The sequence below is a fragment of the Lentzea sp. HUAS TT2 genome (genome assembly GCF_051853195.1).
Taxonomy (GTDB): Bacteria; Actinomycetota; Actinomycetes; order Mycobacteriales; family Pseudonocardiaceae; genus Lentzea.
This window is the reverse complement of record NZ_CP196667.1, coordinates 3,261,033-4,161,069: the sequence shown is the minus strand read 5'-3', so window position 1 is coordinate 4,161,069 and position 900,037 is coordinate 3,261,033. Positions and strand designations below refer to the sequence as shown.

Genomic DNA, 900,037 nt, shown 5'->3' with positions numbered 1-900,037 from the left:
TCTGTTGCGCTCGATGTCGGACAAGGGTGTGGTGGCGGTCCTCGACCCGCGCATCGCCACCGCCCGCTACGGCGGCTTCATCAGGGCCTCACTGCCGCCGTTCTGGACGACCTACGACCCCGAGGTGGTCCGCGGCGCGCTCAAGCGCCTGGACCAGGCTCAGACCCCTTGATCCGCTCCACGAGCTCGTCGCGGTAGGCCTGCGCGTCCGCCAGTTCCGGTTCGGAGCCGTCGGTCCGCTTGAGCGCGCCTTCGAGGATCTTCAACGCCTGCCGCTCGTCCCCCTTCGCGTCGCCCAGCCGGGCCGCGTCCTCCATGGCTTTCGCGAGCTTGGTGCGCGGCGCGGGTTCGGTGGTGGACTTGTTGACCCGGATCCAGTTGCCGGCCGGGTCAACGACGGCGAACCCGGTGTACCGGTCGTTGCGCAGCCGCGGCCGGGTCATCCGCGGAATGCCGGAGATGAGCATCTTCCCGTGCACAGCGCGCATTCGAGCCGCGAAGTCCTCGAACAGCGGACCGGTGTCCTCCACGATGACCACGCACGTGCTGTGCGACTGCTCCGGAACGTGCCCTTCCAGGCCGTAGAAGTGCAGGTTGATGTCTTCACGCCGCACGCAGACGTACGGGTTCGGCCGCGTCTGCCGGTACGTGACGGAGAAGCCGAGCATCTCGTAGAAGGCCGCCATCTCGTCGATGTCGACACAGGGCAGGAGCGGGATTGTCAGTTCGTTTGCCACCGCCCGAAGCTAAGCCCGGATCAGCCGAAACGACACGGAGCTATTTGCTCATGCGAACAGCATGACGACTCCACCCAGCACCAGCAGCGCCGACACCACGGCGATGACGAGCACCCGCCCACGCGATGTGCCGACATGTTTCAAGGCAATGCCCAACGGACCGATCCCAGCCACGACAGCCCCTTTCGAAGGCATAGCAACGGAAGCACGCACAGCCCCGAACGCCACCCACAACGGCGACATGCCGAGTTCGTGCGCGCCAACAACATCCGCTTCCCACTGCTCGCGATAGCGCTCATCGCGCACAACGGCCGCCGCGAACCGCACCAACAACAACGCGACTCTCATTGCGCTGTCCGAGGTACGAACCGAGGCGCCGGAGCCGCCCGAGCGACGACCCGACGGGCTTCCGCGGCGCCCTCGGCGGTCAGCCGGTACATCCGCCGCCGCGGCCCACGCCGTTCGGCGTCGTCGTCCCACACGGACGTGACCCACCCGGCGCGCTCCAGCCGGTCCAGCAACGGGTAGACGCTGCCGGACGGCCTGCCGGTGAGCTTGATGATCTCCAGGCCCCAGCGCGGCTCGTCCGCGCCGAGCAGCGCGTCGAGCACGTCGACGGTGGCCTTGCCGATGCGTTGCAGTGGCTCCACGCCACCAATACTACCTATGTAGATTAAGCCGTTCAAGCAGCTCTTCGCGGAACTCCAGCGCCGACGCCCGCTCCTCCTCCGAAGCGTGCACCTCCCGCGCCAGGGCCCCTTCGAGGATCCGCAACGCCTGCCGCTCGGCCCCGTGCGACCCGGCCAGCGTCACCGCGTTGGTCAACGCCCTGGTCAGCCCGTTGCGCGTGGCCTCGCGCTCCCGCACGGCCGGCACCACCCGGATCCAGTTGCCACCGGGGTCGACCATCAGGAACCCGTCGCGCCGAGGACGCGTCATCCGCGGGATCCCCGTGAGCAGCACCTGCCCGTAGACCGCGCGCATGCCGTGGGCGAACGCCTCGTACAGCTCCCGCGGGTCCTCGACCTGGATCAGGCACGAGCTGTACGACGCGGCGGGTTCGTAGCCGGGGATGCCGAAGAAGTGCAGGTTGATCTCGTCGCGCCGCACCGACAGGTACGCGTTCGGCCGATACTGCCGATACGTGACCGTGAAGCCGAGCATCACGTAGAACTCGGCCACCTCGTCGATGGAGGCGCACGGCAGCAGCGGGATCGTCACCTCGTTGGCCACGCCGCCACGCTAGCGGCGCAGGTCAGCCGTCGACCAGCAATCCACGTAACGGTCCTTGCAATCTTCCGGCACGGCGGGACACACCGGGCAGCGGCATGACCCGCGCCGGACGTTCCAGCGCCGGCCGCCACACCTCGTCGACCACGAGATGCGCGGGGCCGGAGACGTCCGCGTCCAGGTGCTCGGCCCACAACCGCAGGCGGGTCGAGCGGGCCACCTCCGCGTCGTCGGTCACCAGGTTGACCTCGGTGTCGTTGAACAGCGAGTGCTCGTTCAGGTTCGCCGAGCCGACGGAGAGCCATTTGTCGTCCACAATGGCCAGTTTGGCGTGCACGTAGACGGGCGCGTCACCGTGTGCGACAAGGGTTGCGGCGACGAGCCGATTGTCGGTGTCCGCGTCGAGCAACCTGCCGAGCTGGCCGCGGGTGGTGTCGGCGCCGTTGCTGGGCTTCTGCGGCAGCAGCAACACCATCCGGAACTCCGGCGTCGGTGGGTTGCTCAGCTTCTCCAGCAGCACCTCGGTGATCTCCGGCGACCAGAGGAACTGGTTCTCGATGTACACGAGGGACTCGGCCGAACGCAGCGCCCGCAGGTATGAGTCGAGCAGGCTGAAGTCGCCGTGCGGTGAGAACGAGTAGGTCTTCTCCGGGATCGTGCGCACCATCTGCACCGACGACGACCCGGCCTCGGGCGGCACGACGGGTGAGGGCAGGGTCTCCCCCGCGATCTCCAGCCAGCGCGCGGCGAAGTGCGAGGCCACCTCCGCGACGACGGGGCCCTCCACGCGGGCGATGTGGTCGTGCCAGCCGAGGTCACGCGGCGGATGCTCCGGTGAGTCGTGCCGGTCGCCCTCCACCGCGGTCATGTCGAGGCCTCCGACGAACGCCACGTCGTCGACGATCACGATCTTCTCGTGATGGCAGTGCATGGTCCGCTCGCGCGCGTCCAGCTCGCACCGGACCGCGCCGCACTCCAGGAAAGCCTTCTGTGCGGCCAAAGCACGCTTGCGCGTCGGCTCGAACATCGGGAAGGGCGGACCGGCCCACAGCAGCACGCGCACCGGAACCCGTTCCGCGGCAGCCGAAAGCAGCTCACGCAGCTGCGGCGCACCCGGCTCACGGGTCAGCTTGAAGTCCGGCGACGCGTGCCAGTTCGCGATGTGCACGTACTTCTGCGCGTTCTCGATCGCCTTCGCCACAGCGGGGAACGCGGTGGCGCCGTCGATCAGGATCTCGATCTTGTTGCCGCGCTGCACCGGGCGGCGCGGGGTGAACGACCCCGTGCCGTCACCGGCCAGCACCTCGCCCCACCCCAGTCGCCGCAACCGGCGAGTGTGGTGCGAGCACAGCATGTTCTCCAGCCCGTCGCCGAGCCGGGCGTCAAGAACGTCGAGTAAGCCCACAAGACGCGGATTTACCCGATTCGGGCACTTCTAAACAGCGATCACCGTCGTCGTACCCGGCTCGACCTCCGTGAAACCCGCGTCCCGCACCGCCACGACGTCGCCGCGGTGGATCAGCGAGTCCCACTCCGCCACGGACGGCGTCCGCACGGCACACCGGTAGTCGAGCGCCGTCCACGCCTTCAGCTCGGTCTCCGACAGCGTCGGCGCCAGCAGCATCGACGCGTGCCCGACCTGCGCCGCGAGCTTCCCCGCGGACATCTCGACGCGCGGGTTCACGTACAGCAGCCGCGCGCCCTCTGGAACGGCGCCGGGCTCGTCCACCGGCAGGTCGGAGCCGGAGATCTGCAGCTTGGCGACCTCCCGCGGCGTCTCGGACACCAGCACGGGCAGCAGCGAACGCACCGAGGCGCCGTCCACGGTGATCGTCACCCCTGGCAGCTCCTGCACGGCCTCCCACTGCACGCCACGGGCCCGCCGGGACACCTTGCGGATCCGTCCGGCGACCCAGGCACGCACGGCCTCGTGCCACTCGCCGTCGACGTCTGCGCGCGGGTCGAGACACACCGCGACCGCCGAAGCGGCCGCGGCCTCCAGCAACGCCGTGCGGGACGGCGGGTCGACACGTTCGATGCGCAACACCATCGGCATCGCGCGGACTTCGGACTCCTCCGCGTAGTTCCGCGAGGCGATCAGGTCGAGAATCATCACAGCCGGGTCAGCTCCATGCCATCGGCGGCGTCCGCGGCTTCCACCTCGGCCCGCGTCACGCCGAGGATGAACAGCACCGCGTCCAGGAACGGGTGCGAGAGCGCCGTGTCGGCCACCTCGCGCAGAGCGGGCTTGGCGTTGAACGCGATGCCCAGCCCGGCCGCGCCCAGCATGTCGATGTCGTTCGCGCCGTCACCGACCGCCACGCACTGCGCCAGCGACACACCGACCTCCTCGGCGAACCGGCGCAGCGCCACGGCCTTGCCCGGCCGGTCCACGATGTCGCCGACGACCTGGCCGGTCAGCTTGCCGTCCACGACCTCCAGCGTGTTCGCCGCGCAGAAGTCCAGCTGCAGCTCGTCCGCGAGGCCCGTGATCACCGACGTGAACCCGCCGGACACCACACCGCAGTAGAAGCCGAGGCGCTTCAACGTCCTGATCGTCGTGCGGGCGCCGGCCGTGAGCTCCAGGTTGGACCCGACCTCCTCCAGCACCTTCTCGTCGAGGCCCTCCAGCAGCGCGACCCTGCGCCGCAGCGACTCGGCGAAGTCGAGCTCGCCGCGCATCGCGGCCTCGGTGATCTCGCGCACCTGCTCCTCGCACCCGACGTGCGCGGCCAGCATCTCGATCACCTCGCCCTGGATCAGCGTGGAGTCGACGTCGAACACCACCAGGCGCTTCGCCCGGCGCGTCAGGCCGGCCCGCTCGACCGCGATGTCGAGACCCACCCGCACCGACACCTCGGCGAGCGCGGACCGCAGCTGCGTGTCGTTCTCCATCGTGTCGTCCGCGACGGAAACGCGCAGCTCAAGACCCGTGACGGGGTAGTCGGCGACACCGCGGATGGCGTCGATGTTCACGCCCAGCGACGCGAGCCGGCGCGCGACCTCGGTGAACGCCTTCGCCGTGACCGGGCGGCCGAGCACGATCAGCACGTGCGACGACTCCAGGCGTGCCGTGCGCTTCGAGTCCGCCCCGATCTCGATCTCCACGTGCATCGAGACGGTGGCCATGGCCTGCTCGACCGACTCCTGCAGCCCCTCGGGGTCGTGCTCGGTCGAGACCAGTGCGCCGAGCACCAGCCGCCCCCGGATCACGACCTGCTCCACGTCCAGCACCTCGACGCCGTGCCTTGTCAGCACGGCGAAGAGCACGGAGGAGACACCAGGCTTGTCGGGGCCGGTCACGGTGATGAGCACGGGCGTTTTCACGTCGTCGTCTCCTCGTAAGACGCGAAGAGCCCCGACCGCGACAGCGACCGGGGCTCAGCGTTGAACCTGTTAATGGCAGGTTACTTGTCGTGGTCCGGATCTTCCTTCTCGGAGGCCGTACCAGACTTGATGGCCGCTGCAGCCAGCTCGGACGGAGCCTGCTTGGCGTCCTTGTGCGCGATCGTCTTGCCGGTGAAGGTCACGTGGCCCTCGTTCCGGATCCGCTCGATCATGTGCGGGTAGTGCAGCTCGAACGCCGGGCGCTCCGAACGGATCCGGGGCAGCTCGGTGAAGTTGTGGCGCGGCGGCGGGGACGACGTCGCCCACTCGAGCGAGTTGCCGTAGCCCCACGGGTCGTCCACCTTCACGACCTCACCGAAGCGGTAGCTCCGGAAGACGTTCCAGATGAACGGCAGCGTCGACGCGCCCAGGATGTAGGCGCCGATCGTCGAGATCATGTTCAGCGTCGTGAAGCCGTCGGACGCGAGGTAGTCGGCGTACCGGCGCGGCATGCCCTCGTTGCCCAGCCAGTGCTGGACGAGGAACGTCGCGTGGAAGCCGAGGAACGTCGTCCAGAAGTGCAGCTTGCCGAGCGGCTCGTCCATGAAGCGGCCGGTGATCTTCGGGAACCAGAAGTAGATACCCGCGAAGGTCGCGAACACGATCGTGCCGTAGAGCACGTAGTGGAAGTGCGCGACGACGAAGTACGTGTCCGACACGTGGAAGTCGATCGCGGGGGCGGCCAGCAGGATGCCCGACAGACCACCGAAGAGGAACGTGACGATGAAGCCGATGCTGAACAGCATGGGCGTCTCGAACGTCAGCTGCCCCTTCCACATCGTGCCGATCCAGTTGAAGAACTTCACACCGGTCGGGACCGCGATGAGGAACGTCATGAAGGCGAAGAACGGCAGCAGCACGGCGCCGGTCGCGTACATGTGGTGCGCCCACACGGCGACGGACAGGGCCGCGATGCCGAGCGTCGCGTAGACCAGGCCGTTGTAACCGAAGATCGGCTTGCGGCTGAACACCGGGAAGATCTCCGACACGATGCCGAAGAACGGCAAGGCGACGATGTAGACCTCCGGATGCCCGAAGAACCAGAAGAGGTGCTGCCACAGGATCACGCCGCCGTTGGCGGGGTCGAACACGTGGGCGCCGAGATGCCGGTCAGCCAGCAGGCCCAGCAGGGCCGCGGTCAGGATCGGGAACGCGAGCAGCACCAGCACCGACGTCACCAGGATGTTCCAGGTGAAGATCGGCATCCGGAACATCGTCATGCCGGGCGCGCGCAGGCAGACCACGGTGGTGATCATGTTCACCGCGCCGAGGATGGTGCCGAGACCACCGACCACCAGGCCGGAGATCCACAGGTCGGCGCCGACGCCGGGCGAGTGGATGGCGTTGCTCAGCGGCGTGTACGCGAACCAGCCGAAGTCAGCCGCACCACCGGGGGTGATGAAGCCCGCCATCACGATCAGGCCACCGAAGAGGTAGAGCCAGTACGAGAAGGCGTTGAGCCGCGGGAACGCCACGTCGGGCGACCCGATCTGCAGCGGCAGCACGAAGTTGGCGAAGCCGAACACGATCGGCGTCGCGTACAGCAGCAGCATCACGGTGCCGTGCATCGTGAAGAGCTGGTTGAACTGTTCCTGCGAGAGGAACTGCATGCCGGGCCGGGCCAGCTCGGTCCGCATCAGCATGGCCATCGCGCCGCCGACCATGAAGAAGGCGAACGAGGTGACCAGGTACATGATGCCGATTTGCTTGTGGTCCGTGGTGCGGAACATCCGCAGCAGGAAGGACCCCTTGACCGCAGTGCGCGTCGGATAAGGACGCGTTGCGATCGGCTGCGGGGCTACGGCCGTCACGGTGCCTCCAGGCCTTGGTGGGACCAGTTCGTTCGGGAAACTCCTGGGGATATTAGACGGAGCCGATCAGCTCCGTTCGGGTGGCCCAGGGCCGGTGGCCAGCGGCGTAGCGCACGTCACACGTATCCTGCCGCCGTGCTCCGATTGCTCGCTGTCGCTTCTGTCCTGTTGCTGGCCGCCTGCGGCTCTCCCGCCACGCACAACTCGGCGGACGTCGAGTTCGCGCGGGGAATGGTCCCGCACCACGAACAGGCGCTCGAGATGTCAGGGCTCGTCGCGTCCCGCACGGAGAACCCGCACGTGATCGATCTGGCCAAGCGCATCGAGGGTGCGCAGAAGCCCGAGATCGACCGCATGAACGGCTGGCTGCAGTCGTGGAACGCGCCGGTGCAGGCGTCAGCGCACAGCACGCACGGTCACACCGAGTCGCACGGCATGGTCGAGCTGGGCAACCTCGCCGACCTGGACGGCACCGAGTTCGACCGCCAGTGGCTGTCGCTGATGATCCAGCACCACCGCGGCGCCGTCGAGATGGCGCAGAAGCACCTCTCGGCCGGCACCGACCCGGAGACCCGCAAGCTCGCCCAGGACGTCGTCAGCCACCAGGAGAAGGAGATCGCGGAAATGGAGTCGCTCCTCCCCCAGGGCTGATGCCAGCCTTCTTGCCGTGAACGCTCTCGCAGCCGCAGTGTCGTTGGCGGCCTCGCACGGCGTGGTCTCCACCGACCCCGTCGTGCTGAAGACCGGCAGCAACGTCCTGGTGTACCTGCGCCCGGCCCCGGTCGTGGCCCGCATAGCCGCCCGCACGGCCCTGGTCCGGCCCTCGGTCGCCTCACACTTCGCCCGGGACCTGTCGGTGTCGGCGTTCCTGGACTCCCGCGGCGTCCCGGTCGTGACACCTTCCGCCGAGCTACCGGCGGGACCTCATGTCGTCGACGGCTTCGTGATCTCGTTCAGCACGTACGTCCCCCACGAGCACGGCCTGCGGCTACCGCACGACGACGTGCTCAAGCTCCTGCCGGACCTGCACGCCGAACTGAGACACTACGAGGGCCCATTGCCCGCACGCGGCCCTCTGGACGACGTCGACAACGTCCTGACCTACCTGGACCACCGGGGCGCCCCGAACCTGGACAGGTTCCGCACCTGGCGCGACTCGCTGCTTCAGGAGTGGACCGAGCACTACAACGACGTCCAGCCCCTGCACGGCGACGCACACCCCGGCAACCTGCTGATCACCGAGTCCGGCCCGGTCTGGAACGACTTCGAGGACACCTGGCGCGGCCCCGTCGCCTGGGACGTGGCGTGCCTGATGAGCAAAGGAGCCGCCCAGCGCGCCGTAGAGATCTACGGCGGCGGAGCGGCTCCTTCAGACGTGGAGTTCCACGTGCAGACACGAACCATGTTCGGCACGCTCTGGGGCGTGCTCATGGAGTGGTCTTAGACGCGACGCCTGCGCATCACGAGCACCAGGGCAGCACCGGCCGCCACCAGCGCGGCACCGAGCCCGAGCATCCACGCGGACCCGAACCCAGTCGCGGCCAGCTCGTCCTCGTTGGCGACGGGAACGATCGCGGGCGTGGTCGTGGTGGTCGGCGCGACCTCGGAGGACGACGCCCCGGTGGTCGTCGTGGTGGTGCTGGAGGTCGAGCTCGGGGTCGACGACTGGGTCACCGTCGAAGTCGTCGTCGTGGTGGTGGTCGTCGTGGTCGTGGTGGTGGTCGTCGTGTCCTTGACCCCACAGCCGTACCAGTGGCTGATCTGCGGGAGCTGCCCGCCGTTGTTGAACGGCGCCCGCAGCTTCTCCCACGGCAGCGCCGCACCGAGCTTGTCGGCGAGGTAGACGTTGAACTTGTCCCCGCCCTTCACCACCATGCCCGTCACCTTGATGCCCTCGGGCAGCCCGGTGATCTTGAGGTACAGCTCGTTGTCGCCACCCTCGTACTCGAAGAGGTTGGGGTGGACCGTGAAGCCGGTGAGCCCGCCGACAGTGCAGGCCTCCGGGTGGTTGATGTCGACGTTCTTGAGGAACGGCGTGGCACGCGGGTCGTCCGTCGTAGGCACCTCGGGCTGAGCGAGGGCGGTCGTCGCCAGCACCAGCGAGGCCAGGGCGGCCATGGCGGCCGAGGCGAGCAGGCCGGATCGTCTCAGGGGCGTCAAACGCATCGGTCACTCCGTGGGTGTCGGCGGATGCGGCGATCTAAGACGATCGACGTCCCCCGAACGGGCTAGATGACGATCAACTTCGCCCTTGTGGCCGATTCGTTATTGCTCTGTGAAGTGGCATCCCCAAACGACCGAACGCCGAACGGGCCGAGCACCGGCCCGTTCGGCGTCCAGATGAGACTCAGAGGTCTTCCTCGACCTCGGCTGGCCGCAGGAACACCGTGCCTCCGCCATTCGGTCCACTCCGGAACCGATCGACCGGAACGACCTGCCGTCGGCTTCGACGACGCGGGCCTCCTACCTCGCCGAAGTGACGCGGCTTGGACACGAGGCGCTCCGGAATCAGCGGGGGCTGCATAAAATACTCATCGAGAGCCATCGGATTTTCTCCAGCTTGGATTGAACCAACTGAAAATTAGCCCGACTATCGCGCTCCAAGGCAGCAAAAACCTGGCACGCGTCTGCTTCTCAGCCGACCTGGGACGCAGCCCTTTAGGTCGGAGCCGAGCCATAAGTCCAGGTCACAGACTCAGCAAGCAGCCTTGACCTATATGTGAGCGACTGTCGGCCGCTTCAGCAAATAAGGAACATTGCCGAAGTAGCCGACCACCGAGACAAAAGGGCCGGCAAAACAACCCTCGTCTCGCGAATCAGCTCTGCTGGCCCTCGACGGGCTTCGCGTAGACCGTTCCCCCGGTAGGCATGCGCCTGAACCACTGAACGGGGGTGACCGGCTGGCCGATCACCGGGCCCACCCCTGGCGCGGGGTGAGCGACAGGCATGCCGGCGTTCTGCGGGAACTGCGGCAGGCGTGAAGGCTGCTTCGGGGAGGTCATGGTTCCTTCTCGGGAGGCGACTAATGTGCTTTGTCGGGCATCCCGACGAGGGACGAAGCAAGAAGCGAACCGAGTGCCTCTTCCAGCCGGACTGCCGTCTCAGCGGTGTCGGCCTGCCATTCCTCGGTCGCCCGGGCGAGCATCCACCCGAACGTTTTCGCCACCCTATCGTTACGCCACTGGCTCAGAGTCCAGCTCGCGTCCTCGTCGAGCCAGAAGACCTCAGGTGGCGTTGCCACCCTGCCCGCCACCACTCGCCCCGTGACTGCGCGCTTGTAACGCACGTCCGGTAGCGGGTGAAAATGGCAGTCCTCTGAAATCTCTGGGGGTAGTGTGACACCGTCCACTTGAGACGGCGCAACAGCCTCACCGCTGGGTTCGACCGCGCCACCTGCCAGGGCTCGCAGAAGCCAGCGCGCGTCTACACGCAGGTCCTCTTCATGCACGAGCAGCCACTCACCGATCTCGTCGGCACGTTCCCTTGCTTTCAAGAGCAATGAATCCGAGCCGAGTTGTTCGGTGCCAACTGAAGCGTTGAACTGCGCGAGGCAGCTGTAGGCATGCCATGCCGCGAAGGTCTGTTCCAGTGGCCACTGTACGTGCGACCACGAAGTCTCGAAATAATCAGCGTCCTCGGCGCTCACGTCAAGAAATTCTCTCGCAATGGCGAGATCGAAGAACTTTTCGTGCGCACCTTCGTGCACCAGCGCCTCGGCCACCTCCATCGGCAGCGTCGGCTCGTCGATCAGCACGATGCCCGGGACGTACCTCGACGACGCGGAGACAAGTCCGCCCGAGGTCTCCCGCTTGAGCACGGCGAGCATCGACACGTGCGCGAGAAGGTCCTCGGCCATGTCGGGCGCGAGCTCACGCAACAACCGGACGCCCTCGGCCACGACCGCGAGAACGTTCTCGAACCGCTCTCCGTCAGCCTCGGTCAACGGCTCCGGACGCGCACCAGAGGGAGCGGTGATGCGCAGCGGGGCTTCGAGCACCTCGGCCGACGCCGGGTCCGAGGCCACGAGCACACCGGCGTCGCGGACTCCCATCGACGCGACCTGAGCCAGTTGAGCGGGATCCACACCACCGTGGCCGGCGAGCGCCCTGCCGAGCTCATATCGGACGATCGGGTGATCCGCGAGGTTGTCCGACAACTCGGTTCCGGGGGCGAACATCTCGGCCGCGAGGCGGTACAGCGTGCGTCTCTCGTCCACGAGAGCAGGCGCAGGAACCAGCGCCGCATGCAGCGCATGCGCACTCACAGCGGGCGAACCCGTCACCGAAGACCCCGTACTCACGTCCCCCGACGCCATGGAGTCATGGGCGCCTCCACGTCGGCGGCACCCGGAATCCGCGCCACTCTAGGGCACACGGTGATCTGAACAACACATTGGATACCCCTACAAAACACCGGTGCCCCGGTCACGTCTGGCGAGGACGCGGCCGGGGCACGATTTTCAGGTTGATCTGCTCATCAGCTGAACAAGATGCTGGTGACGTTCACGAAGCCGACGACCGCCAGCGCGACGATCGAGACGGCGACCATCGTGAGCACGGTGCGCCATCCGATCGCGGTGACGGCGACTGCGACGGCGGCGGCGATTCCGAGTGCACTCCCTGCGGACATCTCGTTTCCCTCCCGACTAGGCGAGTGCTGGTCCCAGGTGTGGGCGGTCCTGGGGGCCTCGCCTGTCCCAATCGTCCCGCCCTGTAGGTTGTCTGTCAACGGTCGACAGGTTGCCAGACAAGTTGCAACAGACAGGCAACAGGCCTACCCTGGACCAATGTCCGCCGATGACGTCCCTTTCGGCGAGAGCTGGTCGCTCTCGCCTGATTCGCGACGGCCACTTCCGGAGCTGATCGAGCAGAAGCTCCGGGAGCAGATCATCGGCGGCACGCTCAAAGCCGGTGACCGTCTCCCCACCGAGCCCGTGCTGGCCGACAAGATGGACGTCGCCCGTTCGTCACTGCGCACGGCACTGCAGAGGCTGCAGCTCCAGGGCATCGTCGAGGTCCGCCGCGGCCTGGGCTGGTACGTCCGCCGCACCGACCTCGCCGCCGTCGAGGAGCACCTCGAAGGCAGGCTCGCCGCGCGGCAGTTCTCCCACACCGACCTGCTCGAAGTGCGGATCGCGCTGGAGACCACCGCCGCGTCGCTGGCCGCCGTGCGCGCAGGCGACGGTGAGCTGGACGAGCTCGCGAAGCTGAACCGCCGCTACCAGCGCGCGCCTGTCGACGACACGCAGGAGGTGATCGAGTCGGACGAGGAGTTCCACTCGGCGCTGATCCGCGCGTCGCACAACGAACTGCTGGAGCAGATGTACCAGGCGCTCGTGCCCGGCCTGCAGGACTGCAAGCGGCACGCACACCCGTCGCGCGAAGTGCACAACCGCTCCGCGAACGAGCACGAGCAGGTCATCTGGTTCCTCCGCCGGCACGACGAGGTGGGTGCCAAGAGCGCGATGACGACCCATCTGCTCGGGCTGTACAACGACGTGGCTGTGGACGACACCCAGCCGAGGGCGACCCTGAGCACCTATGTCGGGGTGTCGGACAACCCGATCTGGGGCAAGTCGCGCTGAGGCGTTGCTGATACGACAAGGACCGAAAGGGTCTGGCGCTGATCGGCCATCACTCCCACCATGTATGGACGACCGGGTGGAGTGAGGGGGCGGCGACCACGTGGCGGCTGCGCGCAAGCAGAGACAAGCGCTGGCCGTCGCGTTCCTGCTCCTGCTCGTGGCGGCCGTCGACCTGACCGCGGTGCTGCTCTGGCAACCCACGTCGCGAAGCCTGCTGCACGACGTGCTGGTGGTGCTGTGGCCGTTGCCGGCGCTGGCGGGTTTCCTGCTCGGCTCGTACGAACTGTTCCTGCACCAGCGGCTCGTGAGCGAGATGGGCCGCATCTCCGGCCCCGGCATCGTCGAGCACCTCCTGCCCAGTGAGGTGCTCAGGACATTCCTGTCGAGGATCTACGGCACCGGCCAGCGCAACGACGACGTGGTGTCCGGTGTGCTCGGCGGCAGCGGCATGCGCCCCAAGGGCGACGACCTGACGATCAGCACCCACACCACGGTCCGCCTGGCGCTGCAGGGCGTCGACACCCTGACCTACCACCTGACCACGACGCAGACGCACCAGTTCCGGCACAGCGTCCCCGTCGACAGGTTCGTCATCTTCGCCACCAGCAACGCCACCCTGCGAGACACGATCAGCGCCGCCTGCCGCTTCCCGCTGTTCGAGCTCTACTTCATGCCGGACGCCTCGCTCTTCCTCGACTCGGTGGACGACATCCGCGACTCCACCAAGATCACCATCGACTACCTGGACCACGACGGCCAGAGCCGTTCCGCCGAACCGAGCCAGATCCCGCCGATCGAGGTCAGGTTCGACCAGTGGGCGAACTATCTGACGTTCTTCCGCGAGGCCATGGCCCCACTGCCGAAGCTCAGCCCGCTGGACCACATGAGCGACCTGCGCATCCTGGAGTGCGACCTCAGCGGCATAGCCGACGACCACGTGGTCCGCGCGATCCTGGGCCTGACCGTGTCGTCCCGTTCCCTGCAGCGCACCAACGACGGCTTCGCGTACTGGCAGTCGCCGTACCCGTCCTATGTGGACAAGATCAGCTTCGACGCCACCGAGCTCGCGGTCGACCACTCCCCCGGCCACGAGTTCCGCATCATGCCGTTCACGTTCCGGTCCGGCACGGAGGCGGCGCAGTGGCTGCGCGCCGACCAGCTCGGGGACCTGGACGTGCGGTCGTGGATGCTGCCGGGGCACGGGGTGGCGCTGCTGTGGCGGGAGGCGCGCCGCTGACTCACCACACCGCCATGACGCCCTGCCCCTGCACCACCCATCGATCGAGCCTCGTCGACAGATGTCCCTCGTCGGTGTCGAGCATGAGCGAGTCGAGGCCGCCGAGAAAGGCGTGCACGACCACCTCCCGCGTGCCGATCCTCAGCAGCTCACGCACGTCCACGGTGATGCTCCTGATGAACATCGGCCGGTCCGCCGACCAGTAGATGAAGTGCTCGTTGAGGTCCTGCGACCAGTGGAAGTACTGGCGCACGCGGATGAGCTCGGTGCTCTCACCGCTGAGGTCCGCGACGAAGAGCGCGAGCTCCGAGCTCGCCATGCCCACCGGCAGTGAGATGTACCTGCGCATCGCGTTCGCCGGCACCCTGCGGAACTCCACCCGCCTGGTTCCGCCGAGAGGTGGCTCCACATAGCACTCGAGCTGCTCTCCGTACGTCTTCACGGCTTCGTGGAAGGGAACCAGCCGCGGCAGCGCGGTGACCTCGAACAGCTGCGGGCACGCCGCGGACAAGGCAGCCGAGTGCGTCGGCGACGTCGTGGCAGCAATCAGGACCAGGCCTCGCGGCATGGTCATCTCGACGAGGTTGCCGACGTGCACCACGTCTCCGTCGACCCGTTCGACCCGCAACACCATCGACACGTCGTTGTAGGCAGGGCGCGGCGAGAGCACCAGCGACACGAGCGAGGACTTGTCCCCCACGTGCGGCATGTGCCGGTCCAGGGCGGTCGTGGCGAGCTTCTCGGGCGAGGTCGAGTCCAGCACCAGTTGCCGGACCGCCGGTGCGGTCGCGGCGCGCAGGTCGTCGACCTTGTGGTCGATGCCGTGCAGGAGCTCGGTCTGCGCTCTGGTGCGGATCCACTCGAAGTAGATCGAGATGAGCAGCACCAGCACGAGGTCCTTGGTGACCGAGCCGAGGCTGCGCGCGACGGCGTCGCCGGCTTCGGGGTTGAGCACCGCGGACACGACGATCCTGGGAACGGGCGTGTTGATCAGTGCGATTGTTGCGAGCAGGCTGCCGAAGTAGACGAGCACGCGTGATCGCATGGCACCCGGTCAGTCGACCGACCGCACGTAGACGGTGCCACCTCCCGTGGGCATGCGGCGGAACCAGTCGACGCTCTTCACCGGCTGCGGCAGGCCCGGTCGTTCGGGAAGTTGGGGAGCGGGAACGGGCTGGACTGGGTCGGTGGCCATCACGGTCTCCCTCACCTGTGGGTGACGTTCAAGGCTATCGACGAGGTGAAGCGGGGGGCGCCTGCCGAGCGGGTGAGCATGGTGCTGCAAGCGAACGCAAGAAATTGCGTACACTTGCGCCATGACGCAACGGAGGCTGGCCGAGGTCGCGGCCAAGGTCGGGGTCAGCGAGGCCACCGTCAGCCGGGTGCTGAACGGCAAACCAGGGGTCTCGGACGCCACGCGCAGTGCCGTGCTCACGGCACTTGACGTGCTGGGTTACGAGCGGCCGACGCAGCTGCGGGGTGAGCGGGCGCGGTTGGTCGGGCTGGTTCTGCCCGAGCTGCAGAACCCGATCTTCCCCGCGTTCGCGGACGTGGTGGGCAACGCGCTGGCGCAAAGGGGTTTCACGCCTGTGTTGTGCACGCGGACGGCCGGCGGGGTGACGGAGGCGGAGTACCTGGAGCTGCTGCTGGAGCAGCATGTGAGCGGGATTGTCTTTGCCGGCGGGCTGTACGCGCAGAAGGACGCGAGCCACGGGCACTACCAGCAGATGATGAGCAGGAAGTTGCCTGCGGTGCTGGTCAATGCGGCTATAGACGATCTGGCGTTCCCCAGGGTGTCGTGTGATGACGCGGTGGCGGTGGAGCAGGCGTACGGGCACCTGACGTCGCTGGGGCATCGGCGGATCGGGGCTGTGCTCGGGCCGCCGGACCACGTGCCGAGCATCCGGAAGCAGCAGGCGATCGACAAGTGTGGTGGCGCGGATGTCGAGCACGCGATGTTCAGTCTTGAGGGTGGGCAGGCCGCTGCCACGAAGCTCGTGCAGCGCGGGGTCACGGCGATCATCTGCGCTAGCGACCCGCTGGCGTTGGGTGCGATACGGGCCGTCAGGCGGGCTGGGCTGGACGTGCCCAAGGACGTGTCGATCATCGGGTACGACGATTCCGCCTTCATGACCTGCACTGATCCGCCGCTCACGACGGTGCGGCAGCCCATCGAGGCGATGGGGCGGGCGGCGGTGGAGCTGCTGGCCAACCAGATCTCCGGCAACGCGGTGGCGCCGGACGAGTTGCTGTTCGAGCCGGAGTTGGTGGTGCGGGCGTCCAGTGCGCCGGTGAGGTAACGAGCGAAGTCGTCTTCTTGCGAGTTTTCGTCTGGATATTGCGTTCAGATGTAACAGCGCCTTATGGTCGCCGTCACATCGACGCGCTCGCGAGAAGGGCGGCTCCACCATGAAGAAGTCCGCTGCCGTGCTGATTGGCGGTGTCCTGGCCCTCAGCACAGTCGGCTGTGGGAGCGGTTCCACGACGGAGCCGGGTGGCAAGGTCACGATCAACATCAACGGCCAGCCGCCCCAGACCCAGGCGTTCGACCGCAAGGTCTTCGACGAGGACGTCGCGGAGTTCGAGAGCAAGAACCCGGACATCGACCTCGTGCCGCACGAGGGGTTCATGGACCCGAAGACGTTCAGCGCCAAGCTCGCCGGCGGGCAGCTGGAGGACGTCTTCTACGTCTACTTCACCGATCCCGGTGGCCTCATCGCCCGCAAGCAGGCCGCCGACCTGACCGACTACGTCAAGGACGTCCCGCACTACGGCGACATCAAGCAGGAGCTCAAGGACGTCTTCACGGCCGACGGCAAGGTCTACGGCCTGCCGACGGCCAACTACACGATGGGCCTGCTCTACAGCCGCCCCAACTTCACCAAGGCCGGGCTGAACCCGGACTCGCCGCCGAAGACGTGGGACGAGGTCCGCGCGGCCGCGAAGAAGCTCAAGGACGCCGGTGTCACCGGGTTCGCCGAGTACAGCAAGAGCAACCAGGGTGGCTGGCACTTCACGACGTGGATGAAGTCCGTCGGCGGTGACGTCGCGCGCAAGGACGGCGACACCTACAAGGCCGACTTCAACAACGACAAGGGCAAGGAAGTCCTGCGCAGGCTCAAGGAGATGCGCTGGGACGACAACACCATGGGCGACAAGCAGCTCCTGGAGATCGGCGACGTCCAGAACATGATGGGCGCGGGTCAGCTCGGCATGTACCTGGCCGGGCCGGACAACGTCGCCGCGATCGTCAACCAGTTCAAGGGCAAGTACGACGACTACGGCCTGGCCGCGATCCCGGAGCAGAAGGGCACCCTGCTCGGCGGCGAGGGCTACATGATCAACCCGAAGGCGACGCCGGAGAAGATCAAGGCGGGCCTGAAGTGGATCCAGTGGAAGTACCTGAACCCGGACCGCCTCGAGGGCAACCTGCAGAAGTACAAGGACCGCGGCCAGCCCGTCGGCCTGCCGATCCCGCCGATCGCCGACATCTGGACCGGTGAGCCGCGCAAGCAGCAGGAAGACCTGAAGTCCAAGTACGCCACCATGCCGGTGCAGAACTTCCAGGCCTATGTGGACGGTTCGGAGCAGACCAAGGGCACGCTGGAGCCGCCGCAGGCCCAGCAGGTCTACGCGATCCTCGACACCGTCGTGCAGGGTGTGCTCACGAACAAGGACGCTGACCACTCGGCGTTGCTGAAGGACGCCGAGACCAAGGTCAACGCCGTTCTGGCCCAGGTGAAGTGAGTGCGGCGCCACGTCACCGCGTACGGCTTCCTCAGTGCCGCACTGGTCGTCTTCGCGGTGTTCTCCTGGTACCCCATCGTGCGCGGGGTGGTCCTGAGCTTCCAGCAGGTCAACTTCGTCACGAGTCCCGACTGGGTGGGCTGGGCGAACTTCGAGCGGCTCTTCGCGGACCCGCTGTTCGGGGTGGCGTGGCGCAACACGTTGTACTTCACGCTCCTGGCTCTGCTGCTCGGTTTCGGCGTCCCTTTCCTGACGGCCGTGGTGCTCAACGAGCTGCGGCACGCCAAGGGCTACTTCCGCCTCTTGGTCTACCTGCCGGTGATGTTGCCGCCAGTGGTCACGGCCTTGCTGTGGAAGTGGTTCTACGACCCAGGACCCGGACTGTTCAACTCCGTCCTCAGAGGACTCGGGCTGCCGACGAGCCAATGGCTGGACTCCAGCAGCACCAGCATGATCAGCCTCGTCCTGGTGATCACCTGGGCGAACATGGGCTCGGCCACGCTGATCTACCTGGCCGCGCTGCAGACCATCCCCGGCGACCTGTACGAGGCCGCGGACCTGGACGGCGCGGGGATCGTCAAGAAGGTCTGGCACATCACGATCCCGCAGACCAAGTTCGTGATCCTGATGCTGTTGCTGCTGCAGGTCGTCGCGACCATGCAGATCTTCACCGAGCCGTTCATCATGACCGGCGGCGGCCCGGAGGAGTCCACGGTCACCGTGCTGCTCCTGCTGTACCGCTACGCCTTCTACTACAACGACTTCGGCACCGCGAGCGCGCTGAGCCTGATCCTCTTCGCGGTGCTGGGCGTCTTCTCCTTCCTCTACTTCAAGATCACCAGGAAGTCCGACGCATGAGGACTCTCACCAGAGGAACCGGCCCCGCCTACTGGATCGTCCTCACGGCCACGCTGGTCCTGTTCACCGCGGCGTTCCTGCTCCCGCTGGTCTGGGTGCTGCTCGGCGCGTTCAAGCCACCGGCGGAACTGGCGCAGCAACCACCGACGATCCTGCCGGAGACGTGGGAGCCGGGCGCGTACGTCGACGCCTGGAACTACATGGACCTCGGCACGTTCTTCCTCAACACGCTCGTCGTCGCGCTCGGCGCGTGGGCCGTGCAGATGGCCGTGATCGTGCCCGCGGCCTACGCGCTCAGCAAGCTCCGCCCGATCTTCGGCAACGTGATCATGGGCCTGATGCTGGCGACGCTGATGTTGCCGTCGACGGCCGTGCTGGTGCCCGTCTACCTCACGCTCACCGATCTCGACCTGCTGAACAACCCGGCGGGCATCTGGTTGCCGGCCGCGGCGAACGCGCTGAACGTGTACCTGCTCAAGCGCTTCTTCGACCAGATCCCGGAAGAGCTCCTCGAAGCGGCCAGGATCGACGGCGCGGGCACGTGGACGACCCTCGTCCGCATCGTGCTGCCGATCTCCCGCCCCATCCTCGCCGTCGTCTCGATCTTCGCGGTCGTGGCGGCCTGGAAGGACTTCATCTGGCCGCTGCTCGTGTTCCCCGATCCGGCGAAGCAGACGCTCAGTGTCGCGCTGCAACGCTTCGCTCCGGACACCCCGATCAACCTCCTGCTCGCGGGCCTCGTGCTGGCGAGCCTGCCGATGGTGGCGCTGTTCCTGGCGTTCCAGCGGCACATCCTCGCGGGGCTCACCGCGGGCGGCGTAAAAGGCTGAAAGGACACCAGATGAGTTGGTGGCGCAACGCATCCATCTACCAGGTCTACCTGCGCAGCTTCGCGGACGGCAACGGGGACGGCATCGGCGACCTGGCCGGCCTCCGCGCCAAGCTCCAGCACATCGCGAGCCTCGGCTTCGACGCGATCTGGCTGAACCCGTGGTATCCGAGCCCGCTGGCCGACGGTGGCTACGACGTGGCGGACTACCGCGACATCGAGCCGGTGTTCGGGTCGCTCGCCGACGCGGAGAAGCTCATCGCGGACGCGCACGGACTCGGCATCCGGATCATCATCGACCTCGTCCCGAACCACAGCAGCGACCAGCACCCGTGGTTCAAGGACGGCCTGTGGGACCGCTTCCACGTCCGTGACACCGAGGAGATCCCGAACGACTGGCAGTCGCGCTTCGGCGGTCCTGCGTGGAGCAAGCTGGAGGACGGCCGCTGGTACCTGCACCTCTACGCGGCCGAGCAACCGGATTTCAACTGGGAGAACCCGGTCGTCCACGACGAGTTCGAGGACATCCTGCGGTTCTGGCTCGACCGCGGCGTCGACGGCTTCCGCATCGACGTGGCCGACGGTCTGGTGAAGGACTTCTCCAAGCCCGACGTGGACCTCCCCTACTCCGACCAGGACGGTGTGCACGAGATCTACCGCAGGTGGCGGCAGATCGTGGACGAGTACGACGGCGACCGCATCCTCGTCGGCGAGATGTGGCTGCCCGACCCGGTCAGGTTCGCGCGGTATCTCCGGCAGGACGAGATGCACAGCGCGTTCAACTTCGACTTCCTGTGCTGCCCGTGGAACGCGGACGAGCTGCGCACGGTCGTCGACAGCACGCTGGCCGCGCACGAACCCGTTGGCGCACCACCGACCTGGGTGCTGTCCAACCACGACGTCACCAGGCACGTGACGCGCTACGGCCGCGAGAAGACGGGATTCTCCTTCGCGGACAGGCAGCACGGCGCCCCGACCGACTTCGAGCTCGGCACGCGCCGCGCCCGTGCGGCGATCATGCTCACGGCCGCGCTGCCCGGCGGCGTCTACGTCTACCAGGGCGAGGAGCTGGGCCTCTGGGAGGTCGAGGACCTGCCGGACGAGCTGCGCGAGGACCCGGTGTGGCACCGCTCCGGCTTCACCGACCGGGGTCGCGACGGCTGTCGCGTGCCACTGCCCTGGTCCGCGGAGGACGGTCCGAGCTGGTTGCCGCAGCCGGGGAACTGGCAGGACTTCTCGGTCGCGGTCCAGACGGACGACCCCGACTCGATGCTCGCCCTGTACCGCCGGGTGTTCGCGCTGCGCCGCGCGATCGACGGCGACCTGGAGTGGCTCGACCTCGGTGAGAACGTGCTGGCGTTCAAGCGCGGTGACCACACCTGCGTCGTCAACCTGTCGGACGACGCGATCGATCTGCCGGGCGTGCCAACGTTGTCAAGCGTCCCGCTGGAGGACGGCAAGCTCCCGAAGGACGCTGCTGCCTGGCTGAACTGAGTACGAACTGAGAACCGTTGAGCGGTTGTGGTCGAACTGTGACCACAGCCGCTCACTCATTTTGCCCACATGGGGGCAATGCGGGCAGAGCGGCGCCGGGACTCGGGCATGCCCGCTCTGGTCGACCTGCGTGAACAGGCCGTCACACACTGCGAGCCGGGCATAAATCGGGCAGGATTCCATCCTGTTGTGGCACCCACCACAATGTTTCGAGGGTGTTTCATCTATGCACGGCCCGAACGGGCAACCAGAGAGCCGAATGGGCAGGTGACATGCGAGCCGAGGAACGCAAGCGGCGCATCCTGGCCAGGGCCCGCGCCGACGGCCGCGTCGACGTGGTGGAGATGGCGCAGGAACTGCGTGTCGCACCCGAGACGGTACGGCGTGACCTGCGCGTACTCGACGAACACGGCCTCGTGCGCCGCACGCACGGTGGCGGTGTCCCCGTCGAGAGCGCGGGCTTCGAGACAGGGCTCCGGTTCCGCGCCGGGTCCCACGTCCCGGAGAAGCGGCGCATCGCGAAGGCCGCAGCCGAACGGCTCGACGACGCCGAGACCGTCTTCATCGACGAGGGCTACACGCCGCAGCTCGTCGCGGAGGCGCTGCCCACGACCAACCCGCTCACGATCATCACTGCGTCGCTGCCGACCGCGGCGGCGATGTCCGAGCACCCGTCGTGCACCGTCCTGCTGCTGGGCGGTCGCGTCAGGGGCCACACACTGGCCACTGTGGACCACTGGACCACCAGGATGCTCGGTGAGATGGTCATCGACCTCGCGTACATCGGCGCGAACGGCATCTCCCGCGAGCACGGCCTGACCACCCCGGACCCGGCGGTCGGAGCGGTGAAGGCCAAGGCGCTCAACGCATCCCGGCGCAAGATCTTCGTCGGGACGCACACGAAGTTCGGCGTGTCCAGCTTCCACCGGTTCGCCGAGGTCTCCGATCTGGAGGCGGTCGTCACCGACAGCGGCCTGTCCGCCCACGAGGCCCACCGCTACACGTTGCTAGGCCCCAAGGTCATCCGCGCCTGATCATTTCGGGCACTGAACGCCCTCCCTCCTTCGGGTGCATCCCCCCTCTTTGACGCGCCCGAAAACCCTTGAAAGGAACCGACGATGCCGTCGATTCGCACACCTCTTCGCACATTCGGGGCCGCCACCGCCGTGTTGCTGCTCGCGTCCGCCTGTTCGGGCGCCGGCGGCGGGGGTGGAGGTGAGAACTCGGTGAACGTGCTGATGGTGAACAACCCGCAGATGCAGGACCTGCAGAAGCTCACCGCGGACAACTTCACCAAGGACACGGGCATCAAGGTGAACTTCACCGTGCTGCCGGAGAACGACGTCCGCGACAAGATCAGCCAGGACTTCTCCAGCCAGGCCGGGCAGTACGACGTCGCGACGATCTCCAACTACGAGACGCCGATGTACGCGAAGAACGGCTGGCTCGCGCCGATGGACGACTTCGTGTCCAAGGACAGCGGGTTCGACCAGGCCGACATCCTCGAGCCGATCAGGCAGTCGCTGACCGCGGCGGACGGCAAGGTGTACGCGCAGCCGTTCTACGGCGAGTCGTCGTTCCTCATGTACCGCAAGGACATCTTCGAGGCCAAGGGCGTCACGCTGCCCGAGAAGCCGACCTGGCAGCAGGTCGCGGAGGCGGCGCAGAAGGTCGCCACGCCCGAGGTGCGCGGCATCTGCCTGCGCGGCCAGCCGGGCTGGGGCCAGGTCATGGCGCCGCTCACGACGGTCGTGAACACCTTCGGCGGCACGTGGTTCACCAAGGACTGGCAGGCGCAGGTCAACGCGCCGGAGTTCAAGGAGGCCACCAAGTTCTACGTGGACCTCGTCCGCAACTACGGTGAGGCCGGCGCCCCGCAGGCCGGGTTCGCCGAGTGCCTCAACAACATGACGCAGGGCAAGGTCGCGATGTGGTACGACGCCACGGTCGCCGCCGGCCTGCTCGAGGCCGCCGACTCCCCCATCAAGGGCAAGCTCGGCTTCACCCAGGCGCCGGTCGTGAAGACCGACAGCTCCGGCTGGCTCTACACCTGGGCGTTCGGCATCCAGAAGGCGTCGAAGAAGCAGGACAACGCCTGGAAGTTCATCTCGTGGGCGTCCGGCAAGGGCTACGAGGAGCTCGTCGGCAAGAACCTCGGCTGGTCGAAGCTCCCCGACGGCAAGCGCTCGTCGACCTACCAGCGCGCCGAGTACAAGCAGTCCTCCGGCAGCTTCTCCGCGATGGCCGAGGCCGCGATCAAGGGCGCGAAGCCGCTCAACCCCGGTGTGCAGGAACGTCCGGCGCCCGGCATCCAGTTCGTCGGCATCCCCGAGTTCACCGACCTGGGAACCCAGGTGTCGCAGCAGATCAGCTCGGCGATCGCCGGCGCGGTGACGGTGGACGACGCGCTGAACAACGGCCAGGGGCTCGCCGAGAAGGTCGCGGCGAAGTACAAGGGACAGTGACATGGCGGTCATAGAGCGGGAGCGGTCGGTCGTGGACCGGCCGCCCCCCGTCCCCCGCAGGAGCTACCCGAAGTGGGCGCGGCGGGCGCCCTTGCTGCCCGCGCTCATCTTCCTGATCATCGTGACGCAGCTGCCGTTCGTGGCGACGCTGGTCATCTCCTTCATGAAGTGGAACTCGCTCGACCCCACCAACCGCGGGTTCGCCGGGTTCGACAACTACGTCAACGTCTTCACCGACCCCGATCTGCGGTCCTCGGTCGTCAACACGATCGTGCTGACCGCGTCGGTGGTGCTGATCAGCCTGGTCCTCGGGCTGGGCCTCGCGTTGCTGCTGGACAAGAAGTTCCGGGGCCGCGGGTTCGTGCGCACGATGCTCATCGCGCCGTTCCTCGTGGTCCCGGTGGCGGCGGCGCTGATCTGGAAGCACGTGCTCTACAACCCGGAGTACGGCCTGTTCAACGGCATCCTGAACTGGCTGGGCTTCGACGCCCAGCCGGACTGGATCTCCACCATGCCGATGAGCGCCGTCGTGCTGTCGCTGGTGTGGCAGTGGACGCCGTTCATGATGCTGATCCTGCTGGCGGGCCTGCAGTCCAAGCCGATCGAACCGGTCGAGGCGGCCACGATCGACGGCGCGTCGCCGTTCCAGATCTTCCGCTACCTGACGTTCCCGCACCTGCGTCAGTACCTGGAGCTCGGCGGGCTGCTCGGGTCGATCTACATCGTGCAGAACTTCGACGCGGTCTTCACGATCACGTCCGGTGGTCTGGGCACGGCGAACCTGCCGTACATGATCTACCAGACCTTCTACCAGGCCCACGAGTACGGCGAGGCCTCCGCGGCCGGCGTGATCGTGGTGGCGGGGTCGATCATCATCGCGACGTTCGCGCTGCGCACGGTGTCCTCGCTGTTCAAGGAGGAGAAGCGATGAGCACCCAATGGGTCAAGCACGGCTGGGGTGTTCTCGCCTGGCTCTCCGGCCTCGTGTTCTTCGCGCCGGTGGCCTGGATGTTCCTGACCTCGCTGCACAGCGAGTCGGACGCGGCGACGAACCCGCCGTCGCTCACGGCACCGCTGACGCTGGACGGCTACGCGGAGTTCTTCGACGCGGGCGCGTGGCCGCCGCTGATCAACTCGTTCAGCGCCTCGATCGGGTCGACGATCATCGTGCTGCTGCTGGCGATCCCGGCCGCGTACGCGTTGTCGATCAAGCCGGTGGAGAAGTGGACGGACGTCCTGTTCTTCTTCCTTTCCACCAAGATGATGCCGGTCGTCGCGGCGCTGCTGCCGATCTACCTGATCGCGCAGTTCTCCGGGATGCTCGACAACATCTCGTTCCTCACGCTGCTGTACTGCTCGATGAACCTGCCGATCGCGGTGTGGCTCATGCGCTCGTTCCTCGCCGAGGTCCCCAAGGAGATCCTCGAGGCGGCCTCGATCGACGGCGCCGGGCTGATCACGACCCTGCGCAGGGTCGTGGCACCGATCGCGATGCCCGGCATCGCGGCGACGGCGTTGATCTGCTTCATCTTCAGCTGGAACGAGCTGCTCTTCGCACGGGTGCTCACCGGTGTCGTCGCCGGCACCGCGCCCGTGTACCTGACCGGGTTCGTCACGTCGCAGGGCCTGTTCCTGGCCAAGGTCTGCGCCGCGGCGGTCGTGGTCTCTCTGCCGGTGCTCATCGCCGGGTTCGCCGCCCAGGACAAGCTCGTCCAGGGCCTCTCGTTGGGAGCAGTCAAGTGAAAGCAGCAGTGATCACCGGCGTCGGGTCCGTCGAAGTGACCACTGTGGACGATCCCAGGTGCGGTCCCCGCGAAGTGGTCGTCGACGTGGCGGCCTGCGGGCTCTGCGGCACGGATCTGCACATCCTGCAGGGCGAGTTCGCTCCCACCCTGCCGGTCGTGCCGGGCCACGAGTTCGCCGGCACGATCGTGGAGATCGGTTCGCAGGTGAACGAGCTGAAGGTCGGCGACCGCGTGGCCGTCGACCCGTCGCTCTACTGCCACGAGTGCCGGATGTGCCGCAACGGCAAGAACAACCTCTGCGAGCGCTGGGCCGCCATCGGCGTCACCACGGCCGGTGGCGCGGCGGAGTTCGCGGTGGCGCCCGTCGCGAACTGCGTGAAGCTGCCCGACCACGTGCGGCTCGAGGACGCCGCGCTGATCGAGCCGCTGTCGTGCGCCGTGCGCGGCTACGACGTGCTGCGGTCGCAGATGGCGTCCCGGGTGCTGATCTACGGCTCGGGCACGATGGGCCTGATGATGCTGCAGCTCGGCAAGCTGACCGGCGCGTCGTCGATCGACGTGGTCGACCTGAACGAGGAGCGCCTCAAGACCGCCGTGCAGCTCGGCGTCACGAACGTCGCGACGTCGGCGGACGAACTGGACCGTCCACAGGGCTGGGACGTCGTCATCGACGCCACCGGCAACGAGAAGGCCATCCAGGACGGTCTGAACCGGGTCGCGAAGGGAGGCACGTTCCTCCAGTTCGGAGTCTCGGACTACTCGGCCCGCGTGACCATCGAGCCGTACAAGATCTACAACCAGGAGATCACCATCACCGGCTCGATGGCGGTGCTGCACTCGTTCGAACGGGCGGCGGACCTGTTCGCGACCGGAGTACTGGACCCCGAGATCTTCATCAGTGACAGGGTGCCGCTGGACGGTTACGCGGGGGCGTTGGACCAGTTCAAGGCAGGTGTCGGCCGCAAGATCCAGGTCCTCCCGTGAGCTAGCCGGAAAAAGTTCGAGAAGTTCGTGGGCACTCGTGTATCCAGACGAGTGCCCACGACTCCTTCCAGGCATGTCGAAGTCCGGGCAGAAAGTAACGCCGCCGTACTTTTCGCACATGTCCGACGAAGAGCTCCTCGCCTGGTACGCGGAGCTTCAGGTGCGCGCGATGAACGCGCCTCCTGGGGACGTCGATTTCGATCACTCGCACAAGCCGGCCGAACCGAGAACCGTGGAAGAGCTGCGTCACCGGATCATGACCTTCCAGGGCTGGCCGGGAGGCCTTTCCACCCTCGACGACGGTTCTCCGTTCCACAACCTGTGGCACTGGCTCAGCGACTGACCCGCCGCGAGGTCACCCTCGCGCGGGTCATCAGCGCGTTGGTGGCCGCCTGTGTGCTCTACGCCGTCGTGCACACAGCGGTCACCGGCGCGGTCTCGCATCCGCGGAACTGGCTGGTCGCGTTCGCCTGCACCCTGCTCGGGGTGCGCGTGATCGGCCACGTCCGCAGGTCGTCCGTCGGGTGGTTGCTGCTGGTGATGGGCCTGTTCGGCGCCGTCGCCGTCGCGGTCGCGGGTCAGCCCGCCGACCACCCCGCCCGATGGGTCGAGGCGTGGGTCTGGTGGCCCACGTACGCGCTGTTGCCTGCCGTGGCACTGGTCTTCCCGAACGGCAAGCCGTTGAGCAACCGCTGGTGGATCGCCATCGGCGCGTCGCTGTTCAGCGCTCTCGTCGGCACCATCGGGATCGCCTGGGCGTCGTGGGGCGATCCCGCCTCGTTCTGGCAGAACAGCGGCGGTGGACTCGCGAAGACGATCACCCTGATCGCCGTGCTGGCCGCCGGGGTGTCCGTCCTCGCGGCCGTGGTGAACCTGGCTCTGCGGTGGCGGAGGGCCGAGGGGGACGAACGCCGGCTGCTCGTGTGGGCCTTCGCGTTGCTGACGCTCGCGGGTGTGGCGACCGTCGTGGAGACGACGGACGGGCACATCGCGTGGATCGTCGGCGTGCTCGCGTTCCCGGCCGCCGCTGTCATCGCGATCGTGCGGTACGGGTTGTACGACATCAGCCTGCTGATCCACCGCTCGTTGCTCTACGGCTCGCTGACCGTGGTGCTGTTGCTGGTCTACCTCGGCGTGATGGTCGGGGCCGGCGAGCTGCTCACGAACGACACCGAGGTGATCGGGGTCGTGGCCGCGGGACTGGTGTTCGCGCCGATCCGCAGCTGGTTGCAGCGCAGGCTCGACCGGTGGCTGTTCGGGCAGCGTTCCGATCCGCACGCGGCGCTGTCCACGTTGAGCGAGAAGCTCGAACGCTCGCAGGACGTGCTGCCGACCGTGGCGCAGACCGTGGCCGAGTCGCTGAAGCTGCCGTACGTGGCGATCCGCGGCGGGTCGGTGCTGGCAGAGCACGGACGCAGCCGCGGCTGGCCCCAGCTGCGCTTCCCCATGACGTACCGGGGTTCCTCCGTCGGAGATCTCGTGGTCGAGCCGCGTGCCCCCGACGAACGGCTGAGCGACCGCGAGCTGAGCCTGCTCGTCGACCTCGCCCGCTCCACCGCCCCCGCCGCCCAGTCGATCAAGCTGACCGCCGATCTGCAGCTCGCCCGCGAACGGCTGGTGCGCGCCCGTGAAGAAGAGCGGCTGCGGCTGCGGCGCGACCTGCACGACGGCGTCGGACCGGCGCTGGTCGGGATCCGGTTGCAGCTCAAGGCGTTGCGCCGCTCGCTGGGCGACGTGCTGGACCCGGTGCTGGCCGACGTCGACACGACCGCCGTCGAGGTGCGCAGTCTCGTGGACGGGCTGCGGCCGCCGATCCTCGACCAGGGACTGGCGCTGGCCGTGCGCGACGAGGCCGCGCGGTTCAGCGGCGGGTTGACCGTGCAGGTCGAGGCCGAGCCGATCGAAGGGCTGTCCGCCGCCGTCGAGGTCGCCGCCTACCGGATCGTCGCGGAGGCGCTGACCAACACCGCACGCCACTCCGGGGCGTCGAAGTGCGTGATCACCGTGCGGGCCGACGGTGATCTGGTCGTGGAGATCGTCGACGACGGATGCGGCGTCGCGGCCGGGTCCAAACCGGGTGTCGGGCTCGACTCGATGCGAGAACGCTGCGCGGAGCTGGGTGGATCGTGCACAGTGGGACCGGCGGAACCACACGGCACTCGGGTGGTGGCGCGGATCCCGTTGGAGGCCCAGTGACGCGGGTTGTGATCGCAGACGACCACCCGGTGTTCCGGCGCGGCCTGAAGGCGTTGCTGGACGGCGAGGACGGCCTCGAGGTCGTCGGTGACGCGGCGGACGGCCAGGAGGCCGTGCGGGTCGTCCTCGACCTCGCACCGGACGTCGTCGTGATGGACCTGCACATGCCCGTGCTGGGCGGTGTCGAGGCCGCGAAGCAGATCCAGGAGGCCCTGCCGCACGTCGGTGTCCTCGTGCTGACGATGCACGAGGACGACGAGCTCGTGTTCGCGGCGATGAAGGCCGGCGCGCGCGGTTATCTGGTCAAGACGACGGACGACGACGAGATCGTGCGCGCGGTGCAGGCCATAGGAGCGGGAGAGGCGATCTTCAGCGCCACCATCGCCCAGCGGATGATGGGCTACTTCACCGCCATCTCGTCGTCCCGCGCGGTGCTGTTCCCGCAGCTCACCGACCGTGAACGGGACGTGCTGGAGCTGATGGCGTCCGGGATGGACAACCCGTCGATCGCCCACCGGCTCAGCCTGTCGGGCAAGACCGTCCGCAACCGGGTGTCCGCGATCTTCACCAAGCTCCAGGTGGCCGACCGCGCGCAGGCCATCGTGCGCGCCCGTGAGGCGGGGCTCGGAAGTCCCTCCCAAGACGGGACACCGGTCACCTGACGGCGGGACCGGTCCCTCGTTTGGATCGGCGTATCCGCCGAAGGGGGCCCGATTCGCATGGACATCACCTGGGACGTCGCACACGCGCGGCTCAGCCACGACCGAATGCTGCACATCGCACAGGCGCTCATCTCGATGCGCCCCGAGACCGTCACGCTGGGAGGCGGCGAGCCGCTGGGAGTGCCCGGCCTGTTCGAGATCGTCGAACTGTTCCGCGCCGCCGGCATCGACGTCGTCCTGCGCACGTCCGGAAAGTCACTGCACCCGTCGATGGTGCGCACGCTGCTGCTGTCGTGCTCGCGCATCGAGGTGTGCGCGATGGCGTTCACGCACGCCATGCACGCGTTGCACCTGCTCGACATCGGTGCCGCGAAGCTCGACCAGCACGCCGCGTTCGGCCTCGACGCCACCGGCATCCGGCGCGGATTCGACCGCCTGGAGGAGTTCTGCGCCACCACGGCGTTCGAGCTGCCGCACCTGGCGTTCATCGCGTTCAGCGACACGATCGGCTCGGACCACGCGCAGTACCTGCAGTCGCTCGCTCCTCAGACCGTCCGGGTGACGGTCGAGACCGCCAACACGTCGGTGGTCAGAGCGAGTTGATCAGAGCGCGCCAGGCAGGGGTGGAGAACGCGAGTACCGCACCGCTCGCGTTCTTCGTGTCCCGCACCAACGTGTCCTGGGCGAGAGAGACCTCCACGCAGTTGCCCGAGCCGCTGCCACCGCTGTAGCTGCTCTTACGCCAAGTCCGTTCCTGGAACATCCGAGTCCTCTCGCAGGCCGCTGACGTACTCCATCAGCTTGCTCCGCGATTGTTCCTCATCCAGTGCAACGGCATCCAGTCGCTGAAAGAGCCTCTTCGCCCGTGCCACAGCGGTCTTGTCCTGCGCGAACACCTTGGCCATGTCGGTTTCGCAGTACACGACCGGCGATGCCTTCTCGAACTCGTACAGCACACACGGGGAGCGGAAAGCGGTGATGTGCGCCGGCACGACCCTGAGGATGTGGGTGTTGAAGAGGAGACGCAGGTACTGATCCTCCCGGACCGCGACACTGCCCAACTGCATCCGCAGCGCCAGTTCGTGCACGTAGAACAAGCACTCCGGACGGCTCGGCCGCCTCATGATCGCCTGTCGCTCCATTCGCGCACGGACGAACTTCTCGATGTCCTCCGGCGCCTCGATGTGGGAGTCGACGAACAGCTCCCGCGTGTAGTCCTCGACCTGCACGAGACCAGGCACGGTCATGATGTCGAGGCTGATGATCTTGGAGGCCATCGCCTCGGCCATGGCGAGTGTCCGCAGGTCGTCTGGCAGCTGCGCGAAGAACAGGTCGAACGCGTTGTAGTAGCGACCGCGGAACGCGTCGATGAAGACGATGTCCTTGCCGCACGCCGTCAGGTACTGGACGAGGTCGATCTCACTCGCCCGCACCTTGCCGAGTTCGATGTCGGACACCTTGCTCGGGTCCCAGCCCAGCTGGACGGCCATCGCACGGCCGTGGAACCGGGTGTGCGTCTCCCTCAGGCGGCGCAGCTCGTCGCCGAGATCCCGGCTGTACGGGGTGGAAATGATCGCGGTCATAACTTGCGACGGTAGGGATTGGGTTCAATCCATGCCACGGGCTCGTTCGGGTGAAAACGGCAGGCCCTATGACATCGTGCGTCGCACACGGCGCCATAGGGTCTGACCTGCACGTTCATCCGATCGTGGAATGGAATTCGAACACGTGTTCATGCCACGATGAAGACATGACCGCCCTCGCGCTCGCCTCCCCGCTTGAGCTCCTCGACGAGCTCAAGCGGAAGGTCCGCGCGCTGCAACAGCTTCACTTCCAGGTGCTGGAGGTCATCGGCGCGCTCGATCAGCAGGGCGCGGCGGAGTCGCTGGGGTACAAGGATCTCGTCGAGGTCTTCAAGCACATGCTGCGCTGGGATCCCAGGGTGTCGCGCCGCAGGATCAAGCAGGCGCAGGCGTTGTGCCCCACGGTGACGCCGACGGGCTCTCGGATCGATCCGGCGCTCCCCGGTGTCGCGGCCGCGATGGCCGAGGGAGAGCTGTCGGAGGACCACGTGGAGGTGCTGGCCGAGGCGATGGCCGCGCTGCCCTCCGTGGCGGAGGAGCACGTGGTCGAGTACGCACGGCAGCACGAACCGCGCTCTGCCAAGGCGTTCTGCAAGGAGCTGGCCTACCGCCTGGACCAGGACGGCCCCGAGCCCAAGGAGCCGGAGCCCACGCGGCAGAAGAACGTGCTGCGGCGCCAGTGGAGGGGCGGCCGGTACCTGCTGTCCGCCGACCTCGACGCCGAGACGGGCGCGAAGCTGGACGCGCTGATCGACCCGCTGGCCAAGCCGGAGCCCAACGACGTGCGGTTCGCGCCGGAACGCGAGGGCGACGCGCTGTGCGAGATCGTCGACCTGGCCCTGCGCTCCAGCAGCCACCGGATCCACGGCGGTGAGCGCGTCCAGCTGACGGTCACGGTCGACTACGACAAGCTCCGCGAGGGCATCGGCACCGCATTGCTGGACAACGGCGAGCACCTCCCGATGAACAAGGTCCGCAAGCTCGCCTGCGATGCCGGCATCATCCCCACGCTGCTGGGCAGCCACTCCCAGATCTACGACGTGGGCCGCAGGACCAGAGGGATCAACACCGGCCTGCGCCGCGTGCTGGTGGCTCGCGACAAGGGCTGCGCCTTCCCCGGCTGCACCCGCCCGCCGAAACACTGCGAAGCGCACCACATCACGCTCTGGTCCGAGGGCGGCGAGACCAACGCCGACAACCTGGTCCTGCTCTGCCGCCGCCACCACGACCTGGTCCACCACTCGGAGTGGGAGATCCAGATGGCCGGCGGCCTCCCCACCTTCTGCCCGCCGGCGTTCATAGATCCGCACCGAAGACCGAGAACCAACCCGCTCCACGCCGCCTAGCGTGCCGCGCCCGCCAGCCGCCTTCCCGAGGTGGCCGGCAGGGCGCGGCGCAACACCCGCAGCAGCGCTCAGAAGACTTCGCCGCGGACCGCGAACACGTCCTCGGCCGCGGTCTGCGAACCGAGTGCGAGTCGCAGCAACACCCGTGCCTTGCGCGGGCACAACCATCCCGCCATGACCGCGCCGCGCCGGATCAGGTCCGACTCGGACCCGGTGAAGCCGTAGGTGTCGCGGAACGTCGTGCCCGCACCGGTTCGCGACGCCACCACCACCGGGAACCGGGCGCGGGAGATCGCCTCGGCCATCCCCTGCGAGACGTGCCCGGCGCCGGTGGCCGCGACCACGACGCCCTGGACGTTGAGCCAGTCGAGGATCGAGCCGTCATCGTCCACAGTGGCCTCGACGAGCGGAACCGCTGGTGCGTCGAGAGGTCGTGGCAGCGCCGGCAGTCGGTGCGCGGGGTGGAAGTACCGCGGTGCGCCCTCGACCTGGAGTCCGAGCGGGCCGGGGAACGACGCGAAGGCGTTCATCAGGCTGCTGTGGGCTTTCCGCACCCAGCGTGCGGCGTGGATCTCGTCGTTGAGGACCAGCAACGCGCCGCGCCCACGTGAGTTCGCTGCCGCCGCCACCGCGACCGCCGCGGCGAGGTTGGCCGGGCCGTCCGCGCCGGGCAGGCCGGGGTGGCGCATCGCGCCGGTGACGACGACCGGTTCCTCGTGCGGCCACAGGCAGTCGAAGAAGTACGCGGTCTCCTCCAGCGTGTCGGTGCCCTGGATGATCACCACACCGGTGGCGCCGTGCGAGACCTGGTCGCTGGCCCAGTCAAAGGTCTCCAGCAGTGTCGTGAAGGTGAGCGAGGCGCCGGGGATCGTCGCCAGGGTGGCGATCTCGCCGACTTCCAGGCCTGCCACCAGGTCTTGCGCACCGAGGGTCGGGGACACCGCGCCGGAGCCCGTCATCGTGATCGTGCCGCCGAGCGAGGCCACCGCCACCCGTGAGTCCATGGCGCCACTCTAGGGTCGATCGCATGACCGGATCAGTTGACTGGCCTCCCGCCCCGATCAGGACCGAACGGCTCGTGCTGCGCGAGTCCGCGACAAGCGACCGCGAGGCGTTCGCCGACCTGTTCTCGTCGCCGGAGGTCGGCACCTACATCGGTGGCTCCAAGCCCCGGGACGAAGTCGTGCGCACGATGCCCGCGTTGCCGGGCCGGCGCACGGGTTTCTTCGTCGTCGCGCTCGACGACGCGCTGATCGGCATGATCACGTTCGACCCGCACCACGAATCCGGAGAGCCCCAGCTGGGATATCTGTTCCTGCCGGAGTTCTGGGGGCAGGGCTACGCCTCCGAGGCATGTGCGGCGGCGCTGCGCTGGTTCGCCGCCGCACGTCCCGGTGAGCAGGTGGTGATCACCACGCAGACGGCCAACCTGGCGTCGATGCGGCTCGCGGCGAAGCTGGGCTTCACCGAGGTGAGGCGCTTCGAGGAATGGGGTGCCGAGCAGTGGTTCGGCGTGTGGAGGCCTCAGCGCTGACAGACGTCCCGCTTCCGCGCGTCCCGCCGTGGCACGCGGAAGCGGGACCGGTTCAGGGAATCACTGACGCCAGTAGGTGATGTTGCGGAAACGGGCCTCCGCGCGGCCGCTGCCGTGGTGGTAGACGCCGTTCTTGAAGTACCGCGTCGCCGGGCCCTCGTCCTGGTGGGTCAGTTTGAGGGTGCCGTTGTAATAGGTCTTCACGGTGCCCCGGCCGCCCGCCACCGCGGTGTGCTCGACGCGGATCTTGAACCATTTGTTGTAAATGCCGGTGGCGATGACCTGGTTGCTGTCCTTGCGCAGGGTGCCGCCGTTGATGTTCGCGACGTTGAGCATCACGTCGGTGGCGCGCGTGCCGTCCGGGCGGCTGCCGCGCAGGATCTGCACGACGGTCGGGCCGCTGACGCCGGCCGGGATGTAGATCTCGCCCTCCCAGGCCCGCGAACCGCTGGAGTACTCCTGGTTGAACCGCAGCTCGGTGCGCGGATCCGTCGGGCTGCCCTGGGTGTGCGGCTGGTCGTAGTCGTACACCCACATCGTGTGGACGCCGCCCTCGAACTTGTACCGCGCGCTGGTCGCGAGGTTGTAGGGCTTCTGGACCGTGTACGTGTACGGCGCCGAGACCCACTGCGCGGACGGCGGCTGAGCGAGGGCCTGAGCCGCCGGGGCCACGAGCAGGGGTGCCGTCAGCGCGAGGGCGAGCACGGATCGTCGTGTGTGGAGTGCAGGGGTTTCCACGTTGAATCCCTCCGACCTTCGATAAGTGGTCTGTACCACTGTGAGGTCAGAGGACGGAGGGAATCAATAGTTCGTTCAAATTCCGGAACAATGTTCAGGTAGGCGAACTTTTCACATTCCTGAACGGATCTCGTCGAACGTCGGGAACCTCGTCGCGATGTCGCTTCCGGTGAAGTTCCCGATCCAGCCGTCGTCGTCGTGGAAGAACCGGACCGACACGTAATCCGGCGTCGTGCCCATGTCGAACCAGTGCGTCGTGTTCGCCGGAACGCTCAGCAGGTCGCCCGCCTCGCAGAACACCGCGTACACCTTGTCGCCGATGTGCAGGTAGAAAACGCCTGCGCCACGGGCGAAGTAGCGGTCCTCGTCGTCGTCGTGGGTGTGCTCGGCGAGGAACTTGTTGCGGAACTCGACGGCCTTCGCGCGGTACTCGTCGGTGTCGGCCGGCGTCATCTCCATCGCGTCCACGTAGCCGTAGCCCTCCGTCTCGCTGACGCGGGCGATGTCCTTCTCGAAGATCTCCAGGGCGTTCTCGGCGGTCACACCGTCCACAACGGACCAGCGGCTGAAGCGCACGCCGTGCTCCTTGAGCGCGGTGGTGATCTCCTCGGCGTCGGTGGTGCGCAGGACGGTCTCCTCGGGGCCGGATTCCGGCCACACGGTCAACAGCGTCATGAGTTCCTCCCCGTAAAGATGTCTCGCGTCTCCACCTTGAAGCGCAGCAACCACTCCAGGCATTCCAGGCGGTGCCGTGCCTGCGTCAGGTCGTCGCCCCACACGTACACGCCGTGCCGCGCGACGAGCAGTGCCGGGACTTTCGGGTCGAAGCCCTTCTCGAAGGCGTCGCCCAGTTCGATCATGTCCTGGGAGTTCCGCACGACCGGGATCACGACCTCTTCGTGGTCGTACCGGCCGAATCCCTTGAGCATCTCCAGGTCCTTGAGGACCACGCCGCCTGGCCAGTGTTCCGCCGCGACGACGGGTGCGAGCGCGTGGACGTGCACGACGGCGCCCGCTCCGGCGACGCGGGCGATCCTGGCGTGCAGACCCGCTTCGGCGCTCGGGACCTTCGGCGAGTCGACCGCGTTGCCGTCGGCGTCGATGACCACGCTGTCGTCCGCGGTGATCTCGCCCTTGTCGACGCCGCTGACCGTCACCGCGAGGCGGAGCGGATCACGTTGCAGGACAACGGAAAGATTCCCCGAGGTGCCGCGCATCCAGCCCATCTGCGCGTAGCGGACGCACTCGCGGGCGAGCTCCGCCGTCACGAGAGCTCCCAGACCGTCGGGTGGGGCGTGAAGTCGGCGTTGCCGTACGGCTCACCGGCGCGCGCGACGCCGACCGTCTTCCAGCCCGCCTCCTGCGCGGCGTGCAGCTCGGCCGGGACGTCGCTGTAGAAGGTGATGTCGTCGGACCGCAACGTCTCCGCGATCTTGTGGTATGACGCGGCTTCGCGCTTCGGCCCGGCGTTGACCGTGTCGAAGTGGTGCTCCAGCAACGGGGTCAGGTCGCCGTCGGTGGTGTGCTGGAAGAACGCGACCTGGCCCGCGACCGAGCCGGAGCTGAAGATCGCGAGCTTCACGCCGTCGCCGTGCCACTTGCGGATCGCGGGGACGACGTCCGGGAAGAACTCCGCCACGAGGTCGCCCTGCGCGTAGCCCTGCTGCCAGATGAGGCCCTGCAACGTCTTGAGCGGCGTGACCTTCTGGTCGGCGTCCATCCAGTCGTGCAGCGCTTTGACAACGTCGTCGTGGCCCGCGAGCTCCTTGATCTGCCGCACGGCCTCGGCGACCACAGGGTCGTCACCGTGCTGCTCGATCCACGGACCGAGCCTCGGGCGGGCGTAGTCGTAGAGGACGACCAGCACCTGGTCCGTCGCGCTCAGCGTGCCCTCGATGTCGAGCACGACCCACTTGCTCACCGCTGTTCTCCCTCGTAGTACTTGTCGAGCTCACCGGCGTTGTAGACGCCCCGGTCCGTCACCACGGTCGTGACGAAGCGCGGCGGCGTCACGTCGAACGCCGGATAGTGCCCTTTCACCCTCGGCGTGGCACTCGGTCTGCCGAGCACCTGCAACACTTCCGAGCCGTCGCGGTACTCGATCTCCACGTGGTGCGTCGTGGGCGCCAGCAGATCGGGTGCCTGCACTTGGGCGTGGAACGGTACTCCGAACGCGTGCGCGGCCACGGCCAGACCCAGTGTCCCGACCTTGTTGACGACGTGCCCGTCCATGGTGACCCGGTCGGCCGCCGTGACCAACGCGTCGACCACACCGCTTTGCAGCACGGCGGCGCCCATGCCGTCCGTGATGAGCGTGGTGTCGACGCCCATCTCGATCAGCGTCTCCGCAGTGAGCCTGGCGCCCTGCAGGTACGGCCTGGTCTCCGTGCAGAAGAACTTCAGCCGCTTGCCCTGCGCCTGTGCCGCCCTGACCGTCTCCGTCAGGTACAGGTCGGCCCAGCAGTGGGTCATGACCGTGGCTTCGTCGGGCAGCAGGTTCGCCGTGTGCTCGCCCAGCGCCTGGCTCTTGGCCCGGTACCTGCGGTCGCCTTCCTCGGCGCCCTGGAGCGCGTGCGTGACGTCCTGGGCCGCGTCCACGTGTTCGAGGACGACCTTGGTGGCCTTGCGCAGGGCGTTGTTGGTGCGCCTGGTGTTCTCCAGCAGGTGCGCGGTTCTCGCCAGCTGCTCGCGAGCCTCGTCGAACGGCAGGTGTTCGAGGGTGCGCGCCCTGAGCACCATGGCGAAGAGGACTGCGAAGTACGGGCCGGAGGACTGGGTGACCATGTCCTCGACGGCCCGCGCGACCTCTTCGGCCGTGCGGCACAGCACCCAGTTCCGTTCGAACGGGAACTGGCGGCGGTCGAGGATCAGCACGCCGTCGTCGGTGAGCTTCACCGAGTCGGCGAGGACCGGCTGCATCAGCTGTACCCGGTGAAGGCGGGGCGCGCGCCGGTCAGGAAGTGCTCGCCGACCTCGCGGGCCTTGTAGACGACCGGGTCGTGCAGCGTGAGCGTGCGGGCGTTGCGCCAGAAGCGGTCCACGCCGTACTTGGCCGCGGTGCCGCGCGCGCCGACCTGCTCGAAGATGCGACTGGTGACCTCGTTGACGAGCTTGGTGCTGACGACCTTCGCCTCGGAGATGACCACGGCGACCTCGCCGCGCTTGGCCGCCGTGAGGTGGCGGCCCAGTTCGGTGGCCTCGTGCAGCTGACGGGCGGCCTCGTCCGCGAGCAGCCCGGCGGCCCTGGTCTGCGACACCATCTCGCCGTAGGCCGCGACGATGTACGGATCCTCCGTGGCCGACTCGACGCCGCTGACGAACCACGGGCGGGTCTTCGTGCGGGTGTAGTCGGCGGCCTCGTGCAGCGCGCCTTCCGCGATGGCGACGTAGAGCTGGGCGAGCACGAGCTGGAAGCCGATCGCGGCGAGGCTGATGCGCGGGTCCTCGTTCGCCGGCTGCACGCCGAGGATCTCCGTCACCTGAACGTTCTCGAAGTTCACGCCACCGGACGCCGTGAGACGTTGCCCGATGTTGTCCCAATCGTCCAAGTAGGTGATTCCTGCTGCTTTCCCGTCGAGCAGGAAGGTCAACTTCTCGCCGTTGTCGGTGCGCGTCGCGCTCACCACGAGGCGGTCCGCGACGGCCGCTCCGGTGGCGAAGGTCTTGCGACCGTTCAGGACGAAACCATTTTCGGCGGGGCTCAGTTCGAGCGCCGCGTCGAGCGGGTTGCTGACACCGGCCCAGAACTGGTCCGGCTGCACGCTGAACTGCGCGTCGAACAGGCCGCTGCGCCAAATCTGCAGGTAGTGGTACCCGAGGAGGTGCCCGACGTTGGCATCGGCGGCACCCACGATCCGCCCGATCCGCTGCTGCTGCGTCCAGTCCTCGACGTTGAGCAAGCCGCTCTGCCGGAGCAGTTCCACCTCTTTGATGGGTGGCTGGTTGGCCCGGTCCCTGTCCGCCGCATCGGACCTGAGCGTCGCCGCGACCTCGTGCGCGACGTCCAGCCAGTTCGTCATCCCTGCTCCTCCCGGTGGTATCCACTTCAACTTACTTCGTCACACCACCGGGCTAACCACGATGTGAGAGAGACCTTCGACTGGCAGACTGCGCGCGAACCCGCTCTGGCGGGGGCCAACATCTAGGGAGCAATCGGTATGGCGCAGGGCACCGTGAAGTGGTTCAACGGCGAGAAGGGCTTCGGATTCATCGCGCAGGACGGCGGCGGTCCGGACGTGTTCGTGCACTACTCGCAGATCTCCGGCTCCGGCTTCAAGTCGCTCGAGGAGCAGCAGCGCGTGGAGTTCGAGATCGGGCAGGGCCAGAAGGGCCCGCAGGCGCAAGACGTCCGCGCCATCTGATTCAGCTCTTGGAGGCCCGTCCGGTGTTCTGCCGGGCGGGCTTCTCTGCGTCCAGACGGATTTCGAGCAGGCCCCGTCCCACCAGGGACCGCGATCCCGGAGTGACCTTCAGCGGCGAGCCGCCGTTCTGAACGACGGCGTGAAACGAGAGAGGCGCCGCGGCCCGTCGGCCGCGACGCCTGTACATCCCGCCGCGGGAATTCGGCGTGGAGCGCTCGCGGGCAGTGCCCGGAGCAAGTGGCAACCGAGGGAGTCGAACCCTGCGCGGCTTGTGAAGGCGGCGCCCGAGTACCGGCCCTAACCCTTCGGTCGGGCGACGGCTGCCTTGGAGTTGTTCTGCTCTACAAGAGGCCTCGACGACACTGGGGATACCCACAGTGTTAAACGTCCACACTACTGAGGGTGTTTCATGTTTCACTCAGGTGGGTGACTCTGGTCACCGTGCGATACCTCCCTGCCATCGCGGCCCTGCTCCTGCTTCCCCTGGTACCCGCCACCGCCGACGCGGCGCCCGCGGGCACGTTCTACGTCACCAGTGTCCGGACCGGCCTCAACGTCGCCCAGAGCGGCAGTGGACTGGCACTGCACCGCCCGAAGGGCAACGAGGACCGCCAGCAGTGGCGGCTGAGCGACGGGAGGTTCGAGAACACCGACTCGCCGGGTCAGTGCATCACCCGTCAGCTCACCATGGGTTCGTGCTCACTCGGGGATACGGTTCACGAGCCCCGTCAGTTCGGTGATCAATGGAAATTCTTCGCACTGGACGGCGAGACGCGCTGGTACCTGACGCCGGTGGCCAATCAGACCGAGCCGATGCCGCAGGATCCGCGGCTCGACCAGATGACGTTCCTGACCGCCCACAACGCCTATGCGAACGGGGTGGACGGCGGGTTCGCGCCGCCGTTCATCAACCTCGCGAAGAACCAGACGCGCGGCATCGTGCAGCAGCTCAGTGATGGCGTGCGCGGTTTCATGCTGGACATCCACCAGACGCCCGACGGCGCGATCCTGTGCCACAACAGCTGCACGCTCGTCAGCAAGCCGGTGGCGCTCAACGTCGACATCCAGCGGATCGTGGACTTCCTCAAGAACAACCGCAGCGAGATCATCACGGTCTTCCTGGAGGACTACGTCGACGCGAACACCCTGCGCGCCGAGCTTCGCAAGGTGCAGGGGCTGAACGACGTCCTGTACCGGGCCGAGGGCGTGCAGCAGAACGGGTGGCCCACCCGCAGCCAGCTGCAGGGCAGCAACAAGCGGCTGATCATCTTCACCGACCACGGCAAGGACGGGCGCGAGGACTCCGGCGTGCTCTACCAGAAGGACTGGACGGTCGAGAACTACTGGTCGATGGGTTCGGGACTCGGCAGTTCCGACTGGTCCTGCTACAGCCGATGGGATGAAAAACCGCTCACCGCGACGGGCGGCTTCCAGCCTTTGTTCGTCATGAACCACTTCCGCGACGTTCCGTTCACGAGCACGGCGACGACGGACAACGGCAAGCTCGCGAACCGTGCGCAGCAGTTCTGCCAGCCCGCGGCGCGCAAGAAGCCGAACTTCCTCGCGGTCGATCTCTATCACCTGGGCAACGCGGCCCAGGCGGTGCAACAGCTCAACGCATACGTATATAGGCCGTAGCCCAGATTGTGAGAGTTGTACGCTCCGCGCATGGCCTCGATCCTGTTCACGCGCGGAGCGCCCTCTCTCGACATCATCGACCAGGAAGGCCTGCGCGAAGCGGCGCAGAAAGCCTTCACGGACGACCCCGGCGGCACCTTCGCGTACGGCACGAGCGTCGGCTACGTGCCTTTGCGCACCTGGCTCGCGGAGCAGCACGGCGTCGCGCCGGAGCAGGTGCTCGTCACCAACGGCTCGATGCAGGCCGACGCGTTCCTGTTCGAACTGCTCGTCCAGCAGGGCGACGACGTCGTGGTCGAGGCTCCGACCTACGACCGCACGCTGCTGAACCTGCGCCAGCGCGGCGCCAAGATCCACGCGATCGAGCTGGAGACCGACGGCATCAACGTCGACGCGCTCGAGAAGCTGCTGGAGAGCGGTGTGCGCCCGAAGCTCGCGCACATCATCCCGAACTTCCACAACCCGGCCGGCTACACGCTGTCCGAGGCGAAGCGCGCACGTCTGCTCGACCTCGCGGCGAAGTACGACTTCGTGCTGTTCGAGGACGACCCGTACGTCAAGGTGCGGTTCGAGGGCGAGCCGCTGCCGACGATGCTGTCGCAGGACAAGAACGACAAGGTCGTCTACGCGTCGTCGTTCTCGAAGACCATGGCGCCCGGCATCCGCTGCGGTTACCTGGTGGGCCCGAAGGCCGTCATCAAGGCCGTCCAGGACATCGCGACCACCACGTACATCTCGCCGAACATGGTGGCGCAGTCGATCGTGAACTCGTACTGCCGCTCCGGCCGTCTCGAGGAGTCGGTCGCGAACGTCCGCACCGCGCTGCGCGCCCGCAAGGACGCCCTCGTCGCCGCGCTCCAGCGCGAGCTGCCGGAGGCCGTCTTCACCGCGCCGCAGGGCGGCTACTTCATGTGGGTCGAGCTGCCCGGCGTGTCCATCGACAAGCTGGTGCCGGTCGCCAAGGAGCACGGCGTCGAGTTCGTGAAGGGCGCCGACTTCCTGCTGGAGGGCGGCGACAACGCCATCCGCCTCGCGTTCTCGGGCGTCACGCCGGAGCAGATCGACGAGGGCATCACCCGCCTCGGCGCGGCTGTCCGCGCGCTCTGAACCACCCAAAAGGTGTCAGTTACTGCCAGGAGTTCTGGCAGTAACTGACACTTCGCGCTACCGTGGCGACGTGGACACCTTGACCACGCGCGCCGCGAAGGACCTGCGCACCCGCCTCGCGATCCAGGAGGCGGCCATCGCCCTGTGCCTCGACCAGGGCTTCGCCGCCACGTCGACCAGGGCGATCGCCGACCGCGCGGGCGTCTCCGAACGCACGCTCTTCCGCACGTTCGGCACCAAGGCCGCGATCTTCTGGTACGACGCGTTCCTCAGCCGCGTCGTCCGCGTGCTCGCTCCGGACCCCGATCCCGTCGCGGCGCTGACCACAGCGGTGCGCACGGCGATCGACACGATCACCCCCGAGCAGTGGGCGCTGGAGCTCGGCCGCCGCGCGGTGATCGTCGCGGAGCCCGACCTGATCGCGACCGGCACGCAGGAGCTCAACAGCGGCGCCGCGCAGATCGCCGCGATCCTCACCCCGCCACTCGCCTCCCCCGCGCAGGCCTTCGACCTGGTGCTCTTCGCCCGGTTCGCGGTGGCGGGCATGGGCGTGGTCCCGATCCACGCGGACACCACGCCCGGCGAATGGGGCGCGGAACTCGAACGTGTCGTGCACAAGGCCGCGTACGGCGCACTGGAGCGGCCATGAAGCTCATCACCGACCCGAACACGCTGGCAGGCCTCAGCCACGACGAGGCCGAGTGGGCACCGGCGGGCACGCCGTACGCCGCGTTCCGCCCGGAGTCCACTGAGGACGTTCAGGAGGCCGTGCGGCACTGCGCCGAGCACAACATCCCGATCGTGCCGAGAGGTGCGGGCACGGGGTTGTCCGGCGGGGCGAACGCGACGGACGGCTGCCTCGTCCTCGACCTGAGCCGGATGAACCGGGTCGTCGAGATCGACCGCGACAACCTGCTCGCCGTCGTGCAACCGGGCGTGGTCAACGACGACCTCAAGAAAGCCGTTGCCGCGCAAGGACTCTGGTACCCACCGGACCCGGCCAGCTCACCGTGGTCGACGATCGGCGGCAACGTCGCCACGAACGCGGGCGGCCTGTGCTGCCTCAAGTACGGCGTGACGCGCGACTACGTGCTGGGCCTGGAGGCCGTGCTGGGCGGTCCCGTCGCGTACGGCACCGCGGTCCGGCTCGGCAGGCGCACCACCAAGGGCGTCGCCGGCTACGACCTCACCGGCCTGCTCGTCGGCTCGGAGGGCACGCTCGGCGTCATCACCGAGGTCACCCTCCGCCTCCGCCCGGCGCCGCGCCCGGCTGCCACCGTCGTCGGCGCGTTCGACAGCCTCGTCGCCGCAGGTCAGGCCGTCGCGCTGAGCACCAGCCGAGGCCTGCAGCCCGCCGCGCTGGAACTGATCGACCGCGCCTGCCTGCAGGCCGTCGAGGACTGGAAGCACCTCGGCATCGAGCCGGACACCGCGGCCATGCTGCTGGCCAGCGCCGAGACGCCGGACGACGCCGACGGCCTGGTCGCGGCCTTCACCGACGCGGGCGCCGCCTGGACGGAACGCTCCACCGACTCGACCGAGGCCGAGGCGCTCTTCGCCGCCCGCCGCCTCACCTACCCGGCGCTGGAACGCCTGGGCCCGCTGCTCACCGAGGACGTGTGCGTGCCGCGGTCTGCGGTCCCCGCGATGCTCGCGCACATCGAGGAGATCGGTGCGCGCCACGGGGTCCGGATCGCCACCATCGCCCACGCCGGCGACGGCAACCTGCACCCGTTGCTGATCACCCCGCCCGGCGACGACAACGCCAGGATCGCCGCGCAGGCGGCGTTCGAGGACATCATCGACCAGGCGCTCGCCCTCGGCGGCACCGTCACCGGTGAGCACGGCGTCGGCCTGCTCAAGCGCGACGGCATGGTCCGCGAGCTCGGCCAGGACGCCCACGCCGTCCACCGGGCCGTCAAGCACACGTTCGACCCGCTGAACATCTTCAACCCCGGCAAAGCCTGAGGAGTCCGCATGCTGGTTCCCGCAGACGGCGGCGACCTCGCCGTCGAGATCCACGACGGCGACACCCCGCCCGTGCTGGCGATCCACGGCGTCAGCGGCAGCCGCAAGCTGTGGAACTGGGTCGCCGCCCACCACTTCTCCCTCGTCGCGCCCGACCTGCGCGGCCGCGGCGACAGCTTCGAGGTTCCCGGGGCGTCCATCCGGCAGCACGCCGACGACATGGTCCGCGTGCTCGACGCCCTGGACCTTCAGACCGTGACGGTGTGCGGCATGTCCATGGGCGCGTACGTGGCCGTCGACCTCGCCGTGCGTCATCCGGACCGGGTGCGCGCGCTCGTGCTCGTGGACGGCGGCTTCCCGATGCCCGCGCACGCCCAGATGACCGAGGAGATGCTCTCGGCGGCGTTCGCCCCACAGGTGGCCGCCCGCGAACGCACTTGGACCGTCGACGAGTACCTGGCCGTGCAGGCCATGGCGAACCCGCTGATCGACGCCACCGACCCGTTGATCCGCGACTACTTCGCCCACGACCTCACCCCGGACGGCCACCTCAGGCTCCCGGCGGACACCCTGATCGCCGACGCCACCGACGTCATCTTCGGCACCTCGCGCTGGCAGGAGCTGACCGTGCCGACGTGGTTCCTGCACGCCGAGTGGAGCACCGGCCCCGGCAGCCCGCCCGCCTACACCGTCGACCAGGCCGAGGCGTTCCGCACCGCGCTGCCCGTGCTGCACGAACCGGTGCTGATCAACGAGGTCGACCACGGCGGCACCGTGATGACCAGGGCGGGCGCCGCCGTCACCGCCGAGGTCCTCGCGGAAGCCCTGAAGTGACCCGCTGAGCCCTGCACCACACCTCTTGGATCAGAGCACGCCTCCGAGTTAGTGTGTACACCAATGATTAGTACACCAAGCATCCCGGAGAACCCGCTCGAACTGGAGCGGCAGGTCTGCTTCGCGCTGGCCGTGGCCAGCCGGACGGTGATCGCGGTCTACCGCCCGATCCTGGAGCCGCTGAACCTCACGCATCCCCAGTACCTGGTGATGCTGGCGCTCTGGGAACGGTCGCCGCGCACGGTCAAGGACCTGAGCAACGTCCTGCAGCTCGACCCCGGCACGCTCAGCCCGCTGCTCAAGCGGCTGGAGGCGATCGGGTACGTCGAGCGCCAGCGGGACAAGGCCGACGAGCGCGCGCTCGCGCTCACGCTGACCGAGGCCGGGGTGGAACTGAGAAAAGAAGCTCTCAAGATTCCCTTCAAGGTCGTGGAGCAGCTCGACATGACGTTCGAAGAGCTCGCGCAGCTGAACCAGGTGCTGCACAAGGTGATCGCCAAGGCGACACGGTGAACCCCGCGCTGAAGGCCTGGTATTACGCGGGCGGCCGGCTTCCTCAGAAGTACAGGGAGTTCGTGTACGAGGACGTGACCGGTCCGAAGTGGCTGTTGCGCTTCACCGTGCGCAGTCTCGTGCAGGTCACGCCGCTCACCGTCGCCATCGCGCTGGCGCTGGTCTTCGGACTCGGCTCGGCGTGGCCACTGGCAATCGCGTGCGGAGCGCTCGGTTTCGTTGTAGGACTGTACTTCGCGTTGTCCTACGCACCCGAAAGCGTGGATTACCGGCTCACGAAGTACGGGTACCCACGAGGGTCGGCGACTCAGGGTCGCCGGGAACGAAACGCCGTGAGGGACCGCGCGCGACAAGCGAAGTACGACGCGGTCTGGCGGCGATCCGAAGGGTAGAGACCTATGGCCTTGTTGAGCGATCAGTTCGAGTTCACGAGGCCACAGGCACTCACCCTCACCGCCGGCGTCTTACAGCTCGCGTTCGGATGGTTCGACGTGTTCGGATTGGACCCGAACTATCACGTGATCCAGGTCGGAGTCGGGGTGCTGGGTGTCGCGATGGCGTGGCGGCACGACCTCGCGCGCATGTACGGGCTGTTGTTGCTGCTGGCGTTCGGGATGCTGGCGTTCTCGCTCGACGACGTGACGACGGAGGGCTTCCTCGAGGTCCGCACGGCGTTGATCGGGCTCATCATCACGCTGGCCAGGCCGGCAAAGCACGCTCAGGAGTGACGTCGCGCTCCACCGAGCGCAGCGCCGTCACCGTCGCGAACCCCTCTGCCAGCAACGCCGTGTCCGTACCCGGCACCAGCGACTCCTCCGCGTAGACGTGCACGAGCTCGACCTCGTTGTCGCCCACGTCGTCCACCCGGCTCTGCACCGCGCCGAAGCGCGCCAGCTCCGCCCAGCGAAGTCCTTGCACGTCAACGACGTTCGGCACGTTCAGCGACAGCACCGTGGCCGCGGGCATCTCCAGCAGCACGGGCAGCACGACGCGCACCACCTCGCCTGCCTTGTCCCACAACGGTTCGGGCCCGTCCAATCCCACGTCGAGCGACACCGCCATCGCCGTGACGTCGTTGAGGTGCGCGGTCAGCGCCGCGCCGACGGTGCCGGAGTGCAGGATCGCGCGGCCCACGTTCGCGCCGAGGTTCACGCCGGACAGCACCACGTCGGGCTTGCCGCCGAACCCGCCGCGGCACGCGATGAGCGAGATCAGCCCCGGATGCGCCGCGACCGCGTAGGCCTCGACGTCCAGTCCCGGCAGCGAACGGCGTTCGCTCGCCACCCGTCCCATCTCCCCCGAGGCCGCGACGGACGCGCTCGTGCCGCTGGCCTGGGTGACCGGCGCCGCCACCACCACGTCGAGGCCGCAGTCGGCGGCGGCCGCCGCCAGGGTCCACAGGCCGGGTGAGTCGATCCCGTCGTCGTTCGTGATCAGCGCGCGCATCGGCTCATTCCTCGATCGGCTCCAGTTCCACGCGGTTGCTCAGTTCGCGCACGGCCTCTCCCCCGCCGCTGCCGAGGCCGTGCCGCGTCACGTTCACCGCGCCGGCGGCCGCACCGAGCTTCACCGCGTCCGTCAACGACATACCCAGCGCGAGGCCCGCTGAAATCCCCGCGGTCATGGAGTCACCCGCACCCCGCGTGTCGACGGGTTCGAGCCGTGGCATGCGCACGAGGTAAAGCTGATCTTCCAGCAGTGCCAACGCCGGTTCGTCAGCGCGGGACACCACCACGCCGTGCACGCACGAGGACGCGATCTCCCTGGCCTTCTGCACGAGCTTGGGCAGGTCCTCCTCGCCCAGTTCCTCGTGCGACACCTTGACCACGTGCGGGCCGCCGCGCACGGCCTCGGCGAGCCGGTCGCCCGCCAGGTCGACGATCACGCGGCAGCCGTTGCCGGTCAGGTCGGAGACGAGGCGGAAGTACGTGTCGTGGGGCAGCACGCGGTCGTCGGACGGTCCGCTGAGCACGGCCGTGCCCGCGCGGATGCCCTCCACCAGTGCCGACTCGTACACGTCGTCGAGCTCGTGCCGGGACAACGCGTCCGGGAGCATCTCGACCATCTCGTCACGGCTTCCGTCGCGGCGATCGTGCACGTAGGCGCCGTTGCGCGCGGCGACCTCCTGCGCGCGCACCTCGACGTGCTCGCCCTCCAACAAGGTGCGCAACACGCGGCCTGTCTCACCGCCGAACGTCGCGCACACCACGGCTTCGACACCTAACGCGGCGATCATTCTGGACTGCCAGAAACCCTGGCCGCCGGCGTGCAGGTGCACGTCCGGCTCGCCGTCGAGGTCCTCGACGGTGACGGTCAACTGAGGGGACGGGGCAAATACGGCAACTCGGGCATTCACGACACCCTGGTACCCGGTGCGGGCGAGTACTACGCGCCCGCACCGGATGAATCAGGGATCAGCAGGCGCCGCCGTCGCGCCAGACGCCCCACTGGCCGGTCGTGCCCGGCTCCTCACCGCGCGTCCACCACTGCGCGGTCCACTTCTTGCCGTTGTGCGAGACCACGTTGCCGCCGGTGTAGACCTTGTCGCGCTCCCACGCCGGCTGCGTGCAGGGGCCGGGGCCAGGGCCGCCGGTGTCCCACGGGACCTGGGTCGACTTGTAGAAGTCGATGCCCATGGTCGTCCAGCGCGGGCCCTGGTTGCCCAGGCGCACCTTGAACTGGTCCCAGTTGTGCGTCGACCACGGCGACCACGCCAGTTCGGCGATCGCGCCGAGCCGCGGGAACGCCATGAACTCGATGTCCTCGGCCGTCACCAGCGTCTCGCTCCACAGTGGAGCCTCGACGCCGCGGATCGCGGACTCCGGCACGCCGCTCAGGTGCGTCCCGGGGTTCCAGTCGTAGGCGGTCTGGACCTCGATCAGGCCCGCCCACGACAGACCCAAAGGCGTGCTGGCGTTGTACTTCATGTCCAGGTACGCCTTGTTCGCGGGCGACATGATGACCTTGTTGCCGCGCGCCGCCGCTGCCTGCACCACGGCGTTGGACGTCGAGGTGCCCCAGTACTGCGGGATCGTGGCGGTGTCGGTCGTGGTCTTCACGAACTCGTGCCAGCCGAGCGCGGTCTTGCCGTACTTCTTCACGATCGGCAGGGTGCGGTCCATGAACGTCTGGTAGTCGGCGTCGGGCGTGGAGTGCGCCTCGTCGCCGCCGATGTGGAAGTACGGGCCGGGGGTGAGCGCCGCGATCTCCCGGATCACGTCGTCCACGAACTGGTAGGTGATCTCCTTGTTGACGCACAGGGAGGAGTAGCCGACCTCGATGTCCGTGCGCAGCGGCGGAGCCTGGTTGTTGCAGTTGAGCTCCGCGTAGGACGCCAGTGCCGCGTTGGTGTGACCGGGCAGGTCGATCTCGGGGATCACGGTGATCTTGCGCGAGGCCGCGTACTGCACGATCTCGCTGTACTGCGCCTTGGTGTAGTAACCGCCGGGTCCGCCGCCGACCTGCGTGCTGCCGCCGTACGTGGCGAGGCGCGGCCAGCTGTCGATCACGATCCGCCAGCCCTGGTCGTCGCTCAGGTGCAGGTGGAAGTAGTTGATCTTGTAGAGCGCCAGCTGGTCGATGTAGCGCTTGACCGTCGAGACCGGGTGGAAGTGACGGGCCACGTCGAGCATCGCGCCGCGGTAGGAGAACCGCGGGTAGTCGACGATCAACACACCCGGCACGGTCCACGGACCTGCCTGCGCGGTCGTGCTCTCCACCTTGGCGGGCAACAGCTGCCGCAACGTCTGCACACCCGCGAACAGGCCCTCAGAGGTATTGGCGCGCAGGACGATGCTGTTCGCGGCGACGTCGAGCTGGTAGCCCTGCTCGCCCACCGTCCCCGGTGCGCCCGAGAGCAGCAGGGAGATGCCGTCGGACGGAGTCCCCGTCGTGTCGGACACCGGCAGGACGTAGCCGGTCGAGGGCCGCAGGAGTCCGGCCAGGAAGGTGCCGGCGTCCCGCGCGGCAGGGGCTGTGTAGATCTTCGTGGCGGCCGTCAGCGTGTGCGTGACACCACTGCGGGCCTGCACCGACACCGGTACGGGCACCAGGCTCTGCAGCGGTTCCGCGGCTTGCGACTGCGCGCTCACGGACAGCGCTGCGGTGACAGCGATGACCGCGGCGAGAACGCGAGTTCTCACGACTCCTCCTCACGAGTCGGGGGCGGCGACCCTGCACCCAGCCTGGTCAGACATCCCTTTTGTCGTCAATGGTCTGAGCCAATTTCCTCTGCGACAATCGGGGGATGGGGGATTTCCGAAGGATGATCGACGATGTCGTGCCGACGATCGAGGCGCTGATTCCAGCCGAACCGGCCGCGGTGCTCGGCACGTACGTCCGGCACCGCCGGCAGGACCACGCGAGCGTTTCCGTAGTGCGGCAGTCGTTGCACGACTTCCCCGGTCTGCCGGCGGAACGACTGCTCGGCGCGCTGGAACTGGCCGTCGCCCGGCTGGACCTGACCGCACCCGCCGAGCTGATCGCCGGTCTGGTGCCGATGCCGGACGGCAGCACGTTCTCGTACCTGTCGATGAGCGGGCAGAGCGCGATGACGACACCGGTGCAGATGGCCGACATCGTGCACAGAGGCGCCAGCGACCTGATCCTCCGGCACGTGCGCGCGATGCTCCCGGACCTCAGCGAGGTCACGGGTGACGAGGCCGCCATCGCCGCCCAACGCGGAGCCGCGCACCTGGCCGTCGCCGTGGTGGTGGCCAGGGCGGTCCTGAACGCGATCGGCACGCCCGCGGCGACCGAACCAGCTGCGGCCATCGGGATCGCGATCGGGGTGACCGCCGAGATCCTCCCGGACCTGCCGATGCCTCCCGCCTACGAACGGGCGTTGCTGGAGAAACGGCGCCGGGAGTTCATGGGCAGCTCGTGGTCCACTCAGGCGATGGTGTTCGGCCACGAGTTCGTGCTGGTCGAGGAACTGAGCGCGGCCCAGGCGGACTTCACGGCGACCGGTCTCGCAGGTGCGGTCGACACCGGGTTCGCCGTCCGCACCGGCATCGCGGAGGGCCAGGTCCCCGTGTCGGTGAACGTCCGGTTGGACGCGCCGGGTGCGCCGGAACCGGAGCAGTGGGACGAGATCGCGGAGATCAGCTACACCGCGGCGAAGGGTGCCGCGAAGTTCGGCCACGGCTCCACCGCGCCGTGGCCGGGAGAGTTCCGGGTCCGCGTCTGCGCGACCGGCCGGGACGAGGACGACGAGCGCTACGAGCTGACGATCTGGCCCGAGCCCGCGTCGGATCCGGTGCTGCACAAGAAGACCGACCGCGTCGGGCACCTGCTGCGCGGCGAACCGGCACCGCCGCCGATCTCCCGTCCCGAGCGGCCCTACCGGTGGCTCGTCGAGGTGCTCGGGGTGGCGGCGACGGTCACGATCATCGCGAACGCCGACGTGGACGACGTGGTGGACGAGTTCGAGGAGGACTCGATCGCCGTGGAGATCGACGGCGGCGTTCTCGTCGTGGAGCTGAACAACTGGCAGGGCTCTCGCGGTGAGGTGCTGGAACGCCTGTCGCGCAACGGGAAGGCCGCGAGCCACTACTGGAACGTCAACCGGCTCACGCGGTTGTCGTTCGCCCGCGATGGCCAGGTCCTCGACGCCCGCGAGCTGCTGAACCAGGCGCCGTTCGGTGACGACCCCGAGGTGCGGAAGGCGTTGGAGGGACTCAGCTTCACGGACTGGCGCCACCTCGACGCCAAGGGGATCACGGCGGTGACGAGGTTCACCGGTGCCGTGATCCCCGAGGACGACGTCCGCGCGGCGATCGACGAGCTGTTCAGTAGCTGGGAAGCGTGAGGCTGTTGACGACCGCGGCGAACTCCTCGGTGGGCGCGCCGCCGTTCGCCTGGTTCTTCAGCGCCATGTCCTGGTTCGCGACCACGTACGGCCGCAGGATCTCCTCGTAGCGCTGGAAAGCGGCCGACGGGTCCTTGGCCAGCTCACCGGCGAGCACGTACGCGCCGACGAGGGCCATGCTGGTGCCCTGCCCGGACAACGGCGAACCGCAGTAGCCGGCGTCACCGAGCAGCACGACGTTGCCGCGCGACCAGGAGTCCATCCGGATCTGGCTCATCGAGTCGAAGTGGAAGTCCGGCGCCTCCCACATGTGCTTGAGCGCGGTCGGCCACGCCCAGCCCGCGTCGGCGAACTTCTCGGCGATCAGGGCGCGCTGGGCGTCGATGTCGCGGTAGTCGAAGTCGGTCACGCCGTTGAATCCCATGTAGACACGGCATTCCGCGTTCGCGCGGGCGCTCATGATGCCGCCGCCGACGACCTCGCCCTGCTGGAACGTCTGCCAGTGGTCGAGGCCGAGGAAGTTCGGCGCGGTGAAGACGGCGAGGTTCATGCCGAGGTGGGAGATGAACTCCGACTCCGGCCCGAAGACGAGCTTGCGGACGTTGGAGTGCAGGCCGTCCGCGCCGACGACGACGTCGAAGTCGCGCGGCGCCGCCTTCTCGAACGTGACGCGGGTGCCGTCGATCGAGGTGATCGTGTCGTCGAACAGGTACTCGACGCCTTCCGCCGCGTCGAAGAGCATCCCGGCGAGGTCGTCGCGCAGCAGCTCGACGTCGGGGCTCGACAGGTCGCCGCCGCTGAAAGTGTGCGTGGTGGAGCGGAACAGCTCGTTGCCGTCGGCGTCGACCACGTTCATGCCGCGCATGTTGGTGCTGAACGACCGCAGCTGGTCGCCGAGGCCCATGCGCTCGATGACCTCGAGCGCCGGGCCGCGCACGTCGATGGCCTGGCCGCCGGGCCGCATGCCGCGCGCCCGCTCCACCACGGTGACGCTGAAGCCGTGGTGGCGCAGCCAGTGGGCGAGCGCGGGTCCGCCGATGCTGGCGCCGGAGATCAGGACGTTCTTCATGGTGTCGCCCCCTGTGAGTCGGTGTTGCCCACAAGGTGCCGGGAGGCGCTGACCGTCTGCTGACCATCGGCGGTCAGCGCCTGACAGCGGCTAGCGGGAGACGAGCCGGGCGGCCGACGTGCCGATGCCGGACGGTCCCTGGTGGAACACCACCGGGATCTCCCCCGCCTCGTCGTAGCGGCTGGTCTCCTCGTGCCAGTGGATGATCCCGACGATCCAGTCCTTCAGCTCGTCGGCGTACCGGGTCAGCCCGTCCCGCGCGCCGGCGTCCAGCGAGAGGTCGTCGAACATCTTCGGCATGTCGGTCTCGACGGACTTCACGAACTGGCCGAGGCGCGCGTCCATCAACGCGTAGGTGATCTCGAAAGCACGTTCCTGGGAGACCCCGAGGAAGTTCTCGACCACGCGGACCATGTTGTGCACTTCGCCCTCGTGCTGAATCTCCTTGAGGTACGAGAAGACGTCGTTCAGCATCGTGCAGTAATCCATGGCAGACCGTTCCATGGTCTGCACGACCCGCGTTCCCCACAGCTCCGCGGGAACGGTCGCGGAATGCGAGAAACGCGACAGCGACGTCGTCAGCTCGGAACCGAACGTGCTGCGCCGCATCTCCACGTAGTCGACGGGGTCGGGAATGCGGTTGAAGTGCATGTTGATCACTTCCCACACCCACGCGTCGAGCATCGCGTCGATGGTCTCCCGGAACGTGGCGCGGAAAGCCGGGTTCATCGGTCCCGCGGTCCGCTGCCAGAGGTCGGCCAGCGAGACCTCCATGGCGTTGGCCGGCACGACGGTCCGCACCAGGTCCAGCGGCATGCTGGCCTTGAGGCGGGCGGTCTGCGTCTTGAGCCCGAGGAGGTTGCGGGTCTGGCCGAACCAGAGCGGGTAGGCGTCGTCGGCGTAGGTGCCCCAGGTGAGCCAGCAGCCGGACAGGAACAGCTCCTGCGGCGTCGCGTCCGGGTCGATGCCCGCCGAGCACAGCGGGAAGTCGAAACCGCGGATCTTCCGCTCGTCCCAGATGCCCTCGCCGGTCATGCCGTTCTCGACGGCCCACGCGACGACCTGGTCCCTGGCCTGGTCCAGGTGCGGCGACAGGGTCAGCGTGAACGGCGTGGTGAACGCCGGCAGCGTGTACGGCTCGACGACCTTCGGCGTGCTGGAGAACTGCTTGATCCGCTGCGGCATCGTCCTGGCGTACGAGCCGAGGACGTTCGTGCCGGACTTGGCGCCCTTGTTCATGTACCGCGACGACCGCAGGTGCCACTCGTGGCCGCCCGCCTGCCAGTCCTGCAGGCCCTTCACGTAGCCCAGGACGGCCGCGCGCCCGATGGGGTCGATGGCGTGCTCGTCGAGCAGGATCGGCACCTCGGTGAGCGCTGTGTGCTCGAACTGGTGCAGCCGTGAGGTCAGCAGGTCGTTGACGGCCTCGGCGGCGTCCTGCGTCGGGAGGCCGAGGAACTTCTCGAACACCAGCACGCCGTTGGAGAGCTCGCCCTCGTCCAGCACCTCGCGTTCGTAGGAGAACAGGTCGTTGCGCAGGTGCACGGCGTCGCTGAACGTGTCGCGCAGGACCCCGATCGGCCTGGACAGGGCGATGGACGCCGGCACCTCGAGGCCGACGGCGTGCTCGACCAGGTTCGCGCTCCACGGCGCGCCACCGACCTTGCGGCGCATCTCGATGTACTCGATGGGGTTGCTCAGCCGGTTGGAGCTGATGTTGTGCAGCTCCCACATCGACTCGTCCAGCAGGTGCTCGGTGTTGGCGGCGAACCGTTCGCGCCAGTCGAGCGAGTGCGTGCCGACCGTGCGGCGCCAGAGGTCGGCGAGACCCTTCTCCACCGGGTTCGCCGGTTCCTCGGTGATCACGCCGTTGACCGGCATGAACAACGGCAGCCGGTCGAGGTACGCCTGCGCGCCCTTGATGTCCGGGTTGCGCTTGTAGAGCTCGACGAAGTGGTCGTCGAAGTAGAAGACCCAGACGTACCAGTCGGTGACGAGGTCGAGCGCGTCACCGTCGCAGTCGGGGTGGGTGTAGGCGCAGAGCAACGCGTAGTCGTGCGACTCGAGATCCTCGTCGGTCCAGATCACGGTGCCGTGCTGCGGCACGTCGATCATGTCCATCTCGTGCGCCCAGGCACGCGTGTGGACGCGGGCGCGTTCGAGGTTCGGGTTCAGCCTGGCCGGATGGGGCGTGTAGAACTCCGGCAGCTGGAACGGCTGCATGTGCGTTGGACCTCCGCGCGTTGGACCTTGTCGCGATGCACGCAACCAGCCCAGCGCGCGGGGACGCCAGATGGTGAAACGTTGATCTACACGTTCGTAGAACGGTGTCGCCCGTTCAGCCCAGCGGGTGTGAAGCGACGAGCACTCAGCGCACCAGTGACTGGGCGCTGAGCTTCACCGCGAACGGGAACTGCAGCTCGATGATCTCTTCGCCGTCGGACCACGCCTGTTCGACGTAGACGCCGTTCTCCAGGTGCAGGCACCGCAGCCACGGACTGTCGTAGTCGATCATCCAGTAGTTCTCGCAGCCGACTTCCTGGAACTTCGCCCGCTTCAGTTCGAGGTCCACGTGTCGCGTGCGCGGCGACAGGACCTCGACCGCCAGCACGGGCGGTCCGATGAGCGCCTGCTTCGAGAACTGCTCGCGGCGGCCCACCACCAGGTCGGGGATGAAGACCGTGTCGTCGGCGAGCACGACGTCGACCGGAGCGGGAAGGACCTCCAGCTCCGGTGGGCAGACAGCGGTCAGCGCCACCAGCAGTCGGGCGACCACCCGCTGGTGCACGGGGCGGGGTGAGGGGCTCATGACGAGCACCCCGTCGACGAGTTCGAAACGGTGCCCGTCATCAGGCATCGCCTCCAGGTCCGCCCACGTCAGCGGTCTGCCGTGGGGAAACGTAGGGACACCACCCATGGTGCGTTCCACCCCCGTGTCGAGGCCACTGTCCGCCGGACGGATCCCGGCGATGCCATTAGACAAGACTGGTCCGATTCTCACGACTCGCAAGCCCCTTTTGGCCGACCCCGCACCACTGCACGCACACACCTGCGTCAACACCGTCCCGCAGGGTGAGCAGCGACTGGTCCTGCCGTGGAAGGCACCACCCGGACGGAGCAGCATCATGGTTGCAAACGAACAAGTGACTAAATTTTGATCAATTTTCGGGCGATTTTTGATAACGCCCGCCGCCTCGCCAATTACTCGCGAATGCGACCCTAACGGAATCTTACGGGCGAGCCAAGCACTCGGTTGGAGCAATACCTCACACCAACCTCATGGCTGAAAGATCATATCGCCCTGCACTGGTTTCAGGCCGAATTCCGAGTAAACCGCACGGGCCGCCGCCTCCAGCTCGGAAGCGAGTCGAACGTCGCCGCACGCGTGATGCACGCGGGACAGTTCGAGCCGGGCCCTGGCCGCGCCCACGACGTCGAACGTCTCCTCGCAGATCGCCACCGCCTGGCCCAGCAACGTGCGCGCCCTCTCGTGCTCACCGCGTTCGAACTCGTTGTGCCCCAACGCGTACAGCACGAAGCTCTCCCCGCGACGGTCTCGTGCGGTGCGCGCCAGGTCCAGCGCCGCGGTCAGCGTGTCCACCGCCTCGTCGTGCCGTCCCTGCGCGGCCAGCAGCTTGCCCAGGCGGTAGTTGATCTGCGCCAGGACCCGTGCGGGGCCGTCGCACGCGGCCGCGGCGTTGAGGTGCCGCAGCGCACCGGAGGGGTCGCCGTCGTACAGGTCGATCTGGGCCAGGTTCTGCAGAACGGACGCCCTGCCGACCGGATCGGCGAACTGCTCGTACACGGCGAGCGCGCGCTGGTACCACTGGCGGGCGGCGACGAGGTCGCCGGACGAGCGGGCGACGATGCCGAGGTTGCGGTAGACGAGGCCGAGGCCGGCGAGGTCGCCGAGGTCCTCGAAGATCTCCAAGGCGTGCAACGTCATCTCGTGCGCGAGGTCGTAGCGGCACTGGCTGATGTGCAACGACGCGAGCGAGCAGTGCAGCGCGGCCGCACCGCGCCGGTTGCCCGCCTGCTCGCACGCCGCCAGCGCCACGTCGTGCGTGCGCTGCCAGCCCTCGTAGTCCGCGCGCGACTCGAACAGCGTCACCAGCCGGTGCGCCAGTTCCCAGGCCTGTTCGTCCGAACCGGCCTCCGCGGCCAGGCCGACGGCGTCACACAGGCTCTGGCGCTCGGAGTCGAGCCACGCCAGCGGATCCGTGCGGAGCAGGCGAGCGGGCCGCACGACCTCGCGGGCGGAACGGCCGCGCACGACAGCGAAATCCCCGCCGTACAACGCGGTGCGCGCCTGGTCCAGCAGATAGAGCCAGCCGCCGAGCACGCGCCGCAGCGCCTCGCCGGCACCGGACCTGCCCGCGAACTCCCGCACCAGACCGGGCACCGCGTACCCGGCCTCGCTGACCGAGACGAGGTGCGCCGACACCAGTTCGTCCACAGCGGACTGTCCGCGCACGTCACCGAAAGCCGCCACCGGGGCCCAGGGCGGCAACCGGTGCGCACCCGCGTCCGCGAGCATCCCCAGCAGCCGGCGGGCGTGCGGGCTCAGGTCTCCCGCGGTCTCCTCCAGCCTCGTCCGGACGGACAAACCGCCGTGCGCCAACACGTCCAGCCGCCCGCCCGGGTCGCGCAGGCGTTCGGCCAGCAGCGCGACCGGCCAGTGCGGACGGGCCGCGAGCGTGGCACCGGCGATCCGCACCGCGAGCGGCAGGCAGTCCGAGGCGGCCACCACCGCCTCCGCCTGCGCGCTCTCGGCGGCGAGCCGGGCACGGCCGATCTGGTTGCCCAGCAACGTCATCGCCTGCGCGGGCTCCAGCGGACCGACCTCGACGACGTGCGGCAGCTTCAATGTGTGCCGGGAGGTCACCAGCACCGCACAGCCAGGTGCGTGCGGCAGCAACGGCTTCACCTGCTCGGCGCACGTCGCGTCGTCGAGCACCAGCAGCAGCGACTGGCGCACCACAGCGTCTCGATAGGCGCTCAACCTGGCCGCGAAATCGCCTGGGGCGGGCAGGCCGAACGCGCCGAGGAACCGGCCGAGCACCTCGTACGGGGTGGTGCCGCGCAGCCGCACGAACAGCTGCCCGTCGGGGAAGTGGCCGTTCGCGACCCGGTGTGCGGTGTGCACGGCGAGCGTCGTCTTGCCGGTGCCGACCGGTCCGGTCAGCAGGACCACCTGCGGAAACGGGATGATCCGGTCCACCACGGACTGGACGAGCTCTTCCCGTCCCACGAAGTCGGAGACCGCGGCCGGCAGCTGGTGCGGGCGCGGGAACCGCGCGATCTGCACACTGCTCCCTCCGCCGGAGACCGTCAGGAGATTTCAGTCTCACACAGAATTCCCGCAGGTTCACGGGCCGTGTGACCGCGGTGGGGACGACGTGGGGACGGCCCTGTCCATCCTCGGTGGCACCACCACCGAGGGGAGCCGGGGATGCGCAGGACCAGGGACAGGATGCAGCAGTGGGTGGCGTTCGCCGTGCTGGCGGCGGCCGTCGTCACGCTGGTGGTGCTGGGGCTGACGCTCTAGCGAGGATCCGCTGCGCGACCGCGACGGCCCTGGGCTGGCGCAGGCGCTCGGCGGCCTGGACGGCCCGCTCTCCGTACCGGACGGCGGTCTCGCGGTCGCCGAGCGCCAGGTGCAGCCGGCACAGCTGGCCGAGCACGCGGTCTCCCGCCCACCTCCGCTGGGATCGCGCGACCGCCTCCAGGCACCACTCGCCGTACCGCACGGCGTCGGTCAGCCGTCCTTCGATCTCGGCGCGGATCGCCAGCACGAAGGAGTGGCCCAGTTCCGCGTAGTGGTCGCCCATCTCGGTCATGATCCGCAGGACCTCGTCGTCGTCGGTCACCCCCATGCCGGTCCGGTACAGCTCCGTCGCCGCCGTCGCCATCTCGAGGGCCTTGCCCGGCATGCCGAACTCGAGCGCGGTGTGCGCGAAGTCGGTCCGCAGGGTCGCCTCACCCCGCCAGTCCCCCACCTCCTGGTAGGCGACCAGGGAACGTTCCAGGTACGCGAGGCAGTCGTCGTCGTTGGCCAGGTGGTAGTGCACGAAGCTGATGTCCTGCAACGCCATCGCGGCGCGGTTCACGTCACCGTGGGCCTCCATCAACGACAGCGCCGCCTCGACGTGGGCCAGCGCCTGCTCGTTGTCGCCGCGCAGCGCGTACATGACGCCGACGTTGTGCAGCGCTCTCGCTTCACCGGTCGGAGCGCCGGCCTTCCGCATGAGCGCCAGGCCCTCGTTGAAGTACTGCTCCGCCTTGTCGAGGTCGTTGCGCTCGCGCGCGATGATCCCCAGCATGCCGAGGACCGACGCCTGCCCGCGCACGTCACCGATCTGGCGCATCAGGTCGAGCGCCTCGTACAGGTGCTTGAACGGCGTCTCGTCGTTGCGGCTCATGTACGCCGATCCGAGCCCCTTCAACGCTTCCGCGCGGGCCTTCAGATCACCGAGCTGGTGCGTCGCGGCCAGTGCGACGCTCTGCAGCTCGATCCGTTCACGTCCGTAACCGCGCAACAGGTAGTGCGCCAGGTGGTGCGGTAGCTGCCAGGCGTGCGCGTAGTGGCCGCGATAGGCCGCCAGGTACACGGCGGCCCTGAGGTTGCGGCGTTCGGTGTCGAGCCAGGCGACGGCCTGCCGAGGTGTCCCGAGCTGCGGCGGGTCGAACGGCAGGTACCGCACCGCGGTGGTGATCTGCGGGCTCCCCGGAGCCATCGTGATCTCCGCGGTGGAGGCGACGTTCAGGTAGTAGTCGAGGATGCGCAGCACCGCCTCCTCTGCCTCCTCTGGCTCGACGCAGGCCTTCGCGTGTTCTGCCAGCAGGTCGTGGAACCGGTAGCGGCCGTCTTCCCGCTGCTGCACCAGATGCACGTCGAGCAGCTCGTCGAGCAGCCGTTCGGCCTCCGCACGCGTCGAGCCGATCACCGCCGCGGCCAGGTAGGCGTCCCAGTCCTCGCCCGTGTGCAGGCCCAGGCGGCGGAACAGGCGTTGCTGATCGGGCGTGAGTTGCTGGTAGGACAACGAGAACGCGTCCGCGACGCTGCGTTCGCCCGCGGTCAGCTCGCTCAGTCTCTGCTCGGTGAGGCGGCGCGTCAGGTCGCGGGCGGACCACGCCGGTCTGGTGCGCCAGCGGGCGCCGACGACGCGCACGGCCAGTGGCAGGTAGCCGCAGAGCCGGACGATCTCGCGGGCGGAGTCCGGGTCCTGGTCCAGTCTCCGTTGTCCCGCGATGCTCGCGAGCAGGTTCAGCGAGTCCTGCTCGGACAGCACGTCCAGCGAGATCGTGTGGGCCGCGTCCAGGTCGACCAGCCGGCGCCTGCTGGTGACCAGCACCAGGCCGGTGCCGGGCAACAACGGCCGGACCTGGGCGGCGCTGCCCGCGTTGTCGAGCACCACGAGTGCCTTGCGGTGCGCCATTTCCGCCCGCCACCGGGCCGCGCGGGCGTCCAGGCCGTCCGGGACGTCCTGTGCGGGCACGCCGAGTGCGGTCAGCAACGCCAGCAGCGCGTCGGACGGGGTGCGCGGTTCGACGCCCGCGGTGTAGGAGTGCAGGTCGACGAAGAGCTGCGCGTCCGGGAAGCGGGCGGCCAGCCGGTGTGCGGCGCGGACCGCGATCGTGGTCTTGCCGATGCCCGCCATGCCGTCGATCGCGGTGATCGCGACGCAGCCGGACGGCACGGCGGCCAGGATCTCGTCCAGGTCGGAGGCGCGGCCCGCGAAGTCGGCGATGTCGCCGGGCAGGTCGTTGCGGGCGCGCGGCCGGTTGTCGGCCGTGAGCACCTGCTGGTGGGCCTTCTGCAGGTCCCTGCCGGGATCGAGGCCCAGCTCCTCGGCGAGTCTGCCGCGGACCTCGTCGTAGGCCTGCAACGCCTCGGTCTGCCGGTCGCAGCGGTGCAGCGCCACGACCAGCTGCGCCCACATCCGTTCCCTGGTCGGGTGCTGCCGGGTGAGCGAACGCAGCTCGGGCACCAGCCGTTCGTGCTCGCCGGCACGCAGATCCTCCTCGATCCGCGCCTCCAGCGTCGCGAGGTACTTCTCGGTCAGCGCGGGCACGTGGTCGCGCTCGAGAGCGTCGCTGCCGATGTCCGCGAACGGGCGGCCGCGCCAGAGCGCCAGCGCCTCCCGCGGCTCCAGCCGGTCGAACCGGTGGACGTCGACCTCGTCGGGCCGCACGTCCAGCAGGTAGCCGCCCGGTTTGGTCTCCACCAGCGACGGGAGCACCTCGCGCAGGCGCCCGACCGTGGTCTGCAGCGCGTTGCGCGAGCCGCCGACCAGCTCGACCAGCTCGTCGACACCGACCACCTGGCCAGGACGCAGCAACAGGGCGGCGAGCACCACGCGCCGCTTGCCGGGCGGGATGTGGACGCGGCGCCCGTCGAGCACCACGTCCAGCGGCCCGAGCAGGCCGAACGACCTCACTTCCACTGACCCCAGTGCACGACCTCGTCGAACGCCTTGCGCTTGCGCCTGAGAGGCGAGGCGCCCTCGGAGATGCCCTCCTCCGCCGAGTGCCCGATCGCGATGATGCCGATCGGCACGTACGTGTCCGGCACGCCGAACGCCGCACGCAGCTCCGGCCACGTCTCCTTGTCCGTGCCGAAGAACACCGCGCCCAGGCCCTCGTCCACAGCGGTCTGCAGGATCAGCAGCGCGGCCATGCCGGTGTCGATGTCCCAGTAGGGCACGGGCCAGCGTTCCTCGGTGAGGCCGATCTCGATCTTGTCGGGCTGCGCGTACCGGTCGAGGTAGACCTGCTTGGACGCGAACGGGATGACGACGACCGGCGCCGTCTTAGTCTCTTCCCCGCTCCACCACTCGAACATCTCGCTGAGCCGCTTCAGCTGCTCGCCCTGCAGCACGAGGAAGCCCTGACCCTGCGAGAACCCGGCGGACGGGCCGCGCACGGCGTTGCGCATGATCCGCTGCAGGCTCTCGTCGCTGACCGGTTCCCCGGTGAACTTGCGCACCATCCGCCTGCGCCGGACGACGTCCTGGAACTCCACCCCGTACCTCCCCAGATAGGTCTCCCGACCGTATCAGCGTCGGGGAGGACCCACTCAGAGGCGGCGCAGCCCCGCCAGCACGCGCTCCAGCAGCATCCCGTCCGGCCGGTCGCCGCCGTACGACGACGCCGTGCGGTGCACGTCGATCAGCCCGTGCCCTGCCATGTCGCCGAGCAGGACCTTCGTGACGCCCAGCGGCAACCCGCGCAGGGCGGCGATCTCCGCCACCGAGCGGGGCTGCGCGCACAGGGCCAGCACGTCCTGGTGCTCCGGGCGCACCGCGGTGGCCGAGAACTCGTTGACCGACACCAGGGTCTCGATCTCCAGGTGCACGTCGGACGTCGTGCGCCCACCGGTCCACGCGTAGGCGCGCACGATCGACGACGACGCGTCGATGCCCGACTCGACCGACGGCAGCGGCGGGACCGGTTCGAACGGCAGCGTGGCGTACGGGTCCGGCTCCCGGATGGGTTCGGGGGAACGCTCGGGCTTCTTCTTCCCCCGCTTGCGGATCCGTTCGCTGTCGAAGCTGAAACCGCTGATCAGGTCACCGAAGTTGACCTGATCGTCAGGCTCTCTGCTCATGCCAGCTCTGCCCGCAGCTCCGGCGTGAGCAGCTGGCCCACCTGCCGCACGACCACGGTCATCTCGTACGCGATCTGGGCGACGTCCGCGGCGGACGACGCCAGCACGGCGAGGACGGAGCCGTCGCTGATCGAGGACAGCAGCATCACGCCCCTGTCCATCTGCACGACCGTGCGGACCACGGACTCGCCCGCGAAGTACTTCGACACCGAGTCCGCGAGAGAGACCACACCGGCCACGATCGCCGCGAACTGCGGCGCGACGTGCGCCGGCAGCTTCGACGACGAGATCAACACCAGCCCGTCCGCGGAGATCACCACGGCGTGCTCGATGCCGGGCGTGCGTTCGGCGAAGTTGGTGACCAGCCAGCCGAACTGGTCCACCTGCGTGCTCATCGACTCTCCTGGTGGTCGGGAAGGCCGCGCTGCACACCACGCTGGAAGGCGTCGAGGAAGCCCCGGGCCGATTCCGGCGTCTGACGTGCGGTTGCGGGGGGAGGCGGCGGTGCGGCGGCCGGCTTCGTCTGCTGGAACCACGATGCCTGCTGTCGTTCGATCGTCTCCCCTCGGAAAGACTCCCAGGACTCTTCGCGTCGTGGTGCCAGTTCTGCCGGAACCAACACGATCGCGCGAGTCCCCGTGCCTTGTTTGGCGTCCAGACGTACCACGATCTGGTGGCGTGCGGCGAGCCTGCCCACGACGAAGAGTCCCATTTCGCGGAAGACCTGCACCTCCACGCCCTCCCCCGCGACCTCGAGGCGGTGGTTCGCGGCCGCGAGCGCCTCGGGGTCGATGCCGATGCCGTGGTCGACCACGTCGATCTGCACGATGTCGCCGGCCTCGATCGACGCGCTGATCGACACCTGGGTGTGCGGCGGGGAGAACGCCGTCGCGTTGTCCAGGAGCTCGGCGAGCAGGCGGACCAGGTCGCTGGCCACGTAGCCGACGACCTCGGCGTTCGGCGCGGTGTGCACCATGACCCGCTGGTACTGCTCGATCTCCGCGGCCGCCGCGCGCAGCACGTCGGTGAGCGGGATCGGCTTGTGGAACCGCCGTGCCACGTCGCCGCCGGAGAGCACCATCAGGTTCTCGTTGTTGCGGCGCATCCGGGTGGCGAGGTGGTCGAGCTTGAAGAGGTTCGCGAGCTGGTCCGGGTCCTCCTCGTACTTCTCCAGCTCCTCCATCAGCTTGAGCTGGCGTTCGACGAGGCTCTGGCTGCGGCGCGAGAGGTTGACGAAGATGTTGCGCATGTTCGCGCGCATGCCGGCCTGTTCGATGACCGACTTCACGGCCTGCTGGTGCACCTCGTCGAAGGCGCGCGCCACCTGGCCGAACTCCTCGGTCGTGCTCACCGGCACGCGTTCGATCTCGGTGCTGCCGCGGCCGGTCGCGACCATCTCGGGCAGCTTCTCCCAGGCCACGTCGAGCGCGGAGCGGCGCAGCGCGTTCAGCGAACGCAGCAGGTAGCGGCCGACGACGAACCCGACGGTGGCGGCCAGGATCAGGCTGGCGAACAGGATCGCGGACGCCGTTCCGGCAGCGTCGCTGGACTCGTCGCGCAGGCGGTTCGCGGTGTTCCGCAGGTCGTCCTGCAGACCCGTGACCACGCTGTCCATCGCCGAGACGACGGCACCGGTGGCGTTGGTCCAGTCCTGCTTCGCGATCGGCAACGGCTTGGGCCGGTTGGGCCCGGCGGGAGGCACGTCCGAGGTCGGGTGCAGCACGGCGGCGGCCAGCATCGTGCGCTGGGCCTCGGTGTCCGGGCCGCTGAAGTTCTTGCCGTAGACCTTCATCTGGTCGGGCGTCGCGAGGGCCGCGAACTCGTCCGCGATGTAGCCGAGCTTGACGTTCGACTCGACCAGCGCGCGGACCTCGGCGTTGGTGAGCTGGCCGCGGGTGAGCCCGGACAGCACGACGGCCTGCTGGAAGAGCACCTGGTCGCGGACGTGCACCACGTGGTGCAGGCCCATCGCGGTGCGCAGCAGGGCGGCGTCGCCGAACTCGCTGGCCATCACCTCGTCGACGTCGAGCAGCGCGTCGGTGAGCTCGGTGTAGATCTTGATCACCGCGGGGATGTCGTTGCTGCTGCGGTCGCGCAACACCGTCAGGTCGCCGATGCGGTTCTGGACGTCGCTGAGTCGGGCGGTCACGACCTCGCTGACAGAGGTCCTGCCGATCTGGTCGCGCAGCACCGCGCGGGCGTCGTCGGTGCGCTTGCTCTGCTCGGAGAGGAGCTCCGGGCCGACGCCCTCGGCGACGATCCGCCGCTCCGCCTGCACCCCCTCGATCACGGGGATCAGGGCGGCACGGACCTTCACCAGTCGCTGGAGCGCCGCGTAGGACTCGGCGCGGTCGATCTGGGAGTTGATCTGCAACAGGCCGGAGCCCACCGCGATGGTGACCGGAACGATCAACACCGCGGCGAGCTTCACCGGCAGGCGCCAGTTGCGCCAGTTGACGAGCGCGTTGAACATCAGACGAAGAGCTTGGCCGCGTTCAGGAAGAGCCGGTACAGGCCGTACGCGAGCGGCAAGCCCACCCACAGCCACGCACCGACGAGCAGCAGTGTGCTCGAACGGTTCTCCAGGGGTGAGCTCACTTCTTCACCACACCTTCCGCGTCTTCCTTGTCAGCAGCCGTCTCTGCGACGTCCGCGGCCTCGGCCTCGTTCCACTTGGCGACCGTGGCCTCGTCATCGCCCTGGGGCGAGGGCTTCTCGATCTCGCCGGCGGCCTTGGGCTCGTGGAACTTCGGGTTGACCGGGCGGATCAACTCGTTCGCGACGAAACCGACGACCAGCAGCGAGATCATGATGTAGAACGACGTCGCGTACAAGTCAGGACCGACGTGGCCCGCCTTCTTGCCCGCGTCCGCGATGGCGTTGACGATCAGCGGCCCGAGCACGCCGGCGACCGACCACGCGGTCAGCAGGCGACCGTGGATCGCGCCGACCTGGTAGGTGCCGAACAGGTCGCGCAGGTACGCCGGGACGGTCGCGAAGCCCGCGCCGTAGAACGACAGGATCACCATCGCCGCGACCACGAACAGCGGCACGCTGGACGAGCCCATGGTCAGCAGCAGCAGGTACAGCAGTGCGCCCGCGCCCAGGTAGAGGCGGTAGATGTTCTTGCGCCCCACCAGGTCCGAGGTGGACGACCAGACGATGCGGCCCGCCATGTTCGCGGCCGACAGCAACGCCACGAAACCGGTGGCCGCCGCCGTCGCGACCGGCGTCGACGACTCCTTGAAGAAGTCGACCAGCATGGGCGCGGCCTTCTCCAGGATGCCGATGCCCGCGGTGACGTTGAAGCACAGCACGACCCAGAGCAGCCAGAACTGCGGCGTCTTGATCGCGTTGTTCGCGGAGACGTTGTGCGCGACCGTGGCCTTCGGCTTGTCCTTGAGCAGCGCCTCCTTCTCCGCCGTGAACTCCTTGGAGGGCAGGCGGATCAGCAGCACGCCGAGGCTCATGAAGACCGCGTAGGCGATGCCGTGCACGAGGAAGGCCTTGCCGATGCCCGACGTCGAGGTGGCACCGAACGCGGTCAGCATGGAGGTCGACCACGGTGACGCGATCAACGCTCCGCCGCCGAAGCCCATGATCGCGATGCCGGTCGCCATGCCGGGACGGTCGGGGAACCACTTGATCAGCGTGGAGACCGGCGAGATGTAGCCGATGCCGAGACCGATGCCGCCGATGAGGCCGTAGCCCACGACGACGACCCAGTACTGACCCGCCCACACGCCGACCGCCGAGATCAGCAGACCGGAGCAGAAGGCGATCAGCGACATCAGCATGGCCCAGCGCGGGCCCCTGCGCTCGACCGTCGTGCCGAGCACGGCCGCGGAGAGCCCGAGCATCACGATGCCGAGCTGGAACGGCAGTGCGGACTGCGTTCCGGTGATGCCGAGAGATTTCTCCAGCGGCGTCTTGAAGACGCTCCAGGCGTAGGCCTGACCAATGGAGAGATGAATCGCCAGTGCTGCGGGCGGAACGAGCCAGCGGTTCCATCCGGGAGGCGCGACTTGGCGTTCGCGCGCTAAGAACCCCACTTTATCCCCAACCGTCACCAATAACGCGGACCGATCGATCCTAGGCCAGGTACACACGTGCGACAACGGGCTTGACCAAGGCTTCAGGTGTTGCACACGACGCAACCCCGGACACTCCACTTGAGACAAACCACGGGACGTACCATTTGAGACGAATGCGTACCTGAGTTTTCAGTCCGGTTACAGTCCGATCCGCGCCCGGCATTGGTCCGGTTTCGTCCGTTTCCGCGCGATCCGCGACGTTGACTGCACACGTGAGAGCGCTACAGTGGGCGCCGCACACGAGGGGCAGGGGTACATGACCAAGGCGATGAGGTCGCCTGGCGAAGCGCAGCACGAGTACCGGGAAATTCGGGGTTTCGCGTCGTTCGACGACCCCGAGACTTTGTCGTACGTCGATTCCGACGGCAACCCGAAGTTCGAGCTGATTCGGCAGACCGACGAATTCCGCGTCCTGCGCCGGCGTCTCACGACGTTCATCTTCCCGATGACCGCGCTTTTCCTCGCGTCCTACCTCACCTTCGTACTGCTGTCCGCGTATGCGAAAGACTTCGTCAGCACCAAGGTGATCGGGGTGATCAACCTCGGGATCCTGCTGGGTCTTGGACAGTTTGTGACTTCGATCATCATCACGCTCGGTTATGCCCGTTACGCAAAGCGACGGCTGGACCCGCAGCGCAAATTGCTCGCAGAGATGACAGGCGTCGAGGAGTAAGGCATGCCCACCACCGGCAACCCGGTGCTGAACCTCAGCGTCTTCGCGGTGTTCGTCCTGATCACCCTCTACATCGTCTACCGCTTCAGCAGCCGGAACGTGACGGCGTCGGACTACTACGCCGCCGGCAGCTCGTTCACCGGCGCCCAGAACGGTGTGGCGCTCTCCGGTGACTTCCTGTCCGCCGCGTCGTTCCTCGGCATCTCCGGCGGCATCGCGGCGCACGGCTACGACGGGTTCCTCTACTCCGTCGGCTGGGTCGTCGCGTGGCTCGTCGGCCTGCTGCTGATCGCGGAGGGCCTGCGCAACACCGGCCGCTTCACCGTCGGCGACGTGCTGGCGTTCCGGATGAGGCAGCGCCCGGTCCGCGCGGCCGCGGCGAACGCGACGCTGGTGATCTCGTTCTTCTACATGATCGCGCAGATGGCGGGCGCAGGCGGCCTGATCGCGTTGCTGCTCAACGTGACCTCGAAGTGGGGCCAGGCGATCCTGATCGCGCTGGTCGGCATGGTCATGGTGCTCTACGTGCTGCTCGGCGGCATGAAGGGCACGACCTGGGTGCAGATCATCAAGGCCGTCCTGCTGCTGCTCTGCGTGACGCTGATGAGCGTGTTCCTGCTGGGCAAGTTCGGTTTCAGCCTGTCGGCGATCATGCAGCAGGCCACCGAGAACAACAAGCTCGGCGAGGCCGTGCTGGACCCCGGCGCGAAGTACGGCTTCAGCGCGATGTCCAAACTGGACTTCGTCTCGCTGGCCCTGTCGCTGGTGCTGGGCATCGCCTCCCTGCCGCACGTGCTGATGCGCTTCTACACCGTGCCGAACGCCTCGGAGGCCCGTCGTTCGGTCGTCTGGGCGACCTGGACGATGGTCATCTTCTACCTGTGCACGCTGGTGATCGGCTTCGGCGCGATGGCACTGGTCGGCACGGACACGATCGCCGCGGCACCGGGTGGCGAGAACTCCGCCGCGCCACTGCTCGCGTTCGAGATCGGGGGCGCGGTGCTGCTCGGCATCGTGTCGGCCGTCGCGTTCGCCACGATCCTCGCGGTCGTCGCGGGCCTGACCCTGGCCGCCTCCGCCTCGTTCGCCCACGACGTCTACGCGAACGTGATCAAGCGCGGCAACGCGGAGCCGCGCAGGGAGATCCGGGTCGCGCGGCTGACGGCCGTCGTCGTCGGCATCCTGTCGATCATCGGTGGCATCGCGGCGAACGGGCAGAACGTCGCGTTCCTCGTGTCGCTCGCCCTGGCGCTGGCCGCGTCGGCGAACCTGTCGACGATCCTCTACACGATCTTCTGGCGGCGCTTCAACACCACCGGCACGCTGTGGAGCATCTACGGCGGCCTGGGCTCGTGCCTGATCCTGATCATCTTCTCGCCGGTGATGTCCGGCGCGAGGACCTCGATCTTCCCGGACGTCGACTTCGCGTGGTTCCCGCTGGGCAACCCCGGTCTGGTGTCGATCCCGTTCTCGTTCCTGTGCGGCTTCCTCGCCACGATCTTCTCGAAGCGCGAGCCGGAGATGGCGGACAGGGCGGCCGAGATGGAGGTGCGGGCGATCTCGGGCATCGGCGCCCGCACCTGATCCTCGCTACCTGGAGTCCGGCAGGCCCGCGTAGTCGGGCAGGTCGACGCCGTTGATCGCGCGGTCGACCACGGCCATGAGCGCCTCCATCTCGGACTCCTGGGGCGGCTGGGCGCCGGGCCGGCGGCTCTCCACGTGCAGCCGGCCGATCTCCTGGTTGGCCTCGACGAACGGCCGCATCCGCTGCTCGTGGGCGGCGAACCCGGCCACGGGGTCCCAGTCGGCGGCGGCGAGCTCCCCCGCCAGCAGGTAGGCGCCGACCAGGGCCAGCCCGGTGCCGCCACCGGACATCGGCGACGAGCTGAACGCGGCGTCGCCGATCAGCCCGACCCGTCCGTCCGACCAGCGGTCCATCACGACCTGGGCGACCTGGTCGAGGTAGAAGTCGGGGCTGTCGTCGACGTGGGCGAGGATGCGCGGGGTGAGCCAGCCCAGATCGGCCACCTGCTCGCGGAGCAGGCGCTTCTGCGCTTCGACGTCGCGGTGGTCCACGTCGAAGTCCGCCGCGGGGAACGAGAAGAAGGCCATCGCCTGCTTCGCGTCCTTGAGCGGCCGCAGAACGGCGGAACGCCCGGACGACTGCTCCTGGTAGTCGACCATCCAGCCGTCGACGCCGAACTCGTTGGGCACGCTGAAGAACGCCAGCACGAGCCCGAGGTGGCGCAGGTAGCGCTCGCGCGGCCCGAAGACCATCCCGCGCAACGACGAGTGCAGCCCGTCGGCCCCGACCACCAGGTCGAAGCGCCGCCGCTCGCCGCTCGCGAACGTCACGTCGACCCCGTCGGCGTCCTGGGTGAGCTCGGCGATCCGGTCGCCGAAGACGTACTCGACGCCGTCGCGGGTGTCGTCGTAGAGCACCTGGGACAGGTCTCCGCGCAGGATCTCGATGTCCGCGATGTACCCGTCACCGCCGTCGTCCTCGGCGCGGTAGGTCTCCAGCACGGTCCCGTCGGCGTCCACGGTGTGTGCGCCGGCGGTGTCGGTGCAGGCCGCGCGCACCTCCGCGTCCAGTCCCATCCGCGTGATGACCTCCTTGGCCACCCCGCGCGCGTCCACCGCCTGACCTCCGGGGCGCAACCCGGGAGCCCGTTCCACAACGGTCACCTCGGCTCCCCTGCGCCGCAACCAGTGGGCCAGCGCGGGCCCCGCGATGCTCGCCCCTGCCACCAAGACCTTCGTCCCGCTCACCACGGCCCCTCTTCGCCTGTCCGACCGAAGGTCCGAAGTGTACGGTGACCTGCGCCACTCGGGGCCGGTTTCGCTGTGCCGCAAGACATTCACCGCACATCGGACTTATCCGGCGGGGATGATCCCCGACTCGTGGGCGATGATGGCCGCCTGCACGCGGTTGCGGACACCGAGCTGCCGGAAGATCGTGCTGACGTAGACCTTCACGGTGCCCTCGACGACGTGGATGCGTGCCGCGATCTCCGCGTTGGACAGACCCGCACCGACCAGGCCGAGCACCTCGCGTTCGCGTGCCGTGAGCACCTCGATCCGTTGCGTCGCAAACGGTCTCGGGTGCGCGCGGGAGAGCTGGTCCACGACTCGCTTGGCCACCAGCGGGGAGAGGAACGCGCCGCCGCCCGCCACCGCTCGGACACCGGAGATGATCTCCTGCGGGTCCCCGGTCTTCAGCACGAACCCGGCCGCACCCTCCCCCAGCGCCCTGCTGATGTAGGCGTCGTCGGCGAACGTCGTCAGCACCAGCGTCTTCGTGCCCGGATGGCACTCCCGGATCACCTTGGCCGCGTCGAGGCCGTCGAACACGGGCATGCGGATGTCGAGCACGGCGACGTCGGGCCGGTGCCGGGCGACGAGGTCGATCGCCACGCTCCCGTTCTCCGCCTCCGCGACCACCTCGATGTCCCCCGCGGTCGCGAGCACGGCCTTCACGCCGAACCTGACCACCGGTTCGTCGTCGGCGAGCACGACCCTGATCAACCGCTCCTCCTGGCGAGCCACTGCTTGGACACGAGCCGATCATCCCGGAAGCACAGCTGGTGCAGGTCGTGGCGGTCGCCGTCGAACGGGTTGGCGTGCGTGCTGTAGTAGCGGCACTCGGTGCCGGGCGGCGCGGTGACGCCGAGCGGGTTGTCGACGCGGGTGCGCAACGGAAGGTCCATGGTGTCCTCGTCCTGCCCGAGTTGTGCCCGTTCGAACTGCTGCGGTGTGAGAACGGACGTCACCGCGTCGAACACCATGTAGCCCGGCACGCCGATCGCGATTCCCGCGCACACGACCGACGTGATCAGCACGGTCCGGCGGGCGCTCTTGCGCAGCTCCTCCTCCGTGCGTTCGCGGCGCACGTGCGTGGGCGTCGTCCTGGCGCGCGGGCGTTCCGGGAGCTTCGCCCTGACCTCGAACCCGCCGTCGTCGGAGGGCGCGGCCTCGAACCAGCCGCCGACGAGCGCGACCCGTTCGGCGAGGCCCACCAGCCCCTTGCCGCTGCCGACCGCCTGCGTCCCCGGCGCAGGGCCGTTCGTGATCCGCAGTTCGAGGTTCGCCGACAGGCTCACGGTGACCTTCGCGCCGGGCGCGTGCTTGATCACGTTCGTCAGCGCCTCGGCGGTCACCCGGTGCACGGTCCGCGCGATGATCCCGTCGATCGGCGCGGTGCGGCCGTTGGTCAGCTCGACGTCGATCCCGCTCCTGGTCACGACCTCCTCGATCGTCGCGACGGGTTCGTCCTCGTCGGCCCGCAGCACCTGCATGACGTCGGCCAGCCGTTCCGCCGCGGCCGTGACGCTGGCCCGCGCGGTCTTGGCGGCCTCGCGTTGTTGTGCGGTGAGAGTCGGTTCCAGCTCCAGCGCCCCGGTCAGCAACGCGGCCCTGGCGAGCTCGTGGCCGACGAGGTCGTGCATCTCGCCCGCGAGCCGGGCCCGTTCGGCGTCGCGCGCGTTGTCGGCGGCCCGCTCCAGCAACGAGGCGTGCTCCCAGCCGACCTCGCGCAGCTCCGCGTACCGCCGCCGGAACCGCCCGAACGCCCAGGGGATCACGCCGAGCACACCGACGCCGGACGTGACGGCGAGCGCGGTGTCCGAACCGCCGCGCTCGGTCAGCGCGACGACGACGCCGGCGATCTCGGCGACGGTGAGGGCGATCGCGGTCGGCCGCGGGTCCGGCGAGACCCGTCCGGCGAGAAAGCTGACCAGCGCCAGTGCGGGGGCGAGCGCGATCACCCTGACGTCGAACTCGACGCTGACGAGGTAGCAGACGAGCCAGGCCCCCAGTGCGATCCCGAGAGCCACCGCAGGCCGGTTGCGCACCAAGGAGAAAGCCGCGCCGAACAGGACCAGGTAGAGCAGAACCTCCCACACGACGGCCATCATCGCAGTCGCTGCATCACCACGGTCGGCGCGTCGGCGTTGGTCACCGCCCTGGGCAGCCGCTTCTCCAGCAACACCGCGATCCCCCACGACACCAACGCTCCGAGCGCCAGTCCGGCCATGACGTCGTGTACATAGTGGACACCCACGATGACCCGCGACGACGCCGCCGCGATCGCACAGACCGCCGCGATCCAGCCGTAGGTCCGGTGCAGCGCCCAGATCGCCATCGCGGACGCACCGGCGATCACCGAGTGGTTGCTGGGGAAGGACCAGTCACCCGGCTCCGGGCACTCCGCCATCGACGGCCGCGTGCGGCACGGCCGTTCCTCCTGCACGACGAGCTTGACGACCTCGCTGATCGCGTAGGCCACCACCACACCTGCCCCGGCGAGGAACGCCCGCAGCCTGTGCTGGAACCACAACAGCAAGAACATCAACGCGAACACGCCGAGCACCGCGTCGGTGCCCACAGTCAGCCAAGTCACCCAGCCGAACCTACGAAGGCCGCGGCGTGGGCGCCCCTGCCGTTCGGAACCGGTCAGACCTTACTTTCGACAAGGTTCCGGCACCGAGCATTCCTCCTGGACGAACATCGGATCATGATCGGCGCCGCTGTCGCTGCGGCGGCGGCCGGGGCGTGGAAGATTCACCGCAGCATCCCCGTGGCGAACCGCGCTCGCGGCCGTGCTGGGAGGTCTGCTGATGCAGCGGGCGGCCATCGCACTCGTCCAGGTCCTCGGCCTGGCCGTGTGGTTCTCGATGTCCGCTGTTGTTCCCTCCCTGCGGGTCGAGTGGGGCATCAGCGCGGGCGCGGCGGTGTGGCTGACCGCGTCCGTGCAGCTCGGGTTCGTCGTGGGCGCGGTCGGGGCCACGGTGCTCAACCTGGCCGACCGCGTCCGCCCGCACCTGCTGCTCGCGTGGTCCGCGGCTTTCGGGGCGGTCTTCACGCTGCTGCTCGGGCTGTTCGTGGACGGGCTGGGCGCCGCGATCCCGTTGCGGTTCCTGACCGGGGTGGCGCTCGCGGGCGTCTACCCGGTGGGCATGAAGCTGATGGCGTCCTGGTCGGAGACGCGCACCCGTGGCCGTGCGTTGGGAGTGCTGATCGGGGCGCTGACGCTGGGGTCGGCGCTTCCCCACGTGTTCGGGCGGCTGCCGTGGCGCGAGGTGCTCGTCGCGGCGGCTCTGATCGCGTTCCTCGGCGCGGTGGTGGCGCTTCTGTTCGTGCGGCCGGGGCCGTTCGTGAGCGGGACGACCGCGCAGCTCAACCCTCGCTATGCCGTGCAGATGTTCCGCGAACGCAAGCCGCGGCTCGTGAACCTCGGCTACTTCGGGCACATGTGGGAGCTGTACGCGCTGTGGACGTGGCTGCCGACGTTCCTGCTGAGCTCGGGCGAACCCGTTGGCCTCACGGTGTTCCTGACGATGGGCGTGGCGGGGTTCGCCGGCTGTCTGATCGGCGGCTGGGCGGCGGACCGGTTCGGTCGCGCGCCCGCCGCCGTCGGCGCTCTCACGGTGAGCGGGCTCTGCTGCCTGCTCTCGCCGCTGGCGTGGGGAACGCCGCTGTTGATCGCGTTCTGCGCGGTGTGGGGAGCCTCGGTGATCGCGGACTCCGGGGTGTTCTCGGCGTCGCTGAGCGAGGTCGCCGACCCGCGCTACGTCGGGACGGCCCTCACCGCGCTGACCGCCGCCGGCTTCGGCCTGACCGTGGTCAGCATCCAGCTCGTTCCGCTGCTCGCCGACGCCGTGACCTGGCGTTACGCGTTCCTGCTGCTCGTGCCGGGCCCGGTGATCGGCGCGCTCGCCATGCTCAGGACCAGGTCGTAGTAGCCGTCGGGGTTGTCCGCGCCGGACCGCCCGTCGATGAGCTCACGCACGATGTCGCAGTGCCCGGCGTGCTGCGCGGTCTCCGCCGTGACGCGGACGAGCAGGTGCCCGAACGTCGTCCGCCGCTTGTGCTCGGCCCACCACTCCACCTCCGCGGGCGCGTCCAGCGGCAGTTGCGCGATCGACTCGTCGGAGTGCTTCCAGGCCGCGCGGTAGAGATCGACGAGGTACTCGCGGGACTCGGTGGGCTTGGCCCACAGGTCGCCGTTCTCCCAGATCGACTTGTCCTCGACCCACGGCAACGTGATCGGCGACGGACGGCCCGAACTCGCTCCGAGGTAGCCGAACTCGATGCCGATCAGGTGCTTCACCAGGCCGAGCAGGTTGGTGCCGCTGGGCACGAGCGGCCGCCGGACGTCGTACTCGCTCAGTCCGTCCAAAGAGGACAGGATCGAGTCGCGCGAGTCCTGCAGATAGCGCTGGAGGTCCTCAGCAATCATGCCGCCGACCCTAACGCCGTTGTGCGACGACTTCCTTCGGTTTCGCCACGGTCTCCTGCGGCGGGCGCAGCACGTCCGGCGCGGTGCCCCACTGGCTGTACACGGCGGTGAAGTTCTCCTTCTGACCGTCGACGGTCGGCGTGCTCCGTTCGGCGCGGACCACCCGGTCCTGGTCGTCCACCTCGACCACGAGCCGCACGTCGCCGTTCGTGTAGCCGCCGGAGTGCGGCACCCCGCCCGCCGCGAACACGTACCGGTCGCCGTCGTGCTCGGTGAGCCGGACCGTGCCGCGGTCGATCCCGGTGAACACGCCGCTGGGCCGGTACCGCTGCTCCGCCAGCGACAGTTCCACCGACAGCGTGCCCACCCACAGCGCGTCGTTGAGCCCCATGCTGGAGAACTCCTTGCCGGGCGGCAGGGTGAGGTCGCTGTGCTGGAGGAAGCCGTCCTCCTTCACGCTCACCCACCGGTAGTCGGTCGTGCCGTACCGGCTCTCGGCGTGCGCCGTCACGTCCTGCTGCGTCGTGCCACCCATCCAGCTGGAGTGCAGCACCCCGGCGTAGGCCTCCTTGCGCGGAAACCTGCCCTCCACGTCCATCTTCACGTCGAACCGCACCGACGCCTGCCGCTGCATCGCCTGCTTCCAGGTGTCGAACAGCGCCGCCGGGTCCGCGGGCTCCGCCGAGCACGCGGTCAGGACGAGCAACAGGGCCAGAGCCAGACGCATGCCGCAAGTGTTACGGACGGTGACTCCTGGTCAGGCCCGGATCGCTCGAATGTCGCTCGAGTTTCGCTAGAGCGGCCGCTCGTCTAGGACACAAGCTGACCTCAAGTGGTCCTACAGTCCTTCATGTCGGGACAAACGAGCGAAGGACAGAAGCGATGACCACCACCGAGATCCTCACCGGCGAGCGCGCGGACCTCCTCGAGACCCTCAAGCAGCACCGCTGGTTCCTGACGTTCACGGCGCAGGGTCTGAGCGACGAGCAGGCGGCGTCGAGCCCGACGGCGAGCGTGCTGAGCATCGGCGGCCTGATCAAGCACGTCGCGTCGGTCGAGGAGAGCTGGGTCAAGTTCATCGAGCAGGGCACCTCCGCGATGGAGGTCGACCCCGAGTCGACGGACTACGAGAACCACGAGGCGAACTTCAAGATGGCGCCCGGCGAGACGCTGGAGAGCATCATCGCCCGCTACAACGAGGTCGCGGCCTACACCGACAAGCTGGTCGAGACGGTCGACATGGACCTCTCGCACCCGCTGCCATCCGCGCCGTGGTTCCCCGAGGGCAAGACGTGGTCGGCGCGGCGCGTGTTCGTGCACATCGTCGCCGAGACCTCGCAGCACGCGGGCCATGCGGACATCATCCGCGAGACGATCGACGGTCAGAAGACCATGGGCTGAGCGCTAGGCCTTCGGCGGCGAGAAGGTCGAGAGGAACTGGTCCCGGAAGTCGCTCATCCGCGACACCGGGGCCGACCCTCCCGGCTTGATCCCGTCGTCCCACTTCCAGTCCGAGACCCGCTCCATCACGGCCGGGTCCTTGGCGACGATGGTGATCGGCACGTCCCGCGACGCTCCCTCGCCGGTCACCATCTGCGCCGGCTGGTGGTCGCCGAGGAACACCATCACCAGGTTCTCGTCGCCGTACTTCTCCAGGTACGAGAGCACGGACTCCAGCGAGTACGAGATGGAGTGCGCGTAGTCGGCGCGCACGGCTCCTGGGTCGCGGCCGAAGATCGACTCCGGCGGGTCGTTCGAGGCGGGCATGGTCGAGTAGATCGAGCCGTCGCCGAGCTTGTCCCACTCCACCGAGTCGGGCGTCGGTGACCACGGCGCGTGCGAGGACACCATCGGGATCGCCGCCATCACCGGGCCGTGGGCCTTCGCACGTTCGTTGCGCTGGAACGACTCCAGGGTGAACTGGTCGGGCGTCGTGGCGTAGCCGAAGCGCGGGCCCTGGTAGCCGAGGTCCTGGGCGGCGTAGATCTTGTCGTAGTGGAAGAAGTCGCCTTCCGGCCACGCCTGCGTGATGCCGGGGACGACCCCGACCGAACGCCACGACGACTCGCGGAACGCCCGCGGCAGCGTCAGCCGGTCGGAGGCCACGAGGTTGCGGTAGCGCTGCTGGTTGTCGATCCACAGCCCGGACAGCAGCGTCGCCTGCGCCATCCAGCTGCCACCACCGGCGGTCGGCGAGGTCAGGTACGCGGAACGGGCCGAGTAGCCGGCCGCCTTCAGGCGATCGTTGCCCTGCGCCAGCTTCGCCGCCACGTCCGGCATGTCCAGCGCCGACTTGCCGTAGCTCTCCACGAACGTGAAGACGACGTCCTTGCCCTGCAACGAGGACAGCAGCCCAGGGTGTCCGCGGAACGCGTCGACCGAGGCCTCCGCCGCGAACACCTCCTTGTCGTTCAGACCGGCCTGCACGCGCCGTGCGTGATCCACCAGCGAGGTGGCGGCGGCGTCGGAGTAGACCGGAACCCCGGGCACGGCAAGGGAAACACAGGCGACGGCGAGCAGCGCGACCGCGCGGATCGCGATCGGGCGCCGTCCGGCGGCGACAGAACTGAGGCGCTGCACCGATGCCGCCGCGACGAACACGATCCCGGCGACCAGCGCGACCGCGAGGCCGACGGCCAGCACCGAGGCGAAGCGGCCGAACGTCACGTCCACGAAGTCGATGGCGGGCACCAGCAGCGGCCAGTCCAGCACGAGGTCGAACGGCCGGTACAGCACCATGTCGAAGCCGATGTCCATGATCTTCACGACCGTGAACAGGCCCAGCGCGACACCACCGGCGATGGCGGCGGGCTTGCGGAACCGGTCCGGCAGCAGCACCAGCACCATCACGCCGATGAGGCCTTCGAGTGGCACCCGCAGGAACGCCTCGAAGGAGAACTTCTCGAGGTCGCTCGGCGCGATGAGCACGAACAACACGAACAGCCCCGCCAGGACCGTGACCGTCCGCCGCAGCAACATCCTCACCGAGATTCCCCTTTCCGGACCCCATGAGGTAAACGCGGCGCGGCCCGCGAACGGTTCACCTGCTCTACCATCGGTTCCCGTGACCCGCCCGCACGTTCTGCTGAGCGTCGCCGTCAGCCTCGACGGCCACATCGACGATCGCGGCACCGAGAGGTTCCCGCTTTCCAACGCCGAGGACTTCGACCACGTCGACCGGATGCGCGCGGAGTCGGACGCGATTCTGGCCGGGGCCGAGACGTTGCGCCGTGACAACGCGCGACTGCTCGTCTACAGCGACGAACGACGCGCGCAGAGAATAGCCGACGGCAAACCGGAGTTTCCGCTGCGAGTCACGGTCACCAGGAGTGGCCTTCTGGACCCTGACCTGCGGTTCTGGCACTGCGGCGGCGACCGGGTCGTCTACTCGAAGACCGCGCAGACCACGGTCGGGCATCTCGCCGAAACGAAGACCTTCAGCGAATTCTCAGAGATTCTGGACGATCTCGGTGCACGCGGAGTGAGAAAGCTCATGGTCGAGGGCGGGACGAGCATTCACACGGCGTTCCTGCAAGCCGGACTGGCCGACGAGATCCGGGTGGCGGTGGCGCCGATGCTGATCGGACAGGCGACGGCCCCTCGTTTCGTGAATCCCGCCGAATTCCCCGGTGGACCGGCTCGCCGATTCCACCTGGAGGACGTCACGAAAGTCGGGGACGTCGCGGTGCTCCGCTACTTCCCGAAAGTCACTTCCTGACGAGCTTGAACACGCCGAAGATCTGCTCGCGGCGGTAGACCGCGATCACCAGCGCCCACACCATGAAGATCAGCGGCATCATCGCGTCGTCGAAGCCGCCGTTGGTGACCAGCGTGAGCTCGGTCAGCGCCGCGCCGGCCATGATGCCCGCGAGACCCAGCGCCGCGAGGCCGCAGATGCGCGGGATGAGCAGGCCGATCGCCGTGCCGATCTCCAGCACGCCGGTGAAGTAGCGGAACCACTGACCGAAGCCGATGTCGTCGAACTTGGCGACGAACGCGTCGGTGAACAGCGCGTAGCCGTTCATCACGAACTGCACGGCGAGCACGATCTGCAGGATCCAGACGACGATGTTGCCGATCTTCGTCGCGGTTGAGGTCTGCTCAGACATGGCGGGATTGTCCCACCGAGACAGCGGCGTTGTTCCACAGCCAGAGCACATCGCGACCGAACGACCACACCAGCGATGCCAGCGCGAGACCGACGAGCACGCCCGCGAACGGCAGCAGGCCGGAAGCCGCCACGACGAGGAAGATCCCCTGGACCGCGGCCACGACCTTGCGGGCGTAGCTGCCGGGCAGCGGCGCGGTCATCCAGCGCAGACGCCAGGACGCGGCGACGAACACGTACCGCATGAGTCCGATCGCGAGCACCCACGGACCCAGGTGCACGGCGACGTACGCGCTGAGCACCAGGATCAGGAACGCGTCGACCTCCATGTCGAACCGGGCGCCCAGAGCGGTCGAGGTGCCCGTGCGGCGAGCGACCTGGCCGTCCACCCAGTCGAGCGACAACGCGACGGCCGCCAGCGTCACGACCAGCGCGACCGGCACGTCCTGCCCTGCGCGGTCCGCGACCAGGGCGGTCACCGCGCCGACCATCAGGCCACGCGCCAGCGTGACGCGGTCGGCGGGACCTAAGGCCGAGGTGCGGTGCCGTTGCATGCCGTAGCCGAGGAACGCCCACGTGGCGAACCCGTAGGCGAGACCGGCGGCCCAGCCGAGCGGCCCGAGGCCGGCTGTGGCACCGACCACGCCCAGCGCGAGGACCTGGAGGCCCGCCCAGATGGCAGGCTCCCGCAGGACGGGTGCCTGCCTGGTGTGCTGAAGTGTGATCATCAGGTGCCCCTAACGAACTTCGTGCGGCGGAGGTGTTGTGAGTGACACGTACGGCGAGTGCCTTTTGGCTCAATGAATCGGGAAAAGGGGAGGTTCGGCAGGTCACACTGGCCGAGCCCGGTCCCGGTGAGGTCGAGGTGCGCACGCTGTTCTCCGGCGTCAGCCGCGGCACGGAGACCCTCGTGTTCCGCGGTGGCGTGCCGGAGAACCAGTACGCGGTGATGCGGGCGCCGTTCCAGGAGGGCGACTTCCCGTGGCCGGTGAAGTACGGGTACCTCAACGTGGGTGTGGTGGAGACCGGGAACCTGCGCGGACGCACGGTGTTCTGCCTCTATCCACATCAGACTCGTTACGTGGTCCCGGAAACCTCGGTCACGCTCGTGCCCGACGGGGTTCCGGCTGAACGAGCCGTGCTGGCGGGCACCGTCGAGACCGCGGTCAACGCCGTGTGGGACGCGCGGCCGCTGGTCGGCGATCGGATCGCGGTGGTCGGTGGTGGCATGGTCGGGTCGAGCATCGCGGCGGTGCTGGCGACGTTCCCCGGCGCGCGCGTCGAGCTCGTGGACGCCGATCCGGCTCGCGAGGAGATCGCCCGCAAGCTCGGTGTCGGCTTCGCCCTGCCGGGCGACGCTCTCGACCGCTGCGACCTGGTCTTCCACGCCAGTGCGACCGAGCCCGGCCTCACCACGGCGCTCAACCTGCTCGCGCCGGAAGGCCGCGTGATCGAGCTCAGCTGGTACGGCGACAAGAAAATCTCGGTTCCGCTCGGCGAGTTCTTCCACTCGCGGCGGCTCACGATCCGCAGCAGCCAGGTCGGCACGGTCGGCCGCCCGGACCGCACCTACGCCGAACGCATGGCGGTCGCGCTGGACCTGCTGGCCGACGACAGGTTCGACGCGCTGGTCACCGGCCACAGCACGTTCGAGGAGCTCCCCGACGTCATGCCGAGGCTCGCGGACGGCGAGATTCCGGCGCTGTGCCATCGGATTGACTACGGTCAGGCCCATGTTCCCGAGTGACACCACGGTCGACGTCCGAAACCAGACCGTCGCGGTGCTCCCGGTCGGCAGCACCGAACAGCACGGCCCGCACCTGCCGCTGGCCACGGACTCGGTGATCGCCTGGACCATCGCGTCGGAGATCGCCGCGCGGTACCCGGTCCGGCTGCTGCCGCCGATCCAGTTCTCGTGCTCGCAGGAGCACGCCGACTGGCCGGGGACCGTCAGCATCTCCGCGAGCACGTTGATCTCAGTGGTCAAGGACATCGCGGAGTCCTTGCGGCGCAACGGTGTCACGAACGTCGTGCTGGTCAACGGCCACGGCGGCAACTACGTGCTGTCGAACATCGTGCAGGAGGGCGAAGGCCTGGCGTTGTTCCCCGGACGGGACGACTGGGCGTTCGCGCGGGAGAAGGCCGGCATCGAGACCTCGGCGTACAGCGACATGCACGCCGGCGAGCTGGAGACCTCGATCCTGCTGCACGCGCACCCCGATCTGATCCGTCCCGGCTACGTTGACTCTGACCACCTGGCGGAGGACCGGCGGCACATGCTGACCCTGGGTCTGGCGCCGTACACGTCCTCCGGCGTCATCGGGCGGCCCTCGCTCGCGTCAGCGAGCAAGGGCGAGCTCCTGCTCGCGGGGCTGACCGAGTCGTTCCGTCACTACCTGGACCTCTTCGGTCTTCCGGCGTGAGAGGAACAGCACGACCGCGCCGGGCAGAGCGGCGATGAGCGCCAGCACGCCGTAGACGATGCCGGTGGTGAAGCCCTGCGCGGCGCCCAGACCGGCGGCACCGAACGCCACCGCGAGGAACGCCTCGCGCGGGCCGAACCCGCCGATGTTCACCGGGATCGCCATGATCAGCAGCGCCAGCACGACGACCGGCGCGAGCTGGGTGATGGTGGCGTCCGACCCGGCGGCGCGGGCGGCCACCAGGAACATCGCGACGTACCCCGCGACGGTGGCTGCCGACAGGCCGATGACGGCGGGCCAGGTCCTGAACGACAGCAGTCTGATGCCGTCGGCGAGCGTGTTGACCAGCACCCGGCGCACCGGCCTGATCTGCCAGCCGGCGGCCGCGGCCACGGCCAGACCGGCGACGACGAGCCCGGCGGTGGTGCCGTCCGGGGCGAGGTCGAGGCCGGGCGCGGGGTGCGTGAGCAGCACCGCGAGCCCGATCCCGATGAGCACGATCTGACCGGCGAAGCGCTCGAAGAACACGGCGCGCACGCCCCGTCCGACATCGCCAGACTCACGGCCGTGGTTGACCGCGCGGTGCACGTCACCGAGCACACCCGCGGGCAGCACGGCGTTGACGAGCTGGGCGCGGTAGTAGTCGCTGACCGCAGTGCGCAGGGTCAGCGGCAGGCCGAGGCGGCGCGCGACGAGCACCCAGCGACCCGCGCTGAGCACCGTCGTCACGAGCCCGATCGCCAGTGCGGCGGCGACGGAGAACGCGTCGATCGCGCGCAGTCCGTCGAGGAACGCCTCCGTGCCCAGGCGCAGGCCCAGAGCCACGAGGATGCCCAACGCCAGCACCAGGCGAAGCCACGGCCAGAACTTCTTCATCACACAGCTCCCGGTAGTGCCAGCAAGTCGACGTGGTGGACCACCACGGAGGCCGTTGACCTGCGGCGCAGGTACTCGGAGGCCTCCGAGGCGAGTGAGGGTTCCTGCTCCACCGCGGCGTCGACCCAGCCCTTCAGCCACTCGGACTGCAGGGCGTCGCCGTGCATCCGCCAGGGGCTTTGAGCCGTTCGAACCGAAGCGCCTGCCGCCACGAATGCCTCTTCAGCGGCGGCCGGAGCGTCCGGTCCGAGCAGACGGCGCCCGTCCACGACGCGGCGCTGGTGAGCGTTGAACGCGTCCTGGAATGCGGCGTCGAGCGGCTCGGCCGGATCGATGTCGATCCGGCCTGCCACCGAGAGCGTGAACAGAGCGGGCACATGTGCTTCTACGCATGCAACCGCCAGAGCGTTCATCTCGTCAGTAGTGAGCAAGTCGAGCAACGCGGAGCAAGTGACCAGGTCAGCACCCGCGATGTCGGCGGATTTCAGGGCCGTCAGGTCGCCCTCCCGCGTCTCGGCGGTGACGTTCTCGAGGGCGTTCATGCCGGCCTCTGCCAGCCCGAGCAGCCGGGGGTCGCGGTCGTGCAGCACCCAGTGCTGCACGCCGCCGAGCCTGCCGGCGAGCCAACGTCCCATCGATCCCGTTCCACAACCGAGGTCACGGATCGTCAGGGGGTTTCGGTTCACCAGAGTTTCGCGGACCACGTCGGCGAGCTCGGTCGAGCGTGCCTGAGCGTCGGCGTTTTCCCGCAGTGCCAGCCATTCCGGGGCGAAGGTCATGGCCGGAGCGTAGCCAGCACCCTCCGCAGGTCCTCTGTGGATTCGTCCCAAGTGGACAGAACAGCCCGCCGGGCGAGCGCCTTCGAGCGCAGTTCCGCCCGGAAATCTTGATCTTGAAACCAGCGTGTTAGTGCAGCTTCCAATGCATTTTCGTCCCCGGCGGGAACGAGCAGGCCGCCGTCGCCGAGCGCGTCGGGAACCGAGCTCGCGATGACCGGCAGACCGTGTGCGAGCGCCTCGGTGACGACCATGCCGTAGGTCTCGGCGCGGGAGGCCAGCACGAAGAGGTCCGCGCGGTCATATGCGCTGGTCAGAGCCTCGCCGGCGAGCGGTCCCGGGAAGCTGACGCGCTCGTCTCGCGGGAGTTCGCGCAGGAACGGCCGGTGCGGGCCCACGCACGTCAGCCGCCAGTCGCGTTCGATCCGCCGCAACGCCCTGACCAGCAGGTCGTGGCCTTTGCGGGGTGTGATGGACGCGACGCAGAGCAGGTGGTGGACGCCGTCGGTACCCCGCGCTTCCGGTGCCGGATCGGTGCCGGGGACGACGACGTGGACGTGGTCCAGGCCGTGCCTGGCCCTGATGTCACGGGCGGCCGTGGGACTGGTCGCGATGACCGCACTCGCCGCCCGGAGGACCTGGCCCTCTTTCTCGTTCAGCAACGCGGCCGTGGCGGGGTCGAGGCCCGTCTCGTCGGCCAGCGGCAGGTGCACGAGCACGGCGAGCCGCAGCCGTGGGGAGTGAGGGACGACGACTTCGGGTACACCGCAACTGACCAGGCCGTCGAGGAGCACGACAGCACCGTCGGGAATCGCCGCAAGCGTTTGCGACAACGCGGTGGTGTCACTCGGGCGCGGCCAGTCCCCAGCGACGAGCAGACGGTCCATGCCCGCGCTCACGCGCAGGTCGTAGACGTTGCCGCCGCTGGGACTGCCCGGATCCCCGACGTCAGCCGGAAGGACGAAGTGCACGTTCGTAGCCGGCCCACGCCACATGCGACTCGTGAAGTGTGACGGCGATCGCATCGATCCCGTGAGCGCTCTCACCCAGAGCGCCCTCGGAGATCTTGTCCGCGAGCTGGTCCGCGATGTGCTTCGCGAGCCATTCCGTGGACGTGTTGATGCCCGCGAACTGCGGTTCTTCGTCCAGGTTGCGGTAGTTGAAGGCGGCCAGGACCTTGTTCAGCTCCTGGGTCGCGAGTCCGATGTCGACGACGATGTTGTCCGAATCGAGCTCAGCACGTTTGAACGTTGCGTCCACCAGGAACGTTGCTCCATGCAGACGTTGTGCCGGACCGAAGACTTCGCCGCGGAAACTGTGCGCGATCATCACGTGATCGCGGACGGTGATGCTGAACAGGATGACCTCCGCTGTGCGGTCGGGTTACGGTGCGACCTCCATCCGAGCGTAGCTGCACGCCCGGAAGGCGCCTGGTGACAAGGGGACCGGAGATGTTCGAAGAGGCCTTCAACGAGGAAGACGTTGCGGAGTCCGACCTGGTGACCCGCCGTGGCACCTTCCGCGCAGTCGCGTTCCGCGCGGACGGTCACGAGCACATGGCCCTCGTCTACGGCAAGACGAAGCTGCGCGAGAACGTGCTGGTGCGCATCCACTCCGAGTGCATGACCGGCGACATCTTCGCCGCCATGCGCTGCGAGTGCGGTGAGCAGCTCGACGCCGCGCTGAACACCATCGTGCGTGAAGGCAGCGGCATCCTCGTGTACCTGCGTGGACACGAGGGACGCGGAATCGGTTTGGTGGCGAAGATTCGCACGCACGTGCTGCAGGACGCCGGACTGGACACGTTGGACTCGGCCACGTCGCTCGGGCTGCCCGTGGACGTGCGCGACTACACCCCCGCGGCCCGCGTGCTCAAGCATCTGCGCGTGCAGTCCGTGCGGCTGATGTCCAACAACCCGGACAAGATCGCCGCGCTGGAGTCCAACGGAATTTCGGTGACGGCACGCGTGCCGTCGTTGATGACCCCGAACGCGCACAACATCGCCTACCTGACGGCGAAGCGCGACCGGCTCGGGCACGACCTGCCGCAGGTCGAGGAGTTCACCACCCTTCCGCACGCCCGCTGACCATTGCTTTCCCAGCATGTGGCGCTCAGAATGTCCGGATGCTGGCGCTGCGGGCAGGGCGTGCGTTCGACGGTGAACGGTCGATCGCGGGGCCCGTCACGGTCATCACCGAGAACGGCACCATCAAGGCCGTCGAGCAGGGGCATCCGGACGTAGCCGGTGCCGAGATCGTCGATCTCGGCACCGCCACCGTCCTGCCAGGACTGATCGACACCCATGTCCACCTCGGCGCGGACAGCGAGAACGGCGCGCTGGACCGGCTGCCCGAGTTCACCACCGAACACCTGGACGCGGTGATCAAGGACAGCCTGGACCGCCACCTGCGGGCCGGGGTGACCACCGTCCGCGACCTGGGCGACCGGCAGTGGTCGGTGCTCGAACAGCGCTCCAAGCACCGGCAGCGGATTCTCGCGTCCGGCCCTCCTCTCACCTCTCCCCGTGGCCACTGCTGGTCGATGGGCGGCGAGACCAGCGGTGACGACGCGCTGCGCCGGGCGGTGCGCGAACGGGCCGAACGCCAGGCCGACGTCGTCAAGATCATGGCCAGCGGCGGGTTCGCGACCCCCGGCACCGCCGTCGACGACTGCCAGTTCACCGAGCAGGAACTCCGCGTGGTCGTGGAGGAAGCCCACTCCCACGGCCTGCCGGTGACCGCCCACGCGCACAGCCTGTCCGCGATCCAACGGGCCGTGGCCGCGGGCGTGGACGGCATCGAGCACTGCTCGTGCCTCACCGATCGAGGCATGCGGATGCCGGTGGAGCTGATGGACGCGATGGCCGAGGCGGACATCGCCGTCTGCCACACCCTCGGCAACACGCAGGACCCGCCGCCGCACATCGTGGAGGCGTTCGACCGTGCCGGCATGAGCATCCCGGCGAAGCTGGACATCGTGGGTCGCATGCACGACCACGGGGTCCGGGCGGTGTCCGGCACCGATGGCGGGATCGGGGCGGGCAAGCCGCACGGGATCACCGCCCACGCCCTCGGTCACATGATCGAGGCGGGCATCCCGAACGCGGTCGTGCTCGCCGGCGCCACCAGCCTGGCGGCCAGGACGCTGAACGTCAGCAAGGGCGCGCTGAAGCCCGGCTGGGACGCTGACATCATTGCCGTGCAAGGAGATCCCATGCGGGACATCACGGCGTTGCACCACGTGACGACCGTGGTGCTAGGTGGTCAGATCGCGACGACCGTCTTGCCGACCGACCGTCGCGAGTAGACGTGGTCCACCGCGTCCAGCGCCTCGGACAGCGGGAAGACCTTGCCCACCGGGGCTTTGAGCGTGCCTGACTCGACCATGACGCGCAGCTCGTCGAAGACGACCCCGAGCTCCTTCGCCATCAGCGGGACGAACTTCCTGGAGGAGAACGGGTTCAGGAACAGAGCGCCGATCGACTTGTGGAATCCGCCCGTGATCGATCCGCCGGTCTCCGCGCCGACGAGCACGATCCTGCCGTGGTCGTTGGTCGCCCCGCGCAGCCTCGACAACGGCCTGGCGCCACCGCAGTCCAGGATCAGGTCGTACGTGCCGGTGAAGTCCGCGACCGTGTAGTCGAATACCTCGTCGGCACCCAGCGACCTGGCCAGCTCGACCTTGCGCGTGCTGCACACCGCAGTCACATGTGCGCCAAGGGCTTTCGCGATCTGGACCCCGTACGAGCCGACGCCACCGCCGGCGCCGAGCACCAGGACCCGTTGCCCCGGCTGGACTCCGCGCAGTCCCTCCAGCGCGGTCCCGCCCGAGATCGGCAGCGCCGCGGCCTCCGTGAAGGAGATGCCCTCCGGTTTGCGCGCCAGCCGTGCGACCGGCGCGACGGCGTATTCGGCGAACGACCCCTCGCACGTGCCGAACACCTCGTCGCCGACCGCGAACTCGCTGACGCCGGGCCCGATCTCCTTCACCACACCGGCGACGTCCCTGCCCGGTACCGGCGACTTCGGTCCGCGGAACCCGAACCCGAGGAACCGCACCAGGTACGGCTTCCCGGTGAGCAGGTGCCAGACGCCCATGTCGACGCCCGCCGCCCGCACCTCCAGCAGAACCTCACCGTTCCCAGGCACAGGCACATCGAGGTCACCTGACACCGCCGATCCGTATCTTCGTTGCACGACAGCCTTCACAGCTCTTCCTCCTCCGGGTACTGGAACACGTCGTCGAGCGACACCTTGAACACGCGCGCGATCTTGAAGGCCACCTCCAGCGAGGGCGAGTACTTGCCCTGCTCGATGGCGATCAGCGTCTGCCGCGTCACGCCGATGGCCGTGGCGAGATCGGCCTGCTTCATCTCGCCGTGCGCGAACCGCAGTGCGCGGATGGAGTTCGTGACCTTGGTCGGCTTCACGCCATCCCCCGCCGGTAGAACATGATCTTCGCCAGCGAACCCAGCACCGCGGACAGCACGAAGCACAGGTAGAGCACGTTGGCGATCCAGAAGTACGGCGCCTCGAGCATCGCGAGCGCCATGGCGGACACGCCGCCGATGACGACGAACGACTGACCGATGCCGTCAGCGATCCGGCCGATCTCGCGATCCCGCTCGTCGGCTTGAAGGCCGTCGTTGCGCGAGGCGATGCCGAACCAGATGCCCGACACGATGCCGGCGACGATCCCGAGTGAGATGGTCCACAACATCGGGCCGATGTAGGGCGCCTCGACCAGCGAACGCCCTGCCGCTCCAGTCATGACAAGTGCGACGTACACGGCATAACCGGCCACGGCGATGACCGCCAAGGCCCACGCCCGCTTCTCCTCGAACGCCATGGTCCCGCTCCTGATGTCAAAGAAACCTGACATCACCAAGGTAAAGCGAAACAGACACCGTGTCAAACATCTTTGACTTAACCTTTTCGTGATCAACGCGTCCGTATGGCGGTCGACTACCTCCGATCGGACCCATTAGCGTGCGGCGCATGCTCCGTCCGATCCTTGTTGCGTGCGCGCTTGCCCTCACGGCGTGCGGCCACGCAGTGACGGCGGAACCTCCCGCCGCCGCACGCACGCAACCGCCGTCCCACACCCTCGCGGCCGCACCCCTGGTCGCGACGCCCGAGGTCTGCCCGCTGCCCGACAGCGGGTTCGAGTGCGACTTCCAGAAGCGTCTGAAGGCCGCCCAGGACTACGCCGAGACCAGGCCGGGAACCGTGGGTTTCGTGCTGCGCGACCGCAAGAACGGGGCGACCTGGCGCAACGACCACGCGGGCGACATGACGTGGACCGCGTCGACGATCAAGCTCGCGATGGTCGTGAACCTGCTGGAACGGCACCGCACAGGCAAGATCAAGCTGACCACCGGCGACCGCAGCCTCATGAACGCGATGCTGCACACGTCCGACGACGACGCGGCGGACTCGCTGTGGAAGAAGTTCGGCGGCACCACGTTCAACGCGGCGTTCGGCAAGTACGGGATGACCGACCTGGTGCCACAAAAGGGATACTCGGCCACGTTCCCCTACTGGGGCTTCCAGAAGTGCACCGCGAACGACCTCGACCGGCTGATGAACTACATCCTCGACTCCGTGCCGGCCGACGACCGCGCGTACATCGTCGGGCAGATGCGCCAGGTCGGCGCCGTGCAGCAGTGGGGCGTCTGGGGTCCCGACTCCGGCGCGAAGAACGGCTGGTCGGAGGAGGAAGGCGGCTGGGTGATGAACTCGGTCGGGTTCGTCGGGCAGGACGAGCGGTACACGCTCGCGATCATGAACAACCTCAAGGGCGAGGGCGCCTACGACGAGGGCCGTGCCACGGACACGGAGATCACCCGCCTGCTCTTCCGCTGAGCACCGTCAGTCCTTCATGGACTCCCACAACGCTCGGCACGTCGATGGTCAGCACGGGCCCCTGCACGAACTCGGTTCGCGGTGAGATCCGCCGTCCGCGGGCAGCTCGAACTCGACCCTGGTCATCGCGCGAGATCCGGCACCTGGGCGACGAGGTCCTCCGGCGCCGACAACCGCCAGGCCTCGAACACCAGCTCCTTCATCTCGTCGGCGTCGACGCCTTCGAGGTACACCACGACCCAGCCGAAACCACCGGCCGTGAACTGCACCTCGAACACCTCAGGCCGTTCCGCCACCAGCGCCAGCTGTTCGGACAGCGTCTGCTTCAGCCCGACTGTCTGCGTGCGCGGCCAGTAGTAGCCGAACACCTTGCCGCGCACGCGGAACGTGTCGTACTGCTGACCGGAGGAGCGCTGCGCCTCGGCGAGCGCGTCCACGATCTTGAAGAGCTGCTTGTTCGTCGTCGCCACTGCCGACCCCCAAAGCCGAAGAGCGGAAAGTATAAATCCGGCTTTCAGGACGCGGGTGCGGCGAGCCTCCTCAGATGATCGACGACGAGTGCGGCGTGGGACAGCGGCGTGCTGAGGTCGTCCACGTCGCCGTTCGTCGTGTAGTCGAGCAGCACCACGTCGGCGGACTCGGCCAGCTCGTGCAGCCGCGCGACCTCCGCCCGCAGCCGGTGCTCCAGAACCCAGCGGTAGGCCGGTAAGTAGATCTCCTGCCGGGCCGTCCGGTAGTCGAGCAGGCGCTCACCGGCCAGCCCCGCGCGGTGCCCCCGCACCTGGCCGAAGCGGCGGACCGTGCGCTTCAGGCCCTTCATCGACGTCACCGCGAGCTTCGACGGGTCCACGTCGGAGCCCTCGAAGACCTTCAGCGCCTGCCAAAGCCCTTCGACCGACTCGCTCGTCACGCCCGGCGACAACGGCACCGGGATCTGGCCGTGCGGGAAGAACGGGCTGAAGCGCACCCACGGCTCGGGGCCGCGCGAGGTCACGTCGACGACCACCGCGTCCGGGCGCTTCAGCTTGCGTCGCTTGCTCGCGACTTCGATGGGCATGGTTCGAGGATGGCAGGAGGGTCTGACAATTTCGGGCCGCTGGGCACGCGGCTGCGCTGGGTCAGCACCACGCAGACGAGCACGACGGCCGCGGTGGTGAGGGCGGGCCAGCCGACCGGTTCGTTCAGCACGAGCGCCGACCACATCAGCGTCAGAACCGGCTGGGCCAGCTGGATCTGGCCGATCTTCGCCACACCGCCCGCGGCCAGGCCCGCGTACCAGGCGAAGAAGCCCAGGAACATCGAGATCAGCGCCACGTAGGCGAAGCTGGACCACACGACGCCGTTCGCGCGCGAGAAGTCCGCTGTGTACAAGGAAACCGGGATGGTCACCGGCAGCGAGACGACCAGCGCCCAGCAGACGGTCCTGGCGCCGCCCAGTTCGCGGGAGAGCGCGCCTCCCTCGGCGTATCCGAGGCCGCACAGCACCACGGCGGCCAGCAGGTAGACGTCGGCCAGGCTCAGCGAGCCGGAGAAGCCGCCGCCGGTGGCCACGAACGCCAGCACCGCGAGCAGGCCCGCGCCGCTGGAGAGCCAGAACGCGACGGGCGGGCGTTCGGAGGCGCGCACGACCGCCCAGATCGCCGTGGACATCGGCAGCACGGCGATCACCACGGCGCCGTGGGCCGAGGTCTGGGTGGTGAGGGCCAGGGACGTGAGCAACGGGAAGCCGATCACGATGCCGACCGCGACGATCACCAGGCGGCGGAACTGCGCCGCCGACGGGATCGGTGCCCGCGAGAACGCCAGGTAGGCGATCGCCAGCACACCCGCGACGAGTGCGCGGCCGAACGCGACGAACCACGGGTCCAGACCTGCGACTGCCAAGCGGGTCGCGGGCAGGGAGTAGCTGAAACCCAGCACGCCGAGCGCGCCCAGTGTTACCCCCGCCGGCACGATAACGTTACTCTTGGCTCTCATGAATGAGGATAACGCAGCCCTCCGCGTTATCGAGGACCTGAGAGCGGCGGCACGTGCCGGGCGTACCGGCGACCGCATGCCCTCGGTGCGCGACCTGATGGCGCGCCACCGGGCCTCGCCCGCGACCGTCCAGCAGGCCATCCAGCGCGTGGCCGCCGAAGGGCTGGTCGAGGTGCGCCCCGGCCGGGGCAGCTACGTCGCCGCGCGGACGAACGCGGTCGCCGGCCACGACCTGTCCTGGCAGGCCGTGGCACTCGGCGAGGGCAGGCCGGGCGAGGACCTGGTGGCGAACCTCGTCGCGGTGCCGAAACCCGAGGCCATCCCGCTGACCAGCGGCTACCTCGACCCCGCGCTGCAGCCCACCGACGCGCTCGGTGCCGCGCTCAGCCGTGCGGCGCGCCGGCCCGCCTCGTGGGGACGCGTTCCCGTGGAGGGCAAGGAAGAGCTCCGCGCGTGGTTCGCGAAGGAGGCCGGCGGTGAGCTGAGGGCCGGCGACATCACGGTGTGCGCGGGCGCCCAGGAAGCGCTCGCGACGGTGTTCCGCGGGCTCGGTGACCGCGGTGACGCCGTGCTGGTCGAGTCACCCACCTATCTCGGCGCGATCGCGGCGGCGCGCGACGCCGGGCTCAAGGTCGTGCCGGTGCCGGCTGACCAGGACGGCGTGCGGCCGGACCTGCTCCAGGCCGCGTTCGAACGCACCGGCGCGAAGGTCTTCTACTGCCAGCCGCTGCACGCGAACCCGCACGGCGCCGTGCTGTCCGGCGAGCGCCGCACCGAGGTCATGCGGATCGTCCGCCGCGTGGGCGCGTTCCTGGTCGAGGACGACTGGGCGCGCGGCTTCACCATCGACGGCACCGCGCCGCCGACGCTGGTCTCGCAGGACACCGACGGCCACGTCGTCTACGTCCGCTCGCTCACCAAAGTCGCCGCGCCCGGATTGCGCGTCGCCGCGATCGGAGCCCGCGGACCGGCCGGCACCCGGCTGAAGAACACCCGCTCCCGGCAGGACCTCTACGTCGCGGGGCCGTTGCAGGAGGCGGCGATCGACTTCGTGACGTCCCCGGTCTGGCGGCGGCACCTGCGCACGCTCCAGCAGTCCTTGAGGTCCAGGCGTGACGCTCTGGCGGGCGCGCTCGCCGAACACCTGCCGGAGTTCGAGATCGCGAGGTCGTCCGGCGGCCTGCACCTGTGGGCGACGCTCCCGGACGGCGTGGACGACCTGGAGCTGACGACGGCCGCCGCGGCGCGCGACGTCGTGGTGTTCCCGGGACGGCCGTGGTTCGCGGCTGAACCGCCGGGCAGTTTTCTTCGTTTGACCTACGGCGGCGCACCTGAGCACGTGCTCGCCGAAGGGGTGCGCCGGCTGGCCGACGCCGTGTCCACCCTGCGGCGATGACCGCTTCGAGTGAACTGCACCGTTCATTAACTTGACTCATTCCAGAAAAGACGGCAGGGTGGCTCCCGTGCCCACGGCTTCCGACTTCGAGCGCCTGTTGCGGGGAGCGTCGCTTCGGGTGACCGCTCCGCGGATAGCTGTGCTGTCCGCGGTGCACTCCCACCCCCACGCCGACACGGACTCGATCATCGGCGTCGTGCGTCAGAACCTCGGCGCGGTCTCCCACCAGGCCGTGTACGACGTGCTCCGTGCACTGACCGGAGCCGGCCTGCTGCGGCGCATCGAGCCCCAGGGTTCGGTCGCCCGCTACGAGGCGCGCGTCGGGGACAACCACCACCACGTCGTGTGCAGATCCTGCGGTGCCATCGCCGACGTCGACTGCGCAGTCGGCCACGCACCGTGCCTGGACGCATCCGACGACCACGGGTTCGTCATCGACGAGGCCGAGGTCATCTACTGGGGCAGCTGCCCCGAGTGCACGACCGCCGCGAAACGTTCCTGAACACCCGGAAGGATTCCCGTGTCCGACAGCACTGACGCCAAGCTGGCCGACCTGAACGAGGAGGAGGCCGGCGGTTGCCCGGTCGCGCACGGTCGCATCAGCCACCCCAGCGAGGGCGGCAGCAACCGTGACTGGTGGCCCAACCAGCTCAACCTCCGGATCCTGCGCAAGCATCCCGTCCAGGCGGACCCGTTCGGCGGCGAACTCGACTACGGCCAGGAGTTCCTGACCGTCGACCTCGACGAGCTGGCGCGCGACGTCGACGCCGTGCTGACCGAGTCGAAGGACTGGTGGCCGGCGGACTTCGGTCACTACGGCCCGTTCATGATCCGCATGGCGTGGCACAGCGCGGGCACCTACCGCACCCACGACGGCCGCGGTGGCGCCGGCGCGGGCATGCAGCGCTTCGCCCCCCTCAACAGCTGGCCGGACAACGGCAACCTGGACAAGGCCCGCCGCCTGCTGTGGCCGGTGAAGAAGAAGTGGGGCAAGAAGGTCTCCTGGGCCGACCTCATGATCTTCACGGGCAACCGCGCGCTGGAGACCATGGGCTTCGAGACCTTCGGCTTCGCCGGTGGCCGCGCGGACGTGTGGGAGCCGGACGAGGACGTCTACTGGGGCCCGGAGACCACGTGGCTCGGCGGCGACGCCCGCTACAGCGGTGACCGCGACCTCGAGTCCCCGCTCGCGGCCGTCCAGATGGGTCTGATCTACGTCAACCCCGAGGGCCCCAACGGCAACCCGGACCCGCTGGCCTCCGCCCGCGACATCCGCGAGACGTTCGGCCGCATGGGCATGAACGACGAGGAGACCGTCGCGCTCATCGCCGGCGGCCACACCTTCGGCAAGGCGCACGGCGCGGGTGACCCCGAGCTGGTCGGCGCGGAGCCCGAGGGCGCCTCGATCGACGCGCAGGGCTTCGGCTGGATCAGCACGCACGGTTCCGGCAAGGGCCGCGACGCCATCACCTCCGGCCTCGAGGTGACCTGGACGCAGCAGCCCACCAAGTGGACGAACCTGTTCTTCAAGAACCTCTTCGCGTTCGAGTGGGAGCTCACCAAGTCCCCCGCCGGCGCGCACCAGTGGAAGCCGAAGGACGGCGCCGGCGCCAACACCGTGCCGGACCCCGAGGACGGCACGCTCAACCGCACGCCGCAGATGCTGACCACGGACCTCGCGCTGCGCTTCGACCCGATCTACGAGCCGATCTCGCGCAAGTTCGCGGAGAGCCACGAGGCGTTCGCCGACGCGTTCTCCCGCGCGTGGTTCAAGCTGACGCACCGCGACATGGGCCCGATCCAGCGCTACCTCGGTGCCCAGGTGCCGCAGGAGGAGCTGATCTGGCAGGACCGCCTGCCGGCCCTCGACCACGAGCTCGTCTCCGCCGACGACGTGGCGTCGCTGAAGGCGAAGATCCTCGAGTCCGGCCTCTCGATCTCGCAGCTGGTCAAGACCGCGTGGGCCTCGGCCTCCTCGTTCCGCCAGAGCGACAAGCGCGGCGGCGCCAACGGTGCCCGCATCCGCCTCGAGCCGCAGCGCGGCTGGGAGGTCAACGAGCCCGACCAGCTCGCGCAGGTGCTGCGCACGCTGGAAGGCGTGCAGGAGGCGTTCAACTCGGCGCAGACCGGCGGCAGGAAGGTCTCGCTGGCCGACCTGATCGTCCTCGGCGGCGCCGCGGCGATCGAGCAGGCCGCCAAGGCCGCGGGCCACGACGTCGAGGTGCCGTTCCTCGCGGGCCGCACCGACGCCACCCAGGAGCAGACGGACGTCGAGTCGTTCGCCGTCCTGGAGCCCACGATCGACGGCTTCCGCAACTACCGCGGCAAGGGCCACCCGCTGCCGTCGGAGTACCTCCTCGTCGACAAGGCGAACCTCCTCGGCGTCTCGGCGCCGGAGCTGACCGTGCTGATCGGCGGCCTGCGTGTGCTGGGCGCCAACCACGGCGGTTCGGCCGCGGGCGTGCTCACGGCCAAGCCGGAGACGCTGACCAACGACTTCTTCGTCAACCTCCTCGACATGGAGACGGAGTGGAAGTCGGTCACCGAGGACCAGGAGAACTTCGAGGGCCGCGACCGCACCACCGGTGCCGTCCGCTGGACCGCCACCCGCAACGACCTGGTGTTCGGCTCGAACTCCGAACTCCGCGCCGTCGCCGAGGTCTACGCGAGTGACGACGCCTCCGCGAAGTTCGTCCAGGACTTCGTCGCCGCGTGGAACAAGGTCATGAACGCGGACCGCTACGACGTCTGATCCCTCCCCTCCCAGGTGCCCCAGGCCAACTCCCCCGGCCTGGGGCACCTTCGTCTTGACCGGGTACGGGCCGAAGCCCAGGCCGCGGGTCCGGCAGTGTTGAGCGGCCTCGCCGGAATGTGTTGCACAGCAACACCATCGCGTACGGGGGCGCGCACCCCACGAAACCCGGCAGCGACCGCCGTCCAGCCCTGGACCCGACTGAGCCACGCACCCAGCCGAAGCCAGCGAGCCAGGATCCGCCGATGTCCTAGCATCCGCATGTGGACCCAGCCGACCAGTCACCAATGCCGGCGCGACCCCGTCGGAACGCGGTGCACGAGATTCGGCGCAGTGCCCTCATCAACTACTTCGCAGCGGTCGTGTTGACCGCGGGCGCGGCCGTCGTCCCCGCGGCGGAGCTGGTGCGGGTGCCCGGCTGGGTTCCGCCGTGGACGTTGATCCTCGTGACAGCCCTGCCGCTGCTCGAGATGATCTGGCGGTCCGGACTCCGGCCGCGGCTGATGTGGAACGACGGCGGGCTCGCCGTGGTGCGGTCGTTCACGATGTCGGTCCACCGCTGGGATTCCATCGCCAGGTTCGACGAGGAGTTCAACCGCGTCCGCGTCGTCTTCGCCGACGGCAGCGAGGAAGAGTGGGAGTTCGACCACGCGTGGCTGTGGTCGAAGATCTCCAAGAGCTACGCGGCGCGCGAGGGGCGCAACCGTGACGCGTTGACGGAAGCGCTGCGAACCGGGCGGGAGCGTGGCGAACTGGTCCGGCCTCCTTCCCGGCTACCGCGACGACCAGCCGCGCTGTACCTGCTGGCGGTGCCGGCGGCGGTGCTCGGCCAGGTGCTCGTCGTGTGACGGGCGAGCCTGGGCGGTCATCGCTTGACGCGCGGTAAGACCGCCGTCGCCTCCGGGTCACCCTGCGAGCGCTGGCGCAGGCGGGTCACCACGAAGAGCGTGATTGCGACGGCCACCGCCGCGATCACCAACTTCTGGAAGATGCCCGCATAGGCCTCTACCCGGTGCCAGTTCTCGCCCAGCAGATAGCCGGCGCCCACGAAGAAGGTGTTCCAGATCAGGCTGCCCAAAGTGGTGAGCACCAGGAATTTCGGTAAGTTCATGCGTTCCACACCTGCGGGCAGCGAGATGAAACTGCGGAACAGCGGCACCATTCTCCCGAAGAAGACGGCTTTGGTGCCGTGTCGGGTGAACCAGGCTTCCGTCCTGTCGAAGTCCGTGACGCGGACCAGCGGGATCCGGGCCACCAGTGCGCGGGTCCTGGCGCGGCCCAGCAGCATGCCCGCCAGGTAGACGACGACGGCCCCCGCCACCGAGCCCAGGGTGGTCCAGAACAGGGCCGCGGGCAGGCTGAACACGCCTTTGCTCGCGGAGAAGCCGGCCAGCGGCAGCACCAGTTCGCTCGGGATGGGCGGGAACAGGTTGTCGAGACCCACGACCACGGCCGCGCCCACTCCTCCCAGCGACTCCATCAGCGAGACGGCCCATTCAGCCAGCATTGGTTTTCCCCTCAGGTGTGCGGAATGTGTCGGGGGCAACGCTAGGAATGGGGAGGAGGCGGGACCATGAGGTTGTCCGTCGAGAATCGTGTGGGAAGCCGCAGGACGATACTGCGGTAAACCACAATGCCTGGTGCCGGGCAGGCCAGTACGGTGACGAATGTGCATCAGGAAGGGCAGCTCAGCGCGGGTTCGCTGGTGCGCGGCTGGTTCCGGATGCTCGCCGGGCTCACGATCGGTTCGGTGACGGGGCTGTTCGGTCTCGCCGCCGCGGCCGTCGACGTGGGTGTGGTCGGGCAGACCGGGTACGAGTTGCGGCGGATCGCGCGGTTCGACAAGGCCGTGCACACGAACCCGCTGACGCGGAAGGGATGCCGTCGTTACCTCGCGGTGAGGTGGCTGGTCGGCGCGCTCGGCGCGGGCGTGATCTGGATGCTGGCGTTCTGGTACGTCGTCGCGATCTCGGTCGTGACGGCGTGGCTCTTCGACGGCGACTGGGGGTTCATCGAGGACGGCAACCGCGTCACCCTGCAACTGATCGCCGTGGTGGCGATTCCGGGTGCGCTGGTCATCTTCGTGACCACGGCCGGCGTGGTCGGGGTGGCGGTGCTGGACCGCTGGCTCGCCACCGCGATGCTCGGGACGAGCCAGCAGACGCTGCTGCGGCAACGGGTCGCGGAGCTGACGAGCACGCGGGCGGAGGTGATCGAGGCGATCGACGGCGAACGGCGGCGCATCGAGCGCGACCTGCACGACGGCGTCCAGCAACGGCTCGTCGCGCTCGGCATGCTGATCGGCAGGGCGAGGCGGGCCAAGGGTGAGGACCAGTTGCAGGAGTTGTTGCAGCAGGCGCACTTCACGGCGGGTGAGGCCATCGACGAACTGCGCGAGGTCGCGACCCGTGTCTACCCCGCCGTGCTCGACGACTCGGGCCTCGACGCGGCGCTCGAGGTGCTGGCGGAGCGGTCGAGCGTGCGCGTCGCGATCAGCAACGAGCTCAAGGCGTCGCCGGGTCCCGCGCTGGAGACGGTGATCTACTTCGTCGCGTCCGAAGGCGTGAACAACGCGACCAAGCACGCCGATCCGACGGTCGTGGAGATCTCCGTGTGGCCGGCGCAGGGTGACATCACGGTGATGGTGTGGGACGACGGCTTCGGCGGCGCGGATCCCACCGGCACCGGGCTGTCCGGGCTGGCCAGGAGGGTCAAGGCGGTGGACGGGACGTTCGAGGTGACCAGTCCCGAAGGCGGTCCCACCACGATCTACGCGAGGTTGCCGTGCGAGTGATCCTGGCCGAGGACTCGACGCTGCTGCGCGAGGGCCTGATCCGGTTGCTCGCCGAGGAGGGCCACGACGTCGTGGCCGCCGTCGGCACCGCGCCGGAGCTGCTCAAGGCCACCGAGGAACACCGGCCGGACATCGTGGTCACCGACGTCAGGATGCCGCCGGACCACAAGGACGACGGCATGCGCGCCGCCCTGGAGATCCGCGAGCGCTGGCCGGAGGTCAGCGTTCTCGTGCTCTCGCAGTACATCGAGAACCGCTACGCCACCGAGCTGATCACCAGCACCGGCGGCAAGGTCGGCTACCTGCTCAAGGACCGTGTCGCGCAGGTGGACGAGTTCCTGGAAGCACTGGACAGGGTCGCGGCGGGCGGCGCGGCCTTCGACCCGGAGGTGGTGCGCAGGCTGCTGACCAGAACCACCCACGTCGACCCGTTGGACACATTGACGGCAAGGGAGAAGGAGGTCCTCGAACTGATGGCCCAAGGCCTCACCAACGCCCGCATCTCCGCACAGCTGCACATCTCGCAGAGCGCCGCGGAGAAGCACATCAACGCGATCTTCGACAAGCTCGGCCTCTCCGGCTCGTCCGGCCTGAGCCGCCGGGTGATGGCCGTGGTCCGCTACCTGGGCAGCTGAGGACGATCGAGGAATTGCCCAAAGCTCCTTATGTAATGCGATGAAAGCGGTGGCCCGCTTCCTCTCACACCGAACCCGTTGCGCACCGACCAGCAGAGAACCCAGCTGCAGGACGCCGGAATGAGTCGAGGCTGCCCCGCAGTCGAACTGGCCGACTTGGACCTCGGCAAAGCGAAGACGACCGACGACGCAGGTGTGCTCACCATCACAGGAGTGAAAGCACGCTCACCAACTCGGAGGCGATCGCCGGGTTCTACCGGGGTCGGCGACAAGCCCGACGACCTCACGCCGACCCTCGGTTCGTCCTGCGCCTCGCTGCCCGAACAGCCCGGTCCGGCCGGTCCGCCGCCGGTCGTGCAGGCCCCGCAGGACCTGGTGCCGCCGCGCGCGTTCAGGCCACAGCGACTGGCGAACACGGGTGCGTCTCCACTGGTGCCTTTGATCGCGGGAATCGTGCTCCTGGGCAGCGGAATCGGGCTGCGAGCCACGACTTCACCCGGACGGAGGACTTGATCACTATGATGGGTGAGTGCCCCTGAGTAGTCGACCAACCGCGTTACTCGCTGCGCTCGCACTGGTCAGTGCGGTCACGGCGTGCACCAACGCAGCGGTCGGCGACCCGGTCGGAGCACCCGCCGAGCAGCAGAAGCCCACGTCAACGAAGAAGGCACCGCCGGCGGCACCCCCCAGGGACAAGATCAAGCTCACCGTCGAGAACGGCCGTCAGAGCGCCGGGACCGTGATCGCGGGGGCCGGGGACGCGCCCTACAACTACGCGCCCGCCGTGATGGTCGACGGTGGCAAGGTGCGCGCCTGGTGGTGCAGTCAGCTGAGCGCGGCACCGCCCGGCGGCGACGACATCCTCTACAGCGAGGGTCCTGCCGTCGGCGGGCCGTTCTCGACGGCCGTGCCGGTGTTCTCCGGCAGCGGAGGCAGCTTCGACGCGATGCACACGTGCGACCCGTCGCTGATCAAGATCGGCGGCACCTACTACCTGTACTACACGGGCGCTGCCAGGGACAACCACGCGAACGGCAGCTCGGTCGGAGTGGCGTCGAGCAAGGACGGCATCACCTGGACGCGGGAGGCGGGCGGCGGGTCGATCGTCGCCCCCGCCGGGGACAACGTCCGCGAGAACACCTACGGCGCTGGTCAGCAGTCGGCGATCTACCTCGACGGCTGGGTGTACCTGATGTTCACGGACACCACGGGCCTCGCCTCGCACCAGAACGGCGCCGGCCAGTACGTGCTGCGGTCGAAGGACCCGACGTTCGCCAAGGGCGTCGAGGCGCTCGGCAAGCAGGGCTTCAAGCCCGTGACGTCGAACAACGGCCCGCGCACGCGGTCGGTGGTCGAGGCGTTCAGCGCGGACTGGATGTGGATCGAGGCGGTGTCGTCGTTCGCCATCGCCCACGAGACCGACACCGGCACCACCATCACGTTCTGGAACAGGGACTTCACCCGCCACCCGTTCGAACCCGTGGTGATCCCCGGCCCGTGGAAGGAAGGCCCAGGCCTCCTGCGCACGCCGGAGGGCCACGCGCCGACCGACACCAGGGACCCGTGCGGCCGCGTCGCGATCGACGTGCTGCGCGGCACCATCGAGGGCCCGGCGGGTCCGACGAACATCTCCCACTTCGGCATCGACGCGGTCGGCGTCCGCGGCTGTGCCACCGCGACCGAGGCGAAAGCGCTCAACGGCTTCGCGGTGCCGTCCCCGGAACGCACGCTCGACGTCGTCGTGGGTGGCAGCCTGATGCGGTTCGAGCGCCGTTCGGTGGCCGAGAAGTTCGCGCGCGGCGTGCTCGGCACCCGTCCGCAGGGCGTCGAGGCGTTCAAGCTCGCGGTCAACGTCCCCGCTGGCGCTCCCGCTGTGACCGACCCGTCCGGCCAGGTCGGGCTGCTGCTCGACGGCAAGCTGTGGATCATCGAGTCCACCGACATCGCGAAGCTGAACTCCTCCACGGTCACCTCGGTGTCCGCGGAGCAGTGGGCCAAGTACGAGCGCCTGCCGGACCTCGTCCGGCGCTGACCGGCTACGTTCTCCGGAGACCGAAATCGGACACGGGGGACCGACTGGTGGTATTCACGGCACAACGGCCCAGGGAGCTCGCGGACAGCGTGGTGCCGCTGCCGGACGAACCGCGGCACGAACTCGCGTGGCTCGGCCTCTCCGCCGCGTTCCTGGCCTCGCTGGCGTACCTGCTGCTCATCCCCGCCGGCTGGTCGCGGCTCGACCACCTGTGGGCCGAGGACGGCGCGCGGTTCCTGGTCGACGCCGTGCGCTCGCCCGTGCTGTCGAACCTGACCGAACCGTACGGCGGCTACCTGCACATGCTGCCGCGGCTGGTCGCCCAGCTGGTCGCGGTGCTGCCGATCGAGTGGGCTGCCGCGGGGTTCGCGCTCTGCGCCGCGGTGCTGCGGGCGCTCATCGCGTTGATCACGTTCGCGGCCTCGAAGGCGTATCTCGAGTCGGCGCCGATGCGGTTCGCGCTGGCGTCGCTCGTCATCGTGTTGCCGGCGGGCAACTCCGAGACGTTGAACAACATGTCGAACCTGCACTGGTTCCTGCTCTACGGCGCGTTCTGGGCGTTGTTGTGGCGCAACGCCCCGCGCGTGCCGGTCGCGGTGTTCGTGGTCCTCGCCGCCCTGTCCAGCCCCCTGATGTTCGTCCTGGCTCCGATCGCGCTCGTGCGGCTCTTCCAGCCGCGCAGGGAGGTGCCGATCGCGTTCCTCGCCGGGCTGCTCGTGCAGGGCCTGACGATGCTGTTCACATCGCGCACGCCGTACTCGCACGACGAGATCGACCCGGTGCAGGTGCTGCTGGCGAGCTTGCTGCGGGTGCCTGTGGTGGCGTTCACGGGCTCGGAGCGGGTCGCCGACTTCTACCCGGCGCAGGGCAACCTGCTGATCCTCGGCGCGCTGCTGGTGGCCGCCGTGCCGATCGTGGCAGGACTGCGGTTCGGTGACCGGGCCGCGCGGACGCTCCTGCTCGTCGCCGGTGCGTACAGCGTGATCGTCATCGTGGCGTGCCTGGTGCTGAACTGGACGCAGGTCCTGCAGGTGCAGGCGGAGGACGCCGTGATGAACGCGCAGCGCTACAGCATCGCGCCGTGCCTGTTCCTGTTCACCGCGATCTTCGTCGGCCTCGACGCGACTCCCCCGAAGACCTGGGAACGCCTGGTGGTGGGCGGAAGCCGCTGGCTGATCGGGTTCCTCGTGGTGGTCAGCATCATCGGCCACTTCCAGGAGCCGAAGCCCGTGCTGAAGGGCGTTCCGTGGGACGAGAGCCTGGCCAGGGCGCGCGCGGAGTGCACGGCCGGAACGCGGGAAGCGCGGCTGGAGCACGAGCCGGAGGACTGGTTCTTCATCGTTCCGTGCGAGTCGGTGCGCTGACCCCGTCGAAATCGCGGACTCCCGTTCGACGTACTTGCATGACGACGATTGAGACCCGCAACCTCGACCAGTACGGCAACCCCGCTCTGCCGTGGAGCCAGGCACAGGACCTGCTCGCCACCGAGTCCGCGGCGAAGGACGTGCCGTTCTTCCTGAACACCGTGCGCCAGGACGGAAGACCGCACTCGGTCGGCATAGGCGCGGTCTGGTTCGAGGACGCGCTGTACTTCGTGAGCGGCCTCGACACCCGCAAGTCGCGCAACCTCGCGGAGAACCCGGCCTGCACGATCTCGGTGCGGCTGACCGGGATGGACCTCGTGCTGGAGGGCGACGCGCACCTGGTCGGCGACGAGTCCACTTTGGACAGGGTCGCCGCGAGGTACCGCGAGTCCGGCTGGCCCGCGCAGCGCGAGGGCGCGGCGTTCACCGCGCCCTTCATGGCGCCTAGCGGGGGCGCGGGTCCCTGGTACGTCTACCGGATCACGTTGCGCGGCGCGCACGCCGTGGCCACCGCGGGTCCCGGTGGCGCTACTCGCTGGACGTTCGCTTGACGAAGTCGCGGAACGACCGGGCGGGCCTGCCCGTCACGTCCTCGACGGTCGTGGTGACCCGGTCCTCCGCTCCCCCGCGGATGTCCTCGTCGAGCGCGGCGAGGACGGCGGCGAACTCCGCCGGCAGCACGGACGCCATGCGTTCGGCCATCTCCGCGGTGCTCACCGAACGGTGCCGCACGGGCCTGCCGGTGACCTCGGTGATGATCGCGGCGGCATCGGCGTAGCTGAGCGCCTCCGGACCGGTGATGAGGTGATCCGCGTTGTGCGGCACCGGATCCGTCAACGCACGCGCGGCCACGGCGGCGATGTCGGCGGCGTCGATGAACCCGACCCTGCCGTCCCCGGTCGCGGTGACGATCTCGCCGGAACGGACGCCCTGGGCGACGAGGTGGTCGCCGGTGAAGTTCTGCATGAACCACGACGGCCGCAGCACCGCCCACTCCGGCAGGGCGCGCACGAGCGCCGGGAGAGCGCCCATCCCCGTGGCGCTCTCCGGCACCGCGGACGAGCTCAGCAGTACCACCCGCCGCACGAGCCGCGCTCGAGCGAGCAGCGACTCGACCACCGGCGCGGGGTCTACGACGCCGACCGGGTGGATCAGGTAAAGACGATCTATCCCCTCCAGGGCTCCTTCAAACGTCGCGGGCACGTCCCAGTCGAAGCGGACGTGGCCGGGGAGCACCGGTTTCCTGGTGCCGACACGGGCTTGCGGCAGCAACGAGGCGAGGCGGCTGCCGGTCGTGCCGGTGCCGCCGATGATCAACGTGGTCACGCGATCTCCTGCGCGAGCAGCGGGTTCCAGTAGTCGCGGTAGTGCACGATCTCGCCGTCGCGGGTCGTGATGACCGCGATGTAGGAAGCTCGGTACGGCTTGCCCGTCGCGACCACGACACCCTCGGCGTCGAACTCGGCGATGAGCACGTCCGGGTCGGTGCTCTGGTGCACGACCTGCTTCGGGAAGCCCTGGATGTCGAGCATCTTCGGGTAGTCGCGCAGGTAGTCCTCGATCGCGGCGCGCCCCTCGACCCTGGCGGGCCAGCCGGGCGGGGCGAACGGGAACTCCATCACGCCGTCCTCTGCCCACAGACCGGCGAACCCGATCATGTCCTTGTCGAGCAGCAGCCGCAGCGCCCTCGGGATGAGGTCCATGGATCTTCCTCCGAACGAATTGGACGAGACGGTCCCGTCCCGTCCACAACGTTAGGCGGGACGGGACCGTATCGTCCAGTCCTATGATGTGCGGCATGACCAAGCGCACCCCCACCGGCGCCGCCGTCCTGCAGCCCCAGGTGACGCAGGCGATCACCGACGCCGTGTTCGACGAGCTCGCCCTGCACGGCTACGGCCGGCTGTCGATGGAGGCCGTGGCCAAGCGCGCGGAGGTCGGCAAGAGCGCGCTGTACCGGCGGTGGCCGTCCAAACAGGACATGGTGGTCGCGGCGCTGTCGGAGTTCTCCGTGCCACTGGCGGAGGTTCCGGACACCGGGTCGTTGCGCGGTGACCTGCTGGCCACGGTCACGGCGGTGCACGACTGGCTGACGCACCCGAGGTTCGCCACGATCCTGCCCGACCTCACCGCCGAGGCCGTCCGCACCCCGGCGCTGTCCGAGGCGATCGCGGCGACGATCGGCGAACCCCGGCGCGCGCTCGGCGCCGTGACGTTGCGGCGGGCGATAGACCGGGGCGAACTACCGGCGGACCTGGACTTCGAGATCGCGCTGGACCTCGTCGCGGCCCCGGTCTACTGGCGGCTGTCGGTCCGGCGGGCGGAGGTCGAGCCCGACTACCTCGAACGGCTCGTGGACCACCTGCTGCGCGCGCTTCAGTGCTGATGGGCGGGGTAGTCGACGTAGCCGGTGGGCGCCTGGAACCAGGTCTCCTGGTTGGAACTGGCGAGCGGCAGGCCCTGGCGGAACCGCTCCACAAGGTCGGGGTTGCCGATGTAGGCGCGGCCGTAGCTGATCAGGTCGGCACCGTTGGCGAGCCAGCGCTCCCCCTGCTCCTGCGTGCTCTCGTTCGGGCCGATCTGGCCGCCGGGGTTGAGGATGAACGCGCTCGGCCACGCCTTGCGCAGCTCCATCAGCCGCTCGTCGTCCACAGTGGCCAGCACGTGGATGTAGGCCATGTCCGGCAACGCTTTCAGCAGCTCGCCGTAGAGCACCGGGACGTTCTCCTCGACGATGCCCTGGATCTCGCCGCCAGGTGAGAGCCGGATGCCGACGCGGTCGGCGCCGATGGCGTCCACGGCCGCCTCGACGGCCTCCACGGCGAACCGGATGCGGCCGCTGACCGAGCCGCCGTAGCCGTCGCTGCGCTCGTTCGCGCTGGAGGACAGGAACTGCTGGATCAGGTAGCCGTTCGCGCCGTGCAGCTCGACCCCGTCGAACCCGGCGTCGACGGCCAGGCGGGCCGCGTCGCCGAACGCCTGGACCTGGTCGGCGATCTCGGCGGCGGTCAGCTCGCGCGGCACCGGTGCCGGCTTCATGCCGGTCGGGGTGAACACGTCGGTGCCGGCCGCGATCGCCGACGGGCCGACGGGGTGGTGCCCGGCGACCTCGGAGTGCCCGATGCGGCCGCCGTGCATGAGCTGGGCGAAGATGCGGCCGCCGTTCGCGTGCACGGCGTCGGTGACCACGCGCCAGGCCTCTACCTGCTCGCCGGTGTGGACGCCGGGCATGAACGGACCGGCCTGGCCAACGGCGTTCGGGTGCACACCTTCGGTGACGATGAGCCCGGCGGTGGCGCGCTGGGCGTAGTAGGTGGCCGTGGCCTCGGTCGGTTTGCCGTCAACGGCCCGTGCGCGGGTCATCGGCGCCATGACGAGGCGGTTCGGCAGGGTCAGGTTTCCGAGTCGGTAGCTCGTGAGCAGCATGAGAGCTAGGCTAGAAACCTGACGTTGACGTCAGAGGTAGCTTTTGTGGTGGAGGTCTCAATGCGCATCGGTGAGCTGGCGGAACGCACGGGCGTGAGCGTGCGCGCGTTGCGCTACTACGAGGAGCAGGGCCTTCTCGCGTCCGAACGCAGCGTGAGCGGGCAGCGCCGGTACACCGAGAACGCCGTCGGCCGGGTCAAGCTGATCCAGCAGCTCTACGCCGCGGGGATCTCCAGCACGTCGATCCTGGAGATGCTGCCGTGCGTGGTGACGGGGGTGGCGGCGCCGGAGGTCCTGGCCAAGCTGCGCGGGCACCGTTCGTCGGTGGTGAGGCAGATAGAGGAGCTGCAGGAGACCCTCCTGCAGCTCGACACGGTGATCGCGGGCGCCACGAAGGCCTACGCGACCGGGGTGCCGTGCCCGCCCAGCTGAGCGGGCACGGCACAGCCCTCAGATCGTGGCGGTGTCGATGACGAACCGGTACCGCACGTCGCTCGCCTGCACCCGCTCGTAGGCGGTGTTGATCTCTTCTGCGCCGATCAGCTCGATCTCCGAGCCCAGGCCGTGCTCGGCGCAGAAGTCCAGCATCTCCTGGGTCTCCGCGATGCCGCCGATCATCGAGCCTGCGAGCGTCTTGCGGCCGCCGAGCAGGCTGAACAGGTTCAGCGAGACCGGCTCCTCCGGCGCGCCGACGTTCACGATCGCGCCGTCGGTCTTGAGCAGACCGAGATAGGCACCGAAGTCGAGCGGCGCCGACACCGTGGACAGGATCACGTCGAACGTGCCCGCGAGCTCGGTGAACGTCGCCGGGTCGCTGGTGGCGCGGTAGTCCTGGGCGCCGAGCTTGAGCCCGTCGTCCTTCTTGCGCAGCGACTGCGACAGCACGGTGACCTCGGCGCCGAGCGCGGCGGCGATCTTGACGCCCATGTGGCCGAGCCCGCCCAGGCCGACGACGGCGACCTTCTTGCCCGGCGCGACACCCCAGTGCTTGAGCGGCGAGTAGACGGTGATGCCCGCGCACAGCAGCGGCGCGGCCACGTCCAGCGGGAGGCCTTCGGGGATCCGCACGACGAAGTTCTCGTCGACCACGATCTGCTTCGAGTAGCCGCCGTAGGTGACGTCGCCGCGGCGGTCGACACCGTTGTAGGTCATGGTGTTGCCGCCCGTGCAGTACTGCTCGAAGCCGCGCAGGCAGTTGTCGCACTCGCGGCACGAGTCGACCATGCAGCCGACGCCGACCCTGTCGCCGACGGCGTGGCGGGTGACCTCGGAGCCGACCTCGACGACCACACCGGCGATCTCGTGACCGGGGACCATCGGGAAGATGGCCTGGCCCCAGCCTTCGTTGACCTGGTGGATGTCGGAGTGGCAGATGCCGGCGAACTTGATGTCGATCAGGACGTCGTGCGCGCCGACCGCACGACGCTCGATGGTGGTGCGCTCCAGCGGTGCCTTGGGTGCTGGGGCGGCGTAGGCAGCGACGGTGCTCATCAGGGTCTCTCCTCGTTGTCGTGTCGAAGACGACACTGCTCTGCTTCGGGAGGGCTACCCAGACACCTGTTCTTCGTACGTCTGCCGTGCCTACTACCAGCAGTAGCAGGCACGGTTTGCCCAGGCCGGGAATACTCGGACCCATGGACGTGGACCCGCGCACCGAGCTGAGCGAGTTCCTGCGCAGCCGCCGGGCGCGGCTGTCGCCTGACGACGTCGGGCTGCCGCGCTACGGCCGCACGCGCCGTGTGCCAGGCCTGCGTCGCGAGGAACTGGCACAGCTCGCGGGCGTCTCGGTGGCGTACTACACACGCCTCGAGCAGGGCAACGGCCGCAACGTCTCGGACGAGGTGCTCGACTCGGTCGCACGCGCGTTGCAGCTCAACGAGGCCGAGCGCACACACCTGCGCAACCTCGCGGCCTGCCCGTACGACAACAACAAGCAGAAGAAGGTGGGGCGCAGCAACATCCGCCCGGCGCTGAAGCACCTGCTCGACAACATCAACGTGCCCGCGTACATCGGCGGGCGGCGCTGCGACGTGCTCGCCTGGAACCCGATGGCGGCGGCGTTGTTCGGCGACTGGGGAGAGCTGGAGCCACGCGACCGGAACTGGGCGCGGTTCATCTTCCTCCGGCCCTCCTACCAGGAGCTCTTCGTCAACTGGGAGAGCAAGGCCTCCGACGTCGTGGCCTTCCTGCGGATGGACGCTGGCTGCTTCCCGAACGACCCCGGGCTGACCGCCCTGATCGGCGAGCTGTCGGTGAAGAGCGAGCTGTTCCGGCAGCTCTGGGCGAGGCACGACGTCAAGGAGAAGTCCTTCGGCACCAAGGCGATCCGCCACCCGCTCGTCGGCGAGATGACGCTGTCGTACGAGACGCTCCGGATGCCCAGCGAGCCCGACCTCTTCCTGACCACCTACAACGCGGAGCCGAACACTCAGTCCGCCGAGGCACTGCAGCTGCTGGCCAGCTGGGGCAAGGACGCGACCCGCACCGGGGCGTCTGTTAATACTCAGGCATGAGAACACCGCGTCTGGAGATCGAGTACTGCACCCAGTGCCGCTGGCTGCTGCGTGCGGGCTGGACCGCGCAGGAGCTGCTGACGACGTTCACCGCGGAACTGGGCGAGGTCGCGCTGATCCCCGGCACCGGTGGCGTGTTCGACGTGCGGCTCGACGGCGAGACCCTGTGGTCGCGCAAGGTTCAGGAGGGCTTCCCGGACCTCGCCGTGCTCAAGCAGCTCGTGCGCGACCGGGTGGCGCCGGAACGTTCCCTGGGCCACACCGATCGCAAGGGCTCAGCCGACGCCTGAGGACAGTCGCGCGTTCTCCGCGGCCTGCGTCACGGTGGCGCCGACACCGCTGAACCAGATGGTCGGCTTCGTGCAGCCACCCGAGACCTCGTACCCGCCGGAGATGGCGCGCACGCGGTCGTGCATGCAGAACCGGCCGGGCGCGATCTCCTTGAGCAGCCGGGCTTCCCGTGCCGCGTCCGTCAGCGTGGTGCCGTACGCGTCGACGAACGAGGTCGGCTTGGCGCACGACATGCTGATCCGGAAACCGCCGACGTCCGCACGGCTGCTGTCGCCGCTGCACAACGGTCCACCGTTGCTCTGGAACTGCCGCAGCAGCAATCCTTCCCGGTTCGCGTCACCGGTCGTGCTGCCGTACCCGTCGATGAACGCGTCCGGGCTGGAACAGGTCATCTTGGCGACGTGGCCACCCGGAGTCGTCCGCGTCGAACTGACCGAGCACGGTCCCGCCGCGCTCGCCGGTCCTACCGCGACCACCATGCCGCTCAAGGCCAGCACGACACCCAACAGGGTTGCTCGCATTCGGTTCTCCCCCTTCGGTTTCCCCCACAACCTCCCGTGGCGCACCGGCAACGTCAATCGGGCAGAACGCCTGCCGCACTGGGCCTTCTGCGAATTCCCTGCGGCGTGGCCGCACGGCTCGTATCGTGGCGGCCGTGCATCCGAACCAGGGTTGGCAGGCGCAACAGCCGCAGGGACACGGTCCGGGTTACGGCCCGGCGCCCGGCTGGGGGCAGCCGCTGCGGCCGAGCGTCACGCCCGCGTTCCTCGCGGGTGGATTGTGGGTCGCGGTCTCGGTGCTGTGCTTCGTGCTGGCGGGGCTGAACTCCGCCGACGGCAAAGGCGTCCGGCAGACCCCGGAGGCCGCCGTCGCGTTGCTGGGACTGGCGTTCGGGCGCGGGGTCATCGCCAACGGTGACCCGGCGATCGTCGCCACCTACGTGGCCGGTGGTGTGGTGCTGTTGCTCGCCGCGCTGGTGATCGCCCGGCTCGGGTTCGCACGCTGGGTCCTCGCCGGGCTCGGGTTCCTCGTCGTCGCCTACTACGTGTTCGCCGTCGTCCGGCTGACGATCGACCACGGCGGCACGCTGATCATCGTTCCGGGCATCGCGCTGGTGCTGTGGCTGGCCGCGTCGATGGTGTCGGTGCTGCCGCCGGTCGGACGGGCGATGCGGTGAGCGAGACCTGGGCCGGCTACACGTTCACGCCCCGGTTCTACGAGATCGACGGCCAAGGCGTCATGTTCAACATGTGGTATCTCGGGCACGTCGACGAGGCGATGGCCGCGTTCTTCATCGACCGCGGCCTGCCCTACGACGGCTGGCGCGACCTGGGGTTCGACGCGCACGTCGTGCACGTGGACCTCGACTTCGCCGCGGGCGTGAGGCTGCGGGACGTCGCCGAGATCCTGGTCAGCCCGTCCCGGATCGGCCGGAAGAGCTTCACGCTCGACTTCGCGTTCCGGCGGGACGGCGAGATCGTCTGCAGCGGGGGTCTCGTCTACGCGACCGTGTCCGCGGACGGGCACGGCACGATCGTGCTGCCGGACCTCCTGGTCGAGGCCCTGGGCGAGGTCCGGCCACTGCGAGGCTGATCAGTCCGTGCGGATGAACCCCTTCGACACCATCCAGTCGCGTGCGACCACGCCTGCGTCCTTGCCGTCCACGTCGACCTGACGGCACAGCTCGATCATCTGGTCGTTGGTCAGCGCGGCGCTGATCTTCTCCAACGGGCCGCGGATCTGCGGGTAGCGGGCGAGGAACTCGGCGCGCACGGTCGGTGCGACGTTGTACTGCGGGAATGCCTTCTTGTCGTCCTCCAGCACTCGGAGCTTCTGCGCGGCGATGCGGCCGTCGGTCGTGAACACCTCGCCGACCGGGCAGGTGCCGCCCGCGACGGCCGAGTAGATCGTGCCGATGCCGAAGTTCTTCACCTCGGTGGTCGGGAAGCCGTAGGTCCGTTGCGCCGCGGGGAAACCGTCCTGGCGGCTGGTGAACTCGGTCTCCAGGCAGAACACCGCCTGGTCCGGGTTCTGGGTCAGGAACGCCGCCAGGTCGGACGTGGTCTTCAGGCCGTGCTGCTCGCCGTAGGCCTCGGTGACGGCGAACGCGTACTGGTCGTTGAGCGGGGAGTAGGCGAGCCACTCGACGCCGTACTTCTCCAGGTCGGCCTTCTTCGTGGCGTCGTACTGCGCCTGTTCGCCGCCGGGCACCGGGAGCTCGTTGCCCTGGTAGTTGATCCAGCCGGTGCCGGTGTACTCCCAGGTGACGTCGACCTCGCCGTTGAGCAGGGCCTGCCGCGCGGTCTGCGAGCCCTTGAGGTCGGTCAGGTCGATGACGTCGGCACCGGCCGCCGACAACGCCATCTCGGCCAGGTAGCCGAGAAGGATGTTCTCGGTGAAGTCCTTGGACCCCACGGTGATCTCGACGCCCTGCAACGACTGCTCCGGCTGGATCGAGCCCGGCAACACCTTGTAGGGCAGCGCACTGTTGACGTCCAGACCGCAGCTGGACAAGCACAGCACGAGAACGAGCAACGCCTTCCTCATCGGACCCCCTTGGGGCCGAACCACTGCTCGATCACCGCGCCGGCCCAGTCGACCAGCAGCGCGAGACCCGCCGCCAGCACCGAGCCGGTCACCAGGACCTTCATCAGGTTCAGCTTGTAGCCGGTGTCGATCAGCAACCCGAACCCGCCCGCGTTGACGAACAGCCCGAACGTCGCGGTGCCGACCGCGAGCACCAGCGCGGTGCGCAGCCCGGCCAGGATCAGCGGGACGGCCAGCGGCAGCTCGACGCGCCACAGCACGGCGGACGCCGACATGCCGATGCCCCTCCCGGCGTCCACAAGGGACGGATCGACCTGCTGGATGCCGACGATCGTGTTGCGCAGCACGGGAAGCAGCGAGTAGAACGCGAGCGGCAGTGCGGCCACCCACAGTCCGCCGGAGGCACCGGTGACCAGGAACCACAGCACCAGCACACCCAGCGCGGGCGCGGCCTGACCGACGTTCGCGACCGCCAGGAACACCGGGGCGAGCCAGCGCGCCCACGACCTGGTCGCGACGACCCCGGCGGGCACGGCGACCACCACCACGATCGCGGTCACCACGACCGTCATCGTCAGGTGGTCGCGCAGCGCCGTCAGCAACGACGACGCGTTCAGCGTGCCCTTCTCGGTCGCCGTCAGCTCTCCGGAGAACACCCACGCGAGCACGCCGCCGACGATCAGCAGCACCGCGAGGGGCTGTGCCCAGAACCGGATCCGCCCGGCCGTCATGCGCTCGCCCGCAGCTGTTGCACGACCTCGGTGACGGTCGCGAGGTCGATCGTGCCCACGTACTCGCCGCGGCCACCGGTGACGACGGCGCGGCCGCCCTCGGTGAGCATCGCCTCCAGCGCGTCCCGCAACGTCGACTGCAGCGACACCGAGTCCTGCACCGGCTGACCGGCCCTCGCGAGCGACGTGGTGCGCTTCAACTCGCTCGCGCGCACCCACCGCACCGGCCGGTCGCGCCTGTCGAGCACCAGCACGAACTTCGCGTCACCGACCTCCACAGTGGACGGATCGGCGTCCGCCCGCACCGTCACCGTCTGACCCAGCTCGACGTCTCGAACCCTCATGAGCGTCAACGCCTTGAGCGACGCGCCGGCGCCGACGAACCCGGCCACCGTGTCGTCCGCCGGGTTGGCCAGGATCGCGTCCGGGGTGTCGTACTGCAGGATCGTGGACCGGTCGCCCAGCACCGCGATCTTGTCGCCCAGCTTCACGGCCTCGTCGAAGTCGTGGGTGACGAACACGATCGTCTTGCGCAGCTCGCTCTGCAGCCGCAGCAGTTCGTCCTGCAGGTGCCCGCGCGTGATCGGGTCGACCGCGCCGAACGGTTCGTCCATCAGCAGCACCGGCGGATCGGCGGCCAGCGCGCGTGCGACGCCGACCCGTTGCTGCTGGCCGCCCGAGAGCTGCCGCGGGAACCGGTCGGCGAACTCGCCGGGGTCGAGCCCGACGAGGTCCATCATCTCCTCGACGCGGTCCGCGATCTTCTTCTTGTCCCAGCCAAGCAGCCCCGGCACGATGCCGATGCTCTGCGCCACCGTGAAATGGGGGAACAGCCCTGCCTGCTGGATCGCGTAACCGACGCGCCGCCGCAGGTCGTCCGGGTCGATCCTCAGTGCGTCCTCGCCGCCGATGGTGATCGTGCCGGACGTCGGCTCGATCAACCGGTTGATCATCCGCATGGTCGTGGTCTTGCCGCAGCCGGACGGGCCGACGAACACCACGATCTGCCCGGCGGGCACGACCATCGAGAAGTCGTCGACCGCCGCCGCCTTCTGCCCCGCGTACCGCTTGGTCACGTGGTCGAGCCGGATCTCGATACCTTCAGCCACGGACGCCCCTCGACACGGTGAAACGGTTGACCAGCACGTAGACGCCGTCGAGCAGCAGGGCCAGGATCACCACGCCGATCGTTCCGGTGAGGGCCTGGTTCATCGAGTTCGCGCTGCCCGCGTTCGCGAGCCCCGAGAACACCTCCGACCCCAGCCCCGGTCCTTTCGCATAGGCCGCGATCACCGCGATGCCCATCAGCATCTGCGTCGCGACGCGCATTCCGGCCAGAATCGCGGGCCACGCAAGGCGCAACTCGACGCGAGTCAGCACCCCGATTCTGCTCATCCCAATCCCTCTTGCGGCATCACTCACAGCCGGGTCCACTCCGGCGAGTCCCACCACCGTGTTGCGAACTATTGGCAACAAGGCGTAAAGCACCAATGCGACCACCGTCGTGTTCGCGCCCAGGCCGAACACCGGAATCAGCAACGCCAGCAGAGCAAACGACGGAATGGTGAGAATCGTGCTCGCCAACGCCGTGGCCAGCGCGGATCCGGCCGGACTGCGGTAGACCGCGACCCCGATCGCCACGCCGAGCACGGCCGCCAGAACCGTGCACTGCACCACGGCACTGACGTGCAGAAACGCTTGCAAAGACAGCCGATCCCAGCGATCGGCTACGTACTCGAGCACATTCATCCTCGTGGCCCCGCCCTCGAAGTTGGCGTCTACCCAACACCACTGTGGACGGTCGGGCAACCATTCGCCACCGAACTACCCGTCTCAGCACGCGAGAATCCATTGCCTTTCAAGGCGGTTCTGGTAGACCTCTGCGGCTGTCCACCAGGCACCTCACTCCAGTGGGTTTCGAGCCAAATCTCATACGTTCTTCAACCAAGTAAGAACGCGCTCGCACCCACTCATGCCCGCTGACCGCTTGGGGGATTTCTGAGATGGCGCACGAAGCTGAAGTGGACGGCGGCTGCCTCCCCGACCTGCTGCGCAAGCAGGTGGAGGAACACCCGGATCGCACGGCCGTCGTCTTCGGTGAAGAGAGCATCACCTACGGCGAACTCTTCGAACAGAGTTCCGCTCTGGCCACACATCTGCGCAGACTCGGCATCAGCGAGGACGGCTGCGTCGGCATGTTCGTCGAACCCTCGCTCGACCTCGTGATCGGGGCCTGGGGAATCCTGTGCGCCGGCGGCGCCTACCTGCCGCTGAGCCCGGAGTACCCCGAGGAGCGGCTCCGGTACATGATCGAGGACTCGCGCACCAAGGTCGTCGTGACGCAGCGAGCGCTCAAGCAGCGCCTGGCCGAACTGGCGCCCGCCACCACGAGGATCGTCACGCTCGACGACTGTGACGAGGCGTTCGACGACGGCTTCTCCCCCGCGCACACCAGCCTCGCCTACATCATCTACACCTCGGGCAGCACCGGCAGGCCCAAGGGCGTGATGATCGAGCACCGCAGCATCGTCAACCAAATGCAGTGGCTGCACGACGTCCACTCCATCGACGGCACGAAGCGCGTGGTGCAGAAGACGCCGATGAGCTTCGACGCGGCGCAGTGGGAGATTCTGGCCCCCGCGATCGGCAGCACCGTGGTGATGGGGCGCCCCGGCATCTACCGCGACCCCGAGATGCTGATCGAGACCATGCGCGAGCACGGGGTGACCACGCTGCAGTGCGTGCCGACGCTGCTGCAGGCGTTGATCGACACCGAGGAGTTCCACACCGTCACGTCGCTGAAGCAGGTCTTCAGCGGTGGCGAGGCGTTGTCCCGCACGCTGGCCCAGGCGTTCGTCGCGGACATGCCGGACGTCGGCCTCATCAACCTCTACGGCCCCACGGAGACGACGATCAACTCGTCGTCGCACGTGGTCGATCCCGCCGAGCTCGCCGAGGCCCCGAAGTCCATCTCGATCGGACTGCCCGTCGCGAACACCACGTACCTGGTGCTCGACGCGAACCGCGACATGGTCACGCCGGGCGAGATCGGTGAGCTCTACATCGGTGGCGTGCAGGTCGCCCGCGGCTACCTGCACCAGCCGGAGCTGACCGCGGAACGGTTCGTGGACGGCATGTTCCGCACCGGCGACCTCGTGACGCAGAACCTCGACGGCACGGTGCAGTTCGCCGGGCGCGCGGACAGCCAGGTCAAGCTGCGCGGGTATCGCGTGGAGCTGGACGAGATCCGGCTCGCGATCGAGACCCACGACTGGGTCCGCAACGCCGCGGTGATCGTGAAGGAGGACGAGCGCACCGGGTTCCAGAACCTGATCGCGTGCGTCGAGCTGAACCCCAAGGAAGCCGCCCTGATGGACCAGGGCAACGCGGGCTCGCACCACCAGTCGAAGTCCAGCCGCCTGCAGGTGCGGGCACAGCTGTCGAACCCCGGCGTACGCGACGACCTCAGCGGCAGGCAGAGCTTCGAGCTGCCCGGCGAGGAAGCCTCGTGCCTGCAACGGAAAGTCGTGTTCTCCCGCAAGTCCTACCGCTTCTACGAGGGCGGTCAGGTCACCGACGCCGACCTGGCGCGGCTGCTGGAGCGCAAGCCGGCCGGCGCCGGTTCCAAGGACCCGAAGACCGTGCACTTCGCCGAGCTGGGCGAGATCCTGCGCTACTTCGGCGCGCACTTCAGCGACCAGCGGCTGCTGCCGAAGTACGGCTACGCCTCCCCCGGTTCGCTCTACGCGACCCAGCTCTACCTGGAACTGCACCACATCGCGGGCGTGCCGAGCGGGTTGTACTACTACCACCCGCTGCGCCACCAGCTCGTGCTGATCTCGTCGGTGCCGGAAAGCGTTGAGGCGCAGGCGAAGCTGCACTTCATCGGGCACAAGGCAGCGATCGAGGCGGTGTACCTCAACAACATCCAGGAGGTCCTGGAGATCGAGACCGGCCACATGCTCGGGCTCTTCGAGGAGATCCTGCCCGGCTACGGTCTCGACGTCACCGCCTCCGCGTACACGCCGGAGACCAAGGACCTGCTCGACGTTCCCGAGGAGGACTACTACCTCGGCACGTACGAGCTGTGCGCCTACACCGGTCCCCGCGAGGACGACGTCACCATCTACCTGCAGACGCACCCCGGCCGGGTGGCGAACCTGCCCGGTGGCATGTACCGGTACGCGGACGGCGAGTTCGAGCGGCTGTCGGACGAACTGGTGCTGCGCAAGCACGTCATCGCGATCAACCAGGCGGTGTACGAGCGGGCGAGCTTCGGCGTCAGCGCCGTGGCGAGGTCGGAAGAGCGCTGGCGGCGTTACATCGACCTCGGCCGGACGATGCACCGGTTGTCCGCCAACGACGTCGACCTCGGCTTCATGTCGTCGGGCTACAGCTCCAAGACGAACAACGACCTCCCGTCCGCCAAGCGCATCTGCGACATCCTGAAGGCGATCGGCGAGGACGACGGCCCGTCGTACTTCTTCCTGGGCGGCAAGGTCTCCTACGAGCAGCGGCGCAGCCCCGGCATGAAGGAAGACGTCGTCCACATGAAGGGCCCTGCCGAGCTGATCCGCGACGACCTGGTCAACTTCCTGCCGGACTACATGATCCCGAACAAGGTCGTGGTTCTGGACGCGCTGCCGGTCACCGCGAACGGCAAGATCGACGTCAAGGCGCTGGAGAAGTCGGACAAGACCAACGTCGACGACCAGGACCGGCCGTTCGTCGCGCCGCGCACCATCACCGAGCGCCGCATCAGCGAGATGTGGAAGAAGCTGATGAAGCGCGAGACCGTCTCGACGCACGACGACTTCTTCGAGACGGGCGGCAACTCGCTGATCGCGGTCGGCCTGGTCAACCGCATCAACAAGGACTTCGGCACCAGCCTGCCGTTGCAGGTGCTCTTCGAGTCGCCGACGATCGAGCAGCTCTCCCGGCGGGTCGACGGCCTGCACGACGGGCCGATCTCGCGGCTGGTCCCCCTGCAGCCCAACGGGGACGCGGTGCCGGTGTTCTGCTGGCCGGGCCTGGGCGGCTACCCGATGAACCTGCGCACGCTCGCAAGTCGTTCGGAGCGCCCGTTCTACGGCGTGCAGGCGCACGGCATCAACGAGGGCGAGACCCCGTACGGCACGATCCGCGAGATGGCCGCGGCCGACATCGCGGCGCTCAAGGAGGTCCAGCCGGAGGGCCCGTACACGTTGTGGGGCTACTCCTTCGGCGCGCGGGTCGCGTTCGAGGCCGCCTACCAGCTGGAGCAGGCGGGCGAGGAGGTCTCGAACCTGTACCTGATCGCGCCGGGGTCACCGAAGGTGCGGTCGGAGCGGGACAGCGACGAGGCCTCCTACGACAACAGCGCGTTCGTCACGATCCTGTTCTCGGTGTTCGCGGGCAGCATCACCGACGCCAGGCTGGCCCGGTGCCTGGAGGTCGCGCGGGACGAGGACAGCTTCGCGGCGTTCATCAGCGGCGAGTTCCGCGACCTCGACAGCGAGCTCGTGCGGCGGATCATCAAGATCGTCACCGAGACGTTCTCCTTCAAGTACACCTTCAGCGAGCTGGCCGAGCGCACGATCACCGCGCCGCTCACCATCTTCAAGGCCCAAGGCGACGACTACTCGTTCATCGAGGGCAGCGAGGGCTTCTCGGTCACCGACCCGGTGGTCGTCGAGCTGGCGGCCGACCACTACAGCCTGCTGCGCGAGCCCGACATCGACGAGCTGCTGGCGTCGATGGAGCGCAACGCCACCGTGCGCGAGGAGGTCTCGGCGGTGCCGGTGCTGCTGTCCGACGAGCAGATGTCCGAGCTGATCGCCGCCGTCACCAAGGCCGTCACGCTCGCCATCGCGGGAGGCCGGCCGTGACGAGGTTCCCGGTGAGGAGGACACCGTGCCGCACGTGAACATCAAGCACTTCCCTGCCCCGCTCAACGAGGAGCAGACGTCCGAGCTGGTCGCGGCCATCACCGAGGCGGTGACACGGGCGTTCGGCTGCGACGAGGGCGTCGTGTCGATCGCCGTGGAACCGGTCGACCCGCAGGCGTGGCAGGACCAGGTCTACGCGCCGGAGATCTTGGAACGCAAGGAGTTCCTGCGCAAGACCCCGAGCTACTGAGGTGCCGATGAACATTCCCCTGGTGTACGGCGAGGAAGTGGCGGAGGCGATCACGGCGGGGCAGCCCGTCGTGGCGCTCCCGTCGGAGGTGCTCAGGTCCGGCTCGGACAACGCCGAGACCGCGCGCCTGGTCGAGGACGCGGTGCGGGCGAGCGGGTCGGTGCCCGCCACGATCGGCGTCGACAAGGGCAGGATCCTCGTCGGCCTCTCGGAGACCGACGTCGAGCGGTTCGCTTCCACACCAGGTGTTCCGCGGGTCGGCAACCGGGACCTCCCGGTCGTGCTGGCCCGCGGGACGATCGGCGCGACGACCGTCGCGTCCTCGTTGATCGCGGCCGAGCTGGCGGGGCTGAAGTTCCTGTCCACAGCGGCGATCGGCGGCGTGCACCGCGACGCACGCCGCCGATCGCCGGACCTCGTCCAGTTCACCCGCTCGAAGGTCGCGGTGGTCTGCGCGGGCGCCAGGAACACCCTCGACCTCGGCCTCACCCTGGAGTTCCTGGAGACGCACGGCGTTCCGGTCGTCACCTACCGCTCGGACGACTTCCCCGCGTTCTACTGCGTGTCCAGCGGGCTGCGCGGCCCGCACCGGATCGACGACCCTGCCGTGCTCGCCCGTGCGATCGAGAGCCACTGGGCGCTCGGCGTCCCCGGCTCGTTCCTCGTCACCACCCCCACGAAACCCGCGGACGCGATCGACAGCGCCGAGATCGAGTCCGTGATCACAGCCGCGCTCGCCAGGGGAACGAAGTACCTCGAGCGAGCGGTGGCCCGCGCGACGGAGGGGCGTTCCGCGAAGGCCGAGCTGGCGGTGCTGGTCAACACCGCGGAGGCCGCAGGAGAGCTCGCCGCCGCCCACGCGAAGGAGTTCTCCCCGTGAACCGTTGCGTGATCTTCGACCTGGACGGCACGCTGGTCGACTCCCCGCGCGGGATCGTCACGACGTTCGCCGCGGTGTTCGCCCAGCTCGATCTGCCCACAGTGGACTCACCGACCATCCGCGGCACGATCGGCCTGCCGCTGCCGTCCGCGTTCGCGAAGGTGCTCGGGGTCTCCGAGGACGACCCCTTGGTCGCGCGCTGCGTCGAGCTCTACCAGCCGACGTTCCGCAAGATCGTGCTGCCGGCGGCGACGCAGCTGGTGTTCCGCGGCGTGTTCGACGGACTGCAGTCGTTGCGGGACGAGGGTTTCCTGCTCGCCGTCGCGACGAGCAAGTTCATCGCGAACGCCGAGGCGCTGCTCACCGCCGCCGGGCTGCGCGAGGAGTTCGCCTTCGTCGTGGGCGCGGACCAGGTCTCGAAACCCAAGCCCGACCCCGAGTCCGGCCTGCTCGTGCTGCGCAGACTAGGGGTGGCACCGCAGAACGCGGTCATGGTCGGGGACACCACGCACGACATCCACATGGCGCACGGGGCCGGGATGGCGTCCATCGGCGTGACCTACGGCGTGCACAACGTCGACCAGCTGCTCAGCGCGAACCCGACCTGGCTGGTCGACTCGTTCGCCGCGGTCGTGGCCGCGGCGCACGAGTGCACTTGATCAACGCACCACGTCGTAGACCAGCTTCTGGATGCCGTTCGAGTAGGTCTCGCTCTCCACGACCTTCAGCAGCTGCTTGTCCTTGTCCGACTCGCTGAACAGCCGCTTGCCCGCGCCGAGCAGCACCGGGAACACCAGCAGGTGGTAGCGGTCGATCAGGCCCGCGTCGGAGAGGGTGCGGTTGAGCGTCGCGCTGCCGTGCAGGGAGATCGGCCCGCCCTCGGTCTCCTTGAGAGCGGCCACGTCGTCCAGCGAGCGCAGGATCGTGATGTCGCCCCAGTTGTCGACCAGCTGGTCTTCCTTGAGCGTGCTGGACACGACGTACTTCGGCATCGCGTTGTACTGCGGGAAGTAGTCGAGCGTCGGCCACACCGGCGCGAACGCCTCGTAGCTGACCCTGCCCATCATCATCGCCGCGGCTTCTTCCTGCTCACGGCCCTTGATCTCGTAGGCGGCCTCGTCGAACTCGATGTCCTTGAAGGTCCAGCCCGAGCTGCGGTGACCGGGTTCGCCACCGGGCGACTCGACGACGCCGTCGAGGGAGACGAAGGCGGTGGCGATCAGGGTGCGCATCTGGTTCTCCTCGGTGTTCGCGCTTGCTGTCATCAGTGCGTCGAACGGGAGATGCCCGGAATCGACATCTCGCGCCAAGGAAGTTTCCGGCATGAGTGTCGGCGGCGCTGAACACCCCTCCGAGTCCAGCGCCGCCGGCCTGCGGACGAGTCTTCCCGCACGCGGGCCGGCTCACATGGGGGTGGAGCCCCCAATTAGCGGGCGGGCGTGCGCGATCAGGTCGGCGCGGCTCTGGCGGCCGGTGCGGGCCTTGAGGCTCGCGACGTGGCGTTCGACCGTCCGCGGGGACAGGAACAGCCGCTCGGCGATCTCCGCGTTGCCGAACCGTTCGACGACCAGGCGCAACACCTCGTACTCGCGGACCGTCACGCCGGCCTTGCGCAGCTCGGCGGGCACGGTGTCGTGGTCGCGGCGGCGGCGTTGCTGCGGTGCGCCTGCCTCGCGCAGCACGGCCCGGCAGGCGGCGGCGACGGCGGGCACGCCGAGCTGGTGGAAGTACTCCTCCGCCTCGCGCAGCCACTCGAGCGGTTCGCCCCAGCCGTCCGCCAATGCTCGCGGACCGGCGAGCCGCAGGCCCAGGTAGCGGGGCAGACCGAGGCCGGCACTCAGGTCCAGGGCCTCGCGCGCGGCGGCGTTCGCTTCGGGGACGCGGCCCTCGCGGCCCAGCAGGATCGCGTGGCTCCACGCGAAGTACGTGCGGTGCAGCTGGACCTGGGAGAGGTGCGACTCGGCCAGCCGTTCGTACTCCGGGCGGCCCGCCAGGCCGTGCGCGACCCGCACCAGCAGCCGCGGGCCCTGGTAGAAGGTGCCGCGGATGATGCGCGGTTCCGTGACGGCCTTCTCGATCTCGTCGAACTCGGCCAGCGCGCGCTCGTACTGCTCCTCCATCAACGCGCAGACCGCCGAGCTGTACGACCAGATCTCCTCGGAACCGCCGTGGTCACGCAGCCGCGCCAGCGCCCTGTCGGTCGCCTTGCGGTTGCCGTGCATGGCCGCGATACCGGCCTCGATCGCGACGGCGAGGGCCTGAAGCGCGTGCAGGCCCAGCTTCTCCGCGGCCTCCCCAGCGCTCGCGCCGTACTTCGCGGCCTCCTCGTACTCACCACGCACGAGGTAGGTGGCGCCCAGATGCAGGTCGGCGGCTATCAGGATCACGATCGCGCCGGTGTCCACCGCGGCCTGGCGGGCGGCCAGCAGGGTGTCGACGCCGATCGTCAGGTACTTGTCGGTGATCCCCAGCTCCAGCAGCGCCCGCAGCCGCCACGCCGCGAGCCCGTGCTGCTCGGCGACCTGCAGCCAGCGCTGGAGGTGCTGCCGCGCCTCGGCGAGGTCCTGCCCCCTCGTGCAGCGGGTGAGCACCTCGAGGGCCTCGCAGACGACCTCCGGGGTGCCCGTGGCGGCGGCGCGTTCGGCCAGCGCGCGGGCCTTGGACAGGAGGTCGAGCTGGTTGAGCCCGAGCAGCAGCGACGCCTTGACCACGTCGACGGACGGACTGGTCTCCTTGGCCGTCGCGAGCAGGTCGAGGCCGCGCTCCCACCGTCCGGCGACGGCGGCGACCCTGGCCTGCGCGAGCCGGACGGCCGCCCGTCGCCCGGGCTGGGCGTGCGCCGCGGTGAGGGTCTGCTGCAGCCGTTCCCCCAGCGCGAACGCCCTGGCGCCGTTGTCGGCGGGGACGACGACCGCGGCCAGCGGCAGGACGGCGGCGAGACCGTCGAGCAGGTCGGCGGTGAGGTCGGGATCGCTGGTCAGCGCCTGGCCGCGTTCGAGCAGCTCCACGGCCGTGCCGAACCGGCCGAGCGCGGCGGCGTGCCGGCCCGCGCGCACCAGGCAGCCCACGGCCTTCGCGGTCTCGCCACCCGCCTCCCACAGCTCCGCGATGAGTTCGAGCTCGGTGGGCCGCAACGCCTCCGTGGCCCGCGCGGCTCGTCTGGCGAGCGTCGCGCGTGCCGCCGGTGGCATCCGGCCCGTGATCGCGTCGGCGGTCAGCGCGTGCCGGAACTGGTGGCCCTCGACGAGCTGCGCGCGTTCGGCGTCTGCCCACAGCTTCGGCGTGTCCGTGCTGGTCACGACGGCCGTGACGACGTCGAGCGGGAACGTCCGCCCGAAGATCGCGGCCGCTTCGAGCAACGCGATGCACTCGGGGCCGAGCGCGTCGACCCGGTGCAGCGTGGCCGCCGCGACCGTGGGCGGCACGGCCCGCAGGTCACCGCTGATCAGCAGCTCTTCCACGACGAACGGCACACCGCCGGACACCTCGACCAGCCGCGCCAGCACGTCGTCCGGCACGGGTTCGCCCAGGCAGTGCCGGGCGAGCTCGGCGACCTCACCGGCGTTCAGCCCGGCCAGCCGCACCGTCGCGGCCACCCTGCGCGCGGTGGCCTCGTTCGCGAGCCGCTGCGCCCCCTCCGGATGCGGTCGCAGCGTCGCCACCAGCAGGACCGGCGAGTCCGCGAGGTTGTCGAGCAGGTAGTCCACAACGGCCAGCGTCTCGCCGTCCGCCTCGTGCAGATCTTCCAGCAGCAGAACGGTTTTCCCGGCCGTGACCAGGCGCAGCACCGCCTCGGCCCTGACCACGGCGGGATCGGGAACGCCGGCGGGCGCGTCCGGGGCCATCCTCAGCAGCACGGGCAGGTAGGCGCCGAGCTGCTTCTCGTCCGGCGCGTCGGCCTTGCGAAAGGCCGACAGCACGGCCTCGACCAGCGCCCGCAACGGCACCGCGCGGCTCGCCCGTCCCCTGAGCACGCGAAACCCGCGCGACGAGGCATGTCCGGCGATCTCGGTCGCGAGCCGCGACTTGCCGATGCCCGGCTCTCCCACCAGGAACACCGCGCCACCGCGGTGCTGCTCGGCACGGGTGAGCGCGGCCCGCAGTGCCAAGGTCTCCTCGCCACGCCCCACCAGCACCGGGGACTGGAACTGCATGGCGCACGACAGTACTAGTACTCCAGCCGGTCAGGAATCGAGAAGCGCGACCGGGCCGGCGCTCTTACCGTTGTCCTCAACAACGACCGGGAGGACACGAAAATGGCCAGCAGCAAGGGAATCCGCCAGTTCCACCGCGTGGTGAGCATGGTCTTCATGGCCACCGTCGTGTTCACGGCGGTCGCGCTGACCGTCGACAGCTCGGTGGTGTGGGTGTCGTACGTGCCGCTGCTGCCGTTGTTCGTCCTGATGGGAACGGGCGTCTACATGTGGTTCCTGCCGCAGATCGCCCGCCGCAGGGCCGCTCGCCGGACCGCCTAGCCGTTGAGGCGGTCCTCCAGGTGCGTGAGGGTGACGTTGAGCGCCACCCCGTACACCGCGATCCGGCACGCCAGCCGCCACAGCGTCGCGTCCGTCGGCGCCACGGCGAGGCTGATCACCAGCTCCCGCACGAGCCGCCGGGTCTGCGCGACCAGCACCCCGGCGCTCTCGGTGATCTCCCCGAACGCCGCGGACACCGAGCTGAGCCCGCGGATCGCCTCGATGTTGTGGCCCATCAGCCGCAGGTGCTCCCCCGCGCCGCTCCACTCGGGGGCGTCGTACTCCAGCAGGTCTTCCAGCTCGTCGGCCATGTCCTGCTGCTCGCCCGCGATGTTGTACCAGGTCATCGCGTGTGCGGCGATGACGTCCGGCAGCCCGGTGAGGTCGTCCAGCACGGCCCGCAGCGGCGCGATCTGCTCCATCGCCGCCCTCGCCGAGCTCTCGACCGGCGCGACCAGCGAGGGCACGGCGGCCTCGCGCACGGGGTCGGGTTGCGGCGGACGGACGCCGTAGAGGTCGTACAGCCCGGCCACGATGAGCCGCAGGTTCTCCTCGATGTACGCGACCAGCTCGTCCTGGCGGGCGTGCTTCTCCAGCACGGTGTGGATGGTCCACCGGCAGAGCCGCCCGTACACGGTCTCGTCGCCGACGACGACCGCGCTGGCCCGGTGCACCGCCGCGAACCGCACGCGGACGGCCTCGATCCGGCCGGCATGGCGGACGATCTGGCCGGTCACGCGTCTCCCTCGGATCGGCAACCCCTCGCGGGGCCAACGGTAGTGGTGGTGCGCGGCGGGAGGGGAACGATTCACCCCGCTGCGCCGCAAGTGGTTCCCGGACTTGACCTTGCACCACGGTGCAGGGTCCATCGTGACCGGCATGACCCGAGATCACGTGGCCCGCTGGGGCAGAGCAGGTGCGCTGTACGACCTCGTGGCGAGCATCGCGTTCGTCACGCCCTGGACCGCCGCACTGGTGCTGGACCTGCTCGGCACGCCCCACAGCAAGGAAACGCTCCTGTTCGCCACGCTCTTCGGCACGGTCGTGGTGATGTGGTCGATCGTCCGCTGGCTGCGCCCCGAACGACTGCTGATCGCCGCCGACACCGCAGGCCGCGCCCTGTTCAGCCTCTGGTTCGCCTGGGCGTTGTGGCACGGGCACACGCCCGCGCTGGCCGGGTTCCTGGTGCTGGAGCTGTTCTGGGGCGCGGCGCAGCTGCGCGCGCTGCTGCGGAGGTAGTTTCCGGTGGTGCGCATATCCGAACTGGCCCGCGCCGCCGGGGTGGGCATCAGCACCGTGCGGTTCTACGAGCGCCGCGGCCTCGTCGTCCCCACCGCCCGCACCCACGGCGGCTACCGCAGCTACGACCCGGAAGCGTTGAAGCGGTTGAAGTTCATCCGCCGCGCCGCCCGGCTCGGCTTCACGCTCACCGAGGTCGAGCAGCTCCTGTCCGCCTCCACCACGCCCGACGTGGGTGACGTGGTCACCGGCAAGGTCGCGGAGATCGAGCAGCGGATGCGGGACCTCGACCGGGTGCGGACAGCGCTGCTGGACGTCGCCGAGAACGGCGTGCGGGATCAGTGCCCTGTGGTCGCGGCGCTGAGCGACTGAGCTCGGCGGCGTAAGCCCGCAGGAGACCGTGCAGGAAGTACCGGCCGGGACGGTGCTCGACGAGCAGGTTCGCGCGGGTCAGCTCCGCCAGCAACGGCCTGACCCGCGGCGTCCCGGACAGCGCCGCGGCGTTCTCCAGGGAGATGTCGCCGCCGCCGTGCTGACCCAGCAGGCGGAACAACCGCGCCGCGTCCGGCCCCAGCGCGTCGTAGGACCAGGAGAACACCTGGCGCAGGTCCGTCGCCGAGTCACCGCCGTCGAACGGGTCGAGCCCGCCGCGCAGCTCGTCGGCGATCTCCGCGAGCCCGAACCCGGTGCAGGCGATGCGGGCGGCCACGACGGTCAGCGCGAGCGGCAGCCCCGCGCACCGCGCGATGATCTCGGTCGTGGCCGCGGTGTCGGGCACCGCACCGAGACGTCCGGCGAGCAACGCGCGTGAGTCCTCTGTGGACAACAAGCCCACCGCGACGGGGCGCGCACCGTCCACGGCGACCAGTCCGGTCAGCCGATCGCGGCTCGTGACCACCACCAGGCAGCCGGGGAAGCGCGACAGCAGCGGCCGCACCTGGTCCGCGTCCCGGGCGTTGTCCAGCAGCACCAGCATGCGCCTGCCCGACACCGTTTCAGGCAGCGTCACCGCCCCACCAGGACCGAACCCGCGCAGGTTGACGTACAGCTGCCCGTCCGGGAACCGGTCCGCGACCCGGTGCGCCCAGTGCAGCGCCAGCGCGGTCTTGCCCACCCCGGCCGTACCGGTCACCGCCACCAGCTCCCGGCCCGGCAGAGCGGCGTCGAGTGCGGCCAGCTCACGTTCCCGGCTGACGAACGACCGCGGCGGCGCCGGCAGCTGGCGGGGCACACCTGGCAACGCCAGGTCCGCTGCCAGGATCCTCCCGTGCAACGACCGCAGGTCGGGCCCGGGATCGGCACCCAGCTCGTCGGCCAGCAGCAGCCTGATCCGCTCGTAGCGCAGCAGAGCGTCGGCCTGCCGCCCGCACCGGTACAGCGCCAGCATCACCTGGCCCGCCAGCCGTTCGTCCAGCGGGAACGCCGCCGCCGTCGCCTCCAGCTCCGCCAGCAGCTCGGTGTGCCGTCCCTGCTTCAGCACGAGGTCGTTGCGGTCGAGCACGGCCGCGAACCGGTGAGCCCCCAACGCCGTCCGCACCCCGGCGAACCACGGTGTGTCCACAGTGGAGAAAGGCTCGCCCCGCCACAGCCCGAGCGCCTCGTCCAGCAGCGCGACGGCCTTGCCCGGCTCGGCGCGCGCCCGTTCCACGAGAGCGTGGAACCGGTGCAGGTCAACGGACATCGGGTCGGCGGTCAGCACGTACCCGCCCTGCCGCCCGGCGATCCGCACCTCGTCCGGCAGCACCTGGCGCAGCCGCGACACGTACCCGGCCACGGCGTTGCGCGCCCGGTGCGGCACCTGCTCACCCCACACGCGGTCCACCAGCACGTCGACGGGCACCAGCCGGTTCGCCTCCACCAGCAACGCCGCCAGCACACATCGCTGCCGCGAGTGGCCGATGTCCACGACCCGGCCGCCGACACGGACCTCGACGTCGCCGAGCAGTCCGAACTCCACGAGCCACTCCCCTTCAGGAGCAAGAAATCGGCCGCTGAGCAGCCGATCACATGATTGCCGAATCCCCGCCGAACACCGGACGAGCACTGTCATCCACGACAGATCGGTCGCAGGGATCCGATCGTCAGCAGACCTTCGGAGGACACATGTCCAGGACGCTTCTTCGCCGCGTGAGCGCCGCGATCGCACTGACGGCCGCCGCGGTGGCGTTCGCCGGCGCGAGCACCTCGTCCGCGGCCGTCACCTACGACCTGATCCGCAACTCCAACTCCGCCAAGTGCCTCGACGTCGCCGACGGCAGCCGTTCCAACAAGGCCGCGATCGCCCAGTACGTCTGCGACGCGTCGAAGTCCCACCAGCAGTGGACGCTGGAGGAGGTCGGCGACGGCAGCGGCGCGGTGCGGATCAAGGCCGCGCACAGCGGCAAGTGCATCGACATCTGGGACTCGAGCCAGGACCCGACCGCCGACGCCATCCAGTACACCTGCAGCGCCACCAAGTGGAACCAGCAGTTCCTGGTCGAGACCACCGACTCCGGCGCGAAGAAGTTCCGGGCGCGTCACAGCGGCCTGTGCCTGGACATCTCGGGCCACGACTTCGAGAACAAGTCGATCCTGCACCAGGACACCTGCGTCACCCACCGCGCGCAGCTCTTCACCATCGGCTGATCGCCCCCTCACGTGGGTTGTGCCTCTTGCCGGAGGCACAACCCGCCTTCCGGCGTTCCGGCTCGTAGGCTGTCGGGCGTCGGTGGCGAGCGGGAGGTCAATCGGTGGCAAACGACACGGTGGCGGAGCTGCTGGCCGAACTGGCCGCGCTCGACGACCCGAAAGCCCGTGCGGTGAACGAGAAGCACGGCGACGACCACGGCGTGAACCTCGGCAAGCTCCGCGCGATCGCGAAGCGCCTCAAGACCCAGCAGGACCTCGCGGTGCAGCTGTGGGCGACGGGCGACACCGCGGCCAGGTTGCTGGCGCTGCTGATCTGCCGCCCCAAGGCGTTCGGACGCGACGAGCTCGACGTCATGCTGCGCGAGGCCGAACGCCCCAAGGTGCACGACTGGCTCGTGAACTACGTCGTGAAGAAGAACCCGCACGCCGAGGAGCTGCGGGTGCTGTGGTTCGCCGACCCGGACCCGGTGGTCGCGAGCGCGGGCTGGGCGCTCACGATCGACCGCGTCGCGAAACAGCCGGAGGGCCTGGACCTCGACGGTCTGCTCGACATCGTCGAGAAGGACATGAAGGACGCGCCGCAACGCCTGCAGTGGGCGCAGAACCACTGCCTGGCGCAGATCGGGATCGAGCACCCCGCGTTGCGCGCCCGTGCGATCGAGATCGGCGAACGCCTGGAGGTCCTCAAGGACTACCCGACGCCGCCGAACTGCACGTCACCGTTCGCCCCGATCTGGATCAACGAGATGGTGAAGCGCAAGAACTAGAGCCAGCCCCGTTCGCGCGCGGTGTTCGCCGCCTCCGAACGGTTGCGCGCGCCCAGCTTCGCCATCGCGGTCGACAGGTAGTTGCGCACGGTCCCCTCGGCGAGGTTGAGCCGGGCCGCGATGTCGGCGTTGCTCGCGCCCGTCGTGACCTCCTGCAACAGCTCGCGTTCGCGCGGTGTCAGCGGATCCGCGCTGTCCCACGCGGCCATCGCCAGCTCGGGCGCCACGACGCGTTCGCCGGCGTGGACGCGACGCAACGCCGAGACCAGGTCCGCGATCGGCGCGTCCTTGAGCACGTACCCCGCCACCCCGGCGTCCATCGCGCGCCTCAGGTACCCGCTGCGGGCGAACGTCGTGATGATCAGGACTCGGGTCGGATCGCCGCGCTCGTTCAGTTCCCGCGCGACGTCGAGCCCCGTGCGGCCCGGCATCTCGATGTCGGTCAGCAGCACGTCGGGCCGGTGCTCCGCCACGGCCGCAAGGGCTTCGTCGCCGTCCCCCGCAGTCGCGACGACCGTGACGTCCGGCTGCAGGTCGAGCAGCTGGGCGAACGCGCCGCGCACCATCGCCTGGTCCTCCGCCAGCACGACCCTGATCACGTGGCCACCTTCAGCGGAACGGCGATCGTGACGGTCGTGCCCGCCGAGGCAGTGCGCGCGACCAGGCCGCCCAGCGCGGCGATCCGTTCCCTCATGCCCGTCAACCCGTTGCCCTCCGGCGCGTGCCCGCCGATGCCGTCGTCCGCGACCACCAGCCGCAGCTCGCCGTCGCGGGCCTCCACGCCGATGTGGCACGTCCTGGCGCGGGCGTGCCGGGCCACGTTCGTCACGGCCTCCCGCAACGCGAGCGCCAGCTCGTGCTCGGTCGAGCCGACGATCACCAGCTCCGGGTCCCTGCGCACGACCACCTCGACGCCGAGGCTCGACAACGCGGCCCGCGCCGCCTCCAGCTCGGTGTCGAGCGACGCGCTGCGCCACCCCGTCACGGCGTCGCGGATCTCGCCCAGCGCCGCACGGGCGGTGCGTTCGATCTCCGCGGCCTCCTCCGTGGCGCGCTGGGGATCCGCGGCGACCAGCTGGGCGCGCACGATGATCGCGGTCAGCGTGTGGCCGAGCAGGTCGTGCAGGTCGCGGGCGATGCGCTCGCGCTCGGCCAGCGTCGCGAGGTGCTCGATCCGCGCGGTGCGGATGCGCAGCTCGGCGCCCTCGCGGTCCCGTTCGGACCATTCGACCTGGAGGATGCCGATCAGCCACAGGAAGATCAGCGACGGCAGCAGCCCCCACAGCCGGTACGGCATCTCGACCACCGACACCACGCCGAACAGGCAGATCAACGCCGTCAGCCCGACGAACCACCGCATCGCCACCCGCCGCGACTCCGCGAGGCCCGCGAACGCCGCCGCGTAGACGAAGAGCACGGCGGCGCCGGTGTTGAACGGCGTGGTCAGGGCCCCGAGCACCACCGTCGGCACCAGGCACCACCAGCGCACGCGGTCCGGCCGCAACCACGCCAGCACGTACATCGGGACGAAGGCCACGACGACGACGGCGACGAGCGCCCAGTCCACCCAGTCCGCAGCCGGGTCGAAGATCGGTGCCCAGAGCAGGTTCCCCAGGTAGATCAGGTGCAACCAGCGGGAGATCCCAGCGACTTTTTTCATGACCGCGCATGACGATACGACACGGCCGCGAGCGCCGCAGCCACGATCGCCGTGCCGAGCAGCACGAGCACGTGCGTGAGCACCGGCCCGCCGGTCAGCTGTGCGCGGGCGAGCTCCGACAGGTGGTAGGTCGGCAGGAACGGCGCCACGTCGCGGAAGAAGGCGGGCATCATGTCGAGCGGCATCCACAGTCCGGAAAGGACGGACGACGGGATGAGGATCGCGTTGAGCACGGCGGCCGCGGCACCCGCGCCGACCTGGAACCCGATCGCGAGGCTCAGCAACGCGAACGGCAGCGCGCCCACCAGCAGCACCGCCAGCACCCGCAGCAGCGCGGGCAACGGCGCGTTCAACGCACCGGTCACCGCCGCCGTCGCCGTCATCGCGACCAGCACCCCGGCCGCGTAAGGCAGTGCTGCCACCACTTTCGCCGCCAGCGTCACGCTGATCGGCACCGCGGACACCTGCTTCGCCCGCAGCCAGCCGCGTTCCCGATCGGAGGCGACGCCGATGCCGGGGTTCATCAGCACGACCGAGATCACGCCGAACGCGCCGAACGTGGCGATCATCGTCGTCCCCGCGGACAGCCCGCCTGAGCTGAACTTCCCGAACAGCGACACGAAGAGCGCGAAGAACCCCACCGGCATGATGATCGAGAAGAACAGGGCGGCGGGTTCGCGGACGATACCCCTCAGCTCGTCCGCGAGCTCGACACCGAAGACCTTGCCGGACACCTGCGCTGTCATGCCGCACCCCTCTCGATCAGACCCGCCACCGCCTCTTCCAGCCCGGCACCCTCGACCCGCAGGTCGGTGAGGCCGGGGTCCTGCGCGAGCAACACCCGCAGCAACGCCTCCGGTGAACGCGTGCCGAGCCGGACGTGCTCACCGTCGTTGCGCAGCGACACGACACCCGGCAGCGCTTGGAGGCGCTCCAAGCCCAGGTCCGTTCGAGCGATCACCGTGCGGTCGGGCAGCCTGGCGACCAGTTCGTCCGGTGTGCCCTCGGCGAGCACGCGGCCCCGGTCGAGCACGACCACGCGGTCGGCGACGGCCGAGGACTCCTCGATGAGGTGCGTGGTCAGCAGCACGCCGGTGCCGCGCTCGCGCCGTTCGGCGAGGATCTGCCAGAACCGCTTGCGGGCGGGCACGTCCAGGCCCGCGGTCGGTTCGTCCAGCACCAGCAGCGCCGGATCGCCGACCAGCGCCATGGCGAGCTGCAGTCGTTGCTTCTGACCGCCGGAGAGCTTCGCCGCCCGCCGCCCGGCCAGCTCGGTCAGGTCGAGCTCCGCCATCACCGGCCCGGCCGCCGCACGGGGCTTGCCCGCACGCACCGCGGCCCCGATGACCAGCTCGGACACCTTCAGCGTGTTCGGGAACCCGAGCGACTGCTGCACCACCCCGAGCTGCCGCCTGGTCGACGCGACGCGCGGGTCACCACCGCGGACGCGCACCGAGCCCGTCCCGGCGGGCAGCAGCCCGATCACCTGGTTGACCAGCGTCGTCTTGCCCGCGCCGTTCGGCCCGAGCAGCGCCACGCACTCCCCCACACCGACGTCCAGATCAACGCCGTCCAACGCTCGCGTGGCACCGTAGTCGTGCCGCGCTCCCCGTACCTCGAGCACCGTCTCCATGGCATCAAGCCTGGTCGGAGCGGGCTTTCAGCAGTAGTGAGGCAGCGTCACCACGTCGGGATGACAAAAGTCATTCGGGCCGGACGGCCTGCGCCCTCGGGTACTTGCGGCCGGGGATCGGCGCGGGCGACCCGGTGAACGACACCGGCGTGCCCGCGAGCAGCAGGGTCAGCCCGTCCGGCAGCTCGTCGCGCGAGACGAACCACGACCCGCCGCGCGTGTCCGTGATGAACCCGTGCGCCTGACCGGTCTTCCAGGTCGCCACCGTGCCCTTGCGCCGCCCGCGCGGCGCCCCGACCGGCGACGCCACCGCCTGCGACGACCGCACGAAGGCACGCCGCAACGGGTAGTCGGCCTGGTCACCGGGCGCGAACAGCTCGTCGAAACCGGGCGTGAACGGCGTCGCGGCCCGCAACGGGGCGGCGGTGCGCGGCGTCCAGGCAGGCGGCGCCTGGACCGTCTTGATGTCCACCACGGGCACGATCACGTGCACGCCCCGCGCCGTCAGCCGCTGGGCGAGCGGGGCGAAGTCCGAGTCACCCGTCAGCAGCACGACCCACTGCAACGGCGACGTCATCGCCCGGTCCCACGCCTCCAGCGCGAGCAGGACGTCGACGCCCTTCTCCTTGCCGTTGTGCAGCGGCAGGTCGTGCCGCGTGATGCCGGCGGCGGCCAGCGCCCTGTCGAAGGACTCCGCGGGAGTGTCGATGCGACCGCGAACGTAGTGCGCCTCCGCGACCACGCACTCGTCCAGCGGACGACCCGTCTCGTTGTGGACGTACCAACGCAACGCGTCGTGCAGACCATCGAGAGAGACACGCGCGCCCCTGGGGTGCGCGGTGGCGTAGAAATCGCTCAGGTAGGCGAACCACGTGCCGTCGTAGAACACTCCGATCCGGTCGGTCTCACCCACCGGACGAGATTACTACTTCCGGTGAAAGTGGACGTTGCGCCACTGGTGCCCGGCCCCCGCGGTCTTCACCGTGCCGCACACGCCGTACTTCACCAGGTCACCCTCCGGAACTCCGATCGAACGCGGAGTGTCCGGGCGCCTCGGGTAACTGCAGCAACTGGCCCGCGACGTCCAGGAACTCACCGCCGCACTGCCACATCGTCAGGTCGGGATCGACGACGAACGGGTCAGCGGGGTCCGCGTCGTCCTCGGCCACGCGATAGGCCAGTGCCTCCGACTCCGAGTACGCGAGCACCGTCTCGTTGGTGCCACGCCACACCCGTCTGAACATCACAGCGTTGACGCACGTGAAGTGATCATGCACGACGGTCCGCTGAAACCCGCGACGCAGCAACAACTTCATGCATTCCTCGACGCTGCTCACAACACCCGATTGTGGCTGTGCGCACGTATCACCCCCACCGTGCGTCACTCGATAGGGTCAAACGTTTGAGGCACGTGCACAACCTGGCCCTCCCTCTTTCGTGCACGGAACCAGACCGGAACGGGCTATCGCCTGCTGCTCCGGGATGCGCAAGCCTCTGGCGGTGGTCGACATCCCCGCACCAGACCCCGCCTCGCCGCTCTACGACCGTGCCGCGACGCAGATCCCGCGCATCGCCGAGAAGGTCCTGGAGGCGTTCTTCGCCAGATCGGCGACATACCGGCAGCTGCCGCACCAGCTGGTCGACCGCGAGATCACCGAGGCGGTGACCCGTCACCTGCAGGTCTTCCTGCGTGCGCTGCGGGAACAGCGACCGCCCGCGCCCGAGGAGCTGGACATGCAGATCGCCACCGCGGTGCGCCGCGCCCAGCAGGGCGTTCCGCTCGACATCGTGCTCAGCACCTATCACGTCGCCGCGACCGTGGGCTGGGAGGCGATGGCCGCGGTCGCCGAGCCGGACGAGATCCCCGACCTGCTGGCGACGGTGCCGGCGCTGCTGCGGTACCTGAGCGTCGCCGTGCCCGCGGTGGCCGGGTCGTACCTCGCCGAGCAGCAGGCCCTGCACGCCGAACGCCGCGAGGCCGGTCGCGCGCTGGTCGCCGCCCTGCTCACGGGCAGGGAGGCCGAGCCACTCGCCGAACGGATCGGGCTGGAGCTGTCCGCTCATCACGTCGTCGTGGCCGTACGGGTCGAGGCACCGCCAGTTCCCGAGGGTGGCGACGCGCGACTCGCCGTTCATGGGCTCGTGCGGCGGCTACGAGCCGAACTGCCGAAGCACGCTCTGTCCGCGTTGGACCACGACGGCGGAACGGTGCTGCTGCCGACCACCGAGGAGACCGCGGAGTCGGACCTGGAGGAGGCCGCCGAGCTGGTCCGCCGGCTGCTCACCGCCTCGGGCACCGGGCTGACCGGCGGCATCGCCGCGGCGGAGAGCCGAGAGGACATCCCCGCCGCCGCCCGTCAGGCCGCCGACATCGCCGAGCTCGCCCAGCGCCTCGGCCGTCCGCCCGGCGCGTACGTCCTCGACGACGTGCTGCTGGAGTACCAGCTCTGCCGCCCCGGCCCCGGCCGCAAGCGCTTGGCCCGCGTGATGGACCGGCTGTCCGAGCACCCCGACCTGCTGCACACGCTGCGGACGTTCATCAACAGCGACCACAACCGCCACCGCACGGCCGACGAGCTGCACCTGCACCGCAACACGCTGAACTACCGCCTGCGCCGCGTCGCCGAGCTCACCGGCTACAACCCCGCCGACCCGACGGACATCCGGCTGCTCTCGGCGTCGCTGATCGTGCACGACCTGAGGTCCTGAACGCCGAAGAGGCGAGCGCAAGGGATGCGCTCGCCTCTTTCAGACGTTCAGATCAGTCGCCGTGGGGGTTCTGGACCGAGACGTGGACGTGGTCGTAGTGACCACCGGTGACACCGCTACCGGCGGTGTAGGTGCGCCAGCCCTCGGACGCACGGGCCACGCTCCAGATCTTGCCCTGCCAGATCACGTAGCGGACGTCCAGCTTGGACGCGTGCTTCTGCAGCCAGTAGGCCAGCTTCCAGCCCTGGGCCTTCTGCGACTCGGTCGGGTAGGTGCCGATCGCGTTCGAGATGGTGCAGTCGAGCGCGTTGCCCGTGTTGTGGTTGCTCGTCGACGACTCGTAGCTGCGGTAGTCGCCCACCCAGCACTGCTTCTCGCCGGTCTTCGAGGCGATCTGGTCGTCGATGAACTGCGTGCGCTTGGTGGCCTGCGGCGCCCGCGCGGTGGCCGACGGGTGCGGGTTGGTCTCCGGCGCGGGGTAGGTGCCCGGCGACGGGTCCGGGTCGCCACCGGCGTCACCGAAGCGGTGCGAGGCGTTCTCGTTCTTCAGCTCGGCCTTGAGGTTGCCCTTGGCGCCGGCCGCGAACGTCTGCTTCGCGCCACCGTAGTTGCTGTTGTAGAACACGGTGACGGCCTTGGTGGACCGGTTCCAGACCGACGCGGCGTTGTTCTTGACGCACACGCCCTGGCCGTTGCCCGCGCTCTTGAACTCGTAGCAGCTCGGCTGCGAGTCGCCGTAGTCGGCGATCGAGCCCGCGAAGTCCGACACCGAACCCGCGTTGTCGCTGTTGTAGTAGAGGCAGAACTCGCCAGACTCGCAGGAGCCGTTGCGGTCCGTCGCCGCGTTCGCGACACCGGCGCCTGCCCCGAAGGACGCGCTGAGCAGCGCGCCCATCAATGCCACAAAAGTGAATTTCTTCAGCACGTTTGACCCTTTTCGCTCCACAGGCTCCCCGGCCTGTGCAGGGGAAGCTTCGTTTCGCCAGAAGGATTGCGAGACGCGCTGACATTCCACTGACACCGGCGGCCACCGAAGTGTCAGCGGGGCCGTTCGGGGCTACTTCTCACAGGCCACGCCGTCACCGTCGCGGTCGAGTCCCGAGCGGTAGCCGGCCTGTCCCCGGTAGAGCGGTGCCGCGCCGGCTGCCTTCGCCTCGGCGCAGCTCCCGTAGTACGCGGGTGCCGGTGCGGGAGGCGCGGGCTGCGGCTGGGGCTGGGGCTGGGGTGCGACGGGTTGCGGTGCGGGCTTCGGCGCCACGGGCGGCGGTGCCACGACGGGCGCGGGCTTCACGTCGAGCCCGCCGCACGAGGGACCCCAGAACCCCAGCGTCGCCTGCTTGGCGGCCGTCTCCGCGGCCTGGATCGCCGTGTCCGCGCCGGAGATCGCCCGCGCGACACCCTGACCGGCCGCGAGAACCGCGTAGTCCATGCCGTCGGCCAGCAGCAGTTGCGACGCCACGATCCGGACGGGCTTGCCCACCAACGTCTTCGTCGCGAACTCGACCGACGACGCGGCCCAGCACTCACCGGGCTGGGCGAGTCCGGAGAGCAGAACCTTGGCGCCGTTGGAGAGCACCACCGTGCGACCGTCCACGATGGACTCGACGGTGACCGGCGGAGGCGTGGTCGTCGTCGGGGCGGAGGTGGTGGTCGTGGTCGTCGTCGTGGAGACGCCGGACGCGAGCTCGGCGGGTGACTCCGTGCCGCACGCGGACACCACGAGCAGGAAGCCGGCGACGATCGCGGCTTCCTTCGCCAGCTTCTGGGAAACGGTCATGGCCGCCACATCGCGACATTTGCCGGGCGGCGTTACACAAGTCCATTCGACTGCGCATAAAGCGCGGCCTGGGTGCGGTCGCGCAGTCCGAGCCTGCCGAGAATGCGCGAGATGTGATTCTTCACCGTGCCCTCGGAAAGGTGCAGGCGCTCGGCGATCTCCTTGTTCGTGGCGCCACCGGCGACCAGCCGCAGCACCTCGACCTCGCGCACGGTGAGCGGTTCGCGATGGCTGTCCGACCGGTCCAGCACCGCCGCCAGCCGGGCCGCCGCGGCAGGGTCGAACTGTGCCACGCCCGCCGCCGCGAGCTTGACCGCCGCAGCGAGTTCCCGCGACGGCAGGTCCTTGAGCAGGTAACCGGTGGCGCCCGCACGCAGCGAACGCACCACGTAGTCCTCGTCGTCGAACGTGGTCAGCATGACGACCTTGCACGAGGGCGCGCGCTTGCGCAGCAACGCCACCGCCTCCACGCCGTCGAGCCCCGGCATCCGCACGTCCATCAACACCACGTCCGGAGCCAGCGTCACCGCCAGTTCCACGGCCTCGTGCCCGTCAGCGGCCGCGCCGACGACCTCGATGCCGGGCTGCAACCCCAGCAGCGAAGCGATCCCTTCCCGGATCAGCCGCTGGTCGTCGACGACCAGCACGCGCGTCATGCGTTCCCCGCCACGGGAATCGTGACTGTCAGCCTCGTGCCCGCCGGCGAACTGACGAGGTCGACCCGCCCACCGGCCAGCGCGACCCGTTCCCGCATCCCGAGCAACCCGAACCCCTCCGCCGCCGCACCCATGCCACGCCCATCATCGGCCACGGTCAGCCGCGCCCGCTCGGCATCGAGCTCAACCTCAACCTCGATGTGCGTGGCAGCAGCGTGCCGGCGCGAGTTCGTGATGCCCTCCTGCGCCGCGCGATACAACGCATGCAACGCCCCCGTCGCATGACCTTCCGGCGAACCGCTGACCGTCAGCGTCACATCCCCTTGCCCCGCAACCAGTTCGTCCAGTGCGGCCGGCAGCTGGAACGACCGCAGCGACCGAACAGACTCCCGCACCTCGCCCAACGCCCGCCGCGCGGACCGTTCGGCATCCAGCACCGCGGTCTTCGCCGTGCCGGGCTCGCGGTCGTGGAACGCGGAAGCCTTCTCCAGCAACACCACGATCGCCGTCAGGTGGTGGCCAAGGTCGTCGTGCAGATCCCTGGCGACCCGAGCCCGTTCCGCCGCCGCAGACAACTCGGCGACCGTCCGATGCGACTCCTGCAACCGAATCCGCCCGTCACGCTCACGCACCGCCACCGCGGCCATCGTGATCGTGAGCACCAGCCCCACGGCGAACATCACCAGGTCCGACACCTGCTCGACGTCGGCGTACCACTCCGGCGTGCTCACAACGGCCACCGCCAGGCACGCCACCGCCAGCACGACCGCAACGCCGCGCCCGAACGCGAAGAAAGCCGTGAACGGCACGAGCAACAACATCACCCGAGCCAGCCCAGAACCGTCCACATAGGCCAGTCCGACGTACAGCGCGGCCCGCAAGACCAACAACCCCGAAGCCACCGGCTTGGGCGTGCGCACCGGATAGGCCCGGAACTCCACCAGGTCCACAACCACCAGCACCGCAAGCCCACCGACCAGCAACGGCACCCGAGTGTCACCAAGCCCGGAAACCGCGGCGTACACCCCCGCGACCAGCACGGCGACACACATCACCGGCGAGACCCAGAACGCCGGCCGCGAGGTGTACATGCCGCTCAGGCTAGTGCCGGACGAGCCGACCACACCGCCGCGGACAACCACACCAGCACCACGGCACACGCAACGTGCACCAGCGCGGCCAACGGCGTGTCCGGCAAAGCCGCGAACACCGCCAACAACACGAACGAGACCCCATACCCCCAAGCAGGCACCGCGGGAAACACCTTCGCCCGCACCATCGACACCCCGAACAACACACTGCCGAGCACGAACACCAACGACCCGGCCCTCAACACCACCTGGGTCAAGGGCGCCACCTGCCCGGGTTCCAGAAAGAAGATCACCAGGTTCAACGAGAACGCCACCCCGGTGAACACCCCGAGCCCGAGCATGTTCGCGGCGAATGCAACCGCCCCGAACCGCCCCGACGCGTGCGCCTGATGCCCGTGCAACGCCAGCACCGCAGGCACCCCGAACGCCGTCCCCAACCCGATCACCGCACTGGTGAACGCCGTCTCGCCGGTGAAGGCCTCGACCGCCCCCGGCACCCCGATCGACAGGGCGAGCACAACCCCGCACACCGCACCGAACCTCGGCAAGAAGATCCTGTTGTCCGTCACACCGCCGACGCTAGGGACGCCACCACCGTGCCCCGAAGTACCGACCGGCCACTTCGGACGCCAGAGGTCACGCCCCCAGGGGTGCCGATCGGCACGTGCCTCTCACCGCCCGTGGCTCCCGTTCACCGGCGGGATGCATCGTCGCCCGGCCGGGTCGACACGACGGTGATCCACGTCTCGATGCAGCACTAGAGCCCCGACCCGTGTAGCGTGACGTCATCTGTCATGGCTACGAAGTACCGTTCGCCCGTGATCGCAGGTCACGGGCGTTTTGCTGTTCAGCGTCTTTGCCATGGCGGACACCCCGGCCCCCGCACAGTGCGGGTGCCACATCATGCTTGGAGTGCACCATGGCCACCGGAACCGTCAAGTGGTTCAACGCTGAAAAGGGCTTCGGCTTCATCGAGCAGGACGGTGGCGGCGCTGACGTCTTCGCCCACTACTCGAACATCGCCGCGCAGGGCTTCCGTGAGCTCCAGGAAGGCCAGAAGGTCTCCTTCGACATCACGCAGGGCCAGAAGGGCCCGCAGGCGGAGAACATCGTCCCCGCGTAGTCGGGACACCGCTGCTGATCCGTCAGCGGCACGCACGACCTTGAACCAGAGCCCGGCCGGGTGATCCATCCGGCCGGGCTCTGTTATGCGGGTAGGCGACCACGCCATCAGGACGACGGGTCGGTGCAGACCAGCCGTCCGTGCCGGTGTTCACCCGTTTGCCGGTCAACACCACCACCGCCCGACGGCGTTGGCTCACAGTGCGCTGCATCACGGTCACCGACAGTTCTCGTCGTAAGAGCTCCGAGATCGGTGACCAGGATGCGGCGCCCGTGCGCGGACACGATCTAGCCGAGGGCGGACCTGATGGAGTTCAGAACCATTAACGGCCGGCGCGTCCCGATCAAGGGCGGGGGCAAGAGCGGGGCGGTGGTGGCGGCCGGGGTGCTCGCGCTCGGCTTGGCAGGCGGCACCGGCGGCCTGACCCTCGGAGGCGGATCCAGCCTGGTCTCCGAAGTCGGCGCAGGCGCGCAGAACGCCGCGCAGGGTGCCAGCTCTGGCTCGAGTGGCTCCGCGCAGCTCAGAGCCCGCAAGTCCGAGGGACAGAAGTCCGCGCGCAAAGGCGACAGCGAGGCTGCCTGGCAGCGGCTGGGCGTCAAGCAACTCAAGCGCACCGCGCGTCAGCAGGCCGAGTGCGTGGCGGTCTCGTTCGGGCAGATCCGCGACTTCTTCACCCGCACCCGCTGCACCTCCCTGGACCGCGCCCTGTTCCTGGTCGGCGACGGCGCGGGCAACACCGCGGTGCTGTCGGTGGTCTGGGTCGGTCTGGCCTCCACCCGCGACGCCGACAAGTTCGAGTCGGTGATGAAGATCCACGGCAGCGGCGACATCCAGCCCCTCGGCTCAGCGATGCTGGGTCTCGCGGACATCCGCTTCACCGGCGAGAACTACGGCAGCGACCGCAACGGCAAGAACGTCACCATCGCCGAAACCGAACTCGCCTCCGGCCACCTCGACCGTGACACCCTCGACGCCATCGCCGAAGTCTCCGCCTACCTGCCTCGCATCTGAGCGTCGTGGCCCTGGTCGTGCTCCCATGTCGTGCCCCGAGCACGAAGCAGACCTGAATGCCGAGCACACCCGTCCGCTCGGAACTCCACGTCTCCGAACCACTTGCGGCGCAACCAATCCCGCATACGAGCAAGCTGGAGAGTTCTGTTCCAGAACAGCAAGAAACCCGCCTGATCCGCGATGTTCGCCAGATCAGACGGGTTTCTACCTACAAGTGGAGCCGAGGGGACTCGAACCCCTGACCCTCACACTGCCAGCTTGGTCCACAAAGGACCCTTACCTGCGGAAACCCGAACACCCCAGGAAATGCAGGACAGTGCCGATCACTGACCTACAAGCCGACGCGCCACAACAGAGCCCACGGCAACGCTCGGGCTCCGGGGCGATGCGAGTGCGCTCTTCTGCCACTGAGCGGGCTGCGGCCGTTGGCGCCGACGGCGGTGCCGGGCTACCCGTTTCCCGGCACCTCGGTTCGCCAGCCGAGAAGGATCGCGCGGAGCGCCTGCTCGGCGAGTCGCCGGGCACGCTCGTTGTCGACGGTGCCGAGATGGCCGAGCGAGGCTATGCCGTAGAGCGTTCCCCAGATGATCTCGCAGGCCTCATCGGAGTCGGCCAGGACCACGTCGTGCGCGTCTGACCAGGCGGCGAGCAGTTCCTTCAGGACGGCGACGGCCGGTTCGACGGCGTGCCTGCGCTCGTCCGCGTCGACTGCGGCGCCGTTCATGACCGCGTAGAGGTGTGGGTGCTCGCCGGCGAACCGGACGTACTCGGACGCGATGCGCAGCATGCGCCGGTCGATGCAGGGCTCCTCGGCGGCCTGCCGGAAGTCGGCCAGCATCAGGCGGTGGCCACGCGCGACCAACTCCAGCACGAGCGCGTCCTTGTTGGCGAAGTGCTGGTAGACGACGGGGGCGGAGTATTCGACGTCGGTCGCGATGCGCCGGATCGTCAGCGCCGCGGTGCCCTCTGTCTCGAGGACGTGCAGCGCGGCCTCGATGATCCGTTCGCGGGTGCTCGCCCGTTCCCGGTCCCGTCTTGTACTGGTCGGCATGTTCCGTCACTTCACTTCGGTGGTGTCCGCGGACATTAGCCGCCGCCCTTGACGACGACGTCTCCGCCTAGCTAACTTAACGACGTTAGAAAATCTAACGTCGTTAGAAACCGAGGAGCAAGGCGTGATCCACCACATCAACCGGGCCACGTTGAAGGCCACCGCGACGCCCGAGCAGATCGAGGCGGCGTTGGAGAGCTGGCGCACCCAGGGCCGGTCGAACCCCGTGATCAAGTCCTTCATCGTCGGCCGCGACCACGGCGGCGACTACGCCTACAGCTCGGTGTTCGTCCTCGAGGACCTCGACGGGCTCTTCGAATACCTGACGCACCCGACCACCTACCAGACCGACCACCTCGGGCTGAACCTGGTCGAACGGCTCGAGACCTTCGACATCAGCGACGACAACGATCCCGACCTGAACGCGAAGATCCAGGAACTGCACCGGCGCCGCAACGAACTCAACCCCGAGGTCGCCGGAATGCTGGCCGACGTGCCTGCCTACACCGGTTCCGGCGTGGACGACTGACCGGTCTCAGACCCGTCCTGGGCGCGGCGACGCACCCAGGACTCCCCCCATCAAGGAGAAACCTGACATGGCCGAACACGTCATCATCGGCGCCGGTTCCATCGGCGCGAATGTCGCACGCCTGCACGCCGAGAACGGCGAAAGCGTCCGGATCATCACGCGCAGCGGCTCTGGCCCCACGCACCCGCTCATCGAGCGGGTCGCCGCGGACGCCTCCGACCCCTCACGCATGACCGAACTGTCCCGCGGCGCGAAAGCGATCTACCACTGCGCGAACCCGCCCTCCTACACCAGCTGGGAACGCTTGCTGCCGCCCCTGCAGACAGCGATGATCACCGCCGCGAAGACCAACGACGCGGTCCTGGCACTCACCGGCAGCCTCTACGCCTACGGCCCGCAACCCGACGGCCGGATGAACGAGCACACCCCCATGGCCGCCACCGGGCGCAAGGGCCGCCTGCGCAGAAGGCTGTGGGAACAAGCCCTCGCCGCCGGCATCCGCACCGTCGAAGTCCGCGGCTCCGACTACATCGGCAAGGACGCGAACGGCCTCTACTCCATGCTCATCGAGCCTGCCTCGGAGAAGGACAGCGCCGCTTGGATCCCGGGCCACCTGGACATGCCGCACACCTTCACCGTCAACGGCGACATGGCCAAAACCCTGGTCACACTCGCCCAGGACGAACGCGCGTGGGGTCGAGCCTGGCACGTGCCATCCCCACCGGCCGTCACCATCCGCGAGCTCGCACGACGCTACGCCGTCGCCGCGGGCCGGCCGCCGACCACACTGATCCAGATGCCGCGCTTCGCGATGCGCACGGCCGGGCTGGTCGTGCCCATCGCCCGCGAGATGGCCGAGATGGACTACCAGTGGTACGCGCCATTCCACATGGACGCGACGGAGACGGCAGACACCTTCGGCCTGACCGCCACCGATCTCGACACCGCCATCCGCGACCAGGTCGGCGCGATCAGGGAGGAGCACGCCGACCGAGGACCGCGGTCGAACATGTAACCACCAACGCGCGCTCATGGCGCAAGTCGCGCGTTGCGAAGCCCGGCAGCCAAGATCGCCTTTAGGGCGACTTGCGTTCAAGGAACTGGAGGCGCACAACTGAGGCACACCCGCGCGCCCCAGAGGTCGTCATGGCTTGGGCAGAACAGATCGGCACGCAGTCCTGGCGAGTCCGCTACGGCACTGGTGACGGCCACACCGTCTCGATCTCCGGCTTCACCACGCAGCGCTCAGCCGACAACTACGCCGCCGACATCCACCCGAGATCGCCCAGGCACGGAGACTCGGGCACCACCTGCCCAACCGTGTCACCGAGGTCTACTCCTATGTCGCACCCGAAGTCGAACTCCGACTCCTCAACGACTTACAGCGCCGCTGGCACGAAGCAGACCTCAACGTCAAAGCACACCCAACGGCACCACGGCCAATCGAACGCCACGTCCGGACCGCTTGCCGCGTAACAAAGCTATGCCCCTCACACCGTTAGTGAGAGGGGCACGACGACCACCCAGTCCAGCGACCAGCACGACGATCAAGCCGGAGAATCCTGCTCCAGAAGTGCTCCATAGGGTCACCGCAACACGATCAACAGACGATCACCCAAGATCCACCCAGAACAGCAAGAAACCCGCCTGACAAGCGGAAACCGCTCGATCAGACGGGCTCTCAATTCAAGTGGAGCTGAGGGGACTCGAACCCCTGACCCTCACACTGCCAGTTTGGTCCACAAAGGACCTCTACCAGCACGAACGCTAGAACACCAAGACCTCCAACGCAATCAACCGCAGTTCAATGCAGTTGCAGGCAGTTCCGCTACGTTCAACTCCTGACGCCGCTCCAGTTTCGCTCCACGACGTTCAGTGTGAGACTCGCCGTCGGCATCACAACGATCCAACGGCAGGTTGAGCGGTCACGATGGCACGATGAGCCGAAAACGGTCTCCGCACGGGTGAATCAGTTCAAGGCGAGGCGGCGCGCTCTTGGAACATGGCGCGAGCCCAGGAGTCATCAGCCACCGCCCAACCGCGGCACTGCCCAACTCGGTGAAGGTCCGGGCGCGCTACGCGGCCGCGCGTACGGATCCGAGATCGCGGCCGAACCAGCGTGTGGTGAGGTCGATGGTCTCCTGCAGGTGGTCTGTGAAGAGTTCGAAATGCGTCTGAGGGATCTCAACCACGTCAAGCTGCTCGACCGCGCTGAGTACGCGGCGAGCGGCCGGCGCGGGGGTGATGGTGTCGTCCGCGGCGAGGATCGCGTGGACAGGGGTGGTGATGGCTTTCAGGTTTTCGGTCGGACCGGCGCGGGGTAGGGAGGCTCCTTGTCACCGTCCTGGTCCTGGTTCCAGGTGGCGATCATCCCGTTGGAGTACGTCTGCTCGGTGTCGAAGCTGACAGACCGCTGGTCGGGCAGGGGTCCGACACCCACGGTGAAGCTCACGTGATCGTCCGGCTTGATTCCCCGCCCGGGCTGCGCCGTCCAGACCAGCGTGGTGACCTGGCCGGGAGCTCCGGAGACGGTCTTCTCGGTCCATCCGTCGACCGGCGGAACGCTGACGACGGACAGCGCGGGCGGGATGGCGACGGCGACCCGCACCGTGGTGGCGTCGGCGAGTTCGCTGGGAACCCGGAACTGCAGGGTGGCGGGTTGTCCGGGAGTGGCCTCGGCGATGACCCGCACGTGCGCCATGGCGGGTTGGGCCATCGCGAAGACTGCTCCCGCCACGACGGCCGTGGCGGTGAGGACACGGGCAAGGCATGCGCGAGTGCTGTGGGACATGAGGCGGTCCTCTCTGCTCTGCCCGGGAATCAGCAGCAGTCGCAGTAAACGAGGTCTGCGGTGGTCACCGCGTGGCCGTGCATGCTGCCCTGGTTGGTCAGCGCCGCCTGCTGCACGGGGGTCGCGGCGCCCTTGGCCGCGATGGCGATGCTCTTGCCCCCGAATGCACCGAACCCGAGCACCATGGGAGCGCCGCCGTTCGCGTCCGTGGTGAACGAGAGGACGGGGGACTTGCTGCCGTCCTCTGCGACGGAGTAGGCCTGATAGACGGTGTTCGCGCTGAGGCGACGTGCTTGGAGTTGGATCATGTCCAGCCCGCCCACAGGCCGGATGGTGGCCTCCAGGACGCGCCCCTTGGCGGGATCCAGGGTGTCGCCGGAGGTGCCGTCGGGCAGGGTGGTGGGAACGTTGCGGGCTTGCTGGTCGAGTCCTTGGCGGCCGAGGTTCGCGGCGTTGCCCGCGGCGGCTGCCCGCGGCGCGTAGACGACGGCCTGTGGCTCCTGCCCCGACTTGATGGTGTCGATCACCTTGTTGGTGGCGGTGTCGATGACGTCCACCGCGTCGGACTTCTCCAGGCCGACGTACATCCGGGAACCGTCACCGCTGGCCCAGGCTCCGTGGGGAGCATGCCCGCTGTTCTTGATCTTGGCGATCAGTACCGGGGTGCCGCCGGTGAGGCGGTATGCCCAGGTCTCGTCCAGCCCTCCCATGGTCAGGTAGGCGAACTTCCCGCCGCGGGTGTCGGCGAACTGCGGGTGGTTGGTGTCGGGCCCGGTGGTGAGGACGGTGACGACCTTGTGGTGGACGAGGTCGACCACAGAGACCTTGCCTGCTCGCTTGTGCGCCGCCCACAGTTGCTTGCCGTCGGGCGAGATCGCCTGATCGGAGGAGAAGACGTCACCGAGGCCGGAGATGTGATCCTCGACCTCGCGGGATTCGACGTCGATCACGGTGATCTCGGGCAGGCTGATGTGGTTGACGTAGGCGTGCTTGCCGTCCGGGCTCATCACGACCTTGGAGGGGCCCTGGCCGACGGGCAGGTTGGCGATGACCCCGCCGTGTACGGCGTCGACCACGGTGACGGTGTCCCTCCCCCGGTTCGCGACCCAGAACTGCTTGCCGTCGCGGGTGAAACTGCCCTCGTGGGAGGCCCGCCCCACGTCGGTGGTCGTGAGGACCTTGTTGGTGGTCGTGTCGACGATGTCGACCGTGTTGCTGGTGACACTCACCACCGCGAGACGTTGCTGGTCCGGCGAGTACGCCAGGCCGTGGACGCCGACATCGCCGAGGTACTGCGGGCTCAGGGTGCCGCCCACCCGCTGGTCGCCCAGCTTGATCGTGCCCAGCGTCCTGCTGGACGAGGGATCGATCACCGAGACGGTGTTGGACGTCTGGTCAGCCGTGTACACACGGTCGAGGCCGGAGATGGGGATCGGCTCATGCCTGGCCGCCGCGGGCTGTGCCAGGGCACTGGCGGTCAGGGTTCCGCCTCCGCCGGCCAGCGTTGCGATCAGAACCCAGGTAGCACGACGTGCAGAAGGCATTTCGTTTCTCCATGAGGATGTTTGTTCGAGGGCATGGCGAATCACCTGATCGCCCAAGGAATTCGGGCGTCAGGAGGTGTGGGACGGCCGTCAGGCCGTTGGGGGCGGTGTCACGGGGAGGCGGGCCACGACCCGGCCCTCCTCGTCTTCCAGGATCAGATCTGTGATCGTGTCGCGGTGCATCGCGGTCACCATGCGGGTGGCTATCGGTTCGTCACCGGTGGCCCGAACGCTTCCGCCGGGACTACGTGCGCCAGCGGCGTTGACGGTCATCATTCGGTAGACCGCGCCTGGCTGGAGTCCGGAAAGGACGATCGGTACCTCAGTGCCGCCAGGGCTGATGACCATCGGGCCCTCGCGGACCAGCGCCACAGCCGTTGCGGGCGCAGGATCCTGCCGTGTGGCAAGCGGTACGGCCACCGCGGCTGCCGCGACAAGAGCAGCCGCAGCAACACCGACGGCGACCCGGTGCCGGATTCTGTGCCGCACAGTCGCCGCTCCAGGACGGCCTCTGGCGACGTCTCGGCGAATCCGATCGCCCAACTCCAGCGAGGGCCTCTCGTCGGTGACCACGCCGACTGCGGTCTCACGGCTGAACTGCGGATCTGTCAGACGCAATGTCCGCACCACATCACCGATCTCGGACACCTCACGGGTGCACTCCGGACACCGGTCGAGATGCCGGGAGAGTTCCTTGGTGAGGGCCTTGCCGAGGAGCAGGCGTTCGGTCAGCAGAGAGCGGACGGAAAGGCATTCCTGATTCATGAGGCCAGCCACCCGTTCTCCTCCAGGATGAGTCTCAGGGCGCGCACGGCGTAGTACAGCCGGCTGCGCATCGTGGAGGCCGAGATACCCATCTCCTCGCCCAGTTCGGCGCAGGTACGCCCGCCGAAGTACACCTCGACCACCGCCTGCCGGTGCTGTGGGCTCAGCCGTTCCAGAGCCTCGCTCAGCTGAATCCGCTCCAGAAGCCCATCGACCGGATCGAACCCCGACGATGACTCGGTCACGGCTTCCCACGAGGTTTGGCCAGCACCCTCACGGACTCTGCGCCGCCGAATCGCGTCCACGACTCCGTTGCGCGCGATTGCGAACAGCCACGTTCGCATGGTGCCCTGTTCCGGATCGAAGCCTTGCCCCGACCGCCAGGCACGGACGAACGTCTCCTGCACCACTTCCTCGGCCAGCTGCCGGTCCTCCAGTGCCTTGTAGGCGAATCCGAACAGCTCCCCTCCGTAGCGTTCGTAGGCGACCTGAACCTCGCGTTCGGTCCTCAGGCCGGACTCCTCCGCGTCCGTCGGACCTGAGCGTCGGCGCAACCAGCGCAGTGGGCTACCGCTCACAGTCACCTGTATCCGCTCCGCGCTGCACCGCCATGGCGCTTCCTCATTCTCCGGAAAGTGTGTTCATCAGGGGGATACGCACGACCTCGAGCAGGTGTTGAACGGCGCCGAAGAAAAACCCGCAAGAACCAGACCGCCGCACACGAAACGCGTATTGCCCGCCTCGTCAGGTGGTATCTGCCTCAGCCGGACGTGCCGGGCGGCGGGAGCGGTCCCCATGCTTTGGGGGAAGAGAGGATGAAGGACGTCGCGGGCTTGCCGAGTTCGTTGAGCTCGTCGATGAGCGGCTCGAGCGCGGTGATGTCGTGCGCGACCACGCGCAGGATGTGGTCGTCGGTGCCGGTGACGCGGTGATCTTCAAGAATGTGTGGCGTGGCACGGGCGGTATGAGCCATCTGGTGCGACTGGCGGACACCCGTGGTGGACAACACAACGAAGGCCTGGACGGGCCACCCTGCCTTGGCCGGGTCGATGCGCGCACTGTAACCGGTGATCACTTGAAGGCTTTCCAGGCGCCGCACCCTGGCGGCCACGGCCGGTGGGCTCAGCCCCACCCGGCGTGCGAGCTCGCGGTAGCCGAAGCGAGCGTCCTCCTGCAGCAGTCCGAGCAGTTGCCAGTCGGTGGCGTCGAGGGATGTCATGGCTCACATCGCACTTGATGACTTAACAAACGGCAAGTCCTACCCCGATTCGACAGCACAACATGCATTCCGTGCCGGTGATGTGCGTGCGTACGGTCGGCGGTGCCCGCTCGGGCCCTGACGTCAATCCTGTGGAGCCTGCCGATGAGCCGCCGTGGCCTGTTGTTGTTCCTGACCGTGGCCTTCCTGTGGGGAATCCCCTACCTCCTGATCAGTGTCGCGCTGGAGGGTCTGGGGCCGGTGGGTGTGGTGGCCGGACGGGTCGCCCTGGGAGCTGTGGCCCTGTTGCCGCTGGCGTGGCGCCGCGGTCTTCCGCGACTGCTGCGCGAGCGCTGGCGTTCGGTGCTGCTGCTCGCCGGAGTGGAAGTCATAGCGCCCTTCACGCTCATCGCGGTGGGAGAGCGCACCGTTCCCTCCGGGCTCACCGGGGTTCTCATCGCCACGGAACCTCTGTTCATCCTGGCGCTGAGCCTGTTCTGGGGCCGGCGTGAGCGTCTGGCCCGCGGGGCATGGGCAGGAGTGGTCCTGGGGTTCCTCGGAGTGATCGTGCTACTCGGGGTCAAGGGCGTGGGCGTGGACGCCGTGCTCGTGCTGTCAGCCGCCGCCTGCTACGCGGTGGGTGCACTGCTGATGCACCGCCTCTTCCCCGGCGTACCACCGTTGACCATCACCGCGGGCATGCTGACGCTGGCGGCCGGCCCTCTGCTGGTTGCTGCCGCAACCCTCGAACCGGCTCCGCAGATCACCACCGGGGTCGTGCTCTCCGTCGCCGCTCTCGGATTGGCCTGCACCGCGGGTGGCTTCACCGGCTTCTTCGCCCTGATCAACACCGAAGGGCCCGCACGCGCCGCCTTCATCACCTACCTCGCCCCCGTCGTTGCCGTCGCGGCCGGCGTCGCCGTGCTCGCCGAACCGATCACCTCGCACACGATCGCCGGAACCCTGCTGATCCTCACCGGTGCGGCCGTAGCCGCCCGGCGGCCAGGCAAGACGCACGGAGGATCCTCTTCAGCGCCGCGACGCAGTCGTCTCGACTCACGCGGCATCCCGGCTGCCGGCAACGAGCGGACCGGCGTGCGGATGGACGCAGAACGAAGCTGAAGGACGCGGTTTCCTTCTGTCAGCGGCGGCGCAGGCGCTTGTCCGCGATGGCCGGAATGACGGCGTCGAAGTTGTCGGCGGGGTTGATGTCGTTGCCTGGCTCCACGATCTCGTCGATGCGGTCCAGGACTGCGTCGTCGAGGACTACGTCGGCACTGAGGAGCAGGTCGTCGAGCTGTTCAGGTGTACGTGGTCCGATCAGTACCGCGCTGACCGCTGGGTGCGATCGAACGAAGCCCAGCGCCAGGTGGGTCATCGGTACGCCCATTTCGTCGGCGAGTTCGCGCAACCGACGTGCTGCGAGCACCTTGGCCTGGTTGGCGGGGCTGGCGAGGTCGAAGACGTGCTTCTCCATCTCCGCTCGCTGACCGCCGGTCGGATCGGCGCGGCCGGCCAGCCAGCCGCTGGCCAGTGGCGCGTAGGTGAGCGCGCCCATGCCGAACTCCTGCAGGGTCGGGAAGACATGGGTCTCCGGCCGGCGGTTGAAGATCGAGTAGCGGGGCTGCTCGCTGACGAAGCGTCGACTGCCACTCCGTTCGGCGGCCCACTGAGCCGAGACGATGAGCTCCGCGGGGAAGGTGGACGAGCCGATGGCACGGACCTTTCCCTCACGCACCAGATCAGTCAGGGCACCGAGGGTCTCCTCCAGATCGGTCCGGTAGTCCGGTCGGTGCATCTGATACAGGTCGATGTAGTCGGTACCCAGCCGCCGCAGGCTGTCCTCGACGGCGCGCCTGATCCAGCGAGCGGACCCGCCGCGCTCGTTCGGATGCTCTCCCATGGGCAGACCGAACTTGGTGGCCAGGACGACCTCGTCGCGCCGTCCTGCGATGGCCAGACCCACGACCCGCTCCGACTCGCCTTTGCTGTAGACGTCCGCAGTGTCGATCAGGTTGATCCCAGCGTCCAGCGCCCGGTTGACCATCGCCACTGCCTGCTGGTCGCTCGGGCCACCGGGAAAGCCGAAGTTCATCGCACCGAACGCGATGTCGCTCACCACGATGCCCGATCCACCCAACGTGCGCTGTTCCACGGTCACTCCCGTTGTTCCGGCCGATTTCGCACGTTCAACAGAACGCTGCGATTTCATCTGGCGGCACACACAGCTGTGACCGGGTATTGCCAGAGGGGGGTCGAATGGACCCCCTCGCCCACTGGTCGCACAAGCCGACTGAATGCGACCGTGACTGCGGCGGACGTGCGTTTCGGTAGCGCTACAGGCGCGATCATTTCCCCACGGCTGTCGGCGCCTCAGCTGAAGTCGCTGGCGCCCGCGATGTGGCGCCAAGCGTCCATTTCCTTGCGGACACCGTCCAACTTGGCCTCCACCGCTTGGAGCGTGTCGGAGCCCAGCTGAAGGCGCAGCGGCGGCTCCGCACCGGAAGCCATCTCGACGATCAGCCGTGCACCCTTGACCGGGTCGCCCTGCTGAGTCTTGTTGATGCTGGGGACCGCCTGGCGCATCGCCCCGGAGGTGGCCGCGTAGTCACCGATCGGCTCCTGGACAGTGTGCAGGCTGCTCGGCTCGAGGAAGTCGGTGCGGAAGTATCCGGGTTCGACGAGGGTCACGTGTATGCCGAGCGGAGCGAGCTCGGCGTGCAGTGCCTCGCTGAAACCTTCGACGGCGTACTTGGTCGATGCGTAGACGCCCCAACCGGCCAATCCGCCGAACGCGGCGATCGAGCTCATGTTGATGACGTGTCCGGAGCGCTGTTTGCGCAAGATGGGCAGGACGGCACGCTGGACAGCCAGCAGCCCGAAGACGTTGGTCTCGTACACCGCCCGGACTGCGGCGTCGTCGGCCTCTTCCACCGCGCACAGCAACCCTCGGCCCGCGTTGTTCACCACCACGTCGATGCCGCCGAAGCGCGCCACGGCTGCTGCTACCGCCGTCTCGATCCCGGCGGCGTCCGTCACGTCGAGCGGCAAGGCCAGCAACTGGTCACCGGCGTCCGGGAACTGGCTGAGCACCGCGTCCGTGCTGCGGGCAGTGGCGACGACCTCGTGCCCCTCGTCCAGAGCGGCACGGACGATCTCCGCGCCCAAGCCGCGGGACGAACCCGTCACAAACCACACGCTCATTGCCCGACTCCTTGAACGTAAGCCCCCGGCCGCGCGGCCGGTACTTGTTGCGAGATGTGCGTTGGTGTCTCAGCTGTTCGCGTGTCTCCGGCTGAGCTCACTGCGGGACGACGTACGGGAACTGGTCGTTCTGCTGAGCTTTGGTGGTGGCCGGGGAAAGGCCGCTGGGCACCGGCATGTTGGTCACCAGCGACATCATCACCTCGGGTGCGTTGTCCGCGCGGGTACGGCCGTTGCGGGCGGCGAAGCCGAAGCAGGCAGGAGTGCCGATCACATACGGGAGGATGTCCGGCAGGAGCTGTGCGGCTACGGTCTGCCCGTAGCCCGAGGGGTCGGCTGACGTTCCAGTGGCCGAGACCACGGTGGCGATCTGGTCGGCGATCGCCCGGCTGTCGGCGGCGACGTCCTCGGAGGGGTGGCGGGTGTTGGCGGGGTTGGAGAAGTCGGTGTCGTCGGGCCAGAAGATCGGCCACATCATCGGGTAGCCGCCCCGGTTGATCTGCCGCCAGCCACCCGCGTCGGTGGCCAACTTGGTGGCGCACCACACTGCGATGCTGGTTCCGGGCCGCAGCCGGTCGTGGGTGTGGGGGACTTCGAGGACGATTGCTTCCACCGTGGTGCCGGCGAAGGTGTTCTGGGCTTTCTGCGGGTCCCAGGACGACAGGTCCACCGCGGTTCCCTTTCCTACCGCGCCGTTGACGGCAGCAAGCAGGGAAAGGTCGATGTAGAAGGCTTCCTGGACACGTCCGGCCCAGGCACGGATACCGGCCGCTCCGGCGGCCTCGCCAGTGCGGCCTTCCAGCAGCAACTCGCCTTCGGCGTCATCGCCCAGGGCGTCCGCTTCGGTCAGGCAGTGCAGGCTCAACCCCTGCTGGCCACTCGGATCAGGCTCGCCGAAGGAGAACCGGAAGGTCAGGGCCTCCTGGTCGGCGCCGTCGAAGTGCACCTTGATCTCGTAGCGCGCTTCGTGGTGGAAGCCCGGCTCGGCGTAAACCCCGGTGATGTTGGAGTTCACGTCCATGACGAACACCGTGCTGTCCTCGCCGGGGAAGACGTAGAGGTCGTCGATGAACAGCTGGCCGTTCTGCGCTGCCAGCGGTGTGTCGAGATGGTGAGACATGAATAGTCCGTTCTCGTCGCTTTCGTACTGTTAGCGATTCGGATACGCCGGTTAATGCGGGGCCGCAATGTGCGTGCTGGTCCGAAGAAGTGCGTCAATGAAAGCTGGCGGCACTGGGCCCGCACACCACTCTTGCCGGTACCACGCTCCGGCCGACTTTTCATGCCGGGTGTGCACGCGATGGCTGGGCAGCCGGCCTGCGGGCCGGCCGGCTAAGCGCTCGTGCCCCGGTCGCTGATGCCGGTCTCGGTATCGGCGGCGGCCGGCTTCACGATGTCATCGGCACTGGAGGGCCTCGACGGGACACACCAGCTCGAGAGCAGCGCCAGAGCCTGCTCGGAAGGCGAATGTGGTTCGACGGTGTGCGTCCCGAAGATGAGATCAGGATCGCCCACCGGCGTCATGGCCTCGTATCCGAGTTCCAGCTCACCGACGAGGGGGTGGTGGTAGCGCTTGCTTCCGTAGTCGCGCCGATACACGTCGTGCTCGGCCCACCAGCGGCGGAAGTCGTGATCACGCACGGCCATGTCGCCGATGAGGTCGGCGAGTTTTGGATCGTGCGGGTGGGTGCCGGCGTACCGTCGCAGTTCGGCGACCACCGTGCGCGCGGTCGCCGCCCAGTCGTCGTACAGTTCGCGGGCTGCATCGACGGTGAACAGGTAGCGGACGATGTTCCGTCGCCCCGCGGGCATGAGATCGAGTCCGACGTAGAACGCTGCCCCGAGGTCGTTGATGGCGATGAGGTCGTAGCGTGGTCCTAGGACCAGCGCCGGGACGTCGGTGACCGTGTCCAGAGCACGGCGCAGCCCAGGGCGCAGGCGCACCGGAACCGCGTGCGCCCGCGGGGAGCTGTGAGAGCCGGCGAGGACGTGGAGGTGTTCCCGTTCAGCAGCGTTGAGCTGCAGTACCCGGGCGATGGCGTCGAGCACCGACGCTGACGCGGTCTTCCTACGGCCCCGTTCCAGCCGCTCGTAGTACTCGGCACTGACACCGGCGAGCAGGGCTACTTCTTCGCGTCGCAGTCCTGGTACTCGACGGATACCCACCGACGGTGGCAGCCCTGCATCCTGCGGCGTGATGCGCGCGCGGCGGCTGCACAGGAATGCCCCCAAGCCGTCAGCAGGACGTTCGTTCATGTATTCCAGGCTAACGATCCTGGCGGATATCCGAGGGGGGTCTGTTTGTCCCCCCTCAGGCCGTGGCCGGTCACAGCGGCGTCAACCTGATCGACACCGCAGACGTCTACCGCAAAGACGACTCGGAGCGGGTCATAGGCCTGGCCATCGCAGGGCGGCGCGACGAGGTCGTCCTGGCTTCCTCGCAGCGGAGGTCACGGGTCCTGCCCGACTGATGATCTACCAACAGGAGCTGTTCGCCCTGCTTCAGCCGCAGGCGGGAGCGACCGCACGCACCGTCGATCCTCCGCTCACCATCGGCACGGTGATCGACGATGCTGATGCTGGTGGCCCCAGCGTCCCGCAGGCAATGACGTGGTGAGGTTTCGCGACGAGGAGCATCTCGTCGCACAGATCATCGACACCGTGCTGCAGACGCGGGCCTGGCGGAGTTCAACGCCATCAAGCGGCAAATGAACCAGGATGCTGCACAGGTACAGATCAAGTTGCGTCTCAACTCACCAAAGCGCACACCAGACATGTCAACCACCCGATCCACAGTGGAGACCGACATGGCCTGGACAGAACAAACCGGCAAGCATGCCTGGCGGGTCCGCTACCCCACCAGTGACGGACACATCGCATCCATCTCCGGCTTCACCACTCAGAAGGCGGCCGACGACTACGCCACCGACATCGAAACCGACCAGCGACGCCAAGTCTGGATCGACCCAACACTCGGCCGAGTCAGCGTCGAAGACTGGGCAACACGCTGGCTCCCCACACTCGACATAGACCTACGGACGTTCGGAAACTACGACGGCAATCTGCGCAACCACATCGTGCCTCGCTGGGGCAGCACCTCACTGACTGAACTGTCCACTCTCGACATCACGGGGTGGATCAAGGATCTCGGCACCGAGTACGCACCCACCACTGTCTCCACGATCGTGAAGCTCATGTCGATGATGCTCGAAGATGCCGTCGACGAACGCATCATCCCCGCCAACCCCGTCCGCCGCCGACGGCGACTGGGACGCCGCGCAGCCAAGCGACAGCCCGAGAAGATCTGGGCAACACCGGAGGAAGTCGTACGTATCGCTGCCCAAGCTTCATCGCTTGCCGGCGACACCATCAGCACTCTCATCATCACCGCGGCCTGGACTGGTTGCCGTTGGGGCGAACTAGCCGGCCTGCACCGCACCAACCTGCGCCTCGACACCAGGCGCCTGGTCGTCGACCCGGACGTCGGGGCGCTTCACGAGTACAGCCGCATGCGGTGGATCGGGCCACCCAAGACCACCGCATCGGCCAGAAGCATCTCGCTCCCACCGTTCCTGATCACCCTGCTCCGCCAGCACCTCGAACGGCACGACAACGAATTCGTCTTCACCAACAGCCGCGGCAACTGGCTCTGGCACAGCGATGTCATGCGCCGCGGTCTACGCCCTGCCGCCGACGGCAACTTCGATCTCGCGAGCCCGCGTATCCGGACCTACCCGATTCGGCCGGGCTTGACCTTCCACGGCCTCAGGCATAGCCACAAGACCTGGCTCATCGCGAGCGCCGTACCCGAAATCGCCCAATGCCGCCGACTCGGCCACCACCTCCACGACCGAGTCACCGAGGTCTACTCGCACGTCGCGCCCGAAGTCGAACAACGACTCCTCAACGCGCTACAACAGCGCTGGCAGACCGCGACCAAGAAATGCCGCACTCACCCGATGCCACCCACCCCTGCACGTCACGGAAACGAAGCCGCATAACGAACCTAGATGCCATTCACACCGCTGGCGGGATGGTCACACCGCAGTACCGAACGCCTACACCGGAAACGTCCTGGTCATCGAGTGGCAGGGACAGCGTCCGGAATGATCTTCCTGGAGGACCGTCCTCCCGATCCCCTCCATGTCAAGCCAATCTGGAGCACCCTCGACGATCACAGCTGATCGGCCAGCAAACACAAAGAACCCCTCCGACCTGCGCAAACCGCAAGATCAGAGGGGTTCTACCTACAAGTGGAGCTGAGGGGACTCGAACCCCTGACCCTCACACTGCCAGTGTGATGCGCTACCAGCTGCGCCACAGCCCCTTGAAGGTCCACGCTCCCGGCGGGTTTCCCTGTCGTTCTCGTGTGGCAATACCGTACAACACCCATGCCACAAGATAAAAATCGGGGGTATCCCAACCCCATTCGGCCTGGTAGAACCCCATCCCGGCCGCCAAGAACCAGGCCCGCAACGCCTGCCGGAGAACCAACAGTGACACGCAACACAAAAGCGCCTGGCCCCGGGAGATCCCAGGGCCAGGCGCTGAACCGAGCGGCTTACTTCGCCAGGTCGGAAAGCCAGTTCTTGTTGTCCAGGTCAACGAGCTTCCCACCGGACGCGACGCTGGGCGTGCCGCGGAACCGCCCCGACTCGCTGTCGCGCAGCACAGGATCGTTGCTGGTCTTGGACATCAGCTCGTCCAGCTGCGCCTTGTAGGTCTGGTTCTGCACGCACGACTCGAACCCGGCCGCGGTCACGCCGACGTCCTTGCCCAGCCTGATCAGCTGGTCCTTGGTGTAGCCGGCCTCGCCTTCCTCCGGCTGCTTGCTGAACAGCGCCGCGTGGAACGCGTTGAACTTGCCGTCGTCGGCCACGCACAGGGCGGCGTTGGCCGAGTCGGTCGAGTAGCCCTCCGGTGACGACAGGCGGTTGAGCATCGGCAGGATGTTGTAGCGGATCTTGACCTTGCCGTCCTCGACCGCCTTCTTGATGTCGGTGCCGTAGGTCTTCTCGAACGTGCCGCAGATCGGGCACAGGAAGTCCTCGTACACGTCGATCGTCACGGTGGCCGTGTCCTTGCCGACGAGCACCGTGTTGCCGTCGCGGACGGCGGGTGCCGAGATCGTGTGGTCGGCCGGGGCCAGCGGGATGACGTCCGTGGCCGACGTCGACGGCTTCATCTGCTGGAAGATCACGTAGCCGATGACGGCGACGGCCAGCACCGCCACGATGGCGATGCCGGCGATGACCTTCGTGCGGTCGGAGCCCGACGAACGGGCCTGGACCACCGAACGCGCGGCCTGCTTCTTCTTCCGCGCACTGCGCTCTGCTCCACCCACGGCGACGAGGGTAGCGACACAAACTAAAAGAAAGCTGAGCGCGCAATCATGCTTCCGGGTGACGTGGCTTGCCGCCCACGCGTTCGCCGGTCGGAATCTCCGCGCTCTCGTCGAGGCAGCCGCACTCCGGCGCGACCGCGGCGGCCGTGTGCTCCTCCTCATGTGTGGGCAGCGTCTCGGGCGAGACGAACCAGAAGCCCACGGCCAGCAGCAGCGAGGCACCGGTGATGGCGAACGACGCTCCGAAGCCGAACGAGTCGGCCAGCAGGCCCGCGCACATCGGGCCGATGATCGCGCCCAGGTCCGTCACCATCTGGAAGCCCGCGAGGACGGGGCCGCCCTTGCCCCGAGCACCGATGACGTCGGCCACCACGGCGTTCTGTGGCGGGTTCAGCAGGCCCGCGCCCGCGCCCGCGATCAGCGACGCCGCCATGAACGTCCACAGGTCGCCGGTGAAGCCCATGCCGACCGTCGCGAGACCGCTCACCAGGAGACCGGCGATGGCGACCGGCTTGCGGCCGCGGGTATCGGCGATCCGGCCGGACAGGAACAGCATCGCGGCGTTGCCGGCCGCGAACACCGACATCGAGATGCCCGCCACGGCCGCGCTGTGTTCCAGGGCTTCGATGACGAACACCGGCACCAGCGAGATCCGCACGCCGAAGACGGCCCAGCCGTTCGCGAACCCGGACGCCAGCGCCGCGCGGTACGCGGGGTGCCGTGCCGCCTCGCGCACCGTCATGGGCACGTCGGTGTTGGTCTTGTCGATCGCCACCAGGGTCGAGCGCCGCAGGAAGATCCAGACCACGAACGCAGCGATGCACAGCAGCACGCCGTACGACACGAACGGCACCCACAGGCCGAACGGCACCAGCCCGGCACCGACGATCGGTCCGGCGATGTTGCCGACCAGGAAACCCGCGGCCCACATTCCGGACGCCCGCCCGCGCATCGGCGCCGGCGTGATCCGGATCAGCAGCCCGAGAGCGGCGACCGTGAACATCGTCGACCCGACACCCGCGAGCGCGCGCCACGACAGCATCTCGGCGTAGCTGGTCGAGAACCCGCACATCGCGGTGCCGACCGCCACGATCAGGATCCCGACGATGTACACCCGAGGCTCGCCGAAGCGGTTGACGAGTTTGCCGCTCATCGGGGCGAACGCCAGCCGGACGAACGCGAAAGCGCTGATCAGAGCCGCGACAGCGGTGTGACCGACGCCGAACGAGGACGCGTACACAGGCAGAACGGGTGCCACGATCCCGAAACCCACGGCGATGATGAAGCTCGCCGCGACCAGGACCCACACCTCGACCGGTAACCGATCGCGCACAAAGCCTCCCTTAGCCCTGCTAAGGATATGTCACGCGGCAACTAAGTAACTCAGTCGAGCAGCTCATCCACTCTGCGTACATATGCGGTCACGGGATACGCCGCGACGAAGCCGCAGGCCTCCGCGAACCGCTCCCCCGGACCTTCGTCCACCTGCGACGCGACCAGCATCGCGCCCGACGAACGCAACGCGGAGGCAGCGGACACCACCAGCGAACGGCCCACACCGCGGCGCCGTCGCGCCGGACGCACCACGCACTGCTCGACCAGCCCCACACCACGTTCGGCGAACCCCGACACGAACCCGCCGATCCGGTCGCCGTCGTCCATCACCAGCACCAGGCACCGCGGGTCGTCCAGCCGATGCCCGAGCCACCGCGACAGCCGCTCGCGGTTCCCGACCAGCTCGTCGGACAGCAGCTCGACGATCCCCGCAACGTCCGCGTCGACCGCCGGCCGCACACCCTCGGCGACCGAGGCGGGCCCGCGATGGACCACGGTCAGCAGCTCCTCGACCGCGTACCAGCCGGAGTCGTCGGCGATGCCCTCGATCTCGTCCACGGTGGTCGGCGACGCGTACACGACGGCCTCCGCGCGCCCCACGTCGGCGAACGTGTGTTCCAGCTGCAGCAACGTCGAGGCGACCTCGACCGACGTCCCGTCCAGCGCGCAGCCGAAGTTGCCGGACGGCAGCGGGTTCTCCCGGTTGATCACCACGGCAGCGCTGCCGACCTTGCCCACCTTGCCGTACCGGACGGCACCGGACGCGAGCCGCGCTCCCTCCACCAGGATCGCGAGCGACCTCGACTGGTAGGGGTCGAGCAGCTCCGGGTCGTCCGGGTCGCGCAACGGGTCAACCAACGCGGCGGTCCTTCCACTGGGCACCTGGACGCAACGCGCAGTCCAACAGGAACACCCCAATCGTCGCCCACGCCAGCGGAGCCAGCACGGCCGCGGTCCCCGGCTGCCCGGTCCGCAGCAGGAACTCGCGGTGCGGCACGGCCTGTGCGAACCACGCCAGCCACGACCACGGCGACCGCCACCGCAGCACCGGGACCAGCCCGTACGCGAGGTGCAACAGCCCAGCGACCACCAGCAACGGGCGTCCCCACGGCCCGAACATCTCCCGGAACCCCGGCTGGATGCTCTTGCGCAACGACCGCCAGCAGTCGCCGAACGTGTCGATCCCCGAGGTCGTCAGCAACGCCGAGGCGTCGACGAACTTCACGAACCCGCCGTTGTCCCTGATCAACGTCGCCAGGCCGACGTCGTCCGCGTGGGTGCCCGCGATCGCCTCCCAGCCACCGGCGGCGTCGAACGCGGTCCGCCGCACCAGGACGCAGTGCCCGACGGCGAGCGCCGTGGCCCCGCGTCCGTCCGGCGGCGACCCCTCGAACACCAGCGTGTTGAACGCGGGCAGCAGGAACCACCAGGCAGGCCCGGTTCCGCGTCCCGACGACGACACGAGGTCCGCACCGAGCGCCGTCGCCGACGCCACCAGCCGTCCCACCAGATCAGGCGTGCACGTCACGTCGGCGTCCATGAACAACAACCACTCTTCGTCCTGAACGGACCCGACGCCGAGATGCATCGCGTGCGTCTTCCCCGCCCAGCCGGGCGGCGGACCGGACGACTCGACCACCTCCGCGCCAAGAGACCGCGCGACAGCTGCCGTCGCGTCCTCGGAAGCGTCGTCCACCACGACAACGCGCACGCCCGGCTGGCCGACCAGACCGGGCAACAACCGCGGCAACGTGGCTTCCTCGTTGCGCGCCGGCACGACGGCCAGCACCGACGCGTCCACAGACGACGCCGACACCTCCGGCACGTGCCTCCACTGCCGCACGGTCCTCGTGGACCGCACCACAGACAGGACCCCGGTAGCCACGCCGATCATGCCCATACGACCACCCTGACACACTCAACGGTGTGGACCTGCCCGATCTCCCGGTGAAATCCGTTCTCCCCCAACTCCTGGAGCAACTCCAGGAGCACGGGGCCGCCGTGCTGGTCGCGCCTCCGGGAACCGGCAAGACGACGCTGGTCCCGCTGGCTCTCGACGGCAGGGTCATCGTCGCCGAACCGCGCAGGATCGCTGCGAGGGCCGCCGCCGCACGGATGGCGAGCCTGCTGGGCGAACCGGTCGGGCACACCGTGGGCTACTCGGTCAGGGGCGACCGCAAGACCAGCAGGCACACCCGCATCGAGGTCGTGACGAGCGGCCTCCTGGTCCGCAGGCTGCAACACGACCAGGAGCTGAAGGGCATCGGCACGGTCCTGCTGGACGAGGTCCACGAACGCCACCTCGACGCCGACCTCCTGCTCGCGCTCCTGCTGGACGCCAAGGCGGGCCTGCGCCCGGACCTCAAACTCCTGGCAACGTCAGCGACCGTTGCCGCGCAACGACTCTCGGACCTCCTCAACGCGCCGGTCCTGCACACCGAGTCGCGCATGTTCCCGACGGAGCTCACCTACGTCCCGCCCGCGCGCAACGAGCACATCGAGACCACCGTCGCCAGGGCCATCAGAAAGGCTCTGTCCGAAGTGGACGGCGACGTGCTCGCGTTCCTGCCCGGTGTCAGGGAGATCAACCGCACGGCGAGCCTGCTGAACGTGGAGACCGTGATCCTGCACGGCCAGCTCAACGCCCAGACGCAGGATGCGGCCCTCAAACGCGGCAACAACCAGCGAGTGGTGCTCGCCACGAGCATCGCCGAGTCCAGCCTCACCGTCCCCGGCGTCCGCGCGGTCGTCGACGCCGGCCTGGCCAGGGTTCCGCGGGTCGACCACCGCCGAGGTCTCGCCGGCCTCGCCACGATCCGCGTCTCCCAGGCGGTCGCGGAACAACGCGCCGGCCGTGCCGGACGTGAGGCCCCTGGCCGCGTCTACCGCTGCTGGCCGGAGCACGAGCACTCGACGCTGCCCCGCTACCCGGAGCCGGAGATCAAGACCGCGGACCTGACCAGGCTCGCCCTGGAGCTCGCGGTGTGGGGCACCCCGGACGGCAGCGGCCTGAACTGGTGGGACGCCCCGCCGGAGGGTGCGCTCAAGGCCGCGCAGGAGACCCTCACCGCGATCGGCGCGCTCGAACCCGGCCGCCGCGACCGCATCGCGAGCGTCGGCCTGCACCCCCGGCTCGGCCGCGCCCTCATCGACGGCAGCGCGCTCGCGGGCAACCGGACCGCCGCCGAGGTCGTGGCGCTGCTCGACGACAGCACCCACACCTCCACGACCGACCTGGCGACCGCGCTGAAGGCCCCGGGGAAGTGGCGCCAGGAAGCCAAGAAACTCGAAAAGCTCGGCACGAACCCGGCGGGCAACGGCGATCCGGCGCTCGTCGTCGCACTCGCCTACCCGGAACGGCTGGCCAAGCGCCGCTCCAAGAACAGCAACGTCTACCTGATGGCCAACGGCACCGCCGTCGAGCACACCGACTCGCAGTTCCAGTGGCTGGCGGTCGCGATCGCCGACCGCGAACCGGGCAGCAAGCACGGCCGCGTCCGCCTCGCCGCCCCTGCCGACGAGGAGCTCGCCGTCACCGCCGCGGCGGCCCTCGTGCACACGGTCGACGACATCCGCTGGAACGGCGACGTCATCGCGAACGAGGTCCGCAAGCTCGGCGCCATCAGCCTCGGCGAACGCAAGCTCAACGACCTCGCCAAGTCGCAGCAGGCACTCCGCCTCGGTCTCGAGGCCGAAGGCCTGGGTCTGCTCAAGTGGACCGACGCCGCCGAACGCCTGCGCGAGCGGATGGCGTTCCTGCACCGGACGCGCGACTGGCCGAGCGTCGACGACGAGCACGTGATCCGCGCGATCGACCTCGGCAAGGCGAAGAAGCGCTCCGACCTGGCCAAGATCGACACGGTGGCGCTGCTGCGGAGTCTGCTGCCGTGGCCGGAGGCGGCCGAGTTCGACAAGCTCGCCCCGGAACGCATCGGCCAGGGCAAAGTCGACTACACGCAGGACCAGCCCGCCCTGCACGTCCGGCTCCAGGACGCGATGAAGTGGGCCGACACACCGCTCATCGCGGGCGTCCCTGTGGTCGTGCACCTGCTCTCCCCCGCAGGCCGCCCCACCGCCGTGACCAGCGATCTCAGGTCGTTCTGGCGCAACGGCTACCTGCGCGTGCGCAGCGAGCTGAAGGGCCGCTATCCCAAGCACCACTGGCCGGAACGTCCCTACGACAAAGGTAATAACAACAAGACCTGAACAGAATCACGACCACGGCGTTGAACCTTCAGGAATCGAACAACGTTGTTCTGGTCTATGGCGCACATCGCGGTCTTCCTCATTCCCGAACGCGGACACGTCCTGCCCGCGCTGGGGATGATCGCCGAGCTGGTGCGCCGCGGTCATCGGGTGAGCTGCCCGACGAGCACGCGGTTCGCCGCCGCCATCGCGGAGTGCGGCGCGACCCCGGTCCTCTACGGGTCGACGCTGCCCGGTGCACTGCCGGAGTCGCTCTACGAGGCCGCTCAGCTCGCGCTCACCGAGGCCGAGGCGGCGTTGCCCCAGCTGGAGAACATCTTCCGCGACGACCGGCCGGACATCGTCGCGTGGGACATCGCAGCCTGGGCGGGCGGTGTCGTCGCACATCGGCTGGACGTGCCGAACGTGCTGCTGGATGTCTTCCTGACCAGCAACCAGCACTGGTCGCTCGGCACCGCGGTGTTGCCGCCGCGCCGGTTCGACCGGGTCGCGATCGGGTTCTTCACGAGGGTGCACGGCTTCATCGGCAGCTCGCTGCCCGAGTTCGTGGCCGGCGCGCGCCGGCGGATCGCCCTGTTCCCCAGGGAGTTCCAGCCGGAGGGCCACACGTTCGACGAACGGGTCGTCTTCGCCGGCCCGTGCCTGACCGGGCGCGCGTTCCAGGGCGGCTGGGCACCGCCTGCCGACAGGCCGGTCGTGCTCGCGACGACCGGCACGCAGATCTGCGCGGACGCGGCACGGGGAATGCCGTGGCACCTCGTCACGAAGGGCAAGGTGCTGAGCCCCGCGCTGAACGTCGAAACGCACGACGAGGTGCCGCAGCTGGCCGTGCTGAAGCACGCCGACGTGTTCGTCACGCGCGGTGGAATGGGTGGCGTGATGGAGGCGCTGCACCACGGCGTCCCGATGATCGTCGTGCCGCACATGACCGACCAGCGGCTGCACGGCCAGCGCGTCGAGGAGCTCGGGCTCGGTGTGCTGCTCGACACGGTGACCGTGGAGGGCGTGCGCTCGTTGGTGGGTCAGCTGACGTCGGATTCCGCGATTTCCGCGCGGGTGAAGGACATGCGGCGCATGATTGCGCAGGCGGGCGGCAGCGCGGTCGCCGCTGACGTCGTCGAGGAGGAACTGGCGCGGTGAGACGGATCTGGGACGACGCGGTCCGCACGCTCGGTGGTGCACCGGACGCGGGCGATCTGATGGAGCGCTACGCCGAACCGCATCGGACCTACCACAACACCTTCCACGTGGTGTGCGTCGTCCGCGACTCGTCGGCGCTGGCCGACGCGTTCGCGTTCACCGTGGAGGAGCGCTCGATCCTCGCGCTGGCGGCCTGCGCGCACGACGTGATCTACGAGGGCAAGCCCGGTGAGGACGAACGCGCGTCGGCCGCGTGGGCCCGCGAACGCCTGGCCGGCGTGGAGGAAGGGCACATCGCCCGCGTGGAGTCGCTGGTGCTGGCCACGATCACGCACGCGTCGGACGACCCGCTGGCGCACGTGCTGCTCGACGCCGACCTGGCCATCCTCGGCTCGGAGCCGGAGCACTACGAGCGCTACAGCCAGGCCGTGCGCCAGGAGTACTCGCAGTACGACGACCCGACGTGGCGCGCGGGACGGTCGAAGGTGCTCAAGACCCTGCTCGACCGCGAGGTGCTGTTCGTGACCGAACCCGCGCGGCAGCTGTGGGACGCCGCCGCGCGGCTCAACCTGGCCCGCGAGCTTCAGTCGCTGGCGTAGAGCACCTTCGTCGAGGTCGTGAAGCGCTTCACCGTCTCCGGGATCGGCTCGACACCGATGCCGGGACCGGCCGGCACGTGCATGAACCCGTCCCGCAGCTCGAACGGCTCGGTCAGGTCCTCGGCGAAGTACCGGCGCGACGCCGACACGTCGCCGGGCAGCACGAAGCCGGGCAAGGCAGCCAGCGCGAGGTTCGGCCCGCGACCGATGCCGGTCTCCAGCATTCCGCCGCACCACACCGGGATCCCGTGCGCGACCGCAACGTCGTGGATCCGGCGCGCCTCCAGGTAACCGCCGACCCGCGCGGGTTTGACGTTGATGATCCGGCACGCGTCGAGAGCGATGGCCGTCGCCGCGTCCTTGGCCGAGGTGATCGACTCGTCGAGGCAGATCGGCGTGCGGATCCGGTGCGCGAGCAGCGAATGCCCGCGGACGTCGTCCTCCTCGAGCGGCTGTTCGATCAGCAGCAGGCCGAACTCGTCCAGCCGGCGCAGGTGGTCGGCGTCGGCCAGCGTGTACGCGGTGTTGGCGTCGACCTGCAGCAGGATGTCGCCGAACCGTTCGCGCACGGCCCGCACCGGTTCGACGTCCCAGCCCGGCTCGATCTTGAGCTTGATCCGCGCGTAGCCCTCGGCCAGGTAGCCCTCGACGTCGCCGATCAGCTCGGGGATCGAGTTCTTGATCCCGACCGAGACGCCCGCGGGCACCTTCGTGGCCGTGGCGCCGAGGAACGTGCCGAGCGGCATGCCGAACGACCGGAGCTCGGCGTCCAGGACCGCCGTCTCCAGCACGGCCTTGGCGAGCTTGTGGCCCTTGATCGCGTGAGTCCTCGCCTGCACCTCCGCTGCCGTGATCTCAGGCGTCACCCGCGGCACGAGGTGGTGCTCCAGCACCAGTTCCGCGGCGGCGACGAACTCCGAGCAGTACAGCGGTTCCGGGTCGGCCGCGAACTCCGACCAGCCCTCCGCCGCGTCCGTGACGACCCGCAGCAGGAACGTGTCCTTGGTCGTCATCGTCCCGAACGACGTGCGGAACGGCGACACCAGCGGGATCGCGACGTGCAGCAGCTCGATCCGTTCGATCCTCACCGGTGCTCCAGCCCGTACCAGCCCTCGCGGGACATCGACGTGGCGACGTAGCCCTGGTCGAAGGCGTCGACGAACACCCCGCGCACCGCCTCCCGCCACTGCTTCGCGAGTCCGGCGGACTCCTTGCGCACCTGCACGATGTCCCGCGGCACGCGGCACCAGATCCGTTCGCCATCGGTGCGCGCCAACGGTTCCCCGTCCGGCGCGGTGTGCGTGACCTCCCCGGCTGGCACCGACTCGTGCGGCTCGCGGGCCCCGGTGAGATCCCATCGCACGGTGAGCCGGTCGCTCTCGTCGCCGTCGTTCACGCCGTCGCGCATCGGCCCGTAGAAGTCCACTGTGTACTCGGTGACGACCGCGCCGAGCTTGACCAGGTTGAACCGGGCGTTGCGCGACACCAGCGGGTCGTAGGTCCACCGCATCGACTTCGCGCCGAGTCCCACGGCCCAGTCCCTCTGCGCGAGCTTCAGCGGATGCCCGACGCCGGTCCGCGCGGCCGCGATCATCGAGTACACCGAGCCGTCCGGGCAGAAGAGCCCGGTCGTGGCGCCGATCAGCTCGTCGCCGTCGAACGCCCCGATCGTCGCGCCACCCGCGTGCCGGACGCAGTGCAGGGTCTCCGACGACAGCACGTCCTCGGTGGTGTCCCAGACCTCGGCGTAGTACCTGGCGGCGCGGGCGATGCCGGCGACGTCACTGATCACCTGGAACCGCAAGGCGTGCCTTCCTGACGCTGTACCCGAAGTAGATGACGAACCCGAGGACCATCCAGGCGAGGAACGCGATCCAGGTGTCCAGCCCGAGGCTGAACATCATGTAGACGCAGAAGGCCAGGCCCAGCAACGGCGTCACGGGCGAGAACGGCACCCGGAACGTGCGCTTGCGGTCCGGTTCGGTGCGCCGCAGGATGATCACCGCGATGTTGACCAGCCCGAACGCGAACAGCGTGCCGATGCTCGTCGCGTCGGCCAGCGACCCCAGCGGCACCAAAGCGGCCAGCACGGCGATGAACAGGCCGACCACGACCGTGTTCACGAACGGCACCCCGGTCTTCGGGCTCAGCCTCGCGAAGATCGACGGCACCAGCCCGTCCCGCGACATCGCGTACAGGATGCGCGTCTGTCCGTAGAGGACCGTCAGCACCACCGAGGTCGTCGCCACCACGGCACCGATCGACAGCAGGATCGGCCAGATCGCACCGTTGACGTTGTCCGTCAGCACCCGGCTCAGCGCCGCCTCCGTGCCCTCGAACGTCTGCCACGGCATCGCACCCACGGCGGCGAGCGCGACGGCGCAGTACAGCGCCGTGATCACGACCAGCGAGATGATGATCGCGCGCGGCAGGTCGCGCTGCGGGTTCTTGGCCTCCTCACCGGCGGTCGACGCGGCGTCGAACCCGATGTAGGAGAAGAACAACGTGGCCGCGCCGGCGCTCATCCCGGCCAGCCCCAACGGGAACAGCGGCTGCAGGTTGCCGGCCTTGAGCGCGGTGAACGCGACCGCGCAGAACATCAGCAGCGCGCCGACCTTGATCCACACCAGGATCGTGTTCGTGCGCGCACTGCCCTTCGCGCCGCCCAGCAGCACCAGCATCGAGATCACCACGACCAGCACGGCGGGAACGTTGACGATCCCTCCCGCACCCGGCGGCTGGCTCAGCACGTCCGGGATCCGCAGCCCCGTCACCAGGTGCAGCAGCTCGTTGACGTACTGCCCCCACCCGACCGCGACCGCCGCGACCGAGACCCCGTACTCGAGCACCAGGCACCAGCCGCAGACCCACGCGACGATCTCGCCGAGGGTGGCGTAGGTGTAGGAGTACGAGGAGCCGGACGCGGGGATCAGGCCCGCGAGCTCGGCGTAGGACAGCGCGGAGAACAACGCCGTGATGCCCGCCAGCACGAACGACAGCACGATGGCAGGCCCAGCGAGCGGTACTGCCTCCCCCAGCACGACGAAGATGCCGGTGCCGAGCGTGGCCCCGATGCTGATCATCGTGAGGTGGCCGACACCCATGGTCCGCTTGAGCTCGCTGCCAGGGTGGGCCAGCTGGTCGATCGGCTTGCGCCGCAACACCCGCGCCCCGATGCGCTGTTCGTTGCTCATCAGGACAACTTAACTGGTCCCGGCAGAACCTATTTGCCACCAACCGGGCGGAACGTGCGGCGATATGTGTCCGGCGGCACACCGACCGTCCTGTGGAAGTGCCGCCGCAACGTCGTGGCCGTGCCCATCCCGGACGCCTCCGCGATCTGGTCCACGCTGTCGTCCGTCATCTCCAGCAGCTCCTGCGCGCGCCGGATCCGCTGGGTGTGCAGCCACTGCAACGGCGTGGTGCCCGTCACGGCCTTGAAGAGCCGCGCGAGGTGCCGCGAGCTCATGTTGGCCTGCCGCGCCATGGCCTCCACGGTGATCATCTGGTCGAACCGCGCCGACACCCAGTCGAACAGCTCGGTGAGCGGATGACCCTCCCCCGACGGCACCGGCGCCAGCACGAACTGCGCCTGCCCACCGTCCCGATGCGGAGGCACGACGAGCCGGCGAGCCGCCGTGTTGGCCGTGGCGGTGCCGTAGTCGCTGCGGATGACGTGCAGGCTCAGGTCGATCGCCGCCGCCTTGCCCGCACTGGTCATCACCTGCCCGTTGTCGACGTAGAGCACGTCAGGGTCGACCTCGACGCGCGGATAACGCCTGGCCAGCTCGTCGGTGTGCCCCCAGTGCGTCGTCGCCCGCAGCCCGTCGAGCAGCCCGGCCTCCGCCAGCACGAACGCCCCGGTGCACAACGACACGATCCGCGCCCCGTTGTCGTGCGCGGCTTTGACGGCTTGGACCAGCTCCAGGTCGAACGGTTCGTCCACGTCCTCGACTGCGGGCACGATCACCGTGTCCGCACTCCGCAGCCGGTCGAGCGGCAGATCCGGCTCCAGCGTGAACTTGCCGAGCCGCACCGGCCCGTTCGCGCAGATCCGGACCTCGTAGCCGAGCTGCGGGGCGGTGAAGATCTCGTACGTGGCGGTCAGCTCGAAGTGCAGCATCCCGTCCGTCACAGCAAACGCCAGCATGTCCGAAACTGTACGCATCACGTCGTTCCAGACACTAGCCCCATCTCGCCCCCGCGACTTGAATGGTCCACATGGGACACAAGATCGCGGTGTACGGCGCGTCCGGCGTCACGGGACGCTTTGTCGTGGCAGAACTGGAAAAGCGCGGCCACACCCCGCTGCCGTTCGGCCGCGCCCAAGCCACCGCCGACAACCCCGAAGCACTCGACAACGCGCTGACGGACGCCGACGCGCTGATCAACACGGCCGGCCCGTTCGCCATCACCGCCCTCCCGCTGCTCGCCGCGGCGGAACGCGCCGGCATCCCGTACGTCGACGTGGCGGCCGAGATCGAGGCGAACGCCGACACGTTCGCCCGCGGCGCCTCCGTCCCGGCCGTACCCGCGATGGCGTTCTTCGGCGGCCTCGCAGATCTCCTGGTCACCGCCGCGATGGCCGAGTGGGGCGCCGCCGACGAGGCGCACATCGCCTACGGCCTCAGCGGCTGGCAGCCCACCGCCGGCACCCTCACCGCAGGTCAGGTCTCCCGAGACCGGCGAGAAGGCCAACGCGTCCGCTTCCGCGACGGCGAACTCCAGTACCACGGCGACACCCCACCGACCCTCGACTGGGACTTCCCCGGCGGCACAAGCCAGGTGATCGGCGAGTTCTCGATGGCCGACGTGGTCACGGTGCCGAGCCACCTCCAGATCGCCTCGGTGACCGACTACATGTCCACCACCGCGGCACAGGGCCTGCACACCGCAGCCGAACGCCAGGAGCCCGAAACGTTCGAGGTGGACGTCCGAGTCCGCAGGGTCAGCGAGGAACGACGCCTGGTCGCGACCGGCAAGGACATCTACGCCGTGAGCGCCCCTCTGGCCGTAGAGGCAGTCGAACGCCTGCTGACCGGCCGCTTCAACGTCACCGGCGTCGCCTCAGCGGGCGCGATGTTCGACGCCCCGGACTTCCTGCGCTCCCTGACAAACGTCATTCAGACCGCCCACGCCCTCTGACCTGCGGATTGCAGAAACCCTGCAAGCCTTCCGCAACTCCCGCCCCGCACCCTCCCTCCGAACACCGAATCTCGGAGGGAACTGCACATGCGGATCTTCACCAGGCTGGGCGTAGCCCTACTGGCCATGGCGGCACTAGTGACGACCACGGCGGGCACGGCCTCAGCAGCAACCGGCTACGCGGTGAACGTGAACCACAGCTCGGGCACTCTGGCCACGAGCGGCAACGGCAACCTGACCTGGTCGACGTCACGCCGCACGGTGTCCGTCACCACCCCGTCCATCTACGTGCGCGCCGGCGAGTGGGCGGACATGACCTGGACGGGCCGCCAGGGCAACAAGGCGGTCACCGGCATGGCCTGGATCCCGGCGGTGGACCAGCGAGGCAAGGGTGCGGCAACCGTGCAGATCGACCCGTTCTCACTCACGACGACCACGCCAGGCGGAATCGAGTTCGTCCGCATCACCGTGCGCGACATCGACCACCAGATCGTCCGCACCGTGGACTGCTACTACAACGACACCAGCTGCCCATAACCAACCACGCCAGCTCCGCCGGTTACGCCGGCTCCGCTAGCTACACCGGCTACACCGGCTACACCGGCTACCGCCAAGGTCGCGAAGCGACGAGGCGGCGGGGGTCCGGGGGCTTGCCCCCGGCGTGGGGTCTGGGGGCTCGGCCCCCAGAAAACACCCGAAACGAGGAACGGCGAGCGCCCGCAGGGTGCGAGCACTCGCCGCCCACCGAAGTGGAGGTGCCGGGAATCGAACCCGGGTCCTGTGCCGGTTCATCAGGGCTTCTCCGTGCGCAGTCCGCTGTGTCTCTGCTTGACCCCACCTGTCACGCGAACGAGCAGGTGTGACGGGCCCAGTCGCTGTGAGTTTCCCGAACAGTCTCCGCGACCGAGACTGCAGGTAAGCCCTCTAGCTGATGCCGGGAACTAGGCCGAAGGCACTCCTAGGCCGACAACCGCTAGCTCCGCTGTCAGGCAGCGAGAGCGTACGCGGTGCGCTTGTCGTTAGACGTGGCGCTTATTGGTTTGCGATGACGCTTAACGGTGGTCTCTCGCCTGCACCGGCACGCTTCCCCTGAATCAACGTCCACAGTCGAAACCGTTCACCCCCTGGTAGTGGTTGCACCTAGCATAACGACTGGGGCCAACGAGTTCTTCCCGAGGCAGGTAGGGCTGTCCCCACCCCCGACCGGATAGCTAGCCAGATGGTCTCTGACCAGCGGGAACGACAGCATGGACGTCATGAGGAAACCGAACGCGCTCGCAGCCGGGTTCTACCTGCTGACCAACCTGGTGACCGGCATCTTCTGGTTCACCCTCGCCGTCGTGCTGACCGTCGTGGGGTTCGCGACCTCGGTCCTCTGGGTGGGCATCCCGCTGCTGTGGCTCGCCATGAACGTCGTGCGGGGTGGCGCGACGATGGAGCGGTCGTGGGTCAGGGCGGCGCTGCGCACGGACATCCCCAGCCCGTACCGGGCGACGCCGGCGGGCACGACGCTGTGGCAGCGCTGGAAGGCCCAGTTCACCGATCCGGCCACCTGGCGTGACTACGGGTACCTGTTGTTGCTGCTGCCGATCGGCGTTCTGGAGTTCGGTGCCGTCCTCGCGATGTGGGTGGCGGTGGCCGCGTTCATGGCGGTGCCGTTCTGGATCGGCGAGGCACCGTTCGCGGTGATCGTGGGCGAGTTCTGGACGATCGACTCCTTCGTGTCGGCGTTGCCGGTCTCGCTGATCGGGCTGGCGCTGATCCCGTTCGCGGTCCTCGGTACCAGGGCGCTCGGCACGGTGCACGGCAGGTTCGCGCGGGCCATGCTCGGGCCGACGCGGGCAGACGCGCTGATGATCGAGGCTGAGCGGCTGTCGTCGAGCAGGGCCCGCGGGGTCGAGGCCGCCGAGGCGGAGCGCCGGCGCATCGAACGCGACCTGCACGACGGCGCGCAGCAGCGGCTCGTGGCCGTGGCGATGGGGCTGGGTCGCGCGAAGTCCAAGATGGACACCGATCCGGAGGGTGCCGCCGAGCTCATCGCCGAGGCCCACGCGGACGCGAAGCTCGCCATCAAGGAACTGCGGGACCTGGCGCGGGGCATCTACCCGTCCGTCCTGGGCGACCGGGGGCTCGACGCCGCGTTGTCCGCGCTCGCCGCCCGTGTGCCGATCGAGGTCGAGCTGCAGGTCGACGTGGAACCGCGGCCGCCGACATCGGTGGAGAGCGCCGCGTACTTCACCGTCGGCGAGGCGCTCACGAACATCACCAAGCACTCCAACGGCACCAAGGCGACCGTGCGGGTCAACAGGGTGGACACCGGGGTGCTGGTCGAGGTCACCGACAACGGTCAGGGTGGCGCGGAACTGCGGCCGGGCGGCGGACTCGCCGGGCTCGCGGACCGTGCTGCGACCATCGACGGTGTGGTTGTCGTCGTCAGCCCCGCTGGTGGGCCGACCGTTATTCGAGCGGAGTTGCCGTGCGCGTGGTGATCGCCGAGGACTCGGTGCTGCTGAGGGAGGGCGTGCAGAGGCTGCTCGCCGACGAGGGCATCGAGACCGTCGCGGCGGTGGAGAACGGTGACGCGCTGCTCGACGCCGTGACGGAGCACAAGCCGGACCTGTGCGTGGTGGACGTGCGGATGCCGCCGACGTTCACCGACGAGGGCCTGCGGGCCGCCATCGAGTGCCGCCGCCGCTATCCGGGGCTGCCGGTGCTGGTGCTGTCGCAGTACGTCGAGGAGCGCTACGCCGTGGAGCTCCTCGCGGGCGGTGCCAGCGGGGTCGGGTACCTGCTCAAGGAACGGGTGGCGGACGTGAAGGAGTTCGTCGACGCGGTGCGCAGGGTCGCCGACGGCGGCACGAGCATCGACCACGAGGTGATCACGCAGCTCATGGTGCGCAGCAAGAAGAGCCCCGTCGACTCGTTGACGCCCCGCGAACGCGAGGTGCTCGGGCTGATGGCACAGGGACTGTCCAACACGGCCATCGCCAACTCGCTCGTGGTGTCCGACGGCGCCGTCGAGAAGCACGTCGGCAACATCTTCGCCAAGCTCGGCCTGGAGCCGTCGAACTCCGAGCACCGCCGCGTGCGCGCCGTGCTGGCCTATCTCGACAGCTGAAGCAGACGGGCGCCGTTGTCGTGCAGCACCGCCTGTTCGGCCGCGGCGTCCAGGCCCCACGACCTGATGGCGTCGAGCTGCACCTCGTAGGGGTACGGGATGTTCGGGAAGTCGGTGCCCAGCACCACCCGGTCCGCCAGCCCCGCGATCCGCGAACGCCAGTCGGCCGGCAGCGGCGCCATCTGCTCCACGAACGGAACGCCGACCATCGTCGTGTCGACGTGCACGTTCGGATAGCGCTCCACGAGGTCCAACGCGCCTGAGTAGTCAGGCATCCCGGCGTGTGCGAGAACGGCCGTCAGCCGCGGATTGCGCCGAAGCACCTCTTCGAACACGCCCAGCCCGGTGTGCTCACCGGGAGACGGCCCGTCGCCGCAATGCACCACGACCGGCACACCGGCCTCCGCGAGCTGCCCCCAGACGCCGTCCAGCAGCGCGTCACGCGGGTCGTAGCCGCCGACCTGCACGTGGGACTTGAAGCACCGTGCGGCGCTCTCGAGGGCCTTGCGCACGTACGCCTCGGCGCCGGGCTCCGCGTAGAACGTGCCCGTCGGCACCGCCTCGGGCACCCGCGCGGCGAAGTCGGCCACCCACTCGTTCAGCCATTGCGCCATGCCCGGCTTGTGCGGGTAGAGCAGAGGTGCGAACGCGACGACGCCCAGCTCCCGCAGTGCGGTGAGCCGGGCGTTCTCGTCCGTGCGGTACCAGATGAACCAGTCGACCCCGGACTCGCGCACGCGGTCGAAGTACGCCCAGACCTTGTCCAGGACGTTCTGCGGCATGAAGTGGACGTGGACGTCCACCAGTGCCATCAGTAGCGACCCTTCAGGGCGCGGCCGTGCGCCCTGGCGATCTCGCGGTTCGCGTCGCGCTTCGCCAGGTCCTGGCGCTTGTCGTAGGACTTCTTGCCCTTCGCCAGCGCGATCTCGACCTTGACGTAGCCGTCCTTGAAGTACATCTGCAGCGGCACGAGCGACAGACCGGACTCCTTGGTCTTGCCGATCAGCCGCTCGATCTCGCTCTTGTGCAGCAGCAGCTTGCGCTTGCGCCGGACCTCGTGGTTCGTCCAGGTGCCCGCGACGTACTCCGGGATGTGCAGCGCGTGCAGCCAGATCTCGCCGTCGTCGACCTGGGCGAAGGCGTCCACCAGGGACGCCCGTCCCATGCGCAGGCTCTTCACCTCGGTGCCGACGAGCTGAATGCCCGCCTCGTAGGTGTCCAGAATGGACCAGTCGTGCCGAGCCTTGCGGTTCGACGCGATGACCTTCTGCCCGCGTTCCTTGACCATGACGACCAGTCTAAATGCTCGGCAAAACTCTTAAAGGCGCACGTAGAGGCGGAGTGTCACGTAGCCGGTCGTCGCCGAGATGACTATCGCGACGAGGAACAGCCATGGCGACACGATCAGGATGTCCAGATACCCGATCGGCGGGATGATGCCCGACTCGGTGAGGTTCCTGGTGATCCGGTCGAGGAAGAACGCCTTGAACAGCACCAGGCCGCCGACCGCGGTGACCGAGCCGATGATGCCCGCGACGACCGCCTCGATGAGGAACGGCAGCTGCGTGTACCACCGGGTCGCGCCCACCAGTCGCATGATGCCGACCTCGACGCGGCGGGTGAACGCCGACACCTGGATGGTGTTCGAGATCAGCAGCAGCGCGGCGAACGCCTGGATGAGCGCGAGGATCAGGGCGACGTCGCGCATGCCGTTGAGGCCCTCGAAGAACCTCTCCAGGAACTTGCCCTGGTCGTCGACGCCCTTCACACCGGGCTTGCCCTCGAAGGCCTGCTTGATGACGTCGGTGCGCTCCGGGTCCTCGAGCTTCACGCGGAACGTCGCCGGGATGGCTTCGGGACGCGCGAGCTTGAGCAGTTCCGGCTGGGCCTCGAAGATGCGCTTGAAGCGCTCGAAGCCCTCGTCGCGGTTCTGGAACACCACTGTCTCGACGCCGGACGTCTGCTCCAGGGCGGAGCGCAGGCCCGCGCACGGCTGCTGTGTGCAGTCCTTGTCGTTGGCGCTGACGTCGTTCGTCAGCAACACGGAGACCTCGAGCTTGCCCGCGTAGTTGGCCTGCATCTTGTCGACCATGCGGACGACGAGCAGGCCACCGCCGAGCAGCCCGAGCGAGATGGCGGTCGTGAGGATCATCGCGATCGTCATCGTGACGTTCCGGCGAAGTCCGGTGATGACCTCGCTGAACACGAAGCTGGTACGCATCGGGGGCGGGGTTCCTTGGGGTTCGGGGGCTTAGGGACGCTTAACGGCCAACGCCGTAAACGCCGCGCGCGTCATCACGGACGACCTTGCCGTACGACAGCTCCACCACTCGGCGGCGCATCGAGTCGACGATGCCGTGGTCGTGCGTGGCCATGATGACGGTCGTGCCGGTGCGGTTGATCCGCTCCAGCAGCAACATGATGTCCTGGCTCGTGTCGGGGTCCAGGTTTCCGGTCGGCTCGTCGGCGATCAGCACCAGCGGGCGGTTCACGAACGCACGGGCGATCGCGACGCGCTGCTGCTCACCACCGGACAGCTCGGTCGGGAACCTGTCCTCCTTGCCGTCGAGGCCCACCAGCTGCAGCACCTCCGGCACCACCTTGACGATGGTGTTGCGGGGCTTGCCGATGACCTCGAGCGCGAAGGCGACGTTCTCGGCGACCGTCTTCGTGGGCAGAAGACGGAAGTCCTGGAACACGCAGCCGATCGACTGACGCAGACGGGGGACCCTGCGCCGCGACATCTTGGCGACGTCGAAGTTGGAGACGTAGACGCGTCCCCTGGTCGGCACCTCTTCGCGCAGCAGCAGGCGCAGGAACGTCGACTTGCCGGACCCCGAAGGCCCGATCAGGAAGACGAACTCGCCCTTCTCCATCTCGACGGACACGTCGTCGAGCGCAGGACGCGTGGAGGTCTTGTAGACCTTGGAAACGTGTTCGAGACGAATCACGAGGCGCGAGTCTACTCATGGCCGGGGTAAAGCCCCCGTTCCGGTTAACTTCCAGCCCCGGAAGGGCGGCCGAGACGTCGACGCCCCGTGTCCGACCAGGCACTACCCGTCCACGAAAAGAGCACGTCCTGCCCTCGTTCGGGGCTGAACGTGCTCTTCGACCCAGCTCAGCTGACTACACCTGCTGGGACTGCTTGCGCCACCGGATGCCGGCCTCGAGGAAGTCGTCGATCTCGCCGTCGAGCACGGCGGACGGGTTGCCGACCTCGTGGTTGTTCCGCAGGTCCTTGACCATCTGGTACGGGTGCAGCACGTAGGAGCGCATCTGGTTGCCCCAGCTGGAGCCGGAGTCCTTCAGCGCGTCCATCTTGGCCTGCTCCTCCTGCCGGCGGCGCTCGAGGAGCTTCGCCTGCAGGACGTTCATGGCCGTGGCCTTGTTCTGCAGCTGCGAGCGCTCGTTCTGGCAGGACACCACGATGCCGGTCGGGATGTGCGTGAGGCGCACCGCCGAGTCCGTCGTGTTGACGCCCTGGCCGCCGGGGCCGGACGAGCGGTAGACGTCGACGCGCAGGTCCTTCTCGTCGATCTCGACGTGGTCGGTCTGCTCGACGACGGGCACGACCTCGACGCCGGCGAACGACGTCTGGCGGCGGCCCTGGTTGTCGAACGGCGAGATGCGCACGAGGCGGTGCGTGCCCTGCTCGACGCTCAGCGTGCCGTAGGCGTAGGGCGCGGTGACGCGGAACGTCGCGGACTTGATGCCCGCCTCTTCCGCGTAGGAGGTGTCGAAGACGTCGACGGGGTAGTTGTGGCGCTCGGCCCAGCGCGAGTACATGCGCAGCAGCATCTCGGCGAAGTCCGCGGCGTCGACGCCACCGGCCTCGGCGCGGATGGTGATCAGGGCGTTGCGCTCGTCGTACTCGCCCGACAGCAGCGTGCGGACCTCGAGGCTCGCGATCTCCTCACGCAGCTTGGCGCGGTCGTTGTCCGCGTCGGCCGCCGCCTCGGCGTCCTCGGCCTCTTCCGCGAGCTCGTAGAGCAGGGGGAGGTCGTCGAGGCGCTCACGCAGGTTGGTGACGCGACGCAGCTCACCCTGCTTGTGGGAGAGCGCGCTGGTGACCTTCTGCGCCTTCTCCTGGTCGTCCCAGAGGTCAGGGCGGGCAGCCTGGTCCTCCAGGTCCGCGACAGCGGCGCGCAGCGCAGCGAGGTCCAGCACCGCCTCGATGCTCGAAAGAGTGGCGGAGAGGTCCTTGATGTCTGCTTCGACGTCCGGGTTCACGCAAAAAGATTACGCCAGCACCGGTCGCCGTACGCGACCGGTGCTTCGCTGGCGTCCCCTTTAAGCCGTGGGGATGGCGTCGAGCAGCTTGAGAACGGCCTTCGCGTGGGCGAGACCGAACTCGGCCACCGCCTTGGCGTAGGGGTCCTCGGCCGTCTTGGCCGCGCTCTTCGCGCTCTCCTGTTCCTGACCGTACGTCGAACGCGCGGTCGTGATCAGGGACTCGCGCTGCTTCGCGGTCAGCGAACCCGCGTGCACGAGACGAAGGATGAGCGGGCTGCGCAGGTGGTCCGGGCCGGGTTCGGACAGCAGCCAGTTCTTGAAGGCCTTCTTGCCCGCGGCCGTCAGCACGTACTGCTGGCTGGACCGCGGTCCCTGCTTGCCGAGGCGCAGCAGGCCTTGGTCAGCCAGCGCGGGCAGCTCGCGGTACACCTGGGAGCGGGTCACGCTGAAGAACGCGCCGAAGCGGTCTCCGGCTTCCGCCACCAACTGGCCACCGGTCTTGGGTCCGTCGTGCAGCAGCCCGAGCAGGGCGGCTGCGGTCGCATTCAGGTCTGACACAACGACAACGTTCCCACGTCTGGGGGAAGCTGTCCACAATGGTCAGCCGTTCTGTCCACAGTGGCTGATCACCGGGCTAGTCTGATGGGCCATGCGGAGCAACGAAAAGTCTCGCTGAGTAAGCGGCAGTTTCGAAGCCTCACGCGTTTGGCCGCTTGACCGTCCGTGTCCATCCCGGATGGAAAAGTCCTTTCGCAGAAACGAAAGTCCCCCGTTCTCACTCGATCGGCGGTACGACCTCACCGGGCGAAGCCACCCGAATGGACGGTCGAGGGCCTTCGTCGCACGACCCGGTGATGTCCGCTCCGACCCCTTTCCTACGCCTGCCGTTCCGGGAAAATGATCATTGCCAGCAGCGGCGCACGACAACGGAGGTCGGGGACCCCATGAAGAACCTGAACATGAAGTGGCTGGACCACAAGAAGGTGGCCGCCCACACGCGGGCCTGGGTCACGGGCGGCATCCCGGAGCAGGCCGGCAAGGACGAGTGCATGGTGTGCGGCAAGCAGATCCGCAAGCACCGCACCGTCAACGGCGAGGGCCGCATCTGCTCCAGCATGCTGTGCGCCCAGTACTGGGCGGAGAACATGACCTGAACGACCTCGCCTGACCCACCCAGGGGACCGGGCCCGCCCCCGGGACCTGGGGCCATACCCATCTGGCCTGCCTACGGGACCGGGAGCCTGGCCCAACTGGCCACCTACGGGAGTCCGAGGCCTTCCCACCCACGAGACCGGGGGGCCTCGCCCGACTGGTCATCCACGGGGATCCGGGAGCCTCGCCCGACTGGCCACCTACGGGGGTCCGGGGGCTTGCCCCCAGGGTGGGGTTTGGGGGCTCCGCCCCCAATGCAATGCGAAAAAGGCCCTGTTCGCGATCTCCGCGAACAGGGCCTTCCTACCTTTGTAGCGGGGACAGGATTTGAACCTGCGACCTCTGGGTTATGAGCCCAGCGAGCTACCGAGCTGCTCCACCCCGCGCCGCTTCTTGCTTGTCTTGCTGTTGTAAGTAGAACTATACACCCTCTGGAAACCCGTTTTTACCACCCCCCTCTTAACGAGGTCTTCGCAGTTCAAGGGTGGTGCGGGCGCCGTACGCGGCAGATGCGGCGAGAAAACCGCGACTGACGCGGGTCGTGGATGTAGTTGTCGACGAGCAGTTCTGGAAACTACTTGCGTTAAAGCAAGAAGCCCGGAACCTGATGGCTCCGGGCTTCGAACTGTGTAGCGGGGACAGGATTTGAACCTGCGACCTCTGGGTTATGAGCCCAGCGAGCTACCGAGCTGCTCCACCCCGCGTCGGTATGAATAGAACCTTACGCGGGGTGGAGCAGGAAAAGCAAATCGGTAGGTCAGCCGGACGGTGTGGGGCTCGGCACAACCGACGACTGGCCCGTCGCCGGCGGTGTCGTGGCACCGACGTTGTACTGCTTGAACCTCTTCCGGGCGTCGTCCAGGCGTCCGTAGGCCTGGCCGAGCTCGGTGAAGTTGCCGCTCTGCTGCGCCTTGGTGATGTCGTCCAGCGCAGTGCCGATGTCGTTGATCGCCTTCTGCAGCTCGGGGCTCAGCGCGCTGTTGGTCGGCGGTGTCGTCGACGGCGGCGTGGAGGTCTGGCCGTTGCCGTTGTTGTTGTCGCTGGCCGGCGGCACGACCGAGCCCGCACCGCTGAGCACCTGCTCCAGCGCCTCGTTCAGCGTGGACGCGTAGCCGACCCGGTCGCCGTACCAGACCAGCACCTTGGACAGCTGCGGGTACGACGTGTTGTTCGACGCGCGTTCGATGTAGACGGGTTCGACGTAGAGCAGCGCTCCGCCCACGGGAAGTGTGAGCAGGTTGCCGTAGACGACCGTCGTCTTCTGCTGGGTCAGCAGGTTGAGCTCGCGGCTGACGTTGTCCGAGGTGAGGAACTGCGTCTGGATCTGCTGCGGGCCCTTGGCGTCCTGGCTGAGCTGCAGCACGCTGATCTTGCCGTAGTTGTCGGGATCGGACCCGACCGAGACGTGGGCCGCCATGAACTCGCGGTTCTCACGCACGAGCGGGCTGGTCAGCTGGAAGCGGACCTTGCTCGCGTCGCTCGGGTCACCGGCGAGGACGTAGAACGGAGGCTGGGCGTCCCTGCGCTTGCTCGCCGCGTCGCGCTGGGCGTCGGCCGTCGTCACGTTGTCGATCGTCGGGTCCTGCGGCGGTGCCCAGTAGGCGACACCGGAGTAGAAGTCCGACGGCGACGAGACGTGGTACTTCGACAGGATCTGCCGCTGCACCTTGAACAGGTCCTCGGGGTAGCGGAAGTGCTGGCGCAGCTCAGGGGAGATCTCGCTGCCCGCCTTCACCGTGTTCGGGAAGACGCCCATCCACGCCTTGAGGACCGGGTCCTTGTCGTCGATCTGGTACAGGTTCACCGAGCCGTCGTAAGCGTCCACAGTGGCCTTGACCGAGTTGCGGATGTAGTTGACGGGCTTGTTGACCTGCGAGATGACGACGCCGTCCGCGGTGAGCGAGTCGTTCGTCGCGTCACCGAGCTGGGTGCGCTGCGCGTACGGGTAGTTCTCCAGCGTGGTGTATCCGTCGACGATCCACGTGATGCGGCCGTTGACGACGGCCGGGTACGGGTCGCTGTCCACCGTGAGCCACGGGGCGACGGCCTGCACGCGGTCGCGCGGCGTGCGCTTGAACAGGATCTTCGAGTCGTCGGCGATCGACTGGTTGAAGAGGATGTTGCGCTCGCCGTAGTAGGCCGCGAAGGCGAGCTTGTCGAACAGGCCGCCGATCGGGACGCCACCGGTGCCGGTGTAGGTGTAGGACTTGGCGTCCGTGTCGTACTCCGCCGCCGAGCCGGCCGGGCGGCCGCCGACGATCGAGTAGTCGTTCTGGCCGAACAGCTCGCCGTAGTAGGTGCGCGGCTGGTCGACCTTGATGCCCTTGGGGTCGTTGCCGACCTCGCCGTTGGACTTGACCTCACCGGTCTTGAAGTCCGGGTAGCCGCCGTTGGACTCGTCGGCGACCGCGTTGACCTTGTTCGCCTCGGCGTAGACGAAGCCGTTGCCGTGCGTGTAGATGAGGTGCTGGTTGATCCAGTCGCGCTGACCCTGCGGCAGGCTGTCGAGCTTGAGCTCGCGCACGCCGACGATGTAGTCGCGCAGCTTGCCGTCCACTGTGTACCGGTCGACGTCGAGCTTGTTCGGGAAGCCGTAGAACGGCCGCAGCTGCTGGAACTGCGTGAAGGTGCGCGAGAGCACCGCCGGGTCGAGCAGGCGGATGTTGCCGAGCGTCGCCGCGTCGTTGGTCTTGACCTGGTCGTTGCTGACGTTCTGCTTGCCCTCGTAGGGCTTCGTCTCGACCTTGTCTTCTGTCAGCCCGAACGACTGCCGTGTCGCCGCGATGTTGCGGGTGATCGACTCGGCCTCCTTCTGGATGGCGTTCGGCTTGACCGAGAACTGCTCCAGCACCGCGGGCCACGCCGCGCCGACGAGCACGCTCGACAGCACCAGCAGGACGGTCGCGATGGCGGGCAGCTGCACGTTGCGCATGAACGCGCCCGCGAAGAACGCGACGGCGCAGAACACCGCGATGCACAGCAGGATCAGCTTGGCCGGCAGCACCGCGTTGAGGTCGGTGTAGCTGGCGCCGACGAACTTCTCGTTCTCGTGCAGCAGCAGCGTGTACCGGTCGAAGAAGTACGCGACGGCCTTCAGCAGCACGAACGTGCCGGCGACGAGCGCCAGGTGCAGCCGCGCGGGACCCGAGAGCTGGCCGCCGCGACCGGCCAGCCGGATGCCGCCGAACAGGTAGTGCGCGATCACCGCGCCGATGAACGACACCGCGACCGTGATGAACAGCCACGACAGCAGCCACTCGTAGAACGGCAGCTGGAACGCGTAGAAGCCGATGTCGTGCCCGAACTGGGGGTCGGTCACGCCGAACGGCTGGGAGTTCAGGAACAGCTGGATCTGCTGCCAGTTGTCCTGCGCCGACGCGCCCGCGATCAACCCGATGAAGACCGGGATGCCGATCGAGAACAGGCGCATCCGCCGCATCACGACCGTGCGGTAGCGCGCCACCGGGTCGTCCGGCCCGGACACCGGCACGAACACCGGCCGCGCCCGGTAGGCGAGGTAGAGGTTGAGTCCGACGATGCCGCCGACCACGGCCCCGACGGCCACGAAGAGCGCCAGCCGGGTGAGCAGCACGGTGCTGTAGACGTCGCGGAATTTCACCTCGCCGAACCACAGCCAGTTCACGTAGGTGTCGAGCAGCCGCGATCCCGTGATGAGACCGAACAGGAGCACTACACCCACGATGAGCAGTATTCGGCTGCGCCGGGACAGTTTCGGCAGTCCGACCGGAGGCCGTGTGGCCACGAGGCACGCTCCTGGATCGCGGTAAATCGATACGTACGTTTAGTCCAACTCTACGGACGACGCCCTGGGTTCCCGTGAAGTCCGCAGTCTTACGATGACACGCGTGTCAGCGAGTGAAACGCCAGCGGTCATCCTCCCGACGGTCGCCCGCGAGGTTGAGGAGTTCGTAGCGGCAGGCGGCTGGGAGCAGCCACCGCAACTCTTCGCCCTCGTGGCCACCTCAGACCTGATCGACCAGCAGCCGGAGCTGCGCAGCCAGCTCGACCCAGAGTCGAGCCCGCTGACCCCGATCGCCCAGGACGCCCTGGAAGGCGATCTGGCCGACGCGCTCGCGGGCATCGAATGGCCGCCGGCGGTCACCGGCTGCGCCCTGGCGCAGGAGATCGTCGTCCTGCCCCCGGAGGCGGAGACGGAGCTGAGCCACGGCGACCTCGACGACGAGGCGGCCCGCCAGTTCGCTGCCGCCCACCCTGCGCGGCGCGAGGCCCGCCTGGTGGCCGTGGTGCTGCGCGACGGCTCGGTCTCCTGCCTGCTGCGCCTGCGCGGCACGGTCGAGGTGCCGGAGGAGGTCGTCGAGCACCCCGAGCTGGCGCCCAACCTCACCGACGCGCTGCTCGCCACGCTGCGGCCCTAGTCGTCACGTCCCCAGGCTGGCACAACCCCGGCACTCGAACGCGCCGGGGTTGTGATCTCGTTGCCCGATGTTCGCGACGAGCGGACACGTCGCCTTGCTCAGCAGCCCGGCGTGTCCTTGCCGGAGTTGAGCGCGTCCAGTGACGACACGGCGTCCGTCAGGTTCTCGACCTTGATCAGCCGGAGGCCCTCCGGCGCCTGCTGCTTCGCGTCCGTGCAGTTGTCGGCGGGCACGAGGAACGCCGTCGCGCCCGCTTCCTTCGCGGCGACCATCTTGAACGCGATGCCGCCGATGGGCTTCACCGTGCCGTCGCCGGTGATCTCGCCGGTGCCCGCGATGACCTTGCCGCCGTTGAGCTCGCCCGGCGTCAGCTTGTCGACGATCGCGAGCGCGAAGATCAGGCCGGCCGACGGGCCGCCGACGTCGGACAGGCTGATCTTGATCTTGAACGGCACGTCGGCGCGGTCCACCGGGGAGATGCCGATGAAGCCCGCCGGTCGGCCGTCGTCGCGGGTGCCCAGGGTGAGCTGGGTCGACTGCGAGGTGCCGTCCTTCTCGAACGCCACCTCGATGCGGTCACCCGGCTTGGTGTTCTCGAGCGCGCCGCTCACGTCGGCTGCGCTCTGCACCTGCTTGCCGTTCACCGAGATGATGCGGGCGCCGAGCGGGATGACGTTGTCCGCGGGGCTGCCCTTGGTGACCTGGTTCGCGATCACCATGCCCGGATACTTGAGGTAGTGCAGCGCGGCGACCTCCGCGGCGGTCTGCGACTCGCTGAACGCGCGCTCGTTGTTCTCCTGGACCTGCTGCTCGGACTCGCCGGGCTTGAAGAACTCCTCGCGCGGCGCCAGCGCGTAGCGGCCGGACAGCCACAGGCCGAGCGCGCCGAACAGCGACACGTCGTCGGTGAGCGAGACCGTCGTCATGCGCAGGCTTCCCTTGGTGGGGAACGTGTCCTGCCCGTCCACCGAGACCACGTCGGTGTCCTTGACCTTGCCGAGCACGTCGTAGGTCGGGCCGGGGCCCAGCGCGACGTACGGGACCTGGACGAAACCGCCCGTTGTCCCGAGTATCGCCACCACCAGGAAGCTGACGATCAGCGTCCACGTCCTGCGGGTCAGTCCGCGCTCCCTCGGCGGGGGCGCGGGTGCGGGTGCGGTCGCGACGGTTTCACTCACGGCTGAACAGCGTACGACCATGTCTATCCGCGTACGGTAGAGGCATGAGTGACGTGCCGTTCGGGTTCAGCCCGCACGACCCCGAGGACAAGAGCGGGAAGCCGGGAGACAACCCGTTCGACTTCAGCCAACTGGGCAACATGCTGAGCCAGCTCGGCTCCATGTTGAGCAACGCGGGGTCGTCGAGCGGGCCGGTGAACTACGACCTCGCGAAGCAGATCGCGTTCCAGCAGCTGTCCTCGACGACGACCACGATCGGGTTCGCGTCCGACCAGTCCAGCGCGGTGACCGACGCCGTGCACCTGGCCGAGATGTGGCTCGACCCCGTCACGTCGCTGCCCGCCGGCACCCGCACGACGCAGGCGTGGACCGCGCGCGACTGGATCGAGCGCACCATCCCGACCTGGCAGCGCCTGTGCGACCCGGTCGCGCAGCGGATGTCCGGCGCGTGGGTCGAGGCGATGCCAGCCGAGGCGAAGCAGGCGGCCGGTCCGTTGCTCGCGATGCTCGGCCAGATGGGCGGCATGGCGTTCGGCTCGCAGCTCGGCAACGCGCTGGCGCAGCTCGGCGCCGAGGTGCTGACCTCGACCGACGTCGGCCTGCCGCTCGGTCCCGAGGGCACCGCGGCCCTGCTGCCCGCGAACATCGAGAAGTTCACCGAGGGCCTGGAGCGCCCGGCGTCCGAGGTCATGGTGTTCCTCGCCGCCCGCGAAGCCGCCCACCAGCGCCTGTTCACGCACGTGCCGTGGCTGCGGCAGCGCCTGCTCGACACCGTCGAGGAGTTCGCCAAGGGCATCAAGGTCGACACCTCGGCCCTGGAGCAGCTCGCGGGCCAGATCGACCCGTCGAACCCCGCCTCCATCGAGGAGGCCATGGGCTCCGGCCTGCTCGAACCGCAGACCACCCCGGAGCAGAAGGCGGCGCTGAACCGCCTGGAGACGCTCCTCGCCCTCGTCGAGGGCTGGGTGGACGTCGTGGTCGACGCCGCCGTCGCCGACCGCCTGCCCGGCGCCCCCGCGCTGCGCGAGACGCTGCGCCGCCGCCGTGCCTCCGGTGGCCCGGCCGAGCAGACGTTCGCCACGCTCGTGGGTCTGGAGCTGCGTCCGCGCAAGCTGCGGGCCGCCTCGGCCCTGTGGAAGCTCATCGGCGACCAGCACGGCGTCGAGGTGCGCGACAGCGTGTGGGAGCACGCCGAGCTCGTCCCGACCGCGGAGGACCTGGACGACCCGCTGGAGTTCGCCGAGCGCCTCACGAACACCCGCAAGGCGCTGGAGGACCCGATCGCCGAGCTGGAGCGCACCATGCGCGAGGACGGCGAGAAGGGCGACAAGCCAGAAGAGGCCTGATCGGTCTTCTGAAACGACGCGCCCGGCGAGGATCTCCTCGCCGGGCGCGTTGCGTTCGGGGCCAGGCGCACACACTCGCCGGGCGTTTCTCGTCGATCTTCAGTCTTCCGAGATCCCCAGGCCTGCGGCGGCCGAGAGTCCTTCCAGGTAGCCCATGGCCCGCTCGGTCTTCTGGTAGCGGTGGACCCACTCCCAGAAGTCCTTCCCGTGCCCTGGCACCAGCAGGTGCGCGAGCTCGTGCACCAGCACGTAGTCGAGCACCCACGGCGGCACGTCGCGCAGCCGTTCGGACACGCGGATCGTGCCCTCCGTCGGCGTGCACGACGCCCAGCGCGTGCGCATGGGCGGCACCCAGCGCACGCTCACCGGATCGGCCAGCGAGTCCAGGTAGCGCGCCGACAGCTCGGCGCACCGCGCCATCAGCGCCTCGTCCGATGTCCGCGCAGGGGATTTCCTGCGCGTCTCACTGCGCTGGAGGCGGCTCAACATCTCCGCCACCCAGTGCTTCTCTTCCCCCTTGGTCATCCGTGCCGGCAGAAGGACGACGACGGTGTCGCCCTCCCGGTACGCGCTGACCATGCGGCGGCGCCGGGGGCTCCGCCGCACTTCCACCCGCGGTTCGGCCATGCAGTCACCGTAAACGTCGCCACCGACAATTTTCGGCCCCCAACCGGCGGCAGGCGCGCACCCGGCGGGTGAAGTTCCACCGAACGGCGGCTGGACACGCGCGGGATCGACATGCGCGGTTTCGCACGCTTGCGGAGGTACCGTCGCGCCAAGGTCCCCGAGTGTGTCCGCACTCACAACTGCAAGGGAGGGGCTGTGGCCGACACCTACAACGGCTACTGCGTCAAGTGTCGCGAGAAGCGCGACTTCGACGGAAACGTCGAGGAGACCAATGGGCGGCGCATGGCGAAGGGCACCTGCCCTGTGTGCGGTACGAAGATGACGCGGATCCTCGGCAAGGCCAAGGTCTGACGTTTGCGCTGGCAGGGGGCCACGCCCCCTGCCAGTCTTGCCGGTGTGGACACAAGACCTCGCGTGCGTGCAGGACTGGCCGTGGTGCGCAGAGCCCCCGGCGTCGTCCAGGTCGGCACCGATCCGAAGCACGCCGTAGTGATCGACTCGCTGCCCGAGGCGGTGGTCGACGAGCTGATCACCCTCGACGGCCGCCACACTGTCGCCGAACTGGGTGAAAGGCTGAAATCCCGAGGCGAGGACCCCACCCAGTTGAGTGAAGTTCTGGTGTCACTCGAAGAGGCGGGGCTGCTCGACGCCGACTCCCGCGCGAAGGGCGGGACGGCCGCCGTCCACGGGTCCGGACACCTTGCTCTTTCCATTACTTCGCTTCTGGCGGAATCCAGCGTGCAGCTGGCCCACAACGCGGATCTGACCGTGCTGGCGGCGACGCAGGTCCCCGATCCGAACCTCGTGAGCACCCTGATGGCGTTCCGCACGCCGCATCTGGCCGTGCGCGTGCGTGAGGGCGTGGGCATCGTCGGGCCGCTGGTCCTGCCAGGCCGTTCCTCCTGCCTGAACTGCGCGGACCTGCACCGCACCGACCAGGATCCGGCGTGGCCCGTCATCGCGGCCCAGCTCGCGAACCGGCCGGCCTCCACCGACGTGCTGAACGCGTCGGGAACGGCGGCGCTGGCGGTCGCGCAGATCCTGGAGTCGTTGATCTACGTCCGCGGCCGCGACCTGGCCCCGCCGCCCGTGCTGAACGCCACTCTCGAACTGGACCTCGCGGCCGGTGTCGCTGAGAGGCGTAGCTGGTATCCGCACCCTGACTGTCAGTGCGCCGCACATAACATGGCCGAGTGACCGAGATTCCGCGCAAGGCCGTGCAGCGCACCGCCAAGCTGGCGAGCCTCCCGCTCGGGGTGGCCGGCCGGGTTGTCGGTGGCTGGGGGAAGCGACTGACCGGACGCGCGGCCGACGAGGTCAACGCCGAGGTGACGGCCAAGACGGCGGAACAGGTCTTCGCCGTGCTCGGCCAGCTCAAGGGCGGCGCGATGAAGTTCGGGCAGGCGCTGAGCGTGTTCGAGGCGGCGGTCCCGGACGAGCTGGCGGCCCCGTACCGCGAGGCGCTGACGAAGCTGCAGACCGCGGCCCCGCCGATGCCCGCCCGCACCACCCACCGCGTGCTCGCCGAACAGCTCGGCTCGTCCTGGGCGAAGCGCTTCCAGGAGTTCGACGACTCACCGGCCGCGTCGGCGTCCATCGGCCAGGTGCACCGCGCGGTGTGGCACGACGGCCGCGACGTGGCGGTGAAGGTCCAGTACCCCGGCGCCGACGAGGCACTGCGCGCCGACCTGAAGCAGCTGCTGCGGTTCTCCCGCCTGCTGCAGGCGATCATGCCCGGCACCGACGTGCGCCCGCTGCTGGAGGAGCTGCGCGACAGGTACCTGGAGGAGCTCGACTACCGCGACGAGGCAGCGAACCAGCGCACGTTCGCCAAGGCCTTCGAGAACGACCCGCACGTGCTCGTCCCCCGCGTCATCGCCTCGTCGCCCAAGGTCATGGTGACCGAGTGGACCTCGGGCGTGGGCCTGTCCCACATCATCCGCGAGGGCTCTACCGAGGACAGGGACCTGGCAGGCCAACTGCTCGCCGAGTTCCACTTCTCGGCCCCGTCGCGCTCAGGCCTGCTGCACGCAGACCCGCACCCCGGCAACTTCATGCTGGGCGACGACGGCCGCCTGCGCGTGCTCGACTTCGGCGCCGTGGCCCGCCTGCCAGACGGCCTGCCCAAGACGCTGGGCCTGATGACCCGCCTGGCCCTCGACGGCCGCTCCGCCGACCTCGTCGAGCTGCTGCGCACCGAGAACTTCATCCGCGAGGGCATGGAACTGCACGGCGAGGACGTGCTCGGCTACCTGGCACCGTTCGTGGAACCGCTGCGCACCGAGTCGTTCCACTTCACCCGCCGCTGGCTCCAGTCGCAGGCGGAACGAGTGGGCGACCTCCGCAGCCCGGATTCACAAACGGGCCGCTCCCTGAACCTGCCGCCGCAATACCTGCTGATCCACCGCGTGACAATGGGCGCCACAGGCATTCTCTGCCAACTGGACGCCCACGTGACGGCACGCGAAATCGTCGCGCGCTGGCAGCCAGGATTCGACGACTAACTCGTCCGGGTGAACCCTGCCTGAGTTATCCACAGGTTGGCGTTCACCCCCATTTCCCTGCCCGCACGTGGTCCACGATGAACCCATGGCACCCATCGCAACCACCGCGGACCTGCGCAAATCCGGATTCTCCTCCCGGGAGATCCTGCACCACTGCACCCCCGCCGGCTCCTGGCAGCGCCTGCTGCCAGGAGTAGTTCTGACCTCGCCATCCCCGCCAACGCGCCTCGATCGTCTGCGCGCAGTCCTTTCCTTCGCGGGCCCTTCTTCTATGATCACAGGGGCCGATGCACTGGTGCGCCAAGGCGCCACGCTTCCCCTTCCCCGGCACATTCACGTGCTGGCGGGAAGCAATGCGCGAAGAGCGCATCCGTGGATTCTTCTGGAACGCACGACCCGTCCACCTGTGGTCGTCGAACGCCACGGGCTGAGGCTGGCCGCCCCTGCTCGGGCCGCCCTGGACCTGGCTCGGCGGGAGACCAATCCGCGCGCTGTCGTGGAGATCCTCGATGCCGTGGTGGCAGCACGGTTGTGTTCGCCTGGCGAGCTCCGGGAGGAGTTAGGGGTGAGCAGCCGGCGAGGGACGGCGCTGGTCAGGCAGGCCCTGTTGCACCTGTGCCCGGCCTGACGGCCAGCGCTCGACCGGCTTGTCGGCGGCTCTGTTGCCAGGGCATGCGATCTCACCGGTGGCCTGATCGGTGCACCGCCTCACCCATGAGCTGGTCGGCACGCCGACTGCGCCCGTGGACTGGGCTGTGCCGCCTGCACCCGTGAACTGGTCGGAATGCCGTCTGCTTCCGCGCCCGTCACCGCAGGTCAGCGACCATGCCCGGTGCCTCTCGAGTCCCCAACTCGGACAGCGGAGCTGACTCCCAACTCATGCCGTTCGACCCACTCAACGGCCCCACACTCACAGCCGCCGACCCACCGATAACCGCTGGCGCGGCTGCGGCCCTACCTCACCTGCGGCTCAACTTCACCTATCGCTCACCGCACCAGCCACCAGCCCACCCGCAGCCACGCCGGTCCACGGCTGCGGCCCCCCTGCCCGCAGCCCACCTTCACCCGCGGCCCGACCTCACCCACAGCCCAACTTGATCTGCGGCCCTACCTCACCCGCCGCCAAACCCAACCACCGCCCACTCCACCCTCCGCGCAACCCGCGTCCCAGGTGAGCCAGGCGAACTCAGCGCCAGTACTCGTCCGGCAACTTCCCCTCGATGTCCCGAACATGGACCTTCGAGCAAACCTGACACAACCACCGGACCACCCCACCGGTCCGCTCCGACGACCAGGCCAAAAACTCCAGGTCAGAAACGGAGGAACGCAGCCGACCACATCTGTGGCACGCGGTCACCGCCGCCGCCCCACATGCACGGTGTCGGTCTCCAACAGGAACACGTCCTCACGCAAGCCGACGTACTCCGAGTCGGAAGGGTTGAGCAGGCGGCGCAAAGCGTCACGATCAGACGGGTGCAGATAAGCCCCAGTGATCTCGTTCAACCAGGTCAGGCGATCAACCGCCCAGTCGCGGACGAGCTGCTTGGCCGGAGCCGGGTGATCGACCACAAAGCTGAAGGCGCTGATCTCGCCAAGCCCGGCATCGGCCAGGGCCACGTTCCACCCGACAGGCAGGCGAACCGAGCCCGTCATGTTCTCCCGCATCGACACGAACCAGTCGGCGCGGGCAGCGGCCATCCGGTCCTGGAGGCCGGGAACGCCGACACCGAGGTCCCACGGGAGGAAGCGGGTTTCGAGGCCGCCCTCGGCCAACGCCAGCCATCCGCCGGGAGCCAAGGCTTCTACCAGGCGTTTCACTCCGCGCAACTGATCAGGAAGGTGGTGGATCACCCGCGAGCCCCAGATGAGCTCGACCGGGCCGGCGAACGTCAGCGGGTCTTCCGCGGCGAGGTCGGCGAGCACGGGTTTCACCGTGACGATGCCTTCACCCTCGATGCGGGCCGCCGCGCAGGCCGCGTCGAGCAGTTCGGGCGTGGCGTCGACCAGCACGAGGACGCCTCCGCCGTGCTCGCGCAGGGCCGAGACGAGCGGCACGCTCATGGAGCCGGCGCCGCAGCCGACGTCCATCACCACCGGCGAGTCCGGGAGTGGCTCGACCAGTCTGCGCGCGACCGCGGTCAGCGCCTCCGCCTGCAGCGAGCCGTAGCGCCTCATCGCGTGGAGGCGGGCGGACCAGTCGATTCCGTCGTGAGTGTGGTGCGGCACAAAGGGAACGGTACGGAGGAACGGCCGAGGCCGCCATCCACCTTCTCGTGGATGACGGCCTCAGCTCGAGACTGTCAGAGGTCGAAGCGAGCCGCTCTGCGTCCCGCCCATCGCGACAACCTGCGCCAACGTTGCGCTGACGCGAGGCGGTTCGCCAGGCGTTGCTCTTCTGCGAACCTCTGGGCTTCTTGTATTCGTATTCGGACGAGTTCTTCATTCAGAGACATGGGTGTCAGGCCCTCGTTCAGGTAGGCGGGCAGTGCGTTGCTGGTGTGCTGCACGGTGTTCACGCTGCCGCCTCCGTCTTGCTGGCAGTGACAACGCCGGCGTCCTTGCGCGGACGGCCACGGGGCCGCTTGCGCGCGATGACGACTCCGCGCTCGAAGATCTCTCCACCCCAGACGCCCCACGGCTCGTGACGAGCGACCGCGCCGGCGAGGCACTCCGCGAGGACCGGGCAGGTCCCGCAGAAGGACTTCGCCTTCTCGAGGTCAGCAGGCGCGTCGGCGAACCAGAGGTCGGGGTTGTGGGTGCGGCAGGGGATGTCGAGCCCCTCCGCGAGGTCCGGAAGTGTCTCGCCGGTGAGCGGGACAGTCGCGGTCAACATCAGGGTTTTCTCCTTGTGTGGGGTACTGCAAAAACACGAAAGCCGCGGACTCTTGGCGAGTCCGCGGCTTTCGTGAGCCTGGTGGTCCTTCGACCCCTTCTAGGGGGTCGGCAGGAGCCTTCTCACTTGATGCGCGGACAGCGCATTCGTGTAGTTGTCGACGTCATCGATGACCGGCAGCGCGATCGGCTGCTCGTTGCGGACTTCGGCGCCGGCCAGGACGGTGCTGCGCAGAGCGGTGCCCCGCTCACGGCCCAGCAGTGCCACTGGCTTGAGGGCAGAGGTGTGCCACATGGCCTGAGCGGATGCGGACGTGCAGATGCCCTCGGTCGACCGGAGACCCAACGCGCGAGAGATGCTGAAGATCTTCACAATGGGTCACCTCCTCCAACCGAGAGAGCTCTGCTGCTGAGAGCTAGTAGTAGTTCTTCTTCCCCAGACGGGTCCTCCGGACCCGGCATGAGCAGGTTATGACCCCGTACCTGGGGCTCGCAACCTATTTAACGAAACTTGTCCCGATCAGGTGGCGGAGTACCCGACACCGGCTCGGACCAGGCCCAACACGTCATCGCCGAACTTATCAAGCTTCGACGCGCCGATGCCCGAGATCGCGACGAGCCCGGCCGAATCCGTGGGTCGCTGCTCCGCGATCGCCACCAGGGTCGCGTCGGTGAAGACGACGTACGCGGGCACCTTCAGCTCCCGCGCCCGTCCCGCGCGCCACCGGCGCAGCGACTCGAGCAGCTCCTCGTCCACATCGGACGGGCAGGACCTGCATCGGCCGAGCTTGACGGCCTGCGCCTCGACCAGCGTCGACGCGCACACCCGGCAGGTCGGCTTCTCCTTCTTCATGAGAGGAGGCCGCTGGGCGCCGGCGGATACGCGTGCGGCGGGGTGGTTCTCGGGAACGAGGTTGTAGAGGAACCGCGACCTGCGGCGGTACTTGCGCCCACCGGCCGCGCGCGCCAGCGCCCAGGACAGCCAGATGTGCTCACGCGCGCGCGTCACACCCACGTACAGAAGGCGGCGTTCTTCTTCGATCTTCGCCTCGTCGCCGTCGGCGTACTGGATCGGCATCGTGCCCTCGACGAGTCCGACGAGGAACACGGCGTCCCATTCGAGGCCCTTCGACGCGTGCAGCGACGCCAGCGTCACGCCTTCGACCGTCGGCGGGTGCTGTGCCTCGGCGCGCATGTCCAGCTCGACGCAGAAGCGCGGCAGGTCGGCGTCGGGCGTGGCGGCGGCGAACTCCTCGGCGAGCTCGACCAGCGCGAGCAACGACTCCCAGCGTTCCCGCGCGGAGCCGCCGGTCGGCGGCTCGTCGGTGAGCCCGACGCGGTGCAACGCGGCGCGGACGACCTCGGGCAGGCTCCCGGACACGTCACCGGCCGAGCGCAACGTGATCATCGCCTGGCGCACCTCGGCGCGCTCGAAGAAGCGCTCGCCCCCGCGCACCAGGTAGGGGATGCCGAGCCCGGCGAGCGCCTGCTCGTACACCTCGGACTGCGCGTTGACGCGGTAGAGAATCGCGATCTCGGACGCCGCGACGCCCTCGTCGAGCAGCGTCTTGATGCGGCCGGCGACGGCGTCGGCCTCGCTCGGCTCGTCGTCGAACTCGTGGAACCGCGGCTTCGGCCCGTCCGGCCGCTGCCCGATCAGCTGCAGCCGTGAGCCGGACGGACGCCCGCGCGCCCACTTGATCACGTCGTTGGCGAGCTCCACGACCTGCGGCGTCGACCGGTAGTCGCGTTCCAGCCGCACGACGACCGCCTCGGGGAAGCGGCGCCCGAAGTTGAGCAGCGGCTGCGGCGAGGCACCGGCGAACGAGTAGATGGTCTGGTTCGCGTCGCCGACCACCGTCACGTCGTCGCGGTTGCCCAGCCACGAGTCGAGCACGCGCTGCTGCAGCGGCGTCACGTCCTGGTACTCGTCCACGACGAAGCAGCGGTAGCGGTCGCGGAACTCCTGCGCGACCTCCGCGTTGTCCTCCAGCGCGCCCGCCGTGTAGAGCAGCAGGTCGTCGAAGTCGAGCAGCTGCGCCTCGGTCTTGAGCTGCTCGTAGGTCGTGTAGAGCTTCATGATCTGCTCGGCGGGCGCCGGGATGTCCCGTGCGGCGCGCGCGGCGGCGGCCGGGTAGTCCTCCGGCGTCAGCAGCGACGCCTTCGCCCACTCGATCTCGCTGGTCAGGTCGCGCAGCGCGTCCGACTCGGTCGGCATCCCCAGCCGGGACGCGGCGCGGGCGACGACGCGGATCTTCTGGTCGACGAGGTCCCAGCGCGGGCCGCCGATGACGCGCGGCCAGAAGTAGCGCAGCTGGCGCGATGCGGCGGCGTGGAACGTCACGGCCTGCGCGCCGTTCACGTCCAGCGAACGCAAACGTGTGCGCATCTCCCCCGCCGCACGCTTGGTGAACGTGACGGCCAGGACCTGCGACGGAGCGACGTGGCCGCGTTGGCAGAGGTACGCGATGCGATGCGTGATGGTGCGCGTTTTGCCGGTACCGGCGCCCGCGAGCACGCACACGGGGCCACGTGGGGCCTCGACCGCGGCGCGCTGTTCCGGATCCAGACCCTCCAGCAACGCGTCCATCCCGGCAGTCTCGCAGACGGCCGATGCGAGACTGATACCACCGCGCCGTATCCTGTCCACATGGCTGGTAAGCAGGACAAGGCGGCGGCAAAGGAAGCGGCGAAGGTTCGCCGCGCGGCCTCACGCGAGCGGCGCAAGCAGATCTTCGAGGCGTTCAAGATGCAGCGCCGCGAGGACAAGGCGCTCGTTCCGCTGATGCTGGGTGCGGTGCTCGGTGTCACCGCGATCGCCGTCGTCCTCGGCCTGGTCTTCAACGCGGTCTGGATGTTCGTGCCGCTGGGCGTCGCGATCGGCGCGCTGCTGGCCGTGATCATCTTCGGCCGCCGTGTGCAGAGCAACGTCTTCCGCAAGGCGGACGGCCAGCCGGGCGCGGGTGCCTGGGCGCTCGAGAACCTGCGCGGCCGCTGGCGCGTCACGCCCGCCGTCGCGGGCACCACGCAGCTCGACGCCGTGCACCGCGTACTGGGCAGGCCGGGCGTCGTCCTGGTCGCCGAGGGCGCCCCGCAGCGCGTCAAGCCGCTCCTCGCGCAGGAGAAGAAGCGCATCTCCCGCGTCGTCGGCGAGACCCCGATCTACGACTTCATCATCGGCACCGAAGAGGGCCAGATCCCTCTGAAGAAGCTGCAGTCGACCCTGATGAAGCTGCCGCGCAACATCACGGCCGCCCAGGTCGACACGCTGGAGACCCGCCTCGCCGCGCTGGCCAGCCGTGGCGCCGCACTGCCCAAGGGCCCGATGCCCGCGGGCGCCAAGATGCGCAACGTCCAGCGCGCCATGCGCCGCCGCTGACCTGCCTTCCCACCACGTGAAGAGGCCCGCCGCACATCTCGTGCGGCGGGCCTCTTCACGTTCCAGGGGGAGCTAGCGGACCTTGATGACCACGGTGCCGGCCGCCTTGTCGTGCAGGCAGCGGCCGTCCGAGTCCCAGACCAGCGCCGGGATCAGCGGGAAGATCAGCACGGTGCGCAGCAGCGCGCGGGGCAGGTGCACGAACGTCTTGCCGTCGATCCGCGCCACCCGCAGCCCGAACAGCGCGTGACCCGGCGTGAAGCCGAAGAACGCGACCGCGATCACAGTGATCACGAACCAGGCCAGTAGGCTCCAGTTCTTCGGCAGGTCGGGCTGGGTGAACACGGCCGCGACACCTGCGGAAAGAAGGAAGTCGGTCAGGATGGCGAACGTGCGCCGCCCGATCGAGGCGATGGAGCCCGGCCCCTTCTCGGGGAAGCCGTGGCGCTCACCGCGCCAGCGCTGTTGGGTGCCGTCGTTCGAGTCCTCACCCGGTGACAGCACCGAGTTGGGTCCTGACAGCCACGATCCGGTCCACCTGCTCACCCCACCAGAGTAAAGCCGTGCTCAACGGGTGAGCATCGGCAGGTCGTCTTGCCCCCTCCGACCACCCCGTTAACACTGGCGAAACATCGGAGTGACGGACGGGCAACACCGCCGACATACGGTCGCTCGCGATGGCCAGCCGTATTCCATAGTCAAGGAGTCGACGAGGGTGTTCAAGAATTCCGACGAGGTGCTGAAGTTCATCACCGACGAGGGCGTCAAGTTCGTCGACGTTCGGTTCAGCGACCTGCCGGGCGTGATGCAGCACTTCACGCTGCCCGCCAAGGCGTTCGACGCCGACGCGATCGAAGAGGGACTCGCCTTCGACGGCTCCTCCGTGCGCGGCTTCCAGTCCATCCACGAGTCGGACATGCTGCTGCTGCCCGACCTGTACACCGCGCGTCTCGACCCGTTCCGCATCGAGAAGACGCTGATCGTCAACTTCTTCGTGCACGACCCGTTCACGCGTGAGGCGTACAGCCGCGACCCGCGCAACATCGCGCGCAAGGCCGAGCAGTACATCACCGACTCGGGCATCGCCGACACCGCGTACTTCGGTGCCGAGGCCGAGTTCTACATCTTCGACTCGGTCCAGTTCGACACCACCGCGAACGGCTCGTTCCACAAGGTCGACGCGGTCTCCGGCTGGTGGAACACCGGCCGTGAGGAAGAGGGCGGCAACCTCGGCTACAAGGTCAAGTACAAGGGTGGCTACTTCCCCGTCACCCCGAACGACCACTACGCCGACCTGCGCGACCAGATGGTCCTCAACATGGAGGCCCAGGGCTTCACCGTCGAGCGCGCCCACCACGAGGTCGGCACCGGCGGCCAGGCCGAGATCAACTACAAGTTCAACACGCTGCTGCACGCCGCGGACGACCTGATGCTGTTCAAGTACATCATCAAGAACACCGCCTGGCAGGCCGGCAAGACCGTCACCTTCATGCCGAAGCCGCTGTTCGGCGACAACGGCTCGGGCATGCACACGCACCAGTCGCTGTGGAAGGACGGCTCGCCGCTGTTCCACGACGAGAGCGGCTACGCGGGTCTCTCCGACACCGCCCGCCACTACATCGGCGGCATCCTGCACCACGCCCCGTCGCTGCTGGCCTTCACCAACCCGACGGTGAACTCCTACCACCGCCTGGTGCCCGGCTACGAGGCCCCGGTCTCGCTCGTGTACTCGCAGCGCAACCGCTCGGCGTGCGTCCGCATCCCGATCACGGGCAACAACCCGAAGGCCAAGCGCATCGAGTTCCGCTGCCCCGACTCCTCGGGCAACCCGTACCTCGCCTTCTCGGCGATGGTCATGGCGGGCCTCGACGGCGTGAAGAACAAGATCGAGCCGCCGGCCCCGATCGACAAGGACCTCTACGAGCTCCCGCCCGAGGAGGCCCGCGACGTCAAGCAGGTCCCGGCCACCCTCGACGCGGTGCTGGACAACCTGGAGGCCGACCACGAGTTCCTGCTCGAGGGCGGCGTGTTCACGCCGGACGTGATCGACACCTGGATCTCGTTCAAGCGCGAGCAGGAGATCGACCCGCTGCGTCTGCGCCCGAACCCCTACGAGTTCGCGCTGTACTACGACGTGTGATCGGTTGAGCTTCACCCGAGGGCCCGGCAGGAACTCCTGCCGGGCCCTCGGCCTGTTCTGCTCCTGCCATTCGCCGCCGCGACAACGGCAGTTGGCAATTGCGGATGCCTGGAGCCGACCCATGACACATGATCCGTGCATGCGCGAGGTAGCCGGTTGGATCTTCGAGGACAACCTGACCAAAGTCGTCGAGTACCTCGCCGCACTCGTCCACTACAAGTGGGACGACCTGGACAACGACGCGCTGGAAGTCGGCATCCCCACCACGGACGCTGATCTACCTGGCACCTGGTTCGAGTACCCGATAGCCGGCACCCCCGCCGTAACCCTCCGCATCGCACGCAACCACGGCAGCGGAGTCCTGAGCACGACCATCAGCGGAGACGTCGACGCAGTCCTGGCCGCCCGGCTGGAAACCTTGCTGGATCTCCTCTGAAGACCCGGCTAGTTACCAAGCAACGTCACCGTCGACGAGACCCCGTTGACCCCTTCGCTGACCCGCACGTTGGCCACCAGCACCTCGGCCTCACCCCCGGTGGGCAGCTTGATCCGCGCCTCCCCGCCGCTGAGCTCCGCCATGGCCGTCCCCGCACCGGACAGCTGCCACATCCCGCCGTCGTTCACCGTCTCGATCAGGTCCACCCGCTCCAGCTCGACCGTGTCGCCGTCCGCGTAGACGAGCCGGGCGGGCCCTGAGTAGCTGAACATCACTTCTCCTCTGCCAGATCTCCCCGACTCCCTGACACACGCACGGCAGGGCAGAGGGGTTCAGCGAGGAGGAGCGTGATAGAGGTTGCGGCGTGACGGAGTGGACGGTGCACGGCACCCGCAGGATGTACGAGTCGGAGTGGATGAGCGTCGACCTCGACGACGTCGAGATCCCTGAAGGCGAGCGGTTCGAGCACCACGTGTTGCGCATGCCGTTCGACTCCACGGCGGTGGTTGTGGTGCGGGATGGCCACGTGTTGCTCATGTGGCGGCATCGGTTCACGACCGGAGTGTGGGGCTGGGAGATTCCGGCCGGGCGGCTCGAGGCCGGCGAGACGGCCGCGTTCGCTGCGGTGAGGGAGACCGAGGAGGAGACCGGGTATCGGGTGGAGGTCGAGCCGCTCACGACGATCAACCCGTTGAACGGCGTCAGTTCTCACACGACGCACCTCTTCGTCGGCACGGGTGCGGTCAAGACCGGTGAGCACGATCCCGCTGAGGCGGCGAAGGTCGAGTGGGTGCCGCTCAACGAGATTCCCGCGTTGATCCGAAAAGGACTCGTGCCCTGCGGGATCACGTTGGCGGCACTCACCACCTACCTCACGCTGCGAGCCTGGAGCGAACCTCCATCAGGGCCTCGCCGAGCAGGTTGAGGCCCAGCCACGTGGACGGGTCCTGGGCGCGCGGGTCAGTCGCGACCAGGCCGATGCCCCACACGCGGTCCTGCGGGCTGGCCTCTACCAGGACGCGCGAACCCGTGCCCAGCAAGTAGGAACGCAGTGCCGGGTCCTGTCCGAACTTCGCCAGGTTGCCCTGCACGACGATCTCCAGCCTGGCGGAAACCCAGTCTGCGTCGGAGAAGTTCGAGACCTCGCGGCCCAGTGCCTTCGCCTCGCCCGGTGTGCGGGCGGTCAGCACTCGGGATGCCGCGGAGGTGTCGTCGAAGAGCAACGCCTTGCGCCACATCATGTAGTGCTCGGCGGACTGGAACTCCTGGCCGTCGAGCACGAAAGTGCAGGGCCACCACTGCGAGAGACAGCCTTTGCCGATGGAGCCGTCGCGTTCGGGCTGGTGGCCCCAGAAGAACAGGTATTTCACGAGCGCAGGCTAACCCCGGGAGTCGGGCCCGGTCTCGTCAGTAAATCACTTCGGCAGCGGGATTCCGGTGACCGTGATCGCGGCGCCGGTGGGCGCGAACTGGCCGGAGATCGACGAGAACGTCAGCGTGAGCGAGTTCACACCCGATCCGAGCTTCTCGTCGAGGATGACGGTGCCCGAGGTGGTGGTGCCCTGGGTGACGAGGCCGTCCCACTTGCTGCTCGAGGCCGCATAGGTGCGGTTCAGATCGTCCAGGACTGCGATGCCGACCACGGGGAGGGTCATCCTGGCCTGGGAGGCGTTCGTGGCCGTCACGAACAGCTTCACGCGGTTGTTCGCCGCTTCCACGCGGGTGACCTCGAGGGTCAGCATGCCGCGCTGCTGCTTGAACGAGCCCGTCTGGACCTTCACGTCCGCGGAGGGCTCTGTCGTTTCCAGTGCGCCATCAGGGGTTTCGACGCCGTTCGACGTAGTCGTCGTGGCGGTGACGTTGGGCTGGGCGGCGGAGTTGTTGCCACTCAGTGCATATTCGATCACACCGAGTAGTCCGAGCACTCCGGCAGCAACGCCCACGATGGCGATCACGGTCTTGCCTCGGCGCGTGACCCTGCGATGCTGCATGACTTCCTCTGCTAGACCCCCGGGACGTTCCACAGCTCCCCCACTGAGCGCGCCTAGTCTCATCTCGATTGGGTGAAACGTCAATGCGCTAGGGTCCGCGCGTGTCTCAAGATGTCGCCGAATTCACGGCTCCGCAGCTGCTCACCACCCACATCTTCGACTCGGCACCCGATGCGCTGGAAGCGGTTCAGGCCGCTGACGTGCTCGACCTCGGTGTCCGCGTCTACAACCGGCTCGTGCCCGACTCCGACGACGCGGAGGCGTTGGAGGAGGAGTGGGTCGTCGAGATCTACACCAGCGCTCCGGCGGTGGACCCGGACTCCGACGAGGACTGAGCAGTGCAGGTTTGGGGGCACACCGCGAGGTGCGCCCCCAAACCTGAAGAAATACCTGAAGATTTCAGGCCGTCAGTACAACTTTTCCTCGTACGTGGCCACCTTCGAGCAGCTTGTGCGCCTTCACGGCCTCTGCCAACGGAAAAGTCTGCTGCACCTCGACGCGGAGCTTGCCTGCCGCGACCAGATCGACGAGCCACTGCGTCTGCTCCGCGTTGGGCCGCGCCCACGTGTTGACCACGCCGTTCTCCAGCGCCCGAGGCCCGTCCACAATGGACGTCATCCGCGCCCGGTCGCGCACCAGCTGCAACGACTGGTCGAACGCGAGCCCGCCCGCGTTGTCCACCACCACGTCGACCAGGCCGTCGCCGCCGACGAGCTCCGCCACCGCGTCGACCAGTGCGTCACCGTAGGCGACAGGTTCGGCCCCGAGCGACCGCACGAACTCGTGGTTGCGCGGCGACGCGGTGCCGATCACCCGCGCGGCACCCAGCTCCCGCGCGATCTGCACCTGCAGGTGCCCGACACCACCGGCCGCGGCGTGCACCAGGACGACGTCCCCTGAACCGGTTCCGACGACCTTCAACGCCTGCAGCGCGGTCAGCCCTGCCAGCGGCAACGCCGCCGCGGTCACGAAGTCCACGGTGGACGGTTTGCGCGCGACCATCCGGTCCGGCAGCGAGACCAGCTCGGCGTAGGTGCCGAACTGGACGTGGTCCTTGCGGGCGTACGCGAGCACCTCGTCGCCCGGCTTCCAGTCCTGCACGCCGATGCCGACCGCCCGCACGACGCCCGACACGTCCCAGCCCGGGATCAACGGCAGGTGGTGGGGCATCAGGCCCTGCAGGTAGCCGGCTCTGATCTTGTAGTCCACCGGGTTCACCCCGGCCGCCCGCACCTCCACCAGGACCTGGTCGGGTCCGAGCAGCGGGTCGGGCAGCTCCTGCCACGACATGACGTCGGCATCGCCGAAGCGGCTGTACGCGATCGCTTTCACAGTCCCTCACCGTAGAAGACACGCTCCGCCACCGCACGTGCACGGCGGGTGGTCCTGCGGTACTCCTCCACGAACTCCCCCGGATCGCCCCCTGGCTCGTACCCCATGACGGACGCGACCGCCACGAGATCGCGCCCGGACGTCGGGAGCTGATCAGATGCCTTGCCCCGCACCAGCATCAGGGCGTTGCGCGCCTGTGTCGCGAGGTTCCACGCGGCGGTCAGCGCGGCGGCGTCCTCCGCGGCCAGCAGGCCCGCGCCCACGGCGGCCTCCATCGCGGCCATTGTGGACGGTGTGCGCAGACCGGGAACGGAACCGGAATGCTGCAGCTGCAACAACTGCACGGTCCACTCGACGTCCGCGAGCCCGCCGCGCCCGAGCTTGGTGTGCGTGCTCGGGTCCGCGCCGCGCGGCAGCCGTTCGGCGTCGACCCGCGCCTTGATCCGGCGGATCTCCCGCACGGACGCCGCGTCCAGGCCGTCCGGCGGGTACCGCAGCGGCTCGATCAGCGCCTCGAACTCGGCGCCCAGCGCTGCGTCGCCCGCGAGGAACCTGGCCCGCAGCAGCGCCTGCTTCTCCCAGATCTCCGCCCACTGCCGGTAGTACGCGCGGTAGGAGTCCAGCGTCCGCACCAGCGGCCCCTGCCTGCCTTCCGGCCGCAGGTCCGCGTCGACCTGCAACGGCGGGTCCTGCGACGGTGCGCCGAGCAGCCGCCGGATCTTCTCCACGACCCCGCTCGCCCACTTGACCGCCTCGGCGTCGGACACGCCCTCCAGCGGCCTGCACACGAACATCACGTCCGCGTCCGATCCGTACCCGAGCTCGTGGCCGCCGAGCCTGCCCATGCCGATCACCGACACCACGGCGGCAGGGTCGCCGGACGACCGCACCGCCGCGTCCAAAGCGCTCTGCAGCACCGAACCCCACACCTCGGACAGCGAGATGCACACCGTCTCCAGCGGCATGAACCCCAGCAGGTCCGCGGCGGCGATGCGCAGCAACTCGTGGCGCCGCAACGATCTCGCGGCCGCGATCGCCCGCGCCGCCTCCGGGTACCGGGAAACGGCGCTGCGCAGGGGTTTCCCGATCGAGTGCGGGTCACCGCCGACCAACGCGTCGGTGTCCGCGAGCAGCCGCATCACCTCCGGCGCCCGCACCAGCAGGTCCGGCACGAACCGCGAGGTGCCGAGCAGCACCGCGAGCCGTTCGACGACGGCGCCCTCGTCGCGCAGAAGCCTCAGGTACCAGGGGGTTTCCGCGAGCGCCTCGGACACCTTCCGGTACGCGAGCAGCCCGCCGTCCGGGTCGGGCGTGCCGGCGAAGAGGTCGAGCAGCACCGGCAGCAACGCACCTTGGATGCGAGCCCGCCGTGACATCCCGTGCGTCAACGCCTGGATGTGCCGCAACGCGCCGTCCGGCGACGTGTAGCCCAACGCCGCCAACCGGGCCACGGCCTCCTTGGTGGTGAGTCGCAACGCCTCGGTCGGCACGCCCGCCACGGACTGCAGCAGCGGCCGGTAGAACAGCTTCTCGTGCAGCCGCCGGACCTGGTTGGCGTGCTTGCGGAACTCCGCGAGCAGCACCTGCCCCTCGGACTTCTGCCCGTCCGCCGCCAGCCCCGTCGAACGCGCCAGCCACCGCAACGCCGTCATGTCGTCGTCAGCCGGGAAGAGGTGCGTGCGCAGCAACCGCTGCAACTGCAGCCGGTGCTCCAGCGTGCGCAGGAACCGGTACGAGCGCCCGAACTCCGCCGCGTCCTCACGCCCGACGTACCCGCCCTGGCCCAACGCGGCCAACGCGGCCGTCGTCGCCTGGATCCGCAGGTCCTCGTCGGAACGCCCGTGCACGAGCTGCAGCAGCTGCACCGCGAACTCGACGTCGCGCAGCCCGCCGCGGCCGAGCTTCAGCTCGCGGTCGGCCAGCCCCGACGGCACGTGGTCCTCGACCCGGCGCCGCATCGCCTGCACGTCCTCGACGAAGTTCTCGCGCTCGGCCGCCGTCCACACGTACGGCCGCACGACGTCGAGGTACGCCTGCCCCAGCTCGGCGTCACCGGCGACCGGCCGTGCTTTCAGCAGCGCCTGGAACTCCCAGGTCCGCGCCCACTTCTTGTAGTACGACGCGTGTCCTTCGAGCGTGCGGACGAGCGCGCCCGCCTTGCCCTCCGGCCGCAGCGCCGCGTCGACCTCGAAGCACGACTGGCCCGCGATCTGCATCATCGTGCTGGCCAGCCGCGTCGCCACGCCCAGATCACCCTCGGCGACGAACACGACGTCGACGTCGCTCACGTAGTTGAGCTCGTTCGCGCCGCACTTGCCCATCGCGATCACCGCGAGCTGGCAGCGGTCGGCACCGTTCACGCGCTCCGCGGCGAGCTTCAGCGACGCCCTCAGGGCCGACACGGCCAGGTCGGACAGCTGCGCGGCCACCGTGTCGTACGGAACGTACGGCAGGTCGTGCTCCACGACGTGCGCCAGGTCGTTCGCGGCGACGAGCAGCAGCTTCGCCCGGTACTCGGTGCGCAGCACGTCGCCGTCGGCCAGCTCCAGCGACACGTCGACGTCGTCGGTCAGCGAACGCCATCGGTCGGGGTTCACGACGAGGAAGTCGGACAGCGCGGTGGACGAGCCGAGCACGGCGAGCAGCCGCCCGCGCACCACGACGTCCTTGTGCAGCGCGACCGACAGCGCGTCCCAGTCGGCGACGGCGTGCAGGCGTTCGAGACCTCGCAGCGCGAGGTCGGGATCGGGGCAGCGGGACAGTGCGGCGAGCACTGCCTCCGACCCCTCGGTGGGCCGGCGGTCAGCCCACAGGCCCAGTCCGCGCAGCACTTCCTCGCTGCGCGGCTCGGTGAGCCCGAATCTTGCCGGGGACGCGTGGCGGACTGGTTCGCTCATCGTGAGCCAACCCTAATGCCCGCACAGCGCTAGAAGACGATCAGTGAGAGTCCGTAGAGCACCACGGCGACGCAACCGGCGAAGCTCGCGTACGCGGGGACCTTCTTGTCACCCGACAGAGCGCGGATGCCGAGCACGAACAACGTCACGACCACCACCGTGACCAGCAGCGTGGCGCCGAAGACCTGGAGCAGCGCCGTCCAGTCGACCTTCATGCCGCCACCTTGTGCAGTTCGGCCTGGGCGGCGACCTCGTCGACGATGTGCTCCGGCTTGACCGGCTCGCGCCGCGCCAGGATCCAGATGCCGATCGACACCGCGAGACCGATGGCGGCGACGCCGATGATCCCGACCGTGCCGGTCGACGCCCACTTGCCGGCGAGTGCGCCGACGATGCCCGCGGCGGGCAGTGTGAACAGCCAGCCCGCGGCCATCTTGCCCATGGTGCCCCAGTTGACGCCGCGGCGGTCGCGGCCCAGGCCGGAGCCCATGATGCCGCCGGACGCGACGTGCGTGGTGGAGAGCGCGAAGCCGAGGTGCGACGACGCGAGGATCGCCGTGGCGGTCGAGGTCTGCGCCGCGAAGCCCTGCGCGGGCTCGATGGTCGTCAGGCCGCGGCCCAGCGTGTGCGTGATGCGCCAGCCGCCGAGGTACGTGCCCGCGGCGATGGCGAGACCGGCGCTGACGATCACCCAGGTGGGCGGGCCGGAGCCGGGGGCGAGCGAACCGGACGTGATCAGCGCGAGCGTGATGATGCCCATGGTCTTCTGCGCGTCGTTCGTGCCGTGCGCGAGGGAGACCAGCGAGGCGGACGCGACCTGGCCGACCTTGAAGCCGGTGTGCGCGACGCGCGGGTCGGCCGCCTTCTTGAGGCGGTAGACGACGATCGTGGCGATGGCCGCGACCAGACCGGCGACCAGCGGCGCGACGATCGCGGGCACCAGGACCTTGTCGACGACCTTGGCGAAGTGGATGGCGTCCACCCCGGACGCGACCCAGGCAGCGCCGATCAGGCCGCCGAACAACGCGTGCGACGAGCTCGACGGCAGGCCGACGTACCAGGTGACGAGGTTCCACATGATCGCGCCGACCAGCCCGCCGAAGATGATGGCGGGAGTGATCTGGGCGTCGTCGACGATGCCGCCGGAGATGGTCTTGGCCACCTCGACGGAGAGGAACGCGCCCACGAGGTTGAGGACCGCCGACAGCGCGACCGCCGTGCGGGGCTTGAGGGCACCCGTGGCGATGGAGGTGGCCATGGCGTTGGCCGTGTCGTGGAACCCGTTGGTGAAGTCGAAGATGAGAGCAGTGACAACGACGATGATCACTACAAGTGCGGGATCCACACTGATCCTCCGGCTGGATCGAACAAGCTGTCCAGGAGATTACGGTACCGCCAACGGAGGATGTCTTAAAACCTACGAAAGTAACGTCACACCAAGGGAAGTTGTGCGCCTGATCCCAGTGCGGGCAACAGTTCTCCCCGAACGAGTTTCGCGAATCGGCCGACGAACGGCTGCCACACCTCTTCGAAGTCGCGGTGCGCTTCTTCGAGGAACTCCTGGTCGAAGTGCTGCGCCCGCGCGCACGCCGCCGAATCAGGGTCCTTCGCGGCCCAGTGCAAGACGATTTCCGGGGTCGTCTCGATGTGGAACTGAAGGCCGTAAGCGCTCTCCCCCACCCGAAACGCCTGATTCGGATATTTCGGGGACGCCGCGAGGTGTTGTGCGCCGGGCGGCAGCAGGTGCACCTCGTCGTTGTGGAACTGCAGCACGTCCGGGGTGAACGGCAGGTCGGCGAACAGCGGGTCGGTGGCGGCAGCGTCGCGCTTCGCCACGAGCAGCACGCCGACCTCCGGCCCCTGCGGGCCCTTGCGCACCTGGCCACCGGTGGCGGCCGCGAGCAGCTGCGCACCGAGGCAGATCGCCAGGGTGGGCAGCCGCTTCGACACCGCGCTGGACAGCAGCCGGCGGGCGTCCGCGAGCCACGGGTGGTCGATGTCGTCGAGCGCGCCCATCTCACCGCCGAGACAGATCACACCCTGGTAGCCGTCGAGGTTCGCCGGCGCGGGCGCGTCCTTGAGCGGCACGAGGTCGAGCTCCAGCCCCTCGGCCTCGAGCCAGTCGCCCAGCTTGGCCAGCGGGTCTGACTGCGAGGGCTGCAGGACGAGCAGGCGCGGTGCGTTCACGCACCTGAGCCTAGGTGGGCTCGGGTCAGCAGTGACATTCGACCTTGGTAACACCTGCCCCGGCGGGCTGGTCCGACTCGACCGGATAGCCCGCGTCCCGCCAGGCCGTGATGCCGCCGGACAGCCGCTTCACCCGGTAGCCCCGCTCGGCGAGCGCGAGTGCCCCTTTGGTCGCGGCGTTGCACTGGAAGCTCTCGCAGTAGCAGATGTAGACCAGGCCCGGATCGAGGTCGAGCTCGGCCGGCAGGTCGCGGTAGGGCAGGTTGATCGCGCCGGGGATGCGGGCCCGCGCAAACGCTTCCGGGGCGCGCGTCTCCACGAGGACGTACCCGCGGACGTTGCCTTCCTGGAGATCGCGGTGCACGTCGTCGGGGTCGGCCTCGAACGCGAGCTCGGCGGCGAAGTGGCCGGCGGCGGTCCTGGGGTCGGCGGCGGGGAAGCGCAGTGCGTTCGTCATGGTTGCGATCCTGCTGGCACCGGGTCCTGTTCGGACATGCGGAAGTCCAGGCGTTGCGCGGGTTCTCCTTATGATTTCCAGGTGGAACTCGACGCCGTGGACTGGAAGATCCTGTCTCTGCTCCAGCAGGACGGGCGGATGTCGTACACCGCGCTGGGCCGCCACGTGTCGTTGTCCGCGCCCGCGGTGACCGAACGGGTGCGGCGCCTGGAGTCGCTCGGCGTGATCACGGGTTTCACCGCGGTGGTGTCGCCCGCCCGGATCGGTCTGCCGATCGAGTCGATCGTGCGCGTGCGGGTGCGGTCGCTGGACACGCCGCGGTTCCGCTCGCAGGTGCTGGTGCTGCCGCAGATCCTCGACGCCGATCATGTGACCGGTGACGACTGCTGGTTGCTGCGGGTCGTTTGCCGGTCGATGGTGGAGTTGGAGGAGCTCGTCGAGGTGATGCAGCGCTATGGGGACACCACGACCTCGCTCGTGTTCTCTTCGCATGTGCGCAACCGGCCGCTCTCGCCTGAGCTGTTCGGCTAGTCGGCCGGGTGGCTGGTCGGCCGAGCGAGGGTTGGCCTGGCGGGTCGTCAGGTCTGGGGCGGGTCGTCAGATCGGGTGAAGACCGTCCTGATCCGGCCGCTGCTTCGTCTCGTTCAGTGGCCAGGAGGGGGGCCTGCGAGTTGTCCACAACCTGAACGGGCGGTGGTTGTCCTGAAACAGCGTTTTCTTTCTCCCGCATATGCGGAAGCGCGGGGGGATGCGACAGGGAACTGTGCCGGCGCCGGGCTCGGTGACACTCCGCGGACTGGGTCGGGTGCGCGGCGTTCTGTGGATGGGCCACAGCGTCAGCCCGGCGCGGGGTGCCCGGCGCGGGTGGCGTGCCCGGTACGGGGTCCAGCGGGCGTCCGTCGCTTGGTGCTCGGCGGCGTGGCGAGGAAGCGCCGTCCGGTTCGGCCACGAGGGCGATTCACCACTCGGTGATCAGGTCATCGGCGGCGGACGTGGCGAGCCTCGAACTCCCCCTGGGGACGTCTGGCACGTCAGGTCTTCGAACCGGTGGAGCCGCAGGGCGTAGAGCGCGTGCCCGCCGTCGGGCCTGAGCGTGCGGAAGGGTTCGACGGTGGTCCCGCGTTCCGGTGCCCCTGCTGATCTCGCGGCCCTGCCGGGTGTCCACGACGAGGAGCGCCGCGGCTGGTGGCATCGCGGCGATGTGCAGTGGGCGACCCTCCATCCGGGTCACCGCTCCGGCCATGGTTCCGTTGTGGTGCAACGAGATCAGCGCGGTCGGCGTCCGGCACCCTGCACCGCGGTGTCCACACCGGTCAGGTGCCGCTGTTGTTCACGGGTTCGGTATCGAGGAAGTCCTGGTGTCGGTGTGGCTCAGTGCTTCCACCAGAACTCCGCCCAGTCGTCGAGTGGTTGGTAGCCGATTCGTTGGTAGATCGAGTTCGAGGTGGGGTTGGCCAGGTCGGCGAAGAGCAGGACCTCGGTGGCGCCCTGGTTTAGCGCCCACTGGCTCACCAGCGCGCTGACTGCGGCGCCGTAGCCGTGCTTGCGGTGCTCGGGTGGGGTGTAGACGGGGCCGACCCTGGTCATGCCAGCCTGCGGGAGGCTCGCCACGGCCCAGGCGACGGGCGTGCCGTTGATCATCCAGAGGGCGTGGCCGTTGCCTAGGCGCAGGGAACTGCGCATGGCGTCGGTCGCCGGCTCGTTCGGTGCTTCCGGGACGGCTTCGCGGAGGAAGGCCTGGCGCCAGGCGCCGAGGAGCTCGACGTCGGCCTCCGTAGCCAGGCGGCCTTCGCCGGCCACCGCGGGTGGGACGAGGGTGGTCAGACGGTATTGCCTGGTGGTGAGGGATTCGGTGTAGTTCTTGCCGGTCGCTGTGGCGAAGGCCTCTGACCTCTCCCGCGGGCCTGTCGCCCCTGGCGCGTCCGGGTCGATCCTCGCGGCCAGGTCAGCCGCCATTTCCACCGCGGCTAGTGGGAGGTCTGCTGTCTGGAACGGCCAGGGTGGTGTGCGGACCAGGGAGCCGATCACTTCGCCGTGCTCGTGGAAGGTGATCAGGATCGGCTGTTCTTCGGTGGCCGGCGAGCGGCGGATGCGGTCCAGCGAGGTGAGTGCCACCGTGTTCCGCACCGGATCGGCTGCGAGCCGTTCGTGGGTGGCGGCGTCGAACGATTCCAGTGTGATGTGCACGACCGCGTCCATGGGTCCATCAGATCAGGCTGCGCAAGCGAAATCACGCTTCGAGCACGCCAAAAGACCCCTGAGGGGAGCACCGAAGTGCTCGACCCTCAGGGGTCTTCTGGAAATAATGTTCGGCGACGACCTACTCTCCCACACCGTAACCAGTGCAGTACCATCGGCGCAGAAGGGCTTAACTACCGGGTTCGGAATGGGACCGGGTGTTTCCCCAACGCTATGATCACCGAAACTCTATGGAGATGTACCTGCGGCGATCGGAATGCCGCTCGGTTCTTCCAGAACCGCACAGTGGATGCGTAGCGTCTTTGTAACAAGTCCTCGGCCTATTAGTACCAGTCAGCTCCAACCGTTACCGGTCTTCCACCTCTGGCCTATCAACCCAGTGGTCTAGCTGGGGGCCTTAACTCACGAAGAGTGGGATACCTCATCTTGGAACGAGCTTCCCGCTTAGATGCCTTCAGCGGTTATCCCTTCCGAACGTAGCCAACCAGCAATGCTCTTGGCAGAACAACTGGCACACCAGCGGTCCGTCCGTCCCGGTCCTCTCGTACTAGGGACAGCCTTCCTCAAGTATCCTACGCGCGCGGCGGATAGGGACCGAACTGTCTCACGACGTTCTAAACCCAGCTCGCGTACCGCTTTAATGGGCGAACAGCCCAACCCTTGGGACCTACTCCAGCCCCAGGATGCGACGAGCCGACATCGAGGTGCCAAACCATCCCGTCGATATGGACTCTTGGGGAAGATCAGCCTGTTATCCCCGGGGTACCTTTTATCCGTTGAGCGACCACGCTTCCACAAGCCATGGCCGGATCACTAGTTCCGACTTTCGTCCCTGCTCGACCCGTCAGTCTCACAGTCAAGCTCCCTTGTGCACTTGCACTCAACACCTGATTGCCAACCAGGCTGAGGGAACCTTTGAGCGCCTCCGTTACTCTTTGGGAGGCAACCGCCCCAGTTAAACTACCCACCAGGCACTGTCCCTGATCCGGATCACGGACCGAGGTTAGACATCCAATACGACCAGAGTGGTATTTCAACGATGACTCCACAACCACTGGCGTGGCCGCTTCACAGTCTCCCACCTATCCTACACAAGCCGAATCGAACACCAATACCAAGCTATAGTAAAGGTCCCGGGGTCTTTCCGTCCTGCCGCGCGTAACGAGCATCTTTACTCGTAATGCAATTTCGCCGGGCCTGCGGTTGAGACAGTCGAGAAGTCGTTACGCCATTCGTGCAGGTCGGAACTTACCCGACAAGGAATTTCGCTACCTTAGGATGGTTATAGTTACCACCGCCGTTTACTGGCGCTTAAGTTCTCAGCTTCGCCCCGAAGGACTAACCGGTCCCCTTAACGTTCCAGCACCGGGCAGGCGTCAGTCCATATACATCGTCTTGCGACTTCGCATGGACCTGTGTTTTTAGTAAACAGTCGCTTCTCGCTGGTCTCTGCGGCCGTCTCGCCCTAGCCTGCAAGAGGCTTCAAACGCTACGGCCCCCCTTCTCCCGAAGTTACGGGGGCATTTTGCCGAGTTCCTTAACCACAGTTCGCCCGATCGCCTTGGTATTCTCTACCTGACCACCTGTGTCGGTTTGGGGTACGGGCCGCGTGAAAGCTCGCTAGAGGCTTTTCTCGGCAGCATGGGATCACTCTACTTCGCCTCAATCGGCTACGCATCACGTCTCAGGATATGTGAGGCACGGATTTGCCTATGCCTCTCCCTACACGCTTGCACCAGTACTACCACTCACTGGCGGAGCTACCCTCCTGCGTCACCCCATCGCTTGACTACTACAAGTTCAGGTCCCGCGCTCCACATTCCCCTCGACCCCGAAGGGTCTTTGGAGGTGCTTTGGGCGGTTAGTATCACAAGGTTCATCATGGGCGCGTTCACACGGGTACGGGAATATCAACCCGTTGTCCATCGACTACGCCTGTCGGCCTCGCCTTAGGTCCCGACTTACCCTGGGCGGATTAGCCTGGCCCAGGAACCCTTGGTCATCCGGCGGACGAGTTTCTCACTCGTCTTTCGCTACTCATGCCTGCATTCTCACTCGCATAGCGTCCACGGCTGGATTACTCCGCCGCTTCAACCGCTACACGACGCTCCCCTACCCATCCCGAGTAAACTCGAAATGACACAGCTTCGGTGGTGTGCTTAAGCCCCGCTACATTGTCGGCGCAGGACCACTTGACCAGTGAGCTATTACGCACTCTTTAAAGGGTGGCTGCTTCTAAGCCAACCTCCTGGCTGTCTGTGCGACCCCACATCCTTTCCCACTTAGCACACACTTAGGGACCTTAGCTGGCGTTCTGGGCTGTTTCCCTCTCGACTACGAAGCTTATCCCCCGCAGTCTCACTGCCGCGCTCTCACACCTCGGTATTCGGAGTTTGGTTGATTTCGGTAAGCTTGTGGGCCCCCTAGACCATCCAGTGCTCTACCCCCGAGGTGAAACACACGACGCTGCACCTAAATGCATTTCGGGGAGAACCAGCTATCACGGTGTTTGATTGGCCTTTCACCCCTAACCACAGCTCATCCCCCAGGTTTTCAACCCTGGTGGGTTCGGGCCTCCACGCGGTCTTACCCGCGCTTCACCCTGGCCATGGCTAGATCACACCGCTTCGGGTCTAGACCACGCGACTCAAGCGCCCTATTCAGACTCGCTTTCGCTACGGCTACCCCACACGGGTTAACCTCGCCACGTAGCACTAACTCGCAGGCTCATTCTTCAAAAGGCACGCCGTCACCCCTAAAGGCTCCGACGGATTGTAGGCACACGGTTTCAGGTACTATTTCACTCCCCTCCCGGGGTACTTTTCATCTTTCCCTCACGGTACTAGTCCGCTATCGGTCACCAGGGAGTATTTAGGCTTAGCGGGTGGTCCCGCCAGATTCACAGCGAATTTCACGAGTACGCTGCTACTTGGGAACACTCTAAACAGACATCGGATTTTCGAGTACGGGAGTTTCACCCTCTACGCTCGTGCTTTCCAGACACGTTCCTCTAACCACAATGTTTTCTGACTGTTCGCTAGCTCGGCAGAACTAGCCAAGAGGTCCCACGACCCCGCGAATGCAACCCCTGCCGGGTATCACACAGACGCGGTTTAGCCTCTTCCGCTTTCGCTCGCCACTACTCACGGAATCACGGTTGTTTTCTCTTCCTGCGGGTACTGAGATGTTTCACTTCCCCGCGTTCCCTCCACATACCCTATGTGTTCAGGTATGGGTGAACCCACATGACTGGGTCCGGGTTTCCCCATTCGGAAATTCTAGGATCTCAGCTCGGTTGACAGCTCCCCTAGACTTTTCGCAGTCTCCTACGTCCTTCATCGGCTCCTGGTGCCAAGACATCCACCGTATGCCCTTACTAACTTGCTACAAAGATGCTCGCATCCACTGTGCAGTTCTCAAAGAACGAACGGTCATCATCTCTTCTGTGCAGCTCGCCTGCCTGACCGAAGCCGGCGGTTCGAGCGCTGAGATGATCCGATCTGCTGAAAGACACAAAAAGCGTGTTCTCTCAGGACCCAACAGCGTACCGATCTGTTCATCCAGCCCTCGCGACACCTTTCCACGCTCCGAAGAGCAGTACTCACTGTCGTGACAACCGAACGTCTAGCCAGCCAGCATCCACTAATGAGCCCACCCAGCATCGAGGCTGGTGTGGTTCTGACCGATGCTCGGAACGTTTGCCCAAGATCATCGGTAGATGCTCCTTAGAAAGGAGGTGATCCAGCCGCACCTTCCGGTACGGCTACCTTGTTACGACTTCGTCCCAATCGCCAGTCCCACCTTCGACCGCTCTCCCCCTTGCGGGTTGAGCCACGGGCTTCGGGTGTTACCGACTTTCGTGACGTGACGGGCGGTGTGTACAAGGCCCGGGAACGTATTCACCGCAGCGTTGCTGATCTGCGATTACTAGCGACTCCGACTTCACGGGGTCGAGTTGCAGACCCCGATCCGAACTGAGACCGGCTTTATGGGATTCGCTCCACCTCACGGCTTAGCAGCCCTTTGTACCGGCCATTGTAGCATGTGTGAAGCCCTGGACATAAGGGGCATGATGACTTGACGTCATCCCCACCTTCCTCCGAGTTGACCCCGGCAGTCTCCCATGAGTCCCCACCATTACGTGCTGGCAACATGGAACGAGGGTTGCGCTCGTTGCGGGACTTAACCCAACATCTCACGACACGAGCTGACGACAGCCATGCACCACCTGTGAACCAGCCACAAGGGAGGCTCTATCTCTAGAGCTTTCTAGTCCATGTCAAGCCCAGGTAAGGTTCTTCGCGTTGCATCGAATTAATCCACATGCTCCGCCGCTTGTGCGGGCCCCCGTCAATTCCTTTGAGTTTTAGCCTTGCGGCCGTACTCCCCAGGCGGGGTGCTTAATGCGTTAGCTGCGGCACAGAGGGCGTGGAAGCCCCCCACACCTAGCACCCACCGTTTACGGCGTGGACTACCAGGGTATCTAATCCTGTTCGCTCCCCACGCTTTCGCTCCTCAGCGTCAGTGTCGGCCCAGAGACCCGCCTTCGCCACCGGTGTTCCTCCTGATATCTGCGCATTTCACCGCTACACCAGGAATTCCAGTCTCCCCTGCCGAACTCAAGTCTGCCCGTATCGACCGCAAGCTTGGAGTTAAGCCCCAAGTTTTCACGGCCGACGCGACAAACCGCCTACGAGCTCTTTACGCCCAATAATTCCGGACAACGCTCGCACCCTACGTATTACCGCGGCTGCTGGCACGTAGTTAGCCGGTGCTTCTTCTGCAGGTACCGTCACTTGCGCTTCGTCCCTGCTGAAAGAGGTTTACAACCCGAAGGCCGTCATCCCTCACGCGGCGTCGCTGCATCAGGCTTTCGCCCATTGTGCAATATTCCCCACTGCTGCCTCCCGTAGGAGTCTGGGCCGTGTCTCAGTCCCAGTGTGGCCGGTCACCCTCTCAGGCCGGCTACCCGTCGTCGCCTTGGTAGGCCATTACCCCACCAACAAGCTGATAGGCCGCGAGTCCATCCCATACCGCCGGAACTTTCCACACCAAACCATGCGGTTCAGTGTCGTATCCGGTATTAGACCTCGTTTCCAAGGCTTATCCCAGAGTACAGGGCAGGTTACCCACGTGTTACTCACCCGTTCGCCGCTCGTGTACCCCGAAGGGCCTTACCGCTCGACTTGCATGTGTTAAGCACGCCGCCAGCGTTCGTCCTGAGCCAGGATCAAACTCTCCAATAAGGATTGTGTTTGATCGCTCCAGACGGAATATGTCTGGCATCAATCTAGTCTTGCCTCAAAGGAACTACCTCGACGAGGAGGTAATTCATATATTACTGGCTGTGTTTCGGCACGCTGTTGAGTTCTCAAAGAACACGCGCTCACCGGTTCCAGTCTCCGTTTCCGGAGGCTTTCTCTCGGGGCTTGTGTTGAAAGCTTAGCCAGTTCGTTTTCGCTTTGTCAAATCGGCCGTTTTGGCGATTCAGGCTCGGCGCAAACTCGCTTCGCATTCAGTTTTTGCTTGGTTCAGAAGTTATCTGAGTGGCTTTCCCGGTGTCAAATCGGGGTCATTTTCAGATCCCGGACAGCACGTTAGGCCGTTCATTTACTTCTGGGGGTTTGACGCCGTGAGACTTTACCCGGCCCGATCCGCGGTGTCAACCGCTCGTTCCGGGGTCTCGCTTGCGACCTGGAGAAAGTTACTGATGGGGACGATCAAAGTCAAATCGCCTGGTCAGCGGGCTGCTTGATCGGCACGGACGGCGAAGGAGCAGCCTGCTTGGCCCCGACCGGACGCGGTCGCAGCCACAAGGTGATGGAACGAAGTCCCTCCATCGCCCGCACGATCTGGTCCGCCGACGCCGGCTGACGGGTCGCCACCGGCACCAGGTCGTAGCCCCAGACGCCGAACTCCTTGAGCACCGTCACCGGATCGTCACCGAAATCCGAGGTCGCGGTCGCGGAGAACTCCAGGAACACGTGCGGCCTGTCGCGGCGCAACAACCGGACGAGCCCCGCGAGAGCGCGATGCCCACGTCCAGGGGTGTCGACCTTGACGACGGATAGCTTCATGCCCTGCACCAAGGCGATCTCTTCGAGCGCCTTGTCCAGGCGGACGGCCTTCACCCGTGCGACGTCCTCGCCGGCATCGGCCGCCAACGGCGACACCGACACACCACCGGTCAGCGTCGGCGACACCGCGAGCTCGCCCGCGCTCTCCCACGCGGCGCCCTCGACCACCGTCATCCGATCGGCGACGGCGGCAGGAAGGTTCGCCGAGACGTTGTGCTTCAAAAGCGCGGCAGCGGACGCGTCCGGTTCAACGGCGACAACAGCGCCCATCAGCCCGAGCCGAGACAACACGCGAATCGAGTGATAGCCGACGTACGCGCCGACGTCGAGGAAGATCCCGTCCGGCTCCAGCACGGAGTCGAGCAGTTCCGCGAGTTCCGGCTCCCACACACCGTTGGACGACAACAGCGGGAGCATGAACGCGTCGTCGGAGGGCAGCCGCATCATGCCCGCGTCGCACAACACCAGCGATGAACGCACCGCAGGCGCGTCACCAGCGTTCTCGTGCTGACGAACGACCACGCGCCGCAACGCGTCCGCGGTCTGTTGTGCCTGGTGAGCGGTGCGAAGTGCGGCGTCCAGGCGCGTGTCGCGCTCGCGGAACACCTCGACGACCTTGGACTCCAGCGAGTCGATCCGGTCCAGCGTCCGGTCGAGCGCCACGGTCAGCTTGTCGATCCGCTCGGCCAGCACCTCGTCCGACTTCGCGCGCTTGGCCGCCTCGGCCACGACCGCGTCCTCGACGTCGCGCTGCCGGCGGCCCTGACCGGCCATGTCGGCGCGGACGCGCACCACGCCGTCGTCGACGCCGACCAACTGGTCGACGAAGTGCGACTGCCGGGCGGCGACCTGCTCGACCTCGGCGCGGAGCAGTTCCAGCTCACCGGCACCGACGCCGGCCTTCAGCGCGTCCTGCCGGTTGACCAGCTCGGACACCGTGCGCTCGACCCCGTCGACCAGGGTGTGCAGCACTTGGCGCATGTGGTTGTCGTAGTGGTCCAGCGCGCGCAGCACGACCTTGCGCAGCGCGGGTGCCATCGGTGTCCGGTGAGGGCCGTCCACGGTCGGCTGGCGCAGTAACGCGTGCTTGGCCGACTGCAGCGCGAGCATCGGGTCGACCTCGGCCTTCGCCTTCGGCCTACGGGCTCGCCATCCGCGGTACGCGTGCTCGATGCGTTCACGGAGAACTTCGGCCACGCGTGCGACCGACCGCACCGACAGCACGTGCTCACGTCCGGCCGCACCGAGCGCAGCGGCCGTGGGCAGGTCATCAGCCAATGAACGCAGCAGCTTCGCGGCGGCCTGCACGTCGGGTTCGGAGCCCTGGTGACACGGCACGAGGACCGCCGTCTTGCCGAACAGCTCGGCAACGGCGCCGTGGTCCGACGCGACGACGGGAACTCCCCGCACGGCGAGCTCTGCCAGGCGCAACGCGATCCGGTCGTCCGCCCCACCGCGGTGCAACGACACCACGGCGTCCGCGACAGCGGCCACGTCGAGGTCGTCCACCAGCGAGATCCGCGGGTCGGAGCCCGTGGCCAGGCGCAACCGCTCGGCCGCCTCCGAGTGCTCGACCGCACCGGACACGGCGATCTTCAGTTCGACGTCCGTGCGGTCGGGGAACGCGGTCAGGAACGCCGACACGGCACCCAGCACGTTGCCGGACCTGTCCAGCCCGTGGTCCGCGATCGCCGCGAACACCACCACTTCCCCAGGAACGTGCTCACGCGCGCCGACGTCGTGCACCGGCACGGGCACAACCCGCACGATGGGCCCGCCGATGCGTTCGGCAGCAGCACGCGACACGTCGGAAGAAAGCCACAGCTCGTTCACGCCCGTGCGGTCGTCCGCAGCCGTGGCGTCCAACGCAACCTCGACGACGAATCGTCCAGCAGGCACTTCATCGTCAGAAGAAGCGCGCACCACCACGGGATATCCGGCGGCGGCCGACACCGGCAGCCCGGACGCGCGCGCGGCGGCGAGCATCCGCTCCGCCAGCGGTCCCGAGCCCACGACGGACACGCCGAGCTGGTCGAGCAGCGCCGGACCTTCCGTCCGGGGCTGCGGCACGGCGGGCGCTGGCAACCGTCCGGACGCGACACCGACACCGGCGCACCACTCGCGCCAGGCGTCCGCGTTCGCACCGAACGGCGCCGGGAACTGCTGGCGCAGCGCGGCATCCGCCCGCCACACGGCGTCGGACCACCGCGTGCCACCGGTCTCGGTCTGCTCGCACGCCCACATCAGGAACCCGCCGCCCCCGTCCTCGCCGAACGCCGGCGGCGGCGTCAGCTCGGAGGCCCGGTAGTCGGCCCGCAGCTCGGACGGGATCTGGGTCCCGTCGATCAGGGAGTCGAACCGGTACGGCACAGGTGCCACGGACCAGCCACTTCGCACCAGTTCGGCGCGATAGGACTGGCAGAGCTCGGCGACCTCCGTGTGCTCCGAGAGCAGCACACGGGGACGTTCCGCGAAATCGGCGGACAGCAGCCACGGCCTCCGCGGGTCGAACCCGCGGAAGTGCACGGTCAGCAGGTCCTGGCCGATCACGGCCAACGAACCGGACTCCGTGCGGTGCAACGGCCTGTCCGCGACGTTCCACACGGACAAACCGACCCGTGCGTCGCGCACGACGTGATGCGGCACGATCGCCGGCATGTCCAAAGAGGTCAGGTAGGGCTCGGAACCGGGGCCGACGGCGATGAACCCGGGGTCGAAGGCACCCTGGTCGTGCAGGTCGGCGGGTCCGGGCTGCAGGCCGTCGGACGCCAACGGCCGCAACGTGCGCGGCAGCAGCACGACCGGTGCGGTGCGCAGCGCCTCGATCACGACCTTCGTCAGCGACCCGAACACCTGCACCCACGGGTCGAGGTACAGCACGGGCATGCCCTGCGGCAGCAACGCCTCCAGCAGCCGCGGCACCATGGCGGCCTTCAGCGCGTCGGCGTCCAGCGAGGTCGCGAGCACGTGCAGCTCGAGCTCCTCCACGCCGATGTCGAGTGGCGTCATCAGCCCGGGACCCGCGTGCTCCGGCTGCGCGTCGACGATCAGCGCGACGAACCGGCCCTCGGGGTGCTCCGCGAGGAACGAGCTGGACAGGACCTTGACCGCGGGCAGCTCCGCCGCCGTGGCGACGGTGCACGCGCAGATCGTCGGCTGGAACTCGGGTACCTCAGTCACGGAGAGCACGTATCTGCCTCACAGCATGGGAAGAAGAGTGCGCAACTCGTACGGGGTGACGCTGCGGCGGTACGCGTCCCACTCCGTCCGCTTGTTGCGCAGGAAGAAGTCGTAGACGTGCTCGCCCAGGGCCTCGGGAAGCAGCTCCGAGTTCTCCATCTCGGTCAGCGCCTCGCCGAGGTTCTGCGGCAGGTTCGCGTAGCCGGCCGCACGACGCTCGCGGTCCGTCAGCGACCACACGTCGTCCTCGGCGGGCGGCGGGAGCTCGTAGCCCTTCTCGATCCCCCGCAGGCCGGCGGCCAGGATCACCGAGTAGGCCAGGTACGGGTTGCACGCGGAGTCCAGCGAACGGACCTCGACGCGGCGCGACGACGACTTGCCCGGCGAGTACATCGGGACGCGGACCAGTGCGGAGCGGTTCGCGTGGCCCCAGCACACGGCCGTGGGGGCCTCACCGCCGACGATCAGCCTCTTGTACGAGTTGACCCATTGGTTCGTGACACCGGAGATCTCGCGCGCGTGCTTGAGAATGCCCGCGACGAACTGTTTGCCGATGTCGGAGAGCTGGTACGGGTCCTCGTCGTCGTAGAACGCGTTGCGGTCGCCCTCGAACAGCGAGAAGTGCGTGTGCATGCCCGAGCCGGGCTGGTCGGAGAACGGCTTGGGCATGAACGAGGCGCGCACGCGCTGCGTGATCGCGACCTCCTTCACCACGTACCGGAAGGTCATGACGTTGTCCGCCATGGTCAGCGCGTCGGCGTAGCGCAGGTCGATCTCCTGCTGGCCGGGCGCGCCCTCGTGGTGGCTGAACTCGACGGAGATGCCCATGGCCTCCAGCGCCTCGATGGCGTGGCGGCGGAAGTGCGTGGCCGTCTCGTGCGAGGTCTGGTCGAAGAACCCGCCGTTGTCCGCGGGCTCGGGCTCGCTGCCGTCACCTGGCAGGCCCTTGAGCAGGAAGAACTCGATCTCGGGGTGCACGTAGCAGGTGAACCCGGCCTCGCTGGCCTTCGACAGCGTGCGGCGCAGCACGTGGCGCGGGTCGGCCCACGACGGGGAACCGTCCGGCATGGTGATGTCGCAGAACATGCGCGCGGAGTAGTTGGTGCCCTCCGGCGTCTGCCACGGCAGCACCTGGAACGTGCCGGGGTCCGGCTTCGCGACCATGTCCGACTCGTAGACGCGGGCGAAGCCCTCGATCGCCGAACCGTCGAAGCCGATGCCCTCGCTGAAGGCACCCTCCAGCTCGGCCGGTGCGACCGCCACGGACTTCAAGAAGCCCAGGACGTCCGTGAACCAGAGCCGGACGAACCGGATGTCGCGTTCCTCTAGCGTGCGGAGCACGAACTCCTGCTGGCGGTCCATAGAGCGCAGCTTAAGGGCTCCGGAGTCTCTACGATCAACGCATGTCCGCCCGTTGGTTGTTGGTTTGCGCACTCGCCCTGCTCACGAGCTGCACGTCCGGGGGAGATCTCCCCGATGGTGCGACCTTGCTCTCGAAATCGGCCGAGACGATGCGTTCGGTCAAGAGCGTCCACTTCACCATCAAGGTCGACGGCGAGCTGCCGGACGTGCCGGTGAAGGAGGCCGACGGCGACCTCACCTCGGCAGGGGAGTCGAAGGGCACCGCGAAGGTGACGTTCGCCGGCAGCCTGCTGGCCGTCGAGTACGTGCTGACGGGCGGGAACCTGCACTTCAAGGGCCCGACCGGCGGGTTCACGAAGCTGCCGGCCGCGTTCGCGGGCCAGGTGTACGACCCCTCGGCGATCCTGGACCCCGACAAGGGGGTCGCGAAGGTCCTGGCCAGCGCGAAGGACGCGAAGACGAAGTCGTCCGGTGACGTGTCGGTGGTCGAGGCGACGGTGCCCAAGGACGTGGCGGCCGGGCTGGTGCCGGGCATCTCCGCGGACGTGAAGGCGACGTTCTCGCTTGACAAGGACAACAAGCTCAAGAACGCGCTGTTCGAGCTGCCCGGCGGCCAGAAGGTCGACATCGGGCTCACCGACTTCGACAAGCCCGTCACGGTCACGGCACCCGCGTAGATGAGACGGATCGCTCTCGCCGCGTCCGGCGCGGCCGTGCTGTTGGGGGCGCTCGACGCGTACGTTGTCGTCGGCGTCCTCACGGACATGGTGCGTGACCTGAGCATCGCGGTGAACGAGCTGGAGCAGGCGACGCCGATCGTCACCGGCTACCTGCTCGGGTACGTGGCCGGCATGCCGTTGCTCGGGCAGCTGTCCGACCGGCTCGGGCGGCGGTTCGTGCTGCAGGTCTCGCTGCTCGGGTTCCTGGTGGGCTCGGTGATCACGGCGCTGGCCGCGGACGTGCCGCTGCTCGTCCTCGGGCGAGTGGTGCAGGGCCTCGCCGGTGGCGCGTTGCTGCCGGTGACGATGGCGCTGGTCGCGGACCTGTGGGAGGAGCAACGGCGGTCGTCCGCGCTCGGGACCGTCGGTGCCGCTCAGGAGCTGGGGTCTGTCCTCGGCACGCTGTACGGCATCGCGGTGGCGTCGCTGTTCAACGCGTTGCCGTTGTTCGAGGCGTGGGAGCCGCAGAGCTGGCGGTGGATCTTCTGGGTGAACATCCCGTTGGCGGTCATCGCGATGGTGATCGTGCAACGGTCCGTGCCGAACACACGGCGCGAGGTGCGCATCGACGTCGTGGGCGGGGTATTGCTCGCTCTGGCGTTGTCTTTGCTGGTCGTGGCGCTCTACAACCCGACGCCCGCCGAGTCCGTGCTGCCGTCGTGGGGCTGGCCGACGCTCATCGCGGCGTTCGTCGTGCTGGGTGGCTTCTTCCTGTGGGAACGCCGTAGTGCCGTGCGGCTCATCGACCCCGATGGCGTGCAGTGGCGGCCGTTCTGGGCCGTGCTCGGGGTGTCGCTCGCGGCCGGTGCGGCGTTGATGGTGACGCTGGTCGACGTGGAGTTGTTCGCGCAGACCGTGTTGCGCCGCGACTCGGCGTCCGCGGCGACGCTGCTGACCAGGTTCCTGATCGCGTTGCCGGTCGGTGCCGTGCTGGGTGGGTTCCTCGCGTCACGGATCGGCGACCGCTGGGTGTCCTTCGGCGGGCTCGCGATGGCGTCGGTGTCGTACGTGTTCATCGCGCAGTGGCCCGCTGACGTCAGCGGGCTGGTGCTCACGCGTGACCTGGCCATCGCCGGTTTCGGGCTGGGCCTGGTCATCGCGCCGTTGTCCGGTGCTGTGCTGCGGGTCGTGCCGCCCATCAGGCACGGCGTGGCGTCGGCGTTCGTCGTCGTCGCGCGCATGACGGGCATGCTCGTCGGCGTGGCGGCGTTGTCCGCGTGGGGACTTCACCGGTTCCGCGAGCTCACGGCAGGCCTGAACACACCGCTGCCGTTCGGCGTCGAGAAGGCCGAGTTCGAACGGCAGATGGCCGAGTACCAGCGCGGGCTCACCGAGGCGCTGCTCACCGAGTACCACGAGATCTTCCTGATCACGGCGGTGATCTGCGCGTTCGGAGCGCTGGGTTCGGTCCTCCTGCCGGGCAAGTCTCAGCAGACCGAATCGGTCTCCGGCAGCCTCAGGTCCACCAGGTAGTTCGTGCCCACGCCGTCCACGCAGCCGATGCCCGCGAGGAACGCCGTGTGCTGGTTCCCGTTGTACGTCAGCAAACGCGCGCCCAGCGCCCGAGAGAGGTCCACGCCGGACTGGTAGGGCGTCGCCGGGTCACCGGTCGTCGACACCACCAGCACCTGCGGCAGCCCGTTCACGTTCGGCGGATGCGGTTCCGACGTGTGCGGGGCCGGCCAGAACGCGCACGGGCCGAGTGCCGTCTCGTCGGTGGGGATCGTGTCGTTGCCCAGCAGTTCCAACAGCCTCCGACGGTTGGACTCCAGCGTGGCGCGGTCCTTGATCGGCGGTTCGTCGACGCAGCGGATGGCCACGAACGCGTCCTGGATGCGGCTGTAGGTGCCGTCCTGGGCGCGGCCGAGGTACTGGTCGGCGAGCTGCAGCAGGGTGGTGCCCTTGTTCTGCCGCAGTTCCTGGAGACCCTTCAACGCGGTCTCCCACAGCCGGTCGGTGTACATCGCCTGGATGATGGCGGTGTTCGCGTCCGAGTGGGACAGCCTGCGGTCGCCGACCTGCAGCGGGGTCTTCTTGAGCGGCTCGATCATCTGCCGGAACTTGGACTCCGCCGTGGCCGCGTCTCTCCCGATAGGACAGTCGCGTTGCGCGCACCAGCCGGCGAACCGCTGGAACGACTCCTCGAAGCCCTGCGCCTGACGTGCCGACGCGGCCACCTTGTCGCCGTCGACCTCCACCGCGCCGTCGAGCACCATCGCGCGCACGTTGCGAGGGAACATCTCGGCGTACAAGGTGCCGATGCGCGTGCCGTAGGAGTAGCCGAGGTAGCTCAGCTTCTTCTCCCCCAGCGCCGCGCGCAGCACGTCCACGTCCCGCACGACGTCACGGGTGCCGACGTTGCGCAGCAGGTCGATGCCGCTGCGTTCGGCACAGCGCTCGACGAAGAACTTGTTCTCCTGCTCGGTCTGGTTCGCGCTCTCGCCCTTGGGCCGCAGCCGTTGCGCGTCGCGTTCCGCATCCGTCAGGCACTGGACGCGGGGCTGGCTCGCCCCGACGCCACGCGGGTCGAAACCCACCACGTCGAACCGCTTGCCGACCGGGTTGCCCGCCTGCATGTTCGCGACGTGCGACATGCCGGACCCACCGGGCCCGCCGGGGTTCACCACCAGGGAACCGACCCTCCGGTCCTTCTCGGTGGCCGGTCGGCGCAGCAGTCCGACGGTGATCGTTCCTGCGTCCGGCTTCTCGTAGTCGAGCGGGACCTGCAGGCGCGCGCACTGGATGCCCTCGCGCTCGTACAGGCCCTTGCTCTTCGCATCGGTCGCGTAGGGCTGGCACGCACCCCACGACAACACCTGCGTGTAGAAGCGGTCGATGCCCTTGCGGCCGGCAACGGGGTTGCCGTTGATGCGCGCGTAGGACGTGGACGTGCCGAGCAGAACGATCAAGGCGAACAAGGCGGCGGTGACTCGGGATCGCCTCTTCGTCATTAGGCGCACCGGGTTCCGTCAGCGGGCAGGGTCTGGTCGATCAGGTACTTCACGCCGGCGGCGTCCACGCACTGGTCGCCCTGCAGGAAGACCGTGTGCTGGACGCCCTCGTAGGTGAGCAGCCGCGAGTTGAGCGCCTTGGCCAGGTTCACGCCCGCCTCGTACGGCGTCGCCGGGTCGCCGGTCGTCGAGATGACCAGCAGCGGCGGGATGCCCTCCGCCTTGGGCGGTTCGGTGCGGCCGGTCACGGGTGCCGGCCAGTACGCGCACGAGTCGAGGGCCGCACCCGGTGGGTTGCCGTCGTCGAGGAACGGTGCCGCCGCCTTGTACTGCTTGGCGGTCTCGAGCAGCGCGTTCTTGTCCGTCAGCCGCGGGTCGTCGACGCAGTGCACGGCGCTGAACGCGTCCGTGATGGTCGAGTACTCGCCCTGGTCGTCGCGGTCGAAGTACGCGTCGGCGAGGGTCAGCAGCCTGGTGCCCTTGCCGTTCTTCAGCTCCTTGAGGCCGTCGAGCAGCAACGGCCACAGCTGTTCCGAGTACATCGCCTGGATCGCGGCGGTGATGGCGTCGTTGTAGGAGAGCTTGCGCCCGCCGACGTCGACCGGCTTCTGGATCAACGGGGTCGTGAGCTGCCGGAAGCCGGCGTTGGCGTCGTCACCGAGGGGACAGTCGTTCTTGCCCCGGCACCACTTCACGAACTCGTCGAACGCCTTCTGGAAGCCGGCCGCCTGTGCGACCAGCGACGCGAGCTGGTCCTGGGTCGGGTCGACGGCACCGTCGAGGATGAGCGCGCGCACGTTCTGGGGGAAGGTCTCAGCGTATTCAGTGCCTATGCGGGTGCCGTACGAGTACCCGACATAGCTCAGCTTCGCGTCGCCGAGCGCAGAGCGGAGGACATCCATGTCCTTAACTACGTCCCGCGTGCCCAAATTGGCGAGCATTGATGCCCCGAATTTTGTACCGGCGGCACACTTCTCGGCATATGCCCTGTTCTCTTGCTCCGTTTGGGCGATTCCGGCCGGACTCGTGTCCACATCGAGGTCCAAACGCTCCGCGTCGCGCTCCGGACCGGTCAGGCATTTGACCGCCGGCTCGCTCGCGCCGATGCCCCGCGGGTCGAACCCGATGAGGTCGAACCGCGCCGCGAGGTCGGTCTTGCGGTAGGCCGAGACCATGCCCGCGGCCGACGCCATGCCGGACGCGCCGGGCCCGCCGGGGTTGGTCAGCAGCGAGCCGATCTTCTGCCCCGTGGCCTTGTACCGGAGCACGCCGATGGTGATCGTGTCGCCGGTCGGCTTGCCGTAGTCGAGCGGGACCCTCAGGCGGGTGCACTCGACGTCGCGCTTCTTGCCGTACGCGTCCCTGCTCGACCCGGTCGTGGCGTACGGCTCGCAGCTCTCCCAGGCGAGCTGCTGGCCGTAGAACTCCTCCAACCCGGCGGGGACGACGCCTGCCGGGCCGACCTTCTCGAAGGACACACCGGGTTTGGCCGCCCCTTCGATGATCGACGTGCAGGACGCGAGCAGCGGAATGACGAGCAACACGCTCAAGAGACGGACCACAGCCCGATGGTATGGGAGATGATGAGGGCATGCCGCAGCTTCGGATCGCGCTCTCCCAGGTCAACGCCACTGTAGGCGACCTCGCGGGCAACGCGTCGCTGGTCGTGGACTGGACGCGCAAGGCCCGTGAGGGAGGCGCGCACCTGGTCGTCTTCCCCGAGATGGTGCTGACCGGCTACCCGGTCGAGGACCTGGCGATCCGCACGTCGTTCGCGCGGGCGGCCTCGGAGGCGCTGGAGACTCTGGCGGGAACGCTGGAGTCCGCGGGCCTCGGGGACATCGCCGCGGTCGTCGGCTACCTGGAGCACGACTCCGTCGGCCCGCGCAACGCCGTCGCCGTGCTGCACGGCGGCCGTGTGGTCGCCCGGCAGTGCAAGCACCACCTGCCGAACTACGGCGTGTTCGACGAGCGCCGGTACTTCAAGCCCGGTTCGTCGCTGGACATCGTGCGGATCAACGGTGTCGAGGTCGGCATGGTGATCTGCGAGGACCTGTGGCAGGACGGCGGGCCGATCACCGCTCTCGGTGACGCCGGCGTCGACCTCGTGGTCTCGCCCAACGCGTCGCCGTACGAGCGCAACAAGGACGACCAGCGGCTGCCGCTGGTCGCGCGCCGTGCCGCGGAGGCCCACGCGCCGCTGGCCTACTGCAACCTGGTCGGTGGCCAGGACGAGCTGGTGTTCGACGGCGACTCGCTCGTCGTGTCGCCCGACGGCCAGCTGGTCGGGCGGTCGCCGCAGTTCGTCGAGCACCTGATGTTCGTGGACTTCGACCTGCCCGGTGGCCGCGAGTACGAGCAGGGGCAGATCGGCGACTTCTACGTGCGCCGCGTGTTCCTGTCCGATGCCGTGCCGGCCTACGAGCCGTTGCCCGCGCCCCGCGTGTTCGAGCCGCTGTCCGACGAGGCGGAGGTGTGGCACGCGCTCGTGACGGGCCTGCGCGACTACGTGCACAAGAACGGCTTCCGGTCCGTGGTGCTCGGTCTGTCCGGTGGCATCGACTCGGCCGTGGTGGCGGCTCTGGCCGTGGACGCTCTCGGTGCCGACGCGGTCTACGGCGTCTCGATGCCGTCCTCCTACTCGTCCGAGCACTCGCGGTCGGACGCCTCCGACATGGCCGTGCGGACCGGGCTGCACTTCACCACCGAGCCGATCGGCGAGATGGTGTCGACGTACGTCTCGCAGCTGAAGCTGACCGGACTGGCCGAGGAGAACATCCAGGCCCGGTGCCGCGGCATGCTGCTGATGGCGCTGTCGAACCAGCACGGGCACCTGGTGCTCGCGACCGGCAACAAGTCCGAGCTCGCGGTCGGCTACTCGACCATCTACGGCGACGCGGTCGGCGGCTACGCCCCGATCAAGGACGTGCTGAAGACCCTGGTCTGGGACCTCGCCAAGTGGCGCAACGCCGAGGCGGAGAAGCGCGGCGAGACGCCGCCGATCCCGGAGAACTCGATCTCCAAGCCGCCGTCGGCCGAGCTGCGGCCCGGCCAGGTGGACACCGACTCGCTGCCGGACTACGAGATCCTCGACGCCCTGCTGGACGACTACGTCCACGACGACAAGGGCTACGACGCCCTGCTCGCCGCCGGGCACTCGCCGGAGCTCGTGGACCGGGTGCTGCGGATGGTCGACAAGGCCGAGTACAAGCGCCGGCAGTACCCGCCGGGCACGAAGATCTCGAACAAGGCGTTCGGGCGCGACCGGCGGCTGCCGATCACGAACGGCTGGCGCGAGGGCTGATTCGTAGAGCCTGCTCTACCGCGCCGCTCCTGGTCAGACCGCTACGTTTGCTCCCATGAAACGGATTTGGGCGGCGCTGGTCTACCTCGCGAGCGGCCTGTTGACGGCCATCGCGTCGTGGCTCGCCATCGGCGTCCTGCTGCTGTCCGTGGTCGTGCTGCCGTTGCTGCCGATCACCGCGCCCTGGATTCGGCGGATCGTGGACTTCGACCGGCGTCGGCTGGCGCGGTTCACCGGCGACCGGCTGCAGTCACCGCCGCCGCTCGACGGGCCGTGGCTGCACCGCGCGCAACGGGTGCTGGCCGATCCGGACAGCCGCCGCGACGGGATCTGGCTGGTCACGCACGCCCTGTACGGCACGTTGTTCGGGTCGATCGCCATCGGGGTTCCCGGGACGCTGCTCCAGCAGCCGTTCGTGCCGCTGATCTGGTGGGCCATCCCGGGCGGGTTCGAGAACTCGTTCGGCGTGCACGTCGACTCGTGGCCGGAGGCGCTGCTCAGCGTGCCGATCGGGATCGTGCTGACGCTGGTCGTGCTCCAGTTCCCTCGCCTGGCCGCGTTGGACGCGAAGTGGGCGCGGAAGCTGCTGGCACCGCCCAAGGCCTCGCTGGAGAAGCGGCTGGCCGAGGTCGTCGCGACGAGAGCGGCGGCGTTGCAGGCGCACGGGGCCGAGCTGCGGCGGATCGAACGGAACCTGCACGACGGCACGCAGAACAAGCTGGTCGGCGTGGTCATGATGCTCGGGATCGCGGAGCGGACGCTCAAGCAGAACCCGGACAACGCGGTGCAGGCGTTGCTGCGCGCACAGGACGCGGCGGGCGATGCGTTGGAGGAGCTGCGCAACGTCGTGCGCAGCATCCATCCGCCGGTGCTGGATGATCTGGGCCTGGACGGCGCCATCCAGGCGTTGGCGGCGCGATGTCCGGTGCCGTGCGTGCTCACGGCCGAGCATCTCGGACGGTTGCCCGCGGCGGTGGAGGCGGCGGCGTACTTCGCGGTGGCCGAGGCGCTCACCAACGTGGCCAAGCACAGCGGGGCCAGGCACGCGTGGGTCAGCCTGGGCATCATCGAGGACCGGCTCAGCGTCGTCGTGCACGACGACGGCAAGGGCGGCGCGGACGAGAATCAGGGGACGGGCTTGGACGGCATTCGCGGCAGGGTGGCGGCGTTGGACGGCAGTGTCGAAGTGAGCAGTCCCGAGGGCGGGCCCACTGTGCTCACCGTCGTGCTGCCGGTGGGGAGGTGACCATGCGCATCGTGATCGCCGAGGACGACGCGTTGCTCCGCGAGGGGCTGACGTTGTTGCTGCGCAACGAAGGGCTGGAGGTGGCGGCGGCCGCGGACAACCCGGACGACTTCCTGAAGGCCGTCGCCGAACACGAGCCGGACATCGCCGTGGTCGACGTGCGGATGCCGCCGACGTTCACCGACGAGGGCCTCAGGGCCGCGGTCGAGGCACGGCGACGGCACCCGAAGCTGGCCGTGCTGGTGCTGTCCGCGTGGGTCGAGCAGAGCTACGCGCACGAACTGCTCGCCGGCACCAGCGGCGGCGTCGGTTACCTGCTCAAGGAACGCGTCGGCAAGGTCGCGGACTTCCTCGACTCGCTGCACCGCGTCGCGAACGGCGGCACGGCGCTCGACCCCGAGGTCGTGTCGCAGCTGCTGGTGCGGCGCCGGTCGGACGACGCGCTCAGCGTGCTGTCACCGCGCGAGCGCGAGGTCCTCGGGCTGATGGCGGAAGGGCTGTCGAACGCCGCCATCGGCGAGAAGCTCGTCCTCAGCGCGGGAGCCGTGCACAAGCACATCGGCAACGTGTTCCTGAAGCTCGGCCTCAACAGCGAGGACGGCTCGGGAGACCGCCGGGTGCAGGCGGTCCTGGCCTACCTGGATCACTGAGGCCGCACGAACGGGAAGAGCACGGTCTGCCGGATCGACGTGCCGGTCAGCATCATCAGCAACCGGTCGACGCCCATGCCGAGACCACCGGTCGGCGGCATGCCGTGCTCCAGCGCCCGCAGGAAGTCCTCGTCCAGCTCCATCGCCTCCACGTCACCGGACGCGGCCTTGAGCGACTGCGCCTCCAGCCGCCGCCGCTGCTCCAGCGGGTCGGTGAGCTCCGAGTAGGCCGTGCCGATCTCCGCGCCGAACGCCACCAGGTCCCACCGCTCGGCCAGGCGCGGGTCGACGCGGTGCTGGCGGGTCAGCGGCGACACCGACGTCGGGAAGTCGACGTAGAAGGTCGGGCCGACGGTGGCGGCCTCGACGAACGAGTCGTACGCCTCCTGCACCAGCTGGCCGTGGTCCCAGTCCTCGTTGATCTCCACGTCCCGCGCGGACAGCAGTGACCGCAGCTCCTGGACGGACGTGTCCGGGGTGATCACCGCCTCCAAAGCCTCGGAAACGGCCGTGTAGACCGGAATCACCGGCCACTCCCCCGACAGGTCGAACGTGCCGTCGGGCCGGTGCGCGACCTCGGAGCCGAACGCCTCGCGCGCCGCGTGCTGGATCAGCGTGCGCACCAGGTCGAGCATGACCCGGTAGTCCGCATAGGACTGATAGGCCTCCAGCATCGTGAACTCGGGGTTGTGGGTGGCGTCCGCACCCTCGTTGCGGAAGTTGCGGTTCAGCTCGAACACCCGGTCCACACCCGCGACGCACAGCCGTTTCAGGTACAGCTCCGGCGCGATCCGCAGGTACATCCGCATGTCGTAGGCGTTGATGTGGGTGACGAACGGCCGGGCGTTCGCGCCGCCGTGCACGGCCTGCAGCATCGGCGTCTCGACCTCGAGGTACTCCTGGGCGTGCAGGAACTCGCGCACGCTGCGGATGACGTCGCTGCGCAGCTTCAGCAGGTGCGCCGAGTCGGAGTTCACCACCAGGTCGAGGTAGCGCTGGCGGACGCGGGCCTCCGGGTCGGTGAAGCCCTTCCGCTTGTCCGGCAACGGGTGCAGGCACTTCGCGGTCATCGTCCACGACGACGCGAGCACGGAGATCTCGCCGTGGTCGGACTTGATCACCCGCCCGGTCACGCCGACGTGGTCACCGAGGTCGACGTCCGACTTCCACGACGTCAGCTGGTCGCCCAGGGAGTCCGCCGACAACATCAGCTGGATCTCGCCGCTGAAGTCCCGGATCCGTGCGAAGCAGAGCCTGCCCATCTCCCGCAACGCCACCACGCGCCCGGTGACCGAGACCTCCTCGCCGAAGCGTTCCCGTGCACCGGCGAGGAGATCCGTGCGGGAGAACCCGACCGGGTACGGGTCGACGCCCTGGGCCAGGAGCCGTTCGACCTTCGCGATCCGCACCCGGACCTGTTCCGGCCTGCGCACGGACTTCGGTTCGATCCGGATCTCGTCGATCTCGGCCACGCGGGCCGCGAACTCGTCGCTGACGTCCGTCTTCTGCAGCGCCCGCTTGCGCAACGACCGCAGCGACGGCACGAAACCCTCGGCGACACCGGCGGCGATGCTGACCCGCGGCAACGACCGGGACCGTTGGTAGCAGAGGAAACGCGGCTCCCACTCCGGCAGGTACTTGGCGTTCGACCGGTACAGCGACTCCAGCTGGAAGAACCGCGACGCGATCGACAGCACCTGGCGCCACGCCCGCAGCACCGGGCCGGCGCCGATCTTCTCGCCCTCCTCGAACACCGCGCGGAACATCGCGAAGTTCAGCGAGATCCGTTGCACGCCGAGATGTCCGGCGGCGGCCGCGAGCTGGGCGACCATGTACTCGTTCAGGCCGTTCTCCGCTGCCCGGTCGCGGCGCATGAGGTCCAGGGAGACGCCCCGGCGACCCCACGGCACGAACGACAGCAGGCCGCGCAACGCACCTGAGGCGTCGTAGGCCTCGACCATCACGCACCGGCCGTCGCTCGGATCTCCCAGGCGCCCCAGCGCCATCGAGAAGCCGCGTTCGGTCTCGGCGCCACGCCAGGCCTCCGCCAGGTCCAGGATGGACGCCATCTCGTCCGGCGCGATCTCGCTGTGGCGGCGGACCCGCGTGGTGTACCCGGCGCGTTCGACGCGCGACACCGCCTGCCGCAGCCCGCGCCGTTCCGGACCGGCGAGGACGAACCGGCGCACGTCCAGGATCGCCTCGTCGCCGATCTCCAGCGCCTTCAGCCCGGCGTCGGCGTAGACCTGCGCACCGCGTTCGGAAGCACCCAGAACACCGGGCATCCAGCCGTAGGTGCGCGCCTCGGACAGCCAGGCGAGCACGGCTTCCGGCCAGTGCTCCTCGTCGCCGATCGGGTCGGCGGAGGCCAGCGTCACGCCGCCGATCACCCGGTACGTCAGCGCGGCCCGGCCGGAGGCGGCGAACACGACGCTCTTGTCGCGCCTGGTCGCGAAGTACCCCAGCGAGTCCGGCTCGCCGTCGGCCGCGAGCAGCCGCCGCACGTCCAGCTCCTGCTCGCCGGTGATCATGCTCTGCGACCGGACGCCGCGGAAGAAGATGTACAACCCGCGCGCCGCGACGAGCGTGCCGCCCAGACCCAGCACGACACTGAGCCACTGCGGGCCCTCGGGGATGTTCAACCGTCCCAGCCGGACGACCTCACCCGTCGCCTGGTTCGCCGTCCACGCGAGCTTGTCGAGCTGGTCGACCAGCCTGCCGGGGAAGATCTCGGTGAGTCCCCAGCCCAGGAGGACGAGCGCGATCATGCCGACGACGAACGACGCGAGCGCGCGCTTCCAGGCACCACGGGCGACGCGGGCGGGGAACGCCTCGCGCACCGCGAACAGCAGCGCGACGAACAGCACCGAGGTCGTCACCCCGACGCCGAGAAACACCCAGTGCGGTTTTTCGCCCTCGTCCAGGACTTCTTCAGGCGCCAGGGCCAGGATGACCATGATGAAGCCGACCAGCAGCAGGCCCATGGCCTGGAACAGCAGCAGCGTCCACAGCGCCGCTCGCTTGTGCCTGCGCAGGGCGGCGCCGAGCACGAAGAACACCATGGCGATGAAGAGGTTGCCGTCGATCGGCAGCCCGAAGAAGTACCCGATGCCGTCCGCGACGTCGGTGAACCAGCTGTCCTCCGGCAGGATCACCCTGAGCAGCGACAACACCCCGGCGAGTTGCACGATCGTCGCGATCGCGCCCGCTGTCTTCCACTTCCACGCCGGTGCCACTACCACTCCCGAGGTCAGCCGATGACCGTCATGATTCCGTCTTCGGCCGGGAGGGTGCATGTCGCCACCTCCGGGCGTGTCGGCGCACCCGTCGTCGTGCTCAGCTCAGGCCTGGGCGGGGCGTGGTTCGACTGGGACCGGACGGTGCGGCTGCTGGAACCACTCGCACGGGTGATCGTGTTCGACCGGCCGGGTCTCGGGCTGAGCGGTCCCGCCCGGCGCGGGCCGTCGCTGGCGCGCGAGGTGGCCGTGCTCGACGCGGTGCTGCGCGGGGTGCCGCGGGCGATCCTGGTCGGGCACTCGATGGCGTCGATGCACGTCGAGGCCTATGCACGGCTGCGGCCGCACCGGGTCGACGGCGTGGTCCTGCTCGACCCGGACGCCGAGACGCCGGGCACGGGAGCCCCGTTCGACCCGTCCGCGATGATCGCGCAGGGCATGCGGGCGATCGGCAGCCGCTGGCTCGGCGCCCGGATCACCCGGCGGTTCGGGCACTCGTTCCGCAACCTGCTGACCGCGGTCTCGACGCTCGGCATGACCGATCCGGCGCCCTCCGACCTGGTCGAGCTCGTCTACCGGCGGCCAGGTGTCGGGCGGGCGGTGCTGTGGGAGCTCGCGTCGTACCCCGGTCAGGTGGCGACGCTCGAACGGCTGCGGACGCGCCGGCCGTTGCCGCGTGTGCCCTGGTTGGTGCTCACGGCCGGTCGGAACGTATGGCCGGAGCACCGGTCGTTGGCCGCCCTCGTGCCGTGGGGACGCAACGTGCCGGTGCCCGGCAGCAGGCACATGATTCAGATGGACCGGCCGGACGCCGTGGTCATGGCCATCCGGGAGGTGCTCAGGGGTCTGCCCGACCACTGAGCAGGCAGAACTCGTTGCCCTCCGGGTCCTGCAGGGTGTGCCAGCTCACGTTCTCGCCCTGGCCGATGTCGGCACGGGTGGCGCCGAGCGCGAGGAGACGCTCCAGTTCCTCCGCCTGGTCGCGGTCCGTGGCGCGGACGTCGATGTGCAGGCGGAGCTTCTGCAGCTTGCGGTCGGGGTTGCGCAGGAAAAGCAGCGTCGTGCGCTTGTCCGGCGGCCCGATCTCCACCGAGACGTCGTCGCGGTCGAGCACTTCGTAGCCCAGGACTTCTCCCCAGAAGGTGGCAAGACGTTCGGGATCGGTGCAGTCGAGTACCAGTTCAGTGATTCGTGCGGCCACGCGTGTGACGGTAGCCGCATCTGCATTCCGTTTCCGCCTGACGGTGCCACTCTGGTGTTCGGCAACCGTGCACCAAGCGCCCGGGGACCCACACAAGTGGGCCTCGAGGAAAGGAACGGTCGACGATGACCAATGCCGAAGTTTCCGCGCCCTACGGCTCCGGAGCGGGCCAGAAGCCCCCGGCCAAGAGGGTTCGCGTTCATCACCTGCGTGAGATGAAGGAACGCGGCGAGCCGTGGCCCATGCTCACCTCGTACGACACCTTCACCGCCTCGATCTTCGACGAGGCCGGCATCCCCGTCCTGCTGGTCGGCGACTCGGCCTCCAACACCGTCTACGGCAACGACACCTCGCTGCCGGTCACCGTGGACGAGCTCGTACCGCTCGTGCGCGCGGTGACGCGTTCGGTCAAGCGCTCTCTCGTGGTCGCTGACCTGCCGTTCGGCTCCTACCAGGTGTCGGTCGAGCAGGCCGTGGCGACGGCGGTCCGGTTCATGAAGGAAGGCCAGGCCCACGCGGTCAAGCTGGAGGGCGGCGCCTACTTCGCACCGCACATCCGCGCGATCACGGCCGCGGGTATCCCGGTCATGGCGCACATCGGCTTCACCCCGCAGTCCGAGCACCAGCTGGGCGGCTACCGCGTGCAGGGCCGGCACGAGAACCACGACGTCGTGCTGCAGGACGCGGTGGCGGTGCAGGAGGCCGGCGCGTTCGCGGTCGTGCTGGAGATGGTGACCGCCGAGGTCGCGAAGCAGATCACGCACGACCTGGTCATCCCGACCGTGGGCATCGGTGCCGGTCCGGACACCGACGCCCAGGTGCTGGTGTGGCAGGACATGATGGGCCTGAACCGCGGCAAGGCGCCCCGTTTCGTGAAGCGCTACGCGGACATCGGCAACATCATGCTCGGCGCGGCCACCGAGTTCGCCAACGAGGTGCGCGGCCAGCAGTTCCCCGGCCCCGAGCACACCTTCCACTGAGTCCGCGTCGCTAGCGGGTCCAGACCTCCGGGTCTGGACCCGCCGGCACGATTCCGGACGGGTTGATGTCGTGGTGCGTCACGTAGTAGTGGCGCTTGATGTGGTCCCAGTCGACCGTGTCACCGAACTGGGCGTAGAGGCGTTTCGCGTACGCCCACAGGTTCGGCATCTCGGTGAGCTTGTTCCGGTTGCACTTGAAGTGGCCGTGGTAGACCGCGTCGAACCGGACCAGCGTGGTCCAGAGCCGGATGTCGGCCTCGGTGAGCTGCTCCCCGACCAGGTACGTGTGGGTTTCGAGGTGGGCCTCGATGCGGTCCAGTTCGGCGAACAGGCTGGTGTACGCCTGCTCGTAGGCCTCCTGTGACGTGGCGAAACCGGCCTTGTAGACGCCGTTGTTGACGTGGTGGAAGACCGGCTCGATCCAGGCGTCGATCTCGTCCCTGAGGTGCTCCGGGTAGAGCGTGCTCTCCGGGCGCCACTTGAGGCTGAAGTCCAGGGTGATCTGCGGGTAGTCGTTGGTGACGACCTCGCCGGTGGTGGTGTCGACCAGCGCCGGGACGGTGACCCGACCCTCGTAGGTGCCGTCGGCCTTGTCGTAGGCCTCTTTGAGGAAGTCGATGCCCAGGACCGGGTCTGTTCGTTCGAACCGCCAGCCCTTCTCGTCGCGGATCGGGTCGACGACGGCCAGTGAGATGTCGTCTTCGAGGCCGAGGAGCTTGCGGACGATGACCGCGCGGTGCGCCCACGGGCAGGCGAGGCTGACGACGAGCCGGTAGCGGCCCGGCTCGGGTTCCGGCCGCGCGGTGAAGCGGTTCGGTTGACGGACGAACGCCCCCGTGGTGGAGGTCTCCTGCGAGAACTGCGCCATGTGTCCGACGATAGGCCCATGTACCCGGAGATCGAGCCCCACGCGTCAGGCCACCTGGACACCGGTGACGGCAACCTCGTGTTCTGGGAGGAGTGCGGCAACCCGGACGGCAAGCCCGTCGTCTTCCTGCACGGCGGCCCCGGCGGCGGCTGCTCGCCGTCGCACCGGCGCCTGTTCGACCCGGCCGCCTACCGGATCGTGCTGTTCGACCAGCGCGGTTGCGGGCGTTCGCTGCCGCACGCGTCCGTGTCCGGCGACCTGTCGCTGAACACGACCTGGCACCTCGTGGCCGACATGGAACTGCTGCGGACCTCGCTGGGCATCGACCGGTGGCAGGTGTTCGGCGGCTCCTGGGGCTCGACGCTGGCACTGGCCTACGCCGAGACCCATCCCTCGCACGTGTCGGAACTGGTGCTGCGCGGGATCTTCACGCTGCGTTCGTCCGAAGTGGACTGGTACTACCGCGGTGGGGCGGCGAACCTCTTCCCGGACCTGTGGGAGAAGTTCATGGCGCCTCTCGCCGGTCTCTCGGGTGATCCCGTCGAGCTGTACGCGACGCTGCTGGCGTCCGAGGACCCCGAGGTGCACGGGCCGGCGGCCGTCGCGTGGAGCACGTGGGAGGGCGCGACGGTGACGTTGCTGCCGCGGCCGGAACTGGTGGCGGAGTTCGCCGTGCCGGAGTACGCGCTGGCGTTCGCGCGGATCGAGAACCACTACTTCGTGAACCGGGGGTGGTTCGAGGAGGGGCAGCTGATCCGGGACGCCGTGCGGCTCAAGGACATCCCCGGTGTGATCGTGCAGGGTCGTTACGACGTGGCGACGCCCGCGGTGTCGGCGTGGGACCTGCACAAGGCGTGGCCGGAGTCGGAACTGGTGCTGGTGCCGGACGCCGGGCACGCGTACGACGAGCCCGGCGTCCTCGCTGCCCTGCTGGCGGCGACCGATCGGTTCCGGGACTAGCGGAGGCCGATCCACTTCGCGCTGGACGTCGTGCAGGTCGCGGCCGTCACCTGCGCGGTGAGGCACGTGTTCGTGCCGACGTTGCGGAACTGGAAGGAGCTGCCCGACGCGACGCGGCGCCACCGCTGGTTGGCGCTCGTCGTGCAGGCCTGGCCGAGCACGTCACCGGACGAGGTGGCGGCCAGGCACTTGTCGGTGGCCATGTTGTGCGGCCAGTCGACACCACCGCTGATCGGGACGATCCAACGCTGCTCGTCGGAGAGTTCGTTGCACGGCTTCAGAACGACGTTGCTGCCGGTGTCGGCGAGGCAGCGGGTGCTGCCGGCGAGCTGGTAGACGACGACGGGTTCGGCGCTGGCCGGAACGGCGGTGAGCGCGGTGACGGCGGCGGCTGTCGCGATGATCGCGGCTAGTTTCCCCATGGGCGAGAATCCTGGCAGCGCACGGGGTTCCGCGAATCCACCCGTGGTTGTCAACCCTGGCCGTAGTCGAGTGCCCTCTGGAGGCTAGCTTTTGCATCCACGAGCGAAGGCCCGTACCAGGTCAGGTGCCGGCCGTTGACCAGCGCGTACGGCAGGCCGGGGAAGCTCTCCGGGCCGTCCTCGTGCGTGAACAGGTACGGCTCGTCGGGCAGGATCACCAGGTCGGGGCGCTTGTCGTTGAGCTCTTCGAGGCTCGGCCGCGGGTAGCGCTCCTCGTCGGAGGCGTAGACGTTCTCGATTCCCAGGCGCCGCAACACATCGGTGGCGAAGGTATCGCGGCCGACGACCACCCACGGGCGGCGCCAGACCGGGATCAACGCGGTGAGGGTCGCTGGTCTCACATCGCGCCACAGGGCCTCGGCCTCGGTGAGCCACGACGGTTCGAGGTCCCAGCCGAGCGCGAAGAGCCTCCTGAGCGACTCCAGCGCCATCGGGACCGTCTTCGGCGCCTCGGTCACCCAGACGTTGACGCCGTTGGCGCGCAACCGGTCCACGTCCTCGGCGCGGTTCTCCTCGGAGTTGGCGATCACGAGGTCCGGTTTCAGACTCAGGACCTCGTCCACGTCCGGGTACTTCGAACCACCGACCCGTGCAACGTCCAAATCGGACGGGTGGGTGCAGTAGTCCGTGGCACCGGCCAGTGCGCCGGGCACGCTGACGGCGACGGCCTCGGTGATCGACGGCACCAGGCTGACCACGCGCCGGGGCTGGTCGAGCAGGACCGGCTCACCGAGGTCGTCGACGGGCAGCATCAGACTCCCGTGATCTTCAGACCGGCGTGGGCCTTGTAGCGGCGGTTGATCGCGATGAGGTTCGCGGTGAACGCCTCGACCTGGTGCGCGTTGCGCAGCCGGCCGCCGTAGACGCCGCGGAAGCCCGGCACGAGCTCGGCCAGTTCGCGCACGGTGTCGGTGGCCTCGCGGTCGTCGCCCAGCACGAGGACGTCCATGTCCACTTCGGACACCGCGAGGTCGGCCAGCAGCACGGCGGACACGTGGTGGAACGCGGCGGTGACCCTGGACTCCGGCAGCAGGAGCTCGGCCTGCTGCGCGGCACTGCCCTCGGTGACCGGCAGCGCGAACGGCCCCTGCTTGTCGAAGCCGAGCGGGTTCACGCAGTCGATGACGATCTTCCCGGCCAACTGGTCGCGCAGGGACGCCAGCAGGTCGCCGTGCCCGTCCCACGGCACCGCGACGAGCACGATGTCGGAGTCGGCCGCGGTGTCGGAGTTGTCCGCGCCCCGGACGTCGCCGCCGGCGATCTCGACGATCTCCTTGGCAGCCAGCTCCGCCCGGTCGGCGCTGCGGGAACCGATGATCACCTTGAGGCCCGCCTTGGCCCAGCGGACGGCGAGGCCCTTGCCCTGGGCTCCGGTGCCGCCCAGGACGCCGACGGTGAGGTCGCGAATGTCAGTCACCCCTGCATCTTCACACGACCCGCCGGGGCGGTGCTGCCCAACGTGACCTTGGGCTCTCAGCGCACCGCTTCGAAGCGCACGCGCCGTTCGGCCGGGTCGGCCTCGGCCAGGCGCACGCGCACCGACTCCCCCTCCGGCAACCGCTTCCCTGCGCACTTGGCGAGGATCGGCGGCGAGGACACGAACACCTCGGCCTCGTTGTCGCCGGACCGCAGCACCACGGCGTCGAACTCCTGCCCGACGCGTCCGGCGAGCACCCACGCCTCGACCTGGTCCAGCGACGCCCGTTCCACCTTCGACGCCACCGAGTCGGACGCCCCCATCAGCGACGGCAGCTGCGGCAACGCCTCCGCCAGCCACGCCGGCAGCTCCTGCCCTGCCGTGACCGCCAGGCACACCTCGGTGGCGAAGCGGTCGACCAGGCGCCGCAGAGGTGCGGTGACGTGCGTGTACGGGGCAGCGACACCCGCGTGCGTGACGACCTCGGGCACGGACCCGTTGAACGCCGAGTAGCCCGCACCGCGCAGCAGCCTCGTGGCGTCGGTGAACAGCGCCAGCGCTTCCGGCGTCGAGGCGTCCAGACCGGCCAGGAACGCACCCGGCGACAGGTCGGCGGGCCAGGCCACCTTCAGCGCCGCCGCGTCCTTCCGCAACGAGGCCACGGCCGCGGGGTCCGGGTCGGGCAGCGTGCGCAGGATGCCGACGCGTGCCTCCAGCATGATCGACGCGGCCGCCATGCCGGTCATCAGCGAGATCTCGGCGTTCCACGAGTCCACCTCGGCCCGCGGCCGGGTGACCAGCTTCCAGCCCTCGCCGTTGGACTCGATCTCCTGCTCAGGCAGGTGCAGCTCGATCGCGCCGCGCTGACGGGCCAACGCCCGCCGCAGCGGCCCGAACTCGGCCAGCGCCGCCACGGACGGGTGCGGATCGCCCGCGTCGAACGTCTTCTGCACCGACTCGTAGTCGAACTGGGCCGTCGACCGCACCAGCGCCCGCCGCACCTCGACCGCCGTGGGAACGCCGTCGGCGCCACAGGTGAACGTCCACAGCACCGCGGGACGCACCACACCGGGCAGCAACGACGCGGCGCCCTCGGAGAGCACGGTCGGATGCAGCGGCACGTTGCCGTCGGGCAGGTAGATGGTCTGACCGCGCCCACGGACCTCGGTGTCCAGCGCACCGCCGGGCGTCACGAACAGGCCAAGGTCGGCGATCGCGTAGTGCACGACGAACCCGTCACCGGACTTCAGGACACAAAGGGCCTGGTCCAGGTCTTTGGCACCGGGAGGGTCGATCGTCACGAGAGGCAGCGAGGTGAGGTCGGGGCGGTCTCCCGGGGGACGGGAGACCGCCGCCTCGGCCTCGGCGAGCGCGGCCGCGTCGAAGGACGAGCGCAAGCCGAACTCGGTGCGGATGCCGTCGAAGGACACGTCCGCACGACCCGTGCGGATCACCAGGGAAGCCACCCGCACAGACTAGGTGGCGTGACCTGGAACGTTGCCGGGGCACGCCACTGGGACAGGCGAGTCAGTCCTCGTCGTCGCCGCGCCACTTCTTGTCGGACGCGTCGGCGGCCTTCGTCCGCTCGCGGGCGATCTCCAGGGCGCGGGCCGCGGTGGCCTCGTCCGGGTAGGGGCCCATGCGGTCGGGGCCCTTGCAGCCCTTGCCCTGCTCCACGGTCTGGTGGGTCAGGCAGTAGTACCAACCGCTGCTGTCACTCATACGCGTTCGCCTCCCAAAGGCGCCGGGAATCCCCGCGGCGGCGTGGACTGGTTGGCGTTGGCGTACTCCGACGGGATGGGATCCAAACATGAGACCAGCACCGTGCGGTCCTCGGCGTTCTCGATCTTGCGCCCGGACCGGTCCCGGTAGACGAGGGAGCCGTCGGAGTCGATCTCCATGATGGCGCCCACCTCGGCCAGCTGTTCCTCGTCGAGGTCGGCGAGTTTCTCGTAGCGCGACGGCACCACCCGGTAGACCGGCCACTTCAGGTGGCCGTAGGTGCGGTGGAAGTCCGCGAGCAGGTGCACGAGGTGCTGCTGGAACGGCAGCGGCATCGCCTCGGCCAGCGCTCGTGGGATCACCACGTAGTCGGCAGAGACTCCCGGAGCACCAGCCGCCATGTAGTCACGCACTGGTGTGCTCGACGCGGGTGGTCCGGAAGGCCTCGGGATGGGGTCGTGGTTGTACATGTAGCGCCTCCCCGCGATCTACACGCCCGGCCGGACGGCCAGCGGCATCAACTCGTAATAGTCCCAGTTGACCTTGCTGATCTTCACGACATCACCCGTCTGGGGTGCGTGGATGTACTCGTCGCCGCCGAGGTACATGGCCACGTGGTGCACCGTGCGCGGGTTCGACGTGTCGGTCGCCCAGAAGATCAGGTCACCTGCCTGGGCGTCGCGCACCGGGAGATGGGCGCCGCCCTTCTCGTACTGGTCGTTCGCCACTCGCGGGATGCTGACGCCGGCCGCGCCGAACGCCTTCACCAGGATGCCCGAGCAGTCCCACGCGTCCGGGCCGTTGCCGCCCCACAGGTACGGCTCGCCCAGCTGTTCCTTGGTGAACTGGATCGCGATGCCCGCCGCGTTCGAGGCCAGCAGGAACGCACCCGCGCCCGAACCGCAGCCGGCCGGGTCGGTGATCGCACCGAGCTCGCCCAGCAGGAACGCCGCCATGGCCTCCCAGTTGTGGTACCGGTCCGGGTACGCCGACCGCTCCACGGCCTGCGCCGAGTCACCGGGGCGCTTGTTCTCCCAGTCCGGCACCTTCAGCAGCACGTCGTAGAACTTGTTGATCGCGTACGTCGGGTCCGTCACCTCCGCGGGTGACCCCCAGCCCATCGAGGGACGCATCTGGAAGATGCCGAGCGAGTCGCGGTCGCCGTAGTTCAACGGGCGCAGGCCCGACTCGGTCATGCCCGCCTGGATCGCGATCTGCCACGCCAGCGGGGGCAGCTTGCGCTCCTGGCCGATGGAGATGATGCGCGCGACGATGTTGCGCTGTTCGTCGTTGAGGCGCGAGGCGTCGTAACGGCCCTTGTCGCCGCCGTCGCCGTCCCACGGTCCGATGGCGGCGTTGCAGCTCATCCGCAGGAGGTTCGCGCCCGCGGCGGGGTTCGTGGAGTTGCTGACGACCTGCGTCACGCCCGACGTCGCCACGGCGATCACCACGACCGCAGCCAGCGCCCCGATCAGCAACATCACGCGCATGAGTCAGTCCGCCTTCGTGTAGCTGTTCACGCGCCACTTCCCGTCCGGCGCCTTGACCAGCGTGATGCGCACCTTGCCCAGGTCAGTGGTGACCTCGAAGTCGATCGACGACGTCGTCGACTTCACGGCCTTGACCTTGTCGGTGAGCCTGTCCGGCACGTTCCTCGGGTCGATGGTGGCCATCTGCGCGAGGAACTCGGGGGTCGTGAACTCCTCGAGCTGCTTGAGCCACTTGTTGACGTCGTTGTTCGGCGGCGGCTTGACCCAGGTCTCCGCCCACAGCTCGGCCACGAGCTGCGCGTCGGCGGCAGGCGGCGCCGCCTTCGCGGAGTTGGACGGCGCCGGCAGCTTGGTCGGCAGCGAGGTGCCGCTGGCCGGCAGCTGACCGACCTGGTTGCCCTGCGACGACGTCGAGGTCTGCCCGGCGGCGGACGGGTCGGTGGGCTTGCGGTCGAGCACCTTCGGGATGATCACGCCGAGCGCGACGACCAGCACCACGAAGATGATGATCGAGGCAGCCAGGTGCCGCGGGGAACGCAGCGGCCAGCCCCACAGCCTGCGGTAGACCGCGGCACGGCCGCGGTTGGTCCGGATCGGCACCTACGCCTCCCTTCAGTTGTCCCTGACTTCGAAACCGCGCGACGGTCGGTAGATCACGTGCACCGGACGCCCTGCCACCACTTCTGTCTCTGCTCTGCGAGGTTCCTGCACCGGGGCGGAGTAGCCGTTGGACCGCGACGGCACGAGCACCGCGTCGTCGACCCGGTCCCACTGCCGGTCGGTGACCGTCGGGCTGTCCACCACGCGCGAACGGGCCGCGGGCAACGCCGCCGGGCCGGAGCCGGAGGGCAACGCCCCCGCACGCACGCCGGAGCCGTCCGGGCCGCTGATGATCTGGCCGGGCTGCGAGTCGCGGTCGAGCCGCTGCGCCGTCGCCATGACCGGGTTCGAGGCCTCCGGGCGCACCCGGCCGCGGCCGCGCTGCGGGGTCGCGTCGCCCTCGGCGTCGCTGTCCCGCACGGACTCCCAGAACTCGTCCTGCGGCGTCGGACCGGCCTGCTTCTTGCGGCCCGTCATCTTCGACCAGACGCCACCGCTCATCGGCAGGACGTTGCTGGCCGACCCGACCGACATCTCGACCATCTGCCACATGCGGCGCAACGGTTTGCCGATCACGAAGCACACGAGTGTCAGCATCAGGCCGAGCAACGTCCGCGTCAGCAACGACAGCCCGGTCGCGTTGAAGATCGCCTGCAGCAGCAACGCGTGGACACCCGCGAGGACCGCGAGCACCAGCACGTTGAAGACCGTCACGGCGGCCGCGCGGGCGACCTTGCGCAGCAGGTCGTGGTGCAGCAGCGCGACGAGACCGATGAGCGGCCCGGCGAGCGTCAGGATGCGCAGCAGCAGCTGGGCCAGCAGCACCGCGGCCTTCGCGAACAGCTGGAACAGCGAGAACGCGACCGACTGCAGCAGTGCGAGGAACCCGGCGCCGGTGCGGCTGCCGTCGGTGCCGTCGAAGTAGCCCTTCGAGGTGCCGAGCTGGGCCTCCAGTGCCTTCCACTCGGCCTTCTTCGCCTCCAGGGCTGCCTGGTCGGCGTCCTTGTGCTCGGCGATCTCCGTCGTCGTCCAGGCCTGCGTCTTGAGGATGCGCGGGCCGTACTCGGCGGCCTGCGGTGCCTCCGGCGTGCCGAACGCGCCGCGCAGCCAGCTCTGGTAGACGACGGCGTCGTGCAGTTTCGTCGGTAGGACGTGGAGCGTGCCTTGTTCTTCAGGCGCCTCGATGAACCCCGCCTGGATCTCCGATGTCTTGGAGACCAGCGTGTTGTCGAGGAGGTTGTAGAACTGGGGCAGCGCCAAGGTGGACGTCGCCAGCCACATGGCTGCCAGCGCCCAGAGCCCGCGTTTGGAGATCGCGGCGAAGTCGCCGGTCCAGATCTGCCGGAACATCAGGATCGCCAGAAGCAGCGCTACCAGGCCGAACCAGCGCAGGTAGACGTTGTCGTAGACCTTCTGCACGCCGTTCTTCACGGCGTCGTCCAGCGGGACCAGCAGACCGCGGCCCATCACCGTGTAGTGCAGCGCGTTCGTGGCACCGACGATGTTCTTGCCGATGCTGAAGAGCTCGTTGCCGGCCCACGTGTCGAGCGTGGCGTTGGCGTCCGGCAGGACACCGCACTTGGCCTGGTAGTTGTGCCAGACCATGCCCGCGTAGCCGTACTCGAGGTACGGCGAGCCGGGCAGACCGTTGCCGACGGGCGGGTCGAGCGCGCCGACCATGCCCGCGCCCGGCCGTTCCGGATTTGGTGCCTCGCCACAGGATTGGGCGTGCGCCATCGGGGCACCCATCACCACCTGCAACGCCAGGATGGCCGCGACGAGGCCGACCGACCTGGTGCGTGCTGACGCGCGCAGCGCGAACCGCCGCCTTGCCCAGAGCAAGGCGGCGATCGCGAGCACGATCGTCAGCGCCGTCATGCGCCGCCGTCCCGGCGGCGGTTGGAGCCGTCACCGTGGCCCACCAGATGGGCCTCTTCTTCCTCCGTGAGTCCTAGCTCCATGTCCGCCGCCAGTTCGTCGTCGATCTCGTCGGGCACGTAGGCGGGCGGCTTCGGGGCCGCGTCGTCGTCCACCGGCACGATCTCGCCCTTGCCGTTGTCGCGCTTGGCGTCGGGGGTCGTGTCGAGGGCGTTGCGCAGGTGCTCCAGGTGCGGGCCGCTGAAGTCGATGCGGATCCGCTCCACGCCACCGGCACCGTCACCGAAGATGAACTGACGGGGCGCGCGGTCGCGTTCGGTCGCGTTGCGGTCGCCACCGGGGCGGCGGCCGAGCGACGCGACGACCTGCTCGTACCCGGCGCCGACCGGCACCTTGAGCAGCCGCAGCGCGTCCGCCTGCGCCTGGTCGTCGTCGAGACGGCCTACGAAGACCGAGTCGAGCAGGGCGACGAAGCCCTGGATCCTGAGGAAGTCCGCGGGGATCTGCGACGACAGCAGCACTCGGACGTTCCACTTTCGCGAGTCACGCGCGAAGCGGTTCATCAGCACGCGACCGGTCGGGACCTCGGAGAGGAAGAACGCCTCGTCGATCCAGACGCCCTTGCGCTGGTCCTTCGGCTTCTCGTAGATCGAGCGCTGGGTGAGCCAGGCGGCGAGGTTCAGCATCTCGACGCCGAGCGACTCCGCGTCGGTCCAGTGCTCGCGGCCGACGCCGTCCTTCGGCAGGTTCAGGCCCGCCATCGTCAGGACGGTGAGGCGGTCGTCGCGCACCTCGTTGTACGGGTCGTGGTTCTCCTCGGGGATCAGCAACGACATGCGCTCGCGCATCTCGTCGAGGAAGTCCGCGACGACGACGGCGTGCTCGTGGTGCTCGGACGCGTCCCGGCGCAGCGCCTCGAAGACGAGACCGGGGTGCGCGTCGAAGCGGCCACCGACCGTGCGGACGGCACGCAGCAGCACGATGCGCGTCTGGGGCAGGCGGGCGACCTCGAACGGCAGCAGGCCGGTGAGCACGTCCAGCACGAGACGGCGGCGGGTGGCGGCCGCGAGGGCCTTCTCCCTGCGCCAGGCCCGTTCCGGGTCGTCCTCGTCGAGGAAGTGGTCGAGCATGGGCTCGGCGACCACCCGGTACGGGTTCAGGATGCCGGGCTGGGCGTTGAGCAGGTTGATCGGACGCGCGTAGGGCCGCAGCTCCGGCAGGTCGCACAACGCCGAGAGCGGTCCGGACGGGTCGAGCAACGTCCAGTGCGCGCCGGCCCGCAGGGTCTTGTAGACCATGCCGCCGCCGAGGAACGACTTACCGGCACCCAGGCCCGCGACCATCGCCGTCAGGCCAGAGGCGTCCCGCAGCTCCTGCGCCATCCACGGGTCCCACGCGACCGGGCGGCGGGTGGCGGTGACGGTCTCGCCGAGCAGGATCCCCCGGCGGTCACCGACCTCGGCCGTCGCGGTCGGCACAGCGGACGCGGCCCACAACACGCTGCCGCGGCGCAGGTACGCGCCGTTGGACAGCGGCTCGCCGGGGATGAACTCGCGGGCGATCGCGTACTGGGCCTCGGGGTGGTCGATCGAGACCTTCGGCTTGTACAGCTCCAGCAGCGACTGGGCCAGGCGCAGCGCCTCGCGTTCGGTCGGGCCGGACACCGCCAGGCGCCACCAGCTGCGCACCCGGGTGCCCAGCGCGGTGAAGCCCGACGTCATCTCGTCGTCGATCTCCAGCACGCGACCGGCCTGGCGGGCCAGCGACTGCGGCGGCTCCAGCTCGTGCTCGTCGGTGTAGTGCCGGACCTGCGAGCGGACCTTGCTCATCTGCCGCGACAGCTCACCCGAGACCTCTTCGGGCTTGCGCACGTAGATGCGGGCGGACCACTCGACGGAGGCCGGGAGCCGGTCCGCGCGCTGCACCCACGGGTCGTCGACCTCGGGGATCTGCAGGCCGTGCATGAGTCCCACGGTGAGCACGGCGACGTGCCGCTTGATGCCCGCGTTCGAGCCGGTGCGGCCGCGCACGGTCACCGTCGGCGAGTAGGGCTCCTGGTGGAAGTCCGCGGCGTCGGTGAACGACGCCAGGTCCTCCGGTTCCCACGCGGCACCCGGCACGGCGGGCAGGTTGCGCGGCGCGGGCAGGCCCAGCGAGCACGACCGGTGCATCAGCCAGGACATCTCCTCGGCCGTCGCGGGACGGCCTTCGAGACCCGCGGAGCCGATGACCTGGTCGAGGTGCTCGACCTCGGAGTCCAGCGCGACGAGCTCGGCGTCGACGGCGTCGGGGAAGACCTTGCGCAGGACGGGGGCCGCGCGTTCGACGGCGCGGTCCATCATGTTGCGGGTCTGCACCTGGACGCCCAGGTAGACCTCTTTCTCCGCCATCGAGCGGCCCATGAGCTGCTGCTGCTCGCCGACCATGTAGTCGTCGAACGACAGCGTGCCGGGGGTGTCCGGCAGGCGCTTGACGGCGTTGTGCACGTGCGCCTCCGCCCACATGCGGATGGGGTACGGCCGCGTGGTGACGCGCAGGTGCATCCAGCGCCCCTGCAGCTCGGCGTACTGCCCGGCGATGGCGGCGATCAGGTCCTGGCGCTGCGAGTCGCTGCGGAACGACCAGCGCTGCGGCGCGAGCCGGTACCAGGCGTAGACCTCCTGGCCGGTGCGCAGCAGATGACCGTCGATGCTGCGGGCGGCGATCGACGGTGTGTAGCTCGGCACGGACTGCTCGCCGGGCAGGCGGCGTCCACGCTTCGAGTACGCGGCTTGGTCACGCGCGCGGGGGTCGGCCGCGGCGTGCTGGGCGATGTGCTGGGCGGAGCGACGGTCACGGTCTCGCCGGCGTCCGAACACCGCGAACCTCCTTCTTACGGCTGTCTGACGTCCGGCGGGGCTGGGCCTGCTGTCTCGCCCGTCGTTGTTGTTTCTTGCTCAACTTGGGACGAGGCCGCTGCGGGTTGACCCGGATCCGGGCGGCACTGGCCGCTCCGCCGGTGCTAGCCGTGCGCTCTCGAGGTGCCGTCAGCTCGCGGACCCACATCGACATGACGGCCGTGAGGGGCCGTTCATGGCTGATCCGCTGGGTGATGAAACGAGTGAGGATGATCGTCGCGACCAGGGCCCACGCGGTCGAGAAGAACCCGAACCCGACGCCCATCTGCCGCTCGATCGTGAGTACGACGAGGAAAACGACGATCCCGACACCCCACGCGACGTATCGCGCGCGCCAGGGAAACGTCGCTTTGGGCGGGCCGAGCCAGACGGCGTCGACCCGGTAGACCTCGTCGTCAGTGCGGACCCGCACGGATCAGCCTCCGACGAACAAGCCGGCGAGCCACTTGCCGATGTTCGCGCCGGCGTCTGTGGTGACGGCGAGGCCGATGATGGCCAGCGCGACGATCACACCGCCCAGGCGGCGCATGACACCCGCGTTGTCGCCCTTGCCGCCTCCCAGCCAGAGCAGGAGCAGCGCGACCGTCAGCAGCAGCAGGGGGACGATGTTGTTCAGGATCCAGTCACGGACATTGCTTGTGCCCGGCACCGTCGGCTGCTGCTGAGCGAGTGTCACCAGGTCCATGGCGGTCATTCGGTACTCCAGAGTGCGCGGGGGCTTGCGCTACGAGTAGAACACGAGTTCGTCACGACGTGTGGGGCTGTTGCTGCGGGGTGTAGATCATCTGGCCGTTCCCCCTGGGAGGAATTACGTCTAATCTGGCCGACACATCATCACTGAGGAGACGTCAGTGGGGAACACCCGGATCGAGATTCTCTCCGTCGCTGGCAAGGTTCACCCGACTGCGAACGCCCTGGTCACCCACAGTGCGTGCGTCTCAAACACGGGCACGTGTACACCCATGTGAACGCCCTGATCGGCCGGTTCGCGACCTCGCCGCGGGCGCGCGCCGGAGCGACGACTCCGAGGAGATTCGCCCATGCTCGAACCTGACCTCGTGCCGGATGGAAGTGTGGACGGAATCACAGCCTCCCCTAATGCTCCAGGCGTGGACGAGCCTACCGGGCAGAGCGTGCAATCCCGGCGCCGGGTCCAAAGGACCATCAACTTCGACAGGTCGGTGCTGGAACGTGCGCGTGCGGCGGCCACCTACCTCGCGTCGTACGAGCCGCAGGCAGGGGTCCGGTCGCTGGCCGACATCGTGAACCCGGCGGTGCTGGCCTACGTGACCGAACTGGAGGAGCTCTACAACGCCGGGGAGCCGTTCCGGCCGGTGCTGAGGATGCCCTCGGGACGGCCCGCGAACCGGTGAAGCCCGGCGACCGCGAGGTCACCGGGCTTCTTCGAGGGTTCGGCGGCTCCTAGGAGGCGCCGGAGATCCGCCAGAACAGGCCGGTCGAGGCGTAGTCGGGGCCGACGCCCGTGCCCTTGCCCCAGAAGTAGTCGTTGAAGTTGCCCAGGCCACCCGACGAGGTGACGGGACCCATGGTCGCCCAGCGGACGGACGCGGGCTGGGTGTCGATGCTGGCCTGCGCCCACGCGTCGCGGACCTTCATCGGGTTGTTCCACCACAGGAACGGCGAGCGCCACATGTAGTGACCGAACTTGCCGCCGTGGTTGGCGGAGTTGTAGCTGACGGTCGTGAAGCTGTTGATCTGGTGCAGGCCGCGGAACGCCTGGCCCCAGCGCTGCGCCCAGGTCTGGCCGCCGGTGCTGTTCTCGAGGATCAGGCAGGTGAAGAGGCTCATCCACTCGACGTCGTTCTGGCCCCAGCGCGCGTCGGTGTTCGCGAGCTTGTCGTCGGTGTGGTTGGAGCAACCGGTGAAGTAGAAGCCGGTGCCGGAGCCGTGGCCCTGCCAGTAGGTGAGGTCGACGTCGTCGGCCCAGTTGGTGTCGTCACCGCCGGCGAACATCGGGTCCTTGAAGTCGCTCTCCCACGCGTTGCCGTTGAGCCAGCTGAAGTCGCTGGTGATGCCGTGGTTGCCGGCCTCGGTGGTGAAGGTGCCGATGTTGGCGACGGTGTTGGGCAGGCCGGAGCAGTTGCCGGTGCCCTCGCTGCCGACCTGCGTGCCGACGCCCTGGGACTTGAACTGCTGCCCTTCCGGCCTCGGCTCCTGGCCGGGTCCCGGCTGCGGCAGCTCGGCGCCGACCGCGGCGGGCAGGGTGATGGCCTGGGGTGCGCCACCGTCGTCGTTGCGGCCGGAGCAGCGGAAGGAAGGCTCGATCTTGTCGACCTCGTCCTCCAGCGGCGGGGCCACGTAGACGTAGCTCACGTCGGGCTTCACCGAGGCGCCCAGGTACTTCTGGCACAGCTTGGCGCCGTAGGCGAGGTCGTTCACCTTGACGGAGCCGGCCTTGTCGTAGGTGCGGGCGGCGTGGCTGACCGCGGTCACGCCCTGCGCGTCGAACGAGACGCGGATGTTCGCGCCCTCGCCCTCCAGCGGAAGACCGTCGAGCTGGAACGTGTAGGAGACGCTCGTGTCGAGGTTCGCCGTGAGTGCGTTGCGCCCGTTGACGTCCGAGAGCTCGAACGTGGTGTGCTGCGCGCTCGGCGTCGCGTTGTCCGGCAGCACACCCGCCGCCCTCAGGCCTTCCTGCGCGCGCTTGGTGGCCTCCTCGGCCGGAACGGTCTTGATGCGCTTGATCGCCTCGGTGTCGAGCGCGGTCTGCGTGGTGGCGTTGCCGTCCTCGTCGGGCTTGCCCTGTCCTTTGTCGACGGTCGGCAGGTACTGGTAGCGCTGCTCGTCCGCGAAGGACACCGCGCCGGACTCGGCTCTCTGGACGTCTTTGAGGCCGAACGCCCGTTGCAGCTTCTGCGCCTGTTCCTGGTCGAGACCGGAGCTCTTCACCCCGTAGACGGGCAGTTCCGTGGCGTCCGCAGTCGCGACGCCGACGACTCCAGCGGTGACGAGGCTGGACAGGGCCAGCACGACCGTCAGCTTGCGTTGCATGTCTGTTCCCTCCCTTGGGGACGGCCGGCTGCAGGGGCCGACCGTCTGACAGGAGGATCTGCGGTTATTCGCCGTGATACCGAGAGTGGGCAGTTACGGCGGCCGCACCACTCGAACGGCCGAAATTCTGTAACACCCTTGGGGCAGCGAAGGACCTAGAGGCGGACACCTGGGTATTTGATGCCCGCACCGGTGTTCAGCACGACCACTTCGTCGTCGGCCTTGATCCAGTCGTTCGCCCGCAGCACCCGGACCGCGCTGATCGTCGCGGCGCCCTCCGGGCACAGGAACACGCCTTCCCGCCGGGCGGTCTCGGCGCGGTCGGCCGCGATCTGCTCGTCGGTCACCGCCACCGCCGTGCCGTTGGTCTCCCTGATGGCCCGCAGGATGATGAAGTCCCCCAACGGTTTCGGCACGTTGATGCCGAACGCGTCGGTGTAGGCGGCGTCCCAGAAGGCCGACTCGGCCTCGCCCTCGTCGAACGCCTTCACGATCGGCGCGCACCCGGTGGACTGCACGGCGACGAGTCGCGGCAGCCTTCCCTCGATCCAGCCGAGCTCCCGCATCTCGTGCAGCGCCTTGTGAATCCCGATCAGGCCGACCCCGCCACCGGTCGGGTAGACGATCACGTCGGGCACGCGCCAGCCGAGCTGCTCGACGATCTCGTAGCCCATCGTCTTCTTGCCCTCGATGCGGTACGGCTCGCGCAGGGTCGATGCGTCGAACAGGTCGACGTCCGCGATCGCCTTGCCCGCGTCGGCGATGGTGCCCGGCACGATCCGCAGTTCGGCGCCGCTCGCCTCGACCTCCTCGCGGGTGATCAGCGGAGCGTCCTCCGGCATCGCGATGACGCTGCGCAGGTCGGCGCGCGCCGCGTACAGGGCCCAGGCGGCGCCCGCGTTGCCGTTGGTCGGCATCTTGATTCCCTCGATGCCCAGTTCCCTGGCCCTCGCCACGCCGACGGCCGCGCCACGGGCCTTGAACGAGCCGGTCGGGATGAGCGACTCGTCCTTCATGAGGATCTTCGCGTCCAACGCCCGGCTCAGCACGGGCAACGGCACGAGCGGCGTCATGCCCTCGCCGAGGCTGAACGCCGGGTCGGGGTCGCGGACCGGCAGCACGTCGCGGTAGCGCCACAGCGAGTTCTCGGCGGTCGGGCGGGCCACCCGCGTGAGGTCGTAGCGCGCCAGCAACGGCGACGCGCACTCGTGGCAGAGGTTCTGGACCACGTCGGCGTCGTGCCGGAGGCCGCAACGGGCGCATTCCAGATGCGAGAGCATGACTTCATGCATACAGGCGGATGAGCCGGCATGTAAGCCGGATCCTGTTCGTGGGACCGAGGTCCCAGTCGGCGGCCATCCATCTGGGCCTGCCGTTGCCGACAGGCTCTAGCGGCCTACCCGCGAGCATCGGGCGGGCAGCCCTCGAACGCTCGCGCAGCACCATCACTCGCGATCCGGTGCCCTCTTGGCCTTGCTCCGGGTGGGGTTTACCTAGCCGCCCCAGTCACCTGGGGCGCTGGTGGTCTCTTACACCACCGTTTCACCCTTACCGCGGCTTGCGCCGTGGCGGTCTGTTCTCTGTGGCACTGTCCCGAGGGTCGCCCCTGGTTGCCGTTAACAACCACCCTGCCCTGTGGAGTCCGGACTTTCCTCGACGCTCGCGCGCCGCGGCCGCCCTGCCGACTCATCCGCTTCCCGAGGATATCCCAGCGACTGGAACCGGTTGTCCACCGGTGCGGACGTTGGTTGACTTCAGCCATGACACGACGTCGCCACGTCGACTACGGCCGCGTGGCAGCAAGCCTGTGTTGCCTTCTCTGAGTGCGTCCTTCGTCGCCACGACCTCAGGGAGTGCCTTGTCATGTCCGATCTGCTGATCATCTCCGGCGCGCCGTCCCACTCCGCGCCGACCGGTGTCGTCGTGTCGTTCGTGGAGGAACACCTGCGGGCCGCCGGGCACCGCGTGTCGTTGCTCGACGTGCGCGCGCTGCCGACGTTGTCGCTGCTCACCGAGGACCTGCGCGACCCGGAGATCTCCGGCGCCGTGAGCAGCGTGCTGGCCGCGGACGGCCTGGTGGTCGCCTCGCCCGTGTACCGCGCGGCGTACAGCGGCCTGGTGAAGGCGTTGCTCGACCTGCTGCCGAAGAAGGCGTTGCGCGGCCGCGCCGTGCTACCGCTGGCGACGGGCGGCAGCCAGGGCTTCCTCGTAGCGATGGACTACGCGCTGCACCCGTTGCTCGCGGCCAAGGGCGCGGACCAGGTGGTGCGCGGCGAGTTCGTGCTGGACCAGAACGTGGGAACGCCCGGCGCGGCCGCCGCGCTGGAGGCGGCGGCCGACCGGTTCGCCGCGGCGCTGAGGCCACGGCTGCGCAAGGTCAGCTAGAGCTCGCGCACGAAGTAGGGCCGCGTTTCCATCCATCCCCGGCCGGAAGCACCGTTGACCACGCCGGCGCCCTGTTCGGACAGCGTGTACCAGGACTCCACGTAGTCGGGATCGTCGGTGTACCAGCTGTCCGGGATGGCGTCGAGGACCGCGCTCACCAGCGGGATGTACGCGCCACCGTCGACGATGGTCAGCAGCGCCGCCACCAGAGCCTGGGCGAGCGCCTTGTAGTTCGTGTCGCCGTCGTCCTCCATCATCACGACGTCGGCGAGGTCGTACTTGTAGTTGTTCCAGTGCACGAGGAGCTGGTTCGGCGCGTACGTCGTGTTCTCTTCGTCGAGGTACGGCATGGTGACCGGGTCGACGCGGACCTTGCCGTCGAGCCCGAAGCCGGACACCAGCGCGAAGATCTCCGCGTCCCCCTTGAACCAGGGTTCCTGCACGTCGCTGACCCGGACCCGGGTGACCTGCGTGGCCCAGTAGCCGGCCAGCTGTCCCGTCTGCGGCGTGGGCATGGCCTGACGGATCACGTCCATGCCGCGCTTCGCGGCCTTCTCGACGTCGATGTCGATGAGCACGAGCGGCTGGTCCGGCTCGTGCGCCGTCGTCAGCTCGTGCGTGTTGCCCTTGCGGTCGTAGGCCTTGAGCTTCGTGGCGTTGTCGTCGTCGGGTGCGGCCGCGACGAGCAGTTCACCTTTGAGTCCGCCGACACGACGTGTCGTGACGAGCCCCTGACCGTCCGGCAGGCCTTTGGCCTCGGCGATCTTCCGTTCGGCGGCGGCGATGGTGCCGGTGCCCGACGTGGCGACGTCGTGGGCGAGCCGGTCGAGGATCTTCTGGACGGTGGGCGCCGCCGCGGCCGTACCGGTGGGCACGGCGGCGGCGACCAGCAGGGCGACGAGAGTGGCGCGCAGGGTGTTGGCTCTCATGTCTCCGGATCGTGGAGACCCGTCGTGTGGTGCGGCAAGCCCCCGAACGACTACTTCATCCCAGGTCAACCCAGGTGCGAGGTGTCGTTCACCAGCTTCACCGACGCATGCCCGTCGGGGTAGAACTCGGCGATCGAGACGCCGGTGAGGTCGAGGTGCATCCGGAACAGGAACTGCGGCCCGACGTCCAACGCTTGCCGGAGCATCGTCTTGATCGGCGTGACATGGCTGACCAGCACCAACGTCTTACCGCCGTACCGCGCGATGATGTCCGTCCGCGCCTTGCGCACCCGCGCGTGCACCTCGTCAAAGCTCTCCCCGTTCGGCGGCTTCACGCTCGTGTCGCCCAGCCACCGCCGATGCACCTCGGGGTCCTGCTTGCTCGCCTCGGCGAACGTCAGCCCTTCCCACGTGCCGAAGTCGGTCTCGATGAGCCCCTGATGGGTGACGACCTCGAGCCCGATCTTGTCCGCGAGCTTCTGCGCCGTCTGCTGCGCCCGTTGCAGCGGCGACGAGATGACCGCGGCGATGCCCTCTACTTTGGACAGTCGCGCTGCCGCCTTCTCCGCCTGCTCCAGCCCGAGCTCCGTCAGCGGGTGATCACCGCGCCCCGAGTACCGCCGGTCGACCGAGAGCTTCGTCTGCCCGTGCCGCAACAGGATCACCCGCGTGGGCTCCCCCATCGCACCACTCCAGTGCGGCTGCTTGGTCCCCTCGGCCTCTTCGGCGGCTTTCGGCGCGTTCTCGCCGTCCATGGCCTCGTTGGCGAGCCGGTCGGCCTGCTTGTTGCGCTCGCGCGGGATCCACTCGTACGCGACCTTCCGGAAGAAGCCCGCGACCTCCTGCGCCTCCCGTGCGAGCGGCTGCATCGAGGGGTGCTTGATCTTCCAGCGCCCGGACATCTGCTCGACCACGAGCTTGGAGTCCATCCGCACGTCGACGGTCTCGGCGTTGAGCTCCCTGGCCGCCCGCAGCCCCGCGATCAGCCCCTGGTACTCGGCCACGTTGTTGGTGGCCACACCGATGAAACCCTTGCGTTCGGCCAGCGTCTCGCCGCTGAGCTTGTCGCGCACGACCGCGCCGTACCCGGCCGGGCCGGGGTTGCCCCGCGAGCCGCCGTCAGCCTCGACGATCACCTTCACGGGCCGATCGTAACCCCGCGTTCAGGGGCCTCCGGACGCCCTGTATTCTGTTCACATCAGTCTGGGTGGCGGAATGGCAGACGCGCTAGCTTGAGGTGCTAGTGCCCGTAAGGGCGTGGGGGTTCAAGTCCCCCCTCGGACACCAGCTTTATCCACACGCAAAAGAGGTCGTCGCACAGACGGCCTCTTTTGCGTTGTCGGGGCACTGGCCGCGACCACTGCCCCGAACTGCCCAGCGTGCGATGTCCGAGGGTCCTGGCCGCTCCCCGCACGGTCCGTCCACCAGTTCCCGGGAACTGGTGGACGGACCGTGTGGCGGGGTGGTCAGCGGGTGATCGCGAAGATCGCGGAGCCCGTCGTGCCGAACGTCTTGATCGGCGGGAGGTTGGGGATCAGCTTCGGCTCGGTGACGTCGGAGGCGTCCCGGTACCCCAACTGGCACGAGGTGTTGCCTCCCCAACCCCACAGGCTGCCGTCGGTCCGCAGCGCGTACGTGCCGATGATCTTCGCGACGTCGGCCGCCCTGCCGTCGGACAGCTTCCCGATCCGCGTCGGCACGGTAACCAACCGGTTGGCGAAGCCGATGCCGGCCGCACCGTGGTAGTGCGAACCCCAGGCGACGACGGTCTTGTCGGCCCGGACGGCGATCCCGGTCGCGTAGGCCGCCGCCACCGACACGACACCGGTCAGGTCCCGCACCGGAGCCGCGGTGCCCGACTCGCCGGTGCCGGTGCCGTTGCCGAGCTGCCCTTCCGAGTTGCTGCCCCAGGACCACACGGTGCCGTCCGAGCGCAGCGCGTACCGGGCGTTGCCGTTCGCGACGATCGTCGTGACGTCCGTCAGGCCGGTCACCTGGACCGGGATGTACGAGGAGCCGCCCTTCGTGCCGTTGCCGAGCTCACCGGCGAAGTTGTTCCCCCAGGACCACACCGTGCCGTCCGAGCGCAACGCGTAGCCGGTGCCCGTGGTGGCGGCGATGGCGACCACGTCGTCGAGGCTGCCGATGCGGACGGGCAGGTCGATGATGCCGTCCGGGGTCGTCGACCGGGGGCCGAGCTGGTCGCTGTAGTTGTAGCCCCAGCCCCACACGGTGCCGTCGGAGCGCAGCGCGTAGCCGTTCCACTGCGAAGCCGCGAGCGCCGTGACGCCGGTCAGCCCCCTGACCTGGACCGGGACCGACGCGAACCCGTTGTACGTGTGCCATCCTGCGCCGAGCTCGCCCCAGCTGTTCGAGCCCCACGCCCGCACCGTGCCGTCCGCCAGCAGGGCGTAGCTCCCGGCGAGGGCCGTCACGCCGCTCAGGCCGGACACCGGCCGCGCCGTCGGCTCGCCGAAGTACGCGTTCTCGCCCAGGCCACCGCCCGAGCCCAGCGATCCGTTGTTGCTCTGGCCCCACGCCAGCACGCACCCGGTCGTGCAGGTGGACGGCGCGGGGGCGAAGTACCCGGCCAGGTCGACGATCATGTGCATGGCGCCTGCGTTGGGCTTGATGTTGAGCGTGCCGTACATCCCGAGCACCACCACCGCCAGGTTCGGCACCGTGCCGCCCTGGGCGACGTTGAGCGTCGACGACCTGAAGTCCCAGGTGGGCGACACGCTGACGTGGGTGTTCGCCGTTGACTCGGTCGCCGTCACGTTCATCACGACCGCGGACGCGTTGGCCGGGACGGAGTCGTCCGCGTCGAGCCACAGGTTCAGCGGGTTGTCCGGCCGGATCGTGGCAGACGAGCGCGTGTCCGTGACCCGCCTGGGGTCCAGCGGGTAGTAGGCGAGTCCCTCGCCCGGCACGTAGAAGCCGGCGAGGTCGGCGATCAGGTCGATGCCGCCCAGGTTGTTGTACAGGTCGACGGTGCGGCCGGTGCCCAGCGCGACGGTCACCAGGTTGGCGCGGGTCTCCCCCGGCGCCATGTTCAGGTTCGACGTGTCCGGCCGGGTCTTGCCGTGCGGCCACGCGATGACGTGCGTGTTGGCGGTGACGTTGGTGGCGGTCAGGTTGAACGTCACGGCGGTCGCGTCGGCGGGGACGAGACCGGACAGGTCGAACGGCAGCGAGCCGTCCGGGTTCCGCGGTTTCACACCGGTCCCGTCGCGGGTGTCCAGGGCCCGCGTGGGCGGCAGCGGCTGGTACAGCGCGCCGGCACCGGACGTGTAGTGGCCGGCCAGGTCCGCCAGCAGGTGCACCGAACCCGCCGCGTTGAACAGGCTCACCTTCCGGCTCTGGTCCAGTCGCACGGTGACCAGGTTCGGCCGGCTCTCCCCGGCGACGACGTTGACGTTGGACGTGGTCGGGCGCGGGCTGCCCGAGGGCCACACGATCACGTGCGTGACCGACGTCGGCTGGGTCGCGGTGACGTTGAGCACGACGGCCGTGGTGCCGACCGGCGTACGGGCGGACAGGTCCAGCACGACGCTCTGCCCGGCTCCCACCGGCCCTGCCGCACCGAGCCCCGAGCGCGTGTCCAGCAGCCGCACCGGCGTCACCGGGGTGTAGGCGGACGCGACCGGCTCGACCGCGGCGGTGGCCGGCAAGGGCACGGCCAGCGCGGTGAGAAGGAGTGCTGTCACAGGCAGCACGAGACGTCTCTTCATTCCGGTCATTCCGGTCCCCCAGGGTCACGCCGATTCTGGCGCGGAGCGTACCTCCGATCGTGCGGATCAGGGCCGGTTCGAGCACCTCTCCACCGCGGGAGCTTCCGCCCTCGTCGTTGTAGGTTCCGGACATGATCAAGGCTGCTCCGGACCTGATGGAGATCGCGTCCGCCCTGCTGCCCGGCACACGTCTGGACGACGCCTTCGTCGCGCCCGACGGCAACGTCCACCGGGTGTTGCTGATCCCGGGCGTCGCCGCGGTCCGGGTCAGCACGAGGCCGCTGGCCGCCGCGTCGATGCCCCGCCGTGTGGAGGTGCTGCGGCGACTGGCTGCCGCAGGCCTGCCTTTCCAGGTGCCGGAACCGCTCACCCCCGTGACCGCGTTCGGCGACCAGTCAGCGGTTGCCGTGTCGTGGGTCGACGGCGCCGCACTGCCAGAAGGCGCCGGCGATCCCGCGCAGATCGCCGAGGTGCTGGAGGCCGTGCGCTCCGTACCGCTCACCGGCTCGCTGCTGGAGGTCCTGGACGACCGGGCGCAGGGGCCGTCGTGGTCGCAGATCATCGCCGAGGAGATCGTTCCCCGCCTGCCCGTTCGCTGGCAGGCGGAAGGACGGCGGCGCCTGGACGCCGCCCTGGATCTGGAGCCCGTGCCCGACGCGCTGGTGCACGGCGATCTCAGCGGGTCGAACGTGCACTGGTCGGCGGACGGGAAGCTGCTCGGCGTCCTCGACTGGGACATGGCCATGCCCGCCGACCCCGCCATCGACGCGGCTCAGATGGCCTGGCACGGCTGGGACAACGTCCGTCGCGCCGTGTCCGCCGACGTCTACCGCCGTGCCCGCACGTGGGACGCCCTGTTCGGTGTCGGGCACCTGGTCGCCACCATGAACGGCCGGCCCATGACCAGCCCGGACGGCTTCGTGTCCGCGATCGTGCCCTGGCTCGAGGATCAGTCGCGGCGGCGGTAGGGGTGGTAGCCGGAAGCGCTGTGCAGGTAGGGATAGCTGACGATGCGGTGGACCGTGCCGTGGCCGCTGCACTGCTCGTAGGCCCAGTAGTGCGAGTGCGCGACGTCGGCCCAGCGGCAGAAGACGGTCACGTGCCGCGTGGTGCGGTCACCGGTCAAGGTGATCAGCAGGTCGCCGGGACGGAGGTCGTCCTTGGTGATCAGGGCGCTGATGCCTGCCAGATCGACGGTGTTGAGGCCGCCGCGGGGGTCGAGCGGCCTGCCGGGCAGGCCCCACGCCATCGAGGCGAAGCCGGAGCAGTCGGTGCGGTAGGTCCCGTACTCGTTGGTGTGGAAGTCGTTCTGCGAGTACGGGACGCCGGTCCAGCTGGCAGCGCGCCGGAGGATGTCGTTCATGGTTCTCACCTGGAAATGGCTGAAGGGCCACGACCCCCAGGCGTGGCCCTTCAGCGGTGCGGATGGATCAGTAGTTCGTCAGCGAGAAGTCGCTCACACCGTTGGTCTGCTCGACCCAGCTGCTGTACGGGCCACCGTCCTTGACGGTCAGCGAGCCGTCGGTGCGCAGGACGCCCACGCGGGCGGTCTTGGCGTCGACCTCGATGCCGGAGGCGTTGGCGAGCTGGTCGATCCAGCCCGAGTAGAGGTTGCCGACCTTGACGGTGGCCAGACCGTTGTCCAGCACCACGCCCAGGTAGTCACCGGACAGGTCGACGTCCTTGACACCGCTGGTCTGCTCGACCCAGCTCGCGTACAGGCCGCCTTCCTTGACGGTCAGGGTGCCGTCGGTGCGGACCACGGCGATGCGGCCGTTGCTCGCGTTCAGCTCCAGGTTCGCGGCGTTGCTCAGCTGCTCGGTCCAGCTCGCCCAGAGGTTGTCCTCCTTGACGAACACCTTGCCGTCGGTGGTGACGACGCCGACGTAGGTACCGGAGAGCTCGATCTCCTTGACGTTGTTGGCCTGTTCGACCCACGTGCCCTGCAGGCCGCCCTCCTTGACGGCGGCGGTGCCGTCGGTGCGCAGGATGGCGACGCGGCCCTTCTCCGACTCCAGTGCGAAGTCCTTGACGTTGCCCGCCATGTGCAGCCAGCCCTGCCAGAGGTTGCCCTGCTTGACGTACAGGTCACCGCCGGTGGTCAGCACAGCCACCATGTCGCCGTGCGTCTCGGACTTGGCGATGCCGCCGCCGTGCACCTCGACCCACGGCGCGTAGAGGTTGCCTTCCTTCACCTGCACCGAGCTGTTGTTGAACTGGACACCCAGGCGGGCGGTGGTCGGCTTCACGTCGCTGACGCCTGCCGGGCTGACGAACGCGGAGATCGTCTGGCCGGCGATGACCTGGCCGACGCGGCCGCCGCCGGTGGCGTACTGGACCGACGAGGTCATCGGGCCGCTGCCACCGAAGTTGCCGTTGATCGTGCGGATCGTGCCGTTGGCGTACACAGCGTCGACGAGCGACACGTGGTCGGCCCAGGCGTTGCCCTGGTAGTTGAGCACCACCGCGTCACCGACCTGTGGGACGTAGCCCGAGTCCTTGTGCAACGTGCCGTGGCGCTCGCCGTAGGTGTAGAACGTGCCGGCGGACGGGGTGAGGCGGTCGACGTTCAGGTTGCGGTTGCCCCAGACCCATCTCGCGAAGTCCGAGCACCAGGCGTGCCGTGCGGCGCAGCTGCCCATGAAGCCCTGGCCGCCGAGACTGTTGGTGCTGCAGGTGTTCTTGGCGTGGTTCGCGGCGGCGAGGTCACGGATGTCGGTGCGGGTGTCGGCGCTGGCGGGGATCATGCCGAGAGCCATGAACGTGGCGGCGAGGACGGTGGCGGCGGTGCGCTTGGCGATGGTCTTGGTGGACATTGTCCTGCTCCTTGGGTTCGAGAAGTGGCGGGAGGGCGGGAGGGTCAGCGGCGCAGGCACTTGATCGAGCTCTCGGCGACGGGGAGCGAGCCACCGTTGAAGTAGGCGAGCGCCTTCTTGTAGGAGGTGCAACGGTTCTGCGACTCGGTCGGGTCGAGGTCGTAGGAGTACCCGATCGCACGGCCGACGCCGCCCATGTCGTACGCGTCCGCGGAGGCGTTGATGTTGCGCGCGACCGTCCAGTACCAGCGCGCGATCTTCGCGCTCCACTCGACCTTCGCCGCGTCCTCGGGGTGGTTCATGAAGTCGTGGCCGAAGTAGTTCGTGATGGCCTGGTAGTTGAAGTCGTTGGTGATCTGGATGAAGCCGCGTCCCTTGTAGACGGCGCCGTTGCCGGCTTCTCCCGCGTTGTAACGGAATCCGCTCTCGTGCTTCAGCGTGGCGAGGAGCGCCGCCTTGCGCGTCGGCGAGGTGATGCCGGCCGCTTCCATCTGCTCGTTGAGACCGGGCAGTCCGGTCGCGACGGTGTCGGTGGCATAGGCGGAGCCGTAGATGTTCACGATGTCCTGCTGCGACACGTGCTTTCCGCCCTGGCTGCTGGTCGCCGCCGCCAGCCGGAAGCTCTGCGCGCCGCCGTACTGGTTGACCCAGGAGCCGTACAGGCCGCCTTCCTTGACGGTCACGAGTCCGCCGGTGGTCAGCACACCGATGCGGTCACCGGCGATCTGCAGGTCGGCCACGCCCGAGGTCTGGTTCACCCACGGCGCGTAGAGGTTGCCCTCCTTGACCGTGGCGAGACCGTCGTTCGTGACGACACCGATCATCGAGCCGGACAGTTCGACCCTGGCCACGTTGCCGATCTGCTCGACCCAGTTCGACCAGAGGTTGGACTCCTTCACCGCGACGGTGCCGTCGGTGCGCAGCACGCCGACGCGGTCCGCGGACAGTTCGATGTCCGCCACCCCGCCCAGCTGGTCGACCCACTGCGAGTACAGGGTGCCTTCCTTGACGGTGGCGAGACCGTTCTCCAGGACCACGCCGACGCGGTTGCCGGACAGTTCGAGGTCCTTCACACCGCTGGTCTGCTCGACCCACCCGGCGTTGAGGTCGCCCTCCTTGACCGCGAGTGTCGTGTCCTGGCGGATCACCCCGATCCGGTTCCCGGTCAGCCGGAAGTCCTTCACGTTCGCGGCCTGCTCGGTCCAGCCGCTCCAGAGGTTGCCCTCCTTGACGAACAGCTTGTTGTCGTTGGTCAGCACGCCGATCCGGTCACCGGCCACGTCGAACTTCTGGACGCCGCCGCCCATCTGCTCGACCCAGCCCGCGTAGAGGGTGCCTTCCTTGACCTGGAGCTTGCCGTCGGCGAGCACGCCGAGCCGGTGGCTGCCGGCGGGCAGCTCCCCCGCCGAGGCGGTCGTGTGCATCGTGGTGAGGGCGATTCCGGTGACAAGAGTGGCCGCGGTGAAGCGACCGAGCGCGTTCTTGAACGAGCGCATCGTTGGCTCCTGAATGATTTCTGCGAAGACTGGAAGAAAGGGCGGGAACTCACGCGGACGGCGCGGCGAGACCGATCTGCTGCACGCCGGCAGCCTGCTCGACGAGTGAGCCCTGCACGCCGGTCCTGACCGCGGCGGTGCCGTCGGCACGGAGCAGACCGATGCGGTCACCTGCGAGGTCGAGGGCGGAGATACCGGCGCCCTGCTCGGTCCACGACCCGAACACGCCGTTCTTCACGACGGCCGAACCGTCGGTGCGCACGACGCCGATGCGGTCACCGGCCAGCGAGAGCTGCCGGGCATCGGACAGCTGCTCGACGAACGAGCCGGTGAGGCCGTCCCTGACGGCGACGGAGCCGTCGGTGCGCACCAGGCCGACGCGGGTGGCGGTCAGCTCGACGTCCTTGACGCCGGAGGCCTGCTCGGTCCAGGCCGAGAACAGATCACCCTGCTTGACCAGGGCCGTTCCGGTCGTGGTGACGACGCCGACGCGGTTGTTCGTCAGCTCGAAGTCGGTGACCCCGGAGATCTGCTCGACGAACGAGCCGGAGAGGCCTTCCTTCACCGCGAGCGAGCCGTCGGTGCGCAGGACGCCGATCCGGTTGCCGGAGAGGCGGAAGTCCTTGAGGCCGGAGGCCTGGGCGACCCAGGAGGCGTCGAGCGCGCCTTCCTTCACGTGGAGTGTGCCGTCCGTGGTCAGCGCGCCCACCCGGTCGCCGGCGATCTCGAACCTCGCCACGTCTCCGCGTTGACTCGACCAACCGGCGAACACGCTGCCCTGCTTGACCGACAGGTCACCGTTCTGGAGCACGCCGATCCGGTCGGCACCGGCGGGCAGCTCACCCGCGGAGGCGGCGAACTGGTTTCCCGTGAGCGCGATTCCGGCGATCAGCGAAGCAGCGGCGATTCGACCCAGTGCGTTCTTCATGACCCTCACCCTTGACCCCTCGTCATTTCCCGTCTTTCGGGATGAGAGAAGCTTCGCGGCGGGGTCTCAAAGAAACCTGAAGCGGAATCTGAAACCGGCCTGCCGATCTCAAACTCGATCTAAAAGACCTCTAAAACTCGAGGTCCTGGCGCCGGAACGCGCCTGGGCTCCTGTGCTTCGCGGCAGCCGTGCAACTGGAAGACGCCCAGTGCCTCCGCCCACGCCCTGTCCGCCGCGACGGTCTCGCCGAGACCGTCCAGTGCCGCCGCCAGGTCACGCAGGGTGCGGGCCCGCCACACCGGCAGTCCGAGCGCGTCCCACCACTGCAACGCGCGGTCGAGATGCCGCCGCGCGTCCGCGAACCGCCCCGCTGCCAGGTCGAGCTCGCCGATCGTGCGCAGCATCAGCGCCTGGCCGAACCCGTCCTGCATCTCGTTGCAGGTGTTCAGGCACGCCAGCAGGTCGTCGCGCAGGTCGTCGCCCCTGCCCTGCCGAACGCGGACCTTCGCCAGCGCCTGCACCGCGTACGCCGACGCCAGGCGGTTGCCGAGTCCGGACAGCACCTCGACCGCCCGCGCGGACCAGTGCGAGGCCTGCTCCAGGCGTCCCGCGGCCCGGTGCACGATGCCGACCGACCTCAGTGCGATGGCCCAGCCGCGCTGGTCGCCGATCTCCTCGTACTCCGCGCAGGCCTGCTCGCACGCGGCCAGCCCGGCGTCGAGCTCGCCCTGTTCGGTCAGCACGCGGCCGAGTCCGTGCCGCGCCTGGGCGATCACGAGCCTGTCCTCCGGCAGCTGGAGCTCGGACAGGACCTGCTCCAGCGACGAACGTGCGGCGGTGAGCTGGCCGTGCTCGCGCTGGACGGTGCTGAGCGCGAGCCTCGTGGTGGCCAGGCCGCGCCGGTCGCCACTCTGCTCGTAGGCGGTCAGCGCCTGCTCGTAGTAGGTGGCGGACTCGTCGAACCGGTCCTGCTCGTACCGCAGCCAGCCCAGTCCCACCAGCAACCGTGCTTCGCCGAGGCGGTCACCCGCGCGGCGGGCTGCCTCCAGCGCGGCGGTGTGCGTCCGGTACCACTGGCCGAAGAGGTTGCGCACGGAGAAGCGAGACGAGCACAGCGTGGCCGCGAGCCGCGTCGCCACGTCGGTCAGGTCGAGCTCGCTGACCCGTTCGACGACGCCGACCAGCCCACCCTGCTCGGCGTCGAACCACGACTCGGGATCGGCGACGATCTCGTCGACCTGGGCCTCGTCGAGGTAGCGGTCGAGCAGGCCGGACCGCTCGGAGTCGAAGGTGGCGTGGGGCATCCGGCTGCCGGCGACCTCGACCAGTCCGAGCCAGCACTCCGCCGCGCGGGACACCGCGGTGCGAATCGTCTCGGCGGTCTCCTCGGCTTCGCCGCGTTCCCGCGCGAAGGCACGGGTGAGGTCGTGGATCTGATAGCGCAACGCGGCGCTGTCGTCCGTTGTGGACACATCGAGCAACTGGGCGTCGACGAGCCGCTCCACGACGTCCTCCGCGTCCGTCGCGGAACAGCCGAGCAGCGGTGCGACGACCCAGCCGCCGAACGACGACAGGTCGAGCAGACCCAGGCGCCGCAACGCCATCCGCTCGCGTTCGGACAGTCCGTCGTAGCTCAGCGCGAGGCTGCCGCGCACTTCGAGGTCTCCGATGGAGAGCTCCTGCAGCACGCGCTGCTGAACACGCAGCCGGTCGGCCAGGCGGCCGAGCTGCCAGCGCTGCCGTGCCGCGAGCCGTGCTCCCGCGATGCGCACGGCCAGCGGCAGCCTGCCGCACAGCCGCACGATCTCCTGTGCCGCCAGTGGTTCCGCCGCGACCCGATCGCCGCCCACCACCCGGTCGAGCAGCTGCACGGCCTCCTCGTCGGCGAGCACGTGCAGGTCGAGGTGCGTCGCGCCGTCGAGCGCGCTGAGCCGTTCACGGCTCGTCACGAGCACGGCCGCGGTGTGCCCGCCCGGCAGCAGCGGCCTGATCTGCTTCTCGTCGGCCACGTCGTCGAGCACGACGAGGATTCGCCGGTCGGCGAGCATCGTGCGGTACAGACGCGCCCGCTCGTCCGCCTCGTCCGGGATCGCCGAGTCCGCGACGCCGAGCGCGCGCAGGAACCCGGCCAGCACCTCGACCGGTTCCGGGCGAACGGCACGAGTACCGCGCAACGACACGTACAGCTGGCCGTCGGGGAACTGCTCGCGCACGCGGTGGGCGACGTGCATCGCGAGCGTGCTCTTGCCCGCGCCGGGCTTGCCGAAGATCGTGCACAGCCGCGAGCCGGTCCCCTCCTCCGCCAGGCGCCGGCCCAGCGTCGCGACCTCGACGGTGCGGCCGGTGAAGTCGGCGATGTCGAACGGCAGCTGGCTCGGCGTGCGGACGAGCCGCGAGGGCTCGCCGCTTTCCTGTTCCTCCGCCGGCGCTTCGTCCTGCACCACCGGCACGGGTTCCTCGTTGTCCCGCAGGACGTGCTCGTGCGCGCCGCGCAGCATCGGGCCGGGCTCGACGCCCAGCTCGTCGAGCAGCGCCCGTCTGCCCTCCTGGTAGCACTCCAGCGCGTCCGCCCGCCGTCCCGCCTGGTGCAGCGCCAGCATCAGCTGGGCGCGCAGGCGTTCCCGCAGCGGCTCCTCGGCGACCGCGATGGTGAGCTCGGCCACCAGCGCCTCGTTCTTTCCCAGCGCGAGGTCCGCGTCGACGCGGTCCTCCAGCGCCGCCAGCCGCAGTTCTTCCACGCGCGCACGTTCGTTGTCCGCCCAGGTGCCCTGCGCGCCACCGAGTGCGGTGCCCCGCCACAGCCCGAGCGCGTTCTCGAAGTGGGTGACCGCCTGGACGAGCTTGTCCTCGGCTCGCGCCCGCCTGGCCGCCGCGATCTCGCGGAGGAAGACGTGCAGGTCGATCTGGTCGAACGAGGCTTCGAGCCGGTATCCCCCACCGGTGCGCACGATGACGTCGGCGCCGTCGGCCGCGGCGAGCTTGCGGCGCAACGTCGAGATGTAGGTGTAGATCGCGGCCTTCGCCTGCTCCGGCGGATCCTCACCCCAGACCGCGTCGACCAGTCGCTCCAGCGGCACGACCCGGCTGGTCTGCGCGGCGAGCAGTGCGAGCAGCGTTCGCGGTTTCGGCCCGCCGAGAGGGACGGGTTCCCCCGCCACGAGAGCTTCGACCGGACCAAGCACGCGGAACTCCATGTACCCCCCAAGACGCAGGAGGCATCGTCGGCGGCCACGAACGCGGCCTTCCGACGTCCCCCCAGGATCCGTCCGACCAGGCGAGGTCACACGTTCGCGTGACATTCGTCTGGTGCCAATCGACAGTATGAGCTGGTCGCAGCACTGTCAAGCGAGGTCAGCGGGGGTATGACAGCGATCTCAGGCCAGGCGGCGCGCCCGGAGAATGCCCTCGACCGCGTCGAGGAGCGTGTCGCCGATCGGACCGGGATCGGAGAGGCAGCCGGCCGCCATCGCACCGTCGCGCAGCATCACGAAATGCCTGCCATCGCGCTCCGCGGGAGCGTCTCCCACACGGGCGAGCAGTGCCGTGACGACGTCGAGGAACCACTGACGGTGCGCCAGAACCGCCTTGTGCACGGGATGCGCGGGATCGGCGTACTCCGCCACGGCGTTGAGGAAAGCGCAGCCGCGGAACGCCTCGCTCCGGATGTGCCCGGCGATCCCCTTCGCGACGGCGCGCACGGCGTCCGCGTCGTTCGACGCCGCGGCCACGCCCGCCTCGACGTTCTGGCGGGTCGCCTGGTCCGCCTGCGCCAGGTACTCGAGGACCAGGTCCTCCTTGCCGGCGAAGTGGCGGTACATCGTCGCGCGCGTCACCTTCGCCTCGGCGAGGATGCGGTCGACTCCGACGGAGTGCAGTCCCTCGGAGTAGAACAGCCGGCTGGCTGTGCCGAGCAGGCGGTTCCGGGCGTCGGACACGGTGCGGGTCACGCCTTCGACGCTAGCAGAGAGAACGTTCGGTCTTGACAGGTGCGATCGCTTGCTGCCAGTCTTGGCCAGGTAGAAAGAACGTTCTCCCCACTTGAAGGATCTGAGCCGTGAGCACCCGTACCGAATCACCGGCGAGCCTCGCCCCCGCCCTCCGCACGCTCTACCTCGTCCGCTTCGGGTTCGCTGTGGTGTGGGCGGTGTTGCTGTTCGTCACCGGGAGTGAGATCGGGCTGGTCAGCGGGGCTTTGCTGGTGCTGTACCCGTTGTTCGACGTGGCGGCGATCGTGGTCGACAGCCGGACCTCGCGTGGTGGGGCTTCTCCCGCGCTCTACGCCAACATCGCGGTCAGCACGCTCGCGGCGGCTGGGCTGGCGTTCGCTGTCACGTCCGGGATTCCGGCGGTTTTGACGGTGTGGGGTGTCTGGGCCGTGGTGTCCGGGGTGGCTCAGCTGGCCGTTGGGCTGGTGCGGCGGAGCCTTGGTGGGCAGTGGCCGATGATTCTCAGCGGTGGGATCTCCACTCTCGCCGGTACTTCGTTCGTTCTGCAGGCTGGGGCTGACGGGGCGACTTTGAGCAACCTTGCCGGGTACGCGGCGATCGGCGGCGTGTTCTTCCTCGTCTCGGCGCTGCGCCTGCGCCGCAGCAAGTGACGAGAAAGGGACCGCCCCAAACGCACGCAAGCATTCCCGGCATGGTCGGCCCAGGCGCAAGGCAGCACTGTTCCCAGCGTGCAGCCGATGTTCGCGTCCAGCCATTGTCCGATGGTCGCAGGCAGGAATTCGGCAGTTCCGCGCCAACCGACGCCCTGTCCGGACAGAGAAGACGTCACGGAAGACGGCCGGCCTTGACTCAGTCCGAGCAGGCTGCCCTCTGTCCTGACTCCCGTTAGATACCACCCGTCGAGCAGTTCAACCTCTACCCACCACGAACCGCACCCGAGACATTGCCCTTCCCCAGCCCAGGCCCTCGACGAACGTCGCCCACGACTCTCGTGAAACCACGATGCCCGCAACTCCCTGGAATCCAAGGTGTTGCGGGCAACGTTGGAACCCGCTGACCGAAGGGTCACTCACGAGCACCCTGAACGGTGGGCCCGCTCGTCTACTGCTCGTAGTCGGCGTAGCGAACCGGCCCAAGCGGCAGGTTCGCCTGCCGGTAGGCCGCGCTGTCCGCCCTGCTGTCAGCGATGAGCGGGCTGTCCGCGTCGTACGTCAGGTTGTACTCCGCCCAGTAGACGCGAGACGCGATGACGTAGTTCTCGAGCGAGCCTTCCTCGATGAAGTAGACGGAATCCGACTTGCGAATCCGGCCGATCCGCTCCGCCAGCGCGTCCCGCTGAGCCTGGTCGGCCATCCGCACGTGCAATGACTTGATGTGCCTCCAACTGGCGATGCGCTCCAGTCCGAGGAACACGACGTCAAGTACTCGGGCGGCAGACCCGAACGGGATATCGTCATCGCGCAGAGGTATTCCGCGGAACACTGCCCACGCGTGACTGGTGCCGTAGTCCGCCAGGCTGAACTTCCGCTCGTCACGGAGGTCCAACTCAGCGCGGACCGGCTTCAGCCTCTGTGCTTTGGATTCGGCTTCACTAGCGCCCAAGTGCCCGTCTTCCTACTCGTTCGGTAGAAGTCGACGTCGTCGAGCTTTCCATGCTGCGCTACTTCGGCCAACTCCCACTCGGTCGCGCGCTCCGTACCGGCCTTTGCCTTCGCTACAGCAATCTTGGCGGCCTGCTCATATCCTTGGCCCGCGGCGTCGAGCCCGTCGAGCAGGAACGACACCTTCGAGCCGGATCCGATGTTCGCGACAGTGGCGTGGACGCTGGCCTTCCATCCAGACTCGCCCATCAGGTGCGTCGCACCAACTGCCTCCGCGAAGTCCTTGACGCCCTTGTCTTCGATCCCCAGTGCCAAGTGCCTGACGGGATCTGCGGCCTCGAGGTTCTCACAACCGGTAATCGACTCCCTGTCCTCGTTGTGGACGAGGAGTGGCGCGGCCTCCGGAGAGCTGGCGACGTAGTACGTGTGCAGCCCGTCGACCGTGAAGTTGTGGACCTTCTCGATCCCGCTCCAAGTCCGCGTGCCAGTGACCTCGGCCGACCTGTTGTCGGCGGTGAGGAACCGGTACGTGGGCTTGACGTCGATCGCCTTGACCCAGCGCTTCTCCGACTCCACCCAGAACGGGTGCTCGTCGGTGGCCTTGATCTTGCCGCCGGCAGTGTCGGTCAGCTCGACCATGACGCGCTCAGAGGTCTTGGTACGGACCTCGGTGACCTCGCGCGCTCCTGACGTGCCCGTGGTCGGGTCGGTGGCCAGGACGTACTCGCCCTCACGCAGGTCCTCGATCTTCTTGCGGGAGCCGTCGGCCATCACGACCAGCGTGCCGGGCACGAAGCTGTTCGACGCCGCCCACGGCACCGGGCACGAACCGCCCGAGGCCGCGTTCTGCTTGGCCTCCTTGCCCTTGTCGCCGGCACGTTTCTTCTTCTTGCCACCACCGGCCAGGTCGAGGATGTCCTCGGCGTACGGAACACCCAACGTCGCAAGGGTTTCCGCCACCTGGGCCTGCGCGGCCTCCTGGATGACCTCCTTGCCCACGCCCAGGATCGCGGTCTTGATCGTCTCGTAGACCTTGTTGAGGTCCTGGACGTTCGTGACGGCGGTCTGGACGATGCGCGCCGGGGCGTTGGGCATCGCCGAGATGATGTTCTTGGCATTGGCGATACGCGGCTTGAGAGCAGCCTTCAACGTGGGGATCGGGTTGCTCTTCACGGCCTTGGCCACGGCGGCCTTGGCTGCTGCCGTTCTGCGTACCGCTGCCTGGTAGGCGGCGGCTGCTGCCGCGGCTCTTCGTGCCGCTGCCTCTGCTGCCAGCTTTCGGGGATCTGGCAACGACTTCGAGGCGTTCGGGACGTCCGTCTTCTTCAACGGCATGCCGTCCGGGCCCTTGCCTGCGTTGGGGCCGTCGGGGCGACGGGGGTGCGGCGCGTCCGGGCTGCGCGGGGTTGGGACGTTGTCGGCGCCGCGGACGGCGTCGTAGCCGCGGTTGCCCCACTTCGCCGCGGTGGCGCCCCAGCCGCCGAACGGGATCATGCCCGCCGCGGACAGGGCGGCGTCGGTGTAGTTGCCTTCCGCGAGGTACCAGACGGCGTTGATGCCGTCCGCGATCTCACCGAGGCCGGGGACCAGGCCTGCCACGTCGAGGACGGTGTGGCCGACGGTGGAGATGTTGTCGCCGACCCAGGAGACGGCGTCGCTGAACCAGTTGTGACCGTTGGGGTCGAAGCCGTTGACCGGGGAGCCGACGCCGTAGGAGTAGCGGTTGAAGCCGCCGGAACCCGGGCCGCCCTGGTCGACCGAGTCACGGGAGGCGAAGCCGCCGGTGGACGGGTCGTACCAGCGGGCGCCCATGTTGACGTGGCCGCTGTCCGGGTCGGTCCAGTCGCCCTGGAAGCCCACGGCGGGCTTGGTGCCGGTCGACGCCGTCACCTTGCCCCACGGGTCGTAGGCGACCGAGTCCTTCAGCTGGGCCGAGGACGCGTCGATGCCGCCCACGACGTCGCCGTGCTTGTCGGACAACAACAAGCGCTTTTCCGCACCGGACGACTGCGACAGCAGCTCGCCGCCGGCGCCGCGGCCGAACAACGACGTCGAGTCGGACACCGGGTCGATCGACGGGCCGGAGTACTTGAACTGCTTGGAACCGCGCGTGACCGGGCGGTCGAGACCGTCGTAGGTGTAGGTCGCGGAACCGACCTTGGTCAGGCGGTCGAAGGCGTCGAACTCGAACTTCTCCTCGAAGCCCGACGAGGTGCGCGAGTCGCGGGTGCCGCGCGGCGAGTACTTGTAGGTGTAGTCGCCGTCGGACAGGACGCGGTTGCGCTCGTCGAACGCCGAGGTCTTGGCGCCGTTCTGGATCCGGTTGCCGGACTTGTCCCAGGCATACGCCGTCGTCGCGCCGCCGGACGTCCAGGACGTCATGCGGCCGAGGTCGTCGTAGCCGTAGGTCTGCTCGCCGCCGCCGGCGGTGCCCGCGGTGGTCTTCTTCTTCAGGCGGTCGGCCAGGTCGTACTCGTACCCGACGGAGGCGACGACGCCACCGGTCGAGTTCTTCGTGACGTCCGAGGTCTCGCGGCCGAAGTCGTCGTAGCCGAACGTGCGGACCCTGCCCGCGCCGTAGTTCATCGACTCGACCAGGCCGGCGGGGTTGTAGCCGAACGCCACCAGGGCGCCGGAGACGCCGTCCTGCGCGGAGTTCAGGCGGCCGTTGACGTAGCTGAACGACGACGTGCCCGAGGCGTCCGTGCGGGTCGAGAGACGGCCTGCCTCGTCGTAGCCGAAGGTCGCGTCACCGGACGGGCCCGTGGCCGAGGTCAGCAGACCGCGGGTGTTGTAGGAGTAGGTGTTGGAGCCGCCGGGAGCCGACACGGAGGTCGGGCGGCCGACGAGGTCGTAGGAGACCAGACGCTCCGAAGCCGACGCTGCGGCGCCCGCGCCCGTTTCCTTGCGTAGACGGCCGAGGCCGTCGTACTCACGGGTGCGCGTCACCCCGCCGGGAGCCGTCAGGACAGTCGGGCGGCCCGAGTTGTCGTAGGCGGTGGTCCAGGTGCGGTCGGTGAGGTTCGGGTGGGCCGCGGTGGACGGCTCGATCACCGACTCCGGCTTGCCCAGGGAGTTGTAGGTGTAGAAGGTCGCGTTGGAGCGGCCGTCCGTCACCCGCGTCCTGCGGCCCGAGTTGTCGTAGCCGTAGGAGGTGGTGATGGACTCGGTGGCCGACACCGGCTCTTCCAGCGCGGTGAGCTGGCCGAGGGCGTCGTAGGTGCTCTTCGTGACCTTGCCGAGCGGGTCGGTCGCGGTGACCATGTTGCCCGCGATGTCGTAGGTGTACTTGCCCTGCCGCAGCACCTGGCCGTTCGGGGCGAGGCTCAGGTCGAGGACCTTGTTGCCCGCCTGGTCGAGGCGCTGGTACGAGGCACGGCCCTGGGCGTCGCGGGTGTAGACCTGGTTGCCGAACGAGTCGTAGCCGAGCTGCGTCACGACCCCGGCCGGGTCGGTCACGCTGGTTTTCTGCCCCAGCGCGTCGTAGCCGAAGCGGGTCACCTCGTTCTTCGGCGAGGTGATGGTGTCGAGGTTGCCCTTGGCGTCGTAGGCGAGCTTCGTCTCGAACGCGGCGGGCTGCGGCGTGGTCTCCAGCACGGTCTGGGTGACCGCGCGGCTGAACTGGTCGTACGTGCGCTGGGTCGTGCCGCCGGTCGGGTCCTGTGTGGACAGCAGGTCGCCGTTGTTCGTGTAGCTGTAGCGCCACGAACCGCCAGGGGTGGTGCGCTCGTCCGGGTTCGGGTCGCGCTTCTCCACCAGACGGCCGCGCTGGTCGTAGTACATCCAGATCGACGCGCCAGTGGGGTCGGTCGTCTTGGTCGCGCGGCCCATCGCGTCGTACTCGACCGTCGCCACGCCGTTGACCGGCGAGCCGGAACCCGGTGCCTGGTACGACGGGGAGACCGTGCGCACGGCACGACCCGCCTTGTCGTAGGCCATGGTCATGACGCCACCGGCCGGGTTGCGGATCTCGGTGACGTCACCGAACGCGTTGTAGCCCGTCGTGGACGTCGGACGCGTGACCGACGGCGCCTTGCCGTACTCCTCCGTGGTGACCGGAGGCGAGACCATCGAGACCGTGCGGCTGCGCTCGTCGTACTTGTACTCGGTGGTGTGGCTGGCCTCCACGGCACCGGCGACGTTGCCGAGCGGCGCGATGACCGACGTGACCAGGTCGCGCTGGTCGTACTTCTTGCGCGTGACGGCGACTCCGGCGGAACCGCGCATCGACTCCTTGACCTGACGGCCGTACGCGTCGTACTCGAAGTCCACGACCTCGGAGAACGCCGCGGTGAACGCACCGGTGTTGGAGTGCGCACCGCCGCGGACGACCTTCGTGATGTTGCCGCTCAGGTCGTAGGTGTAGTCGGTGCGGCGGCGCAGCGTGTCCGGTTCCTGCGTGGAGGACTTGAGCCGGCCGGTGGCGTCGACCTCGTGCGCGACGACCTTGCCACCCATGCCGACCTGACGGGTCAGGTTGCCCGCGGCGTCATAGGTGTTCTGCTGGATCGGGATCGCCTGCGTGCCGTCCTTGTTGTCCGCCTTGGCCTTGATCTCCTTGACCAGGCCGTCACCGAAGTACGAGTACTCGGTCCGCCTGCCCATGGCGTCGGTCTGCACCAGCAACTTGCCGGTGTGGTCGTACTGGTTCGACTCCAGGACCAGGTCCGGCAGCGGCTCGTCCGGGTCCAGCGGGTCGAAACCGGTGGCACCGGGCGTGATCGCCTTGCCGTGGTAGCCGACCAGACGGACCTGCGCGACCTTGTTGCGAGCTGTGTAGGTGTAGACGGTCTTCACGCCGTTGGCGTCGATGGCCCACGTGCGGTTGCCGAACACGTCATAACCGAACGACGCCTCGTTGCCCTCAGGCCCGATCGTCTTGGTCATGCGGCCGAACGCGTCGAACTCGAACGTCGAACGGCGCGGGTTGCCGGGGTCCTGCGAGTCGACGATCTCGGCCGCGGTCGTGTTGCCGTCCGCGTCGTACTCGGTCTTCGCCGTCTCCACGTGGGTCTTGCCCGTCACGGCGTTCTTGGTCGCCGGGTAGACGACCTCCGTGACGCGGCCGAGCTTGTCGTACTTGTACGTCGTGGTCACGCCGCCGGGGTTCGCGTCGGAGATCTCCGTCGCGGTCTTCTTGCGGCCCAGCACGTCGTAGGTGAAGACCGTCCGCATGCCCGAGGGGGACTGCGTCTCGGCCAGGTCGCCGTTCTCGTAGTACTTGTTGACCGTGGTCGAGCCGCGCGGGTCGGTGGTCGACTTCAGCAGCCGCACCGGCTCCGGCTTCGTGGAGCCGACCGCGGTCGTCGAACCGTCGGTGTAGCGGTGGAACGTCGAACCGCCGTCCGGGTTCGTCTCCCGTTCCAGGTCACCGAAATCGGTGTAGCTCGACGTGGTCAGGTAGGTGTTGTCGGCCGGACCGGACGACCGGGCGTCGCGGGTCTCCAGCAGCTTGTCCGTGCGCGGGTCGGTCGGGTCCGCGGTCGGTGCCTGGTAGGTGTAGTAGGTGGTCTGGCAGTTCTTCTGCTGCTGGTCACCGACCCAGGTGATCTCCCGGCAGCTGATCTTCTGCTTCAGGTTACCGCGCTCGTCGTGGACCAGCGTCGCCTCGTTGGCGAGCTCGTCCTTGATCGTCTGCTGGAAACCCGACTTGTCGTAGTCGAACAGGCGGACACCCAGCGAGACGACCAGGCCGTCGCACGTGGTGATGCCGTCGCCGTTGGTCCGGCAGTCACGGCCGACCATGTCCTCCGGCCGCACCGCCGCACCGATCGGCGTGACCTGGCGGAGGATCCTGCCCTTGGCGCCGTCGAAGTCGTAGTACTGCGGACGGCCACCCGGATCCACGACCCGCACGCTGCGGATCAGGTTCTCCTCGTTGCCGCCCATCGTGGGCACGCCGAGCTGCCAGCGGCCGCCGTCGCTGTCGACGTACTCGCGCATGCGGTCGTGGACGTGGTCGTAGCTGATCTTCGCCGCGACCCTGTCCAGACCGCCGGGCATGGTGACCTCGGTGACCTGGTCACCGGCCGCCTGCGCCGCGTGGTGCGTCGCGACCTGGCTCAGGCCCAGCGGGCGGGCGTAGAACGCGACCTCGTCCACCAGACCGGAGAACGACGTGCGACCTGAGGCGATGCCCGGCCAGGAACCCGTCACGTTGGCCGCGCCGACCTGAGCGAACTGCAGCAGCGCGTGGTCGATCGGACCCGCCAGCGGCGTGGAGTTGACGACCTTGCCGTCCAGGAACAACGTCTGGCTAGCGACCGAGCCCGACAGCACCACGTGGTGCCACTGGTCGTCGTTGACCGTGCCGGTGGTGGTGATCGGGTTGATCGCGCCCTGCCAGAACTGGCCGCGCAGCTTGCCGTCGGACCCGATGTACAGCAACGGCACGCCGCGGCCGGGCGTCTCGCCGACCGCCTTGTCCTGGTACCCCACGAGAGGACCGGCCGAGGTGGTCTTGAACCACAGCTCGATCGCCAGGTCGCGGTGCTTGTTGACCTGCTTCTCCGGCAGCGTCACGTGGCTGCCGCCACCGAGCCGCACGGCGCGGTCGTCGCTGCCGCCCAGCGCACCGGTCTGGTTCTGGTTCGGCGCACCGACACCGACGAACTTGCCCAGGTCCTTGCCCAGCTTGACGCTGATCTGCGAGTTCGCGTCGTCGCCGCCGGCCTCACCCAGCCGCCAGTACGAGTCCGGGCGGGAGTCGAGGACCGTGCTGCGGTAGTGCGAGCCCTTCTCGTAGTTGTAGCGCGTGCACTTGCCGGTCGGGTCGCACACCTCGCGCAGCTGATCCGCGTCGTAGACGTACTTCCACTCCAGCGCTGACCCGTCCACCGGCTCGGTGCGCACGTACTCGACATGCGTCCGGTCGGCGTTCCAGGCGAAGAACAGCGTGCGGTTGCTGGTCCTGCTGGTGACCTTCTCCAGCAGCCTCTTGCCGTTGTCGTCCTTGTAGGTCAGCTCGACCAGCCGCGCCGCACTGTCCTTGATGGACACCAGCGCACCGCTGTTGTCGAAGCCGTAGACCGTCCGGTCCTTGTCGACCAGCTTCCAGTCCGACGCCGAACGGACCAGGGTCGCGGCACGACCCGGCGGCGGCGTGAACGTGCCGTCGGGGTTCTTGCCGAACCGCACCTGCTGACCGTCGGGGTACGTCACCACGACGTTGCCCGAACCGTCACCGTCCTCGACGACCCGCATGTCGTACCGGGTCGACCAGCCGCTGCCGAACGTCAGCTTCGCCCGCGGGTCGAGGCTGTTGTACGTGCGGGCGACGTTGAGCTCGGGGCCCGCCGTCGCGGCCGCGGCGTCGATCGCCGCGGTCGTGTAGTTGCCGACCATCGGGTCGAACCCGAGACCGTTGCCGGTGTAGGGCGCGTTGCCCATCCGCGAGGTGACCTCGGGCTGCGGCACCGACGTGATCAGAGCCGACCAGGCGACCGGACTGCTCTCGCCGTTGCCGTCGTAGGCGAACGCACGCCAGTAGTAGACGCGGTCCCAGCGCAGCTTGCCTTCCGGCACCGTCCAGTACGCAGGGGCGATGACCCCGGAGTCGAAGCAACCGACCTCGGCGCCCGCCTGGTCGCGCTCGCAGATCTGGAACTTGTAGGTGATCGCGTCACCCTCGTGGTCCTGCGCCTTGGCCCACAGCTGCGGCCGCAGCGTCTCCACGTTCTGACCGGCCGGCGGGTACTGCTCCGTCACCACCGGCGGAACGTTGAAGACCTCCAGCGTGATCCGCGCCGGCGCCACCTGCTCGTCGGTGAACACCGTGTTCCCGTGCCGCATCGAGAAGTCGAAGACGTAGCGGCCGTACGGCAGCTTCGCGATGTCCGCTTCCAAGGTGACCGCGTCACCACGGTTCACCGTGTGCGGCAGACCCTTCGCGCGCACCACGTCGACCAGAGCGTTGGTGTCCGCGTTGAAGACCTTGTACGCCAGGTCGTAGTTCGCCGGGTCCCACGCGTTCGCACCCGTGTTCCGCACCCAGACCTTCACCTTGCCCGGCTGCTGACTCGTCAGCGGCGGGTCCGGGACCGGCTGGTCGATCCGGTACTCGGCGTTGTACGGGCTGTGCGTCACGAACAGCTTCGGCGGGTTCGCCGTGCCCGCACCCACGATCTTCTTCCACTGGGCGGCCGAACCCTGGTTCTGCGCCTGCAACGCGATGCCGTTGTTCGCGGCACCGTTGGCCCAGCCCTGCACCAGCTGCTCGCCGCCGATGCCCAGGTCGATCAGCTCCGGTGCCGCCGGGCACGCGGATCGCGTCTGCCCCACCGACATGAAGCCGTGCGAGAACGACCCGCCGCCTATCACCCCGCCCAGAGCGGGCGAGGCGTCCGTGAAGTTGCCCGCGACCGAGCGCACCACCATCGGCTGCGGCTTGCAGGTCGCCGAGTCGAAGTTCACCAGCTGCAGCTGGGCACCGAAGATCTTGTGGTTGCGCAGCGCGGTGCTCACCGCACCGAACCGCAGCAGCGCCGTGCGGCTGTTGCCGATGGCCAGTTCGCCGGGAACCGCGCCCTGGCCGAGCTGCCGGGCCTCCGGCCTGCCCTCGAACACCGTGGGGTCGACCAGCACCGGGTACACGCGGGCAGGGTCGTCGAGCCACGCGGAGTCGAGCGACACCCGCAGGGTGCGGCCGCCGCCGGTGATCTCGTACTTCACGCCGAACGACTGCGCAGGGACGACGTCTTCCTTGCGCGGCGCGGAATCGGTCATGAAGCCGGGGGGAATGCTCAGCCGCTCACGACCGGACGAGTCTGACAGCACGACCGAGCCGTCCACGACCTTCGCGGTCAAACCCTTGAGCCGCAACGGGAAGTCCCACGTGCGCGCGGCGGCCCTGTCGTTGAGGACCAGGATCTCCTTGGCACCACCGGGAACCGACTCGACCCGCAGGTCGGCGTGGTCGGCGACACCGGGGTAGGTGACGGTCGTGCCCGCCTGCACACCAGCGCTGCCCCGCGCGCCGGCCAGGCCGTAGGCGAACTCGTGCTGGTCGTCGAGCTTGATCGTCACCAGTGACGACGCGTCGGCCTTGCTCGCGAGCTGCAACGACACGCCGTCGGCCTTGTTGCGCCACGAACCGTTGTCCGCCACCAGGGACGGGTCGATCGGCGCCCACGTGCCGTCCGGCTTGCGGTAGTTGATCGGCGTGTCGCTGAACTGCGTGGTCCGCGTGCCGTCGGTGTTGCGGTAGGTCGTCTCGTTGCGGGAGCGCGAGTCGAGACGGCTCGTCTTCGAGTCGAACCCGGTGACCTTGCTCGGCCCCTGCTCCACCTTCGCGGTGTTGCGCGCGCCGCCCTCCGGCGATCCGAACTTCGGCCTGGGGTACTTCGACATCTCCGAGACCGGCATCCCGAGGTTGCCCTCACGGCTGTCGCTCTCGGACGGGAGACCGTCCGCGGTGCCGCCGTCCTGCTGGGCGGCGAGTCCGCGAGCCCTGTCCAGCTGCTCCGCCAGCTCACGCCCGGCGTCGGTGAACCAGGGCAGGAGCGCCGTCATGCCGGACCCGCCGACACCGATGACGAGCGTCACTGTGAGCAACAGCCCCAGCACGGGAACCAGGTATTTGGGCGCGCGGAAGCGCCCGGCTCTGCGGCCGGTCATATGGATCTTCCCCCAGGAAGTGAGGCCCCCAAGTTCGGGCAGAGCGGAGCATAAAGTCGTAAACGCCGATTTCACAAGAGATGTGCAACTGGTCACTTTGTGTAACAGACGGCGTCGATGTGCGGTTCGTCCGCAGGATTCCCATCCGGGGATTTCGTCTGCTACAAAGCCTCCGTCAGCATCCTCTGGGGGATGTCAGCAACTACCTGCCGCGCGGACCGCGCGGGCTTTGGCATGTCCAGAATTGGGGGACCTCAGTCATGACCAGACCCGAGCGCGGGTCGTGGAGACGCTGGACGCGGGTGGCTCTCGCCGCCGCCGTGGGGATCGCCGGCCTGCCGGTCCTCATGAGCGGTGGCAACGTCGCCAACGCCGTCGACACGATCTTCTGCAAGCCCAAGGTCAACGTGTTCGTGAGCATGGCGAACAGCCCGGGCCTCAGCCTCCGCACCACCACCGAGCCCTCCGCCGGCTACACCGGCCCGTGGACGGACCAGGGCATCGGCTGGGGTTGGGACCACCACTTCGTCGCCGGCCCCAACGGCTACATCTGGTTCACTTTGGACAATGGCGAACTCCGTCGCCACCAGTGGATCGACGGCGTCGGCTGGGCCGACAACGGCATCAGCAAGCTGATCTCCACCAGCTGGCCCGGCTGGAACCTGCCCGCCTTCCGCTACCGGCTCACCGTGGACTCCACGAACACGCTGTACACAGTGGACGACAGCGGAAGTCTCAAGCAGCACAAGTACAACGAGACCTCCGGTGTGATGACCACCAAAGTCGTCGAGGCCGGCTGGGGCAAGTACGACCAGGTCTTCGCGGCCGGTCCCGGCGTGCTCTACGCCCGTGACCGCAACGTCGGCGACGGCACGCTCTACCGCTTCCAGTACGACGACGCCACCGGTACGTTCACGCAGCGGGAGAAGAGCCTCGGCACGGGCTGGAACGGCTTCAAGCAGCTCACCTCTCCCGGCGGCGACATCATCTACGGCACCGCGCCCGGTGGCGGGACCTGGTGGTACCGCTGGAAGGCTGAGAGCGCGGAGAACCCGACGGGGCACTACGAGCACGGCGGCGCCGGCCTGTGGAAGCAGCAGATCAGCACCTGGGGCGACGTCGACGAGATCGCACCCTCGATCGACACGTGCAGCGTCAAGCCGATCGCGTCCGATGTGGAGTGCAAGCCCTACGCGGACATGTGGGGCTCCAGCCCTGACGCCGGTCTGTACCGGAAGAAGTACATGGAGCCCGAGAGCGGCCTCACGTCGTGGGACCACTCCACCGGCCGGATCGGCAACGGCTGGAACAACATGCGGTTCATCGCCGGCGCCAACGGCTACAAGTACATGATCCTGGCGGACGGCAACGTCCACCGGCACCAGTGGGTCGAAGGCATCGGCTGGGCCAACGGCGGTGTCAGCAAGCAGATCGCGAGCGGGTGGACCGGCTGGACCGACCCCCGGTACATCAACCGGATCACGGTCGACACCAACAACCACTTCTACGCCGCGGTCGCCACCGGCCAGCTCGAGCACAGCGTCTACAACGAGCAGGCCGAGACCTGGACCAAGACGATCATCGACGAGGGCTGGGGCAAGTACGACCAGGTCTTCGCCGCGGGTGACGGCGTGCTCTACGCCCGTGACCCGAACATCGGTGACGGCACGCTGTTCCGCTTCCACTACGACCACAAGAACAAGCGGTGGATCGAGTACGGGCGCAACGTGGGCACCGGCTGGAACGGCTACCAGCAGATCCTCTCCCCCGGCGCCGACATCGTCATCGGGCACGCCGGCCCCGACGTCTACTGGTACCGCTTCGACAACGCCACGAAGACCTGGGCGAACGGCGCGGAGAACACGTGGAAGGAGTACATCATCTGGTGGCAGGACCTCCAGCAGCTGATGATCGACGTGGACTCCTGCAAGCTCAAGAACCCCGACAAGATCACGCCTCCGCAGACGCCCGCCCCGGCGGTCGACAAGGCTGAGATGATCTACAACGCGTCGAAGTCGCGGTTCGAGATCGCCTACGCCGACGGCAACGGCACGGTGCACCGCCTCTTCCAGTCGGTGCCCAACAGCGAAAGCGTCGAGTTCAACGCCTTGACCAGCACCGGGTACACCGGCCGCGCGTCCATCGCCCAGCGCGAGGACAACAAGGTCGTCGTCATGGCGCGGGGCACCAACGCCCAGGTGACCGCGTTCACCGAGCCGCCCTCGTCCAACCCGAACGTGTGGTCGACGAAGGCGGTCAACGGCGCGCTCAACACGTCGCCGATCCTGGTGCGTGGCAACAACAAGGTGCTCACCGCGTTCTCCGTCGACGGCAACAACAAGCTGTGGTACTCCGAGCAGTTCGGGATCAACGGCGAGTTCAAGCCGTGGCGTCAGGCCACCGCGCCCGACACCTACAACATGAGCGGCGAGATGACGATCGTCCCGTCCGGTGACGGCTTCGAGATCGCCTACGCCAGCGTGACGAACGTGGTCGCGGTCAAGAAGTTCGCCAACGGTGTGCTGAGCCCGCACCGGGTGGCCTCCGGCATCACCGCCGCCGGCGCCCCCGCCGCCGTCGTCTTCTCCGACGGCAAGGTGCAGCTGGTGGCCCGCGCCAGCAACAACAAGCTCTACACGCAGAAGGAAGGCGCGTCGGGCTTCACGGGCTGGACCGACATCAGCGGTGCCTTGAACTTCACGGGCTCGCCCGAGGCGGTGCTGAACAAGTTCAACATCGTCGAGGTCGTCGCCCGCGACACCAACGGTGAGATCTACCGCGGTGGCCAGACCGCGCCGGGCGCCACGACGTGGCGGTTGTGGTCCGACACGACGTGGGCCTCGCCGTACGACGTGTCGTTCGCCGCCGGTGCGAACAACGAGCAGCGGGTCTTCGCCAACCTCGGCGACGGCAACTTCATCCTGCTCGACTCCCCGCCGTACTCCTCCGAGCAGAACCTCGCCATGTCCTCGGACGCGGCGACCTCGCTCGAGAAGTCGAAGCGGACGGTCCCCGCCAAGGCGACCAAGCAGCAACTGCCCAAGTAGTACCGAGTTGAACCAGAAAGGGGGCTGCCCAGGTGGGCAGCCCCCTTTCTGCTGTGCTCCTGCTACAGACCTGACTCCGAGGTGCGGACCAGGATCGCGCCGCACTCCTCACACCGCACGACCTCGTCGGCCGCCGCCTCCTTGAGCTTCGACACCGCGCTGCGGTCCAGCTCGATCCGGCACGCGCCGCAGCGGCGGGACTGGATCAGGGCCGCGCCGATGCCGCGCTGCTCGCGCTGGCGGTCGTAGGCCTTGAGCAGGTCGTCCGGGAAGCCCTTGGCCATCGCCGAACGGTCGGCGTTGCGGCGGGTCTCGGTCGACTCCAGGTCAGCGAGGGCGGTGTCACGGCGGGCCGTGGCGTCTTCCAGCGTCTGGCGGGCCTTGTCGAGCTCCACGCGTGCGAAGGACGCGTCAGCCTCGACGGCCTCGCGGCGTTCCATCAGTTCCAGCAGGTCGTCCTCGAGGACGCCCTGGCGGCGCTGGATGGTGGTGAGCTCGTGTTCCAGTTCGGTGAGCTGCTTGGCGCCGACGGAGCCCGACTGCATCAGCTTGCGGTCGCGCTCGCCACGGGCGCGGACCTGCTCGATCTCGGTCTCCTGGCGCTTCACGTCGCGGTCCAGGTCGGTGAGCGTCGTCTCGACGGCCACCAGCGCGTCCTGCTTGGTGCGCACCTGCTGTTCGACCTCGTTGATCTCCGTGATCTCCGGCAGCGTGCGGCGGCGGTGGGTGACACGCGACAGTTCGGCGTCGACCGCGGCCAGGTCGAGCAGCCTGCGCTGCACTGCGGGGTCGGCTTTCACGCATGTCCTCCTGCTGCTGTGCTCGTCGCACCGACGGTCCACGGATCGGTCCGGCGAGTGGAGACGAGTACGTCGACCCTACCGCCGAAGGCAGCCCGCAGGATCTCCGCCGCCTGCTCGCACCACGGCCACTCGCTGGCCCAGTGCGCGACGTCGACCAACGCGGGTCCGCCGGCCTCGATGTGCTCGCTCGCCGGGTGGTGCCGCAGGTCGGCCGTGACGTAGGCGTCGACGCCGGCGCGCTGCACCTTGCCCAGGAAACCATCACCGGCGCCGCCGCACACCGCGACCCGTTTGACCAGGCGTTCCGGGTCTCCCGCCGCCCTGACGCCCTGCACCGTGACGGGCAGCGCGTCGGCGACCCGCTGGGCGAACACCCGCAGCGGCTCGGGTTCCGCGAGCTCACCGATGCGGCCTGAGCCGGTGTCGCCCGGCAGGTCGGCGATCTCGTGCAGCGTGAAGCCCGGTTCCTCGTAGGAGTGGGCGGCCTTGAGCGCGTTGATGACGGCAGTGCGGCGAGCGCGTGGCACGACGACCTCGATGCGCGTCTCCTCGTGCCTGGTCAGCTCGCCGACCGAGCCGATCACCGGTGCGGCGCCGTCCGTCGGGCGGAACTGGCCCACGACGGTGTTGATCCAGGCGGCCTCGCGGTAGTCGCCGAGCGCGCCCGCTCCCGCCTCGGTCAGCGCCTTGAGCAGCTGCTCCGACTCCGGGACCGGCACGTACGTGGTCAGCACGTCCAGCGGGGTGCGCTGGGCGGCGTCGAGCGGGCCGGTGACGGTGAGTCCGATGGCCTTCGCGAGCGCGTCCGAGACGCCGGGCAGTGCGCTGTCGGCGTTGGTGTGCGCGCAGTACAGGGCGGCGCCGTTGCGGATCAGCTTGTGCACCAACGCACCCTTGGGGTCGTCGGCGGGAACCCCGTTGACGCCCTTGAGGAGCAGCGGGTGGTGCGCGAGCACGAGCTGCGCGCCCCGTTCGACCGCCTCGTCCACAGTGGACGACGTCGGGTCCACGCAGACCAGGACCCTGGTGACTTCTTCGGCCGGGTCACCGCAGACCAGGCCCACCGCGTCCCACTTCTCGGCGGTCTTCGGCGGATACGCGGACTCCAGGACCGCGATCACGTCGGCGAGCTTCACGCCAGTTCCTCCATCACTACCCGCAGTGCGTCGGCGAACACCGCGAACTCCTCCGGCGGGCGGATCGCCACGCGCAGGTACGTGTCGTCGAGTCCGGGGAACGTGTCGCAGCGCCGTACCGCAATCCCCTTGTCCCGCAACGCCTGCCGCGTCCCCTTCGGCGCCCTGAGCAGCAGGAACGGTCCCTTGGGCGCCACGACGACGAGGTCCTGGAGCTGCTCCACCGCGTAGGCGGCGTGCTGCTCTGCCTCCTTCGCGAACAGCGCGGACTGGGCGAGCGCCTCCGGTTCGCAGCACGCCGTGATCGCCTCCAGCGTGAGACTGCCCACTGGCCAGTGCGGACGGCCGTGCGCCAGCCGGGCGAGGGTCTCCGGGTCGCCGAGGAAGTAGCCGGCGCGCAGGCCCGCCAGGCCCCAGGTCTTGGTGAGGCTGCGCAGGACCAGCACGTCGGGGTCGTGCGCGAGCGACTCGGGCTCGCCGGGGACGGCGTCCATGAACGCCTCGTCGACCACCAACCGGCCGGGCAGCGCCTTGAGTTCGATCGCCTCGTGCAGCACCGACGTCGGGTTCGTCGGGTTGCCGATGACGGTGAGGTCGGCGTCCGAGGTCACGGGGCGGAGGCGGAAGTCGCCGTCGAGCAGCACGTGCTCGACCGGAATTCCGGCATCGCGAAAAGCCACCTCGGGCTCGGTGAACCCGGGGTGGACGATCGCGGCACGGCGCGGCGCGAGCTTCGGCAGCAGCGCGAAGCCCTCGGCGGCACCGTTGAGCAGCAGGACCTCGTCCGGTGTGCGCCCGTGACGGCGTGCGACTGCCTCACGGGCGCGTTCCTCGGCCTGCCTCGAGGGGTAACTCCCCAGTCCGTCGAGCGCCGCTGCCAGCCGTTCGCGCAGCCAATCGGGCGGGTGCGGCACCCGCACGTTGACGGCGAAGTCGGCGAGGCCTGGCGCGGCGTCGACGTCACCGTGGTGGCGCAGGTCTGGGCTGGTCATCGCCGGAATTCTAGGCGACGGGCTCAGACCGGCGCGTCACTGCATGTAGCGGCGGAGCTCGGTGAGGTGGCTGATCAGCTCGTCCAGCTGGAAGGCGTCGAGCTGCGCCGACTCACCGGGCGGGGTGCGGAAGCAGACGCGACCCTTCTCGTTGAGGTACACCTCGAACGCGCGACGGCGCCCGAGGGCGTCGGTACACCCGATGATCTCCCGTTGAGGGGGCACGTCGGTACCTGTCTGCATGGGCGGCCTCCATGTCGTTTGTCCGTACATCTTGCGACAGCGGTTGAGCGTTACCGTGCGGCGGCACCACATAGGCTGCGCGACATGCACGTCTCGTTCGTCTGCACCGGCAACATCTGCCGGTCCCCCGTGGCAGCGCTCGTGTTCCGAGAATGGCTGTCCAGGGAAGGATTGTCCCACCAGGTCCGGGTGTCCAGTGCCGGAACGGGCGGATGGCACGTCGGCGACCCCGCCGATCCCCGCGCGTTGAAGACATTGGCGGACAACGGATATCCCGTCGACCACGTGGCCGCGCAGGTCGGTCCCGACCACCTCGACGCCGACCTGCTGGTGGCGCTCGACTCCGGCCACGCCCGCGCGTTGCGCCGGATGGCCGATCCCGACCGCGTCCGGCTGCTCCGTTCGTTCGATCCGGACGCCGACGGCGCGGACGTGCCGGATCCTTACTACGGCGACGATTCCGGGTTCGACGAGGTGCTCGTGATGACGGAGGCGGCGATGCCGGGATTGATCGCGTGGGTCCGCGAGCGACTCTGAGGACGAAGCACCAGTCGCCTGCCGCCACCTCCGCCGAGGCGGCCGGCCTGCGGTGGCTGCGCGTGGACGGAGGCCCGCCGGTCTCGTTCGTGCACAGCGCTGAGGAGGGCGCGCTGGTGATCGACGAGATCCCGGTCGGCGAACCGAATCTTCAGGCGGCCGTGACCTTCGGGCGCCGGCTGGCTGTGTTGCACCTCGCCGGCGCTGAGGCGTTCGGCTCCCCACCGCCCGGCGGCCCGCGCGAGGCCACGATCGGCCTGGCACCGATGCTCAACGAGCCGTCTGCGGAGTGGCCGTCGTGGTTCGCGTCACACCGCATCGAGCCGTACGCGCGGCAAGCGGGCGTTGACGTGGGTGAGGTGTGCGCGCGGATCAGCGAGATCGCCGGTCCGCCGGAACCTCCCGCACGGCTGCACGGCGACCTGTGGAGCGGCAACGTGCTGTGGGGCGCCGACGGCCAGGTGTGGCTGATCGACCCCGCGGCCCATGGCGGGCATCGAGAGAGCGATCTCGCGATGCTCCAGCTCTTCGGCTGCCCGTTCCTCGACCACGTGCTCGGCGCATACCAGGAGGTCGCGCCCCTGGCCGACGGCTGGCAGGCACGGGTGCCGTTGCACCAGCTCTTCCCCCTGCTCGTGCACGCCGTGCTGTTCGGCGGCGGCTACCGCGCGCAAGCCTTGGCAGCGGCACGGGCGGCTTTGCGAGGATGAGGTTCATGGACCTCACCGGCTGGACGTGGCTCAACGAACCGACGAAGTGGTCGCCCACCCCGCTGACCGTGCACGCCGACCCCGGCAGCGACTTCTGGCGCCTCACCGGCAACGGCGTGGTCCGCGACAACGGCCACCTCTACGGCCTGAACGTCACCGGCGACTTCACCGTCACCGCCACCTTCTCCGGCGAGTACGCGGCGCAGTACGACCACGCCGGTGTCGGCCTGCTGGTCGACGGCGAGAACTGGATCAAGGCCGGGGTCGAGGTGTTCGACGGGAAACAGCAGGCCAGCACGGTGGTCACGCGGGGTTTCTCGGACTGGAACCTGGCGCTCGTGGAGCCGTTCCAGCGCTTCACGGTGAGTGCGGAACGCAAGGGCGACGCGGTGTGGGTGCGGTACGGGCTCGACGGGTCGGAGCCGGTGAACCTGCTGCGCAAGGCGTACTTCCCGCCCGACGCGGAGGTCACGGCCGGGATCATGGCCGCGAGCCCGGAGGGCGAGGGGTTCGTGACCCAGTTCCACGAGGTCCAGCTCACCCGATAGGTCGTTGCGACTGCTTCGAATAATGCGGATAGCGGAAGGAGGAGAGCGATGGGTTCCGCTGCACTGCGAGCCGTCCAGCCTGACGATCACGACGTCGTCCGGGCGGGCGCCGCGTTGACAAGGGTGAAGGCCTACCTGCACGACCACGAAGACGACGGGAACGACGTCCGCATCCGGGCCGAGGAAGACGACGACGTGCTGGTGCTGCCGCGTGCCGCCGTCGAGCTCTTCGCCCAGATCCTCGCCTACATGGCCGCGGGCCACGGCGTGTCCGTCGTGCCCGCCGACGCCGAACTGACCACGCAACAGGCCGCGGACATGTTGAACGTGTCACGTCCGTACCTGATCGGCCTGCTGGAAGCCGGTGCGATCGAGTACCGCAAGGTCGGCAAACATCGCCGTATCAAGGCTGTGTCGTTGGTGGAGTACATGCGCAACGACGATCAGAGGCGGCGGCGAGCGGCCGATGAGTTGTCGGCGCTCACGCAAGGTCAAGTGGACTGAGCAGATCTTCGACGAGGTGTTCCGCAACATCCGCAAGAACCGGCCGGACCTTTCCGAGGAGCAGCTCCTGCGGATCCGGACACTGATGGTCACGTCGGTCCGGGATTGTCTCGTCATCGGCCACGAACGCTGGTCACCGCGCTGGACCTGCCCGATCCAGACCACGTGCTCGCGGCCGCGATCAGGGCTCACGCGCGGGTGATCGTCACCAACAACCTGAAGGACTTCCCCGCGCAGGTCATGCGTCAGCGGGACATCGATCCCGAGGTCGTGTGGAGCTGCGTCCAGCAGATCGCGAACTCGTGGCGCAATCCCCCCGGCACGATCGGGGACGTGCTCGCCTCGCTAGAACGCTGCGGGTTGGTGCAGTCAGTGGCCGCACTCAGGGCGCTCTGACCGGTCATCTACCGTGAGGACGTGCGGTTCAAGTTCCTCCTCAAGCCGGGCTGGCTGGCGCTGACCCTGGCCGTCTGGGTGTTCGCGGGTGCCTGCATCTACTTCCTCTCGCCGTGGCAGTTCGGCCGCAACGACGAGCGGCAGCAGCAGAACTCCGCCATCACCCAGTCGCTGAAGAGCGACCCTGCCCAGTTCGGCGCGAAGCACGACGAGTGGCAGAAGGTCGAGATCAAGGGCCGCTACCTGCCGGAGCTCGAAGCGCTGGCGAGGTTGAGGACCGTCCAGGGCGAGGCGGCGTTCGAGGTCATCACGCCGTTCGAGACCACCACGGGCCACCGGATCCTGATCGACCGCGGGTACGTGCGGCCCATCAACGGCATCAAGCCGCCGAACTTCCAGGCGCCTCCGACGAACGAGGTCACGCTCATCGGGCTCGCCAGGCCCAACGAGTCGAACGACCAGCCCGCGTTCGAGCAGGACGGCCGCCGGCAGATCTACTCGATCAACAACAACGCCGTGGGCGCGGGCATCGAGCCCGGCTACTACCAGCTGATCGAGGGCCAGCCGGGTGCGCTCGACACGCTGCCGCTGCCCAGGCTCGAGTCCGGGCCGTTCTTCTCCTACGCGCTGCAGTGGATCGCGTTCGGCGTGATGGCGGTCGGCGGCTGGCTGTACTTCACGATTCGCGAGGCACGGCCCGGTGGCGTGCTCTACGAGGGCAAGAAGAAGAAAAAGTCGATCGCCGAGCTACTTGCGGAAGAGGGCGATGACGGCGCTGACGAAGCCCGCGCCGAAGCCGACGACGCGGGACAGCTCCACGGCACGCGTCACGTGACCTGAGTCCGGGTTGCGGCCGTGGCCGAGCACCGGGCGTTCCTCGACGCCGTGCGAGTAGACGGTGCGGCCGCCGAGCCTGATCTCCAGTGCTCCGGCGAAGGCCGCCTCGACCTGGCCCGCGTTGGGCGACGGGTGCGCTGACGCGTCCCTGCGCCAGGTCTCCAGGGCCTGCGAGGCCGAGCCGCCGACGACCGGGGCACCGCCGACGGTCAACAGGGCCGCCAGCCGCGAGGGCAGCAGGTTCAGCAGGTCGTCCAAGCGGGCGGAGGCCCAGCCGAAGCGCAGGTAACGCGGCGACTTGTGGCCGACCATCGCGTCCAGCGTGTTGGCGGCGCGGTAGCCCAGGAGCCCGGGCACGCCGAACACCGCACCCCAGAACAACGGCGCCACGACGGCGTCCGAGGTGTTCTCGGCGACGGACTCCACGGTCGCGCGCGCCAGGCCCGTGGTGTCCAGGCGGGCGGCGTCGCGGCCGCACAGGTTGGGCAGGCGGTCCCGCGCGGCCTCGAGGTCGCCGTCGGCCAGTTCGCGGCCCATCGACGTGCCCTCGGTGGCCAGGGAGTTGCCGCCGAGCACCACCCAGGTCGCGACACCCGTCGCCAGCGCCTGCGTCAGCCAGTTGCGGCGAGCGAGGCGCTCCACGGCGACACCAGCGGCCACGGTCCCGCCGACCAGCACCGCGGAATAGACGGCGCCGGCTGCCTGCGAGTCGGCATAAATGCGCTTTTCGAGGGCCGCCGACGACGACCCGAATGCCGCTACCGGGTGAAATCGGCGTGGATCACCGAACACCGCGTCCGCGGCCACGCCCAGCAACAACCCCAACGCGCGACCCGCACCCACGGCAGCCTCCCCAGCTCGTCGAAGGCACCGTAGCGCCGCAGCACAGCCGGCCGCGCATTAGGGTGGCCGGTCGTGGAGCACAAGCGGCTGAAGCTGTACGCCTATCTGGACGCGCGCGATCACCAGCGCACGTACCTGGCGATCATGCGGCTGTTCACCTCCACGCTGCTGGCGGATCTCAGCGCGGGCGAGGTCGCCGGCGCGCTCGCGGGTCAGGAGCGCGAGGGCAGGGTCGAGGCAGGCGAGTCGCGCATCGAGAACGTCATCAACCGCCTCAAGCAGCTCGTCGAGTGGGGCAACCTGGTCCAGGGGCGGCGTGAGGTCGTCGCGGCCAGCATCGCCGAGTTCCAGCACGGCAGCGTCCGCTACCAGGTCTCGAAGCTCGCGGTCCGCGTCCAGCGCGACGTCGACGAGCTGCTGCGCGTCCCCGAGGGCGCCCGCGAGGTCTCCCGCGAGCTGCTGCCCGCCATCGAACGCGGCCTCAACGAACTGGGTGGATCCCTGTCGGTGGCCCTGCTCAACGAGGGCGACAAGACCAGGGAGCTGCTGGCCGAACGCGTCACCACGCTGTTCCTGCAGCACGCCGAGCTCGCGGCGACGGTCCGCGACTTCTACGCCTACCTCGGCCAGGTCGTCACGAGGAACCACCTCGCGCCCGAGGAGATCGCGGGCTTCCGGAACCTGCTGGTCGAGTACATCCAGCGGGTCGTCGAGGACGTCCTGAAGTACACGCCGCCGATCGCAGAGGCGCTGGCCGGGTTCTCGCGGGCGCGCACCGAGCTGCTGAGGCTCCTCGGCACCGACCTGGGCAACAACGTCGAACGCGCCCGCGGCCGCACGCCGGAGGACTGGCAGGAGCTGACGGACTGGTTCGTCGACCGCCCCGGCCGCCCGAGCCAGGTCACGGCGCTGCGAGAGGCCACGGCCCGCGCGATCGGCAGCCTCCTGGCCAGCGTGAAGCGCGCGACGTCCGGCGGCGGGCTGCTGCCGGGACGCCGTGCCGAACTGCTGAAGCTCGCGAGCTGGTTCGACAACTCGACCCGCGAGGAGGCGCACGAGATCTACGCCTCCGCGTTCGGCCTCTACAGCGCCCGCCACCTCTCCCCCGCGCCCGAGCACGACTCGGACAACGAGCGCACGGCGTGGCGCGACGGCCCGGTCTGCGACGTGACGGTCTCCGTGCGCACCCGAGGCGACCGGGGCGGGCGCGGCAGGCCGTCCAGGATCCTCGACGACCCGATGACCGAGCAGTCGCTGCTGGCGGAGGCCCGTGAAGCCGACGAGATCCGCGCGAGGCACGTCGCGGAGCTGACCAAGGCCGCCGGGAACCTGGAGAACACGACGCTCACGCACGGCGCGTTGGAGGTCTTCTGCGAGCTGCTGACGCTCGCGATGGCCCAGCGCGACTCCCCCAACGACAGCGGATCGGCCAGCGACCCCGTGCGCGGCCTCAAACTGGAGATCGCCCACGGCACGACGACTCAGATCAGGTCGGCCGCCGGGACGCTCACCCTGCACGACGCGACGGTGGCACTGAAGCGATGAACCACTTGGACAACCTCTCCGACATCGACGCCGCCAACGTGGTGCGGTGCGCGCGAACGTTGCTGCGCAGGCCGTTGCTGCGCTCCGACGGCCCGGACGGCGAGCTGCTCAGCCTCGTCTACCGGCACCGGGCGACGCTGCAGGACCTCTTCGCGAGCCTGCTCGGGTACCGGCTGGTCGTGGAACGCCGGTTCGCGCGCCTCTACAAGTCGGGCCCCGGCAACGACGACACGCGCGGCGTGCTCAGCATGTCCCCGCGCGGTTACGCCTACCTGGCCCTCACGCTCGCGGTCCTCACGGGCATCGGCCGGCAGACGCTGCTGTCCCGCCTGGTGGCCGACATCCGTTCCGCCGCGGCCGAAGCGGGCATCGAGGCGCCCGACGACGTCACCGAACGCCGTGCGCTCACCGCGGCCCTGCGCCACCTCGTCTCCCTGGGAGTGCTGCACGAGACCGAGGGCTCGGTCGCGCAGGACCTGCTGCCCCAGGAAGCGCTGATCACGATCGACACGGACCTGCTGGGCCAGCTCGTCACGGGCCCGGTCGGCGAGGCGCAGACCCCGGCCCACCTCATCGAGCTCGCGGCGCGGCCCGGTCCGCGGGGCATTGAGCACGCGGTGCGGCGCAGGCTCGTCGAGACACCGCTGGTGCTCTACGCGGACCTGCCGGACGAGCAGGCGGAGTGGTTGCGCCGCAACCAGCGCAAGGAGACCGCGTTGCTGGAACAGGCTTTCGGCCTGCACACCGAGTGCAGGGTCGAGGGCGTGCTCGCCGCGGACCCCGAGGACTTCCTGACCGACCTGTCGTTCCCCGGCGTCTCGACCGTCGCGCGCATCACGCTGCTCGCGCTGCCGGACCTGCTGGACAGCGAGGACGAGGACGCGCCCGCACGGCACGTCGTCACGGTGGATCGGTTGCGCGAGGTCTGCGCCGCGCTGGTCGAGGACTATCCTGCGGCGTGGTCGAAGCAGTTCACCGACGACCTGGACCGACTGGTCGCCGAGGTGACGGAACTGTTGCGCCGCATGGGGTTGGCGGCCAGGACCGAGGACGGCGCGTGGTCGATCAGCGCGGCCGCGCACCGCTGGCTGCCGTCGCCCGACGGCGACCCGGAACGAGAACAACCGGAACAACCCGTTGTGGCGCCAGAGGTGCCGAGCTGGTCCCTGTTCGACGAGGAGAACGTTTCATGAGCAGGTGGCGGCTGCACCGCGGCGGCGTGGTCAACATCTGGCAGTACACCGAGCAGACGTTCGACTTCTCCGGTGGCCGGGCGATCTTCCAGGGCACCAACGGTTCCGGCAAGTCCCGCACGCTGGAGCTGCTGCTGCCGCTGTGCCTCGACGGCGATCTGCGCCAGCTCGGTTCGAAGGGCTTCGACACGGTCAGCCTCCGGCGCCTGATGCTGGACGACTACGACGGCGGCCCGAACCGCATCGGTTACGCGTGGATCGAGCTGATCCGCGAGGCCGCCGACCACTCCGGCAACGAGTACCTGACGTGCGGTATCGGCGTGAAGGCGTCGAAGACCTCGCAGGCGATCACGGACTCGTGGCGGTTCGTCACGCCGATGCGCGTCGGTACGGAACTGCAGCTCGCGGGCCCGGAACGCGTCCCGCACGGCCCGGCGCAGCTGCGTGATCTCATCGGCGCGGACTGCATGTTCGAGGAGCCGGCGTTCCGCGCGAAGGTCGCCGAGACCGTCTACGGCGTGCCGGCCGCGCGGTACGGCGACCTGCTGCACCTGCAGCGGACGCTGCGCAACCCGGACGTCGGCCTGAAGGTGCTGGAAGGCCAGCTGGAGCAGATCCTCAGCGACGCGCTGCCGCCGCTGGACCAGGCGATGGTCGAGCAGCTCGCGACCTCGTTCGACGACCTGGAGTCGATCCGCGAGAACATCGTGCGACTGTCCTCTGCGGACAGTGCGCTCGGCACGTTCCTCAAGACCTACAGCGACTACGCGTTCGGCGGGCTGCGCAGCGCGTCCGAACGGCTGGAGTCCGCCGAGAGGTCGGTGGCGAAGCTGCGGCGCGAGCAGGCGAAGCTCACGCAGGAGCTGGACCTCACGCGGATCGAGCGCACGTCGTCCGAGCAGGCGCTGGTCGACATGGAGACCGGCGAGCAGCAGGCCGAGGAGACCATCGCGGCGCTCAAGGAGCTGCCCGCGTTCCGCGACCTGCAGGACCTCAAGACGCGCGAGAACCTGGTGGCGCAGATGCGGTCCTCCGCCGTCGCCGCCCTGGAGACCGCGCACCGCCAGCGCGCCCAGGAGGACGCGGCCGTCGACAACGTGCTGCGGCTGCTGAAGCGCCTCGCGGAGGACCTGTCCGCGGCGGACGCGCTGAGCGAACCGCTGCGCGAGAACCTGCGCCTCGCGGGCATGGACCCGGACCTCGCACCGGACGTACCGCAGGTCCCGGCCGCCGAGGCCACCGTGACCACGGCCTCCGTGCGCGCCAAGCCCGATCCCGAGGCCGGTCCGCTGCCGATCGAACGCCGCGTGCCGCCGGCCGCCGCGACCGAGGACGTGCTGGCCGCGCTGACGTCGGTCGTGGACCAGACCGCGGGCATCGCTTCCCTTGCCCGCCAACGGGGTGCGCTCGCGCTGGCGTTGCACGAGCAGGCATTGGCCTTGGACGTGCAGCAGCGCGAGGTGGAGTCGTTGCGGCAGAAGGCCCGCGACGCCCAGCTCGGCGCGACCGAGTCGACGTCGTTGCGCAACCAGGAGATGCAGGAGCTGGCCGAGGTCGTGCAGACCTGGCTGGAGCAGGTCGAGGTGTGGACGTCGAGCGGCCCGCTGCGCGACGACCGCCCGGCCGAGGCCCTGAGGCTGCCCCAGACCGCCGATCCGGCCGCCGCGAAGACGTTGAGCGCCACCGCCCGAGAGTGGGCGGGACCGCTCGTGCAGGCCGCTCGGGACGCCGCGCACGCGTTCACGCAGCAGCGCACCGAACTGCGCACCCGGCTCGACACGCTGGACGAGGAGCTCATCGGCCTGCGTTCGGGCAACGAGCGCGTGCCGGTGCCGGGCCAGTACACGTCGGCGGACCGCGACTCGGCCGTCGGCGCGCCCTTCTACCGGCTGGTCGACTTCGTGCCGGCGCTGACCGACGACGAACGGGCGGGGCTCGAGGCCGCGTTGCAGGCGAGCGGCCTGCTGGACGCCTGGGTGACCCCTGCCGACGCCGAGCTGAACGACGTCCTGGCGGTGCCGAGGCCCGCCGCCGAGGGCCGGTCGCTGGCCGACTACCTGGTGCCCGCGGTCGAAGGCTCGCCCGTGCCCGAGGCGTTCGTCACCGACCTGCTGCGCGCGGTGTCGCTGGACGACATGACGACGACCGGCGACTGGCGCACGGGAGTGCTGACCGGCCGCTGGACCAAGCCGGAGGCCGAGTTCATCGGCGCGGGCGCGCGGGAAGCCGCCCGCGGCCGCCGAATCGTTGCCCTGGAAGAGGAACTTGCCGGGCTGCGCGACCGGCTCGGCACCGCCGAGGACGAGCTGGCCCGCGCCCACGAGCACGTCGCGACCTGGGAGGCGCACCTCGCGGCGTTCCCCGGCGACGGTGAGCTGATCGCGAAGCACAGCCGCGTCCAGGCGGCCGAGGAGTCCGCGGCACGGTCGCAGCAACGCACGTTCGAGCTGCGGGAGGCCTTGGAGAACGCCAACTCCCGGCTCGAGGCGGCGCGCTCGGAGCTCACCAGGCAGGCGGGCGACGCCGACCTGTCGTCCGACACCGAGGCTCTCAGGCAGGCCCAAGCGGCCGCCTCGGAGGCCCAGCGGACCGCCGACCTGCTCGGTGACGCGGTGCGGAGGCGTTGCCAGGGCACGATCTCCGACCTCACCGACGCCTCGCACCGCTACCACGAGGCCGTCGCCGACCGGCAGACCGCGGAGTCCGACGCCGACAGCCGCTGCGTCGACCACGCGGCCCAGGCGGGCACGCTGGCCGAGCTGACCGACGCGGTCGGCGGCGAGGCCAAGGAGATCAACGAGCAGCTCACGTCACTGGAGAAGTCGCGCAAGAAGATGCGCGAGGACCTCAAGGGAGTGCGCGAGAGCATCACGACCGCGCGCGAGCAGGCCGCGAAGCTGGAAGCGTTGCTGGAGAGCAACTCCACGCAGGTCGCCGACGCCGCGGAGAGTCTGGAGCGCGCCTCGGCGAACTTCCAGGCGACCGTCCGCGCGCCCGGTCTGCTGGCGGCGGCGTTCCAGGAGGCTCCCGAGGAGTCCCTGGTGCGGCAGGCGATCGCGGAGACGCCCGACCGCCGTGGCGGCACCGAGGCCACCGTGATCGCGAAGCTGCAGGCGTTGCAGACCTCGCTGGCCGGCAGCCACGACATCGCCGCCGAGCAGCACGCGGGCCTGCTGACCGTGACGGTGACCGGCGAGGAGGGCGCGAAGCCCGTCGCCGTGGCCGCCCGCCAGGTCACCACGAAGCTCGCGGAGCAGCGCGGGTTCCTCGACGAGCAGTACCAGAGCGTCTTCGCCGACTACCTGATCCGCGACCTGGCCGAGTGGCTGCGCGGCCAGATCACCGTCGCCGAGGACCTGACCAAGCGCATGAACGAGGTGCTCGGCCAGGCCCGTTCCAGCCAGGGCGTGCACGTCAAGCTGGCCTGGAAGTCCTCCAGCGCCCTCGACGACTCGACGAGGCAAGCGCTTGCGCTGGTGCGGCTGCCGTTCGGCGAACGCACCCCCGAGCAGGACGCCACGCTGCGCCGCGTCTTCACCGAACGCATCGAGAACGAACGCGACACGCACTCCGGCGGCTACGCGGAGATCCTGTCGCGCGCCCTCGACTACCGCACGTGGCACCAGTTCACCGTGACCGTCGCGGACACGGGCCCGGACGGCAATCCGCGCGAACGGCGTCTGCGCCAGCTCTCGTCCGGCGAGACCCGCCTGATCTCGTACGTGACGCTGTTCGCGGCCGCCGCGAGCTTCTACGACGCCGTCAGCGACGAGTTCGACCCGCTGCGCCTGGTGCTGCTCGACGAGGCGTTCGAACGTCTCGACGACCCGACCATCGCGCGCATGCTGGGCCTGCTGGTCGACCTGGACATGGACTGGGTGATCACCTGGCCGAGCGGATGGGGCGTGTCGGACAAGATCCCGCGCATGCACATCTTCGACGTGCTGCGGCCCAAGAACGGCCGGGGCGTCGCGTGCACGCAGACCACGTGGGACGGCGCGGCGCTGGACCGGATCGACCCCTAGAACGGCACCTCGGTGCCGAGCGGGGTGGTCCCCCTGCCGGAGAGCGCGCGGCAGAACTCGACCGCGTCGAACTCCAGCTCAGGACCGCCCTCGCCCCAGGTCCCGCCCGCGGGCCCGGTCAGGCGCAACGTGACCGGGCTGCCCAGCCGTTCGAACCACTCTCGGACCACGTCGTCGACCAGCACGCCGTCGTGCTCGGCCGTCAGCACCATGGGAGCGCCCGTGGCCCGCGCGATGTCGGTCCGGTGCATCCACGGGTCCCGGGTCATGATCACGTCGGACAGGAACCCGAGCGTCCACGCCTCCTCGCGCCCGTTGACCAGCTGCGCCGCCGGCATCTTCTGCCTGCGCAGGAACCACGGCATGCGCCGCCGCGCCTTCACCGCCTTCGGGGCCACCTCGGCGTACCGGGCGGCGATGCTCTCCGGAGCCATGTCCGCCCGCTCGGCCACCTGCAGGTCCGTCAGCTCGTCGATGAACACCCCGCCCCGTGCCTGAGCCGCCTTGACCTGCCGCATGCTCTCGCGCATCGACGCGGACATCTCGGCCATCCCGAGCAGGTGCGCCGCCATCGCGCGGACGTCCCACGCCGGGCAGTCCGTGGGCTTGGCCCAGTCCTGCGGCACGAGGCCTGCCAGCAGGGCGGCGACCCGTTCGTACTCGGTGGCGGCGAGCCGCATCGCGGTGTCGCGGTCGAGCGCGGACGTACGGGGTCTGGAGGCGAGTGCTGCGGTCATCGTGAGCTCCTCAGGGAAGGTCCGGGCAGGCCGACCTCGTCGGCGAACATGTCGATCACGCGGGGAAGCTGCCGCAGCCAGCGGTCTCCACCGGGCTCGTTCGCGAGCTGCCGGTCGAGCAGACCGCCGCACAGGGCCAGGAACAGGTCCACGTCGGCGGTGTCGGTGACGCCGAGCCCCCGCAGGGTGTCGTGCAGCAGGCCGATCACCTCGACGGACGGCGCGTAGGCGGCCTCCGACGGCGTGAAGCCGGGAACGGCGTGCTGGTTCAGCAGCTGGTAGCGGGCGGCGTCGGCCAGCGAGAACGCGAAGAAGTGCTCGGCGATCGCCAGCACCGCCTCCCGCGGCATCTCCGGCAGCCGCGCGTGGTGCTCCCTCATCTCGGCGAGGTAGAGCGTCCAGGCCTGCCCGAACATCGCGTCGTAGATCGCGTTCTTCGAGTCGAAGTGCGAGTACAGCGACGGCGACCGCATCCCGATCATGGCCGCGACCTCGCGCAACGTGACCGCACCCAGCCCGTCGCGCCGCGCGATCTCCCACGCGGCGTCGACGATCTCCCGCCGGGTCGCCTCACGCCGTTCGGCTTGCCTATCACGATTAGGCAGAACGCTCATGGTTAGGAAGGGTCCGCTTCGGGACTCCTCCTGTCAAGCCCGGTCGCGCCCGGCGTCGCCCCCGGGTGAACGAGGTCGAAGTGCAGCACCGCGTCGCCGGGAACCTGGTCGAGCACCTCGACCGTCCGCCGGCCACCGCTCCACGAGAGGGCCGTCTTTCCTTCCTCCGGTCGTCGATCTCCCCGCGACTAGTGTGGCGCCGTGAACATGGACCAGCCCGAGCTGCGGGAGTTCTGGCGTCTCGCGCGGGAGACGATGGAGGGCGGCGGCCGTTCCGCGTTCAGCTTTCGGGTCGAGGACGCGAGCACCGCCACCGTCCTGGGCGAGCTCCTGCGCAAGCCGATCGCTCACCCGGCCCGCCGGCAGATCTCGCTGGCACGCTTGGACGAACACGTTCGCGCGCACGGCAGCTCGTTGCCCGAGGTCCTGGAGTCCGTGCACGGCAAGCCGATCGGCATGGCGACGTCTGAGGAGTCCTCGACCGCGGACGCCGTGCTGAAGTTCGCGTTGCGCGAGCACGGCCTGCTCTCCAGCCCGTGGGCCGCCGAGTGGATCGAGCACGTCCGCCGGTACGGCAAGATCCCGCAGCCCGCGTTGCCGATGATCGCGAACCAGGCCGCGGCGATCCTCGCGGAGCTGCACCCCGAACCGCGACGGTGGACAACGCGTTTCGCCTTGGCGGGCAACGATCTGGACGACGGCCGCCCGCTGACCCGCATCGTGCGGAAGGCGCTGGCGTTGGCGGGCACGGACTTCGAACGCTCCGGGGTCCTGCCCGACGCGTACAGCGACCCGGTTCTCACCTCGCAGGGTTACCTGACGCTCAACGACTCTCTGGCAGCACGGGAGATCACCGTCGTCCGCTCCCCGCGCCTGCTCGAATCCGGTGTGCCCGGTCCGCTGATGGTGCTCCCGGACGGCCTCACCCCGCAGGCCAGGCACCACCTCGACGGCAGGACCGTCCGGTGCCACAACGACTTCACGCCCGACGGCATCCGCACGGCGAACGAGGTCCTCGCCTGGACCGGCGGCACGGCGTGGCGGATGTCGGCGGCCGACTACCGCGAGGCCGTGGCCACGCTGATCGCGCGTGGGGTCGAGCTGCCGACGTTGAACAGTCGTCCTGAGGAAGCGAGCTGGGATCCCGCGCTCGCGGAGACCATGGCCACGACCGGCCTGATGGTCACCGAGGAGCACGTCCTGCCGTCACTCCTCTGAGGACTCCGCGCGGCCTGCCCGGGATGAGGCCGGGCAGGCCGGGGATGCCCACGGTGAACGGGGTGAGCACGGCGTCGGCCTGCTCGCGGGCGTTGAGGGCGGCCTGCTGGATCGTCGCGACGACGCTCTGGCCCAGCTTCTCCGGTGTGCTGCGGTCGAACGCGGCCGGGGCGAAGGTGACGCCGGTGACGATGCCGCTCGCGTTGACCGTGACCTCCACCAGACCGTCCGGCGAGGTGGCGCGGCCGACCTTGGCCATCGCCTCCGCCTGCGCCTGCTGGGCGGTCTGGCGTCCGAGGTTCGCCGGCATCGAGTCGGCCTGGCCGCGCAAAGCAGCGTTGCGCGCTTCGAGCTCCGGACTGGTCGTGCGTGGACCGAACCGGGATGCGTCCGTTCGGCGCGACCCGACTAAGCCCTGGACCAGCTCTGCAGCATCCGGAACGCGATCGACGCACCACCGGCGAGCCCGAGGCCGGGAACGCTGCCCGGTTCGTCGATCGCCTTGCGCACGTCCGCCCGCGACACCCACTTTGCCTCGGCGATCTCGCCTTCGGCCAGCCGCAACGGTTCCGCGGGATCGGCCACGGCCTCGAACCCGATCATCAGCGACCGCGGGAACGGCCACGGCTGCGACCCGAGGTACCGGATGTCGGTGACGGCGACGCCGACCTCCTCGGAGATCTCCCGCGCCACACAGGCTTCCAGCGACTCGCCGGCCTCGACGAACCCGGCCAGCACGGAGAAGCGGCCCTCCGGCCACTCCGGACCGCGGGCGACGAGCACCTGGTCCGCGCCGTCGTGCACGAGGCAGATCACCGCCGCGTCGGTGCGCGGGTACTCCTCCCGCCCGCAGCCGGAGCAGACCGACAGCCAGCCGGACTTCTCCAGCACCGTCCTGGCGCCGCACTTGGCGCAGTACTTGCCGATCCGGTGCCACTGGAACAACGCGGCGGCGGTCGTGAAGAGCCCAGCCGACATGTCGTCCAGGGTCGCGCCCGCCTGCCGCAGGTCGAGCCACTGCGGCTCGTCCGTGAGCTCCGGCGCGCCCCAGACGCGGGCGGCGGGGATCTCGCCCTCGTCCACGGCGGGCATCAGCACGGCGAACCAGGCCACGCCGTCCTGCTCACCGAGCAGGACGGCGTTCACGGGCGGCAGGTCGCCGAACTCGAGGGCCGGCCGGTCGGCCAGCCGTGTGCCGCGATCGGCGACCAGGGTGCGGCCGCGCGTGTCCACGACGATCATCCGGGCCTTGGGCCAGAGCGCGGCGAGCTTCTCCTCGTCGCCGCGCAACGGCTCGCACCGGTCGATCGTGGACCGCGACAGCGCGGGCAGACCGACTAGTTCGAAACTCACTGGAACGAGACCCCACCCAACGCGGACAGCTTCGGCTTGAGCTTCTCGGCGTCACCGACGAGCACGCCGGTGAAGTTGCCCGGTGCGAAGAACTCCAGCGCGGCCGCGGCCACCTGCTCCGGCGTGACGGCGGCGAGGCGCTGCGGGTGCGCGACGAGCCAGTCGAGGCCGAGGCCCAGCGCGACGAGGTTCACGAGGAACGACGCCAGGCCGCCCTGCGAGGACGTGCTGGTGAGCAGCGTGCCGACCGCGTAGCTGCGCGCGGTGTCCACTTCGGACTCCGACGGCGGCACGAGGCCCAGGCGCGCCAGTTCGTAGCGCGTCTCCAACAGCGCCGCCGCCGTCACGTCGGACGCCGTGTCCGCGTCGATCAGCAACGTCGCGCCGTGCGCGGTGAACTCGGGGTGCGACCGGGCGCTGTAGGTGTAGCCCTTGTCCTCGCGGATGTTCTCGACCAGCCGCGACGAGAAGAACCCGCCGTAGACCAGGTTCGCGAGCTGCAGCGCCGGGTAGCGCTCGTCGGTGCGCGGGATCGACTGCGCCGCGAGGCGGATCTGCGACTGCACGGCACCGGCGCGGTGCACCAGCACCACGTCGCCACCGGACACCTCGGGCAGCGGCGGCAGCTGCACGGCCTCGCCGTCGCCCTGCCACGCGGCCAGTGCCTCGCCGATCTGGGCCACGGCTTCGGACGGCTCGACGTCGCCGACGACCACGAGCACCGAACCGCGCGGCAGCAAAGCCTTGCCGTGCAACGCCACCACGTCTTCGCGGGAGACGGCGGCGACCTCGTCGGCCTCCGGCATCTCCTTCGCGTACGGGTGGTCGCCGTACAGGACCTTCTGCAACGCCTCGCGCGCGATGACGCTCGGCTGCGACCGGGCGATCGTGATGCGCTCGACGAGACGGCCGCGCTCGCGCTCGACCTCGTCCGCCGGGTAGGAGGCGTTGGTCAGGACGTCGGCCAACACCTCCAGCACGGTGCCGAGGCCGGTGGCCAGTGCGTTGCCGGTGAAGCTCAGGCGCTCCGGGTCGACCACGGAGTCGAGCTCGCCGCCGACCAGCGCCAGTTCGGTGTCGATCTCCACGCGCGACCGCGTGGCGGTGCCCGTCAGCACGGTGTTCGCGAGGATCTCGGCGACCGCGGAGTGCTGGGAGCCGACGCTCGTGCCTGCCGGGTCCGCGAACGGCACGCGCAGCCGCAGCTCGACCATCGGCACGGTGGCGCGGCGCACGGCGATGACGCGCAGGCCGTTCGGCAGCGTCGTGTCCACAGTGGACAGCTCGGCGGCCGCCTTCTGCGAACCGAGCTCCGGCAGCGGACGCGGGCCGACTGCGGTGCGTCCGATCTCCTCGGCTGAACGGTGGGTCTTGGCCGAGGTCACTGGGCTCCTCCGGTGGGCTTGACGAAGAGAAGGGCGCGGGAGTCGGGACGCAGCGCCTTGGCCGCGGCGGACACCTCGTCGACGGTCACCGAGGCGATCCGCTCCGGCAGTTCGTAGATCAGCTCGGCGCGGCCGAACAGCAGCTCTGCGGAGCCGAGGCCCAGCGTGCGGTTCGTGAGCCGGTCGTGCTCCTTGTGCATGGTCGACGCCCAGCGGGCGGTGACCTTCGCGAGCTCCTCGACCGACGGCGGCTCCTGCGCGAGCTTCTGCAGCTCCTCGTCGATGGCCGCGACGACCTGCTCCGCCGGAACCTCGGCGGCGTGGATCGCGGTGATGCTGAACGTGTCCGGGTCGCGAGCTTCCAGCGGTCCGAACAGGCCGCAGCCGGCGTTCAGGTCGATGACGATGCCCTCGGTGTGCACCAGGCGCTGCTGCAGGCGCGAGCCGTCGCCGTCCGCCAGCACGCCGGCGAGCACGAGGTAGGAGAGGTAGCCGTCGATGTCGGTGACCGGGTCCGGCACGCGGTAGCCGATGGCGATCGCGGGCAGCGGGGCCAGCGCGTCGCCGTGCTCGTGCCGCACCTCGCCCTGCGGGCCGGGCTCGGCGAACGAGGGGCGCTCGGGGCGCGGCCGGGCCGGCACGTCACCGAAGTGCTTCTCCACCAACGCCTTCGCGGTCTCGACGTCGAGGTCGCCCGCGACCGTCAGCACCGCGTTCGCCGGGCTGTAGTAGGTGTCGAAGAACTCCGCGCAGTCGTCGACCGTCGCGCTCTCCAGGTCGACGAAGTCGCCGTAGCCGTTGTGCGCGTTGGCGAACGTCTTGAACAGCACCGCGGGCAGCAGGATCCAGGGGAACCCGCCGTACGGGCGGTTCAGCACGTTGAGCCGGATCTCCTCCTTCACCACGTCGATCTGGTTGCGGAGGTTCTCGTCGGTGAGCTTCGGCGCGCGCATGCGGTCCGCTTCGAGGAACAGCGCCCGCTCCAGCGCCGCGCTCGGCAGCACCTGGTAGTAGTCGGTGTAGTCGGGGTGCGTGGACCCGTTGAACGTGCCGCCCGACGACTGCACGTGCCGGAAGTGGGCCAGCTTCTCCAGGCTTTCGCTGCCCTGGAACATCAGGTGCTCGAAGAGGTGCGCGAACCCGGTGCGCCCCTCCGGCTCGGAGCGGAAGCCGACGTCGTAGTGCACGCTGACGCCAACGACCGGTGCGCTGGCGTCGGGGGCGAGCACCACCCGCAGGCCGTTGGGCAACGTGAACCTGTGCAGTTCGGGTGAGGCCATGGAGCAAGACTACGGGTTCGGCGTCCGGAGCGATCGCAGGTGGCCCGCCTGGGCGAGCACGCCGTCGAGCGCCCCCAGGAACGCGGGGAAGCTCCGCCGGAAGTCGGACGCATTGCCGTACCAGTAGAGGTCCTGCTGACCGAAAGTCGCGAGCCAGCGCTCGGTCTCGCCGAGCACCACCGCGTACGGCAGCGACCGGGAGAACACGAGCTCGCGGTCGGCCTCGGGCACGTCCTCCGGCGTCACGCCGTGCAGGTAGCCGCGCAGCCCGCGGACGTGCTCCAGCAACTCGCTGCCGCGCTTGGTGCGGGCGGGCATCGACCGCGCGCCGAACGCGAGCGCGACACCACCGACCGCGACGACGAGCCCGAACAGCGCGTTGCCGATCGTCAGCGCCAGCACGACCGTGGCGGCCACGCCCAGCACGGCGATCACGATGCCCGCCCACCAGAACAGGTTCCGCTCGGCGTCCGGGCGGCGCACGAACCAGCGCTTCTCCACCACGTCGGCGTAGAGCCGCTCGCGGACGTGCGCCAGGTCGATCTGCCGGCCACGCAGTTCCGACACGCTCACCGCGTCCACGCCCTGCGGCAGCAGCGCCTCGCAGACGGCCTTCTCGTAGCCGGACAACGAGTCGTCGACCGGGTTGCGGCGCACGATCTGCCAGTCGTGGCCGTCGACTTCCGTGATCCACAGGTAGTTGCGCACGGCGAGGTCGATGACCGTGGCGGTCACGTCGACGACGTCCACGTGCTCGTCCACGACCGTGCCGACCTGACCGGGCAGCACGCCGTCCGGCGAGGCGAACGCGACGTGGCCACCCTGGTCGCGGACCAGCACGGTCACCGCGCCGACCTCGCTCGCGAGCGCCGCCGCGTCCCTGCCGCGCAGGAACCAGAGCAGGGCGACACCACCGAGCAGCAGCACGAGCAGCCCGCCGAGAGCGGCACCGCTGGCGGGCGTCAGCGCGAACGCGGCGGCGAGGCCCGACTGCTCGACCACGACGGCGTTGGGCGGCACGACCCCGGCGGACAGTCCGATCGCGACGTCGACGCGTTCACCGGCGCCGAGCTTGATCTCCTGCGCGCGCACGCCCTTGCCGTCCGCGAGGTCGGCGCTGGTGCACGGCTGGGACGAGCCGACGGGGCCCGCGAGGCAGTTGACCGACGTCGGGGAGTCGGGTGCGGAGAAGGAGACGGCGACCTTGTCGAGCTCGGTGTCCCAGCCGCCCGCGACCTGCCAGCGGACCTCCAGCGCGTCCCCGACCGGGGCGACCGCGCCGACGACCACGTAGGTCAGCGTGGACTGGCCGCCCTCGAGGGTGACCGAGAAGCTGTCGTCGTCGGTGGAGGTGCTGCCCTTGCCCTCGACCTTGGCGTCGGTGACCTGGTACTGGCGCTCCAGGTCGTTGCCCACCGCGAGTCGCAAGGGGACGGTCCGCTTGACGGTCTTGCCGTCGGGCACCTGGACGGTCTCGGTGACGGACAGCCTGGCGTCGCGCTCCAGCTTCATCCGCACCTCGGTGCTGACGGTGCCGGGAAGCGGCTGCGCGAGCGCGCCGGCAGCCGTGGTGGACGTCAGCGCGACGGCGACGAAGATCGCGGCTCCCCAGTTCTTCAACACGGCTGCGGACAATAGCGGAGTCCTCATATGCTCCGGCGGACTTTCGAACAGACGCCATCTGGGGGATCTTCGGCGATGACGCAACCACCGCCACCGGGCAGTTGGCCGCCGCCACGCCCGGTGGGTCCACCGCCCGTGCCCGCGCCACCGCCGTACGGGCCGCCGATGCCTCCTCGCCCCGTTCAAGGACCACCTGGCACTCCCCCTGGCATGCGTCCGCCTCCCTATGGCCCGCCGCCGATGGGACCTCCACCTCCGTACGGCCCACCACGTCCCGTTGGCGCGCCTCCTCCCTACGGCCCGCCGCCAGGACGCGCACCCCTCCCGCCGCCGCGCCCGATGATGCCGCCGCAGCAGCCACCGTGGGGCCCACCACCTCCCGGCTACGGCCCCTACCCGGGAATGCCCCCGCGCAAGAGCAACAGCGGCCCGATCGTGGCGCTGGTGCTCGGTGGTGTGGTGATCCTCGGCTTGGGCGCGATCGGCGTCTTCTCGGCAACGCTGAGCAACAAGGTGAAGGACACGGGCTACTCGAACTACACGACGTACAGCCCGACCTACACCTACACATCGACAACAACAACGACCACCACGACGACGACCAAGAGCACCTCGTCGACCAAGACGCCGAGCACGCAACCGACGCCGGTCGGCCCGAAGGCGATCTACAAGCTCGCCGACCACCCGATCTTCAGCACCGGCGTCGGCGCGAACGACTTCGCCTCGTGCCCGTTGCCGAAGATGGAATACAGCCCCGCGGGCGAGGAGCGGTTCCTCTCGGCCGCGCTGCCGTGCATCGAGAAGGCGTGGCAGCCCGCGCTCAAGGCCGCCAACCTGCCGTACCAGCCGGCCGAGCTGCAGGTGTTCACCGGCACCACGCAGACGCCGTGCGGTTCAAGGCAGAACAACACGACGGCGATGTTCTGCCGGGGCGTCATCTACTGGCCCGGCAACTTCTACGCGAACGAGGGCGGCTCGACGGTCCGGCACCCCGGCGTCTACCTGGGGCAGCTCAGCCACGAGTACGGCCACCACATCCAGTGGCTGACCGGCATGCTGCGCGCGGCCGACCAGGCCCAGTACGACGTCGGCGGTTTCGACACCCCGAAGGGCCTGGAGCTCAACCGGCGGCTGGAACTGCAGGCCACCTGTCTCGGCGGCATGACGCTCGCGCCGTTCTCGCACAAGAACGTCGTGCCGATCGAGGTCGTGAACACCGGCCTGAGCGACTCGGGCAAACGCGGCGACTACAACCGCAGGCCAGACCACGGCAGCGCGCCCAACAACGAGCGCTGGGTGATGCACGGCCACAAGCAGAACGACATCAAGGCCTGCAACACCTGGGCGGCGAGCGCAGCGGACGTCTCATGAACCGATCCCCCGGCCCGTGCGTCTCAAGTACGTGGACGGGACGCGTTAGCCCGGTCGGGGGACGTGCGATCTCGCTCCGCCTATGCTCGTACCCGACCCAGGATGACCATTGGGGGGACCTCAGGCGATGACGCAACCACCGCCACCGGGCACCTGGCCGCCGCCGCGCCCGGTCGGCCCGCCACCGATGCCCGCACCGCTCGGGCAGCGTCCGCCTCAAGGCCCGCCCCCGCCGTACGGGATGCCACCCCAGGGTCCGCCTCCCGGCTACTACGGCCCGCCGCCACCGCCTCCCGGCCCGGTCATGCCGCCGCCGCAGCCGTCGTGGGGCCCGCCGCCTCCCGGCTACGGGCCGTATCCGGGCATGCCGCCGCGGCGCAGGAGCAACGGGCCGCTGATCGCCCTGATCCTGGGCGGCGTCGTGATCCTGGGCCTCGGCGCGGTCGGTGTCTTCGCGGCGACCCTGAACAGCAAGGTCAAGGACACGGGCTACTCGAACTACACGACGTACAGCCCGACGTTCACCCTGCCCAGCACGACGACGGAGGCAGCGGAGACGACGACGAGCGCACCGCGCACGTCCGCCTCGCGCACCCCCTCGGCCCCTGTCACCCCGGCGGGCCCGAAGGCCGTCTACGCGCTGGCCGACCACCCGTTCCTCAAGCCGGGCTTCGGCGCGAACACGATCCCGGGCTGCGCGCTGCCGGCGATGGACTACTCGCCGGCGGGCCAGGACCGCTTCCTGCGCGCCGCGCTGCCGTGCATCGAGAGCATGTGGAAGCCGGCGCTGGCCGCCGCGAACCTGCCATACCAGCCCGTCGAGCTGCACGTCGTCACCGAGACGGCGCAGTACCCGTGCGGCACGGTCCGCCCCGACCAGACGGCCCGGTACTGCCAGGGCGGCATCTACTGGACCGCGAACGCCTACGCCGCCGAGCGCAACCCGAACAACCCGAACCACCCCGGCAAGTACCTGGGCCAGCTCGCCCACGAGTACGGCCACCACATCCAGTGGCTCACCGGGATGCTCAAAGCCTCGGACCGCGCGCAGTACGACGCGGGCGGGTGGGATACTCCAAAGGGCCTCGACCTGAACCGCCGGATGGAGCTGCAGGCCACGTGCTTCGGCGGCATGTCGCTGGCCCCGTTGTCGCACGGAGCAATACCGATAGAGGTCATCCGGGTCGCCCTGACCGACGCGGGCAACCGGGGTGACTACGACATCTATCCGACGAAGGACCACGGCACGCCGCAGAACAACGCGACCTGGGTCGACCGCGGCTACAAGTCGAACAAGGCGTCCGAGTGCAACACCTGGGCAGCGGACCCAGGTTCCGTCTCCTAGGAAGGGGAGAACGTGACCCAACCAGCCAACAACAACCCGGTCCTGCTCGCGGGAGTGTTCGTGCTGGTGGTCGCGTTCGTCCTCGGAATCGGTCAACTGAGTCGCCCGAGAGTGGTCACCGGCCACGCCCTGGCGGGTTCCCGGCCGGCCTCGACGCCCCCGGCGGAGCCCTCCACGCCGATCCGCCCGCGCGCGGTCTACCGGCTGGCCGACCACCCGTTGCTGGTCAAGCCGGTCTCGCTGGCCCCGGTGACGTGCGCGCTGCCGCCGTTCGGCACCACGGACGCCACGCTGGCCGCCTACTACGCGGCGGGCGTCGACTGCCTCGACGCCGCCTGGGGCCCGCTGCTGACGTCCGCGAACCTGCCGTTCGACAAGCCGGTCCTGGACGCCTCGCCGGTGCTCAAGGACGGCCCGTGCGGTGAGGCGCCGGAGTCCGATCACGCGGTGGCCTACTACTGCGGCCGCAACCGCACGATCTACATGCCGACGGCCCGGCTGCGCGACAACGGCGGCGGCGACGCCCCGGCGACGCACCTGGCCACGCTGTCGCACGAGTACGGCCACCACGTCCAGGCGCTGACGGGTCTGCTGCGGGCGGCGGACCTGAAGATCACCGACGTGGGCGAGCGGACCCCTGCGGGCCTGGAGATGTCGCGCCGGATCGAGCTGCAGGCGAACTGCTTCGCCGGCATGTTCCTGACCTCGGCGGCGGGGCGCGGTTCGCTGACCGCGAACCTCGCGCGGCAGGCGCAGGAGGACTTCCAGTTCGCCATCGAGGAGAAGCCCGAGAACAACGCGCACGGGTCCGCCAAGAACCAGGCGCAGTGGGCTTCCGCGGGCTTCCGGGCGAACTCGACGGACGCCTGCAACACCTTCGCGGCGCCTCCGGCCCTGGTCGGCTAACGGAGGTAGGTCTGCTCGTCCACGTGGCGCGTGGGCGTTCCCAGGAACACCTTCGCGTCCCGTGGTGAGCCGTAGGCGAGGTTCAGCGTGGTCAGCAGGTAGTTGTAACCGCCGTCGCGCGGCCGCTGCCAGCGGTGGTTGAGCTGCCAGCGCACCCACTCCCCACGCGCGAGCCGGACCGGGGAAGGCCGGTTCCACCGTCGTGGTGTGGCGTGCATGGTGTCCTGCAGCTGCACGGACAGCACGTCGTCGTCCTCGCGGAGGGTGAGGGAGATCCGGTCGATCTCGCTGCTCTCCTTCGACCACACGGGTGCGAAGTCCTCCCATTCGAGCAGGCGGACCTCGTGCACCGCGGGTTTCAGGTGCGGCAGCGCGAACCCGACCGGCACGGCGTTGCGGCGGGTCGCGCCGGGCTCACCGCGGGACTGCTTGGTCCACTCGGTCTTCACCCACTGCACGATCACGTCCGCGTCCACCCGTCGATGGAATCAAACGCGGAGCGGCTCGGCGACCGGATTTACCGAGGGCAGCACGACGCGGAACACGGCTCCCTGCTCGGACGGCTCACAGGTCAGGTCCCCGCCGTGCGCCCGGATCACGCCGCGCGCGATGGCGAGGCCCAGCCCGGAGCCGCCGGAGCGCCGGTCGCGGGCGTCGTCGAGGCGGACCAGCCGGTCGAAGATCCGTTCCCGTTCGGCCTCGGGCACGCCGGGCCCGTTGTCGGAGACGGTGAACCCGGTGAGGTCGACTCGGATCCGGACGGTCCCCTGCGGACCGGTCGCCTGCCGGGCGTTGTCGACCAGGTTCGCGAGAACCTGCGCGAGGCGTTGCCCGTCACCGACGACGGCGGCCGGGACCCCCTCGGCGGTGATGTCGAAGTCGGGCGCCACGAACCGGGTGCGCGCCACCTCGGCCTCGGCCAGTCCCAGCAGGTCCACGGACTCCCGCTGCATCTCGTACCCGGCGTCGAGCTGGGCGAGGGCCAGCAGGTCGTCGACCAGCCGACCGGCCCGCCGCGCCTCCCTGACCAGCAGGAACGACATCTGGTCGCGGTCCGGCGAGTCGACGGGGGCCTGCACGAGGGCCTCGGCGACGGCCTGGACGCCGGTGATCGGCGTCCGCAGCTCGTGGGCGGCGTCGGCGACGAACCGCCGGGTCCGCTGCTCGGAGCCCTCCAGCGAGTCGAGCATCCCGTCGAACGCGGCCGCGGTCCGTCCCAGCTCGGTGTCGGTCCGCGAGGGGTTGAGCCGCCCGCCTCGATGGCCGGCGGCGATGGCCTGGGCGAGCGAGGTCATGGCGTCGAGCGGGGCCAGCGCCCGCCGCACCACCACGACGATCAGCAGGCCGGTGACGGCGATCGCCCCGAGCCCCAGCAGCACCAGCAGCTTCCGCAACCGGTGCTGTGCCTGCGAGATCGCCTCGGTGTCGGCGTACAGCGTGACCTTGTTGCGGCCGACGTTGCGGACCTGGCGGGTGAACTGGCCCTCGTCGGGCGCGTTGCCGACCGTCGTGCCGTTGGGCAGCTCGATGGTGACGTGGACGTTCTTCTTCGTCAGCGCGCTGACGACCTCTGCCGGGCGCCTGCCGTTCTTCAGCATCTCCACCGCACGTGTCTCGGTGGAGTTCAGCACCCCGCCGACGTCCTTGGAGGACTGCCCGGCGAACGTGCGGTCGACGGAGATCACCAACGCCACCAGCACGAGGAACAGCACCAGCAGCACCGACACGGCTACGCGGCGGCGCAGCGAGACCGTGCGGAGGTTCATTCCTCGGCTCGCAGCACGTACCCAAGGCCGCGAACGGTGTGCACGAGCCGTGTGCCGTGTTCCTCGATCTTGCGACGCACGGCGCTCACGTGGACCTCGACCAGGTTCGGGTCGTAGTCCTCGTAGCCCCACACGGCCGTAAGGATCTGCGTCTTGGACACGACTCGTCCGCGTTGCGCCGCCAGGTACACCAGCAGCCGCAGTTCGGTCGCGGTCAGGTCGATCGGCTGGTCGGCGCGCATGACGACACCGGCGTCGGCGTCCACGACCAGGTCGCCGACCTGCACGGTCGAGGGCGTCCTGCCGAGGCGCCGCAGCACCGCCGAGACCCGTGCCACGAGCTCTGCCAGCACGAACGGCTTGCCCACGTAGTCGTCGGCGCCGCCGGAGAGCCCGCGCAGCCGGTCCGGCACGCCGTCGCGCGCGGTCAGCATGACCACGCCGGCGCCGGACGAGCGGCGGATGACCTCGAGCAGCTGGAAGCCGTCGCGGCCGGGCAGCATCACGTCGAGCACGACCAGGTCGGGGCGGAAGCGACCGAGATCGGTCTCCAGCTGGCGCCCGTCCAGGCGGTGCTGCACCTCGTACCCGGACTCGCGCAGCGCGGACGACACCGCGGCGCCGATCGCCTCGGCGTCCTCGATCACCAACACCCTGGCGGACACCCCACCATTCTGCTGATCATCGGGACTTCGGGCGACTCGCCTTCAGCTCACGCTCAGAATGCGCGCGCACCCTGGGCGCATGTCGAAGAAATCAGCGTGGGCGGGCGCCATCGTCGCGGCCGTCGGGCTCACCGTCGGCGGCATCGCGGTCGCGACCGCGGCCGAGGGTCCCGACCGCGTGCCGAACGCGGCGTTCGCGGAACGTCACCCCGGTGGTCCCGGCAAGCCGGGCCGCCCGGACAAGGCCAAGCTCAAGGACAGCACGCTCGTCGTCGGACGGGTCAAGTCGGTCGAGTCCGGCAAGCTCACGATCACCAAGGACGACGGCAGCGAGGTGTCGTTGACCACTGACAGCGCGACGAAGCTGCGCGGCGGCGACCTCGCCGGGCTCAAGGCCGACCAGCGCGTGACCGTGCGCGTGAAGGACGGCAAGGCGCTCAACGTGGCGCTGGCGAAGGCGCAGGAACGCGGCACCGTCAAGGACGTCAACGGCGACAACGCCACGCTGGTCCAGGTCGACGGCCTGCAGACGCCGCTGGACCTGTCCGCGGTGACCGAGAAGCCGAAGAACGGTGACCTCGTCGCCGTGACCGGCTCGGTGACCGACGGCAAGACCATCAAGGTCGAGAAGCTCCGCCAGCTGCCGAAGTAAACCTGGGCTCCACGCGGGCCGCCGCGTCTGCGAACATCGCAGTGTGGCGGTTCCGCGAAGCCCGGACAGATGGGTGTTCATCCTGCTGGTCGTCGGACTGGTCGGGATCGGGGTCGCGCTCGCGCTCTTCTTGCCCGGCAAGGTGTTGGGCGCCGAGGAACCCCCCAGACCCGTGCAGGCCACAGTGGTCGAGAGCGGCTCGTGCGGCTCCGGCATGGACACGGTCGAGTGGGACGCCGACGGCCAGAAGAAGCAGGCCAAGCTCGACGGCTGCGGGCACACCAAGGGCGAGACCGTGGAGATCGTGCACACCGGCGGCGAGATGGTGTCGTCCGCCGCGTCCGTCCCGGTCGGACTCCCGGTCGGGCGCCGCCTCACCGCGCTGCTGCTGTGCATGGCAGCACTGGCGGGCGGCTTCTACGCGTTCCTCTTCCGCTACGCGCCTCTGCGCGCACCGGCCGTGATGCCTACTCCACGGCGGGCGGAACCGATTTCCTGACGCCGGCGAGGATGCCGACGACATCGCACGCCATGGCGGCCACGTCGTCGATCTGCTCGGCGAGGTCCATGTCGGTGAAGGTGAAGCACGCTGTTCCGTCGGCGATGTCCACGGCGGGCGGCGAGTAGGACCTCAGCTGGGCGAGGACCTTCCGTTCGGTGTCCCCCGACACGAGAGGCGCCAGGCTCCCCAGGGTCCCGTAGCGCTGGGCGCCCTGGATCGGGTTCATCTGCAGGTCTCCCGGCAGGTCCGGCGCGTCCACCGCCACCACGAGGCCGGGGACGACGGCCCACCTGGTCGGGACGCCCTGGTAGGTCCCGGCCACCCTCGACGAGGCGAAGACGGCGACCCGCACGGCCCGCCCGTCGTGCGTTCCCGCCACCGCCGCGTGCCGCGTCAGGCCCACGTCGCCTATCCGCCCCGCCGGCACGTCCTCGTCGTCGGCGACCTTCCGCCACCGGGTGCTGCCCGCCAGGCGCCGGAGCGTGCCCGCGCCGACGGAGAGCGAGCGGGCCTGGGCGTTCTCCTGCGCGACGTTGACGACCGACGCCACGATGACCGCGATCAGCACGAAGAGCCCGATCACCACCAGGACCTGCGTCAGACCCATGTGTCCTCCGAGAGGTATGGCTCCCCGGTCGTGGGGAGCCCCTCATTGGACTACTCGCGGGGCGCGCGTTCACTCTTCTCCGGGCGGAGTCACCTTCTTGACGTAGAGCAGCCGGTCGCCCGGCTCGATCGCGTCGGCCTCGGGGGCGTCCACCCGGTACAGCGTCCCGTCCCGCACGACGCCGAGCACGATGTCGGGCAGGTGCCGCGGCGACCCGCCGATCTCGCTCTTCTCGACGTCCCGTTCGGCGATCGCGAGCCCCGCGTCCGGCGTGAGCAGGTCCTCGACCATCGCCACGACGGACGGCGTCGCGGTGGCCATGCCGAGCAGGCGACCGGCCGTCTCCGACGACACGACCACCGAGTCGGCGCCGGACTGCTTGAGCAGGTGCTCGTTCTCCCGTTCCCGCACCGACGCCACGATCTGCGCCTTGGGGGCGAGCTCACGGGCCGTCAACGTCACCAGTACGGCCGTGTCGTCCCGGTTCGGTGCAACGACGATCGCGCGCGCACGGGCCGCACCGGCGACCCTCAGCACGTCGTTGCGCGTACCGGACCCGTGCACGACCACGAGCCCCTTCGCGGATGCCGCGTCCAGCGACTCCTGCACGGTGTCGACGACGACGATCGAGCCGGGATCGACACCGTCGCCGAGCAGCGCCGCGACCGCAGAGCGTCCCTTCGTGCCGTAACCGACGACCACAACGTGGTCACGCACGACCCGCCTCCACTTCTGAATGCGCAACGCCTGACGGGAGCGCTCCGTGAGAACTTCGAGTGTCGTGCCGACCAGCACGATCAGGAACAGGACCCGCAACGGCGTGATGACCAGGACGTTGACCAGCCGCGCCGACGACGACGCGGGCGTGATGTCGCCGTAGCCGGTCGTCGAGAGAGACACCGTCGCGTAGTAGAACGCGTCGAGCAACGAGACGCCGTCCTCGTTGACATCGCGGTAGCCGTCACGGTCCAGGTACACGATCATCACCGCGAGCAGCAGCGCCGCCATCGCGCCGATGACGCGCTTCAGGATCGCGCGGACAGGGCTCTCGACCTTGTCCGGCATCCTGATCACGCCGACGAGCGAGTGCGACGCTTCATCAGACAGGCTCATCGGGACAACCTCTTCGCGATATCCGCTTCGGCAAGCATTCGCCACAGGTGCGCCGCCGCCTCCGCGCCCTTGAGGAGCAACGGCACCACTACGCGCTCGTTCGGCGCGTGGACGCGATCATCCGGCAAGGTCGCACCGAGGTAGACGAGGGGCACCCCGAGGAACTGCTGGAGCACCGCCGCGGGCCCGGACCCGCCGGCCCGCGCGAACCTCACGGGCTGGTCGAAGGCCAGTTCCATGGCCGTTCTGACGGCGTCGTTGGCCGGGTCGTCCGGGCTGATCGCGTACGGCGGCACTCCCTCGCCGCGGAGGCTGACCTCGGCCCGGATGCCTTCCGGCGTGTGCTGGGCGACGAACCGTTCGAGCTGGTCCTTGACCTTGTGCGGGTGCTGGTCGGGCACCAGGCGGAAGCTGATCTTCGCCGTCGCACTGGCGGGGATGATCGTCTTGAGTCCTGGCCCGGTGTAGCCGCTGCTGATGCCGTTGACCTCGGCGGTGGGCCGGACCCAGATCCGTTCGAAGGTGCTGTAGCCCGTCTCGCCGCTGGTTTCTTGAGCTCCCCCGCCGTTGCGCGCCAACCACTCCCGCTCGTCGAACGGCAGCGCGGCGTAGTCCTCACGCTCCTTTGTGGACGGTTCGCGGACGTCGTCGTAGAAGCCTTCGAGCTGGATCCTGTTGTCGTCGTCGTGCAGCGCGGCGATCAGTTTCGCGAGAGCCGTCGCCGGGTTCGGAATAGCGCCACCCGCACGCCCGGAATGAACGTCATCGGTGCCACCGGTGAACGTGATCTCGGCCCCGAGAACACCGCGCTGCCCGGTGGTGATCGTCGGCGCGTCGCGTTGGTGCAATGCCGTGTCGGTGAACACCACGAGATCGCATCCGAGTCGATTCCGATGATCTTCGAGCAGCTTTCGCAGATGCGGCGACCCCGATTCCTCCTCGCCTTCGACGAAGAGTTTCACCGTGACACTCGGCGCATTCTGTCCGGTCGCCGCCAGATGCGCTTTCACCGCGAGCAGGTGCATCGCGACCTGCCCCTTGTCGTCGCTGGCACCCCGCCCCCGGATCTCGTCCCCGCTGATCACGGGCTCGAACGGCGGATGCTCCCAGCGCTCGACCGGATCGACCGGCTGCACGTCGTGATGGCCGTACACGAGCACCGTCGGCGCCTGCGGATCAGCGGCGGGCCAGCACGCGAACACAGCGGGAAGCGTCGGCCCGTCCCCCCAGATCTCGACCTCGGGCCACCCGTCCTGTTGCAGCTCCTTTGCCAGCCACTCAGCGGATCTCCGCACGTCAACGTGGTGCGTCGGCTCCACCCCGATGCTCGGAATCCTGATCCACTCGCAGAGCCCGGCGACGAAGGAATCGGTCAGCGCGGCGACAGCGGCGCGTTCGGCACGTTCGGAATGACGAGAATCACCTGCCACGGCCGTGCAGAATAGGCCAGCCCCGCCTCGCCTACGCGGCGTAGGCATGACAGGGTGACGCCATGGAACCAACCCGTTCCCGAGCGCGGTCGGCGCTGGCGCTCGCCGCACTGCTAGGCCTGGCAGGAGCAACCCACTTCACCAGGCCGAAGTACTACGACGCGATCGTCCCCCGCGCACTGCCCGGCACCCCGAGGCAATGGACGTACGCGTCAGGCGCGGCAGAACTGGCCGTCTCCCTGGCCGTGGCCGTCCCCAGAACCCGCCGCCTGGGCGCATTCGCGGCCACCGCACTCTTCGTGGCCGTGTTCCCGGCAAACGTGAAAATGGCTCTAGATTTCCGGGACAAGTCGCCCAAAGCCCGCGCAATCGCCTACGGCCGCCTCCCCCTGCAGCTACCGCTAGTGGCATGGGCGTGGAAAGTGGCGAAAGGCTCCCCATGACCACCCTGGGTAATCCTTAACCAAGTGTCCCGCAAACGCTGTCATTTCCCGCGCGAGGAACCTTAGGATGCGCCCTGTGCAAACGCTCCTTCAGCGCGCCGCGACCGCGCTCGGCTGGGACGGAGTCGTCGTTCCCGACGTCGCCGTCCTGGGCCAGCAGGTGTCCGCGGTAGTGCGTTTGCTGCCCGAAGTGCACGAGTGGAGAACCGCGAACGGCTGGCCCCCACGCGCCGACCCGTCGTGGTTCCGCTCGTGGTTCGAGCCGGCAGCGCACGACCGCCTCCCCGTCGCCGCCGTGGAACTGATCGGTGTGCTGGTCAGCGAGTCCACCACGGACCGCGCCCTGCAGTCGTGCGGCACCCTGCTGACCTTGGCGCCGTGCGCGGTGATGCTCCCCCGCACCGACTCGTCCCAGGCCTGGTCGTTCATCGAGCTCGACTACTACGGGATCGGTGTGGTGGTCGGGGACGACACCTCCGCCGATCTGATGGTGCCGCCGGAGGACCGGTCGCCGGAGTTCGGGCCTTCGTTGTTCGGGCGGTGGTTGCTCGAGGTTCTGTATGAGCGGGTGTTGAAGGCTTCGCATGCGCCGGCGGAGAGCAGCTCGCAGGGGTGAGCCGGGCTCTTGGGTGAGTGGGTCTGCCGGGAGCCAGCACGATCGATCGCCGGAACCAGCAACCCTCAAGGCCGAGCCGTCCGCAGGACCTGAGCAGTCCGCGAGGACGAGCAGTCCGTGGATGCCAGGCCAACCGCAAGGCCGAGCACCACAAAGTACGAGCAGCCGACCCGAGCAGCCGCTGCCCCCCGCGCGCTTCCTTGTCACGCAACGAGCAAAACGCGTTCCAGGTTCCCGGCTATCCACAGGTTACCCGGATTCCCATAACCGCAGGTCAAAACCCCGCATCCTGTGGACAACTCGCGATCATGCCCAACCGAAGGTCAAGACCCGACCCGAATCAGGACTCCACCGACCGGATCAGGTCCCTCAGCCCCTGCTCCTCCAGCAGATCAGCGGGCCGAACAGTGTGGTCATGCCGCACGTAGTGGAACGCCGCCCGAACCTGCTCCAACGGCGCCCCCACCAAGGCAGCCCAAGCCAGCCGGTAAGCAGCCAACTGCACCGACAGCGCCGGCAGGGCCTCGGCGTCCGGCACCGCGCCCGTCTTCCAGTCGACCACGGTCCACCCGTCCGGGTCGCGGTACACGGCGTCCATGCGGCCGCGCACCGAGATGCCGTCGAACTCCGCCTCGAACGGCACCTCGACGTCGTGCGGGGTGCGGTCTGCCCAGGCGCTGGCCAGGAACGACTCCTTCAGGCGTTCGAGGTCGGCGTCCGGGGCGGCGTCCGCGTCGCCGGCGCCTGGGAGTTCGTCGAGGTCGAGCAGACGGGTGGCGCCGAAGCGGTTTTCCAGCCACGTGTGGAAGGCCGTACCTCTGCGGGCCAAGGGGTTCGGTGGGAACGGGAGTGGGCGGCGCAGGCGGCGGGCCAGGAGGTCCGGGTCCTTGGCCAGCTCTACCAGTTGTGAGACCGAGAGGTGGTCTGGGAGGGACACCTGTTCGCGGCGGTTCTGGGAGGCGGCGCGTTCTGCCAGCAGCACGTCCACGTCGCTGGCCCAGCCTTCCAGGTCCGCCTCCAGAGGCATTTCCGGGTCGTCTGGGACCACGTCGTCGGGGAGTGGTTCTGGTTCCGGCGGGAAGTCGTCGTCCGGGGGCTCGTCGTCGGGGGGTGGGTAGTCGTCGTCGAGGATTTCGGGTTCTGGGGTGTCGAAGATCAGGGGTAGCGGGGCCGGCGGGGCGTTGCGGAGGGTGTCCAGGGCTGCCAGGACCATTTTGGCGCCCTCGACTACCGCGTCGCGGCGCTTGCCCAAGGGGTCGGAGGGCCAGATCGACGACTTCACGTCTTCGGCCAGCGGGTTCGGGGCGTCCGCGTCCGGCTCGTCGGACCAGACTGAGATGTCGCCTGGCGGGTTGTCGCGTTGCAGGACCTCGTGCATCTCCTGCAGGAACACCGACGGGCCCTTCGGCTTGTCGCCGGCCTCCGCCCACCAGTGGCCCGACATCAGGAGGCTGTGTTCGGCTCGGGTCACGCCCACGTAGAAGAGGCGGCGTTCTTCTACCAGGCGGCGGTCTTCGAACTCCTCCGCGTGGATCGTGAGTGCCTCGTCCACCTCCTTGCGGTTGAAGCCTGCTGAGAGCTTCAACTTGGGGAGGTCTGCCGAGTCGCCGCGTAGGGGGGCCGGGAGGTCGGTGACGTTCTTGAGCCAGCACGAAGACTTCTTGCGGCCCGGGAAGACGTCGCGGACCAGGTGTGGCAGGGCGACGATCCGCCACTCCAGGCCCTTGGCCGAGTGGACGGTGAGGATCTGGACTCGGTCCTCGGAGACCTCGACCTCGCCTGGTTCCAGGCCGTCCTCGGCGTGTTCGGCCGTGTAGAGGTAGTCGAGCAGCGACGGGAGGGTCGCGGACGGCGAGGCGGCGGCGAAGTCCGTCACCACGTCGGAGAAGGCGTCCAGGTGGGCGCGGCCGACCATGCCTGGGCGTGACATCGACTCGATGTCCAGCAGCAGTGTGCGTTCGACGTCGGCCACGAGTTCGGACAGCGGTTGGTCCAGCCTGCGCCGCAACGCCGCCAGCTCGCCGCCGAGCCTGCGGATCCTGCGGTAGCCGTCGGGTGAGTAGGAGTCCGCGTCACCTGGGTCGTCCAGGGCGTCGGCGAGGCCTGCCTGTTCGGCGTGTTCGCCCGGCAGCGCGTCTGCCAGCACCAGCAGTGGATCGTCCACAACGGACTGTCGTGGCGCAACGCCGGCCAGGTCGCGTGCCCTCGACCACAACGCTGCCAGGTCCACTGCGGCCAGACGCCAGCGCGAACCGGTCAGCAGGCGGGCGGCGGCGGTGCCTGCCAGCGGGTCGACCAGAACCCGCAGCGCTGACACCAGGTCGCGCACCTCGGGTTCGTCCAGCAGGCCGCCCAGGCCGACTACCTCTACGGGCAGGCCGCGTTCGCGCAGGGCTGCGGCGATGGCGGCCATGTCCGAACGGCGGCGCACGAGCACGGCGGCGGTCGGCGGGACGCCCTCGGCGTCGAGGTGCGCTTCCCATTGCGCCGCAACGTTGTCCGCCATCCAGTCGAGCTCGGCGCGGATGTCCATGTGCAACGCCAGCCGGACGTCGCCTGGACCGGCGCCTGGCCGGGCTCGCAGTTCGTCGACGTCCAGGCCTGCCTCGCGCAGTGGCAGCGACACGGCGTTCGCGAGTTCGAGCACCTCGGGCGGGTTGCGGAAGCTGGTCAGCAGACCGAACTTCCGCGTCGGCGGGAAGTCCTCGGCGAAGCGCGGCAGGTTCGCGGCCGACGCGCCGCGCCAGCCGTAGATGGCCTGCGCCGGGTCGCCCACCGACGTCACCGGCATGGGTTCGCCGTCGCCGAACAACGAGCGCAGCAGCACTCGTTGCGCGTGCCCGGTGTCCTGGTACTCGTCCAGCAGCACGGCGCCGTACCGCTCGCGCTCTCCGGCGGACACCTCGGGGAACGCGGCGAGCTGCGCCGCCAGCGACATCTGGTCCGCGAAGTCCAGCGCCGCTTCCTTGCGCTTGCGCTGCTGGTACGCGTCCAGCAACGGCAGCATCGCGATCCGCAACCGTTGCGCCGCAACGATCTCGCGCAGCTTCTCCGGCAACGCGTCCCGTTGGCGGGGCGCGCGCGGAGCGTTCTCGACCAGCGCGCAGAACTCGAGGGCGTGCGCTTCCAACGCCTCCGGCGTCACCAGGTGCTCGCCCAGCTCACCGGCCAGCGACAGCAGGTACCCGGTGATCGTCGCCGGCACCTTGTCCGTGTCCAGGTCGCGCGCCCAGGTCGACACCACCCGGTGCGCGAGCTGCCACGACGACGTCTGCGTCAGCAGCCGCACGCCGGGCTCCACCGGCAACCGGAGCCCGTGCTCGGTCACCAGACGCCCCGCGTAGGCGTGGTAGGTCAGCACCACGGGCTCGCCGGTCAGGACGGCCATCTTGCGCTCGCCACTCGGGTCCAGTTCGTCCAGGAGGGACGATCCGGCCAGCCTGCGCAGCCGGGCGCGCACGCGGTCGGCGAGCTGGCGCGCGGCCTTGCGCGTGAACGTCAGGCCGAGCACGCGGTCGGGCAGCACGAGACCGTTCGCCACCAGCCACACCACGCGCGCGGCCATGGTCTCGGTCTTGCCGGCACCGGCGCCCGCGATCACCAGCGCGGGCTGCGCGGGTGCGGCGATCACCTCGGCCTGCTCGGGTGTCGGCTTGTTCAGCCCGAGCGCCTCCGCGATCTCAAACGGGCTGACGGTCACCAGTACATCTTCCTACCCGGCCCACCAGCGGCCGCACCAGGCGGGACGGTGTGTTCGCCGACAGTTCGAGAACGAGAAACGCGCAGGTCAACAGTGCTTACTCACTGACCTGCCTGCCGGAGGGGTGGATGGGGCACGTCGTGCGGGCCGGGCAGCGATCGCAGTCCGCGTTCTCCCTGGCCGTGTACTGCGGCCCGAGCACGGACTCCGCGGCACCCTGCACGACCTCCAGCCACGCCCGCACGCCCTGCTCGTCCAGCGGCGCCTGGGTGCGTTCGACAGCTCCTGTCTTCTTGTCCTCCTTCGCCACGTAGAGCAGGCGCGCGCCGCCTGGCTCCGTTCCCAGTCCGATGTGGGTGAAGCCGCCCAGCGACGACGCGAGCTGGTAGACGGCCAGCTGCGGGTGTTCCTGCGAGGCCTCGCGCGACACCGGGCTCTTGCCGGTCTTGAGGTCGATCACCACTGGACGCCCGTCGGCGTCGTGTTCGAGACGGTCGACCCGGCCCCTGACCTGCAGCCACGGTCCCCCGTCGCGTTTGGGGACCTCGACGACCATCTCCTCCTCGACCGCGACCTGTGTGAGCTGACTGCGGCTCATCGTCAGCCACGCGAGGAACGTGTCGAGCATCTTCTCCACCCGCAGGCGTTCGCGGCGGGAGAACCACGGGGCGCCGGCGTCCACGGCTGCCCACGCCTCGTCGAGCTTCACCCGCAGCTGCGCCGAGTCCGCCCCCGAGGCCGCGGCCTGCGCCAGCGCGTGGACCAGCGTGCCCGTGACCGAGGCGAGCTCCGCCGGGTCCTGCCCCCCGTGCCGCTCGACGACCCACCGCAACGGGCACTTCGTGATCACCTCGATGGTCGACGGCGTCACGCTGACCTTCTGGTCCTCGGTCCACAGTGGAGCGTCGACGGACACCTCCGCCAGGCCGTACCAGGACTCCGGGTGCGCACCGGGCACCCCGGCCTCGGCCAGCCTGGCCAGCTGCTCGGCGGCACGCGACCGGCGGTCGGGGGCCTCGTCGTCCGAGCACACCACCCGCCGCAGCTCGCCGACGAGCTCGCCCAGCACCAGGCCGCGCTGCGGCCGGTGCAGCTTCCGTTCGTCCTCCGAGGACGACTCGATCTCGTCCAGGAACCGCGACGGCTGCTCGTCCTCGCCCCGCACCGCGCTGATCAGCAGCTTCGACCGCGCCCGCGAGGCGGCGACCAGCAGCAGGCGGCGTTCCTCGGCGAGGATCGGTGCCACCGCCGACACCGAGGGCTCCATGCCGGCCAGCACGTCCACCATGCGTTCGACGCCCAGGACCGTGCCGCGCAGCCGCAGGTCAGGCCAGCTGCCCTCCTGCACGCCGGGCACCGCGACGACCTCCCACTCACGCCCGGCGGCCGAGTGCGCCGTCAGCACGGACACCGCCTCGCCGGTCGGGGCCGACGCGGCCAGCGTGTCTCCCACGATCCGTTGCGACTCCAGGTAGTCCGCGAACCCGGCGACACCCGACCCCGGCAACCGGTCGACGTACTTCGCGGCCGCCTCGAACAACGCCACGATCGAGTCGAGGTCTCGGTCCGCCTGCATGCCCGGCATCCCGCGCCGGGCCGACTGCGTCACCCAGCGGTCCTGCAGCCCCGTCGCCGTCCACATGTCCCACAGCACGACCTCGACGGACTTCCCCGCCTCGATCGCCTTGCGCGCCAACGCCAGCAGGTGCCCGATCCGCCGCGCGGGCAACGACTCCGCGTCCTCCAGCGCCGCCAGCCGGTCCGCGTCCTCCACGACCTCGACCAGCAGCTCGCCGCTCGGCCTGTCGCCGCCCGCCGCCATCTCCAGCCGCCGCAGACCACGCCGCAACCGCCGCAGCGCCAACGGATCCGCGCCACCGTAGGACGACGACAGCAGCATCGCCGCCGTGTCCTCGTCCAGCGTCCCCGGCGCCGCCGCAGCACGGATCAACGCGAGCAACGGACGCACGGAAGGCTGCTGCGCCAACGGGAACTCGTCCGACGCCACGGACACCGGCACGCCGGCGGCGAGCAAAGCACGTTGCAACACCGGCAACGACAACGTCGCCGACCGCACCACCACGGCCATCCGCGACCACGGCACCTCATCGGCCAGATGCGAACGCCGCAACTGGTCCGCCACCCACGTCGCCTCCTGCGCGGCCGACGCGAGCAACCGCACCTGCACCGACCCCTCGCCGTCGACCGGCTCCACCAGACGCGCAGGAGAGGCACCGGGCAGCCGCGCCGCCAGCCGCGCCACCGCGTCCCGGATCTCGGGCATCATCCGGTGCGACTGCCGCAGCACGACGGTCTCCCCGTCGGCGTCCCGCAGGATCTCCGGATCGGCACCGCGGAACGTGAAGATCGCCTGGTCCGGATCACCGGCCAGCACGAACCGCGTGGCCCCCGAGCCGAGCGAGCGGATCAGCGAGTACTGCATCGGGTCGAGGTGCTGCGCGTCGTCGACCAGCAGGTACCGCACCCGCCGCCGTTCGCCGAACAGCAGGTCCTCGTCGTTCACGAACGCCGCGTACGCCGACGACACCAGCTCGGCCGCGTCGTAGGCCGGGGCGTACGCCGTCGCGGAGTCCATGCCGGACAGCAGGTTCACCGCCTCGTACTGCGCCCCGAACCGCCCGGCCGCCACCCACTCGTCGCGCCCCTGCTGCTCGCCGAGCTCGATCAGGTCCTCCGGCCCGAGCCCGCGTTCCGCCGCCCGCAGCAGCAGATCCCGCAGCTCGTGCGCGAACCCCGGCAGCTCCAGGGCAGGCCGCAACCGCTCCGGCCACTTCAACGCGCCCAGCTCCACGTCACCGGCCAGCAGCTCGCGCACCATCGCGTCCTGGTCGGGCCCGGACAGCAACCGCGGCGGCGGCTCGCCGAGCAGCACCGCCTGGTTGCGCAGCACGGCGAACGCGTAGGAGTGCACGGTCCGCACCAACGGCTCGCGGATCGCGGACAGCCGCCCCGTGAGCAGCTGCGTGATCTGCGCGCGCAACGCCACCGACGCACGCCTGTTCGCCGTCAGCACGAGCACGTTCTCCGGATCGGCCCCGTGCTCCAGCACGACGTGCGCGGCCAGTTCGGCGAGCAGCGTCGTCTTGCCCGTGCCGGGGCCGCCGAGCACCCGGACGAAGCCGTCACGAGAGAAGACCCCCTGGGCAGCGGCGTCCCACCGGGGACGCGGGCGCGTCTCCGGCCTTCTGCGGACCAGCTGGGGTGGAAGTGCCACGCCTCGATTGCACCACGCGACACCGACAAGATCGTTCACGCCCGCCGCGTGGCGGGGAACTGCGCTGTTCAGGGCTGTGAACACGGCCGCCGCCACCAGTCGGCCGAACCGCCGGACGATTTCGTCTACCTTCTTGACAGATAGTGGTGGTCTAGTCCATTTTTGAAGACGTTGTGAGCCCCCTCACTGCCAGCTCCGCCGCCCTGGACCGAGCAGTCTTTGGAGGACTGATGAAGCGGTTCCTCGTCGGCGCTGTCGCTGCCACGTGCGCGGCGATCATGCTGCCCACGACCGCACAGGCGGCCGTCAACCCCGTGCTCGCGGCGCCCTACCTCTACCAGTGGGGCGGTCAGCCCAACCCCGCCACGGTCATGCAGCAGACGGGCATCAAGAGCTTCACCCTCGCGTTCATCCTGAGCAACGGCACGTGCAACCCGCAGTGGGACGGCAACCGCTCGCTGACCGGGTCGGACAAGACCCTGATCAACAACATCCGCGCGGCCGGCGGTGACGCGGTGCCGTCGATCGGCGGCTGGTCCGGCAACAAGCTCGGCCAGTCCTGCACCTCCGTGAGCGCACTCGCGGGCGCCTACCAGAAGGTGATCGACGCCTACGCGCTCAAGGCGATCGACATCGACATCGAGGCCGCCGAGTTCGAGAACAACACCACGCAGGACCGCGTGCTCGGCGCGCTGAAGATCATCAAGCAGAACAACCCCGGCGTGAAGACCGTCATCACCATGCCGACGGACCGCACCGGCCCGAACTCCTGGGGCAAGCGCCTGATCACGCGGGCCAAGGAGCTCGGAGCGCCGATCGACACGTGGGCCGTCATGCCGTTCGACTGGGGCAGCGGCGGTGACATGTTCGCCTACACCAAGAGCGCCGTCGACGGCCTGAAGAACCACGTCAAGTCGACCTTCGGCCTCACGGACGACGCGGCGTACCGGCGCAGCGGCCTGTCGTCGATGAACGGCAAGACCGACACCGGCGAGACCGTCACCCCGCAGAACTTCCGCGACATCGTGGCCTGGTCGAACTCCAAGCACCTGTCGCGCGTCTCGTTCTGGGCCGTGAACCGCGACCGCGGTAACTGCGGGGCAATGAGCTCCTCATGCAGCGGCATCAACCAGCAGACCTACGAATTCACCAAGGCGCTGGCCGGTTTCACTGGCTAGTGCGGTGACCGCCGCACTCCAACTTCTCCGGTGGCCGGACGTGACCCCGACCCCGTCCGGTCACCGGAGTTCCAGGTCCTCCAGGAACTCACCCGGTTCACGAGCCACCCCGAAGTGGTCGCCGGTCGCGAAGTCCGCACCGGCGTCCCGCCACCACGCGGCCAGCTCGGCGCTGTCGATCCCCTCCACGGCGATCGCCACGCCCCGCTCCCGCAGCAACGGCAGAAGCGCAGCGACGTACTCAGACCGGCTCTCCACCAGGCCACGCGCCACCCGCACGGCGCGCAGCGGCATGTCGGCCGTGAGCAGGCCGAAGTCCAGCGGCCCCATGCCGAAGTCGTCGATCGCCGTCAGGACGCCCATGCGGGCGAGCACGGCGACGTTGTCCGCGGCGTCGGCCACGGTCAGCACCGCGCCGGGCACGCTGACCATCAGCTTCTCGACGGGCACCCCGATCCCGTCGAGCACCTCCACCACCCGTGAGACCAGGTCCGCGTCGGCCGCCTGATGCGCGGTGAGCCGCACGGCCAGCGGTTTGTCGAACTGCCCGCGCTGCCGCCACCACGTCGACTGACCGCCGGCGACCTTCAGCAGCCACCCGCCGAGCGGCAGGATCAGCCCGGTCTGCTCGGCGAGCTCGGCACAGCGGTCGTGGCCCAGCACCCCGACTCCCGGCCTGTCCCAGCACAGCTCCGCTTCGGCACCGACGACCGAACCGTCCGTCAGCCGGACGATCGGCTGGTACCGCACGGTGATCTCGCCGTTCTCCCACGCGGCCGGCATCTCCACGGCCAGCGCGTCGTCGCGGCGTTCCTCGGCGTCCTGGCCGGCGTGGAACAGCTCCCACTGCCCGCGCCTGCCCTTCTTGGCCCTGCGCAACGACCGTTCCGCCGACCGCAGCACGTCGAGCGGCTCCACGTCGCTGCCCGGCCGGTGCACCACGCCCGCGCTGACCGACGCCGCCACCCCGTGACCCTCCACGAAGGTCGGTTCGAGCACCAGGTCGTCGTTGATGCTCTTCATGATCGCGTCGATGCTCGGCGTGGTCGCCGTGTTCTCCACGAGGACGCCGAACTCGTCGTCGCCGAACCGGGCGATCATGACCCTCTCGCCCGCCAGCAACGCCTGCAGGCGCTGTGCCACGTGCTGCAGGAACCGTTCGACGACCCGGCCGCCGAAGGTGTCGCGCAGCATGCCGAACGCGTCGAGGTCGATGTGGAAAACCGTGATGCCGTGCTCGGGATCGGCCTTGCGCAGCGCGATCTCCAGCTGCGTGGTGAAGAACTGGCGGTTCGGCAGCCCGGTCAGCACGTCGTGCAGCGCCTGCCGCTTCAGCTCGCTCTGCAGCAGCGCCAGCTCGGTGCCGTCCTCGACCACCACGACGAAGTGGCTCGGCTTGTTGTCGGCGCCGCGCAGCAGGGACGCGGTGAGCGTCACCCGCGCGGACTCTCCGTCGTTGCGCAGCAACCGCTGCGACTGCCGGACGCGATCGGTGCTGCCGGCGGCGAGGGCTGTCATCGCGTCGCGCAGCATGTCGGTGAAGGCGGGCTCGATCAGGTCGAGCAGCGGTGTGCCGGTGAGCTCGTCCGAGGTGCGCCCGAGGATCTGGCCGATGGCCTCGTTCACCTGGAGCAGCCTGCCCTCGAGGTCGACGATCAGCACGCCGTTCGTGGACGACGTGACGACCTCGTTGAAGCGGGCCTGGCTCTCCTTGAGGTTCCAGTTCGCGTCGCGGACGGCCTTGAGCAACGACCGCTGCATGCTCTCCTGCTGCACGAGCACGGACTCCGCGTTGGCCGCGGTGAAGCCGGCGCCGAGCGCGCCCATCGCGAGCGCGATCCGTTCCGCGTATCGCTCGACCGGCTGGAACTCGGGCAGCGCGAGCAGGCCCTTGCCGAGCACCTCGCTCGTGCAGCGCAGCCCGAACTTCCCGAGGTGACCGAGCGTCGCCAAATCGGCGCCGGCGGCCTCGATCGGGGCAGTCGTGAACGGTTTTTCGTGCAACATCGAACACAAGGAATCGAGCCGAATGCTCAGTTCCTCGTCGAGATCGTCGCGGCCCAGCGGAATCGCCACGGCTCCGAGCAGGCGATACGACCATTTCCGGGCGAGCGTCTGCCGCGCCCGGACATTGTCCTGGGGCGATGGCGTTGCGCCAGGGATTCTACCCGGGGTGGACATTCGAGGACTTCCCCGCAATGCTCGGTGGATCCCGGCAGTTTACCCACGCACAGTCGCCCATGCCTCAACCGGCCGCGTGAATCAAGTTCACACCATCGAGAATGGTTATGGCTTCCTGCCGACGCCCGCGAACGCGATCCTGTTCACCGCGGGATCGTCCGAGACGTCACCGGGGCCGGCGGGTCGCCATTCGGCGTACTTGACCACGCCCGGCTCGACCAGTTCGAAATCACCGAAGAAGGACTCGATCTCGGCGCGGTCGCGGTAGGCGACGTCGCCGCCGCCGGACTTGGCCATCCGGTCCGTCACGGACCTGGCCTCCTCGTTCACGTGGTCGCCCGCCATGTGCGAGATCGCCAGGAAGCTCCCGCTGGGCAACGCCTCGCGGTAGCGCTTGAGCAGGCTCTGCGGGTCCGCCTCGTCGGGCACCCAGTGCACCATGAACAGCATCAGCAGGCCGATGGGCTTGTCGAAGTCGAGCAGCCGGTTCACCTCGCCGCTGTTCAGGATGCTCTCCGGATCGCGCATGTCGGCCTGCAGCACGCCGACGCGGTCGTTGCCCGCGACGATCAGCTCACCGTGCGCGACGGCGACGGGATCGCGGTCCACGTACATGACGCGGCACTCGGGAGCCTCCGCCTGCGCGACCTCGTGCACGTTCGCCACCGTCGGGATGCCCGAGCCGATGTCCAGGAACTGACGCACGCCCTGCTCGGTCATGAACCGCACGGCGCGACGAAGGAAAGCCCTGTTGAGCCGTGCCGCGCTGCGGGAGTGCGGCATCATCTGCTCGGCCTTGTCCCCCATGACGCGGTCGACCGCGAAGTTGTGCGCGCCCCCGAGCAGGTAGTCGTACACCCGTGCCGCACTGGGTACGGAAACGTCCACGCTCTGTGGAATCCAGTTCTGCTCGCTGGACACGCTGATCACCCTCTTCAGGTTGCGGACGCACTAGCTTAGTCATGCACAAAGCGCACTCGACTACGCCGCAAGTGTGAACGCACTCCACCCGATCGGGCACTGTCACTCTGACCCGAACGACTCATAGGGTGGCTCGACTCTTTCCACCTCGCGAGGAGCGATGATGTCCGTCCCGGTGGCACCCGGCAGGTTGCCATTTCTCGGGCATTCATTGCCTATGCTCAGGAAAAGATTCGCATTCACCGGGAATTTACGAGGTCAAGGTGAACTCGTAGAAGTCCATCTGGGACCGATGCGCGCCTATTTCGTCGCCAGCGCGCGGTTGACGCACCAGGTGCTGGTCACCGACGCGCCGAAGTTCCACAAAGGCCGGATGTACGACAAGTTCCGCCCGTTCGTCGGCAACGGGCTCGCGCTCTCCAACGGCGCCTTCCACCTGCGTCAGCGCCGGATGATGCAGCCCGCGTTCCACCGCGACCGGATCGCGGGCTACGCCAAGATCATGTTACGTGCGGCGCAGGACCTGCTGGACGGCTGGCGCCCCGGCGAGGTGCGGCAACTGGAGGCCGACATGCAGGGCCTCGCCGTCACGATCGTCGGTGAGGCGCTCTTCTCCACCGAGATCGGCCGCAAAGCGATCGACGAGGCACGCCGGTCGGTCTTCGTGATCATCAAGAACGGCATCCTGCGCGCGCTCTCACCGGGGTTCGTCGAGAGGCTGCCGATCCCGGCCAACCGCGAGTTCGACGAGGCCATCGCCCGGATGCGCGCGATCGTGCACGAGGTCATCGAGAGCCGCCGCGACGACGAGACGGACCACGGCGACCTGCTCACGATGCTGCTGGCCGCCAGGGACCCCGAGACCGGCGAGCCGATGACCGACGAGCAGGTGTTCGACGAGGTCGTCACGCTGCTGACCGCGGGGATCGAGACCACCGCGCTGGCGCTGGCCTGGATCTTCCACGAGATCGGCGCCGACCCCGAGGTCGAGCGGCGGGTGCAGGCGGAGGTCGACGAGGTGCTGGCGGGACGTCCGGTCACGATCGACGACGTGCCGAGGCTGACGTACCTCGGCCAGGTGGCGACCGAGGTCCTGCGCAAGTACCCGCTCTGGCTCGTCATGCGCCGCACAGCCGAGGAGGTCGAGCTCGGCGGCGCGGTACTGGAGCCGGGCACCGAGGTCATCCTCAGCCCGCACACCATGCACCACGACCCGGCGCACTTCCCGGATCCCGAGCGCTTCGACCCGGACCGCTGGACGCCCGAGCGCGCGAAGCTGCTGCCGAAGGGCGCGTTCGTCCCGTTCGGCGGCGGCATCCACCAGTGCATCGGGAACCACTTCGCGTTGACCGAGATCGCCATCGTCGTGGCGACGGTCTGCGCGCGCTACCGGCTGGTCCCCGACCGGCCCGTGCGCACCAGGTTCACCAATGCGGCCTACCCCAACGACCTGATGATGAAGGTCGTCCCCCGCTAGCTGGAGGTTGTTCCCCCATGCGTTTCCGTCGGCTCTGTGCCGCCGTGCTGCTCGCCGCGTTCCTACCGGTTCCCACGCCGGCGAGCGCAGCGCAGACCACCTGTGAGGACGTGTACACGCCCGTCCAGTTCGGGCTCATCCGGCAGACGATGTACGGCCGGTTGTGCGTACCGCAGGGCGCAAAGACAGTTCAGGTGCTCGTTCCCGGCGGCACGTACACGGGCGGGTACTGGGACATCCCCGTGGACGGCGAGACCCGCTCGGTCACGCGCGCGATGAACGTCGCGGGTATCGCGACCATGGTGGTGGACCGGATCGGCTCCGGTAAGAGCACCAAGCCGCTCAGCATCCTGGTCGACGTCCCCAACCAGGCGGAGGCGGTGCACCAGGTCATCCAGAACCTGCGGCCCCGGTTCACGAAGGTGCTCGTGGGCGGGCACTCGATCGGCTCCGCCATCGCGATGGCGGAGGCGGGCAGGTACCGCGACGTCGACGGCGTCCTGATCACCGGCATGACGCACCAGTGGGACTACGTCAGGGCAGTGCCCGCGCTGACGAACCTGATCCCGGCCCCGCTCGACTCGAAGCTGAGCCTGCGCGGTCTCGACCTCGGCTACCTGACGACGGTGCCGGGCAGCCGCTACACCATGTTCCACGCGCCCGGCCCGAACGTCCCCGCGGTCGTGGACCTCGACGAGGCCACCAAGGATGTCGTCTCGGCCGGTGAGTTCGTCACCACCGCACTGATGTCGAACCTCGTGCTCCCGGTGAGCGCTCTCATCGACGTGCCGGTGATGACCATCCAGACCTCGGCCGACTACTTCTGCGGCACCCCGCCGCTCGGCGCGGACTGCTCGTCGTCGGACGCGCTGGTGAGGTCGGAGAAGCCGTTCTACCCCAGGGCACCGCGAGTCGACGGCTTCGTCGTCGACGGGTATGGGCACGTCTTCAACTTCGACACCAGGACGGCGGTGCGCTACCACGACACCGTGATCGCCTGGCAGCGCACCATCTGAGCCTGTTGCCAGAAGTTGTGTCCGCTACTCGCCCAAGCGGCCCCGCCCCTGGCTCTGATGGCGTCTGCAAGTACCACCAACTCAACATCAACAGGCACTTTCCTACCACCAACAGGCCTGCGGGGCCCGAGAACACCCAACCTGTTCGTCGTCTGACGAACAGGTTGGGTGTGGTTGACGGCGATTCGATCAAGAGTTGGTGGTACTTGCAGACGCCTCGGCACCAACCAGGACACGAGGTTCCGGACAAGACCTCTGGCCAGGTGCCTAGACCAGCTTGCGCAGGAACTCCCCCGCGTCGAGCGGGGACCCGAAGTGGGCGCCGATCGCGAGGTCGGCGCCCGCTTCGTGCCACCACTTCTCCTGCTCGGCGGTCTCGATGCCGTCGACGCAGAGGTTGATGCCCAGCTCGTGCACGGCGGGGATGAGCGCGGCGGACCGGGGATCCTGCCGCCGCACCAGGTCCTGCGGCACGAGCACGGACACCACCGGCAGCTCCGAGAGCCAGGCGAGGTCGCGCGGCCCGAGCCCGAAGTCGTCGAGCGCGATCCGCACTCCCATGTCCGCCAGGGTGGTCAGGCTGTCCGCCGCGTCGGCCACGCCCAGCACGCTGACCGGCATGCTCAGCGTCAGCCTCTCGTGTGGCATCGCGGTCTCCTCCAGCACCTTCGCCACCCGTGACACCAGGTCCGCGTCGGTCGACTGGTGGTGCGTGAGCCGCACGCCGAACTGCTGGTCGAGCTCGCCGCGCTGGCGCCACCACTGCGCCTGGCCGGCGGCGATCCTGATCAGCCACTCGCCCATCGGCAGGATGAGCCCGCTCTCGTCGGCGAGCGCGGCGCAGCGGTCGGAGAGATCCCAGTGCAGCACGGCCTCGACGCCGGCCAGGCCGCCGGTCGCCAGGTCGCGCACCGGCCGGTAGGCCACGCCGATGTCGCCCTGTTCCCAGGCTCCCGGCATCACCACGGCCAGCGCGGCGTCTCGTCGTCCCGCGGCGTCCTCGCTGGTGTGGAACAACTCCCACTGGCCGCGGCGGTCGCGCTTGGCCTGCCGCAACGCCAGGTCGGCCGTGCGCAGCAGCTCGACCGGGTCGACGTCGGGCAACGGCCGGTGCACCACGCCCGCGCTCACCGACACCGCGAGGCCGTGACCGTCCACATAGGTCGGTTCGCCCAGATCGGCGTTGATGGCGGCCATCGTGGTCGCGATGTCCGGTGTCAGCGCCGTGTTCTCCACGACGATGCCGAACTCGTCGCCGTCGAACCGCGCGACCATGGCCTTCTCGCGGGACGTCACGGCGCGCAGCCTGCGTGCGACGTGCTGGAGCAGGTGTTCGCCGACCCGCGCGCCCAGGCTGTTGCACACCAGGCCGAACGCGTCGAGGTCGAGGTGGAAGATCGTCACGCCGAACTCGGGGTCGGCCCTGCGCAGCACGGTCTCGAGGTGGGTGGTGAAGAACTGCCTGTTCGGCAGCCCCGTCAGCACGTCGTGCAGCGACTGCCTGCGGAGTTCTCCTTGCAGCAGCGCCAGTTCCGTGTCGTCGTCCGCCATCACGAGGACGTGGCTCGGCTTGCCCTCGTCGTCGCGCAGCAGCGACGCCGTGAGCGTGACCTTGGCGAACTCGCCGTCACCGCGCACGAGTTGCATCGGTTCCCGCTCGAACTCGCCCCGCTCGGAGAGAACCCGTTCCATCATCTCGCGGAACACGACGATGGAGCTCGGCGCGATGAGCTCGACGAGCCGGGTGCCGGCCTCGGGTGGTCGTCCCATGATCACAGCGATCGACTCGTTGCCCCAGGCGAGGCGGCCGTCGAGGCCGACGATCAGGATGCCGTTGGTGGACGAGGACGCGATGCCCTCGAACTTCGCCTCGCTCTGGCGCTGATCCCGTTGCGCGTCATGGGCGGCCTTGAGCAGCGAGCGCTGCATGCTCTCCTGCTGGTCCAGGATCGCGCGTCCACGCGCGGCGGCGAAGCCGCACGTCAGCGCGCCGATCCCGCCGACGACGCGGACCGTGTGCTGGTCGCTCGCGCGGAACTCCTCCAGTGCCAGCAAGCCTTTGCCGAGCACGTCGACGGTGCGCTTGAGGCCGGGCTCGTTGACGTAGCCGAGAGCCACGAGCCGCTCGCCCACCTCCTCGAACGGAGCAGGGTCGAACGGTTCGCTGTGCAGCGCCGCGCACAATGCGTCGAGCTGGACACCCAGTTCGGCGTCCAGTTCGTCTCTGCTCAGCGCGACCACTACGACGCTGCTGAGCAGGTAGCTCCACTTGCGCGACAAGGCTTCTCGCGCACGGACGGCGGCGGGCTCCGTTGGTGGAGCGGCATCGGGTCTTCGGCTTGGATTCGTCATTCCCGTTGCCCTGTATGGGTTGGAGAGTGTCCGGCAGTTTACCCACCGGCAGTCGGCGCCCGTTGCGCCAACCGTGTGATCCTCCGACACTACAGCGTGGTTTCAGTCCTTACGACCGACCCCAGCGTACAAGAACATGTTCATCGACGCCTCGTCGGCGAAATCCCCAGGTCCGTCCGGCCGCCACTCCCCGCAGCCGACCAGACCGGGCTCCACCAGGGAGAACCCGTCGAACAACGCGCTGACCTGCGCGTGGTCGCGCATGTGCATCTGGTCCGCGCTCTTGCTCCGGTTGACGACCGCGGCTGCCTGGTCGACGGTGTCGTCGATCTGGTCCTTCGCCACGTGCGTCATGACGAGGAAGCTGCCGGCGGGCAACGCGTCGCGGTAGTGGGCGACGAGCTTCTCGGGGCCGTCCTCGTCGGGCACCCAATGCATCATGAGCAGCATCAACAGGCCTACAGGTTCGTCGAGGCGCAGCAACCTCTTCACCCCGGGACTCGACAGCACGACCTCCGGATCGCGCATGTCGGCCTGCACGATGGCAGCGTTTTCGTTGTCAGCCAACAACAACTGGCTGTGCGCGACGGCGACCGGGTCCTTGTCGACGTAGACGACGCGCGCGGCCGGGTCGCGTTCCTGCGCGACCTCGTGCACGTTCGCCACGGTCGGGATGCCGGAACCGATGTCGAGGAACTGGCGAATGCCCTGGTCCATCAGGAAGTTCACGGCGCGGCCGAGGAACCTCCTGTTGAGTCTGGCGACGCTGGGCAGGCCGGGCACCAGCTTCTCGATCTGGCCGCCGACCTGCCGGTCCGCGGCGAAGTTGTGGGCGCCGCCGAGGATGTAGTCGTAGACGCGGGCCATGCTCGGGACGTTCGTGTCGATGCCGAGCGGAACCCAGTTGTGGGTCTCTGCCACGGGGAACACCTCTTCGGTCTTTCGTGGCGGTTCGGGGATGACGCACGAGCTTAGTCACCCGTGCGGCGTGCGCACTGAACCATCAGAGTGATGCCGAACCACCCGTTCAGGCACTGTCGTCTTCCCCCAAACGGCTCTTAGGGTGGTCCCTTCCCATTCGGCCCAACTCCTCAGGAGTCCGAATGCCCGTCCCGGTGGCTCCCCACCGATGGCCGTTGCTCGGGCACACTCCGTCGATGCTCACGCGTCGCGCCGGCTTCACCGACGCGCTGCACGAACACGGCGACGTCGTGCGCCTCGACCTCGGCCCGCTGCAAGCACACTTCGTCACGAGTCCTTCGCTGACTCACGAAGTTCTTGTGTCGCAGGGATCGAAGTTCCGCAAGGGCGCCATGTTCGACAAGTTCCAGCCCTACCTCGGCACGGGACTGCTGCTCTCGAACGGCGAGTACCACCTGCGCCAACGCCGGATGATGCAACCGGCTTTCCATCGGGAACGGATTGAAGCCTATGCCTCGACGATGGCTCGTGCTGCTTCTTCGCTGGCTGCGCGCTGGCAACCAGGCGAGATCCGCACCATCGAGAACGACATGCAGGAGCTCGCGGTCACCATCGTCGGCGAGACGCTCTTCTCGACGGAGATCGGGAAGCGCGCGGTCGAGGAGGTCCGCCGGTCCATCTTCACGGTCATCCAGCAGGGCATGATCCGCGCGCTGTCGCCGTCGTTCGTCGAGAAGCTGCCGATCCCCGGCAACAGGGAGTTCGACGCGGCCATCGCGCGCATGAAAGCCGTTGTGCTGCAGGTGATCGAGAGCTGGCGCGCCGATGGCACGGACAACGGCGACGTGCTCTCCATGCTCCTGCTGGCGCGCGAGGACGGCGCCGGCATGACGGACCAGCAGGTCTACGACGAGGTCCTGACCCTGCTGACCGCGGGCATCGAGACCACGGCGATCGCGCTGGCCTGGGCGCTCTACGAGGTCGGCGCCGACCAGGAGGTCGAACGCCGCCTGCACGCCGAGGTCGACTCGGTGGTGGGCGACCGCCCGGTGACGTACGCCGACGTCCAATCCCTCACGTACACAACACAGATCGTGCAGGAGACGCTGCGGAAGTACCCGATCTGGTTCGTCATGCGGCGGACTCTCACGGAGGTCCAGCTCGGCGACGTCTCGTTACCCGCAGGCGCCGAGGTGATCGTCAGCCCGCACGCCCTGCACCACAATGAGCGCTACTTCCCCTCCCCGGAACGCTTCTGGCCCGGCCGCTGGACTCGAGAGTTCTCCGCCGCCCTGCCGCGCGGCGCGTTCATCCCGTTCGGCGGCGGCAACCGCCAGTGCCTGGGCAACACCTTCGCCCAGACCGAGATCGTCATCACCCTCGCGACCATCGCGGCACGCTGGCGCCTGGTCCCGACCCGCCCGGCGCGCGTGAAGTTCACGTCGGCGCCGTACCCGAGCGGCCTGTTCATGAAGGCACTCCCCCGCAACTAGCCGGAAGGTAGTTCTCCCATGCGTTTCCGCAGGCTCTGCGCCGCGGCTCTGCTGGCCACCGGAACCCTGTTGGCACCACTGCCCGCGCACGCGGCCACGTCGTGCCAGGACGTCACGTTCCCGGTGCGGATCGGCCTCACCCCGCTGGTGACCACCCAGGAGACGATGGCCGGCAGGCTGTGCGTCCCCTCCGGGGCCACCACCGTGCAGGTGCTGATCCCCGGCGGCACCTACGACCGGACCTACTGGGACGTCGGCTTCGAACCGTCGACCCACTCGTTCACCAGGGCCCAGAACAACGCGGGCTTCGCCACCCTCGCGCTGGACCGCCTGGGCACCGGCAAGAGCACCAAGCCGCTCAGCGTCCTGGTCACCGCCTCGACCCAGGCCAGCGCCGTCCACCAGGTCATCAGCACCCTGAAACCGCGCTTCGGCAAGGTGATCGTGGCGGGCCACTCCATCGGCTCGGCGATGGCGATGATCGAGGCGGGCACCTACCGCGACGTCGACGGCGTGCTCGTCACCGGCTTCACGCACAAGATGAACTACATAACGGTCGTCCCGGTCCTCGCCAACATGATCCCGGCGGGCTTGGACGCCGGCTACCTCACGACAGCCCCGGACACGCGCTACAACTCGTTCCACAAACCGGGCCCGCTCATCCCGGGCTCGATCTCGTTCGACGAGTCCACGAAGGACGTCTTCGCGGCGACGGAGGCCGTGGACACCATCCTGCTCAACACGGTGATCATCCCGATCTCGCGCAACATCACGGTCCCGGTCTTCGTCGTCGTGGGCAACGACACCCACTTCTGCAGCTCCGGATTGCCGTTGATGGGCAGCGATTGTTCTTCCGCCGCTGCTCTGAAGTCGGACGAGGCCCCGTTCTTCCCTGCGGTGCCGCGCCTCGACACCTACGTGCTCAACGGGTACGGCCACTCGATCAACTACGCGCCGAACGCCCCCGACTACCACTCCGCGGTCGCTGAGTGGGCAAGGGGCATCTAGCTAGACTCAACGCATGGACGAAGAGATCCACGAGAAGGTCCGCGACGTCATCAGGTCGATTCCCCGCGGCCGGGTCGCCACGTACGGCGACATCGCGGATCTCGCCAAGGCCCCGTCGCCACGGCTGGTCGGCCGCATCCTCAACGAGGACGGTCACGACCTGCCGTGGCAACGCGTGCTCAAGGCCGACGGCACCTGCGCGCCGCACCTCCGCGACACCCAGCTCCAGCTGCTGCACGACGAGGGCGTCCCGAACCTCGACGGCAAGGTGAACCTGCGGGAGTACCGGTGGGAGGACGCCCGCAAGGAAGAGGCCGAGGACGTGCCCGGCCTCTGGTAGCGCCCGAACCTGTCAAACCCGTCGGTGGAACAGTTCCATTGAGGCCGGTCCACGCCACCCCTCATGCTGTTCGCAGCAACACCGTCCGAGCCTCGTAGTACCTGCGCAACAACGCATCGACCACAAGAGGATGCGCCCCGACCGGTGCGGACACGACGTCCGCACCGCACTCGGCGAGCGACCCGTGGAATGCCCCCGGTGCCAGGAGCCACGAGGCAACGGCCACGCGGCGCCCCCGCAGCCCGGCAACGACGTCGGGCACGCGGGGCGTCGCGGTCGCCACGTACCCGACAGCGGACGCGCCGAGCAGCCTGGCCGCGCTGCGCACGGTGGCCAGGGCCCGGGCATCGGACGATCCCGCCGCGGCGAGCACTACTGCGTCGCCGCGGCGGACTCCTGCCTCCCGCAACCGGTCGAGCACGGCCGGCACCGCGTCCAGCCCCAGCGGCGACGTCAGCACCACCCCTGGCCGGCGCCCGATCTGCGCGGGAATGTCGACGCGAACGTGATACCCGGCGGCCAGGAAGACCGGCACGACAACACAAGGCCCGTCCACAACGGATCGGACATCAGGCTGCACGACGTCGGCGAAGGCAACCTCGACAGGAACATCCACATAGGACCGCACCTGCGCGGCGATCTCCGAGCACACCGCGATCCCGGCAGGGTTACGCGTCCCGTGAAACGCCAAGACCAGCTTCATACGGGCTCCATGGCCAATCGGTACCCACGCTTCACAACCGTGCACACCATCTGGGGCGAACCCAAAGCGGTCCGCAACCGCCCGATCGCCGTCTCGACAGCATGCTCCTCCCCACCGGAAGGCAAGGCGGCCAACAGATCCTGCCGCGACACCACCCGCCCGCGAGCAGCCACCAGCGTCCGCAACACGGCCATCGGCGCCGGGGCGACAGGCCGAAGCTCGCCGTCGATCACCACGGCCTGAGCACGCATCTCCATGTCCAGGGAGGCGATCCGCAACCGCAGCGCCCGAGAAGGCAACTCCAGGGCCAGCTCGCGAACCATCGACCCGATCCGGGACCGGGCAGGCTGCACAACGGGAATCCCAGCGGCGACCAACGGCCCTGCGGTGATCGCCCCGACCCCGACGACCAGCACATCGCGGCGCAACGCGGAGACCAACGCCCCGTGATCCGGCGCGGTCCGCAGCACCGAGGCCGCAGCGGGCGCCGAGGTGAACGTCAAAGCATCCACCTGCCCCGCGACCACGGCCTCGATCAACCGCTGCAACGGCGCCAGGTCAGCCGGCGGTTCCCAGCGGTAGACGGGAATCTCGACGACCTCGGCCCCGGCGGCCTCCAGCGTGCCGACGAAGTCCGGCAACGGCTCACCGTGCAGCTGAACGGCAACGCGCTTGCCGGAAACGCCCATCCTCAGCAGGTACTGCAACAGCTCCGCGTTCGACTCGGACGACGGCGACCACGCCTCGACCAGCCCGGCAGCCCGCACCGCGCCCTTGGCTTTAGGTCCACGCGGCAACACGACCGCGCCTTCCAGCGCCCGGTGCAGCCGCCCGGCCAGCCCCCACCCCTCTGCGGCCTCGAACCACCCGCGGAAGCCGATCGCCGTGGTGGCGACAACAACGTCGACCGGCGACGCCACCAGCTCCAACGTCGCGGCGTGCAAGGTCGCGTCGTCCGGCAACGGCACGATCCGCAAGGCGGCACCGTGCATCACCGAGGCGCCCTTGCGTTCCAGCATGGCGATCAGCTCGTCGGCGCGACGGGCCGCCGTGACGCCGATGGTGAAGCCCGCCAACGGCCCCGTCATGTCAGCTCCACAACGCCGTCGCGCACACGCACACCATGCACGGCAACGGAGACGGAGGGCTGGTCCAGGCACTTGCCGGTCGCCAGCTCGAACGCCTGCTTGTAGACCGGTGACACGACAACGGGAACGCCGCCCCGGTCGCCCACGATGCCGCGTGACAGCACGGCGGCGCCGCTGAACGGGTCGATGTTGTCCAGCGCGTGCAAGGCTCCGTCCGCGGTCAGGAACACCGCCACCTGCGAACCGTCGGGCAGCAACGCCGCCACGCCCTGGTCCGGCCGCAACACGTCAAAATCGCAGACGATCATCTGGCGACCTCCGGTATGCCCAAGGAGACGGGGACGCGCTGACCACGTTCAGCGCGGAACGAGATCGTGGGGTCCGGGACGCCCGGCGCGTTCACGAACGACGTGAACCTCGCCAGCTTCTCCGGGTCCTCCAGCACACCGCGCCACTCGTCGGCGTAGTCGGAGACGTGCGACTCCATCGCGGCCTCCAGTTCGGCGCAGATGCCGAGCTTGTCGTCGACGACGACCTCGCGCAGGTGGTCAAGCCCGCCCTCGAGGCCGTCCAGCCACACCGACGTGCGCTGCAGGCGGTCGGCCGTGCGGATGTAGAACATCAGGAAGCGGTCGATCACCCTGATCAGCTCTTCGGTGTCCACATCGGACACCAGCAGGTCGGCGTGGCGCGGGGTGAAGCCGCCGTTGCCGCCCACGTAGAGGTTCCAGCCGTTCTCGGTGGCGATCACGCCGAAGTCCTTGCCGCGCGCCTCGGCGCATTCGCGAGCACAACCGGAGACCGCCGACTTGAGCTTGTGCGGCGAACGCAGACCCCGGTAGCGCAGCTCCAGCTCGATGGCCAACCCAACAGAGTCCTGCACGCCATAACGGCACCAGGTCGTACCCACGCAGGACTTCACCGTGCGCAACGACTTCCCGTACGCGTGCCCGGACTCGAAGCCCGCGTCAACCAGACGGCGCCAGATCAGCGGCAGCTGGTCGACCGTCGCGCCGAACAGGTCGATCCGCTGGCCGCCGGTGATCTTCGTGTAGAGGCCGTAGTCGCGGGCCACCTCGCCGATGACGATCAGCTTCTCCGGCGTGATCTCGCCGCCGGGGATGCGCGGCACGACCGAGTACGTGCCGTTGCGCTGCAGGTTCGCCAGGAACCTGTCATTGGTGTCCTGCAACGAGACCTGCGTCTCGCCCAGGATGTGCCCGTTGCCCAGCGACGCCAGGATGGAGGCCACCGCGGGCTTGCAGATGTCGCAGCCGCGCCCGGTGCCGTGCTTCTCGATCAACGCGGAGAACGTCGTGACCCGCGTCGCCCGGACGATCTCGAACAGCTCCGCGCGGGAGTGCGTGAAGTGCTCGCACAACGCCTTGGACTGCTCGACACCGCACTCGGTCAGCAGCTTCTTCAGCATCGGCACGCACGAACCACAACCCGTGCCGGCCTTGGTGCACGCCTTCAGCTCGGCGACGTCGCACGCCACACCGGAGCTGATGGCGTCGGTGATCGTCTGCTTGGTGACCGCGTGACAGGAGCAGACCTGCGCGTCAGCGGGCATCTCCACGTCCACGGCCCCGCCCGGCTGCAACAGAGAAGCCGGAACCTCCTTGCCCACCAAGGGACGCAAGGACAGGTACGACGAGGCGTCACCGACGAGCACGCCGCCCAGCAACGTTCGGGCGTCATCCGACACGACCAGCTTGCTGTAGGTCCCGGCGACAGCGTTGTTCACCACGACTTCCAGCGCACCCTCGGTGGCAGCGTGCGCGTCACCGAACGACGCCACGTCGACACCGAGCAGCTTCAGCTTCGTGGACACGTCGGCGCCGGGGAACACCCGCGTACCACCGGAGATCTGGTCCGCGACCACCTCGGCCATCGCGTAGCCGGGAGCGACGAGCCCGTAGGCCACGCCCTCGACGGCGGCGCACTCGCCGATCGCGAACACGTGCGGGTCCGCTGTCCGGCAGGCCGCGTCGACCAGGTACCCACCGCGTGGGCCCAGTTCCAGCCCCAGGTCCAGGTCGGTGCGCGGCCGGATGCCCGCGCTGAACACCACCACGTCGAGGTCCAGTTCGAGACCGGACGCCAGCCGCGCGACCAGCCGGGTCCCGTCGCGTTCGATCGAGGACGCGGACGTCCCGGTGTGCACGGTCAGGTCGAGCTTCTCGACCAGCCGCTTCAGCAGCCCGGCACCACCGTCGTCCACCTGGATCGGCATCAGCCGCGGCGCCAGTTCCACGACGTGCGGCGACACCCCCATGCCGCGCAACGCGTTGGCGGCCTCCAGCCCGAGCAGACCACCGCCGAGCACCATCCCGGACCGCCGTCCAGGACGGTCCGCGGCCTCCACCGTCGCCCGGATCTCGTCCAGGTCGTCGATGGTCCGGTAGACGTGGCAACCGGGCAGGTCACGGCCGGGCACCGGTGGCACGAACGGCACCGAACCGGTGGCCAGCACCAGGACGTCGTACTCGATCTCGACACCCGAGGCGCCCACCACGACCCGGCGGGCGCGGTCCACGGACACGGCCTTCTCGCCCAGGCGGAGCTCGCAGCCGGTCAGCTCCGGCAGCTCCAGGTCCGCCGAGTCCCAGCTGTCCACATAGGACGACAGCGCGACCCGGTCGTAGGCGGGCCGGGACTCCTCGCCGAACACCACGATCCGCCAGGGCGAGTCTCGGAGGACCTCGACGAGCCGGTGGCCGACCATGCCGTTGCCGATCACGACCAGGGTCTGGGTCATCGGGCATCCCTCCTTCGCCCGGTATGCTCACCGGGCGGCGTGTCATCCCAAGGTCCGCGGTATTTCGCGGGTGTTAAAGGAAACTCTCTTCGCAGTTCAGCGCGTTGTGCGTCACACGCCGGCGTAGGCGAGCGAAGGCCGCGCCGCGAACACGTTGCGCCGCAGGTAGAACCACCAGGTGGTGCCGACGCAGAGCCCGTAGAAGACCAGGAACGCGGTCAGCGCGGGCGTCAGGCTCTTCGAAGCGCCTTCGAGCGAGAACTTGAAGACGAGGTTCACCAGCACACCGCCGGCGGCGCCGATCGCACCCGCGATGCCGACCACGGCGGCGGCCTGGCGCTTGGCGGACTTGTCGCAGTCCGACTGGGTGCGGAAGATCGCCGGGATCATCCGGTACGTGGACCCGTTGCCCACCCCGGCCAGCACGAACAACGCGATGAACGAACCGAAGAACAGCGCGAAGTTCTTCGTGTCGACGCTGAGGATCACGCCCACCGTGCCCACGCCGAGCCCGACGAACGTCCCGAGCGTCACCTTCGCGCCGCCGATCCGGTCGGCCAGCCAGCCACCGAGCGGCCGTGCCACCGAGCCGATCAGCGCACCGAGGAACGCGAGCGCCACCCAGCCCTTGTAGTCCAGGAAGCTGATCTTGATCAGCGACGGGAACGCGAACGAGAACCCGATGAACGACCCGAAGGTGCCGATGTAGAGGAACGACATCACCCAGGTGTGCGGGTTCGACAGGGCCAGCTTGTAGGACTGCCCGTCCGGCTTGGCCTGCGTGAGGCTGTCCATGAAGAACCACGCGCAGGCCGTGGCCACCACGATGAACGGCATCCAGATCAGCGCAGCGTAGGCGAGGTGGATCCCGGTGCCGATGGTGATCACGATCGGCACGATGAGCTGCGTGACCGCGACACCGAGGTTGCCGCCGGCCGCGTTGAGGCCCAGCGCCAGGCCCTTCTTGCCCTCGGGGTAGAAGAACGAGATGTTCGCCATCGACGACGAGAAGTTGCCGCCACCGAGGCCCATCGCGGCCGAGGTGAGCAGGAAGAACCAGTAGGGCGTGCCCGGCGTCGAGACCGCGTAGGCGAGCATCGCGCACGGGATCAGCAGCAACCCTGCGCTGATCGTCGTCCACACCCGGCCGCCGAACCGCGGCACCGCGAACGTGTACGGCACCCGCAGCGCGGCACCGACCAGGTTCGGCACGATCAGCAGCCAGAACTGCTGCCCGACGCTGAAGGCGAAACCGACGGAGCCGAGGCTCACGACGACGATGCTCATCAGCACCCAGACGCTGAAACCGAGGTTCTCCGCGAGAATGGAGAACACGAGGTTCTTGCGGGCGATCCGCTTCCCCTTGCTCTCCCAGAACTCGGGCTTCTCCGGCTCCCAGTGGTCGATCCAGCTCATTGAAGTCCTCCGCGGGGTCGGCGTTGCCGGAAAACCTAGGAACCGCTCATTACCGAGGGGTTCTGGCCGATGACGGCGGCGGCAACTCCGCCGCACATCACGCAGGGGCGGGCTGTGAGGCCGCGAGCCAGTCGATCAGCCCGCACACCGCGTCCTTGCAGCCACCGCACCCGGTGGTGGCGCGCGTGGCCTCCGCGAGCTGCGGCAACGACTCCGCACCTGCCCGCCAGGCCGACACGATCTGTCCTTTGGAGACGGTGTTGCACCGGCAGATCACCGCGCTGGACGGCAGGTCGGCGGGCGACGCGGCTTCGGACGGCAACGCCCGCCCCAGCAACAACGCCAGGCGGTCGGTCGGCGCGGGGATGCCGCGGTCGTAGAGCTGGGTGATCGTGGCGGCCGCGTCGGGTGCGCCGAGCACGATCGCACCCGCCACCCGGTCGTCGCGCAGCACGAGCTTGGCGTAGCGGCCGCGCGAGGGTTCCTGGAAGCACAGGACTTCCGAGTCCGGGCAGTCCACGTCGGTGTGCACGTCACCCAACGCCGCGAGGTCGACGTCGCGCGCCTTCAACCGCGTCACCACGGACGTCCCGAGGTAGCGGGCGGCCGGGTTCACGCCGGTCAGGCGGTCCGCGAGCACGGCTGCCTGGTCCCACGCGGGCTGCACCAGGCCCGACACCGTGCCGGGGTGCTGCGCGCAGTCACCGATCGCGTGGATGCGCGGATCGCTGGTGCGCAACGCGTCGTCCACGACGATGCCGCGATCGACCGTCAGGCCGGCCTGCACCGCCAACGAAGTCTCGGCGCGCACACCGGCGGAGACCACGACGAGCTCGGCGGGGACGTGCGTGCCGTCGTCGAGGATCAGGCCGTCGCCGGGCAGGTACTTCGACGCCATCGAGTTCAGGCGGAACTCGATGCCGAGCTCACCGAGCGTGCGGGCGAGAACGCGGCCGGCACCGGGGTCGAGCTGGCGTTCCATCAGGTGGCCGACGGGGTGCACCACGGTGACCAGGCACCCGCGTCCGGCCAGGCCGCGGGCGGCCTCGATGCCGAGCAGGCCGCCGCCGAGGACCGCGACGGGAGCGCCCCGGTGGGCCTTGGCCTCGATCTCGGCGCAGTCGTCGAGGGTGCGGAAGGCGACGACACCCGCCGCCAGCACACCGTCCTCCACCAGCCCTTCAGCAGGCGGCACCCACGGCGTACTACCCGTCGCGAGCACCAACGCGTCGTACTGGAGCCGCACGCGGGGACCTTTCGTACTGTCAGACAGTACGAAAGGTCCCCGCGTGCGGACAGCGACGGTGCGGGCAGCTCGGTCGATCTCGATCACCTCGTGGGCCAGGAGCAGGTTGATGTCGTGCTCCGCCGCCCACTTCTCGTCGTGCAGCCGCGTCGACTCCGGCGTCATCGCGCCCGCCACCACCGTCGACAGCAGCACCCGGTTGTACGCGGCATGCGGCTCGGCACCGATCACCGTGATGGAGATGCCGGGATCCCGGCGCCGCACCTCGTCCGCCAGCCTTGCCCCTGCCATGCCGTACCCGACGATCACGACTCGCCTCATGCCGGCTCCAATCGGACTGCGCAGACCTTGAACTCGGGCATCCGGCTCGTGGGGTCGAGCGCGGGGTTGGTGAGCAGGTTCGCCCGTCCGTCACCGGGGAAGTGGAACGGCAGGAACACCGCGTCGGCACGCATGCTCGGCACGCACCGCACGACGGCGGTCACGGTTCCCCGCCTGGACACGACGTGCGCGGACTCGCCGGACGCCAGGCCCGCCCGCGACGCCGTGTCCGGGTGCACCTCCACGTACATCTCGGGAACGGCCTTCAGCAGCTCGCCGACCCGCCGCGTCTGCGCCCCCGACTGGTAGTGCTGCAGCACGCGCCCGGTGGTGGCCTGCAACGGGAACTCCTCGTCCGTCGGCTCGGCGGGACCGCGGTGGTCGACGGGGATGAACCGCGCCAGGCCGTCGGGATGCGCGAACCGGTCGAGGAAGAGCCTTGGTGTGCCGGGATGATCGACCGACGGCACCGGCCAGTGCAGCTGCTCGGACTCCAGCCGCTCGTAGGTGATGCCGGAGTAGTCGGAGAGTCCGCCGGCAGACGCGCGGCGCAGTTCCTCGAACACCTCGACGGGTGCTACGGGGAACTTCGGGCCCACGCCGAGCCGCGAAGCCAGTCCGTGCAACAACTCCAGGTCGCTGCGCACACCGGCGGGCGGGTCGAGTGCCTTGCGGCGCCGGATGATCCGGCCTTCGAGGTTGGTCATCGTGCCGTCTTCCTCGGCCCACTGCGTCACCGGGAACACGACGTCGGCCATCGCGGCGGTCTCCGACATCACGAAGTCCGCCACCACCAACAGGTCCAGCGCCCGCAAACGGTCGGTCACGCCGGACGCCCGCGGCGCCGACACCACCGGGTTGCTGCCGAACACCAGCATCGCCTTGATGTCTTCCGCGACCAGCAGCTCGTACGCGCTGCGGCCGGGACCGGGCAGCCACGAGACGTCCCAGACGTCCATGATGTGCTGCCGCGCAACGGGATCGTCGATCTTGCGGTAACCGGGCAGCTGGTCGGCCTTCTGCCCGTGCTCACGCCCGCCCTGGCCGTTGCCCTGCCCGGTCAGGCAGCCGTACCCGGAACCGGCACGCCCCGGCAGGCCCAGCGCGAGCGCCAGGTTGATCCACGCCGAGACGGTGTCGGTGCCGGACGCGTGCTGCTCGGTACCGCGCCCGGTCAGCACGAACGACCGCCCGGCCAGCATGTGCACGGCAGCGCGTTGGTCGGCGGCGGACACCCCCGTGACGCGTTCGACGCGCTCGGGCCACCACCCCGCCGCCACCCGCCAGGCGTCGTCGAAACCCGAGGTCCTGGAGGTGATGTACTCCTTGTCGATCACGCCCTCGATGACCGCCGTGTGCAGCAGACCCAGTGCCAGCGCCAGATCCGTGCCGGGTGCGGGCTGCAGGTGCAACGTCGCGCGCTCGGCGGTCGGGGTGCGGCGCGGGTCGATGACGATCAGCCGCGCGCCCTCCAGGTGCCGCAGGAACGGCGGCATGGTCTCGGCCGGGTTCGAGCCCGCCAGCAGCACCGTGTCGGCGCCGCGCAGGTCCGTCAGCGGGAACGGCAGCCCGCGGTCCAGCCCGAACGCCTTGTTGCCCGCGGCGGCCGCGGACGACATGCAGAACCGGCCGTTGTAGTCGATCTGCGAGGTCTTCAGCGCGACGCGGGCGAACTTCCCGAGGGCGTAGGCCTTCTCGTTCGTCAGCCCGCCGCCGCCGAACACGGCGACCTCGTCGGGTTCGAACCCGGAGATCCGCGCCGCCACGAAGTCCAGCGCCTCGTCCCAGGACACCGGCTGACCGTGCAGAAGAGGCGAGGTGAGCCGGCCGGGATGGCGCAGCAGTTCCCCCGCCGTCCAGCCCTTCTGGCACAGCCCACCGGGACCAGGGGTCACCTGGCCGTCGATGACGCTCATGGAGCACTGCAGCGCGCAGTAGGGGCAGTGAGTCACGCCGCTGACGCTAAGAAGCCCGCGTTAACCCGATGCTCCGCAATGTTTCGTCAGTGGAAAATGGCCCGCTCAGAGCAGCCCTGTGACGAAGTGAGCAGCTCGTTCCAAGCCCGCAAAGGACTGCGGCGTTGACAACGGGTGCAGCGCGTGCACGGCAAGACGGAACAGCGTCGCGCGCACCAGCATCTGCTCCCACTCGGCCTGGTGGCTCCACCGGTGGAACAGGCCGGAGTCCGCGCCGCCCCACGCGACGGCGTCCACCGCGACCACGGCGGAGGCCCACTCGGCGGGACGCCAGTACGCGGTGAAGTCGATGACGGCCGGCGGCGCGTTGCCCGCGAACAGCACGTTGCCGAACAGGTCCCCGTGCACGACCTGGGGCTTCAGGTTGACGGGCTTGCGCATTTCCTTGAGCAGGTCGAACAGCCGTCCGCCGAGGTCGGCGTCGAGCGGCACGTCCTCCTCGCCCCACGCCTTGCGGTCGGCGACGGCGAACACGTCCGTGCGCGCGTCCAGGAACCGGGGCTTGGGCAGCTCGGTCGTGGCCTGGTGCAGGCGCTGCGCGACAGCGATGACCTCGTCGTGGCGCGCCTCTGCCCGGCCGGCGAGGAACTTGGTGGCGGACCAGCCGCCGACGACGTATCTGCCGTCGGTGGATCTGAGCGGCCGGCCGATGCGCAGGTGGTGCACGTCCAGGCCGTCGAGGGTCTTGGCGATCCAGGTGGCCTCTGCCGGCTTGGGCGCGGGCCGGATCGTGGCGTCGCCGCACTTCCAGGCGGGGCCGCCGTCGATGAGCTCTGGCTCGGCGTCACGTGCCCCGAACGCCGCACGCACGTGCGCTGGGGGCGGTTCGGGGGACCGGGTCACGGCTCGGCACGCTACCTGCTTGGGCCTTCCGGGTGGTGGACGCGAGCACACCGCAATTCGCGCCGCCACCCGAAAAGCCGAAAGTTTGACGGGTGCTTTCCGGCGCCGATGCACCCGAAAGCACCCATCACCACTAGTACGTTGGCAGGCTGGGGTCGACCTCGCGGGCCCACGCCAGCACACCGCCACCGACGTGCACGGCGTCCTTGAAGCCCGCCTTGTGCAGCGCTGCCAAAGCCTCCGCCGAGCGAGCACCGGACTTGCAGTGCAGCACCAGCGGCTTGTCCTGCGGCAGCTCCGAGAACGCCTCCCCCGACAGGATCTTGTCCTTCGGGATCAGCACCGAGCCGGGGATCTTCACGATCTCGTACTCGTGCGGCTCGCGCACGTCCACCAGCAGGAAGTCCTCACCGGACTCCTGCTTGTGCTTGAGCTCGAGCGGCGTGATCGTGTTGCCCGCGGCCGCCTGCTGCGCGTCCGTGGACACGACACCGCAGAACGCCTCGTAGTCGATCAGCTCGGTGATCTTCGGCGACTCCGGGTCCTTGCGGATCTTGATGGTCCGGTAGGACATCTCCAGCGCGTCGTAGACCATCAGGCGGCCCAGCAGCGGGTCGCCGATGCCCGTGAGCAGCTTGATCGCCTCGGTCACCATGATCGAGCCGATCGACGCGCACAGCACGCCCAGCACGCCGCCCTCTGCGCACGACGGGACCATGCCGGGAGGCGGCGGCTCCGGGTAGAGGTCGCGGTAGTTGAGGCCCTGGCCGTTCGGGGCGTCCTCCCAGAAGACGCTGACCTGGCCCTCGAACCGGAAGATCGAACCCCAGACGTACGGCTTGCCCAGCAGCACCGCGGCATCGTTCACCAGGTACCTGGTGGCGAAGTTGTCGGTGCCGTCGAGGATCAGGTCGTAGTCGCGGAAGATCTCCAGCGCGTTCTCGGAGTTCAGGTGCGTCTGGTGCAGGATCACCTTGACGAACGGGTTGATCTCGGCGACCGAGTCGCGTGCGGACTCCGCCTTGGGGCGGCCGACGTCGGACTGGCCGTGGATCACCTGGCGTTGCAGGTTCGACTCGTCCACGACGTCGAAGTCGACGACGCCGAGCGTGCCGACCCCGGCCGCGGCCAGGTACAGCAGTGCCGGGCTGCCCAGGCCGCCCGCGCCGACGACGAGCACCTTCGCGTTCTTCAGCCGCTTCTGCCCGTCCACCCCGACGTCCGGGATGATCAGGTGTCGGCTGTAGCGCGCGACTTCTTCCTTGGTCAGCTCCGCGGCTGGCTCAACGAGCGGCGGAAGCGCCATGCTGGTCCTCCTCGACGAATGTCTCCGTGTCCGAGACAACGTCTACCCTGCCTCGACTCTTCCCGGTTGGAAAGCCGTCTCAGCCTGCGGGAAACGCGTTCGGCGTGCACACCTTGCCGTCGGCGGGAACGACGTCCTGGCCCGCGTTGAGCTGCGACACGAAGTCGTTCGAGACCCCGAACGTCTGCTGCATCATCACGGGGGCCGGCGCACCGGCCTCCGCGCAGGCCGCGTGACCGCTGCCCAGGGCGTGCCCGACCTCGTGGTTGATCACGTACGTCCGGTATCCGGCCAGGTCACTGCCGTAGACCATGGCGCCGCGGATCCAGCGGGCGACGTTGATGATCACGCGCTTCTGCTGGGGGTTGAAGCAGGAGGTCTCGAACGGGATGTCCTTGCCGCAGAGCGTGTGCGTGGTCTTCGTCGTGGTGAGCGTCACGGTGAAGTCCGGGTTCTGGTTCCCCTCGACCCGCTGCAGCGCGACCTGCTTGGTGCCGATCCAGCTGCGCGGGTCGGCCAGGATCCCGTCGATCGTGCGCGCGAACGCGGCCGCGTCGTCGTTGTAGTCGGCCGGCTTCACGCCGTCCTCGATGGCGATCGCGTACTTGCGGAACTTCGGCGCGTTCGCCTCACCGATGCGGGCGCCGCTACCGGCGATCGCCTTGAACGTGCCGACGCCGTCCTCCGAGAAGGCGGGGCCGCCCGGCAGCTCGGCGGTCGGGATGTTCAGCACCGGTTTCTTGCCGGGGACCTCGGACGCGGGCGCCTCGGGAGTGCTGACGGGCGTCTCGGCGGCGTTCGTGTTCTGGCCACCGGTCCCGGGCGCCTTGGGCTGGACCGTGTCGAGCACCACGAGCGCCGTCAGCACGAGCAGGACCGGGATCGCGTAGATCCGCCACCCGTAGTTGGCGACGAGCTTCTTCACGCCGCGGCGTTTGCGGGGCCTCCGCATCGCCTGCGTGGCATCGGGTTCCCAGGCGGCCGCGAGCGGTTCCGCGCTGGTCCGGCGCTCGCCGCGGCGGTAGCGGTCAGCGGGCGGAGCAGTACGTCCTCGCTCGGGGGCGCGATTCACGTGGTCCAGGGTCCCACATCCCCCGTATGGCCGTCGTTCATCACCATGAGTGTCGGTCGACCGCCTCCCACATGCCCAGCACAGCCCTCGCCACGGTGGCGGGCCGTTCCATCTGGGCGACATGGCCGGTCTTGGGCAGCACGAGCAGTCGCCCCCGCGGCAGCAGCCGCACCGTCTTCGGGCCCTTCCGCACGCTGACGAGCCGGTCGTTCTCGCCCCAGAGCACCAGCGTCGGCGCCTGGACCGCGGGCAGCAGCCGCCACAGCGACTTGGGGCCGGGCGTGAGCCAGCTCTGCATCAGGCCGAACGTGCTGCGGTTGAGCGCCAGCCCCGCCCACTTCTGCCGGGCGCGCTCCTCGTTCTCCTTGATCGACTCCTCGATGCGGTGGTCGGGCACCACGCTCGGGTCGGCGAAGCACAGTTCGAGCATCTGCTTAGTGCGCTGGTGCGCGGTCAGCTTCGCGAGCTCGCGGCGCACCCTGGACCCGACGACCGGCAGGACGGCGAGCGCCATCCGCGGGTCGGACATGCGGTCGAGGCGCGGCCTGAGGTCGGGCACGGCCGGGGAGACGAGCGTGAGCGTCTTCACGAGGTCCGGCCTGCCCGCGGCGGCGATGACCGAGATCGCGCCGCCCATGGAGTTGCCGAGCAGGTGCACGGGCTCGTTCAGCGTCTCCAGGTACTTGATGACCGTGCGCGCGTGCGTCGCGAGGCTGAAGTCGTAGCCGGGGATCGGCTCCGAACGGCCGAAACCGGGCAGGTCGATCGAGTAGCCGCGGACGTGGTCCTTCAGCTGCGCGGAGAGATCTGTCCAGTTCGTCGCGGACCCGCCAAGCCCGTGCACGTAGACGGCGGGCGGCCCGTCGCCCGGCGTGACGCGCACGTGCACCTGGTGGTCGTCGACCTGGTGGAACTCGCCTGGCCACGGCGTCTGGGACTTGTCCAGCGGCGGCAGCTCGACCGTGGACAACGGGGCGGGAATGATGGCACTCACCGGACCAGGATGCGGGAAAGAACGCCAAGATGGTTCCCGGATGTGGGCTACCAGCGAGTAAGGTTGCGCTCAGCCCCGGACTGGCAACCCCTTTCCGACGGCGCATCACTCGTGCTGGAGGCACCATGACGGAGACGGCGCAGAGCGCACCCGCTGGCAGGGGCGTTCGACTGCCGCGCACCGCCCGCCGCGCGCAACTGCTGGCAGCGGCGCAGGACGTGTTCGTCGCCAACGGTTACCACGCCGCGGCGATGGACGAGATCGCCGAGCGCGCGGGCGTGTCCAAGCCGGTGCTGTACCAACACTTCCCCGGCAAGCTCGAGCTCTACATGGCGCTGCTCGAGTCCCATGTGGACGAGCTGGTCGGCCGCGTGCGCACCGCCATCGGTTCCACCTCCGACAACAAGCTCCGCGTCCGTGCCGCCGTCGCCGCGTTCTACGACTTCGTGGACGGCGAGGGCCAGGCGTTCCGCATGGTGTTCGAGTCGGACCTGCGCTCGGAACCCGCCGTGCAGTCGGCCGTGGAGCGCGCGACCACCGACTCCGTCGACGCGATCACCGACACGATCACCGCGGACGCCGGTCTGGACGAGGAACGCGCCCGTCTGCTGGCCGTCGGGCTGGTCGGGCTGTCGCAGGTCACGGCGCGGTCGTGGCTGGCGGACAACCGGCGCGTGCCCAAGGAGGACGCGGTGGCGTTGATCTCCAACCTGGCCTGGCGCGGTATCGGTGGCGGGTTCCCGCTCCAGCACTGACCGCACGAAAAAGGGCCCGCGAGTGCGGGCCCTTTTCTCACATCAGCGCGGCTATTCGTCTCGCCACGTCCCCTGACCGTTCCAGCGGCAGCATGTGCCCGGTCTTCGGGTAGATCACGAACTGCGCCGACGGCAACGCCTCGGCCAGCACCCGCGAGTGCCGCAACGGCGTCAGCACGTCCCAGGACCCGGCCATGACGACCGCGGGGATGTCGGCGAGCACCGCCAGGGCCTCCCGCCGCTGGTGCAGCGTCAGCTCCTCCCGGATCCCGACGAACGCCTCCCCGGACGTGTTCCCGGCCATCGCCGCCGCGGCCCGCACGTCCGCCCAGGACGGCCGCCGCCCGAACGTCACCCGCAGCCCCGGGGTGATCAGCCGGCCGAACCCGACCTTGGGCCGCTTGACCAGCCACTTCCCGGCGAGCCTCTCCACGCCGCTCTGCCGCGGCAGGTTCCCGCACGACGTGGCGATCAGCGCCACCCCGGACACGCGCGCGAACAGCTCCGGCCGTTGCTCGGCCAGCGCCATGATCGTCATGCCGCCCAGCGAGTGACCGGCCAGCACGATCCGGCCGGTCGGGACGTGCCTGTCCAGCACCGCGGCCAGGTCGTCGGCGAGCTCCGAGATCGTCCCGGTCCCGGTGCCCGCGGACCGGCCGTGCCCGCGCACGTCGTACCGCACCACCCGGCCAGGCAGTGCGGCGGCGACGCGGTCCCACGTCGTGAGGTCCATCGTCCAGCCGTGCAGCAGGACGGCGGTCACGTCGGAGGACGAAGGCCCCGACGTGACGACGTTCAGACGATCAAGAACGAACGGCGCCATGCGCTCATCCCCGGCTTTCCGACGAGTCCTGCCTCGTCCAGGAACGACATGATCCGCTCGCCCGCCCAGCGGATGGTCTCCTGGAACCGCGGGTTGCCCAGCGCCTGCCGGTGCGCCTCGCGGACGTCGAGGCCGACGGACGCGTACACCTGCGGGTTGATGATCGTGCGCGTGATCATCATCGACACGGTCGCGATGAGCCACTTCTGGTACGGCTTCTCGAACCCGCGCAGCTCCGCCATGCCGCGCGTCAGCTCCTCGCGGGCGAACCGCACGTGGCGGGCCTCCTCGAGCACGTGGATGCGGTTGACCATCCGCACGAGCGGCTGGACGGTCTCGTCGTTCATCGCCTCGCGCTGCAGCCGGTCGAGGATCTCCTCGGCGACCAGGATCGAGCCGTACATCGCGGGGCCGTAGCCGATGGTCGGCAGCAGCTTGCCCAGGCGGTGCGTGTGCTTCCTGGGCCCGTACGGCGGGCAGCCGATCCGTTCGACCAGGCGCGCGAACATCGTCGAGTGACGGCACTCGTCGGCGACCTCGGTCAGCGCGTACTGGGCGTGCCGCGAGGTCGGGTCGGTGTTGTAGACGACCTTCACCAGCATCTGCATGAGCAGCAGCTCGAACCACAGGCCGACGGACGCGATCGAGGCCAGCTCGTGCTTGGACAGCTCGATGCGCTGCTCCTGCGTCAGCGAGTCGTAGAGAGGCGTGCCGTAGAGCGAAATGCGCTGTTCAGGGATGTAGAAGAGGCCTTCGACCAGAGGTGCGGACCAGTCGATGTCCACCTCGGGGTCGTAGAACTTCTCGGCGGACGACTTGAGCAGCCGTTCCGCGGTCTTCTCCCGATCGGCGACCCTCATCGGTTGCCCTCCCCGGTAAGTGTTACTTGAGGTAACGGTTACTTCTGGTAGCGTGCGTCACATGGCACGCACTGTCAAGGGGCCGGACGCGCGACGTGAGCGGTGGAAGGGTCATCGCGAGCAGCGCAGGGCGGAGTTCGTGGAGGCCACGATCGCCGTCGTGGCCAAGAAGGGCCCTGATGTCGGCATGGACGACGTGGCCGCGGAGGCCGGCGTCAGCAAGCCCGTGCTGTACCGGCACTTCACCGACAAGTCCGACCTGTACCTGGCAGTGGGCCAGAAGGCCACCGAGCTGCTGATGGACCGCATGGGCCCGGCGCTGATCGCCGACGGCCCGATCCGCGGCCGCATCCTCGGGATCGTCGACGCCTACCTGTCGGTGATCGAGGAGAACCCGAACCTCTACCGGTTCGTCGTGAAGGGCTCCTTCGTCGACCGCCCGGTCGAGAAGGACGTCGTCGCCGAGGACAAGAACCTCATCGCGTCGACGCTGGCCAGGATCCTCGGCGACTACCTGCGGTCCTTCGAGATGGACTCCGGCGGCGCCGAGCCGTGGGCGCACGCGCTCGTCGGCATGGTGCAGAACGCGGGCGACTGGTGGCTCGACCGCCAGACCATGTCCCGCACGAACCTCAGCGAGTACCTCACCACGCTGATCTGGCACGCCATCGACGGGCTGCTGCGGTCGGCCGGTGTGCAGGCAGACCCCGCGAAGCCCCTCACCCCTCTCCGATTGGTGGACTGATGAGCGAGCACGAGCACGACGAAGAGGGCTACCGCGGCACCGCCACCCTCGTCTTCGGCGAGGAGGAGGTCTCGGTCGAGGTCGAGCTGCGTGGCTACTTCCAGCCGATCGACGGCCGCTACCACTGGTACGGGCGGGTCAAGCAGAACGACGACGTCACCAGCCGGGTCGAAGGGGGCGCGCGGACCGCGTTGCTGCGCACCCCCACCGGGCAGGCGGAGGGGACGCTCACCGACCAGGACCCGTGGGGCCGGTACCGGGTCGGTGGCATCTCCACTCCGCCCTACAAGATCGAAGAGCCGGTCGAGCACTAGGCCGACTTCCTCCTCAGGAACACGCCCACCACCAGCAGGGCCAGGCCGAACGCCGCCAACGGCAGGGCCGGGAAACCGGTCCACGCGATCGGCGGGTCCTGCCGGACCTTCACAGTCGCGGAGCACCGCGGATCGGACCCGCCGGGCCGGCAGTTCGAGCCCGGCACGTCCGAGGTCACCACGTTGCGCAGCTCGCCGGGACCGCTGGCCGTCACCCAGTACGTCACCGTGGCCGAGGCCCCGACCGCCAGCTCACCGGACCACGTCAGCACCGGCGAGGCGAACGTGCCCGCGTCGGTACCGCCCCACGTCGCGGCCTTCAGCACGTCGGCCAGCGAGTCGCTGAACGACCCGGTGATCGGCGTCTGGCCGGTGTTCCGGACGGTCACGGTGTAGGTGATGCGATCACCCGGTTTCGCCTCCGCCCTGTCCGCCTTCTTCACGATCTCCAGGCCGGACACCGGGGTCTCGGTGACGCAGTCCTCGGGACAGTTCGACGGCGTGTCCGACGTGACCACGTTGCGCAGCTTGAAGTCGCCGGTCGGCGGGTCGTTCACGCGGACCCGGTACGTGACCGTCTTCGTGGCGCCGATGGCCAGCTCACCGGTCCAGGTCAGCTTCGGCTTGGCGAACACACCGGCGTTCGTGTCCACGAAGGACGCGTCGTCCAGCACCCCGCTCAGGTCGTCGACGAAGCTCGCCGCCGGCAACGTGGTCTGGCCGGTGTTCGTGACCGTCACGGTGTAGGCGACGAGGTCACCGGGCTTGGCGGCCGTCTTGTCGGCCTTCTTGAGGATCTCCAGTCGTGGCACCAGCACCTCGACCGAGCAGCCGTCGCGGCAGTTCGAGCCGGGGGTGTCGGAGGTGACGACGTTCTTGAGCCTCAGGTCGCCCTTGCTCGTGACGGTCACGGAGTACCTGACCGTCGCGGTGGCGCCGACGGCGAGATCGCCCTTCCACGTCAGCGTCGGCGCCGCGTAGGTCGCGAGACCCGAGGTCGAGGCGGCGTCGCCGTTGTACGTGGCGTCGTCGAGCACCTCGGTCATGTCGTCGGTGAACGCGGCGTCGCGCAGCATCGTGGCGCCGGTGTTCGTGACGACGATCGTGTAGGTGACCTTCTCGCCCGGCTTGGCCTCGGCCCTGTCCGCCTTCTTCACGACCTGGAAGCCGGCGATCGGGGTGTCGGTGGTGCAGCCCTTCGTGCAGTCGGTGTCCGGGACGTCCGACGACACGACGTTCTTGAGCCGCTTGTCGCCGTCGCCGGTCACCTTCACCGAGTACGTGATCGTCACCGACTCGCCGACCGCGAGATCACCGGTCCACGTGAGCTTCGGCGCCGCGAACGTGCCAGCACTGGTGCCGATCCAGGTCGCGTCGTCCAGCACACCGCTCAGGTCGTCGGTGACCGTGATTCCACTGTGGACCGTCTTGCCGGTGTTGGTGATCGTCACCGTGTACTCGACCTCGTCACCGGGTTTCGCCGACTCGGGCTCGGAGGTCTTCACCAGCTTCAGCCCGGCGATCGGCGTGACCGTCGTGCACTCGACGCACTTCCCGCCCGGCGTCTCGGTCGTCACGACGTTGTCGAGGCTGAAGTCGCCCTTCACCGGGTTGTCCACCTTGACCGAGTAGGTCACGGTCACCGTCGCGCCGACCGGCAGGTCACCGGTCCAGGTCAGCTTCGGCGAGGTGAACGACACCGTGCCACTCGACGCCGACCAGGTCCCGAACGTCGCGTCGTCCAGCACCTTCGTGAGGTCGTCGCTGAACGCGCCGGCCAACGCGGTCTGGCCGGTGTTCACGACCTTGACCGTGTACGTGACGGTGTCGCCCGGCTTGGCCGACTGGACGTCGACGGACTTGCTGACCTCCATGCCCGGCAACGGGGTCGAGGTCGAGCACTTCGGATCAGTGGATCCCGGCGGGCAGTTGCCACCGGGGGTGTCCGAGGTGACGACGTTGTTCAGCCGGTGGTCGCCGGCCGCGGTCACCTTCACCGAGTACGTGATGACGGCCTGCGACCCGACCGGCAGGACACCGGTCCAGCTCAGCGCCGGTGCCGCGTAGGTCACCTCGCCCACGGTCGCCGCGGCGTCGCCGTTCCAGGTCGCGTCGTCCAGCACGCCGGTCAGGTCGTCGCGGAACGAGGCGTTCTGCGAGGTCTGGCCGGTGTTGCGCACCGTCACCGTGTACGTCACGGCGTCGCCCGGCACGGGCTTGTCCGGCGCCACCTTCTTCACGATCTCCAGGCCCGCCACCGGGGTGTCGGTCGTGCAGCCCTCCGAGCAGTCGGTGCCCGGGGTCTCCGACGACACCACGTTCTTGAGCCGCTTGTCCCCCGCACCCGTGACCTTCACCGAGTACGTGACCGTCACCGACGCACCGACCGCCAGGTCACCGGTCCACGTCAGCTTCGGCGCCGCGAACGACACCGAACCCGCCGTGGCGGCCTGATCACCGTTCCACGTCGCGTCGTCCAGCACCCCGGACAGGTCGTCGGAGACCGAAACTCCACTGTGGACGGTCTGGCCGGTGTTGCTGATCGTCACGGTGTACTGGACGCTGTCGCCCGGTTTCGTCGTAGGCGGCTCCGCCTTCTTCACCAGCTTCAGCGCGGCGACCGGCGTGTCCGTCGTGCAGCCGCCGACGCAGTTGTTGCCGGGGGTGTCCGACGTGACGACGTTCTTGAGCCGCTTGTCGCCCGCCCCGGTCACCTTCACCGTGTACGTGACGGTCGCCGTCTCCCCCACGGCCAGCTGCCCGGACCAGGTCAGCACGGGCGAGGCGAACACCCCGGCGCTCGTGCCGACCCACGTGGCGTCGTCCAGCACCCCGGTCAGGTCGTCGCGGAACGACGCGTCGAGCACGGTCTGCCCGGTGTTCCGCACGGTCACCGTGTACTTCACGGTGTCGCCCGGCTTCGTCGACGCGGGCTCGGCGATCTTCTTGATCTCCACGCCCGACACCGGTGTCGTGGTCGTGCAGTTCGGCACGCAGTTGTTGCCGGGGGTGTCGGAGGTGACGACGTTCGTCAGCTGGTGATCACCCTTGCCGGTCACGACGACCGTGTACTTGACGACAGCCGAGCCACCGATCGGCAGCACGCCGTTCCACGTCAGCACCGGCGACTCGAACGTCCCGGCGTCGGTGCCGCCCCAGGTCGCGTCGTCGAGCACCTTCGTCAGATCGTCGCGGAACGACGCGTTCAGCTCGGTCTGGCCGGTGTTCCGCACGGTCACGGTGTAGGTGACGGTGTCGCCGGGGTTAGCGGACCTCCGGTCGACCTCCTTCACGATCTCCATGCCGGGCAACGGGGTCGTGGTCGAGCACTTCGGGTCGGTCGAGCCCGGCGGGCAGTTGCCGGGGACCTCGCTGCTGACCACGTTGACCAGCTTGTGGTCGCCCTTGACCGGGTCGTTGACGCGGACCACGTAGGTCAGGGTCGCCGAGGCGCCGACCGCGAGATCACCGGTCCACGTCAGCGTCGGCGCGGCGAACTCCGCCTTGCCCGTGGAGGCCTGCACGGACACCCAGGCCGCGTCGTCGAGCACGCCGGACAGGTCGTCCGTCACCTTCTCGCCGGTCAGCGGCACCTGGCCGGTGTTGGTGATCGTGACGGTGTAGGTCACCGCGTCACCGGGCTTGGCCGACGCGGGCTCGGACTTCTTCTCGATCGTCAGCTCACGGCCGGGCGTCTCGGTGCTGCACGACGGGTCCGTGGAGCCGGGCGGGCAGTTGGTGCCGGGCGTGTCCGAGGTGATCCTGTTGTTGAGCCTCTTGTCGCCGGGGTTCGGGTCCTTCACCGTCACCGTGTAGGTGATCGTGGCGGTGCCGCCGATCGGCAGGTCGCCCTTCCACTCCAGCCTCGGCCACACGAGCGTGACCGCGCCGACGGTGGCCTGCGCGTCGTCGTTGTAGCGCGCGTCGTCCAGCACCTGCGTCAGGTCGTCGGTGAACGACGCTCCTGTTTGGACGATCTGGCCGGTGTTGGTGACCTTGATCGTGTAGGTCACGGTGTCACCGGGCACGACCTGGTCGCGGTCGTCGGACTTCTCGATCCGCAGACCGGCGACCGGCGTGCTGGTCGAGCACTTGTCGCCGCCGGGGCAGTCGGCGCCGGGTGTGGTCGACGTGATCACGTTGTCCAGCTTGAAGTCCGCCGGATCGCCGACCTTCACGGTGTACGTGACGGTGGCCGTGCCGCCGACCGCGAGGTCGCCGGTCCAGGTCAGGCGAGGAGCCGCGAAGGAAGCTGAACCCGTTGAGGCCTCGGCGGAAACCCACTCGGCGTCGTCGAGCACCTTGGTCAGGTCGTCGGTGAAGGTGGCGCCCTGCAACGGGGTCTTGCCGGTGTTGCGCACGGTCACGGTGTACTTCACGACGTCGCCGGGCTTGGCCGACTCGCGGTCCACGGTCTTCTCGAACTCGACACCGGACACCGGCGTCGTGGTCGTGCAGTTCGGCACGCAGTTGTCGCCGGGCGTCTCCGAGGTGACGACGTTCGTCAGCTGCTTGTCGCCCTTGCCGTTCGCGACCACGGTGTAGGTGACGGTCGCCGACTCGCCGGGCGCCAGCGGGCCGTTCCACGTGAGCGTCGGGGACACGAAGTTCGCCGTACCGCTGGAAGCCGTCGCGCTGCCCCAGGTCGCGTCGTCGAGCACCTGCGTCAGGTCGTCGGTGAACGAGGCGTCGAGCGGCGTCTTGCCGGTGTTCCGCACGGTCACCGTGTACTTGACGGTGTCGCCGGGGTTCGCCGACTGCCTGTCGGCCTCCTTCTTGATCTCCACTCCGGAGACCGGCGTCGAGGTGCGGCAGTCCGCGTCCGCCGAGCCCTCCGGACAGTTGTTGCCTGGCGTGGTCGACGTGATCACGTTGTCCAGCTGGTGATCACCCTTGCCGGTCACCTTCACGGTGTACGTGATCGTCGCCGTGCCCCCGACGGCGAGCGACCCCGTCCAGGTCAGCACGGGTGAGGTGAACGTGCCCGCGCTGGTGCCGACCCAGTCGGCGTCGTCCAGCACCTTCGCCAGGTCGTCGGAGAACGTGGCGTTCAACGGCGTCTTGCCGGTGTTGGTGACCTTCACCGTGTAGGTGACGGTGTCGCCGGGGTTCGCGGACTTCCTGTCCACGGCCTTCTCGATCTTCAGGCCGGCCACCGGGGTCGTGGTGCCGCACTTCGGATCCGTGGAGCCCGGCGGGCAGTTGCCGCCCGGCGTGCTGGACGTGATCGCGTTGTCCAGCTGGAAGTCGCCCTTGACCGGGTTGGAGACCTTCAGCGAGTACGTGACGGTCGCGGACCCGCCGACGGGCAGGTTGCCGGTCCAGGTCAGCTTGGGCGAGACGAACTCCGCCGTGCCCGAGGTCGCGGAAGCGGACACCCACTCGGCGTCATCGAGCACGCGAGCCAGGTCGTCGGTGAAAGTGGCGCCCTGCCAAGGAGTCTTGCCCGTGTTCGTGACGGTGACCGTGTACGTCACGGTCTCGCCGGGGTTCACCGACTGCTTGTCGGACTTCTTCTCGAAGCTGATGCCGGACACCGGGGTGTCGGTCGTGCAGCTCGGCACGCAGTTGTTGCCGGGCGTGTCCGAGGTGACCACGTTCGTCAGCTGCTTGTCGCCGTTGCCGGTGACGACGACCGTGTACGTGACGGTCGCCGACGCACCGACCGCCAGCGCGCCGGTCCACGTCAGCTTCGGCACCGCGTAGGTCGCCGTGCCCGAGGAAGCCGTTGCACTGCCCCAGGTCGCGTCGTCGAGCACCTTCGTGAGGTCGTCGGCGAACATCGCGTTCAGCGGCGTCTTGCCGGTGTTGGTGACCTTGACGGTGTACTTCACCGTGTCGCCGGGGTTCGCGGACTGGCGGTCGACGGACTTCTCGATCTTCACGCCGGGGGTGTTCACCGTGGTCGAGCAGTCGGGGTCGGTCGAGCCGAGCAGGCAGTTGCCCGCGCTGCTGACCACGACGTTGCGCAGCTGGTGGTCGCCGGTGATCGGGTTCTTGACCGTCACGGAGTAGGTGAGCGTGACCGTCTTGCCCTTGCCGATGTCGCCGGACCACGTCAGTTTCGGCGCGGTGTAGGAGATCGAACCCGAGGTCGCGGCCTGGTCGCCGTTGAACGTCGCGTCGTCCAGGACCTGCGAGAGGTCGTCGGACACGCTCAGCCCGGTGATGTCCGTGGCGCCGGAGTTGGTGATGGTGACCGTGTACGGCACCTGCTCACCGGGGTTCGCGGTGGTCTTCGTCGTGGACTTCTTGATGTCGAGGCACTCGACCGGCAGCCGGTAGTCCTCGACCTCGCCGCTGTCCGCGAGGCCCTTCTCGTTGCGCACCTGGTCGACGTTGTAGCTCGCCCGGAAGCGCGCGTAGGTGTTGCCGCACTTGATGCCGCCCGGGATCTTCCACGTGATCGTGACCGAGGTGGCGCCGGCGCCGAAGTCCGTGCAGGCGCGTTCGTTGCCGCTGTCGAACGTCCCGTTGCCGTTGAAGTCGATCCACGCGCACACCCGGCCGGGTTGCGAGGCGCCGGACAGCCTCACCGGCACCGAGTAGTCCTCGTCGGCGTCCGACCTCGCCAGCCGCGGGAACGCCGCCACGCCGTCGTCGAGGTCGTCGCCGTTGGGCAGGTTGTTGTCCGCGCCCGCCGCCACGGCCTTGGGGCTCGGCGTGGTCGAACCGGTGTTGATCGTCGTGGTGTTGTCGGCCGACACGCCCGAGCCCAGCGCGAGATCGCCGACGACGTGGCTCGCCGCCGCACCGGTGTCGTAGCTCGCGGGAGCGTCACCGAAGTCCTCGTCCACGGACACGCCCGCGACGTAGAAGTCGTCGGTGGGCTGGCTGCTGTTGGTGAGCATGTCGACCTGGAAGCTCACGGAGCTGATGGTGCCGTTCATGCGGACGCTGCCGCACGACGCAGGAGCGAGCCTCGCGCCGTTGGAGTTGCACAGCACGTTGAGGTTGCGGTTCGGCGCTTCGACGCGGGTGCCGCTCTGCCCGATCGTCATGTTCGTCGCGCCCGCGAGCGGTCCGTCCAGCGTCACGCCGGGGGTGGTGACCGTGTGGGCGACGTGCGTGCTGCCGGTGTTGCCGATGGTCGCGCCACTGCCCGCGATGTGCAGCACGGGGTCGCGCACCGGCCGGTTGAACGAGAACGTCAGCGTGCCGCGGTTGAAGCAGTCGGAGACCCCGGTGCAGCCGGCGCCGTACGCGGTGAGGCCGATCAGCGCCGTGTTCGCGGGGATCTGCGGCCGGAAGTTGCCGGGCACCGCCCCTCGGTCACCGGGAGGCGAGTTCAGCGTGGTCAGCCGCAGGTTCGCCCCCGACACCGACGCCGTGACGACCGCACCGGACGGCAGCATCGACCGCGCGGAGGCGTTCGCCGCCGGCAGCGAGGAAGTCGTGGACCACGACCCGGCCGCGTGCGTCTGGTACGCCTGCGCGGGCAGGGAGAAGGTCGTTGCCGAGACCACGAGCAACAGGGCCAGCAGGGCGGCGCGCATAGCACTCCTCAGCAGCGTGACGACTCCGTCACGCTAGGTGCGCGCACATGCTCCTACCAGCGAAGTCACCGCTTCGTGCGACCTTCGCGAGGCGCCGGGCTGCGAGGTCGGCGGCGGTGATCGATACTGCGCCGCCGAACGAGAGAGGCCCCGGTCGCGAACGACCGGGGCCTCTCTCACGTTGTGCCGTCTCAGGCGCCGAACCCGACCTTGCGCGAGTCCTGCGGGCCGATCTCCACGTACGCGACGCGGCCAGCGGGCACGACGAACCGCGCACCCTTGACGTCCACCAGCGACAGCACGCTGGACTTGCCGGACACCGCGTCCGCCACCAGAGTCTCGACCTCGGACGGGTTGAGCTCACTGGTCACGACGAGTTCGCGCCCGCTGTCCGCGACGCCGATCCTGACCTCCACGCTGACCTCCGTGCTCAAGAGAAAAATCTAGTCGCGAGCCTACCTAGCCCAGACCCAGCTGCGTCATGCGCCGCGCGTGCGACTGCTGAAGGCGGCGGAACAGCTGACCGATCCCGGCGAGGTCGCCGGAGCCCCGGATGATGAGCTCCGAGAGCCCGTCCCGCTCCGCCACCACGTACTGGGCCTGCGTCAACGCCTCTCCGAGCAGCCGGCGGCCCCACAGCGCGAGCCGGTCGCGGACCCGCGGATCGGCCTCGACGGCGGCCAGGACTTCGCGTTCAGCGAACGCCGAGTGACCCGTGTCGGCGAGCACGGCGAGCACCAGCTCCTTGGTCGGCTCGTCCAGCCACTCCGCGATCTCGCGGTAGAAGTCCGCCGCCAGCCCGTCCCCGACGTAGGCCTTCACGAGCGACTCCAGCCACGACTTGGGGCTCGTCGACTCGTGGAACGCGTCGAAACCCTTCACGAACGGCGTCATCGCGTCCTCGACGGTGATGCCCTCGGTGGCCAGGTACTTCTGCAACAGCGTGAAGTGCCCGATCTCGGCTGCGGCCATCTGCGCGAGCGCCGCGCGTCCCGCCAATGTCGGCGCCGTGCGCGAGTCCTCCGTCATCCGGTCGAAAGCCGAGAGCTCGCCATATGCAAGCGCTCCCAGAAGATCGACAACACCCTCCGCAACACCCATAGTGGCCAAGCCTAGTGGTCAAATGTGTCTTGCCAGGTAGAATGGGGGCGGACGCCCGGCGTGACGAGTGTGACGACCACGCTGCGCGGCGCAGAAATGGTGCGCGTACACCTTTCCCGCAGCTGCTCATCGAGCGCGGTCGAGAGGCCCGGCCAGGGCTCGTACGCGCTTGGTACGAGAGAGGCTGATCACCCTGACCGCTGAAGTAGAAGCACATCTGGACCCGGTTCTCCTGGAACACAGCGAGGCCGGAGTCCCCTTGGAAGACACGTCGCACCCGTTGCTGGCAGACGCCCCGGTGCAGTCCGAATCCCCCACGTTCGCCGAGCTCGGAGTACGTGAAGAGATCGTCAAGGCCCTCGGCGAGGCCGGCATCGTCCGCACGTTCGCCATCCAGGAGCTGACGCTCCCGATCGCACTCGCCGGTGACGACCTCATCGGCCAGGCGCGCACCGGCACCGGCAAGACCCTCGGGTTCGGCGTGCCGCTGCTGCACCGCATCGACCTGCCCGGCGACGGCACCCCGCAGGCCCTTGTGGTCGTGCCCACCCGTGAGCTGTGTCTCCAGGTCTCGCACGACCTCACCGACGCCGCGCGCCACCTCGACCTGAAGGTCGCCGCGATCTACGGCGGCATCCCCTACGAGCGGCAGATCGCGCAGCTCCGCAAGGGCGTCGACGTCGTCATCGGCACGCCCGGCCGCCTGCTCGACCTGGCAGAACAGCGCCACCTGGTGCTCGGCAAGGTCCGCATGCTGGTGCTGGACGAGGCCGACGAGATGCTCGACCTGGGCTTCCTGCCCGACATCGAGCGCATCCTGACCATGGTTCCCGACGAGCGGCAGACCATGCTGTTCTCCGCGACCATGCCGGGCCCGATCATCACGCTGGCGCGCACGTTCCTGAACCAGCCGACGCACATCCGTGCCGAGGAGAACGACGCCGGCCAGACGCACGAGAACACGTCGCAGTTCGTCTACCGGGCGCACTCGATGGACAAGCCGGAGATGCTGGCCCGCGCGCTGCAGGCCCGCGACCGCGGTCTGACCATGGTCTTCGCGCGCACCAAGCGGACCGCGCAGAAGGTCGCCGACGACCTGACCGAACGCGGGTTCGCCGCGGCCGCCGTGCACGGTGACCTCGGCCAGGGCGCACGCGAGAAGGCGCTGCGGGCGTTCCGCGCAGGCAAGGTCGACGTGCTGGTCGCCACCGACGTCGCCGCGCGCGGCATCGACATCGACGACGTGACGCACGTCATCAACTACCAGTGCCCCGAGGACGAGAAGACCTACGTCCACCGCATCGGCCGCACGGGCCGTGCCGGGCGCACGGGTGTCGCGGTCACGTTCGTCGACTGGGACGAGACGCACCGCTGGAAGTCCGTCAACGACATGCTCGGCCTCGGCCAGCCGTTGCCGGTGGAGACGTACTCCACGTCCGACCACCTGTTCGCCGACCTGGGCATCCCGTCCGGTTCGACGGGCCGGCTGCCGCTGAGCCACCGCACCCGTGCGGGCCTCGACGCCGAGGAGGAGGAGAAGCTCGACACCGGCAAGCGCAAGCGCCGCAGCACCAGCCGTCGCACCGGTTCCTCCCCCGCGGGTGCCGAGCAGGCGCCGGAGGCGAACACCGAGGAGACCCGGCCGAAGCGGTCCCGTTCCCGCACGCGCAGCCGCGCGGGCGTGGCCGGCGAGGGCGCCGCGGCCGAGACCGCCGCACCCGAGGCGACCGAGAAGTCCGCCTCGGACAAGCCGCGCAGGCGTCGGCGTCGCCGAAGCTCTGCCGAACAGGCCGCTCCTTCGGCAGACTGATCACCATGTCGTCCCCCGGTTCCGACGTCACCGACATCGAGGACGTCCTCGACGAGCCCGCGCACGAGAGCGCGGCAGGCCCCCGGCCCGTCGAGGAACGTCCGCCCGCCCGGTCCTGGCGCACGCGCGCCGACTTCATCGCGGTCGCCCTGATCGCCGTGGTCTCGGTCACCGCGTCCGTCCTGACCTGGGCGTTCAGCGATGCTCGCGCCACGACGTCGGTCACCGGGCCGTCATCCTGGGAGCAGCTGCCCGAGGTGACGGCGCTGCCTCCGTCGCTCGCCGAGGTGTGGCGGGCGAAGAGCGGCGCCACGCAGTCGCCCGTGGTCGTGCAGACCGCGGTGAAGGAGACCGGCGAGGAGAAGCCGTCGACGGTCGTCACCGGCGACGGCGGCACGGTCAACGGGCGCGACCCGCTGACCGGTGACGTGCGGTGGACCTACTCGCGCGATCTGCCGTTGTGCGTGGTGAGCACCGCGTGGAGCCGGGCGATGGCCCTGTACTCCAAGGGCACGAACTGCTCAGAGCTCACCTCGCTCGACGGCATCACCGGCGAACGCCGCGCGCAGCGCAACGGCGACGCGGAACCGGGCACGGCGCTGCTCAACGAGGGTTCGCACCTGATCACCACCGGCTCGAAGTTCCTCGAGGTCTACCGGCGCGACGACCTGGTGCGCTCGCTCGAGTTCGGCGGCCTGCGCGCGATCGTGAACCCGAACAAGCAGCCGCGCGTCGGCTGCACGTACGGCTCGATGGCGGTCACGTCCGGCAAGTTCGCGATCATCGAGCGCTGCCCGGACGACTCGTCGGACCGGGTCACGGTGCTCAAGCCGAACCCGGACAAGTCCGACGAGCCCAAGGTGTTCGCCAGTGTGACGACCAACGGCAAGAACGCGCAGGTCGTGGCCGTCACGGAGAAGCTCGTCGCGGTCGCGGTGCCGAGTCCCGCCCGCCTGCTGATCTTCGAGTCGGAGACCGGCAACCAGGTCGGCGAGTCCCCGCTCGACGTTCCCGACGCCGACTTCACCGACCCGCCGAACCACGTGACCCGCGGCTTCACCACGAGGACGAACGCCTTCTGGTTCACGGGTTCCCGCACGGTCTCGCTGTCACTGGAGACGCTCACTCCACAGTGGACCGCCGAGGGCACGCTGGGCGCCGGTACGACGCTCGCGGGCCGCGCACTCATCCCGGTGAAGGAGGGTCTGCGGGTGTACGAGCAGGCCACCGGTGCCGTGGTGGGCACGATCAAGCTGAACCGCGAGGGCTACACGGGCCCTGTGCAACTCGCCACAGCCGGTCCCGTAGTGCTGGAGCAGCGTGGCGAAACGCTGGTCGCGCTGCGATAGTTCTGCTCGTGTACTCGCAGCTCAGCCCGCACCGGGCGCAACGCGTCGACCTCCCCGGCCGCTACGGCACGATCGCTGCCCTGCGCGCGCCCGCGATGGGCGACGACGCGATGCGCACGACGGTGCTGATGGTGCCGGGCTACACGGGTTCCAAAGAGGACTTCGCGCCGATGATCGACCCGATCGCGGACGCGGGTTTCGAGGTCGTCGCGATCGACCTGCCTGGCCAGCAGGACTCCACCGGACCTGACGACGAGGCGCTCTACCGGCCGGGCCCGCTGGGGTCCGTGCTCGCCGAGCTGATCGGCAAGATCGCGGCGGACGGCCGGAAAGTGCTGCTGCTCGGCCATTCCTACGGCGGTCTGGTGTCACGGGCGGCGGTCTTCGCGGGCGCGCCGATCTCGGGGCTCACGCTGATGTCGTCCGGCCCGTCCGAGCTGCCCGCGGGGGAACGCCGCACGGTGCTGGACGTCGGCGAGCACGTGCTGGCCGAGCAGGGCGTCGAGGGCACCCAGCGGCTCAACGAGCTGCGGACCGCGCAGAACCCGGCCTGGGTGGCGCTGCCGCAGGAGCTGAAGGACTTCTACCGCACCAGGTTCCTCAAGTCGGTGGCCGCGTCGTTGCTCGGCATGGGCAACGGCCTGCGCTACGAGCCGGACCAGGTCGCGAAGCTGGCGCGCGCGTTGCGTTCGTCCGGCACGCCGTGCCTCGTGGTGTGCGGCGACTCCGACGACGCGTGGAGCCCCGCCGCCCAGCGCGACATGGCGGAGCGGCTGGACGCGGACTTCGCCGTGCTGCCCGGCGTGATGCACTCGCCGAACACCGAGGCGCCGATGGACCTCATCGCCACCCTGCTGCCGACGTGGCGGGCTTGGCTGAGCTCCTGACACCGCTCAGCCAAGCCGTTTCACATCACCACTTCAGCGAGATCGTCCGCTCGTCGGCGGCCGTGTTCGGGTAGGCCTGCAGGTCGGCCTTCGCGAACGCGGGGGCGACCGAGCCGAACGCCCGGTTCTGGGCCGTCACGCTGATCTTGACGGTCGAGAACCCACCGGTGCAGGTGACGGTCTTGGAACCGCTGCCGGTGGCCAGGCCGATCAACGGCCTGTTCTGCGTGAGGCTCACGTAGATGTAGGCCTGCGACTGGCTGACCGGGCAGGAGTAGGTCACGTCGAGCTCGACCGCCGCGCCCCACGCCTTGAGCTTGCCGGGGTCCTCGACTCTGACGAGCGACTGCGAAGGCGACTGCGCGCTCACGTCGGCCATGACCGGCGCGATGGACGCGAGGACGGCCCCACCCGCGACCGCCAGGACGGCCGCCGTCTTCCCCGCGGAGAACTTCTTCATGCTGTAACCCCCTCATTCCTTCCATCCTCTGTGGACGGAAATCCCAGACCGGCGCAGAGACCGGCGACGACGAGGACGGCGGGCAGGTGCCACAGGAAGTCGAAGCCGCTGTGCACCAGCACGACGACCACCGCTGCCAGGGCTCCCGCCCACAACGGTGTTCCACGCCCTCGCCACACGGCGATCAGCACGGCGACCACGACCCCCAGCGCCAGCACCAACCCCACGGCCCCCAGCTCGACGAGCACCTGGAGGTACTCGTCGTGCACATAACGCATGACGCGGGCACCACCGTTGCCCCCGCCGAAGAAAAAAGATCCGTTTCCCGGTCCGACCCCGAGCAACGGCGTCCGCGCGACCAGATCCAGCGCGGCACCCGTGGCGCCGGCGCGGTCCGGTGAGCTGAACGAGACCCGAGTGGCCAGCCCCTCGGTGAAGCCGGCCAGGGCCACGCCACCACCGGCCGTCAACGCCAGCGCGACAGGCACCATGAACCGCCCCAGCCTGGGCAGACCCAGCGTCACCAGGCCACCGGCGACGAGTCCCGCGACCGCGAGCAACGGCTGCGGCTCGTCCGCCACCCGCATCGACGGCAACAGCGCGGCGACGGCCACCACGGCCCCGAACACCGGCGGCAGCACGGCCGTCAGCGTCTTCTTGAAGCCCCAGAACACGCACAGCACCAGCACCCCGGCGAGGAACGCGAGCACACCGGCCCGGCTCATCGTCGCGCCGATCCCCGCGCACAGCAGGAAACCCGTCACCGCGGTGAGCACCGCGGGCCGCAGCACCAGCGACAACACGGCGGCCGCGGCCATCACCGCCGCCGCGGCGTTCGGGTAGGTCAGGGTCGACGCGGCCCGCAACAGGCCTTCCGCCAGCGTCGTCCAGAACGGCAGCCGGAAGGCCACGGCCACCCATCCGGTGAGCCCGATCAGCGCACCGACGCCGGCGACAACGGTGGCGAGCAGTTCACGCTGCTCACGATCGGCCTGTGCCGCAACGAGTGCGGCGCCGACGAACACCGCGACCGCGACCGCAGACGGCAGCCCGGAGAGCACGTCCCCTTCGAGCAACCCGCGCACCAACGCCCACGCCGCGAACGTTCCCCCCAGTGCCACGAGGAGGTCCGGCCGAGGACGGGCGAGCACGACGGCCACCCCGACCAGCAGCCCGGACAGCACCCGCCCGGGCAGGTAGTACCCGCCCTGCGCGACCACGGCCGCGGCGAACCCCGCGACCACCAGCAACACCGGAACCGGCAACGCGACCGATTCCCGGCGCGCGCCAACGACTTCCCCCACGGCCATCGACTTCCCCCAAAGACTCCGAACCGCCTCCCCAAGCGGATCGAGGCACACTGTAGGCGGACGGGCCGCCCCCGCGGTAGTGCGAGTTTCCGGTCAGTGCACCAGAACCGCGGCGAACGCGCCGAGCAACATGAACGGCCCGAACGGCAAGGCGCTCTTGAGCGTGATCCGCCGAAGGGCCAACAGGACCAGCGACACCACGGCGGACAGGACGAACGCCAGTGCGGCGCCGAGGAGCAGCGCAGGCCAGCCGAGCCAGGCGAGCGCCATCCCGATGACACCGGACAGCTTCACGTCGCCGTAGCCCATTCCGGCCGGGTTGAGGAACTCCAGCACCCGGTAGACGAACGCGAGCGTCAGCCCGCCGAGCACCGCGCGGCCGAGAGCGCCGAACGTGCCCCCGGTCAGCGCGGCCACGGTCAGCAGGATCAGCACCAGCGGGTACGCGGGCAGCGTCAGCACGTCCGGCAGCCGGTGCACGGCGGTGTCGACGAACGACAGCGCGACCCCGAACGCCCCCAGGCACGCGAAGGCGAGCACCTCGACCGACCCGGCGAACCTGAGCGCCAGCACGGCCAGCACGGCCGCCGACACCAGCGGCAACGCGATGCCGGTGCGCGTGAACCGGTTGACCAGCCCGCGCAGCGCGACACCGGAGGCGAGCCCGCCCAGGGCACCGCCGGCAGCCCAGAGAACCATCATGCGACCGACGCTAGAGCGCGTAGGATCGCGACGGAACGTGACAGCGGCAGTTCTGGCCGAGAGGCCGATATCGTGTCCCCCGAACGACCGACATGTCCTCCGATCTGCGTCTTCGTTACACCTCTTCGCCCGATACCGGCACCAATTCCACGTCACGCAGAGTTACGGCGTCCCGAATCGGATTCTCACATCCCCAGGAGACCGCCATGCTCACCTTCCTCAGCTACGTGCAGACGTTCCTCACCCGCACCCGGCGCGAAGACGACGACCGCGGCGCGACGGCTGTCGAGTACGGCCTGATGGTCGCCCTCATCGCGATCGTGATCATCGCCGGTGTGACGGCGGTCGGCGTCAACCTCCTGGCGCTGTTCACCGAGATCGCCGGCGAACTCGTCTGACCGTGCGACGTCCGTGCGAATCGGACCGCGGCGCCACCGCCGTCGAGTACGGCCTGATGCTGGCGCTGATCGCGGTCACCGCCCTCGTTGCCGTCACCGCCGTCGGCGAGAACATGGCCGCCATGTTCGAGCTCGTCGCCGACGTCATCAACGGCTGAAGTCTCCTGTCCCGCGCGGCCGGCGATTCCCCTCCGCCGGCCGCGCGCCTTTCTTCGGAGCGGTCATGACGAACCTTGCTCGCGATCGCGGCGCGACCGCTGTCGAAGTCGCCCTGCTGATGCCGATCGTGCTCGTCCTCGTGATGGGCATCGTGGACTTCGGCTGGGCCGTGCGCGCCCAGATCACCCTCACACAGGCGGCGCGCGAAGGCGTCCGGGTCGCCGCGTTGGGGCAGCCGAACCCCGCTGCCCGCGCGACACTCGCCGCGAACGGTCTCTCCGTCGGCGTCACGGTCGACGCCTGCCCTGCGGGTGAAGCGCCCGGCAAATCCAGCGCCGAGGTCGTGGTGACCCACACCTACGACTTCATCACGCCGGTCGGCGGCCTCGCCGGACTGTTCGGCGGTGGTGGCTTCGGCTCCCCGATCCCGCTGAGCGCAACGGGGGTCATGCCATGCGGATGAGGGACAACGACCGGGGAGCGATCGGCGTGCTGATCAGCATCCTGCTCGGGTTCGGCGTCCTGCTCGGCATGGGCGCCATCGTGATCGACGTCGGCTTCCTCTTCAAGGAGCGGGCCGAGCTGCAGAACGGGGCCGACGCGGGAGCGCTCGCCGTCGCCCAGACCTGCGCCACCGCGCCCTGCCTGGTGAACAAGTCGAACTACTTCGCCAACCACAACGCGAAGGACGGCGTGTCCACTGTGGACGTCGTCTGCGGGTACGACAAAGGCGGTGTGCTGCCCTCGTGCCCCGCCCCGGCGGGCACGATGACCGACTGCCCCGCGAAGCCCGCCGCCGGCGTCACGTACGTCGACGTGCACACCTCCACGCAGACCTCCGGCGGCGACACCCTGCTGCCGCCGATGTTCGCGCGTTCGTTGCTGGGCAACGGTTCCTACGAGGGTTCACGGGTCGCCGCCTGCGCCCGCGCCAGGTGGGGTCCGCCGAAGACCGCGACGACGATGGCCATGACGATCTCGTGGTGCGAGTGGAACCAGGCCACCGCGAACGGCACGAGCTTCGGCCCGACACCGCCCGCCACGCCCCCGCTGTCCGTGCACCGCGTGCTCAAGCTGCACACCACCGGCGGCACGACCTGCCCCAGCGGTCCGGCGGGGTCGGACGGTCCCGGCATGTTCGGCTGGGTCGACGACACCGACGCCGACTGCTCGGTGCTGATCAGCGGCAACACCTACAGCGCGAACACCGGCGCCTCCGCCGACAAGGACTGCAAGACCGCGCTGGCCGACGCGTTCACCTCGCGCACGGCCGTGTACTTCCCGATCTACACCAAGGTCACCGGCACCGGCACCGGCGGCACCTACACGCTGGCCGGCTTCGCGGGTTTCGTCGTCACCGGCTACTGGCTGCCCGGCGCGAACCAGAAGGACTGGCTGACGAACAAGAACGAGTGCAAGGGCTCGGACAAGTGCGTCGCGGGCTACTTCGTCCAGGGCCTCATGCCCAGCACCGGCACCATCGGCGGTCCCGACCTCGGAGTCCGCATCGTCCAGCTCATCGGCTGATTCCAGGAGTCGTCATGAAGAACCGCGCACTCATCATCATCCTGGCGGTGCTGCTGGCCGTCTGCGGCAGCGCCGGGGTGTTCCTCTACGTCCGCAGCGCCGACTCCCGCGCTATCGCGGGCCAGCAGGCCGTCACCGTGCTCGTCGCGAAGGACCGCATCCCGGCAGGCACCGGCGCCGAGTCCCTGAAGGACCTCGTCGAGCAGCAGAAGATGCCCCAGAGCAGCGTTCCGGCGAACGCGCTGTCCGAAGTGGACTCCTCGGTGGCCGCGCTCGTCACGTCGTCGGACATCGCCGAGGGCCAGCTGCTCACCAAGGCGTTGTTCACCGAGCAGGCCTCGCTGGCCAAGGGGATCTCGATCCCGGACGGCATGATCGCGGTGACCGTGCCGACCGAGGCCTGGCAACGCGCGGGCGGGCTGGTCCAGAAGGGCTCGAAGGTGGCGGTGTTCGATACCTTCACCGTGGCGGACGGCCAGGGAAACACCCCGTCCGGCGACGGTCTTTCCAAGCAGTACGAACGAAACCAGTCCACCCGGCTGTTGCTGACCGGCCTCGAGGTCCTCTCCGTCGTCGACGAGAAGAAGGCGGCGGAGGACGGCGACGTCGGCAAGGCGATCGTCACGGTCGCGGTGAAGCAGGCGGACGCGGAGAAGCTGATCCACGGCCAGCAGACGGGAACGCTCTACTTCGCGCTGCTCGGCGGCAAGTCCGAGATCGCGCCGGGACCCGGCGTCGACAACCGCACCCTGTTCGGGAACTGAGGCGTGCCATGACGATCCTGTGCGAACCGGCCGCTCTCGCCGGACAGCTCTCCCCCGCGCTCGGCGGTGACGTCCGCATCGCGGCGACCCTGGGCGAGACCTCGCGGCTGCTGGCCGCCGACCCCGCCGAGACCCTGGTCGTCGTCGGTTCCGCCGCCGACCTGGACGAGGCGCTGGCGTTCACCGCGGGCCTGCGGGTCGAACGTCCTTCGGCCGGCGTGGTGCTGCTGCGCGACGTGCTCGACGTCGTGGTGCTGACCAGTGCGCTGCGCGCCGGTGTGCGGGAGGTCGTCGCACGGGACGACCTCGCGGCGCTGGTGGACGCCTGCACGCGGTCAAGGGCGCTGTCCGCCCAGGTCACCGGGATTCCACTGCCCCGCTACGACGAACGCGCGCACGGTCAGGTGATCACCGTGTTCGCCGCGAAGGGCGGGTGCGGCAAGACGACGCTGGCGGTGAACCTGGCCGCGGTGCTCGCCGCCGGCGGTGAGCGGTCGGTGTGCCTGGTGGACCTCGACCTCGCGTTCGGCGACGTCGGCATCTGCCTGCGCGCCGAGCCGGTCCGCACCGTCGTGCACGGGCTCGGGATGGTCGGCCACGTCGACGCCGCGGGTGCGTCGTCGCTGCTCACGGCGTGCCGGCCGGGGCTGAGCGCGTTGCTCGCGCCGGTCGAACCCGGTGACGCGGAACGGATCCCGGCCACGCTCGTCAGCGAACTGCTGGAGGTGCTGCCGACGATGTTCGACTTCGTCGTGGTCGACACGCCGTCCGCGTTCAGCGAGCACGTGCTGGCCGCGATGGACGCCTCGCACCACCACGTCCTGCTGACCACACCGGACGTGCCGGCGTTGAAGAACCTGCGCGTGACGCTGGACATGCTGGACCTGCTGTCGTACGCGCACGACATCCGGTCGATCGTGCTCAACCGGTCCGACTCGAAGGTCGGGCTCTCGATGGACGACGTCGAACGCGTGGTGCGCAGCGACATCCGCGCCCACGTGCCGTCCAGCAGGGACGTCCCGATCTCGGTCAACAAGGGCAACCCGATCGTCCTCGACCTGCCCCGGCACCCCGTCAGCGAGGCCGTCTCGCGGTTCGCCCGCGAACACGTGCTCGCCGAACCCGTGGTGGCCTCCAGGTCCTCGAAGAGGTGGTTCCGATGAGCCTCGCCAACCGCATCGCCGCCCAACGGGAATCGTCCTCGCCGACACCGCAGGTGCGCCGTCAGGCCCGCACCGCCGACCCGTTCGCCGAGGTCAAGCGCAGCGTGCACGCGGGTCTGCTGGAGGTGCTGGGACCCAAGCTCTACGACGCGCACCTCGACCAGCGCGAGCTGGAGACCCGTGTCCGCCAGACGTTGCAAGCCGTGCTGGAGCGCGACGAGACACCTCTGACCAACGCCGACCGCGCCCGTGTCGCGCTCGAGGTGCTGGACGAGATCCTGGGCCACGGCCCGCTGGAGCCCTACCTGCGCGACCCCGGCATCTCGGAGATCATGGTCAACGGGTTCGACCAGATCTACGTCGAACGCGCGGGGCGGCTGGAACCGGTGCCCGTGGCGTTCGCGGACGAGTCGCACCTGCGCCGGACCATCGACAAGATCGTGGCCAAGGTCGGCCGCCGGGTCGACGAGGCCTCTCCGATGGTCGACGCCCGCCTGCCCGACGGCAGCCGCGTCAACGCCGTGGTGCCGCCCATCGCGCTGGACGGCTCGGTGCTGACGATCCGCAAGTTCGCCGCCGACCCGTTCACGGTCGACGACCTCGTCGGGTTCGGCACGCTCACGCCCGCGACGGCGTACCTGCTGCAGTGCTGCGTGCACGGGCGGATGAACATCCTGATCGGCGGCGGCACCGGCTCCGGCAAGACGACGTCGCTGAACGTGCTGTCGTCGTTCGTGCCCGCCGACGAGCGGATCGTCACCATCGAGGACGCCGCCGAGCTGCAGCTGCGCCAGGACCACGTGCTGCGCCTGGAGGCCCGGCCGCCGAACGTGGAGTCGCGCGGCGAGGTGGCCGTGCGGGACCTGGTGCGCAACGCGTTGCGGATGAGGCCCGACCGGATCATCGTCGGCGAGGTCCGCGACGGCGCGGCGCTGGACATGTTGCAGGCCATGAACACCGGCCACGACGGCTCGATCACCACCGTGCACTCCAACTCGCCACGCGACTCGTTGTCCCGGCTGGAGACGATGGTGCTGATGGCGGGCGTGGACCTGCCGGCGCGGGCGATCCGCGAACAGATGGCGTCCGCGATCGACCTGATCGTGCACCAGTCGCGGCTCAAGGACGGCACGCGGCGGATCACGCACATCACCGAGGTCGTCGGGATGGAGGGCGAGATCGTGACGCTGCAGGACATCTTCACGTTCGACTTCCACGCCGGGGTCGACGAGCACGGTGTCTACCGGGGCGCCCTGCGGTCGACCGGGCTGCGGCCGCACTTCGTGGAACGGTTGCGGGACCGCGGGATCGACGTTCCGCCGCACCTGTTCGGGGGTGGTCCGCGATGAACCGGTTGATCTCCTGCTTGCTGGCCGGCGTGCTGCTGACGTTCGCGTTCAGCGGTTTCGCCGTCGCCGCACCGACTCGCGGGGTGGTCGTGCTGCTCGACACCAGCGGGTCCATGGCACCGGACCGGATCGTGGTCGCCCGGCAGGCGATCTCCACGTACGTGTCGCGGCTGCCCGCCGACGTCCAGGTCGGGCTCGTCGCGTTCTCGTCGCAGCCTTCGCTGGTGCTGGCGCCCACCGTGGACCGGAGTGCGTTCTCCGGGGCGCTGGACCGCTTGCAGGCCAAGGGCGACACGTCGTTGTTCGACGCGGTGCCGGTCGGGCTGTCGGCGTTGCAGGGGGTCGACGAACGGCGGATGGTCGTCGTGTCCGATGGCGAGGACACGGTGTCGAAGTCCACTGTGGACAACGCGGTGTCAGCCGTCGCCTCCGCCGGTGTGCCGACCGACGTGATCGGGTTCCAGTACAGCGACGACTCCCTGCGCCGGATCGCCGCGGCGGCGGGAGGGCGTCTGCTGACCGCCTCCGACGCTCCCGCTCTGGCCGCCGCTTTCGCCGCCCTGGCCGTGCCTTCCACCACCGCGCCCGCCGTGGTCACGACGCCCGCCGCCGCGCCTGCGCCGGTCGTCCTGACACCGGCTCCCGCGCGGAACTGGGCGGCCGGGGTGCTGATCGCCGGCACGTTCCTGGCGGTGTTCCTCGTCGTGGTCATGCTGCTGACGCCGCGTCGTTCGGCTGCAGGCCGCAGGCTCGAACGGCACCTGGAGCACTACGGCACGCAGGAACCCGTTGTGCAGGAGGAAAGCCAGGCCGCCCAGACTGCCGTCGTGTGGACCCGGCGGGTGATGAGCGACGACGGTGCCGCCCGTCTCGCCGACCGGCTCGACCTGGCGGGGATCAAGGCCGGCCCCGCCGAGTGGACCCTGCTGCGGGTCTGCGCCGGTGCCGCCCTCGCCGCGCTGCTGACGTTGCCGACGACGTGGTGGATCGGCGTGCCGCTGGGCGCGTTGCTCGGCTGGCTGCTGTCCGCGCTGGTGGTGCGGGCCAGGACCTCGAAGCGCCGGGCCGCGTTCACCGACCAGCTCCCGGACGTGCTGCAGCTGGTCGCGAGCTCACTGCGGTCCGGTTTCTCGCTGGCCCAGGCGATCGACGCCGTCGTGCGCGACGACACCCAGCCCACCGCGGGCGAGTTCTCCCGCGCGCTGGCCGCCACCCGCATCGGCGCCGAGCTGGAGGACGCGCTCGACCGCGTGGCCGCGCGCATGCACAGCGCCGACCTCGCGTGGGTGGTGATGGCGGTCCGCATCCAGCGCCAGGTCGGCGGCAACCTCGCCGAGGTGCTGATGAACACCGTCGCCACCATGCGCGACCGCTCCCAGACCCGTCGCCACGTCCGCGCGCTGTCCGCCGAAGGCCGCCTGTCCGCGTACGTCCTGATAGGACTGCCGATCTTCCTGGCTGCATTCCTGTTCTGGTTCCGCGCGGAGTACATGCAGCCGCTCTACACGACGTTGATCGGCATCGTGATGCTCGCGTGCGCCGCCGTGCTGGTCGTGCTCGGTTCCCTGTGGATGCGCAAACTCGTGCGCGTGGAGGTGTGATATGGCTCTGTACCTAGGGATCGGCTGCCTGCTGCTCGCGGTGTTCCTCGGAGCCGCCGCCGTCGTCCTCAAACCACGCGCCACCGCCGCCGGTTCCCTCGCGCTCATCGAGACGAGCTACTCGGCCGCCGTCTCCTCGACGCCGGACGCGGTCGTCTCGCCCAGCTGGTTGCGCTCGATCGCGGTGCGGCTGTCGCCGGCGGGCGTCGCGGCGGGGTTGCAACGCCGCCTGGACCTCGCAGGCAACCCCGCCAGGTGGACCCCTGACCGCGTGCTGGCAGCCAAGGGCCTGGGTCTCCTTCTCGGCGCCGCCCTCGGTGGCCTGCTCGGCGCCCGTTCGGTGGGCCTGCTGGTCATCGGCCTCGTCGCCGGCGCTGTGTTCGGCTTCTTCCTGCCCGACCTGCTGCTGCTCAACGCGGGCCAGAAACGCCAGGAGAAGATCCGCCGTGCCCTGCCCGACGCCCTCGACATGCTCACCGTGTGCGTGGAGGCGGGCCTGGGCTTCGACGCCGCTCTCGCCCAGGTGGCCCGCAACACCTCGGGCCCGCTCGCCCAGGAGTGCGCCCGCGTGCTGCAGGAGATGCAGATCGGCAAGTCCCGCAACGAGTCCCTGCGGGCGCTGACCCTGCGCACCACGGTCGCCGAGCTCCGCTCGTTCGTCTCGGCACTGGCTCAGGCGGGCGAGCTGGGCGTCCCCATCGCCGCCGTGCTGCGCGAACAGGCCCGCGAGATGAGGCTCCGCCGCCGCCAGCGTGCCGAGGAGCAGGCCCAGAAGGTCCCCGTGAAGATCCTGTTCCCGCTGATCACATGCCTTTTCCCGGCCATGTTCGTGATCATCATCGGGCCTGGCGCGATCAGCATCGCGCGCGTGCTGATGAATCTCTAAGTCCCTGTCCACTCAGGACCGACGACTCTGTTGGTCCTTTCGGTGTAACCAATTGATACGTCTGGAGCGACATGCGGGATGAACCTTCAAGGAGAGGGGACAGCTCATGGAGATCCGGGTTGTCGTCGTCGACGGTCACGCGCTCACCCGCTTCGGCCTGACCATGCTCGCCGTCACCTACACGGACCTGAAGGTGGTCGCGGAGGCGGGCACGGCGGCCGAGGCTCCCGCCGTCATCGCGGCGCACTCCCCGGACGTGGTCACTGTGGCGGTCGGCCTGCCCGACGGTGACGGCCTGAGGCTGGCCCGCGACCTGCGCGACCGCCACCCCGCCCTCGGCATCGTGATCCTGACGTCGCACGGCGAGGACGACGTCCTCTTCAGGGCCATGGAGAACGGCGCGTCGGCGTTCGTGGGCAAGGACGCCCCCGTCGGGGAGATCACCTGCGCCATCCGGCACGCCTACGTGGCGGCGGCCTCGTTCACCGCGTCGGGCCTCGCCGACGCCATGGCCCGCCGTCAGTCCACCGGCCGCCTGCTCCTCAGCCCGCGCGAACACGAGGTGCTGGGCCTGCTCAGCGACGGCTTCTCGATTCCGACCATCGCGCGCATGCTGTTCGTCTCGCCCTCGACGGCCAAGACCTACGTCTCACGCGTCTACGAGAAGCTCCACGCGTCGAACCGCTCCCAGGCGCTCATGGCGGCCCTGCGCCTCGGCCTCATCCGCAGCGACACCGCGACGGCCTGAAGAGCTCCCGGTCCCCACCGCGTTCTAGGCCCACCAGAAGGTCCACAGCGTCGCGCCGCTCACGACCAGCACCGCCAGCGAGGCGACCGGCGCCTTCCAGTCCGCGTACCGGTCGGCCACGATCTGCCCGCCGACCACGAGCAACGCCGCCACCACATGCGCGACGACCGACAACGTGCCGGGCCCCGGCAGATCACGGGAGTTCGCGTAGAACTGGACGCCGATGTTCCCCAGGGCGAGCAGCACCATGCCCACCGCGAGCACACCGCTCACGGCGCGCAGGAATCCGAAGGTCCGCGAGGGCCGCTTTGCTGCTTCCACGTCCACTCCAGCCACCCTACGGGGCAAGAGGTGCGCGGGCAGGCATGACCCAGCCGCCTCCACGCCGGCTACGGCAAAAGCCGCACTCCGGACACCCTTACGGAGCCAGCAGCGCCCACGGGTCCAGCGGAGGCGCAGCCTCCTGCCCCTCCGCACAGCTGCGCCGGAAGTCGCACCACTGGCACTGCCGCCCCGTCACCGGCGGGAACAGGACCTCCTGGTCCCCACCGGCCTTCAGCGTCTCGGTGGCCAGGTCGATCTCGTCCGCGGCCTCCTCGGCCCGCTTCACGTGCCGCGCGAGCGACTCCTCCGTGTGCTCCCACACGGCCACCGACCCGGACGGCAAGTGGTGCAGCTCGACCCTGCGGCACGGCTTGCGCAGCGTCCGGCGCGCCGCCAGCGCGTACAGCGCGAGTGCCTGCGACCCGCGCGCATCGTCCGAGGTCAGCACGTGCCGCCCGGTCTTGTAGTCGACGATGACCAGCTCGCCGTCGCGGTAGTCGATGCGGTCGACCCGGCCCTCGGCCACGATCCGGTCGGTCGGCGACGACACCCAGCGCTCGACGCCCAGCGGCTCGAAGTCGACGTCCAGCGACGTCACGTAGTCGTGCACCCAGCGCTGGGCCCGCGTGCGGTACTCGGTGGCCTGGTCGACGTCCTTGAAGCCCTCGGACTTCCACTGCCGGTTCAGCAGCGCCACGGCCTGGTCGGGCGTGCGGCGGTCGGGCGGCAGGTCGAACAGCGCCTTCAGGGCGTTGTGCACGACGGCGCCCAGCGTGTTGTGCGCCCAGGCACCGCCGCGCGGGGGCGACGGACGGTCGAGGTACGTCATCCGGAAGCGGCGCGGACAGCTCGTCCACGTCGACAGCTTCGCGGGCGTGACGCGCACGAGCCGGCGGGGTGCCGCGGTGCCGAAGTCGAAGCCGAGTTGTTCCACCCCAACCAAGTTACTCAGCACCCCTGACAGTGTTGGTTCGCCCCTGCTCCGCAGAGGGCGGCTCGTTCGTCGGGAAGCCGGTCGTCCGGCCGAATCGCCGGTGCCGAACTGGGCTCCGCCGAACTCGGCACCGGCGGTTGACCGGACGACCGGCACGAACTCGCTACATTTCGCCGCATGGAGATCTGGCACAACCCGCGCTGTTCCAAGAGCCGAGCCGCCAAGCAACGCCTCGACGAAGCCGGCGCCGACTACACCGAACGCCGCTACCTCGACACCCCGCCCACCGCCGAAGAGCTGGACCACGTCCTCAAGCTGCTCGGCAAAGAGCCCTGGGAGATCGCCCGCACCAAAGAGGCGGCCTACCCCAAGACCCTCGAACACGACCGCGCCCAGTGGATCGCGCACATGGTCGCCAACCCGAGCCTGATCGAACGCCCGATCATCATCGACGGCGACACAGCACGAATCGAGCGCTAAGCACCTGGCCAGAAGTTTGTCCCCAGCCCGTCGGGTCCGGTGCCCGATGAGTCACAAGGGGCCCGGCACGCCCTTTTTGCGGTACGCGGGGTCCCCGCGTGTGCTCTGACAGTACGAAAGGTCCCCGCGTGCGGTTCTAGACTTGAGCCGGGCACGCTCAAGTTCGGGGTGGGGTGTAGTCCGTCGTTTCGGACAGGAATTCCGGTCAGGTGCTTAGACCCCGGACGCGATGAACCCGGCCACCGACGACGCCACCAGCTGCACGGCGATCGCGGCCAGCAGCAGACCGGCGATCTTGGCCATCAGCAGGATGCCGCTCTCCTTGAACACCTTGATCAGCAACCCGGCGGACCGCAGCGTCCCCAGCAGCACGAGGTGCACGGCCACGATCGCGGCGGCGAGAGCGAAGTAGGAACCCCAGTCCCCACCCGCCTGCCGCACGAACACGATCGTCGCGGCGATCGCGCCGGGTCCGGCCAGCAGCGGCGTCCCCAACGGCACCAGGGCGATGTTGACGTCCTCGACCTCGGGGTGGTTCGTCGCGCCCTTGCCGGTCAGCAGGTCCAGGGCGATCAGCAACAGCAGCAGCCCGCCCGCACCCTGCAGGGCGGGAATGCCGATGTGCATGTAGGCCAGGATCGAGTTGCCCGCCACGGCGAAGAGCGTGATCACCAGGAACGACACCAGCACGCCCTGCCGCGCGGCCCGCTTGCGGGCCTCGCGCGACTTGCGGCCGACCAGGCCCAGGAACACCGGCACCGTGCCGGGCGGGTCCATGATCACCAACAGCGTGATCGACGCCTCGATGAAGAGCCGCAGGTTGAACACAGCAACACCGCCCTATCCCACGAGGATCTTGCAGCCCGTCGCCCTCTCGGCCAGAGCATCCAGCATCTCCGGCGCCGTCGTCTCCGCGCCGAGCCGCACCGTCTTGTTCGTGCCGTGGTAGTCACTCGACCCGGTGACGACCAGGCCCAGCTCGTCGGCCAGCAGGCGCAACGAGTGCCGCGTCTCGGGATCGTGGTCCGGGTGGTCCACCTCGACGCCGGCCAGGCCGGCGGAGGTCAGGTCGCGCACGACGGAGGCCGCGACGACGGGGCCGCGGGAACGGGCGAAGGGGTGGGCCAGCACGGTGACGCCGCCGGCCTCGGTGATCATCTCGATCGCGCGCTCGACGGGGGTGTCCGTGCGGCCCACGTAGTACTGGCCGCCGGTCAGGAACGTCGCGAACGCCTCGTCGACCGACGTCACCACACCGGCGCGGATCAGGGCCTGGGCGAGGTGCGGGCGTCCGGCCGGCGCGTCGAACGGCAGGCGGGACATCAGGTCGACCGGGTCGATCGGGAAGCCGTCGGCCTGCATCATCTCGGCCATCTTCTGCAGCCGCGAACGCCGCTCCTCACGCAGGCGCGACTGTTCCTTCATCAGCATGGCGTGCGTCGGGTCGTACAGGTACGCCAGCAGATGAACGGTGATGGTGTGGCCGAAGCCATCGGCGGAGGAGCACGACAGCTCGGCGCCGCGCACCAGCCGCATGCCGGACGGCAGCGCCGCCTCGGCCTCCGCCCACCCGGCCGCCGTGTCGTGGTCGGTGATCGCCACCGCGTCGAGCCCCGCGAGGGACGCCGCCCTCACCAGGTCGGCGGGGCTGTCGGTGCCGTCGGACTCGGACGAATGGGTGTGCAGATCGATGACCACGTCGTCCAGTGTGGACGACGTGGCGAACGTCCGGTGTTACGGGACCATCTTCTTGCCGCGCGCCGCGCGCTGGGCCTTGATCATCGAGAAGCGTTCGGCCTGGGCCTTCTTGTCGCCGAAGGTCAGCTCCGAGATGGCGTCGTAGACCTCTTCGGGGTTCGGCAGGAACTCCAGGCGGTTCAGCGCCTGGATCTGACCTGCCGACTCCACGATGAGCGTGCCGTAGCCGAACATGCGTCCGGTCACGGTGCGCTCGTAGGTGAGGTCGGTGACCTTGGTGATGGGCATCATCGCGACCTTGGTCTCGAAGACGCCCGACGTCAGCATGAAGCGCTTGTCGGTGACGACGATGCGCTCCACCCACCACTCGATGATGAAGTAGGCGACCCGCAGCAGGACGAGCAGCGCCCCGTACCAGAGCACGTTCTGGATCACGCCCGCGTTGGCCGGGAGCAGGTACGAGATCATCATGAAGCCGGCGAGCAGCGCCGCCGCCTCCAGGACGTCCCAGATCAGATAGGACCAGTGCCTGCGCACACGGATGACCCGACGCTCGCTCTGGAGCAGGTAGTCGTCCGGATCACGTGGTGCGAACATGCGCTACCAGCCCTTCCTGGTACCAGGCACTGCCCTGTCCATCCTGCGCCACCGGCCACCCGTTGGGTAGCCGGTGTACCGGGCAAGCCTAGAAGACGGAGCGCACGAACGTGATCAGAGCCTCAGCCGCGGTCCGCAGCGAGTTGAGGATGTTCTGGACCAGTTGGGCCGCCTGCTGGGGCTCCGCGATCAAGAAGAAGAGCAGCAAGGCGATTCCAGCGAAAGTGAGAATTTTCTTCAAGTTCACGGTGTCCACCCCGTCCGCGTCGCACCCGTTTGGCGCCGTTCGTGACCGTTGTACAGCACGATTCAGCACCTTGGGAGATTTGTACCGCAGCCGGGGTAGCGGACAGCACCGCCGTTCCGGTGTGACTACGCTTCGTGATCGTGACGGGCAGCAGCAAGCGCACCATCCGTTGTGTCGGAGCCGTCGTTCATGACTCGAATGGGCGACTACTGCTCGTGCGACGCGCCAATCCGCCTGGTGAGGGCATGTGGTCGATACCAGGCGGGCGCGTGGAGCCAGGTGAGACGGATGAGGCTGCCGTGACTAGGGAACTGCTGGAGGAGACGGGACTCTCCGTCACCGTCGGACGGCTCGTCGGCCACGTGGAGCGACCGGCCCCGAACGGGGTTTTCTTGATCTTCGACTACGAATGCCAGGTCACGTCGGGTGTGCTCCGAGCGGGCGACGACGCATCGGATGTCGCTTGGGTCGACGGTGCGACCTTCACCACACTTCCGACCACCGACGGGCTGGTGGAAGCGCTCTCCCAGTGGAACTGCCTGCCCAGGGCCTGATCAGGGTTCACGCGTTCGTGGCCCGTGCTCAACGCCAAACGAGACGTTGCCCGTGGGCCTCGGTGGTGGCCAGAGTGGTCGTCTCCACGCCTGCGTCACCGACACGGATGAGCCGCAGCTCACCGGCCTCGTGCGCGGCCCACCAGACAGGCCTGCCCAAAGCCGACAAAGCAGGCACGAGGTCGAGCCCGGAGCCGCTCGAGATCACCACGAGCGGCGCGTCGATCGGCTCGACCGCCTTCGCGAGGTCCGCGACCGGGTCGCCGGTGACCATGCGCGGCGGGTTCTTGCGCAGCACTCCGCACGCCACCCCGAACAGACGCAGCCGTTCCGGTTGGTCGGCCCACACGCAGGCCTCCAGCCACGCGTAGGCGTCCTCGTCGGCCAGGTCGGCGGGCGCGACCCCGATGCCGGCCTTCGCGGCCACCTTGACCGTCTTGGGCAGCTTCGGCAGCACCGCGCCGGGAGCGAGCTCCAGCGCGCAGTGCAGCCCGAGAGCGGCCTTCGCGGGCCCGGCGACGAGCTGCCCGGCCTCCGCGGTCTGGTAGCGGTACGAGTACTGGTCGAGCCCGAGCAGCAGCCCGGCCGTGGTCGCGACCTCCACGAGCCCGATCGGCCCGCCCGCCTGCTTCGCCGCGGCCACGACGGCCGGGTAGAGCAGGGCGGCGCGCCGCACCTCGTTGGTCTGGATGACCTGGGTGCTCACCAGGGTCCGCATCCGGTCGCCGCGTTCCAGCACGAAGTCCCGGAACAACGGCCAGGTGCTCTCGTCCGCGCCGTACGTCCCGCCCAGCGACGGGTAGTAGTTCGAGAGCTGGTGGAACGGCTCCGCCTGCACCAGCCGGTGCGCCGCCGCCAGCAGGAGCTCGCCCGTGGCGTTGTCCTCGCTGGCGGCGGTCAGCAGGTCGGCGACCTCCGGATCGGCGGCGGCACGCGACGCGAGGTGCTCGTAGAGCGGCGAGATGGGCGCCGCCTCCTCGGCGAACGCGCGCAGACGTTGCTGTGCCAGATCCAGAGAAGTCACTTCACTCCTTGGGTTCAGGGCGTCCCGGCTGCTCTCCACCGCGAGCGTCACCGTAGGACTGCTTCGGCACCATGACCTTGCGCCTGAAGATGCACACGACCGTGCCGTCCTGTTTGTAACCGCGAGTCTCCACGTAGACCACGCCCCTGTCGTCCTTCGACTTGGACGGCGTCTTGTCGAGCACCTCGGTCTCACCGTAGATCGTGTCACCGTGGAACGTCGGCTTCACGTGCCGCAGCGACTCGATCTCCAGGTTGGCGATGGCCTTGCCGGAGACGTCGGGCACGGACATGCCCAGCAGCAACGAGTAGATGTAGTTGCCGACGACGACGTTCTTGCCGAAGTCCGTCGTGTTCTCCGCGTAGTTCACGTCCATGTGGAGCGGGTGGTGATTCATCGTGAGCAGGCAGAACAGGTGGTCGTCGTACTCCGTCACCGTCTTGCCAGGCCAGTGCTTGTAGACCGCTCCGACCTCGAACTCCTCGTAGTACCGACCGAACTGCACCGCGCCTCCAACTACGTGTGATCGAGATCTGACTCAGGTGGGGAGACAGTCTTTACGCGGAGGGAGTACCCTCGGCAACCGGTGTGTGAGGATTTCCACCACCCGTGCCTTTCGCCCTTAGGAGGTGAGGACCCCGAAATGAGCAAGGACCCCCACCCTGCCAGTACCAAGCGCGTCCTCACCGAGGTGGCTTTCTAGATCCATCTAGGAGTTCCGTTCCACCGGTCAGGACGCCCGTCGTGCATCAGCACGTTCACGCCGGCGTGTGTACCTGGAGGAACCCACCATGCCCAGCCTGCCCTCGATCCGCGGACGCGGCGCCCAGCAGCGCCCTGCGCCGCACATCGCCGTGCCGTTGTCGCACTACGTGGTCGACTGCGCGGTGTACGTGGACGGCAAGCGCTTGCCCGGTCGCTGGACGCACACCGACGCCGTCAAAGAGGTGCGCAAGCGCAAGGACGGGTTCGTCTGGATCGGCCTGCACGAGCCGGACGCCGAGCAGATCGAGGGCATCGCCGAGACGTTCGGCCTCCATGAGCTCGCTGTCGAGGACGCGGTGCACGCGCACCAGCGCCCGAAGCTGGAGCGCTACGACAACACGCTCTTCATGGTCTTCAAGACCGTCCGCTACGTGACCAACGAGCACCCGGACGCCGCCAACGAGATCGTCGAGTCCGGCGAGATCATGGTGTTCCTGGGCAAGGACTTCGTCATCACCGTGCGGCACGGCAACCACTCCGGCCTGTCCAAGCTGCGGCACGTGCTGGAGGCCGACCCGGAGCGCCTGGAGATCGGCCCGTCCGCGGTGATGCACGCGATCGCCGACCAGGTGGTCGACAACTACCTCGAGGTCACCGACCACATCGAGGACGACATCGACCGCATGGAGGAACGGGTCTTCGCGCCGCGCACCGAGGTGAGCGCGGAGCAGATCTACATGTTCAAGCGCGAGGTCGTGGAGCTGCGCCGCGCGGTCATGCCGCTCGCGAACCCGTTGCGCCGCTTGGCGGAGGGCTACACGCCGCTCATCCCCGAGCAGGTGCGCGCGTTCTTCCGCGACGTCGACGACCACCTCACCGAGGTCTCCGAGCGCGTCACCGCGTTCGACGAACTGCTGACGACGCTGGTCGACGCGACGCTCGCGAAGATCACGCTGCAGCAGAACACCGACATGCGCAAGATCACCTCGTGGGTCGCGATCATCTCCGTGCCCACCATGGTCGTCGGTGTGTACGGCATGAACTTCGACTACATGCCCGAGCTGAAGTGGAAGTTCGGCTACCCGCTGATCATGAGTCTGGTCCTGATCGCCTGCCTGACGCTCTACCGAATACTGCGCCGAAATCGCTGGCTCTAGTCCCGGTTTCGCCCGCTTTTTTCGTTGTAGAAGGGCCCTGTCATGACCAGAATGCTCACCAACATCCGCTTCTGGATCCTCGCGTTCCTGCTCTGCTGGATCACCACCGTGTTCGTGCTCATCAGCGGGACGCCCTGACGTGTTCGCGCGGCTGACGAACCTCCGGTTCTGGCTGCTGGTGTTCCCGATCGGCTGGCTCGTGATGGTGTTCGTCTCCATCGCGGTCTGGCCGTCACCGGGAGCCGCGTCACCGGACGAGCTCGCCTCCGAGGTGACGACCGCGTTGCGGGCACACGACTTCCACCGGCTGGAGCCGTTGCTGGCGGTCGGCGGGGAAGAGGTCGCGAAGACGACCGCGGACCAGTTCCAGACCGCACAGGTGGAACGTGGCGTCTACCGCGACGGCGCCGTCGTCGTGGAGTACACGCACGACGGCATCCGCGCGGAGTTCCGCCTGCCCGTGGAGATGCAGGACGGCCGGTACGTGGTGAACCCGGTCGTCACTCCCAGGGGGTGACGTTCCAGGTGAACGGCGTGCCGTGGCCGGCGCCGTGGCCGAGGTTCAGCGAGATCCCGGCAGGCCAGAGCTTGAGCAGCAGTTCGAACCGGTAGTCGTCGTCCGCGCGGCGCGGCTCGAAGACCAGCAGTGCCAACGGTGTCGTGGGTGTCGCCTTCGCGGCGGCGTCGGCCAGGACGGACCTGCCCATCGCGCGGTCGGCCGGCGAGACGTACTGCCACACCACCGAATGCCACACGACGGTGAGCACGTCCCGTTCGGCGCGGGCGAGCTGTCTCGCGAGCCATTCAGGGCCGGCCGACCGCTCGACGGGGACGGGGTCGGTCGCGGCGAGGTCGAGCGCGTCCCTGAGCCGGTTCCACCTGTCCAGCTGGTCGGCCCAGACGAACGAGCTCAGGTGCAGTCGTCCGTCCTCTGTGGACACGTCGACCGGGCTGAGGTCGCAGCCGGCCCTGCCGACGACGCGCAGCCGGTGGCCCAGGTCCGCGGGTGGCCTGCCGGTCCACTGCGGGTCGAGGACCAGGAGGCTGTCCGGGTCGCCGAGGACGGTGTCCTCCAGCTGGTAGCCGACGTGGTGCGGGCGCAGGTTGAGCCCGCCGCTCGCGCCGATCTCCAGCAGCCGCACGCAGAACGGCACGTGCCTGCCCGCGGCCTTCGCGGCCTCCTGCGCGGCGACCATCAGGCCGCCGTAGAGGGGAGCGCTGCGGCCGGGTTCGTTGGTCTGCACGACCGTGGCCAGGACGCGTTGCCTCAGCACGTCCGCGTGCTCGGTGAGCGCGGGCAGCGCGTCCTCCCAGAGCATCGGCAGGTTCGGCTGGCCGCCGACCGACGGGTAGTGCTTCGCGAGGGCCGGTGCGCGCCCTTCGAGCACGAGCCGGTGGACGGCGCCCGCGAACCGCAGCCCGGGCACGGTGCCCTCCCGGTCGCGTTCGGAGCCCGCCATGATCTGCGTCGTGACGCCGCCGCGCGCGAGGTCGTCGGCGGCGTCGGTGAGGAGTCGCTGAGTTAGCGGACTGCGGTCGCGGCATCCGTGGGCGGCCGCGGCGAACAGCTCGGCAAGCACGGTGCTCACGCTAATGGCAGCGCTGCCGCCCGTCATGTGGGGAAAGTCCTCATTACAGTGCTGGGATGGCTCGGATTCTGGCTGTCGCGGACGAGGTGGTCGAACAGCTGTGGACCGATCAGGTGCACCAGCACGCCGGCGTGGACCTGATCCTCGCGGCGGGTGACCTGCCGTTCGACTACCTGGAACACCTGGCGAACGCCCTCGACAAGCCGCTCGTGTTCGTGCCCGGCAACCACGACACCGACCTGTCGGGCTACTCGAACGTGCGCGGCCTGTGGACCAAGGCGGGCGTGCCGGTCCGCTGGCCAGGTCCAGCCGGTGCGGTGAACGCGGACGAACGTGTGGTCGACGTCGCCGGCCTGCGGATCGCCGGTCTCGGTGGTTCGATCCGCTACAACAAGGGCCCGAACCAGTGGACGGAACGGCAGCAGGCCCGCCGTGCCCGCCGGGTGTCCCGGCTGGCCGGATGGCGCAGGCTGCGGGACGGACGTGGCGTGGACGTGCTGCTGACCCACTCACCGCCGCTCGACTGCGGCGACGAGCCCGACGCGCCGCACCGCGGCTTCGAGTGTTTACGAGGGCTTGTCACGCGGCTGCAGCCTTCGTTCATGCTGCACGGCCACATTCATCCGCACGGTCATCCACGGCCGGACCGCGCGCTGGGCACGACGCGCGTGATCAACGTGGTTCCGCAGAAGGTGCTCGACATCTCGGGAGGTCGCGATGAGACATGACACCGGTTTCCCCGTGGCCGACGCGGAGAGCGACTTCCTGCGGGCCCGCCGCCGCCAGGTGATGTCGCGCCTCGCGACCTGGCTGCGCCGCGAGCCGGACGACGTGAACATCATGCTGCCGTTCCACGAGGTCGTGGAGGCGCTCGGCATGGCGTCGGAGAAGCGCCTGGGCCTGCAGTCGATCCGCCTGGACTCGATCGTCGGCAGCGTCGACCGCACCCGCGACTTCGACCGCCGCTTCCGCCCCACGTCCGGCCGCGTCCGCGAACGCTGGCAGCGACTGGCCCTGGCCGCGCGCCGAGGCGAGAGCGTGCCGCCGATCGAGGTGTACCGGATCGGCGAGCTGCACTTCATCATCGACGGCCACCACCGCGTCTCGGTCGCGCACGCGCTGGGCCTGGAGACGATCGACGCGTACGTGACGCAGGTGATCACCCGGATCAACTCCTCCGGCATCCGCTACCGCGGTGACCTGATCGTGAAGGACTACCGGCGCCTGTTCCTGGAGCGCGTGCCACTGGGCGGCGAGGCCCGCGCCGCCGTGGTGCTGTCCGACCCGTGGGGGTATGCCCAGCTCGGCGAGCACGTCGAGGCGTGGGGGTTCCGGCTGATGCAGGACACCGGCCAGTACCTGGACCGCGCCGAGGTGGCGCGCCGCTGGTACGCCGACGAGTACAAGCCGGTCGTGGCGATGCTGCGGCAGGCGGACATGATCGGCGACCGGACCGAGACCGAGGCGTACATGTGGGTGGCGGCGGAGCGGTACCGGCTGATCCGCACGCACCGGTGGGACGCGGAGGTGATCAACGCCGTGCGGGAGGAGACCCGCACGCACGGGCGCACGAGCCGCGGCTGACCGGCCTGGTCGGCACGCTCACCGCGGCGCCACCCGCGGCCCGTCCGCGTCCGGCAACGGCCGCGCCTGGTCCAGCACCTCGTCGGTGTACTTGTCGAGCAGCCGGGTGCCGATCTGCTGCGCGTACCCGAAGATGACCGCCCACAACAGCAGGGCCGCCGCCGACGGGATGCCGATCAGCCCGCTGGTGACCCCTGCCCCGAGCGCCAGGATGCCGACCACCGCCAGTGCCGCACCGAGCATGATCTTGATCAACGCCTGGTAGCCGATCATCACGTACGGCGAGAGCGATGGCCGGCGACGTAAGAGCAAGACCACCGAGGCCAGCACAGCGCCGAACGAGCCGAGCACCTGCACCAGCCACACGTCCACACCGGACGCCTTCGCCGTGCCGCCGGGACAGACCGTCGGCAGCGCGTTCTCCTTCGGGTCAACGCACAGCGGGATGATGCCCGGCTTCACGATGCCGACGACGCCGAGGACCGTGTTGATCACGAACAGCACGAGGGACGCGGCGATCAGCTTGTTGCGCAGCGCGCGGGAGCCGGCGTGCGCGAAGTCCGAGTTGTCGTAGGCCGCGCGCAGGGCGTCCACCACGATCGCGCGCTCGACGGCGGGCGTGAACTCCCCCGGCCGCAACGCTTCCAGGGCGCGGCGGCGCGGATCGTCGTCGTCCAGGTACTGCGCCACCCGCGCCTGCAGACCCGGCAGCCGGCCCAGGAACCCGCGCTCCGCCGAGATCGTTGCCACCTCGGCCTCGTGCAGGGCGCGCCAGGCTCGTTCGATGTGCCAGCCCGACCACCACGACGGCAGCATGCGCCACCACGGCTCGCGGCTGCCGAGCATCGCCTCGACCACGGCGGCCTGCTCCTCGGCGGTGCGGCGCCACACGTCGCCCTCGGGATCGACCGGGTCGGACGGGCCGAGCGCTGCCAGATCCGCGCGGACCCGGTCCAACCGGGACTGCACGACGAGTCGCCAGTCGGTGACTCTGGGTTTGCGCTCGGCCATGTCCCGATGGTGACAGGCGGCACCGACAATTTCGGCCGCCGTCCGTGTGACGTGCGGAAACGTCACCAGAACGCCCCAACGCGTGATCGACGGCTCAGTCCAGCGGTTCGAAGACCGTGTCGTGCCGGCGAGCGCCTCCTTCGCCAGATGCGCGAGGCCTTCTGCGTCCAACGGCTTCCACATCCAACAGCTTCCACGGAAGCAGGCAGTCCCCGAACGTCCCGGCGCCGTAAGCCTTCATCAACGCCACGTAGTCGTCAGGTCAGGCAGGCGGCTCCACCTTCACGCCCCGTCCTGGGCCACCCGTGCCCGTGCCCGCTCGAACTGCTCCACATGGTCACCGCGATAGCCCCAAGGCCATTGCGACGCGCGTTCACCGCTGCGGGCGATGTGCAGGGCGAGCCTGTCGTTCGCGGACACGTCGAAGTAGTACAGCGCGAAAATCTGGTGGCTCCACAAGGAACGCGGGTGGTCGTCGGCGCCGGCGAGCAGGCGGTCGGACGCGGCATCGACCTCGGCGCGCTGCTTCTTGAGGTACGAGTTGGTGAAGACCTGCCACACCCGCACCGGAAAACTGCCCTTCCAGCCCAGGTACAGCTGCATCTCCAGGTGCGCCGACGGGATCAACCCCAGATTCGGATGCCCGTCCGGCACACCGGCGGCACCGGCCCTGGCGAACTCGAACATCTCCTCGTGGCTGCCGTACCACTTCTTGCAAGACGCGTGCAGCCGCTGGAACGTCGCGCCGACCAGGTCCGGCACCCGCTTCACGACTTCCTCGTAGACCTCCGCCGCCTCACGCCGGTGCGTGGGCGCGCCGACAGCCATCGACATCATCGCCGCCCACGGCGCGACGTCGTCAGGATCCAGGGCGGCGGCGCGACCGAGCGTCTCGTGGGCCCGGCGGGAGAACTTCAACAGTCCCGCGACCTGGTCATCGCTCGTCTGGTCCATTCCCGCCGCACCACGCGACTCCCACGCCGCCTTGGACTGGGCGGAGCCGAGCAACAGCAACAGGTTCACGTCGTCAGGCCGCTCTTCCTCCGCGTCTAGCAACTGCGGCAGCACCGCGTTGCCCGCCGCGCCGAGCACGTCGAGCACGAGCTCGCGGCGGTGCGGGTCGTCGCGGGTGACGGCGAGCAGGTCGAGCGCGGAGGCGAGATCGCCGGACACCAACGCGTGGGCGGTGTTCATGAGTTCGGGGTCGTCGAAGTCGACACCGACGTAGGAAGGGAGCTGGGAGACCACGCGCGGAAGCTAGCACCTGGTCAACCGCGACAGTCCACAGTTGACCACGGTGAGGGAGGGGCCGCCCAGGGCACCAAGCGACGCCTCCCCCACCTGCTCAGGCGGTCTGCGAAGGCTCCACCAGCGCACGGAGCCGGGGAGGCATCCTCTTCTCCAGCCCGTACGGTTCGAGGTGCGCCTGCAACACGCCCGTGAACGCCCGCTCGACCGAAGCGGTGTCCCAGTTGTCGCTCTCCAGGATCGGCTGCTTGAAGTACGGCTGGCCGACGATGTGCAGCTGCCGCCCGTTGCACCGGATGACCTGCCCGGTGATGCCCTCCGCGCGGTCCGAGAGCAGGAACAGCACCAGCGGCGCCACCTTGCCCGGCGTCCGGTCTGCCGGAATCGCGCGCAGGGAACGTTCCGACTTCCACACCATCCGCGTGTGCGCGACGGGGCACACGGCGTTCACGCGGATGCCTTCGGACTCCAGATCGAGAGCCCACGAGTAGCTCAGCGAGGCCACCGCGCCCTTGGTCGCCGAATACGTCGCGAGTTTGCGCTGGCCGAATGACGCGCCGGACGAAATGTTGATGATGGAGCCGCCACCGGTGGCACGCATCGCCCGCATCGCCGCGATTCCGACATAGATGACACCGAGGACGTTCACCTCGACGACCTGCTTGATCGTCTCGGGGTCGTCTTCCCACGGCAGGGTCTCGTAGTTCAGGCCCGCGTTGTTCACCAGACCGTCGACACGACCGAATTCGTCCACGCACAGGTCGACGATCTTGGCGGCCTCGCTCGGGTCGGCGACGGTGTGGTTCGAGGCCACGGCGCGGCCGCCGTACCCCCTGATGTGCTCCGCGACCCGTTCTGCCAGGTCACCGTCGTTGTCGTTGACCACCACGGAGGCACCCGCGAGGGCGGCGTGCATGGCGTAGGCCTCGCCCAGCCCTCGGCCCGCCCCCGTGATGACGACAGCTTTACCGTCCAGGATCCCCATTGCGCGCTCTCTTTCACTCGGCGGCGGTTACCCGGAACCCCCCTGTGGTCCTGTACCCGCCTCCGACAAGCGTGCGGACTCTCCGGAGGTGCGAAGAACATGTTTCGATGAGATGACGCTGCCGAGCGCCCAATGGCGAACCGAGTTCGGCAGGGCAGATAGGGCCGGACTAATCAGTCCCAAGTGCACGGGGGCTTTAGCCCTCACTCGATCGAGTGACAAAAGCGGGCCGCCTTCCCGCGAGGGAAAGGCGGCCCGGAAAACGAGAATTCACCGTTCCGTGTAAGTCAGGTTCCTGCCGCTGGACGGGTCGAAGAGCTGCACCTTGTCCGCGTCGAACCAGATCTCCGAAGAAGCGCCTTCCACCGCGTCGGAGGCCGAGGACAGCCGCGTCACGAGCGAGATGCCGTCACCCGGCACGTCGTCCGATCCCGCGTCCGCCGCGAGCTCCTGGAGCTCGGCCGAGGCCGCCTGCTCGCCCGTGAGGTTGAAGTAGGCGTACTTGTCCGAACCCATCGACTCCAGCACGTCCACCTGGTGCGTGAACTTGCCGCCGGCCGACAACGCGACCGCGTCGACCAGTGCCGCGTCCTCGAAGTGCTCCGGGCGGACGCCCATGATCACCTCGCGGGGCGCGTCGGCACCCTCCAGCAGCTGCCGGATCCGGTCCGTCAGCGTCACGTCGCCGAGGATCGACCGCAGCGAGCCGTTCTCCAGCGTCGCCGGCACGAAGTTCATCGACGGGGAGCCGATGAAGCCCGCGACGAACAGGTTCGCCGGCTGGTCGTAGAGGAACTGCGGCGCGCCGATCTGCTGTACGACACCGCCGCGCATGACGACGACCCGGTCGCCGAGGGTCATCGCCTCGGTCTGGTCGTGCGTCACGTACACCGTGGTCGTGCCGAGCTGCTTCTGCAGCCGCGACACCGAGGTGCGCATCTGCACGCGCAGCTTGGCGTCCAGGTTGGACAGCGGTTCGTCCATCAGGAACGCCTTGGGGTTGCGCACGATCGCGCGCCCCATCGCCACGCGCTGCCGCTGGCCACCGGACAGGTTGGACGGTTTGCGGTCGAGGTGCTGCGAGAGATCCAGGATCTCCGCGGCCTCGTTCACCTTCCGCTCGACCGTCGCGTTGTCCACCTTGGCCAGCCGCAACGGGAAGGCCATGTTCTCCTTCACCGTCATGTGCGGGTACAGCGCGTAGGACTGGAACACCATCGCGATGTCGCGGTCCTTGGGCGCCTTCTCGTTGACGCGCTGCCCGCCGATCCGCAGCTCGCCGTCGGTGATGTCCTCCAGCCCCGCGATCATGTTGAGGGTGGTGGACTTCCCGCAGCCGGACGGTCCGACGAGGATGATGAACTCGCCGTCGGCGATCTCCAGGTTGACCTCCTGCACGGCCAAAGCGCCGTCGGGATACCGCTTGGTCACCTTGTCCAGAACGATCTCTGCCATTGGTCAACTCACCCCTTGACGGCGCCGGAGGTCAGGCCGGCGACGATCCGGCGCTGGAAGAACAACACGAAGAGGATGATCGGGATGGTGATGACCACGGCCGCCGCCGCGATCGACCCGGCCGGGTCCTCGAACTGGGAACTACCGGTGAAGAACGACAGCGCCACCGGCACCGTCCGCGACGACTCGGTCGAGGTGAGCGAGATCGCGAACAGGAAGTCGTTCCAGCAGAAGATGAACACCAGGATCGCCGTCGTGAACACGCCCGGTGCGGCCAGGGGCGCGATGACGCGACGGAACGCCTGCCCCGGCGTCGCACCGTCCATCTTCGCCGCCTTCTCGAGCTCCCAGGGGATCTCGCGGAAGAACGCCGAGAGGGTGTAGATCGCGAGCGGCAGCGCGAACGTGATGTACGGCAGGATCAGGCCGGGCCACGTGTCGAACAGACCCAGCGAACGCTCGATCTCGAACAACGGGGACACCAGCGAGACCTGCGGGAACATCGCGATCAGCAGCGAGACGCCCACCAGCAGGTTCTTGCCGGGGAACTCCAGCCGCGCGATGGCGTAGGCGGCCATCGTGCCGAACACCACGGCGATCGCGGTCGCGATGATCGCGATGCCGATGGAGTTGATCAGCGCCCGCGTGAACTCCGACGTCGAGAAGATGTTCTGGTAGTTCTCCAGACTCCACTCGCGAGGGATGAAGTTGCCGTCCGCCAGCGTCTTCGACGACTTGAACGACAGCGACACGATCCACAGCACCGGGATCAGCGCGTAGATCACGACGACCGTGTTGAGAACGCCCCAGCCCCACTTCTTGGCCGGGGTCTCCGCTCCTCCGATGCCCGCCATCAGCGCTTCCCTCCGTCGTCACTGCCGGGGGCAGCGGTGCCGAAGAGCTTGATGAACACGAACGCGATGATCGCGACCATGATGAAGATCAGCACGGACATCGTGGATCCGATACCGAGGTTCAAGCCCTTGATGAGGTTGTTGTAGGTCAGCATCGACACCGACGACGTGCCCTGCGAACCCGCGGTGAGCACGAAGAGGTTGTCGAAGATGCGGAACGCGTCGAGCGTGCGGAACAGCAGTGCCACCAGGATCGCCGGCTTCATGATCGGCACGGTGATCTTGATGAACCGCTGCCACCCGCTCGCGCCGTCCATCGCCGCGGCCTTGAGCAGGTCGTCCGGCACCAGCGCCAGGCCCGCCATCAGCAGCAGGGCCATGAACGGCGTGGTCTTCCAGATCTCCGCGAGGCCCACGACCATCAGCGCCGGGATCTTCTCCGTGAGCACCGGATCGCCGCCCAGCGCCTCCGCGAGGTAGCCGGTGCCGGGTGTCCAGGCGAAGCGCCAGGAGAACGCGGCCACGACCGTCACGATGCCGTACGGGATCAGCGTCGTCGTGCGGACGATGCCACGGCCGACCAGCGCCCGGTGCATGATCAGCGCGAGCGACATGCCCAGCACCAGTTCGACCGCGACCGTGACGACGGTGAGCAACACCGTCACCCACACCGCGTTCCACCAGTACGGGCTGCTGAGCACCGTGACGTAGTTGTCGAACCAGATCCACTCGGTCCGGTCCGGGAACTTCAGGTCGAACCTCTGCATCGACAGCAGCAGCGAGTAGAGGATCGGCCAGCCGGTCACCGCGATCATGGTGAGCGCGGCGGGCGCGCAGAGCAGCCAGCCGAGCCTGCGCTCGGCCTTCTTGCCCTCGCTCAGCGCGACCTTCTTCTTGGGGGCGACCGATGCAGGCGTCGCCCCGGTCGTCGCTGTGTCTTCCGTTGCTGTCTGGCTCACGGCAGCACCCCCTTCGAGTCGAGAGCGTCCTGCAGTTCCTTGCGCAGCCTGTCGGCCGTCGCCTGCGGGTCGATGCTCGCGGGCGGCGACAGGATCGTGGAGATGACAGTCGACGCGTTCTGGTACGCGGGGGTGCGCGGCCGCACGCTCGCGTTCTTCAGCGTCTCCTTGATGTCGTCGCGCATCGGGTACGCCTCGGCCATCTCGGGCTCGTCGTAGACGGCCTCGATGGTCGGCGGCACACCGTCCTTGAGCGCGGCGAGCTTCTGGCTTTCCGCACCGCGCAAGCACAACACGGCGTCGAACGACTCTTCGGCGTGCGTGGTGTAGTTGCTGACGGCGTAGTTGATCCCGCCGACGGTGACCTTCGCGGAGTCACCGCTGACCGTGGGGTACGGCGCCCACTTGAAGTTCTTCGCGAAGTCCGGCTTCTTCTGCGCCGCCGCGTAGACGTACGGCCAGTTGAGCTGGAACGCCGCCTCGCCGTTCTCCATCGCGAGCCGCGCGTTGTCCTCCGCGGCGTTGGAGAACGACGGGTCGATCGCCTTGGACGTGGCGAGCTTCTTCAACGCCGCCAACGCCTGCACGGCCTTCTCGTCGACGACGGCCTTGGTGCCCGTGTCGTCGATGATGGTGCCGCCGTTGGAGTTGACGAGGGTGTTGAACAGCACGACGAGCCCTTCGTACTGCTTGCCCTGTCCCACGATCCGGCCGGGCTTCCCGTCCGCCACCAGCGCCTCGGCCATCGAGATCATCTCGTCCCACGTCTTGGGGGGCGTGGGCACGAGATCAGAGCGGTACCACAGCAGCTGGACGTTCGTGTTGTCCGGCGCCGCGTACAGCTTGTTGTCGTAGGTCGCCGTCTCGAGCGGCGTCTTCAACGTGCCGTTCTCCACCTGGGACTTGACGGATCCGGTGAACTCCTTGAGCCACCCGGCCTCCGCGAGCTCCGCCGTCCACGTGACGTCGAGCCCCAGCACGTCCATGCTGTCGTCTTCCGCAGCGAGTCTGCGGACCATCTGCTCGCGCTGACCGTCCGCCTCCCGCGGCAGCTTGTTGTAGACGATGTTGTATCGCCCGCCGGCCTTCGCGTTGCAGTTGTCAACGATGGCCTGGAAGTTCTCCTGGGGATACTTGTAAACGTTGACGGTGATGCCTTGGTCGCCAGACCCGCACGCCGTGAGCGTTCCTGCCGCGAGTACCGCGGCTCCCACTCCGGCGGCGAGACGATAGCGCCTCGTAGCACCCATCGGCCCTGCCTCCTTCCCGACTACACGGAGGAGCCAGACCGCAGCGCCCGGCACCTCGTCGTGCCACCGGCCGCACCGGGCGGACCGGTCAGATGAACCTAGGCCGGGTGATCAGGAGCCGCAACCAAAGGAAGCAACGATTCAGAACCAATGAGTGGTCGCAGCGTCTCAATTGCTCGGGTTCACGGGCCGCATCGCCAGCTTGGCGAGCAGGTCACGGCCCTTCTCGGCCGACTTCGGGTGGCACAGCACGTCGTACCTGTTGGCCACGAGCTGACTGGCCGACTGGAAGTCCCGCTTGCCGCGCGCCGAGCCGTACCCGACCGCCGCGAACACCAGACCGAAGAACACACCGGTGATCAGACCCGTCAGCACCGGCCCGACGGTGACGCCGGGCTCAGGGCTGAACAGCGTGAGCAGCAACCCCACGAACAGACCGAACCACGCGCCACTCGCCGCGCCGGTCATGAGCACCCGGCTCCAGGTGAGCTTGCCGGTGATGCGTTCGACGAGCATCAGGTCGACACCGACGATCATGACGTCCTGCACCGGGAAGTCCTCGACGGCCAGATGGTCGACCGCGCGTTGTGCTTCCTCGTAGGTGGCGTACGAACCGACCGGCCACCCCGTCGGCGGGGTGGGCAGGCGGGGAGGGACGCCGGGCCGGTTCGGGTTGGCGAACGGACTCGTCACGGGGACCACCTCTGTCGGACGCGCTGATCGTCCCATCCTGCCAGTGCCCCCTGCGGGGTGCCGAGACGCCTGCGGGTGTTTTGCCGGTTTCAGCTCGCGGGGTGGTACAAGGCGAAGACCTCGTCGTGGGTGAGAGCGCGATCGTAGAACCGGACCTCGTCGGCCGAGCCTGGGAAGAACCCGGTCCGCACGCCCGCCTTCTGCAGCGCGCCGAGGGTGAGGGCACCGGTGCCGTTCCACTGCGTGTTGACCGTCCCCGAGCCGCTCAGCGAACCGGAGTCGTACACGTAGCTGGTCCCGCTCTCCGCGTCGTAGACACCCACCACGTGCGTCCACTCGCCGGTCTCCACGGGGAACGTCGTGGTCGCGGTCGCGGTGATCGGCGCGGCGTCGGTGTCGGCCTCCGCCAGCTCGAAGTACCAGTTCCCGAGGTGGTCGCGGTCCTTCAGATAGCCGAGCGAGAAGCGGCTGCTGCGCTCACCGTCGGCGCTCACGGCGGCGAACTTGCACTTGGTCACGGCACACTTCGAGTCGAGGTTCACCCACACCGACACGGTGAAGCTGTTGCCGGTGTCGACCGCGAGCGGCGCGGACACCGTGCCGCCGCCGAACACGAGGCCGCCGTCGAACACGCCGGGCCCGAACGCGGCGGCGCCCGACAACGTGCCGCTCGCCCCCGTCACCGAGTCGGTGGTGGTCGTGCCGGACACCTCGTCCAGTCGCCACTCGCTCACCAGCGGCGCATCGGCCTGGACGGCACCCGCCGTCAGGCACAACGACATGACGGCAGCCGTCATCGTCAGAACTGCACGCATTGTGTATTCCCCCAGGTAGAACGGTCAGGATCGAGACTCTAAGTCATCTGACCGGGAAGACATAGGGAAAATCGGCCGGGAGGTGTCCTGCCGGGTTTCAGCTCTCGGGCGGCACGACCACGTGGTCGTCGTTGCCGGGCCGGAACACCGCCAGATCTCCCTCCCTGCAGGTGCGGCGCGAACTCGGCGATCTCGCGTGTTCGACCGCAGCGATTCCTCGGTCGAACACGCGGAATGGCGATCGGCCGGGGGAATTCTTGTTCGGCCGAATGTTCGGAGCTTGATCACTGGTCCGATCAGAACCCCCCGCGTACGTTTGTTGCACGGGCGACGGACTGCTCCGGTGAACGGAGTGGGTGCTTTCCCAGCCCTTGCACAATGCAGTCAACATGGGGGGGTGACCGACATGACGATGACCGATCTGAAGGCCAAGCTCGAGACCGAGCTGTTCGAGACGCTCGAGCAGTACGCGCAGAGCTGCTGCGCCGAGGTGAAGCAGGACTGACGCGTGAACCGGGCCGGGCAGCTGTCATCTGCCCGGCCCGGTCCCCTTCTCTGGAGCCGATATGACTCTCACTGAAAAGTACATCGACCCGCGCATGCGGGGCCTGCTCTCGGCCAACCTGACGGACCGTTCCGACGCCGACATCGACGTCCAACTCGAGGAGTGCCTGAAGTTCCTCGAGATCGTCTCCGCAGGTGAGGGCGGCTCGTTCATCCCGCTCTCGAAAGAGGTCGACGAGGTCTGGCACGAGCTGATCGTGGAGACCGGTTCGTACCGGAAGCTCTGCGACGCCCTTCCCGGACGCCGTTTCATCAACCACGAGTCCATCGGTCTCGAGGACTACGCGGGCCGAAGCACCAAAGCGGTCGTGAGCGCGCAGTTCCTGGAGTGGATCCCGAAGTACCTCTCCCGGTACGGCAGGTTCACCGAGGAGGTCGCCGACTACTGGACGATCTGCCAGTTCCTGCGCACCGAGCTGGGCATGTCGCTCGACGAGATCAACGAAATGGGCTGGAAAGAACTCGAAGAACCCACGCTGACCGCGTCATGACCTCGGCGCGGTTCGCCGGGTCGAAGCTGACGCTCGGCAGGAAATTCGCTGTCTCGGGATCGAAACTGGCTTTGGCCATTTTCATCACCGGAATGAAGGGCCTGGTCTTCTTCCACACGCTGTCGGCGTACGAACCGGCGGTGGTGGCCGCGTACGGCACCGCCCTCAACCTGATCATGGTGTTCGTCATCGCCGCGGCCGGGTTCCAGGTGCTGGTGGTGTCCCGGTTCCGCCCCGCCGACTTCCGGCAGGACACGTGGCGGCAGGAGACCGCCGACCGGCTCGGCGCGCTGGCGGCGACCGCCATCGCGGTGCTGGTCGGCCTGGCCGTCGTGCTGGCGCTCGCGGGTGGCGTGCTCGCGCTCATGACTAGCGGCCGCGCCCTGGTGGAGATCTCGTACTGGGCGCGCGTGCCGTCGGTCTGGCTGGTCCCGGTCACGAGCATGATGAGCGGGATTCTGGTCCTGATGGGCAAGGAGGGCGTCGCGCTGCGCGTCGCGGTCGAGAACCTCGTTCTCACGATCGCGGTGGCCTTCGCCCTCACGTTCTTCGACCTGAGCGGACCGGCGATGCTCCTCTGCATCGGCCTGCTCGGTGCCACGGTGGACCTGCTGCTGGTCGTCCGCCAGTGGATCGGGCTCGGCCCGATGCGGCGTGCGGTCGGAGCCGCTCTGCGCCAAGGCGTCCGGCTGATCTCCGCCCCCGGCAGGTGGGACTACGTCAAGGCGGTGCCGCGAGCGGTGTCGGGTGCCGTGGACGCGCTGTTCCTCGCGGCGACGTTCACCGTCGTCACCGCGGTCGCCACCACGGTCAGTCCTGTCGCCGGCGCGATCACCGGCAGCCTGGTCGCCCTGATCCGGACCGTCGTGGTGCCGTTGAAGGCGTACGGCATGGTCGCGGGCAGGATGACGAAGCAGAGCGACGACGCGACGACGATGACCACGTTCATCACGACCGTCAGCCTGTTCTTCGTCCCCGCGGGTCTCTTCCTGCTCATCAGCCCCGCGACGTTCGTGAACCTGGTCGGCGAGTTCCCGGCGGACTCGCCGGGGATCCTGCTCGCGGTCCGGCTCGTGGGCGCGCAGCTCGTGCTCGAACCGTTCACCGGGTTCGTGTCGTCCGCGCTGAAGGTGCTCGTCGCACCGTCCGCGACGCTGCGCAGCCTGGCGATCGCGCTGTTCGGCTTCGCGCTTCCGGCGATCCTCGTCCTGCACTGGACCGGCTCGCTGTCGCTCGGTGGCGTGTGGATCGTGCTGCTGTCGGCCAGGGTCCTCTTCTGCGTGCAGACGATGTACGCCTACTCGCGCTGGCGATCGCGCGCCGTGGAGGCAGCGGGATGACCGCCGCGCAGGACCAACGCATCGTGGCCGAGTCCCCGCCCTTCGGGGTCGACCTGACCGAGTCCCACGCCGTGCTGCCGGACGACTTCAAGAGAGCGGTCCTGCGCAGGGTCGGGCAACTCGACTGGGCGAGGTACCCCGCCCGGCAGCAGCAGGCCGTCCTGGAACGGATCGCCGCGCACTACCGCGTCACACCGGCGGAACTGGTCCTCACCCGAGGCGCGAGCGAAGGGCTGAGAACGTGCTTCCAGCTCCTCCGGAACCACTCACGCGGGGTGCTGCTGCCCTCACCCGGTTTCTTCGGCTTCCGCGACATCGCCGCCTCACTGCAGATGTCCACAGAGGACTTCGATGTCTCGGACGGGTTCACGGAACTGGTCGAGCACGTCGAAGGAGGACCCCGCGACCACGTTCCGGTGTTGTGCTCGCCCAACAACCCCACCGGGCACGTGATCGATCTCGGGACGCTGGAGCGCATCTGCGAAGCCGGCTCCGCACCCGTCAGCGCGGTCGTCGACCTCACCTACGACACCTTCACCGACCACCCGTTGCAGCACCACCTGCGGCGGCTGGCCGACCGGGAGGCCGTGAGCTGCCTGACGGTGTCGAAGACGTTCGCACTCGCCGGGGCCAGGACCGGCCTTCTGATCGGCCCCGCGGCCACCATCAGGGCGCTGACCAGGATCCAGGACCGCTTCCCGCTCGACTACTTCCAGCTGGCGGTGATCGACACGTTGTTCGCTCCCGAGTGGTCGGCCCTGCGTGACGAGATCGTCGACAGCACCAGGTCGTTGCGAGACCGCGTGGCACGGCTGTTGCACACCGTCTTTCCCGGGAGCCGGGTTCTGCCCGCCACCGCGAACTTCGTGTGCGTCGAGTACGACGCCGGCCTGCCGGACGCCTTCGTTCGCGAGGTCGTCGGATCCACCGCGTGCAAGTGGTTCGCGGACGAGCGCTTGCTGCGCTTCACCGTGAACCCGCGCACGGCAACAGGGTTGGGCGCCATCGCCGCACGGCTAGCACTTTGAACAACCGGGGACCGCCTGCGTGGCGGTCCCCGGCGGCCGTCAGCCCTCGTCCTGACCGATCGCGTGCTTGCGTTGCAGGTCGTCGGCGAACCGGATCAACACGTGCGCTTGTTCTCGCACCAGGTCGACGACGACTTCGGCGCAGTGCGCGGGAACGGCCGCGGCCACCGCCTCCCTGCCGTCGAGCGCCATCGCCTGCACCTCCAGCCAGCGCAGCAGGCCGCGCCCCTTCTCACTCAGCCGCAAGGACGGGTCGTTGCGCAACGCACCCATCGCGGCGAGCCGGTCCACCCTGCGGGCTTTCGCGGCCACGCGGCGCACCGAGGACCGCGAGTCACGTCGCGTCCCCGCGGACCTGGTGCCGTCGGGAATCGGGTCGGCTCCCTCGAGGAGTCGTTTGCGGACGTCGTGCGCCGTGGCCACCGAGATCCCCGCCCGTACCGCCACGTCCCTCAGCGGTGTGCGCGGAGCCCCGCTGATGATCTCCGCGGCCCGCAGCCTGCCCACCGCGGGTCCGACGGGCCGGCTCCGCCCGTCGCGGCCGACGCGCACGCACGTCTGAGCATCGCCCTGCGGCACCCGCTTCCTCTGCGCCGCAACGGTCTTGGCGGACACCCCGACGATGCCGGCGATCGCCCGGTCGGAGAGGTACGGGTGAGAGCCGAAGATGCGATCGACCGCCAGCTCGCGTTCTTCCTTGCTCAGCGGCAGACCGTGCCGGACGTTGGCACGAACGGCGTGCACGAACGCTTCCTCCGGCGAGCCGTCGAAGAACTCGGCCTCGATCTCGGCGTCCCCGCGCCGCAGCGCCGCAGCCACCCGGTGCTGGCCGTCGATCACGCGCAGGGAACGCCTGCACACGAGCACAGGAGGCAACGCCTCCGCGGCCAGGCCGGCCAGCACCTCCACGTGCGCCTGCCGCAGTTCGCCCAAACGCGGTGATGCGCCGTTCTCCAGCTCGTTCAGACCGAGGCGGACCCGGCCCGCGGTCGTGACAGCGGCAATCCGGTCAGGCCTGGACGGCCCGACGTTGGTGTTCGTCAACAAAGATCCCCCAGGACTTGATGTCGTACAGCAAGAGGCCCCACAAGCGCCCCCCGGCGCGTGCGGTCAACGGCCCCCACTCGATCCTGACAAACAGAACGACCGTCACGCATAGTCCGAACGGGTGATAGGAGGCTGGTGTGATCGGAGTGTGGCTCCGGACATTTCAGACATAAAGACGCCCAAAACGGCGCAATCAGCCGAACACGATGTCGAACCGGTGCACGAGCGCGCGGTGCGCACGCGTGTAGGCGTCATTGGCCTCCGCCACCCGCTCGGTCTCCTTCTGCAACGCCTCACGGGCGGCCCCGGCGTTCCCACCGAGCACGTGGATGATCGCGAGCTTGCGCGCCCGCTCGAAGTCGAGCAACGACTCCGGCTTCGCCACGAGCTCGCGCGCCAGGACGTCCCACTTGGCGTACTTGTCGATGTACGGCTTGCCGTGCTTGAGGACGGCGCCCACCAGCTCCGCGGCACCGGCCGCGTGGTCGCCGCCCGGCGTGAAAGCCCACTTCCAGACGGGCTTGTCGGCCATCAGGTAGCCCAGCGGCGTGGACACCACGGGCGTGGTCGGGATCCCGACGCCCAGCGCCTTGCAGGCGTCGTCGTAGCGCTGGAAGCAGACGCCGACCAGCGGGGTCAGTTCGAGCGAGCCCGCCACGCCGAAGCCGAGCCAGCCGGAGACGCCGTCACCGCGGTCCTGCAGCCACACGTGGCCGCGGCGGACGAAGCCGGTGGGGCGCAGGGCGGTGTCCACGGCCATGAGCACGTCGGTTTTCGGGGAAGGCCTCACGAACGACAGGGTCCCAAACGAACCCGCATCCCGCTGGTCAGCGAGGCCGTGCGGTCACCTGGTCCGCCGGTGGCAGGCGCGTAGGAGGCTCGTCGGTCAGCCAGGCGTACTCGACCGCCGACAACCGCCCGCCCGCGATCCACAGCACGATCTCGCCGACCGGCGCACCTGACGCGTGCACCTGGGCGTCGATCGGCAGCACGCCGTCCGCGATCTCGGCGGCGGGCCCGCCCGTGTCGAGGTCGAGGCTGGCCGAGCCCTCGTACCAGGGCTTCAGGACCTGAACGTGATCGAGCTGGGCGCGCAGTGCGGCGGCACCGGGGAAGTCCGCGGCGAGGATCCGCTCCAGCACCGCACGTTCCGAGCCGGCCAACGGGCGCGGCCGGCCGTCGGAGGGCAGCAGGCGCAGCAGCTCCGCGGCCAGCTCCCGAAGCGACGCCCACTGCGGTGAGCAGGCCAGCGCGTCCACGTGCCAGACGGGGCTGGGGCCGCTCATCGCGTCGAGCAGGGCGTCGATGCGCTCGGCCAGCACGACGACCTCGGCGTCCAGGCCGCGCAGGTGGTGCAGGACGTCGTCGAACTCCAGCGCGAGCTCGTCCGCCGACGGCGCGGTGCCGATGGACTCCAGGTAGCGGCGTTGCGCGTCGGCGGGCATGGCGAGCCGGCGCACGGGATCCACGAACGACATGACACCCCTCAGTGCAGCACGGGGGCGAGGAACTCGGCCAGCTTCGCCACCACGTCCGGTGGCACCTCGTCCAGGTGCTCGGTGAGCTGCAGAAGTATGCGACCACCGCCGAGGTGCTCGACGGAGAAACACGGCGCGGTCGAGCAGACCTCTTGCACACCACCCAGAGCGGCGACCTGGCGCGGGCCCAGCAACGTCGCCCAGTGCGGGCCGCGCGTCAACTCCGCTGCCATGAAAAGGGATTCGTCCAGGCCCACACCGACGGCGACCTCGTGCGCGGTCCGCACGCCGACGCGGTCCAGCGTGATCCAGCCGCCGGAAGCCTGGGCGACCAGCGCTCCCGAGCGGAACGCGGAGAGCCATTCCTGTTGCACCACATGGGAGATCCAGCCGCCGAACAGCGAGCGCGCGGCCGTGATCGTGATCTGGTGCGGGAACGCGGGGTCGTCCTTCAGCAGGATCTCGGCGCTCCAGCCGTCGTCGACCAGGGGCAGGCCCTGGGAGTCGAGCTGGACGAGTTGCACGCGCAGGAACGAAGGCAGGTCGTCGAGGGCTGCCGACCACGACTGAAGAGTGAAGTCACCCGATGAGAGCAGCAGGCGGGCATATCCCGGCGGCCCCCACGGCGTTGTGTCGGAGGGCAGGTAGTCGCGCGCCACCGACACGAGCTCCTCGACCGAGGCCGGGCAGAGCGGTGCGAGCAGGTCGGTGAACAGGGCGCCGAACCACTTGGCCAGCGCGGGGCGGTCGACGCCGGAGAACGTGTCCAGCTCCATGCGGACGACGTGTGGCGGCGACACAGGTCTCGGAAGCGTCAGATCTGTGCTCAAAGTGAGCGAACCTTATGGCCCGCAGACGAAATCCGTTAGGGGCCAGTCCCGTGAAAGATTGGCCCCTAACGGAGGAATCAGCAGGTTCGTCTACCCACGTGACTGGTAGTCGCGGAGCAGGCCGCGCGAGATGATCGTCTTCTGGATCTCCGAGGTGCCCTCGCCGATCAGCAGGAACGGTGCCTCGCGCATCAGGCGCTCGATCTCGTATTCCTTGGAATAGCCGTAACCGCCGTGAATGCGGAACGACTCCTGCGTCACCTCGGCGCAGTATTCGGAGGCGATGAGCTTCGCCATGCCGGCCTCGACGTCGTTGCGCTGACCCGAGTCCTTCAACCGCGCGGCGTTGACCATCATCAGGTGCGCGGCCTCGACCTTGGTCGCCATCTCGGCGAGCTTGAAGGCGATGGCCTGGTGCTCGACGATGGCCTTGCCGAACGTCTTGCGCTGCTGCGAGTACTCGATGGCGAGCTCGAAGGCGCGGATCGAGATGCCGCACGCGCGGGCGGCCACGTTCACGCGGCCCACCTCGACGCCGTCCATCATGTGCCGGAAGCCCTGGCCCGTGACGCCGCCGAGGACCTGGTCCGCGGCGATCTCGAAGCCGTCGAACACCATCTCGGTGGTGTCGACGCCCTTGTAGCCCATCTTGTCGATCTTGCCGGGGATCGTGAGGCCCGGCAGGACCTCGCCGTAGCCCTCGGGCTTCTCGACCAGGAACGTCGTGAGGTTCTGGTGCGGCTTCTCGGCGCCCTCGTCGGTCTTCACCAGCACCGCGGTGAGGTTCGACGTGCCGCCGTTCGTCAGCCACATCTTCTGGCCGTTGATCACATAACCCGCGTCGGACTTGGCCGCACGGGTGCGGATCGCGGCGACGTCGGAGCCGAGCTCGGGCTCGGACATGGAGAACGACCCGCGCACCTCGCCGGTGGCCATGCGCGGCAGGTACTTCTGCTTCTGCTCGGGCGTCCCGTGCTGCTTGAGCATGTGCGCCACGATGAAGTGGGTGTTGATGACACCGGAGACGCTCATCCAGCCACGCGCGATCTGCTCGACCACCAGCGCGTACGTCAGCAGGGACTCGCCCAGGCCGCCGTACTCCTCCGGGATCGTCAGGCCGAAGAGACCCATCTCCTTCATGCCCTCGACGATGTCGGCGGGGTACGTGTCGCCGTGCTCCAGCGTCTGGGCGTGCGGAATGATCTCCTTGTCCACGAACGTGCGAACGGTCGCGAGGATTTCTTCCTGGATGTCCGTGAGACCCGCGGTCTGGGCGAGGCGCGCCATCGCACTTCCCTTCCAAGGCTTTGGTTACCGGCGAGTATGGACCGGTTAACGCTCGTTTGCGACCGGGGTGTGCTCTCCGCAACAACGGCGGCACCAGCTGTACCGAAACAGCATCCCTGACAGGTGTAATCGCGCACCCACACGCGACGAACCGGGCAGCAGGACCATAAGATCCCGCCACCACTTTCTAGGGGGATCGCCATGACCTACGACCCGTACAACCCGAAGCAGCCGGGGGACCCGTACGGCCAGCAGCAGCCTTACGGCCAGCCGGGCCCGTACGGCCAGCAGCAGCCCTACGGCTACGGCTACCCGCCGCCCATGCCGCCGAAGCCGCAGCAGAACGCGATCCTGTCGCTCGTCCTGTCCTGCGTGGGCTTCGTGACCTGCGGCATCACGGCGATCGTCGGCGTCATCTTCGGCCACATCGCGATGGGGAAGATCAAGCGGGGCGAGGAGGAAGGGCACGGCATGGCCATGGCGGGCCTGATCGTCGGCTACTTCGTCATCGGTGGGTGGTTGCTCTACTTCGCCTTCATCATCATCGCGATCATCGCGGCGGCGAACGGCAACACCTACTAGCGGAACTCAGCCCGCGAGGGCGATCTCCAGCGCGCCGCCGCAGTGGCGGCAGACGTCGGCGAACACGTGGACGTCGGCAGCGCATCCAGGGCAGCTGCGGAAGCTGCGCTCGAGCAGGTCGTCCTCGCGGCGTTTGAAGAGCCGCAACCGTCTGCTCGCCTTGCCGTTACTCGAACGTGACATGCCCAGAGCATGCCCCCATGCCGGGGGCGGATCGCAAACTCCGGTGACGGATTGTGCGCCACTTCACCAGTTTCGAACGCAACCCGTGACGGTCGAACACGTCCAGTGACATTCGTGGTGAAGTAGCGCACAATCCGTAACGGGATCAGGCCTCCGGCGGCGTCCACACGTTCGCGCGCGCCATGCCCGCGGCACGGCCCTTGCCGGAGATCACCAGCGCCATCTTGCGCGACGCCTCGTCGATCATCTCGTCGCCGAGCATCACCGCGCCACGCCTGCCGCCCGCCTCGGACGTGTAGAACTCGTACGCGTCGAGGATGTTCTCGGCGTGGTCGTAGTCGTCCTGCTTCGGGCTGAAGACCTCGTTGGCCGCCTCGATCTGGCCGGGGTGCAGCACCCACTTGCCGTCGAAGCCCAGCGCGGCCGAACGACCGGCGACGCGCTTGTAGCCGTCGACGTCGCGGATCTGCAGGTAGGGGCCGTCGATGGCCTGCTTGTCGTGGGCCCGCGCGGCCATCAGGATCCGCATCAGGATGTAGTGGTAGGCGTCACCGACGTCGTAGCCGGGCGGCTGCTCGCCGACGACCAGCGACTTCATGTTGATCGACGCCATGAAGTCGGCCGGGCCGAAGATGATCGTCTCGACGCGCGGGGACGCGGTGGCGATCGCGTTGACGTTGTTCAGACCCAGGGCGTTCTCGATCTGGGCCTCGATGCCGATCTTGCCGACCTCGTAGCCCATCGTCTTCTCGATCTGGGTCAACAGGAAGTCGAGCGCGACGACCTGCTCGGGCGTCTGGACCTTCGGCAGCATGATGCAGTCGAGGTTCGCGCCGGCGCCCTCGACGACCTCGGTGACGTCGCGGTAGGTCCACTCCGTCGTCCAGTCGTTGACGCGGACGACGCGGGCCTTGTCACCCCAGCCGCCCTCGTTGAGCGAGGCGACGATGGTCTTGCGGGCGTCGGGCTTGGCCAGCGGGGCGCAGGCGTCCTCCAGGTCCAGGAACACCTGGTCCGCCGGCAGCGTGCGCGCCTTGTCGATCATCTTCTGGCTGGAGCCGGGAACCGCAAGGCACGAGCGACGGGGGCGCTGCTGGTCGACCACTGGAGTACCTCCTTGTACCGGCCGGTAACTATGAGCGCCACAGTGGCACGCATCATCTCCGGGCGCATATTCGCTGAGTCCCGTTTCACAAACCCTGGCAGGCTGAACCGGTGGAGATCACTCGAATCCTCGATGCGGCGCTGCGCAAGGCGGCGGCCGTCTGGATCACCTCGCCCGGCCACGAACCCCGGCTCGTGCACTCCCACTGGCGTGCCGACGCGCTGTGGGTCATCTCCGGCGGCACCGAACCGACGGTGCCGGGACTGGCCGACGGCGCCCAGGTCACCGTCACCGTCCGCTCCCCCAGCACGCACTCGCACCTGATCGACGCCCAGGCCGTCGCGCACCTGACCGAGCCCGACGACGAGACCACGCAGGCGCTTCGCACTGCCCGGCTCAACACCAAGCCGTCGTGGGACGCCGTGTACCGGCTGGAGTTCAGCTCGTGATCACCGTGCCGGAGGGCTTCGGCGAGAGCCTCGGCGACGGCGCTGAAGCGTGGGCCGCGTCGCTGCCGAAGCTCGCGACGAAGGCGTGCGCGCGCTGGCGGCTCACCCCGGACGGCGCGCTGATGAACGGGTTCTGCGCGGTCGTGCTGCCGGTGCGCCAGGCCGACGGGCATCCCGCGGTGCTCAAGCTGACCTGGGTCGACGAGGAGACCGAGCACGAACCGCTGGCCTTGCGGCTCTACGACGGCGCCGGTGCGGTGCGGCTGCTGGACCACGACGCCGAGCTCGGCGCGTTGCTGCTGGAGCGCCTCGACCCGCACTCGCTCGACGACGAACCGGTCGACCTCGCGATCGGCGTGATCGGCGAGCTGATGCGCCGCCACCGCGGACTTCAGGCGCCGAGCGAGATCCGGAGGTTCTCCAGCGAGCTGGTAGATCACCCGGCCGTGCCGCCCAAGCTGCTCGACGCGGCCCGTGCGGCCGGCACCCGGCCGATGGGCACGACGCTGGTCAACGAGGACCTGCACTACGAGAACGTGCTGCGCGGCCACCGCGAACCGTGGCTGATGATCGACCCGAAACCGTTGTCCGGTGACCTGGAGTTCGGCGTGCTCCCGTTGCTGCGCAACAGGTTCGACGAGATGGACGGACGAAAGGGACTCGCCGACCGGTTCCACGCGGTGTGCGACGCGGGTGAGCTGGACGAGGACGCGGCACGGGACTGGACGCTGCACCGCGCGGTGACGAACTGGATCTGGTGCCTGGAGGAGGACGACGAACACGCCGTGATCTGCGCCGAGATCGCCGGGTGGGCGGCCTCCACCTGATCTAGCCTTGGTGTTGTGGTGGCAGTGAACCGGGTCTTCATCGCTCAGCTGGCCGGACTTCCCGTCTTCGGCCCCGACGGCGAACCCATAGGCAAGGCCCGTGACGTCGTGATCAGCCTCCGCATCGACCGGCAACCGCCGCGCGTGCTCGGCATGGTCGTCGAGCTGGCGACGCGCCGGCGGATCTTCGTGCCGATGCTGCGGCTCACGTCGATCGAGCCGAACGCCGTGACGCTCGCGACCGGGTCGGTGAACCTGCGGCAGTTCCACCAGCGCGTCAACGAGGTGCTGGTGATCGGCGAGCTGCTCGACGCCAAGATCAGGGTCGACGACGGCGCCACGGCGGTCGTCGTGGACGCCGCGATGGAGCTGACCCGCACCCGCGACTGGCGCATGGTCCGCGTCGCCGGCCGCGAACGCACCGGCCGGTTCAGCCTCAAGGGTCCCGTGCAGGTGTGGCGGTGGGAGGACGTCGTCGGCCTGAGCGTGAACGAGATCGCGGGCCAGCCGCAGGGCGCGCAGCAGCTCGTCGCGGTCTTCGAGGGCATGCGCGCGGCCGACGTCGCGAACGCCCTGCACGAGCTGCCGCCCAAGCGCCGCTACGAGGTGGCCGACGCGCTGGACGACGAACGGCTCGCGGACGTCATCGAGGAACTGTCCGAAGAGGACCAGAAGGACGTTCTGTCGCATCTGGACGAGGAACGCGCCGCGGACATCCTGGAGGCGATGAACCCGGACGACGCGGCGGACCTGCTGAGCGAGCTGTCCGAGGGCACCAAGGACCGCCTGCTCGAGCTGATGGAGCCCGAGGAGTCCGAACCGGTCCGGCGGCTGCTGGAGTACTCGTTCGACACGGCCGGCGGCCTGATGACGCCGGAACCGATCATCCTCACGCCGGACGCGACGATCGCGGAAGCGTTGGCACGAGTGCGAAATCCCGACCTCACACCGGCGCTCGCGTCGATGGTCTTCGTGTGCCGCTCCCCCTCCGCGACGCCGACGGGCCGCTACCTCGGCTGCGTGCACATCCAGCGACTGCTGCGCGAGCCACCGTTCGACCTCGTCGCCGGAGTGCTCGACACGGACCTGGCCCGCCTGCCACCGAACGCCTCGCTGAGCGACGTGACGCGCTACTTCGCGACCTACAACCTGGTGTGCGCCCCGGTGCTGGACGAGGCCGAGCACCTGCTCGGCGCCGTCACCGTGGACGACGTGCTGGACCACCTGCTGCCGGCGAACTGGCGCGAGACGGGACTGAGCCATGCCTGAACTGCCCCGGCGCAGACTCGACCTGCCACGGGAGCCGCGCGGCTTCCGCCTGTCGATCGACCCCGACACGTTCGGTCAGCTCTCCGAACGGCTCGCGCGGTTCCTCGGCACGGGCAAGTTCCTGTTCTGGCAGACGCTGATCGTGATCGCGTGGATCACGCTGAACCTCGTCGCCGTGTCGATGCAGTGGGACCCGTACCCGTTCATCCTGCTGAACCTGGCGTTCTCGACGCAGGCCGCCTACGCCGCGCCGTTGATCCTGCTCGCGCAGAACCGGCAGGACGACAGGGACCGGGTGTCGCTGGAGGAGGACCGGTCGCGGGCCGCGCAGACCAAGGCGGACACCGAGTACCTGGCTCGGGAGCTGGCTGCGGTGCGGCTGGCGCTGGGCGAGGTGGCGACGCGCGACTTCATCCGGGGTGAGCTGGAGAAGCTGGTGAAGGAGCAGAACAACCTGAAGAAGGTCAGGCCGTGACGGTCGAGGAGTTCCGCGACGTCGTGGCGCTGTGGCACGTGGACGAGGCCAGGGACACCGACGTCGTGGTCGCGGCCTGCGAGCTGGTCGTCGCGGGGGTCGACGGCCCTGCGGTCAGCACGCTGGCCGGTGCCTCGCTCAAGCACGCGTGGGAGGAGATGCCGCCGCTGCTCGGGGATGCGCTGGCCGAACTGGGACTCGACCACCACGAACACCACACCGATGGCGGACGGACCGAAGGTCTGCGACTGATGGCCCGGCGGACGCGTGCAGGGGCGATGTCCCCACGAGAACTGGCCGCGTGGGTGCGGGACAGCTTCGGGTACGGACTGCCGGAGGCGGAACCGCTGGCCTACCTCGACGGCACCTACCGGACGCTGGAGTACTACCCGGACCTGTCCTCAGCCGATGTGGACGAACAGGTGCTGGCGGAAGTGCGCCGGCTCACGTCCTGATCTGTCCACTCGCGACCAGGTCCGCCAGGACCTCGTGGATCGCGGGAGCCGTCTCGGCGTGCCCGCGGTACTCGTCCCGCGTCACGTACGTCAGCTCGGCGATCTCGCTCGTGGGCCGCGGTGTGCCCAGCAACGAGGCCGTGAAGCAGGTCATGTCGACCATCGCGCCCTCACCCTCGCCATAGGCGGGGGCGACGTAGCGCTTGAGGACCTCAGGCCGTTCGAGCTCGATGCCGAGCTCCTCCCGAACCTCCCTGCGCACGGCGTCGGCAGGGGTCTCACCAGGCTCGATCTTGCCGCCGGGGAGGTAGAAGGCCTTCTTGTTGCGTGAGCGCACAACGAGGAGGCGGCCAGCCTCGACGTGCACGAGTCCCACCACCGTGATCACGGAAAGACGTCGTCCGCGGCCAGCCGGTCGCACGTGCGGCCGAAAGCCTCGAGCTCACCGGGGCCGAAGCTCTCCCCGAAGTGCTCGGCGACGCCGGCGAGGTGGGTTGTGGAGGCACTGCGCAGGCGTTCGGCGCCCAGCGGTGTGAGCACGGCCACGATGCCGCGTCCGTCACCGTCGGCGCGTTCGCGCCCGACAAGGCCGGCCCGTTCCAAACGGTCCACCAGGCGGGTCACGCCAGATCGGGACAGCAGGACGGCATCGGCCAGTTCAGTCATGCGCATGCGCATGGAAGGCGTCTCGGCCAGTTGAACCAGCACGTCGTACGCCGCGAGCGAAAGGCGCTGCTCAGCAATCAGTTCGGCCTCGAGGACCCTCGTGATCCGTGCATGCGCGCGGAGGAACGATCGCCACACCCCTAGCTCGACACGGGTGGGCAACCGGGAACTACCCGATTCCGGCACGGACGTCGATGTTACGGACAGCGCCCTCCCCACTACGACCTGGCCCTGTGCGGAGAAAGTGACCGGCCGGTAGGAGTGGCACGAACCGGACGTAGCATGGGGCAGGTGACCACCACACAGCCCCTCCCCACCATCGAGGACGTCCGCAAGGCGCTCGCAGGTGTGCAGGACCCCGAGATCCGCCGCCCGATCACCGAGATCGGCATGGTCAAGGACGTCGAGGTCGGCGCTGACGGCGTCGTGGTGGTCGGCATCTTCCTCACGGTCGCGGGCTGCCCGATGCGCGACAAGATCACCAAGGACGTCACCGCGGCCGTCACGGCGCTGGACGGTGTCTCGTCCGTGCGGGTCGACCTGGACGTGATGAGCGACGCCCAGCGCACCGAGCTGCGCAAGACGCTGCGCGGCGGCGCGGAAGAGCCGGTCATCCCGTTCGCCCAGCCGGGCTCGCTGACGCGCGTGTACTGCGTCGCGTCCGGCAAGGGCGGCGTCGGCAAGTCCTCGGTCACCGTGAACCTCGCCGTGGCGATGGCCGCCCGCGGCCTGTCGGTCGGCATCGTCGACGCGGACATCTACGGCCACTCGATCCCCCGCATGCTGGGCGCCGACGGCCGTCCCACGCAGGTCGAGAAGATGATCATGCCGCCGCAGTCGCACGGCGTGAAGGTCATCTCGATCGGCATGTTCACGCCGGGCAACACGCCGGTCGTGTGGCGCGGGCCGATGCTGCACCGCGCGTTGCAGCAGTTCCTCGCGGACGTGTTCTGGGGCGACCTGGACGTGCTGCTGATCGACCTGCCGCCCGGCACCGGCGACATCGCGATCTCCGTCGCCCAGCTCGTGCCGAACGCCGAGATCCTGGTCGTCACCACCCCGCAGCAGGCCGCAGCCGAGGTGGCCGAGCGCGCCGGCTCGATCGCGCTGCAGACCCGTCAGCGGGTCTCGGGTGTCATCGAGAACATGTCGTGGCTGGAGATGCCCGACGGTTCGCGCATGGAGGTCTTCGGCACCGGTGGCGGCGCGGCCGTCGCGGAGTCGCTGACCAAGGCCATCGGCTCCGACGTGCCGCTGCTCGGCCAGGTGCCGCTCGACCCGCGCCTGCGGGAGAACGGCGACTCGGGCACGCCGATCGTGCAGGCGGTGCCGGAGTCGGCGGCGGCCAAGGTGCTGACCGACATCGCCACGAAGCTCTCGGTGCGGTCGCGCGGACTGGCGGGACGCCTTCTCAACGTCTCCCCCGCGGGTCGCTGACCTCGCTCCTCGAACGCACGCGGGGACCTTTCGTACTGCATGAGAGTACGAAAGGTCCCCGCGTGCGTTTCAGAACGAGGTCAGGTCGCGTCCGGGTCGTACGGCGGACGCTCGCCCGGTGCGAGCGGCCGCTGTTCGGCCACGGGCGGGGTCGACGGCGTCGGGTAGCCGTTCGACTTCGTGGGTTCGGGGTCGTCGAAGAGGTGCTTGGTGACGGCGCGCTTCGGGTCGAAGTTGCGCAGCTCGCGCAGGTCCTCGAGGGGCTTGCGGAGCGACTCGAACTCCGGGCCCATCTCCTGCTTGAGCTGCTCTCGCGCGCCGGTCGCGTACTCGCGGACCTGCCTCACCGTCTTGCCCAGCCAGGCCGCGGCCGATGGCAGGCGTTCGGGCCCCAGGATGAAGAGACCCGCGACGACGATGATGAGGATCTCTACCCATCCGATGCTGTCGAACACAGGTCTCAGCCTACTTCTCAGTCGCTCTTCAATGTCACGTCGAGTTTGAGCTCACGGCCCTGCCGCGCAAGGACTACCTGCACCGTTTGGCCGATTTCGTGCTCCCTGACCGCGACGACCAGCTCGGCGGCGTTGCGGACCATCCGGTTGCCGACCTTGGTGATCACGTCGCCCTCCTGGATGCCCGCGGCCGCGGCCGCGCCACCCGCCGGGACGTTCTGCACCTGGGCGCCCTCGGAGGTCTCGGCCGACACGGACTTCACGTTGATGTTCATGTCCGCGTGCTTGACCTGGCCGTTGCGGATCAGCTCCTGGCTGATCTTGCGGGCCTGGTTGCCGGAGATCGCGAAGCCGAGGCCGACCGAACCGCCGGTCTCGGTGCGGATCGAGGAGTTGATGCCGATCAGGGCGCCGCGCGAGTCGACCAGCGCGCCACCCGAGTTGCCCGGGTTGATGGCGGCGTCGGTCTGGATCGCGTCGTAGGTGACCTGCGGGCCGCCGTTCTCACCTGCCGCGGTCACCGGGCGGTGCAGCGCGGAGACGATGCCCTCGGTGACGGTGTTGGACAACTGCAGCGGCGAGCCGATGGCGATCACGCTGTCGCCGACCTGGAGCTCGTCGGAGTTGCCGAACTGCAGGACGGTGGGGTTCGTGACCTCGACCTTGATGACGGCGAGGTCGGTCTTCGGGTCGCGGCCGACCACGCGGGCCTGGGCGCGGGTGCCGTCGGTGAAGACGGCGCTGAGCTTGGCCGACGAGTCCTGGGCCGCGGGGGCGACGACGTGGTCGTTGGTCAGGATGTAGCCGCCGGCCTCGATGATGACGCCGGAACCGACACCCGCGACGTTCGCGCCCTTGAACTCGATGGAGACGACGCTCGGCGTGACGCGCTTGGCGATGTCCGAGATCGACCCCGCCGGGCGTTCCTTGCCCTCGGAGACCTCGGCCAGCGTGACCGTCGAGTCGGTCAGGGGGTTGCCCGCCCGGCCGATCAGCCAGCCGACGAGACCACCGACGGCACCGAGCACGAGCGCGACGGTGAGCAGCAACGCGAGGGCCGTCGGCTTCACGCGGCGGCCGAACAGCAGCTCGGGCACGCTCAGCTGGGGGCCGGGCTCCGGCTTGCGCTCGGGTTCGCCCGGGGGGTCCTCACCGACGGCGGGCGGGCCGATCACGGCACCGGAGGCCGGGTCGCGCCACGGGTCGCCTGCGGGCTTGTCGCCCCAGAAGACGGGATCGATGTCCGGGTCAGGGTCGGACACGGGTTGCGGCGGCCGCTGCAACAGTTCTTGGGAGCCCTGGCGGCCGAACGCCGTCACGAGGGACTCGGGAGGCGGCGGCGCGGACTGGAGCTGGGACACGGGCACGTCGCGCGAGGCGAACGCCCCGGCGACACCGTCCGGGCGGCCGAACGCGGTGGCGGACGCGGGGTCGACCGGCGGCTGCACCAGGGGCCGTGGCCGGAGCCTGCGATGCGCTCCGTCGTCCACTCCGGAAACGGGTGTGGACGTCTGGCCGTTGGGCGACTGCTGGCTCATCTCTCCCCGAATTTTCCGCTAGGAGTGCTGAACTACAGCGTGCCTCACGAACAGTGAAATGACTGTCAGGGGGTGGTCGCGAAGACCGCGCCGGCGTTCTGCGGAACGACAGGAGCCGGAACGGGCGCGTCGCTGTCCGGCGTGGTGAACGCGAGGGCGCTGAGCAGCATGCCACTCACGACGACCCCGGCACCCTGGCGGGCACGACGGCCGCTGAACCAGCCGTTGCTGCCCAGCGGTCTGGACGAGCCCAGCACCGGCCCTGAGCCGAACGCGGGCTTGTCCGTGCGCTGCACGGCGACGAACTGGCCGTCCTCGGTGATCGCGAGCCCGTCCGGAGCGGACGGCAGATCGACCTCTTGGGGGATCGCGCCGAGCCTGTCGAGCAGCGACGCCGACGCCGTGGGCGCCGAGGCCGTGCGCACCGCGGAGCGCGCCTGCTGCTGCGTGTAGGTCTCGAAGGCGCAGAAGCCGCAGCGCTGGATGTGCGCGGAGGCTCGCTCGTGGGCGGTCGAGGACAGTTCCCCGTCCACGAACGCGACCACGGCATCCGGCAAGAGATGCTGCTCAGGCAGGCCCCAACCACGGAGGTCGGTCATGCAGAGTCCTCCAGCAACGATTCTTGACGACGGCGTTCGAGCGCGACCCGCAGAGCCTGGCGGCCCCGGTGGATCCTGCTCCTCACGGTACCCATCTTCACCCCCAGCGTGGCGCCGATCTCCTCGTAGGAGAGGCCTTCCACGTCACACAGCACGACCGCGGCGCGGAACTCCGGCGGGAGCTCGTCCAGCGCGGCCTGCAGGTCGGGGTCCAGATGGTTCTCGTCATAGATTTCCTCGGGGGACAGGTCGTCACCCTCGAGGCGGTCGTTGTCCTCGGGCAGCGCCTCCATGCGCACGCGGCTGCGCCGGCGTGCCATGTCGAGGAAGAGGTTGGTGGTGATGCGGTGCAGCCACCCCTCGAAGGTGCCCGGCTTGTACGACGCCAGCGACCGGAACACGCGGATGAACGTCTCCTGCGTCAGGTCTTCAGCGTCGTGCTGGTTGCCGGTCAGGCGGTACGCGAGCCGGTAGACCCTGTCCGCGTGCTCACGGACGATCTCGTCCCACGAGGGCGGCGTCCAGTCGGCCGTCTCGATGGGCGCGACGGCCTCCGGAGAACTCGACTGCGTGCGCATCAGGTGTTTCGGCACCTCCATGTGGGCCGCCCGGCGACCCTTATGCGGCTCAACGGGCGACGGGTCCGGCTTGTTCCCGACTAGAGCCTGGCTTCTTGCCTCTGTACCTTCTCCTGCTCTCTTTAAACGATCGTGAGAGTGGGCTGAGAGCATCCTGAGAATCTCGGTTAGGGCCACGTTCACCCGTTTTGGGCACCGGACGCACTAACCTGCTACCCCGTGACCCCGGAATCGGCCCTGCGGGAGTACGTCGAGCAGTACCTCCCCGAGGACGACGTGCACCTGGCAGCACGAGCACGCGGCCAGGAACTGGGCTGCGTGCCCATCGGCGCGGGCGGAGGCGCCGCCCTGCGGTTCCTCGCGACCGCACTCCAGGCCCGCGCGGTCGTCGAGATCGGCACCGGTGCGGGCACCAGCGGCCTCTACCTCCTGGCCGGCATGCCGGCTTCAGGAATCCTGACCTCGATAGACGTGGCCTCCGAACACCAACGGGCCGCCCGCGAGGCCTACGCGGCGGCGGGCATCTCCCCGTCGCGCACCCGACTGATCATGGGCAAGGCGCTGGACGTGCTCCCGCGCCTGACGGACGCGGCGTACGACCTCGTCTTCGTGGACGCCTACAAGCCCGAGTACCCGCAGTACCTGGAACACGGCGTCCGCATGCTGAGGCCGGGCGGCGTGATCGCGTTCGACAACGTGCTGTGGCACGGCGCGGTGGTGGATCCGAGCAAGCGGGACGACTCGACCCAGGCGATGCGGGACATTGCCCGCCTGGTGAAGGAGGACGACCGCCTCGTACCGGTGATCCTGCCGCTGGGCGACGGCCTCCTGGTAGCGGCCCGCCGCCCTTAGCGCACCGCACGCGGGGACCTTTCGTACTGCATGAGAGTACGAAAGGTCCCCGCGTGCGGTGAGTCAGTAGGCGCGGACGCCCTTGCCGAGGACCGTGACCCCGCTCGCGGACACCGTGTAGCGCTCACGGTCCATCGGCGCGTCCACACCGATCAACGCCCCGTCGGGCACCACGACGTTCTTGTCCAGAATGGCCCGTCGCACGACGGCGCCCTTGCCGATCCGGACGCCGGGCAACAGCACCGACCCCTGCACCACGGAGCCGACCTCGACGGTCACGTCCGAGGAGATCACCGACCCGTGGATCTTGCCGGAGATGATCGACCCGGGACCCACCATCGAGTCCTCGGCGGACCCTCCGGCGATGAACTTGGCCGGGGGCAACGGAGGCGTGGCTGTCCGAATAGGCCACAACTGGTTGTAGAGGTTGAAGATCGGATGGACCGAAACCAGGTCCATGTGCGCGTCGTAATACGCGTCGATCGTTCCGACGTCCCGCCAGTACCCGCGATCCCGGTCGGTCGCCCCGGGCACGTCGTTGTCCTGGAAGTCGTAAACGTGAGCTTTCCCGCGATCCACGAGCATGGGGATGATGTCGCCACCCATGTCGTGATCGGAGTCGGGGTTCAACGCGTCTCCGCGCAGCGCGTCCAGCAGGGCCTCGGTCGTGAAGACGTAGTTGCCCATTGAAGCGAAAGTTACATCCGGGTCGTCCGGCACGTGCGGCGGCTCGGACGGCTTCTCCAGGAAGCGCGTGATCTTCCCGGACGCATCGGAGTCGATGCACCCGAAGGCCTTGGCCTCGTTGCGCGGCACCCGGATACCGGCGACGGTCACGGCCGCGCCCGACTCGACGTGCTGCGAGATCATCTGGCCTGGGTCCATCCGGTACACGTGGTCCGCGCCGAAGATGACGACGTGGTCCGGCTTCTCGTCGTGGACGAGGTTCAGCGACTGGAAGATCGCGTCCGCCGAGCCCGTGTACCAGCGCGGGCCCAGACGCTGCTGCGCCGGTACCGGTGTCACGTACTGACCGAGCACATTGGACAGGCGCCACGTCGTCGAGATGTGGCGGTCCAGTGAGTGCGACTTGTACTGCGTCAGCACGCAGAGCTTCGCGAGCCCCGCGTTGACCAGGTTCGACAGCACGAAGTCGACCAGCCGGTAGTTGCCCCCGAAGGGCACAGCCGGTTTCGCGCGGTCGGCCGTCAGTGGCCACAGGCGCTTGCCTTCACCACCGGCAAGCACAATTCCGAGAACGTGCGGCTGCCCCTTCACAGCATGTGACCCTATCCGTGCGATCGTTCTCGAACCAGACGCAAACCGGTTTGTCCCAACGGGGACGTCCGTGATCTACGGTGAGTGCGTGCGAGTTGCGCTGCTGACGCGGGAATATCCGCCGGAGGTCTACGGTGGAGCTGGTGTGCACGTGGGATTCCTCGTGCCCCATCTTCGCGAGCTCGTGGACGTCGACGTGCACTGCTTCGGTGCACCGAGATCGGACGCCACGGCCCACAACCCACCGCACAGCCTGGAGCAGGCGAACGCGGCCCTGACGACCCTCGCGGTCGATCTCGAGATGGCCGCGGCGGTGTCCTCCGCGAACCTCCTGCACTCGCACACCTGGTACGCCAACATGGCCGGTCACCTGGGCAAACTCCTGCACGGGGTCCCCCACGTGGTGACGGCGCACTCGCTGGAACCACGCCGGCCGTGGAAGGCAGAGCAGCTCGGCGGCGGGTACCGGATCTCCTCCTGGGCGGAGCGCACGGCGTACGAACACGCCGACGCGGTGATCGCCGTGAGCGAGGGCATGCGGATCGACGTGCTCGACGCCTACCCCTCTCTCGACCCGGCGAAGGTGCACGTCGTCCGGAACGGGATCGACAGCGTCGCGTACCACCCGGTCGAGGAGACGGACGCCCTGACCTCCCGCGGAATCGATCCCACGAAGCCGATCGTGGCCTTCGTGGGAAGGATCACCCGGCAGAAGGGCGTCGGCCACCTCGTCGCGGCCGCGCACCACATCGACCCGGAGGCGCAGATCGTGCTGTGCGCCGGGGCGCCGGACACGCCGGAGATCGCCGAGGAGACCCGGCAGGCGGTCAGCGAACTCTCGCAGGCGCGGCCGGGCGTGTTCTGGATCCAGAAGATGCTGCAGCCCGCCGAGGTGCGGCAGATCCTCAGCCACGCGACGGTGTTCGCGTGCCCGTCGGTCTACGAGCCGCTGGGCATCGTGAACCTGGAGGCGATGGCGTGCGGCACCGCGGTCGTCGCGAGTGACGTCGGTGGCATCCCCGAGGTCGTCGTGCACGGCGAGACGGGCCTCCTTGTCCACTACGACGAGCATGATTTGTCGACATATCGACTCCAGCTCGCGGAATCGATCAACGAACTCGTCACAGACCCCGAGCGCGCGCGGCGTTTCGGTGCCGCCGGACGCACGCGGGCTGAGCAGGAGTTCTCCTGGTCGGCGATGGCCGAGCAAACCGTCGAGGTCTACCGCAGTGTGATTTGAGACACACTCGTCGGGGGCAACCCCGACGAGTGAGCGCCGCCTTTAACCAGTAGTGACGTTTCGACTTCAACTGGTGAGGGGCGCGAGGACTGTGCGTTGTGCGGTGCTGGGTCTGACGGTCCTCCTGGCAGTGACAGGATGCGCCACGGCCCCCGCCACACAGCCGGCCGCACTGCAGCTCACGGTCGACGGCAAGAAGCTCGCCCAGGCCTCTGACCTGCAGGCCAACGCCGAAGCGCAGCTCGCCTACACGCTGGAGTACGGGTACGTCGCACGAGCGGGTGCCGCCGCGGTCAGCTGCTGGTTCTCGAAGACGGGCCTCGAGGCCGAGGTCGACAAGCGGCTGTGGTGCGGACCGGTCCAGGTCCCCGGCACCGGCGCCGGCACCGACTGGGTGCCCGTGCCGCTCAAGGAAGTCACCAAGACGGATGACGAGGTCCGTTACGAGGTGCAGTCGCCCGAGGTGCCGGAGAAGGGCAACCGCAGCACGCCGAGCGGGATGCTCGTGCGCACCGACGGCAAGGAGTTCGACCCGTCCAAGCAGCAGGACCTGACGGCCGGGCGCGACTTCCTCGCCGTGCTGCCCGACGACGGCAAGCGCGGCAACGTCGACCTCGGTCTGGGCGACGCCGACATCAAGCTGCGCGACGACCTGCTCAGCACCGCCGTCACCGGCTGGGCGAACCCGGACATCTGGTACACCGCAGAGGGCACCCTGCGCGCCGAGCCGGGCTCACGGCTGCGCGTGGTCAGGATGAAGGTCGAGAAGCTCAACGAGACCGACAGCGGCTTCCACCGCACCAACTGGCAGGGGTTCGCCCCGCAGCCGTCCGAGCTCGCGCTGGAGGTGCCCGGCAAGCGCCAGGTCCTCCCCGCCGACCGGCTGCCGGCCAACGGCTCGGTCTTCGTCGTCTACACCGTGCCCGACCCGCAGGCGGGCACCGAGTCGCTCGCGCTCGGCACGCTCGGCGCCAAGTCGCTGGAGCAGCGCGCCGAGGTCCCGTCCGGCAAGCGCTCGGACAACCCGCCGCACGTGCTGGAGCGCGCCGCCGCGCCCGCGCAGTTCAAGGACCAGACGCAGAAGATCCGCTTCGGCGACCGCGAGCTCGGCATGAAGATCACCGGGATCAGGCTCGGCCGGCAGCGCCCGGTCAAGCTCGGCGAGAGCCAGTACGACGTGGCCACGATCTCCGCGCCGGACAAGGCGCTGCTGGAGGTGCGGGTCGAGGCCACCGGCAACCTGCCAGACACCGCGGGCGGCCTGCTGACCAAGGACCTGATCACCGTCACGCTGCCGGACGGCTCGGCCGCACGGCAGGTCGGCGCCCGCTACGACGGCGGCCCGCTGCCGTTCGCGATCGTGGTCGAGGTCCCCGCCGACACCCGCTCGGTCACGGTCGGCATGGTCGACGGGGTCGTGGACCTGCCGCGCATCGGCAAGACCACCATCGCGCCGGTCGACTCGCGCGCCACCCTCGCCCTGGAGTTCTGAGCAGGTGGTGTGTTCGCTAACCCTCGCCGGTCCATTTCGTGTCCAGGCGGGTAGCTCGCGGTGCCGCCCCCACGCCCTCACATCGGGCATATGGGGGCGTGGGGGCGGTGCCGCGAGATGCCCCACTGGGCGCGGAATTGACCGGTGAGGATTGCGAACACACCACCAGCATCGCGGCCAGCGCGAGCCAGCCGAGGATCACCAGCACCAGGCCACCCCAGCCCCACTCCTCGTACGCGGTGGCGCCGGACGTCCCTCCGATGCTGCTGCCCACGTAGAACCCGGCCAGGTACAGCCCGGACGCGTGCCCGCGGGCGTGTTCGGGAGCCCGCGCGGCGACCCAGCCACTCGCCGTGGTGTGCGAGGCGAAGAACCCGGCCGTGACGATCGCCAGCCCGAGCGGCACCCACACCAGGCTCGCCAGGGCTCCCAGGGCCAGCACGCCGATGCACAGCAGCAGCACCTTGCCGCGCCCGAACCGGTCGGCCAGCCTGCCCGCGAACGCCGCCGCGGTGCTGCCGAAGCCGTAGAAGAGGAAGACCAGCGTCTCCAGCCACGCCGGGCCGGAGAGCTGGAAGCCCGCGACGTTGTAGAACGAGATGAACGTGCCCACGAGCAGCACAGCGATCGCGTACATGGACAACAGCACGGGGTCCTTCAACGCGGCCTTCATGCCCTTCGGGGCGCGCTTGGGCATGGCCTGCGCCTTGGGCAGGAAGAACACCACGACCAGGGCCGCGACCAGCCCGAACACCCCGGCGAGCAGCACGGAGCCGCGCCACCCCAGCCAGTCGACGGTCATGCCGGTGACGAGCCGCCCCGACATGCCGCCCAGGCTGTTCCCGGCGATCATCGCGCCCATCGCCGCGCCGAGCTTCTTCTTGTCCAGCGCGTCCGCGAGGTAGGCCATGGACGCCGCGGGCACCCCGGCCGCCGCGACGCCCTGCAGCACCCGCAGGCCCAGGAACACCTCGTAGTTCGGTGCGAACGGCAGCACGAGCCCCAGCAGCGCCGCCACCAGCACGCTGACCACGATCACCGGGCGACGCCCGAGGCGTTCGGACAGCATCGCGATCGGCACGACCACCACCGCCAGCGCGAGCGTCGCCGCGGAGAGGGCGAGCGACGCGCTGCCCGGCCCGAGCCCGTACTCGGCGGCGATCTGCGGCATGACCGGCTGCGGGGTGTACAGCAGCGCGAAGCACGCGAACCCCGAAGCGGCGATGGCCGCGGTCAACCTGTTCACGCATCTGACGCTAAGCCATACGTCCAATACGGAAATGCGACAGAATCAATCCGTGGATGAATTGGAGCTGGCACCGAAGCTAGCGGTGCTGAAAGCGCTTGCCGCCGACGAGCACGTGACTCGCGTCGCAGAACGCGTCGGGCTCCCCCAGCCCACCGTCAGCCGCTGGATCGCCGAGCTCGGTGAGCAGCTCGGGGCGCCGCTGCTGGTGAAGTCCGGCCGCCGGGTCCGCCTCACCCGTCCCGGCCGGTTGCTGGCGGAGGCCGCGACCCGCTCGCTGGCCGCGCTGGAGCCCGGTCTGCGCGCGGTCGAGGAGGAGCTCGACCCGGAGAAGGGCCGTGTCGTGCTGGGCTTCCTGCACATGCTCGGCCGCGCGATCGTGCCGGAACTGGTCCGCGGCTACCGCGCCGAGCACCCGCACGTGCGGTTCGGCCTGGTCCAGAACGCCCGCCAGGCCGTGATCGACAAGCTCGTCAGCGGCGAGATCGACCTCGCCCTGGTCGCCCCGCCGCCGGTCGGGCCCGAGTTCGAGTCGGTGGTCGTGTTCGAGCAGCCGCTGATCGTCGTCGTGCCGGCGGGACACCGGCTGGAGTCCCGCAAGTCCGTGCGGATCGGCGACCTGGAGGGCGAGGAGCTGATCACCCTGGAGCACGGCTACGGCCTGCGCCAGATCACCGACGACATGTGCGCGACCGCCGGCTTCACGCCCCACTACGTCTTCGAGTGCCAGGAGATCGAGACGGTGCGCGGCCTGGTGGCGGCGGGACTCGGCGTGGCACTGCTCACCCACGCCGAGTTCGCGCCGCCTCCAGGACTGCGCGAGCTACCGCTGACCCCGCGCACGGGCCGGATCTTCGGGCTGACGTGGCTCAGGGACCACCCGCTGCCGCCCGCCGTCCGCGCGTTCCGCGAACACGCTCTGCGGACTCACGGCGTCCAGCGCTGAGTGCTCTGCCACATCCGCAGGTACGACTCGGCGCCGGCGAGCATGTCCTGGATCAGCTGGTCACCGCCGACCTGACGGACCTTCTCGACCCAGTCCGGCAGCAGGCCGATGTGCGCGCCGCCGTCGACGTTGATGTCCCAGACCCGCTCACCGGTGCGCTGCCGGTCGACCAGCGGGCCGTCCGGGTAGCTGCGGAACGGGTAGGTCACGCCGCTCTGCGGTGCCGGGTGCGAGCCGACGCCGTTGTAGTCGGAGCCGAACCCGATGCCCACGTCGTACTTGCGCCGCAACGGTTCCGCGGCGGCCGCCTGCGAGACGTAGCCCTCGGGACTGTTCTCGTAGCCCGCCACGAACCCGCCGAGCCCGTAGACCTTCTCGGTCCACTGCGCGTCCATCCAGCTGTGGCTGGAGACGATGCCGGGGAACTTCGCCTGCGCCGCGAGGTCCAGCACGCGACCGGCGGCCTTCACGCTCATGTGGTCGATCTCGATCATCATGTTCCGGCGCATCATGCCCTGCACCGCGTACTCGCCCAGCGACGTCAGGCCGCGCACGTTGCACCGCTTCGCCGGGTCGTACTTCGGCGCGACCGCCGAGGCCGGGATCAGCGCGTTCGGGCCGACGGTGCCGATGGGGTTGTCCTGCTGCGGGCCCTTGCACACCTCGGTCTGCCACCACTGGCCGGTGCGCAGGAACTGGCCCGCGTTGATCACGCCGCCCTGGGTTCCCGAGTCGAAGCGGACGCCGCACAGCGCGTTGTCGAACTTGTGGCACAGGAACGCGCTGCGCACGCCGAGCGCGTACATCTCGTCGAGGCCGCGGTCGATGTCGCCCTTGCTGCACAACGGGATGTCGAGGAACGTCCGGCAGCCGAAGAGCTCAGAGGTCTCGATGCCGAGCACCACCGCGAGCTTGCCCTGGGTGATCACGTCGCGGGCCTGCTCCGCCGACGTGACGATGCGGAACCAGCCCTTGCCCGCGCCACCGAACTGCTTGTCGACGAACGCCTGCAGCTCGTAGGTGCGCTGGGCCTGCAGCCGGACCGACTGCATCTCGTCGCAGGGCTTGTCCTTGAACGGGTGGATGACGCACAGCGTGGCGTTGCTCGTCAGGTCCTGGACCAGCACGCGCTGGCCGCCGCGCCACGCCCGCTCAAGCCAGGCGTAGTAGTTCTGCTGGTGCGAGACCGTCGTCGAGGACGGCCAGTCCTTGAACGTCGGCCAGCCCACCGGGTCGTGGCCGTCGAGGTCGCCCGTCACGATCGCCTCGAAGATCGCGCCCAGCCCAGCCGGGTGGTGCTCGGAGCAGTCCTTCAGCGCGTCCGCGATGCCCTGCTCGGAGAACGGCTTGCCGCAGATCAGCTTGCCGCCGAAGCCCTCGTTGGTCATGAGGTGGTTGTGGGCGTCGACGAACCCGCGCACCCTGCCCTGGCCGTCCGTGCCCTTGAACGGCTCGCCGGTCACGTTGATCTGCGAGTCCACCGCCGGCCGCGCCACTGGCTCCCACCAGGGCGTGGCCGCGGTTGCAGGTGTGATGGCCGCTAGGACCAGCGAGACGGCGAGAGCCAGGCGGATTAACACGAGCGCTCCTTTACGACGATGTGAAGGCGCTCACATCATGCCGTGGAACGTCGCCGTCTCGAATGGGCTGATCGTAGGGACTAACGTGAATATTTTTCAGCCAGCTCGACCAGCGTCCGCGCACCGAAGCCCGTCGCACCCGCGACGACCTCGTCGTAGACCTTCTCCGACCGCGCGGGACCGGCGATGTCGAGGTGCGCCCACGGCACGTCGCCCGCGAACTTCTGCAGGAACAGCGCCGCCGTGATGCCGCCGGGGCCGGGCGGGCACTGCTTGTAGTCCGCGATCTCGCTGGCGACCGAGGCCACGTGCTCCTCCAGCAGCGGCATCCGCCACCACTTCTCGCCGACGGCCGCGCCGGCCTGCGACACCTCGGCCGCGAGCTCGTCGGACGCGCTGAACACCGCGCCCGTGCGCAGGCCGAGCGAGACCTTCATGGCACCGGTCAGCGTCGCCACGTCCACGACGAGGTCCGGCTCGAGGTTCTTCACCGCGTACGCCATCGCGTCGGCCAGGACCATGCGGCCCTCGGCGTCGGTGTTCTGCACCTCGGTGGTCGCGCCGCCGTAGTGGCGCACGACGTCGCCCGGCCGGTACGCCGAGGCGCCCACGTGGTTCTCCGCGCACGGCACGAGCCCGGTGACCCTGACCGGCAGCTGCCGGCGCGCCACGGCCAGCAGCGCGGCGATCACCGCACCACCGCCCGCCATGTCGGTGCGCATGAGGTGCATGCCGTCGGCGGGCTTGACCGAGATGCCGCCCGTGTCGAACGTGATGCCCTTGCCGATGAACACCAGGTGCGGGCCCGTGGTGCCGTACGTGAGCTCCAGGAACCGCGGCGGGCGGGCGGATCCGCCGCCGACCGCGAGCACGCCGCCGAAGCCCTGCTGCTGCAGCCACTTCTCGTCGCGCACGGTGGCGTGCAGCCCGTCGACCTTGTCCGCGAGCTTGGCCGCGGTCGTGGCGAGCCAGCGCGGGTCCTTGACGTTGGACGGGGTGTTGGCGAGGTCACGGGCCAGCGAGGTCGCGGTGGCGAGCGCGTGGGCCTTCAGCGCGGCCGACGTGAGCACCTCCTCGAACCCGTCGTCGGCCGTGATCAGCCGCAGCGAGCCGACCCGCTTCGGGCCGTCCTCGCCGGTGACCTTGAAGCGGTACCCGCCGAGCGCGGCGCCCAGCACGAACGCGCGCACCTTCTCGGCGTCGAAGTCCGGGGTCAGCAGGACGTCGGCGGTCTTGGGCGCGTCCTCACCGCTGAGCGCGCGCACGAGGCTCGCGCCGGCCGTGCGGTAGTCGGCGAGCGTGCCGGTGCCGACGCCGAGCGTCCAGGCCTCGTCGTGCCGCACCGCCTCGCCGGCCTTGCCGGTCAGGTCGGAGACGTCGATGCCGTCGCCGCCCGGTCCCAGCGCCGGTCCGGTGGCCGCGAGCACGACCGCCGGAACGTTGCGACGCGAGGCGGTGGCCACCTCGACGTCCACGAGTTTGGTGGGCACTGACGGAACCGTCGACGCCACGGCTGGACCTCCCCTATTGCACTAACGACCGTTCATTCTCTCTCAAGCCGAGAACGAAGCGATGCCCCGGTCTCCACTGTGGAAACCGGGGCTTCACGTGCTTCTCACCGGGAGGCCTCAGCCGGCGGCGGCCTTCAGCGCGTCGCCCAAGGCGCTGGCCTCGTCCGCCGACATCTCGACGACGAGGCGCCCACCACCCTCGAGCGGCACGCGCATGACGATGCCGCGTCCCTCCTTGGTGACCTCGAGGGGACCGTCGCCGGTCCGGGGCTTCATGGCCGCCATCGCGTGCTCCCTCCGTCAACATCTTCCCCGTCCGGCCAGGCCGGATCTGCTCCATTCTCCCCTATGGCGACTCAGGGGCGAAACCGAACCGATCTTTTGGCGAGTCCGGGTGACAGTTGTCGATCTTGACTTGTGCCTGATCAACACCTGTTTTCACGACAAGGCAACACTTTCGGCACCTAGGCCGTGTCGCACCGGTCTGGTCGAGGAGACCCGCATGGGGACGGCATCCAGTGCCTGGCCAGCGGTGCCGCGTTCAGGCCCGCTGGCTGCGGCGATCGCCGTGGGGCCGACACGGCACGGACCGAGGCGGGCCGTGACAGGATGGGACGGGTGCGAGCCCGTTCCGCGCTCTTCGACGTCTACGGCGGCCACCTTCGCGAACGCGGTGGTGCCGCCACCATCGCCGCGCTCGTCCGGCTGCTCGAACCCCTGGGTTTCGCCGCGCCGGCCGTGCGCACGGCCGTCTCCCGCACGGTCCGTCAGGGCTGGTTGCAGCCGTCCAGGCTGCCTGACGGGCCCGGATACGCGATGACACCTCGCGGGGAACGACGCCTCGACGAGGCCGCTGCCCGCATCTACCGCACCGGGCCGTCCACGTGGGACGGTCGCTGGCACGTGGTGGTGCTGGAGGAGATCCCCGGCCGCGACTCGCGCGACCACCTCACCTCGGAACTGCAGCTGCTCGGCTACGGCGCGCTCGGTCCTGTGACGTGGATCGCTCCCCGGCCGTCGCCTGAGCTGGCCGACGTGCTGGCCGCCGAAGAGGTTCCCGCACGAACTTTTCACGGTTCACACGACGGTGGGGACGCCGAGCTCGCCGCGAAGGCGTGGGACCTGGCCGAGCTGGGACGTGACTACGCCGGTTTCGTCGCGCACTGGCACGAGCAGGTGTCCGTTGTGGACGAAACGGACGACGCGGCGGCGTTCGCGGCGTCACAGCAGCTGCTGCACGCGTGGCGGAAGTTCCTGTTCCGCGATCCCGGTCTTCCTGCTGAACTGTTGCCACCGGACTGGCCGGGGCACGCGGCAGCGTCGTTCTTCGACGAACAGACACTGCGGCTGGCACCGGGCACGAGTCGGTTCGTCGACGAGTGCCTGCGGCCGGTCCGCAACGTTTCCACAGCTTGATGGAGGTCCAGTGTCCGAGCTCCTCGTCGACGACGCCGATGGTGTGCGCACGATCACGTTCAACCGCCCCGAGTCCTTCAACGCCTTCACCACCTCGCTGAAGGTGTCGTTCCTCGACACGTTGCGGGAGACGGCGGCCGACGACTCGGTGCGCGCGGTGGTGATCACGGGTGCGGGCAGGGCGTTCTGCGCGGGTCAGGACCTCAAGGAGCACATCGGGTTGCTGCAGTCCGGTGACCCGGCGCCGCTCAACACCGTGGAGAAGCACTACAACCCCATCGTGCGCGAGCTGATCGGCATGCCGAAGCCGGTGATCGCCGCGGTCAACGGCAGCGCGGCCGGCGCGGGCGCGTCGTTCGCCTACGCCTCGGACCTGCGCATCGCGGGCACGTCGGCGAAGTTCCTGATGGCGTTCGCGAACGTCGGCCTGACGGCGGACTCCGGCGCGTCCTGGACGCTGCCGCGGCTGATCGGCCACGGCCGCGCGATGGAGATGATGCTGCTCGCCCAGCCCGTCGGCGCCGAGGAGGCGTTGCGGGTCGGCATGGTCAACCAGGTCGTGCCGGACGAGGAGCTGCTGTCCACAGCGCACCTGCTGGCCGCCAAGCTCGCCAAGGGCCCCACGACGGCCTACGCGAAGATCAAGGAGGCACTCGCCGCGGCGGCGGACGGCACGCTGGAGGACGCGCTCGAGGCCGAGCGGCGCACCCAGGCCGACTGCGGCGCGACCGAGGACCACCGCGAGGCGGTCGACGCCTTCGTGAACAAGCGGGCGCCGAAGTTCAGCGGGAAGTAGCGGCGCTGGCGCGGAAGCAGGTCGAGATGTGGTCGTCGACCATGCCCGTCGCCTGCATCAGCGCGTAGCACGTGGTGGGGCCGAGGAACTTGAAGCCGCGCTTCTTCAGTTCCTTGGCCATCGCCTTGGACTCGTCCGTGATCGCCGGGACGTCCGCGAACGTCTTCGGCCGCTTGTGGTGAGCGGGCGCGAACGACCACAGCAGCGCGTCGAGGTCGACGCCCTCCGAGACGATCACGCGGGCGTTGTGGATCGCGGCGTCGATCTTCAGCCGGTTCCGGACGATGCCCGCGTCGGCCATCAGCCGTTCCACGTCCGCAGGCCCGAACTCGGCGACCAGCAACGGGTCGAAGTCGCCGAACGCCGCCCGGAACGCCGGCCGCTTGCGCAGGATCGTGATCCACGACAGCCCTGACTGGAACGCCTCCAGCGACATCCGCTCGTACAGCTCGGGCGTGCCGTGCAGCTCCACGCCCCACTCGGTGTCGTGGTACTCGGCGTAGTCCGGGGTCGAGTCCCCCCAGGGACAACGGACGATCACCGGTACTCCTCGGCGAAACGCGCGAAGCGCTGCAGCGACCGGCGCAGCATCAGCACGAAGATCGGCTTCACCAACGGGTAGAAGAACGGCACGTCGAGCCGCTCCGTCCACACGAAACGGCTGCCGCGCACGGCGAACACCCCGGTGCCCTTCACCACGCGGCCGAGGTGCAGGACCTCGACGGCGTGCGGCGGGTCCCAGCGGGTGATCCGCATCCGGTCGGAGACGCCGAACGTGACGGCGTCGATCTCGCTGCCGACCGACCTCCCGTCACCGGCGACGACCTTCACCGTGGTGCCGAAGATCCACTCCGACTGGCGCTCCCAGTCGGACATGGCGCGGAAGATCGTGTCGGGCGGCGCGGCCACCTCGACGGTCAGCTCAAGATCGGTGGTCACTGCTCTCCAGGGTCTCGAGCTCCGCCACGCGCGCCCGCAGCGTCTCGACCTCGGTCGCGAGCCGCTGCAACGCCCAGTCGACCTCTGTCATCTTGTAGCCGCGGAAGACCTGCTGGAACTTCAGCTCGCGGACGTCGTCCGCGGTGATGTCGTCCGACGGCAGCCGCGTCGGCGAGGCACCGGGCGGCAGCGGCGCGAGCTCCTCGCCGCGCCCGAACACCAACGCCGCGAGCAGGAACACCACTGCCGCGACGGCGATCATCACGATCAGGTAGATCAGGGCGTTGGTCACGCGACGATCGTGGCACAGCTCAGGCAGCGGCGAGCGAGCAGACCGAGACGAATGATCACGATCCAGGTGACCAGGCTCCCGAGGAGCATCGGCAACGACTGCACGAGCCGCGAGGTGTCGAAGTGCGCGGTGGCCACGATGATCGAGAGGTTGCCCAGCAGCACGGCGCAGACGGCCGCGATCGCGATGCCCGCACCGATCCTGGCCAGCAGCCTGGTGTCGTACCTGCGGGCCACGAACCGGCCGAGGATCAACGCCACCAGCGCCACCCCAGACGCGGCACCGCTGGTCAGGTCGTTGGCCTTGGCGATGACCAGGTACCAGGACGGTGGCATCGTGCCGAAGTCCTGCCACGGCCCAACGAGCAGCATCCGGCCGTACTCCCACGCCATGTGCATCAGCGGAAGGATGATCGCGAGCCAGATGAGCGTGCGCGTGCCGTAGGCGATGGCCAGCTCCGCCTGGTACTCGTTCGCGATCTCGCGCACCGGGCCGAACTCCTCGACGGCGCGCTTCTGCGCCTCCTTCTCGGTCAGGCCGCGGTCCAGGTGGGCCTCGGTGGCGTCGGCGAGGCTGTCCCGGGTCTCCGTGAGCAGGTCGCGGACCTGTTTGCGCGAGCCCTGCAACCGCGACCCGAGATCGGTCACGTACCGGTCGATCACGTCTGTTTCCATCACGTCTGCGCCCACTTGCCGTCACCTCCCAGCACCCCGTCGATGACCGTCGTGAACTCGCGCCACGCGCTGCGTTCGGCGTGCAATGCCCGCTGTCCCGCCTGCGTGAGCTTGTAGGTGCGGCGCTTGCGTCCGCCGACCGTGCTCCAGTCGCTGACGACGTGGCCCGCCCGCTCCAGCCTGCGCAGGGCCGGGTAGACCGTGCCCGTCGGGAGGTCGAGCGCACCCCCGCTGCCCTGCTGCAACGCCTCGATGATCGCGTAGCCGTGCAGCTGCCTGCCCTCGAGCGTGGCCAGCAGCAACGCGTCGAGGTGGCCGCGTAGCGCGTCGGGCTTCATGGGTAGCGAGTCTAGTGATCCGGCCCTGGCCGCGGTCCCTGAAATCCGCGCTCAGGGTCAGCCCTGAGATCCCCCTGAAATGGGCGTTCGCGCCTTCATAAGTAGTGGCGCTACACATAGCGTCCCAACCTATGAGTGCAGTAGACCTCGCCCGGCTCCAGTTCGCCCTGACCACGTCGTTCCACTTCCTGTTCGTGCTGCTCACGCTCGGTCTGGTCACGCTGCTGGTGATCATGCAGACGAGGTTCACGATCACCGGCGCGCCCGCGCACGAACGGATGACGAGGTTCTGGGGCCGGATCTACGTGATCAACTACGCGCTGGGGATCGTCACCGGCATCGTGATGGAGTTCCAGTTCGGACTGAACTGGTCAGGCCTCGCGACCTACGCCGGCGACGTGTTCGGCGCACCGCTCGCGATGGAGACGCTGATCGCGTTCTTCCTGGAGTCGACGTTCCTCGGCCTGTGGATCTTCGGCTGGGGCAGGCTCAACCGCTGGGTGCACCTGTCACTGCTCTACCTGACGGCGCTGACCGCGTTCGCGTCGGCGTTCTGGATCATGGCGGCGAACGGGTTCCTGCAGCACCCCGTCGGCTACCGGGTCGACGGGAACGTGGTGCGGCTGGACGACTTCGGCGCGTTGCTGACCAACCCGACGTTCACCGCCGCGCTGACCCACGTGGTCTTCGCGTCCATCACGGTCGGCGGCGTGTTCATGACCGGCGTCTCGGCGTACCACTTCATCAAGCGGACGCCCGAGGTCGACTTCTTCCGGCGGTCGCTGCGGCTGGGCGTCGTCACGACGGCCCTCGCCACGCCGACGCTGATCGGGGCCGGGTTCGCGCAGTTCCCGGTCATCGCGAAGTTCCAGCCGCACAAGACGGAGGCGGCGCCGTGGATCGGCGCGCCGCTCGGATTCATGATCATCATCGGGATGACGCTGACGATGGTCAGCTGGGTCACGCTGCCGCTGCTGATCAGGGACGCGGTGATCCGGATGCGCTTTCCCCTGTACCTCATGGTGATCGGCATTCCACTGCCGTTCGTGGCGGCCGTCTTCGGGTGGCTGTTCCGCGAGATCGGGCGGCAGCCGTGGCTGATCTACGGCCTGCTGCGGACCGAGGACGCGGTGTCGCATGTGGACGCATCGCAGATCCTGTTGTCGCTCATCGTGTTCACGTCCCTGTTCGTGGTGCTGGCCTGTGTCGACTGGGCGTTGATCGCACGTGCGGTCCGTCGCGGTCCGGACGTGGCGCCCGCCCCCGTCTCGCCACTGGTGGTGACCCTGTGATGGAAACGCTCTGGCTCGTCGTGCTCGGCACGCTGACCGCCGGCTACTTCGCGCTGGCCGGTTTCGACTACGGCACAGGACTTCTGCTGCCGTTCCGCGGACGGGAGGTCTCGCTGCACCGGATGAACCCGTTCTTCCTGGGCAACGAGGTGTGGCTGGTCGCCGCGATCGGGGTGCTGTTCGCGGCGTTCCCGCGGCTCGAAGGCGAGCTGCTCTCCGGCGCGCACAGCACGTTCACGCTGGTGCTGGCCGGGCTGGTGCTGTTCATGGCCGCGGTGCAGCTCAGGTTGTGGTGGTGGCTGGTGTTCACCGGCGCGTTGATGGTCTCGGTGGGCTGGGGACTGTTCCTGGCACATCTGCTGCACGCGCCGTGGCCGGTCGCGCTCGTGATGCCGGCGCTGTTCGCGGTGCACGGCTGGGTGTTCCAGACCCGGCGCTGGAAGGTGTTCCCCGCCACCGCGTTGCTGTGCGCGCTGCCGATTCCGCTCGCGTTCAGCTCGATCGACGTCACCGGGCTCATGGCGCACAACGACACGCTCAGCCTGCTCGCGTGGGTCGCGGTCCCGATCATCCCGTTGGTGGTGTTGGTGCAGTGGTCGATCGTCGCCATCTCCTCGCGCTGATCCCGATCCCGTTCCTGGTGCTGCTCCAGGCCGAGCTCCTGGCGTCGGTGCTGAGCGGCGGAACGGGACTTCTCCTGCTGTGCCTGGTCATCGGCGCGCGAGTGCTGGTCTGGTGGGTGCACCGCGAGTGGGCTCACCGGGCCGCCGAACGAACCCGCGCGCGTCTGCGGGAAGCCTTCCTGCGCTCGCCCGGCACCAAGGCCGGTGAGGCCGCCACGCTGGTCACCCGCGGCGTGCACGACGTGACGCCGTACGTCGTCGGGTATCTGCCGCAGCAGGTCCTTGCTGTGGCCGTGCCGCTCGCGGTGGTGGTCAGGTTGGCGTTCGCCGACCTCACCGCGGCACTGACGATCCTGGCGACGCTGCCGTTGATCCCGATCTTCGGTGTGCTGGTCGGCGCGCACACCCAGGAACGGACGGCCCGCCAGTGGGACGCGCTGGCCACCCTCGGCGGGCACTTCCTCGACGTGGTCAAGGGAATCGGCACGCTGCGGGCGTTCGGGCGGGCCGAGGCGCAGTCCACCACGGTCCGCAGGCTCGCAGCGCAGCACAGGACCGAGACGATGTCGGCGCTGCGGGTCGCGTTCCTGTCGGCGTTCGTGCTGGAGCTGGTGGCCACGATGTCGGTCGCACTGGTCGCCGTGCCGGTCGGGCTCAGGCTGCTCGGCGGCGGGGTGCCGCTGCACACCGCGCTCCTCGTGCTCTTCCTTGCGCCGGAAGCGTTTCTGCCACTGCGGGCCGCTGGCGGCCAGTACCACGCCAGCGCACAGGGCCGGGAGGTGCTCGCCCAGGTGCCGGCCCGCATCGAGTCCTCCGGCCAGGCGCCGCCGGATCTCACCCAGGCCGAGATCGTGTTCGACAACGTGAGCGTCCGCAGCCTCAAGGACTTCTCGTTGCGCATCGAGCCCGGCGAACGGATCGCGCTGGTCGGCCCGAGCGGCGCGGGCAAGAGCACGATTCTGGGACTGCTGCTGGGTTTCGTGCGACCCGACGACGGTCGCGTGCTCGTCGGCGGCGTCGATCTCCAGGACATCGACCGCGAAAAGTGGCTGGCAGCGCTGTCGTGGGTGCCGCAACGGCCCACGCTCGTCCCGGCGAACCTCTCGTCCGGCGAGCAGCAGCGGGTCGCGCTGGCCAACGCACTGGACCGGCGCCAAGCCGCGTTGTTCCTGCTGGACGAACCCACCGCACACCTCGACGCGGAGACGGAAGCACTGGTACTCAAGGCAACGCGCGAGTTCACGCGAGGCAGGACGGCGGTGATCGTGGCGCACCGCCCGACGCTGCTCAACGAGGTCGACAGGGTGGTGACGGTGTGAAGCTCGCGATCCTCGTCGGAACGCTCGCCGAACTGGCCGGCGTCGGCCTCGCCGCGACGGCGACCTGGCTGATCATGCGTGCCGCCGAGCACCCGCCGATGCAGGCGCTGACCGTGGCGATCGTCGCGGTCCGCACCCTCGCCCTGGTCAAGGGCGCCCTGCGCTACCTCGAACGCCTGACCAGCCACAAAGCGGTGCTCAGCGAGGCCGTCGAACTGCGCGGCCAGGTCTACGACGATCTCGCGCACCGCAAGCACATCCCGTCCGGCGCGGCGCTGACCCGCATCGTCACGAACGTCGACCAGCGCCTCGACATGAAGCTCCGCGCCACCCTGCCGTGGATCACCGCGGTCCTGGTCGGCGCCGTCGTCGCAACGGTGTCCGGCTTCTCGCTGCCGCTGATCGCCGGCCTGCTGATCAACCTGGCCCTGCTCCCCTGGCTCGCGATCCGCACGCCGCAGGACCTCACCCCGTTGCGCGCCAGGCTGACCGAACAAACCACCGAACTGGTCCACAGCAAGGAAGAACTGATCGCCTACGGCCTGTTCGACGAGAAACTCCGCAATGCCACCAGGACGGCGAAAGAGCTGTCCCGCAAGGAACGCACCAAAGACCTGACCCCGCTCGCGATCGCCGTCCAGTTCGGCGCGGCCCTGCTCATGCTCACCCAGCACGAACCGGCCTGGCTGATCATGGCAGCCATCGCCACCTTCGAGATCACCGTCCCGCTCGCGGCCCTGACCAGGCCACGCCCGGAAACCACTGACGAGCCCGAACCCGCCCACGACCCGGAAACCCCTGACCTGCAAGGCAGAACCGCGATCGTCGGCCCGAGCGGCTCGGGCAAGACCACGTTGCTCAACGCCCTCGCCCACCGACTCGAACCGAGCAGGGCAGCACTGGCCGACGCGCACGTCTTCCACACCACGGTCCGGACCAACGTCCTGCTGGCCAAACCCGATGCCACCCAGGAGGAACTGGACCAAGCAGCGAAGATCACCGAGCTCGACCTCGACTGGGACCAGGTCGTCGGCGAACGCGGCGAGGAGATCTCCGGCGGCCAGCGGCAACGCCTGATCCTCACCAGATCGGTGCTGGCCGACCCCGAGATCCTGCTCCTGGACGAACCCACCGAGGGCCTCGACCCCGAACAGGCCGACCGCGTGCTCGGCAAGATCCTGGACAACTCCCGGGGCACGGCCCTGGTCGTCACCCACCGGACCGAGCAGCTAGCCCTTTTCGATCACGTGCATCATCGGGGGCCGATCAGCCACGAGCACGTCGGTCGAGTCGGGTAGCCACTCGCCGCCGACCTGCACGAACTGCGTCAACGGCCCGGAGTCCGCGACCACACCGCACCGGGCCAGCGCGGTGCCCATGATCTGCGACGACATCGCGCCGAGCTGCAGCAGCGACCGGTTCCGGTGCTTGCGCACCCCCAGGTTCACCTGGGCCAGTGCGGAAAGCCCGTGCACGCGGTGCACGTCCAGCAGCAGTCCGATCTCGACGCCGTACCCGGCCGCGAACGGCACCGACTCCAAAAAGGACCGGGTGGCCGCGTACTCGCCGCCGAGCGGTTGCACCACACCGGAGAGCTCCGGCCGCAACGTGTTCAGCAACGGCCGCGCCACCAGCTCGGTCACCCGCCCGCCACCGCTGCTCTCCAGCCGCAACGGCCGCCGGTAGAACCCCTTCACCAGGTGCACGCCGGCGTCCAGCAGCAACGGCCCCAGCAACGCCGTGACGAACGCGGTCTCCGGGTCCACCAGGTCGGAGTCCAGGAAGACGATCAGGTCACCGGTGGTCGCGGCCAGCGACCGCCACAGCACCTCGCCCTTGCCCGGCAACGGCTCGAGCCAGGGAACCACGTCCTCGCGCAACACGACCCGTGCCCCGGCAGCGGAGGCGACGGCGACAGTCCGGTCGGTCGACCCGGAGTCCATCACCACCAGCTCGTCCACCAGGGTCCCGAGCAACGGCCGGACCACGGAGACCACGTCCCCGACGGTCTCCTCCTCGTTCAACGCGGGCAGCACCACGGACACGGTCCGGCCGCGCTTCAACGCGACCAGCTCGTCCACGTCCCACGACGGCTGCTGCCAGGTGTGCGAGGCGAACCAGGCTTCGACGGAGGGCAGCATCAGGCGAGCGCCCGCATCGCCCGCGCCGGCGGACGGGTCCCCGTCACGCTCGCGACCATCTCCACGACCTTCCTCGCCTGCCGCACGTCGGAAGCACGAACGGCGCGTGCTCCGGACATCGCAGCCACTGTGGCAGCCGCGAGCGTGAAGTCCTCGTCCCCTGCGGGGATCGTCACCACATCCAACGTTTCGCGCAGTGACGGCATTTCCAGCTCGCCGTCGAACTCGACCACGTCGGCGCCGTCGGCCACAGCCCGTCTCAACTCGTCCGCGCTGGTCAGATGCGCAACAACCAGCACGCGGTCTTTCGGCAGCTCAGTGACGCGGAATCGGTTCACGCCACCCAGCGTAGACAGTGACCTGGCTCACAGCTTCTTGCTACTCACGAGTAGCCACCTGGTTTACTCCGCAGTAACAAACCCTGTGTGATCTACGTCATGGTCAAGGAGGACCAGAGTGCGACGATCACTTGTTTTAGTGCTGGTACTCCTCACAACCCTGCTCGGTGCTCCTGTTGCCGCCACCGCGGCCCCCGGACACCAGATCTCGTACCGGTCGATCCCCGGCGTCGGCGGCACCGTCCTGAAGGCCCTCGTCGTCGAACCCACCGGCCTGGGCAGCGGCCCGTTCCCGCTGCTCGTCATGCCGTCCAGCTGGGCGGTCCCCAACATCGAGTACGTCGGCGCGGCGGCCAAGCTCGCCAAGGAGTCCGGGTACGTCGTGGTGAGCTACACCAGCCGCGGCTTCTGGGACTCCGCCGGCACGATCGACGTCGCCGGCCCTGAGACCGTCGGCGACGTCAGCAAGGTCATCGACTGGGCCATCGCCAACGCGCACGCCGACGGCACCAGGGTCGGCGCGGCCGGGATCTCCTACGGCGCTGGGCAGTCCCTGCTGGCCGCGGCGAACGACAAGCGCATCAAGGCCGCTGCGGCGCTGAGCACGTGGACCGACCTGGCCCGCTCGCTCTACCCCAACAACACCGTGAACAAGCAGGCCGTCGAGGTCCTGCTGGCGGCGGGCAAGGCCACCGGACGTCCGGGACCGGTCCTCGTCGAGGCAGAGGACGCCTACCGCGACGGCAGGTTCTGGGAGGTCGTGCCGATCTCCGCGGAACGCTCGGCGGCCAGCAAGATCGCCCAGATCAACGCCAACGGCACCGCGGTCATGCTCGGCAACGCCTGGAACGACGGCATCTTCGCGCCGGGCCAGATCACGGACTTCTACGGCAAGCTCACCGGCCCGAAGCGGCTCATGCTCTCGCCGGGTGACCACGCCACCGCCGAGCTGTTCGGCGCGGCGGGGCTGCCCAACGAGATCTGGGAGTCGGTCGGCCGCTGGTTCGACCGCTACGTCAAGGGCACGGCCAACGGCATCGACGCCGAGCAGCCGGTGCGGCTCAAGCCCAACAACGGCGGCACGTGGAGGACGTTCGGCGCCTGGCCGAGCGGCGCCGCGGACACCGTGCAGCTCGACGCGAAGAGGATCCACGCCGGCTGGGGCACCGTCGCCGACAGCGGCACGATCCTGCTCTCCGGTGCGCTGCAAGGGTTCCTGAACATCCCGACCGGGGTCTCCCTGCCGTTCGTCGACCGCAACGTCGCGGGCGTCTGGGGCGGGCCGGAGTACCCCCGCGGTGCGACGATCGCCGGCACGCCGAAGCTCAAGCTCCAGGTCACCCCGAGTGCGGAGACGACGACGTTGTTCGCGTACCTGTACGAGGTGGGGCCGCTCGGGCTCGGTGCGCTGATCACGCACAAGCCGGTCAAGGTGACCGGCGCCGGCCGCACGCAGACGCTCGACGTGGAGCTCGAACCGACGGTGTGGAACGTCGGCTCCGGCAACCGGCTGGCGCTCGTGATCGACACGGTGGATCCGCGTTATCTGACGGAATCAACTCGCGGCTCAACCGTCACCTTCGGACCGTCGAGCCTCACGGTTCCGAAGGCGTAAGAATGTCCGGGTGGACCTCACCCGGCAGCAGGTGCTCCTCCACCGGATCCATCAGCACGAACTGGACCGGCGGATCTCCGACGCGGCCGAGCTGGCGGTGCTGTCACTGGGCATCCAGGACAACACCTCCGGCTCGGCCCTGCTGAGTCTCGCCGCGCGCCTGCACAAACCCTCTGCCGACGACTTCACCCTGATCTGGTCCGTCCGCGGTGCTCCTCATCTGCACCGGGACGGTGAGCTGAAAGCCTTCTCCCGCGCGCTGTGGCCGTGGAGCGACGCCGACGCCCGTGCCCGTGCCTCGCGGCCGAAGGTGGACGAAATGGTGGCGGCGCTGCGGCACATCGCCACCGCGATGAGGTCGATCGTCACGAAGCCGATGACCAAGGGCGAGGTGAGCAAGGCCCTGACGCCGTTGGCTCCCCAGCAGACGATCGAACCGTGCCGCGGCTGCCAGACCGAGCACGTCTCCGATCCGATCTTCCGGCTCGGCGCCCTGCCCGCGGGTCTCCGGATCATCCCGGAGGAGAAGACCGTGACGTTCGAACGCATCCACGGCTGGCCCGGTGTGCCGCGCAAGACCGCGGGGTTCGACGAGCTGGTGCACCGGTACCTGACGCTGCACGGCCCGGCCGGACCGTCCGAAGTGGCCAGTTACTTCGGCACGAGCACCCGCGAGGTCAAGAAGCGGTGGCCGAAGGACGGCCTGGTCGAGGTGACCGTCGAGGGGCAGAAGGCGTGGCTGCCGGAGGACCTGGAGATCGCCGACGCCGAACCGCCGGAGGTCAGGCTGCTGCCGCCGACCGACCCGTACCTGCAGGCACGTGACCGCGACCTGCTGCTGCCGGACAAGGCCGCGCAGAAGGACATCTTCCGCATCCTCGGCCGGCGCGGGGCGATCCTGGTGGACGGCGAGATCGCGGGCTCCTGGCAGGGCAGGGTGGTGTCCGGCAAGCGGTTCGAGGTGACGGCCACGCCGTACCGCCCGCTGCCGGATCTCCTGCCGGAGACCCAGATCCTGGCTCAGGCCAAGGGACTAGACGACGCAGGCGTCAAGGGCGACTGACACGTCGTCCGTGACGATCAGCGACTGCAGCGCGGCGTGCGAGACGAAACCCTTGTCCCGCAACTCCGTCAGCCACTCCACGAGTCCCTTGTAGTGGTTGTCGACGTCGAGCAGCACGACGGGCTTGCCGTGCATGCCCAGCACTCCGGCCGTCCACACCTCGAAGAACTCCTCGGCGGTGCCGATGCCACCCGGCAGCGTCAGGAACGCGTCCGCCTTGTCGTCCATCATCTTCTTGCGCTCGCGCATGGTGTCGACGACGTGCAGCTCGGTCGACTCGCGGTCGGCGATCTCCCTGGTGGCCAGGCCCTTCGGGATCACGCCGTAGGTGTGCGAGCCGCCCGCGCGGGCCTCCCGCGCGACCGCGCCCATCATCGACGTCTGCCCGCCGCCCCAGACGAGGTGCCAGCCGCGTGCCGCGATCTGGCGCCCCACCTCGGCGGCGAGGTCGATGTAGCTCTGCGGAACGGTCGCGAGACTTCCGCAGTAAACAGCGACATACATCAGTGTGCGTCCGCCCATGCCTTGTGCGCGTCCTTGACGACGTTCACCGCGTCGTCGATGTCGTCGGTGAGGTGCAGCAGCGCGAGGTCCTTCTCGCCGACCTTGCCGCCCGGCAGCACCGAGTTCTGGATCCAGTCGTAGAGGCCCTGCCAGTACTCGGTTCCGAACAGCACGACCGGGAACTTCGTGACCTTCTTCGTCTGCACCAGCGTCAGCGCCTCGAACAGCTCGTCGAGCGTGCCGAACCCACCCGGCAGGCAGATGAACGCCTGCGAGTACTTGATGAACATCGTCTTGCGCACGAAGAAGTAGCGGAAGTTCACCCCGAGGTCGACCCACGGGTTGAGGCCCTGCTCGAACGGGAGCTCGATGCCGAGCCCGATCGAGAAACCACCGGCCTCCGAACACCCGCGGTTGACCGCCTCCATGGCGCCGGGACCACCACCGGTGATGGCCGCGAACCCGGCCTCGGCCAGTGCTTTGCCCAGGTCCCGGCCGATCTGGTACTCCGGGTGGTCACGGCCGGTACGCGCCGATCCGAAGACCGTCACCGCGCTCGGCACCTCGGCCAGCGCGCCGAAGCCCTCGACGAACTCGGCCTGGATCCGCAGCACCCGCCACGGGTCGGTGTGCACCCAGTCCGACGGGCCGCGGGAGTCGAGCAACCGCTGGTCAGTGGTGGTGGTGCGGTCGTCCTTGCGATCACGCCGCTCCACGACGGGACCGCGACGCTTCTCCGATGGGCGCTCGTCGACGGCGCCGTTCTTCTTCTCTTCCGTCATCACTGAGATTCTAGTGATCAGTCCAGCAGAAATCGCTTAAGCACGGCGAAACACCCGGTGATCTGCTGGACCGGCACGTTCTCCTCCTGGGTGTGCGCGAGCGTCGGATCACCCGGCCCGAAGTTGACCGCGGGCATCCCCAGCGCCGCGAACCGCGCCACGTCCGTCCACCCCAGCTTGGCGACCGGCGTCCCTCCGGCGGCCTCGATGAGCTCCTGTGCGGCGGAGGCGTGCAGTCCCGGCAGCGCACCGGCAGCGAAGTCCGTGACGGTGACGTCGAAGCCCTCGAAGACCTCGCGCAGGTGCTGCTCCGCCTGCTCCACCGTGCGGTCCGGCGCGAACCGGTGGTTGACCGTGAGCACGGCCTCGTCCGGCACGACGTTGCCCGCGACGCCGCCGCTGATCTTCACGGCCTGCAGGCCCTCGTGGAAGTGGCAGCCGTCGATCTCGGGCTGCCTCGGCACGTAGGCCTCCAGCCTGCGCAGCGCCTCGCCGAGGCCGTGGATGGCGTTGCGGCCCATCCACGCCCGCGCGGTGTGGGCGCGCTTGCCGGTGGTCCTGATCTCGATGCGCATGGTGCCCTGGCAGCCGGCCTCGACCGTGCCGTTGGACGGCTCGCACACGATCGCGAGGTCGCCCATCAGCCAGTCCTGCTGCTCGCGCTCGATGCGGGTGAGCCCGTTGCGCTCGGCCTCGATCTCCTCGCAGTCGTAGAAGACGAACGTGAGGTCGTGACGCGCGTTCTGGCTCAGGGCCGCGATCGCGAGCATGACCGCGTCGCCGCCCTTCATGTCGACGGTGCCGCAGCCGTGCAGGATCCCGCCCTCGCGGCGGCTCGGGAAGTTCTGGTTGATCGGCACGGTGTCCAGGTGCCCGGCGAGCACGACCCTGCGCGCCCTGCCGGCGTTCGTGCGGGCCAGCACGGCGTTGCCTGATCGGGTGATCTCCAGGTGCGGCGCGTGGAGTTTCAGCGACCGCTCCACGAGGTCCGCGATCTCCGCCTCCTCCCCGGACACGCTGCGCACATCCACCAGCGAGGTCGTCAGGTCGATCGGGTCGGCGAACAGATCAAGGGTGTCGGACACGCGGGTCACCCTACCCAGGCGGCTTGGGCACTGGGCCGTTCAGCCGATACCGTGCGCTGCGTGATCAAGCGCGCACTCCTGGTCATCTCCCTGCTGCTCCCGGCGACCGGCTGCGGCGAGGCCCCCGCCGCGTGCGACCGGCAGTGCGGTGAGATCCGGGCGCTGTTCACCGCCCCGTGCGGCTCGCAGCACAACTTCACCCCCGCCGACTGCGCCGCGTGGGTCGGCGAGGTCAGTGCCATGACCCAGCAGCTGGACAGGTCGCTGCGGGGCAAGCAGGTCCAGCAGGACGTCAGCGAGGTGCTGCCCCGGCTGATGACCGCAGTTGGCGACTTCGAGGCGCACCAGTGCGGTGAAGTGCGCGTCGACAACGTGTCCAGCACGGACGCACGGCAGTCGAAGTGCAACGAGGCACTGATCGAGACTCGCGGTGACCTCGGCTCGCTGTACTTCTCGGCAGAAGTGCCCGACTGACGCTTCGGACTAAGCTCGGTAGCCGTGAGCACCGCATACGGCATCGGCCTGGCCACTGTGACCCCGGACGGCACCGTCCTCGACACCTGGTACCCCGCCCCCGCGCTGGGCGACACCGCGGAGCTGGGCACCGTCCGCGTGTCGTCGGCCGAGATCGCGGAAGCGCTCGGAGAGGCCGCCGCGAAGCTGCTCGGCGAGGACCTGGAGCGCGGTGTCGAGGTCGTCGGCGTCAAGGTCGTCATCGACCTGGAGGCCGCCCCGGAGAACACCTACGACATCTGGCTGCGCCTGCACCTGCTCAGCCACCGCCTGATCAAACCGCACGGCGCGAACCTCGACGGCATGTTCGGCCTGCTGACGAACGTCGTGTGGACCAACCACGGCCCGTGCGCGGTCGACGGCTTCGAGCAGACCCGCACCCGCCTGCGCCTGCGCGGCCCGGTGACGGTCTTCAGCATCGACAAGTTCCCGCGCATGGTCGACTACGTCGTCCCGTCCGGTGTCCGCATCGGTGACGCGGACCGGGTCCGCCTCGGCGCGCACCTCGCGTCCGGCACCACGGTCATGCACGAGGGCTTCGTGAACTTCAACGCCGGCACGCTCGGCAGCTCGATGGTCGAGGGCCGCATCTCCGGCGGTGTCGTGGTCGGCGACGGCTCGGACGTCGGCGGCGGCGCGTCGATCATGGGCACCCTGTCCGGTGGCGGCAAGCAGGTCATCAGCATCGGCGAGCGCTGCCTGCTCGGCGCGAACGCCGGTCTCGGCATCTCTCTCGGCGACGACTGCGTGATCGAGGCGGGTCTCTACATCACCGCGGGCACGAAGGTCACACTTCCGGACGGCGAGGTCGTCAAAGCGGTGTCGCTGAGCGGACAATCGAACCTGTTGTTCATCCGGGACTCCGTCACCGGCACCGTGAAGGTCAAGCCCCGAAAGGGCACCGGCGTCGAGCTCAACGCGGCTCTGCACGCCAACGACTGACCGATCCAGAAACCCGGTGTCTGGGGCCCGGTCTGCGAAGGCAGACTGGGTCTCAGTCGCTTCCGGGAGCAGAGGGAGGTGCACGTGCTGAAACAGCGACTGGAGTTGAACGCTCGCGCCGCGATCGAGCGTGCCCTCCAGGGGGCGCAGTCGGAGGACTCCTTCGTGGAGTTCAAGACGCAGTGGCCGGTCGACCACGGCAAGGCGGCCAGGCAGATCGCCGCGCTGTGCAACGCCGCGCGCGGGTCGGAGGCCATGTGGATCGTCGGCGTGGACGAGAAGGGCCGCTACGTCAAGGGCGCGCCTGCCGAGGAGCTGTCCTCGTGGTGGCCCCGGGTGGAGTCCCACTTCGACGGCGTCGCACCGGGACTCACCACCGTCGCGTTCGACTGGGCGCGCGGCCGCACGGTCGTCGTCCTCAGCCTGCAGACCGACAACGCGCCGTACGTGTTCGTCACGAAGAAAGAGCCCTACAGCAGGGAAATCCCGTGGCGCTCCGGTGAACGCACGCGCAGTGCCCGCCGCGGCGAGGTGCTGGAACTGCTGGTGCCCAAGCTGGACATGCCCGGCTGGGAGTTCGTCAGCGCCCGCGCGACGCTGAGCCAGCACTCGCCGACGCTGCGGTTCGAGGGCGACCTCTACCTGGAGACGAACCAGCCGTTGTCGTTGCCGCACCACAGATGCCACTCGTACGCGACGTACGGGCTCGACAGCGAGACGGTCGACCTGGCGTTCAGCTTCCGCACCAACACGCGAGACGTGCGGGCCGTCGAACGCGTCGTGCGCGTCGCGGAACCGGCCGTGCTCCACGTCAGCGCGGACGCCGACGTGGAACTGGACGCGTTCTCCGACCTGTGGGACCTGCACTGGCACCTCGTGCTGGGCCTCGGCCTGAGCGGCGAGCAGATCAGCACGTCGGTGCGGCTCACGACGGACGCCGTGCCGCCCAACCAGTTCACCCGCAGGGTCTGGTCGGCGCTCAAGCCCTGAGATCAGGCGCTGAGGCGCTCGGCGGCCGCGGCGATCCGCTCGTCGGTGGCCGTGAGCGCGACCCGCACGTGCTGGGCGCCCGCAGGGCCGTAGAACGTGCCGGGAGCCGCGAGGATGCCGCGGTCGGCCAGCCAGGAGATCGTCTCCCAGGCGTCCTCACCGCGGGTCGACCACAGGTAGAGCCCCGCCTCGGAGTGCGACACGGTGAACCCGGCCGCCTCCAGCGCGGGCTTGAGCACCTCACGCCGAGCCAGGTAGCGAGACCGCTGCTCGGCCACGTGCTCGTCGTCCTCGAGGGCGGCGCGCATGGCCTCCTGCACCGGCCGCGGCACGATCATGCCGGCGTGCTTGCGCAGTTCGAGCAGGCCCGCGACCAGCTCAGGATCGCCGGTGACGAACCCGGCCCGGTAGCCCGCGAGCGACGACGACTTCGACAGCGAGTGCACCGCGAGGACACCGTCGAAGGAGTCCACAACGGACGGATGCAGCACCGACACCGGCGAGGAGTCCCACGGCAGCGCGAGATAACACTCGTCCGACGCCACGATCGCCCCGACCGCGCGGGCGGCGGCGACGGCGTCCCGCAGCTGCTGCGCCGAGAGAACGCGGCCCGTCGGGTTCGACGGCGAGTTCAGCCACACCAGCTTCGTGCCGGCGGGCGGCAGTTCCCCGTCGGCCAGGCGGACGACCTCGGCCCCGGCCATCAGCGCGCCCACCTCGTAGGTGGGGTACGCGACGGCCGGCACGGCGACGACGTCACCCGGCCCGACGCCGAGCAGGGTGGGCAGCCACGCCACGAGCTCCTTGGAGCCGATCGTGGGCAGCACCGCCGCCTCCGGCACACCGACGATCCCGTACCGGCGCTCCACCGCGGCGACGAAGGCCGCGCGCAGCTCAGGGGTGCCGTGGGTGGTCGGGTAGCCGGGGATGTCGGAGACCGACGACAACGCGGACCGGATCACCGCGGGAACCGGGTCGACGGGCGTGCCGACCGACAGGTCGACCACGCCGCCGGGGTGCGTGCGCGCCTTGGCGGCGTGGTCTGCCAGCAGGTCCCACGGGAAGTCCGGCAGCGCCGGGCCCCTGCGGTTGATGATCAATGCCCCTCGGCCTGCGGCGCGAGGACCTTCACGAACTCCGGGTCGGCGCTGACCTTGCCGACCTTCGACGCGCCACCGGGCGAGCCGAGCTCGTTGAAGAAGTCGACGTTCGCCTTGGTGTAGTCCTTCCACTCATCGGGGACGTCGTCCTCGTAGTAGATGGCTTCCACCGGGCACACGGGTTCGCACGCGCCACAGTCCACACACTCGTCGGGGTGGATGTAGAGCATCCGGTCGCCTTCGTAGATGCAGTCGACAGGGCACTCTTCGATGCAGGCCTTGTCGAGCAGGTCCACGCACGGCTGGGCGATCACATAAGTCACTGCGCTCTCCAACTTCATCGGTCACACCGCGCAAGCCGGAGAGTACGCGGCACGTTCGAGTATCACCCGGTCAGGCTTGCCTTAGCTGTGCGGTCCGACACGTCTTCACTCCTGACCTGAAACTCACTCGCCAACATAGTCAGGATGGACGTGTGCACACCGTGGATCACCTGGAATCGCTCTGCGCGCGAGCATGGCCCGTCCTGGCAGAAGTTCCGCTTGGAGACTGGTTGATGCGTGCCGCAGCCGGCTTCACCGGCCGCGCCAACAGCACGCTGACCTGCGGCGATCCCGGCATGCCCGTGCCGGACGCGTTGAGGGTCGCTCAAGGCTTCGCCCGTGAGCACGGCATCAAACCCACCGCTCATGTGGTCAACGGCTCACTGCCGGAGGCGGCCGTCGAGGCGGCGGGCTGGCGGGTCGATCTGGATCACCCCGGCGGCGCCGAGTCACTGGTGATGACCGGTCCGCTGGAGAAGTTCGCGGACGGTGTGGCCGAGAGTCGTGATCTTCCCGGATGGTGGGAACTGACGGCCGGATCCGAGGTCTCCCCCGCCCAGCGGCACGTGCTCGGCAGCGGCGGCAACGTCTGCTTCGCCTCGATCACCGACGGCGGCACCGTGATCGCGGCTGTGCGCGGCGCCGTGGTCGAGGACGTCCTGCACGTCGCCCGCCTCGCCGTGCGGCCGTCACATCGCCGTCAGGGCCTCGCACGGCGCCTGATGGGCGAGCTGGCGGGCTGGGGCCTGGAGCAGGGCGCCACGACGTGCGTGCTGCAGGTGGCCGAGCACAACGAGCCGGCGATCAGGCTGTATGAGGAGCTCGGCTGCACCGAGCACCACCGCTACCGCTACTGGATCCCGGCGGTCTCGTAGAGGCCGGGCCGGTTCGCGGCGTTGCGGGCCATCACGGCTCCCACGGCCACCGCGCCCGTCAGCGCACCGCCCGCGAGCATCAGCAGCCCGCGCCAGTCCTGGAGGAGCAGCACCTGACCGTTGATGCTGCCCGGCTCGAAGTAGCCGAACACCATGATCGTGAAGAACCACACGAGCAGCGGCAGCGCGGCGGTGAAGACCCGTTCGGACAGCGAGGCCGCCCACGACACCAGCAACGGTGTCGTGACGGCTGCCACCACGATCATGATCGGGAAGGGCCAGTCCCCCAGCTTCGGCAGCAGCGTGCCGTCGAAGCGCAGGGGCAGGAACATCGTTTCCAGCACGGCGAGTGCCGCTGCCTCGACGCACAGAAGCAGCAGGAAGACGACTCGCCAGCTACCTGTCACCCAGTCCTCCGAAAAGATCTACCTCCGCGCCGGTCGCGGAACCCTTGGCAATCACGTAGTACTCGGCGCGGACCAGCGGCTGCGCGATGTTGTTCGACAACGCGTACCCGCCGTCCCACACACTGACCTGCGTCGAGTGTGCACGCAACGCGCGGCGCTTCGCCGTCAGGTGCTCCGACACGTCGACAACCGTTGTGATCTCTTCATCCGGCGTCACCGGCAGCTCGCCGGGCTCGGGCAGCCGGAACGCCTCGGGGAAGTTCTCCAGCGCGGCCACACCGGCCTCGGTGGCGTCGCGGGACGTCACCGCGTAGAAGACCCGCTCGACGTCGGAGACCTGGGCGCACGCGGCGACCGTGATCTCGTGCGCGCGGATGTGGTCGGGGTGGCCGTAGCCCCCGAACGCGTCGTAGCTCACGACGACCTGCGGCTTGACCTCGCGCAGGATCTCGACCAGCTGGGCGGTCTGGTCTTCGAGCGGTCCCTGCACGAACGCGCGCGCCTTCGCGTTGGACGGCACGTCGACCATGCCGGAGTCGCGCCAGCGGCCGATGCCGCCGAGGAACCTGTGGTCCGTCACACCGAGGGCGGCGCAGGCTGATCTCAGCTCGCCCACGCGGTATCCACCCAGCTGGTCGGCGGCGTCGGCGGCGAGGTTCGCCAGCGCGGGCGGGATGATCTCGCCCTCTTCGCCCAGCGTGCAGGTGACGACGGTGACGTGCGCGCCGGCCGAGGCGTAGCGCGCGATGGTGCCGCCGGTCCAGAGACTCTCGTCGTCCGGGTGGGCGTGCACGAAGAGCAACCGTGGTGGGGCAGTCAGCGTCACCGGAAAAGAGTAAAGGCCGCCCTCATCGGTTGATAAAGGCGGCCTTTGCTAACCATCTCAGTTGGTCGGTGAAGCTTTTAAACGACCGCACGTTCCTCGGCGAAGTGGCACGCGGACAACGTTCCCTCCGGCCCGCCACGCCTTTCCAGCTTCGGTTCTTCGGTGGCACAGATGTCCTGGGCCTTCCAGCATCGCGTGCGGAAGCGACACCCCGACGGCGGGTTGACGGGCGACGGCACGTCGCCGGTCAACACGATCCGCTGACGCTGGCGTTCCTTCTTCGGGTCCGGCATCGGCACGGCCGAGAGCAACGCCTGCGTGTACGGGTGCATCGGCTTGCCGTAGATGGCCTCCCGCTCGCCCATCTCGATGATCTTGCCGAGGTACATGACCGCGACCCGGTCCGAGATGTGCCGCACCACCGAGAGGTCGTGCGCGACGAACAGGTACGCGAGCCCGAGCCGTTCCTGCAGCTCCTCCAGCAGGTTCACGACACCGGCCTGCACCGAGACGTCCAAAGCGGACACCGGCTCGTCCAGCACCAGGAACTTCGGGTTCAGCGCCAGCGCGCGGGCGATGCCGATGCGCTGCCGCTGACCGCCGGAGAACTCGTGCGCGTACCGGCTGCGGTGCTCGGGGTTGAGGCCCACCAGCTCCATCAACTCGTTGACCCGCCGCTGCACGCCGCCTTCGACACCGTGGATCACCAGCGGTTCCGCGATGATGTCGTTGACCTGCCACTTGGGGTTCAGCGACGCGTACGGGTCCTGGAAGACGATCTGGATGTCCTTGCGCAACGGCCGCAGCTGCTTGTTGCTCATGGACGTGAGCTCGCGGCCCTCGAACTTCACCGAGCCCGAGGTCGGCTTGTGCAGCTGCAGGATGGCGCGCCCGGTCGTGGACTTGCCGCAGCCGGACTCGCCGACGAGACCGAGCGTCTCACCGGGGTGCAGGCTGAACGACACGCCGGACACGGCCTGCACCGTGCCGATGTTGCGCGGGATGATCCCGTTGCCCCGCACCGGGAACTCCTTGACGAGGTCGGTGACCTCCAGCAGTGGTGTGGTCACTTCGCCTCCTCGTCCTTCAGGTCCGTGAGCAGAGATCCGTGCACGGCGGTCACCTCGAGCGACTCGTCGGGGTTGGCCGCGGCGAACACCGCAGGGTTCTCCACGGTGCCGATCTCGTCGTGCAGGAACAGCTTCTGCGGCTGCTCGATGGTCGCCAGGTGCTCCCAGCGGTGGCAGCGCGTCGTGTGGTTCGCGACGCCGGCCTCCTCCAGCAGCGGCTCCCACTCGTGGCACACGTCGGTGGCGAGCGGGCAGCGCGGCGAGAACGAGCAGCCGGTCGGCAGGTTCACCAGCGACGGCGGCGCGCCCTTGATCGGGGTGAGCCGCTTGCCCAGGGTGGACGGGTTCGGGACCGAACCCAGAAGTCCCACCGTGTAAGGCATCCGCGGCCGTTCGAAGACGTCGTCGACCGGGCCGGACTCGACCACGGTGCCGCCGTACATCACCTGCACGCGGTTGACCATGCCCGCGACCACGCCGAGGTCGTGCGTGATCATGACGATCGCCGCGTCGGTCTCGGACTGGATGCGCAGCATGGTGTCGAGGATCTGCGCCTGCACCGTCACGTCGAGCGCGGTGGTCGGCTCGTCGGCGATGATCACGCTGGGGTCGTTGATGATCGCCATCGCGATCACCACGCGCTGCCGCATGCCGCCGGAGAACTCGTGCGGGTACTGCGACGCCCGCTTGTCCGGCTGCGGGATGCCGACGAGCTCCAGCGACTCGACCGCCTTGGCCCACGCCGCCTTCTTCGAGACGTCGTGGTGCGCCCGGTAGGTCTCGGCGAGCTGCCACCCCACGGTGTAGACGGGGTTCAGCGACGTCATCGGGTCCTGGAAGATCATCGAGATGTGCTTGCTGCGGAACGGCTGCATCTGCTTGTAGCTGCGGCCGTTCAGCTCCTCGCCGCGGTACCGGATCGAGCCCTCGATGACCGCGTTCTTGGGCAGCAGGCCCATGATCGCCATCGAGGACACGGACTTGCCGGAACCCGACTCGCCCACGATGCCCAGCACGTCGCCGGACTTGAGGTCGAACGAGACGTTGCGGACGGCGCGGACGTCGCCGTCGTCGGTCGGGAAGGTGACCGACAGGTCCCTGACCGAGAGCAGCGGTGCGGTGGTACCGGAGGGCAGGAAGTCCTCCGACAGTTCGGAAACAGTGGACATCAGGCACGCACCTTCGTCTGCCTCGGGTCGAACGCGTCGCGCAGGCCGTCACCGATGAAGTTGACGGCCAGGGAGAGCGACACGAGCACGATGAACGGACCCCAGAACAGCCACGGGCGGTTCATGAACTGCCCGTAGTTCTCCAGCACGATCACGCCGAGCGACGTGTCCGGGGGCTGGACTCCCAGTCCCAGGAACGACAGCGCGGCCTCGGTCAGCACCGCGGCGGCGATCGCCAGGGTGGCGTTGACCGTGATGCTGCCGATCATGTTCGGCACGAGGTGCTTGAAGATGATGCGCGGGGTGCTGGCGCCACAGGCACGTGCCGCCTCGACGAACTCCCGCTGTGCCAGGGAGAGCGTCTCGCCGCGGGTGATGCGGGCGATCTGCATCCAGGCGAACGCGGCGAGCACCAGCGCGACGACGTACCAGCTGCCGGAGAACCCCTTCACGACGATCGCGGCGACCGCGATCTGGGGGATGATCAGCAGGAGGTCGACCAGGCGCATCAGCGCCGTGTCCACGAAGCCGCGCAGATATCCGGCCAGGGCGCCGAACGTCACGCCGACCGCGGTCGCCAGGGCGGCCACGATCAACGCGATCTGCAGCGAGTAGGCCGTGCCGCGCATGAGCAGCGCCAGCATGTCCTTGCCGACCTGGGTGGTGCCGAGCGGGTGGGTGCCGCTCATCGGCTGGTAGGACTTGCTGGTCACGTCCTCGAAGTCGTACGTCCAGATGAACGGGCCGAGGAACGCGAACAGCACGAGGAAGACGAACACGCCGAAGCTCACCATCGCGAGCCGGTGGCGCAGGAAGCGACGCAGGACGAGCTGGCCCTGCGTGCGGGTCTTGGTGGCGTCGAACTCGTGGGAGCCGGACTCGGGAGCGCTGCTCACCACACCGCCCTCGGACGCCATGTTGATGTTAGCCAAGGCGAATCCTAGGGTCGAGGACGCCGTACACGATGTCGGCGAACAGGTTGAACAGCACGATCAGGGTCGCGGTGACCGCGAGCCAGCCCATGAGCATCGGCGGGTCGAACTGCCGCACGGAGTTCACGAGCAGCGTCCCCATGCCGGCCCAGCCGAACACGGTCTCGGTGATGATCGCGCCGGACAGCACGGCACCGAAGTTCAGCGAGAACAGCGTGGCGACGGGGATGAGCGCGTTGCGGAACGCGTGCTTGAAGATCACGCGGCTCTGCGAGATGCCCTTCGCCCGTGCGGTGCGCACGAAGTCCGAGTGCAGGATCTCCAGCATCGAGGCGCGTTCGAACCGGCTGTACGCGGCGAAGCTGATCAGCATCAGCGCGAGCGTCGGGAGCAGGAACGTGCCGGTGTACTTGAAGATCACTTCGCCGAAGCTGCCGGTGAAGCCACCTGGCCTGGGGCCCGCGGTGGTGAGCCACCTGTCCAGCCCCATCGACTCCAGGACGTTGTTGAACTGGATGCCGTAGTTCTTCACGATGACCGCGACGCAGAAGATCGGCATCGAGAACATGAGGAACGCGGTGCTGGTGGCGAGGTAGTCGAAGATCGAGTACTGGCGCACGGCGGCGAGCACGCCGACCGAGACACCCAGTGTGAGCGCGAGCAGTTCGGCGCCGATGACGAGGCGTCCGGTGGTCCACAGCGCGTCGGTGACGGCAGGGAAGACGGCGGTCTTGGCCTGACCGAGGGCGATGCTCTGGCCCCAGTCGCCCGACAGGAAGTCGGTGAGCCAGTTCCAGTAGCGGACGATCACGGGCTTGTCCAAGCCCAGGGCGACCTCCGCCGCCTTGAGGTCGGCTTCGGTGACGCCGGGCCGGAATCGCATCTCCGCCAGGGGGTTGCCGGCGGTGGCGACGAGGACGTAACAGGCGAAGCTGCCGATCAGCAGAATGGGTATCGAGATCAACAGCCGTCGAATGATGTAGCGGATCACGGCGGGGCTCCTAGGGGGCAACCCGGCTCGGGCGGGGCCGGACTCGTGGTCCGGCCCCGCCCGGTCAGGCGTTGCGCACTTCAGCTATGGCGAATTACTTGGTCTGCCACTCGTTGGCGTTCCAAAGCGCGCCGTAGTAGCTCTGGAAGTACACGCGGTCGAGACCCTTGAAGGCCCACATGTTCGGCATCTGGAAGAGCGGAAGCGAACCGTAGGCGTTCGCGATCTCCTCGTCAGCCTTCTGGAAGTACTTGAGCGAGTCCGCGATCGTCGTCTGCGAGACGCCCGACTTGAAGGCCTCGTCCGCCGCAGGGACGCTCAGGTTCTGCCAGTTCTGGCCACCACCGGTCTCGTAGATCGACTTCTTGTCGCTCTTGAGAGGACCACCGGACCACGCGAACAGCGCGACGTCGTAGTCACCCTGGCTCACGCGCTCGTCAAGGAAGTTGGGGTCGGTGTCGTCCTTGATCTCGATACCGGCTTCCTTGCACTGGCCCTGGACCAGCTCGACGGTCTGCTTGCGCCGCGGGATGTCGGTGTGGCTGATCCGGAAAGAGGCGCGCAGGCCGTCCTTCGCGAACACGCCGTCGGCACCCTGCGTCCAGCCCGCGTCACCGAGGATCTTCTTGGCCGCGGCCGGGTCGCCCTTCGCCTTCTCGGCGTAGACGTCCTTGTAGCCCTCGTCCTTCGGGAAGAAGATCAGGCTGCCCAGCGGCTTCGCGTCCGCCTGGACCTCGGAGATCAGCTTGTCGATGATGTCCTGGCGCTTGACGCACATGAAGAAGGCCTTGCGGACCTCTTCCTTCGCCAGCACCGGGTTCTTGAACTGGATGTCGAAGTGCTCGAACGACAGGCCGGGGCCCGCGCCGAACGTGATGCCCTGGGCGTTGAGGCCCTTCAGCTTCGTGGCGGCGTTCGCGTCGGGCTGGGCCATGGAGTTGACGGCGACCTCACCGTTCTCCAGCGCCTGCGCCTGCGCGACGGGGTCCGGGACCGCCTTGAGGATGATCTTGGCGGGGCCACCGGCCCTGCCGATCCACTTGGGGTTGCGCTCCAGCGTCACGGACTGGTTCGGCTCGAAGCCGGTCATGACGTAGGGGCCGGCACCCGGCATGAGGTCCTTGGTGAAGCCGTTCCACTTCTCGTTCCAGAAGTCGGCAGCCTTCTGGATGTCAGCGGCGGCGCTGTCCTTGTTCAGCTTGGTGATGTCGGCGATGCCGGCGTTCTTCTCCAGGATGTGCGCGGGAAGCACGTCGTTGTTGAAGAGGCCGATGTAGTCCGGGTACGGGTCCGCGAACGAGCCGACGAACGTCTGGTCGTCCTTGCACTCACCGGTCATCAGGTCGTAGCCCGTGCTGCCGGCCGGCTTGAAGAACTTGCTGTTGTCGGCCTTCTTGGCCGAGTTGCTCTGGGTGAACCAGGCCATGTAGAAGTCGTCGCAGTCCCAGGCCTCGCCGTCGGACCAGGTGACGCCCTTCTTCAGCTTCCAAGTGACGACCTGCGGAGACTTCGAGGTGACCTCGATGCTCTCCATGACGTCCTTGTTGACGCTGTACTTGTTGTTGCCGTTCAGGATGTTCGCACCCGGCTGTACGAGAACCAGCGCGAACGTGTTGTAGGACTGGTTGGCGTCCTCGGTCGCGTTGTTGTACGCGGTGAACGCCTTGTCCGTCGAAACAACGATCTGGTCGCTCTGCTTCGTCTCCGGCGCGGTGTAGCCGTCCGCGGACTCGCCGCGTGCGACAGCCATCTCCGCGATGGTGGCGTCGCCACCGTTGGCGTCGCTGCTTCCACCGCCGCCACCACCGCAGGCACCCAGCACGAGAGACGCGCTGGCGACCAGCGCGATCGCCGGAAGTGCTTTGGTTCTCCTCATCGACACGTGCCCTCCTAGCACTGGGCGGCCGTGGCCTGGTCGGCATGCACGCCCATAACCGTGATGTGCCATACGCGCCCCGAACCGGCACATCGTGGGCAGCACGGTAAGAACCCGTTGAGGCGGCGGTCACTACCTGAGAGGGCGATCGTGACCCAATGGAAACAGGTTGTTGCAGGCCGCAATGGCCCGATTACCGGGCGCCAGCGTTCGTTGACCGGGCGGGTGAAATTCTGTCAACGAGAACGGCCGAACGTAGCAACGCGAAAACAGCTCGCGCAACGGGATTTCCACCCGCCGCTACTTGTCGCGGCGCCGCCATTCGGGCGCACCGCTGAGCACGCCCGCCAAGGGTGCCCCGGCGTCGACTCCCGAAACCGTGGGAAGCACACCGAGCAGATCGACCACCTGGAACAGGGGCACCGAGACGGCCTGGGCCCCGATCAACGGCTCGACCCTCGCGAGCACGTCGGCCACGAGCACCTTGCCGGTGAGGGCGGCGTCGATGTCGGACTGGATCGCCGGGTCGCAGAAGCCCGCGATGTTCTGGGGGCTCGGCGTGGCACCGTCCGGAGCCTCGCCGACACAGCCGAACTCGCTCGCGAGCGCGGCCGCCGCGTCACCGGCGTCGACCCGCGGCACGACGGCGATGTCGACGTCCTTCTCGGTCAGCTGCTTGCTGAAGAGGTCCTCGGCGGTCGGCGTGACGACCTCGGAGTCGATGCCCCGCTCCGCCAGCTGGGCCTTGATCCGGTTCGCGATGCCGACGTACGGCTCGGACTTCTCCGGCGCCGCGATCCTGAGCTTGAGCGCCTTGCCGGCCTTCTGCCACGAGGTGCCGGCCTTCGCGTACCCGGCCTCGGTCAGCAGCTGCTCGCCGGCGGCGACGTCGAGGGTGTTCGCGGTGATGGTCTTGACGTACCCGGCGCGGCTGGGCGGCACCACGTACGAGTCGGCCCGGAACGAGGCGCTGGGCCCGCTCTGCGTGCCGTACGCGATGAGCGCCTCGCGGTCCAGCGCGGCCACGATCGCCTTGCGCGTCTTGACGTCCTTGAGCTGCTCGCTCGCGGGCCGCAGCAGCACCTGCACGACCTCGTTGCGCGGCACGGGTTTCGTGGTGACGTCCTTGACCGCCTGGAGCAGGTTCACGTCCGCCGCGTCCGCGCGCAGCAGCGCCGCCTGGTTGTCGCCTTTGGACAGTGACTCGGCCATCGCGCTGTGCGTGGCCCTGCGGATCACGACCCGGTCCAGCGTCGTCGGCGTCTCCCAGTACCGGTCGCTGCGCTCCAGCACGACCTCGCCGCGCGGCTCGTCGAGGCTGCGCACCTGGAAAGGCCCCGCGGTGGCGGGGAAACCGGTGGAGAGCACGTTCGACCACGTGCCGGGCGCGTCCTTGAGCAGGTGCGCGGGCAACAGGTTCGAGAAGAGGCTCCGCCAGCCCGGGAACGGCTTGCCGAACGCGACCTCGACGACCTTGCCGCCCTCGCGCGCGGTGATGTTGTTGACGAGCCGGTAACCCGCCGGATCCACAACACCGGGTTCGGTCCGCATACGCTGCCAGAGGTAGTAGAAGTCCTCGGCGGCAATGGGGGCGCTGTCCGACCAGCTGGCGTCCTTGCGGATCGTGTAGGTGACCGTGAACGGTTCGGCCTTGGTGACCTTCGCGCTCACCATCAGGTTCCGGTCGAGCTGCGGCGCTCCGTCGTTGCCGGGACGGAACGGGCTGGGCAGCAACAGCGAGCTGAGCGCCGTCGTGATGGGACTCTGCGCGGCGAGGGCGTGCGGGTTGTAACCGCCGGCCACGTCGTCCACGCCCACCACGATCTCGGTGACCTTGGGCCCGGTGGTCGTGATGACAGGCGCCTCGGACTTCGGCACGAGGGGCGGAGGCGGCGCGTTCGTGCACGCCGCAGCTGTGCCGCACAGGACGGCAGCAGCAAGCACTCCCCCGAGTCGCCTCATGGTCCTCACATTGCCAGAAGGTTGGTGGTTGCGTTCGGGCAACCCGGCTTTTGTCACCCGCGCCACTAGAGGGACGTGCCGCGCGGTCGCGGGGTTGCTCGCCCGGTGGGTACTACGGCTCACCTGGTCGGGTGGTTCGACTCCTCGCAGCGGGTCTGCGGCACCCTCACGCCGCCCCTGACACGACGAAGGGCGGCCAGGCCATCGGCCCAGCCGCCCCCGTCAGGCGTTGCGTCAGAGCGTCGCTCAGCCGCGCGCCTTCAGCCTCGAACGCTCACGCCCGCGCAGGTTCGCGTCGAGCGTCACCTTGCGGACGCGGATGACCTCCGGCGCCACCTCCACGCACTCGTCGGAGGCGCAGAACTCCAGCGCCTCCTCCAGCGAGAGCTTGCGGGGACGGGCCAGGGTCTCCATCACGTCTGCCGTGGAGGAGCGCATGTTCGTGAGCTTCTTCTCGCGCGTGATGTTGACGTCGAGGTCCTCGGCGCGCGGGTTCTCGCCCACGACCATGCCCTCGTAGGCGTCGGCGCCCGGCTCCACGAAGAACGTGCCGCGGTCCGCCAGCTGGATCATCGCGTAGGCGGTGATGGAGCCGGTGCGGTCGGCGACCAGGGAACCGTTGTGACGCGTGCGGATCTCGCCCGCCCACGGCGCGTAACCCTCGGACACGGCGTTCGCGATGCCGGTGCCGCGGGTCTCGGTGAGGAACTCCGTGCGGAAGCCGATGAGGCCGCGCGACGGGACCACGTAGTCGAGCTTGATGCGGCCGGTGCCGTGACCCGACATGTTCTCCATGCGGCCCTTGCGGTTCGCCAGCAGCTGCGTGACGGCGCCGAGGTGCTCCTCGGGGCAGTCGACGGACAGGCGCTCGAACGGCTCGTGGATCTTGCCGTCGACCGTGTGCGTGACCACCTGCGGCTTGCCCACGGTGAGCTCGAAGCCCTCGCGGCGCATCTGCTCGACCAGGATGGCCAGCGCCAGCTCGCCACGGCCCTGCACCTCCCAGGTGTCAGGACGCTCGGTCGGCAGGACCTTCACCGACACGTTGCCGACGAGCTCGGCGTCGAGACGCGCCTTGAGCACGCGGGCGGTGAGCTTCGTGCCGCCGTTGCGCCCCGCCAGAGGCGAGGTGTTCACACCGACGGTCATCGAGATGGCCGGCTGGTCGACCGTGATCCGGGGCAGCGCCTCGGGGGTCTCGGCGTCGGCCAGCGTGTCGCCGATGGTGATGTCCGAGATGCCGGCGATGGCGACCAGGTCACCCGCGCGGGCGAACTCGGCGGGGACGCGGTCCAGCGCCTCGGCGATGAGGAGCTCGGTGATGCGGACCTTGACCGGCTCGCCGTCCTCACGGCACCAGGCGACGGTCTCGCCCTTGCGCATCGTGCCCCGGTGGATGCGGCACAGCGCGATACGACCGAGGAAGGTCGAGGCGTCGAGGTTCGTGACGAGCGCCTGCAGCGGCCCGTCGACGTCGACGTGGGGAGCGGGGATGTGGTCGAGCAGCACCTGGAACAGCGTGTCCAGGTTCTCCTCGTCCGGCTGGCCGCCGTCCTCCGGCTGGTTCAGCGACGCACGACCGGCGCGCGCCGAGGCGAAGACGACCGGCAGGTCCAGCACGGACTCGTCGGCACCCACCTCGGTCGCGAGGTCGAGCAGCAGGTCGTGGGCTTCCTCGACGACCTCGGAGATCCGGGCGTCGGGACGGTCGACCTTGTTGACCAGCAGGATCACCGGCAGACCGGCCGCGAGCGTCTTGCGCAGCACGAAGCGCGTCTGGGGCAGCGGGCCCTCGGACGCGTCGACCAGCAGGACGACACCGTCGACCATCGACAGCGCACGCTCGACCTCGCCGCCGAAGTCGGCGTGGCCGGGGGTGTCGACCACGTTGATGATCACGTCGCCGTCCGGCGTGTGCCTGCGCACAGCCGTGTTCTTGGCGAGGATCGTGATGCCCTTCTCACGCTCGAGCTCGCCCGAGTCCATGACCCGGTCGACGAGCTCGGCACGCGCGGAGAAGGCGCCGGACTGGCGCAACATCGCGTCGACCAGGGTGGTCTTACCGTGGTCGACGTGCGCGACGATCGCGACATTTCGCAGGTCAGTTCGCGTCTGCAAGACAGACGCGGTGGCCGTGGGCACGCGGAACTCCTAGAGCTTCGAAGGCGTTGGAGGGGCTCGCGCCAGACACGTCGATGCGCACAGCCGTTGCTGATACTACCGGCTGCGTCGCCATTACCACACAAGACTGCCAGTGAAGTGAGCCTCACCTACTCTAGCGACACGTGTCGGAGTGGAGAGCAACCTGTGGGTAAGAAGCTCAAGAAGAAGTGCTGCCGGTCCAAGCCCCAGTGCAAGCGCTGCCCGGTCCCCTTCCTGCTCAAGGAGCGGGACAAGGCCAGGAAGAAGGCGGCGAAGAAGGCGGAGAAGGCCGCCAAGAAGGCACTGAAGAAGGCGGCTTGAGGTCGCTCGGAGCCGGCGGGGTTCGGGCGTATGTCGACGCGGCGCTCGACCTGTTGGAGCTTCACTCGATCGAGAGTTCGGCGGCTGACTGGGCGGTTTTGCGTGCCGAAGCTCACGTTGTCGCCGCGGCGGTCGGTGGGCCCGAGGGGGCTTACGACGCTGTCCGTCACGTGATCGCTTCGCTTGGTAACCCTCACACGCATTTGATCACTGCTCGGCGGGCTGGGACGCCGGTTCTCGGTGGGGTTCCGGGTGGGCGACTGGTGGATGCGGCTGGCCGGGTGGTTGAGGTGACTGGTCGGTTGGGTGGAGCAACTGGTCGGTTGGCTGGGGTGACCGGGCGGTTGGGCGAGGCAACCGGACAGTTGGTTGGGGCAACCGGGTGGTTGGTTCTGCCTCAGACCCACTCCCGCCACGGCAGCACCTACGTCACCGCCGGACTGAAGGCCCTGCGAGCGCTGATCGCACACCGACCAACCGGTTGGGTGGTGGACCTGCGCGGCAACCACGGCGGCGACATGCACCCGATGCTCACGGTCGTGGCCCCGCTCCTCGGCAACGGAGAGAGGGGCAGGTTCATCGGCCCACACGGCGAGACGAGCTGGGGCATTAGGCGCGGCCACGTCTACAACGGCCGCAGGACGGCATTCCGCCACCGCCGTATCCCGGCCGCACTAAACCAGCCAGTAGCGGTCCTCGTCGACAAGGACACAGCAAGCTCGGGCGAAGCGGTGCTGATCTCATTCCTGGGCGCGCAGAACACCAGGACCTTCGGCCAGCCCACAGCCGGCTACGCCACGGCGAACCAGACGTTCGGCCTGCCCGACGGCGCCAAGCTCGCCATCACGACCGCACTCATGGCCGACCGCACCGGCCGGACGTACGGCAACACCCCGATCGCCCCGCAGACGCTCGTCGACAGCGACGACGCGCTGAGCGCGGCGATCGAGTGGCTGGCCACACAGACCTGACGCCGGACGAGACTCAGTGCCGGACGAGCCCTGAACACATGGCCGGATGTCCTGGTCGCCCCCGCTCGGGCCCGGTTCGTTGATGAGGTGCGCAGATCGGGCACGAGGCCAGGTCCGGCAGGAACAGCGGGTCACGGACAGAACCTCTGACCAGGTGATCAGTACTGCAGCACCGACTCGTTCAACTTCACCAACTCGGGCGCCGTCCGAGTGGCCTCGAACTCGCAGATCTCATACGTGACCAACTTCTGCACCGCCCAAGGATCCGTGGCGAGCAGCGCTTCGAGCTTGCCCCGCGGCATGGGCCGCGTGATGATCACGCCACCCGTCCTCGGCACCTGACGCCCCGAGGCGAGGAAGAGTCCTCGCTCGTACTGCTTCTCGACCCAGTTCCGGTGGTCGGGGAGGGCGTAGTCGATCTGTTCCAGTGGCGCGGCGTACTTCAGCAGCACGATGAACATCCTTCGACGGTAGCCCTATACTGGCCGTCGTGCGCACTCTGAACGCCTTCTGGTGGGCCGCCTTCAGGCGGCCGGAGTAGCTGCGCGCAGACACCACTGACGCGTACGACGGGCCGCCCCGAACGGGCGGCCTTTTTCGTGCGCTCGGCCTGGGCGGTCCTTCACAGAAACGGAAGGACCATCATGATCCGCCTCTCCGCCATCACCCCGTCCGGCCAGCCCACGCTGGGCAACTACCTGGGGGCGCTGCGCACGTGGGCCAGCGAGGGCACCGAAGAGGACGTGTACTTCATCAGCGACCTGCACGCGATGACGTCGTCGCACAATCCGCAACGGCTGCGATCGCTGACGCGGGAGCAGTTGGCCGTGCTCATCGCGTCCGGCATCGACCCGGCCAGCGTGTGCGTCCAGAGCGACCTGATCAGGGAGCTGGGGGCGTTGAACTGGGTGCTGGAGTGCACGTGCACTTACGGCGAGGCCGCGCGGATGATCCAGTTCAAGGAGAAGTCACTCGGACGCGAGTCGGTGCGGCTGAGTCTGCTCACCTATCCGGTGCTGATGGCCGCGGACATCCTGTTGCAGGGGACGGCGGAGGTGCCGGTCGGTGAGGACCAGCTCCAGCACGTCGAGCTGGCCCGTGCGCTCGCCCGGCGCTTCAACCACGCGTACGGCGACGCGTTCATCGTGCCGACCGCGGTGGTGCCGAAGGTGGGGGCGCGGATCAAGGACCTGTCGGATCCGGCTCGCAAGATGGACAAGTCGGCGCAGAACTCCGCCGGTGTCGTCTTCGTGCTCGACGAGCCGGACCTGGTGCGGCGCAAGGTCCGCAGGGCCGTCTCGTCGACGGAGGGCATCGCGAACCTGACCGAGATCCTCGCCTCCTGCACGGGGAAGGAGCCCGAGGACTACACGAGCAGGTTCGCCGACCTCAAGAACGTCGTGGCGGAAGCGGTGGTCGAGGAGCTTCGTCCGGTGCGCGAGCGCACGCTGGCGTTGCTCGCCGACCCCGCCGAGCTGGACAGGATTCGGGAGGCCGGTGCCGAACGGGCCCGCGAGCGCGCCCAGCACCGGCTGAACGCGGCCCTGCGCCTGTCCGGGCTCAGTTGAGGAGCGACTGAAGGGCCGGCACCAGCACGCGGTCGGCCGGTAGCCAGTCAAGGCCGGGCAGCTCGTCGGTGGTGAGCCATCGGACGGCGTTGTGCTCCAACGCCTCCGGTTCACCATCGGCGAGCTCGGCCGCGAAGATCCGCAGCACCAGGTCCTTCTTCAACGGCACGTCCGGGCCGACCTGCTCGCCGACGACGACCGTCGCGCCGAGCTCCTCCACGCACTCGCGCACCAGCGCGTCCGCGGGCTTCTCGCCGGGCTCGACCCGGCCGCCGGGCAGTTCCCACTGTCCCGCATGGCTTTCCGGGAACGACCGCTGCTGCGCCAGCAACCGTCCATCCCGGACGATCGCGGCACCCACGACGACTCGGGCCGCCCGCAGCTCCTCGCACCGCCGCGCGAGCAACGCCGAACGCTTCTCCAGCACCCGCAACGCCATCCCGCGGCCGACCGTGACGTCCGCGAACCGCCCGACGACGCCGCGCACGGAGGTCCAGCCGACCCGGTCGATCACCATCGTCCCGGCGCCGGTGGCCACGAGATCCGTGTGCAGCTCGAGAAAGTCGCCGGCGGCGGACACACCGGACAGATCAGCACGGGTGACGGAGAGCCGGACCCCGAACGGCCCGGTGAGCACATCTCCCAGGCACAGCAGGGAACCCGGGACCCTCACCCCGAACCCCGTGATCAGCGACGTGTCCAACAGGGCACCCGCGACGACGGGGACAGGCGCGTCGACCAGTGCCGACGCTCGCAACTCTGGCACCAGAGCTTGCTACCAGGACGGCCAGCGGATCTCCAAACGCGCACCCCCGGCGGGGGACTCGGCGGCGCGCACCGTCCCGCCGCGACGGCGCACGAGGTGCGACACCAGCGCGAGGCCCAGCCCGAACCCGCCGGACCGGCGCCCGCGGTCCTCCTCCACCCGGTAGAACCGGTCGAACACCTTCGTCCGGTGCTCGGCAGGAATGCCGTGCCCGTCGTCGTCCACCAGCAGCCGCACGTCCCGCCCGACCGGCACCAGCGTCAGCGTGATCGTCGAGTACGCGTACCGGGCGGCGTTGCGCAGCAGGTTGTCCAGCACCAGCTCGACCTCGGACCGCGTGGCCGTCACCAGGCAGGCCGACGGCGGCGCGGTGAGCCGCACCAGCAGCTCCGTGTCCAGCCGCGAGATCGCCGCCTCCGCTTCCAGCACCAGGTCCACCGCCTCGGCACGGGGTGGCGCCGCCGTGTCCGCGCGCGCCAGGATCAGCAGGGACTCCACGAGCGCGCTGAGCCGGATCGACTCCTCGACCACGGACTCCAGCACCTCGATCGAGAAGTCCGGATCCGGATGCGCCACCGCGACCTCGGCCTGCGCCCGCACGGAGGCGACCGGTGAACGAAGCTCGTGCGCCGCGTCCCCCGTGAACCGCCGCAGCCGGTCCGAGGCCTCGTCCCGCCGTGCCAGCAACGCGTTCAACGCCTCGGCCAGCGCCTGCAGCTCGTCGCGCGAAGGCGGCACCGGCAACCGTTCGCCGTGCGGCAACTCCCCTGCCGCGACGCGCATCCGTTCGACCGGCCGCAACGACGACCGCACGGACAGCCAGGTCGCGATCCCCACCAGCCCGGCCACCAGCACCGCCGCGACGGCCAGCCAGCGCGTGCCGAGCGTGTTGGCCTTCCCGTACCCCAGCAACGTGCTCGCGTAGACCTCCAGCCGGGGCGTGCCGTCGCCGGAGAACACGACCTGCCCGCGGAACCGCAGCGCCGACTCGCCCTCCAGCCGCAGCACGGGCTCCCCCGACTTCAACGCCCGGATGTCCTGCGCCGTCAACGGGAGCGGCGGCTTGCCGTCCACCGGCACCCCTGCCACGTCGAGCAGCCGCGGCGGCGACTTCTGCAGCTCCTGGTCCACAGCGGTGATCTGGATCAGCCCGATCAACGCCGGCGCCAGCCCGGTGAAGGCCAGCAGGCAGAGCAACGCGACCCCGGTGGCCACGACGGTGATGCGGAAGCGCAGCGTGCGCCGCAGCCACCAGCCAGGAGTCACTTGTTCCCCAGCGCGTTGTCGAGGTCCGGCGTGGACGCGATGTACCCGTGCCCGCGGATCGTCCGCACGACCTCACCGGCCCCCACGGCGTCCAGCTTGCGCCTGAGGTACCCCACGTAGACCTCGACCGCGTTGCGGGTGGCCGCCTGCTCGTCTCCCCAGACGGTCCGCAGCAACTCGTCCTTGGTCACCACGGACCCGGCGCGGGAGGCCAGCACGTCGAGCACCGCGTACTCGCGCGGCGACAGCGACACGTCCTGCCCGCCCCAGCTGACCTCGCGCAGCCCGCGGTCGATGACCAGGTGCCCCAGCGTCAGCCTCCGGCGAGCCCCGCCTCCCCGCCGCAGCAACGCCCTGACCTGCGCCACCAGCACGACGAAGCTGAACGGCTTGACCAGGTACCCGTCGGCGCCGAGGTCCAGCCCGTCGGCCTGGTCGACCTCCCCGTCCTTCGCCGACACCATCAGCACGGGCGTGCGCACCCCTTCGGCCCGCATGCGTTGCAGCACGCGGTACCCCGACAGCCCGGGCAGCATGATGTCGAGCAGCACCACGTCGAAGGCCCCGGTCAGCGCGACCCGCAGCGCCGTGGGCCCGTCGGAGGCCGTGACGACCTCCATGCCCTCCGCCGACAGGCCGCGCTCCAGCGCCCGGCGCACGCCGACTTCGTCGTCCACGACCAGCACTCGAGGCTTCACGGGTCACAGCATGCCGCGCGCGGCTCTCAGCTGCCCGCAAGATCTCAGCCGACTCTCAGAAAGCAGCGTGAGGCAGGCACAAAACCGCAGGTGAGAGTAGTCTCAGCACCATCTCAGCAACCCACCACCAAGCTGTGGGCACAAGCCCTTGGAGGAGGGGAACCACTGATGAACAAGCGAAAGGTGACCCTGGCCGCTGCGGCGGCCGGTGTGATCACCGGTGTGGCAGGCCTGAGCCTGCTCGCCATGCCAGCAGGTGCGGGCCAGCCGCCATCACTGCCGGACGTCTCCCCGGAGACGCTCGTCGAGCAGGTCCTGACGAGCAAGCCGGGCGCGTTCGGCGGGACCGTGGAGGTCGACAACAAGCTCGGTCTCCCGTCGCTCGCCGAGATCCCGCAGCTCGCCGACGGCAAGCACAGCGCGCGGATCTGGACGGACGGCAACGGCAAGTTCCGCGCCGCGCTGCCGAACGGTCAGTCCGAGCAGACCATCGTCGACGACGGCACCACGACCTGGTCGTGGAACTCGGCGGACAACGAGGTCGTCAAGTCCGAGCACAAGGCCGACCAGCCGAAGGCGGGCAACGAGAAGGCGCAGTCCGTCGACCCGGCCACCGCGGCCAAGCAGGTCGTCGGCATGACCAAGGAGTTCAGCGACATCACCGTCGACGGCACCGCGCGAGTCGCGAACCGTGCCGCCTACGAGCTCGTGCTGACCCCCAAGGCCAGCGAGAAGACCCTGATCCGCGAGGTGCGGATCGCGGTCGACGCCGAGCTCAAGATGCCGCTGCGCGTCGCCGTGCTGACCAACGGCTCGAGCGAGCCCGCGGGCACCGTCGGCTTCAGCGAGATCAACGTCGGCACGCAGGACCCGAAGCTCTTCGAGTTCACGCCGCCGGCGCAGGCCAAGGTCACGACGCCCGAGGCCAAGGAGAACAAGGAGCGCGGCCGCGGGCCGGAGCTCGGCCTCGAGCAGGCGCTGCAGGGCAAGGACCCGCAGATCTTCGGCACGGGCTGGGACACGGTCGTCGGCGCGCGCATTCCGGCCGAGGCCATGACCCAGGTTCCCGCCGAGGCGCAGGGCCTGGTCGACAAGTTCACCAAGAAGGTGAGCGGCAACTGGGGTAGTGGTCAGATCTTCAACACCAAGGTCGCCACGATCCTGATCGCGGACGACGGCCGCGTGGTCGCGGGCGCCGTTCCGGAGCAGGTCCTGTTCGACACGATCGGACAGGTGAAGTGACCACCTCGACCAGCGCGCCGGTGACAGCGCCGGCGAAACACGCTGTCGCCGCGCGGACCAAGGGTCTGCGCAAGGAGTACGGGAGCACGGTCGCCGTGGACCGCGTCGACCTGGAGCTGCCGGAAGGTGCCGTGCTCGGCATGCTCGGGCCCAACGGGTCCGGCAAGACGACCACGATCCGGATGCTGCTCGGGTTGGTCCGTCCCACGCAGGGGGAGATCGAGCTGCTCGGCAGGCCGCTTCCGGAGGGGGCCGAGCACGCGCTGCCGCACGTGGGCGCGCTGGTCGAGGGTCCGGGGTTCCACCCGTTCCTGAGCGGACGGGAGAACCTCGTCAGGTGTGCCGCGTTCGAGCCTCTGCTGCCGCGCAAGGAGATCAAGCAGGCGGTCGAGGACGCCATCGAACGCGTCGGGCTCGCCCAGGCGGCCCACCGCAGGTACCGGGGTTACTCGCTCGGCATGAAGCAACGTCTCGGCCTGGCCGCGGCGTTGCTCGTGCCGCGCAAGCTCGTCGTGCTCGACGAGCCGACCAACGGCCTCGACCCGGCCGGCACGCGCGAGATCCGCAAGATCATCGCGGAGCTGCACGCGTCCGGCAGCACCGTGATGGTGTCGAGCCACCTGCTCAGCGAGGTCGAGGCGACCTGCACGCACGTCGCCGTGCTGCACCGCGGAACCGTGGTGGCGCAAGGAGAGCTGACCGAACTGCTGCAGGCGGGCGGTTCGGCGCTCCAGGTGATCACACCGGACGTCGAGACGGCGCTGGGCGCGTTGCGGCAGGCCAAGATCTCCGCCAGGCCGCTCGGTGACGGCCTGCGGGTCGAGCTCGCGGGGACGAGCGCGCCGCAGGTGATCGAGACCCTGGTGCAGGGAGGCGCCCGCGTCTTCGAGGCGACGCGCTGGAAGACCGGCCTCGAGGAGCTGTTCGCACGGCTCACCGAGGCCGAGGAGGCCGAACGCGGAATGTCCGCTGTGGACACTCTGGACGGGGGACGGCGATGATCGCGCGGCAGTTCGGTTCCGAGGTGCGCTGGATGCTGCGCAGGCCGCGGACGCTCATCGGGCTGTTCGGGCTGATCCTGGTGCCGATCATCATCAGCTTCGGCATCTGGACGGCGGGCTCCGACGAGGGTGGTGGCGGGCCTCCCGGTCTCGGCGCGATCCTGCAGGGCAACGGCATGGTCGTGCCGATCTTCACGTTGTTCCTGTCGCTCAACCTGTTGCTGCCGCTGGTGGCGTCGATCTGGGCGGCGGACGGGCTCGCGGGCGAGGCCCAGCACGGCACGTTGCGCGGCCTGCTGGTCGCGCCGGTGTCCCGCGTGCGGCTGCTGTTCGTGAAGCTCTTCGGCCTCACCGCGATGTCGTTGTTCGCCGTCACGTTGATGGCCGTCGTCGGCATCATCTCGGGCACGGCGTTCCTCGGCACCGACGGCATGATGACGTTGTCCGGCACCACTCTCTCGACCGCAGAGGGCCTGGTGCGGATCGGGCTGTTCATCCTGCTGGTGACGTTCCAGATGGTGGCGATCGGCGCGGTCGCGCTGGCCGTCTCCGCGACCACCGAGCACCCGCTCGTGGTGCAGGCGGCGACGATGGTGTCGATCATCGTGTTCCAGGTGCTGGGGCAGTTCTCGTCACTGGACTGGCTGCACCCGTTCCTGATCACGACCGGGTTTCCCGGGCTGATCGACGTGATGCGCGACCCGATCCCGTGGGGGCAGATCGGCGACAGCACGCTGCTCGCCGCCTGCTACCTGCTGATCGGCACCGGGCTCGCGGCGATCCGGCTGATCACGAAGGACAGCTAGCGCCGAAAACCGCCTTCGCTGTTGATCACCTGTCCGGTGATCCACGCGGCGTCGTCGGTACACAGCCAGGAGATCAGCCGGGCGGCGTCGTCCGGCTGACCCCAGCGCTTCGCGGGCATCCGCTCGTTCACGAACTCGGTGAGCTCCGGCCCGGCCCAGCCGGTGTCGGTCGGGCCGGGGTTCACCGCGTTGACGGTGATGCCCCGGTCCGCCAGCTCGTGCGAGAGCGTCGCGACGATCGCCGCCAGCGCCCCCTTCGACGCCGCGTAGGCGATCTCGCCGGGCATCGGGCCGAGGTTCTGCCCGGACGTCAGGAACACGATCCGCCCGCCGTCGGTCCTGGCCCACTGGCGGGCAAACGCTTGCGCCAGCAGGATCGAAGAGCGCGTGTTGACCGCGTAGTGCTCGTCGAGCATCGCGGCGTCCAGTGAGCCCAGCGGGCCGTCGCCGCCGGATCGCGCGTGGTTGCACACCAGCACGTCGACACGTCCGCAGGCCTCGACGGCCGCGGCCATCAGCTCGTCTGGAGCCTCTGGCCGGGCCAGGTCCACGCCCAGCCCCTGAGCGCCGACGTCCGCCAGCACCTCGTCCACGGCGTCCGCGCCCCACGGCTGGGCCGCGTCGTGCGCGACGTGATGTTGCACGAACAGGTCGAAGCCCAGCCCGCGCAGCCGTGACGCGATCGCGTAGCCGATGCCCTGCCGCCTGCTCACGCCCGTGACGAGCGCGACGCGTCCCCCATGAAGTCCCATAGGGCTCAATGACTACCCGACGCGCGCGACGCCGTCCAAGTCAATTGCGAGCCGCACGCGGTCACCGACGGACACCGGTCCGACGGCCTCGTACTCCTCGCCGCCGATCTCCACGAGCAGCCGCACGTGGTCGCGCCGGTGCACCCGCTCCAGCACCGTGCCCTCGAGCAGGCCGTCGGAGTCGACCCGGAGCGCCGTGGCGCGCAGCCCGACCCGCTCGGCGTCGAGCCCGACGAACGACCCCGGCACGAACTTGTTGCAGCCCAGGAACTTCGCGGTCTCCACGTCGACCGGCGACGACCACACCTCGGCCGGCGGCCCGACCTGGACGATCCGGCCGCGCGACATGATCGCCACCCGGTCGGCCAGCGTGAACGCCTCGTCGTGGTCGTGCGTCACGACGAGAGCCGTCGTCGCGGCCTCCCGCAGCAACCGCGCCAGGTCGACCGCGAGCTGCTCGCGCAACGCCCGGTCCAGCGCCGACAACGGTTCGTCCAGCAGCAGCAACCGGGGCGACGGCGCCAAAGCCCGTGCCAGCGCGACCCGTTGCTGCTCGCCGCCGGACAGCTGCGTCACGCGGCGATCGGCATACCCTTCGAGCCCGACGAGTTCCAGCAGCGACAGCACGCGCTTGTCCCGCGCCTCCCGCTCGACCTTCTTCATCCGCAGGCCGAACGCCACGTTCCCAGCGACCGTCCGGTGCGGGAAAAGTTGCCCGTCCTGGAAGACCAGCCCGAACTCCCGGCGGTGCACCGGCACGCCGGCCAGATCGGCGGAGTCCCACCGGACCGCGCCGTCAGAAGGCTTCTCCAGCCCCGCGACCGTGCGCAGCAACGTCGACTTCCCGCAGCCCGACGGCCCGAGCAACGCCACGACCTCGCCGTCCGCCACCGACAGCGACACGTCCGACACCGCGGCCGTCTGTCCATAACGGACGGTGATCGAGTCCAGTTCCAGCGCCATCAGAACTCCCCGCTGCTCGGCACGCGCAACCGTTCGATCAACAGCACGCACCCGACCGTCACGACCATCAGCAACGCGCACGCCGCGTAGGCCATCTGGCTGTTCAACTCCCCCGGCCGCGACATCAGCCGCGCGATCACCACCGGCAACGTCGGCGCGTCCGGGCGGGCCAGGAAGCTCGTCGCCCCGAACTCCCCCAGCGCCACCACGTACCCGAACCCGGCCGCCGCCGCCAAGGACCGTCCAGCCAGCGGCAGGTCCACCTCACGCCACACCCGGAAAGGCGAGGCGCCCAGCGTCGCCGCAGCCTGCCGCAGCCGTTCGTCCACCGCCCGCAACACCGGCAGCACCATCCGCACGATCAACGGCGTCACCACCAGCGCCTGCGCCAGCGGCACGAGCAACGGCGAGGTGCGGAAGTCGCCCGGCAACGCGTCCATCGTGATCAGGTACCCGAAACCGACGGTCACCGCGGACACCCCGAGCGGCAGCATCAGCGCGGTGTCGAGCACCTCCGCGAAACGAGCCCCTGACCGCCGCAGCCCGACCAGCACCACCGCCGAGAACACCCCGACCACCAGCGCCACCAGCGTCGCGTCGAAGGCGGTCCGCAGCGAGTTCACGGCAGCGTCGATCCCGGTCACCGCCAGCGTGCCCCGCTCACCACGGGTGTTCAGGGCCACGTACCCGGCGAAGCTCCAGCCGTCCCGAGTGGACAGTGACCGCGTCACCAGCCCGACCACGGGCGTCAGCAACGCCACCACGACGCCGAAGGCGGCGGCCACGACGTACCACTCGCCCCCGGTCGGCCGCCGCGCCAGCTCTTCCCTGCCCCGCAACGCCAACGCTGTCTCCCGCCGGCGCCGAGCCAAAGCGCCCAGCACCAGCACCGCGAGCACGGCTAGGAACTGCAACAACGACAACGCCGCCGCCCCGGACAGGTCGAACAGCTCGACCGTCCGCAGGTAGATCTCGGTCTCCAGCGTCCGGTACCGCGACCCGCCCAGCACCAGCACGACACCGAAACTCGTGGCGCAGAACAGGAACACGACCGCGGCCGCCGACCCGATCGCGGGAGCCAACGCCGGCAGCACCACCGACACGAACGCCCGCGGACGGGAAGCACCCAGAGCCCGTGCCGCGTCCTCGGCGCGTCGATCCGTGTGCGCCCACAACCCGCCAACGGTCCTCGCGACCACGGCGACGTTGAAGAACGCGTTCGCCAGCACGATCGGCAACACCCCGCCGTCCGGCCAGAACGTCCGGAAAGCCAGGCCCACCACCACGGTCGGCAGCACGAACGGCACCATCACGGCGGCCCTGATCACCCCGAGCCCGCGAATCCGGCAGCGTGCCAGCACGAACGCGAGCGGCATGCCGGCGACGACTGCCACGACCGTCGACGCCAGCGCCTGCCCGAGGGTGAAGCCGACGAGCTCCCAGGTGTCGGCCGCGAGGACCGCGTCGAGCACGCCGCCCTCGCGCAGACCGAGGTTGACGATCGCCAGCACCGGCCACGCGAAGAACAGGGCCAGGAAGGCCAGCGGCAGCAGTGCGGCCGCCGACCACCCCGTGCGCGAGCTCAGCCCTGCACGAGCTTGCGCCACTGCTCGACCCATGCCTCGCGGTTGTCCTTCACCTTGTCCGCGGGAAGCGACTGCGGCGAAGACGGCAGCGGAGCGTCCTTGGCCCACGACTCGGGCAGGGCGACACCCTCACGCGACGGGTAGACGTACATCTGCTCGGCCACCTGGGCCTGGAACTTCTCGCCCAGCAGGAAGTCGAGGACCTTCTGCGCGTCGGCGGGGTTCTTGGCGCCGGACAACACACCCGCGTACTCGACCTGGCGGTAGCAGGTGTCCAGCACGGCCTTGGTCTTGCCGCCCTCGGCCGACGGCGACGACGCGTACGACACGACGATCGGCCGGTCGCCCTTGGTGGCGGAGAACTCCTGGTTGTAGGCCTCTTCCCAGCCGCTCACGACCTTGACGCCGTTGGCCCTGAGCTTGGTCCAGTAGTCCTGCCAGCCGTTCTCGCCGTACTTCGCGATCGTGCCGAGCAGGAACGCGAGACCGGGCGAGGACGTGGCCGGGTTCTCCACGACCAGCTTGTCCTTGAACCTCGGGTCGATCAGGTCGTCGTACGACTTCGGCTCGACACCACCCAGCTTGGCCGGGTCGATGTTCAGGCACACGTCACCGACGTCGACGGCCTGCAGGCGGTTCGAGTCGTCCGCCTTGTACCGCTGAGCGCCCTTCGAGGCCTCCGCCGAGGCGTACTCGGCGAACACGCCCTCACTCAGCGCCCGCGAGGCGAACGTCGAGTCGACGCCGAACGCGACGTCGCCGATCGGGTTCGCCTTCGTGAGCACCAGCTTGTTCGTCAGCTCGCCCGCGTCACCGCTCGCGAGCTGCTTCACGGTGATTCCCGAGGACTTCTGGAACTCCTCCAGCACCTCGGGCTTCACCGCGAACGAGTCGTGGGTCACCAAGGTGACCTCGTGCGACTGCGGCGCGGTCGAAGTACCGGCCGAACAACCGGTCAGCACCAGAGCAGCGAAAACAGCGAAAATCCTTCTCACGTCAGATCTCTCCCTACGCCGGTATGACCCGGATCAGGTGGACGGTCGAGGGCTTGCGAGCCCTCCTCTCAGCCCGGCGCTTCACCGGACTCCCGTGGCAAACGCGCAGCTTACGTGACGTGGTGGGACGATCAGGACATGGCCGAGCTGTTGAGCGACGATCAGTTGAACGACGTGCTGCCCAAGCTGCCCGACTGGAGTGCCCAGGACGCGGCGCTGGTCCGGACCGTGGAGCTGGCGAGCTTCTCCCACGCGATCATGGTCGTGAACCGGATCGCGGAGATCGCCGAGAACGACAACCACCACCCGGACATCGACATCCGCTACAAGACGCTGACATTTCGCCTGAGCACCCACTACAAGGGAGGAATCACCGCGCTCGACGTGTCCCTCGCCGAGGAGATCGACGGGGTCCTGGACGCGATGAGCTGATTCGGTCAAGATGTGCGCTGCCGCCGCCCGCGGAAACGAGAGGGAACACCCTCATGCGGTTGCTGCGCACAAATCGAACACAGCACTTTTCGTGGTCGTTCTGACCGGGACGCTTGCCGGGGTTCCGGCCGCGGCCCAGGCCGTGCCGTGCGCCGTGACGGACACGATGATCAAGGCCGGCGCGACGCGGGTCACCAAGGGCCCCGACCTGGCGGCGAACAACTGGTCCAACGCGAGCTTCCACGTCGGCAACCTCGCCCAGCCGTTGCGCGACAACCTGCGCGCCCGGGTGAAGGACGGGAAGACGCACTACTGAGCACCTGGCCAGAGGTCTTGTCCGAAACCTCGTGTCCTGGTTGGTGCCGAGGCGTCTGCAAGTACCACCAACTCTTGATCAAATCGCCGTCAACCACACCCAACCTGTTCGCCGCCTGACGAACAGGCGCCGTCCCTTTCCGGCCCCCAAGCCTGTTGGTAGTAGGAAAGTGCCTGTTGATGTTGAGTTGGTGGTACTTGCAGACGCCAGAAGAGCCAGGGCGGGGCCGCTCGGGCGAGTAACGGACACCACTTCTGGCACCAGGCTCAGAAGTCACCGGACGCGCTGAACACGGCGCTGCCGTCGTTCACGCGCATCGCCGTCGCGGACAACGACCGTTCCTGCAGCGCCACGACGGCTTCTGGGGCGCGACGGGCAAGGACGCCGCGATGATCACCTACGCGATCGCCGCCGGCATCAACGCGGGTGTGCTCGACCGGGACCGCACGTGCGGAAGGGCTGGCAGGCCCTCCTGACCGCGCTGGACGCCGACGGGACGCTGGGCTGGGTCGCGGCCCGCAACTCGTGGAAACCGGCCTCAGCCGGTGACACCGGTGGGTTCGCCGTGGGCAGCTTCCTCATCGCCGGGCAGCAGCTCGTCCCGCTCACGCCGGGTTGCCAGCCCGATCGCGACGAGCGTGAGCAGACCCGCGGCCGGATAGCCCCAGCCGAGCGCCACGAAGATCCACGGCCGCGGGAAGTCCCAGATGTTCGGCTGGGCGAGCAGCAGGAACGAGATCAGGTAGCCGCCGGTCAGCAGCACCCACAGGCCGGCGGTGATCTTGCAGAGCAGGTGCCCGCCCTCGTAGATCAGCCACAGCAGGGCGGGCACCATCCACACCCAGTGGTGGCTCCACGAGATCGGCGAGACGAGCAGGCCGAGCATCTGGACGCTGACGATCAACGCCAGCACGTCCTTGGTCTTGCTGACCGCGAACCACGTCAGCGCGGCCGCGACGAGCACGGCGACGATGTAGAGCGGCCCGGTCTTCACGTCGTAGCCGACCGTGCGGCTCAACGCGCCGCGCATCGACTGGTTGATCGCGCTGCCGACCGGCCCGACGCGGCTCGCGTCCCCGAGCAGCTGGAACCAGAACTTGTCCGACTGGGACGGTGAGATGGCCCACCCGATGCCGTAGACCACGACAAAGGCGACGAACGACCACACAGCGGCCATCCAGCGGCGCTGGATCAGGAAGTACAGCCCCGAGATCGCGGGCGTGAGCTTGATGCCCGCGGCGAAACCCACACCGGCGCCGCCGACCCAGTTGCGCGCGCTGGCGAGCGTGCCGATCAGGATCGCGACCAGCACCAGGTTGATCTGGCCGTAGTTCAGCGTGGTGCGGACCGGCTCGATCCACAGCGTCAGCGCGGTCCACATCATGGCGTGCCGCGGGTCCTGCATCTTCAGCAGCTTCAGGCTGGTGCGCACGATGTAGTAGAGGCAGCCCAGGCAGATCAGCTGCCAGATCCAGCGCGACGCCTCCCACGGCACCCAGCTCATCGGCGTGAAGATCGCGGCCGCGAACGGCGGGTAGGTGAACGGCAGCGGGAACACGTCCGCGTACTGGTCGAGCCGCCACTCGTAGAGGTCGCCGGAGAACAGGTGCGGCGACCCGTTGCGGTACACCAGCAGGTCGATCATGGTCATCTTCGCCTGGAACGCGACCATGAACAGGTGCCCGGCGACCGACAACACGAGCAGCCACGGTGCTACGGAGAGCACACGCGCTTCCACAGCACGGAGTTTCACCCCGAAAACGTTACCCGAGGCAACGAAACGGGGTACCCCGGCGTCATTAGCAACGGGAGAGATCGCAAGAGGGAGTTTTCTGAACATGTCTGTTGATCTTGTAGTTGCCGCTGTCGCCGCTCTGGCCATGCTGGGGGTCGCGTTCGGAGTGTTCGCCGCCGCCGCGCGTGCCAAGAACAACGTGTAAGCCGTTGTGAGACAAAAGGAAGAGGGAGCCTCCACAAAGGAGACTCCCTCTTCACCGTTTCCGAGGGGGAGAACGGTGCTCCGGTACGGCGTTTAGAAGTAGTGCGCCCGGCCGCCGATCGGCTTGCCGACCGCGCCGAGAACGGCGAGAATCGCGCCGATCACCAGCAGCACCACGCCAAGCGTCGTCAGGATGCTGATACCAGCAAGCCATCCGACGACGAGCAGGATCAGTCCGAGGACGATCATGACACCTCCAGGTGGGGAATCCTGTTCTAGGGCTACCCCGCCGAGGTAGGTACAAACCTCGCTTCATACATTCGTCACCGATGCAAGCAGCTCGTGCACCTGCTGGATCTCCTCCTGGAAGTTCTCCCGGTCCAGCATGCCGTCGGCGACCCGCAGCGCCTCGGTGAGGTGCTCCCGCGCACGAGCGGGCTCCCCGGCCTGGATGAAGGCCGTTCCGAGCAGGATGAGGCAGCTGGCGACGTCGGTCACCGCACGCATCTGCTGCCAGACCCGCAACGCCCGCTCGTAGCTCTCGACGGCCTCGGTGTACCGGCCGAGTCCGAGGTAGATGTCGCCCAGCGTCTCCTGGTTGCCCGCGGGTCCGGCGTCCTGGCCGTTGAACTCGGTCTCGGCGAACCTCTCCGCCGCCAGCAGGCAGAGCTCCAGCGCACGGGCACCGTCGCCCACCTTGTGGTGCGCCCTGCCGAACGCGGCCAGGTGGCGGCCGAGCTCGTAGCCGTCCTGGTCGTCCGCCATGCGCGGATGGATCTCCGCCAGCACCTCGAGCGCCTCCGCGAACCGTTCCTGCCGTTCGAAGGAGAACGCGAGCCCGCGCCGCAGATGCGCCTCCGCGTGGACGTTGCCGCCGGCGCACCGGATCGCCTCACGCAGGTGGAACTCGCTGGCGGGAAAGTCGTTGAAGCTGATCTGCGTGGAGGCGAGCCTGCGGTGCATCAGGCTCTGCGCGTCGAGGTCGCCGAGCCGTTCCGCCGCCGCCAGCCCGACGCGGTGCCCGGCCGCGGCGTCGTGGATGTGGCCCTTGCGGGAGAGGTAGTCGTGCAGCGTGAACATCGTCTTCCAGGCGAAGTCGTCCTCACCCAGCTCCCCCGCCCGTTCCACGGCGCTGAGCAGGACCCGGTACTCGGCGTCGAACCGGGCCCACGCCGCGTCCGCGTCCGCGACCGGCTCGACCAGCACGTCCGGCGCGGGAGGCTCCGTCACGACCGGCGCGGCGTTGAACTGCAGGTGCTGCCAGGAGGTGTGGGTGGTGTGCAGGTAGTGGTCGAACATCCGGCGCAACGCCGCGGCCCTCGGTTCGGCGGGCAGGTCGGCCACCCGTTCCGCCGCGAAGTCGCGCAGCAGGTCGTGCAGCGCGTACCGGCCGCCGGTGCCCGTGTCGAGCAGGCTGCCGGCCACGAGCTCGCCCAGCAGCCGCCGCGTCCTGACCAGGGGCAGCCCGGCCAGGCTGGCCGCGGCCGCCACGGCGAGGTCGGGGCCTGGATGCAGCCCGAGCAGGACGAACATGCGGGCGGCGTCCTCGCTGAGCGACCGCAGCGACCACGAGAAGACCGCGCGGACGCCGGTGGAGTCGTCGACGTCCAGCGCGTCGAGCCGTTCGCCCGCCAGCTCCCCGGCCAGCGCGGTGAGGGAGTCGTCGTACGCGGCACGGGCGGCGACGATGCTCAGCGCCAGCGGCAGTCCCGCGCAGTGCGCCACCAGCCGTGCCGCGGCCTCGGGTTCGGCGGCGACCCTGTGCGCACCGATCCGCGAGGTCAGCAGGTCCAGGCCGCGCTGTTCGTCCAGCAGGTCGAGCGTGACCGGACGCGCGCCCTCCCGTGCCACCAGGCCGCGCAGCTGGTTGCGGCTCGTGATCAGCACCAGGTTGGAGGCCGTGCCCGGCAGCAGCGGCCGGACCTGGTCGGCGTCGCGGGCGTTGTCCAGCAGGAGCAGCACCCGGCGTCTAGCGAGCACCGACCGGTAGTGCGCGACCAACGCCTCCTCCGACCGCAGGTCCGCCACCGAGACGCCGAGCGCCAGCAGCACGTTGCTGATCGCGGCCAGCGGACGCACCGGCTCGGCCCGCGAGTCGAACCCGCGCAGGTTGACGTAGATCTGGCCGTCCGGGAAGTGGTGGGCCACCTGGTGCGCCCAGTGCACCGCGAGGGACGTCTTGCCCACGCCTCCGACGCCGTTGATCGCCGCGATCAGCACCGGCTCGTCCCGCCGGGTGTGCAGCATCTCGGTCAGCCGCGCCAGCTCTCGTTCACGGCCGACGAACCGCGAGTGGGTGAGCGGGAGCTGCCTGGGCACCTCGGCCGAGGCCTGGACCTCACCGCTGAGGACCTGCTCGTGCGCTTCGAGCAGCCGGCGGCCGGGGTCGACCCCCAGCTCGTCCGCCAGGCGCTTGCGGATCTCCTGGTAGACCGCCAGCGCCTCCGCCTGCTGCCCGTCGCGGTGCAGCGCGAGCATCAGCTGCGCCCAGAACACCTCGCGGAACGGGTGCGTCCGGGTGAGCGACCGCAGCTCGGGCACCAGCACGTCGGTGGCGACGGCCAGGTCCGCGTCGATCCGGCGTTCCAGCGCGACGGCCCGTTCCTCCTCCAGTCTCGGGACGTCCTCGCGGTGCAGCGAGTCCGAGAGGACGTTCGCCAGCACCGGGCCGCGCCACAGCTCCAGTGCCGCGCGGTGCTCGCCCTGCGCGGTGAGCTCGCGGAACCGGGCGAGGTCGAGCTGGCCGGGAGCCACCTCGGCCGAGTAGCCGCGCGACGACGTGCGGACGCAGCTGGCGGCACCGAGCGACCGCCGCAGCCGCAGCACGACCGTCTGCAACGTCTTGTGCGCCCGGTCCTTGGCGGGCGGCTCGCCGTCCCACACCCGTTCGACCAGCTCGTCCACCGGCACGAACTCGTTGGCGCGCAACAACAGCGTGGCGAGCAGCACGCGCCCGCGCCCGGCGGGCACAGCGACCGGCACGCCGTCGAGCAGCACCTCCAGCGGCCCCAGCACGCGGTACTCGACGGTCACGGCCCTGGGACCCCGCAGTCCCGGTAGGCCTTGGCGGCCAACGCTTCCGCGGTCTTCGCGCCCTCCTCGTCACCCGCGGTGCGGCGGATCACGGCGAGTGCTTCGAGCGACTGCCCCTCCTGGTGCCGCTGGTGGTACCGCTGGTGCGTGGCGACGGCCTCCTCCGCACACCGCAGCGCGTCCCCCAGCTCACCCGCCGCGAGGTGCAGGAACGCCTGTTCCCTGGTCACCCTTCCGGTGAGCAGGGCGTTCCCCTTGTCGAGCGAGCGCGTTTCGGCCAGGTGGTGCGCCGCTCGCTCGTGCTCGCCGAGCAGGCGGTACGACTGCGCGAGCGACAGATGGGCGTCCATCTGCATCTTCACCGGCTTGTCGCCGTCCATCATCTTGAGCTGCAGGTGTCCCGCGGCCAGTGCGTCCTCGTGCGCACCGCAGTCGTCGAACAGGTCGGCCAGCGCGTTCCAGGCGTCGAACTCCTCCTCGAAACTGGTCCTCTTCCGCACCTCGTCCAGCACCTCGATCATGAGGTCGAACGCGTCGTCGAACTGCAGGAGCGCCCGCCTCACGTTGACGACGGCGATGGTGCCGATCGTGATCGGCCGGGGGTTGCCGAGCTTCGCCTGCAGCGCCAGGAACGCGTCGTGGTTCGCGAGCACCTCGGGCATCCTGCCCAGTTGGTGGTAGACGCCGTTCAGCGAGGCGTGGGCGTGGCCCAGCACGGCGGGCGAGTTCGCCGCCAGTTCCAGCGCCGTGAGCAGCGCCTGCTCCGCGCCGAGGAGGTCGGGCAGGTCGAACAGGCCCGCGGCGATGTTGAGCAGCGACACGGCCTGACCGTCGGACTCACCCCGCTGTTCGTGGATCGCGAACGCCAGTCGCTGGTGGTGCAGGAACTTCTGCGTGTCCCCCACCGTGCGAGCCAGCGCGCCCAGGAGCTTGTGCGCCGTCGCCTGAGCCGGCTGGTCGCCCGTGCGCAGACTCAGCTCGAACGCCTCGTCCGTGAGCTCCTTCACCTGTGCGAAATCGGCCTGGGAGAAGCGGTAGATCGCGTAGGAGAGGTTCGAGTGGGCGATCAGCACGTCCTCGCCGGACTCGCGGGCGGACCGGTCCCTGATCTCGCACAACGCCGACCAGCTCGCGTCGTCGCGGGTCTCGTAGCAGTAGGAGCTGAGCACGGCGCCGATCTCGTTGGCGGGCCGGTGCTCACCCCGTTCGGCCGCGACGACCATCGCCGCGACCATGTTCTGGTACTCGGCGGTCATCCACGCGAACGCCTGTTCCGTCGTCCTCAGCACGAAGCCGGGCAGCTGGGTCGTGGTGGTGGCGAGCGGGAACCGCCGCTGGTCGGGGAACAGCAACTCGGCCGCGTCGTCGTTCATGCGACGGTAGAAGTCGTACAGCCGCCAGAGCGCCGCGTCGATCTCCTCTGCCGTGCACCTTTCCCGCGCATACACGCGAAGCAGGTCGTGCAGAGCGAAGCGGTTATCGCGCTCCTCCACGAGATGGACCGCGACGAGCTGGTTGAGCTGACGACGGACGTTGTCCAGCCCGGAGATCACGGCGGCGTCGTCGGCGGTGAAGTCCACGCCGGGCAACGCCCCGAGCCGGCGCAGCACCAGCCGTGTGTCCTCCGCCAGCGCGGAGTAGCTCTCGTCGAAGACGACACCCACCGCGGCCGCCGGGTCACCGGGCACCGCCAGCTCACCGAGCCGGTCGGCGTCGAGCTGCGCGACCTTGCCCTCGATGGTCATGTCGTCCTGCGCGCGCAGGTCCGCGGCCGCGATGCGCAGGGCCAGAGGCAATCCGGCGCACAACCGCACCAGCGAGGCCGCCGCGTCCTTCTCCGCGCGCACCCGGTCCGCACCGAGCACACGTTCCAGCAACCGCATGCCGTCGTCGTCGCTCAGCGTCGGCAGCTTGACGAGGTCCGCGTCGTTCAGCGTCAGCCCGCGCAGGTCACCGCGGCTGGTGACGATCGCCAGCGCCCCCGCCGACGCGGGCAGCAGCGGCCGCACCTGCTCGGCACTCGCCGCGTTGTCCAGCAGCAGCAACAACTTCCGGTCCGCGGCGAGCGAGCGGTAGAGCGCCACCTGCTCGTCCAGGCCGACCGGCACGGAACCGACGCCCAGTCCCTTGAGCACCAGCGCCAGCGCCTCCTGCGGCGGCATCGCCTGCACCTGGTCCTGGCCGCGCAGGTTCACGAAGATCTGCCCGTCCTCGAACCGCGCCGCGATCCGGTGCGCCCAGTGCACGGCGAGCGCGGTCTTGCCCACCCCGCCGGTGCCCGAGATGACCAGCACGCGCGCCTCACTAGCGGCGAGCCGTGCCACGTCGGCCTCACGCCCGGCGAACGTGGCGAGATCCGGCGGCAGCTGCCTGGCCGTGACGCGCTTCTCCTTGGGCGGCGCGACCTCCCCGCGCAGGATCTGCTCGTGCAGTTCGCGCAGCGCGGGCGCCGGGTCGATCCCCAGCTCGTCCGCGAGCATCTCGCTGACCTGCCGATACGTCGACAGCGCCGCAGCCTGCTGCCCCGACCGGTACAGCGCCAGCATCAGCTGTCCCCAGAAGCGGTCGCGCAACGGATGCCGTCGCGTCAGTTCCTGCAACTCCGGCACCAGATCGGCCGCCCGCCCCGCCTCGAGGTCCGCCTCTACCCGCTGCTCCAGCGCGCCGAGCTGCTCCTCCACCAGCGACGGCACCTCGTCGCGGTGCAGCGACTCCGACACCACGTTGCCCAGCACCGGCCCCCGCCACAACGCCAGCGCGGGCCCGAACCGCTGCCGCGACACCAGCGCCCGGAACCTCAGCAGGTCGAGCTGCTCGGGCTCGATCTCGGCCAGGTACCCACCACGCTCGTGCCGGACGCAGTTGGCCTCCCCCAGCGCCTGCCGCAGCCGCATCACCACGGTCTGCAACGTCTTGTGAGCCCGGTCGAGATCCGGCGGATCGCCCTCCCACACCCGCTCGACCAGCTCGTCCACAGACGTGAACCGATTGGCGCGCAACAACAACGTGGCGAGCAACACCCGGCCGCGCCCAGCCGGAACCGCCACGGGCTCACCGTCGAGCAATACCTCCAGCGGTCCCAGCAACCGGTACTCAACTCTCACACGGCGAAAGTCTAGGTGCGCCGCCGAGATCCGCGCTGGACGCAGGACACCACAGTTGCCACGCTCGGGACATGCGGGGAGTGAGCAGGACAGCACTGTGGGTCGCCTCGATGCGCGCCGCCGAGGCCGCCAGACCAGACCGCCTGCACGACGACCCGCTGGCAGCGGCGGTGGATTTCGAGTCGGTCCCGCCGGCCCCACCGGGCGCGGCCGAGTTCATGGCCGTGCGCACCCGGTTCTACGACGACTTCTTGCGCGGTTGCGGCCTCACACAGGTGGTGGCGCTGGCCGCGGGGCTGGACGCCCGCGCGTTCCGGCTGAACTGGCCTGGTGGCACCCGGTTGTTCGAGCTGGACCTGCCCGAACTCCTGGAGTTCAAGGAAGAGCTGATCGGTGGCACCGGCTTGGTCAGTCGCTGCACCCGCGTCGTCGTGCCGGTGGACCTGCGCACCGACTGGATTGTGCCGCTGACTGCGGCCGGGTTCGACGCCGCCCAACCCACCGCCTGGATCGCGGAGGGGTTGCTGCCGTACCTGGGCGAGGAGGACCGGAAGCGGCTGCTCGACATGGTCCACGCGCGGTCCGCGCCTGGTAGCCGGTTCGCGTTCGACCACATGGACACGTCGGCGGACGACCGCGCGTCTGTGGTCGACACCTTGGAGCGGATTCGGAGCATGGGCGCGGAGTTCGTGGCTACCGCAGCGGATCCGTTGGGCTGGCTGGCCGCGCACGGCTGGACTTCCGCCGTGGATCGGGTTTCTCAGCTCGCCGTCGCGTACGGGCGGCCGCTGCCGGAGTTCATGGATCCGGCAGCGGCTGACGCGACCGCGCTGTGCACGGCCGCTTTGAGATGATCAGACGTTGAAGCGGAACTCCACCACGTCACCGCTCGTACGGATCAGTCAGCGTCAGCGGCGTCCTGGCCGCTTCCAGGGCTGACTCCGGAAAACGGTCGCCGACGGTGTAGAAACGGGCGCGAGTACGACCGACCGGTGTCAGAACACCGGCGGTGACCAGGTCACGCAGATCCCGCTGGGCTCGTTGCAGCCCAAGGTTCTCGGCTCGCTCGTAGCGAGTGCGGCGCACCCGCCCCGACATCGCCACGTCGTGCAGCGCCGCCACAGCCCTCTGCTCCAACCCCTTGGCCTCAGCGAACTCACCGAGCAGAACCCACACCCGGCTCGAACGGTCCAGCCGGCCGCGAACGGTCTGCGCCTGCTGGTGATACGCGATGAGGTTGAAGCGGACCCAGTCGGAAACGTCCTGGCCGGGACGGTAGGTCGCGCCTCGGTGCTGCAGTTCGCGGTAGTACTCCCACGTGTTGCCAGGCCGTCCCAGCCAAGCCTCGATCGAGGAGAACTCGGGAGCCAGCTCTCCCTCTCTCGCGATCATGAGTGTCTGGAGGGACCGGGACATGCGGCCGTTTCCGTCCGCCCACGGGTGGATGGAGACGAGATGAAGGTGCGCCATCGCGGCCCGCACCAGCGGGTGGATGCCGTCATCCGCGTTCAACCACTCGACCAGCTCGCTCATCAACGAGGGCACGTCGACCGCGTCCGGCGCCGTGTACACCGCGATGCTGGGGTCGCGGGCGTCCGTCACGTACACCGCACCGCGGCGCCATTGCCCGGCCGGCTTCCTCGGGGTGTGCCGGTGCCCCTGCAACATCCAGTGCAGCGCGTTGAGGAACTCCTTGCCGTAGCGGAAGTCCTCGACGTCGTGAAGCGTCTTGATGTAGGTCATCATGCGCTGGTAGGCGAGCGTCTCCTCGCGGTTCTCCTCGGAGACGTCGACATCCCGTTCACCCTCGAGGAGGTCCTCGACGTCGACCGTGGAGACCTTGAAGCCCTCGATCGAGTTGGAGGCCGCCACCGCGTCGGCGGTCAGGAACTTGCGCAGCCCTTCGGCCCACTTCGTCGGAGTGTTCCGGACCTGCTGACGCAACGAGCGGCGTAGGTCGTCGATCTCCCCGAGAACGCGCTGGTCCTCGGCGGTGAGAGCAGGCGTGGGGTACAGCATGCGTCAAAGATAGATTGACGCAATCATTACGTCAATGCGTCACAGCGTCAACGACGAAGGGGCCGGACCACCAGGCCCGGCCCCTTCGGCTGATCAGACGTTGAAGCGGAACTCCACCACGTCGCCATCGGACATGACGTAGTCCTTGCCCTCCATGCGGACCTTGCCCGCCGCCTTCGCGTCAGCCTTCGACCCGGAGGCCACCAGGTCGTCGAACGACACGACCTCGGCCTTGATGAAGCCCTTCTCGAAGTCCGTGTGGATCACGCCGGCGGCCTGCGGGGCGGTGGCGCCCTGCGGGATCGTCCAGGCGCGCGCCTCCTTCGGGCCCGCGGTGAGGTAGGTCTGCAGGCCGAGGGTGTGGAAGCCGGCGCGGGCCAGGGCGTGCAGGCCCGGCTCCGCCTGGCCGATCGACTCCAGCAGCTCGAGGGCCGACTCCTCGTCGAGCTCGAGGAGCTCCGACTCGACCTTGGCGTCGAGGAACACCGCGTCGGCCGGGGCGACGAGCTCGCGCAGTTCCTTCACGCGGGCCTCGTCGGTCAGGACGCCCTCGTCGGCGTTGAAGACGTAGAGGAACGGCTTGGTGGTGAGCAGGGAGAGCTCACGCAGCAGTTCACCGTCCACTTCGGACTGCGCTGCGAACAGCGTGCGGCCCGCGTCGAGGATGTCCTTGGCCTTCTTGGCGTTCTCGAGGACGGCGCGGCGGTCCTTCTGCATCCGCGCCTCCTTCTCGATCCTCGGGATGGCCTTCTCGAGGGTCTGGAGGTCGGCGAGGATCAGCTCCGTGTTGATCGTCTCGATGTCGCTCGACGGATCGACGCGGCCGTCGACGTGCACGACGTCCGGGTCGTCGAAGACGCGGATCACCTGGCAGATCGCGTTGGCCTCGCGGATGTTCGCGAGGAACTTGTTGCCGAGGCCTTCGCCCTCCGACGCGCCCTTGACGATGCCCGCGATGTCGACGAACGACACCACGGCGGGCACCTCGCGCTCGGAGCCGAAGATCGCGGCCAGCTTGGAGAGACGCGCATCCGGCAGCGGCACGACGCCCACGTTCGGCTCGATCGTCGCGAACGGGTAGTTCGCGGCGAGCACGTCGTTGCGCGTGAGCGCGTTGAACAGGGTGGACTTGCCAACGTTGGGCAGGCCGACGATACCGAGGGTCAAACTCACGGGGAGCGAGTCTACGGCAGCCGACGGTCGTGTCCGATTCCCGCGAGCCATTGGCCGTTCCCGCTGGCAGGATCGATGGCATGGTCATTGACGAAGAACACGCGTACCGGGTGTGCTCCGCACGTGACGCCCGTTTCGACGGGTGCTTCATCCACGCGGTCCGCACGACCGGCATCTACTGCCGGCCGTCGTGCCCCGCGGTGACCCCGAAGCGCCGCAACAGCCAGTTCTTCCTGACGGCAGCGGCCGCGCAGTCCGCCGGGTTCCGCGCCTGCCGCCGCTGCCTGCCCGACGCCGTGCCCGGCTCCCCCGAGTGGAACCTCCGCGCGGACCTCGCCGGGCGGGCGATGCGCCTGATCAGCGACGGCATCGTGGAACGCGACGGGGTGACCGGCCTGGCGTCCAGGCTGGGCTACTCGGAACGCCACCTCACGCGGGTGCTGACCGCCGAACTGGGCGCCGGACCGCTGGCGCTGGCGCGTGCCCACCGCGCGCACGCCGCCCGGTTGCTGATCGAGACGACCGAGCTGCCGTTCGCCGACATCGCGTTCGCCGCGGGCTTCGCGTCGGTGCGGCAGTTCAACGACACGATCCGCATGGTGTTCGCGTCCACGCCGTCCGACATGCGCGGCCGGGGCAAGGCACCGGTGGGCACGCCGGGTCGCATCGTCCTGCGGCTGCCGTACCGGCCGCCGTTCGACGCCGCGGGGCTGCTGGCCCACTTCCGGGCGCACGCGTTGCCCGGCGTCGAGGAGGTGACCGCCGACTCCTACGCGCGCACGCTCTCACTGCCGCACGGTGAGGCGACGGTCCGCCTGACGTTCCCCACCGACCACGTCCTGTGCTCGCTGCGGCTGGCCGACGTGCGGGACCTGGGCGCGGCCGTGTCCCGCGTCCGGCGCCTGCTGGACCTCGACGCCGACCCGATGGCCGTCGACTCGTTCCTGGGCGCGGACCCGATGATCGGCCCGCTGGTCCGCGAGACGCCCGGCATCCGCGTGGCGGGCAGCGTGGACGGCGCGGAGACCCTGCTGCGGCTGGTGGCCCCGTTCACCGGTGTCCCGCTGCAGATCCCGGACGGCGCGCTGACGCACCTCTACGCGGCGGGAGACCACCCCGTCACCGAGGCGCTGGCGAACGGCAGCCTCGTCGTGGACGTGGGCCGCTCGATCGAGGACCTGACCGAGGAACTCACCCCGCTGGTCGGCACCGCCGTGGCCGACGAGGTGGCCATGCGGGTGCTGGGCGCACCGGACGTGCTGGTGCTCCCCGCCGCGGCGAGACACCTGGCTTCCCACGGTCCCGAATGGCGGCCGTGGCGCTCCTACGCCGGAGCACACCTGACGAGGAAGGCAGCTACATCATGAGCGTCGCACACACGTCCACTGTGGACACCCCGGCGGGGCCGTTCACCGCGATCGTCGCGCCGGACGGGGCAGTGCTGGCCAGCGGCTGGACCGCCGACCTCGCCCTGCTGACGCCGCAGATCCACGCCTCCCTGATGCCGGCCGAGATCACCGAACGGCCCGACCTGGGCGACGTCACCAAGGCCGTCATCGCCTACCACGAAGGCGACCTGACCTCGATCGACACCGTCGAGGTCCGGCAGAGGTCGGGCCCGTTCCTGCAGCACGCGTGGGACGTCCTGCGCACGGTCCGCGCCGGCGAGCCCGTCACCTACAGCGAGTACGCCGAGCTGTCCGGCCGTCCCGCCGCCATCCGCGCCGCAGCCTCGGCCTGCGCGCGCAACTCGGTGGCGCTGTTCGTTCCCTGCCACCGGGTGATCCGCATCGGCGGCAACCTCGGCGGCTTCCGCTGGGGCCTCGACGTCAAGCGCTGGCTGCTCGCCCACGAGCGCTAACCGACCAGGTTGATCTCCGGCGGCCCCGTCATGGTGACCAGGTCCGTGCCGCACTTCCGGCACGGCCTGGCGACCGGCCAGACCGCGTTGGTCTGCAGCGACTGCTCCCCGTTGAACCAGTCGTCCTCTCCGGCGTCGCGGCAGGAATGACACCCGACGCGGTAATGCAGGCGGACCCACGACTTGCCCGCCAGCTCGCTGCCCCGCGTGTCCGGGCGCTTGAGGTCGGTGAACGGCGACCACCAGAACGACAACCGGCAGCGCAGCGCGTGGTGGGCCTTGCCACCGTAGGAGTCGAACCCGGTGATGCGGATCGGCGCTGGGTGGCTGCCCGCGAGGTCGAGATCGTCCTGCCATTCCAGCCGCGTCTGCGAGGAGCTGCACAGACCGTGCGCCGCGCCCTCGTGCAGGACGACGGTCCGGCCGGTCCTGCGGCACACGAAGCAGTCGTGCGAGTACTCCACCCTGTTCGACCACCAGAAGTGGGCGGCCTCGGTGACCTCGACGCGAGCGGTGATTTCCACGTGGGACAGCACTCGCCGAGGTTAGACGCTGATCACGCCAGCGACATCTCCAGCGTCGACCCGGTCCGCGCCTTGCGCACCCGCAGCCGCGTGGGAATCCGCTGCCGCAGCTCCTCCACGTGTGACACCAGCCCCACGACCCGTCCACCGGCCCGCAGCTCGTCCAGCGTGTTCATCACGATGTCCAGCGTGTCCGAGTCCAGGGTGCCGAACCCCTCGTCGACGAACAGCGTGTCCAGCAACGCGCCACCGGTCTCGTTGGCGACCACGTCGGCCAGCCCGAGCGCGAGCGACAGCGAGGCCAGGAACGACTCCCCGCCGGACAACGTCTTGGCCGGCCGCGCCCGCCCCGAGTAGTCGTCCAGCACGTCGAGGTTCAGCCCGCCGCGGGTGCCGCGCGCCCCGGCCGAGTCGGAGTGCACGAAGCTGTACCGCCCCTGGCTCATCCGGTGCAGCCGGGCGGACGCGGCGACCGCGACCTCCTCCAGCCGCGCTGCCAGCACGTACGACCGCAGGGTCATCTTCTTCGAGTTCTGGCCGCGCCCGTTGATCACGTCGGTCAGCGCGTCCAGCTCGGCGTAGGTGGCCTCCAGCGGCTCCAGCGACTTCCACTCGGCCCTCAGCCGGGCGGCGAGCTGGCCGACCCGGTCGAACGCCTCCTGGGCGCGTGCCAGGCTCGTGGCGGCCGAGGACGCGGCGGCACGGGCCGACGAGGCCTCCGCCGTGACCTGGGCGAGGTCCACCTCGGCGGCCGGGTCGATCCCGGCCAGCTCCTCCAGCGTCGCCGAGGCCGACGCACGGGCGCGTTCCCAGGCGGCGATCTTGTCGTCCAGCGCCTGCAGCTTGACCGCCGGACGGGCCGCGGCCAGCGCCGACTCGACGTCCGCGAAGCCCGCCTCCGCGGCCATGCCCGCGACCAGGGCCTGCTGCTCCTCGACCCTGGCGAAGGCCGCGTCCCTGGCGCTCCGGCGATCGGCCAGCTCCACCAACGCCTTCGACAGCCGCAGCAGGTGGTCCCGGCGGGTCAGGACGTCGTCGTGCTCGCCTCGCGCCTTGTCCAGCCGGGCGCCGCGCTCCTCGACCACGCCCACCAACGACGCGTGCTCGGTGCGCAGGCCGACGAGGTCCTGTTCCACCTGGGCCTTCTCCGCGCCCAGCTCGCGGGTCTTGCCCTCCAAGCCGACGAACTCGTTCTGCCGCTGCGAACGGGTGCGGGCCAGTTCCAGCGCCGCCCGGTACTCGGCCACCGCGGCAGCGGGTTCGTCGGAACCCAGGGCCTCCCAGCAGGCCTGGATGCGCAGTTCGGCGGCGTGGGCGGCACGCTCGGCGTCGTTGCGGCGGTCGAGCGCGAGCTGTTCCTCTGCGGCCGCGTCCTCCTCGTCGGTCGCGTCGACACCGCCGAGCATCGGTTGCGCGGGCGCGGGGTGCGAGGGCGAACCGCAGACCGCGCAGGGCTTGCCGCGCTGCAAAGCCCCCGCCAGTTCGATCGCCATGTTCTCCAGGCGCTGGTGGCGGACCTGCTGGAGGACGTCCTTGGTCTTCTGGTGGACGTCGATCGCCTCGTGCAGCGCCTTTTTGGTGCGCTCCAACGCTTTCCCCGCCTCCGGCAACGCCAGGGCGGCGTCGGCGCGGGACTTCAGCGACTCCAGGCGCGCCGAGGCCTCCGCGGCCGCGTCCAGCTGCAGGCGGCACTGGGCGAGGCGTTCCGGCAGCACGTCCAGCTCGGCGTTCAACGCCAGCAGGCGGCGTTCCACCTGGTACGAGGAGTTCTTCAGCACCGACAACCGGCGCACGTCGGCCTGCTGGCGTTCGGCCTCGGCCGCCAGCTCGCCCAGGCCACCGGCCTCCTCGCGGTAGCCCGCCGCGTCCTCGCGCAGCGACGTGCCCGTGTATCCCAGCAGCGCCAACGACTCCGCGGCACGGGACTCGTCGCGGACGGCGAACTCGCAGGACTGCTGGAGCTTCGCGATCTCCCCGAACGCCGGCACGACAGGGCTCGCGCGACGGGCGGCGTCACGTTCGGCGAACCACGACGCCGAGTCCGCGGCCTCCACCCGCGCCAGCAGCTCACGGGCCTCGCGCACGCGGCGGATCTGGTCGGCGTGCACGCGGGCCTGGGCCAGCAACGCGTCCGCGCCGTCGGCCACCCCGGCCGTCTCCTCGGACAACGCCCTGGCCGCGGTCACGGCCCCGGCCAGCCGCTCCAGCACGGACTCCAGCCAGCCCGGCTCGAACGACGGCTCCTCACCGGCGGCCTCGGCCACCCGGTGCACCAGCTCGGAGGCGCCCTGGCGGCGCTCCTCCAGCACCCGCCCGGCGACAACCCTCTTGTCGCGGAACCACTTCTCCACGTCCAGGAACCGCTCGGTGCCGAAGAGCTTCTCCAGCAACACCTCGCGCTCGGCCGTGTCCGACCTCAGGAACCGTGCGAACTCGCCCTGCGGCAACAGCACGACCTGGAAGAACTGCTCGTACGACATGCCCAGCATGTCCTCGACCGCGCGCGCCACGTCGTCGATGCGCGTGATGCCCTCGCCGTCCCAGCCCTCGAGCCAGGTCAGCGAGCACTTCGCGGGCTGCGTGGTGAACCCGCCGCCGCGCTTCTTCGGCCTGTCGAACTCCGGCGAGCGCACGATCCGGAACCGCCGCGACTGCACGGTGAGCTCCAGCGACACCTCCGTCGGCACCTCGGGATCGGCGTACTCGCAACGCAGCTTCTTCACGTCTCCGCGCGCGCCCGGCACCCGGCCGAACAGCGCGAACGCCACCGCGTCGAGCAACGTCGTCTTGCCCGCGCCGGTGTCGCCGTGCAGCAGGAACAGCCCGTCCGCACCCAGTTCGTCGAAGTCGACGACCTCGGGCTTCGGGTAAGGCCCGAACGCCGTGAGCTCCAGGCGGTGCAGTCTCATTGCTCCTGCTCCCTCGCCACCGACGCGAACGCCTCGCGCAACAACGCCATCTCCGCCTTGGAGGGCTCGGAGCCGCGCGCGTCCGACACGAAGCAGCAGGCCACTTCCTCGTCGGTCCGGCCGCGCAGCCGTTCCGCGTAGGTCATGGTGTGCTGCGGGCCCTGCTCCGGCCGCCACTCCACGTGCACCGCGTGCTCGAACCGCTTCTGCAACTGCCGCAACGCGTCCATCGGCCGCACCTGGTCCGTCAGCACCACGGACAGGAAGTGGTCCTCCAGCGGCTGGTGCGCCGGATCCTCCAGCACCTCGGCCAACGTCCCGCTCACCACGGCCAGCTGCCGCGGCACCGGCAGATCGCGCCGTTCCACCCCGACGAGCCCGCCCGCGTCCAACTCGACCAGCCACACCGACTTGCGGTGCCGCGCCTCGGAGAACGAGTACGCCAAAGGCGATCCCGAGTACCTCAGGTTCTCCGCCAGCGTCTGCGGCCCGTGCAGGTGCCCCAAAGCCACGTAGTCGACGCCCGCGAACACCTGCATCGACACGTCCTGCACGCCGCCCACCGCGATGGTGCGCTCGGACTCCGACGGCGCCCCGCCCGTCACGAAAGCGTGTGCCAGCACCACGGACCGCGCCTCGCGCGATGCCAGGTCGGCGCGAATCCGCCGCATCGCCTCGCCGAGCACGGGCGCGTGCCCCTTGTCCGCCACCCCGAGCACGTGCCGCGCGGGTTCCGGCTCCAGGAACGGGATCCCGTACACCGCGACGGGCCCGTGCTCGTCCTCCAGCTCGACCGGCTTGTCCAGCAACGAGATCTGCGTGCGCAGGTACAGCCCACCGGCCGCGGCGAACTCCCCGAACACGCCGATCCGCGCCGCCGAGTCGTGGTTGCCCGGCGTGATCACGATCCGCGCCCCGGCCGCCCGGATCCGCATCAGGACCCGCGCGCACAACGCCACCGCGTCGGCCGACGGCACGGCCCGGTCGTACAGGTCGCCCGAGATGACCACGACGTCGACCTTCTCGGAGGACACCAGGTCAGCGAGGCCGCTCAGCACCGACTCCTGCTCCACGAGCAGGTCGCGGCCGTGGAAGGTGCGCCCCACGTGCCAGTCGGAGGTGTGCAGGATCCGCATGGCCCCAACCGTAGAGACGAGGTCCGACAAAACTCCGGGAGGGTTCCCGGCGTGTCACCCGATCGAGTTCGACATCTTTGAGAGAGCATCATCGGTGCCGTGACCGCAGTGATCATCACCGCCTCGCTCGTCCTGGCCCTCGTGAGCGCCGGGGCGCTGCTGTTCGTCTGGCGTCTCTACCAGGACAGCGTCCGGCGAACCGACGAAGCGCTCCAGGCCATCGGCTCCGAACGCGCGCGCTACGACGCCCAACAGGTTGCCCTGCAACGCTACGAGGTGGCGTTCTCCAGCGTCAGCGGCCGTGGTGAACTGGGCGAACAGGTGCTCGTCGAAACGGCGCGCGCACTCGGCCTGAGGGAGAACCTCCACTACACGCTCCAGACGGACGTGGCGGGCGGCGGCGCGGTCAGGCCCGACATGGTGCTGAACGTCGGCGGCGGCCGCGCGGTCCCGGTCGACTCGAAGATGTCCATGGCGACGTGGGCAGAGGCGGTCGAGACGGACGATCCGCAGGAACGCCAGGACGCCCTGCGCGTGCACGTCCGCAACATCCGCTCCCGCGCCGCCGAACTGGCGGGCAAGGGCTACCAGCGCTGGGCCGACGCGATCTACGGCACGATCATGTTCGTCCCCAACGACGGCGCGGTCGTCGCAGCCCTGGACACCGATCCCGAACTGCTGCGCTGGCTGCTCGACCGCCGCGTCTTCCTGTGCGGCCCGACCGGGTTCGCCGTGATCGCCTCCTCGGCGATGTTCGCCGTCACCGAACGCGCGCTGGCCGACGACGTGGAGCAGGTCAGGCTGCAGGCGGGCCGCGCGAACCGGGCCGCCGACAGCGCCATCGACGCCGTCAACCTCTCCACCACCCACCTGCAGCGGTTCCTGTCGGCGAGGCGCCGGGAACTGGACGCGCTGGAGGGCTTCCGGGCGAGCGTGGAGCCGCTGACGGACGCCTCCGCCACCCCCACGCCCCTTCCGCTCGTCCGAAGGGCGGACGAACAGTCCGCTTAAAACGCACGGAGTGTGCCCGCAGGTTGCTTCTGGGTGAGAAAGCAGCGGACTGACGAACACCGAATGGCCGAACGGCTACCGTGTGCGTCGTGAGTGAGTTGCGCGAGCGTTCAGCAGCTTTCGATGACGACGACGTCGAAGACTACGACGCGGTTCCGTGGAACTACCGGGCCATCTTCGGGGAGTTCAAGGGCATCCCGTGGTGGGCGGCGATCCTCGCTGCCCTGATCCCGGCGTTCATCGGTGCGTTCATCGACATCAACTCCAGCAAGACGGTCGGCTGGACGTTCAACGTCGTGTTCTTCGTCGGAGCGCTGGCCGGGATCCTGCTGGTGCAGCGCCGCAGCCTGTTCGGGCCGATGGTGCAGCCGCCGCTGATCCTCGCCGTGACGGTGCCCACGCTCGTGATGTTCACCGGCGGCATCCAGAAGGGCGGCCTGTCCGCCATGGCGCTGGGCCTGGGCAAGCCGCTCATCGACAGCTTCCCGGTCATGGCCATCACCACCGCGGTCACCGTCGGCCTCGGCATCCTGCGGATGTTCCTGCAGAAGAACCCGAACCGGCCGAGCAAGGACGAGGTCCGCGAGGCCAAGGCGGAGATCAAGGAACGCGCCAAGCCCGTCCGCAGGCCGCGCGAGGAGCCGGCGGAGGAGGAGCGCCCGCGCCGTACCCGCCCGGAACGCACTGAGGGCACGCCGGCCCGCCGCCCGCGTCCCGAGGGGGCACCGGCCCGCCGCCCGCGCCCGGAAGGTGCCCGCGCCGAACGTCCCGCGGGCCAGCGCAAGCCCCGCCCGCGCGAGGACCGCTAGCGCCCAAACCAGCAGCTCGCGTGCTGTTCTGGCGTCTGCAAGCACCACCAACTCAAGATCATCAGGCGTTTCTCCACCACCGACTGCCAAACCCGAGCCTGGTTGCTCAGGACGAGCATGTGGCGAGCTGGGTGCGGCCGGCGGCGATTTGATCATGGATTGGCGGTACTTGCGCACGCCATGGCCGGGCTGCCCGCGAACCAACGAACTTCAGGCCCGCTCGGCTCGATCGGCCAGTGCCGTAAATCAGCCGCCCCAGCGGCGCCTCCCGCCCTCGCTCGACCGCACGCGGGGACCTTTCGTACTGCATGTCGGTACGAAAGGTCCCCGCGTGCGGCAAGGAGCGGCGGGGGCCTTCGGGGGCGGGCGGCTACTTCGCCTGCGGATCTCTGGCGCGGCGCGACTAGCGGACCAGGTCCTTGCGGAGCTCACGCGGCAGCGAGAACGTGATGCGCTCGTTCGCCGTGGTGATCTCCTCGACCTCGCCGTACCCGTGGGACTCGAGGAACTTGAGCAGCTCCATCACCAGCAGGTCCGGCACCGACGCGCCCGACGTGACGCCGACGGTCTCGACGCCCTCGAGCCACGCCAGGTCGACCTCCTTGGCGTAGTCGATCAGGTACGAGGCCTTGGCGCCGTGCTGCAGCGCGACCTCGACCAGCCGGACAGAGTTGGAGGAGTTCTTCGAGCCCACGACGAGCACCAGGTCGCACGACGGCGCCATCGTCTTCACCGCGGTCTGGCGGTTCGAGGTGGCGTAGCAGATGTCGTCGGAGGGCGGGTCCTGCAGATCGGGGAAGCGTTCCTTGAGCTGCCGGACCCGCACCATGGTCTCGTCGACCGACAGCGTGGTCTGGGACAGCCAGATGACCTTGTTCGGGTCGCGCACCTCGACCTTGGCGGCGTCCTCGGCGGTGTCGACGAGCTGGACGTGGTCCGGCGCCTCACCGGCGGTGCCCTCGACCTCCTCGTGACCCTCGTGGCCGATCAGGAGGATGTCGTAGTCCTCCTTGGCGAACCGCACCGCTTCCTTGTGGACCTTCGTCACGAGCGGGCAGGTGGCGTCGATGGTGCGCAACGAGCGCTGCTCGGCCTCCGCGTGCACGGCCGGCGACACGCCGTGCGCTGAGAACACGACGAGCGCGCCCTCAGGGACCTCGTCGGTCTCGTTGACGAAGATGGCACCGCGGTCGGACAACGTCTCCACGACGTACTTGTTGTGGACGATCTCCTTGCGCACGTAGACGGGAGCGCCGTACTTCTCGAGGGCGAGCTCGACCGTCTCGACGGCACGATCAACGCCCGCGCAGTAACCACGCGGCTTCGCCAACAGGACTCGCTTGGGCATGGCTCCAGGGTACCCAGGCCCGTTCCTAGGCATTCAGCGCGCAGTTGCGGCAGGCTAGACCGCATGAAGCCACTGCCTCTGGGTGTCCGCATCGCCGCCGGCCTGGCGGTGACCGCCCTCGAACAGGCCCGCAGGCTGCCGCAGCAGCTCGCCGGGCTCCCGTTGACGGTGGTCAGCGAGGCGATGCAGCTGTCCATGCGCGTCCAGCAGCATGTGACCGAACTCGCCATCAAGGGCGACGACGTCCTCTCTGGACTGAGGCCGGCGGAGGAAGAACCGGAGTGGGCGACGTTCGACGAGGACGAGACGCCCGTCACGACTTCTCAGGAAACCGCCGCCGACGACCCGTGGGAAGAGGAGGAGCGCGCGCTCGCCGAGGTCCCCGAGTTCCTGCCGATGTACGACGAGCTGTCGATCGCCCAGCTGCGCGCCCGCCTGCGCAACCTGGACGTCGAGCAGCTCGAGGAACTGCTGCGCTACGAGAAGGCTCACGAGTCGCGGCCTGAGTTCGTGGGGATGCTCAACCGTCGGATCGCGACGGTGAAAGCGCAGTCGTGAGTGATGCGAAATCCACGCCGGAGAACCCCTGGCCGGTGCGGACGGTGGCCCGCAAGCTGCTCGACTGGATCAACCGGCTCGGCGACGTCTGGGTCGAGGGCCAGGTCACGCAGCTCAACGCGCGCAGCTCCACGGCGTTCCTGACGCTGCGCGACCCGAGCGTCGACATGTCGATGTCGATCACCTGCAACGCCTCGATGATCCGCGAGCTGCAGCTCACCGAAGGCAGCAGGGTGATCGCGCACGGGAAGATCAGCTTCTACCCGAACCGGGGCACGCTGTCGTTGCGGGCGGACGACATCCGCGCCGTCGGCATCGGCGAGTTGCTGGCGCGCATGGAAAGACTGCGCAAGCTGCTGCACGCCGAGGGCCTGTTCGACCCGCGCCGCAAGCGCAAGCCGCCGTTCCTGCCGGGCAAGATCGGTCTCATCACCGGCCGGGCCTCCGCGGCGGAACGGGACGTGCTGACGAACGCGCGGAACCGTTGGCCCGGCGCGCACTTCCGCGTCATCAACGTCGCCGTGCAGGGCCCGACGGCCGTCACCCAGGTGATGACCGCACTGTCCACTTTGGAACGCGACCCCGAGTGCGATGTGATCATCATCGCGCGCGGCGGCGGCAGCGTGGAGGACCTGCTGCCGTTCTCCGACGAGGCACTGTGCCGCGCGGTCTCCCAGTGCCGCACTCCGGTCATGTCGGCGATCGGCCACGAACCGGACACCCCGCTGCTCGACCACGTCGCTGACGTGCGTTGTTCGACGCCGACCGACGCTGGCAAACGGGTGGTTCCCGATGTCGCCGAAGAGAGTGAACGCATCCGTCAGATGCGCGACCGCGGCCGGCGCGCGTTGCACGGCTGGGTTGATCGAGAACGCAAACTGCTCGACCAGCTGCGCTCCCGACCAGTACTTTCGGATCCTTACGGCCCGCTGGAGCGCCGTTCCGAAGAAGTGAAGCGTTTTCGCGACCAAGGTCGCAGGGCGATCACGCAACGACTCGATCGGGAAGACGTCCACCTGTCCGGGACCAAAGCCCGCTTGACGACCCTCGGACCAGCCGCCACGCTGGCGCGCGGATATGCCGTTGTGCAACTCGTCACACCTGACGGGCCGGACGGGGTGCTGCGTTCGGTCACGGACGCACCGAGCGGAACACAGCTGCGGGTACGCGTCGTTGACGGAGCAGTGCACGCCGTTGTCACCACTGCGGAAGGGGGAGGTACCGATGATGCGTGATGCCGTGTTCCTGCCCCTCACCATGGAGGCGGCCGGTTCCTGCGGCTCGGGACTGCGCACGAAGGCGGAGGCGGCCAACCGCGCCGCGTCGGAGTGCTGGACGGCGATGGTGGGCGACTGCGACTCCACGAGCCGCCGCACGCTGATCCTGACGTTGCACGACCTGAGCGAGGCCACCGCCGGCACAGTGCAGTACCGGCGCGTCGCGGAGGCCGAGGCGCTCATCGACGAGGCGGTGCGAGAGGGTGACGGCGAGGAGTTCGCGGAGGCGCTGGTCGGCTACGACCTGGCCGTCGCGACCGTGCTTAGCCGTCTGAGGAGTCAGTCCGCGTGAGTTCAGAGACGCTCGGTTACGAGTCCGCCCGTGACGAGCTGGTCGAGGTGGTCCGCAAGCTGGAGGCCGGTGGCCTGTCCCTCGAGGACTCCCTCGCGTTGTGGGAACGCGGTGAGGCGCTCGCCAAGACTTGTGAGCAGCATCTCGCCGGTGCGCGCGAGCGAATCGATGCAGCTCTGGCTGTCGTCGAGGAGGACGTTTCGGACGCGTGATCCCGTGCAAGGATTCAGCTGCCGATCACAAAATCCGGCACGCTGAGTAGTCGCATGGAGGCGCGCAATGGTGAACACCCCCGCGGAACGACGTCGCGAAGCCCCCGACCGGAACCTGGCACTGGAGCTCGTGCGCGTCACCGAGGCAGCGGCGATGGCCGCGGGCCGCTGGGTGGGGCGCGGCGACAAGAACGGCGGCGACGGGGCGGCCGTCGACGCGATGCGCAAGCTCATCCACACCGTCTCGATGCGGGGCGTCGTGGTGATCGGCGAGGGCGAGAAGGACGAGGCGCCCATGCTGTTCAACGGTGAAGAGGTGGGCAACGGCGAGGGCCCCGACTGCGACGTCGCGGTCGACCCGATCGACGGCACCACGCTGATGGCCAAGGGCATGCCGAACGCGCTGGCCGTGCTGGCGGTGGCCGAGCGCGGGGCGATGTTCGACCCGTCCGCCGTGTTCTACATGGAGAAGCTCGCCGTGGGCCCGGAGGCGGCCGACGTCATCGACATCACCGCGCCGCTCGCGGAGAACATCCGCCGCGTCGCGAAGGCCAAGCACAGCGACGTGTCCGACGTGAACGTGTGCATCCTCGACCGGCCGCGGCACGAGCAGATCGTGCGGGAGGTCCGTCAGGCCGGCGCGCGCATCCACTTCATCTCCGACGGCGACGTGGCCGGCGCGATCGCCGCGGCACGCCCCACGTCGGGCGTGGACATGCTCGTGGGCATCGGTGGCACGCCAGAGGGCATCATCGCCGCGGCGGCGCTGAAGTGCGTCGGTGGCGCCATTCAGGGCCGGTTGTGGCCGAAGGACGACGAGGAGCGCGAGAAGGCGATCGGCGCGGGCCACGACCTGTCCCGCGTGCTCACCACGAACGATCTTGTTTCCGGTGACAACGTCTTCTTCTGCGCCACGGGTGTGACCGACGGAGACCTTCTGCGCGGTGTGCACTACCGGGCGGGTGGCTGCACCACGCAGTCGATCGTCATGCGCTCCAAGTCCGGCACCGTGCGCATGATCGACGGCTTCCACAGCCTGCACAAGCTGCGCGAATACGCCTCGGTGGACTTCGACCTGCCCGAGGACGTGCAGCAGCCGCTGCCGTAATTGTCCCATTCACTGTGAACTGTGAACGCTCGGTAACCAGACGAGTGACCCTAGTGACGGTGTGACGTTCGTCCTTAGTTTCCGACCTGACCCCGGCAACCCTGCGCCGGGTTCAGGAAAGGAACTCAACGATGAGGGCACGTTCGTTGTTCTCCGCAATCGTCGTGGCCGCGGGCGCCCTGCTCGCCACGGTCACCGCGGCCAGCGCGGCTCCCGCTCCCACGGCTGACGGCGACGTCTCGCCGATGATCGTCGGCGGCGGCAACGCCTCCCAGGTCTACCCGTTCATGGTCTCCCTGCAGAGCACCTCCGGCAGCCACTTCTGCGGCGCCTCGCTGGTCAAGGCCAACTGGGTCGTGACGGCGAAGCACTGCGTCCAGGGCTCGTCGGCGTCCTCGATCCGCACCCGGATCGGCACCACGAACCGGACCAGCGGCGGCACCACGACCGGCGCGTCGCGGATCATCCTGCACCCGTCCGCGGACCTCGCGGTCGTGCAGCTGAACACCTCGGTCAGCCAGGCCCCGATCACCATCCCGACGTCGTCGGGCGCGGTCGGCACCGCCACCCGCATCATCGGCTGGGGCCAGACCTGCCCGGTCCGCGGCGCGTGTGGTGCCCCGGTGACCCTGCAGGAGCTCAACACCTCGATCGTCGCTGACAGCCGGTGCTCCGGCATCAGCGCCGCGTCGGAGATCTGCACCAACAACACCGATGGCAACAAGGGCGCCTGCTACGGCGACTCGGGTGGCCCGCAGGTGAAGTCGGTGGGTGGCCGCTGGGAGCTCATCGGTGCCACGAGCCGCTCCGGCGGCGGCGCCAACTGCGCCCAGGCGCCGTCGATCTACGTCGACGTCGCGTACTACCGCTCGTGGGTCAGCTCGAACGTGGGCGGCCTGTAACCGGGTAACCGCATTCCGAGGGCCCGTCTCCCATTCGTTATGGGAGGCGGGCCCTCGCCGTTGCAACCTGAGCAGTCCTCCCGCCGTCTACTTCGGCAAGGGATGGAACAACCAGGGGGTACGCGATGCGGATGCTGCTAGTGGCGGTCGCGTTGATGTCGGTGGCGGGGTGCGCGCAGGGGGCCGTGCACGCCGAGACTCCAGCAGCGCCACCATCTTCTACTGCTTCCTCGGCTTCTTCCGCACCGTCGCCGGCGCCGCCGGCCTCGTCCGCTCCACCGGTCTCGTCCGAGGCACCGCCTCCTCCCCCGCCGCCGCCACCGCCCGTCGTGAAGCCGACGCCGTGCACCATCAGCGACGGCGCGTGCATCCAGCTCTCGACGAACCAGTCGTGGGTCGTCAGGGGCGACAAGATCGTCTACGGCCCGACGCCGATCACGCACGGGCGCAAGGGCTTCGAGACGCCGCTGGGCAACTTCCCGGTGCTGCGCAAGGTGAAGGACGAGTGGAGCCGGCCGTACAACGCGGCGATGCCCTGGTCGACGTACTTCACCGAGAGCGGCATCGCGTTCCACGAGGGCTCACTGACCGTGCCGTCGCACGGCTGCATCCACCTGGACCCGCCGTCGGCCAAGTACTACTTCAACAACCTTTCGATTGGCGACACCGTCCAGGTGGTCTCATGATCATCAACCATGAGAGTCCTGGCCGTCACGGCCTTGTTCCTGCTTGGTCTCGCGGCACCCGCCCAAGCGTCCAGCTGCTCCGTCCACAACGGAGCGTGCGTCCAGAAGCACACGAACCTGGCCTGGCTCGTCACCAACGGCGTGACGAGCTACGGCCCGGTCCGGATCAGCCACGGCAAGCCCGGCTTCGGCACGCCGGTGGGCAACTTCCCGGTGCTGCGCAAGGTGAAGAACGACTGGAGCGTCCCCTACAACGGCCCGATGCCCAACGCCGTCTACTTCACCACCGACGGCATCGCGTTCCACCAGGGCGACCTGAACTCCCAGTCCCACGGCTGCGTGCGGCTGACCTGGAACGACTCCGAGGTCTTCTACAACAACCTCTTCCCCGGCGAACGCGTCCAGGTACTTCCATAAGAAGATGATTCAAGTCACCCCATCGTGGTTATCCCACTACCGAGGGGTGATGAGAGATGCGAGTTCTGATCGCGACGGTGCTTCTGATCCTCGGTTTCGCTGTTCCCGCACAGGCTCAGGCGGGATGCACCGTCTACAACGGAGCGTGCCTGGAGAAGCATTCCAACCGGGCATGGCTCGTCTTCAACGGCACCACGAGCTACGGCCCGGTGCCGATCAGCCACGGCAAGCCGGGGTACGAGACCCCGGTCGGCACGTTCTCCGTGCTGCGCAAGGTGAAGAACGACTGGAGCGTCCCCTACAACGGCCCGATGCCGAACGCGGTGTACTTCACCACGACCGGCATCGCGTTCCACCAGGGTGACACTGCCGTCCAGTCGCACGGTTGCATCCGGATGTCCTGGGACGCGTCACAGGTGTTCTACGACAACCTCATGGTCGGCGAGAAGGTGCAGGTCCTGCCCTGACCGACCGGTTTGAAGGCCTGGCCGGCACCGGCCAGGCCTTCAAGCAGCTTCTCGACCGTCGTCCCGATGCGGTCGACCCTCTTCAGCGCAGTCTCGTGGTCGGCCCCGTCGTCCTCCCTGGCGAGCGTGTAGATCACACCGCCGGCACTGGCGACGTGATCGGGCACCCACACGATCCCCCGCTCCCGCAACAGGTCCGCCACGCCGTCCTCGGTGAGCTGGTTGTTGGCGGGCCCGACGATCAACCGGACGTCGAGGTGCCGCACGCTCTCCGGGCTGAGCACCCCGCCCACCGCCGCAGGGACGAGCACGTCGGCCTTGATCCGGTACGCCTCGTCAGGACGCACCCAGGCGAACTCGCCCGTCCGCCTGCTCTCGTCCACGTCGGACACCACGACGTCCGCACCCTTCAGGTCGCGGGCGATCAGCTCACCCACCGAGCCGAACCCGCTGATCACGACCTTCCGGCCGGCCAGGTCGCTCGTGCCGAACGTGTGCCGGGCAGCCGCCTTCAACGCCGCCAGCACACCCCGCGCCGTGGGCCCGCTCGACGAGCCCGTACCGCCGTGCTCCTCGGGCAGGCAGTAGGCGTGCGGCGTCAGCTCCCTGAGCACCAGCATGTCGTCCGGTCCCGTCCCGACGTCCGGACCGGCCTGGTAGGCGCCGCCGAACTCGTTGATCAGGTCGGCGTGGTCGAGCAGCACGTCACGCCTGAGCTGCGGCGTGAGCTCCCGGTCCACCACGATCACGCTCTTGGCTCCCCCGTGCGGGATCCCGGCCGCCGCGCACTTCAGCGTCATGGCCTTGGACAACCGCAGCACGTCCGTCACGGCATCGGTGATCTGCGCGTACGCCTTCATCCGGCACCCGCCGACCGCCGGCCCCGCCGCCGTCGAGTGCAGGGCGACCATGGTGGTCATCCCCGATCGTTTCCCCGAGCGGACGACGAGCTGTTCGTGTTCCCACATCTTCGTTCCTCCCCGAACTTCAGCCAGGCTTCGACCTCGAAGTTAGGGTGAACAGCAGGGTTGATGATGCTTCTCCGAACGTTGTTCGGCAAAGCAGCCTGAGGAGCGCGATGGATGAACTTGATTCGGCGATCGTGCGGGAACTGCAGCGCGATGCCCGGCAGTCGAACCGCGACATCGCCCGCAAGGTGGGCGTCGCGCCGTCGACGTGCCTGGAACGCACCCGCCTGCTGCGCGAACGGGGCGTGATCCGCGGCTACCACGCCGACATCACCCCGTCCGCGCTGAACCGGGGCGTGCAGGCGCTGGTGTCGATCCAGGTCCGCCCGCTGAGCCGCGCCGTGATCGACGCGTTCAAGACCTTCGCCCACGGCCTGCCCGAGGTGACGGCGGTGTTCGTGATGGCGGGCAGCGACGACTTCGTGATCCACGTGAGCGCGCAGGACAACGACCGCCTGCACGCGTTCCTGGTGGACAGGCTGAGTCAGCGCAAGGAGATCGTCGGCTTCCGCACGTCGATCATCTTCCAGCACCTGGCGAAGCACGACCCGGCACCGCTCGCGTAGTCACTCGCAGCGCGCGTCGAACTCCTCCCGCGACACCCAGTCCCCGCGGTACAACGTCTTGCCCTCGCTGAGCTGCGCGAGGGTGAACATCTGCGTGGTGGCCTGTGGGCGCTGCTCGTAGGCGATCTCGACGTGCACTTCCTGGTCGGGAGCGGGCTGTTGCCAGGGAACCGTCTCCACCGCGCCCTCCGGCGTACGCCCCGTCTCGACGGAGGACAGCGGGGTCGGCGTGACGAAGTCGAGCTGCCAGATCTTCGGCTCGTCCTCGTCCCACGTGTCGCCCTCCACGACCACGAACGCGATGCGGACGAGCTTCTCGGCCTCCTCGCCGCAGTTCGCGTAGACGATCTCGACGCCACCGGTCGGCCCGAGCCGCACCGCGTACGGCGGCCAGTCGCTGCACCCCGACAACAGCAGACAGGCCGCGAGCACGGCCACAAGTCTCCCCATGCCCGCAGATCCTGCCGTCAGCTGCCGTCGCTGGAGTGCCCGGGGAACAGGTGCGCCGACGGGTTGAGCGCCACCGCGATGTTGTTGACCGCGGTCGCCGCCTCCCCGAACCCGGTCGCGATGAGCTTGACCTTGCCGGGGTACTGCGCGACGTCGCCCGCCGCGTAGACCCTGTCCAGCTTGGTCTTCATGGTGGAGTCGACGAGCACCGCGCGGTGGTCGAGCTCGAGCCCCCACGACTCGATCGGCCCGAGGTCGGCCGTGAACCCGAGCGCCGCGACCACGGTGTGCGCCGGCAAGGTCCGCGCGTCGCCACCCTTGACCTTGATGTCCACTTCGGACAGTGGCTCGCCGCGCAACGCCAGCACCTCGGCGTCGGTGATGATCTCGACCCCGAGCTCCCGCACCTGCCGCACGGTGGCCGCGTGCGCGCGGAAGTTGGCCCTGCGGTGCACGATCTTCACGCTCGCGGCGATCGGCTGCAGCGCCAGCGCCCAGTCGAACGCCGAGTCGCCACCGCCCACGATCACCACGTGCTGCCCGGTGTGCTCAGCGAGCACCGGCACGAAGTGGACCATGCCACGTCCCAGCCAACCGTCACCCGCGGGCAACGGGCGCGGGTTGAACTCGCCCATGCCCGCCGTGATCAGCACGGCCTTGGTGTTGATCGACGAACCGTCCGCCAGCCCGACCCGCAAACCGTCCTCAATGGACTCACAGGTGCGCGCCTGGCGGCCGAGCAGGTAGGTCGGCTTGAACTGCCCGGCCTGCTCCACCAGCCCGTTCACGAGGTCACGTCCCCGCACGGCGGGAAACCCCGCCACGTCGAAAATCATCTTCTCCGGATACATCGCCGTGACCTGGCCGCCCGGTTCTGGCAGTGCGTCGACGACGGCGACGTTCATTTCCCGGAAGCCTGCGTAGTAAGCGGCGAACAACCCCGTGGGACCAGCTCCCACGATGAGGAGGTCGACGTCACGCTCCATGAGTGGTGCCCTTCTGCCAGTGGTGGGTGGCAGTGCTGTGATCGACCATAGAGACTCGAAGGTATGTCTGAACAGGAGTACCGCGTCGAGCACGACACGATGGGTGAGGTCCGCGTGCCGGTCGACGCATTGTGGCGCGCCCAAACACAACGCGCGGTCGAGAACTTCCCGATTTCCGGTCGAGGCCTGGAACGCGCCCAGATCAGAGCACTGGGCCTGCTCAAGGCAGCGGCGGCCCGGGTCAACGCCCAGCTCGCCGTCCTCGACGAGGACGTGGCCTCCGCCATCGCCACCGCGGCCGACGAGGTCGCCAACGGCCAGTGGGACGCCCACTTCCCGGTAGACGTCTTCCAGACAGGTTCCGGCACGTCCTCGAACATGAACGCCAACGAGGTCATCGCCACCCTGGCCACGCGAGCCCTCGGCCGCGACGTCCACCCGAACGACCACGTCAACGCCTCGCAGTCGTCCAACGACACCTTCCCGACCACCCTGCGCGTGGCCGCCACCGAGGCCGTCCTGACCGACGTGATCCCGTCCCTGGAACACCTCCAGGGCGTCCTGGAATCACGCGCCCGCGAATGGTCCGACCTGGTCAAGTCCGGTCGCACCCACCTCATGGACGCCGTCCCGATCACCCTCGGCCAGGAGGCAGGCGCCTGGGCGTCCCAGGTCCGCTACTCGGTGGAACGCCTGCACGCCTCGATCCCGCGCCTGGCGGAACTCCCCATCGGCGGCACCGCGGTCGGCTCGGGCCTGAACGCCCCCGCGGACTTCGGCCGCCTGGTGGCAGCCGAACTGGCCACCGCCACCGACCTGCCGCTGGTAGAGGCCCGCGACCACTTCGAGGCCCAAGCCACCCAGGACGGCGTGGTCGAGATCTCGGGCCAGCTCCGCGCCACCGCGGTAGCGCTGTTCAAAATCGCCAACGACCTCCGCTGGCTCGGCTCCGGCCCCCGCACGGGCCTGGGCGAACTGGCCCTCCCCGACCTCCAGCCGGGCAGCTCGATCATGCCGGGCAAGGTCAACCCGGTGATCTCCGAGGCGACGATGATGGTCGTGGCCCAGGTCATCGGCAACGACGCCACCGTCGCGTTCGCCGGCTCGCAGGGCAACTTCCAGCTCAACGTGATGCTGCCGGTCATCGCCCGCAACGTCCTGGAGTCGTCCCGCCTGCTGGCCGCCGTCGCCCGCCTGCTGGCCGACAAGGTCCTCCTGGGCACCGAACCCTCGGTGGACCAGATGCGGGAGTACGCCGAGTCGTCGCCGTCCATCGTCACGCCGCTGAACCGCTACATCGGCTACGAGGAGGCGGCTTCGATCGCCAAGCAGTCGTTGAAGGAGCGCAAGACCATCCGCGAGGTGGTGCTGGAGCGCGGGCACGTGCCGGGAAAGCTCACCGAGCAGCAGCTGGACGCCGCTCTGGACGTGCTGCACATGGCGCGCGGCGGCCGCTGACGCGCAACGGGCGGCTAGCCGGGGTGGCTAGTCGCCCGAGATACCCCACACGACGGTCGTGGCCGGCACACCGTTCTCGAAGAGCGTGGTGAACCGTCCGTTCCACTTGAGACCGTCGTCCTCGTCGAGCTCTCCGGCCTCGTAGGACGCGTCGAACTGCTCGCGCGTGGGCGTGACGGTGCCGAACTTCTCGCGCATCTCCGCCGCGGCCATGGGGCGGACCGTCCAGGGCTCTACGTCGTCACGGACCTCGAAGACGTCGAGCACCGAGTGCGTGCCCTCCAGCGGGAGGCGCTCGTACACGCCGTAGAGCTCCTGCAGCGCCTGGACCGTCGTCGGCCGCGGAACGTCCGGTTCGGCCCAGTGGTACTCGCCGCTGGCGAGCGCCTGCTCGTGCAGAGCGTTCAGGACCACGACCGGGTCAGGGTTGTAGTCGGCGTAGCGGATCCAGGCGGACGCACCCATGTCCGCAGTAGATCATCAGGAGTACATCGCGAGCTAGATGGCGCAGACCACGGCCCCGATCAGCGGAGGTCGCGATGAGCGAAGTGGAACGGCGTGGGCCGGCGCTTGACCGGGTCGCCGGGGCCGCTGCACAGGACGAGGCAACCGTTCGCGCACTTGGCCGGGCCTACGCCCGTGGAGTGCTCATGGACGTCCGCGTGCTTCACCGGCTGCGCGACGGCGAGCACTGGATCAAAAGGCCTGAAGAGGGCGCGGACGCGCTGGCGATCGTCGACGCAGACCCTGGTGTGGACAGCCCTGCTCGAAGTCGAATGTGCCTCGCTCGGCCTGGAAACGGCCTGACAAGACCAGCAACCTGGGAAAACGCCAGGTCAGGAGTACATCGCGAGCCAGATGGCGATGTAGTGGCAGATAGCCGCAACCACAGTCGCAGCGTGGAAGAACTCGTGATACCCGAAAACCTGAGGCCAGGGATTCGGCCACCGAGTCGCGTAGAACACCGCGCCCACCGTGTACAGCGCACCACCCACCAGCAACAGCACCAACGCAGCAACCCCAGCGTGGTGCAACAACTCAGGCAGAACGAAAACCGCGACCCACCCCAGAGCGATGTAGATCGGCACCCCGAGCCACCGAGGCGCATGCGGCCAAGCCAGCTTCAACGTGACCCCGAGCAAAGCCCCGATCCACACGACCAGAAGCACCGTCGACCCGGTCCCAGGATCCATCGCCAGCAGCGCGAACGGCGTGTAGGTACCGGCGATGAACACGAAGATCATCGAGTGGTCGAGCCGCTTCATCCACGTGCGCACGCGTTCGGACTTCCACGTGACGCGGTGGTACAGCGCCGAGACACCGAACAGGCCCAGAACTGTCAGGCCGTAGACGGAGGTGGCGAGGGCGGCGCGGGCGGACACCGTGGACGCCGCCAGTGCGATGAGCGTCGCGCCTGTCGCCACCGAAGCGATGAACGACCAGAGGTGCAGCCATCCACGCAGGCGCGGCCGCAGTCCGGGCTGAGGAGGAACGGTTGCAGTGGTCACAGGTACCTAGGTTACGCGACCGTAGGTTTCCGACCAGTACTCAGTGATGAACCTTGCACGGCGTACGCTGTTCGGACGTGGCACTCCGCACCCGTGTGAAAGACGTCGCTATCCACCTCTACGAGTGGATCCTCCGACGTGAGCTGAGCGCCACGCCTCAGGCACCCAAGCACGTGGGCGTGGTTCTCGACGGCAACCGCAGGTGGGCCAGGGAAGCCGGCTTCACCGACGTCGCGCACGGTCACAGGGCCGGCGCGCGCAAGATTCTCGAGCTGCTCGAGTGGTGTGGTGACGCCAAAGTGGAGGTCGTCACCCTCTGGATGCTGAGCACCGACAACCTCAACCGCGACAACGAAGAGCTGGCGCCGCTGCTCGACATCATCGCGGACATCACCGACGAGCTGGCCGGCGACGGCAAGCCGTGGCGGGTCCGGCACGTCGGCGCCATCGACATGTTGCCCAAGGAGCACGCCGAGCGGCTCACGAACGCCGCGGCGCGCACCAAGAACCGCACGGGCATCCAGGTCAACGTCGCCGTCGCGTACGGCGGGCGGCAGGAGATCGCGGACGCCGTCCGGAAGCTCCTGCAGTCGCACGCCGAGCGTGGCGGCACCATCGAGGAGCTGGCGGAGGTGCTCGATGTCGACCACATCGCGGAGCACCTCTACACGTCCGGTCAGCCGGATCCTGACCTGATCATCCGCACGTCCGGTGAGCAGCGGCTTTCCGGTTTCATGCTCTGGCAGTCCGCGCACTCGGAGTTCTGGTTCTGCGAGGCCTACTGGCCCGGTTTCCGGCGCACCGACTTCCTGCGGGCCATGCGCGAGTACGCCAAGCGCCACCGCAGGTACGGCAGCTGACGCAAAAGGGCGCCCACCGCGAGGTGGGCGCCCCTGAAGTGCGTCGACGACGAGATCAGTCGTCGTAGCCCCACTCGGCGCCGTCCTCGATGCCGCCGGCCGCGCAGGTCTCCGTGATGGAGGGCGAGTTCACCGGAACCGCCGCGCCGAGCACGCCGACGTTGTTGCCGCACACGCCACCGGTGAGGTTGAGGTTGTTGGCGTTGCCGACGACCAGCAGCGGCTCGTTGACCCAGTGGTGGCCGGGAGCGGCCATCGCGGGGGAACCGACGGCAACGAACGCAGCAGCAACGCCGAGGGCGGCAGCAGCCTTCTTCAGCACGATATTTCTCCTCATGAAGGTTTAAAACGGGGAAAAAACGCGTCTGGGGGCGCCAGAAATGACGCCCCCAGACGTAGAGCTAAAAGGGAGATCAGCCCTCGTCGACGATGCCGCCGGCGGCGCAGGTCTCGGTGATCGACGGCGAGTTGATCGGCACAGCGCCACCCAGCACGCCGACGTTGTTGCCACACGCACCGATGGTGCCGTTGAGGTTGTTGCCGTTCAGCAGAACCAGCAGGGGGCCGTTCTTCCAGTGGTGTCCACCGTGGCCCTCGCCGGCCATGGCGGCCGGGGCGAACGCGAGCGACAGCGCGGCTGCAGCGGCAACCACGGCACAGGCCTTCTTCATGTGATTCTCCTTCATGTCGGGTTATCCCCGTCATTTCCGGAGTCTTCGGGGATCTCCGGAGCGGTGGGGTCTCCGGGCGGAAACGCTATAGGCATTGATCCAAAAAGGCGGCCCGCGTGACCCCATTGTGTGACGGCAAGATCAACAACATTCCCCGATCAGGTGGTCGTCGATTCACGATTCGGTCGCGAGTAAGACGCTGTGGTAGACGCTCTACGCTCTCCGACTCATGGACGCCAACGAGCTGGTGCGCGGATATCTGGTGCTGGGGCTGCGGCTCGGGCGCCTGGTGTCCGGGTTCGTCGACTCGTTCACCGGCGACCCGGCACTGAGCCGCGCCGTCGACAACGAGCCGCGCCTGCACCCCAGGGCACTGGGGGACCACGCGCGGCTGCTGCGCGCGGAGGTTCCCGGCAGCGACCTCACCGAGCAGCGCAAACAGTTCCTCGACGCGCACCTGAGGGCGCTGGAGTGCACCGCGCGCAAGCTCGACGGCGAGCGCATCTCGTTCGTCGACGAGGTCCAGCAGTACTTCCAGGTCCGCATCCGTCCCGGTGACGAGGACGCGTACGCGCAGGCCCACCGCAACCTCGCCGCGGTGCTCGAGGGGCCGGGCTCGCTCGCCGACCGGCTCACGGCCTTCCGAACCGCCGACGAGGTGCCCGCACGCAGGCTCCAGGGCGTCGTACAGGCCCTGTCGAGCGCCCTGAGGGACCGGGTGCGCCAGAAGTACGCGCTGCCCGAGCAGGAGATCGTGGAGTACCGGGTCGTCACGAACAAGCCGTGGAGCGGCTTCAACTACTACCTCGGCGGCTACCGCAGCCGGGTCGCGGTCAACGCCGACCTCGGCCACCGCATGTCGAACCTGCCGCACCTGGTCGCGCACGAGTCCTACCCGGGCCACCACACCGAGCACTGCCGCAAGGAGGCCGGCCTGGTCGCCAAGCGCGGCCACGCGGAGCAGTCGATCTTCCTGATCAACACGCCGCAGTGCCTGATGGCGGAGGGCATGGCGGACCTCGGCCTGCACGCCGCGGTCGGGCCCGGCTGGGGCGTGTGGACGGAGCGGATCCTCGGCGACCTCGGGTTGCGAATGGACGGCGAACTGTCCGAAAAGGTCGAGTCGGCGGCATCGGGCCTGCTCACGGTCCGGCAGGACGCCGCTCTGCTGCTACACGATCGGGGTGCGGATCAGGATGACGTGGTTGCGTATCTGCGCAGGTGGCTGCTAGTCCCCGACCGTCGCGCACGGCAAATGGTCCGCTTTTTGGCCGATCCGCTGTGGCGCGCGTACACCACGACATACGTCGAAGGAGTGCGTCTCGTAAGGGCCTGGCTCGACGTCCGCGCACCCGGCGAAACGCTCGACTCCCGCTATCTGAGGCTTCTCGACGAGCCTCTCGTGCCGAAATCACTCGAATCCCAGGTCAGGGACGGCTTGTCGTGGCTGGCGCGCAACACCCACGAGAACAGCATCTGACCAGCGGAAACACGCTTGTGGTCACGTTTCGGGATGTTTGCGGGCAGATGACGAATTCGGATTCACCTGTGTGGCTTCGTGCAGATGGGGCACTTCCGCAGGTAACTTCAAAAGCGGCGGGACGCGACCACTGCGGACCGCGCAGGGAGGCTCTGATCGTGGCAGACAACGTCGCGAGGGGGCCGGCACCCGGCCCTCGTGGTCGACCTGCCTGACGCCACACCGGCGGAGGGCAAGACGATCAATCAGGGTGGTGCCTGGCCCAGCGAGGAGCGGACGCGGGTGCCGCGTTCGTGAGGGAGTTGCCGTGAACGCACGACGTCCCGCGAGCCGTTCCTCAGGCTCATCGCGCAGTTCTTCCTCCCGGCGCAAGTCCGCCGCCCCAGCCATCACGACATATGTGCTGGACACGTCGGTACTGCTGTCCGATCCTCTCGCCGCCACCCGTTTCGCGGAGCACGAGGTCGTGCTCCCGCTCGTGGTGATCAGCGAGCTGGAGGGCAAGCGCCACCACCCCGAACTGGGCTGGTTCGCGAGGGAAGCCCTGCGCCTCCTCGACGACCTGCGCTTGCGGCATGGTCGCCTCGATTCGCCGATCCCCATCGGGGATCTGGGAGGCACCTTGCACGTCGAGCTCAACCACTCCGACCCGGAGGTGTTGCCATCAGGTTTCCGAACGGACTCCAACGACGCCCGAATCCTCGCGTGCTCCCTCAACCTCGCTGCTGAGGGGCGCAACGTCACCCTGGTGACGAAGGACATGCCGCTGCGGGTCAAGGCCGGATCGGTCGGCCTGCAGGCGGAGGAGTACCGGGCGCACGACGTGACCCTGTCAGGCTGGACGGGAATGTCCGATCTGGACGTTCCACAGTCCCTGGTGGACAGCCTGTTCAAGGAGAACGTCGTCGACCCCACCCAGTTCGAGGACCTGGAGCACATCGCGGAACTGCCCTGCCACACCGGGATCCGGTTGCTGGCGGGCACCTCGAGCGCTCTGGGCCGGGTGACCGCGGACAAGCAGATCAAGCTGGTGCGCGGAGATCGGGAGGCGTTCGGACTGCACGGGAGGTCCGCCGAACAGCGGATCGCACTGGATCTGCTGCTGGACTCCGAGGTCGGCATCGTCTCGCTGGGCGGACGTGCGGGCACCGGCAAGTCGGCACTGGCGCTGTGCGCCGGTCTCGAAGCCGTGATGGAGCGCAGGCAGCACCGCAAGGTCGTGGTGTTCCGGCCGCTGTACGCGGTCGGTGGCCAGGAGCTCGGTTACCTGCCGGGTAGCGAGAGCGAGAAGATGGGGCCGTGGGCGCAGGCGGTGTTCGACACCCTCGGCGCGCTGGTGAGCCAGGCGGTCGTGGAAGAGGTGATGGACCGCGGGATGCTCGAGGTCCTGCCCCTCACCCACATCCGCGGCCGCTCGCTGCACGACTCCTTCGTGATCGTGGACGAGGCGCAGTCGTTGGAGCGCAACGTGTTGCTGACCGTGCTGTCGCGTCTGGGCAGCAACTCGCGGGTGGTGCTGACGCACGACGTGGCGCAGCGCGACAACCTGCGGGTCGGCCGGCACGACGGCGTGGCGGCGGTGATCGAGAAGCTGAAGGGCCACCCGCTCTTCGCTCACGTCACGCTGACGCGCTCGGAGCGTTCGCCGATCGCGGCCCTCGTCACCGAGATGCTGGAGGACTACGCCTCATAGCAGTGCCGTGAACGAGAACGGCCCCGCGCAGTCGTTGCGCGGGGCCGTTCTCTTTAGTCCAGGGCCCGTTTCATGAAGCCGCGCAGGCCGAGCCCGCCGAAGCCCGCGATGGCCACGACGAGGACCAGCAGCACGATCGGCAACGGGATGTGCGGCACGTCCGGCACCAACTCCGCGCGCATGCCCTCGCTCACGTACGTCAGCGGGTTCAGCGCGCAGACCACCTTGAACCACAGCAGGTCGTCGCTGAGCGACCGCCACGGGAACTGCGCGGAGCCCGTGAACAGGATCGGCGTGAGGATCACCGCGAACATCACGTTGACCCGGCGCGCGGGCACCGAGGTGCCGATGACGAGCCCGACACTGCCGCCGGCGAGGCATCCCAGGATGATCACCAGCAACGCACCGGGAATCCCCGACCATGCCCACGACACGTCGAGCATCACGAAACCGACGGGCACCATCAGCACGGCCGCGAAGAACCCGCGGACCGCGCCGAACACGATCTTCTCGACCGCGACCAGCGGGATCGAGATCGGCGCGAGCAGCCGGTCCTCGATCTCGCGCGTCCACGAGAAGTCCAGAACCAACGGCAGCGTGGTGTTCTGCAGCGCGCCCAGGAACCCGTTCATCGCGATGATGCCCGGTAACAGCACCTGCGCGAAGTCGCCCTGCACGTACCCGATGTCCCCCAGCACCTTCGCGAAGATGAAGAGGATGAAGAACGGCTGGATGATCACCTGCGCGAGGAAGCTCGGCAGCTCGCGGCCCGTGACGAAGACGTCGCGCCACAGGATCGCCCGGAACGTCCTGAGTTGGCTCACCGAAGCTCCCTGCCGGTCAGGTGGATGAAGACGTCTTCCAGGCTGGGCTTGCCGATCGCGACGTCGCTGACCGTGACGTCGAGGTCCCGCAGGACGTTCAGCACGGCGGGCAGCGTGATCGCGGTGTCGGCGTCGGTGAAGACGCGGTACATGCCGTTCAGTTCCTCCACGCGCTGCACGCCGTCCACTTCGGACAGAGCCTGGGTGATCTTGGCGATGTCGTGGCCGTTGGGGCTCACCGTGACGCTGACGGTGTTGCTGCCGGGCAGGGTCTTCGTGAGCTCGTCCGGCGCGTCCAGCGTCAGCAGCTTGCCGTGGTCGACGATGCCGACCCGGTCGCACAGCTTCGTGGCCTCGTCCATGTCGTGCGTGGTGAGGACGACCGTGACGCCGTCCGCGTGCAGTGCGGCGATGCGCTCGTGGACGAAGAGCCGGGCCTGCGGGTCGAGGCCGGTGCTCGGTTCGTCGAGGAACAGCACCTTGGGGCGGTGCATCAGCGCACGGGCGATCATCAGCCGTTGCGCCTGACCGCCGGACAACGTGTCGACGAGCGCGTTCTGATGGTCCTTGAGGCCCATCCGCTCGATGATGTCGTCGGCGAGCTTCGCGCGTTCCTTCGGACCGATGCCGTGGTAGGCCGCGTGGAACAACAGGTTCTGGCGCGCATTGAGCGACCGGTCGAGGTTGTTGCGTTGCGGCACGACGGCGAGCAACTGCCGCGCACGCTTGGAGTCGGCCACGACGTCGACGCCCTCCACGAGCGCCTGCCCCGAGGTGGGGCGGACGCGCGTGGTGAGGACACCGACCGTGGTCGTCTTGCCCGCGCCGTTGGGCCCGAGCAATCCGAAGACCTCACCCCGGTGGACCTCGAAACTCAATCCGTCCACCGCGGGTTTTTGCCCCGTTTTATAGACTTTGCGGAGATCTCTTACCGAGACCGCTTCGTCCACTTTCTCACCATCCCCCTGGCAACGGCCTTCCTTCCGCGAATCCAGCGGCGGACTGGATGCCGAGCACAGCCTTGTCGTGGAATTCCTCCAGAGAGTTCGCACCGGCATACGTGCAGGCCGAGCGAACGCCGGACGTTATCGCATCGAGCAGGTCCTCCACGCTCGGGCGCACCGGGTCCAACCGCATCTTCGACGTGGAGATGCCCTCTTCGAACAGCCCCTTCTTGGCCCTCTCGAACGCGTTGTCTCCCCGCGTCCGCGCCGTCACGGCACGCTTCGACGCCATTCCGAAGGATTCTTTGTAGAGGTTCCCGCGCTCGTCGCGCTGCAGGTCCCCCGGCGACTCGTACGTCCCCGCGAACCAGCTGCCGACCATCACGCTGCTGGCCCCTGCCGCCAACGCCAGCGCCACGTCGCGCGGATGCCGCACACCACCGTCGGCCCACACGTGCTTGCCGAGCTTGCGCGCCTCCGCGGCGCACTCGGCCACGGCGCTGAACTGCGGCCGCCCGACGCCGGTCATCATCCGCGTGGTGCACATGGCGCCGGGCCCGACACCGACCTTGATGATGTCGGCGCCGGCCGCGACCAGGTCCCGCACGCCCTCCGCGGTGACGACGTTGCCCGCCGCCACCGGCACGTCCGGGTTCGCCTCCTTCACGGCCTTCAGCGCCGCGATCATCTTCTCCTGGTGCCCGTGGGCGGTGTCGACGACGAGCACGTCCACCCCGGCCTTGATCAACGCCTCGGCCTTGGCCCGCACGTCCCCGTTGACCCCGACGGCCGCCGCTACCCGCAGCCTCCCCTCGTCGTCCGTGGCCGGCTGGTAGACCTCGGCCCGCAGCGCCGTCAGCTCGGTCAGCACACCCCTGAGCCGCAGCGAGTCGTCCACTCCCAGCGCGATCTTGTGCGCGCTGTGGTGCAGCTCGTCGAACACGTCCTGGGGCCGCGAGTCGAGCGACAGCTTCAGCACGTCGGTGTTCATGACGTCGCCGAGCCGCGCGAACCGGTCGACCCCGGTGAGCGCCGCCTCGTCCACGACACCTAGGGGCCGCCCACCGTCGTCCACGACGACGACCGCCCCGTGCGCCCGCTTGTGCAACAGGTTCCACGCGTCCGCCACCGCGTCACCCGTGGTGAGCGTCAACGGCGTGTCCCACACGGGATGCCGTTCCTTGACCCACGCGATGATCTCCGCGACGGCCTCCGTGGGCACGTCCTGCGGGATGACGACGAGCCCGCCGCGCCGCGCGATGGTCTCCGCCATCCGCCGCCCGGCCACGGCCGTCATGTTCGCGACGACGATCGGGATCGTGGCCCCGGTGCCGTCCGAAGTGGAGAGGTCGACGCCGAACCGGGACTCCACGGCACTGCGGCCGGGAACGAGGAACACGTCGTCGTAGGTCAGGTCGTAAGAGGGTCGATGCCCTTCGATGAACCGCACGTGCTTCCACGATACCCGCAGCGTCTCACTTGGGCAGGGGGCTCGGCTCCCAGACGTAACCGGTGGTCGTGGTCACCACCACGAACCCGAGGCGTTCGAGGATCGGCCGGCTGTCCTCCGACGCGTCGACCTGCAGGTACTTGATGCCGCGTTCGAGCGCGACGCGCGCCCGGTGCGCCACGAGCGCGCGGTAGATGCCCTTGCCCCGCCACTGCTCCAGCGTGCCGCCACCCCAGAGCCCGCCGAACTCCGTGCCCGGCACGATCTCCAGCCGCGCCGACGACACGACCTGACCACCGGCCTCCGCGACCACGACGACCGTGTTCGGGTCGTCCTTCTTCTCCAGCAGGTAGTCGACGAGCCAGGAGCTGTTCCTGCCGAACACCTCCGTGGCGGTGGTGGCCAGCCGATGCAGGTCGGCCTCCTCCTTGGTCTCGCGCAGGACGATGCCGTCCCCGAGGTGGACCGGCCCGGCCATCTCCTCGGCGAGCCCGACGAGCACGGTCTCGCGGCCCTCGGAGACGAACCCGGCCGCCTCCAGCCGTTGCGGCAGGTCAGCGGGCTTGTCGTGGCCCCAGGTCTTCCACTCGACGGCCTGTCCGCGGGCGGCGAAGTAGTCGCGCTGGCGTGCGATCACCGCGTCGAGCTCGGCGCCGTCGACGCGGAGGTCCGGCGGGCCCGAGACGAAACCGCGGCGGTGGTCCCAGGCGACCCGGAACACCTCCGAGTCCTGCACGGCGCCGGGATACGCCTCCCACTCGGCGGAGCGGGCCTGGGTGTCGAATGCGCTGAGCAGCGCGGATGCGTCGGTCACTGGCTTGACGCTATTGCCGGGCGCTGACGGCCGCACTCGATTTTCGAACCAGAACCGCCCCAGCGCGAGCACGCTGACCGGCCACTTCTCGGTGAGGACGCGGTGCAGGACGGGGTGCTCGGAACCGGTGATGCGGGGCAGCCACTCGCCTGGTTCCCCGGCGAACGTCACCGGGGCGCCGTAGACCTCCGGCCAGGGCTCGACCACGTTGAGCAGGACGCCCTGGGCCGTCGCTCCACTCCAGTCCCCTGCTTCGAGCTCCGCGGCGAGCTCGCCTCCGTCGCCGAAGTCGTGCACGACCCAGACCTCGATCCGCACCGATTCTCCGGTGTCGAGGCTGATCGGCAGGACGACGCGGACCGTCTTGCCGAAGTCCTGCACGGCGAGGACCCGTCCGTCGTACCAGCTCAGCGTCGCGCCGCGGTCCAACTCCGTCCACTGCGCGAAGTCGTCCGGCTCGACGTAAGCGCGCCCGAGCTCCTGGTTCTCCCCCACACCGCCAACCTAGCGGCCGTCAGCCCTGGGATTCGGTTGTGCGGCAGGCAGAAGCGCCCTCACCTCCTCGATCGTCGTGGCCTCCGACGGGTCCTTGTCCGGGCGGTAGCGCACGACGCGGGCGAACCGCAGCGCGACGCCACCGGGATAGCGCGGCGAGACCTGCACGCCGTCCAGCTCGATCTCGATCACCAGCTCCGGGCGGACCATGACCACCCAGTCGTTCTGCTCGGCCGCGATCTCCTGCAGGGCCTTGGTCTGCCACTTCAGCAGCTCGTCGGTGAGGCCCTTGAAGGTCTTGCCGACCATCACGGGCGGGCCGCCGTCCGGGTCGCGGGCGCCCAGGTGCAGGTTCGACAGCCAGCCGCGGCGGCGGCCGCTGCCCCACTCGACGCCGAGCACGACCAGGTCGAGCGTGTGCACCGGCTTCACCTTCTGCCAGGCGCTGCCGCGGCGGCCTGCCGCGTAGGGCGAGGCCAGCGACTTCACCATCACGCCCTCGTGGCCGGCGGACAGCGACGCCGTGACGACGTTCGCCGCCTCCTCCGGTGACGGGTCCAGCACACCGGGGATGACCTGCTCGCCCGCCACCTGCCGCAGTGCGGCGAGGCGGTCGCGCAACGGCTCGTCGAGCAGGTCCTTGCCGTCGAGGTGCAGGCAGTCGAAGAAGTACGGGTGCAGCAGCAGCTCGCGTTCGTCCTGCGCGCCGAACCTGCTCATCGTCTCCTGGAACGGGCGCGGTCTCCCCTCGTCGGTCAGCGCCAGCGTCTCGCCGTCGAGCACCACCGACGTGCACGGCAGGCCCCGTACGAGCTCGACGAGCTCCGGCACCGTCTTGGTGATCTCGCGCAACGTGCGCGTGTAGACGTGGACCTCGTCGCCGGAGCGGTGCACCTGGATGCGCGCACCGTCGAGCTTGTGCTCCACCACGACGCTGCCGAGCTCGGCCAGCGCCTCGTCCAGCGACTCCGCCGGTGAGGCCAGCATGGGCCGCAGGGGCCGGCCGACCTCCAGCCGGAACGCCTCCAGCACCGGGGCGCCGCCCTCCAGCGCGGCCACCGCGGTCTCCGGTAACCGGCCGGACAGCATGAACGCGCGCCGCACGGTCTCGCCCGGCACGTCCGCCGCGGAGGCGATCGCGTCCAGCATCACGCCCTCCAGCGCGCCCTGACGGAGCTCGCCGGTGAGCAACCGGCGTAAGAAATCCTGCTCCGCCTCCGTCGAACGCCCGAACAGCGCCGTCAGCAGGTCGACCCGGCGCTGCGCCGAGCCCTTGCCGGACGTCGCGGCCACCTCGGCGAGCGCCGCGTCGACCTCGGCGATGGTCAGTTCGGCGCCGGCGACCGGAGGCACCGACAGATCGATCACGGTGCGCCAGCCTGCGCCGATGCGTCCCTGCCGCGGTGTGCCGATGAGGAACGACACCACCGCGACCACTACGTCCGCCGTCGCCGCGCGCAGCAACGCGGACAGCGCCTTGACCTTGGCCAGGCGCGACCGGGTCGCCGCCACCGCGGCTGACGTGTCGACCACTTCGGAGAGAAGCACAGGTCTCATGGTGCACCCGAGCACTGACAATTTCTGGAGGCGCGGACTAGGCTGACAGGGTCAACCGTTCTACCTGGGGGTTTACCGCGCCATGCGTGTTCTCATCGCTGCCGCTCTGCTGTTCGTCGCCGTCGCGGCACTGTCCGGTCCCGACACCGGCGACCGCGAGCACATCCTCGGCGCCGACACGAGCGCCAAGCGCGAGCACATCCTCTAAGCGACGGCGACGTCCGCGATCTCCCTGACCGCCTCACGCAGGCGGTCAGGGGTGAGCGACGCGTACCCGAGCACCAGACCGGGCCACATGGGCGTGCGCGTGTACTGCGCCAACGCCCAGACGTTCACGCCACGCTCCGCGAGCCTGCTCTTCAACGCGAGGTCGTCCGTCCCGTCCGGCATGCGCAGCACGACGTGCAACCCAGCCGCGACGCCGATGGGCTGCCATGCGGGCAGATGCTCCGCAACGGCTTCCAACAGCGCGTCACGCCTCTTCCGGTAGAGCGCGCGCGTACGGCGCAGATGCCGGTCATAGCCGCCCGTCCGCAACAGGTGCGCGAGCGCGGCCTGTGGGATCGTGGCGGTGCCCATGTCGTTGTACTGCTTGTGTCGCACGATGCCTTCGCGCAGGCGTTCCGGCACCACGAGCCATCCGAGCCGCAACGCCGGCGCCAGCACCTTGCTCGTCGTCCCCTGGTACACCACGTGTTCGGGTGCGAGCGCCTGCAACGCGCTCAACGCCGGCCGGTCGTAGCGGTGCTCGGCGTCGTAGTCGTCCTCGATGATCAACGCGTCCCGCTCGCGCGCCCAGTCGACGAGCGCCCGCCGCCGTTCCGGATGCAGCACCACGCCCAGCGGGAACTGGTGTGCCGCAGTGACCAGCACCGCTTTGCAGTCCGTTTTGGACAGCAGGTCGACCCGGATTCCCTTGTCGTCCACGGCAACCGGCACGGTGTTGAGCCCGTGCGACTGCAACAGGTGCTCGCCGCCGAAGTGGCTGGGTTCCTCGATCGCGATGCTGCCGTTCAGGATCCGGGCGGTGAGCTGCAACCCGTCCGCCGCGCCGTTGGTGATCACCGCGTCCTTGGTGACGACCGCGCGGACGCGGGACAGGTAGTCGACGATCTCCTTGCGCAGTCCCACAAAACCGGCCGGGTCGGGGTAGGCGAGGTCGTCGTCGGGGAGATCGGCGAGCGCCGCCCGATGCGCCGCCACCCACTCGGCGCGGGGGAAGGCACCCAGCGCGGGCAGGCCGGGCCGCAGGTTGTACCGCCACCGCTGCGGCGGCTCCGGCACACCGCACGCGCCGGCCGGTCCGAGGCTCGCGACCGTCGTCCCCGACCCGCGCCGCGTGGTGAGGTAACCCTCCGCCACGAGCTGCGTGTACGCCGACGTGACGGTCCCGCGCGCCACCTCCAGCTGCGCGGCCAGGTCCCGGCTCGACGGCAGCCGCGTGCCCGGCAGCAGCCGCCCGTCCCGGATCGCCCGGCGCAGCTCGACCTCCACGCCACGGCGCCGCTGATGCCCGGGCAACAGCAGCTCGCGAAAAGTGGTCCAGTTCGTGGCCATTGAAGTGGAGCTTAAACCTGGACCAGTCCGGCGCAAGGCTCTGAGGCATGAAACTCGGGGTGGCCGCGGGAGCGACAGCGGCAACGATCGTCGGCGCGTCGGTGCCGATCACGGGCATGCTCGAGGGCTACCCGGTCCTGACAGGACAGGCCATGCGCTACGCCCTCGGCGCGGCCGTGTTGCTGCTGGTGGCACGCCGTCTGCCCATGCCTTCGTGGCGTGACATCCCGCCGTTGCTCGGCGTGGTCATCACCGGCATGCTCGGCTTCAACGCCGTGCTCATCGCCGCTCAGCAGTACGCGGAACCGGGCTTCGTCGCCGCCGTCATGGGTGGCGCGCCCATCGCACTGGCACTGCTCTCCCGCCAACGAACCGCATCCGCCGTTGTCGGCGCTGTGGTGGTGGCGGCAGGCATCGTGCTGTTGTCCGGCGGCGGCTCGTGGCACGGTCCCGGCCTTGCGCTGGCATTGGTCACGATGGCCGGTGAGGTCTGTTTCACCTTGTTCGCCGTGGGAGTCGTACGGCGCCTTGGTGTGCTCGGCGTGGCCACGTGGACGTGCATCCTGGCGACGGTGATCGGCGCCGTGCTCGGCACGTTCGTCGGCGGCTGGCAGATGCCGAACGCACGGCAGGGCTTCTCCCTCGCATTGCTGGCCGTGGTGGTGACCGCGCTGGCCTTCGGACTCTGGTACTTCGCCGTGAACCGTCTGGGGTCCGACCGCGCGGGCGTGCTCATCGGGTTGATGCCGGTGTCGGGCCTGGCGACCTCTGTGTTGTTGGGCGCGCAGGAGCTCACGCTCGTGTCCGTCGCCGGCGTCACCACGGTCGCGCTCGGGTGCGTCATCGGGCTTCGGCGAGGTACGCAGGAGCCAACGGCCGCACTCGAACCACACGCAGCACACGACGCGAACGCCGCGCACGAACCAACGGGCACCCACCACACACACGACTCGGGCCGGGTACCCCCAAAATCAACAATAGCGAACGGGTCTGACACTCCTGCTGAAGTCGTTGCGCCGTAACGATCTTCAGGAGTTGCCGACCACCACGGCCATCTGCCGGACGATCCCCCGCGACTCGCCCGGCTCGGCCAGGACCTGCTCGAAGATCTCCCGCTGCGCCGCCGTGAACCGCCCCCGCTCCAGCAATGCGACAGCAAGGCTGTGCACGTCGATGTCCGCAGAGGCGCCCTTCGAGTACCAGACCCACACGGCGTGAAGGGCGGCCTCGTGCGGTGCGCCGTACCAGTGCGAAGGCCGGCTCGGGTTCACCGCCGACGGGTGCGGCACGCGGTAGCCCAGCCGCTTCGCGTGCCGGCGGAGCACGGCGTAGGCGCGGAGTTCGGCCTGCCAGGCGGTGTAGCTGGCGGTCAGCAGTTCCATCGCCCTCGGCAACGCGGCCGGGTCATGGTTGAAGTCCCCCGCCACGAACCGGAGAAAGCTGAACGACGCCTCGTAGCCGATCGGGTGGTAGTGCCCCAGACACCTGGCGAAGGCGTTGACGCGACTCCCCAGCGGCAGCGACGTGTCGAGGACTTTCCTTGCGTAGCCCGCAAAACTCACGAGGTAACCTTCGCGAGCCAGGAGGCTGCCTCGTCGGCGGGCAGCACGCGGGTGATGTCGACGAGCGGCGTCATCATCGGGTAGACGCGGCCCGCGTTCCACGACCGCTGGTACGGCGGCGGGTCGAGCACGACGACGCGGCGGCCCTCGAACACCGGGATGTCCGACGGGCGGCCCTCGTTCCAGATCGTGTCGCCGAACGCGTCGGAGAGCTGGAACTGGCCGCGGATCCCGCCCTCGGGTTCGAGGTCCGGGCCCACCGACGCCGCCTCCACCCACGAGTCCAGCGGCGGTTCGCCCGGCACGTGCTCGGGAACAAGGCGGTACGCGAGCAGCGTGTGGAGCTGGAAGTTGTCGCCGAGGCCGCCGATCGTCACCTCGAAACCGTTGCCACTGGGGCGATGCAGCACCAGCAGCGGTTCGAGGTCCACGACCATCAGCAGGCCGTAGAGCCACGAATCGGTTGGTACGGCGGCAAGAAGGCGCTCGCGGTGCGGCAGACCGGCGCGGACGTCCTCGTCCTGGAGAGGCAACAGAAGTGCGCGCTCCCAGGCTTCGCCTTCGCCGCGTTCGTAGGCTTCCACGACGCGCAGGACCAACGGTTCCAACGCGTCGCACGCGCCGATGTAGAAGAGCAGGTTGCCGAGCAGTTCGTTGACTTGGACGTCCGGCGACGAGGACAGCACCAGGGCCGCCGCCGACATCTCGTCGGGCTCACGGCCCTGGGCCTCGTCCACGAACTTCTCGAACGCGCCCGGCTCGTCCCGGACGACCGCTTCCGCGGCCGAAATCAGATCCACGCCGGGCAGATTAGGCCAGATCCGGCCCCTGCGAGCGGAGATCGTCGACCTTCGACATGGCGTCACGCAGTTCGTCGAGCCATGTGTCCGCGTGTTCTCCGACCAGGCGCACGGCCCATGCCAGTGCGTCTGCGCGTGAGCGGGCCACGCCGGCGGCTACCAGCGTGTCGAGCACCTGGCGTTCTGGCTGACGCAGGCGCGTCATGACCGGCACGGCCAGGTGCGTGAACAGTTCGCGCGTGCCGCCCTGCACGGCACCCCAGGCGACCTTGCGGCCGTAGCGGTGCTCGGCCTGCCGGGCGATCTCGATCCGTTCCTCACGGGTGTCCTCACGCCAGCGCGCGATGCGGCCCGACTCGGCCGCGGCGCGCGAGGCGTCGTCGAACTCGCCCTCGAGCGCGGGCAGCGTGCCCACGACCGTGATCTCCTCGCGGTCGATGATCACCTCGGGGGCGCCGGCGAACCAGCCGTCCGGGAGCCTTCCCGCGAACCACGCCGCCGCGTCGTCGGCCGGGGGCAGGTCAGCCTGCTGCCACCCGCCTCGTCCTCGCCATCCACGTCCCACTTCGACCACCTCTGATTACATGATTACGTTGTAACCGACGTTACGCCTGCAATCACGTGGTGGTGTTCGCCGTCAGCGAAGTGACCAGCGCTTCTGCCGAAACGACGGGCCTGTCGCACACGTAGCCACGGCACACGTACGCCGCAGGGCCGTCGTCGACCAACGGCCGGTCTTCCAGCAACGGCGCGGATGAAGGCTCACCGGCCACGACGACGCCGCCTCCGGGCACATGAGCGACCGCTGCGGCCCACAGCGACGCGCGTCGTGAGTCGTCCGCACCCACCACGGCCACCTGCAACGGGCCGGCCACCAGTGCTTCGGCGACGGTCAGCCAGTGGCCCGCGAACCGCGGCGCCCGCGCGGCCAGCAGACCGGCCCGCGTGACGGCCTCCGAGGCGGCCGTGAAGTACAGCGAGGAACGGTCGGCGCCCGACAGCAACGATGCCGTCGCCAAGGCTGAGGCCAGCGAAGACGCACCGGAGGGAGACGCGTTGTCGGTCGAGTCGGCAGGACGCCGAACGAGAGCCTCGGCGTCGTCGGCCGTGTCGTAGTAGGCACCGGGCGAGCCGGGGACGGCGAAGCGCGCGAGAGCCGTGTCCAGCAGCCCGCACGCCAGGTCGAGCCACCGGATCGAGCCGGTGACCTGGTGCAACGCCAGCAGTCCGTCGGCGACGCAGCCGTAGTCCTCCAGCACGCCGAACGACGGGCCCGCCGCGCCGTCCCGCGAGGTCCGCAGCAGCCTGCCCTCGACCAGGTGCACCGTGGCCAGCAACGACGCCGCGTCCGACGCCGCCGCGATCCACGACGGCTCACCGAAGAACGCGCCCGCCTCGGCCAGCGCGGCGATCGCCATGCCGTTCCAGGAGGCGACCACCTTGTCGTCACGGCCCGGTTGCGGCCGCGCGGCACGCACCGCCAGCAACGCGGACCGCACCTCCTCCCCCGGCTCCGACACGAACCGCAACGTCGACCTGCCGTCCTCGAAGTTCGGCTCGGAGGTCACGCCGAACGCAGCCGCCGCGTCGCCCAGTTCCTCGAACGACCACACGTAGGTCAGGCCCTCGACGCCCTCGGTGTCCGCGTCCAGCGAGGCCGCGAACCCGCCCTCGGCCGTGCGCAGATCGCGCAGCAGGAACGAAGCCGTGTCCCGCGCGACCCGTTCGTAGCGCTCAGACCCCGTCACCCGCGTCAGGTGCGTGTAGAAGCGGAGCAGCAAAGCGTTGTCGTACAACATCTTCTCGAAGTGCGGCACCACCCACGACGCGTCGACGCTGTAGCGCGCGAACCCGCCGCCGAGCTGGTCGTACAGGCCGCCGTTGGCCATCGCGTCGGCCGTCGCGGTCGCCATCGAGACGGCTTCGAGCGAGCCGGTGCGTTCGTGGTGGCGCAGCAGGAACTCCAGCGCCATCGACGGCGGGAACTTCGGCGCACCACCGAATCCGCCGTTGCGCCGGTCGAACTCGCCCAGCAGCGAGACCACCGCGCCCGCCAGCGCATCCGAGTCCACAGCGGACGGAGGCAGCGGCGCGGCGTGCCGCGAGATCTCCTCCACCACGGCGGAGGCGGACTCCAGGATCTCGCCGGGCCGCGCGGCCCACGTCGCCGACACGGCCTCGATGACCTGCGTGAACGACGGCATGCCCGGCCGCGGCGACGGCGGGTAGTAGGTGCCCGCGTGGAACGGCCGTGAGTCCGGCGTGAGGAACACCGTCATCGGCCACCCGCCGTGGCCGGTCATGGCCTGCGTGACCTCCATGTACACGGCGTCGACGTCCGGACGTTCCTCGCGATCCACCTTCACCGACACGAAGTTCGCGTTCAGGAACGCGGCCACGTCAGCGTCCTCGAACGACTCGTGCGCCATCACGTGACACCAGTGGCAGGCCGCGTAACCGACGGACAGCAGCACCGGCACGTTGCGCCGTCGTGCCTCCTCGAACGCCTCCGCTGACCAGGGCCACCAGTCGACCGGGTTGTCCGCGTGCTGCAGCAGGTAGGGGCTGGTCGCGTCCGCAAGTCGGTTCGCCATGCCTCCACCCTAAATCGCCTGCGGAAACAGCGTCTGTCGATCAGACTCGACCTCGTGTTGCTCACCATGACCACGACGCATCAGCCGGCGACCGATCTCGGCCACCTGCTGCACAAGCATCCCGACCGGGCTCAGTCCTTCACGACGAGCTCGGGCATCGCGCACGTCTTCTACCCGAAGGCGACGAACGAGGAATGCACGGTCGCCCTCCTGCTGGAGGTCGACCCCATCGCGCTCGTCCGAGGTCCCGGCAGCACGCTCACGCAATACGTCAACGACAGGCCTTACGCGGCCGGTTCGTTGCTCACGGTCGCGCTCGGCAGCGTGTTCCGCACGGCCATGAACGGCCGCAGCGAGAGCTACCCCGAGCTCGCCCGGACACCGATTCCGCTGGTCATCCGCATTCCCGCGCTGCCGCACCGGCTCGCGGAGCGGCTGTTCACGCCACTCGGTTGGGACGTAACGGTCTCCGAGCACGGCGACTCGCGCTTCGGCGACGTGACGCTGACCGGCACCGTGCGGCTCAGCGACGCGTTGAAGCACCTCTACGTGCTGCTGCCCGTGCTCGACGGCGGCAAGCACTACTGGGTCGCGGCCGACGAGGTCGACAAGCTCCTCAAAGCCGGTGACGGCTGGCTGGCGGCGCACCCGGACAAGGAGCTGATCACCACCCGGTACCTGGCGCGCAAGCGGCCGTTGATCACCTCCGCCCTGGAACGCCTCGCGGACGTCGACGAGGTCGAGCCGGAGGAGCTGGACAACGCGCTGGCCGAACCGAAGATCTCCCTTGCCGTGCAGCGCAAGGAGGCCGTGATCAAGGCTCTGAAGGAGGCGCGGGCCAAGCGCGTGCTCGACCTCGGTTGCGGTGGCGGGGCGTTGTTGCGCGCGCTCGTCAACGAGCCGGAGTTCACGGAGATCCACGGTGTCGACGTGTCCGCGAAGGCGTTGCAGGAGGCGGCCCGCAAGCTGCACCTGGACCGCATGGGCGAGCGTCAGCGCGAGCGGATCACGTTGCGGCAGTCGGCTTTGACGTACGCGGACGCCGAGCTGGCCGGCTACGACGCGGCGGTGCTGATGGAGGTCGTCGAGCACGTCGACCCGTCCCGCCTGCCTGCTTTGGAGCACTCGGTGTTCACCGTGGCACGACCGGCGACCGTGCTGGTGACGACGCCGAACGTCGAGTACAACGCGCTGTTCGAAACGTTGCCGGAAGGGCAGATGCGGCACTCCGACCACCGTTTCGAATGGACTCGCGCGGAGTTCGCGGCATGGGCGGACGGCGTCGCTGAGCGCCGTGGCTACGCCGTGCGTTACGTGCCGATCGGGCCGGAGGACGCCGAGCGCGGCGCGCCGACCCAGATGGCCGTGTTCAGCTTGGGGGAAGAGAACTGATGGAACTGAAGATCCCTGACCTGTGTCTGGTGGTGCTGGTCGGCGCCTCCGGTTCGGGCAAGTCCACGTTCGCGCGCAAGCACTTCCTGCCCACGCAGGTGTTGTCGAGCGACTACTTCCGCGGGCTCGTGTCCGACGACGAGAACGACCAGTCGGCGTCCGCGGCGGCGTTCGACGTGCTGCACTACGTGGCCTTGAAACGGCTGGAGGCCGGGCGCGTCACCGTGATCGACGCGACCAACGTGCAGGCGCCGGACCGCGCGAGGCTGATCGAACTCGCGCGCAAGGCGAACGTGCTGTCGGTCGCGATCGTGCTCGACACCCCGACCGAGGTGTGCCTGGCGCGCAACGCGCAGCGTCCCGACCGCGACTTCGGCGCGCACGTCGTGAAGCGGCACCGGTCGGCGTTGCGCCGCTCGTTGAAGTTCCTCGGCAAGGAGGGGTTCAAGCGCGTCCACGTGCTGCGCTCCGAGTCCGATGTGGACAACTCGACGATCGTGTACGAGCGCCTTCTCAACGACCTCAAGCACGAGACCGGGCCGTTCGACGTGTTCGGTGACGTGCACGGTTGCCGCGCGGAGCTGGAGGAACTGCTCGTCGAGCTCGGGTACGTCCTGGTCCGCGACGACGAGGGCCGTGCCGTGGACGCGCTCCCACCCGGTGACCGCAAGGCCGTGTTCGTCGGCGACCTGGTCGACCGCGGTCCGGACACCCCGGGCGTGCTGCGCCTGGTCATGGGCATGGTCGCGGCCGGGCACGCCTTCAGCGTGCGCGGAAACCACGAGGAGAAGCTCGTGCGGGCGATGCGCGGGCACAAGGTGACGGTCCGGCACGGGCTGGAGAAGTCGCTGGAGCAGCTCGCGCACGAGTCGGACGAGTTCCGCCTCGCCGCGACCCGGTTCTGCGACAGCCTGGTCGCGCACTACGTGCTGGACGGCGGAAACCTCGTCGTCGCGCACGCCGGCCTGCCCGAGCGCTACCACGGTCGTGCGTCCGGGAAGGTCCGCAGCTTCGCCCTGTACGGCGACACGACCGGCGAGACCGACGCGCACGGACTGCCGGTGCGCCTGCCGTGGGCGAACGACTACCGCGGCGCGGCGATGGTGCTGTACGGCCACGTGCTGGTGCCCGAGGCCGAGTGGATCAACAACACCATGTGCCTCGAAACGGGCGTGGTGTTCGGCGGGAAACTGACCGCGCTGCGTTACCCGGAGCGGGAAACCGTGTCCGTGAAGGCGCACCAGGTCTGGTACGAGAGCGACGCGCCGTTTCCCGTCAAGCCCGCCGAGCGCGCGCCGGACGTGCTGGCGCTCACCGACGTCACGGGCCTGCGCCGGATCGACACGTCGCTGCTCGGCGCCGTGACGATCCGCGCGGAGCAGTCGGCGTCGGCGCTGGAGGTCATGAGCCGGTTCGCGATCGACCCGCACGACCTGCTGTACCTGCCGCCGACGATGGCCCCGGTGGCGACCTCGCAGCGCGACGACGTGCTGGAGCACCCGTCGGAGGCGTTCGCGGACTACGCGGCTGCCGGTGTCTCGCAGGTGATCTGCGAGGAGAAGCACATGGGCTCCCGCGCGGTGTTGTTGGTGCGCAAGGAAGGTGGCGCGATCTACACCCGAACCGGGCGCGCTTTCTTCGACGGCGCACTGGGTTCGGCGTTGCTCGATCGCGTGCGTTCGGCGTGTGCCGGCCTGTTCGAGGAGTTCTCGACGGACTGGCTGCTGATCGACGCCGAGCTGATGCCGTGGAACGCCAAGGCATCCGGGCTGATCCGCGAGCAGTACGCGGCAGTCGGCGCGGCAGCCGGTGGTGCACTGCCGGTGGCGGTCGACGCCCTGTCGGCGGCTGCCGCGCGTGGCGTGGACGTGGCGGACCTGCTGGCGCGGACGTCGGAGCGTGCTTCGAACGCCGCGGCTTACAGTGCGGCGTACTCGCGGTACTGCTGGCCCACTGACGGGTTGGAGGGCGTGCGGATCGCGCCGTTCCAGCTGCTCGCGGCGGAGGGGCAGACGTTCCACGACCGCTCGCACCTGTGGCACCTGACGACGTTGGCCCGGCTGTCGGACCCTCTGTTCCAGCAGACCCGGCACCTGGTGGTCGACGTCGGCGACCCCGAGCAGGTGGCCGCCGGCGTGCGGTGGTGGGAGGAGCTGACCGCGGACGGCGGCGAGGGCATGGTCGTGAAGCCGCTGGCGAACCTCGGCGGCCGCGTGCAGCCGGGCATGAAGGTGCGCGGACGCGAGTACCTGCGGATCATCTACGGCCCGGACTACACGTCGCCGCAGAACCTGTCGCGCCTGCGCAAGCGCTCGCTGGGCCGCAAGCGCGGCCTCGCCCTGCGCGAGTACGCCCTGGGCATCGAGGCCCTGGAACGCCTCGTGCGCGGCGAGCCGTTGTGGCGCGTGCACGAATGCGTCTTCGGCGTGCTGGCCCTGGAATCGGAACCGGTGGACCCGAGACTGTGATCCTCGAAGCCGTGATCGGGTCGCACGCCTACGGGCTGGCGACCCCTTCGTCCGATGTGGACAGACGGGGCGTGTTCGTGGCGCCCACGTCGGCGTTCTGGCGGTTCGAGAAGCCGCCGGCGTCGGTGGAAGGCCCTGCCCCCGAACAGCTCAGCTGGGAGGTGGAGCACTTCTGCAGGCTGGGCCTGAAGTCGAACCCGACGGTGCTCGAAACGCTCGTGAGCCCGCTGGTGGAGGTCAGCACGCCGATGGGAGAGGAGCTGCGGGACCTGTTGCCCGCGTTCCTCTCTCGTTACGCCGTGCGCGCTTTCACGCGCGCAACGGAAATGCAGCTATCGCGCGCAGGCCGCAACCTCAAGCCAAAGCAACTAATGCACGTCGTGCGCCTACGCCTCGTGGGCCTTCACCTACTACGCACCGGCCGCTACGACATCACCGCGGACCGCTCGCTGCTAGCGATCCGTGACGGCTCGATGGCGTGGGACGACGCGGTGGCGTGGGCACACCGGCTCGGCGACGAGATCGCGTGCGCGGAAGGCCCGCTACCGGACGATCCGGACAGGGCGCGGGTGGAGGACTGGTTGGTGTCGGTGCGCAGGAGGATGTTGTGAGCTACGAGGTACCCGACCTCCGCGAGGTGGTGGCCGAGCAGTCGCACGGCCTGCTGTTCGCCACCGTGTCCGGCGCGCACCTGTACGGCTTCCCGTCGCGCGACTCGGACGTGGACCTGCGCGGCGTGCACGTGCTGCCGCTCACGGAAGTCCTCGGCCTGCGGCACGGCCCGGAGACCAAGGAACGGATGTGGGTGCGCGACGGCGTCGAGATCGACCTGGTCACGCACGACGTGCAGAAGTTCTGCCGGCTCCTGACCCGCCCCAACGGCTACGTGCTCGAACAGCTGCTCTCCCCGCTGGTCGTGCACACCACCGATGCGCACCGCAGGCTCGCCGACCTGGCTGCGGGCTGCCTGACCTCCCGGCACGGCCACCACTACCGCGGGTTCGCGGCGACCCAGTGGCGGTTGTTCGAGAAGACCGGGGAGATCAAGCCGCTGCTCTACACGTTCCGGGCGCTGCTGACCGGGGTGCACCTGCTGCGCACCGGGGAGGTGAACGCTCACCTGCCGACTTTGCTGGAGAAGCTCGACGGGCCGGACTACCTGGCTGGGCTGATCGAGGCGAAGATCCTCGGCGAGCATCGGGCGTTGGCCGGGGTTTCGGAGCGGCCTGCGCCTGAGCGGTTGGAGGCTGACCTCGTGCACTGGCAGGAGCAGCTGCGGCTGGCTCGGGAGGGGAGCTCGTTGCCGTTGGAGCCGCCGGCTTTCGAGGAGGTTCACGAGTTCGTGGTGGCGGCTCGGCTGGGTTGAGGTCGGGGTGGCCGCGGTGGGCTGGGGGTGGGCCTCGCCTCGTGCGGCTGACAGGGCGCGAATGCGGGTGGTCCGGAACGGGCTGGGCTGAGCAGGTCTGGCCCGTGGCCGCATGGATCGGGTAGGGCTGGCCGCAGCTGCCTGGGTGGATCAGGCGTGACGTGACGTGGCACGGCGCGAGCAGGGCTGGCATGCGGCCGACCGGACTGAGCAGGCCTGGCCGCAGCGGGCTCGAGTGGGCAGTCCGGCCCGAGGCTGGCACGGCGCGAGTGGGCAATCCCGCCCGAGGCTGGCACGGCGCGAGTACCGCTGGTCTGCGGCCGGCCGAACTGGGCAGGGCTGCCTCGCGGCTCCCGGCCTGAACGGGCCTGGCTGGACTCAGCAGACCTGGCCTGACTGGACCTGGACGCGGCCGACTGAGCCGGACGTGACCTGGGCCGAGCGACCTGCCCGGCCGAACTAACCGGACCGAGACCGAGCCGAGCGAGCTGACTGGACGAACCTGGCCGGGCTCCCGAACTGACCGAGCCCACCGTGTCCTGACCCTCGCCCCCCGCGCTTCCTCCTATGCGGAACGAAGGAAACGCGATTTGCGTTCCCGCGTATCCACAACCTACCGCGCCAAGGCATCCCCGCAGGTCAGCAAGCCAGAACCTGTGGACAACTCGCGATCATGAGGATCCAGAGACCCCAGACCCAGCGAAGTCAGTCCTTCTTCTTCGAAGCCTTCGAGCCAGAAGGACCAGAAGGAGAGGAAGGCTCGGCAGCCTCAGCCGCCCCCTCCCCAGGCTCGTCAAAAGAAGCCGGCAAGCCCTTGATGTGCTTGTTCATCGACTTGACGAGGAAGAACACGGCGATGAAGAACACGATCAGCAGAACGAGGCCGACCGGGGAGGACTTGCCGAAGTCCTCGCCCTGGCCGCCCTTGTCATTGCCGTCGTTCGTGTTCGACGGCTGCACGGCGACGAGCGCCACCGTGCTGCCGAGGGAGAAGTCTGGGGAAAGCACCCCTAGACCTTAACTCCGGCGAACAGGTCGTTCTCCGGCAGAGTCGAGTCCACCTGTGACCGCACGAGCTCGTACTCCTCGGTCGGCCAGATCTCGCGCTGCAGCTCCATCGGGATGGCGAACCAGCGGCTGGTCGGGTCGATCTGGGTGGCGTGGGCCTTCAGCGCCTCGTCGCGGACGTCGAAGTAGTCCGCGCACTCGACCTGGGTGGTCACGCGGGCCATCACGTCCGGGCGGTCGGTGCTCCAGTTCGCGAGCCACTCGGTGTACGGCGACTCGATGCCGCGCGCTTCCATCGCCTCGTGGAACGCGAGGATCTTGGCGCGCGAGAAGCCGTGGCCGTAGTAGACCTTCTGGGTCTCCCACGCCTCGCCCAGGGACGGGTCGAAATCCGGGTCCGCGGCGGCGTCGAGAGCTGCCATCGAGATCTCGTGCGTGCGGATGTGGTCCGGGTGCGGGTAGCCGCCGTTCTCGTCGTAGGTCACTACGACGTGCGGGCGGAAGTCGCGGATCGCCTCTACCAGCGATGGCACCGACTCCTCCAGCGGCACGAGGGCGAAGCAGCCCTCCGGCAGCGGCGGGAGCGGGTCGCCCTCGGGCAGGCCCGAGTCCTTGAAGCCCAGCCAGCGGTGCTGGATGCCGAGGATCTTGGCCGCGCGGGCCATCTCCTCGCGGCGGACCTCGATGATGTTCTCGAGCACGTCCGGCCTGTCCATCGCCGGGTTGAGGATGCTGCCCGCGCCACCGTCGGTACAGGTCACGACCATCACGTCGTGCCCTTCCGCGATGTAGCGAGCCATCGAGGCCGCGCCCTTGCTCGACTCGTCGTCGGGATGTGCGTGCACTGCCATAAGGCGCAGCTTTTCGGCCATGACCCCCGTGGTCCTCCTGTGTGAACGGTCCTGCGACACTCATCAACTGAACGCCGGGCACCATTGTTCCCCAGAGGTTGAGGAGGCGCGGACCAGTGGCACAGCGCGTGCTCCCCGAGGGGCGCTACAGCAGGCAGGGTCGCAAACCGCTGGCCAGGTGGGCGCGGTGGGCGTTACTCGCTGTAGCCGTTGCGGTGGGTGCCCTGATCGCCTTCGTCGGTTACCGGAATCTCGGCACAAAACCGATCGAGGCCAAGCAGACCGCGTTCATCCTCCTCGGCGACGACCAGGTGAAGGTCAGTTTCGAGGTTTCCCGCGATCAACCAGAGCGCGCTGCCGTCTGCATCATTCGGGCCCGATCCAAGGACGGGGACGAAGCAGGCCGACGCGAAGTTCTGGTGCCGCCGGGAAATGACGTCGTCGTAGAGACAACAGTTCTCCGCACCTCGAAGCCGCCGGTCACCGGCGAAGTGTTCGGGTGCTCCTACCAGGTTCCCGCCTACTTGTCCACGACCTAGCGGCCAAGCGGGTGATCTGCGGTTTAAACGGCGAGATGCGGAACAAATCGCCGTCGCTGAACGTTGTCTGCGTGTTACTATTGCCGCTCAAGCACGGCCCCGGCGCGGGCCGTGTTTTTCCGTTCCGGGCCAGCGGCCCGGGAACTATCTGGTGACACGTGTGCACCAGAGCAAGACGAGGAGTTGGTGACCGTGAGCGACACCCAGGTGACCTGGCTGACCCAGGAGGCCTACGACCGGCTCAAGGCTGAGCTGGACGAACTTATCGCGTACCGCCCGGTCATGGCTGCCGAGATCAACGCCCGTCGCGAAGAGGGCGACCTCCGCGAGAACGGCGGCTACCACGCGGCACGCGAGGAGCAGGGCAAGCAGGAGGCGCGCATCCGCCAGCTGCACGAGCTGCTCCAGGCCGCGAAGGTCGGCGAGGCTCCCACCACCAAGGGTGTCGCGGCTCCGGGCACGGTGCTGACGATCCGCTACGAAGGCGACGACGAGGCCGAGACCTTCCTGCTGGCGACCCGTGAAGAAGGCGCGCACGGGGAGATGGAGGTCTACTCTCCCCTGTCGCCGCTCGGCAAGGCCCTCAACGGCGCGAAGGACGGCGAGACCGTGTCCTACGAGCTGCCGAACGGCAAGCAGCAGAAGGTCACGCTGATCTCCGCGGTTCCTTACCAGTCGTAGTCACGCAACTAAACGCGTGAAAGGGCGGTCACTTAGGTGGCCGCCCTTTCACGCGTTCCAGAAGTGGCCGCACGCGTGGAGGCACGGGCGTCGACAAAGCAATAGAGGTCGACAAACGACGAACGTGAGGAACATCAACGATGTGGTCGACCACTCGTTGCAAGTCCGCGTTCGACCGCGCGACCATTCGCACGAACAGATCGCCTTGGCCCGTCGTCGCGTGCACCTCGCACACCTCGCTGATCGCGGCCAGCCCTTCACACACCTCGGCCCTGCGGCCCTGCGCGATCTCGACCGTCGCGAACGCCGTCAGCCCGTAGCCCATGGCGCCGAGGTCGAGCGCCGGCGGGAACCCGGTGAGCACCCCGCGTTCGACGAGACGGTCCAGCCGGGCCTGCACGGTTCCGCGCGCGACGCCCAGCCGGCGGGAGCATTCGAGGACGCCGAGACGGGGTTCGTCGGTCAAGAGCAGGAGCAGCTTCGCGTCCAGTTCGTCCACGGGCTGGTCAGAGTGCTCACTCTGCTGATCCAAGGGCATAGATCACTGTACAAACTGCGCAGCGAAATCGCTGACTGTTGCTCACCCTGCTAGGTCGAATCATGCTGATGAACATGACGCAGCAGCTTGACGACGTGAGCTACGACCAGCTCCGGCAGCTCGTGGGGTTGGTCGACTACGACGCGACCAAGGACCCCTTCCCCGTGCGCGCCATGGACGCCGTGGTGTTCGTCGCGGGCAACGCCACGCAGACCGCGTGGCTCTACCAGGTGGCGTTCGGCATGGAGCTCGTGGCCTACGCGGGCCCCGAGACCGGCCAGCGCACCCACAAGTCGTTCGTGCTGAAGTCGGGCTCGGCCCGCTTCGTGATCCACGGCGGCGTCACGCCCGGCTCCGAGCTCCTCGACCACCACCGCCGTCACGGCGACGGCGTCGTCGACATCGCGCTGGAGGTCGGCGACGTCGACCAGTGCATCAAGCACGCCCGCGAGCAGGGCGCCACGGTGCTCGAAGAGCCGCATGACGTGTCCGACGAACACGGCACCGTGCGTCTCGCCGCGATCGCGACATACGGCGAGACCCGCCACACGCTCGTCGACCGCTCCAAGTACGAGGGCCCCTACCTCCCGGGCTACGTCGCCAGGACCTCGACCGTGAAGCGTCCGGAAGGTGCCCCGAAGCGCCTGTTCCAGGCCATCGACCACTGCGTCGGCAACGTCGAGCTCGGCAAGATGGACTACTGGGTCGAGTGGTACAACCGCGTCATGGGCTTCGTGAACATGGCGGAGTTCATCGGCGACGACATCGCCACGGACTACTCGGCGCTGATGTCCAAGGTCGTCTCCAACGGCAACCACCGCGTCAAGTTCCCGCTGAACGAGCCGGCGATCGCGAAGAAGAAGTCGCAGATCGACGAGTACCTCGAGTTCTACGAGGGCGCGGGCGTGCAGCACATCGCGCTGGCCACCAACGACATCATCAAGACCGTCACGGCCATGCGCGACGCGGGTGTCGAGTTCCTGGAGACCCCGGACTCCTACTACGACGACCCGGAGCTGCGTGCCCGGATCGGCGAGGTCCGCGTGCCGATCGAGCTCCTCAAGGAACACCGCATCCTGGTCGACCGCGACGAGGACGGCTACCTGCTGCAGATCTTCACGAAGCCGATCGGCGACCGCCCGACCGTCTTCTACGAGATGATCGAACGGCACGGCTCGCTGGGCTTCGGCAAGGGCAACTTCAAGGCACTTTTCGAGGCGATCGAGCGCGAACAGGAGCTGCGCGGCAACCTCTAGTGGCGTGGCTCGGCACGTTGCCGGTGCATCCGCGGTCAGACGGGTGCATCGTGGTGCCGCCCCCACGTCCTCATACTGGACGTATGGGGGCGTGGGGGCGGTGCCGCGAGGCGCCCTGCCGAGCGTGGATGCGCCGCCGACGTGCCGAGCCACGCCACTCGTGGTGTTCCCCCGGTAGGCTGCCTTACGGGGGACTCACATCGGGTGGAGGTGGCATGGCATTCGCGCGACGCGTGGCCGCGGTGATTCCGCTGGTCGGAGCCGTGACCACGGCTGTAGCACTGACTGGCGCGGCGTTCCTGACCGTGGCGCACGCCGGCTGTGACGAGGCCGGCCGCTTCGTCCGCACCGGCGAGACGATCCAGTTCGTCGGAGGCTGTGTGAACGGCGCCGATCTACCGGCGGTGCCGACGGCCGAGGCTGAGAACGTGGACAGGTTCGGCTCGAAGAAGCCTTAGCTGACCGCACGCGGGGACCTTTCGTACTGCATGAGAGTACGAAAGGTCCCCGCGTGCGTTTTCAGGAAGTGGTCAGCCCAGGGCTTCGAGCAGGTCGGCCACCAGGTCGTCACCGGACTCGATGCCCACCGACACGCGAACCAGGTCGGCCGGCACCTCCAGCAGCGAACCCGACGTCGAGGCGTGGGTCATCTTGCCGGGGTGCTCGATCAGCGACTCGACGCCGCCCAGCGACTCGGCCAGCAGGAACAGCTTGGTCCGCGCGCAGACCTCCAGCGCCGCCTCCTCGCCGCCGTCGACGATGAACGACACCATGCCGCCGAACCGGCTCATCTGCTTGGCCGCGACCGCGTGGCCGGGGTGCGACTCCAGGCCGGGGTAGATGACCTTCTTGACCCGCGGGTGCCGGGTGAGGGCCTCGGCGACCAGCTCGGCGTTGTCGGAGTGCTTCTCCATCCGCAGCTGCAGGGTCTTGATGCCGCGCAACGTCAGGTAGGCGTCGAACGGCCCGGGAACGGCACCGGCACCGTTCTGCAGGAACGCGAACGCCGCGTCGAGCTCCTCGTCCGAGGTGATCAGCGCACCACCCACGACGTCGGAGTGCCCGCCGATGTACTTGGTGGTGGAGTGCAGCACCACGTCCGCGCCCAGCTCCAGCGGCGTCTGCAGCGCAGGCGAGGCGAAGGTGTTGTCGACCACCAACCGTGCGCCGGACTCGTGCGCCACGGAGGCGATCGCGGCGATGTCGCCGATGTTCAGCAGCGGGTTCGTGGGCGTCTCGATCCACACGAGCTTCGTCTCGGGACGGATCGCGGCGCGGATCGCGTCCACGTCGGACACCGGAGCCGGGGAGTGGGTGACGCCCCACTGCGAGAAGACCTTGTCGATCAGCCGGAACGTGCCGCCGTACGCGTCGTTCGGGATGACGATGTGGTCGCCGGGCTTGAGGAACGTGCGCAGCGCGGCGTCGGTCGCACCCATGCCGGAGGAGAACGCACGGCCGAAGCGGCCGCGTTCGAGCGACGCGAGGCACGTCTCCAGTGCGCGGCGGGTCGGGTTGCCGGTGCGCGAGTACTCGAAGCCCTCACGCAGACCGCCGACGCCGTCCTGGGCGTACGTCGAGGTCGCGTAGATGGGCACGTTCACCGCACCCGTGGTCGGGTCCGGGTCCTGACCGGCGTGGATCGCCCTGGTGGCGAAGCCGTATGGGGTGCTCATGTCCGAAGGGTACTCACCCATCTGGCCGCCGACCGCAAGAGTCCAAGCAGTGAAAACGGACCAGCCCCCGGCCGAGGTGGCCGGGGGCTGGTCGAGGCGTTGCTGCGGGCTTACCAGCCCTGCTGCTGGCCGCCGTAACCCTGCTGCGGGGGCTGGCCGTAGCCGCCCTGCTGCGGGGCCTGCTGCTGCGGGTAACCGCCGGTGCCGGGCTGCTGCGGGTAGCCACCCGTGCCGCCGTAGGGCGAGGCGGTCTCCGGGGCGTTGACGACGATCGACTTCATGATCTTGTCGGCCCAGGTCTGCTTCTTCGGCTCCCACAGGGGTGCGAAGAAGCCCGCGTAGCACGGCAGGGCGTCGACGACGTGGCACAGCTGGCGCACGAACGTCGTACCGCCGCCGAGCGGCTGCATGGTCTCCTCGGAGATCAGCTTGATCTTCGCGACCTTCTTGCCGATCGACTGGCCGGTCTGCCCCTGCTTGATCACCGTGTTCCAGATGATGAAGCCGAGGTTCGCGAGCCAGATCGGGATGGCGAGCAGCGCGAGGCCGGGAGCGTCCGCGCCGACCGCGATGCCGACGATCACGTAGTACAGGATCACCGTGACGACGGTCGGGGCCGCGATGTCGATCAGGTAGCCGACGAAGCGCGAGCCCCATTCGGCGTACCCGGTCGGGGGCGGCGGCGCCATGCCGTAGGCGGGCTGACCGTAGCCGCCGGGCTGGCCGTAGGCCTGCTGCTGCGGCTGGCCGTAGGGGCTCGCCTGCGGCTGACCGTACGGCTGCTGCGGCTGACCGTACGGGTTCGCCTGCGGCTGGCCGTACGGGTTGGACTGCGGCGCGCCGTAAGGCTGCTGCTGCGGTGCACCGTAGGGCTGCTGCGGGGCGCCGTACGGCTGCTGGGCGGGGAACCCGCCAGAGCCGGGTCCCTGTGCGGGGAAGCCACCCGAGGCGGGAGGCACCTGCCCGGGGCTGACGACCTGGGTGGCGTCCGCGTTCTGCTGCGGTGCTGCAGGAGCCTGACCAGGCGAGACGACCTGCGTCGCGTCCGGGTTCGGGTTCGCCGCGGACGGCTGGCCACCCCCCGGGACGATCTGCGTTGCGTCCGCGTTGGGCTCCTGCGGCTGACCGCCGAACGGATTTCCTGGCGGCTGCGGAGCGTTCATCCGGTTTCCAACCCCCTTGGCTGGGCCGTGTACGAGTAAGACGGGTGTTGATCTGGGGCGTCACGCTATCGGACGCACCCGCTTCTACGCTCAGCGACCAGCCAAGAACCCCAGAATGTCCTGCCGAGTCACGACTCCGGCAGGCTTTCCGTCCTCCAGCACGAGGGCGGCGTCGGCGTGCGAGAGCGCGTTCATCGCGATGCCGACGGGCTCACCGGCGCCGAGCGTGGGCAGCGGCGGCGACATGTGCTTGTCGAGGCGGTCGGACAGCTGGGCCTTGCCGGTGAACAGGGCGTCGAGCAGGTCGCGCTCGTTGACCGCGCCGGCGACCTCGGCCGCCATGATCGGCGGTTCGGCGTTGACGACGGGCATCTGCGAGACACCGAACTCGCGCAGGATCGCGACGGCGTCACCCACGGTCTCGTTGGGGTGCGCGTGCACGAGGTCGGGGAGCATGCCGCCCTTGCGGCGCAGCACGTCGCCGACGGTGGCGCCGGTCGAGTCGGGCGGCAGGAAGCCGTAGGACGCCATCCAGCGGTCGTTGAAGACCTTGGACAGGTAGCCGCGGCCGCCGTCCGGGAGGATCACGACCACGACGGCGTCTTCGGGCAGGTCCTTCGCGACGCGCAGCGCGGCGGCGGCCGCCATGCCGCAGGAACCGCCGACGAGCAGGCCTTCCTCACGGGCGAGGCGGCGGGTCGTGTCGAACGAGTCCGCGTCCGAGACCTCGACGATCTGGTCGGCCACGGTCTGGTCGTAGGCCTCGGGCCAGAAGTCCTCGCCGACACCCTCGACGAGGTACGGCCGGCCGGTGCCGCCGGAGTAGACGGAGCCCTCGGGGTCCGCGCCGATGACCTTCACGGCGCCGTTCGAGATGTCCTTGAGGTAGCGGCCGGTGCCGGAGATCGTGCCGCCGGTGCCGACGCCCGCGACGAAGTGCGTGATCTTGCCTTCGGTCTGGCGCCAGATCTCGGGGCCGGTCTGGTGGTAGTGGCTCGCCGGGTTCTCCGGGTTGGAGTACTGGTCGGGCTTCCACGCGCCGGGGATCTCGCGGACGAGCCGATCGGAGACGTTGTAGTACGAGTCGGGGTGCTCGGGCGCGACGGCGGTCGGGCACACCACGACCTCGGCGCCGTAGGCCTTGAGGACGTTGCGCTTGTCCTCGCTGACCTTGTCCGGGCAGACGAACACGCACTTGTAGCCCTTGCGCTGGGCGACCAGCGCGAGCCCGACACCGGTGTTGCCGGAGGTCGGCTCGACGATCGTGCCGCCGGGCTGCAGTTCACCCGATTTCTCCGCGGCCTCGACCATCCGCAGTGCGATGCGGTCCTTCACGCTGCCGCCGGGGTTCAGGTACTCGACCTTGGCCAGCACCGTGGCCTTGATCCCCGTGGTCAGGGAGTTGAGCTTCACCAGCGGCGTGTTGCCGACCAGATCGACGACGTGCTCGACGTACTCCACCGGTATCTACTCCCCTGCTCCCACTCTCCGAGATAGCGGGACGAAGCCTAGCTCTAGTGGCGGCGGAGGTTAATTCGAACAGCGGAACCGACGATTCATCTGGAAAGGGGGTGTTGCGGATGATCGGACTCAGGACGCTGCGGGCGGTGGCGATGACCGCCGCGACGCTCGGAGGCCTCTCTGGCGCGCTGGTCGGACTGCTCACTGAGCAGGGCAGACGTGCGCGGGTGGCCATCGGCGTGCTGGAACATCTCTGGCCTGCTCCGGACGGCGTGTACTTCGACGACGGCAGCGATCCGCTGCGGCTGGCGGTGCTCGGCGACTCGATGGCGGTGGGGGTCGGTGTGACCCATCCCTCGCAGATGCCGGGGGTGCTGCTGGCCCAGGCGCTGGCGGAGGAGGCCGGACGGCCGGTGCGCCTGTCGACGTACGCCATCAGCGGCTCCACCACCCGTGACCTGGTGCCGCAGGTAGATGCGGCCGTGCTGGACGCGCCGCAGGTCGCGTTGATCATCATCGGCGCGAACGACGTGACGTCGCGGATGGGCACCGCCGAGTCGGCCAGGCTGCTGGCCGAACAGGTGGGCAAGCTGCGCGCGGCCGGCTGCGGCGTCGTTGTCGGCACCTGCCCCGACCTGGGGATCGTGCGGCCGATCCCGCAGCCGTTGCGGCTGGTCGGGCGGCAGTACAGCCTGCGGCTCGCGGCCGCGCAGACCGCCGCGGTGCGCCGGGCGGGCGGGGTGCCGGTGCCGCTGGGAAATCTGCTGGCCCCGGAGTTCATGGCGCGGCACACCGACATGTTCAGCTCGGACCGCTTCCACCCCAGCGCCGCGGGCTACGAGGCGGCGGCCGGTGTGCTGCTGGCGCCGTTGTGCCAGGTGGCGGGGTTGTGGCCGGGCTGGATCGCCCCCGTGCTGCCGTTGCGCTCGGCGGCGGCCCTGGCCGTGCGGCCCTCTCGCGTGCCGGGGTGGCTACAGAAGCGGCACGCATGAGTTTCGGAATACTCGTCACTCGCCCTGGCCGGGGTGAGCGGGCGTTAACTAGGCTCGAAGGCAACCTTGACTCTCAACGAGGAGTTTCGTGATGCCTGAGGCCGTGATCGTCTCCGCCGCCCGCTCCCCCATCGGCCGTGCGGGCAAGGGCTCGCTGAAGGACGTTCGGCCCGACGACCTGGTGGCGCGGATGATTCGCGCGGCACTGGACAAGGTGCCGCAGCTCGACCCCGCGCAGATCGACGACCTGATGCTCGGCTGCGGCCTGCCCGGCGGCGAGCAGGGCTTCAACATGGCGCGCGTCGTCTCCGTGCTGCTGGGGTACGACAACCTGCCCGGCACGACCGTGACCCGGTACTGCGCCTCTTCGCTGCAGACCACGCGCATGGCCCTGCACGCGATCAAGGCGGGCGAGGGTGACGTGTTCATCTCCGCCGGCGTCGAGACCGTGTCGCGGTTCGCCAAGGGCAGCTCGGACTCGTGGCCGGACACGCACAACCCGCTGTTCTCCGACGCCGAGGCGCGCACCGCGTCCACCAAGGCCTCCGGCGCTTCGGAGTGGGTCGACCCGCGTTCGCTCGACGTCGTGCCCGACGTCTACATCCCGATGGGCGAGACCGCCGAGAACCTGGCTCTGCTCAAGGGGATCTCGCGACAGGAGATGGACGAGTTCGGCGTCCGCTCGCAGAACCTCGCCGAGAAGGCCATCGCGGACGGTTTCTGGGCCCGCGAGATCACGCCGGTCACGCTGCCCGACGGCACCGTGGTGTCGACCGACGACGGCCCGCGCGCCGGCGTCACGTACGAGGCCGTCTCCCAGCTCAAGCCCGTCTTCCGCCCCAACGGCCGCATCAACGCGGGCAACTGCTGCCCGCTGAACGACGGCGCCGCGGCCCTGGTGATCATGTCCGACACCAAGGCCCGCGAGCTCGGCCTCACGCCGCTGGCCCGCATCGTGTCGACCGGCGTCTCGGGCCTGTCGCCGGAGATCATGGGCCTCGGCCCGGTCGAGGCCTCGAAGCGCGCACTCGCGCTGGCGGGCCTGTCGGTCTCCGACATCGACCTGGTGGAGATCAACGAGGCGTTCGCCGCGCAGGTCATCCCGTCCTACCAGGACCTGGGAATCGACCTGGACCGGCTGAACGTGAACGGCGGCGCGATCGCCGTCGGCCACCCGTTCGGCATGACCGGCGCGCGCATCACCACGACCTTGATCAATTCGCTGCAGTTCCACGACAAGCAGTTCGGTCTGGAAACGATGTGCGTGGGCGGCGGTCAGGGCATGGCGATGGTCATCGAGCGCCTGAGCTGAGCTTTCGCTCAAGATCTGCAAATTGACGCTTGCAAGTGGCTCCGCTTCACCCGAACGGAGCTACTTGCCTGCCCCCTTTCTGCCGATGAGATGAATCGTCGCGCAATGACGTCATCAGGCGAGGGGAAGTCCGTCCCTACCGATGAGCAAGGAGGGGTCGGACATGCCCTACGTGTGGTGGCAAAGCGAATATGACCTGCAATGCCATGCTTTCTCCCTGGACCAAGCCAACGACACCCGCAGCTTTTACGAGGCCGTCTGCGAACACTCGGTACCCGACGAACGGGTGTCGCGCGCGCAGGCGGGTTCTCTCTGCATGGACTGCCTGATCAAGGTGGGCACCGAACTGCCGGACGTGCGCTGGCGGGTCTAGACCCGCCGCATGCCGACGCTCGCCGGTGCGCTCTCGGTGAAGCCGTGCCGTTCGTAGAGACGACGGCCGGGCGGGTCGGCCAGCAGGTTGACGTACGCGTTCGGGGACCGTTCGGTGATGTGGTCCAGCAACGCGGTGATGATCGCGTCGCCGATGCCTTTGCGTTGATGATGCGGCAGCACCGCCATGTCGATGATGTGGAAGTACCAGCCACCGTCGCTGAGCACTCTGCCCATGCCGGTGGTTTCTCCTGATTCCACGTGAATGACGATCGCGCTGGCCCATGCGCCGTTGATGCCGTTCTCGGCTTCTTCCCTGGTTCGCGCGCTCAGTCCGGATTCCTTGCGCAGGCGCAGGTAGTCGTCGACCGATGGCGGTTCCATGACGAGCCGGTATGCGGAGTCCATGAATTCCCCCTCAGTTGTGCGCGTTGTTCGCGCGATGACGGTAGAGAGCGATTCGCGCTTCCTTGGTGTCGAGCATCTCGAGGCCTTGAACAGCCCATCCCGCGATCGACTCGTCCTCGTGGTCCAGGTGCTCGACCAGAATCGGCAAGGCCTCGGGCGAGCGGGCCTCACCGATCAGCGTGAGCAGCAGAACACGCATGTTCTGCCCCTCCCCTTCAGCCCTGAACGCCTCGATCAACTCGTCGAGGTGCTCCTCGGCGTGCCGCTGCACCAGGGAGAAGCCGGCTTCCCTGTCCTCTCCCTTGCGACGCATCAACCGCATGCCCTCGTCGAACCTCTTCGTCATCCCCATCTCCCCCTCAACGCCGAAGGGGCGCCCCGCCGCAGCGGAACGCCCCTCGGCACACCCGAAGCGTCAGTCCGAGTTGAAGTACGACAGCAGGCGCAGGATCTCGGTGTACAGCCACACCAGGGTGACGGTGAGACCGAACGCGATCTGCCACGCGTACTTGGCCGGCACGCCGGCCCGGATCGCCTGGTCGGCGGCGTCGAAGTCGATCAGGAAGCTGAACGCCGCGAGGCCGATGCAGACGAGGCTGAAGATGATGGCGATCGTGCCGCCGGAGCGGATGCCGATGCCGCCGCCACCGTTGAAGAAGCTCAGGATCAGGTTGAACAGCATCAGCACGCCGACACCGATGATGGCGCCGGTGATCCACTTGGTGAACTTCGGCGTGACGCGGATCGCGCCGGTCTTGTAGACCACGAGCATGCCGAGGAACACGCCGAGCGTGCCGATCACGGCCTGGCCGATGACCGCGATGCCGTTGCCCGGCACCACGTTGTCGAGCGCGCGACCGATGATGTAGCTGATGCCGCCGAGGAAGATGCCCTCTGCGACGGCGTACGCGATCACGAGGGGCGGGCTCGGGTTGCGCTTGAACATGATGATCAGCGCGAGCACGAGGCCGACGATCGCGGCGGGGAACGCGAGGAAGTACAGGCCGGTCACGAACGTGGTGACGGCGCCTGCTGCGACGACACCGAGGGTGATACCGGTCTTGGTGACGACGTCGTCGATCGTCATCGGCCGCTCGCTGGTCAGCGGCGGCGGGGCCTGCTGGTAGCCGGCCTGGTCTGGCTGGCCGAAGCCTGCGTAGCCTCCGTACCCGCCGCCGGTCGGCAGGTTACGGAAAGCCGGGTTGCTGCTCGAGCGCACCTGGTCCTCCTGTGGCGTTGCTTTACGCCGTCACTGGGTTCAACGAGCACGCTCGGTGCCATGTTCCCCATCGGTAAAGGCGACTTTACCCCCGACGACGATCACACGTGCGCAAATAGTGCGCTAACTCCGGAGCGTGACGTGACTACGGCGTGTCGCGGCGTGTCTAACCCTAAAGACGTAAGCCACGTCACATTTCATTCACAGTCACACCCTGCGTAGCGCGAGACTTCCCCCTCGTGGCGGCTTGTCCCCGGTGTGGGGGACCGACAAGCTCGCACGCGGGATCAACACTGGTCAGAGGGGATCAAGATCTAAAATGGGCTGGAAACGTCTGGCCGCCGTGGCGATGGTTTCGGGGCTCGCGCTCCTGACCGTTCCTGCGACGGCGTCAGCGATCGGCGTCAAGGGCATCGGCCACAACGCGTCAGCGACCCAGCCCAACGCCACACCGGGCAGTGAGTGGCACGGGTCATACATCTGGCAGGACAAGCAGGTGTGGTGCGTGCAGTACGCACTGCCCGCGCCGGACAGCACCGTCGGCTACAAACCAGGCGACGCGCTGCTCACCAAGGCGGGCAAGGCCCTCGCCCCGGACATCGCGGCGAACATCTCCTACCTCTTGCTGCGCTACTCCACGACCAAGTCGCCGGAAGAGGCCGCGGCGCTCGCGCACCTGCTGCACACCTGGACCTCCCCGGTCGACGGCGAGGTGAACCTCAATCCCAAGAACGGGGACGCGAAGTTCCTCGCCTACGACGCGGCGTTCTACGCCTCGAAGCTGCCGCCTGCCGTCATGGACACCGTGGCGCGCATCAAGGCCGACGCCGAGGCCAACCGCGGCCCGTGGACCCTCACCGCCACCGCGCCGAAGGAACCGCTGATCATCGACACGGAGTCCACCTGGACCCTGTCGCTGGTCAAGGCCAACGACAAGGGCGTCACGAACGCCCCCATCGCCTTCACCCTGACCGACGCGAAGCTCGCCGACGGCGCGACCAGCGGCACGGCCACCACCGGCCCCGACGGCCAGCCGGCCGCCGTGAAGGTCATCGCCACGGGCCCGAAGCCGTCGATCGCGGCCGTCGCGGACTCCCCCGCCGACAAGCCGGTCGTGCACTTCCCGATCCAGACCGACAACATGCAGCGCATGGTCACGACCGGTGGCGAGAAGAAACTGAACGCCGCCGCGAACACCACCGCCAAGACCGCGCCCGGCGCCGTGAAGATCACGAAGATCGACTCGGAGACCAAGAAGTCCATCGCGGGCGTCGCGCTGCGCGTCACGGCCAAGGACCAGACGAGCCCGGCCAAGAAGCAGGACGACACGGACCTGGTCGGCACGGACGGCAAGCCGCTGGTGCTGCAGACCGGCGCCGACGGCACGGTCGAGGTGCCGGACCTGCGCACCCCGCAGGACATCTGCCTGGTCGAGGTGACCGCTCCCAAGGGTTATGAGGAGTTCTTCGACCCGAAGGCGCCACCGTCCGCGTGCGGCACGCTCGCCGCGGGCCAGACACTCGCTCTCGAACTGGTGAACAAGCCGAACAAGCCGGTCGTGCCGAGCACGATCCCGGCGGGTGCGGACGGCCAGACGCCGGTCGCGACCGCGTCGTTCGACACTCAGCTGCGTCCGGGTCTGATGCTGACGGTGGGTGGCCTGGTGCTGCTCGGTGCCGCGCTGGCAGGCTTCCTGGTGTGGCGCAGGCAGTGAGTCCCAAGGCTTTTCTGACCGGTGCGCTGGTGGCGGGTGTGGCCGCCGCCAGCGTGCTGGTCACCACGTCCAAGACCGAGGTGCTCGCCGGGCACGCGGTCGCGGACGAGATCCCGGTGGTGGGACCGGGGCCGGTGGCGGACAGCCTGAGCACCGGCCGCGGTCCCGACCTCACCGGGTTGATCGGCGGGGCGAACACGGCCAACGCGCAGCCGCCGCCCGACCCCGGTCCGACCGCGCAGCAGCCCGCGCCGCCCAAGGCAGGTCCGGGTTCCGTGCGGCTGCCCTCCGGCGGTTCGGCGACGCTGGTGCGCAAGGAGGTCAAGGACGGCGTGCTGCCGGTGCCGGACGGCATCGGCGAGGCGACGTGGTGGGGCACCGAGCTCGCGGGTGCCGAGGGTGCGACGGTGCTGGCAGGGCACGTCGACTGGAAGGGCGCGAAGGGCCCGTTCGCGGAGCTGTGGCAGGCGCAGAACGGCCGTGAGGTCACGATCGCCGACAGCGCGGGCAAGGAGTTCAAGTTCCGCATCAAGCAGATCGAGACGGTCCGCAAGGAGGAGCTCCCGGCGCGCGCCGTCGAGTTCTTCGGGCCGCGTGGTCCGCACCGGCTGGTCCTGGTCACCTGTGGCGGTACGTGGATCGGCGGTCAGCAGGGGTACGAGGCGAACAGAGTGGTCATCGCCGAACCCGTTCAGTGACCAATCGCGCACCTCGCGCAACCCGTTCGGGTAATCAGTCGTCTCCTAAGGTGTGAAACGGTGGGGATGGTTGACCACGGGCTTGGCATTGGTGCTCGTTCTGGTGGTGGTGATGACCCTCGGGCCGCACCGGGACCAGACGCCTCAGGCGGACTCCGGTCCACTGCCGATGGCACCCCGGCTGCCCGCTCCGAAGGACACGGGGCCGATCCCGACGGTGCCTGCGCCCACGCAGGAGCAGGTGCAGAAGCTGTCCTGGATGCACAAGCTCTCGCCGGGTGAGAAGCCTCCGCAGTTCGTGCTCTTCTCCTTCGACGGCGCGGTGTCGAAGAAGCACTGGGACAAGGTCCTGCCGATCGCGAAGGCCAAGAACGCGCACGTGACGGGCCTGCTGTCCGGCGTCTACATGCTGGCGGACCCGGACAAGAACCAGTACCAGCCGCCGGCGGGCCTCAAGCGCGGCCTGTCCGACATCGACTTCGGCGGCTCCAGGCAGGACGTCGCCTCCCGGATCGACTACCTGAACCAGGTGATCGCCGACGGCCACGAGATCGGCACGCACTACAACGGCCACTTCTGCTCGAACGGCACCCAGCCGTCGGTCGACAAGTGGGACACCGCGGCCTGGAACGCGGAGCTCGCCCAGTTCAAGCAGATCGTCGACAAGGCGCGCGCCGCCGGGCTGAACCTTCCCGCCGACGCCGTCCGGGGTGGACGGACGCCGTGCCTGGAAGGCAACTGGGACCAGGCCTTCCCGGCGATGGCCGCGAACGGCCTCGTCTACGACACCAGCAAGGTCGCCCTCGGCGTGCAGTGGCCGACCGTCCAAAACGGACTGTACGAGTTCCCGATGCCCGAGGTGCAGGTACCCGGGCTGGGCAAGCGGGTCGTCATGATGGACTTCAACCTCTGGTACGCGCTCAACCAGGCGAAGAACGAACCCTGGCGTGCGGCCGACTTCGCCCAGATCGTCCTCGAAACCTACAAGTCGGTGCACCAGGCCGCGCTCAACGGCAACCGCGCGCCGATCGTCGTCGGCAACCACTTCAACGAGTGGAACGGCGACGCGTTCTCGACCGCGATGGAGCAGTTCCTGGAGTTCGTGTGCGACGAGCCGGAAACGGTGTGCGCCACCTACACCGAGGTGATCCAGTGGATGCAGCTGCAGGATCCGGCGGTGCTCGACCAGCTCCGCCGGATGCCCGCTGCTCGCAACTGGTGACTAGCCGTCGGTGGAGATGATCCGGTCGTCGTTCGCGCCCGGTGAGCCGTTCGCGTCCTGGTTGGACGTTCCCAGCCACAGCGTGCCGTCCGGCGCCGGAGCCACCGCGCGCACGCGGCCGTAGCTCGTGAAGACCGCCTGCGGGGTACCGAGCGTGGTGCCGTTCACCGGGATCTTCCACACGCGCTTGCCGGTGACCGCACCGACGTACAGGGCGTTCTTGTAGAAGGCGATGCCGGTCGGGCCGGCCTGGCTGGTGGACCACGTCTTGACCGGGTTGGTCATGCCCGCGGTGTTGCAGTTGCCTTCACACGTCGGCCAGCCGTAGTTCTTGCCGGCCTCGATGCGGTTGATCTCGTCGGTCGTGTTGTTGCCGAACTCCGTGGCGTACGCGGTGCTGCCGATCCACGTGATGCCCTGGACGTTGCGGTGGCCGATCGAGTAGACCACGCTGCCGGCGCGAGGGTTGCCGGTAGCGGGCTTGCCCGCGGTGTCGAAGCGGAGGACCTTGCCGCCCAACGAGTTCCAGTTCTGCGCGTTGGCCGTGTTCTGGCCGTCACCCGTGGTGGCCCACAGGAATCCGTCCGGACCCCATTCCAGGCCGCCGCCGTTGTGGTAGCGGTTCTTGGGAATTCCCGTGACGATCGGCTGTGGCGTGCCACCGAGCTGCAGCTTGGCGACGCGGTTGTCGCTCGCCGTCGAGTAGTAGATGAAGACCGAGTTGTCGGTCGCGAAGCTCTTCGACACGGCGAGGCCCAGCAGGCCGCCCTCACCGCCCGTGGTCTGGGCCTGTTCCACCGTGTCCAGGTCGGTCACGGTCGTGCCACGGATCTTCTTGATCTTCCTGGTGTCCCGCTCGGTGAAGATGCCGCTGCCGTCCGGCAGGAACTCGATGTCCCACGGGATGTCGAGCTTCGTGGCGAGGGTCCGTTCCGCCAGGACGGAGGGATCTTCCTGGGCCGACGCGGGAAGTGCGCACAGGGATGCGGCAAGGGCAGTGCAGGCTGCCGCTGCTGCGATACGACGAGCACGCATGTGCTCTCCTTCTGGTCCGCTCGTGAGTGTCTGCGGCGGCGGCGTTGCAGGGCGTGTTTACGCAATCACAGATCGCATTGGCCCGCAACAGTGGTCGGAGGTTCCGGTATTCCCGGCTGCCTGGTGGGCGAAACAAGACGATTTCCCTCCGATGACTTCGGGTAACTTCGTGGACGGTCTAGACCTTGGCGGTCTGGAAGACATACCGTGTGAGTCGCCGCCGCGCCCCAACGGAAAGCGCTTGCCTGCCCACCAGGGCATGCGGGCAGGAAACCCGAGGAGTTGCGCCATGAACGTTGCCGTCACCATCCCCTCCGAGACGAAGCTTCCCGAGGTCAAGCGCGAGTGGGTCAAGCCGGACTTCCGCGACTTCGAGACGCCGATGGAGGTCACCGCCTACGCGGCCCGCAGCTGACGTCAGGCATCGCGCCGGGGTTCTCGGCACACTGCCGGGAGCCCCGGTCCCGCGTCGTTCCTGGAGGAGTTCCGACCATGACTGCCGTTGCGCCCGCGGAGTTCGTCGCCGAACTGCGTGCCCTCGCACCCCGCTACTGGGACAGCCATCCGTTCCACCTGCGCATGCACGCCGGCCAGCTGGGCAAGCACGAGCTGCAGGCGTGGGCCGCGAACCGCTGGTACTACCAGCGTTGCATCGCGCAGAAGGACGCCGCGATCCTCTCGAACTGCCCGTCGCCGGAAATCCGCCGCCAGTGGCGTGAGCGGATCATCTGGCACGACGGCACGCAGCCGGGCGAGGGCGGCGCGGAGAACTGGATCCGTCTCGCCGAAGCCGTGGGACTGACCAGGGAGGAGGTGCTCGACGAACGCCACGTGCTGCCCGGCACGCGGTTCGCCGTCGACGCCTACGTGAACTTCGCGCGCACCCAGCCGTGGGTCATCGGGATCGCGTCGGGTCTCACCGAGATGTTCTCGGGTGCGTTGATGCGCAAGCGTTTGGCGGCGTTGCGGGAGCAGTACCCGTGGATCGCCGAGGAGGGCTTCGCCTACTTCACCGACCGCATCAAGGCGGTCGCCGGTGAGGGACAGGCCACTTTGGACATCGTGGTCGAGCACTCGCTGACCCGCGAACAGCAGCTGGCCGCCGTCTCCGCGCTGTCGTTCAAGTGCGACGTGCTGCGGGCCGTGCTGGACGCGGTCGACTACTACTCGGGCAAGGGCAGGCCGTGACGACCGCCGTCGCGCTGGACGCCGTGCCGCGGATCCGGCGCGGCGTGAAGTGCACCTACGACCAGATCCGGGAGGCGCACGTCGTGCTGTTCCCCGAGGGCGTGCTGGTGCTGAACGAGACCGCTGCTTCCGTTGTGGCGCTCTGCGACGGCGTTCGATCCGTCGGCGACATAGCTGTGCTGCTGGCGGACGAGTACCACGGTGTCGAGCCGGAGGACATCGCCTCGCTGGTGGCCCGCATGGTCGAACGAAGGGTGGTGGACGTCGATGGCTGAGGCACCTTTCGGCCTGCTGGCCGAGTTGACGCACCGGTGTCCGTTGCAGTGCGGGTACTGCTCGAACCCGCTGGAGCTGGTCCGCCGGGACGCCGAGCTGTCGACCGAGGACTGGCGGCGCGTCTTCGACCAGGCCCGTGCGCTCGGCTGTCTGCAGATCCACCTGTCCGGCGGCGAACCGTTGCTGCGTCCCGATCTGCCCGAGCTGGTGGAGCACGCGAACAGCCTCGGCTGTTACGTCAACCTGGTCACGTCGGGCGTCGGCCTGTCGCGCGACCGGTTGCGTTTGTTGGCCTCGCTCGGCGTTGATCACGTGCAGCTCTCCCTGCAGGACGCGACCCGTGACGGCAACGACCGGATCGCGGGCATCAAGGCGTTCGACCGCAAGGTGGAGGCCGCGGCCCACGTGCTCGACGAGGGCCTGCCGCTGACGGTCAACACCGTGCTGCACCGGCAGAACCTCGACAACATCGCCGGCATCATCGCGATGGCGGAGCAGATGGGCGCCGAGCGCCTGGAGCTCGCCAACACCCAGTACTACGGCTGGGCGCTGCGCAACCGCGCGGTGCTGCTGCCCACGCGGGAACAGCTCGCCGTCGCGGACCCGGTCGTGGCCGCGGCGCAGGAACGTCTGCGCGGACGGATGGAGATCGTCTACGTCATCGCGGACTACCACGAGGCCCACCCGAAACCCTGCATGTACGGGTGGGGTGCCCGGCAGCTGACGGTGGCCCCGAACGGCGACGTGCTCCCCTGTCCCGCCGCCACGGTGATCTCGTCGCTGCAGATCGAGAACGTGCGCGACTCGTCGTTGCACGAGATCTGGCACGACTCGCCGTCGTTCAACGCCTTCCGCGGGTTCGAGTGGATGCAGGACCCCTGCCGCTCGTGCCCGCGCAAGGAGATCGACTTCGGTGGGTGCCGCTGCCAGGCGTTCCAGCTGACCGGTGACGCGGCCGCGACCGATCCCGTCTGCTCGCTGTCGCCCGCGCGGTCCACTGTGGACCTGATCCTGGAGACCGAGATGACACCGACCGAGGTTCCCGCGATGGCGATGAGGAAGATGCGGTGAAGGCGGTTCTGCTCGGCACGACCGCGGGTGGCGGTTTCCCGCAATGGAACTGCGCTTGCGCTCTGTGCGTGCGCGCCCGTTCCGGCTCGTTGCCCTCGCGGTCCCAGGACTGCCTGGCGATCAGCGGCAACGGCACCGACTGGTGGCTGGTCAACGCCTCCCCGGACATCCGCACGCAGATCGCCGCGTGCGCGTTGCTGAACCCCGGCCCCGGCGCGCGGGAGACCCCGTTGCGCGGCGCCCTGTTCACCGATGCCGAGCTCGACCACACGCTGGGGCTGCTGACGTTGCGCGGCGGCGCCGGACTGACGGTGTGGGCGCCGGGCACGGTCCTGCACGCGCTGAAGGACCAGTTCGACCTGCGCACGGTGATCGACGGGTACGCGCCGGTGGCGTGGCGTCAGGTCGAGGCCGACCAGACCTTCGAGGTGTCCGGGCTGCGGGTCTCGGCGATCCCGATCAGCGGCAAGCGCCCGAAGTACGCCCGTTCGTCCACTGTGGATGGACATTGGGTGGTCGCCTATCGCTTCGAGGACCTGGGCTCCGGAGGTGTGCTGGTCTACGCGCCCTGCCTGGCGTCGTGGCCCGACGGGTTCGACGAGGTGGTGGCCGGGGCGGACTGCCTTCTGCTGGACGGCACTTTCTACGCTCCCTCGGAGATGGGGTCGGCGACCGGCAGCTCGTCCGGCCAGGCCGCGATGGGCCACCTGCCGATCACGGCTTCGCTGCCAGAACTGCGGCGGTTCCCCGGCGTGCGCCGGCTCTACACGCACCTCAACAACACCAACCCGGTGCTGGACCCGACGTCACCGGAGTCGGAGAAGCTGCGCGAGGCCGGGGTCGAGGTGCCGTTGGACGGCACTGTGATCGAGCTGTAGATCCGCCACAATCACGGGATGTCCTACGTGATCGGTGGCCGCCCGCTGGCCGCGCGGCTCGTCGCCGAGATGCCGTCGTTCGTGCGGCAGGTGATCGCGTCGCTGGTGGAGCGCGTGCCCGCGTACGCCCAGCTGCCGGAGGAGGAGCTCGCCGGCGACATCTACCGCGTCACCGAGCACGCCCTGCGCGCGTTCGCAGAGGTGCTGGCCTCCGGCGAGTTGCCTTCCTCCGAGGAGCTGGGGTTCCTGCGCGAGTCGGCGGCCCGCCGGGCCGAGGAGGGCGTGCCGATCGACGTGGTGCTCACGGCGTACCACGTGGGCATCCAGGTCGTGTGGGAGACGCTGGTGCCCGAGGCGCGGCCGGAGGAGGTCGCGGACGTGCTGGCCCTGAACGCGCTGGCACTGCGGTACTTGCAGCTCGTGACGCCCGTGGTGAGCGCGGGCTACCTCGACGAACGCCAGACGATGTTCGACGACGAACGCTCCGCACGCGCCACGTTGCTGACCGGACTGCTGGCCGGAACCGTTGAGGCGCAAGGACCTTTCGTCGTGCTGGCCCTGGACGTGCCGCCGCATCCCGACGAACTGCTGGCGGGCGTGGACGCGGCCGTCGCCTCCCGCCGCAAGCTGCGCCGCCTGCGCGCGGAGCTCGAACGACACAGCCGCGAACCGGTCCTGTCGTCGCTCACCCCCGAAGGCGGCCTGGCCCTGCTGCCCGGCGAGGACCTGCCGCTGGACCGGATCGTGGCGGACGTGGCCCGAGCATCGGGGGTGCCTCTGACGGTGGCGGCGGTCGCGGCCCCACCCTCCGGGGTCGCGACCGCCGCCGCGCTGGCACGCGAGGTGCTCGCCGTCGCTCTGCGTTCAGGGCCGGGCCTCTACCGGCTGACCGACGTTCTGCTGGAGTACCAGCTCTCCCGGCCCAGCGCCGCCCTGGAACCGTTGGCGGCGATGGTCGCGCCCCTGACCGACGAACTGGTGCAGACGCTGGAGGTCTACCTGCGCCGAGGTTCGCGCAGGCCGGCCGCCTCAGAACTGCACGTGCACCCGAACACCGTCGACTACCGGCTCCGACGCGTCGCCGAACTGACCGGCCTCGACCCGACCCGCATCGAGCACGTCACGCTTTTGACGGCTGCGCTTGCTGCGCGGCGCGCGCGACCGTAGCCCCGAAAGCCGCCATGCCGGCCGCGTTGGGGTGCAACGGCGCCGCGATCGTCGTCGGGATCAGGCCTTCCAGGTACCGGTCGGCGGGCTTGGCACAGGTGTCGTGCCCGACGCTGACGGCAGCGAGGTCGACGTAGGTGGCACCGCGCTTCTCGGCCTCCGCCTTGGCCGTGGCGCTGAGCAGGTTCACCGATCCCTGCAGGTAGTCGGCGTCGCGCGCCCAGATCGGCTGGGCCGGGTAGCAGCCGCCGGGCCGGATGTAGGTGCCGTACCCGGTGACGAGGATCTTCGCGTGCGGCGCCCGCCGCTTGACCTCGTCGAGCGCCGCCCCGAACTCCGGCGCCCAGTTCCTGATGGCCGCGGCGACCTGGTCACCACCGGCCGTGAGCCGCGCCTTGCAGGAGAACCCGGCGGGTTCGGGAAGCAGGTTGATGCAGCCCAGCGCCGTCTGCACGAGCCCCACGTCGTTGCCGCCGATGGTGATCGACACCAGGTCCGTCGTGGACTTCAGCGCGTCGTACTGCGGCTTCACGAACCCGAACTGCCTCTGCGCGAAGTCGTCCGTCGTCGCCCCCGAACACGTGACGTCGGTGAGGTTCGCGTTGAGGATCTTCGCCGCGATCCGCGGGTAGTTGTTGTCACTGCTCCGCAGACACCACAGCGCCGGATCCTGGTTGGGAATCAACGGCCCGGCCGCCGCCGAATCCCCCAACGCCACGTAGTCGAGCGTGTCCGCCTGCGCGGTGCTTGTTCCGGCGACCAACATCGCCACGACAGCCAACCCGGCCACGATCCGCATCCGAACCTCCAACGTCGTTGTCAGACCTGCTCATCGTGGTGGCTCACGTCACGTGCGGGGGTGGGACGTTGCCCAGAGTCACCCGGTCGTGTTTGTGACCGATCACAATGGGCCCCGTGACTCCTCGCGATCTCCTCTCGCTGGCCGTGGACTCCTGCGTGGACGCCGCCAAGCTGCTGCGCGACATCCACGTCGACGTGTCCGCGAAGGGCACCTACGACCAGGTCAGCTCGGCCGACGTCGAGGTCGAGGCGTTCCTGCGGTCCGCCCTGGTCGCAGGCGCTCCGGGGTCCGCGGTGGTCGGCGAGGAGTTGGGTAGTTCTTCTGCACCCGTGACCTGGTACGTCGACCCGATCGACGGCACGCGGAACTTCGTGCGCGGTCTGCCCTTGTCCTGCATCTCGGTCGCCGCCGCTGTCGACGGTGTGCTGGTCGCCGGCTGCGTGCTCGACCCGTTCCGCGACGAACTCTTCACCGCGGCTGTCGGCGTGCCGTTCAGCGTGCAGTCCTCTGGTCTGGTGATCACTCCGGGCTCGAGCCCACGGCCGTTGGTGCTGACCGACATTCCGCTCCCCGGCAGCCCGTACACCGGCGAGATGGAGCTGCTGGGCGAACTGCTGGCCCTGGCCGACGTCCGCCGCGTCTACTCGACGGCCCTCTCGCTCGCCTGGGTGGCAACCGGCCGTGCCGACGCGGCGGCGAACATCGGCGTGTTCCCGTGGGACGTGGCCGCGGGCGCGGTGCTGGTCCGCGAGGCGGGCGGCGAGTTCCACTCCATCGGCACGAACGCCTTCGTCGCCGGCCGGGGTGAGATCGTGCAGTGGCTGGCACAACGTGTGGAGGGCATCGTCTCGTGATCGATCTCAGCGGCAAGGTGGTGCTGGTCACCGGCACTTCCGGCACGATCGGCAACGGCATCGCGCAGCGGTTTCTGGATGCGGGCGCTCTGGTCGTGCGGCATCGGGGTGTGGAGGACGGCGACCTGCGGGACTCCGCTCAGCGCGTGGTCGACGACGCCTTCGCCCGGCACGGTCGGCTGGACGCGGTCGTCAACAACGCCGGGGTGCAGCCTGTGGAACCTTTGTCTGGCATGACTTCTGCGCAGTGGCAGTCCGTTGTGGACATCAACCTGACCGGGCCGTTCGCCGTCACCCAGGCCGCGGTTCGGCATCTGCCTCGCGGTGGGTCGGTCACCCACATCGCGTCGATCGAGGGCACCCATCCGGCGCCGGGGCATGCCCACTACGCCGTGTCGAAGGCGGGACTGATCATGCACGCGCGTGCGGCGGCGTTGGAGTACGGGCCGCTCGGGATCCGCGTGAACACCGTGTCGCCTGGGCTGATCGCCCGGCCCGGTATCTCGGAGCAGTGGCCGGAAGGGGTCGCGCGGTGGCAGGCCGCGGCGCCGTTGAGTCGGCTGGGGACGCCTGAGGACGTCGGGAACGCTTGTGTGTTCCTGGCTTCGGAGTTGGCTTCTTGGATCACCGGTCAGGATCTTGTGGTGGACGGAGGCGTGACGGCCCGCCCGACCTGGTGACCTACTCCCCGACGAGGTACCGGTACGACACAGGCGTCAGGTTGGGCACCTCGATCTGCCACGGGTGGATCACCCGCAAGACACCACCGGACGCCGTGCCCGAGCGGTCGAGCACGATGCGGCTGACGATCAGCAGCATGTTCCGCGGGTACTTGTCCTGGTGCAGGGCGACCTCGTTCTTCGTCAGCATGATCTCGGACGCGTCCGTCCACGTCGTCGTGGTGCCCTTGACCTCGACGTACAGCCGCTCCCCAGCGCGTCGGGCATCGAGGTCGTACGACTTGGTGGCTCCGACGTCCTTGACCCGGTACCCCTCACCCACGAGGTACTCCGTGGCCACGGCGACAGCACGCCGTTCGATGGCGATGCGCTCCTCGGCGTTCTGCCGAAGCCCCCACCCGCGCCGCGCCTTGCCCGCCGAATGCTCGGCCTCGACCTCGGCGTCGGCGATCTCGGGGGCCGGCTCGCCAGGAATGTCGACCGAGTGATCCACGATCTCGTACAGCTCGCTCAGAACGGAGACGAGGAAGGTCAGGTCCTCGACGAGCACCTCGTCGGAAGGCAACGCCTCCAACGGGTAGTCGAACGCGACGACGTTCCCGTTCTCGTACGCGGGCCCCAACTTCGACCCACGCGCCTTGAGCTCGATCTTCTCGACCAGGTCCGGACGCGCGCGCAGCCGTGTCTCCAACACCCCACGCGCCCACCGAGCCCGCTGCAGCAGCTCCTCCTTGGGACGGGCGGGAAACTCGGTGTTCTCCCAACGGGTCGCGCCCTGCATCAACGACAGGTAGACACGATCACCCTGTGCCCCGAACAGATAGACGACGTACCAGCCCATGGTCGCGGAGGACGAGCGGCGGAGCGAATGCACCCGAGCCCACGGAATCTCGGACTTGCCACCCGTGGCGTCCTTCGCCTGCACGCCCCAGTCGATCTCGACCGGCGCGGCACGCACAAGCGCGGGCAACTGTTCCCGCAGCCATCCCGCCACGTCGTGCCGCACCAGCCGACCACGCCTCTCCATCTCAGGCGTGTTCTTGGAGGTCCACTGGGGCTGCAACAGCAGAACGTCACGGAGAAGCTCGCGCATGGGGAACGGGCCACCACCCTCACTACAACGATCAGTAACCACAAGATCGCATGTAGCCCGACCGGGTGTTACCCGATCAGGGGCGGTTGCACGCAGCGCAGCGCTCGCTCGGCCGAACAAGCCGAGCGGACGCTCGTGACGAACACCACATCGATTGGTACAACAGTGCCAATCGGGCCGACCGGCGAGGAGGCCGCGCCACTTGATGCACTTCCGTACCTGGTCGCGAACCTGAGCAAGGCTCCTGACCTGCTGCTACGACGCCTGATCAAGATCACCCGGCTTGGCGTCCGCCTGAACGATGACCATGATCAACTTCTGGTTACTCTCCGGCTCCCCTCCGAGCATCTTTCGGAGGTAGCAGTACGGCCGAACGGATCGCCGAAGCGGTGGCCGCAGAGCACAAAACGCCTGATCAAGCACCGAATCCTGGTACGGATCTAGTTGGTGCCCCCGACGGGATTCGAACCCGTACTGTGATCCTTTTAAGGGACCTGCCTCTACCGATTGGGCTACGGGGGCGCGGTGAGCCTAGGCGTTGATCGTCGGCTTGTGTGAGCGGATGGTCGTTTCTCGCCCGAGCGGCCCAGCGAATTGGACTAGAGCGAGCATCCGGGTAAGCGTCGAACGGACCCGAACATCAGCGTGCCCTCCCCGCGCCGAGCAGCTCCTTGAAGCGCATCGCCACCCAGTCGTGCACGGCCGTGGAGACGCTGTTGTCGTCGGCGCGGTGTTCGAACCAGCGCCAGTCGCAGTTGACGTTGATCTCCAGGAACACGTGGTCGCGGCCTGTCACCAGGAGGTCGAACGCGGCCACCTGCACGCGCCAGTGGCGGGCCAGGGCCAGCAGCCTGTCCTGGAGTGATGCCGGGACCGAGGTCGGGGTCACGCGGACGGCGTCCGGGTCCACCCAGAGCTGGGCCGGGTCGAGCTTGTCCACCTGGAAGGCGATGCACTGTTCGCCCACCACGAACACGCGCAGTTCGGTGTCCGAGGGGACGTACTCCTGGACGATCACAGGGGCTGGTTCTGGGGCGTCTGAGGCGCGCGAGGTTTCCAGTGGGCGCGGGAAGAGGCCGTGCTGGACACCTGGGCGTGGCTCCAGCAGGTGCCTGCCTGCCGTTTTGACGATGCAGGCGCCGCCGCCTGGGCGCGTGCGGCCTGGACGGGTCGTTACGGCCGTGCGGGGCACACGGAGACCGAAGGCAGACGCGTCGGAAAGCTGCGTGAGACGGTCCAGGTGCGTTGAGAAGCGCGACGGGTTCACGTGAGCCCAGTCGGAGCGGGAGGACAGCCAGTTGGCCACTGAGGCCCACTGGTCGACGGCGTAGGCGCCGGCGAGGGTTCCTGGTTCCACCGGGACCGCGGAGAGTTCGAAGTGGCGGCGCCAGACGAGCAGCGGGCGCAGGAGCCAGCGGTCCAGTTCGATCAGGGGCTGGTCCGTGTAGACCGAGAGCGGGAGGTCCACGCAGCGGTCTGCGTCTATGCGGGCCATCCGGATGCCGCGCTCTGCCAGTGCGATGGAGAGTTCGTTCATCTCCATGTCGGCGGCGCGAGCCAGGACCAGTACGCAGGGTTGCGGGTTGCCGTCGCCCTCGTCGACCATGCCGAGGCGGTGGACCTGTTCCTGGAAGTCCAGACACTTGGGCGGGGAGCGGAAGAGGTATTCCTGGCCCTGCAGCAGAAGCGGTCTGGCAGCCTCGGACGGGGCACCTGGCACCCGCCCGTCAGCCGACCTGCTCAATCGTCCTTCTTGCTGCGGAAAACCTGCCCCGCCTGCGCGTACTCTGCGGCGTACTGCGCCAGCGCGGGGTCCTCGATCTCGCCACGACGAAGCTGTGCGGCCAGCTCCTCGAGAGACATCGGGATCACCTCTCTCCCCACATGGCGAATCACGCATTCAGGTGATGCACCAGCCGTAGTCTCCGAAACACGTAACGCAATGTCAAGGCGACCCTCGGAGCTTACTCCGATTGGGCGCTCAAGTTCGGCCCCCAGAGCAACGAGATGCCCCGAACGAGGACCTCGTTCGGGGCATAACGTCACTACAGAGCGTTAAACCTAGGACTGCACTGCGCGGTCGAAGTCCGACTTCGGGTCGTTGATCTGACCCAGGGCGACGATCTCGCGGCCGTAGAACAGCGCCTGCGTCCAGTCCATCAGCACGCGGAGCTTGCGGTTCACGGTCGGCATGAACGCCACGTGGTAGCTGCGGTGCATGAACCACGCCGGCACGCCCTTGAAGCGCAGGCCGAACACGTCCGCGACGCCCTTGTAGAGGCCGAGGCCCGCGACCGAGCCGAGGTACTTGTGGAAGTAGTCCTTCGGCTTCTGGCCGCGCAGCGACGCGACGATGTTCTTGGACAGCAGCTTCGACTGGCGGATGGCGTGCTGCGCGTTCGGCACGCACGTCGCCGTCGGGTCCTCCTCGGTGCGCGAGAGGTCCGGCACCGCGGAGCAGTCACCGGCGGCCCACACGCCTTCGAGGCCCTGGACCTGCATGGCGGCGGTGCACCGGACGCGGCCGCGCTCGTCGAGCGGGAGGTCCGTGTTGCGCAGCACCGGGTTCGCCTTCATGCCGGCGGTCCAGATGATCGTGTCGGAGTCGAACTCGGTGCCGTCGTCGAGGATGACGTGGCCGCCCTCGAGGGACTTCACACGGGTGTCGAGGTAGATCTTCATGCCGCGCTTCTCCAGCGCCTCGACGGTCCACGCGCCGAGCTTGGCGGACACCTCGGGCATGATCCGCCCGGCGGCCTCGACCAGGACCCAGTTCATCTCTTCGGGCTTGATGCCCTCGTAGTACCGAAGCGCATACCGCGTCATGTCCTCGAGCTCGGCGAGCGTCTCGATGCCCGCGAAGCCACCACCGATGACGACGAAGCTGAGCAGCTTCTTGCGCAGGTCCGCGTTGTTCGTGCTCGCTGCCTGGTCCAGGCGCGACAGCACGTGGTTGCGGACGTAGATCGCCTCGCCGATCGTCTTCATGCCGATGCCGACCTCGGCCAGGCCGGGGATCGGAAGCGTGCGGGAGATCGCACCCAGCGCGGAGACGAGCACGTCGTACTCGATCTCCTCGACGTGGCCGTCCGACAGCTCGGCGGTCACGATCTTGCGCGAGTGCTCGATCTTGGTGACGCGGCCGGTGACGACGTGGCAGCGCTTGAGCACCTTGCGCAGTGGAGCGACGACGTGGCGCGGCTCGATCGAGCCGGCCGCCGCTTCTGGCAGGAAGGGCTGGTAGGTCATGTGCGGCTGCGGGTCGATTACCGTCACGGACGCCTCACCGGAGCGCAGTTTCTTCTGCAGTCCGAGAGCCGTGTACATCCCGACGTACCCACCGCCGACAATGACAATCCGAGTGGGGTGCGACTTCACAGCAGCCATACACATATGGTCGCACCAGGACCCCCTTTTTCGCGCGTCCGAAGGGGCTGTTGTGACTACCGTCGCGCGGTGACGCCGGACACGATCGCGGCTGACCTGCGCCTCCACCGGAAGTCGAGCCGTTCTCCCTGAGAGAGTCGATTCAGATCCTCAGCGCGACGACCCCGATGAGGACCGTCAGAGCCCCCAGTCCGAGCACCTCCACGAGCCCGATACCGGCACCCGACGGGGTGATCGCGGCGAACGCGGTGACGACAAAAGTGATCACTTGGACAATGGCGAACCGGCACGCTGGTGCTTTCAGCGCAACGGGCTCGATTTTCGTTTTCACCGGAACGACCGCGGCCAGCGCGGACGTCACGTGAATGAGGTGCAGCGCCGGAATCATGATCAGCACTTCGAGCCGCAACGGGTGCCCGTCGGCGAACGCCATCGCCAGGGCCGCGTAGCCGATCAGCAACGCCGCGCCCGCGCTCCCCGGCATCAGCACGGTGAGCACCGTCAGCCCCGAGACGATCAGCAACGGCCCGATCGACGACGACTCCAGGTGCAGGATCAGCGCCACGGGCAACGCCGCGAGCACGATCGCCAGCCGCATCAGCATTCGCGCGTCACCACCACGCCGTGCTCGGCCATCCGACGCAGCCGCAGCCGGTGCTCCGCGGCGATCATCTCGGCCGCGACCTCACCCCACGGCGTCTCGTCGTCGGGTTTCAAGGACATCGGCAACGTGTTGATCGCCAGCACGACGTGTCCGTGCTTGCGCGTCTGCACGGCCAGCTCCGCGATGTCGTCGTCGAGGAACGGCGACAGCACCACGACCACGCACCCGTGCGGCAGCTTGCGCAACGCCACGCGCGACGACCATCCGGCGGCCTGCACGCACACGACCAGCTGTGTGCGGATGCGCATCAGGTGTCGCCGTCCGACGCCGGAACGCACGTTGAGCTGCGGCCGTGACAGGTCCATCAACCCCACCCGGTCGCCCTGCCGCAGGTAGCCCGCGGCCATCGACGCCGCCTGCCGCACCGCGCGGTCCAGGCTGCCACCGGGCCGCGTCGCCGAGCCGTAGTGCGGAGACGCCCACTCCGCCACGTCCGCGCCCACGTCGGCACGGGTGTCCAGGGCCAGCACGATCTCCGCGTCGGCCTCGGCGTGCCGTTCGCGGACGTGCACGGTGCCGGTGCGGGTCGTGACACGCCAGTCGATGCGCTTGAGCCTGTCCCCCGGCTGGAACGCCCTGATGTCGCGCAGCTCGGTCGAGTCACCGGCGCGCGGCGAGCGGTGGATGCCGACCAGTCCGGCCGGCCGGGGCGGCAACGGGCCTGCCGGGTCGTGTTCGACGGGCGGCAGGATCGTGCGGACGTGCTCAACGCCCACGATCGGCCCGTAGACGTGCATGCCGTCCGGCCCGGCGAACAGGTGGTCCAGCCGCAGGTCGACGCCGGGACCCCACGCGTCGCGCTTGATCTCCACCGGCAGGTCGGGCGAGTGCGCGGGGACCGCCCGCACGCCACCGGGCAGCTTGACCACCGCGATCTCGGCGTCGGCGCCGTCGAGGTGCGCGACGGTGTGCACGACACCCATGCCCGCCCCGCGCGGCACCGGACGAACGCTGACCGTGGGCGTGCCACGGGGTTTGCTGGTGAGCAGTACGGACAGGATCAGCGGCACGCCGAACAGCACCAGCTCGACCTGGTGCAGGAACATCCCGCCGACGACGAGCCCGACGCCCAGCCAGACGGCACGCGAGTACGCGTCCGTCGGATGCCAGTGCGCGCCGTGCGACTGGGCGAACGCCTCCCTGATCTTGTCCGCCCTGCTCATGAGCTGGGCGGGCCCGGAACCTTGCCGAGCAGCTCGGTGACGACCTGCACACCGGTCACGCCGGACGTCCACGTCTCGGGCTTCATCACGAGCCGGTGCGCCAGCACGGCGACCGCGCACTCCTTGACGTCCTCGGGCGTCACGTACGCACGATCGTCCAAAGTGGCCAGTGCGCGGGCGACGAGCACGAGCGCCTGCGCACCTCGCGGGGAAGCGCCGACCTCGACGGACTGGTGCTTGCGCGTCGCGACCGCCAGATCCACGCAGTACCGCAGGAGATCGTCGTCCACAGTGGTCTTCTCCAGCTCCGCCTGCAGCTCCGCGAGCCTTCCGGCGGCCAGCACCGGCGCCACCTCGGCCTCCTCCCGCTGCCGCGCGATCCGCCGCCGCAGGACCTCGACCTCTTCCTCGGCGGGCGGGTAGCCGATGTCGAGCCGCACCAGGAACCGGTCGAGCTGCGCCTCCGGCAACGGGTAGGTGCCCTCGTACTCCACGGGGTTCGAGGTGGCGAGCACGTGGAACGGCCTGGGCAACGGGAACGTGCGCCCCTCGACCGTGACCTGCCGCTCCTGCATGGCCTCCAGCAACGCCGACTGCGTCTTCGGCGGCGTGCGGTTGATCTCGTCGGCCAGCAGCAGCCCGGCGAACACGGGCCCCTGGTGGAACTCGAACTCGCGGCTGCCGGGGTCGTAGAGGAACGAGCCGGTGACGTCCGCGGGCAGCAGGTCCGGCGTGCACTGCAACCGGCGGAAGTCCAGCGACAGGGCCTGCGCGAGCGACCGCGCGATCAGCGTCTTGCCCAGGCCGGGCACGTCCTCCAGCAGCACGTGCCCGCCGGCCAGCACGGCCGCCAGCGCGAGCCGCAGCGTGCGCGTGCGCCCGACGACGACCTTGCCGATCTCGTCGAGGACCGCTTTGGCCTCCAGCGAAATGGTCACTCGACCCTCCTGAGCCTCTCCGCGAGTTCCTTCGGGCCGGGCATCTCGGACGCCTCGATCCCCAGTCGTGCCAGCCGGGCGCTAAACCGTTCCCGGTAGCGCCTCGGGTCCTCCGCCGCCTCGGTGAGCCTGCTCGCGAGCGTGCTGGCGTGCGCGGTGCTGATGGAACCGGGCGGCGGCGGTGCCGAGCTCCAGACGATGTCGGTGGCCCGCGGCAACCTCGTGACCAGCACGCCGAACGCGGTCGGCGGCACGGCCAGCGCCACGGCCCACGCCGGCGAGGCGCCGAGCCACCAGATCACCACGCCGATGATCACCCCGACCACCAGTGCCAGCACGGTCCTCATGCGAGCTCCCGGACGATGCGGCTCAACTCTTGTTGCGCCTGCTGGGCTTGCGCGGGCGTCACGTCCTCGTGCCCGAACCGCGCGCGTTGGTAGAGGTCCTTCAGCACGACCGCGTCCACGCCGAGCTTCTCGGTGAACTCGGTGGGCGTCTGGTGCGGCAGGCGCTCCTCGGTGGCTTCGAGTGCGACCCAGGCGGCGATCACGGCGTCGCGCGGCGGCCGGTTCGGGTGCTGGGTGAACTGCTGCAACGCCTTCTCGACGCGCCGCACGACCGCGGACTCCCCGAACTCGGCGCCCTCGATCTCCACCCCGCGCACCCCGCGACGCCGGCGCCACCGGGGCAGCTCGAACGCGAGGATGATCCCAACCAGTCCGAACAGGACCAGCCCCACGAGCAGTAGCAGGTACACGGTGATCGGCACGGCGAGCGCGCCCGGCAGCTCGTTCGGCAGCGGGACGTCCAGCTGCGGCGCGCTGTCCTGCGGCGGCGGGCGGCTGTCCAGGCGGTTGACGAACGTGACAGGGGACGTGCCGCCGGCCGCGACGACGACGATCAGCAACGCCGCCACCGCCACCCCGGCCCGCCACCACTTCATGCCGGACAGCCTTACACGCACCAGCGGACTTCGGATGATCCTTCGGCCAACTTGCAGGTGTGGCCTCGAAGAACGTGTTGACCGACTGTCCCGAGCGCCTTCGCACCAGCCCAGTCAGCTGGGCTCCGTCTCGGCCGTTCCACACTGTTCCGGGGAACCTGGAACAGACGAATGCGCGGAACGCCTCTCCAGAAGGGCGTTCAGAACGCTGATTTGATCTTGATGAGCGTGTTCTCACAGCGCAGTCGGTGCGACGGCTCGCCTCATCGACGCGCCCTAGGCAGAGCTCATCGCCCGTTTCAGCACGTCCTGCAGCATCTCCTGGGTCAGCTTCCCGGTGAACGTGTTCTGCTGCGACACGTGGTAGCACCCGAACACGGTCAACCCGCCCAGAACCACCTCCACCCCGTGCCCGAACTTGGGCCGCGCGGACCCCAGCAACGGCAGGAAGGCCTGCCACCCGAACGCCCCGAGCACCACGACGGACCGCAGCGACGTCATCAGCCCGAGTTCCTCGCGCAGGAACGGCGAGCACCGGTCACGTTCGGCGGGTGTCGGCTTGTTCGCGGGCGGCGCGCACCGCACCGGTGACGCGATCCGCACGCCGTAGAGCTCCAGCCCGTCGTCCACGGACACGGACGTGGGCTGGGAGGCCAGTCCGACCTCGTACAACGCCCGGTACAGGAAGTCGCCGGAACGATCACCGGTGAACATCCGCCCGGTCCGGTTCGCCCCGTGCGCCGCGGGTGCGAGACCCACGATGAGCAGCGACGCGTCCAACGGACCGAAGCTCGGCACTGGCTTGCCCCAGTAGTCCCAATCCATGAACGCCGCGCGCTTCTCGCGTGCCACCGTCTCGCGCCACTCCACCAGGCGTGGGCACGCTCGACAGGCCGTTATTCGATCGTCGAGTTCCGTAGTGTTGCTCCCATGTCCGAGGAGAAGACCGAAGAGAAGCCCGAGTCTCCCGCTGATGATCTGGTCACCACCCAGCACAGCATCACCGTCAAGGGCCGCGAGCTGAACTACACCGCCACCGCCGGGCGGATCGTGCTCAAGGAAGAGGTGACGAAGGACGGCGTGTTCGAGGGCCACAAGCCCAAGGCCGAAGTGTTCGTCACCACCTACACGCTCGACGGCGCCGACCCGCTCAAGAGGCCGGTGACCTTCGCGTTCAACGGCGGACCGGGTTCCGCCAGCGTGTGGCTGCACATGGGGCTCCTCGGGCCGCGCAGGGTGCTCAGCGGTGACGTCGGCAACCTCACCGCGCCGCCGTACGGCATCGCGGACAACGAGGAGAGCCTGCTCGCCGAGAGCGACCTCGTGTTCATCGACCCGGTGTCGACCGGGTTCTCGCGGGCCGCGCAGGGCGAGAAGGCCAGCAGCTACCACGGTTACCAGCCCGACATCGAGTCCATCGCCGAGATCATCCGGCTCTGGACCGCGCGCAACGGCCGCTGGATGTCGCCGAAGTTCCTCTGCGGCGAGTCGTACGGCACGCTCCGCGCCGCCGGCCTCGCGGACCACCTGCAGAAGAAGCACGGCATGTACCTCAACGGGCTCATGCTGATCTCCTCGGTGCTGGACTTCGCGACACTCGAGTTCAACGAGGGCCACGACCTCGGCTACACGCTCTTCCTGCCGACGTACGCGGCCATCGCGCACTACCACGGCCTGCACGGTGACCGTCCGCTCAAGGAGGTGCTCGCCGAGGCCGAGGAGTTCGCGGTCCGCGACTACCCCTACGCCCTCGCGCGCGGCAACCGGCTCACCGACGTCGAGCGCGCCGCGACGATCGAGAAGCTCGCCAGGCTCACCGGGCTGTCCGAGGAGTACGTGGACGCGGTCGACCTGCGCATCGAGCACATCCGGTTCTTCACCGAACTGCTGCGGCGCGACCGCAAGACCGTCGGCCGCATCGACGCCCGCTTCACCGGCTGGGACACCGACTACGGCCGCGAGGGCATCTCCGCGGACCCGTCGATCGACGGGATCCTCGGCCCGTACTCCACCGTGCTCAACCACTACGTGCACGCCGAGCTCGGCTACTCCAGCGACCTGCCGTACGAGACCCTCGCGCGGGTCATCGAGAACTGGTCGTACAAGGAGTTCGAGGGCCGCCACGTCACGACGGCGGGCAAGCTCTCGGCGGCGATGCGGGCGAACCCGCACCTCAAGGTCCACGTCGCGTTCGGCTGGTACGACGGCGCCACGCCGTACTTCGCGGCCGAGCACCTGATCGCGCACCTGCAGATCCCGAAGGAGCTCACGGCGAACATCGAGTCGGCCTACTACCCGGCCGGCCACATGATGTACGTCCACGAGCCCAGCAGGATCCAGCAGTCCGAGGACCTGGCCGCGTTCGTGCGGAACTCGTCCAACACGTGATCCTCGACCTGTCCGACGACGCCGTCCTGCGCGAGCTGTGGACGGTGCAACGTCTGGCGTACGCCGTCGAGGCCGAGCTCATCGGCTTCGACGGCATCCCGCCGCTGCACGAGTCGCTCGACGAGCTCCGCGCCTGCGACGAGACCTTCCTCGGGCTCTACGACGAGGAGGGGCTCGCCGGCGCGGTGTCGTACCGGCTCGACGGGTCCACTGTGGACATCTGCAGGCTGGTCGTGCACCCGCGGGCGCATCGCCGTGGCATCGCGTCGAAGTTGCTCGACGCGGTGCCGGGCGGGCCGCAGACCGTCAGCACCGGCACCAAGAACGAGCCCGCGCTGGCGCTGTACCGCAAGCGCGGGTTCGTCGAGATCGGCATGCGCGAGGTCGCCCCAGGGGTGACGATCACGGACCTGAGCCGGTGATCGTCTTCCTCAACGGGACGTCCAGCTCCGGCAAGTCGAGCATCGCCGCGGAGCTGCTGAAGGTGCTGGACACGCCGTACTTCGCCATGGCGGTCGACGACTTCGGTGCCATGCGCTCCGTCGAACGCACGCTGGAGCTCGACGGGCCGGCCCAGCAGGAGCTCCTGCGGCGCACGAGGGCGGGTTTCCACCGGGCCGTGGCGGGGATGGCGCAGGCGGGCAACGACGTGGTGGTCGACTACCTGCTGAGCGAGCCGTGGCGGCTGGAAGACTGCCTCGACGTCTTCACGGGCCTGGACGTCGTCCTCGTGGGCGTGCACTGCCCTCCAGACGAGCTGGAGAGGCGCGAACGGGCGCGGGGTGACCGCGTGCCCGGCACGGCGGTCAAACAGCTGCAGAGCGTCCATCAGCACGGTCTTTACGACTTCGAGGTCGACACCGGTGCCGGCAGCCCGCGCGAGTGCGCGCTCGCGATCAAGGACTTCGTCGGCCGGGCACCCGCGCAGCGCGCCTTCGACGTGCTGCGCGGGTGAGTGAGCCCTAGACCCACGTGGTGTCGAAGCAGTTCGCGTCCACGTAGTCGCGGACCAGCGCCGGATCGCCGGACGAGGCCTTGGCGGCCGCGTCCCGCACGAACCGGCGCCCTGCCGTGTCGGCCTCCGGCGGGTACCGGGTCACGAGGTGCTCGATGGCGTCGAGCGCCGTGGCCGCGTGTGCCTGGTCTCCTCGTACGACCGCCGCGTCCCACGAGCGGTACCAGGCGCAGGTGTTCACGACCGCGAGTGCCTGACGTGCGAAGCCCTGCTCACCCTGAGCCGGCGCCGTCGCCTTGATCAGCGCCTCCAGGTCGGGCCGGACGTCCGGCGGCCATTTCATCGCCGAATAGAGCGAACGCACCTCGTCCGGATATCCGGCCGGTTCGGCCGCACTCGCGCCGCACCCCGTGGCGAACAACACCAGCAGGAGAACGAACCGCATTTTTCAGCTCACGTTCCAGCGGACGTTGCCGTTCCAGGTGTCCGTGGAGTTGCTGCCGTACGACTTCGCGGAAAGGCAGAAGACCGTGCTCGCGCGGAAGCCCGAGCCGATCCGCACGTACGGCGTCGGGTCCGCGTTCTGCAGCCTCACCGCGGATCCCTCGGCCCCGCCTGAGCAGCGACGCCACTTGACGTCGATCTCGGGCCCGTCGGTCTTGCGCACGTAGATGTTGCTACCGCCGACGGTCACCGTCCGCTGGGTGCCGTAGTTGACCCACTCGCCTTTCCGCAGATTTCCGGAAAGACCGCTTTCACTCGCGCTGGCGGGCACGGCGGTGGCGACCAATGCGCCGATGATTCCGACCGCGACCAGGAACGTCTTTTTCACCACTGTTTACTCCCCAGGCTCGGGAACTGAACGCGATGAAAAGTAGTGACGACGACCTGAACCGGGATACCGCCGGAAGAGCAGCGGCCGCCCAGGTCGAAAGACACTTGGATAATCACCAACTAGGCCGAGAGGGTGACGACAAGCCACCAGCAGGGTGCCGTCGAACACCGTGAACGCCGGAGGTGCGGGCAAAACGAAGGAGGGGCCACACCGGCGGCGTGACCCCTCCTCCAGATGAACATCAGACGACCGCGCGCTCCTCCGCGAAGTGGCAGGCGGCCAGGTGACCGTCGTTGCGCACCTTGAGCTCGGGAACCTCGGTGGCGCAGATGTCCTGCGCCTTCCAGCACCGCGTCCGGAACCGGCAACCCGAGGGCGGGTCGATCGGCGACGGCACGTCACCCGTCAGGCGGATGACGTCACGCCGGCCGCGCTGGGTCGGGTCCGGCACCGGCACGGCGGACAGCAGCGCCTGCGTGTACGGGTGCATCGGGTGCTCGTAGATCTCTTCCTCGGTGCCGACCTCGACCATCTTGCCGAGGTACATCACCGCGACGCGGTCCGACAGGTGGCGGACCACCGACAGGTCGTGCGCGATGAACACGTAGGACAGGCCCATCTCGGACTGCAGGTCGCCCAGCAGGTTCATGACCTGCGCCTGGATCGACACGTCCAGAGCGGACACCGGCTCGTCGCACACGATCACCTTGGGCTTCAACGCGAGCGCGCGGGCGATGCCGATGCGCTGACGCTGACCGCCGGAGAACTGGTGCGGGTACCGGTTGATGTGCTCCGGGTTGAGCCCCACGGTCTCCAGCAGTTCCTGGACCTTGCGCCGCCGGTCGCCCTTGGGCGCGACCTCGGTGTGGATCTCGTAGGGCTCCCCGACGATGTCGCCGACCGTCATGCGCGGGTTCAGCGACGTGTACGGGTCCTGCAGGACGATCTGGATGTCGCGGCGCAGCTTGCGCAGCTCCGCGCCCTTCATCGCGAACATGTCGCGACCTTCGAAGCGCGCGAGGCCCGACGTCGGCGGTTCCAGGCGCATCAGCACCTGGGCCAGCGTGGACTTGCCGCAACCGGACTCGCCCACCACACCGAGGGTCTCGCCCTTGTTGAGGGTGAACGAGACGCCGTCGACGGCCTTGACGTGGCCCACGGTGCGCTTGAACAGCACGCCGACGCGGACCGGGAAGTGCTTGACGAGGTTCTCGACCTCGAGGATCGCCTCAGCCACGAGCGACCACCTCCTCCGCGATGTGGCACCGGCTGGTGCGGCCCATGCCGAGGTTGTGCACGGTCGGCACCTCGGTCGAGCACCTGTCGAACACGCGCGGGCAGCGCGGGTTGAACGGGCAGCCCGGCGGGATGTTGGTCAGCGACGGCGGCAGGCCCTTGATCGTCTTGAGCTCCTGGCCGCGCAGGTCCACGCGGGGCAGGGACTCGAGCAGCGACTCGGTGTACGGGTGTCCCGGCGCGCGGAACAGCTCGTAGACGTCGGCGTGCTCGACGATGCGGCCCGCGTACATGACCGAGATCCGGTCCGCGACGTCGGCGACGACGCCGAGGTCGTGGGTGATCAGGATCATGCCCATGTCGCGTTCCTTCTGGATCTCCGCCAGCAGGTCCATGATCTGGGCCTGCACGGTGACGTCCAGCGCGGTCGTGGGCTCGTCCGCGATCAGCAGCTCCGGGTCGAGCGCCAGCGACATCGCGATCATCGCGCGCTGCCGCATACCGCCGGAGAACTGGTGCGGGTAGTCCGAGACGCGACCCTTGGCGTTCGGGATCTTCACCTGGTCGAGCAGTTCGACGGCGCGCTTGCGGGCGTCCACCTTGGACATCCCGCGGCGGACCTTGAGCTGCTCCTCGATCTGGAACCCGATGGTGAACACGGGGTTCAGGGCGGAGAGCGCGTCCTGGAAGATCATGGCGATGCCCTCGCCACGCACCTGACGCCGTTCCTCCGCCGACTGGGTCAGCAGGTCCTCACCGCGGAACTTGATCGAACCATTGGTGATGAACCCCGGCGGCGTGTCCAGGATGCCCATGATCGTCTGGGCCGTCACGGACTTGCCGGAGCCGGACTCACCCAGCACAGCAAGGGTTTCGCCCGCGGAGACGTGGTACGAAACGCCGTTGAGCACCTTCGCGACACCGTCGCGGGTGCGGAATTCCACGTGGAGATCCTCGACCTCCAGCAATGGCTGAGTCACCGGATTCCCCTAACGGGACTTGGGGTCGAGGGCGTCGCGCACGGCGTCGCCCAGCATGACGAACGCGAGGACCGTGATGGTCACGAAGCCCGCGGGGAACAGCAGCATGTGCGGGGCCGACTGGAAGTAGTCGCGCGACTCCGAGATCATCACGCCCCACGACACGACCGGCGGACGCAGGCCGATGCCGAGGAACGCCAGCGTCGCCTCGGCGCCGATGAAGGCACCCAGGGCGATCGTCGCGTACACCAGCACGGGCGCCACGGTGTTCGGCAGCAGGTGCCGGAACACGATCCGCAGCGGGGACGCGCCGAGCCCGCGAGCGGCCTTGACGTAGTCCTGCTGCTTCGCCACGAGCGTCGCCGAACGCATGATGCGCATGGCCACCGGCCACGACAGCACGGCGATCGAGAGCACCACCTGCGTGATGATCCGGAAGACGCCGGGGTTCTCCGTGGGCGCGTTGAGCGTCGTCAGGATGACGATCGCACCGAGCACGAACGGGATGCCGGCGAAGATGTCGCTGAAGCGCGACAGCACGCTGTCGATCCACGTCTTCGCGTAGCCGGCGATGATGCCGATGGTCGACCCGATCAGCACGGTCAGCAGCGTCGCGAAGATGCCGACCAGCAGCGACGCGCGGGCGCCGTGCATGGCACGGGCGTAGACGTCGTAGCCCTGCAGGTCGTAGCCGAACCACGCGTCGCCCGAAGGCGGCTGCAGCGACTTGTCGAGATCGGCCGCACGTGGGTCGACCGACGTGAACAGCGTCGGCCAGATCGCCATCAGCACGATGACCGCGATGATCACCAGCGAGATGATGAACGTGGGCTTGGTGCGCAGCTCGCCCCACGCGTCGCTCCAGAGCGAGCGCGGCTTCTTCTGCTTCTGCGACGAGTCGTCGACGTGGCTGAGCTGGTCGACACCTGCCGCCGCGGACGCCTCGAGTCCGGTTCCGCCGGACACGGATCCTGGGTCACTCATAGCGAATCCTCGGGTCGAGAACGGCGTACAGGAGGTCGACGATCAGGCTCATCAGCAGGTAGACGAGGACGAGCAGGGTCACGATGCCCGTGACCATGATCCCTTCCTTCTCCTGGATGCCGCGGAAGATCAGGCCACCGATGCCGTTGATGTTGAAGACGCCCTCGGTGACGATCGCGCCGCCCATGAGGCTGCCGAGGTCGGTGCCGAGGAACGTGATCACCGGGATCAACGAGTTGCGCAGCAGGTGGATGCCGACGACGCGGCTCTGCGGCTGGCCCTTGGCGATGGCCGTGCGCACGTAGTCGGCGCGCCGGTTCTCGACGATGCTCGAGCGGGTCAGCCTGGCCACGTAGGCCATCGAGAGACTGCCGAGCACGAAGCCGGGGAGGATCAGCTCGCCGAACGTCGGATCGGAGCTGACCGAGGTGTCCATGATGTCGAAGCCCTGCGGGCCGAGGTAGAGCCGCAGCACGAAACCGGTGACGAAGACCGGGAGCGAGATCAGGAACAGGGTCGAGACCAGGACGAGGTTGTCCAGGAAGCCCTGCTTGCGCAGACCGGTGAGGACACCGGCGACGATGCCGATGACGGCTTCGATGATCAGCGCGATGATGCCCATCTTGAGCGTGATCGGCCACGAGGTGGCGATCTGCTCTCCGACGGAGACACCGTTGAAGGTGGTGCCGAAGTCACCGACGAGCAGGTTGCCCAGGTACTTGAAGTACTGGATCACCAACGGGTCGTTGAGGTTGAGCTTCTGGCTCATCTCGGCGATGTAGGCCGGGTCACACGGCCGCTGGCCGCACTTGCCCGCGAAGGGGTCCTGCGGGATCGCCCAGACGAGGGCGTAGATCAGGAAAGTGGTCCCCAGGAAGACCGGTATCAGCTGCAGCAGACGGCGCAGCACATAGCGACCCATGAGGTCGGCTCCTTGCGTGGTGGGGGGCGCCCAAGGTCCTGAACACCGGTCCGGCCCCGCGCCCGTAACGCTCGAGGGACGCGGGGCCGGACGGTGTTGCTCAGAACTCAGGTGTTAGGCAATCAGGCCTTGACGCGGAACGACTCCAGGGCGCCCTGACGCTTGAACGACATCTTGGCGTCGAGCAGGTTCTTGGAACGGCCGCCGATGCCCTTCTCGTTCCAGGTCGGCATGGAGGGCAGGTCCTTGGCGATGATGTCCTCCGCCTGCTGGTAGATCTTGATCGCCTCGTCCTCGTTCGCCGTCTCGTCGGCCTTCTTCAGAAGGGCGTCGACCTCGGGGTTCGAGTAGTTCGAGTCGTTCGAGGAACCACCGGTGCGGTACAGCGGGTTGAGGAAGTTCTCGATCGACGGGTAGTCGGCCGACCAGTCCGAACGGCTCATGCCGGTCAGCTGCTTGCCGTCGACGATCTGGCGGAACGCACCGAAGTTGGTGGCACCGACGAACTCGCAGTCAACACCCAGCGCCTGCTTGATGCTGTTGCACGCCGCCTCGAGCGGCTCCTTGCGGCCACCGTCCTGGTTGGACTGGATGGTCAGCTTGGTGCCCTTGAAGCCGGACTCCTGGAACAGCTGCTTGGCCTTGGCCGGGTCGTACTTGCAGTACTCGCCACAGGTGTCGGCGCGGTAGCCCTTGATGCCGGGCGACACGAAGCTGGTGGACGGCACGTACGAGCCGGCCAGCACGGTCTTCGTGATCTGCTCCCGGTTGATGGCCATCGAGACGGCCTGGCGCAGCTTCACGTTCTTGAACTCGGGGATGTACTGCGGGAACGCGATGGCGCTCTGGCCGAGCAGGTTCGCGTTCACGACGGCGTCACCGAGGTCGGCCTTGTACTTCTCGCCGACCTTGGCCGACGGGGGCAGGGCCTCCATGAAGTCCAGCTTGCCCGCGACCAGGTCCTGGTACGCGGTCTCCTGGGAGGAGTAGATCTTGTAGTCCAAGGTCTTGAAGTGGACCTTGTCCTCGCCCTTGTAGTCGTCGAAGCGCTCCATCTTGATCAGCGCGTTCGGCGTGCGGGAGACGAACTTGAGCGGGCCGTTGCCGATCGGCTTGGCCTCGGCGGCCTTCGGGTCCGCGAAGAACGAGTCGGCCATCGGCGAGAACGGCGTGTAGCCGATCATCGTCGTGAAGACCGAGGTCGGGCCGTTGAGGGTGACCTTGAACTCGTAGTCGCCCACCAGCTCGAGGCCGGACATCTTGTCCTTGGCCGGCTTGGCGTTCTCGTCGGACGGGTGGACGTCCTCGAAGCCCGCGATCGGAGCGAAGAACGACGCGGCCTGCTGCGCGTTCGGCGCGTACGCGGCCCAGTTCCAGGCGTCGACGAAGTTCTTCGCCTTGACCTCGGTGCCGTCGTGGAACTTCCAGCCCTGCTTGAGCTTGATCGTGTAGACCTTGGCGTCACTCGAGGTGATCGACTCGGCCATCAAGTTGTAGGGCGCGCCGTCTTCGGTCTTGTAGCCGACCAGCCGCGAGAACAGCGAGTCGGTGACCTTGCCACCGCCGGCCTCGGTCGTGTTGGCCGGGAACAAGGTGCTCTTGGGCTCGGTGCCGTAGATGGACACCGTGCCGTCCGGGTTCTCCTTGCCATCGGTGGCCGTGTTGCCACCGCCACCGCCGCCGCATGCGCTGAGCGTCATGGCGAGCGCAGCTGGCAAAGCCACCCACGCAACCCGTGATCGCGACATCAGTCTCTCCCGCCTTTCCCCGGCGCCGCTCCGCAGATATTGCGTGCGCGCGCCTCCCCGGGAGGTCTCGTCCACCTCCCAAAACGTGAGAGGACGTTAACCGGGACGTCCAGCAGTACGCGCACTGAAATCGGTCACAAAGTCGTCACGATCACCTCAAGCGCACCTTAATTCGGCGCTAGACCAGCGAAAACGCGATGCCGTCGAGGATGTCGTGCTCGCTGCACACGAGCGTGCGAATTCCCGCGCGATTCTCGAGCTCCTCGGCAATCGCACGCAGTACCACCGCTCCACCGCAGATCACATCCACTCGACCGGGGTGCATGGGTCCCAGCGAGGCACGATCATCATGCGTCATGGAGAGGATACGGTCGGTGATTTCACGAACATTGTCAAGTGTGATCCTGCTGAGGTGAATATCGTCGCTGTTGTACACCTCCAGCCCTTGGACCAGGGCTGACAATGTCGTAACGGTGCCGGCGACGCCGATCCACGTCTTGGTCTTCTCGACTGGGACTACTTCGAATGCCTCTTTGACAGCCGCCCGCGCAAACGCTTCCGCTTGTTCGATTTCGTCCTTGGTGGGCGGATCGGACTTGATGAACCGCTCGGTCAGGCGCACGCAACCGATGTCCATCGACCTCGCGGCCTCCACCTCCGTGCCGCTGCCGAGGACGAACTCGGTGCTGCCACCACCCAGATCGGTGACGAGGAAGGGTCCCTCGTCCGGGTCGAGGTCGGCCACCGCGCCGAGGTAGGACAGCCTCGCCTCCTCGTCCCCGGTGATCACCTCCGCGGGCGCGCCGAGGATCGCCTCGGTCATCCCGAAGAACTCGTCGCGGTTGCTCGCGTCCCGCGTCGCGCTCGTCGCGACCATCCGGGCGATCTCCACGCCCTTGCGTTGCATCGTGCGCGCGTAGTCGAGCAGGGCCTGACGGGTCCGTTCGATCGCGTCGGGGTGCAACCGCCCGGTCGCGTCCACGCCCTGACCGAGCCGGACGATCTTCATCTCGCGATGGACGTCCCGCAGCCACGCGGTGCCGTCCTCGCGCTTCGTGACGTCGGCGACGAGCAGCCGGATCGAGTTGGTTCCGCAGTCGATGGCCGCGACCCGCGCCATGGGCACTCCTCAGTGGTTCCGATGTTCTTCGGCAAGCATCGCGTACACGAAGAGGTCGCCCCACTCGCCCTTGAAGATCTCGTTCTGCCGGAAGTGGGCCTCCCTGCGCATGCCGAGGCGTTCCATCAGGCGCCACGACGGCTCGTTGCGCGGGTCGCACTCGGCGACGATCCGGTGCAGGCCGAGCTCCTCGAAGCCGAGCCGGAGCAACTCCGCGGCGGCCTCGGTGGCCAGGCCCCTGCCCGCGAACTCCGGGTTGAAGCTGTAGCCGATCTCGCCCTGGCGGTTGTCCTCGTCCAACCATTTCAGGACCACGTCGCCGACGACGCGGTCCACCTCGGGCCAGCAGACGACCAGCGCCAGGCCCTTGCCCGCCTCGGTCAGCTCGCTCTCGGCCATCCGCTTGGCGATCAGCTCCTCTGCCTGCTGCCGGTCCAGGGCCTCGCCGTAGAGGTAGCGGTAGACGTCCGGGCGGGAGCGGTAGGCGAGGTAGTCGTCGAGGTCACCCGGCTCGAAGGGGCGCAGGACGAGGCGGGCGGTCTTCAGCGGGTAGGCAGGTTTGAGCACACCCCGCACCATGCCAAGGACCGCAGCCTCGTGCCTCGCGATTTTCAGCGGTGGAACGAACCCGCTCGCACGTCGTTGATGTCCATCGTTTCCATCCAACCGGAGAAGACGCGGGGATCGTCGACAGCGCCGGTGAAGCCACGACCCACCACGAGTTCACCGGTCAGGTTCGCGGGCTGGAGCCCGGTCCGCGTGTCGGACTGCCGCATGCCGTCGACGTAGAGCTCGACCGTGCCGGTGGTCGCGTCGAACGTCACCGCGAGGTGTGTCCAGTCGTTCTTCGGCACCCAGAAGTCGGAGAGGAGCACCTCCGCGTCCCACTGGAAGCTCCACCTGCCGATGTCCGGCCGGTAACCGAGCCCGAACGGCGCGTCGCCCAGCCCGAGAACGGTTCCCGCGACGTCGCCGGGCTCCCCGGCCCGCACCCAGGTGGAGAGCACGAACGACCGGTCGGTGCGCAGGTTCGCCGGACGCGGACCGGTCACCTGACCCGTCGAGTCGAAGCGCGCCCACTTGTCCACGCTCGTCAGGATCTGGTTCGGGTCGTCGGGGTCGAGCGGCGTGCCCGCCCAGGTGACGCCATCGGACAGCGTGGCGTTCTCGCCCGACACCTCGTCCTTGGTCGTCACGCCCTCGCGCTCGTCGAAGAGGTAACGGGCGCGCTCCACCACGAAGTTGTTGTGCTTGACCGCTTCGGCCGCGCCCAGCGCGCGGTCCCACACCTGGACGTGGTCGATCGTGGCCGGCGCCTGACCGGGCCCCAGAACGAACGGGCCGGACGCGTTCGCGAGCGTCTCGGCTGCCGTGCCTTCGAGCTTTCCGTTGATGTACAAGGAAGTCTTGCCCGGCTCATACGTGCCCAGCAGGTGCGTCCACTCACCCGCCTGCGGCGGCGTGGCGGAGGACGCCGTGCCGAACGACCAGCGGCCGTTGGCGTAGCCGAGGGAGAAACCGTTGCCCTGGCTTGCGATGGTGTAGCCGGAGTTCTGGTCTTCGAGCTTCACCCAGGCCGAGACGGAGAAGGCGCGTGCAGTGTCGACGATCGCGGACGAGGCCGACGAGGACGAGCCCGTGGTGGTGACCTGGCCGTTGTTCGAGTAACCGGGACCGAAGGTCGCGCCGTTCAGCGTCAGCGCGTGGCCGTGACCGGTGGTGTCGGCCGCGGTCGTGCCGTCGGTCTCGTCGAGGTTCCACACCGCCACAGGCCTGGACAGATCCGCGACCATGAAGTTGTAGATCTGGACCGGAGAAGGGCTTCCGGCCTTGTCGTACGCGCGCACGTAGAGCGAGTTCGTACCGCTCTGCGACGGCGTGATCGGCACGTCCACCGAGCCGTTCGCGTCGACCTGGTTGGCGGTGGTGTCGACGTTCAGCGACCAGCCGTAGCGGACGACGTCCGTCGAACCGCCGGGTGAGAACGTGAAGATGCCCGTGCGACCGGGGCTGCCGTGGAAACCGCCGGTCGGGTAGTCGGTCGACGAGACCACGGGCTTGTTCGGCGCGACGGAATCGACCTGGAACTCGCAGTTGCCGACCCACGGCGAGCGGTGCTTGCCGTCGCTCGTGCGGACCGACCAGCTGTAGACGCCGTTCTCGGCGAGAACGTTCTGCGGCACCGTGACTTCGGCGAACGAACCCGAGGGCACGGTGGTGGCCGTCAGTTCGGTGATGCGGGTCCGGCCCTGGCGCACGGTGAAGTCCGCGCTCAGCAGTCCGCTGCCGGACAGCTTCGCTCGCAGCTTCGGTGTGCGCGTGCCCACGGTGGGCCGGTCAGTGCCGGTGCGGCACGCCACCGTCTCGGTGCTCAGGTCCGTCGGCGTCGGACATGCTGCCGCGAGCGCGGTTCCGGCCGAGCCCACGAGCATCAGGACAGCGGTGAACGCGGGCAGAGCGAAGCTCCGCCCTCTGGCGTTGATCAACTTTTGCTTCCCCCGAGAAGACGGTCCCCGACCCGTGCTGAAGAACTATGAACGAGTCAGGACCGAAACGGAATACCTGAGGAATGCGGCCCACGCCTCACCGGAGACGGGAAGGTGGCTGGCCGGGGCCTTGCTGTCGCGGATGCCGACGCCGCGCCCGACCTCCACGCAGTCGCTCGCCTCCGGGCTGTAGCTGCTCTTACGCCACTCGGACATGCGGTACGCCTCCTCAGGCAAGCAAGGTTGTGATCAACCTCCTCGATTCTCCCGCATCCAAGGCCTCCTGATCCAACCGCTTCAACACGTCGGAGTAGCTGTCCAGCGATTCCTTGTCTTCGAGGAAGAGGCCCGAGTTCTGGCTCTCGATGAAGACGACCGGCTCGTACGTGTCGAAGTTGAGCTGGGTGAACGAGCCGGACATGCCCGCGTGCGCGCCAATGGCGATCGGCACGATCCGGAAGGTGATGTACTGCCGCACCAACATCACGTGGATGTGCGTTAGCTGAGCCCGCATCACCTCTGGACCGCCGACGGGCAGCCGAAGCGCCTGCTCGTGGACGTAGTAGACGAACTCCCTGCCAGGCCTCAAAATCGCCTGTCGATCGAGCTTCGCCCGGATCAACGCATCGATGTCGGCAGCCTTGATCTTGGCTGACTTCTCGCTCGCCGCGCGGATGTAGCTGGCGATCTGGAGATGGCCGGGCACGAGGTTCATCGACCACACGGTGATCTTGCTGGCGAGGCGTTCCTGAGTGATGAGCGAGTGCACCTGGTCCGGTACTCCGTCCTCGGGGAACAGCAGCCAGCCCTTCTCGCGCGACTCCCGGTAGAGCGCGACCAATCGATCGACCTCGGTGTACGGGACACGGCAGTACGAGAGCAGCCGGATCAGCTCGACCTCGGTGATGCCGCCCTTGCCGTTCACCGCGTCGGACATCTTGGCTTCCTGCCAGTCCAACAGTTCGGCGAGTCTGCGTTGGGTCATGCCGCTCTGTTCGATGGCGTCGCGGACGCCCTGACCGAACTCCCGGCCCACCACGCTCGAGTTGCGCTTCGGCATGCAGACGAAGCTAGGAGACGGACTCCCTTTCGTTCCAACGTTTCTGCCCGAATCGCCCCGAACGAAGTACGACTTGGAATCGTTCTAACGCGACACGCCGCACTAGCTCGGCGTACTCGTGACCAGACTCTGCGACGTCGTGCCCACCGAGCTGTTGGCGCTGCTGCTGCCGCTGTTGCTCGAGGACGACTGCTGCGGCGGAGTCGTCGGCTCCGTCTGCGGCGGGTTGTTCGTCGTCGTCGTGGTGGTCGTGGTGGTGGTCGTCGTGGTCGTGGTGGACGACGTCGTCGTGGTCGTCGTCGTGCACGAGGACGGCGGCGGAGTCGTGCTGGTGGTCGTGCTCGACGTGGTGCTGGACGTCGTGCCCGTGGTCGTGGTCGGGCAGTTCGGCGTCGTCGTCGTGGTGGTCGTCGTGGTCGTGGTCGTCGGCTGGGTCGTCTCGCCGGGGTTGCCGTTGTTCGGCGGGTTGCCCGTGTTGGGGTTGCCCGGCTGCGGGTTCTGCTGGTTGTTGCCGTTGTCCGGCAGCAGGGGCAGCGTGTCGACGTTCTCGCTGTAGTCCTTGGCCCACTGCAGGACCTTCGTCACGTACGCCTGGGAGTTGTTGTAGCGGAAGACGGCCTTCGCCCTGTCCTCCTGCTTGGTGAGGTCGCCGCCGCCCGAGCAGAGGTAGCGGCCGGCGCCCAGGGCGGCGTCGTAGATGTTGTTCGGGTTGACGGTGCCGTCGTCGTTCAGGTCGCCGCCGAAGCTCGCCCACGTGGACGGGATGAACTGCATCGGGCCGACCGCGCGGTCCCAGGTCGTGTCGCCGTCGAGGCGGCCGCCGTCGGTGTCGCGGATCGCGGCCATGCCGGGGGCGCCGTTGAGGACCGGGCCGAGGATCTTGGGGTTGGCGTCGCCGACGGCGTTCACGCGGCCGTTGCTCGCGTGGTTCGACTCGACCTTGCCGATGCCGGCGAGCAGCGCCCAGTCGAGGTTGCACCCTGGCACCAGCTCGGCCATCTTGTCCTCGGCGCGGAGGTAGGCCTCCACCATCACGCCGGGGATGTCGTGGACGCCGGGGACGTCGTCGAGCAGGCTGCCGTCGTCGTCGAACTCGCCGTCGTCGAGCTCGCCGTCCTCGAGGTCGGCGAGCAGCGCGGCGCTCAGCTCCTCGGACAGCGGCAGACGACCGCCGGCGCCCAGCTCGGACGGGTCGCGGTGCAGGGCTCCGTAGACGTCAGCGGGCCCTAACGAGACAGCGATGTCGTTGTGCTTGGCAAGGTTGACCCAGTCGACGAGCTTGGTGCCGACGATCATCGCGGGGGCGAGCATCGCAGCCAGCGCGGCGACGGCGAAGCCCTTTTGCCTAGGGCTCAACGCCGACGGTCCACGCAGTTTGGCCATTGCCACGAATTCTCACCTCTCGTGCGTCATCGCGGCCCGCCGTCCTGCAGTTACGGCGTACGCCCCCGTCGTGACCTGTTCCACCCTGCCCCACTACGAAGCCTAGGTGTACCCAAGACGGAGTGAAGCGTGTGTTCGGTTCCGTTGACTGTTAACTCGCCGAACATTCACCTGCGGGCCACAGCCCCTGCTCACCCAAGAGTGCCAGCGCCTCGTCGCCCATGGGGTTCACGCCTGGGCCCTTCGCGAGGGCGTGGGCGACGTGCACGTGCAGGCACTTGACCCTGACCGGCATGCCACCGGCGGTGACCTGGGTGCCCAGCGACTCGATGGCGTCGCGTTCGGCCAGGTACGCCTCGTGCGCGCGCTGGTAGGCGGCGGCGAGCTCGGCGTCCGTGGCCAGCCGGTCCTGCTGCTCCTTCATCAGGCCGCCGCCTTCGAGCGTGCTGACCAGCGAGTTCAGCTTCGGGCAGGTCAGGTAGTACAGCGTCGGGAAGGGTGTTCCGTCAGGCAGCCGCGGGGCTGTCTGCACGACGTTCGGGTGCCCGCTGGGGCACCGCGAGGCGATCGCACGTGTTCCGCGCGGCGTGCGGCCGAGCTGCTGAGCGACCGTTTCCAGGTCAGCAGCACTTACTTGTGCGTCACCGATTCCCACAGTTCCTCGTACCAAGACCCTTGTGCCGCCGGCTTGCCGGACGGCCTCTCCGATTCAGTGTTGCGACTCTCGTCACCCGGCAGTTGCACGATGTAGGGCGTCTCGCCCGGCCGCACCCAGTGCAACCGCTTGCGCGCCTCGATCTCCACGTGCGCCGGATCTTGCAGCTGTGCTTTGCGCTGCTCCAGTGCGGCGACCGTCTCCCTCAGCTTCTGCTGCTCGGCGCCCACGTCCCGCAGCTCGTCGCGCTGCGAGAGGTACGTCCGCAACGGGACCGCGATGCTCAGCGCCAGTGCACACAGCACCATCGCGAACATCGCGGCCCGCCGCGTACCGGTCATGCCGAACGCGCCACCCGTGCCCTCACCACGCCGTGACGGCGCCTTCGGACGGGGTGGCTTGCGCGCGCGTGCGGGCCTCGCCTCCCGCTCTTCGCGGGGGCGGCGGGGACGACGCGCGCGCTCGGCCATGTTCCTAGTTTCTCAGCTCTCCGGGGTGTAGCGCGGGAACGCGAGCTCACCCGCGTACCGCGCCGCGTCGCCCAGGCTCTCCTCGATGCGCAGGAGCTGGTTGTACTTGGCGGTGCGCTCACCACGTGCCGGGGCACCGGTCTTGATCTGGCCGGCACCGGTCGCGACGGCGAGGTCGGCGATCGTCGTGTCCTCGGTCTCACCACTGCGGTGGGACATCATCGACTTGTAGCCGTACGACGTGGCCAGCGAGACCGCGTCGAGCGTCTCGGACAGCGTGCCGATCTGGTTGACCTTCACCAGCAGCGCGTTGGCGGCGCGGCGGGAGATGCCCTCCTCCAGGCGCTCCGGGTTCGTGACGAACAGGTCGTCGCCCACGATCTGGACCTTCTCGCCCAGCTCGGCGGTCATCTGGACCCAGCCGTCCCAGTCGTCCTCGGACAGCGGGTCCTCGATGGAGACCATCGGGTAGTCGCGCACGAGCTCGGAGTAGTAGCCGATCATCTGCTCGGCCGAGCGCTTGTTCTTCTCGAACGTGTAGGCGCCGTCGGAGAAGAACTCCGTGGCGGCCACGTCGAGCGCGAGCGCGATGTCGCGACCAGCGCGGTAGCCGGCCTTCTCGATGGCCTCGAGGATCAGGTCGAGCGCGTCGCGGTTGCTGCCGAGGGACGGCGCGAAGCCACCCTCGTCACCCAGGCCCGTCGCGAGGCCCTTGCTCTTCAGCACGGACTTCAGGGCGTGGTAGACCTCGGTGCCCCAGCGCAGGCCCTCGCGGAACGTCTCCGCGCCGATCGGCGCGATCATGAACTCCTGGATGTCCACGTCGGTGTCGGCGTGCGAGCCACCGTTGAGGATGTTCAGCATCGGCACCGGCAGCACGTGCGCGTTCGGTCCACCGATGTAGCGGAACAGCTCCAGGCCACTGGAGGTCGCCGCCGCCTTCGCGACCGCGAGGCTCACGCCGAGGATCGCGTTGGCGCCCAGGCGCCCCTTGTCCGGCGTGCCGTCCAGGTCGACGAGCTTCTGGTCGACCACGCGCTGCTCGACTGCCTCGATGCCGACCAGCTCGGGCCCGATCTCGTCGAGCACCGCGGTCACCGCGCGCTCGACACCCTTGCCGCCGTACCGCTTGGCGTCGCCGTCCCGCAGCTCCACCGCCTCGTGCTCACCGGTCGAAGCACCCGACGGAACAGCCGCACGCTCCAGCGTGCCGTCGTCCAGCGCCACCTCGACCTCGACGGTGGGGTTGCCGCGCGAGTCCAGGATCTCGCGTGCTCCGACCTGCTCGATGACCGCCACTTGCGCTCCCTGTTTCTCCTGCGTCTCGTCTCGCGACGAGCCTACTTGGGCCAGGTGACCGGCTGGGGCTCGACACCGTCAGATCACAGTGGGCCCTTCACGCCTGTCTACTGAATCGTGCCAGACGCTCTACGTGCTGCCCAGGGGCCCGTCAGCGCACCTGCACGAGCGCCGCCTCCGCCGCCTCGACCACGTCGGGCAGCCGGTAGCGCGCCGGCGCCAGCGTGTGCGCCCCGACGACCACCTTGGCGACCAGGTCACCGCGCACCACAAAGCCCTCGCAGACCCAGAAGTTCTCGATGACGTCGGGCATGCTCTGACAGAACGCGAACGAGTCCTCGGCGTCGGGCAGGGCGGCGAGGTCGACGCCTGTCACGACCTCGCGGATCGGCTTGTTGATCCTACCGACGTAGGTCCGGCACGAATGGGCCTTGGCGCGCACCACGTCGAGCACGTGCGTGCCGGACACCCCGACCAGGCCGAACACCTGGTGCTCCAGGTACAGCGCCGGCGCCCGCCAGATCCGCCGCCGCGAGACCGAGGCGCCCACGTCGACGCGGGCGCCCAGGCACACCTCGCTGAGCCTGCCGTCCGTGATGGCGAGCTTCTCGTACGGCTGCGGCACGTCCTCCGCGAACCCGGACGGGGTGTCGTACGTCCCCGACGACAGCAGGGCCGCCTTGACCTTCACGTCCAGCGCCTGGATCTGGTCCGGGGTCGACATCGTGACCGGCACCGCCGACGGGACCGGTTCGGGTGGAGCCGGTGAACAGGCCGCGAGCAGTCCTGCGCAGACGAGTGCGATCGCGTGACGCTTCACTTCAGTCCCCCAGGACGGTCGTGGGTTGCGTCGATCAGGCTAGACGAACGGGCAGGTGCTTCACGCCGTTCTGGAAGTTCGACCGCAACCGGCTGACCTCCCCGTCCAGTTCCAACACTCCAGGCAGGTCCAGCACCGCGTCGAACACGGCCCGCATCTGCGTCCGCGCCAGCCGCGCGCCCAGGCAGAAGTGCGGCCCGTGCCCGAAGCTCAGGTGGTCGGCCTCCCGCCTGCCCACGTCGAACCGGTCCGGCTCGGTGAACACGCGTTCGTCCCGGTTGGCGGAGGAGAACCAGACCACGACCTTGTCCCCCGCCTTGATCTCCTGGCCGGACAACGACGTGTCCTGGACGGCCGTGCGGCGGAAGTGCATGACCGGTGTCCACCAGCGCAGCATCTCTTCCACCGCAACGGGGAGCAGCGAACGGTCGGCGCGCAGGCGTTCGTACTCGCGAGGGTGTTCGAGGAGCGCGATCATGCCGCCGGGGATGCCGTTGCGCAGGGTTTCGTTGCCCGCCACGGAGAAGAGCCAGAAGAGGTTCTCGAACTCCTCCAGCGAGATGTCCTCCTGCATGAGGTTGCTCAAGACGTCTTCGGACGGGTGCGCGCGCTTGTACGCGCCCAACGCGTGCGCGTAGGCGTAGAGGTCGGGCATGCCATCGCGGGCGCGCGGGTCGCGGCCGTCTTCGGGACGCAACGACAACGCTTCCAGCGCCATGTCGGTCATGCCGGCCGTGGAGCTGGACGACAGCGCGTAGTCGGGGTCCTGGAAGCCGATCACGCGGTTGCTCCAGTCGTAGAGCAGCGCTCTGTCCTGACGCGGAACGCCGAAGACGTCGGCCAGGGTCAGCAGCGGCAGGTCGGCGACGGCATGAGCGAAGTCGCCGGACAGGCCGGCCACGATCTCGCGGGCGTTCGCGCGGATCCGGTCTTCCAGCCTGGAGACGGCGCGGGGCATGAAAGCCCTGGTCAGCATGCGGCGCAACCGCGAATGCTCGGGAGGGTCCTGGTTGAGCATCATGCGCTGGACGTACGCCAGATCGGCGGGCAACGGGTCGCGGATCTGGGTGGCGCCGCGGTGCGAGGAGAAGACCGTGGGCGTCCTCAACACCGTGCGGACCTCCTCGTGGCGGAAGACGGCCCAGAAGTCGTCGATGCGCACCACGTTCTTTTCGCGCAGCCGGGTTAGTGCATCGTGCGGGACTCCCGAGGTATACGTGTCCGGGTCGACGATGAGGTCGGCATCGGTCCTGGGCATAGAACGGATTCTGACGTGCTTCATGTCGAACGTGGTGGAAGCGGGCCGATGCTGGTGCTGCTGCACGGGCTGGGCGCTACCGGCGAGGTGTGGCAGGACGTCGTGAAGGACTGGCCAGGCAGCTGGCTCGTGCCCGACCTGCCCGGTCACGGACGCTCGAGCCGTATCGACCGGTACTCGTTCGGCGCGCTCGCCGCGGCTGTCGCGGACGAGATCCCGCGCGAGCCCGTCACGGTCGTCGGGCACTCGCTGGGCGGCGTCGTCGGGCTGACGCTCGCGAGCGGGTGGTTCGGGGTCGAGGTCACCACGTGCGTCGGCGTCGGGATCAAGGTCCAGTGGACCGACGAGGAACTCGCCAAAGCCTCCGCCCTGGCAGCCAAACCCGGCAAGGTCTTCGCCACCGAGGAAGAAGCCGTCGAGCGGGCGTCCAAGATGGCGGGCGTACCGCTGAACCACGGCGTGTCCGAAGTGGACGGTGGATGGGCGCCGTCGCTGGACATGAGGGCCTTCGGCGTCGGCCGGCCGGACATGGCCGGGCTGATCATGGCGGCACAGGCCCACGTCGTGCTGGCGGCGGGCGAGAACGACCCGATGAGCCCTCAGGAGCACCTGCGGGAGCTGGTGCCCGAGCCGGTGGTGTTCCCCGGCGCGGGCCACAACGTGCACGTCGAGTCGCCCTCATCCCTGCGCACCGTGCTGGCTCAGCTCGCCACGTAGCCGCCGTCGGCCGTGATCACCGAGCCGGTGATGAAGCTGGCCTTGTCGGAGGCCAGGAACAGCACGGCCTCCGCGATCTCCTCCGGCTGGCCGACGCGCTTGAGCGGAAGGGCGTCGGTGAGCGTCTTGAACAGCTCACCTGCCTGCTCCACGGCGGCGTCGGTGGCGACCGGGCCGGGCGCCACGGAGTTCACGCGGACGCCGGCGGGACCGAACTCGGTGGCCCACGAGCGGGTCAGCGCGTCCATCGCGGCCTTGGAGGCGTTGTAGACGGACCCGACCGGGGTGCCGACCACGGCCGCGATGGACGAGACGTTGACGATCGAGCCCTTGCCCTTGGCGACCATCGCGGGCGCGAGGGCGGCGGTGAGGAAGTAGGTGCCGCGCACGTTGACGTCGAACACCTTCTGGTAGACGTCGACGGACTGGTCGGCCGTCGACGAGAACGGGAAGATGCCGGCGTTGTTCACGAGCACGTCGACGTCGCCGACCTCCTCGGCGAGCTTGCGGACGTCGTCGACGCTGGCGACGTCCGAGACGATGAAGTGACCGGTGCCGCCGGCCTGCTCGATCAGCTCGACGGTCTCCTTGCCGAGCTCCGCGCGGCGACCGGTGAGGTAGACGGTGGCACCCGCCTCCGCGAGCTTGACCGCGATGGAGCGGCCGATGCCCGACGTGGCGCCGGTGACGAGTGCCTTCTTGCCTTCGAGTTCCTTGGTTGACATGTCTACGAACTTGCCGACGCCACATCGTCAGGCCATAAATTCCGGATGAATCAGCTGGTCAGCACGGGCATCCGCCACCCGAAGTACATCCGCACGAACTGCGGCAGCCGGTACCGGCCGAGCACCAGCGGTTCGATCAGGTGCACGTCGGCGAGCGCCTCCAGCACGTACTCGATCGCGCCGGGGTCGGTGCCGGACATCTCCGCCGCCTCGCACACGTCGATCACGTCCGCACCGCGGCGCGCGAAGCACTGCAGCAGGTGCCGTTCCTGGTCGGTGAGCTGCCGCTCCGCCTTGATCATCGGCGCCACCACGGACATGCAGTCGGACGGGATGGCCTCACCGAGCCGCGTCTCGCGCTTCATCTGGGCCAGCAACATCGCCACGGTCCAGTTCGGGCGGGCGGTGAGCTTGCCGCCGAGCACGCGCAGGGGGTTCGGCAGGTACGAGACGCGCGCCAGCACCTCGTCCACGACGCCCGCCTCGGCGTCGACCCTGACGGGGTCGAGGACCTTGCGGAAGAACTGGTTCGCCTCCGCCTCGGTCAGCCCGGCGATCTTCAGCCACGTCACGCCCGGCAGCTCGTTCCACCGGCGCACGCTCGTGAGGATCATGGCCGAGCCCTGCGTGTGCAGGTCCGCGATCTGGGCGGGGTCGTGCACGTCGTCGACGACGATCAGGAACCGCTTGCCGCGCGCCTTCTCCCGCCACAGCGCGGCTTTGTCGCCGTGCGGGTTCTCGACGCCGACCGCGCGCAGCAACTCGTTGGCAACGTCCTTGCCCTGCACGAAGATCTGCCCGTCGGGGTAACCGCGCTTCGCGAGATGCGCGATGTGGACGGCCAACGCCGTCTTGCCGCTGCCGTGCATGCCGGTGATGCCGACGGTGTGCGGGAGGGTCTTGAGCGCCTGCGCGATCTCGTCCGCACGGCCGGTGAAGTCGGGCAGGCCGGACGGCAGCTGCTCGGGCCGGCGCGTCAGGTTCAGCTCGCCCCGCAGGATCTGCGCGTGCACCTGGCGCAGCTCAGGCCCGGGTTCGAGGCCGAGGTCGTCGTTCAGCAGTGCGCGCGCCTGGTGGAACTGCTCCAACGCGTCGGCCTGCCTGCCGTCGCGGTAAAGGGCCTGCATGAGCAGGGCGCGCGGCCGTTCCCTGAGCGGGAAGGCCGCCACGTGCTTCTGCAGTTCGAGGACGTCCATCTCGCGTTCGAGCAACGCCTCGCGGCACTTCATCCGCTCGTTGCCGATCCTGACCCGCTGAGCCTCGAAGTAGGTGCTGCTCAGGCCTTCGAGCGGCTCGTCGCGGCAGTCGTCGAAGAGCTCGGCGCGCAGCGTGTAGCCGCCGTCCTTGGACTTCAGGTCCAGCTCGGGAATCGCCTTGCGGATCTTGTACATGTACGTCCGCAGCGCCATGACCGCGCTGGGTGTCGGGTCGTCCCAGACCATGCCGATCAGCTGGTCGTTGCTCAGCCGGAGGCCGTTGTTCAGCAGCAACGCGGCCAGCACCGCCCGCTGCTGCCGCGGCCCCAGGTCGATCTCCTCGTCGTCTCGCCAGGCTCGTACCGGACCCATCAGTGAGAAGCGCAGGCTCATGCAACGTGACAACGCCCGCGGGCATTCCCGCCATGCCCGAGGGAAATGAGTACTATGAGCGTAGGCTCGCAGCCTACGGAGGTTGTATGAATGAGCGCGTCACCATCCCGATCAAGCTCGCCAGACGAGAGAACCGGGTGCTGCGCCCGAGGGACGCGGGAGACGTGTACGCCCACCCCCGCGGCGAGTTCGAGCGGCTCCTCGACCAAGCGGTGCTCAGCCACATCAGCACCGGCTACTACGCGCTGGCCCCGATGGAAGGGCTGGGCGACCCGAGATGGCGCCCCGACCTCGCGGCGGTCGCACTCGGCGTGGCCCAGGCCGACTACGGCAGGGACGTCGTGGCACTCATGAGCATCACCGCGGCCCGTCGGCATGGCGTCCTGCCACGCGCCATCGCCACGGCTGTCGTGGCCGTGCCCAAGCAACGGCCCGTCCTGCACACCAACGTGGGCGACGTGGTCTTCGTGAAGCGCGACGTGCGCCGCCTCGACCTCGAGCGCGTCGAAACCGAGCTCACGGCAGGGTGGATGACCACGCCGGAGCAGACGGCGCTCGACATCGCCGCACGACCGGGGCTCGGTGGCATCGACGAGGCAGAGGTCCGGTCGGTGCTGGCGGCGCTCGCCCGCAAGATCGACTGGGGCGTCACCGAGGAGCTCGCGCGTGATCAGCGCAGGCCAGGGGCGTTGGCGCGGGTGAAGGAGGCGAAGGGTGCTTGAGCAGCAGGAGCTCATCGCGGTCGCCGACGTGTTCGGTGTCGCGAGTTCCCCAGGACCAGCGGCGCAGCAACCGGAATGGTGTCTGCAGGTGGTCCGGGAGGCGTACGCGAAGACCCTCGGCTGGTAGCCCGTCTCCCGAAACCCTCGCCCAGTAGCACCAGGGCTGGTACTGCTGGGCCCCGTGCGGATCAAACCCGGCTTCGCGGCCACGACGGTGCTGGTCTGGGCGTCCGGCTACCCGGTAGGCGCCCTCGCGGTGGCCGTGGCGCCGCCGTTCCTGATGACCACGATCCGGTTCACCCTCGCCGCCGCACTGATGGCTGTCGTGGCTCTGGTGACGAGCGCGAGCTGGCCGCGCGGACGTCAGCTCTTGCACACCTGCGTGGCCGGGTTGCTGGTGCAGGCCTGCCAGTTCTCCGGCGTATACCTCGGGTTGCGGATGGGTGTGCCGGCCTCCGTGACCGCGTTGGTCATCTCGTGCACGCCGGTGCTCACGGCCGTGGTGGCAGCCTGGGTGTTCCATGTCCGAATAGGACTGAGGCAGGTCGCGGGGCTCGTGCTCGGGGTCACGGCGGTGCTGGCCGCGTTGTGGGACCGGCTGGGATCGTTCGGGACCGGCGCGGTGTTCACCGTGCTCGGCATGCTCGGGTTCGTCGCAGGTGGCGTGTACCAGCAGAGGTTCTGCCGGGACACGGACTTCCGCAGCGGCAACGCCGTGCAGCACGCCGTGTCCGTGCCGGTCGTCGGGTTGCTGGCGCTGACCGAGAGTTCGCCGGTCACGGACTGGCGGCAGCTCTGGCTGGCCCTCGTGTTCCTGGTGCTGGTCAACTCGATGGGCGGGGCCTCGCTGTTCCTCGTCGGCGTCCGGAGGGGTGGCGCGGCGGCAATGACCACGCTGTCCTCTGTGGTCCCGTCCGTCACGGCGCTGATCGCGTGGCCGTTGCTCGGGCAGGTGCCGACGGCCGGTGTGGTGGCCGGGCTGGTGCTCGGTTTCGGAGCGTGCTGGCTCGGCACTGCCACTCATTCAGGTTCTGTCGCCCGGACGGCAGTCGAAGAACCGGCAGGCGATAGGTAACGTTGATCGAATGACGGACGGCACCTTCGAAGCGTTTCGGAAGGCCGAGGCGTTGATGGCTCAGCGCAGGCCGCTCGACGCGTTGCGCGAGCTGAAACAGGTGCTGGCCGAGGCCGGGGAGGCGCCGTCCGTGCAGCTGCTCGCCGGCCGGGCGTATCTCGGGTCCGCGCAGCTCAACAGGGCCGAAGAGGCGTTCCGCAAGGTGCTCGACCTCGATCCGAGCGACCACTACGCGCGGTTCGCCCTCGGCAAGACCCTGCAACGGCAGGGCCGCCTCACCGAGGCGCTCGCCCAGTTGCGGATGGCGGTCGCGATGCACCCGTCACCCGAGTACCAGGAAGCGCTCGGCGAGGTCAAAGCCCGGCTGGCCCTGGGGAACTGATCACCGGAACAGGCCCTCTCCCCAGAACTCGCCCTCCTTCACCCCCGGCGGCACGGCGAAGTGCCCGGACCCGGTGTGCTCGATGTACTCCATCATGTCGTCCTTTGTGGACAACGCCTGCTGCATCGGCACGAACTGCGTGCGCGAGTCCCGGTTGAACGCCACGAAGAACAGCCCCGCGTCGAGGTGCCCGAGCCCGTCCGAACCGTCGGTGAAGTTGTAGCCGCGGCGCAGGATCCTGGCCCCGTTCAACGACTCCGGCGCCGCCAGCCGGATGTGCGCGATCTCGCCGATCAACGGGACCCCGCCCGCACCCTTCACGTGCAGGTCGGGCTCGTCGAACTCCTTGGCCTGCCCCAGCGGCGCACCCTCGCCCTTGGTGCGGCCGACGATCTGCTCCTGCTCGACCAACGACGTGCGGTCCCAGATCTCGATGTGCATCCGGATCCGCCGCGACACCAGGTACGTGCCGCCGACCAGCCAGTCCGGCCCGTCCTCCTTCGACACCCACACGTGGTTCTTGAGATGCTCGGTGTCCTCGGCCTTGATGTTGCGCGTGCCGTCCTTGAACCCGAACATGTTGCGCGGCGTCGCCTGCTCCCGCGTCGTCGAGGACGTGCGGCCGAAGCCGAGCTGCGACCAGCGCACCGCGACCCGCCCGAACCCGATGCGCACCAGGTTCCGGATGGCGTGCACGGCCACCTGGGGGTCGTTCGCACAGGCCTGGATGCAGATGTCCCCGTTGCTGCGCGCGGGATCCAGGTCGTCCTGCGGGAACCGCGGCAGGTCGATCAACCGCTCCGGCCTCTTGTCCTTGAGGCCGAACCTGTCGTCGAACAACGACGGCCCGAAACCGATCGTGATCGTCAACGCCGACGCGGGCAGGTCCAGCGCCTCACCGGTGTCCTTCGGCGGCGCCTCGGCGTTCCCGCCCACCGCACCGTTCTCCGCAGCCTCCTGACCAGCCGTCATCCGTTCCGCAGCAACAGTCCACTGCTTCAACAGGTCGATCAGCTCGTCACGACTCTTCGTCTTCACGTCCAGTGCGACGAAGTGCATGTGGTCCTGTGCCGGCGTGGTGATGCCGGCCTGGATCTCGCCTCGGAACGGCACCTTGGCCGCGGCGACGTTCTCCATCTCCGGCGCCTGCTTGGACGCCAGCACACCGGCGGCGGCGCCCGCACCCGCGAGCGCCACTCCGGCGCCCGCGAACCCGAGCAGCCTGCGGCGAGGAACCCCCGTCACTTGGCCGACACCACTTCCGCGACCTTGCTGACCGGCTCGCCGAGGGCGTCGACGGCCTCGGCCAGCGCCTTGATCTCGTCCTGGCTCAGCTCGGTGTAGAGCTTGAAGCCGTCACCCTTGCGCTGCTTCTCGAGCGCCTCGTCGAGCGCCTTGAACTTCTCGTCCAAAGTGGACACGAGCGCCTTGTCCTTCTGCTCCACCACGGGACGCAGTGCGGCGATCGCGGCCTGCGACCCGTCGACGTTCGCGCGGAAGTCCCACAGGTCGGTGTGCGAGTAGCGGTCCTCCTCACCGGTGATCTTGCCGGTGGCGACCTCGTCGAGCAGTTCCTTGGCACCGTTGGCGAGCTGCACGGGCGTCAGCTCGACGGTCTTCGCCTTGGACACGATCTCCTTGACGTCGACCAGCAGCTGGTCCGCGATCTTGTCCGAGTCGGCCTGCAGCCCGGACTCCCACAGGTCCTTCTCGAGGCGGTGGTAGCCGGTGAACGCCATGCCCTCCTCGATGACGTCCTCGCGGCCGTCGATCTTGGGGTCGAGGTCGCCGAAGCTCTCCGCGACGGGCTCGATGCGCTCCCAGTAGGTGCGCGAGACGGGGAAGAGCGCCTTGGCGTCGTCGACCTTCTTGGCCTTGACGGCGTTGACGAACTCCTCGGTCTTCACCAGCAGCTGGTCGGCCTGCGAGCTCACGTACCGCGCGTAGCTCTTGGTCGACTCGGCCAGCAACGCGTTGCCGTCGGTCGACTTCTTGGAGTCACCGGTGACCGTGAAGTCGCCGCGGATGCCGTCACCCTTCATGCCGGGCTTGCACGCGGTCTGGAACTTGCCGGACTCCGTGACCTCGACGATCAGCTTGCGCGTCAGCCCCGGCCCGATGTTCTCGACCTCGCCGAGGATCCGGTCACCCTCGGCGTAGAGGTAGAACTCGGTCACCTTGGTGCCCTTGTTGACCACCTCGAACGTGACGTTGCCGGTGCTCGCCTCGGTCTTGGCGACCTTGCACGAGTCGTCACCGGCCTCGACCGCGATGCTGCCACTCGCGCCCGTCGTGCCGCCGTTGCTGCACGCCGCCAGCACCGCGAGTGAGCCCAGGATGACTGCTGTCTTGCGCACGGTTGCTCCAGTAGATGATCAGTTGGCCACGGCGGCGCGACGGCACGTCGTGCCGCCGTTGCTGCACGCCGCCAGCACCGCGAGTGAGCCCAGGATGACTGCTGTCTTGCGCACGGTTGCTCCAGTAGATGATCAGTTGGCCACGGCGGCGCGACGGCGCGGCCGGATGAGGAACAGGGACAGCACCACCACGACGTAGGCGACCCACGCGATGGCCTGCAGCACTGACGTCCGCTGCGAGTAGTTGAAGAAGCCCTTGAGCAGCGCCCCGTACCAGGAGTCCTCAGGCAGGGTGTCGCTGATGTCGAACGCCAGCGTGTTCAACCCGGGCAGGATCGCGGCTTCCTGCAGGTCGTGGATCCCGTAGCTGAGCACGCCCGCCGCCACGAACACGAGCAGCACACCCGTGACGGTGAAGAACTTGCCGAGATCGAACCGGATCGCCCCCTGGTAGAGCAGCGCGGCGATCACCACGGCCACCAGAATCCCGCCGAGGAACCCGATGAGCGGCTCCGTCGTACCCCCGCCCGCGGCCTGCACGCTGGAATAGAAGAAGACCGCCGTCTCCAACCCTTCCCGGCCAACGGACAAAAGGGACACGACCACGATGGCGAAAGGTCCGATTCGGAGCGCTTCATCCATTTTCCCGCGCAACTCGGACGCAATCGTCTTGGCCGCCCGCCGCATCCAGAAGATCATTCCCGTGACGAACGCGACCGCAATGATCGACATCGTCCCGCCGAACGCTTCCTGCTGCTCAAACGTCATCCCGGCAGCACTGAACGTGATGATCGCGCCGGCCGCCACGGAGAGTGCCACCGCGGTCACAACACCGACCCAAACCCATTTGAGGGCATACCTTCTGTCCGTCTTCACGAGGAATGCGATCAGGATGCTCACGACGAGCGCGGCCTCGAGCCCCTCGCGCAGCCCGATGAGCCCATTGGCGAACAACATCCTGGTCCTCCGTGAATTAGGTCGGCCTTATTTAAGGTAAGCCTCACCTGATTGTCCAGACGCCATCAGTGCCGGTTTCATCACGCTTCACTCCGTCACGAGCCCCGGGAAGCACGTAACGTGGGTGCCGTGGTCCCGCCGCCCTCAGTCCAGGAACCCGTCCGCCGCAACCGCTCAGGCAACATCTTCGGCCGCATCGTTCTGGTGCTGCTGTTGCTGGTAGTAGTAGCCGCGGGCGCCTGGGGTCTGGGCGCCCTGAACCGCAGGGAAGCCGCCCCACTGGGCCCGCCCCCGTTCCTGGTGCCGATCCAGGAGGTGGAACCGGGCGCAGCGGCCCCGGGCAGCGCCGCCTCCCCAGGAACCACGGCAACCGCCAACCCGTTGGCCGAGTGGGCCACCCGAGTGGCGTCGAAGACGGACATCCCAGCCCGCGCGCTGCACGCCTACGCCGCAGCGGACCTGAAGATGCAACAAGAGGCCCCGGCCTGCCGAATCAGCTGGGCAACCCTCGCGGGCATCGGCCGAATCGAGTCGCACCACGGCAACATCAACGGCGCCCGCCTCCAGGAGGACGGCCTGCCGTCCCGCCCGATCATCGGCATCCCGCTGGACGGCGGCCCAGGCGTCAAGGCCATCCGCGACACGGACGGCGGCCGCCTGGACGGCGACACGACGTGGGACCGCGCGGTGGGGCCGATGCAGTTCATCCCGGGCACCTGGAACCGGTGGGCCAAGCGGGCCGCTGGGGATGGGCTGCCGGCGGACCCGCAGAACATCGACGACGCGGCGCTGACGGCGGCTCGCTACCTGTGCGGGGGCGGGGCCCGCGATCTGGGGACCGGTCAGGGGTGGTGGGCTGCGGTGCTGGCCTACAACAACTCCGTGGAGTACGGGCAGAACGTGTTCAGCGGGGCGGACGCTTATGCGCGGGCAAGCACTCCGCAGTAGGGACGGCGCAGGCTTACGCAGAGGTCCCCTGGGAAGTTGGATCCCCCGCGACCCAACTTACTCAGCGGGTCTGACACTCCCGCGAGGTCGAGGTCGAGGTCGAGGTCGAACGGCTGATGGCCCGCGATGCCGCAGACGAGCCGTCTTTACCGAGCCCGAGGGGTGCCGCACATCTACGCAACGCCACTTCGCCCAAAGCAACAGGCGTGCCATCCACCTGCCAGCGGCGTGAACCCCGGCTTTTGATCGGATCGGTGGGGTCTGGGGCGGAGCCCCAGGAATCAGCCACCACGAGACGCACGCAACCCAACCACCTGCGCAACCAACGCGAAGGGAGGGCTGGGGCCAGGCGGAAGAAGGCCCCAGCCCCCTCTCTCAAACCCCTGCCAAGGGCGCGGAGGACGTGGCCAGCTCCTCAACAGGGGAAGCAACACCTTCCTCAACCCCACCAACACTTTCCTCCCCAACAGGAGGCTCAGCCCGATCACAAGGAGGCTCAACAGGCGGGGTGACCACCGGCGGGGTGACCACAGGCGGCGCAACAGGATCCTCAGCCCGAGGCGTAGACGGCGGAACCTCAGACGGATCCACCGGCGGAGCCGTGGAAACAGGCGGAACAACCACCGCAGGCTCAGAAACGGGCGGAGGCACCACAGTGGACACAACAGCAGAAGTGGTGACCACAGGCGGGGAAGCCGACTCAGAAGACGACGGCAAAGCCGGCTCTTCCTCCTCAGGCCCGGAAGGCTCATTCCGCCCAGTAGCCGCAGGCTTGGTACCAGAAACCCGAACAGTCTCGGTGACGGTAGTCCCCACCACACGGGTCTGAGTGGCGGAACGAGCGGCCATAACCTCCCGCCGAGCCCCCTCCACGACCACGGTCTCAGTAACGGTGGCCAACGAAACCGAAGTCTCGAACGGCTCGGTCCACCACTGCGAGGTCGTGGGCCGAGCAGGCGCAGGCGCAGCCAACGGCGACTCCGAAGGCGACCCCGTCAATGCGATCAACGCGAACATGCCGCCCAGCGCCAGGAACGGCACGACAACCACGGCCCCGAAGCATCCACGACCACTGCGCGGCTCGTCACGATGACTCATCTTCAGCACACCCCCGAACGGTGAGAACTGTTCCATCTGGTTGATCGTCCACATGGAACAGTTCGTCACCGTTCTTTAGTCACACGATGGGGTGTTCAACCCAACGGCGGCAACTCCGGAGCGTGAGCAGCAGGGGAAGATGAAAGGGTTTCCAGAGCCAACGAAACGGCCTTTTCGAGCTGCGGGTCGCGCCCAGATACACGGTCGGCAGGCGTCATGACCACCTCGATGTCCGGGTCGACACCGTAGTTCTCGACGCCCCACCCGTGGCCCTTGAAGTAGGACGCGTACCTCGGTTGGGTGACCATTGTGCCGTCGACCAGCGTGTAGAGCATGTCGATGCCGATGACGCCGCCCCAGGTACGCACCCCCACCACGGGCCCGATCCCGAGCTCCTTGATGGCCACGTTGACGATGTCGCCGTCCGATCCGGCGTACTCGTCGGCCACCGCCACCACGGGCCCGCGAGGCGCGTCCTGCGGATACGACTCGGACGCCGTGTAGCCACGGGCGACGGACCAGCCGATGACCTTGCGCCCGAGCTTCTCGATGACCAACTGAGAGGTGTGCCCGCCCCCGTTCTCACGGACGTCGAGCACCAGGGCCTCACGAGCCAGCTCGACCCGCAGATCCCGGTGCAGCTGAGCCCACCCGGCACCCATCATGTCGGGAACGTGCAGGTACCCCACGCGGCCACCGGACTGCTCGTGCGTGAAGGCACGACGGTTGGCGACCCAGTCGTGGTAGCGCAGAGGCTCCTCATCGGCCAGAGGCACGACAACGACCCGACGCAGCTCCCCACCACCACCGGGCCGCACGGTCAGCTCCACGGGCTTCCCAGCGGCGCCGACCAGCAACGCCCCAGGCCCTGCCAGCCCAACCGGACGCCCATCAACAGCCACAAGAACGTCCCCGGCGCGCACGGCCACCCCAGGCGCGCACAACGGCGAACGCGCATGCGGATCGGACGTCTCGCCGGGGATCACGCGGCCAACGACCCACGAGTCACCCTCACGCCGCAAATCTGCGCCCAGCAGGCCCTGCCGGCGCGAGGCGGGCACGTGCGGCGTCGAGCCCCAGACGTAGGCGTGCGAGGTGCCCAGTTCGCCCTGGACCTCCCACAGCAGGTCGACCAGGTCGTCGTGGCTGCCCACCTCGGCCACCAGCGGCCGGTAGCGGTCGAGTTCGCCCTGCCAGTCGACGCCGCCCATGTCGGTGCGCCAGAAGTGGTCGCGCATGAGCCGGCCGTTCTCGGCGTACATCTGCGCCCACTCCAGCGCGGGGTCGATGACGACGCGAACGCGTGCGAGGTCGATCTCGACGTAGTCGGCCGAGTCCTCGTCCGCCTTGCTGTCGGTCGGCACGACCCGCAGGTCGCCGCGGTCCTCCACGACCATGCGCTTGCCGTCGCCGGACACCGCGAACGCGTCCGCGCTGTCCGCCAGGCACTCGGTCTTCTGCTTGCCGAAGTCGTAGCGCTCCAGCACCGTGCGCGGCGGGCGCGCCTCGGGGGACGCCAGGTTGTCGCCCAGCACGCCGAGCAACGGCCGGCGCAGCCACAGCAGGCCGCCGCGAGCTGCCTTCAGAGACACATAATCAGCGGCCGCCACGGGCACCGGCACCACGCGGTCGGCGAGGCCTTCGAGGTCGACCTTCGTGACCGGGGTCTTCTCGTCGTCGTCCTCGGAGTCCTTGTCCTCGTCGCCCACCGGGCGGCCGCCGTGCATCGGCGCGAACGGGGACGGCGTGGTCGCGGCCAGCGGCACGAGGTGCGGGCGGCAGCCGGTCGGGAACGACAGGTCGAACACGTGCGCGTCGTAGACCGGGTCGAACGTCCGGATCGACAGGAACGCCAGGTACTTGCCGTCCTCGGTGAACGTCGGCGCGAAGTCGGCGAACCGCAGCGGCGTCACGTCCACAACGGACAGATCCGCCGCGTTCACCATCTTGATGTGCCGCAACGGTGTCGGGCCCGGATGCGACCAGGCGAGCCACGCGGAGTCCGGTGAGAACGCGAGGTGCGTGATGTGTGCGTTGGCGCCGCTGACGACCTCGCGCACCTCACTGGAAGCGATGTCCACCAACAACAGCCGGCCGTCGTGCGTGGCGACGGCGACCCGTGAGCCGTCCGGTGCGGCGGCCAGGGACATGACCCGCCCCAGCGCACCGGAAGCGATGCGGCGCGCGGTGTTGCCCGGTTCGACGCCGCCGACGGGCGCGATCTCCAGGGCTTCTTCGCCCTCGACATCGGTCACCCACACGACGTGAGCGGTCTCGCCGAGCACCTTCGGCAGCCGTGCGCGGACGTCGGAACGGTCGGCCAGCACCCGCACCGGGCCGTCGCGATGCGTCACCCAGTGCACGGAGCCGCGGACCTCGACGGCCGACGCACGGCCGGTGTGGTCGACGCTGAACGACTCGATGTTGCCGGAAGCCTTGATGTGGCGGGGTTGCAGGCCGGTGCGCGGGCCGCCGAGCTTGATGTCGAGCTTGCGCAGCTCGGACAGGCCGTCGAGCAGCCACAGCTCGCCGGCCTGGTGGAAGATCACCCGCGAGCCGTCGGTGGAGGCGTTGCGGGCGTAGAACTCCCCGGAGGTGTGGCGCTGCAGGTCGGTGCCGTCCGGCAGCACCGAGAACACGCTGCCGACGCCTTCGTGGTCGGACAGGAACGCGATCCGCCCGTCGACCCACATCGGGTTCGCCAGCGTCGACTTCAGCTCGGACAGCACCCGGACGAAGTCGCCGGAACCCTCGGTGTCCACCCAGAGCTTGCCCGCGGTGCCGCCGCGGTACCGCTTCCACCACGCCGGTTCCTGCATGTAGCTGGACGACGTGACGACCTGGCCGTCCGGGCCGAACGACACGTCGTTGACCCAGCCGTACGGCAGCACCTCGGAAGGTCCGCCGTCCAGCGGAACGGCGTGCGCGTGCTTGCGCTGCCGCGACATCTGGCCCGTGGTCGACACGGCGAGCACTCGTCCGTCCGGCGTCCAGCCGGACACCGCCGTACGGGCCACGCCCCAGTGCGTCAACCGGCGTGCGGGGCCACCGTCCACAGGGGCCACGCGCACCTCCGGCGCGCCGTCGATCCAGCTGGCCCAGGCCAACTGCGTGCCGTCAGGCGAAAAACGGGGCGTGCGCGCCGGAACCTGGTCAGCGGACGCGCGCCAGGCCCTTCCTCCGTCGACGGGCGCCAGCCACACGTCGTCCTCGGCCACGAACGTCACCAAGTCACCGCGCAGATGCGGATACCGAAGGTAAGTCACGAGATCGACGTTAGCCCACGCTCACGGTTTCAGGAGGGCAAAAAACGCCGCCAGTCCTCAGCCATAAGAGAATCTAGACCTTCGGCCCGCGCCTTGGACTCCGCCTCGCGGACGTTCGCGGCGAATCGGCGGCACACCTGGCGGAGCTCCGTCTCCGGGTCCTCCCCCGCGAGCTTGGACAAAGCGGTCACGGCGAACAACGTCGTGCCCGTGTCGTCGCCCTCGGGCAGCAGATCGACGGGGAACCCCGCGCGTTTGGTGCGCTGCACCAGCTTCGCGGCCAGCGCGACGGCCGGCTGCCCCAGCGCGACACCGTCCACACTGGACTCGCGCTGCTTCTCGGCCTGCTTGAGCTCCTCCCAGCGGTGCTGCTGCGAGGTCGCGTCGTGCACGGCGGGGTCGTTGCCCTCGAAGACGTGCGGGTGCCTGCCGACGAGCTTCGCGACCAGTTCGGCCGCGACGGCGTCGATGTCGAACGGGTCCTCGGGGTCCTCTGCCGCGACACGGGCGTGGAAGAGGACCTGCAGGAGCACGTCGCCGAGCTCCTCGCGCATCGACGCGCGGTCGCCGTCCTCGATCGCCTCCAGCAGCTCGAAGGTCTCCTCGACGAGGTACTGGCGCAACGAGTCGTGGTCCTGCTCGGCGTCCCACGGACATCCGCCCGGCGAACGCAGCCGGTGCATGACCGCGGCCGCGTCGAGCAGCCCGGCACCCAACGGCTCCGGCGTCGCGATCACGTCAGCGTCCGGGTACGCGGAGGCGTCGGTCGTGATCACCACCGCGCCGGCCTCGACGACGGCGGGCGCGGGGCCGTCGACCCCGAGCGAGGACCAGGACTCCAGGGGCACGCCTTCGCCCGCGTAGACGGCCGTGGCCGTGCGCAACGCGGGCAGAGCGGCGGCAGGGAGGACTGCTCCGAGCCGCTCGCTCAGGACGACGACGGTGCTCAAGACTTGTTCTTGGCCGACGTCACACCGACGAAACCGGCCCTCTCGCCGGGGTTGCCGACGATCGTGGCGTCAGTCGGGTCCCACACGCCGTAGCGGGGGTTGACCTCGACGTTCAGGTCGGCGGCGTAGAACTGCGCGACCCGCAGGCCGAAGGCGGCGAGCAGGCGCGGGTCGATGCGCTCGGCCAGCTCGTCCTCACCGGGCACCGGCGAGACCTTGTTGCGCTCCTTGACCAGCGCGACCATCCAGCTGGCCTGCTGCTCGTCGGCCGGGAAGGCGACGACGGTGCCGGGCTTCACGCCCCACAGCATCGTGTGCACCAGCGACGGGTTCTCGGTGACGCGGACCTTCTGGTTCGTCGCCGAGGCCTGCTGACCGCTGGTGGTGCGCGGGGCCTCCTGCACGAACTTCGACATCTTCGAGGAGTCGGCCGCGACCTCCGCCGCCTTCTCCTTGGCCTCCTTCGGGTCCTTGACCTGGAAGAAGTCGATCACGACCTCGAGCGTGGAGAGGTTGCGGCGGGCGAGCTCACCCATCACCAGCACGTCGCGCTGACGGCGGTAGATCGTGGTCTCGTCCTGCTCGCTCTGCTTCGCGGCGGCCTCGGGGCCACCCTTCTCCTGCACCGCGTCGTACACCTTGGTCTCGTCGACCGTGATGTTCTCGCGCTGCGCCGCGTACTCGGCGATCTTGTGGGTGATCTCGTCGGCCAGCACCAGCTTCGAGACCTGGTCGAGCTTGCCCTGGTCCTGCATCTGCTGGGCGGCAGGCTCCTTCTTGAGCACCCTCACGGTGCGGTCCTGGACGGTCTCCAGGTTGATCGTCTGATCACCGACGATCGCGGCCGAACCGGCCTTCGCGGGACCAGAGGCACAACCGGTGGCCAGCAGCGCCACAGCCACACCGACCAGCGAGAAACGCTTCAGAACAGTGCTCACGAGGATCTACCTTCTCACGCCTTGGTGACCGGGGTCACGGGAGTCCCCACGAGTGAGTCGAGGAACGCACCGCACCAGTTCAACAGCTCCTGGTCGCGCAGCTGTGGTGCACCCATTCGGCCTCCTGCCGCTCCCTCCGTCGGCCTAGGCACGGTGACCGTGCCCATGGCCTGCTTGTAGACGGCCTTCGGGAAGAGCCGGCGCAACCGGACCAGCTGCGAGTCGAGCAGGTCGAGCTTCGCGAACCGCAGGTTCTGGCCCATCGCGATCACCTCGGTGACCCCGTGGCGGCGGCAGGCGTGCCGCAGGCGGGCCACGCCGAGCAGGCGTTCGACCGGTTCCGGCGGCGTGCCGTAGCGGTCCTTGAGCTCGTCCCAGACGGCCGTCAGCGACGCCTCGTCGGCCGCGGCCGCGATCTTGCGGTAGGCCTCCAGCCGCAGCCGCTCCCCCGGCACGTACTCGTGCGGGATGTGCGCGTCCACGGGGAGGTCGACGCGGACCTCGGCGAGATCCTCCTCGACCTCGCCCCCGTCGGCTCCCGCGTGCTTGCGGAACGCCTCGACGGCCTCGCCGACCAGCCGGATGTACAGGTCGAAGCCGACGCCCGCGATGTGACCGGACTGCTCGGCGCCGAGGATGTTGCCGGCGCCGCGGATCTCCAGGTCCTTCATCGCGACGGCCATGCCGGCGCCGAGCTCGGTGTTCTGCGCGATCGTCGCGAGCCGGTCGTGCGCGTGCTCGGTCAGCGGGGTCTCGGCCGGGTACAGGAAGTACGAGTACCCGCGCTCGCGGCCACGGCCGACGCGGCCGCGCAGCTGGTGCAGCTGGGCGAGGCCGAGCAGGTCGCCGCGCTCGACGATCAGCGTGTTGGCGTTGGAGATGTCGAGACCGGTCTCGACGATCGTGGTGCAGACGAGCACGTCGTACTCGCGTTCCCAGAACCCCTGGATGAGGTGTTCGAGCTTGTCCTCGTTCATCTGGCCGTGCCCGGTGACGACCCTGGCCTCCGGCACCAGCTCGCGGATGCGCTTGGCGGCCTTCTCGATCGTCGAGACCCTGTTGTGCACGTAGAAGACCTGGCCGTCGCGCATCAGCTCGCGCCGGATGGCCGCGCCGACCTGCTTGTCGTCGTACGCGCCGACGTAGGTGAGGATCGGGTGCCGTTCCTCCGGCGGGGTCAGGATCGTGGACATCTCGCGGATGCCGGCGAGCGACATCTCCAGCGTGCGCGGGATCGGCGTCGCGGACATCGTCAGCACGTCGACGTGCGTGCGCAGCGCCTTGATGTGCTCCTTGTGCTCCACGCCGAACCGCTGCTCCTCGTCGACGATCACGAGGCCGAGGTCCTTGTACCGCACGTTCTTCTGCAGCAGCCGGTGCGTGCCGATCACGATGTCGACCTCGCCGTCCGCCATGCCCGCGATGGTCTGCGCGGACTCCTGCGGGTCGGTGAAACGGCTGAGTCCCTTGATGTTCACCGGGAACTGGCGCATGCGCTCGGAGAACGTGTTGAGGTGCTGCTGGGCGAGCAGCGTCGTCGGCACCAGCACCACGACCTGCTTGCCGTCCTGCACCGCCTTGAACGCCGCGCGGACCGCGATCTCCGTCTTGCCGTAGCCGACGTCACCGCAGATGACGCGGTCCATCGGCACGGACCGTTCCATGTCGGCCTTGACCTCGTCGATCGCGGCCATCTGGTCCTGCGTCTCGGTGAACGCGAAGGCGTCCTCCAGCTCGCGCTGCCAGGGCGTGTCGCTCGCGAACGCGTGGCCTGGGGCGCTCTGCCGTGCCGCGTAGAGCTGCACGAGCTCGGCCGCGATCTGCTTGACCGCCTTGCGCGCCTTGGACTTCGTGTTCTTCCAGTCGCTGCCGCCGAGCTTGTTCAGCGTCGGCAGCTCGCCGCCGACGTACCGGCTGACCTCGTCGAGCTGGTCGGTCGGCACGAACAGCCGGTCGCCGGGCTGGCCGCGTTTGCTGCTGGCGTACTCCAGGACCAGGTACTCGCGGGTGGCCCCGGCGACCGTGCGCTGGACCATCTCCACGTACTTGCCGATGCCGTGCTGCTCGTGCACCACGAAGTCGCCGGCCTTGAGCGCCAGCGGGTCCACCGCGTTGCGCCGCTTGGACGGCATCTTGCGCATGTCCTTCGTGGACGTGCCGCCGCGGCCACCGGTCAGGTCGGTCTCGGTGAGCACCACCAGCGCGAGGTCCGGCAGCACGAAGCCGTCCTCGAGCGAGCCGCGCACGACCGTGACCGTGCCCGCTTTCGGTGCCGCGTCGAGGGATTCGACGCAGACGGCCGAGATCTCGGCTTCCTTCAGCCGTTCGACGGCTCGTTGCGCGGTACCGGAACCGGGCACAACCAGCACGGCCGCGCCACCCGTCGCCGTGTGCGCCTTGAGGTCCGCGAACGCGCGCTCGACGTCGCCCTGGTAGGCCTCGACCGGCTTGACGTCGAGGTGCACGACGTCCTGGGAGTCACTGGTGAGCTGGCTGAGCGTCCACCACGGACGGTCGTTCTCCTTGGCGTGGCTGGAGATCTCGCCGATGCCCTGGTACCCGCTGCGGCCGAGGTCGATCGGCGCCTTGCCCCCGGCGGCGGCCGCCATCCAGGACGCCTCGAGGAACTCCTGCCCGGTGCGGACCAGGTCGGCCGCGCGGGCCCGGATCTTCTCCGGGTCGTGGAGCAGGACGTGCGTGCCCTTCTCGACCACGTCGGTGAGCAGCTGCAGCTCGCCGGGGCACAGCGCGGGGATCAGCGCCTCCATGCCCTCGACCGCGATGCCGCCGGAGATCTTCTCCAGCATCTCCGCGAGGTGCGCGTCCTGCCGGTGCTCCTCGGCCAGCTCGGCGGCGCGGTGCCGCACGTCGTCGGTCAGCAGCAGCTCACGGCACGGCGGCGCGACGAAACCGGTGACCTCGACCGGCAGCGAACGCTGGTCCTGCACCGAGAACGGCCGGATCTCGCTGACCTCGTCGCCCCAGAACTCGACGCGGAAAGGGTGCTCGGCGGTCGGCGGGAAGATGTCGAGGATGCCGCCGCGCGTCGCGTACTCGCCGCGCTTCTCGACCATGTCGACGCGGCTGTAGGCGTTCTCGGCCAGGCGCGTGAGCAGCTCGGCGAAGTCCTGCTCCTCGCCGACCTCCAGGTGCACGGGCGCGAGGTCGCCCAGCCCCGGCGCCATCGGCTGGATGAGGCTGCGGACCGTCGTGACGAGGACCCGCAGCGGGTTGCCCTCGGGGTGCTTGAGGCGGCGGAGGATCTGCAGGCGCGCACCGACCGTGTCCGCGCGCGGGGACAGCCGTTCGTGCGGCAGCGTCTCCCAGCTGGGGAAGAACGCGACCTTGTCCGCGCCGATCAGGTCCTTGAGGACGTTCGTCAGCTCCTCGGCCTCCCTGCCCGTGGCCGTGACGGCCAGCACCGGCCGGACCGTGGACAGCGCGGCGGTGACGAGCGGGCGGGCGGCCAGCGGACCGTCCAGCTCCAGCTCGGGAACGCCGGCCGAGTCGATCAACGTGCGGAGGGCCTTGTCGGGCAGGACACCATCGAGCAGGCCGAGCAGCGGCATGTGAGAAACCCCGGTCGAGTGGGAGACGCCAGACAGACCCCTGCCTGGGACGAGGGGTCTCACCACCCACCTTAGCTCGTTTCGCGACCCCTCATCGGGTGGCTCGAGCGCGGCTGTGGGAGGCCGGTCACGCGCCCGCGGAACGTCCGGCCTCCCGCACGCGGCGGAGATGGGCGGCGGGATCGGCGTCGTGGTCCACGCAGGCCGCCCGCCAAGTGGCGAGGGCCGCCGCGATGGCCTCTGCCGTGTGGACTTCGACGCCCGAACCCCCGTGCTGGATCACGGAGCGTGCCGCGTCCGGCCGCACCAGATCGACCCCGTGCAGCCGCACCAGCGCCGACCACACCATCGGATCGTCGACCCGCGGGTCGTCCGCCTCGACCCAGCGCGCTGCCCAGCGGTGGGCGTCGGCGCGGCCGAGGGTGCCGTCCAGCACGGCCCGCCACACCTGTTCGACCGTCTCCCTGGTCGCTTGTTCGGGAACGATCACGTCCGGCACTCCTCACACCCAATTCGGTTGACCGCTACCTGATCCTGGAGCCGTGTCAACGAAAGAGATCAGGGCTGACTACGACGATCAGTCCATCGTGGTCTACCAGGCCTATTCGCCCGCCATCGCCGTCCCGGCCGTGAAAGCACAACGCCTCGTCCCGCCGTTCAAGCCGGACCGGATGACGTGGATCAAGCCGTCCTTCCTCTGGATGATGTACCGCTGCGGCTACGCCCAGAAGGAAGGCCAGGAACACGTCCTCGCCATCCGCATCACCCGCGAAGGCTTCGACTGGGCGGTCGCGAACGCGGTCAACAGCCGGATCACCGGCAAGCCGCCGGTCCGCGTGCAGTGGGACCCGGAACGCGGCCTGAACCACGAAGCGCTGGAACACCGGTCCATCCAGATCGGACTGGCCCGCGAGGCCTCGGCCATGTACGTCAACGAGTGGACGGTCGGCATCACCGACGTGACAGCCCTTGCGCGCGCAGTCCACGAGAAGGTGCGTGCGCGGGATCTGGACGGAGCGCGCGCGTTGCTGCCCGTTGAGCGGCCTTACGGAACCTCCACGGCACAAAACGCATAGTTAGGACATGCGCGCACTCGTTGCTGCTGGGTTGGTGCTGGTCGTCGCGGCGTGCTCGTCGCCGGAGCCGGGCGGCAACGCGCCGTCGAAGGCGCCCGCGCCGCAGGGGTTGAAGGTCGAGGAGGTCGCGGGCGGTTTCCAGCACGCCTGGGACATCGGGTTCCTGCCCGGCGGCGGCACGCTCGTCACCGAACGGCCCGGCACGGTCAAGCTCGTCAAGAACGGCCAGGTCACGCCCGTCGACATCGACCTCACCGACATCCAGGTGCGCGGCGAGGGCGGGCTGATGGGCCTGGTGATCCACCCGGACAACGAACGCTTCACCGTTTGCTTCAACACGTCGAAGGACGTGCGGCTGGTGACCTACCGCCTCGACGGCACCAAGGCCACGAAGGTCAAGGACCTGCTCACCGGCATGCCGTCGAACTCCAGCGGACGCCACTCCGGCTGCCGGCCCACGCTCGCGCCGGACGGCTCGATGTACGTGGCCACCGGGGACATCGCGCAGGGCCGCAACCCGCAGGACAAGACGAGCCTCGGCGGCAAGGTGCTGCGGATCGACGCCGAGACCGGCGAGGGTGCGGCGGGCAACCCGTTCATCACCTCTGGCAACGCCAACGAGCGCCGGATCTACACCTACGGCCATCGCAACGTGCAGGGCGTGGTGTTCCGGCCCGGCGGTGAGCAGGCGTTCTCCAGCGAGCACGGGCCGAGCGTCGACGACGAGGTCAACCTGCTGAGCAAGGGCGCCAACTACGGCTGGGACCCCTCCAAGGGCGGCACTCAGGGCGGGTACGACGAGGGCGTGCCCATGACCGACCTGCAGCGGTTCCCGGACGCGGTGCCGGCGGTGTGGTCGTCGGGGTCACCGACCGAGGCGATCTGCCAGGCGGCGTTCTGGAACGGCAAGCTCGCGATCACCGCGCTCAAGGGCTCGAAGCTGCTGCTCTTCACGCTGGACGACGCCGGCAAGGTGCAGAACGTGAGCATCCCCGAGGAGCTGAACGACAAGTACGGCCGTCTTCGCGCCGCCCGCACCGCGCCGGACGGTTCGCTGTACCTCACGACCTCGAACGGGACCAACGACAAGCTGCTGAAGCTCACCGGGACCGCGTGAACGCGTCCGAGCCGTTCGACCCCTCGACGAACGGCTCGGACGCCGGGCTCCACTGGGAGTCATCGCTCAGGCGTACCCGCACCGTTTCGCCGCGCGCACGGCTTTCAGCCTCATGCACTAACACGAGGCTCGCCATACGTGCAGATGCACTAAGAGGACGGCCGGCTGCGCAGCTTCGGCTTGTGCTCGATGGCGGAAAGCCCGTTCCACGCCAGGTTCACGAGGTGCGCCGCCACCTCGTCCTTCTTCGGCTTGCGCGCCTCCAGCCACCACTGCCCGGTCAGCGCGACCATCCCGACCAGCGCCTGCGCGTACAGCGCGGCGAGCTTGCGGTCGTAGCCCTGCTTCGCGAAGTGCAGGCCGAGGATGTGCTCGACCTGCGACGCGATGTCGTTCAGCAACGAGGAGAACGTGCCGGAGGACGACGCGACGGGCGAGTCGCGCACCAGGATGCGGAACCCGTCCGTCGAGCCCTCGATGTAGTCGAGCAACGCGCAGGCGGCCTGTTCGAGCAGCTCACGCGGGTGTGAGCCGTCGTCGAGGGCCGTGATGATCTGGTCCATCAGGCGCTGCATCTCGCGGTCGACGACGACGGCGTAGATGCCTTCCTTGCCGCCGAAGTGCTCGTAGACGACGGGCTTGGACACGCTGGCCCGGTGCGCGATCTCCTCGATCGAGGTCGCGTCGAAGCCCTTCTCGGCGAACAGTGCCCGGGAGACGTCCAGGAGCTGCTCGCGGCGTTCCTTGCCCGTCATCCTGACCCTGGCCACCGAGTCAGCCTACAAAGCTCACGTCTTCACGCTGATCCTGGCCAGGCGCTGTTCACTCGGCCAGCGGACGTTCGTCGCCCAACCGAGTTTCTCGAACACCCAGATCAGGCGGGCCGAGATGTCGAGCTGGCCGCGCTTCACGCCGTGCCGCGCGGACGTCGGGTCGGCGTGGTGCAGGTTGTGCCACGACTCGCCGAAGCTCAGGATCGCGAGCGCCCACACGTTGGCGGAGCGGTCGCGCGCGGCGAACGGGCGGTCGCCGACCATGTGGCAGATCGAGTTGATCGACCACGTCAGGTGGTGCAGGAACGCGACGCGGACGAAGCCGCCCCAGAACAGCGCGGTCACGCCACCCCAGACCGACCACGTGAGCAGGCCGCCCAGCACCCCCGGCGCGGCCAGCGAGATCGTCGTCCACAGCACGAAGTACCGGTCGACCCGCACGATGTCCTCGTCGGCCAGCAGGTCGGGGGCGAAGCGCTCGTGGTTGGTCTTGTCGCGGTTGAACAACCACCCCATGTGCGCGTGCCAGAAGCCCTTGGCCAGCGCGACGGGGCCGCTGCCGAACAGCCACGGCGAGTGCGGGTCTCCCTCGCGGTCGGAGAAGGCGTGGTGGCGGCGGTGGTCGGCGACCCAGTCGATCACCGGGCCCTGCAGCGCCATCGAGCCCGCGATCGCCAGCGCGATCTTCAGGGGGCGCCTGGCCTTGAACGAGCCGTGCGTGAAGTAGCGGTGGTAGCCGATCGTCACGCCGAGGCCGGACAGGTAGTAGAAGGCGACGAAGAGGATCACGTCGACCCAGCCGAGGCCCCAGCCCCACGCGAAGGGGACGGCGGCCAGCAGGGCGACGAGGGGAACGATGACGAACACGTACACGCCGGACTGCTCGAGGTTGCTCCGCCGCTTGCCGAACAGCGGCTTGGGGCCCGTGGACTGGTTGATCGTCGTCGTCATGCGCGAACCTCTGGGGGTGAGGGGGCGGACGTACCTACGCGACCGTAACTTACGGAAGCGTAGGTTAGGGTCGCCTGCTTTCGCCATACCCCGCGCGGAAAATCATGGCCGGTTCTCCGGAAACGGCACGCTGTGTCGCCTGGAATCGAGACCTCGACCCGGCATCATCGGGAGATGGCCAGACGCAAGATCATCCGGATCACCGCGACCTCGTTGCTCGTCCTGCTCGTGCTGGTCACAGCGGCTCTGGGAGGCGTCGGCTGGTACTACAGCGGTGAGCTGCTCGAACCCGACAGGTGGACGGGCCGGTACCCGGACACGGCGCTGGGCAAGGACGACCGGTCCGTCGTGCTGGCCGAGTCGGTGTCGAGCGTCCAGCAGGGCACGCTCGGCCTGATCTGGGTCGGCGGCCAGGCCAAGATCGGCGAGATCACCAGCAGGAAGGACGGGCGCGTCGAACGGCCGTTGCTGGAGGGCAGCGCGCCCCCGGACGGCACGAAGGTGCGCATCGAGACCGCCGTCTACGAGGGCAACCCGAAGACCGCGCTGGGGCTCGTCTACAGCGACGTCGCGGTGCCCACCGAGCTCGGCGACATGCCGGCGTGGCTGGTGCCCGCCTCGAACAACGACACCTGGGTCGTCAACGTCCACGGCCGCGGCGCCAAGCGCGAGGAGGGCCTGCGCGTCGTCCCCCAGTTGCACGCCGCCGGGCTGCCCGTCCTGTTGATCACCTACCGCAACGACGAGGGCGCTCCCGCCTCCCCCGACGGCCTCTACCACCTCGGCGACACCGAGTGGCGCGACGTCGAGGCCGCGATCAAGTACGCGCAGGGCCAGGGCGCGAAGAAGGTCGTCCTCTACGGCTGGTCGATGGGCGGCGCGATCGTCGGCCAGACCCTCGCCAGGTCCGGTCTCGCGGCGGCCGTCAGCGGCGTGGTGCTCGACTCCCCCGTGACGAACTGGACGCAGACGCTGAACCTGCAGGCCCAGAACCGGGGCGTGCCGACGTGGCTCACGCCCGTGGCCGAGCTGGTGTCCGGCTGGCGCGCCGACATCGACTTCGACCGGTTCGACCTGGTCCGCAACCCGCCGGCGCTCAAGCCGCCGACGCTGCTGTTCCACGGCTCCGCGGACGAGACGGTGCCCGCCCAGTCCTCCCGTGACCTCGCGACCGCGGCGAGCAGGCTCGGGTGGCCGCTGCAGTACGTCGAGATCCCCGGCGCCGACCACACGTCGGGGTGGAATGTGGCGACGGACACGTATCGCAGCTCGCTCGGCGACTTCCTGACCAGGTCAGTCGGCGCCAAGCCGTGATCTTGAACTGAGCCGAGCGAGTGGTGGTTGGACAAGAAGAGGACCACTCGTGACAACATGTGCCCTGAGCGGACGCGAGTTCGTTCATTCCGCCATGGTGTAAAGGCAGCACCTCTGATTTTGGTTCAGATGGTCCAGGTTCGAATCCTGGTGGCGGAGCAGGGCACGAGTCAGTGTGGTCTTTGGGAGGTGCGAAGCTGCCCGAGGAAACGGTCGACGAGCAGGGCAACGTGGGCCACCGCCATCACGAGATGTCCGACGCGTGGCTGGTGGGCCGCGCGAGCGAACTCGTCGCCGTGGCCCAGAGCAGCCACCTCGCCGCGCAGCTGGACGCCGCCACGGAGATCGACCGCATCCTCGCCGAGGCGCAGGGTCGCGGCGAGCCCCGCATCGTCGCGCAGCTGCTCAGAGCCGCGGCCGTGGTCAGGCTGGTCACGCCGGGCCTCGTCGACATGTCCGACCCGCAGCTCGACGAGATGCTCGCCCACTGCCGCCGCCACGGCCTGATCGTGCTGGAGGCGGACGCGCGGGCGTTGCGCGGACGCCGGTTCCTGCTGGGCAACGCCGAGGACAAGGCGCTGACCGAGATCGCGTCGGCGCTCGCGATGATGCTCGACGAGGAACCCGAGGTCGACCCGGTCTTCGACAAGCGGATCTGGGACCAGCTGCTCGCCACGACGCTGCAGGACATCGCCCTCGTGCTGACCCAGCTCGGCGTCTACGAGATGGCGGACGACGTGCTGGCGGGCGCGAACAACGCGTTGCGCGAGAGCGGCCAGCCCCACCAGATCTACGTGCACCTGGTCAACCGCGCCCGGCTGCGGATCGGCTGGGGCCTGCGGCTCGAACGGGTGAACCTGCACGACGCCGCGCACGAGCAGTTCAAGGTGGCCTCCGGGCTCGCCGAGGCCGCGGAGGTGCCGTTCCGGCAGTCGCTGCACCCCGGCAGGCGCGACATGGACGCCGCCGAGCAGGTGCCGATCCTCGGTGCCGCCCACGCCCTGACGAACCCCAGGGAGGGCCACCTCGACCGGCTGTGGTCGTTGCGCGGCCTGTCGATGTACGCGCGGGAGCTGATCATCGTCGCGATCGCGCTGGCCCGGTGCCTGGTCGAGGCGAACCGGCTGGACGACGCGCTCAAGGTCCTCGACGACACGCGCACGCAGATGGAGCACGACACGTCCGAACCGTCGCTGGTGCTGTCGCTGGAGCGCGAGTACGCGCACCTGTGCGGGCCGCACACGACGTCGGCGTTGCAGGCCTACAACGCGGCGCTGGAGCTGGAGCTGTGGCAGATGCGGGAGTCCCGCGTGGCCACGCTGCAGACGCGCCGCGAGCACGAACGGCTCACGCGCGCGCACGGTCAGATAGCGCAGCAAGCGTTGCAGGACCCGTTGACGGGCCTGCCGAACCGCCGCGCGCTCGACGACAAGATGAGCGAGCTCATCGCCGGTCAGGTCGATCCGTTCTCGATCGCGCTGGTCGACCTCGACGGGTTCAAGGGCGTGAACGACCGGCATTCACATGCCGAGGGTGATGATGTTCTTCGGGTGATTGCCAGCACACTCCGGCAGGCACTGCGGGGTGACGACATGGTGGCCCGCTACGGCGGCGACGAGTTCGTCGTGCTGCTGCCGGGTGCCCCTCTGCACGCCGCGGAAGCAGCCCTCGGCAGGGCCGTGGATGCCGTGGCAGGCCTGCCAATCGACCTCTCCAGGGGCGTGACGCTGTCGGTCGGCGTCATCTCGCTGCGCCCCCGCGAATCCGCGAACCAGGCGCTGTCGAGGGCGGACTCGGCGATGTACGTGGCGAAGCGTCAGGGTGGCTGCCAGGTAGCGGCCGTGGCCGGGGAGCCGTCCGCGGAGGCTTAGGCTGGTCGCGGACTCGAAACACCCAGCCTGTTAGGGAGAGCATTGATGCTCGAGGGCCCTGTCAGCACGGTCGTGCTCGCCGCCGGGGAAGGCACCCGCATGCGGTCGTCCACGCCCAAGGTGCTGCATCGGATCGCCGGACGATCGCTCGTCGAACACGCGGTGCGCGCGGCGGCCGGCACAGATCCCGATCACCTGGCCGTCGTCGTCGGTCACGGACGTGTTGCCGTCACCGAGCATCTGGAGACCCTCTCCGGGACGCTGGGCCGCAAGGTCACCGTCGCGGTGCAGGCGGAGCAGAAGGGCACCGGGCACGCCGTCTCGTGCGGCCTGGCCGAGCTGCCGGACGACCTGGGCGGCACGGTGATCGTCAGCTACGGCGACGTGCCGCTGCTCGACACCCAGACGTTCACCGCGCTGCTCGCGGAGCACCGGTCCGCCGGCAACGCGGTCACCGTCCTGACGGCCGTGGTGGAGAACCCCACCGGGTACGGCCGGATCGTCCGCGACGCCGACGGCACCGTCCAGCGGATCGTGGAGCAGAAGGACGCCTCCTCCGCCGAGCAGCTGATCAACGAGATCAACTCCGGCGTCTACGCCTTCGACGCGGCGGTGCTGCGCGACGGGCTCTCGCGGTTGTCCACCGACAACGCGCAGGGCGAGCTCTACCTGACCGACGTCCTGGGCATCGCCCGCGGCGACGGCCTGCGCGTCGGCGGCCTGATCGCCTCCGACCCGTGGCTGGTCGAGGGCATCAACGACCGCGTGCAGCTCGCCGCCGTCGGTGCCGAGATGAACCGCCGCATCGTCGAGGGCCTCATGCGCTCCGGCGTGACCGTCGTCGACCCCGCCTCGGTGTGGGTGGACGCGGACGTGCAGGTCGGCCAGGACGCGCTGCTGGAGCCGAACGTGCAGCTCCGCGCGGGCACGGTGATCGGTTCGGGCGCCCTGGTCGGTCCCGACACCACGCTCTCCGGCGTCACGGTCGGCACCGGCGCCTCCGTCGTGCGAACCCACGGCAGCGACTCGGTGATCGGCGACAACGCCTCCGTCGGCCCGTTCGCCTACCTGCGCCCCGGCACGTCGCTGGGCGTGAAGGGCAAGATCGGCACGTTCGTCGAGACGAAGAACTCGACGATCGGCGAGGGCTCGAAGGTCCCCCACCTGTCCTACATCGGCGACGCCACGATCGGCGATCACAGCAACATCGGTGCCGCGTCCGTGACCGTCAACTACGACGGCGTGAACAAGCACCGCACGATCGTCGGATCCCACTGCCGCACCGGCTCGGACAACATGTTCGTAGCGCCGGTGACCGTGGGCGATGGCGCTTACACCGGCGCGGGCACCGTCCTGCGCCGCAACGTCCCGCCGGGCGCGCTCGCCGTGTCCGGTGGCCCGCAGCGCAACCTCGAAGGCTGGGTCCTCAGCCGACGGGAGGGCACGGCCGCCGCTCAGGCGGCAGCCGACGCCCTGGCGAAGCAGAATGCCGACGAGAAGACAGAGGAGGGTCGCTGACCGTGAACCCGCAGATGCCTGGCACACCGAAGAAGAACCTGATGCTCTTCGGAGGGCGTGCCTACCCGGAGTTGACGGAGGAGGTCTCGAAGCACCTCAACGTCACGGTGACCCCGCAGTCGGCCTACGACTTCGCGAACGGCGAGATCTTCGTCCGCTTCGAGGAGTCCGTGCGCGGCTGTGACGCCTTCGTCATCCAGTCGCACACGGCCCCCATCAACCAGTGGCTGATGGAACAGCTGATCATGGTCGACGCCCTGAAGCGCGCCTCGGCCAAGCGCATCACCGTGATCATGCCGTTCTACCCGTACAGCCGTCAGGACAAGAAGCACCGCGGCCGCGAGCCCATCTCCGCCCGCCTGGTCGCCGACCTCTTCAAGACCGCGGGCGCCGACCGCCTGGTCTCCGTCGACCTGCACACCGCCCAGATCCAGGGCTTCTTCGACGGCCCGGTCGACCACCTGTGGGCCATGCCCCTGCTCGCGGACCACATCCGCGGCAAGTACGCGGGCCACGAGATCACCGTCGTCTCCCCGGACTCCGGCCGCACCAAGCTGGCGGAGAAGTGGGCGGACACCCTGGGCGGCGCCCCGATCGCGTTCATCCACAAGACCCGCGACCCGCTGCGCCCGAACGAGGTCGTCTCGAACCGCGTCGTCGGCAAGGTCGAGGGCCGCCTCTGCATCGTGATCGACGACATGGTCGACACCGGCGGCACCATCGCGGGCGCCGTGAAGCAGCTGCTGAACGAGGGGGCGGCCGACGTGGTCATCGCCGCCACGCACGGCATCCTCTCCGGCCCGGCCACCCAGCGCCTGCAGGACTCGGGCGCCCGCGAGGTCGTGTTCACCGACACGCTGCCGATCCCGGCGGAGAAGCGCTTCCCGAAGATGACCGTCCTCTCGATCGCGCCGCTGCTGGCGCGCGTGATCCAGGAAGTGTTCGAGGACGGGTCGGTGACGTCGCTGTTCGACGGCAACGCCTGACCCGCCTCCTGCTTCACCGCACGCGGGGCCCCTTCGTACTGCATGTCAGTACGAAAGCTCCCCGCGTGCGCTCGGCGTGGCCCTCCGCCTCGCCCCCGGCTCCCCGCGCGGCCCAACGCACGCGGGGAGCTTTCGTACTCTCTGTCGGTACGAAAGGGCCCCGCGTGCGAGAGCGGGGACCCCGATTAGCAACCCACCCGTCCACTCACCTACACTGGTCGGGTTGCCTCGGCGAGGGCGAGCTATAAGAGCTCGGCGTGATCGACGCGGTGGCTTGATGCCGCGCGTGTTGACCGTAGTTCCGCGCTGCTCGCCGCCGCTGGCCACCACCCAAAGCCTCAACCGCTGAAAACTTGTGCACCGCCCCGACGTACAAGGCCAGACTTGTAAGGAGTACCCCACCGTGTCCGAGGTCCGTCTCGCCGCTGAGCAGCGCACTGAATTCGGCAAGGGCGCCGCCCGCCGTACCCGTCGCGCCGGCAAGATCCCCGCGGTGCTCTACGGCCACGGTTCCGACCCGCAGCACCTGGCCCTGCCGGCGCTCGAGTTCGCCCGTGTTGTCCGTGAGCACGGCCAGAACGCCGTCCTCACTCTCGCCCTCGACGGCGCGAGCGAGCTGGCGCTCACCAAGACCGTCACCACGCACCCCATCAAGAACTACATCGAGCACGTCGACCTGCTGCTCGTGAAGCGCGGCGAGAAGGTCACCGTCGAGGTGCCGCTGGCGATCTCGGGCGAGCCCGCTTCGGGCACGCTGCTGACGCAGGATCTGAGCACCATCCAGATCGAGGCCGACGCGCTGAACATCCCGGACCAGATCGAGCTGTCGATCGCCGGTGTCGCCGCGGGCACGCAGATCCACGCCAGCGACCTGACCCTGCCGGCCGGTGCCGTTCTGATCACCGACGCCGACGCTCTGGTCGTCGCGATCAACGAGGCGCCGTCCGCGGCGCAGCTCGAGGGTGACGAGGCCGCTCCGGCCGAGGCCACCGAGGAAAGCTGAGCCCCATCACGTCGGGCCGAAACGACGGCGCGTCACCTCCTCACAAGGGGGGCGGCGCGCCGTTGCAGTACCTGCGGCCCGCAGACGTCCGGTCCAAGACCTTCCGCCGCAAGCGGCAGGGATACGACCCGGCTCAGGTCCACGAGTTCCTGCAGATCGTCGCCGACGCGCTGGCCGGCCGGCTCCGGCTGAACCCGGACCACGTGCGCACCGTCAGGTTCGCCGCGGTCCCGAACGGCTACGACCCGCTCAGCGTCGACGGCGTCCTGCACCTGCTGGAGTTCCAGATCCGCAACGGCATCGTGCCGCCGACGGGGCTGAACTCCGGTGAGGACATCCGCGCGCGCAAGCTCACCAAGGCGAGCACCGGATACGATCGCGCCGAAGTCGACGCCTTCATCATCCGTGCCGCGGCCAACCTGGACGGCCGTGGCGCGATGACCTCCACCGAGGTCCGCAACACCCGGTTCAGCACCACGTCCGGCCTGCTGGGCAAGGGGTACCAGGTGCAGGCCGTCGACACGTTGCTGGACGATCTCGAGCAGGAGTTGCGGTTCCGTGGACGCTGACCTCGCCCTCATCGTCGGGCTGGGAAACCCCGGCCCCAAGTACGAGGGCAACCGTCACAACATCGGCTTCCTGGTCCTCGACGAACTGGCCGCCCGCGTCGGCGGCAAGTTCAAGGCCCACAAGTCCGGTGCGGAGATCGTCGAGGGCCGCCTGTCCGGCCACCGCGTCGTCCTCGCCAAGCCGCGCAGCTTCATGAACCTCTCCGGCGGACCCGTCGCGAGCGCCGTGAAGTTCTTCAAGCCCACCACCATCCTGGTGATCCACGACGAGCTGGACCTCCCGTTCGCCGCGCTGCGGATGAAGCTCGGCGGCGGCGACAACGGCCACAACGGACTCCGCTCCATCACGAAGTCCCTGGGAGGCCCGGACTACCACCGCCTGCGCTTCGGCGTGGACCGTCCCTCCGGCCGCCAGGACCCCGCGGACTACGTCCTGAAGGACTTCTCGACGGTGGAGCGCAAGCAGCTCGCCCTGGAGATCGACCGGGCGGCGGACGCGGCCGAGGCACTGGTCACCAAGGGCCTGGAAGCCGCGCAAAACAGCTTCCACTAGCGGGCACAATGGACGGCATGAAGATCCGAAAGGGCCATGCCGCGTAGGCGCCCGCTCACCGCCCGGGCGCTCGTTCAGCACCCGGAGTACCCGTTCTCCGTGGTCCGGGGCATGTCGTCCCGGCTGCTCGGCGACATCCGCCGCCTGGAAGAGACCCGTCCGGACTTCTGGCAGCGCTCTGTCGAGGCCTCGCTGTGGACGTGGGTCCAGCACCTCCAGGACCCACGCCGGCATCTTCGTGACTACGACAACTTCTACGGCTGCGGTGTCTACGAGTGCTGCGCGAACCCGTTGGAAGCACGCCATCTGCTGAGGAAGGCCGTCAGCGCGCTTCCGCCGCCCTCGGCGAAGGAACTGCGGCGGTTCGTGGCGACGACCGCCGAGCGCCATGCCGTATAGGCGCTTGAACGTGCTGAAGGGCTTCTCCGGCGTGGACCCGTTGCGAGAACTCCCCGGCTCGCCGTAACCACGTCGCCAACGCACTCCCCCACGGAAGCGCGAGGGAGCTGCGCAGGCGACTCAGCGAACTGGAAGCGCTCTACTGGACCAGGGCAGCCGCTGCGGACCGCCTGAGCTTGCCGGAGGGCGTCTTGGGCAGCGTCCCCGGCGGCTGGACCACCACGGCGAACGGGCGGAGCCCCACGGCGTCCACAACCCGCGCGGTGACCTGCTTGGCCAGATCCTTCTCGGCGTCGGCATCGCCGGCCAGCTTCGACTCGACCACCACGGCGAACCGTTCGCGCTTCGTCCCGGCGTCCAGCCGCACCGCGACCGCGTTGCCGGCCCGCACGCCCTCGACGGAGCAGGCGGCACGCTCCACATCGGTCGGATAGATGTTCCGGCCGCCCATGATGATGACGTCCTTGCGGCGCCCGCAGACGACCACCTGGCCGTCCTCCACCACGTAGCCGAGGTCCCCGGTGGACAGCCAGCCCTCGGCGTCCTGCGTGGCGAGTGGACCGTTCACCGTCAGGTAGCCGGGGGTGACGGCCTCGCCGCGGATCTGGAGCTCGCCCACGTCCCGCACGCCGAGCACGTCGCCCGAGTCCGAGACCACCCGCAGTTCCAGGCCGGGCAGCGGCGGGCCGAGCAACGGGAACGCACGCCCACCCTCAGTGGGCACCGCGCGGTGCTTGGCCTCCAACGCGTCCGCGTCCACGACGTCGACCGTCAGTCCGGTGAACAGCGGCGCGAAAGCCACGCCCAGCGTGGTCTCCGCCATCCCGTACGCCGCGAGGATCGACTCCGGGCGCAGCCCGAAGCGCTCGCCGGCGTCCACGAACGCCCGCACGGCCGCCGGGTCGATCGGCTCGGCGCCGTTCAGCGCCAGGCGCATCGTCGACAGGTCGAAGGTGTCGGAGGAGGAGGCCAGGCGGCGCGCCACGATCGCGTACGCGAAGTTCGGCGCGGCGGTGATCGTGCCGCCGTACCGGGTGATCAGGTCCGCCCACAACGTCGGGCGTGACAGGAAGTCGACGGGAGTGACCTTCACCAGTTCCAGGCCGAACAGCATCGGGACCGTCAGGAAGCCGACCATCCCCATGTCGTGGAACAGCGGCAGCCACGAAACCATGACGTCAGAGGCCGGGTCCAACGCCGCCGCGATGCGCATTCCCTCGGCGTTCGCCATGAGATTGCGGTGTGTGATGCGGACCGCCTTCGGATCGGCGGTCGATCCACTCGTCAACTGCAGCAGTGCCGTGGCATCCTCGTCGGTGGGAACAGGAGCAGCGATCGGTTCCGCGTCGAGTTCGGAGAGCAGTTTGTAGGGCACTCCGTGCTGGTCCAGAACGGCAGCCAGAGCGTCAAAGGGGCTGCCGAGCAGGACCAGGTGCGAATCGATCATGGCGAGCACCCGCAGCGTGTCCTCGGCCCACTCGGCCAGGTCGGTGCGTGGTGTGGGTTGATGCAACATCGTGACGCTGCCACCACACAGCCATGCGGCTTGCACGGCTGGGGCGATCACGGCTGGTTCGGCGGCGAGCACGGCGATCGCGGTGCCCGGCGCCACTTCGAGGGCACCGGCCATCCGCCGGGCGCGTTCGTGCACCTCGGCCCAGGTCCGGCGGACTGGTGCGGCGGGTTCCCCCGTCGTCATGCCCCTGTCCCCGCCGCTGGAGGCCGTCGCCAGCATCACATCCACGAACTGACTCATGTTCGCGATCGTAGTGGCGCCGTTTGGTCCATCAGGGCGAAACGTTATGCCACGCGAAACGCGATACTCCCCAGTACAGGTACGCAGGAGGAGGTCATTGGTGGATCGGGGCGGCCCCGGAGCGCAGCATCGTCTACCCGCGCATCCGGCACCTCTGCTCTCCGCGCAGGACGTGGCCCTGGTCGCGTTCCACCGTCCCCCGCGTGGTCAGCGCGGGTACGACGCGGCTGAGGTGGACGCGTTCCTCGACCGTGTCGAGGGCACCATGAAGAGCAAGGACATCCTCACGCGAGAAGACGTGCTGAGCGTCAAGTTCAGCACGGCGACCCGGGACCCGGGCTACGACGTGAACGAGGTCAACGTCTTCATGGAACTCGTCGCGGACACGCTGAGGTCCACTCCGCAACGTGCGCAGGCCTCCGCGCCCGCTCAGGGTGCCCACGCCACGTCGCAGGCGATGAGACCCGCGGTGCGACTGTCCCCTGACGACGTTGCCGCCGTGCGCTTCCACAAGCCAAGACCGGGGACCCGCGGTTACCACGAGGGTCAGATAGACGCCTTCCTCGACCGCATCGAGCAGACTTTGCGCGGCAGGGACAACCTGACCGCCGGGCAGGTCCAGGACGCCGTGTTCGGCGAGACCGCCCCCGGCACGTTCGGCTACGACGAGGAAGACGTCGACACGTTCCTCGACCTCGTGGTGCTGATGTTCGAGACCGCCCCGCCGCCGCGCGACGCGGGCCCGCCGACCACGGTGCTCCCACCGCTCCCACAGCAGCAGCAACGGCCCCAGCAGCGCCGTCCGCAGCCGGATCCCCGTCCGCAGCAGGACCGGCGTCCCCAGCAGCCCCGCCGCCCCCAGCCGGCCAAGTCGCAGCCCGCCCAGCAGCCCGCGCTGCAGAAGGCCATCGACTCGCCGAAGCTCACCGCGGCGGACATCCGCAACATCGCGTTCCACCGCCCTCCCCGCGGCCGCCGCGGCTACCAGGAGTCCCAGGTGGACGCGTTCCTCGACCGCATCGAGGCGACGCTGCTCGGCCAGGACAACCTGACCGGCAAGGACGTCCGCGACGTGCGGTTCTCCCGCCCGCTGATCGGCCGCCGCGGTTACGACGAGACCGAGGTCGACGCGTTCCTCGGCCAGATCGAGCAGCAGCTCTCCGGACCGGTGGGCAGCAGCATGCCGTCGGTCAAGTCGTGGAAGGACCTGCGCCAGCTGCGGATCCCCCAGGCGGCGTCCGGCCAGCGCGGCTACCGCACCGCACAGGTCGACAGGATGCTGGAGGAGATCGGCGTCGCGCTCGACGGCATGCTCGGGGCGAGCTCCGAAGAGGTCATGAAGGCGCGCTTCAGCTACGCGCTGCTCTCCGGTCAGGGCTACGACACGTCGTTCATCGACGAGCTGCTGCCCCAGCTCGCCGCCGAACTGCGCCGCAAGGGCAAGTAGCCCGCCCTGGTTTTTTGGGCGTCTGCAAGTACTACCAACTGCGAGTTGGTAGTACTTGCAGACGCCATCAGCCCTCGACGACCTCGGCCGCCACCATCCACTGAGCCTCCACGTCGGACTCCTCCGCGAGCACGGCGCGGAGCTCGGCGTCGAGCTTGAGCAGCCTGGCGGAGTCGGTCGAGGCCTCGGCGAGCGCGGCGTGCAGCTCGGCCTCCTTCTTGTGCAGCACCTCGAGACGCCGTTCCAGCCGTGCCAGCTCCTTGCGGGCGGCACGCTGGTCGGCGGCGTTGGACGGAGCCTTGGCCGAGGCCGGGCCAGACGCGGACTCCCTGTCGCGCAACGAGTCGCGGCGCTTCAGGTACTCCTCGATGCCGCCGGGCAGCTCCGTCAGGCCGCCGTCACCGAACAGCGCGACGACCTTGTCGCACACGCGCTCGACGAGGTACCGGTCGTGCGAGATCACGACGAGCGTGCCGGCCCACGAGTCCAGCAGGTCTTCCAGCTGCTGCAACGTGTCGATGTCCAGGTCGTTCGTCGGCTCGTCGAGCAGCAGCACGTTCGGCTCGGCCATCAGCAGCCGGCACAGCTGCAACCGGCGCCGCTCACCACCGGACAGGTCGGAGACCGGCGTCCACTGCTTCTGCGACGAGAACCCGAACCGCTCGCCCAGCTGCGAGGCCGACATCTCGTACTTGCCGAGCACCACGCGCCGCGCGATCTCCTCGATCGCCTCCAGCACGCGCATCGACCCGTCCAGGTCGAGCAGCTCCTGCGAGAGGTGCGCGATCTTGACCGTCTGGCCCTGGATCCGCTTGCCCGTCTCGGGTTCGCGTTCGCCCGCGAGCAGCTTCAGCAACGTCGTCTTGCCGGACCCGTTGACGCCGACGAGACCGATCCGCTCACCGGGACCGATCCGCCACGTCAGGTCGCGCACCAGCACCCTGTCCGGAATGGACAGTGTGACGTCCTCGACCTCGATCACCGTGCGGCCCAGGCGCTTCTTCGCGAACGCGAGCAGCTCGACGTTGTCGCGCAACGGCGGCACGTCCGCGATCAGGGCCTCGGCGGCCTCGATACGGTAGCGCGGCTTCGAGGTCCGCGCGGGCGCTCCACGGCGCAGCCACGCGAGCTCCTTGCGCGCCAGGTTCTGCCGCTTCTCCTCCAGCACGTCCGCGAGGCGGGTCCGTTCGGCGCGGGCGTAGATCCAGTCGGCGTAACCGCCCTCGTACTGCTCGACCTTGCCCTGCACCACTTCCCACGTGCGGTTGCAGACCGTGTCGAGGAACCACCTGTCGTGGGTGACGACGACGAGCGCGCACTTGCGGGCCAGCAGGTGCTCCGCGAGCCACCGCACGCCCTCGACGTCGAGGTGGTTGGTCGGCTCGTCCAGCACCAGCAGCTCGAGGTCCTGGATCAGCGCCGCCGCGAGCACGACCCGGCGCCGCTCACCACCGGACATCCTGGAGACCACGGAGTCCAGGCCCAGCGCGGTGATGCCCAGTCCGTCCAAAATGGACCGGACGCGGGCGTCGGCGGCCCACTCGTGCTCGGCGTCGAAGCCGAGCGGGTCGATCACCGCGTTGCGCACGGTCGACCCGTCCGGCAGCTCGGTCCGCTGCGTCACGACGGCCATCCGCAGGTCGCGCGACCGCGACACCCGGCCGTCGTCGGAGGGCTCCACCCCGGCCAGCACCTCGAGCAGCGTCGTCTTGCCACCGCCGTTCAGGCCGACGACACCGATGCGGTCGCCCTCGTTGACGCCGAGCGACACGCCGTCGAGCAGCGGCCGGACGCCGAACGACTTCGACACGGACTCCAGGTTGACCAGGTTGGCCATCAAAACCTCACGACTAGTAAGAAACTGCCCTGGGAAGGCTACCCAGCAGGACCAAAGCGCTCGGTCAGGCGTGCACTTCGGGGGGCGTGGGCTTGGGCTCCTCAGTCGCGATCACACGCGCTCCCGGCACCGGCCCGTGCGCCACCCGCACCGTCCGGCAGACACCGGCACCGGCGAGCTCGGCGGCCACGCGGACCGCCGCGTCGCCGTCCTCGCACAGGAACGCCGTCGTGGGACCGGAACCGGACACGATGCCGGCCAGCGCGCCCGCGTCGACACCCGCGCGGAGCGTCCGGCGCAGGTTCGGGCGCAACGACACCGCCGCGGCCTGGAGGTCGTTGCCCAGCAGCAGGGCGAGCTGACGGGGGTCACCGGAGGACAGGCCTTCCAGCACCGCCTCGACCGCGCCGACGCGCGGCGGGTCTCCCTCGGCGCGCAGGCGGTCCAGCTCGTCGAACACGTCCGGAGTGGACAGTCCACGGCGGTCGAACGCCAGCACCCAGTGGAACTGGTGGCGGCCCAGCACGGGCACGATCCGCTCGCCGCGGCCGGTGCCGAGCGCGGTCGAGCCGTACAGGGCGAAGGGGACGTCCGCGCCGAGCTTCCCGGCCAGTTCGGCCAGCTCGTCACGGCTGATGTCCAGGCGCCACAACGACGACAGGCCGACCAGCGCCGCCGCGGCGTCCGCGCTGCCGCCTGCCATGCCGCCCGCGACGGGGATGGCCTTGCGGATGACGACGCGGACCTTCGGGTCGTCCGGGTCCTTGCCGACGTGCGTGGCCAGCAGCTGGACCGCACGCCAGGCGAGGTTGGAGGCACCGGTGGGCACCTGGTCGGCGCCCTCACCGTGCACCTCGACGCCGGGCTCGTCGGCTACCGCGACCGTGACCTCGTCTACCAGGGACAACGCCTGGAAGATCGTCACCAGGTCGTGGTAACCGTCCGGGCGCACGTCACCTACGGCCAGGTGCAGGTTGACCTTGGCCGGGACGCGAACTGTGACCGGGGGTGGAACGACTGCGAGCACCATGTCAGCGTACGGGCGTTCTGGTGTCCCGGACTCCTCCCCCGGCCACTCTCACGTTCAGACCGGGATGACCGAACCGTTGAAGGTCTGCTTGATGTAGTCCTTGACCTGCTGCGATCCGAGCAGCTCAGCCAGGTCCCTGACGCGCTTGTCGTCCTTGAGCTCGGTGCGGGTGACCAGGCCGTTCGCGTTCGGGTTGCCCTCGGCCTTCTCCAGCGCGAGCGAGTCGGTGGCGGGCTTGAGGCCGGCGTCGATGGCGTAGTTGCCGTTGATGACGGACGCGTCGGTGTCCTCCAGCGACCGCGGCAACTGAGCGGCCTCCAGCGGCACGAACTGCAGGTTCTTGGGGTTCTCCGCGAGGTCGCGCACGGTCGGCTGGTCCACGGCCTTGAGCTTGATCAGGCCGTTCGCCTCCAGCAGCTTCAGGCCGCGCGCCTCGTTGGTGGCGTCGTTGGCCACCGCGATCTTGGCACCGGACTGCAGCTCGTCGAGCTTCTTGACCTTCTTCGAGTACAGGCCGAGCGGCTCGACGTGGACCGGCTGGACCCACTCGACCTTGGCGCCGCTCTCCTTGGTGAACGTCTCCAGGTACGGGACGGTCTGGAAGTAGTTGGCGTCGAGCGACCCGTCGACCAGCGCCGTGTTCGGCTGCACGTAGTCGGTGAACTCGACGACCTCGATCTTGAGACCCTTCGACGCGGCGAGGTTGTCGGCCACGTACTTGAGGATCTGGGCGTGCGGGACCGGCGAGACGCCGACCTTCAGCGTGTCGGACGCACTGGCACCCGACGAGCAAGCAGACAGAGCAGTCAAACCGGTCAAAGCGACTGCGATCAGGGCAGCACGAATACGCATTGCGTTCCTTTTGAGAAGATTGCTACGGGTCAGACTGAGGCGTGCCGGCGCCGGTCGGACGCACGGGCGGCACGGGTGAAACCGAACTGGATCACGGTCGTGAGCACGGCGAGCCACGCCACGGTGCTCCACAGGATCCGGTCGTTGAAGCGCTGGTAACCCTCGCGGATCGCCAGGTCGCCGAGGCCGCCGCCACCGATCACGCCGGCCATCGCCGAGTACCCGATCAGGGCGATCACGGTGACGCCGATGGCGTTGATCAGCGCGGGCAGCGACTCGCGGATCAGCACGCTGCGCACGATCCGCAACGTCGAGGCGCCGGTCGTGATCGCGGCCTCGACCACGGTCACGTGCACCTCGGACAGGATGTTCTGCACGAGCCTGCCGACGAATGGGATCGCTCCCACGGCCAGCGGCACGATGACCGCCGTGCTGCCGATGGAGCCGCCTACGAGGAGGCGGGTGACCGACGTGAGCGCGACGAGCAGCACGATGAACGGCATCGAGCGGCCCAGGTCGGTGACGAAGCTCAGGATCCTGTGCACCGCGGCGTTCGGCCGCAGCCCGCCCTTGGCGGTGAGCTGCAGCCAGACACCTACGGGAACTCCGAGAACAGTGGCGATGACGGTCGAGACGCCGACCATGTACAGCGTCTCGCCGGTGGCTTCGAGCAGGTACGAGAAAACGTCGGACCAGGGTGTTGCAGACCTCACGCAGCTACTCCCTGGGGGCCCTTCAAGGACCTCTGCACAGCGCCGCCGGCCTCGCCGATCCACTCCAGTGCGGAGTCAGAGCGCTCGCCGTTCAAGCCGAGCCGGAAACGTGCGACCGGGGTCTCGCCCAGGCGCGTCAGACCGCCGCCGACGATGTTGAGCTCGACGCCGAACCGGTGCGCGGCCTCGGGCAGCAACGCGCCGACCGCGGCGAACCCGACGAGCACGACGTCCGCGACGCGGTCGTAGCTGCTCTCGTTGATCGGGTTCAGGTCGACGGCGGGCAGCAACGCGCTGCTCGTGCGGCTGGCCGGGTTGTTGACCAGGTCGAGGACCTTGCCGTGCTCGACGACGCGGCCCTGCTCCAGCACTGCGACGTCATCGCAGATCTTGCGGACCACGCCCATGTCGTGTGTGACGACGAGAACGGTCACACCCAGCTCAGCGCGCGCACGGTCGAGCACGGTCAGCACGGAACCGGTGGTCTCCGGGTCCAGCGCGGACGTCGGCTCGTCGGCGAGCAGGACGCTGGGGTTGGCGGCGAGAGCGCGCGCCACGGCGATGCGCTGACGCTGCCCGCCGGACAGCTGGTCGGGGTAGGAGGCGGCCTTGTCGGTCAGCCCGACGAGGTCCAGCAGCTCACCGACACGGGTGCGGCGCTGCGGTCCGGGAATGCCGGCGGACTCCAGCGGCAGCGCGATGTTGCCGGCCGCCGTGCGCTGCCGGAGAAGCGAATCCCCTTGCGGCACAACGCCGATCTGCCGACGAGCAGCCCGCAGGGCCGACCCGTCGAGGCTGGTGATGTCGGTGCCGTCGACGCGGATCGCCCCGGAGTCGGGACGCTCCAGCAGCGCGACGCAACGGGCGAGCGTCGACTTGCCGGCCCCGCTCGGGCCGACGACACCGAGCACGGTGCCGGCCTCGACGTCGAGGGTCACGCCGTTGAGGGCACTGACGCCCTGGAAGGACTTGGTGAGGTTTTCGACAGTGATCACGTCTGCTCCACGGCTGCGCGCGACGGCACACTGTCCGTTTTCGGGCGGACGTGCGCGGTCGGAGTTCTGCTCAGGTGTGTGCGCCACTCGTTGACTGAGTGCGCGTCAAAGGACTCTTGGAAGAAGGCGCCTTAGACGAGGTGGCGACGACATGCAGAAGACGAGCGACGGCACTGGTCGATGACTCGACGGCGCGTCAGCATTCGCACGGTACCCATGGTGCTCCTCCATCGGTCCTGGCGTTAGCACCTGCCCGCATCCAGCGGGTGGTTGCTGCGACGTCGTAGAGCCAGGTCTCTCAGTCGCTCCGGATGGCAAGTAGCAGTCAACCGGACGGACGTTCGGTTGCGCAAGCCAGAATCCGATTCGTTCGACAGATCACACTGTTGGCCGAAGGATCCCCGGCCTAGACCTCGGCGATCCGGATGAAGTCGATCACGCTCAACTGCTCGCCCCTCAGCTGAGGATCGACTTGAGCCTTCGCGAGCAGTTCGTCGATGTTCCCGGGGTTGCCGGCCCAGCCCTTGAGCGCGGCCCTGAGCGTCTTGCGGCGTTGCGCGAACGCGGCGTCCACGATCGCGAAGAGCCTCTTGCGATCCACAGTGGACAGCGGCTTTTCGTGACGCTGGAACCACACCAGACCCGAGTCGACGTTGGGCGCGGGCCAGAAGACGTTCTTGCCGATCGCCCCGGCCTTCTTCGACTCCGCGTACCAGGCGAGCTTCACGCTGGGCACGCCGTAGATCTTGCTGCCGGGCTTCGCCGCCATCCGGTCGGCCACCTCGGCCTGGACCATGACGAGACCCTTCTGGAGGCTCGGCAGTTCGGCCAACAGGTGCAGCACCACCGGGACCGCGACGTTGTACGGCAGGTTCGCGACGATTGCGGTGGGTGGGGCCGGCAGGTCTTCTTGGGTGACTTTCATGGCGTCCTTGAGGACGACTTTGAGCTTGCCCGCGTTCTCCGGATCCATCTCGGTGACGGTCTGCGGTAGGCGGTCGGCCAGAGGCGGGTCGATCTCCACCGCGATCACCTGGCTGGCGTTGGGGAGCAGGGCGAGGGTCAGGGAGCCCAGGCCTGGGCCTACCTCCAGGACCACGTCGTCTGGTGTGAGTCCGGCCGCGGCCACGATCTTGCGGACGGTGTTGGGGTCGTGGACGAAGTTCTGGCCCAGTTTTTTGGTCGGGCGGATGTCCAGCTCGGCGGCTAGACGGCGGACTTCGGCAGGACCCAGCAGGCTCACCGGTGCATTCTCGCAGGCCTGGTGGTGGAGAGGTGGGCTGGGACCGTGCGAATGGGACCGCGAGGTCGGCTTGCGTTGGCTCGTCGCGGTTCCAGCGGGGTGGTCACCGTTCTCTGCCCGCTCCTCCACCCTCGCCCGGAGCGCCCGATCCCACCGCAACGACGAAGGCCGCCCGTGGCGAACCACGGGCGGCCTCAGTCAGGGGACGGAGAGTGTTTACGGCAGGCCGAGCTTCGCGCGGCAGCCCGGCCACGCGCTGTACGTGCCGCCCGCGCGGTCGCGCAGCTTGGTGGCGGTCGCGATCTGCTGTTCGCGGGTCGCCTGGTGCGGCAGCGCCGCGTAGGCGGTGCCGCCGTTCGAGGCCCAGGTGCTGGCCGAGAACTGGAGGCCGCCGTAGTAGCCGTTGCCGGTGTTGATGGCCCAGTTGCCGCCTGCCTCGCACTTGGCGAGACGGTCCCAGACTTCGCCGTCCGGGATGGGCTTGGTGCCCACGGTGATCTTCTTGGGCTTCGGCTCCTTGGTGATCTTGCCGCCGATCTTCTCGCGGCTGATCTCCTTGCCGTTCTTCACCGTGACGCGGTACGTGGAGGTCTGCTCGCCCGGGGTGCCGGGGTCGGTGACGACCTGCTGGCCACCGGTCATGTTCGGGTCGTTGGTCTTCTCGACCGGCGGGGCGACGGGCTCGTTCACGTTGATGACCGTGACGCCGGTGCGCGAGATGTAGACCTCGGCGCCGGTCGCGAGCTTGACGTCCGCGCCGGAGGCGACCGCGTCCTCGGGGCCGAGGGCGAGGTTCTCGCTCTTGAGCAGCTCGTCGACGGTCAGTGCGGTCGTCTGGACCTCGCGGACCGGGTTCGCGCCGTCGAAGAGCTTGATGTTCTTGCGGGTCTTGACCTCGACGCTCATGCCTTCGAGAGGCACGGCGTGCGAGCCGTTGGCGGACATCCACGCGCCTTCGAGCGGCACGCCGAGCTGCTTGGCGGCCTCCTCGACGGTGACGGAGCGGACCCAGTCCTCGCGGGCCTGGCCGTCGACGCTCATCTTGAGCAGGCGGCCGCGGTCGAGGCTGATCTTGCCGCCGTCGGAGATCGGGGCGTTCAGCGACGGGGACAGGGCGTCGTGCTCACCGACGACGATGCCTTCCTCCGCCAGGACGTCGCCGACCGTGCCCTCGTACGAGTGGACGGTCTGCAGCGCGCCGTCGACCTCGACGGTCAGCGACTTGTCCATCGCCATGGCGGTCACGCCGCCACCGGAGATCGACACCAGGACCGCGGCGACGGTGCCCTTGAGGAAACGGCGCTTCCACGTCGAGGCGGCCTTGACGAGGACCTGCGGGTCCCTGAGTTCCTCTTCCTCCGACGGGAGGACGAGGGGCGGCATGATCGTCGTCTCGGCGTTGATGAGACGGATCAGCTCGTCGACGTCCACGTTCGCCGTGGCGAGCAGGTCGTCGGCGTCCGGGCCGAGCACCTCGAGCACGTCCGCGGGCGTGATGGTCAGCGCACCGGCGGGGAAGCTCGGGTGGGGATCAGCGACGTCAACCGCCACGCCGCCGACGGGCGTGAACCAGTCGGTGTCGTCGTTGAAGTCGTACGGAGCAGCAGCTCTGTCGCTACCAGACAAGGGTCGATACCTCCATTGCGGAAGCTGTGAGGCCACCGCACAGTTGGCGTTGACAAGATCATTCGAGTTGGAGCTCGAAGGTTCCCGGCAACTCCTCCTACGTGGTCTCGCTTCTTCGCGCTTCTGGCTTCGGTCCCGCCCCGACTGCGGGCGTGCTCCGAACCGACTGGGTCGGCTCAGGTGGCACGGTCACGGGACAGTAACGGGGTAGCCGACGTTGCGCAAACACCCCCGCCAATGTTGTGACGTCAGTCACCCATCGGGGTAGGAACCTCTTGCTCCGTTCGCTCTACGTCGCACTTCAGTGGTCAAGCCCGAACACTCGTTGAGCAGTACGGGTGACAGCGGCGCAGAGTTCAGAAAGATCTTCACCACGCAGCGTAGCGAGATCCCGAACTGTGTAATTCACACAATAGGGTTCATTTGGACGCCCACGATAAGGATGGGGCGTCAGGAACGGCGCGTCCGTCTCGACCAGCAGCTGGTCCTGGGGCACGAGCGCCGCCGCTTCCCGCAGCGCACGGGCGTTCTTGAACGTCACCGGGCCCGCGAACGACAGCACGTACCCCGCGTCGACGCACCGCCGGGCGAAGTCCGCGTCACCGGAGAAGCAGTGGAACACCACAGTGGACGGTGCACCCTCGCTGTCGAGGATCTTGAGGATGTCCTCGTGCGCGTCCCGGTCGTGGATCATCAACGGCTTCCCGACGCGCTTGGAAAGGTCGATGTGCCAACGGAAGGCCTCGTGCTGGGCGGCCGGCGGCGAGTAGTCCCAGTAGTAGTCCAGACCGGTCTCGCCGATCGCGACCACGCGGTCGAAGGCAGCGAGCCGCTCCAGTTCGGCCTTCTCCGCGTCCCCGAACGACGAGGTGCGCGTCGGGTGCACGGCGACCGCCGCGTAGACCCGAGGGTCCCAAGTGGACGCCTCGGCGGCCCACTGCGCGGCAGCGAGATCGTCCGCCACGGTGATCACGTGCGAGACGCCGGCGGCCTCCGCCCGGTCGAGCAGGACCGCCACGTCCGCGGCGTCGACGGCACCGCACGCGTCGAGATGGGTGTGAGCGTCGATCACCGGTGCCGGAAGAGCTTCCGGCACCGGCGGTCGTTCGCGCTTGTCCGCCACTACTCGGTGACGATCGGAGCCCACTCGGGCCCGGTCTCGCCCAGCTTCGAGTCCAGCTTCAGGAACAGCGGCGACGGCTTCTGCAGCGGCCGGCCGACCTCGAGCGGCGTGGACTCCCAGCGAGCCTGCTCACCGGCGTAGTCACCGGTCAGCACCGGGTACGAGCGGTCGGGGATGTCCAGGTCGTCGACCTCGGTCAGCTCCGGCTGCGCGGCCCACACGCCCGTGCCGCCCAACGCCTCGTGCACCTTCTGCGCCGAGTGCGGCAGGAACGGAGTCATCAGCGTGTTCGCGTCCTGCACGACCTGCAGCGCGGTGTGCAGCACCGAGTCGCGGCGGTCCAGGTCGTCCTTGAGCTTCCACGGCTCCTGGTCGGACAGGTACTTGTTCGCCAGCGAGATCACGCGCATGGCCTCGCCGGACGCCTGCTTGAACCGCGAGCGGCGCAGGTGCGCGCCGACCGTGTCGAACGCCGCCTTGGACTGCGCGAGCAGCTCGTGGTCGGCGGGCGTCAGCGCCGTGGCCTTCGGGATCGCGCCGACGTTCTTGTGCGCCATCGAGATCGAGCGGTTGACCAGGTTGCCCCACTCGTTCGCCAGCTCGAAGTTCGTCCGGCGGACGAACTCCTCCCAGGTGAAGTCGGTGTCCTGGTTCTCGGGACCCGCGACGGAGATGAAGTACCGCAGCGCGTCCGGCCCGAACTCCTTGAGGAAGTCGCCGACGTAGATCACGGTGCCGCGCGACGTGGAGAACTTCGAGCCGCTCATCGTCAGGTACTCCGACGACACGACCTCGGTCGGCAGGTTCAGCGTGCCGAACCGGCCGGGCTCGCCGCCCTTGTCGCCCGCGCCGTTCTGCCCGAGCAGCAGCGACGGCCAGATGAGCGAGTGGAAGACGATGTTGTCCTTGCCCATGAAGTAGTAGCCCTGGGCGTCACCCGTCCAGAACTCCTTCCAGGCGTCGGGGTTCCCGGTGCGCCGCGCCCACTCGACCGACGCCGAGAGGTACCCGATCACCGCGTCGAACCACACGTAGAACCGCTTCATCGGCTGGTCGCTCCACCCGTCGAGCGGGATCGGCACACCCCAGTCGAGGTCGCGGGTGATGGCGCGCGGCCGCAGGTCCTTGATCAGGTTCTGCGAGAACTTGAGCACGTTCGGACGCCAGTCCGACCGCGTGCCCATCCAGCTGCCCAGCGAGTCGATGAACGCGGACAGGTCGAGGAACAGGTGCTCGGTCTCGACGAACTTCGGCGTCTCGCCGTTGATCTTCGAACGCGGGTTGATCAGTTCCGACGGGTCGAGCTGGTTGCCGCAGTTGTCGCACTGGTCGCCACGCGCGCCCTCGTAGCCGCAGATCGGGCAGGTGCCCTCGATGTAGCGGTCGGGCAGCGTGCGGCCGGTCGACGGGCTGATGGCGCCCATCTCGGTCTTGGGGACGACGTAGCCGTTCTTCCACAGCGCGGAGAACAGGTCCTGCACCACCTGGTAGTGGTTGCCGGTGGTGGTGCGGGTGAAGAGGTCGTAGGACAGGCCGAGGCCCTGCAGGTCACCGGCGATGACGCGGTTGTACTTGTCGGCGAGCTCGCGGGCCGTCAGGCCCTCCTTCTCGGCCTGCACCTGGATGGGTGTGCCGTGCTCGTCCGTGCCGCTGACCATGAGCACCCGGTGTCCGGACATTCGCATGTAGCGGGAGAAGACGTCGGACGGGACACCGAAACCGGAGACGTGACCGATGTGCCTGGGGCCGTTGGCATAAGGCCAGGCCACCGCGGTCAGTACGGAGGCACTCATGGACATAGCCTACGGAGGCGGTGCCAGGGAGTTTTCACCGAGTGGGAGGTCGGTTTGTCCGCGACCAGAATGCTGGTGCTCGGCGTGGTCAAGCTCGTCGGCGAGGCACACGGTTACGTGGTGCGGCGCGAGCTGAAGTCGTGGTCGGCGGACAGCTGGGCGAACGTGCAGCCCGGCTCGATCTACCACGCGCTGAAGGCGCTCGCGAAGGACGGACTGCTGGAACCCGTCGGCACCGAGTCCGGCGAAGGGCCCGCCCGCACGACCTACAGGATCACCGCGGCCGGCGAGCACGAGCTGAACGACCTGCTCGGGCACGCCCTGGCGAACCCCACCGCCGGCAACGACGAGGTCTCCGCCGGCGTCGCGATGCTCAACCTCGTCCCCCGCAAGCAGGCGGTCGTGCTGCTGAAGAACCGGCTGGCGGGCCTCGAAGGCCAGCTCACCCCCACCCGGCACGGCATCTCCTCGATGCCGGAGATGGGCAAGCCCGCGCACGTCAGCGAGCTGTTTCGACTGTGGCTCGTCCATCTCGAAGGCCAGGTGCGCTGGACTCAGGAGCTGATCGAACGCCTAGAGGCCGGTGCTTACGAGCTAAGTGACTAGTCAAACTTGATTAGTCCTCGCTAGCCTCTAGTCAAAGTTGACTAGAGGGGATTCAGCCATGATCAAGGCACGCGGCCTCGCGCGCCGATTCACCACGAAGACCGGTCCGGTGGACGCGGTCGCGGGGGTGGACATCGACGTCGCCGAGGGCGAGCTCGTGGGGTTCCTCGGCCCGAACGGCGCAGGCAAGTCCACGACGTTGCGCATGCTCACGACGCTGCTGCAGCCGACCGCCGGCGAGGCGACCATCGCCGGGCACGACCTGCTGACCGACCCGGCCGGGGTGCGCCGCAACATCGGCTACGTCGGCCAGAAGAACGGCGCGGGGCTGGACCAGCGGGTCGCCGACGAGCTGGAGTTCCAGGCCCGCTTCTACGGCCTGGGCAAGCACGACGCCCGCAAGAAGGTCGCCGACCTGCTCGACCGGTTCGACCTCCAGGGCCTCGAGAAACGCGGCGTCGTCACGCTGTCGGGCGGCCAGCAGCGCCGGCTCGACATCGCGATGGGCATGCTGCACGACCCGCGGCTGCTTTTCCTGGACGAGCCGTCCACGGCGCTGGACCCGCAGAGCCGCCGCAACCTGTGGGACCACATCAGGCAGCTCAAGGCCGACGGCGTCACGGTCTTCCTGACCACGCACTACCTCGACGAGGCCGACTACCTCAGCGACCGGCTGCTGGTCATCGACCACGGCTCGATCGTCGGCGAGGGCTCACCGGACGACCTCAAGCACCGCGTCTCCGGCGACCTGGTCGTGCTCGGCACACCTCAGGCCTCGATCGTCGCCTCGAAGTTCGAGAACGCGGTCGTGGACGGCGAGAAGGTCAGCTTCCGCATCCCGAACGGCGACCGCGCGTTGCCGGGGCTGCTGCGCGACCTCGACAACATCGGCGTCGAGCTGCACTCGGTGCAGGTGCACCGGCCGACGCTCGACGACGTGTTCCTGACCATGACCGGCCGTTCCCTGAGGGAGGAAGCCAATGCTGCGTGACACCTGGCTCGTGTTCTCCCGCGTGATGCTGCCCGTGCTGCGCAACCCCGTGGCGGTCGTGTTCGGCATCGCCCAGCCGTTGCTCTACCTCGGGTTCTTCGGGCCGTTGCTCGGCGACACGGGCTGGCAGTGGTTCGTGCCCGGTCTGCTGGTGCAGATGGCGTTGTTCGGCACGGCCTACGCGGGCTTCTCGCTGCTGCCCGAGGTGCGCACGGGCGTGATGGAACGGCTGCGGGTCACCCCGGTCAGCCGGGTCGCGCTGCTCGTCGGCAGGGTCGGCAAGGACGTGGTGCTGCTGGTCGTGCAGAGCCTGCTGATCATGCTGGCCGCGATGCTGTTCGGGTTCCGGGCGTCTGCCGGGCAGATGCTGCTCGGGCTCGGGCTGGTGGCGTTGCTCGGCATCGCGATCGGCTCGGTGTCGTACGCCATCGCGTTGAAGGTGAAGCTGGAGTACGTCTTCGCGTCCGTGCTGTCGGCGTCGATCGTGCCGTTGATGCTGCTCTCCGGCGTGCTGCTACCGATGTCGAACGGCCCGCAGTGGCTCTACTGGCTGTCGCGGGTCAACCCGCTGGCGCACGTCGTGGACGCCGAGAGGTCGATCTTCAACCCCGGCACGATGACGTACGGGCTGATCTCCGTCGCCGTGCTCGTGCTGGTCGGCGTCTTCTACGGCGTGCGCACGTTCAACAAGGAGTCAGCTTGACGCACGCGGGGCCCTTTCGTACCGACATGCAGTACGAAAGCGCCCCGCGTGCCGTTCAGCTTGACTTGATGGCCGCGTCGTAGAGCGTCTTCTTGCTGATCCCGGCCGCCTCCGCGACCTCGGCGGCGGCCGACTTCATCCGCTCCCCGTCGGCGACGCGCTGCTTGACCTCGGCGACGAGCGTGTCGAGATCCGGCGTGTCCGCGACGGGAGCGGGGCCGAGCACCACGGTGATCTCGCCGCGTGCGCCTTCCACGGCCCACTCGGCAAGCTCGGCCAGCGATCCGCGCACGACCTCTTCGTACTTCTTCGTCAGCTCGCGGCACACGGCGGCGCGGCGGTCCGGTCCGAGCACCTCGACGGCGTCCGCGAGCGTGTCCGCGAGCCGATGGGGTGCCTCGAAGAAGACGACGGTGCGTTGCTCGGTGGTCAAAGGGGCGAACCAGCGCTTGCGTTCGCCGGACTTGCGCGGCGGGAAGCCGTCGAACGCGAACCTGTCGCTCGGCAGGCCGGACAGGGCCAGCGCCGTCGTCACCGCGGACGGCCCCGGCAGGCAGGTGACCTTCAGGTCCTGCTCGACGCACGCGGCGACGAGCCGGTAACCCGGATCGGAAACGGACGGCATTCCGGCGTCCGTCACGAGCAGCACGGTGGCGCCGCCGTGCAGCGATTCGAGCAGTCCCGGAAGGCGCCCGACCTCGTTCTGGTCGTAGAAGCTGATCACCCGCCCGGATGGCTTGACCTGCAACGCGGCGGCAAGGCTGTGCAGCCTTCTGGTGTCCTCCGCGGCGATCACGTCGGCGGTCTCGAGCGCCTCGATCAGGCGTGCGGAGGCGTCGCGGATGTCCCCGAGCGGGGTGGCTGCCAGGACGAGACGGCCTGAACCGGATACAGGACTCACAAGCTTCACCCTACGATCGGCGGCGTGACAGTCCTCGTGCAGCCAGGAGAGGCGCCCGTCGTAGTCGAGGAGCCGCGCACGGATCGTGCGGCAACGCTCGACCCGCCTCCGTCCGGAGACCGGATGCGCGGGTGGCTCATGACGATCGTCGTGACACTCATCGGTGCCGTCGTGCGCTTCTGGAACGTCGGGTATCCGACGGACAAGGGCACGCCGATCTTCGACGAGAAGCACTACGTGCCGCAGACGGCACAGGTGCTGCGCAACGGCGGCTACGAGGACAACCCGGGCTACGAGCTGATCGTCCACCCGCCGCTCGCGAAGCAGCTGATGGCGATCGGCCAGGAGCTCTTCGGCTACGACGGCATCGGCTGGCGGTTCGCCTCGGCTCTGGCGGGCGCGATCACGATCCTGCTGATCATCCGGATCGCCCGCCGCCTGACCCGTTCCGACCTGCTGGGCGCGCTCGCCGGCGTCCTGCTCATCGCGGACGGCGTCTCGCACGTCCAGTCGCGGATGGGCATGCTCGACATCTTCCTGGCGTTGTTCGTCGTCGCCGCGTTCGGCTGCCTGGTCGTCGACCGCGAACAGATGCGCGAACGTCTCGCCGTGGCCGTGCGCGAGGGCTTCATCAACAACTCGGCGTTCGGGCCGTGGATGGGCTTCCGCTGGTGGCGCTTCGGTGCGGGCGTGATGCTCGGTGCGGCGTGCGGCATCAAGTGGTCGGGCATCTGGTACATCGCCGCGTTCGGTCTGCTGACGGTCGTGTGGAGTGCGCTCGCACGGCGGGCCGCGGGCGTCGAGGAACCGTGGCTGGGCGCGCTGGTCAGGGACGTGCTGCCCTCGCTCGGCGGGCTGGTCGCCGTTCCTGTGCTGGTCTACGTCGCGACGTGGTTCCCGTGGATGGCCAGTGAGACCGGCATCGACCGGCACGTGGTCGGCGGCAAGGTCCAGGACATCTCCTACATCCCCGACGTGCTGCAGTCGCTTTGGTACAACGCGAAGAACGTCTACAAGTTCCACGTCGAGCTGGTCACCTCGGAGACCAACCGGCACCCGTGGGAGTCGAAGCCGTGGACGTGGCCGATGGGCCTGCGTCCGATGCTCTACTACTACGACAACACCGTCACGGGCTGCGGCGCGGCGTCGTGCCTCGGCGCGATCATGCTCATCGGCACGCCCGCGATGTGGTGGCTCGCGTTCCCGGTGATCGGCTGGGCGATCTTCCGCACCATCGGCCGGATGGACTGGCGCTACGCCGGCGTCCTGGTCGCCTACGCGGCGGGCCTGCTGCCGTGGTTCCTCAACCTCGACCGGCAGATGTACTTCTTCTACGTCACGCCGATGGCGCCGTTCCTGGTGCTGCTGATCGTGCTGGCGCTGGGCGAGATCCTGGGCAGGCGGACCGCGGGCTCCGAACGCCGTGGCACCGGTCTGCTGGTCGTCGCGCTGTACGTGGGCATCGTGGTGGCGAACTTCGTGTGGCTGTGGCCGATCCTCAACGGAACCCCGATCACACCGGAGATGTGGCAGCAGCAGCTGTGGCTGCCTAGCTGGCGCTGATCTCCAGCGCCCGCTGCCGGGTCAGGTCGCCTTCGAGCCTCATGGTGACCTGACCTCGTTGCCAGAGCAGGGTCTGCCCGGCCGTCCTCGGTTCCTCGGTGTGCCACTGGCCGTCGCGGTCGATGTAGAAGAACACGTGCGGGTACGGGATCCAGATCTTGTCGTCGACCTGCTCGACGCCGTCGCTGTGGACGAGCTTGCCGACGGTCGAGCTGATGGTGCCGTCGAACTGGTCGAGCCTCAGGCCGCCGTAGTGCAGGGTGACGAACCGTCCTTCGTGGACGGTGATCTTGTCAGGCGTGCCGAGTTCCTTCGGCAGGTGGATGTCGAACGGCATCTGCTTGCGCGCCTCGTCGAGCGAGACGTCCTGGCTGGGCAATGGTGGAGCGATGGACCGCGGTGCCTCGGTGCGGAACTCGACACCGGCGAACTCCAGGAGCTGCTGCACGCCCGCGCGGACGGCCGGGGACACCGCGAAGGCGATCGCGAACGCCGTGGCCGCCGCTACCAGTGCGGTGAGCCAACGGTTTCGGCGACGCGGGGCGTCGATCCTGGTGAGCACCGCCGCCGTGACGTCCGGCGGCGCGGGCACGCGGACGTTCCGGCCGAGGTCGCGGAGGGCGGCCTCCATCGGGTCATCGATCATGGGCCACCTCCTCCAGCAGCGGGCGCAGTTTTGTGAGTGCACGGGACAGCCGTGACTTCACGGTTCCCTTGGCCAGGTTGAGGGTCTGCGCGGTCTCCGCCTCGGTCAGGTCGAGCAGGTACCGGCACGTGACGACCTGGCGGTCGTGGTCGGACAGGCTGTTGACGGCGCGCAGCAGCGTGGCGCGGGAGTCGTCCACGAGCGTGCCGGGGTCGTCGTGGTCGACGGTCTCCGTGATGGTGGCGAGCCTGAGCTCCATCAGGTTCCGCCGCCGTCTGCCGCGGTGCAGGTTCTTGGTCTCGTTGGCGACGATCTTGAGCAGCCACGGCTTGAAGTCGGCGTCGGGCCGGAACGAGCCGAGCTTGCGGTAGGCCTTCACGAACGCCTCCTGCACCACGTCGCCCGCGTCCGCGCCGGCCCCGAGCAGGTAGGCGGTCCGGTGCGCGAGCGCGGTGTAGCGGGCGACCAGCTCGCCGTAGGCCGCCTGGTCGCCTGCGATCGCCCGTGCCACCGCTTCGTCCGTGATGCCTTTCCTACACCGGGAACCCCGCATCGGTTCCCGGTGTAGTCGGGTCATGAGAACTCTTTTGCTCGTGTGCGCGTTCCTACTGGTCAGCGCGCCTTCCGCCGTCGCGGGCGGCTGGGCAGTCACCTACGTCGACCCGGTGCCGTCGATCCAGGCCTCGACCACCCACACGGTCGGCTACTGGGTGCTGCAGCACGGCACCCACCCGTTCTCCGCGGACCTCGGCAGGACCGGACTGCGTTTCCGTTCCGGCGCGGACTCGCGGGAGTTCACCGGCGTCGCGCTGGGCGAGCCCGCGCACTACGCCGTGACGTTCTCCCTGCCGGCCGGGACGTACGAGGTGTTCGGCGTGCAGGGGATGTTCGCCGATCACCCGCTGGGCACGCTGACCGTGCCGGGCACGTTGCTGGTGAAGCCGGTGGACCCGCAGATGGTCCAGGGACCGGTCGAGAACGTGTGGCAGGAGATCGCGCCGCCGCTCAGGGTGTCGGCCTCCCCCGCACCGGCCGCGGTGACGGTGCCCAACGAGCCTGCGGGAAAGCCCTTGCCCGTGTGGATCGCCGGTCTCGTGGTCGTCGGCGCGGCCGGGCTGTTCTTCCTGCTGCGCAAGCGGTTGCGGCCATTCGGCCGAAGGTGAGTGGTGAGGCGATCGGCGGAAACCGCCTCACCACTCTTCGCATGGCATCCCGTGAGATGCCGAGGCTTCCGGGTGAACCACGGCTTAGGTCGTTGAACGGTGAATCACCGTTACGAACCGATCCGATGTTCACCCGGTTCGCCTATACCGGGGACGGCAATGGTCGACCTGAGCAAGTACTTCTGCGACGACAAGCTGCGTCACGCAGTAGTCGGGAACGTGGTCGTGTACTTCGACATCGACCACCTGAACGGGGAGTTCAGCCGGTCTCTGGCGCCGATGCTCGCGAAGGCCCTGAAGTAGCGCCCACCGAGACCTCGTGCGAGGTCGCGGGCTCCTGCTCGGGCACGACGGCCGGTGGGTGGAGCTCAGGCCCGTCCTGCGACGACGGCGCCGTCGACACGAGCGCCACCGGAACGTCGGCCGGTGGCACGAACGCGGCCTCCGCCCTGATCTTCGGCGGCGTGGCGGACCACGGCTTGAGGTTCTGCACGATCTCCTCGTAGAAGGACGAGACCGCGTTCAGCACCGAGTCGATGAACGAGCTGCGCCCGGTGCCGCGTTTCGCGCCCATCGGGACCGAGATCTCGACCCGGAACCCGCGGATCTCCTTCAGCGGATCGGCGATCAGCACCGCAGGGTTCGCCCGGACCGCGCCGAGCAGTTCCGACGCGCCCGCTCCCCTGCCGTGGGCGACGAACGCCTCCAGCCGAACAGAGTCGGGGGCGTTCTTCAGCTGCCGGATCAGCCAGTTGATCCGGGTCGCCGGCCGCCCTTCCCTGGGGCCTTCCACGTCGACTCCGCAGATCACGCGGCCGGCCCGCAGGTCGGCGGTGACGTGCAGCGTCCCGACCGTGTCGGGGATGCGGATCCCTCCTGTCAGCCTGCCGTCCGCCACCAGCTGCGTGACCTGCCGGGAGAGGCGGACCTGCGGCTCGGCGAGGTCCTTGCGGGACAACGCCGGTGTGACGTCCGTGCCGAGGCGGCGTCCGAGCTGCAGTCCGGCGAAGCGCAGCAGGGCCTCGAACCGGAGCACGACGTCGGGTGCGATCTTGTCCGTCGCCCGCAGCGTGCGTGCCTCCACGGCGTCGCGCAGCGGAACCCACGACGACCCCATGTCCTCGAACGCCATCGCGCCTGAACGCGGGTGTTCGAGGTACCTGATCAGCTCGCCGAGGACCCACGCCTGGTCAGGGTCGGCCACGCCGCGATGTTCCTTCTGCATCACCGCCTCGCAGAGCACCTCGCTCCACGACCAGTGGTGCAGCGCCACCTTCTTGAGCTTCTTCCGGTCCACCGCGGTCGGGTGCTGGCCGGGCAGCGGCGAGATCTCGTTCGAGATCGTGACGACCGCGTCGTAGCCGCACACACGCGCGATGTCGAGGTAGTTCTCCAGCTGTTCGACCTGGAGCTCGTTGGAACCGGTCTTGACCTCGACCAGGGCGGTCCACGACTTCTGCCCGCGGGTCACCCTGATCAACCCGTCCGGGATGAGCTTGCGCCCGTCAAGATCGAACGGGACCTCGATGAAGGTCTGCACCGCGGCGGCGGGCGCCCCCAGCGGCTGGGTCAACGCGCGACCGAACTCCCTGACCGCCGACATGACAGCCAGCAGTGCCGACGTCGCCCTTCGCTCTTGTTCTTCAGCACCGTTGATGCCCGAAGTCGGAATCAGGCGTGCGGCATGCCAGCTCTCTTCAGCAGTCATAGTTGCCTCGCATGGCGGCGTTGGCGTTCTGGAACAACGCTCACGTCGTTGAGCTCCGAACTGCCGTTACCGCCTATGCGAGGCGTTCACCCTGTTCGCCTACATCGGCATGTGCCGCGTGGGAGGTGGCGTCGGCTTGCTGATCTTCGGCCATCAGAGAGGAGATCGGGTTCTCGCGGGAGCCGCGCGGCGGGTGGCCGGTCAGGGCGTGGGAGACCGTGGCGGCGAGCTGCCAGGAGTCCGGTGAGTGGTGAGACGATCGGCGGAAACCGCCTCACCACTCTTCGCTGGCATCCGTGAGATGCCGAGGCTTCCGGGTGAACCACGGCTTAGGTCGTTGAACGGTGAATCACCGTTACGAACCGGTCCGACGTTCACCCGGACCGACCAAGCGTCGGCAGGAACATCCGGCGGAACCGACTCCTGGTCTACCATCCCCGTCCAGTCAACCGATCGAGCGAACTTGACGGAAGCGTCTCTCCGCGGGCTCCTCGTGCAACCTGTTCTGGGGAAGTCCGACGCGGTATGAGCACCAACGTAGAGGCACGTCAGGGGCACGACAGGCCGACCACCGATGACGGCAGGTCGAAGTCGCCCGGCTTCCGGTCCGACATCCAGGCGCTGCGCGCGATCGCGGTGCTGGCCGTGGTGGTGAACCACTTCTGGCCGAACGCGATGACCGGCGGTTACGTCGGTGTCGACGTCTTCTTCGTCATCTCCGGCTTCCTGATCACCTCGCACCTCGACCGCGAGATCGTCCGCACCGGCCGGGTGCGCCTCGGCAGGTTCTACGCGCGGCGGGTCAGGCGGCTGCTTCCGGCAGCGTTGCTCGTGCTCGCCGTCAGCATGGTCCTGGCGTACCTCCTGCTGCCGTACCCGCGCTGGACCGCCAACGCCTGGGAGTCCTTCGCCGCCGCCACCTACTGGGAGAACTGGCGGCTCGCGGCCAAGTCGGTCGACTACTCGGCGCAGAACGCGGCCGCGAGCCTGGTCCAGCACTACTGGTCCCTGTCGGTCGAGGAGCAGTTCTACCTGTTCTGGCCGCTGCTGCTGATGGGCCTGTTCGCACTCAAAAGGCGCCGCTGGGTGCTGGCGGGCGTCACCGTCCTGGGCGCCGTGTCGCTGGCTCTGAGCGTCTACTACACGATCGCCTCGCCGAGCGCGGCGTACTTCATCACCCCGGTGCGCGTGTGGGAGTTCGCGATCGGTGCCGGAGTGGCGCTGGCGAGCTCGCGGCTCGTGCTGCCGCGCGTGGCCGCGGAACTGGCGGCGTTCGCCGGGCTCGCGATGATCATCGTCTCGGCGTTCGTCTACGACCACCACACGCCGTTCCCCGGCTACCTCGCCCTGGTTCCCGTGGTCGGCACCGGTCTCGTGATCGTCTCCGGTCTGCGTCCCGGCCGTCAGTGGCACACCGCCGTGACAGCGTCGCGACCCGTGCAGTTCGTGGGCAACGTCAGCTACTCGCTCTACCTGTGGCATTGGCCGGTCCTGCTGCTCGCACCGTTCGCGCTGAGCGGCCTGCTGGACAAGGGCGAGCTCAGCACGCCGTGGCTGCTCGGCCTGCTCGCGCTGTCGCTGGTGCTGGCGTGGCTGTCGAAGGTGCTGATCGAGGACCGCGGGATGTCGTGGGGCCCGTTGACGCGGAGCAGCAAGCTCACGTTCGCGGCGATGACGGCCGGTGTCGTCGTCGTGGCGGTCATCGCGGCCGGCTTGCAGCTGACCTACGGGCGGCACGTCGCGCAGGCCGAGCGTGACGCGGCGGCGGGGCTGAACACGCCGTGCCACGGCGCCGGTGCCCTGGTCGGCGCCAACGGCTGCACCGAGCCGTTCGGCCCGGCCCGTGACACCGCGATGGGTCCGGCGAACGAGTACTTCCGGCACGACCCGCTGTGCAAGCAGGACCCGCAGTACGACGCGGGCGATCGGAACACGACGGCGATCTGCGACTACAGCGGCGGTGCCGCCAACCCGGAGAAGGTCTGGCTGCTCGGTGACTCGCACGCGCAGCAGTGGCAGATGGCCATCTTCGAACTGGCCCGCGAGCGCAAGTGGCTGCTCAGGACCAGTGCCCTGGGTGCCTGCCCGTTCGCGGACGTCACGATGGTGGAGTTCCGCGGCAATCCGGCGAACCAGGAGCACTGGAAGGCCTGCTCGGACTGGACGAGGCGGATGACCGACGTGATCGCCGCCGACAAGCCGTCGCTGGTGCTGATGTCGTTCTTCTCGCGCCAGGAGAAGGTCGACGACAAGAGCGGCCGCAGCCAGGCCGACCAGTACCGCGACGGACTCGAGCCGCGCTGGCGCAAGTGGACCGACGCGGGTGTCCGCGTGGTCGCTCTCGCCGACCCGCCCTACAACGGCGACGTCCGCTCGCACGACTGCGTGGTGCTCAACCCGTCGAACCCTCAGGCGTGCGCGGTCCCCAGAACGAAGGCTCAGCCTCCCGAGCCGCTGGTCGAGGCCGCCCGCGGTTCGAAGAACCCCGGGGTGTCCGTGATCGACCTGACCGACTACTTCTGCGACGAGAAGCTGTGTTACGCCGTGGTGGGCAAGGTGCCGGTCTACTACGACCCCGACCACATCAACGCCGTGTACAGCCGTTCGCTGGCGCCGATCCTCGCCAAGGCGTTGCGCTGAGGCCGCCTGGGGAACGTCCGCGGACGTTCCCCCTCGGGGACACCTACATCGGCATGTGCCGCGTGGGAGGCGGCGTCGGCTTGCTGATCATCTTCGTGACCGGGCCTTCCTTGCTCATGCCCTGCTGGTCGAGGAACTGCGACAGCTGCCCCCGCACCTGAGCCAGCGACGGACGGCGTCCCGGTTCGGGGTCCATCGCCGCGAGCAGCAGCCGGGCGTGCGCGCTCTTCTGCGGCAGCTTGGTGATCGGTTCACCCTGGGCGGCGGCCATCAGCGAGGAGATCGGGTTCTCGCGGGAGCCGCGCGGCGGGTGGCCGGTCAGGGCGTAGGAGACCGTGGCGGCGAGCTGCCAGGAGTCCGAGGCCGGGGACGCCGTCTCGCCTCGAGCCGTTTCCGGTGCGAGGAAGTCCGGGGTGCCGACCATCATGCCGGTGGCGGTGAGGGTGCTGTCGCCCTTGGAGCGGGCGATGCCGAAGTCGATCAGGTGCGCGGTGCCCTGGCCGTCGACGATCACGTTGGACGGCTTCACGTCGCGGTGCAGGACGCCGCGGTCGTGGGCCGCTGCCAGCGCGTCGGCCATGTTCAGCCACAGGCGGGCGGCGAGCTTGTCGTCGATCAGGCCGTTCTTCAGGACCGTCTCCGACAGCGAGGCGCCCTCGATGTACTCCATCACCAGGGCCAGGCCGTCCGGGTCCTGGACGATGTCGAAGACCCGCACGCAGTTCGGGTGGCGGACGGCGGCCAGTGCGCGGGCCTCGCGGAGCATGCGCGCCTCGGTGTCGTTGTCCGGGGCGTGCGCGAGCTTCACCGCGACCGTGCGGTCGAGCTGTTCGTCGACGGCCAGCCAGACCGTGCCGAAGCCGCCGGAACCGAGCTGGCGGACGCGGCGGAACCTGCCGTTGCCGGGGTTCCAGACCTTGCCCGACTTCTGCACCGGCGCCGGCGACTCGGCGTTGGCCGCGCCGGGACCGAACGGCAACGGGCCCGGCGTGTCCGCGAGCACCGCCGGGTTCGACGGCTGCGGGGCCTTGGGCTGCGGCAGGATCTCGGCGACGCGGGTCGGCGGGTACTGCCGGGGCGGCTGGTTCTGGGGCGACGGCTGCGGCTGCGTCACCGGGCGCATCGGCCGGTTCATCGGCGCCGGCTGGTACTTCGGCACCTGCGCCGGCTGGTACGGCGGCGGGTTCTGCGGCGAACCCTGGGGCGAGCCCTGTGGCGGCGGCCGGTGCGCCGAGGCGTCCATCGGCTTGGTCGGCGCCTTCTTCTGCGCGGGCTGACCAGCCGGGAGCTGGTTGTTCTGTGGCTGCGGCTTGCGCGCCACCGGCTGCGGTGGCGGCGAGTTCTGCGAGTTCCGGTCCTGAGACCGGTCGCGGCCGGGGCGGTTCAGCATGGCGGTAGTCAACCCGAAAATCCGCACGACGATTGAGCCGATTATCGCAATCGGCAGAAACCCGAGGAGCACATGGCCTACCAACGTCACGGGGAATGCCGACGTCGTCACCAGCAGTACCAGGAACATCGGCCAGAACACCCTGCGCGGCCAGTTCGGCCCGAGCCGGAACGCCGAGCCTGACTGCAGCATGACGAACAGCAGACACAGCAGCGCGAGCGCGACGGTCACGCCCGCGGCGGCCAGGAACAGGGGCTGCTCGGTCGGCCGCTGGATCACACCGATGATCGACGGAGCGCCGTCCACCAGGTAGCTGCCCTGGGAGAACGTGCCGAAGCAGGTGTCCGCGTCGAGCGAGGCGGAGCCGTCGATGGAGCGCTTGGCCAGACCCTGCACGGTGCCGCGCATGATGAGCCACGGCAGCACCAGACAGCTGGCGACGCCGAGCACGGTGAAGATGGCACCGGTCACGGGACCGTAGGAGTTGCCGACCACCCGGCGCACCGCGATGGACAGCAGCGCACCGATCGTCGGGAACAACCCGAGCACCGCGCCGAGTGCCGTGGTGGTCCACACCCAGTCACCGGGGCAGACACTCGCACCCACGAAGCCGTGCAGCCACGTGAGCAAGGACTCAGCGAGCCCCACGACTCACACCACCCCTTCCGAGATCACCCCCAGCCTAGGCGACCAGTCAGCGTACGGTGCGTGATTGGTTTGCGGTTGACGACACAGCAACCCTTTTCTTGATCATCGCGTTGTGCCTCCGTCGACCACGTGTTGGGCCTGTTGGCTCTTACACGTTGCGATGGACGGCTCCGTTGACAGAAGTCGCCCGTTCTGCACGATTCGTTATCGAAGCCGGGAAGACGTACGAGCACGAACGACTCCGCAACTGCCGTCACGTTGCGTGGCCGATGGAAACACGGCTTCCTCGCCGAGCCGCAGCCCAGGCTTCGCATGACGAGCGCTGTCGCAAGCTCGTCCCGATGAGGCAAGTCGTGCAGAAGAGGGGTCAGCCGTCGTAGACGTGATCCGAGTGGACACGCGAGCTGCCCTTACCCGCTGACGCGCTGGAAGCGGCCGGATCGGGCGCCACCGGCAGGTCACCGAGGCCCGCGACGAACTCGATGGTCCACCGATGCCGCGCGGCCGGGTCGCGATCGGTGAAGGAGTCGCCGAACCCGTAGGTGGCGACGCGGGTGTTGCGCTGGTCGTGCATCTCGACGGTGATCTGGGAGCCGACCAGGCCCTTCTCACCGGGTGCGCAGACCAGTTCCAGGCGGGCGCGGATCCACTGCGGCTCGGTGGCCGGGTCCGCCTCGAGCTCCTCGGAGACCGCGGCGCAGGAGGTGCCGTGGGCCCGTGCGGTCATCGTGGCCCGGAAGACGACGAGCTCACCGGCCGTGCAGCCGGTGAGAACGCGCGCTTCTACAGCTGTCTCCGTGCTGGAGACGACGGGACGGGCGGCCGTGCACCTGGCTGCAGGGTCTTCGGTCGACGCCACTGCACCACTGGAGGTGCCGGCCACGAGTAATAACGCGGCGACCACAGATCTCATGAGAGAAAACTATTTGTCGACGCCGCATTCTTCACCCAACTTCACCCCATAGATGGGTGAGTGCGAAACACGTTGTGCGCCAGGTCTCCTCTGGGGACGTCGGTGTTGGCCGCGACCAGGTCACCGAGGGTGCGGCGGTAGTCGACGCCGTACCGCGCCTTGATCAACTTCAGGGACGGGTCGTTGGCGTGGAAGAAGCGATCGCCGTCGCGCAGCGCCTCGAACTGCTTCTTCCAGATGGCGTGCTGGAGCTCGCCGAACTCGCTGCCGGGCAGCCGCGGCTCCGCCATCATGCCGACGATCGCGTCCAGGCCGCTGACGTCGCCGTAGATGGCCTTCATCCGCGCGGCGACCGTCGTGCGGCGCTGGCCGGGGCCGATCCAGTCGAGGCTGTCGGGGTCGTCGATCTCGGCGCCGGGCGTGAGCTCGGGGTCTGCGGGGAACGACTCGGTGGCCTCGCCGGAGATCGCCCGGAACGACGGCTTCGGCGCGAGGCCGTAGGCGCGGCGCACGTCGTTGTACGAGGCGATGCCGTGGTCGCGTCCGCGTTGCACGTCCAGCGCGGCGACGTCGATCACCGCGGTCAGGCAGCGCGGCTGGCAGCCGGGGATGACGAAGATGATGCTGCGCAACGTGTTCTCGTCGATCAGCTCGTCGTTGAGGCCCTCGTCCTGCCGGCCGAAGCTCTGCAGCAACGGGCCGAGCTGCACGTCGTCGACCAGGTCGGGGTTGAACGGCAGCAGCTGCGGCGGCACCGCGATCTCGGCCTTGTCGCCGGTGATCGTCACGGTGAATCCCTTGTCGCGCAACGTCTTCAGCTGCGCCTCCGAGTAGCGGCTCGCCTGCGTGACGACCGACAGGTCACCGCGCACCGTGCTGTGCGACCGGTAGCCGACGGTCGCGAACTCGTTCGCCAGACTCGTGCGCACTTCCGGGTTGTAGCCGCGGTACGGGGCGAGCCGCACGCCCATCGCCGGCAGGAACTCCTGGTAGGTGATCCACTGCTGCTCCGCGCTCACGACCTTGCGCGCGATCTGGAACTTCTCCTCGTCGGACAGGTTCCTCGGGAGCAGGTCCACGATCCTGTTGTGCTCGCGGGCGAACAGCGTCTGCACGGCGGTGATGGTGCCGTTCTCCATGCCGCGCATGTCGCCGGTGACGACGCCGGGGCCACTGGTGATCGCCCCGAACGGACCGGTCATCGGCGGCGCGGTCTCCGCGTTGCCCCGCGCGTCACGCCGCGGCAGAAGGTTGTTGGGCAGCAACAGCTTCGCGCCGTCGCGCAGCCAGTCGAGCCGCTCCTCGCTGCCGCCGTAGACCGCCCAGCCGTCGAGGTAGGAGCTGACGATGTTCTTCTGCTCGCGCGGCTGCGACCCCGGCACCTCGCCGCTGCGCCGCATGGGCGTCGACAGCAGGTCGTTGCGCACGGTCTCCAGCGGCGCCTCGTTGTCCCACGGGATCGAGGCGTCGACGGCCGTGTCCTCGCGCAGCCCGAAGGTGTGGTCGACGAACTGGGCCCACACCTGCGCCCACTGGCTCACGTGCCGCTCGGAGAGGTACCGCTGCCCGCCCTCGGCGAAGATCCGGTTGCTGACGTACCGCGCGTTCGGCCCCTCCACCGGCTGCCCGGCGCCGTCCGCGTACCTCGTGGGCGCGAGCCGGGAGTAGCCCTCGCCGACGGTCCCCCACTCGGGATGGGCGCGGTTGTTGCCGCGCCCGTCCAGACTCTGCACCTCGAAGAGCGGGGACCCCGCGTGGGCGACGCCGCTCCCCAGGAACGCCCCGACCGCCACCAACGCCGCTGCCTTGCGCAAGACCTGCATGGGCCGATGATGGCGACGGGCGCCACTACCGAACGTGTCCAGTTCTTCACCGCGTGACAGATCCAGGCCACGCAACTGGGAATTCCCCTGGACTTTCCGCCTTTGCCGGGTTCCAAGTCCCGTCCAGTTCCTGGCAGGGACCTGTCAGTGGTCGTGGTGGTCGTGCTCGGGAGCGAACGGCTGATAGACGTAGAACATGGTGACCGGGTCATCGCCCGCGATCGTCTCGTGGTCGACGCCCGGCGGCACGAACGCGTACGAGCCCGCCGTCGCCTCCACACCGCCGATGCTCACGGTGCCGTCGATGACCCACGTGTGCTGCGTCGCCGACGGGTGGTTGTGGCCGACGTCGCGCGCGCCGGGTGCCATCTGGATCAGACCCACGATCGTGTCGCCGTTCGGGGACTTCCACAGCAGCTTGTTCTGCAGCCGTTCGTCGCCGTGCAGCGGGAACGACTTCAACTGGGCGAGGGCCTCAGCGGACAGGACAGTCACTTTGTCCTGCGGTGCGTCGCTCATGGGGAACAGCCTTTCGGGAGCCGAACGAGCCTACGGCCGGTATATAGACGAAAGTGGCATCCACATTACGGTGACATCGAGCGACAAGCGGACGTCCAGTCCGACCAAGACTTTCGTTCGATCGAGCCGATCACGCCCACTCTCGACTCCGATGTGCGACGACTGGGCCGCCACCGTCAGGAGTGGTCCGACGCCGTCTTCCCGGTGCCCACGCCCTCACCGACGGACCACGTGAAGTACCCGTGGTCCCCCGCGGTCACGTTCTGGGGCGACCAGGAGCCCAACTGGGCTGGGACGCGCTCCACGGGCCGCGCAGTGAGCGGCCGCCGGCTACCTACCACCCGTACTACGGCGACGTGGCGGAGCTCGACTCCGACAACGCTGCGAGAACCTGTCGAGCACCCCAGGCCGTCACCACTGCCCGAGATGCCGTGCTGACAACGAAAAAGGCCGCCCACTCCAAAGTGGACGACCTTTGACGATTTTGTGGAGCTGAGGGGAATCGAACCCCTGACCTTCTCGATGCGAACGAGACGCGCTACCAACTGTGCTACAGCCCCTTGCGGTGTTACGAGAGAACTATAGCAGTGCCGGAGGGGGTGTTTTCACCACCCCCACCTATGCACCGACAGCACCTCGGTACCGCAGCGACTCCAGTCCCTCTAACTCGACGAAGACCGGGTCCTCGTCGTCGGAGTCGACCGGAATGGTGCCGGGACGCACGTGGTGCTGGAAGCGCGGCAACGGCGGAAGCGCGGGCCTGTCCTCGACGACCTCGACCTTGGTGGTCTCGAGCTCCTCGACGACCGGCTGCACCGGCTCCGCGGCAGCGACCTCCTGCTGCTGCGGGCCCGTCGCACGGCGGCGACGCACCTGCTGCAACCGGGCGAGCCGGCGTGCGCGGATCTCCTCCTCGATCCGCACCTGCCGGCGCAGGTACGTCAGGTAGCCGACGAGCAGCAGGTCGAGCGCCGCGTGGCCGTACCAGAGCTTCGCGTAGAACACGCCGGCGACGATTCCCGACGCCACGGCGGCGACCAGCAGGAACGCCACCACTCTGCGGCGGAACGCGTACTTGGCCTGCGCCACCAGCACGGCGGCTTCCGGGTCGTAGCCACCGCGGCCGCGCCGGAAGGGGCGTTCGACGTACTCCTCCTCGTCGAAGTAGTCGTCGTCGATGTCGTGGATGTCGTCGTACTCGGCGTCTGGCATGGCGTCGTACTCCTCCCCCACGCTGCGCGCACTCTCCTGGCGCTTGCGGGCCATCATGGGGACGAGGACCACCAGCCATGCGACGACCAGCGCAACGATGATCAGCGAACTCGGCATTCCCCGTTCACCTCCCCCGGCCCACGCGTGGTGCTGCCAACCACGTTAGTCACAACAGTCACACCTGTGTCGGAGGCACGCCGACCTCAGTGCGTACCAAAGTGTGGTGTATCACCCACTTTTGGGTGAAGTGATTAGGGCAAATGGAAGCAAACGTCAGGGAAGACGGGCCTCTCCGCGTGCGACCAAACGGCGCACTAGGCCATCAGGGACCTCTTCGGTCGTGAGCGCGAAGCAGAGGTGGTCGCGCCACTGCCCGGCAACATCCAGATAACGCTTGAAGAGGCCTTCCTCGCGATATCCGGACTTCGTGAGCACGCGGATCGAGGCGCCGTTCTCGGGACGGACCGTGGCCTCGAGCCGGTGCAGACCAGCGTCGCGGAAAGCGTGGTCGGTGAGCAACGCCACCGCCGCCGTTGCGACGCCGCCTCCCGCCCGATCAGCGGCTACCCAATAGCCGATCCATGCCGACAGCAGCGAGCCGCGCACGATGTTGCCGATGGTGATCTGACCGGCGACCTCGCCGTCCACGAGGATCATGAACGGCAGCGTGGAGCCGCGCCGGGCCATGCCGCGCAGCGACGACCACTGGGCGGGCCAGGACAGCGTCGCGTTGCGCTCGTTCCAGCCCTCCTGCGCCGTCGGCTCCCATTGTTCGAGGTAGGCGCGGTCCCGGATGCGCAGCCTCGACCACTTACCGCCGTCGAAGAGCCGGGGTCCGCGCAGCTCGACCGTTCCCGCGCGCACCTGAAGAGGCCCCAGCCGGACCGGCCAGCCGGGGTGTCTACCGAGATCGGCGAAAACGCTCATCCACGCTGCGCAAGGAAGCTGACCAGCACCTCTTCACCGACGGAGACCTCGGTGACGTCCTCGTCGACCATGATCAGGCAGTTGGCCTCCGCCAGTGACGCGAGCAGGTGCGACCCGGACGTGCCGAGCGGCTGCACCAGGTACTCGCCGTTGTCCGCGTCGCGCAGCAGCTGGCCGCGCAGGAAGCCGCGGCGCCCCTTCGTCGACTGCAGCGGCGAGAGCAGGCGTGCGCTGACGGCGCGGCGGTACGGGTTCTTCTTGCCCAGCGCGGCCCTGATCAGGGGCCTGACCAGCACCTCGAACACCACGAGGGCGCTCATCGGGTTCGCGGGCAGCAGGAACGTCGGCACGGCGTCCGGGCCGAGCCGGCCGAAGCCCTGCGCGGAACCGGGGTGCATGCCGACGCGGGTGACGTCCATGTCGCCCAGGTCCGTGATCGCGGCCCTGACCTCGTCGCCGATCGTGCCGCCCACGCCGCCGGCCACGACGACGATCTCGGAGAGCAGCAGCCTGCCCTCGATCACCTCGCGCAGCCGGCGCGGGTCGGCCGACATGATGCCGACCCTGCTGACCTCGGCGCCCGCGTCGCGTGCGGCGGCGGCCAGCGCGTACGAGTTCACGTCGTAGACCTGACCCTGGCCGGGCGTGCGGTCGACGTCGACGAGCTCCTCACCGAGCGAGATGACGGACACGCGCGGACGTGGGTGCACGAGCACCTTGTTGCGTCCGACGGCGGCCAGGAGACCCACCTGGGCAGCACCGATGGACGCGCCGCGGCGCACGGCGACGTCACCGGTCTGCACGTCCTCACCGGTGCGGCGGACGAACCCCGCGGACGGCACGCTGCGGTTGACCGTCACCTTGGCCTGGTGGCCGTCGGTGTACCCGAGCGGCACGACCGCGTCGGCCAGCGTCGGCAGCGGCGCGCCCGTCGCGATCCGCACCGCCTGGCCGGGCTGCAGCCGCCGCGGCTGCCGGGAGCCGGCCGGGATCTCGCCCACGACCGGCAGCTGCACGGGGCTCGCGTTGGCGCCGGACACGTCGACGCTGCGCACCGCGTAGCCGTCCACGGCGGCCTGGTCGAAGCCGGGCAACGCGCGTTCCGCGATGACCTCCTCTGCGCAGAGCAGACCCTGCGACTCCGAGATCGCCACGCGCACGGGTGCGGGCCGCACCGCGGCCGCGATCACCCGAGCGAGCTGCTCGTCAACTGACCTCATGTGATTGGTCCTCGCGCTCAGGAGTTGTCGAGGCGTTCCCGCAACCACTCACGCAGATCGGGTCCGTACTCAGGGGTCTCGAGTGCGAAGTCAACCGCAGCCCGCAGGAATCCGGCGGGATTGCCGAGATCGTGTCGCCCGCCGCGGTGGACCACCACGTGCACCGGGTGACCCTCGTTGATCAGCAACGCGATGGCGTCCGTGAGCTGCAGCTCGCCACCGGCGCCCGGCGTGATGCGCTTGAGCGCGTCGAAGATCGCCCGGTCGAGGAGGTACCGGCCGGCCGCGGCGAACGTCGACGGCGCGTCCTCCGGCTTCGGCTTCTCGACCATGCCGACGACCTGCTTGACGTCGTCGCTGCCGGTGTCGCGGACGTCGAACACGCCGTACGCGGAGATCTGCTCGCGCGGGATGTCGAACGCCAGCAGGACGCTGCCGCCCTTCTCCTCGCGGACCTTCGCCATCTTCTTCAGTGCGTCGTTCGGCAGGATGATGTCGTCCGGCAGCAGCACCGCGACGGCCTCGTCGTCGCCGGTCAGGTTGCCCTCGGCGCAGCCGACGGCGTGCCCGAGACCGAGCGCCTGCTCCTGAATCGCGGTCTCCGCCTTGATCAGCTTCGGGGCCCGCTGGATCTTCTCGACCAGGTCGGCCTTGCCGCGCGCGGCGAGCGACTGCTCGAGCTCGGGGTTGGCGTCGAAGTAGTTCGCGACCGACGCCTTCGTGGGCGAGGTGACGATGACCAGCTTCGTCGCGCCGGCCTCGGCGGCCTCGCGCGCCACGTACTCGATGGCGGGGGTGTCGACCAGGGGCAGCAGTTCCTTCGGCACGGCTTTGGTCGTGGGGAGGAAACGGGTGCCCAGACCGGCCGCGGGCACGATAGCGGTGTGGAAGGCGCTGCTCATGGGCAGCGATGCTAACGACATACCGAGGGGTACCCGTCATGACGTCCGATCTTCGTGACCGGAAGGCCACGCTTCGTTCACGGTTGCTGGCCTCGCGGCGTTCGCTGTCCGCTGAAGTTCGTGAGCTCGAAGCTTCGGCGTTGGCCGCTCACGTCGCCGCCTTGGACGTTGCCGCTGATCAGACGGTGTGCGCGTTTCTGCCGGTCGGATCGGAGCCCGGTGACGCGTCGTGGCTCGACGGGCTGCGCTGCCGGGTGCTGCTGCCGATCGTGACGGGCGACTCGCCGCTCGACTGGGCCGAGCACACCGGGCCGTCCGGGCTCGCCCCCGCCGGGTTCAAGCTGCTCGAACCCACCGGTCCCCGGCTCGGCGCCTCGGCGATCGCTGGAGCCTCGCTGGTGCTCGTGCCGGCGCTCGCCGTGTCGGTGGACGGGGTGCGGATCGGGAAGGGCAAGGGGCACTACGATCGGTCGTTGCCGCTGGTCAAAGCCCCGCTGGTCGGTGTGGTGCGCGACAGCGAGGTGCTCTCGTTCGTGCCGGGAGAGCCTCACGACGTGCGGATGAACGGCGTGCTGACCCCCTCGGTGGGCCTGCGATGGCTGTGACTTTGACCTGGGGTGTTTGCGCTCCGGGAAGGTCCTGGGCGAAAATCGTGTTGGCACTCACAAAGGTCGAGTGCCAGAGCTAGGAGCAGACCCAGTGCCTACGTACCAGTACGCCTGCACCGCGTGTGAGCACCGGTTCGAGGCTGTGCAGTCGTTCAGCGACGCCTCCCTCACCGAGTGCCCCGAGTGCTCGGGCAAGCTGCGCAAGCTCTTCGGCGCCGTCGGCGTCGTGTTCAAGGGCAGCGGTTTCTACCGCACCGACAGCCGTTCGGGCTCGTCCAAGAGCGCGGCGTCCAGCACGACGTCCTCTTCGGACTCGAAGCCTTCGACGTCCACCTCGTCGTCGTCCTCTTCGGACTCGAAGTCCTCGTCGTCGTCCTCGACGAGCGCTCCGGCGGCTGCCGCGTCCTGAAGATCGCGAGTTGTCCACAACTTGCGGCTGACCCCACTTCGACTGCCTCCGACCGTCCTACGGTCGGAGGCATGACCCTTTCCGCGACCGTTTCCGACCGAGTCCGCTCACTGGCGCGCCGCCGCCCTTCCGCCGCGTGGCGCCGCTTCCTGGCCCTCGGTCTCGCGTTGCTGGCCCTGATGACGTTCTTCTGGCCCGACGTGGGCCATCCCGCGGTGGTCGCCTCCCGCGATCTGCCGGCAGGCGTGTCGTTGTCCGCCTCCGACCTCCGGCTGGTCTCTCTGGCCTCACCCGTGGCGGGGACCTTCGCCGACTCCGCCGAACTGGTGGGCAGACCGCTCGCGTCCCCGGCGCGCGCCGGCATCCCGCTGACCGACTTCGACGTCGCGAGCACCCCGGAGGACCAGGCGTCGGTGGCCGTCCGGATGGCTGACCAGGGCCTTGCCGACGTGCTGCGGCCGGGCAGCCGGGTCGACGTGGTGTCGGCGTCCGGCGAGGTGCTCGCCGAGAACGCGGCGGTGCGGGAGACGCGCGGCCAGGTCGTTGTCCTCACGTTGCCGAGACTTAATGCAACTCGCGTGGCCGCAGTGTCACTGGATCATGCTTTAGCCGTTACTCTCCGCTGATGCTGAAGGGTTTCAAAGACTTTTTGATGCGCGGAAACGTCGTCGACCTGGCTGTCGCCGTGGTCATCGGTACGGCGTTCACCGCGATCGTCACCGCGTTCACCACGAGCCTCATCAAGCCGCTCATCGCTTCGCTCGGCAGCACCGAGACGAAGGGGTTGGGCTTCTACATCCGATCCGGCAAGGAGGACACGTACCTCGACTTCAGCAACGTGATCAACGCCGCGATCAACTTCGCGATCGTGGCTGCTGTCGTCTACTTCGTCCTGGTGCTGCCGATCCAGAAGATCCAGGAACGCCGCAAGAGGGGCGAGGAGGCAGGCCCGGCCGAGCCGACGAACGTCGAGCTGCTGATCGAGATCCGCGACCTCCTCGCAGCGCAGCAGCACAACACCCCGCCGCAGGCCACCCCGCAGGACCGCCGCGGTCCCGCGATCTGATCTCCGTCCGTCCCCGCCGAGACGAAGCGCGCAGCCCGTCGCTCTACCGCGGTGCCGCGCGCTTTGTCCTGGCACCAGGCCAGGTTGTGAGAGGTCTGGTGGCTCGCCGGGGCTGAGGGTCCGGGGCGGTCAGCCGCCTCGCACGTTTGGCCGGCACTGCGGTCCAGGCCAGGGACGCAGCCGGTACCGCAAGTCTCGTGAACCTGGGTTCTAGCGGTCAGCCGCCGTGACGCGGCAACGCCCCGCCCTGCAGGCTCATCCGGCACGCCAGAAGCCGCCCAGCCGCTCCACAGGCTCGTCCGGCAGGCCCGAAGCCACCCCGCAGCGCCGCAAGCGTGTCCGGCGCGTTCAAAGCCGTCCCGCCACACCGCTCCACAGGCTCACCACGCCAGCACCCACGCCCCAAGGCGCAGCCACCACGCGGCACTCAGCCACCGTGATGCGGCGGCCGGTTCTCGCGGTACCAGGCCTCGCGGTCCTCCCCCGAACCCCCGCCACCGCGCTCGTCCGACGTCGTCTCCGGAAGCACGTCGCCGAACACCTCGGCCAACCGGCGACGACGCGCTACGGCGTCGTCGTCGGCCGGCTTCGGAGAATCACTCTTCGTCAAGACCGCTCAGCTGCTCGATCACGTAGGGCACCAAAGCCGACAGCGTCGCCATGCCGTCGCGGACCGCGGAGCGCGAGCCCGCGAGGTTCACGACGAGCGTGCTGCCGGAGACACCGACGAGGCCGCGCGAGATGCCCGCGTCGACCGCGCCCGCGGCCAAGCCGGACGCGCGGAGCGCCTCGGCGATGCCGTGGATGGGGCGGTCGAGCACGCCCTGCGTGGCGTCGGGGGTGACGTCGCGCGGGGACACACCGGTGCCGCCCACGGTGACCACGAGGTCGACGCCACCGATGACGGCCGTGTTGAGCGCGGCCCGGATGTCGACCACCTCACCCTCGACCGCGACGGTGCCGTCGACGATGAAGCCCGCTTCTTCGAGCAGTTCGGTGACAAGAGGTCCGGAGTTGTCGTCCTGCTCACCGTGCGCCACCCGGTCGTCCACGATCACGACCAAAGCGCGGCCAAGGCGCTGCGCGCTGCGTTCCATACCGATCACCGTAGCGGGAGTCGGACTTCGAAGCGGCAGCCAGGACCGTGGTTCTGGGCGTCGATTCTCCCGTGGTGGGCGTCGACGAGGCCTCGTGCGATGGAAAGTCCCAGCCCGGCGCCGGTCGGGTTGCGTGCGGTGGAACCGCGGAATCCCACGTCGAACACCTGTGGCAGCACGTCATCGGGTATGCCGCCGCACGCGTCGTCCACCCGCACCACCGCGTCGGCTCCGTCCACATCGACCTGAACGAAGATCACGCCGCCCTCCGGTGTGTGCCGGATGGCGTTGGACACAAGGTTGCGCACGACACGCATCAGTTCCGGATCGGAGCCTCGGACGACCGGCCACGCGCGAGCGTCCGCGCGGAGTTCCACGCCCTTGCGCTGGGCGACCGGACGCGATGCGGCGACCACGTCGCTGACGACGTCGGCCAGCGCCACGTCGTGCATCGGCAGGTTCAGCGCGCCCGCGGTGATCCGCGACAGCTGGAACAGGTCGTCCACCAGCTTCGAGAGGTGGTCGGCCTCCAGCGCGATCTGCTTGGCGTAGACGGCGACCTCGCCCGGCTCGGAGACGACACCGTCCTCCAGCGCCTCGGTCATCGCCCGGATCCCGGCCAGCGGCGTCCGCAGGTCGTGGCTGATCCACGCCACCAGCTGCCGCCTTGCCGCCTCCGCCTCGCGCTCCCACATGGTGCGCCGCGCGATCGCACGGCCCAGCATGATCGAGAACGGCACGGTGACCACCGCGACCACGGCGCACGCCATGAGCGCGGCGCTGAGCATCGGCGTGAACATGAACCCGCTGACCGTGAGGACCCCGGCGATGGTCGCCACCACCGGCACGATGACCATGACGGTCATCGCGGTGGTCAGCGACACGCGGCTCAGACGATCGAACACGGGTCATACCTGTAGCCGACGCCCCACACCGTGCTCAACCGGCGGGGTTTCGCCGGGTCTTCCTCGATCTTCTCCCGCAACCGTCGCACGTGGACGGTCACGGTCGACTGGTCGCCGAACTGCCAGCCCCACACCCGTTCCAGCAGCTCCGCACGCCCGAACGCCTTGCCCGCGTTGCCGATGAAGAACGCCAGCAGGTCGAACTCGCGGGTGGTCAGCTGCAACGGCCGCCCGTCCAGCGTCGCGGTGTGCGCGGCCACGTCCAGCACGAGGTTCCCGTCCCGCACCACCCGCGACTCGAACGGCCGGTGCGCCCGCCGCAGTACCGACGAGACGCGCAACGCCAGCTCTCGCGGGCTGAAGGGCTTCGTGACGTAGTCGTCCGCGCCGATCTGCAGCCCGGCGATGCGGTCTTCCTCCTCGCCCAGCGCCGTCAGCATGACGACGGGCGTGCTGGCGCGCTCCCGGATCCGCCTGCAGACCTCGAGACCGTCGATGCCGGGCAGCATCAGGTCCAGCACCACGATGTCCGGTTCCTGCTCGGCCATCAGCCGCAGCGCCTGCTCCCCGTCGCCGGCGAGCTCGACCTCGTACCCGGCGTGTTCGAGGTAGCGGCGCACGACATCGCGCACCGTCGTGTCGTCGTCGACGACCAGCACCCGTTCCACCACGTCACCACGCTAAGCCACGAACGCCCGGCAGGCCCGCAAGCGTCACAACGCCGTAAGAAGACGAAACAAAGAGGCCGCAGCCGCGCACGGGGCAGGTGCGCACGGCTACGGCCTCTCCGGGGTCGTCACGTCCGGGTTTCCGGCGGGCGGCGGATGCCGGAAACCCGGACGTCCCCCGACCTATCCCACCTCGACGCCGTCGAGGGTGGCCTCCACCGTCCTGTTGTCGGACAGCGTGATCGTGACCTTGTCGCCGGGCGCCTTGGACCTCACGGCGGCGACCAGGGTGTCCGACTCGTCGATGCGGCGGTCGGCGAACTTGGTGATCACGTCCCCCGCCTTGAGCCCGGCCTTCTCGGCCGCGCCGCCGGAGGTGATCTCGGAGATGCGCGCGCCCTGCTCGGTCGACTCGACCTTCACGCCGAGCACGGTCTGCTTGGGCTTGCCGTTCTTCACGATCTCGTCGATCGTGCGGCGCGCCTGGTCCATCGGGATCGCGAAGCCGATGCCGACCGAGCCTGCCTGGCCCTGTCCCTGGCTCGGGCTGTAGATCGCCGAGTTGATGCCGACGACCTGGCCCTGCATGTTGACGAGCGGCCCGCCCGAGTTGCCGGGGTTGATCGCGGCGTCGGTCTGGATGGCGTTCAGCACGGTCGCCTGCGAGTTGCCGTCGCCGCCGGCCGAGACCGGGCGGTTCACCGAGCTGACGATGCCGGAGGTGACGGTGCCGGAGAGATCGAACGGCGAGCCGATCGCGACGACGGCCTGGCCGGTCTTCATGTCGCCGGAGTTGCCGAGCTGCACGACCGGGAGGTTCGAGACGCCGTCGGCCTGGATGACGGCGATGTCGGAGCTCGGGTCGCGGCCCAGGATCTTCGCGGACGCCGTCCTGCCGTCGTGGAAGACCACCTTGATCTCACCGCCGGCGGCAGCACCCTCGATGACGTGGTTGTTCGTCACGATCTGGCCGTTGCCGGAGATGATGAAGCCAGAGCCCTCGCCGGCGCCGGAGCGCGTCCTGACCTGGATCTGCACGACGGACGGCAGCAGCTTGTTCGCCACGTCCTCGACCGAGCCGGCGGGCGCGTTCGAGGTCTGCGAGGCCGGGCGGGGCGAGTCGAGGGAGCTGACGGACGACGAGTCGTTCGCGAAGGTGTAGCCCAGGTAGCCGCCGAGGCCACCGGAGAGCCCGCCGACGATCAGCACGAGGGCGGCGACGCCCGCCACGACCTTCCCGCGGCCCTTGGGGCGCGGCGGGACGGGTGGGGGCTGGTAACCGGGCGGGAGGTAGTACTGACCCGTCTGCGCCCCTGGCTGAGGCCCCGTGAAGGGGTTCTCCGCGCCGAACTGCGCGGTCGTGGCGCCGAGGCCGAGCGGGTGAGGTTGGCCGGACCCTGATGGAGGAAGCTGCTGGCCGGGTCCGGGCCCGCCGAGCTGCGTCTGGCCCGCGTCAGGTGAGGGCACCTGCGGCTGGGCCGAAGTGAAAGAGGCGGGCACGTCGCCCAGGCCGGCAGGAGCGCTGTGAACCCCAGCCTGGCCGGATCCCCCCTGCAAAGGATCCGGCTGGCCGGGTTCCGGCTGCGACGGGCCCTGCTCCCGCGCGCCGGAGTCTGTCTGACCGGCGCTCGGCGGCACGGAGGTGGGCTCTTCCGGCTTCGGCGCTGGCTGGTTGCTCTCGGTCATGGGCATAGTCTCTCGGCTCGGCCTGAGAGAACCCTTAGACCAGCCTGGGAGCTAGTTGTGTGTTCCCCTGAGCCGTTCGGCGATCTGTTCCGGGGTCACGTCGTTGATCCACACGGCCTCACCGGATTCGGAGCCCGCGAGGTACTTGAGCTTGTCCTTCGTCCTGAGCACCGAGAAGACCTGCAGGTGCAGCCACATCTCGTCGCGGCCGACGTTGACCGGCGCCTGGTGCCAGGCGGCGATGTAGGGCAGCGGGCGGTCGTAGAGCGCGTCCAGGCGGTGCAGCACCTTGAGGTAGAGCGAGGCGAAGTCGTCACGCTCCACAGAGGACAGTGCGGCGATGTCGGGCACCTGACGGCGTGGCGCCAGCACGACCTCGACGGGCCAGCGGGCGGCGGCCGGCACGAACGCGACCCAGTGCGGGGACTCTTCCACCACACGCGCGCCCGCGCGAAGCTCGGCCTCCAGCACGTCACCGAACAACGGACGCCCGTGTGCCGCGTAGTGCTCCAGCGCCGCCTCGAGCATCCGTTCGGTGCGAGGCGTGATGAACGGGTACGCGTAGATCTGGCCGTGCGGGTGCGAGAGCGTCACGCCGATCTCTTCGCCGCGGTTCTCGAACGGGAAGACCTGTTCGACCCCTGGCAACGTTGACAAGAAGGCGACGCGGTCCGCCCAGGCGTCCACGACGGTGCGCACGCGGGACGCGGAGAGCTCACCGAACGACTTGTTGTGGTCCGAGGTGAAGCACACGACCTCACAGCGCCCACGCCCCGGCGCGCGCACGAACACCGACTCACCATCCACAGTGGACGGCACGTCCGGCACGTTCTGCGCCAGCGAGGGGAACCTATTCTCGAACACCACGACGTCGTAGTCGGCCTCGGGGATCTCCGTGGGCCTGCCGGGAGTCGACGGGCACAACGGACACAGGTCCGCCGGCGGCTTGTACGTGCGTGTCTGGCGATGAGCCGCCATCGCGACCCATTCGCGGGTCAACGGGTCCAGCCGGACTTCGGACATCGGCTGGGTCTCCGGGAGGTCCCGGGTGTCCACCGCAACTCTCGGTGGCGCCTCAGCGCTGTCGTCGAAGTAGATGATCTCCCGGCCGTCCGCCAGTTTGCCCGCGGTACGCCTCACGCCAACTCCTCGCCACTTCCCGGTACATGAGCCAACACCAACTCGCCGACCTGCTCGGAGAGGATCGCCCGCGCGTCGTCCGGCAAACCCTCGTCCGTCACCAGGACGTGCGCCTCGTCGAGGTCCGCGATCGTGGAAATGCCGACGGTGCCCCACTTCGTGTGGTCCGCGACCACGACCACGCGGCCGGCGGCGTCGACGAGCGCGCGGTCCGTTTCACTCTCGTTGAGGTTCGGGGTCGTGAACCCGGAGCGCTCGGCCATGCCGTGCACGCCCAGGAAGACCACGTCCAGGTGCAGCGATCGCAACGCCTGCACCGCCACCGGGCCCACCAGCGCGTCGGACGGCGTGCGCACACCACCGGTCAGCACGACCGTGCGGTCCGTGCGCCCGCTCTGCTGCAGCACGTCGGCGACGCGGATGGAGTTCGTGACGACCGTCAGGTCCGGGATGTCGTCGAGGAACCGAGCTAACGTCCACGTCGTCGTGCCCGCGGACAGACCGATGGCAGTGCCCGGACGCACGAGGCCCGCGGCCAGCGCCGCGATCGCCTCCTTCTCGGGCAGCTGCCGCACCGACTTGGCCTCGAAACCGGGCTCGTCGGTCGAGCGCCCGACGACGGACGTCGCACCGCCGTAGACCTTCTCCACCAGACCGCGTGCGGCGAGCACGTCGAGATCGCGGCGCACGGTCATGTCCGAGACGCCGAGCCGCACGACGAGGTCGCTGACGCGCACCGCTCCCGTACGACGGACCTCTTCGATGATTACCGCCTGCCGCTGACGTGCCAGCACCTCACACCTCTTCCCTGAGGACGACTACGTCCCCGGCTCGCACGGTGAGGCGCCCGGAGACCTGCTCGCCGGACAACACGTCGACACCGGACGCCTCGATCTGCGCGTCGGTGTCGGTGTGGTTGACGGCGAAGAGGAACGATACGTCGCCTATGCGCCGCACAAGCTCGATCGGCGAAGGCGACACCGCCACGCCCGCACCGGAAAGCGCGTTTTCCACCGTTCGGACGAGACCGCCCTCGTCGAGGTCGCACGCCACGTACCAGGCGACACCGTTGCCGAACGCGTTGCGCGTCACCGCCGCCACACCGGGCAACGGGCCGTCGGCGTAGGAGACAACGGTGTCAGCCGTGCGCGTGTGCAGGTGCTCCGTCCACAACGAGGCGGTCGACCCGTCGGTCAGCGAGACCGTTTCGTTCTCCCGCAGCGGGTGGAACTCCTCGGACCACACGCCGAGCACGTCCCGGAACGCTCCGGGGTACCCGCCGAGGCGCACGCGCGTGTGCTGGTCGGCGACACCGGACAGGTACGTGACCACGACATGTCCGCCGCCCGCCACGTAGTCCGCGATGACGGCGGCGTGCGCGTCGGACACCGCGTAGAACGCCGGCACGACCACCAGCGAGTACGCGGAGAGGTTCGTGCCCGGCGCCACGAAGTCGACGGTGACGCCGGACTGCCACAGCGCCTTGTAGTACCCGAAGACGTGCCGGTAGTAGTCGAAGTCGTTGGTCGGGTGGGCGTCCTGGCGCAGTGCCCAGCCGGACTGGAAGTCGAACAGGACCGCGACGGAAGCGTCCACAGTGGACCCGAGGACGTCGGTCAGCCGGCCGTACTCGGCGCCGACCTTGCAGACCTCCCGGTAGACCTTCGTGTCCGTGCCGGCGTGCGGGACCATCGCGGAGTGGTAGCGCTCGCTGCCGCCGCGCGACTGCCGCCACTGGAAGAACAACGTGCCGTCGGCGCCGCGGGCGATGTTCTGGAACGAGTGCCGCCGCATCTCCCCCGGCAGCTTGGCGATGTTGCGCCGCTGCCAGTTCACCGCGGAGGTCGAGGCCTCCATCAGCAGCCACGGCTTGCCGCCCGCCAGGCCGCGCACGAGGTCCGCGGACATCGCGAGTTCGATGTGCCGGTCCGGCGACTGGGCCTCGGTGTAGTGGTCGTTCGAGACGAAGTCGACCTCGCGGGCCCACTTCCAGTAGTCGAGGTCGCCGAACGTCCAGTTGACCATGAAGTTCGTGGTGATCGGCACGTCCGGCGTGATCATGCGCAGCACGTCCCGCTCGGCCTTGTACAGCTCCAGGATCGCGTCGTCGGAGAACCTGTCGTAGTCCAGCACGTGCGCCGGGTTCTGGAACGTCGGCGTGACGCGCGGCGGCAGGACCTGCGCGAAGTCGGTGTAGCCCTGGCTCCAGAACGCCGTGGACCACGCGTCGTTGAGCTGGTCGAGCGTGTAGCGGCTCGACAGCCACTCGCGGAACGAGGCGGCGCACGTGTCGCAGTAGCAGCGCTTCACGTGGCACGCGTACTCGTTGCCGACGTGCCACGCGGCGAGGGCGGGGTGGTCGCGGTAGTGCGAGGCCATCTCGGCGGCCAGCGCGGTCGCCCGGTCGCGGTAGATCGGCGACGACGGGCAGTACGCCTGCCGTGAGCCGTGCGAGAGCCGCACACCGTCCGCACGCACGGGCAGCATCTCGGGGTACTCGGTGGTGAGCCACGGCGGGGGCGCGGCGGTCGCGGTCGCGAGGTCGACGCGGATGCCGCCGGCGTGCAGCAGGTCCATCACGCGGTCGAGCCAGTCGAACCGGTACTCGCCCTTGCTCACCTCGATCTTCGCCCAGCTGAAGATGCCCAGGCTGACCATGGTGACGCCGGCGCGCCTCATGAGTTCGACGTCCTCGGCCCACGCGTGTTCCGGCCACTGCTCGGGGTTGTAGTCAGCCCCCCAGCCGAGGCCTTGCAGGTCAGTTGGCCACGTGGTCACGGCGCAAGCGTGGCCGACAACGCCCCCAACGTCAACACAAGCAAACACAACTGCCCGTTGGGGTCTGTTCGGCGGCTGACCGGGACAAGTACCGGGAAAAGCCGACCAACGGCTCGGAACGCGGCTGTGCAGGGGTTTAACAGCTCCGTAACGGGACTTGACATGCTGTATGACTGGGACCACATTATGCGCAACTTTGTTGGAGTCCTGTTCGGTTCGCACGTGCGAGTGTCACCTGTAGGAGCGATGATGGTTCTGCACACGCCTGGTTCCACTCCGTTACCGCACTTCGGTCGGCGAACGATGCTGCGAGTCATGCTGGCCGGTGCGGGCGTTGCCGCGACCGGTGGTCTTCTGTCGGCGTGCGGTGGCGGTTCGGGCACGGGCGCCGACTCGAAGGTGGTCACCTTCGGCAACAACCTGTCCGACCAGGTGCCGAAGGACGCGATCACGGCTGCGGTGAAGGCCTTCGAGGCCCAGTCGGGCGGGCTGTCCGTCACGATCAACACCAAGCAGCACGAGCAGTACCAGGAGCAGATCAACAACTACCTGCAGGGCAAGCCGGACGACGTGCTCGCGTGGTTCGCCGGCTACCGCATGCGGTTCTTCGCCGACCAGGGTCTCACCGGCGATCTCTCCGACCTGTGGGGCAAGGTCGGCGGCAACTACTCCGACGCGCTCAAGCAGGCCTCCACGGGCACGGACGGCAAGCAGTACTTCGTGCCGTTCACCCAGTACGCGTGGGGCATGTTCTACCGGAAGAGCGTGTGGCAGGAGAAGGGCTACGCGGTCCCGAAGACGCTCGACGAGCTCGTCGCGCTCGCCACGAAGATGAAGGCCGACGGCCTGATCCCGATCGCCTTCGCCCAGAAGCAGGGCTGGCCGGGCATGGGCACGTTCGACCAGCTGAACTTCCGCACCAACGGCTACCAGTTCCACGTGGACCTGCTGGCGGGCAAGGAAGACTGGCAGGACAAGCGGGTCAAGGACGTGTTCGACACCTGGAAGCGGCTGCTGCCGTTCCACCAGGAGAACGCGCTCGGCCGCGAGTGGCAGGAAGCCGCGCAGACGTTGCAGCAGAAGAAGTCCGGCATGTACCTGCTCGGCGCGTTCGTCGGCCAGCAGTTCCCGGACGCGGACAAGGAAGACCTCGACTTCTTCCCGTTCCCGGAGATCAACCCGACGCACGGCATCGACACGGTCGAGGCGCCGATCGACGGCTACATGCTCGCGAAGAAGCCGTCCAACTCGGACGGTGGCCTGAAGCTGCTCGAGTACCTGTCGAGCGCCGAGCCGCAGCTCGCCTACCTGAAGGCCGACCCGACCGCGGTCGCGACCAACCAGAAGGCGGACCAGGCGAGCTACAGCCCGCTGCAGAAGAAGGTGGCGGACACCATCAAGAACGCCAAGCACATCACGCAGTTCCTCGACCGCGACACCGACCCCGGCTTCGCGAGCGAGGCGGCCACCAACGGCCTCATCGAGTTCATCAAGGACCCGAACAACATCGACTCCGTGCTCAAGGGCATGGCTGATCAGGCGAAGAACATCTTCAAGTGACCGCGTTGCAGGAGAAGCCGAAGGCGGTGGCCCCCAGCGGGCCGCCGCCTCGTCGGCGTGGAAAGCGTGCCACGGCCCTCGCCGGCACGGACAAACTCGTGCTGGCCCTCATGCTCGGCATCCCCACGATCGTGCACCTGCTGTTCGTGTGGATCCCGACGCTGGGCTCGGTCGCGTTGTCGTTCAGCAGGTGGAACGGCATCGGCGGCTTCGAGGACATCGAGTGGATCGGTGTCGGGAACTACGTCGAGATCTTCACCGAGTACCCGCGGTTCTGGCCCGCGGTGCAGCACAACCTGATCTGGCTGGGCTTCCTGCTCGTCGTGCCGACGGCGGCCGGCCTGCTGCTCGCCGTGCTGCTCGACCGCGAGCTCCGGTTCAGCCGGATCTACCAGAGCGCGCTGTACATGCCGATGGTGCTGTCGCTCGCGCTGGTCGGGTTCATCTGGCAGCTGATCTACACGCCGGACGGCGGCCTGCTGAACTCGGTGCTGGGCCTCGACAAACCGGTCGACTGGATCGGCGACTCGGACATCAACCTGTACGCGGTGATGGTCGCGGCGGCGTGGCGGCACACCGGCTACATCATGCTGTTGTACTTGGCGGGCCTGAAATCCGTCGACCCCGCGCTGAAGGAAGCCGCGTCACTGGACGGCGCCTCAGCCGCGCAGACGTTCTTCCGCGTTACCTTCCCGGTGATGAAGCCGGTGAACATCGTGGTGGCCGTGGTGACGGTGATCGAGGCGCTGCGAGCGTTCGACATCGTGTACGTCATCAACAAGGGACGCAACGGCCTTGAGCTGCTGTCGGTGCTGGTGACCGACAACATCATCGGTGAGGCTTCGCGCATCGGCCGCGGATCCGCCGTCGCGGTGATCCTGCTGACGATCTCGCTCGGCGTCATCATCCCGTACCTGTACCAGACGTTCAGCAAGGAGAACCGGTCGTGACGGCCACGCTGGAACGGCCTACGGCGCCGGTCTCTTCGAAGAAACGTCCGGTCACGCCGGCGCGCGTGGCGTTGCACGTCTTCCTGATCCTGACGTGCCTGATGACGCTGGCACCGCTGCTGTGGGCGGTCTACGCGTCACTGCGGACCTACGACGACACGTCGGTCAACGGCTACTTCTCCATCGCGAAGTCGCTGACGTTCGAGAACTTCGCGAAGGCGTGGGAGATCGGCGACCTGCCGCACTTCTACTGGAACACGTTCCTGATCACCGTGCCCGCCCTGCTCATCACGTTGCTGCTGAGCTCGATGGTGGCGTTCGCGGTGTCGCGGTTCAGCTTCAAGTTCAACATCGCGCTGCTGATGCTGTTCACCGCGGGCAACCTGCTGCCGCAGCAGGTGATCGTGACGCCGCTGTGGCGGCTGTACCGGCTGATCGAGCTGCCGGCGTGGATGTCGGAGAGCGAGTCGCTGATCGACTCACCGCTCGGCGTGATCCTGATCCACATCGCGTTCCAGATGGGCTTCTGCACGTTCGTGCTGTCGAACTACATGAAGACCATCCCGTACGAGCTGACCGAGGCCGCCCGCGTCGACGGGGCGTCGGTGTTCCGGCAGTACTGGCAGCTGACCCTGCCGCTGTGCCGGCCGGTGCTCGCGGCGCTGGCGACGCTGGAGTTCACCTGGATCTACAACGACTTCCTGTGGGCGTTGGTGCTGATCCAGGACGGCGACAAGATGCCGGTCACGTCTGCTCTGCAGAACCTGAAGGGCACGTTCTTCACCGACAACAACCTGATCGCAGCGGGTTCTCTCCTGGTCGCGCTGCCCACGTTGGTGGTGTTCTTCGTGTTGCAGCGGCAGTTCGTGGGTGGGCTGACGCTGGGGTCCACGAAGGGCTGAGAACGGCGGAAGGGGCGGCGACCACGTGGTCGCCGCCCCTTCCGCGTTGCTGGAAGAACTACTTCCCGCCGGTCTGCGGGTTGAAGTCCGAGATCGACCCCCACCGCCCCACGGGGATCACGATCACCCGGGCCTTGCCCACCACGTTGTCGATCGGGATCGCACCGTCGGCCGGCGTCGGGTCCCCGTGCTTGCGCGAGTCCGACGAGTTGTTGCGGTTGTCGCCCATCACCCACAGCTTGCCCGCGGGAACGGTGACCTTCTCGAACGAGTCCTGCTGCCGCGGCCCGCCACCGAAGTTGATGTACGGCTCGTCGAGCGGCTTGCCGTCGACCATCACGCGGCCCTGGTCGTCGCAGCACTCGACGGTCTGGCCGCCGACGGCGATGACGCGCTTGATGAAGTCCGTGCCACTCGGCTCGGAGAGGTTCACCATCGAGCCGAGGTCCTGCAGCGTGCCCACCACGAAGTTCGGGGGCTCCTTGCCGCCGGTCCAGTTCGGCGGGCCGCGGAAGACGATGACGTCGCCCGGCCTCGGGTCGCCGAACAGGTACGTGATCTTCTCGACCAGCACCTTGTCGTTCACGCAGCCCGTGCAGCCGTGCAGCGTCGTCTCCATCGAGGCCGACGGGATGACGAACACGCGCGCGACGAACGTCTGGATGACGACGGTCAGCAGCAGCGCCACGCTGAAGATGACCAGCAGCTCTTTCCAGAACGGCTGCTTCTTCTTCGTCTTCTTCCTGGAGAACCTGGGCGCGGGGTCGTCCTCGTACGCGGAGGAGCGCGGTGAGCGATCCTCGTACGACGAAGAGGACGAAGACCTCGAACCGGACGTCGAGAAGCGCGACGTGGGTTCAGCGGGGCCGTCTCCGGTGGGAGGGGTCGTCTCCCAGGTCGACGAGGAATCGTCGTTCACGCGATGACTCACACGCCCCACCTTACGGACGTCCGGGTAGGCGCAACGTGAACAGGGCTCCACCCTCGGGGGCTCTGCCCGCCGTGGCCGTGCCGCCGTGCCGTTGCGCCACCTGTTTGACGATGGCGAGTCCGAGGCCCGAACCCGGCAGGGTCCGCGCCTCGGACGAGCGGTAGAACCGCTCGAAAACGTGAGGTAGATCGGCGTCCGCGATGCCGGGGCCCGCGTCCGCCACCTCCACGGTGGCGCTGCCGTCGCCCATCTGACGAAGGGTCAGCCGCACCGCCGAGCCCGAGGGGCTGAACTTCACCGCGTTGTCGAGGAGGTTCAGCACCGCGCGCTCGAGAGCACTCGAATCACCCAGAAGTGTCCACGGTTGCAGCTGCACGTCGAACGTGACGTTCGAGGCGCGGCGGCGGGCGCGGTCCATCGACCGTTCCACCACCTCGACCAGGTCGACCGGCTCGTGGATGACCTGCGGGGCGTCCTCGCGGGCCAGTTCGACCAGGTCACCGATCAGCGTGGTCAGCTCGTCGATCTGGGCTCGCACGTCCGCCTGGATCTCCGACTTGTCCTCCGGCGACAACGTCGGGGAGTCCGGGCGTTCCGAGGCGAGCAGCAGCTCCAGGTTCGTGCGCATCGACGTCAGCGGGGTGCGCAGCTCGTGGCCCGCGTCGGCGACCAGGCGGCGCTGCCGTTCCTGCGACTCGGCGACGGCGCCGAGCATCGCGTTGAAGCTGTGCGTCAGGCGCGCCAGCTCGTCGTCGCCCGCCACCGGGATCGGGGTCAGGTCGCCGGTGTTCGTGACGCGTTCGGTCGCCTCGGTGAGCCGTTGCACCGGCCGCAGGCTCGTGCGCGCGACCGCCGTGCCCGCGATGGCCGCGAGCAGCACGCCGGCACCGCCGATGAGCAGCAGGACGACGCTGAGCTTGGCCAACGTGGTCCTCTGCGGCACCATCGACTGGGCGATGATGATCGCCTGGCCCGGCTGGTACGCGACGGCGATGACCCGCGTCTCGGTCTTGTGGTCGGTCCAGATGAACTCGTCCCGGTCGCCGTCGGCGACGTCCCAGGCCTCCTGGACGCTGGGCGGCGGGGTGGAGTCCTTCGGGTAGATGATCTTCCCGGGGTCTGCCAGCAGCACGCCCATCTTCACGTCGCCCGCGGCCAGGAACGCCGCCGGGTAGTTCGCGACCTCGTCCGGCGTGGTGACCTTCGTGCCGTTCGCGACCGTGGCGGCGCGCTGCCTCAGGCCGTCGTCGAGCGCGTCGTAGGTGCTCTTGCGCACGACCATGTACGCCCCGAGGGACACCAACGCGACGGCTCCGGCCACGCAGAAGGCCGCCAGCCAGGTGACACGGGCCCGCAACGACGCCCGTTGCAGGCGCCCCTGTGGTTCAACGATCACGGAGGGGTCTCCCGCAGGACGTAGCCCACCCCGCGCACCGTGTGGATCAGCCTCGGCTCGCCCTCCAGCTCGGTCTTGCGGCGCAGGTACCCCACGTAGACCTCGAGAGCGTTGCCCGAGGTCGGGAAGTCGTATCCCCACACGTCCTCCAGGATGCGGCTGCGGGTGAGCACCTGGCGCGGGTGCGCCAGCAGGAGCTCGAGCAGCGCGAACTCGGTGCGGGTGAGGCTGATCGGGCGCTCGCCGCGACGGACGTCGCGGGTGGACGGATCCAGCTCCAGGTCCGCGAACTTCAACACGGCGGCGGACTGCTGGGCAGCGTCGTCGTCGTGGGCCGCCCTGCGCAGCAGAGCGCGCAACCGGGCCAGCAACTCCTCCAGCGCGAACGGCTTCGGCAGGTAGTCGTCGGCGCCGGCGTCCAACCCGGACACCCGGTCGCTCACGGCGTCACGCGCGGTGAGCACGAGGATCGGCAGATCATCACCGGTGCTGCGCAGCCTGCGGCACACCTCGAGGCCGTCGAGGCGGGGCATCATCACGTCGAGCACCATCGCGTCCGGCCTGGCGGCGGTCACCGACTCCAGGGCCTGCATGCCGTCGCCGGCAGTCTCGACCTGGTAGCCGTTGAACTGGAGCGAGCGGCGGAGTGACTCCCTGACCGCCCGGTCGTCGTCGACAACGAGGATGCGCATGGGGGCAGTCTTGCCGAGGGATCTGAGAGCCGCCTGAGAAGGGCCCTAACTGCGGGTGTGAGTTCGGCGTTAGCCCTCCAAGCCCCGCGCGACAGGCGCATTCCACTTCCGCCAGAGCGCAATCAGCCTGATGGTGATGATTATTGACGCACCAGTCAGCGCGACCAGGCCTTTCGGCAGTCCGGCCCATTCCCCCACCGCGACGACGACCGCGCCGCACAGCGCAGCCACGGCGTAGATCTCTCTCCTGAGGACCAAAGGAATCTCACGGAGGAGCAGGTCGCGGAGCGCGCCACCGCCGATGCCCGCCGTCATGCCGATGAGGCACGCGGCGTAGGGCGTCGCACCGAGTGACAACGCGGTCGACGTGCCGGACGTGACGAACAGGCCGAGCCCCACGGCGTCCAGCAGCAGCACGCTGCGCCGGAGCTTCGCCACCTGCGGGTGGAACCAGAAGACGATCAGCCCCGTCCCGCCCGCCACCAGCAGGTACGGCCAGTTCCGCAGGCTCGTCGGCGGATGCACGCCGAGCAGCACGTCGCGGATGATGCCGCCGCCCAGCGCCGTGGTGAGCGCCAGGATGATCACGCCGAACACGTCGAGGCGCGCGCGGACCGCCGCCACCGCCCCGGAGGCGGCGAAGACCGCGATACCGATCAGCTCCAGGACGATGAGCAGCACGAACGGAGAGAATAGTGGTTCAGCGCGGCGGCGCTGCCCGGCGGTAACCGGCGTCCAGCCGCCCGCCGGCGGACTCCAGCACGGCCTCCACGACGGCGATGAACCGCTCGGCGCCCTCACCCCGCACCAGTGCCCGGTAGGAGTCGACGATCTCGTCCTCCTTGGCCTCCCGCAGCCGGCGCATCAGCCACTTCCCGTGCCCGAGCCACCGGTTCTGCACGACCAGCGCGAGCTCTCCCGCACAGGTCAGCAACCGCGCCGCGACGAACAGACGCTCGTCCTCGTCCCGTGCGCCGATGAGGTCTTCCAGCAGGTCCGTGGTGCCGTAGCGACGGTCTTCCATCTCGGTGATCGTCGCGAGCGGAGGGCCCGCGTCCAACTGAGCGCGCGCGTCGGCCCGCATGCGCTGACCGGTGCCGTCGGCGTCGAGCATCAGGAAACCCTCGGCGCACATGTGCAGCAACGGGGGCCGCCGGCCCTCGGTGTCGCGGGCCACGAAGTCCTGGAACGACTCGATCGTGTGGCAGAACAGCTCGACGGGCCAGCCGCGGTACCGCAACGTCTCCCGGAACGCGCCGGGCAGGTCGTCGACGATCACGACCATGTCCAGGTCGGAGTTCGCCGTGTAGGTCCCCGACGCCACGCTGCCGCCGAGGAACGCGGCCCTGGCCAGCGGGTACTTGAGGTCGAGCAGGTCACGTGCGACCTGCACCGGGTCGCGGTCCCAGTCGAGCGGGTGTCCGTTGACGTAGTAGTCCTGGTCGGGGTTCAGCGGGCCGAGCACCTGCTCGACGCTCGGCCGGATCTCCTCGACCACCTCGTTCATGTCCACGAGCCACGGGTTGTCCTCGGCGTCAAAGAACGGTCTGATCGCCAGGAACTCGGCGCGCGAGAGCTCCCGCACGCTGACCGGTGGCCCGCTGCGCCGCTTCGCATAGCCCTTCAGGCGCCAACCCATGTTGTCGCCGTAGGCATGCCTGACCTCGTCCTGGTCCCCCGCCACACGTTCATTGTTACTTGACGGGACGGCCTGGACGAACTCAGACGCGCGCTACGGCGAGCAAATAGCCCAGTGACGGCTGGATCGCGAGCGGCGAAAGGATTTCGTCGAGATACCGCCTCGCCTCGTCTCCGTGCGCCGCAACGAGTGCGTCGTAGTGCTTGCGAGCACCGATCTGCATGCGCGGCACGGTCTTGCGCGTCTCGTTGCTCAGATCCAGCAGCTCCACGACCCGCAAACCGGCTGACGCCAACAACTTCGGATACCCGGCGAACGTCGGCAGCTCGTCGATCTCGTACGTGGTCAGAATCGAGTCCAGCTGGTCGATCAGCCCCTCCGGCACGGGCCTGCGCTGCACGAAGTCCGACACCACGACGACACCGGATCGTTTGACCACGCGGGCCAGCTCCCGCAGCACCCCGGCCCTGCCTCCCAGGTGCGGCAACGTCTCCACGGCCCACGCCGCGTCGAACGTGTCGTCGGGGAACGGCATCGCGTGCGGATCGCCGTGCACGAACCGCACCTGGTCGTCCACGAACAGCGCCTCGGCACGGGTGTTGGCGCGCGCGACGTGTTCGGAGCTCGGCGAGACCGAGACGATGTCGGCGTGCGACGCCTCGGCCAGCCGGAACGCGGACGTGCCGACGCGGCGGCCCAGGTCCAGCACCCGCCAGCCGTGGCGGGCGCCGAGCCGGTCGATGTGCAGCGCGGTCATCCGTTCGGCGGCGATGCGGTTGGACGACTCGTCCTCTTCGGACGTCCAGAGACCGAAGTGCAGGTTGTGGTCCCAGATCGCGCGCATGACCTCGTGGTAGACGTCGGCCATCAGAAGAAGTCCGCGAGCCGGGGTGTGCCGGACGAGCCGGTGAGCTGGTCGAGCACCGCCGCTTCGGCCTGGTCGCCCTCCAGCAAACCCGCGCGCCACAACGCATGCGTGTTCCGCGCGCCGGAGAACCACGGGCCGAGCGCCCGCGCGTGCAGCCGCACCGCGCCCGTGCCGCCGGGTTCGACGCGCACCGTGCCGTCCTCGACGACGAGGCGCTGCGGGCCCGCGTGCCACGGCGCGTGGTCGTCGACGATCTCCAGGTCCACCGCGAGGTCGGGCAGGCGGGGCCAGCCGCGTGCGGCCACGGCGGCGGGCAGGTCGACGACGCGCTGCATCCACGTCGCGGTCCACACCGAGTAGCGCAACGGCGTGCCGGCCAGGAAGTCGAGCGTCGCCGGGTCGGTGACGCGCAGGTCGATCGCCTCCAGCGTGCCCGTCCACGACGCCAGGGAGGCGAGGAGGGTCAGCTGGGCCTCGACGTCGACGCCGATCAGGTCGTGGACCTTGAGCCTGCCCATGTCCCCGCCCGGTTCGCGCGTGGCCGTCAGGTAGCCGCGCAGGCCGTCCTGACCGGGCAGCACGCTCACCAGGTCCATCTCGAGCACCTTGCCGAGGTCGAACCTCGGCGGGCGGCGGTCCGCCATGCCGTCGATCGTCCGCGCCACCTGCAGGTAGCACTCGTGCAACGCGGGGAGATCGCTCTCCTCCGCCGGGCGCGACGCGATCCGCTCGGACGGCCTGGGAACCGAGAGCAGCCTGTCCATCGGCAGCTCGACCCACTCGAGGACACCGGTGCGTTCCCAGCCGCGGCCCCGGTACAGGGTCGGCACGGTCGCGTAGAGCACCGAGAGCGCCTGACCGTGCTCCCGCATGGTGCTCAACGAGGCGTCGAGCAACGCGTTCGCGATCCCGCGCCCGCGGTACGCCCCGTCGACGGCGACGCCGCCGATCCCACCCATGGGTACCGCGGCGCCGCCGTAGAACTGCGCGTACGAGCCGATGCCGAGCACACCCGCGACCCTGCCGTCGATCTCGGCGACCAGGCCGTGCGTTCCCGGTTTCAGCAACCGTTCCGGCCGCTGGGTCGAGTTGAACGCGAGCTTGCGAAGCCCGAACACGGCGTCGAGGTCGTCCTCGGTGTACTCACGGATGTGCACGGACAACTATCTACCAGGAAAAGAAGCCCTGACCTGTCTTCTTCCCCAGCTCGCCACCGGCGACTTTGTCCCGCAACAACCGCGGGGGCTCGAACCGCGGTCCCAGCTGTGCCGCGAGATGCTCCGCGATCGCCAGCCGCACGTCGAGCCCGACCAGGTCGGTGAGCTCCAGCGGACCCATTGGCCAGCGATAACCGAGTTTCATGCCGGTGTCGATGTCCGCCGCGGAGGCGACACCCTCCTCCAGCATGCGAATCGCTTCCATGCCAACGGCGACGCCCAGTCGAGACGTGGCGAAACCAGGGGAGTCCCGCACTTCGATCACGGTTTTTCCCAGTTGTTCCGCCCAGGTTCGCGCCTTGGCCACGTTCGCGGGGTCGACGCCCTCGTGGTGCACGAGCTCGACGAGCTGCTGCACCGGGACGGGGTTGAAGAAGTGCATGCCCAGCACGCGTTCGCCGGGCAGTCCCGCGGCGATCTCGGAGATCGACAGCGAGGACGTGTTGGAGGCCAGGACCGCCTGAGGGCACTTCTCGGCCGCGAGACCGAGGACCTTCTGCTTCAGCGGCACGTTCTCCGGCACGGCCTCGACGACCAGCTCGGCGTCCGCGGGCAGCTCACCCGTGCTCAGGTTCGCGAACACCGCCTCCGCGTCGGCGAGCTTGCCCTTCTCCTGCGCCTTGTCGAGCGACCGCTTGACGGCGAGCCTGCCCTGCTCGGCGCGTTCGGCGTCGGCCTCCGACAGCGTGACCTCGTGCCCGCCGGCCAGCAGCAGGTGCACGATGCCCGCGCCCATGGTGCCGCCGCCGATGACGACGGCCTTCACGACACGACCTCGGCGCTGAACATCGCGACCAGCTCCATCCCGCCGATCTCGCCCAGGTTGGCACCGGCCGAGGCCCACTCCGGCGTCTGCAGGGCCGCCTTGAACGACTCCTCGGACTCGAAGTACATCTCCGCGATCAGGTGCAGGTCGGTCTCACCGAGGAAGCCGGCGAAGACCACCCGCTGCACCCTGGCGACCTCCGCGCGCACGATGCCGGGAACCGAGTTCACGATCGGCAGGTGCGACTCGAAGTACTTCTGGTCGAAGCCCTCCGCGTCGGCGGGCTTCTTGTACAGCGCGATGTACTTGATCATGTGACACCATCCTCCTCGACTCGCCGAGCACTGTAACGCCCAGGGCACTCGCGGACCTGAGGCACGATGGTGAGGTGCGGATCATCCTGCTGCGCCACGGACAGAGCCTCGGCAACGTCGACGAGCTCGCCTACTGCCGCATCCCCGACCACGCCCTCCCGCTCACCCCGACCGGCGAGGACCAGGCGCGCGCCGCCGGTCCGACGATCAAGAACCTGATCGGCGACGACCAGGTCGCGGCCTACGTGTCGCCGTACAAGAGGACGAAGCGGACGTTCGAGCTGCTGGGCCTCGACGCCGAGCGGGTCGTCACCGAGCCGAGGGTGCGCGAGCAGGACTGGGGCAACCTGCAGGACCCGGTGCAGCAGGAGATGCTCAAGCACCAGCGGCACGCATTCGGGCACTTCTTCTTCCGGTTGCCCAACGGGGAGTCCGGCGCGGACGTGGACGACCGGGTGGCAGCGTTCCTCGACGGCCTGACCGTGCGGATGCACAAGGACGAGAACCACCCGAAGACCGTGCTGGTCGTGTCGCACGGACTGACGATCAGGTTGCTGTGCCGCAGGTTCTTCGACTGGAGCATCGACCTGTTCGAGTCACTGTCCAATCCGGACACCTGCGAGAACCGCGTGCTCGACCACGACGGCACCGGCTGGAGGCTGGACCGTCCCTTCGACCAGTGGCGCGACTCACCGGACGGGACGGTCCAGCACCCCGTCTAGAGCAGCCCGCGCTTGTAGGCCGCGACGAGACGGCGGGGAACGAGGAGCTCCTTGCCGTCCAGCGTCCGCACGCGCACCAGATCCGGCGCCGTGGCCTTCCACTGCGACCGGCGGTGCCGCGTGTTGGACCTGGACGTCTTGCGCTTGGGAACGGCCATCAGCGCTCTCGCTTTCCGTAGCGGCGGTTGAACTTCTCGACCCGGCCCGCGGTGTCGACGAGCCGTTGCGTGCCGGTCCAGAACGGGTGCGAGTCGGCGGTGATGTCGACGACGAGCAGCGGGTACGACCTGCCGTCCTCCCACTCGATCGTCCTCGTGGAGGTCGCGGTCGAGCGGGTCAGGAACGTCTTGCCCGTGGACGCGTCCTGGAAGACGACCGGGTGGTAGTCGGGGTGGATTCCTGGCTTCATACATCCAACTTTCGGATCGAGTCCACGAAGGACAGTTCGTCGTCGGTGAGCAGCGCTTCGGCGAACGCCGCGGTGATGGAGTCCGGCTCGCCCAGGGTGATCGCCACGATCTGAGTGGTCCTGCCCCCGCGCGGCCCGCCCTCACCGACGTGCATCCCGCAGCCCGCGGATTCCAGGTGCAGTGCGACGTCCGGCTCGTCCGCGACCCAGAGCCGGCCGCGCGAGCGCACGACCGTTCCGTCCAGCAACGAGTCGAGCGCCTCGTTCAGGCGCGCCGGGTGGAACGGCCGGTCCGCCGTGAAAACCGCCGTCGAGACACCGCATTCCGGCGTCAGGGGCACCAATCGCGGTCGTGCGCTCTTGCGCACGACCACCGTCTCGGGCGTGCAGCGGTGTGCGCCGGGAGCCAGCCGGTCGAGCACGGCGAGCGTGCGTTCGTCCGCATCTCCTTGCAGCACCAGCACATCCGCGGCCTCGGCCTGCGCGACGACCACCTGCGCCACCGTGCGCTGGTCGCTGACCATGGACGCGTCGCCCAAGGCGTCGTCCAGCCAGGTCGCCGCGTCGAGCACGGTGATCACGCACTCGACGTCGACGCCCAGATTGCGGCGCACCGCGTCGGGTTCCAGCAGCGGGTCCAGGTGCAGCACGACCGTGTGGCCCGCCAGACCTGAAAGCACCTCCCGCAGGTCCTCCCGCACGGTGCAGGACACGCAGCCGTGCAGCAGTTCCACCTCGGTCGCGATGCCGTCGACCCAGCGCCGCACGGACGTTTCCGCAGCTACGTGCCGCACGAGCACCGAACCGGGCCGGTCCCGCCACACCCGCACGGCGACGTCGTGGTCGACCAGCCCCGCCACCATAACGACAACGGTTTCCATGTGAGGTACCGTAGTTGAAAACGAATGTCGTTTCAAACAGAGAGGTCTCCCATGCGCTGCCAGCTGACCGGCCGTGAGCCGGGCTTCGGCAACCGCGTCTCGCACTCGCAACGCAAGACGCGACGCCGGTGGAACCCGAACATCCAGCAGAAGCGGTACTTCGTGCCGTCGCTGAACAGGTTCGTGACGCTGACGCTGTCCGCGAAGGGCATCAAGACCGTCGACAAGCTGGGCATCGAGGCCACCGTGGCCCGGCTCCGCGCACAAGGGGTGAAGGTCTGATGGCCAAGAGCACGGACATCCGGCCGATCATCAAGATGAGGTCGACCGCCGGCACCGGCTACACCTACGTGACCCGCAAGAACCGGCGCAACGACCCGGACCGGCTGGTGCTGCGCAAGTACGACCCGGTGGCGCGCAGGCACGTCGACTTCAAAGAGGAGCGCTGACGGTGGCGAAGAAGTCGAAGATCGCCGCGGACCAGCGCCGCCGCGAGGTCGTGGCTCGGTACGCGGAGCGGCGGGCCGAGCTCAAGGAGAAGCTGCGGAACCCGGAGACGCGCGCGGAAGCGTTGCAGGGCCTGCAGAAACTGCCGCGGGACGCGTCGCCGACCAGGTTGCGCAACCGGGACGTCGTGGACGGACGCCCACGTGCCTACAACCGGAAGTTCGGCCTGTCCCGCGTCCGGCTGAGGGAGATGGCCCACCGCGGCGAGCTTCCCGGTGTGTCGAAGGCGAGCTGGTGATGCGCGAGAAGAGGCCGCTCAAGCGCAGGGTGAACCTGCTCGCGAAGGAGGGCGTGACCGTCGTCGACTGGAAGGACGTCACGCTGCTGCGCAAGTTCCTGTCGGACCGGGGCAAGATCCGGTCCCGCCGCGTGACCGGCCTGACGCCGCAGCAGCAGCGTCAGGTCGCCACAGCGATCAAGAACGCACGGGAGATGGCCTTGTTGCCGTACCCGTCACAAACGCGATGACCCGCACCGCCGCGCTGGCCAGGAAGGCCAGCGCGGCGAGCTGCACCAGCAACGCGAGCGCCCAGGTCGTGTGTTCGTCGACCGTCAGATCGCCACGAACACCCACCAAGAAGGTCGCGTAGAGGCCCCAGCACTGCAGCGCGGCCAGACCGGCGCCGACGATGGTGGTCCGCAGCGAGACGATCACCACGACCGCGGCGAGCAGGATCAGGGCCAGCAGCGGCCAGGCACCGGTGAACGTGGCCACACCGACTCCCCCGCCGAATCCGAGCGCGGAGCCGTAACCACCTTTCATTCTTCGCATCCGATCGGTCTATCGCGTCAGGTGAGATCAGCGCCACCTCTCCAGCGTGAAGTTGGTGCTTTCGAGTGAGGCACCATCGCTCGAATGAACCTGTACGAAGTAGTCCACCGACGCAGGGACACGCGCGCCGAGTTCTCCGGCGAGGAAATCCCGTCCGACGTGCTGCGACGGGTGCTGACGGCCGCACACGCGGCCCCGAGCGTGGGCCTGTCCCAGCCGTGGGACTTCGTGCTGGTGCGCGACGAGTCGACCCGGCGCGCCTTCCGCGACCACGTCCAGGCCGAACGCAGTGTCTTCGCAGCTCAGCTGGATCATGAACGGGCGGAGACGTTCGCTCGTATCAAGGTCGAGGGCGTCATGGAGTCGACGCTGGGCATCGTGGTCACCTACGACCCCGACCGGGGCTCGCCGGCGGTGCTCGGCAGGCACGCGATCGCGGACGCGGGCCTGTACTCGGTGTGTCTGGCGATCCAGAACCTGTGGCTCGCCGCGACGGAAGAGGGACTCGGTGTTGGCTGGGTGAGCTTCTACCGAGAAGATGTGCTGCGCCGCCTGCTGGACATCCCCACAAGGGTCCGTCCGGTTGCGTGGCTGTGCGTGGGTCCGGTTCGATCACTGCCCGAAACGCCCGATCTGGAACGTCACGGTTGGCGCAACCGACTACCCCTTGATGACGTCCTGCACCACGATCGGTACGGGGCGCGACCGACCCGGTAGCCTGTGCGGGCCGCTCGGCGAGTCGGAACGGAGTCGATGAACGAGTGGAGCAGCGCGATCCGCTGGTAGCGGGCCAGATTCCGCGGTTGGACCTCGAGGTCCGCGCGTTGTACAACGCTGGCCGCGTGCCGGAGGCGAACAGCCTCTTCGACGAGGTCGTCACGAAGGTGTCCCCCGGAGCAGACCGCTGGGTGCGCTCAGCGGTGCTGGTCAACCGGGCGGTCATGGCGTGGCGCCTCGGCCGCATACCGCTGGCACTGGAACTGGCCGCCGAGGGGTGGACCGACCTCGACACCGACCGTTCCGACAGCCCGGCCGTGGCCCACACGATGGGCTCCCTCGGTTATCTGATGGAGGGCATCGGCAACCGGCGCGCGGCGCTGGACATGCTGCGGCTGTCCGTTCAGGTGGCGCGGCGGGCCGGCAACACCGACGTGCTGGCCCAGTGCCTGCAGCGTCTCGGTGGCTCGCTCAACTTCCGCGCCTGCTCGGGTTCTCCCGCGGCGGCGCCGGCGATCTTCGAGGAAGCCCTGGCGTACCTCGACGAGGGCCTCGGCATCGTGAAGGACGAGGGGCACCGGCGTGCGCTGCTCGGCGCGTGCGGGAGGTCCCTGGCCGGTGTCGGCCAGCTGGACAAGGCCGAGGAGATGGGCGAGGAGACCCTGCGGCTGTCGGTGGACGCCAACGACCTGTGGGGCATCTCGGTCGGCAACTGGGTTCTCGCCGTCGTGCGTCGCGAACAGGACGATCTCGACGAGGCGCGCACACTCGCGTCCCGTGCGGTGACCAACGCCGAACGCATCAACGACACGTCACTGCTGCTGCGGTTCTCCACTGAGCTTGCGGACATCTGCCACGCCCTGGGTGACGGGGAGGGTGAGGCCGCGGCGTTGCGCCGGTCGATGCAGGCCTCGCGCACGGCCACGGAGACGTTGCAGGAAGGCCTCGGCCAGGCGCTGGAGCAGCGCCGGGTGGCCGTTCAGGCACAACGGCTCGCGGTGGCGGCGCAGGAGGCCGCGGCGCGCGACCCGTTGACGGGCCTGGCAAACCGGCTGGGGCTGGAACGCGCGGCGGCGGCGTTGCTGGAGTCGACGGCGGCGCGCGGCAAGGTGCCGTGGCTGGTGCTGGTCGACGTGGACTGGTTCAAGAACGTCAACGACGACGCCGGGCATGCGACGGGCGACGCGGCGTTGCGCGAGATCGCCGGGTTGCTGCGGCGGGAATGCCGGTCGGACGACCTGGTGGCGCGCTGGGCCGGTGACGAGTTCGTGGTGCTGCTCGGCGACACGGGGCCGAACATGGACGTCGGCCCGAACGTGGCGGAGCGGATCCGCGCGGCCGTCGACGGGCACGACTGGACGATGGTGCTCGGCGCGGTCCGCCGCCCCACCGTCAGCATCGGTGTCGCGGCGGGACCGGCCAAGCTGGACCAGCTGTTCGCGGCCGCCGACATGGCGCTGTACCGAGCCAAGAGGCACGGCCGCAACAGAGTCGAGGTCGAGCCCTCGGTGGACGAGGTGCCCGAGATCGTGTCCGGGAACTGAGTTCCTGGACTTAGGGGCTCAGGCGATCAGTCCGCCGCGGTAGGCCACCAGTGCGGCCTGCACGCGGTTGACCGCGCCGATCTTGCCGAGCACGGACGAGACGTAACCCTTGACCGTCGCCTCCGACAGGTGCAGGGTGCCGCCGATCTCCGCGTTGGACATGCCCTGGCCGATCAGCACGAGCACCTCGCGCTCGCGTTCGGACAGGCTTTGCAGCAGCCTGCGAGCAGGCTCCGCCATTCGTTCACCGTCGGCCACGGCCGCGAGAACCCTGGCCGCGACACCGGGGTCGAGAACGGCTCCTCCGCGCGCGAGATCACGCACGGCTTTGACGAGCTGTTCGGGTTCGGTGTCCTTGAGGAGGAAGCCGGCCGCGCCGAGACGCAGGGCTTCCGAAACATATTCATCGACGTCGAACGTGGTCAGGATGCAGACCCTCGGTGGGTCCGGCAGGGTCCGCAGCCGTCGCAGGGCCACGAGTCCGTCCGAGGTGCGCATCCGGATGTCGAGCAGAACAACGTGCGGACGATGCTGGCGTGCCAGGTCGGCTACCAGATGTCCGTCATCGGCCTCAGCAACAACTTCGATGTCCCCGACGCTGCTCAGGATCATGCGAAGGCCGGAACGGACGAGGTCCTCGTCGTCGGCCAGCAGAACCTTGATCACGACGCCTCCCGCATTGGCGTTCCGTGCTCCCTCATGTTCGTGATCTTGGCGTACGCACGCCGAAGGTCACGTTAATTCTCAGTTATCTCATCATGTGGTTACAGATTTTCGAGATCACCGGCCGCGTTCACAGTTACCGGAATTGGCTCGTGACTTCGCTGCGTAGGCATGCCACCAGGGTTCAGGAGGGGGCGTCGGAACACTGAGTGACGAAACATCAAAATCCCACGAAGTGGAATGTCGTACCAGAAACACGGATACAGCCTCGGTAATCCGATTCAGATGTCTCGATTGGCAACGTTTCTGCCCATATGTGTTCTTGATGGGTTTCGGGATCGATACAGGCCGGTTGGTGCAGACCGGAAAACGCGAAGGTCTTTCGCAATAGCCTTACCGGAAAGTAACGTGCGTCACAACAGCCCTGCCCTGCACGGAGAGGAGCTTCGCTGCCATGCGGAGAGCCAATCCGGTGACGTCCCTGCTGGCGACTGCCGCCGTCACCGCCTCCCTTCTGATCGTCCCGTCAGCTCACGCCGAGGAGCCCCCGCGCGCGGCCGCGTTCGCCGCCGACGACTACTGCCTCGGCCAGTGCAACGACATCGTGCCGCCGGGCAACAACGGCAACGCGACACTGGCCGAGATCCTCACCCACAAGGCGTTCGGCACCAGGCCCGCGCATTCAGCCGACCAGCTCGGCAAGTACGACGCGTTGGTCAACGGCTACGGCGGCCTGACGAACAGCCAGCTGACCGACTTCTTCAACGACGCGTCGTTCGGCGTGCCGTCCGACCAGGTCGAGAGCACCCTGAAACCGCGCGCCGACGTGACGATCGTGCGGGACAAGAAGATCGGCATGCCGCACATCACCGGGACCACGCGGTCCGGCACGATGTTCGGCGCCGGCTTCGCGGCCGCCCAGGACCGCCTGTGGCTGATGGACATCTTCCGCCACCTCGGCCGCGGCCAGCTGACCGGTTTCGCCGGTGGCGCGCCGGGCAACCGCGTGCTGGAGCAGAGCTTCTTCAACCAGATCCCGTACACCGAGGCGGATCTGCAGAAGCAGATCGAGTCGGCCGCGGCGAACGGCGGGGAGCGCGGGCGGCAGGCGCTGGCCGACGTCAACGACTACACCTCGGGAATCAACGCATATTTGGCGCAGTCGGTTTCCGCGCGCAACTTCCCCGGTGAGTACGTGCTGACCGGGCACGCCGACGCGATCACGAACTGGAACGACATCCAGCCGTTCAAGTCGACCGACATGGTGGCGATCGCGTCCGTGGTCGGCGGCCTGTTCGGTGCCGGTGGCGGCGGCGAGGTGCAGTCGGCGCTGGTGAAGCTGGCCGCGCAGAACAAGTACGGCGCCGCTGCCGGTGAGCAGGTGTGGAAGGCGTTCCGGGCGCAGAACGACCCAGAGGCCGTCCTGACCCTCCACGACGGACAGTCGTTCCCGTACTCGGCCTCTCCCGCTTCCCCGCAGGGCGTGGCACTGCCCGACTCCGGCAGCATCACGCCGGAGCGGATGGTCTACGACGAGGTGGGCGGCACGGGCGCGTCCGTCGCCGTGCCCGCCGCCGCTGACGTGGCGAAGGCTCGCGGGATCTTCGAGGACGGCGTGCTGCCTGCCGACCTGCTGAACAAGAAGCACGGCATGTCGAACGCGCTGGCGGTCTCCGGTGCTCACACGGACACCGGGAACCCGATCGCCGTGTGGGGACCGCAGACCGGTTACTTCGCGCCGCAGCTGCTGTTGTTGCAGGAGCTCAACGGGCCCGGCATCCGTTCGCGCGGCGTCTCGTTCGCGGGGGTCTCGATGTACGTGCAGCTCGGCCGCGGTGTCGACTACTCGTGGAGCGCGACTTCCTCGGCGCAGGACATCATCGACACTTACGCCGTCGAGCTGTGCAACCCGGACGGTTCGCCTGCCACCAAGGCTTCTTCGTCGTACCTGTTCCACGGCGCGTGCCTGCCGATGGAACGGCTGGAGCGCAAGAACGCCTGGAAGCCGACCGTCGCGGACGGCACACCCGCCGGCTCGTACACGCTGGTGATGTACCGGACCAAGTACGGCCTGGTGACCAGCCGTGCAACTGTGGGTGGCAAAGTTGTGGCGTACACGACGTTGCGTTCGACCTACATGCACGAGGTCGACTCGATCATCGGCTTCCAGGAGCTCAACGACCCCGGCGCCATCCGTTCGGCCGCGGACTTCCAGCGCGCGGCCAACAAGATCGGCTACGCGTTCAACTGGTTCTACGTCGACTCCCGCGACTCCGCGTACTTCAACTCGGGCCTGAACCCGGTGCGCCGGTCCACAGTGGACCCGAACCTGCCGACCTGGGGCCGTGCCGAGTACGAGTGGGTGGACTGGAACGGCGACGAGAACGTTGCTGCCTACATGCCGTTCGCCGGGCATCCGAACTCGATCAACCAGGACTACTACGTGTCCTGGAACAACAAGCAGGCCAAGGACTTCACGTTCGGCGGGTTCGGCCACAGCGCCGTGCACCGCGGCGACCTGCTGGACGTGCGCGTGCGCGCCCTGATCGCCTCAGGCCAGAAGGTCACGCGCGCCGCTCTGACCAAGGCCATGGCCGAAGCCGCCGTGGCCGACCTGCGTGCCGAGCAGGTGCTGCCCGAGTTGCTGCGGGTGGTGGAGTCCGCACCGGTTGATCCGTCGCTGGCGCCCGTCGTGCAGAAGCTGAAGGACTGGCAGCGCTCCGGCTCGTTGCGCAAGGAGACCGCGAAGGGCAGCAAGACCTACAACCACGCGGAAGCCATCCGGATTCTCGATGCCTGGTGGCCCCTCCTGGTCGAGTCCCAGTTCAAGCCGGCGCTCGGCGACGACCTCTTCAACGCCCTGGTCGGCGCCCAGCAGGTCGACGAGGCCCCGTCCGACGCGCACGGTGCCGCGCCGCACAAGGGTTCCTCGTTCCAGTACGGCTGGTGGGGCTACGTGGACAAGGACCTGCGCAAGGTCCTCGGCGACCCGGTCCAGGGCGCGTTCCCGCAGACCTACTGCGGCGGCGGCACGTTGTCCGGCTGCCGCACGGCACTCGTGAACTCCTTGGTCTCGGCCGCGGCCAAGCCCGCGAACGCCGTCTACCCAGGTGACGCGGACTGCGCGGCAGGCGACCAGTGGTGCGCGGACACGATCATCCACCGCGCCATGGGCGGCATCACCCAGGACAAGATCCACTGGCAGAACCGCCCGACGTACCAGCAGGTCGTGCAGTTCCCGTCCCGCCGCGGCCAGAGCATCACCAACCTGGCAGCGGGCAGAACCGCCACCTCGTCGTCACACGAAACGGGCTGGAACACCCTCCCGCCGGCGAACGTGGTGGACGGCAACCCGTTGTCCCGCTGGGCCAGCGACTGGAACGACAACCAATGGATCCAGGTCGACCTTGGCTCAGTGCAACGGGTCGGTCGCGCGGTGTTGCGATGGGAGTCGGCCTACGGGAAGGGCTACCACATCCAAGTTTCCAATGACGGCAGCAACTGGCGGAACGTTTTCTCCACAAGTGCTGGCGATGGCGGCGATGATGTCGTAGCGTTCACCCCACAGGACGCGAGATACCTCCGGATGACGGGTACCCAACGGGCCGGTCAGTACGGATACTCCCTGTACGAGCTTGAGGTCTACGTTTCGTAGGCCTTCGAGATGAGGACGCCGATCCACCCCCAGGGGTCGGCGTCCTCTACTTATTTCAGGCCCTGAACAGGTAGTTCCTGATCTCGTCCCCGATGTTGTGCGTGGGCACCCACTCACCGCTGTGCCACGTGCTCATCCGGTACCCGCGCTCGGCGAGGAAGTCCGCGACGTCCTTGGCGTGGTAACCGAACCGCTCGACGTGCCGTTCCTCGATCTCCAGCAGGAACGCGGGCTTGAGCCGGTCGATCGTCTCCTTGGCCCCTTCGAGCACCCGCAGCTCGGCACCCTCGACGTCCGCCTTCACGAAGTCGAGCTTGGTGATCCCCTGCTCCTCGACGAAGTGGTCGAGCGTGTCCGTTTTGACCAGCACGTCCAGGTGCTGCTCGAACTCCTCGTTGGACCCGAGCCCGTTCGCCCCCGCAGTGAGGAACGACCGCCCGGTGACGGGACTCCCGTGCCGCACCGGCACGGACATGACCTCACGCCCCTGCTCGGTACCGAGGGCAACGGAGTGCCGCTTGATGTTCGCCCCTTCCCGCGGCCGCAGCACGTACGACAGGGCGGGGTGCGCGAACACGAGCGGCTCAAGGCTGTGCACAGTCCCTTGTGGACCGACCAGCCGCGACAAGGTGACCGTGTAGAGCCCCAGAGCAGCCCCCACGTCGACACAGACGTCCCCAGGCTTGACGACCTTGCCAAGCCCGAGCAACTCAGCCTCGGCATAGGGCGTGAGCCGGGCAAGCGCCCGCAACCCGGCAACAACAGCAGCACTGCGAAGTTGGGTCAACACCCGGACCAGCCTAGACGTGTCCGTTCAGGTGCTGCTCGCCCGCAGGCAACCCGATCTGGTCAGCGAACTCCGCCGCCACCCGCGACCCGCCGTAAACACTCAGCGCCTTGACCAGGTGCAGCCGCAGATCCCGCCGATGCGAGTCCTCGAGCTCAGGCATGGCCCGCTCCACACTGCTGACCAACGACTCGGCCCAGTGCGTCGCAGGCTCCCGCTGCGCGATCCGCACGAGCTCGGCGAGGTGATCGGCCAGCTTGACCGCCTCCTCGACCTGATACCCGTTGCGCTGCAACCACCAGATCGTCGCCGTACCGACGTCCGTCAACACCTCGTCGCGCAGGTACCGGATCTCGGCCCGTTCGACGTCCCGCTCAGCCAACTTGAACGTGGAGTTCCTGAGCAGCTCGATGTGCTTCTTGGCCATCTCCAGGTCGTCCTCGCCGACCGACACCTTCACCTGCTCGGCCCGAGCCCACACATGCGTGCCGGGCACCTGCCGTTCGGTGGCGAGCTCATCCCCCAACTGCACCTGCAGGGCAGCGTGATGCACCAGCATCGCCTTGCCGCTGATCTCCTTGGCCCGCTGCAGAACGTGATGAATGGCAGCACTCCGCGGCGAGTTGTGCCGCAGACCAGTGGCCAGATCGAGCCGCCACACCACCGTGAACCTCAGCTGGAAGTCCAGCCCGTACACCGCGCTCGGCAAGGGCGTCTCGAAGTCCTGCTGATGACTGCTGGCCGGCGGCACGAAGGTGATGTCCTCGGCTCGCTTGGGCACCCTCCTGCGCCACCAGGCCTTGAGGGAACCAAGCGGACCGGGACGGAAGTCGGGCCAAGGTCTGCTCACACGCCCTCCCTACCTGACGTTTGTGCCCAGCAGAAGGTGGCCTGCCTCACTTCCCTCCAACGGCCGCAGCCCCGGTTGCGCACTCCTCACGGTGTGTGAGCGAGGGCCTGGTCTGCGGCAGGTGGGGTGCTGGTCAAGTCGGTGGCGGTGTCCCGGTAGACTGCTGTCGCCAGCCCTAGTAGCTCAGGGGATAGAGCATCGGTTTCCTAAACCGTGTGTCGCAGGTTCGAATCCTGCCTGGGGCACCACCTTTCGCCGGGTGAAACTAAGGCCTCTGACCTGTGTACATCGGTCAGAGGCCTTAGTCTTCGCCGGCCATTGAAGACGATCTCCAGCCGCATTCGTGGCGCCGCGCGTGGTGCAACCAGGACCGCAGTCGCACAACCCCGACGGTGTGTCAGATCGCCTCCACCGCCCGACCCGGCCCGATAGAATCCCCGCCGCGCGATGACCAACGTCATGACCGCCTGCGGGGACCCTCCGCCAAGCCCACAAGCGATGCACACCTGGAGCAACGGCATGCCGGTCGATCGGTTCAAGTCCACCTGGGAGAACCTCGGGCGCGAAGACCCGCTGTGGGCGGTGCTCACCGATCCCGAGCGGCGGCACGGCGGGTGGGACGTCGACGAGTTCCTCGCCACCGGGGCCGGGCCCATCGCGTTGGTGCGCAAGCACGTCGACGCGGCCGGGTTGTCGTTCGGGGAACGGGTGATCGACCTCGGTTGTGGTGCTGGGCGGTTGGCCAACGCGCTTGCCGCGCATGTGCACGAGGTTGTGGGTGTTGACGTCGCGCAGTCGATGGTCGACGAGGCGAACCGGATCAACCGGCTTCCCGAGCGGATCAGCTTTGTCGTTTATGACGGGTTCCGGTTGCCCTTTGACGACGAGTCGTTCGACTCCGCGGTCACCCTGATCTCGCTTCAGCATTCGCCGCCGGCGCTTCAAGTGAACGCATTGCTGGAGCTGCAGCGCGTCGTGAAGCCTGGTGGGGTGCTGGTGGTGCAGTTGCCTTGCCGACCCAGCAAGCGCGAAGAGTTGACGGCCGACGGCATGCGGGCCGGGATCGAGTTGGTCGACGTGCCCGCGAAGATCGGTGCCGGGCAGGCTGTGACGGTGCGGGCTCGGGTCACCAACGTCAGCGGGCACACGTGGCCGTCCGGGCAGTTGATCCGGCTCGGTAACCACTGGCTCAAGGACGACGAGCCCGTGAGCTGGGACGACGGGCGTACTGACCTGCCGTTCGACCTCGCGCCTGGTGCTGCTGTCGAGTTGGACCTGGCGGTTGTCGCGCCTGAGGTGGCTGGGGAGTACCAGCTCGAGCTGGACGTCGTGCAGGAGGCTGTCACCTGGTGGGCCGCGGTGGGCAGTACGCCTACGCGGACCGAGGTGGTCGTGGTGCCCGAGGCCGTTGCCGTTGCGGCGCCCGCCGAGCAGCCGGAGATCGTCATCGCGGCACGGCAGGCGCCCCACGAGCGCAAGGACGGTGGCATCGAGATGTTCGGAGTGGACACGAACCTCGTGCGGTTGCTGTTCGCGCACTGTGGTTCCGAGGTCGTCACCATCGTGCCGGACAACATGGCCGGGGATGACTGGGAGAGCTTCACCTACGTGATTCGGCGCGGCGAGACGGTCTAAGCGCCTGACCGGACGTGGCTGATGTACGGCTCGTAGGCCGATAGGTCGCGGTGCGGTTCGTACGTGGAGAAGTAGTAGTAGTCGGCGACGATGTTGGCCTGTTGTTCGGTGTTGAAGTCGGAGAACTTCTTGCCGCGCAGGCCTTCCTCGCCGCCGTAGTTGTAGAGGCCCTTCACGAAGAAGCCCGCCATGGCGGTCGGCAGCAGGCTCAGGACGCTGCGGCCGTGCTGGTACTGGTAGGCGTGCGTCAGTTCGTGGACCAGCCAGCGCTCGTAGCGGGCCTGGTGTTGTGGCGTGGTCAGGACTCCCCTGGGGAACGTGACGAGTCTCGGCAGGGTGCGGGCCACGCCGAAGCTGCCCAGCAGGCCGCCTTCTGCCAGGGTCAGTGCGCTGATGTCCAGGGCGTCGCCGAACACCTCGCGGGCTATCGAGGTCTCGCGCGACTCCAGGTTGCGGCGGAACACTGCTCGGAACACCACGGTGGCTCCCTCCGAGGAATCGACGAGCTCATTCTGCAACGCCGGTGAACCGGTAGCGGATCTCCTTCAGCTCGGCCCCGCCGACGGTCTCGGTCTTGACCGTGCCGTCGGCGCGGAACCCGAGCCGCTCGTAGAACCGCCGGGCTCGCGGGTTCTCGTCGAACACCCACAGCACCACGTCCTGCTCGTCACCCAGAGCAGCGCGCGCCAGCTCGTACCCCAACGAGGTGCCCCACGCCGAGGGCAGCACGTAGATCGCGTACAGCTCGAACGCGGCATCGGGCTCACGAGAAGGTCCGACGGCGACGAACCCGGCGACCACGTCGTCGACGAGCCCCACCCACACGCCACCGCGCGGGATGCTCCGCTCCCACATCGACGTGCGCGCCGAAACGGAGAGCTCGTCCAGCACCGAGTCGGGGACGAGGCCGCGGTAGGCCGCCCGCCAGGTCTGGACGTGCACCGAAGCGACTGCGGGAGCGTCGGCGACTGTTGCGGGACGGACCGTCATGTCTTCCCCCGATGGCATGATCGAACGCATGCGGATCATCGTCGACGCGGACCCCGGCATCGATGATGCCCTCGCTTTGTACTACCTGCGCGCACAGCCGGAAACCGAAATAGTCGCCATCGGCACGGTCCACGGCAACGTGCCGGTGCAGCAGGCCACGGCCAACGCGTTGCGGCTCGTCGAACGCCTGAACCTCGACGTCCCGGTCGCCATGGGCGCGGCGAAACCGCTCGCACAGCCACTCATGACCGCGGAGAGCGTGCACGGGGAGGACGGGCTCGGCGGTCACGCGGGAGACGAGCCGAAGTCCAGTCACACCAAGGAAAGCGCTGCCGAGCAGCTCGCGAACCTGGCGCGGGAGAACCCGAAGCGGCTGAGCCTGCTCGCCATCGGGCCGCTCACCAACGTCGCGCTGGCCCTGCAGATCGAGCCACGGCTGCCGGACCTGCTCGACAAGGTCGTGGTGATGGGCGGCGCGCTCAACGTGCCCGGCAACATCACCTCCCACGCCGAGGCCAACTTCTGGCACGACCCGGAGGCGGCCGACCTGGTCCTCGGCGCCGGCTTCGAGGACCTCACGATCGTCGGCCTCGACGTCACGATGGAGGGCCACGCGCCGCAGGAGTGGCTCGACGCGCTGCCCGAGGACTGCTACCCGAAGCGGATCCTCGGTTTCTACGCCGACTTCTACGGCAGCTTCCTCGGCAAGAAGGGCTTCGTCCCGCACGACCCGCTGGCCGCCGCGATCCTGCTCGACCCCGCCCTCGCCACGTACCACGAGGACCGGTTCGCGATCGAGCTCACCGGCCGCTACACGCGCGGCAAGATCGTCGCGGACCAGCGGTTCCTCGCCCCGGAAAGCCCGTTCGGACGTGACATCGCCCCCGAACGCACGAAGGCCAGGTACGCCGTCACGGCCGACAACGCCACCTTCCTCGACCAGCTGAGGCGCGCTGTGACACAACCATGACAAACCATCGACGGGACCTGGACAAACGCCAGGGACCGTGGAAACCATGAACGTCCACTTGAAACGATGGCTCGTGGTCTCGGGGGCTGCGGTGGTCATCGCGGCGGGCGTCGTGGTCGGGGGGTCCTACTGGCGGCTCGAGAGCAATCTCAAGACCGTCGATCTCGCCAAGGAGATCACCCACCCCAGGCCTCCGTCGACGCCTGGCCGCCCCCTCAACATCCTCCTCGTCGGCAAGGACGACGGGCGGTCGGACACCGCCATGGTCGTGCAGCTGAACGCGAAGGGCGACCAGGCGCGCGTGGTCAGCATCCCGCGCGACACGATGGTGCCGAGGCCGCGCTGCGGGGCCAGCCCGCCGGCCGCGATCGCCATGTTCAACAGCGCCTTCTCCACGGGCGGCGCCGCATGCACGGTGGCGACCGTCGAGCAGATGAGCGGCATCCGGATCGACCACTTCGTGCAGATCGACTTCAACGGTTTCCGCGACGTCGTCGACCGGCTCGGCGGCATCGACGTCACGATGCCCGAGGCGATCGACGACGAGAAGAGCGGGCTGCACGTGCCGGCCGGGCCCACCAGGCTCGACGGGACCCAGGCGCTCGCATTCGTGCGGACCCGCTACAGCATCGGCGACGGCAGCGACCTGAACCGCATCAAGAACCAGCAGCTGTTCATGCGGGCGTTGAGCGAGAAAATCGCGAACGAGAACTGGCTCGCGAGTCCCGCGAAAACGCTCCAGCTCGCCGACATCCTCACGAAGTCCATCGTGACGGACACCGAAATCGGCTCGATTCCGAAACTGGCCGACCTCGCGGGCAAACTCACCGCGTTGAAACCGGACGCCATCACGTACGTGACGCTGCCGACCGAGAGCTACCTGCCCGATCCGAACCGGGTCCAGCCCAAGCAGCCGGAAGCGGACGCCCTCTGGCAGACAGCCTGACCTAGCAGGCCGCGCCCTGCCACTCACTCGGCACGGGCCACGGCTGAGGAGACCCCCGGAACTCCTCAGCCGTGGAAACTCTTCCCCAGTCAGCCACTGCCACTTTGACGGTCTCCCGGTCTCGTGAAGGACGTGGAGTCGAGGTTGTCAGACCACCTCGTTATGGTGGGCCTCTGACCACCTGTCCGGTGCGTGCGCCGCAGCTCAGGCGGTCGATCCACGTTTTCCGGACCGGACGAGGAGGCCCGCTTGGGACCCCGTGGCGTCTTCGCGGAGCGCTTCGCGCTGCTCTACGCGGAGGCAGGCGACCCTCCTCTGAAGCGAGTCACGGAGTCGGTCGCCCGTGCCCGCCGAACGGACGAGCAGGGCAGGCCGCTGCGGGTCCCGGCGCAGCGGGTCAGCGACTGGCGGCGCGGGCGCAACGTCCCCGCCAGGTTCAGCGGCCTGAGCGCGGTCCTCGAGGTCCTCGTCGGCGAGGCCCGCAAGCGCAGGCCCCAGCCGGCGATCGACGGCCTGTACGAGCTCGACGCGTGGCGCACCCTCTGGGAAGAGGCGCTCGCGAGCCCCGTCGCGGAGCCGGACACACCCCCTCAGGAAGACGACTCCGTCTGCCCGTACATGGGTCTGAGCGCATTCGGACCCCAGGACGCGAATTGGTTCTTCGGCCGGGAAAGAGCGACGAACGCACTTCTCGACAGGCTGAACGAAAACGGCATCACAATGCTCGTGGGCGCGTCCGGCGCCGGCAAGTCCAGTTTGATGAAAGCGGGCGTCCTCCCCCGGCTGGGCAAAGAGGCCGTCGTCATCTCGCCGGGCACCGACCCGCTCAAGGAACTAGCCCTCCAGGCGCCGGAACTGACCCACGCCCTGGAGGCGGCCGAGTCGGACGTGCTCACCGACATCGCGCGCGAGGTGCAGACGGCGGTCGGCGACCGGGTGGTGATCGTCGACCAGTTCGAGGAGGCGTTCACCCTCGGCGGTGACGAGAACCGGCTGCGGATCTTCGTGCAGGCCCTGCACGCGGCGGCGGGGAAGACGGCGGTCGTGCTCGGCGTCCGCGCCGACTTCTACGCGCGCTGCCTCGACTTCCCCGAGCTCGCCGAGGCCCTGCAGACCAGGCAGATGGTGCTCGGCGCGATGTCCGCGGCCGAGGTGCGCGACGCCGTGACGAGCCCGGCCAAGGCCGCCGGCCTGCAGCTGGAGGCCGGCCTGGTCGACCTGATGCTGCGGGACCTGGGCACGCACAACCGCCGCGGCAAGGACGCCTACGACGCCGGCGCGCTCCCCCTGCTCAGCCACGCGCTGCTGGTCACGTGGCAGCGCAGGCAGGCGGGGCGCCTCACGATCGCGGGCTACCGGGCGGCGGGCGGCATCCAGGGCGCCGTCGCCACCACCGCCGAACGCGCCTGGTCAGACCTCGACGAACCGGCGAGGGCCGCCGCCAAACAGCTGCTCCTGCGCCTGGTCAGGGTCGGCGACGACACGCAGGACACCCGCCGCCGCTCCAGCCGCCACAGCCTGCTGGAGGCTGCCGCGATCCTGCCCGCCACGGAACGCGCGCTCGAGGTCCTCACGCACGCACGCCTGATCACCACGGACGCCGACTCGGTGGAGATCACGCACGAGGCGTTGCTGCAGGCGTGGCCCCGGTTGCGCAGCTGGATCGACGAGGACCGCGCGGGCAACCTCACCCGGCAGCGGCTCGAGGAGGACGCGGCGACGTGGTCCACGCACGACCACGACTCGTCATTGCTCTACCGCGGCGCACGGCTGGAGGGCGTGCGGCAGCAGCAGGACGTCACCACGATCGCCAAGGAGTTCGTGCGCACGTCCGAGCGCCAGCACCGCAAGAGCGTCTGGCTGCGCAGGTCTGCGGTCGCACTGGTGGCGGTGTTCGCGCTGATCGCCGCGGGCGCGGCCGTGATCGCCGTGAACCAGCGCAACGACGCCCAGTTCCGCCAGGTCGTCGCCGAGGCCGACCGGCTGACCGGGAGCGATCCGTCGCTGTCGGCCCAGTTCCTGATGGTCGCGCACCGCATGCGTCCCGACGACCAGGGCGTCGTGGCGAAGCTGCTCTCCATCCAGCAGGTCCCGCTGGCCGTGCCGCTCGTCGGGCACACCGGCGCCATCTACCTGACGACGTTCAGCCCGGACGGCACGCTGCTCGCCACGGCCAGCTACGACCGCACCGCGCGGCTCTGGGACGTGAGGGATCGCAGTCGCCCCAAGGAGATCGCGGTCATCTCCGAGCACACGAACTGGCTGAGCTCCGCCGTGTTCAGCCCGGACGGCAAGATCCTCGCCACCACCGGCCAGGACGCGACGATCCGCCTCTGGGACGTGCGAGACCCGAGTTCCCCCCAGGCCCTCGAGACGATCCAGACCGGCAACGGCCCTTCGTACCTGCTGGAGTTCAGCCCGGACGGCACGCTGCTCGCGGCGGCGAACGAGGACGGCTCCGCGCGCCTGTGGGACGTCCGCGACCCGGCGAACACCAGGCCGTCCGGCGAGCCGTTGCGCGACCACGCGGCCGCGGTCCGCTCGCTCGCGTTCAGCCCGGACGGCAGGACGCTCGCCACGACCGGCGACGACCAGACGATCAGGCTGTGGGACGTCGCCACGCGGGCCAGGGTCGGCAAGCCGATGGAGGGCCACACGCTCGGCATCCACAGCGTGGCGTTCAGCGGCGACGGCAAGCTCCTCGCGAGCGGCGCCGACGACAAAACGGTGCGGCTGTGGGACCCGTCCACGCAGGAACCGGTCGGTCAGCCGCTCGTCGGGCACACCGGCCCGGTGTGGTCGGTGAAGTTCAGCCCGGACGGCCGTGTGCTCGCCTCCGGCGCGTCCGACGCCACCGCGCGGTTGTGGAGCCTCAGCGACCCGGAGGCGCCGAGTCCGCTGGGCCGCCCGCTGTCCGCGCGGGGAGCCGGCGTCTTCGCGGTCGGCTTCAGCCCGGACGGCGCCTCGCTCGCGACCGGTTCGCTGGAGAACGCGGTGAACCTCTGGTCGTTGCCGCGCGCGATGCTCCTCGGTCACTCCTCCCAGGTGACGACCCCGTCGTTCAGCCCGGACGGCAAGATCGTCGCGACCGGCTCCAGCGACAAGACCGTGCGCCTGTGGGACGTCACGGACCCACACCGCCCCCACCAGATCGGCCCGCCGCTGACCGGGCACGAACGCACGGTCAGCAGGCCGCGGTTCCGCCACGACGGCAAGGTCCTCGCCACCGCGGCCGGCGACAAAACAGTGCGGCTGTGGGACCTGTCCGATCCGCTGCACGTGAAACCGCTCGGCGAACCGATCGTGCTGACGAACCGCTTCTCGGCGTGGGCGGTGTTCCGCCCGGACGGTGAGGTGCTGCTGACCAGCAACACCGACGAGTCGGTGCGGTTGTGGGACGTCCACGACCCCTCGAAGCCGACCCCGCTGGGAGAACCGCTGACGGGCCACGACGCCTACGTCAACGACGCCGAGTTCAGCCCGGACGGCCGCACGGTCGCCACGGCGAGCAGCGACAAGACGACCCGGCTCTGGGACGTGAGCGACCCGAGCAGGCCACGGCAGCTCGGCGGGCCGATCGTGGACCCGCAGGTGGTGGGGCAGGCGATCTTCACCGCGGACGGCGGCACGCTCATCACCGCCGGGCAGAACAAGGTGATCCGGTTCTACGACATCCGCGACCGCGAGCACCCGGTGCTGATCAGCGAGCTGTCCGGGCACACGGGCACGATCAGCTCGCTCTCCATCAGCGCGGACGGCCGCACGCTCGTGAGCAGCAGCGCGGACAGGACGTTCCGCCTGTGGGACATCGGGAACCCGGCAGCGCCGTCCTACCTCGGCCAGCAGATCGCCGGCGACTGGGCGGCCGAACCGCTGGCCCAGTTCTCCCCGCAGGGCAAGGTGCTCGCGACCGGGAACGCGGACAGCGTCGTACGGCTGTGGGACCTCGACGTGGAGCACGAGATCGCCCGGATCTGCACGGCCACCCGCGGCGTGCTGACCCCGGCGCTGTGGCAGGAACGTCTGTCGCAGATGGACTTCCGGGATCCGTGCTGACCCTCACCGGGCAACTGCCTCACGTGCAGCACCGAATCGGTTACTGTCCGATTCATGCGTCTTCTTGCTCGGGTCGGCAGCTTGCGCGCGGTCGTCGCGGTGACCGTCGGGTTCATCGCCCTCAACATGATTCTCGTGGTGCTCGGCAACGTCACGGACTACGGCACGAACGAGGCGTTCGTGCAGCACGTCCTCGCGATGGACACGACGTTCGGCGAGGGCCTGAAGTGGCGGGCGATCACGAGCCCCGCCGTCGTCACGATCGTCTACGTCGCGATCATCCTGTGGGAGGCGATCTCCGCGGTCCTGCTGACCGCGGGCACCGTCGCGTACCTGCGTGACAAGGAGGACAGCGCGCGCAAGTTCGCGTCCGCCGGCCTGCTGATGATCGTGGCGCTGTTCCTCGGCGGCTTCATCACCGTCGGCGGTGAGTGGTTCGCGATGTGGCAGTCGAAGGACTGGAACGGCATCAGCGCCGCCCTGCGCATGGTCACCATCGCGGGCTTCGCGCTGATCCTCGTGCACCTCAGCCCGCGTCGGGCCACTCAGTAGTCGGCTCCACGCAGAACACCGGCCCGACGCCCGCGTCCGCGCCGAGATCACCCCACCAGTCGCGCTGCTCAGCGTCCTCGATCGAGTCGATCACGACCATCCCACCGGCCTCGTGCACGAACCCGACGAGGTCGCTGAGCACGTGCGACACCAGCTCGTCCGGCTTCTGGCAGCGCCCCTTCACCCGCACGGCCGCCACCCCGAGCGACCGCACGAGCTCGATCTCCGCGGTGGAGCCGGAGAAGTCCCGCGCGCCGATGTGGATCCCCATGCCGGAGAGCAGGTCGAGGTTGTCGGCGGCCTCGCTGTCCTCGGACGCGAGCACGTGCACCGGAAACCCGAGCAACAACCGCCCTGCCTGCAACCCGGTGTCCGCGAGCACCCGCCGCACGTCCCGGACGAGGTCAGGACTGTTCGCCATGCTCTCGGTGAGGCAGACAGCGAGCATCTCCTCGTACCGGCACGCGGTCTCGGCGGCCGTCCGCAACATCCACTCGCCGAGCGGCAGCATCAGCCCGGTGTGCTCGGCCATCCCGACGCACTTCTCGTGCGGGATGAGCCCGACGTCCCGATGCCGCCAGTTCAACTCGGCCTCGACGCACACCCGCGCCGTCCCGTCGAGCTTCATGACGGGGTTGAACACGACCTCGATGTCACCGTTCTCCCAAGCACCGGGCATAACGGCGGCAAGAGCGAACTCCTCCTGCTCCCGCTTGTCCTGCGTGGCGTCCTGCAGCCCCCACTGCCGCCGCCCGCTGCGCTGGGCACGCCGCAACGTCATGTCCGAGGCCCGCAGCACCTCGGCGGGATGATCACCAGGATGCAGCCGGGGCAGCACCCCGATCGACGCCGACACCGCGACCCCGTTCTCCCCGAAGTAGACGGGCTCGGCCAGTTCGTGCTCGATCGTCCGAATCGTCGTGTCGACGTCCGGCGTCTCGGGACCGTTCTCGACGAGCACGGCGAACTCGTCACTTTCCAGCCGCGCGACCATCGCCTTCTCACCGGAGAACACAGAACTGAGCCGCTCGGCGACAAGTTTCAACACCTTGTCGCCGACCTCGCGCCCCAGCCCGTCCGTGATCACCGCGAAGGCGTCGAGATCAAGGTGGTACAGCGTCACACCGTGCTCAATGTCGCTGTGCAGCAACGATTCCAGCCGAGTAGTCAGGTACTGCCGGTTCGGCAACCCGGTCAACGCGTCGTGCAACGACTGGTACTGCAACCGCCCGCCGAGCAACGTGAGCTGACTGTCGTCGTCGATCATCACGACGAAGTGTTCAGGCTTGTCCTCGGCGTCCCGCTGCACAGTCGCCGCCAGCAGCACCCGGAAGTGCTCGCCATCGCGATCAATGAGCCGGGGCCGCTCCTCCACCCGCCGCATCCGCCCGTACCGCAAACTGGCCAACGCGTCGTTGATGAGCGGCAGATCAGCCGGAGCGATCAGGTCCGTCAACGTCATCCCGTCGACGTCCTCCCGCCGAAGGATGTTGCACAGCGCCTCGTTCGCGCGCATCAACTCCCCGTCGAGCCCGACCATCGCGATGCCGGTGGACGAGTGGGCGAAGATGTCCTCGAACCGCTCCTCGCTGGCCTGCAGGTCCAACTGCACAGCCCGATTGGCCCGCAACAGCGCCTGACTCACACTCTCCTGCTGCTCCAGGACGAACGCCTGGATAGCAGCGGTGTACGCCCCGGCCACGGCCCCGATGACCAACGCGGCCTGCTGGGCGTCCGCCCCCTCCTGCACGATGAACCGCGCAAGAACCTCGACGGACTCCCGCAAACTCTCAGCGCCGACGCAGTGGATCTCCACGAGACGAGTCCCCACGACGGTGGCCACAGCGGGATCTTCAGCCAGCGCCTCGGCCACCACGTTGAGCAGCTCGCGCAACTCCTCAGTCAGCTTCGCGGCGGACAGAGGTATGTACGCGGTACGACTGACCTTCATAGCCCAGTCGCGCGCCAGCTCGTCGCGTCCCACGGGACGTGACGGTCTCGCGTCGTCCTGGCTCGGCAATCGTTCCACCTGACCTGCTCGGCGAGCAACGGTGCGGAAGCCTACCGCCAGCAAACCGCACCGTCCCAATGCGCAGGGACGTTCCCCCAACGGGGTAATAGCGATCTCTGAGCGTTACAACATTTCCTCGCTCAATCGGATCAATTTTCTCACGAACAAGCCCAACCCTCGACCCTCGATCGGGCTACACGCGGCCAGCGGGAACTTCACCTCGATGAACGGCAGCAGGCACGGCCACCCGAGCGATGCCGCAGGCGAGCCGTCCTCACCACTGCGGTCCGGACGGGGTGGACCCGGCTTCTGATCAGATTGGCGGGGTCCGGGGCGGAGCCTCAACCACCCAGAATATGCCGCAACTGCCCCAACAAATCCGACCGCGACGTGGACCCCAGCCGCTGCCTCATCCGAGCCATGTGGTGCTCAACAGTCTTGGCGGAGATGAACAACCGGTCCCCAACCTGCCGATAGGTCATCCCCTCCAGAACCAGCTGAGCCACCTCCCGCTCCCGATCACTCAACTTCCCGGCATCCTCCACCACGGCAACGGCATCGGCCTCACGCCGGACAGAAACCGGCCGCCCCTGCAACAACCGGGCACAGTCCAGCAGCCGAACCATGGCCTGACGATCGGACGTCCGGATAGCAGCCTGCCCAGCCAACCGGGACGCGTCCCACCACAACCCGACCGCGTGCAGGCTACGAGCAGCTTCCTCAACCCGATCAGCATCAACATCGCCGGCGACGACATCCAGCCAGCACTCAGCCGCAGCGGACAAGATCGCGCAGTACCGGCTCCGCTCCCGGAACCCGGCCAACGCGGCGGCGTGCTCCTCGGCACCAGCCGTGTTCTCATCGATGATCGCCGCGTGCAACAGCCCCCAGCGCAACTGGGCGGCCCACAACGGCGGATCCCCCAACGCCTTCAACAACCCAAATGCCTGGGCAAGATGCGGAGCCAACCGCTCCTGATCCCGCAACCGGGCAGCGGCAGCAGCGAACTCCCCCAACGGCAACAGGCTGAACAGATCCACCGGATGCCGAAGAACAGCCTCACAGGCCTGTTCCCACGTACGCCGCAACGTGGCCAAGTCAGAGTTCCGCCGAGCAACCCCGACCTCGAGAGCCACCGCGAAGATCCAGTCACGAGGCTCGAAAGCCCCGCGAACGGACATCAACGTCTCCCGGGCAACAGCCAGGTTCCCGCGCAACATCTGCAACCAGGCCTGCAACAACCGGTGCCGAACGGACATCAGCACCCCACCGGTACCGGTCTCCACTGCCCGATCCAGCACGGACTCGGCAACGCTGGACTCACCGCAGTGCACAGCCACCAAAGCGGCAAGAGCAGCCGGGCTGTCCGGCAACAACACCGCCCCGCCGGCAGGTTCGAGCATCGACGAAGCACGGACCAATGTGGACAGTGCCGCGGTCTCCCCTCCGGCCACCGACTGCCGAACCCCTTGCACCATCAACGAGGCCGCCCCGCCGAGCATGGTCGGAGGCTGAGGAGGCGTCTCCTCGAACAGGTGCCCGGTCCCGATCAGCCCGATCCCGGCGAATGCGGCCGCATAAGGCGTAGCCGCCCACCGAAACAGCTCAGTGCTACGAGCCAGCTGCCCCCGATGGGCAAGGGCAACAGCCGCAACCTCAGCAGCAGTCCGCCGATGCGGCGAGTCAGAAGCACTGATCACCTGATCAGCGAGCCGCAAAGCACCATCCAGATCGCCGGCCATCGCCGAAGCCGTGGCCCAAGAGGCAGCAGTCTCGGCAGAAGGCGTCCCTCCACCGGTAGAGGCCTTGAACAGCCGGGCAGCAAGCGCGGGGTCGGAGGACAAAGCCTCACGAGCCGCCGCAACAAAAACAGGCCCACCGATCCCGGTGTCGACCAACGGCCGAACCAGCTCCAACACCGGCCCACCACGGTCAAGCTGAAGCTGAGCCAGCTTCTGCCGCACAGCGATCCGCCGCTCGGCACGGGTCAACGCCCCGACAGCCCGATGCGCCAACGGCACCAACGTGCCGTCCTCAGCGAGCATGCCGGTAGCCCGAGCGGCCTCGATGATGTCGCTGACCTCGTCGAAGTCCTTGTCCAGCAACGCCGACAGGAGATCCAGCCGCTGAGCGGCCCCGGCTTCCGCGGCCAGCAGGAACTTCTGCAGATCAGCGTCAAGCCAGTCCAACTCGGCACGGAACGCGCCCAGCACCTCAGCCGACACCTCGGCAACTGCCCCGAGGCGCTCCACGAACAGGGGCACACCCCCGGTTTGCGCAAACACGAAGTCCGCAACAGGCTTGGGAGCGCCAAGCAGCTCACGCACCCCATCGCGGGAAAGCGGCGCCAACGGCACGACAACAGCGCCACGGGTCAGCTCGGCCAGCACCGAGCGGCGCGGCCAGGGGCGATAAGCCAGCACCAGAAGCGGTTCATCGGCAAGAGAGCGCAACGAAGCATCGTCCAGCAGGTGCGCGTCGTCGACCACGCGCACGGCGGTGTTGGTGATCTCCGAAAGCAGCGCTGTCTTGCCGTAACCACCAGGCGCCGCAACGACAACGCGCAGGCGGGTGCCCGCGCCGGCGTCGTTGATCCGGTCGAGCACGTCTCGCACTGGGGGGTCCAGCACCAACTTGGCTCGCGTGGTCACGCTCAACGGCCGTCCTCATCATCGTCTCGGGAGCGGGAGCTGGAGTTCGAGCGCCGTCCGGCGGGCCTCAGCGCGCTCGTGACGCGCTTCACCCGCCTCGGCGGCAGTTCCAGCGGGGACACGTCCACCGGCGGGCGGGGCGGTGGAGCGGTGAAGTCGTCGTCGGCGTCAGGGACCTCGCCGACGGGGAAGCGCAACGACGCCTCGCGGGTGTGCACGAGGACCGACGTCTCGAGCGGTTCCGGCTCGACCGCGGGACCGAGCAGCACCAGCCGCGCGGCGACCGCGAGGCCCTTGGCGACGGAGTGCTCGGGGGCGGCCTCCGCCAGCACGCGGCAGTCGACCGACGACGACAGCGCGTCGCCGATCACGGGCATCCGGCAGGCGCCGCCGACGAGCAGCACGGCGTCGGGCTGCACCGCCCCGACGGCGCGGACGAAGGTGCCGACCAGGTGGTCGACGGACGGCCGGATCTCGTCCACGAACTCGTCGCGCGCGATCTCGACGCCGCTGACCACCACGGACGGGCTGGACGGGCCGAACGCCCGTTTCGCGGCCTCGCACTCGGCGGACGACACCTGGCCGTCCTTTCCGAGCCGGCCGCGCACCAGTCCCAGCAACAGGTCGTCGAAGTCGGCACCGGTGTGGTGGTCGACGCCGTCGACATGGTTGACCAGCTCGAACGTCCGGTTCTGCGCCCGCCGGACCACCGACGCGGAGAACGCGTGGCTGCCCAGCGAGAACACCGCCAGCGACGCCTCGGGCATCACCCTGGACCGCATGGCGTGGTTCTCGGCCGCCGCCAGCGGCTCCGGCACGAGCGTCACCTCGGACAGTCCGACCGCCCGCAACGCCGCGTAGAGCTGCCCGCGGCGATAGGGACCCCACCCGGCCGGGTGACTGACCGCCAGGTGACGGGGCTGCTCACCCTCTCGGGCGACGACCTCGCCGACGACCCACATGATCAGCAGCGCGGTGAGCTCCTCGGCCGGGCACATCTCCGGACCCAGCGAGAACGGGACCGCGTCGCCGATCCGGCGGGCGAAACCGGAGGCCGACCAGCCCACCACCCCGCGCTCGCCGACCGTGAACGTCCCCGCGTCCGTGAGCTGCAGCAACGACGGCACCACCAGGGCGATCTCGGCATCCCGGGCACCGTCGAGGCGGCACACGGCAGCCGTCGTCCGGGTGGTGCCGACATCGACTCCCAGTACGTACGCCAAGTCTCTTCCTCACCTGTTCGCAGCAGCGACCAGTACCTACACGGGTGAACAAGAGACGCTCAAGTGAGGCCCCTAATCCCCTAGGGGGTCAACGACCGTCACCCCATCGGGGAACGGGGATTCACTGGGAGTGATCCCCGATGCAGGTGACGGCCCCGCTCTCATAACTTTCAGCCAACACACCCCGCACGACATCCGCGTCTCACAGGAGTGCCCTCAGATGACCCAGCCCAGCACGCTCCACGACTTCGTGCTCAACCTGCTCAGCGACCCGTCGCTCAAGGACGCCTTCGCGGCCGACGCTCAGGGCACCCTGGAGCAGGCTGGCCTGGCCGACATCACCGCCGTCGACGTGCAGGAAGTCATCCCGCTGGTCCTCGACCTGCTGCCCGCCACCCCCGCTGGCCTGCCCGCCATCGACGGTGTCGACCTGACCCTGCCCGCCGGTGACCTCCTCGCGGACGGCCCGCTCGGCGCCATCAGCCAGCTGCAGGCGGTCGCGTCTCAGCTGACCTCGTCGGGCGTGAACCTCACCGACCTGCAGACCTCGTCCGCCGGCATGCTCGCGGCCAACGGCGACGGCCTCCAGTTCGCCGTGGCGAACAGCACCCTGGGCGAGTACGCCCGCGTCGGCCTCGGCATCGACGGCGACTTCTCCGCCGTCAGCGACGTGACCTCGGTCCTCGACCAGACCGCGTCGCCGCTGACCGGCACCGTCCTCGACGTGGCCGACACCGCCACCGCGACCGTCGACGCGCCGCTCGACGGCGTCACCTCGGCCGTCCCCGGTGCCGACGGCATCCTCGGCCAGCTCACCGGCGTGACGGGCCTCGGCCACGACGCGCTGGGCGTGCTCGGCGGCGGCGACCTGAGCCTGGGCGTGCTGAACACCAGCGGCCTCGACGACCTGGCCAACGGCGACGTCGGCCTGCACTCCCTGGACACCGTCGGCCAGGTCACGGGCACCGCGACCGGCCTCGTCGGCACGGCGACCGGTGTCGCCGGCTCCGTCACCGGTGACCACGGCGTCGGCAACGTGCTCGGCGGCGACCACGGCGTCGGCAACGTGCTCGGCACCGTCACCGACGTCACGCACAACGTCCCGGTCGTCGGCGACCTGGACCTGGGCCTGCTCGGCTGAGCCACCCTCCCCCGGCGGACCGGCCCTGTCTCACGAGGACAGGGCCGGTTCGTCGTCTCTCCTGACGAAACGATCGTCGCCAGGGTTCGGTGAGAAACGTCACCGTCCGTCCGAACAGCCCCGTCAGCCAGAACAAAACCGGTATCGCGTTCGAGGCTTTCACCCAAGGGGGTGAACACGGCACTATGAGTCAGGTGATGGCACCGCCCTGGCTCGACGTGCTCGACGAGACGATCGGGGCCTGCGTCACGCACCGGCGGCCCGATCTGGAGGCCCGGCTGCGCGAAAAGCGGGCACAGCAACTCGACCCCAAGTTGCGCGTTCTCGTCGTCGGCGAGTCCAAACAAGGCAAGAGCCAGCTCGTCAACGCGTTGCTCAACGCCCCCGTCTGCGCGGTGGGCGACGACATCACGACGACTGTGCCGACCTTCGTCCAGCACGCCGACACCCCGTCGGCCGCGCTGGTCCGCAACGCGTCCGCGGGCGGGTCGATCTTCCACACCCCGACCGAGCGCATCGCCGTGCCGATCGACCAGGTGACGAAACAGGCCGCCGCGCAGCACGTCGTGCGGGCCGAGATCGGCATCCCCCGCGCGCTGCTCGACAGCGGCCTGGTCCTGATCGACACCCCCGGCGTCGGCGACACCCGTTCCGCGCACACCGCCAGCACGTTCGCCACGCTGATGCAGGCCGACGCCGTGCTGCTGGTCTCCGACGCGACGGGCGAGCTGACGGCGGCGGAGATGACGCTGCTCAAGAAGGTCATGGAGGCCTGCCCGAACGTCACGGTGGTCGTCACCAAGATCGACCTCGTACCGAGCTGGCGGCACGTCGTGGAGCGCAACCGGGCCCTGCTGGCCCGCGCCGGCATCCGCGCGAAGCTCATCCCGGTGTCGAGCGCGCTCAGGTTGCGCGCCGCGAAGACCGGCGACCAGCGGCTCAACACCGAGTCCGGGTTCCCCGAGCTGGTGGCGTGCGTGCAGAGCGACATCGTGGCGAGCGCCGACCTGCTGGCCCGCCGCGCCGTCGCCGTGGTGGCGTCGAGCGCGCTCACCCAGCTGGTCACGCCGTTGCGCGAGGAGCTCACGGCCCACGACTCGTCCCGCACGGTCGCCACGATCTCGACGCTGCAGGAGGCCCAGCGCCGGGTCGACGAGCTGCGGCGCCGGTCGGCGCGCTGGCAGAACGTGCTCAACGACGAGATGGCCGACCTGATCTCCGACGTCGAGTACGACCTGCGCGACCGGACCCGCAAGATCCTGCGCGAGGTCGACAAGACCTACGACGAGGCCGACCCCGCGATCGGCTGGGACAAGTTCGAGCAGTGGCTGGAGGACAACCTCAACGAGGCCGCCACCACGAACTTCGCCTGGCTGATGGAACGCGCGGAGTGGGTGGCCGCGAAGGTAGCCAGGAACTTCCCCGTCTACCGCGAGGACCTGATCCCGGGTTCGGTGCTGCCGGACGACCTGCTGGAGCCGGCGAGCAAGCTGGAGAAGCCGAAGATCGAGCCGTTCTCCATGCCGCAGAAGCTCTTCACCGGTCTGCGCGGCTCCTACGGCGGCGTGCTGATGTTCGGCCTGGTCACCTCGCTCGCGGGCATGCCGCTGATCAACGTGATCTCGCTCGGCGCCGGCGCGCTGTTCGGCGGGAAGTCCATCCTGGACGAGAGCGACCAGCGGCTGAAGCGCCGCCAGGCCGCCGCGAAGGCCGCCGCGCAACGGCACGTGGACGACTTCTTCATGAAGTTCTCCAAGGACGTCCGCGACTCGGGGCGGCACATCCAGCGCTCGCTGCGCAACCACTTCAGCACGCTCGCCGAGGAGCTGCAGGAGACGTTGCTGGAGTCGGCCCGCAGCGCCAAGCGCGCGGTGCAGGACGACCAGACCGAACGCGAGCGCAGGATGCGGGAAGGCCGCAAGGAGCTGGACAAGCTCGTCACGCTCTACAAGCGGGTACAGGCACTCGGGGGTCCGGCGATGGAGCTCACCGCGTGACATTGGACCGCGTCGTCTGGTCGATGCTGCAGGAGGCGCTGGGGGTCTACCGCGACAGCCCCCGCGCCACGGCCTGGCTGCGCTCGCACGTCGAGCGCTACACCGAACCCGTGCGGATCGCGGTGGCCGGCCGGTCGCGGATCGGCAAGTCCACTGTGGTCAACGCGCTGATCGGCGACGAGTTCACGCCGCAGACCTCGTTCGTCTGGTACCGCGGCGGTACCGAGGCGCGGGCGCACGTGTTCAACGGTCCCGGCAGGCCGCACGAGCTCACGATCGGCAGGCGGGGCAACCGCCACCACGTCGAGACGGGCCAGTTCGACCGTTCCGACCGGGTCGTCGTCGACTGGCCGGCGCGGACGCTGCGCGACGTCGTGCTGATCGACACCCCGTCCGAGGCCACGCCGGACCAGGTGCTCGGTGACGCGGACGCGTTGCTGTACCTGATGCGGCACGTGCAGGACGAGGACCTGAAGTTCCTGCAGGCGGCCAACGACCACCCGATCGCCCGGACCGCGGCGGTGCACACGGTGGCGGTGCTCGCCCGCGCCGACGAGATCGGTGCCGGGCGGATCGACGCGTTGTCGTCCGCCAAGCAGATCGCCCGCCGCTACCGCCGCGACCCGGCCGTGGAACCGTTGTGCCAGAACGTGGTCTCGGTCGCCGGACTGCTGGCGGTGGCCGCGAGGACGTTGCGCGAGGACGAGTTCGCGGCGTTGCGCGTCCTGTCGTCGCTGGGCCGTGAGGAACTGGAAGACCACCTGCTGTCGGCGGACCGGTTCGTCGGCGAGCAGTTCCCGCTGACGATGGAACCCTTGGTGCGGCAGGTGCTGCTGGAACGGTTCGGGATCTTCGGCGTCCGGCTGATCACCGCGCTGATCCGGCAGGGCTTCGACTCGCAGGTGAAGCTGACCGGCCAGCTGGTGCAGCGCAGCGGCCTCGGCGAGCTGCGCGACTCGATCGCGGTGCACTTCGTCGAACGCCGCGAGATCCTCAAGGCGCGCTCGGCGCTGCTGGCGCTCGACGTGCTGTTCCGGATGGAGCCGCGGCCGAACGCCCGCAAGCTGATGTCCGACCTGGAACGTGTCGTCGCCTCCGCGCACGACTTCCGCGAGCTCCGGCTCGTGGCCGCGCTGCAGTCCGGGCGGATGAAGCTGCCCGCCGAACTGCAGGCGGAGGCGTTGCGGCTCGTCGGCGCCGAGGGCGTGGCCCCGTTGGCACGGCTGGGTTTCGAGTACGAGGCCGACGCGCGGGAGCTGCGCGAGGCACTGCTCGACGCGCTGCTGCGGTGGCAGGCGCAGGCGGCGGACGTGCACGCCTCCCATGACCACCGCAAGGCCGCGCAGATCGTGGTCCGCACGTGCGAAGGGCTACTCCCCCAGTTCAGCTGAGGCACGATGGTCCGCATGGAACTCGTGCGTTGGCAGGCCGAGCACTTCGGCTACATGCTGCGGTGGGCGTCCGATCCCCGGATGACGGCGTTCGTCGGCAACGGCATGCCCTGGACCCCGGACTACGTGACCGAACGGCACGAGCAGGCGTTGCGGCACTGGGAGGTGCACGGCTTCGGTCTGCACCTGGTCGTCGAGGACGGCGTGGTCGTCGGGCTCGCGCAGATGCTCGACGGCGACCTGGGCGAGATCGAGATCGGCTACTGGATCGACCCCGCGCACTGGGGCCGCGGCGTCGCCTCGCGGGTCGCCGTGGAGCTGCGGGACAAGGCGCTCGCCATCGCCGACAGGGTCGTGGCGGGGACCGACGCGCGCAACCACGCGTCCGGGCGCGTGCTGGAGAAGGCAGGGCTGACCTACTTCACCAGCAGGAACATGCACGGAAGACTTCAGCACTGCTACGCGTTGGACCGGGGTATGAGCGACAAGGGAGTCCTGCGGTACAGCGCGTTCACGACCGATCCGGCCGGCGGGAACCCGGCGGGCGTGGTGCTCGACGCGTCCGATCTGGCCGACGACGAGATGCTCGCCATCGCCGCGAAGGTGGGTTACTCGGAGACGGCCTTCGTGCTGCCGAGGGGCGAGCGGTCGTTCGACGTGCGGTACTTCAGTCCCAAGGCGGAGGTGCCGTTCTGCGGTCACGCCACGATCGCCACGTCCGTCGCGCTGGCGGAGCGGATCGGGGACGGGCCGCTGACGTTCCACACTCCCGCCGGTGAGATCACCATCGAGACCTCCGGTGGCACGGCTTCGCTGACCAGCGTGCCGACCAGCACCTCCGAGGCCGACCCGGAGCTGGTGGCCGCGGCCCTGGAGGCGTTGGGCTACAAGGAGATCGGCGACGGGCCGGTGCACGTCGGGTTCGGCGGCGCCCGTCATCTGCTGATCCCCTTGAAGGACCGCGAGCAGTTGCGCGAACTGGACTACGACTTCGACGCGTTGCGCGACCTGATGCTGGCGCACGACCTCACGACGGTGCACCTGTTCTGGCGCGAGTCCGCGGATCTGGTGCACGCCCGCGACCCGTTCCCGGTCGGCGGTGTCGTCGAGGACGCGGCGACGGGCGCTGCCGCGGCGGCGTTCGGCGGCTACCTGCGCGACCTCGAAGGGCCGCAACGGTTCGTCATCAGCCAGGGCGAGGACATGGGCAGGCCGTCACGGCTGGAGGTCGACGCCACGCGCGAGGACCGCCGGGTGACCGTGACGGGTGCAGCGGTCCCTATCCGTGTTTGATTGCCGCTGCTCCGCAGACGGCGGCGAGTTCGTCGGGAAGCCGGTCGAACTCGCTATCCCTTGACCCGCTCCAGCACGACCACCGGGATCTCGCGGTCGGTCTTCTGCTGGTACTCGGTGTAGGCGGGCCAGACCTCGTTCATCAACGTCCACAGCCGGTCCCGCTCGTCGGGGCCGGCCGTGCGGGCACGGGCCTGGAACTTCTCCGCCGCGACCTGGACGTCGACCACGGGTTCCTCTTCGAGGTTGAGGTACCACGACGGGTGCACCGGCTTGCCGCCCTGCGACGCCACGACCACGTAGTCGTCGCCGGAGGGTTGGTAGATGAGCGCGGTGCGCCTCTTCTCACCGCTCTTGCGCCCCATCGTGGTCAGCAGCAACGTGTGCACGCCCGGCCGCCACTCGTGCCCCTCGGCGCCGTCGGTCTCGACGTACTTCTGGATGTGCTCGTTGACCCAGTCCCTGGGAGAGTCCTTGACGGCCATGGGTTCGACGCTACTGCCGCGGAGCGCAGGGTGCGCGACAGCAGCGTCGAACCGAGGGGTGCGCACCCTCCCGCGCCGGACCCGTGAGCGCTGCCGCAAGCGCCGGGCCGGAAGATCGATCGAAGTCACTATGCCCCGATCGAAGGGTGGCGGCGCATTCAGAAGGGGGATACAAGGTCTTTATGCCCGAGTTGGAGCTCCGACACCTTCGCGCGGTGCGAACCATCGCCGAAGAAGGCAGCGTCACCAGGGCCGCGTCGCGGCTCGGACTCACCCAGCCCGCCCTGTCCGCCCAGCTGCGCACCGTGGAACGCCTGGTCGGCGGCCAGGTGTTCGACCGAACGCGCAACGGTTGCGTCCCAACAGACCTGGGCCGCCGAGTGCTGGGCACGGCAAGGCTGGTCCTCGACGAGATGGCTCAGCTGATGAGCACCACCCGCGAGTCGGACCGGCGCGGGCCGCTGATCTTCGGCTGCATCCCGATCCTGTACTTCGCGTCGGTCGTGTCGGGGCTTCGAGCGCTCAACGCCGACGTGCGCGCGGAGGTGCGGCCGTCGTCCGCCGAGATCGTGGACATGCTGGAGGCAGGACAGGTGCACGTGGCGCTGTTCGAGTTCTTCGACGGCATGCACGCCAGGGACCTGGCCGGGATCGAGCTGCGGAAGCTCGTGACGGAACCGGCGTTCGTGGCGTTGCCGGAGACGGATCCGCTGGCACTGCTGGAGGAGGTCGATCTGGCCGACCTCGCCGACCGGGACTGGGTCACGCCGCCCAAGCAGCACATCGGGAGCCGGACGCAGATGTTCCAGGTCTGTGCGGACGCCGGGTTCGTGCCCCGGCTGACCCATCACACCGGCGAGGCCAGCATGGCCCGCGGGCTGGTGGCCGGAGGGTGCGTGTCGTTCGCGGCGGCGCCTTCGCGGACCGGGGAGGGGATCGTGATCCGGCGGTTGCGGGGAATGCCGTTGATGACGGACGTTTTTGTTGCCACCCGGCGGGATTCGCCGGTGGCGGGGCGGGCGCACGAGGTGTTCGCGTGCGCCGCCGACGCCTACCGGTCGGTGCTGGACCGGAACCCGGAGTACCGCAAGTGGTGGGACGCGCATCCGGAGGCGCATCCCGAGTTCACCTGATCGTTCAGACCTTGATCGGACGGGACTGGCGGCCGATCAGCTTCTCCAGGTCAGGGCGGACCTCCGCGAACACGCCCTCGCGGATCGCCTTGAAGAAGTCGACGAAGATCGCGGGCACGCCGGCCGCGATCAGGTCGTCGTCGCTGACGTCCTGGAAGCGGTCGCCGGCGACCTCCGGGAACGACCACGCGGTCGAGCCGGTGAGCTCGTAGGTCGCGTTCTCGTGGCCGTCGGTGGTCAGTGCCACGGCGGCGGCCAGGGCGTAGTCGTCACGGGCCGCGCTGGCGATCCGGCCGTCCTTCGTGGAGACCGCCACGGTGTCGCCGGCCAGGGCGCCCAGGTAGTTCTCGTGGTACATGCCGTTGCGCAGGAACGTGAACGGGATGCCGGTGGCGCGGATGGCCTCCTCGGTCGCCTTGTGCACGACCGCGACGCCCACCGTGGACGTGTCCGCGTCGGTGAGGCTCGTGTAGAAGATGTGGCCCACGCCGTGCTCGACGGCCTTGGCGACGGCGTTCTTGTGCTGCTGGATGCGGGTGTCGGCGTCAGGGGCCTCGCCGGACACGATCAGCAGCTTGTCGGCGCCGCGGAAGTCGAGGGTCTCCGGCTGTTCGAAGTCGCCCTGGCGAACTTCGATGCCTTCCTGCGTGATCTTCTTCGGATCGCGCACAGACACGATGACCTGCTCGTTCGTGCGGTCGAGGACGTAGCGGAGGACTGCGTTGCCCAGCTGGCCGGTTGCTCCGGTGATGAGGATCGTCATACCCACGAAGCTAGAGAAAGCGCTAACCTTTCGTAAGTACCTACTTCAGAGTCGGGTACTTACGTGGAGGTGAGCATGCAGGTCACGATCTGTCCCGAGCGCGCGATCATGGAACACGTCACAAGCCGGTGGGGAGTGCTGGTGTTGCAGGCGCTGTCCAACGGTGAGGCGTGGCGGTTCAGCGAGCTGCGCCGCGAGCTGGAGCTGGCGAGCGAGAAGATGCTCACCCAGACGTTGCGGACGCTGGAGCGCGACGGGTTCGTGCATCGCGAGGTCTTCCCGGTCATCCCGCCGCACGTCGAGTACGCGCTGACGCCGCTCGGCAAGGGGGCCGCGAGCCACCTCGTGGCGCTCGCCCACTGGATCGAGGCGAACCAGCCAGAGGTCGCCCAGGCGCAGCAACGCTATGACAACCCCTGAGGGACGCCGGAGTGTTGGCGATTAGACATCGGGTCAGTCACCCGAATGCGCAGTGAACGTTCTCACTAATCCCCTAGAAACGCGGACAAGTCCTCGGATGGGTCACGATTAGGGGGCGCCAACCAGCCCCTCGCACTGGCATAGTGGACCAATGGCCCAACCGTTCACCGACGAAAGCCATCCGGCTGAGCCCTATCCGGGTACTCGTCCAGACCACTGTTTCGTTCACGTGGACGAAACAGGCTGGCCAGTGCGGCCGGACCTCACCATGGAGTCGGGATGGCGGGTCGAGCCGGAGAACATCGACCTAGACCAATGGCTCGCGAACCACGGTGAACCGCCGTTGGCGGGCCGGATGCCGGTGCTCGGCTACGGCTCGAACGCCAATCCGAGCAAACTCACCTGGCTCCGCGAAGAGCTCGGTCTCGAAGGCCCCGCGGTCGTGCTGCGCGCACGGTGCGAGGGCCTTTCTGCTGTCTGGGCCGCCGGTCTGCGCATGCGCGACGGGCAGCGGCCGGCAACGCTCGCGGGAGCGCCCGGCGTCACCGAAGAGCACTCCATCTGGTTCGCCACGCCTGAACAGCTGCGTGTGCTGGACCGTTGCGAGGGCCGCGGACTGCGCTATCGCCTTGTACGCGTGCACACGGGCCGTGTGGTGCTCTACAACGGTGGCGTCATCGACAGCGTTCTGGCGTACACGGCAGGCTCCAAGAAGCGGATGCCCGTGCTCTTCAACGGCCGTATGGTCCGTTGCGCGGACGTCTCGCAGCGAGGCGCGCGTGTGCTGGGCGAGAGGCCTGCGATGACCGACGGACTGGAAGTGACCGAGGTCCACGGCGAGCCGTCCGCCGACGACTGGCCAGAACTGCTGTTCGTCTACGGCACCCTCCAGCCGGGCGCAAGCGCTTGGCACCTGATGGAGCCGCACGTCGTGGAGTCCGAGGAGACCCACCTGCCCGGCACGTTGTTCGACACGGGCCTGGGCTACCCCGCTCTGCGCCCCGACGCCGGACTGGGCGTGCCCGGCCACGTGCTGCGGCTGAGGTCCCCCGAGGACGCGCTGCCGTTGCTCGACGAGTACGAGGGCGAGGACTACCGCCGCGTGCGCGTCGTGCTGCCCGATGGCCGGATCGCTTGGACGTACATCTGGACCGCGGCGGTGCAGGGGATGTCGGAACTGCCCGACGGCTGGGACGTCCACCAGATCCGGTCAACCATCGAGTGAACTTCCGGCACGGTGTGTGGGCAAGTTGATATTTGGGCACATCCTTCGGTGGTAGGAGGTGCACCCATGACTCGTCGGTTGATCGCATGCGGACTGGTGCTCACAGCGTTTGCTGCCGTTACGGCCTGCGGGACGAGAAGCTCGGACAACGGCTCGCCGCAGACGCTGCCGACGTCGACGTCCACGCCGCCGTCGACCACCGCGCCATCGTCCACAGAGGCCCCTGCGGGCAACTCCGGCGCGGCCGTGCCCGCCGTGAAGCGCTGCGACTCGGCCGTGTTGAAGGGCGAGGTCGCTCCCACGGACGCGGGCGCGGGCAACAGGTACGGCAAGTTCGTCGTCACCAACACGGCCACGATGCCGTGCACGCTCAACGGCTACAGCGGTTTCCAGCTGGAGAACGCGTCCGGCGCGGTGCCGACCAAGCTGGAGCGCAAGGCGGATCCGGGGCCGGCCGCGATGACGCTCGCGCCGGGTGGCAAGGCAGCGGCGAACCTGCACTGGGGCGTCGTGCCGTCCGGCAACGAACCCGTCGAGGGGCCGTGTCAGCCGGAGGCGTCGAAGGCCGCCGCCATCCCACCGGATGAGACCGCGCCGCTGACCGTGCCGTGGACGCTTGGCCCCGTGTGTTCCGGTGGCCGGATCGAGATCAGCGCCTTCTACGCTTCCTAGATGGACGCACCTGGATGGCTCGCCGTGCTGCCGCACGGCGAGCGCATCGCCTTCTCGCTGCGCACGGCCGGTGTGCCGGTCATCGTGAGCGAGAACATCGAAGCGGCTGTGGAGGCCGCTGATCGGCCGGTCGTCCTCATTGGACACTTCACCGCCGCACCCGCCGCAGTTCGTTATGCCCAAACGCATTCCGGGCTCGCCGCGCTCGTGTTGGTGTCGCCGGTGCTCGGCATGTGGGACGGCGCGTCCAACGAGCTGGCCGACCTGATGGACGAGGTCTCGTTCGGGCCGGCGTTGGGTGAGCTGCCGACGTTGTGGTTGCACGGGTCGGACGACGAGATCGTGCCGATCTCCGACACGCGGGCGGGCACCGACAGGATCCGCGGGACCGCGTTCGAGGAGCACGTCGCGGACGGGCTGCTGACCGACGGCGAGGCCGTCACTCGGGTGCTGGAGTTCACCCGGAGGGTCATCTGACACCATTTCGGGTGTCATGGACGAAGACGACCTCGTGCTGCTGATCACCGTGGTGGTCGAAGCGGCGAACGAGCACCAGGCGCGTGCCGCGTGCGACGCGCTCATCAACCGTGCGGGTGCCCAGATCCTGGACGCCCGCGACTGCTCCGACGAGGAGCCCGGCTGCTGGGCCGTCGTCATCACACGGCCGAGCACGGAGAAGGCCACCCACAACGTCGCCGCGGCGCTCGCACGGGCCGTTCGCACCTTCGTGCGCGGACTGGGCGAGGACTTCCCGTTGCCGCGGGTGGCGTGCGAGCCGCCGACGGCGTGGACCGTGCTGGACGAACCCGAGGTCATCAACAGGCTCGTGCCGGGCGCCGAGCGCGTCATGGTGGAGGTCTGGGCGGGAGATGACCCGTTCGGGGCAGGCACTCCGCGTGACAACTCGCCCAGCAGGCCGTCTTGATTCACCCGGCCGGTCGGTGCTCGTGCACGACAGGCTGTAGGCGGCATTGTGAGTGTCACGACACGCGTGGGCAAGGGGCCAGCGGCGCGCTCAACTGATCATTAAATCAAGGCCCGTTCGAGTGGATTCAGGCATCCACCCGGTTAGCCGATCTTCGCTCTCAACTGTGAAAATCTGGGCACAATCTCTACTAAGGGTGGTCGTCAGACCACGCTGTTCCGGAGGGTTCGGGAGCCGACATGGCCAGCATCGAAGAGGTCCGTGCCGCAATTGCCCAGGCGATCGACAAGGCGGCTCAAAGCCAGTCCGCCCTCCAACAGGCGGCTGAGCTCGCCGAGGACGCGCAGCAGCTGCTGACATCGGTCACGCAGGGCTCCGTGCAGGCGGACGTCGAGACGACGAACGCCCAGTTCGCCCAGGTCGTGTCTGGCGTGAGCGAGCTGCAGAACTACCTCGGCGCCGGCATTTCCGGGGCCGAGGGCATCAACAGCAGGCTTTGATGGCGTCCATCGGCGAGGTTCGTGCCGCGCTCGAGCAGGCGGGCGAGATCCTGCGTGAGTCGTACCGCAACGTGCGATCAGCGCAGGAGGGCCTCGACGAGGCGGTCGCGATCCTCGCCGAGTCGAGCGAGAACCACCACGAGTCCTTGCTTCCAGTCGAGTTCGTGCGCGCGAAGGAAAGATTCCCTGATCAGCTCGAGCTGATGGTGGGAACCCTAGAGCGCATCCAACGACTCACCGTGGAGCTGTGATGAGCAGGCGGGACGACCGGCGACAGAGGATCGAGGACGCCTTCGCGGAGTTCCAGCGCGCTGTTTCGGCCGCGCTGGGCGCTGTGGCGCGCGAACACCGCGCGCTGGCCACCGAGCACGCCAAGGACATGTTCGAGTTCACCGTGCGCGGCATGGGGATCGACAAGGCGTTGCAGGACGTCGCTTTGAAGGACGTCACGTCGTTCCTGACGGTCGACGAGAAGCGCGCCAGGAACCCGCGTCAGGCGCCGCTCTCGATGCCCCAGTTCGCCGAGCGCCTCGCCCAGATCGAGTACGACTGGAAGCAGTCGTTCCACGAGTGGACGACCTCGGGCCCCGAGCAGCTGACGGAGCTGGTGAACTCGGTGGCCGCCGGCCCCGCGTCGTTGCCGCACGAGTCGTGGCTCGGCCATCCGGGCACGCACGACGGCAGCGAGGGTGTGCCGGAGCTGTGGCGGATCGGCACCGGTGTGGTGACGTCGGCGCCGACGCGCGTCCCGTTCCCCGTGGCGGTGCCGCTGCTGGACCAGGCGCACCTGCACATCTCGTCCACTCCGGACACCCGCCAGCTCGCGGACACGCTGGTGGAGAGCCTGTTGCTGCGGGTGCTGTCGCACTTCCAGCCGGGGCTCGTGCACGTGCACGTGTGGGACGTCGGCCAGCTGACCGGGTCGTTGCCGGGTCTCTACCCGCTGACCCGCGCGAACCTGCTGACGGTGCACGACCCGGCACGGCTGCACGAGCTGCTCGACGAGCTGTCCGAGCACATCCGCCAGGTGCACACCAAGGTCCTGGTCGACGGCCACCTGACCGTTCGTGCGGTCAGCGGTGAGGGCCGGCGCACCGAGCCGTGGCGGATCGCCGTGCTGTTCGGCAACCGCAAGGCGTTGAAGGAAGACCAGCAGCAACAGCTGCAACGCGTGGCGCGCAACGGTTTGGCGTGCGGCGTGCAGCTGTTCATCGTGGACATTCCGATCACGGTCAACTCGCCGGTGGAGACGGTGTCGCTGCGCAGCGACGGCACCGCGTTCTGCACGATGACGGGCAAGAGCGTGACGGTGACGCTGGATCCCGCACTGCCGCGCACTTTGGTGCCGCGCGCCTGTGCCGCCATCGCGGAGAAGCGCGAGGAACGGCGTTCGCGCATGGGCAAGTTCGAAGATCTGCTGCCCGACCGGCCGTGGACGGAGAACTCGTCGGCCGGAGTCATTGCGCCCGTTGGCTTCGACGACGGCGAACAGGTCTGCGTACAGCTCGGCGACACCTCACCGCACGCGTTGATCGGCGGGCCTTCCGGCTCGGGCAAGACGAACTTCCTCTACGCGATGCTCGGTTCGTTGTGCGCGCGCTACTCGCCGAACGAGCTGGAGCTGTACCTGCTGGACTTCAAGGAAGGCGTGTCGTTCGCGCAGTTCGCGCCGGGCCGCAAGGACCCGTCGTGGCTGCCGCACGCGCGTCTGGTCGGCGTGAACGTCAACACCGACCGCGAGTTCGGCGTGGCGCTGCTGCGGTACCTGTCCGACGAGATGCGCCGGCGTGCGGACGCGGCCAAGCAGCACGAGGTCACCAAGCTGCAGGACCTGCGCGCGGAGGACCCGTCCGGCCGCTGGCCGCGGATCGTCGCGGTGATCGACGAGTTCCAGTACCTGTTCGGCGAACGCGACCAGGTCACGGCTGCCGCGACGCAGCTGCTGGAGGACGTGGCGCGCCGCGGCCGTTCGCAGGGCATCCACCTCGTGCTGTCGTCGCAGGACGTCTCGGGCATCGAGGGGTTCTGGGGCAAGTCGGCGATCTTCGAGCAGTTCACCGTCCGCATCGCGCTGCCCAAGGCCCGCCGGGTGCTGGCGGAGCCGCAGAACGACGCCGCCGTCGAGCTCCCGCGCTGGCACGCGGTGATCAACCACGAGTCGGGTGTCAAGCCCGGCAACGAGATCTGCCGCATCCCGGACTCGACGTCCAAGGGCACCATGGACTTCCTGCAGACGGAGCTGTGGCGCCGCGAACCCGGCAGGGCACCGGGCCTGTTCGACGGCAGCAAGATCCCGCTGATCGACGCGACGCAGGACTTCCTCGATCTGCGACCCGGCGAGGCATCGCCTACGGTGCTTCTGGGACAGGTGATCGACGTCGCGGGCAGCGCGGCACGGGTGCGGTTCGCCCGCACGCCGGGCCGCAACATCGCGGTGGTCGGCTCCGTCGTCCAGGACGCGGCCGCGGTGCTCGGCGGAGCGGCCGCGTCACTGGGCAGGCAGCACCGCCCGCACGAGGCCAGGTTCACGCTCGCCTGCCTGGTCGAGGAGGCGATGCCCTCGGCGTTGCATCTGGCAAAGCGCCTGAGCGCCGACGGGCATGATGCCGAGGTGGTCACCATCAACGGCATCCGCGACCTGCTGAACGCGACGGCGGCCCGGTTGCAGTCGATCAACACGGGCGAGACCGACGCGCCGCTGACGCCGCACTACCTGGTGCTGTACGGCGTCGACGCCGCGCAGACGTTGCTGGAGCAGAAGGATCCGACAACGCGAACGTCCGGTGTGGACAGTCTGCGGACGGTCCTCAAGCACGGCCCGGAGAACCGCACGCACGTCCTGGGCTGGTGGCGCGGCGTGCAGAGGCTGAAGGCCAGCCTCCCGCCCGGCGTGTACGACGACATCGGCGCCTGGGTGGCGTTCGACGTCCAGGGCAAGGAACTGCTGTCGCTCGGACCGGAACAGGTGATGGCGTGGTCGCCGAGGCCACGCCGAGGCCTGTTCTTCGACAGGTTCGAGCACTCGCGACCGCAAGTGATCATCCCGTTCGACACAGGAGAACTGTCATGAACCCGATGATGACGACGATGTTCGATCCGGTCCCGTCGCAGCGTCAGAGCGAGGAGGTGATCGAGGTGCCCACGATCTCCGCCGTTGAGCGCTACAAGGAGATCATCGCCATCGCCACGGACGCCGCGGCCCGCCAGCGCAAGCTGGACGAGGTCCGGTGCGCCGAACTCGCGGAGCGGCTCGCGTCGACCCAGCACGAGATCGCCGAGGTGCGCGATCGCGAGCGGGTCGTGCGGATGGGCGCCGCCCTGCACTGGGAGGCGGCGGTCGAACAGCTCTGGAACGAGCGCTGGCTGCAGATGGTCACGCCTCCCCAGCCGGACGAGTCGGTCCCCCCGCGCCCGCAGGGCGAGTACAACAGGGCGATGGACCTCGCGTACCAGGCGCTGGAGGACTCGCTAGCGAAGCGGACCCTGTTGCGCCGCAAGCAGAAGGACTGAGTGCGCCGGTTACGCACCACCGCCGACGTGCAGGACGCCAGCGACGACCCGATGGTCCGCTGGGCAGCCCAGGCACTGTCGTGCGGTGGTGCGGCCTGGGCCCACGGCGGCGCCGTGGCGGTGCACGCACCTTCCCTGACCCGACGCCGCCGGCTGGTCCTCTCCGGTCCGGCCGAGGGCGTGGCGTCGCTCTTGGCGGCCCACGGCAGAGGCGTCGACCTGCGCCCGCTGCTGGAACGCAAACTGGCCGACGAGGTGGAGCCGTTGATGCCCACCCCGTGGGTAGAGGACAAACCTTTCGGCTGGATGGACCGCACGGGCGACCTGGACCTGCCCACCGACGCCGACTGGCTGGAGACCACCACCGGCGTGGAACCCCTCCTGCGCGAGGCCAACCCCCACTCCTGGGCCTGGCCGGGCGAAGCGGGAGTACGCCGCTGGGCAGGCATCCACCAGGACGACACCCTGGTGGCCACGGCCGCGGAAGCCTGGTCGTCCACCGACGTCGGCTTCATGATGGGCGTGGCGGTCCACCCCTCCCTCACAGGCCGGGGCCTGGGCCAGCGCATCTGCCAGTTCGTGACGTCGTCCCTGCTGACCCTTTACGGCACCTGCGCCCTCTTCGTGGAGAACTACAACGCCCCGGCCATCGCCGTCTACCGCAAACTCGGCTTCGCCTACCGGGACGTCACCACACTTCTCCCTGCGGCCTAGGTCACTTTCCGGAACAGTCGTCACCGACAGACGGTTGAAACGGATAACTGATCCGAAACGCAATGGATGGAGATGGTCCGACCATGACCGACACCGCACTCGAAGTCAGGCTCGCGTCCCGCCCCAAGGGCTGGCCGACCGAGGAGAACTTCGAGATCGCCGAGGTCGAGATCCCGACCCCGGGCGAAGGCCAGATCCTGGTCCGCAACGTGGTCATGAGCGTCGACCCGTACATGCGCGGCCGCATGAACGACGTCAAGTCCTACGTCCCCCCGTTCCAGGTGGGCGCCCCGCTGGACGGCGGCGCGGTGGGCGAGGTCGTGGCCTCGAACTCCGACGCGTTCGCCGTGGGTGACAACGTCCTGCACGGCCTGGGCTGGCGCGACTACGCCGTGGTCGACGCCAAGCACGCGGTGAAGGTGGACGCCGGTGTGGCCCCGCTCTCCACCTACCTGGGCGTCCTCGGCATGCCGGGTCTGACCGCCTACGCGGGCCTCCTGGCCACCGCGGAGTTCAAGCCGGGCGACGCCGTCTTCGTCTCCGGCGCGGCGGGCGCGGTCGGCCAGATCGTGGGCCAGATCGCCCGTCTGAAGGGCGCCAGCCGCGTGATCGGCTCCGCGGGCTCGGCCGACAAGGTCAAGTACCTGACCGAGGAACTGGGCTTCGACGCGGCGTTCAACTACAAGGAGGGCCCGGTGGCCGAGCAGCTGGCCGCCGCAGCCCCCGACGGCATCGACGTCTACTTCGACAACGTGGGCGGCGAGCACCTCGAAGCGGCGATCGAGACCCTGAACCTGAACGGCCGCATCACCATGTGCGGCGCCATCTCGCAGTACAACGCCGCCGAGAAACCGGCAGGCCCGAGCAACATGATCCAGATCCTCGCGAAGCGCCTGACCCTGCGCGGCATGCTGGTGGGCGACCACAAGGCCCTGCAGCAGCAGTTCGTCTCCGAGGTGGCGGCCTGGATCGCGTCCGGCGAGCTGAAGTACTCCGAGACGGTGATCGAGGGCGGCGCCCGCCAGGCCCCGGCGGCCTTCCTGGGCATGCTGCGCGGCGAGAACACGGGCAAGATGCTCGTCCAGTTCTGACCTGAACGAACCCGGCGGTGGGGTCCCGTGACGAGACCCCACCGCCGACGCGTGTCTAGATCAGCTTTCCAGGATTCAGGATCCCGGTCGGATCAAGCCGTTCCTTGACCGCTCGCAACACCTCGACGCCAACGGTTCCGATCTCCTTCTCCAACCAGGGAAGGTGATCCCGCCCAACGGCGTGGTGATGCGTGATCGTTCCGAGCCGCGAGATCGCGTCAGAGGCCGCGATCTTCGCCTTCTCCCACTGCCCGACGGGATCAGCGAGATCCCTGGGCACCAGCACGGTGAAGTAGAGCGAGGCCCCGGTCTCGTAGGCGTGCGAAACGTGGCACATCACCACGGGGTTCCCGAGCTCCGCGACCAACGCGTCCCGCACGGCGTCGCGCAGCTCAGAGACCCGAGACCAGTGGGTGGCGGTCTCCAGGGTCTCGACACAAACTCCGGCGTCCAGCAGGGCATCCCGCTGCCGAGGCCCGTTGAACCGCCCGTGCAGCCACGAGTTCCCCATCGCCCGGCCGAGTCGTACGACTTTGTGCCCGCTCAACGCGCTCATGGTCGCGGCACGGGACCGGCACTCCCACCCGAGAATCACCAGACAGGGCTTCTTCACCCCGCGCACCCGCAGGTACTTCTTCACCAGATCGGCCTTGGAACCGGCGAGCTCCAGCGCGACCTCGGTCTCGTCCACATCGGACAGACGGGTGATGTCGGCGAGTGCCCCGGCCTGGGCCAGTGACCGCACGAGCGCGACCCCGGCTTCCCAGCCGTCGACGACGAACCCCTCGTACCGGGGTGCGGACGGCTTGGGCCGAACCCGCACGGACACCTCGGTGATCACGCCGAAGAGCCCTTCACTGCCCAGCACCACCTGCTTCAGGTCCGGTCCGGCGGCGGAGGCAGGAGCCGCTCCCGCGACCCACTCCCCCACCGGCGTGGCCATCCGAACCGACTCGACCATGTCCTCGAACCGCCCGTACCCGGACGACGCCTGCCCAGCGGAACGGGTGGCGGCGAACCCGCCGATCGTGGCCCGCTCGAACGACTGCGGCACGTGCCCGAGCGTGAACCCGTGCTCTCCCAGCAGCTTCTCCGCCTCGGGCCCGGTCACCCCTGCCTGCAACACGGCCACCCGCGACACCGGATCAACGGACACCAGCCGCCCGAGCCCACCCAGGTCCAGCGCGACGACAGCCGGCTTGGACCTGCGAAGGGCTTCCACGCCACCGACCACGGACGTGCCACCACCGAACGGCACCACGGCGATGTCGTACTCGACGCAGACCTGAAGAACCTCGGCGACCTCCTCAGGCGAGGAGGGCTGCACCACAGCGTCCGGCACGGCCAACTCCCCGTGCCCACGACGGCGCAACAGGTCCAGGTACGAGAGCCCGCCGGCCCGCCCGAGCCGATCCGCGGGGTCGACGCTGATCGCACAAACCGCCTCCAACGCCGTGAAGGCGTCCTCGGACAGCTCGGAGTCGGGCACCGCGACCGGCACCTCGACAAGCGGCTCCCCAAGCCCAACGCGCTGGCTGAGCCAAGCCAGCGCATGCGGCGGCAACGGCACGGTTTCGGAGGTCCATCGAGCCCTGGTCACTGCTACAGTGTTACACATGACGTCTCAACGTCACACCCACGACGACCTGCTGGACGCCACCCGTGAGTGTGTTCTGGAAGTGGGAGTCCGCCGGACCACCCTCACCGACGTGGCGAAACGGGCGAACGTCAGCCGCATGACGCTCTACCGCCGCTACCCGGACGTGGACCACCTCGTGCGGGCCCTGATGACGCGTGAGTTCGCCGCACTGCTCGAACAGGCGGAACGGGCCGTCAACCACGGCAACGCCCGCGAGCAGCTCGTTCAGCGGGCCGTGGACGCCATCAGGCTGCTGGAGGCCAACCCGCTCATGCAGCGCGTCCTGCAGCTGGACGCGGACCTGATGCTGCCGTACCTCACCGACCGCCTGGGCAGCACGCAGCGACTGGTCGAGCAGTTCCTGATCGCGCAGATCGAGGCCGGCCACCGGGACGGCTCGATCCGCTTCGGCGACGCCAAGACGCAGGCCCGCGTGGTGCTGATGAGCACGCAGTCGCTGGTCCTCTCGACCAGGCCGGTGACCTCTGGGCTCGACTTCGGCTCGTTGCTGGACGAGCTCGCCAAGCAGCTGGACGGAGCCCTGAAGCCGTGAACACGTCCCTGAACGCCCGCCGCCGTCTGCAAGACCTCGAAGCAGCCCAACAGGAGGTCGCCGACGTACTCGTCATCGGCGGCGGCGTCACCGGCACGGGTGTCGCGCTCGACGCGGCTTCGAGGGGCCTCCGCACCGTCCTGCTGGAGGCGCACGACCTGGCGTTCGGAACGTCCCGCTGGTCCAGCAAGCTCGTCCACGGCGGCCTGCGCTACCTCGCGAAGGGCGACGTGCGGCTCGCCCACGAGAGCGCCGTCGAGCGCGGCGTCCTGATGACCAGGACGGCCCCGCACCTCACCCGCACGCTGCCGATGCTGTTCCCCCTGCACGCCAACGCCGGCCACTTCGTCATGTCGGGCTTCCGCGCGGGCAACGCGCTGCGCATCGCCGCCCGCACGCCGTCGGACGTGCTGCCGGCGCCGCGCCGAGTGCCGAAACACGAGGCCCTGGCACTGGTACCAGGCCTCAACGCGGACAAACTCACCGGCGGACTCCTGAGCTACGACGGCCAGCTCGTCGACGACGCCAGGCTCGTGGTCGCACTGGCCAGAACAGCTGCCGGCTACGGCGCGAAGATCATCACGCGAGCGAAGGTCCTGACCCTGCAAGGCGATGGTGCCGAAGCCCAGGACACGCTCACCGGCACCACGTTCACCGTCAGGGCCAAGGCGGTGGTCAACGCGACCGGCGTCTGGGCAGGCACGCTGGCCCCGGTGCACCTGCGCCCGTCCCGCGGCTCGCACCTGGTGATCGACGCGAGGTCCGCGGGCCTCACCGCAACGGCGCTGACCATCCCGGTCCCCGGCGAGCGCAACCGCTTCGCCCTCCTGCTGCCCCAGCCCAACGGCCGCGCGTACCTCGGCCTCACCGACGTGCCCGTGGACGACATCCCGGACGTGCCGCAGGTGCCGGAGTCCGATGTGGACTTCCTGCTCACGACCGCGTCCCACGTCCTGCAACGGAATCTCACCAGGGCCGACGTCATCGGCAGCTACGCGGGCCTGCGCCCGTTGCTGGAAGCGGAGGGCCAGAGCGCGGACCTGTCCCGCAACCACGCCGTGCTCAGGGCGCCGAACGGCGTGATCACGATCGTCGGCGGCAAGCTCACCACCTACCGCAGGATGGCGGCGGACGCGGTGAACGCGACGAACCTGACGCAGATCCCCTGCCGCACCAAGGACATCCGGCTGGTGGACGACCGGCCGGCGCCGACCACCCCGATCGCACCCGGCGTCACCGAGGCCGACGTGATCCACGCGATCGAGCACGAGGGCGCGCTGGACGCCGACGACGTGCTGGACCGGCGCACGCGCATCGGCCTGGTGCCGAAGGACCGCGAGAAGGCCGCGCCGGAGATCGCGAAACTCCTGACCCAGGTGTGAAAAAGGGCGTCTGCAAGTACTACCAACTCCCGGTTGGTGGTACTTGCAGACGCCCTCAGCGCAAGGGACTCAGGGCGAGGAGTGCCGGGTCACTCGCCGATGACCGGCTTCGCGGCCTTCGGCGGGTCGACCAGGGCCTCGCCCTCGATCTTCACCTTGCGCTTGTGCTCGTTGCTGCCGCCGCCCTGCTGGCCGCCACCGGCCATCGGAGCGCCGCCCATCATGCCGCCCATGCCGGCGCCACCGGGGCCACCCTTGGGGGCGCCGCCAGCGGCCGCGGCAGGTGCGGCAGGCGCGCCACCGCTGCCGGCCGCCATGACACCGGCCGCGCCACCGAACTGGGTGGCCGAGGTGCCACCGGCACCGCCACCACCGGCAGGGCCACCGCCGAGGCCGGCGGGCATGCCGCCACCTCCGCCGCCGCCCATGCCCTTGGGAGCACCGCCACCACCGCCACCACCGGCGCCGCCAGAGGCAGCCGTCGCGGCGTGGTCGGTCGTCGGGCGGTACCAGTCGGTGTTCGGCGTGGGCGGGATGACACCGGTCGTCGGAGGCTTGACCCCGGTGTTGCCACCGGCCGTCGTGGTCGTGTCCGGCTCCCAGTGACCAGGAACCCAGCGACCCGCACCGGTGCCGGTACCAGCGCCACCGCCGGCACCTCCGCCGGCGCCAGGACCGGGCAGATAGCCACCGCCACCGCCGCCGGCACCGCTCTGACCGCCAGGAGGCGTGTAGACGGGACGCACGGCAGGACCGGTGCTCACGCCGGACCCCGGGTTGTACGAGCCCTGCCAGCCGTCCGTGTTGCTGCCCCCGTAACCGGGCCGGACCTGGCTCAGGCCGTCACCGCCGGTCGGCCGGGTGGTGGAGTTGTTGTTGGCGCCACTGGTGAACGTGCCGCCCGCACCGGCGGACGCACGCGACTGGTCGTCGGCACGGATGCCGTCGAAGCCACCCGCGGTGTTCCGGACGGGAGCGCCGCCACCGCCGCCCTTGCCGTTGTTCGCCATCGACGAGATCGCGTCGATGATCGACTCGGCGGCCTTGGCGATCTGCGAGACGGACTGGATCAGCTTCATCAGCTTCTGCACGGAGCCGACGAGCTTCTGCAGGAAGTCGGAGAGCTTCTTCGCGTAGTTGACCGCGGTCGTGACGATGTCCGCGATCGCGCCCGCGATCGCCGCGCCGAAGGTCAGGAACGAGGCCGCGAGCCACTGGATGATCTTCATGACCATGTCGGACACGGCCTGGCTGATCAGGTCCATGATCATCTTGCGGACGGTGCCGACGAGCTCACCTGCGCCCTTGACCGCGCCCGAGATGCCGTCGACCGACTTCGCGAGGGTCTCCAGGCCGGTCGCGTGCCGCTTGGCGGCTGCGCGGTAGCCGTCGGCCGCCTTGCCCTGCCACTCGCGGGTCTGCGAGACGCAGATCTTCTCGTACTCGGTCGCGATCTCCTTGACCTGCTTGCCCGCGTTCTTGAACGACTCGGACATCTTGGCGATGGACTCGGGGCTGCCGAGCAGGACGTCGAACGGCTCGCGCAGGAAGTCGACGTGCTGGATGGCCCAGCTGAAGCCCGCGGAGAGGAAGCCGCTGAGGGGGTTCGAGCCGTTGCCGACCATGCTCATGGCCGCGTTCGCGATGCCGAGGCCGCCGCTGACCCAGTCGCCGCTCTCGATGGACTTGTAGGCGCTCGAGATGTTGTTGAACAGCTGCGCGGTGTCACCGCTGCTGGACTGCGTCGCAGGGGCGTTCATCCCCGGCCTCCCTTGAAGCCGAACATGTTGTCGAGGTCGACCTGCTCGTACTGCTCGACGGTCTTCTTGAGCCCGCTGCCCATGTCCATCAGCGAGTTGGCGGCCTTGCCGAGCATGTCCTGAGACAGGCCTGCCTCCTGGAGGACCTTCGAGGCCAGGAACCCGAGGAACACGCCGAAGGCCTCAGTCGTGAGGGCACCCGGATCGCACGTCTCGGTGGCCTTGCGCATCCGTTCCATGAGCCGGTCCACGTTGGCGGCGTGGGTTCTCAGCTCGTCCAGGTCGATGTTGAAGTGCTGCTGCATGCCTAACCCCCTCCTGCACTCAGGCCATGACGTCGGGTGGGTTGGTGAAGTACTCGTCGTCCGGCCGGACGTCCTTGCGCTCCAACTCCGACTTCGGTTCTTCCTCGTCGGTTCCGTCGCCCTTGTATCCGTTCGGCATCTGCGCCTTCACGAACTCGAGGGCGGGGCTGTCGCCGACGAAGTCGGTCATGATCTGCACGACACGCCCCGAGGCGTCCCGCTGGGCCTTGGTGGAGGCTGTGAGCACGGCTGATGCGATCTCGCTGGGGTCCATGCCGCGCGCTTCCGGCTTGATCTGGAGATCGGTCAGCACGCCTGTGGCGTTAACTGTCACCGTGATCAGGCCGTCTGGCGAGCTGGCGCTGCCACCCACACCACCGAGCTGGTCCCGAGCCTGTTCGGCGTGCTGCTTGGCCTGCTCGATCTTGGCCCCGTACTGCTTGAGCCACTGATCGGGGTCGATGGGCTGCATGGTCACCCCCGTTGAGTGAATTGGTCGTTCGTTCGATTCGCCGTAGACGCCCGTATCGTTTCACTCGTTCCCTGCTCACCGATACTTTCAGTCCGATTACCGCCATCCGGGCTAACGAAGGGGTTCACCGTGCCTGAGGGAGTGCTGGAGATCGACGCGGTCTCCAAGCGCTACGGAGAGGTCGTCGCCCTGCGGGACATGTCCTTCGACGTGCGCGCCGGCGAGCTCTTCGGGTTCGTCGGAAGCAACGGCGCCGGGAAGACCACGACCATGCGGATCGCGCTGGGCGTGCTCTCGGCCGACTCCGGCGACGTGCGGTGGAACGGCAGAACCGTCGACCTCGACACCCGGCGCCGCATCGGCTACATGCCGGAGGAACGCGGCCTCTACCCGCGGATGAAGGTGCTCGACCAGCTCGTCTACCTGGCCGAACTGCACGGCATGAGCACCAACGAGGCCCACACGAACGCGGAGAACTGGATCGCCCGCCTCGGGCTGCGCGACCGCCGCTCCGACGAGGTGCAGCGGCTGAGCCTCGGCAACCAGCAGCGCGTCCAGCTGGCCGCCGCGCTGGTGCACGACCCGGACGTGCTGGTGCTCGACGAACCGTTCTCCGGCCTCGACCCGGTCGCGGTGGACGTGATGAGCCAGGTGCTGCGCGAGAAGGCGTCCGCAGGCGTGCCCGTGGTGTTCTCGAGCCACCAGCTCGACCTGGTGGAACGGCTGTGCGACCGGGTCGGCATCGTCAGCGCCGGTTCGATGGTCGCGATCGGAACAGTGGACGAACTCCGTGCAGGCGGCACCTCCCGCCTGGTCGTGGAGTCGCCGACCACCGAGTGGGCTGCCAGTCTGGACGGTGTGCGGGTGATCGAGAAGAACGGGACGCGCTGCGTGCTCGAGCTCGCCGAAGGCGTGGACGACCAGGCGGTGCTGCACGCGGCGCTCGCGGCAGGTCCCGTGCACGAGTTCTCCCGGCAGCGCCCGTCGCTGACCGAGCTGTTCCGCAACGTCGTGACCACCGAGGGCAGGAGCGCATGACGTCGGCCCGAGCTGTCTCGTTGGTGGCCAAGCGCGAGTTCGTCACGAAGGTGCGCACCAGGTCGTTCCTGATCGGCACGGCGGTGATCATCGCCGTCCTCGCCGGGTACGTGGTGCTGCAGTCGTTCCTGTTCAACGACCAGCAGCGCAGCGTCGTCGGCCTGTCGGGGCAGGCGACGCAGCTGGCGGAACCGTTGCGGGACAAGGCGAAGGCGTTCGGCATCGAGCTGGAGACGCGGGACGTCACGACCGCGGGCGACGCCGAGCAGCAGGTGCGCGACGGCTCGCTCGACGCACTGGTCACCGGTGCGCCGCCCGAGCTGAAGATGATCGTCAAGGGCTCCGGCGACGACGTGCTGACGACGGCGCTGAACGACGTGCTGCGCCAGCAGGTGCTGACCGCGCAGCTCGCCGAGGCCGGCATCAGCCCGCAGGAGGTCGCGCAGAGCCTCGCGAACGCCCGCGTGGCCGTCACCGCGCTGGAACCCGTTGACCCGCAACGAGGTCAGCGCCTCGCGATCGGGTTGATCGTGGCCGCGCTGCTGTACTACTCGCTGCTGGTCTACGGCACGATGGTGGCGCAGGGCGTGGTCGAGGAGAAGTCCAGCCGGGTCGTGGAGATCCTGCTCGCGACCGTGCGTCCGTGGCAGTTGTTGCTGGGCAAGGTGATCGGGCTCGGCGCGGTCGGCCTGCTGCAGCTGCTGGTGATCTCGACGGTCGGCCTGGGGTTGTCCTCGGCGTTCGACGTCGTGGACGTCGGCGAGCTGGGCGGTGCGGCGCTGCTGACCGGCGTGCTCTGGTACCTGCTCGGCTTCTTCTTGTACGCCACCGTGTTCGCGGCCGCCGCGTCACTGGTGTCGAGGCAGGAGGAGCTGCAGTCGGTGCTGACGCCGATCAGCATGACGATCATCGTGGCGTTCCTGGCCGGCATCAACCTGATGATCGGCAGCCCCTCCGGCCCCACGGTCACCGTGCTGTCGATGCTGCCGCCGTTCGCCCCGATCCTGATGCCGGGCCGGATGGCGCTGGGTGTCGCACCGGCCTGGCAGGTGCTGGTCGCGGTCGTGCTGGCGCTGCTGGCCATCGCCGCGATCACGTGGCTGGGCGGCAAGGTCTACGCGAACGCCGTGCTGAGGACCGGCGCTCGCGTCAAGCTCCGCGAGGCGCTCAGGCTTTGATGGCCTGGTAGCGGTCGAGCGCCACCTGGCGTTCGACCGCGTGGTCCACGATCGGTGTCAGGTTCGGCGAGTCCGGCGCGTACTTCCGCACGTAGGCACCGTCCGGGTCGAACTTCTTGGCCTGCGTCATCGGGTTGAAGACGCGGAAGAACGGCGAGGCGTCCGTGCCGCTGCCCGCGACCCACTGCCAGTTGTGCTGGTTCGAGGCGATGTCGCCGTCGATCAGGTGCTCCATGAAGTGCCGCGCGCCCCACCACCACGGCAGGTGCAGGTCCTTGACCAGGAAGCTCGCGACGATCATGCGCACCCGGTTGTGCATGAAGCCTTCCTGGAGCAGCTGCCGCATGCCGGCGTCGACGATCGGGAAGCCCGTGCGCCCTTCCTTCCAGGCCGCGAACAGCTCCAGGTCGTCGTCGTGTTCCATGCGGTCGAACCGGCGGTCGTAGTTCTCGCGCGCGGTCTCCGGCTTGTGCCACAGCACGTCGGCGTAGAACTCACGCCAGGCGAGCTCGCTGCGGAACGTTCCGTCACAGTCCTGCAGGAGCGTCCGGGGGTGCAGCACGCCCCACCGCAGGAACGCCGACATCCTGCTCGTCGCGTCCATGTCGGGACGGTCGCGGGTCGTGTCGTAGTCCGCCAGCCGTTCGTCGCGGAACTCCTCCCAGAGCTGCTGCGCGTCTGGCAGTTTCTCCTCGATGGCGGGGAGTTTCGTGCTGTGCTCCGGCTTGATCCAGTCCAGAGTGGACGCGTCGGTGTCCGCGGGCTTGCGCCAGCCGTGCTCCAGCCAGGCGTTGCGGAACGGCGTGAAGACCTTGAACGGCGTGCCGTCCTGCTTGCGCACCCGCCCCGGCGTCACGGCGTAGGGCGAGCCGGAGCGGACGAGTTCGATGTCCCCCAACGCTTCCTCGACGGCCTCGTCCCTGCGGCGCCCGTACGGCGCGCAGTCCGCGGAGATGTGGACGCTCTGCGCGCCGATCTCCTTCGCGATGCGCGGAACCGTCTTCACCGGATCACCGTGCACGACCATCAGCCGGCCGCCGAGTTCCTCGTTCAACGCGTGCAAACAGCGGTGCAGGAAATCGATTCGCGGCTGCCCCGACGGTTTCAGCAACCGGTCGTCGAGAACGAACAACGCGAGTGCGCGAGGTGATCTTTCCGCGGCGGCGAGAATGGCGGGATGATCGGACGTCCGCAAATCGCGGCGGAACCAGACGAGCGACGGCGAAGAACTCACCGATCGACGGTAAAGCGAGCCGGGCGGGTCTGCATGATGGGCATCAGGCGGCCTCGGCCACGAGTTCGAGCGTGACCAGCCGCACCATGCGCAGGAGCCGGCCCCAGTAGTGGGCCGCGTAGGGCCGGTAGTACCCGGACCGCGGATCAGCGAACACCGGGACCACTTTGCGCAGCTCATCGAGGCAGAGCGGCGCCATCCACCGGGCGTGTTCGTTGAGGTCGTCACCGTTCTCCAGCCAGCTGGAGACACAGCCCGCGGCGTGCACGTCGACCAGGATCAGCTCCACGCCCGCGATCTCCAGACCGCGCTGCCCGTTCGGGTACGGCATCTTCCGGTGCTGCTCGTACAACCGCGCCACCTCGGCCCGCACGTCCGTCACGCACCACCCCCAGGACAAGCGAAAGGCGCGCCACCCCAGCGGGTGACGCGCCTTCAGCCTACGAGAAGTACTAGCCCGTGATCAGCGGTTTTCCATCGCGATGAAGTCGCGCTCCGTCGGGCCGGTGTAGATCTGCCGCGGGCGGCCGATCTTCGTGGCCGGGTCGTTGATCATCTCGCGCCAGTGCGCGATCCAGCCGGGGAGCCGGCCGAGCGCGAACAGCACGGTGAAGAACTTGGTCGGGAAGCCCATCGCCCGGTAGATCAGACCCGTGTAGAAGTCCACGTTCGGGTAGAGCTTGCGGGAGATGAAGTAGTCGTCGCTCAGTGCGGCTTCTTCGAGCTGCTTCGCGATGTCGAGCAGCTGGTCGTCGGCGCCGAGCTTGCCGAGGATCTCGTCGGCCGTCTTCTTGATGATCGCGGCGCGCGGGTCGTAGTTCTTGTAGACCCGGTGGCCGAAGCCCATCAGGCGGACGCCGTCCTCCTTGTTCTTCACCTTGTTCACGAACGACTGGACGTCGCCGCCGTCGTTCTTGATCTTCTCCAGCATCTCCAGCACCGCGCTGTTCGCGCCGCCGTGCAGCGGGCCGAACAGGGCGTTGATGCCCGCGGAGATGGAGGCGAAGAGGTTCGCCTCGGAGGAGCCGACCAGGCGCACGGTCGACGTGGAGCAGTTCTGCTCGTGGTCGGCGTGCAGGATGAAGAGCAGGTCGAGCGCACGGACCAGGTCCGGGTCGAGGTCGTAGGCCTCCGCCGGGAACCCGAAGGTCATCCGCAGGAAGTTCTCCACCAGGCCAAGGGAGTTGTCCGGGTAGAGGAACGGCTGGCCGACCGACTTCTTGTACGCGTAGGCCGCGATGGTCGGCAGCTTGGCGAGAAGGCGGATCGTGGAGATCTCCACCTGGTTCGCGTCGAACGGCGACAGCGAGTCCTGGTAGAAGGTCGACAGCGCGGAGACCGCGGACGACAGCACCGGCATCGGGTGCGCGTCGCGCGGGAAGCCGTCGAAGAAGCGCTTGAGGTCCTCGTGCAGCAGGGTGTGCCTGCTGATCTTGGACGTGAAGTCTTCGAGCTGCGCGGCGGTCGGGAGCTCACCGTAGATCAGGAGGTAGCTGACCTCAGCGAAGTTCGAGCGCGCGGCCAACTGCTCGATCGGGTACCCGCGGTAACGCAGAATTCCGGCGTCACCGTCGATGTAGGTGATCTCGGAGGAGCAGGAGGCCGTGTTGACGAAGCCGGTGTCCAGGGTTACCAGACCGGTCGTCGACAGCAGCTTGCCGAGATCGATGCCGGACGCGCCTTCGGACGCCCGCACCACCTTCATCTCGAGCTCTGCGTCCCCGTGGCGCAGCGCGACGGTCTGTGGGTCGGTCGGCGCAGTCGTCGCGTCGGGCATTCAAGTCCCTCTCAACGCTCGGACGGGGTGGCGGCAGGCCACGCTGGGCCCAGCCGTCGTCTCGGACCACCCCGTTGGGATCTGAGTCTTCAAGTTCACTCACGCTAGTCGGCGGAAGGCCCGCCTCGCAGCAGCGGTGTGAACCGATTCTGAGAGATGGGACAGGCATCACATCCGTAATGCCAGTTTCCAGCGCGGCTACCCCACGGTAGTCCGATCCTCCGTTTTATCCACCCAACGCGGCGGTGAGTTCGCTCGCAAAGGGCGGTTCGGCACCCGCACGGGAACATGTGATCGCGGCGGCCGCACCGGCATACGTCAATGCGGATGTCCATTCATGCGTGGACAGTCCGCGGATCTTCTCCACGGACAACGCGTCGTGGTCGTGCAACCACGCGAGCAGGGCACCTTGCACGGTGTCGCCCGCCCCGATCGTGTCGACCACGTCCACCTTCACGGGTGGCACGTCGACCTGTCCCGTGGCGGTGATCACTGACAGACCCTCGCCACCTTTCGTCAGGACGACGGCGGCGGGTCCCTGTGAAATCCACGTCCTTGCGATCTCGATCACGTCGCCGTCCTCGGCGAGCCACTGAGCGTCCTCGACGGACGCCTTCACCAGCCCGACGTCCGGCAGCCACGACCGGAACCGCGCGCGGTAGGCGCCCGGATCGTGGATCAGGCCCGCCCGGATGTTGGGGTCGAGCGCCGTGAGCAAGCGCTTGCTCTCGCGCCGCAGCACCGTCTCGTAGACCGAGGCGCCGGGCTCCAGCACCAACGACAACGTGCCGAACGACACGGCCTTCGTCCCGGCGGGCAGCGGACCGGGGTCCTCGACCAGCCGGTCGGCGGTGCCCTCGACGTAGAACGAGTAGCGCGCCGACCCGTCGTCAGCGAGCCCGACGACGGCGAGCGTGGTGTTCTCCTGTCCACGTTGGACCAGAGACGTCTCCACCTTCGACGCGTGCAGCCGCTTGATCAGCTGCTCACCGAAGTGGTCGGTCGACACCCGCGACAGGAAGCCCGTCGGCACGTCGAGCCGCCCGAGCGCGACGGCCACGTTGTACGGCCCGCCACCGAGCTTCGGCGCGAGCGGCGTGAGCTCGTCGTCCCCCACCGGCACCATGTCAACGAGTGCCTCACCAGCAACCACGATCACGCGCTCTACTCCTTCTGGGAGGCTCCGGTCCTCTGCAGGCCATCCAACAACAACTCACCCAGAGCAGTGAACGCCTCTGCGTCCGAAACGCCTGCCCGCTTTGTGAGGACACCCGTCTGGATGCCCTCGATGAGCAGTCCTGCCATCTCGGCGAACAACGTGGCGTGCACCTCGCGGAACACGTGCCGCTCGACACCGTCCTGAATGAACGCCTTGATGCGCTCGGCCGCAGCGCGCGCGTTGCGTTCGTACGTGGCACGCGTGGGCGGGAAGTCCGACACATCCGCGATGAACGCCGCCGACGCCTTGTTCAGCTCCTCCGCAGCGCCCGCGAGATAGCTGCCAATGCGTTTGCGCACGTCGTTGAGGCCCGCGATGCGCTTCTCGATGCGCTCGGCTGCCCCCTTGAAGTACCGCCCGACGACCCGGACCGCCAGCTGTTCCTTGCTGCCGGCGAGCGCGTACAGCGTCGATTTCGAGCAGTGCAGCCGGCCGGCGATGTCATCCAGGGTGAGATGACCGAAGCCCTCGGTGAGGAACAACGCCTCCAACCGGGTGAGCAGCTCGGCCTGCCGCTGCGTGAGAGCCCGCGTCATGTGACGACCCTGCCACATTCACTGGCCGCTGTACTGCACAACGTCCTAGAGTACAGCTACCAGTACACACCGGAGGTCGACGATGCCCGCCGAGCGGTTGCTCCCCACCCAAGAGGCCGAGGACCTGATCGCGCTGGTCAGGGAGATCGCGCGGGACGAGCTCAAGCCCCACGCGGCCGACGCCGAGGAGAACGAGAAGTTCCCCCGCGACGCGTTCCGCCTGCTGGGCAGGTCGGGCCTGCTGGGCCTGCCGTACCCGGAGGAGTTCGGCGGCGGCGAGCAGCCCTACGAGGTCTACCTGCAGGCGCTCGAAGAGGTCGCCTCGGCGTGGATGACGGTCGCCGTGGGCCTCTCCGTGCACGTCATGTCCTGCTACGGACTGGCCACCTTCGGCACGAGGGAACAGCAGGACCGCTGGCTCCCGGAGATGCTCGAGGGCGAACTGCTGGGCGGCTACGCCCTCTCCGAGGTCCAGGCGGGCTCCGACCCGGCGGCGATGTCGACCAGGGCCGTCCGCAAGGGCTCCGAGTACGTCGTGAACGGCACCAAGGCGTGGATCACCCACGCCGGCGCCGCCGACTTCTACACCCTGATGGCCCGCACGTCCCCGGACGCGGGCCGAGGCATCTCCTGCTTCCTCGCCCCTGGTGAGGCCCCTGGCATCACCGCGGCCACCCCGGAACGCAAGATGGGCCTGACCGGCTCCATCACCGCGCAGCTCCAGTTCGACGACGTCCGCTTCGCCACGGACCGCCTGATCGGCAACGAGGGCGACGGTCTCAAGATCGCACTGTCCGCTTTGGACTCGGGCCGCCTGGGCATCGCCGCCTGCGCCGTGGGTCTGGCCCAGGCGGCCCTCGACGAAGCAGTCGCCTACGCCAAGACCCGGACCCAGTTCGGCCGCCCGATCATCGAGTTCCAGGGCCTCGAGTTCCTGCTGGCGGACATGGCCGCAGCCGTCGAATCGGCCCGAGCCACCTACATCTCCGCGGCCCGCCGCCGGGACCGTGGCCTCCCGTTCCGCCAGCAGGCGTCGATCGCCAAGCTGATCGCCACGGACGCGGCGATGAGGGTGACGACCGACGCCGTGCAGGTGCTCGGCGGCGCGGGCTACACGCGCGACTTCCCGGTGGAGCGCTACATGCGGGAAGCCAAGGTCCTGCAGATCTTCGAGGGCACCAACCAGATCCAGCGCCTCGTGATCGGCAGGGGCCTGCGCTAAACGCTCTCGCGGTAGAAGGGGTCGGCCACGACCCCTTCACCCTTGGCCTCGTCCCACGTGTAGACCTCACGCCCCTGAACGAAAACGTGCAGCGCCCGGCTCATCACGTCGAGCGGGTCTCCCGACCAGATCACCACGTCGCCGTCCAGCCCGGGCTTGAGCGACCCCACCCGGTCGTCCAGCCCCATGATCCGGGCCGGGTTGGTGGTGATCGACTGCAGCGCGACGTCGCTGTCCAGCCCTTCCTTCACCGCCAGCGTGGCCTGGTGCACCAGGAAGTTGATCGGCACGACGGGGTGGTCGGTCGTGATCGCCAGCTCCACGCCGGCACGCGCCAGGATCCCTGGATTCCGCAGCCCCCGGTGCCGAAGCTCCACTTTGGACCGCGAGGTGAACAGCGGTCCGATGATCACCGGGATCTGCTTGTCCGCGATGACGTCCGCGATCAGATGCCCCTCGGTGCCGTGGTTGAGGATCAGCCGGTACCCGAACTCCTCCGACAACCGGATCGCCGTGGCGATGTCGTCGGCCCGGTGCGCGTGCTGGCACCACGGCAACTCACCGGTGAGGACCTTGCCCAGGATCTCCAGCGTGGTGTTGCGGTCGAAGGCCTTTCCGTCGGCCTCGGCCTCGGCCTTCTTGGCCAGGTAGTCCTGCGCCCTGGTCAGCTCGTCCCTGATGACCGCCGCGACGCCCTGCCGGGTGGACGGCAGCTTGCCCTTGTCCCCGTAGACCCGCTTCGGGTTCTCACCGAGCGCGCTCTTCACGCTGACCGGTTCCTTGACGAGCATCTCGTCAACGGTCCGCCCCCAGCACTTCACCGCGACGGTCTGCCCGCCGATGGGGTTGCCGGAGCCGGGCTTGATCACCGCGGTCGTGACGCCGCCGCTGAGCGCGTCACCGAACCCGAGGTCGGCGGGGTTGATCGCGTCGAGCGCCCGCATCCGAGCGCCGACAGGATCGGTCATCTCGTTGGTGTCCTGCCCGGCCCACCCCGCGGCCTCCTCGTGGACGCCGATGTGCCCGTGGGCCTCGACGAAGCCGGGCAACACCCAGGCCCCGTCGGCGTCGACGACCTCGACCCCGTCGGGGATGTCGACGTCGGCACCGACCGCGACGATCTTCCCGTCCTGGATGAGAACAGTGCCGCCTTCGACAGGCTCCCCGTCGACGGGAACGACGTAGCCCCCGGTGATCGCGATGTTCATGGTTAGCGACGCTAACGGTTGCCGCAGTGGTCGGCAACGGTGAGCCCTACCCGGCCGGCGACCGATAACTCACAGAAGCGGCTGGATCCCCCACCGAGCACCCCAGGACTCACCAGGCGAAACCCAGATCAAATCCACCCCGGAATTCAACGCGTTCGGCGGACAGGTCATCGGCTCGATGGCCACCGCACGTCCACGGTCCGGATAGGAGTCGGGCGTGTAGACCTGGACCCACCGAAACGCCGGATCCGCCCACACCTCGACGCCGACACCATCAGCCGACACCAGCGAATGGTGGACCAGCCCGTCCGCGGAGGTCTCACACCCGCCGAACGGCGTGTCCAGATGAACCCCGGCCAACTCCCGCCCGCCCCGGAAGTCGAACTTGGTCCCCTCGACGGACACGGCCTCCCCGACCGGCACCATCCGCTCCACGTCCAACGGCAGCACGGTCGTGGCGGCCAGCGTCAAAGTGCACGAATCGGTAGAGGCATTCCCGGCCCGGGGATAGGGATGCGTACCAACACCGAACGGCGTGGCAACGTCCCCCACGTTCGTGACCCCGTGCGTGACCGTCAACCCGCGATCGTCCAACGCATAGGACACCGTGACGTCCAAAGCAGCCGGCCACCCGGCCTGGGGCTCGATCAAAGCCCGCAACGAGACCAACGACCCGGTGTGCTCCAGCACTGTCCACGGCCGACGACGCAGCAGCCCGTGAATCGCGTTCCCGCGGGCGGGCTCGGTGACCTCCAGCTGCTGCCGAACCCCGCCCAGCTCCCACACCGCCCCGGCAGTCCGGTTGGGCCACGGCACCAGCACGGCCCCGGCACTCATCGGCGGCTTCTCGTCGGCCCCGAACGTCTCCACGTACGGAACGCCGTCCACCTCGAAGGACCGCAGGCCCGCGCCTACAGTCGTGATCACTGCGGTGGCACCCTCGTACGAGATCCCCAACATGAGGCTGAAGCCTACGGGGCCAGTGGAAGGATTTGCCCATGAAGGTTCATCACCTCAACTGCGCCACGATGCGGCCTCCCCTGGTGGCGGGCGGGCTGGTGGCCCACTGCCTCCTGATCGAGACCGGCCAGGGCCTCGTGCTCGTCGACACGGGCTTCGGCACGAACGAGGTGAGCAACCCGAAGGCGACCATCGACGGCCTGAGCCGCAAGCTGCTCAACCCCGCCCTCGACATCACCGAGACGGCGATCAGCCAGGTCGAGCGGCGCGGTTACACGGCCGACGACGTGCGGCACATCCTGCTGACGCACCTCGACATGGACCACGCGGGCGGGCTGCGCGACTTCCCGAAGGCCACCGTCCACGTGCTGGACACCGAGCTGGAAGCCGCCAAGAACCCGAAGGGCACCAAGGAACGCGCCCGGTACCCGAAGGCCCAGCGCGAGGGCGTCACGTTCGAGACGCACAAGGCCGAGGGCGAGGACTGGTTCGGGTTCGAGGCCGTCAAGAACATCCCCGGACTGCCGGACGACATCCTCATGGTGCCGCTGATCGGCCACACCCGCGGCCACACGGGCATCGCCGTCAAGTCCGGCACCGGCTGGCTGCTGCACGCCGGCGACGCGTACTTCTACCGCGGCGAGGTCGAGACCCCGCCGAGCAACATCTTCGCGCTCAAGCTCACCGCCAAGCAGACCGAGACGATCCGCGCGCAGCGACTGTCCAATGTGGAACGCCTGCAGGAGCTCAAGAAGTCCGGTGAGGCCGAGGTCTTCTGCGCCCACGACCCGGTAGAACTGGCCCGGCTCGCGTGACGTTCATCCACCAGATCCGCCTCGACAAGGCCAGCGACACCCACCGCTACCCGTTCACGCTCCCGGCGGTGCAGCACCTGATCAAGCACCCGCTGCACCTGAGGACCCCGATCACCTTCCTCACGGGCGACAACGGCGCGGGCAAGTCCACGCTGATCGAGGCGATCGCGGTGACGGCGGGCTTCAACGCCGAGGGCGGCACCCAGTCGTTCAACTTCGCGACCAAGGCCACCGAGTCGTCCCTGAGCGAGTACCTGATCCTGAGCTGGGGCACCAGGAAACCGAGAACAGGCTTCTTCCTCAGGGCGGAGTCGTTCTACAACGTCGCCACCGAGATCGACCGCATCGGCGCGGGCATCCACGCCTCGTACGGCGGAAAGTCGCTGCACGAACGCTCCCACGGCGAGAGCTTCATCGACCTGATGAACCACCGGTTCGGCAGCAAGGGCCTCTACGTGCTGGACGAACCGGAGGCCGCGCTGTCGGTCAAAGGCTGTCTGACGGTCCTGAGGCGCATGCACGAGCTAGTAGAAGAGGGTTCGCAGTTCATCATCGCCACCCACTCGCCGATCCTCCTCGCGGCCCCCAACGCCACGATCCTCGAGATCACCGACACGATCGACGAGGTCGACTACGACACAGCGGAACCGGTCCGGCTCACCCGCAACTTCCTGAGCGAACCGGACCGGTTCCTGAAGCACCTGCTGGACTAGCGGCTCACTTGCCGAGGTTCTCCGGGTGGGTCTCCACCTTGCCGTGCAGCACGCGGTTGATGCCCCAGAGCACCAGACCGGCCAGCAGCAGCCAGCCCGCGATCTTGTAGTCGTCCATCGGACGACCGGACGTCCACGGGATCGCGAGGTACGCACACGTGAGCGCGCCGAGCACCGGCGCCCACGTGGGCGCGCGGAAGTGCTTGTGCTCGGACGGTTCCCTGCGCAGCACCAGGCACGCGATGTTGACGATGGTGAAGACGACCAGCAGCAGCAACGACGTCGTGCCGCCGAGCTTCCCGATGTCCGCCGTCGACACCAGGATCACCGCCACGCCGGTCGTGAAGACGATCGAGATCCACGGCGTGCGGCGGAACGGGTGCACGGCGCCGAAGAACTTCGGGATGATCTTCTCGTTCGCCATGCCGTACAACAACCTCGACGCCATCAGCATGTTGATCAGGGCCGAGTTGATGACGGCCAGCAGACCGATCAGCGCGAAGATCCACAGCGGGAAGCCGGGCGCGCCGACCGTGACGACCTTCAGCAACGCGCTGCTGCCGGCCTTCGCGAGTTCGTCGGACGGGATCAGCAGCGACGACGTGATCGCGACGAGCACGTAGATCAGGGCCGCGATGCCCATGCCCCACAACATCGCGCGCGGGAAGATCTTGACCGGGTTGCGGCACTCCTCCGCCATGTTCACCGAGTCCTCGAAGCCGACCATCGCGAAGAACGCGAGTGCCGTGGCCGAGGTGACCGCGAGCATGACGTTGCTGCCGGACGGGACGTGGATGTCGGTGAGCCTGCCGGGGTCGCCGTCGCCGTTGATGACCGCCCAGACGCCGATCAGGATGATGATCACCAGACCGGACAGCTCGATGCAGGTCAGCACCACGTTGGCCTTGACCGACTCGGACACGCCGCGGAAGTTGATGATCGCCAGCGCCGCGATGAAGACGATCGCGATACCGGTGATCGCGAGCGACTCCGGGCTGAGCGCGACGTCGAAGAACTCCACCAGCAGCTGCCGCAGGTACGTGCGGCCGAACGCGAGCGCCGCCGACGACGCCGACGTGATGCCGGAGCACATGACCGCGAACGCGACCATGAACGTCAGGAAGTGGATCCCGAACGCCTTGTTCGTGTACAGCGCGGCACCGGCGGCTCTGGGATATTTGCCGACCAGTTCGAGGTAGCTGAACGCGGTCAGGAACGCCACCACGAACGCGAGCAGGAAGGGCAGCCAGAGCGCGCCGCCGATCTTGCCTGCCACGTTGCCGGTGAGGGCGTAGATGCCGGTACCGAGGATGTCGCCGACGACGAAGAACAGCAGCAGCTTCGGGCCGATCGCCCGATGTAGCTCTGGTTGCTCCGTTTGTGGAGTCGCTTCAGCCATGCCCGAAGATTGTGCCCGTTGTGCCTGGCCACCAGCACGAACGGACGCCCACCTCACCCAATTGGTGTAACAATTCCCGCATGGGAGTTCGACTCACACTCGCGATCGTCGCTGCCGTGACGCTGACCGCCTGCTCGTCCCCGACGCCCGCCGAGAACGCCTCCCAGCACCGCGACGTGAAGAGCCTGCTGGCCGCGGTGACCAGCTCGATCACCGAGAAGGGCTCCTACCGCTTCTCGGTCACGCCCCCGGCCACGGGAGGCGGCGTGCGGGCTCCGTCGCGCGGCTCGATCCGGCTGGGCGGCGAGGTCCCGAGCATGGACGCGACCACCACCCGTCCCGTGCAGACCGACGGCGAACCCGTCGAGCTCCGGCTGGTCTCGACCAGCAAGGACACCGCGTTCGTGAAGCTGCCCGCCACCGTCTTCGGCCTGCCGGCCGACAAGCCGTGGGTGAAGCTGGACCGCAAGGTCGACGACGACTTCACCACGACCGTGCTCGGCTTCCACGACGTCGTCTACCAGCAGGCCGCGTTCACGACGTACCACCTGCCGGTGATGGAGGCGGGCGGCGAGCTGAAGCTGACCGCGCAGATCAACGGCCACACGCGCTACTCGATCGGCGTCGACTACCAGAAGGCCTACGACACGCTCAAGGACGAGGGCCTGCGCGCCGAGGTCAAGCTCGCGCTCGACCAGAAGGTCGCAGGCTCCACCGGGGAGATCGAGCTGGACGAGAACGGCCTGCCGGTGCGCATCACGTTCGTCACGGCGTTCCAGGGCGGCCAGATCGTCGACGAGGCACGCTTCACCGACTGGGGCTCCGACGTGACGATCACCGAGCCGAACCCGGCAGAGATCAGCCCTCGGAGTTGAACCGGTAGCGCCAGATCGCCGGCAGCGCCGCCACCATGGCCACGCTCGCCACGACCACCAGCAGGCCACCGACCGACACCGCCGCGGCCGTGCCGAACGCCGCGCCACCCGTGCCGTGCAACAGGTCCGCGATCCGCGGCCCACCCGCGACGACCACGATGAAGACGCCCTGCATCCGTCCGCGCATCTCGTCGGTCGCGGCCGACTGCAGGATCGCGCCGCGGAACGCCATCGACACCATGTCCGCCGCGCCGGCCAGCGCCAGGAACCCCGCCGCGACCCAGATCGACCCGGCGAGACCGAAGCCCATGATCGCGAGGCCCCACCCGACGACGGCGAGCGTCAGCGCGACACCGTGGCGGCTGACGTTCGAGATCCACCCGGACGTGAGCCCGCAGATCACCGCGCCGACGGGGATCGCCGCGAACAGCACGCCGAGCGCGAACCCACCACCGGCCGGGTCGCCGAACGTGTGCTGGGCCATCTCCGGGAAGAGCGCCCGCGGCATGCCGAACACCATCGCGATGATGTCGAGCAACATGCTCGCCATCAGCACCTTCTGCGCCCACAGGTACGTGAAGCCGGCCAGCACGTCGCGCAGCCCGGCGCGCCGCACGACCCCGTCCAGCGGCGGCATCGGGGGCAGCTTCCACACCGCGTAGACCGTCACGACGAGCGCGATCGCGTCCACCAGGTACAACGTCGACAGCCCGACGATCGGCATGAACGCGCCCGCGAGCAACGGCCCGAGCACCGCACCGAACTGCATGACCGTCGACCCGAGCGCACCGGCCGACGGCAACAGCTCGGCAGGCACCAACCTGGCGATCGAGGCGGAACGGGCAGGCGCGTTGGCCGCGAAGAACACCTGCTGCAGGCCCAGCAACGCGATCACCAGCCACACCGAGCCGATGTTCATCGCCGCCTGCGCCCACAACAGCACCGACGAGACGGCGATGCCGATGTTCGTGACGAGCAGCAGCTTGCGCCGGTCGACCGTGTCCGCGATCGCACCGCCCCAAAGCCCGAACACGAGCAGCGGCACAAGCGCGACACCAGCGGCGATACCGACCCACGCTGACGAACCGGTGAGGTCGTAGACCTGCTTGGGCACGGCAACGGCGGTGAGCTGGGAGCCCACCGCCGTCACGATCGTGGAGAGCCACAACCGGCGATACGCGACGATCTTCAACGGACGAGTGTCGATCACGAACGTCGAGCGCGCGCTTCTCCCCACAGTGGCCACTTGGTTAGCCTATGGCAACTAACAAGTGCTTCACGTGGATGTGTCGCCAAGACCACTCGTCAGAGACGCACCGGGTAGACCGGCTCGGGCACCTTCGGGCTGATCCGGCCCTCGACGAAGATCCCGTGCCAGATCATGAAGCACAGCACGCTCCACAGCTGCCGGCTGCGGTCGAACTGCTCGGACTTGTGCTCGGCGAGCAGGTCCAGCACCGCGTTCTTGTCGAGCAGGTGGCCGGTCTGCGAGTCGTTGATGATCCCGCGCGCCCAGTCGTACATCTCGGCCCGCAGCCAGTGCCGGATCGGCACCGGGAACCCGAGCTTGGGCCGGTTGAGCACGTGCGCCGGAATGATCTTCGCCAACGCCTTGCGCAGCGCGTACTTGGTCGTGCCCTCGGTGAGCTTCTGGTCGAGCGGCACCTCGGCCGCGACCCGGAACACCTCGGGGTCGAGGAACGGCACGCGCAGCTCGATGGAGTTCGCCATGGTCACCTTGTCGGCCTTGACCAGGATGTCGCCGCGCAACCACGTGTAGAGGTCGATGTGCTGCATGCGCGCGACCGGGTCCCAGTCCTCCGACTCGCGGTACCAGGGCGCCGTGACGTCCTTGAAGCCGATCCCCTCGACGTACCCGGGGAACACCGCGCGCACCTGCGCATCACTGAAGTTGCGCGCGTTGCCGTAGTACCGCTCCTCCAACCGAAGCGCCCCGCGCCGCAACAGGTCCTTGCCGCGCACACCCTCCGGAATGGACTTCGACACGGCGCCCATCAACTTCCGCACGCCGCCGGGCACCTTCTCGAAGGGCGCCAACGACAACGGCTCGTGATAGATCACGTACCCGCCGAACAGCTCGTCCGCACCCTCACCGGAGAGCACGGCCTTGACGTACTTACGCGCTTCCTTGGCGATGAAGTACAACGGCACCAGCGCCGGGTCCGCCACCGGGTCGTCGAGGTACCAGAGGATGAGCGGCAGCTCCTCCATCATCTCGTCGGCGGACACGGTCCTCACCACGTGCCGCACCCCGATGGCCGCCGCGGTCTCCGCCGCAACGTCCACCTCCGAGTACCCCTGACGGTCGAACCCGCTGGTGAACGCGATGAGGTTCGGGTTGTGCTGCTTGGCCAGCGTCGCCGTGGCCGTGGAGTCGATACCGCCCGACAGGAACGCACCGACCGTGACGTCCGGGTCGGAGATCATGTGCTTGGACACCGAGTCACGCATCACGTCGGCAATGCGCTCGTACAGCGCCTCGGCCTCGTGCTCCCCGTTGACCGGCCGAGGCGAGAACACGGGCTTGAAGTACCGGTTGAACAGCACCTGCCCACCCGGCGACACCTTGAAGGACGTCCCGGACTCGACCCGCCGGATCGCCTTGTGCAGCGACTCGGGCTCAGGCACGTACTGCAACACCAGGTAGTGCTGCAACGCCGTCTGGTCCAGCTCCTGACTGATCCCCAGCACACCCGTCAGCTGCAGCAGGCTCTTCTTCTCGGACGAGAACCCCACCCCACCGGGCCCGGTGGCCCAGTACAACGGCTTGATCCCGAACGGGTCCCGCGCACCGAAGACCACCCGCTCCTGCGCGTCCCAGATCATGAACGCGAACATGCCGCGCAACATCTTGACCCAGTCGGCCCCGAGGTAGTGGTAACCAGCGACGATGGCCTCTCCGTCGCCCTTCGTCTTGAACTGCGCGCCGAACTTCCGCATGAGCTCCGCGCGGAGCTCCTTGTAGTTGTAGATCTCGCCGTTGAAGTTCAGCGTGTACCGCGTCGGGTTCTCCGGCGGGCCCCACACCAGCGGCTGGTGGGAGTGCTCGAGGTCGATGAACCCGAGCCGGTTGAACCCGTAGACGACCTCTTTGTCAGCCCAGGTGTCCTGCTCGTCGGGCCCGCGGTGCCGCTGGCAGCGCAGTGCGGCAGCCACAGAGGCGCGCGCGGACGCCGCGGTGGCTTCGGTGGAACAGATGAGTCCGAGCACTCCGCACACGTGAAATCGCACCTCGTCGTTCGCTGTTGCTGAAATCCCAGTATGCCGAAGCGAACTTCGGACATTCCCGCCACCCGAAGGACGCCTGAGTCACCACTCAGGTTCAGCGCGAGGCCGAAGGCGTGCGGTCCTTACTCCACGGTCATGGGAGCGCAACCCAACCGCGATGCCGCAGGCCAGCCGTCCGAACACAGCAAAGGGGCGCCTCCCGCCCACAGGAAGCGCCCCACAGCGAAGCCAAGCCAACCCCTACGGAGCGACCCGCTCCAAGCTCCACCCGTCCCGGCCGTCCCGGAACCGCAGCCGGTCGTGCATCCGATCCCGCCGCCCCTGCCAGAACTCGACCTCTTCGGGCCGAATCCGCCACCCACCCCAGTGCGGGGGCACAGGGATCTTCTCGGTGTCGGCGAACTGCCGCTCGATCTTGTGCAGAGCGGAATCCAAAGTGGACCGCCCGGTCACCACACGCGACTGAGGCGAGGCCCAAGCCCCGATCTGGGAGCCTCGGGGCCGCGAGTTCCAGTACTCGGCGGTCTCCACCGGCCCGACCTTCTCCACAACCCCACGCACGTGGGCCTGCCGCTGCATCGCGAACCACGGGAAAGTCGCCGACGCGTACCGCGTGGCCATCAGGTCGTGCGACTTGTTCGACGTGTAGTTGGTGAAGAACACCAGACCACGGGAATCCAGTCCCTTGGCCAGCACGGTCCGCGACGAAGGCCGGCCCTTCACGTCGGTGGTCGCGAGCACCATCGCGTTGGGCTCGGCCAACCCGGCGTTGGTCGCGTCGTCCAGCCACAGCTGGAGCTGTTCGTGCCAGGTGGCGGCAAGCTCCGACTCGCTGAGCGAGCCCTGCTCGTAGGACACGCGCATCGCCGGCAGTGCGATGTTCGTGGTCTCCGTCATCGGCGAACCTCCAAGCGGCGGGCAGAACTCGTGGTCCCTGGACCCGCGACCATACGCACGGCGAACGGATCCCGAAACCGCCTGCGCGGTGATGACCACCACCTGAACGGTGACTGTCCGTGCAAAGAACAGTTCTGGATCGAGTCCGTGATCGAGTCAGATGGCGTCGAGCGCACGTGTGACAGTGACCACGTCATCACCCAGTGCGGTGGCAAGGGTTCCGCCTGCTGCCAACGGAACGACGCTCCACCACTCACCGCCGTCCGTGTCGCGCTCCACCGCGTCCAGGACCAGATCGGTGCCGACGACCCGCTTGCCCGCCAGGCCCGCGGACGACGCGTCGGTCAGGGCGTCGCCGACGACCAGTTGTTGGTGCAACAACGGCTTGCCACAACGGGTTGCGCGCACCGACGTCGACAACGTGCCCGGCTTCTCGCCGGCGCGGCCGAGTACCAGGACCTCCCGGGTTCGCAACTGTGCGTGACCGTCCAATTCGGCCTCCACCACGGAAGTGTGGCGGGCACGGCTCGTCACGACGGTCGGTTCCGGCAGGTAGGAGACGGTGCCCTCGACCAGGAACCGCACTACGGACGAAGACTCCGCGCCGGACGAACCCGGCAGCAACAAAGTAGCCGCAACACCTCGAAGCTCGAGCGAGGCTCCAGGACCGACTTCGACGGTCAGGGACAACGAATCGCCGCCCAGCGGTGCCGTCACCGAGGAAACCAGGTGCACCAACGCAACCGGGCCCACGCGCCGGTGCGGCACCAATGTCAACGGTGTCATCGACCGCAGGACTCGCACGACGCTGTTGCCGTGCGAGTCCAATGTGACCACGAGCCGAGCCGACGCCTTCACAGCTGGGCCAGCACCCACTTGGCGACCTCGGGCGCGTCCGGCGTCTCGACCAGCGACTGCGCGATGACGGGCAGTTCCCCGCGCATCCGGTGCGCGTCGGAGATCATCACGTCCATGTCCGCGCCCACGTACGGCGCGAGGTCGATCTTGTTGATGACCAGCAGGTCCGCGGTGGTGACGCCGGGACCGCCCTTGCGCGGCACCTTGTCGCCGCCGGCCACGTCCACGACGAAGATCTGCGCGTCGACCAGCCCGCGAGAGAACACCGCGGTCAGGTTGTCGCCGCCGCTCTCGATGATCACCAGGTCCAGCGACGAGTGCCGGTGCTCCAGCCGCTCGACGGCGTCCAGGTTCGCGGTGATGTCGTCGCGGATCGCGGTGTGCGGGCAGCAGCCGGTCTGCACCGCCTCGATGCGCGACGGGTCCAGCACGCCGGCGCGACGCAGGAAATCCGCGTCCTCGGTCGTGTAGATGTCGTTCGTGACGACCGCGAGCTCCAACTGGGAGCCCAGGGCGCGGCACAGAGCGGCGGTCAGCGCGGTCTTGCCGCTGCCCACCGGCCCGCCGATGCCGATGCGTGGCGCGGCCCCGTGGTGGTGATCATGCGGGTCGGGCCCGTGGTTAGCTCCCAAAGAGACGCACCCCTTCACGTCGAACATGTGCCTCGGCCAGCAGATCCAAGGCAGGCGAACCCAGCGCGGGCAGTTCCTTGCACGCCCGCGAAGCAACGTCTTCCACCGCGAGCGAGGCCACGATCGCGTTGACCCCGAACGGATCCAGCCCCAGCAACCGCACCGCCGCCGACGCCGGCCCGCTCACCGCGAGATAAGCGCAGGTCAAAGCGGCCTCGTAGGGCTCGTCGACCAGCACCCCGATCACCAACGGCTGGTGCGGGTCGCGCGGCAACGCGTCCAGCCGGGCGGAAGGCCAGGCCCGGCGAGCGGCTCGCAGCATCCCCCGCCCCTGCGCCCGCGAAGCGGCACGCTGGGCAGGCGAAGGCGTGCGGGCGTCGAGTTCCGCGTCCAGCAGGTCGAGGTCCTCACCGCGAGCCGCCGCGGCGGCGAACCCTGCCGCCAGCAGTCCGGCGCCGAGCAGCCGCCCGTGCAGGAACGACCGCAGCGAGGGCTCGTCGACGACCAGCCCGCGCGCGGCGGCCTCCTCCAGCCCGCCGGAGTGCACGTGGCCGCCACCGGGGAACCGGGAGTCGGCGAGGATCAGCGCGGTCAGCATCAGAACAGGAAATACCGTTGGGCCATCGGCAACTCGGCGACCGGCGAGGGCTCGACCAGCTCACCGTCGATGTGCACGGCGAAGCTGTCGGGATCGACCCGCACGTCCGGCATCGCGTCGTTGAGCACCATGTCGGTCTTGGTCACCGACCGCGTCGACTCCACCGGTAGCACCCGCCGGGCGTACCGATCGCCGACACCGGCCTCGATCGCCGAAGGCGCGACGAAGAACACCGAGGACGCCGCACCGGCCGTGGCACCGAACATCGGCCGCGCCCACACCGGTTGCGGCGTCGGGATCGAGGCGTTCGCGTCACCCATGGCGCCCCACGCGATGAACCCGCCCTTCAGCACGACCGAGGGCCGCACGCCGAAGAACTTCGGCTCCCACAGCACCAGGTCGGCGAGCTTGCCGACCTCGACCGACCCGACCTCGGACGCGATCCCGTGCGCCACAGCGGGGTTGATCGTGTACTTGGCGACGTACCGCTGAGCCCGCAGGTTCGAGTCCATGGAACGACGCGACGACATGACGTGCGCGGTCTGCCAGGTCCGGATGATCACCTCACCGACGCGGCCCATCGCCTGCGAGTCCGACGAGATCATCGAGATCGCGCCCATGTCGTGCAGCACGTCCTCGGCCGCGATCGTGGTCGGCCTGATCCGCGACTCGGCGAACGCGAGGTCCTCCGGCACGGACGGGTTGAGGTGGTGGCAGACCATCAGCATGTCGAGGTGTTCTTCGAGCGTGTTGACGGTGTGCGGGCGCGTCGGGTTCGTCGACGACGGCAGCACGTTCGGCAGGGACACCACGCGGATGATGTCCGGCGCGTGCCCGCCACCGGCGCCTTCCGAGTGGTAGGCGTTGATCGACCGGCCACCGATGGCGTCCACAGTGGACTCCAGGAACCCGGCCTCGTTCAACGTGTCCGTGTGGATCGCGACCTGCACACCCGACTCGTCGGCCACCCGCAGGCAGGCGTCGATCGCGGCGGGCGTCGTGCCCCAGTCCTCGTGCAGCTTGAAACCACCGGCACCGCCCACGAGCTGCTCGCGCAGGCCCTCGACCGAGACCGTGTTCCCCTTGCCCAGCAACAGGACGTTGATCGGCATGTGGTCCATCGACGTCAGCATGCGGTCGAGGTACCAGGCGCCGGGCGTGACCGTGGTGGCCTTCGTGCCCTCCGCAGGGCCGGTGCCGCCGCCGATCAGCGTCGTCAGCCCGGACGCCAGCGCCTCGTCCACGATCTGCGGGCAGATGAAGTGGACGTGGCAGTCGATGCCGCCCGCGGTCAGGATCTTGCCGTTGCCGGAGAGGATCTCCGTCGACGGGCCGATCACCAGCGCCGGGTGCACGCCGTCCATCGTGTCCGGGTTGCCGGCCTTGCCGATCGCGACGATCCGGCCGTCCCGCACGCCGACGTCGGCCTTGACGACACCCCAGTGGTCGAGGATCACCGCACCCGTGATGACCAGGTCGGGAGCACCCTCGGCACGGGTCGCGACGCCCTGGCCCATCGACTCGCGGATCACCTTGCCGCCGCCGAAGATCACCTCGTCGCCGGAGCCGGCGCCGCGCGCCAGGTCCTCCGTGACCTCGATGAACAGGTCGGTGTCTGCGAGCCGGATCCGGTCGCCGACCGTCGGCCCGAGCAGCTCGGCATAACGCTCGCGGTCGATCATCGCTGCAGCCCCCTGACGATCCTCAAGCCCGCCAGCGGAACCAGCGTGACCTCGCGCTCGACGCCCGGCTCGAACCGCACCGCGGTGCCCGCCGGGATGTCGAGCCGGTAGCCGAACGCGGCCTCGCGGTCGAACGACAGCCCCGTGTTCACCGAGGCGAAGTGGAAGTGCGAGCCGACCTGGACGGGCCGGTCGGCGACGTTCACGACGACCATCGTCACGCGCGGCCGTCCTGGGTTGAGCTCGACGGGCTCGGAACCGACGATCACCTCGCCCGGAGCCGGCCCCGCGGAGGGCGCGATGGGGTGGTGCACGGTGACGAGCTTCGTGCCGTCCGGGAAGGTCGCCTCCGCCTGCACCGAGTCGATCATCTCCGGCACGCCCCGCATGACCTGCTCCGGTGCGAGCACCGTGCGGCCGCTCTCCATGAGCTCGCTGACCGTGCGGCCGTCCCGCGCGCCTTCCAGCACGTGGTCGGTGATCAGCGCGACGGCCTCGGGGTAGTTGAGCAGCACCCCGCGTTCGAGCCTCCGCCGCGCCACGTCAGCGGCGACGTGCACGAGGAGCTTGTCCCGTTCATGCGGCGTCAGATGCACCCGGCTGTTCTAACACGCGAAAGCGGCCTATCGAGGAGTGGAAACACGGCTGAAACACGGTCGCGTGTCCACCGACCGGTTGACAGCCGGGGTCAGCGGTGCGGTCGTCCCGCCAGACACCCTGGAAAACGCAGGATTCACGACATGAACGCGATCCGAGTGAGGGGCCTGAAGAAGGCCTACAAGGACCACCAGGCGGTGGCAGGGGTGGACCTCGACGTCGCTCGAGGCGAGGTGTTCGCGGTCCTCGGCCCGAACGGCGCCGGCAAGACCACCAGCGTCGAGATCATGGAGGGGCACCGCGACCGGGACGCGGGCGAGGTCAGCGTGCTCGGCGTCGACCCGGCCAAGGCCGGCCGCGAGTGGCGTTCGAAGCTCGGCATCGTCCTGCAGAGCGCGACCGACGCCGCCACGCTGACGGTGCGCGAGGCCGTGCACCACTACGCCAAGTACTACGGCGACCCGCGTGACCCGGAGGAGGTCATCGACCTCGTCGGGCTCACCGAGAAGGCCAAGTCCCGCGGCGGCACGCTCTCCGGCGGTCAGCGGCGCAGGCTCGACGTGGCGCTCGGCATCATCGGCCGTCCCGAGCTCGTGTTCCTGGACGAGCCGACCACCGGCTTCGACCCCGAGGCGCGCCGCCAGTTCTGGAGCCTCATCAAGCTGCTGGCCTCCGAGGGCACCACGATCCTGCTGACCACGCACTACCTGGACGAGGCAGAGGCGCTCGCCGACCGCGTCGCCGTGCTCGCCGGCGGGAAGATCGTCGCCGAGGGCACGCCGCAGACGCTCGGGGGCCGCGCGCACGCCGACGCGACCGTGCGCTGGAGGTCCGACCGCGGCTACACGGAGATCAAGACCTCCGAGCCCACCAAGGCCATCGCCGAGCTGTCCCGCGACGGCGAGCTGGCCGAGCTCACCGTCACCCGCCCGTCGCTGGAAGACATCTACCTGGAGCTGATCAAATGACCACCGCGGTGGCCCTGCCCTCGACCCTGTCACTCGGTCTCGCGAGGGGTGCGACCGAGCTGCGGGAGTTCTTCCGGCAGAAGGAAAACCTCATCTTCACGATCTCGTTGCCCGCGCTGCTGATGCTGCTCCTCGGCACCGTGTACGTGCACGAGGCCGCCGCCGGCCAGATGTTCGCGGCCAGCATGATCGGCGCGGGCATCATCTCGACGTCGTTCGTCGGACTCGGCATGAGCGTCGTGGCCGACCGCGAGGACGGCACGCTCAAACGCCTGCGCGGCACACCGATGCCGTTCACGTCCTACTTCATCGGCAAGATCGTCCTGGTCTTCGTGTCGAGCCTCTTCGAGGCCGCGCTGCTGATGGTCGTGGCCGTGTGGCGGTTCGACGTCGAGCTGCCGTCGAGCGCGGAGAAGTGGCTGACGTTCGCCTGGGTGTTCACGCTCGGCGTCATCTCGTGCTCGCTGATCGGCGTGGCGCTGAGCGCGATCGCGAAGTCCACCCGGAACGCCGCCGGCGTGCTGAACCTGCCGTACATCGTGCTGCAGTTCCTCAGCGGTGTTTTCATCTCGCAGGCGGTGCTGCCGGAGTCGTTGCGCACGGTGGGTTCGCTCTTCCCGCTGAAGTGGGTGTGTCAGGGTTTCCGGTCGGTGTTCGCGCTGAACGACGGCTACGCGGTGATGGAGGCGGCGGGATCATGGGAGCTCGGCAAGATCGCGCTGGTGCTCGGAGCGTGGACGATCGTGGGCCTGGTGCTCGTCAGCAGGACTTTCAAGTGGAGCAACACCAGTCGCTGATCACCTGGTACGTGCTGTTCGCCATCACCCAGGCCACGGCGCTCGTGCTGATCCTGATCGACAACAACACCCTCGCCGACCGTCTCTGGGCGGCGGGGTTGTTGGGCCTCAACGGCCTGTGGTTCCTGTTCTACGGCAAGAAGCTGGTCCAGCGCTCCCGGGACGACTGGCGCGGGTTCGTCTACGCGGCCGGCTCGCTCGCCACTTTCGCGCCTGCGGTCTGGTTCAGCGGCAACGCGACCTTCGCGCTGTTCGGCCTGGTCCCGCAGATCTACATGGTGCTGCCGGTCGCGTGGGCGTTCTGGCCGATGGCGCTGTTCGTGTTCACACCGCAGATCCTGACCTGGGCCGCGGGTGCCGTGCCCGCGCTGCCCTGGCCGGCCGCGCTGCTGATCATCGCGTTCTCCCAGGCGTTCGGCTGGGCGATCAGCCGCATGTCCGAGCAGAGCAGGCAACGCGCAGAACTGCTCAACCGCATCGAGGCGCTCACCATCGAGGCCGAACGGGCCCGCTGGGCAGGCGAGATCCACGACACGCTGGCGCAGGGCTTCACGTCGATCATCACGCTGCTGCAGGGCGCCCAGCCCAACGTCGACCTGGCCCTGCAGACCGCGCGGGAGAACCTCCGCGAGGCACGGGCACTGGTCGCCTCCAACTCACCGTCGCCTTTGGACGGTTCCTCGCTGGAGGACGCGTTGCGGCGGTTGGTGAACGGTGTGGAGCTGGAGTCCACCTTCCGCGTCATCGGCGATCCGGTGGGCCTGCCGACCTCGGCCGAGGTGGTGCTGCTGCGGACCGTCCAGGAGGCGCTGACCAACGTGGCGCGCCACTCCGGGGCCTCGCGGGTCGACGTGGTGATGAGGTTCGACGACGACGGCGTCTCGCTGGAGGTGCGCGACGACGGGCGCGGGTTCGGCGACGCGCCGGAGGGGTTCGGCCTGCGGGGCATGCGTGCCCGGCTGGAACAGGTGGGTGGGACGCTGTCGCTGTCCTCGGACGAGGGGGCGTCCGTGCTGGTGGAGGTGCCGCTGTGATCAGGATTCTGCTGGTGGACGACCACCCGGTGGTACGTCAGGGCTTGAAGGGCATGCTCGTCGCGGACGACCTGGAGGTCGTCGGCGACGCCGGGTCCGGGCAGGAAGCGATCGCCCAGGCCGCGCTGCTGAAGCCGGACGTGGTGCTGATGGACCTGCGAATGCCCGAAATGGACGGTGTGGCGGCTACCGCGAAGATTGTCGGCACCGGGCCGCGGGTCCTCGTGCTGACGACCTACGAGACCGATTCGGACATTCTTCGCGCTGTTGAGGCCGGGGCGTCCGGGTACCTGCTCAAGGACTCGACCACCGAGGACCTGATCGCGGCCATCCGGGCGGCTTCACGCGGGGAGACCGTGCTGGCGCCGTCGATGGTCGCGAAGGTCGTCGGGCAGGTCCGCACCCCGCCTCTATCGGCGCGCGAGGCCGAGGTGCTGAAGTTGGTGGCCAAGGGGATGTCCAACGTCGAGATCGGGAGGACGTTGTTCATCTCCGAGGCGACCGTGAAGACTCACCTGTTGCGGGTGTTCAACAAGCTCGGGGTGTCGGACCGCACCGCGGCGGTGACGACGGCGATGGATCGCGGCATGTTGCAGTGACCCAGGACACCCGGCTGTCACCTCCCGGCCACCGGCCTGCAACACTGTGAACTCCGGCAACGGCGCCGGTCAGGTCCCTGAAGCTCGTCAATCGCCCCGGAGGCGTGACCACATGACCCAGACCGCCGATCCGACCTCGTTGGTGCTTCCCGCCGAGCTCAAGCCGTCTGACGGCCGCTTCGGCTGTGGACCGTCCAAGGTGCGTCCCGAGGCCGTCGCGGCTCTCGCTTCCGAGGGTGCGGCGCTGCTCGGCACGTCCCACCGGCAGAAGCCCGTCAAGAACCTCGTCGGCCGCGTCCGCTCCGGACTGCGCGAGCTGTTCCAGCTGCCCGACGGCTACGAGGTCGTGCTCGGCAACGGTGGCACCACGGCGTTCTGGGACGCGGCGTCGTTCGGGCTGGTCCGCGAGACCGCCCAGCACTTCACCAACGGTGAGTTCTCCTCCAAGTTCGCGAAGGTCACGCAGACCGCGCCGTTCCTGAAGGACTCCCTGGTCACCAAGGCCGAGCCGGGCACCTCGCCCGAGCTCTTCTACGCCGAGGGCGCCGACCTGGTCGGCTGGGCGCAGAACGAGACCTCGACCGGTGTCGCGATGCCCGTGACCCGCATCGAGGGCTCCGGCGACGCGCTCATCGCGATCGACGCGACGTCCGGTGCCGGTGGCCTGCCGGTCAAGGCCGAGGACTTCGACGTCTACTACTTCGCGCCGCAGAAGTCGTTCGCCTCGGACGGTGGCCTATGGCTCGCGCTGATGTCGCCGGCCGCGCTGGCCCGCGTCGAGGAGCTCAAGGACCGCTGGGTGCCGGAGTTCCTGTCGCTGCCGACCGCGCTCGACAACTCCACGAAGGACCAGACGTACAACACGCCGTCGGTCGCCACGCTCTTCCTGCTGGCGCACCAGATCGACTGGATCAACGGCAACGGTGGCCTCGACTGGTCCGTCGCGCGCACCAAGGACTCCTCGGACCGCCTGTACACCTGGGCCGAGAAGACCGCCTACACCACGCCGTACGTCGAGAAGGCCGCTGACCGCTCGCAGGTCGTCGGCACGATCAACTTCAGCGACGACGTGGACGCCGCGGTCGTGGCGAAGGTGTTGCGCGCCAACGGCATCGTAGACGTCGAGCCGTACCGCAAGCTCGGCAAGAACCAGCTGCGCGTCGCGATGTTCCCGGCCATCGAGCCGGACGACGTCACGATCCTCACGCAGGCCGTCGACTGGGTAGTCGGCCAGCTCTGACAAACCGCACGCGGGGCGCTTTCGTACTGCATGTCGGTACGAAAGGGCCCCGCGTGCGTTCAGGCAAGTGCCTCCGTGGGCGACTGACGTGCCGCCCGCACCGCGGGATAGACGCCGGCGATGGCGCCGATGAGGATCGCCGAGCCCACTCCCCCGAGCAGGGCCGGCCACGGCAGTGCCGCAGGCCATTGCTGACTGATCGAATATCCGGCCGTGACCGCGACTCCCACGATCACGCCGACCAGCCCGCCTAGACCGGACAACAACACCGACTCGGTGAGGAACTGCCACCGGATCTGCCGGCGGGTCGCCCCGAGCGCCCGTCGCAGTCCGATCTCCCTGCGCCGTTCCAGCACCGAGATCACCATCGTGTTCGCCACGCCGACGCCACCCACCAACAACGCGACTCCGCCCAAGCCCAGGAACAGCGCGTTGTAGGAACTCTCGGCCAGCTGCTGCGCCTCCAGCGCCTCGGACGGCCGGGAAACCTTGACCTCGTTGGACTTCTGCGGGTTCAGCGTCGGGCCGAGCAGGTTGCGGACGTTGTCGACCTGGTCCGGGGACGTGCGCACGTAGACCGTGTTCGCGTTGCCCTCGAACCCGAACGCCTCCTTGGCCGCCTCCCAGCCGACCAGCGCGGACCTGTCGATCTCCGGCGCGAGCGGCAACGGCCCGAGGATGCCGACGACGGTGAACCACTGCCCATCGATCCACAGCTGGACACCGGGCTTGTCGATCCCGAGGCGCGAGGCCGCGGTGCCCCCGAGCACCACCGACTTCTCCCCCGGCGACAGCCACCGGCCCTCGCGGACCTCGGCGCCCAGCACCTTCAGCAGGTCCTTCTCCGCCGCCTGCACCTGCAACCCGAGCGTGTCGCTGCTCGGCACGAGGTCGTTCTTGCGGACGCTCGCGGAGATCTTGCCGGTGGCGCTGGCCGACGACACCGCGCCGATCCGCTTGGCCATCGGCACCGCGGTCTCCGGCAGCTTCGCGTCCTGGCCGAAGAAGTCCTGGCCCGGCGCCGCGGTCAGGAGGTTGGTGCCCAGCTTGGACATCTTCTCCTTGAGGGCCGCCGCGCTGGAGGCCGGGATGCCGACGACCGCGACCACTGCGGCGATGCCGATCGCGATGCCCAGGGCGGACAGGACCGCGCGGATCGGGCGGGTCCGCATGCCGAAGAACCCGAGGCGCAGCAGGTCGATCACAACGCCCTCCTGACGAAAGCCCGCGTCCGACCAGTCATGTCGTTCCTAGTAGGTTGTCTTCCGTGCGAACGGCGTACAAATGCCGGGCCTACCCGACGCCCGTGCAAGCTGCGGTGCTGTCGCGCACCTTCGGGTGCGTACGTCTTGTGTGGAACAAGACGTTGGACGAACGAACTCGCCGTTATCGCAACGAGAACACGCGCACGTCGTACCGAGAGACAGATGCCACGCTGACCTCGTGGAGGCGAGGCGAAGAACTTGCGTTCCTGTCGGAGGTGTCCTGTGTTCCGCTGCAACAAACGTTGCGCCACCAACACATGGCGTTCCAGAACTTCTTTTCTGGACGGGCTCGGTACCCGAGGTTCAGATCTCGGACGGGTCGCCAGAGCGCGCACTACACCCGCTCGGCGTTTCGGATGCGCAGCGGTTCCCTCACGCTGGCCAAGACCAGCACACCGCTGAGATTCACCTGGTCCTTCGACGACGTCGACGTGACCGAACTGGATCCGACGATGGTCATGGTCTCGCGCGAGCCTGATGGTCGCTGGTACGTGGTCTTTGCCGTTGACGTCGCCGAGTCCGCCGTCGCCCATCCCACGAACCATGCGATCGGCGTCGATCTCGGGCTGAAGACCTTTCTGGTCACCAGCGACGGCGTGCAGGTCGCCAACCCGCGGAAACTCGCCGGCAAAGCCCGAAGCCTCGCCCGTTACCAGCGCAGACTGGCTCGCTGCCAGCGCGGCAGCAACAACCGGCGCAAGGCCAAGGCCAAGGTCGCCCGGACTCACCGCAAGGTTCGCAACGCCCGGCAGGATTTCCTGCACCGCACCAGCACGGCGTTGGTGCGATCGGCCGACATGATCGCGATCGAGAACCTCAACGTTTCCGGCATGGTCCGCAATCGCCGACTTTCTCACGCGATCTCTGACGCTGGGTGGGGTGAGTTCCGGCGGCAACTGGAGTACAAGTGCGAACGCGCCGGCCGTGCGCTGGTCGTGGTCGACCGCTGGTACCCGTCCAGCAAAACCTGTTCGACCTGCGGGCATCTGCTCGCCGAGTTGACACTCTCCGCCCGGCACTGGTCGTGCCCAGGCTGTCGCACCCGGCACGACCGGGATCTCAACGCGGCGAAGAACATCCTTGCGGCTGGTCGAGCCGTAGTCCGAGCTCGCTCGGGCGATGCCTGTGGAGCTGATGTCAGACGGCAAGGGTCCTCCTTTCCGCGATCGGCTGTGAACCAGGAAGTCCGTGCCGTGAGGCTCGGTGCGTGAGCGAAGTCAAACGATCACCCCGTCGCGAACCTCGACGCGGCGCGGCGCCCAGGCCGCGATGTCCCGGTCGTGCGTGATCAGCACGATCGTCGTGCCGTCGGAGTTCAGGCTCTCCAACAGTTCCAGCACGCCCGCGCCGTTCTGCGTGTCCAGGTTCCCAGTCGGCTCGTCGGCCAGCAGGATCCCCGGTGTGTTCACCACGGCCCGTGCGATCGCGACCCGCTGACGTTCACCACCGGACAGCTCGTGCGGTTTGTGCAGCGCGCGGTGGATCAGCCCGACTCTGTCCAAAGCGGACATCGCCATGGACCGTCTCTTCGAGCGCGGCACGCCGGCGTAGACGAGCCCGGAGGCCACGTTCTCGATCGCGGAGAGGCCGTCGGTGAGGAAGAACTGCTGGAACACGAACCCGATCGTGCGGGCCCGCAGTGCCGACAAAGCGTTGTCCGACAAGGTGGAGATGTCGTTGCCGTCGATCTCGACCGTGCCCGTGGTGGGCTTGTCGAGCGTGCCCATCAGGTGCAGCAACGTCGACTTCCCCGAGCCGGACGGTCCCACGATCGCGAGCATCTCCCCGCCCCCGACGGTCAGGGAGACGTCGCGCAACGCCTGCACACCACCGGGATACGTCCGGCTCGCGTGGTCGACGGTGATCACTCGGTGGTCACCACCTTCATGCCCTCGCGCAGGCCGTCGCCCTGCACCTCGACCTGGCCCTTGGCGAAGATTCCGACGGTGACCGGGATGGTCTTGCCGTCGTCGGTGACCACGCCGTAGCCGCCCTCGTTCAACGCGAGCAGCGCGCCGATCGGGACCGCGAGCACGTTCTGCTTCTTCGTCACGGTGAACAGCGCGGTGACGCTGCCGGTGTCGATGCCTTCCGCGGCCTTGGGGTCGTCGACGGAGATCGTGAGCACGATCTTGGGCTTGGAGCCCTGGTTCGGGTCGCCTGTGGTGCGGCTGACGCCGGTGATCGTGCCCGTGGTGGGCTTGCCGCCGGTGATCGACAGCTCGACCTTCTCGCCCTGCTTGGCGAGGCGCTGCTTGGACTGCTCCAGCTCGACGGTCACCGCGCGTTCGGTGCCGGTGACCTTCATCAGGTCGCCGCCCGCGGGTGCGCCGAGCGGAGCGGTCAGCGAGGACACGCGGATCGCTCCCGGCTGGACGACCACGTCGCCCGCGCCGAGTTTCCCGGTCTGTTCGAGGCCGTTGGCCTTCTGCCACTTCTTCAGCGCGGAGGCCGTGTACGAGGTGAACTTCTCGTCGGGGGCGCCGAAGTCCTTGAACCCCAGTGCGGCGAGGTTCTCCTCCACCACCTTGACGTCGGGTCCGTTCGACATGCCCGCTTCGAGATCGCGGTAGAGCGGCATCGCGCTGTAGAACAGCGGCACGGGCTTGGCGTCCGAGTAGAACACCGCCTTGCCCTGCTCGATGACGTCGCCCTGTTTCGGCAGGCCGGTGATGGTGCCGCTTTTCCGGCTGGCCAGCGCTCGTTCCGCGCCGAAGCCCAGCTGGCCGGTCACCGACTGCTGATCGGCCAGGTTGGTCTTCTTGACCTGCGCGGTCTTCGACGGGTCGTTCTGCAACGGCGCGGCGCTGGCCTGGTTGGACGCGATCCTGGTGAGCACCACGACCCCGCCGGTGCCGAGCACCACCGCCGCGACCAGTGCGGCGATGAGGATCTTCCTGTTCACCGCGCGCTTCATCCGACGGGCCTCACGGCGACCATGCCTTCACCCATGCCGCAGTCCTTCATGTCCTGCTTGACCTTGTCGTCGGACATGTCGGGCAGCTGCTGGACGTCCGCGGTGCCACCGCCGTCGAAGTTCGGGTCGGGCCAGTCGTAACCCTTGTCCCGCATGCACTTCGCGTCCTTGCGCATCTTGTCCTGCTGCTCGGGCGACAGCGGCTTGGGCTCGCCGCCGTTGGGGAGGTGTTTCTTGCAGGCCTCGTTGGCGGCGTTCATCTTGTCCATGTCCGGAGCGCCGCCCTCGCCGCCGCCGTCGGCGGGCATGGCCTCGATCATCACGCCGCCGCTGCCGTCGTCCTTCGGGTCCGGCATGTTCACGCCGTTCTCCCGCATGCACTGGGCGAACTTGATCATGTCGCCCTTCTCGTCCTTCTGGGCGGCCGGCTGCTCTTTCGACCCGCAGGCCGTGAGCGCCAGGAGCAGGCCCAGCAACACCGCGATGGTGGATTTCATGGGAACAGGTCTACGGAGGACGCCATTCGGCGGCGTTAAGCGAAAGGCCTTATCCGGCGCTTATGCCCGTTGCGCGGAAAATAGGCGTCATGCGTGTGCTGGTGGTCGAGGACGAACAACTGCTCGCGGACACGATCGCCGAGGGGTTGCGCAGGTTCTCGATGGCGGTCGACGTCTGTTACGACGGCGAGGCGGCGTTGGAACGGGTGGGGGTGCACGCGTACGACGTCGTGGTGCTCGACCGCGACCTGCCCCTCGTGCACGGTGATGACGTGTGCAAGGCGGTGCACGCGACCGGCGGTGAGGCGCGGGTGTTGATGCTGACGGCGGCGGCCGAAGTGGACGATCGGGTGGCCGGGCTCGGGCTCGGTGCCGACGACTACCTGACCAAGCCGTTCGCGTTCGCCGAGCTCGTGGCCCGCGTGCAGGCGCTGGGCCGCCGGGCCCGTCCCGCCCTGCCGCCGGTGCTCGAACGGGCTGGCGTGACGCTGGACCTGCCGCGCCACCAGGCGTCGCGCGACGGGACGTTCCTGCCGCTGTCCCCCAAGGAGTTCGCCGTGCTGGAAGTGCTGATGCGAGCGGAGGGCAACGTGGTGAGTCCCGAGGAACTGCTGGAGAAGGCCTGGGACGAGCACGCGGACCCGTTCACGAACGCCGTGCGGGTGGCGGTGATGACGCTGCGCCGCAAGCTGGGCACGCCGCAGGTCATCCAGACCGTGCCCGGCGCCGGCTACCGGTTCGGCTCATGACCCTGCGGACCAGGCTGACGGCCTGGTACGCCGGGGTGTTCCTGATCGCGGGCATCGCGCTGATCGCGCTCAACTACTGGCTGCTCGCCGACTGGGACCCGTTGGCCGGCGGGATGACGCTCCAGCGGGCGACGTCGGTGCCGACGGAACCGATGGCCACCGTCTACCCGGGCTACGCGGCGGTCGAGGCCGCACAACTGCCGGCGGGCACCCTGGTGGTCACCGCCGACCAGGTCAAAGCGGACACGATGAGCACGGTCCTGTGGCAGTCGATCATCGCGCTGCTGGTGGCCGCCGTGATCGCCGTCTGGCTCGGCTGGGTGGTGGCCGGACGGGTGCTGGCGCCGTTGCACTCGATCACCTCGACCGCGCACCGGCTGGAGGCGGAACGCCTGGACCAGCGCATCGAGCTGGACGGGCCGCCGGACGAGCTGAAAGAGCTCGCGGACACCTTCGACGGCATGCTCGACCGGCTCGCCTCGTCGTTCGACAGCCAGAAGCGGTTCGTCGCGAACGCCTCGCACGAGCTGCGCACGCCGCTGGCCGTGCAGCGGACGCTGATCGAGGTCGCGATGGCCGACCCGAACGTGCACGACGAGACCCGCAGGCTCGGCAGGCACCTGCTCGACACCAACGAGCGCAGCGAGAAGCTCATCGACGGCCTGCTGATGCTCGCCAAGAGCGATCGCGGGCTCACGTCGCGTGAGCTGGTGTGGCTGGACGAGGTGATCGACGACGAAGTGGAGTCCTGCGCGGCGCTGGCCGCGGAGAAAAACGTCACGTTTGCGGTCCAGACGCGCAGGTATCTGGTGGACGGCGATCCGGTCTTACTTGCCCAGCTCGTCGGCAACCTGTTGCGCAACGCCGTCCTCTACAACAAGCCGGGCGGCTCCGTGTCGGTCCGGCTTGATCAAGAACTGGTCGTCACCAACACCGGTCCCACCGTGCCTGCCCAGGCAGTACCCGGATTGTTCGAGCCCTTCCGGCGGCTCCGCGACCGCACCGGGACCGCCGGATCGGGCCTCGGTCTGTCGATCGTCCAGTCCGTCGCGAAGGCTCACCAGGGTTGGGCGTTGGCTCGCCCGAACGGGGGAGGCGGGCTCGTGGTCCAGGTGAACCTTCCGGAAACGGGCGTGCGACAGGCCTCGTGAACTGGCAAGATCACGTAGAGATATCGGCGAGTCTCCCACTCAAGGACGACTCGTTGTCCTAACGTTGTCTGCTGGCGAGGTGCGAATTCAGGGAGGCCACGATGCGAGCGCTGCGAGTCATCGGGCTCGACGAGGACGGCAAGTCCGTCATCCTCGAGGACCCCGAAAACCGCGGCGAGCGCTTCACGCTCCCCGCTGACGAGCGTCTGCGCGCCGCCCTGCGCGGTGACCTGGCCCGGCTGGGCCAGATGCAGATCGAGTCCGGCGAGGCCCTGATGCGCCCGCGCGAGATCCAGGCCCGCATCCGCGCCGGCGAGTCGATCGATCAGGTCGCGGCTGCCGCAGGCATGCCGACGCACCGCATCGAGCGCTTCGCCTACCCGGTCCTGCTGGAGCGTTCGCGCACCGCGGACCTGGCCCAGCGCGCGCACCCGGTCCGTGAGGACGGCCCGGACGTGCAGACGCTCGGCGAGGTCGTCGCGCACTCGTTCGGTCAGCGCGGCCACGACCTGTCCGACACGAAGTGGGACGCGTGGCGCGGTGACGACCACCGCTGGATCGTGCAGCTGCAGTGGAAGACCGGTCGCTCGGAGAACCGCGCGCACTGGGCGTTCCACCCCGGTGCGCAGGGCGGCACGGTCACGGCGCTGGACGACGCCGCGGTCGACCTGATGGACCCGAACCCGAACCGCACGCTGCGCACGGTCCGTCCGGTGACGCAGCTGGCCCGGCAGGCCCTGGAGGCGACCCCGGTCCTTCCGGCCATCCCCGTGGCCGAGGAGCCCGCTCCGCTGCCGGTCCCGGCGCAGGCGCCCGCCCCCGTGGCGGCGCCGGTCGTGGCCGAGACGCCGGCTCAGGAGACGCTGCCTGAGCCGGAGCCCGCGTCTGCCCCGCCTCCACCACCGGTGCAGACGGAGCAGGAGCCCGCGGCGGAGAAGCCGGTGCGCAAGGACCCTCCTCCGAAGCGGGGGAAGAAGAACCACCCCATCGTGCCTTCGTGGGAAGACGTTTTACTGGGCGTGCGGTCGAACCGCTGAGTGAGACGCTGACACCGTGGGACGTCGTGTCGCGCTGGCTGCCGGAGTGGGTGCACTCCTCGGGCTGGCCTGGTGGGGAATGTTCGAGCTCCTCGCTTCGGGCGCTGTCTGCTCGAAGGACGAGTGGGGCTGCCTCGGGGCCTTCGTGACCTCTGTACCGATCTTCGCCGTGGTGGGATCGGTGGCGGGAGGACTCGCGCTGCGATCGCTGAAGGTGTCGCGGGCATGGCTGGTGGCCGTGCCCGCGACCCTCATGGCGGTGGTCGCGATGGTGCTGCTGCTGGGTGTGACCTTCCTGGCCTTCGCGGTGTTCGCCGCGTTGTACGCGTTGATCGCCGTGCTCACGAACCCTCCGCGTGAAGGTGCTGTGGAGGGTTCGTGAAGATCGCCCTCCCGCAGGGCTTGATCGGATAGTTCTGGGCACATGTTGCTGCGCACTGCGGTGGGAGCGGTCGCCGGCGTTCTGGCCGGAGCCGGGTTCGCGCTGACGCTCGAGGGGGTCTCGCGGTACTGCTACCTCCGGCCCGGCCGCACCGGCTGCGGCGTCGGGCTCCCGGTGTTCTACCCGCCCGTCTTCGCGCTGTGGATGGTCGTCGCGGGTGTCGTGATCTGGGCGGGGTTCCGGGTGGCCCGGCAGGAACGCGGATGGCTCGTGACCAGCGCCGGCAGCGTGCTGTGGGCCGTGTTGATCGTGGCCGCCGTGTGGTTCGAATCCACCTTCCTGGACCTGTACCAGGCGGATGCCGTCGTGTTCTTCATGACCGCGGCGGTCATCGTGCCGTGCGTGGCCTATGCGGTCGCCGCGGTGGCTGCGGGACGGGCGCGGCGGTGCTGACACGGGTGGTCATGGGCCTGGTCGCCGGAGCGGTGGCCGTTCTCGGCACCGGGCTGGCGTGCGTGGTGCTGTACGCCGGTTTCTGCGGGTTCTCGAAGCCGGCGCCCTGGTCGGGCGAGCGGTGCTTGATGGGCGACTACGCCGAGCTCGGGCTGTGGCTGGTGCCGGTGGTGTTGCTGGGCGGGCTGTCCGGGTCCGCGCTGCTGCACGGCTGGTTGCTGAAGGTGTGCCGCCAGCCGCAGCCCTATTCGGTGGTCGTGCCGGGGATCGCGCTGTTCTTCGTGCTCCTGTTGTTCGGGTGGGTGACGGGCGTGGTGGGGCTGGTGCTGGTCCCCGCCGTCGCGTTCGCGCTGGCAGGTGCGGCCACCAGCCGTTCAGCCCCTGGTGGGGCGGCCGCTCGATCGTCATGATCTGCCCATGAGGGGGCTCTCGGCGATGCTGGTCGCGGCGATGGTGGGGGCGTTGTGCGGCGCCGGGGTGTTCGTGGCGCTCGTACCGGTCCGCCAGATCGCCTGCGTCAGCCCCACCACGACAGGGCTGTTCTGCCTGTCCGCGATGTACCTCATGACGCCGTTCCTGATGGGCGTCGGAGTGGTCGCGGGGTGGGGACTCCTGCGGCTCACGGGTGCGGTCGCGGGCTGGCTCACCTCGATGGTGGGGATGGTGTTCGCGCTGCCGTTGCTGTACGCCGGCACCGTTCTGCTCGGCCACGCGAAGATCGCCGTGTCGACGGGTGGGCTGCTCGGTCTGGTCACGAGCTCCGCAGCCGTCGGTTTCGCCCTGGCCAGTCTCCTGCCTGATGCGCACGGCGGCCGACGGGACGGAGCGGAGCACCCCGGAAAGGACGGGACGGCGGCATGAAGGTGATCGTGGCGGCGGTGGTGGGAGCGCTTTGCGGAGCCGGGTGGTTCTACTCGATCATCGGGGTCTCGAAGCTCCCGTGTGACAGCGCTCCGCTCGTGTGCACCTTCACCATCTACCTCTACTGGACCCCGGTGCTGGTGGCACTCTGGGGAGCCGTGGCGTGGGGGCTGCTGCGGCTCGCGCGGTACTCGCCCGTATGGCCGACGGTGATCGCGGGGACGTCGATCGCGATCGCCCTGGCCTTCGTACTCGGCGTGGTGATGGTGTACCTGCTTCCGTTCTGGACCCTGCACGTCGTCGTCCCGTTCTCGGGAGCGGCCGGGTTCGCGCTGGCGGCCAAGGCGACTGCGAGCTATCGCGGGCATGTCCCGGCAGAGCGCTACGAGCAGGATGGGACGCCGTCTGCGTAGTTGTGCTCATGGAAGCGCACCGCAGGAGTCGTCATCATCCAGTCATGAGAGTGGTCGCTGCGGCGGTGGTGGGGGCGGTGTGCGCGGCGGCGTGGTGGTTGTCGTTCATTCCGATCGGTCAGTCTCTGTGCCGAGGTACCAGCGCGATCGGGTGCGTGGGTCTCATCTTCCTGTGGGTGGCCCCGATCTCGGCGGTCGCGTGGGCGGTCGTGGCGTGGGCACTGCTGCGGCTCGCCCGGTGGAGACCGGTCTGGCCGACCGCCGTGCTGGGGCCGATCGGCTCGTTCGTGCTGGCGCTGGCCGGTGCGCTGACCATCGTGGGGATGCGCGCCCAGCCGCCGGAGATCGTCGGCGTCCTGGTGGTCACGATCGCAGCAGGAACCGGGTACGCCTTGGCCGCCGTGGTCACCGCTGGTTACGGTGGACGGCGTGACAGAGCAGAGCACCACGGGCAAGACGGGTAGGGCAGGACGCCGGCTGCTGTTCCGGGTGGTCCTGTCGATGGCCGTCGGTGCCGGGCTGGTGCTCGGGTGGACGTGGGCGTACGAGTCGGGCTTCCTCAAGTCGTGGCTCGACAGCACGTCGATGTCGACGTTCCTGCTGCTCGTGCTGATCGGGCTGCCGCTCGCGCTGGTGTCGTCGCTGGTGCTGGCCGGGCCGATCCTGTGGGTCTTCGGGGTGCGGCCGGTGTGGCCGGTCATCCTGCTCGGGCCGATCGTGCTGGGCGTCGGGCTCTACTTCAAGGTGCACGAACCCGTCATCGGGTGGTTCACCAACCGGCACCACGCCGAGGCGTTGCTCGCGGCCGTCGCCTACGGGCTGGTCGGCCTGTTCACCTTCAGGAAGTAGCCGGCACCTCGTCCAGCAGGTGCAGGTCCCAGCCCTCGCGTTCGCACCAGTCCTCGGCGTCCTCGCGGGAGACGAGCATGGCGTGCCTGGGGCGTGAGCCGGCCAGGCGGTCCCAGCCGTCCGGGGCCAGCACGTAGTTCGATCCGTCGCGTGAGGCGATGAGCCGTCCGTGTGGAAACGCCATCGTCTGCTCGGTTCGCAGAAACCGCGTCATGGTGGCCATCGTGCCCTTGACCTCGACCTAAGTCGAGCCTGCACCCTCCGGTGGGGAGAAAAACCGGATGCTGAACACGGGTCTGACTTCGTACTTTGGAGACGACCTGGAGGGGGCTCATCGCGTGAGCGATCAACGTAACTCGACAATCAGGACCTTGCGGAGGTTGTGGCCGTACGTGCGGCCGCACCGCGCACGGATGACTGTCGTGCTGTCGGCGACGATGCTCGCGATGCTGTGCGGTCTCGGCATCCCGCTGCTGACGCAGCGCATCGTCGACGGTCCGATTCAGAACAAGCAGACCGGTCCGCTGCCGTGGCTGATCCTGGGAGTGCTGGTGCTCGGGCTCGGTGAGGCGGCACTGTTCTACATCCGGCGCAAGATCGTCGCCAGGCCGGCGGCGGAGGTCGAGGCGCGCATGCGGTTCGACCTGTACCAGCACCTTCAGCGGTTGCCGGTGTCGTTCCACGACAAGTGGCAGTCCGGTCAGCTGTTGTCCCGCGCCACGAACGACCTGACGACCGTGCGGAGGTTCGTGGCGTTCGCGATCGTGTTCCTGATCGTCAACACCATCGTCGTGTTCATCGGGCTGGGGATCATCGCGGCGCTCTCGCCGTGGCTGCTGATCGTGTCGCTGTGCGGCGCGCTGCCGTTGATCGTCATCTCGTACTTCTTCGAGTCGAAGTTCAAGATCGTCGCGAGGCGGGCGCAGGACCAGGCTGGCGACCTGACCACGACGGTCGAGGAGTCGGTGCTCGGCATCCGGGTGCTCAAGGCGTTCGGGCGCGGGCCGGAGCTCTCGAAGCGGTTCCTGGCTCAGGCCAAGGAACTCCGGGCGACCGAGCTCAACAAGATCTCGATCCTGGCCGCGCTGTGGTCGGTGCTGATCGTGCTGCCGGAGCTGTCGATCGCGGGCATGCTCGGCGTCGGCGCGATCGGCATCGTGAACGGCTGGATGACGGTCGGCACGCTGGTCGCGGCGGTCGCGGTGAGCGCTTACCTGCGCTGGCCCATCGACTCCATCGGCTGGCTGCTGGCGGAGACGAACCAGGCCGCCTCGGCGCTGGAACGCTACTGGGAGGTCATCGACTCCCCCGTCACGATCACCGGCCCCGCCTCGCCCGCGCCGCTGCCCACGCCGCTGCGCGGGCACGTGCGTTTCGAGGGCGTGCGGTTCGCGTTCGAGGACGGTCGCGAGGTGCTCTCGGGCATCGACCTGGACCTGCAGCCCGGCGAGACGGTGGCGCTGGTCGGCGCGACGGGGTCGGGCAAGACGACGCTGACCGCGCTCGTGCCTCGGCTCGCGGACGTGACCGGCGGCCGGATCACGATCGACGGCGTCGACGTGCGGGACCTCGCGCTGGAGGACCTGCGGACCGTCGTGGGCACGGCGTTCGAGGAACCCGTGCTGTTCTCCGCGTCGGTCACCGAGAACGTGGGGCTGGGCGTCCCGAACGTCACCGAGGCCCAGGTGCGCGAGGCGCTGCGGGTGGCCAAGGCGGAGGAGTTCGCGGACGCGCTGCCGTGGGGTCTCGCGACCCGCATCGGCGAGCAGGGCCTGTCGCTGTCCGGTGGTCAGCGGCAACGGCTGGCGCTGGCGCGTGCGGTCGTCGGCAGGCCGGCGGTGCTGGTGCTGGACGACCCGCTGTCGGCGCTGGACGTCCACACCGAAGCCGAGGTGGAGGGCGCGCTGCGCAGGGTGCTGCGCGACACGACGGCGCTCGTCGTGGCGCACCGGTCGTCGACCGTGCAGCTCGCCGACCGGGTCGCGCTGCTGGTCGACGGAAAGATCGCCGCGATCGGCTCGCACCGGGAACTGCTGGACACCAACGAGGAGTACCGCCGGCTTCTGTCCAGCATGGACGAGGACCTGGTCGAAGAGGAGGTGGCGTCGTGAGTGAAGTTGTCGCACCCGTTGCGGCTGAAGAGGAATGGCGCGGTGTCGCCTCCGAGGAGATCGAGGAGATCTCGTACTCGACGGGGCTGCGCCTGCAGGCCCGCTCGCGCAGGCTGCTGGGATCGCTGCTGCGTCCGCACGTCGCCCGCACCTCGCTGGCGATCGCCGCGGTCGTCAGCGGCAACCTGGCGGCCCTCGCGGGGCCGTTGCTGATCGCCGCCGCGATCGACAGGGGCATCCCGGCCGCGATCGGCGGCAGTCCGGCGATCCTGATCTGGTGCGTCGCCGGCTACGCGGTCTGCGCGCTGCTGATGACGTTCCTGCGCTGGGCGTTCCTGCGGATCTCCGGCCGGGTCGGCCAGGACCTGCTGCTGGACCTGCGCGGCCGGATCTTCCGGCACTCGCAGGGCCTGTCGGTCGGCTTCCACGAGTCGTACACGTCCGGCAAGGTCATCTCCCGCCTGACCAGCGACGTCGACGCGTTGCAGGACCTGCTGGAGGAGGGCCTCGACAGCCTGTTCAACGCCGCGCTGTCGGTGGTGGGCATCGCGGTGATCCTGATCTGGCTCGACGCCCCGCTGGCGTCGGTCGTGATCGCGGGCTTCGTGCCGCTGTACTTCCTGTGGCGCTGGTTCCGGCGCCGGTCGATGGACGCGTACCGGGGCACGCGCGGGGCGATCGCCAAGATCATCGTGCAGTTCGTGGAGTCCATGAACGGCATCCGCGCGGTGCAGGCGTTCCGGCGCCAGCCCCGCAACGAGCAGATCATGGCGGGCTTCAACGGCCAGTTCCGCGACGCGAACACCGACGCGCTGGGCGTGATGGCCACGTTCGTCTCGACGATCCGCGCGATCGGCAACGTGTCGCTGGCCGTGGTCCTCGCCTGGGGTGCCTTCCGGGTGGCGGACGGTGCCGTCGAACTCGGCGTGCTGGCGGCGTTCATGCTGTACCTGCGCCGTTTCTACGACCCGTTCGACGAGCTGGCGATGTTCGCGAACTCCTACTCCTCCGCCACCGCCGCCCTGGAGAAGATCTCGGGCGTCCTGGAGGAGCAGCCGTCGGTGCCGGAACCGTCGTCGCCGGTGGCCATGCCGCACGCAAGGGGCGCCGTCCGGTTCGCCGACGTGGAGTTCCAGTACCCCGGCACGTCCCGGCAGGTGCTGCCGAGGTTCTCGCTGGACGTGCCGGCGGGGCAGACCGTGGCCCTGGTCGGCGCGACCGGCGCCGGCAAGACCACGGTGGCGAAGCTCGTGGCCCGCTTCTACGACCCGTCGGCGGGCTCCGTGCGGCTCGACGGCACGGACCTGCGCTCGGTCCTGGACACGGACCTGCGCCGGGCCGTGGTGATGGTGACGCAGGAGAACTTCCTGTTCTCGGGTTCGGTGGCCGACAACATCGCCCTGGGCCGTCCGTCGGCGTCGCGGGCGGAGATCGAGGCCGCCGCGGCCGAGGTGGGCGCGCACGAGTTCATCGCCGCCCTCCCGGACGGCTACGACACGGACGTGCGCAAACGGGGCGGTCGCCTGTCCGCCGGACAGCGGCAAATGGTCGCGTTCGCCCGCGCGTTTCTGGCGGATCCGGCGGTACTGGTGCTGGATGAGGCAACATCGTCCTTGGACGTACCCACCGAACGCGCCGTGCAGGCAGCGCTGGAGACAGTGCTGGCGGACCGGACCGCGTTCATCATCGCCCACCGCCTGTCGACGGTCCTGATCGCGGACCGCGTTCTGGTGCTGGATGGTGGCATTGTGGTGGAAGACGGCTCCCCCGCGGAGCTGATCGGTGAGCGGGGCCGGTTCGCCGCCCTGCACACGGCCTGGCGCGACTCGCTCGCGTAGGCCTGCAGGTCGCGTTCGCGCCAATGGGGATCTGGCGCGAACGCGACCTCACGACTCCAGCGCGGTCGTTCTCCCCTCGTCACCGCGTCCGCTAGGTTTCTGGCCGAAGGTCCAGACCGAGGAGGACGCAGTGGAGTTGCGAGTCCGGGACGGCCGCGCCGTGCTGGCCGGGGAAGACGACTCCGGCGAGCGCGAGGTCGACCCGCACAGCCTGCCCCTCGGTGCCGATCTGGCCGAGGCGCTGCACGAGTGGGCCAAGGTCGCCGACGCGGTGGAGCGCACCGAGACGCCCTCGGACGGCGTCGCCAACGCGCTGGTCGCGCGCAGGGGCAAGCAGCTCGCGGGCAGGATCGCCGCGGTCATGAACTCCCCCGTCAGCTACACCGACCCGGTCAGCGGCGAGCTCGTCAGCGTCGAGGCGCCGGAGCCTCCGTTCGAGCCCGCGGTCCCGCGGGTGGACGAGCCGGAGCCGACGCCGTGGGGCACCGGGCTCACGGTCAGCGTCATCACGGCCGCGATCGTCACGGTGACCGTCGTGTCGCTGTCGCTCGGGCTGGGCGAGACCAGCCGGTGGCTCGCGCTCGTGGCGAACGTGCTGGTGGTCGGCGGTCTCGCGCCGTCGGTCTGGCTGGGGCGCAGGGTGCCGGTGTGGCGCTGGGTCGCGTACGGCGTCGTGACCGGGGTGCTGGTCGCCTGGCTGGCCCTGATCCTCACGCTCCTCTAAGCACCTGGCCAGCGGTCTTGTCCGAAACCTCGTGTCCTAGTCGGCGCCGAGGCGTCTGCAAGTACCACCAACTCTTGATCGAATCGCCGTTAACTACACCCAACCTGTTCGCCGCCTGACGAACAGGCGCCGTGCTCTCAGACCCCCGCAGGCCTGTTGGTAGTAGGAAAGTGCCTGTTGATGTTGAGTTGGTGGTACTTGCAGACGCCATCAGTGCCAGGTGCGGGGGCGCTCGGGCGAGTAACGGACACAGCTTCTGGCAACAGGACTAGATCTAGAGCAGGGCGTAGAACGCCACCGCGCCCGCGGTGGCCACGTTCAGCGAGTCCACGCCCGACGACATCGGGATGCGCACGGCCAGATCGGCGGCGTCGATCGCCTCGTCGGTGAGGCCCGGCCCCTCCGATCCCAGCAGGACCGCGACCCGGCGGCCGCGCAAACCCGCATCTGCAAGATGCAGGGCGGTTGCGCGGGGTGTCAGGGCGGCAACTGTATAACCCTTTTGCCTCAACAAGTTCAGCGCCGCGGGCCACTCATCCGTGGTAGCGAACGGCACGCGCAGGACGTGACCCATCGAGACCCGCACGCTGCGCCGGTACAGCGGGTCGCTGCAACCCGGCCCCAGAACCACGCCGTCGACGCCCAGTGCGGCGGCGTTGCGGAAGATCGAACCCAGGTTCTCGTGATCACCCACGCCCTCCAGCACGGCGAGCCGCTGGGAGGTCTCGGCGAGCTGTTCGAACGACACCGCGGGAGCGCGGTCCGCGGCCGCCAGTACACCCCGGTTCAAGTGGAAACCAACGGCAGACGCCATAACCTCTGCTGACGTCACGTAAGCGGGAACGTCCAGGTCAGAAAGGTCCAGCGCCTCGATCCGCCGCCGCACCCCGAGCAGCCCGCGCACCGGGTACGGCGACGCCAGCAGACGTTCCACCACCACGACGCCCTCGGCGATGACGAGGCCTCGTCCGCCCGGCCGATCCGGTCTGCGGTCGGCCGTCGACAGGTCCCGGAAGTCGTCCAGCCGGGGGTCAGCCGGGTCGTTGATCTCGATCACCTTCGCCACGCCGGAAGTTTCGCATCCGGCACGAGGTGGAACAGGCGAGGTAGTCCGGAGGGCGGAACCGCACACGCCCGACCAGCGGATGATCGCTGGTTGTTACCTCCACGTGACAGAGAGCACCGTTTTGGGCGATGTAAAGGGGGATTGCGCTGTGCGACTTTTGGCGTTCCGCCTGGCCCGCGCCCACCGGCGCCGAGCGAAGGGGTAGCGGCATGGGAAGTGAAGTGTCCAGCCGCACTTTCACCAGAGACGATCGCCAGCGCTATCGCGAGAAGATGCAGCGAAGTCTCGACGCATTGGCCACGATGCTGGCCGAAGACACGTTCTCCTTTCCCCGGCGGCAGATGGGGCTCGAGATCGAGCTGAACCTCGTCGACGACGCGATGCGGCCGGCGATGGCGAACTCGGAGGTGCTCGAGAAGATCGACGATCCCTCCTACACACTGGAGCTGGGACAGCAGAACCTGGAGATCAACGTCCCGCCGCGCGAGCTCGCCGGCGGTGAGATGCTTGGCCTGGAAGAAGAACTGCGGCAGTCGCTCGACAACGCCGACGCCAAGGCCAACGACGCGGGCGCCAACCTCGCCATGATCGGCGTGCTGCCCACGTTGCGGGAGCGGCACTTCGACCGCAAGTGGCTCTCCGAGGCGCCGCGGTACGCGCTGCTCAACGACACCATCTTCAAGGCTCGTGGCGAGGAGATGGTGCTGCGTATGGAGGGCCCGGCGATGCCGGGCAGAGGTCCGGAGAAGCTGGACACCTACGCGGAGTCGATCCTGCCGGAGGCCGCGTGCACGTCCGTGCAGCTGCACCTCCAGGTCGAGCCGACGCACTTCGCCGCGCACTGGAACGCCGCGCAGTGCCTGGCTGGCGTGCAGGTCGCGATCGCCGCGAACTCGGCGTTCCTGCTGGGCAAGGCGCTTTGGCACGAGACGCGGATCCCGTTGTTCGAGCAGGCCACCGACACCCGTCCGGACGAGCTGAAGAACCAGGGCGTCCGTCCGCGCGTGTGGTTCGGTGAACGGTGGATCACGTCGATCTTCGACCTGTTCGAGGAGAACGTGCGCTACTTCCCCAGCCTGCTGCCCGAAACCGACGACGAGGACCCGTTGGAGGTCCTCGAAGCCGGTGGTGCGCCTCGTCTTTCCGAGCTGCGGCTGCACAACGGCACGATCTGGCGCTGGAACCGCCCCGTCTACGACGTCGTCGACGGCGTGCCGCACCTGCGTGTCGAGAACCGCGTCCTGCCCGCGGGCCCCACGGTGCTCGACACGATGGCCAACGCCGCGTTCTTCTACGGCGCCCAGCGAGCCCTCACCTCGCAGGAACGTCCACTGTGGACGCAGATGTCGTTCCAGGCGGCCGAGGAGAACCTCTACACGGGCGCCAGGCACGGCATGAACGCCCAGCTGTACTGGCCGGGCATCGGCTGGATCCCGCCGGACGAGCTGGTGCTGCGCCGGCTCCTGCCGATGGCGCACGACGGCCTGCGCGACTGCGGTGTCTCCGACGAGGCCCGTGAGCGCTACCTCGGCGTGATCGAGCAGCGGTGCCTCGCACGGCGCACGGGATCGTCGTGGCAGCGGGAAACCGTTGCGCTGCTGGAAGAACGCGGCATGGCCCGGGACGCGGCCCTGTCCGGCATGCTGAAGCGGTACATGGAGCTGATGCACGCGGGCGAGCCCGTGCACACCTGGCACGTGGGCTAGGCCGTGTCCTGCAGGTCCGTTCGATGAGAGTCACGGGCGAGAGACCCGGAGGCGGTGCTGCCGGGGCGCCCTCATACCGGAGGTATTCGGGCGTTCCGGCGGTGCCGCCTCCGGGGCCCTCGTCCGCGACTATCGCGGACGAGACCTGCAGGACACGGCCTAGGGCCGGAGCTTCTCCCACACGGCCTTGGGCAGGCCGGCGTCCACGGCGCCGGCCTCGCCCGCGAACACCGACACCGACAGTTCCGGTGTGGCCGCGGCGAACCACGCGTGCCGTACCTCGGCCGGGTCGCTCGCGCGGCAGGCCGTCCAGAGGTCGTCACCACAGGCCGGGTCTTTCCTCAGCACCTCGTTGACCTGGTTCGCGATCTCCTTGCTGCGCAACGGATCCCGGTCGAACGCGGGCTGCGGCGTGTCCAGCGCCTGGTAGAGCGTCGCCCCGTGCACGTCGGTGACGTGCGTGACGAAGTGGGCGTCGCGGTGCACTCCCTCCGCGGCGAACGTCGCGTAGCCGGACGCGAGGTCGAGCGTGCGCAGCCCGCCCTCTGGTCCGTCGAGCAGCTTCGTCCGGGTGCCCTCGACGTCGGCGTACTCCGGCACACCGGCCTTTTGCGCCACCCTGACCGCCCGCAGCGCATCGCCCTGGTCCAGCGGCTTGCCCTCCTGCAGTGCCGCGGCGGCGCTGAACGGGAAGAACACCGAACCGGGCTGCCTCACCACCCCGCCCGCGCGATCAGGAGCGGCGTCCTCGCCCGGCGCGTAGGCCCGCACGGAACCACTGGCGGGGTCGACGGCCACCAGCCCCGCACGCCCCGCGGCACGGTCCCGGATCGCCGCCGCGGCGGCGGACTGCGCCTTCGCGTCGATCGTCGTCACCACGACGGCGCCGTCCTGGCGGAGCCTGTCCAGGGACAGCGACCCGCGCGTGGCGAGCTCCCTGGCGATCTGCCTGACCAGCGATGTCTCGGGGTCGCCGGAGCGCCAGAGCTCCGACGCGTCCGCGTACTGCAGCACCACGTACCTGGCCGGCGGCTCATCGAACCGATGCCACACCACGGCACCGGCGATCACCACGACCAGCACTCCCAGAACGACCAGAACCCGCTTCATCGCATCCCCCAGCGTGAAACTCCCCCAGGGGATCGAATCTAGCGGCGGCGCCCCGCCTTCAGGGGTGCCACGTCCGCACCGTCGTGGGAGATCCGGCACTCGTCCGGCGTCACGGCCTCGACCGCCAGCGTCAGCTCGCCCTTCACCCCCGTGTAGATCGACTCGCCGCGCGACGCCAGCGAGGCGTGCACGCGGTTCGAGTCGGTGAAGTCGCGTTCGTCCTTCACGCGCTTCTTGCCGGTCTCCTCGGGCCTGGTCGCGCTGCGGAGGTTGACCTCCAGCCACGCGGCGACCTCAGCCGGCGACGTCAGCACTTCCTCAGGGGTGCGTTCCAGCCGAACCTGCCGAGGAGAAGCGTGGTCGAGCGAAGTGTGCTCCACATAGGCGTGCCAGTGGGTGTTGCGCATCGACCAGGTCTGTTCGACCGGCCAGTCCTCCTCGGTGGTCATGACTCATATCTTCCACCCTTCACACGAGGAAACGTGAGAAGGTCGCGGACGTTGAGCTCGTGATCCACCCGCACGGCCGATGCGAGCCGCCGATCGTGCGTGACCAGCAACAACGTGCCGTCATAATTGTCGAGTGCTTGTTCCAGTTGTTCGATCGCCGGCAGATCGAGATGATTCGTCGGTTCGTCCAGGACCAAACAAGTAGTGCCACGGGCTTGCAACAAGGCCAATCCGGCGCGGGTGCGTTCCCCCGGCGAGAGCTCCCGCGCCGGCCGCAGCACCGCGTCCGCGCCGAGCCGGAACTTGGCCAGCAGCGTGCGCACCTCGACGTCCTGCCGTCCCGTCGCGTCCGCCACGATCCGCAACGCGCTCTCGTCGCTCGCGAACTCCGCCCGCAGCTGGTCGACCTCGCCGACGACCACACCGGGTCCGATCGAGCGGTCGCCCTCCAGCAACGGGATGCGCCCGAGCAGCGCGCCGAGCAACGTCGACTTGCCGGCACCGTTGGGTCCGGTGATCCGCCAGCGTTCGCCGGCGCCGATCGTGAGGTCGACCGGCCCGAGCGTCACGTCGCCGCGGCTGACCACGGCCCCGCGCAACGTGAACGCGACCGAGCTGCCACGCCCGGCCGTCGGCAGGGTGAGCCGCAGCTGCCAGGCCTCGCGCGGTTCCTCGACCTCCTCCAGCCTCGCGAGCTGACGGTCCACAACGGACGCTTTGGCGGTCAGGCTCTCCGCACCGCGCTTGTGCCCCGCCCTGACGTTGCGGTCCGGTTCGTCGTTGAGCGCCTTGGCACTCGTCGCCCGCCGCACGCCCTTGCGCGACCACTCCCTGACCTGCCGGCTGCGCTGCGTCAGCGCGTCGCGCTTGGCCTCGAACGCCTCGTACTCCTCGTGGGCACGGCGTTCCGCGTTCGCCTTCTCCTCGACGTAGGCGTCCCAGCCGCCACCGAACACGGCGATCTTGTGCGTGAACTCGTCCAGTTCGGCGATCGCGGTCGTGGTGCGCGCCAAGAACTCCCGGTCGTGGCTCACCAGCACGATCGCGCCCTGACAGCCCCGCACATGGGACTCCAGCAGGTCTAGCCCGGCGGCGTCGAGGTCGTTCGTCGGCTCGTCGAGCAGCAACACGTCGGCGCGCGTCAGCAGCACCGCCGCGAGCCGCAGCCGTGCCTGCTGGCCACCCGAGAGCTCGTCCGGCTCCCTGCCGTCGAGCAGGTTCGCCCGCAGGCCAAGGCGTTCGCAGACGGCGTCGGCGCGTTCGTCGAAGTCACCGGCACCGATGGCGGTCCAGTGGTCGAACGCGTCGGAGTACCCGTCACCGCCGCCGTCCGCGAGGGCCTCGGCCTCCCGCTGCAACCGCTGCTCTGCCCGCGCGACACCGGTGCGGCGCGCGAGGTGGTCCCTGAGCGACTCTCCAGTTACGTGGAGGGTCTCCTGGGTCAGGTGCGCGACGGTCCCGGTGCTTGAGACAGATCCGGATTCCGGCAGCAGCTCGCCGGAGAGCAAGCGGAGCAGCGTGGACTTGCCGACGCCGTTGGGCGCGATCAGACCGACGCGGTCACCAGGCGAAACATCGAAATCAACCTCCGAGATCACGGTCCTCGGACCGAACGACAGCGAAATATTCCTGGCTGTCAGCACGGACACGCTTACGACGGTACGGCCGGACGCAACTGGTTAACTGGCGCTTGTTGCTAGTAAGTTGCAAGTACCTAGAGATTGCAATTGGGGAGTTGTCATGGCCCAGTACGTGCTGCCGGATCTCGACTACGACTACGGCGACCTCGAGCCGGCGATCATCGGCGAGATCAACGAGCTGCACCACGGCAAGCACCACGCCGCTTACGTGAAGGGCGCGAACGACACGCTGGAGCAGATCGAGGAGGCCCGCGACAAGGAGGCCTTCGGCGGCATCGTCGGCCTCGAGACCACACTGGCGTTCCACCTGGCCGGCCACGCGCTGCACCAGGTGTGGTGGAAGAACCTCTCGCCCAACGGCGGCGACAAGCCGGTCGGCGAGCTCGCGGCCGCGATCGACGAGCACTTCGGCTCGTTCGACAAGTTCCGCGGCCAGCTCAACGCCGCCGCGTCGTCGATCCAGGGCTCCGGCTGGGGCATCCTCGCGTGGGAGCCGATCGGCCAGAAGCTGGTCACGCTGCAGCTCAAGGACCACCACTCGAACCTGTCGATCGCGACCACGCCACTGCTCGCGTTCGACATCTGGGAGCACGCGTACTACCTGCAGTACCGCAACCTGAAGGCCGACTACATCTCGGCGCTGTGGAACGTCGTCAACTGGGAGGACGTGTCCGCTCGCTTCGAGGCGGCGCGCGCCGGCCAGAACGGCCTGCAGCTCTGATCCTCACCCTGGACTTCAGCGGTGGGTGCTCCGACAAGCTCCCCGCTCGCTGAACACGACGAGGCCCCCGCTCTGCCCAGAGCGGGGGCCTCGTCCGTTCCCGAACTGACTGCCGCTCCCACCACGAAGCGACGAGACTTAGGTTAGCCTAACTTCGCTTGATTGGGAAGCCCCGCAGATCAGGCGTCGTCCAGCCCCTGCTGAGCCCCGCGTGATCCGCGCCTCGCAGCCCGGCGTTGCCAGTAGAAGACTCCGTACCCGATGATCCCGAGCAGACCGCCGGACAGCGTCGTCCAGATCAGAGTGGAGTTCGAGCGGTCGACGAGCAGCACCACGAAAAACCCGAGGAACCACAGCGCGGTGCCACCGAGCACGACCGGCACGGGGTCGGCCAGACGGTGAGGCAGCGCGGGCGGGTGTGGGGCTGCGGAGTCGCGTTCGGACACATCGGTAAGGAGAGCAGATGTTCGACGGGTTCTTCAAGATTTCCGAGCGCGGGTCGACCGTGGCGCGCGAGGTGCGCGGCGGTGTCGTCACGTTCTTCACGATGGCCTACATCGTCGTGTTGAACCCGCTGATCATCGGCAGCTTCGCGCCGACGGGGCCCGGTGCGCACCCCGACGTGCTCGGCAACGTCCTGCCGGTCGGGCAGGTGGCCGCCGTGACGGCGCTGGTCGCCGGCGTGATGACCATCCTCTTCGGACTGATCGCGAACTACCCGTTCGCGCTGGCCACGGGACTGGGCATCAACTCGTTCGTCGCGGTTTCAGTGGCGGCCAAGGTCACGTGGCCGGAGGCGATGGGCCTGATCCTGGTCAACGGCCTCGTGGTGCTCCTCCTGGTCGTCACGGGTGTGCGGACCGCGGTGTTCAACGCCGTGCCGAACGAGCTCAAGGCCGCGATCGCGGTCGGCATCGGCCTGTTCATCTGCTTCATCGGACTCGTGGACGCCGGTTTCGTGCGCAGGCTCCCGGACGCCGCGAACACCACCGTGCCGGTCGGGCTCGGCATCAACGGGTCGATCGCGAGCTGGCCGACGCTGGTGTTCGTGGTCGGACTGGTGCTCACGGGTGTGCTGTTCGCGCGCAGGGTCAAGGGCGCGATCCTCATCGGCATCGTCGCCACGGCGATCTTCGCGATCGTGCTGGAGGCGATCGTCAAGGCAGGGCCGTCGGCGGGCGTCAACGCCAAGGGCTGGAACCTCGGTTACCCCGCGCTGCCCGACCAGGTCTTCGGCGTGCCGGACCTGAGCCTGCTCGGTGAGGTGTCGTTCGGCGCGTGGACGCGGATCCCGGCGCTGGCTGCCGCGCTGATCGTCTTCACGCTGGTCCTGACCGACTTCTTCGACACCGTCGGCACGATGACCGGACTGGGCAAGGAGGCCGGCCTGATCAAGGAGGACGGCCAGCTGCCGAACGTCAGCAAGGCGCTGTTCGTCGACGGCCTCGGCGCCGTGGCCGGTGGTGCCGCGTCCAGCTCGTCGAACACCGTCTACATCGAGTCGGCGTCCGGCATCGCGGAGGGCGCCAGGACGGGCCTCGCGAACGTCGTGACCGGCGTGTTGTTCCTGCTCGCGATGTTCTTCACGCCGCTGTACGAGGTCGTGCCGATCGAGGCGGCGGCACCCGCGCTGGTGATCGTCGGCGCGCTGATGATGATGCAGGTCCGCGAGATCGACTTCACCGACTTCAGCATCGCCCTTCCCGCGTTCCTCACGATCGTGGTCATGCCGTTCACCTACTCGATCGCGAACGGCATCGGCGCGGGCTTCGTCAGCTACGTGCTGCTCAAGGCCCTCACGGGCAAGTTCCGCGAAATCCACGCGCTGATGTGGATCGTGGCGGCCGCTTTCGTCGTCTACTTCTCGTTGGGACCGATCCAGGCCCTGCTGAGCTGACCTTTCGGCAGGAAACTATTTCGTGAGGTATGCTAACTACGTGGCGATCGATCAGCACGGACTGGCGAGCAGGCTCAGGCTTGCCGTCGTTCGCCTCAACCGCCGCCTACGAGCGCAGCGCACCAACTCGTCGGTGTCGCTCACGCAGGTGTCAGCGCTGTCCACACTGCACAAGTGCGGACCGCTGACCCCGGGCGAACTGGCGGCAAAAGAAGGCGTGCAGCCGCCGTCCATGACGCGCGTGATCGCCGCCCTGGAGGAGTTCGGGTTCGCCACGCGCAGCCCGCACCCCACCGACGGCCGTCAAGCCATCGTCGAGCTCACGGGCGAAGGCTTGTCGTACCTGGAAGACGAGATCACGGCCCGCGAGGCGTGGCTGGACAAGAGGCTGGCCGAGCTGGACCCCGAGGAACGGGAACTGCTCACGCGGGCCGCCGAAATCATCGACAGGATGGCGGGTCAGTAAGAACGTGTCGGGTTACGCGGGTGGTGGAGCGGACAGTTCGCCACCTCGTCGTACCGGAATGTTCGGATCCTTAGGCATATACAACTATCGCCTCTACGCCTCCGGCCAGATCATCTCGCTGGTCGGCGTCTGGATGCAGCGGGTGGCCCAGGACTGGCTGGTCCTGGAGCTGTCCAACGGCTCCCCCGTCGCACTCGGCTTCGCCGCCTCCCTGCAGTTCCTCCCCGTCCTGCTGCTCTCCATGTGGGGCGGCGTCCTCGCCGACCGCATGGACAAGCGCAAACTCCTGCTGTGGCTCGAATCGGCGCTGGGCGTCTGCGCCCTGGCCCTGGGCATCCTCGACGTCACCGGCGTGGTCGAGCTGTGGCACGTCTACCTGCTCTGCCTGCTGCTGGGCGCCTTCTCCGCGGTGGAGACCCCGGTGCGCCAGTCGTTCGTCGTGGAGATGGTGGGCCGCGACCAGCTGACCAACGCCGTGGCGATCAACTCGATGATGTTCAACCTGGCCCGCATCATCGGCCCGGCCATCGCGGGCGTGACGATCGTGGCGATCGGCACGGGCTGGGTCTTCCTGGCCAACGCCATCAGCTTCGTGGGCGTGGTGGGCGGCATCTGGCTGATGCGCACGTCCCAGCTGCTGCGCTCCGATCCCCTGCCGCGCGAGAAGGGCCAGCTGCTCTCCGGCCTCCGCTACGTCAGAAGCCGTCCGGATCTCATGACGGTCATGCTGCTCGTGTTCTTCATCGCCACGTTCGGCATGAACTTCTACATGACACTGGCGATCATGGCCCGCAACGTCTTCGGCGGAGATGCCGACGCCTACGGCCTCCTGTCGACGTTGATCGCGGTGGGCACCCTCGCCGGCGCAACGCTGGCAGCCAAGCGAAAAACCCCGAAGCTGACCGTGTTCATCGGTTCCGGCGTCATCTTCGGCGCGCTGGAGATCGTCTCCGGGTTCATGCCGACGATCCTGCTGACCGGGCTGATGATGATCCCGGTGGGCGTGGCGATGATGACCTTCAACACGACCGCCAACGCCACCATCCAACTGGCCGTGGAACCGGAGATGCGCGGCCGCGTGATGGGCATCTACATGCTGGTGTTCCTGGGCGGGAACCCGGTGGGCGGCCCGCTGATGGGCTGGCTGGGCGAGATCAACGGCAGGGCACCGATCATCATCGGGGGCGCGGTGTCGATGCTGGTGACGATCACCGCGTGGATCATCCTGGTGAAGCGCGGCGACATCGCCAAACCGAGGCTGCGGCGACGCCGGCAGGCCCCGGCGGAGGCGCTGCCGGAGCCGGCCGAGGTAGCGAGCTAGGGCGCGAACTCCGTGGAGGGTTCGGTGGCGTAGTTCTTCCAGATCGGCGTCATGGTCTCGCGCGTCATGGGCTGCCCGGACTCGACCATGGCCTTGAGGTCGCGGAAGTACTGCACGTACAGGTCCGGCGTGAAGGTGGTCAGCATGACCGCCGGGTCGTCGCCGGGGTTGGCGAAGGTGTGCGGCGCGCCCGGCGGGACGGTGACCCACGTGCCGGCACCGACCTCGTGGTCGTCCACCCCGATGGTGAACCGCACGGTGCCCGAGAGCACGTAGAAGCCCTCGTCGTGCTGTGCGTGCCGGTGCTGTGGCGGACCGGGCGTGTGCGGCGGGATGACGACCTCGCCGATGCCCAGGCGGCGAGCGGTGTTGCTGCCGTCCTCGAGGATCCGGATCTGCGACGGACCGCTGGCGATGAGCTCGCCCTCGCCGGGCCTGACGATCGACACCTGTGCCATGAGGAAGCCTCCCGATGTGATTGCAGCTTGTGCAATCACCGTAGCACCAGTGACTGCACAATGTGCAGTCGCTAGTCTCAGCGCATGCCGCGATGGAAACCGGACGCGCCCGAGCGGCTGCAGACCGCCGCGTTGGATCTCTTCGACCAGCAGGGGTTCGAGCGCACGACGGTCGCCGAGATCGTCCAGCGGGCGGAGCTCACCCAGCGGACGTTCTTCAACCACTTCGCCGACAAGCGCGAGGTGCTGTTCGGGATGAGCGCGCAACTCCAGCGGGAGATCGTCGGCGAGATCGAGGCCGGCGACGACACCGCGTCACCGTTCGACGTCGTCGTGCACGCGCTGGAAGTCGTCGCCGACAGGATGTTCGAGAGCCGCCGTGCCGTCGTGGCGCGCCGCTACGCCGTCATCGCCGCGAACCCGGAGTTGCTGGAACGCGAACTCGGCAAGAACGCCGCGCTCACCGAGGCCATCGCCGACGCGCTGCACACGCGGTGCGGTGATCCCGAGACGGCGTTCCTCGCCGCCGGTGCCGCCGTGCTCGCGCAGCAGGCGGCGTTCCGGCAGTGGACGCGACCGGGCGAGACCCAGACCTTGAGCGAGCTCATGCAGGACGCGGTGCGCGCCCTGCACACGACGGTCAGCCCAGCAGCGTGGCAGCGCTCGGATCGGTGATCAGGGCGACGAACGTGTGCCGGTCGGCCCACCGCTCGGAGACCCAGGCCAGCGCCCGTCCCAGCCCCTCAGGCGTGTCCGCGGCGTGCGGAACGCCGTCCACCATCCACCACTCGACCCGCTGTCCCTCGACGTGCAGTTCGTCGTGCACCACGACGACCCCGTCGGGCAGCGGGATCTCGAGCAGCTCACAGGCCATCCGCACAGCGGCCAGATCCTGCCACTGGACCACTTCCCCGACGTGGTCCGGCGATCCGTCGAACTCCTCGGAGGCCAGCGCCAGGTCCAGCAGGTCGGCGAGTTCCTCCGAGCCGTCCGCGAGCAGCACCCTGGAGGCCGGAGCCAGCCCCAGCAACCACGGGTGGTCCAGCACGACGACGTCCTCGGCGGCCGCCACGGCCCCGGAGAGCACGCGAAGCCGCTCCGGCGGGGCGAAGTCTCCTTCGGGCAACGCCGCGTGGGCACGCAGCACCACGGCGTCCGCGATCACGCGGTCCGCGTCCCCGAGCCGTTCCAGCACGAACTCGGCATCGTCGTCGTCCCAGATCTCCAGCGACGACCGGACGCCGGCGGCCCGCAGCACGTGCTCGGGCAGTTCGAGGTCCGGCACCGTGTCGAACAGCCCGTCCAGCAGCGTGGCCTCGGCCAGCCGGTACTCCCGCGGCGACTTGCCCGCCAGCAGGGCGTGCCGGGCGATCCACCAGCCCGTGTAGCCGTCGGGTTCGGTCACGGCACGCCAGGTCACCGGGTCGGAGGCCAGCAACCGCAGCGCGGCGGGCCAGTCCCCGACGAGGTCCAGGTCCCGGACGGCCACGACACGGCTGGGCTCGTCCGGCACGGACGCCCACCACGCGGACTCGTCGGCCAGGTCGTGGTCAGGGCCGGAGGGCTCGTCGTCGACGACCACCGAGAACCCGTCCACCACACCGACTGCGACCAGTGCGGAACGCGGGTAAGAGTCGGCGATCTCCTTGGACAGCAACGGGAACGCGTCGGCCTCGACCACTCCGACCAGGGGCGAGTCCGGCAGCAGCAGCTCGTCCGCGCGATGCCACTCACCGGTGCCGTCCGGCAGGGCCAGCGACCCCAGCCAGGGCTCCTCGCCGGCCCGCAGGGAGGCGCGGTCCACGAGGCGCAGCACGGTCTCGACCAGGTCGAGGCCGTCGAGTCCTGCCTCGGCGTCCTCCAGCGACCGCGCCACGTTCTCGCGCAACGAGGGATCGGCGAGCAGTTCGGCGGCACCGGCCTCGACCGCGCCCAGCCGCACCAGCAACGGGTGCACGGCGTCCGGGTGCACGACCCTCAAGCCGGGCAACGGGTCGTCGGCGATCAACGTGGTCCGCGGACCCGTCACCACCCGGCCGTCGGCCAGCGGCACGGGCAGCGAGCCCAACGCCTCGCGGACGTCCGGGTCCACCTCGGCGAGAGGCGCGAAGGCCGCGTAGACCTCACGCCACCAGCCGGGATCACCGGAGACGCCGGCCAGGGCAGCCACGACCTCGGCCGTGGTCACGCGCGGAACTTCCAGTGCCGCCAAGGCCTTGGCGTGCACCGGGGCGGACAGCTCGGCGTCCAGCAGACCGGGCAGTGCGTCCTCGACCAGGTCGACGAGCTCCTCGGAGCCCACGTCCAGCACACGGGCCCGCGCGGGCTCGATCCACTCGCCGGAGGCCAGCGGCAGCCAGGCAGAAGCGCGCAGCGAGCGCACCACGGCCGTCCGCAGTCGATCGTCCACTTCGGACAGCGGGAAGCCGGGCAACGGCACCAGGGCGGTCCGCTCGATGGCCGGCACGCGAGCGACCAACGCGGGGTAGGCGGCGGCAGCGGCGTCCAGCACCGCCCACGCGGCGGGCCCCGGCAGGATCCGGCGGCGCGAGGGCTCGACCGGCAGGGTCGCGATCAGGCGCGCGGGCAGCGAAAGGCGCTCGTCGGTCGGGGTCGGCGCGTGCAGCACGTCCTCGCCCAGCTCGGCATCAAGCGGGTACGCCCACGACACAGTCCACTGAGGACGGTGCTCGACGCCCTGGACGAGCTCCGCGGGCAGCTCGCCGACGGTGCGCTCGACCAGCCAGCGCGACGTGCCGACGGTGACGACGCCGTCCTCGGTGACGAAGCGTTCCCACGACTGGTCGCCGACCTCGATGCGACGCAGGCCCGGCAGCGCCAGGAGCAGGTCCGGCACCTCTGCGGCCAGGTCGTCCAGCGACAGGTCGACCTTCAGCGGCAGGCGGACCTCGGTCGCGAACCCGTCCGGCACGTCCTCCACGACGGGCCAGACCAGGCGCAGCACCGGCACGTCGCCGCCGCGTTCGGAGGCGAGCTCCGGCACCTCGGCACGGGTGCGCGCCAGGGAGAACTCGACGCCACCCGTCGTGGAGACCACGCGCGGGGCGTCCGACACGGCCAGGACGGCCGCGAAGCCGACGCCGAACTGGCCGACACCGGACTCCTTGGAGGAGGCCCTCAACGACGCCAGAGCGGCGACACCGGCCTCGGTCAGCGGCGCGCCCGTGTTGGCCGCGCGCAGCTCACCGTCAACAAGAGTGATCCGCAGCACACCCGGCTCGGAACCGGCCGCGTCGGCCGCGTTCTGGGCCAGTTCGACGAGCAACCGGTCCCGGTAGCCGCCGATGCGGAGGTCTTCCTCGGCGTTCGCGTCTTCGCGGAACCGGGTGGGCGACCCGCGCCACGCGGCGAGGACCGAGGTGCGCAGGACCTCGGTGCCGAACGGGTCGGTCACTCCGAGACGTCCAGAACGTCCAGCTGCGCGTCGTCGTAGACCAGGTCGGCGACCGGCACCATCGGGCTGATGTCGACCTCGACCTGAGAGTGCGCGCCGCAGCCGTACTCGACGTGCACGACGTGGCCGTCCGCCGGGGCGATCTCGTTGGCGCAGACGCCGAACGCGGCACCGAACGCGCCGGCGACGCGGGTGTAGAAGCCGCAGGTCCCGCAGTGCGCGGGGGCGCTGCGGGCCATGTCGGAGCGCGGGCCGAACTCCGAGTCGGCCCAGCGGTCGGCGGCGTCGGTGCGACCCTCGCGGGACAGGACGCGGGTGCGGCCGAGGCCGATCTCCAGCGCCACCTCCTCGACCGCGGGGTCGTCGGACTGCACGTACGCCTCGATCAGGCGCGGGTCGTTCTCGCGGGGCGGCATCAGGTCGCCCACGCCCAGGTCACCGGCGCGGACGCGTTCGCTCCACGGCACCCACTCGGGGGCGACGAGCGCACCCTGGCCGGGCAGCAGAACGACCTCGCTGACGGACACGGGCGTGCCCTCGCCTGCGTAGGCGACGGTCACCGCCCAGCTCCAGCCGCGGTAGCCGGCGTGCTCCGCCTCGAAGAGGTGCGTGACGGAGTACTCGTCCTCGTCCTGCACCCCGACGTGAGCGCCGACGCGTTCCGCCCCTGCCTCCTCCTGCGCGGCGGCGCGGGCGAGATCAACGGCGTCGAAGAGCATCTCAGTCGCGGTCACGTGGTGAATTGTGCCGCAGGTCTTCGCCGGGACGAAAACTCGTGCCACCCTCCGTTGGGTGCGCTCACCCGTCTGGCTGGTCCTCGTCGCGGTCTTGGCCGCGTGTTCGACGCCACAAGAAGCAAAACCGCAGGTAGAAGTCCTGCAGAAGATTCCGCACGACACAACGGCGTTCACCCAGGGGTTGGAACTGGTCGACGGCGTCCTCTACGAGGGCACGGGGCTCGAGGGCCAGTCGACGATGCGCGCGCTCGATCCGTCGAGCGGCGACGTCCAGAAGAAGGTCGACCTCCCGCCGGACTTCTTCGGCGAGGGCATCACCGTCGTCGGCGACACCATCTGGCAGATCACCTGGCGCAACGGCGTCGCGATCGAACGCGACCGCAGGACGCTGAACGAGCTCCGCCGCGTCGAGTACCAGGGCGAGGGCTGGGGCATCTGCGACGACGGGCAGCGGCTCGTCATGAGCGACGGCACCGCGAAGCTGACCTTCCGCGACCCGAAGACGTTCCAGGAGAACGGCAGCGTGCAGGTCACGCGGGACGGTCAGCCGCTCACCCAGCTCAACGAGCTGGAGTGCGTCGGCGGCAAGGTCTGGTCGAACGTGTGGAAGACCGACGAGATCGTGCGCATCGACCCGGCCACCGGGAAAGTGACCAACAGCTACGACCTGTCATCGCTCAAGCCGCAGGGTGACGTGGACGTCCTCAACGGCATCGCGCACGTCCCCGGGACCAACGAGTTCCTGGTCACAGGTAAGAACTGGCCCACCATCTTCCGAGTGAGGTTCAACGGGATGGGGCAGGATTGACGTGTGACGGACGACCGCGGGCGGAGTGACGGACCGGCTCCGAAGCGCTACCCGTGGCAGGACGACGAGTACCAGCCGCGAGAGCGCCGCCGGGCCACGTCCGAGCACGGTTTCCAGCCCCCGCCCCGCCGTCCGCAGAACACCCGTCCACTGCCCAACCAGGACCAGCAGACGACACCGACGCCCAAGCCGCCGCGCAAGCTCACGGTCACCCGCGTCGCCTGGTTCCGCAGCAAGCAGATCTCGCAGCAGGCGGTCGCGGCGTTCCGGCGCGCGGCCCGTGCCGACGGCGCCGGGAAGTCCGGCATGACGTCGGTGACCTACGCCGTGATGATGAACTACGCCGCCGACGCAGCGATGGCCGTCGCGCTGGCGAACACGCTGTTCTTCTCGGCCGCGTCCGCCGAGTCCAAGACCAAGGTCGCGCTCTACCTGCTGATCACGGTCGCGCCGTTCGCGTTGGTCGCGCCGGTGATCGGCCCGCTGCTGGACCGGATCCAGCGCGGTCGCCGGCTCGCGCTGGCGGCGTCGTGCGTGCTGCGGATCGGGCTGTCGGTCGTGATGGCGCTGAACTTCGACAACTGGCTGCTGTACCCGGCGGCGCTGGGCAGCATGGTGCTGAGCAAGTCGTTCACCGTGCTCAAGTCCGCGATCACGCCCCGCGTGCTGCCGCCGGACATCACGCTGTCCAAGACCAACGCCCGCATGACGATCTTCGGACTCGCGGCGGGCGGCGTGTTCGGCGCGGTCGCCGCGGGCTTCGCGAACCTGTTCGGCTCGCCGGGCGCGCTGTGGTTCACCGCCGTGCTGTGCCTGGTGAACGCGTGGCTGTGCATGAAGATCCCGTCCTGGGTCGAGGTGACCGAGGGCGAGGTGCCGGCGACGCTGACCCCGAAGGCGGCCAGGCAACCCGTGTCGCGGCACGTGGTGGTCTCGTTGTGGGGCAACGGTTCCATCCGCGTGCTGACCGGCTTCCTGACGTTGTTCGCGGCGTTCGTGATCCGCGAGCAGACCGAGGGCGACGCGGTGCGGCAGCTGCTCCTGCTCGGCGTGATCGCCGCCGCGGCGGGGGTCGGCAGCTTCCTGGGCAACGCGATCGGCGCGCGCCAGACCTTCGGCAAACCGGACGAGGTGGTCCTCGCCTGCGTCGGCACGGCACTGGCGGCCACGATCGTCGCCGCCGCGCTGCCGGGTCTGGTCACCGCCGCCGTCGTCGGACTGCTGGGCGCCACGGCGTCGTCGCTGGCCAAGGTCAGCCTCGACGCGGTGATCCAGGACGACCTGCCGGAGGAGTCGCGCGCGTCCGCGTTCGGCCGCTCCGAGACGGTCCTGCAGCTCGCGTGGGTCTTCGGCGGCGCGCTGGGCGTGCTGCTGCCCGCGACGTTCTGGGTCGGCTTCCTGGTGCTCGCCGTGCTGCTCGCGCTGGGCCTCACGCAGACGTGGATGTACCGCAACGGCACGTCGCTGCACAAGCTGGTGCTCCGCAGGCCGGCGCCGGTGACCCCGTAGGCTGCCTGACGTGCGTCGACTTGCTTCTGTAATGGCCGCCAGCGTTCTCGTGCTGTCCGGATGCTCGCTCCAGCAGCACGACCCGGAGGTCACGTTCTACGCGAACGGCAAGACCATCCGCATGGAGCCGACGATCTACTGCGACGTCGAGGGCTCCAACTGCGCCGAGAAGAACGCTCCCGGCACGCTGAAGGTGCCGGCGGGCAAGGTCGTGCAGATCTCCGTGGACGGACGGCTCGCGGACGGCCTCTGGGAGGTCGTGTGCGTGTACGAGAACGCCGCGCGGGTCCAGGAGGGCTGCACCTCGCCGTTGCTCGGCAAGGGCGAGAACTACACGTACACGCTGGCCGTGCCGAACGACTCCGACCAGCTGCTGCGCATCGAGGTGCACGAGGCGGCCGGCGCGGTGCTGGAGACCGGCCAGCCGCTCATGCGCGGTTCGTGGGTCGTCGACATCACCCGCTGATCACCGCACGCGGGGCGCTTTCGTACCGTCATGCAGTACGAAAGCGCCCCGCGTGCCGCAGCGAACGGCTATCGCCTGCCGAACGCCTCCCACCACTCGCTGGGGGCGATCCGCAGTGCCGAGTCCATCAGGGCCTTGCCGGTGTCGGTGACCACCGACGCCTGCATGGTCTGGATGAAGCGCTCCATCTTGGTGATGCCCGCGGCCTGGTACTCCCTGGCCTGCAACAACAACTCCAGCTTGTCCGCGTCGCGCGAGCAACGCGCCTCCGGCGTGTAGTCGTAGCTGGTCTTCGCGGACTCGTGCTCGGCCACCAGCGCCTCGATGTGCGCGGCGAGCGGCGCGGGCAGGTGCTGGACCTGTTCGCGCGCCACGTCCTCCGGCGGCATCTTCACGTCGAGGTAGAGCTTGCCGACGTACGGGATGTCGCCGGTGCGCGCCTCCGGCACGTCGTGGAAGAGGCCCAGAGTCGCCGCCCTGTCGGGGTTCGCGTCCTCCTGCACGGCGATCGCGTACGCCAGCACGCCCACCCGGAACGAGTGGGCGGCCACCGACTCGGGGTTGGGCACCCCGGCGAAGAGCCACCCCGCCCTGGGCAGGCGTTTGAGCTGGCCGACCTCGTAGACGAACTCGACGATCCTGTCAGCGTCAGACATGACGCTGATCCTTTTACGGATCGAGGTCCCGCGCCACCACGCGGACGGCCTCGGCGACGAGTTTCATGGTCTTCTTGTCCGACGGGTAGCGGCCGCGGCGCAGGTCGGGCTGGACCTTGTTCTCGAGGAGCCTGATCACTTCCTCGATCAGGCCGTGCAGCTCCTCGGCGGGACGGCGGCGCGCCTCCGCGACGGACGGCGCCGGGTCGACCAGGCGCACGGACAGCGCCTGCGGCCCGCGGCGGCCCTCCGCCATGCCGAACTCGATGCGCTGGCCGGCCTTGAGGCCGTCGACGCCGGGGGGCAACGCCGCTTTGCGGACGTAGACGTCCTCGCCACCGTCCTGCGTGACGAATCCGAAGCCCTTCTCCGTGTCGTACCACTTGACCTTGCCGGTCGGCACCGCGCTCACCATTCCCTTGCTTCTGCACAACGAACGCGCCCGGGGCGTACCCAGGACGCGTCCCACCAGAGTAGCCAGAAGACCAGGCGGAGGGCACCTCCGTTAGCGCGACGAGTGCGCCGACCACTAACCCTTGCCGGTCGCATTCGCTGTTCAGACGGGTACATCACAGCACCCTGCTGAGCACCGGATGCGGCCGGTGAGGATTGTGGTCGGCGCACTATCCTGCACGTATGACCGTTCCGAAGTTGATGCCGCTGGCCATCGGCCTGTTCGCCGTGGGCGTACTGGCGATCATCACGGTCTTCGTGCTCTTCGTCCTGGGGTACAGCGACCTGCCCGCGTGGCTGAACTTCGCCGGCACCTACCTGCCCGCGATCGGCCTCGGGCTCGGGATCGTCGCGGTGGTCAGGAAGTCACGCCAGAAGCGGTCCTGAGCCACTCCGGGAACTCCCGCAGGTCCTCCAGCACCACCGCCGCGCCCGCCTCGGTCAGCTCCGCACGCGAGCACGGACCCGTGACGACGCCGACGCCCAGCGCTCCGGCCGCCGCGGCACCGTGCATGTCACCGACGTGATCGCCCACGTAGACGGCGGCACCGTGCAGCTTGAGCGACTCGGCCTTGCCCGTCGACCACAACTCGCCGTAGAGGTGGTCGACCTCCCAGCCCATCGCCTCCAGGTGCAGCGCGGCGTTCTTGCGGTACTTGCCAGTGACGATCATGATCTGGCCGCCCAGCTCCCGCACGCACTGCAACGCCGTCGCGGCTCCCGGCAACGCGACGGTGCCGGGGATCACGACGTCCGGGTAGAGCGCGCGGAAGAGCGTGATCATGTCCGGGATCTCCTCCTCGGGCACGCCCATCTCGCGGTAGGTCATGTCCAGGGGCGGGCCGAGGTTCGCCGCGAAGTGCTCGCCGTCGAGGGCGTGCCCGGTGCGGGCGCCCACCTCGTTCAGCACGGCGGCCATTCCCGGTCGCGGGTCGATGAGGGTCATGTCCAGGTCGAAACCCACGATGAACGGCACAGGACCTCATTCTACGTCTGTACAAAAATTGTAACTGTGTAAAGCTGGGGTGGTGAGCGACATCACCGAGCTCTTACTGGACGCGGCCGCGGACATCCTTGCGGCCAGGGGCTTCCACGGCCTGCGCATGATCGAGGTCGCGAGTCGCGCCGGAGTGAGCAGACAGACCGTCTACAACGAGTTCGGCAACAAGGAGGGGCTCGCCCAGGCCGTCGCGGTCCACAAGACGGAGGAGTACCTGACCGGGATCGCGAACCGGCTCAGGGAGGACCCCGACCCGTGGGAGGCGATGCGGTCGGCGTTCCGCTTCACCTTCGAGCAGACCGAGAAGGACCGGCTGGTCTCGGCCGTGCTGACCGGGCAGAACGCCGAGGACCTGTTGCCGTTCATCACGATCCGCGGCCATCCGGTGCTGTTCCACGCGACCGAGGTCGTCGAAGGGCACCTCAGCAGCCACTTCCCCGGCCGGCACGTGCGGTTCACGGCGGAGACGACCGTGCGGCTCGCGCTGAGCCACCTGCTGATGCCGAGCGGCGACCTGGACGGCGCGATCGACGCCGTCGTCAGGGTCGCCAGAGTGACGATGGACGCATGAGGTCCTAAGACACCTCCCCTTGTTGCAATAATCCTGCAACAAGGGGAGGTGTCCGGTGGTCGCTGTCTCGACCCGCCTGCGCGCGGGTGCGGCGTTGCTCGGTCCGGCGTTCGTCGCCGCGATCGCGTACGTCGACCCCGGGAACGTGGCCACCAACACCGCGGCGGGCGCCCGGTACGGCTATCTGCTGGTCTGGGTGCTCGTCGTGGCGAACGTGATGGCGGGGCTCGTGCAGTACCTGTCCGCGAAGCTCGGCCTGGTCACCGGGAAGTCGTTGCCGGAGGCGGTGCGGGACCACCTGCCGCGCCCGGTGCGGCTCGCGTACTGGGGCCAGGCCGAGGTCGTCGCGATGGCGACCGACCTGGCCGAGGTGCTCGGCGGTGCGATCGCACTGCACCTGCTGTTCGGCCTGCCGCTGCTGCTCGGTGGCGTGATCACCGGTGTGGTGTCGACGATTCTGCTGCTGGTGCAGGACAAGCGCGGGCAGAAGCCGTTCGAGCGGGTGATCACGACGATGCTGGTCGTGATCGCGGTCGGGTTCATGGCCGGGCTGTTCGTGTCGCCGCCTTCCGTCGGCGGCGCGGTCTCCGGGCTGGTGCCGCGGTTCGACGGCGCGGACAGCGTGCTGCTGGCGGCGGGCATGCTCGGGGCGACCGTGATGCCGCACGCGGTGTACCTGCATTCCGCACTGGCCCGCGACCGGCACGGGAAGAACCCCGCGGTGCTCGGCGCGACGAAGGTCGACGTCGTGGTCGCGATGGTGCTGGCGGGCGCGGTAAATATGGCGATGCTGCTGCTCGCCGCGTCCGCGTTGCAGGGCCGCGAAGGCGTGGACACGCTGGAAGGCGCCCACGCGGCGGTCGGCTCCACGCTGGGTGGTGGGATCGCGCTGCTCTTCGCTTTGGGTTTGCTGGCTTCGGGTTTCGCGTCCACCGCGGTCGGTTGTTACGCCGGCGCCGTGGTGATGGACGGCCTGCTGCGCGTGCGGATCCCCTTGCTGACAAGGCGTTTGATCACGCTGGTGCCGGCGCTGGCGATCCTGGCGTTCGGCGTCGACCCGACGTTCGCACTGGTGCTGTCGCAGGTCGTGCTGTCGTTCGGCATCCCGTTCGCACTGGTGCCGTTGGTGTGGCTGACCTCGCGCCGGTCCGTGATGGACTCGTTCACGAACCGGCGCTCCGTCACGTTCGCCGCGTGGCTCGTGGCCTCCGCGGTCGTCGTGCTGAACGTGGCGCTGATCTACTTGACGCTGGCGTAGCTGACACCCATCTGCCGCAACGCCTCTTCGAGCGTGCGCATGACCTCCAGGGTGTTCTCCCAGGTGATCCGCGGGCTCTCGGTGAGTCCGGCGGCGACGCACTCCTCGACCGCGCGGATCTGGTGCTGGTAGCCCTCGTCCTCGATCGCGTGCTCGACGCCGTTGATCACGACGGCGGTCGGGTTGAACATCGGGTCGACGAGCTCGATGCGGCCCAGCGTGCCGACGATCTCCGCGCGGGCGCCGGTGTTCGCGACGAGCGAGCAGCTGAGCAGCGCGTGGGCACCGTTGTCGTAGGCCAGGAAGATGCCGGCGTCAGCGTCCACTTCGGTCGGTGCGAGGCTGCCGTGCGCGTGGACGTGCTTGGGCACACCGAGGAACTGGTGCGTGAGCGCGACGGGGTAGACGCCGAGGTCGAGGGTCGCACCGCCGCCGGCCTCCTTGGCCCACAGGCGATCGGTGTCGCTGAAGGCGTGCCGGAAGCCGAAGTCCGCGCGGATCATCCGGACCTCGCCGATCTCACCGGCGTCGATCGCCTCGTGGACCTTGCGGATCAGCGGGTTGAACCGCGTCCACATGGCCTCCATCAGGAAGAGGTTCTTCGACCGTGCCCGTTCGATCATCTCCTCGGCGTCCGCGACCGTGAGCGCGAAGGCCTTCTCGCACAGCACGTGCTTGCCCGCGTCGAGTGCGGCGAGCACGACCTCGTGGTGCTGGCCGTGCGGCGTGGCGACGTACACGATGTCGACGTCCGGATCGGCGAGCAGGTCGTGGTAGTCGCCGTACGCGCGCTCGATGCCGAAGTGCTCGGCGAACTTCTGGGCCTTGGCGATGTCACGCGAGGACACCGCGAGCACGGTGGCACCCGCCTTGAGCATGTCGGCGGTCACGGCATGCGCGATTCCACCTGTAGCGATCACACCCCACGTCATCGCTTGAGCTTAGATGGAGGCATGCGCCTCATCCTGAACGTGATCTGGCTGGTGCTCGCCGGTTTCTGGATGGCCGTCGGCTACGCGGTCGCCGGCATCATCTGCTGCATCCTGATCATCACGATCCCGTGGGGCATCGCGTCGTTCCGGATCGCGAACTACGCGCTGTGGCCGTTCGGCCGCGAGGTCGTGGACAAGCCGGGCGCGGGCACCGGGTCGCTGCTGGGCAACGTCATCTGGATCATCGTCGCCGGCCTCTGGCTCGCGATCGGCCACATCGTCACCGGCATCGCGCTGTGCGTGACGATCATCGGCATCCCGCTCGGCGTCGCGAACTTCAAGCTGGTGAAGGTCTCGCTGGTGCCGCTGGGCAAGGAGATCATCGAGGTTCCGTGAGGGTCGTCCGCGCCTCGTCGGGGCGAGGCGCGGACGACCACTCGGTAGCGCGAGCTGTCAGACTTCGCTGTCCAACAGCTCGTGCAGGCACAGGATGTTGCCCTCGGTGTCGGTGAACCACGCAGCGCGCTCGTTGCCCATGACCGCGATGTGGCCGACGGTCTTGAAGTCGGGCAGGTCGTAGTCCTCGAAGCGCACGCCCCTGCCTTCGAGCTCCGCGATCTCGCCCTCCAGATCGGGCACCTCGAAGCTGATGGCCGTCTGCCGGCTCTGCGCGCCCTTCTCGGCGGGCCTCAGGCCCAGCGCGTCGCCCTGGCCGAGCGCGAAGATCCGCGTGCCGTCCTCGGTCGTGGTGATGGGCTTGAGGCCGAGCATGTCGGCGTAGAAGCGGCCGGCGCGCTCGGGGTCTTCGACGGGCAGCATCGTCGTGGTTCTGGTGGCGGTGAGCATGCGCGCCTCCTTCGGCGGAATCCACTGATGTTGCGCCGGTCACACCTTTCCCGCAAGAGGTACTTTGACCTGCGGAGATTGTTGATTCGCGGGACGATTTCGCTCCGTGAACACTCAGCGCCTCGCCGTGCTCGTGACGGCTCTCGGACTGTCCGGCTGCGCGATGGCCGGGCCTCCGGTGAAGACCGTCGAGCCCCTCGTGGCACCGTCGACGACACCCGCGGACACGCCCGCGTGCCGCCTGTTCGACCCGGCCGACCTGACCGGGCACCGGTTCTACAACGGATACGCGAGTGCGTCGAGCTGCATCTGGCTCTCGGACGACTCCGGTTCGCTCTCGGTCAGCCTTCGCGACGGCTCCACACCCGAGAAGTACCTCGCGAAACCGGACGGCCTGAAGACCTCCCCGATCACCGTGGGCGGGCACTCCGGGCTGCTCGCCGAGAACAGCAGGGGACCGGGCACGTGCGGTGTCGTGCTGACGCACGCCGGCGGCGTCGCGGCCGCCGAGATCCTCACCGAGGCCGGCGGCCGGTCGTGCGAGATCGCCCAGGCCGTGATGGAGGTGATCGAGCCGAAGCTGTCCTAGGCGTGCTTCGCGCTGTCGTCGAGCCCGAGCAGCTCCACCGACCGGGCCCGCATCTCCACCTTGCGGATCTTGCCGGTGACCGTCATCGGAAACTCCTCCACGACGTGCACGTACCGCGGGATCTTGTAGTGGGCGAGCTTGCCGGCGCAGAACTCCCTGACGGCCTCGGCGGTCAGCCCGGAGACCCCGTCGCGCAGGCGCACCCAGGCCATCAGCTCCTCGCCGTAGCGGGCGTCCGGCACGCCGATCACCTGGGCGTCGAGCACGTCGGGATGGGTGTAGAGGAACTCCTCGATCTCGCGCGGGTAGATGTTCTCGCCGCCGCGGATCACCATGTCCTTGATGCGGCCGGTGATGTTCACGTAGTCGTCGTCATCCATCACCGCGAGGTCACCGGTGTGCATCCAGCCGGCGCTGTCCACGGCCTCGGCGGTCTTCTCCGGCTCGTTCCAGTACCCGAGCATCACGGAGTAGCCGCGCGTGCACAGCTCCCCCGGCTCGCCGCGCGGCACCGTGCGGCCCGTCTCCGGGTCCACGATCTTGACTTCGAGGTGCGGGCCCACCCGGCCGACCGTCCCGACACGACGGTCGAGGGAGTCGTCCACGCGCGTTTGTGTTGACACCGGGGAGGTCTCGGTCATGCCGTAGCAGATGGAGACCTCGCGCATGCCCATGCGTTCGACGACCTGCTTCATCACCTCGACCGGGCACGGCGAGCCCGCCATGATGCCGGTGCGCAACGACGACAGGTCGTAGCCGTCGATCAGGTCGAGCATCGCGATGAACATCGTCGGCACGCCGTACAGGGACGTGCACTTCTCTTCCTGAACGGCCGCAAGGGTTTTCGCCGGGTCGAACGCAGGAGCCGGGATCACGACGCACGCGCCGTGGCTGGTGGCGGCGAGGTTGCCCATGACCATGCCGAAGCAGTGGTAGAACGGCGGCACCACGCAGATGCGGTCGTGCTCGGTGTAGTTGATCAGCTCGCCGACGAAGTAGCCGTTGTTGAGGATGTTGTGGTGCGAGAGCGTCGCGCCCTTGGGGAAGCCCGTGGTGCCGGACGTGTACTGGATGTTGATCGGGTCGTCGCGGTCGAGGTCGACGTCGGGGATCTCGTCGCCGGTCCACTGTGGATCGTCGGTGAAGACGACGTTGCGCAAATCGGCACAGCGCGGCCGGACCTCCTCGATCATGGCCGCGTAGTCCGACGTCTTGAACGACCGCGCGGACACCAGCGTGTGGATGCCCGCCTGGTTCAGCACGTACTCCAGCTCGTGCACGCGGTACGCCGGGTTGACGTTGACCAGGATCGCGCCGATCCGGGCCGTCGCGTACTGCACGAACACCCACTCGGCGCAGTTCGGCGCCCAGATCCCGACGCGGTCGCCCTTGCGCACGCCGAGCGTGTGCAGCCCGGCGGCGGCGCGGTCGACCTCCGCCGAGAGCTCCGCGTAGGTCCATCGTCGATCTGTGGCCTTGTCGACAAGTGCCTCACGGTCGCCGAACCGCGCGACCGTGGCCGCGAGGTTCGCGTGGATCGTGTCGCCCAGCAGCGGGGCGGCGGACGTGCCCGAGGAGTAGCTGGAGGTCATCCACCGAACGGTAGTCAGGCCCCGGCGTATGGCAAGGGCACGACCAGGCACGGACCGCCGCTGTAGAGGCCGGCGTCGATCGCCAGCACCTTGTCGTCGGCGTAGACGAGGGGCCCGTCGATCTGGTCCGGCGGCACCCCGAGCTGGTCGGCGATGACGCTGTGACCGTGCACGATCGTGCTGCCGCCGAGCGTCGCGAGCAGCTCGTCCGCGATTTCGGGCCCCTGCGGGCCGCGGAACGCGTACCGGGTCGTCATCTTGCGCCAGCACTCCCACCAGTCGACGAGGTCGTCGCCCTTGAGCACGTGCCGGACGGCCTCGTTGACCTCTTCGATCGAGGCCCCCCATTCGAGGTAGGCCACCGTGTCGGAGTGCATCAGCAGGTGGTCGTCGCGCAGCTTCAGCACCGGCCGGTTGGTGAGCCACTCGACGTGCTCGTCGGTCAGCCGGTCCTGGTCGCTGCGCAGGCCGCCGTTGAGCAGCCAGCTGCGCGCGAACGAGCGCGGCCCCAGGCTGTCGGGCACCTGCTCGTCGCCGAACCGGTGCATGCCGAGCAGCAGCACCTCGTGGTTGCCGATCAGCGAGCTGACCGTGCCACCCGCCTCCGCCGCCTCCTCGCCGAGGCGCATGACCAGGTCGATCACGCCCACCCCGTCGGGACCGCGGTCCACGAAGTCGCCGAGGAACCACAGTTCGGCCTCGCCGCCCGTCCAGTGGCCTTCCTCGTCGCACAGCTCCGCGACGTGCAGGGCTCCGGTCAGTTCTGCGAGGTGCCCGTGCACGTCACCAACGACGTACATCGGGCGTCGATCCGTGTCCACCTCCGCGACGATAGGTGATGAACCCTCGCGCGTCAGTGGTCAGTCCAGTCGCCGAACGGGTCCTGAGAGTGACCGACGAGCTCGGCGATCGACTTCAGCACGCGCGTGGGCCGGTACGGGAACATCTCGGCGCTCTCCGCGGAGAAGACCCCGGACAGCACGAGGATGGTCGACAGGCCCGCTTCCAGGCCCGACCGCACGTCGGTGTCCATCCGGTCGCCGATCATCAGCGCCTGCTCGGAGTGCGAGCCCAGCGCGCGCAGGGCCGAGCGCATCATCAACGGGTTCGGCTTGCCGACGTAATACGGCTCACGGCCGGTGGCGCGCTCGATCAGCGCCGCCACGGCCCCGGTCGCGGGCAGCGAGCCCTCGCGGGACGGGCCGGTGGCGTCGGGGTTGGTCGCGATGAACTTCGCGCCCTCCTCGACCAGGCGGATGGCCTTGGTGATCGCGGTGAAGCTGTAGGTGCGGGTCTCGCCGAGCACCACGTAGTCCGGGTCGCGGTCGGTCAGCACGTAGCCGATCTCGTGCAGCGCCGTGGTGAGGCCGGCCTCGCCGATGACGAACGCCGAGCCGTTCGGGCGCTGCGAGTCGAGGAACCTGGCCGTGGCCAGCGCGGAGGTCCAGATGGACGTCTCCGGGATGTCGAGGCCCGTGCGTTGCAGACGGGCGCGCAGGTCCCGTGGCGTGTAGATGGAGTTGTTCGTGAGCACGAGGAACGGGACCTCGGACGCGCGCAGCTCCGCGACGAACTCGTCCGCTCCCGGGATCAGGTGCTCCTCGTGCACGAGGACGCCGTCCATGTCCATCAAGTAGTGCCACATGGGTCTAAGTATCGATCACGCGGGCCCGGAACGTCGCGATCTGGAGCTGGAGATAACGCTCGATAACCTGGAGTTCATCCTCGCCGAAGTGGCCGAGCACCTCGATGAGGCTCTGCCTGGCCTCCTCGAAGAGCTGCCCGAACTTCTCCACGTCGCCGATCGTGACCTCGACCAGCACCTTGCGGCGGTCGTGCGGGTCACGGACGCGACGGACGAAACCGGCACGTTCCAGCCGGTCGATCACGCCCGTGACGGCACCGGTGGACAGGCCGGAGAGCTCGGCGAGGCGTCCGGCCGTCAACGGCCCCTCGTGCCTCATCGCGAGGTCGATGCACTTCTCGTCGGTCGCGGACAGGCCCATCCGCCCGGCGACCTTCGTGTGGAACATGACCGTGAGGGCGCTCTGCTCCCGCATGTACCAGGTGAACCTCTCGAGCACTTCAGGTTCCATGTTGAACATCTTAGCCGCTAAGACAATTGGTTGTCAGAGTGCTCCAAACGGGCGGAACGTGAGAAACCTCGTTTGTGGAGTCACCTACAACGGGTTGTTCATTAAGCTAAATAAGGTGACAGCAGTGGAGTTGGGACTACCCATCGTGCGCGGCACCCCTGACGTGTCCGCACGTCCGGACTCGCCGCTGCTCGTCGACAGGTTCGGACGGGTGGCGAAGGACCTCCGGGTCTCGCTGACCGACCGCTGCAACCTGCGCTGCACCTACTGCATGCCCGCCGAGGGCCTCGACTGGCTGCAGAAGGACGAGCTGCTCACCGACGCCGAGCTGATCAGGCTCATGCGCATCGCCGTGGTCGACCTGGGCGTGACGGACATCAGGTTCACCGGCGGCGAGCCGTTGCTGCGCCGCGGCCTGGAGCAGGTCATCGCCGCGACGGCCGAGCTCGAACCGCGCCCGCGCATGTCGATGACGTCGAACGGCATCGGCCTCAAGCGCAGGGCCCAGTCGCTCAAGGACGCCGGCCTCAACCGGATCAACGTCTCGCTCGACACCCTCGACCCGGACAGGTTCGCGACGCTGACCAGGCGCGACCGCATCACGGACGTGCTGGACGGCCTCGACGCCGCCCGCGAGGCCGGGCTGGAGCCGGTGAAGGTCAACTCCGTGCTGATGCGGGGACTGAACGAGGACGAGGCCGTCCCGCTGCTGCGGTTCTGCGTCGAGAACGGCTACCAGCTGCGGTTCATCGAGCAGATGCCGCTCGATGCCCAGCACGGCTGGACGCGCACGAACATGGTCACGGCCGATGAGATCCTCACGATGCTCTCGTCCGCGTACACGCTGACGCCGGAGTCCGCCCCCCGTGGCGGCGCCCCGGCCGAGCGCTGGCTCGTCGACGGCGGCCCCTCGGTCGTCGGCGTGATCGCGTCGGTCACCAGGCCGTTCTGCGCCGCCTGCGACCGCACCCGGCTCACCTCGGACGGCCAGATCCGCAACTGCCTGTTCAGCCAGGGCGAGACCGACCTGCGCACGCTGCTGCGCGACGGCTCCCCCGACACCGCGATCGCCGACGCCTGGCGTGCCACGATGTGGGCCAAGGCGGCCGGTCACGGCATCAACGACGCGGGCTTCTCGCAGCCGGACCGCCCCATGAGCGCCATCGGAGGATGAGAGTGACCGCCGTCAAGATCCGGTACTTCGCGGGTGCGCGGGCCGCGGCCGGGGTGGCCGACGAGGACCTGCTGCTCGACGCCTCCGAACCGACCGTGGCGCTCGTGGTGAGCACCATCGGCGAACGGCACGGCGACAAGCTCGGCAAGGTCCTCGCCGCGTCGAGCTTCCTGCTGGACGGCGTGGCGGTGCGCGACACGTCGGTGCGCGTGCCGGCGGGCTCTCAGCTGGACGTGCTGCCACCGTTCGCGGGCGGCTGAGCCAGGAACGCCTCCGCACCGGCTCCAGGGCCTTCGCGTACGCGCCCCGCATCCAGCGGAGATGGCCGAAGCCGTTGTGCATCGCCGCCTCACCGGCCGCGTCGTCCGCCGACGCGAGACCCGCCGCCGACACCGCGTCCAGCTCCGGCCAGTAGCCGCCGTAGATGCAGTAGCCGCGCATCGCGCGTTTCGCGTCCAGCCACGCCCGTGCTCGTCCGCGTCCACGAACCCGCGGCCGGCCACGTACGAGCGGGAACGGCTCGAGCCGGGTGCTCGCGGGGTGTGGCGCGTGGTGGCCATGTGGAAGGACATCAGTCTGCGCAGTGCGGGCGGCGCCTCCGCGCCCGCCTGTTCCGAGGCGAAGAGCCGGATCAGGCCGTGCAGCCCGAACCGATCTCCCGCCTTGCCTCAGATCTTGGCCAGCCGGTGATGCCGGTGCGACTACGGGCGCCGCGAAGGACGCGGAAACCGGCTCGGCCGTGAGGCGTGCGGGCGTCCCTTTCAGGCGACCGATCGCCGCCTCGGATGGCCGAACACACGTGAGCCACGCCTCACTTTCCGTAATAGATCTCGGTCGATCTCAGATTGGAAACGGACCGATAACGACGCTTCTGAGCTGCGCGTTTGTAGGCTCCCGACAACACGCCGAACCGTTACTGTGACACGCGTCACAGGTCGAAACATTTGGTGAGGGCCCCGACGGTTACGTACGGTCGCTCCTCGGCTGGCCCGAACCAGCCACGAGCACCATCCGGAGGACTCGAACACCGAACCCAGTCCGAGGGTTCTCCGGCACATACCCCGAGCGAGAGATACCGCCGGACTGGGACGCAGGAACGCACCGGGCCCCGAACCCGAGTTCCTGGCCGCAGGTGTGGTGGACCGAGAGGCAAATGGTTTTCAACCGAGGCAAGCAGGGCAAGCAGAGTTCCGCCGCTCGCACTATCGCCAAGGTCGCGGCTGTCGGCATCATCGCCGGCGCCCCTCTGGGCCTGGCCGTTGGCACCGCCAACGCCGCCCCTGGAATGGACTGGGACGCACTCGCGCAGTGCGAGGCAAGTGGTAACTGGGGCGCCAACACCGGAAACGGCTACTACGGCGGCCTGCAGTTCACGCAGGGCACCTGGAACGCCAACGGCGGCCAGGGCAACCCGGCGAACGCCTCCCGCGAGGAGCAGATCCGCGTGGCGGAGAACGTCCTCCGCACGCAGGGCTCGCGCGCATGGCCCGCCTGCAGCGCCAAGCTCGGCGCCTACGTGGGCAAGAGCGCCCCGGCCCCGAAGCAGCAGACGCAGCCGCAGCGCAAGGCCGCGCCCCAGCAGCGCCAGTCCGCACCGGTGCAGCAGGCCCCGGTCGTGGCGCTCGCGGGTTCGAAGACGAACCCGAACGGCAACTACGAGATCAAGGCGGGCGACACCCTGTCGAAGATCGCCGACGCCAACAAGGTCGCCGGCGGCTACCAGGCCATCGTGGAGAAGAACAAGGACTTCCTCACGAACCCCGACCTGATCTTCCCGGGCGACAAGATCCTGATCTGAGCCTCGCAGGCTCGGACCGACTCACCTCGGATCTGACGCGCCGCACGATCGCCGGCCCCGCTGAAGTGGGCTGACACAGGACCAGGGATCTCACCGTTACCCCCCGACGGTGAGGTCCCTGCCTGCGTCTCCGCCCACAGGGCCCCGGTCATGGGCAGTTGACCCACTCGTCCTCGCCACCCGAGAACACCTGCCGCTTCCACACCGGCAGCCGGGCCTTGACCTCGTCCACCAGGTCGGCGCACAGGGAGAACGCTTCCCCTCGATGCTCGGCCGCCACCGCACAGGCCAGCGCCACGTCACCGATCTTCAACGGCCCGACCCGGTGCGAGACCGCGATCCCGTGCACCCCGGAGTACTTGGCGGCCAGGGACGAGACCACCTCGGCCACCACGTCGCCGGCGGACGGGTGCGAGTGGTACTCCAGCTCCAGCACCGAACGCCCGCCGTCGTGATCCCGCACGACACCGGAGAACGTGACCACGGCACCGGCCCGGTCAGACGCGACCAAGGCCGCGTGCTCCTCCACCGACAGCGGTTCCTCGGTCACAACGGCCCGCAGCACCACGCTCATTTGTGGTCTCCTCCACGCAGCTGGTCGAGAGCATGCTCGACGACCGAGGCCAGCACGTCCAGCCCGTCCCGCACCCCGCCGGTCGACCCTGGCAGGTTCACGATCAACGTCCGCCCCGCCACCCCGGCGACCCCGCGCGACAGCACGGACCCCGGCACGCGCGGCCAGCCGGACATGCGGATCACGTCCGCCAGCCCCGGCACCTCGTAGTCCAGCACGGCACGCGTGGCCTCGGGAGTACGGTCGGTCGGGTTGATGCCGGTACCGCCGGTCGTCAGCACGAGGTCGGCGCCCGAGGACACCGCGTCGATCAACGCCTTCTGGACCGGATCACCGTCCGGCACGACGACGGGCGCGGAGACCGAGAACCCGCGCGCCTCGAGCCATTCGACGATCAGCGGTCCGCTGCGGTCGGCGTAGACACCGGCGGCGGCGCGGTTGGACGCCGTGATGACGACGGCCTTCACGGGCGCTCCCACAGGCCGGACTTGCCACCTTCCTTGCGCTCCACCCGCACCGCGTCCAGGGAGGCGGCGGGGTCGACCGACTTCACCATGTCGTGCAGCGTCAGGCCGGCCACCGAGACCGCGGTCAGGGCCTCCATCTCGACGCCCGTGCGGTCGGTGGTGCGGACCGTGGCGCTGATCAGCACGGCGGAGTCGGTCAGCGCCAGGCCCACCACCACCGACGACAACGCGATGGGGTGGCAGAGGGGGACGAGTTCCCAGGTGCGCTTCGCGGCCATGATGCCCGCGATCCTGGCCGTGGCCAGGGCATCGCCCTTGGGCAGGCCGTCGGCGCCCAGCAACTCAACCACTTCGGCGGTCGTGTGCAGGATCCCGGTGGCGACGGCGGTCCGGGTGGTCTGCTCCTTGCCGGAGACGTCGACCATCCGGGCCGCGCCTTGGGAGTCCAGGTGGGTGAACTGCTTGGTCATACGGCGATCGTATGCCTGCGCGCACCCAACGGCCCCGTGCCGAAAGACTTTCAAGCGGGCATGCTTTCGCCCGCTTGAAAGCCTTTCCGGGCTTTGGCTCGTACTGGTGTCACAGTCCCTTCAGAATCCCCGAAGAGAACCTTCTACGAGGTCGCTGCCTTGCGCACGGCCTCGGCCACCGCCGGCGCGACGGTGCTGTCGAAGACCGACGGCACGATGAACGACGCGTTGAGGCGGTCGCCGTCCACCACGTCCGCGATGGCCTGCGCGGCGGCCAGCAGCATCGCGTCGGTGATGGTCCGCGCGTGCGCGTCCAGCAGGCCGCGGAACACGCCGGGGAACGCCAGCACGTTGTTGATCTGGTTCGGGAAGTCCGAGCGGCCGGTCGCGACGACGGCGGCGTGCTGCTGGGCCTCCATCGGGTCGATCTCAGGGTCCGGGTTGGCCAGCGCGAACACGATGGCGTCCTTCGCCATGGTCGCTACCTGGTCCGCGCCGAACAGGTTCGGGGCCGAGACGCCGATGAACACGTCGGAACCGACCAGCGCGTCGTGCAGGCGACCGGACTGGTTCTCCTTGTTCGTGGAGGCGGCGATGGACTTCAGGTTCGAGTCCAGGCCGGGACGGTCGCGGTGCACGATGCCGTCGACGTCCACGGCGATGATGTCGCCGGGTTCCTGGGCCTGCAGCAGGCGGATGATCGCGGAACCGGCGGCGCCGACACCGCAGACCGTGATTCGGCAGTTCTTGATGTCCTTCTTCACGACGCGCAGGGCGTTGCGCAGCGCGGCCACCACGACGATGGCGGTGCCGTGCTGGTCGTCGTGGAACACCGGGATGTCGAGCTTCTCGCGCAGGCGGGCCTCGATCTCGAAGCAACGCGGCGCGGAGATGTCCTCGAGGTTGATGCCGCCGTACACGGGAGCGATGAGCTCGACCGCGCGGATGATCTCCTCGGTGTCCTGGGTGTCCAGGCAGACCGGCCAGGCGTCGACGCCGGCGAACTTCTTGAACAGCGCGGCCTTGCCCTCCATCACGGGCAGGGCGGCGGCGGGGCCGAGGTTGCCGAGACCGAGCACGGCCGAACCGTCGGTCACGACCGCGACGGTGTTGCGCTTGATGGTCAGGCGGCGCGCGTCGTCCGGGTTCTTGGCGATGGCCTCGCACACGCGGGCGACACCCGGCGTGTACGCGCGGGAGAGATCGTCACGGTTGCGCAGCGGCACCTTGGACTGGATCTCGATCTTGCCGCCGAGGTGCACGAGGAACGTGCGGTCCGACACCTTGCGGACGACGATGCCGGGCAGCGTCTCCAGCGTGTCGGTGATGTCCTTGGCGTGGTTCGCGGACAGCGCGTTGCACGTGAGGTCGATGACGACGCGGTCGTTGTGCGACTCGACGACGTCGAACGCCGTGATCACACCGCCGGCGCGGCCGACGGCCGAGGTGAGGTCACCCGCGGCGCTCGCTGACGGCGGCGCCTCCAGACGAACGGTGATCGAGTAACCAGGGCCGGGGACCGGCATCGTCGTCCTCCCACGAAGTACAGCTCAAGCGGGAAGTGAGCCTATCCCCGGACCCATTGCGGTACTCACGCGACTCGACAGTCTTAAGACCGCTCTGACAGTCGCACGCGGGGCCCTTTCGTACCGACATGCAGTACGAAAGCGCCCCGCGTGCACTCAGATCAGGATTTGTTGATCTCGGTCACCGGGTGCTTGTAGGGCAGGTCCTCCGACGGCAGCGGGAACGTCACCGTGCCGAACGGGGAGAGCGCACCTTGCAGGTCACTGGTCAGCTCCGTGACGGGATGGCTGCCGTCGGCGCCCTCCGGCCAGTGCGGGTCGACCCGTCCAGGGCGTCCTTTCGCCACGTTCTCCTCCTCGGTGGTGCCTGCTGACGGGCACAAGTGTGACAGAGCACGACGTGTTCTCCAGCGACCCATATACCGTGGTGAGAATGTCCGGCATCACACTCGCCGACTGGCTGCGCGCCCAGGACGACGTCGCTCTCGTCGCGCTGCTGCGTGCGCGCCCCGATCTGGCAACGCCCCCACCTGCCGATATGTCCGTGCTGGCGACACGGGTCGGCACCAGGGCGTCGATCGCGCGCGCCTGCGAGGACCTCGACACGTTCACCTTGGCGGTGCTCGAGGCCCTGGTCGTGCAGGGTGCGGACGCCGAGCCCGTGGCCTTGGCCACACTCACGCAGATCCTCGGCCCTGACGTGAAGCCCAAGCCGCTCAAGCTGGCGGTCGCCCGGCTCAGGTCGCTCGCACTCACCTGGGGCGACGACGACGCGCTGTCGGTCCCGCCCGTCACGCGCGAGGCGTTCGGCTCCTACCCCGGCGGACTCGGCCGCAAGACCGGGCAGACCTACGACCTCCAGGGCATCACCGAGGGCGAACAGCGGGTGCTGCAGAAGCTCGCCGCCGGACCGCCCATCGGCGACACCAAGGACGCCTCCCGGATCGTGCCGCTCGAGAAGGCGGAGACGCCCGTCCAACGGCTGCTCGCCCGCGGTCTGCTGCTGCGGCGCGACCCCGGCACCGTGGAGCTGCCGCGCGAGATCGCCCTCGAACTGCGCGGCGCCCGCCCCCTCGGCCCGATCCAGGTCACCGAACCGAAGCCGAAGACCAGCGCGCTCGGGCAGAACAGCGTCGACGCGACCGGCGGCGGCGAGGCACTGGAGCTCGTCCGGCACGTCGAGAACCTCATCGCGAGCTGGTCGGCCGAACCGGCGCCGGTGCTGCGGACGGGTGGCCTGGGCGTCCGCGAGCTGCGCAAGGTCGTGAAGGACCTCGACGTCGACGAACGCCGGGCGGCCCTGCTGATCGAGCTGGTGGTCGGCGCGGACCTCGCCGCGAACACCGAGGCCGCGGAACCCGAGTGGATGCCGACGACCAAGGCCGACGTCTGGCTCGCCGCGACCACCGAGGTCCGCTGGGCCACGCTCGCGCACGCCTGGCTGGAGCTGCCGCGACTCCCGGCGCTGATCGGCCGCCGCGACGAGAAGGACAAGCTCTTCAACCCGCTCGCGGACGAGATCCGCCGCGCCCAGGCCCCGCGCGACCGGCGGTGGGTGCTGGAGGCGCTCGCCGCGTTCCCCAAGGGCACCGCGATCGCGAACCCCGCCGACCTGGCCGACCTGCTCGGCTGGCGCGCCCCGCGCAGGGGCGGCAGGCAGCGCGACGAGCTGGTGCGCTGGACCGTCGAGGAGGGCACCGCGGTCGGTGTGCTCGCTCTCGGCGCGATCACCAGCGCTGGCCGTGTGCTGCTCGAGGAGGGCCCCGGCCACGCCGCGAAGGCCCTCGGCGACGCCCTGCCCGCACCGCTGGACCACGTGCTGGTGCAGGCCGACCTCACCGTCGTCGCCCCCGGCAGGCTCGAACCGGAGCTCGCGGACGAGATGGCGCTGGTCGCGAACGTCGAGTCGGCCGGCAGCGCCACGGTCTACCGGATCAGCGAGGCCACCGTCCGCCGTGCCTTCGACGCCGGACGCACCGCCGACGAGCTGCAAGAACTCTTCAAGACCCGCTCGCGCACGCCCGTCCCGCAGTCGCTGACGTACCTGATCGACGACGCCGCGCGCCGCCACGGCAGGCTGCGCGGCGGTGCGGCGGGCTCGTTCCTGCGCTGCGACGACTCGGTGCTGGTCAGCGAGGTTCTCGCGCACCCGGAGGCCGGGCGGCTGGAGCTGCGCCGGATCGCCCCGACCGTGCTCGTCAGCCCACTGCCGCTGGCGGACGTGCTGGACGGGCTGCGGTCGGCGGGGTTCGCCCCGGCCGCGGAGGGCCCGGACGGCCAGGTCCTCGACCTCCGGCCGGGTGGCCGCCGGACCACGCCGAGGCAGCGCAGTGCCCGCAAACCGGTGTCACCCGCCGTGCAGGCCGACGAGCGGTTGGGTGAACTCGTCCGGCTGGTCCGGGCCGGTGATCGTGCCGCCGCGACACCACGGGGTGAACGGGTCGCCGTTCCCGGCCATCTCGGCGCCGGTCCGTCGGCGACGCTGTCGTTGCTCCAGCAGGCCGCACGGGCGCGGCGCAGGGTCCTCGTCGGGTTCGTCGACTCCCACGGAACGGCGGCACAGCGCGTGATCGAGCCCCATGTCGTCGGGGGTGGCGTGCTCGAAGGCTACGACCACAGCTACGGAGAGGTGCTGAGGTTCCCTCTTCATCGCGTCACGTCCGCCGCATTGGTTGACGAGGACTGACGGTCGGTCATCCCCCGGTAGGAGAACCGGACCACCCTTGCGTGGCCGGAGCGCGACCTAGCGTCGGTTGACGTGGACGTTCCCGAGACGCGTCCACGTCGATCCGAGGAGGTCCTGCGCACATGGCCAGCTCCCGGTGGGCTTTGAGAGCCGCCGCCACCGTCACGACCCTGGCGTTCGCCCTGCCGTTCTCGACGGGCACCGCGAACGCCGACCCGATCCTCGTCCTGCTGCAGGACAACCACGTCAACGCGACGGTGGGGGTGAGCGGCAACGTCGACATGCTCGACGTCGCGGCCGGCGCCCACGTCGCGCTCGACACCGGTCCCGGCATCAGCGTCATGGACAACGGTGGCATCCAGGTCGCTCTTGGGCTCGCGGCTCAGGTCGACGCGAGTGTCGGCGTGGACGTCGATGCCGCACTAGACACGGATCTCGACATCGGACTCGACGCGGCTGTTGATGCGGCTGTGGACGCGAACGTGGACGCCGCGGTGGTAGCTGACACAGAAGTCGCTGCTGACGTGAGTGCCACGGACGACGACCGCGCTCCCGCACCCGCACCCGCAGCCGTCGCGGAGACCGTTGCCGCACCGGTCACGCCGACAGCCGAACCCGTGCCCGCCGCACCCGCCGAAGCCACCGACGTCGGTGTGGACGCGACCGCGGACGTGGTCGTGGACGCCGACATCAGTGCCGACGTCGATGCGGGCATCGGAATCGGCATCGGGTCGCACGGACCCTACGGTCACCACTGCCACCACGGCCTGCTGGGCGACCTGCTGAACATCGGGATCGGCGCAGGTGTGGGCGCGGACGCCGACGTGGACCTCGGCGACGGTGACGTCTCCGTGGGCGCGTTCATCGGCGTCGGCCTGACGATCGGCTGACGGCACGGCACGACGAAAGGACCACCGTTTGACAGCTCAGAGACCGAACTGAATCAGACCGCAACGACGAGGCGAGCGCCGCACCCGAAGGTGGCGCTCGCCTCGTTCAGTTGTGTGCGACCGAACTCCCGCGGGAGGAGATCAGCCGGCGCGGACGGACATCCACTGGCGCATCGCGTGCTCCACCAGCGTGATGAGCGTCTGCTTCGTCGACTGCCGGTTGCGCGCGTCGCACGTCACGATCGGCACCGACTCGTCGATCGTCAGCGCCTCACGCACGTCCTCCAGCCTGTGGTGCAGGAGGCCGTCGAAGCAGTTGACGCCGACGACGTACGGCAGCTGCCGGTCGTCGAAGAAGTCGATCGAGGCGAACGCGTCGGCCAGGCGGCGGGTGTCGACCAGCACGATGGCACCGATGGCGCCACGTACCAGGTCGTCCCACATGAACCAGAACCGGTGCTGACCCGGTGTACCGAAGAGGTACAGGATCAGGTCGCTGTCGAGCGACACGCGGCCGAAGTCCATCGCGACGGTCGTGGTGACCTTGTTGGGCGTGGCGGAGAGGTCGTCCACCCCCGCGCTGGCCTCGGTCATCACCGCCTCGGTGGTCAACGGGACGATCTCGGACACCGAGCCGACGAACGTCGTCTTGCCCACACCGAAGCCACCCGCCACCACGATCTTGGCAGACGTCGTCGGCTTCCGTGCGCCCTCGGCGCCCTGGGGACTAGAGCCTGCGAAGCCCACTGAGCACCCTCTCCAGGAATTCCATGGAAGGCCGGTCCCCCACGACCAGACCGCCCTGGTGAATCAAAACCAAACCCATGCTTGCCATGTCGCCGATCAACACCCGCACGACGCCAAGTGGCAAGCGTAGGAGTGCCGCGACCTCGGCCACAGACCGCGTGTCCACACACAGCCCGCAGATCGACCTGTGCTCGGGAAGTACTGCGGCATCCCGTTCGAGGCCTTTTTCGCTGGTCGAAATCAGCGCCTCGATAGCCAGGTCGTAGTCGGGTCGTGTGCGTCCACCGGTGCGTGTGTAAGGCCGCACCAGTGAACCCGAGTCCGCAGAAGCATTCTCCTCCGGACGCACTTGAGGCTGCGCACCGGTGCTGTACGCCGGCTGGCCGCCGGTGCTGTACACCGGATGCGGGCCGGTTGTGTACGGCAGTTGCTCCGGCACCGCGTCCGGCATCTCGTGCTGGCCGAACAGGTCCGCGCCGGGGCCACCGAACAGCCCGGAGCCGTACCCGTCGATGTCGAATCGGTTCGGCACGTCGTCGTACGGATACGACGACGAGTCGTCCACCTCACGCTGAGACATATCGCCTAGCCCTTGCCCTGTAACCCGCTCATCGAGGGGTGCGTCCTCAGCTTCCTCTGATTCTTGGGGTATCGCGTCAGGCTCGTCGAACTGGAACCCACCAGAAGCCCACTCCTGGTAGTTGAAGTTCCTACCGAAGCCTCGGCCTCTAGCGCCAGATCTACCAGCCATTTGTTCTCACCCCTGAACTTCAGATGAGGTCTAGCGACGGACCACGCCCTGAAGCTGCGCACGCAGCTCAGGGGTGAGTTGTTGACCGACTCTCTCCACCAACAGCGTCATCTCGTAGGCCACGAGGCCGATGTCGCAGTTGGGTGCCGCCAGGACGGCAAGGCAAGAACCGTCACTGATCGACATGAGGAACAGGTAGCCCCGCTCCATCTCGACGACCGTCTGGTTGACCCCGCCTGCCTCGAAGCAGCGGGCAGCACCCTGGGTGAGGCTGACCAGTCCGGACGCGACCGCGGAAAGCTGTTCTGCGCGGTCCCGGGGCAAGCCCTGGGAACCGGCGAGCAACAGCCCGTCCGCGGACACCACAACGGAATGTGCCACACCGGGCACCCTCCGCACGAAGTCGGTGATAAGCCAACCAAAGCTGCCTGGCTGCGCTGCGGTCGTCACTCCTGCTCCTCGTTCTGCCGGCTCGATTGGTCACCAGCGTATGCCTCGATCAATGCGTGCCGGCCTCGCTTGACACCACTCTGCAGGCTCGACATCCGTCCGCGCACCGCGTCAGCGGTACGGGGCGGCAGCGGCGGGCGCTGCGCTGTCGACGTCAGGCTCTGCGTCTTGGGTGCAGCAGATCCTGGCACGAGCTGAGCCTTAGGTGTCCGTTTCGGCAGTCCTGCCGTGGTCTTCGTCTCCGGCGTCTTGTTCAACAACGCCTGAGCCGCGTGCCATCCCTCATCGGCTGGCGATTGCCAGGCCGACTCGGAAGTAGGTGCCGCCGCTGGAGTCTCCTCCACAACGGGCTCCGGTTCCACAACTCGCTCCTGCTCGGCGGGTGCGGGTACTTCTTCGGCCGCCGGCTGGATCTTCGAGCGCGGCGTGCGCACCGGAAGACCAGCGGCCGACGTGGTGGTGGGTGCCACCGCCGGTACAGGCTTGCGAGATCGGGTCGGCAGCTCCGGTTCCGGACCGTCCGAGAGCGGCGGGACGGTCGGCGGCTCGTCGATGTACTCGACGGAGCCCTTGTCGGTCCCGCCCAGCCTCGACTCGACGTGCCCGTTGGTCGCTGCCGGTGAGTCGTCCTCCGCGGCGGAACGGACCGGCTGAGCCGCCGATGCGGACGTCTCACTGCCCACGGCCTGGAACCACTGCGACAGGACCGCCTCGTAGATCGGCAGGCGTTCCGTCGGGGCGTCCAGGTCGTGCTCGATCTTCTTGCGCGAGGCGTCCGAGGTGCCGTTGCGGTGTGCCATCCCCAGATCGAGCAGGCCCTCGTCGGCCGAGGCGCGCGAGACGCCGTTGGACGAGGAGCGCTCGTCGTCGATCGGGGAGATCGGCACGAACTGCGTGGTCTCGTAGCCCGGCTCGAAGGAGATCTCGCCGGCCTCTTCGTTGCGGTCCTCATAGGCCGTGAAGAGGGTGGGTTCGCCGAACGAACCCTCCGGTTCGACCGCGGAGAGCTGGTCGCGGCGCCACCGCTCGGACGGCGTCGCGTCCTCGATCGGCGGCTCGCTGTAGACGGGGATCGCCGTCGCTCCGGCACCCGTGTCCGTGATCGAGCTGGGCACGAAGTTGACCGGGATGCTCGGGCTCGACTCGTCGATCCTCGGCGTGAAGCCCGTGGTGCCGGTGGCACCCGTGACTCCGCCGAAGGCACCGGCGATGCCGCTGGCCCTGGTCGCGGTGGTGCCGATCTCGGTCGTGTGCTCGGCCGGGGCCAGCGGCATCGGCACGGGCGACATCGACGGAGACGAGGCGTTCGGCGACATGCCGAACGCGGAGGCGAGGCCGGCGGAACCGGACGGCGGGGTCGAGACCGGTGCCTGGCCGGGGATCGCGACGAGCGTCTCCGGCACGATCACCAGCGCCGTCGTGCCGCCCTCGATGTCCTCGTTGCCGCGCAGGCGGACCTTGATGTCGTGGCGCTTGGCGAGCCGCGCGACCACGTACAGGCCCATTCGGCGGGAGACGGCGACGTCGACGTCCGGCGGGTCTGCCAGCCGGTCGTTGGCGTCGATGATCTCCTGGTCGCCCATGCCCACGCCGCGGTCCTGGATCTCGATCGCCAGCTCGCCCTTGCGGGTCTTCGCCGTGCGAACGGTGACCTTGGTGACCGGGTCGGAGAACGCCGTGGCGTTGTCCAGCAGCTCGGCGATGAGGTGCACGAGGTCGTTGACGGCGCGGCCCTGGACCGTGAGGTCCGGGGTCTGGCCGACCTGCACTCGGGCGTACTGCTCGACCTCGGAGACCGCGGCACCGAGGACCTCGGCGGCCGGGACCGGCCTGGTCAGCCGCCGGGAGAGGTCCGTACCCGAGAGGACCAGGAGGTTCTCCGAGTTGCGGCGCATGCGGGTCGCGAGGTGGTCGAGCTCGAACAGCGAGGCCAGCTGGTCAGGGTCCTGCTCGTCCTGCTCCAGCCGGTCGATCAGGTTCAGCTGGCGTTCGACCAGGGCCTGCGACCTGCGGGACAGGTTGACGAACATCGCGTTGACGTTGTCACGCAGGAGGGCCTGCTGGGCGGCCAGTCGCACCGCTTCACCGTGCACCGCGTCGAACGCGCGCGCCACTTGGCCGATCTCTTCCCGCGTGTGCACCGGCACCGGCTCGACGGCGGTCTTGGCCGCGTCCTCCGGGTTGGCGTCCGCGAGGATCCGCTCGACCGCGTCGGGGAGACCGTGGTCGGCGACGTCGAGGGCCGTGCGGCGCAGCGTGCGCAGCGGGTTGAGGATCGAGCGGGCGACGAACAGCGCCATCAGCAACGCGAGCGCGAGGATCGCGAGGACGATGCCGGACTCGACGTACGCCCTGGTGCGGGTGTCGCCGGCGAGCTCGTCGGTCTTGTTCTGCAGCTGCTCGACCAGCAGGTTCTCGACGTCACGCGTCAGGTTGACCGTCAGCGTGGCGGCGATGTCCCACTTCTCGGGCGTGATCTGGCTGAAGTCCTTCGCGCCCGCCTGCTGGTTGACCGCCGATTCCTGCATGTCGTTCGCGTTGTCGACGATGAGGCCGGTGACGGTGTCGTCGTAGATCTTGGCCTGCTCGGGCGTCGCGGACTTGCGGAAGTCGTTGCGGGCCGCTTCGAGCTCTGCGTTCGCGGCCTGCAGGGAACGCAGCTGGGACGGGGTGAACGCCTTGCGCTGGAAGACGTCCAGGAGGATCGCCCGCTTGAGCGACTCCTGCTCCTTGATGCGCGCGATGGCGTTCGTGGTCAGGTGCAGTCGCACCAGTGCCGAGTCGCTGATCTCGGAGATCGTCTGCTCACCGAGGTTGATGAGCGTCTCGATCGACTCCGAGTAGGTGCGCTGGACGGCCTCGGCGGGGTACTGGGTGTCGCGCACCGAGTTGCGGAGGCTGTTCAGGCGGTTGAGCTGGTTGAACGCGACCTGGAACCGCTCGACGGCAGCGGGGTTCAGGTCGGAGCTGAGCTCGGCGATCTTGTTGCTGAACGCCTCGCTGGTGTCGTTCACACGACGCAGCTGGCGCTCCAGGACGACCCTGTCGACCTTCTGGTTCGAGGCGACGTAGCTGACCGAAAGGTCGCGCTCGCGCTGCAGCTGCTGCACCAGGTCCGCGACGGCGGTCTCGAGGCGGATCTGGTTCGCGAGGTTGTTGAACTCCGTCGCGGCCTGGAGGTCGGTGCGGACACGCAGACCACCCAGGGCGAGCGCACAGATCGTCGGGATGAGCAGAACGGCGAGCAGCTTCGTGCGCAACCGCCAGTTGCGCAGGCGCCATCCCGCGGATCGGGTAGATCCCGCACCGGGACCGGCTCCGACATCGTGCTTCACCGGGTTCGGTGTCACGTTCATCGGTCCGTCACCCAGCGCAGCCAGTCCGTCACCCGATTCGGGCCTTTCGGAGCGTGTGGTGTCACCCACGCCAAACTGGCTGGGACCTCTCTCACGTCGGGCCACTCTGGGCTTCCTCTTCCAGCAGCAGTGTCCCGGTCTCTCCCCAGGACCGAGCATGGACTCGTCAAACGGGCCGAATTGCAGCACAGAGGTCGTTCGCCCGGTGAGGCGCCCTACCCCGTCTGAAGACACGTCGGTCTACTACGACCTGTGCCACCCGAGCCGGAAGGGTAATGGTCACCCCCACCCCGGGGGAAGTCTCCAGAAGCACTCACCGTATCGAGATGGGGTGTCGTTTCATACGTTCAGGTGGTTAACATCCCCGGTTGTCGGCACACCCCACGTCCGTCCGAACTCCCAGTTGGGACTGCGGACGCCCAGGTCTGTGGCGACACTCACTGCTCAAAACGAAGCTACCCAAGGCCTACCGGCGAGAGGTGCCATGGCTACCCGAGCCAAAGCTCTGCGGCTTGCCGCAGTGCTCATCACGTGCGTTCTGACCGCGAGCTGCGGCCTGTTCGGCGGTTCGTCGAACGGCGGCAACGCGGACGTCGAGCGCAACGTCATCCGCATCGGCGTGCTGCCGGTCGTCGACGTGGCCCCGTTGCGGATCGCGCTGACCGAGAAGCTCTTCGAGAAGGCCGGCCTGCAGGTCAACCTGGTCACGCAGCCCAGCGAGGCTGAGGCCATCAAGCAGCTGGACACCACGCTCGACCTCACGTGGGCGACGCACGTCAGCCTCTTCCGCGCGGTCGCCGAGGGCACCGAACTGCAGCTGCAGGGCGAGGCCTACCAGGCCGGTCCGAACTCGATGGCGCTGGTCGCGAAGGCCGACTCGGACTACGACGACCCCGGCAAGAAGCCCTCGCCGACCATCGCCGTGAACAGCGAGACCGACATCGGCGCGCTGACCACGCGTGCCGTGCTGGACACCGCGGCGGTCGAGAAGCAGAGGATCAAGTTCCGCCCGATGGCGTTCGCCGACATGGAGAACGCGCTCACCTCAGGCACGGTGGACGCGGCGTTCATGATCGAGCCCTTCATCACGAAGGCGCAGCGCAAGATCGGTGCGAAGATCGTCACCGACACCGCGCGCGGCCCGACACTGGACTTCCCGATGTCCGGCTACGCGTCGTCGAAGAAGTTCGCCGAGGCGAACCCGAAGACGATGAAGGTGTTCCGCGACGTGCTGCGCGAGGCGCAGCAGCGCGCGCAGGCCAACAAGCTCGCCGTGCAGGACTCGCTGACCAGCTACGCGGACGTCGACGCACCCACTGCGGCCCTCGTGTCGGTGGGCACGTTCCCGCTGTCGCTGAACCCGATCCGGCTTCAGCGCGTGGCCGACATGATGGACACCGAGGACGTGCTGTCCGGGCGTCTGGACGTGCAGCAGCTGCTGCCACCGGGCACGACCAACTAAGTAACGAAAACGTTGCTTTTGGGCATGGGAATTGGCGGGCCGTTTTCACGGCCCGCCAATTGCCGTTTCGTCACTGTCCGCCGAGAGCCGTGATGCAGTAAGTGATGCCCGGCGTGGGTTCGGTGTACGAGATGGCCGTGGCCTCACCGCAGTCCGCGGTGGCCGCCTTGACGACCTTCTCGACCTTCAGGACCTTCTGGACGGCGAACTCGTTGTTGCCCTTGGAGCAGTCAACGACCTTCATGCCCTCCATGTTCATCTTGACGAGCTCTTCCTCGTAGCACTTGCCCTCTTCGAGCTTCTCGACCAGGCAGAGCTTGAGCGACGAGCTGCGCCGGCCGGACTCGGTGTACTCGGCGTAGTCCTCGCTCGGGCACGCCTCCGACGTCGACTTCATGGCCTTGGCGATGAAGTAGTTCGCCTCGGGGGCGTTGCAGTCGACCTGCTTGTACTTCGGGCTGAACGTGGTGCCCGTGACGCTCGCGCAGTCGCCCGGCTTGGCCGACGGCTCGGTGATGGCGCTCAGGCCACCGCCGATCAGGACCTTCACCAGGATGCCGACGCCGACGAGCACGACGATGGTGACGATCGAGCCGATGATCTTGCCGGCGCCGCTCTTCTTGGGCGGCGGGCCGTAGGGCATGGGCTGGCCGGGAGGCGGGCCGTACTGGCCCGGCTGACCGGGCTGCGCGTACGGGTCGCCGGGCTGGCCGGGCTGTCCTGGCTGGGCGTAGGGGTCACCCGGCTGGCCGTACTGGCCGGGCTGACCAGGCTGTCCGTACGGCTGACCAGGCTGGCCGGGGTGGCCCTGCTGCGGCGGCGGGCCGTAGGGGTTCGGCTGACCGGGCTGGCCGTACGGCTGCTGCGGCTGTCCACCGGGAGGCGGCCCGTAGGGCCCTGGCTGCTGGGGGTAGTTGGGGTCGGTCACTGGATTCCTCTCGGATGGGTCTCGCGAAAGACGGCGAAACCGGAGCCGTGGGAACAGGACTCCGGTTTGGCTGGGTCGAACGTGCTGCGCGGGAGTACCGGCGCTGTGGCGGAGCTTCGCCTCGGTGGCACCGCGGTCGACCTGCCCTCGGTCAGGGCCGGTCGACGAGGTAGGTCAGGATCCGCTCGCCGGTACTCGGCGTCCCCGGCGCGGGCGGAGCGGACTCAGTCGTGCTCATGCGGTTCTCTCATTTCCCAAATACCCCAGACGGCCCATGCCCCCCGACACGGCCGGAGCCGAGATTGCCACGCGGCAGGCGGCTGCGCTCGGGCTTTACGGAAACGTTACGGCCGCTTGGATCCGCTAGAGGGTCGCGGCGCAGTAGGTCAGCTTGACCTCGGGGTAGCTGTAGCGCTTCTCGTCCGCCGCGCACGCCGGGGCCGGCACGTCCTTGCTGACCTTGGTCACCTCGAACGCGTCCGCGTCGCACTCCACCGGGGTCGGTTCCATGCGGTCGGAGGTGGACGGGTAGCAGGCGCCCTCCGTCCACAGGGGAACCAGGCAGGTCCTGACCGCCGGATCCTGCGCACGCCTGGTGGTCACGTCCGTGTAGGCGTTCGCGCAGCTCTTCGAGGTGGCGACCGACTCCGTGACCACGTAGTTCGCGCCGGCGGAGGTGCAGCTCACGGTGTCGAGGTCCGGCTCGTTCGCGTAGCCGGTGACGTTCGCGCACTCACCGGCCTTGGGCGCCGTGATCGGGGCGAGGAACTCGGTCATGCCGTAGATGGCGACGGCCGCGGCGACCACGGTGAGGCCGTAGGTCAGCACTCGCTTCCGCAGGCTCGTCCTGGGCGCGGGCGGCTCGTCGATCATCACGCCGCGAAGCGTTCCACGTGGACGGTGGGAAGTGGTGCGGTTTGCGCGAAGATCACTGCTGCTGGTCGCCGCGCTCCAGGCAGAAGGTGATCGCGGGCTCCGGGAAGACGGCCGCGCGCGAGGTGCCGCAGGCCGCCCGGTCGGCCTTGCCGCTGACCACCTTGGCGACCTTCACCGAGTCCTTGGTGGCGCAGTCGACCTTCGCGATGCCGCTCTCGGAGTCCTGGCCGTAGCAGGCGCCCTCGACGAAGTTAGGCATGAGGCACAGCGTGGCGTCACCCGTGTACGTCGAGTAGTCCATGCCGCCGGACGGGCAGGCCTTCTCGTTCCAGCCGAGGACCTTCGCGATCTTGACGTTCGCCTGCTCGGAACCGCAGTCGAGCGCCTGGTAGCGCGGGTTGTCGAGCGCACCGGAGATCCGGGCGCAGTCGCCGGGCTGCGCGGCCTTCGCCACGTCGCCGAGCTGGTTCAGGACGAACCCGCCGAGCAGCACGAGGGCGATGACAACGGCGATACCCAGGCCGACCTTCTTCATGGCCTGGGTATCGGCGTCGGAAGGGGTTCAACTCAACCGAGTTCACCCGATCAGGATCCTTCGTGGACACCCATGCAGTAGACCGAGGCCGGTTCGCTGAAGCGCAGCTCGCTGGAGCCCTCGGGACACACCGTGCCCTCCTCGGGCAGGCCGTCGACCTTCTTCACGATCTTCACGGGCGACTCGGTGGTGCAGTTCTCCTGCTTGAACGCGCCGTCGTCGCTGGAGGTGTAGCACTTGCCCTCAGCGAGGTTCGGCATGAGGCACATCGTCTCGCTGCCGGACTTCACGGGCTCGTAGATGCCCTCGGCCGGGCAGGGGTCCTCCGCGTTCTTCAGCATCGCGGCCACCCGGTGCGTCGCGGCGGAGTCACCGCAGCCCTTCGACGAGATGTTCCAGTCGCCGTCCGGCTTGTCCACGTCCTTGGGCGAGGCGCTCACGCAGTCGCCGACGTTGGTGCCACCCAGCGACGTGAGCGCCCACACCCCGCCACCGACCAGCACGATCGCCAGCACGCCGACGATGACGAACTTCAGCCAGTTGTTGTTCTGGGGCGACTCGTCGGTCTCGGACTCCTCCGGAACCGGGGTCACCACGGCCGGCGGCTCGACGGGATCAGTCGACTCGGTGCTCATGCGCGAGAACGTACGACACCGCGTGTTGGCTGCGTGTGTCGCCTCACAGTTGTTGTCGCCAGTTGACGCAGGTCGAACGCATTTGGCGTCGTCAGGGAGACTTGTCGGCGTGACCGATGGCCCATTGATCGTCCAGTCGGACAAGACGCTGCTGCTCGAGGTCGACCACCCGCTCGCGAACGACGCGCGCACGTCCATCGCGCCGTTCGCCGAGCTGGAGCGGGCTCCGGAGCACGTGCACACGTATCGCGTGACTCCGCTGGCGTTGTGGAACGCACGGGCGGCCGGGCACGACGCCGAGCAGGTGGTCGACGCGCTGGTGCGGTACAGCCGCTATCCGGTGCCTCAGCCGCTGCTGGTGGACGTGGTCGACACGATGAGCCGCTTCGGGCGGCTCGTGCTGGCCAACAACCCCGCGCACGGGCTGGTGCTGCACTCCAACGACCGCGCGGTGCTCGAAGAGGTGCTGCGCAACAAGAAGATCGCGCCGATGTTCGGTGCCCGCATCGACGACGACACCGTCATCGTGCACCCGAGCGAGCGCGGGCGGCTCAAGCAGCTGCTGCTCAAGGTCGGCTGGCCGGCCGAGGACCACGCCGGCTACGTCGACGGCGAGGCGCACACGATCGAGCTGGAGGAGAACGGCTGGAAGCTGCGCGACTACCAGCGGCTCGCGGCCCAGGCGTTCTGGGCGGGTGGCTCCGGCGTCGTCGTGCTGCCGTGCGGCGCGGGCAAGACGCTGGTCGGCGCCGCGGCGATGGCGGAGGCCCAGGCGACCACGCTGATCCTGGTCACGAACACCGTGGCGGGACGGCAGTGGAAGCGGGAGCTGATCGCGCGCACCTCGCTGACCGAGGAGGAGATCGGCGAGTACTCCGGTGAGCGCAAGGAGATCCGCCCGGTCACGATCGCGACCTACCAGGTGATCACCCGCAAGTCGAAGGGCGAGTACAAGCACCTGGAGCTGTTCGACTCGCGCGACTGGGGCCTGATCGTCTACGACGAGGTCCACCTGCTGCCGGCGCCGGTGTTCCGGATGACCGCCGACCTGCAGTCGCGCCGCCGGCTCGGGCTGACCGCGACGCTGGTGCGCGAGGACGGGCAGGAAGGCGACGTCTTCTCGTTGATCGGGCCGAAGCGGTACGACGTGCCGTGGCGCGACATCGAGGCGCAGGGCTGGATCGCCCCCGCCGAGTGCACCGAGGTCCGGGTGACGCTGACGGACAACGAGCGACTGCAGTACGCGACGGCGGAGCCGGAGGAGCGCTACAAGCTCTGCTCGACGGCCAGGACGAAGATCCCGGTGGTCAAGCGGGTGCTGGAGCAGCATCCCGGCGAGCCGGCCCTGGTGATCGGTGCTTATCTGGACCAGCTCGACGAGCTGGGTGAGGAGCTTGATGCACCGGTGATCAAGGGATCGACGAAGAACAAGGAGCGCGAGGAACTGTTCGACAAGTTCCGCAAGGGCGAGCTCCGGACCCTGGTGGTGTCCAAGGTCGCGAACTTCTCCATCGACCTGCCCGAGGCGTCGGTCGCCATCCAGGTGTCCGGCACGTTCGGGTCGCGCCAGGAGGAGGCCCAGCGCCTCGGCCGGATCCTGCGGCCCAAGGGCGACGGGCGGCAGGCGCACTTCTACTCGGTCGTCGCGCGCGACACGCTCGACACCGACTACGCGGCGCACCGGCAGCGCTTCCTGGCGGAACAGGGGTACGCCTACAAGATCGTCGACGCGGACGACCTGGTCGGATGACCTCCTGGTGGATGTGGGACCCGGCTGGGACCGCGCCTCGGCGCCGGTTCCGGTCGGAGGAGTCGCTCGCGAGGTCGGCGCCGGACACGCAGGTCGTCCGGGCCGACGACTTCACCTGCCCCACCCAGCGCCGCCGCGCCACGGCCGTGCGTTCCGACTTCCTCCGCGTGACCGGCGATCCCGTGCAGGTCGCGCTGGTCGAGCAACGGCTGTGGACGCTGCTCGTGGCGTTGCGCCGGGCCCAGCCGCTGCGGAACGCACTGGCCACCGCCGTGCCCAAGCCGGGCAGGGCGGCGCTGGTCGCGGAGCCGTCGCGCGAGCTGGCCGAGTTCGACCGGCGCTTCGACCGGTTCGCGGACGCGGTGCGAGTGCTGGTCTCGGATCCGACGCCGGAGCAGCTACGCCACACCGCCGCCCTGGACTAGGCATCTGCAAGTACCACCAACTCCGAGTTGGTGGCACTTGCAGATGCCCTAAGCCAGCAGGGCTGGGATCTCGGCGACGGACTTCAGCAGGTGGGTGTGCTTCGCGGCGCCGAGCTCCTCGGCGGTCTGGCTGCCGCTGAGCACGCCGACGACGAACCCGGCGCCGGCGTTCATGCCCGCCTGCAGGTCTCTTGTGGTGTCTCCGGCCGTCAGCACGCGCTGGACGTCCCTGACGCCGGTCAGCTCCATCGCCTTGAAGATCATGTACGGCGCCGGGCGGCCCGCGGGCACGTCGTCCACGCAGACCACCGCGTCCAGCACGCCCTCGCGCCAGCCCAGGACGTCGAGCAGGCCGTCCACGACCGGCCGGTCGAAGCCGGTGGTCAGCGCGACCTTGACGTTGTTGCTCCGCAGGTGTTCGAGCGCTTCCGGGACGCCGGGGATCGGCGTCGGCGGCGTCTCGGCGTAGTACTTCGCGAGCCGCTCGTGGAAGTCCGCGAACTCGGCGTCCACATCGGAGCGGCCGAGCATCGCCGAGATCGCCTCGTACTTGTCGGCACCCATCCAGTCGCCGACGTCCCGCGCCGACCCGCCGGCCGCGATCACGGTGTCCGCCAGCGCCTGGTAGACGAGTCCGTGCTCCTGCACGGTGGTGCCGGCCATGTCCAGCACGACCAGGTCGACCTTCACGACGCCCTCCAGTCCCGCAGCAGCGCCGGGTGCGCCTGCTGGGAGTTCTCGATCGAAAAGCTGACCATGTCCGGGCGGTAGCGGTCGTCGGAGTGCTCGACCGGCCTTCCGTCCATTCCGGACGCACGCCGCCGCTCCCGCAGAAGTGGGGCCCCCAGGGCGACTTCCAGCAGTTCGCTGTCCTGCGCGTCGGCCGCTACGGCGTCGATCTGGTGCCGGGCGACGGTCATGTCGACGCCCTGTTCCCCCAGGTACGCGTAGAGCGAGCCGCTGTCGCAGTCGAAGTCGAACAGCAGGCGCCCCACCGGTTCCACGAACGTCGTGCGCTCCAGCATCGTCGGGCGGCCGTCGATCAGCCGCTGCCGGAGCAGCTGCACCACCGGCGTGCCCTCGTCGAGCTGGAGGGCGTCCGCGATGTCGGCGTCTGCCGGGCGGCGCGCGATCTCCAGGGTCCGTTGCCCCGGAACGTGCCCGAGGCCCGCGGCCCAGCTGGAGAACGACAGGAACGTCTCGAACGGCTGCGACAGCGTGTGCCTGCGCACCACGGCGGGCTTGCCGCGGCCGCCGCCGATCATGCCCTCGGCCCGCAGCGACGTGAGCGCCTGGCGGACCGGCGCGCGCGAGGCGTTCCACTGCGCGCACAGCTGCGATTCGGACGGCACCGGGTCGCCGACGGCTAGCTCACCCGAGCCGATGCGGCGGCGCAGGTCGGCCGCGATGCGCTCGTGCAGTGGCATCTCCATGCATCCAACGATACATATCATAACAAGTCTGAACTCCAAGTGAACACATCAGCACACCCATTGATTCTGCCCCTGGGGCCACTCATCGTTCTTGTCATGACAAGTGTGGACCTGGTGGTCGTCGGCGCGGGGATCGTCGGGCTCGCGCACGCCTGGCACGCGGTTCGGCGGGGTCTCTCCGTCGCCGTGGTCGAGCGCGACGAGCACGCGGCGGGGGCCTCCGTGCGCAACTTCGGGCACGGCTGCTTCACCGCTCAGGACGGGGTGGCGTTCTCGTACGCGATGGCCGCTCGCGAGGAGTGGCTGAAGCTCGCCGGTGAGGCCGGGTTCTGGCTGCGCGAGTCGGGCTCGGTCGTCGTGGCCCGTCACGAGGACGAGCTGGAGGTGCTGCGGGAGTTCGCCGGCGTCCGGGAGATCGAGCTGACCGACGACCTTCCCGTCGCCGGACTCGGCGGCGCCCTGCTCCCCCTCGACATCCGCGTCAACCCGCGCGAGGCCGTCCACGCGATCGCCGCGCTGCTGGCCGAGCGCGGGGTCGTGTTCCACTGGTCGACCAACGTGCTCACCGTGGAGCCGGGCCTGGTCCGCACGTCCCGCGGCGAGCTCCGTTGCCGCGCGGCGGTCGTCGCGGTGGGCCACGACGTCGACAGGTTCTTCCCCGACCTCGCCGAGGAACGCGAGATCCGGCGCTGCCAGCTGCGCATGCTGCGCGTCGCGCACGGCGGCGTGATCGACCCGGCCGTGCTGACCGGGTTCTCGATGCTGCGCTACGAGGCGTTCGCGCGCTGCCCCACGACCGAGAAGGTCCGCGAACGCCTCACGAACGACCACCCCGAGTTGGTCGAGGCAGGGCTGAACCTGATGTTCACCCAGCTCCCCGACGGCTCGCTCACGATCGGCGACACCCACCACTACAGCCGCACGGTCGACCCGTACCGGCCCGAGGACCTGGACGACCTGGTCCTCACCGAGACGGCCCGGCTGCTCGGCGTTCCCTCGCTGCGAGTGCTCGAACGCTGGCGCGGCGTCTACGCGTCGGCCCCCGACCCCTTCCTGACCGCGACGCCCGCTCCCCTCACCAGGGCCGTCTCGGTCACCTCCGGCATCGGCATGACCACCGCGCTCGGCCTCGCCCCGGCCGTGCTCGACGACCTCCTCCAGGAGATGTGATGAGAGCCCTCAACGTCGTCCTCGCCGCGACGCTGGCGCTGACAGCCGCGACCGCCTGCGGCACGACCACTTCCAGTTCCGGTGCCGACTGCCCGAACGGCAAGGTGCGCTTCGGCGTCGAGCCGTACGAGGACCCCGAGAAGCTCAAGCCCGCCTACGAGGTGCTCGCGAAGGCGCTGACCACCAAGCTCGGCTGCGAGGTCGAGCTGCAGGTCGTCGACGACTACGCGGCCGAGGTGCTGGCGATGCGCAACGACAAGCTGGAGATCGCCCAGTTCGGCCCGCTCGGGTACGTCTTCGCGTCGCAGAAGGCGGGCGCGGAGCCCATGGTGTCGTTCGCGGACGGCTCCGGGAAGCTCACCAGCTACACCGCCGGGATCTGGGTCGCGAAGGACTCGCCCGCGCAGAAGATCGAGGACCTGCGGGGGAAGTCGCTCGCGCTGAGCAGCGTCGGTTCGGCGTCCGGTGACGCGCTTCCCCGCTACGGCCTCAAGAAGCACGACGTCGCCGACGTGAGGCTCGACTACGCCGGTGGACATCCCGAGGCGATGTTGTCGCTGGTCAACGGCAAGGTCGACGCTGCGGAGATCAACAGCCAGACGCTCGCCACGGCGCGGGCCGCCGGCACGTTCGACGAGTCGCGGTTCCGCCAGGTCTGGAAGTCCGAGCCGATCCCGAACGACCCGATCACCGTGCGCGGCGACCTCGACCCGGCGTTCAAGGACAAGGTGCGCAAGGCGTTGCTGGAGCTGGAGACCGCCGACGTCGAGAAGGTCGGTGCGTTCCTCGACGTCACCCCGCCCGGACCTCTCGTCCAGGTCGGCAACGACACCTACAAGGTGCTCTTCGACCTCGCGACCACGCTGGGGCTCAAGGAAGAGGACGTCTGATGCTCGCCATCAGCGGCCTGCGCAAGTCGTTCGGCGGCCGGGTCGTGCTGGACGGGTTCGATCTCACCGTCGAACCCGGCGAGTTCGTGGCGCTGCTCGGGCCGAACGGCTCGGGCAAGTCCACGGCGCTGCGGTGCGTCGTCGGGCTGGAGACCCCGGACGGCGGCTCGATCGAGGTCGGCGGGAACGCCGCGATGGTGTTCCAGAAGATCCACCTCGTCGGTCGCCGGAACGCGCTGGACAACGTCTGCTCCGGCGCTCTCGGGCGGCTCCCGTTGCGCCGCTCGTTCTTCTTCCCGCGGGACGTCCGCGAGGAAGCCATGCAGTGCCTGGAACGCGTCGGGCTCGCGGACCGCGCGCTCGACCGGTGCGCGCGGCTTTCCGGTGGGCAACAACAACGTGTGGCGATCGCACGGGCGTTGTGCCAGCGCGCCAACGTGATCCTCGCCGACGAACCGGTGTCGGCGCTCGACCCGCAGGCCGCGGTCCAGGTGATGGAGCTGCTCAAGGCGTTGGCGGGCGAAGGAATCGCGGTCGTGGCCGTGCTGCACCAGCCGGAGCTCGCGCAGACGTACGCGCACCGGATCGTGGAGATGCGGGCGGGGGTGGCGGCATGACCCTCACGACTCCTAGGCGCCGCTGGCCCTCCCCGGTCGCCTGGATCGCCGTGGCGGTCTTCCTCGTTGTGCACGTGCTCGCCTGGCAGGCCACGGAGTTCTCCCCCGCCGCGCTGATCGCGGGCTGGGAGGGCATGGCCGACTTCCTCGCCGAGTCGCTGCCGCCGGACTTCTCCGTGCTCGGGAAGTCGCTGGAAGCAGCGGTGATCACGCTCTACATCGGACTGCTCGGCACCACGTTCTCGGTTCCGTTCGCGCTGGCGCTGGCACTGCTGGCGTCTCGCGCGACGACTTCGGCGGTGTGGGCGCAACAAGCTGCCCGTGCGGTGCTGTCGTTCCTGCGCTCGGTGCCGGACGTGGTGTTCGCGCTGATCTTCGTGACGGCGGTGGGGCTCGGGCCGTTCGCGGGCGTGCTGGCGCTGGTGTTCCACAACACCGGTGTGATGGGCAAGCTCTGGGCCGAGGCGATGGACGAGAGCGACCGCGGGCCGCGCGAGGCGGTGAAGGTGACCGGTGCGTCCGGTCCCCAGATCGCGCTGCACGCGGTGCTCCCGACCGTGATGCCTTCCCTGGCAGGACTTCTGCTCTACCGGCTGGACGTGAACGTGCGGTCATCTCTCGTGCTCGGCCTGGTCGGCGCGGGCGGGATCGGCTTCCTGATCAACCAGTCGATCAAGCTGTTCCGGTTCGACGAGATGGTCACGCACATCCTCGTGGTGCTGCTTCTCGTGGTCGTGGTCGATCAGGCCTCTGGCTGGGTGCGCAAGCGGCTAGGTGCTTGACCTGCTGGCCGTAGCGGGCGCCTTGGTGCACCGTCACCGAGCCGTCCGCTGCGACCTCGCAGGGGTTGTTCGCCGTGCACTGCTCACCGCTGTCGTTGCCCGTGCTGTGCACACCGACGACCGTGACGCCGTCCTTGAGCACGATCGGTGAGCCCGACCCGCCGTGCGACGGCTTGCACGCCGGGTCGTACCGGTACGCGTTGGCCTGCGTGTAGCCCTCTTCGCGCAGATGCGGGACCACGGCCTCGATCGTGCAGCTGAAGCGGTCGCCGTTGCCCGACGAGATGACGTCGACGCGTTCTCCCGGCCTGGCCGACCTGTTCGCCAGTTTGAAGATCTTCACGCCCTTGGCCTTGAGCTGCGCGTACGTCTGGTCGAGCTCGAACAGCGCCGTGTCGGAACCGGTCATGGTCGCCGAGACGAGCCGCGTCGTCTCGGCTTTGGCCTGCAGGTAGCCCTGGCGGTCGCCGATGGTGACCGGGAGCTTGAGCGCGACGTCCCTCAGGGTCTGGCCGGGTGCCGGGCGTTCCGGGACGCAGTGGCCGTTGGTGAGCAGCAGTGCCTGGTCGCCGGGCCTGGTGTGGTCGGTCCTGACGACGGACGCCGAGCACACGCCACCCACCGACGCGGCGCCTTCGAGGTTCGGCACGGGGGTGTCCGGTGGGTTGATCCTTCCGGTGACGACGTCGTCGATCCAGCCGGTGAAGTGGTGGACGTCGGTGTACATGACGGGCCGGTCGTCGCCGCCCGCGCCGCTCACGATGCCGGCGATCACCCAGCGGTCGCCGTCGCGGACGAGTGCGGGGCCGCCGGAGTCCATGTTGGTGGCCGCGACGCTGCCGTCCAGCGCGCCGATGCACAGTTCGCGATCCGCGTAGATGCCGTCGCAGGCCGTGGCCGGCTGGATCACGGTGTCGGCCTCGCGCAGCTTCTGCGGATAGCACTCGGGCGCGCGGCGGTCGCACGTCATGCCCCAGCCGAGGATGCGCGCTGCCGCGCCTTCCGCGGGCCGTGCGGCCGGCAGTGCGACGGGCTTGGTCTTCGCGTTCCTCTTGAGCTTCAGCAGGCCGATGTCACCGTCGTGGACGGGGTTGGGCGAGTAGGTGATGAACCGCTCGACCTCGACCACCTCGCCGCCGCTGCCCGCGTCGAGCGTGCCGAGCCGGACCGACCAGTTCTTCGGCCTGCCGACCTGGGCGAGGCTGGGGTTGTTCCTGGTGCAGTGGCCCGCGGTGACGGCCCAGCCCGGAGCGACGAGCGTGACGCCGCACGTGTGGCCGTCCGCGCGCGGTGAGTCCGGGCGTTGCAGCGAGCCGGAGAACGGGTAGGGCGCCGCGGCCTCGGCACCGCCTCTGATCGCCAGCGCCGGCGTGACCGCGGTGATCATCGCGAGGGTGGCGAAGGTGATCGCCGGTAGCACTTTTCGCATGTCACAGAGGCTGTCGAAGCTGTGTGCGCACACGGTGATGGCTCCGCAACAACTGCGCACGGCCGGTCGTTACGCAACGATGACGTCGCAAGAACGTCCCCATGAGACCCGTCGGGAAAGCTGGAGGACATGCCGCGCGTACTGCTGATCGAGGACGACGAGGCGGTCCGCGAAGGACTGTCGCTCGCCCTGACCTACCAGGGCCACACCGTGGACGCGGTCCGCACGGGCGAGGAGGGCCTCGAGCTGCTGGGCAGCGTGACGCCCGACGTCGTCGTGCTGGACCTGATGCTGCCGGGCGTGGACGGGTTCGAGGTGTGCCGCCGCATCCGTGCCGTCGGCGACCTCCCGATCATCATGCTGACCGCGCGCAACGACGACATAGACGTGGTCGCGGGCCTGGAGGCCGGTGCGGACGACTACGTGGCCAAACCGGCCCAGGCCCGCGTGCTGGAGGCCCGCATCCGCGCCGTGCTGCGCCGCTCCACCGCCTCGGTCGCCGAGGTCGTGGCCGAGCGCCACGGCGACCTGACGATCGACCGCGACGGCCTCGTGGTGACGCGGTTCGGCAAGCCGGTCTCGCTGGCACCGACGGAACTGCGGCTGCTGCTGGAGCTCTCGTCGTCACCGGGCCGCGTTATGTCACGGCAGCAGCTGCTGGGTTCCGTGTGGGACCAGGGTTATCTCGGCGACTCGCGGCTGGTCGACGCGTGCGTGCAACGGCTGCGTTCGAAGATCGAGGACGACGCGGCCGCACCCGTGTACGTCCAGACCGTGCGGGGCTTCGGCTACCGCTTCGGACCGCTGTGACCCTGCGCCTGCGGCTGCTGCTCGCGTTCACCCTGCTGACCGTCGTGACCGCCGCGGCCGTGGCCGGCGCCGGCTACGTGCGGGCCCGTGACGCGATCGTGCAGCGCGCCCAGGACAACGCCGTCATCGAGACCACGAACCGCGTCGAGCAGCTCTACCCGCTGCCGGCGCGTGCGGTGGACACAGCGATCCTGGAACGCGTCGCGGCACGGGTCTCCGGCCGCGAAGGCCAGGCAGTGGCTTACGGCAACGGGGTTTCCGCCGGGGGCATGAACCCGTCCGTGATCACGGCGGAGCTGCGTTCCCTCGTGTCGTCGGGCCGCGTCGGCTGGCAACGCGTGTCGTACAACGACGCCGTGTGGCTCGTCGTCGGCATGCAGCTGCGGGTGCCGTCCGGTGCGCCGTCGGGCATCGAGGTGTACGTGCTGCGGCCGTTCACGTCGGAGATCGCGTTCGTCGACGAGCTGGCGCGCAACGCGTGGCTGATCGGCGGCGCCGTGCTGATCCTGGCCCTGGGACTGGGTTTCCTGGCCGCCCGCGGTGTGCTGCGCCCGGTCCGCGAACTGCAGCACGCGGCCTGGAAACTCGGCCAGGGCGAGCTTTCCGCGCGGGTGCCGGTGCGCGGGCGCGACGAGCTGGCCTCCGTCGCGTCGACGTTCAACAGCACGGCCTCCTCGCTGGAGCACTACGTCGGCGAGCTGCAACGGATGGAGGCGGATGCGCGGCGGTTCGTGGCGGACGTGTCGCACGAGCTGCGCACACCGCTGGCCGCGATGACGGCCGTGACCGACGTGCTCGACGCCGAGACCGCCTCGCTGCCGGGGGTCGCCGGCCAGGCGGCGCGGCTGGTGAACCGGGAGACGCTGAACCTGACGCGGCTGGTCAACGACCTGATCGAGGTCACCCGGTTCGACTCGGGCACGGCCGCCCTGGCGCTGGACGACGTCGACGTGGCCGAGGTGGTGCGGACCTGCCTGCGGATGCGCGGTTTCGAGCTCTCGGCCGACCTGCCGGACGGGGTGCGGGCGCGGCTGGACCCGCGGCGGCTGGACGTGATCGTGGCGAACCTGGTCGGCAACGCGCTGCGGCACGGCGCTCCCCCGGTGTCGCTCGTGCTGTCGGTGTCGGGGTCGTCGCTGGTGATCCACGTCGCGGACTCCGGGCCCGGGCTGCCCTCCGAGGTGCTGCCGCACGTGTTCGCGCGGTTCTACAAGGCCGACTCGGCTCGGGGGCGGTCGGAGGGGTCCGGGCTCGGGCTGGCGATCGCGTGGGAGAACGCTCGGCTGCACGGGGGGACGCTGGTGGCGGCGAACCGGCCCGGGGGTGGGGCTTTGTTCACGTTGCGGCTGCCGTTGGGGGGTGACGCGTGAGGCGTTCGTCGTGGATGTTGTTGTGCGTCGCCGTGCTCACCGCGTGCGGCATCCGCCCCACCGACCCGATCCCCGGCCTGGAGGCCCCCAGCGGCCCCGTCGAGAACACCTCACCGTCCCTGTACTGGGTCGCGCCCGGCGGCAGGGTGCTGCCCGTCGGCCGGTCCGCGGGCAGCCTGAGCGGGTTCGACGTCGTGGCCTTGCTCGCGCAGGGCCCCACCGGTGCCGAGCAGGACCGCGGCCTGTCCACCGAGGTGCCCTTCGACGCCGCGCCCGCCACCGTCGACCGGGTCGCGAACGGCCTCGACGTCACCATCTCCAGCGACGTCTCGCAGCTCAGCGGCGCTGCCGTGCAGCAGATCGTGTGCACGCTGCTCGCCGTGCAGCCCGTCGGCACGGTGAACCTGCGCGGGGGCGGGCATTCGCTGGAGTTCCAGAAGTGCGCTTGAATCGGCGCGTGCACGTCTACTCCATCCCGATGCGCGTCCGGTTCCGCGGCATCACGCAGCGCACCGGCCTGCTGTTCGAAGGTCCGGCCGGGTGGGGCGAGTTCTGCCCGTTCGAGGAGTACGACGACGACGAGGCCGCGGCCTGGCTCGCGTGCGCCCTGGAAGCCGCGAACGTCGGCTGGCCGGCGCCGGTTCGTTCACGGATTCCGGTCAACTGCACCGTGCCCGTGGTCAGCCCTGAGAAGGCGCACGAGATCGTGGCGAGGTCGGGCTGCTCGACGGCCAAGGTGAAGGTCGCCGAGTCGACGCTGGCAGAGGACTGCGCGCGGCTCGAGGCGGTGCGGGACGCGCTGGGACCTGGCGGTTTCGTGCGCGTCGACGCGAACATGCTGTGGGACGTCGACACGGCCGTCGCCGCGATCAAGGCCATGGACAAGGCGTCCGGCGGGCTCCAGTACGTGGAACAGCCGTGCCACACGCTGGACGAATTGGCTGCGGTGCGGCGCAGGGTCAGCGTGCCGATCGCCGCGGACGAGTCGATCCGCAAGGCCGAGGACCCGGTGAAGGTGGCCGTGTCGGGAGCCGCGGACATCGCGGTGATCAAGGTGGCGCCGCTGGGCGGGGTGCGGAAGGCGTTGGAGGTGGCCGAGGCTTGTGGGCTGCCGTGTGTGGTGTCGTCGGCGCTGGAGACTTCGGTGGGGATGGCCGCTGGTGTTGCGTTGGCAGCGGCGCTGCCCGATCTCGACTACGCGTGCGGGCTGGCCACGTTGTCGCTGCTGGACGGGGACGTCACGAGCGACTCGCTGGTGCCGGTCGACGGTTACCTGCCGGTGCTGACGAAGGCTCCCGTGCCGAACCGCGTCGAGGGGTACGAGAGCATTCCGCTCACCGAGGCCTGGATTAATCGGTACGACAGGGTGCTGAACAAACTCAGCCGATGAGTCGATCGACCTGGATCTTCAGGGGAAACGGCTCGGTCGCCTCGTAGATTCTGGTCTCCGCAGGCCCTTCCTGGTAGCCGAACGCACCGGCCAGGTGCATCGGGGCCAGCGAGATCGGCTCGTCGAGGTCGATGATCCAGTAGAACGGGATGCCTGCCCAGGCGTACTCGTCACGCTTGGCTCGGTAGTCCGTGTTTCGCGAACTCGGTGACATCACCTCGACAGCGAGCACGACCTCTGCAGCTCTGATGAGGCCACCATCCGCTTGTCGCCGCTTGAGGCCGCTCCGCTTCACAACGATCAGGTCCGGCCGCCGGACATATCCGGGCCTGTCTGGTTGAGCCAGTTCCAGATCCACATCCGTGTCCTGGACCACCTCGAGATCGTCGGGTATTTGGTTGAGGAGCTGAACCGCTAGTTTCAAGTGAGCCATGTTGTGCTCGGGGATTGCACTGGGCGACATGATCAGACGGCCGTTTACCAATTCCGTATAGCCGTCTTCGGTTTCTCCGAGTGCGGCGTACTGAGCAACGGTCATCGGACCCGCTGCAACAGCAAGCAGACGCCTCGGAGGCCTATCGGGTAGAGCGGTCACCACGTCTCCTTCCGTCTCTACCACCGTCGCACATGGAAAGGCTCCAATCCCTTCCCCGATCACACACCTTCCAGCGATCTACGGCTTGCCCCGCGCCAGCCCCTGCTCCGCCGCCCCCAGGCTGAACACGATCCCCTCGGTCCGGTTGATCGCCTCGGTCCGCCGGGCGTTGGCCGGCACCCGAGTCAGGTCGACGAGCCGGATGGGCGGCCCCAGCTCCACCAGGGTCGGCGTGAAGGAGGCCTCCACCACGGACCACCCGGCGGGCCCCTGCTCGAACTTGAACCGGGCGATCGCCCCTTCCTCGGTCACACCACGAGGCTCGGCGTGCCGCGCGACCTCGTTGCCGAGGCCGTAGGCGACCCACTTCCCACCGATCTTCTCGAACGGCTGCACGACGTGCACGTGCGTGCCGATGATCAGGTCCAGCGCGGGGTCGGCGAGCAGCTGGCGGGCCAGGGCCTTCTGCTCGGCCGTCGCCTCGTGCTGGTACTCGTTGCCCCACTGCACGGACAGCACGACGACCTCGGCGCCCGCCTCCCGAGCCTTGCGCGCGTCGGCGAGGATCTTGGCCGCGTTGATCTGGTTCGCGCGCCACGGCTGGGGCAGCGGGATGCCGTTGAAGCCGTAGGTGAACGACAGCTGGGCCACGCGCACGCCGCCCGCGTCGAGGATCAGCGGCGCCGCCGACTCCTCCTGCGTGCGGAACGAGCCGGTGTGCTTCAGGCCGACGGCGTCCATCGCGTCCAACGTCGTCGTGATGGCCGAGACGCCGCGGTCGAGGGTGTGGTTCGAGGCGGTCGAGCAGGAGTCGTAGCCGACGTCCACCAGGCCCTTGGCCACCTCAGGGGGAGCCAGGAAGGACGGGTAGCCGAAGAACGGGCCCTCCTTCGTGCCCAGCGGCACCTCGAGGTGGCACAGCGAGAGATCGGCTTTCAGGGTGTCCTTGATGCCCGAGAACAACGGCAGGAAGTCCCGTCCGGCCGCTCCTCCGTCGGCCACCGCCTGATCGGTCAGCGCCGGGTGGATCAGGATGTCGCCGCCCGCGGTCAGCACGAAGGAACGCGGCGGGGGCGGGCCCTGGGAGGTCGTCGCAGGTGCGGGGGCCGCTGTGGTGACGACCACGGGCGAGCCGGTGCACGCGGACAGCAGCAAGCCGGTGACCAGCACGAACGCCAGCCACCGGCCCGCACGCTTCAGCGCTGCCGCCTGCGTCGCAGGACCACGAACAGCACGACCGCCAGCACTGCGGCCGCGATGGGCAGCACGCGCTTCAACACCGGAACGCCTGCCGTGTCGATCAGGTCGATCGGCTCGTCGGGGACCACTCGGAGATGCTGCTGTTGCGCCACCTCGTCAGGATCCACGGATCCCAGCGTGCCCGCCAGGCATTCCGCGAACTGGCCGACGAGCTTGCCGCTGACCTCGGCGATCAGGCCGCGACCCAGCTGGGCCGGACGACCGGTGATCGACAGGTCCGTCTCCACGTCGACCGTGTCGCCGACAGTGAACGTCACCAGCGCCGACGCCGTGCCGTTGCCGCGGGTGTCCTTGCCCGCGGCTTTCATGACGGCGCGGCGCAGCACCGGGTCGATCTCGACGAACTCGCCGGTGCCCCGGTACAGCAGCTGCACCGGGCCGAGCTTCACCTTCACCTCCCCGCTGAACGACTTGCCGTCCACCGAGGTCAGCGTGGCTCCTGGCAGGCACGGCGCCACCCGTTCCGGGTCGATCAGCGCCTCCCACACCTCCTCGGCGGGTCCGGGCGAAGCGAACGAGTGCGTCAACTTCATCCCGCGACCGCCGCCGTCAGCGCACGCCCGGTGAGCACCCGGGCCAGGTTGTCCTTGTAGCTGTCGCCCGCGGACGCCCGCAGAGCGGCGGAGGAGATCACCTCGGCGGAGGCCGGCTGCCCGACCAGGGCCTCCTCGACGTCGACCGCGCGCACGGGGCCGGAGCCCACGTTGGTGAGGCCGACCCGAGCGGCGGAGATGGATCCGTCACTCACCTGCACGGCCGCCGCCACCGCGACGATCGACCACGCCTGCGCGACCCGGTTGAGCTTCTCGTAGTGCGCGCCCCAGCCGGAGTACTTCGGCACGCGGACGTCGACCAGGATCTCGTCGGCGGCCAGCGCCGTCGTGAAGTAGTCGACGAAGAAGTCCGCCGCGGGCACCTCGCGCCGGCCGCCGGGACCGGCGATGATCATCACCGCGTCCAGGGCGAGCGCGGGTGCCAGCAGGTCGCCAGCCGGGTCCGCGTGGCACAGCGAGCCGCCGAACGTGCCGCGGTGCCGGATCTGCGGGTCGGCCACCGTGTCCGTGACCAGCTTGAGCAGCAACGCGTGGTCGTGGATCAGGTGGTCGCGCTGCACCTCGTAGTGCGTGGTCATGGCACCGATCAGCAACGAGTCGCCGTCGTCGCGCACGCCCGTCAGCTCGGTCAGCCCGCCGATGTCGATCAACGCCGTGGGCGCCGCCAGCCGCATCCGCAGCACCGGCACGAGCGACTGCCCGCCCGCGATGACCTTGGCGTCCTCGCCCTCCTCCGCGAGCATCCGCACGGCTTCGTCCACAGAGGACGGGAACAGGTACTTGAACTCCGCCGGGATCACGACTGACCTCCCTGCGCGTCGATGGAACCGAGTCCGCCCGCGGCGACCTCACCGGCTCCCGGGTCCTCACGGCCCTGCAAAGCGGTCCACACGCGTTCCGGCGACATCGGCATCTCGATGTCCCGCACGCCCAGGTGCCGCACGGCATCCAGCACGCTGTTCACCACGGCAGGTGTCGAGGCGATCGTGCCCGCCTCGCCGACTCCCTTGGCGCCCAACGGGTTCGACGTCGCCGGTGTCTCCGTGCGATCCGTCAGGAACGCCGGCAGGTCCGCCGCGCACGGCACGAGGTAGTCGGCCAGCGTCGCCGACGTCAGCGTGCCCATCTCGTCGTGCGTGGCCTCTTCGTACAACGCCTGCGCGATGCCCTGAGCCAGCCCGCCGTGCACCTGACCGTCGACGATCAACGGGTTCATGACCGTGCCGACGTCGTCCACGGCGACGTACCGGACGATCCGGACCATGCCCGTCTCGGTGTCGACTTCCGTTGCGCACAAATGGGTTCCGTGCGGGAACGAGAAGTTGTCCGGGTCGAACGTGGCGTCGGCGTCCATGCCGGGTTCCATGCCCTCGGGCAGGTCGTGCGCCACATGTGCGGCCAGCACGACATCACCCAGAGTGCGCGCGGTCGACGTGCCGCGCACGGAGAACGAGCCGGCACCGAACTCGACGTCCGACTCGTCGCACTCCATCATGTGCGCGGCCAGCGTCCGGGCCTTGGCCAGCACCTTGTCCGCCGCGTGCACCAGAGCGGTGCCGCCGACGGCCAGCGAACGCGAGCCGTAGCTGTCCATGCCCTTGTGCGACGTCGCCGTGTCGCCGTGCAGCACCTCGACGTCGTCGAACGGCACGCCGAGCTTGTCGGCGACGATCTGCGACCACACCGTCTCGTGGCCCTGCCCGTGCGGTGAGGTACCGGTGATCACCTCGACCTTGCCGGTGGGCAGCATGCGGATCGACGCGGTCTCCCATCCGCCTGCGCCGTAACGCAAAGCGCCCAGCACGCGGGACGGCGCGAGACCGCACATCTCGGTGTAGGTGGAGATTCCGATGCCCAGCTGCACCACGTCACCCGAAGAACGGCGCCGCGCCTGCTCCTCGCGCATCTCGTCGTACCCGAACAGCTCCATCGCGCGGGCCGTCGCGGCCTCGTAGTTGCCGGAGTCGTAGGTCAGCCCGGCGACCGTGTCGAACGGGAACTCCTCGTGCTTGATCCAGTTCAGCTCGCGGATCTTCATCGGCTCCATGCCGAGCTCGACCGCCAGCTCGTCCATCATCCGCTCGATCGCGAACGTGGCCTCCGGCCGTCCGGCGCCGCGGTAGGCGTCCGTGGGCACCTTGTTCGTGAACACGTTGGTGCACACGAACCGGTAGGCGGCGAACTTGTAGATCGAGTTGAACATGAACGCGCCCAGGATCGGCACACCCGGCGTGACCAGGCGCAGGTAGGCGCCCATGTCGGCGAGCAGCTCGACCTTCAGCCCGGTCACCGTGCCGTCGCGGCGGGCGGCCATCGTGATCTTCTGGATCTGGTCGCGGCCGTGGTGCGCGGACAGCATCGACTCGGTGCGCGACTCGGTCCACTTCACCGGACGGCCCATGCGGCGCGCCACCAGCAGGGCCAGCAGCTCCTCCGGCGTGACCTGGAGCTTGCCGCCGAACCCGCCGCCGACGTCCGGTGCGATGACGCGGAGCTTGTGCTCGGCGATGCCCGTGACGGCCGACAGCATCCAGCGCAGGATGTGCGGGATCTGCGTCGCGGACCAGACGGTGTACATGCCCGCGCTCGGGTCCACGACGACCGACCGCGGTTCCATGAACGCCGGGATCAGCCGCTGCTGCTTGAACGTCCGCTCGATCACGACCTCGGCGGACGCGAGCTCGTCCTCGACGTTGGTGCCGACGCCGGCCTCACCGGAGTCGAAGATCCACGTCGCGCACTTGTTCGTGCCGAGATCGGGATGCACGAGGTCGTTGTCCCGCAACGCTTCTTCCATGTCGAGCACGACGGGGAATTCCTCGTAGTCGACGTCGATGGCCTCCAGCGCGTCGGCGGCGCGGTAGGCGCTGTCGGCGATCACCAGCGCCACGGCCTCACCGGCGAAGTTGACCTGGTCGACGGCCAGCGCGGGCGCGGGCGGCGACTTCATGTCCTCGGTGATCGGCCACGCGCACGGCAGGGATCCCTGCTCTGCCGCGAAGTCCTCGCCGGTCAGCACCACCGCGACACCGGGCATGGCGGTCGCGCGGCTGACGTCGATGTTGGTGATGCGGGCGTGCGCGACGGGACTGCGCAGCACGGCCATGTGCAGCATGCCGGTCAGCTGGAGGTTGTCGGTCCACCTCGTCTGGCCGGTGATCAGCCTGGCGTCCTCTTTGCGGAGCCTGGCCTTGCCGATCTCCGGTTCCGCTGTGGCGGTCATTCGCCACCTACCGCGTGCGGTGTCCGCTGCTCGATCTCCGGGCCTGCGCCGGGTTTCATCCGCTGCGCCGCGTCCTGAACCGCGCGCACGATGTTCTGGTAACCCGTGCAGCGGCAGAGGTTGCCCTCCAGGCCTTTGCGCACGGTCTCGTCGTCGGGATCGGACTCGTCGGCGAGCAGGTCGATCGCCTGCATGATCATGCCGGGCGTGCAGAAACCGCACTGCAGAGCGTGGTTGGAGTGGAACGCCTCCTGCACCGGATGCAGCTTGCCGTCACGGGCGAGGCCTTCGATCGTGGTGACGTCGTGCCCGTTCGCCTGCACGGCCAACATCTGGCACGACTTCACGCTGTGGCCGTCGAGGTGGACAGTGCAGGCGCCGCAGTTGCCGGTGTCGCAGCCGACCACGGTGCCGGTCTTGCCCAAACGTTCCCGCAGGTAGTGCACGAGCAGGAGGCGAGGTTCGACCTCGTCGGCGTGAGTCACTCCGTCGACGTTGACCGAGATGTGCATTGAAACCCTCCCAGGGTGGTGGGCCTTCAGTGACGAGGGTCACTTCAGCTTGCTCCCTGTTTGCGAGTTCAACAACCCGATCAACGATGAATCGGCACCTCGAGGTCGCTGAGCCGCTGCCCAGTTCCCTTCCACCGCAAGGAGATGATCTCGGCGGCAATCGCAACTGCGGTCTCTTCCGGGGTCCGCGCACCGAGATCGAGCCCGATCGGCGACGACAACGCCGCAAGTTCGGATTCGGTCATTCCCGCTTCCCGCAACCGTTCCAGCCGATCTTCGTGCGTGCGGCGGGACCCCATCGCCCCGATGTAACCGACCTTGAGTCGCAACGCGACCTCCAGCAGCGGCACGTCGAACTTCGGGTCGTGGGTCAGCACGGCGATGACCGAGCGTTCGTCGAGCTTGGACGCTTCGCCCTCGAGGTACTTGTGCGGCCAGGCGACGACGACCTCGTCCGCCTCGGGGAACCGGCTGCGCGTCGCGAAGACCGGTCGCGCATCGCAGACGGTCACGCGGTAGCCGAGGAACGCGCCGAGCCTCGCCATCGCGGCGGCGAAGTCGATCGCCCCGAACACGAGCATGCGCGGCGGCGGTTCGAACGAGTTCACGAACACGCTCATGCCCTCGCCGCGCCGCTGACCGTCCGGTCCGTACTGGAGGACGCCCGTGCGACCGGAGGCCAGCATGCCGCGCGCGTCGTCGGTGACGGCGTCGTCGATCCGCGCGCTGCCCAGGCTGCCGTCGCGGCGGTCCGGCCAGATGACCATGCGCCGGCCGATGCCGTCCGGGTGCTCGATCACCGTCGCGACCGCCACCGGCTCCTCGGCGCGGACCGTCTCCACGACCTCGGCGAGCTGCGGGAACGTCTCCGAGCTGATCTTCTCTACGTAGATGTCGATGATCCCGCCGCAGGTCAGCCCCACCGCGAACGCGTCGTCGTCGCTCACGCCGTAGCGCTGCAGGACCGGGTCGTCCGTCTCCTGCGCCAGCTCGTAGACCGCGCCCTCGACACACCCGCCGGACACGCTGCCGACCGCCTCGCCGTCCTGCGTCACGAGCATCGCCGCACCCGCCGGCCGCGGCGCCGAACTGAAGGTCGCGACGACCGTGCCGACACCGACCGTCTCGCCGTTCGCCACCCGTTCGGCGAGGTCGTAGAGCACATCACGCACGGCGCACCTCCTTCAGCAGTTCTTCCAAAGCGTGCACGCTGTGGCCGGCGACCATCGTGTCGACGTGCGGGAGTGCCGCCACCACACCGCTCTGCAACGGCCGGTAGCCCGGCTTGCCCGCGTGCGGGTTGGCCCAGATGACCTTGTGACTCACCCGCCGCAGCCTCGCCATCTCGGTCGCCAGCAGACTCGGGTCGCCCCGCTCCCAGCCGTCGCTGAACAGCACGACCACCGCGCCCCGCTGCCGCCACTGCTGGTTGAACCGGCGCAGGGCGTCGCCGAGCCGGGTGCCGCCCTCGTAGTCCGGGATCGCCCGGCCGGCAGCGCGCAGGGCCCGTTCCGGATCCCGTTCTCGCAGCTGACGGGTCACGCGGGTGAGCCGGGTGCCGATCGTGCGGACCTCGACGGGCATGGCGTGGGCGACGACGTGAGCGAACCGCAGCAGCGCGTCCGAGTAGGCGGCCATCGAGCCGGACACGTCGATCAGCAGCACCAGCCTGCGCGCCTTCACGCCCCGGCGGCGATGGCGCGGCAGGGCGATCTCACCGCCGGTCGCGATCATCGCGCGCACCGTGCGGGCCAGGTCCATCCGGCCGCGACGGGCCCTGCGCAGGCGGCGCGACCGTCTGCGCGGCGGGAGGGGGTTCAGCCTGGCGATCAGCGGTGCCGCGTCGAACTCGGAGACGTCCTTGTGCTTCAGCACTTCCGCTTCGGACGCGGCCACGCCGACGGTGACCGAGTCGAGCTCGATCGTCGTGCGCGGACGGGGCGGGGTGCCGCCGAAGTACGCCCGGTACGCGGCGTCGTAGCGCGGCAGGTCGTCCGGGTCGGCGCACAGCGTGAGGCGCCCGGCCCAGTACAGGTCGACGTGCTCGGTGGCCCGCAGGAACGCCTGGACGCGGTCCGGCCCGCACGGCAGGCCGGCGCCCCGCAGGACGCGCGTGAACCCGACGCAGGCTTCCGTCACCCCACGATTGTGCTCCCGATCACGCGCTCCGCGTCCTCCCGGTACTTCAGGACCGCGCCCAGCGTCTCCGCGTCCGGCTCCGACCTGCCCAGCGCCTGCAACGCCCGCGCCCAGTCCAGCGACTCCGCGACGCCCGGCGGCTTCAGCAGGTCGAGGCCGCGCATCTTGTGCACGGCCTCCGCGACGCGCACGGCGAGCCGTTCGTCGAGGCCGGGCAGGGTGCGGCGCAGGATCGCGACCTCGCGGTCGAGGGAGGGGTGCTCCAGCCAGTGGTAGAGGCAGCGGCGCTTCAACGCGTCGTGCACCTCGCGGGTCCGGTTCGAGGTCAGCACGGTCAACGGCGGCGTGGTCGCCCTGATCTCGCCGAACTCCGGGATGCTGACCGCGTTCTCCGACAGCACCTCCAGCAGGAACGCCTCGAACTCGTCGTCCGCCCGGTCGATCTCGTCGACGAGCAGCACGCACGGCGCGCTCTCCAGCGCCTGCAGCAACGGCCGGGCGAGCAGGAACCGTCGCGTGTAGAGGGACGCCTCGTCCACCTCGCCACGCGTCTCCAGCACGCGCAGGTGCATGAGCTGACGCGGGTAGTCCCAGTCGTAGAGGGCCTGTGTGGCGTCGATGCCCTCATGGCACTGCAGCCGGATCAGCGGCACGTCCATCGACTTGGCCAGCGCCAGCGCGAGCGACGTCTTGCCGGTGCCGGGTTCGCCTTCGAGGAACAGCGGCCGTCCCATCCGGACCGCGAGGAACGCCGCCGTGGCCACCCCGCCGTCCGGCAGGTACCCCGCGCGGTCGAGCCCTGACGCGAGCTCCTCAGGGGACTCCATGAGCCTCAGCGTACGACTACGGTGGGGAAATGGCGTCGATCAAGAAGATCCAGGTGACGTTCGACTGCGCGGAACCCCCGCGCGTCGCCCGGTTCTGGAGCGAGGTGCTCGGCTACGACGAGCCGCCGGAGACCGACGGCTCGTGGTCCGCGTGCAACGACCCGTCGGGTGTGGGTCCGCGGCTCTTCTTCCAGCGCGTTCCCGAGGGCAAGACGGTCAAGAACCGGCTCCACATCGACGTCCGGGCGGGTACCGGGCTCGTCGGTGCCGAGCGCCTCGCCGCGCTCCAGACCGAGCGGGCCCGGCTGGAGGCGATCGGCGCGGTGTGCGTGCGCGTGATGGAGGCCGACGAGGAGAACGAGTCGTGCATCGTCATGCAGGACGTGGAGGGCAACGAGTTCTGCCTCGACTGACCCCTGGGGTCCTGACCCCGGATCAGGGTCCGGTTCGGGGTGGTCACTGATGTGCCGGGGCCCGGATTCGGCGAATCTTGAGCCATGACGAACAACGTGCTCAACGAAGCCACTGAACAGGTCAAGAAGCTCCGCAGGAGCCGCAGCGACAAGATGATCGCCGGTGTCTGCGGCGGCGCGGCCAAGATGCTCGGGGTGGACGCCGCGCTCCTGCGGATCATCCTCGTGGCGGCGACGCTGCTCGGGTTCGGGACCGGAGCCGTCCTCTACGTCGCCGCCTGGCTGCTCATGCCCGAGGAAGACGCGGCTGTGTGAGCCGGAGCGTGATCACCGCGGGAAACCAGGGATTCCGGGGAGTCGTTGCCAGGGGTGGGGACCGGTGAGGGGCCGGTACTCCACCCCCAGTGCGTCGAGCCTCGGCAGGTGGTGCTCCCGCAGCCGTCGCACGAACTCGGGATCCTTCTCCGCCGGGGACCACACGACCTCGGCGAACGCGGCCAGCCTCGGGAACGCCGCGTAGTCCACCCGCCGGGCCGAGTCGAGGTGCTCGGTCCAGATGTTCGCCTGCGCGCCCAGCAGCCGTCCCGGCTCCTCGCCCGTGAGGCCCTCGGGCACCGGGTCCCACGCGTAGACGTCCTCCAGCGTCGTCACCGTTCCGACCGGGATCGGCTCGTCCGGCGAGTCCGACTGCCGGTAGTCCAGGTAGACGTGCTGCTCGGGGCACATGACCACGTCGTAGCCCTCGCCCAGCGCCGTGACGCCGCCCTCGACACCGCGCCAGGACGCGACGACCGTGCCCTCCGGCAGCGGACGGGCGTCGAGGACCTCGTCCCACCCGTACGGCCGCCTGCCCTTGCTCACGATGTGCGCCGCGATCGCCCTGACCAGTTCACCGTCGTGGCCAGGGGCCTCGTCGCCGCCGAGCCCGATGAGCTCCGCCGGGAAGACCTCCATCAGCTCGTCGAACACGTTCCGGTAGAAGTCCACTGTGGACTCCTCGGTGTTGAGCACGCGTTCGTTGACACCCCAGTCGGTCCAGACGCCGCCGCCGTGCACACCCAGTTCCGGATAGGCCGCGATCGCCGCCTGCGAGTGGCCGGGGATGTCGATCTCCGGGATCACCGTGATGTGCCGCGCCCGCGCGTACTCGACGATCTCCCGCAGGTCCTCCTGCGTGTAGAAACCACCGTGCGGACGGCCGGCCATGCCCGCGGAGCGCCGGTCGCCGAACCGCGAGTCCTCCCGCCACGACCCGACCTCGGTGAGCTTCGGGTAGCGCCTGCTCTCGAAGCGCCAGCCCTGGTCGTCGGTGAGGTGCAGGTGCAGGACGTTGAGCTTGTGCACGGACAGCAGCTCGACGTACCGCAGCACCTCCCGCTTGGGCAGGAAGTGCCGCGAGACGTCGAGCATCACGCCACGCCACTGGAACCTCGGGTAGTCCACGACCTCGCACGCCGGGATGACCGACGGTTTGTCGCCCGCTGCCCGGAACGCCTGCGCACCCAGCAGTTGCCGCAGGGTCTGCAGCGCGTTCATCTCACCGGCCGCGTCGTTCGCCTCGATCAGCACGCCGTCGTCGGACGAGAGCAGCCGATAGCCGCCGGGAGGGCCGTCGACGAGCACGGTCTCCCAGCCCTGGTACTCGCAGAGTCTCCCGCCGTCCACATAGGACACCGGGCGTGGCAGCAGGTTCATCCCTTCACCGCCCCCGCGAGACCGGACACGAGCCGGCGCTGCACGAGCACGAAGAAGATCAGCACAGGGATGGTCATCAGGGTGGAGCCCGCCATGATCGCGCCCCAATCGTTCTGGTCGGGTTTGACGAACACCTGGAGAGCCAGCGGCAGGGTCTGGTTCTCCACGGCCGAGATGATGAACGTCTTGGCGAACAGGAAGTCGTTCCAGGCGTGGATGAACGACAGCACCGACGTCGCCACCAGGCCGGGCGCGACGAGCGGGAACAGCACCTGCCACAGGAAGCGGAACCGCGAGGCGCCGTCCAGGGTGGCGGCCTCCTCCAGTTCCACCGGCACCGCGGCGACGAAGCCCCGCAGCATCCAGATCGCGAACGGCAGGCTGAAGGCCAGGTGCACCAGCACGAGCGAGCCCAGGTGGTTCAGGCCGAACACCGGCACGCTGTCGCCGACGGACCGCATCAGGAAGAACAGCGGCACGGTCAACGCCTCGACCGGCACCATCTGCACGACCAGCAGCATGATCAGCAACGTCGTGCGGCTGCGGAACCGGAAGCGGGTCAGCGCGGTCGCCGCCAGGAACGAGACCAGGATGCTCAGGAACACCACGATCAGCGCGACGATGATGCTGTTCATGAAGTAGCGCCCGAAGTTCGCGACGGTCAGCGCCCGCGTGAAGCTGTCGAGCGTCGGCCGCGTCGTCCACGGCACCGGGTCGGCCGAGATGATCTCGTCCTCCGGCTTGAACGCGGACAGCACCATCCAGAACAGCGGGAACGCCACCACCGCGGCGATGACGAGGACGAAGCCCTCGGTCAGCCAGCGCCTCACAGGACCTCCCCCGACCGCCGCAGCGCGCGGAGGTAGAACATCGTGATTCCCAGCAGCAGCACGGTCATCACGACACCGATGGCCGCGCCCAGTCCGTACTCCGACGCCGCGAACGCCTGCTGGTAGGCGTAGACGTTGAGCACGAGGTTGCGCCCGGCGATGCCGCCGCCGTTGGTCATCACGTAGATCTGCGTGAAGACCTTGAAGTCCCAGATGATCGACTGGATCGTCACCACGAGGATGATCGGCTTCAGCAACGGCAGCGTGACGCTCCATGCCGTGCGGAACGCCGACGCGCCGTCCAGTGCGGCGGCCTCCAGCACCTCGCCAGGAATCGCCTTGATGCCCGCGAAGAGCGTCACCATGACGAACGGGAACGAGCACCAGATCACCTGTGCGGCGACCAGCCCGAACGCCGTCCACTTGTCGAACGTCCAGGAGAAGCCCTGGATGCCCAGGACCTCGTTCACGAACCCGAAGTTCGCGTCGAACAGGAAGAGCCAGATCGTCGAGCCGGCGACGGCGGGCGTGGACCACGCGCCGAGCGCCGCCAGGAACAACGTCATCCGGACCCAGGTGCGGACCCTCGTGGCGAGGATCGCGAGAACAGCGCCCACTAGCAGCGTGCCGACCACGCAGACCGCCGCGAACGCGACGGTCTGCCCGAAGACACCCCAGAACTGCTGGTCCCCCAGCAGCTTCTGGTAGTTCCCCAGGCCCAGGAACTCGAGCGGCGCGCCGCCGCTGACCTGTTCCTGGCCGTAGTCGTAGAGCGAGATGAGCACCAGCTGATAGATCGGGTAGGCCAGCAGGCCCCCGAGGATCAGCAGCGCTGGAGCCAGGTAGGCGAACGCGGTCCGCCCCTGGCCTTTGGCGGTCATGCTCACGACGTGAAGGCCGCGTTCATGGTCTTGGCGGCGTCGGCGGTCGCTGTGTCGACGTTCTTCGCGCCGGTGACGATCTCCTGGAGCATCGTCGGCACCACGGTCTGCGCCTCGATCTTCGCCCACGCCGGGGTGACGGGGACGAACTTCGTGCCGGACTGCAGGGTCTTCGTGAACGGCTCCAGGAACTTGTCGGAGTCGCTGACCTGCTTCTGCACGTCGCTGAACGTCGGCAGGTTGCCCATCGCCGTGTACATCTTCTGCTGGTACTTCTTCGAGGCGAGCAGCTGCGTGAACTCGTTGGCGAGCGTCTTGCGCTGCGTGCCCTTCATGACGCCGAGCAGGTTGCCGCCGGCGAACGCGGGCGCGACCGAGCCCTTGGTCTTGCCGGGCAGCGGCACGACGCCGTACTTGCCTGCCGCGGAGGAGGCGTCGACCGACTTGCGGTTGAAGTCGCCACCGATGGTCATGGCGGCCTTGCCCGCGCGGAACGCCTCGACGCTCGCGTCACCGCCGTTGCCCGCGCAGGTGGCGGGCGGGCAGATGTCGTCCTTGATCAGCTCGGTGTACTTGGCGACACCGGCCTTCGCCTCGGCGCTGTCGATCGTGGCGGAGAACTTGCCGCCGTCGGACTTGGCGATGTCCCCGCCCTGCGCCCAGATGAACGGCAGCGCGGCGAACAGGTACTTGCCGCCGGCGGAGATGCCGATCAGCTCGGGCTTGCGCTGCCTGATCTCACGAGCCGTGGTCGCGATCTCGTCCAGCGTCGTCGGCGGCTTGAGGCCGAGCTCGGTGAACACGTCCGTGCGGTAGTACAACGCGCGCACGCCGACGAACCACGGCACGCCGTACGTCTTGCCGTCGACCTTGGCCGTGTCGAGGATCGTCGGGACCAGGTCCTTCGACTCGTCCCACTTGCTCAGGTCGAGCTCCGAGAAGCCACCCGCGGACACGTAGCCCGCGAGGTCGGTGTTGCCGAACTCGGCGACGTCCGGGGCGCTCTTCGGGTCGCTGAAGGCGGCCTTGAAGCGTTCCGCCCTGCTGGACACCTGGATGTACTGCACGTCGACGGTGACGCCGCTGTGCTTGCCCTGGAACTCGGAGATCGCCTCCTTGACCACGGCCTCCTTGGGTGCCCGGTTGACCTCGTCGAACAACCAGACCCGCAGCTGCCCGGTCTGCTCGTCAGTGCCAGAGTTCGTAGGTCCTGACTGCACCGGTGCGCAGGCGACCACCGCGCCCACGCCCAGCACGGCCACAAGTGCCTTCAGCCTCATCGCGCCCTCCGCATTGCATATAGTGCAACAGCCATTCCACATGGAGCAACGTGACTGTAGAACGGACCAGGGCAAGGGTCTAGACCAGACGATTCACCCATTCCCTGACGGACGCGAAGTCGACCGGTGAGTCCCATCCGGACGGACGGACCGCGCTGCCGACGTGGAACCCGCTCACACCCGCTGCCAGCAGCTCCGGGACGTGCCGGGCCTGCAGGCCACCACCGACGAGCAACGCGGGCGGGGCCTGGCCGACGAGTTTCTTCAGGTTCTCGATTCCGTCCTCGACCCCCTTCGCGCTACCGGCGGCGAGCACGGTGTCGCAGCCGAGGGTCTTCACGACCTCCCAGGACCGGAAGACGTCGGCGGAGTTGTCCAGCGCGCGGTGGAAGGTCCAGGCGCAGCCCTCCAGTTCGGCGACGAGGTTGAGCGTGACGCCCTCGTCGATCTCCCCCTCCGCGTCGAGGAAGCCGAGGACGAACTCGGTGGCGCCGGCCTCCCTGAGCTCCCACGCCTGCCGGCGCAGCAGCTTGAGATTGGCGGGCGCGAACCCCGTGGCGTCCCTGAGCATCACGCGGACGGGGATGTCGACGGCGCTCTGGACCTCCTTGAAGGTGGCGACCGACGGGGTGAGCCCGTCCGACGCCATGTCGGCGACCAGTTCGAGCCGGTCAGCGCCTCCCGCCTGCGCGGCGACGGCGTCCTTCACGTCCAGTGCGATCACTTCGAGAATCGGCATGGTCTAGACCATAACGTTCTTTGCCGTGTGCTTTCGCGAATCACGGAGCCTCGTGACCTGTTCGTGCGTCTGAGGCTGTATCTGCTCGCCTGACCGTCGCTCCTTTCCGGTGAGCGCTTTGTTCAGGCGTGGAGCACGCGTCAGCCGGTTCGAGGGGTGCCGGCTGACGCGTCTCCCAACACTGGCGGCCCGTGACTCGGAGGGGGATTCACGGGCCGCTGGCATGCCCGGAGGAAGATGTGGACGACCTGGCGGTAATACTGCTCCATTCGAGTGAATTTGGTATCTACCGCCCAGTTAGCCCTTCATGAGTTGGCGGACGGCGCTGACAAGGGCGGCCGATCGGAGGTGCTGCATGGACGAGCTGCACACGGCGGATGACCGTCCGCCGTGGGACGGGCTTGAAGGCACCGAACGACACGCTGTGTGCGTGGCGGCTGCTCGTGAGGGCAACCGCGACGCACTGGACGTCCTGGTGACCGAGCTGACCCCACTGCTGTGGCACGTGGCCCGCGGCCAAGGCCTGGACAGGGCCGCCGCGGAGGACGTCGTGCAGACGGTGTGGCTCGCGTTCTTGAAGAACATCGAGAACATCAACGAGCCCAAAGCCCTGGTCGGCTACCTGGTGGTCACAACGAGGCGTGAAGCACGCCGAACTTGGACACCCAACAAGCGTGAGACGCACCTGTCCGACGAATACGCCGAGCAGCTCGAGTCCGACACCGGCCTCCCAGAGGACGTGACGCTGCTGGACGACCGCGACCGCCGCCTGTGGCTCGCGTTCGGCCGCCTGACCACGAGGTGCCAGGAACTGCTCCGACTCACCGTGCTCGCGGGCCGCGCGGAGTACCGAGCAGTCGCAGAGGCGCTGGCCATGCCCCACGGCAGCATCGGTCCGACCAGGGGACGGTGTTTGACACTGCTGCGCAACTACCTGGAGACGGAAGGAGGATCGCGGTGAACGAGATCGACCCGCGCGACGACCGCAGGGGCCCTGAGGACACCGCAGTCCTCTCCGAACTGAACAGGCTCGTCGACGAGCTGGACCCGCCACCCGCCGACCTGGTGGACCGCGTGAAGTTCGCGATCGCCCTGGAATCCCTGGACGTCGAGGTCGCGCGCTGGGAGCGGGCCGGATCGTTCGCGGGGGTGAGGGGCGGACAGACCGGCACGATCACCTTCACCGTCGACAACCTGACGCTGATGGTGAACTTCACCTCGACCGGGTCACGGCACCGGATCGACGGCTGGCTGGTGCCCGCCGGGGAGCACGAGGTCGAGGTGCGGGTGGCCGACCACCAGTCCTCGTGCACGCGGGCCGACGACGGCGGGCGGTTCGTGCTGCCGGACGTGCCGGCCGGGACGACCCAGATCCTGGTGCACCTGGTGAACTCCCGCGGGGAACCGGGCAGGACCGTGGTGACACCGACGATCATGCTGTGAGGCTTTTGACTGGGGTTCTGGGGTTTCTGGGGGTTCGCGACTCTTCGGCGAAGTGAGCGGCGACGGCCGGCTGCGGGATGACCGCGGCCGGCCGTTGGTCTGTGCGGGCTGAATGCCGAAATGGCGGTACTGGAATCCGTTGTTCGTGTGCCTGCGATCCTTTCGGCACGGCCATTGCCCGTAATGCCGAAATGCTCGCCGAAGCCCACGCCTCACAGGCGTCGTGGAGCCCCACAACGGCTGCCCGGAATGCCGAAAGGCCCGGCTCGCCGAAGCGAACCGGGCCTTTCAGAGGTGAAGCGAAGCGGCGGGACTCAGAAGTCCATGCCACCGGCGTCCGGCGCGGCGGGCGCGGCGTTCTTCTCCGGCTTGTCCGCGACGACGGCTTCCGTCGTCAGGAACAGCGCGGCGATGGACGCGGCGTTCTGCAGCGCGGACCGGGTGACCTTGGCCGGGTCGATGATGCCGGCCTTGATCAGGTCCTTGTACTCGCCGGTCGCGGCGTCCAGGCCCTCACCAGCGGGGAGGGACTTGACGCGCTCGACCACGACGCCGCCTTCGAGGCCGGCGTTGATGGCGATCTGCTTCAGCGGAGCCTCGACGGCGACCTTGACGATGTTCGCGCCAGTGGCCTCGTCGCCCGTGAGACGCAGACCCGCGAAGGCGGCCTCGGCGGCCTGGAGCAGCGCGACGCCACCACCGGCGACGATGCCCTCCTCGACGGCGGCCTTGGCGTTGCGGACGGCGTCCTCGATGCGGTGCTTGCGCTCCTTGAGCTCGACCTCGGTGGCCGCGCCCGCCTTGATGACGGCGACGCCGCCGGCGAGCTTGGCGAGGCGCTCCTGGAGCTTCTCGCGGTCGTAGTCGGAGTCCGACTTCTCGATCTCGGCGCGGATCTGGTTGACGCGACCCTGGATCTGGTCGGCGTCACCGGCACCCTCGACGATGGTCGTCTCGTCCTTCGTGACGACGACCTTGCGGGCCTTGCCCAGCAGCGAGATGTCGGCGTTCTCCAGCTTGAGGCCGACGTCCTCGGTGATGACCTGGCCACCGGTGAGGGTGGCGATGTCCTGGAGGATGGCCTTGCGGCGGTCACCGAAGCCGGGCGCCTTGACGGCGACGGACTTGAAGGTGCCACGGATCTTGTTGACGACCAGGGTCGCCAGGGCCTCGCCCTCGACGTCCTCCGAGATGATCAGCAGCGGCTTGCCGCCCTGCATGACCTTCTCGAGGAGCGGGAGCAGGTCCTTGACCGTGGAGATCTTGGAGCCGAACAGCAGGATGTACGGGTCCTCGAGGGTCGCTTCCTGGCGCTCGGGGTCGGTCACGAAGTAACCGGAGATGTAGCCCTTGTCGAAGCGCATACCTTCGGTGAGCTCGAGCTCGAGACCGAGGGTGTTGCTCTCCTCGACGGTGATGACGCCTTCCTTGCCGACCTTGTCCATCGCCTCGGCGATGAGCTCGCCGATCGTGGGGTCAGCGGCGGAGATGGACGCGGTAGCAGCGATCTGCTCCTTCGTCTCGATCTCCTTGGCGGCCTTCAGGAGCTGCTCGGCAATCGCCTCGACGGCCTGCTCGATGCCGCGCTTGAGGCCGAGCGGGTTCGCACCCGCGGCCACGTTGCGCAGGCCCTCGCGGACCAGAGCCTGTGCCAACACCGTCGCGGTGGTGGTGCCGTCACCAGCGACGTCGTCGGTCTTCTTCGCGACCTCCTTGACGAGCTCGGCCCCGATCTTCTCCCACGGGTCCTCGAGCTCGATCTCCTTCGCGATGGAGACACCATCGTTGGTGATGGTCGGCGCGCCCCACTTCTTCTCGAGCACGACGTTGCGGCCCTTCGGGCCGAGCGTCACCTTGACGGCGTCAGCGAGGATGTTCATCCCGCGCTCGAGACCGCGACGGGCTTCCTCGTCGAACGCAATCATCTTGGCCATTGCGGTGTGTTCCTCCGCCTATGTGGATTCTGGGCCACTGCGAGCGCATGCCCGCAGCGGAACACGATGCGCGTGGCCAGGCTCGGTGCCCGCGACGGACGACCCCGGAGGGCCTCACCGTCCCAGCCTCACTGCTTTTTGGCACTCGATGGAGCCGAGTGCTAGTTCGTGTTTAGCACTCGGGCACGTCGAGTGCAAGCGAACTCAGGGGAGTCTCAGCGTGAGGTGCGCACCGGCACGGAGGTCGGCAGCGGCTTGCGCGAGGTCGTCTCGTCACCGATGTTCAGCGTCGGCGAGGAGTTCGTCTTGGGCTGCCGCGCAGGCTCGTCACCAGGCGAAAGGATGACCACCAAGATGATGATCACGACGATCGCCACCGCGGCCGCGATGACCGGCGCGAACCACGCCGGCCGCTCCTTGCGGCCACCGGACGTGAACGCGCTCACGCCCACCTGGTTCGGCGGGCGCAGCCGGACGGGGTCCTGCAAGGGCTGCTGGTAGCCGCCCTGGTACGGCCCCTGCTGGACCGGCATCGGCCCGGAGACCGGCGACTGAGCGGGGAACGAGCCGGACTGCGGCCCGAGTTGAGCGGGAGCCGAGCCCTGCGCGACCCCGGCGAGAGCGACCCGTGCGGCGTTGATGAGCTCGGCACAGCTCGCGTACCGCTGCGCCGGGTCCTTCGAGGTGCCCTTGCGGATCACCTCGTCGATGGCCGGCGGCACCGCGACGAGGTGCGACAAGGGCGGCACGACGTTGCTGAGGTGGCCCGCGATGACCTCCTGCACGCCGCCCTGGAACGGCGGGCGGCCGGACAGGCAGGCGAAGAGCATGCAGGCGAGCGCGTACTGGTCGGTGCGGCCGTCGACGGGCTCGCCGCGCAGGTGCTCCGGCGCCGCGTAGGTCGGCGAGCCGAGGAAATCACCCGTTCGGGTGCGGTGGCCGGTGGCGCCGCGGCGGGTGAGGCCGAAGTCGGCGACGTAGACGTGCTCGCGCACGCCCTCCTTCTGCGTCACCAGCACGTTGGCCGGCTTCACGTCGAGGTGCACGAGGCCCTTGCCGTGCAGCATGTCGAGCGCCTCGGCCACCTGGGCGAGCAGCGTCAACGTGCGCGCGGGGGTGAGCGGCCCCTCCTTGATGTGCCCGGACAGGTCCTGCCCGTCGACGAGCCGCATCGCGATGTAGAGCAGGCCGTCGACCTCGTCGAAGTCGTACAGCGGCACGATGTTCGCGTGGTCGATCGCGGACGTGTTGCGCGCCTCGTCGACGAACCGCTCGCGGAACTCCGCGTCGGGCGCGAGGTGCTCACCGATGACCTTGAGCGCGACCTTCCTGCCGAGCCTCACGTCAGTGGCCCGGTAGGTCACGCTCATGCCACCGCGACCCAGCACACCGTCGATCCGGTAGTGCGCGATCCGCCGTCCGCTCAGGTCCTCTGACACGCGAGGCAGCCTAACGTCCGGCCGGATCGGCCCGCCCCGGGTTGGCCGAAGCCGTGATCAGAGTGACGTCTCATCCCGCCCGGCGCACGTCCGAGGCCTGGCTGCGCCCGTCCCTGCCCGCCTGCACCTCGAACTCGACCCGGTCACCTTCGGAGAGCGTGCGGAAGCCGTCCATCTGGATCGCGGAGTAGTGCACGAACACGTCGGGCCCGCCATCGGTCGCGATGAAGCCGTATCCCTTTTCGGAGTTGAACCACTTGACGGTACCGAGAGCCAAGACGTCCTCCTTCAGATCACGCATCTCACGCAAAGCGCAGAACGCAACGCTAAAAGAAGAAATCTCACTCGGATACCTCCTTACGGAGTCATGAACGGGGGCTGACTCCGTTGGCGCGCAACCACGTGGTGAGCCGCCGCGGACCGCGTGCCTGGGTCAGCACGGCACCGGGACCGGCGAAGTCGAACACCAGGCCCTCCCCTGTCTGAATGGATTGCACGCCATCGGGCACCGAGGGCCGGAGACGGCATTGCACGGTCTCCGCGAACGCCACGACGTGATCACTGCTGATCGTCACGGCCTCCCCAGCCTCGAGCGTCACGAGGTCGAGCGCGCCGTAGCAGGCGAGCACCACCACGCCCTTGCCGTGCGCGTAGTTCATGAAGCCCTCGACGCCGCCGAAGATCGCCTGCATGGGCGGCGCCTCGGGGTTCATCGCCACCGTGCTGCTCGACGCGATCCAGCCGTGCCGGGAGACGCACCAGCCGTGCGTGCCGTCGAGCTCGACCTGGTGCAGGTCGCCGGGCAGCACGGGGGCCGCGTCGAGCCAGCCGCCCTCCGCCCCGGCCGTGCACAGGGCGACCGCCTTGGGTCCCGCGCCCTTCACCTCGACCGTCAGGCCGTAGCTCGTGGCCGCGATGGTCAGCGGATCGGCCAGCACCGCCTCGCCGGGCGCGAGTACGAGTCTCGCCACGCCGAACGTCGGTGTGTGCCTGGTCCGGACCTGCACGAACAACACCTCCGGGAGGAAACTGGGCAAAGCGAGCGTCACGGTCACCGCGACGTTGGCAGTATGCAGTCGTGTCCCCCACCACTGTCGCCGAACACCGCCAGCGCGTCGCGGAGCTCGTCGGGTCGATGCCCGTCCTGCAGCTCCCGCTCGACGAGTGCCTGGGCCTCGTGCTCGCCGCCGACGTCATCGCGCCGCTGTCCCTGCCGCCGTTCGACAACTCCGCGATGGACGGGTACGCGGTGCGCGCCGCCGAGCTGGCCGGTGAGCTGCCGGTCCGGCTCCCGGTCGCCGACGACATCCCCGCCGGCCGCACTCAGCTCAACGAGCTGGAGCCCGGCACGGTTCAGCGGATCATGACCGGCGCCCCGCTGCCCCCCGGCGCGGACGCGGTCGTCCAGGTCGAGTGGACCGACGCCGGCACCGAGACGGTGACGATCAACCGGGCTGTCGAGCCCGGCCAGAACATCCGCACCGGTGGCGACGACGTGCGCAAGGGCGACCCGGTGCTGGCCGCCGGCACCGTGCTGCGCCCGTCCACGCTCGGTCTCGCCTCCGCGCTCGGACTGCCCGAGCTGCCGGTGCGCCGCCGTCCGCGCGTGCTGGTCCTGTCGACGGGCTCCGAGCTGGTCGAGCCGGGCAAGCCGCTGGAGCCCGGCCAGATCTACGAGTCGAACGGCATGATGCTCGCCTCCTCCGTGCGGGACGCGGGCTGCGTCGCGGTGCAGCTGCGGTTCGTGCCGGACGACGTCGAGGCGTTCCACGAGGCGCTCAAGCCGTACCTGGGCTCGGTGGACGTGATCATGACGTCCGGCGGGGTCAGCGCGGGCGCCTACGAGGTGGTCAAGGACGCCTTCGCGGACCACGACGTGCAGTTCACCAAGGTCGCGATGCAGCCGGGCGGGCCGCAGGGCTCCGGCCGCTACGAGGGCGTGCCGGTGCTGTCGCTGCCGGGCAACCCGGTGAGCGCGCAGGTGTCGTTCGAGGTGTTCGTGCGGCCGGCGCTGATGGCGTCCATGGGCCACACGCGGTCGGACCGCCGCACCGCGCGGGCAACCATCACGACCGCGCTGACGTCTCCAGCGGGGAAGACGCAGTTCCGGCGCGGCCTGCACGACCCGTCGTCCGGCGAGGTCGTGACGCCCGTCGGCGGTCCCGGCTCGCACCTGCTGTCGGCGCTCGCTCTGTCGAACTGCCTGATCGAGGTGCCGGAGGACGTCACCGAGTTGGCCGCGGGGGCCGAGGTCACCGTGCGATACCTGCAGTAGTTCAGATCGGTCTGGGGGAAGCATGAGAGCGGCACTCGCGCTGGCGATGCTGGCCGGGTTCTTCGTGCTCGCGGTGGGGTTGTTCGCCGGTCTGGGATTCCTGGCGCTCACGTTGTTCGGGCGAGGTGATGTCGAGGGCGGGGCGATCCTGGGCGCGCTGGCGCTGGTGATCGGCGGTCCGCCGCTGGTGGCGATGGCCGTCGCGGTGTGGTCGAGCCCGAAGCCCAGCGGCGTCGTGCTGACCCGCGCGACGCATCCCGAGCTGTGGCGCCACGTCGACGAGCTGGCACGGATCGCCGGCACCCGCGGGCCCGACGACATCCGCCTGACCAGCGAGCCCAACGCGGGCGTGTGGGAACGCCGCGGCACGCGCTACCTCGAGCTCGGCCTGCCGTTCGTGGCGGGCATGAGCATCGGCGAGCTGCGGTCGGTGTTAGCGCACGAACTGGGTCACTACGGCGGCGGGCACACCAGGGTCTCCGCGCTGACCTACCGCGCGAAGGTCGCGATCGGGGCGGGGTGGTTCGACACGACCGGCGTCCTCTTCGCGTGGGCACGGTTGTACGCGCTGGTCGCCGCCTCGGAGAGCCGCAAGCACGAGCAGTTCGCCGACGAGGTGTCCGTGGCGGCGGCCGGGCGGGAGGCGGCGATCCGGTCGTTGCTGCGCGGCGGCCCGCTCGGCGAGGCCTGGAACGACTACCAGCGCTGGTACGTCTCGCTGGCCGTCCTGGCTGGACGCACGCCGCCGCTGCTGGAGGGCTTCCGCGCCTATCTCGACCACCCGCGGCGCGTGCACCAGTTGCGCGAGATCGAGCCGCTGATGGCCGCGCAGGAGCCGACCTCGGTGTTCGACAGCCATCCGCCGATCCGCGAGCGGGTGGCGACGATCGCGCGGCTCTTCCCGTCCTTCGGCGTGGCGGAGGCGCTCGACGAACGGTCCGCGTGGTCGTTGCTCGACGGCACCGCTCCCGAGGCCGTCGCGGCGCTGGCCGGGGTGCAGGGACCGCCGATCACCTGGGCGGAGCTCGCCCCGCTGACCGGGCCACTGCTGGTGCGCCGCTACGCCGACGGACTGCGGCACGCGGGCCGGGTGAGCAAGGTCGGCGAGACGCTGAACGACGTGCTGACCGCGTTGTCGCGGGCAGAGCTGCACAAGCTGACAGGGGCGCCGGTAGACGCGTCGCTGACCCCTGCGGAGGTGCACGACGCCGCGGTCGAGGCCGTGACGGAACTGCTCGGATGCATGGTCTCTGACCTGCTTGTCACGGCTAACCGCGCGACGCTGGAACTCAACTGGGGCGGACTGCTCCTGCTGCGGATGCCGGACGGAGCTGCGGTCTACCCGGACGAGCTGGTCGCCCCCGCCGTCCGTGACGCTAATCGAGTCCCCGAAGTGCGTTTCAGGCTGCAAGCCCTCGGCGTCGACGGACTGTGACGGAACGCTCACCGAGCGACGTTGTTAACGCCATGTGACGGGGATTACACTGCCCGCAGGTGCCGGTCGGCCCGTGCATTCGTCGGGGGATGCACGGGCCTACCGGCCGCTTGTCTTTCCGGCAGGCCCGATGGGCGGTTTGGCGTGTTGCCGTAGCGTGATGCCGCCCGACAATCCACGGAAGCTACGGAACCCACAGACACGATGAGCAGCGAGAAGCCCGTCTCCCACTTCCTCGAACTCGCGCGCGGCATGGTGCCGCCGATGCACCCGGCAGGGCGCCCGTTCGTCGCCGGTGCGGCGATCGCGACCCTCCTCGTCCGGCTGCGCTTCAAGCGCCTGGGCGTCGTCCTCGCGCTGGTCACGGCGTGGGTGGCGTGGTTCTTCCGCGAGCCGAAGCGCGTGACTCCGACCCGTCCGAACCTCGCCGTGGCCCCGGCCGACGGCACCGTCTCGCACGTGGTCGACGCCGTCCCGCCCGCCGAGCTCGGCCTGGGCACCCAGCCGATGACGCGCGTCAGCGTGTTCCTCTCGGTCTTCGACGTGCACGTGCAGCGCGTGCCCGCGGACGGCGAGATCGTCCAGGTCTCGTACCACCCCGGCAAGTTCCTCTCGGCCGACCTCGACAAGGCCTCCGAGGAGAACGAGCGCAACACCGTGTGGCTGCGCACCGTCGACGGCCACGACCTCGTCGTCGTGCAGATCGCCGGCCTGGTCGCGCGCCGCATCGTGTGCGAGGTCGCCGAGGGCGAGAAGGTCACCGCGGGCCAGACGTACGGCCTGATCCGCTTCGGCTCGCGCGTGGACCTCTACGTCCCGCGTGGCAGCCGTGTCCTGGTCGAGGCCGGCCAGCGCACGATCGGCGGCGAGACCGTTCTCGCCGAACTCCCGGAGGCGTAGGTGGCACCCAGCGGGCCCGGCGTTCGCCTGCTGCCGAACGCGATCACGGTCCTGGCCATGTGCTCGGGCCTGTCCGCAGTGCACTTCGCGAACGTCGGCATGTGGGGTGCGGCCATCACCGCGATCGCGGCGGCAGCCGTGTTCGACGGCCTCGACGGCCGCATCGCCCGCCTGCTGGACGCGACGTCGAAGATGGGCGCGGAGCTCGACTCGCTGGCCGACGCCATCTCGTTCGGCGTCGCCCCCGCCCTCGCGATCTACCTCTGGAAGTTCGAGGGCAGCCGCGCCGGCTGGGTCATCGCGCTGATCTTCGCGGTCTGCATGGTGGTCCGCCTCGCCCGCTTCAACACGTTGCTGGAGAAGGAACAACCGCCGTTCGCGAAGGAGTTCTTCGTCGGCGTCCCCGCTCCCGCGGGCGGTCTGCTGCTCCTGCTCCCCTTGATCATCGAGGAGCAGGTCCGCACCGACGGCTGGTGGAACAACTCCTACGTCGTGGGCGCGTGGACCGTCGTGGTCGCGATCCTGCTGGTGTCGCGCATCCCCACGCTGTCCGTGAAGACCGTGAAGGTGCCGCCGCGCGCGGTCGCACCTCTGCTGGTCGCCGTCGGACTGCTGGCCGCCGCGGTCATCACGTATCCGTTGGTGGCGCTCATCGTCGCGATGATCGTGTACCTGGCGCACCTCCCGTACTCGGTGCGGCGGTACATGTGGCTGTCCAAGCACCCCGAGGCGTGGACCGTCACGGGTGCCGACCGCCGCGCGATCAAGCGCGCACACGGTGTCGCCGCACGCCGGCTCGGTCTGCGCCAGCCGTTGCACGGCCGCGTCGCCGGTGCGGCCATGCGCGCCGTGCGCCGTCCTCGGCGTGACGCGTCCACCGCGGCTGCCGCGGAAGGTGCGGTGCCCAGCGCCAACGGCCGCCGCCGCTCGTGGCGGCAGCTGGGACTGAGGCGCCAGCCGAAGCGCTGACCATTCGAACGAACCGCGGGCCGGACACTTCCTCGTGTCCGGCCCGCTTTTCTCTCCCGGCTCAGACGCGGACGGCCTGCGCCACGATCTGCTCCCGCGACAACACGCCCGCGTAGACGCGCACGTCGTCGATGCCGCCCTTCCAGAAGCCCTCGGTGGCACCGGGCGCGAGCCTGCCGAACTCCACAGTGGACTCCGTCGTCGCCGATCCGCCCGTGAACGGGACGCTCGTGACGTACACACCGCTGAAGTACAACCTCAGCTCGGACCTGGCCTTGTCGTGGACGGCCGTCAGGTACGTCCACTCCTGCAGTTCCAGCTCGTAGCCGGTCGCCAGGGTGGTGCCACCCGTCACGAGCTCCCACTTCCTCGAGGCACCGCCGGACCTGAGGTCGAGCAGCGAGGTGCCGTTGTGCACCAGGCTCAGGACCGTGCGGGACTTGCCGTCGCGTGCGTCGAGGTCCAGCCGCGCCCACGCGGAGATCGAGAAGGAGCGGTCCGTGCGGATGCCGGGCGACGGCGCCGAGACGTAGGCCTCGCCTTCCCGCCCCTCGGAGTCAGGTCCGTTGAACAGCAACGACGTGTCGTCCCCGTCCGTCTCCCAGACGGTGTTGCCGCCGATGGTCGCGGCCGCGCCGGTGACGTCGTCCGCGGTGGAACCGCCGGCGCCCTCGCCGAACCGGTAGTGGGCGCGGAGGCCGACCTGTCCGGCCAGCACCTTGATCTCGGCGTCGCTCAGCGTCCGCGCGTACACCTTGATCTCGTCGGCCGCACCGGGGGAACCGGTGATCTCCGCACTGTTCCAGCGGAGCCGTCCCACCAGCAGCTGCGAGGCCTGCCAGCCCTCCACCCCGGTGACCTCGCCCTGCTTGGCGCCGTCGACGTGCAGGGCGAGGATCCTCGTGGTGGCGTCGTAGGTGCCGGCCAGGTGCGTCCAGACACCGGTCTCCGCCGCGTCCCGCGAACGCGCCACGGAGAGAGCGGCCCTGTCGGCCGCCGCGGTCATGCCGAACGCCCAGCGCGCGGAGCCCGCGTCGAAGTACAGACCTGAGCTGGACGCGGTGCTGTCCGAAGTGGCCACGACGGCACGGCTGGCGTCGCCCCGGTCCACCTTCGCCCACGCCGACAGCGTGAAGTTCTTCGAGGTGTCGACCGGGGCCGCGCCGCCGAGGTGGTCCTGCGCCGCGTTCAGCCTGACGCCCTTGCCCACGTGCCCGGCAACGGCCAGGTCCGGATTCCCGTTGGGCACCAAGGCGTTCTGCCCGTTGGTGTCGGTCAGCCCACCGTCCAGCGGCCAGTGCGCGACAGGACCCCCGCCCGGCAGCACGGTGAACTCGTACAGCGGGATCTCGGAGTAGACGCCCGCCCGGTTCATCGAGCTGACGAAGAACCGGTGCGTGCCCGCGACGCGAGGCGTCCACCGGATCGTCGCGTTGCCTTCGGCGTCAGCGGGAACCTCCTTGTCGAGGAACCCTTCGTCGTTGGTGAACGAGTAGATGAACTTCACCACGTCGTCGGCCGCGTCGAGCTCGAACGTGCCCGCCACGCCGACACCGCCACCGGGCTGCGACGGCGGGTACTGGCTGGAGCTCACCTGCGGCCCGGGCGGCGCGGCATGAGCCACAGGCGCCGCAACGCCGGCCGAAACAGTCAGTGCGAGAAGAATCGCGGCCACACGAAAGCCGCGCGCCGATGTATGGCGCATCAAATTGCCCCCAGGGTCACGATCGAGCCCTCAGGCCCGATCCAGCAACACCGTGCCTGGTGCCGGACCTCCGGTCAACCGGCCTGTGAGGAACTAGAGTCGGCGGCGTGATCACGCTGACGGCTCGCCTGTCCCCGTCCGCTCTGGACACCCGGCGCGGCGTAGTCCGCCTTCACCCCGAGGTGCTGGACGCCCTGGGCCTGCGAGCCTGGGACGCCGTGAAGCTGACCGGCGCCCGCGTGAGCGCGGCCCTCGCCGCCGCGGGCGACCACCCGCCAGGCGTGGTCCTGGTGGACGACGTGACGCTCACCAACTTGGGCGTGGTCGAGGGCGCGGAGATCGTCGTGGCCCCGGTCCAGGTGACTGCGGCCCGCACGATCACCGTCGCGGGCTCCCGCCTCGCCACCACGGCGCTGACCCCTGACCACGTCCGCATGGCCCTGACCGGCAAGGTCCTCACCGTCGGCGACAACGTCTCGCTGCTCCCCCAGGACCTGGCACCGCCGCCAGGCGCGAACGTCTCGGAGACCCGCCGCAAGCTGTCCAACGCCATCGGCATGACGTGGACGAACGAACTGATCACCATCACCTCCACCGACCCGGCGGGCCCGGTGGCCGTCCAGCCGTCCAGCGTCGTGGGCTGGCGTTCGGCCTCGGCCCCCACCGCGGAAGTGACCCCGGTCGTGGTGCAGGAGAAGCACGAGGCCCTCCCCCTGACGGACCTGGTGGGCCAGCGAGACCAGGCCCGCCGCCTGACCGAATGGCTGGAACTGATGTTCCGCCAGCCGGAACTCCTCACCAAGCTGGGCGCCTCCGCCCGCCTGGCCGCCATGGTCAGCGGCCCGGAAGGCGTCGGCAAGGCGACCCTCGTCCGCGCGGTGGCCCGCTCGGTGGACGCCACCCTCGTGGAACTGGCCGCCCCGAGCATCGCCGTCCTGGAACCGGGCGCCATGGCCAAACAGCTGGGCGACGCCATCGCAGGAGTCCCGGAGAACCCCACGATCCTGCTCCTGACCGACATCGACGCCCTGCTCCCGACAGCCCCGCCCCCGGTGGCCACCGTCGTCCTGGACATCCTGCGCACGGCGATCTCCCGCCCGAACCTGGCCCTGATCGTCACCTCGGCCAGGGCGGAGTCGGTGGACGCCCGCCTGCGGTCCCCGGACCTGGTGGACCGCGAACTGACCCTCCCCCTGCCGAACACGGCAGGCCGAACAGAACTCCTGCGCGTACTCCTGCGCGACGTCCCGCTGGAGTCCGATGTGGACTTCGGCGAGGTGGCGGCCCGCACCCCGGGCTTCGTGGCGGCGGACCTCTGCGCCCTGCGCCGGGAAGCAGCAGTACGAGCAGCACTACGCCAACGCGAGAACCCAGAACCCCGCGTGGGCCAAGAAGACCTCCTGGGCGCCCTGAACACGGTCCGCCCGATCTCCATGTCGGCGTCGGACACGGTCCAGACCGGCGGCCTGAAGCTGGAAGACGTCGGCGACATGAAGGAGGTCAAGCAGGCCCTCACCGAGGCGGCCCTCTGGCCCCTGCGCTACCCGGACTCCTTCGCCCGCCTGGGCGTGGCGCCCCCGCGAGGCGTCCTGCTCTACGGCCCGCCGGGATGCGGCAAGACCTTCCTGGTCCGCGCACTGGCGGGCACGGGCCAGCTCAACGTCCTGACCGTCAAGGGCGCCGAGCTGATGGACAAGTTCGTGGGCGAGTCGGAACGAGCGGTCCGAGAACTCTTCCGCCGGGCAGCGGACGCGGCCCCCGCACTCGTCTTCCTGGACGAGGTGGACGCCCTGGCCCCGCGCAGGGGCCAGTCCTCGGACTCCGGCGTGGCAGACCGGGTGGTAGCGGCCCTGCTGACCGAACTGGACGGCGTAGAGCCCCTCCGCGACGTGGTGGTGATCGCCGCGACCAACCGCCCGGAACTGATCGACCCGGCACTGCTGCGCCCAGGCCGCCTGGAACGCCTCGTCTACGTCCCACCGCCCGACGCCGAGGCACGCACGGAAATCCTCAAGGCGTCGTCCAGGAACACCCCGCTGTCCGCAGACGTGGACCTGTCCACCCTGGCGACCGAGCTGGACATGTACTCGGCAGCGGACTGCGCGGCCCTGATCCGCGAAGCGGCACTGACGGCAATGCGGGAATCCCTGGACGCGGCAGAGGTGACACGAACCCACCTGGCAAAGGCGAGGGAAGTGGTCCGCCCGTCGTTGGACCCGGCACAGCTGGTGTCACTGGCGGCCTACGCGGCAAACCGCCGCTGACGGCAGGCAAGCCCACTCGAGCGACGCCGAAGGCGAGCAGTCTTCACCAATGCGATCCGGGTGGGGTGGCTTCGTCACCCCACCCGGCCGCACATCTGCGCAACGCCACTTCACCCAAAGCAACAGGCGTGCCATCAACCTGCGTACGGCGTGAACCCCGGCTTTTGATCAGATCGGCGGGGTCCCGGGCGGAGCCCGGCGCGTGAAACAGGAACGCGCCTACTTGTTCTTGGACGCACCCTGAAAATCATTGGTGACGATCAAAATGATCCCAGCGGCAGCTGACTGGATCCCGTCGAACCGAGGCTCGACCCGGGCCCGCAGCACCGAAGCCAGCTCCTTCGCAGAAGCCTCTTCCTCAGTCCCAGGCCGGAAGTACACGGTGGTCGTCGGAATGGTCCCGGACGAGTAGTTGCCGGTCCCGGCAACAGTCCACCCGTTGGCCGTGACCTCGTCAGAAGCCTTGGCGGCCAACCCGGTGATGGTCGAGTTGTTGTAGATCCGGACCGGAGCCTTGGCCACCCCGGGCTGGGTGACGGGCGGAGGCGGCACAACCGAGGTGGTAGGCGCCGAAGGTGTGGAAGCCGGAGGCTGAGTGGTGGAGGCAGGAGCCTCCGAAGACGGAGTCGAGGCAGGCGGCTGCTCAGAGGTGGCCGACGCCGGCGGCGCGGTGGACGACCCCTCGGCGACGGGAGGTGTGTCGGAGCCGCCGCCGAACAGGCTGACAACACCGATCACCAACGCGACAGCGGCGACGCCGAGCAGGGCGAAGCCGGCGGCCTTGGCCGGACGGGACGGGCTTGCGGACTCGGGGGAGGTCATCAGTCCTCGGTGCTCCTGGCGCGGGCGCGAACCCTTTGGCGGCCTGTCCGGACGCCGCGCAACCGCTTGACGAGCATCGGATCGGCGGCCAGAGCGGCTTCGGATTCCACGAGCGCGTTGAGCAGCTGGTAGTAGCGGGTCGCGGACATGTCGAACAGTTCCCTGATGGCCTGTTCCTTGGATCCCGAGTACTTCCACCACTGACGCTCGAACGCGAGCATCGTGCGTTCGCGGCTGGTCAGCCCGTCAGCGGAGGTGAGCGTCTCGGCGTGATCCATCTGGCTCCCCACGGTCGCCACACCATCTCAGGTGCGGGCAATTCAATCACGTGATCGTTCCAACGTACCGCGCGACACCGACAGTTTTGGACCGCATAAAGTTCAGCCATGGCCGTCCATCGCATCCGCATCGCCGGCGACCCCGTGCTCCACAACCCGACGCGCGAGGTCACCGAGTTCGACACCGAGCTGAAGACGCTCGTCGACGACATGTTCGAGACGATGGCAGCTGCTCGTGGTGTCGGGCTCGCGGCCAACCAGATCGGCTTCGACCTGCGGGTCTTCGTCTACGACTGCCCGGATGACGATGGTGTCCAGCACCGCGGCGTGATCGTGAACCCCACGCTGGAGACGTCCGAGATCCCGGAGACCATGCCGGACCCGGACGACGACTTCGAGGGCTGCCTGAGCGTGCCGGGCGAGGCGTACCCGACCGGACGCGCCCATTGGGCGAAGGTGACCGGCGTGGGCCTCGACGGGGAGCCGTTCGAGGCCGAGGGCACCGGCTTCTTCGCCCGCTGTCTGCAGCACGAGACCGACCACCTCAACGGCTACCTCTACACCGACCGCCTCATCGGCCGGTACAAGAAGGAGGCCAAGCGGATGCTGCGCGACAACGAGTGGAACGTGCCGGGACTCTCGTGGGACCCGAACGACCCCGCGAACTTCGACGAGGACGAGGACTAAGGCCGGAGCACCGCCTCCACCTGCTTCAGCTCGTCCACGCTCAACGCACCGAACTCCAGCGCGCGGGCGTTCTCCTCGACCTGGGCCACCGTCCGGACACCCGGGATCGGAACCAGGCGGGGAGAACGCGCCCAGAACCACGCCAGCGCCCCCTGCACCAGCGTCCGCCCGCCGGACGTCAGCACGTCCCGAACAGCCTCACGAGCCTCGAAGTACTCCGGTGACGGCCGCCCGTCCACGAAGAACCGCAGCCAGGACGGGTTCGTGACGCGCACGTCGTCCTCCGGCAGCGCACCGAACGTCTCCCGGGCCAGCAACCCCATCGCCAACGGCCGGCGGCACAGCACCGCGTACTCCCCCGCGTACATCTCGGGGTTGTCGAACAGCAGGTTGATGTCGGCCTGCGCCGCGACCCCGTGCTCCCCTTCGCAGAAGAACCGCGCCCGCTCGACGTCGTCCGTGCTCCACCCGTAGCCCCGGATCTTGCCCGCGGCCACCAGCGCCTCGCACTCGTCCCGCAGCAGCGCCGCCTCCTCCAGCCCCAGCCCGCCGACGTGCAGCTGGTACAGGTCGATCCGGTCGGTCCCGAGCCGCCGCAACGACGCCTCGACCGCACCGCGCAGGTACGCGACCGACCCCTCGTCCCCGGTCATCCGCCGAGCCGCCGCGTCGAACCCGCAGCCCCACTTGGTGGCGATCACCACCTGGTCACGCATGCCCGCAAACGCTTGCCCGACCAGCGTCTCCGCGTGCCCGCACCCGTAGACGTCCGCGGTGTCGAACAGCGTCACACCCAGCTCCACGGCCCGCCGCAACGCCCGCACCGACTCACCGTCGTCGGCGGGCCCCCAGCCGACCGGCGACCCGTCCGGGCCGGAGAACGGCCCGCCCATCGCCCACGTGCCGAATCCCAGCTTCCCCAGTTCCAAGGTCATGGCACCACCGAACATCCTGGAGCGCGCTCCAGGTCAAGAAACGAGTTGCGACCACCCTCACCATCGAGACATGCCAATCGAAAACATCGTCGCCTTCGTGGCGGCCTCGTTCCTCATCGCACTGTCGCCCGGACCTGGCACGGCCATGGTCCTGCGACAGTCGGTGCACGGGCGAAAAGCCGCGCTGGCGACGGTGTTCGGCATGGAGGTCGGCGTGGCCTGCTGGGCGGTCGCGGCCGCACTGGGCCTGTCGGTCCTGCTCACGGCCTCGGAGATCGCCTACCACGGGCTCCGCGTCGCGGGCGCCGTCTTCCTGATCTACCTGGGCGTCAAGGCCCTGATCAGCAAGAGCCTGCCGGGCGCCGAACCGCCACCGCCCAGCCACGCGTTCCGCAGCGGCCTGATCGTGAACCTGGCCAACCCGAAGCTCGGCGTGTTCGCGATCTCGTTCCTACCGCAGTTCGTGCCTGCCGGGGAGGCCGGCCAGGGGGTTCTGCTCTTCCTCGCCGTCGGGTGGGTCCTCATCGACACCGTCTGGTACCTGGTCATCGTGTCGATCCTGCACACGATCAGGGGCTGGCTGAGCAGGCCGCGGGTCCGTCCCGCGCTCGAGAAGCTGTCGGGCGGCGTGCTGCTGGCGCTCGGAGTCAGGCTGGTACTCGACCCGCGTTGAGATCGGGTTGCCCCGGCGCCAGAACAGCTCGGGCAACCCGGCCAGCTCGCCGAAGGTGTGGCAGGCGGCCATCGACGCGTAGCCGCCGGCCAGCACGTGCGCGCGGATCCGGTCCAGACGACCGAACTCGATCACCTCACCGGCGATCAGGAACGGCAGCACGAGCTGCCAGGCCTGCACGACGGCCGGACGACGCCGGTGGGGTGCGCGCAGGGCCGCGCGGGCGACCCGGAGCAGGTGCTCGTTCGCGCTCATCGTGTACGGGTGCGCCGAGTGGTCCCAGTTCCACCGGCGTTCCTCGGTGACCGCGCACCGCACGCACTCGACCGGCCCGGTGCCCAGTTCGGCACCACAGCGTGAGCACGCCAGCAGCGTCATCGCCCAGTCGACGCACGTCCACGGGTACTGGCCGACGTCCGCGGAGGTCACCAGTTCGGCCAGTTCCCGGTCCGCCAGCTGGGACGACGTCCGCAGGGCCTCCCAGTCCGAGAGCCAGAACTGGTCGAGCAGTTCCGCGCAGAAGCCGCAGTCGGGGTAACCGCGACCTGCGAGTTCACCGCAGGAAGGGCATGCCGAGACCACGGCGGGACGCTGGCCGCGTCGCGCGCCGGGCGGGAACGGCTGGTGATCAGCCACGGGGAAGAGATTAGGGGCAAACGACGCCCTTGGCAGCTACGGCGCGCTCTGACTATGGTCGGTTCTCGACAACTCAACACAACGCGGGAGCTCGCGCCTGAGCGGGCTGAGAGGGTGACTGGCAGTAGTGCCGGTGTCACCGACCGCCTGAACCTGACCGGGTAATGCCGGCGTAGGGAGGAATGTCGTGACGGCACTTGACGACCGTTCGGTCAAGCCCAGTGTGACCACTGGCCCGATCTCTGGCTCTCGCAAGGTGTACCGCGATGGTGTGCCTTTCCGCAGGGTGGAACTGACCAACGGTGAACATGTCGATCTGTACGACACTTCCGGTCCGTATACCGACGACAACGCGACCATCGACGTCCACAGTGGACTCCCTGACCTGAGGTCGGGGTGGATCGCCGCACGGGAACCGATCAACGGAGCTGTCAGCCAGCTCGCGTACGCGAAGGCCGGGATCATCACCCCGGAGATGCGCTACATCGCGACGCGGGAGAACCTCGACGCGGAGTTCGTCCGCAACGAGGTGGCCATCGGACGTGCGGTCATCCCGTTGAACCGCAAGCACCCCGAGGCCGAGCCGATGATCATCGGCAAGAAGTTCCTCGTCAAGATCAACGCCAACATCGGCAACTCCGCCGTGTCGTCGTCGATCGAGGACGAGGTCGACAAGATGGTGTGGGCGTCCCGCTGGGGTGCCGACACGATCATGGACCTGTCCACCGGCAAGCGGATCCACGAGACGCGCGAGTGGATCCTGCGCAACTCGCCGGTCCCGATCGGCACCGTGCCGATCTACCAGGCGCTGGAGAAGGTCAACGGCGATCCGGCCGCGCTGTCGTGGGAGGTCTACCGCGACACCGTGATCGAGCAGGCCGAGCAGGGCGTCGACTACATGACCGTGCACGCGGGCGTGCTGCTGCGGTACGTGCCGATGACGGCCAAGCGCGTCACCGGCATCGTCTCGCGCGGCGGGGCGATCATGGCCGGGTGGTGCCTCGCGCACCACAAGGAGAGCTTCCTCTACACGCACTTCGAGGAGCTCTGCGACATCCTGCGGACCTACGACATCACGTTCTCGCTGGGCGACGGGCTGCGGCCGGGTTCCATCGCGGACGCCAACGACGAGGCGCAGTTCGCCGAGCTCAGGACCCTGGGCGAGCTCACGCACATCGCGCGGGCCAAGGACGTCCAGGTGATGATCGAGGGCCCCGGCCACGTGCCGATGCACAAGATCGCCGAGAACGTCCGGCTCGAGGAGGAGTGGTGCGGTGAGGCGCCGTTCTACACCCTCGGGCCGCTGGCCACGGACATCGCGCCGGCGTACGACCACATCACGTCCGCGATCGGCGCGGCGCAGATCGGCTGGCTGGGCACCGCGATGCTCTGCTACGTCACGCCGAAGGAGCACCTCGGCCTGCCGAACCGCGACGACGTGAAGACCGGCGTGATCACGTACAAGATCGCGGCGCACAGCGCGGACCTCGCCAAGGGCCACCCCGGCGTCCAGGACTGGGACGACGCGTTGTCCAAGGCGCGCTTCGAGTTCCGCTGGGAGGACCAGTTCAACCTGTCGCTCGACCCGGACACCGCGCGCTCGTTCCACGACGAGACGCTCCCCGCGGAACCGGCGAAGACGGCGCACTTCTGCTCGATGTGCGGGCCGAAGTTCTGCTCCATGAAGATCACGCAGGACGTGCGGCGCTACGCCGAGGAACGCGGACTGTCCACAGTGGAGGCGATCGAGGCGGGCATGGCGGAGAAGTCCGGCGAGTTCGCCGACACGGGCAACAAGGTCTACCTCCCCGTCGTGGAGACTTCGTGACCTCGGCACCACCCAGGGTCCTCACCATCGCCGGAAGCGATTCCGGTGGTGGTGCGGGCATCCAGGCCGACCTCCGCACGCTCTTCGCGTGCGGGGTGCACGGCTGCGTGGCGCTGACGGCCGTGACGGTCCAGAACTCCCTGGGCGTCACGGGCGTCTCCGAGATCCCGGCGGACGTCGTCGCGGCGCAGATCATCTCGGTGGCCGAGGACATCGGCGTGCAGGCCGCGAAGACCGGCATGCTCGCGTCCGCGGTGATCATCGAGGCGATCACGCCGGCTCTGGACCGCGTCGGCATCGGACGGGGCAGGACGCCGTTCGTCGTCGACCCGGTCTCGGCGTCCATGCACGGCAACCAACTGCTCGCCGACAACGCCCTGGACGCGTTGCGGGGCCTGCTGTTCCCGCGCGCGACGCTGGTGACGCCGAACCTCGACGAGGTGCGGCTGATCACCGGCATCGCGGTGAAGGACCGCGCGGACCAGCGCGTGGCGGCGGAGGCGTTGCACGCCATGGGGCCGGAGTGGGTGCTCGTGAAGGGCGGCCACATGTGGGACGACCCGGAGTGCCTCGACCTGCTCTACGACGGGCGGGAGTTCATCGAACTGCCCGGACCTCGTTACGACACCGAGCACACGCACGGCAGTGGCGACACTCTCGCGTCGTCGATCAGTTCTGCTCTGTCGAAGGGTGCGTCGGTGCCGGAGGCAGTGCGGTTCGGCAAGGACTTCATCGTGAAGTCGGTGGCGGCGGCCTATCCGTTGGGCGGTGGCGTCGGCCCGGTCTCGCCGTTCTGGAGGCTCGACGGCTAGCGGCGAAAACCGCTGGAGTACACGCACGTGGATGGCGTGCACACCAAGGTGAAGGCGGCCAAGGGCACGCCGTTCGAACGCGACTTCGACGGCGAGATCACCTCGCTGGAGCCGTACGCGCCGGCCTCCCAGGGCGGCGACCCGGAGACGTTCTTCTGGCGCCACCGCTGGGAGCTCAGCGAGACGGCGGACGGCACGCTGCTGGTGAACGTCGAGAGCTTCACCGGCACGATGGCCGAGGGCGTGCCGGCGCAGACCCGTGAGGTGGTGACGGCGGAGTTCGACGCCTTCAACCAGGCGCTACTGCGAGTCCTCGTCGAGGCACAGGCAGAAGGGGTGTCCGGCGGGGTCTAGCAGCACCCGGACGTTCGGCTGCGGCTGGATGTCGGCGAGAACGGCTCCCAGCGACACCGCCTCGGCGACGGCCGATTCCAGGTCACCGACCTGGAAGTCGAAGTGCATCATCGGGCGCTGCCGTCCGTCGACCGGCGGCCAGACCGGCGCCCGATAGCCGTCCGCGCGCTGGAACACGAAGAACGGCCCGTTCGGGGACGCGGCGACGATCGCGGTGTCCGGCTCCTCGTGGCCGAGGTGCCAGCCCAGGAGTTCCGCGTAGAACCTCGCGAGGGCACCGGGGTCGGGCGCCTCGATCGAGGTGCCCCACCACATGCCCGCGGTCCGGGACTTCACGCGCTACTTCGACTCCTCGCCGACCAGCGTCTCCAGCGCGTCCAGAGCGCCCACCAGGGCCGAGATGTGCTCCGGTGTCAGCTGTTCGATCCGCCGCTGCAGCTCGCGCACCCGCGCGGACCGCACGCCGGACACCATCGTCTCGCCCTCGGGTGTGGGGGTGGCGAGCCAGGCGCGGCCGTCCTGCGGGTCGGGCTCGCGCTTCACGTAACCGGCCTCCACCAGCGCGGCGACGATGCGGGACAGCGTCGGGGGTGCCACGCCCTCCTTGTTCGCGAGGTCGCCTAGGCGCATGGGGCCGCAGCGAGCCAGCGTGGCCAGCGCGGAGACCGCGCCGGGGCCGAGTCCGGGGGAACCGGTGCGTCGCAGCAACCGGGCCAGCCGGCCGATCGCCAGGTACAGGCGCGCGGTCGCGTCCTCGACCTCGGCGTCAATGGGGGCCGTCACGGCTTGTCGTCCTCCTCGGCGGGATTCAGGTAGTTGTCAATCATCCCCCAACACGTGAGCACCCACGGTAGCGACCTCAGAGTCCCGGCGAAGACGCTTGGGCCCAAAAGCGTTGTGGAATTCGTCCGGCCAGGCGGGCCAGCCGTCCTCCCTCGACCGCACAACGCATGGCGGCGCCCATCCGTTCCGGGTCCTGCGCCCGTGTGACGGCGGTCGCCAGAAGCACCGCTGAGCAGCCGAGTTCCATCGCCAGCGCCGCGTCGGAGGCCGTGCCGATGCCCGCGTCGAGCACCACTGGAACAGATGCCCTGGAAGTGATCAGCTCGATGTTGTGCGGGTTGCGGATGCCCAGGCCGGTACCGATGGGAGAGCCCAACGGCATGACCGTCGCACAACCGATGTCCTGGAGCTTCAACGCGAGCACCGGGTCGTCGTTGGTGTAGGGCAGGACCACGAAGCCGTCGCGGACCAGCCGTTCCGCCGCGTCGAGCAGCTCGACCGGGTCCGGCAGCAGGGTCTCCTCGTCGTGGACGACCTCGAGCTTGACCCAGTTCGTCTCCAGCGCCTCCCGCGCCAGCTGCGCGGTCAGCACGGCCTCCGCGGACGTGCGGCAGCCCGCGGTGTTCGGCAGCACCTCGATTCCAAGGCGCCGCAACAACTCCAGAACGCCGGTCTGACCTTGAGCATCCACCCGGCGCATCGCCACGGTGGTCAGCTCGGTGCCGGACGCGACCAGGGCCCGTTCCAGCACCGAGAGGTTCGCGGCACCGCCGGTGCCGGTGATGAGCCTGGACCGGAACTCCCGGCCCGCGATGATCAGCGGATCGTCCACGTCAGCCTCCCTGGACCGCGGTCAGCACCTCGACGACGCCGCCGTCCGGCACGATCGTCCTGTCCCACAACGCCCTCGGCACCACGGCGCCGTCCAGCGCCACGGCCACGCCCTTGTCGGGTGCGCCCACCAGCGTCACCACCGCGGCCACCGACGTGCCCTCGCTCAAGTCACGGGAGGTCCCGTTCACCTGTGCCTTCACGAACTTCCTCCCTTGGCGTCGCGACTGGCAGCCTTCGCCCCGTGTTCGGCGGTCAGACGGGTGCGTCGTGGTGCCGGCCCCACGTCCTCATCCTGGTTGGCTGTGGGCGTGGGGCCGGTGCCGCGAGGCGACCTGCTGAGCGTCGAACACGCGGTGGAGGTTGCCGGTCGCGACGCCAGCAGCTCGACCACGAGGCGAGCGGTGTGCGGGGCGAGCAGGAGCCCGTTGCGGTGGTGGCCGGTCGCGGCGATCACGCCGGACTCCAGCCAGCGCACGACCGGGACGTTGTCCGGGCTGCCCGCGCGGAACCCGACGGCGGCCTCGGTGAGCGCGTACTCGGCGATGCCGGGCAGCACGGTTTCCGCGTCCCGCAACAGGTCCCGCACGCCCGCGACGGACACGTCGGTGTCGAACCCCGCCTCGTACTGGGTCGCGCCGACGACCAGGCCGTCGTCGCGGGGCACCAGGTACACCGGACGACCCGACACCAGTGCGCGGATCGTGTGCTTGGGTGGCGGCAAAGCGCCGGGGCGATGGGAAAGTCGCAGGATCTCGCCCTTGACCGGCCGGATCGAGCGCAGCGCGGGATGCAGCGTCCCGCTCCACGCCCCGGCCGCGATCACCGTGACTCGTCCCTCCACTGAGGACACGACACCGGCGTCCAGACAAGCCTTCCACAGTGCGGAAAGCAGCACGCGGTTGTCGACGGCGAGGTCCCCCGGCGCGTACACGCCACCACGCACCGCCGGGCCCAGCGAGGGTTCCAGAGCCCGGATCTCCCGCGAGGTCAGCAACTCCCCGGCATGGCGAAGATCGGCGAGATCGCCGGGCTGCGTTCCCACGGCCAGCGTCCCCGCGGTGAACAGCGGAACGCCCAGCGACTCGGCGAACGCGGGCCACATCGCCAGGGCCTCGACACCCTGCTCCACCACGGCTTCCTCGCCGGGCCACGCCTCCGTCAACGGCGCGAGCATGCCGCCCGCGACCCGTGAACCGGCGTGCGGCGAACCGTCGTCGAACACGGAGACGGAGAACCCGGCTCGTGCCGCGGCAAGCGCCACGGACAGCCCGATGACACCGCCCCCTCGGACGGCCACTTCCACACTGCTCAAGGCATTCACGCTCCCTGCGCCGGCATGACCCGGATCAGGTTCGACGGTCGGAGCGAACCACGCTCCCTCTCAGCCCGGTGTTCTCCAGGCTCCCGTGCGGACCGACTTCAACATAACGGTTAACGTGCGTACGTGCCAGGACTCGACGGAAACCTGATCAGGCAACGACTCGCCGACGCGACGCTCTACCTCTGCACGCCGAACCGGCCTGATCTGGCCGAGTTCGCGGACGCGGCACTCGCGGGCGGCGTCGACATCATCCAGCTGCGGGACAAGTCACTGGAGGCGAAGCAGGAGATCGAGGCGATCGAGGTCCTCGCCGAGGCCACCGAACGCCACGGGAGGCTCCTCGCCGTCAACGACCGCGCGGACATCGCCCACGCCGTGCGGGCGGACGTGCTGCACCTCGGCCAGGACGACCTGCCCGTCCCGCTCGCCCGCAGGATCATCGGCGACGAAGTGGTGATCGGCCGCTCCACCCACGACGTCGACCAGATGACCGCGGCGACGACGGAACCCGGCGTGGACTACTTCTGCACCGGCCCCTGCTGGCCGACGCCGACCAAGCCGGGTCGCCCGGCACCGGGACTGGACCTCGTCCGAGCCACGAAGACCGAGCGCGTGTGGTTCGCCATCGGCGGCATCGACCTCACCAACCTCCACGAGGTCAAGGCGGCCGGCGCCACGCGGGTGGTCGCCGTCCGGGCCATCACCGACGCCGAGGACCCCCGCAAGGCCGCCGAGTCGTTCAAATCTGAACTTACTAGTTGAAATTTGAACTAACAGGCGTACTCTCGAAGACGTGAGCGCACCTGTGCTGTACCTGAGCCACGGGGCTCCCCCGCTGGCTGACGACGAGACGTGGACCAGAGAGCTCAAGGACTGGTCCGCCACCCTCCCGCGCCCGGAGGCCGTGCTCATGGTCTCCGCGCACTGGGAGGAGGCGCCGACGACCATCGGTGCGACGACGACCGTGCCGCTGGTCTACGACTTCTGGGGCTTCCCTCAGCGGTACTACGAGGTCAAGTACGAGGCTCCCGGCGCACCGGAGCTCGCCGACGACGTCCGCAAGCTCCTCGGCGGTCACGTCGAGCAGGACCCCGCCCGTGGCCTCGACCACGGCGCCTACGTGCCGTTGAAGGAGATGTTCCCGGACGCCGACGTGCCGGTGCTGCAGATGTCGATGCCCACGCTCGACCCGCGTGAGCTGCACGAGATCGGCCGCAAGCTCGCGCCGCTGCGGGACAAGAACGTCCTGATCGTCGGCAGCGGGTTCATGACCCACAACCTGAGCTGCGTGAACTTCCCCGCCGGACCGGACTACGAGCCGCCGGCGTGGTCGAAGGAGTTCGACGACTGGGCGCACCAGCAGCTCGTGAACGGCGACGTGGACGCGTTGCTCGACTTCCAGCAGAAGGCTCCGGCGGCGGGGATCGCACATCCGAGGACTGAGCACTTCGCGCCGTTGTTCGTGGCGCTCGGCGCTGCCAGCGACGAGAAGGCCCGCTCCAGCGTCGACGGCTTCTGGTACGGGCTCTCGAAGCGGTCCGTGCAGTTCAGCTAGCCGCCCCTTCGAGGAACAGCGTGGCCAGCCGCCGCGCGATCGCGGGCGTCCCCGACCGGACGCCCCCGCTCGCCATCAGCAGCAGCACCACGTCGTCGACCGAGAAGTCGGCCCGCAGCCGTCCCGTCGCCTTCGCCCGCCGGATCAGCTCGGCAAGCGAACGGAACGACGTCTCGCGCACCGAGGAGAAGTCGATCGCCCTGGGGTAGGCGCTCGTGAACGCCGCCGCGAACCCGCGGTCGAGCACGTGCAGCCGGCACACCTCCTCCACGGTCCGGCAGAACCCCTGCCAGGCGTCCGGGTGCGCCAGCCCTTCGTCGACCGCGGCCGTGCAGGCCGCCATCTGCTCCGAGAACGCCTCCACCACGAGCGCCTCCTTGGTCGGGAAGCGGCGGTAGAGGGTCGCCGGGCCGACCCCGGCGCGGCGGGCGAGCTCGCGCATCGGCACGTCCAGCCCCTCCGAGGCGAACGCCTCGCGCGCGACCGCCATGATCCGGTCGCGGTTGTCCTGGGCGTCCGAACGCAGGTTGTGAGTCAGATTCGCCGTCACCGTCTCAGTTTCGGCTAAGTGGACGCCCTGTTCCACTAATTTCGCCGCCATGCGAGCACTCCAGTTCTCCGAGTACGGCCCGGCCGACGTGCTGCACGTGGGCGAGGCCGCCGAACCGCACGCGGGCCCCGGTCAGATCCGCATCGCCGTGCGCGCCTCCGGTGTCACGCCCGCGGACGCCATGCTGCGCGCCGGACGGTTCGGGCAGCGGCTGTCTCTTCCGCACATCCCCGGCGTGGACGCGGCAGGCGTCGTCGACGAGGTCGGTGAGGACGTGGGCGACGTCCGGGTTGGCGACGAGGTCTTCGGCATGGTCGATCTGACACTGCTCGGGGGTGCCGGTGCCGAGTACGCGGTGCTGGCCGCGTGGGCGCCCAAGCCCGCGGCGCTGAGCTGGAAACAGGCCGGCGGCGCGGCGGCGAACGTCGAAACCGCCACCAGGACGCTGGACCTGCTCGATGTCCGCGAGGGCACGACCTTGCTGGTGGCAGGGGCCGCGGGCGGGGTCGGGACCGTCGCGGTCCAGCTGGCGGTCGCACGGGGTGCGCGGGTGATCGGCACGGCCGGGCCGGCGAGCCAGGACCTCGTGGCCGCGCTGGGGGCGACACCCGTTGTGTACGGCGAGGGCCTCGCGGACCGGGTCGGCCCCGGCGTCGACGCGGTGCTGCACTGCGCGGGCACCGTGCCCGACCTCGTCTCGATCGCGGGCTCACCGGACCGCGTGGTGACGATCGCGGACCTGTCCGGAGCCCACGGGGTCCGGCTGTCCCACACGGCAGGTGGCCCCGACGCCGACCCCCAGGCGCTGCACGGCCTCGTCACCGCGGCGAAGCTCGCCGAACAGGGCGCCTTCACCGTTCCGCTCGCCGGGGTCTTCCCGCTGTCCGAGGCCGCCGCCGCGCACCGGCTCAGCGAGACCGGCCACGCCCACGGCAAGATCGTGCTCATCAACTGAGAAAACGCGAAAGCGCTGCGACACCGAAGTGCCGCAGCGCTTTCACAGACAGAGCAGATCTAGCCGCGCGTGAGGGTCAGGCCGTAGCGCGACAGGATCGGGTTCACCGGCTGGAAGTACGTGGTGCCGCCGGTCGAGCAGTTGCCGGAACCACCGGACGTCACACCCTGGGCCTGGCCGAAGCCGGAGCCCGCCACCCACGAACCACCCGAGTCGCCACCCTCGGCGCAGGCGTTGGTGCGGGTGAGGCCGCGCACGGTGCCCTGCGGGTAGTTCACGGTCTGGTTGAACGCCTGGACGGTGCCGCAGCGCCATCCGGTCGTCGAACCGGAACGGCAGATCTGCGAGCCGACGGCCGCCTGGGTGGAACCCTTGACGACGACGTTCGAGCCGCTGCGGTTCACCCACGGACGCGGGGTCCAGTTCGCGTTGGTGCGCACCCAGGCGTAGTCGTTGCCGGGGAACACCGAGCCCGCGAACGTGCCCTGGGCGACGCGGTTGGAGCCGGACACGGCAGTGCCCGTGGTGCCGCAGTGGCCGGCGGTGACGTAGCCACCGGTCACGGAGAAGCCGAGCGAGCAGCGGCCGCCGCCCATGTAGATGGCCTCACCGCCGCGCAGGTCGTACAGCGGGGTCGGGCTCTCGGTCACCTCGGCGACCTGGACCGAACCGCTGATGGACTTCGCGGTCGCGATCCACTTGTCCGCGGCCGCGTCGCGCACGTTCTTGTTGACCTCGACGACGACGCTGTTCGACTTCTCGTCGACGCGCCAGCTGGTGATCGCCGCGGGGGCGGTCATGAGGTCGAGGACCGACTTCGTCCCGTTGAGCTGGGTGAGCGAGTTCTTCACGACCTGGGTGTCCGCGCCGGTCACAGAGAGTCCCGACTTGGTCACCCCGACCGTCAGTCTGCCGCTCGCCTGGTCGATCCACGCTCCGCCGAACGCGTCTCCCAGAGAGGACTTCGACTGCTCCGCGATCTCGCTCGACCTCTGGTCAGAGGCCAATCGGACGCGGGCCTGGTCAGCGTTCAGGCCCAAATCACGCTGGACCGCTTGGAGCAACTCTGCCGAGTAGCTCTCCGTATCGGAACCGGTTGGGGCGACCGGTGCGGCAGGGGCGCCAAACGCCGGTACGCTGAGAGCAGTCACGACTCCGGTGGCGAGAACAACGGCACCGGTTACACGGGCCGCACTCGTGCGGTTCATCAGACGTCTCCCTCACTTTCGGGTGCAGGGGTACCCGAGAGATCGGTTGCAGGGACCTCTCTCGGGGGCTCTAGGGGGACGGGTGGTGGGGCGGCGGCAGGGGTCGCCCCACCCCTCCCGTCCACAGTTGCCTCTCGAATCCGGTGCAGGCGTCGACTCCTCCACCGCGGGCGCAGGGCTCAAGCGGACGTGCCACGAGCCTCATTGCGCCTCCTCCCGGTCTCTTTCGGACCGAATCCTTACGCCCGTTCGAGTGAAGTTGCGGGCCTCTTGGCTATGACGCCCCGCCTCGAACGTGAACGAAGTGTGTCACAGCTCACGACAGATCAACTGCGCTGCGTAGCCTTTGACAGTTAACTGTCGCTCAACGTAGTGACGTGATCACCGAATGGGGTCGGTGGTGGACGGGGGCGCCGAGCTGTCCGTCGGCTGTCGGGAATCTGTCGTCGTGGTCGTGGGCGCGGTCGTCGTGGTGCTCGGCGAAGACGACTGACCGGACGTGCTCGGAGGCACCGTCTCGGTGATCGTTTCGGTCTTCGTGGTCTCGGTGTGAGTCTCGGTCTGGGTGCTTGTGGACGGTTTGCCCGGATCGGCGGTGACGGGTTTGCCGGTGACGAGCTGGACGCTGGTGGCAGTGAGCACGGTCACAGCGAAAACGAGCAGGCCGCCGACCGCGATCACCTGCCAGCGCTTCTCGCGTTCCATCGACCGCTGGTAGAACGCAGCGCCCAAAGTGGTCACGAGGCTCGCCAGAACCGCACCCACGATGGTGCCGACGAGGTTGAGGCGAAGGCTCAGCACGGCCGCTGTGGCGGCGGCGAGCACACTCGCGATGAGCTTGACGGGGGTGATCTTCTCCTTCTCAGACATGACACACGTAGGACGTTGGGCACAGTTCACCGGTTGTGCCCCGGTGACGTGCATCATCGACACATGCGCCTGGTGACTCTCGAAGACGTCCACGCGGCCGCCGCCGCGATCGCCCCGCATGTCGTCCACACCCCGTTGCTGCCCTTCGACTCCCGCCTGTGGATCAAGCCGGAGTCGCTGCAGCCGATCGGTGCGTTCAAGCAGCGCGGCGCGGTGAACGCGTTGTCCCGCATACCTTCCGAGGACAGGGAGCGCGGTGTCGTGGCGTACTCGAGCGGTAACCACGCGCAGGCGGTCGCCTACGCCGCCAAGATCCTCGGCATGCCGGCCGCGATCGTCGTGCCGAACAACACGCCACAGCTCAAGATCGACGCGACGCGGGCGCACGGCGCCGAGGTCTTCGTCGTCGGCATCACCGAACGCGAGTCGCGCGCCTACGAGCTCGTGGAGGAGCGGAAGGCGACGCTGATCCCGCCGTTCGACCACGCCGACGTGATCGCCGGCCAGGGCACCATCGGCCTGGAGATCTGCGCGGATCTTCCCGACGTGGCAACGGTCCTGGTGCCGGTGAGCGGCGGCGGACTGATCTCCGGTGTCGCGGCGGCGGTGAAGTCGTTGCGTCCCAACGTTCGCGTGATCGGCGTAGAGCCGGAACTGGCCGGTGACACCGCCGCGTCGTTCGCCGCCGGCGAGCTGGTCCACTGGGACGCGCACGACCGCGCCCGCACCCTCGCGGACGGCCTGCGCGCCGAGCCCTCCGAACTGACGTGGGCGCACATCCGCGAGTACGTGGACGACGTCGTGACCGTCTCCGAGGACGAGATCCGGGACGCGGTGCGGCAGATCGCCCGCCGCACGCGGGTCGTGTCCGAGACGAGCGGTGCCGTGGCCGTCGCCGCGCACCTGAACCGCGATCTGCCGGCCGGACCGGCCGTCGCGATCGTCTCCGGCGGCAACATCGAGCCTGCCCTGCTCGCGTCGATCCTCGGATGATCGCGCTCCCAGACATCCGTTCGGCAGCGTCGGTGATCGCCCCGCACGTGGTGCGCACGCCGCTGCTGCCGTTCGGTCCTGGATGGATCAAGCCGGAGAACCTGCAGCCGATCGGCGCGTTCAAGCTCCGCGGCGCGCTGAACGCGTTGGCACGCCTGGAGAACCGCGCCAACGGCGTGGTCGCCTACTCCAGCGGCAACCACGCGCAGGCCGTGGCGTTCGCGGCACGGCTGCACGGCGTACCGGCCGCGATCGTGATGCCGGACAACACCCCGGCGGTCAAGATCGAGGCCACGAAGGCGCTGGGGGCCGAGGTCTTCATCGTCGGCATCACCGAACGCGTCGAGCGCGCGAACGCCCTGGTCGCCGAACGCGGCGCGGCGCTGATCCCGCCGTTCGGCGTGCGCCGGGCAGGGCACGATCGGCCTGGAGATCCTCGAGGACCTGCCGGACGTCGAGGCCGTCGTGGTGCCGATGTCCGGCGGCGGGCTGATCTCCGGCGTGGCCACGGCGATCAAGCCGCGCCCCGACGTCCGCGTGATCGGCGCGGAGCCCGAACTGGCCGCCGACATCGCGGAATCAAAGCGGGCGAACTCGAGGGCTCAGACGGCCGCTGACGCGTTGAAGGCGCTGGGGGCCGAGGTCTTCATCGTCGGCATCACCGAACGCGTCGAGCGCGCGAACGCCCTGGTCGCCGAACGCGGCGCGGCGCTGATCCCGCCGTTCGACCATCCCGACGTGATCGCCGGGCAGGGCACGATCGGCCTGGAGATCCTCGAGGACCTGCCGGACGTCGAGGCCGTCGTGGTGCCGATGTCCGGCGGCGGGCTGATCTCCGGCGTGGCCACGGCGATCAAGTCGCTGCGCCCCGACGTCCGCGTGATCGGCGCGGAGCCCGAACTGGCCGCCGACATCGCGGAATCGCTCAAAGCGGGCGAACTGGTGCGCTGGGACCCCCTGAAACGGGCTCAGACGGCCGCTGACGCGTTGAGGGACGAACCTTCGGCACTCACGTGGGCTCACATCAGCAAGTACGTGGACGACGTGATCACGGTGTCAGAGGACGAGATCCTGAAAGCGGTGGCCGGCCTGGCCCGCCGGGCGCGGCTGGTCGCCGAGCCGAGCGGTGCCGTCGCGGTGGCGGCTCAGGCCAAGCTCGGAGGCGGTGTCGCCATCGTGTCCGGCGGCAACGTGGACCCGGCGCTACTGGTGCGCCTTCTCGCCACCTGACCGGATGTGCGTCGGCGGCCCCTCGACCCCGCAGTGCAGGCACTCGCCGGGATGCGGGGCCTCCTGCTGGTCCGGGGCCGCGGACAGCACCCCGTTGTCGACCCCGATCGCCAGCAGCCCGCCGATGATCGCCGCCGCCGCGCACAGCACCAGCGCCATCTGGAACCCCGAGGTCATGACCGACGGGTTCGTGTAGTCCTCGCCCATCAGGCCGACCGCGGCGGGCAGCACGGCCATCGCGAGCAGGCTGCCGGTGCGGGCCACGGCGTTGTTCACGCCGGACGCGACACCCGCGTGGTGGTCGGGCGCCGAGGCCAGCACGGTCGCCGTCACCGGGGCGACCACGATCGCGAGACCGACGCCGAACAGCACCACGCCCGGCAGCACGCCGGTCACGTACGAGGCGCCGGGCACGGCGTTGCGCAGCAGCAACATGCCCAGGCCGACCAGGACCGGGCCGATGATCAGCTGCAACCGGGGCCCGTAGCGCTGGGCGAGCCTGCCGGACGTCGAGGACGCCAGCAGCATGATGATCGTGAGCGGCACGCTGGCCAGGCCCGAGGCCGTCGGCGAGTATCCGAGCGAGATCTGCAGCTGCAGCACGAGCAGCACCATCACGCCGCCGAGCGCCGCGTAGACCAGGAACGTCAGCACGTTGGACACCAGGAACGTCCGGTTGCGGAACAGCTCCGGCGGCACCAACGGGTCGGCCGACCGCTTCTGGACGAGCCCGAACGCGATCATCGCGGCCACACCGGCGGCCGCCAGCACGTACGACTGCTCGACGAGCCCGCCCGTCAGCAACGCCAGTCCGACGGCTCCGACCAGCGCGGACAGGTAGTTCGGGTGCCCTGCCGACTCGTCGCGCGACTCCGGCACGAACCGCAGCGCGAGGAACACGCAGAGCGCGGCCACCGGCAGGTTCACCAGGAACGCGAGCCTCCACGACCAGGCCTGCACCAGCAACCCGCCGACGAGCGGCCCGACGGCGGTCGCCACACCGGAGAGCCCTGACCACGCGCCGATCGCGCGGGAGCGGTCCTCCCGGTTGAACGACGACTGCAGGATCGCGAGCGCTCCCGGCGTCAGCAACGCCGCGCCCACACCCTGCAGCACACGTGCCGCGACCAGCACCGGAACGCTCCACGCAGCACCGCACAGCAGCGACGCGACGCCGAACCAGATCACGCCGATCACGTAGACCCGGCGCCGCCCGAACCTGTCGCCGAGCGAGCCGGCGATCAGGATCAGCGAGGCCAGCGCGAGCAGGTACCCGTTCAGGATCCACTGCAGGTCCGTGACCGACGCGCTGAACTCCGCGCCGATCCGGGGCAACGCCACGTTGACGATGGTCCCGTCGAGCATCGCCATGCCCGAGCCGAGGATCGTCGTCGTCAGCACCCAGCGGGCGCGTGGCGTGCCCCAGGCGATCAAGACGGCCTGTTCAGGGTGGCGACGAACTTGTAGCGGTCACCGCGGTAGACCGACCGGACCCACTCGATCGGATTGCCCTCGGTGTCGAACGAGTGCCGCGACAGCAGCAGCATCGGCAGACCGATGTCGGCGCCGAGCAGCTCCGCCTCCTCCGGCGAGGCGAGCGCGGTCTCGATCGTCTCCTCCGCGTGTCCCATCTCGACACCGAACCGCTCGGACAGCACCTGGTACAGCGACGCTCCAGGCGCCAGGTACCGGCGCAGCCCGCGGAAGCGGCCCAGCGCGAGGTGGGTCGTCTCGATCGCCATCGGCTCGTTGTCGGCGAGCCGCAGGCGGTGCAGACGCAGGACCTTGGCACCGGGACGCACGCCCAGATAGCGGGCGAGCTCAGCCTCCGCCGGCATCTCCGAAGCCTCGATCAGCTTCGACGACGGCACGCGTCCCTGGGCCCGCATGTCCTCTGTGTACGAAGACAGCTGCAACCTCTGGGCGACTTTGGGTTCCGCCGCAAAGGTGCCCTTGCCCTGCACACGGAGCAGGCGGCCTTCCACCGTCAGCTCGGCGAGCGCCTGGCGAACGGTCGTCCTGGAGACGTCGAACTCCGCTGCCAGCGACCGTTCCGTGGGGATCGGCGAACCAGGCGGCAGTGCCCTCAACAGGTCGAGCAGGTGCCGCTTGAGACCCCAGTACTTCGGTTCGCGTTGCGCACGCGTCCTGGCGTCCACGCCTGATGCAGGCGTCGTCTCCAGCATGGCCTCCTCCTCGCACTCCATGTCACGCATCACAAGGATGCCTTGTCCTTGTCGATTCGTGCGTCCGAACCCCCGACATCCGCCCCGAAATTCGTCCGATGACTTCGCAACGTCTTGGCAACGCGCTTGACAGACGCGGTGACGCAGCACACGCTGTTCCGCATTGGTCTACACCACTTGGACGTTCCGGCCGAGTGCCGGGCTTGGTGAAAGGGCGCGAACTGTGAAGGGCTGGAGAGGACTCGCTGTCGGTGCCGCCGCACTGGCAGTGGCCGTGTCAGGCTGTGGCACGAGCACGAACAGCGGTAGCACCACGGAGACCAAAGAGATCACCGTGTGGCTCATGGACGGCTCCGCGCCGACGACCCTGACCGACGCCTTGAACAAGGAGTTCGAGTCGGCGAACGGGATCAAGGTCAAGTACGAGGTCCAGAAGTGGACCGGCATTCAGGAGAAGCTGACCACGGCGCTGGCCAGCAGCACGCCGCCGGACGTCATCGAGCTCGGCAACACCCAGACGGCGAGCTTCGCCGACCAGGGCACGCTGGCCGACGTGACCGCGGACGCCGGTCAGTTCAACGGCGGTGAGTGGCTGGGCGGTCTGAAGGACTCCCTGACGCTCAACGGCAAGCAGTACGGCGTTCCGTTCTACGCCGCGAACCGCACCGTGATCTACCGCACCGACCTGCTGCAGGCCGCGGGCGTCGCGAAGCCGCCGACCTCGCGTGCCGAGTGGATCGACGCGATCAACAAGCTCAAGGCCGCCAACGCGTCCAACCCGGACTTCCAGGCGCTGTACCTGCCGGGTCAGTCCTGGTACTTCCTCCTGTCGCTGATCTGGGACGAGGGCGGCGACATCGCCAAGCTCGACAACGGCAAGTGGACGGGCACGCTGGACACGCCGCAGGCCAAGGCCGGTTTCGAGGCGTACAAGGCCCTCTACGACGCGTCGGCCACCAAGAAGGTCCCGGCTGACATCGACGAGGCGAAGCCCCAGCAGATGGAGGTCTTCGGCACGGGCAACGTGGGCATGATGGTCGGCCTCCCGTGGGAGCTCGGCGGCGCCGTGAAGGCGAAGCCGGACCTGGCGGACAAGACCTCGGCGTTCCCGATCCCGTCCAAGAAGGCCGGTGCGGCTGCCCCGGTGTTCCTCGGCGGCTCGAACCTCGCGATCCCGGCGTCCAGCAAGAACGCCGCGGCCGCGAAGAAGTACCTGGCTCTGCTGTCCTCCAAGAACTACCAGGACCAGCTCGCCGCGGGCGGCGCTGTCCCCGGTACCTCGAAGGACACCTCGAAGCTCGCCAGCAACGCGATCGGCAAGGCCATGGCGGACTCGTCCCCCAACGGCAAGGTCACCCCGGTGACGCCGAAGTGGGCGGCCGTCGAGGCGGGCCAGAACCCGCTCAAGGACGCGCTCACCGCGTACCTGACCGGCGCGAAGACGCTGGACCAGGCGACGAAGGACGCGAGCGACGCCATCACCAAGGCCATGGCCTAGCCAAGCTGAGATGACGGCCGTCAAAACGACCGAAACGGCAGCGCCGGCAGGGGACATCCCTCCGGCGCTGCCGCCTGCCGCGACGGGTGGGGCGCCCAGGCGCCGCCGCCGGGGCAGTGCCTTCGACCGGGCGCTGCCCTACCTGCTGCTCGCTCCCGCTCTCATCGCGATCCTCTGGCTGATCGGCTGGCCGGTCGTCTCCGTCTTCGTGACGAGCTTCCGCCAGCTGAACCTCGGCGAGCTGGTCCGCGGCGAGATCGTGTGGACGGGCATCGACAACTACGTGACGGTCCTCCAGGACGAACGGTTCTGGGACGTCTCGCTGCGGACCGTCGTGTTCACCATCGCCGTCGTCGGCGCCTCGGTGGGCATGGGCCTCGGGATCGCGCTGCTGATGCGCGTGCTGACGCCGTGGGTGCGGATCGCCCTGCAGATCGCGATGCTCTGCGCCTGGGCCATGCCGATCCTCGCGTCCACCACGGTGTACCAGTGGATGTTCGACCAGAACTACGGCATCTTGAACAAAACGCTGGTGCAGCTGGGTTTCGACTCGTTCACCGGCTACTCCTGGTTCTCCTCCGGCACGTCGACGCTGTCCGTCGTCGGCCTGCTGATCATCTGGCAGGCGATCCCCTTCCTCGCCTTCTCGCTCTACGCGGGGCTCGTCGGCATTCCCCGTGACCTCTACGAGGCCGCGGGCATCGACGGCGCCACGGGCTGGCAGACGTTCCGCGCGGTGACGTGGCCGGAGATCAAGTCGCTGCTGATGATGGTGACGTTCCTGTCGACGTTGTGGGACTTCAAGGTCTTCGCCCAGATCTGGGTGTTCCGCGAGGGCGGTCCCAGCGGTGAGAGCACGACGCTGCCCGTCCTGCAGTACCTGGAGGGCATCGCGAAGAGCCACTTCGGCGTCGCGGCCGCGATCTCCGTGCTGATGATGGTCATCCTCGGCCTGATCACGTTCCAGTACCTGCGCAAGCTGCTGCAGACGGAGGAGGGCAAGATCTGATGCTCAAGAAGTCCGCTGCCAACCTCACCGGTCTGGCGCTCGCGCTGTTCTTCATCTTCCCGACGTACTGGATGGTCACGTCGGCGATGAAGCCGAAGGGCACGACGATCACGTCGGACTACGACCTGATCCCGTTCTCGGTGACGTTCTCGAACTTCATCACGGCGTGGACCAAGCCCGGCTTCCTGTCCTCGCTCGGCAACAGCCTCCTGGTGACGCTGACGGCGGTCGTCGCCGCGATCGTCATCGGCATCACCGCCGCGGTCGCCATGTCGCGCTTCGCCTTCCGCGGCCGCAAGAGCTTCGTGCTGCTGATGCTGGTCGCGCAGATGGCGCCGTTCGAGGCGTTGCTGATCCCGATGTTCCTGATGATGCGGGACCTCGGGCTCTACGAGCACCTCTCGTCGCTGATCCTCGTGTACTTCGCGGTGACGCTGCCGTTCTGCGCGTGGACGTTGCGCGGGTTCGTCAACGGCATCCCCGCGGAGCTCGAAGAGGCCGCGATGGTCGACGGCTGCGGCCGCTGGGGTGCGTTCCAGAAGGTGACTTTGCCCTTGCTGGGGCCGGGTCTGGTGGCCACGTCGGTGTTCGCGTTCATCACCGCGTGGAACGAGTTCCTGTTCGCCAAGGTGCTGATCCGCAGCCAGGACAGCGAGACGCTGCCCGTGTGGCTGTCCGGTTTCCAGACCGCGTTCGGCACCGACTGGGGTGGCGCGATGGCCGCGTCCGTCCTGTTCACCGTGCCGGCGCTGGTGTTCTTCCTGATCGTGCAACGCAAGATGGTCGCCGGCGTCACCGCCGGTGCTGTGAAGGGATGACGCGTGGATCAGTTGGCCGCTGCCGTTCTGCTTCCCGGTTTCCACGGAACGACCGCCCCCGACTGGTTGCTGCGGCGGGTCGCTGACGGCCTCGGCGGCGTTGTGCTCTTCGGGCGCAACGTCGTCGACGACGCCCAGGTGACCGAGCTCTGCGGCGAACTGCGTTCGGTGCGCCCGGACGTGGTGATCGGCATCGACGAGGAGGGCGGCGACGTCACGCGTCTCGACGCGGGTCGCGGCTCCGAGGTGCCGGGCAACCACGCACTCGGTGCGGTGGACGACGTCGACCTCACGCGCTCGGTGGCCGCGTCCATCGGCGCGCGGCTGGCGAAGTGCGGGATCTCGCTGAACCTCGCGCCGTCCGCGGACCTGGTGCTGACGCTGGACGACCCGATCATCGGCGTCCGCGCGTTCGGTTCGGACCCTGTGCTCGCCGCGCGGCACGTCGCCGCGTGGGTCGAGGGTCTGCAGACCGTGGGCGTCGCCGCCTGCGCCAAGCACTTCCCCGGCCACGGAGCGTCCACTGAGGACTCCCACGAGCAGCTCCCGGTGCTTCCGCGCACCGAGGAGCAGCTGCGCGCCGTCGAGCTGGTCCCGTTCCAGGCGGCCGTCAACGCGGGCGTCCGCTCGATCATGACCGGCCACCTCGTGATCCCCGAGTGGGGTCCGGCGCCGGTGACGCTGAACAAGCACGCCATCGACCTGCTGCGCACCGAGCTCGGATTCACCGGCGCGGTGATCACCGACGGCCTGGACATGAAGGCCGTCGGCGGCGACCTCGCCGTGGGTGCCGTCCGTGCCCTCGCGGCCGGCGTGGACTCGTTGTGCCTGGGTGGCATGGCCCTGGACGACGACGACCTGCAGTGGCTGATCGACTCGATCGTCGCTGCGGTCAAGAACGGCGACCTGGCGGAGGAACGCCTGGCCCAGGCCGCCGCCCGCTCGCTGGCACTCGGCCTGCCGCCGTCGACCATCGACGCCCACGACGCCGAGATCGGTCTCACAGCCGCTCGACGCGCTGTTTCGGCGCGGGGCCGGGTTAGTGTCGGATCCGACCCGGTGGTCGTGGACCTGGTGGTCGACCCGTCCATCGCGGTGGGCGACGTGCCGTGGGGCCTCGGCCCCTACCTCCGCGAGGTCCTCCCGGGCACGGAAGTGATCGCCGCGCGGGACATCTCGGCGGACGAAGTTGCGAAAGCCGCAGGTGACCGGACGATTGTCGTCGTGACCCGAGACGCCCACCGGCACACGAGCGCTCGACAACTGGTAACAAACTTAACTAATCTGGGCAGGGACGTCGTGCACGTCGAAACCGGCGTGCCTGGTCCAGACCTGGGCAGCGTCGCCCGCATCGACACCCACGGCGGTTCTCGGGTGAGCCTCCGAGCCGCGGCCGAGCTGATCCTGAAAGGCACGACATGACCACGCCCCAGCCAGGCCAGCACATGGCAGCGGAGATCGCCGAGCAACCGTCGATCTTCTCGTCCCTCTACGCGTCGCGTTCGACGATCGCCGAGGTGGCGGCCGTGATCCGCGAGCGCGCCCCGCGGTTCGTGCTGTTCGCCGCGCGCGGTTCCAGCGACCACGCCGCGATCTACGCGAAGTACCTGACCGAGATCCTGCTCGAGCTCCCCGCGGGCCTGGTCTCCGCCTCGACCACGACGCTGTACGGCGCCGAGCCGGACCTGCGCGACGTCCTGCTGGTCACGGTCTCGCAGTCCGGCGGCTCGCCCGACCTGCTGGAGGTCACCGCCTCCTACCGCAGGCGCGGCGCGCTGACCGTGGCCGTGACCAACACCGCCTCCTCGCCCCTGAACGCGGCCGCCGAACTCTCGGTGGACGTGTCCGCGGGCGTGGAGCACGCGGTGGCGGCCACCAAGACCTACTCGGCCACACTGCTGGCGCTGTACCTGCTGATCGACGCGATCCGCGGCGGCAACGGCGAGGCCGCGGCGTCGCTGGGCGAACTCGCCCAGGTGACGCTGGACCAGTCGACCCCGACGGTCGACGAGGCCGTGCGCCGCTACCGGTTCGTGGACCGGGTCCTCACCACGGGCCGCGGCTACTCCTACGCGACGGCGCTGGAGGCCTCGCTGAAGCTTGCGGAGACGTCGTACCTGGCGGCCCGCGCGTACAGCGGCGCCGACCTGCTGCACGGCCCTGTCGCGGCCGTCGACGGCGAAACCGCGGTGCTGGCCATCACCTCGCTGGGCAAGGGCGGTGACTCGCTGCGCGACGCACTCGACGTGGTGCACCAGCGCGGCGCGGACGTCGTGGCCGTCGGCTCCGCCTCGGAGAAGGTCGGGGCGACGCTGTCGATCGCGATCCCCGAGACGGCCGAGGAAGTGGCCCCCGTCCTGGAGATCCTCCCCGTGCAGCGCCTGGCCCACGGCCTCGCGCTCGCCCGCGGCGGCGACCCGGACAGCCCGCGCGGCCTGAACAAGGTCACGCGCACCCTCTAGCCGAACGCACGCGGGGCCCTTTCGTACTGCATGTCAGTACGAAAGGGCCCCGCGTGCTTTTGATGCGTGACTACTGGCCCGCGGTGGCGTACCCGGCCACGACCGGCGCCACGGGCATCGCGGCGTCGAACACGACCTGGCCGTCGACCCAGACCTTCTTCGGCCTGAGCTCGTCGTCCCACCACACCAGGTCCGCGACGGCACCCGGTGCGAGCCTGCCGAGACCGGACTCGCCGATCACCTCGGCCGGCACGATCGTCGCCGAGGCGAGAGCGTCGGCGACCGGCACTCCCACGGAGACGATGTTGCGGACGGCGCGGTCCAGCGTGAGCGCCGAGCCCGCGATCGTGCCCTCCGGCGAACGCGGCACGCCGTCCTCGGTGAGCAGCACGTCCGCACCACCGAGGTGGTAGCGGCCGGGCGGCATCCCCGCGGCGGCCACGGCGTCCGTGACCAGCGCGACTCGTGCCCCGGCGGCGTTGAACACGAGCCGGCACACGTCGGGACCCACGTGGGCGAGGTCCGCGATGAGCCCGAGGGTGAAGCGTTCGTCGACCAGGGCGACACCGGGCACACCGGGTTCGCGGTGGCCGAGCGGACGCTGGGCGTTGAACAGGTGCGTCACCATGCGGGCACCCGCGTCGGCGGCGGCCCTGGTCTGCTCACCGGTGGCGTCGGAGTGCCCGACGGCGACGAGCACTCCTGCCTCGACGAGCCGGCGGACAGCCTCGAGACCGCCGGGCTGCTCCGGTGCCATGGTCACCATCCGCAACGCGCGGCGGATCAGTTCGTCGTCCAGCAGCGCCGAGATCTGGGCGGGCCCAGGCTCGACCATGAACGACGGGTCGTGCACCCCTGCCCGTTTGGGCGACAGGAAGGGGCCTTCGAGGTGCACGCCGAGGGGGCGGGCACCAACTCCGTCCGGCAAGGCCGCCGAAGCGGCGAGCACGGCCCGGGCCTGCCTCAACACCACGTCGACCGGTGCGGTGATCAACGTGGGCAGGAACCGGGTCACACCGGTGGACGGCAGTGCTTCGGCCACGGAACGCATTCCGGCGGCGTCCACCTCGGCGAAGTCGACGCCGACGGCGCCGTTCACCTGCACGTCGACCAGGCCCGGTGTCAGCAGGCCGTCGGACAGGACCTCCGCGCCGGGTGGTGCTTCACCGGTGGTCACCTCGACGATGCGGCCGTCCCTGATCCGCACCGAGGCAGGACCGACGATCGTGCGACCGAGCAATGCGCGCGGTGCTGCGACAACGGCGTCCAAGATCCCTCCTTGAATGGTCCAGACCATTATGGCCACAACTGCGGTCCGCGTCACCCTGTCGTTAAGAGATAACCGTCCCACAAAACAATAGGTGAATCACTGTCGATCTCGCCGGGGTGCCACGAAGATGACCATCCGTGGCGCATACTGGTCCCCAGACATCCGAGGTCTACGACGAGTTGAGGGTGCCGTGGCAGTCACCGACGATGCGATCCTGCGCGTCAAGGAGATGATCGTTTCGGGAGAGCTCAAGCCTGGCGATCGGCTCCCGCGTGAGGCTGACCTGGCAGAACGTCTTGGTCTGTCGCGCAACTCGCTGCGCGAGGCGGTCAAGGCGCTGTCACTCGTCCGGGTGTTGGACGTCCGTCAGGGCGACGGCACGTACGTCTCGTCGCTGCGCGCCGACGACCTCCTCGGGGCGCTCTCCTTCGTCCTCGACCTGCACCGCGGCGAGGACTCGGTCCTGGAAGTCCTCCAGGTCCGGCGCATCCTCGAGCCTGCGGCGGCCGCGATGGCCGCCCAGCGCGTCGACCAGGAGGAGATCGTCAAGCTCCGCGCCCTCTGCGACGCCGCCGAGGGCGCCAAGTCCGTGGAGGAACTGGTCGAGCACGACCTCGACTTCCACCGTGCCATCGCCCAGTGCTCCGGCAACGCCTACCTGGCCCAGCTCCTCGACACACTGGCCGGTCCGACGGTCCGCGTCCGCATCTGGCGCGGCATCACCCAGTCGAACGCCGTCGACCGCACGGTCGCCGAGCACCGCGCCATCGTCGACGCGCTGGCGGCACATCAGCCCGAGCTTGCGCGCAGCTGGTCCACGGTGCACGTGGCCGGCGTCGAGCAGTGGCTGTCAGACCTGGCGTAGCTGCTCCAGCACCGCACGCACTGCGGGCTGCCCATCGGCGCGGTTGCGCACCACGGCGGACACGGTCCGGAACACCTCCTGCTTCAACGGCCGCAACGCCACCCCGGGCCGCCGGGCGACGGACGGCACGAGCGCCACCCCCAGACCGGCCTCGACCAGCCCGCACATCACCCCGAAGTCGTCGCAGTAGGCCTGCGCCCGCGGCACGAACCCGGCGGCGCCACAGGCGCGCTGGGTCAGCTCGTGGCACGACGCGTCGGTGCGCGGCATGATCCACGGCCGGTCGGCCAGCACGGCGAGGTCCACCGAGTCCTGCTGCACCAACGGGTCGCTCAGCGGCAGCGCGACGTTCACGGGCTCGACGAACAGCTCGAAGGACTCGCACGACTCGGGCAGCGAGCGCGGCATGATGTTGTACGAGTGGATCACCGCGATGTCGATGTCCCCGCGCCGCAACGCGGGCAGCGAGGCCTCGGGTTCCATCTCGTGCACGAAGAGCTCCACGTCGGTCCCGTGCGCCGACCGCAGCACCTGGATGACGCGCGGCAGCAGGGCGGCGACGGACACGAACGCCCCGACGCGCACCAGCCCGGAGACCGACGTCCGCAACGAGGCCAGGTCCGCCTCGGCCGCCGCCAGCTGGTCCAGGACGAGCTGCGTGTGGGCCGCCAGCACGTGCCCGGCGCGGGTCAGCACCAGCCGCCGGCCCTCCCGTTCGACCAGCGCGACACCGGCCTCGCGTTCCAGCGCCGCCAGCTGCTGGGACACGGCAGGAGAGGTCACGTGCAGGGACTCCGCGGCGGCCGTGACGGTGCCGTGGACGGACAGAGCGTGCAGCAGCCGAAGACGGCGAACATCCAACACAAAGCTCAGCTTAACGTTCCGAGCAGAACTTCTAACTGGAACTTTGCGAAGACTAGAGCCACGCTGGAGTCATGTTCGGACGAGTGCTGGTAGCGATGGTCACCCCGTTCACCCCCGACGGTGACCTGGACCTCAAGGGTGCGCAGGAGCTGGCGGCGCACCTCGTCGACAAGGGCGGCGCGGACGGGCTGGTCGTCAACGGCACGACCGGCGAGGCGCCCACGACCACCGACGCCGAGAAGGCGCAGATCATCAGGGCCGTGAAGGAGGCCGTCGGCGACCGGACGCAGATCCTCGCGGGCGTCGGCACCAACTCCACGCGCCACACCATCGAGCTCTCCCGCAGTGCCGAGGAGAACGGCGCGGACGGCCTGCTCGTCGTCACGCCGTACTACAGCAAGCCCACGCAGGAAGGCGTCGAGAACCACTTCCGCGCGGTCGCCGACGCGTCCGGCGTCCCGGCGCTGCTCTACGACATCCCCGGCCGCACGGGCACCGCGATCGAGACCGAGACGCTGCTGCGGCTCTCCGAGCACCCGCGGATCGTCGGCGTGAAGGACTGCAAGGTCGACCTGCTCGCGACGGCCAGGGTCATCGCCGAGACCGGCCTCGACTTCTACTCCGGCAACGACGAGCTGATCCTGCCGCTGTACTCGATCGGCGGCGTCGGCACGGTCAGCACCGTCGGCCACGTCGTCGGCAACGAGATCAAGGCGATGCTCGACGCCTACGACGAGGGCGACAACAAGGAAGCGCTGCGCCGCCACCAGGCGTTGCTGCCGGTGATCACCGCGATCATGACCCGCGAGCCCGGTGCCGTCGCCGTCAAGGCCGCGCTCACCCTGCTCGGACTCCCGGCGGGCCCGGTCCGCGAACCGCTCGCCGGTGCCACGCCGAAGCTGATCAACGAGCTGAAGGCCCTGTTCGTCTAGTTGCGGCGCCAGTGTCGAAGTAGCACCTTTCACCCACAGGACCCCCACCAGCCCCACTTTCAGGCACGCGGGGCCCTTTCGTACTGACATGCAGTACGAAAGGGCCCCGCGTGCCGACCGGCAGCGAGGAGGGGAGCTATTCGCTTGTGTGCTTCGGCTTCGGGCTCAGAGTGCGTAGACCCGGCGAGCGGTGCCCGAGAAGATCGAGGCCTGCTCGCCGGGCGACAGCTCCGACACCAGTTCCCTGGCCGCGCCGAGCCACTCGTCGTAGGTGGCGGCCAGCAGGCACACGGGCCAGTCCGAGCCGAACATCAGCCGCTCAGGCCCGAACGCGTCCAGCACGACCTCGAAGTACGGCCGCAGGTCGGCGACGCCCCATGACCTCCAGTCGGCCTCGGTGACCAGGCCGGACAGCTTGCACGTCACGTTCTCGTGCGCCGCCAGCGAGCGCACCAGCTCGGCCCACTCCCCCGGATCCGAACCGATCGCAGGCTTGGAGCAGTGGTCCACCACGAACTCGACCTGGGGCAACGCCGCCACGGTCCGGCGGGCGGCCGGCAGCTGGTGCGGCAACGTCAGCAGCTCGTAGACCAGGCCGTGTGCGCCGACCTGAGCCAGTCCGTGCCAGACGTCCTTGCGGCACAACCACTCCGGGTCCGGCTCGCCCTGCACCTGGTGCCGGATCCCGCGCAGCCACGCGCCGTTGGGCCCGTCCGCCAACTCGGCCAGCGCGTCGCCGACACCGGCCGAGGTCAGGTCGGTCCAGCCCACCACCGCGGCCACGACGTCCGAAGACGCCGCCACGGCCAGGAACTCCGGCGTCTCCTCCGGCACGCACACCGTCTGCACCAGCACGGACGCCGACACGTCAGGGGCGGCGGCGACGAAGTCCGGTTCCAGGAACGACCGCCGGATCGCGCCCATCGGCGGATCGGTGATCCAGTCCTGGTCCCGCACCGAGAGGTCCCACAGGTGGTGGTGAGCGTCGACGATCACGGCGTCGGAACCTCCGCGTCCAGCAGTCCCGACGACTTCAGCTCCTCCCACAGCCCGGCGGGGATCGAAGCCGAGAAGTAGGCGGCGTTCGCGGTCATCTGCGCGGCGTTGCGGGAGCCGATCACGACCGACACCACGGCGGGATGCCCGAGGGCGAACTGGATCGCCACCTCCGGCAACGTCACCCCGTGCCGCTCGCAGACGGACGCGATCGCCCGAGCACGCGTGACCAGTTCGGCAGGCGCGTCCTCGTAGTTGTACTTCGCGTCCTCCGCCACCACGGGCTTCGACAGCAGCCCGGAGTTGAACACCCCGCACGCCACCACCGAGACACCGCGCTCGGCGCAGGCCGGCAGGAACGACGGCAGCGCGGGCTGTTCCAGCAGCGAGTACCGCCCGGCCAGCATCACCACGTCGATGTCGGTCTCGCGGACGAACCGCTCCGGCATCTCCCACTGGTTCATGCCGACGCCGATGGCCCCGACGACACCCTGCGACCGCAGCTCTTCCAACGCCGGATAGGCCTCGCCGAAAGCCACATCCCAGTGGTCATCGGGATCGTGGATGTAGACGATCTCCACCCGGTCGGTCCCGAGACGCTCCAAAGAGGACTCCAGAGACCGCTTGACGCCATCAGCCGAGTAGTCCCGCACCCGCCGGAAGTTCCGCGGCACCGCGAAACCCTCGTCGTCGAGCCCGGTCCCGTCGAACGGTTCCAGCACCCGCCCGATCTTCGTGGAGATCACGTACTCGTCGCGCGGGCGCCCCGCGAGCCCCAGGCCGAGCCGCCGTTCCGACAACCCGAGCCCGTAGTGCGGCGCGGTGTCGAAGTACCGGACCCCGGCAGCCCAGGCCGCCTCCACCGCGCCCAGGGCCTCCTCGTCCGGGATCTCCCGGTAGAGGTTGCCGATCGGCGCGCCGCCGAAGCCCAGACGAGAAACAGCAACCTTCACGGCAGCTCCCACACGAGTCGCACATCGGGTTCGGCGCCGGAGTAGTCGTCCTCGACCTCCAGCAGTTCGGCCATCTGAGCCTGCCACGGCACGTTGGCCGGGTGCTCAGCGAGAAACGCCCTCATCGCACGGTAGTCATCGACCTCGACGAGGTGGAAAAGCTCGCGTCCGGAACGCCAGATCCGCCACGAGTGCACCCCGGCCTCGCGCAACGCCCCGTCCAGCTCCAGGGGAATGGACGCGTGGATGCGGTCGTAGTCGGCCTCGCGCCCCTCGCGGAGCCGGGTGTGCAACGCAACGGTCTCCAACGCTCACTCCTGCTTCTGCCCGGTGGCGAACCGCGTCACGATCAGCGCCAGGATGATCACCGCACCGTACGAGGCCTTGATGTAGAAGCCGGAAACCCCCTGCAACCGCAGGATCTGCTCCACGAGCCCCAGCATCAGCACGCCGGACAGCGCACCGAACAGCGTGCCCTTGCCGCCGTTCAACGAGATGCCACCGATCACCGCGGCCGCGAAGACCTGGAAGATCATGCCCTCGCCCTGCGTCGCGGCAACGGACCCCAGCCGCCCGGTCATCAGGATGCCCGCGATCACGGCCAGCACCGAACCGATGATCAGCACGGTCCACACCACGCGGTCGACCCGGATGCCGGCGGCACGAGCAGCCTCCGAGTTGCCTCCGATCGCGTACAGCGAACGGCCTGCCCGCAGGTACTTCAGCACGAAGATGCCCGCCGCGTAACAGACGATGCAGATCCACACCGCCGCCGGCAGCCCGAGCCAGGTCGCGGAACCCAGGTACAGGAACGACTCCGGCACGTCGATCAGCGACTTGCCCTCGGTGATCGCGAGCTGCAGACCGCGCAGCATCGTCAGCATGCCCAGGGTCACCATGAACCCGGACAGGCCGACCTTGAGGATCAGGAACCCGTTCAGGCCACCGATGGCGACACCGATCAGGATGCACAACGGCAACGCCAGCCAGGCCGCGAGCCCGACGTCGAGACCACCGGCCGACGACGGGATGATCAACGCGACCGCCAGCGCGGGCGCGAGACCGACCGTCGACTCGAGCGACAGGTCCATCTTGCCGACGATCAGGATCATCGCCTGGCCCAGCACCAGCAACGACAGCTCGCTCTGCTGGGTCAGCACGGCGATCAGGTTGTTGGGCGTGAGGAAGATCGGCGACAGGATCGCCCCGATGATCAGCAGGAGGATGATCACCGGGACCAGTGCGAGGTCCTGGTACCGCGCCAGCCGGAACCTCTGCTTCTCAGGCGCGGGTGCCGCGACCGGCGGAGTCATGGCCTTGGTCATTCTGAGCTCATTCCTTCAATCGCCGCAATGAGTTCCTGATCGCGCCAGCCACGTGCGAACTCCCGCACGACCTGGCCGTGGAACAGCACCAGAACACGGTCGCAGACCCGCAGGTCGTCGAGCTCGTCGGAGACGACGATCGCGGCCTTGCCCCGGCGCGCCTGCGCGTCGACGACCCCGAGCAGCGACTCCTTGGACTTCACGTCGACGCCCGCGGTCGGGTTGATCAGCACCAGCACGGACGGGTCGCCCGCCAGAGCCCGTGCCATCACGACCTTCTGCTGGTTGCCGCCGGACAGGTCCGAGACCGGCTGGTCCGGGCCAGCGGCCTTGACGTCGTACGACGCGATCGCGGTAGAACCGGCGGCCCGCTGAGCCGACGGCCACACGAACGCACCCGCCGTGCTCATCGTCGCGTTCTCCGCGATCGACAGGTCCAGCACGAGTCCCTGGTGATGCCGATCCCTTGGCACACAGCCGATTCCGGCCTTCAAGGCAGCCGGAACATCGCCGCCGCGCACCTGGGACCCGTCCACCGAGATCGAGCCGGACGACGGCTTGCGCAGCCCGTAGACGGTCTCGGCGAACTCGTGCTTGCCCGACGACGCACTGCCCGCGAGCCCGATGACTTCGCCACGGGTGGCCGCGAGCGAGATGTCCGAGAAGTGGTCCCCGCTCAACGAAGACACGGACAGCACGAGATCGTCAGAAGAAGGCCGGTCGTCGCCGCTGGGCACGTTCAGCCCACCGACCTCCCCGGTCATCGCCTCGATCAGGTCGGGCTTCGACATCTCGGCCACCGGAGCGGTGACGATGTGCCGCGCGTCGCGGTAGACCGTCACCGTCTGGCAGACCTCGTAGACCTCCTGCAGGTGGTGGGAGATGAACAGGAACGTCACCCCCTTGTCCTGCAACGACCTCATCCGGTCGAAAAGCCGCTCGATCGCCGGCCCGTCGAGCTGCGCGGTCGGTTCGTCGAGGATCACGAACCGCGAACCGATCGACAACGCCCGCGCGATCTCGACCAGCTGCCGCTGCTCGACCGTCAGCGTGGACACCAACGCGTCCGGGTGCACCGCGACGTCGTAGGTCTCCAGCAGCGCGGAGGCCTCGGCACGCAGCCTCTTCCACTTGATCAGCCCGCCGCCGAGGTCCTGCCGGTTGATGAACAGGTTCTCGGCGACCGAGAGCTCCGGCACGACCGTCGACTTCTGGTACACGCACGCGACGTGCCGGCGCCACGCGGCGCTGTCCGCGACGGGCGGCGCGGGTTCGCCGAAGAAGGTGACCTCGCCCGCGTCCGGCGTCTGCATGCCGGTGAGGACCGAGACCAGCGTCGACTTGCCCGCGCCGTTGCGACCGACGAGCGCGTGCGACTCACCGGCCCGGATCTCGATGCCCACGTCGTCCAACGCGAGCGTCTGCCCGAACCTCTTCGTCACGCCACGCGCGGCTGCTGCCAAATTGTCGGCACCGCCGACGGAAGCGAACTCAGTCATCAGATCTGATTGCCCCAGAACGCCTTGTCGTCGACGTTCTCCTTGGTGATCAGCGGCGCGGGCAGCTGGTCCTCCAGCCGGCCACCGCCGGTGTCCACGATGGTGGAGTCGTGGTCGGTCTTGCCGGGCTGGAACGTCTTGCCCTCGACGGCGGCCTTGGCGTAGAAGAGCGCCCACTGCGCGTAGAGGTCGGCCGGCTGCGAGACGGTCGCGTCGATCTCGCCCTTGCGGATCGCCTCCAGCTCCTGCGGGATGCCGTCGTTGGAGACGATGAAGATGTGCTTCGGGTCGGTCGGCGGCACGATCAGGTTCTTCTGCCGCAACACCTGCAGCGTCGGCGTGAGGAACGCACCACCGGCCTGCATGTAGATGCCGTTGATGTCCGGGTGCTGGTTGAGCCGGGTCTGCAGGGCCGCGGACGCCTTCGGGCCCTCCCAGTCGGTCGGCTCCTCGAACACCGTGATGCCGGGGTAGTCCTTCTTCATGCAGGCGGCGAACGCCTCGGAGCGGTCGCGGCCGTTGACCGACGCCAGCGCTCCCTGGAACTCGACGACCTTGCCCTTGCCGCCCAGCTTGTCACCGAGGAACTTGCAGGCCTTCTCGCCGTACGCCTTGTTGTCCGCACGGACGACCATGTAGGTCTTGCCCTTGTCGGGACGGGTGTCGACCGTGACGACGGGGATGTTGGCCTTCTCCAGCCGGTCCAGAGTGGACGCGATCGCGCCGGTGTCCTGCGGTGCCATGATGATCGCCTTGGCGCCCTGCGACTGCAGCGACTGGGCGTTGGCGACCAGGTTCTCGACCTTGTTCTGGGAGTTGGTCGGGTTCAGCAGGTTGACGCCGAGGTCCTTGGCCTTCTCCGGGAAGTACTTGATGTAGGAGTTCCAGAAGTCGGTGTCGGCCCGCGGGTGGTCGGCGCCGATCGGGCCGACACCACTGGCACCGGCGCCGGTGGCACCGCCGCCGCACGCGGACAGTGTCAGTGCACCGGCGAGCGCGAGGCACACCGCGGCGGTGAGGTTGCGACGCTTCATCGTTGAATTGCCTTTCATGACTGCTTGGGGCGCAAGCGCAGGCCATACATGCCACCGTCGACGGCGAGGATCGTGCCGGCGGTGGACCCCGACAGCGGGCTCGCCAGGTAGGCGATGGCTCCCGCGACCTCATCAGCGGAGACGAGCCGGCCGTGCGGCTGGCGTGCCTCCAACGCGGCTCGTTCGGCTGCCGGGTCCGGCGCCGAGTCGAGCAGACGGCCCACCCACGGGGTGTCCGCCGTGCCGGGGGCGACCGCGTTGACGCGAATGCCTTCGCGCACGTGGTCGGCGGCCATCGCGAGCGTCAGCGAGTGCACCGCGCCCTTGCTGGCCGAGTAGAGAGCACGCTGCGGGAGCCCGGCCCAGGCAGCGATCGAGCAGGTGTTCACGATCGCCGCGGACGGCGAGTTCTTGAGGTGCGGCAACGCGGCCCGCGAGACGCGGACCATGCCGAGCACGTTGACGTTGAGCACTTTGAGCCACTCGTCGTCGGAGTTGGCCGTGACGTCGCCCTGGGCGCCGATGCCCGCGTTGTTCACCACGACGTCGAGCCGTCCGAAGCGTTCGACGACCTCGTCGATGGCTGCCTTCACGCTCTCGTCGTCCGACACGTCCGCGCGGATCCCGACCAGCGGGTCCTTCACGTCCGGGTTGAGGTCCAGCGCGACCGCGGTCGCACCGCGCGAGGCGAGCAGTTCCGCCGTCGCGAGCCCGATGCCGGACGCACCGCCCGTGACGACGGCGACGAGTCCTTCGAAGTCAGTCATTCTCGGCCTCCAGCGCCGTCCACACAGGACCCTCCGGGTAGAGGTAGTCGGCGAGCGTCTCGTCCTTGAGCTGCGCGGAGAACCCCGGCTCTGAGGGCGCCAGGTAACGGCCGTTCTCGACGACGGCCGGGTCCAGGAAGTGCTCGTGCAGGTGGTCGACCCACTCGATCACGCGCTCGCCGACCTCACCGGAGATCGCGACGTAGTCGAAGAACGACAGGTGCCTGACCAGCTCGCACAGGCCGACACCACCGGCGTGCGGGCACACCGGGATGTCGAACTTCTTGGCCAGCAACAGGATCGCGATGTTCTCGTTCACACCCGCGACCCGGCACGCGTCGAGCTGGAGCACGTCGATCGCACCGGCCTGGAGCAGCTGCTTGAAGATCACCCGGTTCTGCACGTGCTCACCGGTGGCGATCCTGATCGGGGCCAGCGCGTCGGCGATCGCGCGGTGCGCCAGCACGTCGTCCGGGGAGGTGGGCTCCTCGATCCAGTACGGGTTGAACGGCGCGAGCTCGCGCATCCAGCGCACGGCCGTGTCGACGTCCCAGCGCTGGTTCGCGTCGACCGCGACCCGGACCTCGTCACCGACGACCTCGCGGGCGAGCTTCATCCTGCGGACGTCGTCGTCGAGGCTGCCGCCGACCTTGAGCTTGATCATGTCGAAGCCGTCGGCGAGGGCCTGGCGGGCGAGGCCGGCGAGCTTCTCGTCGGAGTAGCCGAGCCAGCCGGGAGACGTCGTGTAGGCCGGATATCCGTCGCGGGTGATGGTCTCCACGCGCTCGGCCTTGCCGTGCTCGACCTTGCGCAGGATCTGCAACGCCTCGTCCGGCGTCAGCGCGTCGCTCAGGTACCGGAAGTCGACGAGGCTGACGATCTCCTCGGGCGTCATCTGCGCGAGGAACCGCCAGACCGGCAGCCCGGCACGGCGGGCGGCGAGGTCCCAGGCCGCGTTGACGACGGCGCCGATCGCCATGTGCGCGACGCCCTTCTCGGGGCCGAGCCAGCGGATCTGCGAGTCACCGATGAGTTCGAAGTACAGCTCTGCCAGCGCTTTCGCGTTCTCCGGCACGTCCTTGCCGACGACGTGCGGTGCCAGCGCCCTGATGCCGGCGGCCTGCACGTCGTTGCCGCGGCCGATGGTGAACGCGAGCCCGTGGCCCTCAGGTCCCTCGTCGGTGCGCAGCACCACGTACGCGGCGCTGTAGTCCGGGTCCGGGTTCATCGCGTCGGAGCCGTCGAGCTCGCGCGACGTCGGGAACCGGATGTCGAGGACGTCCAGTGCGGTGATCTTCGGCATGGGCTCAGGCCTGCCCGAGGGTCTGCCGCTGCTTGCCGAGGCCTTCGATCTCCAGCTCGACCACGTCACCGGCGCGCAGGTACGGCTTCGGCTCCGGCTGGCCGAGCGCGACACCAGCGGGTGTACCCGTGTTGATGACGTCACCCGGACGAAGGACAAGGAACTGGCTGAGGTAGCGCACGATCTCCGCCACCGGGAAGATCATGTTCTTGGTGGACGAGTTCTGCTTGATCTCGCCGTTCACCCAGAGCCTCATCTCCAGGCTCTGCGGGTCGGCAATCTCGTCGGCGGGCACGAGGAAGGGGCCGAGAGGGTTGAACGTCTCGCAGTTCTTGCCCTTGTCCCACGTCCCGCCGCGCTCGATCTGGAACTCGCGCTCGGAGACGTCGTGCGAGAGCACGTACGCGCCGATGCACGCCAGAGCGTCCTCTTCGGACTCGAGGTAGCGGGCGGTGCGCCCGATGACGACGCCGAGCTCGACCTCCCAGTCTGTCTTCACGGACCGGCGCGGGACGAGCACCTCGTCGTACGGGCCCACGATCGTGTCCGGCGTCTTGAGGAACATCACCGGCTCACCGGGGATGTCCGCGCCGGTCTCCTCCGCATGGTCGCGGTAGTTGAGGCCGATGCAGATGACCTTGCCCGGATGCGCGAGTGGCGCCCCGATCCGGACGCCCTCGGTGCTCAGCGCGCCCAGTTCGCCCGCTTCGAGTGCGGCCCGCACGCGGTTGACGCCGTCGTTCGCGAGGAACGCACCGTCGATGTCCGGAGTGATCGGCAGGAGGTCGTATGTGGTCCCGTCGTCGGTCCTGACTGCAGGACGCTCGTCACCGACCGGCCCGAGGCGCAAGAACTGCACGGCCGTTCCTCCTCTGCTCACCCCTACGAAATACATCGGATGTATAGCCCCGCAAGGCCTCGTCCGTCTAGAGCTGAACCTGAAGTCGTCCGATGAATAAGAGGAGTCGATCATGAAAATGGTGTCCGCATCGCTCCTGGTGGGCGCACTGCTCGCACCATCCACCCCAGCCGAGCCTGTAACCGTTTTCGTGGAGCTGACCTCGGCCGCAGCCGTCGACTCTGGCAGCGTTACACAGGCACGTTCAGCCAGGGACCGGACATCGGAGCACGTCTCCCGGGTCGTCTCCCGGTCCGGCGGCCGGGAAGTCGCCCGAACGACCAACGCGGTGCCCGGCGTCGTGCTTTCGGCGGACAAGTCACGCTTGTCGGCTTTGTCGCGCATGCCCGAGGTGCGCGCGGTGCACCGGATGGTCCCCAAGAAGCTCTCGAACGCCCACGCCGTCCGCCTCACCCGGACGTCCGACGTGTGGAAGTCGCTCGGGCGCTTCGGCGACGGCGTGCGGATCGGCGTGATCGACACCGGCATCGACTACCGGCACGCGGACTTCGGCGGCGGCACGTTCCCGAACGCCAAGGTCGTCGGCGGCCACGACTTCGCGGGCGACGCCTACACCGGCAAGTCCGGGTCGATCCCGGAGCCGGACGCGGACCCGGTGGACTGCGAGGGTCACGGCACGCACGTCGCCGGCACCGCGGCCGGGTACGGGGTCAACGCCGACGGCACGACCTATCGCGGGTCCTACTCGTCGGTCGACCTCGACGCGTTGAAGATCGGCCCGGGCACGGCCCCGAAGGCGTCGCTCTACGCGTTGAAGGTGTTCGGCTGCGAGGGCGGCACGAACCTGACCGCGCAGGCCCTGGACTGGGCGCTCGACCCGAACGGCGACGGCGACTTCTCCGACCGGCTCGACGTGGTGAACCTGTCGCTGGGCAGCGACTTCGGCGCTTCGGACGACCCGGACGCGCTGTTCGTGCGCAAGCTCGTGGAACACGGCGTGGTGGTGGTCGCGGCAGCCGGCAACGGTGGCGACTTCTACGACGTGGCCGGCTCTCCCGGCAACGCCCCCGAGGCGATCTCCGTGGCGAACAGCCGCGACTCGTTCTCGATGCTGGACGGCCTGGAGGTCGCCGGGAAGCAGTGGGCTGGCCAGTACAGCCAGAACTTCAAGGAGTCCTTCGACCTCACGAAGCCCGTGGTACGACTCTCGTCCAATTCGGACGGATGTCAGCCGATCTCGGAGCCGCTGGCCGGGAAGATCGTCTGGCTGGAGTGGGACGACAACGACGCCACGCGCGCCTGCGGTTCGGGCGCCCGCACCGACAACGCCTGGAAGGCCGGGGCGGCCGGCGTGCTGTTGCCGACCTCCCTGCCGGTGTTCGCGGCCGGAATCGCCGGAAACGCGCACATCCCCGCGTTCCAGTTGACCGCCGCGGCGTCCTCCGCGCTGCGTCCGGCGCTGGAGGCCGGCACCCTGACCGCGCACCTGACCTCGGCGTTGAAGGTCGCGGTGCCGTCCGTCGAGCCGTCGATCGCCGACACGATCACGCCCTCGTCGTCGCGCTCGCGCACCTCGATCGCCGTGGCCGCGCCCGGTGACACGATCTTCTCCGCCGCTTCCGGCACGGCCTCGGACGGCGTGTCGATGGGCGGCACGTCGATGGCCTCGCCGCACGTCGCCGGGATCGCCGCACTGCTGCGCGAGGTCCATCCTCAATGGACGGTCGCGGAGGTCAAGGCCGCGCTGATGAACACCGCGGGTGGCGTGATCCGGAACGCCGACGGCGTGCGAGAGGCGCCGATGCGGGTCGGCGCTGGCCGGGTGGACGGGCTCGCCGCGCTGTCGTCGGACGTGCTGGCGCTGGGCGACGCGTCGTTCGGCACGGTCGAGGTGGGCGGCCCGGTGCTGACCAACCGCAAGATCCAGCTGGTCAACAAGGGCTCCCGCACGGTCCGCCTGCACGCGGGCTACGAGCCGATCACCTCGGTTCCGGGCGTGTCCTTCCAGGTCACCGCGCCGTACGTCGTGTTGCCGCCGGGCGGTTCGGCGTCGGTGCCCGTGCAGCTGCGGATCTCGAACCCCGCCGCGTTGCGCAAGACCCCCGACCCCACGGTCTCGCTGGACGAGGGCCGTCAGTTCCTGGCGGAGGCGTCCGGGCTCATCACCTTCACGGGTGACCGCTCGTTGCGGGTGCCCGTCTACGCGGCGCCGAAGCCGGTGTCCCGTCTGAGCGTGGCCGGCGGACGAGTCGCCGGCCGCGGCCTCGACCAGGCCGACTACCAGTCCCGCATGACCGTGCTGCAGCTCGGCGCGCGCTCCGACCGTCTGCCCGACTGCGGCCCCGACGTGCAGGACGACTGCGCCGTCAACCGCACCGCGCGGGGCGGCGACCTGCGTTACGTGGGCGCGACGGCGACCCCGGACCTGCTGGCGTTCGGCGTCGCGACCTGGAGCACCTGGGCGAACATCGGCAGCAACATCCAGCCGGAGGTGAGGTTCTCGGTGGGTGGCAAGAACTTCGTGACCACCGCCGTGAAGCCGACCAACCCCGACGGCGACATCACCGCCGACCTGTGGCTCGCCCAGACCAAGGTCGCGGGTTCGGACGAGGTCGTGGACGAGCAGCCGTTGAACGGATTCGACGGCACGTCCGACACGAACCTGTTCGACAGCGACGTGGTGGTGCTGCCGGTCTCGCGCGCGGTTCTGCCGTCCGGCCCGGTGACCTACACCGTGGGCGTGCAGAGCCCGTACACCGCGCCGGCCGACTCGGACGACCTGGTCGACGTCGCCCCCGCCGCCACGTTCGACTACGGCTTGATCGTCCCCGGACTGTCCACAGTGGTCCGTCCGGGTGATCGGGTTGCGTCCGGATCGTTGGTGTTCTTCCACCACAACGCAAGCGGTAACCGTGCTCTCGTGAGGTGACACCCGGTTGGGCGTGCCTAAGGTGAGCGGGTCTCGGCATACTCGGTCGGTATGGACCTGGTTGTGGGACTCGACGCCGGCGGCACGTCAACCAGGGCCTTGGTGCTCGATCTCGACGGCGCCCGCCTGGGCCAGGGCCTGGCGGGCGGCGCGAACCCGAACTCACACCCACCCACCGTCGCCGCGGCCCACATCGGCGAGGCGCTGGCGGAAGCACTGGACGGCCTCGACTCCCGCAAGGTCCGCTCCGGCGTCCTCGGCATCGCGGGAGCCTCGAAGCTCGCCGACCCGGCCATCGCCGCGCTGTTCCACGAGGCCTGGGAACGCGCGGGCCTGCACTGCCCGTTGCGCGTGATCACCGACTGCGAGGCCGCGTTCGCCACCGGCACCTCCTCCCCCGACGGCACGGTCCTGGTGGCGGGCACGGGTTCCATCGCGGGCCGCATCGCAGGTCACCGCATGGTCGGCCAGTCCGGCGGCTACGGCTGGCTGATCGGCGACGACGGCTCGGCGTTCTGGCTGGGCCGCGAGGCCGTCCGCGCCACGTTGAAACTCCTCGACCTGGACGCACCACTGGAAGGCCTGGCCACCGCCGTCCTGACCACCGCCGGCGCCCGCAACCGAGCCCAGCTGATCAACGCCGTCAACGCGGCCGCCCCGATCAAGCTCGCCCAGTTCGCGCCCCTGGTCAGCGCCGCCTACCACCACGGCGACCCCGAGGCCCTGTCCATCGTGGCGTCCGCCGCCCGCCTGCTCGCCGACACGGCCACCGCGGTCCGCGAGCCCTCCGACACGTCGCCGATCGTGCTGGTCGGCAGCCTGATCAAGACGCCGATCGGCACGCACCTGAAGCAGGAGCTGATCACCCGCTGCAACGCTCAGGTGATCATGGCGACGGAGGGCGCGGCGGGAGCGGCCTGGCTGGCCGCGGTCGACGTGCTGGGTCCGACAGCTCCGAGGCCCACCAGTTCATGACGCCAGCAGCCGGCCCGAGTGCGGGGTCCGGTCGCGATAAGCGCGCAGCAGCCCGGCGTGCACGTCGTCCACGTGCTCGGCGGCGTCGACGTCGGTGTTCCACACCAGCGTGATCCGCCGGTGCAGCGGGTTGCCGATGATCGGTTTGAGCAGCACGCCCGGCACGTCCTGGCCGGGGAAAAAGCCCGCCACGGCGCCGGTGGAGCGCACCAGGTCCGCCGCCGCCACCGGGTCCACGCCGAAGTGAGCGCAGCGCGGGGTGAAACCCACGGCCTCGCAGGCCAGGTCGAGGTTGAGGCGGCCGCCGTGGTTCTCGTCCGGCGCCACCCACTCCTCGCCAGCCAGTTCGGACAGCAGCACCTCGCTGCGGCCGGACAGGCGGTGGCCTGCCGGGACGCCGATCAGCATGCGTTCCGTGACGACGCCGCGCATGCCCACGGCCTTGGGGAACCGCAACGGGCTGCGCGGGAACTCCACCACCAGCGCGAGATCGAGGTCGCCGGTGCGGACGAGTTCCAGCACCGCGTCGCCGCCTCGTTCGATGTGCGTGGTCTGCGGCAGGCCGGGGAGCATCTCGCGGACCACGCCGACGAGCAGCGCGGTCGGGGAGCCCGCCACACCGCCCAGGCGGATGCCCGACTCGCCGCGTTCGGCCAGCTTGCGCGACGAGACCAGCAGGTCGTCGAAGTGTTCGACCAGGTCCTGGGCTCGCAGGACCACGTGCCGGCCCAGTTCGGTGAGCTCCACGCCATCGGTGCGGCGCAGGAACAACGGGCCACCGAGGCTCGCCTCGATGCGCCTCACCTGGGCGGTGAGCCCGGCCTGGGCGATCTTCAGCTGGGAGGCGGCCCTGCTGATGCTGCCTGCTCGTGCCACGGTCAGCACCACGTGCAGATGTCTCAGCTCCATTCGCACTGACGAAGCCTAAAGCAGTTACCGATCCACAAACACGGCCACGCGGGTGTCACCAGATGACGCGCTGTCACCGTCGTAAGCGGCATTGGTCTGTCAGGCCCATAACTCGGGAATTATCGGCACCTCACACCTGCCGCTGCGTGCGCGGACTCCTACACCCTGTTGACACCAAACGATCGAAGGGTGCGTGAACGCCATGAGGAAAGCGTTGCGGCTGCGACGCCTTTCCCGTCCGCACGATGACAGATATCTCTTCGTGCCGTTGGACCACAGCGTTTCGGACGGTCCTGTAGTGCCGCGCGACCGGTGGACGGATCTCATCCGTGCCGTCGTGCAGGGCGGCGCCGACGCCGTCATCGTCCACAAAGGACGAGTGCGCACCATCGAACCCGCCGTGCTGGGCGGATGTGCGCTGATCGTCCATCTGAGCGCGGGCACCGTGCACATGGCCGACGCCAACGCGAAGGTGCTCGTCGGCGAGGTCGACGAGGCGCTGCGGCTCGGCGCCGACGCGGTGAGCGTGCACGTCAACATCGGTTCCGACACGGAGTCGCGCCAACTCGCGGACCTCGGCACGGTCGCGGCCGCGTGCGACTCGTGGAACGTCCCGCTGGTCGTGATGGCCTACGCCCGCGGGCCGCGCGTCGCCGACCCGAAAGATCCCGCGCTGCTCGCGCACGTCGTGAACATCGCGGCGGACCTCGGCGCGGACATCGTCAAGACCAACCTCGCCGACGACATGGCCGAAGTCGTTGCGAGCTGCCCGATTCCGGTGATCGTCGCAGGCGGACCGGCCTCCGCGAACAGCATCGCCGGCCACGCCCGCGTCGCCATGTCCGCCGGCTGCGCGGGCCTCGCGATCGGACGCCGGGTCTTCACCTCGCCCGCGCCGATGCACCTGGTCGCGGAACTGGCGTCGATCGTCCACGCGCCCACCGACGCAAGCCTCATGCACGCACTGACCGCAACCTTGGAGAACCGGTGAAGTTCGCCTGGATCGACCTCAGAACCGTACCGGAAGCGCACCGGACCGCCGTGATCGACGCGGCGGTGCACAGCCGGATCGCCGGTGTCGTCGCGGACGACCCCGCGTTGCTCGACGACCTGCCGCCGACGATCACCCGCGTGCTGCTGGTCGACGACCACACGGACAGCCCGCACCTCGTCACCGTGGTGGTGGACGAGCAGGACCAGCTCGACCGGCTGCCGGGCGGCTCCGCGTTCGTGACGGTCAGCGACGACCGCACGCTCAAACTCGCTTGTGCCGCAGCGGAACGGCTCGACCACACCGTCGTCGCGTTCACCGACCCGACGAAGATCCCCCTGGAGATCGTGATCGCCGCGGCGGACGGCGCACCCGGCAAGCTCGTCACGGTCGTGACCGACCTGGTCGAGGCCGCGATCGTCCTCGAATGCCTGGAACACGGCTCCGACGGCGTGCTGATGGCCCCCGCCGACGCGACGGACGTGTTCAAACTGGCTCGCTTGCTGGAAGTCACGTCCCCGCCGCTGACCCTGACCACCCTCACCGTGGAAGCGTTGACCCACAACGGTCTCGGCGACCGCGTCTGCGTCGACACCGCCTCGCACTTCCAGGAGGACGAGGGCATCCTCGTCGGCTCGTTCTCGTCGGGCTTCATCCTCTGTTGCAGCGAGACACATCCGCTGCCGTACATGCCGACGCGGCCGTTCCGGGTCAACGCGGGCGCGCTGCACTCCTACGTGCTGGGCCCGGCCAACCGCACCAACTACCTGTCCGAACTGCGGTCCGGCAGCAAGGTCCTCGCCGTCAACGCCGAGGGCCGCACCCGCGAGCTCACCGTCGGCAGGGCCAAGCTCGAGTCACGCCCGATGCTCACCATCTCCGCCCGCTCCCCGGAGGGCGTCGAGGTCCACCTGATGGTGCAGGACGACTGGCATGTCCGCGTGCTCGGCCCCGGCGGCAAGGTCCGCAACGTCACCGAGCTCCAGCGGGGCGACGAACTGCTCGGCTACATCGCTGCTGAGCAACGGCACGTGGGCCTCCCGATCGGCGAGTTCTGCAAGGAGTCATGAAAGAGATGCGCGAGTTCATCACCGACCTGCTCCACCGGCACGGCGACGATGTGCCGATCTTCAGTCACCGCAACACAGTCACGCACGGCCTGCTGCGCGCCGACGTCTCCGCGCACGCCGCACGGTTCGAAGCCGTCGGAATCCGTGAGGGGAGCACGGTCGCCGTCCAGGTGCCGCCGAGCTTCAGCCACCTGGAGGCCGTGCTCGCGTTGTGGCGCATCGGCGCGCAGGTGATCTCGATCGACCACCGGCTGCGCCCGGCCGAGACCCACGTCCTGCACGAGCTGACGCGTCCCGAGTTCCTCGTACATCCCGGTGGCGTTCCCGCTCAGGGTTTCCAGGAGCGGTACGGGCTCGTGGCCGAGCGGGTCGAGGGTCTCCCCGCCGCGACCCCGCACCGCCTGGTGCAGTTCAGCTCCGGCTCGACCGGACGGCAGAAGGTGATCGGCCGCAGCACCGAGTCCCTGGCCGACGAGGTGGCGCGGTTCGCCGCGTCAGAAGGCGTGGTGCGCGGCGGCGAACGCTTCCTGCTGCTCAACTCCCCCGCCCACAGCTTCGGCCTGATCGGCGGCCTGCTGCACTCCCTCGCGGTCGGTGCACACCTCGTGTTCGCCGAAAAGCCTTCCGCAGAAGCAATCCTGCGACAGGCACGCACCCACGAGGTGGACTTCGTCACCGGCCTGCCGTTCCACTTCGACCTGCTGGCCTCCTCACCCGACCGCGACGCGCTGCGCACGGTCCGCGGCGCGTTCGCCGGCGGCGAGATGATGCCGCAGGACGTGGCCGACAGGTTCGCCGCCGCCTACGGCTTCCCGGTCGGCGAATGCTTCGGCACCACCGAGACCGGCGCGTTGACCATGGCGGTCGACGGCACGGTCCGCCCGTCGGTCGGACCACTGATGCCGGGCATCACCGCCCGCGTGCGCGACGGCCTGGTCGAGGTGGCGCTCCCGGAATCGCCGTACCTGTCCGAGAACGACCCGTCGCGCTTCTCCGGCGGCTGGTTCCGCACCGGCGACCGAGGAGAGTTCTCTCCCAACGGCGAACTCCGGCTGCTCGGCCGCGCGGACTCATTGGTCGTGGTGCGCGGCAACAAGGTCGACCTGACCGAGGTCGAACACGTCCTGCGCGGACACCCGCAGGTGAAAGAGGCCGTCGCGGTGGGAAAGCCAGAAATCCGCGCGTACGTCGGCACGGCCAGTGACACGCTCACGGCACAAGCGTTGTCGGAGTGGTGCACGGAAAGACTCGCGGAATTCAAGCTACCCGCCCAAATCCTCGTCATGGACACACTTCCGCGAACGTCGAGCGGCAAGATCATCCGAAACATGGAGCCGCTCCATGCGTCCTACCTTCAGGCACATTTGACCGGAAACAATGGAGAACGATGACCCGCCGGGCCTAGTTTCCTGGCATGCCCAAAAGATCGTCCAGTGTGGCGGGGCGTGAGTTCGGTACCGGCGTGCGCGCCATCATCGCGCGTACCGGGCTCACCCACCGGCAGCTCGCCGAACGCCTCGGCTGGCAGGAGGCCAAACTCTCGGACATGACGCTCGGCAAGGGCGGCGTGACCGAGATCGAGGTCCAGATCCTGCTCGCCTACTGCCAGGCCACCGTCGAGGAACGCGAGTACCTGCTGGAGCTGTTCCGCGAGTGCGGCAACGCCTGGCTCCAGATGCCGAAGGACGGCGTACCGGACCAGGTCCGCACGCTCATCAACCAGGAGCAGGAAGCGGAAGAGATCATCTGCTGGTCGATGATCGTCGTGCCCGGCCTGCTGCAGACACCCGAATACGGTTACGTGGTCGCCGAACACTCAACGGCGATCAAGGCGGAGGACGTGCCCAAGGTCGCCGCCGCAAGGGCCGCACGAGCGGACATCCTGAAGCCAGGCAAGAAGTTCACGTTCTTCGTGCACGAGCAGGCCTTGTTGCTACCAGCCGGCGGAACAGAGGTATGGCGCGAGCAGCTGGCCCACCTGCTCAGAATGTCTGTGCGGAAGTACATCAGCCTGCGGATCATTCCTCGCTCTATCGGAATGCACGCGGGCATCTGCGGCGACTTCAGGGTGATGAAGTTTCCGAAGTACCTGCCCGTCGTCTACATCGACAGCATCAATTCCTGCCTGTTCTTCGACGACGCGGACACCGTCAAGGTCTACGAGGACATCCTCACGGCCCTCGCGGCCGTCGCTCTCCGCGAGGCAGAATCCAGGGCGGTGATCGACAACATCTTGGAGGGTCTCTGATGACCACCTGGCGGAAGAGCAGCTACAGCGCCACCAGCGACAACTGCGTCGAGATCGGCCAAGGAACCGGCATCCGGGACAGCAAGGCGCCGACGACACATCTCCCGCTCTCCGCCGAGGGCTGGTCCGCCTTCCTGCGTTTCGCTCGTTTCCCCGGCACACCCCGGTAACCCTCGGTAACGTCCCTCTCACGCACGTGCAAGGGGGGCCCACATGACCGATCCGAACCAGCTCATCGAGGACTACGAGCAGCGCACCGCAGCCCTGCTCGAACAGGCGGAAGAGGCCAAGTCCCGGATCGCGAACCTGACCGGCGCCGCCACCAGCCAGGACGGCGCCGTGACGGTGAGCGTCAGCGCAGGGGGCGCGCTGCTCAGCCTGTCGTTCGGCACGAAGGCCGACGACCTGCCCAAGGACCGCCTGGCAGCGCTCGTCCTGTCCACGGCCAAGCGCGCCCAGGCCCAGGCCGTGGGCCAGATCGCCACGATCATGGCCCCGCTCATCGGCGACAACAGCGAAGCGATGCAGTTCGTCCAGTCCCAGATTCCGCCGATCGACGTCCCGGACGACGACGCACCTCCATCGCCACCACAGCAGTTCGTGGTGAACGAGGAACAGCAGGAGGCCGTCGCCACCCCGCCGCCCGCACCACGCCCGGCCCGCCGCCCCGCAGAGGACGACGACACCGACTTCGACCAGCGCAGCCTCTTCAAGAAGGAAGGCGGGTGGTGATGTCGGGCTTCCAAGTCGATCTCAAGGTCCTGGAGGCGCACGAGCGGGAGCTCAAGGCCCTCCTCGCGGGCCTGCCCACCGCCGCCGACGCCGGCGCTGACTACGTCGGCAACCCGCAGGCCTGGGGCGTTGTGGGCATGTTCTTCGCCCAGATCATGGAGCGCTGGACGAACGACGCGCGGGCGTACGTCGACACCGTCAAAGCCGCGGGTGACGACGTGGTCGAGCGGTTCGCGGGCATGCGCCAGGCCTACGCGGAACAGGACGAGGCCGTGGCGCAGTCGTTCAAGAAGCTCCGCGAGGGCCTGGACGGGGTGCAGCCATGAGCGACCAGCCGCAGAACCCGCTCAACGCCACGGAAGGGTTCGAGGAGGCCAGCCTCTACCAGAAGTCGAACTTCGACAGTCCTACCCAGGCCTGGGACGCGGCCGGCATCTTCAGCAGCTCCGCCAACCTGATCTACGACGGCGTCAAGGGCGACTGGGGCGCCATGGCCGGTGACGCGGCGGCGTTCGGCATGGACCTGCTCGGGTTCGTGACGAACCCGATGGGCAGCCTGCTGTCCGCGGGAATCGGCTGGCTGATCGAACACATCGGGTTCCTGAAAGAGGGTCTCGACTTCCTGGCAGGCGATCCAGACGCGGTGAACGCGATGGCGCTGACGTGGAGCAACATCGCCCAGCGCATGCAGGAGACCGCCGACAAGTACTCCGGCACCCTCGATACGCTGAGCCAGTCCCAAGGCGCCGCGGTCGACGGCTATCGCAGGGCGGTGCAGGACTTCTCCAACGTGGTCGCTGGCGGCGCGAGCCACGCCACCTCGGCTGCATCCGCCATGACGGTCGCAGCCTCGGCGGTCGGCGTCGTGAGAGGTGCCGTTCGCGACGCCATCGCGAGCTTCGTCTCCAACGCGATCATCAAGTTCGCGGCGGCCAGCGCGTTGACCCCGATCACCTTCGGCGCCTCGCAGGCGGCGTTCATCGCGGACACCGTCGTCCAGGGCACGATCACGGCCGGCAAGAACGCCAAGAAGATCAGCAAGGTCGTGAAGCAGCTGGAGAAGGTCGCCGACGACGCGAAGCGGTCGCGCGACACGATCAAGGGCACGACCCGCAACCTCGACAGCACGGTCAAGAAGTACAACCAGGACGCCGTGAAGCACTCCCAGCAGGCGCTGCACATGGCGAAGAAGGCACAGGCGGGCAAGCTCGACGCCAAGGACGTCGACAAGCTGAAGGAGATCGGCAGGCGCGGAGACCAGCTGGACAAGGACTACAGCAAGGTCAAGGCGGATCTGGGCGACAACGTCAACCGCAACCTCCGCGACAACCTGGGCCTCGGCGACCGGCGCCTCGACCACGCGAACGACGTGCTCGACGGTGGGTGGACCCCCACCTTCAGGGGCAAGGAGTATCCCGAAGTCTCCTTGCCGCTCGCCCCGAAGATCCTCGGCAACGCGATGGCCCAGGAGTGGAGCGACCAGTCTCACCGGGAGGCCGACGCCGAGGTGAAACAGGACGCGCGAAACCAGGAATGGCGCGAGTACTGGGAGAAGCAGCGGATGGCGGGCGAACTGTGATCGAGCGGTTCCTCCGCCGGGCAGCAGGGCTGGCACTGATCGCCTTCACCGCCCTCTTCACCCTGGTCGCCGCCACTCGTCTGGACGCCTGGGAGAACACCCTCGCCGCACGGACGTCGGTCCAGCCGACCGGTCTCGGCGACCTGGCCGCCGGAGCGGTGGCGTTCTGGGTGATCACCCTCGTCGGCCTGTGCTGGCACCGGCGCCGGCTGCCGATGTGGCGGGTCTGGTGCCGCTGGGCGGCGTTTCCCGGAGTGTTCATGGGGATCTTCCACAGCGTGCAGATCGCCGGCGATCACGACCGTCCGATCGGATGGGCGATCGCGGTCGGCCTGGTCGTGGTGTCCTGGGCACTGAGCGAGTTGGTCGTGCTGGTGACCACCCGGCCGGTCACGTCCGCGCTGATCAGCTCGAAGCTCGAGATTCCGTTCCCCACCAGGGGACTCAAGGCGCGGCTGTGCGTCCGCGAAGACCGGCTGGTGCTCGACAGCCTGGTGTCGCGCCGAAAGCGGTCGCGTGACGTGGTCGCGGTGCCGTGGACCGCACTGCGCTCGATCGAGCTCGTCCAGGTCGAGCAGGAGATGACCTGTCAGGTGATCGTCTACGCCGGCGGTGACGTGGGCAGGCCGCGCACGTTCGACGTGCCTCCCGGCCCCGCTCTGCACGTCGTCGGCACGGTGCGCGAGATGTTGATCCCCGTCACGGAACAGGTCGGTGCGAAGGCACTCGCGACGGTGCGGGCACGTTCGGCGGGAGTCGAGGTCACCGAGCGGCCGCTCTGGTCCTACCGCCCTCTGCGCAAGCACGAGCTCCGTCCGGCGAACTGGGAGTTCCGCACCGACAGCCGTCCGTACATCCTGCTGCTCGTGGGCGCGTTCCTGCTCATGCCGCTCTACATGCTGACGATGATGACGCTGTCGATCGTCACGGGCTCGCCGGAGTTGCAGGAGGACTGGGACACGGCCAGCGGAATGGACAAGGAGCAGCAGGTGATCGTCGCCGGCCTGGGGCTTGTCTCCGTGGCCTTCCTCTACCTCGCCTACCGGTTCTGCTACAAGGCCTTCCTGGACTTCATGGAAGGCCAGGACTCCATCGAGGCCTTCCCCGAGGCACCCGCCCTGCCGCCCAAGACCGGGACGGTGCCCGGCTCCGGCAAGAAGCGGAAGAAGCGCTGACCTAAGAGGCAGACTCCGGCACCTGCGGATGCCGGAACCCGGGATGCCCATCTGGCAGAGCCCGCTTCAGCAACCACCCCGACACCAGGATGCAGACGATCTGCAACGGCCACGACAACGCGATCCGCAAAGTGGCCAGCCAGTAGATCTGCGCGTCCAGCCACAGTGGAGTGAACACGGCGACACGCAGCACGTACTGCCCGACCCACGCCCATGACGCGACCGAGTAGGCGCGCAAAAGGGCAGGATCGCGGCGCCACCGGGTCTTCTGTCCGAGGAGCGTTCCCACCACCACGCCGAGCAGCGGCCAGCGCACCGCGATCGAGCCCGCCCACGCCAGGGACGAGGCCACGTTGGACAGCAGCTGGATGAGGAAGAAGTCCTCGACGCGTCCGGTGTAGAGAGCGACCAACGCGGCTGCCACGACCAGCAGCACGGACAGGATCACCGCGCGGGGTTTCTCGCCCCGCACCAGGCGGAAGACGCCGATCGCCACGCCGCACAGCACGGCGGCGACCGCTCCCGCGCCGATCGAGTGCCCGGACAGCAACCAGCCCGCGACGAACGCCAGGGGTGGCAGGGAGGCGTCGAGGGCGCCGCCCCGGCCTCCGAGCAGTGATGCGAGCGACTCCTGGCGCACGTCGGTCATGGTTCCAGGGTGCCTTAGGCGAACCTAACTCAGGTAACGGACCCATATCGGGGATTGACCCCGGTGAACCAGGTCACTACCGTCTGGCGAAATCGTCTGGAAAGTTAACAGACAGGAGCGGACCTAATGCGTGCCGGAAGCCCACGACTGTTGCGGGAGATCAACGACCGCGCAGCCATCGAGGCTCTGCTGCGCAACGGACCGCTGACCAGGTCGGAGTTGGAAGGTCTGATCGGCCTCTCCAAGCCGGCGACCGCACAGCTGCTCACCAGGCTCGAAGAGGCCGACACCGTGGTCCGCAACGGACTGCGTGGCGGCGGGCGCGGGCCGCGGGCCCAGCTGTGGTCGGTCAACGGGGCGCTTGCGCACATCGCCGCTGTCGATCTCACCCCCGAGACGGTCGACATCGCGATCGCGGACATCTCCGGTGCCGTGCTCACCGAGTACAAGGCACCGATGCCCGCGAAGCACGGCGTGCTGGAGGCGTTCGTGAGCGCGGTCGGCAAGGCCTGCGGTCAGGCAGGTCTGAGCGCCGACCAGTTGCTGCACGTCGTGGTGGGCTGTCCGGGAGCGGTGAACCCCGCGAACGGTGAGCTCGCCTACGCACCACATCTGCCCGGCTGGAGCAATTTCGACATGCCCGGCCAGTTGCGGGAGCAGCTCGCGACCTCGGTGAGCGTCGAGAACGACGTCAACCTCGTCGCGCTGGAGGAGATGGTCGCCGGACGGGCCACCGAGGTGAGCGACTTCGTCGTCATCTGGCCCGCGGATCTCGTCGGTGCCGCCGTCGTCGTCAACGGATCGCTGCTGCGCGGCGCTTCCGGTGGCGCGGGCGAGATCGACGGGCTGATGATCCCCGACCGCGCGGCGGCCGACACCGACACGGACCGCTCCGGCGGCACGTACGGCGAACTGCTCAGCAGCACGTCGATCTGCAAGCTCGCACGCGCCCACGGGCTCGCCGCGCGCAACGGTCATGGTGCCGTGCGCAAGGCGTTGGCCGCGGGTCCGTCGGGCCGTGAGTTCATGGGTGATCTCGCCAAGCGCATAGCCACGGGCGTGGCTAGCGTCGTCGCGGTGCTCGACCCGGAACTCATCCTCCTGTCCGGCGACATCGCTCAGGCAGGCGGAACCACGCTGAACGACCTCGTTGCCGCGGAACTGCGGCAACTGGTGGTGCCGAGAACACCTGTCCAGCTGGCTTTGGTCACCGGGAAACCAGTGCGCAGCGGCGCACTGCACTCGGCGCTCGCCTTCGCCCGCGAAGAGGTGTTCGGCCTCCCGGCAGCCACCACGGCTCCATTCCGCGGCCCAGTGGTCGCCGGGTCCCCACGTTGATCGAGAAGGAGTGCACATGCGCAAGCACACCCGTGCTGCCTTGCTCTGTGTCGCCGCAGCGCTGACCCTCACCGCATGTGCGGCGGGCAAGGGTGGCGGCGCGAGTTCCGATGCCGCCGCTGCTCCTGGCAAGGACGACAAGCTCACGCTCACGGTCTGGAGCAACTACTCCGACCGCGAGTTGGTGGAGGTCACGAAGGCTCTCAAGACCTTCAACAAGAAGTTCCCGAACATCGAGATCAAGCACGAGGGTTCGCAGGACGACGACAAGATCACCGCGGGCATCCGTTCGGGCAACACGCCGGACGTCGCGCTGTCGTTCACCACGGACAACATCGGCCAGTTCTGCTCCTCCGGCGCGTTCCAGCCGCTGAAGGCGTACATCGACCGCGACAAGGTCGACCTGAACCAGCTCTCCCCCGCGGTTCAGCAGTACACCGAGTACAAGGGCAACCGCTGTGCGATGCCCATGCTCACCGACGTGTACGCCATGTACTACAACAAGGACCTGCTCTCGGCGGCCGGCATCACGGCCGCGCCGAAGACGCTGGACGAGCTGTACGACGCGGCCGTGAAGGCGACCAAGAAGGCGCCGAACGGTGACATCGAGGTGGCGGGTTACCTGCCCACGATGGGCTTCTACGCCAACCGCCCGACCATCCTCGCGCCGACGTTCGGCGCGGAGTGGGAGAAGGACGGCAAGTCCGGCCTGGCCAGTTCCCCCGGCTTCACCGAGATGATGACGTTCCAGAAGAAGCTCGTCGACTTCTACGGTTACGACGCGCTGGAGCGGTTCCGCGCGGGCCTCGGCCAGGAGTACTCGGCCGACCACGCGTTCCACCAAGGCAAGATCGCGATCATGATCGACGGCGAGTACCGGACCGCCTTCCTCAAGGCGCAGGCGCCGCAGATCAAGTTCGGCACGGCTCCGTTCCCGACCTGGAAGCCCGCCGACTACGGCACCGCGTTCACCACCGGCACGATCATGGGCATTCCCAAGGGCGCTAAGAACGCCGGCGCCGCGTGGGAGCTCATCAAGCACCTGACGTTCGACACCGACACGATCGTCGACCTGTCCAACGCCATCAAGAACGTCCCGAGCACCAAGGCCGCCATGGAGAGCTCCAAGCTCGAGGTGGACGAGCAGTTCAAGACGTTCATCGACCTGGCCAAGAGCGACAAGCTCAAGGGCAACCCGGTCACCCCCATCGGTGACGCGCACATCAAGGCAGTCACCGACTTCTCGGTCTCCTACCAGTCCGGCAAGGTCCCGGACCTGGCGGCAGGCCTCAAGGAAGTCGACAAGAACATCGACGACCAGATCGCCAAGAGCGGCAAGTAGGGGATTCGCAAGATGACCGCCACGCTCGGCGCGCGGCCCGCCCCCGGCAAGGGGCGGGCACGTTCCCGCCATCGTCTAGCCGTGCTCGGGTTCATGGCCCCGGCACTCATCGGCTTCGTCCTGTTCTTCGTGTACCCGTTGGTCGCCACGGTCATCTTCAGCTTCACGAAGTACGACCTGATCAACCCACCGGAGTTCAACGGCCTCGCCAACTACGAGTTCATGTTCAAGGATCCCTTGCTCACCAAGGCGATCGCGAACACGCTCTGGTTCGTCGTGGTGCTCACGATCGCGCGGACGGTGTTCGCGCTGGGCGTGGCGTCGGTCATCGCTCGTCTGAAGTCGGGCGTCGGTCTGATCCGCACGCTCTGCTACCTGCCTTCACTGGCACCGCCGGTGGCCGCGACACTCGTGTTCTTCATGGTGATGCGGCCCAACGGCGGCCCGCTCGACAGCCTCCTCGGCGTCTTCGGGCTCGAGTCACCGCTGTGGTTCTCGGACCCGGCGTGGGCCAAGCCCGGCATCACCGCGATCATGCTCTGGATCTCCGGCGACCTGATGATCATCATCCTCGCCGCGATCCTGGACGTGCCGCAGGAGCAGTACGAGGCCGCGGAGCTCGACGGCGCCGGCCCGATCCGGCGCTGGTGGCACGTCACGCTCCCGTCGATCTCCCCGGTGCTGCTCTTCGGCATCGTGAACTCGGTGATCCTCGCGTTGCAGCTGTTCACACAGGCGGTCGTCGCGGGGTCGGCCGGCTCTGGGGCAGCGGACGCGACGGGATCGACCAAATATCTCGGTTTCCCGGACAACTCCACGCTGACGTTCCCGGTTTACCTGTACACGCAAGGCTTCCGCTACTTCGACATGGGCTACGCGGCCGCCATGGCCACGGTCCTGTTCATCATCTCGTTCGCCGTGACCATCGTGCTGGTCCAGCGGATGCGGAAGAACTCCACCGCCGAGGAAGGGGGTCCGGGAGCATGACCGCCACGCTGACCAAACCACCGGTCGACGTCCCAGCGGAACCGGAGCAGCCACGCCGCAAGCGCGACGTCGGCAGCATCCTGAACTGGGTCGCGACGCATGCGATCGGGCTCGCGCTCGGCCTGATGTTCGCCACGCCGGTCCTGTTCGTCTTCCTCACCGCGGTGATGTCGGACGACCAGGCGTTCACGTCGAACCTCTGGCCGCGCGAATGGCACTGGGAGAACTTCGTCGAGGTCTTCGACAAGGCCCCGCTGTTCCAGTACCTGATCAACAGCCTCACGTACTCGCTGCTCGCGACGCTCGGCATGCTGATCTCCTCGATCCCGGCCGCCTACGCGCTCGCGAAGCTGAAGTGGCGTGGCCGGAACGTGGCGTTCATCCTCGTCATCGGCGCGATGATGCTGCCGCCGCAGGTCGTTGCCGTGCCGCTGTACGACACGTGGTCGTCGCTGAACCTGACCGGCACGCTGGTGCCGTTGATCGCGCCGTACTTCCTGTTCGACGCGTTCAGCATCTTCCTGCTGCGCCAGTTCATGCTCACCATCCCGCAGTCCTACGTGGACGCGGCACGGGTGGACGGGTGCTCGGAGTTCCAGGCACTGGTGCGGATCATCATCCCGATGGCGAAGCCGGGCATCGCGGCCACCGCGCTGTTCTGCTTCCTCTTCACCTGGAACGACTACTTCGGCCCGTTGCTCTACACCGGCGAGGTCAAGGACCAGTGGACGTTGTCGCTGGCACTGGCGACGTTCAAGGGCATGCACATCGTCCAGTGGAACTCCTCGATGGCCGTCACGTTCCTGACGATGATCCCGGCCGTCGTCCTCTTCGTCTTCGCCCAGAAGTCGTTTGTAAAGGGAATCACGTTCACGGGAGTCAAAGGATGAAACTCACCGTCGTCGGTGGCGGGTCCACCTACACACCGGAGCTGATCGACGGCATCGCCGGCCGTCGCACCAGCCTGGCGGTGGACGAGATCGTCCTCGTCGACCCGGACGAGCACCGCCTGTCGCTGATCGGCCCGTTCAGCCAGCGGTTGCTGGAGCACGCGGGTCACGCGGCGAAGGTGCGCACCACCACGTCGCTCGAAGAAGGCATCGAGGGCGCGTCCGCGGTTCTGCTGCAGCTGCGCGTCGGCGGGCAGAAGGCGCGTGCCTCTGACGAGACGTTCCCGCTCACCTGCGGGTGCGTCGGCCAGGAGACCACCGGCGCGGGAGGCCTCGCCAAGGCCCTGCGGACCGTGCCGGTGGTCCTGGACATCGCGGAGAAGGTGCGCCGGATCGCGGGCCCCGACACGTGGATCGTGAACTTCACGAACCCGGTCGGCATCGTGACGCGTGCGCTGTTGCAGGAGGGCCACAAGGCGATCGGCCTGTGCAACGTGGCGATCACGTTCCAGCGCTGGACCTCGGCCCTGCTCGGCGTGGATCCGTCCACTGTGGAGCTGGAGCACGTCGGCCTGAACCACCTCACGTGGGAACGCGGCGTGTACGTGGACGGCGTCGACCGCCTGCCGGAGCTGCTCGCCGACCACGTCGAGGGGCTGGCCGAACACATCGGCATCGACGGCGAGCTGATGCGGCGCCTGAACATGGTGCCGTCGTACTACCTGAACTACTTCTACAACCACGACGCCGTCGTGAAGAAGCAGCTCACCTCACCGCCGCGCGCCGAAGTGGTCGCGGCCGTGGAGAAGGAGCTGCTCGACATCTACGGCGACCCGTCGGTCGTGACGAAGCCGGAGCAGCTGTCGCAACGCGGCGGCGCGTACTACTCCGAGGCGGCCGTGCAGCTCGTGCACGCGCTGACCGGTGGCGCAGGCGCCGAGAAGCACGTGGTCAACGTGCAGAACAACGGCTCGCTGCCCTTCCTGCCCGACGACGCCGTGATCGAAGTCTCGTCCACTGTGGACGGAAACGGCGGGAAGGCGCTGCCGATCCGCCCCGTGGAACCGTCCATCTCCGGCCTGATCTCGCACGTCACCGCGTACGAGTACCTGGCGCTGGAAGCGGCCAAGCACGGTGGCCGCGACCGAGTGGCGAACGCGCTGCTCGCCCACCCGCTGATCGGCCAGCACGCCATCGCGGACCAGCTGGCCGACGAGCTGATCGCGCAGAACCGCGACCTGCTGCCGTGGGTGAAGGGAAACTGACAACGATGACCGACCGTGTGCTCGCCATCGACGGCGGGAACAGCAAGACCGCGGTGCTCCTGGTCGACGCGGACGGCAGGGTGCTCGCGCAGGTGCGCGGGCCCGGTGCCCCGCCGCAGACCGTGGGCATGAAGCGCGGACTCGACGTGTTCGAGGGACTGGCACGCGAGGCCGCAGCTCAGGCGGGACTGTCCCCCGACGAGCCGATCGCCGCGCACACGTCCGCCTACCTCGCGGGAGCAGACCTGCCCCGCGAGGAGGAGGACCTGACGCGGGCGATCACCGAGCGCGGCTGGTCCAAGACGACGTTCGTCGGCAACGACACGTTCGCCCTGCTGCGGGCGGGTACCGCTGCAGCCGGTGGCGTGGCCGTGGTCTGCGGCGCCGGCATCAACGCGGTGGGCGTGGCCCGTGACGGCCGCACGCACCGCTTCCCCGCACTGGGCGCGATCTCGGGCGACTGGGGTGGCGGCGGCCAGCTCGGCAACGACGCGCTCTGGCACGCCGTGCGCGCCGAGGACGGCCGGGGCAAGCCGACGTTGCTGCTCGACGCGCTGCTGGAGCACTACGGCGAGACGTCGATCGCCGCCGTCGTGGAGAAGATCCACTTCGAGGAGATCGAGCTCGACCCGCACGCGCTGTGCCCACTGGTCTTCCAGGTGGCGGAGCGGGGCGATTCCGTTGCCCTGGCCCAGATCGACCGCCTGATCGAGGAGATCGTCCTGCTCGCCACGGTCTCCATGCGCAAGCTCGACCTGATGGACGAGCCCGTCGACGTCGTGCTCGGCGGCGGAGTCCTCACCAACACCGGCGACGTGGTCGTGGGCCCCGTTCGTCAACAGATCCTCGAAGCCGCACCGCTCGCCCAGGTCCGCCTGGTCGACGTGCCACCCGTGGTGGGTGCGGCGCTCCTCGGCCTCGACCACATCGGGGCCTCGCCGGGCGCAGAGCTGAGGCTGCGCTCGGCCTACGCGGACCACCTGCCGGCAGCCGCACTGGACGTG

Annotated in this window: 886 protein-coding genes, 8 tRNA genes, 3 rRNA genes, 2 other RNA genes, 4 pseudogenes and 3 riboswitches (2 of these 906 only partly in view); of the genes and pseudogenes, 397 read left to right on the top strand and 506 right to left on the bottom strand. The window is 68.9% G+C overall.

The window, feature by feature from the left end; genetic code table 11:
• Positions 1–172, top strand: partial view of an ATP-dependent DNA helicase gene (locus ACSHWB_RS20935; RefSeq protein WP_439664637.1) — the end only. It extends 1,748 nt beyond the left edge of the window; the window shows 172 of its 1,920 coding nt (coding positions 1,749–1,920); the start codon falls outside the window, past its left edge; it ends in the stop codon at positions 170–172.
• Here the strand turns inward: ACSHWB_RS20935 and ACSHWB_RS20930 are convergent.
• The 8 genes from ACSHWB_RS20930 to ctaD all read right to left on the bottom strand — a co-directional run bounded on the left by ACSHWB_RS20930 (position 141) and on the right by ctaD (position 7,165).
• On the bottom strand, positions 141–737 hold the full coding sequence (locus ACSHWB_RS20930) for a hypothetical protein (RefSeq protein ID WP_439663689.1): 597 nt from the start codon (positions 735–737) through the stop codon (positions 141–143). The genes ACSHWB_RS20935 and ACSHWB_RS20930 overlap by 32 nt on opposite strands.
• A gap of 48 nt (positions 738–785) precedes the next feature.
• The gene (locus ACSHWB_RS20925; RefSeq protein ID WP_439663688.1) at positions 786–1,085 is read right to left on the bottom strand and encodes a hypothetical protein; all 300 of its coding nucleotides are present in this window, start codon (positions 1,083–1,085) and stop codon (positions 786–788) included.
• Positions 1,082–1,387, bottom strand: coding sequence for a PadR family transcriptional regulator (locus ACSHWB_RS20920; protein WP_439663687.1), 306 nt, complete (start codon positions 1,385–1,387; stop codon positions 1,082–1,084). Before ACSHWB_RS20920 ends, ACSHWB_RS20925 begins: the two co-directional genes overlap by 4 nt.
• Positions 1,388–1,397: 10 nt before the next feature.
• The gene (locus ACSHWB_RS20915) at positions 1,398–1,970 is read right to left on the bottom strand and encodes a bleomycin resistance protein (protein WP_439663686.1); all 573 of its coding nucleotides are present in this window, start codon (positions 1,968–1,970) and stop codon (positions 1,398–1,400) included.
• Between the two features lie 22 nt (positions 1,971–1,992).
• The gene (locus ACSHWB_RS20910) at positions 1,993–3,372 is read right to left on the bottom strand and encodes a phospholipase D-like domain-containing protein (protein WP_439663685.1); all 1,380 of its coding nucleotides are present in this window, start codon (positions 3,370–3,372) and stop codon (positions 1,993–1,995) included.
• A gap of 30 nt (positions 3,373–3,402) precedes the next feature.
• Complete coding sequence (locus ACSHWB_RS20905; RefSeq protein WP_439663684.1) at positions 3,403–4,080, bottom strand: peptidyl-tRNA hydrolase; 678 nt, start codon at positions 4,078–4,080, stop codon at positions 3,403–3,405.
• Positions 4,080–5,294, bottom strand: a complete 1,215-nt coding sequence (gene serB, locus ACSHWB_RS20900; protein WP_439663683.1) for a phosphoserine phosphatase SerB — start codon at positions 5,292–5,294, stop codon at positions 4,080–4,082. The genes ACSHWB_RS20905 and serB overlap by 1 nt, the downstream gene beginning before the upstream one ends.
• Positions 5,295–5,374: 80 nt before the next feature.
• On the bottom strand, positions 5,375–7,165 hold the full coding sequence (gene ctaD / locus ACSHWB_RS20895) for an aa3-type cytochrome oxidase subunit I (protein ID WP_439663682.1): 1,791 nt from the start codon (positions 7,163–7,165) through the stop codon (positions 5,375–5,377).
• A gap of 135 nt (positions 7,166–7,300) precedes the next feature.
• Here ctaD and ACSHWB_RS20890 point away from each other — a divergent pair, with 135 nt between their 5' ends.
• Both ACSHWB_RS20890 and ACSHWB_RS20885 read left to right on the top strand, forming a co-directional pair.
• The gene (locus ACSHWB_RS20890) at positions 7,301–7,816 is read left to right on the top strand and encodes a DUF305 domain-containing protein (protein WP_439663681.1); all 516 of its coding nucleotides are present in this window, start codon (positions 7,301–7,303) and stop codon (positions 7,814–7,816) included.
• 16 nt (positions 7,817–7,832) lie between these two features.
• Positions 7,833–8,609, top strand: coding sequence for a phosphotransferase family protein (locus tag ACSHWB_RS20885; protein ID WP_439663680.1), 777 nt, complete (start codon positions 7,833–7,835; stop codon positions 8,607–8,609).
• Here the strand turns inward: ACSHWB_RS20885 and ACSHWB_RS20880 are convergent.
• The 4 genes from ACSHWB_RS20880 to ACSHWB_RS20865 all read right to left on the bottom strand — a co-directional run bounded on the left by ACSHWB_RS20880 (position 8,606) and on the right by ACSHWB_RS20865 (position 11,794).
• The gene (locus ACSHWB_RS20880) at positions 8,606–9,331 is read right to left on the bottom strand and encodes an LPXTG cell wall anchor domain-containing protein (RefSeq protein WP_439663679.1); all 726 of its coding nucleotides are present in this window, start codon (positions 9,329–9,331) and stop codon (positions 8,606–8,608) included. The two genes, ACSHWB_RS20885 and ACSHWB_RS20880, sit on opposite strands and share 4 nt — an antisense overlap.
• 650 nt (positions 9,332–9,981) lie before the next feature.
• Entirely contained in the window at positions 9,982–10,167 is a 186-nt protein-coding gene (locus ACSHWB_RS20875) for a hypothetical protein (protein ID WP_439663678.1), read from the bottom strand.
• Positions 10,168–10,187: 20 nt separating this feature from the next.
• Complete coding sequence (locus ACSHWB_RS20870; RefSeq protein WP_439663677.1) at positions 10,188–11,381, bottom strand: aKG-HExxH-type peptide beta-hydroxylase; 1,194 nt, start codon at positions 11,379–11,381, stop codon at positions 10,188–10,190.
• Positions 11,382–11,641: 260 nt separating this feature from the next.
• Positions 11,642–11,794, bottom strand: a complete 153-nt coding sequence (locus ACSHWB_RS20865; RefSeq protein WP_439663676.1) for a hypothetical protein — start codon at positions 11,792–11,794, stop codon at positions 11,642–11,644.
• A gap of 157 nt (positions 11,795–11,951) precedes the next feature.
• Here ACSHWB_RS20865 and ACSHWB_RS20860 point away from each other — a divergent pair, with 157 nt between their 5' ends.
• Positions 11,952–12,749 (top strand): FadR/GntR family transcriptional regulator, encoded by a 798-nt coding sequence (locus tag ACSHWB_RS20860; protein ID WP_439663675.1) that lies wholly within the window; start codon positions 11,952–11,954, stop codon positions 12,747–12,749.
• 100 nt (positions 12,750–12,849) lie between these two features.
• Positions 12,850–13,986: a hypothetical protein gene (locus ACSHWB_RS20855; protein ID WP_439663674.1), complete on the top strand. Its 1,137-nt coding sequence runs from the start codon at positions 12,850–12,852 to the stop codon at positions 13,984–13,986.
• A gap of 1 nt (position 13,987) precedes the next feature.
• Here ACSHWB_RS20855 and ACSHWB_RS20850 read toward each other — a convergent pair whose 3' ends face one another.
• Together ACSHWB_RS20850 and ACSHWB_RS20845 are read right to left on the bottom strand one after the other, a co-directional pair.
• Positions 13,988–15,031 carry a hypothetical protein gene (locus tag ACSHWB_RS20850; RefSeq protein WP_439663673.1) on the bottom strand — a complete coding sequence of 348 codons (1,044 nt, stop codon included), beginning with the start codon at positions 15,029–15,031 and terminating at the stop codon, positions 13,988–13,990.
• A 9-nt stretch (positions 15,032–15,040) separates the two neighbouring features.
• Complete coding sequence (locus tag ACSHWB_RS20845) at positions 15,041–15,181, bottom strand: hypothetical protein (RefSeq protein WP_439663672.1); 141 nt, start codon at positions 15,179–15,181, stop codon at positions 15,041–15,043.
• A gap of 121 nt (positions 15,182–15,302) precedes the next feature.
• Between ACSHWB_RS20845 and ACSHWB_RS20840 the strand changes: the two genes are divergently transcribed.
• The 14 genes from ACSHWB_RS20840 to ACSHWB_RS20775 all read left to right on the top strand — a co-directional run bounded on the left by ACSHWB_RS20840 (position 15,303) and on the right by ACSHWB_RS20775 (position 29,569).
• Positions 15,303–16,286, top strand: a complete 984-nt coding sequence (locus ACSHWB_RS20840) for a LacI family DNA-binding transcriptional regulator (protein ID WP_439663671.1) — start codon at positions 15,303–15,305, stop codon at positions 16,284–16,286.
• A 109-nt stretch (positions 16,287–16,395) separates the two neighbouring features.
• On the top strand, positions 16,396–17,733 hold the full coding sequence (locus ACSHWB_RS20835; RefSeq protein ID WP_439663670.1) for an ABC transporter substrate-binding protein: 1,338 nt from the start codon (positions 16,396–16,398) through the stop codon (positions 17,731–17,733).
• Positions 17,734–18,591, top strand: a complete 858-nt coding sequence (locus ACSHWB_RS20830; RefSeq protein ID WP_439663669.1) for a carbohydrate ABC transporter permease — start codon at positions 17,734–17,736, stop codon at positions 18,589–18,591. It begins immediately after the preceding gene.
• On the top strand, positions 18,588–19,421 hold the full coding sequence (locus tag ACSHWB_RS20825; RefSeq protein ID WP_439663668.1) for a carbohydrate ABC transporter permease: 834 nt from the start codon (positions 18,588–18,590) through the stop codon (positions 19,419–19,421). The genes ACSHWB_RS20830 and ACSHWB_RS20825 overlap by 4 nt, the downstream gene beginning before the upstream one ends.
• Before the next feature lie 11 nt (positions 19,422–19,432).
• Positions 19,433–20,914 (top strand): glycoside hydrolase family 13 protein, encoded by a 1,482-nt coding sequence (locus ACSHWB_RS20820; protein ID WP_439663667.1) that lies wholly within the window; start codon positions 19,433–19,435, stop codon positions 20,912–20,914.
• A gap of 272 nt (positions 20,915–21,186) precedes the next feature.
• Positions 21,187–21,948, top strand: a complete 762-nt coding sequence (locus ACSHWB_RS20815) for a DeoR/GlpR family DNA-binding transcription regulator (RefSeq protein WP_093598618.1) — start codon at positions 21,187–21,189, stop codon at positions 21,946–21,948.
• A 192-nt stretch (positions 21,949–22,140) separates the two neighbouring features.
• Entirely contained in the window at positions 22,141–23,379 is a 1,239-nt protein-coding gene (locus tag ACSHWB_RS20810; RefSeq protein ID WP_439663666.1) for an ABC transporter substrate-binding protein, read from the top strand.
• A 1-nt stretch (position 23,380) separates the two neighbouring features.
• Positions 23,381–24,310 carry a carbohydrate ABC transporter permease gene (locus ACSHWB_RS20805; protein ID WP_439663665.1) on the top strand — a complete coding sequence of 310 codons (930 nt, stop codon included), beginning with the start codon at positions 23,381–23,383 and terminating at the stop codon, positions 24,308–24,310.
• A complete protein-coding gene (locus tag ACSHWB_RS20800) occupies positions 24,307–25,122 on the top strand; it encodes a carbohydrate ABC transporter permease (RefSeq protein ID WP_439663664.1) in 816 nt (271 codons plus the stop codon). Before ACSHWB_RS20805 ends, ACSHWB_RS20800 begins: the two co-directional genes overlap by 4 nt.
• Complete coding sequence (locus tag ACSHWB_RS20795; RefSeq protein ID WP_439663663.1) at positions 25,119–26,108, top strand: zinc-dependent alcohol dehydrogenase family protein; 990 nt, start codon at positions 25,119–25,121, stop codon at positions 26,106–26,108. Before ACSHWB_RS20800 ends, ACSHWB_RS20795 begins: the two co-directional genes overlap by 4 nt.
• A 73-nt stretch (positions 26,109–26,181) precedes the next feature.
• Positions 26,182–26,451, top strand: coding sequence for a hypothetical protein (locus ACSHWB_RS20790; RefSeq protein ID WP_439663662.1), 270 nt, complete (start codon positions 26,182–26,184; stop codon positions 26,449–26,451).
• The gene (locus tag ACSHWB_RS20785; protein WP_439663661.1) at positions 26,430–28,304 is read left to right on the top strand and encodes a sensor histidine kinase; all 1,875 of its coding nucleotides are present in this window, start codon (positions 26,430–26,432) and stop codon (positions 28,302–28,304) included. The genes ACSHWB_RS20790 and ACSHWB_RS20785 overlap by 22 nt, the downstream gene beginning before the upstream one ends.
• Complete coding sequence (locus ACSHWB_RS20780) at positions 28,301–28,966, top strand: response regulator (RefSeq protein WP_439663660.1); 666 nt, start codon at positions 28,301–28,303, stop codon at positions 28,964–28,966. Before ACSHWB_RS20785 ends, ACSHWB_RS20780 begins: the two co-directional genes overlap by 4 nt.
• A 57-nt stretch (positions 28,967–29,023) precedes the next feature.
• Positions 29,024–29,569, top strand: a complete 546-nt coding sequence (locus ACSHWB_RS20775) for a hypothetical protein (protein WP_439663659.1) — start codon at positions 29,024–29,026, stop codon at positions 29,567–29,569.
• Here the strand turns inward: ACSHWB_RS20775 and ACSHWB_RS20770 are convergent.
• Entirely contained in the window at positions 29,556–29,729 is a 174-nt protein-coding gene (locus tag ACSHWB_RS20770) for a DUF397 domain-containing protein (RefSeq protein ID WP_439663658.1), read from the bottom strand. The genes ACSHWB_RS20775 and ACSHWB_RS20770 overlap by 14 nt on opposite strands.
• On the bottom strand, positions 29,704–30,549 hold the full coding sequence (locus ACSHWB_RS20765; protein WP_439663657.1) for a helix-turn-helix domain-containing protein: 846 nt from the start codon (positions 30,547–30,549) through the stop codon (positions 29,704–29,706). Before ACSHWB_RS20765 ends, ACSHWB_RS20770 begins: the two co-directional genes overlap by 26 nt.
• A 167-nt stretch (positions 30,550–30,716) precedes the next feature.
• Here ACSHWB_RS20765 and ACSHWB_RS20760 point away from each other — a divergent pair, with 167 nt between their 5' ends.
• The gene (locus ACSHWB_RS20760; RefSeq protein ID WP_439663656.1) at positions 30,717–31,895 is read left to right on the top strand and encodes a DUF222 domain-containing protein; all 1,179 of its coding nucleotides are present in this window, start codon (positions 30,717–30,719) and stop codon (positions 31,893–31,895) included.
• 68 nt (positions 31,896–31,963) lie between these two features.
• Here ACSHWB_RS20760 and ACSHWB_RS20755 read toward each other — a convergent pair whose 3' ends face one another.
• Positions 31,964–32,899, bottom strand: a complete 936-nt coding sequence (locus tag ACSHWB_RS20755) for an asparaginase (RefSeq protein ID WP_439663655.1) — start codon at positions 32,897–32,899, stop codon at positions 31,964–31,966.
• 23 nt (positions 32,900–32,922) lie between these two features.
• On the opposite strand from ACSHWB_RS20755, the gene ACSHWB_RS20750 reads away from it, so the two are divergent.
• Positions 32,923–33,429 (top strand): GNAT family N-acetyltransferase, encoded by a 507-nt coding sequence (locus tag ACSHWB_RS20750; RefSeq protein WP_439663654.1) that lies wholly within the window; start codon positions 32,923–32,925, stop codon positions 33,427–33,429.
• Between the two features lie 60 nt (positions 33,430–33,489).
• Here ACSHWB_RS20750 and ACSHWB_RS20745 read toward each other — a convergent pair whose 3' ends face one another.
• From ACSHWB_RS20745 to ACSHWB_RS20720, 6 genes are all read right to left on the bottom strand, one after another.
• On the bottom strand, positions 33,490–34,167 hold the full coding sequence (locus ACSHWB_RS20745; RefSeq protein WP_439663653.1) for a polysaccharide lyase family 7 protein: 678 nt from the start codon (positions 34,165–34,167) through the stop codon (positions 33,490–33,492).
• A 111-nt stretch (positions 34,168–34,278) separates the two neighbouring features.
• On the bottom strand, positions 34,279–34,842 hold the full coding sequence (locus ACSHWB_RS20740) for a 1,2-dihydroxy-3-keto-5-methylthiopentene dioxygenase (RefSeq protein ID WP_439663652.1): 564 nt from the start codon (positions 34,840–34,842) through the stop codon (positions 34,279–34,281).
• A complete protein-coding gene (mtnB, locus tag ACSHWB_RS20735) occupies positions 34,839–35,435 on the bottom strand; it encodes a methylthioribulose 1-phosphate dehydratase (protein ID WP_439663651.1) in 597 nt (198 codons plus the stop codon). Before mtnB ends, ACSHWB_RS20740 begins: the two co-directional genes overlap by 4 nt.
• Complete coding sequence (gene mtnC, locus ACSHWB_RS20730; RefSeq protein WP_439663650.1) at positions 35,432–36,088, bottom strand: acireductone synthase; 657 nt, start codon at positions 36,086–36,088, stop codon at positions 35,432–35,434. The genes mtnB and mtnC overlap by 4 nt, the downstream gene beginning before the upstream one ends.
• Positions 36,085–37,086 carry a s-methyl-5-thioribose-1-phosphate isomerase gene (locus ACSHWB_RS20725; RefSeq protein WP_439663649.1) on the bottom strand — a complete coding sequence of 334 codons (1,002 nt, stop codon included), beginning with the start codon at positions 37,084–37,086 and terminating at the stop codon, positions 36,085–36,087. The genes mtnC and ACSHWB_RS20725 overlap by 4 nt, the downstream gene beginning before the upstream one ends.
• Positions 37,086–38,186 carry an acyl-CoA dehydrogenase family protein gene (locus ACSHWB_RS20720; protein WP_439663648.1) on the bottom strand — a complete coding sequence of 367 codons (1,101 nt, stop codon included), beginning with the start codon at positions 38,184–38,186 and terminating at the stop codon, positions 37,086–37,088. Before ACSHWB_RS20720 ends, ACSHWB_RS20725 begins: the two co-directional genes overlap by 1 nt.
• A gap of 138 nt (positions 38,187–38,324) precedes the next feature.
• Between ACSHWB_RS20720 and ACSHWB_RS20715 the strand changes: the two genes are divergently transcribed.
• From ACSHWB_RS20715 to ACSHWB_RS20675, 9 genes are all read left to right on the top strand, one after another.
• Positions 38,325–38,528, top strand: coding sequence for a cold-shock protein (locus tag ACSHWB_RS20715; RefSeq protein ID WP_030479286.1), 204 nt, complete (start codon positions 38,325–38,327; stop codon positions 38,526–38,528).
• Between the two features lie 426 nt (positions 38,529–38,954).
• Positions 38,955–40,166 carry a PI-PLC domain-containing protein gene (locus ACSHWB_RS20710; RefSeq protein ID WP_439663647.1) on the top strand — a complete coding sequence of 404 codons (1,212 nt, stop codon included), beginning with the start codon at positions 38,955–38,957 and terminating at the stop codon, positions 40,164–40,166.
• 30 nt (positions 40,167–40,196) lie between these two features.
• Positions 40,197–41,273, top strand: a complete 1,077-nt coding sequence (locus ACSHWB_RS20705; protein WP_439663646.1) for a PLP-dependent aminotransferase family protein — start codon at positions 40,197–40,199, stop codon at positions 41,271–41,273.
• Between the two features lie 70 nt (positions 41,274–41,343).
• Positions 41,344–41,922, top strand: coding sequence for a TetR/AcrR family transcriptional regulator (locus ACSHWB_RS20700; RefSeq protein WP_439663645.1), 579 nt, complete (start codon positions 41,344–41,346; stop codon positions 41,920–41,922).
• Complete coding sequence (locus ACSHWB_RS20695; protein ID WP_439663644.1) at positions 41,919–43,241, top strand: FAD-binding oxidoreductase; 1,323 nt, start codon at positions 41,919–41,921, stop codon at positions 43,239–43,241. The genes ACSHWB_RS20700 and ACSHWB_RS20695 overlap by 4 nt, the downstream gene beginning before the upstream one ends.
• Before the next feature lie 9 nt (positions 43,242–43,250).
• Positions 43,251–44,075 (top strand): alpha/beta fold hydrolase, encoded by an 825-nt coding sequence (locus ACSHWB_RS20690; RefSeq protein ID WP_439663643.1) that lies wholly within the window; start codon positions 43,251–43,253, stop codon positions 44,073–44,075.
• Positions 44,076–44,138: 63 nt separating this feature from the next.
• Positions 44,139–44,588 carry a MarR family winged helix-turn-helix transcriptional regulator gene (locus tag ACSHWB_RS20685; protein ID WP_439663642.1) on the top strand — a complete coding sequence of 150 codons (450 nt, stop codon included), beginning with the start codon at positions 44,139–44,141 and terminating at the stop codon, positions 44,586–44,588.
• Positions 44,585–44,980, top strand: coding sequence for a DUF5313 family protein (locus ACSHWB_RS20680; protein WP_439663641.1), 396 nt, complete (start codon positions 44,585–44,587; stop codon positions 44,978–44,980). The genes ACSHWB_RS20685 and ACSHWB_RS20680 overlap by 4 nt, the downstream gene beginning before the upstream one ends.
• 6 nt (positions 44,981–44,986) lie before the next feature.
• The gene (locus tag ACSHWB_RS20675) at positions 44,987–45,316 is read left to right on the top strand and encodes a hypothetical protein (protein ID WP_439663640.1); all 330 of its coding nucleotides are present in this window, start codon (positions 44,987–44,989) and stop codon (positions 45,314–45,316) included.
• Here the strand turns inward: ACSHWB_RS20675 and surE are convergent.
• From surE to ACSHWB_RS20660, 3 genes are all read right to left on the bottom strand, one after another.
• The gene (surE, locus tag ACSHWB_RS20670; RefSeq protein ID WP_439663639.1) at positions 45,279–46,034 is read right to left on the bottom strand and encodes a 5'/3'-nucleotidase SurE; all 756 of its coding nucleotides are present in this window, start codon (positions 46,032–46,034) and stop codon (positions 45,279–45,281) included. The genes ACSHWB_RS20675 and surE overlap by 38 nt on opposite strands.
• A 4-nt stretch (positions 46,035–46,038) precedes the next feature.
• The gene (locus tag ACSHWB_RS20665; RefSeq protein WP_439663638.1) at positions 46,039–46,905 is read right to left on the bottom strand and encodes a 1-phosphofructokinase family hexose kinase; all 867 of its coding nucleotides are present in this window, start codon (positions 46,903–46,905) and stop codon (positions 46,039–46,041) included.
• Positions 46,906–47,002: 97 nt separating this feature from the next.
• Complete coding sequence (locus tag ACSHWB_RS20660; protein WP_439663637.1) at positions 47,003–48,730, bottom strand: family 20 glycosylhydrolase; 1,728 nt, start codon at positions 48,728–48,730, stop codon at positions 47,003–47,005.
• A gap of 122 nt (positions 48,731–48,852) precedes the next feature.
• On the opposite strand from ACSHWB_RS20660, the gene ACSHWB_RS20655 reads away from it, so the two are divergent.
• Complete coding sequence (locus ACSHWB_RS20655; RefSeq protein ID WP_439663636.1) at positions 48,853–50,397, top strand: DUF6461 domain-containing protein; 1,545 nt, start codon at positions 48,853–48,855, stop codon at positions 50,395–50,397.
• On the opposite strand, the gene ACSHWB_RS20650 is transcribed toward ACSHWB_RS20655, so the two are convergent.
• The 11 genes and pseudogenes from ACSHWB_RS20650 to ACSHWB_RS20600 form a co-directional block, all read right to left on the bottom strand.
• Positions 50,378–51,466 carry an FAD-dependent monooxygenase gene (locus ACSHWB_RS20650; protein WP_439663635.1) on the bottom strand — a complete coding sequence of 363 codons (1,089 nt, stop codon included), beginning with the start codon at positions 51,464–51,466 and terminating at the stop codon, positions 50,378–50,380. The genes ACSHWB_RS20655 and ACSHWB_RS20650 overlap by 20 nt on opposite strands.
• Before the next feature lie 90 nt (positions 51,467–51,556).
• A complete protein-coding gene (locus tag ACSHWB_RS20645; protein WP_439663634.1) occupies positions 51,557–53,689 on the bottom strand; it encodes a terpene synthase family protein in 2,133 nt (710 codons plus the stop codon).
• A 145-nt stretch (positions 53,690–53,834) separates the two neighbouring features.
• Complete coding sequence (locus ACSHWB_RS20640; protein WP_439663633.1) at positions 53,835–54,383, bottom strand: Uma2 family endonuclease; 549 nt, start codon at positions 54,381–54,383, stop codon at positions 53,835–53,837.
• Between the two features lie 360 nt (positions 54,384–54,743).
• Entirely contained in the window at positions 54,744–56,774 is a 2,031-nt protein-coding gene (locus tag ACSHWB_RS20635) for a tetratricopeptide repeat protein (RefSeq protein WP_439663632.1), read from the bottom strand.
• A gap of 208 nt (positions 56,775–56,982) precedes the next feature.
• Positions 56,983–59,913: a BTAD domain-containing putative transcriptional regulator gene (locus ACSHWB_RS20630; RefSeq protein ID WP_439663631.1), complete on the bottom strand. Its 2,931-nt coding sequence runs from the start codon at positions 59,911–59,913 to the stop codon at positions 56,983–56,985.
• Positions 59,904–60,491 (bottom strand): nitroreductase family protein, encoded by a 588-nt coding sequence (locus tag ACSHWB_RS20625; RefSeq protein WP_439663630.1) that lies wholly within the window; start codon positions 60,489–60,491, stop codon positions 59,904–59,906. Before ACSHWB_RS20625 ends, ACSHWB_RS20630 begins: the two co-directional genes overlap by 10 nt.
• A gap of 54 nt (positions 60,492–60,545) precedes the next feature.
• Positions 60,546–61,076, bottom strand: a complete 531-nt coding sequence (locus tag ACSHWB_RS20620; protein ID WP_439663629.1) for a DUF742 domain-containing protein — start codon at positions 61,074–61,076, stop codon at positions 60,546–60,548.
• A complete protein-coding gene (locus tag ACSHWB_RS20615) occupies positions 61,073–61,471 on the bottom strand; it encodes a roadblock/LC7 domain-containing protein (RefSeq protein WP_439663628.1) in 399 nt (132 codons plus the stop codon). The genes ACSHWB_RS20620 and ACSHWB_RS20615 overlap by 4 nt, the downstream gene beginning before the upstream one ends.
• Entirely contained in the window at positions 61,468–63,549 is a 2,082-nt protein-coding gene (locus tag ACSHWB_RS20610) for a sensor histidine kinase (RefSeq protein ID WP_439663627.1), read from the bottom strand. The genes ACSHWB_RS20615 and ACSHWB_RS20610 overlap by 4 nt, the downstream gene beginning before the upstream one ends.
• Positions 63,549–63,674, bottom strand: coding sequence for an MFS transporter small subunit (locus tag ACSHWB_RS20605; RefSeq protein WP_275676943.1), 126 nt, complete (start codon positions 63,672–63,674; stop codon positions 63,549–63,551). The genes ACSHWB_RS20610 and ACSHWB_RS20605 overlap by 1 nt, the downstream gene beginning before the upstream one ends.
• Before the next feature lie 128 nt (positions 63,675–63,802).
• A pseudogene (locus ACSHWB_RS20600) lies at positions 63,803–65,128 on the bottom strand (OFA family MFS transporter); the annotation flags it as partial.
• Positions 65,129–65,426: 298 nt separating this feature from the next.
• Here ACSHWB_RS20600 and ACSHWB_RS20595 point away from each other — a divergent pair.
• Complete coding sequence (locus ACSHWB_RS20595; RefSeq protein WP_439663626.1) at positions 65,427–65,843, top strand: DUF485 domain-containing protein; 417 nt, start codon at positions 65,427–65,429, stop codon at positions 65,841–65,843.
• Between the two features lie 3 nt (positions 65,844–65,846).
• On the top strand, positions 65,847–67,427 hold the full coding sequence (locus tag ACSHWB_RS20590; protein WP_439663625.1) for a solute symporter family protein: 1,581 nt from the start codon (positions 65,847–65,849) through the stop codon (positions 67,425–67,427).
• A 6-nt stretch (positions 67,428–67,433) separates the two neighbouring features.
• Here the strand turns inward: ACSHWB_RS20590 and ACSHWB_RS20585 are convergent, their stop codons facing one another.
• The 4 genes from ACSHWB_RS20585 to ACSHWB_RS20570 form a co-directional block, all read right to left on the bottom strand.
• The gene (locus ACSHWB_RS20585) at positions 67,434–68,615 is read right to left on the bottom strand and encodes an FAD-dependent monooxygenase (protein ID WP_439663624.1); all 1,182 of its coding nucleotides are present in this window, start codon (positions 68,613–68,615) and stop codon (positions 67,434–67,436) included.
• A 105-nt stretch (positions 68,616–68,720) separates the two neighbouring features.
• The gene (locus ACSHWB_RS20580; protein WP_439663623.1) at positions 68,721–69,371 is read right to left on the bottom strand and encodes a response regulator; all 651 of its coding nucleotides are present in this window, start codon (positions 69,369–69,371) and stop codon (positions 68,721–68,723) included.
• Positions 69,368–70,747 carry a sensor histidine kinase gene (locus ACSHWB_RS20575; protein ID WP_439663622.1) on the bottom strand — a complete coding sequence of 460 codons (1,380 nt, stop codon included), beginning with the start codon at positions 70,745–70,747 and terminating at the stop codon, positions 69,368–69,370. Before ACSHWB_RS20575 ends, ACSHWB_RS20580 begins: the two co-directional genes overlap by 4 nt.
• Before the next feature lie 8 nt (positions 70,748–70,755).
• A complete protein-coding gene (locus tag ACSHWB_RS20570) occupies positions 70,756–71,244 on the bottom strand; it encodes a phosphatase PAP2 family protein (protein ID WP_439663621.1) in 489 nt (162 codons plus the stop codon).
• Between the two features lie 199 nt (positions 71,245–71,443).
• On the opposite strand from ACSHWB_RS20570, the gene ACSHWB_RS20565 reads away from it, so the two are divergent.
• Entirely contained in the window at positions 71,444–72,583 is a 1,140-nt protein-coding gene (locus ACSHWB_RS20565; protein ID WP_439663620.1) for an MFS transporter, read from the top strand.
• Here the strand turns inward: ACSHWB_RS20565 and ACSHWB_RS20560 are convergent.
• Both ACSHWB_RS20560 and ACSHWB_RS20555 read right to left on the bottom strand, forming a co-directional pair.
• A complete protein-coding gene (locus ACSHWB_RS20560; protein ID WP_439663619.1) occupies positions 72,514–73,083 on the bottom strand; it encodes a DinB family protein in 570 nt (189 codons plus the stop codon). The genes ACSHWB_RS20565 and ACSHWB_RS20560 overlap by 70 nt on opposite strands.
• A gap of 10 nt (positions 73,084–73,093) precedes the next feature.
• On the bottom strand, positions 73,094–73,810 hold the full coding sequence (locus ACSHWB_RS20555) for a hypothetical protein (RefSeq protein ID WP_439663618.1): 717 nt from the start codon (positions 73,808–73,810) through the stop codon (positions 73,094–73,096).
• 155 nt (positions 73,811–73,965) lie between these two features.
• Here ACSHWB_RS20555 and ACSHWB_RS20550 point away from each other — a divergent pair, with 155 nt between their 5' ends.
• Positions 73,966–74,484 carry a DinB family protein gene (locus ACSHWB_RS20550; RefSeq protein ID WP_439663617.1) on the top strand — a complete coding sequence of 173 codons (519 nt, stop codon included), beginning with the start codon at positions 73,966–73,968 and terminating at the stop codon, positions 74,482–74,484.
• 3 nt (positions 74,485–74,487) lie between these two features.
• On the opposite strand, the gene ACSHWB_RS20545 is transcribed toward ACSHWB_RS20550, so the two are convergent.
• A complete protein-coding gene (locus ACSHWB_RS20545; protein WP_439664636.1) occupies positions 74,488–76,062 on the bottom strand; it encodes a sulfatase-like hydrolase/transferase in 1,575 nt (524 codons plus the stop codon).
• Between ACSHWB_RS20545 and ACSHWB_RS20540 the strand changes: the two genes are divergently transcribed.
• Positions 76,040–76,801 (top strand): RibD family protein, encoded by a 762-nt coding sequence (locus ACSHWB_RS20540; RefSeq protein ID WP_439663616.1) that lies wholly within the window; start codon positions 76,040–76,042, stop codon positions 76,799–76,801. The two genes, ACSHWB_RS20545 and ACSHWB_RS20540, sit on opposite strands and share 23 nt — an antisense overlap.
• Here ACSHWB_RS20540 and ACSHWB_RS20535 read toward each other — a convergent pair.
• On the bottom strand, positions 76,791–77,192 hold the full coding sequence (locus tag ACSHWB_RS20535) for a DoxX family protein (RefSeq protein WP_439663615.1): 402 nt from the start codon (positions 77,190–77,192) through the stop codon (positions 76,791–76,793). The two genes, ACSHWB_RS20540 and ACSHWB_RS20535, sit on opposite strands and share 11 nt — an antisense overlap.
• Complete coding sequence (locus ACSHWB_RS20530; protein ID WP_439663614.1) at positions 77,185–77,919, bottom strand: CDP-alcohol phosphatidyltransferase family protein; 735 nt, start codon at positions 77,917–77,919, stop codon at positions 77,185–77,187. The genes ACSHWB_RS20535 and ACSHWB_RS20530 overlap by 8 nt, the downstream gene beginning before the upstream one ends.
• 41 nt (positions 77,920–77,960) lie before the next feature.
• On the opposite strand from ACSHWB_RS20530, the gene ACSHWB_RS20525 reads away from it, so the two are divergent.
• Positions 77,961–78,938: a zinc-dependent alcohol dehydrogenase gene (locus tag ACSHWB_RS20525; protein WP_439663613.1), complete on the top strand. Its 978-nt coding sequence runs from the start codon at positions 77,961–77,963 to the stop codon at positions 78,936–78,938.
• Positions 78,925–79,614, top strand: a complete 690-nt coding sequence (locus tag ACSHWB_RS20520) for a creatininase family protein (protein WP_439663612.1) — start codon at positions 78,925–78,927, stop codon at positions 79,612–79,614. The genes ACSHWB_RS20525 and ACSHWB_RS20520 overlap by 14 nt, the downstream gene beginning before the upstream one ends.
• Here ACSHWB_RS20520 and ACSHWB_RS20515 read toward each other — a convergent pair.
• From ACSHWB_RS20515 to ACSHWB_RS20500, 4 genes are read right to left on the bottom strand one after another with little or no spacing between them, the layout of a single operon-like run.
• Entirely contained in the window at positions 79,531–80,490 is a 960-nt protein-coding gene (locus tag ACSHWB_RS20515) for a lysylphosphatidylglycerol synthase transmembrane domain-containing protein (protein WP_439663611.1), read from the bottom strand. The two genes, ACSHWB_RS20520 and ACSHWB_RS20515, sit on opposite strands and share 84 nt — an antisense overlap.
• Entirely contained in the window at positions 80,490–81,269 is a 780-nt protein-coding gene (locus tag ACSHWB_RS20510; protein ID WP_439663610.1) for a class I SAM-dependent methyltransferase, read from the bottom strand. The genes ACSHWB_RS20515 and ACSHWB_RS20510 overlap by 1 nt, the downstream gene beginning before the upstream one ends.
• The gene (locus ACSHWB_RS20505; protein WP_439663609.1) at positions 81,266–82,237 is read right to left on the bottom strand and encodes a glycosyltransferase family 4 protein; all 972 of its coding nucleotides are present in this window, start codon (positions 82,235–82,237) and stop codon (positions 81,266–81,268) included. Before ACSHWB_RS20505 ends, ACSHWB_RS20510 begins: the two co-directional genes overlap by 4 nt.
• Entirely contained in the window at positions 82,215–82,625 is a 411-nt protein-coding gene (locus tag ACSHWB_RS20500; RefSeq protein ID WP_439664635.1) for a 6-pyruvoyl trahydropterin synthase family protein, read from the bottom strand. The genes ACSHWB_RS20505 and ACSHWB_RS20500 overlap by 23 nt, the downstream gene beginning before the upstream one ends.
• A gap of 92 nt (positions 82,626–82,717) precedes the next feature.
• Between ACSHWB_RS20500 and ribA the strand changes: the two genes are divergently transcribed.
• Together ribA and ACSHWB_RS20490 are read left to right on the top strand one after the other, a co-directional pair.
• Positions 82,718–83,353 carry a GTP cyclohydrolase II gene (ribA, locus tag ACSHWB_RS20495; protein ID WP_439663608.1) on the top strand — a complete coding sequence of 212 codons (636 nt, stop codon included), beginning with the start codon at positions 82,718–82,720 and terminating at the stop codon, positions 83,351–83,353.
• A gap of 38 nt (positions 83,354–83,391) precedes the next feature.
• Positions 83,392–84,573: an amidohydrolase family protein gene (locus tag ACSHWB_RS20490; RefSeq protein ID WP_439663607.1), complete on the top strand. Its 1,182-nt coding sequence runs from the start codon at positions 83,392–83,394 to the stop codon at positions 84,571–84,573.
• On the opposite strand, the gene ACSHWB_RS20485 is transcribed toward ACSHWB_RS20490, so the two are convergent.
• Genes ACSHWB_RS20485 through ACSHWB_RS20475 form a run of 3 tightly spaced genes read right to left on the bottom strand, consistent with a single transcriptional unit; the run spans position 84,531 to position 86,115 of the window.
• Positions 84,531–85,421, bottom strand: coding sequence for an NAD(P)-dependent alcohol dehydrogenase (locus ACSHWB_RS20485; protein ID WP_439663606.1), 891 nt, complete (start codon positions 85,419–85,421; stop codon positions 84,531–84,533). The genes ACSHWB_RS20490 and ACSHWB_RS20485 overlap by 43 nt on opposite strands.
• A gap of 50 nt (positions 85,422–85,471) precedes the next feature.
• Positions 85,472–85,696 carry a helix-turn-helix transcriptional regulator gene (locus ACSHWB_RS20480; protein WP_439663605.1) on the bottom strand — a complete coding sequence of 75 codons (225 nt, stop codon included), beginning with the start codon at positions 85,694–85,696 and terminating at the stop codon, positions 85,472–85,474.
• Positions 85,693–86,115 carry a hypothetical protein gene (locus tag ACSHWB_RS20475; RefSeq protein ID WP_439663604.1) on the bottom strand — a complete coding sequence of 141 codons (423 nt, stop codon included), beginning with the start codon at positions 86,113–86,115 and terminating at the stop codon, positions 85,693–85,695. The genes ACSHWB_RS20480 and ACSHWB_RS20475 overlap by 4 nt, the downstream gene beginning before the upstream one ends.
• Before the next feature lie 149 nt (positions 86,116–86,264).
• Here ACSHWB_RS20475 and ACSHWB_RS20470 point away from each other — a divergent pair, with 149 nt between their 5' ends.
• A complete protein-coding gene (locus ACSHWB_RS20470; protein ID WP_439663603.1) occupies positions 86,265–87,131 on the top strand; it encodes a tat pathway signal sequence in 867 nt (288 codons plus the stop codon).
• Between the two features lie 122 nt (positions 87,132–87,253).
• Here ACSHWB_RS20470 and ACSHWB_RS20465 read toward each other — a convergent pair whose 3' ends face one another.
• From ACSHWB_RS20465 to ACSHWB_RS20455, 3 genes are read right to left on the bottom strand one after another with little or no spacing between them, the layout of a single operon-like run.
• Positions 87,254–87,601 carry an MmcQ/YjbR family DNA-binding protein gene (locus ACSHWB_RS20465; protein WP_439663602.1) on the bottom strand — a complete coding sequence of 116 codons (348 nt, stop codon included), beginning with the start codon at positions 87,599–87,601 and terminating at the stop codon, positions 87,254–87,256.
• Positions 87,602–87,645: 44 nt separating this feature from the next.
• Positions 87,646–88,188, bottom strand: coding sequence for a DUF6939 family protein (locus ACSHWB_RS20460; protein WP_439663601.1), 543 nt, complete (start codon positions 88,186–88,188; stop codon positions 87,646–87,648).
• Complete coding sequence (locus ACSHWB_RS20455; RefSeq protein WP_439663600.1) at positions 88,152–89,084, bottom strand: DMT family transporter; 933 nt, start codon at positions 89,082–89,084, stop codon at positions 88,152–88,154. The genes ACSHWB_RS20460 and ACSHWB_RS20455 overlap by 37 nt, the downstream gene beginning before the upstream one ends.
• A gap of 22 nt (positions 89,085–89,106) precedes the next feature.
• Here ACSHWB_RS20455 and ACSHWB_RS20450 point away from each other — a divergent pair, with 22 nt between their 5' ends.
• The 4 genes from ACSHWB_RS20450 (at position 89,107) to ACSHWB_RS20435 (ending at position 94,104) form a co-directional block, all read left to right on the top strand.
• Complete coding sequence (locus tag ACSHWB_RS20450; protein WP_439663599.1) at positions 89,107–90,504, top strand: PLP-dependent aminotransferase family protein; 1,398 nt, start codon at positions 89,107–89,109, stop codon at positions 90,502–90,504.
• Between the two features lie 67 nt (positions 90,505–90,571).
• Complete coding sequence (locus tag ACSHWB_RS20445; protein WP_439663598.1) at positions 90,572–91,006, top strand: Fur family transcriptional regulator; 435 nt, start codon at positions 90,572–90,574, stop codon at positions 91,004–91,006.
• Between the two features lie 18 nt (positions 91,007–91,024).
• The gene (gene katG / locus ACSHWB_RS20440; RefSeq protein ID WP_439663597.1) at positions 91,025–93,256 is read left to right on the top strand and encodes a catalase/peroxidase HPI; all 2,232 of its coding nucleotides are present in this window, start codon (positions 91,025–91,027) and stop codon (positions 93,254–93,256) included.
• A 314-nt stretch (positions 93,257–93,570) separates the two neighbouring features.
• Positions 93,571–94,104 carry a hypothetical protein gene (locus ACSHWB_RS20435; protein WP_439663596.1) on the top strand — a complete coding sequence of 178 codons (534 nt, stop codon included), beginning with the start codon at positions 93,571–93,573 and terminating at the stop codon, positions 94,102–94,104.
• Between the two features lie 17 nt (positions 94,105–94,121).
• Here the strand turns inward: ACSHWB_RS20435 and ACSHWB_RS20430 are convergent, their stop codons facing one another.
• Complete coding sequence (locus tag ACSHWB_RS20430) at positions 94,122–94,763, bottom strand: DedA family protein (RefSeq protein ID WP_439663595.1); 642 nt, start codon at positions 94,761–94,763, stop codon at positions 94,122–94,124.
• A gap of 162 nt (positions 94,764–94,925) precedes the next feature.
• On the opposite strand from ACSHWB_RS20430, the gene ACSHWB_RS20425 reads away from it, so the two are divergent.
• From ACSHWB_RS20425 to ACSHWB_RS20405, 5 genes are all read left to right on the top strand, one after another.
• Positions 94,926–96,050, top strand: coding sequence for a sensor histidine kinase (locus tag ACSHWB_RS20425; protein ID WP_439663594.1), 1,125 nt, complete (start codon positions 94,926–94,928; stop codon positions 96,048–96,050).
• Positions 96,041–96,685, top strand: a complete 645-nt coding sequence (locus ACSHWB_RS20420; RefSeq protein WP_439663593.1) for a response regulator transcription factor — start codon at positions 96,041–96,043, stop codon at positions 96,683–96,685. The genes ACSHWB_RS20425 and ACSHWB_RS20420 overlap by 10 nt, the downstream gene beginning before the upstream one ends.
• Positions 96,686–97,214: 529 nt before the next feature.
• Entirely contained in the window at positions 97,215–98,717 is a 1,503-nt protein-coding gene (locus ACSHWB_RS20415; RefSeq protein WP_439663592.1) for a beta-xylosidase, read from the top strand.
• Between the two features lie 47 nt (positions 98,718–98,764).
• The gene (locus ACSHWB_RS20410; protein ID WP_439663591.1) at positions 98,765–100,081 is read left to right on the top strand and encodes a hypothetical protein; all 1,317 of its coding nucleotides are present in this window, start codon (positions 98,765–98,767) and stop codon (positions 100,079–100,081) included.
• Between the two features lie 38 nt (positions 100,082–100,119).
• Positions 100,120–100,632 carry a pyridoxamine 5'-phosphate oxidase family protein gene (locus ACSHWB_RS20405; RefSeq protein ID WP_439663590.1) on the top strand — a complete coding sequence of 171 codons (513 nt, stop codon included), beginning with the start codon at positions 100,120–100,122 and terminating at the stop codon, positions 100,630–100,632.
• Here the strand turns inward: ACSHWB_RS20405 and ACSHWB_RS20400 are convergent.
• On the bottom strand, positions 100,610–101,407 hold the full coding sequence (locus tag ACSHWB_RS20400) for an ergot alkaloid biosynthesis protein (protein ID WP_439663589.1): 798 nt from the start codon (positions 101,405–101,407) through the stop codon (positions 100,610–100,612). The two genes, ACSHWB_RS20405 and ACSHWB_RS20400, sit on opposite strands and share 23 nt — an antisense overlap.
• Positions 101,404–101,784: a nuclear transport factor 2 family protein gene (locus tag ACSHWB_RS20395; protein WP_439663588.1), complete on the bottom strand. Its 381-nt coding sequence runs from the start codon at positions 101,782–101,784 to the stop codon at positions 101,404–101,406. The genes ACSHWB_RS20400 and ACSHWB_RS20395 overlap by 4 nt, the downstream gene beginning before the upstream one ends.
• A 95-nt stretch (positions 101,785–101,879) precedes the next feature.
• On the opposite strand from ACSHWB_RS20395, the gene ACSHWB_RS20390 reads away from it, so the two are divergent.
• Positions 101,880–102,467 carry a TetR/AcrR family transcriptional regulator gene (locus tag ACSHWB_RS20390; RefSeq protein ID WP_439663587.1) on the top strand — a complete coding sequence of 196 codons (588 nt, stop codon included), beginning with the start codon at positions 101,880–101,882 and terminating at the stop codon, positions 102,465–102,467.
• Here ACSHWB_RS20390 and ACSHWB_RS20385 read toward each other — a convergent pair.
• On the bottom strand, positions 102,458–103,507 hold the full coding sequence (locus ACSHWB_RS20385) for an alkene reductase (protein ID WP_439663586.1): 1,050 nt from the start codon (positions 103,505–103,507) through the stop codon (positions 102,458–102,460). The two genes, ACSHWB_RS20390 and ACSHWB_RS20385, sit on opposite strands and share 10 nt — an antisense overlap.
• Positions 103,508–103,567: 60 nt before the next feature.
• Here ACSHWB_RS20385 and ACSHWB_RS20380 point away from each other — a divergent pair, with 60 nt between their 5' ends.
• Complete coding sequence (locus ACSHWB_RS20380) at positions 103,568–103,939, top strand: MerR family transcriptional regulator (protein ID WP_439663585.1); 372 nt, start codon at positions 103,568–103,570, stop codon at positions 103,937–103,939.
• Positions 103,940–103,957: 18 nt separating this feature from the next.
• On the opposite strand, the gene ACSHWB_RS20375 is transcribed toward ACSHWB_RS20380, so the two are convergent.
• Positions 103,958–104,998 carry an NAD(P)-dependent alcohol dehydrogenase gene (locus ACSHWB_RS20375; RefSeq protein WP_439663584.1) on the bottom strand — a complete coding sequence of 347 codons (1,041 nt, stop codon included), beginning with the start codon at positions 104,996–104,998 and terminating at the stop codon, positions 103,958–103,960.
• A gap of 143 nt (positions 104,999–105,141) precedes the next feature.
• Here ACSHWB_RS20375 and ACSHWB_RS20370 point away from each other — a divergent pair, with 143 nt between their 5' ends.
• Together ACSHWB_RS20370 and ACSHWB_RS20365 are read left to right on the top strand one after the other, a co-directional pair.
• Entirely contained in the window at positions 105,142–106,020 is an 879-nt protein-coding gene (locus ACSHWB_RS20370; RefSeq protein WP_439663583.1) for a helix-turn-helix transcriptional regulator, read from the top strand.
• Positions 106,017–106,310 (top strand): SelT/SelW/SelH family protein, encoded by a 294-nt coding sequence (locus ACSHWB_RS20365; RefSeq protein ID WP_439663582.1) that lies wholly within the window; start codon positions 106,017–106,019, stop codon positions 106,308–106,310. The genes ACSHWB_RS20370 and ACSHWB_RS20365 overlap by 4 nt, the downstream gene beginning before the upstream one ends.
• On the opposite strand, the gene ACSHWB_RS20360 is transcribed toward ACSHWB_RS20365, so the two are convergent.
• The gene (locus ACSHWB_RS20360; protein WP_439663581.1) at positions 106,296–106,832 is read right to left on the bottom strand and encodes a hypothetical protein; all 537 of its coding nucleotides are present in this window, start codon (positions 106,830–106,832) and stop codon (positions 106,296–106,298) included. The two genes, ACSHWB_RS20365 and ACSHWB_RS20360, sit on opposite strands and share 15 nt — an antisense overlap.
• Positions 106,833–106,966: 134 nt before the next feature.
• Between ACSHWB_RS20360 and ACSHWB_RS20355 the strand changes: the two genes are divergently transcribed.
• Positions 106,967–107,488 carry a hypothetical protein gene (locus ACSHWB_RS20355; RefSeq protein WP_439663580.1) on the top strand — a complete coding sequence of 174 codons (522 nt, stop codon included), beginning with the start codon at positions 106,967–106,969 and terminating at the stop codon, positions 107,486–107,488.
• On the top strand, positions 107,485–107,904 hold the full coding sequence (locus ACSHWB_RS20350) for an acyl-CoA thioesterase (RefSeq protein WP_439663579.1): 420 nt from the start codon (positions 107,485–107,487) through the stop codon (positions 107,902–107,904). Before ACSHWB_RS20355 ends, ACSHWB_RS20350 begins: the two co-directional genes overlap by 4 nt.
• On the opposite strand, the gene ACSHWB_RS20345 is transcribed toward ACSHWB_RS20350, so the two are convergent.
• Genes ACSHWB_RS20345 through ACSHWB_RS20330 form a run of 4 tightly spaced genes read right to left on the bottom strand, consistent with a single transcriptional unit; the run spans position 107,905 to position 111,338 of the window.
• The gene (locus ACSHWB_RS20345) at positions 107,905–108,858 is read right to left on the bottom strand and encodes a glycine betaine ABC transporter substrate-binding protein (protein ID WP_439663578.1); all 954 of its coding nucleotides are present in this window, start codon (positions 108,856–108,858) and stop codon (positions 107,905–107,907) included.
• Positions 108,855–109,589 carry an ABC transporter permease gene (locus ACSHWB_RS20340; RefSeq protein WP_439663577.1) on the bottom strand — a complete coding sequence of 245 codons (735 nt, stop codon included), beginning with the start codon at positions 109,587–109,589 and terminating at the stop codon, positions 108,855–108,857. The genes ACSHWB_RS20345 and ACSHWB_RS20340 overlap by 4 nt, the downstream gene beginning before the upstream one ends.
• Entirely contained in the window at positions 109,586–110,698 is a 1,113-nt protein-coding gene (locus ACSHWB_RS20335; RefSeq protein WP_439663576.1) for an ABC transporter ATP-binding protein, read from the bottom strand. Before ACSHWB_RS20335 ends, ACSHWB_RS20340 begins: the two co-directional genes overlap by 4 nt.
• Positions 110,691–111,338, bottom strand: coding sequence for an ABC transporter permease (locus ACSHWB_RS20330; RefSeq protein ID WP_439663575.1), 648 nt, complete (start codon positions 111,336–111,338; stop codon positions 110,691–110,693). The genes ACSHWB_RS20335 and ACSHWB_RS20330 overlap by 8 nt, the downstream gene beginning before the upstream one ends.
• 254 nt (positions 111,339–111,592) lie before the next feature.
• Between ACSHWB_RS20330 and ACSHWB_RS20325 the strand changes: the two genes are divergently transcribed.
• From ACSHWB_RS20325 to ACSHWB_RS20310, 4 genes are read left to right on the top strand one after another with little or no spacing between them, the layout of a single operon-like run.
• Positions 111,593–115,456: an amino acid adenylation domain-containing protein gene (locus ACSHWB_RS20325; RefSeq protein WP_439663574.1), complete on the top strand. Its 3,864-nt coding sequence runs from the start codon at positions 111,593–111,595 to the stop codon at positions 115,454–115,456.
• 25 nt (positions 115,457–115,481) lie between these two features.
• Complete coding sequence (locus tag ACSHWB_RS20320) at positions 115,482–115,706, top strand: tautomerase family protein (RefSeq protein ID WP_439663573.1); 225 nt, start codon at positions 115,482–115,484, stop codon at positions 115,704–115,706.
• A gap of 7 nt (positions 115,707–115,713) precedes the next feature.
• Positions 115,714–116,586 carry a pseudouridine-5'-phosphate glycosidase gene (locus ACSHWB_RS20315; RefSeq protein WP_439663572.1) on the top strand — a complete coding sequence of 291 codons (873 nt, stop codon included), beginning with the start codon at positions 115,714–115,716 and terminating at the stop codon, positions 116,584–116,586.
• Positions 116,583–117,245 (top strand): HAD family hydrolase, encoded by a 663-nt coding sequence (locus ACSHWB_RS20310; protein ID WP_439663571.1) that lies wholly within the window; start codon positions 116,583–116,585, stop codon positions 117,243–117,245. Before ACSHWB_RS20315 ends, ACSHWB_RS20310 begins: the two co-directional genes overlap by 4 nt.
• On the opposite strand, the gene ACSHWB_RS20305 is transcribed toward ACSHWB_RS20310, so the two are convergent.
• Both ACSHWB_RS20305 and ACSHWB_RS20300 read right to left on the bottom strand, forming a co-directional pair.
• Positions 117,246–117,818 carry a dihydrofolate reductase family protein gene (locus tag ACSHWB_RS20305; RefSeq protein ID WP_439663570.1) on the bottom strand — a complete coding sequence of 191 codons (573 nt, stop codon included), beginning with the start codon at positions 117,816–117,818 and terminating at the stop codon, positions 117,246–117,248.
• 171 nt (positions 117,819–117,989) lie between these two features.
• The gene (locus ACSHWB_RS20300) at positions 117,990–120,740 is read right to left on the bottom strand and encodes an ATP-binding protein (protein WP_439663569.1); all 2,751 of its coding nucleotides are present in this window, start codon (positions 120,738–120,740) and stop codon (positions 117,990–117,992) included.
• A 102-nt stretch (positions 120,741–120,842) separates the two neighbouring features.
• Here ACSHWB_RS20300 and ACSHWB_RS20295 point away from each other — a divergent pair, with 102 nt between their 5' ends.
• On the top strand, positions 120,843–121,061 hold the full coding sequence (locus tag ACSHWB_RS20295; RefSeq protein WP_439663568.1) for a hypothetical protein: 219 nt from the start codon (positions 120,843–120,845) through the stop codon (positions 121,059–121,061).
• Here ACSHWB_RS20295 and ACSHWB_RS20290 read toward each other — a convergent pair.
• The gene (locus tag ACSHWB_RS20290; RefSeq protein ID WP_439663567.1) at positions 121,058–121,798 is read right to left on the bottom strand and encodes a hypothetical protein; all 741 of its coding nucleotides are present in this window, start codon (positions 121,796–121,798) and stop codon (positions 121,058–121,060) included. The two genes, ACSHWB_RS20295 and ACSHWB_RS20290, sit on opposite strands and share 4 nt — an antisense overlap.
• Positions 121,799–121,940: 142 nt before the next feature.
• On the opposite strand from ACSHWB_RS20290, the gene ACSHWB_RS20285 reads away from it, so the two are divergent.
• Together ACSHWB_RS20285 and ACSHWB_RS20280 are read left to right on the top strand one after the other, a co-directional pair.
• On the top strand, positions 121,941–122,300 hold the full coding sequence (locus ACSHWB_RS20285) for a hypothetical protein (RefSeq protein WP_439663566.1): 360 nt from the start codon (positions 121,941–121,943) through the stop codon (positions 122,298–122,300).
• 9 nt (positions 122,301–122,309) lie between these two features.
• Positions 122,310–122,672 (top strand): MerR family transcriptional regulator, encoded by a 363-nt coding sequence (locus ACSHWB_RS20280; protein WP_439663565.1) that lies wholly within the window; start codon positions 122,310–122,312, stop codon positions 122,670–122,672.
• A gap of 325 nt (positions 122,673–122,997) precedes the next feature.
• Here ACSHWB_RS20280 and ACSHWB_RS20275 read toward each other — a convergent pair.
• Positions 122,998–124,350, bottom strand: a pseudogene (locus ACSHWB_RS20275) (BTAD domain-containing putative transcriptional regulator); the annotation flags it as partial.
• Positions 124,351–124,403: 53 nt separating this feature from the next.
• On the opposite strand from ACSHWB_RS20275, the gene ACSHWB_RS20270 reads away from it, so the two are divergent.
• Entirely contained in the window at positions 124,404–124,925 is a 522-nt protein-coding gene (locus ACSHWB_RS20270) for an RICIN domain-containing protein (RefSeq protein ID WP_439663564.1), read from the top strand.
• 104 nt (positions 124,926–125,029) lie between these two features.
• A complete protein-coding gene (locus ACSHWB_RS20265; protein WP_439663563.1) occupies positions 125,030–125,695 on the top strand; it encodes a DNA alkylation repair protein in 666 nt (221 codons plus the stop codon).
• Here the strand turns inward: ACSHWB_RS20265 and ACSHWB_RS20260 are convergent.
• From ACSHWB_RS20260 to ACSHWB_RS20235, 6 genes are all read right to left on the bottom strand, one after another.
• Complete coding sequence (locus tag ACSHWB_RS20260; RefSeq protein ID WP_439663562.1) at positions 125,692–126,294, bottom strand: response regulator; 603 nt, start codon at positions 126,292–126,294, stop codon at positions 125,692–125,694. The two genes, ACSHWB_RS20265 and ACSHWB_RS20260, sit on opposite strands and share 4 nt — an antisense overlap.
• Positions 126,291–127,355 (bottom strand): sensor histidine kinase, encoded by a 1,065-nt coding sequence (locus tag ACSHWB_RS20255; protein WP_439663561.1) that lies wholly within the window; start codon positions 127,353–127,355, stop codon positions 126,291–126,293. Before ACSHWB_RS20255 ends, ACSHWB_RS20260 begins: the two co-directional genes overlap by 4 nt.
• Positions 127,352–128,101, bottom strand: coding sequence for an ABC transporter permease (locus tag ACSHWB_RS20250; RefSeq protein ID WP_439663560.1), 750 nt, complete (start codon positions 128,099–128,101; stop codon positions 127,352–127,354). The genes ACSHWB_RS20255 and ACSHWB_RS20250 overlap by 4 nt, the downstream gene beginning before the upstream one ends.
• A complete protein-coding gene (locus ACSHWB_RS20245; protein ID WP_439663559.1) occupies positions 128,098–128,988 on the bottom strand; it encodes an ABC transporter ATP-binding protein in 891 nt (296 codons plus the stop codon). The genes ACSHWB_RS20250 and ACSHWB_RS20245 overlap by 4 nt, the downstream gene beginning before the upstream one ends.
• Positions 128,989–129,058: 70 nt before the next feature.
• The gene (locus ACSHWB_RS20240) at positions 129,059–129,901 is read right to left on the bottom strand and encodes an NYN domain-containing protein (protein WP_439663558.1); all 843 of its coding nucleotides are present in this window, start codon (positions 129,899–129,901) and stop codon (positions 129,059–129,061) included.
• 97 nt (positions 129,902–129,998) lie between these two features.
• Positions 129,999–130,304 carry a hypothetical protein gene (locus ACSHWB_RS20235; protein ID WP_439663557.1) on the bottom strand — a complete coding sequence of 102 codons (306 nt, stop codon included), beginning with the start codon at positions 130,302–130,304 and terminating at the stop codon, positions 129,999–130,001.
• 166 nt (positions 130,305–130,470) lie between these two features.
• Here ACSHWB_RS20235 and ACSHWB_RS20230 point away from each other — a divergent pair, with 166 nt between their 5' ends.
• The gene (locus ACSHWB_RS20230; RefSeq protein ID WP_439663556.1) at positions 130,471–131,697 is read left to right on the top strand and encodes a PucR family transcriptional regulator; all 1,227 of its coding nucleotides are present in this window, start codon (positions 130,471–130,473) and stop codon (positions 131,695–131,697) included.
• 52 nt (positions 131,698–131,749) lie between these two features.
• On the opposite strand, the gene ACSHWB_RS20225 is transcribed toward ACSHWB_RS20230, so the two are convergent.
• The 5 genes from ACSHWB_RS20225 to ACSHWB_RS20205 all read right to left on the bottom strand — a co-directional run bounded on the left by ACSHWB_RS20225 (position 131,750) and on the right by ACSHWB_RS20205 (position 135,790).
• Complete coding sequence (locus ACSHWB_RS20225) at positions 131,750–132,622, bottom strand: peptidase inhibitor family I36 protein (RefSeq protein ID WP_439663555.1); 873 nt, start codon at positions 132,620–132,622, stop codon at positions 131,750–131,752.
• A 132-nt stretch (positions 132,623–132,754) separates the two neighbouring features.
• A complete protein-coding gene (locus ACSHWB_RS20220; RefSeq protein WP_439663554.1) occupies positions 132,755–133,474 on the bottom strand; it encodes an excalibur calcium-binding domain-containing protein in 720 nt (239 codons plus the stop codon).
• Between the two features lie 32 nt (positions 133,475–133,506).
• A complete protein-coding gene (locus ACSHWB_RS20215; RefSeq protein WP_439663553.1) occupies positions 133,507–134,130 on the bottom strand; it encodes a response regulator transcription factor in 624 nt (207 codons plus the stop codon).
• Positions 134,127–135,221, bottom strand: a complete 1,095-nt coding sequence (locus tag ACSHWB_RS20210; protein WP_439663552.1) for a sensor histidine kinase — start codon at positions 135,219–135,221, stop codon at positions 134,127–134,129. The genes ACSHWB_RS20215 and ACSHWB_RS20210 overlap by 4 nt, the downstream gene beginning before the upstream one ends.
• Positions 135,222–135,226: 5 nt before the next feature.
• Entirely contained in the window at positions 135,227–135,790 is a 564-nt protein-coding gene (locus ACSHWB_RS20205; protein ID WP_439663551.1) for a hypothetical protein, read from the bottom strand.
• A gap of 350 nt (positions 135,791–136,140) precedes the next feature.
• On the opposite strand from ACSHWB_RS20205, the gene ACSHWB_RS20200 reads away from it, so the two are divergent.
• Positions 136,141–136,344, top strand: a complete 204-nt coding sequence (locus ACSHWB_RS20200; protein ID WP_030475722.1) for a cold-shock protein — start codon at positions 136,141–136,143, stop codon at positions 136,342–136,344.
• Positions 136,345–136,650: 306 nt separating this feature from the next.
• The gene (locus ACSHWB_RS20195) at positions 136,651–137,355 is read left to right on the top strand and encodes a hypothetical protein (RefSeq protein ID WP_439663550.1); all 705 of its coding nucleotides are present in this window, start codon (positions 136,651–136,653) and stop codon (positions 137,353–137,355) included.
• Positions 137,356–137,803: 448 nt separating this feature from the next.
• Here the strand turns inward: ACSHWB_RS20195 and ACSHWB_RS20190 are convergent, their stop codons facing one another.
• Positions 137,804–138,406 carry a TetR/AcrR family transcriptional regulator gene (locus ACSHWB_RS20190; protein ID WP_439663549.1) on the bottom strand — a complete coding sequence of 201 codons (603 nt, stop codon included), beginning with the start codon at positions 138,404–138,406 and terminating at the stop codon, positions 137,804–137,806.
• 124 nt (positions 138,407–138,530) lie between these two features.
• On the opposite strand from ACSHWB_RS20190, the gene ACSHWB_RS20185 reads away from it, so the two are divergent.
• Together ACSHWB_RS20185 and ACSHWB_RS20180 are read left to right on the top strand one after the other, a co-directional pair.
• Entirely contained in the window at positions 138,531–138,935 is a 405-nt protein-coding gene (locus ACSHWB_RS20185) for a Dabb family protein (protein WP_439663548.1), read from the top strand.
• A 67-nt stretch (positions 138,936–139,002) separates the two neighbouring features.
• Positions 139,003–139,950 carry an NAD-dependent epimerase/dehydratase family protein gene (locus ACSHWB_RS20180; RefSeq protein WP_439663547.1) on the top strand — a complete coding sequence of 316 codons (948 nt, stop codon included), beginning with the start codon at positions 139,003–139,005 and terminating at the stop codon, positions 139,948–139,950.
• Between the two features lie 1,278 nt (positions 139,951–141,228).
• Here ACSHWB_RS20180 and ACSHWB_RS20175 read toward each other — a convergent pair.
• The 5 genes from ACSHWB_RS20175 to ACSHWB_RS20155 all read right to left on the bottom strand — a co-directional run bounded on the left by ACSHWB_RS20175 (position 141,229) and on the right by ACSHWB_RS20155 (position 145,254).
• The gene (locus ACSHWB_RS20175) at positions 141,229–141,726 is read right to left on the bottom strand and encodes a DUF1775 domain-containing protein (RefSeq protein WP_439663546.1); all 498 of its coding nucleotides are present in this window, start codon (positions 141,724–141,726) and stop codon (positions 141,229–141,231) included.
• 29 nt (positions 141,727–141,755) lie between these two features.
• Positions 141,756–143,270, bottom strand: a complete 1,515-nt coding sequence (locus tag ACSHWB_RS20170; RefSeq protein WP_439663545.1) for a beta-propeller fold lactonase family protein — start codon at positions 143,268–143,270, stop codon at positions 141,756–141,758.
• A 90-nt stretch (positions 143,271–143,360) separates the two neighbouring features.
• Positions 143,361–144,047, bottom strand: a complete 687-nt coding sequence (locus ACSHWB_RS20165) for a hypothetical protein (protein WP_439663544.1) — start codon at positions 144,045–144,047, stop codon at positions 143,361–143,363.
• Positions 144,032–144,613, bottom strand: coding sequence for a sigma-70 family RNA polymerase sigma factor (locus ACSHWB_RS20160; protein WP_439663543.1), 582 nt, complete (start codon positions 144,611–144,613; stop codon positions 144,032–144,034). The genes ACSHWB_RS20165 and ACSHWB_RS20160 overlap by 16 nt, the downstream gene beginning before the upstream one ends.
• 182 nt (positions 144,614–144,795) lie before the next feature.
• On the bottom strand, positions 144,796–145,254 hold the full coding sequence (locus ACSHWB_RS20155; RefSeq protein WP_439663542.1) for an Lrp/AsnC family transcriptional regulator: 459 nt from the start codon (positions 145,252–145,254) through the stop codon (positions 144,796–144,798).
• Between the two features lie 144 nt (positions 145,255–145,398).
• On the opposite strand from ACSHWB_RS20155, the gene ACSHWB_RS20150 reads away from it, so the two are divergent.
• Positions 145,399–146,355: a DMT family transporter gene (locus ACSHWB_RS20150; RefSeq protein WP_439663541.1), complete on the top strand. Its 957-nt coding sequence runs from the start codon at positions 145,399–145,401 to the stop codon at positions 146,353–146,355.
• A 19-nt stretch (positions 146,356–146,374) separates the two neighbouring features.
• Here the strand turns inward: ACSHWB_RS20150 and ACSHWB_RS20145 are convergent, their stop codons facing one another.
• The 4 genes from ACSHWB_RS20145 to ACSHWB_RS20130 form a co-directional block, all read right to left on the bottom strand.
• The gene (locus ACSHWB_RS20145) at positions 146,375–147,388 is read right to left on the bottom strand and encodes an aldo/keto reductase (RefSeq protein WP_439663540.1); all 1,014 of its coding nucleotides are present in this window, start codon (positions 147,386–147,388) and stop codon (positions 146,375–146,377) included.
• Between the two features lie 218 nt (positions 147,389–147,606).
• On the bottom strand, positions 147,607–148,437 hold the full coding sequence (locus ACSHWB_RS20140; protein WP_439663539.1) for an oxidoreductase: 831 nt from the start codon (positions 148,435–148,437) through the stop codon (positions 147,607–147,609).
• A 97-nt stretch (positions 148,438–148,534) separates the two neighbouring features.
• The gene (locus tag ACSHWB_RS20135; RefSeq protein ID WP_439663538.1) at positions 148,535–149,557 is read right to left on the bottom strand and encodes a DUF4331 family protein; all 1,023 of its coding nucleotides are present in this window, start codon (positions 149,555–149,557) and stop codon (positions 148,535–148,537) included.
• A gap of 212 nt (positions 149,558–149,769) precedes the next feature.
• Positions 149,770–150,693 (bottom strand): helix-turn-helix domain-containing protein, encoded by a 924-nt coding sequence (locus ACSHWB_RS20130; protein WP_439663537.1) that lies wholly within the window; start codon positions 150,691–150,693, stop codon positions 149,770–149,772.
• Between the two features lie 62 nt (positions 150,694–150,755).
• Here ACSHWB_RS20130 and ACSHWB_RS20125 point away from each other — a divergent pair, with 62 nt between their 5' ends.
• From ACSHWB_RS20125 to ACSHWB_RS20115, 3 genes are all read left to right on the top strand, one after another.
• Positions 150,756–150,908, top strand: a complete 153-nt coding sequence (locus ACSHWB_RS20125; RefSeq protein ID WP_439663536.1) for an aldo/keto reductase — start codon at positions 150,756–150,758, stop codon at positions 150,906–150,908.
• Positions 150,908–151,054 (top strand): hypothetical protein, encoded by a 147-nt coding sequence (locus ACSHWB_RS20120; RefSeq protein ID WP_439663535.1) that lies wholly within the window; start codon positions 150,908–150,910, stop codon positions 151,052–151,054. The genes ACSHWB_RS20125 and ACSHWB_RS20120 overlap by 1 nt, the downstream gene beginning before the upstream one ends.
• Before the next feature lie 190 nt (positions 151,055–151,244).
• Positions 151,245–152,438, top strand: coding sequence for a tyrosine-type recombinase/integrase (locus ACSHWB_RS20115; protein WP_439663534.1), 1,194 nt, complete (start codon positions 151,245–151,247; stop codon positions 152,436–152,438).
• A 253-nt stretch (positions 152,439–152,691) separates the two neighbouring features.
• Here the strand turns inward: ACSHWB_RS20115 and ACSHWB_RS20110 are convergent.
• The 5 genes from ACSHWB_RS20110 to ACSHWB_RS20090 form a co-directional block, all read right to left on the bottom strand.
• Positions 152,692–152,764, bottom strand: a tRNA-Ala gene (locus ACSHWB_RS20110).
• Positions 152,765–152,998: 234 nt separating this feature from the next.
• Positions 152,999–153,781 (bottom strand): DsbA family protein, encoded by a 783-nt coding sequence (locus ACSHWB_RS20105; protein ID WP_439663533.1) that lies wholly within the window; start codon positions 153,779–153,781, stop codon positions 152,999–153,001.
• A 46-nt stretch (positions 153,782–153,827) separates the two neighbouring features.
• A complete protein-coding gene (locus ACSHWB_RS20100; protein WP_439663532.1) occupies positions 153,828–155,114 on the bottom strand; it encodes an MFS transporter in 1,287 nt (428 codons plus the stop codon).
• 50 nt (positions 155,115–155,164) lie between these two features.
• Positions 155,165–155,974, bottom strand: coding sequence for a GNAT family N-acetyltransferase (locus tag ACSHWB_RS20095; protein WP_439663531.1), 810 nt, complete (start codon positions 155,972–155,974; stop codon positions 155,165–155,167).
• Complete coding sequence (locus tag ACSHWB_RS20090; protein ID WP_439663530.1) at positions 155,967–157,010, bottom strand: glycosyltransferase; 1,044 nt, start codon at positions 157,008–157,010, stop codon at positions 155,967–155,969. Before ACSHWB_RS20090 ends, ACSHWB_RS20095 begins: the two co-directional genes overlap by 8 nt.
• Positions 157,011–157,042: 32 nt before the next feature.
• Here ACSHWB_RS20090 and hrpB point away from each other — a divergent pair, with 32 nt between their 5' ends.
• Genes hrpB through ACSHWB_RS20075 form a run of 3 tightly spaced genes read left to right on the top strand, consistent with a single transcriptional unit; the run spans position 157,043 to position 161,061 of the window.
• Positions 157,043–159,322 (top strand): ATP-dependent helicase HrpB, encoded by a 2,280-nt coding sequence (hrpB, locus tag ACSHWB_RS20085; protein ID WP_439663529.1) that lies wholly within the window; start codon positions 157,043–157,045, stop codon positions 159,320–159,322.
• Positions 159,323–159,379: 57 nt separating this feature from the next.
• Positions 159,380–160,462, top strand: a complete 1,083-nt coding sequence (locus tag ACSHWB_RS20080) for a macrolide family glycosyltransferase (protein WP_439663528.1) — start codon at positions 159,380–159,382, stop codon at positions 160,460–160,462.
• Positions 160,459–161,061 (top strand): HD domain-containing protein, encoded by a 603-nt coding sequence (locus ACSHWB_RS20075; RefSeq protein ID WP_439663527.1) that lies wholly within the window; start codon positions 160,459–160,461, stop codon positions 161,059–161,061. The genes ACSHWB_RS20080 and ACSHWB_RS20075 overlap by 4 nt, the downstream gene beginning before the upstream one ends.
• On the opposite strand, the gene menC is transcribed toward ACSHWB_RS20075, so the two are convergent.
• Genes menC through ACSHWB_RS20055 form a run of 4 tightly spaced genes read right to left on the bottom strand, consistent with a single transcriptional unit; the run spans position 161,046 to position 165,229 of the window.
• The gene (gene menC / locus ACSHWB_RS20070; RefSeq protein ID WP_439663526.1) at positions 161,046–162,149 is read right to left on the bottom strand and encodes an o-succinylbenzoate synthase; all 1,104 of its coding nucleotides are present in this window, start codon (positions 162,147–162,149) and stop codon (positions 161,046–161,048) included. The two genes, ACSHWB_RS20075 and menC, sit on opposite strands and share 16 nt — an antisense overlap.
• Complete coding sequence (locus ACSHWB_RS20065) at positions 162,146–162,865, bottom strand: hypothetical protein (RefSeq protein ID WP_439663525.1); 720 nt, start codon at positions 162,863–162,865, stop codon at positions 162,146–162,148. The genes menC and ACSHWB_RS20065 overlap by 4 nt, the downstream gene beginning before the upstream one ends.
• Complete coding sequence (locus ACSHWB_RS20060) at positions 162,843–164,255, bottom strand: amino acid permease (protein WP_439663524.1); 1,413 nt, start codon at positions 164,253–164,255, stop codon at positions 162,843–162,845. The genes ACSHWB_RS20065 and ACSHWB_RS20060 overlap by 23 nt, the downstream gene beginning before the upstream one ends.
• A 29-nt stretch (positions 164,256–164,284) precedes the next feature.
• Complete coding sequence (locus ACSHWB_RS20055; RefSeq protein WP_439663523.1) at positions 164,285–165,229, bottom strand: GlxA family transcriptional regulator; 945 nt, start codon at positions 165,227–165,229, stop codon at positions 164,285–164,287.
• 53 nt (positions 165,230–165,282) lie between these two features.
• Here ACSHWB_RS20055 and ACSHWB_RS20050 point away from each other — a divergent pair, with 53 nt between their 5' ends.
• Both ACSHWB_RS20050 and ACSHWB_RS20045 read left to right on the top strand, forming a co-directional pair.
• Entirely contained in the window at positions 165,283–166,206 is a 924-nt protein-coding gene (locus tag ACSHWB_RS20050; RefSeq protein WP_439663522.1) for a saccharopine dehydrogenase NADP-binding domain-containing protein, read from the top strand.
• 87 nt (positions 166,207–166,293) lie between these two features.
• Complete coding sequence (locus ACSHWB_RS20045) at positions 166,294–166,743, top strand: hypothetical protein (RefSeq protein WP_439663521.1); 450 nt, start codon at positions 166,294–166,296, stop codon at positions 166,741–166,743.
• A 210-nt stretch (positions 166,744–166,953) separates the two neighbouring features.
• Here ACSHWB_RS20045 and ssrA read toward each other — a convergent pair.
• Positions 166,954–167,331: a transfer-messenger RNA gene (ssrA, locus tag ACSHWB_RS20040) on the bottom strand.
• Positions 167,332–167,453: 122 nt separating this feature from the next.
• Here ssrA and ACSHWB_RS20035 point away from each other — a divergent pair.
• Positions 167,454–168,695: a sensor histidine kinase gene (locus ACSHWB_RS20035; RefSeq protein ID WP_439663520.1), complete on the top strand. Its 1,242-nt coding sequence runs from the start codon at positions 167,454–167,456 to the stop codon at positions 168,693–168,695.
• Positions 168,683–169,324 carry a response regulator transcription factor gene (locus ACSHWB_RS20030; protein ID WP_439663519.1) on the top strand — a complete coding sequence of 214 codons (642 nt, stop codon included), beginning with the start codon at positions 168,683–168,685 and terminating at the stop codon, positions 169,322–169,324. Before ACSHWB_RS20035 ends, ACSHWB_RS20030 begins: the two co-directional genes overlap by 13 nt.
• On the opposite strand, the gene ACSHWB_RS20025 is transcribed toward ACSHWB_RS20030, so the two are convergent.
• The 6 genes from ACSHWB_RS20025 to ACSHWB_RS20000 form a co-directional block, all read right to left on the bottom strand.
• Positions 169,309–170,136, bottom strand: a complete 828-nt coding sequence (locus tag ACSHWB_RS20025; protein ID WP_439663518.1) for an amidohydrolase family protein — start codon at positions 170,134–170,136, stop codon at positions 169,309–169,311. The two genes, ACSHWB_RS20030 and ACSHWB_RS20025, sit on opposite strands and share 16 nt — an antisense overlap.
• A complete protein-coding gene (gene smpB / locus ACSHWB_RS20020; RefSeq protein ID WP_439663517.1) occupies positions 170,136–170,612 on the bottom strand; it encodes an SsrA-binding protein SmpB in 477 nt (158 codons plus the stop codon). Before smpB ends, ACSHWB_RS20025 begins: the two co-directional genes overlap by 1 nt.
• A gap of 30 nt (positions 170,613–170,642) precedes the next feature.
• Positions 170,643–171,545 (bottom strand): permease-like cell division protein FtsX, encoded by a 903-nt coding sequence (gene ftsX / locus ACSHWB_RS20015; RefSeq protein ID WP_439663516.1) that lies wholly within the window; start codon positions 171,543–171,545, stop codon positions 170,643–170,645.
• A 40-nt stretch (positions 171,546–171,585) separates the two neighbouring features.
• Entirely contained in the window at positions 171,586–172,275 is a 690-nt protein-coding gene (gene ftsE, locus ACSHWB_RS20010) for a cell division ATP-binding protein FtsE (protein WP_030470385.1), read from the bottom strand.
• A 175-nt stretch (positions 172,276–172,450) separates the two neighbouring features.
• Complete coding sequence (prfB, locus tag ACSHWB_RS20005; RefSeq protein WP_439663515.1) at positions 172,451–173,554, bottom strand: peptide chain release factor 2; 1,104 nt, start codon at positions 173,552–173,554, stop codon at positions 172,451–172,453.
• Positions 173,555–173,614: 60 nt separating this feature from the next.
• Positions 173,615–174,115, bottom strand: coding sequence for a PadR family transcriptional regulator (locus ACSHWB_RS20000; RefSeq protein WP_030470382.1), 501 nt, complete (start codon positions 174,113–174,115; stop codon positions 173,615–173,617).
• A gap of 386 nt (positions 174,116–174,501) precedes the next feature.
• On the opposite strand from ACSHWB_RS20000, the gene ACSHWB_RS19995 reads away from it, so the two are divergent.
• Positions 174,502–174,711: a hypothetical protein gene (locus tag ACSHWB_RS19995; protein WP_439663514.1), complete on the top strand. Its 210-nt coding sequence runs from the start codon at positions 174,502–174,504 to the stop codon at positions 174,709–174,711.
• Between the two features lie 310 nt (positions 174,712–175,021).
• Here the strand turns inward: ACSHWB_RS19995 and ACSHWB_RS19990 are convergent.
• From ACSHWB_RS19990 to ACSHWB_RS19980, 3 genes are all read right to left on the bottom strand, one after another.
• Positions 175,022–175,095: transfer RNA gene (locus ACSHWB_RS19990), tRNA-Met, on the bottom strand.
• 244 nt (positions 175,096–175,339) lie between these two features.
• Positions 175,340–175,413: transfer RNA gene (locus ACSHWB_RS19985), tRNA-Met, on the bottom strand.
• Positions 175,414–175,466: 53 nt separating this feature from the next.
• Positions 175,467–178,472 carry a UPF0182 family protein gene (locus tag ACSHWB_RS19980; protein WP_439663513.1) on the bottom strand — a complete coding sequence of 1,002 codons (3,006 nt, stop codon included), beginning with the start codon at positions 178,470–178,472 and terminating at the stop codon, positions 175,467–175,469.
• Between the two features lie 94 nt (positions 178,473–178,566).
• On the opposite strand from ACSHWB_RS19980, the gene ACSHWB_RS19975 reads away from it, so the two are divergent.
• Entirely contained in the window at positions 178,567–179,106 is a 540-nt protein-coding gene (locus tag ACSHWB_RS19975; protein ID WP_439663512.1) for a PPA1309 family protein, read from the top strand.
• A 98-nt stretch (positions 179,107–179,204) separates the two neighbouring features.
• Here ACSHWB_RS19975 and ACSHWB_RS19970 read toward each other — a convergent pair whose 3' ends face one another.
• Entirely contained in the window at positions 179,205–180,284 is a 1,080-nt protein-coding gene (locus tag ACSHWB_RS19970) for a YlbL family protein (RefSeq protein ID WP_439663511.1), read from the bottom strand.
• 44 nt (positions 180,285–180,328) lie between these two features.
• On the opposite strand from ACSHWB_RS19970, the gene ACSHWB_RS19965 reads away from it, so the two are divergent.
• Complete coding sequence (locus ACSHWB_RS19965; RefSeq protein ID WP_439663510.1) at positions 180,329–181,630, top strand: zinc-dependent metalloprotease; 1,302 nt, start codon at positions 180,329–180,331, stop codon at positions 181,628–181,630.
• 99 nt (positions 181,631–181,729) lie between these two features.
• Here the strand turns inward: ACSHWB_RS19965 and ACSHWB_RS19960 are convergent, their stop codons facing one another.
• Positions 181,730–182,257 carry a M48 metallopeptidase family protein gene (locus tag ACSHWB_RS19960; RefSeq protein WP_439663509.1) on the bottom strand — a complete coding sequence of 176 codons (528 nt, stop codon included), beginning with the start codon at positions 182,255–182,257 and terminating at the stop codon, positions 181,730–181,732.
• A 195-nt stretch (positions 182,258–182,452) separates the two neighbouring features.
• Between ACSHWB_RS19960 and ACSHWB_RS19955 the strand changes: the two genes are divergently transcribed.
• The 4 genes from ACSHWB_RS19955 to ACSHWB_RS19940 all read left to right on the top strand — a co-directional run bounded on the left by ACSHWB_RS19955 (position 182,453) and on the right by ACSHWB_RS19940 (position 185,389).
• The gene (locus ACSHWB_RS19955) at positions 182,453–182,608 is read left to right on the top strand and encodes a DUF5679 domain-containing protein (RefSeq protein ID WP_169746029.1); all 156 of its coding nucleotides are present in this window, start codon (positions 182,453–182,455) and stop codon (positions 182,606–182,608) included.
• A gap of 63 nt (positions 182,609–182,671) precedes the next feature.
• A complete protein-coding gene (locus ACSHWB_RS19950; RefSeq protein WP_439663508.1) occupies positions 182,672–183,454 on the top strand; it encodes a TOMM precursor leader peptide-binding protein in 783 nt (260 codons plus the stop codon).
• Complete coding sequence (locus ACSHWB_RS19945; RefSeq protein WP_439663507.1) at positions 183,451–184,761, top strand: ABC1 kinase family protein; 1,311 nt, start codon at positions 183,451–183,453, stop codon at positions 184,759–184,761. The genes ACSHWB_RS19950 and ACSHWB_RS19945 overlap by 4 nt, the downstream gene beginning before the upstream one ends.
• Positions 184,762–184,846: 85 nt before the next feature.
• A complete protein-coding gene (locus ACSHWB_RS19940; protein WP_439663506.1) occupies positions 184,847–185,389 on the top strand; it encodes a hypothetical protein in 543 nt (180 codons plus the stop codon).
• 725 nt (positions 185,390–186,114) lie between these two features.
• Here the strand turns inward: ACSHWB_RS19940 and ACSHWB_RS19935 are convergent.
• The 4 genes from ACSHWB_RS19935 to ACSHWB_RS19920 all read right to left on the bottom strand — a co-directional run bounded on the left by ACSHWB_RS19935 (position 186,115) and on the right by ACSHWB_RS19920 (position 190,183).
• On the bottom strand, positions 186,115–186,936 hold the full coding sequence (locus tag ACSHWB_RS19935) for a class I SAM-dependent methyltransferase (RefSeq protein ID WP_439663505.1): 822 nt from the start codon (positions 186,934–186,936) through the stop codon (positions 186,115–186,117).
• A 337-nt stretch (positions 186,937–187,273) separates the two neighbouring features.
• Complete coding sequence (locus ACSHWB_RS19930; RefSeq protein WP_439663504.1) at positions 187,274–187,594, bottom strand: WhiB family transcriptional regulator; 321 nt, start codon at positions 187,592–187,594, stop codon at positions 187,274–187,276.
• Positions 187,595–187,693: 99 nt separating this feature from the next.
• Positions 187,694–187,966 carry a hypothetical protein gene (locus tag ACSHWB_RS19925; protein WP_439663503.1) on the bottom strand — a complete coding sequence of 91 codons (273 nt, stop codon included), beginning with the start codon at positions 187,964–187,966 and terminating at the stop codon, positions 187,694–187,696.
• A gap of 147 nt (positions 187,967–188,113) precedes the next feature.
• Positions 188,114–190,183, bottom strand: a complete 2,070-nt coding sequence (locus ACSHWB_RS19920; RefSeq protein ID WP_439663502.1) for an ATP-dependent DNA helicase UvrD2 — start codon at positions 190,181–190,183, stop codon at positions 188,114–188,116.
• A gap of 60 nt (positions 190,184–190,243) precedes the next feature.
• Here ACSHWB_RS19920 and ACSHWB_RS19915 point away from each other — a divergent pair, with 60 nt between their 5' ends.
• Positions 190,244–190,972, top strand: coding sequence for a DUF4191 domain-containing protein (locus tag ACSHWB_RS19915; protein WP_439663501.1), 729 nt, complete (start codon positions 190,244–190,246; stop codon positions 190,970–190,972).
• Between the two features lie 72 nt (positions 190,973–191,044).
• Here the strand turns inward: ACSHWB_RS19915 and ACSHWB_RS19910 are convergent, their stop codons facing one another.
• A complete protein-coding gene (locus tag ACSHWB_RS19910; RefSeq protein ID WP_439663500.1) occupies positions 191,045–191,518 on the bottom strand; it encodes an RDD family protein in 474 nt (157 codons plus the stop codon).
• 169 nt (positions 191,519–191,687) lie between these two features.
• Between ACSHWB_RS19910 and glnA (ACSHWB_RS19905) the strand changes: the two genes are divergently transcribed.
• Together glnA (ACSHWB_RS19905) and ACSHWB_RS19900 are read left to right on the top strand one after the other, a co-directional pair.
• Positions 191,688–193,112: a type I glutamate--ammonia ligase gene (gene glnA, locus ACSHWB_RS19905; protein WP_360039616.1), complete on the top strand. Its 1,425-nt coding sequence runs from the start codon at positions 191,688–191,690 to the stop codon at positions 193,110–193,112.
• Between the two features lie 139 nt (positions 193,113–193,251).
• Complete coding sequence (locus ACSHWB_RS19900) at positions 193,252–193,548, top strand: hypothetical protein (protein WP_439663499.1); 297 nt, start codon at positions 193,252–193,254, stop codon at positions 193,546–193,548.
• 8 nt (positions 193,549–193,556) lie between these two features.
• Here ACSHWB_RS19900 and ACSHWB_RS19895 read toward each other — a convergent pair whose 3' ends face one another.
• Positions 193,557–193,820, bottom strand: a complete 264-nt coding sequence (locus tag ACSHWB_RS19895) for a hypothetical protein (RefSeq protein ID WP_439663498.1) — start codon at positions 193,818–193,820, stop codon at positions 193,557–193,559.
• A 92-nt stretch (positions 193,821–193,912) separates the two neighbouring features.
• On the opposite strand from ACSHWB_RS19895, the gene ACSHWB_RS19890 reads away from it, so the two are divergent.
• The gene (locus ACSHWB_RS19890) at positions 193,913–194,473 is read left to right on the top strand and encodes an NUDIX hydrolase (protein ID WP_439663497.1); all 561 of its coding nucleotides are present in this window, start codon (positions 193,913–193,915) and stop codon (positions 194,471–194,473) included.
• On the opposite strand, the gene ACSHWB_RS19885 is transcribed toward ACSHWB_RS19890, so the two are convergent.
• Both ACSHWB_RS19885 and ACSHWB_RS19880 read right to left on the bottom strand, forming a co-directional pair.
• On the bottom strand, positions 194,421–194,918 hold the full coding sequence (locus ACSHWB_RS19885) for an NADAR family protein (protein ID WP_439663496.1): 498 nt from the start codon (positions 194,916–194,918) through the stop codon (positions 194,421–194,423). The genes ACSHWB_RS19890 and ACSHWB_RS19885 overlap by 53 nt on opposite strands.
• Positions 194,919–194,963: 45 nt before the next feature.
• Entirely contained in the window at positions 194,964–195,539 is a 576-nt protein-coding gene (locus ACSHWB_RS19880) for a hypothetical protein (protein ID WP_439663495.1), read from the bottom strand.
• A 101-nt stretch (positions 195,540–195,640) separates the two neighbouring features.
• On the opposite strand from ACSHWB_RS19880, the gene ACSHWB_RS19875 reads away from it, so the two are divergent.
• Positions 195,641–195,874, top strand: a complete 234-nt coding sequence (locus ACSHWB_RS19875; RefSeq protein WP_439663494.1) for a hypothetical protein — start codon at positions 195,641–195,643, stop codon at positions 195,872–195,874.
• A 64-nt stretch (positions 195,875–195,938) separates the two neighbouring features.
• Here ACSHWB_RS19875 and ACSHWB_RS19870 read toward each other — a convergent pair whose 3' ends face one another.
• From ACSHWB_RS19870 to ACSHWB_RS19845, 6 genes are all read right to left on the bottom strand, one after another.
• The gene (locus tag ACSHWB_RS19870; RefSeq protein ID WP_439663493.1) at positions 195,939–196,871 is read right to left on the bottom strand and encodes an NADP-dependent oxidoreductase; all 933 of its coding nucleotides are present in this window, start codon (positions 196,869–196,871) and stop codon (positions 195,939–195,941) included.
• Positions 196,868–199,768 carry a bifunctional [glutamine synthetase] adenylyltransferase/[glutamine synthetase]-adenylyl-L-tyrosine phosphorylase gene (locus ACSHWB_RS19865; protein ID WP_439663492.1) on the bottom strand — a complete coding sequence of 967 codons (2,901 nt, stop codon included), beginning with the start codon at positions 199,766–199,768 and terminating at the stop codon, positions 196,868–196,870. Before ACSHWB_RS19865 ends, ACSHWB_RS19870 begins: the two co-directional genes overlap by 4 nt.
• A 29-nt stretch (positions 199,769–199,797) precedes the next feature.
• Positions 199,798–199,983, bottom strand: a complete 186-nt coding sequence (locus tag ACSHWB_RS19860) for a hypothetical protein (RefSeq protein WP_439663491.1) — start codon at positions 199,981–199,983, stop codon at positions 199,798–199,800.
• The gene (locus tag ACSHWB_RS19855; protein ID WP_439663490.1) at positions 199,980–201,113 is read right to left on the bottom strand and encodes an inorganic phosphate transporter; all 1,134 of its coding nucleotides are present in this window, start codon (positions 201,111–201,113) and stop codon (positions 199,980–199,982) included. Before ACSHWB_RS19855 ends, ACSHWB_RS19860 begins: the two co-directional genes overlap by 4 nt.
• Before the next feature lie 86 nt (positions 201,114–201,199).
• Complete coding sequence (locus tag ACSHWB_RS19850) at positions 201,200–201,955, bottom strand: type 1 glutamine amidotransferase (RefSeq protein WP_439663489.1); 756 nt, start codon at positions 201,953–201,955, stop codon at positions 201,200–201,202.
• A gap of 25 nt (positions 201,956–201,980) precedes the next feature.
• Positions 201,981–202,412 (bottom strand): rhodanese-like domain-containing protein, encoded by a 432-nt coding sequence (locus tag ACSHWB_RS19845; RefSeq protein ID WP_439663488.1) that lies wholly within the window; start codon positions 202,410–202,412, stop codon positions 201,981–201,983.
• An 81-nt stretch (positions 202,413–202,493) separates the two neighbouring features.
• On the opposite strand from ACSHWB_RS19845, the gene ACSHWB_RS19840 reads away from it, so the two are divergent.
• On the top strand, positions 202,494–202,943 hold the full coding sequence (locus ACSHWB_RS19840) for an Lrp/AsnC family transcriptional regulator (protein WP_439663487.1): 450 nt from the start codon (positions 202,494–202,496) through the stop codon (positions 202,941–202,943).
• Between the two features lie 840 nt (positions 202,944–203,783).
• Here ACSHWB_RS19840 and ACSHWB_RS19835 read toward each other — a convergent pair.
• The 6 genes from ACSHWB_RS19835 to glnA (ACSHWB_RS19810) form a co-directional block, all read right to left on the bottom strand.
• Entirely contained in the window at positions 203,784–204,611 is an 828-nt protein-coding gene (locus ACSHWB_RS19835; protein WP_439663486.1) for a GNAT family N-acetyltransferase, read from the bottom strand.
• Between the two features lie 108 nt (positions 204,612–204,719).
• Positions 204,720–204,836 (bottom strand): 5S ribosomal RNA (gene rrf, locus ACSHWB_RS19830).
• Positions 204,837–204,914: 78 nt separating this feature from the next.
• Positions 204,915–207,998: ribosomal RNA gene (locus ACSHWB_RS19825) — 23S ribosomal RNA — on the bottom strand.
• Between the two features lie 342 nt (positions 207,999–208,340).
• Positions 208,341–209,857: ribosomal RNA gene (locus ACSHWB_RS19820) — 16S ribosomal RNA — on the bottom strand.
• The 16S, 23S and 5S rRNA genes sit together here, the layout of an rRNA operon.
• A gap of 480 nt (positions 209,858–210,337) precedes the next feature.
• Positions 210,338–213,868, bottom strand: a complete 3,531-nt coding sequence (locus ACSHWB_RS19815) for an FkbM family methyltransferase (protein WP_439663485.1) — start codon at positions 213,866–213,868, stop codon at positions 210,338–210,340.
• Between the two features lie 18 nt (positions 213,869–213,886).
• Positions 213,887–215,230, bottom strand: coding sequence for a type I glutamate--ammonia ligase (glnA, locus tag ACSHWB_RS19810; RefSeq protein ID WP_439663484.1), 1,344 nt, complete (start codon positions 215,228–215,230; stop codon positions 213,887–213,889).
• Positions 215,231–215,271: 41 nt separating this feature from the next.
• On the opposite strand from glnA (ACSHWB_RS19810), the gene ACSHWB_RS19805 reads away from it, so the two are divergent.
• Together ACSHWB_RS19805 and ACSHWB_RS19800 are read left to right on the top strand one after the other, a co-directional pair.
• Positions 215,272–215,907: an LppX_LprAFG lipoprotein gene (locus tag ACSHWB_RS19805; RefSeq protein WP_439663483.1), complete on the top strand. Its 636-nt coding sequence runs from the start codon at positions 215,272–215,274 to the stop codon at positions 215,905–215,907.
• The gene (locus ACSHWB_RS19800; RefSeq protein ID WP_439663482.1) at positions 215,908–217,422 is read left to right on the top strand and encodes an MFS transporter; all 1,515 of its coding nucleotides are present in this window, start codon (positions 215,908–215,910) and stop codon (positions 217,420–217,422) included.
• Here the strand turns inward: ACSHWB_RS19800 and ACSHWB_RS19795 are convergent.
• Entirely contained in the window at positions 217,377–218,900 is a 1,524-nt protein-coding gene (locus ACSHWB_RS19795; protein ID WP_439663481.1) for an alpha/beta hydrolase, read from the bottom strand. The two genes, ACSHWB_RS19800 and ACSHWB_RS19795, sit on opposite strands and share 46 nt — an antisense overlap.
• A complete protein-coding gene (locus ACSHWB_RS19790) occupies positions 218,900–220,462 on the bottom strand; it encodes an alpha/beta hydrolase (RefSeq protein WP_439663480.1) in 1,563 nt (520 codons plus the stop codon). The genes ACSHWB_RS19795 and ACSHWB_RS19790 overlap by 1 nt, the downstream gene beginning before the upstream one ends.
• Positions 220,463–220,491: 29 nt before the next feature.
• Between ACSHWB_RS19790 and ACSHWB_RS19785 the strand changes: the two genes are divergently transcribed.
• From ACSHWB_RS19785 to ACSHWB_RS19775, 3 genes are read left to right on the top strand one after another with little or no spacing between them, the layout of a single operon-like run.
• Positions 220,492–222,204: an NAD+ synthase gene (locus tag ACSHWB_RS19785; RefSeq protein WP_439663479.1), complete on the top strand. Its 1,713-nt coding sequence runs from the start codon at positions 220,492–220,494 to the stop codon at positions 222,202–222,204.
• 55 nt (positions 222,205–222,259) lie between these two features.
• Positions 222,260–223,450, top strand: coding sequence for a sensor histidine kinase (locus tag ACSHWB_RS19780; RefSeq protein ID WP_439663478.1), 1,191 nt, complete (start codon positions 222,260–222,262; stop codon positions 223,448–223,450).
• A 2-nt stretch (positions 223,451–223,452) separates the two neighbouring features.
• Positions 223,453–224,100 carry a response regulator gene (locus ACSHWB_RS19775; protein WP_439663477.1) on the top strand — a complete coding sequence of 216 codons (648 nt, stop codon included), beginning with the start codon at positions 223,453–223,455 and terminating at the stop codon, positions 224,098–224,100.
• On the opposite strand, the gene lysX is transcribed toward ACSHWB_RS19775, so the two are convergent.
• Positions 224,094–227,396: a bifunctional lysylphosphatidylglycerol synthetase/lysine--tRNA ligase LysX gene (lysX, locus tag ACSHWB_RS19770; protein ID WP_439663476.1), complete on the bottom strand. Its 3,303-nt coding sequence runs from the start codon at positions 227,394–227,396 to the stop codon at positions 224,094–224,096. The genes ACSHWB_RS19775 and lysX overlap by 7 nt on opposite strands.
• Here lysX and ACSHWB_RS19765 point away from each other — a divergent pair.
• A complete protein-coding gene (locus tag ACSHWB_RS19765; RefSeq protein ID WP_439663475.1) occupies positions 227,358–228,197 on the top strand; it encodes an alpha/beta fold hydrolase in 840 nt (279 codons plus the stop codon). The two genes, lysX and ACSHWB_RS19765, sit on opposite strands and share 39 nt — an antisense overlap.
• On the opposite strand, the gene ACSHWB_RS19760 is transcribed toward ACSHWB_RS19765, so the two are convergent.
• A complete protein-coding gene (locus ACSHWB_RS19760) occupies positions 228,175–228,537 on the bottom strand; it encodes a VOC family protein (protein ID WP_439663474.1) in 363 nt (120 codons plus the stop codon). The two genes, ACSHWB_RS19765 and ACSHWB_RS19760, sit on opposite strands and share 23 nt — an antisense overlap.
• Positions 228,538–228,662: 125 nt before the next feature.
• On the opposite strand from ACSHWB_RS19760, the gene panB reads away from it, so the two are divergent.
• A complete protein-coding gene (panB, locus tag ACSHWB_RS19755) occupies positions 228,663–229,517 on the top strand; it encodes a 3-methyl-2-oxobutanoate hydroxymethyltransferase (RefSeq protein WP_439663473.1) in 855 nt (284 codons plus the stop codon).
• A gap of 10 nt (positions 229,518–229,527) precedes the next feature.
• On the opposite strand, the gene ACSHWB_RS19750 is transcribed toward panB, so the two are convergent.
• A complete protein-coding gene (locus tag ACSHWB_RS19750) occupies positions 229,528–230,385 on the bottom strand; it encodes a glutathione S-transferase family protein (RefSeq protein WP_439663472.1) in 858 nt (285 codons plus the stop codon).
• A gap of 18 nt (positions 230,386–230,403) precedes the next feature.
• Between ACSHWB_RS19750 and pip the strand changes: the two genes are divergently transcribed.
• Positions 230,404–231,345, top strand: coding sequence for a prolyl aminopeptidase (gene pip, locus ACSHWB_RS19745; protein ID WP_439663471.1), 942 nt, complete (start codon positions 230,404–230,406; stop codon positions 231,343–231,345).
• Here pip and ACSHWB_RS19740 read toward each other — a convergent pair.
• The 12 genes from ACSHWB_RS19740 to ACSHWB_RS19685 all read right to left on the bottom strand — a co-directional run bounded on the left by ACSHWB_RS19740 (position 231,342) and on the right by ACSHWB_RS19685 (position 242,525).
• Positions 231,342–231,767, bottom strand: coding sequence for an RICIN domain-containing protein (locus ACSHWB_RS19740; RefSeq protein ID WP_439663470.1), 426 nt, complete (start codon positions 231,765–231,767; stop codon positions 231,342–231,344). The two genes, pip and ACSHWB_RS19740, sit on opposite strands and share 4 nt — an antisense overlap.
• 50 nt (positions 231,768–231,817) lie before the next feature.
• Positions 231,818–232,579: a helical backbone metal receptor gene (locus tag ACSHWB_RS19735; protein ID WP_439663469.1), complete on the bottom strand. Its 762-nt coding sequence runs from the start codon at positions 232,577–232,579 to the stop codon at positions 231,818–231,820.
• Positions 232,579–233,244, bottom strand: coding sequence for an NADPH-dependent F420 reductase (npdG, locus tag ACSHWB_RS19730; protein ID WP_439663468.1), 666 nt, complete (start codon positions 233,242–233,244; stop codon positions 232,579–232,581). Before npdG ends, ACSHWB_RS19735 begins: the two co-directional genes overlap by 1 nt.
• 56 nt (positions 233,245–233,300) lie before the next feature.
• Complete coding sequence (locus tag ACSHWB_RS19725; RefSeq protein ID WP_439663467.1) at positions 233,301–234,710, bottom strand: RNB domain-containing ribonuclease; 1,410 nt, start codon at positions 234,708–234,710, stop codon at positions 233,301–233,303.
• A 61-nt stretch (positions 234,711–234,771) separates the two neighbouring features.
• Positions 234,772–234,966, bottom strand: a complete 195-nt coding sequence (locus ACSHWB_RS19720) for a hypothetical protein (RefSeq protein WP_439663466.1) — start codon at positions 234,964–234,966, stop codon at positions 234,772–234,774.
• Positions 234,963–235,331, bottom strand: a complete 369-nt coding sequence (locus ACSHWB_RS19715) for a hypothetical protein (protein ID WP_439663465.1) — start codon at positions 235,329–235,331, stop codon at positions 234,963–234,965. Before ACSHWB_RS19715 ends, ACSHWB_RS19720 begins: the two co-directional genes overlap by 4 nt.
• A gap of 123 nt (positions 235,332–235,454) precedes the next feature.
• Positions 235,455–236,456, bottom strand: a complete 1,002-nt coding sequence (locus ACSHWB_RS19710; RefSeq protein ID WP_439663464.1) for a C40 family peptidase — start codon at positions 236,454–236,456, stop codon at positions 235,455–235,457.
• A 3-nt stretch (positions 236,457–236,459) separates the two neighbouring features.
• The gene (locus tag ACSHWB_RS19705; RefSeq protein ID WP_439663463.1) at positions 236,460–237,056 is read right to left on the bottom strand and encodes a hypothetical protein; all 597 of its coding nucleotides are present in this window, start codon (positions 237,054–237,056) and stop codon (positions 236,460–236,462) included.
• Between the two features lie 12 nt (positions 237,057–237,068).
• Complete coding sequence (locus ACSHWB_RS19700) at positions 237,069–238,934, bottom strand: hypothetical protein (protein WP_439663462.1); 1,866 nt, start codon at positions 238,932–238,934, stop codon at positions 237,069–237,071.
• A complete protein-coding gene (locus ACSHWB_RS19695; RefSeq protein ID WP_439664634.1) occupies positions 238,931–241,747 on the bottom strand; it encodes an ATP-binding protein in 2,817 nt (938 codons plus the stop codon). Before ACSHWB_RS19695 ends, ACSHWB_RS19700 begins: the two co-directional genes overlap by 4 nt.
• Before the next feature lie 19 nt (positions 241,748–241,766).
• On the bottom strand, positions 241,767–242,243 hold the full coding sequence (locus ACSHWB_RS19690) for a hypothetical protein (RefSeq protein WP_439663461.1): 477 nt from the start codon (positions 242,241–242,243) through the stop codon (positions 241,767–241,769).
• Positions 242,244–242,246: 3 nt separating this feature from the next.
• Positions 242,247–242,525 (bottom strand): hypothetical protein, encoded by a 279-nt coding sequence (locus ACSHWB_RS19685; RefSeq protein WP_170176263.1) that lies wholly within the window; start codon positions 242,523–242,525, stop codon positions 242,247–242,249.
• Positions 242,526–242,940: 415 nt separating this feature from the next.
• Between ACSHWB_RS19685 and ACSHWB_RS19680 the strand changes: the two genes are divergently transcribed.
• Positions 242,941–243,204 (top strand): hypothetical protein, encoded by a 264-nt coding sequence (locus ACSHWB_RS19680; protein WP_439663460.1) that lies wholly within the window; start codon positions 242,941–242,943, stop codon positions 243,202–243,204.
• Positions 243,205–243,253: 49 nt separating this feature from the next.
• Here the strand turns inward: ACSHWB_RS19680 and ACSHWB_RS19675 are convergent, their stop codons facing one another.
• From ACSHWB_RS19675 to rnpB, 3 genes are all read right to left on the bottom strand, one after another.
• The gene (locus ACSHWB_RS19675; protein ID WP_439663459.1) at positions 243,254–244,843 is read right to left on the bottom strand and encodes a DUF6345 domain-containing protein; all 1,590 of its coding nucleotides are present in this window, start codon (positions 244,841–244,843) and stop codon (positions 243,254–243,256) included.
• A 155-nt stretch (positions 244,844–244,998) separates the two neighbouring features.
• Positions 244,999–246,123: a threonine synthase gene (locus ACSHWB_RS19670; RefSeq protein WP_439663458.1), complete on the bottom strand. Its 1,125-nt coding sequence runs from the start codon at positions 246,121–246,123 to the stop codon at positions 244,999–245,001.
• Between the two features lie 17 nt (positions 246,124–246,140).
• Positions 246,141–246,532: RNase P RNA component class A (gene rnpB, locus ACSHWB_RS19665), an RNA gene on the bottom strand.
• 174 nt (positions 246,533–246,706) lie between these two features.
• Between rnpB and ACSHWB_RS19660 the strand changes: the two genes are divergently transcribed.
• Positions 246,707–247,228 (top strand): NAD(P)H-dependent oxidoreductase, encoded by a 522-nt coding sequence (locus ACSHWB_RS19660; RefSeq protein ID WP_439663457.1) that lies wholly within the window; start codon positions 246,707–246,709, stop codon positions 247,226–247,228.
• Here ACSHWB_RS19660 and ACSHWB_RS19655 read toward each other — a convergent pair.
• Both ACSHWB_RS19655 and ACSHWB_RS19650 read right to left on the bottom strand, forming a co-directional pair.
• Entirely contained in the window at positions 247,225–248,157 is a 933-nt protein-coding gene (locus ACSHWB_RS19655) for a DUF3103 family protein (RefSeq protein WP_439663456.1), read from the bottom strand. The genes ACSHWB_RS19660 and ACSHWB_RS19655 overlap by 4 nt on opposite strands.
• Before the next feature lie 65 nt (positions 248,158–248,222).
• Positions 248,223–249,293 (bottom strand): bifunctional RNase H/acid phosphatase, encoded by a 1,071-nt coding sequence (locus ACSHWB_RS19650; RefSeq protein WP_439664633.1) that lies wholly within the window; start codon positions 249,291–249,293, stop codon positions 248,223–248,225.
• Positions 249,294–249,358: 65 nt separating this feature from the next.
• On the opposite strand from ACSHWB_RS19650, the gene ACSHWB_RS19645 reads away from it, so the two are divergent.
• A tRNA-Leu gene (locus ACSHWB_RS19645) sits at positions 249,359–249,444 on the top strand.
• Positions 249,445–249,623: 179 nt separating this feature from the next.
• Here ACSHWB_RS19645 and ACSHWB_RS19640 read toward each other — a convergent pair.
• Positions 249,624–251,864, bottom strand: a complete 2,241-nt coding sequence (locus ACSHWB_RS19640) for an RCC1 domain-containing protein (RefSeq protein ID WP_439663455.1) — start codon at positions 251,862–251,864, stop codon at positions 249,624–249,626.
• 155 nt (positions 251,865–252,019) lie between these two features.
• Here ACSHWB_RS19640 and ACSHWB_RS19635 point away from each other — a divergent pair, with 155 nt between their 5' ends.
• Positions 252,020–252,856, top strand: a complete 837-nt coding sequence (locus ACSHWB_RS19635; protein ID WP_439663454.1) for an aminoglycoside phosphotransferase family protein — start codon at positions 252,020–252,022, stop codon at positions 252,854–252,856.
• Here ACSHWB_RS19635 and ACSHWB_RS19630 read toward each other — a convergent pair.
• From ACSHWB_RS19630 to ACSHWB_RS19605, 6 genes are all read right to left on the bottom strand, one after another.
• The gene (locus ACSHWB_RS19630) at positions 252,838–253,251 is read right to left on the bottom strand and encodes a hypothetical protein (RefSeq protein WP_439663453.1); all 414 of its coding nucleotides are present in this window, start codon (positions 253,249–253,251) and stop codon (positions 252,838–252,840) included. The two genes, ACSHWB_RS19635 and ACSHWB_RS19630, sit on opposite strands and share 19 nt — an antisense overlap.
• Positions 253,252–253,318: 67 nt before the next feature.
• Positions 253,319–254,704, bottom strand: a complete 1,386-nt coding sequence (locus tag ACSHWB_RS19625; protein ID WP_439663452.1) for a CHAP domain-containing protein — start codon at positions 254,702–254,704, stop codon at positions 253,319–253,321.
• Between the two features lie 44 nt (positions 254,705–254,748).
• Entirely contained in the window at positions 254,749–256,200 is a 1,452-nt protein-coding gene (locus tag ACSHWB_RS19620) for a glycoside hydrolase family 19 protein (protein WP_439663451.1), read from the bottom strand.
• A gap of 49 nt (positions 256,201–256,249) precedes the next feature.
• Positions 256,250–257,128, bottom strand: coding sequence for a hypothetical protein (locus tag ACSHWB_RS19615; RefSeq protein WP_439663450.1), 879 nt, complete (start codon positions 257,126–257,128; stop codon positions 256,250–256,252).
• A gap of 119 nt (positions 257,129–257,247) precedes the next feature.
• A complete protein-coding gene (locus tag ACSHWB_RS19610) occupies positions 257,248–260,310 on the bottom strand; it encodes an AfsR/SARP family transcriptional regulator (RefSeq protein WP_439663449.1) in 3,063 nt (1,020 codons plus the stop codon).
• A gap of 192 nt (positions 260,311–260,502) precedes the next feature.
• A complete protein-coding gene (locus tag ACSHWB_RS19605; protein WP_439664632.1) occupies positions 260,503–261,063 on the bottom strand; it encodes a TetR/AcrR family transcriptional regulator in 561 nt (186 codons plus the stop codon).
• 119 nt (positions 261,064–261,182) lie between these two features.
• Between ACSHWB_RS19605 and ACSHWB_RS19600 the strand changes: the two genes are divergently transcribed.
• Positions 261,183–261,725: a hypothetical protein gene (locus ACSHWB_RS19600; protein WP_439663448.1), complete on the top strand. Its 543-nt coding sequence runs from the start codon at positions 261,183–261,185 to the stop codon at positions 261,723–261,725.
• A gap of 451 nt (positions 261,726–262,176) precedes the next feature.
• On the opposite strand, the gene ACSHWB_RS19595 is transcribed toward ACSHWB_RS19600, so the two are convergent.
• Positions 262,177–262,428 carry a hypothetical protein gene (locus ACSHWB_RS19595; RefSeq protein WP_439663447.1) on the bottom strand — a complete coding sequence of 84 codons (252 nt, stop codon included), beginning with the start codon at positions 262,426–262,428 and terminating at the stop codon, positions 262,177–262,179.
• A 209-nt stretch (positions 262,429–262,637) separates the two neighbouring features.
• The gene (locus tag ACSHWB_RS19590) at positions 262,638–272,291 is read right to left on the bottom strand and encodes a LamG-like jellyroll fold domain-containing protein (RefSeq protein ID WP_439663446.1); all 9,654 of its coding nucleotides are present in this window, start codon (positions 272,289–272,291) and stop codon (positions 262,638–262,640) included.
• A 260-nt stretch (positions 272,292–272,551) separates the two neighbouring features.
• Between ACSHWB_RS19590 and ACSHWB_RS19585 the strand changes: the two genes are divergently transcribed.
• On the top strand, positions 272,552–275,338 hold the full coding sequence (locus ACSHWB_RS19585) for a tachylectin-related carbohydrate-binding protein (protein ID WP_439663445.1): 2,787 nt from the start codon (positions 272,552–272,554) through the stop codon (positions 275,336–275,338).
• A 62-nt stretch (positions 275,339–275,400) separates the two neighbouring features.
• Here ACSHWB_RS19585 and ACSHWB_RS19580 read toward each other — a convergent pair whose 3' ends face one another.
• The 4 genes from ACSHWB_RS19580 to ACSHWB_RS19565 are packed head-to-tail and all read right to left on the bottom strand — an operon-like array spanning position 275,401 to position 278,512.
• On the bottom strand, positions 275,401–276,138 hold the full coding sequence (locus tag ACSHWB_RS19580) for a zinc ribbon domain-containing protein (protein ID WP_439663444.1): 738 nt from the start codon (positions 276,136–276,138) through the stop codon (positions 275,401–275,403).
• Positions 276,135–277,277 carry a Nif3-like dinuclear metal center hexameric protein gene (locus ACSHWB_RS19575; RefSeq protein ID WP_439663443.1) on the bottom strand — a complete coding sequence of 381 codons (1,143 nt, stop codon included), beginning with the start codon at positions 277,275–277,277 and terminating at the stop codon, positions 276,135–276,137. The genes ACSHWB_RS19580 and ACSHWB_RS19575 overlap by 4 nt, the downstream gene beginning before the upstream one ends.
• Positions 277,274–278,269 (bottom strand): Rv2231c family pyridoxal phosphate-dependent protein CobC, encoded by a 996-nt coding sequence (gene cobC, locus ACSHWB_RS19570; RefSeq protein WP_439663442.1) that lies wholly within the window; start codon positions 278,267–278,269, stop codon positions 277,274–277,276. Before cobC ends, ACSHWB_RS19575 begins: the two co-directional genes overlap by 4 nt.
• 36 nt (positions 278,270–278,305) lie before the next feature.
• The gene (locus tag ACSHWB_RS19565) at positions 278,306–278,512 is read right to left on the bottom strand and encodes a hypothetical protein (RefSeq protein WP_030472678.1); all 207 of its coding nucleotides are present in this window, start codon (positions 278,510–278,512) and stop codon (positions 278,306–278,308) included.
• An 84-nt stretch (positions 278,513–278,596) separates the two neighbouring features.
• Between ACSHWB_RS19565 and ACSHWB_RS19560 the strand changes: the two genes are divergently transcribed.
• From ACSHWB_RS19560 to ACSHWB_RS19535, 6 genes are all read left to right on the top strand, one after another.
• Positions 278,597–279,049: a low molecular weight protein-tyrosine-phosphatase gene (locus ACSHWB_RS19560; RefSeq protein ID WP_439663441.1), complete on the top strand. Its 453-nt coding sequence runs from the start codon at positions 278,597–278,599 to the stop codon at positions 279,047–279,049.
• On the top strand, positions 279,028–279,759 hold the full coding sequence (locus ACSHWB_RS19555) for a fructosamine kinase family protein (RefSeq protein ID WP_439663440.1): 732 nt from the start codon (positions 279,028–279,030) through the stop codon (positions 279,757–279,759). The genes ACSHWB_RS19560 and ACSHWB_RS19555 overlap by 22 nt, the downstream gene beginning before the upstream one ends.
• Positions 279,760–279,764: 5 nt before the next feature.
• Complete coding sequence (locus ACSHWB_RS19550) at positions 279,765–280,307, top strand: DUF1349 domain-containing protein (RefSeq protein ID WP_439663439.1); 543 nt, start codon at positions 279,765–279,767, stop codon at positions 280,305–280,307.
• A gap of 48 nt (positions 280,308–280,355) precedes the next feature.
• On the top strand, positions 280,356–280,811 hold the full coding sequence (locus tag ACSHWB_RS19545; RefSeq protein ID WP_439663438.1) for a helix-turn-helix domain-containing protein: 456 nt from the start codon (positions 280,356–280,358) through the stop codon (positions 280,809–280,811).
• A 105-nt stretch (positions 280,812–280,916) separates the two neighbouring features.
• Positions 280,917–281,207 carry a hypothetical protein gene (locus ACSHWB_RS19540; RefSeq protein ID WP_439663437.1) on the top strand — a complete coding sequence of 97 codons (291 nt, stop codon included), beginning with the start codon at positions 280,917–280,919 and terminating at the stop codon, positions 281,205–281,207.
• Between the two features lie 21 nt (positions 281,208–281,228).
• Positions 281,229–282,047 (top strand): SURF1 family cytochrome oxidase biogenesis protein, encoded by an 819-nt coding sequence (locus ACSHWB_RS19535; RefSeq protein ID WP_439663436.1) that lies wholly within the window; start codon positions 281,229–281,231, stop codon positions 282,045–282,047.
• On the opposite strand, the gene ACSHWB_RS19530 is transcribed toward ACSHWB_RS19535, so the two are convergent.
• Positions 281,955–282,887, bottom strand: coding sequence for a cobalamin biosynthesis protein (locus tag ACSHWB_RS19530; RefSeq protein ID WP_439663435.1), 933 nt, complete (start codon positions 282,885–282,887; stop codon positions 281,955–281,957). The two genes, ACSHWB_RS19535 and ACSHWB_RS19530, sit on opposite strands and share 93 nt — an antisense overlap.
• Before the next feature lie 72 nt (positions 282,888–282,959).
• Here ACSHWB_RS19530 and ACSHWB_RS19525 point away from each other — a divergent pair, with 72 nt between their 5' ends.
• The 3 genes from ACSHWB_RS19525 to ACSHWB_RS19515 are packed head-to-tail and all read left to right on the top strand — an operon-like array spanning position 282,960 to position 289,650.
• On the top strand, positions 282,960–284,432 hold the full coding sequence (locus tag ACSHWB_RS19525; RefSeq protein ID WP_439663434.1) for a DUF2397 domain-containing protein: 1,473 nt from the start codon (positions 282,960–282,962) through the stop codon (positions 284,430–284,432).
• On the top strand, positions 284,429–285,625 hold the full coding sequence (locus ACSHWB_RS19520; RefSeq protein ID WP_439663433.1) for a TIGR02678 family protein: 1,197 nt from the start codon (positions 284,429–284,431) through the stop codon (positions 285,623–285,625). The genes ACSHWB_RS19525 and ACSHWB_RS19520 overlap by 4 nt, the downstream gene beginning before the upstream one ends.
• Positions 285,622–289,650 (top strand): TIGR02680 family protein, encoded by a 4,029-nt coding sequence (locus tag ACSHWB_RS19515; protein WP_439663432.1) that lies wholly within the window; start codon positions 285,622–285,624, stop codon positions 289,648–289,650. The genes ACSHWB_RS19520 and ACSHWB_RS19515 overlap by 4 nt, the downstream gene beginning before the upstream one ends.
• On the opposite strand, the gene ACSHWB_RS19510 is transcribed toward ACSHWB_RS19515, so the two are convergent.
• Complete coding sequence (locus ACSHWB_RS19510) at positions 289,647–290,387, bottom strand: maleylpyruvate isomerase family mycothiol-dependent enzyme (protein ID WP_439663431.1); 741 nt, start codon at positions 290,385–290,387, stop codon at positions 289,647–289,649. The two genes, ACSHWB_RS19515 and ACSHWB_RS19510, sit on opposite strands and share 4 nt — an antisense overlap.
• The gene (locus ACSHWB_RS19505) at positions 290,384–291,001 is read right to left on the bottom strand and encodes a TetR/AcrR family transcriptional regulator (protein ID WP_439663430.1); all 618 of its coding nucleotides are present in this window, start codon (positions 290,999–291,001) and stop codon (positions 290,384–290,386) included. The genes ACSHWB_RS19510 and ACSHWB_RS19505 overlap by 4 nt, the downstream gene beginning before the upstream one ends.
• A 207-nt stretch (positions 291,002–291,208) precedes the next feature.
• Between ACSHWB_RS19505 and ACSHWB_RS19500 the strand changes: the two genes are divergently transcribed.
• Positions 291,209–292,219 (top strand): DUF2399 domain-containing protein, encoded by a 1,011-nt coding sequence (locus ACSHWB_RS19500; RefSeq protein WP_439664631.1) that lies wholly within the window; start codon positions 291,209–291,211, stop codon positions 292,217–292,219.
• On the opposite strand, the gene ACSHWB_RS19495 is transcribed toward ACSHWB_RS19500, so the two are convergent.
• The 5 genes from ACSHWB_RS19495 to ACSHWB_RS19475 form a co-directional block, all read right to left on the bottom strand.
• Positions 292,185–292,529, bottom strand: a complete 345-nt coding sequence (locus tag ACSHWB_RS19495) for a YbaB/EbfC family nucleoid-associated protein (RefSeq protein ID WP_439663429.1) — start codon at positions 292,527–292,529, stop codon at positions 292,185–292,187. The genes ACSHWB_RS19500 and ACSHWB_RS19495 overlap by 35 nt on opposite strands.
• A gap of 98 nt (positions 292,530–292,627) precedes the next feature.
• Positions 292,628–293,572, bottom strand: coding sequence for an NAD(+) diphosphatase (gene nudC / locus ACSHWB_RS19490; protein ID WP_439663428.1), 945 nt, complete (start codon positions 293,570–293,572; stop codon positions 292,628–292,630).
• Positions 293,569–294,957, bottom strand: coding sequence for a M16 family metallopeptidase (locus tag ACSHWB_RS19485; RefSeq protein WP_439663427.1), 1,389 nt, complete (start codon positions 294,955–294,957; stop codon positions 293,569–293,571). The genes nudC and ACSHWB_RS19485 overlap by 4 nt, the downstream gene beginning before the upstream one ends.
• A complete protein-coding gene (locus ACSHWB_RS19480; RefSeq protein WP_439663426.1) occupies positions 294,954–296,237 on the bottom strand; it encodes a M16 family metallopeptidase in 1,284 nt (427 codons plus the stop codon). The genes ACSHWB_RS19485 and ACSHWB_RS19480 overlap by 4 nt, the downstream gene beginning before the upstream one ends.
• A 9-nt stretch (positions 296,238–296,246) precedes the next feature.
• A complete protein-coding gene (locus ACSHWB_RS19475; RefSeq protein ID WP_439663425.1) occupies positions 296,247–297,860 on the bottom strand; it encodes a DUF2207 domain-containing protein in 1,614 nt (537 codons plus the stop codon).
• Between the two features lie 402 nt (positions 297,861–298,262).
• Here ACSHWB_RS19475 and ACSHWB_RS19470 point away from each other — a divergent pair, with 402 nt between their 5' ends.
• The 3 genes from ACSHWB_RS19470 to ACSHWB_RS19460 all read left to right on the top strand — a co-directional run bounded on the left by ACSHWB_RS19470 (position 298,263) and on the right by ACSHWB_RS19460 (position 301,482).
• The gene (locus ACSHWB_RS19470) at positions 298,263–299,231 is read left to right on the top strand and encodes a neutral zinc metallopeptidase (RefSeq protein ID WP_439663424.1); all 969 of its coding nucleotides are present in this window, start codon (positions 298,263–298,265) and stop codon (positions 299,229–299,231) included.
• Positions 299,232–299,358: 127 nt separating this feature from the next.
• A complete protein-coding gene (locus ACSHWB_RS19465) occupies positions 299,359–300,576 on the top strand; it encodes a neutral zinc metallopeptidase (protein WP_439663423.1) in 1,218 nt (405 codons plus the stop codon).
• A gap of 12 nt (positions 300,577–300,588) precedes the next feature.
• Positions 300,589–301,482 carry a neutral zinc metallopeptidase gene (locus ACSHWB_RS19460; protein WP_439663422.1) on the top strand — a complete coding sequence of 298 codons (894 nt, stop codon included), beginning with the start codon at positions 300,589–300,591 and terminating at the stop codon, positions 301,480–301,482.
• Here the strand turns inward: ACSHWB_RS19460 and ACSHWB_RS19455 are convergent.
• The 3 genes from ACSHWB_RS19455 to ACSHWB_RS19445 are packed head-to-tail and all read right to left on the bottom strand — an operon-like array spanning position 301,479 to position 303,913.
• Positions 301,479–301,958, bottom strand: coding sequence for a hypothetical protein (locus tag ACSHWB_RS19455; protein WP_439663421.1), 480 nt, complete (start codon positions 301,956–301,958; stop codon positions 301,479–301,481). The genes ACSHWB_RS19460 and ACSHWB_RS19455 overlap by 4 nt on opposite strands.
• A 12-nt stretch (positions 301,959–301,970) precedes the next feature.
• Positions 301,971–303,248 carry a sensor histidine kinase gene (locus ACSHWB_RS19450; protein WP_439663420.1) on the bottom strand — a complete coding sequence of 426 codons (1,278 nt, stop codon included), beginning with the start codon at positions 303,246–303,248 and terminating at the stop codon, positions 301,971–301,973.
• A complete protein-coding gene (locus ACSHWB_RS19445) occupies positions 303,245–303,913 on the bottom strand; it encodes a response regulator transcription factor (RefSeq protein ID WP_439663419.1) in 669 nt (222 codons plus the stop codon). The genes ACSHWB_RS19450 and ACSHWB_RS19445 overlap by 4 nt, the downstream gene beginning before the upstream one ends.
• A 79-nt stretch (positions 303,914–303,992) precedes the next feature.
• Here ACSHWB_RS19445 and ACSHWB_RS19440 point away from each other — a divergent pair, with 79 nt between their 5' ends.
• Entirely contained in the window at positions 303,993–304,565 is a 573-nt protein-coding gene (locus tag ACSHWB_RS19440; RefSeq protein WP_439663418.1) for a hypothetical protein, read from the top strand.
• Between the two features lie 43 nt (positions 304,566–304,608).
• On the top strand, positions 304,609–305,064 hold the full coding sequence (locus tag ACSHWB_RS19435) for a hypothetical protein (RefSeq protein ID WP_439663417.1): 456 nt from the start codon (positions 304,609–304,611) through the stop codon (positions 305,062–305,064).
• Here ACSHWB_RS19435 and ACSHWB_RS19430 read toward each other — a convergent pair.
• The 3 genes from ACSHWB_RS19430 to ACSHWB_RS19420 form a co-directional block, all read right to left on the bottom strand.
• Positions 305,033–305,674: a hypothetical protein gene (locus ACSHWB_RS19430; protein ID WP_439663416.1), complete on the bottom strand. Its 642-nt coding sequence runs from the start codon at positions 305,672–305,674 to the stop codon at positions 305,033–305,035. The genes ACSHWB_RS19435 and ACSHWB_RS19430 overlap by 32 nt on opposite strands.
• A 69-nt stretch (positions 305,675–305,743) precedes the next feature.
• Positions 305,744–306,787 carry a potassium channel family protein gene (locus ACSHWB_RS19425; protein WP_439663415.1) on the bottom strand — a complete coding sequence of 348 codons (1,044 nt, stop codon included), beginning with the start codon at positions 306,785–306,787 and terminating at the stop codon, positions 305,744–305,746.
• Complete coding sequence (locus tag ACSHWB_RS19420; RefSeq protein WP_439663414.1) at positions 306,784–308,217, bottom strand: M20/M25/M40 family metallo-hydrolase; 1,434 nt, start codon at positions 308,215–308,217, stop codon at positions 306,784–306,786. Before ACSHWB_RS19420 ends, ACSHWB_RS19425 begins: the two co-directional genes overlap by 4 nt.
• A gap of 62 nt (positions 308,218–308,279) precedes the next feature.
• Between ACSHWB_RS19420 and ACSHWB_RS19415 the strand changes: the two genes are divergently transcribed.
• On the top strand, positions 308,280–308,660 hold the full coding sequence (locus ACSHWB_RS19415) for a DoxX family protein (RefSeq protein ID WP_439663413.1): 381 nt from the start codon (positions 308,280–308,282) through the stop codon (positions 308,658–308,660).
• Positions 308,661–308,736: 76 nt separating this feature from the next.
• Entirely contained in the window at positions 308,737–309,276 is a 540-nt protein-coding gene (locus ACSHWB_RS19410; protein WP_439663412.1) for a hypothetical protein, read from the top strand.
• A gap of 340 nt (positions 309,277–309,616) precedes the next feature.
• Here the strand turns inward: ACSHWB_RS19410 and ACSHWB_RS19405 are convergent, their stop codons facing one another.
• A complete protein-coding gene (locus tag ACSHWB_RS19405; RefSeq protein WP_439663411.1) occupies positions 309,617–312,976 on the bottom strand; it encodes an ATP-dependent helicase in 3,360 nt (1,119 codons plus the stop codon).
• Between the two features lie 97 nt (positions 312,977–313,073).
• On the bottom strand, positions 313,074–316,211 hold the full coding sequence (locus ACSHWB_RS19400) for an ATP-dependent helicase (protein ID WP_439663410.1): 3,138 nt from the start codon (positions 316,209–316,211) through the stop codon (positions 313,074–313,076).
• Between the two features lie 230 nt (positions 316,212–316,441).
• Between ACSHWB_RS19400 and ACSHWB_RS19395 the strand changes: the two genes are divergently transcribed.
• Positions 316,442–317,389 (top strand): chitinase, encoded by a 948-nt coding sequence (locus ACSHWB_RS19395; RefSeq protein ID WP_439663409.1) that lies wholly within the window; start codon positions 316,442–316,444, stop codon positions 317,387–317,389.
• Positions 317,390–317,449: 60 nt separating this feature from the next.
• Here ACSHWB_RS19395 and ACSHWB_RS19390 read toward each other — a convergent pair whose 3' ends face one another.
• Positions 317,450–319,465, bottom strand: coding sequence for a putative bifunctional diguanylate cyclase/phosphodiesterase (locus ACSHWB_RS19390; protein WP_439663408.1), 2,016 nt, complete (start codon positions 319,463–319,465; stop codon positions 317,450–317,452).
• Between the two features lie 210 nt (positions 319,466–319,675).
• Entirely contained in the window at positions 319,676–320,500 is an 825-nt protein-coding gene (locus tag ACSHWB_RS19385; RefSeq protein ID WP_439663407.1) for an SAM-dependent methyltransferase, read from the bottom strand.
• A 154-nt stretch (positions 320,501–320,654) separates the two neighbouring features.
• Between ACSHWB_RS19385 and ACSHWB_RS19380 the strand changes: the two genes are divergently transcribed.
• Both ACSHWB_RS19380 and ACSHWB_RS19375 read left to right on the top strand, forming a co-directional pair.
• A complete protein-coding gene (locus ACSHWB_RS19380; protein ID WP_439664630.1) occupies positions 320,655–321,968 on the top strand; it encodes a cytochrome P450 in 1,314 nt (437 codons plus the stop codon).
• A 17-nt stretch (positions 321,969–321,985) separates the two neighbouring features.
• The gene (locus tag ACSHWB_RS19375; protein ID WP_439663406.1) at positions 321,986–322,984 is read left to right on the top strand and encodes an alpha/beta hydrolase; all 999 of its coding nucleotides are present in this window, start codon (positions 321,986–321,988) and stop codon (positions 322,982–322,984) included.
• A 267-nt stretch (positions 322,985–323,251) separates the two neighbouring features.
• Here the strand turns inward: ACSHWB_RS19375 and ACSHWB_RS19370 are convergent, their stop codons facing one another.
• The gene (locus ACSHWB_RS19370; protein ID WP_439663405.1) at positions 323,252–325,264 is read right to left on the bottom strand and encodes a putative bifunctional diguanylate cyclase/phosphodiesterase; all 2,013 of its coding nucleotides are present in this window, start codon (positions 325,262–325,264) and stop codon (positions 323,252–323,254) included.
• A 174-nt stretch (positions 325,265–325,438) separates the two neighbouring features.
• Positions 325,439–326,257 (bottom strand): SAM-dependent methyltransferase, encoded by an 819-nt coding sequence (locus ACSHWB_RS19365; RefSeq protein WP_439663404.1) that lies wholly within the window; start codon positions 326,255–326,257, stop codon positions 325,439–325,441.
• A gap of 182 nt (positions 326,258–326,439) precedes the next feature.
• On the opposite strand from ACSHWB_RS19365, the gene ACSHWB_RS19360 reads away from it, so the two are divergent.
• The 3 genes from ACSHWB_RS19360 to ACSHWB_RS19350 are packed head-to-tail and all read left to right on the top strand — an operon-like array spanning position 326,440 to position 329,098.
• Positions 326,440–327,750, top strand: coding sequence for a cytochrome P450 (locus ACSHWB_RS19360; protein WP_439663403.1), 1,311 nt, complete (start codon positions 326,440–326,442; stop codon positions 327,748–327,750).
• Positions 327,751–327,768: 18 nt separating this feature from the next.
• Positions 327,769–328,758 carry an alpha/beta hydrolase gene (locus ACSHWB_RS19355; protein ID WP_439663402.1) on the top strand — a complete coding sequence of 330 codons (990 nt, stop codon included), beginning with the start codon at positions 327,769–327,771 and terminating at the stop codon, positions 328,756–328,758.
• Between the two features lie 13 nt (positions 328,759–328,771).
• Complete coding sequence (locus ACSHWB_RS19350; RefSeq protein ID WP_439663401.1) at positions 328,772–329,098, top strand: MGMT family protein; 327 nt, start codon at positions 328,772–328,774, stop codon at positions 329,096–329,098.
• 61 nt (positions 329,099–329,159) lie between these two features.
• Here the strand turns inward: ACSHWB_RS19350 and ACSHWB_RS19345 are convergent, their stop codons facing one another.
• The 11 genes from ACSHWB_RS19345 to ACSHWB_RS19295 form a co-directional block, all read right to left on the bottom strand.
• Positions 329,160–329,801 (bottom strand): sirohydrochlorin chelatase, encoded by a 642-nt coding sequence (locus tag ACSHWB_RS19345; RefSeq protein ID WP_439663400.1) that lies wholly within the window; start codon positions 329,799–329,801, stop codon positions 329,160–329,162.
• Complete coding sequence (locus ACSHWB_RS19340) at positions 329,798–330,889, bottom strand: uroporphyrinogen-III synthase (RefSeq protein ID WP_439663399.1); 1,092 nt, start codon at positions 330,887–330,889, stop codon at positions 329,798–329,800. Before ACSHWB_RS19340 ends, ACSHWB_RS19345 begins: the two co-directional genes overlap by 4 nt.
• Complete coding sequence (gene nirD / locus ACSHWB_RS19335; protein WP_439663398.1) at positions 330,886–331,197, bottom strand: nitrite reductase small subunit NirD; 312 nt, start codon at positions 331,195–331,197, stop codon at positions 330,886–330,888. Before nirD ends, ACSHWB_RS19340 begins: the two co-directional genes overlap by 4 nt.
• On the bottom strand, positions 331,194–333,650 hold the full coding sequence (gene nirB, locus ACSHWB_RS19330) for a nitrite reductase large subunit NirB (RefSeq protein ID WP_439663397.1): 2,457 nt from the start codon (positions 333,648–333,650) through the stop codon (positions 331,194–331,196). The genes nirD and nirB overlap by 4 nt, the downstream gene beginning before the upstream one ends.
• Before the next feature lie 111 nt (positions 333,651–333,761).
• Positions 333,762–335,066 (bottom strand): MFS transporter, encoded by a 1,305-nt coding sequence (locus ACSHWB_RS19325; RefSeq protein ID WP_439663396.1) that lies wholly within the window; start codon positions 335,064–335,066, stop codon positions 333,762–333,764.
• A gap of 97 nt (positions 335,067–335,163) precedes the next feature.
• A complete protein-coding gene (locus tag ACSHWB_RS19320) occupies positions 335,164–336,633 on the bottom strand; it encodes an FAD-dependent oxidoreductase (RefSeq protein WP_439663395.1) in 1,470 nt (489 codons plus the stop codon).
• Positions 336,630–338,549, bottom strand: coding sequence for a molybdopterin oxidoreductase family protein (locus tag ACSHWB_RS19315; RefSeq protein ID WP_439664629.1), 1,920 nt, complete (start codon positions 338,547–338,549; stop codon positions 336,630–336,632). The genes ACSHWB_RS19320 and ACSHWB_RS19315 overlap by 4 nt, the downstream gene beginning before the upstream one ends.
• 105 nt (positions 338,550–338,654) lie before the next feature.
• Positions 338,655–339,452 carry a TIGR02569 family protein gene (locus ACSHWB_RS19310; protein ID WP_439663394.1) on the bottom strand — a complete coding sequence of 266 codons (798 nt, stop codon included), beginning with the start codon at positions 339,450–339,452 and terminating at the stop codon, positions 338,655–338,657.
• 133 nt (positions 339,453–339,585) lie between these two features.
• On the bottom strand, positions 339,586–340,758 hold the full coding sequence (gene moeZ, locus ACSHWB_RS19305; protein ID WP_090065715.1) for an adenylyltransferase/sulfurtransferase MoeZ: 1,173 nt from the start codon (positions 340,756–340,758) through the stop codon (positions 339,586–339,588).
• A gap of 79 nt (positions 340,759–340,837) precedes the next feature.
• Positions 340,838–341,830 (bottom strand): DUF3152 domain-containing protein, encoded by a 993-nt coding sequence (locus tag ACSHWB_RS19300; RefSeq protein ID WP_439663393.1) that lies wholly within the window; start codon positions 341,828–341,830, stop codon positions 340,838–340,840.
• Positions 341,831–341,870: 40 nt separating this feature from the next.
• Positions 341,871–342,824, bottom strand: a complete 954-nt coding sequence (locus ACSHWB_RS19295; protein ID WP_439663392.1) for an alpha/beta fold hydrolase — start codon at positions 342,822–342,824, stop codon at positions 341,871–341,873.
• 125 nt (positions 342,825–342,949) lie between these two features.
• Between ACSHWB_RS19295 and ACSHWB_RS19290 the strand changes: the two genes are divergently transcribed.
• Positions 342,950–343,579, top strand: coding sequence for a TetR/AcrR family transcriptional regulator (locus tag ACSHWB_RS19290; protein ID WP_439663391.1), 630 nt, complete (start codon positions 342,950–342,952; stop codon positions 343,577–343,579).
• Positions 343,580–343,616: 37 nt separating this feature from the next.
• On the opposite strand, the gene ACSHWB_RS19285 is transcribed toward ACSHWB_RS19290, so the two are convergent.
• Together ACSHWB_RS19285 and ACSHWB_RS19280 are read right to left on the bottom strand one after the other, a co-directional pair.
• Complete coding sequence (locus tag ACSHWB_RS19285) at positions 343,617–344,402, bottom strand: alpha/beta fold hydrolase (protein ID WP_439663390.1); 786 nt, start codon at positions 344,400–344,402, stop codon at positions 343,617–343,619.
• Positions 344,375–345,262, bottom strand: a complete 888-nt coding sequence (locus tag ACSHWB_RS19280) for an AurF N-oxygenase family protein (protein WP_439663389.1) — start codon at positions 345,260–345,262, stop codon at positions 344,375–344,377. The genes ACSHWB_RS19285 and ACSHWB_RS19280 overlap by 28 nt, the downstream gene beginning before the upstream one ends.
• Positions 345,263–345,323: 61 nt before the next feature.
• Between ACSHWB_RS19280 and ACSHWB_RS19275 the strand changes: the two genes are divergently transcribed.
• Positions 345,324–346,007 (top strand): TetR/AcrR family transcriptional regulator, encoded by a 684-nt coding sequence (locus ACSHWB_RS19275; RefSeq protein WP_439663388.1) that lies wholly within the window; start codon positions 345,324–345,326, stop codon positions 346,005–346,007.
• Positions 346,007–346,321 carry a DUF4873 domain-containing protein gene (locus ACSHWB_RS19270; RefSeq protein ID WP_439663387.1) on the top strand — a complete coding sequence of 105 codons (315 nt, stop codon included), beginning with the start codon at positions 346,007–346,009 and terminating at the stop codon, positions 346,319–346,321. Before ACSHWB_RS19275 ends, ACSHWB_RS19270 begins: the two co-directional genes overlap by 1 nt.
• Here the strand turns inward: ACSHWB_RS19270 and ACSHWB_RS19265 are convergent.
• From ACSHWB_RS19265 to ACSHWB_RS19255, 3 genes are all read right to left on the bottom strand, one after another.
• Positions 346,318–353,817, bottom strand: coding sequence for a DUF7507 domain-containing protein (locus tag ACSHWB_RS19265; RefSeq protein ID WP_439663386.1), 7,500 nt, complete (start codon positions 353,815–353,817; stop codon positions 346,318–346,320). The genes ACSHWB_RS19270 and ACSHWB_RS19265 overlap by 4 nt on opposite strands.
• 191 nt (positions 353,818–354,008) lie before the next feature.
• Complete coding sequence (locus tag ACSHWB_RS19260; protein ID WP_189158308.1) at positions 354,009–354,233, bottom strand: DUF3107 domain-containing protein; 225 nt, start codon at positions 354,231–354,233, stop codon at positions 354,009–354,011.
• A gap of 43 nt (positions 354,234–354,276) precedes the next feature.
• Entirely contained in the window at positions 354,277–354,918 is a 642-nt protein-coding gene (locus tag ACSHWB_RS19255) for a ferritin-like fold-containing protein (RefSeq protein ID WP_439663385.1), read from the bottom strand.
• A 184-nt stretch (positions 354,919–355,102) separates the two neighbouring features.
• Here ACSHWB_RS19255 and ACSHWB_RS19250 point away from each other — a divergent pair, with 184 nt between their 5' ends.
• From ACSHWB_RS19250 to ACSHWB_RS19240, 3 genes are read left to right on the top strand one after another with little or no spacing between them, the layout of a single operon-like run.
• Positions 355,103–356,728, top strand: a complete 1,626-nt coding sequence (locus tag ACSHWB_RS19250; RefSeq protein ID WP_439664628.1) for a DEAD/DEAH box helicase — start codon at positions 355,103–355,105, stop codon at positions 356,726–356,728.
• A gap of 5 nt (positions 356,729–356,733) precedes the next feature.
• Positions 356,734–358,077, top strand: coding sequence for an Rv3212 family protein (locus ACSHWB_RS19245; RefSeq protein WP_439663384.1), 1,344 nt, complete (start codon positions 356,734–356,736; stop codon positions 358,075–358,077).
• An 8-nt stretch (positions 358,078–358,085) separates the two neighbouring features.
• Positions 358,086–358,964 carry an alpha/beta fold hydrolase gene (locus tag ACSHWB_RS19240; protein ID WP_439663383.1) on the top strand — a complete coding sequence of 293 codons (879 nt, stop codon included), beginning with the start codon at positions 358,086–358,088 and terminating at the stop codon, positions 358,962–358,964.
• A gap of 25 nt (positions 358,965–358,989) precedes the next feature.
• Here the strand turns inward: ACSHWB_RS19240 and ACSHWB_RS19235 are convergent, their stop codons facing one another.
• The 3 genes from ACSHWB_RS19235 to ACSHWB_RS19225 all read right to left on the bottom strand — a co-directional run bounded on the left by ACSHWB_RS19235 (position 358,990) and on the right by ACSHWB_RS19225 (position 361,436).
• Positions 358,990–359,424, bottom strand: a complete 435-nt coding sequence (locus tag ACSHWB_RS19235; RefSeq protein ID WP_439663382.1) for a hypothetical protein — start codon at positions 359,422–359,424, stop codon at positions 358,990–358,992.
• Positions 359,421–360,728, bottom strand: coding sequence for an O-antigen ligase family protein (locus ACSHWB_RS19230; RefSeq protein ID WP_439663381.1), 1,308 nt, complete (start codon positions 360,726–360,728; stop codon positions 359,421–359,423). Before ACSHWB_RS19230 ends, ACSHWB_RS19235 begins: the two co-directional genes overlap by 4 nt.
• A 99-nt stretch (positions 360,729–360,827) precedes the next feature.
• A complete protein-coding gene (locus ACSHWB_RS19225; protein WP_439663380.1) occupies positions 360,828–361,436 on the bottom strand; it encodes a prepilin peptidase in 609 nt (202 codons plus the stop codon).
• A 206-nt stretch (positions 361,437–361,642) separates the two neighbouring features.
• On the opposite strand from ACSHWB_RS19225, the gene ACSHWB_RS19220 reads away from it, so the two are divergent.
• The 10 genes from ACSHWB_RS19220 to ACSHWB_RS19175 all read left to right on the top strand — a co-directional run bounded on the left by ACSHWB_RS19220 (position 361,643) and on the right by ACSHWB_RS19175 (position 370,031).
• Positions 361,643–361,834, top strand: a complete 192-nt coding sequence (locus ACSHWB_RS19220) for a Flp family type IVb pilin (protein ID WP_439663379.1) — start codon at positions 361,643–361,645, stop codon at positions 361,832–361,834.
• A gap of 2 nt (positions 361,835–361,836) precedes the next feature.
• A complete protein-coding gene (locus ACSHWB_RS19215) occupies positions 361,837–361,992 on the top strand; it encodes a Flp family type IVb pilin (RefSeq protein ID WP_439663378.1) in 156 nt (51 codons plus the stop codon).
• A 65-nt stretch (positions 361,993–362,057) separates the two neighbouring features.
• The gene (locus ACSHWB_RS19210) at positions 362,058–362,456 is read left to right on the top strand and encodes a TadE/TadG family type IV pilus assembly protein (protein WP_439663377.1); all 399 of its coding nucleotides are present in this window, start codon (positions 362,058–362,060) and stop codon (positions 362,454–362,456) included.
• A complete protein-coding gene (locus ACSHWB_RS19205) occupies positions 362,447–363,520 on the top strand; it encodes a pilus assembly protein TadG-related protein (protein ID WP_439663376.1) in 1,074 nt (357 codons plus the stop codon). Before ACSHWB_RS19210 ends, ACSHWB_RS19205 begins: the two co-directional genes overlap by 10 nt.
• Before the next feature lie 14 nt (positions 363,521–363,534).
• Positions 363,535–364,284 (top strand): Flp pilus assembly protein CpaB, encoded by a 750-nt coding sequence (cpaB, locus tag ACSHWB_RS19200; RefSeq protein ID WP_439663375.1) that lies wholly within the window; start codon positions 363,535–363,537, stop codon positions 364,282–364,284.
• A gap of 8 nt (positions 364,285–364,292) precedes the next feature.
• On the top strand, positions 364,293–365,447 hold the full coding sequence (locus ACSHWB_RS19195) for an AAA family ATPase (RefSeq protein ID WP_439663374.1): 1,155 nt from the start codon (positions 364,293–364,295) through the stop codon (positions 365,445–365,447).
• On the top strand, positions 365,444–366,796 hold the full coding sequence (locus tag ACSHWB_RS19190; RefSeq protein WP_439663373.1) for a CpaF family protein: 1,353 nt from the start codon (positions 365,444–365,446) through the stop codon (positions 366,794–366,796). The genes ACSHWB_RS19195 and ACSHWB_RS19190 overlap by 4 nt, the downstream gene beginning before the upstream one ends.
• The gene (locus tag ACSHWB_RS19185) at positions 366,793–368,397 is read left to right on the top strand and encodes a VWA domain-containing protein (protein ID WP_439663372.1); all 1,605 of its coding nucleotides are present in this window, start codon (positions 366,793–366,795) and stop codon (positions 368,395–368,397) included. The genes ACSHWB_RS19190 and ACSHWB_RS19185 overlap by 4 nt, the downstream gene beginning before the upstream one ends.
• A gap of 1 nt (position 368,398) precedes the next feature.
• Positions 368,399–369,283: a type II secretion system F family protein gene (locus ACSHWB_RS19180; RefSeq protein WP_439663371.1), complete on the top strand. Its 885-nt coding sequence runs from the start codon at positions 368,399–368,401 to the stop codon at positions 369,281–369,283.
• A gap of 106 nt (positions 369,284–369,389) precedes the next feature.
• Positions 369,390–370,031 (top strand): response regulator, encoded by a 642-nt coding sequence (locus ACSHWB_RS19175; RefSeq protein WP_439663370.1) that lies wholly within the window; start codon positions 369,390–369,392, stop codon positions 370,029–370,031.
• 24 nt (positions 370,032–370,055) lie between these two features.
• On the opposite strand, the gene ACSHWB_RS19170 is transcribed toward ACSHWB_RS19175, so the two are convergent.
• Both ACSHWB_RS19170 and ACSHWB_RS19165 read right to left on the bottom strand, forming a co-directional pair.
• Positions 370,056–370,352, bottom strand: a complete 297-nt coding sequence (locus tag ACSHWB_RS19170) for a hypothetical protein (protein WP_439663369.1) — start codon at positions 370,350–370,352, stop codon at positions 370,056–370,058.
• Positions 370,353–370,449: 97 nt separating this feature from the next.
• A complete protein-coding gene (locus tag ACSHWB_RS19165; RefSeq protein WP_439663368.1) occupies positions 370,450–371,289 on the bottom strand; it encodes a RecB family exonuclease in 840 nt (279 codons plus the stop codon).
• 177 nt (positions 371,290–371,466) lie between these two features.
• On the opposite strand from ACSHWB_RS19165, the gene ACSHWB_RS19160 reads away from it, so the two are divergent.
• The gene (locus tag ACSHWB_RS19160) at positions 371,467–371,769 is read left to right on the top strand and encodes an ArsC/Spx/MgsR family protein (protein ID WP_439663367.1); all 303 of its coding nucleotides are present in this window, start codon (positions 371,467–371,469) and stop codon (positions 371,767–371,769) included.
• Positions 371,770–371,982: 213 nt separating this feature from the next.
• Here the strand turns inward: ACSHWB_RS19160 and ACSHWB_RS19155 are convergent, their stop codons facing one another.
• The 4 genes from ACSHWB_RS19155 to ACSHWB_RS19140 form a co-directional block, all read right to left on the bottom strand.
• Positions 371,983–372,597 (bottom strand): MarC family protein, encoded by a 615-nt coding sequence (locus ACSHWB_RS19155; protein WP_439663366.1) that lies wholly within the window; start codon positions 372,595–372,597, stop codon positions 371,983–371,985.
• A gap of 12 nt (positions 372,598–372,609) precedes the next feature.
• On the bottom strand, positions 372,610–373,467 hold the full coding sequence (locus ACSHWB_RS19150; protein ID WP_439663365.1) for a PHP domain-containing protein: 858 nt from the start codon (positions 373,465–373,467) through the stop codon (positions 372,610–372,612).
• Between the two features lie 36 nt (positions 373,468–373,503).
• Positions 373,504–374,064, bottom strand: coding sequence for a PH domain-containing protein (locus ACSHWB_RS19145; RefSeq protein ID WP_439663364.1), 561 nt, complete (start codon positions 374,062–374,064; stop codon positions 373,504–373,506).
• 88 nt (positions 374,065–374,152) lie between these two features.
• Positions 374,153–374,311 carry a hypothetical protein gene (locus ACSHWB_RS19140; RefSeq protein WP_169746024.1) on the bottom strand — a complete coding sequence of 53 codons (159 nt, stop codon included), beginning with the start codon at positions 374,309–374,311 and terminating at the stop codon, positions 374,153–374,155.
• Positions 374,312–374,451: 140 nt separating this feature from the next.
• Between ACSHWB_RS19140 and ACSHWB_RS19135 the strand changes: the two genes are divergently transcribed.
• Positions 374,452–374,865, top strand: a complete 414-nt coding sequence (locus tag ACSHWB_RS19135; RefSeq protein WP_439663363.1) for an NUDIX hydrolase — start codon at positions 374,452–374,454, stop codon at positions 374,863–374,865.
• Positions 374,866–374,893: 28 nt separating this feature from the next.
• On the opposite strand, the gene ACSHWB_RS19130 is transcribed toward ACSHWB_RS19135, so the two are convergent.
• Positions 374,894–375,889, bottom strand: coding sequence for a DUF2332 domain-containing protein (locus ACSHWB_RS19130; RefSeq protein ID WP_439663362.1), 996 nt, complete (start codon positions 375,887–375,889; stop codon positions 374,894–374,896).
• A gap of 1 nt (position 375,890) precedes the next feature.
• Positions 375,891–376,394: a MaoC family dehydratase gene (locus tag ACSHWB_RS19125; RefSeq protein WP_396423530.1), complete on the bottom strand. Its 504-nt coding sequence runs from the start codon at positions 376,392–376,394 to the stop codon at positions 375,891–375,893.
• A 286-nt stretch (positions 376,395–376,680) separates the two neighbouring features.
• Between ACSHWB_RS19125 and corA the strand changes: the two genes are divergently transcribed.
• Both corA and ACSHWB_RS19115 read left to right on the top strand, forming a co-directional pair.
• The gene (gene corA / locus ACSHWB_RS19120; RefSeq protein ID WP_360037599.1) at positions 376,681–377,751 is read left to right on the top strand and encodes a magnesium/cobalt transporter CorA; all 1,071 of its coding nucleotides are present in this window, start codon (positions 376,681–376,683) and stop codon (positions 377,749–377,751) included.
• 139 nt (positions 377,752–377,890) lie between these two features.
• The gene (locus ACSHWB_RS19115; RefSeq protein WP_439663361.1) at positions 377,891–378,268 is read left to right on the top strand and encodes a hypothetical protein; all 378 of its coding nucleotides are present in this window, start codon (positions 377,891–377,893) and stop codon (positions 378,266–378,268) included.
• Here the strand turns inward: ACSHWB_RS19115 and ACSHWB_RS19110 are convergent.
• Positions 378,252–379,340 (bottom strand): DUF2332 domain-containing protein, encoded by a 1,089-nt coding sequence (locus ACSHWB_RS19110; RefSeq protein ID WP_439663360.1) that lies wholly within the window; start codon positions 379,338–379,340, stop codon positions 378,252–378,254. The two genes, ACSHWB_RS19115 and ACSHWB_RS19110, sit on opposite strands and share 17 nt — an antisense overlap.
• Positions 379,341–379,396: 56 nt before the next feature.
• Here ACSHWB_RS19110 and ACSHWB_RS19105 point away from each other — a divergent pair, with 56 nt between their 5' ends.
• Together ACSHWB_RS19105 and ACSHWB_RS19100 are read left to right on the top strand one after the other, a co-directional pair.
• Positions 379,397–380,068, top strand: coding sequence for a metallophosphoesterase family protein (locus ACSHWB_RS19105; RefSeq protein ID WP_439663359.1), 672 nt, complete (start codon positions 379,397–379,399; stop codon positions 380,066–380,068).
• Positions 380,058–380,924: a chromosome partitioning protein ParB gene (locus tag ACSHWB_RS19100; protein WP_439663358.1), complete on the top strand. Its 867-nt coding sequence runs from the start codon at positions 380,058–380,060 to the stop codon at positions 380,922–380,924. The genes ACSHWB_RS19105 and ACSHWB_RS19100 overlap by 11 nt, the downstream gene beginning before the upstream one ends.
• A gap of 18 nt (positions 380,925–380,942) precedes the next feature.
• Here ACSHWB_RS19100 and ACSHWB_RS19095 read toward each other — a convergent pair whose 3' ends face one another.
• The 9 genes from ACSHWB_RS19095 to ACSHWB_RS19055 all read right to left on the bottom strand — a co-directional run bounded on the left by ACSHWB_RS19095 (position 380,943) and on the right by ACSHWB_RS19055 (position 390,194).
• Positions 380,943–381,935: a hypothetical protein gene (locus ACSHWB_RS19095; protein ID WP_319980181.1), complete on the bottom strand. Its 993-nt coding sequence runs from the start codon at positions 381,933–381,935 to the stop codon at positions 380,943–380,945.
• Between the two features lie 282 nt (positions 381,936–382,217).
• Complete coding sequence (locus tag ACSHWB_RS19090) at positions 382,218–383,183, bottom strand: hypothetical protein (RefSeq protein ID WP_439663357.1); 966 nt, start codon at positions 383,181–383,183, stop codon at positions 382,218–382,220.
• Between the two features lie 97 nt (positions 383,184–383,280).
• Positions 383,281–384,168, bottom strand: a complete 888-nt coding sequence (locus ACSHWB_RS19085) for an SDR family NAD(P)-dependent oxidoreductase (RefSeq protein ID WP_439663356.1) — start codon at positions 384,166–384,168, stop codon at positions 383,281–383,283.
• A 270-nt stretch (positions 384,169–384,438) separates the two neighbouring features.
• Positions 384,439–385,623 (bottom strand): ABC transporter ATP-binding protein, encoded by a 1,185-nt coding sequence (locus tag ACSHWB_RS19080; RefSeq protein ID WP_439663355.1) that lies wholly within the window; start codon positions 385,621–385,623, stop codon positions 384,439–384,441.
• A gap of 8 nt (positions 385,624–385,631) precedes the next feature.
• Positions 385,632–386,477: a carbohydrate ABC transporter permease gene (locus ACSHWB_RS19075; protein WP_439663354.1), complete on the bottom strand. Its 846-nt coding sequence runs from the start codon at positions 386,475–386,477 to the stop codon at positions 385,632–385,634.
• On the bottom strand, positions 386,477–387,436 hold the full coding sequence (locus ACSHWB_RS19070; protein ID WP_439663353.1) for a carbohydrate ABC transporter permease: 960 nt from the start codon (positions 387,434–387,436) through the stop codon (positions 386,477–386,479). The genes ACSHWB_RS19075 and ACSHWB_RS19070 overlap by 1 nt, the downstream gene beginning before the upstream one ends.
• Positions 387,433–388,686 (bottom strand): ABC transporter substrate-binding protein, encoded by a 1,254-nt coding sequence (locus tag ACSHWB_RS19065; RefSeq protein ID WP_439663352.1) that lies wholly within the window; start codon positions 388,684–388,686, stop codon positions 387,433–387,435. The genes ACSHWB_RS19070 and ACSHWB_RS19065 overlap by 4 nt, the downstream gene beginning before the upstream one ends.
• A 168-nt stretch (positions 388,687–388,854) precedes the next feature.
• Complete coding sequence (locus ACSHWB_RS19060) at positions 388,855–389,415, bottom strand: general stress protein (protein WP_439663351.1); 561 nt, start codon at positions 389,413–389,415, stop codon at positions 388,855–388,857.
• Between the two features lie 53 nt (positions 389,416–389,468).
• Positions 389,469–390,194 carry a LamG domain-containing protein gene (locus tag ACSHWB_RS19055; protein WP_439663350.1) on the bottom strand — a complete coding sequence of 242 codons (726 nt, stop codon included), beginning with the start codon at positions 390,192–390,194 and terminating at the stop codon, positions 389,469–389,471.
• Between the two features lie 566 nt (positions 390,195–390,760).
• Between ACSHWB_RS19055 and ACSHWB_RS19050 the strand changes: the two genes are divergently transcribed.
• The 3 genes from ACSHWB_RS19050 (at position 390,761) to ACSHWB_RS19040 (ending at position 393,617) form a co-directional block, all read left to right on the top strand.
• Positions 390,761–391,249: a hypothetical protein gene (locus ACSHWB_RS19050; RefSeq protein WP_439663349.1), complete on the top strand. Its 489-nt coding sequence runs from the start codon at positions 390,761–390,763 to the stop codon at positions 391,247–391,249.
• 92 nt (positions 391,250–391,341) lie between these two features.
• Positions 391,342–392,589 carry a hypothetical protein gene (locus ACSHWB_RS19045; RefSeq protein ID WP_439663348.1) on the top strand — a complete coding sequence of 416 codons (1,248 nt, stop codon included), beginning with the start codon at positions 391,342–391,344 and terminating at the stop codon, positions 392,587–392,589.
• Positions 392,586–393,617, top strand: a complete 1,032-nt coding sequence (locus ACSHWB_RS19040; protein WP_439663347.1) for an aminotransferase class I/II-fold pyridoxal phosphate-dependent enzyme — start codon at positions 392,586–392,588, stop codon at positions 393,615–393,617. The genes ACSHWB_RS19045 and ACSHWB_RS19040 overlap by 4 nt, the downstream gene beginning before the upstream one ends.
• A 39-nt stretch (positions 393,618–393,656) precedes the next feature.
• Here ACSHWB_RS19040 and ACSHWB_RS19035 read toward each other — a convergent pair whose 3' ends face one another.
• The 5 genes from ACSHWB_RS19035 to ACSHWB_RS19015 all read right to left on the bottom strand — a co-directional run bounded on the left by ACSHWB_RS19035 (position 393,657) and on the right by ACSHWB_RS19015 (position 398,259).
• Positions 393,657–394,661 (bottom strand): ParB/RepB/Spo0J family partition protein, encoded by a 1,005-nt coding sequence (locus tag ACSHWB_RS19035; RefSeq protein WP_439663346.1) that lies wholly within the window; start codon positions 394,659–394,661, stop codon positions 393,657–393,659.
• Between the two features lie 196 nt (positions 394,662–394,857).
• Positions 394,858–395,454, bottom strand: coding sequence for a hypothetical protein (locus ACSHWB_RS19030; protein ID WP_439663345.1), 597 nt, complete (start codon positions 395,452–395,454; stop codon positions 394,858–394,860).
• A gap of 37 nt (positions 395,455–395,491) precedes the next feature.
• Positions 395,492–396,142, bottom strand: a complete 651-nt coding sequence (locus tag ACSHWB_RS19025; protein ID WP_439663344.1) for a hypothetical protein — start codon at positions 396,140–396,142, stop codon at positions 395,492–395,494.
• An 8-nt stretch (positions 396,143–396,150) separates the two neighbouring features.
• Positions 396,151–396,918, bottom strand: coding sequence for a hypothetical protein (locus ACSHWB_RS19020; RefSeq protein WP_439663343.1), 768 nt, complete (start codon positions 396,916–396,918; stop codon positions 396,151–396,153).
• A 144-nt stretch (positions 396,919–397,062) separates the two neighbouring features.
• On the bottom strand, positions 397,063–398,259 hold the full coding sequence (locus ACSHWB_RS19015) for an acyl-CoA dehydrogenase family protein (RefSeq protein ID WP_439663342.1): 1,197 nt from the start codon (positions 398,257–398,259) through the stop codon (positions 397,063–397,065).
• A 201-nt stretch (positions 398,260–398,460) separates the two neighbouring features.
• Between ACSHWB_RS19015 and ACSHWB_RS19010 the strand changes: the two genes are divergently transcribed.
• Positions 398,461–398,841 (top strand): DUF4190 domain-containing protein, encoded by a 381-nt coding sequence (locus tag ACSHWB_RS19010; RefSeq protein ID WP_439663341.1) that lies wholly within the window; start codon positions 398,461–398,463, stop codon positions 398,839–398,841.
• 6 nt (positions 398,842–398,847) lie between these two features.
• On the opposite strand, the gene ACSHWB_RS19005 is transcribed toward ACSHWB_RS19010, so the two are convergent.
• Both ACSHWB_RS19005 and ACSHWB_RS19000 read right to left on the bottom strand, forming a co-directional pair.
• On the bottom strand, positions 398,848–399,024 hold the full coding sequence (locus ACSHWB_RS19005; RefSeq protein WP_157513054.1) for a hypothetical protein: 177 nt from the start codon (positions 399,022–399,024) through the stop codon (positions 398,848–398,850).
• Positions 399,025–399,169: 145 nt separating this feature from the next.
• A complete protein-coding gene (locus tag ACSHWB_RS19000; RefSeq protein WP_439663340.1) occupies positions 399,170–400,129 on the bottom strand; it encodes an HpcH/HpaI aldolase/citrate lyase family protein in 960 nt (319 codons plus the stop codon).
• Positions 400,130–400,239: 110 nt separating this feature from the next.
• On the opposite strand from ACSHWB_RS19000, the gene ACSHWB_RS18995 reads away from it, so the two are divergent.
• From ACSHWB_RS18995 to ACSHWB_RS18975, 5 genes are read left to right on the top strand one after another with little or no spacing between them, the layout of a single operon-like run.
• Positions 400,240–400,578: a hypothetical protein gene (locus tag ACSHWB_RS18995; protein ID WP_439663339.1), complete on the top strand. Its 339-nt coding sequence runs from the start codon at positions 400,240–400,242 to the stop codon at positions 400,576–400,578.
• On the top strand, positions 400,575–401,405 hold the full coding sequence (locus ACSHWB_RS18990) for an aminoglycoside phosphotransferase family protein (RefSeq protein ID WP_439663338.1): 831 nt from the start codon (positions 400,575–400,577) through the stop codon (positions 401,403–401,405). Before ACSHWB_RS18995 ends, ACSHWB_RS18990 begins: the two co-directional genes overlap by 4 nt.
• 15 nt (positions 401,406–401,420) lie before the next feature.
• A complete protein-coding gene (locus ACSHWB_RS18985; RefSeq protein WP_439663337.1) occupies positions 401,421–402,674 on the top strand; it encodes a magnesium transporter MgtE N-terminal domain-containing protein in 1,254 nt (417 codons plus the stop codon).
• Positions 402,667–403,149 (top strand): DUF1003 domain-containing protein, encoded by a 483-nt coding sequence (locus tag ACSHWB_RS18980; RefSeq protein ID WP_439663336.1) that lies wholly within the window; start codon positions 402,667–402,669, stop codon positions 403,147–403,149. The genes ACSHWB_RS18985 and ACSHWB_RS18980 overlap by 8 nt, the downstream gene beginning before the upstream one ends.
• The gene (locus ACSHWB_RS18975) at positions 403,146–403,604 is read left to right on the top strand and encodes a hypothetical protein (RefSeq protein WP_439663335.1); all 459 of its coding nucleotides are present in this window, start codon (positions 403,146–403,148) and stop codon (positions 403,602–403,604) included. Before ACSHWB_RS18980 ends, ACSHWB_RS18975 begins: the two co-directional genes overlap by 4 nt.
• Here ACSHWB_RS18975 and ACSHWB_RS18970 read toward each other — a convergent pair.
• The gene (locus ACSHWB_RS18970; protein ID WP_439663334.1) at positions 403,594–403,992 is read right to left on the bottom strand and encodes an NUDIX hydrolase; all 399 of its coding nucleotides are present in this window, start codon (positions 403,990–403,992) and stop codon (positions 403,594–403,596) included. The genes ACSHWB_RS18975 and ACSHWB_RS18970 overlap by 11 nt on opposite strands.
• The gene (locus ACSHWB_RS18965) at positions 403,989–404,456 is read right to left on the bottom strand and encodes a MarR family winged helix-turn-helix transcriptional regulator (protein WP_035913526.1); all 468 of its coding nucleotides are present in this window, start codon (positions 404,454–404,456) and stop codon (positions 403,989–403,991) included. The genes ACSHWB_RS18970 and ACSHWB_RS18965 overlap by 4 nt, the downstream gene beginning before the upstream one ends.
• 105 nt (positions 404,457–404,561) lie before the next feature.
• Here ACSHWB_RS18965 and ACSHWB_RS18960 point away from each other — a divergent pair, with 105 nt between their 5' ends.
• Positions 404,562–405,707 carry an Mrp/NBP35 family ATP-binding protein gene (locus ACSHWB_RS18960; RefSeq protein ID WP_439663333.1) on the top strand — a complete coding sequence of 382 codons (1,146 nt, stop codon included), beginning with the start codon at positions 404,562–404,564 and terminating at the stop codon, positions 405,705–405,707.
• Positions 405,708–405,787: 80 nt separating this feature from the next.
• Here the strand turns inward: ACSHWB_RS18960 and tatB are convergent, their stop codons facing one another.
• The 4 genes from tatB to sigE form a co-directional block, all read right to left on the bottom strand.
• A complete protein-coding gene (tatB, locus tag ACSHWB_RS18955) occupies positions 405,788–406,162 on the bottom strand; it encodes a Sec-independent protein translocase protein TatB (protein WP_439663332.1) in 375 nt (124 codons plus the stop codon).
• 17 nt (positions 406,163–406,179) lie between these two features.
• Entirely contained in the window at positions 406,180–407,700 is a 1,521-nt protein-coding gene (locus tag ACSHWB_RS18950; protein ID WP_439663331.1) for a trypsin-like peptidase domain-containing protein, read from the bottom strand.
• 65 nt (positions 407,701–407,765) lie between these two features.
• Positions 407,766–408,299, bottom strand: a complete 534-nt coding sequence (locus ACSHWB_RS18945) for a zf-HC2 domain-containing protein (protein WP_439663330.1) — start codon at positions 408,297–408,299, stop codon at positions 407,766–407,768.
• Positions 408,296–408,877 (bottom strand): RNA polymerase sigma factor SigE, encoded by a 582-nt coding sequence (gene sigE / locus ACSHWB_RS18940; protein WP_439663329.1) that lies wholly within the window; start codon positions 408,875–408,877, stop codon positions 408,296–408,298. Before sigE ends, ACSHWB_RS18945 begins: the two co-directional genes overlap by 4 nt.
• A gap of 219 nt (positions 408,878–409,096) precedes the next feature.
• Between sigE and ACSHWB_RS18935 the strand changes: the two genes are divergently transcribed.
• A complete protein-coding gene (locus tag ACSHWB_RS18935; protein WP_439663328.1) occupies positions 409,097–409,729 on the top strand; it encodes an O-methyltransferase in 633 nt (210 codons plus the stop codon).
• 63 nt (positions 409,730–409,792) lie between these two features.
• Here the strand turns inward: ACSHWB_RS18935 and glgC are convergent, their stop codons facing one another.
• Positions 409,793–411,007: a glucose-1-phosphate adenylyltransferase gene (gene glgC / locus ACSHWB_RS18930; RefSeq protein ID WP_360037695.1), complete on the bottom strand. Its 1,215-nt coding sequence runs from the start codon at positions 411,005–411,007 to the stop codon at positions 409,793–409,795.
• 88 nt (positions 411,008–411,095) lie between these two features.
• On the opposite strand from glgC, the gene glgA reads away from it, so the two are divergent.
• Both glgA and ACSHWB_RS18920 read left to right on the top strand, forming a co-directional pair.
• The gene (gene glgA, locus ACSHWB_RS18925; protein WP_439663327.1) at positions 411,096–412,247 is read left to right on the top strand and encodes a glycogen synthase; all 1,152 of its coding nucleotides are present in this window, start codon (positions 411,096–411,098) and stop codon (positions 412,245–412,247) included.
• A gap of 103 nt (positions 412,248–412,350) precedes the next feature.
• Positions 412,351–413,739 (top strand): hypothetical protein, encoded by a 1,389-nt coding sequence (locus ACSHWB_RS18920; RefSeq protein ID WP_439663326.1) that lies wholly within the window; start codon positions 412,351–412,353, stop codon positions 413,737–413,739.
• Between the two features lie 16 nt (positions 413,740–413,755).
• Here the strand turns inward: ACSHWB_RS18920 and ACSHWB_RS18915 are convergent, their stop codons facing one another.
• Complete coding sequence (locus ACSHWB_RS18915) at positions 413,756–414,985, bottom strand: MFS transporter (protein ID WP_439663325.1); 1,230 nt, start codon at positions 414,983–414,985, stop codon at positions 413,756–413,758.
• A gap of 52 nt (positions 414,986–415,037) precedes the next feature.
• On the opposite strand from ACSHWB_RS18915, the gene ACSHWB_RS18910 reads away from it, so the two are divergent.
• Positions 415,038–415,931: a LysR family transcriptional regulator gene (locus ACSHWB_RS18910; protein ID WP_439663324.1), complete on the top strand. Its 894-nt coding sequence runs from the start codon at positions 415,038–415,040 to the stop codon at positions 415,929–415,931.
• Here ACSHWB_RS18910 and ACSHWB_RS18905 read toward each other — a convergent pair.
• The 3 genes from ACSHWB_RS18905 to ACSHWB_RS18895 form a co-directional block, all read right to left on the bottom strand.
• On the bottom strand, positions 415,913–417,511 hold the full coding sequence (locus tag ACSHWB_RS18905) for a hypothetical protein (protein WP_439663323.1): 1,599 nt from the start codon (positions 417,509–417,511) through the stop codon (positions 415,913–415,915). The genes ACSHWB_RS18910 and ACSHWB_RS18905 overlap by 19 nt on opposite strands.
• 80 nt (positions 417,512–417,591) lie before the next feature.
• Complete coding sequence (locus ACSHWB_RS18900; RefSeq protein ID WP_439663322.1) at positions 417,592–419,001, bottom strand: leucyl aminopeptidase family protein; 1,410 nt, start codon at positions 418,999–419,001, stop codon at positions 417,592–417,594.
• A 138-nt stretch (positions 419,002–419,139) separates the two neighbouring features.
• Positions 419,140–419,307, bottom strand: coding sequence for a DUF3117 domain-containing protein (locus tag ACSHWB_RS18895; protein ID WP_065914675.1), 168 nt, complete (start codon positions 419,305–419,307; stop codon positions 419,140–419,142).
• 333 nt (positions 419,308–419,640) lie between these two features.
• Here ACSHWB_RS18895 and ACSHWB_RS18890 point away from each other — a divergent pair, with 333 nt between their 5' ends.
• Together ACSHWB_RS18890 and ACSHWB_RS18885 are read left to right on the top strand one after the other, a co-directional pair.
• On the top strand, positions 419,641–420,438 hold the full coding sequence (locus ACSHWB_RS18890; RefSeq protein WP_439663321.1) for a PaaX family transcriptional regulator: 798 nt from the start codon (positions 419,641–419,643) through the stop codon (positions 420,436–420,438).
• Between the two features lie 10 nt (positions 420,439–420,448).
• Positions 420,449–421,234, top strand: coding sequence for an enoyl-CoA hydratase-related protein (locus ACSHWB_RS18885; RefSeq protein WP_439663320.1), 786 nt, complete (start codon positions 420,449–420,451; stop codon positions 421,232–421,234).
• Here the strand turns inward: ACSHWB_RS18885 and ACSHWB_RS18880 are convergent.
• The 5 genes from ACSHWB_RS18880 to ACSHWB_RS18860 are packed head-to-tail and all read right to left on the bottom strand — an operon-like array spanning position 421,221 to position 423,477.
• On the bottom strand, positions 421,221–421,772 hold the full coding sequence (locus tag ACSHWB_RS18880) for a DNA-3-methyladenine glycosylase I (RefSeq protein ID WP_439664627.1): 552 nt from the start codon (positions 421,770–421,772) through the stop codon (positions 421,221–421,223). The two genes, ACSHWB_RS18885 and ACSHWB_RS18880, sit on opposite strands and share 14 nt — an antisense overlap.
• Positions 421,772–422,110 (bottom strand): SRPBCC family protein, encoded by a 339-nt coding sequence (locus ACSHWB_RS18875; RefSeq protein ID WP_439664626.1) that lies wholly within the window; start codon positions 422,108–422,110, stop codon positions 421,772–421,774. Before ACSHWB_RS18875 ends, ACSHWB_RS18880 begins: the two co-directional genes overlap by 1 nt.
• A 46-nt stretch (positions 422,111–422,156) precedes the next feature.
• A complete protein-coding gene (locus tag ACSHWB_RS18870; protein ID WP_439663319.1) occupies positions 422,157–422,465 on the bottom strand; it encodes a DivIVA domain-containing protein in 309 nt (102 codons plus the stop codon).
• On the bottom strand, positions 422,462–423,154 hold the full coding sequence (locus tag ACSHWB_RS18865; protein ID WP_439663318.1) for a permease prefix domain 1-containing protein: 693 nt from the start codon (positions 423,152–423,154) through the stop codon (positions 422,462–422,464). The genes ACSHWB_RS18870 and ACSHWB_RS18865 overlap by 4 nt, the downstream gene beginning before the upstream one ends.
• Positions 423,139–423,477: a PadR family transcriptional regulator gene (locus ACSHWB_RS18860; protein ID WP_439663317.1), complete on the bottom strand. Its 339-nt coding sequence runs from the start codon at positions 423,475–423,477 to the stop codon at positions 423,139–423,141. Before ACSHWB_RS18860 ends, ACSHWB_RS18865 begins: the two co-directional genes overlap by 16 nt.
• A gap of 131 nt (positions 423,478–423,608) precedes the next feature.
• On the opposite strand from ACSHWB_RS18860, the gene ACSHWB_RS18855 reads away from it, so the two are divergent.
• The 4 genes from ACSHWB_RS18855 to ACSHWB_RS18840 are packed head-to-tail and all read left to right on the top strand — an operon-like array spanning position 423,609 to position 428,009.
• Positions 423,609–424,769, top strand: coding sequence for a cytochrome ubiquinol oxidase subunit I (locus ACSHWB_RS18855; protein ID WP_439663316.1), 1,161 nt, complete (start codon positions 423,609–423,611; stop codon positions 424,767–424,769).
• On the top strand, positions 424,769–425,392 hold the full coding sequence (locus tag ACSHWB_RS18850) for a cytochrome d ubiquinol oxidase subunit II (RefSeq protein WP_439663315.1): 624 nt from the start codon (positions 424,769–424,771) through the stop codon (positions 425,390–425,392). Before ACSHWB_RS18855 ends, ACSHWB_RS18850 begins: the two co-directional genes overlap by 1 nt.
• A complete protein-coding gene (locus tag ACSHWB_RS18845) occupies positions 425,362–426,711 on the top strand; it encodes an ABC transporter ATP-binding protein/permease (protein WP_439663314.1) in 1,350 nt (449 codons plus the stop codon). The genes ACSHWB_RS18850 and ACSHWB_RS18845 overlap by 31 nt, the downstream gene beginning before the upstream one ends.
• Positions 426,708–428,009 carry an amino acid ABC transporter ATP-binding/permease protein gene (locus ACSHWB_RS18840; RefSeq protein WP_439663313.1) on the top strand — a complete coding sequence of 434 codons (1,302 nt, stop codon included), beginning with the start codon at positions 426,708–426,710 and terminating at the stop codon, positions 428,007–428,009. Before ACSHWB_RS18845 ends, ACSHWB_RS18840 begins: the two co-directional genes overlap by 4 nt.
• Here ACSHWB_RS18840 and ACSHWB_RS18835 read toward each other — a convergent pair.
• Entirely contained in the window at positions 427,941–428,852 is a 912-nt protein-coding gene (locus ACSHWB_RS18835) for a glucosyl-3-phosphoglycerate synthase (protein ID WP_439663312.1), read from the bottom strand. The genes ACSHWB_RS18840 and ACSHWB_RS18835 overlap by 69 nt on opposite strands.
• The gene (locus ACSHWB_RS18830) at positions 428,852–429,190 is read right to left on the bottom strand and encodes a hypothetical protein (protein ID WP_439663311.1); all 339 of its coding nucleotides are present in this window, start codon (positions 429,188–429,190) and stop codon (positions 428,852–428,854) included. The genes ACSHWB_RS18835 and ACSHWB_RS18830 overlap by 1 nt, the downstream gene beginning before the upstream one ends.
• 118 nt (positions 429,191–429,308) lie before the next feature.
• Between ACSHWB_RS18830 and ACSHWB_RS18825 the strand changes: the two genes are divergently transcribed.
• Positions 429,309–430,805 (top strand): CocE/NonD family hydrolase, encoded by a 1,497-nt coding sequence (locus ACSHWB_RS18825; protein ID WP_439663310.1) that lies wholly within the window; start codon positions 429,309–429,311, stop codon positions 430,803–430,805.
• Between the two features lie 10 nt (positions 430,806–430,815).
• Positions 430,816–431,868 carry a winged helix DNA-binding domain-containing protein gene (locus tag ACSHWB_RS18820; protein ID WP_439663309.1) on the top strand — a complete coding sequence of 351 codons (1,053 nt, stop codon included), beginning with the start codon at positions 430,816–430,818 and terminating at the stop codon, positions 431,866–431,868.
• Here the strand turns inward: ACSHWB_RS18820 and ACSHWB_RS18815 are convergent.
• The 3 genes from ACSHWB_RS18815 to dapE are packed head-to-tail and all read right to left on the bottom strand — an operon-like array spanning position 431,839 to position 434,239.
• Positions 431,839–432,390 (bottom strand): TIGR00730 family Rossman fold protein, encoded by a 552-nt coding sequence (locus ACSHWB_RS18815; RefSeq protein WP_439663308.1) that lies wholly within the window; start codon positions 432,388–432,390, stop codon positions 431,839–431,841. The two genes, ACSHWB_RS18820 and ACSHWB_RS18815, sit on opposite strands and share 30 nt — an antisense overlap.
• Positions 432,372–433,154, bottom strand: a complete 783-nt coding sequence (locus tag ACSHWB_RS18810; RefSeq protein WP_439663307.1) for a TIGR00730 family Rossman fold protein — start codon at positions 433,152–433,154, stop codon at positions 432,372–432,374. Before ACSHWB_RS18810 ends, ACSHWB_RS18815 begins: the two co-directional genes overlap by 19 nt.
• A gap of 17 nt (positions 433,155–433,171) precedes the next feature.
• Positions 433,172–434,239, bottom strand: coding sequence for a succinyl-diaminopimelate desuccinylase (gene dapE, locus ACSHWB_RS18805; protein ID WP_439663306.1), 1,068 nt, complete (start codon positions 434,237–434,239; stop codon positions 433,172–433,174).
• 60 nt (positions 434,240–434,299) lie between these two features.
• Here dapE and ACSHWB_RS18800 point away from each other — a divergent pair, with 60 nt between their 5' ends.
• From ACSHWB_RS18800 to ACSHWB_RS18790, 3 genes are all read left to right on the top strand, one after another.
• Positions 434,300–434,713: a hypothetical protein gene (locus ACSHWB_RS18800; protein WP_439663305.1), complete on the top strand. Its 414-nt coding sequence runs from the start codon at positions 434,300–434,302 to the stop codon at positions 434,711–434,713.
• A 24-nt stretch (positions 434,714–434,737) separates the two neighbouring features.
• On the top strand, positions 434,738–435,694 hold the full coding sequence (gene dapD / locus ACSHWB_RS18795) for a 2,3,4,5-tetrahydropyridine-2,6-dicarboxylate N-succinyltransferase (RefSeq protein ID WP_439663304.1): 957 nt from the start codon (positions 434,738–434,740) through the stop codon (positions 435,692–435,694).
• 84 nt (positions 435,695–435,778) lie between these two features.
• A complete protein-coding gene (locus ACSHWB_RS18790; protein ID WP_439663303.1) occupies positions 435,779–436,684 on the top strand; it encodes a hypothetical protein in 906 nt (301 codons plus the stop codon).
• A gap of 2 nt (positions 436,685–436,686) precedes the next feature.
• Here ACSHWB_RS18790 and dapC read toward each other — a convergent pair whose 3' ends face one another.
• Positions 436,687–437,778, bottom strand: a complete 1,092-nt coding sequence (gene dapC / locus ACSHWB_RS18785) for a succinyldiaminopimelate transaminase (protein ID WP_439664625.1) — start codon at positions 437,776–437,778, stop codon at positions 436,687–436,689.
• Between the two features lie 2 nt (positions 437,779–437,780).
• Positions 437,781–438,107, bottom strand: coding sequence for a ferredoxin (gene fdxA / locus ACSHWB_RS18780; RefSeq protein WP_030480843.1), 327 nt, complete (start codon positions 438,105–438,107; stop codon positions 437,781–437,783).
• Positions 438,108–438,259: 152 nt separating this feature from the next.
• On the opposite strand from fdxA, the gene ACSHWB_RS18775 reads away from it, so the two are divergent.
• A complete protein-coding gene (locus ACSHWB_RS18775) occupies positions 438,260–438,982 on the top strand; it encodes a GNAT family N-acetyltransferase (RefSeq protein ID WP_439663302.1) in 723 nt (240 codons plus the stop codon).
• Here ACSHWB_RS18775 and ACSHWB_RS18770 read toward each other — a convergent pair.
• From ACSHWB_RS18770 to typA, 9 genes are all read right to left on the bottom strand, one after another.
• Positions 438,958–439,389, bottom strand: coding sequence for a hypothetical protein (locus ACSHWB_RS18770; RefSeq protein WP_439663301.1), 432 nt, complete (start codon positions 439,387–439,389; stop codon positions 438,958–438,960). The two genes, ACSHWB_RS18775 and ACSHWB_RS18770, sit on opposite strands and share 25 nt — an antisense overlap.
• Positions 439,379–440,215, bottom strand: coding sequence for an N-acetyl-1-D-myo-inositol-2-amino-2-deoxy-alpha-D-glucopyranoside deacetylase (gene mshB, locus ACSHWB_RS18765; protein ID WP_439663300.1), 837 nt, complete (start codon positions 440,213–440,215; stop codon positions 439,379–439,381). Before mshB ends, ACSHWB_RS18770 begins: the two co-directional genes overlap by 11 nt.
• Before the next feature lie 77 nt (positions 440,216–440,292).
• On the bottom strand, positions 440,293–441,285 hold the full coding sequence (locus ACSHWB_RS18760) for an ABC transporter ATP-binding protein (protein WP_439663299.1): 993 nt from the start codon (positions 441,283–441,285) through the stop codon (positions 440,293–440,295).
• Entirely contained in the window at positions 441,282–442,454 is a 1,173-nt protein-coding gene (locus tag ACSHWB_RS18755; protein ID WP_439663298.1) for an ABC transporter ATP-binding protein, read from the bottom strand. Before ACSHWB_RS18755 ends, ACSHWB_RS18760 begins: the two co-directional genes overlap by 4 nt.
• Positions 442,454–443,386, bottom strand: a complete 933-nt coding sequence (locus tag ACSHWB_RS18750; protein WP_439663297.1) for an ABC transporter permease — start codon at positions 443,384–443,386, stop codon at positions 442,454–442,456. The genes ACSHWB_RS18755 and ACSHWB_RS18750 overlap by 1 nt, the downstream gene beginning before the upstream one ends.
• Positions 443,379–444,377 carry an ABC transporter permease gene (locus ACSHWB_RS18745; RefSeq protein WP_439663296.1) on the bottom strand — a complete coding sequence of 333 codons (999 nt, stop codon included), beginning with the start codon at positions 444,375–444,377 and terminating at the stop codon, positions 443,379–443,381. Before ACSHWB_RS18745 ends, ACSHWB_RS18750 begins: the two co-directional genes overlap by 8 nt.
• A gap of 94 nt (positions 444,378–444,471) precedes the next feature.
• Positions 444,472–446,253 carry an ABC transporter family substrate-binding protein gene (locus ACSHWB_RS18740; RefSeq protein ID WP_439663295.1) on the bottom strand — a complete coding sequence of 594 codons (1,782 nt, stop codon included), beginning with the start codon at positions 446,251–446,253 and terminating at the stop codon, positions 444,472–444,474.
• A gap of 300 nt (positions 446,254–446,553) precedes the next feature.
• On the bottom strand, positions 446,554–448,215 hold the full coding sequence (locus tag ACSHWB_RS18735; protein WP_439663294.1) for an ABC transporter family substrate-binding protein: 1,662 nt from the start codon (positions 448,213–448,215) through the stop codon (positions 446,554–446,556).
• Positions 448,216–448,461: 246 nt separating this feature from the next.
• On the bottom strand, positions 448,462–450,357 hold the full coding sequence (gene typA / locus ACSHWB_RS18730) for a translational GTPase TypA (RefSeq protein WP_439663293.1): 1,896 nt from the start codon (positions 450,355–450,357) through the stop codon (positions 448,462–448,464).
• A gap of 165 nt (positions 450,358–450,522) precedes the next feature.
• Here typA and ACSHWB_RS18725 point away from each other — a divergent pair, with 165 nt between their 5' ends.
• Both ACSHWB_RS18725 and ACSHWB_RS18720 read left to right on the top strand, forming a co-directional pair.
• Positions 450,523–450,678: a hypothetical protein gene (locus tag ACSHWB_RS18725; protein WP_167974072.1), complete on the top strand. Its 156-nt coding sequence runs from the start codon at positions 450,523–450,525 to the stop codon at positions 450,676–450,678.
• Between the two features lie 386 nt (positions 450,679–451,064).
• Positions 451,065–451,649 carry a S41 family peptidase gene (locus ACSHWB_RS18720; RefSeq protein WP_439663292.1) on the top strand — a complete coding sequence of 195 codons (585 nt, stop codon included), beginning with the start codon at positions 451,065–451,067 and terminating at the stop codon, positions 451,647–451,649.
• A 158-nt stretch (positions 451,650–451,807) separates the two neighbouring features.
• On the opposite strand, the gene ACSHWB_RS18715 is transcribed toward ACSHWB_RS18720, so the two are convergent.
• Positions 451,808–452,110 carry a YciI family protein gene (locus ACSHWB_RS18715; protein WP_439663291.1) on the bottom strand — a complete coding sequence of 101 codons (303 nt, stop codon included), beginning with the start codon at positions 452,108–452,110 and terminating at the stop codon, positions 451,808–451,810.
• Positions 452,111–452,293: 183 nt separating this feature from the next.
• On the opposite strand from ACSHWB_RS18715, the gene trpS reads away from it, so the two are divergent.
• Positions 452,294–453,217, top strand: coding sequence for a tryptophan--tRNA ligase (trpS, locus tag ACSHWB_RS18710; protein ID WP_439663290.1), 924 nt, complete (start codon positions 452,294–452,296; stop codon positions 453,215–453,217).
• On the opposite strand, the gene ACSHWB_RS18705 is transcribed toward trpS, so the two are convergent.
• Genes ACSHWB_RS18705 through ACSHWB_RS18695 form a run of 3 tightly spaced genes read right to left on the bottom strand, consistent with a single transcriptional unit; the run spans position 453,210 to position 455,947 of the window.
• On the bottom strand, positions 453,210–453,983 hold the full coding sequence (locus ACSHWB_RS18705) for a (deoxy)nucleoside triphosphate pyrophosphohydrolase (protein WP_439663289.1): 774 nt from the start codon (positions 453,981–453,983) through the stop codon (positions 453,210–453,212). The genes trpS and ACSHWB_RS18705 overlap by 8 nt on opposite strands.
• A gap of 9 nt (positions 453,984–453,992) precedes the next feature.
• Positions 453,993–455,249 (bottom strand): sensor histidine kinase, encoded by a 1,257-nt coding sequence (locus ACSHWB_RS18700; RefSeq protein ID WP_439663288.1) that lies wholly within the window; start codon positions 455,247–455,249, stop codon positions 453,993–453,995.
• Complete coding sequence (locus tag ACSHWB_RS18695; RefSeq protein ID WP_439663287.1) at positions 455,246–455,947, bottom strand: response regulator transcription factor; 702 nt, start codon at positions 455,945–455,947, stop codon at positions 455,246–455,248. The genes ACSHWB_RS18700 and ACSHWB_RS18695 overlap by 4 nt, the downstream gene beginning before the upstream one ends.
• A gap of 168 nt (positions 455,948–456,115) precedes the next feature.
• Between ACSHWB_RS18695 and ACSHWB_RS18690 the strand changes: the two genes are divergently transcribed.
• The 3 genes from ACSHWB_RS18690 to ACSHWB_RS18680 are packed head-to-tail and all read left to right on the top strand — an operon-like array spanning position 456,116 to position 458,996.
• Positions 456,116–457,189 (top strand): LolA family protein, encoded by a 1,074-nt coding sequence (locus tag ACSHWB_RS18690; protein WP_439663286.1) that lies wholly within the window; start codon positions 456,116–456,118, stop codon positions 457,187–457,189.
• Positions 457,186–458,190: an ABC transporter ATP-binding protein gene (locus ACSHWB_RS18685; protein WP_439663285.1), complete on the top strand. Its 1,005-nt coding sequence runs from the start codon at positions 457,186–457,188 to the stop codon at positions 458,188–458,190. The genes ACSHWB_RS18690 and ACSHWB_RS18685 overlap by 4 nt, the downstream gene beginning before the upstream one ends.
• Positions 458,187–458,996, top strand: a complete 810-nt coding sequence (locus ACSHWB_RS18680) for an ABC transporter permease (protein WP_439663284.1) — start codon at positions 458,187–458,189, stop codon at positions 458,994–458,996. The genes ACSHWB_RS18685 and ACSHWB_RS18680 overlap by 4 nt, the downstream gene beginning before the upstream one ends.
• Here the strand turns inward: ACSHWB_RS18680 and ACSHWB_RS18675 are convergent.
• Genes ACSHWB_RS18675 through ACSHWB_RS18660 form a run of 4 tightly spaced genes read right to left on the bottom strand, consistent with a single transcriptional unit; the run spans position 458,993 to position 463,292 of the window.
• On the bottom strand, positions 458,993–459,748 hold the full coding sequence (locus ACSHWB_RS18675) for an SDR family oxidoreductase (RefSeq protein WP_439663283.1): 756 nt from the start codon (positions 459,746–459,748) through the stop codon (positions 458,993–458,995). The two genes, ACSHWB_RS18680 and ACSHWB_RS18675, sit on opposite strands and share 4 nt — an antisense overlap.
• A 12-nt stretch (positions 459,749–459,760) precedes the next feature.
• Positions 459,761–460,711, bottom strand: a complete 951-nt coding sequence (locus tag ACSHWB_RS18670; protein ID WP_439663282.1) for an ABC transporter ATP-binding protein — start codon at positions 460,709–460,711, stop codon at positions 459,761–459,763.
• The gene (locus tag ACSHWB_RS18665) at positions 460,711–462,330 is read right to left on the bottom strand and encodes an ABC transporter permease (RefSeq protein ID WP_439663281.1); all 1,620 of its coding nucleotides are present in this window, start codon (positions 462,328–462,330) and stop codon (positions 460,711–460,713) included. The genes ACSHWB_RS18670 and ACSHWB_RS18665 overlap by 1 nt, the downstream gene beginning before the upstream one ends.
• Positions 462,294–463,292 carry a thiamine ABC transporter substrate-binding protein gene (locus ACSHWB_RS18660; RefSeq protein WP_439663280.1) on the bottom strand — a complete coding sequence of 333 codons (999 nt, stop codon included), beginning with the start codon at positions 463,290–463,292 and terminating at the stop codon, positions 462,294–462,296. The genes ACSHWB_RS18665 and ACSHWB_RS18660 overlap by 37 nt, the downstream gene beginning before the upstream one ends.
• A 138-nt stretch (positions 463,293–463,430) precedes the next feature.
• On the opposite strand from ACSHWB_RS18660, the gene ACSHWB_RS18655 reads away from it, so the two are divergent.
• Both ACSHWB_RS18655 and ACSHWB_RS18650 read left to right on the top strand, forming a co-directional pair.
• Positions 463,431–463,724 carry a 4a-hydroxytetrahydrobiopterin dehydratase gene (locus ACSHWB_RS18655; RefSeq protein ID WP_093602787.1) on the top strand — a complete coding sequence of 98 codons (294 nt, stop codon included), beginning with the start codon at positions 463,431–463,433 and terminating at the stop codon, positions 463,722–463,724.
• A gap of 91 nt (positions 463,725–463,815) precedes the next feature.
• On the top strand, positions 463,816–464,040 hold the full coding sequence (locus ACSHWB_RS18650) for a hypothetical protein (RefSeq protein WP_439663279.1): 225 nt from the start codon (positions 463,816–463,818) through the stop codon (positions 464,038–464,040).
• Positions 464,041–464,578: 538 nt separating this feature from the next.
• Here ACSHWB_RS18650 and ACSHWB_RS18645 read toward each other — a convergent pair.
• From ACSHWB_RS18645 to ACSHWB_RS18630, 4 genes are all read right to left on the bottom strand, one after another.
• On the bottom strand, positions 464,579–465,793 hold the full coding sequence (locus tag ACSHWB_RS18645) for a mannosyltransferase (RefSeq protein ID WP_439663278.1): 1,215 nt from the start codon (positions 465,791–465,793) through the stop codon (positions 464,579–464,581).
• Positions 465,794–466,072: 279 nt separating this feature from the next.
• Positions 466,073–466,228 (bottom strand): DUF6131 family protein, encoded by a 156-nt coding sequence (locus ACSHWB_RS18640; protein ID WP_090007203.1) that lies wholly within the window; start codon positions 466,226–466,228, stop codon positions 466,073–466,075.
• 63 nt (positions 466,229–466,291) lie between these two features.
• Entirely contained in the window at positions 466,292–469,012 is a 2,721-nt protein-coding gene (locus ACSHWB_RS18635; RefSeq protein ID WP_439663277.1) for a BTAD domain-containing putative transcriptional regulator, read from the bottom strand.
• Positions 469,009–472,116, bottom strand: coding sequence for a BTAD domain-containing putative transcriptional regulator (locus tag ACSHWB_RS18630; RefSeq protein WP_439663276.1), 3,108 nt, complete (start codon positions 472,114–472,116; stop codon positions 469,009–469,011). The genes ACSHWB_RS18635 and ACSHWB_RS18630 overlap by 4 nt, the downstream gene beginning before the upstream one ends.
• 71 nt (positions 472,117–472,187) lie before the next feature.
• Between ACSHWB_RS18630 and ACSHWB_RS18625 the strand changes: the two genes are divergently transcribed.
• Positions 472,188–472,970 (top strand): SAM-dependent methyltransferase, encoded by a 783-nt coding sequence (locus ACSHWB_RS18625; RefSeq protein WP_439663275.1) that lies wholly within the window; start codon positions 472,188–472,190, stop codon positions 472,968–472,970.
• A gap of 28 nt (positions 472,971–472,998) precedes the next feature.
• Here ACSHWB_RS18625 and ACSHWB_RS18620 read toward each other — a convergent pair whose 3' ends face one another.
• Together ACSHWB_RS18620 and ychF are read right to left on the bottom strand one after the other, a co-directional pair.
• Positions 472,999–474,135, bottom strand: coding sequence for a Fic family protein (locus tag ACSHWB_RS18620; protein ID WP_439663274.1), 1,137 nt, complete (start codon positions 474,133–474,135; stop codon positions 472,999–473,001).
• 93 nt (positions 474,136–474,228) lie between these two features.
• Positions 474,229–475,308 carry a redox-regulated ATPase YchF gene (gene ychF / locus ACSHWB_RS18615; RefSeq protein ID WP_439663273.1) on the bottom strand — a complete coding sequence of 360 codons (1,080 nt, stop codon included), beginning with the start codon at positions 475,306–475,308 and terminating at the stop codon, positions 474,229–474,231.
• A gap of 80 nt (positions 475,309–475,388) precedes the next feature.
• Here ychF and ACSHWB_RS18610 point away from each other — a divergent pair, with 80 nt between their 5' ends.
• Both ACSHWB_RS18610 and ACSHWB_RS18605 read left to right on the top strand, forming a co-directional pair.
• Complete coding sequence (locus tag ACSHWB_RS18610; protein ID WP_439663272.1) at positions 475,389–476,675, top strand: bifunctional transcriptional activator/DNA repair enzyme AdaA; 1,287 nt, start codon at positions 475,389–475,391, stop codon at positions 476,673–476,675.
• Positions 476,672–477,169: a methylated-DNA--[protein]-cysteine S-methyltransferase gene (locus ACSHWB_RS18605; protein ID WP_439663271.1), complete on the top strand. Its 498-nt coding sequence runs from the start codon at positions 476,672–476,674 to the stop codon at positions 477,167–477,169. Before ACSHWB_RS18610 ends, ACSHWB_RS18605 begins: the two co-directional genes overlap by 4 nt.
• Here ACSHWB_RS18605 and ACSHWB_RS18600 read toward each other — a convergent pair.
• From ACSHWB_RS18600 to ACSHWB_RS18590, 3 genes are read right to left on the bottom strand one after another with little or no spacing between them, the layout of a single operon-like run.
• A complete protein-coding gene (locus ACSHWB_RS18600; protein ID WP_439663270.1) occupies positions 477,166–477,693 on the bottom strand; it encodes a hypothetical protein in 528 nt (175 codons plus the stop codon). The two genes, ACSHWB_RS18605 and ACSHWB_RS18600, sit on opposite strands and share 4 nt — an antisense overlap.
• Positions 477,694–477,725: 32 nt before the next feature.
• Positions 477,726–480,602 (bottom strand): AAA family ATPase, encoded by a 2,877-nt coding sequence (locus tag ACSHWB_RS18595; RefSeq protein WP_439663269.1) that lies wholly within the window; start codon positions 480,600–480,602, stop codon positions 477,726–477,728.
• Entirely contained in the window at positions 480,599–481,738 is a 1,140-nt protein-coding gene (locus ACSHWB_RS18590) for an exonuclease SbcCD subunit D (protein WP_439663268.1), read from the bottom strand. The genes ACSHWB_RS18595 and ACSHWB_RS18590 overlap by 4 nt, the downstream gene beginning before the upstream one ends.
• A 99-nt stretch (positions 481,739–481,837) precedes the next feature.
• Here ACSHWB_RS18590 and ACSHWB_RS18585 point away from each other — a divergent pair, with 99 nt between their 5' ends.
• Together ACSHWB_RS18585 and ACSHWB_RS18580 are read left to right on the top strand one after the other, a co-directional pair.
• Entirely contained in the window at positions 481,838–482,749 is a 912-nt protein-coding gene (locus ACSHWB_RS18585; protein ID WP_319980264.1) for a DNA recombination protein RmuC, read from the top strand.
• 89 nt (positions 482,750–482,838) lie between these two features.
• Positions 482,839–483,558 (top strand): DUF6542 domain-containing protein, encoded by a 720-nt coding sequence (locus ACSHWB_RS18580; RefSeq protein WP_439663267.1) that lies wholly within the window; start codon positions 482,839–482,841, stop codon positions 483,556–483,558.
• A gap of 403 nt (positions 483,559–483,961) precedes the next feature.
• Here ACSHWB_RS18580 and ACSHWB_RS18575 read toward each other — a convergent pair whose 3' ends face one another.
• Positions 483,962–484,906, bottom strand: coding sequence for a 4-hydroxy-3-methylbut-2-enyl diphosphate reductase (locus tag ACSHWB_RS18575; protein WP_439663266.1), 945 nt, complete (start codon positions 484,904–484,906; stop codon positions 483,962–483,964).
• Between the two features lie 63 nt (positions 484,907–484,969).
• On the opposite strand from ACSHWB_RS18575, the gene ACSHWB_RS18570 reads away from it, so the two are divergent.
• The 9 genes from ACSHWB_RS18570 (at position 484,970) to ACSHWB_RS18530 (ending at position 490,825) form a co-directional block, all read left to right on the top strand.
• Entirely contained in the window at positions 484,970–485,464 is a 495-nt protein-coding gene (locus ACSHWB_RS18570; protein ID WP_439663265.1) for a lipid droplet-associated protein, read from the top strand.
• Entirely contained in the window at positions 485,461–486,699 is a 1,239-nt protein-coding gene (gene xseA / locus ACSHWB_RS18565) for an exodeoxyribonuclease VII large subunit (protein ID WP_439663264.1), read from the top strand. The genes ACSHWB_RS18570 and xseA overlap by 4 nt, the downstream gene beginning before the upstream one ends.
• Positions 486,689–487,033 carry a sugar ABC transporter substrate-binding protein gene (locus tag ACSHWB_RS18560; protein WP_439663263.1) on the top strand — a complete coding sequence of 115 codons (345 nt, stop codon included), beginning with the start codon at positions 486,689–486,691 and terminating at the stop codon, positions 487,031–487,033. Before xseA ends, ACSHWB_RS18560 begins: the two co-directional genes overlap by 11 nt.
• Positions 487,030–487,245, top strand: a complete 216-nt coding sequence (locus ACSHWB_RS18555) for an exodeoxyribonuclease VII small subunit (protein WP_439663262.1) — start codon at positions 487,030–487,032, stop codon at positions 487,243–487,245. The genes ACSHWB_RS18560 and ACSHWB_RS18555 overlap by 4 nt, the downstream gene beginning before the upstream one ends.
• A gap of 67 nt (positions 487,246–487,312) precedes the next feature.
• Positions 487,313–488,353, top strand: coding sequence for a class II fructose-bisphosphatase (gene glpX, locus ACSHWB_RS18550; RefSeq protein ID WP_090065604.1), 1,041 nt, complete (start codon positions 487,313–487,315; stop codon positions 488,351–488,353).
• A gap of 131 nt (positions 488,354–488,484) precedes the next feature.
• Positions 488,485–489,255: a S1 family peptidase gene (locus tag ACSHWB_RS18545; protein ID WP_439663261.1), complete on the top strand. Its 771-nt coding sequence runs from the start codon at positions 488,485–488,487 to the stop codon at positions 489,253–489,255.
• Positions 489,256–489,380: 125 nt separating this feature from the next.
• Positions 489,381–489,941 carry a L,D-transpeptidase gene (locus ACSHWB_RS18540; protein WP_439663260.1) on the top strand — a complete coding sequence of 187 codons (561 nt, stop codon included), beginning with the start codon at positions 489,381–489,383 and terminating at the stop codon, positions 489,939–489,941.
• Between the two features lie 9 nt (positions 489,942–489,950).
• On the top strand, positions 489,951–490,358 hold the full coding sequence (locus ACSHWB_RS18535) for a L,D-transpeptidase (RefSeq protein WP_439663259.1): 408 nt from the start codon (positions 489,951–489,953) through the stop codon (positions 490,356–490,358).
• 56 nt (positions 490,359–490,414) lie between these two features.
• Complete coding sequence (locus ACSHWB_RS18530) at positions 490,415–490,825, top strand: L,D-transpeptidase (protein ID WP_439663258.1); 411 nt, start codon at positions 490,415–490,417, stop codon at positions 490,823–490,825.
• On the opposite strand, the gene ACSHWB_RS18525 is transcribed toward ACSHWB_RS18530, so the two are convergent.
• On the bottom strand, positions 490,780–491,793 hold the full coding sequence (locus ACSHWB_RS18525; protein ID WP_439663257.1) for a Glu/Leu/Phe/Val dehydrogenase dimerization domain-containing protein: 1,014 nt from the start codon (positions 491,791–491,793) through the stop codon (positions 490,780–490,782). The genes ACSHWB_RS18530 and ACSHWB_RS18525 overlap by 46 nt on opposite strands.
• 110 nt (positions 491,794–491,903) lie before the next feature.
• Here ACSHWB_RS18525 and ACSHWB_RS18520 point away from each other — a divergent pair, with 110 nt between their 5' ends.
• Positions 491,904–492,359: an Lrp/AsnC family transcriptional regulator gene (locus ACSHWB_RS18520; RefSeq protein ID WP_439663256.1), complete on the top strand. Its 456-nt coding sequence runs from the start codon at positions 491,904–491,906 to the stop codon at positions 492,357–492,359.
• On the opposite strand, the gene ACSHWB_RS18515 is transcribed toward ACSHWB_RS18520, so the two are convergent.
• Both ACSHWB_RS18515 and ACSHWB_RS18510 read right to left on the bottom strand, forming a co-directional pair.
• Positions 492,360–492,809: a hypothetical protein gene (locus ACSHWB_RS18515; RefSeq protein ID WP_439663255.1), complete on the bottom strand. Its 450-nt coding sequence runs from the start codon at positions 492,807–492,809 to the stop codon at positions 492,360–492,362.
• A 17-nt stretch (positions 492,810–492,826) separates the two neighbouring features.
• Positions 492,827–493,795, bottom strand: a complete 969-nt coding sequence (locus tag ACSHWB_RS18510; RefSeq protein ID WP_439663254.1) for an NAD(P)/FAD-dependent oxidoreductase — start codon at positions 493,793–493,795, stop codon at positions 492,827–492,829.
• 63 nt (positions 493,796–493,858) lie between these two features.
• Here ACSHWB_RS18510 and ACSHWB_RS18505 point away from each other — a divergent pair, with 63 nt between their 5' ends.
• Positions 493,859–495,253 (top strand): class II fumarate hydratase, encoded by a 1,395-nt coding sequence (locus tag ACSHWB_RS18505; protein WP_439663253.1) that lies wholly within the window; start codon positions 493,859–493,861, stop codon positions 495,251–495,253.
• A 27-nt stretch (positions 495,254–495,280) separates the two neighbouring features.
• Here the strand turns inward: ACSHWB_RS18505 and ACSHWB_RS18500 are convergent, their stop codons facing one another.
• Together ACSHWB_RS18500 and trhA are read right to left on the bottom strand one after the other, a co-directional pair.
• Complete coding sequence (locus ACSHWB_RS18500; protein WP_439663252.1) at positions 495,281–495,718, bottom strand: hypothetical protein; 438 nt, start codon at positions 495,716–495,718, stop codon at positions 495,281–495,283.
• A gap of 371 nt (positions 495,719–496,089) precedes the next feature.
• Positions 496,090–496,761 (bottom strand): PAQR family membrane homeostasis protein TrhA, encoded by a 672-nt coding sequence (gene trhA / locus ACSHWB_RS18495; RefSeq protein ID WP_439663251.1) that lies wholly within the window; start codon positions 496,759–496,761, stop codon positions 496,090–496,092.
• 77 nt (positions 496,762–496,838) lie between these two features.
• Between trhA and ACSHWB_RS18490 the strand changes: the two genes are divergently transcribed.
• Positions 496,839–497,621, top strand: a complete 783-nt coding sequence (locus ACSHWB_RS18490) for an isoprenyl transferase (RefSeq protein WP_439663250.1) — start codon at positions 496,839–496,841, stop codon at positions 497,619–497,621.
• A gap of 55 nt (positions 497,622–497,676) precedes the next feature.
• Here ACSHWB_RS18490 and ACSHWB_RS18485 read toward each other — a convergent pair whose 3' ends face one another.
• Both ACSHWB_RS18485 and ACSHWB_RS18480 read right to left on the bottom strand, forming a co-directional pair.
• Positions 497,677–497,943, bottom strand: coding sequence for a hypothetical protein (locus ACSHWB_RS18485; protein ID WP_439663249.1), 267 nt, complete (start codon positions 497,941–497,943; stop codon positions 497,677–497,679).
• Positions 497,944–498,034: 91 nt separating this feature from the next.
• Positions 498,035–498,292: a hypothetical protein gene (locus ACSHWB_RS18480; protein WP_285643532.1), complete on the bottom strand. Its 258-nt coding sequence runs from the start codon at positions 498,290–498,292 to the stop codon at positions 498,035–498,037.
• Positions 498,293–498,521: 229 nt separating this feature from the next.
• On the opposite strand from ACSHWB_RS18480, the gene ACSHWB_RS18475 reads away from it, so the two are divergent.
• On the top strand, positions 498,522–499,772 hold the full coding sequence (locus ACSHWB_RS18475; RefSeq protein WP_439663248.1) for a DUF885 domain-containing protein: 1,251 nt from the start codon (positions 498,522–498,524) through the stop codon (positions 499,770–499,772).
• 388 nt (positions 499,773–500,160) lie between these two features.
• The gene (locus ACSHWB_RS18470) at positions 500,161–501,465 is read left to right on the top strand and encodes a PhoH family protein (protein WP_402910872.1); all 1,305 of its coding nucleotides are present in this window, start codon (positions 500,161–500,163) and stop codon (positions 501,463–501,465) included.
• Between the two features lie 53 nt (positions 501,466–501,518).
• Here ACSHWB_RS18470 and ACSHWB_RS18465 read toward each other — a convergent pair whose 3' ends face one another.
• From ACSHWB_RS18465 to ACSHWB_RS18445, 5 genes are read right to left on the bottom strand one after another with little or no spacing between them, the layout of a single operon-like run.
• A complete protein-coding gene (locus ACSHWB_RS18465) occupies positions 501,519–502,289 on the bottom strand; it encodes an ABC transporter permease (RefSeq protein WP_439663247.1) in 771 nt (256 codons plus the stop codon).
• Complete coding sequence (locus ACSHWB_RS18460) at positions 502,286–503,239, bottom strand: ATP-binding cassette domain-containing protein (protein WP_439663246.1); 954 nt, start codon at positions 503,237–503,239, stop codon at positions 502,286–502,288. Before ACSHWB_RS18460 ends, ACSHWB_RS18465 begins: the two co-directional genes overlap by 4 nt.
• Positions 503,240–503,243: 4 nt before the next feature.
• Positions 503,244–504,683 (bottom strand): GuaB1 family IMP dehydrogenase-related protein, encoded by a 1,440-nt coding sequence (locus tag ACSHWB_RS18455; protein ID WP_439663245.1) that lies wholly within the window; start codon positions 504,681–504,683, stop codon positions 503,244–503,246.
• Between the two features lie 25 nt (positions 504,684–504,708).
• Complete coding sequence (locus ACSHWB_RS18450) at positions 504,709–505,992, bottom strand: GNAT family N-acetyltransferase (protein WP_439663244.1); 1,284 nt, start codon at positions 505,990–505,992, stop codon at positions 504,709–504,711.
• 9 nt (positions 505,993–506,001) lie between these two features.
• On the bottom strand, positions 506,002–507,540 hold the full coding sequence (locus ACSHWB_RS18445; protein WP_439663243.1) for an ATP-dependent DNA ligase: 1,539 nt from the start codon (positions 507,538–507,540) through the stop codon (positions 506,002–506,004).
• Between the two features lie 91 nt (positions 507,541–507,631).
• Here ACSHWB_RS18445 and ACSHWB_RS18440 point away from each other — a divergent pair, with 91 nt between their 5' ends.
• On the top strand, positions 507,632–507,757 hold the full coding sequence (locus ACSHWB_RS18440) for a hypothetical protein (RefSeq protein WP_439663242.1): 126 nt from the start codon (positions 507,632–507,634) through the stop codon (positions 507,755–507,757).
• On the opposite strand, the gene ACSHWB_RS18435 is transcribed toward ACSHWB_RS18440, so the two are convergent.
• On the bottom strand, positions 507,754–509,106 hold the full coding sequence (locus ACSHWB_RS18435; RefSeq protein ID WP_439663241.1) for a PLP-dependent aminotransferase family protein: 1,353 nt from the start codon (positions 509,104–509,106) through the stop codon (positions 507,754–507,756). The two genes, ACSHWB_RS18440 and ACSHWB_RS18435, sit on opposite strands and share 4 nt — an antisense overlap.
• A 47-nt stretch (positions 509,107–509,153) precedes the next feature.
• On the opposite strand from ACSHWB_RS18435, the gene ACSHWB_RS18430 reads away from it, so the two are divergent.
• Positions 509,154–510,128 (top strand): DMT family transporter, encoded by a 975-nt coding sequence (locus tag ACSHWB_RS18430; RefSeq protein WP_439663240.1) that lies wholly within the window; start codon positions 509,154–509,156, stop codon positions 510,126–510,128.
• Between the two features lie 6 nt (positions 510,129–510,134).
• Here the strand turns inward: ACSHWB_RS18430 and ACSHWB_RS18425 are convergent, their stop codons facing one another.
• The 4 genes from ACSHWB_RS18425 to ACSHWB_RS18410 are packed head-to-tail and all read right to left on the bottom strand — an operon-like array spanning position 510,135 to position 514,062.
• The gene (locus ACSHWB_RS18425) at positions 510,135–510,668 is read right to left on the bottom strand and encodes a hypothetical protein (RefSeq protein ID WP_439663239.1); all 534 of its coding nucleotides are present in this window, start codon (positions 510,666–510,668) and stop codon (positions 510,135–510,137) included.
• Positions 510,665–511,468, bottom strand: a complete 804-nt coding sequence (locus tag ACSHWB_RS18420) for a hypothetical protein (protein ID WP_439663238.1) — start codon at positions 511,466–511,468, stop codon at positions 510,665–510,667. The genes ACSHWB_RS18425 and ACSHWB_RS18420 overlap by 4 nt, the downstream gene beginning before the upstream one ends.
• Positions 511,469–511,478: 10 nt before the next feature.
• A complete protein-coding gene (locus tag ACSHWB_RS18415; protein WP_439663237.1) occupies positions 511,479–512,033 on the bottom strand; it encodes a hypothetical protein in 555 nt (184 codons plus the stop codon).
• Positions 512,034–512,085: 52 nt separating this feature from the next.
• Positions 512,086–514,062, bottom strand: a complete 1,977-nt coding sequence (locus ACSHWB_RS18410) for a thioredoxin domain-containing protein (protein WP_439663236.1) — start codon at positions 514,060–514,062, stop codon at positions 512,086–512,088.
• Positions 514,063–514,116: 54 nt separating this feature from the next.
• On the opposite strand from ACSHWB_RS18410, the gene ACSHWB_RS18405 reads away from it, so the two are divergent.
• Genes ACSHWB_RS18405 through ACSHWB_RS18390 form a run of 4 tightly spaced genes read left to right on the top strand, consistent with a single transcriptional unit; the run spans position 514,117 to position 519,288 of the window.
• The gene (locus ACSHWB_RS18405) at positions 514,117–515,454 is read left to right on the top strand and encodes a 3' terminal RNA ribose 2'-O-methyltransferase Hen1 (RefSeq protein WP_439663235.1); all 1,338 of its coding nucleotides are present in this window, start codon (positions 514,117–514,119) and stop codon (positions 515,452–515,454) included.
• Entirely contained in the window at positions 515,454–517,922 is a 2,469-nt protein-coding gene (locus tag ACSHWB_RS18400) for a polynucleotide kinase-phosphatase (RefSeq protein WP_439663234.1), read from the top strand. Before ACSHWB_RS18405 ends, ACSHWB_RS18400 begins: the two co-directional genes overlap by 1 nt.
• Positions 517,919–518,533, top strand: coding sequence for a nucleotidyltransferase domain-containing protein (locus tag ACSHWB_RS18395; protein WP_439663233.1), 615 nt, complete (start codon positions 517,919–517,921; stop codon positions 518,531–518,533). Before ACSHWB_RS18400 ends, ACSHWB_RS18395 begins: the two co-directional genes overlap by 4 nt.
• Entirely contained in the window at positions 518,530–519,288 is a 759-nt protein-coding gene (locus tag ACSHWB_RS18390; protein WP_439663232.1) for a nucleotidyltransferase domain-containing protein, read from the top strand. Before ACSHWB_RS18395 ends, ACSHWB_RS18390 begins: the two co-directional genes overlap by 4 nt.
• A gap of 705 nt (positions 519,289–519,993) precedes the next feature.
• Here the strand turns inward: ACSHWB_RS18390 and ACSHWB_RS18385 are convergent.
• Positions 519,994–520,263 carry a hypothetical protein gene (locus tag ACSHWB_RS18385; protein WP_439663231.1) on the bottom strand — a complete coding sequence of 90 codons (270 nt, stop codon included), beginning with the start codon at positions 520,261–520,263 and terminating at the stop codon, positions 519,994–519,996.
• Positions 520,264–520,298: 35 nt separating this feature from the next.
• The gene (gene mca, locus ACSHWB_RS18380) at positions 520,299–521,147 is read right to left on the bottom strand and encodes a mycothiol conjugate amidase Mca (protein WP_439663230.1); all 849 of its coding nucleotides are present in this window, start codon (positions 521,145–521,147) and stop codon (positions 520,299–520,301) included.
• A 116-nt stretch (positions 521,148–521,263) separates the two neighbouring features.
• Here mca and ACSHWB_RS18375 point away from each other — a divergent pair, with 116 nt between their 5' ends.
• Together ACSHWB_RS18375 and greA are read left to right on the top strand one after the other, a co-directional pair.
• Complete coding sequence (locus tag ACSHWB_RS18375) at positions 521,264–521,686, top strand: DUF4307 domain-containing protein (protein WP_439663229.1); 423 nt, start codon at positions 521,264–521,266, stop codon at positions 521,684–521,686.
• Between the two features lie 183 nt (positions 521,687–521,869).
• A complete protein-coding gene (gene greA / locus ACSHWB_RS18370) occupies positions 521,870–522,367 on the top strand; it encodes a transcription elongation factor GreA (RefSeq protein WP_319971601.1) in 498 nt (165 codons plus the stop codon).
• A gap of 28 nt (positions 522,368–522,395) precedes the next feature.
• On the opposite strand, the gene ACSHWB_RS18365 is transcribed toward greA, so the two are convergent.
• Positions 522,396–522,905, bottom strand: coding sequence for an Lrp/AsnC family transcriptional regulator (locus ACSHWB_RS18365; protein WP_030482006.1), 510 nt, complete (start codon positions 522,903–522,905; stop codon positions 522,396–522,398).
• Between the two features lie 74 nt (positions 522,906–522,979).
• Here ACSHWB_RS18365 and hppD point away from each other — a divergent pair, with 74 nt between their 5' ends.
• Together hppD and ACSHWB_RS18355 are read left to right on the top strand one after the other, a co-directional pair.
• Positions 522,980–524,161, top strand: a complete 1,182-nt coding sequence (gene hppD / locus ACSHWB_RS18360; RefSeq protein ID WP_439663228.1) for a 4-hydroxyphenylpyruvate dioxygenase — start codon at positions 522,980–522,982, stop codon at positions 524,159–524,161.
• Between the two features lie 215 nt (positions 524,162–524,376).
• Positions 524,377–524,619 (top strand): hypothetical protein, encoded by a 243-nt coding sequence (locus ACSHWB_RS18355; protein ID WP_439663227.1) that lies wholly within the window; start codon positions 524,377–524,379, stop codon positions 524,617–524,619.
• A gap of 72 nt (positions 524,620–524,691) precedes the next feature.
• Here the strand turns inward: ACSHWB_RS18355 and ACSHWB_RS18350 are convergent, their stop codons facing one another.
• The 3 genes from ACSHWB_RS18350 to ACSHWB_RS18340 all read right to left on the bottom strand — a co-directional run bounded on the left by ACSHWB_RS18350 (position 524,692) and on the right by ACSHWB_RS18340 (position 528,461).
• The gene (locus ACSHWB_RS18350) at positions 524,692–525,837 is read right to left on the bottom strand and encodes a cystathionine gamma-synthase (protein ID WP_439663226.1); all 1,146 of its coding nucleotides are present in this window, start codon (positions 525,835–525,837) and stop codon (positions 524,692–524,694) included.
• 110 nt (positions 525,838–525,947) lie between these two features.
• Entirely contained in the window at positions 525,948–527,000 is a 1,053-nt protein-coding gene (locus tag ACSHWB_RS18345) for an RDD family protein (RefSeq protein WP_439663225.1), read from the bottom strand.
• Positions 527,001–527,090: 90 nt separating this feature from the next.
• Entirely contained in the window at positions 527,091–528,461 is a 1,371-nt protein-coding gene (locus ACSHWB_RS18340; protein WP_439663224.1) for a cystathionine beta-synthase, read from the bottom strand.
• A gap of 119 nt (positions 528,462–528,580) precedes the next feature.
• On the opposite strand from ACSHWB_RS18340, the gene ACSHWB_RS18335 reads away from it, so the two are divergent.
• The 3 genes from ACSHWB_RS18335 to ACSHWB_RS18325 all read left to right on the top strand — a co-directional run bounded on the left by ACSHWB_RS18335 (position 528,581) and on the right by ACSHWB_RS18325 (position 531,138).
• The gene (locus tag ACSHWB_RS18335) at positions 528,581–529,453 is read left to right on the top strand and encodes an SGNH/GDSL hydrolase family protein (RefSeq protein ID WP_439663223.1); all 873 of its coding nucleotides are present in this window, start codon (positions 528,581–528,583) and stop codon (positions 529,451–529,453) included.
• A gap of 91 nt (positions 529,454–529,544) precedes the next feature.
• Complete coding sequence (locus ACSHWB_RS18330) at positions 529,545–530,765, top strand: acetyl-CoA C-acetyltransferase (protein ID WP_439663222.1); 1,221 nt, start codon at positions 529,545–529,547, stop codon at positions 530,763–530,765.
• Positions 530,766–530,928: 163 nt separating this feature from the next.
• Positions 530,929–531,138, top strand: a complete 210-nt coding sequence (locus ACSHWB_RS18325; protein WP_439663221.1) for a hypothetical protein — start codon at positions 530,929–530,931, stop codon at positions 531,136–531,138.
• On the opposite strand, the gene ACSHWB_RS18320 is transcribed toward ACSHWB_RS18325, so the two are convergent.
• From ACSHWB_RS18320 to ACSHWB_RS18310, 3 genes are all read right to left on the bottom strand, one after another.
• The gene (locus ACSHWB_RS18320) at positions 531,135–531,545 is read right to left on the bottom strand and encodes a GNAT family N-acetyltransferase (RefSeq protein WP_439663220.1); all 411 of its coding nucleotides are present in this window, start codon (positions 531,543–531,545) and stop codon (positions 531,135–531,137) included. The genes ACSHWB_RS18325 and ACSHWB_RS18320 overlap by 4 nt on opposite strands.
• Before the next feature lie 10 nt (positions 531,546–531,555).
• Entirely contained in the window at positions 531,556–531,891 is a 336-nt protein-coding gene (locus tag ACSHWB_RS18315; protein ID WP_439663219.1) for a HEAT repeat domain-containing protein, read from the bottom strand.
• 69 nt (positions 531,892–531,960) lie between these two features.
• On the bottom strand, positions 531,961–532,764 hold the full coding sequence (locus tag ACSHWB_RS18310) for a Bax inhibitor-1/YccA family protein (protein WP_439663218.1): 804 nt from the start codon (positions 532,762–532,764) through the stop codon (positions 531,961–531,963).
• A gap of 319 nt (positions 532,765–533,083) precedes the next feature.
• Between ACSHWB_RS18310 and ACSHWB_RS18305 the strand changes: the two genes are divergently transcribed.
• From ACSHWB_RS18305 to ACSHWB_RS18295, 3 genes are all read left to right on the top strand, one after another.
• Positions 533,084–534,478 carry an MSCRAMM family protein gene (locus tag ACSHWB_RS18305; protein ID WP_439663217.1) on the top strand — a complete coding sequence of 465 codons (1,395 nt, stop codon included), beginning with the start codon at positions 533,084–533,086 and terminating at the stop codon, positions 534,476–534,478.
• On the top strand, positions 534,463–535,176 hold the full coding sequence (locus ACSHWB_RS18300) for a sortase domain-containing protein (protein ID WP_439663216.1): 714 nt from the start codon (positions 534,463–534,465) through the stop codon (positions 535,174–535,176). Before ACSHWB_RS18305 ends, ACSHWB_RS18300 begins: the two co-directional genes overlap by 16 nt.
• A gap of 70 nt (positions 535,177–535,246) precedes the next feature.
• Positions 535,247–536,398 carry a polysaccharide deacetylase gene (locus tag ACSHWB_RS18295; protein WP_439663215.1) on the top strand — a complete coding sequence of 384 codons (1,152 nt, stop codon included), beginning with the start codon at positions 535,247–535,249 and terminating at the stop codon, positions 536,396–536,398.
• On the opposite strand, the gene ACSHWB_RS18290 is transcribed toward ACSHWB_RS18295, so the two are convergent.
• Positions 536,399–537,433 carry a PQQ-dependent sugar dehydrogenase gene (locus ACSHWB_RS18290; RefSeq protein WP_439663214.1) on the bottom strand — a complete coding sequence of 345 codons (1,035 nt, stop codon included), beginning with the start codon at positions 537,431–537,433 and terminating at the stop codon, positions 536,399–536,401. It lies immediately after the preceding gene.
• Between the two features lie 289 nt (positions 537,434–537,722).
• On the opposite strand from ACSHWB_RS18290, the gene pqqA reads away from it, so the two are divergent.
• The 6 genes from pqqA to ACSHWB_RS18260 all read left to right on the top strand — a co-directional run bounded on the left by pqqA (position 537,723) and on the right by ACSHWB_RS18260 (position 542,013).
• Positions 537,723–537,848: a pyrroloquinoline quinone precursor peptide PqqA gene (gene pqqA / locus ACSHWB_RS18285; RefSeq protein WP_439663213.1), complete on the top strand. Its 126-nt coding sequence runs from the start codon at positions 537,723–537,725 to the stop codon at positions 537,846–537,848.
• A 77-nt stretch (positions 537,849–537,925) separates the two neighbouring features.
• Positions 537,926–538,621: a pyrroloquinoline-quinone synthase PqqC gene (pqqC, locus tag ACSHWB_RS18280; RefSeq protein ID WP_439663212.1), complete on the top strand. Its 696-nt coding sequence runs from the start codon at positions 537,926–537,928 to the stop codon at positions 538,619–538,621.
• Entirely contained in the window at positions 538,618–538,896 is a 279-nt protein-coding gene (gene pqqD, locus ACSHWB_RS18275; protein ID WP_439663211.1) for a pyrroloquinoline quinone biosynthesis peptide chaperone PqqD, read from the top strand. The genes pqqC and pqqD overlap by 4 nt, the downstream gene beginning before the upstream one ends.
• Entirely contained in the window at positions 538,889–539,968 is a 1,080-nt protein-coding gene (gene pqqE / locus ACSHWB_RS18270; RefSeq protein WP_439663210.1) for a pyrroloquinoline quinone biosynthesis protein PqqE, read from the top strand. The genes pqqD and pqqE overlap by 8 nt, the downstream gene beginning before the upstream one ends.
• Entirely contained in the window at positions 539,965–540,846 is an 882-nt protein-coding gene (gene pqqB / locus ACSHWB_RS18265) for a pyrroloquinoline quinone biosynthesis protein PqqB (protein ID WP_439663209.1), read from the top strand. The genes pqqE and pqqB overlap by 4 nt, the downstream gene beginning before the upstream one ends.
• 18 nt (positions 540,847–540,864) lie before the next feature.
• Positions 540,865–542,013: a PucR family transcriptional regulator gene (locus ACSHWB_RS18260; RefSeq protein WP_439663208.1), complete on the top strand. Its 1,149-nt coding sequence runs from the start codon at positions 540,865–540,867 to the stop codon at positions 542,011–542,013.
• On the opposite strand, the gene ACSHWB_RS18255 is transcribed toward ACSHWB_RS18260, so the two are convergent.
• Positions 541,967–542,812 (bottom strand): SGNH/GDSL hydrolase family protein, encoded by an 846-nt coding sequence (locus ACSHWB_RS18255; protein WP_439663207.1) that lies wholly within the window; start codon positions 542,810–542,812, stop codon positions 541,967–541,969. The two genes, ACSHWB_RS18260 and ACSHWB_RS18255, sit on opposite strands and share 47 nt — an antisense overlap.
• Positions 542,813–542,928: 116 nt before the next feature.
• Between ACSHWB_RS18255 and ACSHWB_RS18250 the strand changes: the two genes are divergently transcribed.
• The gene (locus ACSHWB_RS18250) at positions 542,929–543,669 is read left to right on the top strand and encodes an inositol monophosphatase family protein (RefSeq protein ID WP_439663206.1); all 741 of its coding nucleotides are present in this window, start codon (positions 542,929–542,931) and stop codon (positions 543,667–543,669) included.
• Positions 543,666–544,349, top strand: a complete 684-nt coding sequence (locus ACSHWB_RS18245) for an SDR family NAD(P)-dependent oxidoreductase (protein WP_439663205.1) — start codon at positions 543,666–543,668, stop codon at positions 544,347–544,349. The genes ACSHWB_RS18250 and ACSHWB_RS18245 overlap by 4 nt, the downstream gene beginning before the upstream one ends.
• A gap of 1 nt (position 544,350) precedes the next feature.
• On the opposite strand, the gene ACSHWB_RS18240 is transcribed toward ACSHWB_RS18245, so the two are convergent.
• The gene (locus ACSHWB_RS18240) at positions 544,351–545,442 is read right to left on the bottom strand and encodes an MrcB family domain-containing protein (protein WP_439663204.1); all 1,092 of its coding nucleotides are present in this window, start codon (positions 545,440–545,442) and stop codon (positions 544,351–544,353) included.
• Between the two features lie 135 nt (positions 545,443–545,577).
• Between ACSHWB_RS18240 and ACSHWB_RS18235 the strand changes: the two genes are divergently transcribed.
• Positions 545,578–545,886 carry a hypothetical protein gene (locus ACSHWB_RS18235; protein ID WP_439663203.1) on the top strand — a complete coding sequence of 103 codons (309 nt, stop codon included), beginning with the start codon at positions 545,578–545,580 and terminating at the stop codon, positions 545,884–545,886.
• A gap of 1 nt (position 545,887) precedes the next feature.
• Here the strand turns inward: ACSHWB_RS18235 and ACSHWB_RS18230 are convergent.
• The 10 genes from ACSHWB_RS18230 to ACSHWB_RS18185 form a co-directional block, all read right to left on the bottom strand.
• A tRNA-Leu gene (locus tag ACSHWB_RS18230) sits at positions 545,888–545,964 on the bottom strand.
• A 118-nt stretch (positions 545,965–546,082) separates the two neighbouring features.
• Complete coding sequence (locus tag ACSHWB_RS18225; protein WP_439663202.1) at positions 546,083–547,186, bottom strand: ATP-grasp domain-containing protein; 1,104 nt, start codon at positions 547,184–547,186, stop codon at positions 546,083–546,085.
• Positions 547,183–547,305, bottom strand: coding sequence for a hypothetical protein (locus ACSHWB_RS18220; protein ID WP_256238980.1), 123 nt, complete (start codon positions 547,303–547,305; stop codon positions 547,183–547,185). The genes ACSHWB_RS18225 and ACSHWB_RS18220 overlap by 4 nt, the downstream gene beginning before the upstream one ends.
• Before the next feature lie 198 nt (positions 547,306–547,503).
• Positions 547,504–548,829, bottom strand: a complete 1,326-nt coding sequence (locus ACSHWB_RS18215) for an NAD(P)/FAD-dependent oxidoreductase (protein ID WP_439663201.1) — start codon at positions 548,827–548,829, stop codon at positions 547,504–547,506.
• A gap of 142 nt (positions 548,830–548,971) precedes the next feature.
• Positions 548,972–549,433 carry a hypothetical protein gene (locus tag ACSHWB_RS18210; RefSeq protein WP_439663200.1) on the bottom strand — a complete coding sequence of 154 codons (462 nt, stop codon included), beginning with the start codon at positions 549,431–549,433 and terminating at the stop codon, positions 548,972–548,974.
• The gene (locus ACSHWB_RS18205; RefSeq protein ID WP_439663199.1) at positions 549,427–550,656 is read right to left on the bottom strand and encodes a DUF58 domain-containing protein; all 1,230 of its coding nucleotides are present in this window, start codon (positions 550,654–550,656) and stop codon (positions 549,427–549,429) included. The genes ACSHWB_RS18210 and ACSHWB_RS18205 overlap by 7 nt, the downstream gene beginning before the upstream one ends.
• The gene (locus ACSHWB_RS18200) at positions 550,653–551,594 is read right to left on the bottom strand and encodes an AAA family ATPase (protein ID WP_439663198.1); all 942 of its coding nucleotides are present in this window, start codon (positions 551,592–551,594) and stop codon (positions 550,653–550,655) included. The genes ACSHWB_RS18205 and ACSHWB_RS18200 overlap by 4 nt, the downstream gene beginning before the upstream one ends.
• The gene (locus ACSHWB_RS18195; RefSeq protein ID WP_439663197.1) at positions 551,591–551,941 is read right to left on the bottom strand and encodes a hypothetical protein; all 351 of its coding nucleotides are present in this window, start codon (positions 551,939–551,941) and stop codon (positions 551,591–551,593) included. Before ACSHWB_RS18195 ends, ACSHWB_RS18200 begins: the two co-directional genes overlap by 4 nt.
• Positions 551,938–552,537: a DUF4129 domain-containing protein gene (locus tag ACSHWB_RS18190; RefSeq protein ID WP_439663196.1), complete on the bottom strand. Its 600-nt coding sequence runs from the start codon at positions 552,535–552,537 to the stop codon at positions 551,938–551,940. Before ACSHWB_RS18190 ends, ACSHWB_RS18195 begins: the two co-directional genes overlap by 4 nt.
• Positions 552,538–552,813: 276 nt before the next feature.
• Entirely contained in the window at positions 552,814–553,437 is a 624-nt protein-coding gene (locus ACSHWB_RS18185; RefSeq protein ID WP_439664624.1) for a uracil-DNA glycosylase, read from the bottom strand.
• A 30-nt stretch (positions 553,438–553,467) separates the two neighbouring features.
• Between ACSHWB_RS18185 and ACSHWB_RS18180 the strand changes: the two genes are divergently transcribed.
• The 3 genes from ACSHWB_RS18180 to ACSHWB_RS18170 are packed head-to-tail and all read left to right on the top strand — an operon-like array spanning position 553,468 to position 555,880.
• On the top strand, positions 553,468–554,925 hold the full coding sequence (locus ACSHWB_RS18180) for a S10 family peptidase (protein ID WP_439663195.1): 1,458 nt from the start codon (positions 553,468–553,470) through the stop codon (positions 554,923–554,925).
• Positions 554,922–555,347, top strand: a complete 426-nt coding sequence (locus tag ACSHWB_RS18175) for a GNAT family N-acetyltransferase (protein ID WP_439663194.1) — start codon at positions 554,922–554,924, stop codon at positions 555,345–555,347. Before ACSHWB_RS18180 ends, ACSHWB_RS18175 begins: the two co-directional genes overlap by 4 nt.
• Complete coding sequence (locus ACSHWB_RS18170; protein ID WP_439663193.1) at positions 555,344–555,880, top strand: chloramphenicol phosphotransferase CPT family protein; 537 nt, start codon at positions 555,344–555,346, stop codon at positions 555,878–555,880. Before ACSHWB_RS18175 ends, ACSHWB_RS18170 begins: the two co-directional genes overlap by 4 nt.
• A gap of 7 nt (positions 555,881–555,887) precedes the next feature.
• Here the strand turns inward: ACSHWB_RS18170 and ACSHWB_RS18165 are convergent, their stop codons facing one another.
• From ACSHWB_RS18165 to ACSHWB_RS18080, 18 genes are all read right to left on the bottom strand, one after another.
• Positions 555,888–556,325: a hypothetical protein gene (locus ACSHWB_RS18165; protein ID WP_439663192.1), complete on the bottom strand. Its 438-nt coding sequence runs from the start codon at positions 556,323–556,325 to the stop codon at positions 555,888–555,890.
• A gap of 3 nt (positions 556,326–556,328) precedes the next feature.
• Entirely contained in the window at positions 556,329–556,712 is a 384-nt protein-coding gene (locus ACSHWB_RS18160; RefSeq protein ID WP_093602676.1) for a hypothetical protein, read from the bottom strand.
• 244 nt (positions 556,713–556,956) lie between these two features.
• A complete protein-coding gene (locus ACSHWB_RS18155) occupies positions 556,957–557,952 on the bottom strand; it encodes an ABC transporter ATP-binding protein (protein ID WP_439663191.1) in 996 nt (331 codons plus the stop codon).
• Positions 557,945–558,931, bottom strand: coding sequence for an ABC transporter ATP-binding protein (locus ACSHWB_RS18150; RefSeq protein ID WP_439663190.1), 987 nt, complete (start codon positions 558,929–558,931; stop codon positions 557,945–557,947). The genes ACSHWB_RS18155 and ACSHWB_RS18150 overlap by 8 nt, the downstream gene beginning before the upstream one ends.
• A gap of 9 nt (positions 558,932–558,940) precedes the next feature.
• Positions 558,941–559,915, bottom strand: coding sequence for an ABC transporter permease (locus ACSHWB_RS18145; protein WP_439663189.1), 975 nt, complete (start codon positions 559,913–559,915; stop codon positions 558,941–558,943).
• Positions 559,908–560,837: an ABC transporter permease gene (locus tag ACSHWB_RS18140; protein ID WP_439663188.1), complete on the bottom strand. Its 930-nt coding sequence runs from the start codon at positions 560,835–560,837 to the stop codon at positions 559,908–559,910. The genes ACSHWB_RS18145 and ACSHWB_RS18140 overlap by 8 nt, the downstream gene beginning before the upstream one ends.
• Positions 560,838–560,959: 122 nt before the next feature.
• Entirely contained in the window at positions 560,960–562,585 is a 1,626-nt protein-coding gene (locus ACSHWB_RS18135) for a peptide ABC transporter substrate-binding protein (RefSeq protein ID WP_439663187.1), read from the bottom strand.
• Between the two features lie 178 nt (positions 562,586–562,763).
• A complete protein-coding gene (locus tag ACSHWB_RS18130) occupies positions 562,764–563,705 on the bottom strand; it encodes a Ppx/GppA phosphatase family protein (RefSeq protein WP_439663186.1) in 942 nt (313 codons plus the stop codon).
• Between the two features lie 9 nt (positions 563,706–563,714).
• Complete coding sequence (locus ACSHWB_RS18125) at positions 563,715–564,272, bottom strand: GNAT family N-acetyltransferase (protein WP_439663185.1); 558 nt, start codon at positions 564,270–564,272, stop codon at positions 563,715–563,717.
• 44 nt (positions 564,273–564,316) lie between these two features.
• Complete coding sequence (locus tag ACSHWB_RS18120) at positions 564,317–566,191, bottom strand: LamG domain-containing protein (protein ID WP_439663184.1); 1,875 nt, start codon at positions 566,189–566,191, stop codon at positions 564,317–564,319.
• 45 nt (positions 566,192–566,236) lie between these two features.
• Complete coding sequence (locus tag ACSHWB_RS18115; protein WP_439663183.1) at positions 566,237–566,407, bottom strand: DUF397 domain-containing protein; 171 nt, start codon at positions 566,405–566,407, stop codon at positions 566,237–566,239.
• Positions 566,408–566,420: 13 nt separating this feature from the next.
• Complete coding sequence (locus ACSHWB_RS18110) at positions 566,421–567,227, bottom strand: helix-turn-helix domain-containing protein (protein ID WP_439663182.1); 807 nt, start codon at positions 567,225–567,227, stop codon at positions 566,421–566,423.
• Between the two features lie 126 nt (positions 567,228–567,353).
• Positions 567,354–568,634 (bottom strand): lytic transglycosylase domain-containing protein, encoded by a 1,281-nt coding sequence (locus ACSHWB_RS18105; protein WP_439663181.1) that lies wholly within the window; start codon positions 568,632–568,634, stop codon positions 567,354–567,356.
• Between the two features lie 151 nt (positions 568,635–568,785).
• Positions 568,786–569,289, bottom strand: a complete 504-nt coding sequence (locus ACSHWB_RS18100) for a DUF501 domain-containing protein (protein ID WP_439663180.1) — start codon at positions 569,287–569,289, stop codon at positions 568,786–568,788.
• Positions 569,265–569,759, bottom strand: a complete 495-nt coding sequence (locus ACSHWB_RS18095; protein ID WP_439663179.1) for an FtsB family cell division protein — start codon at positions 569,757–569,759, stop codon at positions 569,265–569,267. The genes ACSHWB_RS18100 and ACSHWB_RS18095 overlap by 25 nt, the downstream gene beginning before the upstream one ends.
• Before the next feature lie 12 nt (positions 569,760–569,771).
• On the bottom strand, positions 569,772–571,058 hold the full coding sequence (eno, locus tag ACSHWB_RS18090) for a phosphopyruvate hydratase (RefSeq protein ID WP_439663178.1): 1,287 nt from the start codon (positions 571,056–571,058) through the stop codon (positions 569,772–569,774).
• A gap of 151 nt (positions 571,059–571,209) precedes the next feature.
• Positions 571,210–571,878, bottom strand: coding sequence for a hypothetical protein (locus ACSHWB_RS18085; protein ID WP_439663177.1), 669 nt, complete (start codon positions 571,876–571,878; stop codon positions 571,210–571,212).
• 34 nt (positions 571,879–571,912) lie between these two features.
• Entirely contained in the window at positions 571,913–573,136 is a 1,224-nt protein-coding gene (locus ACSHWB_RS18080) for a cytochrome P450 (RefSeq protein ID WP_439663176.1), read from the bottom strand.
• A 48-nt stretch (positions 573,137–573,184) separates the two neighbouring features.
• Here ACSHWB_RS18080 and ACSHWB_RS18075 point away from each other — a divergent pair, with 48 nt between their 5' ends.
• Entirely contained in the window at positions 573,185–573,853 is a 669-nt protein-coding gene (locus ACSHWB_RS18075; RefSeq protein ID WP_439663175.1) for an alpha/beta fold hydrolase, read from the top strand.
• Here the strand turns inward: ACSHWB_RS18075 and ACSHWB_RS18070 are convergent.
• Together ACSHWB_RS18070 and ACSHWB_RS18065 are read right to left on the bottom strand one after the other, a co-directional pair.
• A complete protein-coding gene (locus ACSHWB_RS18070) occupies positions 573,838–574,578 on the bottom strand; it encodes an SDR family NAD(P)-dependent oxidoreductase (protein WP_439663174.1) in 741 nt (246 codons plus the stop codon). The two genes, ACSHWB_RS18075 and ACSHWB_RS18070, sit on opposite strands and share 16 nt — an antisense overlap.
• Positions 574,579–574,628: 50 nt before the next feature.
• A complete protein-coding gene (locus ACSHWB_RS18065) occupies positions 574,629–576,146 on the bottom strand; it encodes a BTAD domain-containing putative transcriptional regulator (RefSeq protein ID WP_439663173.1) in 1,518 nt (505 codons plus the stop codon).
• 107 nt (positions 576,147–576,253) lie between these two features.
• On the opposite strand from ACSHWB_RS18065, the gene ACSHWB_RS18060 reads away from it, so the two are divergent.
• From ACSHWB_RS18060 to ACSHWB_RS18045, 4 genes are read left to right on the top strand one after another with little or no spacing between them, the layout of a single operon-like run.
• The gene (locus ACSHWB_RS18060) at positions 576,254–576,889 is read left to right on the top strand and encodes a type IV toxin-antitoxin system AbiEi family antitoxin (RefSeq protein WP_439663172.1); all 636 of its coding nucleotides are present in this window, start codon (positions 576,254–576,256) and stop codon (positions 576,887–576,889) included.
• Positions 576,882–577,016, top strand: coding sequence for a hypothetical protein (locus tag ACSHWB_RS18055; protein ID WP_439663171.1), 135 nt, complete (start codon positions 576,882–576,884; stop codon positions 577,014–577,016). Before ACSHWB_RS18060 ends, ACSHWB_RS18055 begins: the two co-directional genes overlap by 8 nt.
• Before the next feature lie 54 nt (positions 577,017–577,070).
• A complete protein-coding gene (locus ACSHWB_RS18050) occupies positions 577,071–577,964 on the top strand; it encodes a DMT family transporter (protein ID WP_439663170.1) in 894 nt (297 codons plus the stop codon).
• Between the two features lie 10 nt (positions 577,965–577,974).
• Positions 577,975–578,346 (top strand): tetratricopeptide repeat protein, encoded by a 372-nt coding sequence (locus tag ACSHWB_RS18045; protein ID WP_093602720.1) that lies wholly within the window; start codon positions 577,975–577,977, stop codon positions 578,344–578,346.
• On the opposite strand, the gene efeB is transcribed toward ACSHWB_RS18045, so the two are convergent.
• From efeB to efeU, 3 genes are all read right to left on the bottom strand, one after another.
• Positions 578,347–579,591: an iron uptake transporter deferrochelatase/peroxidase subunit gene (gene efeB / locus ACSHWB_RS18040; RefSeq protein ID WP_439663169.1), complete on the bottom strand. Its 1,245-nt coding sequence runs from the start codon at positions 579,589–579,591 to the stop codon at positions 578,347–578,349.
• Positions 579,588–580,703 (bottom strand): iron uptake system protein EfeO, encoded by a 1,116-nt coding sequence (gene efeO / locus ACSHWB_RS18035; RefSeq protein WP_439663168.1) that lies wholly within the window; start codon positions 580,701–580,703, stop codon positions 579,588–579,590. The genes efeB and efeO overlap by 4 nt, the downstream gene beginning before the upstream one ends.
• A 132-nt stretch (positions 580,704–580,835) precedes the next feature.
• Positions 580,836–581,660 (bottom strand): iron uptake transporter permease EfeU, encoded by an 825-nt coding sequence (gene efeU / locus ACSHWB_RS18030; protein ID WP_439663167.1) that lies wholly within the window; start codon positions 581,658–581,660, stop codon positions 580,836–580,838.
• 120 nt (positions 581,661–581,780) lie between these two features.
• Here efeU and ACSHWB_RS18025 point away from each other — a divergent pair, with 120 nt between their 5' ends.
• Entirely contained in the window at positions 581,781–582,608 is an 828-nt protein-coding gene (locus ACSHWB_RS18025) for a lytic transglycosylase domain-containing protein (protein WP_439663166.1), read from the top strand.
• 1,193 nt (positions 582,609–583,801) lie between these two features.
• On the opposite strand, the gene ACSHWB_RS18020 is transcribed toward ACSHWB_RS18025, so the two are convergent.
• From ACSHWB_RS18020 to ACSHWB_RS18000, 5 genes are all read right to left on the bottom strand, one after another.
• Positions 583,802–586,972, bottom strand: coding sequence for a S41 family peptidase (locus ACSHWB_RS18020; RefSeq protein WP_439663165.1), 3,171 nt, complete (start codon positions 586,970–586,972; stop codon positions 583,802–583,804).
• 29 nt (positions 586,973–587,001) lie between these two features.
• Positions 587,002–587,922, bottom strand: a complete 921-nt coding sequence (locus ACSHWB_RS18015) for a MazG family protein (protein ID WP_439663164.1) — start codon at positions 587,920–587,922, stop codon at positions 587,002–587,004.
• Entirely contained in the window at positions 587,919–588,860 is a 942-nt protein-coding gene (locus ACSHWB_RS18010) for a hypothetical protein (protein WP_439663163.1), read from the bottom strand. The genes ACSHWB_RS18015 and ACSHWB_RS18010 overlap by 4 nt, the downstream gene beginning before the upstream one ends.
• 14 nt (positions 588,861–588,874) lie before the next feature.
• Complete coding sequence (mfd, locus tag ACSHWB_RS18005; RefSeq protein ID WP_439663162.1) at positions 588,875–592,429, bottom strand: transcription-repair coupling factor; 3,555 nt, start codon at positions 592,427–592,429, stop codon at positions 588,875–588,877.
• 127 nt (positions 592,430–592,556) lie between these two features.
• On the bottom strand, positions 592,557–592,919 hold the full coding sequence (locus tag ACSHWB_RS18000; protein WP_439663161.1) for a hypothetical protein: 363 nt from the start codon (positions 592,917–592,919) through the stop codon (positions 592,557–592,559).
• A 52-nt stretch (positions 592,920–592,971) separates the two neighbouring features.
• Between ACSHWB_RS18000 and ACSHWB_RS17995 the strand changes: the two genes are divergently transcribed.
• Positions 592,972–593,505: a DUF4291 domain-containing protein gene (locus tag ACSHWB_RS17995; protein WP_439663160.1), complete on the top strand. Its 534-nt coding sequence runs from the start codon at positions 592,972–592,974 to the stop codon at positions 593,503–593,505.
• Between the two features lie 7 nt (positions 593,506–593,512).
• A complete protein-coding gene (locus tag ACSHWB_RS17990; RefSeq protein ID WP_439663159.1) occupies positions 593,513–594,622 on the top strand; it encodes a PQQ-dependent sugar dehydrogenase in 1,110 nt (369 codons plus the stop codon).
• A gap of 149 nt (positions 594,623–594,771) precedes the next feature.
• Here the strand turns inward: ACSHWB_RS17990 and ACSHWB_RS17985 are convergent, their stop codons facing one another.
• Positions 594,772–595,377: a TetR family transcriptional regulator gene (locus ACSHWB_RS17985; RefSeq protein WP_439664623.1), complete on the bottom strand. Its 606-nt coding sequence runs from the start codon at positions 595,375–595,377 to the stop codon at positions 594,772–594,774.
• Between the two features lie 33 nt (positions 595,378–595,410).
• Positions 595,411–596,346 (bottom strand): acyl-CoA desaturase, encoded by a 936-nt coding sequence (locus ACSHWB_RS17980; protein WP_439663158.1) that lies wholly within the window; start codon positions 596,344–596,346, stop codon positions 595,411–595,413.
• Positions 596,347–596,520: 174 nt separating this feature from the next.
• Here ACSHWB_RS17980 and ACSHWB_RS17975 point away from each other — a divergent pair, with 174 nt between their 5' ends.
• The 9 genes from ACSHWB_RS17975 to ACSHWB_RS17935 all read left to right on the top strand — a co-directional run bounded on the left by ACSHWB_RS17975 (position 596,521) and on the right by ACSHWB_RS17935 (position 604,559).
• A complete protein-coding gene (locus tag ACSHWB_RS17975; protein ID WP_439663157.1) occupies positions 596,521–597,660 on the top strand; it encodes an alpha/beta hydrolase family protein in 1,140 nt (379 codons plus the stop codon).
• Positions 597,661–597,748: 88 nt separating this feature from the next.
• Positions 597,749–597,819: transfer RNA gene (locus ACSHWB_RS17970), tRNA-Gln, on the top strand.
• 14 nt (positions 597,820–597,833) lie between these two features.
• On the top strand, positions 597,834–599,531 hold the full coding sequence (locus tag ACSHWB_RS17965) for a GGDEF domain-containing protein (RefSeq protein WP_439663156.1): 1,698 nt from the start codon (positions 597,834–597,836) through the stop codon (positions 599,529–599,531).
• A 45-nt stretch (positions 599,532–599,576) separates the two neighbouring features.
• On the top strand, positions 599,577–601,049 hold the full coding sequence (gene glmU / locus ACSHWB_RS17960) for a bifunctional UDP-N-acetylglucosamine diphosphorylase/glucosamine-1-phosphate N-acetyltransferase GlmU (protein ID WP_439663155.1): 1,473 nt from the start codon (positions 599,577–599,579) through the stop codon (positions 601,047–601,049).
• A 14-nt stretch (positions 601,050–601,063) separates the two neighbouring features.
• Entirely contained in the window at positions 601,064–602,035 is a 972-nt protein-coding gene (locus ACSHWB_RS17955) for a ribose-phosphate diphosphokinase (RefSeq protein WP_439664622.1), read from the top strand.
• Positions 602,036–602,438: 403 nt separating this feature from the next.
• A complete protein-coding gene (locus tag ACSHWB_RS17950; RefSeq protein ID WP_439663154.1) occupies positions 602,439–603,038 on the top strand; it encodes a 50S ribosomal protein L25/general stress protein Ctc in 600 nt (199 codons plus the stop codon).
• Positions 603,039–603,100: 62 nt separating this feature from the next.
• Positions 603,101–603,607 carry a DivIVA domain-containing protein gene (locus tag ACSHWB_RS17945; RefSeq protein ID WP_439663153.1) on the top strand — a complete coding sequence of 169 codons (507 nt, stop codon included), beginning with the start codon at positions 603,101–603,103 and terminating at the stop codon, positions 603,605–603,607.
• Positions 603,597–604,160, top strand: a complete 564-nt coding sequence (gene pth, locus ACSHWB_RS17940; RefSeq protein WP_360046978.1) for an aminoacyl-tRNA hydrolase — start codon at positions 603,597–603,599, stop codon at positions 604,158–604,160. The genes ACSHWB_RS17945 and pth overlap by 11 nt, the downstream gene beginning before the upstream one ends.
• Positions 604,161–604,196: 36 nt before the next feature.
• Positions 604,197–604,559: a hypothetical protein gene (locus tag ACSHWB_RS17935; RefSeq protein WP_439663152.1), complete on the top strand. Its 363-nt coding sequence runs from the start codon at positions 604,197–604,199 to the stop codon at positions 604,557–604,559.
• A 139-nt stretch (positions 604,560–604,698) separates the two neighbouring features.
• Here ACSHWB_RS17935 and ACSHWB_RS17930 read toward each other — a convergent pair whose 3' ends face one another.
• A complete protein-coding gene (locus ACSHWB_RS17930; RefSeq protein ID WP_439663151.1) occupies positions 604,699–606,315 on the bottom strand; it encodes a fatty acyl-AMP ligase in 1,617 nt (538 codons plus the stop codon).
• Between the two features lie 100 nt (positions 606,316–606,415).
• Here ACSHWB_RS17930 and ACSHWB_RS17925 point away from each other — a divergent pair, with 100 nt between their 5' ends.
• On the top strand, positions 606,416–607,762 hold the full coding sequence (locus tag ACSHWB_RS17925; RefSeq protein WP_439663150.1) for a DivIVA domain-containing protein: 1,347 nt from the start codon (positions 606,416–606,418) through the stop codon (positions 607,760–607,762).
• Between the two features lie 67 nt (positions 607,763–607,829).
• On the opposite strand, the gene ACSHWB_RS17920 is transcribed toward ACSHWB_RS17925, so the two are convergent.
• The 9 genes from ACSHWB_RS17920 to metG all read right to left on the bottom strand — a co-directional run bounded on the left by ACSHWB_RS17920 (position 607,830) and on the right by metG (position 618,974).
• Complete coding sequence (locus ACSHWB_RS17920) at positions 607,830–609,599, bottom strand: ABC-F family ATP-binding cassette domain-containing protein (RefSeq protein ID WP_439663149.1); 1,770 nt, start codon at positions 609,597–609,599, stop codon at positions 607,830–607,832.
• Positions 609,600–609,663: 64 nt separating this feature from the next.
• Positions 609,664–610,629 carry a 4-(cytidine 5'-diphospho)-2-C-methyl-D-erythritol kinase gene (locus ACSHWB_RS17915; protein WP_439663148.1) on the bottom strand — a complete coding sequence of 322 codons (966 nt, stop codon included), beginning with the start codon at positions 610,627–610,629 and terminating at the stop codon, positions 609,664–609,666.
• A gap of 54 nt (positions 610,630–610,683) precedes the next feature.
• Positions 610,684–611,439 (bottom strand): MetQ/NlpA family ABC transporter substrate-binding protein, encoded by a 756-nt coding sequence (locus ACSHWB_RS17910; RefSeq protein WP_439663147.1) that lies wholly within the window; start codon positions 611,437–611,439, stop codon positions 610,684–610,686.
• 71 nt (positions 611,440–611,510) lie between these two features.
• Positions 611,511–612,194 carry a methionine ABC transporter permease gene (locus ACSHWB_RS17905; protein WP_439663146.1) on the bottom strand — a complete coding sequence of 228 codons (684 nt, stop codon included), beginning with the start codon at positions 612,192–612,194 and terminating at the stop codon, positions 611,511–611,513.
• Positions 612,191–613,189 (bottom strand): methionine ABC transporter ATP-binding protein, encoded by a 999-nt coding sequence (locus tag ACSHWB_RS17900; RefSeq protein WP_439663145.1) that lies wholly within the window; start codon positions 613,187–613,189, stop codon positions 612,191–612,193. Before ACSHWB_RS17900 ends, ACSHWB_RS17905 begins: the two co-directional genes overlap by 4 nt.
• A 224-nt stretch (positions 613,190–613,413) precedes the next feature.
• A riboswitch (SAM riboswitch) is annotated at positions 613,414–613,507 on the bottom strand.
• Between the two features lie 88 nt (positions 613,508–613,595).
• Positions 613,596–614,426 (bottom strand): 16S rRNA (adenine(1518)-N(6)/adenine(1519)-N(6))-dimethyltransferase RsmA, encoded by an 831-nt coding sequence (rsmA, locus tag ACSHWB_RS17895; protein ID WP_439664621.1) that lies wholly within the window; start codon positions 614,424–614,426, stop codon positions 613,596–613,598.
• Between the two features lie 222 nt (positions 614,427–614,648).
• Complete coding sequence (locus ACSHWB_RS17890) at positions 614,649–616,058, bottom strand: transglycosylase family protein (protein WP_439663144.1); 1,410 nt, start codon at positions 616,056–616,058, stop codon at positions 614,649–614,651.
• 301 nt (positions 616,059–616,359) lie between these two features.
• Positions 616,360–617,154, bottom strand: a complete 795-nt coding sequence (locus ACSHWB_RS17885) for a TatD family hydrolase (protein WP_439663143.1) — start codon at positions 617,152–617,154, stop codon at positions 616,360–616,362.
• 26 nt (positions 617,155–617,180) lie between these two features.
• The gene (gene metG, locus ACSHWB_RS17880) at positions 617,181–618,974 is read right to left on the bottom strand and encodes a methionine--tRNA ligase (protein WP_439663142.1); all 1,794 of its coding nucleotides are present in this window, start codon (positions 618,972–618,974) and stop codon (positions 617,181–617,183) included.
• A 54-nt stretch (positions 618,975–619,028) separates the two neighbouring features.
• Here metG and ACSHWB_RS17875 point away from each other — a divergent pair, with 54 nt between their 5' ends.
• Genes ACSHWB_RS17875 through ACSHWB_RS17865 form a run of 3 tightly spaced genes read left to right on the top strand, consistent with a single transcriptional unit; the run spans position 619,029 to position 621,274 of the window.
• Complete coding sequence (locus ACSHWB_RS17875) at positions 619,029–619,580, top strand: helix-turn-helix transcriptional regulator (protein ID WP_439663141.1); 552 nt, start codon at positions 619,029–619,031, stop codon at positions 619,578–619,580.
• Between the two features lie 58 nt (positions 619,581–619,638).
• A complete protein-coding gene (locus tag ACSHWB_RS17870) occupies positions 619,639–620,571 on the top strand; it encodes an ATP-binding cassette domain-containing protein (protein WP_439663140.1) in 933 nt (310 codons plus the stop codon).
• Positions 620,561–621,274 (top strand): ABC transporter permease, encoded by a 714-nt coding sequence (locus ACSHWB_RS17865; RefSeq protein WP_439663139.1) that lies wholly within the window; start codon positions 620,561–620,563, stop codon positions 621,272–621,274. Before ACSHWB_RS17870 ends, ACSHWB_RS17865 begins: the two co-directional genes overlap by 11 nt.
• A 55-nt stretch (positions 621,275–621,329) precedes the next feature.
• Here ACSHWB_RS17865 and rsmI read toward each other — a convergent pair whose 3' ends face one another.
• Positions 621,330–622,175 (bottom strand): 16S rRNA (cytidine(1402)-2'-O)-methyltransferase, encoded by an 846-nt coding sequence (gene rsmI, locus ACSHWB_RS17860; RefSeq protein ID WP_439663138.1) that lies wholly within the window; start codon positions 622,173–622,175, stop codon positions 621,330–621,332.
• A gap of 24 nt (positions 622,176–622,199) precedes the next feature.
• On the opposite strand from rsmI, the gene ACSHWB_RS17855 reads away from it, so the two are divergent.
• Positions 622,200–623,738: a dolichyl-phosphate-mannose--protein mannosyltransferase gene (locus ACSHWB_RS17855; protein WP_439663137.1), complete on the top strand. Its 1,539-nt coding sequence runs from the start codon at positions 622,200–622,202 to the stop codon at positions 623,736–623,738.
• Here the strand turns inward: ACSHWB_RS17855 and ACSHWB_RS17850 are convergent.
• Both ACSHWB_RS17850 and ACSHWB_RS17845 read right to left on the bottom strand, forming a co-directional pair.
• Positions 623,725–624,384, bottom strand: coding sequence for a hypothetical protein (locus tag ACSHWB_RS17850; protein ID WP_439663136.1), 660 nt, complete (start codon positions 624,382–624,384; stop codon positions 623,725–623,727). The two genes, ACSHWB_RS17855 and ACSHWB_RS17850, sit on opposite strands and share 14 nt — an antisense overlap.
• Positions 624,374–624,895 (bottom strand): RNA polymerase sigma factor, encoded by a 522-nt coding sequence (locus ACSHWB_RS17845; protein WP_439663135.1) that lies wholly within the window; start codon positions 624,893–624,895, stop codon positions 624,374–624,376. Before ACSHWB_RS17845 ends, ACSHWB_RS17850 begins: the two co-directional genes overlap by 11 nt.
• 64 nt (positions 624,896–624,959) lie before the next feature.
• Here ACSHWB_RS17845 and ACSHWB_RS17840 point away from each other — a divergent pair, with 64 nt between their 5' ends.
• Complete coding sequence (locus ACSHWB_RS17840; RefSeq protein WP_439663134.1) at positions 624,960–625,547, top strand: hypothetical protein; 588 nt, start codon at positions 624,960–624,962, stop codon at positions 625,545–625,547.
• 159 nt (positions 625,548–625,706) lie between these two features.
• Positions 625,707–625,850, top strand: coding sequence for an SGNH hydrolase domain-containing protein (locus ACSHWB_RS17835; RefSeq protein WP_439663133.1), 144 nt, complete (start codon positions 625,707–625,709; stop codon positions 625,848–625,850).
• On the opposite strand, the gene ACSHWB_RS17830 is transcribed toward ACSHWB_RS17835, so the two are convergent.
• On the bottom strand, positions 625,807–627,150 hold the full coding sequence (locus tag ACSHWB_RS17830; protein WP_439663132.1) for a hypothetical protein: 1,344 nt from the start codon (positions 627,148–627,150) through the stop codon (positions 625,807–625,809). The two genes, ACSHWB_RS17835 and ACSHWB_RS17830, sit on opposite strands and share 44 nt — an antisense overlap.
• A gap of 630 nt (positions 627,151–627,780) precedes the next feature.
• Between ACSHWB_RS17830 and ACSHWB_RS17825 the strand changes: the two genes are divergently transcribed.
• A complete protein-coding gene (locus tag ACSHWB_RS17825; protein WP_439663131.1) occupies positions 627,781–629,895 on the top strand; it encodes an acyltransferase family protein in 2,115 nt (704 codons plus the stop codon).
• Between the two features lie 43 nt (positions 629,896–629,938).
• On the opposite strand, the gene ACSHWB_RS17820 is transcribed toward ACSHWB_RS17825, so the two are convergent.
• From ACSHWB_RS17820 to ACSHWB_RS17780, 9 genes are all read right to left on the bottom strand, one after another.
• Entirely contained in the window at positions 629,939–631,933 is a 1,995-nt protein-coding gene (locus tag ACSHWB_RS17820) for a protein kinase domain-containing protein (RefSeq protein ID WP_439663130.1), read from the bottom strand.
• 367 nt (positions 631,934–632,300) lie between these two features.
• The gene (locus ACSHWB_RS17815) at positions 632,301–632,792 is read right to left on the bottom strand and encodes a hypothetical protein (RefSeq protein WP_439663129.1); all 492 of its coding nucleotides are present in this window, start codon (positions 632,790–632,792) and stop codon (positions 632,301–632,303) included.
• Positions 632,793–632,887: 95 nt separating this feature from the next.
• Entirely contained in the window at positions 632,888–634,669 is a 1,782-nt protein-coding gene (locus tag ACSHWB_RS17810; protein ID WP_439663128.1) for a peroxidase family protein, read from the bottom strand.
• Between the two features lie 144 nt (positions 634,670–634,813).
• Positions 634,814–635,188, bottom strand: a complete 375-nt coding sequence (locus ACSHWB_RS17805) for a cupin domain-containing protein (protein ID WP_439663127.1) — start codon at positions 635,186–635,188, stop codon at positions 634,814–634,816.
• Positions 635,189–635,675: 487 nt separating this feature from the next.
• Positions 635,676–635,748, bottom strand: a tRNA-Ala gene (locus tag ACSHWB_RS17800).
• 58 nt (positions 635,749–635,806) lie between these two features.
• A complete protein-coding gene (sepX, locus tag ACSHWB_RS17795) occupies positions 635,807–636,517 on the bottom strand; it encodes a divisome protein SepX/GlpR (RefSeq protein ID WP_439663126.1) in 711 nt (236 codons plus the stop codon).
• Between the two features lie 156 nt (positions 636,518–636,673).
• A complete protein-coding gene (locus tag ACSHWB_RS17790; RefSeq protein WP_439663125.1) occupies positions 636,674–637,327 on the bottom strand; it encodes a GNAT family N-acetyltransferase in 654 nt (217 codons plus the stop codon).
• Entirely contained in the window at positions 637,324–638,547 is a 1,224-nt protein-coding gene (gene glp, locus ACSHWB_RS17785; protein WP_439663124.1) for a molybdotransferase-like divisome protein Glp, read from the bottom strand. The genes ACSHWB_RS17790 and glp overlap by 4 nt, the downstream gene beginning before the upstream one ends.
• 17 nt (positions 638,548–638,564) lie before the next feature.
• Complete coding sequence (locus ACSHWB_RS17780; RefSeq protein WP_439663123.1) at positions 638,565–639,449, bottom strand: UTP--glucose-1-phosphate uridylyltransferase; 885 nt, start codon at positions 639,447–639,449, stop codon at positions 638,565–638,567.
• Positions 639,450–639,487: 38 nt separating this feature from the next.
• Between ACSHWB_RS17780 and ACSHWB_RS17775 the strand changes: the two genes are divergently transcribed.
• The 4 genes from ACSHWB_RS17775 to mscL all read left to right on the top strand — a co-directional run bounded on the left by ACSHWB_RS17775 (position 639,488) and on the right by mscL (position 641,532).
• A complete protein-coding gene (locus ACSHWB_RS17775) occupies positions 639,488–640,054 on the top strand; it encodes a 5-formyltetrahydrofolate cyclo-ligase (RefSeq protein WP_439663122.1) in 567 nt (188 codons plus the stop codon).
• Positions 640,055–640,148: 94 nt separating this feature from the next.
• Positions 640,149–640,466, top strand: coding sequence for an FmdB family zinc ribbon protein (locus tag ACSHWB_RS17770; RefSeq protein WP_439663121.1), 318 nt, complete (start codon positions 640,149–640,151; stop codon positions 640,464–640,466).
• 71 nt (positions 640,467–640,537) lie between these two features.
• Complete coding sequence (locus tag ACSHWB_RS17765; protein ID WP_439663120.1) at positions 640,538–641,092, top strand: SAF domain-containing protein; 555 nt, start codon at positions 640,538–640,540, stop codon at positions 641,090–641,092.
• Positions 641,092–641,532: a large-conductance mechanosensitive channel protein MscL gene (mscL, locus tag ACSHWB_RS17760; protein ID WP_439663119.1), complete on the top strand. Its 441-nt coding sequence runs from the start codon at positions 641,092–641,094 to the stop codon at positions 641,530–641,532. Before ACSHWB_RS17765 ends, mscL begins: the two co-directional genes overlap by 1 nt.
• Before the next feature lie 427 nt (positions 641,533–641,959).
• Here mscL and ACSHWB_RS17755 read toward each other — a convergent pair whose 3' ends face one another.
• The 8 genes from ACSHWB_RS17755 to ACSHWB_RS17720 all read right to left on the bottom strand — a co-directional run bounded on the left by ACSHWB_RS17755 (position 641,960) and on the right by ACSHWB_RS17720 (position 649,806).
• Positions 641,960–642,142 (bottom strand): hypothetical protein, encoded by a 183-nt coding sequence (locus ACSHWB_RS17755; RefSeq protein WP_439663118.1) that lies wholly within the window; start codon positions 642,140–642,142, stop codon positions 641,960–641,962.
• On the bottom strand, positions 642,129–642,629 hold the full coding sequence (locus ACSHWB_RS17750) for a MogA/MoaB family molybdenum cofactor biosynthesis protein (protein WP_045311897.1): 501 nt from the start codon (positions 642,627–642,629) through the stop codon (positions 642,129–642,131). The genes ACSHWB_RS17755 and ACSHWB_RS17750 overlap by 14 nt, the downstream gene beginning before the upstream one ends.
• Before the next feature lie 5 nt (positions 642,630–642,634).
• Entirely contained in the window at positions 642,635–643,495 is an 861-nt protein-coding gene (locus ACSHWB_RS17745) for a sensor histidine kinase (protein WP_439664620.1), read from the bottom strand.
• A 23-nt stretch (positions 643,496–643,518) separates the two neighbouring features.
• On the bottom strand, positions 643,519–644,205 hold the full coding sequence (locus tag ACSHWB_RS17740; protein WP_439663117.1) for a response regulator transcription factor: 687 nt from the start codon (positions 644,203–644,205) through the stop codon (positions 643,519–643,521).
• A gap of 180 nt (positions 644,206–644,385) precedes the next feature.
• Positions 644,386–645,888 carry a trypsin-like peptidase domain-containing protein gene (locus ACSHWB_RS17735; RefSeq protein WP_439663116.1) on the bottom strand — a complete coding sequence of 501 codons (1,503 nt, stop codon included), beginning with the start codon at positions 645,886–645,888 and terminating at the stop codon, positions 644,386–644,388.
• A gap of 51 nt (positions 645,889–645,939) precedes the next feature.
• Positions 645,940–647,028 carry a galactose-1-phosphate uridylyltransferase gene (gene galT, locus ACSHWB_RS17730; RefSeq protein ID WP_439663115.1) on the bottom strand — a complete coding sequence of 363 codons (1,089 nt, stop codon included), beginning with the start codon at positions 647,026–647,028 and terminating at the stop codon, positions 645,940–645,942.
• A complete protein-coding gene (locus tag ACSHWB_RS17725; RefSeq protein WP_093605353.1) occupies positions 647,025–647,822 on the bottom strand; it encodes a DeoR/GlpR family DNA-binding transcription regulator in 798 nt (265 codons plus the stop codon). Before ACSHWB_RS17725 ends, galT begins: the two co-directional genes overlap by 4 nt.
• 1 nt (position 647,823) lies before the next feature.
• Positions 647,824–649,806, bottom strand: a complete 1,983-nt coding sequence (locus ACSHWB_RS17720; protein ID WP_439663114.1) for a beta-galactosidase — start codon at positions 649,804–649,806, stop codon at positions 647,824–647,826.
• 315 nt (positions 649,807–650,121) lie between these two features.
• Here ACSHWB_RS17720 and ACSHWB_RS17715 point away from each other — a divergent pair, with 315 nt between their 5' ends.
• Genes ACSHWB_RS17715 through ACSHWB_RS17705 form a run of 3 tightly spaced genes read left to right on the top strand, consistent with a single transcriptional unit; the run spans position 650,122 to position 653,218 of the window.
• Complete coding sequence (locus ACSHWB_RS17715) at positions 650,122–651,366, top strand: ABC transporter substrate-binding protein (RefSeq protein ID WP_439663113.1); 1,245 nt, start codon at positions 650,122–650,124, stop codon at positions 651,364–651,366.
• Positions 651,363–652,316 (top strand): carbohydrate ABC transporter permease, encoded by a 954-nt coding sequence (locus tag ACSHWB_RS17710; RefSeq protein WP_439663112.1) that lies wholly within the window; start codon positions 651,363–651,365, stop codon positions 652,314–652,316. The genes ACSHWB_RS17715 and ACSHWB_RS17710 overlap by 4 nt, the downstream gene beginning before the upstream one ends.
• On the top strand, positions 652,313–653,218 hold the full coding sequence (locus tag ACSHWB_RS17705) for a carbohydrate ABC transporter permease (protein WP_439663111.1): 906 nt from the start codon (positions 652,313–652,315) through the stop codon (positions 653,216–653,218). The genes ACSHWB_RS17710 and ACSHWB_RS17705 overlap by 4 nt, the downstream gene beginning before the upstream one ends.
• Positions 653,219–653,276: 58 nt before the next feature.
• Here the strand turns inward: ACSHWB_RS17705 and lepB are convergent, their stop codons facing one another.
• From lepB to ACSHWB_RS17660, 9 genes are all read right to left on the bottom strand, one after another.
• On the bottom strand, positions 653,277–654,149 hold the full coding sequence (lepB, locus tag ACSHWB_RS17700) for a signal peptidase I (RefSeq protein WP_439663110.1): 873 nt from the start codon (positions 654,147–654,149) through the stop codon (positions 653,277–653,279).
• Between the two features lie 10 nt (positions 654,150–654,159).
• Positions 654,160–655,545 (bottom strand): sensor histidine kinase, encoded by a 1,386-nt coding sequence (locus ACSHWB_RS17695; RefSeq protein WP_439663109.1) that lies wholly within the window; start codon positions 655,543–655,545, stop codon positions 654,160–654,162.
• Positions 655,542–656,237: a response regulator transcription factor gene (locus ACSHWB_RS17690; protein WP_439663108.1), complete on the bottom strand. Its 696-nt coding sequence runs from the start codon at positions 656,235–656,237 to the stop codon at positions 655,542–655,544. The genes ACSHWB_RS17695 and ACSHWB_RS17690 overlap by 4 nt, the downstream gene beginning before the upstream one ends.
• A gap of 69 nt (positions 656,238–656,306) precedes the next feature.
• Entirely contained in the window at positions 656,307–656,918 is a 612-nt protein-coding gene (locus tag ACSHWB_RS17685; RefSeq protein ID WP_439663107.1) for a trimeric intracellular cation channel family protein, read from the bottom strand.
• 19 nt (positions 656,919–656,937) lie between these two features.
• Positions 656,938–657,921, bottom strand: a complete 984-nt coding sequence (locus tag ACSHWB_RS17680) for a nucleotidyltransferase domain-containing protein (protein ID WP_439663106.1) — start codon at positions 657,919–657,921, stop codon at positions 656,938–656,940.
• 37 nt (positions 657,922–657,958) lie between these two features.
• Positions 657,959–658,744 (bottom strand): SAM-dependent methyltransferase, encoded by a 786-nt coding sequence (locus ACSHWB_RS17675; protein WP_439663105.1) that lies wholly within the window; start codon positions 658,742–658,744, stop codon positions 657,959–657,961.
• Positions 658,744–659,901 (bottom strand): GNAT family N-acetyltransferase, encoded by a 1,158-nt coding sequence (locus tag ACSHWB_RS17670; protein ID WP_439663104.1) that lies wholly within the window; start codon positions 659,899–659,901, stop codon positions 658,744–658,746. Before ACSHWB_RS17670 ends, ACSHWB_RS17675 begins: the two co-directional genes overlap by 1 nt.
• A 10-nt stretch (positions 659,902–659,911) precedes the next feature.
• Positions 659,912–660,727, bottom strand: coding sequence for a 3-hydroxyacyl-CoA dehydrogenase family protein (locus tag ACSHWB_RS17665; protein ID WP_439663103.1), 816 nt, complete (start codon positions 660,725–660,727; stop codon positions 659,912–659,914).
• Entirely contained in the window at positions 660,724–661,041 is a 318-nt protein-coding gene (locus ACSHWB_RS17660; protein ID WP_439663102.1) for an EthD family reductase, read from the bottom strand. The genes ACSHWB_RS17665 and ACSHWB_RS17660 overlap by 4 nt, the downstream gene beginning before the upstream one ends.
• A gap of 74 nt (positions 661,042–661,115) precedes the next feature.
• On the opposite strand from ACSHWB_RS17660, the gene ACSHWB_RS17655 reads away from it, so the two are divergent.
• Entirely contained in the window at positions 661,116–661,763 is a 648-nt protein-coding gene (locus tag ACSHWB_RS17655; RefSeq protein WP_439663101.1) for a histidine phosphatase family protein, read from the top strand.
• Here ACSHWB_RS17655 and rpmF read toward each other — a convergent pair.
• The 3 genes from rpmF to ACSHWB_RS17640 are packed head-to-tail and all read right to left on the bottom strand — an operon-like array spanning position 661,760 to position 663,053.
• Positions 661,760–661,921 carry a 50S ribosomal protein L32 gene (gene rpmF, locus ACSHWB_RS17650; RefSeq protein WP_071812574.1) on the bottom strand — a complete coding sequence of 54 codons (162 nt, stop codon included), beginning with the start codon at positions 661,919–661,921 and terminating at the stop codon, positions 661,760–661,762. The two genes, ACSHWB_RS17655 and rpmF, sit on opposite strands and share 4 nt — an antisense overlap.
• The gene (locus ACSHWB_RS17645; protein ID WP_439663100.1) at positions 661,921–662,172 is read right to left on the bottom strand and encodes a type B 50S ribosomal protein L31; all 252 of its coding nucleotides are present in this window, start codon (positions 662,170–662,172) and stop codon (positions 661,921–661,923) included. The genes rpmF and ACSHWB_RS17645 overlap by 1 nt, the downstream gene beginning before the upstream one ends.
• Entirely contained in the window at positions 662,169–663,053 is an 885-nt protein-coding gene (locus ACSHWB_RS17640; RefSeq protein ID WP_439663099.1) for a GTP-binding protein, read from the bottom strand. Before ACSHWB_RS17640 ends, ACSHWB_RS17645 begins: the two co-directional genes overlap by 4 nt.
• Positions 663,054–663,104: 51 nt before the next feature.
• Here ACSHWB_RS17640 and rpmB point away from each other — a divergent pair, with 51 nt between their 5' ends.
• From rpmB to rpsR, 4 genes are read left to right on the top strand one after another with little or no spacing between them, the layout of a single operon-like run.
• Positions 663,105–663,335 (top strand): 50S ribosomal protein L28, encoded by a 231-nt coding sequence (gene rpmB, locus ACSHWB_RS17635; protein ID WP_439663098.1) that lies wholly within the window; start codon positions 663,105–663,107, stop codon positions 663,333–663,335.
• Positions 663,335–663,502 (top strand): 50S ribosomal protein L33, encoded by a 168-nt coding sequence (gene rpmG, locus ACSHWB_RS17630; protein ID WP_330271177.1) that lies wholly within the window; start codon positions 663,335–663,337, stop codon positions 663,500–663,502. The genes rpmB and rpmG overlap by 1 nt, the downstream gene beginning before the upstream one ends.
• Before the next feature lie 2 nt (positions 663,503–663,504).
• Positions 663,505–663,798, top strand: coding sequence for a 30S ribosomal protein S14 (rpsN, locus tag ACSHWB_RS17625; RefSeq protein WP_439663097.1), 294 nt, complete (start codon positions 663,505–663,507; stop codon positions 663,796–663,798).
• Positions 663,798–664,028 carry a 30S ribosomal protein S18 gene (rpsR, locus tag ACSHWB_RS17620; protein ID WP_439663096.1) on the top strand — a complete coding sequence of 77 codons (231 nt, stop codon included), beginning with the start codon at positions 663,798–663,800 and terminating at the stop codon, positions 664,026–664,028. Before rpsN ends, rpsR begins: the two co-directional genes overlap by 1 nt.
• Here rpsR and ACSHWB_RS17615 read toward each other — a convergent pair.
• Positions 663,976–664,332, bottom strand: coding sequence for a hypothetical protein (locus ACSHWB_RS17615; protein WP_439663095.1), 357 nt, complete (start codon positions 664,330–664,332; stop codon positions 663,976–663,978). The two genes, rpsR and ACSHWB_RS17615, sit on opposite strands and share 53 nt — an antisense overlap.
• 84 nt (positions 664,333–664,416) lie before the next feature.
• On the opposite strand from ACSHWB_RS17615, the gene bluB reads away from it, so the two are divergent.
• On the top strand, positions 664,417–665,049 hold the full coding sequence (bluB, locus tag ACSHWB_RS17610) for a 5,6-dimethylbenzimidazole synthase (RefSeq protein WP_439663094.1): 633 nt from the start codon (positions 664,417–664,419) through the stop codon (positions 665,047–665,049).
• Positions 665,050–665,093: 44 nt separating this feature from the next.
• Positions 665,094–666,593, top strand: a complete 1,500-nt coding sequence (locus tag ACSHWB_RS17605; RefSeq protein WP_439663093.1) for a diguanylate cyclase — start codon at positions 665,094–665,096, stop codon at positions 666,591–666,593.
• Positions 666,594–666,611: 18 nt separating this feature from the next.
• On the opposite strand, the gene ACSHWB_RS17600 is transcribed toward ACSHWB_RS17605, so the two are convergent.
• Positions 666,612–667,259 (bottom strand): response regulator, encoded by a 648-nt coding sequence (locus ACSHWB_RS17600; RefSeq protein WP_030481367.1) that lies wholly within the window; start codon positions 667,257–667,259, stop codon positions 666,612–666,614.
• 451 nt (positions 667,260–667,710) lie between these two features.
• Between ACSHWB_RS17600 and ACSHWB_RS17595 the strand changes: the two genes are divergently transcribed.
• Positions 667,711–670,911 (top strand): penicillin acylase family protein, encoded by a 3,201-nt coding sequence (locus ACSHWB_RS17595; RefSeq protein ID WP_439663092.1) that lies wholly within the window; start codon positions 667,711–667,713, stop codon positions 670,909–670,911.
• 55 nt (positions 670,912–670,966) lie between these two features.
• Here the strand turns inward: ACSHWB_RS17595 and ACSHWB_RS17590 are convergent, their stop codons facing one another.
• Entirely contained in the window at positions 670,967–671,701 is a 735-nt protein-coding gene (locus ACSHWB_RS17590) for an FkbM family methyltransferase (protein WP_439663091.1), read from the bottom strand.
• Between the two features lie 10 nt (positions 671,702–671,711).
• Positions 671,712–672,548: a hypothetical protein gene (locus tag ACSHWB_RS17585; RefSeq protein ID WP_439663090.1), complete on the bottom strand. Its 837-nt coding sequence runs from the start codon at positions 672,546–672,548 to the stop codon at positions 671,712–671,714.
• Positions 672,549–672,720: 172 nt separating this feature from the next.
• On the opposite strand from ACSHWB_RS17585, the gene ACSHWB_RS17580 reads away from it, so the two are divergent.
• Together ACSHWB_RS17580 and ACSHWB_RS17575 are read left to right on the top strand one after the other, a co-directional pair.
• Positions 672,721–672,796, top strand: a tRNA-Arg gene (locus ACSHWB_RS17580).
• A gap of 271 nt (positions 672,797–673,067) precedes the next feature.
• Positions 673,068–674,183: a methyltransferase domain-containing protein gene (locus tag ACSHWB_RS17575; protein ID WP_439663089.1), complete on the top strand. Its 1,116-nt coding sequence runs from the start codon at positions 673,068–673,070 to the stop codon at positions 674,181–674,183.
• Here the strand turns inward: ACSHWB_RS17575 and ACSHWB_RS17570 are convergent.
• The gene (locus ACSHWB_RS17570; protein ID WP_439663088.1) at positions 674,180–674,662 is read right to left on the bottom strand and encodes a hypothetical protein; all 483 of its coding nucleotides are present in this window, start codon (positions 674,660–674,662) and stop codon (positions 674,180–674,182) included. The genes ACSHWB_RS17575 and ACSHWB_RS17570 overlap by 4 nt on opposite strands.
• Positions 674,663–674,690: 28 nt before the next feature.
• Positions 674,691–675,203, bottom strand: a complete 513-nt coding sequence (locus ACSHWB_RS17565; protein WP_439663087.1) for a GNAT family N-acetyltransferase — start codon at positions 675,201–675,203, stop codon at positions 674,691–674,693.
• Here ACSHWB_RS17565 and ACSHWB_RS17560 point away from each other — a divergent pair.
• From ACSHWB_RS17560 to ACSHWB_RS17545, 4 genes are all read left to right on the top strand, one after another.
• On the top strand, positions 675,202–676,143 hold the full coding sequence (locus ACSHWB_RS17560) for a nucleoside hydrolase (protein WP_439663086.1): 942 nt from the start codon (positions 675,202–675,204) through the stop codon (positions 676,141–676,143). The two genes, ACSHWB_RS17565 and ACSHWB_RS17560, sit on opposite strands and share 2 nt — an antisense overlap.
• A 46-nt stretch (positions 676,144–676,189) precedes the next feature.
• On the top strand, positions 676,190–677,089 hold the full coding sequence (locus ACSHWB_RS17555; RefSeq protein ID WP_439663085.1) for an LCP family protein: 900 nt from the start codon (positions 676,190–676,192) through the stop codon (positions 677,087–677,089).
• A 249-nt stretch (positions 677,090–677,338) separates the two neighbouring features.
• On the top strand, positions 677,339–681,145 hold the full coding sequence (locus tag ACSHWB_RS17550; RefSeq protein WP_439663084.1) for an nSTAND1 domain-containing NTPase: 3,807 nt from the start codon (positions 677,339–677,341) through the stop codon (positions 681,143–681,145).
• A gap of 54 nt (positions 681,146–681,199) precedes the next feature.
• A complete protein-coding gene (locus tag ACSHWB_RS17545) occupies positions 681,200–681,697 on the top strand; it encodes a DUF2165 domain-containing protein (protein WP_439663083.1) in 498 nt (165 codons plus the stop codon).
• Here the strand turns inward: ACSHWB_RS17545 and ACSHWB_RS17540 are convergent.
• From ACSHWB_RS17540 to ACSHWB_RS17530, 3 genes are all read right to left on the bottom strand, one after another.
• Complete coding sequence (locus tag ACSHWB_RS17540; protein WP_439663082.1) at positions 681,672–683,681, bottom strand: diguanylate cyclase domain-containing protein; 2,010 nt, start codon at positions 683,679–683,681, stop codon at positions 681,672–681,674. The two genes, ACSHWB_RS17545 and ACSHWB_RS17540, sit on opposite strands and share 26 nt — an antisense overlap.
• A 368-nt stretch (positions 683,682–684,049) precedes the next feature.
• Positions 684,050–686,314: a helix-turn-helix transcriptional regulator gene (locus ACSHWB_RS17535; protein ID WP_439663081.1), complete on the bottom strand. Its 2,265-nt coding sequence runs from the start codon at positions 686,312–686,314 to the stop codon at positions 684,050–684,052.
• A 47-nt stretch (positions 686,315–686,361) separates the two neighbouring features.
• Entirely contained in the window at positions 686,362–687,582 is a 1,221-nt protein-coding gene (locus ACSHWB_RS17530; protein ID WP_439663080.1) for an Hsp70 family protein, read from the bottom strand.
• A gap of 220 nt (positions 687,583–687,802) precedes the next feature.
• Here ACSHWB_RS17530 and ACSHWB_RS17525 point away from each other — a divergent pair, with 220 nt between their 5' ends.
• From ACSHWB_RS17525 to ACSHWB_RS17510, 4 genes are all read left to right on the top strand, one after another.
• Complete coding sequence (locus ACSHWB_RS17525) at positions 687,803–688,723, top strand: IniB N-terminal domain-containing protein (protein ID WP_439663079.1); 921 nt, start codon at positions 687,803–687,805, stop codon at positions 688,721–688,723.
• A 197-nt stretch (positions 688,724–688,920) separates the two neighbouring features.
• A complete protein-coding gene (locus ACSHWB_RS17520; RefSeq protein WP_439664619.1) occupies positions 688,921–690,720 on the top strand; it encodes a dynamin family protein in 1,800 nt (599 codons plus the stop codon).
• Positions 690,717–692,111, top strand: coding sequence for a hypothetical protein (locus ACSHWB_RS17515; protein WP_439663078.1), 1,395 nt, complete (start codon positions 690,717–690,719; stop codon positions 692,109–692,111). The genes ACSHWB_RS17520 and ACSHWB_RS17515 overlap by 4 nt, the downstream gene beginning before the upstream one ends.
• Before the next feature lie 15 nt (positions 692,112–692,126).
• The gene (locus ACSHWB_RS17510) at positions 692,127–693,404 is read left to right on the top strand and encodes a PhzF family phenazine biosynthesis isomerase (protein ID WP_439663077.1); all 1,278 of its coding nucleotides are present in this window, start codon (positions 692,127–692,129) and stop codon (positions 693,402–693,404) included.
• A 53-nt stretch (positions 693,405–693,457) separates the two neighbouring features.
• Here the strand turns inward: ACSHWB_RS17510 and ACSHWB_RS17505 are convergent, their stop codons facing one another.
• On the bottom strand, positions 693,458–693,889 hold the full coding sequence (locus ACSHWB_RS17505) for a nitroreductase family deazaflavin-dependent oxidoreductase (protein WP_439663076.1): 432 nt from the start codon (positions 693,887–693,889) through the stop codon (positions 693,458–693,460).
• Positions 693,890–694,071: 182 nt separating this feature from the next.
• Between ACSHWB_RS17505 and ACSHWB_RS17500 the strand changes: the two genes are divergently transcribed.
• Entirely contained in the window at positions 694,072–695,022 is a 951-nt protein-coding gene (locus tag ACSHWB_RS17500) for a LysR substrate-binding domain-containing protein (protein WP_439663075.1), read from the top strand.
• 4 nt (positions 695,023–695,026) lie between these two features.
• On the opposite strand, the gene ACSHWB_RS17495 is transcribed toward ACSHWB_RS17500, so the two are convergent.
• A complete protein-coding gene (locus ACSHWB_RS17495) occupies positions 695,027–695,785 on the bottom strand; it encodes an NmrA family NAD(P)-binding protein (protein WP_439663074.1) in 759 nt (252 codons plus the stop codon).
• 75 nt (positions 695,786–695,860) lie between these two features.
• Here ACSHWB_RS17495 and ACSHWB_RS17490 point away from each other — a divergent pair, with 75 nt between their 5' ends.
• The 11 genes from ACSHWB_RS17490 (at position 695,861) to ACSHWB_RS17440 (ending at position 704,842) form a co-directional block, all read left to right on the top strand.
• A complete protein-coding gene (locus tag ACSHWB_RS17490) occupies positions 695,861–696,205 on the top strand; it encodes a winged helix-turn-helix transcriptional regulator (protein WP_439663073.1) in 345 nt (114 codons plus the stop codon).
• A gap of 229 nt (positions 696,206–696,434) precedes the next feature.
• A complete protein-coding gene (locus tag ACSHWB_RS17485) occupies positions 696,435–697,430 on the top strand; it encodes a gamma-glutamylcyclotransferase (RefSeq protein ID WP_439663072.1) in 996 nt (331 codons plus the stop codon).
• Between the two features lie 66 nt (positions 697,431–697,496).
• Complete coding sequence (locus ACSHWB_RS17480; RefSeq protein WP_439663071.1) at positions 697,497–698,102, top strand: DUF4232 domain-containing protein; 606 nt, start codon at positions 697,497–697,499, stop codon at positions 698,100–698,102.
• Positions 698,103–698,579 (top strand): alpha/beta hydrolase, encoded by a 477-nt coding sequence (locus ACSHWB_RS17475; protein WP_439663070.1) that lies wholly within the window; start codon positions 698,103–698,105, stop codon positions 698,577–698,579. It begins immediately after the preceding gene.
• A gap of 16 nt (positions 698,580–698,595) precedes the next feature.
• On the top strand, positions 698,596–699,027 hold the full coding sequence (locus ACSHWB_RS17470) for a hypothetical protein (protein ID WP_439663069.1): 432 nt from the start codon (positions 698,596–698,598) through the stop codon (positions 699,025–699,027).
• Between the two features lie 239 nt (positions 699,028–699,266).
• On the top strand, positions 699,267–699,527 hold the full coding sequence (locus ACSHWB_RS17465) for a hypothetical protein (RefSeq protein ID WP_030481403.1): 261 nt from the start codon (positions 699,267–699,269) through the stop codon (positions 699,525–699,527).
• On the top strand, positions 699,527–699,778 hold the full coding sequence (locus ACSHWB_RS17460) for a hypothetical protein (protein WP_090007412.1): 252 nt from the start codon (positions 699,527–699,529) through the stop codon (positions 699,776–699,778). The genes ACSHWB_RS17465 and ACSHWB_RS17460 overlap by 1 nt, the downstream gene beginning before the upstream one ends.
• Positions 699,778–702,597: an FtsK/SpoIIIE domain-containing protein gene (locus ACSHWB_RS17455; RefSeq protein ID WP_439663068.1), complete on the top strand. Its 2,820-nt coding sequence runs from the start codon at positions 699,778–699,780 to the stop codon at positions 702,595–702,597. Before ACSHWB_RS17460 ends, ACSHWB_RS17455 begins: the two co-directional genes overlap by 1 nt.
• The gene (locus ACSHWB_RS17450) at positions 702,594–703,037 is read left to right on the top strand and encodes a hypothetical protein (RefSeq protein ID WP_439663067.1); all 444 of its coding nucleotides are present in this window, start codon (positions 702,594–702,596) and stop codon (positions 703,035–703,037) included. Before ACSHWB_RS17455 ends, ACSHWB_RS17450 begins: the two co-directional genes overlap by 4 nt.
• Positions 703,038–703,751: a GNAT family N-acetyltransferase gene (locus ACSHWB_RS17445; RefSeq protein ID WP_439663066.1), complete on the top strand. Its 714-nt coding sequence runs from the start codon at positions 703,038–703,040 to the stop codon at positions 703,749–703,751.
• 83 nt (positions 703,752–703,834) lie between these two features.
• Complete coding sequence (locus tag ACSHWB_RS17440; RefSeq protein ID WP_439663065.1) at positions 703,835–704,842, top strand: NADP-dependent oxidoreductase; 1,008 nt, start codon at positions 703,835–703,837, stop codon at positions 704,840–704,842.
• Between the two features lie 55 nt (positions 704,843–704,897).
• Here ACSHWB_RS17440 and ACSHWB_RS17435 read toward each other — a convergent pair whose 3' ends face one another.
• Entirely contained in the window at positions 704,898–706,460 is a 1,563-nt protein-coding gene (locus ACSHWB_RS17435) for an FAD-binding oxidoreductase (protein WP_439663064.1), read from the bottom strand.
• On the opposite strand from ACSHWB_RS17435, the gene ACSHWB_RS17430 reads away from it, so the two are divergent.
• Together ACSHWB_RS17430 and ACSHWB_RS17425 are read left to right on the top strand one after the other, a co-directional pair.
• Positions 706,459–707,034, top strand: coding sequence for a TetR/AcrR family transcriptional regulator (locus ACSHWB_RS17430; RefSeq protein ID WP_439663063.1), 576 nt, complete (start codon positions 706,459–706,461; stop codon positions 707,032–707,034). The two genes, ACSHWB_RS17435 and ACSHWB_RS17430, sit on opposite strands and share 2 nt — an antisense overlap.
• The gene (locus ACSHWB_RS17425) at positions 707,031–708,416 is read left to right on the top strand and encodes a glycerol-3-phosphate dehydrogenase/oxidase (protein ID WP_439663062.1); all 1,386 of its coding nucleotides are present in this window, start codon (positions 707,031–707,033) and stop codon (positions 708,414–708,416) included. The genes ACSHWB_RS17430 and ACSHWB_RS17425 overlap by 4 nt, the downstream gene beginning before the upstream one ends.
• 89 nt (positions 708,417–708,505) lie before the next feature.
• On the opposite strand, the gene ACSHWB_RS17420 is transcribed toward ACSHWB_RS17425, so the two are convergent.
• From ACSHWB_RS17420 to ACSHWB_RS17410, 3 genes are read right to left on the bottom strand one after another with little or no spacing between them, the layout of a single operon-like run.
• Entirely contained in the window at positions 708,506–710,176 is a 1,671-nt protein-coding gene (locus ACSHWB_RS17420; protein WP_439663061.1) for a WXG100 family type VII secretion target, read from the bottom strand.
• Entirely contained in the window at positions 710,173–710,481 is a 309-nt protein-coding gene (locus ACSHWB_RS17415; RefSeq protein ID WP_439663060.1) for a type VII secretion target, read from the bottom strand. The genes ACSHWB_RS17420 and ACSHWB_RS17415 overlap by 4 nt, the downstream gene beginning before the upstream one ends.
• A 19-nt stretch (positions 710,482–710,500) precedes the next feature.
• Positions 710,501–710,953 carry a YbaB/EbfC family nucleoid-associated protein gene (locus tag ACSHWB_RS17410; RefSeq protein ID WP_439664618.1) on the bottom strand — a complete coding sequence of 151 codons (453 nt, stop codon included), beginning with the start codon at positions 710,951–710,953 and terminating at the stop codon, positions 710,501–710,503.
• Between the two features lie 129 nt (positions 710,954–711,082).
• Between ACSHWB_RS17410 and ACSHWB_RS17405 the strand changes: the two genes are divergently transcribed.
• Together ACSHWB_RS17405 and ACSHWB_RS17400 are read left to right on the top strand one after the other, a co-directional pair.
• Positions 711,083–711,991 (top strand): ABC transporter ATP-binding protein, encoded by a 909-nt coding sequence (locus ACSHWB_RS17405; protein WP_439663059.1) that lies wholly within the window; start codon positions 711,083–711,085, stop codon positions 711,989–711,991.
• Positions 711,988–713,169 (top strand): ABC transporter permease, encoded by a 1,182-nt coding sequence (locus ACSHWB_RS17400; RefSeq protein ID WP_439663058.1) that lies wholly within the window; start codon positions 711,988–711,990, stop codon positions 713,167–713,169. The genes ACSHWB_RS17405 and ACSHWB_RS17400 overlap by 4 nt, the downstream gene beginning before the upstream one ends.
• Here the strand turns inward: ACSHWB_RS17400 and ACSHWB_RS17395 are convergent.
• The 5 genes from ACSHWB_RS17395 to ACSHWB_RS17375 all read right to left on the bottom strand — a co-directional run bounded on the left by ACSHWB_RS17395 (position 713,159) and on the right by ACSHWB_RS17375 (position 717,935).
• The gene (locus ACSHWB_RS17395; RefSeq protein WP_439663057.1) at positions 713,159–714,403 is read right to left on the bottom strand and encodes a cryptochrome/photolyase family protein; all 1,245 of its coding nucleotides are present in this window, start codon (positions 714,401–714,403) and stop codon (positions 713,159–713,161) included. The genes ACSHWB_RS17400 and ACSHWB_RS17395 overlap by 11 nt on opposite strands.
• Positions 714,404–714,446: 43 nt before the next feature.
• Positions 714,447–714,785, bottom strand: coding sequence for a hypothetical protein (locus ACSHWB_RS17390; protein WP_439663056.1), 339 nt, complete (start codon positions 714,783–714,785; stop codon positions 714,447–714,449).
• Positions 714,786–714,866: 81 nt separating this feature from the next.
• Complete coding sequence (locus ACSHWB_RS17385; RefSeq protein WP_090065417.1) at positions 714,867–716,180, bottom strand: citrate synthase; 1,314 nt, start codon at positions 716,178–716,180, stop codon at positions 714,867–714,869.
• 226 nt (positions 716,181–716,406) lie between these two features.
• Positions 716,407–717,339 (bottom strand): carbohydrate kinase family protein, encoded by a 933-nt coding sequence (locus ACSHWB_RS17380; protein WP_439663055.1) that lies wholly within the window; start codon positions 717,337–717,339, stop codon positions 716,407–716,409.
• A gap of 5 nt (positions 717,340–717,344) precedes the next feature.
• On the bottom strand, positions 717,345–717,935 hold the full coding sequence (locus tag ACSHWB_RS17375) for a TetR/AcrR family transcriptional regulator (RefSeq protein ID WP_439663054.1): 591 nt from the start codon (positions 717,933–717,935) through the stop codon (positions 717,345–717,347).
• Positions 717,936–718,017: 82 nt separating this feature from the next.
• On the opposite strand from ACSHWB_RS17375, the gene ACSHWB_RS17370 reads away from it, so the two are divergent.
• On the top strand, positions 718,018–719,157 hold the full coding sequence (locus ACSHWB_RS17370; protein ID WP_439663053.1) for an acyl-CoA dehydrogenase family protein: 1,140 nt from the start codon (positions 718,018–718,020) through the stop codon (positions 719,155–719,157).
• Here ACSHWB_RS17370 and ACSHWB_RS17365 read toward each other — a convergent pair.
• Both ACSHWB_RS17365 and ACSHWB_RS17360 read right to left on the bottom strand, forming a co-directional pair.
• Complete coding sequence (locus ACSHWB_RS17365; RefSeq protein ID WP_439663052.1) at positions 719,154–720,365, bottom strand: amidohydrolase; 1,212 nt, start codon at positions 720,363–720,365, stop codon at positions 719,154–719,156. The two genes, ACSHWB_RS17370 and ACSHWB_RS17365, sit on opposite strands and share 4 nt — an antisense overlap.
• Before the next feature lie 69 nt (positions 720,366–720,434).
• Positions 720,435–721,325 carry an aldose 1-epimerase family protein gene (locus ACSHWB_RS17360; RefSeq protein WP_439663051.1) on the bottom strand — a complete coding sequence of 297 codons (891 nt, stop codon included), beginning with the start codon at positions 721,323–721,325 and terminating at the stop codon, positions 720,435–720,437.
• A 38-nt stretch (positions 721,326–721,363) separates the two neighbouring features.
• Here ACSHWB_RS17360 and ACSHWB_RS17355 point away from each other — a divergent pair, with 38 nt between their 5' ends.
• Complete coding sequence (locus ACSHWB_RS17355) at positions 721,364–722,140, top strand: MBL fold metallo-hydrolase (protein ID WP_439663050.1); 777 nt, start codon at positions 721,364–721,366, stop codon at positions 722,138–722,140.
• Positions 722,137–722,853 carry an AAA family ATPase gene (locus ACSHWB_RS17350; protein ID WP_439663049.1) on the top strand — a complete coding sequence of 239 codons (717 nt, stop codon included), beginning with the start codon at positions 722,137–722,139 and terminating at the stop codon, positions 722,851–722,853. The genes ACSHWB_RS17355 and ACSHWB_RS17350 overlap by 4 nt, the downstream gene beginning before the upstream one ends.
• A gap of 4 nt (positions 722,854–722,857) precedes the next feature.
• Here ACSHWB_RS17350 and ACSHWB_RS17345 read toward each other — a convergent pair whose 3' ends face one another.
• Positions 722,858–724,252 carry an APC family permease gene (locus ACSHWB_RS17345; RefSeq protein WP_439663048.1) on the bottom strand — a complete coding sequence of 465 codons (1,395 nt, stop codon included), beginning with the start codon at positions 724,250–724,252 and terminating at the stop codon, positions 722,858–722,860.
• An 80-nt stretch (positions 724,253–724,332) separates the two neighbouring features.
• Between ACSHWB_RS17345 and ACSHWB_RS17340 the strand changes: the two genes are divergently transcribed.
• Positions 724,333–725,127 carry a hypothetical protein gene (locus ACSHWB_RS17340; RefSeq protein ID WP_439663047.1) on the top strand — a complete coding sequence of 265 codons (795 nt, stop codon included), beginning with the start codon at positions 724,333–724,335 and terminating at the stop codon, positions 725,125–725,127.
• On the opposite strand, the gene ACSHWB_RS17335 is transcribed toward ACSHWB_RS17340, so the two are convergent.
• The 8 genes from ACSHWB_RS17335 to ACSHWB_RS17300 form a co-directional block, all read right to left on the bottom strand.
• Positions 725,111–726,373: an MFS transporter gene (locus tag ACSHWB_RS17335; protein ID WP_439663046.1), complete on the bottom strand. Its 1,263-nt coding sequence runs from the start codon at positions 726,371–726,373 to the stop codon at positions 725,111–725,113. The genes ACSHWB_RS17340 and ACSHWB_RS17335 overlap by 17 nt on opposite strands.
• Before the next feature lie 59 nt (positions 726,374–726,432).
• Positions 726,433–728,367 carry an asparagine synthase (glutamine-hydrolyzing) gene (gene asnB / locus ACSHWB_RS17330; protein ID WP_439663045.1) on the bottom strand — a complete coding sequence of 645 codons (1,935 nt, stop codon included), beginning with the start codon at positions 728,365–728,367 and terminating at the stop codon, positions 726,433–726,435.
• A 249-nt stretch (positions 728,368–728,616) separates the two neighbouring features.
• Positions 728,617–729,273 (bottom strand): pyridoxamine 5'-phosphate oxidase, encoded by a 657-nt coding sequence (gene pdxH, locus ACSHWB_RS17325; protein ID WP_319975758.1) that lies wholly within the window; start codon positions 729,271–729,273, stop codon positions 728,617–728,619.
• A 156-nt stretch (positions 729,274–729,429) separates the two neighbouring features.
• Complete coding sequence (locus ACSHWB_RS17320; protein WP_439663044.1) at positions 729,430–730,131, bottom strand: urease accessory protein UreD; 702 nt, start codon at positions 730,129–730,131, stop codon at positions 729,430–729,432.
• On the bottom strand, positions 730,128–730,763 hold the full coding sequence (ureG, locus tag ACSHWB_RS17315) for an urease accessory protein UreG (RefSeq protein WP_322789017.1): 636 nt from the start codon (positions 730,761–730,763) through the stop codon (positions 730,128–730,130). The genes ACSHWB_RS17320 and ureG overlap by 4 nt, the downstream gene beginning before the upstream one ends.
• Positions 730,753–731,364 (bottom strand): urease accessory protein UreF, encoded by a 612-nt coding sequence (locus ACSHWB_RS17310; protein WP_439664617.1) that lies wholly within the window; start codon positions 731,362–731,364, stop codon positions 730,753–730,755. The genes ureG and ACSHWB_RS17310 overlap by 11 nt, the downstream gene beginning before the upstream one ends.
• A complete protein-coding gene (locus tag ACSHWB_RS17305) occupies positions 731,361–733,043 on the bottom strand; it encodes an urease subunit alpha (RefSeq protein ID WP_439663043.1) in 1,683 nt (560 codons plus the stop codon). Before ACSHWB_RS17305 ends, ACSHWB_RS17310 begins: the two co-directional genes overlap by 4 nt.
• Positions 733,040–733,639, bottom strand: a complete 600-nt coding sequence (locus tag ACSHWB_RS17300) for an urease subunit gamma (RefSeq protein ID WP_439663042.1) — start codon at positions 733,637–733,639, stop codon at positions 733,040–733,042. Before ACSHWB_RS17300 ends, ACSHWB_RS17305 begins: the two co-directional genes overlap by 4 nt.
• A gap of 144 nt (positions 733,640–733,783) precedes the next feature.
• On the opposite strand from ACSHWB_RS17300, the gene ACSHWB_RS17295 reads away from it, so the two are divergent.
• The 5 genes from ACSHWB_RS17295 to serC all read left to right on the top strand — a co-directional run bounded on the left by ACSHWB_RS17295 (position 733,784) and on the right by serC (position 738,278).
• Complete coding sequence (locus ACSHWB_RS17295; protein ID WP_439663041.1) at positions 733,784–734,608, top strand: ABC transporter ATP-binding protein; 825 nt, start codon at positions 733,784–733,786, stop codon at positions 734,606–734,608.
• Positions 734,605–735,405 (top strand): ABC transporter permease, encoded by an 801-nt coding sequence (locus tag ACSHWB_RS17290; protein WP_439663040.1) that lies wholly within the window; start codon positions 734,605–734,607, stop codon positions 735,403–735,405. The genes ACSHWB_RS17295 and ACSHWB_RS17290 overlap by 4 nt, the downstream gene beginning before the upstream one ends.
• Positions 735,384–736,439, top strand: a complete 1,056-nt coding sequence (locus ACSHWB_RS17285; protein WP_439663039.1) for a sensor histidine kinase — start codon at positions 735,384–735,386, stop codon at positions 736,437–736,439. The genes ACSHWB_RS17290 and ACSHWB_RS17285 overlap by 22 nt, the downstream gene beginning before the upstream one ends.
• Positions 736,436–737,038 (top strand): response regulator, encoded by a 603-nt coding sequence (locus ACSHWB_RS17280; RefSeq protein WP_439663038.1) that lies wholly within the window; start codon positions 736,436–736,438, stop codon positions 737,036–737,038. The genes ACSHWB_RS17285 and ACSHWB_RS17280 overlap by 4 nt, the downstream gene beginning before the upstream one ends.
• Positions 737,039–737,150: 112 nt before the next feature.
• The gene (gene serC / locus ACSHWB_RS17275) at positions 737,151–738,278 is read left to right on the top strand and encodes a phosphoserine transaminase (RefSeq protein ID WP_439663037.1); all 1,128 of its coding nucleotides are present in this window, start codon (positions 737,151–737,153) and stop codon (positions 738,276–738,278) included.
• Positions 738,279–738,337: 59 nt separating this feature from the next.
• Here the strand turns inward: serC and ACSHWB_RS17270 are convergent, their stop codons facing one another.
• A complete protein-coding gene (locus ACSHWB_RS17270) occupies positions 738,338–739,450 on the bottom strand; it encodes an ABC transporter permease (protein ID WP_439664616.1) in 1,113 nt (370 codons plus the stop codon).
• Between the two features lie 95 nt (positions 739,451–739,545).
• Between ACSHWB_RS17270 and ACSHWB_RS17265 the strand changes: the two genes are divergently transcribed.
• Positions 739,546–740,754 carry an RNA-guided endonuclease InsQ/TnpB family protein gene (locus tag ACSHWB_RS17265; protein WP_439663036.1) on the top strand — a complete coding sequence of 403 codons (1,209 nt, stop codon included), beginning with the start codon at positions 739,546–739,548 and terminating at the stop codon, positions 740,752–740,754.
• A 6-nt stretch (positions 740,755–740,760) separates the two neighbouring features.
• Here ACSHWB_RS17265 and ACSHWB_RS17260 read toward each other — a convergent pair whose 3' ends face one another.
• From ACSHWB_RS17260 to ACSHWB_RS17250, 3 genes are read right to left on the bottom strand one after another with little or no spacing between them, the layout of a single operon-like run.
• Positions 740,761–741,411, bottom strand: coding sequence for an ABC transporter ATP-binding protein (locus ACSHWB_RS17260; protein WP_439663035.1), 651 nt, complete (start codon positions 741,409–741,411; stop codon positions 740,761–740,763).
• Positions 741,408–742,448: a peptidoglycan-binding protein gene (locus tag ACSHWB_RS17255; protein ID WP_439663034.1), complete on the bottom strand. Its 1,041-nt coding sequence runs from the start codon at positions 742,446–742,448 to the stop codon at positions 741,408–741,410. The genes ACSHWB_RS17260 and ACSHWB_RS17255 overlap by 4 nt, the downstream gene beginning before the upstream one ends.
• Before the next feature lie 8 nt (positions 742,449–742,456).
• Positions 742,457–742,957 (bottom strand): hypothetical protein, encoded by a 501-nt coding sequence (locus ACSHWB_RS17250; RefSeq protein ID WP_439663033.1) that lies wholly within the window; start codon positions 742,955–742,957, stop codon positions 742,457–742,459.
• Positions 742,958–743,046: 89 nt separating this feature from the next.
• Between ACSHWB_RS17250 and ACSHWB_RS17245 the strand changes: the two genes are divergently transcribed.
• From ACSHWB_RS17245 to ACSHWB_RS17200, 10 genes are all read left to right on the top strand, one after another.
• Positions 743,047–743,706: a response regulator transcription factor gene (locus ACSHWB_RS17245; RefSeq protein WP_439663032.1), complete on the top strand. Its 660-nt coding sequence runs from the start codon at positions 743,047–743,049 to the stop codon at positions 743,704–743,706.
• Positions 743,703–744,857 carry a sensor histidine kinase gene (locus tag ACSHWB_RS17240; RefSeq protein ID WP_439663031.1) on the top strand — a complete coding sequence of 385 codons (1,155 nt, stop codon included), beginning with the start codon at positions 743,703–743,705 and terminating at the stop codon, positions 744,855–744,857. Before ACSHWB_RS17245 ends, ACSHWB_RS17240 begins: the two co-directional genes overlap by 4 nt.
• 101 nt (positions 744,858–744,958) lie before the next feature.
• Complete coding sequence (sepH, locus tag ACSHWB_RS17235) at positions 744,959–745,894, top strand: septation protein SepH (RefSeq protein WP_439663030.1); 936 nt, start codon at positions 744,959–744,961, stop codon at positions 745,892–745,894.
• A 16-nt stretch (positions 745,895–745,910) separates the two neighbouring features.
• Positions 745,911–746,276 (top strand): hypothetical protein, encoded by a 366-nt coding sequence (locus ACSHWB_RS17230; RefSeq protein ID WP_439663029.1) that lies wholly within the window; start codon positions 745,911–745,913, stop codon positions 746,274–746,276.
• A gap of 42 nt (positions 746,277–746,318) precedes the next feature.
• Positions 746,319–746,729 (top strand): hypothetical protein, encoded by a 411-nt coding sequence (locus ACSHWB_RS17225; RefSeq protein ID WP_439663028.1) that lies wholly within the window; start codon positions 746,319–746,321, stop codon positions 746,727–746,729.
• Positions 746,723–747,139: a hypothetical protein gene (locus tag ACSHWB_RS17220; protein ID WP_439663027.1), complete on the top strand. Its 417-nt coding sequence runs from the start codon at positions 746,723–746,725 to the stop codon at positions 747,137–747,139. The genes ACSHWB_RS17225 and ACSHWB_RS17220 overlap by 7 nt, the downstream gene beginning before the upstream one ends.
• 7 nt (positions 747,140–747,146) lie before the next feature.
• Positions 747,147–747,590 (top strand): hypothetical protein, encoded by a 444-nt coding sequence (locus ACSHWB_RS17215; RefSeq protein WP_439663026.1) that lies wholly within the window; start codon positions 747,147–747,149, stop codon positions 747,588–747,590.
• Complete coding sequence (locus ACSHWB_RS17210) at positions 747,587–748,003, top strand: hypothetical protein (protein WP_439663025.1); 417 nt, start codon at positions 747,587–747,589, stop codon at positions 748,001–748,003. Before ACSHWB_RS17215 ends, ACSHWB_RS17210 begins: the two co-directional genes overlap by 4 nt.
• Before the next feature lie 44 nt (positions 748,004–748,047).
• Entirely contained in the window at positions 748,048–748,467 is a 420-nt protein-coding gene (locus ACSHWB_RS17205; RefSeq protein WP_439663024.1) for a hypothetical protein, read from the top strand.
• A complete protein-coding gene (locus ACSHWB_RS17200; protein WP_439663023.1) occupies positions 748,433–748,852 on the top strand; it encodes a hypothetical protein in 420 nt (139 codons plus the stop codon). The genes ACSHWB_RS17205 and ACSHWB_RS17200 overlap by 35 nt, the downstream gene beginning before the upstream one ends.
• On the opposite strand, the gene ACSHWB_RS17195 is transcribed toward ACSHWB_RS17200, so the two are convergent.
• Positions 748,842–749,066 (bottom strand): hypothetical protein, encoded by a 225-nt coding sequence (locus tag ACSHWB_RS17195; protein ID WP_439663022.1) that lies wholly within the window; start codon positions 749,064–749,066, stop codon positions 748,842–748,844. The genes ACSHWB_RS17200 and ACSHWB_RS17195 overlap by 11 nt on opposite strands.
• 157 nt (positions 749,067–749,223) lie before the next feature.
• On the opposite strand from ACSHWB_RS17195, the gene ACSHWB_RS17190 reads away from it, so the two are divergent.
• The 3 genes from ACSHWB_RS17190 to ACSHWB_RS17180 all read left to right on the top strand — a co-directional run bounded on the left by ACSHWB_RS17190 (position 749,224) and on the right by ACSHWB_RS17180 (position 753,525).
• Positions 749,224–750,963 (top strand): ABC transporter ATP-binding protein, encoded by a 1,740-nt coding sequence (locus ACSHWB_RS17190; protein ID WP_439663021.1) that lies wholly within the window; start codon positions 749,224–749,226, stop codon positions 750,961–750,963.
• A complete protein-coding gene (locus ACSHWB_RS17185; protein WP_439663020.1) occupies positions 750,960–752,801 on the top strand; it encodes an ABC transporter ATP-binding protein in 1,842 nt (613 codons plus the stop codon). The genes ACSHWB_RS17190 and ACSHWB_RS17185 overlap by 4 nt, the downstream gene beginning before the upstream one ends.
• A 130-nt stretch (positions 752,802–752,931) precedes the next feature.
• On the top strand, positions 752,932–753,525 hold the full coding sequence (locus ACSHWB_RS17180) for a DUF2537 domain-containing protein (RefSeq protein WP_439663019.1): 594 nt from the start codon (positions 752,932–752,934) through the stop codon (positions 753,523–753,525).
• Between the two features lie 274 nt (positions 753,526–753,799).
• On the opposite strand, the gene ACSHWB_RS17175 is transcribed toward ACSHWB_RS17180, so the two are convergent.
• Complete coding sequence (locus tag ACSHWB_RS17175; protein WP_439663018.1) at positions 753,800–754,591, bottom strand: TrmH family RNA methyltransferase; 792 nt, start codon at positions 754,589–754,591, stop codon at positions 753,800–753,802.
• A gap of 209 nt (positions 754,592–754,800) precedes the next feature.
• On the opposite strand from ACSHWB_RS17175, the gene ACSHWB_RS17170 reads away from it, so the two are divergent.
• Positions 754,801–756,297 carry a glutamate--cysteine ligase gene (locus tag ACSHWB_RS17170; RefSeq protein WP_439663017.1) on the top strand — a complete coding sequence of 499 codons (1,497 nt, stop codon included), beginning with the start codon at positions 754,801–754,803 and terminating at the stop codon, positions 756,295–756,297.
• A 159-nt stretch (positions 756,298–756,456) separates the two neighbouring features.
• Here the strand turns inward: ACSHWB_RS17170 and ACSHWB_RS17165 are convergent, their stop codons facing one another.
• From ACSHWB_RS17165 to ACSHWB_RS17155, 3 genes are read right to left on the bottom strand one after another with little or no spacing between them, the layout of a single operon-like run.
• Positions 756,457–757,407 carry a hypothetical protein gene (locus ACSHWB_RS17165; protein ID WP_439663016.1) on the bottom strand — a complete coding sequence of 317 codons (951 nt, stop codon included), beginning with the start codon at positions 757,405–757,407 and terminating at the stop codon, positions 756,457–756,459.
• Positions 757,408–757,445: 38 nt separating this feature from the next.
• Entirely contained in the window at positions 757,446–757,856 is a 411-nt protein-coding gene (locus ACSHWB_RS17160) for a hypothetical protein (RefSeq protein ID WP_030467775.1), read from the bottom strand.
• A complete protein-coding gene (locus tag ACSHWB_RS17155) occupies positions 757,853–759,505 on the bottom strand; it encodes an ABC-F family ATP-binding cassette domain-containing protein (protein ID WP_439663015.1) in 1,653 nt (550 codons plus the stop codon). Before ACSHWB_RS17155 ends, ACSHWB_RS17160 begins: the two co-directional genes overlap by 4 nt.
• Before the next feature lie 91 nt (positions 759,506–759,596).
• Between ACSHWB_RS17155 and ACSHWB_RS17150 the strand changes: the two genes are divergently transcribed.
• A complete protein-coding gene (locus ACSHWB_RS17150) occupies positions 759,597–760,217 on the top strand; it encodes a superoxide dismutase (protein ID WP_439663014.1) in 621 nt (206 codons plus the stop codon).
• Between the two features lie 179 nt (positions 760,218–760,396).
• Here ACSHWB_RS17150 and ACSHWB_RS17145 read toward each other — a convergent pair whose 3' ends face one another.
• A complete protein-coding gene (locus ACSHWB_RS17145; protein WP_439663013.1) occupies positions 760,397–760,663 on the bottom strand; it encodes a DUF2530 domain-containing protein in 267 nt (88 codons plus the stop codon).
• Positions 760,664–760,680: 17 nt separating this feature from the next.
• Between ACSHWB_RS17145 and ACSHWB_RS17140 the strand changes: the two genes are divergently transcribed.
• The 3 genes from ACSHWB_RS17140 to ACSHWB_RS17130 are packed head-to-tail and all read left to right on the top strand — an operon-like array spanning position 760,681 to position 763,901.
• Positions 760,681–762,114 (top strand): NCS2 family permease, encoded by a 1,434-nt coding sequence (locus ACSHWB_RS17140; protein WP_439663012.1) that lies wholly within the window; start codon positions 760,681–760,683, stop codon positions 762,112–762,114.
• 40 nt (positions 762,115–762,154) lie between these two features.
• Positions 762,155–762,580, top strand: a complete 426-nt coding sequence (locus ACSHWB_RS17135; protein ID WP_402912104.1) for a MarR family winged helix-turn-helix transcriptional regulator — start codon at positions 762,155–762,157, stop codon at positions 762,578–762,580.
• Between the two features lie 58 nt (positions 762,581–762,638).
• Positions 762,639–763,901 (top strand): MFS transporter, encoded by a 1,263-nt coding sequence (locus ACSHWB_RS17130; RefSeq protein WP_439663011.1) that lies wholly within the window; start codon positions 762,639–762,641, stop codon positions 763,899–763,901.
• Here ACSHWB_RS17130 and ACSHWB_RS17125 read toward each other — a convergent pair.
• Entirely contained in the window at positions 763,898–764,359 is a 462-nt protein-coding gene (locus tag ACSHWB_RS17125; protein ID WP_439663010.1) for a cupin domain-containing protein, read from the bottom strand. The genes ACSHWB_RS17130 and ACSHWB_RS17125 overlap by 4 nt on opposite strands.
• A gap of 84 nt (positions 764,360–764,443) precedes the next feature.
• On the opposite strand from ACSHWB_RS17125, the gene ACSHWB_RS17120 reads away from it, so the two are divergent.
• A complete protein-coding gene (locus tag ACSHWB_RS17120; protein WP_439663009.1) occupies positions 764,444–765,034 on the top strand; it encodes a TetR/AcrR family transcriptional regulator in 591 nt (196 codons plus the stop codon).
• Here the strand turns inward: ACSHWB_RS17120 and ACSHWB_RS17115 are convergent.
• Together ACSHWB_RS17115 and ACSHWB_RS17110 are read right to left on the bottom strand one after the other, a co-directional pair.
• Positions 765,000–767,774 carry a sacsin N-terminal ATP-binding-like domain-containing protein gene (locus ACSHWB_RS17115; protein ID WP_439663008.1) on the bottom strand — a complete coding sequence of 925 codons (2,775 nt, stop codon included), beginning with the start codon at positions 767,772–767,774 and terminating at the stop codon, positions 765,000–765,002. The genes ACSHWB_RS17120 and ACSHWB_RS17115 overlap by 35 nt on opposite strands.
• Entirely contained in the window at positions 767,771–768,508 is a 738-nt protein-coding gene (locus ACSHWB_RS17110; RefSeq protein WP_439663007.1) for a DUF3027 domain-containing protein, read from the bottom strand. Before ACSHWB_RS17110 ends, ACSHWB_RS17115 begins: the two co-directional genes overlap by 4 nt.
• Before the next feature lie 58 nt (positions 768,509–768,566).
• Here ACSHWB_RS17110 and ACSHWB_RS17105 point away from each other — a divergent pair, with 58 nt between their 5' ends.
• Genes ACSHWB_RS17105 through ACSHWB_RS17095 form a run of 3 tightly spaced genes read left to right on the top strand, consistent with a single transcriptional unit; the run spans position 768,567 to position 771,294 of the window.
• Positions 768,567–769,319 (top strand): glutaminyl-peptide cyclotransferase, encoded by a 753-nt coding sequence (locus tag ACSHWB_RS17105; protein WP_439663006.1) that lies wholly within the window; start codon positions 768,567–768,569, stop codon positions 769,317–769,319.
• A gap of 3 nt (positions 769,320–769,322) precedes the next feature.
• Positions 769,323–770,828, top strand: a complete 1,506-nt coding sequence (locus ACSHWB_RS17100; RefSeq protein ID WP_439663005.1) for an MFS transporter — start codon at positions 769,323–769,325, stop codon at positions 770,826–770,828.
• Between the two features lie 31 nt (positions 770,829–770,859).
• Positions 770,860–771,294, top strand: a complete 435-nt coding sequence (locus tag ACSHWB_RS17095; protein ID WP_439663004.1) for a DUF2771 family protein — start codon at positions 770,860–770,862, stop codon at positions 771,292–771,294.
• A gap of 68 nt (positions 771,295–771,362) precedes the next feature.
• Here the strand turns inward: ACSHWB_RS17095 and ACSHWB_RS17090 are convergent, their stop codons facing one another.
• Positions 771,363–771,950: an HD domain-containing protein gene (locus ACSHWB_RS17090; protein WP_439663003.1), complete on the bottom strand. Its 588-nt coding sequence runs from the start codon at positions 771,948–771,950 to the stop codon at positions 771,363–771,365.
• 13 nt (positions 771,951–771,963) lie between these two features.
• Positions 771,964–772,353 carry a cold-shock protein gene (locus ACSHWB_RS17085; protein WP_191303833.1) on the bottom strand — a complete coding sequence of 130 codons (390 nt, stop codon included), beginning with the start codon at positions 772,351–772,353 and terminating at the stop codon, positions 771,964–771,966.
• A 233-nt stretch (positions 772,354–772,586) separates the two neighbouring features.
• Between ACSHWB_RS17085 and ACSHWB_RS17080 the strand changes: the two genes are divergently transcribed.
• Entirely contained in the window at positions 772,587–772,790 is a 204-nt protein-coding gene (locus tag ACSHWB_RS17080) for a hypothetical protein (protein ID WP_439663002.1), read from the top strand.
• Here the strand turns inward: ACSHWB_RS17080 and ACSHWB_RS17075 are convergent.
• Complete coding sequence (locus ACSHWB_RS17075; RefSeq protein WP_439663001.1) at positions 772,762–773,379, bottom strand: HAD family hydrolase; 618 nt, start codon at positions 773,377–773,379, stop codon at positions 772,762–772,764. The two genes, ACSHWB_RS17080 and ACSHWB_RS17075, sit on opposite strands and share 29 nt — an antisense overlap.
• 52 nt (positions 773,380–773,431) lie before the next feature.
• On the opposite strand from ACSHWB_RS17075, the gene ACSHWB_RS17070 reads away from it, so the two are divergent.
• Complete coding sequence (locus tag ACSHWB_RS17070; protein ID WP_439663000.1) at positions 773,432–773,974, top strand: TetR/AcrR family transcriptional regulator; 543 nt, start codon at positions 773,432–773,434, stop codon at positions 773,972–773,974.
• Positions 773,975–774,029: 55 nt separating this feature from the next.
• Positions 774,030–775,232: an Nramp family divalent metal transporter gene (locus ACSHWB_RS17065; RefSeq protein WP_439662999.1), complete on the top strand. Its 1,203-nt coding sequence runs from the start codon at positions 774,030–774,032 to the stop codon at positions 775,230–775,232.
• Here ACSHWB_RS17065 and ACSHWB_RS17060 read toward each other — a convergent pair.
• Positions 775,214–776,164 (bottom strand): Gfo/Idh/MocA family protein, encoded by a 951-nt coding sequence (locus ACSHWB_RS17060; protein ID WP_439662998.1) that lies wholly within the window; start codon positions 776,162–776,164, stop codon positions 775,214–775,216. The two genes, ACSHWB_RS17065 and ACSHWB_RS17060, sit on opposite strands and share 19 nt — an antisense overlap.
• A gap of 21 nt (positions 776,165–776,185) precedes the next feature.
• Here ACSHWB_RS17060 and ACSHWB_RS17055 point away from each other — a divergent pair, with 21 nt between their 5' ends.
• Positions 776,186–776,560, top strand: a complete 375-nt coding sequence (locus tag ACSHWB_RS17055) for a YccF domain-containing protein (protein WP_319985150.1) — start codon at positions 776,186–776,188, stop codon at positions 776,558–776,560.
• A 57-nt stretch (positions 776,561–776,617) separates the two neighbouring features.
• Here the strand turns inward: ACSHWB_RS17055 and ACSHWB_RS17050 are convergent, their stop codons facing one another.
• A complete protein-coding gene (locus tag ACSHWB_RS17050; protein WP_439662997.1) occupies positions 776,618–777,010 on the bottom strand; it encodes a VOC family protein in 393 nt (130 codons plus the stop codon).
• A gap of 106 nt (positions 777,011–777,116) precedes the next feature.
• Between ACSHWB_RS17050 and ACSHWB_RS17045 the strand changes: the two genes are divergently transcribed.
• Positions 777,117–777,599 carry a DUF3558 family protein gene (locus tag ACSHWB_RS17045; protein ID WP_439662996.1) on the top strand — a complete coding sequence of 161 codons (483 nt, stop codon included), beginning with the start codon at positions 777,117–777,119 and terminating at the stop codon, positions 777,597–777,599.
• Here ACSHWB_RS17045 and ACSHWB_RS17040 read toward each other — a convergent pair.
• Genes ACSHWB_RS17040 through ACSHWB_RS17025 form a run of 4 tightly spaced genes read right to left on the bottom strand, consistent with a single transcriptional unit; the run spans position 777,596 to position 781,287 of the window.
• Positions 777,596–779,191: an AMP-binding protein gene (locus ACSHWB_RS17040; protein WP_439662995.1), complete on the bottom strand. Its 1,596-nt coding sequence runs from the start codon at positions 779,189–779,191 to the stop codon at positions 777,596–777,598. The two genes, ACSHWB_RS17045 and ACSHWB_RS17040, sit on opposite strands and share 4 nt — an antisense overlap.
• Positions 779,192–779,205: 14 nt before the next feature.
• Entirely contained in the window at positions 779,206–779,991 is a 786-nt protein-coding gene (locus ACSHWB_RS17035; RefSeq protein ID WP_439664615.1) for a metallophosphoesterase, read from the bottom strand.
• 53 nt (positions 779,992–780,044) lie between these two features.
• Positions 780,045–780,836, bottom strand: coding sequence for an HAD-IIA family hydrolase (locus ACSHWB_RS17030; protein WP_439662994.1), 792 nt, complete (start codon positions 780,834–780,836; stop codon positions 780,045–780,047).
• Positions 780,837–780,840: 4 nt separating this feature from the next.
• The gene (locus tag ACSHWB_RS17025; RefSeq protein ID WP_439662993.1) at positions 780,841–781,287 is read right to left on the bottom strand and encodes a MarR family winged helix-turn-helix transcriptional regulator; all 447 of its coding nucleotides are present in this window, start codon (positions 781,285–781,287) and stop codon (positions 780,841–780,843) included.
• Between the two features lie 115 nt (positions 781,288–781,402).
• Here ACSHWB_RS17025 and moaA point away from each other — a divergent pair, with 115 nt between their 5' ends.
• From moaA to ACSHWB_RS17010, 3 genes are all read left to right on the top strand, one after another.
• Positions 781,403–782,461, top strand: coding sequence for a GTP 3',8-cyclase MoaA (moaA, locus tag ACSHWB_RS17020; RefSeq protein WP_439662992.1), 1,059 nt, complete (start codon positions 781,403–781,405; stop codon positions 782,459–782,461).
• Positions 782,458–782,721, top strand: a complete 264-nt coding sequence (locus ACSHWB_RS17015) for a MoaD/ThiS family protein (RefSeq protein ID WP_439662991.1) — start codon at positions 782,458–782,460, stop codon at positions 782,719–782,721. Before moaA ends, ACSHWB_RS17015 begins: the two co-directional genes overlap by 4 nt.
• Before the next feature lie 893 nt (positions 782,722–783,614).
• Entirely contained in the window at positions 783,615–784,259 is a 645-nt protein-coding gene (locus ACSHWB_RS17010; protein ID WP_439662990.1) for a transglycosylase family protein, read from the top strand.
• A 148-nt stretch (positions 784,260–784,407) separates the two neighbouring features.
• Here ACSHWB_RS17010 and ACSHWB_RS17005 read toward each other — a convergent pair.
• The 4 genes and pseudogenes from ACSHWB_RS17005 to ACSHWB_RS16990 form a co-directional block, all read right to left on the bottom strand.
• Positions 784,408–785,300: pseudogene (locus tag ACSHWB_RS17005) on the bottom strand (molybdenum cofactor biosynthesis protein MoaE).
• Entirely contained in the window at positions 785,297–785,770 is a 474-nt protein-coding gene (gene moaC / locus ACSHWB_RS17000; protein ID WP_439662989.1) for a cyclic pyranopterin monophosphate synthase MoaC, read from the bottom strand. Before moaC ends, ACSHWB_RS17005 begins: the two are co-directional and overlap by 4 nt.
• A gap of 143 nt (positions 785,771–785,913) precedes the next feature.
• On the bottom strand, positions 785,914–787,296 hold the full coding sequence (locus ACSHWB_RS16995) for an NAD-dependent malic enzyme (protein ID WP_439662988.1): 1,383 nt from the start codon (positions 787,294–787,296) through the stop codon (positions 785,914–785,916).
• 161 nt (positions 787,297–787,457) lie between these two features.
• Positions 787,458–787,643, bottom strand: a complete 186-nt coding sequence (locus ACSHWB_RS16990) for a hypothetical protein (RefSeq protein WP_090065798.1) — start codon at positions 787,641–787,643, stop codon at positions 787,458–787,460.
• Positions 787,644–787,729: 86 nt separating this feature from the next.
• On the opposite strand from ACSHWB_RS16990, the gene ACSHWB_RS16985 reads away from it, so the two are divergent.
• Together ACSHWB_RS16985 and ACSHWB_RS16980 are read left to right on the top strand one after the other, a co-directional pair.
• Positions 787,730–789,982 (top strand): helicase-associated domain-containing protein, encoded by a 2,253-nt coding sequence (locus ACSHWB_RS16985; protein WP_439662987.1) that lies wholly within the window; start codon positions 787,730–787,732, stop codon positions 789,980–789,982.
• A 122-nt stretch (positions 789,983–790,104) separates the two neighbouring features.
• Positions 790,105–790,872, top strand: coding sequence for a hypothetical protein (locus ACSHWB_RS16980; RefSeq protein WP_439662986.1), 768 nt, complete (start codon positions 790,105–790,107; stop codon positions 790,870–790,872).
• A 141-nt stretch (positions 790,873–791,013) separates the two neighbouring features.
• Here the strand turns inward: ACSHWB_RS16980 and ACSHWB_RS16975 are convergent, their stop codons facing one another.
• The 4 genes from ACSHWB_RS16975 to ACSHWB_RS16960 form a co-directional block, all read right to left on the bottom strand.
• Entirely contained in the window at positions 791,014–791,619 is a 606-nt protein-coding gene (locus ACSHWB_RS16975) for a GTP-binding protein (RefSeq protein WP_030470877.1), read from the bottom strand.
• The gene (locus ACSHWB_RS16970; protein ID WP_439662985.1) at positions 791,600–792,184 is read right to left on the bottom strand and encodes a DUF742 domain-containing protein; all 585 of its coding nucleotides are present in this window, start codon (positions 792,182–792,184) and stop codon (positions 791,600–791,602) included. The genes ACSHWB_RS16975 and ACSHWB_RS16970 overlap by 20 nt, the downstream gene beginning before the upstream one ends.
• Before the next feature lie 216 nt (positions 792,185–792,400).
• Positions 792,401–792,820, bottom strand: coding sequence for a roadblock/LC7 domain-containing protein (locus ACSHWB_RS16965; protein ID WP_030470879.1), 420 nt, complete (start codon positions 792,818–792,820; stop codon positions 792,401–792,403).
• On the bottom strand, positions 792,817–796,176 hold the full coding sequence (locus ACSHWB_RS16960) for a nitrate- and nitrite sensing domain-containing protein (protein WP_439662984.1): 3,360 nt from the start codon (positions 796,174–796,176) through the stop codon (positions 792,817–792,819). Before ACSHWB_RS16960 ends, ACSHWB_RS16965 begins: the two co-directional genes overlap by 4 nt.
• A 484-nt stretch (positions 796,177–796,660) precedes the next feature.
• Here ACSHWB_RS16960 and ACSHWB_RS16955 point away from each other — a divergent pair, with 484 nt between their 5' ends.
• Complete coding sequence (locus ACSHWB_RS16955; protein ID WP_439662983.1) at positions 796,661–797,638, top strand: ABC transporter substrate-binding protein; 978 nt, start codon at positions 796,661–796,663, stop codon at positions 797,636–797,638.
• A 70-nt stretch (positions 797,639–797,708) separates the two neighbouring features.
• Here the strand turns inward: ACSHWB_RS16955 and ACSHWB_RS16950 are convergent, their stop codons facing one another.
• The 4 genes from ACSHWB_RS16950 to ACSHWB_RS16935 all read right to left on the bottom strand — a co-directional run bounded on the left by ACSHWB_RS16950 (position 797,709) and on the right by ACSHWB_RS16935 (position 800,612).
• Positions 797,709–798,566 (bottom strand): LppU/SCO3897 family protein, encoded by an 858-nt coding sequence (locus ACSHWB_RS16950; protein WP_439662982.1) that lies wholly within the window; start codon positions 798,564–798,566, stop codon positions 797,709–797,711.
• Positions 798,567–798,929: 363 nt separating this feature from the next.
• On the bottom strand, positions 798,930–799,439 hold the full coding sequence (locus ACSHWB_RS16945; RefSeq protein ID WP_439664614.1) for an LppU/SCO3897 family protein: 510 nt from the start codon (positions 799,437–799,439) through the stop codon (positions 798,930–798,932).
• Between the two features lie 55 nt (positions 799,440–799,494).
• Complete coding sequence (locus ACSHWB_RS16940; protein ID WP_439662981.1) at positions 799,495–799,977, bottom strand: LppU/SCO3897 family protein; 483 nt, start codon at positions 799,975–799,977, stop codon at positions 799,495–799,497.
• Positions 799,978–800,027: 50 nt separating this feature from the next.
• Positions 800,028–800,612, bottom strand: coding sequence for an LppU/SCO3897 family protein (locus ACSHWB_RS16935; protein WP_439662980.1), 585 nt, complete (start codon positions 800,610–800,612; stop codon positions 800,028–800,030).
• A gap of 109 nt (positions 800,613–800,721) precedes the next feature.
• Here ACSHWB_RS16935 and ACSHWB_RS16930 point away from each other — a divergent pair, with 109 nt between their 5' ends.
• On the top strand, positions 800,722–802,362 hold the full coding sequence (locus ACSHWB_RS16930) for a DNA repair helicase XPB (protein WP_439662979.1): 1,641 nt from the start codon (positions 800,722–800,724) through the stop codon (positions 802,360–802,362).
• Positions 802,359–802,787, top strand: coding sequence for a hypothetical protein (locus tag ACSHWB_RS16925; RefSeq protein WP_439662978.1), 429 nt, complete (start codon positions 802,359–802,361; stop codon positions 802,785–802,787). Before ACSHWB_RS16930 ends, ACSHWB_RS16925 begins: the two co-directional genes overlap by 4 nt.
• 48 nt (positions 802,788–802,835) lie before the next feature.
• Here ACSHWB_RS16925 and ACSHWB_RS16920 read toward each other — a convergent pair whose 3' ends face one another.
• The gene (locus ACSHWB_RS16920; protein ID WP_439662977.1) at positions 802,836–803,477 is read right to left on the bottom strand and encodes a phosphonatase-like hydrolase; all 642 of its coding nucleotides are present in this window, start codon (positions 803,475–803,477) and stop codon (positions 802,836–802,838) included.
• A complete protein-coding gene (locus tag ACSHWB_RS16915) occupies positions 803,474–804,220 on the bottom strand; it encodes a GntR family transcriptional regulator (protein ID WP_439662976.1) in 747 nt (248 codons plus the stop codon). The genes ACSHWB_RS16920 and ACSHWB_RS16915 overlap by 4 nt, the downstream gene beginning before the upstream one ends.
• Before the next feature lie 96 nt (positions 804,221–804,316).
• Here ACSHWB_RS16915 and ACSHWB_RS16910 point away from each other — a divergent pair, with 96 nt between their 5' ends.
• Genes ACSHWB_RS16910 through phnE form a run of 4 tightly spaced genes read left to right on the top strand, consistent with a single transcriptional unit; the run spans position 804,317 to position 807,679 of the window.
• The gene (locus ACSHWB_RS16910) at positions 804,317–805,390 is read left to right on the top strand and encodes a TIGR03364 family FAD-dependent oxidoreductase (protein WP_439662975.1); all 1,074 of its coding nucleotides are present in this window, start codon (positions 804,317–804,319) and stop codon (positions 805,388–805,390) included.
• Entirely contained in the window at positions 805,390–806,280 is an 891-nt protein-coding gene (locus tag ACSHWB_RS16905; protein WP_439662974.1) for a phosphate/phosphite/phosphonate ABC transporter substrate-binding protein, read from the top strand. Before ACSHWB_RS16910 ends, ACSHWB_RS16905 begins: the two co-directional genes overlap by 1 nt.
• Positions 806,280–806,897 carry a phosphonate ABC transporter ATP-binding protein gene (locus ACSHWB_RS16900; protein ID WP_439662973.1) on the top strand — a complete coding sequence of 206 codons (618 nt, stop codon included), beginning with the start codon at positions 806,280–806,282 and terminating at the stop codon, positions 806,895–806,897. The genes ACSHWB_RS16905 and ACSHWB_RS16900 overlap by 1 nt, the downstream gene beginning before the upstream one ends.
• On the top strand, positions 806,894–807,679 hold the full coding sequence (phnE, locus tag ACSHWB_RS16895; RefSeq protein ID WP_439662972.1) for a phosphonate ABC transporter, permease protein PhnE: 786 nt from the start codon (positions 806,894–806,896) through the stop codon (positions 807,677–807,679). Before ACSHWB_RS16900 ends, phnE begins: the two co-directional genes overlap by 4 nt.
• Here phnE and ACSHWB_RS16890 read toward each other — a convergent pair.
• On the bottom strand, positions 807,597–809,108 hold the full coding sequence (locus ACSHWB_RS16890) for a trypsin-like serine protease (RefSeq protein ID WP_439662971.1): 1,512 nt from the start codon (positions 809,106–809,108) through the stop codon (positions 807,597–807,599). The two genes, phnE and ACSHWB_RS16890, sit on opposite strands and share 83 nt — an antisense overlap.
• A 129-nt stretch (positions 809,109–809,237) precedes the next feature.
• On the opposite strand from ACSHWB_RS16890, the gene ACSHWB_RS16885 reads away from it, so the two are divergent.
• The 4 genes from ACSHWB_RS16885 to ACSHWB_RS16870 are packed head-to-tail and all read left to right on the top strand — an operon-like array spanning position 809,238 to position 812,678.
• Positions 809,238–809,918 (top strand): response regulator, encoded by a 681-nt coding sequence (locus ACSHWB_RS16885; protein ID WP_439662970.1) that lies wholly within the window; start codon positions 809,238–809,240, stop codon positions 809,916–809,918.
• Entirely contained in the window at positions 809,915–811,288 is a 1,374-nt protein-coding gene (locus ACSHWB_RS16880; RefSeq protein ID WP_439662969.1) for an ATP-binding protein, read from the top strand. The genes ACSHWB_RS16885 and ACSHWB_RS16880 overlap by 4 nt, the downstream gene beginning before the upstream one ends.
• Positions 811,285–811,737 carry a GerMN domain-containing protein gene (locus ACSHWB_RS16875; protein WP_439662968.1) on the top strand — a complete coding sequence of 151 codons (453 nt, stop codon included), beginning with the start codon at positions 811,285–811,287 and terminating at the stop codon, positions 811,735–811,737. The genes ACSHWB_RS16880 and ACSHWB_RS16875 overlap by 4 nt, the downstream gene beginning before the upstream one ends.
• Positions 811,738–811,745: 8 nt before the next feature.
• A complete protein-coding gene (locus ACSHWB_RS16870) occupies positions 811,746–812,678 on the top strand; it encodes an o-succinylbenzoate synthase (RefSeq protein WP_439662967.1) in 933 nt (310 codons plus the stop codon).
• Here the strand turns inward: ACSHWB_RS16870 and ACSHWB_RS16865 are convergent.
• From ACSHWB_RS16865 to ACSHWB_RS16825, 9 genes are all read right to left on the bottom strand, one after another.
• Positions 812,668–813,216, bottom strand: a complete 549-nt coding sequence (locus ACSHWB_RS16865) for a Uma2 family endonuclease (protein ID WP_439662966.1) — start codon at positions 813,214–813,216, stop codon at positions 812,668–812,670. The genes ACSHWB_RS16870 and ACSHWB_RS16865 overlap by 11 nt on opposite strands.
• A 135-nt stretch (positions 813,217–813,351) precedes the next feature.
• Positions 813,352–814,443 (bottom strand): CapA family protein, encoded by a 1,092-nt coding sequence (locus ACSHWB_RS16860; RefSeq protein ID WP_439662965.1) that lies wholly within the window; start codon positions 814,441–814,443, stop codon positions 813,352–813,354.
• Between the two features lie 26 nt (positions 814,444–814,469).
• The gene (locus ACSHWB_RS16855; RefSeq protein ID WP_439662964.1) at positions 814,470–815,066 is read right to left on the bottom strand and encodes an SRPBCC family protein; all 597 of its coding nucleotides are present in this window, start codon (positions 815,064–815,066) and stop codon (positions 814,470–814,472) included.
• Entirely contained in the window at positions 815,063–815,887 is an 825-nt protein-coding gene (locus ACSHWB_RS16850) for an FAD binding domain-containing protein (RefSeq protein ID WP_439662963.1), read from the bottom strand. The genes ACSHWB_RS16855 and ACSHWB_RS16850 overlap by 4 nt, the downstream gene beginning before the upstream one ends.
• Positions 815,884–818,310, bottom strand: coding sequence for a xanthine dehydrogenase family protein molybdopterin-binding subunit (locus tag ACSHWB_RS16845; RefSeq protein ID WP_439662962.1), 2,427 nt, complete (start codon positions 818,308–818,310; stop codon positions 815,884–815,886). The genes ACSHWB_RS16850 and ACSHWB_RS16845 overlap by 4 nt, the downstream gene beginning before the upstream one ends.
• Positions 818,307–818,822 carry a (2Fe-2S)-binding protein gene (locus ACSHWB_RS16840; RefSeq protein ID WP_439662961.1) on the bottom strand — a complete coding sequence of 172 codons (516 nt, stop codon included), beginning with the start codon at positions 818,820–818,822 and terminating at the stop codon, positions 818,307–818,309. The genes ACSHWB_RS16845 and ACSHWB_RS16840 overlap by 4 nt, the downstream gene beginning before the upstream one ends.
• A gap of 80 nt (positions 818,823–818,902) precedes the next feature.
• Positions 818,903–819,994, bottom strand: a complete 1,092-nt coding sequence (locus ACSHWB_RS16835; RefSeq protein ID WP_439662960.1) for an XdhC family protein — start codon at positions 819,992–819,994, stop codon at positions 818,903–818,905.
• Positions 819,987–820,961 (bottom strand): vWA domain-containing protein, encoded by a 975-nt coding sequence (locus tag ACSHWB_RS16830; protein WP_439662959.1) that lies wholly within the window; start codon positions 820,959–820,961, stop codon positions 819,987–819,989. The genes ACSHWB_RS16835 and ACSHWB_RS16830 overlap by 8 nt, the downstream gene beginning before the upstream one ends.
• On the bottom strand, positions 820,958–821,788 hold the full coding sequence (locus ACSHWB_RS16825) for an AAA family ATPase (protein WP_439662958.1): 831 nt from the start codon (positions 821,786–821,788) through the stop codon (positions 820,958–820,960). The genes ACSHWB_RS16830 and ACSHWB_RS16825 overlap by 4 nt, the downstream gene beginning before the upstream one ends.
• A 29-nt stretch (positions 821,789–821,817) precedes the next feature.
• On the opposite strand from ACSHWB_RS16825, the gene ACSHWB_RS16820 reads away from it, so the two are divergent.
• Positions 821,818–822,201, top strand: coding sequence for a VOC family protein (locus tag ACSHWB_RS16820; protein WP_439662957.1), 384 nt, complete (start codon positions 821,818–821,820; stop codon positions 822,199–822,201).
• 84 nt (positions 822,202–822,285) lie between these two features.
• Positions 822,286–822,516, top strand: a complete 231-nt coding sequence (locus tag ACSHWB_RS16815) for a PspC domain-containing protein (protein ID WP_439662956.1) — start codon at positions 822,286–822,288, stop codon at positions 822,514–822,516.
• A 12-nt stretch (positions 822,517–822,528) separates the two neighbouring features.
• On the opposite strand, the gene ACSHWB_RS16810 is transcribed toward ACSHWB_RS16815, so the two are convergent.
• The 5 genes from ACSHWB_RS16810 to ACSHWB_RS16790 form a co-directional block, all read right to left on the bottom strand.
• Positions 822,529–823,896 carry a beta-N-acetylhexosaminidase gene (locus tag ACSHWB_RS16810; protein WP_439662955.1) on the bottom strand — a complete coding sequence of 456 codons (1,368 nt, stop codon included), beginning with the start codon at positions 823,894–823,896 and terminating at the stop codon, positions 822,529–822,531.
• The gene (locus tag ACSHWB_RS16805; RefSeq protein WP_439662954.1) at positions 823,893–824,726 is read right to left on the bottom strand and encodes a carbohydrate ABC transporter permease; all 834 of its coding nucleotides are present in this window, start codon (positions 824,724–824,726) and stop codon (positions 823,893–823,895) included. Before ACSHWB_RS16805 ends, ACSHWB_RS16810 begins: the two co-directional genes overlap by 4 nt.
• Entirely contained in the window at positions 824,723–825,607 is an 885-nt protein-coding gene (locus tag ACSHWB_RS16800) for a carbohydrate ABC transporter permease (RefSeq protein WP_439662953.1), read from the bottom strand. The genes ACSHWB_RS16805 and ACSHWB_RS16800 overlap by 4 nt, the downstream gene beginning before the upstream one ends.
• A 2-nt stretch (positions 825,608–825,609) precedes the next feature.
• Entirely contained in the window at positions 825,610–826,887 is a 1,278-nt protein-coding gene (locus ACSHWB_RS16795) for an extracellular solute-binding protein (protein ID WP_439662952.1), read from the bottom strand.
• Between the two features lie 79 nt (positions 826,888–826,966).
• Positions 826,967–827,626 carry a copper homeostasis protein CutC gene (locus ACSHWB_RS16790; protein ID WP_439662951.1) on the bottom strand — a complete coding sequence of 220 codons (660 nt, stop codon included), beginning with the start codon at positions 827,624–827,626 and terminating at the stop codon, positions 826,967–826,969.
• A gap of 355 nt (positions 827,627–827,981) precedes the next feature.
• On the opposite strand from ACSHWB_RS16790, the gene ACSHWB_RS16785 reads away from it, so the two are divergent.
• Positions 827,982–828,587, top strand: a complete 606-nt coding sequence (locus ACSHWB_RS16785) for an RNA polymerase sigma factor (protein WP_439662950.1) — start codon at positions 827,982–827,984, stop codon at positions 828,585–828,587.
• Positions 828,588–828,592: 5 nt separating this feature from the next.
• On the top strand, positions 828,593–829,069 hold the full coding sequence (locus ACSHWB_RS16780; protein WP_169746023.1) for a carboxypeptidase regulatory-like domain-containing protein: 477 nt from the start codon (positions 828,593–828,595) through the stop codon (positions 829,067–829,069).
• A 314-nt stretch (positions 829,070–829,383) separates the two neighbouring features.
• Here ACSHWB_RS16780 and groL read toward each other — a convergent pair whose 3' ends face one another.
• From groL to ACSHWB_RS16760, 4 genes are all read right to left on the bottom strand, one after another.
• Complete coding sequence (groL, locus tag ACSHWB_RS16775; RefSeq protein ID WP_439662949.1) at positions 829,384–831,003, bottom strand: chaperonin GroEL; 1,620 nt, start codon at positions 831,001–831,003, stop codon at positions 829,384–829,386.
• A 215-nt stretch (positions 831,004–831,218) separates the two neighbouring features.
• Positions 831,219–832,442 carry a serine/threonine-protein kinase gene (locus tag ACSHWB_RS16770; protein WP_439662948.1) on the bottom strand — a complete coding sequence of 408 codons (1,224 nt, stop codon included), beginning with the start codon at positions 832,440–832,442 and terminating at the stop codon, positions 831,219–831,221.
• Positions 832,443–832,512: 70 nt separating this feature from the next.
• A complete protein-coding gene (locus tag ACSHWB_RS16765) occupies positions 832,513–832,719 on the bottom strand; it encodes a cold-shock protein (RefSeq protein ID WP_236220648.1) in 207 nt (68 codons plus the stop codon).
• A gap of 88 nt (positions 832,720–832,807) precedes the next feature.
• Positions 832,808–833,491 carry an AIM24 family protein gene (locus tag ACSHWB_RS16760; RefSeq protein WP_439662947.1) on the bottom strand — a complete coding sequence of 228 codons (684 nt, stop codon included), beginning with the start codon at positions 833,489–833,491 and terminating at the stop codon, positions 832,808–832,810.
• 29 nt (positions 833,492–833,520) lie between these two features.
• Here ACSHWB_RS16760 and moeA point away from each other — a divergent pair, with 29 nt between their 5' ends.
• From moeA to pssA, 4 genes are all read left to right on the top strand, one after another.
• Positions 833,521–834,717, top strand: a complete 1,197-nt coding sequence (gene moeA / locus ACSHWB_RS16755) for a molybdopterin molybdotransferase MoeA (protein WP_439662946.1) — start codon at positions 833,521–833,523, stop codon at positions 834,715–834,717.
• Positions 834,718–834,739: 22 nt separating this feature from the next.
• Positions 834,740–836,152: a M48 family metallopeptidase gene (locus ACSHWB_RS16750; protein ID WP_439662945.1), complete on the top strand. Its 1,413-nt coding sequence runs from the start codon at positions 834,740–834,742 to the stop codon at positions 836,150–836,152.
• Between the two features lie 204 nt (positions 836,153–836,356).
• Complete coding sequence (locus ACSHWB_RS16745) at positions 836,357–837,052, top strand: phosphatidylserine decarboxylase (RefSeq protein WP_439662944.1); 696 nt, start codon at positions 836,357–836,359, stop codon at positions 837,050–837,052.
• Positions 837,053–838,021 (top strand): CDP-diacylglycerol--serine O-phosphatidyltransferase, encoded by a 969-nt coding sequence (gene pssA, locus ACSHWB_RS16740; protein WP_439662943.1) that lies wholly within the window; start codon positions 837,053–837,055, stop codon positions 838,019–838,021.
• A gap of 61 nt (positions 838,022–838,082) precedes the next feature.
• Here pssA and ACSHWB_RS16735 read toward each other — a convergent pair whose 3' ends face one another.
• Positions 838,083–839,615 carry a LamG domain-containing protein gene (locus tag ACSHWB_RS16735; RefSeq protein WP_439662942.1) on the bottom strand — a complete coding sequence of 511 codons (1,533 nt, stop codon included), beginning with the start codon at positions 839,613–839,615 and terminating at the stop codon, positions 838,083–838,085.
• Between the two features lie 218 nt (positions 839,616–839,833).
• Between ACSHWB_RS16735 and ACSHWB_RS16730 the strand changes: the two genes are divergently transcribed.
• On the top strand, positions 839,834–841,990 hold the full coding sequence (locus ACSHWB_RS16730) for an AAA family ATPase (RefSeq protein ID WP_439662941.1): 2,157 nt from the start codon (positions 839,834–839,836) through the stop codon (positions 841,988–841,990).
• A 219-nt stretch (positions 841,991–842,209) separates the two neighbouring features.
• On the opposite strand, the gene ACSHWB_RS16725 is transcribed toward ACSHWB_RS16730, so the two are convergent.
• Positions 842,210–842,812, bottom strand: a complete 603-nt coding sequence (locus tag ACSHWB_RS16725; protein ID WP_439662940.1) for a LytR C-terminal domain-containing protein — start codon at positions 842,810–842,812, stop codon at positions 842,210–842,212.
• Complete coding sequence (locus tag ACSHWB_RS16720) at positions 842,812–843,090, bottom strand: DUF3263 domain-containing protein (RefSeq protein ID WP_089910320.1); 279 nt, start codon at positions 843,088–843,090, stop codon at positions 842,812–842,814. The genes ACSHWB_RS16725 and ACSHWB_RS16720 overlap by 1 nt, the downstream gene beginning before the upstream one ends.
• A 108-nt stretch (positions 843,091–843,198) precedes the next feature.
• Here ACSHWB_RS16720 and ACSHWB_RS16715 point away from each other — a divergent pair, with 108 nt between their 5' ends.
• Positions 843,199–843,777 (top strand): peptide deformylase, encoded by a 579-nt coding sequence (locus tag ACSHWB_RS16715; RefSeq protein ID WP_439662939.1) that lies wholly within the window; start codon positions 843,199–843,201, stop codon positions 843,775–843,777.
• On the opposite strand, the gene ACSHWB_RS16710 is transcribed toward ACSHWB_RS16715, so the two are convergent.
• Positions 843,774–844,712, bottom strand: coding sequence for an aldo/keto reductase (locus ACSHWB_RS16710; RefSeq protein ID WP_439662938.1), 939 nt, complete (start codon positions 844,710–844,712; stop codon positions 843,774–843,776). The two genes, ACSHWB_RS16715 and ACSHWB_RS16710, sit on opposite strands and share 4 nt — an antisense overlap.
• 70 nt (positions 844,713–844,782) lie before the next feature.
• On the opposite strand from ACSHWB_RS16710, the gene ACSHWB_RS16705 reads away from it, so the two are divergent.
• The 4 genes from ACSHWB_RS16705 (at position 844,783) to ACSHWB_RS16690 (ending at position 849,015) form a co-directional block, all read left to right on the top strand.
• Positions 844,783–845,385, top strand: a complete 603-nt coding sequence (locus ACSHWB_RS16705) for a LysE family translocator (RefSeq protein WP_439662937.1) — start codon at positions 844,783–844,785, stop codon at positions 845,383–845,385.
• A gap of 709 nt (positions 845,386–846,094) precedes the next feature.
• Positions 846,095–846,219, top strand: a riboswitch (TPP riboswitch).
• Positions 846,209–847,849: a phosphomethylpyrimidine synthase ThiC gene (thiC, locus tag ACSHWB_RS16700; RefSeq protein ID WP_439662936.1), complete on the top strand. Its 1,641-nt coding sequence runs from the start codon at positions 846,209–846,211 to the stop codon at positions 847,847–847,849. Its footprint overlaps the riboswitch before it by 11 nt.
• Complete coding sequence (thiD, locus tag ACSHWB_RS16695) at positions 847,846–848,661, top strand: bifunctional hydroxymethylpyrimidine kinase/phosphomethylpyrimidine kinase (protein ID WP_439662935.1); 816 nt, start codon at positions 847,846–847,848, stop codon at positions 848,659–848,661. Before thiC ends, thiD begins: the two co-directional genes overlap by 4 nt.
• A 36-nt stretch (positions 848,662–848,697) precedes the next feature.
• Positions 848,698–849,015, top strand: coding sequence for a hypothetical protein (locus tag ACSHWB_RS16690; RefSeq protein WP_439662934.1), 318 nt, complete (start codon positions 848,698–848,700; stop codon positions 849,013–849,015).
• On the opposite strand, the gene ACSHWB_RS16685 is transcribed toward ACSHWB_RS16690, so the two are convergent.
• The 5 genes from ACSHWB_RS16685 to thiO form a co-directional block, all read right to left on the bottom strand.
• Positions 848,962–849,351: a VOC family protein gene (locus ACSHWB_RS16685; RefSeq protein WP_439662933.1), complete on the bottom strand. Its 390-nt coding sequence runs from the start codon at positions 849,349–849,351 to the stop codon at positions 848,962–848,964. The genes ACSHWB_RS16690 and ACSHWB_RS16685 overlap by 54 nt on opposite strands.
• Before the next feature lie 3 nt (positions 849,352–849,354).
• On the bottom strand, positions 849,355–849,798 hold the full coding sequence (locus ACSHWB_RS16680; protein ID WP_245821941.1) for a MarR family winged helix-turn-helix transcriptional regulator: 444 nt from the start codon (positions 849,796–849,798) through the stop codon (positions 849,355–849,357).
• Positions 849,799–849,874: 76 nt separating this feature from the next.
• Complete coding sequence (locus tag ACSHWB_RS16675) at positions 849,875–850,630, bottom strand: thiazole synthase (RefSeq protein WP_439662932.1); 756 nt, start codon at positions 850,628–850,630, stop codon at positions 849,875–849,877.
• Between the two features lies 1 nt (position 850,631).
• Positions 850,632–850,832: a sulfur carrier protein ThiS gene (gene thiS / locus ACSHWB_RS16670; RefSeq protein WP_439662931.1), complete on the bottom strand. Its 201-nt coding sequence runs from the start codon at positions 850,830–850,832 to the stop codon at positions 850,632–850,634.
• Complete coding sequence (thiO, locus tag ACSHWB_RS16665; protein WP_439664613.1) at positions 850,829–851,935, bottom strand: glycine oxidase ThiO; 1,107 nt, start codon at positions 851,933–851,935, stop codon at positions 850,829–850,831. The genes thiS and thiO overlap by 4 nt, the downstream gene beginning before the upstream one ends.
• Positions 851,936–851,938: 3 nt before the next feature.
• A riboswitch (TPP riboswitch) is annotated at positions 851,939–852,050 on the bottom strand.
• 26 nt (positions 852,051–852,076) lie between these two features.
• Here thiO and thiE point away from each other — a divergent pair.
• The gene (gene thiE, locus ACSHWB_RS16660) at positions 852,077–852,715 is read left to right on the top strand and encodes a thiamine phosphate synthase (RefSeq protein WP_439662930.1); all 639 of its coding nucleotides are present in this window, start codon (positions 852,077–852,079) and stop codon (positions 852,713–852,715) included.
• Between the two features lie 31 nt (positions 852,716–852,746).
• Complete coding sequence (locus ACSHWB_RS16655; protein WP_439662929.1) at positions 852,747–853,508, top strand: dioxygenase family protein; 762 nt, start codon at positions 852,747–852,749, stop codon at positions 853,506–853,508.
• Here ACSHWB_RS16655 and ACSHWB_RS16650 read toward each other — a convergent pair.
• Positions 853,501–854,058: a TetR/AcrR family transcriptional regulator gene (locus tag ACSHWB_RS16650; protein ID WP_439662928.1), complete on the bottom strand. Its 558-nt coding sequence runs from the start codon at positions 854,056–854,058 to the stop codon at positions 853,501–853,503. The genes ACSHWB_RS16655 and ACSHWB_RS16650 overlap by 8 nt on opposite strands.
• Positions 854,059–854,107: 49 nt before the next feature.
• Between ACSHWB_RS16650 and ACSHWB_RS16645 the strand changes: the two genes are divergently transcribed.
• Complete coding sequence (locus tag ACSHWB_RS16645) at positions 854,108–855,013, top strand: NADP-dependent oxidoreductase (RefSeq protein WP_439662927.1); 906 nt, start codon at positions 854,108–854,110, stop codon at positions 855,011–855,013.
• Positions 855,014–855,072: 59 nt separating this feature from the next.
• On the opposite strand, the gene ACSHWB_RS16640 is transcribed toward ACSHWB_RS16645, so the two are convergent.
• Positions 855,073–856,020 (bottom strand): S1 family peptidase, encoded by a 948-nt coding sequence (locus ACSHWB_RS16640; protein WP_439662926.1) that lies wholly within the window; start codon positions 856,018–856,020, stop codon positions 855,073–855,075.
• A 582-nt stretch (positions 856,021–856,602) separates the two neighbouring features.
• On the bottom strand, positions 856,603–857,091 hold the full coding sequence (locus ACSHWB_RS16635; RefSeq protein ID WP_439662925.1) for a hypothetical protein: 489 nt from the start codon (positions 857,089–857,091) through the stop codon (positions 856,603–856,605).
• 63 nt (positions 857,092–857,154) lie between these two features.
• Here ACSHWB_RS16635 and ACSHWB_RS16630 point away from each other — a divergent pair, with 63 nt between their 5' ends.
• The 3 genes and pseudogenes from ACSHWB_RS16630 to ACSHWB_RS16620 all read left to right on the top strand — a co-directional run bounded on the left by ACSHWB_RS16630 (position 857,155) and on the right by ACSHWB_RS16620 (position 859,314).
• Positions 857,155–858,084, top strand: a complete 930-nt coding sequence (locus ACSHWB_RS16630) for a threonine ammonia-lyase (RefSeq protein ID WP_439662924.1) — start codon at positions 857,155–857,157, stop codon at positions 858,082–858,084.
• Positions 858,081–858,425 (top strand): annotated as a pseudogene (locus ACSHWB_RS16625) (pyridoxal-phosphate dependent enzyme); the annotation flags it as partial. The gene ACSHWB_RS16630 and the pseudogene ACSHWB_RS16625, both read left to right, overlap by 4 nt.
• A 79-nt stretch (positions 858,426–858,504) precedes the next feature.
• Complete coding sequence (locus ACSHWB_RS16620; protein WP_439664612.1) at positions 858,505–859,314, top strand: pyridoxal-phosphate dependent enzyme; 810 nt, start codon at positions 858,505–858,507, stop codon at positions 859,312–859,314.
• Here the strand turns inward: ACSHWB_RS16620 and ACSHWB_RS16615 are convergent.
• Both ACSHWB_RS16615 and ACSHWB_RS16610 read right to left on the bottom strand, forming a co-directional pair.
• Positions 859,288–860,748: an MFS transporter gene (locus ACSHWB_RS16615; protein WP_439662923.1), complete on the bottom strand. Its 1,461-nt coding sequence runs from the start codon at positions 860,746–860,748 to the stop codon at positions 859,288–859,290. The genes ACSHWB_RS16620 and ACSHWB_RS16615 overlap by 27 nt on opposite strands.
• Entirely contained in the window at positions 860,745–861,500 is a 756-nt protein-coding gene (locus ACSHWB_RS16610) for a GntR family transcriptional regulator (protein ID WP_030480591.1), read from the bottom strand. Before ACSHWB_RS16610 ends, ACSHWB_RS16615 begins: the two co-directional genes overlap by 4 nt.
• A gap of 223 nt (positions 861,501–861,723) precedes the next feature.
• Here ACSHWB_RS16610 and ACSHWB_RS16605 point away from each other — a divergent pair, with 223 nt between their 5' ends.
• The 5 genes from ACSHWB_RS16605 to ACSHWB_RS16585 are packed head-to-tail and all read left to right on the top strand — an operon-like array spanning position 861,724 to position 867,287.
• Entirely contained in the window at positions 861,724–862,998 is a 1,275-nt protein-coding gene (locus ACSHWB_RS16605) for an extracellular solute-binding protein (RefSeq protein ID WP_439662922.1), read from the top strand.
• Positions 862,999–863,008: 10 nt separating this feature from the next.
• The gene (locus ACSHWB_RS16600; RefSeq protein WP_439662921.1) at positions 863,009–864,007 is read left to right on the top strand and encodes a carbohydrate ABC transporter permease; all 999 of its coding nucleotides are present in this window, start codon (positions 863,009–863,011) and stop codon (positions 864,005–864,007) included.
• Positions 864,007–864,825 carry a carbohydrate ABC transporter permease gene (locus ACSHWB_RS16595; protein WP_439662920.1) on the top strand — a complete coding sequence of 273 codons (819 nt, stop codon included), beginning with the start codon at positions 864,007–864,009 and terminating at the stop codon, positions 864,823–864,825. Before ACSHWB_RS16600 ends, ACSHWB_RS16595 begins: the two co-directional genes overlap by 1 nt.
• Before the next feature lie 3 nt (positions 864,826–864,828).
• Entirely contained in the window at positions 864,829–866,247 is a 1,419-nt protein-coding gene (locus ACSHWB_RS16590; RefSeq protein WP_439662919.1) for a glycoside hydrolase family 3 protein, read from the top strand.
• Positions 866,244–867,287, top strand: coding sequence for an SIS domain-containing protein (locus ACSHWB_RS16585; RefSeq protein ID WP_439662918.1), 1,044 nt, complete (start codon positions 866,244–866,246; stop codon positions 867,285–867,287). The genes ACSHWB_RS16590 and ACSHWB_RS16585 overlap by 4 nt, the downstream gene beginning before the upstream one ends.
• Positions 867,288–867,357: 70 nt before the next feature.
• Here ACSHWB_RS16585 and nagA read toward each other — a convergent pair whose 3' ends face one another.
• Positions 867,358–868,557 (bottom strand): N-acetylglucosamine-6-phosphate deacetylase, encoded by a 1,200-nt coding sequence (nagA, locus tag ACSHWB_RS16580; protein WP_439662917.1) that lies wholly within the window; start codon positions 868,555–868,557, stop codon positions 867,358–867,360.
• Positions 868,558–868,747: 190 nt separating this feature from the next.
• On the opposite strand from nagA, the gene ACSHWB_RS16575 reads away from it, so the two are divergent.
• Positions 868,748–869,422: a FadR/GntR family transcriptional regulator gene (locus ACSHWB_RS16575; protein ID WP_439662916.1), complete on the top strand. Its 675-nt coding sequence runs from the start codon at positions 868,748–868,750 to the stop codon at positions 869,420–869,422.
• On the opposite strand, the gene ACSHWB_RS16570 is transcribed toward ACSHWB_RS16575, so the two are convergent.
• Entirely contained in the window at positions 869,408–870,286 is an 879-nt protein-coding gene (locus ACSHWB_RS16570; protein ID WP_439662915.1) for a LysR family transcriptional regulator, read from the bottom strand. The genes ACSHWB_RS16575 and ACSHWB_RS16570 overlap by 15 nt on opposite strands.
• A 71-nt stretch (positions 870,287–870,357) precedes the next feature.
• Between ACSHWB_RS16570 and dapA the strand changes: the two genes are divergently transcribed.
• Entirely contained in the window at positions 870,358–871,218 is an 861-nt protein-coding gene (gene dapA, locus ACSHWB_RS16565) for a 4-hydroxy-tetrahydrodipicolinate synthase (protein WP_439662914.1), read from the top strand.
• A 165-nt stretch (positions 871,219–871,383) separates the two neighbouring features.
• On the opposite strand, the gene ACSHWB_RS16560 is transcribed toward dapA, so the two are convergent.
• Genes ACSHWB_RS16560 through ACSHWB_RS16520 form a run of 9 tightly spaced genes read right to left on the bottom strand, consistent with a single transcriptional unit; the run spans position 871,384 to position 879,954 of the window.
• Positions 871,384–872,214 carry an amidohydrolase family protein gene (locus ACSHWB_RS16560; RefSeq protein WP_439662913.1) on the bottom strand — a complete coding sequence of 277 codons (831 nt, stop codon included), beginning with the start codon at positions 872,212–872,214 and terminating at the stop codon, positions 871,384–871,386.
• Positions 872,211–873,167 carry an aldo/keto reductase gene (locus ACSHWB_RS16555; RefSeq protein WP_439662912.1) on the bottom strand — a complete coding sequence of 319 codons (957 nt, stop codon included), beginning with the start codon at positions 873,165–873,167 and terminating at the stop codon, positions 872,211–872,213. The genes ACSHWB_RS16560 and ACSHWB_RS16555 overlap by 4 nt, the downstream gene beginning before the upstream one ends.
• Entirely contained in the window at positions 873,164–873,475 is a 312-nt protein-coding gene (locus ACSHWB_RS16550; RefSeq protein WP_439662911.1) for an L-rhamnose mutarotase, read from the bottom strand. Before ACSHWB_RS16550 ends, ACSHWB_RS16555 begins: the two co-directional genes overlap by 4 nt.
• Positions 873,476–873,478: 3 nt before the next feature.
• Positions 873,479–874,492 (bottom strand): ABC transporter permease, encoded by a 1,014-nt coding sequence (locus ACSHWB_RS16545; RefSeq protein ID WP_439662910.1) that lies wholly within the window; start codon positions 874,490–874,492, stop codon positions 873,479–873,481.
• Positions 874,489–875,991, bottom strand: coding sequence for a sugar ABC transporter ATP-binding protein (locus ACSHWB_RS16540; protein WP_439662909.1), 1,503 nt, complete (start codon positions 875,989–875,991; stop codon positions 874,489–874,491). Before ACSHWB_RS16540 ends, ACSHWB_RS16545 begins: the two co-directional genes overlap by 4 nt.
• Positions 875,991–877,025 carry a sugar ABC transporter substrate-binding protein gene (locus tag ACSHWB_RS16535; RefSeq protein WP_439662908.1) on the bottom strand — a complete coding sequence of 345 codons (1,035 nt, stop codon included), beginning with the start codon at positions 877,023–877,025 and terminating at the stop codon, positions 875,991–875,993. Before ACSHWB_RS16535 ends, ACSHWB_RS16540 begins: the two co-directional genes overlap by 1 nt.
• Before the next feature lie 14 nt (positions 877,026–877,039).
• Entirely contained in the window at positions 877,040–877,792 is a 753-nt protein-coding gene (locus tag ACSHWB_RS16530) for an SDR family NAD(P)-dependent oxidoreductase (protein ID WP_439662907.1), read from the bottom strand.
• On the bottom strand, positions 877,785–879,095 hold the full coding sequence (locus ACSHWB_RS16525; protein ID WP_439662906.1) for an enolase C-terminal domain-like protein: 1,311 nt from the start codon (positions 879,093–879,095) through the stop codon (positions 877,785–877,787). The genes ACSHWB_RS16530 and ACSHWB_RS16525 overlap by 8 nt, the downstream gene beginning before the upstream one ends.
• A 4-nt stretch (positions 879,096–879,099) precedes the next feature.
• Complete coding sequence (locus ACSHWB_RS16520) at positions 879,100–879,954, bottom strand: fumarylacetoacetate hydrolase family protein (protein ID WP_439662905.1); 855 nt, start codon at positions 879,952–879,954, stop codon at positions 879,100–879,102.
• A 382-nt stretch (positions 879,955–880,336) separates the two neighbouring features.
• On the opposite strand from ACSHWB_RS16520, the gene ACSHWB_RS16515 reads away from it, so the two are divergent.
• A complete protein-coding gene (locus ACSHWB_RS16515) occupies positions 880,337–882,883 on the top strand; it encodes a S8 family serine peptidase (RefSeq protein ID WP_439664611.1) in 2,547 nt (848 codons plus the stop codon).
• Between the two features lie 51 nt (positions 882,884–882,934).
• The gene (locus ACSHWB_RS16510) at positions 882,935–883,858 is read left to right on the top strand and encodes an N-acetylglucosamine kinase (RefSeq protein ID WP_439662904.1); all 924 of its coding nucleotides are present in this window, start codon (positions 882,935–882,937) and stop codon (positions 883,856–883,858) included.
• Here ACSHWB_RS16510 and ACSHWB_RS16505 read toward each other — a convergent pair.
• Positions 883,853–884,767: a LysR family transcriptional regulator gene (locus tag ACSHWB_RS16505; protein WP_439664610.1), complete on the bottom strand. Its 915-nt coding sequence runs from the start codon at positions 884,765–884,767 to the stop codon at positions 883,853–883,855. The genes ACSHWB_RS16510 and ACSHWB_RS16505 overlap by 6 nt on opposite strands.
• 202 nt (positions 884,768–884,969) lie before the next feature.
• Here ACSHWB_RS16505 and ACSHWB_RS16500 point away from each other — a divergent pair, with 202 nt between their 5' ends.
• The 9 genes from ACSHWB_RS16500 to ACSHWB_RS16460 are packed head-to-tail and all read left to right on the top strand — an operon-like array spanning position 884,970 to position 892,562.
• Positions 884,970–885,758: a 2-amino-3,7-dideoxy-D-threo-hept-6-ulosonate synthase gene (locus tag ACSHWB_RS16500; RefSeq protein WP_439662903.1), complete on the top strand. Its 789-nt coding sequence runs from the start codon at positions 884,970–884,972 to the stop codon at positions 885,756–885,758.
• The gene (locus tag ACSHWB_RS16495; RefSeq protein ID WP_439662902.1) at positions 885,755–886,828 is read left to right on the top strand and encodes a 3-dehydroquinate synthase II family protein; all 1,074 of its coding nucleotides are present in this window, start codon (positions 885,755–885,757) and stop codon (positions 886,826–886,828) included. Before ACSHWB_RS16500 ends, ACSHWB_RS16495 begins: the two co-directional genes overlap by 4 nt.
• Entirely contained in the window at positions 886,825–888,219 is a 1,395-nt protein-coding gene (locus ACSHWB_RS16490; RefSeq protein ID WP_439662901.1) for a class I adenylate-forming enzyme family protein, read from the top strand. Before ACSHWB_RS16495 ends, ACSHWB_RS16490 begins: the two co-directional genes overlap by 4 nt.
• A 23-nt stretch (positions 888,220–888,242) precedes the next feature.
• Positions 888,243–889,076, top strand: a complete 834-nt coding sequence (locus ACSHWB_RS16485) for a helix-turn-helix domain-containing protein (RefSeq protein ID WP_439662900.1) — start codon at positions 888,243–888,245, stop codon at positions 889,074–889,076.
• Positions 889,076–889,246, top strand: a complete 171-nt coding sequence (locus tag ACSHWB_RS16480) for a DUF397 domain-containing protein (RefSeq protein WP_439662899.1) — start codon at positions 889,076–889,078, stop codon at positions 889,244–889,246. Before ACSHWB_RS16485 ends, ACSHWB_RS16480 begins: the two co-directional genes overlap by 1 nt.
• A 43-nt stretch (positions 889,247–889,289) precedes the next feature.
• Positions 889,290–889,808, top strand: coding sequence for a YbaB/EbfC family nucleoid-associated protein (locus ACSHWB_RS16475; protein WP_439662898.1), 519 nt, complete (start codon positions 889,290–889,292; stop codon positions 889,806–889,808).
• Entirely contained in the window at positions 889,808–890,134 is a 327-nt protein-coding gene (locus ACSHWB_RS16470; protein ID WP_439662897.1) for a hypothetical protein, read from the top strand. The genes ACSHWB_RS16475 and ACSHWB_RS16470 overlap by 1 nt, the downstream gene beginning before the upstream one ends.
• On the top strand, positions 890,131–891,387 hold the full coding sequence (locus tag ACSHWB_RS16465) for a hypothetical protein (RefSeq protein ID WP_439662896.1): 1,257 nt from the start codon (positions 890,131–890,133) through the stop codon (positions 891,385–891,387). The genes ACSHWB_RS16470 and ACSHWB_RS16465 overlap by 4 nt, the downstream gene beginning before the upstream one ends.
• Positions 891,384–892,562, top strand: a complete 1,179-nt coding sequence (locus tag ACSHWB_RS16460) for a hypothetical protein (RefSeq protein WP_439662895.1) — start codon at positions 891,384–891,386, stop codon at positions 892,560–892,562. The genes ACSHWB_RS16465 and ACSHWB_RS16460 overlap by 4 nt, the downstream gene beginning before the upstream one ends.
• A 1-nt stretch (position 892,563) precedes the next feature.
• On the opposite strand, the gene ACSHWB_RS16455 is transcribed toward ACSHWB_RS16460, so the two are convergent.
• A complete protein-coding gene (locus ACSHWB_RS16455; protein ID WP_439662894.1) occupies positions 892,564–893,211 on the bottom strand; it encodes a DUF3159 domain-containing protein in 648 nt (215 codons plus the stop codon).
• A gap of 126 nt (positions 893,212–893,337) precedes the next feature.
• Between ACSHWB_RS16455 and ACSHWB_RS16450 the strand changes: the two genes are divergently transcribed.
• The 6 genes in view from ACSHWB_RS16450 to ACSHWB_RS16425 are tightly spaced (at most 16 nt apart) and all read left to right on the top strand, a layout consistent with a single transcriptional unit that may run on beyond the window.
• Entirely contained in the window at positions 893,338–894,549 is a 1,212-nt protein-coding gene (locus ACSHWB_RS16450) for an ROK family protein (protein ID WP_439662893.1), read from the top strand.
• A gap of 16 nt (positions 894,550–894,565) precedes the next feature.
• Complete coding sequence (locus ACSHWB_RS16445) at positions 894,566–895,891, top strand: ABC transporter substrate-binding protein (RefSeq protein ID WP_439662892.1); 1,326 nt, start codon at positions 894,566–894,568, stop codon at positions 895,889–895,891.
• Between the two features lie 12 nt (positions 895,892–895,903).
• Positions 895,904–896,878, top strand: a complete 975-nt coding sequence (locus ACSHWB_RS16440) for a carbohydrate ABC transporter permease (protein WP_439662891.1) — start codon at positions 895,904–895,906, stop codon at positions 896,876–896,878.
• On the top strand, positions 896,875–897,768 hold the full coding sequence (locus ACSHWB_RS16435) for a carbohydrate ABC transporter permease (RefSeq protein WP_439662890.1): 894 nt from the start codon (positions 896,875–896,877) through the stop codon (positions 897,766–897,768). Before ACSHWB_RS16440 ends, ACSHWB_RS16435 begins: the two co-directional genes overlap by 4 nt.
• Positions 897,765–899,033 carry a 6-phospho-beta-glucosidase gene (locus ACSHWB_RS16430; RefSeq protein ID WP_439662889.1) on the top strand — a complete coding sequence of 423 codons (1,269 nt, stop codon included), beginning with the start codon at positions 897,765–897,767 and terminating at the stop codon, positions 899,031–899,033. Before ACSHWB_RS16435 ends, ACSHWB_RS16430 begins: the two co-directional genes overlap by 4 nt.
• A 5-nt stretch (positions 899,034–899,038) precedes the next feature.
• Positions 899,039–900,037, top strand: the 5' portion of a protein-coding gene (locus ACSHWB_RS16425; protein ID WP_439662888.1) for an N-acetylglucosamine kinase. 15 nt of this gene lie beyond the right edge of the window; 999 of the gene's 1,014 nt are visible here — the first part of the coding sequence; it begins with the start codon at positions 899,039–899,041; the stop codon falls past the right edge of the window.

What these genes read in the sequence shown, in the direction of transcription:
- ACSHWB_RS20925 (WP_439663688.1), bottom strand. Translation starts at nt 1,085, where the DNA reads ATGAGAGTCGCGTTGTTGTTGGTGCGGTTCGCGGCGGCCGTTGTGCGC.
- ACSHWB_RS20905 (WP_439663684.1), bottom strand. Translation starts at nt 4,080, where the DNA reads ATGATTCTCGACCTGATCGCCTCGCGGAACTACGCGGAGGAGTCCGAA.
- ACSHWB_RS20880 (WP_439663679.1), bottom strand. Translation starts at nt 9,331, where the DNA reads ATGCGTTTGACGCCCCTGAGACGATCCGGCCTGCTCGCCTCGGCCGCC.
- ACSHWB_RS20875 (WP_439663678.1), bottom strand. Translation starts at nt 10,167, where the DNA reads ATGACCTCCCCGAAGCAGCCTTCACGCCTGCCGCAGTTCCCGCAGAAC.
- ACSHWB_RS20865 (WP_439663676.1), bottom strand. Translation starts at nt 11,794, where the DNA reads ATGTCCGCAGGGAGTGCACTCGGAATCGCCGCCGCCGTCGCAGTCGCC.
- ACSHWB_RS20860 (WP_439663675.1), top strand. Translation starts at nt 11,952, where the DNA reads ATGTCCGCCGATGACGTCCCTTTCGGCGAGAGCTGGTCGCTCTCGCCT.
- ACSHWB_RS20850 (WP_439663673.1), bottom strand. Translation starts at nt 15,031, where the DNA reads ATGCGATCACGCGTGCTCGTCTACTTCGGCAGCCTGCTCGCAACAATC.
- ACSHWB_RS20845 (WP_439663672.1), bottom strand. Translation starts at nt 15,181, where the DNA reads ATGGCCACCGACCCAGTCCAGCCCGTTCCCGCTCCCCAACTTCCCGAA.
- ACSHWB_RS20840 (WP_439663671.1), top strand. Translation starts at nt 15,303, where the DNA reads ATGACGCAACGGAGGCTGGCCGAGGTCGCGGCCAAGGTCGGGGTCAGC.
- ACSHWB_RS20835 (WP_439663670.1), top strand. Translation starts at nt 16,396, where the DNA reads ATGAAGAAGTCCGCTGCCGTGCTGATTGGCGGTGTCCTGGCCCTCAGC.
- ACSHWB_RS20825 (WP_439663668.1), top strand. Translation starts at nt 18,588, where the DNA reads ATGAGGACTCTCACCAGAGGAACCGGCCCCGCCTACTGGATCGTCCTC.
- ACSHWB_RS20820 (WP_439663667.1), top strand. Translation starts at nt 19,433, where the DNA reads ATGAGTTGGTGGCGCAACGCATCCATCTACCAGGTCTACCTGCGCAGC.
- ACSHWB_RS20815 (WP_093598618.1), top strand. Translation starts at nt 21,187, where the DNA reads ATGCGAGCCGAGGAACGCAAGCGGCGCATCCTGGCCAGGGCCCGCGCC.
- ACSHWB_RS20805 (WP_439663665.1), top strand. Translation starts at nt 23,381, where the DNA reads ATGGCGGTCATAGAGCGGGAGCGGTCGGTCGTGGACCGGCCGCCCCCC.
- ACSHWB_RS20800 (WP_439663664.1), top strand. Translation starts at nt 24,307, where the DNA reads ATGAGCACCCAATGGGTCAAGCACGGCTGGGGTGTTCTCGCCTGGCTC.
- ACSHWB_RS20790 (WP_439663662.1), top strand. Translation starts at nt 26,182, where the DNA reads ATGTCGAAGTCCGGGCAGAAAGTAACGCCGCCGTACTTTTCGCACATG.
- ACSHWB_RS20775 (WP_439663659.1), top strand. Translation starts at nt 29,024, where the DNA reads ATGGACATCACCTGGGACGTCGCACACGCGCGGCTCAGCCACGACCGA.
- ACSHWB_RS20770 (WP_439663658.1), bottom strand. Translation starts at nt 29,729, where the DNA reads ATGTTCCAGGAACGGACTTGGCGTAAGAGCAGCTACAGCGGTGGCAGC.
- ACSHWB_RS20765 (WP_439663657.1), bottom strand. Translation starts at nt 30,549, where the DNA reads ATGACCGCGATCATTTCCACCCCGTACAGCCGGGATCTCGGCGACGAG.
- ACSHWB_RS20760 (WP_439663656.1), top strand. Translation starts at nt 30,717, where the DNA reads ATGACCGCCCTCGCGCTCGCCTCCCCGCTTGAGCTCCTCGACGAGCTC.
- ACSHWB_RS20755 (WP_439663655.1), bottom strand. Translation starts at nt 32,899, where the DNA reads ATGGACTCACGGGTGGCGGTGGCCTCGCTCGGCGGCACGATCACGATG.
- ACSHWB_RS20750 (WP_439663654.1), top strand. Translation starts at nt 32,923, where the DNA reads ATGACCGGATCAGTTGACTGGCCTCCCGCCCCGATCAGGACCGAACGG.
- ACSHWB_RS20740 (WP_439663652.1), bottom strand. Translation starts at nt 34,842, where the DNA reads ATGACGCTGTTGACCGTGTGGCCGGAATCCGGCCCCGAGGAGACCGTC.
- ACSHWB_RS20725 (WP_439663649.1), bottom strand. Translation starts at nt 37,086, where the DNA reads ATGCAGCCGGTCCTCGCCGACTCGGTGAAGCTCACCGACGACGGCGTG.
- ACSHWB_RS20720 (WP_439663648.1), bottom strand. Translation starts at nt 38,186, where the DNA reads ATGACGAACTGGCTGGACGTCGCGCACGAGGTCGCGGCGACGCTCAGG.
- ACSHWB_RS20715 (WP_030479286.1), top strand. Translation starts at nt 38,325, where the DNA reads ATGGCGCAGGGCACCGTGAAGTGGTTCAACGGCGAGAAGGGCTTCGGA.
- ACSHWB_RS20705 (WP_439663646.1), top strand. Translation starts at nt 40,197, where the DNA reads ATGGCCTCGATCCTGTTCACGCGCGGAGCGCCCTCTCTCGACATCATC.
- ACSHWB_RS20695 (WP_439663644.1), top strand. Translation starts at nt 41,919, where the DNA reads ATGAAGCTCATCACCGACCCGAACACGCTGGCAGGCCTCAGCCACGAC.
- ACSHWB_RS20690 (WP_439663643.1), top strand. Translation starts at nt 43,251, where the DNA reads ATGCTGGTTCCCGCAGACGGCGGCGACCTCGCCGTCGAGATCCACGAC.
- ACSHWB_RS20685 (WP_439663642.1), top strand. Translation starts at nt 44,139, where the DNA reads ATGATTAGTACACCAAGCATCCCGGAGAACCCGCTCGAACTGGAGCGG.
- ACSHWB_RS20675 (WP_439663640.1), top strand. Translation starts at nt 44,987, where the DNA reads ATGGCCTTGTTGAGCGATCAGTTCGAGTTCACGAGGCCACAGGCACTC.
- surE (WP_439663639.1), bottom strand. Translation starts at nt 46,034, where the DNA reads ATGCGCGCGCTGATCACGAACGACGACGGGATCGACTCACCCGGCCTG.
- ACSHWB_RS20655 (WP_439663636.1), top strand. Translation starts at nt 48,853, where the DNA reads ATGATCGACGATGTCGTGCCGACGATCGAGGCGCTGATTCCAGCCGAA.
- ACSHWB_RS20650 (WP_439663635.1), bottom strand. Translation starts at nt 51,466, where the DNA reads ATGAAGAACGTCCTGATCTCCGGCGCCAGCATCGGCGGACCCGCGCTC.
- ACSHWB_RS20645 (WP_439663634.1), bottom strand. Translation starts at nt 53,689, where the DNA reads ATGCAGCCGTTCCAGCTGCCGGAGTTCTACACGCCCCATCCGGCCAGG.
- ACSHWB_RS20640 (WP_439663633.1), bottom strand. Translation starts at nt 54,383, where the DNA reads ATGGGTGGTGTCCCTACGTTTCCCCACGGCAGACCGCTGACGTGGGCG.
- ACSHWB_RS20620 (WP_439663629.1), bottom strand. Translation starts at nt 61,076, where the DNA reads ATGAGCAGAGAGCCTGACGATCAGGTCAACTTCGGTGACCTGATCAGC.
- ACSHWB_RS20615 (WP_439663628.1), bottom strand. Translation starts at nt 61,471, where the DNA reads ATGAGCACGCAGGTGGACCAGTTCGGCTGGCTGGTCACCAACTTCGCC.
- ACSHWB_RS20610 (WP_439663627.1), bottom strand. Translation starts at nt 63,549, where the DNA reads ATGTTCAACGCGCTCGTCAACTGGCGCAACTGGCGCCTGCCGGTGAAG.
- ACSHWB_RS20595 (WP_439663626.1), top strand. Translation starts at nt 65,427, where the DNA reads ATGACCAAGGCGATGAGGTCGCCTGGCGAAGCGCAGCACGAGTACCGG.
- ACSHWB_RS20590 (WP_439663625.1), top strand. Translation starts at nt 65,847, where the DNA reads ATGCCCACCACCGGCAACCCGGTGCTGAACCTCAGCGTCTTCGCGGTG.
- ACSHWB_RS20560 (WP_439663619.1), bottom strand. Translation starts at nt 73,083, where the DNA reads ATGATTGCTGAGGACCTCCAGCGCTATCTGCAGGACTCGCGCGACTCG.
- ACSHWB_RS20555 (WP_439663618.1), bottom strand. Translation starts at nt 73,810, where the DNA reads ATGCGTCTGGCTCTGGCCCTGTTGCTCGTCCTGACCGCGTGCTCGGCG.
- ACSHWB_RS20550 (WP_439663617.1), top strand. Translation starts at nt 73,966, where the DNA reads ATGACCACCACCGAGATCCTCACCGGCGAGCGCGCGGACCTCCTCGAG.
- ACSHWB_RS20545 (WP_439664636.1), bottom strand. Translation starts at nt 76,062, where the DNA reads ATGTTGCTGCGGCGGACGGTCACGGTCCTGGCGGGGCTGTTCGTGTTG.
- ACSHWB_RS20535 (WP_439663615.1), bottom strand. Translation starts at nt 77,192, where the DNA reads ATGTCTGAGCAGACCTCAACCGCGACGAAGATCGGCAACATCGTCGTC.
- ACSHWB_RS20530 (WP_439663614.1), bottom strand. Translation starts at nt 77,919, where the DNA reads ATGATCACACTTCAGCACACCAGGCAGGCACCCGTCCTGCGGGAGCCT.
- ACSHWB_RS20520 (WP_439663612.1), top strand. Translation starts at nt 78,925, where the DNA reads ATGTTCCCGAGTGACACCACGGTCGACGTCCGAAACCAGACCGTCGCG.
- ACSHWB_RS20515 (WP_439663611.1), bottom strand. Translation starts at nt 80,490, where the DNA reads ATGAAGAAGTTCTGGCCGTGGCTTCGCCTGGTGCTGGCGTTGGGCATC.
- ACSHWB_RS20510 (WP_439663610.1), bottom strand. Translation starts at nt 81,269, where the DNA reads ATGACCTTCGCCCCGGAATGGCTGGCACTGCGGGAAAACGCCGACGCT.
- ribA (WP_439663608.1), top strand. Translation starts at nt 82,718, where the DNA reads ATGTTCGAAGAGGCCTTCAACGAGGAAGACGTTGCGGAGTCCGACCTG.
- ACSHWB_RS20490 (WP_439663607.1), top strand. Translation starts at nt 83,392, where the DNA reads ATGCTGGCGCTGCGGGCAGGGCGTGCGTTCGACGGTGAACGGTCGATC.
- ACSHWB_RS20475 (WP_439663604.1), bottom strand. Translation starts at nt 86,115, where the DNA reads ATGGCGTTCGAGGAGAAGCGGGCGTGGGCCTTGGCGGTCATCGCCGTG.
- ACSHWB_RS20470 (WP_439663603.1), top strand. Translation starts at nt 86,265, where the DNA reads ATGCTCCGTCCGATCCTTGTTGCGTGCGCGCTTGCCCTCACGGCGTGC.
- ACSHWB_RS20460 (WP_439663601.1), bottom strand. Translation starts at nt 88,188, where the DNA reads ATGCCCATCGAAGTCGCGAGCAAGCGACGCAAGCTGAAGCGCCCGGAC.
- ACSHWB_RS20450 (WP_439663599.1), top strand. Translation starts at nt 89,107, where the DNA reads ATGAATGAGGATAACGCAGCCCTCCGCGTTATCGAGGACCTGAGAGCG.
- ACSHWB_RS20430 (WP_439663595.1), bottom strand. Translation starts at nt 94,763, where the DNA reads ATGCTGGCTGAATGGGCCGTCTCGCTGATGGAGTCGCTGGGAGGAGTG.
- ACSHWB_RS20405 (WP_439663590.1), top strand. Translation starts at nt 100,120, where the DNA reads ATGACGACGATTGAGACCCGCAACCTCGACCAGTACGGCAACCCCGCT.
- ACSHWB_RS20395 (WP_439663588.1), bottom strand. Translation starts at nt 101,784, where the DNA reads ATGGACCTCATCCCGAGGGCGCTGCGGCTGCTGCTCGACAAGGACATG.
- ACSHWB_RS20390 (WP_439663587.1), top strand. Translation starts at nt 101,880, where the DNA reads ATGACCAAGCGCACCCCCACCGGCGCCGCCGTCCTGCAGCCCCAGGTG.
- ACSHWB_RS20385 (WP_439663586.1), bottom strand. Translation starts at nt 103,507, where the DNA reads ATGCTGCTCACGAGCTACCGACTCGGAAACCTGACCCTGCCGAACCGC.
- ACSHWB_RS20380 (WP_439663585.1), top strand. Translation starts at nt 103,568, where the DNA reads ATGCGCATCGGTGAGCTGGCGGAACGCACGGGCGTGAGCGTGCGCGCG.
- ACSHWB_RS20375 (WP_439663584.1), bottom strand. Translation starts at nt 104,998, where the DNA reads ATGAGCACCGTCGCTGCCTACGCCGCCCCAGCACCCAAGGCACCGCTG.
- ACSHWB_RS20370 (WP_439663583.1), top strand. Translation starts at nt 105,142, where the DNA reads ATGGACGTGGACCCGCGCACCGAGCTGAGCGAGTTCCTGCGCAGCCGC.
- ACSHWB_RS20365 (WP_439663582.1), top strand. Translation starts at nt 106,017, where the DNA reads ATGAGAACACCGCGTCTGGAGATCGAGTACTGCACCCAGTGCCGCTGG.
- ACSHWB_RS20360 (WP_439663581.1), bottom strand. Translation starts at nt 106,832, where the DNA reads ATGCGAGCAACCCTGTTGGGTGTCGTGCTGGCCTTGAGCGGCATGGTG.
- ACSHWB_RS20345 (WP_439663578.1), bottom strand. Translation starts at nt 108,858, where the DNA reads ATGAGGAAGGCGTTGCTCGTTCTCGTGCTGTGCTTGTCCAGCTGCGGT.
- ACSHWB_RS20340 (WP_439663577.1), bottom strand. Translation starts at nt 109,589, where the DNA reads ATGACGGCCGGGCGGATCCGGTTCTGGGCACAGCCCCTCGCGGTGCTG.
- ACSHWB_RS20330 (WP_439663575.1), bottom strand. Translation starts at nt 111,338, where the DNA reads ATGAATGTGCTCGAGTACGTAGCCGATCGCTGGGATCGGCTGTCTTTG.
- ACSHWB_RS20325 (WP_439663574.1), top strand. Translation starts at nt 111,593, where the DNA reads ATGGCGCACGAAGCTGAAGTGGACGGCGGCTGCCTCCCCGACCTGCTG.
- ACSHWB_RS20315 (WP_439663572.1), top strand. Translation starts at nt 115,714, where the DNA reads ATGAACATTCCCCTGGTGTACGGCGAGGAAGTGGCGGAGGCGATCACG.
- ACSHWB_RS20305 (WP_439663570.1), bottom strand. Translation starts at nt 117,818, where the DNA reads ATGCGCACCCTGATCGCCACCGCCTTCGTCTCCCTCGACGGCGTCGTC.
- ACSHWB_RS20300 (WP_439663569.1), bottom strand. Translation starts at nt 120,740, where the DNA reads ATGCAGTTCCAGTCCCCGGTGCTGGTGGGGCGTGGCGAGGAGACCTTG.
- ACSHWB_RS20295 (WP_439663568.1), top strand. Translation starts at nt 120,843, where the DNA reads ATGGCCAGCAGCAAGGGAATCCGCCAGTTCCACCGCGTGGTGAGCATG.
- ACSHWB_RS20285 (WP_439663566.1), top strand. Translation starts at nt 121,941, where the DNA reads ATGACCCGAGATCACGTGGCCCGCTGGGGCAGAGCAGGTGCGCTGTAC.
- ACSHWB_RS20270 (WP_439663564.1), top strand. Translation starts at nt 124,404, where the DNA reads ATGTCCAGGACGCTTCTTCGCCGCGTGAGCGCCGCGATCGCACTGACG.
- ACSHWB_RS20255 (WP_439663561.1), bottom strand. Translation starts at nt 127,355, where the DNA reads ATGAAAAAAGTCGCTGGGATCTCCCGCTGGTTGCACCTGATCTACCTG.
- ACSHWB_RS20250 (WP_439663560.1), bottom strand. Translation starts at nt 128,101, where the DNA reads ATGACAGCGCAGGTGTCCGGCAAGGTCTTCGGTGTCGAGCTCGCGGAC.
- ACSHWB_RS20245 (WP_439663559.1), bottom strand. Translation starts at nt 128,988, where the DNA reads ATGGAGACGGTGCTCGAGGTACGGGGAGCGCGGCACGACTACGGTGCC.
- ACSHWB_RS20235 (WP_439663557.1), bottom strand. Translation starts at nt 130,304, where the DNA reads ATGAAGTTGTTGCTGCGTCGCGGGTTTCAGCGGACCGTCGTGCATGAT.
- ACSHWB_RS20230 (WP_439663556.1), top strand. Translation starts at nt 130,471, where the DNA reads ATGCGCAAGCCTCTGGCGGTGGTCGACATCCCCGCACCAGACCCCGCC.
- ACSHWB_RS20220 (WP_439663554.1), bottom strand. Translation starts at nt 133,474, where the DNA reads ATGACCGTTTCCCAGAAGCTGGCGAAGGAAGCCGCGATCGTCGCCGGC.
- ACSHWB_RS20215 (WP_439663553.1), bottom strand. Translation starts at nt 134,130, where the DNA reads ATGACGCGCGTGCTGGTCGTCGACGACCAGCGGCTGATCCGGGAAGGG.
- ACSHWB_RS20210 (WP_439663552.1), bottom strand. Translation starts at nt 135,221, where the DNA reads ATGTACACCTCGCGGCCGGCGTTCTGGGTCTCGCCGGTGATGTGTGTC.
- ACSHWB_RS20200 (WP_030475722.1), top strand. Translation starts at nt 136,141, where the DNA reads ATGGCCACCGGAACCGTCAAGTGGTTCAACGCTGAAAAGGGCTTCGGC.
- ACSHWB_RS20195 (WP_439663550.1), top strand. Translation starts at nt 136,651, where the DNA reads ATGGAGTTCAGAACCATTAACGGCCGGCGCGTCCCGATCAAGGGCGGG.
- ACSHWB_RS20190 (WP_439663549.1), bottom strand. Translation starts at nt 138,406, where the DNA reads ATGCCGACCAGTACAAGACGGGACCGGGAACGGGCGAGCACCCGCGAA.
- ACSHWB_RS20180 (WP_439663547.1), top strand. Translation starts at nt 139,003, where the DNA reads ATGGCCGAACACGTCATCATCGGCGCCGGTTCCATCGGCGCGAATGTC.
- ACSHWB_RS20175 (WP_439663546.1), bottom strand. Translation starts at nt 141,726, where the DNA reads ATGTCCCACAGCACTCGCGCATGCCTTGCCCGTGTCCTCACCGCCACG.
- ACSHWB_RS20170 (WP_439663545.1), bottom strand. Translation starts at nt 143,270, where the DNA reads ATGCCTTCTGCACGTCGTGCTACCTGGGTTCTGATCGCAACGCTGGCC.
- ACSHWB_RS20155 (WP_439663542.1), bottom strand. Translation starts at nt 145,254, where the DNA reads ATGACATCCCTCGACGCCACCGACTGGCAACTGCTCGGACTGCTGCAG.
- ACSHWB_RS20150 (WP_439663541.1), top strand. Translation starts at nt 145,399, where the DNA reads ATGAGCCGCCGTGGCCTGTTGTTGTTCCTGACCGTGGCCTTCCTGTGG.
- ACSHWB_RS20140 (WP_439663539.1), bottom strand. Translation starts at nt 148,437, where the DNA reads ATGAGCGTGTGGTTTGTGACGGGTTCGTCCCGCGGCTTGGGCGCGGAG.
- ACSHWB_RS20135 (WP_439663538.1), bottom strand. Translation starts at nt 149,557, where the DNA reads ATGTCTCACCATCTCGACACACCGCTGGCAGCGCAGAACGGCCAGCTG.
- ACSHWB_RS20130 (WP_439663537.1), bottom strand. Translation starts at nt 150,693, where the DNA reads ATGAACGAACGTCCTGCTGACGGCTTGGGGGCATTCCTGTGCAGCCGC.
- ACSHWB_RS20120 (WP_439663535.1), top strand. Translation starts at nt 150,908, where the DNA reads ATGATCTACCAACAGGAGCTGTTCGCCCTGCTTCAGCCGCAGGCGGGA.
- ACSHWB_RS20115 (WP_439663534.1), top strand. Translation starts at nt 151,245, where the DNA reads ATGGCCTGGACAGAACAAACCGGCAAGCATGCCTGGCGGGTCCGCTAC.
- ACSHWB_RS20090 (WP_439663530.1), bottom strand. Translation starts at nt 157,010, where the DNA reads ATGATCGGCGTGGCTACCGGGGTCCTGTCTGTGGTGCGGTCCACGAGG.
- ACSHWB_RS20080 (WP_439663528.1), top strand. Translation starts at nt 159,380, where the DNA reads ATGGCGCACATCGCGGTCTTCCTCATTCCCGAACGCGGACACGTCCTG.
- ACSHWB_RS20060 (WP_439663524.1), bottom strand. Translation starts at nt 164,255, where the DNA reads ATGAGCAACGAACAGCGCATCGGGGCGCGGGTGTTGCGGCGCAAGCCG.
- ACSHWB_RS20055 (WP_439663523.1), bottom strand. Translation starts at nt 165,229, where the DNA reads ATGCGTACAGTTTCGGACATGCTGGCGTTTGCTGTGACGGACGGGATG.
- ACSHWB_RS20050 (WP_439663522.1), top strand. Translation starts at nt 165,283, where the DNA reads ATGGGACACAAGATCGCGGTGTACGGCGCGTCCGGCGTCACGGGACGC.
- ACSHWB_RS20045 (WP_439663521.1), top strand. Translation starts at nt 166,294, where the DNA reads ATGCGGATCTTCACCAGGCTGGGCGTAGCCCTACTGGCCATGGCGGCA.
- ACSHWB_RS20035 (WP_439663520.1), top strand. Translation starts at nt 167,454, where the DNA reads ATGGACGTCATGAGGAAACCGAACGCGCTCGCAGCCGGGTTCTACCTG.
- ACSHWB_RS20025 (WP_439663518.1), bottom strand. Translation starts at nt 170,136, where the DNA reads ATGGCACTGGTGGACGTCCACGTCCACTTCATGCCGCAGAACGTCCTG.
- smpB (WP_439663517.1), bottom strand. Translation starts at nt 170,612, where the DNA reads ATGGTCAAGGAACGCGGGCAGAAGGTCATCGCGTCGAACCGCAAGGCT.
- ftsX (WP_439663516.1), bottom strand. Translation starts at nt 171,545, where the DNA reads ATGCGTACCAGCTTCGTGTTCAGCGAGGTCATCACCGGACTTCGCCGG.
- ACSHWB_RS19995 (WP_439663514.1), top strand. Translation starts at nt 174,502, where the DNA reads ATGAAGAACCTGAACATGAAGTGGCTGGACCACAAGAAGGTGGCCGCC.
- ACSHWB_RS19975 (WP_439663512.1), top strand. Translation starts at nt 178,567, where the DNA reads ATGACACGCGTGTCAGCGAGTGAAACGCCAGCGGTCATCCTCCCGACG.
- ACSHWB_RS19965 (WP_439663510.1), top strand. Translation starts at nt 180,329, where the DNA reads ATGAGTGACGTGCCGTTCGGGTTCAGCCCGCACGACCCCGAGGACAAG.
- ACSHWB_RS19960 (WP_439663509.1), bottom strand. Translation starts at nt 182,257, where the DNA reads ATGGCCGAACCGCGGGTGGAAGTGCGGCGGAGCCCCCGGCGCCGCCGC.
- ACSHWB_RS19940 (WP_439663506.1), top strand. Translation starts at nt 184,847, where the DNA reads ATGGCACCCATCGCAACCACCGCGGACCTGCGCAAATCCGGATTCTCC.
- ACSHWB_RS19935 (WP_439663505.1), bottom strand. Translation starts at nt 186,936, where the DNA reads ATGAGGCGCTACGGCTCGCTGCAGGCGGAGGCGCTGACCGCGGTCGCG.
- ACSHWB_RS19930 (WP_439663504.1), bottom strand. Translation starts at nt 187,594, where the DNA reads ATGTTGACCGCGACTGTCCCGCTCACCGGCGAGACACTTCCGGACCTC.
- ACSHWB_RS19920 (WP_439663502.1), bottom strand. Translation starts at nt 190,183, where the DNA reads ATGGACGCGTTGCTGGAGGGTCTGGATCCGGAACAGCGCGCCGCGGTC.
- ACSHWB_RS19915 (WP_439663501.1), top strand. Translation starts at nt 190,244, where the DNA reads ATGGCTGGTAAGCAGGACAAGGCGGCGGCAAAGGAAGCGGCGAAGGTT.
- ACSHWB_RS19900 (WP_439663499.1), top strand. Translation starts at nt 193,252, where the DNA reads ATGCGCGAGGTAGCCGGTTGGATCTTCGAGGACAACCTGACCAAAGTC.
- ACSHWB_RS19895 (WP_439663498.1), bottom strand. Translation starts at nt 193,820, where the DNA reads ATGTTCAGCTACTCAGGGCCCGCCCGGCTCGTCTACGCGGACGGCGAC.
- ACSHWB_RS19880 (WP_439663495.1), bottom strand. Translation starts at nt 195,539, where the DNA reads ATGCAGCATCGCAGGGTCACGCGCCGAGGCAAGACCGTGATCGCCATC.
- ACSHWB_RS19865 (WP_439663492.1), bottom strand. Translation starts at nt 199,768, where the DNA reads ATGAGCGAACCAGTCCGCCACGCGTCCCCGGCAAGATTCGGGCTCACC.
- ACSHWB_RS19860 (WP_439663491.1), bottom strand. Translation starts at nt 199,983, where the DNA reads ATGAAGGTCGACTGGACGGCGCTGCTCCAGGTCTTCGGCGCCACGCTG.
- ACSHWB_RS19845 (WP_439663488.1), bottom strand. Translation starts at nt 202,412, where the DNA reads ATGACGAACGCACTGCGCTTCCCCGCCGCCGACCCCAGGACCGCCGCC.
- ACSHWB_RS19835 (WP_439663486.1), bottom strand. Translation starts at nt 204,611, where the DNA reads ATGGACGCGGTCGTGCACATCACACTGGAATCGTTCGACGCCGCCACC.
- glnA (WP_439663484.1), bottom strand. Translation starts at nt 215,230, where the DNA reads ATGGACCGCCAGCAGGAGTTCGTGCTCCGCACGCTAGAGGAACGCGAC.
- ACSHWB_RS19805 (WP_439663483.1), top strand. Translation starts at nt 215,272, where the DNA reads ATGTCCGCCCGTTGGTTGTTGGTTTGCGCACTCGCCCTGCTCACGAGC.
- ACSHWB_RS19800 (WP_439663482.1), top strand. Translation starts at nt 215,908, where the DNA reads ATGAGACGGATCGCTCTCGCCGCGTCCGGCGCGGCCGTGCTGTTGGGG.
- ACSHWB_RS19795 (WP_439663481.1), bottom strand. Translation starts at nt 218,900, where the DNA reads ATGACGAAGAGGCGATCCCGAGTCACCGCCGCCTTGTTCGCCTTGATC.
- ACSHWB_RS19785 (WP_439663479.1), top strand. Translation starts at nt 220,492, where the DNA reads ATGCCGCAGCTTCGGATCGCGCTCTCCCAGGTCAACGCCACTGTAGGC.
- ACSHWB_RS19780 (WP_439663478.1), top strand. Translation starts at nt 222,260, where the DNA reads ATGAAACGGATTTGGGCGGCGCTGGTCTACCTCGCGAGCGGCCTGTTG.
- ACSHWB_RS19775 (WP_439663477.1), top strand. Translation starts at nt 223,453, where the DNA reads ATGCGCATCGTGATCGCCGAGGACGACGCGTTGCTCCGCGAGGGGCTG.
- ACSHWB_RS19765 (WP_439663475.1), top strand. Translation starts at nt 227,358, where the DNA reads ATGACCGTCATGATTCCGTCTTCGGCCGGGAGGGTGCATGTCGCCACC.
- lysX (WP_439663476.1), bottom strand. Translation starts at nt 227,396, where the DNA reads ATGCACCCTCCCGGCCGAAGACGGAATCATGACGGTCATCGGCTGACC.
- panB (WP_439663473.1), top strand. Translation starts at nt 228,663, where the DNA reads ATGACCAATGCCGAAGTTTCCGCGCCCTACGGCTCCGGAGCGGGCCAG.
- ACSHWB_RS19750 (WP_439663472.1), bottom strand. Translation starts at nt 230,385, where the DNA reads ATGGCGCAGTTCTCGCAGGAGACCTCCACCACGGGGGCGTTCGTCCGT.
- pip (WP_439663471.1), top strand. Translation starts at nt 230,404, where the DNA reads ATGTACCCGGAGATCGAGCCCCACGCGTCAGGCCACCTGGACACCGGT.
- ACSHWB_RS19740 (WP_439663470.1), bottom strand. Translation starts at nt 231,767, where the DNA reads ATGGGGAAACTAGCCGCGATCATCGCGACAGCCGCCGCCGTCACCGCG.
- ACSHWB_RS19735 (WP_439663469.1), bottom strand. Translation starts at nt 232,579, where the DNA reads ATGCTGCCCGTCGACGACCTCGGTGAGCCGGTCCTGCTCGACCAGCCC.
- ACSHWB_RS19720 (WP_439663466.1), bottom strand. Translation starts at nt 234,966, where the DNA reads ATGAGTGACAGCAGCGGTTGGTACTACTGCCTGACCCACCAGACCGTG.
- ACSHWB_RS19710 (WP_439663464.1), bottom strand. Translation starts at nt 236,456, where the DNA reads ATGCGCGTGATGTTGCTGATCGGGGCGCTGGCTGCGGTCGTGGTGATC.
- ACSHWB_RS19700 (WP_439663462.1), bottom strand. Translation starts at nt 238,934, where the DNA reads ATGACGGCGCTGACGATCGTGCTCGCGATCGCCGCCTTGCTCTGGGCA.
- ACSHWB_RS19685 (WP_170176263.1), bottom strand. Translation starts at nt 242,525, where the DNA reads ATGACCGCCATGGACCTGGTGACACTCGCTCAGCAGCAGCCGACGGTG.
- ACSHWB_RS19675 (WP_439663459.1), bottom strand. Translation starts at nt 244,843, where the DNA reads ATGCAACGCAAGCTGACGGTCGTGCTGGCCCTGTCCAGCCTCGTCACC.
- ACSHWB_RS19670 (WP_439663458.1), bottom strand. Translation starts at nt 246,123, where the DNA reads ATGCTCTCGCATCTGGAATGCGCCCGTTGCGGCCTCCGGCACGACGCC.
- ACSHWB_RS19660 (WP_439663457.1), top strand. Translation starts at nt 246,707, where the DNA reads ATGTCCGATCTGCTGATCATCTCCGGCGCGCCGTCCCACTCCGCGCCG.
- ACSHWB_RS19655 (WP_439663456.1), bottom strand. Translation starts at nt 248,157, where the DNA reads ATGAGAGCCAACACCCTGCGCGCCACTCTCGTCGCCCTGCTGGTCGCC.
- ACSHWB_RS19635 (WP_439663454.1), top strand. Translation starts at nt 252,020, where the DNA reads ATGATCAAGGCTGCTCCGGACCTGATGGAGATCGCGTCCGCCCTGCTG.
- ACSHWB_RS19630 (WP_439663453.1), bottom strand. Translation starts at nt 253,251, where the DNA reads ATGAACGACATCCTCCGGCGCGCTGCCAGCTGGACCGGCGTCCCGTAC.
- ACSHWB_RS19625 (WP_439663452.1), bottom strand. Translation starts at nt 254,704, where the DNA reads ATGTCCACCAAGACCATCGCCAAGCGCACCGCCGCCACCGTCCTCGCC.
- ACSHWB_RS19620 (WP_439663451.1), bottom strand. Translation starts at nt 256,200, where the DNA reads ATGCGCTCGTTCAAGAACGCGCTCGGTCGCTTCACCGCGGCCACTCTT.
- ACSHWB_RS19615 (WP_439663450.1), bottom strand. Translation starts at nt 257,128, where the DNA reads ATGAAGAACGCACTGGGTCGAATCGCCGCTGCTTCGCTGATCGCCGGA.
- ACSHWB_RS19595 (WP_439663447.1), bottom strand. Translation starts at nt 262,428, where the DNA reads ATGGCCGACCAGGCTCAGCGGGACGCGCTGGCGGAGCGGATCGGCCGG.
- ACSHWB_RS19590 (WP_439663446.1), bottom strand. Translation starts at nt 272,291, where the DNA reads ATGACCGGCCGCAGAGCCGGGCGCTTCCGCGCGCCCAAATACCTGGTT.
- ACSHWB_RS19585 (WP_439663445.1), top strand. Translation starts at nt 272,552, where the DNA reads ATGACCAGACCCGAGCGCGGGTCGTGGAGACGCTGGACGCGGGTGGCT.
- cobC (WP_439663442.1), bottom strand. Translation starts at nt 278,269, where the DNA reads ATGACCAGCCCAGACCTGCGCCACCACGGTGACGTCGACGCCGCGCCA.
- ACSHWB_RS19565 (WP_030472678.1), bottom strand. Translation starts at nt 278,512, where the DNA reads ATGCAGACAGGTACCGACGTGCCCCCTCAACGGGAGATCATCGGGTGT.
- ACSHWB_RS19560 (WP_439663441.1), top strand. Translation starts at nt 278,597, where the DNA reads ATGCACGTCTCGTTCGTCTGCACCGGCAACATCTGCCGGTCCCCCGTG.
- ACSHWB_RS19550 (WP_439663439.1), top strand. Translation starts at nt 279,765, where the DNA reads ATGGACCTCACCGGCTGGACGTGGCTCAACGAACCGACGAAGTGGTCG.
- ACSHWB_RS19545 (WP_439663438.1), top strand. Translation starts at nt 280,356, where the DNA reads ATGGGTTCCGCTGCACTGCGAGCCGTCCAGCCTGACGATCACGACGTC.
- ACSHWB_RS19520 (WP_439663433.1), top strand. Translation starts at nt 284,429, where the DNA reads ATGAACCACTTGGACAACCTCTCCGACATCGACGCCGCCAACGTGGTG.
- ACSHWB_RS19515 (WP_439663432.1), top strand. Translation starts at nt 285,622, where the DNA reads ATGAGCAGGTGGCGGCTGCACCGCGGCGGCGTGGTCAACATCTGGCAG.
- ACSHWB_RS19510 (WP_439663431.1), bottom strand. Translation starts at nt 290,387, where the DNA reads ATGACCGCAGCACTCGCCTCCAGACCCCGTACGTCCGCGCTCGACCGC.
- ACSHWB_RS19505 (WP_439663430.1), bottom strand. Translation starts at nt 291,001, where the DNA reads ATGAGCGTTCTGCCTAATCGTGATAGGCAAGCCGAACGGCGTGAGGCG.
- ACSHWB_RS19500 (WP_439664631.1), top strand. Translation starts at nt 291,209, where the DNA reads ATGGACCAGCCCGAGCTGCGGGAGTTCTGGCGTCTCGCGCGGGAGACG.
- ACSHWB_RS19495 (WP_439663429.1), bottom strand. Translation starts at nt 292,529, where the DNA reads ATGCCGGCGAACCTCGGACGCCAGACCGCCCAGCAGGCGCAGGCGGAG.
- ACSHWB_RS19480 (WP_439663426.1), bottom strand. Translation starts at nt 296,237, where the DNA reads ATGGCCTCACCCGAACTGCACAGGTTCACGTTGCCCAACGGCCTGCGG.
- ACSHWB_RS19470 (WP_439663424.1), top strand. Translation starts at nt 298,263, where the DNA reads ATGCCCCCGCGCAAGAGCAACAGCGGCCCGATCGTGGCGCTGGTGCTC.
- ACSHWB_RS19465 (WP_439663423.1), top strand. Translation starts at nt 299,359, where the DNA reads ATGACGCAACCACCGCCACCGGGCACCTGGCCGCCGCCGCGCCCGGTC.
- ACSHWB_RS19450 (WP_439663420.1), bottom strand. Translation starts at nt 303,248, where the DNA reads ATGAACCTCCGCACGGTCTCGCTGCGCCGCCGCGTAGCCGTGTCGGTG.
- ACSHWB_RS19440 (WP_439663418.1), top strand. Translation starts at nt 303,993, where the DNA reads ATGTCGAAGAAATCAGCGTGGGCGGGCGCCATCGTCGCGGCCGTCGGG.
- ACSHWB_RS19430 (WP_439663416.1), bottom strand. Translation starts at nt 305,674, where the DNA reads ATGGGTCTGACGCAGGTCCTGGTGGTGATCGGGCTCTTCGTGCTGATC.
- ACSHWB_RS19425 (WP_439663415.1), bottom strand. Translation starts at nt 306,787, where the DNA reads ATGAGCCTGTCTGATGAAGCGTCGCACTCGCTCGTCGGCGTGATCAGG.
- ACSHWB_RS19415 (WP_439663413.1), top strand. Translation starts at nt 308,280, where the DNA reads ATGGAACCAACCCGTTCCCGAGCGCGGTCGGCGCTGGCGCTCGCCGCA.
- ACSHWB_RS19395 (WP_439663409.1), top strand. Translation starts at nt 316,442, where the DNA reads ATGAAGCGGTTCCTCGTCGGCGCTGTCGCTGCCACGTGCGCGGCGATC.
- ACSHWB_RS19380 (WP_439664630.1), top strand. Translation starts at nt 320,655, where the DNA reads ATGTCCGTCCCGGTGGCACCCGGCAGGTTGCCATTTCTCGGGCATTCA.
- ACSHWB_RS19375 (WP_439663406.1), top strand. Translation starts at nt 321,986, where the DNA reads ATGCGTTTCCGTCGGCTCTGTGCCGCCGTGCTGCTCGCCGCGTTCCTA.
- ACSHWB_RS19360 (WP_439663403.1), top strand. Translation starts at nt 326,440, where the DNA reads ATGCCCGTCCCGGTGGCTCCCCACCGATGGCCGTTGCTCGGGCACACT.
- ACSHWB_RS19355 (WP_439663402.1), top strand. Translation starts at nt 327,769, where the DNA reads ATGCGTTTCCGCAGGCTCTGCGCCGCGGCTCTGCTGGCCACCGGAACC.
- ACSHWB_RS19350 (WP_439663401.1), top strand. Translation starts at nt 328,772, where the DNA reads ATGGACGAAGAGATCCACGAGAAGGTCCGCGACGTCATCAGGTCGATT.
- ACSHWB_RS19345 (WP_439663400.1), bottom strand. Translation starts at nt 329,801, where the DNA reads ATGAAGCTGGTCTTGGCGTTTCACGGGACGCGTAACCCTGCCGGGATC.
- ACSHWB_RS19340 (WP_439663399.1), bottom strand. Translation starts at nt 330,889, where the DNA reads ATGACGGGGCCGTTGGCGGGCTTCACCATCGGCGTCACGGCGGCCCGT.
- nirD (WP_439663398.1), bottom strand. Translation starts at nt 331,197, where the DNA reads ATGATCGTCTGCGATTTTGACGTGTTGCGGCCGGACCAGGGCGTGGCG.
- nirB (WP_439663397.1), bottom strand. Translation starts at nt 333,650, where the DNA reads ATGACCCAGACCCTGGTCGTGATCGGCAACGGCATGGTCGGCCACCGG.
- ACSHWB_RS19325 (WP_439663396.1), bottom strand. Translation starts at nt 335,066, where the DNA reads ATGAGCTGGATCGACCACTGGGAGCCGGAGAAGCCCGAGTTCTGGGAG.
- ACSHWB_RS19320 (WP_439663395.1), bottom strand. Translation starts at nt 336,633, where the DNA reads ATGAGGCGAGTCGTGATCGTCGGGTACGGCATGGCAGGGGCAAGGCTG.
- ACSHWB_RS19315 (WP_439664629.1), bottom strand. Translation starts at nt 338,549, where the DNA reads ATGAGCGTCATCGACGGCCAGGTGACCCCTGGTCCCGGTGGGCTGTGC.
- moeZ (WP_090065715.1), bottom strand. Translation starts at nt 340,758, where the DNA reads ATGGCGCTTCCGCCGCTCGTTGAGCCAGCCGCGGAGCTGACCAAGGAA.
- ACSHWB_RS19290 (WP_439663391.1), top strand. Translation starts at nt 342,950, where the DNA reads ATGACGGAGACGGCGCAGAGCGCACCCGCTGGCAGGGGCGTTCGACTG.
- ACSHWB_RS19285 (WP_439663390.1), bottom strand. Translation starts at nt 344,402, where the DNA reads ATGGCGCCGTTCGTTCTTGATCGTCTGAACGTCGTCACGTCGGGGCCT.
- ACSHWB_RS19280 (WP_439663389.1), bottom strand. Translation starts at nt 345,262, where the DNA reads ATGAGGGTCGCCGATCGGGAGAAGACCGCGGAACGGCTGCTCAAGTCG.
- ACSHWB_RS19275 (WP_439663388.1), top strand. Translation starts at nt 345,324, where the DNA reads ATGGCACGCACTGTCAAGGGGCCGGACGCGCGACGTGAGCGGTGGAAG.
- ACSHWB_RS19270 (WP_439663387.1), top strand. Translation starts at nt 346,007, where the DNA reads ATGAGCGAGCACGAGCACGACGAAGAGGGCTACCGCGGCACCGCCACC.
- ACSHWB_RS19265 (WP_439663386.1), bottom strand. Translation starts at nt 353,817, where the DNA reads ATGCGCGCCGCCCTGCTGGCCCTGTTGCTCGTGGTCTCGGCAACGACC.
- ACSHWB_RS19255 (WP_439663385.1), bottom strand. Translation starts at nt 354,918, where the DNA reads ATGGGTGTTGCGGAGGGTGTTGTCGATCTTCTGGGAGCGCTTGCATAT.
- ACSHWB_RS19245 (WP_439663384.1), top strand. Translation starts at nt 356,734, where the DNA reads ATGTCGTCCCCCGGTTCCGACGTCACCGACATCGAGGACGTCCTCGAC.
- ACSHWB_RS19235 (WP_439663382.1), bottom strand. Translation starts at nt 359,424, where the DNA reads ATGAAGAAGTTCTCCGCGGGGAAGACGGCGGCCGTCCTGGCGGTCGCG.
- ACSHWB_RS19225 (WP_439663380.1), bottom strand. Translation starts at nt 361,436, where the DNA reads ATGATGGTTCTCTGGGCTGCCGGCGGTGCCCTGGGCGGGCTCGCCTCC.
- ACSHWB_RS19220 (WP_439663379.1), top strand. Translation starts at nt 361,643, where the DNA reads ATGCTCACCTTCCTCAGCTACGTGCAGACGTTCCTCACCCGCACCCGG.
- ACSHWB_RS19210 (WP_439663377.1), top strand. Translation starts at nt 362,058, where the DNA reads ATGACGAACCTTGCTCGCGATCGCGGCGCGACCGCTGTCGAAGTCGCC.
- ACSHWB_RS19205 (WP_439663376.1), top strand. Translation starts at nt 362,447, where the DNA reads ATGCGGATGAGGGACAACGACCGGGGAGCGATCGGCGTGCTGATCAGC.
- cpaB (WP_439663375.1), top strand. Translation starts at nt 363,535, where the DNA reads ATGAAGAACCGCGCACTCATCATCATCCTGGCGGTGCTGCTGGCCGTC.
- ACSHWB_RS19195 (WP_439663374.1), top strand. Translation starts at nt 364,293, where the DNA reads ATGACGATCCTGTGCGAACCGGCCGCTCTCGCCGGACAGCTCTCCCCC.
- ACSHWB_RS19190 (WP_439663373.1), top strand. Translation starts at nt 365,444, where the DNA reads ATGAGCCTCGCCAACCGCATCGCCGCCCAACGGGAATCGTCCTCGCCG.
- ACSHWB_RS19185 (WP_439663372.1), top strand. Translation starts at nt 366,793, where the DNA reads ATGAACCGGTTGATCTCCTGCTTGCTGGCCGGCGTGCTGCTGACGTTC.
- ACSHWB_RS19180 (WP_439663371.1), top strand. Translation starts at nt 368,399, where the DNA reads ATGGCTCTGTACCTAGGGATCGGCTGCCTGCTGCTCGCGGTGTTCCTC.
- ACSHWB_RS19175 (WP_439663370.1), top strand. Translation starts at nt 369,390, where the DNA reads ATGGAGATCCGGGTTGTCGTCGTCGACGGTCACGCGCTCACCCGCTTC.
- ACSHWB_RS19160 (WP_439663367.1), top strand. Translation starts at nt 371,467, where the DNA reads ATGGAGATCTGGCACAACCCGCGCTGTTCCAAGAGCCGAGCCGCCAAG.
- ACSHWB_RS19145 (WP_439663364.1), bottom strand. Translation starts at nt 374,064, where the DNA reads ATGTTCGCACCACGTGATCCGGACGACTACCTGCTCCAGAGCGAGCGT.
- corA (WP_360037599.1), top strand. Translation starts at nt 376,681, where the DNA reads ATGCCCAGCCTGCCCTCGATCCGCGGACGCGGCGCCCAGCAGCGCCCT.
- ACSHWB_RS19105 (WP_439663359.1), top strand. Translation starts at nt 379,397, where the DNA reads ATGGCTCGGATTCTGGCTGTCGCGGACGAGGTGGTCGAACAGCTGTGG.
- ACSHWB_RS19100 (WP_439663358.1), top strand. Translation starts at nt 380,058, where the DNA reads ATGAGACATGACACCGGTTTCCCCGTGGCCGACGCGGAGAGCGACTTC.
- ACSHWB_RS19095 (WP_319980181.1), bottom strand. Translation starts at nt 381,935, where the DNA reads ATGGCCGAGCGCAAACCCAGAGTCACCGACTGGCGACTCGTCGTGCAG.
- ACSHWB_RS19085 (WP_439663356.1), bottom strand. Translation starts at nt 384,168, where the DNA reads ATGGGGATCCTGGACGGTAAAGCTGTCGTCATCACGGGGGCGGGCCGA.
- ACSHWB_RS19080 (WP_439663355.1), bottom strand. Translation starts at nt 385,623, where the DNA reads ATGGCAGAGATCGTTCTGGACAAGGTGACCAAGCGGTATCCCGACGGC.
- ACSHWB_RS19075 (WP_439663354.1), bottom strand. Translation starts at nt 386,477, where the DNA reads ATGGCGGGCATCGGAGGAGCGGAGACCCCGGCCAAGAAGTGGGGCTGG.
- ACSHWB_RS19065 (WP_439663352.1), bottom strand. Translation starts at nt 388,686, where the DNA reads ATGGGTGCTACGAGGCGCTATCGTCTCGCCGCCGGAGTGGGAGCCGCG.
- ACSHWB_RS19060 (WP_439663351.1), bottom strand. Translation starts at nt 389,415, where the DNA reads ATGGGACGATCAGCGCGTCCGACAGAGGTGGTCCCCGTGACGAGTCCG.
- ACSHWB_RS19055 (WP_439663350.1), bottom strand. Translation starts at nt 390,194, where the DNA reads ATGCGTGCAGTTCTGACGATGACGGCTGCCGTCATGTCGTTGTGCCTG.
- ACSHWB_RS19050 (WP_439663349.1), top strand. Translation starts at nt 390,761, where the DNA reads ATGACTCTCACTGAAAAGTACATCGACCCGCGCATGCGGGGCCTGCTC.
- ACSHWB_RS19045 (WP_439663348.1), top strand. Translation starts at nt 391,342, where the DNA reads ATGAAGGGCCTGGTCTTCTTCCACACGCTGTCGGCGTACGAACCGGCG.
- ACSHWB_RS19040 (WP_439663347.1), top strand. Translation starts at nt 392,586, where the DNA reads ATGACCGCCGCGCAGGACCAACGCATCGTGGCCGAGTCCCCGCCCTTC.
- ACSHWB_RS19025 (WP_439663344.1), bottom strand. Translation starts at nt 396,142, where the DNA reads ATGTCGTTCGTGGATCCCGTGCGCCGGCTCGCCATGCCCGCCGACGCG.
- ACSHWB_RS19020 (WP_439663343.1), bottom strand. Translation starts at nt 396,918, where the DNA reads ATGGAGCTGGACACGTTCTCCGGCGTCGACCGCCCCGCGCTGGCCAAG.
- ACSHWB_RS19015 (WP_439663342.1), bottom strand. Translation starts at nt 398,259, where the DNA reads ATGGCGCGCCTCGCCCAGACCGCGGGTCTCACGGACATCCAGGAAGAA.
- ACSHWB_RS19010 (WP_439663341.1), top strand. Translation starts at nt 398,461, where the DNA reads ATGACCTACGACCCGTACAACCCGAAGCAGCCGGGGGACCCGTACGGC.
- ACSHWB_RS19005 (WP_157513054.1), bottom strand. Translation starts at nt 399,024, where the DNA reads ATGTCACGTTCGAGTAACGGCAAGGCGAGCAGACGGTTGCGGCTCTTC.
- ACSHWB_RS18980 (WP_439663336.1), top strand. Translation starts at nt 402,667, where the DNA reads ATGCCTGAACTGCCCCGGCGCAGACTCGACCTGCCACGGGAGCCGCGC.
- ACSHWB_RS18950 (WP_439663331.1), bottom strand. Translation starts at nt 407,700, where the DNA reads ATGAGCCAGCAGTCGCCCAACGGCCAGACGTCCACACCCGTTTCCGGA.
- ACSHWB_RS18945 (WP_439663330.1), bottom strand. Translation starts at nt 408,299, where the DNA reads ATGACCGACCTCCGTGGTTGGGGCCTGCCTGAGCAGCATCTCTTGCCG.
- sigE (WP_439663329.1), bottom strand. Translation starts at nt 408,877, where the DNA reads ATGCGCACGCAGTCGAGTTCTCCGGAGGCCGTCGCGCCCATCGAGACG.
- ACSHWB_RS18895 (WP_065914675.1), bottom strand. Translation starts at nt 419,307, where the DNA reads ATGGCGGCCATGAAGCCCCGGACCGGCGACGGTCCCCTCGAGGTCACC.
- ACSHWB_RS18875 (WP_439664626.1), bottom strand. Translation starts at nt 422,110, where the DNA reads ATGTCCGACTGGGAGCGCCAGTCGGAGTGGATCTTCGGCACCACGGTG.
- ACSHWB_RS18860 (WP_439663317.1), bottom strand. Translation starts at nt 423,477, where the DNA reads ATGAAGCCCGACGCGCTACGCGGCCACCTCGACGCGTTGCTGCTGGCC.
- ACSHWB_RS18855 (WP_439663316.1), top strand. Translation starts at nt 423,609, where the DNA reads ATGAGTGCAGTAGACCTCGCCCGGCTCCAGTTCGCCCTGACCACGTCG.
- ACSHWB_RS18850 (WP_439663315.1), top strand. Translation starts at nt 424,769, where the DNA reads ATGGAAACGCTCTGGCTCGTCGTGCTCGGCACGCTGACCGCCGGCTAC.
- ACSHWB_RS18835 (WP_439663312.1), bottom strand. Translation starts at nt 428,852, where the DNA reads ATGCTGCCCTCCGTCGAAGCCTGGTTCGCCTCGCACACCTGGCAGCAG.
- ACSHWB_RS18815 (WP_439663308.1), bottom strand. Translation starts at nt 432,390, where the DNA reads ATGGGCGGACGCACACTGATGTATGTCGCTGTTTACTGCGGAAGTCTC.
- ACSHWB_RS18810 (WP_439663307.1), bottom strand. Translation starts at nt 433,154, where the DNA reads ATGACGGAAGAGAAGAAGAACGGCGCCGTCGACGAGCGCCCATCGGAG.
- ACSHWB_RS18755 (WP_439663298.1), bottom strand. Translation starts at nt 442,454, where the DNA reads ATGTCCACTGTTTCCGAACTGTCGGAGGACTTCCTGCCCTCCGGTACC.
- ACSHWB_RS18740 (WP_439663295.1), bottom strand. Translation starts at nt 446,253, where the DNA reads ATGAGGAGAACCAAAGCACTTCCGGCGATCGCGCTGGTCGCCAGCGCG.
- ACSHWB_RS18735 (WP_439663294.1), bottom strand. Translation starts at nt 448,215, where the DNA reads ATGAGGCGACTCGGGGGAGTGCTTGCTGCTGCCGTCCTGTGCGGCACA.
- ACSHWB_RS18715 (WP_439663291.1), bottom strand. Translation starts at nt 452,110, where the DNA reads ATGTTCATCGTGCTGCTGAAGTACGCCGCGCCACTGGAACAGATCGAC.
- trpS (WP_439663290.1), top strand. Translation starts at nt 452,294, where the DNA reads ATGATCCGCCTCTCCGCCATCACCCCGTCCGGCCAGCCCACGCTGGGC.
- ACSHWB_RS18690 (WP_439663286.1), top strand. Translation starts at nt 456,116, where the DNA reads ATGAACAAGCGAAAGGTGACCCTGGCCGCTGCGGCGGCCGGTGTGATC.
- ACSHWB_RS18680 (WP_439663284.1), top strand. Translation starts at nt 458,187, where the DNA reads ATGATCGCGCGGCAGTTCGGTTCCGAGGTGCGCTGGATGCTGCGCAGG.
- ACSHWB_RS18675 (WP_439663283.1), bottom strand. Translation starts at nt 459,748, where the DNA reads ATGGGACTTCATGGGGGACGCGTCGCGCTCGTCACGGGCGTGAGCAGG.
- ACSHWB_RS18670 (WP_439663282.1), bottom strand. Translation starts at nt 460,711, where the DNA reads ATGGCGCTGGAACTGGACTCGATCACCGTCCGTTATGGACAGACGGCC.
- ACSHWB_RS18665 (WP_439663281.1), bottom strand. Translation starts at nt 462,330, where the DNA reads ATGGGTCGAGCAGTGGCGCAAGCTCGTGCAGGGCTGAGCTCGCGCACG.
- ACSHWB_RS18655 (WP_093602787.1), top strand. Translation starts at nt 463,431, where the DNA reads ATGGCCGAGCTGTTGAGCGACGATCAGTTGAACGACGTGCTGCCCAAG.
- ACSHWB_RS18640 (WP_090007203.1), bottom strand. Translation starts at nt 466,228, where the DNA reads ATGATCGTCCTCGGACTGATCCTGCTCGTCGTCGGATGGCTTGCTGGT.
- ACSHWB_RS18625 (WP_439663275.1), top strand. Translation starts at nt 472,188, where the DNA reads ATGCGGGGAGTGAGCAGGACAGCACTGTGGGTCGCCTCGATGCGCGCC.
- ACSHWB_RS18620 (WP_439663274.1), bottom strand. Translation starts at nt 474,135, where the DNA reads ATGCTGTACCCCACGCCTGCTCTCACCGCCGAGGACCAGCGCGTTCTC.
- ACSHWB_RS18610 (WP_439663272.1), top strand. Translation starts at nt 475,389, where the DNA reads ATGGTCATTGACGAAGAACACGCGTACCGGGTGTGCTCCGCACGTGAC.
- ACSHWB_RS18605 (WP_439663271.1), top strand. Translation starts at nt 476,672, where the DNA reads ATGAGCGTCGCACACACGTCCACTGTGGACACCCCGGCGGGGCCGTTC.
- ACSHWB_RS18595 (WP_439663269.1), bottom strand. Translation starts at nt 480,602, where the DNA reads ATGAGACTGCACCGCCTGGAGCTCACGGCGTTCGGGCCTTACCCGAAG.
- ACSHWB_RS18590 (WP_439663268.1), bottom strand. Translation starts at nt 481,738, where the DNA reads ATGCGGATCCTGCACACCTCCGACTGGCACGTGGGGCGCACCTTCCAC.
- ACSHWB_RS18575 (WP_439663266.1), bottom strand. Translation starts at nt 484,906, where the DNA reads ATGCCCAAGCGAGTCCTGTTGGCGAAGCCGCGTGGTTACTGCGCGGGC.
- ACSHWB_RS18570 (WP_439663265.1), top strand. Translation starts at nt 484,970, where the DNA reads ATGAAGCCACTGCCTCTGGGTGTCCGCATCGCCGCCGGCCTGGCGGTG.
- ACSHWB_RS18560 (WP_439663263.1), top strand. Translation starts at nt 486,689, where the DNA reads ATGATGCGTGATGCCGTGTTCCTGCCCCTCACCATGGAGGCGGCCGGT.
- glpX (WP_090065604.1), top strand. Translation starts at nt 487,313, where the DNA reads ATGGTGAACACCCCCGCGGAACGACGTCGCGAAGCCCCCGACCGGAAC.
- ACSHWB_RS18545 (WP_439663261.1), top strand. Translation starts at nt 488,485, where the DNA reads ATGAGGGCACGTTCGTTGTTCTCCGCAATCGTCGTGGCCGCGGGCGCC.
- ACSHWB_RS18540 (WP_439663260.1), top strand. Translation starts at nt 489,381, where the DNA reads ATGCGGATGCTGCTAGTGGCGGTCGCGTTGATGTCGGTGGCGGGGTGC.
- ACSHWB_RS18535 (WP_439663259.1), top strand. Translation starts at nt 489,951, where the DNA reads ATGAGAGTCCTGGCCGTCACGGCCTTGTTCCTGCTTGGTCTCGCGGCA.
- ACSHWB_RS18530 (WP_439663258.1), top strand. Translation starts at nt 490,415, where the DNA reads ATGCGAGTTCTGATCGCGACGGTGCTTCTGATCCTCGGTTTCGCTGTT.
- ACSHWB_RS18525 (WP_439663257.1), bottom strand. Translation starts at nt 491,793, where the DNA reads ATGTGGGAACACGAACAGCTCGTCGTCCGCTCGGGGAAACGATCGGGG.
- ACSHWB_RS18520 (WP_439663256.1), top strand. Translation starts at nt 491,904, where the DNA reads ATGGATGAACTTGATTCGGCGATCGTGCGGGAACTGCAGCGCGATGCC.
- ACSHWB_RS18515 (WP_439663255.1), bottom strand. Translation starts at nt 492,809, where the DNA reads ATGGGGAGACTTGTGGCCGTGCTCGCGGCCTGTCTGCTGTTGTCGGGG.
- ACSHWB_RS18510 (WP_439663254.1), bottom strand. Translation starts at nt 493,795, where the DNA reads ATGGAGCGTGACGTCGACCTCCTCATCGTGGGAGCTGGTCCCACGGGG.
- ACSHWB_RS18505 (WP_439663253.1), top strand. Translation starts at nt 493,859, where the DNA reads ATGTCTGAACAGGAGTACCGCGTCGAGCACGACACGATGGGTGAGGTC.
- ACSHWB_RS18500 (WP_439663252.1), bottom strand. Translation starts at nt 495,718, where the DNA reads ATGGGTGCGTCCGCCTGGATCCGCTACGCCGACTACAACCCTGACCCG.
- ACSHWB_RS18480 (WP_285643532.1), bottom strand. Translation starts at nt 498,292, where the DNA reads ATGAAGAAGGCCTGTGCCGTGGTTGCCGCTGCAGCCGCGCTGTCGCTC.
- ACSHWB_RS18475 (WP_439663248.1), top strand. Translation starts at nt 498,522, where the DNA reads ATGGACGCCAACGAGCTGGTGCGCGGATATCTGGTGCTGGGGCTGCGG.
- ACSHWB_RS18440 (WP_439663242.1), top strand. Translation starts at nt 507,632, where the DNA reads ATGCGTGTTCTCATCGCTGCCGCTCTGCTGTTCGTCGCCGTCGCGGCA.
- ACSHWB_RS18435 (WP_439663241.1), bottom strand. Translation starts at nt 509,106, where the DNA reads ATGGCCACGAACTGGACCACTTTTCGCGAGCTGCTGTTGCCCGGGCAT.
- ACSHWB_RS18430 (WP_439663240.1), top strand. Translation starts at nt 509,154, where the DNA reads ATGAAACTCGGGGTGGCCGCGGGAGCGACAGCGGCAACGATCGTCGGC.
- ACSHWB_RS18410 (WP_439663236.1), bottom strand. Translation starts at nt 514,062, where the DNA reads ATGGCGAACCGACTTGCGGACGCGACCAGCCCCTACCTGCTGCAGCAC.
- ACSHWB_RS18400 (WP_439663234.1), top strand. Translation starts at nt 515,454, where the DNA reads ATGGAACTGAAGATCCCTGACCTGTGTCTGGTGGTGCTGGTCGGCGCC.
- mca (WP_439663230.1), bottom strand. Translation starts at nt 521,147, where the DNA reads ATGGCAGTGCACGCACATCCCGACGACGAGTCGAGCAAGGGCGCGGCC.
- ACSHWB_RS18365 (WP_030482006.1), bottom strand. Translation starts at nt 522,905, where the DNA reads ATGCCCTTGGATCAGCAGAGTGAGCACTCTGACCAGCCCGTGGACGAA.
- hppD (WP_439663228.1), top strand. Translation starts at nt 522,980, where the DNA reads ATGACGCAGCAGCTTGACGACGTGAGCTACGACCAGCTCCGGCAGCTC.
- ACSHWB_RS18355 (WP_439663227.1), top strand. Translation starts at nt 524,377, where the DNA reads ATGGCATTCGCGCGACGCGTGGCCGCGGTGATTCCGCTGGTCGGAGCC.
- ACSHWB_RS18350 (WP_439663226.1), bottom strand. Translation starts at nt 525,837, where the DNA reads ATGAGCACCCCATACGGCTTCGCCACCAGGGCGATCCACGCCGGTCAG.
- ACSHWB_RS18345 (WP_439663225.1), bottom strand. Translation starts at nt 527,000, where the DNA reads ATGAACGCTCCGCAGCCGCCAGGAAATCCGTTCGGCGGTCAGCCGCAG.
- ACSHWB_RS18335 (WP_439663223.1), top strand. Translation starts at nt 528,581, where the DNA reads ATGATCGGACTCAGGACGCTGCGGGCGGTGGCGATGACCGCCGCGACG.
- ACSHWB_RS18330 (WP_439663222.1), top strand. Translation starts at nt 529,545, where the DNA reads ATGCCTGAGGCCGTGATCGTCTCCGCCGCCCGCTCCCCCATCGGCCGT.
- ACSHWB_RS18325 (WP_439663221.1), top strand. Translation starts at nt 530,929, where the DNA reads ATGCCCTACGTGTGGTGGCAAAGCGAATATGACCTGCAATGCCATGCT.
- ACSHWB_RS18320 (WP_439663220.1), bottom strand. Translation starts at nt 531,545, where the DNA reads ATGGACTCCGCATACCGGCTCGTCATGGAACCGCCATCGGTCGACGAC.
- ACSHWB_RS18315 (WP_439663219.1), bottom strand. Translation starts at nt 531,891, where the DNA reads ATGACGAAGAGGTTCGACGAGGGCATGCGGTTGATGCGTCGCAAGGGA.
- ACSHWB_RS18305 (WP_439663217.1), top strand. Translation starts at nt 533,084, where the DNA reads ATGGGCTGGAAACGTCTGGCCGCCGTGGCGATGGTTTCGGGGCTCGCG.
- ACSHWB_RS18290 (WP_439663214.1), bottom strand. Translation starts at nt 537,433, where the DNA reads ATGCGTGCTCGTCGTATCGCAGCAGCGGCAGCCTGCACTGCCCTTGCC.
- pqqA (WP_439663213.1), top strand. Translation starts at nt 537,723, where the DNA reads ATGAACGTTGCCGTCACCATCCCCTCCGAGACGAAGCTTCCCGAGGTC.
- pqqC (WP_439663212.1), top strand. Translation starts at nt 537,926, where the DNA reads ATGACTGCCGTTGCGCCCGCGGAGTTCGTCGCCGAACTGCGTGCCCTC.
- pqqE (WP_439663210.1), top strand. Translation starts at nt 538,889, where the DNA reads ATGGCTGAGGCACCTTTCGGCCTGCTGGCCGAGTTGACGCACCGGTGT.
- ACSHWB_RS18260 (WP_439663208.1), top strand. Translation starts at nt 540,865, where the DNA reads ATGTCCTACGTGATCGGTGGCCGCCCGCTGGCCGCGCGGCTCGTCGCC.
- ACSHWB_RS18255 (WP_439663207.1), bottom strand. Translation starts at nt 542,812, where the DNA reads ATGCGGATCGTGGCCGGGTTGGCTGTCGTGGCGATGTTGGTCGCCGGA.
- ACSHWB_RS18240 (WP_439663204.1), bottom strand. Translation starts at nt 545,442, where the DNA reads ATGCGCGAGCTTCTCCGTGACGTTCTGCTGTTGCAGCCCCAGTGGACC.
- ACSHWB_RS18220 (WP_256238980.1), bottom strand. Translation starts at nt 547,305, where the DNA reads ATGTCTCTCGAGGAGCTGGCCGCACAGCTTCGTCGTGGCGAGATCGAG.
- ACSHWB_RS18215 (WP_439663201.1), bottom strand. Translation starts at nt 548,829, where the DNA reads ATGGCTGCTGTGAAGTCGCACCCCACTCGGATTGTCATTGTCGGCGGT.
- ACSHWB_RS18210 (WP_439663200.1), bottom strand. Translation starts at nt 549,433, where the DNA reads ATGCTGATGCGGCTGGCGATCGTGCTCGCGGCGTTGCCCGTGGCGCTG.
- ACSHWB_RS18205 (WP_439663199.1), bottom strand. Translation starts at nt 550,656, where the DNA reads ATGAGCAGGGCGGACAAGATCAGGGAGGCGTTCGCCCAGTCGCACGGC.
- ACSHWB_RS18195 (WP_439663197.1), bottom strand. Translation starts at nt 551,941, where the DNA reads ATGAGGACCGTGCTGGCACTGGTGGTCGGGGTGATCATCGGCGTGGTG.
- ACSHWB_RS18190 (WP_439663196.1), bottom strand. Translation starts at nt 552,537, where the DNA reads ATGAAGTGGTGGCGGGCCGGGGTGGCGGTGGCGGCGTTGCTGATCGTC.
- ACSHWB_RS18180 (WP_439663195.1), top strand. Translation starts at nt 553,468, where the DNA reads ATGTCCGAGGAGAAGACCGAAGAGAAGCCCGAGTCTCCCGCTGATGAT.
- ACSHWB_RS18165 (WP_439663192.1), bottom strand. Translation starts at nt 556,325, where the DNA reads ATGCGGTTCGTTCTCCTGCTGGTGTTGTTCGCCACGGGGTGCGGCGCG.
- ACSHWB_RS18145 (WP_439663189.1), bottom strand. Translation starts at nt 559,915, where the DNA reads ATGAGTGACCCAGGATCCGTGTCCGGCGGAACCGGACTCGAGGCGTCC.
- ACSHWB_RS18140 (WP_439663188.1), bottom strand. Translation starts at nt 560,837, where the DNA reads ATGGGTCGCTATGTGCTGCGCCGTCTGCTGCAGCTGATACCGGTCTTC.
- ACSHWB_RS18135 (WP_439663187.1), bottom strand. Translation starts at nt 562,585, where the DNA reads ATGTCGCGATCACGGGTTGCGTGGGTGGCTTTGCCAGCTGCGCTCGCC.
- ACSHWB_RS18130 (WP_439663186.1), bottom strand. Translation starts at nt 563,705, where the DNA reads ATGGCGCGGGTCGCGGCCATCGACTGCGGAACCAACTCGATCCGGCTG.
- ACSHWB_RS18115 (WP_439663183.1), bottom strand. Translation starts at nt 566,407, where the DNA reads ATGTCCGAGTGGCGTAAGAGCAGCTACAGCCCGGAGGCGAGCGACTGC.
- ACSHWB_RS18105 (WP_439663181.1), bottom strand. Translation starts at nt 568,634, where the DNA reads ATGGCCAAACTGCGTGGACCGTCGGCGTTGAGCCCTAGGCAAAAGGGC.
- ACSHWB_RS18095 (WP_439663179.1), bottom strand. Translation starts at nt 569,759, where the DNA reads ATGGCCGAGCGCGCGCGTCGTCCCCGCCGCCCCCGCGAAGAGCGGGAG.
- ACSHWB_RS18080 (WP_439663176.1), bottom strand. Translation starts at nt 573,136, where the DNA reads ATGCCCAGGACCGATGCCGACCTCATCGTCGACCCGGACACGTATACC.
- ACSHWB_RS18075 (WP_439663175.1), top strand. Translation starts at nt 573,185, where the DNA reads ATGCTGGTGCTGCTGCACGGGCTGGGCGCTACCGGCGAGGTGTGGCAG.
- ACSHWB_RS18070 (WP_439663174.1), bottom strand. Translation starts at nt 574,578, where the DNA reads ATGTCAACCAAGGAACTCGAAGGCAAGAAGGCACTCGTCACCGGCGCC.
- ACSHWB_RS18065 (WP_439663173.1), bottom strand. Translation starts at nt 576,146, where the DNA reads ATGGGTCCGGTACGAGCCTGGCGAGACGACGAGGAGATCGACCTGGGG.
- ACSHWB_RS18060 (WP_439663172.1), top strand. Translation starts at nt 576,254, where the DNA reads ATGAATGAGCGCGTCACCATCCCGATCAAGCTCGCCAGACGAGAGAAC.
- ACSHWB_RS18045 (WP_093602720.1), top strand. Translation starts at nt 577,975, where the DNA reads ATGACGGACGGCACCTTCGAAGCGTTTCGGAAGGCCGAGGCGTTGATG.
- efeU (WP_439663167.1), bottom strand. Translation starts at nt 581,660, where the DNA reads ATGTTGTTCGCCAATGGGCTCATCGGGCTGCGCGAGGGGCTCGAGGCC.
- mfd (WP_439663162.1), bottom strand. Translation starts at nt 592,429, where the DNA reads ATGCCGCTGCTCGGCCTGCTCGATGGTGTCCTGCCCGACAAGGCCCTC.
- ACSHWB_RS17990 (WP_439663159.1), top strand. Translation starts at nt 593,513, where the DNA reads ATGCGCGCACTCGTTGCTGCTGGGTTGGTGCTGGTCGTCGCGGCGTGC.
- ACSHWB_RS17985 (WP_439664623.1), bottom strand. Translation starts at nt 595,377, where the DNA reads ATGACGGGCAAGGAACGCCGCGAGCAGCTCCTGGACGTCTCCCGGGCA.
- ACSHWB_RS17980 (WP_439663158.1), bottom strand. Translation starts at nt 596,346, where the DNA reads ATGACGACGACGATCAACCAGTCCACGGGCCCCAAGCCGCTGTTCGGC.
- ACSHWB_RS17975 (WP_439663157.1), top strand. Translation starts at nt 596,521, where the DNA reads ATGGCCAGACGCAAGATCATCCGGATCACCGCGACCTCGTTGCTCGTC.
- glmU (WP_439663155.1), top strand. Translation starts at nt 599,577, where the DNA reads ATGCTCGAGGGCCCTGTCAGCACGGTCGTGCTCGCCGCCGGGGAAGGC.
- ACSHWB_RS17955 (WP_439664622.1), top strand. Translation starts at nt 601,064, where the DNA reads ATGCCTGGCACACCGAAGAAGAACCTGATGCTCTTCGGAGGGCGTGCC.
- ACSHWB_RS17935 (WP_439663152.1), top strand. Translation starts at nt 604,197, where the DNA reads ATGCCGCGTAGGCGCCCGCTCACCGCCCGGGCGCTCGTTCAGCACCCG.
- ACSHWB_RS17930 (WP_439663151.1), bottom strand. Translation starts at nt 606,315, where the DNA reads ATGAGTCAGTTCGTGGATGTGATGCTGGCGACGGCCTCCAGCGGCGGG.
- ACSHWB_RS17920 (WP_439663149.1), bottom strand. Translation starts at nt 609,599, where the DNA reads ATGGCCAACCTGGTCAACCTGGAGTCCGTGTCGAAGTCGTTCGGCGTC.
- ACSHWB_RS17915 (WP_439663148.1), bottom strand. Translation starts at nt 610,629, where the DNA reads ATGGTGCTCGCAGTCGTTCCACCCCCGGTCACAGTTCGCGTCCCGGCC.
- metG (WP_439663142.1), bottom strand. Translation starts at nt 618,974, where the DNA reads ATGAGTGCCTCCGTACTGACCGCGGTGGCCTGGCCTTATGCCAACGGC.
- ACSHWB_RS17870 (WP_439663140.1), top strand. Translation starts at nt 619,639, where the DNA reads ATGATCAAGGCACGCGGCCTCGCGCGCCGATTCACCACGAAGACCGGT.
- ACSHWB_RS17865 (WP_439663139.1), top strand. Translation starts at nt 620,561, where the DNA reads ATGCTGCGTGACACCTGGCTCGTGTTCTCCCGCGTGATGCTGCCCGTG.
- ACSHWB_RS17850 (WP_439663136.1), bottom strand. Translation starts at nt 624,384, where the DNA reads ATGATCGATGACCCGATGGAGGCCGCCCTCCGCGACCTCGGCCGGAAC.
- ACSHWB_RS17840 (WP_439663134.1), top strand. Translation starts at nt 624,960, where the DNA reads ATGAGAACTCTTTTGCTCGTGTGCGCGTTCCTACTGGTCAGCGCGCCT.
- ACSHWB_RS17835 (WP_439663133.1), top strand. Translation starts at nt 625,707, where the DNA reads ATGGTCGACCTGAGCAAGTACTTCTGCGACGACAAGCTGCGTCACGCA.
- ACSHWB_RS17830 (WP_439663132.1), bottom strand. Translation starts at nt 627,150, where the DNA reads ATGTCGGCGGTCAGGGAGTTCGGTCGCGCGTTGACCCAGCCGCTGGGG.
- ACSHWB_RS17825 (WP_439663131.1), top strand. Translation starts at nt 627,781, where the DNA reads ATGAGCACCAACGTAGAGGCACGTCAGGGGCACGACAGGCCGACCACC.
- ACSHWB_RS17810 (WP_439663128.1), bottom strand. Translation starts at nt 634,669, where the DNA reads ATGCAGGTCTTGCGCAAGGCAGCGGCGTTGGTGGCGGTCGGGGCGTTC.
- ACSHWB_RS17805 (WP_439663127.1), bottom strand. Translation starts at nt 635,188, where the DNA reads ATGAGCGACGCACCGCAGGACAAAGTGACTGTCCTGTCCGCTGAGGCC.
- sepX (WP_439663126.1), bottom strand. Translation starts at nt 636,517, where the DNA reads ATGCCGAGTTCGCTGATCATCGTTGCGCTGGTCGTCGCATGGCTGGTG.
- ACSHWB_RS17790 (WP_439663125.1), bottom strand. Translation starts at nt 637,327, where the DNA reads ATGAGCGTTTTCGCCGATCTCGGTAGACACCCCGGCTGGCCGGTCCGG.
- glp (WP_439663124.1), bottom strand. Translation starts at nt 638,547, where the DNA reads ATGAGGTCAGTTGACGAGCAGCTCGCTCGGGTGATCGCGGCCGCGGTG.
- ACSHWB_RS17780 (WP_439663123.1), bottom strand. Translation starts at nt 639,449, where the DNA reads ATGAGCAGCGCCTTCCACACCGCTATCGTGCCCGCGGCCGGTCTGGGC.
- ACSHWB_RS17775 (WP_439663122.1), top strand. Translation starts at nt 639,488, where the DNA reads ATGACGTCCGATCTTCGTGACCGGAAGGCCACGCTTCGTTCACGGTTG.
- ACSHWB_RS17765 (WP_439663120.1), top strand. Translation starts at nt 640,538, where the DNA reads ATGACCCTTTCCGCGACCGTTTCCGACCGAGTCCGCTCACTGGCGCGC.
- mscL (WP_439663119.1), top strand. Translation starts at nt 641,092, where the DNA reads ATGCTGAAGGGTTTCAAAGACTTTTTGATGCGCGGAAACGTCGTCGAC.
- ACSHWB_RS17750 (WP_045311897.1), bottom strand. Translation starts at nt 642,629, where the DNA reads ATGGAACGCAGCGCGCAGCGCCTTGGCCGCGCTTTGGTCGTGATCGTG.
- ACSHWB_RS17745 (WP_439664620.1), bottom strand. Translation starts at nt 643,495, where the DNA reads ATGACCGTCATGGTCATCGTGCCGGTGGTGGCGACCATCGCCGGGGTC.
- ACSHWB_RS17735 (WP_439663116.1), bottom strand. Translation starts at nt 645,888, where the DNA reads ATGACCGAGAGCAACCAGCCAGCGCCGAAGCCGGAAGAGCCCACCTCC.
- ACSHWB_RS17715 (WP_439663113.1), top strand. Translation starts at nt 650,122, where the DNA reads ATGCTGGCCGGTGCGGGCGTTGCCGCGACCGGTGGTCTTCTGTCGGCG.
- ACSHWB_RS17690 (WP_439663108.1), bottom strand. Translation starts at nt 656,237, where the DNA reads ATGCGCATCCTCGTTGTCGACGACGACCGGGCGGTCAGGGAGTCACTC.
- ACSHWB_RS17675 (WP_439663105.1), bottom strand. Translation starts at nt 658,744, where the DNA reads ATGGCCGACGTCTACCACGAGGTCATGCGCGCGATCTGGGACCACAAC.
- ACSHWB_RS17660 (WP_439663102.1), bottom strand. Translation starts at nt 661,041, where the DNA reads ATGATCAAGTACATCGCGCTGTACAAGAAGCCCGCCGACGCGGAGGGC.
- rpmF (WP_071812574.1), bottom strand. Translation starts at nt 661,921, where the DNA reads ATGGCCGTTCCCAAGCGCAAGACGTCCAGGTCCAACACGCGGCACCGC.
- ACSHWB_RS17645 (WP_439663100.1), bottom strand. Translation starts at nt 662,172, where the DNA reads ATGAAGCCAGGAATCCACCCCGACTACCACCCGGTCGTCTTCCAGGAC.
- ACSHWB_RS17640 (WP_439663099.1), bottom strand. Translation starts at nt 663,053, where the DNA reads ATGGAAACCGTTGTCGTTATGGTGGCGGGGCTGGTCGACCACGACGTC.
- rpmB (WP_439663098.1), top strand. Translation starts at nt 663,105, where the DNA reads ATGCGCTGCCAGCTGACCGGCCGTGAGCCGGGCTTCGGCAACCGCGTC.
- rpmG (WP_330271177.1), top strand. Translation starts at nt 663,335, where the DNA reads ATGGCCAAGAGCACGGACATCCGGCCGATCATCAAGATGAGGTCGACC.
- rpsR (WP_439663096.1), top strand. Translation starts at nt 663,798, where the DNA reads ATGCGCGAGAAGAGGCCGCTCAAGCGCAGGGTGAACCTGCTCGCGAAG.
- ACSHWB_RS17615 (WP_439663095.1), bottom strand. Translation starts at nt 664,332, where the DNA reads ATGCGAAGAATGAAAGGTGGTTACGGCTCCGCGCTCGGATTCGGCGGG.
- bluB (WP_439663094.1), top strand. Translation starts at nt 664,417, where the DNA reads ATGAACCTGTACGAAGTAGTCCACCGACGCAGGGACACGCGCGCCGAG.
- ACSHWB_RS17595 (WP_439663092.1), top strand. Translation starts at nt 667,711, where the DNA reads ATGCGGAGAGCCAATCCGGTGACGTCCCTGCTGGCGACTGCCGCCGTC.
- ACSHWB_RS17575 (WP_439663089.1), top strand. Translation starts at nt 673,068, where the DNA reads ATGCCGGTCGATCGGTTCAAGTCCACCTGGGAGAACCTCGGGCGCGAA.
- ACSHWB_RS17560 (WP_439663086.1), top strand. Translation starts at nt 675,202, where the DNA reads ATGCGGATCATCGTCGACGCGGACCCCGGCATCGATGATGCCCTCGCT.
- ACSHWB_RS17565 (WP_439663087.1), bottom strand. Translation starts at nt 675,203, where the DNA reads ATGCGTTCGATCATGCCATCGGGGGAAGACATGACGGTCCGTCCCGCA.
- ACSHWB_RS17555 (WP_439663085.1), top strand. Translation starts at nt 676,190, where the DNA reads ATGAACGTCCACTTGAAACGATGGCTCGTGGTCTCGGGGGCTGCGGTG.
- ACSHWB_RS17545 (WP_439663083.1), top strand. Translation starts at nt 681,200, where the DNA reads ATGCGTCTTCTTGCTCGGGTCGGCAGCTTGCGCGCGGTCGTCGCGGTG.
- ACSHWB_RS17525 (WP_439663079.1), top strand. Translation starts at nt 687,803, where the DNA reads ATGACCCAGCCCAGCACGCTCCACGACTTCGTGCTCAACCTGCTCAGC.
- ACSHWB_RS17520 (WP_439664619.1), top strand. Translation starts at nt 688,921, where the DNA reads ATGGCACCGCCCTGGCTCGACGTGCTCGACGAGACGATCGGGGCCTGC.
- ACSHWB_RS17510 (WP_439663077.1), top strand. Translation starts at nt 692,127, where the DNA reads ATGGAACTCGTGCGTTGGCAGGCCGAGCACTTCGGCTACATGCTGCGG.
- ACSHWB_RS17505 (WP_439663076.1), bottom strand. Translation starts at nt 693,889, where the DNA reads ATGGCCGTCAAGGACTCTCCCAGGGACTGGGTCAACGAGCACATCCAG.
- ACSHWB_RS17500 (WP_439663075.1), top strand. Translation starts at nt 694,072, where the DNA reads ATGCCCGAGTTGGAGCTCCGACACCTTCGCGCGGTGCGAACCATCGCC.
- ACSHWB_RS17495 (WP_439663074.1), bottom strand. Translation starts at nt 695,785, where the DNA reads ATGACGATCCTCATCACCGGAGCAACCGGCCAGCTGGGCAACGCAGTC.
- ACSHWB_RS17490 (WP_439663073.1), top strand. Translation starts at nt 695,861, where the DNA reads ATGCAGGTCACGATCTGTCCCGAGCGCGCGATCATGGAACACGTCACA.
- ACSHWB_RS17480 (WP_439663071.1), top strand. Translation starts at nt 697,497, where the DNA reads ATGACTCGTCGGTTGATCGCATGCGGACTGGTGCTCACAGCGTTTGCT.
- ACSHWB_RS17475 (WP_439663070.1), top strand. Translation starts at nt 698,103, where the DNA reads ATGGACGCACCTGGATGGCTCGCCGTGCTGCCGCACGGCGAGCGCATC.
- ACSHWB_RS17470 (WP_439663069.1), top strand. Translation starts at nt 698,596, where the DNA reads ATGGACGAAGACGACCTCGTGCTGCTGATCACCGTGGTGGTCGAAGCG.
- ACSHWB_RS17465 (WP_030481403.1), top strand. Translation starts at nt 699,267, where the DNA reads ATGGCCAGCATCGAAGAGGTCCGTGCCGCAATTGCCCAGGCGATCGAC.
- ACSHWB_RS17460 (WP_090007412.1), top strand. Translation starts at nt 699,527, where the DNA reads ATGGCGTCCATCGGCGAGGTTCGTGCCGCGCTCGAGCAGGCGGGCGAG.
- ACSHWB_RS17455 (WP_439663068.1), top strand. Translation starts at nt 699,778, where the DNA reads ATGAGCAGGCGGGACGACCGGCGACAGAGGATCGAGGACGCCTTCGCG.
- ACSHWB_RS17450 (WP_439663067.1), top strand. Translation starts at nt 702,594, where the DNA reads ATGAACCCGATGATGACGACGATGTTCGATCCGGTCCCGTCGCAGCGT.
- ACSHWB_RS17440 (WP_439663065.1), top strand. Translation starts at nt 703,835, where the DNA reads ATGACCGACACCGCACTCGAAGTCAGGCTCGCGTCCCGCCCCAAGGGC.
- ACSHWB_RS17430 (WP_439663063.1), top strand. Translation starts at nt 706,459, where the DNA reads ATGACGTCTCAACGTCACACCCACGACGACCTGCTGGACGCCACCCGT.
- ACSHWB_RS17435 (WP_439663064.1), bottom strand. Translation starts at nt 706,460, where the DNA reads ATGTGTAACACTGTAGCAGTGACCAGGGCTCGATGGACCTCCGAAACC.
- ACSHWB_RS17420 (WP_439663061.1), bottom strand. Translation starts at nt 710,176, where the DNA reads ATGAACGCCCCTGCGACGCAGTCCAGCAGCGGTGACACCGCGCAGCTG.
- ACSHWB_RS17415 (WP_439663060.1), bottom strand. Translation starts at nt 710,481, where the DNA reads ATGCAGCAGCACTTCAACATCGACCTGGACGAGCTGAGAACCCACGCC.
- ACSHWB_RS17410 (WP_439664618.1), bottom strand. Translation starts at nt 710,953, where the DNA reads ATGCAGCCCATCGACCCCGATCAGTGGCTCAAGCAGTACGGGGCCAAG.
- ACSHWB_RS17400 (WP_439663058.1), top strand. Translation starts at nt 711,988, where the DNA reads ATGACGTCGGCCCGAGCTGTCTCGTTGGTGGCCAAGCGCGAGTTCGTC.
- ACSHWB_RS17385 (WP_090065417.1), bottom strand. Translation starts at nt 716,180, where the DNA reads ATGCCCGACGCGACGACTGCGCCGACCGACCCACAGACCGTCGCGCTG.
- ACSHWB_RS17375 (WP_439663054.1), bottom strand. Translation starts at nt 717,935, where the DNA reads ATGACGCGGGCTCTCACGCAGCGGCAGGCCGAGCTGCTCACCCGGTTG.
- ACSHWB_RS17370 (WP_439663053.1), top strand. Translation starts at nt 718,018, where the DNA reads ATGCCCGCCGAGCGGTTGCTCCCCACCCAAGAGGCCGAGGACCTGATC.
- ACSHWB_RS17365 (WP_439663052.1), bottom strand. Translation starts at nt 720,365, where the DNA reads ATGAACATCGCGATCACCGGGGGCTACGTCGTTCCCGTCGACGGGGAG.
- ACSHWB_RS17360 (WP_439663051.1), bottom strand. Translation starts at nt 721,325, where the DNA reads ATGTTGGGGATCTCGTACGAGGGTGCCACCGCAGTGATCACGACTGTA.
- ACSHWB_RS17355 (WP_439663050.1), top strand. Translation starts at nt 721,364, where the DNA reads ATGAAGGTTCATCACCTCAACTGCGCCACGATGCGGCCTCCCCTGGTG.
- ACSHWB_RS17345 (WP_439663048.1), bottom strand. Translation starts at nt 724,252, where the DNA reads ATGGCTGAAGCGACTCCACAAACGGAGCAACCAGAGCTACATCGGGCG.
- ACSHWB_RS17340 (WP_439663047.1), top strand. Translation starts at nt 724,333, where the DNA reads ATGGGAGTTCGACTCACACTCGCGATCGTCGCTGCCGTGACGCTGACC.
- pdxH (WP_319975758.1), bottom strand. Translation starts at nt 729,273, where the DNA reads ATGACGGAGACCACGAACATCGCACTGCCGGCGATGCGCGTGTCCTAC.
- ACSHWB_RS17305 (WP_439663043.1), bottom strand. Translation starts at nt 733,043, where the DNA reads ATGATCGACCGCGAGCGTTATGCCGAGCTGCTCGGGCCGACGGTCGGC.
- ACSHWB_RS17295 (WP_439663041.1), top strand. Translation starts at nt 733,784, where the DNA reads ATGAACGCGATCCGAGTGAGGGGCCTGAAGAAGGCCTACAAGGACCAC.
- ACSHWB_RS17290 (WP_439663040.1), top strand. Translation starts at nt 734,605, where the DNA reads ATGACCACCGCGGTGGCCCTGCCCTCGACCCTGTCACTCGGTCTCGCG.
- serC (WP_439663037.1), top strand. Translation starts at nt 737,151, where the DNA reads ATGACCCAGACCGCCGATCCGACCTCGTTGGTGCTTCCCGCCGAGCTC.
- ACSHWB_RS17270 (WP_439664616.1), bottom strand. Translation starts at nt 739,450, where the DNA reads ATGCGGACCCGCCCGATCCGCGCGGTCCTGTCCGCCCTGGGCATCGCG.
- ACSHWB_RS17250 (WP_439663033.1), bottom strand. Translation starts at nt 742,957, where the DNA reads ATGAAATCCACCATCGCGGTGTTGCTGGGCCTGCTCCTGGCGCTCACG.
- ACSHWB_RS17245 (WP_439663032.1), top strand. Translation starts at nt 743,047, where the DNA reads ATGCGTGTGCTGGTGGTCGAGGACGAACAACTGCTCGCGGACACGATC.
- ACSHWB_RS17240 (WP_439663031.1), top strand. Translation starts at nt 743,703, where the DNA reads ATGACCCTGCGGACCAGGCTGACGGCCTGGTACGCCGGGGTGTTCCTG.
- sepH (WP_439663030.1), top strand. Translation starts at nt 744,959, where the DNA reads ATGCGAGCGCTGCGAGTCATCGGGCTCGACGAGGACGGCAAGTCCGTC.
- ACSHWB_RS17225 (WP_439663028.1), top strand. Translation starts at nt 746,319, where the DNA reads ATGTTGCTGCGCACTGCGGTGGGAGCGGTCGCCGGCGTTCTGGCCGGA.
- ACSHWB_RS17215 (WP_439663026.1), top strand. Translation starts at nt 747,147, where the DNA reads ATGAGGGGGCTCTCGGCGATGCTGGTCGCGGCGATGGTGGGGGCGTTG.
- ACSHWB_RS17210 (WP_439663025.1), top strand. Translation starts at nt 747,587, where the DNA reads ATGAAGGTGATCGTGGCGGCGGTGGTGGGAGCGCTTTGCGGAGCCGGG.
- ACSHWB_RS17205 (WP_439663024.1), top strand. Translation starts at nt 748,048, where the DNA reads ATGAGAGTGGTCGCTGCGGCGGTGGTGGGGGCGGTGTGCGCGGCGGCG.
- ACSHWB_RS17195 (WP_439663022.1), bottom strand. Translation starts at nt 749,066, where the DNA reads ATGACGCGGTTTCTGCGAACCGAGCAGACGATGGCGTTTCCACACGGA.
- ACSHWB_RS17170 (WP_439663017.1), top strand. Translation starts at nt 754,801, where the DNA reads ATGGGAAGTGAAGTGTCCAGCCGCACTTTCACCAGAGACGATCGCCAG.
- ACSHWB_RS17165 (WP_439663016.1), bottom strand. Translation starts at nt 757,407, where the DNA reads ATGAAGCGGGTTCTGGTCGTTCTGGGAGTGCTGGTCGTGGTGATCGCC.
- ACSHWB_RS17160 (WP_030467775.1), bottom strand. Translation starts at nt 757,856, where the DNA reads ATGACCACCGAGGAGGACTGGCCGGTCGAACAGACCTGGTCGATGCGC.
- ACSHWB_RS17150 (WP_439663014.1), top strand. Translation starts at nt 759,597, where the DNA reads ATGGCCCAGTACGTGCTGCCGGATCTCGACTACGACTACGGCGACCTC.
- ACSHWB_RS17140 (WP_439663012.1), top strand. Translation starts at nt 760,681, where the DNA reads ATGTTCGACGGGTTCTTCAAGATTTCCGAGCGCGGGTCGACCGTGGCG.
- ACSHWB_RS17130 (WP_439663011.1), top strand. Translation starts at nt 762,639, where the DNA reads ATGTTCGGATCCTTAGGCATATACAACTATCGCCTCTACGCCTCCGGC.
- ACSHWB_RS17125 (WP_439663010.1), bottom strand. Translation starts at nt 764,359, where the DNA reads ATGGCACAGGTGTCGATCGTCAGGCCCGGCGAGGGCGAGCTCATCGCC.
- ACSHWB_RS17120 (WP_439663009.1), top strand. Translation starts at nt 764,444, where the DNA reads ATGCCGCGATGGAAACCGGACGCGCCCGAGCGGCTGCAGACCGCCGCG.
- ACSHWB_RS17095 (WP_439663004.1), top strand. Translation starts at nt 770,860, where the DNA reads ATGGCCGCCAGCGTTCTCGTGCTGTCCGGATGCTCGCTCCAGCAGCAC.
- ACSHWB_RS17090 (WP_439663003.1), bottom strand. Translation starts at nt 771,950, where the DNA reads ATGTCTGACGCTGACAGGATCGTCGAGTTCGTCTACGAGGTCGGCCAG.
- ACSHWB_RS17080 (WP_439663002.1), top strand. Translation starts at nt 772,587, where the DNA reads ATGACCGTTCCGAAGTTGATGCCGCTGGCCATCGGCCTGTTCGCCGTG.
- ACSHWB_RS17060 (WP_439662998.1), bottom strand. Translation starts at nt 776,164, where the DNA reads ATGACGTGGGGTGTGATCGCTACAGGTGGAATCGCGCATGCCGTGACC.
- ACSHWB_RS17055 (WP_319985150.1), top strand. Translation starts at nt 776,186, where the DNA reads ATGCGCCTCATCCTGAACGTGATCTGGCTGGTGCTCGCCGGTTTCTGG.
- ACSHWB_RS17050 (WP_439662997.1), bottom strand. Translation starts at nt 777,010, where the DNA reads ATGCTCACCGCCACCAGAACCACGACGATGCTGCCCGTCGAAGACCCC.
- ACSHWB_RS17040 (WP_439662995.1), bottom strand. Translation starts at nt 779,191, where the DNA reads ATGACCTCCAGCTACTCCTCGGGCACGTCCGCCGCCCCGCTGCTGGGC.
- ACSHWB_RS17035 (WP_439664615.1), bottom strand. Translation starts at nt 779,991, where the DNA reads ATGTACGTCGTTGGTGACGTGCACGGGCACCTCGCAGAACTGACCGGA.
- ACSHWB_RS17030 (WP_439662994.1), bottom strand. Translation starts at nt 780,836, where the DNA reads ATGTGGCACTACTTGATGGACATGGACGGCGTCCTCGTGCACGAGGAG.
- ACSHWB_RS17025 (WP_439662993.1), bottom strand. Translation starts at nt 781,287, where the DNA reads ATGGAACCTGAAGTGCTCGAGAGGTTCACCTGGTACATGCGGGAGCAG.
- ACSHWB_RS17015 (WP_439662991.1), top strand. Translation starts at nt 782,458, where the DNA reads ATGAGAGTGACCGCCGTCAAGATCCGGTACTTCGCGGGTGCGCGGGCC.
- ACSHWB_RS17010 (WP_439662990.1), top strand. Translation starts at nt 783,615, where the DNA reads ATGGTTTTCAACCGAGGCAAGCAGGGCAAGCAGAGTTCCGCCGCTCGC.
- moaC (WP_439662989.1), bottom strand. Translation starts at nt 785,770, where the DNA reads ATGACCAAGCAGTTCACCCACCTGGACTCCCAAGGCGCGGCCCGGATG.
- ACSHWB_RS16995 (WP_439662988.1), bottom strand. Translation starts at nt 787,296, where the DNA reads ATGCCGGTCCCCGGCCCTGGTTACTCGATCACCGTTCGTCTGGAGGCG.
- ACSHWB_RS16985 (WP_439662987.1), top strand. Translation starts at nt 787,730, where the DNA reads ATGTCCGGCATCACACTCGCCGACTGGCTGCGCGCCCAGGACGACGTC.
- ACSHWB_RS16980 (WP_439662986.1), top strand. Translation starts at nt 790,105, where the DNA reads ATGGCCAGCTCCCGGTGGGCTTTGAGAGCCGCCGCCACCGTCACGACC.
- ACSHWB_RS16960 (WP_439662984.1), bottom strand. Translation starts at nt 796,176, where the DNA reads ATGAACGTGACACCGAACCCGGTGAAGCACGATGTCGGAGCCGGTCCC.
- ACSHWB_RS16955 (WP_439662983.1), top strand. Translation starts at nt 796,661, where the DNA reads ATGGCTACCCGAGCCAAAGCTCTGCGGCTTGCCGCAGTGCTCATCACG.
- ACSHWB_RS16945 (WP_439664614.1), bottom strand. Translation starts at nt 799,439, where the DNA reads ATGATCGACGAGCCGCCCGCGCCCAGGACGAGCCTGCGGAAGCGAGTG.
- ACSHWB_RS16940 (WP_439662981.1), bottom strand. Translation starts at nt 799,977, where the DNA reads ATGAAGAAGGTCGGCCTGGGTATCGCCGTTGTCATCGCCCTCGTGCTG.
- ACSHWB_RS16935 (WP_439662980.1), bottom strand. Translation starts at nt 800,612, where the DNA reads ATGAGCACCGAGTCGACTGATCCCGTCGAGCCGCCGGCCGTGGTGACC.
- ACSHWB_RS16925 (WP_439662978.1), top strand. Translation starts at nt 802,359, where the DNA reads ATGACCTCCTGGTGGATGTGGGACCCGGCTGGGACCGCGCCTCGGCGC.
- ACSHWB_RS16915 (WP_439662976.1), bottom strand. Translation starts at nt 804,220, where the DNA reads ATGGAGATGCCACTGCACGAGCGCATCGCGGCCGACCTGCGCCGCCGC.
- ACSHWB_RS16910 (WP_439662975.1), top strand. Translation starts at nt 804,317, where the DNA reads ATGACAAGTGTGGACCTGGTGGTCGTCGGCGCGGGGATCGTCGGGCTC.
- ACSHWB_RS16905 (WP_439662974.1), top strand. Translation starts at nt 805,390, where the DNA reads ATGAGAGCCCTCAACGTCGTCCTCGCCGCGACGCTGGCGCTGACAGCC.
- ACSHWB_RS16900 (WP_439662973.1), top strand. Translation starts at nt 806,280, where the DNA reads ATGCTCGCCATCAGCGGCCTGCGCAAGTCGTTCGGCGGCCGGGTCGTG.
- phnE (WP_439662972.1), top strand. Translation starts at nt 806,894, where the DNA reads ATGACCCTCACGACTCCTAGGCGCCGCTGGCCCTCCCCGGTCGCCTGG.
- ACSHWB_RS16890 (WP_439662971.1), bottom strand. Translation starts at nt 809,108, where the DNA reads ATGCGAAAAGTGCTACCGGCGATCACCTTCGCCACCCTCGCGATGATC.
- ACSHWB_RS16885 (WP_439662970.1), top strand. Translation starts at nt 809,238, where the DNA reads ATGCCGCGCGTACTGCTGATCGAGGACGACGAGGCGGTCCGCGAAGGA.
- ACSHWB_RS16865 (WP_439662966.1), bottom strand. Translation starts at nt 813,216, where the DNA reads ATGACCGTTGCTCAGTACGCCGCACTCGGAGAAACCGAAGACGGCTAT.
- ACSHWB_RS16855 (WP_439662964.1), bottom strand. Translation starts at nt 815,066, where the DNA reads ATGAAGTTGACGCACTCGTTCGCTTCGCCCGGACCCGCCGAGGAGGTG.
- ACSHWB_RS16845 (WP_439662962.1), bottom strand. Translation starts at nt 818,310, where the DNA reads ATGACCGCCACAGCGGAACCGGAGATCGGCAAGGCCAGGCTCCGCAAA.
- ACSHWB_RS16840 (WP_439662961.1), bottom strand. Translation starts at nt 818,822, where the DNA reads ATGCACATCTCGGTCAACGTCGACGGAGTGACTCACGCCGACGAGGTC.
- ACSHWB_RS16825 (WP_439662958.1), bottom strand. Translation starts at nt 821,788, where the DNA reads ATGGAGTCCCCTGAGGAGCTCGCGTCAGGGCTCGACCGCGCGGGGTAC.
- ACSHWB_RS16820 (WP_439662957.1), top strand. Translation starts at nt 821,818, where the DNA reads ATGGCGTCGATCAAGAAGATCCAGGTGACGTTCGACTGCGCGGAACCC.
- ACSHWB_RS16815 (WP_439662956.1), top strand. Translation starts at nt 822,286, where the DNA reads ATGACGAACAACGTGCTCAACGAAGCCACTGAACAGGTCAAGAAGCTC.
- ACSHWB_RS16810 (WP_439662955.1), bottom strand. Translation starts at nt 823,896, where the DNA reads ATGAACCTGCTGCCACGCCCGGTGTCCTATGTGGACGGCGGGAGACTC.
- ACSHWB_RS16800 (WP_439662953.1), bottom strand. Translation starts at nt 825,607, where the DNA reads ATGACCGCCAAAGGCCAGGGGCGGACCGCGTTCGCCTACCTGGCTCCA.
- ACSHWB_RS16795 (WP_439662952.1), bottom strand. Translation starts at nt 826,887, where the DNA reads ATGAGGCTGAAGGCACTTGTGGCCGTGCTGGGCGTGGGCGCGGTGGTC.
- ACSHWB_RS16790 (WP_439662951.1), bottom strand. Translation starts at nt 827,626, where the DNA reads ATGCCGATTCTCGAAGTGATCGCACTGGACGTGAAGGACGCCGTCGCC.
- ACSHWB_RS16785 (WP_439662950.1), top strand. Translation starts at nt 827,982, where the DNA reads ATGGACGAGCTGCACACGGCGGATGACCGTCCGCCGTGGGACGGGCTT.
- groL (WP_439662949.1), bottom strand. Translation starts at nt 831,003, where the DNA reads ATGGCCAAGATGATTGCGTTCGACGAGGAAGCCCGTCGCGGTCTCGAG.
- ACSHWB_RS16750 (WP_439662945.1), top strand. Translation starts at nt 834,740, where the DNA reads ATGAGAGCGGCACTCGCGCTGGCGATGCTGGCCGGGTTCTTCGTGCTC.
- ACSHWB_RS16745 (WP_439662944.1), top strand. Translation starts at nt 836,357, where the DNA reads ATGAGCAGCGAGAAGCCCGTCTCCCACTTCCTCGAACTCGCGCGCGGC.
- ACSHWB_RS16725 (WP_439662940.1), bottom strand. Translation starts at nt 842,812, where the DNA reads ATGACCTCCCCCGAGTCCGCAAGCCCGTCCCGTCCGGCCAAGGCCGCC.
- ACSHWB_RS16720 (WP_089910320.1), bottom strand. Translation starts at nt 843,090, where the DNA reads ATGGATCACGCCGAGACGCTCACCTCCGCTGACGGGCTGACCAGCCGC.
- ACSHWB_RS16715 (WP_439662939.1), top strand. Translation starts at nt 843,199, where the DNA reads ATGGCCGTCCATCGCATCCGCATCGCCGGCGACCCCGTGCTCCACAAC.
- ACSHWB_RS16710 (WP_439662938.1), bottom strand. Translation starts at nt 844,712, where the DNA reads ATGACCTTGGAACTGGGGAAGCTGGGATTCGGCACGTGGGCGATGGGC.
- ACSHWB_RS16705 (WP_439662937.1), top strand. Translation starts at nt 844,783, where the DNA reads ATGCCAATCGAAAACATCGTCGCCTTCGTGGCGGCCTCGTTCCTCATC.
- ACSHWB_RS16645 (WP_439662927.1), top strand. Translation starts at nt 854,108, where the DNA reads ATGCGAGCACTCCAGTTCTCCGAGTACGGCCCGGCCGACGTGCTGCAC.
- ACSHWB_RS16635 (WP_439662925.1), bottom strand. Translation starts at nt 857,091, where the DNA reads ATGTCTGAGAAGGAGAAGATCACCCCCGTCAAGCTCATCGCGAGTGTG.
- ACSHWB_RS16630 (WP_439662924.1), top strand. Translation starts at nt 857,155, where the DNA reads ATGCGCCTGGTGACTCTCGAAGACGTCCACGCGGCCGCCGCCGCGATC.
- ACSHWB_RS16610 (WP_030480591.1), bottom strand. Translation starts at nt 861,500, where the DNA reads ATGCTGGAGACGACGCCTGCATCAGGCGTGGACGCCAGGACGCGTGCG.
- ACSHWB_RS16600 (WP_439662921.1), top strand. Translation starts at nt 863,009, where the DNA reads ATGACGGCCGTCAAAACGACCGAAACGGCAGCGCCGGCAGGGGACATC.
- ACSHWB_RS16595 (WP_439662920.1), top strand. Translation starts at nt 864,007, where the DNA reads ATGCTCAAGAAGTCCGCTGCCAACCTCACCGGTCTGGCGCTCGCGCTG.
- ACSHWB_RS16585 (WP_439662918.1), top strand. Translation starts at nt 866,244, where the DNA reads ATGACCACGCCCCAGCCAGGCCAGCACATGGCAGCGGAGATCGCCGAG.
- dapA (WP_439662914.1), top strand. Translation starts at nt 870,358, where the DNA reads ATGTTCGGACGAGTGCTGGTAGCGATGGTCACCCCGTTCACCCCCGAC.
- ACSHWB_RS16545 (WP_439662910.1), bottom strand. Translation starts at nt 874,492, where the DNA reads ATGACCAAGGCCATGACTCCGCCGGTCGCGGCACCCGCGCCTGAGAAG.
- ACSHWB_RS16540 (WP_439662909.1), bottom strand. Translation starts at nt 875,991, where the DNA reads ATGACTGAGTTCGCTTCCGTCGGCGGTGCCGACAATTTGGCAGCAGCC.
- ACSHWB_RS16535 (WP_439662908.1), bottom strand. Translation starts at nt 877,025, where the DNA reads ATGAAGCGTCGCAACCTCACCGCCGCGGTGTGCCTCGCGCTCGCCGGT.
- ACSHWB_RS16530 (WP_439662907.1), bottom strand. Translation starts at nt 877,792, where the DNA reads ATGACTGACTTCGAAGGACTCGTCGCCGTCGTCACGGGCGGTGCGTCC.
- ACSHWB_RS16525 (WP_439662906.1), bottom strand. Translation starts at nt 879,095, where the DNA reads ATGCCGAAGATCACCGCACTGGACGTCCTCGACATCCGGTTCCCGACG.
- ACSHWB_RS16515 (WP_439664611.1), top strand. Translation starts at nt 880,337, where the DNA reads ATGCCCGAGGTGCGCGCGGTGCACCGGATGGTCCCCAAGAAGCTCTCG.
- ACSHWB_RS16510 (WP_439662904.1), top strand. Translation starts at nt 882,935, where the DNA reads ATGGACCTGGTTGTGGGACTCGACGCCGGCGGCACGTCAACCAGGGCC.
- ACSHWB_RS16505 (WP_439664610.1), bottom strand. Translation starts at nt 884,767, where the DNA reads ATGGAGCTGAGACATCTGCACGTGGTGCTGACCGTGGCACGAGCAGGC.
- ACSHWB_RS16500 (WP_439662903.1), top strand. Translation starts at nt 884,970, where the DNA reads ATGAGGAAAGCGTTGCGGCTGCGACGCCTTTCCCGTCCGCACGATGAC.
- ACSHWB_RS16490 (WP_439662901.1), top strand. Translation starts at nt 886,825, where the DNA reads ATGAAAGAGATGCGCGAGTTCATCACCGACCTGCTCCACCGGCACGGC.
- ACSHWB_RS16485 (WP_439662900.1), top strand. Translation starts at nt 888,243, where the DNA reads ATGCCCAAAAGATCGTCCAGTGTGGCGGGGCGTGAGTTCGGTACCGGC.
- ACSHWB_RS16480 (WP_439662899.1), top strand. Translation starts at nt 889,076, where the DNA reads ATGACCACCTGGCGGAAGAGCAGCTACAGCGCCACCAGCGACAACTGC.
- ACSHWB_RS16475 (WP_439662898.1), top strand. Translation starts at nt 889,290, where the DNA reads ATGACCGATCCGAACCAGCTCATCGAGGACTACGAGCAGCGCACCGCA.
- ACSHWB_RS16470 (WP_439662897.1), top strand. Translation starts at nt 889,808, where the DNA reads ATGTCGGGCTTCCAAGTCGATCTCAAGGTCCTGGAGGCGCACGAGCGG.
- ACSHWB_RS16465 (WP_439662896.1), top strand. Translation starts at nt 890,131, where the DNA reads ATGAGCGACCAGCCGCAGAACCCGCTCAACGCCACGGAAGGGTTCGAG.
- ACSHWB_RS16455 (WP_439662894.1), bottom strand. Translation starts at nt 893,211, where the DNA reads ATGACCGACGTGCGCCAGGAGTCGCTCGCATCACTGCTCGGAGGCCGG.
- ACSHWB_RS16450 (WP_439662893.1), top strand. Translation starts at nt 893,338, where the DNA reads ATGCGTGCCGGAAGCCCACGACTGTTGCGGGAGATCAACGACCGCGCA.
- ACSHWB_RS16445 (WP_439662892.1), top strand. Translation starts at nt 894,566, where the DNA reads ATGCGCAAGCACACCCGTGCTGCCTTGCTCTGTGTCGCCGCAGCGCTG.
- ACSHWB_RS16440 (WP_439662891.1), top strand. Translation starts at nt 895,904, where the DNA reads ATGACCGCCACGCTCGGCGCGCGGCCCGCCCCCGGCAAGGGGCGGGCA.
- ACSHWB_RS16435 (WP_439662890.1), top strand. Translation starts at nt 896,875, where the DNA reads ATGACCGCCACGCTGACCAAACCACCGGTCGACGTCCCAGCGGAACCG.
- ACSHWB_RS16430 (WP_439662889.1), top strand. Translation starts at nt 897,765, where the DNA reads ATGAAACTCACCGTCGTCGGTGGCGGGTCCACCTACACACCGGAGCTG.